The organism is Amycolatopsis sp. QT-25 (genome assembly GCF_029369745.1).
Classification (GTDB): Bacteria; Actinomycetota; Actinomycetes; order Mycobacteriales; family Pseudonocardiaceae; genus Amycolatopsis.
Genome location: NZ_CP120210.1, coordinates 5,488,998 through 6,400,895 on the forward strand (window position 1 = coordinate 5,488,998; position 911,898 = coordinate 6,400,895).

The 911,898-nt window shown below is 69.0% G+C and carries 869 protein-coding genes, 6 tRNA genes, 3 rRNA genes, 20 pseudogenes and 3 riboswitches (1 of these 901 cut by a window edge); of the genes and pseudogenes, 370 read left to right on the top strand and 528 right to left on the bottom strand.

The features are described 5' to 3' along the window. The first annotated feature begins 18 nt into the window (after window positions 1-18). A riboswitch (cobalamin riboswitch) is annotated at window positions 19-172 on the top strand. 79 nt (window positions 173-251) lie between these two features. The 4 genes from P3102_RS25320 to P3102_RS25335 are packed head-to-tail and all read left to right on the top strand — an operon-like array spanning window position 252 to window position 4,888. Continuing rightward, window positions 252-1,760 carry an ABC transporter substrate-binding protein gene (locus tag P3102_RS25320; RefSeq protein ID WP_276362321.1) on the top strand — a complete coding sequence of 503 codons (1,509 nt, stop codon included), beginning with the start codon at window positions 252-254 and terminating at the stop codon, window positions 1,758-1,760. A gap of 1 nt (window position 1,761) precedes the next feature. Beyond that, a complete protein-coding gene (locus tag P3102_RS25325) occupies window positions 1,762-2,703 on the top strand; it encodes an ABC transporter permease (protein WP_276362323.1) in 942 nt (313 codons plus the stop codon). Further along, the gene (locus P3102_RS25330) at window positions 2,697-3,482 is read left to right on the top strand and encodes an ABC transporter permease subunit (RefSeq protein WP_276362324.1); all 786 of its coding nucleotides are present in this window, start codon (window positions 2,697-2,699) and stop codon (window positions 3,480-3,482) included. The genes P3102_RS25325 and P3102_RS25330 overlap by 7 nt, the downstream gene beginning before the upstream one ends. Beyond that, window positions 3,479-4,888 (top strand): ATP-binding cassette domain-containing protein, encoded by a 1,410-nt coding sequence (locus P3102_RS25335; RefSeq protein ID WP_276362326.1) that lies wholly within the window; start codon window positions 3,479-3,481, stop codon window positions 4,886-4,888. The genes P3102_RS25330 and P3102_RS25335 overlap by 4 nt, the downstream gene beginning before the upstream one ends. Here the strand turns inward: P3102_RS25335 and P3102_RS25340 are convergent. The 10 genes and pseudogenes from P3102_RS25340 to P3102_RS25380 form a co-directional block, all read right to left on the bottom strand. Next, window positions 4,885-5,457, bottom strand: coding sequence for an alkaline shock response membrane anchor protein AmaP (locus tag P3102_RS25340; protein ID WP_276362327.1), 573 nt, complete (start codon window positions 5,455-5,457; stop codon window positions 4,885-4,887). The genes P3102_RS25335 and P3102_RS25340 overlap by 4 nt on opposite strands. Then, on the bottom strand, window positions 5,454-5,981 hold the full coding sequence (locus P3102_RS25345; protein ID WP_276362329.1) for a DUF6286 domain-containing protein: 528 nt from the start codon (window positions 5,979-5,981) through the stop codon (window positions 5,454-5,456). Before P3102_RS25345 ends, P3102_RS25340 begins: the two co-directional genes overlap by 4 nt. Next, window positions 5,978-6,382 (bottom strand): Asp23/Gls24 family envelope stress response protein, encoded by a 405-nt coding sequence (locus P3102_RS25350; RefSeq protein WP_276362330.1) that lies wholly within the window; start codon window positions 6,380-6,382, stop codon window positions 5,978-5,980. The genes P3102_RS25345 and P3102_RS25350 overlap by 4 nt, the downstream gene beginning before the upstream one ends. 5 nt (window positions 6,383-6,387) lie before the next feature. Next, window positions 6,388-6,564, bottom strand: coding sequence for a hypothetical protein (locus P3102_RS25355; protein ID WP_276362331.1), 177 nt, complete (start codon window positions 6,562-6,564; stop codon window positions 6,388-6,390). Beyond that, entirely contained in the window at window positions 6,561-6,866 is a 306-nt protein-coding gene (locus tag P3102_RS25360) for a hypothetical protein (RefSeq protein ID WP_276362333.1), read from the bottom strand. The genes P3102_RS25355 and P3102_RS25360 overlap by 4 nt, the downstream gene beginning before the upstream one ends. Next, window positions 6,863-7,333: an Asp23/Gls24 family envelope stress response protein gene (locus P3102_RS25365; protein ID WP_276362335.1), complete on the bottom strand. Its 471-nt coding sequence runs from the start codon at window positions 7,331-7,333 to the stop codon at window positions 6,863-6,865. The genes P3102_RS25360 and P3102_RS25365 overlap by 4 nt, the downstream gene beginning before the upstream one ends. A 198-nt stretch (window positions 7,334-7,531) precedes the next feature. Then, window positions 7,532-7,822 (bottom strand): annotated as a pseudogene (locus P3102_RS37850) (DNA ligase D); the annotation flags it as partial. 159 nt (window positions 7,823-7,981) lie between these two features. Then, a complete protein-coding gene (locus tag P3102_RS25370) occupies window positions 7,982-8,860 on the bottom strand; it encodes a sucrase ferredoxin (RefSeq protein ID WP_276362336.1) in 879 nt (292 codons plus the stop codon). Beyond that, entirely contained in the window at window positions 8,857-10,053 is a 1,197-nt protein-coding gene (locus P3102_RS25375; protein WP_276362338.1) for a cupin domain-containing protein, read from the bottom strand. Before P3102_RS25375 ends, P3102_RS25370 begins: the two co-directional genes overlap by 4 nt. An 82-nt stretch (window positions 10,054-10,135) precedes the next feature. After that, window positions 10,136-10,345 (bottom strand): hypothetical protein, encoded by a 210-nt coding sequence (locus P3102_RS25380; protein WP_276362339.1) that lies wholly within the window; start codon window positions 10,343-10,345, stop codon window positions 10,136-10,138. A gap of 125 nt (window positions 10,346-10,470) precedes the next feature. Here P3102_RS25380 and P3102_RS25385 point away from each other — a divergent pair, with 125 nt between their 5' ends. Continuing rightward, the gene (locus tag P3102_RS25385) at window positions 10,471-12,132 is read left to right on the top strand and encodes a RecQ family ATP-dependent DNA helicase (protein WP_276362341.1); all 1,662 of its coding nucleotides are present in this window, start codon (window positions 10,471-10,473) and stop codon (window positions 12,130-12,132) included. Between the two features lie 334 nt (window positions 12,133-12,466). Here the strand turns inward: P3102_RS25385 and P3102_RS25390 are convergent, their stop codons facing one another. The 5 genes from P3102_RS25390 to P3102_RS25410 form a co-directional block, all read right to left on the bottom strand. Then, entirely contained in the window at window positions 12,467-12,940 is a 474-nt protein-coding gene (locus P3102_RS25390; RefSeq protein WP_276362343.1) for an SRPBCC family protein, read from the bottom strand. A 130-nt stretch (window positions 12,941-13,070) separates the two neighbouring features. After that, window positions 13,071-13,475 carry a hypothetical protein gene (locus P3102_RS25395; protein WP_276362345.1) on the bottom strand — a complete coding sequence of 135 codons (405 nt, stop codon included), beginning with the start codon at window positions 13,473-13,475 and terminating at the stop codon, window positions 13,071-13,073. 105 nt (window positions 13,476-13,580) lie between these two features. Next, entirely contained in the window at window positions 13,581-13,919 is a 339-nt protein-coding gene (locus P3102_RS25400; protein ID WP_276362346.1) for a hypothetical protein, read from the bottom strand. 53 nt (window positions 13,920-13,972) lie between these two features. Next, window positions 13,973-14,875, bottom strand: coding sequence for a DUF3152 domain-containing protein (locus tag P3102_RS25405; protein WP_276362348.1), 903 nt, complete (start codon window positions 14,873-14,875; stop codon window positions 13,973-13,975). Between the two features lie 79 nt (window positions 14,876-14,954). Then, window positions 14,955-15,950 (bottom strand): polysaccharide deacetylase family protein, encoded by a 996-nt coding sequence (locus tag P3102_RS25410; RefSeq protein ID WP_276362349.1) that lies wholly within the window; start codon window positions 15,948-15,950, stop codon window positions 14,955-14,957. Window positions 15,951-16,197: 247 nt separating this feature from the next. On the opposite strand from P3102_RS25410, the gene P3102_RS25415 reads away from it, so the two are divergent. The 3 genes from P3102_RS25415 (at window position 16,198) to P3102_RS25425 (ending at window position 18,421) form a co-directional block, all read left to right on the top strand. Continuing rightward, window positions 16,198-17,121: a hypothetical protein gene (locus P3102_RS25415; protein ID WP_276362351.1), complete on the top strand. Its 924-nt coding sequence runs from the start codon at window positions 16,198-16,200 to the stop codon at window positions 17,119-17,121. Between the two features lie 293 nt (window positions 17,122-17,414). Beyond that, a complete protein-coding gene (locus P3102_RS25420) occupies window positions 17,415-17,753 on the top strand; it encodes a hypothetical protein (RefSeq protein WP_276362352.1) in 339 nt (112 codons plus the stop codon). A 317-nt stretch (window positions 17,754-18,070) separates the two neighbouring features. Next, on the top strand, window positions 18,071-18,421 hold the full coding sequence (locus P3102_RS25425) for a hypothetical protein (protein WP_276362354.1): 351 nt from the start codon (window positions 18,071-18,073) through the stop codon (window positions 18,419-18,421). Window positions 18,422-18,576: 155 nt separating this feature from the next. Here the strand turns inward: P3102_RS25425 and P3102_RS25430 are convergent, their stop codons facing one another. After that, the gene (locus P3102_RS25430; protein WP_276362355.1) at window positions 18,577-19,047 is read right to left on the bottom strand and encodes a hypothetical protein; all 471 of its coding nucleotides are present in this window, start codon (window positions 19,045-19,047) and stop codon (window positions 18,577-18,579) included. Window positions 19,048-19,823: 776 nt separating this feature from the next. Between P3102_RS25430 and P3102_RS25435 the strand changes: the two genes are divergently transcribed. After that, window positions 19,824-20,567: a hypothetical protein gene (locus tag P3102_RS25435; RefSeq protein WP_276362356.1), complete on the top strand. Its 744-nt coding sequence runs from the start codon at window positions 19,824-19,826 to the stop codon at window positions 20,565-20,567. 133 nt (window positions 20,568-20,700) lie between these two features. Here P3102_RS25435 and P3102_RS25440 read toward each other — a convergent pair whose 3' ends face one another. Next, window positions 20,701-21,027, bottom strand: coding sequence for a hypothetical protein (locus P3102_RS25440; RefSeq protein WP_276362358.1), 327 nt, complete (start codon window positions 21,025-21,027; stop codon window positions 20,701-20,703). Between the two features lie 872 nt (window positions 21,028-21,899). On the opposite strand from P3102_RS25440, the gene P3102_RS25445 reads away from it, so the two are divergent. Beyond that, window positions 21,900-22,484 (top strand): response regulator transcription factor, encoded by a 585-nt coding sequence (locus P3102_RS25445; protein WP_276362359.1) that lies wholly within the window; start codon window positions 21,900-21,902, stop codon window positions 22,482-22,484. A gap of 117 nt (window positions 22,485-22,601) precedes the next feature. Here the strand turns inward: P3102_RS25445 and P3102_RS25450 are convergent, their stop codons facing one another. Continuing rightward, window positions 22,602-23,759 (bottom strand): oxygenase MpaB family protein, encoded by a 1,158-nt coding sequence (locus P3102_RS25450; protein WP_276362361.1) that lies wholly within the window; start codon window positions 23,757-23,759, stop codon window positions 22,602-22,604. A 201-nt stretch (window positions 23,760-23,960) separates the two neighbouring features. On the opposite strand from P3102_RS25450, the gene P3102_RS25455 reads away from it, so the two are divergent. Together P3102_RS25455 and P3102_RS25460 are read left to right on the top strand one after the other, a co-directional pair. Further along, complete coding sequence (locus tag P3102_RS25455) at window positions 23,961-24,113, top strand: hypothetical protein (protein WP_276362362.1); 153 nt, start codon at window positions 23,961-23,963, stop codon at window positions 24,111-24,113. Window positions 24,114-24,210: 97 nt separating this feature from the next. Continuing rightward, window positions 24,211-24,510 (top strand): hypothetical protein, encoded by a 300-nt coding sequence (locus P3102_RS25460; protein ID WP_276362364.1) that lies wholly within the window; start codon window positions 24,211-24,213, stop codon window positions 24,508-24,510. Window positions 24,511-24,532: 22 nt separating this feature from the next. Here the strand turns inward: P3102_RS25460 and P3102_RS25465 are convergent, their stop codons facing one another. Beyond that, window positions 24,533-25,165, bottom strand: a complete 633-nt coding sequence (locus tag P3102_RS25465; protein ID WP_276362365.1) for an MBL fold metallo-hydrolase — start codon at window positions 25,163-25,165, stop codon at window positions 24,533-24,535. Then, complete coding sequence (locus tag P3102_RS25470; RefSeq protein ID WP_276362367.1) at window positions 25,162-26,247, bottom strand: S-(hydroxymethyl)mycothiol dehydrogenase; 1,086 nt, start codon at window positions 26,245-26,247, stop codon at window positions 25,162-25,164. Before P3102_RS25470 ends, P3102_RS25465 begins: the two co-directional genes overlap by 4 nt. 151 nt (window positions 26,248-26,398) lie before the next feature. Between P3102_RS25470 and P3102_RS25475 the strand changes: the two genes are divergently transcribed. Both P3102_RS25475 and P3102_RS25480 read left to right on the top strand, forming a co-directional pair. Beyond that, window positions 26,399-27,649 (top strand): LuxR C-terminal-related transcriptional regulator, encoded by a 1,251-nt coding sequence (locus P3102_RS25475; RefSeq protein ID WP_276362369.1) that lies wholly within the window; start codon window positions 26,399-26,401, stop codon window positions 27,647-27,649. Between the two features lie 345 nt (window positions 27,650-27,994). Next, window positions 27,995-29,497 carry an MFS transporter gene (locus tag P3102_RS25480; RefSeq protein ID WP_346660201.1) on the top strand — a complete coding sequence of 501 codons (1,503 nt, stop codon included), beginning with the start codon at window positions 27,995-27,997 and terminating at the stop codon, window positions 29,495-29,497. Between the two features lie 3 nt (window positions 29,498-29,500). On the opposite strand, the gene P3102_RS25485 is transcribed toward P3102_RS25480, so the two are convergent. Beyond that, window positions 29,501-30,688, bottom strand: a complete 1,188-nt coding sequence (locus tag P3102_RS25485) for a PP2C family protein-serine/threonine phosphatase (protein WP_276362372.1) — start codon at window positions 30,686-30,688, stop codon at window positions 29,501-29,503. Between the two features lie 138 nt (window positions 30,689-30,826). Here P3102_RS25485 and P3102_RS25490 point away from each other — a divergent pair, with 138 nt between their 5' ends. The 9 genes and pseudogenes from P3102_RS25490 to P3102_RS25530 all read left to right on the top strand — a co-directional run. Beyond that, the gene (locus tag P3102_RS25490) at window positions 30,827-31,285 is read left to right on the top strand and encodes a MarR family transcriptional regulator (protein WP_276362373.1); all 459 of its coding nucleotides are present in this window, start codon (window positions 30,827-30,829) and stop codon (window positions 31,283-31,285) included. A gap of 96 nt (window positions 31,286-31,381) precedes the next feature. Next, window positions 31,382-32,251 (top strand): STAS domain-containing protein, encoded by an 870-nt coding sequence (locus P3102_RS25495; protein WP_276371348.1) that lies wholly within the window; start codon window positions 31,382-31,384, stop codon window positions 32,249-32,251. Beyond that, window positions 32,248-32,646: an STAS domain-containing protein gene (locus P3102_RS25500; protein WP_276362376.1), complete on the top strand. Its 399-nt coding sequence runs from the start codon at window positions 32,248-32,250 to the stop codon at window positions 32,644-32,646. The genes P3102_RS25495 and P3102_RS25500 overlap by 4 nt, the downstream gene beginning before the upstream one ends. Beyond that, entirely contained in the window at window positions 32,636-33,061 is a 426-nt protein-coding gene (locus P3102_RS25505) for an anti-sigma regulatory factor (protein WP_276362377.1), read from the top strand. The genes P3102_RS25500 and P3102_RS25505 overlap by 11 nt, the downstream gene beginning before the upstream one ends. After that, on the top strand, window positions 33,058-34,056 hold the full coding sequence (locus tag P3102_RS25510) for an ATP-binding protein (protein WP_276362379.1): 999 nt from the start codon (window positions 33,058-33,060) through the stop codon (window positions 34,054-34,056). The genes P3102_RS25505 and P3102_RS25510 overlap by 4 nt, the downstream gene beginning before the upstream one ends. After that, entirely contained in the window at window positions 34,053-35,246 is a 1,194-nt protein-coding gene (locus P3102_RS25515) for a PP2C family protein-serine/threonine phosphatase (protein ID WP_276362380.1), read from the top strand. The genes P3102_RS25510 and P3102_RS25515 overlap by 4 nt, the downstream gene beginning before the upstream one ends. A 170-nt stretch (window positions 35,247-35,416) precedes the next feature. Then, window positions 35,417-35,839: an ATP-binding protein gene (locus P3102_RS25520; RefSeq protein ID WP_276362382.1), complete on the top strand. Its 423-nt coding sequence runs from the start codon at window positions 35,417-35,419 to the stop codon at window positions 35,837-35,839. Continuing rightward, window positions 35,836-36,312, top strand: coding sequence for an STAS domain-containing protein (locus P3102_RS25525; RefSeq protein ID WP_276362383.1), 477 nt, complete (start codon window positions 35,836-35,838; stop codon window positions 36,310-36,312). The genes P3102_RS25520 and P3102_RS25525 overlap by 4 nt, the downstream gene beginning before the upstream one ends. 97 nt (window positions 36,313-36,409) lie before the next feature. Next, window positions 36,410-36,688 (top strand): annotated as a pseudogene (locus P3102_RS25530) (Asp23/Gls24 family envelope stress response protein); the annotation flags it as partial. 60 nt (window positions 36,689-36,748) lie between these two features. Here the strand turns inward: P3102_RS25530 and P3102_RS25535 are convergent. The 3 genes from P3102_RS25535 to P3102_RS25545 form a co-directional block, all read right to left on the bottom strand. After that, window positions 36,749-37,465, bottom strand: coding sequence for an anti-sigma factor (locus P3102_RS25535; protein WP_276362385.1), 717 nt, complete (start codon window positions 37,463-37,465; stop codon window positions 36,749-36,751). Beyond that, the gene (gene sigK, locus P3102_RS25540) at window positions 37,462-38,058 is read right to left on the bottom strand and encodes an ECF RNA polymerase sigma factor SigK (protein WP_276362386.1); all 597 of its coding nucleotides are present in this window, start codon (window positions 38,056-38,058) and stop codon (window positions 37,462-37,464) included. The genes P3102_RS25535 and sigK (P3102_RS25540) overlap by 4 nt, the downstream gene beginning before the upstream one ends. A gap of 115 nt (window positions 38,059-38,173) precedes the next feature. Continuing rightward, complete coding sequence (locus P3102_RS25545) at window positions 38,174-38,629, bottom strand: helix-turn-helix domain-containing protein (RefSeq protein WP_276362387.1); 456 nt, start codon at window positions 38,627-38,629, stop codon at window positions 38,174-38,176. Window positions 38,630-38,717: 88 nt separating this feature from the next. Here P3102_RS25545 and P3102_RS25550 point away from each other — a divergent pair, with 88 nt between their 5' ends. Continuing rightward, window positions 38,718-39,824 (top strand): cytochrome P450, encoded by a 1,107-nt coding sequence (locus P3102_RS25550; protein ID WP_276362388.1) that lies wholly within the window; start codon window positions 38,718-38,720, stop codon window positions 39,822-39,824. A 50-nt stretch (window positions 39,825-39,874) separates the two neighbouring features. Here the strand turns inward: P3102_RS25550 and P3102_RS25555 are convergent, their stop codons facing one another. Next, window positions 39,875-40,759 (bottom strand): alpha/beta hydrolase, encoded by an 885-nt coding sequence (locus tag P3102_RS25555; protein ID WP_276362389.1) that lies wholly within the window; start codon window positions 40,757-40,759, stop codon window positions 39,875-39,877. Continuing rightward, window positions 40,759-41,259, bottom strand: coding sequence for an ATP-binding protein (locus P3102_RS25560; protein WP_276362390.1), 501 nt, complete (start codon window positions 41,257-41,259; stop codon window positions 40,759-40,761). Before P3102_RS25560 ends, P3102_RS25555 begins: the two co-directional genes overlap by 1 nt. A gap of 148 nt (window positions 41,260-41,407) precedes the next feature. On the opposite strand from P3102_RS25560, the gene P3102_RS25565 reads away from it, so the two are divergent. Both P3102_RS25565 and P3102_RS25570 read left to right on the top strand, forming a co-directional pair. Further along, complete coding sequence (locus P3102_RS25565) at window positions 41,408-42,019, top strand: LysE family translocator (protein ID WP_276362392.1); 612 nt, start codon at window positions 41,408-41,410, stop codon at window positions 42,017-42,019. 12 nt (window positions 42,020-42,031) lie between these two features. Beyond that, window positions 42,032-42,679, top strand: a complete 648-nt coding sequence (locus tag P3102_RS25570; protein WP_276362393.1) for a phenylalanine--tRNA ligase beta subunit-related protein — start codon at window positions 42,032-42,034, stop codon at window positions 42,677-42,679. Here P3102_RS25570 and P3102_RS25575 read toward each other — a convergent pair. Then, window positions 42,666-43,610: a Ku protein gene (locus tag P3102_RS25575; protein WP_276362395.1), complete on the bottom strand. Its 945-nt coding sequence runs from the start codon at window positions 43,608-43,610 to the stop codon at window positions 42,666-42,668. The two genes, P3102_RS25570 and P3102_RS25575, sit on opposite strands and share 14 nt — an antisense overlap. 454 nt (window positions 43,611-44,064) lie before the next feature. Between P3102_RS25575 and P3102_RS25580 the strand changes: the two genes are divergently transcribed. From P3102_RS25580 to P3102_RS25595, 4 genes are all read left to right on the top strand, one after another. Continuing rightward, on the top strand, window positions 44,065-46,977 hold the full coding sequence (locus tag P3102_RS25580) for a BTAD domain-containing putative transcriptional regulator (RefSeq protein WP_276362396.1): 2,913 nt from the start codon (window positions 44,065-44,067) through the stop codon (window positions 46,975-46,977). 81 nt (window positions 46,978-47,058) lie between these two features. Beyond that, complete coding sequence (locus P3102_RS25585) at window positions 47,059-47,181, top strand: hypothetical protein (RefSeq protein ID WP_276362398.1); 123 nt, start codon at window positions 47,059-47,061, stop codon at window positions 47,179-47,181. Between the two features lie 53 nt (window positions 47,182-47,234). Then, entirely contained in the window at window positions 47,235-48,308 is a 1,074-nt protein-coding gene (locus tag P3102_RS25590; RefSeq protein ID WP_276362400.1) for a SagB/ThcOx family dehydrogenase, read from the top strand. 706 nt (window positions 48,309-49,014) lie between these two features. Beyond that, window positions 49,015-49,275: a crosslink repair DNA glycosylase YcaQ family protein gene (locus tag P3102_RS25595; protein ID WP_276362401.1), complete on the top strand. Its 261-nt coding sequence runs from the start codon at window positions 49,015-49,017 to the stop codon at window positions 49,273-49,275. Here the strand turns inward: P3102_RS25595 and P3102_RS25600 are convergent. Beyond that, window positions 49,268-50,425, bottom strand: coding sequence for an epoxide hydrolase family protein (locus tag P3102_RS25600; RefSeq protein ID WP_276362403.1), 1,158 nt, complete (start codon window positions 50,423-50,425; stop codon window positions 49,268-49,270). The genes P3102_RS25595 and P3102_RS25600 overlap by 8 nt on opposite strands. Window positions 50,426-50,504: 79 nt before the next feature. Here P3102_RS25600 and P3102_RS25605 point away from each other — a divergent pair, with 79 nt between their 5' ends. From P3102_RS25605 to P3102_RS25625, 5 genes are all read left to right on the top strand, one after another. Next, window positions 50,505-50,897, top strand: a complete 393-nt coding sequence (locus P3102_RS25605) for an NUDIX hydrolase (RefSeq protein WP_276362404.1) — start codon at window positions 50,505-50,507, stop codon at window positions 50,895-50,897. A gap of 188 nt (window positions 50,898-51,085) precedes the next feature. Further along, entirely contained in the window at window positions 51,086-51,529 is a 444-nt protein-coding gene (locus P3102_RS25610; protein WP_276362406.1) for a single-stranded DNA-binding protein, read from the top strand. Window positions 51,530-51,926: 397 nt separating this feature from the next. After that, window positions 51,927-52,136: a hypothetical protein gene (locus P3102_RS25615; RefSeq protein WP_276362407.1), complete on the top strand. Its 210-nt coding sequence runs from the start codon at window positions 51,927-51,929 to the stop codon at window positions 52,134-52,136. A gap of 9 nt (window positions 52,137-52,145) precedes the next feature. Then, window positions 52,146-52,454, top strand: coding sequence for a cupin domain-containing protein (locus P3102_RS25620; RefSeq protein ID WP_276362409.1), 309 nt, complete (start codon window positions 52,146-52,148; stop codon window positions 52,452-52,454). A gap of 94 nt (window positions 52,455-52,548) precedes the next feature. Then, a complete protein-coding gene (locus P3102_RS25625; protein WP_276362410.1) occupies window positions 52,549-53,175 on the top strand; it encodes a TetR/AcrR family transcriptional regulator in 627 nt (208 codons plus the stop codon). Here P3102_RS25625 and P3102_RS25630 read toward each other — a convergent pair. After that, a complete protein-coding gene (locus P3102_RS25630) occupies window positions 53,165-54,115 on the bottom strand; it encodes a hypothetical protein (protein WP_276362412.1) in 951 nt (316 codons plus the stop codon). The genes P3102_RS25625 and P3102_RS25630 overlap by 11 nt on opposite strands. Window positions 54,116-54,377: 262 nt before the next feature. Between P3102_RS25630 and P3102_RS25635 the strand changes: the two genes are divergently transcribed. Next, window positions 54,378-55,247 carry a hypothetical protein gene (locus P3102_RS25635; protein WP_276362413.1) on the top strand — a complete coding sequence of 290 codons (870 nt, stop codon included), beginning with the start codon at window positions 54,378-54,380 and terminating at the stop codon, window positions 55,245-55,247. Between the two features lie 66 nt (window positions 55,248-55,313). Here P3102_RS25635 and P3102_RS25640 read toward each other — a convergent pair whose 3' ends face one another. Further along, window positions 55,314-55,895 (bottom strand): hypothetical protein, encoded by a 582-nt coding sequence (locus P3102_RS25640; protein ID WP_276362415.1) that lies wholly within the window; start codon window positions 55,893-55,895, stop codon window positions 55,314-55,316. Between the two features lie 57 nt (window positions 55,896-55,952). Then, window positions 55,953-56,465, bottom strand: a complete 513-nt coding sequence (locus P3102_RS25645; RefSeq protein WP_276362416.1) for a DUF664 domain-containing protein — start codon at window positions 56,463-56,465, stop codon at window positions 55,953-55,955. Between the two features lie 99 nt (window positions 56,466-56,564). Between P3102_RS25645 and P3102_RS25650 the strand changes: the two genes are divergently transcribed. Then, entirely contained in the window at window positions 56,565-56,912 is a 348-nt protein-coding gene (locus P3102_RS25650; protein WP_276362418.1) for a metalloregulator ArsR/SmtB family transcription factor, read from the top strand. A gap of 65 nt (window positions 56,913-56,977) precedes the next feature. Continuing rightward, window positions 56,978-58,819 carry a DNA helicase RecQ gene (gene recQ, locus P3102_RS25655; protein ID WP_276362420.1) on the top strand — a complete coding sequence of 614 codons (1,842 nt, stop codon included), beginning with the start codon at window positions 56,978-56,980 and terminating at the stop codon, window positions 58,817-58,819. Window positions 58,820-58,832: 13 nt separating this feature from the next. Here recQ and P3102_RS25660 read toward each other — a convergent pair whose 3' ends face one another. Next, window positions 58,833-59,051: an antitoxin gene (locus tag P3102_RS25660; protein ID WP_016335889.1), complete on the bottom strand. Its 219-nt coding sequence runs from the start codon at window positions 59,049-59,051 to the stop codon at window positions 58,833-58,835. Between the two features lie 152 nt (window positions 59,052-59,203). On the opposite strand from P3102_RS25660, the gene add reads away from it, so the two are divergent. Beyond that, the gene (gene add / locus P3102_RS25665) at window positions 59,204-60,178 is read left to right on the top strand and encodes an adenosine deaminase (RefSeq protein ID WP_276362426.1); all 975 of its coding nucleotides are present in this window, start codon (window positions 59,204-59,206) and stop codon (window positions 60,176-60,178) included. Between the two features lie 141 nt (window positions 60,179-60,319). Continuing rightward, complete coding sequence (locus P3102_RS25670) at window positions 60,320-61,147, top strand: transglycosylase SLT domain-containing protein (RefSeq protein WP_276362428.1); 828 nt, start codon at window positions 60,320-60,322, stop codon at window positions 61,145-61,147. A 20-nt stretch (window positions 61,148-61,167) separates the two neighbouring features. Here P3102_RS25670 and P3102_RS25675 read toward each other — a convergent pair whose 3' ends face one another. From P3102_RS25675 to P3102_RS25685, 3 genes are read right to left on the bottom strand one after another with little or no spacing between them, the layout of a single operon-like run. After that, the gene (locus tag P3102_RS25675; RefSeq protein WP_276362429.1) at window positions 61,168-62,517 is read right to left on the bottom strand and encodes a VWA domain-containing protein; all 1,350 of its coding nucleotides are present in this window, start codon (window positions 62,515-62,517) and stop codon (window positions 61,168-61,170) included. Continuing rightward, window positions 62,514-63,395, bottom strand: a complete 882-nt coding sequence (locus P3102_RS25680) for a MoxR family ATPase (protein WP_276362431.1) — start codon at window positions 63,393-63,395, stop codon at window positions 62,514-62,516. The genes P3102_RS25675 and P3102_RS25680 overlap by 4 nt, the downstream gene beginning before the upstream one ends. A gap of 21 nt (window positions 63,396-63,416) precedes the next feature. Continuing rightward, the gene (locus P3102_RS25685; protein ID WP_276362432.1) at window positions 63,417-64,862 is read right to left on the bottom strand and encodes an MFS transporter; all 1,446 of its coding nucleotides are present in this window, start codon (window positions 64,860-64,862) and stop codon (window positions 63,417-63,419) included. A gap of 62 nt (window positions 64,863-64,924) precedes the next feature. On the opposite strand from P3102_RS25685, the gene P3102_RS25690 reads away from it, so the two are divergent. Further along, a complete protein-coding gene (locus tag P3102_RS25690) occupies window positions 64,925-65,905 on the top strand; it encodes a YafY family protein (protein ID WP_276362434.1) in 981 nt (326 codons plus the stop codon). Window positions 65,906-65,970: 65 nt separating this feature from the next. Here the strand turns inward: P3102_RS25690 and P3102_RS25695 are convergent, their stop codons facing one another. Further along, the gene (locus tag P3102_RS25695) at window positions 65,971-66,279 is read right to left on the bottom strand and encodes a DUF6355 family natural product biosynthesis protein (RefSeq protein WP_276362435.1); all 309 of its coding nucleotides are present in this window, start codon (window positions 66,277-66,279) and stop codon (window positions 65,971-65,973) included. Between the two features lie 191 nt (window positions 66,280-66,470). Beyond that, window positions 66,471-67,448 carry a helix-turn-helix transcriptional regulator gene (locus tag P3102_RS25700; RefSeq protein WP_276362437.1) on the bottom strand — a complete coding sequence of 326 codons (978 nt, stop codon included), beginning with the start codon at window positions 67,446-67,448 and terminating at the stop codon, window positions 66,471-66,473. 212 nt (window positions 67,449-67,660) lie between these two features. Between P3102_RS25700 and mgrA the strand changes: the two genes are divergently transcribed. Together mgrA and P3102_RS25710 are read left to right on the top strand one after the other, a co-directional pair. Beyond that, window positions 67,661-68,695, top strand: a complete 1,035-nt coding sequence (gene mgrA, locus P3102_RS25705) for an L-glyceraldehyde 3-phosphate reductase (protein ID WP_276362438.1) — start codon at window positions 67,661-67,663, stop codon at window positions 68,693-68,695. Window positions 68,696-68,744: 49 nt separating this feature from the next. Then, the gene (locus P3102_RS25710) at window positions 68,745-69,491 is read left to right on the top strand and encodes a class I SAM-dependent methyltransferase (RefSeq protein WP_276362440.1); all 747 of its coding nucleotides are present in this window, start codon (window positions 68,745-68,747) and stop codon (window positions 69,489-69,491) included. Here the strand turns inward: P3102_RS25710 and P3102_RS25715 are convergent. Then, window positions 69,478-70,293: an aldo/keto reductase gene (locus tag P3102_RS25715; protein WP_276362441.1), complete on the bottom strand. Its 816-nt coding sequence runs from the start codon at window positions 70,291-70,293 to the stop codon at window positions 69,478-69,480. The two genes, P3102_RS25710 and P3102_RS25715, sit on opposite strands and share 14 nt — an antisense overlap. A 146-nt stretch (window positions 70,294-70,439) precedes the next feature. Then, window positions 70,440-71,009 (bottom strand): RNA polymerase sigma factor SigC, encoded by a 570-nt coding sequence (gene sigC, locus P3102_RS25720; protein WP_276362443.1) that lies wholly within the window; start codon window positions 71,007-71,009, stop codon window positions 70,440-70,442. Window positions 71,010-71,067: 58 nt separating this feature from the next. Between sigC and P3102_RS25725 the strand changes: the two genes are divergently transcribed. The 4 genes from P3102_RS25725 to P3102_RS25740 all read left to right on the top strand — a co-directional run bounded on the left by P3102_RS25725 (window position 71,068) and on the right by P3102_RS25740 (window position 76,486). After that, window positions 71,068-71,796, top strand: coding sequence for a zf-HC2 domain-containing protein (locus P3102_RS25725; protein WP_276362444.1), 729 nt, complete (start codon window positions 71,068-71,070; stop codon window positions 71,794-71,796). A gap of 208 nt (window positions 71,797-72,004) precedes the next feature. Next, complete coding sequence (locus tag P3102_RS25730) at window positions 72,005-73,207, top strand: ROK family protein (RefSeq protein WP_276362445.1); 1,203 nt, start codon at window positions 72,005-72,007, stop codon at window positions 73,205-73,207. A gap of 187 nt (window positions 73,208-73,394) precedes the next feature. Continuing rightward, complete coding sequence (locus P3102_RS25735) at window positions 73,395-74,129, top strand: beta-phosphoglucomutase family hydrolase (protein ID WP_276362447.1); 735 nt, start codon at window positions 73,395-73,397, stop codon at window positions 74,127-74,129. Further along, window positions 74,126-76,486, top strand: a complete 2,361-nt coding sequence (locus P3102_RS25740) for a glycosyl hydrolase family 65 protein (RefSeq protein ID WP_276362448.1) — start codon at window positions 74,126-74,128, stop codon at window positions 76,484-76,486. The genes P3102_RS25735 and P3102_RS25740 overlap by 4 nt, the downstream gene beginning before the upstream one ends. A 94-nt stretch (window positions 76,487-76,580) precedes the next feature. Here P3102_RS25740 and P3102_RS25745 read toward each other — a convergent pair whose 3' ends face one another. The 4 genes from P3102_RS25745 to P3102_RS25760 all read right to left on the bottom strand — a co-directional run bounded on the left by P3102_RS25745 (window position 76,581) and on the right by P3102_RS25760 (window position 82,398). Then, window positions 76,581-76,760: a hypothetical protein gene (locus tag P3102_RS25745; RefSeq protein WP_276362450.1), complete on the bottom strand. Its 180-nt coding sequence runs from the start codon at window positions 76,758-76,760 to the stop codon at window positions 76,581-76,583. Window positions 76,761-76,799: 39 nt separating this feature from the next. Then, window positions 76,800-77,747, bottom strand: coding sequence for an exopolyphosphatase (locus P3102_RS25750; protein WP_276362451.1), 948 nt, complete (start codon window positions 77,745-77,747; stop codon window positions 76,800-76,802). 219 nt (window positions 77,748-77,966) lie between these two features. Continuing rightward, complete coding sequence (locus P3102_RS25755) at window positions 77,967-79,007, bottom strand: LLM class F420-dependent oxidoreductase (protein WP_276362453.1); 1,041 nt, start codon at window positions 79,005-79,007, stop codon at window positions 77,967-77,969. 79 nt (window positions 79,008-79,086) lie between these two features. Next, window positions 79,087-82,398, bottom strand: a complete 3,312-nt coding sequence (locus tag P3102_RS25760; RefSeq protein ID WP_276362455.1) for a DUF885 domain-containing protein — start codon at window positions 82,396-82,398, stop codon at window positions 79,087-79,089. A 134-nt stretch (window positions 82,399-82,532) separates the two neighbouring features. Between P3102_RS25760 and P3102_RS25765 the strand changes: the two genes are divergently transcribed. Then, window positions 82,533-83,540, top strand: a complete 1,008-nt coding sequence (locus P3102_RS25765; protein WP_276362456.1) for an AsnC family protein — start codon at window positions 82,533-82,535, stop codon at window positions 83,538-83,540. A gap of 75 nt (window positions 83,541-83,615) precedes the next feature. On the opposite strand, the gene P3102_RS25770 is transcribed toward P3102_RS25765, so the two are convergent. The 11 genes and pseudogenes from P3102_RS25770 to P3102_RS37855 form a co-directional block, all read right to left on the bottom strand. Further along, entirely contained in the window at window positions 83,616-84,542 is a 927-nt protein-coding gene (locus P3102_RS25770) for an RluA family pseudouridine synthase (RefSeq protein ID WP_276362458.1), read from the bottom strand. Beyond that, a complete protein-coding gene (lspA, locus tag P3102_RS25775) occupies window positions 84,539-85,102 on the bottom strand; it encodes a signal peptidase II (RefSeq protein WP_276362460.1) in 564 nt (187 codons plus the stop codon). The genes P3102_RS25770 and lspA overlap by 4 nt, the downstream gene beginning before the upstream one ends. Window positions 85,103-85,126: 24 nt before the next feature. Beyond that, window positions 85,127-85,768, bottom strand: a complete 642-nt coding sequence (locus tag P3102_RS25780; RefSeq protein WP_276362462.1) for a hypothetical protein — start codon at window positions 85,766-85,768, stop codon at window positions 85,127-85,129. Between the two features lie 19 nt (window positions 85,769-85,787). Further along, complete coding sequence (locus P3102_RS25785) at window positions 85,788-87,152, bottom strand: aminotransferase class V-fold PLP-dependent enzyme (protein WP_276362463.1); 1,365 nt, start codon at window positions 87,150-87,152, stop codon at window positions 85,788-85,790. Between the two features lie 32 nt (window positions 87,153-87,184). Continuing rightward, window positions 87,185-87,299, bottom strand: a riboswitch (SAM riboswitch). A gap of 161 nt (window positions 87,300-87,460) precedes the next feature. Then, window positions 87,461-88,141, bottom strand: a complete 681-nt coding sequence (locus P3102_RS25790) for a M23 family metallopeptidase (RefSeq protein WP_276362465.1) — start codon at window positions 88,139-88,141, stop codon at window positions 87,461-87,463. 130 nt (window positions 88,142-88,271) lie between these two features. Then, window positions 88,272-89,750, bottom strand: a complete 1,479-nt coding sequence (locus P3102_RS25795) for a potassium/proton antiporter (protein WP_276362466.1) — start codon at window positions 89,748-89,750, stop codon at window positions 88,272-88,274. Window positions 89,751-89,861: 111 nt separating this feature from the next. Next, complete coding sequence (locus P3102_RS25800; protein WP_276362468.1) at window positions 89,862-90,545, bottom strand: helix-turn-helix domain-containing protein; 684 nt, start codon at window positions 90,543-90,545, stop codon at window positions 89,862-89,864. A 43-nt stretch (window positions 90,546-90,588) separates the two neighbouring features. Then, window positions 90,589-92,193, bottom strand: a complete 1,605-nt coding sequence (locus P3102_RS25805; RefSeq protein ID WP_276362469.1) for a penicillin-binding transpeptidase domain-containing protein — start codon at window positions 92,191-92,193, stop codon at window positions 90,589-90,591. A 211-nt stretch (window positions 92,194-92,404) separates the two neighbouring features. Beyond that, window positions 92,405-95,566 (bottom strand): isoleucine--tRNA ligase, encoded by a 3,162-nt coding sequence (gene ileS, locus P3102_RS25810; protein WP_276362471.1) that lies wholly within the window; start codon window positions 95,564-95,566, stop codon window positions 92,405-92,407. 272 nt (window positions 95,567-95,838) lie between these two features. Then, window positions 95,839-96,354 (bottom strand): Imm21 family immunity protein, encoded by a 516-nt coding sequence (locus tag P3102_RS25815; RefSeq protein WP_276362473.1) that lies wholly within the window; start codon window positions 96,352-96,354, stop codon window positions 95,839-95,841. 919 nt (window positions 96,355-97,273) lie between these two features. Then, a pseudogene (locus P3102_RS37855) lies at window positions 97,274-98,534 on the bottom strand (DUF222 domain-containing protein). Window positions 98,535-98,913: 379 nt separating this feature from the next. Between P3102_RS37855 and P3102_RS25835 the strand changes: the two are divergent. Beyond that, a complete protein-coding gene (locus tag P3102_RS25835; protein WP_276362478.1) occupies window positions 98,914-100,731 on the top strand; it encodes an FUSC family protein in 1,818 nt (605 codons plus the stop codon). On the opposite strand, the gene P3102_RS25840 is transcribed toward P3102_RS25835, so the two are convergent. From P3102_RS25840 to P3102_RS25885, 10 genes and pseudogenes are all read right to left on the bottom strand, one after another. Then, window positions 100,728-101,330, bottom strand: coding sequence for a hypothetical protein (locus P3102_RS25840; RefSeq protein WP_276362480.1), 603 nt, complete (start codon window positions 101,328-101,330; stop codon window positions 100,728-100,730). The two genes, P3102_RS25835 and P3102_RS25840, sit on opposite strands and share 4 nt — an antisense overlap. 150 nt (window positions 101,331-101,480) lie before the next feature. Then, window positions 101,481-102,338 (bottom strand): DivIVA domain-containing protein, encoded by an 858-nt coding sequence (locus P3102_RS25845; RefSeq protein WP_276362481.1) that lies wholly within the window; start codon window positions 102,336-102,338, stop codon window positions 101,481-101,483. Window positions 102,339-102,392: 54 nt separating this feature from the next. Next, window positions 102,393-102,668: a YggT family protein gene (locus P3102_RS25850; protein WP_005155180.1), complete on the bottom strand. Its 276-nt coding sequence runs from the start codon at window positions 102,666-102,668 to the stop codon at window positions 102,393-102,395. A 114-nt stretch (window positions 102,669-102,782) separates the two neighbouring features. Next, window positions 102,783-103,397, bottom strand: a complete 615-nt coding sequence (gene sepF / locus P3102_RS25855) for a cell division protein SepF (RefSeq protein ID WP_276362483.1) — start codon at window positions 103,395-103,397, stop codon at window positions 102,783-102,785. Between the two features lie 82 nt (window positions 103,398-103,479). Continuing rightward, complete coding sequence (locus P3102_RS25860; RefSeq protein ID WP_276362484.1) at window positions 103,480-104,217, bottom strand: YggS family pyridoxal phosphate-dependent enzyme; 738 nt, start codon at window positions 104,215-104,217, stop codon at window positions 103,480-103,482. After that, window positions 104,214-104,921: a peptidoglycan editing factor PgeF gene (pgeF, locus tag P3102_RS25865; RefSeq protein ID WP_276362486.1), complete on the bottom strand. Its 708-nt coding sequence runs from the start codon at window positions 104,919-104,921 to the stop codon at window positions 104,214-104,216. The genes P3102_RS25860 and pgeF overlap by 4 nt, the downstream gene beginning before the upstream one ends. 74 nt (window positions 104,922-104,995) lie before the next feature. Further along, the gene (gene ftsZ / locus P3102_RS25870) at window positions 104,996-106,321 is read right to left on the bottom strand and encodes a cell division protein FtsZ (protein ID WP_276362488.1); all 1,326 of its coding nucleotides are present in this window, start codon (window positions 106,319-106,321) and stop codon (window positions 104,996-104,998) included. Window positions 106,322-106,570: 249 nt separating this feature from the next. Then, window positions 106,571-107,329, bottom strand: coding sequence for an anti-sigma factor (locus P3102_RS25875; RefSeq protein WP_276362489.1), 759 nt, complete (start codon window positions 107,327-107,329; stop codon window positions 106,571-106,573). Beyond that, a complete protein-coding gene (sigK, locus tag P3102_RS25880) occupies window positions 107,326-107,934 on the bottom strand; it encodes an ECF RNA polymerase sigma factor SigK (RefSeq protein WP_276362491.1) in 609 nt (202 codons plus the stop codon). Before sigK (P3102_RS25880) ends, P3102_RS25875 begins: the two co-directional genes overlap by 4 nt. A 79-nt stretch (window positions 107,935-108,013) precedes the next feature. Continuing rightward, a pseudogene (locus P3102_RS25885) lies at window positions 108,014-108,316 on the bottom strand (NAD(P)-binding protein); the annotation flags it as partial. A 57-nt stretch (window positions 108,317-108,373) separates the two neighbouring features. Here P3102_RS25885 and P3102_RS25890 point away from each other — a divergent pair. Continuing rightward, window positions 108,374-108,517, top strand: a pseudogene (locus tag P3102_RS25890) (DUF1295 domain-containing protein); the annotation flags it as partial. 15 nt (window positions 108,518-108,532) lie between these two features. On the opposite strand, the gene P3102_RS25895 reads toward P3102_RS25890, so the two are convergent. Further along, on the bottom strand, window positions 108,533-109,042 hold the full coding sequence (locus P3102_RS25895; RefSeq protein WP_276362492.1) for a DinB family protein: 510 nt from the start codon (window positions 109,040-109,042) through the stop codon (window positions 108,533-108,535). 221 nt (window positions 109,043-109,263) lie between these two features. Between P3102_RS25895 and P3102_RS25900 the strand changes: the two genes are divergently transcribed. Then, entirely contained in the window at window positions 109,264-110,568 is a 1,305-nt protein-coding gene (locus P3102_RS25900; RefSeq protein WP_276362494.1) for a wax ester/triacylglycerol synthase family O-acyltransferase, read from the top strand. Window positions 110,569-110,640: 72 nt separating this feature from the next. Here P3102_RS25900 and P3102_RS25905 read toward each other — a convergent pair whose 3' ends face one another. The 13 genes and pseudogenes from P3102_RS25905 to P3102_RS25965 form a co-directional block, all read right to left on the bottom strand. After that, a complete protein-coding gene (locus tag P3102_RS25905) occupies window positions 110,641-112,032 on the bottom strand; it encodes a 3-deoxy-7-phosphoheptulonate synthase class II (RefSeq protein ID WP_276362495.1) in 1,392 nt (463 codons plus the stop codon). A 79-nt stretch (window positions 112,033-112,111) separates the two neighbouring features. Continuing rightward, window positions 112,112-113,044 (bottom strand): peptidase, encoded by a 933-nt coding sequence (locus P3102_RS25910; protein WP_276362497.1) that lies wholly within the window; start codon window positions 113,042-113,044, stop codon window positions 112,112-112,114. 128 nt (window positions 113,045-113,172) lie between these two features. Then, window positions 113,173-114,562 (bottom strand): annotated as a pseudogene (locus P3102_RS25915) (alpha/beta hydrolase). Window positions 114,563-114,669: 107 nt separating this feature from the next. Further along, window positions 114,670-116,178: a glutamate synthase subunit beta gene (locus P3102_RS25920; protein WP_276362498.1), complete on the bottom strand. Its 1,509-nt coding sequence runs from the start codon at window positions 116,176-116,178 to the stop codon at window positions 114,670-114,672. Next, window positions 116,171-120,739, bottom strand: a complete 4,569-nt coding sequence (gene gltB, locus P3102_RS25925) for a glutamate synthase large subunit (protein ID WP_276362500.1) — start codon at window positions 120,737-120,739, stop codon at window positions 116,171-116,173. Before gltB ends, P3102_RS25920 begins: the two co-directional genes overlap by 8 nt. Before the next feature lie 479 nt (window positions 120,740-121,218). Further along, window positions 121,219-122,247 carry a prolipoprotein diacylglyceryl transferase gene (gene lgt / locus P3102_RS25930; protein WP_276362501.1) on the bottom strand — a complete coding sequence of 343 codons (1,029 nt, stop codon included), beginning with the start codon at window positions 122,245-122,247 and terminating at the stop codon, window positions 121,219-121,221. Window positions 122,248-122,276: 29 nt separating this feature from the next. Beyond that, the gene (locus P3102_RS25935) at window positions 122,277-123,446 is read right to left on the bottom strand and encodes a M20 family metallopeptidase (protein WP_276362503.1); all 1,170 of its coding nucleotides are present in this window, start codon (window positions 123,444-123,446) and stop codon (window positions 122,277-122,279) included. Continuing rightward, window positions 123,443-123,781: pseudogene (locus P3102_RS25940) on the bottom strand (amidohydrolase); the annotation flags it as partial. The gene P3102_RS25935 and the pseudogene P3102_RS25940, both read right to left, overlap by 4 nt. 72 nt (window positions 123,782-123,853) lie before the next feature. Further along, window positions 123,854-124,645 carry a tryptophan synthase subunit alpha gene (gene trpA, locus P3102_RS25945; protein WP_276362504.1) on the bottom strand — a complete coding sequence of 264 codons (792 nt, stop codon included), beginning with the start codon at window positions 124,643-124,645 and terminating at the stop codon, window positions 123,854-123,856. A 110-nt stretch (window positions 124,646-124,755) separates the two neighbouring features. Next, complete coding sequence (gene trpB / locus P3102_RS25950) at window positions 124,756-125,985, bottom strand: tryptophan synthase subunit beta (RefSeq protein WP_276362506.1); 1,230 nt, start codon at window positions 125,983-125,985, stop codon at window positions 124,756-124,758. Further along, on the bottom strand, window positions 125,982-126,791 hold the full coding sequence (gene trpC / locus P3102_RS25955) for an indole-3-glycerol phosphate synthase TrpC (RefSeq protein WP_126733705.1): 810 nt from the start codon (window positions 126,789-126,791) through the stop codon (window positions 125,982-125,984). Before trpC ends, trpB begins: the two co-directional genes overlap by 4 nt. Window positions 126,792-126,983: 192 nt before the next feature. Continuing rightward, window positions 126,984-127,559 (bottom strand): Trp biosynthesis-associated membrane protein, encoded by a 576-nt coding sequence (locus P3102_RS25960; RefSeq protein WP_276362508.1) that lies wholly within the window; start codon window positions 127,557-127,559, stop codon window positions 126,984-126,986. After that, window positions 127,552-129,114, bottom strand: coding sequence for an anthranilate synthase component I (locus tag P3102_RS25965; RefSeq protein WP_276362510.1), 1,563 nt, complete (start codon window positions 129,112-129,114; stop codon window positions 127,552-127,554). The genes P3102_RS25960 and P3102_RS25965 overlap by 8 nt, the downstream gene beginning before the upstream one ends. A 95-nt stretch (window positions 129,115-129,209) precedes the next feature. On the opposite strand from P3102_RS25965, the gene P3102_RS25970 reads away from it, so the two are divergent. Beyond that, window positions 129,210-129,815 carry a TetR family transcriptional regulator gene (locus tag P3102_RS25970; RefSeq protein WP_276362512.1) on the top strand — a complete coding sequence of 202 codons (606 nt, stop codon included), beginning with the start codon at window positions 129,210-129,212 and terminating at the stop codon, window positions 129,813-129,815. 348 nt (window positions 129,816-130,163) lie between these two features. On the opposite strand, the gene P3102_RS25975 is transcribed toward P3102_RS25970, so the two are convergent. The 4 genes from P3102_RS25975 to hisF form a co-directional block, all read right to left on the bottom strand. Next, a complete protein-coding gene (locus tag P3102_RS25975; RefSeq protein ID WP_276362513.1) occupies window positions 130,164-130,322 on the bottom strand; it encodes a hypothetical protein in 159 nt (52 codons plus the stop codon). 307 nt (window positions 130,323-130,629) lie between these two features. Then, window positions 130,630-130,995, bottom strand: coding sequence for a phosphoribosyl-AMP cyclohydrolase (gene hisI, locus P3102_RS25980; RefSeq protein ID WP_276362515.1), 366 nt, complete (start codon window positions 130,993-130,995; stop codon window positions 130,630-130,632). Beyond that, window positions 130,985-131,374, bottom strand: a complete 390-nt coding sequence (locus tag P3102_RS25985; protein WP_276362517.1) for a hypothetical protein — start codon at window positions 131,372-131,374, stop codon at window positions 130,985-130,987. The genes hisI and P3102_RS25985 overlap by 11 nt, the downstream gene beginning before the upstream one ends. Further along, the gene (hisF, locus tag P3102_RS25990) at window positions 131,371-132,144 is read right to left on the bottom strand and encodes an imidazole glycerol phosphate synthase subunit HisF (RefSeq protein WP_276362518.1); all 774 of its coding nucleotides are present in this window, start codon (window positions 132,142-132,144) and stop codon (window positions 131,371-131,373) included. Before hisF ends, P3102_RS25985 begins: the two co-directional genes overlap by 4 nt. Window positions 132,145-132,351: 207 nt before the next feature. Here hisF and P3102_RS25995 point away from each other — a divergent pair, with 207 nt between their 5' ends. The 3 genes from P3102_RS25995 to P3102_RS26005 all read left to right on the top strand — a co-directional run bounded on the left by P3102_RS25995 (window position 132,352) and on the right by P3102_RS26005 (window position 134,320). After that, the gene (locus P3102_RS25995; RefSeq protein ID WP_276362520.1) at window positions 132,352-132,861 is read left to right on the top strand and encodes a SigE family RNA polymerase sigma factor; all 510 of its coding nucleotides are present in this window, start codon (window positions 132,352-132,354) and stop codon (window positions 132,859-132,861) included. Continuing rightward, on the top strand, window positions 132,858-133,856 hold the full coding sequence (locus P3102_RS26000; RefSeq protein WP_276362521.1) for a hypothetical protein: 999 nt from the start codon (window positions 132,858-132,860) through the stop codon (window positions 133,854-133,856). Before P3102_RS25995 ends, P3102_RS26000 begins: the two co-directional genes overlap by 4 nt. Before the next feature lie 74 nt (window positions 133,857-133,930). Beyond that, entirely contained in the window at window positions 133,931-134,320 is a 390-nt protein-coding gene (locus P3102_RS26005) for a PPOX class F420-dependent oxidoreductase (RefSeq protein ID WP_276362523.1), read from the top strand. A gap of 80 nt (window positions 134,321-134,400) precedes the next feature. Here the strand turns inward: P3102_RS26005 and P3102_RS26010 are convergent, their stop codons facing one another. The 3 genes from P3102_RS26010 to hisH form a co-directional block, all read right to left on the bottom strand. Then, window positions 134,401-134,754 (bottom strand): DUF1330 domain-containing protein, encoded by a 354-nt coding sequence (locus P3102_RS26010; protein WP_276362524.1) that lies wholly within the window; start codon window positions 134,752-134,754, stop codon window positions 134,401-134,403. A 79-nt stretch (window positions 134,755-134,833) separates the two neighbouring features. Further along, complete coding sequence (gene priA / locus P3102_RS26015; protein ID WP_276362526.1) at window positions 134,834-135,571, bottom strand: bifunctional 1-(5-phosphoribosyl)-5-((5-phosphoribosylamino)methylideneamino)imidazole-4-carboxamide isomerase/phosphoribosylanthranilate isomerase PriA; 738 nt, start codon at window positions 135,569-135,571, stop codon at window positions 134,834-134,836. 9 nt (window positions 135,572-135,580) lie between these two features. Beyond that, window positions 135,581-136,204, bottom strand: a complete 624-nt coding sequence (gene hisH, locus P3102_RS26020) for an imidazole glycerol phosphate synthase subunit HisH (protein WP_276371351.1) — start codon at window positions 136,202-136,204, stop codon at window positions 135,581-135,583. A 135-nt stretch (window positions 136,205-136,339) separates the two neighbouring features. Between hisH and P3102_RS26025 the strand changes: the two genes are divergently transcribed. Next, window positions 136,340-136,519, top strand: a complete 180-nt coding sequence (locus P3102_RS26025; RefSeq protein WP_276362528.1) for a hypothetical protein — start codon at window positions 136,340-136,342, stop codon at window positions 136,517-136,519. Between the two features lie 72 nt (window positions 136,520-136,591). Continuing rightward, a complete protein-coding gene (locus tag P3102_RS26030; RefSeq protein WP_276362529.1) occupies window positions 136,592-137,764 on the top strand; it encodes an acyl-CoA dehydrogenase family protein in 1,173 nt (390 codons plus the stop codon). Window positions 137,765-137,904: 140 nt separating this feature from the next. On the opposite strand, the gene P3102_RS26035 is transcribed toward P3102_RS26030, so the two are convergent. Next, entirely contained in the window at window positions 137,905-138,795 is an 891-nt protein-coding gene (locus tag P3102_RS26035; RefSeq protein WP_276362531.1) for a transketolase, read from the bottom strand. Window positions 138,796-138,799: 4 nt separating this feature from the next. After that, window positions 138,800-139,492, bottom strand: a complete 693-nt coding sequence (locus tag P3102_RS26040) for a transketolase (RefSeq protein WP_276362532.1) — start codon at window positions 139,490-139,492, stop codon at window positions 138,800-138,802. Between the two features lie 52 nt (window positions 139,493-139,544). Here P3102_RS26040 and soxR point away from each other — a divergent pair, with 52 nt between their 5' ends. Then, window positions 139,545-140,006 (top strand): redox-sensitive transcriptional activator SoxR, encoded by a 462-nt coding sequence (soxR, locus tag P3102_RS26045; protein ID WP_276362534.1) that lies wholly within the window; start codon window positions 139,545-139,547, stop codon window positions 140,004-140,006. Between the two features lie 45 nt (window positions 140,007-140,051). Beyond that, on the top strand, window positions 140,052-140,600 hold the full coding sequence (locus tag P3102_RS26050) for an RNA 2'-phosphotransferase (RefSeq protein WP_276362536.1): 549 nt from the start codon (window positions 140,052-140,054) through the stop codon (window positions 140,598-140,600). On the opposite strand, the gene P3102_RS26055 is transcribed toward P3102_RS26050, so the two are convergent. Together P3102_RS26055 and P3102_RS26060 are read right to left on the bottom strand one after the other, a co-directional pair. Beyond that, window positions 140,597-141,469, bottom strand: coding sequence for a hypothetical protein (locus P3102_RS26055; RefSeq protein WP_276362537.1), 873 nt, complete (start codon window positions 141,467-141,469; stop codon window positions 140,597-140,599). The genes P3102_RS26050 and P3102_RS26055 overlap by 4 nt on opposite strands. Window positions 141,470-141,515: 46 nt before the next feature. Further along, complete coding sequence (locus tag P3102_RS26060; protein ID WP_276362539.1) at window positions 141,516-142,085, bottom strand: TetR family transcriptional regulator; 570 nt, start codon at window positions 142,083-142,085, stop codon at window positions 141,516-141,518. 161 nt (window positions 142,086-142,246) lie between these two features. On the opposite strand from P3102_RS26060, the gene P3102_RS26065 reads away from it, so the two are divergent. Further along, the gene (locus tag P3102_RS26065; protein ID WP_276362541.1) at window positions 142,247-144,424 is read left to right on the top strand and encodes an MMPL family transporter; all 2,178 of its coding nucleotides are present in this window, start codon (window positions 142,247-142,249) and stop codon (window positions 144,422-144,424) included. A 224-nt stretch (window positions 144,425-144,648) separates the two neighbouring features. Here the strand turns inward: P3102_RS26065 and P3102_RS26070 are convergent, their stop codons facing one another. After that, complete coding sequence (locus tag P3102_RS26070; protein ID WP_016335988.1) at window positions 144,649-144,804, bottom strand: hypothetical protein; 156 nt, start codon at window positions 144,802-144,804, stop codon at window positions 144,649-144,651. Between the two features lie 88 nt (window positions 144,805-144,892). Between P3102_RS26070 and P3102_RS26075 the strand changes: the two genes are divergently transcribed. From P3102_RS26075 to P3102_RS26085, 3 genes are read left to right on the top strand one after another with little or no spacing between them, the layout of a single operon-like run. Next, on the top strand, window positions 144,893-145,231 hold the full coding sequence (locus P3102_RS26075) for a metalloregulator ArsR/SmtB family transcription factor (RefSeq protein WP_276362543.1): 339 nt from the start codon (window positions 144,893-144,895) through the stop codon (window positions 145,229-145,231). A 2-nt stretch (window positions 145,232-145,233) separates the two neighbouring features. Beyond that, the gene (locus P3102_RS26080) at window positions 145,234-145,713 is read left to right on the top strand and encodes an SRPBCC domain-containing protein (protein ID WP_276362545.1); all 480 of its coding nucleotides are present in this window, start codon (window positions 145,234-145,236) and stop codon (window positions 145,711-145,713) included. Continuing rightward, entirely contained in the window at window positions 145,710-146,288 is a 579-nt protein-coding gene (locus tag P3102_RS26085) for a dihydrofolate reductase family protein (RefSeq protein ID WP_276362546.1), read from the top strand. The genes P3102_RS26080 and P3102_RS26085 overlap by 4 nt, the downstream gene beginning before the upstream one ends. A 68-nt stretch (window positions 146,289-146,356) precedes the next feature. Here the strand turns inward: P3102_RS26085 and hisB are convergent, their stop codons facing one another. Genes hisB through hisD form a run of 3 tightly spaced genes read right to left on the bottom strand, consistent with a single transcriptional unit; the run spans window position 146,357 to window position 149,375 of the window. Continuing rightward, window positions 146,357-146,956 (bottom strand): imidazoleglycerol-phosphate dehydratase HisB, encoded by a 600-nt coding sequence (gene hisB / locus P3102_RS26090; protein WP_276362547.1) that lies wholly within the window; start codon window positions 146,954-146,956, stop codon window positions 146,357-146,359. Then, the gene (locus P3102_RS26095; protein ID WP_276362549.1) at window positions 146,953-148,053 is read right to left on the bottom strand and encodes a histidinol-phosphate transaminase; all 1,101 of its coding nucleotides are present in this window, start codon (window positions 148,051-148,053) and stop codon (window positions 146,953-146,955) included. The genes hisB and P3102_RS26095 overlap by 4 nt, the downstream gene beginning before the upstream one ends. Next, complete coding sequence (gene hisD / locus P3102_RS26100; RefSeq protein ID WP_276362550.1) at window positions 148,050-149,375, bottom strand: histidinol dehydrogenase; 1,326 nt, start codon at window positions 149,373-149,375, stop codon at window positions 148,050-148,052. The genes P3102_RS26095 and hisD overlap by 4 nt, the downstream gene beginning before the upstream one ends. Window positions 149,376-149,459: 84 nt before the next feature. Between hisD and P3102_RS26105 the strand changes: the two genes are divergently transcribed. Next, complete coding sequence (locus tag P3102_RS26105) at window positions 149,460-150,254, top strand: carbon-nitrogen hydrolase family protein (protein ID WP_276371353.1); 795 nt, start codon at window positions 149,460-149,462, stop codon at window positions 150,252-150,254. On the opposite strand, the gene P3102_RS26110 is transcribed toward P3102_RS26105, so the two are convergent. Beyond that, window positions 150,202-150,699 (bottom strand): Lrp/AsnC family transcriptional regulator, encoded by a 498-nt coding sequence (locus P3102_RS26110; RefSeq protein WP_276362552.1) that lies wholly within the window; start codon window positions 150,697-150,699, stop codon window positions 150,202-150,204. The two genes, P3102_RS26105 and P3102_RS26110, sit on opposite strands and share 53 nt — an antisense overlap. Before the next feature lie 68 nt (window positions 150,700-150,767). Here P3102_RS26110 and P3102_RS26115 point away from each other — a divergent pair, with 68 nt between their 5' ends. Further along, window positions 150,768-151,670, top strand: a complete 903-nt coding sequence (locus P3102_RS26115) for an SMP-30/gluconolactonase/LRE family protein (protein ID WP_276362554.1) — start codon at window positions 150,768-150,770, stop codon at window positions 151,668-151,670. A 161-nt stretch (window positions 151,671-151,831) separates the two neighbouring features. Here P3102_RS26115 and P3102_RS26120 read toward each other — a convergent pair whose 3' ends face one another. From P3102_RS26120 to eccB, 4 genes are all read right to left on the bottom strand, one after another. Further along, window positions 151,832-152,617 (bottom strand): transposase family protein, encoded by a 786-nt coding sequence (locus tag P3102_RS26120; protein ID WP_276362555.1) that lies wholly within the window; start codon window positions 152,615-152,617, stop codon window positions 151,832-151,834. Window positions 152,618-152,789: 172 nt separating this feature from the next. Further along, entirely contained in the window at window positions 152,790-153,446 is a 657-nt protein-coding gene (locus P3102_RS26125; RefSeq protein ID WP_276362556.1) for a response regulator transcription factor, read from the bottom strand. Beyond that, complete coding sequence (locus P3102_RS26130) at window positions 153,443-154,165, bottom strand: response regulator transcription factor (RefSeq protein ID WP_276362558.1); 723 nt, start codon at window positions 154,163-154,165, stop codon at window positions 153,443-153,445. The genes P3102_RS26125 and P3102_RS26130 overlap by 4 nt, the downstream gene beginning before the upstream one ends. 14 nt (window positions 154,166-154,179) lie before the next feature. Next, the gene (gene eccB / locus P3102_RS26135) at window positions 154,180-155,604 is read right to left on the bottom strand and encodes a type VII secretion protein EccB (RefSeq protein WP_276362559.1); all 1,425 of its coding nucleotides are present in this window, start codon (window positions 155,602-155,604) and stop codon (window positions 154,180-154,182) included. 146 nt (window positions 155,605-155,750) lie between these two features. Here eccB and P3102_RS26140 point away from each other — a divergent pair, with 146 nt between their 5' ends. Further along, entirely contained in the window at window positions 155,751-156,824 is a 1,074-nt protein-coding gene (locus P3102_RS26140; RefSeq protein WP_276362561.1) for a type VII secretion protein EccE, read from the top strand. 147 nt (window positions 156,825-156,971) lie between these two features. Here the strand turns inward: P3102_RS26140 and eccD are convergent, their stop codons facing one another. From eccD to P3102_RS26170, 6 genes are read right to left on the bottom strand one after another with little or no spacing between them, the layout of a single operon-like run. Next, a complete protein-coding gene (eccD, locus tag P3102_RS26145) occupies window positions 156,972-158,348 on the bottom strand; it encodes a type VII secretion integral membrane protein EccD (protein ID WP_276362562.1) in 1,377 nt (458 codons plus the stop codon). Further along, complete coding sequence (locus P3102_RS26150; protein WP_276362564.1) at window positions 158,345-158,674, bottom strand: YbaB/EbfC family nucleoid-associated protein; 330 nt, start codon at window positions 158,672-158,674, stop codon at window positions 158,345-158,347. Before P3102_RS26150 ends, eccD begins: the two co-directional genes overlap by 4 nt. Beyond that, entirely contained in the window at window positions 158,671-159,180 is a 510-nt protein-coding gene (locus tag P3102_RS26155; protein ID WP_276362565.1) for a hypothetical protein, read from the bottom strand. The genes P3102_RS26150 and P3102_RS26155 overlap by 4 nt, the downstream gene beginning before the upstream one ends. Before the next feature lie 5 nt (window positions 159,181-159,185). Continuing rightward, entirely contained in the window at window positions 159,186-160,535 is a 1,350-nt protein-coding gene (locus P3102_RS26160; RefSeq protein ID WP_276362567.1) for a WXG100 family type VII secretion target, read from the bottom strand. Between the two features lie 17 nt (window positions 160,536-160,552). Continuing rightward, on the bottom strand, window positions 160,553-161,626 hold the full coding sequence (locus P3102_RS26165; RefSeq protein ID WP_276362568.1) for a hypothetical protein: 1,074 nt from the start codon (window positions 161,624-161,626) through the stop codon (window positions 160,553-160,555). Window positions 161,627-161,647: 21 nt separating this feature from the next. Beyond that, window positions 161,648-162,427, bottom strand: a complete 780-nt coding sequence (locus tag P3102_RS26170; RefSeq protein WP_276362570.1) for a WXG100 family type VII secretion target — start codon at window positions 162,425-162,427, stop codon at window positions 161,648-161,650. 155 nt (window positions 162,428-162,582) lie between these two features. Between P3102_RS26170 and eccCa the strand changes: the two genes are divergently transcribed. Then, a complete protein-coding gene (eccCa, locus tag P3102_RS26175) occupies window positions 162,583-166,524 on the top strand; it encodes a type VII secretion protein EccCa (protein WP_276362572.1) in 3,942 nt (1,313 codons plus the stop codon). A gap of 106 nt (window positions 166,525-166,630) precedes the next feature. Here the strand turns inward: eccCa and cpt are convergent, their stop codons facing one another. Beyond that, entirely contained in the window at window positions 166,631-167,152 is a 522-nt protein-coding gene (gene cpt, locus P3102_RS26180) for a chloramphenicol phosphotransferase CPT (RefSeq protein WP_276362573.1), read from the bottom strand. Window positions 167,153-167,429: 277 nt separating this feature from the next. Between cpt and P3102_RS26185 the strand changes: the two genes are divergently transcribed. Next, window positions 167,430-168,128, top strand: coding sequence for a trypsin-like serine protease (locus tag P3102_RS26185; RefSeq protein ID WP_276371354.1), 699 nt, complete (start codon window positions 167,430-167,432; stop codon window positions 168,126-168,128). Window positions 168,129-168,505: 377 nt separating this feature from the next. On the opposite strand, the gene P3102_RS26190 is transcribed toward P3102_RS26185, so the two are convergent. Together P3102_RS26190 and P3102_RS26195 are read right to left on the bottom strand one after the other, a co-directional pair. Then, a complete protein-coding gene (locus P3102_RS26190) occupies window positions 168,506-169,150 on the bottom strand; it encodes a hypothetical protein (protein WP_276362575.1) in 645 nt (214 codons plus the stop codon). Between the two features lie 176 nt (window positions 169,151-169,326). Next, window positions 169,327-170,280 (bottom strand): hypothetical protein, encoded by a 954-nt coding sequence (locus tag P3102_RS26195; protein ID WP_276362576.1) that lies wholly within the window; start codon window positions 170,278-170,280, stop codon window positions 169,327-169,329. 230 nt (window positions 170,281-170,510) lie between these two features. Here P3102_RS26195 and P3102_RS26200 point away from each other — a divergent pair, with 230 nt between their 5' ends. The 6 genes from P3102_RS26200 to P3102_RS26225 all read left to right on the top strand — a co-directional run bounded on the left by P3102_RS26200 (window position 170,511) and on the right by P3102_RS26225 (window position 174,862). Beyond that, window positions 170,511-170,852 carry a WXG100 family type VII secretion target gene (locus P3102_RS26200; RefSeq protein ID WP_073848466.1) on the top strand — a complete coding sequence of 114 codons (342 nt, stop codon included), beginning with the start codon at window positions 170,511-170,513 and terminating at the stop codon, window positions 170,850-170,852. Between the two features lie 21 nt (window positions 170,853-170,873). After that, the gene (locus P3102_RS26205) at window positions 170,874-171,176 is read left to right on the top strand and encodes a hypothetical protein (RefSeq protein WP_005155348.1); all 303 of its coding nucleotides are present in this window, start codon (window positions 170,874-170,876) and stop codon (window positions 171,174-171,176) included. A gap of 110 nt (window positions 171,177-171,286) precedes the next feature. Further along, window positions 171,287-171,691, top strand: a complete 405-nt coding sequence (locus P3102_RS26210; RefSeq protein ID WP_276362585.1) for a hypothetical protein — start codon at window positions 171,287-171,289, stop codon at window positions 171,689-171,691. After that, window positions 171,688-173,007, top strand: a complete 1,320-nt coding sequence (locus P3102_RS26215; RefSeq protein ID WP_276362587.1) for a WXG100 family type VII secretion target — start codon at window positions 171,688-171,690, stop codon at window positions 173,005-173,007. The genes P3102_RS26210 and P3102_RS26215 overlap by 4 nt, the downstream gene beginning before the upstream one ends. A gap of 30 nt (window positions 173,008-173,037) precedes the next feature. Further along, window positions 173,038-174,384 (top strand): alpha/beta hydrolase, encoded by a 1,347-nt coding sequence (locus tag P3102_RS26220; protein WP_276362588.1) that lies wholly within the window; start codon window positions 173,038-173,040, stop codon window positions 174,382-174,384. 100 nt (window positions 174,385-174,484) lie between these two features. Continuing rightward, window positions 174,485-174,862 (top strand): hypothetical protein, encoded by a 378-nt coding sequence (locus tag P3102_RS26225; protein WP_276362590.1) that lies wholly within the window; start codon window positions 174,485-174,487, stop codon window positions 174,860-174,862. A gap of 71 nt (window positions 174,863-174,933) precedes the next feature. Here the strand turns inward: P3102_RS26225 and P3102_RS26230 are convergent, their stop codons facing one another. From P3102_RS26230 to nadA, 4 genes are read right to left on the bottom strand one after another with little or no spacing between them, the layout of a single operon-like run. Beyond that, entirely contained in the window at window positions 174,934-176,103 is a 1,170-nt protein-coding gene (locus P3102_RS26230; RefSeq protein ID WP_276362591.1) for a S8 family serine peptidase, read from the bottom strand. 46 nt (window positions 176,104-176,149) lie between these two features. After that, window positions 176,150-177,040 (bottom strand): carboxylating nicotinate-nucleotide diphosphorylase, encoded by an 891-nt coding sequence (gene nadC / locus P3102_RS26235; protein ID WP_276362592.1) that lies wholly within the window; start codon window positions 177,038-177,040, stop codon window positions 176,150-176,152. Continuing rightward, window positions 177,037-178,692 carry an L-aspartate oxidase gene (locus P3102_RS26240; protein ID WP_276362594.1) on the bottom strand — a complete coding sequence of 552 codons (1,656 nt, stop codon included), beginning with the start codon at window positions 178,690-178,692 and terminating at the stop codon, window positions 177,037-177,039. The genes nadC and P3102_RS26240 overlap by 4 nt, the downstream gene beginning before the upstream one ends. After that, complete coding sequence (nadA, locus tag P3102_RS26245; RefSeq protein WP_276362596.1) at window positions 178,689-179,699, bottom strand: quinolinate synthase NadA; 1,011 nt, start codon at window positions 179,697-179,699, stop codon at window positions 178,689-178,691. The genes P3102_RS26240 and nadA overlap by 4 nt, the downstream gene beginning before the upstream one ends. 122 nt (window positions 179,700-179,821) lie before the next feature. On the opposite strand from nadA, the gene P3102_RS26250 reads away from it, so the two are divergent. Together P3102_RS26250 and P3102_RS26255 are read left to right on the top strand one after the other, a co-directional pair. Continuing rightward, window positions 179,822-180,457, top strand: coding sequence for an NUDIX domain-containing protein (locus P3102_RS26250; RefSeq protein WP_276371356.1), 636 nt, complete (start codon window positions 179,822-179,824; stop codon window positions 180,455-180,457). Between the two features lie 40 nt (window positions 180,458-180,497). Continuing rightward, complete coding sequence (locus P3102_RS26255; RefSeq protein ID WP_276362597.1) at window positions 180,498-181,214, top strand: LON peptidase substrate-binding domain-containing protein; 717 nt, start codon at window positions 180,498-180,500, stop codon at window positions 181,212-181,214. Window positions 181,215-181,641: 427 nt separating this feature from the next. On the opposite strand, the gene P3102_RS26260 is transcribed toward P3102_RS26255, so the two are convergent. The 8 genes from P3102_RS26260 to P3102_RS26295 all read right to left on the bottom strand — a co-directional run bounded on the left by P3102_RS26260 (window position 181,642) and on the right by P3102_RS26295 (window position 192,197). Further along, on the bottom strand, window positions 181,642-182,706 hold the full coding sequence (locus P3102_RS26260; RefSeq protein ID WP_276362599.1) for a M48 family metallopeptidase: 1,065 nt from the start codon (window positions 182,704-182,706) through the stop codon (window positions 181,642-181,644). A 46-nt stretch (window positions 182,707-182,752) separates the two neighbouring features. Then, window positions 182,753-183,358, bottom strand: coding sequence for a DUF2567 domain-containing protein (locus P3102_RS26265; protein ID WP_276362600.1), 606 nt, complete (start codon window positions 183,356-183,358; stop codon window positions 182,753-182,755). Between the two features lie 149 nt (window positions 183,359-183,507). Further along, a complete protein-coding gene (locus tag P3102_RS26270; RefSeq protein WP_276362602.1) occupies window positions 183,508-183,711 on the bottom strand; it encodes a hypothetical protein in 204 nt (67 codons plus the stop codon). After that, complete coding sequence (gene bioB / locus P3102_RS26275) at window positions 183,698-184,714, bottom strand: biotin synthase BioB (RefSeq protein WP_276362603.1); 1,017 nt, start codon at window positions 184,712-184,714, stop codon at window positions 183,698-183,700. Before bioB ends, P3102_RS26270 begins: the two co-directional genes overlap by 14 nt. A gap of 84 nt (window positions 184,715-184,798) precedes the next feature. Beyond that, the gene (gene bioD / locus P3102_RS26280; RefSeq protein WP_276362605.1) at window positions 184,799-185,521 is read right to left on the bottom strand and encodes a dethiobiotin synthase; all 723 of its coding nucleotides are present in this window, start codon (window positions 185,519-185,521) and stop codon (window positions 184,799-184,801) included. A 48-nt stretch (window positions 185,522-185,569) separates the two neighbouring features. After that, window positions 185,570-187,777 carry a bifunctional SulP family inorganic anion transporter/carbonic anhydrase gene (locus P3102_RS26285; protein ID WP_276362606.1) on the bottom strand — a complete coding sequence of 736 codons (2,208 nt, stop codon included), beginning with the start codon at window positions 187,775-187,777 and terminating at the stop codon, window positions 185,570-185,572. Window positions 187,778-188,418: 641 nt separating this feature from the next. Continuing rightward, a complete protein-coding gene (locus tag P3102_RS26290) occupies window positions 188,419-190,677 on the bottom strand; it encodes a bifunctional SulP family inorganic anion transporter/carbonic anhydrase (protein ID WP_276362608.1) in 2,259 nt (752 codons plus the stop codon). Window positions 190,678-190,916: 239 nt separating this feature from the next. Continuing rightward, entirely contained in the window at window positions 190,917-192,197 is a 1,281-nt protein-coding gene (locus P3102_RS26295) for an adenosylmethionine--8-amino-7-oxononanoate transaminase (protein ID WP_276362610.1), read from the bottom strand. Between the two features lie 151 nt (window positions 192,198-192,348). Between P3102_RS26295 and P3102_RS26300 the strand changes: the two genes are divergently transcribed. Then, window positions 192,349-192,972, top strand: a complete 624-nt coding sequence (locus P3102_RS26300; protein ID WP_276362611.1) for a uridine kinase — start codon at window positions 192,349-192,351, stop codon at window positions 192,970-192,972. Window positions 192,973-192,976: 4 nt separating this feature from the next. Here P3102_RS26300 and P3102_RS26305 read toward each other — a convergent pair whose 3' ends face one another. The 4 genes from P3102_RS26305 to P3102_RS26320 form a co-directional block, all read right to left on the bottom strand. Next, a complete protein-coding gene (locus P3102_RS26305) occupies window positions 192,977-194,134 on the bottom strand; it encodes a glycosyltransferase family 4 protein (protein WP_276362613.1) in 1,158 nt (385 codons plus the stop codon). 77 nt (window positions 194,135-194,211) lie between these two features. Then, a complete protein-coding gene (locus P3102_RS26310; RefSeq protein ID WP_276362614.1) occupies window positions 194,212-195,264 on the bottom strand; it encodes a C40 family peptidase in 1,053 nt (350 codons plus the stop codon). A 445-nt stretch (window positions 195,265-195,709) separates the two neighbouring features. Further along, window positions 195,710-195,952: a hypothetical protein gene (locus tag P3102_RS26315; RefSeq protein ID WP_276362616.1), complete on the bottom strand. Its 243-nt coding sequence runs from the start codon at window positions 195,950-195,952 to the stop codon at window positions 195,710-195,712. 156 nt (window positions 195,953-196,108) lie between these two features. Continuing rightward, window positions 196,109-197,497, bottom strand: coding sequence for an NYN domain-containing protein (locus P3102_RS26320; protein WP_276362617.1), 1,389 nt, complete (start codon window positions 197,495-197,497; stop codon window positions 196,109-196,111). A gap of 96 nt (window positions 197,498-197,593) precedes the next feature. Between P3102_RS26320 and P3102_RS26325 the strand changes: the two genes are divergently transcribed. Next, on the top strand, window positions 197,594-199,315 hold the full coding sequence (locus P3102_RS26325) for a DEDD exonuclease domain-containing protein (RefSeq protein ID WP_276362618.1): 1,722 nt from the start codon (window positions 197,594-197,596) through the stop codon (window positions 199,313-199,315). A gap of 37 nt (window positions 199,316-199,352) precedes the next feature. Continuing rightward, window positions 199,353-199,637, top strand: coding sequence for an Lrp/AsnC ligand binding domain-containing protein (locus P3102_RS26330; RefSeq protein WP_276362620.1), 285 nt, complete (start codon window positions 199,353-199,355; stop codon window positions 199,635-199,637). A 92-nt stretch (window positions 199,638-199,729) separates the two neighbouring features. Here P3102_RS26330 and P3102_RS26335 read toward each other — a convergent pair whose 3' ends face one another. The 5 genes from P3102_RS26335 to P3102_RS26355 all read right to left on the bottom strand — a co-directional run bounded on the left by P3102_RS26335 (window position 199,730) and on the right by P3102_RS26355 (window position 205,424). Next, window positions 199,730-200,926, bottom strand: coding sequence for an IS30 family transposase (locus P3102_RS26335; RefSeq protein WP_276362621.1), 1,197 nt, complete (start codon window positions 200,924-200,926; stop codon window positions 199,730-199,732). Window positions 200,927-201,081: 155 nt separating this feature from the next. Further along, window positions 201,082-202,761: a cytochrome bc complex cytochrome b subunit gene (locus P3102_RS26340; RefSeq protein ID WP_276362623.1), complete on the bottom strand. Its 1,680-nt coding sequence runs from the start codon at window positions 202,759-202,761 to the stop codon at window positions 201,082-201,084. Further along, window positions 202,758-203,891: a ubiquinol-cytochrome c reductase iron-sulfur subunit gene (locus P3102_RS26345; RefSeq protein WP_276362624.1), complete on the bottom strand. Its 1,134-nt coding sequence runs from the start codon at window positions 203,889-203,891 to the stop codon at window positions 202,758-202,760. Before P3102_RS26345 ends, P3102_RS26340 begins: the two co-directional genes overlap by 4 nt. Beyond that, window positions 203,888-204,745 carry a cytochrome c gene (locus tag P3102_RS26350; protein ID WP_276362626.1) on the bottom strand — a complete coding sequence of 286 codons (858 nt, stop codon included), beginning with the start codon at window positions 204,743-204,745 and terminating at the stop codon, window positions 203,888-203,890. The genes P3102_RS26345 and P3102_RS26350 overlap by 4 nt, the downstream gene beginning before the upstream one ends. Before the next feature lie 55 nt (window positions 204,746-204,800). Beyond that, a complete protein-coding gene (locus P3102_RS26355) occupies window positions 204,801-205,424 on the bottom strand; it encodes a heme-copper oxidase subunit III (protein ID WP_276362627.1) in 624 nt (207 codons plus the stop codon). 94 nt (window positions 205,425-205,518) lie between these two features. On the opposite strand from P3102_RS26355, the gene P3102_RS26360 reads away from it, so the two are divergent. The 3 genes from P3102_RS26360 (at window position 205,519) to trpD (ending at window position 207,612) form a co-directional block, all read left to right on the top strand. Continuing rightward, a complete protein-coding gene (locus P3102_RS26360) occupies window positions 205,519-205,935 on the top strand; it encodes a hypothetical protein (protein WP_276362629.1) in 417 nt (138 codons plus the stop codon). A 61-nt stretch (window positions 205,936-205,996) separates the two neighbouring features. Further along, window positions 205,997-206,407 carry a hypothetical protein gene (locus tag P3102_RS26365; RefSeq protein WP_276371357.1) on the top strand — a complete coding sequence of 137 codons (411 nt, stop codon included), beginning with the start codon at window positions 205,997-205,999 and terminating at the stop codon, window positions 206,405-206,407. A 176-nt stretch (window positions 206,408-206,583) separates the two neighbouring features. Beyond that, on the top strand, window positions 206,584-207,612 hold the full coding sequence (gene trpD, locus P3102_RS26370) for an anthranilate phosphoribosyltransferase (RefSeq protein ID WP_276362630.1): 1,029 nt from the start codon (window positions 206,584-206,586) through the stop codon (window positions 207,610-207,612). A 77-nt stretch (window positions 207,613-207,689) separates the two neighbouring features. Here trpD and P3102_RS26375 read toward each other — a convergent pair whose 3' ends face one another. Continuing rightward, window positions 207,690-208,655: a helix-turn-helix domain-containing protein gene (locus P3102_RS26375; RefSeq protein ID WP_276362631.1), complete on the bottom strand. Its 966-nt coding sequence runs from the start codon at window positions 208,653-208,655 to the stop codon at window positions 207,690-207,692. A gap of 52 nt (window positions 208,656-208,707) precedes the next feature. On the opposite strand from P3102_RS26375, the gene P3102_RS26380 reads away from it, so the two are divergent. Continuing rightward, window positions 208,708-209,103 (top strand): cupin domain-containing protein, encoded by a 396-nt coding sequence (locus tag P3102_RS26380; protein WP_276362633.1) that lies wholly within the window; start codon window positions 208,708-208,710, stop codon window positions 209,101-209,103. Here P3102_RS26380 and P3102_RS26385 read toward each other — a convergent pair. Then, window positions 209,100-210,062 carry a helix-turn-helix domain-containing protein gene (locus P3102_RS26385; protein ID WP_276362635.1) on the bottom strand — a complete coding sequence of 321 codons (963 nt, stop codon included), beginning with the start codon at window positions 210,060-210,062 and terminating at the stop codon, window positions 209,100-209,102. The two genes, P3102_RS26380 and P3102_RS26385, sit on opposite strands and share 4 nt — an antisense overlap. A gap of 82 nt (window positions 210,063-210,144) precedes the next feature. On the opposite strand from P3102_RS26385, the gene P3102_RS26390 reads away from it, so the two are divergent. Beyond that, window positions 210,145-211,038 carry a DMT family transporter gene (locus tag P3102_RS26390; RefSeq protein ID WP_276362636.1) on the top strand — a complete coding sequence of 298 codons (894 nt, stop codon included), beginning with the start codon at window positions 210,145-210,147 and terminating at the stop codon, window positions 211,036-211,038. Between the two features lie 67 nt (window positions 211,039-211,105). Here the strand turns inward: P3102_RS26390 and P3102_RS26395 are convergent, their stop codons facing one another. Both P3102_RS26395 and coxB read right to left on the bottom strand, forming a co-directional pair. Beyond that, window positions 211,106-211,525, bottom strand: a complete 420-nt coding sequence (locus P3102_RS26395; RefSeq protein ID WP_276362637.1) for a cytochrome c oxidase subunit 4 — start codon at window positions 211,523-211,525, stop codon at window positions 211,106-211,108. A 40-nt stretch (window positions 211,526-211,565) separates the two neighbouring features. Next, window positions 211,566-212,504: a cytochrome c oxidase subunit II gene (gene coxB, locus P3102_RS26400; RefSeq protein ID WP_276362639.1), complete on the bottom strand. Its 939-nt coding sequence runs from the start codon at window positions 212,502-212,504 to the stop codon at window positions 211,566-211,568. 192 nt (window positions 212,505-212,696) lie between these two features. Here coxB and asnB (P3102_RS26405) point away from each other — a divergent pair, with 192 nt between their 5' ends. Then, window positions 212,697-214,631, top strand: a complete 1,935-nt coding sequence (gene asnB / locus P3102_RS26405) for an asparagine synthase (glutamine-hydrolyzing) (protein ID WP_276362640.1) — start codon at window positions 212,697-212,699, stop codon at window positions 214,629-214,631. A 266-nt stretch (window positions 214,632-214,897) separates the two neighbouring features. On the opposite strand, the gene P3102_RS26410 is transcribed toward asnB (P3102_RS26405), so the two are convergent. Beyond that, a complete protein-coding gene (locus tag P3102_RS26410; RefSeq protein WP_276362642.1) occupies window positions 214,898-215,887 on the bottom strand; it encodes a carbohydrate kinase family protein in 990 nt (329 codons plus the stop codon). Window positions 215,888-216,029: 142 nt separating this feature from the next. Between P3102_RS26410 and P3102_RS26415 the strand changes: the two genes are divergently transcribed. Then, window positions 216,030-216,218 carry a hypothetical protein gene (locus P3102_RS26415; RefSeq protein WP_276362643.1) on the top strand — a complete coding sequence of 63 codons (189 nt, stop codon included), beginning with the start codon at window positions 216,030-216,032 and terminating at the stop codon, window positions 216,216-216,218. Window positions 216,219-216,303: 85 nt separating this feature from the next. Here P3102_RS26415 and P3102_RS26420 read toward each other — a convergent pair whose 3' ends face one another. Then, window positions 216,304-216,681, bottom strand: a complete 378-nt coding sequence (locus P3102_RS26420; RefSeq protein WP_005164197.1) for an iron-sulfur cluster assembly accessory protein — start codon at window positions 216,679-216,681, stop codon at window positions 216,304-216,306. A gap of 143 nt (window positions 216,682-216,824) precedes the next feature. On the opposite strand from P3102_RS26420, the gene P3102_RS26425 reads away from it, so the two are divergent. Continuing rightward, window positions 216,825-217,481, top strand: coding sequence for a DUF3043 domain-containing protein (locus tag P3102_RS26425; RefSeq protein ID WP_276362647.1), 657 nt, complete (start codon window positions 216,825-216,827; stop codon window positions 217,479-217,481). A gap of 54 nt (window positions 217,482-217,535) precedes the next feature. Then, window positions 217,536-218,525, top strand: coding sequence for an aldo/keto reductase family protein (locus P3102_RS26430; RefSeq protein ID WP_276362648.1), 990 nt, complete (start codon window positions 217,536-217,538; stop codon window positions 218,523-218,525). A gap of 63 nt (window positions 218,526-218,588) precedes the next feature. On the opposite strand, the gene P3102_RS26435 is transcribed toward P3102_RS26430, so the two are convergent. The 3 genes from P3102_RS26435 to P3102_RS26445 are packed head-to-tail and all read right to left on the bottom strand — an operon-like array spanning window position 218,589 to window position 220,406. Continuing rightward, window positions 218,589-218,816 (bottom strand): hypothetical protein, encoded by a 228-nt coding sequence (locus P3102_RS26435; RefSeq protein WP_276362650.1) that lies wholly within the window; start codon window positions 218,814-218,816, stop codon window positions 218,589-218,591. Beyond that, a complete protein-coding gene (locus P3102_RS26440) occupies window positions 218,809-219,660 on the bottom strand; it encodes a phosphoribosylaminoimidazolesuccinocarboxamide synthase (protein ID WP_276362651.1) in 852 nt (283 codons plus the stop codon). The genes P3102_RS26435 and P3102_RS26440 overlap by 8 nt, the downstream gene beginning before the upstream one ends. Beyond that, the gene (locus tag P3102_RS26445; protein WP_276362653.1) at window positions 219,657-220,406 is read right to left on the bottom strand and encodes a GntR family transcriptional regulator; all 750 of its coding nucleotides are present in this window, start codon (window positions 220,404-220,406) and stop codon (window positions 219,657-219,659) included. Before P3102_RS26445 ends, P3102_RS26440 begins: the two co-directional genes overlap by 4 nt. A 170-nt stretch (window positions 220,407-220,576) precedes the next feature. On the opposite strand from P3102_RS26445, the gene P3102_RS26450 reads away from it, so the two are divergent. Further along, entirely contained in the window at window positions 220,577-220,981 is a 405-nt protein-coding gene (locus P3102_RS26450; protein WP_276362654.1) for a hypothetical protein, read from the top strand. Here the strand turns inward: P3102_RS26450 and P3102_RS26455 are convergent. Further along, window positions 220,978-221,646, bottom strand: a complete 669-nt coding sequence (locus P3102_RS26455) for an IspD/TarI family cytidylyltransferase (protein WP_276371359.1) — start codon at window positions 221,644-221,646, stop codon at window positions 220,978-220,980. The two genes, P3102_RS26450 and P3102_RS26455, sit on opposite strands and share 4 nt — an antisense overlap. Before the next feature lie 93 nt (window positions 221,647-221,739). Between P3102_RS26455 and cobT the strand changes: the two genes are divergently transcribed. Then, window positions 221,740-222,816 (top strand): nicotinate-nucleotide--dimethylbenzimidazole phosphoribosyltransferase, encoded by a 1,077-nt coding sequence (cobT, locus tag P3102_RS26460; RefSeq protein WP_276362655.1) that lies wholly within the window; start codon window positions 221,740-221,742, stop codon window positions 222,814-222,816. Between the two features lie 142 nt (window positions 222,817-222,958). On the opposite strand, the gene P3102_RS26465 is transcribed toward cobT, so the two are convergent. Then, on the bottom strand, window positions 222,959-224,062 hold the full coding sequence (locus P3102_RS26465; protein ID WP_276362657.1) for a branched-chain amino acid aminotransferase: 1,104 nt from the start codon (window positions 224,060-224,062) through the stop codon (window positions 222,959-222,961). A 118-nt stretch (window positions 224,063-224,180) separates the two neighbouring features. Between P3102_RS26465 and P3102_RS26470 the strand changes: the two genes are divergently transcribed. Next, on the top strand, window positions 224,181-224,492 hold the full coding sequence (locus tag P3102_RS26470; protein ID WP_276362659.1) for a hypothetical protein: 312 nt from the start codon (window positions 224,181-224,183) through the stop codon (window positions 224,490-224,492). Here P3102_RS26470 and P3102_RS26475 read toward each other — a convergent pair. Further along, window positions 224,489-225,115, bottom strand: coding sequence for a DUF402 domain-containing protein (locus tag P3102_RS26475; RefSeq protein ID WP_276362660.1), 627 nt, complete (start codon window positions 225,113-225,115; stop codon window positions 224,489-224,491). The two genes, P3102_RS26470 and P3102_RS26475, sit on opposite strands and share 4 nt — an antisense overlap. Then, window positions 225,108-225,962 carry a hypothetical protein gene (locus tag P3102_RS26480; protein ID WP_276362662.1) on the bottom strand — a complete coding sequence of 285 codons (855 nt, stop codon included), beginning with the start codon at window positions 225,960-225,962 and terminating at the stop codon, window positions 225,108-225,110. The genes P3102_RS26475 and P3102_RS26480 overlap by 8 nt, the downstream gene beginning before the upstream one ends. Window positions 225,963-226,094: 132 nt before the next feature. Between P3102_RS26480 and P3102_RS26485 the strand changes: the two genes are divergently transcribed. Further along, entirely contained in the window at window positions 226,095-227,597 is a 1,503-nt protein-coding gene (locus tag P3102_RS26485) for a leucyl aminopeptidase (protein WP_276362663.1), read from the top strand. Between the two features lie 366 nt (window positions 227,598-227,963). Then, complete coding sequence (locus P3102_RS26490; protein ID WP_276362665.1) at window positions 227,964-228,947, top strand: SMI1/KNR4 family protein; 984 nt, start codon at window positions 227,964-227,966, stop codon at window positions 228,945-228,947. A 306-nt stretch (window positions 228,948-229,253) separates the two neighbouring features. On the opposite strand, the gene P3102_RS26495 is transcribed toward P3102_RS26490, so the two are convergent. Continuing rightward, on the bottom strand, window positions 229,254-229,598 hold the full coding sequence (locus P3102_RS26495; protein WP_125787941.1) for an oxidoreductase: 345 nt from the start codon (window positions 229,596-229,598) through the stop codon (window positions 229,254-229,256). Between the two features lie 214 nt (window positions 229,599-229,812). On the opposite strand from P3102_RS26495, the gene lpdA reads away from it, so the two are divergent. The 8 genes from lpdA (at window position 229,813) to P3102_RS26535 (ending at window position 237,430) form a co-directional block, all read left to right on the top strand. Further along, window positions 229,813-231,186 (top strand): dihydrolipoyl dehydrogenase, encoded by a 1,374-nt coding sequence (lpdA, locus tag P3102_RS26500; protein WP_125794825.1) that lies wholly within the window; start codon window positions 229,813-229,815, stop codon window positions 231,184-231,186. A gap of 56 nt (window positions 231,187-231,242) precedes the next feature. Next, on the top strand, window positions 231,243-233,039 hold the full coding sequence (gene sucB / locus P3102_RS26505) for a 2-oxoglutarate dehydrogenase, E2 component, dihydrolipoamide succinyltransferase (RefSeq protein ID WP_276362667.1): 1,797 nt from the start codon (window positions 231,243-231,245) through the stop codon (window positions 233,037-233,039). A 182-nt stretch (window positions 233,040-233,221) separates the two neighbouring features. After that, window positions 233,222-234,304: a serine hydrolase gene (locus P3102_RS26510; RefSeq protein WP_276362668.1), complete on the top strand. Its 1,083-nt coding sequence runs from the start codon at window positions 233,222-233,224 to the stop codon at window positions 234,302-234,304. Between the two features lie 20 nt (window positions 234,305-234,324). Then, the gene (locus P3102_RS26515; RefSeq protein WP_276362670.1) at window positions 234,325-234,825 is read left to right on the top strand and encodes a helix-turn-helix domain-containing protein; all 501 of its coding nucleotides are present in this window, start codon (window positions 234,325-234,327) and stop codon (window positions 234,823-234,825) included. Window positions 234,826-234,839: 14 nt separating this feature from the next. Continuing rightward, window positions 234,840-235,724: a TIGR01777 family oxidoreductase gene (locus tag P3102_RS26520; RefSeq protein WP_276362671.1), complete on the top strand. Its 885-nt coding sequence runs from the start codon at window positions 234,840-234,842 to the stop codon at window positions 235,722-235,724. Next, entirely contained in the window at window positions 235,721-236,335 is a 615-nt protein-coding gene (locus tag P3102_RS26525; protein WP_276362673.1) for a phosphatase PAP2 family protein, read from the top strand. Before P3102_RS26520 ends, P3102_RS26525 begins: the two co-directional genes overlap by 4 nt. A gap of 10 nt (window positions 236,336-236,345) precedes the next feature. Beyond that, the gene (lipB, locus tag P3102_RS26530) at window positions 236,346-237,089 is read left to right on the top strand and encodes a lipoyl(octanoyl) transferase LipB (RefSeq protein WP_276362674.1); all 744 of its coding nucleotides are present in this window, start codon (window positions 236,346-236,348) and stop codon (window positions 237,087-237,089) included. 59 nt (window positions 237,090-237,148) lie between these two features. Beyond that, window positions 237,149-237,430 carry a hypothetical protein gene (locus tag P3102_RS26535; protein WP_276362675.1) on the top strand — a complete coding sequence of 94 codons (282 nt, stop codon included), beginning with the start codon at window positions 237,149-237,151 and terminating at the stop codon, window positions 237,428-237,430. A gap of 58 nt (window positions 237,431-237,488) precedes the next feature. Here the strand turns inward: P3102_RS26535 and P3102_RS26540 are convergent, their stop codons facing one another. Both P3102_RS26540 and P3102_RS26545 read right to left on the bottom strand, forming a co-directional pair. After that, a complete protein-coding gene (locus P3102_RS26540; protein ID WP_276362676.1) occupies window positions 237,489-238,424 on the bottom strand; it encodes an LLM class F420-dependent oxidoreductase in 936 nt (311 codons plus the stop codon). Between the two features lie 24 nt (window positions 238,425-238,448). Further along, window positions 238,449-239,066 carry a TetR/AcrR family transcriptional regulator gene (locus P3102_RS26545; RefSeq protein WP_276362677.1) on the bottom strand — a complete coding sequence of 206 codons (618 nt, stop codon included), beginning with the start codon at window positions 239,064-239,066 and terminating at the stop codon, window positions 238,449-238,451. Between the two features lie 130 nt (window positions 239,067-239,196). Between P3102_RS26545 and P3102_RS26550 the strand changes: the two genes are divergently transcribed. The 7 genes from P3102_RS26550 (at window position 239,197) to P3102_RS26580 (ending at window position 245,407) form a co-directional block, all read left to right on the top strand. Next, window positions 239,197-239,727 carry a hypothetical protein gene (locus tag P3102_RS26550; protein ID WP_276362678.1) on the top strand — a complete coding sequence of 177 codons (531 nt, stop codon included), beginning with the start codon at window positions 239,197-239,199 and terminating at the stop codon, window positions 239,725-239,727. 42 nt (window positions 239,728-239,769) lie between these two features. Next, window positions 239,770-240,726 carry an oxidoreductase gene (locus P3102_RS26555; RefSeq protein WP_276362679.1) on the top strand — a complete coding sequence of 319 codons (957 nt, stop codon included), beginning with the start codon at window positions 239,770-239,772 and terminating at the stop codon, window positions 240,724-240,726. Between the two features lie 37 nt (window positions 240,727-240,763). Then, entirely contained in the window at window positions 240,764-241,765 is a 1,002-nt protein-coding gene (gene lipA, locus P3102_RS26560; RefSeq protein ID WP_276362680.1) for a lipoyl synthase, read from the top strand. A gap of 61 nt (window positions 241,766-241,826) precedes the next feature. Beyond that, window positions 241,827-242,492, top strand: a complete 666-nt coding sequence (locus P3102_RS26565; protein WP_276362681.1) for a DedA family protein — start codon at window positions 241,827-241,829, stop codon at window positions 242,490-242,492. A gap of 9 nt (window positions 242,493-242,501) precedes the next feature. Continuing rightward, window positions 242,502-243,368 carry a patatin-like phospholipase family protein gene (locus P3102_RS26570; protein WP_276362682.1) on the top strand — a complete coding sequence of 289 codons (867 nt, stop codon included), beginning with the start codon at window positions 242,502-242,504 and terminating at the stop codon, window positions 243,366-243,368. 92 nt (window positions 243,369-243,460) lie between these two features. Further along, window positions 243,461-244,654 (top strand): Ig-like domain-containing protein, encoded by a 1,194-nt coding sequence (locus tag P3102_RS26575; RefSeq protein ID WP_276362683.1) that lies wholly within the window; start codon window positions 243,461-243,463, stop codon window positions 244,652-244,654. A 15-nt stretch (window positions 244,655-244,669) separates the two neighbouring features. Next, window positions 244,670-245,407 carry a Sir2 family NAD-dependent protein deacetylase gene (locus P3102_RS26580; RefSeq protein ID WP_276362684.1) on the top strand — a complete coding sequence of 246 codons (738 nt, stop codon included), beginning with the start codon at window positions 244,670-244,672 and terminating at the stop codon, window positions 245,405-245,407. Window positions 245,408-245,873: 466 nt separating this feature from the next. Here the strand turns inward: P3102_RS26580 and rrf are convergent. The 6 genes and pseudogenes from rrf to dnaE (P3102_RS26610) all read right to left on the bottom strand — a co-directional run bounded on the left by rrf (window position 245,874) and on the right by dnaE (P3102_RS26610) (window position 258,086). Next, window positions 245,874-245,990: ribosomal RNA gene (rrf, locus tag P3102_RS26585) — 5S ribosomal RNA — on the bottom strand. 82 nt (window positions 245,991-246,072) lie between these two features. Beyond that, window positions 246,073-249,211, bottom strand: a 23S ribosomal RNA gene (locus P3102_RS26590). 326 nt (window positions 249,212-249,537) lie between these two features. Continuing rightward, window positions 249,538-251,052: ribosomal RNA gene (locus tag P3102_RS26595) — 16S ribosomal RNA — on the bottom strand. Together the 16S, 23S and 5S rRNA genes form the textbook arrangement of a ribosomal RNA operon. Before the next feature lie 402 nt (window positions 251,053-251,454). Continuing rightward, window positions 251,455-252,518, bottom strand: a pseudogene (locus P3102_RS26600) (low temperature requirement protein A); the annotation flags it as partial. A 511-nt stretch (window positions 252,519-253,029) separates the two neighbouring features. After that, window positions 253,030-254,502 (bottom strand): MFS transporter, encoded by a 1,473-nt coding sequence (locus tag P3102_RS26605; RefSeq protein WP_276362685.1) that lies wholly within the window; start codon window positions 254,500-254,502, stop codon window positions 253,030-253,032. Continuing rightward, window positions 254,502-258,086 (bottom strand): DNA polymerase III subunit alpha, encoded by a 3,585-nt coding sequence (gene dnaE, locus P3102_RS26610; protein WP_276362686.1) that lies wholly within the window; start codon window positions 258,084-258,086, stop codon window positions 254,502-254,504. Before dnaE (P3102_RS26610) ends, P3102_RS26605 begins: the two co-directional genes overlap by 1 nt. Before the next feature lie 312 nt (window positions 258,087-258,398). Here dnaE (P3102_RS26610) and P3102_RS26615 point away from each other — a divergent pair, with 312 nt between their 5' ends. From P3102_RS26615 to P3102_RS26640, 6 genes and pseudogenes are all read left to right on the top strand, one after another. Further along, complete coding sequence (locus P3102_RS26615; RefSeq protein WP_276362687.1) at window positions 258,399-258,800, top strand: nitroreductase/quinone reductase family protein; 402 nt, start codon at window positions 258,399-258,401, stop codon at window positions 258,798-258,800. 234 nt (window positions 258,801-259,034) lie between these two features. Continuing rightward, entirely contained in the window at window positions 259,035-259,706 is a 672-nt protein-coding gene (locus P3102_RS26620; protein WP_276371360.1) for a FadR/GntR family transcriptional regulator, read from the top strand. 4 nt (window positions 259,707-259,710) lie between these two features. After that, window positions 259,711-261,150 carry an amino acid permease gene (locus P3102_RS26625; protein WP_276362689.1) on the top strand — a complete coding sequence of 480 codons (1,440 nt, stop codon included), beginning with the start codon at window positions 259,711-259,713 and terminating at the stop codon, window positions 261,148-261,150. Then, complete coding sequence (locus P3102_RS26630; RefSeq protein WP_276362690.1) at window positions 261,147-262,100, top strand: asparaginase; 954 nt, start codon at window positions 261,147-261,149, stop codon at window positions 262,098-262,100. Before P3102_RS26625 ends, P3102_RS26630 begins: the two co-directional genes overlap by 4 nt. Window positions 262,101-262,110: 10 nt before the next feature. Beyond that, entirely contained in the window at window positions 262,111-263,499 is a 1,389-nt protein-coding gene (locus P3102_RS26635; protein ID WP_276362691.1) for an aspartate ammonia-lyase, read from the top strand. A 219-nt stretch (window positions 263,500-263,718) separates the two neighbouring features. Next, a pseudogene (locus P3102_RS26640) lies at window positions 263,719-263,883 on the top strand (peptidase S15); the annotation flags it as partial. Between the two features lie 52 nt (window positions 263,884-263,935). On the opposite strand, the gene P3102_RS26645 reads toward P3102_RS26640, so the two are convergent. After that, complete coding sequence (locus P3102_RS26645; RefSeq protein WP_276362692.1) at window positions 263,936-264,697, bottom strand: metallophosphoesterase; 762 nt, start codon at window positions 264,695-264,697, stop codon at window positions 263,936-263,938. 4 nt (window positions 264,698-264,701) lie between these two features. Continuing rightward, window positions 264,702-265,331 (bottom strand): GntR family transcriptional regulator, encoded by a 630-nt coding sequence (locus tag P3102_RS26650; protein ID WP_276362694.1) that lies wholly within the window; start codon window positions 265,329-265,331, stop codon window positions 264,702-264,704. Between the two features lie 45 nt (window positions 265,332-265,376). Between P3102_RS26650 and P3102_RS26655 the strand changes: the two genes are divergently transcribed. Beyond that, the gene (locus tag P3102_RS26655; RefSeq protein ID WP_276362695.1) at window positions 265,377-266,555 is read left to right on the top strand and encodes an aminotransferase class V-fold PLP-dependent enzyme; all 1,179 of its coding nucleotides are present in this window, start codon (window positions 265,377-265,379) and stop codon (window positions 266,553-266,555) included. Here P3102_RS26655 and P3102_RS26660 read toward each other — a convergent pair. Further along, the gene (locus P3102_RS26660; RefSeq protein WP_276362696.1) at window positions 266,552-267,043 is read right to left on the bottom strand and encodes a DUF1453 domain-containing protein; all 492 of its coding nucleotides are present in this window, start codon (window positions 267,041-267,043) and stop codon (window positions 266,552-266,554) included. The genes P3102_RS26655 and P3102_RS26660 overlap by 4 nt on opposite strands. A gap of 63 nt (window positions 267,044-267,106) precedes the next feature. Between P3102_RS26660 and P3102_RS26665 the strand changes: the two genes are divergently transcribed. Beyond that, entirely contained in the window at window positions 267,107-267,727 is a 621-nt protein-coding gene (locus P3102_RS26665) for a TetR family transcriptional regulator C-terminal domain-containing protein (RefSeq protein WP_276362698.1), read from the top strand. A 159-nt stretch (window positions 267,728-267,886) separates the two neighbouring features. Here the strand turns inward: P3102_RS26665 and P3102_RS26670 are convergent, their stop codons facing one another. Beyond that, a complete protein-coding gene (locus P3102_RS26670) occupies window positions 267,887-268,405 on the bottom strand; it encodes a MarR family transcriptional regulator (RefSeq protein ID WP_276362699.1) in 519 nt (172 codons plus the stop codon). A gap of 15 nt (window positions 268,406-268,420) precedes the next feature. On the opposite strand from P3102_RS26670, the gene P3102_RS26675 reads away from it, so the two are divergent. Further along, window positions 268,421-268,924 (top strand): carboxymuconolactone decarboxylase family protein, encoded by a 504-nt coding sequence (locus tag P3102_RS26675; protein ID WP_276362701.1) that lies wholly within the window; start codon window positions 268,421-268,423, stop codon window positions 268,922-268,924. A 384-nt stretch (window positions 268,925-269,308) separates the two neighbouring features. On the opposite strand, the gene P3102_RS26680 is transcribed toward P3102_RS26675, so the two are convergent. From P3102_RS26680 to P3102_RS26700, 5 genes are all read right to left on the bottom strand, one after another. Further along, entirely contained in the window at window positions 269,309-269,695 is a 387-nt protein-coding gene (locus P3102_RS26680) for a hypothetical protein (RefSeq protein ID WP_276362702.1), read from the bottom strand. A gap of 234 nt (window positions 269,696-269,929) precedes the next feature. Beyond that, window positions 269,930-270,886 carry a GNAT family N-acetyltransferase gene (locus P3102_RS26685; RefSeq protein ID WP_276362704.1) on the bottom strand — a complete coding sequence of 319 codons (957 nt, stop codon included), beginning with the start codon at window positions 270,884-270,886 and terminating at the stop codon, window positions 269,930-269,932. Window positions 270,887-270,932: 46 nt separating this feature from the next. Further along, a tRNA-Val gene (locus P3102_RS26690) sits at window positions 270,933-271,004 on the bottom strand. Between the two features lie 39 nt (window positions 271,005-271,043). Next, window positions 271,044-271,505, bottom strand: coding sequence for a peroxiredoxin (locus P3102_RS26695; RefSeq protein ID WP_276362706.1), 462 nt, complete (start codon window positions 271,503-271,505; stop codon window positions 271,044-271,046). A gap of 76 nt (window positions 271,506-271,581) precedes the next feature. After that, window positions 271,582-272,013, bottom strand: coding sequence for a DUF3052 domain-containing protein (locus P3102_RS26700; protein ID WP_061984298.1), 432 nt, complete (start codon window positions 272,011-272,013; stop codon window positions 271,582-271,584). Between the two features lie 402 nt (window positions 272,014-272,415). Between P3102_RS26700 and aceE the strand changes: the two genes are divergently transcribed. After that, window positions 272,416-275,211, top strand: a complete 2,796-nt coding sequence (gene aceE, locus P3102_RS26705; protein WP_276362709.1) for a pyruvate dehydrogenase (acetyl-transferring), homodimeric type — start codon at window positions 272,416-272,418, stop codon at window positions 275,209-275,211. Window positions 275,212-275,349: 138 nt separating this feature from the next. Continuing rightward, on the top strand, window positions 275,350-276,561 hold the full coding sequence (locus P3102_RS26710) for an alpha-hydroxy acid oxidase (protein WP_276362710.1): 1,212 nt from the start codon (window positions 275,350-275,352) through the stop codon (window positions 276,559-276,561). A gap of 74 nt (window positions 276,562-276,635) precedes the next feature. Here the strand turns inward: P3102_RS26710 and P3102_RS26715 are convergent, their stop codons facing one another. The 3 genes from P3102_RS26715 to P3102_RS26725 all read right to left on the bottom strand — a co-directional run bounded on the left by P3102_RS26715 (window position 276,636) and on the right by P3102_RS26725 (window position 278,225). After that, complete coding sequence (locus P3102_RS26715; protein ID WP_276362713.1) at window positions 276,636-277,277, bottom strand: nicotinamide mononucleotide transporter family protein; 642 nt, start codon at window positions 277,275-277,277, stop codon at window positions 276,636-276,638. 369 nt (window positions 277,278-277,646) lie between these two features. Beyond that, window positions 277,647-277,850 (bottom strand): hypothetical protein, encoded by a 204-nt coding sequence (locus P3102_RS26720; protein ID WP_276362714.1) that lies wholly within the window; start codon window positions 277,848-277,850, stop codon window positions 277,647-277,649. 57 nt (window positions 277,851-277,907) lie between these two features. Next, window positions 277,908-278,225, bottom strand: a complete 318-nt coding sequence (locus P3102_RS26725) for a hypothetical protein (RefSeq protein ID WP_276362716.1) — start codon at window positions 278,223-278,225, stop codon at window positions 277,908-277,910. A gap of 289 nt (window positions 278,226-278,514) precedes the next feature. Between P3102_RS26725 and P3102_RS26730 the strand changes: the two genes are divergently transcribed. Then, window positions 278,515-279,729 carry a helix-turn-helix domain-containing protein gene (locus tag P3102_RS26730; protein WP_276362717.1) on the top strand — a complete coding sequence of 405 codons (1,215 nt, stop codon included), beginning with the start codon at window positions 278,515-278,517 and terminating at the stop codon, window positions 279,727-279,729. A 170-nt stretch (window positions 279,730-279,899) separates the two neighbouring features. Here P3102_RS26730 and P3102_RS26735 read toward each other — a convergent pair whose 3' ends face one another. Next, window positions 279,900-280,460 (bottom strand): DinB family protein, encoded by a 561-nt coding sequence (locus P3102_RS26735; RefSeq protein ID WP_276362719.1) that lies wholly within the window; start codon window positions 280,458-280,460, stop codon window positions 279,900-279,902. A gap of 199 nt (window positions 280,461-280,659) precedes the next feature. Here P3102_RS26735 and P3102_RS26740 point away from each other — a divergent pair, with 199 nt between their 5' ends. From P3102_RS26740 to P3102_RS26760, 5 genes are all read left to right on the top strand, one after another. After that, window positions 280,660-281,586 (top strand): ACP S-malonyltransferase, encoded by a 927-nt coding sequence (locus tag P3102_RS26740; RefSeq protein ID WP_276362721.1) that lies wholly within the window; start codon window positions 280,660-280,662, stop codon window positions 281,584-281,586. Continuing rightward, window positions 281,583-282,566 carry a beta-ketoacyl-ACP synthase III gene (locus P3102_RS26745; protein WP_276362722.1) on the top strand — a complete coding sequence of 328 codons (984 nt, stop codon included), beginning with the start codon at window positions 281,583-281,585 and terminating at the stop codon, window positions 282,564-282,566. Before P3102_RS26740 ends, P3102_RS26745 begins: the two co-directional genes overlap by 4 nt. Before the next feature lie 68 nt (window positions 282,567-282,634). Further along, window positions 282,635-282,880 carry an acyl carrier protein gene (locus P3102_RS26750; protein WP_276362724.1) on the top strand — a complete coding sequence of 82 codons (246 nt, stop codon included), beginning with the start codon at window positions 282,635-282,637 and terminating at the stop codon, window positions 282,878-282,880. A 40-nt stretch (window positions 282,881-282,920) separates the two neighbouring features. Next, window positions 282,921-284,171 carry a beta-ketoacyl-[acyl-carrier-protein] synthase family protein gene (locus P3102_RS26755; protein WP_276362726.1) on the top strand — a complete coding sequence of 417 codons (1,251 nt, stop codon included), beginning with the start codon at window positions 282,921-282,923 and terminating at the stop codon, window positions 284,169-284,171. A gap of 225 nt (window positions 284,172-284,396) precedes the next feature. After that, window positions 284,397-285,182, top strand: a complete 786-nt coding sequence (locus P3102_RS26760; RefSeq protein ID WP_276362727.1) for a transposase family protein — start codon at window positions 284,397-284,399, stop codon at window positions 285,180-285,182. 130 nt (window positions 285,183-285,312) lie between these two features. Here P3102_RS26760 and P3102_RS26765 read toward each other — a convergent pair whose 3' ends face one another. The 3 genes from P3102_RS26765 to P3102_RS26775 all read right to left on the bottom strand — a co-directional run bounded on the left by P3102_RS26765 (window position 285,313) and on the right by P3102_RS26775 (window position 288,878). Next, window positions 285,313-287,673 (bottom strand): cation-translocating P-type ATPase, encoded by a 2,361-nt coding sequence (locus P3102_RS26765; protein ID WP_276362729.1) that lies wholly within the window; start codon window positions 287,671-287,673, stop codon window positions 285,313-285,315. 65 nt (window positions 287,674-287,738) lie between these two features. After that, window positions 287,739-288,332, bottom strand: a complete 594-nt coding sequence (locus P3102_RS26770; RefSeq protein WP_276362730.1) for a hypothetical protein — start codon at window positions 288,330-288,332, stop codon at window positions 287,739-287,741. A 42-nt stretch (window positions 288,333-288,374) separates the two neighbouring features. Further along, window positions 288,375-288,878, bottom strand: a complete 504-nt coding sequence (locus tag P3102_RS26775; protein ID WP_091599164.1) for a DUF3145 domain-containing protein — start codon at window positions 288,876-288,878, stop codon at window positions 288,375-288,377. 443 nt (window positions 288,879-289,321) lie between these two features. Between P3102_RS26775 and P3102_RS26780 the strand changes: the two genes are divergently transcribed. Next, window positions 289,322-290,773, top strand: coding sequence for a hypothetical protein (locus tag P3102_RS26780; RefSeq protein ID WP_276362732.1), 1,452 nt, complete (start codon window positions 289,322-289,324; stop codon window positions 290,771-290,773). Here the strand turns inward: P3102_RS26780 and P3102_RS26785 are convergent. Next, the gene (locus P3102_RS26785) at window positions 290,770-292,143 is read right to left on the bottom strand and encodes an NAD(P)/FAD-dependent oxidoreductase (protein WP_276362733.1); all 1,374 of its coding nucleotides are present in this window, start codon (window positions 292,141-292,143) and stop codon (window positions 290,770-290,772) included. The genes P3102_RS26780 and P3102_RS26785 overlap by 4 nt on opposite strands. Before the next feature lie 156 nt (window positions 292,144-292,299). Between P3102_RS26785 and P3102_RS26790 the strand changes: the two genes are divergently transcribed. Beyond that, window positions 292,300-293,007 (top strand): histone-like nucleoid-structuring protein Lsr2, encoded by a 708-nt coding sequence (locus tag P3102_RS26790; protein WP_276362735.1) that lies wholly within the window; start codon window positions 292,300-292,302, stop codon window positions 293,005-293,007. A gap of 78 nt (window positions 293,008-293,085) precedes the next feature. Here the strand turns inward: P3102_RS26790 and P3102_RS26795 are convergent, their stop codons facing one another. From P3102_RS26795 to P3102_RS26815, 5 genes are all read right to left on the bottom strand, one after another. After that, window positions 293,086-293,841, bottom strand: a complete 756-nt coding sequence (locus P3102_RS26795; RefSeq protein ID WP_276362736.1) for a lipoate--protein ligase family protein — start codon at window positions 293,839-293,841, stop codon at window positions 293,086-293,088. After that, the gene (locus P3102_RS26800) at window positions 293,838-295,223 is read right to left on the bottom strand and encodes an NAD(P)(+) transhydrogenase (Re/Si-specific) subunit beta (RefSeq protein WP_276362738.1); all 1,386 of its coding nucleotides are present in this window, start codon (window positions 295,221-295,223) and stop codon (window positions 293,838-293,840) included. The genes P3102_RS26795 and P3102_RS26800 overlap by 4 nt, the downstream gene beginning before the upstream one ends. Then, window positions 295,220-295,519: an NAD(P) transhydrogenase subunit alpha gene (locus tag P3102_RS26805; RefSeq protein ID WP_007032801.1), complete on the bottom strand. Its 300-nt coding sequence runs from the start codon at window positions 295,517-295,519 to the stop codon at window positions 295,220-295,222. Before P3102_RS26805 ends, P3102_RS26800 begins: the two co-directional genes overlap by 4 nt. After that, window positions 295,519-296,625 carry a Re/Si-specific NAD(P)(+) transhydrogenase subunit alpha gene (locus P3102_RS26810; protein ID WP_276362740.1) on the bottom strand — a complete coding sequence of 369 codons (1,107 nt, stop codon included), beginning with the start codon at window positions 296,623-296,625 and terminating at the stop codon, window positions 295,519-295,521. The genes P3102_RS26805 and P3102_RS26810 overlap by 1 nt, the downstream gene beginning before the upstream one ends. Before the next feature lie 249 nt (window positions 296,626-296,874). Further along, window positions 296,875-297,531: a TetR family transcriptional regulator gene (locus tag P3102_RS26815; protein WP_276362742.1), complete on the bottom strand. Its 657-nt coding sequence runs from the start codon at window positions 297,529-297,531 to the stop codon at window positions 296,875-296,877. Between the two features lie 88 nt (window positions 297,532-297,619). Here P3102_RS26815 and P3102_RS26820 point away from each other — a divergent pair, with 88 nt between their 5' ends. The 3 genes from P3102_RS26820 to P3102_RS26830 are packed head-to-tail and all read left to right on the top strand — an operon-like array spanning window position 297,620 to window position 300,052. Continuing rightward, window positions 297,620-298,711, top strand: coding sequence for a ferredoxin reductase (locus P3102_RS26820; protein ID WP_276362743.1), 1,092 nt, complete (start codon window positions 297,620-297,622; stop codon window positions 298,709-298,711). Window positions 298,712-298,725: 14 nt separating this feature from the next. Further along, window positions 298,726-299,841: an acyl-CoA desaturase gene (locus tag P3102_RS26825; RefSeq protein WP_276362745.1), complete on the top strand. Its 1,116-nt coding sequence runs from the start codon at window positions 298,726-298,728 to the stop codon at window positions 299,839-299,841. 10 nt (window positions 299,842-299,851) lie between these two features. After that, window positions 299,852-300,052, top strand: coding sequence for a hypothetical protein (locus P3102_RS26830; RefSeq protein ID WP_276362746.1), 201 nt, complete (start codon window positions 299,852-299,854; stop codon window positions 300,050-300,052). Window positions 300,053-300,070: 18 nt separating this feature from the next. Here the strand turns inward: P3102_RS26830 and P3102_RS26835 are convergent, their stop codons facing one another. Continuing rightward, a complete protein-coding gene (locus tag P3102_RS26835) occupies window positions 300,071-300,469 on the bottom strand; it encodes a transposase (RefSeq protein WP_276371362.1) in 399 nt (132 codons plus the stop codon). 21 nt (window positions 300,470-300,490) lie between these two features. On the opposite strand from P3102_RS26835, the gene P3102_RS26840 reads away from it, so the two are divergent. After that, on the top strand, window positions 300,491-300,853 hold the full coding sequence (locus P3102_RS26840; RefSeq protein WP_276362748.1) for a serine hydrolase: 363 nt from the start codon (window positions 300,491-300,493) through the stop codon (window positions 300,851-300,853). A 214-nt stretch (window positions 300,854-301,067) separates the two neighbouring features. Next, window positions 301,068-301,907 (top strand): NAD(P)H-binding protein, encoded by an 840-nt coding sequence (locus tag P3102_RS26845; RefSeq protein WP_276362749.1) that lies wholly within the window; start codon window positions 301,068-301,070, stop codon window positions 301,905-301,907. Between the two features lie 49 nt (window positions 301,908-301,956). Here P3102_RS26845 and P3102_RS26850 read toward each other — a convergent pair. Together P3102_RS26850 and P3102_RS26855 are read right to left on the bottom strand one after the other, a co-directional pair. After that, window positions 301,957-302,217: pseudogene (locus P3102_RS26850) on the bottom strand (HAD family hydrolase); the annotation flags it as partial. A gap of 72 nt (window positions 302,218-302,289) precedes the next feature. Beyond that, the gene (locus P3102_RS26855; protein WP_276362751.1) at window positions 302,290-302,520 is read right to left on the bottom strand and encodes a hypothetical protein; all 231 of its coding nucleotides are present in this window, start codon (window positions 302,518-302,520) and stop codon (window positions 302,290-302,292) included. A 631-nt stretch (window positions 302,521-303,151) separates the two neighbouring features. Here P3102_RS26855 and P3102_RS26860 point away from each other — a divergent pair. Beyond that, window positions 303,152-304,423 carry a sensor histidine kinase gene (locus P3102_RS26860; RefSeq protein ID WP_276362752.1) on the top strand — a complete coding sequence of 424 codons (1,272 nt, stop codon included), beginning with the start codon at window positions 303,152-303,154 and terminating at the stop codon, window positions 304,421-304,423. Window positions 304,424-304,431: 8 nt separating this feature from the next. Next, the gene (locus P3102_RS26865; RefSeq protein ID WP_276362753.1) at window positions 304,432-305,076 is read left to right on the top strand and encodes a response regulator transcription factor; all 645 of its coding nucleotides are present in this window, start codon (window positions 304,432-304,434) and stop codon (window positions 305,074-305,076) included. Between the two features lie 96 nt (window positions 305,077-305,172). Here P3102_RS26865 and P3102_RS26870 read toward each other — a convergent pair whose 3' ends face one another. Then, the gene (locus tag P3102_RS26870) at window positions 305,173-305,694 is read right to left on the bottom strand and encodes a GNAT family N-acetyltransferase (RefSeq protein ID WP_276362755.1); all 522 of its coding nucleotides are present in this window, start codon (window positions 305,692-305,694) and stop codon (window positions 305,173-305,175) included. Between the two features lie 39 nt (window positions 305,695-305,733). Here P3102_RS26870 and P3102_RS26875 point away from each other — a divergent pair, with 39 nt between their 5' ends. Genes P3102_RS26875 through P3102_RS26885 form a run of 3 tightly spaced genes read left to right on the top strand, consistent with a single transcriptional unit; the run spans window position 305,734 to window position 307,533 of the window. Continuing rightward, window positions 305,734-306,297, top strand: coding sequence for an XRE family transcriptional regulator (locus tag P3102_RS26875; protein ID WP_276362757.1), 564 nt, complete (start codon window positions 305,734-305,736; stop codon window positions 306,295-306,297). Window positions 306,298-306,307: 10 nt separating this feature from the next. After that, the gene (locus P3102_RS26880) at window positions 306,308-307,117 is read left to right on the top strand and encodes a DUF3626 domain-containing protein (RefSeq protein ID WP_276362758.1); all 810 of its coding nucleotides are present in this window, start codon (window positions 306,308-306,310) and stop codon (window positions 307,115-307,117) included. Window positions 307,118-307,122: 5 nt separating this feature from the next. Then, window positions 307,123-307,533: a YjbQ family protein gene (locus tag P3102_RS26885; protein ID WP_276362760.1), complete on the top strand. Its 411-nt coding sequence runs from the start codon at window positions 307,123-307,125 to the stop codon at window positions 307,531-307,533. Here P3102_RS26885 and P3102_RS26890 read toward each other — a convergent pair. After that, a complete protein-coding gene (locus P3102_RS26890) occupies window positions 307,471-308,475 on the bottom strand; it encodes an ABC transporter permease (protein ID WP_276362761.1) in 1,005 nt (334 codons plus the stop codon). The genes P3102_RS26885 and P3102_RS26890 overlap by 63 nt on opposite strands. Before the next feature lie 127 nt (window positions 308,476-308,602). Here P3102_RS26890 and P3102_RS26895 point away from each other — a divergent pair, with 127 nt between their 5' ends. From P3102_RS26895 to P3102_RS26905, 3 genes are all read left to right on the top strand, one after another. Then, a complete protein-coding gene (locus tag P3102_RS26895) occupies window positions 308,603-309,289 on the top strand; it encodes an HAD hydrolase-like protein (protein ID WP_276371363.1) in 687 nt (228 codons plus the stop codon). A gap of 9 nt (window positions 309,290-309,298) precedes the next feature. Beyond that, on the top strand, window positions 309,299-310,225 hold the full coding sequence (locus tag P3102_RS26900) for a hypothetical protein (RefSeq protein ID WP_276362763.1): 927 nt from the start codon (window positions 309,299-309,301) through the stop codon (window positions 310,223-310,225). A gap of 295 nt (window positions 310,226-310,520) precedes the next feature. Next, window positions 310,521-312,683 carry a DUF2156 domain-containing protein gene (locus P3102_RS26905; protein ID WP_276362764.1) on the top strand — a complete coding sequence of 721 codons (2,163 nt, stop codon included), beginning with the start codon at window positions 310,521-310,523 and terminating at the stop codon, window positions 312,681-312,683. 282 nt (window positions 312,684-312,965) lie between these two features. Here the strand turns inward: P3102_RS26905 and P3102_RS26910 are convergent, their stop codons facing one another. Together P3102_RS26910 and P3102_RS26915 are read right to left on the bottom strand one after the other, a co-directional pair. Next, on the bottom strand, window positions 312,966-313,901 hold the full coding sequence (locus tag P3102_RS26910; RefSeq protein WP_276362766.1) for a hypothetical protein: 936 nt from the start codon (window positions 313,899-313,901) through the stop codon (window positions 312,966-312,968). Next, a complete protein-coding gene (locus P3102_RS26915) occupies window positions 313,901-315,649 on the bottom strand; it encodes a proline--tRNA ligase (RefSeq protein WP_276362767.1) in 1,749 nt (582 codons plus the stop codon). Before P3102_RS26915 ends, P3102_RS26910 begins: the two co-directional genes overlap by 1 nt. A 126-nt stretch (window positions 315,650-315,775) precedes the next feature. Here P3102_RS26915 and P3102_RS26920 point away from each other — a divergent pair, with 126 nt between their 5' ends. Then, window positions 315,776-316,132, top strand: a complete 357-nt coding sequence (locus P3102_RS26920) for a VOC family protein (RefSeq protein WP_276362769.1) — start codon at window positions 315,776-315,778, stop codon at window positions 316,130-316,132. Between the two features lie 28 nt (window positions 316,133-316,160). Next, on the top strand, window positions 316,161-317,066 hold the full coding sequence (locus P3102_RS26925; RefSeq protein ID WP_276362771.1) for a 2-hydroxyacid dehydrogenase: 906 nt from the start codon (window positions 316,161-316,163) through the stop codon (window positions 317,064-317,066). Window positions 317,067-317,232: 166 nt separating this feature from the next. On the opposite strand, the gene P3102_RS26930 is transcribed toward P3102_RS26925, so the two are convergent. Together P3102_RS26930 and P3102_RS26935 are read right to left on the bottom strand one after the other, a co-directional pair. Next, window positions 317,233-318,168: an aminoglycoside phosphotransferase gene (locus tag P3102_RS26930; protein ID WP_276362772.1), complete on the bottom strand. Its 936-nt coding sequence runs from the start codon at window positions 318,166-318,168 to the stop codon at window positions 317,233-317,235. Window positions 318,169-318,241: 73 nt separating this feature from the next. After that, window positions 318,242-319,210: a GNAT family N-acetyltransferase gene (locus tag P3102_RS26935; protein WP_276362774.1), complete on the bottom strand. Its 969-nt coding sequence runs from the start codon at window positions 319,208-319,210 to the stop codon at window positions 318,242-318,244. 59 nt (window positions 319,211-319,269) lie between these two features. Between P3102_RS26935 and yaaA the strand changes: the two genes are divergently transcribed. Both yaaA and P3102_RS26945 read left to right on the top strand, forming a co-directional pair. Continuing rightward, window positions 319,270-320,025 (top strand): peroxide stress protein YaaA, encoded by a 756-nt coding sequence (yaaA, locus tag P3102_RS26940; RefSeq protein ID WP_276362776.1) that lies wholly within the window; start codon window positions 319,270-319,272, stop codon window positions 320,023-320,025. Window positions 320,026-320,112: 87 nt separating this feature from the next. After that, complete coding sequence (locus P3102_RS26945) at window positions 320,113-321,564, top strand: trypsin-like serine protease (RefSeq protein WP_276362777.1); 1,452 nt, start codon at window positions 320,113-320,115, stop codon at window positions 321,562-321,564. A gap of 57 nt (window positions 321,565-321,621) precedes the next feature. On the opposite strand, the gene P3102_RS26950 is transcribed toward P3102_RS26945, so the two are convergent. From P3102_RS26950 to P3102_RS26960, 3 genes are all read right to left on the bottom strand, one after another. Further along, window positions 321,622-323,145, bottom strand: coding sequence for an NAD(P)/FAD-dependent oxidoreductase (locus tag P3102_RS26950; RefSeq protein ID WP_276362779.1), 1,524 nt, complete (start codon window positions 323,143-323,145; stop codon window positions 321,622-321,624). 72 nt (window positions 323,146-323,217) lie between these two features. Next, entirely contained in the window at window positions 323,218-324,765 is a 1,548-nt protein-coding gene (locus P3102_RS26955) for a S8 family serine peptidase (RefSeq protein WP_276362780.1), read from the bottom strand. After that, window positions 324,765-325,928, bottom strand: coding sequence for a S8 family peptidase (locus tag P3102_RS26960; protein ID WP_276362783.1), 1,164 nt, complete (start codon window positions 325,926-325,928; stop codon window positions 324,765-324,767). The genes P3102_RS26955 and P3102_RS26960 overlap by 1 nt, the downstream gene beginning before the upstream one ends. A gap of 281 nt (window positions 325,929-326,209) precedes the next feature. On the opposite strand from P3102_RS26960, the gene P3102_RS26965 reads away from it, so the two are divergent. From P3102_RS26965 to P3102_RS26980, 4 genes are all read left to right on the top strand, one after another. Continuing rightward, window positions 326,210-329,074: a LuxR family transcriptional regulator gene (locus tag P3102_RS26965; RefSeq protein ID WP_276362784.1), complete on the top strand. Its 2,865-nt coding sequence runs from the start codon at window positions 326,210-326,212 to the stop codon at window positions 329,072-329,074. 309 nt (window positions 329,075-329,383) lie between these two features. Further along, on the top strand, window positions 329,384-330,325 hold the full coding sequence (locus tag P3102_RS26970; RefSeq protein ID WP_276362786.1) for an RIO1 family regulatory kinase/ATPase: 942 nt from the start codon (window positions 329,384-329,386) through the stop codon (window positions 330,323-330,325). A gap of 366 nt (window positions 330,326-330,691) precedes the next feature. Next, the gene (locus P3102_RS26975) at window positions 330,692-332,194 is read left to right on the top strand and encodes a DEAD/DEAH box helicase (protein WP_276362787.1); all 1,503 of its coding nucleotides are present in this window, start codon (window positions 330,692-330,694) and stop codon (window positions 332,192-332,194) included. Window positions 332,195-332,337: 143 nt separating this feature from the next. Continuing rightward, window positions 332,338-333,525: an 8-amino-7-oxononanoate synthase gene (locus P3102_RS26980; protein WP_276362789.1), complete on the top strand. Its 1,188-nt coding sequence runs from the start codon at window positions 332,338-332,340 to the stop codon at window positions 333,523-333,525. Here P3102_RS26980 and P3102_RS26985 read toward each other — a convergent pair. Continuing rightward, a complete protein-coding gene (locus tag P3102_RS26985) occupies window positions 333,491-333,973 on the bottom strand; it encodes a GNAT family N-acetyltransferase (RefSeq protein ID WP_276362791.1) in 483 nt (160 codons plus the stop codon). The genes P3102_RS26980 and P3102_RS26985 overlap by 35 nt on opposite strands. A gap of 33 nt (window positions 333,974-334,006) precedes the next feature. After that, window positions 334,007-334,840 (bottom strand): serine protease, encoded by an 834-nt coding sequence (locus tag P3102_RS26990; RefSeq protein ID WP_276362792.1) that lies wholly within the window; start codon window positions 334,838-334,840, stop codon window positions 334,007-334,009. 646 nt (window positions 334,841-335,486) lie between these two features. Here P3102_RS26990 and P3102_RS26995 point away from each other — a divergent pair. Next, a complete protein-coding gene (locus tag P3102_RS26995; RefSeq protein ID WP_276362794.1) occupies window positions 335,487-336,881 on the top strand; it encodes a mycothione reductase in 1,395 nt (464 codons plus the stop codon). Window positions 336,882-336,949: 68 nt separating this feature from the next. Here the strand turns inward: P3102_RS26995 and P3102_RS27000 are convergent, their stop codons facing one another. Together P3102_RS27000 and P3102_RS27005 are read right to left on the bottom strand one after the other, a co-directional pair. Beyond that, complete coding sequence (locus P3102_RS27000; RefSeq protein ID WP_276362795.1) at window positions 336,950-337,423, bottom strand: hypothetical protein; 474 nt, start codon at window positions 337,421-337,423, stop codon at window positions 336,950-336,952. A 91-nt stretch (window positions 337,424-337,514) separates the two neighbouring features. Further along, window positions 337,515-338,762 (bottom strand): MFS transporter, encoded by a 1,248-nt coding sequence (locus P3102_RS27005; RefSeq protein WP_276362797.1) that lies wholly within the window; start codon window positions 338,760-338,762, stop codon window positions 337,515-337,517. 48 nt (window positions 338,763-338,810) lie between these two features. Here P3102_RS27005 and P3102_RS27010 point away from each other — a divergent pair, with 48 nt between their 5' ends. After that, the gene (locus tag P3102_RS27010; RefSeq protein WP_276362798.1) at window positions 338,811-339,500 is read left to right on the top strand and encodes an FCD domain-containing protein; all 690 of its coding nucleotides are present in this window, start codon (window positions 338,811-338,813) and stop codon (window positions 339,498-339,500) included. 76 nt (window positions 339,501-339,576) lie between these two features. Here the strand turns inward: P3102_RS27010 and map are convergent, their stop codons facing one another. The 6 genes from map to dxr all read right to left on the bottom strand — a co-directional run bounded on the left by map (window position 339,577) and on the right by dxr (window position 347,041). Next, window positions 339,577-340,434 carry a type I methionyl aminopeptidase gene (map, locus tag P3102_RS27015; protein WP_276362800.1) on the bottom strand — a complete coding sequence of 286 codons (858 nt, stop codon included), beginning with the start codon at window positions 340,432-340,434 and terminating at the stop codon, window positions 339,577-339,579. 23 nt (window positions 340,435-340,457) lie between these two features. After that, window positions 340,458-342,263, bottom strand: coding sequence for a penicillin-binding transpeptidase domain-containing protein (locus P3102_RS27020; protein WP_276362801.1), 1,806 nt, complete (start codon window positions 342,261-342,263; stop codon window positions 340,458-340,460). A 50-nt stretch (window positions 342,264-342,313) separates the two neighbouring features. Then, window positions 342,314-343,168 carry a GNAT family N-acetyltransferase gene (locus P3102_RS27025; RefSeq protein WP_276362802.1) on the bottom strand — a complete coding sequence of 285 codons (855 nt, stop codon included), beginning with the start codon at window positions 343,166-343,168 and terminating at the stop codon, window positions 342,314-342,316. A 155-nt stretch (window positions 343,169-343,323) separates the two neighbouring features. Next, entirely contained in the window at window positions 343,324-344,475 is a 1,152-nt protein-coding gene (gene ispG / locus P3102_RS27030) for a flavodoxin-dependent (E)-4-hydroxy-3-methylbut-2-enyl-diphosphate synthase (RefSeq protein WP_276362803.1), read from the bottom strand. Window positions 344,476-344,593: 118 nt separating this feature from the next. Further along, window positions 344,594-345,832 carry a site-2 protease family protein gene (locus P3102_RS27035; protein WP_276362804.1) on the bottom strand — a complete coding sequence of 413 codons (1,239 nt, stop codon included), beginning with the start codon at window positions 345,830-345,832 and terminating at the stop codon, window positions 344,594-344,596. 3 nt (window positions 345,833-345,835) lie between these two features. Then, window positions 345,836-347,041: a 1-deoxy-D-xylulose-5-phosphate reductoisomerase gene (dxr, locus tag P3102_RS27040; RefSeq protein ID WP_276362806.1), complete on the bottom strand. Its 1,206-nt coding sequence runs from the start codon at window positions 347,039-347,041 to the stop codon at window positions 345,836-345,838. Between the two features lie 95 nt (window positions 347,042-347,136). Between dxr and P3102_RS27045 the strand changes: the two genes are divergently transcribed. After that, on the top strand, window positions 347,137-347,406 hold the full coding sequence (locus P3102_RS27045) for a DUF2631 domain-containing protein (protein ID WP_276362807.1): 270 nt from the start codon (window positions 347,137-347,139) through the stop codon (window positions 347,404-347,406). A gap of 57 nt (window positions 347,407-347,463) precedes the next feature. Here the strand turns inward: P3102_RS27045 and P3102_RS27050 are convergent, their stop codons facing one another. After that, window positions 347,464-348,027, bottom strand: a complete 564-nt coding sequence (locus tag P3102_RS27050) for a hypothetical protein (protein ID WP_276362809.1) — start codon at window positions 348,025-348,027, stop codon at window positions 347,464-347,466. A gap of 227 nt (window positions 348,028-348,254) precedes the next feature. Here P3102_RS27050 and P3102_RS27055 point away from each other — a divergent pair, with 227 nt between their 5' ends. The 4 genes from P3102_RS27055 (at window position 348,255) to P3102_RS27070 (ending at window position 355,445) form a co-directional block, all read left to right on the top strand. Beyond that, window positions 348,255-348,929 carry a peptidylprolyl isomerase gene (locus P3102_RS27055; protein WP_276362810.1) on the top strand — a complete coding sequence of 225 codons (675 nt, stop codon included), beginning with the start codon at window positions 348,255-348,257 and terminating at the stop codon, window positions 348,927-348,929. 226 nt (window positions 348,930-349,155) lie between these two features. Next, the gene (locus P3102_RS27060; protein WP_276362812.1) at window positions 349,156-350,244 is read left to right on the top strand and encodes an acyltransferase; all 1,089 of its coding nucleotides are present in this window, start codon (window positions 349,156-349,158) and stop codon (window positions 350,242-350,244) included. Window positions 350,245-350,387: 143 nt separating this feature from the next. Next, window positions 350,388-353,996: a methionine synthase gene (metH, locus tag P3102_RS27065; protein WP_276362814.1), complete on the top strand. Its 3,609-nt coding sequence runs from the start codon at window positions 350,388-350,390 to the stop codon at window positions 353,994-353,996. 12 nt (window positions 353,997-354,008) lie between these two features. Continuing rightward, on the top strand, window positions 354,009-355,445 hold the full coding sequence (locus tag P3102_RS27070; RefSeq protein WP_276362815.1) for a PLP-dependent aminotransferase family protein: 1,437 nt from the start codon (window positions 354,009-354,011) through the stop codon (window positions 355,443-355,445). A 51-nt stretch (window positions 355,446-355,496) separates the two neighbouring features. Here the strand turns inward: P3102_RS27070 and P3102_RS27075 are convergent, their stop codons facing one another. Next, window positions 355,497-356,225 carry an alpha/beta hydrolase gene (locus P3102_RS27075; protein ID WP_276371365.1) on the bottom strand — a complete coding sequence of 243 codons (729 nt, stop codon included), beginning with the start codon at window positions 356,223-356,225 and terminating at the stop codon, window positions 355,497-355,499. A gap of 114 nt (window positions 356,226-356,339) precedes the next feature. On the opposite strand from P3102_RS27075, the gene P3102_RS27080 reads away from it, so the two are divergent. Then, window positions 356,340-357,605 (top strand): cytochrome P450, encoded by a 1,266-nt coding sequence (locus P3102_RS27080; protein WP_276362817.1) that lies wholly within the window; start codon window positions 356,340-356,342, stop codon window positions 357,603-357,605. 46 nt (window positions 357,606-357,651) lie between these two features. On the opposite strand, the gene P3102_RS27085 is transcribed toward P3102_RS27080, so the two are convergent. Beyond that, window positions 357,652-359,109, bottom strand: coding sequence for an MFS transporter (locus P3102_RS27085; protein ID WP_276362818.1), 1,458 nt, complete (start codon window positions 359,107-359,109; stop codon window positions 357,652-357,654). A gap of 86 nt (window positions 359,110-359,195) precedes the next feature. On the opposite strand from P3102_RS27085, the gene P3102_RS27090 reads away from it, so the two are divergent. Further along, window positions 359,196-359,582, top strand: a complete 387-nt coding sequence (locus P3102_RS27090; protein ID WP_276362820.1) for a MarR family transcriptional regulator — start codon at window positions 359,196-359,198, stop codon at window positions 359,580-359,582. Window positions 359,583-359,594: 12 nt separating this feature from the next. Here the strand turns inward: P3102_RS27090 and P3102_RS27095 are convergent, their stop codons facing one another. Continuing rightward, a complete protein-coding gene (locus tag P3102_RS27095) occupies window positions 359,595-359,990 on the bottom strand; it encodes a PASTA domain-containing protein (RefSeq protein WP_276362822.1) in 396 nt (131 codons plus the stop codon). 586 nt (window positions 359,991-360,576) lie between these two features. Between P3102_RS27095 and P3102_RS27100 the strand changes: the two genes are divergently transcribed. From P3102_RS27100 to P3102_RS27115, 4 genes are all read left to right on the top strand, one after another. Next, window positions 360,577-361,005: a hypothetical protein gene (locus P3102_RS27100; RefSeq protein WP_276362823.1), complete on the top strand. Its 429-nt coding sequence runs from the start codon at window positions 360,577-360,579 to the stop codon at window positions 361,003-361,005. Continuing rightward, entirely contained in the window at window positions 360,999-361,220 is a 222-nt protein-coding gene (locus tag P3102_RS27105; RefSeq protein ID WP_276362825.1) for a helix-turn-helix transcriptional regulator, read from the top strand. Before P3102_RS27100 ends, P3102_RS27105 begins: the two co-directional genes overlap by 7 nt. Window positions 361,221-361,227: 7 nt before the next feature. Beyond that, window positions 361,228-362,190 carry an NAD(P)-dependent alcohol dehydrogenase gene (locus P3102_RS27110; protein WP_276362826.1) on the top strand — a complete coding sequence of 321 codons (963 nt, stop codon included), beginning with the start codon at window positions 361,228-361,230 and terminating at the stop codon, window positions 362,188-362,190. Between the two features lie 84 nt (window positions 362,191-362,274). Beyond that, complete coding sequence (locus P3102_RS27115) at window positions 362,275-363,810, top strand: alkaline phosphatase D family protein (RefSeq protein WP_276362828.1); 1,536 nt, start codon at window positions 362,275-362,277, stop codon at window positions 363,808-363,810. Between the two features lie 398 nt (window positions 363,811-364,208). Here the strand turns inward: P3102_RS27115 and P3102_RS27120 are convergent, their stop codons facing one another. Next, window positions 364,209-365,072 carry an alpha/beta fold hydrolase gene (locus P3102_RS27120; protein ID WP_276362829.1) on the bottom strand — a complete coding sequence of 288 codons (864 nt, stop codon included), beginning with the start codon at window positions 365,070-365,072 and terminating at the stop codon, window positions 364,209-364,211. Between the two features lie 28 nt (window positions 365,073-365,100). Beyond that, window positions 365,101-366,006, bottom strand: coding sequence for a GAF and ANTAR domain-containing protein (locus P3102_RS27125; RefSeq protein ID WP_276362830.1), 906 nt, complete (start codon window positions 366,004-366,006; stop codon window positions 365,101-365,103). Window positions 366,007-366,327: 321 nt separating this feature from the next. Between P3102_RS27125 and P3102_RS27130 the strand changes: the two genes are divergently transcribed. Beyond that, window positions 366,328-367,830, top strand: a complete 1,503-nt coding sequence (locus P3102_RS27130; RefSeq protein ID WP_276362832.1) for a SpoIIE family protein phosphatase — start codon at window positions 366,328-366,330, stop codon at window positions 367,828-367,830. On the opposite strand, the gene P3102_RS27135 is transcribed toward P3102_RS27130, so the two are convergent. The 8 genes from P3102_RS27135 to rlmN all read right to left on the bottom strand — a co-directional run bounded on the left by P3102_RS27135 (window position 367,767) and on the right by rlmN (window position 376,203). Then, a complete protein-coding gene (locus tag P3102_RS27135; RefSeq protein ID WP_276362833.1) occupies window positions 367,767-368,321 on the bottom strand; it encodes an isochorismatase family protein in 555 nt (184 codons plus the stop codon). The two genes, P3102_RS27130 and P3102_RS27135, sit on opposite strands and share 64 nt — an antisense overlap. 69 nt (window positions 368,322-368,390) lie before the next feature. Beyond that, window positions 368,391-369,221: an acetylxylan esterase gene (locus tag P3102_RS27140; protein WP_276362835.1), complete on the bottom strand. Its 831-nt coding sequence runs from the start codon at window positions 369,219-369,221 to the stop codon at window positions 368,391-368,393. Window positions 369,222-369,529: 308 nt separating this feature from the next. Further along, window positions 369,530-370,711 (bottom strand): cysteine desulfurase-like protein, encoded by a 1,182-nt coding sequence (locus P3102_RS27145; protein WP_276362836.1) that lies wholly within the window; start codon window positions 370,709-370,711, stop codon window positions 369,530-369,532. Between the two features lie 80 nt (window positions 370,712-370,791). Then, window positions 370,792-372,777, bottom strand: coding sequence for a sialidase family protein (locus P3102_RS27150; RefSeq protein WP_276362838.1), 1,986 nt, complete (start codon window positions 372,775-372,777; stop codon window positions 370,792-370,794). 564 nt (window positions 372,778-373,341) lie between these two features. After that, on the bottom strand, window positions 373,342-374,157 hold the full coding sequence (locus P3102_RS27155) for a DUF1206 domain-containing protein (protein ID WP_276362840.1): 816 nt from the start codon (window positions 374,155-374,157) through the stop codon (window positions 373,342-373,344). Between the two features lie 86 nt (window positions 374,158-374,243). Further along, window positions 374,244-374,702 carry a hypothetical protein gene (locus P3102_RS27160; protein ID WP_276362841.1) on the bottom strand — a complete coding sequence of 153 codons (459 nt, stop codon included), beginning with the start codon at window positions 374,700-374,702 and terminating at the stop codon, window positions 374,244-374,246. Window positions 374,703-374,765: 63 nt separating this feature from the next. Continuing rightward, window positions 374,766-375,038, bottom strand: a complete 273-nt coding sequence (locus tag P3102_RS27165; protein ID WP_276362842.1) for a hypothetical protein — start codon at window positions 375,036-375,038, stop codon at window positions 374,766-374,768. Between the two features lie 58 nt (window positions 375,039-375,096). Beyond that, on the bottom strand, window positions 375,097-376,203 hold the full coding sequence (gene rlmN / locus P3102_RS27170; RefSeq protein ID WP_276362844.1) for a 23S rRNA (adenine(2503)-C(2))-methyltransferase RlmN: 1,107 nt from the start codon (window positions 376,201-376,203) through the stop codon (window positions 375,097-375,099). Window positions 376,204-376,367: 164 nt separating this feature from the next. Between rlmN and P3102_RS27175 the strand changes: the two genes are divergently transcribed. After that, window positions 376,368-376,991: a PadR family transcriptional regulator gene (locus P3102_RS27175; RefSeq protein ID WP_276362845.1), complete on the top strand. Its 624-nt coding sequence runs from the start codon at window positions 376,368-376,370 to the stop codon at window positions 376,989-376,991. Here the strand turns inward: P3102_RS27175 and P3102_RS27180 are convergent. Next, complete coding sequence (locus P3102_RS27180) at window positions 376,925-377,776, bottom strand: class I SAM-dependent methyltransferase (protein ID WP_276362847.1); 852 nt, start codon at window positions 377,774-377,776, stop codon at window positions 376,925-376,927. The two genes, P3102_RS27175 and P3102_RS27180, sit on opposite strands and share 67 nt — an antisense overlap. Window positions 377,777-377,893: 117 nt before the next feature. Here P3102_RS27180 and P3102_RS27185 point away from each other — a divergent pair, with 117 nt between their 5' ends. Then, window positions 377,894-378,739, top strand: coding sequence for a VOC family protein (locus P3102_RS27185; RefSeq protein WP_276362848.1), 846 nt, complete (start codon window positions 377,894-377,896; stop codon window positions 378,737-378,739). Window positions 378,740-379,174: 435 nt separating this feature from the next. Here the strand turns inward: P3102_RS27185 and P3102_RS27190 are convergent, their stop codons facing one another. The 5 genes from P3102_RS27190 to rpsB form a co-directional block, all read right to left on the bottom strand. Further along, the gene (locus P3102_RS27190) at window positions 379,175-380,071 is read right to left on the bottom strand and encodes a phosphatidate cytidylyltransferase (RefSeq protein WP_276362850.1); all 897 of its coding nucleotides are present in this window, start codon (window positions 380,069-380,071) and stop codon (window positions 379,175-379,177) included. Continuing rightward, window positions 380,071-380,628, bottom strand: coding sequence for a ribosome recycling factor (gene frr, locus P3102_RS27195; protein WP_125786495.1), 558 nt, complete (start codon window positions 380,626-380,628; stop codon window positions 380,071-380,073). Before frr ends, P3102_RS27190 begins: the two co-directional genes overlap by 1 nt. Window positions 380,629-380,679: 51 nt before the next feature. Continuing rightward, entirely contained in the window at window positions 380,680-381,423 is a 744-nt protein-coding gene (gene pyrH, locus P3102_RS27200) for a UMP kinase (RefSeq protein WP_276362852.1), read from the bottom strand. Window positions 381,424-381,515: 92 nt separating this feature from the next. After that, entirely contained in the window at window positions 381,516-382,340 is an 825-nt protein-coding gene (gene tsf, locus P3102_RS27205; protein WP_276362853.1) for a translation elongation factor Ts, read from the bottom strand. A 93-nt stretch (window positions 382,341-382,433) separates the two neighbouring features. Then, a complete protein-coding gene (rpsB, locus tag P3102_RS27210) occupies window positions 382,434-383,306 on the bottom strand; it encodes a 30S ribosomal protein S2 (protein WP_276362855.1) in 873 nt (290 codons plus the stop codon). A 382-nt stretch (window positions 383,307-383,688) separates the two neighbouring features. Here rpsB and P3102_RS27215 point away from each other — a divergent pair, with 382 nt between their 5' ends. Next, complete coding sequence (locus P3102_RS27215; protein ID WP_276362856.1) at window positions 383,689-384,294, top strand: M23 family metallopeptidase; 606 nt, start codon at window positions 383,689-383,691, stop codon at window positions 384,292-384,294. A 323-nt stretch (window positions 384,295-384,617) separates the two neighbouring features. Here the strand turns inward: P3102_RS27215 and P3102_RS27220 are convergent, their stop codons facing one another. The 22 genes from P3102_RS27220 to P3102_RS27325 all read right to left on the bottom strand — a co-directional run bounded on the left by P3102_RS27220 (window position 384,618) and on the right by P3102_RS27325 (window position 405,040). Next, on the bottom strand, window positions 384,618-385,553 hold the full coding sequence (locus P3102_RS27220; RefSeq protein ID WP_276362858.1) for a FliA/WhiG family RNA polymerase sigma factor: 936 nt from the start codon (window positions 385,551-385,553) through the stop codon (window positions 384,618-384,620). 20 nt (window positions 385,554-385,573) lie between these two features. Beyond that, on the bottom strand, window positions 385,574-386,569 hold the full coding sequence (locus P3102_RS27225) for a tyrosine recombinase XerC (protein WP_276362859.1): 996 nt from the start codon (window positions 386,567-386,569) through the stop codon (window positions 385,574-385,576). Window positions 386,570-386,674: 105 nt separating this feature from the next. After that, on the bottom strand, window positions 386,675-387,814 hold the full coding sequence (gene dprA / locus P3102_RS27230; protein ID WP_276362861.1) for a DNA-processing protein DprA: 1,140 nt from the start codon (window positions 387,812-387,814) through the stop codon (window positions 386,675-386,677). After that, on the bottom strand, window positions 387,811-389,322 hold the full coding sequence (locus P3102_RS27235) for a YifB family Mg chelatase-like AAA ATPase (RefSeq protein WP_276362862.1): 1,512 nt from the start codon (window positions 389,320-389,322) through the stop codon (window positions 387,811-387,813). Before P3102_RS27235 ends, dprA begins: the two co-directional genes overlap by 4 nt. Continuing rightward, the gene (locus P3102_RS27240) at window positions 389,323-389,709 is read right to left on the bottom strand and encodes a YraN family protein (RefSeq protein ID WP_276362864.1); all 387 of its coding nucleotides are present in this window, start codon (window positions 389,707-389,709) and stop codon (window positions 389,323-389,325) included. Between the two features lie 242 nt (window positions 389,710-389,951). Continuing rightward, complete coding sequence (locus P3102_RS27245) at window positions 389,952-390,275, bottom strand: DUF2469 domain-containing protein (RefSeq protein WP_003096226.1); 324 nt, start codon at window positions 390,273-390,275, stop codon at window positions 389,952-389,954. Then, a complete protein-coding gene (locus P3102_RS27250; protein WP_276371367.1) occupies window positions 390,272-391,051 on the bottom strand; it encodes a ribonuclease HII in 780 nt (259 codons plus the stop codon). Before P3102_RS27250 ends, P3102_RS27245 begins: the two co-directional genes overlap by 4 nt. 58 nt (window positions 391,052-391,109) lie before the next feature. Next, the gene (gene lepB, locus P3102_RS27255; RefSeq protein WP_276362865.1) at window positions 391,110-392,039 is read right to left on the bottom strand and encodes a signal peptidase I; all 930 of its coding nucleotides are present in this window, start codon (window positions 392,037-392,039) and stop codon (window positions 391,110-391,112) included. 31 nt (window positions 392,040-392,070) lie between these two features. Further along, entirely contained in the window at window positions 392,071-392,439 is a 369-nt protein-coding gene (gene rplS, locus P3102_RS27260) for a 50S ribosomal protein L19 (protein ID WP_005154717.1), read from the bottom strand. Window positions 392,440-392,623: 184 nt separating this feature from the next. Beyond that, window positions 392,624-393,388, bottom strand: a complete 765-nt coding sequence (gene trmD / locus P3102_RS27265; RefSeq protein ID WP_276362867.1) for a tRNA (guanosine(37)-N1)-methyltransferase TrmD — start codon at window positions 393,386-393,388, stop codon at window positions 392,624-392,626. Further along, entirely contained in the window at window positions 393,388-393,900 is a 513-nt protein-coding gene (gene rimM, locus P3102_RS27270) for a ribosome maturation factor RimM (protein WP_276362869.1), read from the bottom strand. The genes trmD and rimM overlap by 1 nt, the downstream gene beginning before the upstream one ends. A gap of 16 nt (window positions 393,901-393,916) precedes the next feature. Then, window positions 393,917-394,156: an RNA-binding protein gene (locus P3102_RS27275; protein WP_003103110.1), complete on the bottom strand. Its 240-nt coding sequence runs from the start codon at window positions 394,154-394,156 to the stop codon at window positions 393,917-393,919. Beyond that, entirely contained in the window at window positions 394,153-394,599 is a 447-nt protein-coding gene (gene rpsP / locus P3102_RS27280; RefSeq protein ID WP_005154724.1) for a 30S ribosomal protein S16, read from the bottom strand. The genes P3102_RS27275 and rpsP overlap by 4 nt, the downstream gene beginning before the upstream one ends. Window positions 394,600-394,757: 158 nt before the next feature. Then, on the bottom strand, window positions 394,758-395,564 hold the full coding sequence (locus P3102_RS27285) for a type II CAAX endopeptidase family protein (RefSeq protein WP_276362870.1): 807 nt from the start codon (window positions 395,562-395,564) through the stop codon (window positions 394,758-394,760). Between the two features lie 57 nt (window positions 395,565-395,621). Next, window positions 395,622-396,371, bottom strand: a complete 750-nt coding sequence (locus P3102_RS27290; RefSeq protein WP_276371368.1) for a CPBP family intramembrane glutamic endopeptidase — start codon at window positions 396,369-396,371, stop codon at window positions 395,622-395,624. Between the two features lie 45 nt (window positions 396,372-396,416). Beyond that, window positions 396,417-397,490 (bottom strand): amidohydrolase family protein, encoded by a 1,074-nt coding sequence (locus tag P3102_RS27295; protein WP_276362872.1) that lies wholly within the window; start codon window positions 397,488-397,490, stop codon window positions 396,417-396,419. A gap of 3 nt (window positions 397,491-397,493) precedes the next feature. Further along, window positions 397,494-399,035, bottom strand: a complete 1,542-nt coding sequence (ffh, locus tag P3102_RS27300; RefSeq protein WP_276362873.1) for a signal recognition particle protein — start codon at window positions 399,033-399,035, stop codon at window positions 397,494-397,496. 461 nt (window positions 399,036-399,496) lie between these two features. Next, window positions 399,497-400,381, bottom strand: a complete 885-nt coding sequence (locus P3102_RS27305) for a Ku protein (protein ID WP_276362875.1) — start codon at window positions 400,379-400,381, stop codon at window positions 399,497-399,499. 50 nt (window positions 400,382-400,431) lie between these two features. Continuing rightward, complete coding sequence (locus P3102_RS27310) at window positions 400,432-400,824, bottom strand: hypothetical protein (RefSeq protein WP_346660202.1); 393 nt, start codon at window positions 400,822-400,824, stop codon at window positions 400,432-400,434. 161 nt (window positions 400,825-400,985) lie between these two features. Beyond that, entirely contained in the window at window positions 400,986-403,301 is a 2,316-nt protein-coding gene (locus tag P3102_RS27315; RefSeq protein WP_276362878.1) for a [protein-PII] uridylyltransferase, read from the bottom strand. Between the two features lie 9 nt (window positions 403,302-403,310). Then, window positions 403,311-403,649 carry a P-II family nitrogen regulator gene (locus tag P3102_RS27320; protein WP_020630602.1) on the bottom strand — a complete coding sequence of 113 codons (339 nt, stop codon included), beginning with the start codon at window positions 403,647-403,649 and terminating at the stop codon, window positions 403,311-403,313. Next, complete coding sequence (locus tag P3102_RS27325; protein ID WP_276362880.1) at window positions 403,646-405,040, bottom strand: ammonium transporter; 1,395 nt, start codon at window positions 405,038-405,040, stop codon at window positions 403,646-403,648. The genes P3102_RS27320 and P3102_RS27325 overlap by 4 nt, the downstream gene beginning before the upstream one ends. Before the next feature lie 175 nt (window positions 405,041-405,215). Between P3102_RS27325 and P3102_RS27330 the strand changes: the two genes are divergently transcribed. Together P3102_RS27330 and P3102_RS27335 are read left to right on the top strand one after the other, a co-directional pair. Continuing rightward, a complete protein-coding gene (locus P3102_RS27330) occupies window positions 405,216-406,076 on the top strand; it encodes a putative RNA methyltransferase (RefSeq protein WP_276362881.1) in 861 nt (286 codons plus the stop codon). Further along, window positions 406,076-406,690, top strand: coding sequence for a (2Fe-2S)-binding protein (locus tag P3102_RS27335; protein ID WP_276362883.1), 615 nt, complete (start codon window positions 406,076-406,078; stop codon window positions 406,688-406,690). The genes P3102_RS27330 and P3102_RS27335 overlap by 1 nt, the downstream gene beginning before the upstream one ends. A gap of 175 nt (window positions 406,691-406,865) precedes the next feature. Here the strand turns inward: P3102_RS27335 and P3102_RS27340 are convergent, their stop codons facing one another. Next, window positions 406,866-408,983 (bottom strand): RICIN domain-containing protein, encoded by a 2,118-nt coding sequence (locus tag P3102_RS27340; protein ID WP_276362884.1) that lies wholly within the window; start codon window positions 408,981-408,983, stop codon window positions 406,866-406,868. A 107-nt stretch (window positions 408,984-409,090) separates the two neighbouring features. On the opposite strand from P3102_RS27340, the gene P3102_RS27345 reads away from it, so the two are divergent. Beyond that, the gene (locus tag P3102_RS27345; RefSeq protein ID WP_276362886.1) at window positions 409,091-409,267 is read left to right on the top strand and encodes a hypothetical protein; all 177 of its coding nucleotides are present in this window, start codon (window positions 409,091-409,093) and stop codon (window positions 409,265-409,267) included. A 9-nt stretch (window positions 409,268-409,276) separates the two neighbouring features. Here the strand turns inward: P3102_RS27345 and alc are convergent, their stop codons facing one another. Beyond that, on the bottom strand, window positions 409,277-410,293 hold the full coding sequence (alc, locus tag P3102_RS27350; protein WP_276362887.1) for an allantoicase: 1,017 nt from the start codon (window positions 410,291-410,293) through the stop codon (window positions 409,277-409,279). Then, window positions 410,278-411,624 (bottom strand): allantoinase AllB, encoded by a 1,347-nt coding sequence (gene allB, locus P3102_RS27355; protein WP_276362889.1) that lies wholly within the window; start codon window positions 411,622-411,624, stop codon window positions 410,278-410,280. The genes alc and allB overlap by 16 nt, the downstream gene beginning before the upstream one ends. A gap of 104 nt (window positions 411,625-411,728) precedes the next feature. Here allB and P3102_RS27360 point away from each other — a divergent pair, with 104 nt between their 5' ends. From P3102_RS27360 to pucL, 4 genes are all read left to right on the top strand, one after another. After that, window positions 411,729-412,208, top strand: coding sequence for a helix-turn-helix domain-containing protein (locus P3102_RS27360; RefSeq protein WP_276362890.1), 480 nt, complete (start codon window positions 411,729-411,731; stop codon window positions 412,206-412,208). 72 nt (window positions 412,209-412,280) lie between these two features. Next, the gene (gene uraD / locus P3102_RS27365; RefSeq protein ID WP_276362892.1) at window positions 412,281-412,772 is read left to right on the top strand and encodes a 2-oxo-4-hydroxy-4-carboxy-5-ureidoimidazoline decarboxylase; all 492 of its coding nucleotides are present in this window, start codon (window positions 412,281-412,283) and stop codon (window positions 412,770-412,772) included. Beyond that, entirely contained in the window at window positions 412,769-413,086 is a 318-nt protein-coding gene (gene uraH, locus P3102_RS27370; RefSeq protein ID WP_276362893.1) for a hydroxyisourate hydrolase, read from the top strand. The genes uraD and uraH overlap by 4 nt, the downstream gene beginning before the upstream one ends. Before the next feature lie 6 nt (window positions 413,087-413,092). Continuing rightward, window positions 413,093-413,971 (top strand): factor-independent urate hydroxylase, encoded by an 879-nt coding sequence (gene pucL, locus P3102_RS27375; RefSeq protein ID WP_276362895.1) that lies wholly within the window; start codon window positions 413,093-413,095, stop codon window positions 413,969-413,971. On the opposite strand, the gene P3102_RS27380 is transcribed toward pucL, so the two are convergent. Together P3102_RS27380 and P3102_RS27385 are read right to left on the bottom strand one after the other, a co-directional pair. Then, window positions 413,968-415,473 carry an alpha/beta hydrolase gene (locus P3102_RS27380; protein WP_276362897.1) on the bottom strand — a complete coding sequence of 502 codons (1,506 nt, stop codon included), beginning with the start codon at window positions 415,471-415,473 and terminating at the stop codon, window positions 413,968-413,970. The genes pucL and P3102_RS27380 overlap by 4 nt on opposite strands. A gap of 42 nt (window positions 415,474-415,515) precedes the next feature. Beyond that, complete coding sequence (locus P3102_RS27385) at window positions 415,516-415,656, bottom strand: hypothetical protein (protein WP_276362898.1); 141 nt, start codon at window positions 415,654-415,656, stop codon at window positions 415,516-415,518. Between the two features lie 80 nt (window positions 415,657-415,736). Between P3102_RS27385 and P3102_RS27390 the strand changes: the two genes are divergently transcribed. Next, window positions 415,737-416,288, top strand: a complete 552-nt coding sequence (locus tag P3102_RS27390; RefSeq protein ID WP_276371370.1) for a TetR/AcrR family transcriptional regulator — start codon at window positions 415,737-415,739, stop codon at window positions 416,286-416,288. A gap of 16 nt (window positions 416,289-416,304) precedes the next feature. Here the strand turns inward: P3102_RS27390 and P3102_RS27395 are convergent, their stop codons facing one another. The 7 genes from P3102_RS27395 to P3102_RS27425 all read right to left on the bottom strand — a co-directional run bounded on the left by P3102_RS27395 (window position 416,305) and on the right by P3102_RS27425 (window position 423,718). Further along, on the bottom strand, window positions 416,305-416,709 hold the full coding sequence (locus tag P3102_RS27395; RefSeq protein WP_276362900.1) for a gamma-glutamylcyclotransferase: 405 nt from the start codon (window positions 416,707-416,709) through the stop codon (window positions 416,305-416,307). Continuing rightward, entirely contained in the window at window positions 416,700-418,142 is a 1,443-nt protein-coding gene (locus P3102_RS27400; RefSeq protein WP_276362901.1) for an NCS2 family permease, read from the bottom strand. Before P3102_RS27400 ends, P3102_RS27395 begins: the two co-directional genes overlap by 10 nt. A 90-nt stretch (window positions 418,143-418,232) precedes the next feature. Further along, window positions 418,233-418,727, bottom strand: a complete 495-nt coding sequence (locus P3102_RS27405) for a nucleoside deaminase (RefSeq protein WP_276362903.1) — start codon at window positions 418,725-418,727, stop codon at window positions 418,233-418,235. 32 nt (window positions 418,728-418,759) lie between these two features. Then, entirely contained in the window at window positions 418,760-421,045 is a 2,286-nt protein-coding gene (gene pucD, locus P3102_RS27410) for a xanthine dehydrogenase subunit D (protein ID WP_276362904.1), read from the bottom strand. Continuing rightward, window positions 421,042-422,391, bottom strand: coding sequence for an 8-oxoguanine deaminase (locus P3102_RS27415; protein WP_276362906.1), 1,350 nt, complete (start codon window positions 422,389-422,391; stop codon window positions 421,042-421,044). The genes pucD and P3102_RS27415 overlap by 4 nt, the downstream gene beginning before the upstream one ends. Next, window positions 422,388-422,858, bottom strand: coding sequence for a (2Fe-2S)-binding protein (locus P3102_RS27420; RefSeq protein WP_276362907.1), 471 nt, complete (start codon window positions 422,856-422,858; stop codon window positions 422,388-422,390). The genes P3102_RS27415 and P3102_RS27420 overlap by 4 nt, the downstream gene beginning before the upstream one ends. Continuing rightward, window positions 422,849-423,718 (bottom strand): xanthine dehydrogenase family protein subunit M, encoded by an 870-nt coding sequence (locus P3102_RS27425; RefSeq protein ID WP_276362909.1) that lies wholly within the window; start codon window positions 423,716-423,718, stop codon window positions 422,849-422,851. The genes P3102_RS27420 and P3102_RS27425 overlap by 10 nt, the downstream gene beginning before the upstream one ends. Before the next feature lie 136 nt (window positions 423,719-423,854). Between P3102_RS27425 and P3102_RS27430 the strand changes: the two genes are divergently transcribed. From P3102_RS27430 to P3102_RS27450, 5 genes and pseudogenes are all read left to right on the top strand, one after another. After that, a complete protein-coding gene (locus tag P3102_RS27430) occupies window positions 423,855-425,276 on the top strand; it encodes a PucR family transcriptional regulator (protein WP_276362911.1) in 1,422 nt (473 codons plus the stop codon). A 1-nt stretch (window position 425,277) separates the two neighbouring features. Beyond that, a complete protein-coding gene (locus tag P3102_RS27435; RefSeq protein WP_276362913.1) occupies window positions 425,278-425,760 on the top strand; it encodes a MarR family winged helix-turn-helix transcriptional regulator in 483 nt (160 codons plus the stop codon). A gap of 36 nt (window positions 425,761-425,796) precedes the next feature. Next, window positions 425,797-426,411 carry a DsbA family protein gene (locus tag P3102_RS27440; RefSeq protein WP_276362914.1) on the top strand — a complete coding sequence of 205 codons (615 nt, stop codon included), beginning with the start codon at window positions 425,797-425,799 and terminating at the stop codon, window positions 426,409-426,411. 349 nt (window positions 426,412-426,760) lie between these two features. After that, window positions 426,761-427,270: a GNAT family N-acetyltransferase gene (locus tag P3102_RS27445; RefSeq protein WP_276362916.1), complete on the top strand. Its 510-nt coding sequence runs from the start codon at window positions 426,761-426,763 to the stop codon at window positions 427,268-427,270. Between the two features lie 75 nt (window positions 427,271-427,345). Continuing rightward, window positions 427,346-427,567: pseudogene (locus P3102_RS27450) on the top strand (hypothetical protein); the annotation flags it as partial. 327 nt (window positions 427,568-427,894) lie between these two features. Here P3102_RS27450 and P3102_RS27455 read toward each other — a convergent pair. Next, entirely contained in the window at window positions 427,895-428,515 is a 621-nt protein-coding gene (locus P3102_RS27455; RefSeq protein ID WP_276362917.1) for a TetR/AcrR family transcriptional regulator, read from the bottom strand. Window positions 428,516-428,590: 75 nt separating this feature from the next. Here P3102_RS27455 and P3102_RS27460 point away from each other — a divergent pair, with 75 nt between their 5' ends. Continuing rightward, entirely contained in the window at window positions 428,591-429,337 is a 747-nt protein-coding gene (locus tag P3102_RS27460; RefSeq protein WP_276362919.1) for an ABC transporter ATP-binding protein, read from the top strand. Here the strand turns inward: P3102_RS27460 and P3102_RS27465 are convergent. Both P3102_RS27465 and aceB (P3102_RS27470) read right to left on the bottom strand, forming a co-directional pair. Next, window positions 429,316-430,512, bottom strand: coding sequence for an aldolase/citrate lyase family protein (locus P3102_RS27465; protein ID WP_276362921.1), 1,197 nt, complete (start codon window positions 430,510-430,512; stop codon window positions 429,316-429,318). The genes P3102_RS27460 and P3102_RS27465 overlap by 22 nt on opposite strands. 4 nt (window positions 430,513-430,516) lie before the next feature. Next, on the bottom strand, window positions 430,517-432,094 hold the full coding sequence (gene aceB, locus P3102_RS27470) for a malate synthase A (protein WP_276362922.1): 1,578 nt from the start codon (window positions 432,092-432,094) through the stop codon (window positions 430,517-430,519). 122 nt (window positions 432,095-432,216) lie between these two features. On the opposite strand from aceB (P3102_RS27470), the gene P3102_RS27475 reads away from it, so the two are divergent. Next, the gene (locus P3102_RS27475) at window positions 432,217-432,993 is read left to right on the top strand and encodes an IclR family transcriptional regulator (RefSeq protein ID WP_276362923.1); all 777 of its coding nucleotides are present in this window, start codon (window positions 432,217-432,219) and stop codon (window positions 432,991-432,993) included. On the opposite strand, the gene P3102_RS27480 is transcribed toward P3102_RS27475, so the two are convergent. After that, window positions 432,983-433,714 (bottom strand): TetR/AcrR family transcriptional regulator, encoded by a 732-nt coding sequence (locus P3102_RS27480; RefSeq protein WP_276362925.1) that lies wholly within the window; start codon window positions 433,712-433,714, stop codon window positions 432,983-432,985. The two genes, P3102_RS27475 and P3102_RS27480, sit on opposite strands and share 11 nt — an antisense overlap. 112 nt (window positions 433,715-433,826) lie before the next feature. Here P3102_RS27480 and P3102_RS27485 point away from each other — a divergent pair, with 112 nt between their 5' ends. Both P3102_RS27485 and P3102_RS27490 read left to right on the top strand, forming a co-directional pair. After that, complete coding sequence (locus P3102_RS27485; protein WP_276362927.1) at window positions 433,827-435,320, top strand: MFS transporter; 1,494 nt, start codon at window positions 433,827-433,829, stop codon at window positions 435,318-435,320. A 90-nt stretch (window positions 435,321-435,410) separates the two neighbouring features. Next, window positions 435,411-435,992, top strand: a complete 582-nt coding sequence (locus P3102_RS27490; RefSeq protein WP_276362928.1) for a hypothetical protein — start codon at window positions 435,411-435,413, stop codon at window positions 435,990-435,992. On the opposite strand, the gene ftsY is transcribed toward P3102_RS27490, so the two are convergent. Further along, complete coding sequence (gene ftsY, locus P3102_RS27495) at window positions 435,989-437,377, bottom strand: signal recognition particle-docking protein FtsY (protein WP_276362930.1); 1,389 nt, start codon at window positions 437,375-437,377, stop codon at window positions 435,989-435,991. The two genes, P3102_RS27490 and ftsY, sit on opposite strands and share 4 nt — an antisense overlap. 153 nt (window positions 437,378-437,530) lie before the next feature. Between ftsY and P3102_RS27500 the strand changes: the two genes are divergently transcribed. Together P3102_RS27500 and P3102_RS27505 are read left to right on the top strand one after the other, a co-directional pair. Next, window positions 437,531-438,739: an anhydro-N-acetylmuramic acid kinase gene (locus P3102_RS27500; protein ID WP_276362931.1), complete on the top strand. Its 1,209-nt coding sequence runs from the start codon at window positions 437,531-437,533 to the stop codon at window positions 438,737-438,739. Window positions 438,740-438,748: 9 nt separating this feature from the next. After that, the gene (locus tag P3102_RS27505; RefSeq protein ID WP_276362932.1) at window positions 438,749-440,332 is read left to right on the top strand and encodes a sodium:solute symporter; all 1,584 of its coding nucleotides are present in this window, start codon (window positions 438,749-438,751) and stop codon (window positions 440,330-440,332) included. Window positions 440,333-440,402: 70 nt separating this feature from the next. Here the strand turns inward: P3102_RS27505 and smc are convergent, their stop codons facing one another. The 9 genes from smc to kdpF form a co-directional block, all read right to left on the bottom strand. Continuing rightward, complete coding sequence (gene smc, locus P3102_RS27510; protein WP_276362934.1) at window positions 440,403-444,002, bottom strand: chromosome segregation protein SMC; 3,600 nt, start codon at window positions 444,000-444,002, stop codon at window positions 440,403-440,405. 88 nt (window positions 444,003-444,090) lie between these two features. Further along, window positions 444,091-444,384 carry an acylphosphatase gene (locus P3102_RS27515; protein WP_276362935.1) on the bottom strand — a complete coding sequence of 98 codons (294 nt, stop codon included), beginning with the start codon at window positions 444,382-444,384 and terminating at the stop codon, window positions 444,091-444,093. A 242-nt stretch (window positions 444,385-444,626) separates the two neighbouring features. After that, entirely contained in the window at window positions 444,627-445,163 is a 537-nt protein-coding gene (locus P3102_RS27520) for a hypothetical protein (RefSeq protein WP_276362937.1), read from the bottom strand. A 340-nt stretch (window positions 445,164-445,503) separates the two neighbouring features. Further along, the gene (locus P3102_RS27525) at window positions 445,504-446,205 is read right to left on the bottom strand and encodes a response regulator (protein WP_276362938.1); all 702 of its coding nucleotides are present in this window, start codon (window positions 446,203-446,205) and stop codon (window positions 445,504-445,506) included. Beyond that, entirely contained in the window at window positions 446,202-448,787 is a 2,586-nt protein-coding gene (locus tag P3102_RS27530) for a sensor histidine kinase KdpD (RefSeq protein ID WP_276362940.1), read from the bottom strand. Before P3102_RS27530 ends, P3102_RS27525 begins: the two co-directional genes overlap by 4 nt. A 5-nt stretch (window positions 448,788-448,792) precedes the next feature. Continuing rightward, complete coding sequence (locus tag P3102_RS27535; protein ID WP_276362942.1) at window positions 448,793-449,404, bottom strand: potassium-transporting ATPase subunit C; 612 nt, start codon at window positions 449,402-449,404, stop codon at window positions 448,793-448,795. A gap of 3 nt (window positions 449,405-449,407) precedes the next feature. Beyond that, window positions 449,408-451,501 (bottom strand): potassium-transporting ATPase subunit KdpB, encoded by a 2,094-nt coding sequence (gene kdpB, locus P3102_RS27540; RefSeq protein ID WP_276362943.1) that lies wholly within the window; start codon window positions 451,499-451,501, stop codon window positions 449,408-449,410. Further along, complete coding sequence (gene kdpA / locus P3102_RS27545; RefSeq protein ID WP_276362945.1) at window positions 451,498-453,168, bottom strand: potassium-transporting ATPase subunit KdpA; 1,671 nt, start codon at window positions 453,166-453,168, stop codon at window positions 451,498-451,500. The genes kdpB and kdpA overlap by 4 nt, the downstream gene beginning before the upstream one ends. A 37-nt stretch (window positions 453,169-453,205) precedes the next feature. Further along, complete coding sequence (gene kdpF, locus P3102_RS27550) at window positions 453,206-453,307, bottom strand: K(+)-transporting ATPase subunit F (protein ID WP_276362947.1); 102 nt, start codon at window positions 453,305-453,307, stop codon at window positions 453,206-453,208. Between the two features lie 344 nt (window positions 453,308-453,651). Between kdpF and asnB (P3102_RS27555) the strand changes: the two genes are divergently transcribed. Next, window positions 453,652-455,484 (top strand): asparagine synthase (glutamine-hydrolyzing), encoded by a 1,833-nt coding sequence (gene asnB / locus P3102_RS27555; protein ID WP_276362948.1) that lies wholly within the window; start codon window positions 453,652-453,654, stop codon window positions 455,482-455,484. Between the two features lie 171 nt (window positions 455,485-455,655). Here the strand turns inward: asnB (P3102_RS27555) and P3102_RS27560 are convergent, their stop codons facing one another. The 3 genes from P3102_RS27560 to P3102_RS27570 are packed head-to-tail and all read right to left on the bottom strand — an operon-like array spanning window position 455,656 to window position 457,709. Further along, window positions 455,656-456,444, bottom strand: coding sequence for an ABC transporter permease (locus tag P3102_RS27560; protein ID WP_276362950.1), 789 nt, complete (start codon window positions 456,442-456,444; stop codon window positions 455,656-455,658). Between the two features lie 9 nt (window positions 456,445-456,453). Continuing rightward, window positions 456,454-457,317, bottom strand: coding sequence for an ABC transporter ATP-binding protein (locus P3102_RS27565; protein ID WP_276362951.1), 864 nt, complete (start codon window positions 457,315-457,317; stop codon window positions 456,454-456,456). Next, complete coding sequence (locus tag P3102_RS27570) at window positions 457,314-457,709, bottom strand: GntR family transcriptional regulator (protein ID WP_276362953.1); 396 nt, start codon at window positions 457,707-457,709, stop codon at window positions 457,314-457,316. The genes P3102_RS27565 and P3102_RS27570 overlap by 4 nt, the downstream gene beginning before the upstream one ends. 281 nt (window positions 457,710-457,990) lie before the next feature. Between P3102_RS27570 and P3102_RS27575 the strand changes: the two genes are divergently transcribed. Together P3102_RS27575 and P3102_RS27580 are read left to right on the top strand one after the other, a co-directional pair. Then, a complete protein-coding gene (locus P3102_RS27575) occupies window positions 457,991-459,064 on the top strand; it encodes an IS30 family transposase (RefSeq protein WP_276371022.1) in 1,074 nt (357 codons plus the stop codon). Between the two features lie 330 nt (window positions 459,065-459,394). Continuing rightward, window positions 459,395-462,373: a BTAD domain-containing putative transcriptional regulator gene (locus P3102_RS27580; protein WP_276362954.1), complete on the top strand. Its 2,979-nt coding sequence runs from the start codon at window positions 459,395-459,397 to the stop codon at window positions 462,371-462,373. Here P3102_RS27580 and P3102_RS27585 read toward each other — a convergent pair. Both P3102_RS27585 and P3102_RS27590 read right to left on the bottom strand, forming a co-directional pair. Then, window positions 462,370-462,912: a hypothetical protein gene (locus tag P3102_RS27585; protein ID WP_276362956.1), complete on the bottom strand. Its 543-nt coding sequence runs from the start codon at window positions 462,910-462,912 to the stop codon at window positions 462,370-462,372. The genes P3102_RS27580 and P3102_RS27585 overlap by 4 nt on opposite strands. A 1,128-nt stretch (window positions 462,913-464,040) precedes the next feature. Then, complete coding sequence (locus tag P3102_RS27590; RefSeq protein WP_276362957.1) at window positions 464,041-464,934, bottom strand: LysR family transcriptional regulator; 894 nt, start codon at window positions 464,932-464,934, stop codon at window positions 464,041-464,043. Window positions 464,935-465,037: 103 nt separating this feature from the next. On the opposite strand from P3102_RS27590, the gene P3102_RS27595 reads away from it, so the two are divergent. Beyond that, window positions 465,038-465,583: a nuclear transport factor 2 family protein gene (locus P3102_RS27595; protein ID WP_276362959.1), complete on the top strand. Its 546-nt coding sequence runs from the start codon at window positions 465,038-465,040 to the stop codon at window positions 465,581-465,583. A gap of 3 nt (window positions 465,584-465,586) precedes the next feature. Further along, window positions 465,587-466,447, top strand: coding sequence for an SDR family oxidoreductase (locus tag P3102_RS27600; protein WP_276362960.1), 861 nt, complete (start codon window positions 465,587-465,589; stop codon window positions 466,445-466,447). Window positions 466,448-466,612: 165 nt separating this feature from the next. Here the strand turns inward: P3102_RS27600 and P3102_RS27605 are convergent, their stop codons facing one another. The 6 genes from P3102_RS27605 to P3102_RS27630 form a co-directional block, all read right to left on the bottom strand. Beyond that, a complete protein-coding gene (locus P3102_RS27605; RefSeq protein ID WP_276362962.1) occupies window positions 466,613-467,710 on the bottom strand; it encodes an NAD(P)-binding domain-containing protein in 1,098 nt (365 codons plus the stop codon). A gap of 27 nt (window positions 467,711-467,737) precedes the next feature. After that, on the bottom strand, window positions 467,738-468,370 hold the full coding sequence (locus P3102_RS27610) for an SRPBCC family protein (protein ID WP_276362964.1): 633 nt from the start codon (window positions 468,368-468,370) through the stop codon (window positions 467,738-467,740). Window positions 468,371-468,393: 23 nt separating this feature from the next. Then, on the bottom strand, window positions 468,394-469,248 hold the full coding sequence (locus P3102_RS27615; RefSeq protein WP_276362965.1) for a xanthine dehydrogenase family protein subunit M: 855 nt from the start codon (window positions 469,246-469,248) through the stop codon (window positions 468,394-468,396). Next, window positions 469,245-471,683 (bottom strand): molybdopterin cofactor-binding domain-containing protein, encoded by a 2,439-nt coding sequence (locus tag P3102_RS27620; RefSeq protein ID WP_276362966.1) that lies wholly within the window; start codon window positions 471,681-471,683, stop codon window positions 469,245-469,247. Before P3102_RS27620 ends, P3102_RS27615 begins: the two co-directional genes overlap by 4 nt. Next, window positions 471,683-472,213, bottom strand: coding sequence for a (2Fe-2S)-binding protein (locus P3102_RS27625; RefSeq protein ID WP_276362968.1), 531 nt, complete (start codon window positions 472,211-472,213; stop codon window positions 471,683-471,685). Before P3102_RS27625 ends, P3102_RS27620 begins: the two co-directional genes overlap by 1 nt. A 264-nt stretch (window positions 472,214-472,477) precedes the next feature. Continuing rightward, entirely contained in the window at window positions 472,478-473,401 is a 924-nt protein-coding gene (locus P3102_RS27630) for a pyridoxal-phosphate dependent enzyme (RefSeq protein WP_276362969.1), read from the bottom strand. Window positions 473,402-473,471: 70 nt separating this feature from the next. On the opposite strand from P3102_RS27630, the gene P3102_RS27635 reads away from it, so the two are divergent. Beyond that, on the top strand, window positions 473,472-473,951 hold the full coding sequence (locus tag P3102_RS27635; RefSeq protein WP_276362971.1) for an Lrp/AsnC family transcriptional regulator: 480 nt from the start codon (window positions 473,472-473,474) through the stop codon (window positions 473,949-473,951). On the opposite strand, the gene P3102_RS27640 is transcribed toward P3102_RS27635, so the two are convergent. The 13 genes from P3102_RS27640 to P3102_RS27700 all read right to left on the bottom strand — a co-directional run bounded on the left by P3102_RS27640 (window position 473,929) and on the right by P3102_RS27700 (window position 484,425). Further along, window positions 473,929-475,041 (bottom strand): XdhC/CoxI family protein, encoded by a 1,113-nt coding sequence (locus P3102_RS27640; RefSeq protein WP_276362973.1) that lies wholly within the window; start codon window positions 475,039-475,041, stop codon window positions 473,929-473,931. The two genes, P3102_RS27635 and P3102_RS27640, sit on opposite strands and share 23 nt — an antisense overlap. Continuing rightward, the gene (locus tag P3102_RS27645) at window positions 475,034-476,137 is read right to left on the bottom strand and encodes a VWA domain-containing protein (RefSeq protein WP_276362974.1); all 1,104 of its coding nucleotides are present in this window, start codon (window positions 476,135-476,137) and stop codon (window positions 475,034-475,036) included. Before P3102_RS27645 ends, P3102_RS27640 begins: the two co-directional genes overlap by 8 nt. Window positions 476,138-476,233: 96 nt before the next feature. Further along, window positions 476,234-476,800, bottom strand: coding sequence for a TetR/AcrR family transcriptional regulator (locus tag P3102_RS27650; RefSeq protein WP_276362976.1), 567 nt, complete (start codon window positions 476,798-476,800; stop codon window positions 476,234-476,236). Between the two features lie 121 nt (window positions 476,801-476,921). Beyond that, on the bottom strand, window positions 476,922-477,794 hold the full coding sequence (locus tag P3102_RS27655) for a MoxR family ATPase (RefSeq protein WP_276362978.1): 873 nt from the start codon (window positions 477,792-477,794) through the stop codon (window positions 476,922-476,924). Window positions 477,795-477,825: 31 nt separating this feature from the next. Beyond that, entirely contained in the window at window positions 477,826-478,395 is a 570-nt protein-coding gene (locus P3102_RS27660; RefSeq protein WP_276362979.1) for a nucleotidyltransferase family protein, read from the bottom strand. Continuing rightward, complete coding sequence (locus P3102_RS27665) at window positions 478,388-479,194, bottom strand: IclR family transcriptional regulator C-terminal domain-containing protein (RefSeq protein ID WP_276362981.1); 807 nt, start codon at window positions 479,192-479,194, stop codon at window positions 478,388-478,390. Before P3102_RS27665 ends, P3102_RS27660 begins: the two co-directional genes overlap by 8 nt. Window positions 479,195-479,203: 9 nt before the next feature. Further along, window positions 479,204-479,608 (bottom strand): 4-carboxymuconolactone decarboxylase, encoded by a 405-nt coding sequence (gene pcaC / locus P3102_RS27670; protein ID WP_276362982.1) that lies wholly within the window; start codon window positions 479,606-479,608, stop codon window positions 479,204-479,206. Next, entirely contained in the window at window positions 479,605-480,384 is a 780-nt protein-coding gene (gene pcaD / locus P3102_RS27675; protein ID WP_276362984.1) for a 3-oxoadipate enol-lactonase, read from the bottom strand. Before pcaD ends, pcaC begins: the two co-directional genes overlap by 4 nt. Then, entirely contained in the window at window positions 480,377-480,925 is a 549-nt protein-coding gene (gene pcaG / locus P3102_RS27680; protein ID WP_276362985.1) for a protocatechuate 3,4-dioxygenase subunit alpha, read from the bottom strand. Before pcaG ends, pcaD begins: the two co-directional genes overlap by 8 nt. Beyond that, window positions 480,925-481,659, bottom strand: a complete 735-nt coding sequence (pcaH, locus tag P3102_RS27685) for a protocatechuate 3,4-dioxygenase subunit beta (protein ID WP_276362987.1) — start codon at window positions 481,657-481,659, stop codon at window positions 480,925-480,927. The genes pcaG and pcaH overlap by 1 nt, the downstream gene beginning before the upstream one ends. A gap of 29 nt (window positions 481,660-481,688) precedes the next feature. Further along, window positions 481,689-482,867, bottom strand: coding sequence for a thiolase family protein (locus tag P3102_RS27690; protein WP_276362988.1), 1,179 nt, complete (start codon window positions 482,865-482,867; stop codon window positions 481,689-481,691). After that, on the bottom strand, window positions 482,864-483,619 hold the full coding sequence (locus tag P3102_RS27695; protein ID WP_276362990.1) for a CoA-transferase subunit beta: 756 nt from the start codon (window positions 483,617-483,619) through the stop codon (window positions 482,864-482,866). The genes P3102_RS27690 and P3102_RS27695 overlap by 4 nt, the downstream gene beginning before the upstream one ends. Beyond that, on the bottom strand, window positions 483,616-484,425 hold the full coding sequence (locus tag P3102_RS27700) for a CoA transferase subunit A (RefSeq protein ID WP_276362991.1): 810 nt from the start codon (window positions 484,423-484,425) through the stop codon (window positions 483,616-483,618). Before P3102_RS27700 ends, P3102_RS27695 begins: the two co-directional genes overlap by 4 nt. A 345-nt stretch (window positions 484,426-484,770) precedes the next feature. Here P3102_RS27700 and P3102_RS27705 point away from each other — a divergent pair, with 345 nt between their 5' ends. Beyond that, on the top strand, window positions 484,771-485,736 hold the full coding sequence (locus P3102_RS27705; RefSeq protein ID WP_276362993.1) for a D-glycerate dehydrogenase: 966 nt from the start codon (window positions 484,771-484,773) through the stop codon (window positions 485,734-485,736). Further along, window positions 485,733-486,857 (top strand): glycerate kinase, encoded by a 1,125-nt coding sequence (locus P3102_RS27710; protein ID WP_276362994.1) that lies wholly within the window; start codon window positions 485,733-485,735, stop codon window positions 486,855-486,857. The genes P3102_RS27705 and P3102_RS27710 overlap by 4 nt, the downstream gene beginning before the upstream one ends. Before the next feature lie 125 nt (window positions 486,858-486,982). On the opposite strand, the gene P3102_RS27715 is transcribed toward P3102_RS27710, so the two are convergent. Further along, a complete protein-coding gene (locus tag P3102_RS27715) occupies window positions 486,983-487,294 on the bottom strand; it encodes an iron-sulfur cluster biosynthesis protein (protein ID WP_276362996.1) in 312 nt (103 codons plus the stop codon). Between the two features lie 96 nt (window positions 487,295-487,390). Further along, window positions 487,391-487,591: pseudogene (locus P3102_RS27720) on the bottom strand (hypothetical protein); the annotation flags it as partial. 172 nt (window positions 487,592-487,763) lie between these two features. On the opposite strand from P3102_RS27720, the gene P3102_RS27725 reads away from it, so the two are divergent. The 4 genes from P3102_RS27725 to shbA all read left to right on the top strand — a co-directional run bounded on the left by P3102_RS27725 (window position 487,764) and on the right by shbA (window position 489,783). Beyond that, on the top strand, window positions 487,764-488,216 hold the full coding sequence (locus P3102_RS27725; RefSeq protein ID WP_276362999.1) for a GtrA family protein: 453 nt from the start codon (window positions 487,764-487,766) through the stop codon (window positions 488,214-488,216). A gap of 10 nt (window positions 488,217-488,226) precedes the next feature. After that, window positions 488,227-488,577, top strand: coding sequence for a DUF202 domain-containing protein (locus tag P3102_RS27730; RefSeq protein WP_276363000.1), 351 nt, complete (start codon window positions 488,227-488,229; stop codon window positions 488,575-488,577). Further along, window positions 488,574-488,876 carry a DUF202 domain-containing protein gene (locus P3102_RS27735; protein ID WP_276363002.1) on the top strand — a complete coding sequence of 101 codons (303 nt, stop codon included), beginning with the start codon at window positions 488,574-488,576 and terminating at the stop codon, window positions 488,874-488,876. The genes P3102_RS27730 and P3102_RS27735 overlap by 4 nt, the downstream gene beginning before the upstream one ends. 250 nt (window positions 488,877-489,126) lie before the next feature. After that, entirely contained in the window at window positions 489,127-489,783 is a 657-nt protein-coding gene (gene shbA / locus P3102_RS27740; protein WP_276363003.1) for an RNA polymerase sigma factor ShbA, read from the top strand. A gap of 80 nt (window positions 489,784-489,863) precedes the next feature. Here shbA and P3102_RS27745 read toward each other — a convergent pair whose 3' ends face one another. The 5 genes from P3102_RS27745 to P3102_RS27765 form a co-directional block, all read right to left on the bottom strand. Continuing rightward, complete coding sequence (locus tag P3102_RS27745; RefSeq protein ID WP_276363005.1) at window positions 489,864-490,103, bottom strand: hypothetical protein; 240 nt, start codon at window positions 490,101-490,103, stop codon at window positions 489,864-489,866. Continuing rightward, window positions 490,100-490,372 carry a hypothetical protein gene (locus P3102_RS27750; protein ID WP_276363006.1) on the bottom strand — a complete coding sequence of 91 codons (273 nt, stop codon included), beginning with the start codon at window positions 490,370-490,372 and terminating at the stop codon, window positions 490,100-490,102. The genes P3102_RS27745 and P3102_RS27750 overlap by 4 nt, the downstream gene beginning before the upstream one ends. 70 nt (window positions 490,373-490,442) lie before the next feature. After that, complete coding sequence (locus tag P3102_RS27755; RefSeq protein ID WP_276363008.1) at window positions 490,443-491,282, bottom strand: amidohydrolase family protein; 840 nt, start codon at window positions 491,280-491,282, stop codon at window positions 490,443-490,445. Next, on the bottom strand, window positions 491,279-492,250 hold the full coding sequence (locus P3102_RS27760) for an aldo/keto reductase (protein ID WP_276363009.1): 972 nt from the start codon (window positions 492,248-492,250) through the stop codon (window positions 491,279-491,281). The genes P3102_RS27755 and P3102_RS27760 overlap by 4 nt, the downstream gene beginning before the upstream one ends. Next, a complete protein-coding gene (locus tag P3102_RS27765; protein WP_276363011.1) occupies window positions 492,247-492,576 on the bottom strand; it encodes an L-rhamnose mutarotase in 330 nt (109 codons plus the stop codon). Before P3102_RS27765 ends, P3102_RS27760 begins: the two co-directional genes overlap by 4 nt. 79 nt (window positions 492,577-492,655) lie before the next feature. On the opposite strand from P3102_RS27765, the gene P3102_RS27770 reads away from it, so the two are divergent. Beyond that, window positions 492,656-493,366, top strand: a complete 711-nt coding sequence (locus tag P3102_RS27770; protein ID WP_276363013.1) for a FadR/GntR family transcriptional regulator — start codon at window positions 492,656-492,658, stop codon at window positions 493,364-493,366. A 96-nt stretch (window positions 493,367-493,462) separates the two neighbouring features. Next, window positions 493,463-493,633, top strand: a complete 171-nt coding sequence (locus P3102_RS27775) for a hypothetical protein (protein ID WP_276363014.1) — start codon at window positions 493,463-493,465, stop codon at window positions 493,631-493,633. Here P3102_RS27775 and P3102_RS37860 read toward each other — a convergent pair. From P3102_RS37860 to P3102_RS27790, 4 genes and pseudogenes are all read right to left on the bottom strand, one after another. Next, window positions 493,595-493,843: pseudogene (locus tag P3102_RS37860) on the bottom strand (ABC transporter permease); the annotation flags it as partial. The gene P3102_RS27775 and the pseudogene P3102_RS37860 sit on opposite strands and share 39 nt — an antisense overlap. Window positions 493,844-493,859: 16 nt before the next feature. After that, on the bottom strand, window positions 493,860-494,618 hold the full coding sequence (locus tag P3102_RS27780; protein WP_276363016.1) for an SDR family oxidoreductase: 759 nt from the start codon (window positions 494,616-494,618) through the stop codon (window positions 493,860-493,862). Continuing rightward, the gene (locus P3102_RS27785) at window positions 494,615-495,916 is read right to left on the bottom strand and encodes an enolase C-terminal domain-like protein (protein WP_276363017.1); all 1,302 of its coding nucleotides are present in this window, start codon (window positions 495,914-495,916) and stop codon (window positions 494,615-494,617) included. Before P3102_RS27785 ends, P3102_RS27780 begins: the two co-directional genes overlap by 4 nt. After that, window positions 495,916-496,776: a fumarylacetoacetate hydrolase family protein gene (locus P3102_RS27790; RefSeq protein ID WP_276363018.1), complete on the bottom strand. Its 861-nt coding sequence runs from the start codon at window positions 496,774-496,776 to the stop codon at window positions 495,916-495,918. The genes P3102_RS27785 and P3102_RS27790 overlap by 1 nt, the downstream gene beginning before the upstream one ends. A 230-nt stretch (window positions 496,777-497,006) precedes the next feature. Between P3102_RS27790 and P3102_RS27795 the strand changes: the two genes are divergently transcribed. From P3102_RS27795 to P3102_RS27810, 4 genes are all read left to right on the top strand, one after another. After that, the gene (locus P3102_RS27795) at window positions 497,007-498,251 is read left to right on the top strand and encodes a Bcr/CflA family multidrug efflux MFS transporter (RefSeq protein ID WP_276363019.1); all 1,245 of its coding nucleotides are present in this window, start codon (window positions 497,007-497,009) and stop codon (window positions 498,249-498,251) included. 181 nt (window positions 498,252-498,432) lie between these two features. Continuing rightward, on the top strand, window positions 498,433-498,642 hold the full coding sequence (locus P3102_RS27800; RefSeq protein ID WP_276371372.1) for a hypothetical protein: 210 nt from the start codon (window positions 498,433-498,435) through the stop codon (window positions 498,640-498,642). A 58-nt stretch (window positions 498,643-498,700) separates the two neighbouring features. Continuing rightward, window positions 498,701-500,674: an SDR family oxidoreductase gene (locus P3102_RS27805; RefSeq protein WP_276363020.1), complete on the top strand. Its 1,974-nt coding sequence runs from the start codon at window positions 498,701-498,703 to the stop codon at window positions 500,672-500,674. Window positions 500,675-500,788: 114 nt separating this feature from the next. Continuing rightward, window positions 500,789-502,606: a hypothetical protein gene (locus P3102_RS27810; RefSeq protein WP_276363021.1), complete on the top strand. Its 1,818-nt coding sequence runs from the start codon at window positions 500,789-500,791 to the stop codon at window positions 502,604-502,606. Between the two features lie 67 nt (window positions 502,607-502,673). Here P3102_RS27810 and P3102_RS27815 read toward each other — a convergent pair whose 3' ends face one another. Then, a complete protein-coding gene (locus tag P3102_RS27815) occupies window positions 502,674-503,990 on the bottom strand; it encodes a PLP-dependent aminotransferase family protein (protein WP_276371373.1) in 1,317 nt (438 codons plus the stop codon). Window positions 503,991-504,132: 142 nt separating this feature from the next. On the opposite strand from P3102_RS27815, the gene P3102_RS27820 reads away from it, so the two are divergent. Both P3102_RS27820 and P3102_RS27825 read left to right on the top strand, forming a co-directional pair. Then, entirely contained in the window at window positions 504,133-504,960 is an 828-nt protein-coding gene (locus tag P3102_RS27820) for an ABC transporter ATP-binding protein (protein ID WP_276363022.1), read from the top strand. 75 nt (window positions 504,961-505,035) lie between these two features. Further along, window positions 505,036-505,692, top strand: a complete 657-nt coding sequence (locus tag P3102_RS27825; RefSeq protein WP_276363023.1) for an O-methyltransferase — start codon at window positions 505,036-505,038, stop codon at window positions 505,690-505,692. A gap of 24 nt (window positions 505,693-505,716) precedes the next feature. On the opposite strand, the gene P3102_RS27830 is transcribed toward P3102_RS27825, so the two are convergent. From P3102_RS27830 to P3102_RS27885, 12 genes are all read right to left on the bottom strand, one after another. Then, complete coding sequence (locus P3102_RS27830; protein WP_276363024.1) at window positions 505,717-507,651, bottom strand: transglycosylase domain-containing protein; 1,935 nt, start codon at window positions 507,649-507,651, stop codon at window positions 505,717-505,719. A gap of 270 nt (window positions 507,652-507,921) precedes the next feature. Then, window positions 507,922-508,632, bottom strand: coding sequence for an FCD domain-containing protein (locus P3102_RS27835; RefSeq protein WP_276363025.1), 711 nt, complete (start codon window positions 508,630-508,632; stop codon window positions 507,922-507,924). A gap of 90 nt (window positions 508,633-508,722) precedes the next feature. Continuing rightward, window positions 508,723-510,096: an L-serine ammonia-lyase gene (locus P3102_RS27840; RefSeq protein ID WP_276363026.1), complete on the bottom strand. Its 1,374-nt coding sequence runs from the start codon at window positions 510,094-510,096 to the stop codon at window positions 508,723-508,725. Between the two features lie 16 nt (window positions 510,097-510,112). Further along, window positions 510,113-511,114, bottom strand: coding sequence for a lipoyl synthase (lipA, locus tag P3102_RS27845; protein ID WP_276363027.1), 1,002 nt, complete (start codon window positions 511,112-511,114; stop codon window positions 510,113-510,115). After that, the gene (gene glyA / locus P3102_RS27850) at window positions 511,111-512,394 is read right to left on the bottom strand and encodes a serine hydroxymethyltransferase (protein ID WP_276363028.1); all 1,284 of its coding nucleotides are present in this window, start codon (window positions 512,392-512,394) and stop codon (window positions 511,111-511,113) included. The genes lipA (P3102_RS27845) and glyA overlap by 4 nt, the downstream gene beginning before the upstream one ends. 3 nt (window positions 512,395-512,397) lie before the next feature. Beyond that, window positions 512,398-512,775, bottom strand: coding sequence for a glycine cleavage system protein GcvH (gene gcvH, locus P3102_RS27855; RefSeq protein ID WP_276363029.1), 378 nt, complete (start codon window positions 512,773-512,775; stop codon window positions 512,398-512,400). 17 nt (window positions 512,776-512,792) lie between these two features. Further along, window positions 512,793-513,884 carry a glycine cleavage system aminomethyltransferase GcvT gene (gene gcvT, locus P3102_RS27860; protein ID WP_276363030.1) on the bottom strand — a complete coding sequence of 364 codons (1,092 nt, stop codon included), beginning with the start codon at window positions 513,882-513,884 and terminating at the stop codon, window positions 512,793-512,795. Between the two features lie 8 nt (window positions 513,885-513,892). Further along, window positions 513,893-516,733, bottom strand: a complete 2,841-nt coding sequence (gcvP, locus tag P3102_RS27865) for an aminomethyl-transferring glycine dehydrogenase (RefSeq protein ID WP_276363031.1) — start codon at window positions 516,731-516,733, stop codon at window positions 513,893-513,895. Window positions 516,734-516,776: 43 nt separating this feature from the next. Then, window positions 516,777-516,877: riboswitch (glycine riboswitch) on the bottom strand. A 460-nt stretch (window positions 516,878-517,337) separates the two neighbouring features. Continuing rightward, complete coding sequence (locus tag P3102_RS27870) at window positions 517,338-518,105, bottom strand: 3-oxoacyl-ACP reductase (protein WP_276363032.1); 768 nt, start codon at window positions 518,103-518,105, stop codon at window positions 517,338-517,340. Between the two features lie 80 nt (window positions 518,106-518,185). After that, window positions 518,186-519,550, bottom strand: coding sequence for an aldehyde dehydrogenase family protein (locus P3102_RS27875; RefSeq protein ID WP_276363033.1), 1,365 nt, complete (start codon window positions 519,548-519,550; stop codon window positions 518,186-518,188). After that, window positions 519,547-520,260 carry a gamma-glutamyl-gamma-aminobutyrate hydrolase family protein gene (locus P3102_RS27880; RefSeq protein WP_276363034.1) on the bottom strand — a complete coding sequence of 238 codons (714 nt, stop codon included), beginning with the start codon at window positions 520,258-520,260 and terminating at the stop codon, window positions 519,547-519,549. Before P3102_RS27880 ends, P3102_RS27875 begins: the two co-directional genes overlap by 4 nt. Further along, complete coding sequence (locus P3102_RS27885) at window positions 520,241-521,605, bottom strand: glutamine synthetase family protein (protein ID WP_276363035.1); 1,365 nt, start codon at window positions 521,603-521,605, stop codon at window positions 520,241-520,243. Before P3102_RS27885 ends, P3102_RS27880 begins: the two co-directional genes overlap by 20 nt. A gap of 227 nt (window positions 521,606-521,832) precedes the next feature. On the opposite strand from P3102_RS27885, the gene P3102_RS27890 reads away from it, so the two are divergent. Further along, complete coding sequence (locus tag P3102_RS27890) at window positions 521,833-522,357, top strand: general stress protein (protein WP_276363037.1); 525 nt, start codon at window positions 521,833-521,835, stop codon at window positions 522,355-522,357. Between the two features lie 46 nt (window positions 522,358-522,403). On the opposite strand, the gene P3102_RS27895 is transcribed toward P3102_RS27890, so the two are convergent. The 4 genes and pseudogenes from P3102_RS27895 to P3102_RS27910 all read right to left on the bottom strand — a co-directional run bounded on the left by P3102_RS27895 (window position 522,404) and on the right by P3102_RS27910 (window position 525,641). Then, entirely contained in the window at window positions 522,404-523,054 is a 651-nt protein-coding gene (locus P3102_RS27895) for an amino acid--tRNA ligase-related protein (RefSeq protein ID WP_276371375.1), read from the bottom strand. Next, window positions 522,976-523,656: pseudogene (locus P3102_RS27900) on the bottom strand (amino acid--tRNA ligase-related protein); the annotation flags it as partial. The pseudogene P3102_RS27900 and the gene P3102_RS27895, both read right to left, overlap by 79 nt. 420 nt (window positions 523,657-524,076) lie before the next feature. Beyond that, window positions 524,077-525,321, bottom strand: a complete 1,245-nt coding sequence (locus tag P3102_RS27905) for a hypothetical protein (RefSeq protein WP_276363038.1) — start codon at window positions 525,319-525,321, stop codon at window positions 524,077-524,079. Continuing rightward, on the bottom strand, window positions 525,318-525,641 hold the full coding sequence (locus P3102_RS27910; protein ID WP_007031407.1) for a PadR family transcriptional regulator: 324 nt from the start codon (window positions 525,639-525,641) through the stop codon (window positions 525,318-525,320). Before P3102_RS27910 ends, P3102_RS27905 begins: the two co-directional genes overlap by 4 nt. Window positions 525,642-525,804: 163 nt before the next feature. Between P3102_RS27910 and P3102_RS27915 the strand changes: the two genes are divergently transcribed. The 4 genes from P3102_RS27915 to P3102_RS27930 are packed head-to-tail and all read left to right on the top strand — an operon-like array spanning window position 525,805 to window position 528,134. Beyond that, window positions 525,805-526,182: a GntR family transcriptional regulator gene (locus P3102_RS27915; protein WP_276363040.1), complete on the top strand. Its 378-nt coding sequence runs from the start codon at window positions 525,805-525,807 to the stop codon at window positions 526,180-526,182. After that, window positions 526,179-527,072, top strand: a complete 894-nt coding sequence (locus P3102_RS27920; protein ID WP_276363041.1) for an ABC transporter ATP-binding protein — start codon at window positions 526,179-526,181, stop codon at window positions 527,070-527,072. The genes P3102_RS27915 and P3102_RS27920 overlap by 4 nt, the downstream gene beginning before the upstream one ends. Next, window positions 527,069-527,758: an ABC transporter permease gene (locus P3102_RS27925; protein WP_276363042.1), complete on the top strand. Its 690-nt coding sequence runs from the start codon at window positions 527,069-527,071 to the stop codon at window positions 527,756-527,758. Before P3102_RS27920 ends, P3102_RS27925 begins: the two co-directional genes overlap by 4 nt. Before the next feature lie 25 nt (window positions 527,759-527,783). After that, window positions 527,784-528,134 (top strand): DoxX family protein, encoded by a 351-nt coding sequence (locus P3102_RS27930; RefSeq protein WP_276363044.1) that lies wholly within the window; start codon window positions 527,784-527,786, stop codon window positions 528,132-528,134. Here the strand turns inward: P3102_RS27930 and P3102_RS27935 are convergent. The 13 genes from P3102_RS27935 to rsmD form a co-directional block, all read right to left on the bottom strand. Continuing rightward, a complete protein-coding gene (locus P3102_RS27935; RefSeq protein ID WP_276363046.1) occupies window positions 528,131-529,318 on the bottom strand; it encodes an MAB_1171c family putative transporter in 1,188 nt (395 codons plus the stop codon). The two genes, P3102_RS27930 and P3102_RS27935, sit on opposite strands and share 4 nt — an antisense overlap. Further along, complete coding sequence (locus P3102_RS27940) at window positions 529,315-529,878, bottom strand: hypothetical protein (protein ID WP_276363047.1); 564 nt, start codon at window positions 529,876-529,878, stop codon at window positions 529,315-529,317. The genes P3102_RS27935 and P3102_RS27940 overlap by 4 nt, the downstream gene beginning before the upstream one ends. Next, complete coding sequence (locus P3102_RS27945; protein ID WP_276363049.1) at window positions 529,879-530,319, bottom strand: helix-turn-helix domain-containing protein; 441 nt, start codon at window positions 530,317-530,319, stop codon at window positions 529,879-529,881. 67 nt (window positions 530,320-530,386) lie between these two features. After that, the gene (gene mutM / locus P3102_RS27950; protein ID WP_276363050.1) at window positions 530,387-531,247 is read right to left on the bottom strand and encodes a bifunctional DNA-formamidopyrimidine glycosylase/DNA-(apurinic or apyrimidinic site) lyase; all 861 of its coding nucleotides are present in this window, start codon (window positions 531,245-531,247) and stop codon (window positions 530,387-530,389) included. 80 nt (window positions 531,248-531,327) lie between these two features. Continuing rightward, window positions 531,328-532,074: a ribonuclease III gene (gene rnc, locus P3102_RS27955; RefSeq protein WP_276363052.1), complete on the bottom strand. Its 747-nt coding sequence runs from the start codon at window positions 532,072-532,074 to the stop codon at window positions 531,328-531,330. 15 nt (window positions 532,075-532,089) lie between these two features. Further along, the gene (gene rpmF / locus P3102_RS27960; RefSeq protein WP_005160412.1) at window positions 532,090-532,272 is read right to left on the bottom strand and encodes a 50S ribosomal protein L32; all 183 of its coding nucleotides are present in this window, start codon (window positions 532,270-532,272) and stop codon (window positions 532,090-532,092) included. Between the two features lie 72 nt (window positions 532,273-532,344). Further along, a complete protein-coding gene (locus tag P3102_RS27965; protein WP_276363064.1) occupies window positions 532,345-532,962 on the bottom strand; it encodes a YceD family protein in 618 nt (205 codons plus the stop codon). Between the two features lie 146 nt (window positions 532,963-533,108). Continuing rightward, window positions 533,109-533,834, bottom strand: coding sequence for a DivIVA domain-containing protein (locus tag P3102_RS27970; protein WP_276363066.1), 726 nt, complete (start codon window positions 533,832-533,834; stop codon window positions 533,109-533,111). 120 nt (window positions 533,835-533,954) lie between these two features. Continuing rightward, window positions 533,955-534,722: a hypothetical protein gene (locus P3102_RS27975; protein WP_276363067.1), complete on the bottom strand. Its 768-nt coding sequence runs from the start codon at window positions 534,720-534,722 to the stop codon at window positions 533,955-533,957. Then, on the bottom strand, window positions 534,722-535,237 hold the full coding sequence (locus P3102_RS27980) for a SigE family RNA polymerase sigma factor (protein ID WP_276363069.1): 516 nt from the start codon (window positions 535,235-535,237) through the stop codon (window positions 534,722-534,724). Before P3102_RS27980 ends, P3102_RS27975 begins: the two co-directional genes overlap by 1 nt. A 67-nt stretch (window positions 535,238-535,304) precedes the next feature. Beyond that, window positions 535,305-535,997: a ribonuclease domain-containing protein gene (locus tag P3102_RS27985; protein WP_276363070.1), complete on the bottom strand. Its 693-nt coding sequence runs from the start codon at window positions 535,995-535,997 to the stop codon at window positions 535,305-535,307. 99 nt (window positions 535,998-536,096) lie between these two features. Beyond that, a complete protein-coding gene (gene coaD / locus P3102_RS27990; protein ID WP_276363072.1) occupies window positions 536,097-536,579 on the bottom strand; it encodes a pantetheine-phosphate adenylyltransferase in 483 nt (160 codons plus the stop codon). Between the two features lie 54 nt (window positions 536,580-536,633). After that, window positions 536,634-537,188 carry a 16S rRNA (guanine(966)-N(2))-methyltransferase RsmD gene (gene rsmD / locus P3102_RS27995; RefSeq protein WP_276363073.1) on the bottom strand — a complete coding sequence of 185 codons (555 nt, stop codon included), beginning with the start codon at window positions 537,186-537,188 and terminating at the stop codon, window positions 536,634-536,636. Between the two features lie 122 nt (window positions 537,189-537,310). Here rsmD and P3102_RS28000 point away from each other — a divergent pair, with 122 nt between their 5' ends. Next, window positions 537,311-539,425 carry an AAA family ATPase gene (locus P3102_RS28000; RefSeq protein WP_276363075.1) on the top strand — a complete coding sequence of 705 codons (2,115 nt, stop codon included), beginning with the start codon at window positions 537,311-537,313 and terminating at the stop codon, window positions 539,423-539,425. 399 nt (window positions 539,426-539,824) lie between these two features. Here the strand turns inward: P3102_RS28000 and P3102_RS28005 are convergent, their stop codons facing one another. After that, window positions 539,825-543,619 (bottom strand): helix-turn-helix domain-containing protein, encoded by a 3,795-nt coding sequence (locus tag P3102_RS28005; protein ID WP_276371377.1) that lies wholly within the window; start codon window positions 543,617-543,619, stop codon window positions 539,825-539,827. 194 nt (window positions 543,620-543,813) lie between these two features. Here P3102_RS28005 and P3102_RS28010 point away from each other — a divergent pair, with 194 nt between their 5' ends. The 12 genes from P3102_RS28010 (at window position 543,814) to P3102_RS28065 (ending at window position 555,424) form a co-directional block, all read left to right on the top strand. Then, window positions 543,814-544,809, top strand: a complete 996-nt coding sequence (locus tag P3102_RS28010; protein ID WP_276371379.1) for an LLM class flavin-dependent oxidoreductase — start codon at window positions 543,814-543,816, stop codon at window positions 544,807-544,809. Window positions 544,810-545,507: 698 nt separating this feature from the next. After that, window positions 545,508-546,302 (top strand): ABC transporter permease, encoded by a 795-nt coding sequence (locus P3102_RS28015; protein WP_276363076.1) that lies wholly within the window; start codon window positions 545,508-545,510, stop codon window positions 546,300-546,302. Then, window positions 546,302-547,165: an ABC transporter permease gene (locus P3102_RS28020; RefSeq protein ID WP_125673339.1), complete on the top strand. Its 864-nt coding sequence runs from the start codon at window positions 546,302-546,304 to the stop codon at window positions 547,163-547,165. Before P3102_RS28015 ends, P3102_RS28020 begins: the two co-directional genes overlap by 1 nt. Then, window positions 547,162-548,421 carry an MCE family protein gene (locus P3102_RS28025; RefSeq protein WP_276363078.1) on the top strand — a complete coding sequence of 420 codons (1,260 nt, stop codon included), beginning with the start codon at window positions 547,162-547,164 and terminating at the stop codon, window positions 548,419-548,421. Before P3102_RS28020 ends, P3102_RS28025 begins: the two co-directional genes overlap by 4 nt. Next, complete coding sequence (locus tag P3102_RS28030; protein ID WP_276363080.1) at window positions 548,418-549,425, top strand: MlaD family protein; 1,008 nt, start codon at window positions 548,418-548,420, stop codon at window positions 549,423-549,425. Before P3102_RS28025 ends, P3102_RS28030 begins: the two co-directional genes overlap by 4 nt. After that, on the top strand, window positions 549,422-550,411 hold the full coding sequence (locus P3102_RS28035; RefSeq protein WP_276363082.1) for an MCE family protein: 990 nt from the start codon (window positions 549,422-549,424) through the stop codon (window positions 550,409-550,411). Before P3102_RS28030 ends, P3102_RS28035 begins: the two co-directional genes overlap by 4 nt. Next, window positions 550,408-551,400, top strand: a complete 993-nt coding sequence (locus P3102_RS28040) for an MCE family protein (RefSeq protein ID WP_276363083.1) — start codon at window positions 550,408-550,410, stop codon at window positions 551,398-551,400. Before P3102_RS28035 ends, P3102_RS28040 begins: the two co-directional genes overlap by 4 nt. After that, on the top strand, window positions 551,400-552,455 hold the full coding sequence (locus P3102_RS28045) for an MCE family protein (protein WP_276363085.1): 1,056 nt from the start codon (window positions 551,400-551,402) through the stop codon (window positions 552,453-552,455). The genes P3102_RS28040 and P3102_RS28045 overlap by 1 nt, the downstream gene beginning before the upstream one ends. After that, on the top strand, window positions 552,455-553,648 hold the full coding sequence (locus tag P3102_RS28050; protein ID WP_276363086.1) for an MlaD family protein: 1,194 nt from the start codon (window positions 552,455-552,457) through the stop codon (window positions 553,646-553,648). The genes P3102_RS28045 and P3102_RS28050 overlap by 1 nt, the downstream gene beginning before the upstream one ends. Continuing rightward, window positions 553,633-554,136: a hypothetical protein gene (locus P3102_RS28055; protein ID WP_276363088.1), complete on the top strand. Its 504-nt coding sequence runs from the start codon at window positions 553,633-553,635 to the stop codon at window positions 554,134-554,136. The genes P3102_RS28050 and P3102_RS28055 overlap by 16 nt, the downstream gene beginning before the upstream one ends. Then, a complete protein-coding gene (locus P3102_RS28060; RefSeq protein ID WP_276363089.1) occupies window positions 554,133-554,705 on the top strand; it encodes a hypothetical protein in 573 nt (190 codons plus the stop codon). Before P3102_RS28055 ends, P3102_RS28060 begins: the two co-directional genes overlap by 4 nt. Window positions 554,706-554,767: 62 nt before the next feature. Beyond that, complete coding sequence (locus P3102_RS28065) at window positions 554,768-555,424, top strand: hypothetical protein (RefSeq protein WP_276363091.1); 657 nt, start codon at window positions 554,768-554,770, stop codon at window positions 555,422-555,424. A 64-nt stretch (window positions 555,425-555,488) separates the two neighbouring features. Here P3102_RS28065 and P3102_RS28070 read toward each other — a convergent pair whose 3' ends face one another. Then, complete coding sequence (locus P3102_RS28070; RefSeq protein ID WP_276371381.1) at window positions 555,489-556,409, bottom strand: hypothetical protein; 921 nt, start codon at window positions 556,407-556,409, stop codon at window positions 555,489-555,491. Window positions 556,410-556,754: 345 nt separating this feature from the next. Here P3102_RS28070 and P3102_RS28075 point away from each other — a divergent pair, with 345 nt between their 5' ends. Together P3102_RS28075 and P3102_RS28080 are read left to right on the top strand one after the other, a co-directional pair. Next, complete coding sequence (locus tag P3102_RS28075; protein ID WP_276363092.1) at window positions 556,755-557,381, top strand: DUF6801 domain-containing protein; 627 nt, start codon at window positions 556,755-556,757, stop codon at window positions 557,379-557,381. Between the two features lie 68 nt (window positions 557,382-557,449). Beyond that, the gene (locus P3102_RS28080) at window positions 557,450-558,808 is read left to right on the top strand and encodes a DUF6801 domain-containing protein (protein WP_276363094.1); all 1,359 of its coding nucleotides are present in this window, start codon (window positions 557,450-557,452) and stop codon (window positions 558,806-558,808) included. 82 nt (window positions 558,809-558,890) lie between these two features. On the opposite strand, the gene P3102_RS28085 is transcribed toward P3102_RS28080, so the two are convergent. From P3102_RS28085 to P3102_RS28105, 5 genes are all read right to left on the bottom strand, one after another. Then, complete coding sequence (locus P3102_RS28085; RefSeq protein ID WP_276363096.1) at window positions 558,891-560,162, bottom strand: helix-turn-helix domain-containing protein; 1,272 nt, start codon at window positions 560,160-560,162, stop codon at window positions 558,891-558,893. 220 nt (window positions 560,163-560,382) lie between these two features. Further along, window positions 560,383-561,174 carry an arginase family protein gene (locus tag P3102_RS28090; protein ID WP_276363097.1) on the bottom strand — a complete coding sequence of 264 codons (792 nt, stop codon included), beginning with the start codon at window positions 561,172-561,174 and terminating at the stop codon, window positions 560,383-560,385. 90 nt (window positions 561,175-561,264) lie between these two features. Next, the gene (locus P3102_RS28095) at window positions 561,265-564,642 is read right to left on the bottom strand and encodes a pyruvate carboxylase (protein ID WP_276363099.1); all 3,378 of its coding nucleotides are present in this window, start codon (window positions 564,640-564,642) and stop codon (window positions 561,265-561,267) included. An 88-nt stretch (window positions 564,643-564,730) separates the two neighbouring features. Further along, the gene (locus P3102_RS28100; protein WP_276371383.1) at window positions 564,731-565,630 is read right to left on the bottom strand and encodes a S8 family peptidase; all 900 of its coding nucleotides are present in this window, start codon (window positions 565,628-565,630) and stop codon (window positions 564,731-564,733) included. A 69-nt stretch (window positions 565,631-565,699) separates the two neighbouring features. Beyond that, window positions 565,700-566,860, bottom strand: coding sequence for an erythromycin esterase family protein (locus P3102_RS28105; RefSeq protein WP_276363100.1), 1,161 nt, complete (start codon window positions 566,858-566,860; stop codon window positions 565,700-565,702). A 31-nt stretch (window positions 566,861-566,891) separates the two neighbouring features. On the opposite strand from P3102_RS28105, the gene P3102_RS28110 reads away from it, so the two are divergent. Then, the gene (locus P3102_RS28110) at window positions 566,892-567,491 is read left to right on the top strand and encodes a TetR/AcrR family transcriptional regulator (RefSeq protein WP_276363102.1); all 600 of its coding nucleotides are present in this window, start codon (window positions 566,892-566,894) and stop codon (window positions 567,489-567,491) included. Between the two features lie 238 nt (window positions 567,492-567,729). Next, entirely contained in the window at window positions 567,730-568,137 is a 408-nt protein-coding gene (locus P3102_RS28115) for a hypothetical protein (RefSeq protein ID WP_276363103.1), read from the top strand. Here the strand turns inward: P3102_RS28115 and P3102_RS28120 are convergent. The 5 genes from P3102_RS28120 to P3102_RS28140 form a co-directional block, all read right to left on the bottom strand. Then, window positions 568,127-568,630 carry a GNAT family N-acetyltransferase gene (locus tag P3102_RS28120; protein ID WP_276363105.1) on the bottom strand — a complete coding sequence of 168 codons (504 nt, stop codon included), beginning with the start codon at window positions 568,628-568,630 and terminating at the stop codon, window positions 568,127-568,129. The genes P3102_RS28115 and P3102_RS28120 overlap by 11 nt on opposite strands. Before the next feature lie 2 nt (window positions 568,631-568,632). Next, on the bottom strand, window positions 568,633-570,720 hold the full coding sequence (locus P3102_RS28125; RefSeq protein ID WP_276363106.1) for a caspase family protein: 2,088 nt from the start codon (window positions 570,718-570,720) through the stop codon (window positions 568,633-568,635). Beyond that, a complete protein-coding gene (locus P3102_RS28130; RefSeq protein ID WP_276363107.1) occupies window positions 570,717-571,097 on the bottom strand; it encodes a hypothetical protein in 381 nt (126 codons plus the stop codon). Before P3102_RS28130 ends, P3102_RS28125 begins: the two co-directional genes overlap by 4 nt. A gap of 107 nt (window positions 571,098-571,204) precedes the next feature. Continuing rightward, complete coding sequence (gene recG / locus P3102_RS28135; RefSeq protein WP_276363108.1) at window positions 571,205-573,358, bottom strand: ATP-dependent DNA helicase RecG; 2,154 nt, start codon at window positions 573,356-573,358, stop codon at window positions 571,205-571,207. Window positions 573,359-573,362: 4 nt separating this feature from the next. Then, window positions 573,363-574,949 (bottom strand): DAK2 domain-containing protein, encoded by a 1,587-nt coding sequence (locus P3102_RS28140; protein ID WP_276363109.1) that lies wholly within the window; start codon window positions 574,947-574,949, stop codon window positions 573,363-573,365. A gap of 133 nt (window positions 574,950-575,082) precedes the next feature. Between P3102_RS28140 and rpmB the strand changes: the two genes are divergently transcribed. Further along, window positions 575,083-575,274: a 50S ribosomal protein L28 gene (rpmB, locus tag P3102_RS28145; RefSeq protein ID WP_007031450.1), complete on the top strand. Its 192-nt coding sequence runs from the start codon at window positions 575,083-575,085 to the stop codon at window positions 575,272-575,274. A 207-nt stretch (window positions 575,275-575,481) separates the two neighbouring features. Here rpmB and P3102_RS28150 read toward each other — a convergent pair whose 3' ends face one another. From P3102_RS28150 to P3102_RS28160, 3 genes are all read right to left on the bottom strand, one after another. Further along, a complete protein-coding gene (locus tag P3102_RS28150) occupies window positions 575,482-576,159 on the bottom strand; it encodes a uracil-DNA glycosylase (RefSeq protein WP_276363110.1) in 678 nt (225 codons plus the stop codon). A 20-nt stretch (window positions 576,160-576,179) separates the two neighbouring features. Next, window positions 576,180-576,404 carry a hypothetical protein gene (locus P3102_RS28155; protein ID WP_276363112.1) on the bottom strand — a complete coding sequence of 75 codons (225 nt, stop codon included), beginning with the start codon at window positions 576,402-576,404 and terminating at the stop codon, window positions 576,180-576,182. Between the two features lie 85 nt (window positions 576,405-576,489). Beyond that, the gene (locus P3102_RS28160; protein WP_276363113.1) at window positions 576,490-576,960 is read right to left on the bottom strand and encodes a GNAT family N-acetyltransferase; all 471 of its coding nucleotides are present in this window, start codon (window positions 576,958-576,960) and stop codon (window positions 576,490-576,492) included. A gap of 51 nt (window positions 576,961-577,011) precedes the next feature. Between P3102_RS28160 and P3102_RS28165 the strand changes: the two genes are divergently transcribed. Next, complete coding sequence (locus P3102_RS28165) at window positions 577,012-577,758, top strand: GNAT family N-acetyltransferase (protein ID WP_276363115.1); 747 nt, start codon at window positions 577,012-577,014, stop codon at window positions 577,756-577,758. Here P3102_RS28165 and P3102_RS28170 read toward each other — a convergent pair. Then, entirely contained in the window at window positions 577,755-578,711 is a 957-nt protein-coding gene (locus tag P3102_RS28170; RefSeq protein ID WP_276363116.1) for a thiamine-phosphate kinase, read from the bottom strand. The two genes, P3102_RS28165 and P3102_RS28170, sit on opposite strands and share 4 nt — an antisense overlap. 133 nt (window positions 578,712-578,844) lie before the next feature. Here P3102_RS28170 and P3102_RS28175 point away from each other — a divergent pair, with 133 nt between their 5' ends. Both P3102_RS28175 and P3102_RS28180 read left to right on the top strand, forming a co-directional pair. After that, a complete protein-coding gene (locus P3102_RS28175; protein WP_005160289.1) occupies window positions 578,845-579,078 on the top strand; it encodes an Lrp/AsnC ligand binding domain-containing protein in 234 nt (77 codons plus the stop codon). A gap of 19 nt (window positions 579,079-579,097) precedes the next feature. After that, a complete protein-coding gene (locus tag P3102_RS28180) occupies window positions 579,098-579,640 on the top strand; it encodes a DUF3515 domain-containing protein (protein WP_276363120.1) in 543 nt (180 codons plus the stop codon). 4 nt (window positions 579,641-579,644) lie between these two features. Here P3102_RS28180 and P3102_RS28185 read toward each other — a convergent pair whose 3' ends face one another. Beyond that, window positions 579,645-580,613, bottom strand: a complete 969-nt coding sequence (locus P3102_RS28185; RefSeq protein WP_276363122.1) for a zinc-binding dehydrogenase — start codon at window positions 580,611-580,613, stop codon at window positions 579,645-579,647. A 33-nt stretch (window positions 580,614-580,646) separates the two neighbouring features. Next, window positions 580,647-582,005, bottom strand: a complete 1,359-nt coding sequence (locus P3102_RS28190; protein ID WP_276363123.1) for a PLP-dependent aminotransferase family protein — start codon at window positions 582,003-582,005, stop codon at window positions 580,647-580,649. A gap of 90 nt (window positions 582,006-582,095) precedes the next feature. Between P3102_RS28190 and P3102_RS28195 the strand changes: the two genes are divergently transcribed. After that, entirely contained in the window at window positions 582,096-582,749 is a 654-nt protein-coding gene (locus P3102_RS28195) for a pyridoxamine 5'-phosphate oxidase family protein (protein WP_276363125.1), read from the top strand. An 80-nt stretch (window positions 582,750-582,829) separates the two neighbouring features. Here the strand turns inward: P3102_RS28195 and P3102_RS28200 are convergent, their stop codons facing one another. Continuing rightward, entirely contained in the window at window positions 582,830-584,269 is a 1,440-nt protein-coding gene (locus tag P3102_RS28200; RefSeq protein ID WP_276363126.1) for a HAMP domain-containing sensor histidine kinase, read from the bottom strand. Then, a complete protein-coding gene (locus P3102_RS28205; protein WP_276363127.1) occupies window positions 584,266-584,961 on the bottom strand; it encodes a response regulator transcription factor in 696 nt (231 codons plus the stop codon). Before P3102_RS28205 ends, P3102_RS28200 begins: the two co-directional genes overlap by 4 nt. A 170-nt stretch (window positions 584,962-585,131) precedes the next feature. Between P3102_RS28205 and P3102_RS28210 the strand changes: the two genes are divergently transcribed. The 3 genes from P3102_RS28210 (at window position 585,132) to P3102_RS28220 (ending at window position 587,494) form a co-directional block, all read left to right on the top strand. Then, window positions 585,132-585,503: a VOC family protein gene (locus P3102_RS28210; RefSeq protein ID WP_276363129.1), complete on the top strand. Its 372-nt coding sequence runs from the start codon at window positions 585,132-585,134 to the stop codon at window positions 585,501-585,503. Further along, the gene (locus tag P3102_RS28215; protein WP_276363130.1) at window positions 585,500-586,327 is read left to right on the top strand and encodes a class I SAM-dependent methyltransferase; all 828 of its coding nucleotides are present in this window, start codon (window positions 585,500-585,502) and stop codon (window positions 586,325-586,327) included. The genes P3102_RS28210 and P3102_RS28215 overlap by 4 nt, the downstream gene beginning before the upstream one ends. Before the next feature lie 153 nt (window positions 586,328-586,480). Beyond that, a complete protein-coding gene (locus P3102_RS28220) occupies window positions 586,481-587,494 on the top strand; it encodes an asparaginase (protein ID WP_276363131.1) in 1,014 nt (337 codons plus the stop codon). Between the two features lie 56 nt (window positions 587,495-587,550). Here P3102_RS28220 and P3102_RS28225 read toward each other — a convergent pair whose 3' ends face one another. From P3102_RS28225 to P3102_RS28235, 3 genes are all read right to left on the bottom strand, one after another. Then, complete coding sequence (locus tag P3102_RS28225) at window positions 587,551-588,030, bottom strand: cysteine dioxygenase family protein (protein WP_276363133.1); 480 nt, start codon at window positions 588,028-588,030, stop codon at window positions 587,551-587,553. 263 nt (window positions 588,031-588,293) lie between these two features. Beyond that, window positions 588,294-589,307: an NAD(P)H-dependent glycerol-3-phosphate dehydrogenase gene (locus P3102_RS28230; protein ID WP_276363135.1), complete on the bottom strand. Its 1,014-nt coding sequence runs from the start codon at window positions 589,305-589,307 to the stop codon at window positions 588,294-588,296. Next, the gene (locus tag P3102_RS28235) at window positions 589,307-590,011 is read right to left on the bottom strand and encodes a lysophospholipid acyltransferase family protein (RefSeq protein WP_276363137.1); all 705 of its coding nucleotides are present in this window, start codon (window positions 590,009-590,011) and stop codon (window positions 589,307-589,309) included. The genes P3102_RS28230 and P3102_RS28235 overlap by 1 nt, the downstream gene beginning before the upstream one ends. 138 nt (window positions 590,012-590,149) lie before the next feature. Here P3102_RS28235 and cofC point away from each other — a divergent pair, with 138 nt between their 5' ends. The 3 genes from cofC to P3102_RS28250 are packed head-to-tail and all read left to right on the top strand — an operon-like array spanning window position 590,150 to window position 594,067. Beyond that, entirely contained in the window at window positions 590,150-590,755 is a 606-nt protein-coding gene (gene cofC, locus P3102_RS28240; protein WP_276371387.1) for a 2-phospho-L-lactate guanylyltransferase, read from the top strand. 58 nt (window positions 590,756-590,813) lie between these two features. Next, on the top strand, window positions 590,814-593,135 hold the full coding sequence (locus tag P3102_RS28245) for an RNA degradosome polyphosphate kinase (RefSeq protein ID WP_276363138.1): 2,322 nt from the start codon (window positions 590,814-590,816) through the stop codon (window positions 593,133-593,135). After that, window positions 593,132-594,067, top strand: a complete 936-nt coding sequence (locus tag P3102_RS28250) for an NUDIX hydrolase (RefSeq protein ID WP_276363140.1) — start codon at window positions 593,132-593,134, stop codon at window positions 594,065-594,067. The genes P3102_RS28245 and P3102_RS28250 overlap by 4 nt, the downstream gene beginning before the upstream one ends. A 510-nt stretch (window positions 594,068-594,577) precedes the next feature. Here P3102_RS28250 and P3102_RS28255 read toward each other — a convergent pair. The 3 genes from P3102_RS28255 to leuC all read right to left on the bottom strand — a co-directional run bounded on the left by P3102_RS28255 (window position 594,578) and on the right by leuC (window position 597,576). Further along, on the bottom strand, window positions 594,578-595,234 hold the full coding sequence (locus P3102_RS28255) for an HU family DNA-binding protein (RefSeq protein WP_276363141.1): 657 nt from the start codon (window positions 595,232-595,234) through the stop codon (window positions 594,578-594,580). 253 nt (window positions 595,235-595,487) lie between these two features. Beyond that, window positions 595,488-596,090: a 3-isopropylmalate dehydratase small subunit gene (gene leuD, locus P3102_RS28260; protein ID WP_276363143.1), complete on the bottom strand. Its 603-nt coding sequence runs from the start codon at window positions 596,088-596,090 to the stop codon at window positions 595,488-595,490. A 67-nt stretch (window positions 596,091-596,157) separates the two neighbouring features. Further along, window positions 596,158-597,576 (bottom strand): 3-isopropylmalate dehydratase large subunit, encoded by a 1,419-nt coding sequence (gene leuC, locus P3102_RS28265; protein WP_276363145.1) that lies wholly within the window; start codon window positions 597,574-597,576, stop codon window positions 596,158-596,160. A gap of 79 nt (window positions 597,577-597,655) precedes the next feature. Here leuC and P3102_RS28270 point away from each other — a divergent pair, with 79 nt between their 5' ends. After that, window positions 597,656-598,357 (top strand): IclR family transcriptional regulator, encoded by a 702-nt coding sequence (locus P3102_RS28270; protein ID WP_276363146.1) that lies wholly within the window; start codon window positions 597,656-597,658, stop codon window positions 598,355-598,357. Between the two features lie 73 nt (window positions 598,358-598,430). Here the strand turns inward: P3102_RS28270 and P3102_RS28275 are convergent, their stop codons facing one another. Next, window positions 598,431-598,823: a hypothetical protein gene (locus tag P3102_RS28275; RefSeq protein WP_276363148.1), complete on the bottom strand. Its 393-nt coding sequence runs from the start codon at window positions 598,821-598,823 to the stop codon at window positions 598,431-598,433. A 62-nt stretch (window positions 598,824-598,885) separates the two neighbouring features. After that, window positions 598,886-599,866, bottom strand: coding sequence for a WYL domain-containing protein (locus P3102_RS28280; protein ID WP_276363150.1), 981 nt, complete (start codon window positions 599,864-599,866; stop codon window positions 598,886-598,888). A 64-nt stretch (window positions 599,867-599,930) separates the two neighbouring features. Between P3102_RS28280 and P3102_RS28285 the strand changes: the two genes are divergently transcribed. Further along, window positions 599,931-600,380 carry a hypothetical protein gene (locus P3102_RS28285; protein WP_276363151.1) on the top strand — a complete coding sequence of 150 codons (450 nt, stop codon included), beginning with the start codon at window positions 599,931-599,933 and terminating at the stop codon, window positions 600,378-600,380. Window positions 600,381-600,568: 188 nt separating this feature from the next. Here the strand turns inward: P3102_RS28285 and P3102_RS28290 are convergent, their stop codons facing one another. Further along, a complete protein-coding gene (locus P3102_RS28290) occupies window positions 600,569-601,222 on the bottom strand; it encodes a helix-turn-helix transcriptional regulator (RefSeq protein ID WP_276363153.1) in 654 nt (217 codons plus the stop codon). A gap of 165 nt (window positions 601,223-601,387) precedes the next feature. Here P3102_RS28290 and P3102_RS28295 point away from each other — a divergent pair. Both P3102_RS28295 and P3102_RS28300 read left to right on the top strand, forming a co-directional pair. After that, a pseudogene (locus tag P3102_RS28295) lies at window positions 601,388-601,596 on the top strand (DNA-binding response regulator); the annotation flags it as partial. A 390-nt stretch (window positions 601,597-601,986) separates the two neighbouring features. Continuing rightward, on the top strand, window positions 601,987-602,148 hold the full coding sequence (locus P3102_RS28300) for a hypothetical protein (protein WP_276363154.1): 162 nt from the start codon (window positions 601,987-601,989) through the stop codon (window positions 602,146-602,148). Here P3102_RS28300 and P3102_RS28305 read toward each other — a convergent pair. Next, window positions 602,141-602,617: a TspO/MBR family protein gene (locus P3102_RS28305; protein WP_276363156.1), complete on the bottom strand. Its 477-nt coding sequence runs from the start codon at window positions 602,615-602,617 to the stop codon at window positions 602,141-602,143. The genes P3102_RS28300 and P3102_RS28305 overlap by 8 nt on opposite strands. 267 nt (window positions 602,618-602,884) lie before the next feature. Between P3102_RS28305 and P3102_RS28310 the strand changes: the two genes are divergently transcribed. Further along, window positions 602,885-605,074, top strand: a complete 2,190-nt coding sequence (locus P3102_RS28310; protein WP_276363157.1) for a tetratricopeptide repeat protein — start codon at window positions 602,885-602,887, stop codon at window positions 605,072-605,074. Window positions 605,075-605,306: 232 nt separating this feature from the next. Here P3102_RS28310 and P3102_RS28315 read toward each other — a convergent pair whose 3' ends face one another. Next, on the bottom strand, window positions 605,307-606,515 hold the full coding sequence (locus P3102_RS28315) for a hypothetical protein (protein WP_276363158.1): 1,209 nt from the start codon (window positions 606,513-606,515) through the stop codon (window positions 605,307-605,309). Between the two features lie 270 nt (window positions 606,516-606,785). On the opposite strand from P3102_RS28315, the gene P3102_RS28320 reads away from it, so the two are divergent. The 4 genes from P3102_RS28320 (at window position 606,786) to P3102_RS28335 (ending at window position 611,566) form a co-directional block, all read left to right on the top strand. Continuing rightward, window positions 606,786-609,848, top strand: a complete 3,063-nt coding sequence (locus P3102_RS28320; RefSeq protein WP_276363160.1) for a tetratricopeptide repeat protein — start codon at window positions 606,786-606,788, stop codon at window positions 609,846-609,848. A gap of 335 nt (window positions 609,849-610,183) precedes the next feature. Beyond that, window positions 610,184-610,528 carry a hypothetical protein gene (locus P3102_RS28325; protein ID WP_276363162.1) on the top strand — a complete coding sequence of 115 codons (345 nt, stop codon included), beginning with the start codon at window positions 610,184-610,186 and terminating at the stop codon, window positions 610,526-610,528. A 59-nt stretch (window positions 610,529-610,587) separates the two neighbouring features. After that, window positions 610,588-611,349, top strand: a complete 762-nt coding sequence (locus P3102_RS28330) for a nucleotidyltransferase domain-containing protein (RefSeq protein WP_276363163.1) — start codon at window positions 610,588-610,590, stop codon at window positions 611,347-611,349. 91 nt (window positions 611,350-611,440) lie between these two features. Further along, a complete protein-coding gene (locus tag P3102_RS28335; protein WP_276363165.1) occupies window positions 611,441-611,566 on the top strand; it encodes a hypothetical protein in 126 nt (41 codons plus the stop codon). Window positions 611,567-611,730: 164 nt separating this feature from the next. Here P3102_RS28335 and P3102_RS28340 read toward each other — a convergent pair whose 3' ends face one another. Both P3102_RS28340 and P3102_RS28345 read right to left on the bottom strand, forming a co-directional pair. Further along, window positions 611,731-611,910 (bottom strand): hypothetical protein, encoded by a 180-nt coding sequence (locus P3102_RS28340; RefSeq protein ID WP_276363166.1) that lies wholly within the window; start codon window positions 611,908-611,910, stop codon window positions 611,731-611,733. Window positions 611,911-611,986: 76 nt separating this feature from the next. After that, complete coding sequence (locus P3102_RS28345) at window positions 611,987-612,592, bottom strand: HSP18 transcriptional regulator (protein WP_276363168.1); 606 nt, start codon at window positions 612,590-612,592, stop codon at window positions 611,987-611,989. 141 nt (window positions 612,593-612,733) lie between these two features. On the opposite strand from P3102_RS28345, the gene P3102_RS28350 reads away from it, so the two are divergent. Together P3102_RS28350 and P3102_RS28355 are read left to right on the top strand one after the other, a co-directional pair. Next, window positions 612,734-613,174 (top strand): Hsp20/alpha crystallin family protein, encoded by a 441-nt coding sequence (locus tag P3102_RS28350; RefSeq protein WP_276363169.1) that lies wholly within the window; start codon window positions 612,734-612,736, stop codon window positions 613,172-613,174. 80 nt (window positions 613,175-613,254) lie between these two features. Further along, on the top strand, window positions 613,255-613,635 hold the full coding sequence (locus tag P3102_RS28355; RefSeq protein WP_276371389.1) for a DUF6292 family protein: 381 nt from the start codon (window positions 613,255-613,257) through the stop codon (window positions 613,633-613,635). A gap of 142 nt (window positions 613,636-613,777) precedes the next feature. Here the strand turns inward: P3102_RS28355 and P3102_RS28360 are convergent, their stop codons facing one another. Beyond that, entirely contained in the window at window positions 613,778-614,635 is an 858-nt protein-coding gene (locus P3102_RS28360) for a SigB/SigF/SigG family RNA polymerase sigma factor (RefSeq protein WP_276363171.1), read from the bottom strand. 172 nt (window positions 614,636-614,807) lie between these two features. Between P3102_RS28360 and P3102_RS28365 the strand changes: the two genes are divergently transcribed. Further along, a complete protein-coding gene (locus P3102_RS28365; RefSeq protein WP_276363172.1) occupies window positions 614,808-615,017 on the top strand; it encodes a hypothetical protein in 210 nt (69 codons plus the stop codon). Window positions 615,018-615,177: 160 nt separating this feature from the next. Here P3102_RS28365 and P3102_RS28370 read toward each other — a convergent pair whose 3' ends face one another. Both P3102_RS28370 and P3102_RS28375 read right to left on the bottom strand, forming a co-directional pair. Next, on the bottom strand, window positions 615,178-615,528 hold the full coding sequence (locus tag P3102_RS28370) for an STAS domain-containing protein (RefSeq protein ID WP_276363174.1): 351 nt from the start codon (window positions 615,526-615,528) through the stop codon (window positions 615,178-615,180). A gap of 46 nt (window positions 615,529-615,574) precedes the next feature. Next, window positions 615,575-616,126, bottom strand: coding sequence for a hemerythrin domain-containing protein (locus tag P3102_RS28375; RefSeq protein WP_276363175.1), 552 nt, complete (start codon window positions 616,124-616,126; stop codon window positions 615,575-615,577). 91 nt (window positions 616,127-616,217) lie between these two features. Between P3102_RS28375 and P3102_RS28380 the strand changes: the two genes are divergently transcribed. Together P3102_RS28380 and P3102_RS28385 are read left to right on the top strand one after the other, a co-directional pair. Further along, complete coding sequence (locus tag P3102_RS28380) at window positions 616,218-616,595, top strand: VOC family protein (RefSeq protein WP_276363177.1); 378 nt, start codon at window positions 616,218-616,220, stop codon at window positions 616,593-616,595. 58 nt (window positions 616,596-616,653) lie between these two features. After that, the gene (locus tag P3102_RS28385) at window positions 616,654-617,436 is read left to right on the top strand and encodes a GAF and ANTAR domain-containing protein (protein WP_276363178.1); all 783 of its coding nucleotides are present in this window, start codon (window positions 616,654-616,656) and stop codon (window positions 617,434-617,436) included. Window positions 617,437-617,499: 63 nt separating this feature from the next. On the opposite strand, the gene katG is transcribed toward P3102_RS28385, so the two are convergent. Continuing rightward, the gene (gene katG / locus P3102_RS28390) at window positions 617,500-619,734 is read right to left on the bottom strand and encodes a catalase/peroxidase HPI (RefSeq protein ID WP_276363180.1); all 2,235 of its coding nucleotides are present in this window, start codon (window positions 619,732-619,734) and stop codon (window positions 617,500-617,502) included. Window positions 619,735-619,759: 25 nt separating this feature from the next. Continuing rightward, window positions 619,760-620,185: a Fur family transcriptional regulator gene (locus P3102_RS28395; protein ID WP_276363181.1), complete on the bottom strand. Its 426-nt coding sequence runs from the start codon at window positions 620,183-620,185 to the stop codon at window positions 619,760-619,762. 126 nt (window positions 620,186-620,311) lie between these two features. Between P3102_RS28395 and P3102_RS28400 the strand changes: the two genes are divergently transcribed. Then, a complete protein-coding gene (locus P3102_RS28400; RefSeq protein ID WP_276363183.1) occupies window positions 620,312-621,367 on the top strand; it encodes a hypothetical protein in 1,056 nt (351 codons plus the stop codon). On the opposite strand, the gene P3102_RS28405 is transcribed toward P3102_RS28400, so the two are convergent. Genes P3102_RS28405 through P3102_RS28420 form a run of 4 tightly spaced genes read right to left on the bottom strand, consistent with a single transcriptional unit; the run spans window position 621,250 to window position 626,025 of the window. Beyond that, the gene (locus P3102_RS28405; protein ID WP_276363185.1) at window positions 621,250-622,632 is read right to left on the bottom strand and encodes an MATE family efflux transporter; all 1,383 of its coding nucleotides are present in this window, start codon (window positions 622,630-622,632) and stop codon (window positions 621,250-621,252) included. The genes P3102_RS28400 and P3102_RS28405 overlap by 118 nt on opposite strands. Next, window positions 622,629-623,681 carry a cysteine synthase family protein gene (locus P3102_RS28410; protein ID WP_276363186.1) on the bottom strand — a complete coding sequence of 351 codons (1,053 nt, stop codon included), beginning with the start codon at window positions 623,679-623,681 and terminating at the stop codon, window positions 622,629-622,631. The genes P3102_RS28405 and P3102_RS28410 overlap by 4 nt, the downstream gene beginning before the upstream one ends. After that, window positions 623,678-625,051, bottom strand: coding sequence for a Y4yA family PLP-dependent enzyme (locus tag P3102_RS28415; protein ID WP_276363188.1), 1,374 nt, complete (start codon window positions 625,049-625,051; stop codon window positions 623,678-623,680). Before P3102_RS28415 ends, P3102_RS28410 begins: the two co-directional genes overlap by 4 nt. Continuing rightward, window positions 625,042-626,025, bottom strand: a complete 984-nt coding sequence (locus P3102_RS28420) for an ornithine cyclodeaminase (protein WP_276363189.1) — start codon at window positions 626,023-626,025, stop codon at window positions 625,042-625,044. Before P3102_RS28420 ends, P3102_RS28415 begins: the two co-directional genes overlap by 10 nt. Window positions 626,026-626,344: 319 nt before the next feature. Between P3102_RS28420 and P3102_RS28425 the strand changes: the two genes are divergently transcribed. Next, on the top strand, window positions 626,345-627,619 hold the full coding sequence (locus tag P3102_RS28425) for an amidase family protein (protein WP_276363191.1): 1,275 nt from the start codon (window positions 626,345-626,347) through the stop codon (window positions 627,617-627,619). A 142-nt stretch (window positions 627,620-627,761) separates the two neighbouring features. After that, entirely contained in the window at window positions 627,762-628,241 is a 480-nt protein-coding gene (locus P3102_RS28430) for a hypothetical protein (protein WP_276363192.1), read from the top strand. A 54-nt stretch (window positions 628,242-628,295) separates the two neighbouring features. Here P3102_RS28430 and P3102_RS28435 read toward each other — a convergent pair whose 3' ends face one another. Then, a complete protein-coding gene (locus tag P3102_RS28435; protein WP_276363194.1) occupies window positions 628,296-629,684 on the bottom strand; it encodes an amidase in 1,389 nt (462 codons plus the stop codon). A 209-nt stretch (window positions 629,685-629,893) separates the two neighbouring features. On the opposite strand from P3102_RS28435, the gene P3102_RS28440 reads away from it, so the two are divergent. Next, window positions 629,894-630,376, top strand: coding sequence for a hypothetical protein (locus tag P3102_RS28440; RefSeq protein WP_276363196.1), 483 nt, complete (start codon window positions 629,894-629,896; stop codon window positions 630,374-630,376). Here P3102_RS28440 and P3102_RS28445 read toward each other — a convergent pair. The 6 genes and pseudogenes from P3102_RS28445 to P3102_RS28465 all read right to left on the bottom strand — a co-directional run bounded on the left by P3102_RS28445 (window position 630,301) and on the right by P3102_RS28465 (window position 634,579). Beyond that, the gene (locus P3102_RS28445) at window positions 630,301-631,005 is read right to left on the bottom strand and encodes a GAF and ANTAR domain-containing protein (protein WP_276363197.1); all 705 of its coding nucleotides are present in this window, start codon (window positions 631,003-631,005) and stop codon (window positions 630,301-630,303) included. The two genes, P3102_RS28440 and P3102_RS28445, sit on opposite strands and share 76 nt — an antisense overlap. Before the next feature lie 867 nt (window positions 631,006-631,872). Further along, window positions 631,873-632,091, bottom strand: a complete 219-nt coding sequence (locus P3102_RS37865) for a DUF2188 domain-containing protein (protein WP_346660203.1) — start codon at window positions 632,089-632,091, stop codon at window positions 631,873-631,875. 39 nt (window positions 632,092-632,130) lie between these two features. Further along, a pseudogene (locus tag P3102_RS28450) lies at window positions 632,131-632,925 on the bottom strand (manganese catalase family protein); the annotation flags it as partial. 592 nt (window positions 632,926-633,517) lie between these two features. Next, window positions 633,518-633,590 (bottom strand) — tRNA-Glu (locus P3102_RS28455). 131 nt (window positions 633,591-633,721) lie between these two features. Continuing rightward, window positions 633,722-633,793, bottom strand: a tRNA-Gln gene (locus tag P3102_RS28460). Window positions 633,794-633,844: 51 nt separating this feature from the next. Then, on the bottom strand, window positions 633,845-634,579 hold the full coding sequence (locus P3102_RS28465; RefSeq protein ID WP_276371391.1) for an HAD family hydrolase: 735 nt from the start codon (window positions 634,577-634,579) through the stop codon (window positions 633,845-633,847). 551 nt (window positions 634,580-635,130) lie between these two features. Between P3102_RS28465 and P3102_RS28470 the strand changes: the two genes are divergently transcribed. Then, window positions 635,131-636,369, top strand: coding sequence for an FAD-dependent oxidoreductase (locus P3102_RS28470; protein ID WP_276363200.1), 1,239 nt, complete (start codon window positions 635,131-635,133; stop codon window positions 636,367-636,369). Window positions 636,370-636,441: 72 nt separating this feature from the next. On the opposite strand, the gene P3102_RS28475 is transcribed toward P3102_RS28470, so the two are convergent. The 6 genes from P3102_RS28475 to P3102_RS28500 all read right to left on the bottom strand — a co-directional run bounded on the left by P3102_RS28475 (window position 636,442) and on the right by P3102_RS28500 (window position 646,428). After that, window positions 636,442-637,212: a fumarylacetoacetate hydrolase family protein gene (locus P3102_RS28475; protein ID WP_276363202.1), complete on the bottom strand. Its 771-nt coding sequence runs from the start codon at window positions 637,210-637,212 to the stop codon at window positions 636,442-636,444. 19 nt (window positions 637,213-637,231) lie between these two features. Next, on the bottom strand, window positions 637,232-638,857 hold the full coding sequence (gene cimA / locus P3102_RS28480) for a citramalate synthase (RefSeq protein WP_276363204.1): 1,626 nt from the start codon (window positions 638,855-638,857) through the stop codon (window positions 637,232-637,234). Window positions 638,858-639,135: 278 nt separating this feature from the next. Continuing rightward, window positions 639,136-640,179: a 3-isopropylmalate dehydrogenase gene (locus P3102_RS28485; RefSeq protein ID WP_276363206.1), complete on the bottom strand. Its 1,044-nt coding sequence runs from the start codon at window positions 640,177-640,179 to the stop codon at window positions 639,136-639,138. Window positions 640,180-640,415: 236 nt separating this feature from the next. Continuing rightward, a complete protein-coding gene (locus tag P3102_RS28490; protein ID WP_276363208.1) occupies window positions 640,416-643,820 on the bottom strand; it encodes a S8 family serine peptidase in 3,405 nt (1,134 codons plus the stop codon). A 302-nt stretch (window positions 643,821-644,122) separates the two neighbouring features. Next, complete coding sequence (gene serA, locus P3102_RS28495) at window positions 644,123-645,721, bottom strand: phosphoglycerate dehydrogenase (RefSeq protein ID WP_276363210.1); 1,599 nt, start codon at window positions 645,719-645,721, stop codon at window positions 644,123-644,125. Window positions 645,722-645,861: 140 nt separating this feature from the next. Next, window positions 645,862-646,428 carry a TetR/AcrR family transcriptional regulator gene (locus tag P3102_RS28500; RefSeq protein WP_276363212.1) on the bottom strand — a complete coding sequence of 189 codons (567 nt, stop codon included), beginning with the start codon at window positions 646,426-646,428 and terminating at the stop codon, window positions 645,862-645,864. 97 nt (window positions 646,429-646,525) lie between these two features. Between P3102_RS28500 and P3102_RS28505 the strand changes: the two genes are divergently transcribed. From P3102_RS28505 to P3102_RS28525, 5 genes are all read left to right on the top strand, one after another. Beyond that, complete coding sequence (locus tag P3102_RS28505; protein ID WP_276363214.1) at window positions 646,526-647,434, top strand: TIGR03620 family F420-dependent LLM class oxidoreductase; 909 nt, start codon at window positions 646,526-646,528, stop codon at window positions 647,432-647,434. Beyond that, entirely contained in the window at window positions 647,431-648,267 is an 837-nt protein-coding gene (locus P3102_RS28510; protein ID WP_276363216.1) for a TIGR03620 family F420-dependent LLM class oxidoreductase, read from the top strand. Before P3102_RS28505 ends, P3102_RS28510 begins: the two co-directional genes overlap by 4 nt. After that, the gene (locus tag P3102_RS28515; protein ID WP_276363218.1) at window positions 648,251-649,207 is read left to right on the top strand and encodes an ankyrin repeat domain-containing protein; all 957 of its coding nucleotides are present in this window, start codon (window positions 648,251-648,253) and stop codon (window positions 649,205-649,207) included. The genes P3102_RS28510 and P3102_RS28515 overlap by 17 nt, the downstream gene beginning before the upstream one ends. Window positions 649,208-649,387: 180 nt before the next feature. After that, window positions 649,388-650,329: an NADP-dependent oxidoreductase gene (locus P3102_RS28520; RefSeq protein WP_276363219.1), complete on the top strand. Its 942-nt coding sequence runs from the start codon at window positions 649,388-649,390 to the stop codon at window positions 650,327-650,329. An 80-nt stretch (window positions 650,330-650,409) separates the two neighbouring features. After that, window positions 650,410-651,303 (top strand): nuclear transport factor 2 family protein, encoded by an 894-nt coding sequence (locus P3102_RS28525; protein WP_276363221.1) that lies wholly within the window; start codon window positions 650,410-650,412, stop codon window positions 651,301-651,303. Here P3102_RS28525 and P3102_RS28530 read toward each other — a convergent pair. The 4 genes from P3102_RS28530 to P3102_RS28545 all read right to left on the bottom strand — a co-directional run bounded on the left by P3102_RS28530 (window position 651,300) and on the right by P3102_RS28545 (window position 655,125). After that, complete coding sequence (locus tag P3102_RS28530; RefSeq protein WP_276363223.1) at window positions 651,300-651,563, bottom strand: DUF397 domain-containing protein; 264 nt, start codon at window positions 651,561-651,563, stop codon at window positions 651,300-651,302. The two genes, P3102_RS28525 and P3102_RS28530, sit on opposite strands and share 4 nt — an antisense overlap. Window positions 651,564-651,638: 75 nt before the next feature. After that, window positions 651,639-652,652 (bottom strand): ketol-acid reductoisomerase, encoded by a 1,014-nt coding sequence (gene ilvC, locus P3102_RS28535; protein WP_276363225.1) that lies wholly within the window; start codon window positions 652,650-652,652, stop codon window positions 651,639-651,641. Window positions 652,653-652,747: 95 nt separating this feature from the next. Then, complete coding sequence (gene ilvN / locus P3102_RS28540; protein WP_034315713.1) at window positions 652,748-653,254, bottom strand: acetolactate synthase small subunit; 507 nt, start codon at window positions 653,252-653,254, stop codon at window positions 652,748-652,750. Continuing rightward, window positions 653,251-655,125, bottom strand: a complete 1,875-nt coding sequence (locus tag P3102_RS28545) for an acetolactate synthase large subunit (RefSeq protein WP_276363231.1) — start codon at window positions 655,123-655,125, stop codon at window positions 653,251-653,253. The genes ilvN and P3102_RS28545 overlap by 4 nt, the downstream gene beginning before the upstream one ends. 343 nt (window positions 655,126-655,468) lie before the next feature. Here P3102_RS28545 and P3102_RS28550 point away from each other — a divergent pair, with 343 nt between their 5' ends. Together P3102_RS28550 and ilvD are read left to right on the top strand one after the other, a co-directional pair. Next, window positions 655,469-655,939, top strand: coding sequence for a PH domain-containing protein (locus tag P3102_RS28550; RefSeq protein WP_276363233.1), 471 nt, complete (start codon window positions 655,469-655,471; stop codon window positions 655,937-655,939). 63 nt (window positions 655,940-656,002) lie between these two features. Continuing rightward, the gene (gene ilvD / locus P3102_RS28555; RefSeq protein WP_276363235.1) at window positions 656,003-657,847 is read left to right on the top strand and encodes a dihydroxy-acid dehydratase; all 1,845 of its coding nucleotides are present in this window, start codon (window positions 656,003-656,005) and stop codon (window positions 657,845-657,847) included. Window positions 657,848-657,974: 127 nt separating this feature from the next. Here ilvD and P3102_RS28560 read toward each other — a convergent pair whose 3' ends face one another. The 3 genes from P3102_RS28560 to P3102_RS28570 all read right to left on the bottom strand — a co-directional run bounded on the left by P3102_RS28560 (window position 657,975) and on the right by P3102_RS28570 (window position 660,531). Then, a complete protein-coding gene (locus P3102_RS28560; protein ID WP_276371393.1) occupies window positions 657,975-658,514 on the bottom strand; it encodes a DoxX family protein in 540 nt (179 codons plus the stop codon). A 254-nt stretch (window positions 658,515-658,768) separates the two neighbouring features. Then, window positions 658,769-659,593: a DUF72 domain-containing protein gene (locus P3102_RS28565; RefSeq protein WP_276371395.1), complete on the bottom strand. Its 825-nt coding sequence runs from the start codon at window positions 659,591-659,593 to the stop codon at window positions 658,769-658,771. Between the two features lie 32 nt (window positions 659,594-659,625). After that, on the bottom strand, window positions 659,626-660,531 hold the full coding sequence (locus P3102_RS28570; protein WP_276363237.1) for a 2-hydroxyacid dehydrogenase: 906 nt from the start codon (window positions 660,529-660,531) through the stop codon (window positions 659,626-659,628). A 62-nt stretch (window positions 660,532-660,593) separates the two neighbouring features. Here P3102_RS28570 and P3102_RS28575 point away from each other — a divergent pair, with 62 nt between their 5' ends. Further along, window positions 660,594-661,817 carry a PQQ-dependent sugar dehydrogenase gene (locus P3102_RS28575; protein WP_276363239.1) on the top strand — a complete coding sequence of 408 codons (1,224 nt, stop codon included), beginning with the start codon at window positions 660,594-660,596 and terminating at the stop codon, window positions 661,815-661,817. Between the two features lie 7 nt (window positions 661,818-661,824). On the opposite strand, the gene P3102_RS28580 is transcribed toward P3102_RS28575, so the two are convergent. The 8 genes from P3102_RS28580 to gatC all read right to left on the bottom strand — a co-directional run bounded on the left by P3102_RS28580 (window position 661,825) and on the right by gatC (window position 669,851). Then, a complete protein-coding gene (locus P3102_RS28580) occupies window positions 661,825-663,222 on the bottom strand; it encodes a DUF6351 family protein (protein ID WP_276363241.1) in 1,398 nt (465 codons plus the stop codon). Window positions 663,223-663,248: 26 nt separating this feature from the next. Further along, window positions 663,249-663,944, bottom strand: a complete 696-nt coding sequence (locus P3102_RS28585) for a cupin (RefSeq protein ID WP_276363243.1) — start codon at window positions 663,942-663,944, stop codon at window positions 663,249-663,251. Window positions 663,945-664,012: 68 nt separating this feature from the next. Then, complete coding sequence (locus P3102_RS28590; RefSeq protein ID WP_276363245.1) at window positions 664,013-664,531, bottom strand: hypothetical protein; 519 nt, start codon at window positions 664,529-664,531, stop codon at window positions 664,013-664,015. Next, a complete protein-coding gene (gene gatB / locus P3102_RS28595; RefSeq protein WP_276363247.1) occupies window positions 664,524-666,029 on the bottom strand; it encodes an Asp-tRNA(Asn)/Glu-tRNA(Gln) amidotransferase subunit GatB in 1,506 nt (501 codons plus the stop codon). Before gatB ends, P3102_RS28590 begins: the two co-directional genes overlap by 8 nt. A gap of 25 nt (window positions 666,030-666,054) precedes the next feature. Next, window positions 666,055-666,711, bottom strand: a complete 657-nt coding sequence (locus P3102_RS28600) for a DUF4276 family protein (RefSeq protein WP_276363249.1) — start codon at window positions 666,709-666,711, stop codon at window positions 666,055-666,057. Then, entirely contained in the window at window positions 666,711-668,039 is a 1,329-nt protein-coding gene (locus tag P3102_RS28605; protein WP_276363251.1) for an AAA family ATPase, read from the bottom strand. Before P3102_RS28605 ends, P3102_RS28600 begins: the two co-directional genes overlap by 1 nt. A gap of 1 nt (window position 668,040) precedes the next feature. After that, window positions 668,041-669,555: an Asp-tRNA(Asn)/Glu-tRNA(Gln) amidotransferase subunit GatA gene (gene gatA / locus P3102_RS28610; protein WP_276363253.1), complete on the bottom strand. Its 1,515-nt coding sequence runs from the start codon at window positions 669,553-669,555 to the stop codon at window positions 668,041-668,043. After that, the gene (gene gatC, locus P3102_RS28615) at window positions 669,552-669,851 is read right to left on the bottom strand and encodes an Asp-tRNA(Asn)/Glu-tRNA(Gln) amidotransferase subunit GatC (RefSeq protein ID WP_005162012.1); all 300 of its coding nucleotides are present in this window, start codon (window positions 669,849-669,851) and stop codon (window positions 669,552-669,554) included. The genes gatA and gatC overlap by 4 nt, the downstream gene beginning before the upstream one ends. Before the next feature lie 244 nt (window positions 669,852-670,095). On the opposite strand from gatC, the gene P3102_RS28620 reads away from it, so the two are divergent. Further along, window positions 670,096-670,749 (top strand): ACT domain-containing protein, encoded by a 654-nt coding sequence (locus P3102_RS28620; RefSeq protein WP_007031618.1) that lies wholly within the window; start codon window positions 670,096-670,098, stop codon window positions 670,747-670,749. Between the two features lie 15 nt (window positions 670,750-670,764). Here P3102_RS28620 and P3102_RS28625 read toward each other — a convergent pair whose 3' ends face one another. From P3102_RS28625 to P3102_RS28650, 6 genes are read right to left on the bottom strand one after another with little or no spacing between them, the layout of a single operon-like run. Next, window positions 670,765-671,217, bottom strand: a complete 453-nt coding sequence (locus tag P3102_RS28625) for a PIN domain nuclease (protein WP_276363263.1) — start codon at window positions 671,215-671,217, stop codon at window positions 670,765-670,767. Further along, window positions 671,177-671,398, bottom strand: a complete 222-nt coding sequence (locus tag P3102_RS28630; RefSeq protein WP_276363265.1) for a type II toxin-antitoxin system VapB family antitoxin — start codon at window positions 671,396-671,398, stop codon at window positions 671,177-671,179. The genes P3102_RS28625 and P3102_RS28630 overlap by 41 nt, the downstream gene beginning before the upstream one ends. 27 nt (window positions 671,399-671,425) lie before the next feature. Then, window positions 671,426-671,920, bottom strand: coding sequence for a GNAT family N-acetyltransferase (locus P3102_RS28635; protein ID WP_276363267.1), 495 nt, complete (start codon window positions 671,918-671,920; stop codon window positions 671,426-671,428). Beyond that, window positions 671,913-674,045: an NAD-dependent DNA ligase LigA gene (gene ligA, locus P3102_RS28640; RefSeq protein WP_276363269.1), complete on the bottom strand. Its 2,133-nt coding sequence runs from the start codon at window positions 674,043-674,045 to the stop codon at window positions 671,913-671,915. Before ligA ends, P3102_RS28635 begins: the two co-directional genes overlap by 8 nt. A gap of 10 nt (window positions 674,046-674,055) precedes the next feature. Next, a complete protein-coding gene (locus P3102_RS28645) occupies window positions 674,056-674,760 on the bottom strand; it encodes a hypothetical protein (protein WP_276363270.1) in 705 nt (234 codons plus the stop codon). Between the two features lie 22 nt (window positions 674,761-674,782). Beyond that, complete coding sequence (locus P3102_RS28650; RefSeq protein ID WP_276363272.1) at window positions 674,783-675,820, bottom strand: methionine synthase; 1,038 nt, start codon at window positions 675,818-675,820, stop codon at window positions 674,783-674,785. Between the two features lie 120 nt (window positions 675,821-675,940). Here P3102_RS28650 and P3102_RS28655 point away from each other — a divergent pair, with 120 nt between their 5' ends. The 3 genes from P3102_RS28655 (at window position 675,941) to P3102_RS28665 (ending at window position 678,411) form a co-directional block, all read left to right on the top strand. Continuing rightward, window positions 675,941-676,747, top strand: coding sequence for a phospholipid scramblase-related protein (locus P3102_RS28655; RefSeq protein WP_276363274.1), 807 nt, complete (start codon window positions 675,941-675,943; stop codon window positions 676,745-676,747). A 186-nt stretch (window positions 676,748-676,933) separates the two neighbouring features. Continuing rightward, window positions 676,934-677,971: an MBL fold metallo-hydrolase gene (locus P3102_RS28660; protein WP_276363276.1), complete on the top strand. Its 1,038-nt coding sequence runs from the start codon at window positions 676,934-676,936 to the stop codon at window positions 677,969-677,971. Beyond that, window positions 677,968-678,411 carry a GNAT family N-acetyltransferase gene (locus P3102_RS28665; RefSeq protein WP_276363278.1) on the top strand — a complete coding sequence of 148 codons (444 nt, stop codon included), beginning with the start codon at window positions 677,968-677,970 and terminating at the stop codon, window positions 678,409-678,411. The genes P3102_RS28660 and P3102_RS28665 overlap by 4 nt, the downstream gene beginning before the upstream one ends. A 78-nt stretch (window positions 678,412-678,489) precedes the next feature. Here the strand turns inward: P3102_RS28665 and mnmA are convergent, their stop codons facing one another. The 7 genes from mnmA to P3102_RS28700 form a co-directional block, all read right to left on the bottom strand. Further along, the gene (mnmA, locus tag P3102_RS28670; protein WP_276363279.1) at window positions 678,490-679,581 is read right to left on the bottom strand and encodes a tRNA 2-thiouridine(34) synthase MnmA; all 1,092 of its coding nucleotides are present in this window, start codon (window positions 679,579-679,581) and stop codon (window positions 678,490-678,492) included. Between the two features lie 5 nt (window positions 679,582-679,586). Next, complete coding sequence (locus P3102_RS28675) at window positions 679,587-680,783, bottom strand: cysteine desulfurase family protein (RefSeq protein ID WP_276363281.1); 1,197 nt, start codon at window positions 680,781-680,783, stop codon at window positions 679,587-679,589. A 49-nt stretch (window positions 680,784-680,832) separates the two neighbouring features. Further along, the gene (locus P3102_RS28680) at window positions 680,833-682,212 is read right to left on the bottom strand and encodes an MFS transporter (protein ID WP_276363283.1); all 1,380 of its coding nucleotides are present in this window, start codon (window positions 682,210-682,212) and stop codon (window positions 680,833-680,835) included. 378 nt (window positions 682,213-682,590) lie between these two features. Beyond that, a complete protein-coding gene (locus P3102_RS28685) occupies window positions 682,591-683,526 on the bottom strand; it encodes a lysophospholipid acyltransferase family protein (protein ID WP_276363284.1) in 936 nt (311 codons plus the stop codon). Beyond that, window positions 683,526-684,305, bottom strand: a complete 780-nt coding sequence (locus P3102_RS28690; RefSeq protein ID WP_276363286.1) for a GNAT family N-acyltransferase — start codon at window positions 684,303-684,305, stop codon at window positions 683,526-683,528. The genes P3102_RS28685 and P3102_RS28690 overlap by 1 nt, the downstream gene beginning before the upstream one ends. Before the next feature lie 177 nt (window positions 684,306-684,482). Further along, the gene (locus P3102_RS28695) at window positions 684,483-685,442 is read right to left on the bottom strand and encodes an electron transfer flavoprotein subunit alpha/FixB family protein (RefSeq protein WP_276363288.1); all 960 of its coding nucleotides are present in this window, start codon (window positions 685,440-685,442) and stop codon (window positions 684,483-684,485) included. 26 nt (window positions 685,443-685,468) lie between these two features. Next, complete coding sequence (locus P3102_RS28700; RefSeq protein ID WP_276363290.1) at window positions 685,469-686,254, bottom strand: electron transfer flavoprotein subunit beta/FixA family protein; 786 nt, start codon at window positions 686,252-686,254, stop codon at window positions 685,469-685,471. A 243-nt stretch (window positions 686,255-686,497) separates the two neighbouring features. On the opposite strand from P3102_RS28700, the gene P3102_RS28705 reads away from it, so the two are divergent. The 5 genes from P3102_RS28705 to P3102_RS28725 all read left to right on the top strand — a co-directional run bounded on the left by P3102_RS28705 (window position 686,498) and on the right by P3102_RS28725 (window position 691,664). Further along, window positions 686,498-687,349 carry a DegV family protein gene (locus P3102_RS28705; RefSeq protein ID WP_276363292.1) on the top strand — a complete coding sequence of 284 codons (852 nt, stop codon included), beginning with the start codon at window positions 686,498-686,500 and terminating at the stop codon, window positions 687,347-687,349. Window positions 687,350-687,443: 94 nt separating this feature from the next. Continuing rightward, window positions 687,444-688,217, top strand: coding sequence for a class I SAM-dependent methyltransferase (locus tag P3102_RS28710; protein ID WP_276363294.1), 774 nt, complete (start codon window positions 687,444-687,446; stop codon window positions 688,215-688,217). Then, complete coding sequence (locus P3102_RS28715; RefSeq protein ID WP_276363295.1) at window positions 688,214-689,725, top strand: glycoside hydrolase family 57 protein; 1,512 nt, start codon at window positions 688,214-688,216, stop codon at window positions 689,723-689,725. Before P3102_RS28710 ends, P3102_RS28715 begins: the two co-directional genes overlap by 4 nt. 14 nt (window positions 689,726-689,739) lie before the next feature. Then, window positions 689,740-690,225, top strand: a complete 486-nt coding sequence (locus tag P3102_RS28720; RefSeq protein ID WP_276363297.1) for a glutathione peroxidase — start codon at window positions 689,740-689,742, stop codon at window positions 690,223-690,225. 143 nt (window positions 690,226-690,368) lie between these two features. Then, window positions 690,369-691,664 (top strand): glycosyltransferase family 4 protein, encoded by a 1,296-nt coding sequence (locus P3102_RS28725; RefSeq protein WP_276363299.1) that lies wholly within the window; start codon window positions 690,369-690,371, stop codon window positions 691,662-691,664. A 106-nt stretch (window positions 691,665-691,770) separates the two neighbouring features. On the opposite strand, the gene P3102_RS28730 is transcribed toward P3102_RS28725, so the two are convergent. The 3 genes from P3102_RS28730 to aceA form a co-directional block, all read right to left on the bottom strand. Then, on the bottom strand, window positions 691,771-691,902 hold the full coding sequence (locus P3102_RS28730) for a hypothetical protein (RefSeq protein ID WP_276363301.1): 132 nt from the start codon (window positions 691,900-691,902) through the stop codon (window positions 691,771-691,773). A gap of 357 nt (window positions 691,903-692,259) precedes the next feature. Continuing rightward, on the bottom strand, window positions 692,260-693,981 hold the full coding sequence (gene aceB, locus P3102_RS28735; RefSeq protein WP_276363303.1) for a malate synthase A: 1,722 nt from the start codon (window positions 693,979-693,981) through the stop codon (window positions 692,260-692,262). 105 nt (window positions 693,982-694,086) lie between these two features. Further along, entirely contained in the window at window positions 694,087-695,373 is a 1,287-nt protein-coding gene (aceA, locus tag P3102_RS28740) for an isocitrate lyase (protein ID WP_072030536.1), read from the bottom strand. A gap of 227 nt (window positions 695,374-695,600) precedes the next feature. Here aceA and P3102_RS28745 point away from each other — a divergent pair, with 227 nt between their 5' ends. Continuing rightward, a complete protein-coding gene (locus P3102_RS28745; protein WP_276363306.1) occupies window positions 695,601-697,028 on the top strand; it encodes a short-chain fatty acyl-CoA regulator family protein in 1,428 nt (475 codons plus the stop codon). A gap of 76 nt (window positions 697,029-697,104) precedes the next feature. Here P3102_RS28745 and ilvA read toward each other — a convergent pair whose 3' ends face one another. Beyond that, window positions 697,105-698,361, bottom strand: a complete 1,257-nt coding sequence (ilvA, locus tag P3102_RS28750; RefSeq protein WP_276363308.1) for a threonine ammonia-lyase IlvA — start codon at window positions 698,359-698,361, stop codon at window positions 697,105-697,107. Between the two features lie 92 nt (window positions 698,362-698,453). On the opposite strand from ilvA, the gene P3102_RS28755 reads away from it, so the two are divergent. Further along, complete coding sequence (locus tag P3102_RS28755; RefSeq protein WP_276363310.1) at window positions 698,454-699,020, top strand: NADAR family protein; 567 nt, start codon at window positions 698,454-698,456, stop codon at window positions 699,018-699,020. Window positions 699,021-699,206: 186 nt separating this feature from the next. Here P3102_RS28755 and P3102_RS28760 read toward each other — a convergent pair whose 3' ends face one another. Beyond that, window positions 699,207-699,965: an acyltransferase gene (locus P3102_RS28760; RefSeq protein ID WP_276363312.1), complete on the bottom strand. Its 759-nt coding sequence runs from the start codon at window positions 699,963-699,965 to the stop codon at window positions 699,207-699,209. A 53-nt stretch (window positions 699,966-700,018) separates the two neighbouring features. Here P3102_RS28760 and P3102_RS28765 point away from each other — a divergent pair, with 53 nt between their 5' ends. From P3102_RS28765 to P3102_RS28775, 3 genes are all read left to right on the top strand, one after another. Continuing rightward, a complete protein-coding gene (locus P3102_RS28765) occupies window positions 700,019-700,978 on the top strand; it encodes a nucleoside hydrolase (RefSeq protein WP_276363314.1) in 960 nt (319 codons plus the stop codon). Further along, complete coding sequence (locus P3102_RS28770; protein ID WP_276363315.1) at window positions 700,978-702,102, top strand: C40 family peptidase; 1,125 nt, start codon at window positions 700,978-700,980, stop codon at window positions 702,100-702,102. Before P3102_RS28765 ends, P3102_RS28770 begins: the two co-directional genes overlap by 1 nt. Before the next feature lie 79 nt (window positions 702,103-702,181). Next, complete coding sequence (locus P3102_RS28775) at window positions 702,182-702,625, top strand: MarR family transcriptional regulator (protein WP_276363317.1); 444 nt, start codon at window positions 702,182-702,184, stop codon at window positions 702,623-702,625. Window position 702,626: 1 nt separating this feature from the next. Here P3102_RS28775 and P3102_RS28780 read toward each other — a convergent pair whose 3' ends face one another. Further along, window positions 702,627-703,061, bottom strand: coding sequence for a hypothetical protein (locus P3102_RS28780; RefSeq protein ID WP_276363319.1), 435 nt, complete (start codon window positions 703,059-703,061; stop codon window positions 702,627-702,629). Window positions 703,062-703,189: 128 nt separating this feature from the next. Between P3102_RS28780 and P3102_RS28785 the strand changes: the two genes are divergently transcribed. From P3102_RS28785 to P3102_RS28815, 7 genes are all read left to right on the top strand, one after another. Next, window positions 703,190-703,660, top strand: a complete 471-nt coding sequence (locus tag P3102_RS28785) for a nuclear transport factor 2 family protein (RefSeq protein WP_276363320.1) — start codon at window positions 703,190-703,192, stop codon at window positions 703,658-703,660. Beyond that, window positions 703,638-704,294: a transcriptional repressor LexA gene (lexA, locus tag P3102_RS28790; protein ID WP_276363322.1), complete on the top strand. Its 657-nt coding sequence runs from the start codon at window positions 703,638-703,640 to the stop codon at window positions 704,292-704,294. Before P3102_RS28785 ends, lexA begins: the two co-directional genes overlap by 23 nt. A gap of 37 nt (window positions 704,295-704,331) precedes the next feature. Then, a complete protein-coding gene (locus P3102_RS28795) occupies window positions 704,332-704,673 on the top strand; it encodes a VOC family protein (protein ID WP_276363324.1) in 342 nt (113 codons plus the stop codon). Between the two features lie 245 nt (window positions 704,674-704,918). Then, window positions 704,919-705,527, top strand: a complete 609-nt coding sequence (locus P3102_RS28800) for a TetR/AcrR family transcriptional regulator (RefSeq protein WP_276363325.1) — start codon at window positions 704,919-704,921, stop codon at window positions 705,525-705,527. A gap of 1 nt (window position 705,528) precedes the next feature. Beyond that, window positions 705,529-706,185: an enoyl-CoA hydratase-related protein gene (locus P3102_RS28805; protein ID WP_276363328.1), complete on the top strand. Its 657-nt coding sequence runs from the start codon at window positions 705,529-705,531 to the stop codon at window positions 706,183-706,185. An 18-nt stretch (window positions 706,186-706,203) separates the two neighbouring features. Continuing rightward, window positions 706,204-706,578, top strand: coding sequence for a hypothetical protein (locus P3102_RS28810; protein WP_276363329.1), 375 nt, complete (start codon window positions 706,204-706,206; stop codon window positions 706,576-706,578). A gap of 20 nt (window positions 706,579-706,598) precedes the next feature. Continuing rightward, on the top strand, window positions 706,599-707,378 hold the full coding sequence (locus P3102_RS28815) for an alpha/beta fold hydrolase (protein WP_276363331.1): 780 nt from the start codon (window positions 706,599-706,601) through the stop codon (window positions 707,376-707,378). Between the two features lie 5 nt (window positions 707,379-707,383). Here P3102_RS28815 and P3102_RS28820 read toward each other — a convergent pair whose 3' ends face one another. Both P3102_RS28820 and P3102_RS28825 read right to left on the bottom strand, forming a co-directional pair. Further along, window positions 707,384-708,370: an acyl-CoA desaturase gene (locus P3102_RS28820; protein WP_276363333.1), complete on the bottom strand. Its 987-nt coding sequence runs from the start codon at window positions 708,368-708,370 to the stop codon at window positions 707,384-707,386. 456 nt (window positions 708,371-708,826) lie between these two features. Then, on the bottom strand, window positions 708,827-709,678 hold the full coding sequence (locus P3102_RS28825) for a nitroreductase/quinone reductase family protein (protein ID WP_276363335.1): 852 nt from the start codon (window positions 709,676-709,678) through the stop codon (window positions 708,827-708,829). Window positions 709,679-710,296: 618 nt separating this feature from the next. Here P3102_RS28825 and P3102_RS37870 point away from each other — a divergent pair. Both P3102_RS37870 and P3102_RS28850 read left to right on the top strand, forming a co-directional pair. Beyond that, window positions 710,297-711,568 (top strand): annotated as a pseudogene (locus P3102_RS37870) (DUF222 domain-containing protein). A 77-nt stretch (window positions 711,569-711,645) separates the two neighbouring features. Beyond that, a protein-coding gene (locus P3102_RS28850; protein ID WP_276363339.1) for an IS5 family transposase occupies window positions 711,646-712,463 on the top strand; the annotation gives its coding sequence in 2 pieces (ribosomal slippage) (window positions 711,646-711,988 and window positions 711,988-712,463; 819 coding nt in all). Between the two features lie 8 nt (window positions 712,464-712,471). Here the strand turns inward: P3102_RS28850 and P3102_RS28855 are convergent. Together P3102_RS28855 and P3102_RS28860 are read right to left on the bottom strand one after the other, a co-directional pair. Next, a pseudogene (locus P3102_RS28855) lies at window positions 712,472-713,769 on the bottom strand (IS701 family transposase). An 827-nt stretch (window positions 713,770-714,596) separates the two neighbouring features. Beyond that, window positions 714,597-715,022, bottom strand: a complete 426-nt coding sequence (locus P3102_RS28860) for an acyl-CoA thioesterase (protein ID WP_276363341.1) — start codon at window positions 715,020-715,022, stop codon at window positions 714,597-714,599. Between the two features lie 276 nt (window positions 715,023-715,298). On the opposite strand from P3102_RS28860, the gene P3102_RS28865 reads away from it, so the two are divergent. Beyond that, on the top strand, window positions 715,299-715,598 hold the full coding sequence (locus tag P3102_RS28865) for a hypothetical protein (protein WP_276363343.1): 300 nt from the start codon (window positions 715,299-715,301) through the stop codon (window positions 715,596-715,598). A 328-nt stretch (window positions 715,599-715,926) separates the two neighbouring features. Here the strand turns inward: P3102_RS28865 and P3102_RS28870 are convergent, their stop codons facing one another. From P3102_RS28870 to P3102_RS28890, 5 genes are all read right to left on the bottom strand, one after another. Next, window positions 715,927-716,301, bottom strand: a complete 375-nt coding sequence (locus P3102_RS28870) for a DUF427 domain-containing protein (RefSeq protein WP_276363344.1) — start codon at window positions 716,299-716,301, stop codon at window positions 715,927-715,929. Window positions 716,302-716,564: 263 nt separating this feature from the next. Further along, window positions 716,565-717,734 (bottom strand): class I SAM-dependent methyltransferase, encoded by a 1,170-nt coding sequence (locus P3102_RS28875; protein WP_276363346.1) that lies wholly within the window; start codon window positions 717,732-717,734, stop codon window positions 716,565-716,567. Continuing rightward, entirely contained in the window at window positions 717,735-718,697 is a 963-nt protein-coding gene (locus P3102_RS28880; RefSeq protein WP_276363348.1) for a class I SAM-dependent methyltransferase, read from the bottom strand. A gap of 5 nt (window positions 718,698-718,702) precedes the next feature. After that, a complete protein-coding gene (locus tag P3102_RS28885; protein WP_276363349.1) occupies window positions 718,703-719,482 on the bottom strand; it encodes an enoyl-CoA hydratase-related protein in 780 nt (259 codons plus the stop codon). A 55-nt stretch (window positions 719,483-719,537) separates the two neighbouring features. Beyond that, complete coding sequence (locus tag P3102_RS28890) at window positions 719,538-720,350, bottom strand: ABC transporter ATP-binding protein (RefSeq protein ID WP_276363351.1); 813 nt, start codon at window positions 720,348-720,350, stop codon at window positions 719,538-719,540. Between the two features lie 312 nt (window positions 720,351-720,662). Between P3102_RS28890 and P3102_RS28895 the strand changes: the two genes are divergently transcribed. Both P3102_RS28895 and P3102_RS28900 read left to right on the top strand, forming a co-directional pair. Further along, window positions 720,663-721,211 carry a cysteine dioxygenase family protein gene (locus tag P3102_RS28895; protein WP_276363353.1) on the top strand — a complete coding sequence of 183 codons (549 nt, stop codon included), beginning with the start codon at window positions 720,663-720,665 and terminating at the stop codon, window positions 721,209-721,211. Window positions 721,212-721,287: 76 nt separating this feature from the next. After that, window positions 721,288-721,683 carry a rhodanese-like domain-containing protein gene (locus P3102_RS28900; protein ID WP_276363355.1) on the top strand — a complete coding sequence of 132 codons (396 nt, stop codon included), beginning with the start codon at window positions 721,288-721,290 and terminating at the stop codon, window positions 721,681-721,683. 4 nt (window positions 721,684-721,687) lie between these two features. Here P3102_RS28900 and P3102_RS28905 read toward each other — a convergent pair whose 3' ends face one another. Together P3102_RS28905 and glgP are read right to left on the bottom strand one after the other, a co-directional pair. Beyond that, window positions 721,688-722,521 carry a hypothetical protein gene (locus P3102_RS28905; RefSeq protein WP_276363356.1) on the bottom strand — a complete coding sequence of 278 codons (834 nt, stop codon included), beginning with the start codon at window positions 722,519-722,521 and terminating at the stop codon, window positions 721,688-721,690. A 115-nt stretch (window positions 722,522-722,636) separates the two neighbouring features. Then, window positions 722,637-725,177, bottom strand: coding sequence for an alpha-glucan family phosphorylase (glgP, locus tag P3102_RS28910; protein WP_276363358.1), 2,541 nt, complete (start codon window positions 725,175-725,177; stop codon window positions 722,637-722,639). Window positions 725,178-725,315: 138 nt separating this feature from the next. On the opposite strand from glgP, the gene P3102_RS28915 reads away from it, so the two are divergent. Continuing rightward, window positions 725,316-726,785, top strand: coding sequence for a neutral zinc metallopeptidase (locus P3102_RS28915; RefSeq protein WP_276363360.1), 1,470 nt, complete (start codon window positions 725,316-725,318; stop codon window positions 726,783-726,785). 242 nt (window positions 726,786-727,027) lie between these two features. Here the strand turns inward: P3102_RS28915 and P3102_RS28920 are convergent, their stop codons facing one another. Continuing rightward, entirely contained in the window at window positions 727,028-727,999 is a 972-nt protein-coding gene (locus P3102_RS28920; RefSeq protein ID WP_276363361.1) for a tetratricopeptide repeat protein, read from the bottom strand. Between the two features lie 38 nt (window positions 728,000-728,037). On the opposite strand from P3102_RS28920, the gene P3102_RS28925 reads away from it, so the two are divergent. Then, window positions 728,038-728,514, top strand: coding sequence for a hypothetical protein (locus tag P3102_RS28925; RefSeq protein WP_276363362.1), 477 nt, complete (start codon window positions 728,038-728,040; stop codon window positions 728,512-728,514). Window position 728,515: 1 nt separating this feature from the next. Here the strand turns inward: P3102_RS28925 and P3102_RS28930 are convergent, their stop codons facing one another. Next, window positions 728,516-728,815 carry a thiamine-binding protein gene (locus P3102_RS28930; protein ID WP_276363364.1) on the bottom strand — a complete coding sequence of 100 codons (300 nt, stop codon included), beginning with the start codon at window positions 728,813-728,815 and terminating at the stop codon, window positions 728,516-728,518. 87 nt (window positions 728,816-728,902) lie between these two features. Here P3102_RS28930 and P3102_RS28935 point away from each other — a divergent pair, with 87 nt between their 5' ends. Next, window positions 728,903-729,403: a MarR family transcriptional regulator gene (locus P3102_RS28935; RefSeq protein ID WP_276363365.1), complete on the top strand. Its 501-nt coding sequence runs from the start codon at window positions 728,903-728,905 to the stop codon at window positions 729,401-729,403. A gap of 71 nt (window positions 729,404-729,474) precedes the next feature. On the opposite strand, the gene P3102_RS28940 is transcribed toward P3102_RS28935, so the two are convergent. Further along, window positions 729,475-729,849 (bottom strand): DUF3817 domain-containing protein, encoded by a 375-nt coding sequence (locus tag P3102_RS28940; protein WP_276363367.1) that lies wholly within the window; start codon window positions 729,847-729,849, stop codon window positions 729,475-729,477. 202 nt (window positions 729,850-730,051) lie between these two features. Next, window positions 730,052-732,439: a GH92 family glycosyl hydrolase gene (locus tag P3102_RS28945; protein ID WP_276363368.1), complete on the bottom strand. Its 2,388-nt coding sequence runs from the start codon at window positions 732,437-732,439 to the stop codon at window positions 730,052-730,054. Window positions 732,440-732,710: 271 nt separating this feature from the next. Between P3102_RS28945 and P3102_RS28950 the strand changes: the two genes are divergently transcribed. Continuing rightward, window positions 732,711-733,697, top strand: a complete 987-nt coding sequence (locus P3102_RS28950; RefSeq protein WP_276363370.1) for a LacI family DNA-binding transcriptional regulator — start codon at window positions 732,711-732,713, stop codon at window positions 733,695-733,697. After that, window positions 733,694-734,752: a class I mannose-6-phosphate isomerase gene (locus P3102_RS28955; RefSeq protein WP_276363372.1), complete on the top strand. Its 1,059-nt coding sequence runs from the start codon at window positions 733,694-733,696 to the stop codon at window positions 734,750-734,752. The genes P3102_RS28950 and P3102_RS28955 overlap by 4 nt, the downstream gene beginning before the upstream one ends. A gap of 221 nt (window positions 734,753-734,973) precedes the next feature. Here the strand turns inward: P3102_RS28955 and P3102_RS28960 are convergent, their stop codons facing one another. Then, window positions 734,974-735,453 carry a hypothetical protein gene (locus P3102_RS28960; RefSeq protein ID WP_276363374.1) on the bottom strand — a complete coding sequence of 160 codons (480 nt, stop codon included), beginning with the start codon at window positions 735,451-735,453 and terminating at the stop codon, window positions 734,974-734,976. A gap of 74 nt (window positions 735,454-735,527) precedes the next feature. Between P3102_RS28960 and P3102_RS28965 the strand changes: the two genes are divergently transcribed. The 6 genes from P3102_RS28965 (at window position 735,528) to P3102_RS28990 (ending at window position 741,452) form a co-directional block, all read left to right on the top strand. Then, complete coding sequence (locus tag P3102_RS28965; RefSeq protein WP_276363376.1) at window positions 735,528-736,574, top strand: histidine kinase; 1,047 nt, start codon at window positions 735,528-735,530, stop codon at window positions 736,572-736,574. Next, on the top strand, window positions 736,571-737,341 hold the full coding sequence (locus P3102_RS28970) for a LytTR family DNA-binding domain-containing protein (RefSeq protein ID WP_276363377.1): 771 nt from the start codon (window positions 736,571-736,573) through the stop codon (window positions 737,339-737,341). The genes P3102_RS28965 and P3102_RS28970 overlap by 4 nt, the downstream gene beginning before the upstream one ends. Next, window positions 737,338-737,685 carry a hypothetical protein gene (locus P3102_RS28975; protein ID WP_276363379.1) on the top strand — a complete coding sequence of 116 codons (348 nt, stop codon included), beginning with the start codon at window positions 737,338-737,340 and terminating at the stop codon, window positions 737,683-737,685. The genes P3102_RS28970 and P3102_RS28975 overlap by 4 nt, the downstream gene beginning before the upstream one ends. Next, on the top strand, window positions 737,685-739,418 hold the full coding sequence (locus tag P3102_RS28980; RefSeq protein ID WP_276363381.1) for a cation acetate symporter: 1,734 nt from the start codon (window positions 737,685-737,687) through the stop codon (window positions 739,416-739,418). The genes P3102_RS28975 and P3102_RS28980 overlap by 1 nt, the downstream gene beginning before the upstream one ends. A 67-nt stretch (window positions 739,419-739,485) precedes the next feature. Continuing rightward, the gene (locus P3102_RS28985) at window positions 739,486-739,827 is read left to right on the top strand and encodes a DUF485 domain-containing protein (protein WP_276363382.1); all 342 of its coding nucleotides are present in this window, start codon (window positions 739,486-739,488) and stop codon (window positions 739,825-739,827) included. Then, window positions 739,824-741,452, top strand: coding sequence for a cation acetate symporter (locus P3102_RS28990; protein ID WP_276363383.1), 1,629 nt, complete (start codon window positions 739,824-739,826; stop codon window positions 741,450-741,452). The genes P3102_RS28985 and P3102_RS28990 overlap by 4 nt, the downstream gene beginning before the upstream one ends. 58 nt (window positions 741,453-741,510) lie before the next feature. On the opposite strand, the gene P3102_RS28995 is transcribed toward P3102_RS28990, so the two are convergent. Together P3102_RS28995 and P3102_RS29000 are read right to left on the bottom strand one after the other, a co-directional pair. Continuing rightward, on the bottom strand, window positions 741,511-742,254 hold the full coding sequence (locus P3102_RS28995; protein WP_276363384.1) for an isocitrate lyase/phosphoenolpyruvate mutase family protein: 744 nt from the start codon (window positions 742,252-742,254) through the stop codon (window positions 741,511-741,513). Beyond that, window positions 742,251-742,715 (bottom strand): carboxymuconolactone decarboxylase family protein, encoded by a 465-nt coding sequence (locus P3102_RS29000; RefSeq protein ID WP_276363385.1) that lies wholly within the window; start codon window positions 742,713-742,715, stop codon window positions 742,251-742,253. The genes P3102_RS28995 and P3102_RS29000 overlap by 4 nt, the downstream gene beginning before the upstream one ends. A gap of 46 nt (window positions 742,716-742,761) precedes the next feature. Here P3102_RS29000 and P3102_RS29005 point away from each other — a divergent pair, with 46 nt between their 5' ends. Then, window positions 742,762-744,141, top strand: coding sequence for a PLP-dependent aminotransferase family protein (locus P3102_RS29005; RefSeq protein ID WP_276363386.1), 1,380 nt, complete (start codon window positions 742,762-742,764; stop codon window positions 744,139-744,141). A 74-nt stretch (window positions 744,142-744,215) separates the two neighbouring features. Here the strand turns inward: P3102_RS29005 and P3102_RS29010 are convergent, their stop codons facing one another. Continuing rightward, on the bottom strand, window positions 744,216-744,935 hold the full coding sequence (locus P3102_RS29010; protein ID WP_276371400.1) for a peptidylprolyl isomerase: 720 nt from the start codon (window positions 744,933-744,935) through the stop codon (window positions 744,216-744,218). Window positions 744,936-745,041: 106 nt separating this feature from the next. Between P3102_RS29010 and P3102_RS29015 the strand changes: the two genes are divergently transcribed. Then, window positions 745,042-745,629, top strand: coding sequence for a hypothetical protein (locus tag P3102_RS29015; protein WP_276363387.1), 588 nt, complete (start codon window positions 745,042-745,044; stop codon window positions 745,627-745,629). Window positions 745,630-745,679: 50 nt separating this feature from the next. On the opposite strand, the gene meaB is transcribed toward P3102_RS29015, so the two are convergent. Both meaB and P3102_RS29025 read right to left on the bottom strand, forming a co-directional pair. Next, on the bottom strand, window positions 745,680-746,648 hold the full coding sequence (meaB, locus tag P3102_RS29020) for a methylmalonyl Co-A mutase-associated GTPase MeaB (RefSeq protein WP_276363389.1): 969 nt from the start codon (window positions 746,646-746,648) through the stop codon (window positions 745,680-745,682). A gap of 5 nt (window positions 746,649-746,653) precedes the next feature. Further along, window positions 746,654-747,835, bottom strand: a complete 1,182-nt coding sequence (locus P3102_RS29025; protein WP_276363390.1) for an acetyl-CoA C-acetyltransferase — start codon at window positions 747,833-747,835, stop codon at window positions 746,654-746,656. A 131-nt stretch (window positions 747,836-747,966) separates the two neighbouring features. Between P3102_RS29025 and mce the strand changes: the two genes are divergently transcribed. Then, window positions 747,967-748,416: a methylmalonyl-CoA epimerase gene (mce, locus tag P3102_RS29030; RefSeq protein ID WP_276363392.1), complete on the top strand. Its 450-nt coding sequence runs from the start codon at window positions 747,967-747,969 to the stop codon at window positions 748,414-748,416. On the opposite strand, the gene P3102_RS29035 is transcribed toward mce, so the two are convergent. Next, a complete protein-coding gene (locus P3102_RS29035) occupies window positions 748,410-748,973 on the bottom strand; it encodes a TetR/AcrR family transcriptional regulator (RefSeq protein ID WP_276363394.1) in 564 nt (187 codons plus the stop codon). The two genes, mce and P3102_RS29035, sit on opposite strands and share 7 nt — an antisense overlap. A 16-nt stretch (window positions 748,974-748,989) precedes the next feature. Further along, entirely contained in the window at window positions 748,990-749,358 is a 369-nt protein-coding gene (locus P3102_RS29040) for an SPW repeat protein (RefSeq protein WP_276363395.1), read from the bottom strand. Between the two features lie 202 nt (window positions 749,359-749,560). Between P3102_RS29040 and ccrA the strand changes: the two genes are divergently transcribed. The 4 genes from ccrA (at window position 749,561) to P3102_RS29060 (ending at window position 753,824) form a co-directional block, all read left to right on the top strand. Continuing rightward, on the top strand, window positions 749,561-750,910 hold the full coding sequence (gene ccrA, locus P3102_RS29045; protein WP_276363397.1) for a crotonyl-CoA carboxylase/reductase: 1,350 nt from the start codon (window positions 749,561-749,563) through the stop codon (window positions 750,908-750,910). Window positions 750,911-750,987: 77 nt separating this feature from the next. Next, window positions 750,988-752,124 (top strand): chromosome segregation protein, encoded by a 1,137-nt coding sequence (locus tag P3102_RS29050; RefSeq protein WP_276363399.1) that lies wholly within the window; start codon window positions 750,988-750,990, stop codon window positions 752,122-752,124. A gap of 105 nt (window positions 752,125-752,229) precedes the next feature. After that, window positions 752,230-752,679: a universal stress protein gene (locus P3102_RS29055; RefSeq protein ID WP_276363401.1), complete on the top strand. Its 450-nt coding sequence runs from the start codon at window positions 752,230-752,232 to the stop codon at window positions 752,677-752,679. After that, window positions 752,679-753,824: an adenylate/guanylate cyclase domain-containing protein gene (locus P3102_RS29060; RefSeq protein WP_276363402.1), complete on the top strand. Its 1,146-nt coding sequence runs from the start codon at window positions 752,679-752,681 to the stop codon at window positions 753,822-753,824. Before P3102_RS29055 ends, P3102_RS29060 begins: the two co-directional genes overlap by 1 nt. 106 nt (window positions 753,825-753,930) lie before the next feature. Here P3102_RS29060 and P3102_RS29065 read toward each other — a convergent pair whose 3' ends face one another. Genes P3102_RS29065 through P3102_RS29075 form a run of 3 tightly spaced genes read right to left on the bottom strand, consistent with a single transcriptional unit; the run spans window position 753,931 to window position 756,906 of the window. Next, a complete protein-coding gene (locus P3102_RS29065) occupies window positions 753,931-755,163 on the bottom strand; it encodes an aldehyde dehydrogenase family protein (RefSeq protein ID WP_276363404.1) in 1,233 nt (410 codons plus the stop codon). 52 nt (window positions 755,164-755,215) lie between these two features. Continuing rightward, window positions 755,216-755,929: a M50 family metallopeptidase gene (locus P3102_RS29070; protein ID WP_276363406.1), complete on the bottom strand. Its 714-nt coding sequence runs from the start codon at window positions 755,927-755,929 to the stop codon at window positions 755,216-755,218. 35 nt (window positions 755,930-755,964) lie between these two features. Then, entirely contained in the window at window positions 755,965-756,906 is a 942-nt protein-coding gene (locus tag P3102_RS29075) for a DNA-3-methyladenine glycosylase 2 family protein (RefSeq protein WP_276363408.1), read from the bottom strand. 141 nt (window positions 756,907-757,047) lie between these two features. Between P3102_RS29075 and P3102_RS29080 the strand changes: the two genes are divergently transcribed. From P3102_RS29080 to P3102_RS29090, 3 genes are all read left to right on the top strand, one after another. Then, on the top strand, window positions 757,048-757,815 hold the full coding sequence (locus P3102_RS29080) for a methyltransferase domain-containing protein (RefSeq protein WP_276363410.1): 768 nt from the start codon (window positions 757,048-757,050) through the stop codon (window positions 757,813-757,815). Further along, window positions 757,812-759,140: a M20 family metallopeptidase gene (locus P3102_RS29085; protein WP_276363411.1), complete on the top strand. Its 1,329-nt coding sequence runs from the start codon at window positions 757,812-757,814 to the stop codon at window positions 759,138-759,140. Before P3102_RS29080 ends, P3102_RS29085 begins: the two co-directional genes overlap by 4 nt. Window positions 759,141-759,231: 91 nt before the next feature. Continuing rightward, entirely contained in the window at window positions 759,232-760,179 is a 948-nt protein-coding gene (locus P3102_RS29090; RefSeq protein WP_276363413.1) for a trypsin-like peptidase domain-containing protein, read from the top strand. Between the two features lie 80 nt (window positions 760,180-760,259). On the opposite strand, the gene P3102_RS29095 is transcribed toward P3102_RS29090, so the two are convergent. Then, window positions 760,260-760,637: a DUF3224 domain-containing protein gene (locus P3102_RS29095; RefSeq protein WP_276363415.1), complete on the bottom strand. Its 378-nt coding sequence runs from the start codon at window positions 760,635-760,637 to the stop codon at window positions 760,260-760,262. Window positions 760,638-760,831: 194 nt separating this feature from the next. On the opposite strand from P3102_RS29095, the gene orn reads away from it, so the two are divergent. After that, window positions 760,832-761,440, top strand: coding sequence for an oligoribonuclease (gene orn, locus P3102_RS29100; RefSeq protein WP_276363416.1), 609 nt, complete (start codon window positions 760,832-760,834; stop codon window positions 761,438-761,440). A gap of 78 nt (window positions 761,441-761,518) precedes the next feature. Continuing rightward, window positions 761,519-761,594, top strand: a tRNA-His gene (locus tag P3102_RS29105). 288 nt (window positions 761,595-761,882) lie between these two features. Here P3102_RS29105 and P3102_RS29110 read toward each other — a convergent pair. Next, the gene (locus tag P3102_RS29110) at window positions 761,883-763,103 is read right to left on the bottom strand and encodes an Ig-like domain-containing protein (RefSeq protein WP_276363418.1); all 1,221 of its coding nucleotides are present in this window, start codon (window positions 763,101-763,103) and stop codon (window positions 761,883-761,885) included. 195 nt (window positions 763,104-763,298) lie between these two features. Here P3102_RS29110 and P3102_RS29115 point away from each other — a divergent pair. Next, window positions 763,299-763,371: transfer RNA gene (locus P3102_RS29115), tRNA-Lys, on the top strand. 372 nt (window positions 763,372-763,743) lie between these two features. Here the strand turns inward: P3102_RS29115 and P3102_RS29120 are convergent. The 7 genes from P3102_RS29120 to P3102_RS29150 all read right to left on the bottom strand — a co-directional run bounded on the left by P3102_RS29120 (window position 763,744) and on the right by P3102_RS29150 (window position 775,912). Further along, on the bottom strand, window positions 763,744-765,399 hold the full coding sequence (locus tag P3102_RS29120; RefSeq protein WP_276363420.1) for an arabinofuranosyltransferase: 1,656 nt from the start codon (window positions 765,397-765,399) through the stop codon (window positions 763,744-763,746). Window positions 765,400-765,660: 261 nt separating this feature from the next. Further along, window positions 765,661-767,613, bottom strand: a complete 1,953-nt coding sequence (locus tag P3102_RS29125) for an FG-GAP-like repeat-containing protein (RefSeq protein WP_276363421.1) — start codon at window positions 767,611-767,613, stop codon at window positions 765,661-765,663. A 44-nt stretch (window positions 767,614-767,657) separates the two neighbouring features. Further along, a complete protein-coding gene (locus P3102_RS29130; protein WP_276363423.1) occupies window positions 767,658-768,128 on the bottom strand; it encodes a hypothetical protein in 471 nt (156 codons plus the stop codon). 12 nt (window positions 768,129-768,140) lie between these two features. Further along, window positions 768,141-771,752 (bottom strand): chemotaxis protein, encoded by a 3,612-nt coding sequence (locus tag P3102_RS29135; protein ID WP_276371402.1) that lies wholly within the window; start codon window positions 771,750-771,752, stop codon window positions 768,141-768,143. Between the two features lie 143 nt (window positions 771,753-771,895). After that, window positions 771,896-772,357, bottom strand: coding sequence for a hypothetical protein (locus P3102_RS29140; protein WP_276363425.1), 462 nt, complete (start codon window positions 772,355-772,357; stop codon window positions 771,896-771,898). Between the two features lie 946 nt (window positions 772,358-773,303). Beyond that, window positions 773,304-773,534: an integrase core domain-containing protein gene (locus P3102_RS29145; protein WP_276363426.1), complete on the bottom strand. Its 231-nt coding sequence runs from the start codon at window positions 773,532-773,534 to the stop codon at window positions 773,304-773,306. 1,253 nt (window positions 773,535-774,787) lie between these two features. Beyond that, window positions 774,788-775,912 (bottom strand): serine/threonine-protein kinase, encoded by a 1,125-nt coding sequence (locus P3102_RS29150; protein WP_276363428.1) that lies wholly within the window; start codon window positions 775,910-775,912, stop codon window positions 774,788-774,790. A 182-nt stretch (window positions 775,913-776,094) separates the two neighbouring features. Between P3102_RS29150 and P3102_RS29155 the strand changes: the two genes are divergently transcribed. Genes P3102_RS29155 through P3102_RS29170 form a run of 4 tightly spaced genes read left to right on the top strand, consistent with a single transcriptional unit; the run spans window position 776,095 to window position 785,093 of the window. After that, complete coding sequence (locus P3102_RS29155) at window positions 776,095-777,657, top strand: PD-(D/E)XK nuclease family protein (protein ID WP_276363430.1); 1,563 nt, start codon at window positions 776,095-776,097, stop codon at window positions 777,655-777,657. Then, window positions 777,654-778,739, top strand: coding sequence for a hypothetical protein (locus P3102_RS29160; protein WP_276363431.1), 1,086 nt, complete (start codon window positions 777,654-777,656; stop codon window positions 778,737-778,739). Before P3102_RS29155 ends, P3102_RS29160 begins: the two co-directional genes overlap by 4 nt. Continuing rightward, window positions 778,732-782,229: a hypothetical protein gene (locus tag P3102_RS29165; RefSeq protein WP_276363434.1), complete on the top strand. Its 3,498-nt coding sequence runs from the start codon at window positions 778,732-778,734 to the stop codon at window positions 782,227-782,229. The genes P3102_RS29160 and P3102_RS29165 overlap by 8 nt, the downstream gene beginning before the upstream one ends. Next, window positions 782,226-785,093, top strand: coding sequence for a DUF3962 domain-containing protein (locus P3102_RS29170; protein ID WP_276363435.1), 2,868 nt, complete (start codon window positions 782,226-782,228; stop codon window positions 785,091-785,093). The genes P3102_RS29165 and P3102_RS29170 overlap by 4 nt, the downstream gene beginning before the upstream one ends. Window positions 785,094-785,098: 5 nt before the next feature. On the opposite strand, the gene P3102_RS29175 is transcribed toward P3102_RS29170, so the two are convergent. After that, window positions 785,099-787,834 carry an NB-ARC domain-containing protein gene (locus P3102_RS29175; protein WP_276363437.1) on the bottom strand — a complete coding sequence of 912 codons (2,736 nt, stop codon included), beginning with the start codon at window positions 787,832-787,834 and terminating at the stop codon, window positions 785,099-785,101. 230 nt (window positions 787,835-788,064) lie between these two features. On the opposite strand from P3102_RS29175, the gene P3102_RS29180 reads away from it, so the two are divergent. Continuing rightward, a complete protein-coding gene (locus P3102_RS29180) occupies window positions 788,065-789,087 on the top strand; it encodes a hypothetical protein (RefSeq protein ID WP_276363439.1) in 1,023 nt (340 codons plus the stop codon). Window positions 789,088-789,496: 409 nt separating this feature from the next. Here P3102_RS29180 and P3102_RS29185 read toward each other — a convergent pair whose 3' ends face one another. Continuing rightward, complete coding sequence (locus P3102_RS29185; RefSeq protein ID WP_276363440.1) at window positions 789,497-789,826, bottom strand: hypothetical protein; 330 nt, start codon at window positions 789,824-789,826, stop codon at window positions 789,497-789,499. Window positions 789,827-790,733: 907 nt separating this feature from the next. Continuing rightward, complete coding sequence (locus P3102_RS29190; protein ID WP_276363442.1) at window positions 790,734-791,933, bottom strand: MFS transporter; 1,200 nt, start codon at window positions 791,931-791,933, stop codon at window positions 790,734-790,736. A 64-nt stretch (window positions 791,934-791,997) separates the two neighbouring features. Here P3102_RS29190 and P3102_RS29195 point away from each other — a divergent pair, with 64 nt between their 5' ends. Together P3102_RS29195 and P3102_RS29200 are read left to right on the top strand one after the other, a co-directional pair. Further along, complete coding sequence (locus tag P3102_RS29195) at window positions 791,998-792,399, top strand: MerR family transcriptional regulator (RefSeq protein ID WP_076169144.1); 402 nt, start codon at window positions 791,998-792,000, stop codon at window positions 792,397-792,399. Between the two features lie 379 nt (window positions 792,400-792,778). Beyond that, window positions 792,779-793,122, top strand: a pseudogene (locus P3102_RS29200) (transposase); the annotation flags it as partial. On the opposite strand, the gene P3102_RS29205 reads toward P3102_RS29200, so the two are convergent. From P3102_RS29205 to P3102_RS29215, 3 genes are all read right to left on the bottom strand, one after another. Continuing rightward, window positions 793,078-794,025 (bottom strand): transposase, encoded by a 948-nt coding sequence (locus tag P3102_RS29205; protein WP_276363445.1) that lies wholly within the window; start codon window positions 794,023-794,025, stop codon window positions 793,078-793,080. The pseudogene P3102_RS29200 and the gene P3102_RS29205 overlap by 45 nt on opposite strands. Window positions 794,026-794,223: 198 nt before the next feature. Beyond that, the gene (locus P3102_RS29210; RefSeq protein ID WP_276363447.1) at window positions 794,224-796,080 is read right to left on the bottom strand and encodes a hypothetical protein; all 1,857 of its coding nucleotides are present in this window, start codon (window positions 796,078-796,080) and stop codon (window positions 794,224-794,226) included. Between the two features lie 163 nt (window positions 796,081-796,243). Then, window positions 796,244-797,239, bottom strand: coding sequence for a hypothetical protein (locus P3102_RS29215; protein ID WP_276363448.1), 996 nt, complete (start codon window positions 797,237-797,239; stop codon window positions 796,244-796,246). Between the two features lie 216 nt (window positions 797,240-797,455). On the opposite strand from P3102_RS29215, the gene P3102_RS29220 reads away from it, so the two are divergent. Next, window positions 797,456-800,389: a tetratricopeptide repeat protein gene (locus P3102_RS29220; protein ID WP_276363450.1), complete on the top strand. Its 2,934-nt coding sequence runs from the start codon at window positions 797,456-797,458 to the stop codon at window positions 800,387-800,389. Between the two features lie 3 nt (window positions 800,390-800,392). Here the strand turns inward: P3102_RS29220 and P3102_RS29225 are convergent, their stop codons facing one another. Both P3102_RS29225 and P3102_RS29230 read right to left on the bottom strand, forming a co-directional pair. Next, entirely contained in the window at window positions 800,393-801,586 is a 1,194-nt protein-coding gene (locus P3102_RS29225; protein WP_276363451.1) for a helix-turn-helix transcriptional regulator, read from the bottom strand. Between the two features lie 114 nt (window positions 801,587-801,700). After that, entirely contained in the window at window positions 801,701-801,871 is a 171-nt protein-coding gene (locus P3102_RS29230; protein ID WP_276363453.1) for a hypothetical protein, read from the bottom strand. A 239-nt stretch (window positions 801,872-802,110) separates the two neighbouring features. Here P3102_RS29230 and P3102_RS29235 point away from each other — a divergent pair, with 239 nt between their 5' ends. Then, window positions 802,111-803,013 carry a hypothetical protein gene (locus P3102_RS29235; protein ID WP_276363454.1) on the top strand — a complete coding sequence of 301 codons (903 nt, stop codon included), beginning with the start codon at window positions 802,111-802,113 and terminating at the stop codon, window positions 803,011-803,013. A 55-nt stretch (window positions 803,014-803,068) separates the two neighbouring features. On the opposite strand, the gene P3102_RS29240 is transcribed toward P3102_RS29235, so the two are convergent. The 10 genes from P3102_RS29240 to P3102_RS29285 all read right to left on the bottom strand — a co-directional run bounded on the left by P3102_RS29240 (window position 803,069) and on the right by P3102_RS29285 (window position 813,742). Then, window positions 803,069-806,230, bottom strand: coding sequence for a DUF87 domain-containing protein (locus tag P3102_RS29240; protein ID WP_276363456.1), 3,162 nt, complete (start codon window positions 806,228-806,230; stop codon window positions 803,069-803,071). Continuing rightward, entirely contained in the window at window positions 806,227-806,832 is a 606-nt protein-coding gene (locus P3102_RS29245) for a hypothetical protein (RefSeq protein ID WP_276363457.1), read from the bottom strand. The genes P3102_RS29240 and P3102_RS29245 overlap by 4 nt, the downstream gene beginning before the upstream one ends. Before the next feature lie 11 nt (window positions 806,833-806,843). Next, complete coding sequence (locus tag P3102_RS29250; protein WP_276363459.1) at window positions 806,844-808,493, bottom strand: ATP/GTP-binding protein; 1,650 nt, start codon at window positions 808,491-808,493, stop codon at window positions 806,844-806,846. After that, the gene (locus P3102_RS29255; protein WP_276363460.1) at window positions 808,490-809,083 is read right to left on the bottom strand and encodes a TIR domain-containing protein; all 594 of its coding nucleotides are present in this window, start codon (window positions 809,081-809,083) and stop codon (window positions 808,490-808,492) included. The genes P3102_RS29250 and P3102_RS29255 overlap by 4 nt, the downstream gene beginning before the upstream one ends. A 242-nt stretch (window positions 809,084-809,325) precedes the next feature. After that, window positions 809,326-810,042, bottom strand: a complete 717-nt coding sequence (locus P3102_RS29260) for a GAF and ANTAR domain-containing protein (protein ID WP_276363462.1) — start codon at window positions 810,040-810,042, stop codon at window positions 809,326-809,328. 88 nt (window positions 810,043-810,130) lie between these two features. Continuing rightward, window positions 810,131-810,388, bottom strand: a complete 258-nt coding sequence (locus P3102_RS29265; RefSeq protein ID WP_276363463.1) for a hypothetical protein — start codon at window positions 810,386-810,388, stop codon at window positions 810,131-810,133. 17 nt (window positions 810,389-810,405) lie between these two features. Then, a complete protein-coding gene (locus P3102_RS29270; protein ID WP_276363465.1) occupies window positions 810,406-811,296 on the bottom strand; it encodes a diiron oxygenase in 891 nt (296 codons plus the stop codon). Further along, window positions 811,293-812,174 carry a crotonase/enoyl-CoA hydratase family protein gene (locus P3102_RS29275; RefSeq protein WP_276363466.1) on the bottom strand — a complete coding sequence of 294 codons (882 nt, stop codon included), beginning with the start codon at window positions 812,172-812,174 and terminating at the stop codon, window positions 811,293-811,295. The genes P3102_RS29270 and P3102_RS29275 overlap by 4 nt, the downstream gene beginning before the upstream one ends. Continuing rightward, a complete protein-coding gene (locus tag P3102_RS29280; RefSeq protein WP_276363468.1) occupies window positions 812,164-812,763 on the bottom strand; it encodes a TetR/AcrR family transcriptional regulator in 600 nt (199 codons plus the stop codon). Before P3102_RS29280 ends, P3102_RS29275 begins: the two co-directional genes overlap by 11 nt. Before the next feature lie 52 nt (window positions 812,764-812,815). After that, the gene (locus P3102_RS29285; RefSeq protein WP_276363470.1) at window positions 812,816-813,742 is read right to left on the bottom strand and encodes an NAD(P)/FAD-dependent oxidoreductase; all 927 of its coding nucleotides are present in this window, start codon (window positions 813,740-813,742) and stop codon (window positions 812,816-812,818) included. A gap of 135 nt (window positions 813,743-813,877) precedes the next feature. Between P3102_RS29285 and P3102_RS29290 the strand changes: the two genes are divergently transcribed. Further along, window positions 813,878-814,039, top strand: coding sequence for a hypothetical protein (locus P3102_RS29290; RefSeq protein ID WP_276363472.1), 162 nt, complete (start codon window positions 813,878-813,880; stop codon window positions 814,037-814,039). A 291-nt stretch (window positions 814,040-814,330) separates the two neighbouring features. Then, window positions 814,331-815,077, top strand: coding sequence for a GAF and ANTAR domain-containing protein (locus tag P3102_RS29295; protein ID WP_276363473.1), 747 nt, complete (start codon window positions 814,331-814,333; stop codon window positions 815,075-815,077). Here the strand turns inward: P3102_RS29295 and P3102_RS29300 are convergent. Next, on the bottom strand, window positions 815,074-816,213 hold the full coding sequence (locus P3102_RS29300) for a Gfo/Idh/MocA family oxidoreductase (protein ID WP_276363475.1): 1,140 nt from the start codon (window positions 816,211-816,213) through the stop codon (window positions 815,074-815,076). The genes P3102_RS29295 and P3102_RS29300 overlap by 4 nt on opposite strands. A gap of 88 nt (window positions 816,214-816,301) precedes the next feature. Beyond that, window positions 816,302-816,673, bottom strand: a complete 372-nt coding sequence (locus P3102_RS29305; protein WP_276363477.1) for a MerR family transcriptional regulator — start codon at window positions 816,671-816,673, stop codon at window positions 816,302-816,304. A 64-nt stretch (window positions 816,674-816,737) separates the two neighbouring features. Here P3102_RS29305 and P3102_RS29310 point away from each other — a divergent pair, with 64 nt between their 5' ends. Beyond that, window positions 816,738-817,964, top strand: a complete 1,227-nt coding sequence (locus tag P3102_RS29310) for an MFS transporter (RefSeq protein WP_276363479.1) — start codon at window positions 816,738-816,740, stop codon at window positions 817,962-817,964. Here the strand turns inward: P3102_RS29310 and P3102_RS29315 are convergent. After that, the gene (locus tag P3102_RS29315; RefSeq protein ID WP_276363481.1) at window positions 817,885-818,781 is read right to left on the bottom strand and encodes a LysR family transcriptional regulator; all 897 of its coding nucleotides are present in this window, start codon (window positions 818,779-818,781) and stop codon (window positions 817,885-817,887) included. The genes P3102_RS29310 and P3102_RS29315 overlap by 80 nt on opposite strands. A gap of 87 nt (window positions 818,782-818,868) precedes the next feature. Here P3102_RS29315 and P3102_RS29320 point away from each other — a divergent pair, with 87 nt between their 5' ends. Further along, on the top strand, window positions 818,869-820,209 hold the full coding sequence (locus tag P3102_RS29320; RefSeq protein WP_276363483.1) for an aspartate aminotransferase family protein: 1,341 nt from the start codon (window positions 818,869-818,871) through the stop codon (window positions 820,207-820,209). 252 nt (window positions 820,210-820,461) lie between these two features. On the opposite strand, the gene P3102_RS29325 is transcribed toward P3102_RS29320, so the two are convergent. Together P3102_RS29325 and P3102_RS29330 are read right to left on the bottom strand one after the other, a co-directional pair. Further along, window positions 820,462-821,265: an alpha/beta hydrolase gene (locus P3102_RS29325; protein ID WP_276363484.1), complete on the bottom strand. Its 804-nt coding sequence runs from the start codon at window positions 821,263-821,265 to the stop codon at window positions 820,462-820,464. Between the two features lie 13 nt (window positions 821,266-821,278). Next, a complete protein-coding gene (locus tag P3102_RS29330) occupies window positions 821,279-822,133 on the bottom strand; it encodes a bile acid:sodium symporter family protein (protein ID WP_346660146.1) in 855 nt (284 codons plus the stop codon). Between the two features lie 204 nt (window positions 822,134-822,337). On the opposite strand from P3102_RS29330, the gene P3102_RS29335 reads away from it, so the two are divergent. The 4 genes from P3102_RS29335 to P3102_RS29350 all read left to right on the top strand — a co-directional run bounded on the left by P3102_RS29335 (window position 822,338) and on the right by P3102_RS29350 (window position 826,739). Further along, window positions 822,338-822,892, top strand: coding sequence for a DM13 domain-containing protein (locus tag P3102_RS29335; RefSeq protein ID WP_276363487.1), 555 nt, complete (start codon window positions 822,338-822,340; stop codon window positions 822,890-822,892). A 142-nt stretch (window positions 822,893-823,034) separates the two neighbouring features. Beyond that, complete coding sequence (locus P3102_RS29340; RefSeq protein WP_276363489.1) at window positions 823,035-823,466, top strand: RpiB/LacA/LacB family sugar-phosphate isomerase; 432 nt, start codon at window positions 823,035-823,037, stop codon at window positions 823,464-823,466. A gap of 262 nt (window positions 823,467-823,728) precedes the next feature. Further along, window positions 823,729-825,366 (top strand): glycosyl hydrolase family 18 protein, encoded by a 1,638-nt coding sequence (locus P3102_RS29345; RefSeq protein WP_276363491.1) that lies wholly within the window; start codon window positions 823,729-823,731, stop codon window positions 825,364-825,366. Window positions 825,367-825,377: 11 nt separating this feature from the next. After that, window positions 825,378-826,739, top strand: coding sequence for a cellulose binding domain-containing protein (locus tag P3102_RS29350; protein WP_276363493.1), 1,362 nt, complete (start codon window positions 825,378-825,380; stop codon window positions 826,737-826,739). A 264-nt stretch (window positions 826,740-827,003) separates the two neighbouring features. On the opposite strand, the gene P3102_RS29355 is transcribed toward P3102_RS29350, so the two are convergent. Next, complete coding sequence (locus tag P3102_RS29355; RefSeq protein WP_276363494.1) at window positions 827,004-828,773, bottom strand: glycoside hydrolase family 18 protein; 1,770 nt, start codon at window positions 828,771-828,773, stop codon at window positions 827,004-827,006. A 243-nt stretch (window positions 828,774-829,016) separates the two neighbouring features. Here P3102_RS29355 and P3102_RS29360 point away from each other — a divergent pair, with 243 nt between their 5' ends. Then, window positions 829,017-829,649: a sigma-70 family RNA polymerase sigma factor gene (locus P3102_RS29360; protein ID WP_276363496.1), complete on the top strand. Its 633-nt coding sequence runs from the start codon at window positions 829,017-829,019 to the stop codon at window positions 829,647-829,649. Here P3102_RS29360 and P3102_RS29365 read toward each other — a convergent pair. The 5 genes from P3102_RS29365 to P3102_RS29385 form a co-directional block, all read right to left on the bottom strand. After that, entirely contained in the window at window positions 829,646-830,293 is a 648-nt protein-coding gene (locus P3102_RS29365) for a response regulator transcription factor (RefSeq protein ID WP_276363498.1), read from the bottom strand. The genes P3102_RS29360 and P3102_RS29365 overlap by 4 nt on opposite strands. Next, a complete protein-coding gene (locus P3102_RS29370; protein WP_276363499.1) occupies window positions 830,290-831,837 on the bottom strand; it encodes a GAF domain-containing protein in 1,548 nt (515 codons plus the stop codon). The genes P3102_RS29365 and P3102_RS29370 overlap by 4 nt, the downstream gene beginning before the upstream one ends. After that, complete coding sequence (locus P3102_RS29375) at window positions 831,834-832,382, bottom strand: pyridoxamine 5'-phosphate oxidase family protein (protein ID WP_276363501.1); 549 nt, start codon at window positions 832,380-832,382, stop codon at window positions 831,834-831,836. Before P3102_RS29375 ends, P3102_RS29370 begins: the two co-directional genes overlap by 4 nt. A gap of 168 nt (window positions 832,383-832,550) precedes the next feature. Then, on the bottom strand, window positions 832,551-832,982 hold the full coding sequence (locus P3102_RS29380) for a nitroreductase family deazaflavin-dependent oxidoreductase (RefSeq protein ID WP_276363503.1): 432 nt from the start codon (window positions 832,980-832,982) through the stop codon (window positions 832,551-832,553). Window positions 832,983-832,992: 10 nt separating this feature from the next. Then, on the bottom strand, window positions 832,993-833,775 hold the full coding sequence (locus P3102_RS29385) for a TetR/AcrR family transcriptional regulator (protein ID WP_276363505.1): 783 nt from the start codon (window positions 833,773-833,775) through the stop codon (window positions 832,993-832,995). Window positions 833,776-833,852: 77 nt separating this feature from the next. Between P3102_RS29385 and P3102_RS29390 the strand changes: the two genes are divergently transcribed. The 5 genes from P3102_RS29390 to P3102_RS29410 all read left to right on the top strand — a co-directional run bounded on the left by P3102_RS29390 (window position 833,853) and on the right by P3102_RS29410 (window position 839,400). Then, window positions 833,853-836,114: an excinuclease ABC subunit UvrA gene (locus P3102_RS29390; protein WP_276363506.1), complete on the top strand. Its 2,262-nt coding sequence runs from the start codon at window positions 833,853-833,855 to the stop codon at window positions 836,112-836,114. 398 nt (window positions 836,115-836,512) lie between these two features. Beyond that, window positions 836,513-837,646: a metallophosphoesterase gene (locus P3102_RS29395; protein ID WP_276363507.1), complete on the top strand. Its 1,134-nt coding sequence runs from the start codon at window positions 836,513-836,515 to the stop codon at window positions 837,644-837,646. Between the two features lie 122 nt (window positions 837,647-837,768). Then, window positions 837,769-838,059 carry a hypothetical protein gene (locus tag P3102_RS29400; RefSeq protein ID WP_276363509.1) on the top strand — a complete coding sequence of 97 codons (291 nt, stop codon included), beginning with the start codon at window positions 837,769-837,771 and terminating at the stop codon, window positions 838,057-838,059. A gap of 29 nt (window positions 838,060-838,088) precedes the next feature. Further along, on the top strand, window positions 838,089-838,850 hold the full coding sequence (locus P3102_RS29405) for an alpha/beta hydrolase (RefSeq protein WP_276371405.1): 762 nt from the start codon (window positions 838,089-838,091) through the stop codon (window positions 838,848-838,850). 10 nt (window positions 838,851-838,860) lie between these two features. After that, window positions 838,861-839,400: an O-acetyl-ADP-ribose deacetylase gene (locus tag P3102_RS29410; RefSeq protein WP_276363511.1), complete on the top strand. Its 540-nt coding sequence runs from the start codon at window positions 838,861-838,863 to the stop codon at window positions 839,398-839,400. Between the two features lie 422 nt (window positions 839,401-839,822). Here P3102_RS29410 and P3102_RS29415 read toward each other — a convergent pair whose 3' ends face one another. The 3 genes from P3102_RS29415 to P3102_RS29425 all read right to left on the bottom strand — a co-directional run bounded on the left by P3102_RS29415 (window position 839,823) and on the right by P3102_RS29425 (window position 843,734). Continuing rightward, the gene (locus tag P3102_RS29415) at window positions 839,823-840,806 is read right to left on the bottom strand and encodes a hypothetical protein (protein WP_276363513.1); all 984 of its coding nucleotides are present in this window, start codon (window positions 840,804-840,806) and stop codon (window positions 839,823-839,825) included. Further along, window positions 840,803-842,047: an MFS transporter gene (locus tag P3102_RS29420; protein ID WP_276363515.1), complete on the bottom strand. Its 1,245-nt coding sequence runs from the start codon at window positions 842,045-842,047 to the stop codon at window positions 840,803-840,805. Before P3102_RS29420 ends, P3102_RS29415 begins: the two co-directional genes overlap by 4 nt. Window positions 842,048-842,147: 100 nt before the next feature. Further along, window positions 842,148-843,734 (bottom strand): discoidin domain-containing protein, encoded by a 1,587-nt coding sequence (locus tag P3102_RS29425; protein WP_276363516.1) that lies wholly within the window; start codon window positions 843,732-843,734, stop codon window positions 842,148-842,150. A 148-nt stretch (window positions 843,735-843,882) separates the two neighbouring features. On the opposite strand from P3102_RS29425, the gene P3102_RS29430 reads away from it, so the two are divergent. Then, a complete protein-coding gene (locus P3102_RS29430) occupies window positions 843,883-844,527 on the top strand; it encodes an HAD-IA family hydrolase (RefSeq protein WP_276363518.1) in 645 nt (214 codons plus the stop codon). Here P3102_RS29430 and P3102_RS29435 read toward each other — a convergent pair. Then, on the bottom strand, window positions 844,517-844,984 hold the full coding sequence (locus P3102_RS29435; RefSeq protein ID WP_276363520.1) for an NUDIX domain-containing protein: 468 nt from the start codon (window positions 844,982-844,984) through the stop codon (window positions 844,517-844,519). The genes P3102_RS29430 and P3102_RS29435 overlap by 11 nt on opposite strands. Window positions 844,985-845,124: 140 nt before the next feature. On the opposite strand from P3102_RS29435, the gene P3102_RS29440 reads away from it, so the two are divergent. Continuing rightward, window positions 845,125-845,565 (top strand): DoxX family protein, encoded by a 441-nt coding sequence (locus P3102_RS29440; RefSeq protein ID WP_276363521.1) that lies wholly within the window; start codon window positions 845,125-845,127, stop codon window positions 845,563-845,565. Between the two features lie 183 nt (window positions 845,566-845,748). Beyond that, window positions 845,749-846,174, top strand: a complete 426-nt coding sequence (locus tag P3102_RS29445) for a DoxX family protein (protein WP_276363523.1) — start codon at window positions 845,749-845,751, stop codon at window positions 846,172-846,174. Window positions 846,175-846,446: 272 nt separating this feature from the next. On the opposite strand, the gene P3102_RS29450 is transcribed toward P3102_RS29445, so the two are convergent. From P3102_RS29450 to P3102_RS29480, 7 genes are all read right to left on the bottom strand, one after another. After that, window positions 846,447-847,052 (bottom strand): ATP/GTP-binding protein, encoded by a 606-nt coding sequence (locus tag P3102_RS29450; RefSeq protein ID WP_026466899.1) that lies wholly within the window; start codon window positions 847,050-847,052, stop codon window positions 846,447-846,449. Then, window positions 847,033-847,404: a DUF742 domain-containing protein gene (locus tag P3102_RS29455; protein WP_276363531.1), complete on the bottom strand. Its 372-nt coding sequence runs from the start codon at window positions 847,402-847,404 to the stop codon at window positions 847,033-847,035. Before P3102_RS29455 ends, P3102_RS29450 begins: the two co-directional genes overlap by 20 nt. Then, window positions 847,401-847,811: a roadblock/LC7 domain-containing protein gene (locus P3102_RS29460; RefSeq protein WP_276363533.1), complete on the bottom strand. Its 411-nt coding sequence runs from the start codon at window positions 847,809-847,811 to the stop codon at window positions 847,401-847,403. The genes P3102_RS29455 and P3102_RS29460 overlap by 4 nt, the downstream gene beginning before the upstream one ends. Beyond that, the gene (locus P3102_RS29465) at window positions 847,812-850,328 is read right to left on the bottom strand and encodes a nitrate- and nitrite sensing domain-containing protein (protein ID WP_276363535.1); all 2,517 of its coding nucleotides are present in this window, start codon (window positions 850,326-850,328) and stop codon (window positions 847,812-847,814) included. It abuts the gene before it with no gap. Window positions 850,329-850,700: 372 nt separating this feature from the next. Then, a complete protein-coding gene (locus P3102_RS29470; RefSeq protein ID WP_276363537.1) occupies window positions 850,701-851,048 on the bottom strand; it encodes a hypothetical protein in 348 nt (115 codons plus the stop codon). Between the two features lie 169 nt (window positions 851,049-851,217). Continuing rightward, the gene (locus tag P3102_RS29475) at window positions 851,218-852,435 is read right to left on the bottom strand and encodes an aminotransferase class V-fold PLP-dependent enzyme (RefSeq protein ID WP_276363538.1); all 1,218 of its coding nucleotides are present in this window, start codon (window positions 852,433-852,435) and stop codon (window positions 851,218-851,220) included. Beyond that, a complete protein-coding gene (locus P3102_RS29480) occupies window positions 852,419-853,066 on the bottom strand; it encodes a transcriptional regulator (protein ID WP_276363540.1) in 648 nt (215 codons plus the stop codon). Before P3102_RS29480 ends, P3102_RS29475 begins: the two co-directional genes overlap by 17 nt. 158 nt (window positions 853,067-853,224) lie before the next feature. Here P3102_RS29480 and P3102_RS29485 point away from each other — a divergent pair, with 158 nt between their 5' ends. Both P3102_RS29485 and P3102_RS29490 read left to right on the top strand, forming a co-directional pair. After that, window positions 853,225-855,090, top strand: coding sequence for a long-chain fatty acid--CoA ligase (locus P3102_RS29485; protein WP_276363542.1), 1,866 nt, complete (start codon window positions 853,225-853,227; stop codon window positions 855,088-855,090). Window positions 855,091-855,274: 184 nt separating this feature from the next. Continuing rightward, window positions 855,275-855,931 carry a maleylpyruvate isomerase N-terminal domain-containing protein gene (locus P3102_RS29490; protein WP_276363543.1) on the top strand — a complete coding sequence of 219 codons (657 nt, stop codon included), beginning with the start codon at window positions 855,275-855,277 and terminating at the stop codon, window positions 855,929-855,931. A gap of 152 nt (window positions 855,932-856,083) precedes the next feature. Here P3102_RS29490 and P3102_RS29495 read toward each other — a convergent pair whose 3' ends face one another. Beyond that, window positions 856,084-856,977 carry an SDR family oxidoreductase gene (locus tag P3102_RS29495; RefSeq protein WP_276363545.1) on the bottom strand — a complete coding sequence of 298 codons (894 nt, stop codon included), beginning with the start codon at window positions 856,975-856,977 and terminating at the stop codon, window positions 856,084-856,086. Window positions 856,978-857,348: 371 nt separating this feature from the next. Between P3102_RS29495 and P3102_RS29500 the strand changes: the two genes are divergently transcribed. The 5 genes from P3102_RS29500 (at window position 857,349) to P3102_RS29520 (ending at window position 865,444) form a co-directional block, all read left to right on the top strand. After that, on the top strand, window positions 857,349-858,563 hold the full coding sequence (locus P3102_RS29500) for an MFS transporter (protein WP_276363547.1): 1,215 nt from the start codon (window positions 857,349-857,351) through the stop codon (window positions 858,561-858,563). Between the two features lie 443 nt (window positions 858,564-859,006). Next, window positions 859,007-860,443 carry a GGDEF domain-containing protein gene (locus P3102_RS29505; protein ID WP_276363548.1) on the top strand — a complete coding sequence of 479 codons (1,437 nt, stop codon included), beginning with the start codon at window positions 859,007-859,009 and terminating at the stop codon, window positions 860,441-860,443. A 253-nt stretch (window positions 860,444-860,696) separates the two neighbouring features. After that, window positions 860,697-862,859 (top strand): phospholipase A2, encoded by a 2,163-nt coding sequence (locus P3102_RS29510; RefSeq protein ID WP_276363550.1) that lies wholly within the window; start codon window positions 860,697-860,699, stop codon window positions 862,857-862,859. Between the two features lie 386 nt (window positions 862,860-863,245). Then, window positions 863,246-864,652 (top strand): LCP family protein, encoded by a 1,407-nt coding sequence (locus P3102_RS29515; RefSeq protein WP_276371407.1) that lies wholly within the window; start codon window positions 863,246-863,248, stop codon window positions 864,650-864,652. Between the two features lie 321 nt (window positions 864,653-864,973). Beyond that, window positions 864,974-865,444: a helix-turn-helix domain-containing protein gene (locus P3102_RS29520; RefSeq protein WP_276363551.1), complete on the top strand. Its 471-nt coding sequence runs from the start codon at window positions 864,974-864,976 to the stop codon at window positions 865,442-865,444. Between the two features lie 71 nt (window positions 865,445-865,515). Here P3102_RS29520 and P3102_RS29525 read toward each other — a convergent pair. After that, window positions 865,516-865,953 (bottom strand): annotated as a pseudogene (locus tag P3102_RS29525) (4-hydroxyacetophenone monooxygenase); the annotation flags it as partial. Window positions 865,954-866,072: 119 nt separating this feature from the next. On the opposite strand from P3102_RS29525, the gene P3102_RS29530 reads away from it, so the two are divergent. Further along, entirely contained in the window at window positions 866,073-866,630 is a 558-nt protein-coding gene (locus P3102_RS29530) for a TetR/AcrR family transcriptional regulator (RefSeq protein ID WP_276371409.1), read from the top strand. A gap of 233 nt (window positions 866,631-866,863) precedes the next feature. Continuing rightward, window positions 866,864-867,274: a hypothetical protein gene (locus tag P3102_RS29535; protein ID WP_276363553.1), complete on the top strand. Its 411-nt coding sequence runs from the start codon at window positions 866,864-866,866 to the stop codon at window positions 867,272-867,274. A gap of 5 nt (window positions 867,275-867,279) precedes the next feature. Here P3102_RS29535 and P3102_RS29540 read toward each other — a convergent pair whose 3' ends face one another. Beyond that, window positions 867,280-867,501, bottom strand: coding sequence for a DUF3618 domain-containing protein (locus P3102_RS29540; RefSeq protein ID WP_276363554.1), 222 nt, complete (start codon window positions 867,499-867,501; stop codon window positions 867,280-867,282). 125 nt (window positions 867,502-867,626) lie between these two features. Between P3102_RS29540 and P3102_RS29545 the strand changes: the two genes are divergently transcribed. From P3102_RS29545 to P3102_RS29560, 4 genes are all read left to right on the top strand, one after another. After that, window positions 867,627-867,700, top strand: a tRNA-Leu gene (locus P3102_RS29545). Window positions 867,701-867,942: 242 nt separating this feature from the next. Then, window positions 867,943-868,074: a hypothetical protein gene (locus P3102_RS29550; RefSeq protein WP_276363555.1), complete on the top strand. Its 132-nt coding sequence runs from the start codon at window positions 867,943-867,945 to the stop codon at window positions 868,072-868,074. Continuing rightward, window positions 868,075-868,386 (top strand): hypothetical protein, encoded by a 312-nt coding sequence (locus P3102_RS29555; protein WP_276363556.1) that lies wholly within the window; start codon window positions 868,075-868,077, stop codon window positions 868,384-868,386. It abuts the gene before it with no gap. A 95-nt stretch (window positions 868,387-868,481) separates the two neighbouring features. Beyond that, complete coding sequence (locus P3102_RS29560; protein ID WP_276363558.1) at window positions 868,482-868,655, top strand: hypothetical protein; 174 nt, start codon at window positions 868,482-868,484, stop codon at window positions 868,653-868,655. A gap of 117 nt (window positions 868,656-868,772) precedes the next feature. Here the strand turns inward: P3102_RS29560 and P3102_RS29565 are convergent, their stop codons facing one another. From P3102_RS29565 to P3102_RS29585, 5 genes are read right to left on the bottom strand one after another with little or no spacing between them, the layout of a single operon-like run. After that, the gene (locus P3102_RS29565; RefSeq protein ID WP_276363559.1) at window positions 868,773-869,372 is read right to left on the bottom strand and encodes a dihydrofolate reductase family protein; all 600 of its coding nucleotides are present in this window, start codon (window positions 869,370-869,372) and stop codon (window positions 868,773-868,775) included. Further along, window positions 869,369-870,178, bottom strand: coding sequence for a metalloregulator ArsR/SmtB family transcription factor (locus P3102_RS29570; RefSeq protein ID WP_276363561.1), 810 nt, complete (start codon window positions 870,176-870,178; stop codon window positions 869,369-869,371). Before P3102_RS29570 ends, P3102_RS29565 begins: the two co-directional genes overlap by 4 nt. A gap of 33 nt (window positions 870,179-870,211) precedes the next feature. Beyond that, on the bottom strand, window positions 870,212-871,216 hold the full coding sequence (locus P3102_RS29575; RefSeq protein WP_276363562.1) for a methyltransferase: 1,005 nt from the start codon (window positions 871,214-871,216) through the stop codon (window positions 870,212-870,214). Between the two features lie 33 nt (window positions 871,217-871,249). Next, window positions 871,250-871,405 (bottom strand): hypothetical protein, encoded by a 156-nt coding sequence (locus P3102_RS29580; protein WP_276363564.1) that lies wholly within the window; start codon window positions 871,403-871,405, stop codon window positions 871,250-871,252. Window positions 871,406-871,431: 26 nt separating this feature from the next. Next, the gene (locus P3102_RS29585) at window positions 871,432-872,205 is read right to left on the bottom strand and encodes an aminotransferase class IV family protein (protein WP_276363565.1); all 774 of its coding nucleotides are present in this window, start codon (window positions 872,203-872,205) and stop codon (window positions 871,432-871,434) included. Window positions 872,206-872,259: 54 nt separating this feature from the next. Here P3102_RS29585 and P3102_RS29590 point away from each other — a divergent pair, with 54 nt between their 5' ends. Next, window positions 872,260-872,766: a DinB family protein gene (locus P3102_RS29590; protein ID WP_276363567.1), complete on the top strand. Its 507-nt coding sequence runs from the start codon at window positions 872,260-872,262 to the stop codon at window positions 872,764-872,766. Here the strand turns inward: P3102_RS29590 and dnaE (P3102_RS29595) are convergent. Then, a complete protein-coding gene (gene dnaE / locus P3102_RS29595) occupies window positions 872,741-876,259 on the bottom strand; it encodes a DNA polymerase III subunit alpha (RefSeq protein ID WP_276363568.1) in 3,519 nt (1,172 codons plus the stop codon). The two genes, P3102_RS29590 and dnaE (P3102_RS29595), sit on opposite strands and share 26 nt — an antisense overlap. Before the next feature lie 118 nt (window positions 876,260-876,377). Here dnaE (P3102_RS29595) and P3102_RS29600 point away from each other — a divergent pair, with 118 nt between their 5' ends. After that, entirely contained in the window at window positions 876,378-877,313 is a 936-nt protein-coding gene (locus tag P3102_RS29600) for a LysR family transcriptional regulator (protein WP_276363570.1), read from the top strand. Window positions 877,314-877,357: 44 nt separating this feature from the next. Here the strand turns inward: P3102_RS29600 and P3102_RS29605 are convergent, their stop codons facing one another. Further along, window positions 877,358-878,317 (bottom strand): glycoside hydrolase family 25 protein, encoded by a 960-nt coding sequence (locus P3102_RS29605; protein ID WP_276363571.1) that lies wholly within the window; start codon window positions 878,315-878,317, stop codon window positions 877,358-877,360. Window positions 878,318-878,448: 131 nt separating this feature from the next. Here P3102_RS29605 and P3102_RS29610 point away from each other — a divergent pair, with 131 nt between their 5' ends. The 3 genes from P3102_RS29610 to bcp all read left to right on the top strand — a co-directional run bounded on the left by P3102_RS29610 (window position 878,449) and on the right by bcp (window position 879,877). Further along, window positions 878,449-878,631, top strand: a complete 183-nt coding sequence (locus P3102_RS29610; RefSeq protein ID WP_276363573.1) for a hypothetical protein — start codon at window positions 878,449-878,451, stop codon at window positions 878,629-878,631. A 199-nt stretch (window positions 878,632-878,830) separates the two neighbouring features. Continuing rightward, window positions 878,831-879,376, top strand: coding sequence for a hypothetical protein (locus P3102_RS29615; RefSeq protein ID WP_276363574.1), 546 nt, complete (start codon window positions 878,831-878,833; stop codon window positions 879,374-879,376). A 27-nt stretch (window positions 879,377-879,403) separates the two neighbouring features. Beyond that, window positions 879,404-879,877 (top strand): thioredoxin-dependent thiol peroxidase, encoded by a 474-nt coding sequence (gene bcp, locus P3102_RS29620; RefSeq protein WP_276363576.1) that lies wholly within the window; start codon window positions 879,404-879,406, stop codon window positions 879,875-879,877. Window positions 879,878-880,826: 949 nt separating this feature from the next. On the opposite strand, the gene P3102_RS29625 is transcribed toward bcp, so the two are convergent. The 8 genes from P3102_RS29625 to P3102_RS29660 form a co-directional block, all read right to left on the bottom strand. Beyond that, complete coding sequence (locus P3102_RS29625) at window positions 880,827-881,234, bottom strand: Imm1 family immunity protein (RefSeq protein WP_276363577.1); 408 nt, start codon at window positions 881,232-881,234, stop codon at window positions 880,827-880,829. Continuing rightward, window positions 881,222-881,986, bottom strand: a complete 765-nt coding sequence (locus tag P3102_RS29630) for a DddA-like double-stranded DNA deaminase toxin (protein WP_276363579.1) — start codon at window positions 881,984-881,986, stop codon at window positions 881,222-881,224. Before P3102_RS29630 ends, P3102_RS29625 begins: the two co-directional genes overlap by 13 nt. Window positions 881,987-882,296: 310 nt before the next feature. After that, on the bottom strand, window positions 882,297-882,509 hold the full coding sequence (locus P3102_RS29635; protein WP_276363580.1) for a hypothetical protein: 213 nt from the start codon (window positions 882,507-882,509) through the stop codon (window positions 882,297-882,299). A 109-nt stretch (window positions 882,510-882,618) separates the two neighbouring features. After that, window positions 882,619-883,224, bottom strand: a complete 606-nt coding sequence (gene rdgB, locus P3102_RS29640; protein ID WP_276363582.1) for an RdgB/HAM1 family non-canonical purine NTP pyrophosphatase — start codon at window positions 883,222-883,224, stop codon at window positions 882,619-882,621. Further along, window positions 883,221-883,997 (bottom strand): ribonuclease PH, encoded by a 777-nt coding sequence (gene rph / locus P3102_RS29645; RefSeq protein ID WP_276363583.1) that lies wholly within the window; start codon window positions 883,995-883,997, stop codon window positions 883,221-883,223. Before rph ends, rdgB begins: the two co-directional genes overlap by 4 nt. A 23-nt stretch (window positions 883,998-884,020) precedes the next feature. After that, a complete protein-coding gene (locus P3102_RS29650) occupies window positions 884,021-884,788 on the bottom strand; it encodes an MBL fold metallo-hydrolase (RefSeq protein WP_276363585.1) in 768 nt (255 codons plus the stop codon). Between the two features lie 30 nt (window positions 884,789-884,818). Next, window positions 884,819-885,625 carry a glutamate racemase gene (gene murI, locus P3102_RS29655; RefSeq protein WP_276363587.1) on the bottom strand — a complete coding sequence of 269 codons (807 nt, stop codon included), beginning with the start codon at window positions 885,623-885,625 and terminating at the stop codon, window positions 884,819-884,821. Next, complete coding sequence (locus P3102_RS29660; RefSeq protein ID WP_276371411.1) at window positions 885,622-886,278, bottom strand: rhomboid family intramembrane serine protease; 657 nt, start codon at window positions 886,276-886,278, stop codon at window positions 885,622-885,624. The genes murI and P3102_RS29660 overlap by 4 nt, the downstream gene beginning before the upstream one ends. Before the next feature lie 91 nt (window positions 886,279-886,369). Here P3102_RS29660 and P3102_RS29665 point away from each other — a divergent pair, with 91 nt between their 5' ends. Then, on the top strand, window positions 886,370-887,242 hold the full coding sequence (locus tag P3102_RS29665; protein ID WP_276363588.1) for an arylamine N-acetyltransferase: 873 nt from the start codon (window positions 886,370-886,372) through the stop codon (window positions 887,240-887,242). Here the strand turns inward: P3102_RS29665 and P3102_RS29670 are convergent. From P3102_RS29670 to clpS, 7 genes are all read right to left on the bottom strand, one after another. Then, entirely contained in the window at window positions 887,203-887,916 is a 714-nt protein-coding gene (locus P3102_RS29670; protein WP_276363590.1) for an aspartate/glutamate racemase family protein, read from the bottom strand. The genes P3102_RS29665 and P3102_RS29670 overlap by 40 nt on opposite strands. 101 nt (window positions 887,917-888,017) lie before the next feature. Further along, window positions 888,018-888,968, bottom strand: coding sequence for a cysteine synthase (locus P3102_RS29675; RefSeq protein ID WP_276363591.1), 951 nt, complete (start codon window positions 888,966-888,968; stop codon window positions 888,018-888,020). A 3-nt stretch (window positions 888,969-888,971) separates the two neighbouring features. Next, complete coding sequence (locus P3102_RS29680) at window positions 888,972-889,244, bottom strand: MoaD/ThiS family protein (RefSeq protein WP_005165659.1); 273 nt, start codon at window positions 889,242-889,244, stop codon at window positions 888,972-888,974. A 72-nt stretch (window positions 889,245-889,316) separates the two neighbouring features. Next, on the bottom strand, window positions 889,317-889,724 hold the full coding sequence (locus P3102_RS29685) for a M67 family metallopeptidase (protein WP_276363596.1): 408 nt from the start codon (window positions 889,722-889,724) through the stop codon (window positions 889,317-889,319). 141 nt (window positions 889,725-889,865) lie between these two features. Beyond that, complete coding sequence (locus tag P3102_RS29690; protein WP_276363598.1) at window positions 889,866-890,858, bottom strand: P1 family peptidase; 993 nt, start codon at window positions 890,856-890,858, stop codon at window positions 889,866-889,868. After that, the gene (locus P3102_RS29695) at window positions 890,855-891,412 is read right to left on the bottom strand and encodes a DUF2017 domain-containing protein (RefSeq protein WP_276363599.1); all 558 of its coding nucleotides are present in this window, start codon (window positions 891,410-891,412) and stop codon (window positions 890,855-890,857) included. Before P3102_RS29695 ends, P3102_RS29690 begins: the two co-directional genes overlap by 4 nt. Next, a complete protein-coding gene (gene clpS, locus P3102_RS29700; protein WP_276363601.1) occupies window positions 891,409-891,708 on the bottom strand; it encodes an ATP-dependent Clp protease adapter ClpS in 300 nt (99 codons plus the stop codon). Before clpS ends, P3102_RS29695 begins: the two co-directional genes overlap by 4 nt. A 74-nt stretch (window positions 891,709-891,782) precedes the next feature. On the opposite strand from clpS, the gene P3102_RS29705 reads away from it, so the two are divergent. From P3102_RS29705 to P3102_RS29715, 3 genes are read left to right on the top strand one after another with little or no spacing between them, the layout of a single operon-like run. Then, window positions 891,783-893,087, top strand: coding sequence for a nicotinate phosphoribosyltransferase (locus P3102_RS29705; protein ID WP_276363602.1), 1,305 nt, complete (start codon window positions 891,783-891,785; stop codon window positions 893,085-893,087). Window positions 893,088-893,107: 20 nt separating this feature from the next. Further along, window positions 893,108-893,683, top strand: a complete 576-nt coding sequence (locus P3102_RS29710; RefSeq protein WP_276363604.1) for a nicotinamidase — start codon at window positions 893,108-893,110, stop codon at window positions 893,681-893,683. Continuing rightward, complete coding sequence (locus P3102_RS29715) at window positions 893,680-894,333, top strand: bifunctional 4-hydroxy-2-oxoglutarate aldolase/2-dehydro-3-deoxy-phosphogluconate aldolase (protein ID WP_276363605.1); 654 nt, start codon at window positions 893,680-893,682, stop codon at window positions 894,331-894,333. Before P3102_RS29710 ends, P3102_RS29715 begins: the two co-directional genes overlap by 4 nt. Window positions 894,334-894,400: 67 nt before the next feature. On the opposite strand, the gene P3102_RS29720 is transcribed toward P3102_RS29715, so the two are convergent. Beyond that, window positions 894,401-895,060 carry a hypothetical protein gene (locus P3102_RS29720; RefSeq protein ID WP_276363607.1) on the bottom strand — a complete coding sequence of 220 codons (660 nt, stop codon included), beginning with the start codon at window positions 895,058-895,060 and terminating at the stop codon, window positions 894,401-894,403. A gap of 143 nt (window positions 895,061-895,203) precedes the next feature. Here P3102_RS29720 and P3102_RS29725 point away from each other — a divergent pair, with 143 nt between their 5' ends. The 3 genes from P3102_RS29725 (at window position 895,204) to P3102_RS29735 (ending at window position 898,388) form a co-directional block, all read left to right on the top strand. Continuing rightward, a complete protein-coding gene (locus P3102_RS29725) occupies window positions 895,204-895,794 on the top strand; it encodes a biotin transporter BioY (protein ID WP_276363608.1) in 591 nt (196 codons plus the stop codon). A gap of 125 nt (window positions 895,795-895,919) precedes the next feature. Next, complete coding sequence (locus P3102_RS29730) at window positions 895,920-897,977, top strand: ATP-dependent DNA helicase (RefSeq protein ID WP_276363610.1); 2,058 nt, start codon at window positions 895,920-895,922, stop codon at window positions 897,975-897,977. 57 nt (window positions 897,978-898,034) lie between these two features. Continuing rightward, window positions 898,035-898,388: a hypothetical protein gene (locus P3102_RS29735; protein ID WP_007028272.1), complete on the top strand. Its 354-nt coding sequence runs from the start codon at window positions 898,035-898,037 to the stop codon at window positions 898,386-898,388. Between the two features lie 72 nt (window positions 898,389-898,460). Here the strand turns inward: P3102_RS29735 and P3102_RS29740 are convergent, their stop codons facing one another. From P3102_RS29740 to ctaD, 5 genes are all read right to left on the bottom strand, one after another. After that, on the bottom strand, window positions 898,461-898,865 hold the full coding sequence (locus P3102_RS29740; protein ID WP_276363613.1) for an OsmC family protein: 405 nt from the start codon (window positions 898,863-898,865) through the stop codon (window positions 898,461-898,463). Between the two features lie 10 nt (window positions 898,866-898,875). Continuing rightward, window positions 898,876-900,624: a serine/threonine-protein kinase gene (locus P3102_RS29745; protein WP_276363615.1), complete on the bottom strand. Its 1,749-nt coding sequence runs from the start codon at window positions 900,622-900,624 to the stop codon at window positions 898,876-898,878. Window positions 900,625-900,642: 18 nt separating this feature from the next. Continuing rightward, entirely contained in the window at window positions 900,643-901,440 is a 798-nt protein-coding gene (locus P3102_RS29750) for a peptidyl-tRNA hydrolase (RefSeq protein ID WP_276363616.1), read from the bottom strand. Further along, a complete protein-coding gene (gene serB / locus P3102_RS29755; RefSeq protein WP_276363618.1) occupies window positions 901,437-902,666 on the bottom strand; it encodes a phosphoserine phosphatase SerB in 1,230 nt (409 codons plus the stop codon). The genes P3102_RS29750 and serB overlap by 4 nt, the downstream gene beginning before the upstream one ends. Before the next feature lie 88 nt (window positions 902,667-902,754). After that, a complete protein-coding gene (gene ctaD, locus P3102_RS29760) occupies window positions 902,755-904,533 on the bottom strand; it encodes a cytochrome c oxidase subunit I (RefSeq protein WP_276363619.1) in 1,779 nt (592 codons plus the stop codon). A 136-nt stretch (window positions 904,534-904,669) separates the two neighbouring features. Here ctaD and P3102_RS29765 point away from each other — a divergent pair, with 136 nt between their 5' ends. Beyond that, window positions 904,670-905,506: a phosphotransferase gene (locus tag P3102_RS29765; RefSeq protein WP_276363621.1), complete on the top strand. Its 837-nt coding sequence runs from the start codon at window positions 904,670-904,672 to the stop codon at window positions 905,504-905,506. A gap of 49 nt (window positions 905,507-905,555) precedes the next feature. On the opposite strand, the gene P3102_RS29770 is transcribed toward P3102_RS29765, so the two are convergent. Together P3102_RS29770 and P3102_RS29775 are read right to left on the bottom strand one after the other, a co-directional pair. Continuing rightward, window positions 905,556-906,023 (bottom strand): glycosyltransferase, encoded by a 468-nt coding sequence (locus P3102_RS29770; protein ID WP_276363622.1) that lies wholly within the window; start codon window positions 906,021-906,023, stop codon window positions 905,556-905,558. 110 nt (window positions 906,024-906,133) lie between these two features. Then, the gene (locus tag P3102_RS29775; protein WP_276363624.1) at window positions 906,134-906,871 is read right to left on the bottom strand and encodes an alpha/beta hydrolase; all 738 of its coding nucleotides are present in this window, start codon (window positions 906,869-906,871) and stop codon (window positions 906,134-906,136) included. On the opposite strand from P3102_RS29775, the gene P3102_RS29780 reads away from it, so the two are divergent. Then, window positions 906,870-907,412 (top strand): GNAT family N-acetyltransferase, encoded by a 543-nt coding sequence (locus P3102_RS29780; RefSeq protein WP_276363626.1) that lies wholly within the window; start codon window positions 906,870-906,872, stop codon window positions 907,410-907,412. The two genes, P3102_RS29775 and P3102_RS29780, sit on opposite strands and share 2 nt — an antisense overlap. Before the next feature lies 1 nt (window position 907,413). Here P3102_RS29780 and P3102_RS29785 read toward each other — a convergent pair whose 3' ends face one another. Both P3102_RS29785 and P3102_RS29790 read right to left on the bottom strand, forming a co-directional pair. Next, entirely contained in the window at window positions 907,414-907,701 is a 288-nt protein-coding gene (locus P3102_RS29785; RefSeq protein WP_276363628.1) for a hypothetical protein, read from the bottom strand. Between the two features lie 156 nt (window positions 907,702-907,857). Beyond that, a complete protein-coding gene (locus tag P3102_RS29790) occupies window positions 907,858-908,610 on the bottom strand; it encodes a helix-turn-helix transcriptional regulator (protein ID WP_276363629.1) in 753 nt (250 codons plus the stop codon). A gap of 51 nt (window positions 908,611-908,661) precedes the next feature. Here P3102_RS29790 and P3102_RS29795 point away from each other — a divergent pair, with 51 nt between their 5' ends. Beyond that, on the top strand, window positions 908,662-909,225 hold the full coding sequence (locus tag P3102_RS29795; protein WP_276371413.1) for a class I SAM-dependent methyltransferase: 564 nt from the start codon (window positions 908,662-908,664) through the stop codon (window positions 909,223-909,225). A 68-nt stretch (window positions 909,226-909,293) separates the two neighbouring features. Here P3102_RS29795 and P3102_RS29800 read toward each other — a convergent pair whose 3' ends face one another. Then, the gene (locus P3102_RS29800) at window positions 909,294-910,418 is read right to left on the bottom strand and encodes a nucleotide pyrophosphatase/phosphodiesterase family protein (protein ID WP_276363631.1); all 1,125 of its coding nucleotides are present in this window, start codon (window positions 910,416-910,418) and stop codon (window positions 909,294-909,296) included. 50 nt (window positions 910,419-910,468) lie between these two features. Between P3102_RS29800 and P3102_RS29805 the strand changes: the two genes are divergently transcribed. Next, a complete protein-coding gene (locus P3102_RS29805; protein ID WP_276363632.1) occupies window positions 910,469-910,681 on the top strand; it encodes a zinc ribbon domain-containing protein in 213 nt (70 codons plus the stop codon). A gap of 98 nt (window positions 910,682-910,779) precedes the next feature. After that, window positions 910,780-911,712: a hypothetical protein gene (locus P3102_RS29810; protein ID WP_276363634.1), complete on the top strand. Its 933-nt coding sequence runs from the start codon at window positions 910,780-910,782 to the stop codon at window positions 911,710-911,712. 34 nt (window positions 911,713-911,746) lie between these two features. On the opposite strand, the gene P3102_RS29815 is transcribed toward P3102_RS29810, so the two are convergent. Then, window positions 911,747-911,898, bottom strand: the 3' portion of a protein-coding gene (locus tag P3102_RS29815; protein ID WP_276363636.1) for a DUF6401 family natural product biosynthesis protein. Its footprint extends 223 nt past the window's final position; 152 of the gene's 375 nt are visible here — the last part of the coding sequence; its start codon lies off the right edge, out of view; it ends in the stop codon at window positions 911,747-911,749.

Genomic DNA, 911,898 nt, shown 5'->3' on the forward strand with positions numbered 1-911,898 from the left:
CTCCCCTCGTGATCTTCATCCTGTCTAGCACACCTCGGTCATGGGTTACCGTGTGCGGCACAACGCAAGAAAGCGCCCGTCGGGGGAAGCCGGTGCGAATCCGGCGCTGACCCGCAACCGTGAACGGCCTGTGCCGTGAGCCGGACTGCCCGCCGAGTGCTGCCCACCCCCACTGTCGTGGAGTACGGAGCGGGGTCCCGTTCACGTGCGGCCACGCGCCCGGGACAGTGCTCGATGTCCCGGAGGTCCCTATGACGCGTCATCCGCTCACTCGTCGGCGCCTGCTCACCCTGGCCGCACTCGCGCCCTTGGCCGCCTGCGGCACCGCGCCGTCGGACACGGGCAGGCTGAGGGTCGCGTTCGCCGCGGGCGGGTCGAAGGAATCCCTGGATCCGTCCCAGGTCTCGCTTTTCGTCGACCAGGCGCGGGCCAAGGCGCTGTTCGACACGCTCGTCGCCTACAACGCCGACACCTCGTTGCGTCCGCGACTGGCCGAGTCCTGGGAAAGCGACGCCTCCGGCACGCGCTGGCGGATCAGGCTGCGGCGGGCGGCCTTCCACGACGGGCGCCCGGTCACCGCGGACGACGTGCTCCACAGCTTCCGGCGGATCGCCGATCCCGCACTGGCTTCCTCGTCCCGGCAATACTTCGCGAAGGTGGACTTCGCCCGCAGCAAGGCGGTGTCGCCCACCGAACTCGCACTGACGCTGACCGCTCCCGACTTCGAATTCCCGTCGGGGTGGGGCGCGCCGGGTGCGGAGATCGTGCCCGCCGGGACGACGGACTTCACGGCACCGATCGGATCCGGCCCGTTCCGCTTCGTCTCGTTCACTCCCGGTGGCCCGGCGGTGTTCCGCAAGAACGAGTCCTATTGGGACGGCGCGCCGGGCATCGACGAGCTGGAATTCGTCCCGGTCAACGACGAAACCGCGCGCGTCAACGCCTTGCTGTCCGGGCAGGTCGACTACGCCCACGATCTGGCGGCCGGCACCGCCGCCCGGCTGACCGGCGACGCGCGCGTCTCGCTGCTCGAAGCCAAGGGAACGACCATGCAGGGCTTGATCCTGCGCCTGACACAGCCGCCGTTCACCGACGCGAGGTTGCTGCGCGCCGTACTGTCCGGAGTGGACAGAGAGGCGCTGAACCGCGTCGCCTTGGCCGGTCGCGGCGAGATCGGCAACGACCTGTTCGGCAAGGGACTCCGCGGGTACGCCGCCGGGATCCCCCAACGCCGGCGCGACGGGGAACTGGCCAGGGCGCTCGTGCGGGAGGCAGGAGCCGAGGGGCTCGCCTTCGCCCTCGAAACCAGCGACGTCGACCCGGGTTTCGCCACCGCGGCCACACTGATTTCCCAGCAGCTCAAGGAAATCGGACTCGACGTCACGCCGAACACGCGCGCGTCGAGCACTTACTTCGGTGAGATCAAGACCAAGGGCGTCGCCGCGCTCACCCGCACGGCCACCCTGCCGGTGGCGACGTTCCTCGACCAGCGCTTCCGCACCGGCGGCTCCAACAACGTCAACGGGTTCGCCTCACCGGAGTTCGACGCCCTCCTGGACCGTGCCGCGGCCACCGCGGACGAATCCGCCAGGCTGGCGCTGTTCGGCGACGCCCAGCGGATCGTGCACGACTCCGGCGGTCTGCTCGCCTGGGGGTTCAGCACCTGGACGATCGCCGTGTCGAAGCGGGTTTCCGGATTGGTGACCGCGCCGCCGAACACCTTCGACTGGGCGAGGTTCGACCGCGCCCGGCTGTCCTGACGTGCCGGGTCACACCGTGCGCCGGCTGGGGTTCGCCGTGCTGCAGGCGATGGTCGTGCTGGTCGCGACGTTCGCCGTGACCGCGTTGCTCCCCGGCGACGCGGCCTCGGTCGTGCTCGGCGAACAGGCCACCGACGAGCAGGTGGCGACCGTCCGCCAACGACTCGGTCTCGACCAGCCGCTCCTCGACCGGTTCGGGAACTGGTTTTCGGGACTGGTCACCGGCGATCTCGGCCGGTCGCTCGTGACCGGTGCCCCGGTGACCGACGAGATCGCCCGCCGCTGCGCCGCCACCGCGGTGCTCGCCGGGGTGACCCTGCTCGTGCTCGTACCCCTCGCGCTGGGCATCGGGGTGACCTGCGGCCTGCGTGAAGGGTCGCGGATCGACCGGGCACTCAACGCCGTCACGCTGTTCCTGCACTCGATCCCGGAGTTCGTCCTCGGCCTGCTGCTGGTCGCGGGATTCGCCGTCTACACCGGGTTGCTTCCGGCCACCGCCGCCGGAACGGACTTCACCGCGCGTCCCGCGGCGCTCGTACTGCCGGTGATCGTGCTCGTCGGCAGGCAACTGTGCGACGTCGCCCGGCAGCTCCGGATCGGGATCGCCGAGCGGACGCGGGGACCGGTGGCCGAGCATCTGCGCCTGCTCGGCCTGCCTGAACGCACCGTGGTGCTGCGGCATCTCCTGCCCGCCGCCGCGGCGCCGGCCGTACAGCAACTCGCCCGCGCCGTCGAAGGGCTGCTGACCGGCACGGTGATCGTCGAGTCCCTGTTCGCGATCACCGGCCTCGGCACGGGTTTCGTCGAAGCCGTGCAGAACCGGGACATCCCGCAGGTGCAGGGATACGTGCTGGTGTTCGCCGGGGTGGTCGTGCTCGGGAACCTCGTCGCCGACCTCGTCGCGCACCGGCTGACCCCACGCCGGGAGCTGGTCACGTGGTGAGCAGGGCCCTCGGCTGGTCGCTGCTCGCGGTGCCGCTCCTGCTCGCGGTGGCCGGACCGGTCGTCGCGGGCCCCGTGGTGACCGTCGGGGCACCGTGGCGGGCACCGGACGCCGCCCATCCGCTCGGCACCGACGTCCTCGGCCGCGACACGCTCACCGTGATCCTCGCGGGTGGTCTTCCCGTGATCGGCATGACGGTCGCCGCGCTCCTGCTCGCCTACCTCGCCGGGGTGCCGCTCGGGCTCGTCGCGGCCGGACGCGGACGGCTGGCCGACGAGACCGTGATGCGCTCACTCGACCTCGTGCTGGCTTTCCCCGCACTGCTGGTCCTCATGGTGCTCGCCGCGACCGGACACCGCGGGCCCGGCGTGCTCGTCCCCGCCGTCGCCGTCCTCCAGCTACCGGCGATCACCCGCGTGGTGCGGGCCGCGGCTCTGGCGCCAGGCTGCCGGACCGCCGTGGAAGCCCTGACCCTGCAAGGACATTCGTGGTCGCGGATCCACTTCGGCTACGTCGCCCGGCACGTCGCCGGTCCGGTCGCGACCGACGCCGGCACCCGGCTCGGCGTAGTGCTCTACCTGCTGGCATCGGCGAACTTCCTGGGACTCGGCCTGCCCGCCGACTCCCCGGACTGGGCCGTGGTCATCGAACGCAACAGCGAAGCCCTCTACACCGCCCCCGCGGTGGTCCTGGTGCCCGCCGCGCTGCTGATGGCCCTGTGTGTCGGCACCAACCTCGTCACCGACCGGCTGCTCGCCGCCCGGCGGATGATCCCGTGACCGTGCTGGAGATCGACGGACTCTCCGCCCGCGCCGGGGAAACCGTTCTGTTCGAGGACGTCTCACTCGCCCTCGAACCCGGCCACGTCCTCGTCGTGCTCGGCGCGTCCGGCACGGGGAAGACCACGCTGGGCCTCGCCGCGACCGGACGAACCCGGCCGGGAATCGAGCTGTCCGGTTCGGTCCGCCTCGCGGGATCCCCGCTGCTCGATCTGCCCGCGTCCGCACCGCGAAGAGCGCGGGCCGGCCTCATCGGCCACCTGCCGCAGCAGCCGTCGGCGGTGCTGGACCCGGTCCGCCGCTGCGGCCCGGTACTGGCCGAACTCGCCGCGCTTCACCACCACGGCCGGGCCGCGCGGCTGACGGCGGCCCGCACCGCCTTGGCGGACGCGGGACTCGAGCCGGATCTGTGGCGCCGGTTCCCGCACCAGCTGTCCGGTGGACAGCAGCAGCGCATGGCCCTCGCCACCACTCTCGTGACCCGGCCCCGTGTTCTCGTGCTCGACGAACCGACCAGTGGTCTCGACGCGGCGAACAGGACCGCGCTCATCACCCGCCTGGCGGCGCTTTCCGGTGCCGGGACGGCGTTGCTCATCCTGACCCATGACCTCACGCTGGCGCGTGCCTTCGCCGACGATGTCGCCGAACTCCGCGACCACCGGTTGGTGCCGTCCACCGCCGTCACCGACCCCAGGCGCTTCGACGGTCCTCCGGCCGCGTCGCCTGCCTCCCCGCTGCTCGTCGTCCGCGGGCTCACGGTGCGGGCGGGGCGGACGACGCTCGTCGAGGACGTCGACCTGGAGCTGGCGCCGGGCAGCCGCACCGCGCTCACCGGTGTCTCGGGCGCGGGCAAAACGACGTTCGGCCGCGCGCTGGCGGGCTTGACCCCACCGGCCGCGGGCACGATCGAAGTCGACGGCGTCCGGCTCCCGCCCCTCGCCCGTCGTCGCGATCGCACGCGACTGCGCGCGGTCCAGTACGTCCACCAGGACAGCCGCGCCTCGTTCGACGAGTTCCGCGGGGTGCTCGACCAAGTGGCCGACACCGGCAGGCTCCTCCGCGGCCTCGGCCGTGCGGATGCCCGGCTCGAAGCGGCGGAGATCCTGCGTTCTCTCGGCGTCGACCCGCTCGATCACCGCCCTGGCCGGCTCTCCGGCGGACAGCTCCAGCGCTGTGCCGTGGCCCGCGCGCTCATGGCCCACCCGCGCGTGCTCGTCTGCGACGAGGTGACGTCGGCTCTCGACGCGGTCAACCGCGTCCGGCTGCTCGACGTCCTCACCGCCGCGGCGGACCGGCACGGCACCGCACTGCTCCTGATCAGCCACGACGAGACCTTGGCCCCGTTCGTGGATCGCACGCTCGCCGTCGCCGATGGGCGCTTCTCGACGAACTCGGCCCCGCGCTAGAGGGCGCGCGCGCCGGTCTTGGCGGAGAAGCGGAACTCGACGGTCGCCGGCAGGGCATCGAGGTCGAGTGCCTGCCGCAGCCGCGGCAGGCCGTCGGTGTCGATCCGGCGGCGGATTTCGCTGACGTCACCGTCCTGTTCGGCGCTGATCACGAGCGCGACAGCCGGCGTGTCGCGGGTCCCCGCGAGCGTCGCGTGCGCGGCGTGGACGCCGGGATAGCCCGTCACCTCGGTGACGAACGGCTCGATGGCGGTGCTCGCGGCCAGCTCGGTGCGGCCGGCGGCGGGGTCGGTGTCGAAGCGCCAGGTGTGGGTCTTGGGCTTGTGGGTCAGCTGCGCGACGAGCCAGCGCAGCAGGACCAGGCCCAGTACGACCGCCACCGCGGCCGCGACATAGAGCGCCCAGGTGGGCGGCTGTCGGGTACCGGCCACCAACGCGGATTCCGGGGACAGGACGGTGAGCTTGCCGAAATGGGTCAGCAAGGTGAAAGCACCGGCCGCGATCAGCACGAGTCCGAAGAGGGCGAGCAACGTGCGATTGAGCCGGGCGGGCCGGTTGAGGCTGGTCATGACGCGCTCCTGGCACTGCGGACCTTGACCTTGACGGTCGGGCGAAGGGCGGGGTCGATCTGGTCGAGCCGGTGCGTGATCGCGCCGTGAACGGCTTCGGCGAGGCCATCGGTGGTCGCCCGCCCGGTACTCACCTTCGCGGATACCTTGCGGGGCTTGAGTTTCACTTTCGCGCTGGACACACCGTCCACGGTGGCGGCCGCGGCGCGAAGGGTGGAGCGGTAGCTTCGCCGCGAGGCTCCGGAGTCCAGGTCGCCCCGCAGCGGCAAGACGGTGAGCCTGCCCGGCAGGATGGCCGCCAAGATCAGGATCAGCCCGAGGAGAACCGAGACCCCGCCGATGACGGCCGTCGCGACGTCGTTCCAACGCAGGTCGTGCAGGGTGCCGGCGACGGTGTCGTAGCGAATCCACGGGGTCTCACCGAGGAGCATCTGGATCGCGACGACCGCGACGAGGGCGCACGCGGCGAGCAGGACGATCGCGGTGAGCGTCGCGGGAATGCCGCGGCGTGGGCGCCGTTTCACTGGACCCTCCTCTTTTCGGCGGTGGCGGTGTGCAGCGCGGCGACGGTGATGTCCACCTGCGACACGGCGAGACCGGTGAACTCTTCGACACGGCGCATCAAGTGCCGCCGGACGTTCTCGGTGGTGCGCGAGACCGACATCGGGTAGCTGATGGAGAGCCTGACGTCGAGGGTGGCGTTGCCCCCGGTGACCTTCGCGGTGACCTTGGCGCTGTTGTCGAGGTCTTCGCCGCCGACGGCGACACCGAGCACCCGGCCGGCGGCGCCGCCGACGCCGTCGACCTCGGTCACCGCGTGCGCCGCGATCCGCTGCACGGTGCTGTCGGAAATGGTGAGGACGCCCCGGTCCCCGGCCTCGGCGGGAGCCGGTTCGAGGGTCGTGCTCGACAGGGTGGCGGTCAATGGGATCAGCCCCTGTCGCGTCCGGTGAGCTGCGAAAGGTCGAGCTTGCCGTCGAGAACACGGCCGGCCAGCAGGCCCAGCGCGCCGAGGACCAGGACGATGATGAAGGCGCTGAACCCGCCGAAGGCGGCCGCGAGCCCGAGAGCGAGGCCCGTGAGAAGGCCGAGCTGGGTGGAATTCATGATTTCTCCTTGGCAGTGCCGGTCGGTGCGGGGGCGATGTCGCCGATCCGCACGTGAACCGGGAGGCCGACCGGCCCCACCGCCGCGCGGACGTCGTCGCTGATCTCGACGGCGGTCGCCGGGTAGCGGCCGGTGACACCGATGGTGATCTCGTCTTCACGAACGCGGATTCCCGGTATCCGGCGTCCGCGCAGAAGGGTGGCGATCTCGCCGAACCGGCCGCTGTGCAGGCCCGCGATGTGGGGTTGGGCCTGCACAGCGGTGGCGATGCGGTCGGCGTCGATCTCGACGCCGGGGCTCACTGGACGCGGCCGGTGTCGCTCTTGGTGTCCTCGTCTTCGTCCTCTCCGGGGATGTGCACGTCGGAAACGTTGATGTTGACTTCGACGACCTCGAGCCCCGTGATCTGCTCGACCGCGCCGATGACGTTCCTGCGCACCGCGCGGGACAGGTCGGCGATGGACACGCCGTACTCGACGAGGATCTGCAGATCGACCGCGGCCTGCTTCTCGCCGACCTCGACCGAGACACCCTGGCTCGCCGAGGCCGTGGCACCGGGAATGCGCTCACGGATCGCGCTGAACGCCCGGGCCGCACCGCCACCGAGGTCGTAGACGCCGGAGATCTCACGGGTCGCCAGACCGGCGACCTTGGCCACCACGGTGTCGGCGATACTGGTCGTGCCCTTGCTCGACTCCAGCGCGCCCGTGCCGGTCTTCTCGAGCTCGGACGACTGGCTCGATGCCTTGCTAGCAGTCGGATTCGTCATGCTTTCTCCTCTGGTCGGTTCCTGTGGTCTCGGTGGAGGTCCCTGGGGCTCCATCGTTCCTTCCACACCACTGGGACACGGCACTGAGCAGATCGTCACGACCCCATCGTGTGACACCCATCTCCGCCCGGCTGGGGAGCGAGGATCACCCGATCGCGCCGATCGACGACGGCCGCCGGGGGCGGAGGCCCGAAATCCGTCCGCGGTGAACACCGGTTGTGCCGGACGACGGCAGGAGCGGACTTCGTGCCCGGTGACCGGGGTGGAGACGGTCCGCCGGGCCTTGGCCATCACCGCGGTCACCTCGTCCGGGGTCTCGCGTGCCAGGCGTCGCGCGAGCTTCTTCGCGTAGGCCGAGGGCGCGGCGGGGTCGTCGGTGGAAATGGCGCAGCAGCGCTGCGTTCCCTTCGATCCGGACGTCTTCGCGAACGGCGTCGGGCCGTCGTCGGTCAGCGCGGCGTGAAGCCGTTCCGCGACGCGGCAACGATCTCGGCGCCACCACGGTCGCCCGTCGTCCGCGCCGTCACCGGCTCCCGGCGTCCGAGCCGGGCGGAACCCGCTCGTCCGGCGGCGGGGAACGACGGTAACCCCGAACAGCCCGATAGCGCCGGATATGTGCAGGCGGGGGTCCGGCCAGCAGGACGGTATCTAGTACCGCAGACCCAGCAACTCGAACGTCCTGATCCGGCTCACCGGTTCGGAAGCACAGGTGAGCCGGCGGTTCGCCGGGACGTGTCGTTCGCGCAGGTACACCGTGCAGTCGGGGCCGGTGAACTCCACGCGCCAGTCGGAATCGCTCTCGCGTACGTCCTCGACCAGCCGGAGATCGTCGATCCCGGTGGCGCCGGTGGCGGCGCGTGCGTGATGGTGAGCCGCTTGGACCAGGGGCGCGAACGAGGACCGGCCGCGAAGGTACTTCGTGTCGAGCGTGCCGCGCAGGTACTCCCGGACGACGCCGCTCACGTCGCCAGGGCGAAGACCGCCGAAGGTGAAACCGTGCGGCAGCAACACCATCGAGGGAGCAAAGCGGCAGCCGCCGAGGTGACTGCATTCCCAGGTGGCCTCCGGGAAGTCCGCGGCGAGCGCGGCCGCGAGGGAACGACCGCGCACCGCGCAGCACGTGTCGTGCCTGCCGTGCACGCACACGAGCGCGAGGGGTTCCGGCCATCGGCGCCCCCGCGCGGAGGTGGCGAGGGAGAGTTCGGCGGTGCCGGTGAATTCCCCGGCGCGGATCTCTTCGCGGCCGGGCCGCGCGTCGATCCGGAACCAGCGATAGGGCCGTTCCCGCGCTTCGGTGCGCCGGGAGACCCGGCGTATCAAAGCGATCCGGCCGTCGACCCGCCGCGCCCAGGCGCTCATCGAGGCGACCGCGGCCGGGTCGATTCCGGACTCCTTGAGCGCGAGCCGCCCCCACGGTCCCGGATGCTCGATCAGGAGCCAGTGCCCCGCGGGGGGCGCCGTGCCTTCACCGGGGTCGCCCGCGGCTTCGGCCAGGTCCGCGCACCGGCCCGCCGGTGTCACGGTCATGCGGTCGCGGCCATCAGCACGCCTTCCCGGAGCAGGCGGCGCACGAGCACGAGCTGATCGGCCGGGTCCAGGCCCGGGATCTTCCCCACGCGCCACGTTCGTCCGTCCAGCAACGCCGTCAAGGCCGCCGAGGTGGAGGACGGCAGCGAGAGGCGGCGATCCGGGAGTTCGAGCGCGATCCGGCCGTCCGTCGCGTCCCCGATCCGGAAACGCAGGCCCTCGCGGCGCCGCACCAGATCCCCGTCGCCGAGCTTCAGCGCGAACCGGGCGGCGGCGACCGGTGCCAGCGGTTCCGGCCGGTTACCCTTCCACGCCCTGTCGCGAACGTGCCGGGCGACCTCTTCGCCGGGCACTGCCCGCAGGGCGTCGATCAGATCCTCTCGAACGGACTTGAGATGGCCTTCGAGCTGCTCCGGATCCGCCACGTCGATTCCCAGCGGAAGGGACGCGCGCAGCCGCTCGTCGGAACCGGAGAGCGCGGTGAGCGCTTCCACCAAGGCGTAGGTGGTGATCACGTGGACGCCGACGGTCAGATGCGCGGAAACGTCACCGAGCGCCGTCGCCGAGTGGAGCCAGCCGCGCGGCAGGTACAGCACATCACCCGGTTCGAGGACTTCGTCGATGACCGGGGCGTCGTCACGGACCCGCGCGGCGACGGCGCCGGCGTGCCCGCTCCAGGGCTGGTCGCGCAGTGGTGCCGGGTGGACGGGCGCGTGCACGTTCCACCGCTTGCGACCGGCAAGCTGAAGCACGAAGACGTCGTGCACGTCGTAGTGTGCCGAAAAGCCCTGCGACGACGGCGGGGTGACGTAGGCGTTGGCCTGCGCGGGGTGGCCGAGTTCGCCGGTCAGCCGCGTGGTGAAGTCGATGATGCCCGGCCAGGTGCGGTGCAGCGCCTGGAGCACGATCGTGCTGCCTTCGGCGAAGAGCGCGGCGACCCGGTCGTCGCGGACCTGGTCGCCGATTTCGGCACCGACCCCACCGCCGTCGGTGAACGACCGGGAGTCGACCACCGACCCGTCGCGGGCCATCCGGAGGAACGGCGTACGCAGTCCGCGGCGGGAGAGTATTTCGTCGACTCCGTCGAGGTCGAGCAGATCACCGAACCGGCCGCCCGTCCGCCGCAACAACGGCGCACGGCCCCAATGCCGGACGGAGAACTCCTCGAGGTCGGGTCCGACCAATCGGGTCAAGACCCCTTCGGGACCGCGGCCGGCGGCCGGTACCGGGAGGCTTTCGCCGCCTTGCCCGGTACCGGTCTTCGGCTCGCTCGGATCAGCTCGCTCCACTGTCCGCGCCGCCGTCGGCTCCGCCGTCGTGCTGGCCGGGAGTTCCCTCGCCGGCACCGGAGTCGGCGGGGCCTTCGGCACCACCGTCGGCACCACCGTCGTGCTGGCCGGGCGTGCCCTGGCCCGCCCCGGAGTCGGCCGGTCCTTCGGTTTCCTTGTCCGAGGTGGTGGAGATGTCGTCATCGTTCAAGCTCACGTCGGTTCCCTTTCACTCAAGCGGGATGGATCGCCGACTGGCTACCCCGGATCGGCACGGCGCACACCTGCGGGCGCGAACAAGAACGAGTTCCGCGTTCGCCGACACCGCCGTTTCCGCGCGGGATGCGGGGGTATCACCGGCTGGTGAAGGCAACGGAAAGACGCGAAGAGTTGCAGCGAATCGCCGCGGAGGTCTTCGGCTGGCCGGAACTCACCGGCGAGCAACTCGAGGCGATGGAGCACATCGTGGCGGGTCGCGACGTGCTGGTCGTCCTGCCCACCGGCGCGGGAAAGTCCGCGATCTACCAGGTGCCCGCCATGAAGCTGGACGGCGTGACGCTCGTGGTGTCCCCGCTGATCGCCCTGCAGAACGATCAGCGGGAGAGCATCGAGGACAGCCACGCGCCGGACGCGGTCGCGGTGAACTCCTCGCAGCGGGCGAGCGAACGGAAGAACGCTTGGAAGGCCGTCCGGGAAGGCGAAGCGGGGTACTTGTTCCTCTCGCCGGAGCAACTGTCCAAAGAAGACGTTCTCGGCACGCTCAACGAGCTGGAGATCTCCCTGATCGTCGTCGACGAGGCGCACTGCGTCTCGGCTTGGGGCCATGACTTCCGCCCCGATTATCTTCGCCTGGGGCCGGTGATCGAGCGGCTCGGACATCCGCCGGTGCTGGCCCTCACCGCCACCGCCGCGCTGCCGGTGCGCGAAGACATCGTCGAACGGCTCGGCCTGCGAGACCATCGTGAGGTGGTCGCCGGGTTCGACCGGCCCAACCTGCATTTGTCGGTGGAGCGGTTCAGCGACGACGAAGACAAACGACACATGGTGGTCGCACTGGCCCGGTCGCTGACGACCGAGCACGGAACCGGCCTGGTGTACGTCGCCAGCCGGAAGGACGCCGAGTACTTCGCCGACGAACTCGCGCGCGCGGGTGCGCGCGCGGCGGCCTACCACGCCGGCATGAAGACCCACGGCCGCGAACAGGTCCACGAACGGTTCCTCGCCGGCGAGGTGGACATCGTGGTCGCCACCTCGGCGTTCGGCATGGGCATCGACAAACCCGACGTGCGGTTCGTCCTGCACGCGTCGGTCCCCGATTCGCTCGACACCTACTACCAGCAGATCGGCCGGGCCGGCCGCGACGGCGAACCCGCCAGGATCACGCTGCTCTATCGGCCGCAGGATCTGGGCCTCCAGAAGTTCCTCACCGCCGCCAAAGCCCCGGAAGAGGTCCTCGGCCAGGTGGCGAAGACCCTCGGCGAACACGACTCCCCCGTTCGGTCTGCCGATTTGAAGGACACAGTGGACGCTTCGGCGGCCCGGCGCACGAAAGCGGTCAATCTGCTCGAGGAGACCGGAGCCGTCGGCACCACCGAGGACGGGCGGATCGAGTACGTCAACCGCGATCTCCCGCCGGAGCAGGCGGTCCAGCAGGCCGTCGAGGTCGCCGAACGACACCAGCGGCTGGTCCGCTCCCGGATCGAGATGATCCGCGGCTACGCGGAGACCCTGGAATGCCGTCGCCGGTATCTGCTCGGTTATTTCGGGGAGCAACTCGCCGAACCCTGCGGTAATTGCGACACCTGCGACTTCGGCACCGGCGAGCGGAAAAGCGGGGAGAACGGCGAGTACGCCGCCAACAGCACCGTCCACCATTCCGAGTGGGGCCGGGGCACCGTCATGTCGGTGGAACCGGACCGCGTCACGATCCTGTTCGACGACATCGGTTACAAGACCCTGGACCTGTCCGCCGTCGAGGAGAACGATCTCCTCACCGTCGAGTAGACCAGGACCGGGCGAAACCAGTCCGCCGCCGGGCGAGGAAATCGCCCGGCGGCGGATCGAGGTTTCCGGCCGGTCATCGCCGCACGCCGGACCGGGTCCACAGCACCGCCCAGCCGGTGGCGAATCGCGCCGCCTTGTCCGGCAGGCTCAAGCCGGAGAGCACCGCGTCGGCGGCGTCCGAAGCGACCCGGATACTCGAAGCGACCGCAGCGGCCGCCTCTCCGGGGCGAACATCATCACCAGGCCGATCGCGGTGTCACGGACCCCGCTCGCCGACGGCACCGAGTCAGCATGGGCAGGCGGAGTTCTTTTCGACCGGACCGGGAATCGAAGGTCAGCCGCCGTGCTGGGCAGGGCGGTCGACATCTCCGCGCCACGCCCCGGTCTCGTTGCCGTCCCGGTTTTCCAGGAAGGTCTTGAACCGGTCGAGGTCTCCCTGCACGCGGCGGTCGAGGACACCGAGCTTGTCGGCGACGTTCTCGACGAACCCCTCGGGGTCGATGTCCATCTGAACGGTGACCCGGGTGTGGGAGTCGTCGATCCGGTGCACGGTGACGACGCCCGCGTGGTTCGGGCCCGTGTCGGACTTCCACGCGACCCGCTCGTCGGGGTGCTGTTCGGTGATGGTGGCGTCGAATTCCTTGGTTATTCCGGCGATGGTGACGGTCCAGTGCGTATGGGTTTCGTCGCGCTGCTCGATGCGGTCGACACCCTCCATGAACCGCGGGAAGTCCGTGAACTGGGTCCACTGGTTGTACACAGCGGACACATCGGCTTGCACATCGACGGATTTGGTGATCGTGCCCATAACGAGGCTTCAACTCCTTCAGATGGTCGGCTTGTCCAGCGAGTACCCGGACTGGGCGATCTCAAACCGATTCATGACCGATTCACCGGTGGCTCCCTGGTCCGTGTCAGGACCGGAAGGCCGGGCTCGATCAGTCCGGTGGCGACGGGGTACGGATCTCGTCGGGCATGGAACCGCCGGGGAAGTCCGCCGAGATACCCGGTTCTTCGACGTAGTCGAGACTGTCCGGCCGTACGTCGTCCGAGTGCTTGACCGCCGTGCGGTCGGCGGCCTCCGCCGTTTCGTCGACATCCGGCCTTTCTTCGGCCAGCCGCTGCTCGAGCGGGGCGGGATGCGCCTGTTCCCAGGGGGTCATGCCGTACTTCGTCACCCCGCTCCAGTGTTCGGGCGGGTCCATCCCTTCTTCCAGCGGGTCGACGCGCAGGCGGTCTTCGTCGAGATCCTCGGCGCTGTTCAGCGCCGCGGGATCGGTTTCCACCTGATCGGGCGGACCGGTGTCCTGGGGAGCGTCGTAGGACTGGTCGTTCTCGGACATGTTTTCTCCTCTCGCGTCGGAAGTCAGCGGCTCAGGGCGTCGCGGATGGCGCCACGGGCGGCCCGAGAAAGAGGTTCGCGGCGATGGTGAACGTGCCAGGCCTCGTCACGCCGATTCGGGAACCAGCACCCGGTCGGTCGCGTACCGCAGGCGCCCTCGTAATCCGTCGACGAAGGAAGGATCGGCGTGAGCCAGCGTCTCGAGGTCGACCTCTCGCGGTATCGGCATCTCGGCCGGGAGCAGCGAGTCGAGGACCAGTCCGGCCGCGCACAACGCCAGGGCGTCGTCCGCCGCCGGCGGCAGGTCCACCGCCTCACGCAACCACGGTGTCAGCAGTACCTCGAACGTCCCGGCGCCCGAACCGCGGCAGCAGTACTCCACCCGGTACCGGGACGGCTCGACGAACCGCACCTGCCAAACCGCTCTCGCCGTGTTCCGCGTCATGACTGCCCATACCCCGTCACGCGGTGGGCAAACCGCGAAGTACCCGGCGACCTTCACGGCACAGCGGTGACCCAGGGGTTGGGGCGGCACACCGCGCCGTCCGGGCCGACCTTCGCCGCCGCCCCCGATTCGGCGCGGTTCAGTTCCGCGACATAGGTGTTGGACAGGCCGAAGGTCTGCTGCATCATCACCGGAGCCGGCGCCCCGTCCGCGGGACAGCCCTCATGACCCCGCCCGAGCGCGTGGCCCACCTCGTGATTGATCGCGTAGCGGTGGTAGCCCCGCAGATCGTTCTGATACGCGTGCGCGCCGCGCACCCAGCGGGCCAGATTGACAATGACCCGGTGCTCGCCGGTCAGGTGACACGACGAGTCGTAAGGGATGGCGAACCCGCAGAGATCCGGGCGACGGCTCGTGCCGGGGCTGGTGAGACTGATGCGGAAGTCCGGTGAGGCGTCCGCGCCGTCGACCCGCCGGAAGGACAGGTCGCCGAGTCCGATCCACCCTCGCGGGTCCGCCAGGATCGACTCGACCTCCGCGGCGAACGACGGGTGGTCGATCCCGTCCTCGATTTCGATGGTGTAGGTCAAGAGCCGCGCACCGGTGCCGGTCGGGAGAGCTCCCGCACCGGCCACCACCCGCCACGTCCCCGACCCGGCGGGAGTGACGGGATCGCCTTCCGGGAGCGCCGCGGACTCCGGCACGTGGGTGATCGGCCGCGCCGTCGTCGTCTGAGGGCTGGGTGAGGGCCGGGGCGGAACGGTGCCCGGTGCTTCGGGAATGTCGATGGCGAACGGTGCGAAGAAAAGGGCCATCGAAAGCACCAGCGCGACGAGGATGACGATCAGCGGCCACCAAGTCCGGTCCACCGGCGTCCGATGCCGGTCCGGCTGCATCCGGTGCCGATCCGGCTGCGTCCGGTGCCGGTCCGGGGGCGACAAAGGCTTGCGTGCCACCGGAATCTTCGGCGGGAACGGCTTGCGAGGCTGCGGAAGCCAGTCGACGAGGGTTCCGTCACGGCGTACGTGCTGCGGTTCAGTAGGCAAGTTTCACGCTCGCGCAAGCGGATGCGGGTTCGCCCGCGGAACGCGGGTACGACACCGTCGACGGGTCACCGTCCGAGGTGTACCGGCGGCCTGCCGGGGAACCGAGTTCGTCCAGCCAGTGGGCGGAGCCGTACTCCGCTTCCGGACCTGCCCCCTGTGACCGGATCCGGGGAATCGATGCCGGTTCGAAGGCGGGAGAACAAGGCGAAGGCGCCGGCCCGGCCCCCACGAGCAGCACGCCTCGATAGGAGTAGCCCTCCCCCCGCAGCGCCAGTTCTTCGCGCCGGGGCTGGGCGCCGTACGGCAAGGCGAGCGTGCTGACTCGATAGCCGGGGAGCGCCTGCCTGATCAGGGCGTCGCCGTCGGCGATGGCCGTCGTCGCCACCGATTCCGTGGCCCGGCGCAGGTTCGTGTGCTGGGCCGTGTGGTTGCCGATCTCGAAGTGGTGGTCGGCGAGCCAGCGCAGCGCACGCCCGTCTCCGCCGAAGGGACGCTCGTTGACGTACAGACTCGCGACCGGCCGGAACCGGGGATGTGCGGCCGCGACGTCCAGCAGGATCCGGATCGCGGTTCCCGGGGCGGGTTCTCCGTCGGGCGTCAGGGTGAGCACGCTCGGGTCGCCGTCGTCGAAGGTCAGCACGACCGGGTGCGCGCCGGCGGGCAGGTCGAGCTTTCCGGCCACGAAATCCGCGGTCGTCACGGGGACGTAGTCCTCGGCGGCGAGGCGTTCCAATTCCGCGGCGAACTCGGCCGGTGTGCGGTCGTAGGCCGATTTCGGTTTCGCGACGACACGGTGGTACATCAGGACCGGGATCCGCCCCAGTTCGTCGGCACCCGTTCGCCGCGCGGACTCCGCGGTGACCCGGGCGGGCGCCGCGAGCGCCAGACTCGGTTCCGGCCGCTCCGGGGCCGGGGGCGTAGGAGCGCCGCAGGCCGCCACGAGGAGAATCGCGAAGCCCGCGCCGAACCGGCGAAGAAAAGACATGCGAGCAGTGTGCGGCCGGTGCCGGACGCGGTCGCGGATTTCCACCGAGCCGGGTGAGTGCGACTTGCTTTCGCCCAAGCCGGAAAAAGGCGTTTTCCCAGCTAGAAACGCCGAAGCCGGAAATCACCCGATCACGATCCGGTGATCGCCGGAAATCGGGTTTACCGAAGATCGAAAAAGGGGAATTATCCTCGCCGCCAACGAAAGCGTGGTCCTCTGCCACGTGCGCATCACTCAAGGAGACCGCATGCCCGACCTCAGTCGTCGTCTCGTTTTGACCGTAGGGCTCGCGGGCCTCGCAGCGAGTGCTTGTGGCGCGACCCAACAGGGCGGGTCGCCGGTCGCGCCGGCGATCGCCCCCGCCGCGGCCGCGGAACCACCGGTCGCGGCTCCCCCTGCCGACCCCCTCGCCGACAGCCTGCTGATCGGCTTCTGCGGCGCGCCCGGAGCCAAGGCGCTCGGCCGGATGACGGGCGACCTGACGGCCGCGAGCCGCCTGCTCCGGGAACAGATCGCGACCTTCCCGCCGGGACGGCCGGTCACCCCGGTCGTCGAACTGATCGCCACCACGACACACCGGTCAGCGGGCTCGGACGGGATGTATCGCAGCCGGTGCTCCGACAAGACCGTGCAGCAGTACCTCGACGCGGCACGAGCCCTGAAAGGCTTGCTCCTGCTGGACATCCAACCCGGCCGCGCGGATTTCCTGCCCGAGGTCCGCGCCTATGAACGCTGGCTGAAAGAACCCGACGTCGGAGTCGCGCTCGACCCGGAATGGGCGGTCGAACCGGGTGCCGTACCTGGCCGGAAATTCGGCCGTACCACCGGAGCCGAACTGGACACGGTGGCCCGCTATCTCGGCGACCTGGCGACCACGCATCGCTTGCCGGCCAAGGTCATGGTCTACCACCAGGTGACCTCCTCCGTGGTCCGCGACGAAGCACTCCTGCTCCCCCACGCCGGTGTCTCACCGGTGAAAGTGGTGGACGGCATCGGTTCGGCCGCGGCGAAGAAATCGACGTGGCAGACGCTCATGCCCAGCAAACCCGCCCACGTGCGGTCGGGATTCAAACTCTTCTTCGACGAGGACACGCGTCGCGGAGCCGCGCTGATGACCCCGGCCGAAGTCCTCGCCCTCACCCCGGCACCGTCCTACGTGCTCTACGAATAGCCGACCGCGATCCCGCAGCCCTGCTCCTCATCGACGGAGCAGGGCCTTTTGGCGTGCCCGGGTTTCCTGCTATCCCAAGCGTTGCCGCGAACGAAGACATCGATCGGTTGCCGGACAACGAACTGACCGTAACCCGATCGGGCCACCCGACGCGCGGTCAGCGATTCGCGCACCCACACGATGGTGGGCCTGTCGTGGAATTCACGTGCGATCGTCAGTACCTTCCCAAGCACCGGACGGGTACACCCTCGATGCCGTCCGTTCCGACGCACTCGTCAATCCAAGGAGAACACATGTTGAAGAAGATCGGCTTCGTCGCGGCCGCCATGGCCGCCGGCGCCTTCATCGGCGGGGGTGTCGCCTCCGCGGACGCTCCCGACGATTACGACCACAGCGGCCAGCTCGGCCTGGTCAACCTGAACAACATCGACGCGCTGCACAACGTGAACGCCGCGCTCGGCGTCTGCGGCAACGACGTGAACGTGCTCGGCGTGCAGGTGCCGATCCGCGATTCGCTCAACGGCATCGGTGTGCCGATCCTGTCGCCGGGTGCGCACGAGGCCAGCGGAGAGTCCCCGTACAACTGCGCCGCCGGTGGCATCGCCGACGGTGGCACCTCGCAGGACAACTGAGTCTCCCGCCGAAGTCGCCCGCAAGGGTGTGCGGAAGCCGACCGAGGCGCGGGGTCCGGCGATTCGCGTCGATGTCGTGAGGCGTGCCCGGAACACGGAGAGAGCTGCACAGCCTGAATCCGTGTTCCGGGCACGTTGCGACGCGTAGCGACGCCGGCACGGGTGGGGCCGGGTCTTCCTGCCCAGGAGTGGACCGGCCCCACCCGGCGCGAACGCACCATAACCGACAGCAGCGGGCACAGCGGGACGATGTGCCGCCCGCCCGTGACTTTCGCCCACCGGAGTATCCGGTGCGGTATTCCTAGGAGAGTTCTTCAGTGATCAAGCAGCTCGGATTCGTCGCCACCGCTCTTGCCGCCGGGATGGCGTTCGCCGGCGGATCCGCCGGCGCGGCGGGCATCACCGTCGCGGGGCAGCCGGTCGACCACAACGACCAGATCGGGCTCGCCAACGTGCAGAACCTGGACGTGCTCCACAACGCCAACGTCATCGGCGCCGTCTGCGACAACAACGTCAACGTGCTCGGTGTCCAGGTCCCGGTCCGCGACGTCGCCGAAGGCATCGCCGTTCCGGTCCTGTCCCCCGGCGCGACCGAGGCCGAAGGCGCCACCCCGGACAACTGCGCCGGTGGCGGCATCGAAGACGGCGGGACCGCCCAGGGGAACTGAGCGATCTCGCTGAAAAGCCGCCGCGTGGATGCCCCTCCGCGCGGCGGCTTTTCCATGCCCGGACAAGGAACGAAGCACGACGACGACGAAGGCCCGGTGCGGAAGGAAATTCCGCACCGGGCCTTCACCGGGCGCCCGTCCGGGGCCCGGCCGGCCTAGCCGACCGGCACGGGCAGCCCGCCAAGGAGATCGTTCACCAGTGAGGACAGGCTGACCAGCAACCGCTGGACCAGCGCGTTGAGCAGAGTCGAGACCGGCGGCAGTCCGGCACGGTCTTCGACCTGCGCGGCCAGCTCGTCGACGCCCTTCCGCGCTTCGACGTTGTCCTGCTCGGCAGTGGCGGCGGATTCCTTCGCCTGCGTTTGGATCGTGTACCGCTTGCCTTGCGCCAGATCGTTGAGCACCGGAGCGAGTTCCCCGAGCGTCGCCTGCGTACCCGAGATGTCTCCGCTGTCCGCACGCGAAACCAACGCGTCGCGTTTGGCCTGGACCTCCGCCGCCGCGCTGGTGGTACTGGACGAACCGTTACCGCCGGGTCCGCCCGCCGTCGCCACACCGGCACCCGCCAAGGTCACCGATGCCGCGGCGACGAAAATCGTCAATGCTCGCGTCAGTTGGCTTCTCATGTAGCACTCCTTTGGATTCCTGCTGCCGACTTCGGTCAATGGTGAACTCACGTCCCGGATCTAGCCAGCGGAGACCGCGGCCGGTGCGCACCACGCAATTCCGCACCGTGCCCGGAAAACCGCAGCCGTCAAAACAAACGGAAGTTTCGCGTGAACATCGGAACGCCTGTCCCGCACCGGCGCACACAGCGCGTGTTCAGGACACCTGATCGAGGGAGCCGGCGTCACCGTTCAGTGGGAAGTTCACGCTTTCTTGGCGCATGGTGCCCCGCCGACAACCGGCGAGCGCGTATCCTGCTTTCACTCTTCGGCGCTGTTTGGCGGCGAATCACCCGGGTAATCAATGACGCTTTGCCGCGATCTCGAAACACACTCTTAAGCATGGCAATGCCGAGTGGACTACTCGCACCGAAATGCGGCGCTGACCTGAACCCGCCCGCCGGGCACGCGCCGGGGCGTCCCTTCGGGAAATCGAGGCCCGCGTTCGCCGTTTCCGGTCGCGACAATCACGTCCTCGTTCCGCGCCGGACCGCCCGATAGGAACACGCATATTCTCCGTCCGGCCCTTTCGCCCGCGATGCGTTGTACCGCAATGGGGTTGCGCCGACCTGGAAAACCACGGCTCCGGTAGTACCGAACGGGTGTCATGCCTCGACGAGTCTTTTCCTCGACACGGATCCGGGTAATGTCGTTGAGCGGGCGGACATCCTGCCCGAGTCGATTCTCGTGACTCAGTTCGCGTAGGTATAACCCAGCTCGAAAGGATCACAATAATCATGACTGAAATGCGCCGGTGGGCGCTCGCGGCGGCGGCGGCCGTTCCACTTACTCTCGGCTTCTCCGGAGTCGCGGTGGCCGGCACCGACCACGGCCCCGGCACGATCGGCAGTTCCGCTACTTCCGTGACCTACGCCGGTATCGGCGGCGCCGGGACGGTCGACAGCGCGTGGAGTGCCGACCACCACGGGAACCAGTGGTCCGAAGAGAAGGCCGTGCTGGCCGGGCCGATGGGTGCCGTGGTGATGCACCACGAAGAGTCCGACATCGACACGGACGAGGACGACTGGTCCGGCTACGACAAGCCGGGGCGTCCGACGTACGGTCACGGAAAGCGGCCGGTGGCCCACACCGCTGACGAGGTGTCGATCGCGAAGCATCGCCCCGCGACGATCCGCCCGGACCGGGAAACCCGTCCGGCGCACGTCGCCTACACCGCGTCCCTCAAGACCGCCGACGAGGACGGTGCGACGTCGTCGCAGGTGGCCAGCCACGCGAGCGACAACCACGCCGTGTACGAGTCCAGCGATCTGGCCGCCGGGCCGGACGGGGCGGTGTCCGAAGGCGTGAAGGCCGTCGCCGTGCCGCAGTACACGAGCTACGACAAGTGGTACACCGCCGCCGACGAGGACGGCGCGATCGTCCACGAGGTGAGCGCCGTGGCCGACGCGACCGACTGGTCCGGAAACCACAAGCACCACAAGCACCACAATCACAAGCACCACTCGTACGACCGCCGATGAATCGGTGGGCCGGACCGCCTCGGCGGTCCGGCCCCCACCGAAGGCCCGGATTCGCGACGACGAACCCGATGCCGACACCAGCGATTCTCCCTGGACGGAGTCGCCGCGGAAGGGCCGCAGCCCGGCAAGGAAGTCAGCCGGGCCAGGCTTCGGCTTCCGCGGTCAAGGCCGTCGTGATCTCGATTTCTCCCGAGCGCACCCGCCACGCCAGTGAGCCCTGCCGGGGTTCGAGGAGCAGCCAGCCGGCGACATCGTCGTCCGTGTAGCAAGGGCTTTCCCTGTCACCGATGCCCAGCGCCTCGAAGTACTGCCGGGCGGCCCACGTCTCGGCGACCCATCTTCGAGCCCATCGGACGACGATGCGGGCGAGGTCGTTGCGGCCGTCGGCCGGATGAACGAGGCGATCGCCTGCCACACAGACCAGACGCGAGGTGAAGGCCGCACCCACGGGTGCGGCCATTAGTCGGTTGTTCACTTTTCCCCTGGCTCCACCGGAGTGGGCCATATGTCCTTTCGGAAGTGTTTCAGTGCGCGAACACGGAAGGCCGGCCGGATGACAACCGCTGACACGGCCTACACTTCCACGGCTCCTGGTTGAACCGGGGATCACTCTAGTGAACGAGGCCCGCGCGCGTAACCCTCGATCCGGCGAATACCGCGATTCGCGTACCGATTCCTTCTGACGGGTGTTTTCGGCAAGGAAATCTTTACTCGACGAAAATGTCATGCCGACAACCGACACGATCGAGTGGGGTCCGGCGCAGATGCGCGTCGTCGATCGCCACTTTCCGTAGTGCTTCGGGCGGCGGTCCTGGCTCACGCAATGCTACGGGGCTTGAGTAGATCGGGAAACCTTGCTTCCTGTCGTTGCCGACGCAACCTGGGCGGCGTCCCTCAGAGTGAGCCTTCCCCCGGTCGGCTCCGGGGGCCGTGAGTGGCGATTCGGGGTATCGAGGGGTAAGGCAACGTGTCGCTTGGGCGGCAAGTCCGTGAAGGCCTCCTTGAGGGACCTAGGATCCCTCAAGGAGGCCTTCACGGACCTCAAGACCGGCGCGGGCGTCACAGTCCATAAGGAAAGGAAAGCTGAAGGGCGGCGTCCGCGGAGCGGCACCGGAATGGGCCGAGAGGTGGTAGGTACACCGAACGAGTACTTCCTTGTTTCCGGCACCTGCGTCGCGCTCACTCGTCAGTATTGCTTTCCCGGTATCGCGTCACCGGCATGGCCCTGGCCTCCTAGGATATGACCATTCCGTGGTCGAACACCGGGCCTCGCTTCTTCGAGCCGCCCGGGTCCATGGCGACCCATCACTTCGGCCTGCGGGGGACATCGCGATGAACATCCTGGTGCTGGACAGCCGGCGCGAACCGCGTGACCGCATGGCCCGTCTGCTCATGACCGTGCCGGGAGTGGCGCGTGTCGGTGCCGCCGCGAGCAGTACGGACCTCGTGGGCAAGTTCCGCTTCCTGCCCGCGGACCTGGTCTTCCTGAGCGTGCGCATGCCCTCCGAGGTGCTGGTGGAGACGATCAGGAAGCTGTCGACGGCGTCCCGCGGGACAAGAGTGATCGTGTACGGCCCGCCGGAGTCCGAAGAACGCGTCGCCGCCGCGATCAAAGCGGGAGCCGTCGGCTTCCTGTCCTGCGAAGCGAGCACCACGAACGCGCTCGGCTCCGGCCGAGGGCCGCATTCCCTGCCACTTCCGCGAACCGCGGCGGAGCAGGGGTTCAGCTTGTCGAAACGCGAGCTGGAAGTACTGCGTGGAATGAGTCTCGGGAAGACCAACGGCGAGATCGGCGGTGATCTGCAGCTGTCCGAGGACACGGTGAAAACCCACGCCCAGCGGTTGTTCCGCAAGCTTTCCGCCACCGACCGCGCCCATGCGGTCGTCCAAGGCATGCGCCGGAACCTCATCGACTGAAGAGTCTCGCCTCCTCGTGTCCGCCGTCCGATCCGGGAAGGGCTTCGCCTGCCGTCCTGGACCGGGGTCATGGCCGGGCTGGTGGGGTCGGGCGAACACCCCGGCCCGGTGAGAGTGTCAGGTCCGCTGGGGGGTGACGGGGCAGACGCCCGCGGCGAGCCATTTCTCCCGGAGGTCCGTCGGGATGGTCAGGGCGGTGGCTTGTCCGTTGGTGAGAGTGCGAACGCTGCCGCCGAGCAGGAGGTTGCTCGCCTTGTCGAGCACCACCGTGGCCACCCGGCTGTGGTCCTCGGATCGTTCCAGCAACCGCATGGCCCGTACGCCCGCGCCGACGGCACGCCCCCAGCCCCGTGACCGTGGCACCTCGAGCCAGTCGGCGACGTCTTCGGTGACCACTTGGCGGACCATCGCGGCGACCACACCGTCGAAGGCCTTGCCGGGCACCATCTTTTCGTACAGGCGCAGGAGGTTACGCGTCAGCTCGATGCCTTCGGCGGAGGGACCGTAGCTCGTCTCGACGAGTCCGGCGTTCAGTTCTTGGGCCTCTCGCAGTGTTTCGGGCATCGCTTCGGCGGGGATGCCGAGCATCGCGCCCGTCACCCGCCAGACATGGTAGTAATCCTCGGCCTCACGGTCGGTCACCGTGACGCCCATCCGCCGCATCCCGTCGATGACCTGCACCGAAAAGATCAGCAGTGCTCCCAGCATGTCCTGCTGACACAGCGGGACGCCGTCCGCCTCGACGTCCCATTCACCTGACCGGGTGATGAAGTACCGGACGGCGGCGTGGATCAGCCGGGTCTTCTGGATCGTGGGCACGAAGCCGCCGCCGGAACCGAACGGGTCGGGACCCATGAGGTTCAGCACGAACTGGGAGGTCTCCGACAGCCGGCGGTGCGGCTGATTGAGCCGGTGGGTCAGCGACAGCACGCGGGACGGCCGGGGTTGGGCATAGCAGTTCACCATCGCCCCGAACGACAGCACCGAGGCGACGTGCATCCCATCGTCCACGAAGAACTCGTACGCCGCCGCGACCCGTTCGAGATCCGCCCACTCCGGCGGGGCGTCGGTCTCGATCAGGTACCGGCGCACCGATTCCGGCAGATTCTCCGGAATGGGCTGGTCGTTGTCCCTGAATTGCGCCAGGACCTCGTTCACCGCGCTCGTCCGCCCGTCGGCCACCACCTCGGCGACGACGGCATCGGCGAGCGGATCACCTTGGTATTTCAGCTTTTCCAGGGCGGTGAGCCCCGGTGGCTCGAGCGTTTCCGACATCGGATCAGCCTCGTCCACGCCGGAATGCCCCGCTAGCGCCGTCCGGGGAAAGCTCGCACTCGATCTGATGGCGGCCGCGCTCGCTGTCCGTGACTTCGTACGAGAGGAGAGCGGCAGGCAACAGTGCGGCCAGGTCCGTCGCACTCAGTCGACCGTGGCCTCGATGTGGGATGAACTGGAGGGCGAGGACGTCTTTCGGGGGTGAGGGTGCTGATCCCGGCCTCGGTGGCGATCAACGTCGGTAAGGACCGCTATCCGGTGGTAGCGCGCGCCGAGATCTCCGCGGCGAACTGCGGGTGCCTGCCGAAGGCTTCTCTCACGCGCAGGGCCAGGGTCGTGCTGCGCCGTGCCTGACAAGGTGAAAAGCCTTCGGCTCGGCGTTCGGGTCCGGCCCGACCGGGATGCACCGCCGGCGCATTTCCCGCAGCCCGCTCTGGCGCAGGAGAAGGTCATGTTCCAGGGATACACCATCTATGGCCAGTATCTGTACACACTGGACGGTACGGGCCACGAGGATCCCGCCGACATCGATTCCCACGTCACGTGCGTCGACATGAACACCGGCAAGGTGAAGAGCCGCGCGCTGACCAAGGCGGGGAAGTCGCTGGTGTTCCGTGAGCCGGAGCGACTCGGGATCTACCGGAGCCTGGCCGGCGAGACCCGGTTGTACCTGGGTTCCGGTTCGCGCAGCGGCATGGGCAAGGTCAACCGCTACGCGAACCTGTTCGACGAGAACGTCCTCATCGACTGAGCCGGGTGGAGCGGCCGAGTGCTCAGTGCCCGCGGGCGATCCACTCGGCCAGATGGGGCGCTTCGGTGCCGATGGTGGTGGGATCGCCGTGTCCGGTGTGGACCTTCGTGTCCTCGGGCAAGGCGAAGAGCCGTTCCCTGATGGAGGAAATGATCGTCGGGAAGTCGGAGAAGGAGCGCCCCGTCGCGCCGGGACCGCCCGCGAAGAGCGTGTCCCCGGAGAAGAGCGTTTTGGCTTCGGGAAGGTGCAGGCAAATCGATCCGGGCGAGTGACCCGGTGTGTGCACGACTTCGAGGTCCGTGCCGGCGACGGCGATCCGCTCGCCGTCCTCCGTGTCCCGGAACCGGCGGCCGGGGTGGGTCATCTCCCACAGCTTCCGGTCACCGGGATGCAGCACGACCGGGGCGTGCAGGTGTTCGCTCAGCTGCGGAGCGACGGTGACGTGGTCGTTGTGCCCGTGGGTGCAGACGACGGCGACCACGGCACGGCCGCCCACGGCTTCGGCGATGGTCTTCTCGTCGTGCGCGGCGTCCACGATCACGACCTCGTCGTCGTCCCCGACGAGCCAGACGTTGTTGTCGACGTCCCAGCTCCCGCCGTCGAGTTCGAAGACCCCGGCGGTGACGACGCGTTCGATCCGCAGCTTCCCGCTCACAGGATCACCACCGAACGCAGCACCTCGCCGGCGTGCATGGCGCCGAAGGCCTTCTCGACACCGTCGAGCGGGATCCGCTCGGTCACGAACCGCTCCAGCGGCAACCGGCCCTGCAGGTACAGGTCGATCAGCATCGGGAAGTCCCGCTCCGGCAGGCAATCGCCGTACCAGGACGATTTCAGCGCGCCACCGCGGGAGAAGAAGTCGATCAGCGGCATCTCCAGGCGCATGTCCGGCGTCGGGACGCCGACCAGGACCACCGTGCCCGCCAGGTCACGGGCGTAGAAGGCCGCCTTCCACGTCTCCGGGCGGCCGACCGCGTCGATGACGACGTCGGCGCCGAAGCCGCCGGTCAGTTCCCGGATCGCGGCGACCGTGTCGGTGTCGGAGGCGTTGACGGTGTGGGTCGCGCCGAGTTCACGGGCCCACCCGAGTTTCCGCTCGTCACGGTCGACCGCGACGATGGTGCCCGCACCGGCCAGCCGGGCCCCGGCGACGGCGGCGTCGCCGACTCCCCCGCAGCCGATGACCGCGACCGAATCCCCGCGCCCGACGGCGCCGGTGTTGACCGCCGCGCCGAGCCCGGCCATCACGCCACAGCCGAGCAGGCCCGCGACGGCCGGGTCCGCGACGGGGTCGACCTTGGTGCACTGTCCGGCGTGGACGAGCGTCTTGTCCGCGAACGCGCCGATGCCCAGCGCCGGGGTCAGCTCGGTGCCGTCGGTCAGTGTCATCTTCTGTGCGGCGTTGAAGGTGTCGAAGCAGTACTGCGGGCGTCCGCGCTTGCAGGCTCGGCACCGACCGCACACCGCGCGCCAGTTGAGGACGACGAAATCCCCTGGCCGCACGGACTCCACACCGTCACCGACACTTTCCACGGTGCCCGCGGCCTCGTGACCGAGCAGGAACGGGAACTCGTCGTTGATGCCGCCGTCGCGGTAGGTCAGATCGGTGTGGCAGACCCCGCAGGCCGCGATCGACACGACGACCTCGCCGGGGCCTGGATCCGGGATCACGATGTCCGTCAGCTCCACCGGAGCGTTCCGGGACCGGGCGATCACTCCGCGTACCTGCTGTGGCATTCCCTGTTTCCTCCGCCGTTCGGCAACACAGGCATGCGCACCGACGCATGCTTCAGGTGAGGCTAAGCCCGGAAGCCGCGGCAGCGACCTGGTCGTCGGTCCAGTGAATCCTGTCCTTTCGACCAGGCAAGTCGGCGGCTAGGCTCGCCGGATGCCGGACTCCGCCGACCTGACCGCGCTGCGCGACGTCATCGAGGGACCGTTGCGCGAAATCGCCGACCGGTTCTCGCGCTTCCTCGCCGACGGCTGGCCGCATCAGGCTCTGGTCGTCTTCACCCGGGAGTGCACCGGGCGGCCGCGCAAGGTCACCGGCGCCAGGGAGATCACCGACAAGATCACCATCGCCGAACTCGAAGCGCTCAAAGCGAGCGTGCCGCCCGGCCGTCAGGTGACCACGACGGCCACTCTCGGCGGCGCCACCCGGACGGTCTGGGCCGTGCAGGACCCGACCGGTTCCCTGCTCGCGCTCGTCCCCCGGTCGAGCCGGATCCGCTTCCCGCATCCCGCTTCCCTGGCCGAGGTCTTCGGTGTCGTCGCGACCTCGATCCGCCAGCAGGTGACCCAGGCCAGCCCCGACTACCTCGCCGAATCCCGCGCGGCCTCCAGCGAACGCGCCAGGACGATCGCCGAAATGGCCGCGGCGCACGAGACCGCGCTCGTCACGATCCTCACCACCCTGCGGTCCTCCCGGCTCGACGATCAGCGCGCCCGGCTCGCCGCGACCGACTCCGCCTCGGCCGCGCTGGTGGCGCTCCGGTCGGCGCAGAAGACCGATCTCGCCCAGTCCGAAGAACCCGTGCACACCGCGTTCGGCAGGCTGCGGCGGGAAATCCGGCAGATGCTGCGCCACCATGACGCCCGGCTGGAGTTCGCCGCCCCGCCGAAGAACGGGCGGCCGATCCCCGGCGAGATCGCCCACGCCGCCCGCGCGATGACCCGCACGACGGTGCTCACCTTCACCAGCCAGCCCGAGCTGACCCGGCTCCGGGTCGCGTGGTCGGCCGACGGCACCGCGTTGCACCTCGACGTCCGCGACCAAGGATCGGGTGGTCTCGACAGCACCGGCCTGCGCCTGCAACTCGACGGACGCGCGAAGACCCTCGGTGCCACCGTCCGGATCGACGCACTCGCCGACTGGGGAAGCCACGTCGCCATCAGCATCCCCTTCGAACCCGCCGCGAGCAGGACCGACGAGACGCTGCCGTCGAATCTCAACCGCCGCGAACTCGAAGTGCTGCGGCTGGTCGCGCGCGGGCAGCGCAACAAGTCCATCGCCGACACGCTCGGGATCACCGAAAGCACGGTCAAGTTCCACGTCACCGGCCTGCTGAAGAAACTGGACGTCGCCTCGCGCGGTGAAGCCGCGGCTTTGGCACTGAGCGCCGGAATCACCAACCTCTGAGTCGCGACGACCCGAATGGTGTCCACACCCGGCTTCGTGCCGTCGTCGGTCATGCTCCGACACGGTGTCGATGTGGTTCTCGGCGATCCGCGTCAGCTCACCGGAGGCGGAAATCCGTGAAATCGCCATTCGCCCGGAGGCACAGAATTGTTCGTTTCGCAAATTCCGCCGAGGGCACACCATTCGACCGGCCGCAATGGTATCGGCAATGAAAACCGAATTTGACAGTGCCGCGGAATTTGCTTAATGTCGCCCGGGTTCCCGCCGATCGACCTCCGAAGGTGCGCATTGACCACGCCTGCAACGCTGCCCAAATTCAGGCAGCATTCGATTCTTGCCGTTCTCATGTCGTGTTCGGTGCTGATTTGGCTGGACAATACCGTCCTGAGTACCACGCTGGAGACCCTCGCGGACCCGGTCCGCGGGCTGGGGGCCGATCCCGGTGAGCTGCAATGGGCGACCGGTTCGTACACGCTGGCCTTCGCCACCTTGATGTTCACCGCGGGCGCTTTGGGCGATCGCTTCGGTCACCGGACGGTGTTTTCCTGCGGCTTGGCGGTTTTCGCCGGGTCCTCGCTGTGGGCGGCGTACGCGACCGATGCGGGTCAGCTGATCGCGGCTCGAGCCGTGATGGGGGTGGGCAGCGCGCTGATCACGCCCGCCATGCTGGCCATCCTCATGTGGACCTTCACCGGCCCCGCCCGCGCTGCCGCGATCGGCGTTTTCTCGACGTCGGCCGGTGTCGGAATGGCCGCGGGCCCGGTGCTGGCGGGTTTCCTGCTCGATCATTTCCGATGGGGCTCGGTCTTCCTGATCAATGTCCCGCTCTCGGTAGTGGCGTTCGTCGGACTCGCCGTGCTGGTGCCGAATTTCCGCAGCGCCACCCCGCGGCCGCTGGACTTCGCCGGAATGGCGCTGTCGGCCGGCGGACTCGTGGCGTTGGCCTACGGACTGATCCGGGCGGGGCAGGTGGCCGGGTGGAGCCGTATCGACGTCTGGGCGCCGATCGTTCTCGGCCTAATCCTGTTGGCCGTCTTCGTACTCGTCGAACTGCGGGCCAAGGTGCCCGGCTTCGACCCGCGGTTGCTCGCGCGACGCGCGTTCGGTGGCGGCAACGTGGCGCTCGGACTGCTGCTCTTCGCCGTGGCCGCGATCACCTTCTACACCGCGTTCTATCTGCAAGGTGCGCTCGGCTTCACACCGATGAAGGCGGGTTTGGCCACCGTCCCGACCGCACTCGGCGCCCTCGCCGGGGCACCCCTCGCCACGCGCCTGGTCCGTCGTCTGTCACTACGCCTCGTCACCGTCCCGGCGCTGATCATGGCCGCGCTGACGATGGCCGGATACGGGTTCCTCGGCCCGCACACCCCACTGGTCTGGATCGAGATCCTGTTGCTGGTGCAGGGTCTCTCGATCGGCATGGTGATCGGTCCCGTCACGGCCGCGTTGATCGGCGACCTGCCGCTGGACCAGGCCGGTGCGGGGGCCGCCGTCACCAACACCGTGCGGCAGACCGGCAGTGTGCTCGGGATCGCGGTCGGCGGCACCATCCTGTCGATCGTGTACCGGCGGGCGATCGAACCCTCGCTGGCGGGTGCGCCCGGTCCGGTGCGGGATCAGGCGCTGATTTCCGCCGAACAGGCCCGGCACGTCGCCGCCGCCATCGGCGAGCCCGCTCTCGCGCGGGCCGCTGACGACGCGTTCGTCCATGCCATGCACGTCGGCGCGGGGTGGATCGCGCTCAGCACCCTCCTCGGCGCGGTCGTGCTGCTGATCACCTTGCCCACCGGCGAAAAGAAGAAGGCCGCGGCCGAATCGGGGGCACCGGTGTCCGCGCGAGCCGGCTGACCGTCAGGATATCGCCGACTCGATGCCGTCGCTGGGATTCGGCCCGAACCAGTCGAGACAGACGATCATGGCGTCGTCGCTGGCCAGGCCGCCCGCACGGCGGTCGCGCAGTTCGCCGAGGACGGCGCCGGGCACGTGGGCCGCGGGGAGGCTCGCGGTCGCGACGACGGCCTCGGCGAGGTCGCGATCGCCGTAGCGTTCCCCGTGCGCTCCCGGCACGTCGTACACACCGTCACTGACGAACACGAAGCGATCGCCGGGCAGGGCCTGGAGGCGTTCGATGGTGTAGACGGTGTCTTCGAACGTGCCGAGCGGTAGTTGTTCGTCGAAGACGACTCGTTCGACCTTGCTGTCGCGCAGCCGCCACAGGCGGGGCGAACCGGCGTCGACCGCGGTGATCTCGCCGGTCGAGAGATCGAATTCCAGCAGCAGGGCGGCGACGTGTTCCTGGCCGCGGTACTGGGCGTAGACGGCCTGGTCGGCGAGTTCGGCCTGCGTGTCGAGGCCGATGCCCGCTCGCCGGGCGTTGCGCAGCGCGTTGATCGCGAGGTTGGTCAGCAGGGCAGCGCTGGTGCCCTCACCCATGCCGTTGATCAGCGTGACCGCCAGTTTGCGGGCGGAGGCCGACCAGTCGAAGCAGTCACCGTAGATGGCGTACGCGGGCTCGAGCTGACCTCCGAGGGCGAACTCGGGGCGGGCACAGGCACGGCCGGGGAGCAGCTGCCACTGCATCTCGGCGGCGAGCGTGAGCCGGGAAGACCGGCGTGCTTGCACGTACAGGTCGGTGTCGCGGTCGGCGACGAAGACCTCGTGCCCGAGCGCCTCGGCGAACCGGCCCAGCTCGGCCCAGACGGGCGGCTCCGGCTCTTCGGGCAGGGTGACGACCAGGACGCCGATTCCGTCACCTCGGACGGTGACCGGAAGATAGGCCCGTACGCCGTCCTCGTCCGTGTCGAACGTCGCCTGCTGGGCGGTGAAGGCCCGGCCTGCCGCGGTGCCGGCGACCGGCATCGGCTCCGCGGTGTAGGGCAGCAACGTCACCCGTCGTAGTTCGGCGAGGCTGTAGTCGGCCATCAGCAGATCGACGGACCTGGCTCCGAAATGTTCTTGCAACGCCGACCGCAGCCCGTCGAGCAGTGCGTGGGGCTGGACGCCGCGCAAAACGCGTTCGACCGCCAGGGATCTGTTCACCGTGCTGCCTCCTGCTCGCCGGAACCGGTCCCTGACCTGGGCACTCGGTATTTGTCGGCGCCGCTCCGTCGGACCTGTGCAGGGCGCGTCGCAGTGAGCTGAGCTGACAGCCCAGCATAAGGATGCGAGAGTGGCGGTGTGAACCGGTCCCCTGAGCAGCCCGACACCGAAACGGTGGCGGCGGCCGTGGCCGGCACGGCCGAGCTGCTCGAGTTCATGTTCGAACGAGCCCGCGAGGTCACCCCGCGTCCGCTTTCGACGTCCCAAGTCCGTGCGGTCGTCGCCCTCGACCACCACGACGGGCTGAACCTGCGGGCGCTCGCCGACCTGCTCGGCTCGACACCTCCGCTGGTGAGCCGCCTGTGCGACCGGCTCGAAGCCGTCGGCTTCCTCGAACGGCTGCCCAGCAGCCGGAGCCGCCGCGAACTCACCCTGAGACTCAGCGACCAAGGCCGGGTCTATCTGCGTGACCTCCGCGACCGGCGCCGCGAAGACCTCCAAACCGTGCTGCTGAGGATGACACCGGAAGCCAGGGCCGCGCTCACCACCGGCCTGCTGGAGTTCCGAGAGGCTGCCGGACCGCACACGCCGCGCTGAACCGCCGGAACCACTCAAGTAGAGTTACTGTTGTCATATGACAACAGTTGCGAACGCGGTAAAGCTTCGCGACGCCGGATCGGCCGGGAGGTCGCGTTGCACGGCACGGAAGAACTTGCTGCCCGGGACCTGCTGGCGCGGATCTTCGAGGCGGATCAGGACGTCCTGATAGACGATTGGGTCCGCTGGCAGCTCGCCGATTCATCGACTCGGCTCGGCGAGGACGGGCTACGACGCGAAGCCAAGGAACTACTGGGAGCGCTCGGCGGCGCACTCGGCACCGCCCTGCCGACGTCCCAGGTCATCGAACGGGACGAGGCGGTCCGCTCCGCCCTGCGAGGACTGTCCGAGCGCCGCGCCCGCGCGGGCGCGGCGCCCTCCGCCACCGCGCAAGCGATCTTCGCGCTGAAGCACATCATGGTGACTGCGCTCGAACGACACACCGAAGACCACGCCGTGCGCTACGCCGCCTCGGCGGAGGTCAACCGTCTCTTCGACGCCGCGGGCATCCTGACGTTCTCGGTCTATGTCGAAGGCCGCGAGGAGATCATCCGCCGCCAGCACCAGCAGATGCTGGAGCTCTCCACCCCCGTGGTCCGGCTGTGGCGGCAGGTGCTGGCCGTACCTCTGATCGGCACCCTCGACAGCGCCCGCACCCAGATCGTGATGCAGAACCTTCTGGAGGCGATCCAGACGCACGAAGCCCGCGTGGCGATCATCGACATCACTGGCGTGTCCACAGTGGACACGGCGGTGGCGCAGCATCTGCTGCAGACCGTCAGCGCCGTCCGGCTGATGGGCGCGGAATGCCTGATCAGCGGCGTCCGCCCGTCGATCGCGCAGACCGTCACCCAGCTCGGCATCGACCTGTCGCACATCGTCACCCGCGGTTCGCTCGCCGACGCGCTCGCCACGGCGATGAGACTGCTCGAAGACCACATCCGCCCCGGCGCGGTGACCGGGTGAACGCCCGCGCCGGCCTGCCGATCCTGCGGCTCGGGGACATCCTGGTCAGCGGTCTGCTCAGCGACCTCGACGACACGACCGCGCTCCAGTTCACCGACGAACTCACCAGCCGGATCTCCGACGAGGGGATCCGCGGGGTCATCCTCGACATCTCGCGACTGGAGGTCATCGACTCCTTCGTCGCGCGGGTGCTGATGGAACTCGCCGCCACCGGACGGCTCCTCGGCGCTCGCATGATCGTCGCCGGGATGCGCCCCGCCGTCGCGATCACCCTGTCCGAACTGGGGTTGCAGCTCACCGGCGTGCAAACCGCGCTCAACGCCGAACAGGCCATGGAGCTGTTGGGGTGGCGCCGTTCCGCCGAGGTCGCCGAAGAGGCGCCTCATGCTTCCTGACGAGCTGACCGACCAGGGCCCGCGCGAACACGCCGTCCGCGCCGAAGAGGATCTGCTCAGCGCCCGCCACGCGGTACGGGCCGACGCGGTCGCGGCCGGGTTCTCGATCGTCGACCAGACCAAGATCGTGACCGCGGCCAGCGAACTGGTGCGCAACGCCTACATCCACGGCGGTGGCGGTGTCATGACGATCGCCGTCGTGCGCGACGGCCGGGGGCGGGTGGGGCTGAAACTGTCCGTCCGCGACGAGGGGCCCGGTATCGCCGACGTCGACCAGGCCATGGCCGACGGCTTCTCCACCGGCGCCGGTCTCGGGCACGGCCTCGGTGGCACCCGGCGGCTGGTCGACGAGTTCACCCTCGACACGGTTCCCGGAAAGGGCACGACGGTCACCATCGTGCGCTGGAAACCATGACCGTCACAGTCGCGCAGGCCACGATGCTGACCCGCATCGACCACGCGAGCGCGGTCTACACCGCCGCACGCGCGGCTCGCGAGGTCGCGGTCCGGATCGGGCTTCCCGAGGTGCTGGCCGAACGCGCCGCCGTCATCGCTTCCGAACTGGCCGGCAACATCGACAAACACGCCAGCGACGGCTGCGTCTTCATTCAGCGATCTCTTGCCGGACAAGGGATCGACCTTTACGCCACCGACTCCGGGCCGGGGATGGCGAATCTGGACCACTGGCGAATCGACGGCCACACCACGACGGAGACGCTCGGCACCGGACTCGGCGCCGTGGGCAGGCTCGCCACGGAGTTCCGTATCCGATCCACGCCCGGAACCGGCACCCTCGCGGCGGCCAGGGTGCTGGCGCCCGGTGCACCGCCGGCCGGGATCGCGCACTTCCGCTTGCCCCGTGAAGGCGAAGAGCGTTGCGGTGACGCCCTCGCGCTGGCGACCGGGCCCGGTGTCCGCACGATCGCCATCGTGGACGGGCTCGGCCACGGCCCCGAAGCGAGCGACGCCGCCGAAGCCGCGATCGACGTCTTCCGCCAGCGACCGGGCCGTTCCCTGCCCGAGCATCTGACCGCCATGCACCGCACCCTGCGGCAGACCAGGGGTGCCGCGGTCGCGTTGGCGCGTATCTCCGGTGACCTCCTGGAATTCTGCGGTGTCGGCAACATCAGCGGCCTGGTGCTGACACCCGGGCGGAGCCGGCCGCTCCTGAGCCTGCCCGGAGTGGTCGGTTTCAGCCTTCCGGCGATGCACGTGCGTTCCCTCGACCCGGGTGTGCACCACGTCGTCGTGCTGCACACCGACGGGATCGGCACCACGTGGCGAGGCCCCGCCCCGCTCGGCCCACTCCCGGTGCCCACGCTGCTGGCCGCCGATCTCGCCCAGCACCACCGTGATCCCCGCGACGACGCCACGTTGATCGCTCTCGGCCCGAGCGGGGACCCGGCATGACGCAGTCCCCCGTGGCGCGGTTACGCCGCGAACTACGGCAGGTCTGCGCGGCCGCGGGCGTCACGGCCGAGGACCGGGCGCGCCTGGTCCTCGCCGTGACCCAGCTCGCCGAATCCGCGGCGCACACCGGACTCTCCTCGTCCAGGGTGGACGATCGGCTGACGGTGACCCTGCGGTTGCCGAGTCCGGTCGGGCAACCGCGGCGCAACGCCCTGCCGCTTCTTCCCGACGCCGGGGACGGCGAGACCTTGACCTGGCACCTCGGTGCCGGCCACCCCGCCGTGACCGTGCCGGACGACGACGAGCGCGCCACGCGGGAGGAGATGCTGGCGCTGGTCGCCCGCACCGACGTGATCGCCAAGGAGCAACGCGAACTCAAACACGAACTGGCGGAGACGAACAGCGGCGTGCTCGCCATGTACGTCGAACTCGAGGAACGGGACGAACGACTGCGCCGCGCGCACTCGGTGATCTTCCGTGAACTGGAAGACGCGCTGCGTCCCTCTCCGCCGCACGTCGCCGGATTCGAACTGGCCGTGCACTACGCGCCCAGCGAGCCGGACTCCCCCGCCGGCGGCGACCTGTACGACTGGTTCGTCCTGCCCGACGGGGACGTGCACATCACCCTCGTCGACGCCGTCGGGCACGGCGTCACCTCGACCCGGCACGCGCTGACCGTCACCCACGCCATCCGCACCCTGGCGCTGGAAGGCCATCCGTTCCCGGACCTGATCGGCCACGCCGCCCGCACTCTCGCGACCATCGAACCCGATCTGATGGCGACCGTGCTGCTGGCCCGGCTCGACCCGGCGACCGGCGACATCACCTTCGCCAACGGCAGCCATCCCCGTCCGGTGCTGGTCACCCCCGCCGGGGACACCGAACTCCTGGTGCCCACCCACGTGGGCAGAGGCGTCGGATTCCCCGATCCCGGCAGCGGCAGCCTGGTCCACCGCACACTCGCCCCGGGCGACCTCGTCCTCCTGTACACCGACGGGCTGATCGAAAGCCGCAAGAACTACCAGGAGGGCGAAGCGCGGCTGCGGGCCATCGCGCCCCACCACGCCGGAGACCCCACGGCGGCGATCCCCGGCACACTCGCCGCGAAGATGCACGACGTCGTCCTGCACGCGGACGACACCGTCGTCATGGTGATCCGGCGAAAGCACGAAACCCTTGGCAGAGAATGACTTTCGACAGCGGCCGATCAGGACACACCGGCGACGGAGTTTGCTTTCGCCGGCCTCCGGGTACTGAACTCCATGCGCGATGTTTCCAGTAATCGTCGAAAACGAGGCGGGTGAGACGGATGTCAACACAGCCGAGGAATACTGAGCGCACCGAGCCGAGTCCCTGCGACGTGACCTACGACCTGGACACGACCGAGACCAGGGACGTCCGGCACGGCGTACGTCAGGCATTGGCGCGTTATCGCGGGCTCACCGTGGACGACGCGGTTCTGGTGGCCGACGAACTGATCAGCAACGCCCACCGGCACGGTGACGCGCCGCGTACCTGTCGGCTCGAGCTCACCCACGAAGGCCGGTACCTGCGGATCGAGGTGGACGACGCCTCACCGCGTCAACCGCGGCCGCGCACCCCGGACGGTTCCGGCGGGCGAGGGCTGATGCTGATCGACCGGCTCGCGTCCAGTTGGGGCGTGCGGAACGGCGCCCGGCACAAGACCGTGTGGGCCGAGCTGGCGCTGGACCGCGAAGGAAGCAGCGGTCACGCACCACATCTGGCCGCGGCTCGCGACTGGGACAGCGGTGGCCTGCCGTGATCCGTATCAAAACCGGTGGGATCCGGACCGGCGACGCGTCCCCCGGCGTCGCCGGTCCGATACCGTTCAGGACCGTGAACCCCTCGTCGCAGGCCGAGCCGCCACCGCCGGACTTGGACATCGTCAGCCGTCCGGTGAACGGCGACGTCGTCGTCACGGTGACCGGTGAAGTCGACACCGATGCCGCGCCGGAGCTGCGAGCGGCTCTCATCGCGGCACTCGACGACACCGATGGTGCCTGCGTTCTCGATCTGACCACGGTGAGCTTCCTGGACTCCGCGGGCCTCGCCGTCCTGGTCGCCGCGCACAGCCGCGCGAAAGCACACCGGAAGTCCTTGCGTATCGCCGTGGATTCCAACAGCCCCGTCATCCGGCCCATGGAAATCACCGGGCTCGACACCGTTTTGCGGCTCTATCACACCGTCGACGAAGCGCTCAATGCCCTCACCGTGAAGTACCCCCGCGATTCGTGAGCGGCGATCCGCACCGTCAAAGGCCGCTCGTCCTCCGCATCACCCAGTGGACGTCGGTGTTCTCGACCGTGCCGCCCAGGCGGGTGGAGCCGGGACCGCGCTGCGCGAGCGCATCCCCGGCGCCACCGCGTCCGCCGGGCAGGGCGTCTCCGTCGAAGTCGGCGAACGCCAGGCCGCGGTGGACCTGCAGCTCGTCGTCGAATACGGCGTCGCGATCGCGGACCTCGCCGAAGTGGTGTGCCGCAACGTGATCGGCGCGGTCGAGCAGATGACCGGGCTCGAGGTCGTCGAGGTCGGCATCACCGTGTCCGACGTGCACATGCCGGGCGACGACGACGCCGCCGACGAGACCACCGGGTCCGGCCGCGTCCAGTGACCATCGGCCCCGTCCGCGCCCCACGGCAGGGAGAGCGTTCAGGAACGCCACCCATCCCGGTCACGCCCCGAGGGGGATCATCGCGACGGCCGGGGTGGACGGCGTCCGCGAACCTCCGGCGGGCTCCGCGGTGATGCCGACCCGGTCGATCCCGGCGGGCAGCTCCGCGAGGACCGGGAAAGTCCGATGTGGACCGTCCGGCGCCAGCAGCCCCGCCGAATGCACGCCGCTCGCGCCGAGCAGCCAGACCTGATACGTCCTGCCCGGCGCCAACGGCGGCAGCTCACCCGCCAGTACGACGATCTTGCCGTGACTCCGCGAGGTCACGACCGTGGTCGCCCCGCGTTCGGTGCCCTTGGCGGTCGAGGCGTCGGGAGCGGTGAGCACCGCGTTCACCGAGGCGAGCCGCTGTTGCGCGGGATCGGTCCCCGGCTCGGTGTTCATGGTGACCAGGCCGAAGACCAGCGCTCCGGCGGCGGCCGCGGCGGCACTCCAGAGGGCGATCCGCGTCTTCAGTGGCCCGTCTCGACGCGCGACCGCGACCAGCGGAGGCCACTGGCGGGTCCCGGCGACCTGCGTGAGCGTCGCTTCCTTCAGCCTCGCCGGTGGCACGGTGGCGATCGCCGCCCCCAGCCGCGCCGCGGTCTCCCGCAGTTCCCGGACTTCCTGGCCGCATGAGGGGCAGCCCCGCAGGTGCCGCTTGAACGCGGCGGCCTCCTCCCCCGGGACGGCGTCCACGGCGTAGGCCCCGGTCAAGGTGTGCAGTTCCGCCGTCATTGCCCGACCCCCAAGCAGTCACGCAGCCGGATCAGGCCGTCGCGGATGCGGGTCTTCACCGTGCCGGGCGCGGTCTTGAGCACTTGCGCGACTTCCGGGTAGGTGTACCCGTTGTAATAGGCCAGCACCACCGATTCCCGTTGCAGGCCGGTCAGCGCGGACAGGCACTGGCGCACCCGTTGCTGCTCCAGATTGCTGATCGTCGACTCGGCGACCTCGTCGAACGGGCGCCGGAAATCGAGTCTGCCCGCACGGTCGTCCCGGTCGAGCGAGGCCTGATGCGAACGCACCCGGTCCACCGCCCGCCGGTGCGCGATGGTGAGTACCCAGGCCAGCGTGCTCCCCTTGCCCGGTTTGAACCGCGCCGCCGTCCGCCACACCTCCACCAGGACCTCTTGGGTGACCTCCTCGGCGAACGTGCCGTTGCGGACGACCCTGTTCACCACTCCCCACACCGGCCCCGCCACGACGTCGTACAGGTCGGCGAACGCCTGTTCGTCGCCGGCCGCGACCCGTTGCATCAAGCTCGTTTCGGCAGGCTCCGTTCCGGTGCCGCCGCTTCCGCGCGGACTCGTCCGCACTTCCTCGACCATCAAGCTGCCTCCACCTCGCCCGACGCCCGGCTACGCGGTTCCGCGGCGTCAGGGAGGGATTCGGCGCCGAAGGCGGCGCGGACTGGTCAGGTGGGTGAAAACCCTCGAACGGCGCTCAACCCTGTTCTTCGAGCACTTTGTCCATTGTGGACCGCAGATGCCGCAGAAAGGCCTCGAACCGCTCGATCTCCTCGGCCGGATACTGCGCGACCAGCGCCGCGAGCCCGGCACTGAACGGACCGAAGAACTCCCGCGCCGGCCCCTGGATGTCGGGGCCGCTGCGCAGGGTCACCACCCGCCGGTCGGTGTTCTCCCGCGTGCGCACCACGTAGCCGAGGTTCTCCAGGCGGTTCAGCAGGTTCGTGGTCGCGCCGGAGGTCAGCGAGATGCGTTCACCGAGCCGGGCCGGGGACAGCGGTGAGCCGGTGTCCTCGGCGTAGAGGATCTCCACCAGCGCGGCGGCGTCGGTGGCGTGCAGGCCGAGCCAGCGCGCGAACCGCCGGGTGAACTCGGTGTAATGCGCCCCGAAGTTCCGGAGGCCGTCCAGCAGCGACGTGACGCGATCCTCCATCGGCCCTCCCTCGAATCCGGTGCTTTGACAACCTACCGGTCGCGAATATATCTTCATCGTGAAGCCACTTTTCTATGAAGGAGTTCCTGTGCTCCCCGATCCGTTCGCCGCGAAGACCCGCGGCATCACCGAGCCCGATCCCGTCCGCCCCGCGCTGCGAGCCGCCGGCCCACTCGTCGAAGTGGCCGCGCCCGAGGGCGGAAGCGCCTGGATCGTGACCGAGGAGAAGCTGGCCCGCGCGGTCCTGTCGGACCCGCGCATCGCGAAAGACCCCGCGCTGGCTCCCGAGAAATGGACCGCGCTCGAACAGACCGCCGCCGAACAGCCGTCCCTCACCACGCTGGACGGCCCGGACCACACGCGCCTGCGGCGAGCGCACGCTCCGCTCCTGAGCGCCAAACGGATCCAGGCCCAGTCAGACCGGATCCACCGGACCGCGCAAGCGCTGCTGACGGAACTCGGCGACGGAACCGTCGACCTCATGGACGGGTTCTCCACCCGTTTCCCGCTCGCCGTGCTGCTCGATCTGCTCGGCATCCCGCTCCGGCTGCTCGACGCCGCCGTCGACGCCTGCCGCCGCATGACCGACCCGGCACCGGGTGCCCAGGGCAGGGCCATCGCCGCGATCGCGGACCTCGCCGCCGCGGGGCTGACCCCGAACCGGAACGGGCTCGCGAAGGAACTACGCGACAATCTCCCGCCCGAGACGTCCGAAGACGATCTGCGGTATCACCTGTTCGCGTTGATCTTCGCCGGGCAGCTGACCACCGACGCCTCGATCGGTTTCCTGATCTCACGGCTGCTGAACGGGGACCCCGCCCCCGAGAGCCACCTGGTCCGCGAAACGCTCCGGGAGCATCCGCCCGCCCCGTTCACCCTTTGGCGGTTCACGACCACGGAGATCGAACTCGCCGGGATCCGGCTCCCCGCCAAGGCCCCGGTGCTCGTCGACATCCAGGGCGTCAACACCGACCCGGCCAGGGAACCCGGTCCGGAGCTGACCTTCGGCGCGGGCCCGCATTTCTGTGTCGGCGCCCAGCTCGCGCAGCTCGAACTGCGGGCGGTCGCGGCGGTCCTGCGCACGGACCTCCCCCGGGCCCGGCTCGCCGTGCCCTACCCGGAACTCCGGCAGACGTTCCTCGGCGGCATCCAGGGCACGCGGCTCACGCAGCTGCCGGTGCTGCTGCACGGCTGAAAACGGGCCGGTCTCTCGTCGCCGGTGACGTCATGGACGGGTGATCACGCTCATTGGAGCAGTGAGGCCACAGCGGCGGCGAAGGCTTCGGGTGCCTCCTGCGGGACGTTGTGGCCGACACCAGGCAGAACGCGGTGGTCGTACGGCCCGGTGAAGTACTCGCGGTCACTCGCCGCGCCGGGCCCGCCGACGCCGTCGTCCCCGCTCTCCAGTACGACCGTCGGCACCGTGATCACCGGCTCCCGCGCGATCAGGTCTTCGAGCGCCTGGTACCGCGGATCCCCTTCCGCCAGCACGAATCGGTGCCGGTAGGAGTGGATGACGACCTCGACGAAGTCCGGGTTGTGCAGGCTCGGGGCGCTGGCCGGGAACGCCGCGTCGGCGCCGGTCCAGGTCGGCGACCAGGTGCGCCACAACAGGGCGCACAACTCGTCACGGTTCTCCGCCAGCCCGCGGCGGCCTCGTTCGGAATGGAAATAGTACTGGTACCAGTAGGTGCGTTCCCATTCCGGCGGCGCCGGTTCCCCGGCAGAGGCCAGGTGCTGGACGTTGTAGCCGTCCACCGAGACCAGTCCGCACACGCGTTCGGGCCGGAGCGCCGCGGTGATGCACGCGGCGCGGCCGCCCCAGTCGTATCCGGCGACGACCGCGCCCTCCAGCCCCAGCGCGTCCATGAACTCGATCAGGTCCTGTGCGAGCGCGGCCTGCTGCCCGGAACGGGGGGTGGCGTCGTCGAGGAACCGCGTCCCGCCGAACCCGCGCAGATACGGGACGTACACCGAGGCGCCGTCGTCCGCGAGGATCCGGGCGACCTCGTCGTAGGCCCGGACGTCGTACGGGAACCCGTGGAGCAGGACCACCGGCGCCCCGGCGGCCGGACCGGCGTGTTCGTACTCGATCTCCAGAACCGGTGTGGTGACGCGCTTCGTGCCCATCAGCCCGACCATCCGCTCAGTCGCGTCAGAAGCCGTTCCAGCACTTCGGGATCGGCACCGACGGGTTCACCGGAGACGGGCTCGTCCACCAGGGTCCGGCGGTCGCCCCGCCGCGGCAGCCGGACCTGTCCGGCGGACAGGCCACCGGGCAGCGGCAGCTCGCACCACGTCGTCACCCCGCCGGTCTCGCACCGCGCCACCCCGGTCCGCTCACCGGGCGCGGGCGTCGGCGCGGGAAGTCCGTCCAGACCGTGGTCGACCTCGATGACCAGCACGTCCGAGCGCAACCGCAGTCTGAGCGTCAGGAACGGCGGCTCCTTCGGGTCGGCCACGTCGACGAGCGCCCCCACCAATCTGGCGGCGGCGGCCTTCGCCTGATCGAGCAACGGCCGCAAGGACCAGTCCGACAAGATGAGACGGACGAAAAGCTCGGAGCACAACACGGCATTCGGTTGTGCCACCAGCCGGAGGTCGTCCATCTGGGAAGTGCGCGCGCTCACACCAAGGCCTTCCGCGTCGACGTGCGAGCGTGCATCATGCCACTCCATCCGGTGAAGCCCGCACCCGCCTCGTCCCAGCCTTTGGTCCAGTGAACCGCGCGGGCTTTGGCTCTGTCCACGGGACCAAACCGCGCGCACAGTGAGCGGCGTGAGCATCGCCTTCCTGATCACCACCCTGGTCGTGGTCGCCACGCCCGGCACCGGCGTGGTCTACACGCTGTCCGCCGGACTGGCCCGCGGCAGACGCGCGAGCGTCGTCGCCGCGACCGCCTGCACCCTCGGCATCGTCCCGCACATGGTCGCCGCGATCACCGGTCTCGCGGCGCTGCTGCACGCGAGCGCGGTGGCGTTCGAGATCCTCAAGTACCTCGGCGTGGCCTACCTGCTCTACATGGCGTGGGCGACACTGCGAGACCGGGAAGCGATCGTCGTGGAGGGCGATCCCGAACCCGCGTCGACCCTGCGGACGATCACCTCCGGCGTGTTGATCAACGTCCTGAATCCGAAACTGACCCTGTTCTTCTTCGCCTTCCTGCCCCAATTCGTCCCGGCGGGCGAACCCGGCTCGATCCCCCGGATGCTGCTGCTGAGCGGGGTGTTCATGCTGGCGACGTTCGTGGTGTTCAGCGTGTACGGCGTCCTCGCCGCCGGCGTGCGGCACCACGTCCTCTCCCGGCCGCGCGTCCTCGCCTGGCTTCGGCGGATCTTCGCCGGTTCCTTCGCCGCGCTCGGTGCCAAGCTCGCGTTCACCACCCAGTAGAGGAGGTTTCGCATGCGACTCCAGCACCACCCCGAGATCCACGCCGCTCACCCCGGCCTCGCCGTCGGCACGCTCCAGGCCGGCGGTATCACCCCTGAAATGCCGGTCGACCTGGAGAAGTTCGTCGAACGGGCGACACAACGGCTGGCTGACGGCCCGGAATCGGAGTTCCCCGAAATCCAAGCCTGGCGCCGGGCGTTCGCCAGGATGGGCCTGAAGCCGACGCAATACCGCTGCGCGTCGGAGGCCCTGCTGCGCCGGCTGCGGAAGGAAGGCTCCCTGCCCCGGATCCACCCGGTGATCGACCTCTGCAACGCGGTCTCGGTCGCCTACGCCATTCCCGTCGCCGTGCTCGACATCGCGAAGATCAGCGGCTCGCTGGAGGTCCGCCCCGCGCGAGGCGACGAGAAATACGTGACCTTCGCCGGGACGATCGAACAACCGAACCCCGGTGAGGTGATCTTCGCGGACGAAGACGGTCAAGCCCACGCGCGGCGGTGGACGAACCGGCAGAGCGGGCACTCGGCGGTCTCCGCCACGACGTCCGACGTGCTGATCGTTTCCGAAGGGCTGCACGCGACCGCGGCCGAGGAGGTCCGGCTGCTGATCGAGGCCATCGCGGGCGAACTGGCGACGGCGGGCATCGTCACGACGCCTTGAGCGCCTTCTCCAGAGCGGCACGCGTCATCTTCGACCGCCCCTTGATGTCGCGCTCCCGAGCCAGTTTCTCCAGGTCCGCCTTCGACAAAGAGGACAGATCCCTCTTGGGCGCGGCTTTCTTCGCTGGAGGCTTCTTCGCCCCGGACTTCTTCTTGGCCTTCCCGCTCTTCACGCTCTTCGAAAGGGCCTCGAACAGGTCGACGACCTTCGTCGGCTCACCGGGTTCGGTGGCGGGCGTGATGGTGTCGCCCTTCTTCTTGGCCTTGATCAGCTTTCGCACGCGGTCGGTGTAGGTGTCGCGGTATTCTTCGGGCCGCCAGTCGTCGCTCATCGCGTCGATCAGGTTGGCGGCCATGTCGAGTTCCTTGCCGCGCGCCTTCGCCTTGCCGGGGAGATCCGGCAGCTGCTCGGCGGGATCCCGCAGGTCGGCGGCGAAATGCAAGGTATTGAGCACCATGACGCCGTCACCGGACCGGACCAGCGCCAGGTATTCCCGGCCGCGCATGACGAACTTCGCGATCCCGGCCTTGTCCGACGAGCGCATCGCCTCCAGCAGCAACGCGTACGGGCGCTCGAACTCGTCCTTCGCGGGTGCGAGCCAATACGTCTTGTCGAAGAACATCGGGTCGATGGCGTCCAGTTCGACGAAGCTCTCGATGTCGAGCGACTTCGACCGCCCGGGGGCGATCTCGTCGAGTTCCTCGGGTTCGACGACCACGTACTCGCCACCGTCGAGCTCGTAACCCTTGACGATGTCCTCGTAGCCGACTTCCTCGCCGGTGCGCTCGTTCACCCGCCGGTACCGGATGCGGTCCTCGGTGCCGCGCTGGAACTGGCGGAAGTGCACCGTGTGGTCCTCGACCGCGCTGTACAACCGGACCGGCACCGTCACCAGACCGAGTGAAAGCGAACCACTCCAGACCGGACGCATGGCCGCACTCCTCTCCTCCGGCCACTGGTACCCGCGACGGCGGTGGATCACACCTGGTCAGCGCCTGAAGGAAAGGAGAGCCGGGAGGAAGGGCTACCAGGGCGGTTGGCCACCCCCAGTTCGAAGGCCAACCGCCGCGGAGCCCCTACACGGTTCGGCGCGCTGCCCCGTCGCGCCGACCCGCCAGCTGATGTCTTCAGCTTTCCAAGGCCCTGCATCGGAATTACATCGGTGCTCCACCACCGGGCATCCGCGCAGTTCAGGGGCCGCCGGGCGTAGAATCGAACCGGTTCCAGGGCAGCCGAGCACACGCCCGTTAGGCCGAATGCCGTACGGCGTGCCCCGCGCTGACCTGGCTGGAGGCCGAAGCGGTGGGCTAGGGTGCCGATCAGCCGGCGAACGGACTGGAGGTAGTGCGTGAGCACGCTCACGGTCTCGGACGACATAGTCGCATATGACCGCTGATCGGTTACCCGATTCGGCGGGATCTCCCCGGACCGCCGCTCCCGGCTCTCAACTCGGCTTCTCCGTTCTCGGCCCGCTCGAAGTCGAGGTCGACGGCGTTCCCGTCCGGCTCGGCGGGCGTCGTGAGCAGCGTCTTCTCGCCGCCCTGCTGATCAACGTGGGCAGGCTGGTCCCGGTGTCGTACCTGATCGGCACGATGTGGCCGGACAATCCGCCGAAGACCGCGGTCCGCCAGGTCAGCAACGCGATCGCGCGGCTGCGGCACGACCTCGGCGTGGCCCGCTCCGCCGTCGTCACCACCGGCTCGGCGTACCGCGTCGTCGTCAGCAGCGCCTCGCTCGACTCGGTCCGCTTCGAAGCGGACTACGACCAGGGCGCCGAACTCCTCGCGGCCGGGCTGATCTCGCAGGCGGCCGTCAAACTCGCGGACGCGCTCTCGCTCTGGCGCGGCCCGGCCTTCGACGGTCTCGAAGGCGACGCCATCGAGCAGACGGCGCGACGACTCGAGGAAGAACGCCTCGCCGCCTGGGAGCTCCTGATCGGTGCCAGGCTCCGGCTCGGCGAGACCGAGGCGGCGGCCCGCGACGCCTTCGACCTCGCCGCCCGGCATCCCACCCGCGAAACCCTGCAGTGCCTCACCATGCTGGCGCTCTACCGGGCGGGCCGCGGCGCCGACGCGCTCCGGACCTTCGACCGGACCAGGATCGCGCTCGCCGAGGAGCTCGGCGTCGACCCGAGCGCCGAACTGAGCGCGCTGCACCAGCAGATCTTGCGCACCGACGCCGAACTCATGGAGGACGCGGCCCTCGTCCGCTACGGCGTCGGCGGCCTCCGGGCCGGGATGGACACCATCGGGCGACGTGAGGACGCGGACGCGCAGAAGGCGCTCTTCCCCCGCCCCGCGCAGCTTCCCGCCGACCTCCCCGCGTTCGGTGGCCGCGCCGCGGAACTGCGGACCGTTCTCGAGATCGGCCAGGACGACTCCTCCACGGGGTTACGGCTGATCGCGATCGACGGGATGCCCGGGGTCGGCAAGACCGCGCTGGCCGTCCACGCCGCGCACCGGCTCGCGCCGCTCTTCCCCGACGGGCAGCTTTTCGTGAACCTCGAAGGATTCTCACCGGCGGGCGACCCGGTCGATCCGGGGTCCGCGCTGGAGGCACTGCTGCGGTCGCTCGGCATCCAGGGTTCGGACATCCCCGCCGGGACCGAGCAGCGCGCGGCGTTGTTCCGCAGTTGCCTCGCCGGCAAACGCGTGCTCCTGGTGCTGGACAACGCCATCGGGGCGGCGCAGGTGAGCCCGCTGTTGCCCGGTTCGGCTAGTTGCTGTGTGCTGATCACCAGCCGCACGCGGCTCGTGGACCTCGACGGCGCCGAACTGCTGTCCCTCGAACCGTTCAGCCGGGCCGACGCGGTGGACCTGCTCGGCCGGATCGTCGGGCCCTCCCGGCTGAAGCGGGAGTCGCCGGACGCGGCCGACCAGGTCGCGAGCCTGTGCGGCGACCTCCCGCTCGCACTGGCCGTCACGGCGAGCCGGCTGCGCGCGCGGGCCTCGTGGACGCTGGACTTCGTCGCCCGGCAGCTACGCGACGAACGGAACCGGTTCGGCGAACTCACCGCGGGGGAACGCGACGTCGCGGGCGCTTTCCGGGTGTCCTATCTGAACTTGAGCGAAACCGAGCGCCGGGTGTTCCGCCGGCTGAGTCATCACCCCGGTGCCGCTTTCGATCTCCATTCGACGGCGGCGCTGGCGGAGGTGAACCTGGGCGAGGCCCGCCGCCTCGCCGAACGCCTCGTCGACGTGAACCTCCTGCGCCAGCCCTCGATGGACCGGTACGAGATGCACGACCTCCTCCGCAGCTACGGCCGCGAACTCCTGCTCGCCGAGGAGCCCGAACACCAGCGCGAGGCGATGATGCGGCGGCTGTTCGACTACTACCGCAGCACCGTCGCGGCGGCGATGGACTTCCTCGACCCGGATTCCGAAGAGGAGCCAGGCGGCCTCGAGGTCCCGAAGAGCGAGTATGGACAGTCGTTCGCGGATTACGATCAGGCCGCGCACTGGATGGACGCCCAATGGCAGAACGTCCTGCCGGTGGCCGTGGCGATGAACAACCACCAGCACTATGCGGACCTCGTGCCGTTCTGCTCGGCGGTGTGGCGCTACTTCGACAATCGCGGCTACTACCGGCAGATCAGAGAACTGGAGACCCTGGCCCTGTCCGCCGCGCGGGTCACCGGGAACGTGGTCCTCGAGTACCAGGCCCTGCACATGTACGCGCTGACCCTGTGGCGGCTCAACGAGTTCACCGAAGCGAACCGGCTGTTCAACGAGGTGTTCGAACTGGCCGCGACCACCGGTGACGTCCGGATGCAGTGCCGGGCCAGGGGCAATTCGGGAGTCACCCATTGGCTCAAAGGCGAGTCGGTCGAGGCGATCGAACACCTCGGCTGGGTCCGGGAGACCGCCCACGCCCACGGCAGCGTGCTCATCGAAGCCCGTGCCAGGCACCGGATCGGGCTGATCCACACCGAGAACAGGCGCTATCCCGAAGCAGCCGAGGAACTCGACGAGGCACTGCGACTCGCACATGAGAACGAATCACCCGATCTCGAGGCGGAATGCTTTCTCGCGCTCGGTATCAATTCGCGCGCGCTCGGCGATGCCGCACTCGCGGTCACCCAGTTCACCACCGCGGTGGAAGTGCTCGAATCGACCGGGAATCGCAGCATGCTGCCCATCGCCCACAAGGAGATGGCGACAGCGTTCGACATTCTCGGTAAGCGACTGAATGCGGAACGTCATCGCCGCTTCGCTTTGCGTTTGTACACCGATCTCGGCATTTCCGAGTCGCCAGAGGTGCGCGAACTCAAGCAGCACCTGACTGATTACTCGGCGTAATTAGCCGTTCTGCTCCGGTACTCTGTTGGCGTAGGTATATTCGCTTGACCGGAGTAACCGCTCACGGAGAGGATCGGTGGCATGCACGACGAAGACGACGACGAGTTCTTGTATGAGCTCGAAGCGGAGTACAAGGCACAGGGCACCTGGGGCGGGTTCGAGCCGCCGCCGAACGGCGGACCTCCTTTCCGCTCGCGACACTGAATCACCCGAAGTATTCGGAAAGCAGCACTGGGGACTGGGGCGCAAGACATTCGATGCTGGTAAGGGTTTCCTCTTGCGGAACGCTCTATTGGTCCGATGGTGACGTCGTCTGGGACGATTACCTCGGACATCGCCAGCTCAAACTCGCCGAAGGAACCGAACGCGTTCTGCGTTGGTTCAGTTCTTGGCGAGAACCGGAATCGATCCGCACGGCGGACGCGAATCCCGAGACAGGGGAAAGGCTCGTCCGTATCGCGCGAGCGATGATCCGGTACGACGTACTGGTGGTCAACGGTTCTTCCCGCCATCGGCGGGAAGAAGAGATCCTTCGGGATTGGGGCCCTTGGGGGACGTCCGCGAGGGCTTTTCACTATGGCACCCGCTCGTTGCGGGAGACCGAGTTCACGACCAGCGAAATGACCGCCAAATCCTTGCTGGAGAAGGCGAAGGCCAGCCCTCCGCCTTCTCCGGTGAGACCTTCGGGCGAGTACGAAGCGATAGCGCTGCCCGAACCATCACCGGAAAAGCTGAACACGATCGGACTCGGCGACGCGCTCAGCCGGCGCCGAAGCGTCCGCGAGTTCGGTGACGAACCCTTGCGGCTGCGTGACTTGAGCGCACTTCTCACCGCCGCCCGGCCGACGAGACCGGAAACGCATCCCGACATCCCCGCGACCGGCAACGTCTTCAGGACGAGCCCGTCCGGCGGAGCGAGACACCCGACAGAGGTGTACGTCTACGCGAGGAACGTCGAAGGTCTCGACCAGGGCATCTACCACTACGACGGGTTTCGGCACGGCCTCACGCCACTGGACGGCAAGATCGACGACGACGAACTGATCACGCTCGCCGGTGACCAGCACTGGACCGGTAACGCCGGCGCGCTCCTGATCTACACCAGCGTCATCGAGCGGAACCAATGGAAGTACCCGGTGAGCCGCACCTACCGGGTCCTGCTGATGGACGTCGGCCATCTCAGCCAGACCGTGTACCTGCTGGCGACCGCGCTCGGCCTGAACGTCACGTTCACCGCGGCGCTCCGCGACGAACTGGTCGAGGACCTCCTCGGCTGCGATCCCGCGAACGAACTGGTGCTGGGCATGTCGGTGCTCGGCACCCGTGTTTGAGGTCGCTTACTCGGTGCCTTTTGGCGGTGCCGGGTCGTGGCTGGTGGCTTCATCGGTGATGGTTCGGCGACAGCCGGGTTCGCTCTCGGGTCAGCTCGGCTGCCGTGGACCATGCCTCCAGAAGTGGTACTCAGGTTGTCGGGCGTAGCGGCGGTGGGTCGTCATCGCGGGTAGCGACGCTTGTCCGAGGACGCTATCGCCGTCTTTCGGCAACGGCCTTCGGTCGAGCGAGTTCATGCGGCGCCGGTGAGCTGTCGTAACTCGGCTCTGTCGGTGTGGCAACCGGGGGAGAGCCGGTGCGCCCAACCGAGTTCGAGCCAGCGATCTCATCGTTGCCGTAAAACGGCAAAGTGGCCGAAGGCTTACGCTGGGCCGTTGCCGTTTTCCGGCGATGGCTCAGCAGTGGTTCTCGGGATCTACGGGTGACTCGGTCATTTCCTTCAGCAGCGCCACAACGGCGTGAGACGTATCCACGCACAAAACGCACAACCGGCCACCGACAGTTTCCGAACCTCGACGTCGCCGATTTTCGGCAACGACAAAAACCGGCTCAGCACAGTGTCAAAGTGAGATCTTCGACAAGGAGTTGTTGTATGGAAGCGCATCCTTCTTCGGTGATCACCGAAGCACGAGCGCACACGATCTCGCGGGTCACTGCCGGACAGGGGAATCGATCATCAGCCCTTCCCGGTCGTTCCAGAGCAACTTGCTGGGCGGTCGCGACCGCGCGCTTCTCCTCGACCCGGCCGAGGCGAAGCGCGCCAACTCCGGCGGCGGGATGATCGCGCCGACCGTGCTGGTCGACGGCCGGATCGCCGAAACCTGGCACACCAAGCGGACCACGAAGCAGACGAAGGTCGTCGTCGAGCCCTTCGCCACGCTTCCGCGGTCCGCCATCGTCGGCTTGGAGTCCGAAGTGGACGGTTACGGTCGCTTCCTCGCGGAAGCCGCCGTCCTCGTCATTTGAGGGAGCGGAAGAACTCCCGCACGTCCGCGACCAGGATTTCGGGCTCTTCCAGCGCCGCGAAGTGCCCACCGCGATCGACATCGGTCCACCGCACGATCGTGTGCGCGTCCTCCGAATACCGCCGGATCCCGACGTCGTGCGCGAAGATCAGCGCAGCCGTCGGCACGCCGGAGTTCTTCTCGACGGCTCCCCAGGTCTCCGCCTGCGCGTAGCCGACGTACGCGGACGAAGCCGCCGTGCCGGTGAGCCAGGTGAACATGACGTTGGTCAGCAACCGATCGCGGCCGATGATCTCCTCCGGCAGCGTCGGTCGCGGATGCGTCCATTCCCGGAACTTGTCCATGATCCAGGCCAGCTGCGCGATCGGCGAGTCCACGAGCCCGTAACCGAGGGTCTGCGGCCGCGTCGACTGGATCGCGATGTAACCGAACTCCTCTTGCATGAACGCGCCGATCCGCTGGACGCGGTCGCGTTCGATGTCGGTGAGCGAAGCGAGTTCCTCCTCCGACAACGGCATCGGGGGCATCGGCGACAGTCCGCCGTTGACGTGCACGCCGATCACGTCGTCCGGCGCGACCCTGCCCACCTCCGGCGACACGGAAGCGCCGAGGTCGCCGCCCTGCACGCCGTAACGTTCGTATCCGAGCCGGCGCATCAGCTCCGCCCACGCGCGGCCGATCCGCGGCATGGTCCAGCCGGAATCCGAGACGGGGCCCGAAAAACCGAAGCCGGGTAGCGACGGGATCACGAGGTGGAACGCGTCCGCGGGATCGCCCCCGTACGCCTTCGGGTCGGTGAGCGGACCGATGACGTCGAGGAACTCCACCACCGAACCCGGCCAGCCGTGCGTGAGGATCAGCGGCGTCGCTTCGGCTTCGGGCGAGCGGACGTGCAGGAAGTGGATCCGCTGCCCGTCGATGACCGTGGTGAACTGCGGATGGCCGTTGATCTCACGCTCGGCGGCGCGCCAGTCGTAACCGTGGCGCCAGTGTTCGGCGAGCCCGCGCAGCCACTCCACCGGCACTCCGGTGTCCCAGCCGTCGCCGGGGAGCGGCGCGGGCCAGCGCGTACCGTCGATCCTCGCGTGCAGTTCGTCCAGCTGCTCCTGGGGGACATCGAGGCGGAAGGGGCGGATCTCGGTGTTTTCCATGATCCCCACGTTAACTACCATTGCGGACAGTTTCGGTCCTCGATCGGAACGGACTTCCCGAGTACGGGAAGATACACTCGTGACGGACAAGTACCTGGCCTACGGCAGGCTCATCCGCGACGGGAAGATCCTGTTCATCCGGCGGCGGCCGGGATCCTTCCTCGGCGGCCACTGGGAACTGCCGGGCGGGACCGTCGAGCCGGGCGAGCGGCCCACCGAGACCGTGGTCCGCGAGTTCGCCGAGGAGACCGGGCTGACCGTCCGAGTCACCGGCGAACGCGGCGCCCGCAGCTGGGACGACGTCGCGGGCAGGCCGCTGCGGATCCACGCCACGGTCTACACGCTCACCGAAGACGATACGAGGGACGTCGTGCTCGATCCCGGGGAACACGACGCCCACGCCTGGTACACCCGGGACGAAGCCGCCGCGCTCGACCTCGCCGAACACTTCCGCCACGCCCTCGAGGACTGATCGATCCACACGCGACGGTCACCGGGATGTCATGACAGGCACGGTCAGGACACTTCTCGTCTTGAACGACCCTTTCGTGAGATCCGGCCGCCGCGGACCACCGGAAACTGTCGTACCCCGGTGGTCTCCTCTTCCCAGGCGACAGCGGGCCCGGCCGGGCCCGCGCGCGGAAGCGAGGAGAAAGTCCCATGGCCGGAGAAACGGTGCTCACGGTGATCGGCAATCTGACGACCGACCCGGAGCTGAGGTTCACCCCGTCGGGGGCGGCGGTCGCGAACTTCACGGTCGCGTCGACGCCGCGCGTACTGGACCGCGCGAGCGGGGAATGGCACGACGGCGATCCGCTGTTCTTGCGCTGCTCACTGTGGAAACAGGCTGCGGAGAACCTGACGGAATCACTCACCAGGGGGACAAGGGTGATCGTGCAGGGCAGGTTGAAACAGCGATCGTTCGAAACCAAGGAAGGCGAGAAACGCACGGTGGTGGAGCTCGACGTCGACGAGATCGGCCCGTCGCTGCGTTATGCCACGGCGAAGGTGAACAAGGCGGGCCGAAGTTCGGGAGGCACCCCGTCGGACGGCGCGTGGGAACGAACGCCGGTGACCGCCGGAAGTCCGGAACCGCCCTTCTGATCCGGCGAATTTCCCTCCCGAGAGGGAGCACTCTCCCCTCGGGTGCCATGACGGTCGCGGTCCTCCGGCTCGAATGCCGGAGGTCGTGAAACACGACCACGTTCGTCGCCGAAATCGGGCTGGATCCGGCCGACGAGCGGCACGCGGGGTTCGCTGCCGGACTCCGCACCGGGTTGACCCCGGTCGAAGACAGACTTCAGGAGGTGTTGCGCAGCCCAGGGCAGCCGGATCTCGGCGGCCGTACTCGCCGCGCTCGTCCATGGAGCGACGCTCCACCACGACGACGTCAAGGGCGAGGCGCGACGCGGCATGGGGTGACCAGTGCGAACTCGTTGTGGGATAACAAAAAAAGCCGTCTTGATCGGCGACTACGTGCTCACCTGCGCGGCACTGGTCGGTGCCGGCGGTCCGACAGGAAACACTCGCTCTCCTGCGCGACTTCGCCGGTGTCGACCGCGCACTCGCCGAAGCACATGGATACGCCGCCGAGGCGAGAGACCTCGCGCTCGCCCTCCCAGCCCGCTCGACGAGGGCGCTGCTCGTCGGTCTTACGGCGTTCGTGGTCGACCGCGGTGAAGAGGCCCGTGGCGGGTGTGGCCAGGGTTAAGGTGGCGGAATGACCACCGACAACCTGGAAAACGTCGAAGGCCGCGACATCGGCTCCGGGGTCTCGATCATCCGCGAACGGACCGACGTCGACGGTTCCGGACCGAGGCTGCACCAGCACCCGTATCGCGAGACTTTCGTCGTCATCCGCGGCCGGGCGAGGTTCACCGTCGGCGACGTCGAACGCGAGGGCGGCGCGGGCGACGTGCTGGTCGTGCCCGCGGACACCCCGCACAAGTTCGCCGTGATCGGCCCGGAGACCTACGAAGCCGTCCACGTCCACGAGAGCGACCATTTCATCACCGAGTGGCTCGACTGAATTTCTGTCGGGCGCAAGAAAACCCTTCCCGGGGCTAGAATCCGACGACGTGCTCGTGTCCGGCGGGCACCCGAGACGACGGGACCCGGGAACTGTGACCGACGTGGCGGACCGCAGCGGTGATGAAACCCGCCGGGCGGACAGGTTCGATCAGCGGCGTGCGCAGTTGGCGATGTCGGCGCTGGTCACGTTGTCCGAATTGGGCTACGCGCGCACGAGCCTGCGGGAGATCGCGCAGAACTCGGAGTTCTCCCACGGGGTACTGCACTATTACTTCCGGAACAAGGCCGAGCTGATCACCTACTGCGTCAAGCAGTACAAGGCCGAATGCGTCACCCGGTACGACCGGATGATCGAGACCGCGGAAACCGCCGAAGAACTGAAACTGGCCTTCGGTGCCGCGACGGCGGCCACCCTGCGGGAGAATGCCCGGCTGCACCGGCTCTGGTACGACCTGCGCAACCAGAGCCTGTTCGAGACGCTGTTCCAGGCCGAAGTACTCGCCATCGACGAGACCCTCGAACTGATGATCTGGCGGGTCGTTTCCCGCTATGCGGACCTTCTCGGAAAGCCGACGGACTTCGCCCCGTCCATGACGTACGCGCTTTTCGACGGCCTGTTCCAGCAAGGTCTGCTGAAACACCTCGCCGGCCGGGAAGACGCGGCGAGGTGCCTTCAGCAATCGGTCGAGCAACTGCTGGCGCGGTTGCTCACCACTTGATGGTCGGATACCAGATGACGCCGGTCCGGCCCAGCACGCGCAGATCCCAGTACAGCAGCGTGAACGTGCCGGCGACCAGCAACGCGGCACCGGTCACCACGGCGATCCTGGTGGGCTTCGCGAGCATCCAACGCTGGAGCCGCCCGCCCGTGCCGTGGGTGAGCAGCAGGAACAACAGCGCCATCACCAGGATGTTGCCGACCGACTGGAGGGAGAACGCGGCGGCGCCGTAGAAGATGTTGTGGCTTTCGGCCGCGCTGCGGAACATCATCCGGAACAGCGGGAACGGCCTGCCGATGAGGAATCCGCCGATGAGCGCGCCCATCAGCACGAGCGGTGCCGGCGGGAACCGGCGGGCGAGGCCGGCGATCGGGTTGCGGACGATGCCCACGGACGCCAGGCCCAGCACGATGAACACGATCCCGATCACGCCGTAGACGATCATCGACTGGATGTTCCGCGGCGTGAGCCCGCCCGGCGACGAAACGGTCGAGAACTGCGGCATCCTCGTGCCGACGAGCGCGACGACGACGCCGTAGGCCACGGAGACCGTCAGCATTCCCGCCGCGATCCAGCCCAGCGGCTTCAGGGTGTCGGTGAACTTCGGCCGCCCGGCCGCTCCTCCTCCGACAAGCGGGGCGACGGCGCCGAAGGCGGCGATATTGCACGCGGTGAACGTTCCGGCGAGCCCGGAGACGAACGCGAAAAACGTCCCGGCCAGCACTCCGCCGATCGGGGTCTCTTTGGCGTCGTGCCCGAGGAGGGTGTTGGCCACACTGTCACCGATCACGCTGTCCACAAAGGGCGCGGACCAGATCACCGTCAGCGCGAACCCGACGAGGACGGACCAGAGCACCACCCGCCACCGATGGTCCGGATAAGGCCCCGAGCCGAGGAAATGCGCCTGCGGCGAAACGGGAGCGCGTTCGGTGACGGACATTCGTGCCTCCAGCGGCCGGTGACTTCCCCTGCCGCTCATCGTTGTCGCACCGGACGGTGCGCACCACCTCCAGAATGCCGATCTGTCCTTGGGCCGACCGGCTCCGGGCAATCCGTGTGCCGCGGATAGGCCGAAAGTGGAGCGTGCCCGAATACCACCGAAAAGGTGAAAGCTCGGCTGTCTCGTGGGATCATCGTCGGACGTATGCGGCAGCATGGCCACCTGATCGGGCCTTGACCGGCCACTCACCCTGCGGAGGACGATGGACTTCGACCAGGTCGCGGACGAGCTCTACGCCGGCGATCCGGCCGAGTTCGTATCGGTGCGCAACCAACGGGCGAAAGAGGCCAAAGCGGCGGGTGAAGCCGCCTTGGCCGAACGCATCCGCGCGTTACGAAAGCCCACGCTCGCGGCCACGATCCTCAATCGCCGGGCGGGTTCGCCCGAGCTGGCGGAGCTGGCCAGGCTGGGCGACGATCTGCGCAGGGCGCATTCGGCGCTGGCCGGCGCGGACCTGCGCAAGCTGACCCGGCGGCGTCAGGAACTGGTGAACCGGATCCTTCGGGACGAACGGTCGATGAGCGAGCCCGTCACCCGCGAGGTCGAAGCGACACTCGAGGCCGTCGTGGCCGATCCCGAGGTGGCGGCGCTCGCGCTGGCCGGGCGGCTGAGCAGTGGCGCGGACAGTGCGGGTGACCAGTGGCTGACCAGTGGATTCACCCCGCAACCGAAGCGCAAACCCGCTCCGGAGCGGGAAAAGCCCGCCACCGTGTCGCATTTGGACGATCGGCGGAAGGCGAAACGGGAGGCCGCCGAAAAGGCGGACAAGGAGCGCGCCGCCAAGGCTCGGGAAGAGGCCGAACGCGAAGAAAAACGGCTGGCGGAGTTCAACCGGCTCCGACGCGAGGCGGCCGCTCTCGCGAAGGCCCGCAAGCAGGCCGAGATCGATCTCTCCCGCGCCGAACGCCGGTCCGAAAAAGCCACCGAGAGGGCCGGCGAACTCCGGCGGCGGCTCGCCGACGCCGAACTCGAGGAAGAGGCCGCGCACGGGGAGACCTCGGCCGCGCAGACCGTCTTGGCCGATCTGCGCGCCGAAGCGGAGCGTGTCGACAAAGCGCTCGAACAGTTCTAGCGAAGGTGAGCAAAGAAGCCCGGCCGCAGGAAGCGGGCCGCTCGCGCTCGCCCGGTGAAAGCCACTTCAAGACCGCAGACGTCGCGAAGTGGCTTCCGCGACATGCCTCGGCGTTGCGGTCACCCGGCGTCCATAGGGTGTCTTGCCGCCGGGCTTGTAGACCGACAGCACGGTCATGGTCACGTACATGGTGCTGGACACGATGATCGGGTGGAACCCGTCCACCCGGCGCCCCGCCGCCACGAACAAACCGTCCATAGTGGACTCGGCCGCCGCCGCCAGTTCCCGGATCCCCGGCAACAGGGAGAACAGCGTCAGCCCGGCGGCGGTCAAGGTCAGCACCAGTTTGATCGCGACCCACTTGTAGCGGATCAGCCCCCATTTCGTGCCGACGCCGAGCACGAGCCCGCTGATCAGGGCGGTCAGGCTGACCGGCAGCAGCAGATAGCCGCCGATCTGGTCCATCATCAGGATGGCCGCGTGCTGGCGGCGGGCGTCCTCGGTGTACACGGAGGTGAAGGTCAGGACCGCGTTCACCATGGTGATCCCGAGCCAGCCGAGTGACGAAACGACATGGACGACGAGGACGAGTTTCCGCCACCGCGGGGTGAGCGTCATCGGTGGTCGCCGCACCGTGGAAGTACCCATGTGCCCAGTGTTTCCGCGGGCGGCGTTCCCGTCGTCCGTCGTGGAGCGGCACCTCGCCTACGTATCGCGGAGTACGAGCCCTCGGACGTACGCCGCCTGCCCGGCGTGCTGGAGATCGTCGGAAAGCACGCTGACCAGCCGAACCCCGAGCGTGACGGGCGGATCCCACGCTTCGTCGACGATACGGCCGAGGTCGGCTTCGCCGAGGCTCGCGGCCCAAGCCGTCGTCGCCTCGTGCACCGCGTCGTGGTACCCGGTCAGCAACTCGGAGGAATCGACGCGGACCGCCGCGACGTCCTCGGGCCGATGCCCGTAGCCGATGTCCGACGCCGGGAAGGGCAGCCCGAACCGGCCCAGCCAGTCCTGCGCGGTCCAGAGCTGCTCGGTGCCCATCAGGCCGGCCAGGTGATCGTCCTGCACCCTGGTCAGATGCCAGACCAGCCAGGCGATCGTGTTCGCGCCCGGAGCCGGGCTCTCGCTCAGCTGGTCGGCGCTCAATCCCTCGACGGCGCCGTGCACGACCTCCTGGACGCGGCCGAACCCGTCGGTCACCACTTCGGCCAGTCTCACCGAATCCCCTTCCCGCGTCTTCCGCCCACGATGCCACCGCAAGGTGACCCTTGCCTTGCAACCTTGACTTATATAAGCCCCGGCCTTGATAGTTGCCCGATGCACGCCTTCGACGTCCTGGGGGACCCGGTGCGCCGCCGGATCCTGGAACTGCTCGCGGGCGGGGAACAGAGCTCCGGCGACGTGACCACGGTGGTGCGCGCCGAGTTCGGCATCTCCCAGCCCGCGGTCTCCCAGCATCTGCGCGTCCTGCGCGAGAACGGCTTCACCACCGTCCGCGCCGAGGGCGCGCGGCGGCTGTACTCGGTGGATCCGGGCCCGCTCAAGGAGATCGACGGCTGGCTGGAACAGTATCGGCGCTTCTGGACCGGGCCGCTCGACGCGCTCGCCACCGAGATCGCCCGCGGCCGCCGTGAACGCCGGAAGGCCGCCGAAGGAAGCGATTAGGGTCGTCCCACGCGCAAGTCGTGGGGGCGCGTCGACTGTCGGACCCCGCCCCTAGAATCGTCCGGGTGGCAGCCCCCGACATCGGTAGCTCGGAAGTCTCGGAAGCTCTTGAAACGCTGAACCGCGTCTTCGGTTACGACGACTTCCGCGGCGACCAGCACGCCATCGTCGAACACGTCATCGCAGGCGGTGACGCGCTCGTCCTCATGCCCACCGGCGGCGGCAAGTCACTGTGCTACCAGATTCCCGCGCTGGTCCGGCCGGGTGTCGGGGTGGTGATCTCACCGCTGATCGCGTTGATGCAGGACCAGGTCGACGCGCTGCGCAACCTCGGCGTGCGCGCGGGGTTCCTGAACTCGACGCAGGACTACGCCGAGCGCAACGAGGTCGAGGCCGCCTTCCTCGCCGGCGAGCTGGACCTGCTGTACCTGGCACCGGAACGCCTTTCGGTCGAAGCCACCGTGCGCCTGCTCGATCGCGGCAAGATCTCGTTGTTCGCGATCGACGAGGCGCACTGCGTCTCGCAGTGGGGGCACGATTTCCGGCCCGACTACCTGATGCTGTCCGCGGTGCACGAGCGCTGGCCGGACGTGCCGAGGATCGCGCTCACCGCCACCGCCACCAAGACCACGCACGCCGAGATCGCGTCTCGGCTCAACCTGGAGGACGCGCGGCATTTCGTCGCGAGCTTCGACCGGCCGAACATCCAGTACCGGATCGTCGGCAAGAACTCGCCACAGCGGCAGTTGCTGGAACTGTTGCGCACCGAGCACGAGGGCGACGCGGGCATCGTCTACTGCCTGTCGCGGAACTCGGTGGAGAAGACCGCGGATTTCCTGGTCGAGAACGGGATTCCGGCGGTGCCCTATCACGCCGGGCTGGACGCGCGGACGCGCGCGAAGCACCAGTCGAGGTTCCTGCGTGAGGACGGGCTGATCGTCGTCGCGACGATCGCGTTCGGCATGGGCATCGACAAACCGGACGTGCGGTTCGTCGCGCACCTGGACCTGCCGAAGTCCGTCGAGGGCTACTACCAGGAGACCGGTCGCGCGGGCCGCGACGGGCTGCCGTCGACGGCATGGCTGGCGTACGGCCTCCAGGACGTCGTGCAGCAGCGCAAGATGATCGACATGTCGGAGGGGTCCGAGGCGCACAAGCGGCAGTTGAGCGCCCACCTCAACGCGATGCTGGCGCTGTGCGAGACGGTCGAATGCCGTCGCGTGCAGGTGCTGAACTACTTCGGGCAGCAAAGCGCGCCGTGCGGCAACTGCGACACCTGCCTGGCGCCGCCGGAGACCTGGGACGGCACGATTCCGGCGCAGAAACTCCTTTCCACCATCGTCCGGCTGCAGAACGAGCGGCGGCAGAAGTTCGGTGCCGGCCAGATCATCGACATCCTGCTCGGCAAGTCGACCCCGAAGGTGACGCAGCATCGGCACGACTCGCTGAAGGTGTTCGGGATCGGCACCGAACTGAAGGAGCCCGAGTGGCGGGCCGTGGTGCGGCAGCTACTGGCCCAGGGGCTCGCGGCGGTCGAAGGCGACTACGGCTCGCTCGTGCTGACCGAGGGCAGTGCCGAGGTGCTGAACGGGCAGCGCAAGGTCCAGCTGCGGCGTGAGCCGGAGCGGGCGGCCAAGGCCGCGGCCCGGTCCGGCGCGAAGAAGGCCGCGGCCGCCGACATGCCCGCCGAGGCGGCGCCGGTGTTCGAACTGCTGCGGTCGTGGCGAGCCGCGGCGGCGAAGGAACAGGGAGTGCCCGCGTACGTGATCTTCCACGACGCGACCCTGCGCCAGATCGCCACCAAACGGCCCGCCACGCTGCAGGAGCTGGGTTCGGTCAGCGGCGTCGGCGAGAACAAGCTGGCCAAGTACGGCGAGCAGATCCTCGAGACACTCGCCGAGGCCTAGTCGCTGCCCGGCCTCAGTGCTCGTACGGCCGGCGCGGCGGCCGTCCGGTCATCCCGTCGACCTTGCGTACCGCGCCGTCGATCTGGCTGTGGTACTTGCCCTTCGTCTTGTGGTCGACGAAGGTCGCGGCCTTGTTCACGACCTTCGAGACCTTCTCCGGGTTCTTCCGCACGTAGGCGCGCACGGCCCCGGCGGTGCCGGCCAGGGCGGTCAACTTCCGCAGTAGAGGCACTGTGGTCCCTTTCCTCGGGGTCGTCTGGTTGTTCTGCTCAACGACCGGTGGTGCCCCCTGGGTTCCCCGCGGCGGGCCGAATCACTCATCCCGGATCCGGCGGACCGAAAACAGGACGCGCGACGCGGGCCGGGGCCGCTAGGTTCAGGCCCATGCGTGAGCTTTCGCTGCTGCCCAAGGTCCAGCTGCACGTCCACCTCGAAAGCACGATCCGGCCGGACACGCTGCGTGACCTCGGCGCGGTGAACGGCATCGCCGTACCCGCGGAACACCCCGTGTTCGACGGGTTCCGCGCGTTCGGTGACTACAACGCGCTGTTGCGGTCCTGTCTCCAGCGACCGGAGGACTTCGAACGGGTGGCGCGCGAGTTCTGCGAGGATCAGGTCGCGGACGGGGTTCGCTACGCCGAGGTCACCTTCACGGCGGCTTCACACGGCGAACGGCTGGGCGAGCCGGACATGCCGCTGGCATCCGTCCTCAAAGGACTCTCGGCGGGGGCGGCCGAGTACGGGCTCCACTGGCGGGTGCTCCTGGACCACTCACGCCGCCGGTCGGTCGAACGCGCCCGGCTCACCCTCGATCTCGCCCGGCGATACGCCCCGGACGGGGTGTTCGCGATCGGCCTCGCCGGGGAGGAGAAGTATCCGCTGGCGCCGTTCGCCGGCATCTGCGACGAGGCCGAGAAGGCGGGGCTGCGCCTGATCCACCACGCCGGCGAGGACGCCGGACCGGCCAGCATCCGCGAGGCACTCGAGGTCGGCCACAGCGAGCGGATCGGTCACGGCATCCGGATCCTGGAGGACGTCGCGCTGGTCGCCGAGGTGCGGGAACGCGGGATCGCGCTGGAGGTCTGCCCGTCGTCGAACGTGACGCTCGGGCTGGTGCCGTCGTTCGAAGAGCACCCGCTCCCCCGGCTGGTCGACGCCGGGCTCGTGGTCACGCTCAGCACCGACGTCCCGTCGATCACCGGGACCACGCTGACCGACGAGTTCCTGCGCACTCGCGAGGCGTTCGCCTACGACGACCTCGCGCTCGCCGGACTCGCCCGGGCGTCCGTCGACGCGTCCTTCGCCCCCGCCGAACTCAAGCGTTCGATCCACCAGGAGATCGACGCGTGGCTCTCCTGACCCACCCGCAATTCGTCACCTACTTGCGGCAGTCGCGCCGGCGTGAAGGGTCAAGTAGGTGACGAATTGCGGGGCGTGGGCCGGATCACCCGGACGGCGGGCCATACAAGTTCTCCACAACCGTCACGTACCGTGGAACCGGTGACCGCTTCGTCCTCTTCGGCACTTGACCTCATGGACCAGTGGCAACCGCCGCCCAAGAGGCGCGGCCCGCGCGGCTGCGTGATGATCGCGCTGCTGGTCGTGGGCGCCTTGGTGGCCGGCGCCGTATGGGTCGTGGTCAGCCTCACCGACCGCGAGCCGGTACCGGTCAAACCGGTCTTCGTCGTTCCCGCGCTCAAGCCCGCCCCGCGGTCGGCGATCCCCGGCGACGCCGGACCGCTGCCCGCGGAGCCCGCGAAGGACGCTTGGATCGCGAAGGTATCGGAGAACACGGACATCCCTCCGCGCACGCTGCGGGCATACGTGAACGCGGCCGAGAAGACCGCGAAGACCACGCCACGCTGCGGAATCACCTGGGCGACCATCGCGGGGATCGGCCGGACCGAGTCCCGGCACGCCCGGCACGACGGCTCCCGCGCCGGTGAGGACGGCGTCGTGACGCCGCCGATCATCGGTATCCCACTCGACGGCTCCCCTGGTGTGCTCGCGATCGTCGACACCGACAAGGGCGCCCTCGACGGTGACCCGAAGTGGGATCGCGCGGTCGGGCCGATGCAGTTCCTGCCCGCCACCTGGAAGCGGTACGGCGTCCGCGCGAGCGGTGACGGCGCCGGGCCGGATCCGCAGAACATCGACGACGCCGCGCTGACGACCGCTCGGTACCTGTGCGCGCGAGGCGGCGACCTCGGCGCGGCCGCCGGCTGGTGGTCCGCTGTGCTGACCTACAACAACTCCGCCGCGTACGGGCAGGAAGTGTTCAGCAACGCCGACGCCTACGGGAAGGCCGCGCTCAACCCGCGCAACTAGGTGACTGATCGCGTGCGGTTCTAGGCGGGCAAGAGGCGCGTCACCAGCCGCGTCAGCTGATGCACGTTCCGGCACTCGTGCATCTCGACGACCTCCGCGTACGCGTGCGCCTCGGAATCCCCGGTGGACCACAACGCCGTCCGCTCGGGGTTGAGCCAGTACGTATGCCTCGCCGCGGCGGCGATCCCGCGCACCGCCGCCAGGTTCGGGTCCCCGCCGTTGGTCCTGGCGTCCCCGAGGATGAGCACGGATGTCTTGGGCCCCACGGCGGCCGAGTACCGCTCGGCGAACTCGCCGAGCGCGTGGCCGTAATCGCTGTGCCCGTCCCAGCGGGTCAATTCCGCGTCGGCGAGGATGCGGGCGCCGAGGTCTTCCGGATCGGCGGCGCCGGTGTCGACGAGATGGGTGATCTCGTCGCACGCGTCGATGAACGCGAACACGCGCACCTTGCCGAACTGATCACGCAAGGCCTGCACCAGCAGCATGGTGAAGTTCGCGAAACCGGCCACCGAGCCCGACATGTCGCACAGCAGCACGATTTCCGGTCTTCCCGGGCGGTGCCGCCGGTACGACGGCCGCATCGGGACACCTCCGGTGGACAGCGAGCGCCGCAGTGTCCGGCGCAGGTCGATCTGCCCGCGCGCGTGCCGCCGTCGCCGGGCGGCCAGCCGGGTGGCGAGCTTGCGGGACAGCGGTTGCACGACTCGGCGCAGCTCGGCGAGTTGCGCGCGGCTGGCGAGCAGGAAGTCGACGCGGTCGGCCGCGGGCGGGACGGCATGCCGCGAAACCCGTTCCCTGCCCCGGATTTCCGCCACCCGGCGGCGTGCTTCGGTGCGGACGAGTCCGCGGAAGCCTTCCACCCGGCGGCGGACGTCGTCGCGGTCCAGTCTGTCGGTGAAATCGTTCGAAGCCCCCGCACGGATCGCTTCGAGCACGCGCACCACGAGGGTCTGCGGCTGGAGCCGTTCCAGGGTCTGGTGCGCCGACCAGCCGCCGGTGCCCGCCGTGCCGCCGTACTCCCCCAGCATGTCGACGGCGAGCCCGGCCAACTGTGTCAGTTCCGTCCGGTCGTTCGCGGTAAGCGCGGCGGCGAGCCGATCCCTCAGCGCCGCCAGGTCTTCGACGGGCTCCTGCGAGGGCGCGCCGACACCGAGCGGGAAGTAGATGTCGAACGTCGCGTCGAACACCGCGCGCTGACCGCCGCGCCGGACCAGCGCCGCCGCGAGCCCTTCCCGCAGCTGCTCACGGGAGGCCAGGCCCAGCACCTCGAGTGCCGCGGCGGCGTCGACCGTCTCGCTGGGACCCGCCGGGATCCCGTGCTCCCGCAACGCTTCCACGAACTCGACGAGCCTGCCCGGCACGCCGCTCACGAGTCGAGGACCTTGCCGAGTTCCAGCCGCGCGCCCGCCTTCACGACGTCTTCCTGGTGTTTGAGGATGACGCCGAGACTCGCGCGAACGACGTCCTCGCCGAGGCTGTCCGCGCCGAGCGCCAGCAGGGTGCGGGCCCAGTCGATGGTCTCCGCGACCGACGGTGCCTTCCGCAGTTCCATCGCCCGCAGGGCGGTGATCACCTTGACCACGGACGCGGCGAGCGCGTCGTCGACGCCCGGCACCTTGAGCCGCACGATGCGCTGTTCCAGTGCCGCGTCGGGGAAATCGATGTGCAGGAACAGGCAGCGCCGTCGCAGCGCCTCGGAAAGTTCGCGCGTCGCGTTGGAGGTCAGCACCACGAACGGTGGGCGCCCGGCGGTGATCGTGCCGAGTTCCGGGACGGTGATCTGGAAGTCGCCGAGAACCTCCAGCAGCAGCCCTTCGATCTCGGCGTCGGCCTTGTCGGTCTCGTCGATGAGCAGGACGGTCGGCTCGTCACCCTTGATGGCCGTCAGCAGCGGCCTGGCCAGCAGGAACTCTTCACCGAAGATGTCGTTGCGGGCTTCGTCCCACGTCTCGTCCTTGCCGGCGGTGATCCGGAGAAGCTGCTTCGCGTGGTTCCACTCGTACAGCGCTCGCGACTCGTCCACACCTTCGTAGCACTGCAACCGCACGAGGCGGGAGCCGCTCGCCTGCGCGACCGCCTTCGCCAGTTCGGTCTTGCCGACGCCCGCGGGGCCCTCGACCAGCAACGGCTTGCCGAGGGCGTCCGCGAGGAACACCGTGGTGGCGACGGCCGCGGAGGCCAGGTAGCCGGTGTCGGCGAGCTTCGCCGTCACGTCTTCGACGGAGGTGAAGTATCCGGTCCCAGCCACGCGGCCTCCCAGCTCGATCGCCTACCCGGCCGACTCTACGTCGCGGATCCGCTCGGGCAGCAGGAATCCGACCGCGAACGTGAGCATCACCATCACCGCGACCACCCAGAACGTCCGCTGGGCGGCGTCGGTCGGGTCGGCGGTCCCGGCGTCGAAGAACACCGTGCCCAGCAACGCCATCCCCAGCGCGCCGCCGACCTGCTGGAGCGACGTCAGCGCACCCGACGCCGACCCGGCCTCCGACGGCTCCACTCCGGACAGCGCGATCTCGAAGTACGGCCCCATGATCAGCCCGGAGCCGATCCCGACCACCAGCAACGCGGGGGCGAGCAGCCACGGACCGGTTTCCGGGCCGAGGAGCAGCAGCAACGCGACCACGCCCGCGGCCATGATCAGCGCGCCGGTGTGCAGCACCTTGCGGCCGTGCTTGCGCACCACCTGCACCAGGCCCATCCCGACGATCATCCCCAGCGACATCGGCACGCCGGTCAGTCCGGCCTCGAGCGGCGAGAAACCGAGCCCGAGCTGCAGGTACAACGTGAAGACGAGACCGAAGCCGGAGAACGCCGCGAAGTAGATCGTCCCGGTCGCCATCCCGGCGAGGAAGCTGCGCTTGCGGAACAGGCCGGGCTCCACCAGCGGGTCGCCACCGCGACCGCTCTTGCGCTTCTCGAACCAGGCGAAGACGCCGAAGACCACGACCGCGGCGGCCATCATCGCGAACGTCCACAGCGGCCAGCCGTACTCGCGGCCCTGCACCAGCGGGAAGACGATCAGCAGCGCGCCGGTCGTGGCGAGCAACGCGCCGGGGATGTCGAGTTTGAGCGAGGCGCCCGGCCGGCCGGCGGGCAGGAACTTCACCGCGGCCAGCACGGCCAGCGCGCCGATCGGGAGGTTGATCAGGAAGATCATCCGCCAGCCGGTGCCGAAGAGGTCGGCGTCGACCAGCCAGCCCGCGAGGATCGGGCCGCCGACCGCGGCGAGCCCCATCACCGGGCCGAACATGCCGAACGCGGACTGGAGCTCTTTCCCGGTGAACATCTCCTTCATCATGCCGAGGCCCTGCGGGATCATCGCGGCACCGAACAGGCCCTGCACCACCCTGGCGGCGATGATCGTCTCGGGGCTCACCGCGATCGCGCAGAGCAACGAGCCGGCGACGAAGCCGGCCGCGCCGATCAGGAACATGCGCTTGCGGCCGAAGATGTCACCGAGCCGTCCACCGGTGAGCAGGCCGGACACCATCGCGAGGGTGTAGGCGACACCGAGCCACTGGATCATCGCCGTGCCACCGCCGAGCGAGGCCCGCATGACCGGTCCGGCGATGCTCGTGACCGTCATGTCGAGCAGTTCCATCACCGAGCCGGTCATGATCACGAACAGCGCGGGCCAGCGCCAGCGGTACGGCTTGTCCGAGAGGGTGTCTTCCGAGGTCACGCCGCTCGGGGTGTCCAGTGTCATCGTCATGGGAACAACGCTAAAGTCAATTCCGGCCACTTTTTGACCGGAATCGGAGCGAACCTGGATTCATGGCGAATACGAGCGCGCGGATGCTGCGGCTGCTGTCCCTGCTGCAGACGCATCGCTTCTGGTCGGGGACCGAACTGAGCGACAAGCTCGAAGTGAGCGAGCGGACCCTGCGGCGCGACGTCGAACGGCTGCGCGAGCTGGGCTATCCGGTCAACGCGAGCCGCGGCGTCGCGGGCGGCTACCAGCTGCGATCGGGCACGGTCATGCCGCCGCTGCTGCTGGACGACGAGGAGGCCGTGGCGATCGCGGTCGGCCTGCGGACGGCGGCGGGCGGTTCGGTCGAGGGCATCGAGGAGACCTCGGTCCGGGCGCTGACGAAGGTCGTCCAGGTGATGCCGCCTCGGCTGCGCAGGCGTGTCGACGCGCTCCAGGCGTACACGACGCCGGCCGCCGTCACGGGCCCTCGCGTCAGCGCGGCCAGCCTGACGGTGATCGCGCAGGCGTGCCGCGACGACGAGCGGTTGAAGTTCGACTACGCGGCACGCGGTGGCGAGGAGTCCGCCCGGCTGGTCGAGCCGCACCGGCTCGTCTCACTCGGACGGCGCTGGTACCTGGTGGCGTGGGACCTCGACCGGGTGGACTGGCGCACTTTCCGCGTCGACCGGCTCACCGATCCGCGCCCCACCGGCGCCCGCTACCGGCCACGGGAGATTCCCGGCGGAGACGCGGTCGAGTTCGTCGAAACCCAGCTCAAGGCCAGGCCGACCACGCACGAACTGGTGGTCCGGGTCGAGGCGCCGAAGGCGCGGGTCGAGGCGGCCGTGCGGTACCTCGGCGGCGCGCTCGTGGCGCTCGACGAGACCTCGTGCCGTCTGACGATGAACGTCGACACCTTCGACTGGCCCGTTCTCATCCTCGCCGCCATCGGGGCGCCCTTCGAGGTCGAGCGCCCTTCGGCGTTCAAAGATCACTTGGGCGCGGTCGCCACCCTCTTCTCCCGCGCCGCCGGCGGCGATGACGAAAGTGGCGGTGAAGGGTGAGCACCCTTCACCGCCACCGGTGATCGACAAAGCCCTGTCCGGACGCGCCGTGGTGGCGCGTCAGGTCAGCAGAGTCCCGTGTACCAGGCGTTGTCGGCGTTGTAGCCGAGCTTGGTGATGCCCGGCGTGACGCAGAGGTCCTCGTCGCCGCCGACGTTGTAGGTGACGTGGATGGTGATGTTGGTCTGGCCGCAGTGGTTGTAGTAGCTCAGCAGGCCCTGCTCGTAGTAGCCGCACACGGCCATGGTCCCCAGGTCACCCTGGGGAGTGGCCTCCGCGGCGGACGCGGTCGTGGCGGCACCGAACATGAGCGCACCCGCCGAGGCGGCGACCGACGCGGCGACGGCGGCCCTGGTGGCGATCTGCTTCAACATGACTGTTCCCTCCAGATTGGTTTTCCCGAGTCCGAGCAATTCCGGAAAGGTCCTTTCCCAATGGGCGGAGCGGGGACTATTCCGCTCATCCGGAAGGGGGTCGGTATTTCGCGAGTTCCGGTCGGACCTCTCAAAACTTATGAATTCGGCCCGCGAGTGACAAGCCCTTTCACGGCTGCCTGAAACCGTGATCACGGCCGGAGCAACGCGGAACCTCTTTGCGAGATCCGGTGCACCGCGGCACCGTTCGTCCGCGCCGTTTGCACCAGGCCGGCGTTGCGCAGCACGGTCGTGTGCTGGCTGGCGCCCGCGAGGGAGATGCCCAGCAGGTTGGCGAGATCCGTGGTGTTGACCTGCGGCAGATCGGCGATCGTCCGCAGCACGGTCGCCCTGGTCCGGCCGAGCAGGGCGGTCAGCGAGCGGGCACGGACGGCCTCGTCGTCCGCGCTCTCCGCCCACCATGGCGACCGCTCGACCGGGTAGACGAGCATGGGTGTGGCCGTGTCGTCGGAGAGCGTGGTGATCGGGCTGCCCCAGCAGAAGAACGACGGCACCAAGACGAGACCACGGCCGTCGAGGTACAGATCCTGTTCGACCGGGTAGTCGACCTCGAGCACGGGTGGCCGCCACCGGACGGCGGGGTGCAGCCCGGCCAGCACGGCCTCGAAGCCGATGGAGGTGACGACGTCCGCCCTGCTCCGCCGGTCCAGCTCGACGTGGTGGCGGATACCCGACCAGAACGGCTCGATCGCCTCGCGGTGGTAGACCCGCAACGCGGTGGCCACTCGTCTCAGCGACTCCACCTCGCCGTCGGCGATCTCGGCCACCCAGGTGGGCAGCGCCCGGTGCCGGGCGAGCTCGGCGATATCGGACTTCAGCCTGGCCCTCGTGGTGCCGAGGAGCAGGTCGAGACCGGTCTCCAGATCGGGGACGGCGCCGGACGGGGTGAGGAAGTCCGGCGAGTAACCGGTGGGTCTGGCCAGGGCGGTGAGCAGTCCCGTGGCCGACGGCAGCCGCGGCCGCAGCTTCCGCCGCCAGCCACCGAAGACGGGCTGGTCCTGTCTGGTCTGGACCAGGTGCAGACTCAGCAGGATCTCCCACATCCGATGCGGTTCGGCCAGTAGCCGGACCCGGAGCAGATCTTCCGTGGAAAAGTATATGCGCAGCATTAATGGAACCCCCAGTTCGTTCCCTTACCCTCGCAGGATAGCTCCTTTTCCTCGCCCGGCCACCCACCCATTCCGGTATTGAGCCGTCATTTCGAGCCGGTTCGAACTGACGGTTCGGTTGGCCTCCCGCCCCACCGGGAATACGCATCCGAGACGCCGAGAAGTGAGATGTCACATTCGACGGCGCGCTTCCGGGGGCTAGCATCGGGCCGGTGAGCACCTATGTCGCGGCCGAGGGCCGATACGAGAGCATCCCCTACCGCCGTACCGGACGCAGCGGTCTGAAGCTGCCCGCGATCTCGCTGGGCCTGTGGCACAACTTCGGCGACGACAAGCCGCTGGGCACGCAGCGGGACATCGCGCGGCGCGCGTTCGACCTGGGCATCACCCACTTCGACCTCGCCAACAACTACGGTCCGCCCTACGGTTCGGCCGAGGAGAACTTCGGCAGGCTGCTGGCCTCGGACTTCAAGCCCTACCGGGACGAACTGGTCGTTTCGACCAAGGCGGGCTACGACATGTGGCCCGGCCCGTACGGCGAATGGGGTTCGCGCAAGTACCTTCTGTCCTCTTTGGACCAGTCGCTCGGCCGGATGGGCCTGGACTACGTCGACATCTTCTACTCGCACCGGTTCGACCCCGAGACGCCGCTCGAAGAGACCGTCGGCGCGCTCGACACCGCGGTCTGCTCCGGACGCGCGCTGTACGTCGGCATCTCGTCGTACTCGGCGGAGAAGACCGCCGAGGCCGCGCGGCTCCTGCGCGCACTGGGCACCCCGCTGCTGATCCACCAGCCGTCGTACTCGATGGTCAACCGCTGGCTCGAAGGCGACGGACTGCTCGACACCCTCGAAGCCGAAGGCGCGGGCTGCATCGCCTTTTCGCCACTGGCCCAGGGGCTGCTGACCAACCGTTACCTCGACGGTGTCCCGGAGAATTCCCGCGCGGCACAAGGGAAGTCGCTCGATCCGGACACGATCACCGAGAACACCCTCGGCAAGGTCCGGGCGCTGAACGAGATCGCCCAGCGGCGCGGGCAGACGCTGGCGCAGCTCGCGCTCGCGTGGGGCCTGCGTGACCCGCGGATGACGTCGGTGCTGATCGGCGCGAGCAGCGTCGCCCAGCTGGAGGACAACGTCGGCGCGCTGAAGAACCTGCACTTCACCAACGAAGAGCTGGCCGAGATCGACCGCTACGCCACCGAGGCCGACATCAACCTCTGGAAGCGCTCGACCGACGGCGGATGACACCCGGAATCGCGTTGCCCCACCCGGGCGGGGAGCCGAGACTGCGGACATGACTTTCGAAGAGCTGCTCGCCGAAGGAGAGGCCGTCCCGGTCGAAGGCTGGGACTTCTCGTGGTTCGAGGGCCGGGCCACCGAGGAACGGCCGCCGTGGCGCTACTCGCGGCTGCTCGGGGAGCGGATGGCGGCCGCCGCCGCCGGGCTGGACCTGCAGACCGGCGGCGGCGAGGTGCTCGCGGGCATCCCGCAACCGCCGCCGGTCCTCGTCGCCACCGAAGGCTGGCCGCCGAACGTCGAGATCGCCAGGAAGACCCTCGCGCCCCTGGGCGGGGAAGTGGTCGAGGCCGAGTACGACGCGCCTTTGCCTTTCCCGGACGAATCCTTCGATCTGGTGAGCAGCCGTCATCCGATCGGGAACCCGTGGCGGGAGATCGCCCGAGTCCTGCGCCCGGGCGGGACCTTCCTGTCGCAGCAGATCGGCGCCGGCACCGTGCGGGAGCTCAAGGAGTTCTTCCTCGGTCCGCAGGACTACGGCGACTGGACGCCCGACGTGCTGCGCGTCGAAGCGGAAGCCGTCGGGCTGCGGGTCGAGCGGCTCGAACCGGCGAAACCGCGGATGGAGTTCTTCGACCTCGCCGCGGTGGTGCACTTCCTGCGGAAGGTGATCTGGATCGTGCCGGGCTTCGAGGTGGGGACGTACCGCGACAAGCTCGTGGAACTGCACCGGATCATCGAGACCGACGGGAAGTTCGTCGCGCATTCGCGGCGGGTGCTCGTGGAGGCCGTCAAACCTTCGTGAGCCGCTCCAGCTGCTCCCCGCTCAACTCGACCTTCGCCGCGGCGAAGTTCTCTTCCAGGTGCGCGATGCTCGCCGTCCCCGGGATTGGCAGGATCACCGGCGACCGGGCGAGCAGCCACGCGAGCCCGACCTGCGCCGTGGTCACCCCCAGCTCCGCGGCGACGGCGGTGAGCCCGGAACCCGCCTCGGACGCGGCGCCGAGCACCGGACGCCAAGGCAGGAAAGCGATCCCGGCCGCGTCGCAGGCGTCCAGCACCGCTTCGTGCGAACGGTCCAAGAGGCTGTAGCGGTTCTGCACGCTCGCGATGTCCACGATCTCCCGTGCCCGCGCGAGTTCGTCCACGGTGACCTCGGACAGCCCGATCCGGCCGATCTTGCCCTCGTCCCGCAGGTCCCGCAGCGCGCCGAGCTGATCGGCCAGCGGGGTCTCCGGGTCGAGGCGGTGCAGTTGCAGCAGCTCGATCCGTTCGACACGCAGCCGTCGCAGCCCCTCGTCGACCTGCGTCCGCAGCGATTCCGGCCGTGCGTCGTACTTCCCGTCGTCCCCGGCCCGCACGACACCGACCTTCGTGGTGACCACCAGGTCGTCCGGGTACGGGTACAGCGCTTCCGCGAGCAGTTCCTCGTTGGCTCCCCAGCCGTACAGGTGCGCGGTGTCGATCAGCGTGATGCCGAGCTCCACGGCCCTGCGCGCCAAGGCGATGGACGCCTCACGCGCGGGACCGGCTTCGGTCGGCAGGCGCATGGCGCCGAAACCGAGGCGGTGCACGGTCAAATCCCCGCCGATGGCGAATTCGTTCATACGGGAAACCTAGCGCAGCGGATCCCCCGGCGAGGGCGAACGCGAGGTGTCCGGGACCATGTGCGGCGCGCGACGCAACGCCGCAATTCGTCACCTGGTTGCGGTAGTCGGCAGCGCGAACTACCGCAACCAGATGACGAATTGCGTCAGATGGAGTCGCGCTCCCGGCCCGCTTCGAGCAGGTCTTCGCGGGCGCGGGCGATACGCGAGCGCACGGTGCCGACCGGGCAACCGCAGATCTCGGCCGCCTCGGCGTAGGAAAGCCCCAGCACCTGGGTGAGGACGAGGACCTCGCGCCGCTCCGGGTCGAGCCCGTCGAGCAGCATCCGCAGCTCCACCAGGTCTTCGAACCCCGCGACGCTCTCCGCCTGTCGAGCGCCGCGACGCTCGACGGTGGCCTCCCAGTCGACATCGGCGAGCTTCGGACGCGCCGAAGCCGCCCGGATGCGGTCGACGACCACCCGCCGCGCGATCGACAGGAGCCAGGTCCGCGAGGAGGACCGGCCGGCGAACCGGCGCAGGCTGCCGAACGCGCGCAGGTACGTCTCCTGGGTGAGATCGTCGGCGGCACCGACGTCGGCGAGGTGCGCCACGAAGCGCCAGACGTCCGCCTGGGTGGCACGCACCCAGTCTTCGAGGGCCCGCCGGTCACCGCGGGCGGCGGCGAGGGCGAGCGCGGTCACCCGCTCGTCGTCGTGGTTGCGCGGCCCGGCCATACGAGAAACGTAGCAGCGTCCCGGGAACCGGGGCAGTCCCGCGCCCGACAAGTGAGGCGTGAAGTGCGAGACCTGCCGCGAGGCCCTGTCGGCCCGGCTCGACGGCGAAACCGAACCCACCCCGCCCGAGGTGGCGGACCGGCACGTGGCGGGCTGCGCCGCCTGCCGGTCGTGGCTCTCGCGCGCCGAGCGGCTGCACCGCACGATGCTGCTGCGGCCCGCTCCGCCGGTCCCGGACCTCACCGCCGTCATCCTCGAACGCACCCCCGCCCCGCCGGACGACGGCTGGGCGGCGAGGATCGCGCTCGCCATGGTCGCGATCGCCCAGCTCGGTCTCGCCTTCGCCCAGCTCCTGGGCGTCGACGACCACGGCGCGGGACACGGCACGGAATCCCTGGTGGGCCACCTTTCCCACGAGAGCAGCGCGTGGAACCTCGCCGTCGGCGTCGGACTCGGCTGGGCGGCCGTCCGCACGAAGGCGGCGGCCGGGCAACTGCCGGCGCTGACCGGTTTCGTCGCGCTCCTCCTGGCGTTGTCGGCGGGCGACCTCGTCACCGGACAGGTCACCGCCGGCCGCGTGCTCACCCACGGGCTGGTGGTCGCCGGAGTGCTTCTGCTCTACGTGGTGAACCGCCGGCACCGTCTGCGCGACCGCCCCAGCCCCGCGACGGCGGCCGACACCCCGGGTTCCCACCTCGCGGAAACGGACCACCGGACCGGCGAGGCCCCCGAACGACCCCGCCAGCACAGGGGATTCCGGCGCCCCGCGAGCCGCCACGTGGCGTGAACCTTCTGGTCTAGACCATTACCGGTCACGGGGAGCGCCTGTTCGGGCACCGGGTGAATCACCGGCTTTTCGCGCGCGGCGTGCGCGATTCGCGGCGCGGACCCGTTTATCGTCTCCGGGAACCACCGAATGTAAACCTTCTTGCCCATCTCGGGCCGGATCCGGATAACTTTGGTGGAACACCTTGGTCCGACAGGAGGCGAAGCTCGTGGTTGGCGCAGAAAGTCCGCCCGTCGGCACCCCCGCCGGGATGCGGAAGATCAATCAGCGCGCCGTGCTGGATCTCCTGCGCCGCAGCGGCCCGGCGACGCGGCCCCAGGTCGCCAAGGACACCGGTCTGTCGAAACCCACGGTGAGCCAAGCGTTACTGGCGCTCGAAGCGGCCGGTCTCGCCAGGGCGACCGGGCACACCTCGACCGGCACCGGCCGATCCGCGGTCCTCTACGAAGCGGATCCCACGGCCGGGTACGTCCTGGGTGTCGACATCGGACGCGAGCATCTCCGCGTCGCCGTCTCGGACCTCGGCCACACCGTGATCGCCCGCCGTGACGAGCGGAATTCCTCTCGTTCGGGCACCGCGCTCGTCAGCGCGGTGGGCGCCCTCGCGGCGGCGACGGTGCGCGAGGCGGGGCTCAGCCAGACCGACATCGTCGTGCGGGTCCTCGGTTCACCCGGTGTCGCGGATCCGGGGAAACGCTGCTTCCGGCACGCGCCGAACCTGCCCGGCTGGGGCAAGGCCGGTCTCCTCGACGAACTCGAGGGCGTGCTCGGCCCGGATCTCATGGTCGAGAACGACGCGAACCTCACCGCCGTCGGCGAATGGGAACGCGGTGCCGCGCGCGGCGCTTCCGTGTTCGGCTGCATCACCATCGGCACCGGCGTCGGCATGGGTGTGATGGTGAACGGCCAGGTCTTCCGCGGCGCGACGGGCGCGGCGGGCGAAATCGGCTACCTGCCCTACGGCCAATCGCACGCGCCGGGCGAGGGCGAGGACGCCCCGCCGGTCCGGGGCCACCTCGAAGAGGCGACGGCGGCACAGTCCGTCGTCCGCGGTGCACGCGAACTCGGCCTCGGCACGGCGAAATCGGCTCGTGAGGTCTTCCGGCTCGCCCGCGACGGCGACGAACTCGCCCTGCGCGCCGTCGAGGCGGAGGCGGACAGGCTCGCGTACACCGTGGCGTCGGTGGCGGCGGTGATCGACCCCGAACTGATCGTGCTCGGCGGCGGGATCGGGACCGCGGCGGACCTGCTGCTCGACCCGATCGACCGCGCGCTGCGCTCGTTCACCCCCCTCGTCCCGGCGGTCGTCCAGGGCGAACTGGGCGACGACGGAGTGCTGACCGGCGCGATCAGCGTCGGCTTGCGTGCCGCGGAGGGCCTGGTCTTCGAACGCAAGGTCGGCGCGGCCTAGGGTTCCGCGCCGGCTCGCACTTCGTGAGCGTGTCGTGGTCGAAGCACAAGCTCGAAGGAGCCTTGCTGGTCAGCCGCGTCCGCCGGTCCCCGAACCGCCGGATCGCGCAGCGCGGCATGTCGCACGTGGTCCGTGCCACCTGCAGAAGCCGAGCGAGCACCGGCGAGCGCGGGTAGCGTTCGGAGGCATGATCGGTCTGCCCGACTCCATCACGGCCTGCCTCTTCGACCTCGACGGCGTGCTGACCGGCACCGCGGCCCAGCACCGCGCAGCGTGGAAACGCACGTTCGACGAATTCCTGCGCGCCCGCGACGGTGCCGCGTTCTCTCCGTTCACCGACATCGACTACGCGACCTACGTCGACGGAAGGCCGCGGGCCGACGGCGTCCGCACCTTCCTCACCTCGCGCGGGATCGAGCTGCCCGAGGGGAACCCACAAGACGACATCGGCGCCGCCACCGTCAACGGCGTCGCGAACCGCAAGAACGAGCTGGTCCTGAAAATCATCGGCGAAGAGGGCGTCACTCCGTATCCGGGCTCCGTCCGGTATCTGGAGGCGGCGAAGGCGGCCGGACTGCGCATCGGCGTCGTCACCTCGTCGGCCAACGGTGCGAAGGTGCTCGACGCCGCCGACCTGACGAAGTTCGTCGAAGCGCGGATCGACGGGATCGTGATCACCGAAAGGAACCTGCGTGGCAAACCCGCCCCCGATTCGTTCCTCGCCGGCGCCGAAGCGTTCGGTGTCGCCCCGGAGGACGCGGCCGTCTTCGAGGACGCCCTCGCCGGGGTGCAGGCGGGCAAGGCAGGCGGTTTCGGTTACGTGGTCGGGGTGAACCGCGCCCAGCAGGCGGGCGAACTGCTCGCGCACGGTGCCGACGTCGTGGTGGACGACCTCGCCGAACTCCTGGAGGGCCGCAAGTGACCGAATCGCTTTCCCACGGCTACGAGGTCTCGCCCTGGGAGCTGCGCTGGCACGGGATGGACGTCGACGCGTTGCAGCGCACCGAATCGGCGTTCGCGGTGTCCAACGGGCACATCGGCCTGCGCGGGACACTGGAGGAAGCGGAACCACGCGGCCTGCCGGGCACCTATCTGAACGGTTTCTACGAGCAGCACGACCTTCCCTACGCGGAAACCGGCTACGGCTACCCCGAAGAAGGGCAGACCGTCGTCAACGTGACCGACGGCAAGATCATCCGGTTGCTGGTCGAGGACGAACCGCTCGACATGCGTTACGGCCAGGCGACCGAGCACGAACGCGTGCTCGACTTCCGGAAGGGCACCGTCGCGCGCGACACCGTCTGGGCGTCGCCGACCGGCCGCCGGGTGCGGGTGAAGACCGAACGCCTGGTCTCCTTCACCCAGCGTGCCGTCGCCGCGATCCGGTACGAGGTCGAACCGCTCGACGACGAGCTCCAGCTGGTGGCGCAGTCGGATCTGCTGGCGAACGAACCGATCGAGTCCGACACGCGAGATCCGCGGGTCGCGGCCGCGCTGGAGTCGCCGCTGATCGGCGAGTACCACCACGCGGAGGGCTATCACGCGGTACTGGTGCACCAGACCCGGAAATCCGGGTTGCGGATGGCCGCCGCGATGGATCACAAGATCGACGTCTCCGACGGGGTACGCACGCATATCGAGGTCGAAGAGGATCTGGCGCGGCTCACCATCGCGGTCGACGTGCCCAAGGGCGGACGGCTGCGGATCACGAAGTTCCTCGCCTACGGCTGGTCCGCACAGCGTTCGGTGCCCGCGGTACGCGCCCAGGTCGAGGCCGCGCTGGCCGGGGCCCGGCAGACCGGCTGGAAGGGGCTGCTCGCCGAACAGAAGGCGTTCCTCGACGACTTCTGGGAAACCTCGGACATCGAGATCGACGGCGACCCGGAACTCCAGCAGGCCGTCCGGTTCGCGCTCTTCCATCTCCTGCAGGCCGGCGCCCGCGGCGAGACGAGGGCCCTGGCAGGCAAGGGATTGACCGGCCCCGGCTACGACGGGCACGCCTTTTGGGACACCGAAACCTTCGTCCTGCCCGTCCTCACCTACAGCATCCCGGACGCCGCCCGCGACGCGTTGCGCTGGCGTCACTCCACTTTGGACAAGGCCAGGGAACGGGCCGCGCAGCTGGGTTTGCGCGGCGCGGCGTTCCCTTGGCGGTCCATCAACGGCGCCGAGTGTTCGGCGTACTGGCCGGCGGGCACCGCGGCGTTCCACGTCAGCGCGGACATCTCGGACGCCGTCGTGCGGTATCTCAACGCCACCGGCGACGACGAGTTCATGCGGACCTGCGGCGCGGAACTGCTCTTGGAGACCGCGCGGTTGTGGTTGTCACTGGGGCACTTCGACCGGCAGGGCCGGTTCCGGATCGACGGTGTCACCGGCCCGGACGAGTATTCGGCGGTGGCGGACAACAACGTCTACACGAACCTGATGGCGCGCCGGAACCTGTGCTACGCCGCCGACATCGTCGGCCGGCACGACGACGTCGCCCGGCGGTTCGACGTCAGCGAGGAAGAGGTCGCGTCATGGCGCGAGGCGGCCGACGCGATGCTGGTGCCCTACGACGAGGACCTCGGCGTCCATCCCCAGTCCGAAGGGTTCCTGGAGCACGACGAGTGGGATTTCGAAGCCACGAACCAGGACTTCTATCCACTGTTGCTGCACTTCCCGTATTTCGACCTGTACCGCAAGCAGGTCGTCAAACAGGCTGACCTGGTGCTCGCGCTGCACCTGTGCGGGGATTCCTTCACCCCGGAGGAGAAGGCGCGCGACTTCGCCTACTACGAGGCCCGGACGGTGCGGGATTCCTCGCTGTCCGCGGGGACACAGGCCGTGGTGGCCGCCGAGGTCGGGCACCTGGAACTGGCTTACGACTACCTCGCCGAGGCGGCGCTCACCGACCTGCACGACGTGCACAACAACGTCCGCAACGGGCTGCACCTGGCCTCCCTGGCCGGTGCGTGGCAGGGCACCGTCGCCGGGTTCGGCGGACTGCGCGACTACGGCGGACGGCTGACCTTCGCGCCGCGGCTTCCGCCGCAGCTCCGGCGGATCGCGTTCCGGTTGACCTTCCGCGGTACCCGGTTCCAGGTCGAGATCGACGGCGAGGGCGCGACGTACCACGTGATCACCGGGGAGCCGCTGGAACTGGCGCACCACGGCGAGACGTTCACGGTGACCACCGAGCCGGTGCGGCTGCCGATCCCGGTGGTCGATCCCGGTCCGGCGCCGGTGCAGCCCGCGGGCCGCGCTCCGGCGCGGAGGCGGCCCAAGGCGGGGTGACCGGTCCGCTCAACCCTGCCACGACTGCGATGAAGGGGCCTTTCCTCGCAAAATTTGCGAGGAAAGGCCCCTTCATCGCACGCGCGGCGACGGCTCAATCCGGGGGTTCGACGGGCACCTCTCCGCTGCCCGGCACGCCGTCGACCTCTTTCGTGCCGTGCGGGCCGACGTCACGGTTGGGCGTGCTCGGCACGTCGGTCTTCGGCTGGACCCCGCGGATGCCGTCGAGGTCTTCTTCGTCGTCCTGCCCGAAGTTCTTCTTGCTTTCCTTCATACTTCCGGAGTACCCGCTCGCGGCCGGAAACACCAGCTTTCAGGCGGCTTTCGCCGATTTGCCCTCCAGCGTGTCGAGCATGCCGAGCAACAGTCCGTCCCTGGTGGACCACGGGCAGATGGCGACCTGGCCACCGGAAAGGGTCAGCAGTGCCTCGGCGACGATCGCGCCCGCGAGCGCCTGATGCGAGCGCTGCCGCGAGATGCCCGGCAGTTCCGCGCGGCGTTTCGCGGGGAGTTTCGCCAGCCTCGGAATCCACGCGCGGAGGTCGTCGAGGTGCAGCTCACGGGCACGGGACGGCCGATCACCGGCGAGCCGGGCGAGTTGCCGCAGCACCTTGGAACAGCCGACGGCGCGGTGGTCGCGGATCTGCGGCAGGACATCCTGCATCGCGTCGCGGACCTCGTCGAGCACGTGCTCCCGCATCGCCCGCACGACCTTGGGCGACGGGCACTCGGTGGCGAACCAGTCCCGCGTCAACGAACGCGCGCCGAGCGGCAGCGAATGCGCGAACTCGGCCTCCTCGGCGCTTCCCGCGGCGAGTTCGACGGTTCCGCCGCCGATGTCGAGCACGAGCAGCCCGCCCGCCGAAGCCCCGTACCACCGGCGCGCGCCGACGTACGCCAGCTCGGCCTCACGGCGGCCGGTGAGAAAGCGCAACTCGACTCCGGTCGCCTTCGCGACGTCGCGGACGACCTGTGTCACGTTGGCCGCGTCGCGGATCGAGGAAGTGGCCAACGGGAACACGTCCTTGACGCCGTGCTTGGCGGCCATGGTCATCCCGGCCTCGACGGCGGACGAGACCGTGTCGATGCCGCGCCGGGTCAGATTTCCGCCGTCGTCGAGTTCCCTGTCGAGCCGCAGGCGCGTCTGGTGGCTCAGCACGGGATCGAGCGGCGAACCACCCTTGGCCAGTACCACCAGCCGCGCACTGAACGAACCGACGTCCAGGACCGCGGCGGACGGCCCCCCGATCTGCTTGCGCACGCGAGGCACCTCACCTTCGTCGCGACCGTAGTCCCCGAGGACTCGCTTTCCCCCCTGATAATGGCGGATTATCCCACCGTTCAGGCGTGGTTCACGTTCTCTTTCCACCGGGAGGCCGCGTTTTGACCAAGAAGGGGTGGTACCGGCGCAGGTCAAGTATACCGTATCGATACAGGTGAGAGGTTCGCCTCCCCGCGGGCCAGGCCGGGCTAGGCCGGGCTAGTCGGTGAGTTCGCGCAGCTTCGAAACCTGCGCCACGCGGGCTTCGCGGCCGGGCAGCAACGGGTTGACCACCAGTGTGGTGGCACCGGCTTCCCGGAAGGCGGCCAGCCGCTCCTTGACGTAACCCTCGGGCCCGATCAGCGAGATCGCCTTGATCAGTTCCTTCGGCACCGCCGCGGCGGCTTCCTCCTTCTTGCCGTCCAGATACAGGTCCTGGATGAGCTTCGCCTCGGCCTCGTAGCCGTACCGCTGAGCGAGACTGTTGTAGAAGTTCTTGCCGCGCGCGCCCATCCCGCCGATGTAGAGCGCCAGCATGCCGCGCAGATGGTCCAGCATCCCGTCGACGTCGTCACCGATCGCCAGCGCGGTGCCGACGAAGGTGTCCAGCTCCCCCAGCGACGGGTCTCGTTTCGCCTTGCCCTCGGCAAGGGACGTCCCCCAGACGTCGGCGGCTTTCTCGGGATGGAAGAAGATCGGCTCCCAGCCCTCGGCGAGCTCGGCCGTGAGAGCGACGTTCTTCGGGCCGATCGAGGCCAGCAGGATCGGGATCCGTTCCCGCACCGGGTGGTTGATCAGCTTGAGCGGTTTGCCCAGGCCCGTGCCCTGTTCGGGGGGCAGCGGGATCGAGTAGTGCGTGCCGGAGTGCACCACCTTCTCCCGCCGCCACACCTGACGGCAGATGTCGATGATCTCGCGCGTGCGACCGAGCGGCGCGTCGTACTTCACGCCGTGGAAACCCTCGATGACCTGCGGGCCGGACGCGCCGATGCCGAGGGTGAACCGGCCGTCGGAGACGAAGTCCAGCCCGGCGGCGGTCATCGCGGTCAGCGTCGGCGTCCGGGTGTAGATCTGGAAGATGCCGGACGCGATCTGGACCCGCTCGGTCTTCGCCGCGACGTAACCGAGCTGGCTGACCGCGTCGAACGAATAGGCCTCGGGGACGAAGACGATGTCCAGTCCGGCCTTCTCCAGCTCGACGATGTCCGCCACGCTGTCGGCGAAACCACCGGCGTAGCTGATCCCGGTCCCGATCCTCATCCGCATCTCCTCACAAGTTACTGAGCGTTCGCTCAGCGACAGTATGCGCCGGGACGACGCGGTCCGGCTATGTGCCGGCTCACTGCCCGGCCACCCATTCCCGCACGACGTCGTCCAGCACCCGCAGCGGCAGGATGCCGTTGCCCAGCACGACCTCGTGGAAGCCCTTGATGTCGAACCGGTCGCCCAGCGCGGCCTCGGCCTCCGCACGGATCCGCTCGATCTCCAGCCGTCCCACCATGTACGACAGCGCCTGTCCGGGAACGGCGGCGTAGCGGTCGATCTCGGCCTCGATCTCCACCCTGGCCATGGGCGTGTTCTCGGCGAGGAAGTCGACGGCCTGCTGACGGCTCCAGCCGAGCGCGTGCATCCCGGTGTCGACGACCAGCCGCCCGGCGCGCATCGAATCCTGGGTGAGCATGCCGAACCTGGTCAGGTCGCTGGAGTACAGACCCATCTCGTCGGCGAGGCGCTCCGAGTAGAGCCCCCAGCCTTCGACGTAGGCGTTGACGTCGGCGTGACCGCGCAACATCGGCAGGCCCTTGAGCTCGTGCGCGATGCAGATCTGGAAGTGGTGCCCCGGAACGGCTTCGTGGAAGGCGATCGCTTCGCTCGTGTGCTTCGGGCGCTGCTCGGCCTCGTAGGTGTTCGCGTAGTAGGTGCCCGGCCGCGAGCCGTCGAGCGCCGCCTCGATGTAGTACGCCAGCGTGCCGCCGGGCGCCTCCGCGGGCGGGACCGGCTCGACCTGGCATCGCTGCTCGGGGACGGTCGAGAACCACTGCGGGGCAACGGCTTCGGCGCGGGCGATGGCCTCCCGCGCGGCGTCGAGCAGTTCGTCGCCGTCCCGCCAGCGCAGGGCCGGGTCGGTGCGCAGCCGCTCGAAGATCTCGTCGAGATCCTCGGTGCCGAAGATCTTGGCGCCCAGCTCGCGGTACTGATCGGCCAATCGCGCGATCATGTCGAGCCCGGTGTCGTGCAGATCCTGCGCGGTGCGTTCGGTGGAAGTGTGCGCTCGGATCAGCGCGGCGTACTTCTCTTGTCCGCCGGGAAGCGCGCACAGCCCCGGCTCCTTTTCGGATTTCGCCACGGGACGCAGCTCGTCGGCGAGGAAGTCGCGATACCGGGCGTAGGCCGGCCGGACGACCTCGGCCAGCAGCCGATCCCGTTCGGCTTCGTAACCCTCCACGGAAACGGACGCGGTGAGCGCCAGCGGGTCACCCGCCTCGTCAGCGAGATAACGCTCCACGTAAGCGATCCCGCCTTCGACGAGGAAATCGGGCGGGACCAGCCCTTCGTCCGCCGCCGCGCGCTGGCGCACGATCAAAGCGTCCAGGTAGGCGCCCATGCCCTCCAGCCGCTTCAGGTAACCGCGGACCTTTTCCTCGTCGTTCAGCGACAGCACCGCGAGTTCGTTGAGCATGAACAACGCGGGCGAGGCCAGCCCGTCGCTCACCGAGAACTCGGCGGCGCGGGCGTCGATCACGTCGATCATCGCCTTGGCCTGCTGGATCACGACCTCCCGGGTGACCGCCTCGGCCGCGGAAAGTCCTTCGGTGACAAGGGCTTCCGCTCGCTCGGCGATGGCGGCCGCCGACGCCCGCTGAGCGGCCGCGGCCGCCGCGCTCGGATCGGGCAGCGCGCCGTGGTCGCCGGGCAGCCCGAGCAGGGAGCGCCACAGCGGAAGTTCCTCGAACTTGAGTTCCATCAGCTCGTCGGCGAGACCGTTCGGGGTGTCGCCGTGCCCGGCGACCCAGTCGCGGACCACGCCGTCGAGCACCGAAAGCGGCAGCGACCCGCCGCAGAGCACGACGTCGTGGAAGGCCTTGATGTCGAATCGGCCGCCCAGCGTCAGCTCGGCCTCCGCGCGGATGCGCTGGATCTCCAGCCGCCCCACCATGTACGACAGCGCCTGGCCGGGGAAGGCGATGTAGCGGTCCACTTCGGACTCGATCTCCACCAGTGCCATCGGCGTGTTCTCGGTGAGGAAGTCGATGGCCTGGCGGCGGCTCCAGCCCAGCGCGTGCAGCCCGGTGTCGACGACCAGGCGTCCGGCCCGCATCGAATCCATGGTCAGCATGCCGAGCTTCGCGACGTCGTCGGAGTACAGGCCCATCTCGTCGGCGAGGCGCTCGGTGTACAGGCCCCAGCCCTCGGCGTACGCGGTGAAGTCGCCGATGCGGCGCAGCAGCGGGAGCTCGCTGAGTCCCTGCGCGAGGCTCAGCTGGAAGTGGTGGCCGGGGATGGCCTCGTGGAACGCCGTCGCCTCGGCCGCGTGCCGGAACCGCTCCTCCGCCTTGTGGGTGTTGGCGAAGTAGATGCCCGGGCGGGAACCGTCGACCGCGGGCCACATGTAGTACGCGGCGGGCGCGCCGGGCGCGGATTCGGCGGGGACCGGCTCGACCGTCCACGGCTGCGGCGGGATCCGGCCGAACCACTTCGGCGCCTCGGCCTCGGCCCTGGTGATGGCCGCGCGGGCGGAGTCCAGCATCTCCTCGGCGCCGGACCAGCGCAGTGCCGGGTCGCTGCGAAGCTTGGTGAAGATCTCGGCGAGGTCGCCGGTGCCGAAGACCCGGGACCCGTACTCGCGGTACTCGTCGGCCAGGTTCGCGATCACGTCCAGCCCGGTCTGATGCAGCTCACGCGGGGGGCGGACGGTCGTCGTGTGCATCTCGGCGAGCAGGGCGTAGATGCGCTCGCCGTCGGGCAGCCAGCAGACGCCGGGCTTGTCCTCGGGACGGCCGTGCGGCGCGATCTCCTTCGCGAGCACCTCGCGGTATTCGGCGATCGCGGGCCGGACGACGTCACGCAGCAGGTCGGCGCGGCGGGTCTCGAATTCTTCGTCGGGCGCGGGCTGGCGCAGCAGCGGATCGGCCGACGGCTCTGCGAGGTGCCGGTCGAGGTACGCGACGGTGGCGTCGACCAGGTAGGCGACCGGTACCAGGCCTCGGGCGACGCCGTCACGATGCCGCTGCGCGGCCTGCCGCAGGTATTCGGGGATCGCGGCGATCCGCCCGAGGTGCGCCTCCGCCTGCGCGCCCGTCCCGACCGACATCATCGGCAGCATGGTGAGCACCTCGGCGGCGGGCGAGATGAACAGGTCGCTGACGGTGAACTCGACGAACCGCGAATCCAGCAGCGCGATCCTCGCCCGCGCCATCGCGATCAGCACGTCACGGGTGATCTTCTCCTCCGCGCCCAGGCTCTCGGTGCCGAGGGCCTCGGCCCGCTCGGCGAGGCCGGCCAGCTTCGCGCGGAAGGCGTCTCCGGCGGCCTCGCTGAGATCGGTGAGCCCGGTCGATTCCGGACGGAAGCCCTGCAAAGCGGGCAAGACCGGCTCGGCGTCGAAGAGGGCTTCGACGAACTCGTCGGCGAGGGCGGAGACTTCGCTCATGTTTCTTCCCCAGTGATCGGTGGAGGCGGTGTCCCCGACCCTAATGGAGACCGCGTCCTACCGAAGCCGGGAATCGCGGCACTCGGACGGCCTCTCCCCGCGGCGCCGGGAGCGAGACGGTAGCGTTCCCGGACGTGGCCGTGACCGATCCCGTGGACATCCGCCTGCTCGCCGCCCTCGCGGACCTGGGCAAGGTGGCCGTACACGAACTCGCGGCCAAGGTCGGGATGGATCCGCGTGAGGTCGCGTACCGGCTGGTCGCCCTCTCCGGCAGCGGCTTGCCGCTGCTCGTCGGCGTGGAGAGCGACCCGAACGGGCTACGGGCCGCCATCGCCGGGGCACCGCCTTCGTGGGCTCAGCAACCCCCACAGCCCTCTCAGCCCCCACAGTCCCTTCAGCCCCCTCCACCACAGCGTCCGCCGGGCCACTCCGGACCGCACAACATCCAGGGCACGCCCTCGGGGCCGTACAACGTCCAGGGCACGCCCTCGGGCGCGTACAACGTGCACGGCACCCCCTCGGGGCGCTACCCCGGTCCGCCGTCGGCCCCGGTGCGCCAGCCGATGGCGCCGCCGCGGCCGCCCGCCCCTCCGCAGCAGCAGTTCGCCCCGCCTCCGCCGGCGCCCGCCGACCCGGTGATGAGCACCTGGGGTGTTCCGCAGACCGCGTCCTGGGCCCGTGGCGACGAACAGCAGGTCACCGCGCAGGCGGCTCCGGAGGGCAAGAAGGGCCGGACCGGTGACGTGCTGGAGACCCAGGGCCTGGAGGGGGAACAACTCACCGTCCAGTTGCTCGAGGTCCAGGACCCGGCGGACTACCTGTTCAGCGCGGCGGGCTACTCGCTGGAAGCGGGCGAACGATCGGTCGTGGTGCACACCGAGATCACCAACCGCGGCGGCATCCCGTTCGTATCGCTTCCGGACAACTACCTCGAACTGCTCACCGCGGACGGCAAGCCGATCGGGAAGGCGCCGGTGTCGCTGACCTCGCGGCCGCCGCACCGGATCGGTGTCCGGCCCGGTGAGACCCTCGGCGGCCACACCGTCTACGTGCTCCCGGACGCCACCCGTGTGGTCGCCGTGCGCTGGTCACCCCGGCCGGAGCCGGACGAGCGCACGCTGACCTGGTCGATCGACGACTGACCTGGGCGACGGCCCTCCCGAGTACATGAAGGAGTCCTTCATGTACTCGAGGGCGCCGCACCGGCCACGACGCGGCTAGTTTTCGTCCTGCAGGATCCGCAGCGCGGTGGCGAGGTCGTCCGGGTACTCCGACTCGAACTCGACCCAGCGCCCGTCCGACGGGTGGGCGAAGCCGAGCGTCTTCGCGTGCAGCCATTGCCGGGAAAGCCCGAGCTTGCGCGCCAGCACCGGGTCGGCGCCGTAGGTCAAGTCGCCGACGCACGGGTGCTTGAGCGCCGAGAAGTGCACGCGGATCTGGTGCGTACGGCCGGTCTCCAGTTTGATCTGCGCCAGCGACGCGGCGCGGAAGGCCTCGACGACCTCGTAGTGCGTCACGCTGGGCCGTCCGCCCTGGACGACGGCGAACTTGTAGTCGTGCCGGGGGTGCCGGTCGATCGGCGCGTCGATGGTGCCGCGCGTCGGATCCGGATGCCCTTGGACGATGGCGTGGTAGCCCTTGTCCACGGTGCGTTCCTTGAACGCCCGCTTCAACACGGTGTACGCGTGCTCGCTCTTCGCCACGACCATCACGCCGGTGGTGCCGGCGTCCAGCCGGTGCACGACACCCTGGCGTTCGGCCGCGCCCGAGGTCGCGATCCGCAGCCCGGCGGCGGCGAGCCCGCCGACGACGGTCGGGCCGGTCCAGCCGGGGCTCGGGTGCACGGCGACGCCGACCGGCTTCGAGATCACCACGATGTCGTCGTCGTCGTGCAGGATCTTCATGCCTTCGACGGGTTCCGCGACGACCTCGATGGGTGAGGCGGGATCGGGCAGCGTCACTTCGAGCAGCCCGCCGGCGGTCAGCCGGTCCGACTTCCCGGCCTGCCTGCCGTCGAGCAGGATCTCACCGGACTCGGCCAGTTCCGCCACGATCGTGCGGGAAAGTCCCAGTAGTTTCGCCAGCCCCGCGTCGACGCGCATGCCGTCGAGCCCGTCGGGAACGGGCAACATCCGCGCGCTCATTCGCTCGCCGCTTTCTTCTTGTCTTTTGTCGATGTTCCGTCGTAGTCCTTGCCCAGCAGGGAAAGGATCACGATGAGCACGCCACCGACACAGATCGCGGAGTCGGCGACGTTGAAGATCGCCCAGCCCTGCCCGTTCGGCGCGAACGCGGAGATCATGTCGACCACGTGTCCCCGCAGCGGGCCCGGCGCGCGGAAGATCCGGTCGGTGAGGTTGCCGAGCGCACCGGCCAGCACCAGGCCGAGGCCGATCGCCCAGCCGACCGAACGCAGCCGCCGGGACAGCCAGACGATGGCGATCACGACGGCCATCGCGACCAGCGCGAGCACCCAGGTCAGCCCGGTCGCCATCGAGAAGGCGGCACCGGGGTTGCGCACCAACTGGAAGTACACCAGCCCGCCGAGGAACTCGACCGGCTGCCTGCCCTCGAGCGTGGACACGGCGATCTGCTTGGTGAGGAGGTCGATCCCCCACAGCACCGCGGCGACGGCGAACACCACGGCGACGCGCTTCTTGGGCAGCGGCGGCGACGGTGGCGCGGTTTCGGGCTCTGTACTCACGCCCCCATTGTCCACTGAGTGTGCTCAGGCCTCCTCGGCGGCCGTCTTCGGCCTGCTCAGCAGGGCCGCGAACGCACCGGCGAGCGCGACCAGCGACGAAAGCACCAACGCGAGCTGTCCTCGCGCGAGCACGACCGCGCAGAGCACGAACGCCGCGGCCACGACGAGCACCAGCACGCTGCGCTCCAGCCAGGCGAGCCCGGCCAGGCCGAGGGTCAGCAGGACCGCGCTCCGCGCGTCGCCGTCCATGTCGAGTTCCCAGTAGCCGACCAGATCCGCGAGCACGATGCCGACCAGTCCGCCGAACGCGATCGCGGCGACCTTCCACCACCGCACGGTCTTCGCCCGGAAGGTGTAGAACACCACCGTGCCGAGATAGACGGCGAGCACGGCGAACAACCAGCCGTCGTTCCGGCCGACGCCGGAGAGCGGCAGGTCCAGCGCGGCCGCGTTTTCACGGCTCATCTCCACACCGCGAAAGGAGGCGAAGACCTCGCCGGACCCGACGCCATACAGATCCTGCGTCAGGAACCGCTGTTCACCGGCGGGCGCGTAGGCGAACCAGCCCCCGGACCATCTTCCACCGAAGGACAAGGCCACCACCGTCAGCTGGGCGAATCCCAGCAACGCCAGCGGAAACCAGTAACGCGGTCGCTCGTTCCCCATGCGGGGTGAGGCTAGTGGGTCAGGCGCAGAACGGGGGCAGTTCCCGCGGATCGTTCTCCGGCACCCAGCGGCCCTCGGGCTTCTCGTACTGCCAGCGGGCGCCGCGGGCGACGATCTGGCGCAGCGCCAGCACGAGCCGGTCCACGTGCTCGGTGGTGCTGCCGAGGCCGAGGCTGACCCGGACGGCCTGCTGCCCGGTCGAACCGGCGGCGGAGATCAGCCGTTTGGTGGCGATGTGCGCGCAGAACGCGCCGTCCCGCACGCCGATGCCGTACTCCGCCGAAAGGACCGCGGCGAGCCAGCCCGGGTCGAAGCCGTCGACGACGAAGCTGAGCGTGCCGACCCGGTCGACCGGCGCGTCGAACAGCCGCAGCTCGGCGAGTCCGGGAACGGCGGCCAGACCGCGACGCAGCCGCGCCAGCAGTTCGTCCTCGTGGGCGACGATCGTGTCCCAGTTCCCGGCCAGCGCCCGGCAGGCGACACCGAGCGCGTAGACGCCGACGGTGTTGGGAGAACCGGCTTCGTGCCGCTCGGGCCCGGAATTCCAGACCACACCAAGGTTTTCGGAGTCACGGTTGACCAGTTTCGTCGCTCCGCCACCGGCGAGGTACGGCTGGGCGGCGCGCAGCCAGTCCGCGCGGCCGATCAGCGCTCCGGCACCGAAAGGCGCGTACAGCTTGTGGCCCGACAGCGCGACGTAGTCGACGTCCAGTTCGCGCACGGAGACCCTGCGATGCGGCGCGAGCTGCGCCGCGTCGAGCGCGATGCGGGCACCGTGCCGGCGCGCGACGGTGGCGATCTTCTTGACCGGCAACAGTTCCCCGGTCACGTTGGACGCGCCGGTGACGACGACCAGCCGCGGGCCCTGCGGGCAGTCCGCGAGCGCTTCGTCCACGGCGGCCACCGCGGCGAGCCGGGTACGAGGGGTCTGGACGCGGCGGACGTTCAGGCCCTTCCACGGCAGCAGCGCGGCGTGGTGCTCGGTGTCGAACACCACGACCGACGTGTGCTTCGGCAAGCTGCGCGCGAGAAGGTTGAAGGAATCGGTGGTGTTGCGGGTGAACACGACGGCGTCGGTCGACCGCGCGGCCACGAAGTCCCGCAGGATTCCGCGCGTGCGCTCGTAAAGCCTGGTGGAGATCTGCGAAGCGAACCCGGCGCCGCGGTGCACGCTGGCGTACCAGGGCAGGAATTCGTCGACCGCGGCACGCACCTCGTCCAGACAGGGAGCGCTCGCCGCGTGATCGAGGTTGGCGTACCCGATGTCGCCGCCGGTCACCAGCGGGACCCGCAGACCGGCGCACGCGACCGTCGGGATTTCGTACGTGGCAACGGTTTCCACGACAGCGGCGGGGGTGTTCGTGCGTTCGAGAGCGAGAGTCATCGTCATCCTCCGGGCCAGGGGACCCGACGAGGATCCCGCGCTTGCCCGCCGCACCACGCGACGGGCCAGGTCCTCACCCGGGGCACCCCACCGCGGAAGGAGGGTTGCCGGTCAGCTAGCCGGGGCTTGACGCTGACACTCGTGACCTAGGGAAGAAGTTAGCGGATGGGCGGGCGATCGAGCCACCCCTCGTCCGCATCTTGAGACGCCGCTCACGTGCTCCGCAAGCGAGAGAACCCGCAATTCGGCACCTGATTGCGCTGGTCCGGGCCGCGAACCAACGCAAGCAGGTGCCGAATTGCGGGGGGTCAGACGCGGAAGCGGCCGGGCAGCGGGCTGGTCACTCGGGAGGACACCTCGGTCGCGCTCCCCGAGTACTGCTCGGTGCCCGCGGTGAACTGCCAGCCCCCGAAGGTCTTGCCGTCGATGGGCTCGCCGTAGGTCTCCGCGACCTTGGTCGAGACCTCGTCGTAGGACATACCGTTCCAGTTGCCCGCGCCGACACCGAAGTCACGCGAGTCACCGCTCCGCGCGGCGGCCGTGGGCAGTGTCCACAGGGTGAAGTGCACGTGGGCGCCGGTGCTGCTGCCCCCGCAGGGCAGCGCGTTGCCGGTCCGGCCGAGGGCGTCGCCAGGGGCGACCCTCTCGCCGTCGGTGACCGAAATGCCCTCCAGGTGGTAGTACCCGGTCCGCCGGCCGCCGTCGTGGTCGACGGTCACCCAGTCGCCGCCGTCGCAGTGCTGGATCCGGACCGTGCCCGCCAGCGGGGCGCGCACGATCCGATCGCCGGGGCTGAAGTCGATGGCGTTCTTCACGCCGGAGATCCCGTTGTCCGAGTGGATTCCCGCCGAGTACACCGACTGGCCCGTCCCGAAGGGCAGCCCGAACGTGGGAAACGCGCCTGCGGCCGCCGCGGGTACCGCGAGAACCACGCCGACGAGTGCCGCAGCGACACCCAGACCAGCGAACCGCACCGGAATTTTCGTCACTTTGCGTACTCCTTACCCCGCGACACTCACCCATTCGATGGAGTCGGTTGCGGGGAAGGTAGTTCAAAAGGAGTACAGATGGGAAGAATTTCCCGAGATCACCCGACGAACAACTGGTGCCGGTCGTGACCTACTGCCCGGATTCGCCCTTCCACCTGGCCAGGCGACCGGCGCGGTCGACGGCCCGCAGGCGTCGCTCGGCCGCGTCACGGGCTTCGGCGGTGGTCACGACGAGTAGCTGGTCCCGTTCCTGGAGCCGGGTGTTCTTGTTGGGGGTGAAGCCGGTGCCGTCGCGCACGAGAAGGCTGATCGTCGCCCCCACCGGCAGCCGTAGTTCGGCCAGGTACACGCCGTGCATCTTGGAGCCGGCGTTGATCCGTACCTGCAGGAGTTCCGCACCCATCTCGTCGAGAGGAGCGGAGTCGACGTCGATCTCGTGTGCTTCGGCGTGCTGGGCCAGTCCGAGCACGCGCGCGAGCGGGGTCAGCGTCGCGCCCTGGAGCAGCGTCAGCACGATGACCAGCACGAACACCGCGTCGACCAGTTGCTGCGCACCGGGCAGCCCGGACGACAGGGGGATCAGCGCGAGCACGATCGGGACCGCCCCGCGCAAGCCGGCCCAAGACAGGAACACCTGTTCTCGCCAAGGGATCTTGAACGGCAGCGCCGAGAGCACCACCGACAACGGCCGGGCGAGCAACAGCACGACCGCACCCGCGACCAGGCCCTGGACCAGGCTTTCGAGGATCCTGCTCGGCGAGGCGAACAGGCCGAGCAGTACGAACAGCCCGATCTGCGCGAGCCAGCCGAGCCCCTCGGCGAAGGACAGCGTGTCCGACCGGTGTGGCAGTTTCGAGTTCCCTAGCACCAGCGCCGCGACATAGGTGGCGAGCAGGCCCGACGCGTGGGCGAGCTGCCCGCTCGAGTACGCCACCACGCAGACCGCGACCGTGGCCAGCGGATACAGACCGGTGGCGGGAAGCGCCGCCCGGCGCAGCGCGAACGCCCCACCCCAGCCGAAAGCGAGCCCGATCACCAGGCCGGCGGCCAGTTCGTAGACCACCAGCAGCGGCAGCGACCAGTCGACGGTGGCGCCCTCGGCCAGGACGACGACGGCGATGTAGGCCGGGGCGTCGTTGATCCCCGACTCGATCTCCAGCGCGCCGACGAGCCGTTTGCCGATCCCCGCCGATCTCAGCACGGAGAAGACCGCGGCGGCGTCGGTCGAGGCCAGCACCGCGCCCCACAGCAACGCCATCCGCCAGTCCAGGCCCAGCAACCAGTGCAGGGCCGCGCCGGTGACCGCGATGCTCACCACGACGGCCACTGTGGACAGTGCGATTCCGATGCCCAGCGACGGTTTCACGGTCGTCCAGCGGGTGGTGAGGCCACCTTCGGACAGGATCATCACCAGCGCGGCGAGGCCGAGCGACTGGGTGAGTGTGGGGTTGTCGTATTGGATGCCGAACCCGGCTTCGCCGAGCAGGACCCCCATCCCCAGGTACAGCAGCAGTGAGGGAAGGCCGACCCGGATCGACACCCGGACGGCGATCACGGCGACGAGGAGCACCGCGCCACCGGTGCCGAGAACGAACGGGAGCTGCTCCATGTCGCCTCCCGTCCGGTCGCCGTGAGGGCTCCAGAATAGTGAGGCGGTGATCGTCACTCGTTCGTGTACCGGTCGAAAAGCGTCCGGATAGCCTGTGTTACAGACTGTCCATTAGGGACTGCGCAGGGCCACCAGATCCACCCCGAGTTCCGCGAACGGTCTCTCCGCCGCGGGCAGGACTTTCACCGCGCGGTTGCCCTCACGGGACAGCCAGCCGGCAGCCACTCCGTGGGACAGTAACGCCGCGGGTGCCCGGCCCGCCAAATGATCACGGCGTACCGTCCAATCCAGACAGTCGCGCAGCATCGGGCGGCGGCCGTCGGCGATCTCCACCCCGAGCCCACCGAGTATTTCGCGTCCGCGGCCGGTCAGCGTCAGGCCGTCGACCTCGTCGATCAGCCCGGTGGCGAGCATCCCGTCCCGCAGCGCGACGCCGACCGTCCCGGCGAGGTGGTCGTAGCAGGTCCGGGCGAACTCCAGCCGTTTCACCCGCACCGAGGAACGCAACCCCAGCACCGGGCGGCGTTCGGCGTGCTGCGCCAGATGCTCGATCAACTCCGCCACCCGGGGGTCGGCCATCCGGACGTAACTGTGCCTCCCCTGCCGGACCCGCACGACGAATCCGGCCTCGACCAGCTTCGTCACGTGCTCGCTGGCCGTCGACGCCGCCACTTCGGCCGCTCCTGCCAGCTCCGTCACCGTCCAGGCGCGCCCGTCGAGCAGCGCGAGACACATCGACGCGCGGCTCGGATCGGCGAGCACGGCCGCGACCTCGGCCAGTGCGATGGTCTCCATGCGCTCACCGTAGAAGACCCACGCTTCGGCGAGCGCCGAACCGTCAGCCTGCCAGGAACTTCGCCGCCAGCCGCACCGCGGGTTCGGAGTCGTTGGCGCCCTCCAGCATGACGGCGAAGGCGACATCCCCGCGGTACCCGACGAACCAGCCGTTCGCGTCGGCACCCGAGCCGAACTGCGCCGTCCCCGTCTTGCCGAAGACGGCGCCGCTGCCCTTCAACGCCTTCGCGGTCCCCGTCGTGCAGACCTCACGCATCATCGCGCGGACCTGGTTCACCACCCCGGCCGGCGGAGCCTGGTAGCCGGCGTTGACCTTGGTCTCCAGCCCCTGCCACAGCTTCGGCACCACCGGCTTCCCCGTGGCGACGGTCGCGGCCATGAGCGCCGCGCCCAGCGGGCTGACCTGCACCCTTCCCTGACCGATGCCGGCCTCCACCTGCTCGTCGCCACTGCCCGACGACTCCACCTTCCCGGTCTCGGTGGCCAGCCCCGGGATCTCGAAGTCGGCGTTGAGGCCGAGCTGGCTCGCGGCCTTCGCGAGGCCGTCCGCGGGCAGTTGCCCGGCGAGCCGCCCGAAGGTCGTGTTGCACGACGCGGCGAACGCCGTCTTCAGCGACACCGTCCCCAGGTCGAACCCGTTGTCGTTCTTGAGCGTGCGGGTGCCGATCTGCTCGCTGCCCTGGCAGGCCACCGGCGAGTCCGCGGAAATCCCGCCCTGCTGCAAAGCCGCGGTCGCCGTGGCGATCTTGAAGGCCGAACCGGGCGCGTAAAGACCGCTGAGCGCCTTCGGCTGGTTTCCGGCGGCGCCGTTCTGCGCGACCGCCAGAAGTTCGCCCGAAGTCTTCATCGCGACGATGACCGCCGATCCGCCGAAGCCGTCGACGGCTTTCTGCGCGGTGGTCTGGGACGCCACGCTCAAGGTCGAGACCAGCGGTTCGCCGGCCTCAGCGGCCTGTCCGAACAGCGTTTCGACCGGTTTGCCGGAGGCGTCGACGCGCGACACCGTGACGGTGGCCGGGGTGCCGGTGCCGCCGTTTCGTCCGGCCGCGACCTTGGACAACGCCCCCTGCAGGATCGGCGCGACACCGGCCGCGTCCCCGCCGACGAGGGCCTTGCCGTCCCGATCGGCCACGACCGGCTTGGCCGAAACAGGCGCGACGGAGAGCCGCTGCCCGGCTTCGAGCTTCGGGTGGATCGCCGACATCGCCCAGCGGACCACCCATTTCCCGCCGTTGCGCACCAGGTCCAACTTGCCTTCGTACTTCCAGACGCTGTTGCCCGCGAAGGTCCACGCGGCGTGGAAAGTGGCCGACGTCGAGGGCGCGTCACCCGGCGTCGTCGGGACCTCGCCGAGCGACGTCTTCACCGACGCCCCGTCGAGCGCGCCGCGTGTCGCGGACAGCGCGGTCGTGGCCGCCGCCGGATCGTCGACCGGGGCGCCGGTCAGGTCGCCGGTGTCGAACTGCCGCAGGAACCGGGTGGCGGCCTGCGCCGGGCTCTCCTGCGCGTTCACGGTGGACTTCCCCGGCCCGCCGCCGGCCGTGGGCGCCTGGTCCTCCCTGACCAGCAACACCACCGCCGCCACCACGACGGCGACGACCGCCAGCGCGGCGCCGATCAGGATCCCTCTTTTCCGGGCAGGACTCATGGACTCGCTCTCCCCCATACGGCGTGCCCCTCGCCCGCCTCGAGCGCCAGCCTGCCGATTTCTCCCGCGCAAGGCTGCCTTGGGACGGGAAAGCGACGTTTCCGAATCCGTTTCGTGATCCCGGTGGTCGAGACCCCGCCGGGAATGACAGGAAAGGCCCCTTCATGGCGAAATTTGCCATGAAGGGGCCTTTCATGTCAGTGGTGAGAGGTCAGGCCTTGGCGACCGACACGGTCACCTTGGTGCCCTCTCCGACCGTCCCGGCCGAGCCGTCGGCGACGGCGTCGTAGGCCACCGAAGTCGCCAGCGTCTCCGAGGCGATGAATTCCTCGTGGGCCTTCGCGGCGGTGACCACGTCTTCCGGCGCGTCGACCGTCAGCGAGATCCGGTCGGCGACGTCGAGCCCGGCGTCACGGCGGGCCTGCTGCACGACCCGGACCAGGTCACGGGCGAGCCCCTCGGCCGCCAGTGCGTCGGTCACCTCGATGTCGAGCAGCACCAGCCCGGCGCCGCCCGGCAGTTCCGCGGCCGCGCCACCGCCCTTGGCGACCAGACGCCGGTCGTACTCGCCTTCGACGAGTTCGATTCCGGCGGCCACGACGGCACCGCTCTCCGACGTCGTCCACTCACCGGCCTTGACGGCCTTGATCACCTTCTGGACGTCCTTGCCCAGCCGCGGTCCGGCGGCGCGCGCGTTCACCGCGACCTCGAAACCGCCGTGCGCGGCGACGTCCGTGGTCAGCTCGACGGACTTGACGTTGACCTCGTCGCGCAGGATGTCGGTGAACTCGCGCAGCGAGCCGGCCTCGTGCGCGGCGACGACCAGCTTGGCCAGCGGCAGCCGCACTCGCAGCTTGTTCGACTTCCGTAGCGAAAGCGCCGAGGACGCCACCTGGCGCACCCGGTCCATCGCCGTCACCAGTGCCGCGTCGGCGGGCAGGTCGAGCGCGTTCGGCCAATCGGTCAGGTGCACCGAACGGCCGCCGGTCAGCCCGCGCCAGACGACCTCGCTGGTCAGCGGCAACAGCGGTGCCACCACCCGCGACGTCACCTCCAGCACGGTGTGCAGGGTGTCGATCGCGTCCTGCTCGCCCGCCCAGAACCGGTCGCGCGACCGGCGCACGTACCAGTTCGTCAGCACCTCGAGGAAGTCACGGACGGTCGAACAGGCACCGGCGACGTCGTAGGTGTCGAGCGCGTGCTCGACGTCGGTCACCAGCTCGTGCGTCTTCGCCAGCACATACCGGTCGAGGACGTGCTTCGAATCCGTGCGCCACTTGCCCTCTACGCCCTCGGCGTTCGCGTAGAGCGCCAGGAAGTAGTACGAGTTCCACAGCGGCAGCACGGCCTGGCGGACGGCGTCGCGGATGCCCTTGTCGGTGACGACCAGGTTCCCGCCGCGCAGGATCGGGCTCGCCATCAGGTACCAGCGCATCGCGTCGGAACCGTCGCGGTCGAAGACCTCGTTGACGTCCGGGTAGTTGCGCAGCGACTTGGACATCTTCTGGCCGTCCGAGCCGAGCACGATCCCGTGCGAGATACAGGTGCGGAACGCCGGCCGGTCGAACAGCGCGGTCGCCAGCACGTGCAGCAGGTAGAACCAGCCGCGGGTCTGCCCGATGTACTCGACGATGAAGTCGCCAGGGTAGTGGTGCTCGAACCACTCGGTGTTCTCGAACGGGTAATGCACCTGCGCGTACGGCATCGAACCCGAGTCGAACCAGACGTCGAACACGTCCTCGATCCGGCGCATGGTGGACTTGCCGGTCGGGTCGTCCGGGTTGGGCCGGGTCAGCTCGTCGATGAAGGGCCGGTGCAGGTTCTCCAGCCGTACGCCGAAGTCGCGCTCGAGTTCGTCGAGCGAGCCGTAGACGTCCGTGCGCGGGTACGCCGGGTCGTCCGACTGCCACACCGGGATCGGCGTGCCGAAGTACCGGTTGCGGGAGACCGACCAGTCGCGGGCGTTCTCCAGCCACTTGCCGAACTGGCCGTCCTTGACGTTCTCCGGATACCAGGTGATCTGCTGGTTCAGCTCGATCATCCGGTCCTTGAACTCGGTCACCGCGACGAACCACGACGAGACGGCGCGGTAGATCAGCGGGTTGCGGCAGCGCCAGCAGTGCGGGTACGGGTGCTCGTAGGTCTCGTGGCGCAGCAGCACCGCGCCCTGACGGCCGGCGGATCCGGTGCCGTTCTTGAGATCCTTGATGATGTTCGGGTTGGCGTCGAACACCTGCTGACCCGCGTAGTCCGAGACGGTGGCGTCGAACTTGCCCTGCGCGTCGACCGGGGTGACCGGCACGATGCCCGCCGCGTCGGTGACGACCTTGTCCTCTTCACCGTAGGCGGGCGCGATGTGAACCACACCGGTGCCGTCCTCGGTGGTGACGTACTCCGCCGACAGCACGCGGTGCGCGTTCTCGTGTCCGGTGAAGTACGGGAACGGTGGGGCGTAACGGGTTCCGAGCAGTTCGGTGCCGGTGTAATGCCCGACGACGGCCGGCTCCTCACCGAGTTCGCGAGCGTACGAGGCGACCCGCGCCTCGGCGAGCAGGAACCGCTTGCCGTCGGATTCCACCACGACGTAACGCACGTCGGGGTGGACCGCGGTCGCGAGGTTGGACGGCAGCGTCCACGGGGTCGTGGTCCAGATCAGCAGATAGGTACCGTCGAGCTCGTTGTCGTTGCCCTCCAAGCGGAAACCGACCGTGACGGCCGGGTCCTGGCGGCTGGCGTAGACGTCGTCGTCCATGCGCAGCTCGTGGTTGGACAGCGGCGTCTCGTCGCGCCAGCAGTAGGGCAGGACGCGGTAGCCCTCGTAGACCAGGCCCTTGTCCCACAGCTGCTTGAACGCCCAGATGACCGACTCCATGTAGGACAGGTCGAGCGTCTTGTAGTCGTTCTCGAAATCGACCCAGCGGGCCTGGCTGGTGACGTAGTCCCGCCATTCGCCGGTGTAGCGCAACACGGACTCGCGGCAGGCTTCGTTGAAGACGTCGATGCCCATCGCGTCGATCTCGGATTTTTCGGTGATCCCGAGCTGGCGCATGGCCTCGAGTTCGGCGGGCAGGCCGTGGGTGTCCCAGCCGAAACGGCGCTCGACTCGCTTGCCCTTCATGGTCTGGTAACGCGGCACCAGGTCTTTCACGTACCCGGTGAGCAGGTGACCGTAGTGCGGGAGACCGTTGGCGAACGGCGGGCCGTCGTAGAACACGTACTCGTTCGAGCCGTTGACGCCGGGGTCGCGGGCGTCGATCGAAGCCTGGAAGGTCCGATCGGCTTCCCAGTACGCGAGGACGCGCTTTTCCGACTCGGGGAACGACGGCTGGGACGGGACGCCGACCTCGCCGTCCATCTGTGCCTTGGGATACATCTTCGGTGCTCCTCAGATCCGACACTGCTCGTCACTCTCGTACGGGCTTTCACCCACACGGGGACGAGACGGCCGTTTCCGGCGCGTTCCGCGGTACCACCCCGCTTGCCCGGCCGGTGGTGTTCCGGCTGGGCCGCTCATTCGACGGCTGTGACGGGCCGTACCCGTCCGGTTCTACTGAGGGCCTGCGCCCTGTTCTTCCGGAGGCTCCCCGGTGATGGCCGGATCGGTGCCAGTGAGTTCAAGAGTAGCGCGCGAGGGCAACCGAGTTGTCACCCGGTCTCCGGGACCAGCTGGATCAGGCCGACGCCCCGAGTATGGACGGCCCGGATCGCGAAGCGCCCTTTCCCGATCTCGACACACGCCTGCTCCGGCTTGCCGCCGGCGGGATATTCGACGCCCAACTCCGCGCCGGCCGTCACCGAGTCCATGAGCATCGCGGGGCCGTCGGTCTCCCACTGACCGCAGTCCTCCCACGGCGTGACGGGATCGGCGAAGAGCCGTCCGGCCTCGGCGAGCAAAGCGGCCTCGGAGTCGGCGGCGAGCCACCGAAGGAACGCGCGGTGCTCTCGGAGGTAGGAAGTGATGGCGGGTTCCCCTGCGAGGACCAGACCCATCACCCCGCCGATGGCGAGAGTGCCCGCCGGCGCGCTCACCGCGCAAGCACGGTCGTAGTCGTCCTCGCCCCCTTCCAGACTTCCCTTCCAGTGCGCCAGAGCGGAGACGGGCACGACGATGAGCGGACCGCCGAGCGATCCGACCCAGGCTTGCGTCTGCGTGATGGTCACGGCGGCAGTGTGCCGTACGGGTCCGACAGTTCCGGCGATACCGCGAACATGGCGCGAGACGACTGGCCGGCCGGGCAAGCGCGGGACTTCGCGTCCCTGCGCGGCAGGCGAGTCGACATGTGGACCGGCGTGGAGATGCACTGCGGAAGAAACGCAAGGGGAACCGGTCCGCGTTTCACCGATCCCGACATTTCCTGTCTCCAGCTCTATGGTTTCAGACTTGGCTGGACGACGGCAGCGCACTGGAGATCGGCACCTGTCAGGACGACGACGAATTCGGTCTCTGCGGCCACGCGTCGAGCAAGTCGTACGACGACGGGCGGTGGGGCGGAATCCGTCTTCGGCGGTCCTTTCCCGAGTGGCCGGTCGGTTCGGTCGAAGGCGTGACTGCCTTCCGCGACCGGCACTTCTCATCACTTCCGGATCGGTCCACGGCCGCTGGCGCTGGTCACGGAAACACAAGAGGGTGGACTGATCTTCCACCGGCTCGACGAATCGGTCCCTTCACTGATCTTGTGGCGGTATACCGCGTCCCGTGGAGCATGGCGCGACACATCCAGTCAGTTTGGTGAAAGCGCGGATGTGTAGGTCGTTATACGGCGAGTGGCCGGTGAGCTGGAGGGCTTTTCGCCGTGGCACGGGATTTGCCCGCACGGGATGGACGTCTCCCGACGACAAGGACGACGATTACCGCGAACTTTGTCCGCGCCGCAGGAATCACGCTTGTCATAGTCGGCCGCGGCAAGGGATACGACTCCGGCCTCGGCGTGTACCGGTGGGTCGTCGAGGGCGCGTTCGCACTGCTGCATTGGTTCCGGCGCCTGCGTATCCGATGGGAGGTCCGCGAAGCCTTCCTCGAAGCCTTTCTCACCATCATCTCGCGGTGTCGACTCGAGTTTCACTCGTTCTGCTACGACTTTTAAATCCGTAGGTGCATGGTGTTTCGTCTGGGTGTTGTGGTGGGGTCGAGGTAGGCGGGGGCGGTGAACTCAGGCAAGCCGTCCTGGGTGATCCGGGCTTTCCATTCGCTGTGGTGGATGAGCCGGTGATGTTTGGTGCACAGCAGCACGAGGTTGTCGATTTTCGTTTCGCCGTGGTGTTGCCAGAAGACGATGTGGTGTGCGGTGCAGCGGGGTACGGGCATGTCACAACCCGGGGAACGCGCAGCCACTGTCGCGGAGGGTGAGTGCGTATTTCTGGGCGAGGGACACGGTGCGTTTGGATCGGCCGATGTCGAGGGGTTCGCCGTCAGTTCCGAGTACACCGGGTCGGACACGGGCGTCGCAGGCGAGGATGCGGGCGTCGGTGGCGCTGATCGGCCCCACCAGGTCCAGGCAGGCTTCGCCGATATCCCGGATCAGGTCGTCGTAGGACATGGTGACCAGGATGTGGTGACCAGGATGTGTGTGGCTTCGCCCGCTTGTCCGGGGAGGTTGCGGCTGGTGGTCTTCAACCGCACGTAGTCGGTGAAGGCGTCCCCGTAGCGTTCGTTTTGGGTGCGGGAGTCCCGCACCCCGTCGATGGCCTTGTGGGGTTTGGCCATCGGATCCAGGTCGGATTTCAGGCGGGCGCAGGTTTCCAGATCCAGGGTGGCCTTCAAGCCGAGGGTGCCGTCACGGTGCTGGACGAACCGCATCTCCGGCCGGACATCCTCCGGATCCTCGCTACGGGGCTCTTCCCATCCGGATCCAGTTTGTCCAGCAGGCGGCGTCCGGCGCGGGCGATCTGCCGCGGCCCCGCGTGGCGAGCCAAGTCGACGAGGATCTTCTCCCCGGCCCGGATGTCTATCTTCCGGGACGGTGGAGGGGATGCGAGCGAGGGTGCGGATGATCGCATCGATCTGCGCACCCCCGATCACACCCTCCGCCGCTGCCTGAGCGGTCAACGGCGCCAGCGGCGGCCCGGGATCCCGGACCCGCATGCAGGGCCAGGACACGATCAGCGCGGGCACCGGCTTCCTTGTCCGTCACCCGGAAATCCTCGAAAATCAACGCCGCCAACGTCGAATGACCCGAGCACCCACGCACCCCACGGGCATTGATTTCCGCCAGGATCGCGTTCTGCTCCGCCTCCAACCGACGCTTCCGCATTTCCAATTCCTGCTTACGGGCATGCAGCGTCGCGGTGTCGACACGCCACCACTCGATGGACGTCTCCGGGGATGCGTTGTCGCTGGCCACGACTTCACGTTACTCCACATAGAACAAATGTGCTAGCCCAAATAGCTTAGCGGAGAAAATTCGAAATGCACGTGCAGCGAAGTGACTTTAAAGACGCGAAGGCATCCTAAGTGAGAATTCGGGTTCTAACGCCTCCCTTTCCAGTGACGCGGCGTGGTGTTTGTCCAATAGAAGGAGGCCAATGCTCGTGTGAAGTACATGAAGGAGGCCTTCCTGTACCTAGACGCCAAGTAAGGAGGCCTTCATGTACTTTACGGTCCAAACGGTCCCACTTCCGCCGTATGTATCTCGCGGTCCCACTGCACCCACCCAGCGGGGCCCGAGTTGCCGTCCCCGCCATCGCCTCTAGGTTGACGGGTATGTCGATCTGTGAGGCCTCGTGAAAGGGCCCGGACTCCTTGTCGTCCTGCTGGTGGTCCTCGGCGGCGTCAGCGGGCTCGGGTTCCTGCTGGGGCTGGGTAACGCGGCCGTACTGGCGGCCCTCACCGCGCTCTTCTGTCTCATGGCGGCGGTGGGCGGGCCGCTGTGGGCGGATCTGCGGGTGCTGGCGTGGTTCGCGCCCGCGTTGATTCTCGCGGTCGGCGTGCCGCGGTTGCTGGGGGCGGTGTCGCAGTGGGCGGCGATCGGGTTGCTGGTGGCCATCGTGGTCGTCGCCGGGTTGTTGCCGGTGCTCGGGGCCCGGTTCGTTACGGTCGGCCTGGGATTGGGGATGGCGTCGCTGTTCGGGTACGGCTTCCAGTTGACGGGGACGGCGTCGGCGGGGCAGATCCTGGGCGCGCCCGCGCTCGCGGTGGGGGTCGTGGTCCTGTTGCGGATGGTGATGGGCGCGAAGGATCCGGCCAAGCCGACCCGTGACGCGCTGGCCGACGCGCTCGCGACGGGTTCGTCCGAGACGCAGGAGCGGGCGGCGAGGCTTTGGCTCGCGGATCGGCCCCGTCGCTGGACAGGCAGGGTCCTCGGCGGCATGTTCCGCTATCGCGCGGTCACCGGGTTGCTCGAGAGTCGCGGGAAACGGCTGGACGGCCCCGAAATCGGGGAAACGCTCAGCGCTGCCAAGGAAGAAGCCGCCAGGCTCGCCGAGGCCGTTCGGAGCACGACGGCGCCGGACGACAGCCAACCGGTGCGACGCAAGGAACCCGTCGGACTTCCCGGGGCAACGGCAAGGCTCGTCGACGGGCTCTGGGACGCTCTCGAAACCATCCGGGCGGCGGCGATCGAACGCGACGAGTCGCGTGTGGACGTCCCGAAAGGACTCCGGAAGGAATTGCGGCGCATAGAGCTGAGCGGCGCGTTTTCCTGGCAGTCCGCGCAGTTCCGGCACGCGCTCCGTTGCGGGCTCGGCGTCGCGTTGGCGCTGGTGGTCGCGAGCTTCCGTCCCGGCGACCCGCTCACCGTGTCGTTCCTGCTCGCCACTTTCGCGATCATGCAGCCGGAATGGCGGGACAGCCTCGGCAAGGCCTGGCAGCGGATCGGCGGCTCTCTCGGCGGCGCCGTCGTGCTCACCCTCGTACTTTGGCTGCTGCCCCAAGGGGTTCTGCTGCCGATCGGGCTCGTCGCGCTCCTCGGCGGATTCTCGTTCATGCAGACGCGACCGACGGTGTTCAACGGGTGCATGGTTCTGATGTCGGTCGGCATGAACGCGACCACCAGACATCTCGATCCGCGCTACGTACTCGTCGAGTATCTGCTTCTCATGGTCCTCGCCGGCGCCATCGCCCTGCTGTTCGGTTTCGCCGCGATTCCCGGCGTACCGAAACCCGGCCCGGCGGAACGGTTCGAGAGCGCGGTCGGCGCCACCCGCGCACTGCTCGGCTCGGTGGCGCGGAAACTGCGTGCCGAGGACGTCGATCCGCGGACGCTCGGCCGCCAATTCCGTGCCGCCGCTGTCGCGCATCACGGCCTGCGCGCGGCGGAGCCGGGCACGAAGGAACCCGCGCCCGGCCAGCGGGACGCGCTGGAGAACGCCGCCGAAGCCTTGCGTGGCCTGTCCGTCACCGCGTCGTCGCTCTTGTTGCGGCCGGGGTCGGCCGGAGCGGCGGACGCCGTCGACGAGGCGGCCCGCACACTCGGAACGGAAGAGGTGGCGGAGCTTCCGATGCCGCGGGACGCGGACGAGGAACAGCGTCTGGTGCTCGACACGATCGCCGCCGACGTGGTGACGGTCGGCGAAACGGCTCAGACGCTCAAGAGCGCCTAAATCTTGTCGCGGTGCTGCCCGGCGATCTCGGCGTTGGGCGTGCACAGCGCGCACGGGGTGAACCCGAGCTGCCGCGCTTCACCGATGCCGAGCGGGATGGTGTTCCGGGTTTCGAGCCACGTGCACGAGGTCACGTGGTAGCGCGGGTACTCGTCGACGACGACGACCTCGGTCTCGAGTTCGGAGACGACCGCCACATCCGCGGGGTCGTTTTCTTCCTCGCCGGGGTCGCCGGTGCTCTCCGGCGCGGAAGACTCTTCAGCGTCGCCCAGCTCACCGGCGGCGGACATCAAACCGGTCTGCTCGACATCCTCGGATTTCTTTTCCTGCCCGTCGGCGGGCTCGTCGTCGGGCTCGCCGGCGGGCTCGTCGGCGGGCTCGTCGGCGGACGCGTCCTCGGCCGAGTCGTCCGCCGCTTCCTCAGCGGGGACATCGGCCGCGCGCTTCTTCCGGCGGCGCAGCAGATCGAAAAGGAGCAGCAACCCCGCGACGACGGAGAGGCCGATGGAGAGCCAAGCCCACAGGGAGTTCGCGGTGATGAGCGCCGCGACGAGCAGCCCCAGAGCCGCTAGGACCAGTACCAGGACGATGTAGAGCACGGTGAATTACAACACGAGAACACGGTGAAACGGCCCCGACCCTCCGGAGAGTGCCAAGGCCGTTTCACCGTGTAGAAACAAACCATGTAGAAACAAACCGCGAGAAACGCACCGCGTCAAAGAAGCTCTGTGGAACAAGCCGGGCGAAGATCAGCCCGCTTCGGCCCGAGGACCGAACGAGTAGCCCTGTCCCCCACCGGAGGACGAGGACTGCCCCGAGTTCGACGAGGACGCCGAAGCGGGAGCGGCCGACCCGCGGTCGTCGAGCTCACGCAGCTGGGACTCGAGGAACCCGCGCAGCCTCGTGCGGTACTCCCGCTCGATCGTGCGCAGCTCTTCGATCTTCTTGCCCAGCGAGCCCTTCTCCGCGTTCATGTTGTTCATGGTCTCGGTGTACTTGCGCTGAGCCTCGCGCTCCATGGTCGTCGCCTTGTCGCGCGCCTGGCGCTCCAGGGTCTCGGCACGGGTTCGCGCGTCGTTCAGCATGGTCTCGGCACGCGTGCGTGCCTCGTTCACCATCGAGTCCGACTTGGACCGCGCGTCCGACAGCAACTGCTCGGACTTCGTCCTGGCTTCGGCGAGCATGCCGTCCGACTCGGTCTTGGCCTCGGCGGTGAGCCGGTCGGCCATTTCCTGCGCCAGCCCCAGCACCTTCGCGGCCTGGACGTTGGGCTCCCCGTTGTCCGGCACCATCGAGTGGGCCTGGGTCTGCTCCATCGCCGACTGCGGTGGCACCGGCGCCAGGCGGCGCGACGGCTCGTCGCGTACCTGTGGCGGCGGGCCGACGGCGCCGGCCTTGGCGTTCTCGAGTTCACCACGGGTGGTCTCGAGTTCGTTGTCGAGCTGCTCGACCTGCTGCCGCAGTTCGTTGTTGTCCTCGATCAGCCGGGCAAGCTCGGTCTCCACCAGGTCGAGGAACGCGTCCACCTCGTCCTCGTTGTAGCCCCTTTTGCCAATGGGCGGCTTGCTGAACGCGACGTTGTGCACGTCAGCGGGGGTCAACGACATCAGATCACCTCACGCACTCCATGGCCTGCAGGTCCACCGGGGCTTCCCCGAAAATCACCCTGGCGTTGCCAGCTGCATCGCAAAGAACACAACCAACAGCAGCACCATAATCGATAAGTCCAGTCCCACGCCGCCGATTCGCACGGTCGGGATGATTCGCCTGAACAGACGAACCGGTGGGTCGGTCACTGTGTAGATGGTCTCGAGCGTTACCGCAACCCCTCCGGCAGGACGCCACTCGCGAGCGAAAGCACGCACGAGCTCGACGACGATCCGTGCCGTCAGCAGGAGCCAGAAAGCGAACAGCACGTACCAGACGACCAGCAACACAGCATTCACGTAACCACTCTGCCATGCCTCGCGTCAAAAGACGCGGTCAACGGGCTCCGGATGCCGATGAGTCGACAAAATCACATCCGGCTGCGTTCAGCGGTCACCGGGTGATCAGCCGCGCAGGAATAATCCGCCTTCGGCAATCCGCCGACGGTCCTCCGCGGTGACGTCCACGTCGGGCGGTGAGAGAAGGAACACCTTGTTGGTGACCTTGTCCATCGATCCGCGCAACGCGAATGCGAGCCCCGCGGCGAAGTCGACGAGACGCTTCGCGTCCGCGTTCTCCATCTCCGTGAGGTTCATGATCACCGGGATGCCCTCCCGGTAGTGCTCCCCGATCGCCCGCGCCTCGGCGTAGCTCGTCGGGTGCAGTGTCGTGATCCGGCTCAACGGGTCACGCACCGTGGCCCGGACCGGCTCGGTGACCGGTCGCAGCCGCGCGACCGGTTCCGGCTGGCGATCGATCGCCAAGGCCCCGTGGACCACCGGCTCCGCGCTGGGCACGGAGCGTGACCGAGGCCGCGGTGCGGGCTCGTCGTAAGTGTCATCGACGTCCCGGTAGCGTCCACCCCGTGACCGGGCCGGCGGCTCATCGTCGTAGTCGTATTCGTCGTCGGCATATTCCTTTGGGGCGTAGCCACGCCGGTACTCGTCTTCGACGTCATAGCCGTCTTCGTCCGCGGGCACCATCCCGAAGTAGGCCTTCAGCTTCTGCAGCGCGCTCATGCCTCTCCCTAGCCTTAGCCGCGTCCCGCACCGTACTCCCCCGCCTTCGCCACCACTCCCCGTAACGACGAGACGGTATTCCCTAAGGCGAGGCTAAACCGCGCCCACCGAGCAACGCGGTTCCGACACGCACACAGGTTGAGCCGTGCGCGATCGCCTGCTCGAGATCATTGCTCATTCCGGCGGAGATCTCACGGGCTTTTGGGTGTTCTTGCCGAAGGCTCTCCGACGCCTGAGCGAGTTTCTCGAACGCCTCCGCAGGGTCAATACCCAGTGGAGCCACCGCCATAAGCCCTTGGAGGCGAAGATCACCCACATGGGCTATTCGCTCCGCCAACTGGGGCAACTCGTTCAACCGAATGCCGCCACGTTTCGGATCGTCATCGAGACTCACTTGAATGAGGACGTCCAAGGGGTGCTCGCGTTGCCCGGAATCCAGGGCCGACCTCGTCGCCTTCGCGAGTGCGTCGGCGAGGCGATCGGAGTCGACGGACTGGACCTCGTCGGCCCAGCGCACGACCGAGCGAGCCTTGTTTCGTTGCAGACTGCCGACCATGTGCCAGCGGATCCGGATGTCCGGGCGCAGTTCGGCGACCTCTTCCGCTTTTTCGCCCGCCTCCTGGTCGCGGTTCTCGGCGAGGTCGAGCGCGCCGAGGTCGGCGAGCAGCGCGGCGTCGAGCGCCGGGAAGGTCTTGGTGACCGCGAGCAGCTTGACTTCGTCGCGCGCCCGGCCCGCGGCCTGGCACGCGGCGCCGATCCGCTCTTCCACTTCGGCAAGGGACGCGGCGAGTTCCGTCTTCCGTGCGTCGGCGGTACTCACGACGCGTCCAGCCAGGTGATCCCCGCGATCCGGCCGGTGGTGCCGTCGCGGCGGAAGCTGAAGAGCGTCTTGTCTTCGTTGGTGCAGCGCGGATCGACGCCGATCTTGCCGACACCGAGGTCGGCCAGCTGCCGCCAGAGTCCGGCGCGCAGGTCGAGCCCCGGGGTGCCCTTGCGGGTTTTGCAGGCACTGCCCGGCACGTGTTTTTCGACATCGGCGGCCATGTCGGCGGGGACTTCGTAGCAGTCGCCGCAAATCGCGGGGCCGAGCAGTCCTTCGATCCTGGCCGGTTCGGCACCGAGGCCCCGCATCGCCTCGATCGCCGCGGGGACGACGCCCACCCTCGCACCGACGCGGCCCGCGTGGACGGCGGCGACGACACCGGCTTCGACGTCGGCGAGCATGAGGGGCACGCAATCGGCGACGAGTACCACGAGCGCGAGGCCGGGCTCGGCCGTCACGAGTGCGTCGGTCGCTTCGGCGGCGGAGGTCTCGGAACCGTCGACGACGGTGGCGGTGCGGCCGTGGACCTGTTCCATCCACGCCAGCCTGTCCTCGGTGAGACCGAGTTCGGTGGCGAGACGTTTGCGGTTGGCGTAGACGTCGCCCGCGTCGTCACCGACATGATCACCGAGGTTGAAGGTGTCGTAAGGAGGCCGGGAGGCCCCACCCGCCCTTGTCGTGACAATCCGCCGTACCCGCACGCGTTTCCTCCTGGACCTGAGTGAAGGCCCCCTCGACCGTGGTCAAGGAGGCCTTCACGGAACGTACTGGCGAACTAGCGCCGCATGAACGGGGGAACGTCGACCTCGTCGTCCGAAGGGTCGTCGTGCACCGGGGTGGCGCGGCCGGGCAGGCTGCCGTGGGTCGAATTCGACCCGATCGGCGAATAGCCGCGCGAGCCGCCGCCGGGCTGCGGAAGTCCGCCGCTCAGCGAGCCGTTGCCCTCGTTGCGGGAGGACGGCATCGGCGTATGCGTGCGCGGCGGCGCGACCGGGTAGCCGTTCGAACCGGTCGACGGCACCGGCGTGGCACCCGAAGGCGGGCTCTGTACCGGAGTCGCCCCGCCGCCGTTGACCTGCCCCGCCTGCGCGGACGCGGTCGACGAGGTGGAGCGGGAGCCGAAGGTCGACGGGTCGAGCTTCTTGTGGGTCGGGGTGCCGGCGTCGAAACCGGCCGCGATCACGGTGACCCGGACCTCGTCGCCGAGCGAGTCGTCGATGATCGTCCCGAAGATGATGTTGGCGTCGGGGTGCGCGGATTCCTGCACCAGCGACGCGGCTTCGTTGATCTCGAACAGGCCGAGGTCCGACCCGCCCGCGATCGACAGCAGCGCGCCGTGCGCCCCGTCCATCGACGCTTCCAGCAGCGGCGAGTTGATCGCCTTCTCCGCGGCCTGGATCGCCCGGCCTTCACCACGCGCCGAGCCGATGCCCATCAGCGCGGAACCCGCACCGGACATGACGCTCTTGACGTCGGCGAAGTCCAGGTTGATCAGACCCGGCGTGGTGATCAGGTCGGTGATGCCCTGGACACCCGAAAGCAGCACCTCGTCCGCCGAGCGGAAGGCGTCCATCAGCGAGACGCCGATGTCGCCCAGCTGGAGCAGCCGGTCGTTCGGGATGACGATGAGCGTGTCGCACTCGTTGCGCAGCTGCTGGATGCCGTCTTCGGCCTGCTTGCTGCGGCGCTTGCCCTCGAAGGTGAACGGCCGGGTGACGACGCCGATGGTCAGCGCGCCGAGTTTGCGGGCGATCTGGGCGACGACCGGCGCGCCACCGGTGCCGGTGCCACCGCCTTCACCCGCGGTCACGAACACCATGTCGGCGCCCTTGATGACCTCTTCGATCTCTTCGCGGTGGTCCTCGGCGGCCTTCTGCCCCACCTCGGGGGCGGCGCCGGCACCGAGGCCGCGGGTCAGTTCCCGGCCGATGTCGAGCTTGACGTCGGCGTCGGACATGAGCAGTGCCTGAGCGTCGGTGTTCACCGCGATGAACTCGACACCCTTGAGGCCGACCTCGATCATGCGGTTCACGGCGTTCACTCCGCCGCCGCCGATACCGACGACCTTGATCACCGCAAGGTAGTTGTGCGGGGGCGTCATCGGAGCCGCCTTCCTGATCGTGTGTGCTCGTGCTGCCCGCCGGTCGCTGAGCCTGGCCGAACCCTCGAGCTGAAGTTCAGATCGAGAGTTATGTCAACTGCCGACGTTGAAGCAGGACGGTATGCACCAGGCAGGCTCGAATCCAGTAGCCACGCCGTGTGTCGCAAAGGTGTTTTGCCACAACATGTTCGCGGGCGCAAGAGCGAGACCCGGTCGCGGCGGCGAACGTCGGCCTGGTAAGAGCGGAGGTCAGGTGGGCATGGACATGACCATGACGACGTCCTTCGACGGTGTTCCGGTCGGTGATCCACCGGCAGGTTCGACGCTGAGCGCGAATTTTTGGGCCCCGCCGAGTCCGTCGGCGACCAGCAGCGCACCATCCTGACCACCGGAAAGGAGCCCGGCGGGCTTGGGCGCGGCGCCCGGGAACATCAGCCAGGCCTGATACGTCCGGCCCGGTTCGTTCTCCGGCAGCCGGGCCGCCATGAACACGAGTTTGTCTTTCGAGCGCGACATCATCACGGTCCCGCCGCCACCGACGGTGGTCTCGCCGTGCCCGGTCCGGAGATCGGCCGCCGAGAGCACGTCGGTGACGGGCGCGTACCGGGCCGCCTGTTCGCGCGCGGCGGTCAGCCGGGTGTGGTTGTCGTAGGCGATACCGCCGAACACGGCGGTACCCGCCAGCCCGACGATCGCCGCCGCGGCCGCCCCGATCGCCCAGCGCGGAGCACGGCGGCGGTTCTTGACGCGCTCCCCGGTCTCGAAACGCGTCTTCGGTGGCTGCTGCCTGGTCGCCATCGCCTCCGCGAGCACCCGGCGCTTGAGTTCGGGCGGCGGGTCTTCGGCCAGCGCGGCACCGAGCCGGGTCGCGGTCATCTGCAGTTCGAGGACCTCTTGAGCGCACGAAGCACACTCCCCGAGATGCCGCTGGAACTGGGTACGCTCCACTTCGGACAACGCGTCGATGGCGTAGGCCCCGGTGAGCGTGTGCATTTCGGGCATGGTCATGCCGTCACCCCCAAACAGTCCCGGAGCCTGATCAGACCGTCCCGGAGCCGGGTCTTGATGGTCCCGTGCGGAGTCCGGAGCACTTCCGAGACTTCGCGATAGGTATAGCCCTGGTAATAGGCGAGCAGTACGGATTCCCGTTGCAGTTCGGTCAGGCTCGTGAGACAACGGCGCACCTGCGAGCGTTCCCAGCGGGCCGCGACGGCCTCCGCCACCTCGTCGAAGGGCCGGGCGCGGGCGGCCTCGAAGGTCGCCTTGACCTCGCGTTCCGAGCTGGCGCGTGCCGAGCGGACCCGGTCGACGGCGCGGCGGTGCGCGAGCGTCATGGCCCAGTTCAACGCGCTCCCCCGCTCCGGGGAATAGCGCGTGGCCGTGCGCCACAGCTCCACCATGACCTCTTGAGTGACCTCTTCCGACTGCGCGGAGTCACGCAGGATTCGCCGCACCAGGCCGAGGACGGGGCCGGCGAGCTGGTCGTACAAGGCGTCGAAGGCCCGCTCGTCACCTTTCGCGACCAGGACGAGCAGGTCCTCCGCCGTCGGACCGGCCGGTTCGTCGTCGCGGGGGACGGGCGCCATCCGGCGCGGGCTTGCCGATTCATCCATCTAGCGTGCCTCCGGCCGTGTGCGGTGTCTGTGGTTTTCTGGGGGTGATCGGCGCCTTCTTCACCCACAGTGTGACCCCGTGCCGATGGAAACGCTCGACGTCGGCGAGCATCCGCAGACAACGCCCTCGAGTGACGTTGCGCGGCTGAGCGAACAGCCCCTTCATGCCCTTCGCCCCGGCGTACTGGAGGTCGCCAGCCGTCGCAACGGTGCCGCTGTGCGCGCTCGGGACGTCATGGGCGTGTGCGTGCCCGACCGGCCCGTCGTCGGCATCGGACAGCAGCACTTCGTAGCGGCGTCGGAGCGGATAGGCCGCCGTGAAGCCGGCGACGCCGCTGCCGATCACTCCGATGCGTTGACCCTGGGTGTGCACGTGAAGCATTCGGAGCCGAATCGGGTGAGGATTGGCTCGCGTGAACCGGTGCCACCGCCGGACCCCTTCGTCGAGCGACCGGTCCAGTTCGCGATGCACGGCGACTCGTCCGGGCTGACGGCGTGGCTCGGTGTCGCGCTGTGGTTGGCCGGCTTCGGGTTCGAGACGATCGGCGACGAGCAGTTGCGCCGCTTCAGGGCCGACCCCGGCACCCCTCGCGCCGGGTCACTCCCCGGTGAGACCGTCCGTCAGCTCGCGCAAGAGGTCGAGATGGCCGGCGTGCCTGCCGGTCTCCTCGACCATGTGCGCGACCACGAACCGGACGTTGACCCGGCGATCGCCACGGAAGGGGACCTCGTCGTCCAGCCCCATCCCGGCGACGATCGCGCGGCTGCGCTCGCACTCGGCCTCGTAGGCGGCGATCAGCTGCTCGATCGGGGTCTGCATGGCGACCCGGAATTCGGCGTCCGGATCGATTTCCAACGCCTCCTTCCAGACGTCTTCCTGTCCGTTGAGCACCACGGTGAACCAGTACTGCTCGACGAGGGTCAGGTGCCCGAGCAGACCGGCGACGGTGGTCAGTTCGCTGGGCACGAGCGGCCGCCGGGCCTGCTCGTCGGTGAGACCTGAGCATTTCCACACGACCGTGGCACGGAGGAAGTCGAGAAAGCCGTTCAGCTGGGTGCGCTCGTCGCCGGTGAGCGGTGGTTCGGGGCGCTTCGGTTCGTCGGTCATGGTGGTGCAGTCTGCCGGTTTCCCCGGATGACCCGCCAACGAGTTACCCCGGGGCGCACCCTCCACCGGCTGTCGCGGCGCCGTGGTCCAGGGCCGACCGCGATCTCATCGTTCGAGTGAAACCGGCGGCAGTTGGCGCTGAGGAAACATGACGACCACCCGCCCGTCATGTCAGGCTGATGCAGTTGTGCCCATAGCCGGAACACCGAGAAGGGTCACTGATGCCAGGCTTGCAGCTGAGCGCACTCGATGTCGCTTTCCTTTGCCTGGAAAGCGAAACGACACCCATGCACATGGGCGCGGTGGCCATCTTCCGCCCGCACGGGCAGGTGCACGCGCGTAAGCTGACCACGCTGCTCGCCGAACGGGCGGCGCGGCTTCCGAAGCTGCGTCAGCGCCCGCGCACCGCGCTGTTCCCGCCCGGCGCCGCCAGCTGGGCCGAGGACCCGGATTTCGTTGCCAGTGAACATATCTCACATCACCACCTGAGCTCCCTGTACGAACCGGACCCGCTCTCCGCCTATGCGTCGCACTGGATGGGACGGCCGCTCGACACCGGAAAACCCTTGTGGGACTTGCATCTGGTCACCGGCCTGCCGGACGGTGAGTTCGCCTTGCTGCTGAAACTGCACCACGCGCTCACCGATGGGGAGGGCGCGTACGCCGTCGCCGCGGGCCTGCTCGACGGGCTCCCTCACGCGACGAGGCGGCCCCACGGCGGTTCCCGGACACCCGCGCCTCGCTCCCCTGTGGACGCTGTCAAGGAAGCCGTCGGCTCGACGCTGACCCAGGCCGGGATCGCCTCTTCGGTCGTCCGCGCGACCCGTTCGTCGCTGTCGCCGATCAGCGCGCCGCCGTCGACCGAACGACGGCTCGGCCTCGTCCGGCTGGACACCACCGAGATCCGGCGGATCCGCCGGTCCCACGGCGGGACGGCCAACGACGTCGTACTGGCGATCCTCAGCGGCGCGCTGCGCGAATGGATGATCAACCGCGGCCAGCGCGCCGACGGCCGGACGTTGCGGGCGCTCGTCCCGGTCAGCGTGCGCGGGCGGTCCACCGGGCAGCTCGGCGGGAACAAACTGTCCGGTTATCTCTGCGACCTGCCGGTCGGCCTCGACGATCCGGCCGCGCGCCTGCTGGCCGTCCAGCGCGAGATGGGCCGGCACAAGGCCGCGGGCCCGGCTCGCGGCGCCGGCGCGTTCCCGCTGCTCGCCGGCCGGATGCCGCCGATGCTGCACCGGCTCGGCGGCAAGGCCGCCGGGCTGGCCGCGCCGCTGCTGTTCGACCTCGTGATCACCACGGTGCCGGTGCCGCCCCACCGGCTCACCCTCGACGGCACGAACCTCGACGGCGTGTACCCGTTCGTGCCGCTGGCACCGCGGCAGGCGCTCGGGATCGCGGTGGCGACCTACCGGGATTCCGTCCACATCGGACTTCAGGCGAACGGGGCGGCGGTCTCGGACGTGGGTTCGCTGCGGGACGGGGTCCTCAAGTCGGCCGCGCGCCTGCTGGACACCGCCTAGCGCGTGCGATGAAAGGCCCCTTCATGGCAAATTTCGCCAGGAAGGGGCCTTTCATGTCAGTCGCGGGACCGATCAGCCGCGCAGCATCTCCGCGACCAGGAACGCCAGCTCCAGCGACTGCTGCGTGTTCAGGCGCGGGTCGCACGCGGTTTCGTACCGGCCCGCGAGATCCAGATCCGAGATCTCCTGAGCGCCGCCGAGGCATTCGGTGACGTCCTCGCCGGTGAGCTCGACGTGGATGCCGCCCGGGTAGGTGCCGAGCTTGCGGTGCACCTCGAAGAAGCCCTGCACCTCGTCCACGATCCGGTCGAAGTGCCGGGTCTTGTAGCCCGTCGAAGACTCGTGCGTGTTGCCGTGCATCGGGTCGCACTGCCAGATGACCTTGTGCCCGGACGCCTCCACCTTCTCGACGATCGCGGGCAGCACCTCGCGGACCTTGCCGTTGCCCATCCGGGCGATCAGCGTCAGCCGGCCGGGCTCGTTGCGCGGGTCGAGGCGGCGGACGTACTCCACGGCCTGTTCGGGCGTGGTCGTCGGGCCGATCTTGAGGCCGATCGGGTTGGCCAGCAGTTCGGCGAAGGCGATGTGCGCGCCGTCGAGCTGCCTGGTCCGCTCACCCACCCACAGGAAGTGCGAGGACAGGTTGTACAGCTTGGGGTTCGCCGCGTCCGCGCGGTCCATCCGCAGCATGGAGCGCTCGTAGTCGAGCAGGAGCGCCTCGTGGCTGGCGAAGATCTCCGTGGACTGGAGCGAGGCGTCGGTCACGCCGCAGGCCGACATGAACCGCAGGCCGCGGTCGATCTCCGCGGCCAGCGCCTCGTAGCGCTCGCTGGCGGGCGAGGACTTCACGAAGTCCTTGTTCCAGTCGTGCACCTGGTGCAGGTCCGCCATGCCGGCACCGGTGAGCGCGCGGACGAGGTTCATCGCGGCGCCCGCGTTGGCGTAGGCGCGGATCATCCGGCCGGGGTCGGGCACGCGGAGTTCGGGCTTGGCGACGAGCGAGTTGATGATGTCGCCGCGGTACACCGGCAGGCCGAGCGCGTCGGTGGACGCCGAACGCGGCTTCGCGTACTGGCCCGCGATCCGGCCGACCTTCACCACCGGCAGGCTCGCCCCGTAGGTGAGGACGACGGCCATCTGCAGCAGGGTGCGCAGGTTGGCGCGGATGTGCGGCTCGGTGTTCGACTCGAACGTCTCCGCGCAGTCACCGCCCTGCAGCAGGAACGCTTCGCCGCGGGCGACCATGGCGAGCCGGTCGGCGAGCCGGTCGATCTCGGCGGGGACGGTGATCGGCGGCACGCTCTCCAGCACGCCGCGGACGCGCTTCGTCAGCTCGGCGTCCGGCCATTCGGGCTGCTGCGCGGCGGGCCGGGAAAGCGCGTCGTCGAGCCGATCACGCAGCTCGGGAGGCAGAGGAGGCAGTTCGGGGAGCGTGTCGACGGGAACGTCCACTGTCCAGTTCACCGGACCAGGATATGCCGCGCCGGAAGCCGCCCGCCCACCGGGACGAAAGTCCCAAAAGGTGGACGGGCGAGCGGGTTGTTCAGGCGGCTTGCGCCTTGTTGTAGAGGTTCTGCGCGTCCGTACCGAAGTACGGGCCGAACATGTAGCCGGGCAGGAAGGTGTAGCCGAAGCTGTTCACCGAGGCCTGAATGCCGGCACCGGTCGCCTCGCTGAAGTCCAGGAACCACGGGCCGCCGCTCGAACCACCGGTCATGTCGCAGTTCATCCCGTGGTCCTTGGTGAGCAGGAAGTCGGTGAACGTGCTCCCGCTGCAATAGATCAGTTTCGTGCCGTCGTACGGTGTCGCCGCCGGATAACCGAACGTGTACATCGACTGGTTGCGCGCCTGGTTGAAGGCGATCCCCTGCGCGCCGACGACGTCGGTCAGCCTCTGCCCGTTGAGCGGATCGACCACGGCCGCGCCGATGTCGTAGTTCATGTCCTCGCTCGCTTCCCACTGCGGAGTGGTCAGCGTGCTCTTCGCGGCCCAGGTGCCGTAGGGCGTGTTGCCGTTGTCGTAACCGGGCGCGAACGTCCAGTTGGTGTGCCAGGCGCCCTGGTATTTCACGCAGTGCCCGGCGGTGATCACGACACTGCCGTTCGTGCTGGTGACCGCGTCACCGGAGCACGACGCGTTCCGCCCGCCCATGGTGAAGAACACCCGGCCGGCGGTCTGCACGACCTTGCCGGCCCCCGTCCACGCGCCACCGCCGTTGGGGATGCTCCGGATGATCGTGCCCTCCCCCTTCGCGACCTCCTTGGGCGAAAGCGGCGGGGCCTGGACCAACCGTTCGATCGGCACCGCCGACCGCATCCGCTCGGGCGTCCAGTAGGCGGCCACCGCCTGTGGGTCGGCCGCTGCCCGATGATGGACCGGCCCGGCGTGAGCGGGACTCGCGACCGCGGTCAGCGCCGTCACCGCGAGCCCCGTGAGCGCCGCCAGGATCCCCGTCCGGAAAGCCGTCCTCTGCATGGCGTACCACCTTTCGCCACCGGTGAAATGCCGTATGAGTTGCACGACTTTCTGAAAGTATTTGTCCCGCTACCGAACGTACAAGCGGCCGTTCGGCCGCATCCGGGATGACGTATGGGCTGTTCGGTCTAGCGGCAGTGCGCGTCGGTGGCCGGGAGAAGACCGTCCCGCAGGTAGCGAACGACGACGTCGTTGCCACAGGCGTTCTCCTTGGTGAAGACGCCGTGCCCGCCGGCGTCCACGGTGACGAACTTCGCCCGTGCCCCCAGTGCCGACCGCATTTCGCGCGCGCCGATGAGCGGCGTCGCCGCGTCGCGGAGGTTCTGCACCAGCAAGATGTTCGACGGTCCGCGGTCGTGGATCCGCACCGGCGGCTCACGCCGCTCCACCGGCCAGAACGCGCAGGGCGTGATGTTCGCGGCGGCCGGGCCGAACATCGGCTGCGTCACGCGCGCTCGTTCGACCGCCTTTTGGTAGTAGCGCACGCTTTCCGGCCAGTCCGAGTCGTTACAGAGCACCTGGAGCTGGAGTGCGGCGTGGTTGTCTCCGTCGAGCGGACCGCCTTGTGCGGATACAGCCGGGGCGGTCCACGTCTCGGCCAGCGCGGGGAAGTTCGCGTCGTCGTACAGGGCGGCCCAGGTGTCGCTTCGAATTCCCGGGCGCTTTTCCGCCAGCTCGAAGAACTTCGCCGTCACCTCCGTCTGCGTCCGCCCGAGGTGGTAGACGTCGTCCCGCGCCGCCACCCAAGCCGTGAAGTCACCGATCCGGTCCTCGAAACCGTCCGCGAAGCGTTGGTGTGCCCGGACGTCCAGGCCGCCGGGACCGGGAAGGCCGTCCAGCACGATCCGGTCCGTGCGCGCGGGGAACATCGAGGCGTACGCGGCACCGAGATGACTCCCGTACGAGACGCCGTAGTACGAGATCTTCCGCTCCCCAGCGCCTCACGGATCCGGTCCAGGTCGCGCGCGGTATTGGCGGTGGTCATCTGCGGCAGGAGATCGGCCGTCTTCGACTCGGCACACTGCTTCGCCACCACACGGGACTTGGCCGCCTTCTCGGCGACGTCACGCGGGCCCTCCGCATACGGGCCGACGAGGATGAACCGTCGTTCCTCGGTGAGGTCGCACGTCACCGGCGTGCTGTAGACGGTGCCGCGCGGGTCGAAGCCGAGGACGTCGTAACTGTCGAGCAGGCCGGACTGTCCTTGACGCTGCGCGAGTTGCGCGGGCATCGCCAGGCCGGGGCTCCCCGGGCCGCCCGGGTTCATCAGCAGCACGCCGCGGCGCTTCGGCGAGGTGCTCGCCTTACGGGAAACGGTGAGTTCGATCTTCGCCCGCCGGGGTCGGCGTAGTCCAGCGGCACCTCGAGTTTCGCGCATTCGAGGCCCGCGGTCGGTGAGGGCGTCATGCCGTAGTCCGGGCACGGTGCCGTCCATTTCAGTACCGGGGCCGCTTCGGCGGTCACCGGGACGACCAGGGTCAGTGGCAGGAAAGCCAGTATCGCCAACGCTTTTCTCATGCGGAAAGCTTGGCGTGGCCTGCCGCCCTACCGCGTCGGACCGGAGTACGACCGGGACCCTCCACCTTCGGGAGGAGGGTCCCTCTGCCGTTCGTCGACCCCGAGGGTCAGACCACCGCGAGCGGCAGCGCGGTCGGGTGCACCGGAGCGGGCAGGTCCGAAGCGCCGGTGAGGTAGGCGTCCACCGCGCTCGCCACCGAACGTCCCTCGGCGATCGCCCACACGACCAGCGAGGCACCGCGGTGCGCGTCACCGCAGACGAACACGCCGGGCGAGGAGGTCTGCCAGTCCGCCCCGCACGAGAGCGTGCCGCGTCCGGTCAGCGTCAGGCCGAGCCCGTCGAGCAGCGGCATGTGCTCGACCCCCTCGAACCCGATCGCGAGCAGCACGAGGTCGGCCGGCAGTTCCTCGACCTCGTCGTTGACCGGGGTCACCCTGCGCTTGCCGGTCTCCGGGTCCTTGACCACGCGGACCTGACGCAGTTCGACCGCGCGCACGTTGCCGTCGTCGTCACCGACGAACCGGGTGACCGCGACGGCGAACTTGCGCTCGCCCGCCTCTTCGTGCGCGGGGTAGGTGCGCAGGATGTACGGCCAGGTCGGCCACGGCGAGCGCTCGTCGTCCCTGGTGGACGGTGGTGTCGGGTACTGGTCCAGTTGTGTCACCGAAAGCGCGCCCTGCCGGGTCGCGGTGCCGTACGAGTCGGCCCCGGTGTCCCCGCCGCCGATGATGACCACGTGCTTGCCTGCCGCGTCCACCGCCGACGGGCCGTCGCCCTCGACGTACTTGTTGGCCGGGACCAGGTGTTCCATCGCCAGGTGGATCCCCGCCAGCTCGCGGCCGGGTGTGGTCGTGTCGTCGCGGCCGCGCAGCGCGCCCACGGCGAGGACCACCGCGTCGTGGCCGGCGCGGAGTTCCTCGACGGTCAGATCGACACCGACCTCACAGCCGGTGACGAATTTCGTGCCCTCCTTACGGAGTTGCGCGAGCCGCCGGTCGAGGACCTTCTTCTCCATTTTGAATTCGGGGATGCCGTACCGCAGCAGGCCGCCGAGCCGGTCGTCCCGTTCGAAGACCGTCACTTCGTGGCCGGCGCGGGTGAGCTGCTGCGCGGCGGCGAGCCCGGCCGGGCCGGAGCCGACGACCGCGACCCGTTGCCCCGACGACACCGCCGAGATCTGCGGCTGCACGTAGCCCGCTTCCCAGGACTGGTCGGCGATCGTCTGCTCGACCCGTTTGATCGCCACGGGGCCGCCGGACAGCGGGGAGACCGACAGGACACAGCCCGCCTCGCACGGAGCGGGGCACAACTTCCCGGTGAACTCCGGGAAGTTGTTGGTCGCGTGGAGCCGGTCGCTCGCCGCGGCCCAGTCGCCCCGGCGCACCAGGTCGTTCCACTCCGGGATCAGATTGCCCAGCGGGCAGCCGGAACCACTGGAGTGACAGAACGGGATGCCGCAGTCCATGCACCGGGTGGCCTGCTCGCGCACCTTTTCGTTGCGCTCGGCGGGCTCCACGTCGGCGTACACCTCGCCCCAAGTGGCGAGACGTTCCTGCGTGGACTTCTTCTTCGGCTCTTCGCGGTCGTACTTCAGGAAACCCGTCGGCTCAGCCACGAGCGGCCTCCATGATCGCTTCGTCGACGTCACGGCCCGCGGCACGCGCCGCCTTCGCCGCGTCAAGGACACGCTGGTAGTCGCGGGGCATCACCTTGGTGAACGCCGCCGAGCGACGCGGCCAGTCGCCGAGCAGCGACGCGGCCACGGCCGAACGTGTGAGGTCGTAGTGCTTCTGCACGGTCTTCTTCAGCCAGGCGAGGTCCTCCGAGGACGGGGTCAGCAGGTTGACCATCTCCTCGTTGACCTTGCCGCGGTCGAGGTCGAGCACGTAGGCCTCGCCGCCGGACATCCCCGCCGCGAGGTTGCGCCCGGTCGGGCCGAGCACCACGGCCTGCCCGCCGGTCATGTACTCGAAGGCGTGGTCGCCGACGCCCTCGGCGACCACCACGGCGCCGGAGTTGCGTACGCAGAACCGTTCGCCGACCTGGCCGCGCAGGAACATCTCGCCGCCGGTGGCGCCGTAAGCGAGGGTGTTCCCGGCGATGGTCTGGCCTTCCGCGGCGAACTTCGCGTCCGGATGCGGGCGCACGATGATCCGCCCGCCGGAAAGGCCCTTGCCGACGTAGTCGTTCGCGTCACCGACCATGTCGAGCGTGATGCCGCGGGGCAGGAACGCCCCGAGCGACTGTCCGGCGGAACCGGTCAGCAGCACGTGGATCGTGTCCTCGGGCAGGCCCTCCCCGCCGTAGCGGCGGGTGATCTCGGACCCGAGCAGCGTGCCGACGGTCCGGTTCACGTTCCGCACCGGCAGTTCGAGCCGCACCGGATGCGCGTCCTCCAGTGCCGCCTCGGCGAGCTGGATCAGTGTCCGGTCGAGCGCGTGCTCCAGGCCGTGGTCCTGCGTCCGTGTGCGCCGCTTCGCGCCGCCGTACGGGGTTTCGGCGGGCATGTGGAAGATCGGCGCGAGGTCGAGACCGGAGGCCTTCCAGTGCTCGACCGCGGCGTCGGTGTTCAGCATCTCGGCGTGCCCGATGGCCTCGTCGAGGGTGCGGAAACCCAGTGCCGCCAACGTTTCCCGGACCTCTTCGGCGACGAACCGGAAGTAGTTGACGACGTGGTCGGCCTGGCCGGTGTAGCGTTTGCGCAGCTCCGGGCTCTGGGTCGCGACGCCGACCGGGCAGGTGTCGAGGTGGCAGACGCGCATCATGACGCAGCCTTCGACGATCAGCGGCGCCGTCGCGAAGCCGTACTCCTCCGCGCCGAGCAGCGCGGCGATGACGACGTCCTTGCCGGTCTTCATCGCGCCGTCGACCTGCACGGTGATCCGGTCGCGCAAACCGTTGAGCAGCAACGTCTGCTGTGTCTCGGCGAGGCCGATCTCCCACGGTGTCCCCGCGTGCTTGAGCGAGTTCATCGGGGAGGCGCCGGTGCCGCCGTCGTGGCCGGAGATCAGCACGACGTCCGCGTGCGCCTTGGACACCCCCGCCGCGACCGTGCCGACGCCGAGCGAGGACACCAGCTTCACGTGGATGCGGGCGTTCTCGTTGGCGTTCTTGAGGTCGTGGATGAGCTGGGCGAGATCCTCGATCGAATAGATGTCGTGGTGCGGCGGTGGCGAGATCAGCCCGACGCCGGGCGTCGAGTGCCGCGTGCGCGCGATCCACGGGTAGACCTTGTTCGGCGGCAGCTGCCCGCCCTCGCCGGGCTTGGCCCCCTGCGCCATCTTGATCTGGATGTCGTCGGCGTTGACCAGGTACTCGCTCGTGACGCCGAACCGGCCGCTGGCGACCTGCTTGATCGCGCTGCGCCGCGCCGGATCGTAGAGCCGCTCGGGATCTTCCCCGCCCTCGCCGGTGTTGGAGCGGCCGCCGATGCGGTTCATCGCGATGGCGAGTGTTTCGTGTGCCTCGGCCGAAATCGACCCGTAGGACATCGCGCCGGTGTTGAATCGTTTGAAGATCGCCTCGGCGGGCTCGACCTCGTGCAGCGGGACGGGTTCGCGGGTGCCCGCGCGGAAGGAGAACAGCCCGCGCAGCGCGCCACCCTCGCGGTAGAGGCGGTGCACCTCGTCGGAGTACTTCTTGTACACCTCTTCCCGGCCGGTCTTCGTCGCGTGCTGCAACAGGAAGACGGTCTCCGGGGTGAACAGGTGCAGTTCGCCCTCGCGGCGGTACGCGTACTCGCCACCGGTCTCGAGTCCACGGTGGACCCGGTCGGTCGGGTTGTCCGGGTACGCGCGGCGATGACGCGTGGCGACCTCTTCGGCGAGCACGCTCAGCCCGACGCCGCCGAGCTTCGACGACGTGCCGGTGAAGTACTCGTCGAGCAGATCCTGGGCGAGGCCGAAGGATTCGAAGACCTGCGCCGCGGTGTACGCGCCGACGGTCGAAATGCCCATCTTGGACATGATCTTCAAGACGCCCTTCACGAGCGCCTTGACGTAGTTGCGGATCGCCTTGGCGGGCTCGATGCCGGTGACGGCACCGGTCGAGATCATGTCCTCGATGGTCTCGAAGGCCAGGTACGGGTTCACCGCCGCGGCGCCGTAGCCGAGCAGCAGCGCGACGTGGTGGACCTCGCGGGCGTCGCCGGTCTCGACGACCAGCGCGACGCGGAGCCTTTCCTTGGTGCGCACCAGATGGTGATGCACCGCCGACACCAGCAGCAGTGAAGGGATCGGGGCCATGCGGTGGTCGGAGTCGCGATCGGACAGCACGAGCGTGCGCGCGCCCGCCGCGATCGCTTCGGAGGCCTCACGCCGGACCCGCTCGATCGCGGACGCCAGCGCGTCGGCACCACCGTCCACTTCGTACAGTCCGGAAAGGACACTGCACGCGAAGCCGGGAAGGTCGCCGTCGTCGTTGATGTGGATCAGTTTGGCGAGTTCGTCGTTGTCGATCACCGGATACGGCAGCTGCACGTGGCGGCAGGAGGCCGGACCGGGGGCGAGCAGGTTCCGCTCCGGTCCCATGATCCGGCTCATCGAGGTGACGAGCTCTTCGCGGATCGCGTCCAGCGGCGGGTTCGTGACCTGCGCGAAGTTCTGCTTGAAGTAGTCGTAGAGCAGCCGCGAACGCTGCGACAGCACCGCGGGCGGGGTGTCGGACCCCATCGAGCCGATCGGCTCGGCGGCCTTGACCGCCATCGGCGCGAGGAGGATCTTCAGCTCTTCTTCGGTGTAGCCGAAGGAAAGCTGGCGCCGCAGCACCGAATCGTGGCTCTGCACGATGTGGTCGCGGTCGGGCAGGTCGGCGATCTGCAGCAGCCCGGCGTGCAGCCAGCCCTCGTACGGGAGTTGCTTCGCCAGCTCCGACTTGACCTCTTCGTCGTCGACGATCCGGCCCGCCTCGGTGTCCACCAGGAACATGCGGCCGGGCTTGAGACGGCCCTTGGCCACGACGTCGGCGGGGGCGACGTCGAGGACCCCGGCCTCACTGGCCAGTACGACACGGTCGTCGGCGGTGCGCCACCAGCGGGCGGGGCGCAGGCCGTTGCGGTCCAGTACCGCGCCGACGAGCGTGCCGTCGGTGAAGGTGACGCAGGCCGGGCCGTCCCAGGGCTCCATGAGGCTGGCGTGGAACCGGTAGAAGGCACGACGCTGTGCGTCCATCCCGGTGTGGTTCTCCCACGCCTCGGGGATCATCATCAGCACCGCGTGCGGCAGCGACCGACCGCCGAGGTGCAGCAGTTCCAGCACCTCGTCGAACGAGGCGGAGTCCGACGCGCCGGGCGAGCAGATCGGGTACAGCCTGCTCAGGTCGCCGGGGATGAGGTCCGATTCGAGCAGCGCCTCACGGGCGCGCATGCGGTTGCGGTTGCCCCGGATGGTGTTGATCTCGCCGTTGTGCGCGACGAACCGGAACGGATGCGCCAGCGGCCACGACGGGAAGGTGTTGGTGGAGAACCGGGAGTGCACGAGCGCGATGGCGCTGGTGAGCCGGGTGTCGGTCAGATCGGTGAAGAACAGCGGGAGCTGCTCGGGGGTCAGCATTCCCTTGTAGACGATGGTCCGCGAGGACAGCGACGGGAAGTAGGTGCCGCAGCCCGCGGTCACGCTCTCGTTCTCGACGCGCTTGCGGAGGCAGAAGGCCAGACGGTCCAGTCCGAGGCCACCGGGACGACGGCCGCCGGCCTCGTGGGCGGCGACGAACAGCATCGTGAAATGCGGCATCACCGAACGGGCCGTCGGGCCGATGTCGGCACGGTCGGCGTCCACCGGTACCTCGCGCCAGCCGAGGACGTCGAGGCCCTCCTCGGTGGCGATCCGCTCGATCAGGGCGACGGCCTTGTTCCGCTCCTCGCCGTCCGAGGGCAGGAAGCCGATCCCGGTCGCGTAGGTCTGGTGACCGTCGGCGTCCGCCTCGGGCAGGGTGAAGTCCACTTCCGCGCGCAGCAGCTCGTCGGGGAGCTGCACCAGGATGCCCGCGCCGTCACCGCTGGTCGGCTCCGCGCCGGCGGCACCACGGTGGTCGAGGTTCGTCAGCGCGGACAGGCCGTCGGTGACGATGCCGTGCGAGCGCCGCCCGCGGACGTCGGCCACCATGGCCACCCCGCAGGAGTCCTGTTCGGATCCGGGATCGTAAAGACCTTGTTTGCCTGGAATGGCGGAGAAGATCATGAAGGGACCTCCTTCGTCGTCTGTGCTCAGCGGCCGGACGGGGCCGGCCGGGGGAATGCGCACGGGACGACGATGGCCCGTTCGTTAGCGAGACTTTAACACCTGTGAAACAGGTCGGCACCAATTCGACGGAGGCGAAAGCCCCCCGACCGGTAACGATCTGGACGCCCGGAACGACACAGTTCCTGATGAGGGCACAGTAGTTCGTTCCGCTAAGTATATGTCCTGTTCCGGGATGTCACGAGCCGCGGTGAGGCGACCCTAGTCACTCCCGGCGGCTTTCGCACGCCAGAGCCGGACTAACTAGAACATGTTACCTTTCGCGCTTGATTCCCGGATCGTCTCCGGCTCACCGGCCCCGTCGCGGCCCCAGCTCCTTCATGGCTCTTGAGACCGGAACTGGGAAGTACATGAAGGCCCCCTTCACAGCGCTGGGCGCCATAAAGGGGACGTTCACGGACTTGGAGTGAGAGGAAGCGCTACTTCCCGGTCTCGGGTTTCGGGTCCTCCGTCGCCTTGTCGGCGGCGGAGTCACGGACGGTGTCCGGAGCCGCCGCCACGTCGGCGTGCTCTCCGGAAGGCTCCGAAGCGGGCGATGCGTCTTCCCGCGGCACGTCCTTGCTCCACAGCGTTTCCGGCGCCTCCCTCGGCCCCCGCTTGGCCGCCAGGACGAAGTACGCGATCGCCGCGGCGAACAGCAGGATCGAGGTCCACACGTTCACGCGCAGGCCGAGGATGTGGTTCGCGGTGTCGGTCCGCATCATCTCGATCCAGAACCGGCCCGCGGTGTACCCGGCGACGTACAGCGCGAACACGCGGCCGTGGCCGAGGCGGAACCTCTTGTCCGCCCAGATGACCAGCAGCGCGACACCGAGGTTCCAGAGCAGTTCGTAGAGGAACGTCGGGTGCACCGGGCTGTCCGGCAGCGGGACGTGCCCGATCGCGATGCCGTTCAGGAAGTCGTCCGGGTTGGTCGGGTTGTACCGCTGGTAGATCTCCAGCCCCCACGGCAACTCGGTGTGCGCGCCGTAGAGTTCCTGGTTGAAGTAGTTGCCGAGCCGCCCGATCGCCTGCGCGAGCACGATCCCGGGGGCGAGCGCGTCGGCCATCGCGGGCAGCGGGATGCCCCTTCGGCGGCAGGCGATCAGCGCGCCGACGGCGCCGAGCGCGATGGCGCCCCAGATGCCGAGGCCGCCGTCCCAGATCTTCAGCGCGTTGATCGGGTTCTTGCCCTCGCCGAAGTACAGCTGGTTGTCGGTGACGACGTGGTACAACCGCCCACCGACCAGGCCGAACGGCACCGCGAAGACGGCGACGTCGATGACGGTGCCCTTCGTGCCGCCGCGGTTCGTCCAGCGCCGCTCGCCCAGCCAGATCGCCACGATGATGCCGGCGATGATGCAGAGCGCATAGGCCCGGATCGGGACCGGTCCGATATGCCAGACGCCCTGGTCGGGACTGGGGATGGTCGCGAGGAACGCTGCCGAGGCGGTATTCACGTCGGCCACCGTAGCGCTTCATCGGCTTCTTGGGGGCGTCAGCCCTCGACGGCGGCCAGATAGCCCGCGATCAGCGCGGACGCGACGGCTCCGACGGCGGTGTCCGGCGGCAGGAACAGTTCGTCGTGCAGACTCGGGGCGCCCGCGGTGTCGCCGAGGCCGACGAACATCATCAGCCCGCGCGTCGTCCCGCAGTAGTGCGCGAAGTCGTCGGCGCCGAACGACCGGAATTCGGTGTCCACGCCCGCCCCGGCCCGGACGAGCCGCCGGTGCGCGTGCTGGGTGAGCCCGGTGTCGTTGTGCAGTACGGGTTCGCACGGGTTGATTTCGAGTTCCGCCCGGCAGCCGTGCGCCTTCGCGGTGCCATGGACGACTTCGGCGAGCCCCTCCAGCGCGAGATCCCGGTCGTCGGCGCGCATCAGCCGCAACGAGCCCGACAGGCGGGCCTCGTTGGGCACGACGTTCGCGGTCGTTCCCGCTTCGATCCGGCCGACCGAGCAGACCGCGCCGAACACCGGATCGACCCGGCGGCTCGCGAGCTGCTGCAGGCTCACCACGAGCTGGCTGAGCGCGAGGATCGGGTCCCGCAGGAGGTGCGGGTATCCGGCATGCCCGCCCTGGCCCCGGACGACGACCTCGAACTCGTCGGTGGAGGCGTTGACCGGCCCCGGCACCGCCGACACCACCCCCGCCGGGAGCCGGGGCTGGACGTGCGCGCCGATGACGGCTTCGACGCCGTACTCGGTGAGCACGCCGGATTCGACGATGTCCAGCGCGCCGGACGGCGAGGTCTCCTCACGCGGCTGCAGGAGCGCGAGCAGCGGCCGCGGTACCCCCACGACGGCCGCCGCGCGGCAGGTGGCGACGAGCGCGGCCATGTGCACGTCGTGCCCGCACGCGTGCATCAGCGGTGTCTCCGAGGCCCACGGGACCCCGGTGCGCTCGGTGACCGGCAACGCGTCCAGTTCGGTGCGCAGCGCCACGGCCGGTCCCGGCCCGGTGCCGGGGAACAGCACCGCGCGCCCGGTCTTGGCGACGCGGACCCCTTCGTCGGCGCCGAGCGCCTCGACGAGCATCCGCGCGGTGTCTTCTTCGTCCCCCGACCCGCGGGGATCGGCGTGCACCCGGTGCCGCAGCCCGATCGCGGCGGGCAGCTCCGCCTCGACCGCGGCCTCCCACCGGTCCTGCAGTGCGTCCAGTTCCGTCATGTCCCCTCCAGTCCGTACATCCGTTCGGCGTCGTGGTGCCCCACCGGTGCCGCTGTCCGACGCGCGTCCACTTCGGACAGCACGTCCGAGGTGGTACGGCTCGGCCGGCCCGAACGCGTCCGTGGAGGACAGCGGCTCCCGAACGGCACGATCTCCATTGTCTCCGCGATGATCACGGGCGCACGGTGACCGGCGTCGGGCGTCGCGAGGCCCACATCGACGAACACGCGCTCGCACACCTGTGCCGGATACGCGGCGCTCCGGTGGAAGGGGTAGTCGTGCGGCAGCATGATCGGCACCCCGCGTGACCGGGTGGCCCGCGGCAACCCGGTGAGCGGCCGGTCCGATCGGTCGTGCGTGGCGATTCGGGTTCCGGCCCGAATCGCCACGCATGACCAACGCGAGGATCAAGCGGGGGCGACGGTCTTCCGCACACCCGCGGCCAGCTCGGCCGAGAGGTCCCGAACCGCGTCCAGTCCGCTCGCGGCGGCCGTCACCAGTGCCGAGCCGACGATGACGCCGTCCGCGAAACCGGCGACCTGCGCCGCCTGCGCACCGGAGCGGACGCCGAGCCCGACACCGATCGGCAGGTCCGTGTGCGCGCGGGTCCGCGCGACCAGGTCCTCGGCGTGCACGCCGACCTGGTCACGGGCACCTGTCACGCCCATCACGGCGGTGGCGTACACGAAGCCCGAAGCGGCCTCGACGGTCTTCGCGATCCGCTCCTCCGAGGAGGACGGCGCGACCAGGAAGATCCGGTCAAGACCATGCTGTTCGGAAGCGGCCATCCACTCGTCGGCCTCGTCCGGGATCAGGTCCGGGGTGATCAGGCCGAGCCCGCCCGCGGCGGCGAGGTCCCGCGCGAAGCGGTCGACGCCGTAGCGGTGCACCGGGTTCCAGTACGTCATCACGACGGCCTTGCCACCGCGCGAGGACACGGACTCGACGACCTCGAACAAGTGCTTGAGCTTGAAGCCGTTGGAAAGCGCGCTGACCGAGGCGGCCTGGATGGTCGGGCCGTCCATGACCGGATCCGAGTAGGGCACGCCCACCTCGACCAGGTCGGCGCCGCCGTCGACCACCGCGGCCAGCAGGTCCTTCGACCCGTCGACCGTCGGGAAGCCGGCCGGGAGGTACCCGATCAGCGCTCCGCGGCCTTCTTCGCGCGTCTTGGCGAAGACGTCACTCACTGTGCTCATGCCGCCTCCGCGGGAAAAAGCACGTCGACGGTGCTCATGCCGCCTCCGTGGGAAAAAGCACGTCGGCGGTGCTCATGCCGCCTCCGTGGGAAAAAGCACCTCGACGGTGCTCATGCGTTCTCCACCAGGCCGAAGTACTTCGCGGCCGTGTCCATGTCCTTGTCGCCACGACCGGAAAGGTTCACGATGATCAAGCCCTCGGGACCGAGTTCGCGGCCGAGCACCAGCGCGCCCGCCAGCGCGTGCGCCGACTCGACCGCCGGGATGATGCCCTCGGTGCGCGAAAGCAGCTTGAACGCGTCCATCGCCTCGGCGTCGGTCACCGGCCGGTACTCGGCGCGGCCGCTGTCCTTGAGCCACGAGTGCTCCGGGCCGACGCCCGGGTAGTCGAGGCCCGCGGAGATCGAGTGCGACTCGACGGTCTGGCCGTCCTCGTCCTGCAGCAGGTACGTCAGCGCGCCGTGCAGGTTGCCCGGGGTGCCCTTGGTCAGCGTGGCACCGTGACGGTTGCCCTCGATGCCCTCGCCGCCCGGCTCGAGACCGACGAGACGGACTTCCGGGTCGTCGATGAAGCCGTGGAAGATGCCGATCGCGTTGGATCCACCGCCGACGCAGGCCGCGACGGCGTCCGGCAGGCGTCCGGCCTGCTCCAGGATCTGGACGCGGGCCTCCTCGCCGATGATCTTGTGGAAGTTGCGCACCATCATCGGGAACGGGTACGGGCCCGCCGCCGTGCCGAACAGGTAATGCGTGGTGTCGGCGTTGGTGACCCAGTCGCGCAAGGCCTCGTTGATCGCGTCCTTGAGCGTGCGCGAACCGGTCTTCACCGGGATGACCTCGGCGCCGAGCAGCTTCATGCGGGCGACGTTCAGCGCCTGCCGCTCGGTGTCGACCTCGCCCATGTAGACGATGCATTCCAGGTCCAGCAGCGCGCAGGCGGTGGCGGTGGCCACGCCGTGCTGACCGGCCCCGGTCTCGGCGATGACCCGCTTCTTGCCCATCCGCTTGGTGAGCAACGCCTGGCCAAGCACGTTGTTGATCTTGTGCGAACCGGTGTGGTTCAGATCCTCGCGCTTGAGGAAGACCCGGGCGCCGCCGGCGTGCTCACCGAAGCGCTTGGCCTCGGTGAGCAGCGACGGGCGACCGGCGTAGTCACGCAGGAGACGGCGGAACTCGTCGACGAAGTCCGGGTCGTTCCGCGCCTTGTCGTACTCGGCCGCGACCTCGTCGACGACGCCGATGAGCGCCTCGGGCATGAACCGGCCGCCGTAGGGGCCGTAGTAGCCCCGGTCGTCCGGATCGTGCTTGCCGTGGGGTTCTTCGTGGTACTCAGTGGTCATCGAGAAGGCCTCGGGCAGGCGGGGTGCGATCCGGCGGTGACGAGCTTGACCAGCGCGCCCTTCGGGTCGCCCGAAGCGACGAGCCCTTCGCCCACGAGAACGGCGTCGGCGCCGTGACCCGCGTAGGACATCAGGTCACCGGGACCGCGGACACCGGACTCGGCGATCTTGAAGACGTCCATCGGCAGGCCGGGGGCCAGCCGCGAGAAGACGTCACGATCGACCTCGAGGGTGTGCAGGTTGCGGGCGTTGACGCCGATCACCTTGGCGCCGGCTTCGAGGGCCTTGTCGGCCTCTTCGGCGTTGTGGATCTCGACCAGCGCGGTCATCCCGAGCGATTCGACCCGGTCCAGCAACGCGATCAGGGCGTTCTGCTCCAGCGCCGCCACGATCAGCAGGACCATGTCCGCGCCGTGCAGCCGCGCCTCGTGGACCTGGTACGGGCTGACGATGAAGTCTTTGCGCAGCACCGGGATGTCCACCGCGGCGCGGACCGCGTCGAGGTCGGCGAGCGAACCGCCGAAGCGCCGCTGCTCGGTCAGCACGCTGATCACCCGGGCGCCGCCGTCGGCGTAGTCCTTCGCCAGCGCGGCCGGATCGGGGATCTCGGCCAGCTCACCCTTGGACGGGCTGCGCCGCTTCACCTCGGCGATGACGCCGATACCGGACTCGCGCAGGGCCGCGAGCACGTCTCGGGGGGGCGCGACCTGGGTCGCGCGCTTCTTCAGTTCGTCGAACGGCAGAACCGCCTCGCGCTCGGCGAGATCGGCACGGACGCCGGCGACGATGTCTTCGAGCACGCTCACCGGAGTCCCTCACCGGCTGTCGTACTCACGGATTCCTTCGCAAGGTCGCTCACAAAAACCTTCCCCTTCCCGCCGAAACGATGCTAACCCCCGCACGGATACGTCCTGGTTCCGGGTATGTCCGTTACTCCGAATGCCAACCGTGTCATCTTTCGCGGTGCAGATCTCGAAAACGCGCGTTTTCCGCGGCCGTCACCGGGTCGCGGTGGGATCTTCGCCTTCGGACAGCGCCTCCCACAGTTCGGTCTCCGGATCCTTCGCGGCCCGCTTCTTCGTTCCCGGCGCCGAATACTTCGCGCCGAGACGCGGCATCCGGCCCGCGCCCTTGATGGCTGCCAACCCGCCGGCGACCACGAGAATTCCCCCGAGGATCGCGAGGCCGCGGGCTCCCAGCAACTGGGCGACCGGGAGACCGTCGGCGAAACCGCTCAACGAGCCGCCCACCACACCGAGCCATACCGCGGCGACCCCGGACACGGCCAGTACCACGCCGAGCACCCGGCGTGGCCAGCCGCCGGTGGCGATCAGTCCCGCCGTGCCGGCGAGCGCGAGCAACGCGAGGGGAACCAGCGCAACGGCGCGCTGTGCACCGATTTCCGTGTAGAGCACCGTGCCGCGCACGCCACCGTCACGGAACTCGGCGAACCACACGAGCTGCGAAGACCCCCACAACGCGACCGCGCCCAGCAGCAGGCCCACCACGGCGATCCACAGTGGACGCTTGGCCTGCTTCGGCGGCGGGGCGGCGTCTTCCGGGGTCTCAGACACGAGCGCTGTCACCCGCCGGGTCGAGTTCGTCCGCCGCGATCATCGTCTGCGCCGCCGCGACGGCGGACAGCACGGTGCGGGCCTTGTTGAGCGACTCGTTGTCCTCGTAGTCGGCCACCGAATCGGCGACGACTCCCCCACCGGCCTGGACGTACGCGGTGCCGTCCTTCATCAGCGCGGTGCGGATCGCGATCGCGGTGTCGGCGTCCCCGGCGAAGTCGAGATAGCCGACGACACCGCCGTAGAGCGCCCTCCTGGTCGGCTCCAGTTCCTCGATCAGCTGCATCGCGCGGACCTTCGGCGCGCCCGAAAGCGTCCCGGCCGGGAAACAGGCGGTGACCGCGTCGAAGGCCGTCTTGTCGTCGAGAAGTTCGCCGGTGACCGTGGAGACGATGTGCATGACGTGGCTGTAGCGCTCGACGTCGAAGAAGTCGACGACGCGCACGGTGCCGGGCTTGCAGACCTTGCCGAGGTCGTTGCGGCCGAGGTCGACGAGCATCAGGTGCTCGGCGCGTTCCTTCTCGTCCGCGAGCAGGTCCTTGGCCAGCTGCGCGTCCTCTTCCGGATCGGCGCCGCGCCAGCGGGTGCCCGCGATCGGATGCGTGGTCGCCCGGCCGTCCCGGACGGTGACCAGCGACTCCGGGCTGGACCCGACGATGTCGAAACCGGTCAGGCGCAGCAGGTACATGTACGGGCTCGGGTTGGACGTGCGCAGGACGCGGTAGACGTCCAGCGCGTCGGCCTGGGTCTCGATCTCGAAGCGTTGCGACGGCACGATCTGGAACGCTTCGCCCGCCTTGATCGCCTCGACGGCCTTCTCGACGGCCGCGTGGAAGTCCGGTTTGGTGCGGCGGCGCGTGAATTCGGGCGCGGGGCGGTCGAACACGGCGGCCGTGGCCGGGGCCGCGACGTGCAGCTGCTTGGTCATCGCGTTCAAGCGCGCGACGGCGTCGTCGTACGCCGCGTCGACACGCTCGGGTGAATCGTCCCAGTTGACCGCGTTGGCGATCAGCGTGACGGTGCCCTCGTGGTGGTCGAAGGCGGCCAGGTCGGTGGCCAGGAGCATGGTGAGCTCGGGGATGTCGAGGTCCCGTTCGGCGAGTTCGGGGAGCCGTTCGAGCCAGCGGACGGCGTCGTAGCCGATGTAGCCGACCATGCCGCCGGTGAGCGGCGGCATGCCGGGCAGCTGCTCGGTGTGGAGCGCGGCGACGGTCTCGCGCAGCACGGTGAGCGGGTCGCCCTCGGTCGGGAGGCCGACCGGCGGGGCGCCCGTCCAGACGGCCTCGCCGTCACGCACGGTCAACGCGGCGGGGCTGTCGACACCGATGAACGACCATCGGCTCCACGAAGCGCCGTTCTCCGCCGATTCGAAGAGGAACGTCCCCGGCCGGTCGGCGGCGAGCTTGCGGTAGACCCCGATGGGGGTCTCACCGTCGGCGAGCACGCGGCGGACAACGGGGATGACGCGACGGCCCTCGGCGAGTGCGCGGAACTCGTCGCGCGAAGGGCTGACCGAGCCGAGCCCCGACGGGCTGGCGTTTGCGGCGCTGACCATGCCGCTCATTGTGCTGCAACGACCGGGAGGCCGGGGACCGGGGGCGAAATTCAAGTATTGTTGAATTTTACGCCGGGTCCGTTCATGATGGCGCCATGGCTGTGGAAGACACTACCGCCCGGCGCCGGGGACGGCGGCCCGGCGGGCAGGACACCCGCACCGCGCTGATCGAGGCGGCGCGCGTGGTGTTCGGGGAGAGCGGCTTCGACGGCGCGACCGTACGCGCGATCGCGACCAGGGCCGGGGTGGACGCGGCGATGGTCAACCACTGGTTCGGCAGCAAGGAAGGCCTTTTCGGCCAAGCCATCCTGAAGCTCCCCTTCGACCCGCGTGAACTCCTCGCCGAGTTGAAGAACGGCCCCGACGACGAGTTCGGGCAGCGGATCGTGCGAACCTTCCTCACCCGGTGGGACGGCGCGGGCGGCGACGTGTTCCAGGCCCTCGTCCGCAGCGTCGCCGGACACGAGCAGGCGGCACAGGTGCTGCGCGGGTTCTTCCAGAACTTCTTCACCAAGGTGATCGGCGACATCGGCGCGGACGACATCGAACTGCGGACGACCCTCTGCGCGTCCCAGCTGGTCGGCATGGGCATGGTCCGGTACGTCGCGAAGTTCGAGCCGATGGCTTCGAGCGAGATCGAGCCGCTGGTGACCGCGATCGCGCCGACCATGCAGCGGTACCTGACCGGGAAGATCGACTGACCCGGTCCGCCGCGGGGAGAATTCTCCCGGCCGTCGAGGCACGGGTGTCGCGCGGGTGAAGGCTTTCTTATTCACCCTGAAGGTAGCGAAGAGGTCTTCACCACCCGCCGATGTGCTCACTGGGGACACTGGGACGGCTGTGGCGCCCGCGCCGGGTCGCGAGGTCCGTGAAGGCCTCCTTGAGGGACCCTGGGTCCCTCAAGGAGGCCTTCACGGACTTGCCACCCACACGACACCTTTGCCTCACCCCTCAAGCGGAACTCACGTGACTGGAGGCGCGACACACGTGACTGGAGGCGGAACTCGCGGGCTGAGTGTCACGTGGCCCCGAACGGCACCGTCACTGGCTCAGTCCGCGTCCGGCTCGATTTCCTTGGCAGAAATAGGGATGGTCACGTCGTCGTGGACCGTCTGCGCGGTGACGTGTTCGGCGAGCGCACTGTCCGAAGTGGACCGAGGACGCCCGGCGACGCGCGGCCGTCTTCTCGGGCGGTCACCCTTGCCCACTGTCGCACCGCGACGACCACGGACCTCGGCCGAGCGCGCGAGGGAGCAGGCGTCCCAGACCGTCGTCTTCTGACCGGCCTTCTCGGCGGCGTCCGCTCCCGCCGGGACCGCGTACGATTTCCGGCTCGGCGACCAATAAGGAACAGGACGACCATGTCCCCGCCCTCGCCGCCGACCTGCACCCGCGTGTACCGGAAGGCCGAACGGACCGATCAGGCGACGGACCGCACCACCGTCTCGGAGCCGTCCTCGACGATGTACAGGTGGATCAGGGCGACGATCCCGACCAGGACGTCGGCGACGACGCTCACCGGTCCTGCTCGCTCTCGTCGGCCAGCAGCAGCCGTTCGTCGGTGTCGAAGCAGGTGTGCGTGCCGGTGTGACAGGCCGGGCCGGTCTGCTCGACACGCAGGAGGACGGTGTCGCCGTCGCAGTCGATCCGCACCTCGCGTACGTGCTGGACGTGGCCGGAGGTCTCGCCCTTGACCCACAGTTCCTCGCGGCTGCGCGAATAGTAGGTGCCGCGCCGCGTCGTGAGGGTGCGCTCCAGCGCCTCGTCGTTCATCCACGCCATCATCAGCACGTCCGATGTGGAGTGTTCGACGACGACGGCGGCGATCAGCCCGTCGGCGTTGCGCTTCAACCGGTCCGAGAGGGCGGGATCAAGTCTCATTCGTGGCTCCGAGCAGGTGCCGTTTCACCGGCATCGAGTTGAGCAGGACCGCCGTGTAGACGTACCCGGCGAAGAGGATCCCGGAGACGATCTTCACCCAGAAGAGTTCCGCCGCCAGCAGGGAAAGCGCGTGCAGCAACGCGAACAGGAAGCTGACGCCGAAACCGGCGAACCGTGCCGAAGACATCCTCAGCACCAGCCCCGCCACGACGAGACCGCCCAGGACCAGCGACGTCCCCGGCAGCAGGAACGTCCGCGCGGAGGAGTACGGCGCGAACATGAGGATCCCGGCCAGCGCGAGGTAGGCGAGGGGAAGCCCGAGCAGCAGCGCGCAGACGACCTTGACCTCGGTGGCGGCCTTCCACTGGGCCGGCATCACCGGACCACGACTCCCCCGGCGCGCAGCGCGCCTTTGACTTCGCCGATCTTCAACTGCCCGAAGTGGAACACGCTGGCGGCGAGCACCGCGTCGGCACCGGCCTCGACGGCGGGCAGGAAGTGCCCGAGCGCGCCGGCGCCGCCGCTGGCGATCACCGGGACGCGGACCGCGCGGCGCACCTGGCCCAGGAGTTCGAGGTCGAAGCCGTTCTTGGTGCCGTCGGCGTCCATCGAGTTGAGCAGGATCTCACCGACGCCGAGTTCTTCCCCGCGTGCGGCCCACTCGACGGCGTCGATCCCGGTGCCGCGGCGCCCGCCGTGCGTGGTCACCTCGAAGCCGGACGGTGTCGGCTCGGTGCCCTCGGGCACCCGGCGCGCGTCCACCGACAGCACGACGCACTGCGCGCCGAACCGGCGGGACGCCTCGCGCAGGAACTCCGGCCGCGCGAGGGCGGCGGTGTTGATGCTCACCTTGTCCGCGCCGGTGCGCAGCAGCCGGTTGACGTCGTCGTTCGTGCGCACGCCGCCACCGACGGTGAGCGGAATGAACACCTGCTCCGCGGTCCGGCGGACGACGTCGAAGGTGGTCTCACGGTCCCCGGAGGACGCCGTGACGTCGAGGAACGTGAGCTCGTCCGCGCCCTCGGCGTCGTACAGACGGGCGAGTTCGACGGGGTCGCCGGCGTCGCGCAGGTCGGCGAAGTTGACACCCTTCACCACACGGCCCGCGTCGACGTCGAGACACGGGATGACCCTGACTGCGACTGACATGGGCACAAGCGTAGTCAAGAGCCGTTCCGAGTTCGCGGGATGGCACGAGCGGGCCGCCGATCCCTCGGGTGCGGAACCGGATCCGCCTTCGTCCGGCTGGAGACCGCCCTGCGGTGATCACGTTCACGCCGGAAAGTTCCGTTCCCGACGCATCAGCCGGGTCCCGCCGTGCGTCTCTGGAGCGAGACCACCGGCTGAGGGGGAAACGTGCCTGCGACCTTCGACGAGTTCGTCGCGGATCGCCTGGACGGGCTCCTGCGCTACGCGACCGTCCTGACCGACGATCCGTATCTGGCGCAGGACATCGTCCAGGAGGTACTGCTGCGTGCTCAGCAACGCTGGCCGAAGATCGACTCGCCACCGACGTACGTCCGCCGGATGGTGACCAACGAGTACCTGTCGTGGCGACGGCGCCTCGCGGTCCGCCGCGTGGTGCCGTCGTCGCCGGAGTTCCTCGACCAGGTGAGCCCGCCGGTCTCCGATCACGCCATCGAGTACGACGAACGCGACGCGATGCTGGACCGGCTCGCGAAGCTCCCGCGCAAACAACGCGCCGCGATCGTGCTCCGCTACTACGAGAACTACTCCGACGAGGAGATCGGCGCGGTACTCCGCTGCGCGAAGTCGACCGTGCGCAGCCAAATCTCGCGCGCGCTCGCGACGCTGCGGGAAACCGGGACGGCCTCGTCCGCGCAGCCCACGGGAGCCCGCAAATGACCCGACCGAGTGACGAAAACACCGAGGCCCTGATCCGCGAGAGCCTCGAACACCTGGCGACGCGGGCGCCCGACGGGGCCGAGATCCGCCACGCCCTGGACCAACGGTCGCGGAGCAGGCCGAAGCTGGTACTGGCGCTGGTCGCGGCGGCGGTCGCGATCATCGCGCTCGGTGTGCCACTCGGCCTGCGGGCCTTCACCGCGGTCCCCCCGGCCTCCCAGCGCAACGCGGATTGGGCGGTGCTGCCGTACGAGCCCGGCTGGCTGCCCGACGGTTTCCGGGAAGCGAGCCGGGCCGTGAAGCCCTATCCCGCGCCGCAGACCAGGATCTGGAGCGCCGGCGAACTCGGCTGGATCCAGCTGACCACCACCCCGCTGACCAAACCGGGCGAACCGTGGAAGGTCGCGCCCGCGCCGAATCAGATCATCGTGCACGGCAGGGTCGGAATGGTCTCCGAGCTGGATCGCGACGCGACGATGCTCACCTGGTCGCCCGACGACGTCTACGTGCTCAGCTTGACGATGTACGGGGTGAAGGACCCCCGCGGGGTCGGCCAGCGGGTCGCCGACGAGATGGTCAGGGACGACCGGGCCCGGGTCTCGGGCGAACTGCGGTTCGGCCGGTTGCCCCCCGATCTGGAGTTGTCCGGGGTGCGCACGTTCATGACGACCGGCGGGGGCGCTACCGACGTCGAAGCCACCTTCACCGGGCAGCCCACCGCGGCGGCGGTCGTCACGGCGTCGCTTCGCGCCGAACGGCCGGACACGGGCGAGTTCGAGCCCGTACCGCTCAAGATCAGGGGTACCGACGGCTTCCATCTCCCGAAGCGGGACGGGCGGCTCGGTCCCCAGGACGAAACGGTCGCCGTGCCGGTGGACGGCGGCCGGTGGCTCGTCGTCTCGGGCAAACGGGACAAGTCCGCCTTGCTCGACATCGCCGAAGGCATTCAGCTCGTCCCCGGCGACTACGGCTGGTTCGGCAGGCCACCGGAATAGCGGGCGGGAGGAGGGTGCCGCGAGCGGGAGTGTTCCGAGTCGTTCCAGTGCGGGGTACGCCCTAGAATTCCCTCATGGGATCGGAGTTCGAGCGGATCGCCGCCGAGAAGTACGTCGTCCTGACCACCTTCCGCAAGAACGGCGCCCCGGTGCCGACCCCGGTCTGGGCGGCGGGTGACGGTGGCGAACTGGTGCTCTGGTCCGAGCGCAAGGCGGGCAAGGTCAAGCGCATCCGCAACAGCGGCCGGGTCGAGGTCCAGGCGTGCGACTTCCGCGGCAACAACACCCACGGCGACGTCGTCGCGGGCGAGGCACGGCTGCTGGACCTCGACGGAACCGAACGCGTGCGCAAGGTGATCGCGCGCAAGTACGGGATCACCGGCCGGGTGACGATGTTCTTCAGCAGGCTGCGGGGCCCGAAGGACCGGACCGTGGGAATCGCGGTCAAACTGGCGGACCAGTGAGGAAGGCGAGTGGGGAGGCAGGCGAGGAGACCTTCACGGACCTGCGATCCCGGCCCGGCCACCACAGGTATCCAGAACACTTATGAGGCCTGGGCCTGCGACGCCCGCAGTCCCGCCGCCATCGCCGCCGAGTCGTGGTCCGGCCCGCACCCCTCCACCAGGATCAGGTCGCCGGGGATGTGATCCGCGCGCAGGTGCAGGATCTCCTGGTACGCGGGCGAGTCGTACCATTCGCGAGCGGCGTCGAGGCTCGGGAACCCGATCATCACCAGCGCCCCCGGCCACTCCCCCTCGACGACCCGCACTTCGGCTCCGTGCACGAGGAACCGGCCGCCGAAGGGATCGAGCGTGGCCTGGATCCGTTCCAGGTACTCGAAGACCTCTTCGGCGAGCACGGGGGCGGGGCGCAGGTGGGCGAGTCCGTAGGCGGTCATGGTTCCCTCCAGGTTTCGGTGTCCTGAAGGGAATCCTGACCGAACGACGACGTAACGTCGATTACCCGGGAGGTAAAGCTCAGAACTCCGCGACGGCGGCGAGCGCCTCGGGCAGGGTGAACGCGCCGGCGTAGAGCGCCTTGCCGACGATGGAGCCTTCGACGCCGTCGCGGGCCAGGGCGGCCAGCGCGCGGAGATCGTCCACACTGGACACGCCGCCGGAGGCGACGACCGGCGCGTCGGTGCGGGCGGCGACCTCGCGGAGCAGGTCGATGTTCGGGCCCTGAAGGGTGCCGTCCTTGCTCACGTCGGTGACGACGTAGCGCTGCGCGCCGTCACGGTCGAGCCGGTCGAGGACCTCCCAGAGGTCACCGCCGTCCTGGGTCCAGCCGCGGGCGGACAGCCGGTGCCCGGCCTCGGTGATCCGCACGTCCAGCCCGATGGCGACGCGGTCACCGTAGGAGGACACGACCTTCGCGGTCCATTCCGGGTCCTCGAGCGCCGCGGTGCCGAGGTTGACCCGGCGGGCGCCGGTGGCCAGCGCGGCCTCCAAGGAGGCGTCGTCGCGGATGCCGCCGGACAACTCCACCTGCACGTCCAGCTTCGCCACGACGTCGGCGAGCAGTGCCCGGTTGGAGCCCTTGCCGAAGGCGGCGTCGAGGTCCACCAGATGGATCCACTCCGCACCGTCACGCTGCCAGGCGAGCGCCGCCTCCAGCGGGCTGCCATAGGAGGTTTCGGTGCCGGCCTCGCCCTGGACGAGTCGCACGGCCTGGCCATCGGCCACATCAACGGCGGGAAGGAGCGTGAAAGTCACGCGCCCACTCTAAGCGAGGGTGTGCAGCCAGTTGCGCAGCAGGTGCGCCCCGGCGTCCCCGGACTTCTCCGGGTGGAACTGCGTCGCCCACAGCGGCCCGTTCTCGACGGCGGCGACGAAGTCCTGACCGTGGTTCGCCCAGGTCACCCGGGGTTGCTGCCCGGCGAGGCCGGAGTCCAGTTCCCAGGTCCGCGCGGCGTAGGAGTGCACGAAGTAGAAGCGCGTGTCCGCGTCGAGACCGGCGAACAGTCGCGAGTCCTCCGGGGCGCGGACGGTGTTCCAGCCCATGTGCGGCAGGATTTCGGCCTCCAGTCTGTCGACCGTGCCCGGCCACTCGCCGGCGCCCTCGGCCTCCACGCCGTGTTCGACCCCGCGTTCGAACAGGATCTGCATGCCGACGCAGATGCCCAGCACCGGACGGCCGCCGGCGAGGCGCTTGCCGATGATCTTCTCCCCCGACACCGAGCGAAGCCCCTCCATACAGGCGGAGAAGGCGCCGACTCCGGGAACGACCAGCCCGTCGGCCTCGAGCGCGGCATGGGGATCCGCGGTGACCTCGACGTTCGCGCCCGCGCGCTGGACGGCGCGTTCGGCGGATCGGAGGTTGCCGGAGCCGTAGTCCAGGATCACCACGTGAGGATTAGCCACACGTCCAGGCTAGCGGACCGGGGTTTCCGCGGATTCCCTGTTTCGACCTTCACTCTTCTGGGTAGTAGCGACTCCGAGTGAAGGGTCGGCGCTGGACCGCCCTGCACGCATGGAGGAACGATGCAGGACGCCGACGAACTGACCTGCCTGCTCCGCGCCTGGCGCGAAGACATCGAGAGTGTGCCCTTCCCCACCTTCGCGGAGCTGCTGATCCCGGAACAGAAGCGGCGCTCCGCCCCGGCCAGGACCGCCGCCGCATCGGTTCGGGTGACGAAGACCACCGGATGGCGGGATAACTGACACCCGGCTCCGGTCAGGTGTGTGGTTTTCTTCTTGGGGAGATGCCACCCCGAGCCGACCAGGAGTGACCGCATGAGCAGCAGCCCGGACCCGCGCGACTTCCTCGATCTCGACGCCGAACTCTCCGCCGAGGACCGGGCCATGCGTGACGCCGTGCGCGCTTACGCGCAGGATCAGCTTTCGCCGAACATCGCCGACTGGTACGAGACGGGCGCCTTGCCCGCCGCCGACCTCGCGAAGGGGTTCGGGCAGCTCGGGCTGCTCGGCATGCACCTGGAGGGTTACGGCTGCGCCGGGACCAGCGCCGTCGCCTACGGCATCGCCTGCCGCGAACTGGAGGCCGTCGACTCCGGGCTGCGCAGCTTCGTCTCGGTGCAGGGTTCGCTGGCGATGTACGCGATCCACCACTGGGGCACCGAGGACCACAAGCGGGAGTGGCTCCCGCGGATGGCCGCCGGCGAGGCGCTCGGCTGTTTCGGCCTGACCGAGCCGGACGCGGGAAGCGACCCCGGCAGCATGCGGACGCGTGCCGTGCGCGACGGCTCGGACTGGGTGCTGAGCGGTACGAAGATGTGGATCACCAACGGAACCGTGGCCGACGTCGCGGTCGTCTGGGCGCAGACCGACGAAGGCGTGCGTGGTTTCGTCGTCCCCGCGGACACGCCGGGCTTCACCGCGAACGAGGTCAAGCACAAGCTGTCGCTGCGGGCCTCGCTGACCGCCGAACTCGTCCTCGATGGCGTCCGCCTGCCGGAGTCGGCGGCGTTCCCCGAGGTCCGGGGGTTGCGCGGGCCGCTGTCGTGTCTGAACGAAGCGCGCTACGGGATCCTGTTCGGTGTCGTCGGTGCCGCGCGCTCCTGCTACGAATCCGCGCTGGAGTACACGCTGAGCCGGGAACAGTTCGGCAAGCCGCTGGCCGGCTTCCAGCTCACCCAGCGCAAACTCGCCGACCTCGTCGTCGAGGTCAACCGCGCCGGGCTGGTCGCCCTGCGGATCGGGCGGCTCAAGGACGCCGGGACGCTGCACCACAACCACGTCAGCTTCGGCAAGCTCGCCAACGTCCGCTCCGCGCTGGAGGTGGCCAGGACCGCGCGCGCCATGCTCGGCGCCAACGGGATCTCGCTGGAGTACCCGGTGATGCGGCACATGTCGAACCTCGAAACCGTCCTGACCTACGAGGGCACCGAAGAGATGCACGCGCTCTCGCTCGGTCAGTCGGTCACCGGGCTGGCCGCCTTCCGCTGAGCCGCCGAAAAGCCGGGCGCCCGGACTTGCCGGTGCAGGCCTCCAGGGTCCGCGCATGCCCGATCCTCCCGCGTCCAGTCCGTCGTCGAGCGGACTCGATCCCGCCGCCGGGCGGGCGGATCTTCGTCATCCTGATGACGCTAGCGGAGGAATTCCTTGACGGACGAGGCGATCGAGCCGGCGTCGAGGCCGTGCGCGAGGTCGTGATCGGCCATTTCGCCGTAGATCCGTACTTCCGCGTCGCGCCGGACGCCGAGGGAGAGCAGCCGATGCGGCGAATCGGGCAAGGCGTCCGCCACCGCGTGTGCCGACGTCCCCGCGAGGTACGGCTCGATCATCACGATGTCGGTGCTCCCCGTGGCCTCGACCGCCGAACGTAGCCCTGCGGCGTCGAACGGCCGGACGGTCGAGGTGTAGAGCACGGTCACGTCGAGATCAGCGGTCGCTTCCAGTGCCCGGTCGAGCATCGGCCCGACGGCGACCACCACACCCCGGCCGCCTTCCCGCAGCGTTTGCAGGCCCGCGCCCAGATGCGGCTTCTCGTTCTCCTGCGCGGAAAGCCGGAGGTACACGCGCCCGTCGCCCGGGATGGACTCGAGCAGCAGCCGCCGGGCTTCCTCGGGATGCCCCGGCACGTGCACGGTCCAGCCCGGCAGCGTGTCGACGAGGGCGACGTCGCCGGGCGCCTGATGCGTCCGGCCGGCGGTCGGCATGTCGTAGGACGCCCCCGAGGACACCAGCACGGCCCCGACGTCCTGGTGCCCGAGGTCGAGTTTGACCTGTTCGAACGCCCGCTCCACGAGGAAGGACGAAAAGGTGTGGACGATCGGGCGCATCCCGGCCAGCGCCAGCCCGCCCGCGGTACTCATCATCAGCTGTTCGCGGATGCCGACGTTGAGCACCCGGTCGGGATGCTTCCGGGCGGCGAAGGCGAGCTGTGCCGCGGAGATGTCGGCGAGCACGACGGCGACGTTCGGATCGGTGTCGAGGATTTCGGCGGTGGCGCGGAGGAACGTTTCGCGCATGTCCACGGGTTCAGGCCTTTCGCTCGACGGTCGCGACCACGGCGAGCGGCCGGTCCGGATGGGGTGTGGTGAAGGCTTCGTAGAGCGCTTCGTGATCGCGGCCGTCGACGGTGCGGGTGGTCCAGCCCTCGACCTCGAACCGGCGCGCGAGCCCGCCGGGCCAGCCGTGCGTGGCCGAGGAGTTGTCGACGACGACGGCGGTCAGCTGCGGCATGCCGATGCGGCCCGCGATCGCGATGGCCTCGGCGTTGGAGCCCTCGTCGAGTTCCGCGTCGCCGACGAGGGTGACGACCTTGGCGTCGCGGAATCCCTTGGCACGCAGGCCGAACACGGTGCCGATGGCCAGCGGGAGCCCGTGCCCCAGCGAGCCGCTGGAGATCTCGGCGCCGGGAAGCCTGGCCCGATCGGGATGGTGACCGAGCCGGGACTCCACCGAAGTCCAGTCGGCGAGTTCCTCCTCCTGGATGAAGCCCTTCTTCGTCAGCACCGCGTAGTAGGCCATCGGGCCGTGCCCCTTCGACAGCAGGAAACGGTCTCGGCCCGGGTCGCGGAGGTTCTCCGGGGTGATGTCCAGCACACGGTCGTAGAGCACCCACAAGACGTCCACAGTGGACTCCGCGGCCGCTTGGTGCTTCTCGTCCCCGGTCATCAACGAGATCAGTCTCGGCAGATCCTCGTGACCGGTCTTGGTGTCAGTGGTCATGAACCGAGGTTGCAACCTCGACTTAGGTCGAAGTCAAGGCTAGCCTGTCGACGTGACGAGACTGGCTGAACACCTGAGCATCGGGCAGGTCGCCGACCGCAGCGGCGTGCCCCATACGGCTTTGCGTTTCTACGAGGACAAAGGGCTGATCAGCTCGGAGCGTTCGGCGGGCAATCAACGGCGTTATCCGCGTTCGGTGCTGCGCCGGATCGCCTTCATCCGTGCCGCGCAGCGGGTCGGTCTCAGCTTGGACGACATCAGCGCGGCATTGGAGACCCTGCCCAGGGACGTCGCCCCCACCAAAGCCGACTGGGCCCGCCTCTCGCGGGGGTGGCAGGAAGAGCTCGACGCCCGCATCGACGCGTTGCAGCGCCTGCGCGACAGGCTGACCGGTTGCATCGGCTGCGGCTGTCTTTCCCTGCGCAGCTGCGGGCTGTACAACGCCGACGATCAGATGTCCCGCTTCGGCCCCGGCGCGGGCAAACTGCGCCCGGCCGCCGAGGGTGGCATCTGAATTCCGTTGCCCCCGGGGGCCGGATGTGCGTCACTGGGACACGAAATGGACGAGAAACACCTCATCCGAGCCTCGAAACGGCTCTCACGACACCTTCGGCACGCTCCCGGCGACATCGGGATCGCCCTCGGCCCCGGCGGCTGGGTGGAAGTCGACACGCTCTTGGCCGCCCTGCGGCGCCACGGCTTGCACCTCACCCGCGCCGAGCTCGACGAAGTGGTCGAGGGCAACGACAAACGACGCTTCGCCTTCGATGACGACGGGCTGCGGATCCGCGCCAGCCAGGGCCACAGCGTCGCCGTCGACCTCGCGCTGCCCGCCGCCACCCCACCGGACGTGCTCTACCACGGCACCGTGGCCCGGTTCCTCGATGCGATCAGGGACGAGGGACTCAAGCCGATGAACCGGCACGCCGTGCACCTTTCCGCGACCGTCGAGACCGCGCGCACGGTCGGGGGAAGGCGCGGTGTCCCGGTCGTGCTCCTCGTCGACACGCGGGGCATGGCGGCGGCCGGGTACGAGTTCCAGGTGAGCGCGAACGGCGTCTGGCTCACCGCCGCCGTCCCGCCGGAGTTCCTGCGGCGTCTCCCCTAGACCAGGCCGTTGTTCCGCAGGAGCGACAACGTGTTCACGGTGAAGAGCCCGTTCCACTCCAGCGCGGCCGCGGGCGAATAGCTCGTGTAGTCGACCCGCCAGCCGCCGTCCTGGTGCTGCCCACCGGCCACCCGCCGCAGATCCGCTTCGACGACCTCCGGCCGGAAGAGCTTCCGTGCCGGGCCGCCGGGTTCCGGCGCGAAGTCGAGCGGGCGCATGGCCTCGCCCTCGATCCCGCCGCCGACGGCGAGCACGCCGTCGTCCGGGACGAACCGGCCGAGGTTCCCGACCAGTCGTGCGTCACCGAGCGCGTCGGCCAGCTTCACCGCGAAGGCGAGCGCGAGCGCATGCGGTGCCTCGACGATCTTCTCGATCTCCTCGACGCAGTACCGGGTGGCCCTCGCGAGCCAGGGATGCGCGGCGACCGCGGGGTCGTGCGCCGCGACGCGATGCGCGGTGACCGCGACGATCGCGGTGATCTGCAGCGAGGAGACCGCCGGGTCGGCGCTCGCCCAGAACGGCGCGCTGCCGAAGGGATCCGGCATCGGCAAGGCGAACGGGATCCCGCCGTCGGGCAGGGCGATCGAGGCGAGCCAGTCGCAGAGTTCGGCCGCGCGGGGACTGGTCGCCGGGCCGATGTCGGCGAAGACCTCGAAGGCGTGCAGCGCGCCACCGGGCTGGCTGGTCGCGGAGCGGCAGTCGGGTTCGAGCCCGCGACCGTAGCCGCCGTCGGGATTGCGGTACCCCTCCAGCGCGGCGAGCGCCGCCGCCGGGTCGCCCTCACGGAAGAGGACCTCGAAACGCCGCCTGTCCAGCAGCCGCGCGCGGGTGGCCATGAACGTGGCCGCCGTCTTCAGCTCGATGTTCATGCCGACAGCGTCGCGCGGATCGCGGCGGCTGTCTTGAACACATCGGTCACGAGCGGCGACGCGGGCGGTTGTAGAGCTTGCGGCCGACGCTGAGAAGCGTTTCGCGCAGCGTCTCGTCGTCGAGCGAGGCGACCTCGGGCGAGCCACCGGCGAGGGCGACCCCGGCCAGGAGCACCTGCGCGGTGACCATCCCCAGCACGTCCGGCTCCGGGCCGGCGAGGATCTCCAGCAGCCGGTTCTTGAAGCTTTCCGAGCGGTGGACCGATTTTTCGACCGCCCGCGCGATGCCGGGGTCGCTGGAGAACAGGGCGACCAGCGCGCGGTGCCGCACCACGAGATCGACGAAACCGTCGAGCAGATGGTCGATCTGCGCGCCTCGGGTGCGCTGGGCGCGGGCGTCGTCGACGATGCCCTCCAGCTCGCGCAGCACGGGTTCGGCGACGGATTCGGTGATCTCCGCCTTCGTCTTGAAGTGGTAGTAGACGGCCGCCTTGGTGACCCCCAGGGCGTCCGCGATCATCTGCAGCGAGGTGCCTTCCACGCCGTGTTCGGTGAACAACCGCAGCGCCGTGCGCAGTAGCCGCGTGCGGGTGTCCTCCGCCTGGACGACGTCCATGATCCCTCCTCGTTCAGCCGTCGGAGGTTACGTCAAGCGAGCCCGTCGAGCCAACCCGAGTACTAGCCGTGCGGCTAGTCACACACTTGCCGATCGGCTTGTAGGCCCCTAGCCGATCGGCTAGCTTGAACTGAACCTGATCGAGTGAACGGGAGACTTTCGTGGCCAGCTTCCTGTACCGAATGGGCCGGTTCTCGTTCCGGCGCCGGGCACTGGTGACGGTGGTGTGGGCCGTCCTCCTGGCGGCCCTCGGCGCGGGGGCGCTGACCCTGTCCGGCCAGCTTTCGAACTCGGTGACCATCCCCGGAACCGAGTCGCAGAAGGCGATCGACCAGCTCGCCGACCGATTTCCGGAAGCCGCCGGCGGCGCGACAGCGCGTGTCGTCATCTCGACACCCGGCGACATCACCGACGCGGGCGGGCAGGCGGCGATCGCGCGTCTGGTCACCGGACTCAAGGACGCGCCGAAGGTCGCCGGAGTGGTGGACCCGCTGCAGGCGCGGGCGATCTCGCCCGACAAGCACGTGGCGCTGGCGCAGGTCAGCTATCGCGTGCCGGGCTTCGAGCTCACCGACGCCGACCGCGACGGCCTGATGGCCGCGGCGGAGTCCGCCAAGGCCGCCGGGTACACGGTGGAATTCGGCGGTGACGCCGTCCAGGCGATGCCCGCCACGAACGCCACCGAAGGCCTCGGTGTCGCCGTCGCCGCCGTCGTCCTGATCATCACGTTCGGTTCGCTGCTCGCGGCCGGGATTCCGCTGCTGACCGCGCTCATCGGCGTCGGCATCGGCATGGCAGGCATCACGACGGCGTCCGGATTCCTGGAACTGAACACGAACACTCCGGTGCTCGCGCTGATGATCGGCCTCGCCGTCGGCATCGACTACGCGCTCTTCATCGTTTCCCGCTATCGGCACGAACTGACGCTCGGCCGCGCTCCCGAGGAGGCCGCCGGACGCGCCACCGGCACGGCGGGCTCCGCCGTGGTGTTCGCCGGGCTGACCGTGATCATCGCGCTGGCCGGCCTGACCGTCGTCGGCATCCCGTTCCTCGGCGAGATGGGCATCGCCGCGGCGATCACCGTCGCCATCGCGGTCGTCATCGCGCTGACCCTGCTGCCCGCCATCCTCGGGTTCGCGGGCGGCAAACTGGCGGGCGGCAAGATCCGCTCGCGCCGCAAGGAAAGCACGACGACGCACGGCGAGCGCTGGGCGAAGTTCGTGGCCCGCCACCGGATCCCGGTGCTGATCGCCGCGATCGCCGGCCTCGCGATCGTCGCCGTCCCGGCCGCGAGCATGCAGCTCGGCCTGCCGAACGACAGCACCGCCGCGCCGGACACCACCCAGCGCAGGGCCTACGACACCGTCGCCCGCAGCTTCGGCGAAGGCGCGAACGGGCCGCTCGTGATCGTCGTCGACCTCGCGGGCAGCGCCGACCGGCAGGCCGCGCTCCAGCAGGCGGCCGCGGGTATCGGCGGCCTCCCCGAACGCCCGATCGTCACGCCGCCCAAGGTCAACCGGGACGGCGACCTGGCACTGCTGACCGTCATCCCGAAGAGCGGTCCGAGCAGCACCGCGACCGAAGACCTGGTCAGCGACATCCGCGGCCTGAACGCGAGCCTGGGCACGGCCACCGGCGCTTCGCTGGCGGTGACCGGCCAGACCGCGGCCAACATCGACGTCTCGGAGAAACTCGCCGACGCGATGCTGCCCTACCTCGCGCTGATCGTCGGGCTCGCGTTCCTGTTGCTGATGCTGGTGTTCCGGTCGATCGTGGTCCCGCTGAAGGCGACGCTGGGCTTCCTCGGCTCCGTGGTCGCGACCTTCGGCGCCGTGGTGGCGGTGTTCCAGTGGGGCTGGCTCACCGACCTGCTCGGGGTGAAGACGACCGGGCCGATCATGAGCATGCTGCCGATCCTGCTGATCGGCGTGCTGTTCGGGCTCGCGATGGACTACCAGGTGTTCCTGGTGACGCGGATGCGGGAGGAATACGTCCACGGCGCCGACCCGCAGCAGGCGATGGTCACCGGTTTCCGGCACGGCTCCCGCGTCGTGGTCGCCGCCGCGTTGATCATGATCAGCGTGTTCGCCGGCTTCGTCCTCGCGGAGTCGTCGCTGATCCAGTCGATCGGGTTCGCGCTGGCCTTCGGAGTCCTCGTCGACGCGTTCGTGATCCGGATGACCATCGTGCCGGCGCTGATTTCCCTGCTCGGCCGCGGCGCCTGGTGGCTGCCGAAGTGGCTGGACCGGGTGCTGCCGGACGTCGACGTCGAAGGCGAGAAGCTCGCGAAGCAGCTGGACGCTCCCGACGAGCGCGAGCTGGCCGACGCCCCGAAGTAGAAGTAGTACGTGAAGGCCCCCTTCCTTGCGTCTAGCGCAAGGAAGGGGGCCTTCACGTACATGCAGTCGAGTAGCGCGCGATTCCCGTGCGGGTCCGGGTGGTCCGAACTTCGCGACCGTTCCGTCGAGAACGACGCCGTAACGCTCGCCCTCCCAGCGAACCTGCTCGAATCCCCGTACTTCGCGGCCCAGCGCCTCGGCCTCACGGGGATGCCGGGCGGTGCTCAGGCCAGCCAGGCGATGGCGCCGCCGATGGCCAGCAGCGCGCCGATCCCCAGCACGACGGCCATGAACTTGACGCTCTTCCAGGTCGCGTAGACGCCGCCGATCAGGAAGCCGCCGAGCGCGAACAGCAGCACAGCGATGGTCGTGTTACTCACGACCGCCACTCTGCCACAAATCCAGCATCCCGACGCCGCCGGGCCCGGGCCTTGCCCTCGGGACCCGACGCGGCTAACGTACAACCACATGGTTGTAGTTCTAGAGGAGAGCGAGGAGTCGCTCAACCGGCTCTTCCGCGCCTTGGCCGACGGCACGCGCCGTGACATCCTGGCGCGGGCGATCGCGGAAGCGCCGTCTGTGTCCGATCTCGCCGCGCGGTACGAGATGAGCTTCGCCGCCGTGCAAAAGCACGTCGCCGTGCTCGAACGGGCGGGTCTGGTGCGGAAACGTGCCCACGGTCGTGAGCAGCTCGTCTCGACCGACCACGAGCGGCTCCGGCGCGCCGGTGAACTTCTCGACGCCTACGAAGTCCTTTGGCGCCAACGTGTGGCGCAGCTCGACGATGTCCTGCGGGAAGGAAACTGACGATGCCGATCACCTCGGTCACCAAAGATCCCGAAAAGCTCAGCCTCACCGTCGTGGCGGACTTCCCCGTTCCGCGAAAACGCCTTTGGGAGGCCTGGGCCGATCCACGGCAACTCGAGCGCTTTTGGGGACCGCCTTTCGCGCCCGCCACCTTCACCCATCACGACTTCAGGGTCGGTGGGCGCGCCGAGTACTTCCTGTCCGGGCCGAACGGGGAGAAATGGGCCGACTCGTGGAAGTTCACCGCGGTGAACCCCATCGACTCGTTCGAGGCGGAGGACGGTGAAGACAACGCCGCGGACGAGAACATGCCGTCCTTGATGACGTTCGCCTTCGAGACGACAGCGACGGGGTCACGACTGACCCACGTGACCCGGTTCTCCAGCGTCGAAGCCCTGGAGAACACGATCCCGGGGATGGAAGCGGGGTTCCGCGCGGCGATGCCCCAACTCGACGCACTTCTGAGGACGGAAACCTCATGAGAAAACTCAAGATCATCGAACACGTCTCGCTCGACGGAGTGCTGCAGCACTCCGCCGATGAGACCGACTTCCCTTACAGCGGCTGGAACATGCCTTATCGGACGCCCGAAGGCCGGGAAGCCATCACGGCCGCGCACGGTGAAGGCTTCGACTTGCTGCTCGGCCGTCGCACCTATGACCTCTGGTCGGAGTACTGGCCGACGGCGCCGAGCGATCCGCTCGCCGACCGGCTCAAGGCGGCGAAGAAGTATGTCGTCACCCACCGGCCGGAAAGCCTCGAATGGGGCCCGTTCGAGAGTCTCGGCCCGGACATCGCCACGGACGTCCGCCGCATCAAGGCGCAGAACGGCCCGGACCTCGTCCTCTCGGGCAGCTCCACGCTGACCTCGACACTGCTCGAACACGGGCTCACCGACGAGGTCGTGCTGGCCGTCTACCCGATCCTTCTGGGCATGGGCAAGCGTTTCTTCGCGAACGGAACCCCGGCACAGACCTTGGAGTTCGCCGGCACGACGACAACGCCGTCCGGCGTCACCCTCAACACCTACAAACCCGCCGGACCCCTGAAGACCTGACGCATTTCGTCCTCTGGATGCGGTAGTTGCACACACAAGGAACGCATCCAGAGGACTGAACGCGGGGGCTAGAGGACGCCCTTCGTGGACGGGATACCGCCCGCGCGCGGGTCCGGCTCGGTGGCGGCACGCAAAGCGCGCGCGACGGCCTTGTACTCGGCCTCCGCGATGTGGTGCGGGTCGCGGCCGTGCAGCACCCGCACGTGCACCGCGATCTGCGCGTGGAACGACAGCGAGTCGAACACGTGCCGGGTCAGCACGAACGGGTAGTTCCCGCCGATGGTGAAGGCGTTGAACTGCTCCGGCTCGCCCAGGTGCACGCAGTACGGCCGCCCGGAGACGTCGATCGCCGCGTGCGCGAGGGTTTCGTCCATCGGGATCCACGCGTCGCCGAAGCGGCGGATGCCGCTCTTGTCGCCGAGCGCCTGCCGCAGCGCCTGGCCGAGCACGATCGCGGTGTCCTCGACGGTGTGGTGCGCGTCGATGTGCACGTCACCGGTCGCCCGCACCTTGAGGTCGAGCGAGCCGTGCACCCCGAACGCGGTGAGCATGTGGTCGTAGAACGGGACACCGGTGTCGATCTCCACCTGCCCCGTGCCGTCCAGGTCGAGCTGGACCGAAATGGACGATTCCCTGGTGGTGCGATCCACCTTGCCGACGCGACTCATCGCGGCACCTCCTTGCTGGCCTCGAGAAAGGCGTCGTTCTCTTCCGGCGTCCCGATGGTCACCCGCAGGTGTCCTTCGATGCCGACGTCCCTGATCAGCACCCCGTTGTCCAAATAGGACTTCCAGGTCGCGGGCGCGTCCGCGAACCGTCCGAAGAGGACGAAGTTCGCGTCGCTCGGGACCGGCGTGAAGCCCAAGCCCAGCAACGCTTCCACCACCCGGTCACGTTCGGCCGCGAGCTTGGCGACCGAAGCGAGCGTGGCGCCCGCGTGCCGCAGCGCGGCCCGTGCGGCGGCTTGCGTGAGCTTCGAGAGGTGGTACGGCAGCCGCACCAGCTGCAGCGCGTCGACGATCGCGGGTGCGGCCGCGAGATACCCGAGCCGCCCGCCCGCGAAGGCGAACGCCTTGCTCATCGTGCGCGACACGATCAGCTTCGCCGGGTACTCCCCTAGAAGTTCGACGGCGCTCGGCTGCGACGAGAACTCCGCGTACGCCTCGTCGACCACCACGATGCCGGGCGCCGCTTCGAGCAGTCCGCGCAGCTCGTCGAAGGGGATCGACCCGCCGGTCGGGTTGTTCGGGCTGGTCACGAAGACGAGGTCCGGACGGCGCTCGCGCACCAGCGCGGCCGCCTTCTCGGTGTCGAGCGTGAAATCGTCGCGGCGCGGCACCGGCAGCCAGTCGGTGCGGGTGCCCGCCGAGATGATCGGGTGCATCGAATACGACGGTTCGAAGCCCAGCGCCGAGCGGCCGGGGCCGCCGAAGGCCTGCAGGACCTGTTGCAGGATCTCGTTGGATCCGTTGGCGGTCCACACGTTCGACTCCGACACCAGCACACCGGTGGACACCGCGAGGTAGTCCGCGAGGTCCTGGCGCAGCGCGACGGCGTCGCGATCCGGGTAGCGGTGCAGCGAAGCGGCTTCGGCTCGGACGGCCTCGGCGACGTCGGCCACCAGCGCGTCCGGCGGCGGGTACGGGTTTTCGTTCGTGTTGAGCCGGATCGGCACGTCGAGCTGCGGTGCGCCGTACGGGGTCTTGCCCCGCAGGTCTTCTCGCAACGGGAGCGCGTCGAGCGTGATCTCCTCGCCGATGCTCATACCCGCTCCCCTTCGAACCGCGCCGTGATGGCCTCGCCGTGCGCGGGCAGGTCCTCGGCGTTGGCCAGCGCGACGACGCGGCCGGCGATCTCGCGCAGCGCGTCCTGGCTGTAGTCGACGACGTGCACGCCCTTGAGGAAGCTCTGCACCGAAAGGCCGGACGAGTGCCGGGCGAATCCGCCGGTGGGCAGGACGTGGTTCGATCCGGCGCAGTAGTCGCCGAGTGAGACGGGCGCGTACGCACCGACGAAGATCGCACCCGCGTTGCGCACCCGTGCCGCCACCGAAGGCGCGTCCGCGGTCTGGATCTCCAGGTGCTCGGCGGCATACGCGTCGACGACGCGGATCCCGTCGTCCAGGGTGGACACGAGGATGATGCCGGACTGCTCGCCGCTCAGAGCCTCCGTCACCCGCTCGGCGTGCTTGGTCGCGGCCACACGGCCGGTCAGTTCCTTGTCGACGGCGTCCGCGAGTCCCTCGGACGTGGTGACCAGCACGCTCGCGGCGAGCGGGTCGTGCTCGGCCTGGCTGATCAGGTCGGCGGCGACGTGCACCGGGTCGGCGGTCTCGTCGGCGAGGATCGCGATCTCGGTCGGGCCTGCCTCGGAGTCGATGCCGATGATGCCGCGCAGCAGGCGCTTCGCCGCGGTGAGATAGATGTTGCCCGGCCCGGTCACGATGTCGACCGGCTCCAGCGTCGTACCGTCGGTGTCGGTGCCGCCGTAGGCGAGCAGCGCGACGGCCTGCGCGCCGCCGACGGCCCACACCTCGTCCACGCCGAGCAGCTCGGCGGCGGCCAGGATCGTCGGGTGCGGGAGCCCGCCGAACGCGGCCTGCGGCGGCGAGCACACCACCAGCGTGCCGACGCCCGCGATCTGCGCCGGGACGACGTTCATCACCACGGTCGAGGGGTACACCGCGAGCCCACCCGGCGCGTACAGCCCGACGCGCTCCACCGGGATCCAGCGTTCGGTGACGGTGCCGCCATCGACGACCTCGGTCGTCACGTCCTGACGACGCTGATCACCGTGGACCTTCCGGGCGCGGACGATCGATTCCTCCAGCGCCTCCCGGACCGCCGGGTCCAGGTGCTCGAGCGCGCCGGTGAGCTCCGCGGCGGCGACACGCACACCGCCGGGGCGGACCTTGTCGAACTTCTCGGTGTACTCGAGAACCGCCTCGACGCCGCGGTCACGGACGGCCTCCACGACCGGCCGTACGTGATGCAGTGCCGCGTCCACGTCGTACTCGGCACGCGGGAGCGTGCTCCTGAGTTCGGCAACGGACGGGAGAAGTCCACGCAGGTCGGTACGGTTCAGCATGGGTCAAGGGTACGAGGTGGCCCGATCGCCCCGAGCAGGCACACTGGGGTGGTGACCAGCGACCCCACGATGAGGGAGGCGGCCGTGCCGCGAATCGGGTTGTGCCAGCTCACGGCCGCCGAGGATCCCGAAACGAACCTGAAGCTGATTCGCGAAGGCGTGGCGGCCGCGGCGACCGACGGCGCGCGGATCGTGGTGTTCCCCGAAGCGGCGATGGCGCGCTTCGGCATCCCGCTGGGACCCGTGGCGCAGCCGCTGGACGGACCGTGGGCGTCCAGCGTGGCGTCCATCGCCGAAGAGCACGGCGTGGTGGTCGTCGCGGGCATGTTCACGCCGTCGCCCGACGGGCGCGTGCGCAACACCCTGCTGGTCACCGGCGCCGGGCAGCACTTCGGCTACGACAAGATCCATCTCTACGACGCGTTCGGGTTCGCCGAATCCGACACGGTCGCGCCCGGCACCGCACCGGCCACCTTCCAGGTCGAAGGGACCACGTTCGGCCTCGCGACCTGTTACGACATCCGCTTCCCCGAACTGTTCCGGAAGCTGGCGGGCGACGGCGCCGACATCGTCCTCGTGCCGACGTCCTGGGGCGCGGGCGAGGGCAAACGCGAGCAGTGGGAGGTGCTGGTGCGCGCCCGCGCGCTCGACTCCGGCTGCTGGGTCCTCGGTTGCGGGCAGGCCGATCCGGCCACGACCTCGACCCCGGTGCACCCGAAGGCGCCGACCGGGATCGGCTATTCCACGGTGTCCGACGGGTTCGGGCGGGTCCACACGCAGTTGGGCCCGGGGCCGGAACTGGTGGTCGTCGACCTGGATCCCGCGGTCAGCGGGAAGGCGCGGGCGGCGACGGGCGTTCTGGCGAACCAGCGGCTGTAGCGCCTGTAGCGCTCACGGAGCGTTCGAAGAAGGATTCGAGTACGACGATCGTTTGCGTGCCGGTGACGCCCTCGATGGCGTACAGCCTGCGCAGTGACGCCTGAAGTTCCTCGGTGGTCGGCGTGCGCACCTTCACCAGCAGCGAGGCAGGGCCCGCGATGATGTGCGCTTCCACGACCTCCGGCAGCGCCTCCAGCGCGGCCTTGGTCGGCGAATCGCCCATCCACGAGCCCGCCTCGATCAGTACGAACGCCATCACCCCGCGACCGACCGCCGCCGGATCGACGTCGACGGTCGTGCGCCGGATGACGCCCTGTTCGCGGAGTTTGCGGACTCGTTCGTGCGCGGCGCCCGCGGACAGGCCGACCGCCTTGCCGAGCGCGGCGTACGCCTGAGTCGCGTCCTGCTGCAGCTCCGTGAGCAACATGCGATCTACGTCATCCATAGGTTGACCATACCAAGTTCGGCGGTTCATGATGATCGCAATATCTCATTCGGGCCACTGGGGTTTTCATGGACATGGTCAAGGCGCAGTTCGAGGTCCTCGACGAGCGGTTCGCCCGCGTCAACGGGGACGAGTGGATGCGACGTCTGCACACGGGCTGCCGGTGGACCGAGGGGCCGGCCTACTTCCCCGCCGGCCGGTACCTGGTGTTCAGCGACATCCCGAACGACCGCGTCCTGCGGTGGGACGAGACGACGGGCGCCGTCGGCGTCTTCCGCGAGCCCGCCGGATTCCACAACGGGCACACCGTCGACCGTCAGGGCAGGCTCGTCAGCTGCGAACAGGGCAACCGCCGGGTGACGCGCACCGAGCACGACGGCACCACCACCGTGCTCGCGGAGACCTATCAGGGCAAGAGGTTCAACAGCCCCAACGACGTCGTCGAATCCTCCGACGGCGCGATCTGGTTCACCGACCCCAGTTACGGGATCGACAGCGACTACGAAGGCCATCAGGCGGAAAGCGAGATCGGCGCCTGCCACGTCTACCGCGCCGACCCGGTGGACGGTTCCGTGCGGATCGTCGCGGACGATTTCTCGCGTCCGAACGGGCTCGCGTTCTCGGTGGACGAATCGCGGCTCTACATCGTGGACACGCGGCAGAAACCCAGTCACATCAGAGTTTTCTCGGTGGACGAGGGGCGGCTTTCCGGCGGTGAGATCTTCGCGACCTGCGACGCCGGCGGTTTCGACGGCGTACGCCTGGACGCCGCGGGCCGGGTCTGGGCCGCCGCGCACGACGGCTTGCACTGCTTCGCGCCCGACGGCACGCGGATCGGGAAGCTGCGGGTGCCGGAGGTCTGTTCGAACCTGACCTTCGGCGGGCCGCGGCGGAACGATCTGTTCATCACCGCGTCGAGTTCGGTCTACACGCTGCGGGTGAACTTCTCGGCGCCACGTGTAGTGGGGTGACGCGACGTGAAAGGGACCTTCGCCGCGTCGCACGCGGTGAAGGCGTCCTTGACGGACTGCCCGGCCGCTCCCCGCACCAGGCCGGGAAGCGTGCAATGAAGGGACCTTTCATCGCAAATTTTGCGATGAAAGGCCCCTTCATTGAGCCTTTTCCATCTTGGTTAGCTGAGGCTGTGTTCGAGGGTGAGGATGGCTTTGGCTAGTGCGGTGACGCGGTGGGTGCTGGTGCGGACGCGGGTGAGTACTCGCCAGTTTTTGAGGGTGGCGAACCCGCGTTCGCCTCGGCCGCGTACGGCCGCCAGTGTTGTGTTGGCCTGTGTGTAGGCAGGTCCGAGTGGGCGTTTGGGCTGGTGGGCGGTTCGGTGGTTCTTGTACGGAGTGATCACCCCGTAGGCGACGTTGTCGTAGCCGCTGTCGGCCAGCAGCCGGATCCCGGCCTGGTCGGCCAGGTCGCAGATGCGGTGGTGGCGGGCGGCGGTGGTGTCGTTGGTCGCGCCGGGTAGTCCGTCGGAGATCCACAGCAGCCGGCCGTAGGGGTCGGTGAGGGCTTGCAGGTTGATGCCGTGGTGGCGGTGTTTGCCGGAGTAGTAGGGCTTGTTCGCGGCGATGCGGTCGGTGCGGATGACGGTGCCGTCGAGGATGGCGTAGTTGTTGTGGCTCCAGGCGAGCTGCCACAACGCGGCGGTCAGGGACGGGGCGCGCTGGGCGAGCAGGTCGATGGTTTCGCGCAGATAGCGGCACACAGTGGCCACGCCGATACGGAATCCGGCGGCCAGGCGGGCGTAGGTGTCGCCGTTACGCAAGTGGGCCAGCACGAGCAGGGCCTGGCGCTGGCAGGACAGCCGGCGCCAGCGCGACCTGATCGCGCGCCGGTGTTGCTGGATGATCCGGGTCAACCCGGCCAGTGTCTGGCTGGACAACGTGATCGCCGAGGGGTAAGACAACACAGCGAAGCTCCTGGCAGTGCATGGTTCTTGGTCGTTCCACGCATCTACCAGGAGCTTCGCCATACCCAGCCCACCAACACACCCCACCAACCCAAACCAAGTTGGAAAAGGCTCAATGCAGTCTTTCAGCCTGGACGCGGGTAAAGCGTGCAACCGAGCCAAGCCGAAGCGGCTACCGCAGCAGCCCCTCGCGGATCGCCACCCGTACGAACCCGGCCCGCCGCCGTTCCCCGGTCTTGTCCCGGATCCGGTCGAGATAGGACCGCACCGTCCGCACGCTGATGTTCAGGATCTCCGCCACGTCGACGTCGCGTTCGCCGGCCGCGACCAGCCGCAGGACCTGCTTTTCCCGTTCGGACAGGACGATCTTGGGCCCGGCGTGGCGGTCCTCGCTGTCCTGGATGATCATTCCGGCCAGCGTCGGCGACACGTACGCGTTGTCGTCGGCGATGGTGCGGATGGCGCGCAGCAGTTCGTCGCCGTCGACGTCCTTGGACAGGAAGCCCTTCGCGCCGGCCTGCATGGCGCCCAGCACCTCGGGCTGTTCGGCGTGCGCGGACACCACGAGCACCTTGTGCCCCATCTGGCCCACTTCGAGCACGGCGGCGGCGTCCTGCACCCCGCGCAGCTTGAGGTCGAGGACGACGACGCTGCCGGGAGCCTGCTCCTGGACGGCGAACCGCGCGACGGAGTCGGCGACGGCGCCCAGCGCGATGTCGGGCGCTTCGGTGAGGACACGCGCGACGGCGTCCCGGTACAGCGGATGATCTTCGATCACCCCGACGTTGATCGGCATGGTGCGTTTCGGCTGCTGCTCGTCTGCGTTCACCGGCGTCCTTCGAATCCGTCCGCGTCGGCGCGGGGCACGACCGGCCGAGACGGGCCGGGCACCTCCGGCGGAGACGCGAGCCCGAGCTGAATGGCCTTGCGGACCAGACCGGCCCGCCTTCTCTCTCCGAGTTTGTCACGGATCCGGTCCAGATAACCGCGGACCGTCCGGACCCCGATACCGAGGATGCGGGCGATGTCGACGTCGCGTTCACCCGCCGCGACCAGCCGCAGGACCTGCTTCTCGCGCGCGGAAAGCGCGACGTCCGGAGCCGACGCGGGACGGTCGGCGTTGTCCTTGATGATCATTCCGGCCACCACCGCGGAAACGTAGGCACGGCCACGCGCGACCGTCCTGATCGCGATCAGGAGTTCGTCGACGTCAACGTCCTTGGACAGGAAGCCCTTGGCGCCGGCGGCGATCGCGCCGAGCACCTGCTCGGGCTCCGCCTGCGCGGACACCACGAGCACGTGGTGCCCCAGTTCGCACACCTGGAGCACGGCCGCCGCCCCGGCGATCCCCGGCAGGCCGAGGTCGAGCAGCACCACGCTGCCGGGCGGCTGCGGATGGACGTGGAACCGGGCGACCGAATCGACCACCGCGCCCAGTTCGATCCCTTCGGCCTCGGTGAGGACCCGGACCACGGCGTGCCGGTACAACGGATGGTCTTCGATCACCGCGACGTCGACCCGGTCGGTCTCCGGCCTGTCTTCAGTCATCTGCACGTTTCCGCTCACCCCGTCCCACCTGCCGCGGACACCGCACGGCCCGCCTGCGCCGGATCCAGCGCGGGTCCGCGGGGCACCAGCGCCAGCAATCCATTCGGAACCGGTTGCCGTTCGGCTTGGCCGTATCCGAGGGAAGCGAGTGCCTCAGTGCTCGCCACCGGGTACTTCAGGCCCGTGTCGGTCACGACGTGGACCGTGCCGGAACCGGATTCCGCCACCACCGCGCCTCCCGACGGAGGCACGAAAACCGCGTCGGCGACCAACGCGTCCGTCCGCGCCGTCACCGGGATCGCCTTCGCACCTTGCGGCAATGGGACCCGCGCGGAGATAACGATTCGAGAACCCTGCGCGCACAACGTCACGGACTGTCCGGTAACGGGTGCTTTTCGCGGGATCCGGTCCGGATACTCCGCGGGATCGGCCCCGCCCGCCCTCGCCGTGCCGACCTTCGGCACCGCGGCGACGTCGGCCGCGCGCACCGCGACGGGCGCCGGGACACCGGTGTAGGCGTCCGCGTTCTGCGGGGTGGTGATCAGCAGGCTCGCCTCGGTCTGGCCGATGGGCTCGAGCCCTTCGGCGTGGACGAGGTAGTACGACGTCGCGTCGCCCGGTGTCGCCATCGCGTCGACGACGCCGAGCACCGAACCGACCCTCGTCGCGGTGCCGCCGACCTTCGGGCCGGGCCGTCCGGCGTCTTCCACCGCGCGGTGGGCCAGGTCCCGTCCGGCGGCGACGGTGCCGATCCACCGGGAGGACACCGCGATCGCCGGATAGGTGTCGAACTGCAACGCCGTGGCGGCCTCCGGAGTGAGCTTGTAGCGGCGTCCCGCCGTCACGAGATAACGCTCCCCCTCGGGCACGCGGACCACGACGGCCTGATCCCTCGGCAGGTCGACCCCGGCGGCGGGCGCGCCGAGGAGCACGGTCGTCTCCGGTTCGGCCGACGCGGGCGCGTCCTGCGTGGTCCGCGAGCAACTGGTCCACGGGGTGCTCACCAGCGCGGCCGGCGCGGGCAGCGAATCGGGCGCGCCGGGAATGCCGATCTGCGCACCACGCGGCGCCTTCGCGAGCTTGTCCGAAGGGACGGTCACGGTGGCCTCGCCGGTGCCGCCCGCCATCAACCGCGCGGAGGCGTAGTTGAGCACGGGGTGCAGCGCGCCGTCCTGGCCGAGGATGAAGCGCGCGCCGGTGCCCTCCTCGACGATCACCTTGCCGCCTGCCAGCCAGTCCTTGCCGCCGGAGGGGTTCAGCAGGCCGATCACGCCGAACACCGCGGTGACCAGCAGCGCGACACCGAGGCCGCACAGGGTTCCGACGACCAGCCTGCGGCTCGGGGCGACCGGATGGTTGGCGTCAGCCGAGACCAGTGCCGAAACCAGTCTCCTGCGGAGGAATTGGTAGGCCTGGATCTGGTCCCGCTGCGTCCACACGCTCCCGTCCCCCGCCGTTCGTGCCCACCCGTTCGAGGGTGCTCACGTTAGGTCTGGCCCCGGTTCGCGGTGAGGGTATTTTTTACGCCCCTCCCCCGCGCGGGGCGCGGCTACCGTCGGGCGCGTACACGGAGGAGGGGAATTCCTTGTCGGTTGAAGCCCCGGCCCGCCCGGTCCCGGACCAGGCGCCGGCCCACGGTGTCGCGGGCTCGGCGCCGCTGCCCTGGCTGCTGCCGATCCGCCCGCTGCAGGCGGCGCTCTGGGAGATCGCCGGGATCGCGATCCTGCTGGCCTTCACCGTGGACGGGATCCCCCGGCCCGCGCAGATCGGCGTCACCGCCGCCGCCGGCGTCCTCGTGCTGACGACGTCGGTCCGCTTCGCCGGACGTCACCTCGCGGGCTGGCTGCTCACCTGGGCCGGTCACCGGCTGAACCGCCGCGACAAGAACGAGGTACCCGATCCGCTGCACCGGCTCGCCGGTCCGGTCCGGGTACGCCAGCACGTCGACCGCGCGGGCAACCGCTTCGGTGTCGCCGAGGCCGGCGACGGCTGGAGCGCCATCGTGCGGCTCACCCCCGGCGCGATGGCAGCCGGACCGGACACGCTCGTCGCCATCCTGCGCGAGGCCTACGCGAGCACCGGGATCCCCCTGTCCAGCGCGCAACTGCTGACCTGGACCGTCCCCAATGGACAGTCGGTGCTCCGCGTCCGCTGGCTCACCGTCCGGTACCGGCCCGAGAACGCGCCGATCGCGGCGCTCGCCCGTGGCGGCGGGGAACTCGGCGCACTGCGAAGCACCGCCTGCGCGGCGTTGCGGCTGATGGGCGCGCTGGCCGAAGCCGGATTCGAGAGCACCGTGCTCGAAGCAGGCGAAGTGGCGGAGGAATTGCGCGTCGCGCTCGGCCATGGACAGGGCGAGCCGGTGAACGGCTGGCGTTCCTGGGACTGGGGCGGCGCGTCACAGGTCTGCTACCGGCCACGGTCGGAGCGGGATCTCGCGCGGACACTGGATCTTCACGTCCCCGGAGCGGCGTTCACCGCTACTTCGTACACGCTGCGCCGGACGCCTGGCGGCCGGGAGAGGTCCGAGGTGACCATCCGGGTCGGCGGACGGCCGGGGGCGGAAGCGGTGCGGCCGAGCGGGGTCGCGGTGCTCCCGCTGCACGGACGGCACGCGGCGGCGGTCCGGCGGACCCTGCCGCTGGCGCTGGAGAACTGAGGGGACGGTCCGTGGAGGACTCCTTTCTTCTCTGAGGGTAGGGAAGGAGTCCTCCACGGACGTTGTACACACCGCAATTCGGCACCTGGTTGCGATCCTTGCGCGCGCAAGGATCGCAACCAGGTGCCGAATTGCGGTGAAGAGCGGTCAGCCTCGCACGGCTTCGTAGACGCCCGCGATCATGCCGACGAACGGGATCAGCGAGAGCAGCACCAGGAACTCCACGATGTCGAGGGTCCTTGCCCAGTACGGAGAACGACGTCCCTTCGCGACACGCGTGGCGTAGGTGAGACAGACACCCGCCGCGACGACGACGGCACAGCCCGCGGCGAAGACGAAGGAACGCGGCCCGCTCGCGGCGAGCCAGAAACCGGCCACCGCCAGGGCCGCCGCGCCGAAGCCGATGAGCACGACCCGCTGCGAGCGGCCGGCGAAGGCACGCGAGCGCAGCATCAGCGCGAGACCCAGCAGGGCACACAAGCCCGCTTCCCAAGCCCCGCCGGAAGACGACAGGACCACCGAAGCCGAGACCACGACGAGCCCGAGCGCGACGAGCAGCCCGGTCAGCAACGCCTGCGCGTAAGTCGTCCCGCCGACCATGTCCTCGCCGAGCGAAGGGTCCTCGTCGGCACGGAACGCGTCCATGTCGTCGGGCACCCTGGGCAGCGGCAGCCTGCCGAGCCGCAGCGCCATCATCGGCGCGACCGCGGCCAGCGCCGTCGCCACGACGGCGACCACGGCGGCCGCCGAAACCGGGCGGAGGTCGGCCAGCAGGACGAGGGCGGTGGTGATCGCGCCGAGCCCGGCGGACACCGTCACCGCGACGAACCACGGCAGCCGGTCCGCCACCGAAACGGCCGCGATCACGCCGTACACGGTCACCACCGCGAGCCCGGCGGCCAGCGGTCCGGCCGACAGCGAGAACAGCGGATGCGGCGGCAGGATCGACATCCCGGCCAGCAGTGCGGCGCCGACCCCGGCGAGCGCGCCGGCGGCGCCTGCCTCCGCGTCGCCGTACGCGCGGCTCAGCGCGCCGCCGCCCAGCACCAGTACCAGCGCGAGCAGCCCGGTCCCGATCGGCGCCAGCACACTGCCGGACGCGGCCGCCTGCACCAGCAGCCCACCGGCGAGCAGCAGCACCACCGACGCCACGATGCCCGCCTTGCGCGCCACCGCCGGACCCCAGCGGCCGGTGCCCGACTCGGCGACGCTGGCGATCGAGTCGACGACGTCGTCGAACAGCAGCGGACCCCGCGGGCGTTCCCGCGGGGTCAGATGGAGGACTTCGCCGTCGCGCACCTGCGCCGCCGCGACCGTGAGCCCGAGCGCGAGCGGAGCGCCGCCGAGCCGGGAGAGCACCCAGCCGGGATGCTCGGCCGACGCCTGCCCCGAAGCACCCGCGAGCCGCACGAGCTGCGGGACGAGTTCGGCGAACGTGCTCTGCTGCGGCAGCGCCACGTCGACGCGCGCCCTCGGTGTCACCACCGTGACGCGCCGGGTGGAGCCCGCGATCGCGGCCGTCATGCTTCGATCGACTTGGCGGACTCGATGACGGGCGCGAATTTGGCGCTGCTGGCCTCGGCCAGCTTCTGGAGCCCGTTGTTGACCGCCTCCAGCACGATCTCCGAGATGTCGCGCGCGTCGTACTGACGCAGCGCGCGCGGGTCGATGTCGATGGAGGTGAAGCGGCCGTCACCGCGCAGCACGACGGTGACCTCGTTCTGCCGCGAGTGCGCCTTGACCTCCATCGCCTCGACCGAACGCTGGATGCGCTGCACCTCTTCGGTCTGTTTGCGGACCTGGTCCAGCAACTCGTCCATGTCCGGCATGGCGTAGGGGTCGGTGGTCACGAGTCTTCTCCTTCTTCTGCGGTGAAATCCCGCCGGACGTGGACGCTGCCCACGAACCGCCGGAAGTCGTCGCCGAGGTCGCGGGCCGCCTCGGGTGTCGCGGTGCAGGCGATCTGGAGGACCAGCCGCTCGGCCGGGCTCGCCCCCGGCACGGTCAGCTGCACCTGCGTCTGTACGAGCTCCTGTCCTTCGCCGGTGCGGATGCGCAGCACCTGGGTGACCCCGGGGGCGGCCGGTGTGCTGATCTCCTTGCGCAGCACCACTTCGAGCGCGGCCGTGGACCGGCCGAGGCGTTCGACGGCCTCGTCGGCGATTTCGGTGATCCTCGCCTGATCGGGTCGTTGCCCGACGCTCAAGGTGATATTGGGGGTGAACTCACCGTCCGCCGCCACGTGCACCGCCACGAAGACCGCGCCGTCGGCGCCTGCGGACGCCGGCTCGACCGCCACCCAGCCGTCGGGGATGTCGAAGCCGAGGGGGAGGGAAACCCGTTCCTCCGTGGTCATCCCGCTCACCACGTGCCCACGTGGGTGAGCGCGTCGTCCCATGCCTCGCCGACGGCGTTCGCGGCCTCGCCCGCCGCGCCGCTCACCGCGTCGACGGCCGCGCCGCCGTAGTCGCCGACGGTGTCCGCGATCTTCGGCAGGTCGATGTCGATCTTCGCGCCGATCCCGGCGCCGAGCCCGAGTGCGAGCCCGGCCTTGAAGTTGACCTTGAGATGTCCGGCGTCGTAAACGGCCTGACCGTCGAGTTGCGCGCCGAGTCCATATTGGAGGGTGCCGCTCGCGCCGACGCCCACCCCGGCCACGTCCGCCGCGAGTTCGCCTTCGATCTTGCCGCCGACGAAAGCTCCTGCGTGCACACCGACGCCGTGCGCGCCCGCCTGGAGTGAGCCGTTCACTTCACCACCGGCGAACGCGGTTGCCTTGGCGCTGCCCGAAGCGACGCCCCATTCGCCCTTGCGTTCGAGTTCTTCCTTGAACGCCGCCAGTTCGGCGTGCCCGGACGCCTTGAAGTCCCAGCCCTGCGAGGAGATTTTCACGTCCCAGCCCGGGGTGAAGCCGTCCTGCTCCTGCTTCCATTTGGCGTAGGTGATCTCGGTGCTGCCCCAAGCCTTGTCGCGCAGGCCTTCCGGCTTCGGCCTGCCGAACGGCGTGTCGCCGGCACGCGGCGCACGGGTGCCTTCGAGACCGTCCCAGGTGAGTTTCTTCCAGCCGGAATTGCCGAACCACGACGGATGCGAACGCGGGCGCTTGCGGCCGTCGAGCGCTTCTCCGTTGAGCCAGTACAACGGGCCGCGGCCCCATTTGCCGAGTTCGTGCTCGATCCGGCCGGTGCCTTCCGGCGGGAACAGCCGCGCGAGTTCCTCGCTCAGTTCGTCGGCGATCTCCCGTGCCGCCTGCGCGGCGCGCTCGCCGAGCTGCCGGGCGGCGGAGATGAACGCGTCGACCGCGTTCGCGTTCGCCGTCCGCGCCTGACTGATGAGCTGCGCGGCGTACTGGTCGAACTGGGCGAGGATCGAGTCCACACAGGACTTCGCGCCCTGCAGGGCCTGCGCGCCTCCCCGCAGCCGGTTCGACTGATCGCCCAGTTTCGTGCCGAGCTCACCGAGTTCCTGGCTGAGTTTCGCGGCCGAGGTGGAGAACGCGACGTACGCGTCGCCTTCCCAAGACGCGTTGAGCGCCTTGGCCGCCTCGCCGATCTCCTCCGCGCGACCCGAAACCGTCGACGCCCGCTCACCGCACCGCCGGCTCGCCGCGTTCAGCGCGGCGGGATCACCGGTGACCCGCCGCTGGTACTCGACCACAAGCCGCCGGTAATTCGACAGGATCGAACCGACGACGCCCGACGCGTCGACCACACCGCTCCCCCACACGGCTATCTGCCCTTCGCCGGTGAGTCGGCACCCGCATCGATGTCGATGTGCTGCTCGAAGTGCTTCCCGCCGTAGTCCATGTCGATGTCGATGTCGATGTCCTGCCCGCCCGGCGCCTGCACGGTGGACTTGCCGGTGCTCAGGTCGGTGGTGATGGTGACCGTGTTCCCGTTGCCCGCCCCCGCTCCCGGGTACGAGCCTCCGGAACCCGCGCCACCGCCGGAGGGTCTGTCCACCGGGATCCAGGCGTCGGCTCCGCCCGGCCAGGTCCCCTGCGAGCCGTTGCCGCCCAGCGCGGGCGGCCGGTACTGGGTGAACGGCGGCGTCTCCCCCGGCGTCGTGCCACCGCCGGAAGCACCACCGCCCGAAGCACCACCGCTTGCAGCACCACCGCCGGAACCACCGACGGCGGCCTGTCCCGAACCGCCGGCGACCGAGCCCGGCGCCCGCGGGTCGGTGACCGGGGTGCCCGAGACCGCCGAGTTGCCCGCGGCGCCGTTGTCACCGGCGTCGTGCTGCCCGAACAGCTTCTGGACCTCGCCGATGATGGTGGCGATCTGGGTGATCTGGTTGGCGAGGTCGACCACGCCGAGCGCCTTGAGCAGCGCGCCGATCGCGGTGATGAACGCGCGCAGCGAAGCACTGGTGGCGGTGGAAAGCGCGACCGCGGCGCCGTAGGTCCACGGATTCGACATCAGGCCCGCGACCGTCGGGTTCACCGCCGAGACCACGGCTTTGTAGGCGGTCTGCGCGGTCTTGATCAGCGTCCCGGCGATGCCGAGCAGCTCGGCGCCCTTCTGCACGACCTGGATGATCTTGGTCAGCGAGTTCAGGGAGTCGGTGATCTTCTTCAGCGCGGAGTCCGACGCGGCGCCGGACCAGATCTTGCCCAGCTGCTCGGCGGCCTTCGTCACCTCGTTGTACATGGTGAGGAACTCGTTGGCCTTCTTGAGCACCTCGAGCACGTGCTTGGCGATCTGCTCCGGCTGTCCGGTGAGGATCTGCGGCAGGATGGTGATCGGCCCGCCCGAGGACGCCGTGGCGTCCATCGCGCTGGAATTCGGATAGGTCAGCATGGTCGCTCCTCAGGCCGGAAGTCAGACGGAAGCCGGGCGGTAGACACTGACCTTCGCCAGGCCGTTGATGTCCGCTTCGACGATGCCGTGGTTGTAGAGCAGCCCGCCCTCGCCGGCGATGCCGATGATCGGCTCGCGGTCGGAGAACAGGAGCGGTTCGACCACGACGACGTCACCGCTGTGCACCCCGCCGGGTACGTCGCCGAAAGTGCGCGCCGTGCCCGCGTAGACCTCGATGACCCCGACCCGCGCCTGGTTGTCGGCGTCGCCTGCCAGCCAGTCGTTGAAGTCCGAGACGCCGTGGAACCGGGTGTCGGTGATCGGGTGGTCGCCGAGCTGCCCCAGCCGCGCGTCCCCCAGGTAGCGCAGTACGTTGCCGACCGAAGACGGCTCGCCCGCGCCGCCGGCGCTGTCGTTGATGGCGAGCGTCGCCAGTTCGGCGGCGTGCGAATTCCCCCAGATCGATGACGACGCCGAGCCGGCGCCGCCGCCGGGACGGCCGCCGTAGCCGCCCGCGACCGCCTCGTCGGCGGCCTGGTAGGCGTCGGCGCTGCTCTTGATGAAGCCGTTGATCTGCTGCAGTAGCTGCAGGAGGGTGCGGACCGCGACCACCTGCTGGCTCTGCATGGCCGTGTTGGCCGCCGCCACCGCGCTGCCGAAGGTGGCGAACGACATCGGCTGCAGGACGGTGCGTTCGAGGTCGCCGACGACATTGATGCCCTGCATGATGATGCCGCCCAGGTTCCCGACCGTCGAGCGCATGGCCTCGGGCTCCGCCCGGTACTCGCCCGTGCCGACCATGACTCTCCTTCTCTCGTTCCCCCACGTCTGCGATTGTTCGAGCAGCGTAAGTTCGCCACCAGACGCGAGCGGACGGCAAAAGTACCCACCGCAAGGGCGGCCCGAGTGGCCAGAATGATCGGCAGGATTACCCACAAGCGGCCAGAAAGACCCTGATGAGCACCACTCGCGACCGCCTGCCGGCCCTGGGCGAGCAGCCCGGTGAAATCGTCCTGCAGTCCCCGCCGATGCTGCCGAAGGGCTCGTCCGGCGGAGCCATGCAGCTGCTGATGTTCATGCCGATGATGCTGGGCATGGGCGCGATGTCGTTCGTCTACATCGGACGCGACGGCGGGGTGATGACCTACATCTTCGGCGCGTTGTTCCTCACCGCGATGGTGGGCATGGTGGTGATGTCGCTCGGGCGCGGTGGCGCGGCGAAGAAGGCGCAGATCAACGAGGAACGCCGGGACTACCAACGGTATCTGACCGGTCTGCGCGGCCAGGTCCGGGAGATCGCGGACAACCAGCGCGCGGCGATGGCGGCGTTGCAACCCGACCCGGCCGATCTGTGGGCGTACATCGAGACGGGGAGGCTGTGGGATCGCCGCCGGTCCGACCCGCAGTTCGGGCAGGTGCGCGTCGGGACGGGGCCGCAGCGGCTCGCGACGCCGTTGAGGGCACCGCAGACCGTGCCGCTGGAAGACCTCGACCCGGTGTGCTCGACGAACCTCAAGCACTTCATCCGGACCTATTCGACGGTCGACGGACTCCCGGTCGCGGTCTCGCTGCGGTCGTTCGCGCAGGTCAGCCTGTCCGGCCGCCGCCCGGACACGCTCGGGACCGCGCGAGCGCTGCTGACCCAGCTCGCGACCTTCCATTCACCCGGTGACCTGCGGATCGCGCTCTGCGTCAACACCGACCGGCTGCACGACTGGGAATGGGCGAAGTGGCTGCCGCACGTGGCCTCCACCGCCGCCGACGCCGCCGGTCCGCGACGGCTCGTCGACGCCGACTCGGGGAAGCTCGCCGACCTCCTCGGTCCCGACCTCGGCGACCGGCCGGCGTTCACCCGCCGGCCGGATTCGCGGCCGGACCTGCCCCACGTCGTCGTCATCGTCGACGGCGGGCACACCCTCGGCGACACGCGGCTCGTCGCCGAAGAGGGCAGGCTCGGCGTCACCGTGGTGGAGATCGGCACGGAGCAGCCGCGGTCGGTGTCGTCGGAACGGCTGCTGAGCCTGCACATGAGCCCGGAGCAGCTCGGGATGGTCGTCGGCGACGGATCGGAGCAGCGGCTCGGTTTCCTCGGCCTGCCGGACACCTTGGACCGCGGTGCCGCCGAAGCGCTGGCACGGATGCTGACACCGCTGTTCCAGGGGGCGGCGGTGGTCAGCGAGGCACCGATGTCGGCGACGTTCGGGCTGGCCGGGCTGCTCGGCATCGGCGACCCGCGCGACACCGACACGGCCGTCACCTGGGCGCCGCGGTCCGCGCGCGACCGGCTGCGGATCCCGCTGGGCGTCAACCCCGAGGGCAGGCCGGTCGAGCTCGACCTGAAGGAATCGGCCGAAGGCGGGATGGGCCCGCACGGGCTGGTCATCGGCGCGACCGGATCCGGCAAGAGCGAACTCCTGCGGACGCTGGTCACCGCGCTCGCCGTCACACATTCCTCGGAGAAGCTGAACCTCGCGCTGATCGACTTCAAGGGTGGCGCGACCTTCGCCGGGATGACCGGGCTGCCGCACACCTGCGCCGTCATCACCAACCTGTCCGACGATCTCGCGCTGGTCGACCGCATGGCGGACGCGCTGAACGGCGAACTGCTGCGGCGTCAGGAACTCCTGCACGCCGCCGGGAACTACGCGTCGGTGCGGGACTACGAAAAGGCCAGGGAAGCCGGCGTCAACCTGCGGCCGTTGCCGTCGCTGCTGGTGATCATCGACGAATTCAGCGAGCTGCTGTCCTCGCGGCCGGAGTTCATCGACCTGTTCGTCGCGATCGGGCGGCTGGGGCGAAGTCTCGGGATCCACCTGCTGCTGGCTTCGCAGCGGCTGGAAGAGGGACGGCTGCGCGGCCTGGATTCGCATCTGTCGTACCGGATCGGCCTGCGGACGTTCTCCGCGTCGGAGAGCCGCGCCGTGCTGGGTGTCGCCGACGCCTATCAGCTGCCGCCCGTGCCGGGTTCGGCGTACCTGAAGTCCGACAACGACACCCTCATCCGGCTCAAGGCCGCGTACGTCTCGGGGGAACTGCCACCGCGCAGCAAGATCGTGCGCAAGGACGGCCGGAGCCTCGGCCTGATGCCGTTCACGCTGGCACCGGTGGAGATCCCGGTGACCGTCGAGGCCGAAGAGCCGGTCGAAAAGGGGACGGGCGAGACGATCATCGGCGCGATGATCTCGCGGCTCGAAGGCAAGGGGCCGGAGGCGCACCAGATCTGGCTTCCGCCGCTGGCCGAACCGCCCACCTTGGACCAGCTCCTGCCACCGCTCGGCGAAGACCCGGCACGCGGCCTGTGCCCACTGGGCTGGGGCGGCAACGGCAAGCTGATGATCCCGGTCGCCCTGGTGGACAAGCCCTTCGAGCAGCGACGCGACATGCTGTGGGCCGATTTCTCCGGCGCGGCCGGGCACGCGCTGATCGTCGGGGCGCCGCAGAGCGGCAAGAGCACGCTGATGCGCGACATCGCCGCGATGCTCGCGCTCACCCACACGCCGGAAGAGGTCCAGCTGTTCGTGCTGGACATGGGCGGTGGCGCGCTGGCGCCGATCGCCGGGCTGCCCCACGTGTCCGGCTACGCGACCAGGCGCGACGCCCAGCGCTGCCGTCGGGTGGTGGCGGAGCTGACGACCCTGCTCGAACAGCGCGAGGAGTTCTTCTCCGCCAACGGGATCGAGTCGATCACGACGTTCCGCCAGCGGCGTGCGGAGTTCCGGGAGAGCACGGAAGGCCGCGAATTCGGCGACGTCTTCCTGTTCGTGGACAACTGGACCACGATCCGCCAGGAATACGAGCAACTGGAGGAGCAGATCACCAGTCTGGCCTCGCGCGGGCTCGGTTTCGGCATCCACGTCGTCGTCTCGATCAACCAGTGGATGGGCATGCGGGCGCCGCTGCGCGACGCGATCGGCACCAAACTCGAACTGCGGCTCGGTGAGCCGGCGGATTCGCTGATCGACCGCAAGATCGCGCAGAACGTCCCCGCCGACCGGCCGGGGCGCGGGCTGACCGCGGACAAGCTCCACTTCCTCGCGGCACTGCCGCGGATCGACTCGGACCAACGGCCGGACACCGTCGGCGCCGGTGGCCTGGAGCTGAACCGCCGGATCTCCGCCGCCTGGAAGGGCAAACCGGCACCGGCCGTACGGTTGCTGCCGCCCGAGGTCCCGCTCGACTCGCTGGAGGCCGGGCCGCGCAAGCAGATCACGCTCGGCATCGCGGAATCGAATCTGCGGCCGGTGTACCTCGACTTCGCCACCGAACCGCACTTCCTGGCCTTCGGTGACGTGGAATCCGGCAAGAGTTCGCTCCTGCGCGCGATCGGGCAGGGCATCGTGTCGAAGTATTCGGCGGAAGAGGCCGCGATCATCGTCGCCGACTATCGGCGAGGGATGCTGGGCGCGGTGCCGGATTCGCATCTGCTCGGCTACGCGGGCTCCGAAACCGTACTGACCGGGCTGATCGACCAGTGCCAGCAGGCCATGCGGAACCGGCTCCCCGGCGCGGACGTCACGCCGGATCAGTTGCGGAACCGGTCCTGGTGGCGGGGCCCGGAACTGTTCGTCCTCGTCGACGACTACGAAATGGTCGCCACCGTGGGCCGCAACCCGTTGCTGCCGCTGCTGGAATTCCTGCCGCAGGCGCGGGACATCGGGCTCCACCTCGTCCTCGCGCGCGGCAGCGGCGGTGCCGGGCGGTCCCTGTTCGAGCCGGTGCTGCAACGGATCCGCGAGCTGGGTTCCCCCGGCCTCGTGATGTCCGGATCGCGGGACGAAGGGGCACTGCTCGGCGAGGTCAAACCGGGGCCGCAGCCCGCCGGGCGGGGCGTGCTGGTCTCACGGCGGCACGGGACGGGGCTGGTCCAGGTGGCCTGGACGAAGCCGGTGGAGGACTGACACCTCGGGTGCGCCTGTCGGGCGGATCGGCCTGTGGCACGTCACGATCGCGTCATCGTTTCCGGTGAAGACAGCCGGTGTGCAGCCCTGCGTCGCCCCAGCGGAGTCACCCGAGCCGGGCGGCGATCTCCCGGGCACAGGCCAAGGCTTCGTTCGCTCCCGTGTCCACTTCGAAGTCGTACTCGACGCCTCGATGCACGATTTCGGCCTGCGCCTCCGCCATCCCCGTGACCCGATTCCCCCGCGCCATCTCCCGCCCGGCGGCCACGGCGCCGTCACACCGGACCCCGACCCACCGGACCTCGAGTCCCTCCAGCGCGTCACGCCACCGCTGCTGCGACGCGGCCCCGCCAAGGAACACATCGTCGACGATGACCCGTGCCCCCGACCGGGCCATTGCCGCGACACCGGCCATCCACGCGTTCTCGAGCCGCCGAAAACCGGATCCGACGCTCACGCCACCGTCCGCCGCGAAGTCGATCCCGTCGTCCACCGTGGACGGCATGGCGTCGATCAAGGTGTCCACGCCGAGGGTGAGCCAGGGATCCGGCGACACCGCCTGCAGGCACCTGGCGATCCCCGACTTACCCGAACTGGAGCCGCCGTTCAGCACGATCACTGTCGTCACGCGAGCACTCTAGACGCTGACAGGCGAGAAATGCCCGAGGATTTCGGATACGACGGACGTCCACGGCGAAGAGGAAGCATCCACCCGATTCCGGAATTCGTTTGGCAGCTCGTTTCCCCCAAGACGTCGGCCCGCCCACCCGGACGGCCCACTACTTTCCTCGCATCGCTTACCGACTTCGGTAGGTTACAAAAGCCCTTACCGCCGCCTAACTTGGTGAAACCGTTTCCTCTCGGAACGAACTCCCCGACGCAGGCCGAAGGGCGTATTCATGCGTATGTCCGAAATCTTCGCCGCGGTGGCAAGCGCCGCCGCGGCGCTGACCCTCGCCGCCACTCCCGCCGCGAACGCGGGCCAGGACATCATCGGCGGCGGCACCGTGAGTTCCGCGCCGTGGGGCGCCCAGATCTACTGGGACGACGCCACCGCGTTCGGCGGCTTCAACTGCTCCGGCACGATCATCGCTCCCCAGTGGGTGCTCACCGCGAAGCACTGTCTCAACAAGCCCGGCATGCACGTCAAGGTCGGCGACGTCAGCCTGAACCAGGGCACCGAGGCGGACGTCGACCAGCAGAAGGCGGCCCCGAGCGGTGACATCGCCCTGCTGCACCTCACGACCGCGGTGAGCACGACGTACATGAAGCTCGGCACCGCGAACCCGGCCAAGGGCACCACGAACCAGATCTACGGCTGGGGCCGCACACAGGGCAGCAACCCGCCGTCGAGCGTCCTGAAGACGGCCAACGTCCGCATCACCGGCACCAGCAGCGACGCGTACGGCGGCCAGGCCATCGCCAGCGTCGGTGTCAACGGTTCGGCCTGGCACGGCGACTCCGGTGGCCCGCAGCTTTCGAACGGCGTCCAGGTCGGTGTCTGCTCGACCGGCAGCAACTCCGGCACGAACCCGCAGGGCACCCAGAACTACACCAGCGTCGCGGCGAGCCGCAACTGGATCCGCACCACCGCGGGAGTCTGACACCGGTACGCGGCCCAGCCGGTCGTGAGCGGCGGTTCGGGTTCTGTTGCGGGGTAGGGCAAACGTGTCAGGCCGCCAACTTCGAATGGCCCGATCGCCTGGGTCCGGCACACCCACGACCGTCCACAAAGGACGTTTTTGCTGTCGGCGCCGTTTCGAGCCATGCGCACCGCGTTAGTGAGAGGTAAGTCGACCTGTCGCGCGTAGGGCGTGTGGTCGCTCTGCATGGGCGGTTTGCTGTCCGTGAAGGCCTCCTTGAGGGACCCAGGGTTCCTCAAGGAGGCCTTCACGGACTTGCCACCCACACGATAGAGCGCCTTACCCCTCGATAACCGAAACGCCTCTCACGACCAGCTCGCGCTCCCTACCTCGAACTCTCAGGCGCACTTCGACTTCGAGTCGACCATCGACACCGAGCCGACCTTCTCCCCGGTGACGGTGAACTCGTAGACCCAGTCCGGCTTCCCGTCGACAGGCACCTGGAACCGGCCGTTGTCGCCGACCTTCAGACCCTTGGCGTCGTAGGCCGTCTTGAGCTCCACCAGCGACGAACCGGCGCCGATCCCTTCCGCCGTCTTCGCGTCCGAAGGGGCGGCGAGTTCACGCAGCCCGTTCTTGCCGAACGAGGCGCCACCGGCGGCCACGAAGGCCTTGTCGCGTTCCTCCCGCTTGCCCGCCAGATCAGCGGACGCCTGAGCGGCGTCGGCGAACAGCCGGGTGTCCTTGGCGGACTTCTCCGCCGCCTTGGCGCTCTCCTCCGCGGAGGCGCCTGGCTTCGGCTCCGGATCGGCCTGAAGTTCGTCGGCCTTCCTGTTCAGATCCTTGGCCTTGGTCTCCGCGTCGGCTTCCGCCTTCATCCGCGCCGGGTCGGGTGCCGGGCCGCCCGCGTAGGAGAAGTCGGCGCAACCATCCAAAGTCGACGTCGGTGCCGTGGCGAGCTTCCCGCCCGCCAGCGCGGCGTCCTTGGCCATTCCCGGCGTCAGCCCGCGATATCCCGCCGGGCCGAAAAACTCCGGTGCCACTGAAGCGCCCTTTTCAGGCGAAGCCGGCGAGCAAGCCACCCCGCCGATCACCACCGCCGCCGCGAGCACCACGCCCGGAAGCCGACGGCCAGTCCACGTTCGCTGCACGTTTTCCCCCTTCTTCACCCCGAAAGCTATCGGATCGCGATGAAGGCCACGGGCGGGCTTCGGCGAAGTCACCTCAGCTGATGCATCGGCCGCCGCGTCCGGAGTGAAAGGGCCGAACCCGCGGCCACGACGGCGATGATCCCGGCGCCCGCGACCAGCGTCCAGAAATCGGGATGCACGATGGACTGCCCGCGCTGGGCCTGCCAGGTGAGCAGTACCAGCAGCCCCGCGAAGCCCACCGAAGCGGTCCGGACCAGATTCCGCCGCACGAAGTCCGATTCGAGCACCGGATACCGCCGGGCGAGCTTGAGCAGCCCGAAAGCGACCAGCGGCAACGCCTGGATCGCGTGGATGCCGAAGAAATGCGGGATCCGCATGTCCCCGCCCACGGTGCTCCAGCCCAGCACCGGCAGGCCCGGGCCGCCGTCGGGTACGCCGACCGCGTGGGCACCGACCATCGACGGCCGTTCGCCGGAGCGGAACTGGGCCCTCTGCTGTTCGTTCGGCCCGAACATCAGCAGCGCGATCCCGATGCCGGCGACGGACAACGCGGCACCCGCGCGCAACGCGGAGTTCATCGCCCGGTCAGGAAGACGTTGGAACAGCAAGAGAACCGCGATGGCCGCCGTCGCCCCCCATCCGGTGAAGGCGCCGTTCGCGACCATGTTGTTGATCCACTGGTCGGCCGGGGTCGCCTGGTTGAAGTGGAGTGTCCGGCCGCGGACGATGATCTGCCAGAACAGCAGCGCCATGTCCAGGCCGAGGCCGGCCGCGAACACCGTCCCGAGCCACCAGCCGAGCCGTTCGCCCAGGGTGAGCTGCCGGATCAGCCAGGCCAGCGTCACCGCGTACAGCCCCACGGAAATCGTGAACTTGAGCGGTTTGAGCCAGATGGGCGCGTCGACGAGACCGCGATCGTCGAAGACGAGACCGCCGAGCGCGATCACCCCGAGCACCGCCATCGCCGCCGCCAAGATCATCAGCGGTCGATGCGGTACTGTCCCGGATCCCCTGTCCATCATGGATTCGAGCGTGCCGGGAGGCTCCGGTCCGGACACTGGAGCACTCCCCCGCGTCGAGGGTGGGGAAAGCCTTACCGCCGACCTGTGGGTAATAGTGCCGTCACCGCGACCGGCAGTTGTGCCGTTTGACCGCACCCCCCTCTTTTCTAGCGTGTCCTTCACAAGAGCAGACAGGGCGTCCCCTGGTGCTCACCGGGATTTCCAGCGAGATGAGAGGAGGTGGCCCATCAATGACCGGTACGGGATATCAGGCAGACGCAGCTGCGATGGCGCGCGCCGTCCAGGGGTTCGAGGAGACCGCGTCGAACGCCAAGACCACGATGGCCAGCTTGGAGAGCGAGCTGACCCAGACCCTGCACAACTACAAGGGTGACCAGGCGGTCGCGTTCTGGGACCTGCAGCGTCGCCTGCAGGAGAAGATGACCATCGCCGTGAACGAGCTCAACACGATGTCGCGCCTCGTGCACGAGAGCAACCGGAACTACAACTCGGGTGACGAGCAGGTCCGGGAAAGCCTGACCGGGGTCAGCGGAACCGTCGACCAGACCGTGATCCACCGGCTCAACCCCTGATCCGCGAGAGGACCACCAATCATGGCTGACGTCGTCGAAATCAACTTCGCCGCGCTGCAGCACAGCTCGGCCTCGCTGGCCGCCAAGGCCAAGGCGCTCACGTCCCAGCTCGAACAGCTGCACACGAACCTGCAGCCGATCACCCAGACCTGGTACGCCTCCGGCAGCTCCGCCGGTGAGGCGGCCCGCGCGTCCGAAACCCGCCTGCGCCAGGCCACCGCGGACATCGTGGCGATCATCGCGCAGTTCGGTGGCAAGGTCGGCGACGCCCACGATCTCCAGCACAGCCTGGAGAACCGCAACCAGGGCCTGTTCGCCGGCTGATCCCCATCCGTCGGCCGGCCGGTGCTTTCACCCCCCTCGGCACCGGCCGGCCGGCTTCGCGCGTTGTCGTCCCCTTGTCGGCGTGGCCGTTCACGAGAGAGCCGGGATCAATGCAAGACCACTCGTACTACGTCCATCTGGAATCACTGAAGGACTTCGTGCGGGAACTGGAGACCCAGATCCACGCGATGTCCAAGCCGAACGACTTCCTGCTGACCCTGAGCGAACAGCCGCTGCTGTTCGGCGAGTTCGGGGAGGCGGGTTCACTCACCAAGGCGCACCAGGCGGCCGTCGCCGAGATGCAGGGGCTGCTGGACCAGGTCAAGGGCGCGATCACCTTCGCGCAGGACGTCACCACGACCGTAGCCGACGGTTACGCGGCGGCCGACGATTCGGTGGCGGGCGACATGAACCACTCGAGTCAGCAGACCGGGTTGCTCGATCCGTTGCTCAACGCCCTCGGGGGCGTGCTGGGCGGTAACAGCGGCTCGCACGGCGGGGGGAACAAGGGATGACCGAGACCGCGCACACGAACTTCGCCGCGTACTCCCACCAGCAGCTCTACGCGATGCTGCAGGCGGGCGACCCCACCACGGCGCGTCACGCGGCCCACAAATGGCAGTCCACCGGTTCCGGCCTGTTCGAACAGGCCGAGAACCTGACCGGTGAGCTGAAGGAGTTCTCCGGAAGCTGGACCGGCGGCGCCGCCGACAAGTACCACACGATGATCACCGACCTGGTCGGTGGCATCCGCAAGGTCGCCCAGACCGCGCACGCGATGAACGACCTCCTCGAAGACGCGGCGGACGCGCTGGTGAAGGCCAAGAAGGAGATGCCGCCGCCGGTCGCGGTACCCGACGTCGCCCCCGCCGACCTCGCACTGGCCGTCAATCCGCCGCTGCTGCCGCCGGATTCGTCGCAGGCGACGATCGTCAACGCGGCGCAGCAGCGGCAGCAAGCCATCGCGAACGTCGAAGCGCAGCAGCAGGCCGCGAGCGCGGCCAACGCGGCACACAGCAAGGCGATCGTGGTGATGACCCAGCTCGCGGGTGAGTACTCGACGGCGGAGGAGTCCATTCCGGCCTCCCCGAACGCCGTCACCCCGCCGCCGGTCGCCGGTGGCGGCACCGCCCCGGGTGGCTCGGTCGGCAACGGCATCGGCGGAACGCCCGGTGTGGGTGTCGCACCGGGCGACGACACGCATCCGCTGCCTTCGGACGGCTCCACGCCGCCCACCAGCGGGCAGCCGGGTCAGGTCCCCAAATCGAATCCGCTGTTCGGCGACATGTTCACCGCCGGTCTCGCCGCGGCCTCGGCCGCCGCGTTCGGCCGGTTCGGCTCGATCATGCCGCGGGTGCCGGGCTGGGCCAGCGGCAAGAACCCCAAGGACGACAAGAAGGACGGCGCGGTCGTCGGCGGTGGCGCCGGCGGGGCGGGCGCCACCGCGGGCGGGGCCGGTGGCGGCATCCCGATCGGCGGTGGCGGCGCGCCTTCGCTGGACGGCGGCTCGATCGGCGGCGCGATCGGCGCCGGAGGTGGCGGGTTCTCCGGTCCCGGCGAGGCGCCGGCCGCGTTCTCCGGTCTGGCCGGCGACGGCGGCTCGGGCAGCGCGCTGAGCGGGCTCGCGGGCGGGGCCGCCGGTGCGGCCGGCGCGGTGGCGGCCAAGGGCGCGATGCCGATGATGCCCATGATGCCGATGGGCATGGGCGCGGGCGGCGACATGGGTTCCGGACGGCGCATCCCGCCGTGGCTCGTGGAGACCGAGAACGTCTGGGGTCAGTCGTCCCCGGTCGCTCCCGCCGTGCTCGGCGAAGAACCCGAACAGTACTGATCTTTTCCGACCAGGAGAGGCGGCTCGGTGATGGCATCCAGTGCGGGCGGTTACCGAGTCGCCCCCGCCAGGCTCGAAGCGGCGGCGGCGGAGCTCGAACAACGCGCCGGCGTCCTCAAGACCGCGCAGACCGCGCTGGCGGGCGAGAACGTCCCCGCCGCCGCGTTCGGCCACGTTTCTTCGTCCGGTGCGGCATCGGCGACGTACACCAAGACGATCAAGGACGTCGCGGGCAAACTCGACGGCCAGCTCACCAAGGCGACGGTGCTCCATCGAGGACTCACGTCCGCGGCCGGCGGCTACCGGCGCGCAGACGTCCAGGTCGCCGCTTCGTACCGGGCGCTGATGCCGGAGAACCCGTTGCCCAAGGCCGGGAACCCGGCGGGCGTCGGCGGCGCCGCCGACACCGGCTCCTGGGCCACCGCCATCGCCGAGAACCGCACCAAGGTCACCGACGCGCTGACCTCCGAACGCGAGCGGCTCGCGAACCTTTTGACACACGGCGGAAAAGCCGACGACATCGCGAACGCGCGCACCAGGATCGCGCTGTACGAGGACATCCTCGCCGGCGACCGGCAGATTCTGCGGTTCGATCCGCGCGAGCTCGGGCGGATCGCCGAACTGGTCGGCCGGATCGAACCGGGCACCCGCAACGTCGGGTTGTTCGTCCCCGGCGTCAACACCTCGTTCGGCAACTTCCAGAGCTACGCCGACCTCGGCAAGAGCCTGGTCGCCGCGGACGCCACCGGACGGACCGCGATGGTGGTCTGGGCCGACGGGGTCTTTCCGCAGAACGTCGTCACCGAAGGGCCTGCCGCGCATTACGCGCAGACGATGGCGCCCGAGCTCAAACGTTTCGGCGACGAACTGCGTGGCCAGATCGACAGCCACGCCGGCCCCGGTGTCGTGGTCACCGCCGTCGGGCACAGCTACGGCGGCGCGACCGTGGGGCTGGCGGAACAGCTCGGGCTCAGGGCCGATCAGGTGCTGCACGTCGAATCCGCGGGGATGGGCCACGGGATCTGGGGCCCGGACGACCTCCCGGCCAGCCAGGCCGGTGTGCAGCGATACTCCATGACGGCCCCTTTCGACCCGATCGTGGTCGCGCAGGGCAACGCGGGTCTCTTCGAATGGCTCGGCACCGGGCACGGAGCGGACCCCGACCGCTTCCCCGGCGTCGTCGAACTGGAAACCGGCCGCGACGCGAACGGCGAGCTGCAGTGGGGCTTCGATTCCCACAGCGGTGTCCTCAAGCCGGGTTCCGATTCCTGGAACAACATCTACGGTGTGCTCACCGGCGGCGCCGTCACGCACGAGGGCTTCACCGGCGGTTCGCTGCGCGAGATGGCCATCGAAGGCGTCGGACGAGGGTTGTGACGGACAGGTGGCGGAGCGGAGGAGCGCAGCGAGAATCGGCCGACCGCGTGCCACCCGCGATCGTGATCGCGGGTGCGCCCCAAGAGACTGAGGGTTGATCATGATCACCACGAACACCGCGCTCGACCCGCTGGCCGAAGACCTGACAGCGGTCATCGACGGCGTCGCGGGCACCTTCGGCACCGCCGCCGAGCGCACCGTGGAAGGCGAACTGGACTGCGACCCGACTCAGCCGGGCAGGTCACTGTGCTGGCAGTACGGCCTTCGCGTGGACGACGCGTCCGACGCGGTCCGCACCCTCGTCGACGTCGTCCTTCCCCTGCTGGAAAACCAGGGCTGGCGGACCCGCGACCGCAGTAACCCGCGTGAGCTGATCGCGCAGTTCAGCCGGGACGGCGCCGACTTCAACGTGCACGTCTCCCGCGTCGGCGACGGCGTGACCATCGTGGGCTCGACGGCCTGCGTACCCGTCCCCTAGGACACTTGCCCCCAGGGGGTCGCGAAAGACCTCGTGAGCGGCGGCGGTGTCCCCCAGTACACCGCTGCCGCTCACGAGGCACGGAACCGTGAAGGCTTCCAGCCTCGGCGTTTCCCCCGCCGGATCGCGGCCACCACCACGCCCGCCGCGATGGCGGCGGCCACCCCGGCGATGGCGAGCACGCCGGACACCTTGTCCGCGTTGGCCCGGGCGGGCGCGGCGGCGGGGACGACGAAGGTGTCCGGAGCGACGCTCGGCGGTCCTCCCGGCCCGGGTGTGCCGGCGGGAATCGAGGCGGAAACGGCGGCGTAGGCGTCGATCGCGCCCCAGCCCCGCCGGGGATCGTGACCGCCGCCCGGGCCGCGGTGCGCGGTCAGCGTCAGCCGGGCGACGACCTGTTCCGGTGACAGTGCCGGGTGATAGGCGCGCACGAGCGCGGCGACGCCGGCCACGTGCGCGGCGGCCAGGCTCGGGTCGCTCACCGGCCACCGGTGCGCCACCGTCCCGCCCGCGCCGGCGGAAGTGCTGACCAGTTCGGCGCCGGGCGCGGAAATTCCCACGTAGGAACCGGATTCCGACTGCACCGCCGCACCGGTCCGGTTCGTCGATCCCACCGCGAGCACCCCGGGTGTCGCGGTCGGGTAGGACGTCTGGGCCTGTTGTGTCCCCGCGGCGGGAGAAATGACCAGGGCGCCTTTCTCCCTGGCGCGCGAGACGGCACCGGTCAGCGCCGGACTGTCGGCGGCGGCCGGGACGGCGATCAGGACGATCCCGGCGCCGCGGTTCAGCGCGGTCTCGATGGCGGACGCGAGTTGCCCGGGATCGCCGCCGCCGTTCACCTGCGTGTAGCGGATCGGGAGGATCTTGGCACCGGGCGCGATCCCGGTGAACGTCGTGGACGGATCCGGTTGCGCGCCGACGATCCCGGCCGCGATGGTGCCCCGGCCGTCGCAGTCGTCGGCCGTGGTGCCCTGGCCGCCGACGAGCTGACCCGGTGCGAACTGGCCGTTGCCACCGTCGACGCCGGTGCCGATCACCGCGACCAGCTGGCCGGCGCCGCGTGACAGCGGCCAGATCCGCACCGGATCGATCAGCCGCTGTCCCCACGAAACGGCGGCCGTGTAGGTGCCGGTCGGGTTCGCGCACTGTTCGGCGACCGCCGTCGCCGGGACTCCGATGCCGAGCGACGCCATGAAGGCGACGCATCCCGCGACGGCAGTTTTACCGGCAAAGCGCACCATTCCTCCAGAATTCCCTTGTCACACAAGGGAATTCTAGTGCTCCCGGTCAGCGCAGGTCCATCCCGAGGTCGAGCGCGGGTGAGGAGTGGGTGAGCGCGCCGACGGCGAGGAAATCCACACCGGACTCCGCGTACGCCCGCGCCACGTCCAGCCGCAGGCCGCCCGAGGATTCCAGGCGGGTCTTCGGTGAAACCTCGTCGCGCCTGTCGACGGCTTTCGCGCATTCGTCGGGCGTGAAGTTGTCCAGCAGCACCTCGTCGGCACCCGCGGCGAGCGCCTCCTCCAACTGGCCCAGATCGTCGACCTCGACCTCGCAGTGCAGTCCGGGCGCGTGCTCGCGGGCCGCGGCGAGCGCCGCCGTCACCGAACCGGCGGCGACCACGTGGTTGTCCTTGATCAGGACGGCGTCACCGAGACCGAGCCGGTGGTTCACCCCGCCGCCCGCGCGGACCGCGTACTTCTCCAGCAACCGCAGTCCCGGCAGGGTCTTGCGCGAATCCCTGACCCGGCAAGCGGTTCCCTCCAGGGCGCGCACCCAGGCGGCGGTCGCGGTGGCGATACCGGACAGGTGGCACAGCAGGTTCAGCGCGGTGCGTTCGGCGGTGAGCAGGCCTCGCACCGGACCGCGGAGGACCAGCGCGGGTTCGCCGGCGGTCAGCCGGTCACCGTCGTCGCGGGCGGCCAGGATCTCCAGCTCCGCACCGAGCACGACGTCGAACACCGCCAGCGCCACCGGGATCCCGGCGACCACCCCGGCCGTCCTCGGCGTGAGCTCGGCCAGCGCGGTCGCGGACTCGGGCACGGTCGCGTTCGTCGTCGCGTCGGGCCCGTACCGCAGATCCTCGGCCAAGGCCGTCGTGACGACACGGTGCACATCGGGGACGTCGAGACCGTGATCGGCCAGCGCCTTGGTGACCCACGGGGAGAATTCGCTCATGCCACACCCTCCAAAGCGATCGGATCGGCCAGCACCGGCTGCCCCGACGGGCTGAGCCGGATGAGCTGGCCGCGTTGCCAGACGTCGTCGTCGCGTTCGGGGAAATCGGTCCGCACGTGGCAGCCGCGGGACTCCGTCCGGCGCGCGGCCGCCGCGACCAGTGCCTCCGCCACCAAGGTGAGCGCCGCGTCCTCCACGATCCGGGGCGTCCACAAAGGACTTTCCAGTACCGAGAGATCCAGCACCGAACCGATGACCGAAAGACCTTCGGCGTCCCGGCCGATCGCGGCGTAGCGGCTCATCGCGCGCTGCAGCGCGTCGCGGTCGGCCACCGGGACCTCCGCCGGAGAGGTGAGCACACCTCGGCGCGGGTCGGCCAGCAGACCGGCGGCGAGGTCGACGGCGACCGCCTCCGCCACCCGCCGGCCGACGACGAGTCCTTCGAGCAGACTGTTGGAGGCCAGCCGGTTCGCGCCGTGCAGGCCGGTCCTCGCGACCTCGCCCGCCGCGTAGAGACCGCGAACCCCGGAACGTCCGTCCACGGTGGTCACCACGCCACCGCAGGCGAAATGCGCCGCCGGCGTGACCGGGATCGGGTCCTTCGCCGGCTCCAGCCCGATCGCCGCGCACGCCGCGTGCACGGTCGGGAATCGCTTGGCGAACCCGGAGATCCCTGTCGCGTCGAGGAAGACGTGGTCGTCGACACCGCCGGGCGCCTGCGTCATCCGGCGGGTGATCGCCGCCGACACGACGTCCCGGGGCGCGAGATCACCGAGCGGATGCACCCCCCGCATGACCGAAGCGCCCGTCGCGTCGTGCAGGGTCGCCCCCTCGCCGCGCACCGCCTCGGTGACCAGCGGGAGACGGCCGCGGGCACCGGGCGTGAACAAGACCGTCGGGTGGAACTGGACGAACTCGACGTCCGCGACCTGCGCCCCCGCGCGCAGCGCGAGCGCGAGCCCGTCCCCCGTGGCGATCTCCGGATTCGACGTCGCCTGGTAGAGCTGCCCCAGCCCACCGCTGGCCAGCAGCACCGCCTGCGCCCGGACGACACCGGGCACGCCGTGGTGGTTCAGGACGGTCACGCCGACGACCTCGCCCGCGGGCGTGCGGAGCGCGTCGACGGCGATGTGGTGCTCCAGCACCGGGATCCGCCTGTCACCGGCCTTCGCCACCAGTGTCCGCTCGACCTCCGCGCCGGTCGCGTCTCCACCGGCGTGGATGACGCGGAACGCGCTGTGACCTCCTTCGCGCGTGCGCGCAAGTTCCTCACGGCCCTCGACGGCCTGGTCGAAGCGGGCACCCTCCGCCCGCAACCTGGCCACCGCGGCCGGGCCGCCGGCGATGATCGACCGGACGGCCTCCTCGTCACAGAGCCCGGCGCCCGCGGTGAGCGTGTCGGCCGCGTGCTTGCCGACCGAGTCGCCCCGCTCGTGCTCACCCTCCAGCACGACCGCGATCCCGCCCTGCGCCCACCGGGTGTTCCCGTCGGAGACCGTCGCCTTGGTGACCACCAGGACGCGCAGTCCGAGCTCCCGCGCCCGCAGGGCGGCGGTGAGCCCGGCGACCCCGCTGCCGATCACCACGAGATCGGTGACGGCCTCCCACACCGGGTGGGTTTTCGCCTGCAAGGCGGTAACCGGGTCGGTCATTCTCCGCCGCCAGGCTGCCCGATCTCGATCATGCGCCGCACCGAAGCGCGGGCACGAGCGGCGGTTTCGACGTCGACGTGGACCTCGTCGGCACCCTCGCGCAGCGACCGCAGCAGGGCGGCGGGCGTGATCATCTTCATGTACCGGCAGGACGCCCGGTCGTTCACCGCGCGGAAATCGATCTCCGGCGCGGCCTTGCGGAGCTGGTGGATCATCCCGATCTCGGTGGCCACGAGCACCGACTTCGCCTTGGTGTCACGGGCGGCGTGGACCATGTCGCCGGTCGAAAGGATCTTGACCCGCTCAGGGGCGACGGCGCCCTCACCCGCCAGGTACAGCGCCGACGTCGCGCAACCGCATTCCGGGTGGATGAACAGGTCGGCGTCCGGGTTCTCCGCGGCCCGTTCGGCCAGCTCCGCACCGTTGATCCCGGCGTGCACGTGGCACTCCCCAGCCCAGACGTGCATGTTCTCCCGGCCGGTCACCCGCTTGACGTGCGCGCCGAGGAACTGGTCCGGCAGGAACAGAACCTCCTGGTCAGCGGGGATGGAGGCGACCACGTCGACGGCGTTCGACGAGGTGCAGCAGATGTCGGTCTCGGCCTTGACCTCGGCCGTGGTGTTCACGTAGGACACGACGACCGCGCCGGGGTGCTCGGCCTTCCACGCCCGCAGCTGGTCGCCGGTGATCGAGTCCGCCAGCGAGCAGCCCGCCCGCGCGTCCGGGATCAGGACCGTCTTCTCGGGCGCCAGGATCTTCGCCGTCTCGGCCATGAAGTGCACGCCGCAGAAGACGATGGTGGACGCGTCACTGCTCGCCGCGATGCGGCTGAGCGCGAGGGAATCGCCGGTGAAATCGGCGATGTCCTGGATCTCGGGGACCTGGTAGTTGTGCGCGAGCAGGACGGCGTCGCGCTGGCGAGCGAGGCTCCGCACCTCCTCCGCCCATGCGGCGTCGGCGACGACGCCACCGTACGGGGTCAGGTCGTTCTGCAGGGTGCTCGTCATCGTTCTGGCCCTCCGGACCGAGTTGTCCACTGTCGGTTTTCGCCTTACAATCGAAAACCGTGCGAAGTCATCTTAACACCCGGACCCCCCTCGCCCACGAGGTTTTGGGAGCGGTCCTGCAAGTGCGCTCGGACACACTCCGGGTCCTGTTGTGGCGGCGCGCGCTCGATCCCCATCTGGGCCGCTGGTCCCTCCCCGGCGGCAGGCTTCGCCCGGACGAAGACGTCGAGGCGTCCATCCGGCGGCAACTCGCGGAGAAGGTCGACATATGCCAGTTGAAGCATGTGGAGCAACTGGCGGTGTTCAGCGCGCCGGACCGGGTGCCGGGCCCGCGCGTCGTCGCGACGGCGTTCCTCGGTCTCGTACCGTCCGATGTGGACCCCGAGATCCCGGAAGACACCGAGTGGCACGACGTCTCCGCGCTGCCGCGGACGGCGTTCGACCACGAGTCGATCGTGCTGCGCGCGCGGGACCGGCTTCGCTCGAAGCTCTGCTACACCAATCTCGGGTTCGCGCTGGCCCCGGAAGAGTTCACCGTATCGGCGTTGCGGGGCCTGTACTCGGCTGCGCTGGGTTACCGGGTGTCCGCGACCAACCTGCAGCGGGTACTGTCCCGGCGCGGACTGCTCCTGCCCACCGGGCGCACCGCCCCGCCGGGCCGCAGTGGCGGTCGTCCGGCGGCGCTCTTCTCCTTCGCGGGCAAGGGGATGCAGATCACCGACCCGTTCGCGGTGTTCCGCCCGCCCACCCGGAGGTGACCGTCCTGCGAAGTCCTCGCGGTCCCCGTACCTTGAACGGGTGACCGAGCCGAGCGAGGAGTCCACCGGGAAGGCGATCTTGCCGCTGTTCCCGCTACAGACCGTGCTTCTGCCCGGAACACACTTGCCGTTGCACATCTTCGAGCCGCGGTACCGGCAGCTGATGTCCGATCTCGTCGGCGAGGTCGTCCCCGACCGCGAGTTCGGGGTCATCGCCCTGCGTTCGGCGATGATCAGGGAGGTCAGCGGGCCGGAGCACGTCCACGAAATCGGCTGCAGCACGGTGCTGCGCGAGGCGAAACGGCTGCCGGACGGCAGATTCGACGTCGTCACCACCGCGCGGCGCCGGTTCCGGCTGCTCGAGATCGACCGCGTATCCGCGCCTTACCTGATCGGCTCGATCGAGTGGGTGCCCGACGACCGGGTCGCCTCGGTGCACAGCGGCACCGTGAACAAACTCGCCGACGTCGCGAAGGCCGCGCACCGGCGCTATTGCGAATCCGCCTGGGACGCCGACGACTGGACCACCCCGCCCGAGGACAGCGACATCGCGGTCCTCGCCTACCGGCTCACCTCGGACTGCCTGCTCCCGCTGGAGGACCGGCAACGCCTGCTGGAGGAGACCAACCCGCTGCGGCGGCTGCGGATCGCCTGCCGGCTGCTGACGCGGGAGGCCGGGTTCCTCAGCACCCTCGGCGCGGTCCCGATGCCGCCGGGGGAACTGGGCGAGTTCACGCGCCCCTCGAACCTGAACTGAACGCCCTCGTCAGTGGTAAGGACGGTTTTGCCGGCACTTACCACTCATGACGTGCCGCCGATACGCGAGCTGCGGCAGGTGACCTATCGGCCCCCTGTCGCCCCTGGTGGGCGTGTCACTAAAAGTCACCTTCGGAACATCTGACGTCTTGGGAAGTGGCTTCCGCGACGCGGTCCAGCCCGCTCACGGCAGGCAAGCAACAGCAGCGGGCGAACCAGGGCGGCATCCGGTAGGCATCACTCCTGTGGTCCTTGCCCACCTAAGTACATGAAGGCCCCCTTCCTTGCGCCTGGCGCAAGGAAGGGGGCCTTCATGTACTTAGGCAAGGGTGAAGGCGTACGTGGGGCGAAGTGGCGATCACCAAGTCCGAGAAGGTCTGGCATCAACCGCACCCGGAAGCCACGCAGGGACCTGAGCCACCTTGGCTCTAACCGTCCTTGCCCGTCTCCGACGCGGGTTCCTCGCCCGGACCGTTGCCCCCGCCGAACTTGCTCCACACCTTGCCCGCCGCCCCGGACACCGCCTCGCCGACGTCGCTGAACACCTTCGTCAGCGGGTCGGCCGAGCTGTTCCAGGAGTCCTTGTACGACTTCGCGGCCGACTTCAGGTCGTCGGTCCAGGTGGACGACGGCGCGTCCTCGTCACGGCGGGGGTACTCGCCTGCCAGGATCCCCCGGTAGTCCTCCGACGCGGCCCACTTCTGCAGTTGCGCGGCGCGCACGACCGCCAGCGGATGCGACATCGTCTCGACGTAACGCAACTTCAGGTAGCTGTCGCGAATGTCCTCGACCGACTCGTATTCCGCCGCCTGCTGCAGGAACGCCGGGATGTCGATCTTCGCCGGGTCGATGCCGCCCGCGACCAGGATCTGCGAGCGCAGCGCCGCCGTCGGGTCCTGCGAGCACAGCAGCCCGGCGCGGTCGCAGGACAGTTCGGCCTTGCGGTACCACTCGCGCAGCGCGGCGATGACGACGCGGATGCCGATCGCGCTCACCGGCGTCCACGACATCGACATCTGCAGGCCGATCAGCCGGAGCATGATCGTGCGGTACACCGCGTGCCCGGACAGCACGTGCCCCATCTCGTGCCCGATCACGAACCGCAGCGACGCGAGGTCCATCGCCTCGACGGCCGCGGTGTTGAGCACGATGAACGGCTCGTCCATGCCGATCGTCTGCGCGTTGACCTCGGGGCTGCGGGCGACGAACAGGTTGGGCACGCGATCGAGGTCGAGTGTCTCGGCGCATTCGTTGCGGAGCTTGTCCAGCTCCGGATACTGCTTCGGGCCGACCCGGATCGCGGACGCGAGCGCCATGAGCCGCTCGCCGCGTTCGGCGTAGAAACCGGAAACCGCCTTCACGACCTGCGCGAATCCGGGGACCGCACGCAGTGTGGCCAGTGCGCCGCGATCGACGGGATGTTCGTAGGCGCGCGGGCTGATACCCGGGAAACGGACGGCGTTGTGCCGGGAAACCTCGATGTCGTCGGTCAAGAGAAAGCCCCCTAGAGAAGTTGCCGCCCACCCTAGAGGAAAATCCTCAGCCGAGGCGGCGGCCCAGGTCTTCCCGGCCGTTCCACGCGGTCAGCAGCGTATAGGCCAGCGTGGTCATCAGCGGCGCGGCGAGCATGATCCACGAGGATTCGATCTGCGGTGCCTTCGCGATGACGTCGCCGACGGCGGGCGCCGAAGCGATCTCGTAGCGGCTGTTGGCGAAGGCGACCCCCATCGTCGTCCCCAGCCAACCCGCGAGGGTCGCGCCGCCGGTCGCGGCGATCAGCACGACCGGCCCGCGGCGCTCCCGCAGCAGCCAGGTCACGATGCCGATCAGCAGGCCGGCGCCGAGCGCGAGGAAACCGTAGACGGCGAGATCGTCGAAGCGGTGCCAGCTCTCCAGTTCCAGCGGGGCGAGGCCGCCGCGGTCGTCGATCACCCGCATCCGCTGGGGCGGCGCGAGCCGCGACCACAGCCAGGCCAGCGGGAAGCCGAGCAGGCCCGCCGTGGACAGCACGCTGACCGCCGGCAGCAGATCGGCCTTGATGACGACCTGCGGGAACGGACGGCGCGGCCTCGGCAGCACGGGCACCGACCAGGGGTCGGACACGCTGGAAGACAGGTGTGCCGGTTTACCGGTCGTCTCGCCCAACCCCGGACTCCTCCCTCGAACTGCTTGTGCAGAGCGTAACCAATGACGCCCCCAGCGCACGCGGCCCGGCACGCGTCTCCCGCAATTCGTCACCTGGTTGCGGTGGTTGCGCGCGCAACCACCGCAACCAGGTGACGAATTGCGGGTGTTCAGCCGGCGAGGGAGCCGTGACGGCTGCACTGGGCCGTCCAGCCGACCGGGGTGATCTGGACGATCATGCGCCGCGCGCAGTACGTGCAGTAGCGCGGCGGTTCGAGTGCCGTTCTCGGGTTGTGGCAGGCGGGATGTTCCGCGCCACCGTCGGACGGCTGTCCACAGTGGACGCAGAACGCCGGTCGGTCAGAGGACGTCACTGATCGCCTTCACCGGCATCTTCAGCTCGTCGAGCATTTCCAGGTCCGCGGTGGCCGGGCGGCCGAGGTTGGTCAGGTAGTTGCCGACGATGATCGCGTTGATGCCGCCGAGCATGCCCTGCTTGGTGCCCAGGTCGCCGAAGGTCAGCTCACGGCCGCCGGAGAACCGGAGCAGCGGGCGGGGCATCGCCAGCCGGAACGCGGCCACGGTGCGCAGCGCGTCCTTGCCCTCGACGACCTCGTACCCCTCGTACGGCGTACCCGGCTGCGGGATGAGGAAGTTCATCGTGCATTCGTCCGGGTTCAGCTCGGCCAGCTGCGCGGCGAACTCGGCGCGCTGCTCGATGCTCTCCCCCATGCCGATGATGCCGCCGCAGCAGACCTCCATGCCCGCCTCGCGGATCATGCGCAGGGTCTCCCAGCGCTCTTCCCACGTGTGCGTGGTGACGACGTTCGCGAAATGCGACCGCGCGGTCTCCAGGTTGTGGTTGTAGCGGTGCACGCCCATCTCGACGAGTTCGTCGACCTGCTCCTGGGTGAGCATGCCGAGCGAGCAGGCGATCTGGATGTCGTTGCCGTCCTCGCGGATGGCCTTGATGCCTTCGCGGACCTGCGAGAGCAGTCGCTTGTCGGGGCCGCGGACGGCGGCGACGATGCAGAACTCGGTCGCGCCGGTCTCGGCGGTCTGCCGGGCGGCCTTGACCAGGCCGGGAATGTCCAGCCACGCCGAACGCACCGGTGTCGGGAAGCGACCGGACTGCGAGCAGAAGTGGCAGTCCTCCGGGCAGCCGCCGGTCTTGAGACTGATGATGCCCTCGACCTCGACCTCGGGGCCGCACCAGCGCATCCGGACCTCGTGGGCCAGCGCCAGCAGGTCGCTCAGGTGGTCGTCGCCGAGCCGCAGGACTTCGAGGATCTGCTCTTCGGCGAGACCGACACCACGCTCGAGGACCTGGTCGCGCGCCACGGCGAGGATGTCGACGGTCTCCGGGGCTGTGGTCACGGGGCGGCTCCTGTTCGGGATGGGGCGGTGCGGCGAAGGCACATCATCGTGCACGACCGGGCGCCTCGGCCACAGCGACGCAGGTCACTTCTGGGCCGACGCCCGGCCGACGAAGCATTCCGGGTCGAACTCCCCGCCGAACCACGGCGAGAGACCCGCCCTGGCGCGGTCGGCGAACTCCTCGGGGGTGGCCGTGCCCAGCCCGGCGGGCAGCACGCCCAGCAGCGGGGCGCCGGCGGCGACCGGCAGGTCACGCAGATTCGACACCGCGGCCAGATTCGGCTCGTCGGGCCACGAGCCGATGATCACCCCGGCCACGGTGAGCCCTCGGTTGGTCGCGACCTCGGCGGTCAGCGCGGTCGCGTTGAGTGTGCCCAGCCCGGCCTCGGCCACGATGATGACCAGGGCGCCGAGCGACCACGCGACGTCGGCCAGCGTGGCCCCGTCGGCATCGAACCGGACCAGCAGGCCCCCCGCCCCCTCGATCAGGGTGAGGTCGTGCTCACCGTCGAGGTCGCTCGCCGCCGCGGCGATCTCGCTCGGGGTGAGCGTCGGCAGCCCCGAGAGCCTGGCCGCCGCCTCCGGCGACAGCGGATCCGGATATCGCCGCAGCTCGCGGCTGGTGACCGGACCGGCGAGCCGGAGCACGTCGGCGAGGTCACCCGGCTCGTCCGGGCCGACCCCGGTCTGCGCCGGCTTCAGCACGGCGACGCGTCGGCCCTGACCGGCGGCCAGCGCGGCGATGGCGGCGGTGGAGATCGTCTTGCCGACACCCGTACCGGTGCCGGTCATGACCAGCATGCTCACGTACCGAGAACTTAGTGGGTCGGGATCGAGTCGCGCTGAACGGCTCCGCTAGCTCCCCTGTTCGGGTACGGCGGCGACGGCGCCGACCGGGGCGAACGCCGGGCTCTCGTCGTCCGACAGGTACACCTGCGCCGCCCCGACGTCGAAGTACATCCCGGTCAGGTGCAGTTCGCCGCGCGCCTCCGCCTCGGCGATCAGCGGATAGTGGCGCAGGTGGTCGAGCTGCTGCAGCACGTTCTGCAGTGCCAGCCGGTCGACGTGCCTGTCCGGACGCGCGCCGTCGAGGGTCACCGGAACGTCGCGATGGGCGCTCGGCTCGGCGTGCCGCAGCCAGGACGCCAGCATCGGCGCGCCGTCCGGGGCCCCGGTGGCCAGGGCCTGCATCGCGCCACAGCCGGAATGCCCGCAGACCACGATCTCGCGCACCTTCAGCACGCCGACGGCGAACTCGACGGTGGCACCCATCGAGGGGTCGGCCCGGCGGGCGGGTACCAGGTTCCCGATGTTGCGGACGGTGAACAGATCACCGGGACCGCTCGTGGTGATCATGTTCGGCACGATCCGCGCGTCGCCGCAGGTGATGAACAGGGTGTGCGGCGACTGGCCGCCCGCCAATCTGCTGAGCGCGGGCTGCATGAGCGCGGCCGTACGCCGCTGGAACTCGGTCGCCCCGCGCAGCGTGGGCCCGCCACGCTGTCCTGGCACCTCGACGTCCTTGGCCTGCCAGTCGGACCACGGCGCGAGGAACCGGGGCACCGAACTCATCGCGGCCGTCCTGGTCAGCGTGGGGTCGCCGGATTTGCCGTTGGCGAACCACGGATGCCCGATCTCGTCGACGGTCACCTGCCCGCCGGAGCGTTCGTGCGCCTGCTGCCAGTTCGAAAGACTTTCGAAAGCGGCGTGGTCGAGGTAGTCGACGACCAGTTCCAGGGTCACCTTCGCGCCGTCGGGCACGGTCGCGAGCACCCGGCTGAGCCTCGGCACCGAGAGGAACGTCAAGACCCCTTCGACGACGACGCGCCATTCGTCGCCGTCACGTTCGGCGCGGATCCCGGACCACACCGTGCGCCGCAGCATCAGCAGCACCGAGAGCGCGATACCGAGCAGGACGCCGGTGAGCAGGTCGAAGACGACGACCCCGGCGAGGGTCACCAGGTACAGCCCCAGATCACCGTGTTTGAGGACCTGTTTCATATGGCCGGGGTTGACCAGTTTCGCGCCGACGTGCACGAGCAGGCCCGCCAGTGCCGCGAGCGGGATGTTCTGGATCAGCCCGGCGAACGCGGCGACGAACACCAGGATCCAGAGGCCGTGCAGGATCGCGGACAGGCGGGTGCGGGCGCCGGCGGCGACGTTGGTGGAACTGCGGACGATCACGCCGGTGACCGGGAGCCCGCCCAGCGCGCCGGAGGTCATGTTCGCGGCGCCCTGCCCGATCAGTTCGCGGTCGAGGTTCGACCGCGGTCCGGTGTGCATCTTGTCGACGGCGACGGCGGACAGCAGGCTTTCCACGCTGGCGATCAGCGCGATGGTGACGACCGCGACGGCGAACGCGCCCCAGCCCGCGTCCGGGAATTCGGGCGCGAAGCGGATGTCGAGCAGGTCACCCGGCAGGTCGACGCGGGGCAGGGTCATCCCGGTGGCGACGGACAGCACGGTCACCAGCGCGATCGCGGCGAGCGGGCCGGGCACCTTGCGGACGGATTGGGGAAGCCTCGGCCACAGCAGCAGGATGCCGATGGTGAGCACGCCGATCAACGCGGCGGTGTCGTGGTGGCCGACGATCTGCGCGGGCAGTTCGGCGATGTTCTTGAGCGCCGAACTCTGGGCCGCTCCGCCCAGTACGACATGGAGCTGGCCGAGGACGATCGTGACGCCGATACCGGCGAGCATGCCGTGGACGATGGCGGGCGAGATCGCGAGCGCCGCGCGGGCGATGCGGCTCAGCCCGAGCAGGATCTGGAGCGCGCCCGCGGCGACGGTGATCGCGCAGGTGGTCGCCCACCCGAAGGTCGCGATGGTCTCGGCCATGACCACCGTCAGCCCCGCGGCCGGACCGCTGACCTGAAGCACGGAGCCACCGAGGGCGCCGGCGACCACGCCTCCCACGACGGCGGCGATCAACCCCGCGACGATCGGCGCCCCGGACGCGAGAGCGATCCCGAGGGAGAGCGGGACGGCGACGAGGAACACCACCAGCGAGGCGGGCAGGTCGTGCCGGAGCACGGCGAGAGGTTTCTTGAAGATCACCGTCATGCCCCTAGGAAACTGGTGAATTGTCCGATATGCACCACCTGATCGAGTGAATATCACCCCGCAGGTGGGTGGCGTGGCCCACATTCGGCTCCCTTTGTTGCCTGGAGATGTCTTCCGCGTGGCGAGCAGCCTCACGGGCTCCCGAACACTGGGAATTTTCGGTCGGCCGCCCGGTCAATACTCGGACCACGGAATCCGCGAACACGGCCGCATCGGGTCGAGGCAGAAAGTGCTCAAGGAAGGGACCTTCGCGCGAGCAGTGGGGCGCCGGAACGTGATGGCCGGCTTGATCGTGGGTGGTACAGAGCGTCCTGACGCAATGCCCCGTGGCTTGAGTTGGCCGGCCCCGTCGACCTGTGATTTCTTGTCGGCGACGACAAACTCGCCCACTTCGGCTCAGTAGGTCCATTGTGGACTGTCGTCGGTACGGCGCCGGGGGTACGCGGGGCGTCGGTACCGGGGGCGTGGGTGGTGATTCGTGTTCTGACCCTCTTTTGCCACTCACGGCCCCCGATACCGGCCTCGCGCCAGTCACCTCTGTCACGCCCGCGCCACTGCGGGGCATTGGGGAAAGGCTCGCTTTCCGGCACGCCGCCCAGGTCGCGTGGGCAACGACAGGAAGCCACGCCACCCGGGCGAGGTCAGGACTTGACCGGGGTCGTGGCCGAGGTGAACGACCGCAGCGTCTTGTCGAGCAGGGACACGTTCGCCTCGCCGACGTCGAAGTACATGCCCGTGAGCCGGAGTTCGCCACGGGCCAGCGCCGCGTCGACGACCGGATACGAGCGCAGGTTTTCCAGCTGCTGCACCACGTTGTGCAGGGCGAGCCGATCGCTTTCGCGCGCGGGGCGAGCACCGTCGAGCAGTACCGGCCCCTCCCTTTCCCCGCGCCGCAAGGTTTCCTCGCCGTGGCGTAACCAGCTCCCCAGTTGCGTGAGCCCGGCGGGCGCGTCCCCGAGCAGCGCCTTCATCGCGCCGCAGCCGGAATGCCCGCACACCACCACTTCCCGCACCCGCAGCAGCCCGACGGCGTACTCGATGGCCGCCCCCACGGAGAAATCCGCGTCGGCGTCGGCGTGCGGGACGAGGTTTCCGATGTTCCGCACGGTGAACAGGTCGCCCGGACCGCTGGTGGTGATCAGGTTCGGCACGATCCGTGCGTCGGCGCAGGTGATGAACAGGGTGTGCGGCCGCTGCCCGTTCGCCAGCCCGTCCCAGGTGCTCCGCAGCAGTGGCGCCGTCCGCCGCTGGAACTCCGCGGCACCCCGGCACAACGGGACGCTGCCGCCGCGCTGGCTCGGCAGTTCGAGATGTTCGGCCTGCCATTGCGACCACGGCGCGAGCCACCGCGGCACCACCCGGGACGCGACGCCGCGGCGCACGGTCGGCACGCCCGCCTTTCCCCGGCCGAACCACGGATGCCCGATCTCGTCGACGATCACGGTGCCCCCGGCGCGTTCGTACGCGCGCTGCCAGCCGCGCAGGCAGTCGAAACCGGCGTGGTCGAGGTAGTCGACGAACAGTTCCAGCTTCACCTCGGAACACTCGGGGACTTCGGCCAGGGCGGCCGTCAGCCTCGGCACGGAAAGGAAGGTGAGCGCGCCTTCGATGACGACGCGGGTCCGCGGGCCGTCCGGTTCGACGCGGATGCCGGAGAACAGCATCCGGCGCAGCATCAGCGCGAGCGCCACCACGATGCCCGCGGCGACGCCGGTGAGCAGGTTGACGGCGACCGCACCGAGCAGGGTCGCGAGGTAGACGAGCAGGTCACCGTGGCGGCGGACTTCACGGAGATTGGTGAGGTTGACCAGTTTGGCGCCGACGTAGACGAGGAGACCGGCGAGCGCGGCGAGCGGGATCAGCCGCAACACGCCCACCAGGAACAGGCAGCAGCCGACGATCCAAACGCTGTGCAGGATCGTCGACATCCTGGTCCGGGCGCCCGCTTCGACGTTGGTCATCGTGCGCACGACGACGCCGGTGACCGGGAATCCGCCCAGCGAACCGGCGGCGGCGTTCGCCAGGCCCTGCCCGATCAGCTCGCGGTTGAGGTCGGTGTGCGGCCCGTCGCGCAGTTTGTCGACGGCGACGGCGGAAAGCAGGCTTTCCAAGCTGGCGATGAGCGCGATGGAGAGGGCGGCGGCGATGACCGCCGTCCAGGACCCTGACGGCACCTCGGGAACGAAACCCAACTCCGGCAAGCCGTTCGGGAGGTCGACGCGCGGCAGGTCCATCCCCGCCGCGACGGAAAGGCCGGTCGCGAGCGCGACGGCGGCGAGCGGGCCGGGGACGCGGCGCACCGCGGGCGGCATCCTGGTCCACACCAGCAGGACGCCGACGGTGACCACACCGATCAGCGCGGCCCGGTCGTGGTGACCGACGATCCGGCCCGGCAGCGCGAGCACGTTCGCGATCGTGGAACTCTGCGCCACCCCGCCGAGCACGACGTGCAACTGGCCGAGGACGAGGATCAGCCCGATCCCGGCGAGCAGGCCGTGCACGATGGCGGGCGAGATCACCAGTGCGGCGCGGGCGACGCGGCAGACGCCGAAGAGGATCTGGACCACACCCGCCCCGGCGGTGATCGCGCAGGTGGCGGCCCACCCGAAGGTCGAAATGGTCTCCGCGATGACGATGGTCAGCGCGGCGGACGGACCGCTGACTTGCAGGGCGGAGGCGCCGAAGAGGCTAGCCACGATTCCGCCGACGACGGCGGAGACGAGTCCGGCGAGCAAGGGGGCTCCGGCGGCGTGTGCGACGCCGAGCGAGAGCGGGACCGCCACGAGGAAGACGACGACCGAAGCCGGGAGGTCGTGGCGAAGGTTCTTCAGAAAGGTCGATGTGGGCTTGCGGCGGCCTGGGGGCCCGGTGTCGTGCTCGTCACCAACGAAGTCGATCATGGGGGCAGGAAACCTGATCGGCGCGCAAAAGTCCGCTACGCAAAGGTTTCTCAGGTTTGTTCGGGGGTCCGGAAACCAGGACATACCACGTTTTTGCGACAAAGCCCCCTAGAAGGGACTCGATCGGACTCGCCCGTTCGCCTGACCAAGGCCCACCCTTGACCACGCTCTGTACCGAGCGTGGCCTTCCCGGATTCCTGTGGCCACGGTCACACTCTTTATGCTGAATTTTGCCGCTTTTACGCTTTTCGTGCGGCTGAGAGCATGGCGGAAGTGAGCGCCGCGAGGTCGTCCGCGCCGGAGATGTAGGGCGGCATCGTGTAGATCAGGTTCCGGAAGGGGCGCAGCCAGACCCCGTTTTCCGTGAGGACCTCGGTCGCCACCGCCATGTCCACGGGATGGTCCAGTTCCACCACGCCGATGGCGCCCAGCACCCGCACGTCGGCGACCGAGGACAGCTCACGAGCCGGCTCCAGCCCGGCCTTCAGCGCGGCCTCGATCCGCGGGACGTCGGACTTCCAGCCGCCTTCGGCGAGGATCCCCAGCGAGGCGTTGGCGACCGCGCAGGACAGGGGGTTCCCCATGAACGTCGGGCCGTGCGCCAGCACGGGCAGTTCCCCGCGCGAGATCCCGCCGGCGATCTCCGGCGTGCACAACGCCGCCGCCATCGTCAGATAGCCCCCGGTCAGCGCCTTGCCCAGGCACAGGACGTCCGGCGTGACCCCGGCGTGCTCGGCGGCGAACAGCTCGCCGGTGCGGCCGAAACCGGTGGCGATCTCGTCGAAGACGAGCAGGACGTCGTGGGCCTCGGTGAGTTCGCGCAGCGCGCGCAGGTACGCGGGCGGGTGGAACCGCATGCCACCGGCGCCCTGCACGACCGGCTCGACGATGACCGCGGCCAGCTCGCCGGCGTGCCGTTCGATCTCGGTCGCGAGCAGGTCGAGATACGCCGGATCCGGCTCGTCGGCGAAACCACCCGGCGGCTTGGGCAGGAACAGCTGCTCCGGCAGGATCCCGCGCCACAGCGCGTGCATCCCGCCCTCGGGGTCACAAACGCTCATCGGCGTGAACGTGTCGCCGTGGTAGCCGCCGCGCCAGGTCATCAGGCGCCGCTTTTCCTTGCGCCCCACCGACTGCCAGTACTGCAGGCACATCTTGACGGCGACCTCGACCGACACCGACCCCGAATCGCACAGGAAGACGTGCCGCAAGCCGTCCGGGGCGAGGTCGACCAGCGTCTTCGCCAGCCTGATGGCCGGTTCGTGGGTGAGGCCGCCGAACATCACGTGACTCATCCGGCCCGCCTGCTCGGCCAGCGCCGCGTCCAGCACCGGGTTCCGGTAGCCGTGGATCGCCGCCCACCAGGACGACATGCCGTCGATCAGTTCGCGGCCGTCGTCGAGGGTGAGCCGGACCCCGCTCGCCTCCCGTACGAGCAGGGAGTCGAGCTTGCTCGGCATCGGCCCGTACGGGTGCCAGACGTGTTCCGCGTCGAGCGCGAGGAGTTCGGCGGCGTCCATCCGGCGACCCTACGACACGTCCCGCTCGGCGCGGGCGCACAGGAAGGGCTTCCAGGCCGTGGACGAGAGTGCTTTCCCGCCACCGCAAGGCTTCCGATCCCATCGGGGGTACCGTGCGACGGTCACCGGTCCGGGTGGAGGATCTCTTTCCGTGCGCTACCGTCCGATTTCTCCCGCTCTGCTGGTCTCGGAGCTGACCGAACGCATCACGGCGATCACCGGCCGCCGCCGGCTCGCGGTCGCCGTCGACGGCGCGGCCGGGGCGAGCGGCACCACAGAACTCGCCGACGCCCTGGTCGATCCCCTGCGGATCGCCGGTCACGCCGCGGTGCGGATCTCGGCGAACGACTTCCTCCGCCCCGCCTCGCTGCGGTTCGAACGCGGCAAACAGGATCCGGATTCGCGCTACAGCGACTGGCTCGACCTCGGCGCCCTTCGCCGCGAGGTGCTCGATCCGCTCGCCGAGGACGGCAGCGGACTGGTCCTGCCGTCGCTGTGGGATCCGGTCCGCGATCGCGCCACCCGCGCCGAACGCGTCGAACTGCCCGAAGGCGGCGTCGTCCTGCTCGACGGGGAGTTCCTCTTCGGCGCTGGGCTCACTTTCGACCTGAGCGTGCACCTGTGGCTCTCGCCCGCCGCGCTCGAGCGGCGGGTGCCCGACGCCTGGGCGCTCCCCGCCTACGAGCGCTACGAACGAGAAGTCGACCCGGCGGCGCTGTCCGACGTGGTGATCCGCGTCGACGACCCCAAGCACCCGGCGCGCTACGAACCCTGACGTCTCAGCGCACCGCCGCCACGGGATCGCCGTCGAGCAGCCCGGAAAGCCTGGCCGCCAGGGTGTCCCACCGCCAGTGCTCGCCGACCCATTCGCGACCGGCGGCCCCCATCCGCCGTGCCCGCACCGGATCCGCCAGCAACGCGGCCAGCGTCTCCCGCAGCTGCTGCTCGTCACGGCCGTCGACGACATGCCCGGTGACCTCGTCCAGCACCGTTTCCGGCGCGCCCCCGGAGTTCCCGGCGACGACCGGCAGCCCCGACGCCGAAGCCTCCAGATACACGATGCCCAGGCCCTCGACGTCGAGCCCCTTCCCCCGCGTCCGCGCCGGCATCGCGAAGACGTCACCCGCGTTGTAGTGCGCGGGCAACTCCTTCCACGGCACCGATCCGGTGATGACGACGCTGTCCTCGAGCCCCATCGCCTCGACGAGCCCGGTGAGCGTCTTGCGGTACGGGCCGCCGCCGACGAGCAGCAGCGCCACGTCCGGGATCCGCTTGCGGAGCTCGGGCAGGATCTTGATCAGCATGTCCTGGCCCTTGCGCGGCACCAGCCGCGAAACGCAGACGATCGTCGGACGGCCGCCGAGACCGTGCCGGGCGCGGATCTCCTCGCCCGCGGCCGCGTCCGGCCGGTAAAGCTCGGTGTCGACGCCACACGGAAGCATCTCCAATCCCGCCATCGGGCCGAAGGCGGCCGAAAACCGGGAGCGCGTGTACTTGCTGACGTAGGTGATCACGTCGACGGTGTCACCGATCCGGCGCAACGCCTGCCGGGAACCCGGGAGCATCGACCAGCCGACCTCGTGGCCGTGTGTCGAGGCCAGCAACCGGCGGGCGCCCGCCGTCCGCAGCGGATGCCCCAGCAACGCCAGCGGCGCGGCGGCGCCGAACCAGACGGCCTCGCAGTCGCGGGCGCGCATGATCTCCTTGGCCCGCTTGAACACGTCCGGTGTCGGCAGCATGAGCGACGTCGGATGGCGTACGACCTCGAATGGGGCGGCGGCGTCGAACTCGCCGTGCGAGCCGGTGCTCGATTCCCAGGAGGGGGCATAGACGACGAGGTCGTCTGCGGGCAGGCGGGTGGCCAGCGAGTTCAGGTAGTTCTGGATGCCGCCGGGCCGGGGCGGGAAGTCGTTGGTCACCAGCAGGGTCCTCAGCACCCCTGCAGGCTACTGGGCCCACCACAGGCGAAAGGGGCGGCACCGCTCGCGCGGTACCGCCCCTTTCCGGGTGTTCGTCAGGCCGTCGGGCGACGGGCGCCGACGTAGTTGTTCTGCAGCGGCGACACCTTGACGACGTCGCCGGTGGTCGGCGCGTGCACCATCATGCCGTTGCCGACGTACATGCCGACGTGCGAAACCGGCGAGTTGTAGAACACCAGATCGCCCGGCTGGAGCTGCGACCTCTGCACCGGGGCGCCGAAGGTCGACTGCTGACGGCTGGACCGCGGCAGGGTGAGACCGGCCTGCTTGTACGCCCAGAGCATCAGACCCGAGCAGTCGAAGGACGAGGGGCCGGTGTCGCCCCAGCCGTACGGGCTGCCGAGCTTGCTCTTCGCGGCCGCGAGGGCCGCCGCCGCGGCGGCACCCGGAGCGGGCAGGTTCGGGAACGCGCCGCCCTTGTCCTTCTGGGCGGTGCGGTCCGCGGCGCTCAGGTTGCCGCCGGCCCGCTCGATCTCCTTGAGCTGGTCGGCCAGCGTCTTCTGCCGCGCCTCGATGTCCGTGGTCAGCTTGGCGGCCGTGTCACGGGCGGCGACCGCGGTGTTCTGGGCGTCGGCCGCCTGCTTCGCCGCGGCCGCGGCCTGGGCGACGGCACCGCTCAGGTTGTTCAGGGCGGTGTTCTTGTTCGCGGCGAGGACCTCGAGCGCCGAGGAGCGCTCCAGGAAGTCCTGGGTCGACGCGCCCGACAGCAGCGACGACAGCTTGTTCAGCTGCATACCGCTGGTGAAGGAGGCACCGGCGAACTTGTTCACCTCGGCCTGGAACGTCTTCTCGTCACCGGCCGCCTTGACACCGAGGTCCTTGGCGGCGGCGGCGTCCGCCGTGGCCTTGTCGAGCTCCGCCTGCTTCGCGGCGAGATCGTCCTTCGCCTTGAGGAGGTCTTCGTTGGCCTTCTCCGCCTGTGCCGCGAGGTCGCGGTACTTGGCGAGAGCCTCCGAACCGGACGGGGGCTGTTGGAGGGCGGGGGTTGGGGCGGCAGTGGCAGCAGGCTGGGCGACCGTTACGGCGGTGATCACCGCGGCCGCGGCCAAAGCTCCTGACACCACGCGCTTGACTGGATGCGACTGCACGGTCGCGCGTGTCTCCTTCGCTGTCGGCCACCGACTCCGAACCCGGGACGAAGAGGTCGGGGGCCCTCTTCGGCGGAGCCGCGACGCCGACCGTGAGGCCCGCGCGGTTCCCCGCGTTCCCGCCGTGCGCCTGGCCGGGTGCTCTCGCAACAGGTTCGACGCATGGCTGGTTCTGGTGCAACTCCCCGACAAAGCTGCTTCGGTGGCGATCCCGTGTCGCCGTCTGGCGACGACTTCCGGCCACGAGATCTCGGACAGGTTACGAAACCACGGGCACGGCGTCCACCACGGTGGTCGCAAAAACTCTCCGTGATGCGCCGAAACACCTTCGGACCAGCATGAGCGGAAAGATGTGACGGGCGTTACATCCTGGGGCTGGTCGCGACTACCTACCGTTCACCCGATCGGATCGACCACTCGTCGAGTATCCCGTTCGTGGCGTGTCTCAGGCCGATTTGCGGCGCTCCTGCCCGACGATTTCGACCATCCGGAGGCGCGGGACCATCCCGGCTTCCGCGAGCGCGTCGATCGCCTTCCGTTCGTCGGCGTCCCATTCGAGCGCCGGGGGCGCGCCGAGCAGAACACTGACGACACAGTCACGACATGCGTCACCGCGGACCGCGCACCGGTCGCAATCGATGACGAACGTCTCTATGTCCGCTATATCGGCGATGGCCTTGCCGTCCATCTCGGCTCCTCACTTTCAGTGGTGAGGTGCACATTAAGAGCGACCACCGACAATTTCGGTCCCCGCCGGCCCCGAGCACGCGAGTTACGGCTCAAATCACGCGAGTTACGCCTTTGCTCACGCGTGTTCGCTTTCCCGGCACGCGGGTCGCGGATTTCAGACCCGGCTGAGCCGTGACACCAGCACCGCGGACGGCACCGGATGCGCGCCCTTGCGCCGTACCGAATCCGCCACCGCGCGGTCCGTGCTCGCGACCACCATCGGCCGCCCCGGCGGCTCGGCCGCGACCAGGGAGCGGATGACGTCGTCCGCGAGGACGCCGCGTTCGGAGAACAGCACCCGCACCCCGCGCGGCACGGCCGCGGGCACGGAGAGCACGCCGGCGCCGTCGAACACCACGGTGACTTCGGCCGACGTCCGCGCGGCGAGTGCGGAAAGCTGGTGGATCAGCCGGTCGCGCTGGTCGGAAAGCGCCAGTTCCGGGTAGCCGGTCTTCGTGACGTTGTAGCCGTCGACGATCAGATGCACGTTGGGCAGCGCGAGATGCCGGTCGAGCGCGGTGACGTCCTGGATCCTGCCGCCCGCCCCCAGGCCCGACGTCGCGCCGCGGACCATGTCCGCCGGGCGCTGGCCCCGCGCGCTCACCGAAAGCTCCCGGCGAAGCCCGCCGACGGCGCCTTCGATGGTGTCGAGCAGCAGCCCGAGCCTGACCTCGTCGGCCTGACGCGCCTCGCGGGCGGATTGCCGGGCGATTTCGGCGTCGGTGACGGCCTTCTCCGCCCGCGCCCGCTCAGCCGCGACCCGCTGCCTCTCGCGGTCCAGCTGGGCCTTCAACGCCTTGATCTCCGCGGCGCTCTCGGCGCCGCCGCTCTCCAGTCGGGCGTGAGCCTCGGCGACCGCGTCCTTGGCCTGACGCAGCTGGACACCTTGTTCTCGCAAGCGCTTCAACAGTTTTTCGACCTCGGCGTCGCGTTCACCCCGCGCACCACCGGCGATCTCCTTGACTTCGCGCAACTCTTCGCGCAGCTGGGCCAGTTCGGTCTCGAGCCGCTGGTTGCGGGCCAGCGCGGCATCGCGTTCGGCGCGCAACGCCGTCTCCTCGGCGTTCTTCGCCACCAGCCGGACCCGGCCCGCCGCGCCGGCCTCGCCGAGGAGCACGGCGGCGGCCGCGGCGGCGACGGAATCGGGGGCGTTCGGGTCGAGAGCGTCCTTACGGTGCTCACGCAGCCATTCGGTGACCGCGACCCGGAACTGCGAAGACTCCCTCAGCGCGGCGAGCAACGCCGTCCCGCCGAGTCGCGCGCGTTTCGCCGGGGCGAACTTGGCGACCGGGCGCAGCTGCCTCGGCACGTCGGCGACCGGCAGTTTGCCGACGGCGGCGGCCGCCAGCTCGGCGATCCGCTCCCGCACGGTCTCCGGCAAGGACGTCCAGCCTTCGGCGGGCACCTCTTCGGACGGCACCTCCGTGTCCGCCGACGCCACGACACCCGAAGGGCCGCCGGTGGCGTCCTCGGATGTTTCGGGCACTGCGGGCTGCGGTTGCATCGCTCCAGCGTAGGCCCCCTGGCCTCGGGGCGCGCCGAATGGGACGGCGCGCGGCGTTCCCGGGATTGTCGGTGCCCACCCCTACTGTGCCCGACCATGGACACCGGACGGCGGCCCGGCGCGGCGCAACTCGCCTTCGACGAGCTCGGAACCCCTTTGCGGGACACCACTTTCGTGGTATTCGACCTGGAGACCACGGGGACGAAACCCGGTCCGGACGGGATCACCGAGATCGGCGCCGTCAAGGTCCGTGCGGGTGAGATCGTCGGCGAGTTCGCCACCTTCGTCAATCCCGGGATGCCGATCCCGCCGCAGATCGTCGAGCTCACCGGCATCACCGGCGCGATGGTCTACGACGCTCCCCGCATCGAGCGTGTGCTGCCGGCGTTCCTCGAGTTCGTCTCCGGTGCCGTCCTCGTGGCGCACAACGCGCCCTTCGACACCGGTTTCATGCGCGCGGCCTGCGAGGGCCACGGCTACCGCTGGCCCAAGACCGCCGTCGTGTGCACGGTCCGGCTCGCCCGCCGGGTCATCTCCCGCGACGAGACACCCAGCTACCGCCTCTCCGCGCTGGCCGCGTTGTTCGGGGCACGCACGACGCCCAACCACCGGGCGCTCGCGGACGCGCGTGCCACCGTCGACGTCCTGCACGCGCTGCTCGAACGAGTGGGCAACCTCGGCGTCCACACCCTCGAGGAACTGCTGGACTACCTGCCCGAGGTCACCCCGGCCCAGCGCCGCAAACGGTCTCTGGCCGAGCACCTGCCGTCGAGGCCGGGCGTCTACCTGTTCCGCGGTCCGAGCGACGAGGTCCTCTACGTCGGGACGTCTTCCGACCTGCGCCGCCGGGTCCGCCAGTACTTCACCGGGTCGGAAAGCCGAGGGCGGATCCGGGAGATGGTCGCGCTGGCCGAGCGGGTCGACGCGGTCGAATGCGCGCACGCGCTGGAGGCCGCGGTCCGCGAACTCCGGCTGATCGCCGCCCACCGTCCCATGTACAACCGCCGTTCCAAGAACCCACGGCACGCCTGGTGGGTCGCGTTGACCGAGGAGGCGTTCCCCCGCCTCTCGGTGGTCCGCGTGCCGCGAGACGGGATGCTGGGGCCCTTTCGCACCCAGACCGACGCTCGCTCGGCAGCGGACACCCTCGCCGGCGCGTCGGGGCTGCGGACCTGTACCCAGCGGATCTCGGCCACCTCGCCGAACGGGACGCCCTGCGTCCTGGCCGAACTCGGCCGGTGCGGAGCGCCGTGCGCCGGTAAGCAGACGATCGAGGCGTACCGCCCGGGTGTGCTGGCGGTGTCCGGGCTCATCGCCGGGACGGACGGAGGTCCGCTGCGGGCCGCCGCCGATCAGCTGGCCCGGCTTTCCGTCGCGGAACACTACGAACAGGCCGCCCAGCACCGGGACCAGCTGGCCGGGCTGATCCGCGCGGTCGGCCGGGCGCACCGGCAGTCGGCGCTGGCGGCCATCCCGGAGCTGATCGCCGCCGGACCGGACGGGAAGGGTGGCTGGGAGCTGTCTGTGATCCGGTACGGCAGGCTCGCGTCGGCGGGTGTCGCACGGCGCGGGGTGCCGCCGATGCCGGTGGTCGAAATGCTCGTGGCCTCGGCGGAGACGGTCATCCCCGGCCCCGGCCCGCTCTTCGGCGCGATCCCGGAGGAGATCGGCATCCTGCTGCGCTGGCTGACCCGCCCCGGTGTCCGGCTCGTGCGCACGACTCAGCCCTGGGCGGAGCCCGCCGCCGTGGCGGGCGGCTGGCAGGAGTGGCTCGACCTGGCGTCGAGCGCGACGGCGCTGGAACGTGTGGCGGGCTAGGATCACGGCACCGGATTCACCGACGTAGGAGGCCCTTTTGATCACGGCGATCGTGCTGGTCCAGGTCGAAGCCGATGCGATCCCCGAGGCCGCGCAGGCGATCGCGGACATCGACGGGGTCCGCGAGGTCTACTCCTGCGCGGGCGACGTCGACCTGATCGCTTCGGTCCGCGTCGCGGCCCACGAGGACCTCGCGGATCTGATCCCGGCGAAGATCGGCAAGGTCCCCGGCGTGCTCAGCACCGTCACGCACATCGCCTTCCGCTCGTACTCGAAGGCCGACAGCGAGTCCGCGTTCGACATCGGCGTCGAAGGCGCCTGAGCTCTTTCCGCACGGCAGCCGGCCGTCCTCCAGGTCGCCAAGTCCGTGAAGGCCTCTTTGAGGGACCCAGGGTCCCTCAAAGAGGGGCGGATTCACATGGTGGTTGCAACACGCATTGTTTGTTGGTTGGAGAGTAGTGCTTCGAGGGCTTCGGCGGGTGTGTGCCAGTCGAGGGTTTCGCGGGGGCGGCCGTTGAGTTCGGCGGCGACTCGTGCGAGGTCTGCGGCGGTGTGCTGGGACAGGTCGGTGCTTGTGGGGAAGTATTGGCGGAGTAGTCCGTTGGTGTTCTCGTTGGTTCCGCGTTGCCAGGGTGCGTGTGGGTCGCAGAAGTAGATGTCGATCCCGGTGGCCAGGGTGATCTTTTTGTGGTGGGCCATTTCCTTGCCCTGGTCCCAGGTCAAGGATTTCAGCAGCAGCGGCGGCAGCGTCTGGATGGTCTCGGTCATGGCGTGAGCGACGGTGGCGGCGTCGCGTCCGTGGGGCAGGTGCAGCAGCATCACGAACCGGGTCGATCGTTCGACCAGGGTCCCGATCGCGGATTTGTTGTTCTTGCCCAGGATCAGGTCGCCTTCCCAATGCCCGGGGACGGCGCGGTCGGTGACCTCGGCGGGCCGTTCGGAGATGTTGACCATGTCGGGGATCCTGCCCGCGGGCCGGGCCCGGCGGGCCTGGGCCTGCCGGCGGGGCATCCGCAGTGCCCGCCCGGTCCGCAACGCCTGGGTGAGTTCGCGGCGCAGCGCGCCTTTTCCCTGGACATACAGTGCTTGGTAGATCGTTTCGTGGGACACCCGCATCTCCGGCTGGTCGGGGAACTCCAGCACCAGTCTCCGCGCGATCTGACGCGGGGACCATTTACGGTTCAGCCTGTCCTGCACCACGTCCCGCAACACGGTGTCCGCGGCCAGTTTCGCGGCCTTCGGGCGTTTCGCACGGTTCTCGGCCGTGTGCTGCGCGCTGACAGCCCGATAGCGGCCGGAGGAACCGGTGTTGCGGGCCAGCTCGCGGGACACGGTCGAGGCCGGCCGGGCGATCGCCCGCCCGATCGCCCGGGGCCCCTGGCCCGCGGCTTTCAGGCAGGCGATCTCTTCCCGCTCGGCCAGGCTCAACCGGAGGGGACCAGGCCGAGCAGGTGCGTTACCGATCACCCCGCCAGCCTGCCGGAACAACCGCACCCCCGTCGTCGGGGACAGCCCCACCGCCCGGGCCGCCGGCTTCGCCGCCACCCCGGCCCGGACCTGATCCCAAAACCCCACCCGCACCGACCGCGGCAACCACCGATGAACCCGCACCACAACCCCACCCCCATCAGACGGTGTTGCAACAACCCCATGACTCCGAGAGGCCTTCACGGACCTCAAGCTCCTGCGGGACCTTAGAAGTACATGAAGGCCCCCTTCCTTGCGCCTGGCGCAAGGAAGGGGGCCTTCATGTACTTCTTCCGTGGTTAGTGCCTGGAGGTGATCTCCTTGCGCTCCTGCGAAGGCTCACCACCGATGTCGTCGACCTTGCCGTTGCCGTTGCCGTTGGCGTGCCCGTTGGACCGGGCGCGCTCCAGCGCGACCGTCTCCTCGACCGGGTCCGGGGACCAGGTCGAACCGGCGACGGCGTGCCCGGCCGAGCCGAGCTTGTTCATCTTCTTCGGCACCGACGCGCCCTGGTACTCGAGCGGGATCGCGTGGCCGTGGCCGTCCACCGGGCCGAGCGGCTGGTGGATCTCGATGAACTCACCGTGCGGCAGGCGCTTGATGATGCCGGTTTCGACACCGTGTTCGAGCACCTCGTGGTCGGCCCGCTGGAGGCCGAGGCAGATCCGGTAGGTGAGGTAGTACGCGATCGGCGGCAGCAGCAGGACACCGATCCGGCCCGCCCACGTCGTCGCGTTCAGCGAGATGTCGAAGGCGAACGCGATGATGTCGTTGAAGCCCGACAGCATGATGACCGCGAAGAACGTCAGGGTCATGATGCCCAGCGAGGTCCGCACCGGAACGTCGCGCGGACGCTGCAGCAGGTTGTGGTGCGCGGTGTCCTTGGACAGCTTTCGCTCGATCCAGGGATACATCACCAGCAGGCTGATCAGCAGGGGCATCCCGATCGCGCCGGGGAAGAAGACCGCCGGGACCGTGTAGTTCCCGAGGTAGAGCTCCCACGCGGGCCAGATCCGCAGCATGCCGTCGGCCCACGCCATGTACCAGTCCGGCTGCGAGCCCGCCGAGACCTGCGCCGCGTTGTACGGGCCGATGTTCCAGATCGGGTTGATCTGGAACAGACCCGACATCAGCGCGATGACACCGGTGACCAGCGCGAAGAACGCGCCGCCCTTGAGCGCGAAGACCGGCATGATGCGGACGCCGACGACGTTGGTCTCCTTGCGGCGCACACCGGGAAACTGCGTGTGCTTCTGGTACCAGACCAGCGCCAGGTGCGCGGCCACCAGGCCGAGCATGATGCCCGGCAGCAGCAGGATGTGGATCGTGTACAGGCGCGGGATGATCTCGTTGCCGGGGAACTCCCCGCCGAACAGCGCCCAGTGGATCCAGGTGCCCATGACCGGCACCGAGAGCACGATGCCCGACAGGGTCGCGCGGATACCGGTACCGGAGAGCAGGTCGTCCGGGAGCGAGTAGCCGAAGAAGCCCTCGAACATGCCCAGGACCAGCAGCAGCGCACCGATGACCCAGTTCGCCTCACGCGGGCGCCGGAACGCGCCGGTGAAGAAGATCCGGAACATGTGCACCATCATCGAAGCCACGAAGATCAGCGCGGCCCAGTGGTGCAGCTGGCGGACGAACAGGCCGCCGCGGACATCGAACGAGATGTCCAGCGTGGTCGCGAAGGCGCGCGACATCTCGACGCCCTGCAAGCCGGTGTAGCTGCCGTTGTAGACGACCTCCTCCATGGAGGGGTCGAAGAACAGCGTGAGATAGACACCCGACAGCAACAGGATGATGAAGCTGTAGAGCGCGATCTCGCCGAGCAGGAACGACCAGTGCGTCGGGAACACCTTGTTGAGCTGGTGCCGCATGCCCTTGGCCAGGTGGTACCGGTCGTCGGCCCACTTCGCACCAGCGCCCGCGGCCTTCTCGACCGGGTTCGTCCCCTTCGTCGGGGTGGTGAGTGAACTCATGACTTACGCTCCCAAAAGGCCGGTCCGACGGCCTCGTTGAAGTCTCCGCGCGCGATCAAATAGCCCTCAGAGTCCACTGTAATCGGAAGCTGGGCCAAGGGCCGGGTCGCCGGCCCGAAAATCGGCTTGGCGTAGTGGAGCGCGTCGAACTGGGACTGGTGGCAGGGGCAGAGGATGCGGTTGGTTCGCTGCTCGTACAGGGAGGTCGGGCAGCCCACGTGGCTGCAGATCTTCGTGTACGCGTAGTAGTCGCCGAAGTTGTAGTCCTCCTGGCCCTGACGCTTGACGACCTTGGCGGCGTCGGTCGGGCGGAGGCGGATGAGCATGACCGGGTTGTCGACGCGTTTGAAGGCGGCCGACAGCGCGTGCTCGTCGTGCTCTTCGGACTTGCGGTACGGGAACACCGTCTCCATCGCGCCCGCGTCGAGGTCCTCGGCCTTGACCAGGGAGATCTCGTGCGGACGGCCGGTGTTGCGGCGCAGGTAGACGACCTCGTCCGGGAAGTTCTTCTTCCAGCCCGAGTGCCACAGGGAGTCGCGGTTCTCGGTGTCCTTCCACGGGTCCTTGATGAAGGACGCGATCGGCAGCGCCGCGACGGCGAGACCGAGCACACCGGCACCGGCCCCCGCGGACCGCTTGATCATCGACCGGCGCGCGATGGTGCTGCGGCTGCCCGAGTCGGCCAGCTGGGCGAGGATGGTGGCCTTGTCGACCTCTTTCGACCCGCCGTCCCCGCGCTCCTGGATGGAGACCTCGGCCGGGATGAACTTCTTGGTGTAGAGGACGGCGCCGACGCCGATGGCGAGCACGGCCACGCCGAGCGTGACACCGAGCAGCGGCGTGTACAGCGTGTACAGCGTGTAGCCGGTCTTGCCCGGCTCCTTGTACTCGAACCAGTGCGGCCACGCGAGGAGGACCACGAACGCGAGGCCGGACAGCGCGGCCAGCACGAACCAGAGTGCGACGGCGCGCTCGGCGCGCTTCTCCGCCTTCGTCCCCTCGACCGGCCAAGGCGTCGGGTACTCGATGATCTCGACCCCGTCGAGCGCGGTACCCAGCTTGACGAGCTGGTCGCGATCCATGTCCGCCAACTCCGCCTCTGTCGGCGGCTTCGGCCCTTCGGCGCTCATGCCTTCGATCCAATCCACAACGTCACGCCGATCAGCGCGGCGATCCCGACGATCCACGCGATCGCGCCCTCCGAGGCCGGGCCGAGACCGCCGAGCGAGTTACCGCCGGGCGAGTTGTTCCCGTTGCTCACGGACTTCACGAACGCGATGATGTCCTTCTTCTCCTCCGGCGACAGCTGCCGGTCGGAGAACTTGGGCATGTTCTGCGGCCCGGTGAGCATCGCGGTGTAGATCTGCTCTTCCGTGGCCGGGTCCAGGTTCGGGGCGAACTTGCCCGAGGACAGCGCGCCGCCGCGGCCGGTGAAGCCGTGGCAGGAGGCGCAGTTGAGGCGGAAGAGTTCGCTGCCGCGCGCGACGTCCTCGCCGCGCAGCGCGTCACCCTTCTCGGTGGGGCGCTGCACGCCGCCGCCGTTGGCCTGGATGTAGGCACCCAGGGCGTTGACCTCGGCCTCGGACAGCTTCGGCGGCTTCCGCTGCGCCTGGGCTTCCTGGCGGACCGCCGGCATCCGGCCGGTGGAGGTCTGGAAGTACACGGCCGCGTCGCCGATACCGATGAGGCTCGGGCCACGGTCGGGGACACCTTCGAGCTTCGGCCCGTGACATTCGATGCACGTGTTGTTGTAGAGCTTCTCGCCCTCGCGCAGGAGGGCGGATTCGCCCTGCGCCTGCGCGGTCTGCGGCTCCGGGGCGAAAACGGCGTACAACCCGCCCACGCTCAGCAGCGCGATCCCGAGCGCCAGCGCGCCGGCGAACCGCCTGCGTGCCTTCGACCGCTTGCGGAAGCGGCGCTGGGCCGAATCCCGCCTCCGCGCGGAAGAGTCCGTCGGCGGAGTGTTGTCCTTGCTGGAGGTCATCTTGCGGCAACCCTTGCTGTCAGTTCAGGCCGATAGGTCGTGGTGGCGGCTTCGTTCACGGAAGGATGTAGATCACCGCGAACAGGCCCACCCACACGATGTCGACGAAGTGCCAGTAGTACGACACGACGATCGCCGAGGTGGCCTGAGCCGGGGTGAACTTGCTCAGCTTGGTGCGGACGAGCAAGTACACGAACGCGATGAGCCCGCCGATGACGTGCAGGCCGTGGAACCCGGTCGCGAGGTAGAAGACCGTGCCGTACGCGCCGGACGGGATCGTCAGCCCCTCGTGGATCAGGTTCAGGTACTCGTAACCCTGGCCGCCGACGAAGATCGCGCCCATGATCAACGTGATGATGTACCAGCGGCGGAGCCCGAACACGTCACCCTTTTCGGCGGCGAACACACCGAACTGGCAGGTGAACGACGACGCCACGAGGATCACGGTGAACGGGATCGCCAGCGCGATGTTCAGGTGGAAGGGCTCACCGTGCAGCGGCGGCGGCCACTGGCCGGACGCGTTCTGCGCCTTCACGGTGAAGAACATGGCGAACAGTCCGGCGAAGAACATCAGTTCGCTGGACAGCCACACGATGGTGCCGACACTGACCATGTTCGGCCGGTTCAGCGAGTGGACCCGCTGGCTGATGGTGGGAGCTGCCGTTGTCACACGTCGCATTATGTCCTCTCACGCACGGGGCCCGCCGGGTGGGTCACGGCAAGTCGCGTGCGTGTCGGGTCACATCCGAACGAAAGCGGGAACAGGGCTACTCATGGGTTTATTGGATCGGCTTCGTGACCTGGTCAAGAAGCCCAAGCTCCCAGGTCTGACCGTCGACACGCCCGGCGTGGAGATCGTCGCGGAGGCGTTCGATCCGGTCGAGGCGGATTCCGCGGTACTGGCCAGATCACCCGCTTGGGTCGCCGAAGCGCCCGCGATTCTGCGCCACCACTTGAAATTGCCGCCCGAAAAGGTGGCGGAGGCGACATCGATCCTCGCTCAGGACGGCTGGGAGCTGCGAGAACAAGGGCCCGACGGCGGCTTCGTCCTCACGCACGCGGTGCGCGTCCAGACCCTCGACGCGCTGCACTGCGCGCAGGAAAGGTCACGGATGGCGGGGCTCGCGCAGCGGCTCGGCGGCGATTCCCTGGGCTGGGACGCGCTTCAGCCGTCGGGTGCGTCCACGTGATGTCGGTCATGGCGGATAACATCGCGGGGTCGACATGACTAGACGAGGCGGAGGCGCGCTCATGGGCGAGCAGGCGATGCGGATCCTGGTGTTCAGCCACAAGGCGGAGGTGCGCGAGGCGATCATCAACGCCGTCGGCCGCAGGCCCGCCGCCGACCTCGGCCGGGTGGACTACACCGAGGCCTCCGGCATCTCCGAGGTCCTCGTCGAGATGGACGCGGGCAACGTGGACCTGGCCATCCTCGACGGCGAGGCGCAGCCGACGGGCGGCATCGGGCTGACCCGCCAGCTGAAGAACGAGATCGAGGATTGCCCGCCGATCGTGGTGTCGGTGCGGCGCAGGGACGATCGCTGGCTCGCGACCTGGTCGCAGGCCGACGCGGTGCTGGTCCACCCGCTCGACCCGCTGACCGCCGCCGAAACCGTCGCCGACGTGCTGCGCGCCCGGCGGGTGCCGGCCGTGCACGGCTGAACCGATGAGCGCGGCCGCCAAGTGGTTGCCATCGGGAGTACTTCGGGGGTGTTCGGCGGATCCAGGTTTCCGCCGGGCGTGCGACCGCGAGGTCCTCGTACCGGAGTCGTACTCGGCTCTCGCGGCCCGTGCGTCCAGCGGGAAGCCGGGCCGTCGAGACCCCTGGAGGACTTCCGATGGTGACCACTAGAACCTGGCCTTCCCTGCTCAACCAGCTCATCGCGCGCGCGGACCTGTCCGAGGAGGACACCGCGTGGGCGATGGACCAGATCATGAGCGGGGCGGCGACGCCCTCCCAGATCGCCGGGTTCGCCGTCGCGCTGCGCGCGAAGGGTGAGACACCGGCGGAGATCTCCGGCATGGCCGACGCCATGCTGGCGCACGCCAAACGGGTGACGATCGACAGGCCGTCGGTGGACATCGTCGGCACCGGTGGCGACCGGTCCAATTCGGTCAACATCTCCACCATGTCCACGGTGGTGACGGCCGCGGCCGGCGCCCCGGTGGCCAAGCACGGCAACCGGAGCGCCTCGTCGAAGTCCGGCGCGGCCGACGTGCTGGAGGAGCTGGGCGTCACCATCGACCTGCCGCCCGAGACCGTCCAGCGCAGCGTGAACGAGCTGGGCATCGGCTTCTGCTTCGCGCCGAAGTTCCACCCCGCCCTGCGCCACGCCGGTCCGACGCGCGGCGAACTCGGCGTGCCGACGACGTTCAACCTGCTGGGCCCGCTCACCAACCCCGCGCAACCGCGCAGTTCGCTCATCGGCTGCGCGTACGAGGACAAGACCCGCGTACTCGCCGAGGTGTTCGCGCGGCGCGGGATGACCGTGCTGCTCGTGCGCGGCGACGACGGGCTGGACGAGATCACCACCACGACCACGAGCTCGGTGTGGGTGGTCTCCGGCGGCGAGATCACCGAGCGGAGCTTCGACCCCGCGTCGCTGGACATCGCCCGCGCGACCGCGGAAGACCTGCGCGGCGGCGACGCGGCGCACAACGCCGAGGTGTTCCGGCAGGTGATGGCCGGGAAGACCGGGCCGGTGCGGGACGCCGTGCTGCTCAACTCGGCGGCCGCGCTGGCGGCTTTCACCGGGTTCTCGGGTTCGCTGGAAGACGACCTGGCCGCCGGGCTCGCGCGGGCGGCCTCCGCCGTCGATTCGGGGGCGGCGGCCGACCTGTTGAACCGGTGGATCGCCTTCGCCTGACCCTCACGACGTGCCATGAAGGGGCCTTTCCTCGCAAATTTTGCGAGGAAAGGCCCCTTCATGGCACGAGGCGACCCCTACGAAGCGGTGCTGAAACGCGCCCGGTAAGCCGTAGGTGTCAGTCCCGTAGCCCGCCGAAGCTGCGTACGCAGGTTCGCAGCGGTACCGAATCCCGAAGCCCGCGCCACCCGGTCCAGCCGCTGCTCCCCGCGCTCGATCAACCGGCACGCCAGCGCGATCCGTTCGGTGGTGAGCCACGCCAGCGGCGTCGTGCCCAGTTCGGCCCGGAACCGCCGGTGCAGCGTCGCCTGGCTGGAGGCCGCCCGTGCGGCGAGGTCGGCGACGGTGAGCGGCCGGTCCAGCCGTTCCCGCGCCCAGGCGAGCACCGGCGCCAGGGAGGTGTCCGGTACCGGCGGCAACGGGCGTTCGACGAACTGCCGCTGGCCACCGTCGCGGTGCCCGGCGAACACCAGCCGCCTGCTCACCGCGTTGGCGATCTCGGCGCCGTGGTCCCGGCTGATCAGGTGCAGGCCCAGATCGAGCGCGGCCGCGCTGCCCGCCGCGGTCAGCACGTCGCCGTCGTCGACGAAGAGGACGTCCGGCTCCAGCAGAACTTCGGGATACAGCTCACGGAAGAGTTCCGCCCACTTCCAATGGGTCGTCGCGCGCCGTCCGTCCAGTACGCCCGCCCGCGCGAGGGTGAAGGCGCCGGTGCAGAAGCTCACCAGCCGGGCTCCCCGCGCGGCCGCGTCGCGGATGGCCGTCAGCACCGGTTCCCGGGCCGGGCCCTCCGGATCGGGCCGGTTCGGCACGATCACCGTGTCGGCGGCCTCCACGGCTTCGAGCCCGGCGATGCCGGTGAGCGTGAACATCCCCAGGTGCATCCGCACGGACGGCTCGGCCGCGCACAGCGTGAAGCCGTACCAGGGCCGGTCCAGTTCCGGCCGCCGCAGGCCGAAGAGCTCGGTCGCGACCCCCAGTTCGAAAGGGTTGGATCCCTCGTCCACCAGGACGGCGACCTCGTGCGAGAAATCATGCGACATATGCGATTCCTAGCACTCACTTCTCCGGCGGTCCAGCGGCCAGGATCGGATCATGAGCAAGCAACCGATCGATCTGCGGACCGCGCTGGCCGGATTCGACGAGATCTGGAGCCCGCGGATCGTCGCGCACGTCAACGACTACGACGTCCGTCTCGCCAAGGTCGCGGGCGAGCACGTCTGGCACGTCCACGAGCACACCGACGAGTTCTTCCTCGTCCTCGACGGCACTCTGGGCATCGCGTTGCGCGAGCAGGAGGGCGAACGGGTCGTCACGCTGCCCCGCGGCTCCGTGTTCGTCGTCCCGCGCGGCACTTTCCACAAACCGTCCTCGGTGGACGGGGCGTCGCTGTTGCTGTTCGAACCGACCGGGACGCTCACCGTCGGCGACGAGCACGACGAGGTCCCCGACCACGTCCATGTCACCGTCGGGCAGGAAATCTCCTTCTAGCCGACGGAAAACGTCCTGCGATAGGCACTCGGGCTGGTCCCGCGCAGCTTGCCGAACTGATGCCGCAGGGCCGCGGCGGAGGCGTATCCGCAGGCGACCGCGATGTCCTCGATGGACAGTCGACCCTCCTCGAGCAGCGACTGCGCGCGATCGAGGCGGCGTTCGGTGAGCCACCGGTGCGGCGTCGTACCGGTGGCCGCCGAGAACCGGCGCAGGAACGTGCGCTCCCCCAGGCCACTGCGCCGGGCGAGTTCCGCGACGGTGAACGGCCGGTCCAGCCGTCGCTCGATCCATTCGAGCGCTTCGGCGAGCACGGTGTCGTCCGGCGCGGCGGTCTCGGGCACCGGAGCCTGCACGAACTGCGCCTGCCCGCCGACCCGGTGCGGCGCCGCGACCATCCGCCTCGCCAGCGTGGTGGCCGCCGCGACACCGCGCAGTTCCCGCACCAGATGCAGGCACAGATCGACGGCGGCGACCGTCCCCGCGCTGGTGAGGACGCCGCCGTCGTCGACGTACAGCGCCTTCGGGTCGACCTTCGCGGCCGGGAAGCGCGACCGGAACTCCTGCTCGTAGACCCAGTGGACGGTGCAGTCGCGTCCGTCGAGAAGCCCCGCGTAGCCGAGCGAGAAAACCCCCGCGCAGAAGCCGGCGACCCAGGCGCCCCGGCTCGCCGCGTCGCGGAGGACCTCGAGCACCGGTTCCGGCGGGCACGCGCTGCGCGGCGCGCAGGTCGGCACGATCAGCAGATCGGCGGACGCCGCGAAATCCAGGCTCCGCAGGCCGTCGAGCCCGAATCCGGACCAGCTCACGACGTTCTCGCCGCCGGGCGAGCAGACCGCGAAATCCCAGCCCTCGATGCCGTCGGCGCTGCGATCGGTGCCGAAGACCTCACACGCGACGCCGAGCTCGAACGGCGAAACCCGGTCGGCGAGCACCACCGCGACCCTCTTCACGTCCATCCGGGCAGTGTGTCACAAGTTTTGCGGTCGATGTCATTTCTGACACTGGCTGAGCGCGGCCGCCAGAGCGAAAGTGATCACCATGAACAAGAACAACCCCCTGCTGCAGTGGACGGCCGCGATGGCGCTGTCCGGCACGATCGGCGCCGTCGTCCTCGAAAGCGGTGCCGACGCGCCCGCCGTCGCGTTCGCCAGAAGTCTTGTCGGCGGCCTGCTGCTCCTGGTGTGGAGCGCTGCTCGCGGCTGGCTTCGCCCGTGGACCCTCAGCCGCCGTGACCTGCTGCTCGCCGTGCTCGGCGGGCTGTTCCTGGTCGGGAACTGGGTGCTGTTGTTCGCCTCGTACGCGCTGTCGTCGATCTCGGTGAGCACCGTCGTGTACCACACGCAGCCGCTGATGCTGGTCGGTCTCGCCGCGGCGTTCCTCGGCGAGAAGATGGCGAAGAGCCAGCTGATCAGGGCGCTGATCGCGTTCGGCGGGGTGGCGCTCATCTCCCTGTCCGCGCACGGTGCGGACGGGAAACCGGTACGACTGGAAGGGATCGCGCTCGCCCTCGGCGCGGCCGCGCTCTACGCCGGTGCCTCGTTCGTGGCGAAGCAGCTCAAACACCTGCGCCCGCACGTCCTGGCGGCTGTCCAGCTGGCGACCGGCACGATCGTGCTCGCCCCCGCGCTGCTCGTCACGCCGCTGCCCACGGACACCTCGGGGCTGCTGTGGCTGGTCCTGCTCGGAACGGTGCACACCGCGCTGATGTACGTCCTGATGTACGCGAGCATCGGCAAGCTGCCGACCGCGACGGTGGCGCTGCTGTCCTACGTCTATCCCGTGGTCGCGGTGGTGGTGGACGTCCTCGCCTACGGGCACCGGCCGGCGTGGCCGGAGATCGCGGGGATGCTGGCCGTCCTGGCGGCGGCGCTGGCACCGAAGCGAGCGGTCAAGCCCGAAGCGAAGGAAGCGCCACTCCCCGCCCGCTCTTGATGCGCTGAACGCGAAAACGGCGCCCCACTCCCCTCAGGGAACGGGGCGCCGCTTCGGCGTCAGAACGTCACTCGTGGTTCGGGCCGGTGTGGTACTCGAACACCAGCCCGCCGATGGCGACGATCACCAGGCCCAGCGCGATGATCAGCATCCAGACGTGGAAGAACGCGAGCGCGACACCGGTCAGCGCGGCGGCCGCCGCGAGACCGATCGGCCAGTAGCTGCCCGGGCTGAAGAAGCCCAGCTCACCGGCGCCGTCGCTGATCTCGGCGTCTTCCCGGTCCTCCGGCCGCGGCTCGATGCGCCGCGCGACGAACTGCAGGTAGCTCCCGGCCAGGAAGGCCAGGCCACCGGTGAGGATCAGGGCCACCACTCCGACCGGCTCGACGCCGTCCCGGGTCATCGTTCCGGTCATGTACGCGTAGATACCCGCCACGACGACGGAGAAGACCGCGACGAGGAAGAAAATCCGTCCTTCGACCTTCATGGACGTTGCCTCACTCCTGTTTCGGGCTCGAACAGCCGGGTCAGTTGGACGCGACCCGCGCGGTGCGGTCGGTGTTGAACGGGGTGGTGGTGACGGCGTAGGGCGAGCACAGTTCGCCGCAGTTCATCGCGGCCAGCGCCTCGGGAGCCGTGTTCGGCTTGCCGCTCTTCGGGTTCACCGCGCCGCGGAGCTGGATGTACTGCGCGTACTTGTCCGGCGACAGCGCCCTGACCTCGAAGTTCATCCCCGAGTGGTAGGTGCCGCACAGTTCCGCGCAGCGGCCGACGAACGAACCTTCCTTGTCGATCGAGTTCTGGAAGGTGAAGTCCTGGTTGTTCTTCTCCGGGTCCGGCATGACGTCCCGCTTGAAGTGGAACTCCGGCACCCAGAACGAGTGGATGACGTCGGCCGACCGCAGGTTGTACTGGATCGTCTTGTTCGTCGGCAGGACGAGCAGCGGGATCTCGGTCGAGCTGCCGACCGTGGTGATCTCGGGGTCGTCGTGGTTCTTGGAGTCGCTCTTGTACTTGAACTCCCAGTTCCACTGGAACGCGACGACGTCGACCGTGACGTCCGGGTTCTCCGTCTCGGCGAGCACGCGGTTCTCGGTGGTCGCGGTGAAGAAGAACAGCACGCAGACCATGATCGTCGGGACGACGACCGTGAAGATCTCCAGCGGGATGTTGTACTGGAACTGACGGGGCAGTTCCTCCTCCGCGCCGTCGGTGGTCTTCTTCTTGCGGTGGAAGAGGGCGGTCCAGAAGATCAGCGCCCAGACGATGACACCGACGACCAGCGCGGCGACGACCGTCCACGTCCACAGGGTGCGCATGTCGTGCGCCTGCGGGGTCACCCCGACGGGCCAGCCGAAGCGGAGGATCTCGTCCCCGGAACAGCCCGTCGCGGTCAGCATCACCAGCGCGGCGAGCGCTGCGACGCGACCAGCCCGCTTAACCGGGATGCGCTCTGGATTTCCCACTGCGCCTCGCCCTTTCACCCAGAGCCTCCTCGACCGATCTTCGTGACAGCCGGAGCCTAGCCGAGTTGCGGCGCCGCGCTGACCAAGGGGTGACCCCGACACCCGTATCCCCCACCACATCCGGGTGTACACACCCACCGGCATACTGGGCCCTTCTCCCCGCTCGGCCAACAAGAGGTGTGTGAACTAGACGTGTGCGGCCTGCTTGGACTGATCTGTTCGACCGAAGCCGACGCTGCGAGCGCCCGTGACGCCGTCGACGCGGCCATGCGCTGCCAGCGGCACCGCGGCCCCGACGAGCACGACACCTGGGCCGACGCCGAGGTGGTCTACGGCTTCAACCGGCTGGCCTTCATCGACGTCGACCACGCCCACCAGCCGCTGATCTGGGGCCCGCCGGAGGCTCCCGAGCGCTACACGCTGAACTTCAACGGCGAGATCTACAACTACCGAGAGCTGCGCGACGAGCTGGCCGCGGAGCACGGTGCGAAATTCGCCACAGAAGGTGACGGCGAGGCGATCGTCGCGGCCTACCACTACCTCGGCGACGCCGCGGTGAAGAAGCTGCGCGGGATGTTCGCCTTCATGATCTGGGACTCCCAGGAGAAGGTCGTCTTCGGCGCACGTGACCCGTTCGGCATCAAGCCGCTGTTCTACTCGGCCGGCCCCGGCAAGGTCGCCTTCTCGAGTGAGAAGAAGAGTCTCCTGGAGCTTTCGGGCGTGCTCGGCGTCGAGGAGGAGCTGGACAAGACGGCCCTGCAGCACTACCTGGTGCTGCAGTACGTGCCCGAACCCGAGACGCTGCACACCGGGATCCGCCGCGTCGAGTCCGGCACCTCGTTCCGGCTGGTGCCGGGCGGGGACGTGGAGTTCACCCGCTACTTCCATCCGCAGTTCACCGCGAAGCCGGTCAGCGGCCAGGCCGAGGCGGACGCGCTGTACGAGCGGATCGCCGACGTGATGCGCGACTCGGTCGGCAAGCACATGATCTCCGACCCGGACGTCACGGTCGGCGCGTTCCTCTCCGGCGGGATCGACTCCACCGCGACCGCGACGCTGGCGAAGGAGCACAACCCCAACCTCATCGCGTTCACCAGTGGATTCGATCGCCAGGGTTACTCCGAGGTCGACGTCGCCGCCGAGACGGCCGCCGCGATCGGGGTGAAGCACGTGGTCCGGGTGGTGTCGGCCGAGGAGATGATGGAGGCGATGCCGCTGATCGTCTGGTACCTGGACGATCCGGTGGCCGACCCGGCGCTCGTACCGCTGTGGTTCATCGCCCGCGAAGCGCGCAAGCACGTCAAGGCCGTGCTGTCCGGCGAAGGCGCCGACGAGCTCTTCGGCGGCTACACCGTCTACAACGAGCCGATCTCCCTGGCACCGTTCGAGAAGATCCCCGGCGGGGTGCGCAAGATCCTCGGGAAGGTCTCCACGAAGATCCCGGAGGGCACCCGCGGCAAGGACCTGCTGCGGCGGGGGGCGCTGCCGCTGGAGGACCGCTACTACGGCAACGCCCGCAACTTCCGCGACGAGCAGCTCCGGAAGGTGCTGCGCACCTACCGGGAAGGCGTCGGTTTCAAGGACGTCACCGCCCCCTGGTACCGGGTTTCCGAAGGCTGGGACCCGGTCGCGCGGATGCAGCACGTCGACCTGTTCACCTGGCTGCGCGGCGACATCCTGGTCAAGGCCGACAAGGTGACCATGGCGAACTCGCTGGAACTGCGCGTGCCGTTCCTCGACTCCGAGGTGTTCAAGGTCGCCGCGACCATTCCCGTCGACCAGAAGCTCACGCACGGCACCAGCAAGTACGCGCTGCGCCAGGCGCTGGCGAAGATCATCCCCGGGCACGTGCTCAACCGGCGCAAGCTCGGCTTCCCGGTGCCGATCCGGCTGTGGCTGCGCGACGAGATGTACGACTGGGCCAAGGGCATCATCGCCGACTCCCGGACCGACGCGCTGATCGACAAGAAGGCCGCCCTCGCACTGCTCGACGAGCACAAGGAGGGCCAGCACGACCGCAGCCGCCAGCTCTGGGCGCTGTTGATGTTCATGCTGTGGCACGGCATCTTCGTGGAGAACCGCATCAAGCCCGAGGTGCCGGAACCCGTCTACCCGGTGAAGCTCTAGCCACGACCCTGCGTGCCTGCACCGTGCAGCCGGTGCAGGCACGCAGGATGGACTTCGTCCTCCTGCACGGCACGAGGGACGGCCGGTAGTGGCCCGTTCCGGATCCGGGGTGCTCTTTCCCTCGATCGCCCGCATTCCCACTTTCGCGGGCGGGCGGAGCCCGTTGCTCAAGGAACTGGGCCGTCGCGTGTCCCCATCCCCTCATCGGCCGGCGAACACGCGTCCCTCAAGAAGGCCTTCACGGACTCACGAACTGCCGCTTCGGCTCAAGCGGGCAGGATCGCCGCGATCTCCTCGGCGGACTCCGGGCCGAAGGCGTCCTTGAGGCGCCCCAGCACGTCGGCACGGTCGAAGGACCATTCCTGCGTGCCCACCGTCTCCAGCACGAGCACGGCGATCAGCGAGCCCAGCTGCGCCGAACGCTCCAGGCTGAGGCCGCCGTCGATACCGGCGATGAACCCGGCGCGGAAGCCGTCGCCGACGCCGGTCGGGTCGACCTTGCCGCGTTCCGGGACGGCGCCGATCTGCAGCGCGAGACCGTCCTTGCCGAGGATCTCGACGCCCTTCTCCCCGAGCGTCGTGATCCGCATGCCGACACGGTCGAGGACGTCGGCCTCGGACCAGCCGGTCTTCTGGAGCAGCAGTTCCCATTCGTAGTCGTTGCTGAACAGGTATTTCGCGCCCTCGACGAAGGAGCGCACCTGTGCGCCGTCCATCCGGGCCAGCTGCTGCGAGGGGTCGACGGCGAAGGGGTAACCGCGCTGACGGCATTCTTGAGCGTGCCGGACCATGCCTTCGGGATCGTCCGGGCTGATCAGCACGAGCGACAGCGCGCCGGCGTGCGCGGCGACGGGCGCCAGTTCGATGTTGCGGGATTCGGACATCGCGCCGGCGTAGAAGGTGGCGATCTGGCAGAGGTCCTCGTCGGTGGTGCAGACGAAGCGGGCGGTGTGCGCCACTTCGGAGATCAGCACGCCGGCGGTGTCGACGCCGTGCCGTTCGAGCCACGAGCGGTAGTCGGCGAAGTCGGCGCCCACCGCGCCGACCAGGATGGGGCGCTTGCCGAGTACGCCGAGACCGAAGGCGATGTTCGCGCCGATCCCGCCCCGCCGGACGACGAGGTCATCGGCCAGGAAGCTCAGGGACACCCGGTGCAGCTGCTCGGCGACGAGCTGCTCGGCGAACCTGCCAGGGAAGTGCATGAGGTGATCGGTTGCGATACTGCCGGATACCGCGATCCTGGCGCTGTCTGCCACCGGTTCTCCTTGATCGGTCGGCCTCGCCGGGGCGAGGACGGCTAAGTTACCCGCAGGTCATGCCCCATACGGGTTGCTTCGAGCATGGCCGTCGACACTACCGGTTGGTAGTGGTGTCCTACTCCGCCACGAGTCATTAACTTTGTCGTTCGTGACCACTCCCGCGTATCACCTCGAGCCGGAATCGATCGGCGAACTCATCGCCGACTGTGCCGGTATCCCGTCGTCCCTCCAGGCCGAGAACCTGCCGCTGCCCCGGCAGAGCGCGCCGCCGTGGACCGTGGACGACCGGTGCCTCGCCCAGGTCGCCGATCTGGACGCCTACGTCTGATCTCGCTGCATGTGACGAGCTCCGCGCAGGAAGAAGGGCCGCGAACCTGGTGAGGTTCGCGGCCCTTCTTCACGTCTGACGCGCGTCAGTGGAAGCTGTCGCCGCAGGCGCAGCTGCCGGTCGCGTTGGGGTTGTCGATCGTGAAGCCCTGTTTCTCGATCGAGTCGACGAAGTCGATCACGGCGCTCGACACGTACGGCGCGCTCATCCGGTCGACGGCCACGCGGAGCCCGTCGAAGTCACGGAACAGGTCGCCGTCGAGCGTGCGCTCGTCGAAGAACAGCTGGTAGCGGAGGCCGGCGCACCCACCGGGCTGGACGGCGATGCGCAGGTGCATGTCGTCACGGCCCTCCTGCTCGAGCAGGGCCTTCGCCTTGACGGCGGCGGCGTCGGTCAACGTGACGCCGTGGGTCTCCTCGGCGGTTTCGGCCTGAGCTGCGGCTGCCTGCTCAGCGGTCGTCATGGTTCTCCCTCTGGTCGAACTCGCTGCGGGTACTCGTCTTGCACTTGGTCCAACACGTCGGAGTCCCGATCTGTTCCCCTCCATGGTGACATATCGCTCGGCCTGGTGCGTGCCACCGTGACGCCCGCGACTACCCTGACGGGGTGAGGTTCCTGCGCCGTAGCACCACAGACTCCGCCACGACGGACACCGAGACGCCCGGTGACGAGGCCGTCGAGGTCCAGGCCAAGGCGTACACGCCCGGAAAGGGCAAGGCGACGCCCAAGCGGCGTGAGGCCGAGGCCAAGCGCCGCGGCCCGGTGGCGCCCCCACCGACCACCATGCGGGAGGCGATGAAGCGGAACAAAGAACTCCGCAAGTCCGCCAAGGCCGACCCGGAGTACAAGGCGAAGCAGCGCAACGCCGCCAAGGAACGCCGCGAGCGGATGATGGCGGGCGAGGACAAGTACCTGCTTCCCCGCGACCGCGGCCCGGTCAAGGCGTACATCCGTGATCTGGTCGACTCGCGGCGCAACCTGCTCGGCCTGTTCATGCCGCTGGCGATCCTGGTCTTCGTCGCGCTGATCCTGCCGTACCCCGAGGTGCAGCGCTACGCGACGCTGCTGTGCACCGTGATGCTGCTCGGCATGATCGTCGAAGGTTTCCTCAGCGGGCGCCGGATCGCGAAGATGGTCCGCCTGAAGTTCCCGGACGAGACGGTCAAGGGCGTCTCCGTCGGCTGGTACTCGTTCATCCGGGCCAGCCAGATCCGCAAGCTGCGGGTCCCCAAGCCGCGAGTGAAGCCCGGCGACAAGGTCTGAACAGGCGAAACCCAGGTCGTTAGCTTGCCTAACGGCCTGGGGTAGAGTCGCGCCATGGAGTTTCGACGTCTAGGCCGCAGCGGCCTCAATGTCAGTGAGATCTCGTACGGCAACTGGCTCACCCACGGGTCCCAGGTGGAAGAGGACCAGGCTCAGGCCTGCATCAAGGCGGCGCTCGACGCCGGTATCACGACCTTCGACACCGCCGACGTCTACGCGAACACGGCGGCCGAATCGGTGCTCGGCCGCGGACTGAAGGGCCTGCGCCGCGAAAGCCTGGAGATCTTCACCAAGGTCTACTGGCCGACCGGCCCCAAGGGCCCCAACGACCAGGGGCTCGGCCGCAAGCACATCATGGAGTCGGCGAACGCTTCGCTGAAGCGCCTCGGCACCGACTACGTCGACCTCTACCAGGCACACCGGTTCGACCGGACCGTCCCGCTCGAAGAGACGTTCCTCGCCTTCGCCGACCTGGTCCGCCAGGGCAAGGTGCTCTACGTCGGCGTTTCCGAGTGGACCGCCGAGCAGATCACCCAGGGCGCGGCGATCGCCCGCGAGCTCAAGGTGCCCCTCGTCTCGAACCAGCCGCAGTACAACGCGCTGTGGCGGGTCATCGAGGCGCAGGTCGTCCCGGCTTCCGAACGTGAGGGCCTCAGCCAGATCGTCTGGTCGCCGATCGCGCAGGGCGTGCTCACCGGCAAGTACAGGCCCGGTCAGCCACTGCCCGAAGGCTCCCGCGCGACCGACGAGAAGGGCGGCGCCGACATGGTCGCCCGCTTCCTCGACGACGACGTCCTCGAACGCGTCCAGCGGCTCCAGCCGATCGCGGACAAGGCGGGCCTGACGATGGCCCAGCTGTCCGTGGCGTGGGTGCTGCAGAACCCGAACGTGGCCTCGGCGATCATCGGCGCTTCGCGGCCGGAACAGGTGCACGAGAACGTCAAGGCGGCCGGTGTGAAGCTGGACGCCGATCTGCTCGCCGCGATCGACGAGGCCCTCGACGGCGTCACCGAGACCGACCCGACGCTGACCCGCTCGCCCTGATCCACCCTCGCAAGCAGGGGACTTGTCGCGGGCGTTTCTCCCGCGACAAGTCCCCTGCTTGCGTCAATCACCGTGCACGCGGGACTGATACGCGATCTGACCGTCGAGGTCGAGGGCGTCGGCGGGGGCGCGCAACGGATCGATTCCCAAGCCCCGCAACAACCTGCTCGCGCCGGCGACCCGGTCACCGGTCCGGCCGTCGAGCCGCTTCGGCCGGTGCCCTCGCTGGATCAGCAGGTCCTCGACGTCGTCGATCAGCCGGTACGGGTCGTAGACCTGCTGTTCAGGCATGGTCACCGCCGGGAATCCAGGTCTTCCCGGTGATCCGTTCGTAGACCTCGGTGTAGCGCTTGCGGGTCGCCTCGACGATCTCGTCCGGGATGGCGGGCCCGGGCGGTGTCTTGTCCCAGCCGGTGGTGGTGGACCAGTCGCGGACGAACTGCTTGTCGAACGCGTGCTGTGTCCGGCCGGGCTCGTAGTCGTCGGCAGGCCAGAACCGCGACGAGTCCGAGGTGAGGACCTCGTCCCCGAGCGTCAGCACGCCCTCGGCGTCGAAGCCGAATTCGATCTTGGTGTCGGCGATGATGATGCCGTGCTTCGCCGCGTGCTCCGCACCCTTGGTATAGACCTCGAGCGTCAGATCGCGGATGCGGTCCGCGGTCTCCTCGCCGATGTCGTTCACGACGTCGGCGAAGGTCATGAACTCGTCGTGGCCGGTGTCGGAGATCTTCGTGGTGGGCGTGAAGATCGGCTCGGGCAGCTTGTCGGCCTCGACGAGACCGGCGGGCAGTTCGACCCCGGAAACCTTGCCGACGCGCTGGTATTCGCGCATTCCGAGACCGGTGAGATAGCCGCGTGCGATGCATTCGACCTGGATCATCTTCAGCGGTTTGCAGCGCGTGGCGCGCCCGGCGAATTCGGCGGGGACGTCGGTCGTGGAGAGAACGTGGTTCGGCACCACGTCGGCCAGCTTTTCGAACCACCAGGCGGAAAGCTGGTTCAGCAGCGCGCCCTTGTCCGGGATCGGGGTCGGCAGCGAGACGTCGTAGACCGAAACGCGATCCGACGCGACGAGCAGAATGTCGCCGTCGACTTCGTAAAGGTCTCGGACCTTACCCGCGTGAATGTGCTTCATGCCCCGTCCTCGATGTCGTATTCGTAGAAAATCCAGTGGCCCGGCAAGGCCGCCGATTCGCCGTACTCGAGTACGTCTCCCTCGGCGGACAAGAACCTGTTGCGACTCAACAGAATCGCCGAACCTTCGGCCACCCTGAGTTCCGCCGCCTCCTCGGCACCCGCCAGCCCCGCGGCGTGCTGGGAATGGGTCGACGCCAGCACACGACCTGTCCGGTCCGCCACGTATTTGACCGTGCCTTCGACGATCCGCACCGGCTCGAACAGCAGCGGAGCCTTCGCCGCGACAGCGCCGTCGAACCACGAGACCGACGTCGACACCGGCCGGCCTTCGCCCGCATACGTGGTGCGCCGCCGCCGGATCACCGGGGTACCTTCATCGATTCCGAGCGCGCCCGCCACCCGGTCCGGTGCGGGCAGAAGGCCTGCTTCGCGGATTTTCGCGTAGTGGCCCGGCGGATAGACCTTGCCGGTTCGGGCGATCGAGATCGTCCGGTCGTGCGCGGAGCGGTGCAACGTCCTGGTCTGCACCACTGTCCCGATGCCGCGTACCGCGCGGACCAGACCTTCGGCGCGAAGTGTCGAAAGCACCTTCATCGCCGTCGCCATCGCGACGTTCCAGTTCCTGGCGATCTCCCGCGCGGACGGGACGGTGTCGCCTTCCTTGAGCCTGCCCGAAACGATGTCGTCGCGAATGCTTCCCGCGATCTGGAGATACGGCGGTTCAGGTCGATCGACGGCGGGCAAGGTGACTCCTCACAAGGTCGCGCGGTGCGCACAAGCGTTCTAGCACACCAATGGGCGAGCACCAAGGATCCTGCTCACACCCCATTATTACGTACCAATACAGATTCTGGACGGTGCTCTAGTACACCTGTTACTCTCCGCAGAGTTCCCGAAACCCGATAGGGGGCTCGATGAACCACCTGAGCATCGACGAACTGCTCGAAGAGCTTCGAAGACGCCGGTGGGTCGTCTACATCTTCGGCCCACGGGAGGAACCGGAGGTCTGTGCCGCGGTTTTCCAGTGGGACACCTGCGCGGACGTCCTCATTCTCCGCGGCGAGGAACGGGCGAGTGCCTTCCGGGTCACCACGCTGCCCGACACCGACGTCTTCCAGCCGGCGCTCGTCTCGTGGCAGTACCACTCGACGGCCGACTGGACGCTGCGCGCGGTGCTGACCATCCCGGCGCCGGGCGACGCCACCGCGCCGATCCAGTTGCTGCAACCACATCCGGACTGCGTCGTCCCGATGGAGGCGCGCCGGCCGGTCACCATCCTGCCCGCCATACCGACCAAGGCCGACCAGGGAGATCCCTAACCTCGGCCGATCACCTGCTCGGCGACAACGAGGTCGTGCGGGTAGGTGATCTTGAGGTTCTCCGCGCTGCCCGGAACCCACCGCACCGGCAGCGCGGAGAACCTTTCCATACACGAAGACGTGTCCGTGCCGACGAAACCTTCACGCTCGGCCGTTTCGTACGCCTCGAGCAACGGGGCGGCGCGGAAACCCTGCGGCGTCTGCACCCGGATCGCGCCGGGCAGCGCGCCGGAAACGGTGTCGCCGTCCACACGCACGATGTCGTCGGCCGCGACCCCGGGTACCGCTCCCCCGTGGCGCCGCGTGTCGGCGAGGACGTCCGCGATCAGTTCCGGGGTGACGAGCGGACGGGCCGCGTCGTGCAGCAGTACCGCGTCGATCTCGCCGCTTTCGATACGGGAAGTCAAGTGGCGCAAGGCGTTCAGTTCCGAACCCTGACGCGTCGCGCCGCCGTGGACGAGTTCGACCTCGTTCGGCTGCGCGGCCAGCACCTCCCGCGCGAGTGCGGTGTCCTGCGGCCGGATGACCAGCACGAGCACGTCGATACCGGGTACGCGGGCGAAGGCGTCGAGCGACCACGCGACGACCCGTTTGCCCGCCACCGGCAGATAGACCTTGTTGAGTTCGGCGCCGACACGGGTGCCCGCTCCGCTCGCGAGCACCACCCCGGCGGCCTTCGTCTGAGCCACAGGCAACTCTGGCACAGGCGGGTGGGTAGGTTGGGTCCGGCCACCGAAGCGATCCGAAGGGGCAGGGCGTTGGACGACGAAATCCTCGAGTTCGCCGAAGTCGAGCAGCCTGATGAACACGCGCGCTCGGCGGCGATCGCCTTGCACTCGAAACTGATCAAACCGGCCGGGTCACTGGGCAGGCTCGAAGAACTGGGCGTCTGGGTCGCGGCCTGCCAGGGCCAGTCGCCGCCGCGGCCGTTCACCCGGCCCCGGGTCGTGGTGTTCGCCGGAGATCACGGCGTCGCCGCGAAGGGCGTCTCGGCGTACCCGCGCGAGGTCACCGCTCAACTCGTCGGCAGCATGCTGACCGGCGGCGCGGCCATCAACGTGCTGGCCGCCTCGGCGGGCGCGAGCGTCCGCGTCGTCGACATGGCCGTCGACAGCGACGCCTCCGCCACGCGGTCGATCGGCGAGTTCAAGGTGCGGCGCGGGTCCGGCTCGATCGACGTCGAGGACGCGCTGACCGACGAGGAGGCGCGTGCCGCCGTCCGCGCGGGCCGGGCGATCGCCGACGCCGAGGTCGACGGCGGGGCCGACCTGCTCATCGCGGGCGACCTCGGGATCGGGAACAGCACCCCGGCCTCGGTACTGGTCGCGGCGCTGACCGGCAGCGAACCGGTGGCCGTCGTCGGCCGCGGTTCGGGCATCGACGACAAGGCCTGGATGCGCAAGGCCGCGGTGGTCCGTGACGCGCTGCGGCGGGCGAGGACCGTGCTGGCCGACCCGGTCGCGCTGCTGCGCACCGCCGCCGGCGCCGACATCGCCGCGATGGCCGGATTCCTCGCCCAGGCCTCGCTCCGGAAGACGCCGGTGATCCTGGACGGCCTGGTCGCCTCCGCGGCCGCGCTGGTCGCCGAAGAGCTCGTCCCCGGCGCGCGACAGTGGTGGGCCGCGGGCCAGCGCGGCGGCGAACCCGCGCACGCGCTGGCGCTGGAGCACCTCGACCTCGAGCCCATCCTCGATCTGGACGTGCGCCTCGGCGAGGGGACGGGCGCGGTCGCGGCGCTGCCGCTGGTGTTCATGGCGACGCGGGTGCTCGCGGAGATGGCCACGCACGAGCAGGCCGGGGTGAGCTTGCCGCTGATCGAGGCCCCCGCTTCCTGACGCGCTGTCCGCCGCCGTCCGCGTTCGGTTCCCTGACTGCGGGGTCGCCCCATCCCCTCGAGTGCCATGAAAGGTCCTTTCCTTGCAAATTTCGCAAGGAAAGGACCTTTCATGGCGCGCGCAGGGACCCGAAGGCGGCAGCTCAGCCCAGCGGGTACATCCAGCCTTCCGGCGCGGGCCGGGTGCCCTCCTGGATCCCGGTCAGCGCGCCGCGCAGCTTCATCGTCAGCTCGCCGGGCCGCCCGCCCGCGACGGAGAACTCGCCGCCCGCGTGCTTCACGTGCCCGACCGGGGTGATGACCGCCGCGGTGCCGCAGGCGAACACCTCGGTGAGCTCGCCGGAAGCCGCCGCCTTCTCCCACTCGTCGGTGGAGATGCGCCGCTCCTCGATCCGGTGCCCGAAGGACTTCGCCAGCTCCAGCAGCGACTTGCGGGTCACGCCCGGCAGCAGCGAGCCGGTCAGTTCCGGGGTCACGACGCGGGCCTCGTCGCCGGAGCCGAAGACGAAGAACAGGTTCATCCCGCCCATCTCCTCGACCCAGCGCCGTTCGACGGCGTCGAGCCACACGACCTGGTCGCAGCCCTTCTCCACGGCCTGCGCCTGCGCGACGAAGGACGCCGCGTAGTTGCCGGCGCATTTCGCCGCGCCGGTGCCGCCGGGGACGGCGCGCACGTACTCGGTCGAGAGCCACACGCTCACCGGTTTCACGCCACCGGAGAAGTACGAGCCCGCGGGCGAACCGATCAGCGCGTAGAGGTACTCGTTCGCGGGCCGGTTGACGCCGAGTCCGGCTTCGGTGGAGATCATGAACGGCCGCAGGTACAGCGACTCGCCCGGCTTCGTCGGGATCCAGCGGGAGTCGACCGCGACGAGTTCGCGGATCGAGTCGAGGAAGACCTCCACCGGCAGCTGGGGCATGGCGAGGCGCTCGGCCGAGTTGCGGAACCGGATCGCGTTCGCGTCGGGCCGGAACGCGGCGATCGTGCCGTCCGGCTGGCGGTACGCCTTGAGACCTTCGAAGATCGCTTGGCCGTAGTGCAGCACGGAGGTCGCCGGGTCGAGCGCCAGCGGCGCGTACGGCCCGACGGTGGCGTCGTGCCAGCCCTGCTCGGCGCTCCACTTCACGGTCACCATGTGGTCGGTGAAGTGCAGGCCGAAACCGGGGGCGGCCAATACGTCCGCGACGCGTTCCGGGCTCGCGGGGCTCGGGTGCGGGAGGTGGGTGAACTGCGTCGAGGTCGTCATGTCTAAGACGATAACGCTTGGTCGGACCCACGTTAGTCGGACGTCCGCATATCTTTACCGCCCGCGATCTGTCCGTCGGGACGACCACGCGGGGCCTCGCGCCCTCTAGGATGGTGGCGTGACGTTAAACCCCATGCAGCCCGCCCACCCGGCCAAGCCTGCCGGCTCCGGCGCGGGGGCCGACATCAAGACGTTCGCGACCGCGGTACTGCTGACCTTCGGCACCGGCGTGCTGATGATGGACGGTTGGGCCCTGCTGGAGAGCGGCTTCGGCGCGTTCCTCGGCCTGATCGCCGGCGGTTTCGGCATTTTCTGGTGGAAGAGCATCCACGGCAAGGTGTTCCCGCGCGGGCTGTCCACCAAGTCGGTGGTGATCCTCACGGTGATCAACGTCGTGCTGGTGCTGCTCCTGCTCCTCCAAGTGAGCTAAAGCAACCCCTCGGGGAGGGCGGGCGCGGGCCAGTCCGGCTCCGGACGGAAGTCGGTCCACGTCCCGTCGAAGGGGAAGCGCCCGGCGTCCGCGAGTGCTCCGATCCGCTCGCCCTCGGCGCGCAGCCGCTCGAGCTGACCGGCGGTGATGCGGCCGGCGAGGACGGCCTCTTCCGCCTCGTCCTCGTCCTTCCACCGCCAGCGTCCGCCGGGCTGGACGGCGACGTCGAGGATGCCGTCGATCCGGTCGGGCCCGGACGGCGTGCGCCCCAGCGGGACCTCGAGGTTGACGTACCAGTTCAGGAAGCGGCCCTCGGCGTCGAAGAACCACCAGACCGAAGACCATTCGTCGTCGGCGATGCGGCGCAGTGTCGAGGTGTCGCGCCAGAAATCGGCCACCCGCACCCTCGGCACCCGGAACCGCTCCGCCAAGGGCGCCTCACGGAAGAACCGCCCGTCGGCGAGCCTGCTGCCGATGATCGGGGTGTCCGCGGGCAGCCAGCCGAGCAGCACGGTGCCGTCGTCGGCGAGGACACGCAGCGGGTGGTGCTGGCCGATCGAGCCGTCCGGTCGCAGGAACCGTTCGACGACCGTGTCGCCCGGGGTCCAGAGAGGATCACGCACGCCTTGCACGGTACCGACGGGCGCGGACCCGCAGAACCAGTTCGGCGAGCGTTCCCACTCCCGCGAGCCCGAGGGCCACGACCGGCCCAGCGAAGGCGGCCGCGACGGCCACGATGAGTCCACAAGCGAGTGTCGCCTTCGGACGTTCCGGGGAAAGCCGCTCCCGGCCGTCGGTGAAGGCGTCCACCGCGACGGGCACCGTCGCCACGGCGACCACCACGGTCAGCACCGGCAGCAGCGAGACCGCGTCGGCCGCGGCCAGGAGTTCGCGGAACGACGTCGCGGAAAGCCCCAGCCGGACCGGTCCGAGCTGGTAGAGGGCGACGGCGGTGATCGCCACGGCCACGGCGCCCACCGCGGCCGCGCGGCCCGCGCCGGGACGGCGGGGCAGCAGGAACGGCAGCAGCACCAGCACGGCGAGGCCGAGTCCGGGTACGGACGGCGGGTCCGGTGCGATGAACTGCGCCAGGGGCGGGATGCCGACGCAGATCGCGATCAGGGACGCGGCCGCGGCCAGCGACAGCCCGGTGACCCAGCGCGCGGCGTGGTCACCGAGGCGGACCCCGGCCAGGTCGGCGACGGCCACGACGACGGCGAACACCGCGGCGGCGACATCCGGCGTGGCGGGAAAGAGGTACTGCCCGAACGTCGTCGCGAGGACCAAGACGAGCCCGAGCCGCGAAACGGAGCTCGCGATCCGCTCGGGCCGGGTGCCCCCCACCGGTGGCAGCAGCGCCTCGGCCGCGACGGCGAGCACGGTCGCGAACACGGCGGCGACGAGTACCCAGTAGTCCGCTCCGGACGTGCCCACCGCCAGTGCGATGAGCAGCCCGCCCGCCAGCCGCACGCCGTCTCCCTTCCTCCCGCATCGAGTGACCCGTCGGCCCCGCTGTTACCCCAGGTCCGACTGTCATTAGCATGGCTTACGATCCAACCGGGCGGCCGCCCGGTGTCACCGCGAACGCGCGAGGAGCCAGAAGTGACCGTGCCGAAGCTTGCCCTGACCGAAAACGCCGGAGCGGCGCTCGCCAAGACGCGCGCCGACGTCGTCGTCATCGGCACCCTGCAGGGCGAGGACGGCCTGGCGCTCGCCGCCGGCTCCTCCGTCGCCGATGCCGCCTTCGACGGCAAGCTCGCCGAAGTCCTCGGCACCCTCGGCGCGTCCGGCAAGGCCGACGAGGTCGTCAAGGTACCGACGCTGGGCAAGCTGCCCGCCGCCGTCGTACTGGCCGTCGGCCTCGGCAAGGCCGGCGCGGACGGCGTCACCGCCGAGCAGGTCCGCCGGGGAGCCGGTGCCGCCGCGCGGGCGCTGAACGGGACCGACCGCGCGTTCGTCACGCTGTCGGCGATCGACCTGCAGGCCGCCGTCGAGGGCACCGCGCTCGGCGCGTACTCCTTCACCGAGTACCGCTCCGAAAAGGGCGACGGCCCGCTCGCCAAGGTGGACTTCGTGAGCCCCGAAGAGGGCACCGCCAAGGACCACAAGGCGACGCTGAAGGCCGCCGGCCTGATCGCGGAGTCGGTGATCATCGCCCGCGACCTGATCAACACCCCGCCGAACGACCTGTTCCCGGCCTCCTTCGCCGACCGCGCGAAGACGCTGGCCGAGGCGAACGACCTCGACTTCGAGGTCCTCGACGAGAAGGCACTCAAGCGCAAGGGCTTCGGCGGCATCCTCGGCGTCGGCGGCGGCTCGTCGCGTCAGCCGCGCCTGCTGCGCGTCGCTTACAAGCCGTCGAAGGCCTCGAAGAAGGTCGCGCTGGTCGGCAAGGGCATCACCTTCGACTCGGGCGGCATCTCGATCAAGCCCGCCGCGAACATGGACCACATGACCTCGGACATGTCGGGCGCGGCCGCCGTGCTCGCCTCCGTGGTGCTGGCCGCGAAGCTGAGGTACCCGCTCGAGGTCGTCGCGCACATCCCGCTGGCGGAGAACCTGCCCTCGGCCACCTCGTACCGGCCGGGCGACGTGCTCAGCATGTACGGCGGCAAGACCGTGGAGGTGCTCAACACCGACGCCGAAGGCCGTCTCGTGCTGGCCGACGCGATCGTGCGCGCGGGCGAGGAGAACCCCGACTACCTGATCGAGACCTCGACCCTGACCGGCGCGCAGGTCGTCGCGCTCGGCAACCGCACCGCGGGCGTCATGGGCTCGGACGAGTTCCGCGACCGGATCGCTTCGATCGCGCAGGCGACCGGTGAAGGCGGCTGGGCGATGCCGCTGCCGGAGGAACTGCGCGCCGACCTCGACTCGCGCCTCGCCGACCTGGCCAACGTCACCGGGCACCGCTGGGGCGGCATGCTCGCCGCGGGCATCTTCCTGCGCGAGTTCGTCACCGAGGGCCTGCCCTGGGCGCACATCGACATCGCGGGCCCGTCGTTCAACACCGCCGGGCCGTGGGGCTACACCGGCAAGGGCGGCACCGGCGTCCCGGTCCGCACCATCGCCGCGGTCCTCGCGGACATCGCCGCGAACGGCTGACGCTTTCGAACGCTTGTGACGGCCCCCTTCCTGAGTGCTTCGGTACGGGAAGGGGGCTTTCACGCGCGTTGGGGGTGAAGCGCGGTGTCCTCGTCCGCCTGCGTCGGGCCAGACCGTGGCACGGATCGAACGCGACCTCATTTCCCCGGAGTGCCGCGCGCGAGCGCCGACCATCGCCGCGTCAGTCCGAAGTGGACGGTCGCTGACCGGATCCCGCGCGTTCGCGCCGCTTGCCCGGGAGTCCCGGAGCTCGACCGTCTATTATGGACAGAAGTCTCGATCCGCATTCCCCCGTCGACGCAAGGGCCCGATAATTGCCCGTGAGGCGGCGGGCGGTGCGCACCTCGTTGTGGCAAGGTCGGTTCCGTGGACAGGGACGCGTATCTCGAAGACGCGATCAGGGACGTGCTGAGCGGTGAAGACGCGACGCTCGACGACCGGATCGCCCACGCGGCGCTGCTGTTCGCCGTGTCCGGGGCGATGACGGAGGCCGACCGGCTGATCACGCATTGGCACGCGCTCACCGAACGGCCCGTCACCGCGCTCGTCCCCGGCGCCGTGCAGGCACGGGCGTGGGCGATGCTGTTCGAAGCGCGAGGGGCGCGGCCGGAGTGGGCCGCGGCGCTGACTCCGCTCGATCTGGACGCCGAGGAGCGCGCTCACGAGGAGTATCTCGCCCGGCGCGTGTCCGATCTCGACGGCCTGCTCGGCGGCTCCCCGATCGGCGAGGCCGTCTCCCGGTTCGGACCGTCGCGGCCGGATCGATCGCGGGAGGCCGTCGCGCGAGGCGACCTCGCGGCCTGGGCCGGGATCGCCTCGCGACAGGGGCGCCCGGACGTCGCCGTGCTCGCCGCGTCGAGACGGCTCGCGCCGCGGCTGCTCGCGGGGGCCGACCCCCTCGGGCTCGGCGGCTGGCCGGAGGTGTGTGCCGGGGCGCTGGTCGCGGCGCTGTACGAGCGTTATCCGCCGGAAACCGGATCATGGCGGGAGATGGTCGCGGGCATCCTCCGGCTTCGCGGCGGAGGCACCGCTCCCCCGGCGGCGTCACTCCGCACCATCGGCGCGGCCGAGGCGCGGCTCGGACTCCGTCTGCCCGACGACTACCGCGAATTCCTCCAGACCTGCGACGGCCTGCCCGCCGACGTCGTCTTCCCCCGGCTTCTCGGGACGGCGGAACTCCGCGCGGAGGGCGGCGTCGTCGTGATCGCGGACCCGGCCGTCGTGCTGCTCACCGCCGCCGGCGAACAGTGGCGGACGGTCGAGATCGACCCGGCACTGGGCACGACGGTGCACCCGACGTTCCGGGCGCTGCTGGAGCGGCACCTGCTGTTGCTGGCGCAAGCCTCGTGAGTGGCGATGAGGCTTCCTCTTGGGCACCTACCGCGTTTCCTTCATGAAGTACAGGAAGGCCCCCTTCCTGTACCTAGGCGGAAGGAGGGGGACCGTCCTGTACTGGGTACCCGGCTGGTGGCGGGTGAGCGAATCTGCCGCAGCACGGGCCGAGCCAAGGAGCCGTGAGTGGCGTCCCTCCAGTCACGCGCGTCGTCCATCGGAGCACATGTGCCGACCATCCAGTCACGCGAGACCGACCCGAGCCAAGGGGTCGTGAGTGCCGATGGGGTGCTGACCCGAATCGCCACTCACGACCACCGCGCGTCAGGCTTCGCCGCGTTTCTTACGCTCCGTGTACTCCCGCATCCTTTTCGGGTAGCCGACTCTGGCGACCTCGTACACGGGGATCGACCGTTTGCGACCGAACTGCTGGGCCGCGTCCAGGCTCTCGATCCGGCGCCTGGTCCACTCACCGTCATGGGCGATGAGGACGACGGTGGTCTCCGTGACGTTGGTCTTGGGCTCCACATAGGCCTCGACACCGGTCCGTGAAGAGGCCCACTCTTCGAGATGCTTGAAGTCGTTCGAAGAGGCTTTTCGCAGCGTACCGGGCTTCTGCCCGCCTTTGGAGCGCCGGCGCAGCGAGTCGAACAGACCCACTCCGACCACCTCACTTCCCACTCGTGTCCGGCGTCCATTATCCCGACCCTGGCGTGTGCTCCCCGTGGCGACCCGCGCGGGCCGTGTCCCGTGGGTCACAGGACGCGGCCTAGGTCGCAGGCTCTCCACCCGTAGTGACAAGATGGCAAGTGTCCGCGCGCGCGTATACCGCGCGAAGCGGCGCCAGAGCTCCACCCCTACCGCCTGCCGAGGAGTTATTGAAGTGACCGACACCTCCGCCGACCTTGTGATCCTGGGTGGCGGATCGGGCGGCTACGCCGCCGCGTTCCGCGCGGCCGAGCTGGGCCTTTCCGTCACCCTGATCGAAAAGGACAAGCTTGGCGGGACGTGCCTCCACCGAGGCTGCATCCCGACCAAGGCCCTCCTCCACGCGGCGGAGGTCGCCGACGAGACCCGCGACGCCGAGACGTTCGGTGTCAAGGCCGTGCTGGAAGGCATCGACATCGCCGGGGTCAACAAGTACAAGGACGGGATCGTCTCCCGCCTGTACAAGGGCCTCCAGGGCCTGGCCAAGGCGCACAAGGTGAACCTCGTCGAGGGCACCGGAACGTTCGTCGGCGGTACGACCGTCGAGGTCGAAGGCACCCGCTACACCGGCAAGAACGTCATCCTCGCCACCGGCTCGTACTCGAAGACGCTGCCCGGCCTCGAGCTGGGTGGCCGCATCATCGCGAGCGAGCAGGCGCTTTCGCTGGACTACATCCCGAAGAAGGTCATCGTCCTCGGCGGTGGTGTCATCGGTGTCGAATTCGCGTCCGTGTGGGCGTCCTTCGGCGTCGACGTCACCATCGTGGAGGCGCTGCCCCGCCTGGTCCCGAACGAGGACGAGTACGCGTCCAAGCAGCTCGAGCGCGCTTTCCGTCGTCGCAAGATCGGCTTCAAGACCGGTGTCCGGTTCACCGGCGCCAAGCAGGACGACAACGGTGTGAGCGTGTCGCTGGAGTCCGGCGAGACGCTGGAAGCCGACCTGCTGCTGGTCGCCGTGGGCCGCGGCCCGAACTCGGCCGGGCACGGGTACGAGGAGGCAGGCGTCAAGATGGAGCGCGGTTTCGTCCTCACCGACGACCGCCTGCGCACCAACCTGCCGAACGTCTACGCCGTCGGCGACATCGTTCCCGGCCTGCAGCTCGCGCACCGCGGCTTCCAGCAGGGCATCTTCGTCGCGGAAGAGATCGCCGGCCAGGAGCCGCGCGTGATCGACGAGAGCGGCATCCCGCGCGTCACCTACTCGCACCCCGAGGTCGCTTCGGTCGGCCTCACCGAGTCGCAGGCCAAGGAGAAGTACGGCTCCGACGTCACCACCTTCACCTACGACCTCGGCGGCAACGGCAAGAGCCAGATCCTCAAGACCTCCGGTGGGGTCAAGCTGATCAAGGCCCCGGAAGGGCCGGTCGTCGGCGTGCACATGGTGGGCGACCGCGTCGGCGAGCTGATCGGCGAAGCACAGCTGATCTACAGCTGGGAGGCGTTCCCCGAGGACGTGGCTCCCCTCATCCACGCGCACCCCACCCAGACCGAGGCCCTCGGTGAAGCGTTCCTCGCCCTCGCGGGCAAGCCGCTGCACGTCCACAGCTGACGTCTCACCGTCGAAGAAACAGACCAAGCAAGACATATCAAGGGAGTCAGCGAACGATGGCCTACTCCGTCACGTTGCCGGAGCTCGGTGAGAGCGTCACCGAGGGCACCGTCACCCGGTGGTTGAAGCAGGAGGGCGACACCGTCGAGGTCGACGAGCCGTTGCTCGAGATCTCCACGGACAAGGTCGACACCGAGGTCCCGTCCCCGGTCGCCGGCAAGGTCGTGAAGATCAGCGCGCAGGAAGACGAGACCGTCGAGGTCGGCGGCGAGCTCGCCGTCATCGACGACGGGACCGGCGGGGTGCCGGAGTCCTCCGGTTCCGCCGAGCCCGCCTCCGAAGAGGCGCAGCCCGAACCCGAGCCGGAGCCCGCGCAGGAGGAGGCTTCCGCGCCGTCCAAGCCGGACACCGCGCCGGCCTCGGATGGTGAAGGCACCGAGGTGAAGCTGCCCGAGCTGGGCGAGAGCGTCACCGAAGGCACCGTCACCCGGTGGCTCAAGCAGGTCGGTGACAGCGTCGAGGTCGACGAGCCGCTGCTCGAGATCTCCACGGACAAGGTCGACACCGAGGTCCCGTCCCCGGTCGCCGGCACCGTGCTGGAGATCCGCGCCGGCGAGGACGAGACCGTCGAGGTCGGCGGTGTGCTCGCGGTGATCGGTGCCGCCGGTTCCGCCCCGGCGCCGAAGGCCGAGGAGAAGAAGCCCGAGCCCAAGCCGGAACCCAAGCCCGAGCCCGAGCCCGAGCCCGAGCCGGAACCCAAGCCCGAGCCGAAGCCCGAACCCAAGGCCGAAGCGGCTCCCGCGCCGAAGCCGGAACCCAAGCCCGAACCCAAGGCCGAGGTCCCGAAGCCGGCGGCGAGCAGCGACAACGGTTCGGACAACGCGCCGTACGTGACGCCGCTGGTCCGCAAGCTCGCTTCCGAGCACGGCATCGACCTGTCGTCGCTGACCGGCAGCGGTGTCGGTGGCCGCATCCGCAAGCAGGACGTGCTCGCGGCCGCCGAGGCCAAGCAGAAGGCCGCCCCGGCTCCCGCCGAGCAGCCCGCCGAGCAGCCCGCTGCCGCCGCCCCGGCTCCCGCCGCCGCCCCGTCGGCTCCGCGCAAGGCTGCGGTTTCGCCGGAGCTCGCCGCGCTGCGCGGCACCGTGCAGAAGGCCAGCCGGATCCGTCAGATCACCGCCACGAAGACCCGCGAGTCGCTGCAGATCTCCGCGCAGCTCACGCAGGTCCACGAGGTGGACGTCACGAAGATCGCCAAGCTTCGCCAGCGGGCGAAGGCGGCCTTCAAGGAGCGCGAGGGCGTCAACCTGACGTTCCTGCCGTTCTTCGCGAAGGCCACCGTCGAGGCGCTCAAGCAGCACCCGAACGTCAACGCGTCCTACAACGAGGACACGAAGGAGATCACTTACCACGGTGCGGTGCACCTGGGGATCGCGGTGGACACCGAAAAGGGTCTGCTGTCGGTGGTCGTCCACGACGCGGGTGAGCTCAGCCTCGCCGGTCTCGCGCACCGCATCGCCGACCTGGCGGGCCGCGCGCGTTCGGGCCAGATCAAGCCGGACGAGCTGTCGGGTGGCACCTTCACGATCACGAACATCGGCTCCAACGGCGCCCTGTTCGACACGCCGATCATCGTGCAGCCGCAGTCCGGCATGCTCGGGACCGGCGCGGTCGTGAAGCGCCCGGTCGTGATCGCGGACGCCGACGGCAACGACACGATCGCCGTCCGGTCGATGGCGTTCCTGCCGCTGACCTACGACCACCGCCTGGTGGACGGGGCCGACGCGGGCCGCTTCGTCACGACGATCAAGCAGCGTCTGGAAGAGGGCAACTTCGAGGACGAGCTCGGTCTCTGATCCTTCCGTGGTCCGTGAAGGCCCTCGTCCCGCTTCGGCGGGGCGAGGGCCTTCCTCTTTCTCCGCAATTCGTCACCTGCTTGCGGTGGCCGGCATCACGAACCACCGCAAGCAGGTGACGAATTGCGCGAGGTTCCTCTAGTATTCCGAAATTACGGAATACTAGAGCGAGGAGGTCACCCATGCTGACGAGACGCCATCTGCTGGCCGGTGCCGTTGCGGGATCGGCGGCGTTGCTGCTGCCGGGCACCGCGAGCGCGACCCAGCCGGACACGACGACCGGACAGGGCTGGCTGGACTGGATCGCCGCCCACCGGCGCGATGTCTCCGTCCTGATCGACGACGGCGCGGGACGCCGCGCCGCACGCAACGCCGACGTCCGGCGCGTGCTGGCGTCGTCCGTCAAGGTCGTGCAGCTCAGCGCGTACGCCGTCGCGGTCACCGAGGGCGGGCTCGACCCGAACGAACAGATCCGCGTCGGCGACTGGGACGCCCACCACCCCTTCGTCGCCGACGGCCGCGCGCATTTCCAGGCGCTCAACTGGCTGGGCGTCCCTTGCGACGACTACGGCATCGCCAAGGATCCCGAACAGCGTGTCCCCCTGGCCAGGCTCGCCGAAGCGATGATCTTCTTCAGCGACAACGCCGCCGCGGACTATCTCCGCACCCGTCTCGGCGATCCCGCCCTTCAGCGCGCGGCGGCGCGGGGCGGCTGGCCGAGGCCGGACACCCGCTCGTTCGGCGGCGAGGTCCTGATGCTGATGATGCCGGAGTACGCGCCCCCGCCCGGCAGCCCGGTCGCCATCCGGCGGGCGCTGGGCGACGCGGTCGCACGCCGGTTCGTCCGCGATCCGCGGTTCCGCGCCGAAGCCTTCGAGCGCTGGCCGCATATGCCGGGTACCTCCGACGCCCAATGGCCGTGGATCAAGGGGCACGGCCAAGGCTCGGCGTCGGAACTGTTCTCGCTTCACCGCAGTATCGCGAAGGGCCTTTACACGCCCGCGCGCGAGATCCTCGCGCAACCGCTTTCGGACCGCGTACCGCCCGGAGCGAGCGAAGTGCTCTTCAAGGGCGGAAGCATGCCGCGCTCACTGACCATCGGGCTCTCCGTCCGCTGGCCGGGCGGACGGTCGGGTACGGCGGCGGTCCTGCTCACCGGCGTGAGCGACCAGGACATGGGGAACGCTCTGCCGCTCATCGACCTCGTGCTCGAGGCGCTGTCCGACCCGGCGCGGTTCACCGCCCTGGAACGAGCGCTCCGCTGACCACGGTATAGACAACCGGTATGAACGCTGAGCTCGCCGATCGGATCGCCGCCCTCGAAGCCCGGGTCGCCGCGCTCGAGAACAAGCACTCTCCGGACCAGGCCGGACCGGCGGCGAGCCCCGGCGGTCTGGTCGGCTACCACGGCCGGCTGACCGAGCCGCTCGAACTGAGCTGGGCGATCGACGTCACGCCCGGCCCGGTGCTGGCGTTCCCGGACGGGCCGCGGGTCGAAGTGCTCGCGGCCCTGTCCAGCACCGCGCGGGTGGCGCTCGTGCGGACGCTGGCCGAGAAGGGCGCGCAGACCGCGCCCGCCCTTCAGGAAGCCGCCGAACTCGGGTCTCCGGGCCAGCTGTACCACCACCTCAAGGCACTGACCGGGGCCGGAATCGTCGAGCAGGACAAACGCGGCAGCTACCGGCTCCGTCCCGCCGCGACGATCCCGGTGCTGGTGCTGCTCACCGCCGCCGCCGACGTCGCCGGGCAGCTGAAGAATCTGAGCGTGCGGCCGGATCGCGGATAGGACACGATCGCAGCATGCGAGTTCTGATCGCGGGCGCGAGCGGGCTGATCGGCACCTCCCTGACGACACGGTTACGCCGGTCCGGACACGAAGTGGTCCGCCTCGTGCGCCGGGAGGAGCGGGCGTCCGACGAACGCCGCTGGGATCCCCCGGCCGGGGAGATCGCCGACGGCGCGCTCGACGGGGTCGGCGCCGTGGTGAACCTGGCGGGCGCGCCGCTGCTGCCGGGGCGCTGGAGCGCGGCCCGCAAACAGGTGCTCGTCGACAGCCGGGTCGAACCGACCGAGGTACTCGCGGAAGCGGTCGCCGAGCACGGAATCCCGGTGCTGGTCAACGCCTCCGCCGTCGGCTACTACGGCGACCCCGGTCCGTCCCTTGTGGACGAATCGAGTCCGGTGGGAGACGGCTTCCTCGCCGGGCTCTGCACCGCTTGGGAGGGCGCCACCGAACCCGCGGTCACCGCGGGTGCCCGGGTCGTCCGCGTCCGCACCGGATTGGTGCTCGCGCGCGAGGGCGGGCTCCTGGACGTCCTGCGCCCGCTGTTCCGCTGGGGACTCGGCGGGAAACTCGGCGACGGCAAGCAGTACATGCCCTGGATCTCGCTCGAAGACGAGGTCGGCGCGATCGTCTTCGCGCTGGAGAACGAATCCCTGTCCGGCCCGGTGAACCTCTGCGGACCGCGGCCCGTCACGAACGCCGCCTTCACGAAGGCCTTGGGCCGTGCCGTGCACCGGCCGGCGATCTGGCAGGTGCCGGGTTTCGCCATGAAGATCGCCCTCGGACAGGCGGCCGAGGAGATGGCGCTGTTCGGGCAGCGCGCCCTGCCCCGGGTACTGGAGGAGGCGGGTTACGAGTTCCGCCACTCGACCCTCGAAGACGCGCTGACCGCCGCGACATGACCGTGCGGCGCGGCCTGTACACCCTCGCCGGGACGCTGCTGCTGATCGGCTTCGTCACGCTCGGGCTGCTCGTCGACAAGCGGCCGCCGCCGGTGGACGTCGCCCTCGCCGACGCGTTCCGCGGCCAGCACACCCAGGTCGCCGGGCAGGTGGCGGGCCTGGTCACGAACGTCCTCGGCCCGGTCCTGCCGTTCGCGCTGGGCGCGGTGCTGGCGGTGCTCGCCTGGCGCCGCCGGGACCTGACCGCGTTGTGCGTCAAACTGGCCGTTGTCCTCTTGTCGTGCCGGATGACCAGCTTGCTCGCGAAACCGCTCTTCTACCGGGAACGGCCTCGCGCATTCCCCGATCTGAGCTATCCGAGCGGACACGTGGTCTCCGTCGCGTGCACCGGGTTCGTCGCGGTGCTGCTGTGCGCGTGGACCCGGCCGCGGCTGGCGCGGCTCGCGATCGCGATCGCCGCCGCGGCGACGGTGCTCGGTGCCCTCTGCCGCATCGTGCTGGGTGTGCACTGGCTGACCGACACCGCGGGTTCCGTACTCGCCGTGGGCGGGGTCGGCCTGATTTCGGCGGCCGGGCTGGGCCTGCTCCCCCTGCCGCAAGACCGGGCGTAGTGTCGCTGACGTGAGCTCTTCGACCACGTCATGCCGCGCCTCCACCGAGCCCGTCGACGTCCGCGAGATCGGGACGATCGACTACACCGAAGCCTGGGAACTCCAGCGAAAGCACGTGACAGCCCGTGCCGACGGTGACGGCCCGGACACCATGCTGCTGCTGGAGCACCCGTCGGTGTACACCGCGGGCAAGCGCACCGAAGCCGAGGACCGGCCGACGGACGGCACCCCGGTGATCGACGTCGACCGCGGCGGCAAGATCACCTGGCACGGGCCCGGCCAGCTGGTCGGCTACCCGATCGTCAAACTCGCCGACCCGATCGACGTCGTGCACTACGTCCGTCGTCTCGAAGAGGCCCTGATCACCGTCTGCGATCAGCTCGGCGTGCGCACCGGCCGGGTCGAGGGCCGCAGCGGCGTCTGGATCCCGGCCGACGACCGCGGCGTCGAGCGGAAGATCGCCGCGATCGGCATCCGCGTCCAGCGCGGCGTGACCATGCACGGTTTCGAGCTGAACTGCAACGCCGACCTGGGCGCCTTCGACAAGATCGTTCCGTGTGGCATCCGGGACGCGGGCGTGACGTCGCTCTCCTACGAGCTCGGCCGCGAGGTCACTGTGGCTTCCGTACTGCCGATGGCGCGTGAAGCCGTGCTCGCCGCTTTGGAAGGCGACCTGCCGGTGGACGACGAGCGCTGGCTGGCACGCCCCGAGGCGCCCGCGGCCCCCGGCGTCACTTTCGCTCTGCGGAACTGACCGTTGTGCCAAACTCCTTGCAGGGTCCCGGAAACACCGTGGGCCCACGGGGAGGAAAGATGCGGAGATTCGCGTACGTCCTGACGGCCGCGGCCGTGGTGGGCGGGCTGCTCACCTCGCCCGGCATCGCGTCGGCGGTGCCCCCGGGCTGCTGGACCGAGACCAACGGCTCGACCTGGGCCGCCGGCTTCTGCCCGAGCGGGACCTACCAGGTCGTCGTCCAGTACTGCCGGGTGCACTGCACCAGGGAAGAGGGCTACCCGGCGGTGAACGGCAACCCTTCGGGCGTCTCGTTCGGTCCCGGCGGCTCCATCGCCAGCGTGGACGTCGAGTACGTCTGAGAAGTACATGAAGGCCCCCTTCCTTGCACCTGGCGCAAGGAAGGGGGCCTTCATGTACTCAGTCCAGCTGAGGAGCGACCTCGGAAGCGATCAACTCGACCTGGTCCAGATCCGAGAGGTCCAGCAGTTGCAGGTACAGCCGGGTGATGCCGGTCTTCTCCCGCCACTGCCCGATCTTGTCGACGATTTCCGACGGCGTCCCCGCGAGTCCGTTCTCCCGCAGCTCCGCGACCTCTCGGCCGAGCACGTCGGCGCGCTTCGCGACCTCGGCCTCGTCGCGGCCCACGGCGACGACGAGCGCCGCCGAGCGAAGGATCTCCTCGGGGTCGCGGCCGAGCTGGCGGGCGGCCTCGTCGACGCGGCCGAACTGCTCGGCGGCGAAGTCGGGCCTCACGAACGGCAGGTTGAACTCGTCCGCGTACCGGGCGGCGAGTGCCGGGGTGCGCTTCTTGCCGCTACCCCCGATGATCACCGGCGGCCGGGGCCGCTGCGCCGGCTTGGGCAACCCCGGCGAGTCGACGAGCCGGTAGTGCTCGCCGTCGAAGGAGAACGTCTCCCCTTCCGGTGTCCCCCACAGGCCGGTGACGACGGCCAGCTGCTCGGCGTAGCGGTCGAAACGCTCCTTGATCGGCGGCAGGTCGAGGCCGTAGGCGGTGTGCTCGTCGTCGTACCAGCCCGAGCCGAGGCCGAGTTCGACGCGCCCACCGGACATCTGGTCCACCTGCGCGACCGAGATCGCCAGCACCGACGGATGCCGGAAGGTGGCGGCGGTGACGAGGGTGCCCAGGCGGACACGGCTGGTCTCACGGGCGAGACCCGCGAGGGTGATCCACGCGTCGGTCGGCCCGGGCAGGCCGGTCGCCGAACCCATTTTCAGGTAGTGGTCGCTGCGGAAGAAGGCGTCGTAACCCGCGTCCTCGGTGGCCTTGGCCACCCGGAGCAGGTCTTCGTAACTGGCCCCCTGCTGGGGCTCGGTAAAGATCCTGAGGTCCACGCCGCCACCCTAGCCAGGGCGCGGTCAGCTCGCCTTCCCGTGCTCGGCGGCCGGCACCCGGCGGAATCCCACCAGCAACCGCACCAGGACCTCCTCGACCTGGGCGCTGACCTTCTTCGGCTCCGGCGAACTCGCGATCTCGATGGCGGCGCTCGACAGCGCGCCGAACAGCAGCCGCGCGGTGACGTCCACCGGGACCTCGTCGACCTCGCCGACCTCGATGAGCGACTGGATCCCGGTGCGGACCAGGCCGAAACTGCACCGTTCCTCCGCCTCGCGCCAGCGTTCCCAGCCCATCACCACCGGCGCCTCGTGGATGGCGATGCGCTGATACGCCGGGTCGAGGCAGCTCTGCAGGAAACCGCGCAACCCCGACAGCGCCCGCTCCCACGGCGAGGCGGGGCCGTTCATGATCTTTTCGAGCCGGTCGAAGACCTGGCTCTCGACCGTGTCGAAGGCAGCCTCGAAAAGCGCCTGCTTCCCACTGAAATGGTGGTAGAGCGCGCCCTTCGTCACCCTGGCCCGCTTGGCGATCTCGTCGAGAGACGTGCCGGCGTATCCGCGTTCGGTGAACAGCTCCACGGCACTCTCGACGAGTGCCGACCGGGTGGACTCGGAATAGTCCAGCCGCCTTGACCTCATTGTCGCCACCTTCACAACTTTACGCCGCCGGCCTCGCTCCATACTCATGGTATGTTGGCTGCGCCAGGCCCGTACCGGGAGTATGTCGCAAACCTGCGGTATGACCGGGTCGCGGAGGGGAGCCCACATCATGAGCTGGAACGACTTCTACCGGCGGCGCGACATCCTCGAAGCCGCACTGCGCCAGGCGGGTCACCACCCGTCCGACGCGATCTCACTCGAAGAAATCCCTGGCGCCACCCAGTACTTCGCCACCGAGGAGGAGCTTCTGCTCGCGCTTCGGTACAAGTGGACCCAGGTGTTCGCCGGTCAGCTCCGCGCCGAGACGACCGACCCGGACTACGCCGACCAAGACCTCGCGCTCGACCGGGTCGAAGCCGTCACCCGCGCCTGGAACAGTGCCGTCGCCGAACACGAGACCCTCCGCGCCGTTCTCGACGCGGCCCTCGAACGGTGCCCCGCGCTGCTCCCGTCGCACGAGGCCGAACTGCGTACTCTCGCGTTGACGGCGGGGCTGGCCGACGGCAGGGAACCGGCCGCGGAGATCACCAAGGTCGGCAGCGCGTTCGCCACCCTGCTCCGGCACGGACGGCACGCGAAGCCCGCCCGTCGCCGCAGCCCCATGGGGCACCTGCTCCGGTTGCTCGCGCCGAGCGCCTGATCCGGCATGGCGGGGTGGGCGGCGATGTAGTTAGGTACCGACATGGCTGCTCACACGCGCTGGACCGAGGCCGACATCCCGGATCAGACCGGCCGGACCGTGTTCGTCACGGGGGCGAACTCAGGGCTCGGGCTGCGCATGTCCGAGGTGCTCGCGGGCAAGGGGGCCCGCGTGCTGCTCGGCTGCCGTTCACCGGAGCGCGGCGCCAAGGCGCTGGAGCAGGTGCGCGCGGCGGCGACCGGGGAAGCGCCCGAACTCGTCCGGCTGGACCTCGCCGACCTCGACTCGGTTCGCGAAGCCGTGAAGAAGGTCCAGGACCTGACGGGCGGCAAGCTCGACGTCCTGGTCAACAACGCGGGCGTGATGGCGACTCCGCGCGGTCACACCAAGGACGGCTTCGAGACCCAGTTCGGCACGAATCATCTCGGGCACGCGGTGCTGACCTGGCTGCTCATGCCGTCGTTGCGCGACGGCTCGGGAGCGCGGGTCGTGACCTTGTCGAGTGTCGCGGCGACAGGTGCGCGCATCGACGTCGCCGACCCGAACTTCGAACGCCGGATGTACAACCCCGGTTCGGCCTACGGCCAGTCGAAACTCTCCAATCAGGTGTTCGCGCTCGAACTCGACCGCAGGCTGCGCGCCGCGGGTGAGGACGTCCTCAGTGTGGCGGCGCACCCCGGCTACACGTGGACCGGACTCGGTTCCGGAATGGCCCGCTCCTACCGCAACCCCGTGGTGCGCGCGCTCGTCGGCGCGGGCAACCGGATCTGCGAGATCTTCGCCGCCCAGAACGTCCGCCAGGGCACGCTCCCGCAGTTGTTCGCGGCGACCGCCCCCGAGGTCGAAGGCGGCGACTACATCGGCCCGCGCGGACTCGGCGGACTTCGCGGCGCCCCGGTCAAGGTGCGCCCTCTGCCGGCCGCGAGAAGCGAATCGCTCGGTGCCGCGTTGTGGGACGTGACCACCAAGTTGACGGGCGCCACCCCCGACCCCGCGTGAGCGACGACCACCGCTCCGGCGGGCGTAGGGTGACGGGGTGAGTGCTGCCCCAGATGGCCGCAAGCTGTTGCGGCTCGAGGTTCGGAATTCCCAGACCCCGATCGAGAAGAAGCCGTCGTGGATCAAGACTCGGGCGCGGATGGGGCCGGAGTTCACCGAGCTCAAGGGTCTGGTCAGGCGTGAGGGCTTGCACACTGTGTGTGAGGAGGCGGGTTGTCCCAATATTTATGAGTGCTGGGAGGACCGTGAGGCGACGTTTTTGATTGGTGGGGATCAGTGCACGCGTCGGTGTGATTTTTGTCAGATCGACACCGGTAAGCCCGCTGAGCTGGATCGCACCGAGCCGTGCAAGGTCGCCGAGAGTGTGCAGGCGATGGGTTTGCGTTATTCGACGGTGACCGGTGTGGCGCGTGATGATCTGGAGGATGGTGGTGCGTGGCTGTATGCGGAGACCGTGCGTCAGATTCACGCGTTGAATCCGGGTACGGGTGTGGAGTTGTTGATCCCGGATTTCCATGCCGTTCCTGGTCAGTTGGCTGAGGTGTTCGGTTCGCGGCCTGAGGTGCTGGCGCACAATGTGGAGACGGTGCCGCGGATTTTCAAGCGGATTCGGCCGGGTTTCCGGTATGCGCGGTCGTTGGAGGTGATCACGCGGGCTCGTGAGGCTGGTTTGGTGACGAAGTCGAATCTGATCCTGGGGATGGGTGAGACGCCGGAGGAGGTGGCTCCGGCGATGAGGGATCTGGTCGAGGCGGGGTGTGAGATCCTCACGATCACCCAGTACCTGCGGCCCTCGCCTCGGCATCACCCGGTGGACCGGTGGGTCAAGCCGGAGGAGTTCGTGGAACATTCGCAGGCGGCCGAAGCGTTGGGGTTCGCGGGTGTGATGGCGGGGCCGCTGGTTCGTTCGTCGTATCGGGCCGGTCGCTTGTTCGCGCAGACGAAGGCTCACCGCGGTGAAGCGCTGTCGGAGAACCTGGCCCACCTCGCCGCCGAAGGACCCGCCGCCCAAGAAGCCAGCTCACTGCTGGCGCGGTGACTCCGGTCACCCTCTCCGCGACCTCACCACCCACCAGATCACGGATCAGTAAAGTGACCTGGTGGCGTTGGTAACCGATCTTCTCAATTGGCTGCAGAGTCTCCCGGAACCGGGACTGGTCGCGGCGACCGGCGGACTGGTGTTCGCCGAATGCACCATCGGGCTCGGCTTCATCGCACCCGGTGAATCGGGGTTGCTGATCGCGGCCACGACGGCGACGTCGGTCTCCCGGTTCCTGACCCTGTGGGCCGTCGTGACGGTCTGCGCCGCACTCGGCGACTCGCTCGGCTACGCGATCGGCAAACGCTTCGGCCCACGCCTGCGCGAGACGAAGCTGATCCGCAAGTACGGCCTCGACGCCTGGGACAAGGCCACGGGTGTGCTCGAACGACGAGGTGCCTGGGCGGTGTTCTTCGCGCGGTTCCTCCCGGTGATCCGCACGCTGACCCCGGCGGCGTCCGGGACGTCGGGGCTGCCGTTCCGCAAGTTCCTGCCCGCCGCCGCGGCGGGCGCGGCCTGCTGGTCGGCCATCCACATCGGCATCGGCGCCGCCCTCGGCGAGGCCGCCAAGAAGGTCGAAGGTGTGCTCAACACCGGCGGCCTGGTGATCGTCGGGGTGCTGGTGGGGGTCGCCGTGTTCTTCCTAATGCGCTACAAGAAGAAGAAAGCGCTCGCCGCCGTCCCGGTCGAAGACGCCACTCCCGCGAAGGTCGGCGCGGAAGACTAGATTCCGGGTATGGCCGCCTTGAACCTGCCCCAGCCGATCGGTTTCGTCTTCGGTGGCGGCGGCAGTCTCGGCGCCATGCAGGTCGGGATGTTGCGGGCCCTCACCGAAAGCGGCATCGCCCCCGGCCTCGTCGCCGGCACCTCGGTGGGTTCGCTGAACGCCGCCGTCCTCGCACTCGAAGGTGCGGCGGGTGCCCGGCTGGACCGGATCTGGTCCCGGATGACGCGGCACGAGGCGTTCCCGGGCGGCGTGCTCAGCCAGGTGCGGACCCTGCGGCACAGCAAGACCCACCTGTTCCCCAACACCGGCCTCGCCGCGATCGTCGACGAGCACCTCGGCGAGGGCGTCCGCTTCGAGGATCTCGCGCTGCCGCTGGGCGTCGTCGCGACCGACGTCGACACCGCCGAGCCGCTGCTCATCCGCTCCGGGCCCGTTCTGGCGCCCCTGCTGGCCAGCTGTGCGATCCCGGGAATCTATCCGCCGGTGCCGTTCGGGGAGCGCATGCTCTACGACGGCGGCCTGGTCGCCAACGTGCCGATGCGCCAGGCACTCGACATGGGGGCGAAATCGCTCGTCGTCCTCGACTGCGCCTTCCCCGGCAAGATGCCCGGCGCCCCGCAGACCTTCGCCGAGGTGATGATGTTCACCGCGATGATCAGCATGCGGAACCAGGCCGTGCTGGAGGCGCCCATCGCGGCGGCCGAGGTGCCCGTGGTCTACGTGCCGGGGCCGAAGCCGGTGCGGGTCAGCCCGCTGGACTTCAGTCACACCACGACTCTCGTCGCCGAGGCTTATGCGGCCGCGAAGACCTATTTGGGTGAATTGAGCGTCGATGGCCCCGGACTTTATGGTGCTCCCGGTCTCGTCGTGGCCTGACAGGCAACCATCCGGCAGCGATCACGTCCTCTTCATCGCGTAGTTTTGAAAGAGAACTTTCCGCTGATCGAGCGACGTAAAAAGAGACCCTCATGTTTTTCAAGAAGACATTACTTTCGACGGCCGGAATACTCGCCGCGGTACTGCTGATCTCGGCCTGTTCGTCCTCGGACGACACCGGCACGCCGAATTCGCCCGGTTCCGGGGCCGGCGAAAGCCCGGTTTCGGTGTCCATCGACCCGGCAGGCGGGACGAACGTCAGTCCGGCGACCCCGGTGGTGGTCAAGGCCGAGCACGGCAAGCTGGTCGACGTCACCGTCAGCAACACCGACAAGGGCAACCAGGTGAAGGGCGAACTGGCCGGCGACGGGCTCAGCTGGAAGAGCACCGAGCCGCTCGGCTACGGCAGCACCTACAAGATCGTGGCGCACGCCCAGGGCGGTGACGGAAAGTCCGTCGAGCAGCAGGGCAGGGTATCCACGCTGAGCCCGAAGCAGCAAGCGAACCCGAACCTGATCCCGGCGCCCGCCGCGGTCGCCTCCGGCGGTGTCGGCGTCGGGCAGCCGATCGTGTTCGCCTTCGGCCAGCCGGTGAAGAACAAGGCCGAGGTGGAGAAGAAGCTGTCGGTGGAGTCCACGCCGAAGCAGGAGGGCTCCTGGTACTGGATCGACGACAAGAACGTCCACTACCGCCCCAAGGCGTATTGGCAGCCGGGCACGACGCTCAAGGTTTCGGCGATGATCTACGGCGTCGATTTCGGCAATGGCGTCTACGGCGCGACCGACCGCACGGAAACGTACGAAGTGCACGATTCCTGGGTCGCGAAAGCCGACGGCAACACCGAGCAGATGCAGATCTTCCACAACGGCACACTGGCGAAATCGATGCCCATTTCCATGGGCAAGGACACCACGCCCACACATTCGGGCGCGCACGTCATTTCGGACAAACACGAGAATTACACGATGGACTCGTGCACCTACGGCGTCTGCCAGGGCCAGCCGGGGTACTACAAGGCGAACGAGAAGTGGTCGCTGCGGATCTCCAACGACGGCGAATTCGTCCACGAGAACCCGAACAGCGTCGGCGCGCAGGGCAGCTCGAACGTGTCGCACGGCTGCATCAACCTCAATGCCGCGAACGCCCAGTGGTTCTACCAGAACATGGGGTTCGGCGACGTCGTCGAGGTGACCAACTCCGGCGGCCCGCAGCTGCCCGTCTGGGACCTCTACGGCGACTGGTCGAAGTCCTGGGCGGACTGGCAGGCGGGCAGCGCGCTCAACTAGAGGCATGATGAGTGGGTGACCAGCACCCTGAGCACCGCCCGCTCACTCGTGGCCGGCGCCGGCCGGGTCGTCGCACTGACCGGCGCCGGGATCTCCACGGACTCCGGGATCCCCGACTTCCGCGGCCCGCAGGGCCTGTGGACCCGCGATCCGACCGCGGAGAAGATGTCGAACCTCCGGGCGTACCGGGAAAGCCGGGAGGTCCGGGAACGAACCTGGCAGGCGCGACTGGTGCACCCCGGCTGGGATGCGGCACCGAACGCCGCGCACTACGCGCTCGAGCGCCTGTCGCCGGCGCATATCGTCACTCAGAACATCGACCGGCTGCACCAGAAAGCGGGCTCTCCGCCCGAGCGGGTGCTGGAACTGCACGGGACGATGTTCGAGTCCGTCTGCCTGTCCTGTGACGACCACCGGGACATGCGCTCGACGCTGGAGCGTGTCCGGGTGGGCGAGACCGACCCCCCCTGCCTGCTGTGTGGCGGCATCCTCAAGTCGGCCACTGTGTCGTTCGGTCAACACCTGGACCAGAACCTGCTTAGGGCTGCGCGGACCGCGGTCTCCGAGAGCGACCTCCTGCTGGTCGCCGGATCCTCGCTGAGCGTGCAGCCGGCCGCCTCACTGGTGAGCGTCGCTTCGCGGGCCGGCGCCGACGTCGTGATCTGCAACGGCTCCGAAACGCCTTACGACTCCATGGCTTCCGCCGTCGTCCGCGGCCCCCTCAGCGAAACCCTCCCCGCCCTGGCCCCTTAACCCCATGTCCCGCGCCGCTACTCAGCTGCGTCACCCCCTCGGGCCCCGCTCGCACCCCACGTGTTTGGAGCCGGAACTTGCGTGTCCAGATACGAACTCGCGTGTTTGGAGCCGGCACTCGTGTGTCCGGGCACGTCATTCGCGTGTTTGGAGCCGGAACTTGCGTGTCTACGCGCGTCATTCGCGTGTGTGGAGCCGGTATTCGTGTGTTCGGGGGTGTGATTCGCGTGTGCGGAGGGATGGCACGGGTGTCTGGGTGGACGTCATGGGTGATCAGACGGACGACACCCGGTCGCCGGATCACGGGTGTCGTGTCTGAGCACGGGTGTTCCGGCTTCGGTCACGTGAGTGTCGTCCCCGGACACGCGTGTGACGGCTCACTGGCGGGGCCTGGGTATGGGGATAGGGTTCAGGCCCCGGGAGAACTCGTGGTTCTCGACCGGGGCCTGGACCCTGTTCAAGGTGGGTTCGGCGGTGTCCTACTCTCCCACAACCCTTCGGTTGCAGTACCATCGGCGCTGTCAGGCTTAGCTTCCGGGTTCGGAATGGGACCGGGCGTTTCCCTGACGCTATAACCACCGAAACACTACGAAACAACACACACTGAGTCTGTTTCCAGATCGGTGTGGTGTTTCAGAGCTGTAGAGTGGATGCGTAACATCTTCGTGGGCAAGTCCTCGGCCTATTAGTACCAGTCAACTCGACAACACATTACTGTGCTTCCATTTCTGGCCTATCAACCCAATGGTCTGTTGGGGGCCTTAACCCACAAGGGGTGGGATACCTCATCTTGGAACAGGCTTCCCGCTTAGATGCCTTCAGCGGTTATCCCTTCCGAACGTGGCCAACCAGCCATGCCACTGGCGTGACAACTGGCATACCAGAGGTTCGTCCGTCCCGGTCCTCTCGTACTAGGGACAGCCTTCCTCAAGTATCCTACGCGCGCGGCGGATAGGGACCGAACTGTCTCACGACGTTCTAAACCCAGCTCGCGTGCCGCTTTAATGGGCGAACAGCCCAACCCTTGGGACCTACTCCGGCCCCAGGATGCGACGAGCCGACATCGAGGTGCCAAACCATGCCGTCGATATGGACTCTTGGGCAAGATCAGCCTGTTATCCCCGGGGTACCTTTTATCCGTTGAGCGACACCCCTTCCACCAGGTGGTGCCGGATCACTAGTCCCGACTTTCGTCCCTGCTCGACATGTCTGTCTCACAGTCAAGCTCCCTTGTGCACTTGCACTCGACACCTGATTGCCAACCAGGCTGAGGGAACCTTTGGGCGCCTCCGTTACTCTTTAGGAGGCAACCGCCCCAGTTAAACTACCCATCAGGCACTGTCCCTGAACCAGATCATGGTCCGAGGTTCAGATTCCCAATCCGACCAGAGTGGTATTTCAACAACGACTCCACCAACACTAGCGTGCCAGCTTCACAGTCTCCCACCTATCCTACACAAGCCGAACCGAAAACCAATACCAAACTATAGTAAAGGTCCCGGGGTCTTTCCGTCCTGCCGCGCGTAACGAGCATCTTTACTCGTAGTGCAATTTCGCCGGGCCTGTGGTTGAGACAGCCGGAAAGTCGTTACGCCATTCGTGCAGGTCGGAACTTACCCGACAAGGAATTTCGCTACCTTAGGATGGTTATAGTTACCACCGCCGTTTACTGGCGCTTAAATTCTCAGCTTCACCCCCGAAAGGGTTAACCGGTCCTCTTAACGTTCCAGCACCGGGCAGGCGTCAGTCCATATACATCGTCTTGCGACTTCGCATGGACCTGTGTTTTTAGTAAACAGTCGCTTTCCGCTGGTCTCTGCGGCCACGATTCCCTAGCTTGCAAGAAGCTTCAAGAACCCTGGCCCCCCTTCTCCCGAAGTTACGGGGGCATTTTGCCGAGTTCCTTAACCACAGTTCACCCGATCGCCTTAGTATTCTCTACCTGACCACCTGTGTTGGTTTGGGGTACGGGCCGTGCACGCACTCGCTAGAGGCTTTTCTCGGCAGCATAGGATCACTCTACTTCACCTCAATCGGCTACGCATCACGTCTCAGCCTATATAGAGTGCGGATTTACCTACACTCCGGCCTACACGCTTACACCAGTACTACCACTCACTGGCGGAGCTACCTTCCTGCGTCACCCCATCACTCGACTACTACGGAATCAGATCCCACGCTCCACACAGCAACCTCCATCCGAAGACTTCAATCACTGGCTTTGGGTGGTTAGTATCAACCGCCTCATCCTGGGCGCACGTGCTCGGGTACGGGAATATCAACCCGTTATCCATCGACTACGCCTGTCGGCCTCGCCTTAGGTCCCGACTTACCCTGGGCGGATTAGCCTGGCCCAGGAACCCTTGGTCATCCGGCGGCAGAGTTTCTCACTCTGCATTCGCTACTCATGCCTGCATTCTCACTCCCACACCCTCCACGACTGGCTTCCGCCGCCGCTTCCCCGGATGCAGGACGCTCCCCTACCCATCCACACCACTGCATCACACTCTCAAGGAGGTGATGGATGTATATGTGCGAATGACACAGCTTCGGCGGTGTGCTTAAGCCCCGCTACATTGTCGGCGCAGGACCACTTGACCAGTGAGCTATTACGCACTCTTTCAAGGGTGGCTGCTTCTAAGCCAACCTCCTGGTTGTCTGGGCAATCCCACATCCTTTCCCACTGAGCACACACTTGGGGGCCTTAGCTGGTGTTCTGGGCTGTTTCCCTCTCGACGACGAAGCTTATCCCCCGCCGTCTCACTGCCACACTCTCACACCACGGTATTCGGAGTTTGGTTGATTTCGGTAACCCGGTAAGGCCCCTAGACCATCCAGTAGCTCTACCCCCGTGGTGAAACATGTGACGCTGCACCTAAATGCATTTCGGGGAGAACCAGCTATCACGGAGTTTGATTGGCCTTTCACCCCTACCCACAGCTCATCCCCTCAGTTTTCAACCTAAGTGGGTTCGGCCCTCCACGTCGTCTTACCGACGCTTCAGCCTGGCCATGGGTAGATCACTCCGCTTCGGGTCTAGACCACGCGACTCATTCGCCCTATTCAGACTCGCTTTCGCTACGGCTACCCCACACGGGTTAACCTCGCCACGCAGCACTAACTCGCAGGCTCATTCTTCAAAAGGCACGCCATCACCTCAACACCACAAGGATGTACTCGGGCTCTGACGGCTTGTAGGCACACGGTTTCAGGTACTCTTTCACTCCCCTCCCGGGGTACTTTTCATCTTTCCCTCACGGTACTAGTCCGCTATCGGTCTTCAGGAAGTATTTAGGCTTACCGGGTGGTCCCGGCAGATTCACAGCAAATTCCACGAGCTCGCTGCTACTCGGGAACACCACCAAGATTCACAAACATGTGTTTTCGCGTACGGGACTCTCACCCACTCCGGTCGCCCATCCCAAGGCGTTCCACTAACACACGCGTAAACCCGAGAACCTGTCAGAATTCTCAAGGCGGGTCCCACAACACCACACACACAACGCCTGACAGCTTGACATGTGCATGGTTTAGCCTCTTCCGCTTTCGCTCGCCACTACTCACGGAATCACGGTTGTTTTCTCTTCCTACGGGTACTGAGATGTTTCACTTCCCCGCGTTCCCTCCACACACCCTATATATTCAGATGCGGGTAACACCACATAACTGGTGCTGGGTTTCCCCATTCGGAAATCCTCGGATCACAGCTCGGTTGACAGCTCCCCGAGGCATATCGCAGCCTCCCACGTCCTTCATCGGCTCCTGAAGCCAAGACATCCACCATGTGCCCTTAACAACTTGACCACAAAGATGCTCGCATCCACTCTACAGTTCTCAAACACCACACCAGAAACAAACCACTCCCGGAGCTCGTGTGAACCCCTCGGCGTGTTGCCTCAGGACCCAACAGCATGCCAGCGAACACCATCCCCGATCATCCCGAGATCACCCTTTCCACGCACCCAGAGGTGCAGTACTCAGACGCCCCGGCAACAGCCGGCGACCGCATAAACCAGTAGTTCCACAATTCCTTGAGCAACCAGCACAACACCACGGTCGGGTGTTGAGTGCCGGCCACTCCACCACCGTTGCCCCGGGTATCCCGGCGGGGTGGATGTGTTGCTCCTTAGAAAGGAGGTGATCCAGCCGCACCTTCCGGTACGGCTACCTTGTTACGACTTCGTCCCAATCGCCAGTCCCACCTTCGACCACTCCCCCCCTTGCGGGTTGGGCCATGGGCTTCGGGTGTTACCGACTTTCATGACGTGACGGGCGGTGTGTACAAGGCCCGGGAACGTATTCACCGCAGCGTTGCTGATCTGCGATTACTAGCGACTCCGACTTCACGCAGTCGAGTTGCAGACTGCGATCCGAACTGAGACCGGCTTTAAGGGATTCGCTCCACCTCGCGGTATCGCAGCCCTCTGTACCAGCCATTGTAGCATGTGTGAAGCCCTGGACATAAGGGGCATGATGACTTGACGTCATCCCCACCTTCCTCCGAGTTGACCCCGGCAGTCTCCCACGAGTCCCCGCCATGACGCGCTGGCAACGTAGGATAAGGGTTGCGCTCGTTGCGGGACTTAACCCAACATCTCACGACACGAGCTGACGACAGCCATGCACCACCTGTACACCAACCACAAGGGAAGCCCTATCTCTAGGGATGTCTGGCGCATGTCAAGCCCAGGTAAGGTTCTTCGCGTTGCATCGAATTAATCCACATGCTCCGCCGCTTGTGCGGGCCCCCGTCAATTCCTTTGAGTTTTAGCCTTGCGGCCGTACTCCCCAGGCGGGGCGCTTAATGCGTTAGCTACGGCACGGACAACGTGGATGTCGCCCACACCTAGCGCCCAACGTTTACAGCGTGGACTACCAGGGTATCTAATCCTGTTCGCTCCCCACGCTTTCGCTCCTCAGCGTCAGTATCGGCCCAGAGACCCGCCTTCGCCACCGGTGTTCCTCCTGATATCTGCGCATTTCACCGCTACACCAGGAATTCCAGTCTCCCCTACCGAACTCAAGTCTGCCCGTATCGCCCGCACGCTCCACGTTAAGCGTGGAGTTTTCACGAACGACGCGACAAACCGCCTACGAGCTCTTTACGCCCAATAATTCCGGACAACGCTCGCACCCTACGTATTACCGCGGCTGCTGGCACGTAGTTAGCCGGTGCTTCTTATCCAGGTACCGTCACTTGCGCTTCGTCCCTGGCGAAAGAGGTTTACAACCCGAAGGCCGTCATCCCTCACGCGGCGTCGCTGCATCAGGCTTGCGCCCATTGTGCAATATTCCCCACTGCTGCCTCCCGTAGGAGTCTGGGCCGTGTCTCAGTCCCAGTGTGGCCGGTCACCCTCTCAGGCCGGCTACCCGTCGTCGCCTTGGTAGGCCATTACCCCACCAACAAGCTGATAGGCCGCGGGCTCATCCTGTACCGCCAGAACTTTCAACCACCCCCCATGCGAGGAATAGTGATATCCGGTATTAGACCCAGTTTCCCAGGCTTATCCCAAAGTACAGGGCAGATTGCCCACGTGTTACTCACCCGTTCGCCACTAATCCACCCGAAGGCTTCATCGTTCGACTTGCATGTGTTAAGCACGCCGCCAGCGTTCGTCCTGAGCCAGGATCAAACTCTCCAACAATGTCAAATTTGATCGAGGCAAATACTTGCTCTCAAAGGAACCTCAAACGAGGTTCAAATACATAAGCTCTACTGGCTTAGTTCACTAGCACACTGTTGAGTTCTCAAGCAACACACCCCAGACCACACCACAATCACGCGGCATCATCCGAAGCAATCATTTCTTGGCTTTTGTCCGGAGCACACTCTAGCACCTGCTCGAAACTGCCGTTTCAGCGGGGGTAGAGCTACCTCTCCGGTTCGGGACCACCCACTCTACCACCATCCGGTGGGAGCTTGGTTCGTGTTCCCGGCGGCCGCTCGGTTTCCCTGGCGACGAAGAGAACATTACACGGCCTGAAACCGGCGTTCGCAGGGGGGTCCCTTTTCTTGCGCGGGGGCTCTGACCTGCATCGATCGAGCCCTCCCCCGGAGCCGGCTCGCCGTGGGTGGCGACCACCGTCAGCGCGACGAGTGCGGCGGCGAGCCCCGCGGTGATGTGGATGGGCGCCGGCGTGAACGAAGCGCCGAGCACGAGCACCGCGGTCACCGGGAAGCCGATCGCGATCGGGCGGCATGCGTTGGTGGACCCGATGTGCATCAGCCAGACGCTGAGCAGACAGATCGCGACGGGCACGGTCGTCGCCATGTCGGCGGGCAGGGACTCGACGTGCCCGGTGTGGGTGTCGTAGTTCACCGCGACTTCGAGGCGGGCGCCGAGCGCGGCCGCCGAGGCGAAGATCAGGTAGTGCCCGTAGCCCCAGCTCGCCACGGTGAACAGGCTTTTCGCCTTCTCCGGCCGGGCGTGGCCCGGCTGGTCGAAGTACGGCCACCACAAGGAGAACACCGGCACGAGTCCCGCGGTGGCCAGCGAGATCAGGCTGCCGGTGTGCTCGGCCTCGTCCAGCCCCTCCTTGACCGCGGTGGTCGCGCGCCGAGGATGGATTCACCCAGCACGATGATCGTGAACAGGCCGTAGCGCCCGGCGATGTGATGCGGATGCCAGCGCTTGCGTTCGGCGATCACGGGGACCGCCGATTCGGCCGCCAGGAGCAAGAAGAACGACGGCACTACCAGCGACTCCGGCAGGCCGAGGCGGACGCTCCACAGGACTGGACGACCGTGATGCCGAGGGCATACCGCAGAGCGGCCGGGCGGCAACGCGGATCGGTCCGCGCGGCACGCGGCCATCGCACGACCATCGCCAGCCGCATCAGGACTTAGCCGATCACCATGATCGTGAAGTCGCCGTCGAAGGCCGACGAGACACCGGCGGCGACGGTCAAGCCCGCCCGCGATCCGCACGAGCGTCACCAGCCGGTACAGGACGTCGTCGGTGTCGAACGGGAACACCATCCCGAAGCTGAGCACCTCGTGCCCGATGTGGTTTTCGGCGATGGCGTGATGCAGATCGGCGACCACGAAACACAAGTCGAACAACAGCTCCAGCGGGGTCGCGACGCGATGCCCTTCACCGGAATCGCGCATCGTCCTCGGCCGCTACCAGACCCGCGGCCGATCGCGCCGTACAGGACTTCCCGCCATCACCGCTCCTCGCACGCTCGATCTGCGGAGATCTTCGCAGCAGGGAGCGGTCCACACACGCGGAGGAACGCGCGGCGGGTGGGCCCGGGCCGGGTGCACCTCCCCAGGCGACCCCGCGCGGACCCACCCGCGCGAATGCCTCACCGGGACTCGGCTCGTCAGCGGTGGTGAGCCGGGTGCCGCCGAACGGTCCCCCGCGGACGCCGACGGCCGTCCACCGGCTCGTGACCGCAGGTGCCCATTCCTGAAACTCCGGACGCACCACGATCGCTTCGCCGATCGATCCATCCCCGATCGATCGACAGAAATACCACTGTCGGTAGCCATGACACAGCAGTGAAGGCTCCGTCAGGTCTACCCGGTTGCTCTGAGTAGCACCAGGGGATAGCGGCGTCAGTCACTCGGATGGAGCATCCGTTCTTGCCGAACGTAGTCATCGGCGCGCCCGGATGACTCAGCCGCGCCGGCTGTCGGCGGAAGAAGGCGCGGCGTCCTCCCGCTCGGTGAGCAACCGCCGCTTCCGGCGGGCACGTAATTCGATCACGGCGAGTAAGAGCGCGGAACTCGTCAGGACGGCGGCGCACAGCATCGCCGCGGTCAGCGCCGACGGGTAGCCACCGTTCGCACCCAACACGGCGTGGAAGACCGAGGCCAGTACGACGGTGCCGATGGCGGTGCCGATCCGCTGCCCGGTCTGCAACGCTCCCCCGGCCACGCCCGCCATCGACGTCGGAACGCATTCCAGGGTCAGCGTGGTGTTGGGCGAGATGACCATTCCGCCACCGACGCCCGCGACGAGCAACGGCAGCGCGAACCACCAGCCCGCCGCGGCGCCGGGATCCCGCCCGGCGAGGAAGGCGACCGTGCTCATCCCCGCGATCACCATGATCAGGCCGGTGACGGTGAGCTTGCGGCCCCATTTCGGCACCAGCCGACCCGCGATCGCCGCCGACACGGCCGAACCGAGGGCGAAGGAGGTGACGGCGAGCCCGGATTGCAGTGGCGTGTAGCCGAGGCCTTGCTGGAAAAAGATGGCGAAGACCAGCCACATACCGGTGAAACCGCTGAAGTAGAGCGCGCCGACGGCGGCACCCGTGGCGTAGCCCGGGGTGCCGGTGAACAGCCGGGTGTCGAGCAGCGGCGGACGGCCGCGCCGCACCATCGAGCGTTCCCAGCGCACGAACGCGAAACCGAAGACCACCGCGACCACGAACAGCCACCACAGGCTGCTGAGCCAGCCCTGTTCGGATTCGATCAGCGGGAGCAGGACACCGAGGACGGCGACACCCAGCAGCAGGATGCCGACGAAGTCGATCTCGCCTCGCAGGCTTCTCGCCGGTGTCTCCGGTTTCGGGAGCCATCTCAAGGCCAGGGCGAACGCCAGGATCCCGATGGGCACGTTCACGTAGAAGACCCAGCGCCAGCCTTCCGGGTCACCGAAGACGGCGAGGATCACGCCGCCGAGCACCGGTCCGACGGCGGTCGAGATGCCGACGGTGGCGCCGAACATGCCGAACGCGCGGCCTCGTTCCGCGCCGCGGAACAGATCTTGGATCATCCCGCTGTTCTGCGGCGTCATCATGCCCGAGGCGAAACCCTGCAGGAGCCGCGCGATGATCAGTGTCGTCTCGTCCGGCGCCGCGCCGGCGAACACGCTGGTCAGCACGAAAGCGGCGAGCGCGAACAGGAACATGCGGCGGCGGCCGAGCGCGTCGCCGAGCCTGCCGCCGGACACCAGTACCAGCCCGAAGGCCAGCGCGTAGCCCGACACGACCCACTGGATCCCGCCGCTCGAAGCACCGAGATCCTTCTGGATCGACGGCAGCGCCGTGTTGACGATGCTGACGTCGAGCAGGCCCATGAACCCGGCGGCGAGGGAGACGGCGAGCGCCTTCCAGCGCCGGGGGTCGGGTTCGTAAGTGCTCATCAGGTGCTGGCGGCGATCCCGGGGATGCCCTTGAGCTCACCGATCAGCATCGAAGTCACCTTGACCGGATAGTCGTAGAGCGCGAAGACCGTCTGGTTCTTGCCGACCAGCTTCAGGTGCACCGGGGTCTCGCCCTTGTGCGCCAGCAAGGTCTGCTTCAGTTCACTGACCACCGACTGGTCGATCTTCTCCGCCGCGGCCAGCAGGACCAGCGGCAGGTCCTCGTCGCCGTTGCCGACCTCGGACAGGTCGAGCGGCACGAGCCCGCCGCCGAAGATGGACATCTTGTCCTCACGCCAGTTCACCCTGCCCTTGACCAGCACCGCGTTGTCCTCGATGAGATCGGCGGAGAACATCGCGTAGGACTTCGGGAAGTACAGCACCTCGAGCGAGGCGTCCATGTCCTCGACGGTGCAGATCGCCCAGGGCTCGCCCTTCTTGTTAACCCGGCGTTCCAGCGAGGTGATCAGCCCGGAGACGACCAGCTCGCCTTCCTTCGGCGGGTCGGCGAGGATCGCGGCGATCGGCCGCGGGGCGTGTTTGCGCAGAATGCGTTCGGCGCCGTCCAGCGGGTGCGCCGAGACGTAGAGGCCGAGCATCTCCCGTTCGTAGGCCAGGAGTTGCTTGCGCGGATACTCCTCTTCGCCGAACTTCAGGTGCGCGAGCGGCGACGAGGACACCGCGTCCCCGGCGTCGTCGTCCCCGCCGAACCCGAAGAGGTCGAACTGGCCCATCGCCTCCTGGCGTTTGAGCGGGACCACGGCCTCGACCGCGTCCTCGTGCACTTGGATCATCGAGAGCCGTGTGTTGCCGAGCGAGTCGAACCCGCCCGCCTTGATCAGCGATTCGATGACCCGCTTGTTGCAGGCCACCAGTTCGGACTTGTCGAGGAAGTCGGTGAAGGAGGAGTACTTCCCCTTCTCCTCGCGGGTCTTGATGATCGACTCGACGACGTTCGCGCCGACGTTGCGGACGGCACCCATCCCGAAGCGGATGTCGTCCCCGACGGCCGCGAACCGCAGCGCCGACTCGTTGACGTCCGGCGGGAGCACCTTGATCCCGAGGCGGCGGCACTCGGAGAGGTAGACCGCGGACTTGTCCTTGTTGTCCCCGACCGAGGTGAGCAGCGCGGCCATGTACTCCGGCGTGAAGTTCGCCTTGAGGTACGCGGTCCAGTACGAGATCAGGCCGTACGCGGCCGCGTGGCTCTTGTTGAACGCGTAGCCGGCGAACGGGAGGATCGTGTCCCAGAGCGCCTTGATCGCCTCGGACGAGAAGCCGCCGGGAACCAGCTCGCTCGCCTTCATCCCCTCTTCGAAGCCGACGAACTCCTTCTCGAGGACTTCCGCCTTCTTCTTGCCCATGGCGCGGCGGAGCACGTCCGCGCGGCCCATCGAGTACCCGGCCACCTTCTGGCCGATGTGCATGATCTGCTCCTGATAGACGATCAGGCCGTAGGTGTCGGCCAGGATCTCCTTCAGGGGCTCTTCGAGCTCGGGGTGGATCGGTTTGACCTTTTGCCGCGCGTTCTTGCGGTCGGCGTAGTCGTTGTGCGCGTTCATGCCCATCGGGCCGGGGCGGTACAGCGCGCCCACCGCCACGATGTCGTCGAACACCGTCGGCTGCATGCGGCGCAGCAGGTCCCGCATCGGCCCGCCGTCCAGCTGGAAGACGCCGAGCGTGTCACCGCGGGAGAGCAGTTCGTAGGTCGCCTTGTCCTCGACGCCGAGGGTGTCGAGGTCGATGTCGATCCCGCGGTTGGTCTTGATGTTGTCGATCGCGTCACCGATGACGGTGAGGTTCCGCAGGCCGAGGAAGTCCATCTTCAGCAGGCCGATGGCCTCGCACGACGGGTAGTCCCAGCCGGTGATGATCGATCCGTCGTCGCGCTGCCACAGCGGGATGGCGTCGGTCAGCGGGTCGCAGGACATGATGACCGCGCAGGCGTGGACGCCGGCGTTGCGGATCAGGCCTTCGAGACCACGGGCGGTCTCGAAGATCGTCTTGCATTCTTCGTCGGTCTCGACGAGCGCGCGGACTTCGGCGGCTTCGCCGTAGCGCTCGTGCTTCGAGTCGACGATGCCCGAGAGCGGGATGTCCTTCGCCATGATCGGCGGCGGCAGCGCCTTCGAGATCCGGTCCGCGATCGCGTAACCCGGCTGGCCGAAGTGGACGCGAGCGGAGTCCTTGATGGCGGCCTTGGTCTTGATGGTGCCGAAGGTGATGACCTGTGCCACCTTGTCGACGCCGTACTTGTCGGTGGCGTAGCGGATCATCTCGCCGCGACGGCGGTCGTCGAAGTCGATGTCGATGTCGGGCATCGAGACGCGCTCGGGGTTCAGGAACCGCTCGAACAGCAGCTTTTGCGGGATCGGGTCCAGGTTGGTGATACCGAGCACGTACGCGACCAGCGAGCCGGCGGCGGATCCACGGCCGGGGCCGACGCGGATGCCGACCTTACGGGCGTAGCTGATGAGGTCGGCGACGATCAGGAAGTAGGCGGGGAAGCCCTTCCCGATGATGACGTCGAGTTCGATCTCGATGCGCTCGTCGTAGGACGGGTCCGGGACGCCGTCCGGGTACCGCCACTTGAGGCCGCGCGCGACCTCTTCCCGCAGCCAGGTGCCCTGGTCGTAGCCCTCGGGCACCTCGAAGAACGGCAGCCGGTCCTTGTGCGTGTACACGTCCTTGTAGGACTCGACGCGCTCGGCGATCAGCAGCGTCGAGTCGGCGGCGCCGGGGACCTCCTTGTCCCAGTACTCCCGCATGTCGGCGGCCGACTTCAGGTAGTAACCGTCACCGTCGAACTTGAACCGGTTCGGGTCGTTCAGCGTCTTGCCCGCCTGCACGCACAGCAACGCGGAGTGGGTGTCGGCCTGGTCCTTGGTGACGTAGTGCGAGTCGTTGGTGGCCAGCGGCTTGAGGTCGAGCAGCTTGCCGACCTCGAGCAGGCCTTCACGGACCGACCGCTCGATCGGCAGCCCGTGGTCCATCAGTTCGAGGAAGAAGTTGTCGGCGCCGAAGATGTCCTTGTAGTCCGACGCGGCCTGGATCGCTTCGGTGCGCTGCCCCAGCCGCAACCGCGTCTGCACCTCGCCCGAGGGGCAGCCGGTGGTCGCGATGATGCCGTGGTGGTTCTCCGCGATCAGCTCGCGGTCCATCCGGGGCTTGCGGTAGTAGCCCTGCATGCTCGCGAGCGAGGAGAGCTTGAACAGGTTGCGCAGACCGGTGGAGTTCTCGGCGAGCATCGTCATGTGGGTGTAGGCGCCACCACCGGAGACGTCACCGCCCTCACCGAACTCGTCGGCGCCCCGCTGGTTCGACTGTCCCCAGAAGACCGGCTTCTTGTGGAACCGGCTCTCCGGCGCGACGTAGGCCTCGATGCCGATGATCGGCTTGAGGTCGTGTTTGACGGCCTGCTGGTAGAACTCGTCCGCGCCGTACATGTTGCCGTGGTCGGTCATCCCGACCGCGGGCATGCCCAGGCGCGCCGCCTCCTTGAACAAGGGGGCGATCTTCGCCGCACCGTCGAGCATCGAGTACTCGGTGTGCACATGCAGGTGGACGAAGGAATCGTTCGACACCAGCGAAAACCTCCCCTAGGCAGACGGATCCCTGGCTGCTTGACGCGGGCCGGTCCTCCCACCTTATGCGCCGGGGCTCGACGGCGCCCGGGCGGGATGGCAGCCCCGGCGACGGCCAGTCTCCACCTCCGAGCGGCCGCCGCCAAGCACCGACTCGGCGCGGTTCGCGACGACCTCGGATACCCCCGAACGGGGTCCCGGATCAGCCGGTTTCGGCGTCGTGCGCGGCCAGGTTCGAAAACCGGTTGCCGACCTGGGCGTGGATGTGCAGACTGACCAGCCGCCAAGAGCACCGAACCGCCCGGAGAGTTGATGATCGACCTGCAGGCCATGAACGAACAGGTGATCGCGGAGTTCCGCGCGAACGGCCGCCACGGCGATGGCCTCCCGACGCTGCTGCTCACCACCACCGGCGCCCGCTCCGGACGCCGGCACGTGACGCCGATGCTGTTCCTGGCCGACGACGACCGTTACATCGTCTTCGCCGCGAACGGAGGCGCACCCGCGCATCCGGACTGGTACCGCAACCTGGTCGTGGAGCCGTCCGTCGACGTCGAGGCGGACGGCGAGGCCTTCACCGCGCACGCGATGGAGGTGACCGGAGCGGCTCGAGACCGTCTGTTCGCGAAGCAGGCGAAGGCGTTCCCGCGGTTGGCCGAGCACCAGGCGAAGACCAGCAGGCCGTTCCCGGTGATCGCGCTCAAGCGGGTGTGACGCTGGCCACCTCCGAGGAGGAATCCGGTTTCCTCACTGAACTTCGCGCCTGCGAAAGCGCCCAGCACGGGTTCGAATTCGCAGGTGGTCGGCCCCTCGACGCGGACCTCGCGGGCTGGAACGCGGTCCTCGGGTGATCCTTGACAAAGGGTGAGACCGACCGCACGATCTCGTCCCATGAACCTGTCTGACAGCCAGACAGCCGGACATGGTGGTCCACGACGCGTCAGCGCGATGGAGGCCGTTCTGGCCCATCTTCGCGACGGCATCGAGCGCGGCGAGTACCCCGTCGGGGAGAAACTACCGTCGGAATCCGCGCTCGGCAGGGAGTTCGAGGTCAGCCGCTCGGTCGTCCGCGAAGCACTGCGGGGCCTCCAGGCGCTCGGGCTCACCGTGTCCAAAACGGGCAAAGGGACCTTCGTGACCGCCACCGGGCCGGTCGAGAACCCCACCTTCGGGACCTACTCGGCCCGTGACCTGTTCGAGGTCCGGCGGCATGTCGAGATCCCGGTCGCCGGTTACGCGGCGGTGCGCCGCAGCACCGACGACCTGGATCTGCTCGGACATCTCGTCGAGCGCATGGACCTGGAATCCGACAACACCGCGTGGGTGGCGCTGGATTCGCTGTTCCACATCACCATCGCTCAGGCGTCGGGCAATCCGGTGTTCGGCAAGGTCATCGAGGAGATCAGGGACGCGCTGGCCCGCCAGTCGTCGTTTCTCAACCAATTGGGTGGCCGTCGGACCCGTTCGAACACCGAGCACCGTGAGATCGTCACCGCCATCGCCGCCGGCTCCGAAGCGGACGCCGTCGCGGCGATGACCTCGCATCTCGAACACGTCGAGACCGCGCTCACCACCATCGTGCGGCCGGGCCACACCACGTACCAGGACAAGGACGACTGAACCCGTGACCGAACAGACCCTCAGCGCGGACGGCGGCTCCGCGCCGGTGCCCGCCGACGCCGGTGACGCCGGCTACGACAAGGCGCTGAAGCCCCGCCACGTCAACATGATCGCGATCGGCGGCGCCATCGGCACCGGCCTGTTCCTCGGCGCGGGCGGACGGCTCGCACAGGCGGGCCCGGCGCTGGCGATCGTGTACGCGGTCTGCGGACTCTTCGCCTTCTTCGTGGTGCGCTCGCTCGGCGAACTCATCCTGTACCGCCCCTCCTCCGGCGCCTTCGTCTCCTACGCCCGGGAATTCATGGGCGAGAAGGGTGCTTTCGTCGCGGGCTGGATGCACTTCCTGAACTGGTCGACGACCGGTATCGCGGATATCACCGCGATCGCGCTGTACGCGCATTTCTGGTCCTTCTTCACGCCGATCCCGCAGTGGGTGCTGGCGCTCATCGCGCTCGCGGTGGTGCTGGCGCTGAACATGGTGTCGGTGAAGTTGTTCGGCGAGATGGAGTTCTGGTTCGCCATCATCAAGGTCGCCGCACTGGTGACGTTCATGGGAATCGGGATCTTCCTGCTGGTCACCCAGCAGCCGATCGACGGCAACACGCCGGGCTTTTCGCTGATCTCCGACCACGGCGGGATCTTCCCCGCGGGCCTGCTGCCGATGGTGCTGATCGTCCAGGGTGTCGTGTTCGCCTACGCCTCGGTCGAACTGGTCGGCGTCGCCGCCGGCGAGACGGAGAACCCCCGCAAGATCATGCCCAAGGCGATCAACTCGATCATGTGGCGGATCGGGATCTTCTACGTCGGTTCGGTGGTGCTGCTGGCGACGCTGATGCCGTGGGACTCCTACTCGAAGACCGAGAGCCCGTTCGTCACCGTGCTCTCGCACATCGGGGTGCCGCAGGCGGGCAACGTGATGAACCTGGTGGTGCTGACCGCCGCGCTGTCCAGCCTCAACTCGGGCCTCTACTCCACCGGCCGCATCCTGCGTTCGATGTCGCTGGCCGGATCCGCGCCGAAGTTCACCGGCGTGATGAACAAGAACCACGTGCCCTACGGCGGGATCCTCCTCACCTCCGCGGTCTGCGTGGCCGGTGTCGGCCTGAACGCCGTCGTGCCGAGCCAGGCCTTCGAGATCGTGCTGAACTTCGCCGCCATCGGCATCCTCGGCACCTGGGCGATCATCGTGCTGTCGCATCTGATGTTCGTACGCAAGGCCAACCGCGGTGAGGTCGAGCGCCCGTCGTACCGCCTGCCGTTCTCGCCCTACACCGAAATCGCGACGCTGGTCTTCCTCGCCGCGGTCGTGGTGCTGATGGGCTTCGACGAAACCGGCCGGATCACCCTGTACTGCCTGCCGGTCATCGGGCTCGCGCTGGTGGCGGGCTGGTTCGGGGTCCGCAAGCGGATCAACATGGACGTCTTCGAAAAGACGAAGCTGTGATCCCCGAGCTTCGCGTTCCCGCTCACGAACCGCTGGTGCACCTCCTCCGCGACGGCATGGTCGAGGGGGTGCACCACGGTTCGGTGGTGGTCCTCGCACCCGACGGCCGGGTGTTGTTCGCCGCGGGCGACGTCGAGGCGGCGTTCTATCCGCGTTCGGCGGCGAAACCCTTGCAGGCCACGGCGATGGCCCGGCTCGGGGTCGAGCTGAGTGCCGCCGGGTTCGCCGTCGGCGCGGCCAGCCACTCCGGCGAGGAGATCCACCTGGCGGAGGTGCGCACCACCCTCGCCGGTGCCGGGCTCACCGAGGAGGACCTGCGGACCCCGGAGGACCTGCCGTTCGATCCGGTCGAGCGCGACGCCTGGATCGCGTCGGGAAGGACCGCTTCGAGACTGGCGCACAACTGCTCCGGCAAGCACGCGGCGATGCTCGCGACCTGTCGCTTGCACGGCTGGTCCACGAAGGACTACCTGGATCCCGCGCATCCGTTGCAGCGAGCGATCGCGGAACGCGTCGAGGAGCTGACCGGGCAGCGGATCCCCAAGGTCGCCGTCGACGGCTGCGGCGCTCCCCTGTTCGCGGTGTCCCTGCGCGGTCTCGCCATCGCTGTCGGCAGGATCGCGGCGGCGGCCCCTGGCACGCCGGAAGGGCTTGTCGCCGAAGGTATCCGGAAGCATCCGGAGCTGGTCGCCGGTACCCGTCGCGACGTCACCGCGCTCATGCGCGCGGTGCCCGGCCTGATCGCCAAGGACGGTTTCGAAGCCGTCCAGGTCGCCGCGCTGCCGGACGGCACGGCGATCGCGCTCAAGATCGCCGACGGCGGCGACCGCGCACGGCGGCCGGTGCTCGCCGCCGCGCTCGCGCTGTGCGGTGTCGATCCCGACGTGCTGGAACCCACCCCCGGCCTGCGCGTGACGGGCGCGCTGGCCGATCTCCATCTCGCCGCCTGAGGAGCCTTCGATGCACCGTGTGGAACACGATCTGCTCGGGGACAAGGAAGTCCCGGCCGACGCCTATTGGGGGGTGCACACCGCCCGCGCCAGGGAGAACTTCCCCATCACCGGCACCACGATCTCCGCGTATCCGCATCTGATCGAGGCGCTCGCCTCGGTCAAGGAAGCCGCGGCACGGGCCGACGCCGACCTCGGCCTGCTGGAGCCGGCCGTCGCCGACGCGATCCGCCGGGCGTGCCGGGAAATCCGCGAAGGCGCGCTGCACGATCAGTTCGTCGTCGATGTCATCCAAGGCGGCGCGGGCACCTCGACGAACATGAACGCCAACGAGGTGATCGCGAACCGCGCGCTCGAACTGCTGGGGCACGAGAAGGGCGACTACGCCCGCGTGCACCCGAACGAACACGTGAACCTCGGGCAGTCGACCAACGACGCGTATCCGACCGCGGTCAACGTCGCGACGATCATCGCCGTGCGCGAACTGGCCGAGGCGATGGTCGTGCTGGAGCAGGCTTTCGCGGCCAAGGCCGACGAATTCCGCGATCTGCTGAAGATGGGCCGCACCCAGCTGCAGGACGCCGTCCCGATGACGCTCGGGCAGGAATTCGGGACGTACGCGGTGATGCTCGGCGAAGACCGGCTGCGGCTCACCGAAGCGGTGGCGCTGCTGCACGAGATCAACCTCGGCGCGACCGCGATCGGCACCGGCCTCAACGCCGCGCCCGGATACGCCGAAGCCGCCGTCACGCACCTGCGCGAGATCACCGGGCTGCCCGTCGTGACCGCGGTGGACCTCATCGAGGCGACACAGGACTGCGGGGCGTTCGTACACCTTTCCGGTGTGCTCAAGCGGATCGCGGTGAAGCTGTCGAAGAGCTGCAACGACCTGCGGCTGCTCTCGTCCGGGCCGCGGGCGGGCTTCAACGAGATCGACCTGCCGCCGGTGCAGGCGGGGTCGTCGATCATGCCCGGCAAGCTCAACCCGGTGATCCCCGAAGTGGTCGACCAGGTCGCGTTCGAGGTCATCGGCAACGACGTCGCCATCACGATGGCGGCCGAGGCAGGGCAGTTGCAGCTCAACGCGTTCGAACCGCTGATCCTGCATTCGCTCTCGGAGAGCATCACGCATCTGCGGTCGGCCTGCCTGGTGCTGGCGCGGCGGTGCGTCTCCGGGATCACCGCGAACGCCGACGTGATGCGAGGCTACGTCGAGAACTCGATCGGGCTGGTGACCGCGCTGAACCCGAGCGTCGGATACGCGGCGGCGACCGAGATCGCCAAGGAGGCACTCGAAACCGGGCGCGGGGTGGCGGAAATCGTCGTCGAGAAAGGCCTTCTGCCCGCCGAGGAACTGGCGAAGCTGCTGAAGCCGGAGACGCTGGCGCGGCTTTCCTGAAGACCCGCGGGGCGGTACCGGGCGGTCCGCCCCGCGCCAGGAAAGCGTCCTTCATCGCAAAATCCGCGATGAAGGACGCTTTCCTCTCAGGCTGGGGCGGGGCCACGCGAGTACGGCCGCGAGCGGAAGTGATCCTCAGCACGACAGACGGCCAGCGTGCTCGACCGGCTTCTCGCTGCGGACGCCGATGACCAATGGTGGCCGGCTGGTACGACCTCTTTCGTCCGGCTGTGCGATGTGGACGGTCGCGGCGTCTCCCGCAACGTCACCGACTGCATCCTCCGCCTGCGCCCCGGCCGCCCCGAGTCCGATGTGGACGGTGTGGTCGCGGCCGAGGTCCAGCTCGACCCGACGGCTTACCGGTTCCGCCGCGGGCACCGGCTGTGGTGGCGTGGCTTCCGGATCAGCCGGCGAGGCCGATCGCGCAGGCGGGTCGTCAGGCCGGGACCACCCGCTGGTGCGTGGTCAGCCTGCCGTCGTCGTGCAGTACGTGGAACAGCAGGGACGGCGGCAGGTCGTAATCGATCGGTCCGCCTTCGCTCCACGGCCGGAGGCCGTTTTCCTCCCACGGGAACAGGATGCTCGACCCGACCGACGGCGCCGAACGCAGCGGCACACCCGCGAAGATCGCCGACGCCGACGCGTGGACGTGCCCGCACAGCAGGGCCACCACTCGCGGGTGACGTGCGAGCACCTCGGCCAGTTCGTCCTCGCCGTACTGGCGCATGGCGTCCACCAGCGGCAGCCCGAGCGGGACCGGCGGGTGGTGGAAGGCGAGGAAAGCGGGGCCGTCGCCGTCGGCGAGCACACCGTCCAGCCAGGCCAGGGTCTTCTCGTCGAACCGGCCTTCCGGTTTTCCCGGAACGCTCGAATCGGCCAGCACGAAGGTGACGTCGCCGACGGTGTGCACCGCGTTGACCGGGGTGTCGTCCGGCGCCTGGTCGAGCAGCCCTTCGCGGAAGGGACCGCGCTTGTCGTGGTTGCCGGGACAGGTGAAGAGCGGGACGTCGGTCTTGAACAGTTCGGCCGCGCGCCGGTACTCCTCGAGCGTGCCGTGGTCGGCGATGTCTCCGGTCACCAGGATCGCGTCGACCGGGGTCGCCAGCTTCTCCAGATACCGCATCACCCGCGCGGTGCGTTCGTCGGCGCGGTCCCCGCCGTCGAGATGGTTGTCACTCAGATGTGCCGTCACGAACATCGTTTCACCCCAGGTCTTCCAGGTATGCCAACGTTTTCACCCAGTTCCGGACGAGCAGTTCCAACGCCGTCGCGAGGTCGGCGACGCGGATCGCTTCGGCGATCCGGCGGTGCTCGGCGACACTCTCCCTGGCGCGTTCGACGCCACCGAAATAGCGCGCGTCATAGCGTTTCAGCAGCGGCTTCGTCTGCTCCAGCAAGCGCAGCAGATGCGGATTCGTGCACCGCGAGACGAGCAGCGTGTGCCAGCGATCATCCCAGGTGGACAGATCGCCCTGCCGTTCGAGTTCCGCGCTCATCTCCGCGGCGATCCGGTCCAAGCCGCCGGTGAGACCGGCCAGGTCCTGCGGTGAGCTCCACCGCAACGCGAGCGACTCCAGCTCCGCGACGAGCGGGTACAGCTGCCGGGCCTCTTCCGGATCGAACGGCGGCACGAGAAAACCACGCCCCGGCGCCGAAACGAGCAGCCCCCGGTCGGCGAGCCCGATCAGCGCCTCACGCAGCGGTGTCCGGCTGACGCCCAGCTCACGCGCGAGATGCACCTCGTTGATGCGGCTGTCCGCGGCGATCCGGCCGTCGAGCACGCGGGCGGTGATCTCCTCCGAGAGGTCGCGCCGGAGCAGGTTCCTCGTCATCGCCACAGTATTGCATGCAGTTCGGCCATACTGTATTCAGTAGACATGACGGACTTCGATGTGAATCGCGCTCGCGCCGAGACGCCTGGCTGCGCGGAAGTGGTCCACCTCAACAACGCCGGATCGTCGCTGCCACCCGCGCGGGTGACCGACACCGTCGTCGGCTACCTGCGCGAAGAAGCGCTGATCGGCGGATACGAGCAGGCCGCGGCGACCGTGGAGCGGATGAACGGCGTGTACGCCTCGGCCGCGCGCCTCGTCGGCGCCGGCCCCGAGGACATCGCGCTGACCGAGAACGCGACCCGGTCCTGGCAGGCGGTCTTCTACGCGCTGCCCTTCACCGCGGGAGATCGGATCCTGACGGCGAAATCCGAGTACGCGAGCAACGTCATCTCCTTCCTCCAGCTCGCGAAGCGCACCGGCGCCGTCGTCGAGGTGGTCGAGAACGACGAGTCCGGGCAACTGGACGTCGAAGACCTGAAACGCCGCGTCGACGGCGACGTCAAGCTCATCGCCGTCTCTCACGTGCCGACACAGGGCGGGCTGGTCAACCCCGCCGAGGAGATCGGTGCGGTCGCACGCGAGGCGGGGATCCCGTTCCTGCTGGACGCTTGCCAGAGCGCCGGTCAGCTCGACCTCGACGTCGCACGCCTGAACTGCGACGCGCTCAGCGTGACCGGCCGCAAGTACCTGCGCGGGCCACGGGGCACCGGGTTCCTGTACGCGCACCCGCGTCTGCGTGAGCGCGTCGAGCCCGCGATGCTCGACCTGCATTCGGCGGCGTGGACGGCACTCGAAAGCTACGAAATCGATCCGACGGCGAAGATGTTCGAAGTCTGGGAACGCGATCACGCCGCCCTGCACGGCCTCGGCGCGGCGATCGACTACGCCCTCGACTGGGGCATGCCCGCCATCGAAGCCCGCGTCGCCGCCCTCGCCGCGAAACTGCGCGATGCCCTCCGCGAGGTCCCCGGTGTCCGCGTCCACGACCAAGGCGCGCGACAGTGCGGCATCGTCACGTTCAGCTTGGCGAAAACGCCGTCACAGGAAGTGAAGCAGCGCTTGGCCGCGAAGAAGATCAACGTCAGCGTCGTCGAAGCGCTGTCCGCCCAGTTCGACTTCGCCGCGCGCGGGCTGCCGTCGATCGTCCGGTCTTCGGTCCACTACTTCAACACCGAGGACGACATCGCGCTCCTCGTCGGCGAAGTCGAGAAACTGGCTTAACGGCGGGAAAGCGTTGACTCGGACGGCGGGGCGTACGGCAGCCCCGTCGTCTTGGCTCGCCGACCGATCACCAACGCCTCTCCCAGCAGGCTGACGCCGATCGACAACGTCACCGGCCGCGCGTCGGGATGCGCCCCGGCCGTGGTGGCCAGGAACCCGATCCCGAAGTTCACCGCCAGCGACAACACCCAGACCCCGATCGTCCTGCCGGTGTAGCGCAGCCACAGCACGCCGTCGCGCTCGAACAGTTTCGTGGTGGCCGCGCGTACCGCGCCGAGGCCGAAACCGACCACGGAGCCCAGCACGAGCCAAGCGCCGTCCGCGAAGGTGAAACTTTCGAGCTTGACCAGGCCGTAGACCCCGATCGCCAGCAGGACCACCGGCGTCCCGAACACCTCACGGGCGACCAGTGGCTCCCCGCGCAGCCTGCGCACGACGAGCACGATCACCACGGCGACCGCCAACGCGATCAGCAGCCAGGTCCGCATGAACCCCCCCTTTGTAGCACGGTTGTGCCAAATAAAATAGCAAGGTCGTGCTATAAAGGCAACATGCCGAAGATCGTCGACCCCGGCGCCCGGCGCCTGGAGATAGCCGAAGCCGTCTTCCGGGTGATCCAGCGGGACGGGTTGGCGCAGGCGTCGCTCAGGAGCGTGGCCGACGAGGCACGGCTCGCGATCGGTTCGGTGCGGCACTACTTCCGCGGCCACGACGAATTGATCGTCTTCGCCATGCGCGCGCTCGGCGACCGGGTGGAAGCCCGGCTGCTGCGTCATGTGCCCGAACTGCTCGATCCGGGGACGCCCCGTTCACGCCGGCAGGAACTCACCGAAGCGCTGCTCGGTGAACTGCTGCCGCTCACCGAGCAGACCAGGGCCGAGACCGAGGTCTGGCTGGCTTTCTCCGCCGCCGCGAAGAACCACCCGGATCTCGCCGAAGAGGCCGCACGGGTACATGCCGGAGTCCGTTCGCTCGTCCGCCGGGCGCTCGAAGGCGCGCGTGGCGCGGGCGGCCTGCTCGACGACCTCGACCTGGGCGTCGAAACCGAACGGCTGGCGGCACTGCTGGACGGCCTGGCCATGGCGAGCGGGCAGACACCGCCGGAGCTGATGCGCACGGTGCTCGGACGACATCTGGAATCCCTGCGAAAACCCGGATCGGCGACGAAATGAGCACGGTCCGCGAAGTCGCCGCCCGGCATCCGGCCGCGTCACGGTAGCCGACGCCGAACCCGGCCGGTTGCGGGCTCGACGGGGTGCCGTCTTCACCGATTCGGGTCGCACCGTCCACATCGGACGGAGCTTCGGGATGACGCGACCCGGATTTCCTTCCTAGGCCCCGAACCAGCCCGCCACGTCGAGACGGAAGCCGTCCGACGGCGCCATCGTGCGAAGGTCGGCTTCGAGCGCGCGAACCCTTTCGATGCCCAGCGTGCCCACCCACTCCTTGCGCAGCTCCTCGAAGATCGCCGCGGTGCGGCCGAGTGAGTCGAACCCGCGGCCGGTGAGCCGGACGACCTTGCGCCGCGCGTCGGCCGGGTCGTCGGCGCGCTCGACGTAGCCGAGCTGCTCCAGCTTGTCGATGGTCTTGCCCGCCGCCTGCTTGCTGACCCCGAGCCGCCGCCCGAGCTCGCTCGCCGTCGCGCCGCTTCCCCCGATCGCCTGCATGGCGAAGCCGTACGCCGGACGGACGTCGGGATGCCCCTGCTCGGCCAGCTCGGCGTGCATCCGGTCGATGATCGAGCGGAAGCCCGCGAACAACAGAAGCGGTAGCTCGAAACCCGGCGGGTCGGCACCTTGCTTGCGTTTTTCGACAACCTGGTTTACCTTTTCGTCAACCACGTTGACCATTTTAAAGGGGCTGCCTTGTTTCCTGACCACACCCTCGAAACCGCACCCGAAGCCGCGCGTCGGCCGATGGAAGCGGCCATCCGGCGCCTCGGCCGTCTCCCCACCGCCGTGGCCCGGCTGGCCACGTCTCCGGAGTTGCTCGACGGGTTCTTGAAGCTGAGCGCGAGTTTCGAGCAGACGACGCTCGATCCGTTCGCGCGAGAGACGGTCGTGATGACCGTGGCGACGCGCAATGGCTGCGAAGTCTGCATCGAACTGCACACCGCCAAACTGAAGAGGCTTCGCGCCGGCGAAGACGTCGTCGCGGCGCTTCGCTCGCAAGAGCCCGTGCCCGACGAGCGACTGGAAGCCGTCCGGCAGTTCACGCTGGCGGTGCTCGAAACCGCCGGCGGCGTCGACGACGAGACACTGCGGGCCTTCCTCGGGCACGGATACACCGAACGGAACGCCCTCGAAGTCGTCATGGGCATCGGGACCTACACGATGTCGACCTTGGCGAACCGGCTCACCCGCGCCTAGTCGCTCTGCGTGATCGCCCTCGCGGCCAGATATCACTCCAATGGCCGCCGATCTCGACGTATCTGGGCAGTCCCGGCCGTCTCCTGTCTTGTGCAGCCGAAAGTTCGCCACCCGCGGCGCGGCGCACCGGCGGTCTGGCCTGCCGAGGGGGCAGACCAGACCGCCGAAAACCGAAGAACGTCCCACAGGTGTTGGGGGTGCGTGAAGGCCCTCTTCCCGCGACGCGGTCACGGGAAGAGGGCCTTCACGTGTTCTCGCCTTCGCAAGCAGTCGACGCCCTGCACCCCGCGGATCCCGGCCGAGCCCCTTTGCCCCGGCCGAGAAGGCAGCGGCGGGAGCCGGTGTGTCACCGGCCCCCGCGTTGTTCGCCCCAGGTCGGATGCGTCAGACGACGCGGAGGTACAGGTAGACCGACGTCCCCTTGTGGGACTTGTCGAAGTTCTTCCTGGTGCCTTCACCGCCCGCTCGGACGGTGCCGAAGCTGGCGTTGTCGTAACCCCAGGAGCCGTAGACCTCGGCGGCCTTGCCGTCGGCGTCCGTGTCCTTGACCCAGCCCTGGACACGGATCTTGCCGGCGCCGCAGGTGATGGTCCAGCCGGCCGCGCCGCCGCCGACGCTCGGATTCTTCACGTCCCCGCAGCCACCCTGGATGACCATGACACCGTCGGTGGAGAGGGGAGCGGCGGTCGTGGGGGCGGCGCTCAGCAGCGCGCCGCCGAGGATCGCGCCGGTCAGTGCGGCGATGGTGCTCGTCTTCTTCACGAAGCTCATCTCGTTGCCTTTCTCAACCGGCGGGCTGTTTCCCGCCGCTGAGAACAAGGTTGTCCTCCTTCGCTTTGCCGATACTTTGCTGTCCGCTTACCTCGGCGACCATGCCGCGTGGGCGACGCTGCTCGACGACATCGTCGTCGCACTCGCCACGACCGTGACGGAAGCTCGCGAGGAGACCGTATCCCGCTCGTCTCGCGCGGCCCGGAATACCAGGTCAGCACGGTGCGAGTCGGGTCAGACCTCGAGAGCCCACCGCACGTACCGCATCGTCGGCACGAAGCCCGCCTTCTCGAAGACCCCGTACGCCCCGAGGGGATCCGCGGAGTCCACGTTCAGACTGGCGCGGTCGTACCCCTGATCGGCGGCGACCCTCAACGCGTGCCCCATCAACACGCCGGCGACACCTCGCCGCCGGTACTTTCGAAGCGTTCCGATGACCATGAAGTGCGCGTCGCGAACGCCGGTGGCCTCCGTGTCGGCGTCCCAGCACATCGTCACCAGCATCCCCACCGCGGAGCCCGCCTCGCGAAGCAGGAAGCTGACCTCGGGCCGGAAGGTCTGGTTGGTGATCTTGTTCCGCCAGAGATCGGCCGGCATCGGCACGGCGCCCCAATAGTCCCGGTACGCCTCGTTCCGGACCTCGCGGAACTCTTCGTCGTTCCACTCCGACCACGGCTCGATCCGGAACCCGTCAGGGATCACGAGACCGGTCAAGGCGCCGAGCGAGTGCTCCATCCGCTGGAAGTAGCGTACCGGCACGAAACCCCGCGACCGGACCAGTTCGGCCAGCCCGGCGATGCGCTCCGGCCGGTTGAGGTCGACCACGAGCTTCGCCGACGGGTGATGCAGCGCGTGCACCACCTCGGCCGCCGCCACGCCCGCGTCGACGAGAGTGGTCCCGATACCCCGGCGGCGATACCCGGGATGGACCCCACCGTCGAGGAAGACCCGGTGGACCTCTTCCGCGGACGGCTTGAAGCGGATCTTCATGTAGCCGACCATCACGTCACCGTCGAAAGCGGCGAGACTCGCCCGCTCCAGGTCCGCGTACGGGTCGATCAACTCCTGAAGAGTGTCTTCCTCGGTGTAGTTCTCACCGATCTCGTCGGCGGTCTCGATGGCGTTGAGGAGGTCGGCCGACGCCTTGGCGTCCTCGTGCCGGAGTGGCCGCCACGTGAGGGAGTCCCGCATGCGGCGACGCTATCGCCGCGCGGACGGCCTGTCGCCGGGTTTTCGGTGGGCGCAGTAGGGATCGAACCTACGACCGCTCGGGTGTAAACCGAGTGCTCTCCCGCTGAGCTATGCGCCCGGGAGGTGGCACCCGCGCACGGGTGCCACCGGTGAAGACTCAGGCCAGCGAGGCCACGGCCTTCTTCCACGCCTGCTGGTCACGTGCCTCGCCGGGCTGGTTGACCTCGGCGAACCGCACAATGCCGTCCTTGTCGATCAGGAAGGTGCCACGGGTGGCCAGGCCGGCCGCCTCGTTGAAGACGCCATAGGCCTTCGCGACCTCGCCGTGCGGCCAGAAGTCCGAAAGCAGGGGGAACTGGTAGCCCTCCTGCTCGGCCCACGCCTTGAGCGAGAACGGCGTGTCCACGGACACGCCGATGACCTGGACGCCCTGGCCGTCGTAGTCCGCGAACTCGTCGCGGAGCTGGCACAGCTCGCCGGTGCAGATGCCGCTGAACGCGAACGGGTAGAACACGAGCAGGACCGGCTTCTCGCCCTGGAAGGACGACAGCTTCACGGCCTGCTTGTTGTAGTCGTTGAGCGTGAAGTCCGGGGCTTGCGATCCGACCTCGACGGCCATACCGGCGATTTCCTCTCAAGAGCGAACAGGGGCCTGCGACGACAACCCTATCGTGTCGCTCGCACGGCTCCCGAGGTCACCGCTTGGTCTTCGACGACTTCGGCGACACCAGCCTCGTCCCCGCCCACTTGGGGCCGGCGCTGATGTTGGCCGTCTGCGCCAAGCCGACCTGCGGCACCGCTTCGGCGATCTCACTCGGCTCGACGTGTCCTGGCTGTCCCGTCTTCGGGGTCAGCACCCAGATCACGCCGTTCTCGTTCAAGGGGGTCCGGACCTCGATCAGCGTGTCGCCGAGATCACCGTCGTCCTCGCGCCACCACAGCAGCACCACGTCGATGACCTCGTCGGCGTCCTCGTCGAGGATGTCGCCGCCGATCTGCTCCTCGATCGCCGCACGAAGATCGTCATCGACGTCCTCGTCCCAGCCGATCTCCTGGACCACCATGTCCGGCTTGATCCCAAGCCTTTCGGCGACGCTGTTCTGATCAGCGTCTCCCGCGGCGACCACTGCTGTCACTCCTCCAACTACGACGGAGCGGGGTGTCGCCACGGCCGGATCGACCGGGCGGGCACCACACTCGGGTACACGATGCCCGTTAGCGAACACTGGTGAGGCGCTGCGCGCAACCGTCCACACCGGATCTTGAACAACTCGTGTCGCAGCGTACGGACATTCGGCCCAGTCGAGCGAGGTCGATTCAGGCGCGCCTGGGCGACTCCGAACGGCCTGCTTTAGGGTGGGAGAGAAAACGCGCGCGCGAGTACAGGCGCGTGCGAGGCGTGTCGCGGTCGGGTCCGTCGACGTTACCGATCAGTAGCGGTGACGAGAACGGAACCGGAGGACGACGATGGAAAGCGAACACGCCCGCGTACGAGCACAACCAGCTACCACCTTTCGCAAGGAGACCCCTTGGCCCCGCAGAACGACGGCGCCTCCGGCAAGGAGACCCCGGCACGCGTCCGCGTCATCCGTGACGGATTGGCGGCGCACCTGCCCGACATCGACCCGGAGGAGACCGCCGAATGGCTGGATTCCTTCGACGAGGCGCTGGCCAGGGGTGGTCAGCAGCGCGCCCGGTACCTCATGCTGCGCATCCTCGAGCGGGCCAGGGAACGCCACGTCGGCGTTCCGGCGCTGACGTCGACCGATTACGTCAACACGATCCCCACCGAGAACGAACCCTGGTTCCCCGGTGACGAGGAGATCGAGCGTCGCTACCGCGCCTACATCCGGTGGAACGCCGCGATCATGGTGCACCGCGCGCAGCGTCCGGGCGTCGGCGTCGGCGGGCACATCTCGACCTATGGCTCGTCCGCGGCGCTGTACGAAGTGGGCTTCAACCACTTCTTCCGCGGTAAGGACCACTCGGGTGGCGGAGACCAGATCTTCATCCAGGGACACGCCTCCCCCGGCATCTACGCCCGCGCGTTCCTCGAGGGCAGGCTGAGCGAGAACCAGCTGGACGGATTCCGCCAGGAGTACTCGCACGCCGGCGAGGGCGGCGGCCTGCCGTCGTACCCGCACCCGCGGCTGATGCCGGAGTTCTGGGAGAACCCGACCGTGTCCATGGGCCTCGGCCCGATGAACGCGATCTACCAGGCGCGGTTCAACCGCTACCTGCGTGATCGCGGCATCAAGGACACCAGCGACCAGCACGTCTGGGCGTTCCTCGGCGACGGCGAGATGGACGAGCCGGAATCGCGCGGCCTCATCCACGTGGCCGCCGGCGAGGGCCTCGACAACCTGACCTTCGTGATCAACTGCAACCTGCAGCGGCTCGACGGCCCGGTGCGCGGCAACGGCAAGATCATCCAGGAGCTGGAGTCGTACTTCCGCGGCGCCGGCTGGAACGTCATCAAGGTCATCTGGGGCCGCGAGTGGGACTCGCTGCTGCACGCCGACCGTGACGGCGCGCTGGTCAACCTGATGAACACCACGCCCGACGGTGACTTCCAGACCTACAAGGCCAACGACGGCGCCTTCGTCCGCGAGCACTTCTTCGGCCGCGACCCGCGGACCAAGGAGCTGGTCAAGGATCTCACCGACGCCGACGTGTGGAACCTCAAGCGCGGCGGGCACGACTACCGCAAGGTCTACGCGGCCTACAAGTCGGCGCTGGAGCACCACGGCCAGCCGACGGTGATCCTGGCCCACACCATCAAGGGTTACGGCCTCGGGCCGTCCTTCGAGGGCCGCAACGCCACGCACCAGATGAAGAAGCTCACCCTGGACGACCTCAAGCTGTTCCGGGACGCCCAGCGCATCCCGATCAGCGACGAGGAACTCGAGCGCGACCCGAAGCTCCCGCCGTACTACCACCCCGGCAAGGACTCGGCGGAGATCGAGTACATGATCGGCAGGCGGAAGGCGCTCGGCGGGTTCCTGCCGGAGCGTCGCCCGAAGGCTTCGAAGGCCCTCGTGCTGCCCGGCGACAAGGTCTACGAAGGCATCCGCAAGGGCTCGGGCAAGCAGGAGGTCGCCACCACGATGGCGTTCGTCCGGCTCGTCCGTGAGCTGGCGAAGGACTCCGAGATCGGCAAGCGGATCGTGCCGATCATCCCGGACGAAGCGCGCACCTTCGGTCTCGACTCGATGTTCCCGACGGCCAAGATCTACAACCCGCACGGCCAGACGTACACCTCGGTCGACGCGAGCCTGATGCTGGCCTACAAGGAGTCCGAAAAGGGCGTCATCCTGCACGAGGGCATCAACGAGGCGGGGTCCACCGCGTCGTTCACCGCCGTCGGCACCTCGTACGCCACGCACGGCGAGCCGATGATCCCGATCTACATCTTCTACTCGATGTTCGGGTTCCAGCGGACCGGTGACGGCCTCTACGCGGCGGCGGACCAGATGGCCCGCGGGTTCGTGCTCGGCGCCACCGCCGGCCGCACCACGCTGACCGGTGAGGGCCTGCAGCACGCCGACGGGCACTCGCTGCTGCTGGCGGCGACCAACCCGGCCGTCGTGGCCTACGACGCCGCGTGGTCGTTCGAGATCGCCCACATCGTGCGGGACGGTCTGCGCCGGATGTACGGCGAGACCGGCCCGGACGGCAACGGCGAGAACATCTTCTACTACATGACGATCTACAACGAGCCCTATCAGCAGCCAGCCGAGCCGGAGAACCTCGACGTCGACGGCCTGCTGAAGGGTCTGTACCGCTACGCCGACGCCCCGTCGGGCGACGGTCCGGAGGCGCAGATCCTGGTGTCCGGCGTCACCATGCCGGACGCTCTTCGCGCGCAGAAGATGCTCGCCGAGGAGTGGGGCGTTCGCGCGGCCGTGTGGTCGGCGACCTCGTGGACCGAGCTGCGGCGTGAGGCCGTCGACGCCGACCACGACAACTTGCTCCACCCGGGCGATTCACCGCGTGTGCCGTACATCACACAGAAGCTGTCCGGCGCGAACGGGCCGGTCGTCGCGGTTTCGGACTGGATGCGTGCCGTACCGGACCTCATCCGCCCGTGGGTGCCGAACGACATGCTGACGCTGGGCACCGACGGGTTCGGGTTCTCCGACACCCGCCCCGCCGCCCGGCGGAAGTTCCTGGTCGACGCGCAGTCGATCGTGGTCGGCACGCTGAGCGCGCTCGCCAAGCGCGGTGAGTTCGACCGGGCGAAGGTGGCCGAGGCGGCGCAGAAGTACCGTCTCGACGACGTCGCCGCCGCGGGGCCGCAGTTGTCGGACTCCGGCAGCGCCTGACGCTGGGATGAAGGGGCCTTTCCTCGCAAAATTTGCGAGGAAAGGCCCCTTCATTGCATCCAGTTCATTGCATCCAGCGAGTGGCGGACTAGGGTGAGACATCGGATGTTTGCCGAGAAGCGGGAAGGGTGAGCGAGTGTGACCAAGCGTCGACTGCCGAAGCCAAGTGAGCTGAAGCAGATCCTGCGGCCGAAGCCGATCGTGCTCAACCCGACCGAGCGGCGGCTGGCGGGCGCGCACACGATCGCCGACCTGCGCATGCTCGCCCGCAAGCGGACGCCGAGGGCGGCGTTCGACTACACCGACGGCGCCGCGGAGCTGGAGGACAGCCTCCGCCGGGCCCGCCAAGCCTTCCGCCGCATCGAGTTCCACCCCAACGTCCTGCGCGGTGTGTCCGATGTGGACACCGGCAAGGAGATTCTCGGCCGGCGTTCGGAGCTGCCGTTCGCGTTCGCGCCGACTGGGTTCACGCGCATGATGAACCACGAAGGCGAGTCCGCGGTGGCCCGCGTCGCGCAGCGCAACGGCATCCCGATGGGCCTGTCGACGATGGCGACGACGTCCATCGAGGACCTCGCGGCGGCCGCCCCGGAGGCCCGCAAGTGGTTCCAGCTCTACGTCTGGCGCGACCACAAAGCAGGCGAAGATCTGATGAATCGCGCCTGGGCCGCCGGTTTCGACACGCTCATGCTGACGGTGGACACCCCGGTCGCCGGAGCCCGGCTGCGCGACGTCCGCAACGGCTTGACCATCCCGCCCGCGCTCACCCTCAAGACCTTCGCCGACGGCGCGATGCATCCGGCGTGGTGGTTCAACCTGCTGACCACCGAGCCGCTGACCTTCGCGTCGCTGAGCCAGTTCGACGGCACGGTCGCCGAACTGCTCAACCAGCTCTTCGACCCGACCCTGAACTTCGACGACCTCGACCGGGTCCGTCAGACCTGGCCGGGCAAGCTGGTGGTCAAGGGAATCCAGAACGTCGACGACGCGCGGGACGTGGTCAAGCACGGCGCCGACGCGGTGCTGCTGTCCAACCACGGCGGCCGTCAGCTCGACCGCGCGCCGACGCCGATCGAGCTGCTGCCCGCGGTGCTCGACGAGATCCAGGGCGACGCGGAGGTGTGGGTCGACACCGGCATCCTTTCCGGCGGCGACATCGTGGCCGCGATCGCGCGCGGCGCCGACGCGGTGCTCATCGGGCGCGCGTTCCTCTACGGCCTGATGGCCGGGGGCGAACGCGGCGTTCAGCGGTGCGTGGACATCCTGCGCGCCGAGATGGTCCGGACGATGCAGCTGCTGGGCGTCCGCACCCTCGCCGACCTCAAGCCTTCGCACGCCACCATGCGCTGACCCTCTCCGCAATTCGGCACCTGCTTGCGGTACTTGCGTGTGCAAGTACCGCAAGCAGGTGCCGAATTGCGTGGTCAGCGGGTGGCGGCCGAGACGTCGGCGGGCGCGGTGCGGACCTGCTTCGCCGTGCGGTTCCAACTCCACCAGCCGTGTACGACCAGTCCGGCGAACACGATGTAGACCGCGGCCGAGAAGTACAGGCCCGAAGAGAGCTGAAGCGGTACGCCGATCGCGTCGACGACCAGCCATACCAGCCAGAACTCGACGAGACCCGCGCCTTGTGCGGCGAAGGCGACCAGCGTGCCGACGAAGATCGCGGCGTCCGGCCATGGCGCCCATGAGGCGTTCAGCGCGTCGAGGACCAGCGCCATCGCGGTGGTCCCGATCGCGAACGCGCCGATCATCGCCAGTCGTTCGCCGAGGCGGCCCTTGCGGACGACGACGCCGTAGACCGGGTCACTACGGCGGGACCACGCCCACCAGCCGTAGATCGAGATGACGAGGATCGCGATCTGCCTGGTCGCGAGCCCGCCGAGATGCGCGGAGAGATAGACCGAAAAGAGCAGCACGGTGGCGCCGACCTGGACCGGCCACGTCCACAACGTGCGGCGTTGCGCCAGGAAGACCACGGCCAGCGCGAAGATCTGCCCCGTCAGTTCGGCGAAGGAGATCCACTGTCCGAGCACCGTGACACCGTTGTGCAGCAGGAAGTCCACGTCCGCACCCCTCTCCGTCTCCCGCTCCAACATGCTCCGTCACGAAGCCATTCCCCAGGGAGTGTGAGGTGCGGAACAGGGAGATGGCTCGAAAGACGCTGAGGCGGAGTAGCCGACGGGACTTTACCCGCGTGAGATGCGACGAAGGGACCCTTCACGCATCTGATGCGGCGATGGGCCCCTTCGGCTCCACGCGGGCCCGGTGCCTTCCTCGATCACCGGGCCCGCGGGATGATCAGGAATCTACGCGACCGATGCCCACGGGCGAAGTCGGCGGCTCCGAACGGGCCCCCCACCGGTCGGCACCCGCGTCCGCTTGGCCCGGCATGCCGATCGACCGGCCCTGCCAGCGGTCCCGCCCGGGCGTGATCAAGCCACCGCCGAGGGTGGCGAGCACCGACCCGTCACGGCCGTCGCGATGTGCACCTGGCCCAGCGCGGCGACGAGGCCGAACGCCATGAACATCCCGTAGGTGATCGTGCCGAGCACCCGTTCCGCCGGACGGGTGAAGAGCGCTCCGGTCACCGGCACCAGCGCCACCAGGATCCGCGGCGGGAACGATGATGTCGTCAAGCAGTGCGCTGACCGGATTGCTCTCACCGAATTCGCCGAACGCGAATCGCGGTGCGATCAGAGAATGAAGTAGGACAAAAGTTCGACGAGGATTACGCCAGCGTCGACATTCGCCTGTCCGAGCGTTCCGGCCAGTCCGGTCTTCTCGATGAACTCGTCGAATCCCCTCATCGACAAAACCGGTGCCCATGCCTTCGACACGGCTTTCGCGATCGACCAGCCGGTGAACCGGATGAGCGGGAACCGACCGATTTCGGCACGAAGTCGATGATGAGTTTCCCTGCTGCGGCTTGCCAGGAACCGTTGGCCACTGGCACCGCACCGATAACTCGACGACCCACGATCGAGTGAGTGAGCTAGCGGGAAAAGATCCACAAGTCGCATACTTGTCCTACCGGTGGGGACCGGGGAGACGAGGCCGTCCGGCGCAGCGAAAAACGCGAGCGCCGGGCGGCCTCGAGTATTATGCGAACCGCTTTCACCATTCACCGCCGACTGTCCACATCGGACCGGAGAGGTGAAGGCCCTCTTTGCCCGGCGACCTGAGCCGCGTCCGGTAAGTCTGTTCGCCGTACTCGGCCGGATCCCCGTGCCGTCGGGAACCGGCCTGGGCACGGAGACCGCGAACACGACTTACACGACACGGCCTAGGATCGGCTGAACCATGGCTGATGCGACTTCCGGACGGCGTGTGCCCAAGCACCACGGGCTGTCCGCCAAGACCCTCCGGCGGCTCGATCACGCCTCCGGCCGGCTCGCGAGCGCGAGCGTGGCGGTGATGGAGGAGCGGCTGAGCTGGTTCGCCCGCCTTCCCGCCGACCAGCGCGCGAGCGTCCTGCTGATCACCCAGGCGGGTGCCGCCGGCTTCGTCGACTGGCTCCGTGACGCGAAGGAGGCACTCTCCCTCACCACCGAGGCGTTCCGCGAAGCACCCGCCGAACTCTCCCGCTGGGTGAGCCTGCGGCAGGCGGTCGGCATGGTGCGGCTGGCGATCGAGGTGTTCGAGGAGCAGCTGCCGGAGTTCGCCGCGAACGAGGCGGAACGCGCCGCGCTGATCGAGGGGATCCTGCGCTACGGCAGGGAGATCGCGTTCGCCGCCGCCAACTCCTACGCGGCCGCCGCCGAGGCGCGCGGCGCGTGGGACGCGCGGCTGGAGGCACTGGTCGTCGACGGCATCGTCCGCGGCGACGCGGAGGAGGCGGTGCTCTCCCGCGCCGCCGCGCTCGGCTGGGATCCGGCCGCGCCCGCCACCGCGCTGGTCGGCACCCCGACGTCGGACGACCCGCCCGCCGTCGTGTTCGAGGTCCGCAGCCGCGCCGCCCGGGTCGGGCGCCCGGTGCTGCTTTCGGTGCAGGGGTCGCGGCTGGTCGTGGTCGTCGCCGGTCCCACCGACGGCAGCGCCAAGGACCGTGAGATCCTCGCCAAACTTTCGGTCGCGTTCGCCGAGGGCCCGGTCGTCGCCGGGCCGACCGTGCCCACCCTCGCCGAAGCGCACCACAGCGCGACCGAGGCACTCTCGGGGCTGCGGGCCGTCGTCGGCTGGCCTGGCGCGCCGCGGCCCGCGAGGTCGATCGACCTGCTGCCGGAACGCGCGCTGTCCGGCGATCCCGAAGCCGAACGCCTGCTCGTGGCGCAGATCGCCCGGCCGCTGGAGGAAGCAGGCCCGGCCCTGCTGCGGACGGTGGAGACCTATCTCGACAGCGGTGGCGTGCTGGAGACCTGCGCCCGGACGCTGTTCGTGCATCCGAACACCGTCCGGTACCGGCTGCGGAAGGCGGCCGAACTCACCGGCCGCCACGCCGCCGAATCGCGCGACGCCTGGGTGCTGAAGGTGGCACTGACGGTCGGTCGGCTGGCTCGCGCTCGTGGTCTTTGGTAGCCACGGGGGCGCGAGTCAGGCCGAGGCCCCGCTCCCCGGACGCTATGAAAGGTCCTTTCCTTGCAAAATTTGCAAGGAAAGGACCTTTCATAGCGTCCGGGGAGGGTGTGAAAGTCGAGTTCCTGAGCACAGGCAACGGGCCGGTGGACTGGGCAGCAGCGGTGAAACGGTCAGGCCGTGGCTCGCCCGGCGGCCTTGGCCGCCCGCTCGACTTCGGCCCGCCGGTTCTTCCGGGAAGCCGCGTCCGTCTCGACCTCGCCGTCCAGTTGCTCGCGCAGGATGTCGGCGTGCCCGGCGTGCCTGCTGGTCTCCGTGAGCATGTGGACCAGGACGGTGAACAGCAGCACGTCGGGACGTGGCCACCAGGGCACGTGACCCGGCGAGTCGATGGCGAGAGCGGCGATGGTGGCGTCGGAATGTTCCCAGACGCGCCGGTAGCGGCCGGTGATCTCCTCGCGTGTTTCGTGCTCGGTCGCCCACATGTCGGTACCGCGCTGTTCGAGATCGTCCCACCGGGGGACGGGCTCGGGGAACGGCAGAGCGAAGACCTCGCCGAAGTACCGGGACTCCCACACCGCCAAGTGCTTGACCAGACCGAGAAGATTGGTTCCGGTCGCGGTCAGCGGACGACGGATGTCGTATTCGGACAGCCCGTCGAGCTTCCGTAGCATCACTTCACGGATCTCCCGCAGCTCGCCGTGCAGGTACTCCTTCGCGAAATCGTCGATCATGGACCCGAGCATGCACCACTCGGCCGGTGACTCTGCGCAGTGACGGACTTCATAGGGAAAGCTGGTTGAACCCGACAAGGCTTTTGGGTTAAGCGCGGAGATCAGGAGGGCGCTTTTGGAGGGTTCCGACAATTACGTCGGCCGGACTTGGTGAGCGTCGGCATCACGACCATGGTGGCCGAGAGTGTTCTCTAGGGAGGTGACAGTCGCAGTCCTCGCCCCCGGTCAGGGTTCCCAAGCCCCAGGCATGCTTTCCCCTTGGCTCGAGCTCGACGGTGCCCGTGCGCGCGTCGAAGCCTGGTCCGAGCGGGCCGGTCTCGACCTGCTCCGCCTCGGCACCGAAGCCGACGCCGAGGAGATCCAGGACACCGCGATCACGCAGCCGCTGATCGTGGCGCTGTCACTGCTGGCCTTCGAACACCTTCAGCGAGAGGCCCCGGCCGCCGCGGACTCGCCGGTCGCCGGCCACTCCGTCGGCGAACTGGCGGCCGCCGCCATCGCCGGGGTGCTGAGCCCCGAAGACGCCGTCGCGCTGGCCGCCGTCCGCGGCGCGGAAATGGCGAAGGCGTGCGCGCTGGAGCCCACGAGCATGGCCGCGGTCATGCTCGGCGACCCGGAGCAGGTCGTCGCGTGGCTCGACGGGCACGGCCTCGCCGCGGCGAACCGCAACGGTGCCGGCCAGATCGTCGCCTCCGGCGCCGCCGACGCGATCGAGAAGATCGTGGCCGAGCCGCTGGAGGGCACCAAGGTCCGGGCGCTCAAGGTGGCGGGCGCGTTCCACACCTCCTACATGGCACCCGCGCGTGAAGCGCTGGCCGTCCACGCTGCGAAGATCACCCCGGCGGACCCGACGCGTCCGCTGCTGTCGAACGCCGACGGCCAGGTCGTCACCAGCGGGGCCGAATACCTCGACCGGCTGGTCAAGCAGGTCACGAGCCCGGTGCGCTGGGATCTGACCATGGACGGTCTGGTCTCCGCGGGTGTCACCTCGACACTCGAACTTCCGCCGGCGGGCACGCTGACCGGGCTGGTCAAGCGGCAGCTCAAGGGAACCGTGATCACCACCATCGCGCTGAAGACGCCCGCCGAGCTGGCGAAGCTTCAGGGGCAGGAGGACGCTTCGTGACCGACCGATCCACCTTGCGGCAGGCGCCGGGCGCCCCCGGGACCCGCATCCTCGGTGTCGGGAGCTTCCAGCCCGAGAAGATCGTGACCAACGACGATCTCTCGAAGATCATGGACACCAACGACCAGTGGATCCGCGAGCGGGTCGGCATCATCGAGCGCCGGTTCGCCGAGAAGGACGAGTCGCTGGTCGACATGGCGGTCAAGGCGGGCACCGCCGCACTGGCGGACGCCGGGGTGGATCCGTCCGAAGTGGACACGGTCATCCTGCCGAACTGCACGATGCCCACGCAGATCCCGAACGCCGCCGCGCAGGTGGCCGACCGGATCGGCATCACGCATCCGGCGGCGTTCGATCTCAACGCCGCCTGCGCCGGGTTCTGTTACGGCATCGGCGTCGCCTCGGACCTCATCCGGGCGGGTACCGCGAAGAAGGCGCTCGTGATCGGCGCCGAGAAGCTCACCGACCACGTCGACCCGGTCGACCGCGCGAACGCGATCATCTTCGCCGACGGCGCGGGCGCGGCGGTGGTCGGCGCGGCCGACACCCCCCGGATCGGCCCGGTCGCCTGGGGCAGCGCGGGTGAGCACGTCGACCTCATCTACATGCGCGACGACAGGTGGATCTACCAGGAGGGCCAGTCGGTCTTCCGCTGGGCGACCACGCAGATCGCGCCGATCGCCTTGCGGGCGCTGGAACTGGCCGGGCTCGAACCGTCCGATGTGGACGTGCTGATCCCGCATCAGGCCAACCTTCGCATCGTCGAAGCCATCGCCAAGAAGCTGCGCGCCAAGGGCGCCCGCGAGGACATGGTCGTGGCCGACGACATCAAGTACTCGGGCAACACCTCGTCCGCGTCGATTCCGTTGGCGCTGGACCACATGCGGAAGGCGGGCACCGCGAAACAGGGCGACGTCGTACTCGCCGTGGGTTTCGGTGCCGGACTCTCCTACGCGGGCCAGGCCTTCATCTGCCCGTGATGAATACTTCCCTTGTGGACACCGTGTCCGCAGGGCAGCCGAAAGCATCACCGAGAAGGGAACAACCAGTGGCAGACAACGCAGAGATCCTCGCCGGCCTCGCCGAGATCGTCGAAGAGGTCGCCGGTGTGGCGCAGGACGACGTGACCGCCGAGAAGTCCTTCGTGGACGACCTCGACATCGACTCGCTGTCCATGGTGGAGATCGCCGTCCAGGCCGAGGACAAGTTCGGCGTCAAGATCCCGGACGACGAGCTCGCGAACCTGAAGACCGTTGGCGACGCGGTGAACTACGTGTCGGCCAACGCCAAGTAAGTCCGACTTCTTGATTGGCGCCGACCTTGGGGAGACTCCAATGAGCAACATCGACGTCGTGGTCACCGGGATGGGCGCGACCACGCCGCTCGGCGGGGACGTCGCGTCCACGTGGGACGGCCTGCTCGCCGGCGCGAGCGGGATCCGCCGCATCGAAGCCGACTGGGTCGACGAACTCGAACTGCCGGTGAAGATCGGCGCCATGCTCGCCGTCGACCCGTCCGAAGTCCTGCCGCGGGTCCAGGCCCGGCGGCTGGACCGCTGTGAGCAGGTGGCGCTCATCGCCGCCCGGCAGGCTTGGGCGGACGCGGGCTTCGAGCAGCCGACCGACGAGCATCAGGATGTGGAACCCGAGCGCCTCGGGGTGACCATCGGTACCGGTGTCGGCGGTCCGGTCACCCTGATCTCCCAGAACGACCTTCTGCACAAGCAGGGACTCCGCAAGGTCTCCCCGCTGACCGTGCCGATGCTGATGCCGAACGGCCCCGCCGCACACGTCGGGATCGACCTGAAGGCACGTGCCGGTGTGCACTCGCCCGCGTCGGCCTGCGCGTCGGGCGCGGAAGGCATCGCCGCCGGCTACGAGATGATCCGCTCGGGCCGTGCCGACGTCGTGATCGCCGGTGGGGCCGAATCGTGCATCCACCCGATCACCCTCGCCGGTTTCGCCCAGGCGCGGACGGTGTCCACCCGCAACGACGACCCGGCCAAGGCGTCCAGGCCGTTCGACGTGAACCGTGACGGTTTCGTCCTCGGCGAGGGCTCCGGTGTCGTGATCCTGGAGCGGGCGGACCGGGCCAAGGCCCGCAACGCGCGGATCTACGCGCGGCTGAGCGGGTACGGGATCACTTCGGACGCCTACCACATCACGGGCAATCACCCGGAGGGCGTCGGCCAGATCGCCGCCATGCGGCAGGCGATGACGATGGCCGGGGTCTCCCCGACCGACGTCGGGCACGTCAACGCGCACGCCACCTCGACGGTCGTCGGTGACGTCGGCGAGGCCGCGGCGATCCGCAACGCGGTCGGCGAGCACGTCGTGGTGACCGCTCCCAAGGGCGCGCTCGGCCATCTGGTCGGCGGTGCGGGCGCGGTCGAGGGCATCGCCACCATCCTGGCGATCTACCACGGGCTCATCCCGGCGACGCTGAACCTCGAGGACCTGGACCCGAAGGTGCAGCTCGACGTCGTCTCCGGCGAGGCGCGCAAGGTCGAACTGGGCGCGGCGATCAGCAACTCGTTCGGTTTCGGCGGGCACAACACGGCGCTGTTGTTCACCCCGGCGGCCTGACGCCGTAAGTACATGAAGGCCCCCTTCCTTGCGCTAGACGCAAGGAAGGGGGCCTTCATGTACTTCGGGGTGCTCGCGGCCGAGGGGCGTGGGCGGGGTAAGAGCTGCAATGAGCCTTTTCCAACTTGGTTTGGGTTGGTGGGGTGTGTTGGTGGGCTGGGTATGGCGAAGCTCCTGGTAGATGCGTGGAACGACCAAGAACCATGCACTGCCAGGAGCTTCGCTGTGTTGTCTTACCCCTCGGCGATCACGTTGTCCAGCCAGACACTGGCCGGGTTGACCCGGATCATCCAGCAACACCGGCGCGCGATCAGGTCGCGCTGGCGCCGGCTGTCCTGCCAGCGCCAGGCCCTGCTCGTGCTGGCCCACTTGCGTAACGGCGACACCTACGCCCGCCTGGCCGCCGGATTCCGTATCGGCGTGGCCACTGTGTGCCGCTATCTGCGCGAAACCATCGACCTGCTCGCCCAGCGCGCCCCGTCCCTGACCGCCGCGTTGTGGCAGCTCGCCTGGAGCCACAACAACTACGCCATCCTCGACGGCACCGTCATCCGCACCGACCGCATCGCCACGAACAAGCCCTACTACTCCGGCAAACACCGCCACCACGGCATCAACCTGCAAGCCCTCACCGACCCCTACGGCCGGCTGCTGTGGATCTCCGACGGACTACCCGGCGCGACCAACGACACCACCGCCGCCCGCCACCACCGCATCTGCGACCTGGCCGACCAGTCCGGGATCCGGCTGCTGGCCGACAGCGGCTACGACAACGTCGCCTACGGGGTGATCACTCCGTACAAGAACCACCGAACCGCCCACCAGCCCAAACGCCCACTCGGACCTGCCTACACACAGGCCAACACAACACTGGCGGCCGTACGCGGCCGAGGCGAACGCGGGTTCGCCACCCTCAAAAACTGGCGAGTACTCACCCGCGTCCGCACCAGCACCCACCGCGTCACCGCACTAGCCAAAGCCATCCTCACCCTCGAACACAGCCTCAGCTAACCAAGATGGAAAAGGCTCAATGAAGGGACCTTTCCTCGCAAATTTTGCGAGGAAAGGTCCCTTCATTGCAGAACACGACTGGGGCGCGGGGGATGCGGCCTCCGGATGCGTCAGTGCGCCGGAGGAAGGGTCAGGCCTCCGAGCGCTTCACCAGATGCCGGCCGATCCACCAGGCCGCTTCCACGAGCACGATGCCCACCCCGGCACAGGCGAACGCCGACAGCGTGTACGCGCTCACGCTCGGATCCAGCGCGAAGAACTTTTGCGTGAACGGGATCAGGAACAACGCGAGCGTCAGCACGACCATCCCGCCGATCAACAGGATCTTCCACCACCGGTACGGGCGCGCGACGATCCCGAGCACCCACAGCGCGATCGCGATGAGGGTGATCAGCGCGGTCGTCCCCGCCTGGATCTTGTCCACTTCGGACTGACCGGATCCCTTGTACACCAGCAGGTAGCTCACGAAGGTCGCGGTGGCGATGATCAGCCCGGCCGGAACGGCCATCCGCATCACCCGGCCGACGAAGCCGGAGCGGGCGCGTTCGTTGTTCGGCGCGAGCGAAAGCACGAAGGCGGGCAAGCCGATCGTGAACCACGCGGTGATGGTGATGTGCCGCGGCAGGAACGGGAACGGCACCTGCGCGATGCCGACCATCAGCGCCAGCAGCACCGAGTAGACCGTCTTGGTGAGGAACAGGTTCGAGACGCGCTCGATGTTGCCGATCACCCGCCGCCCCTCGGCGACGACGTGCGGCAGGGTGGCGAACTTGTCGTCCAGGAGCACGATCTGCGCGACCGCGCGAGTGGCGGGGCTGCCGGCGCCCATGGCGACACCGATGTCCGCGTCCTTCAGCGCGAGGACGTCGTTCACGCCGTCGCCGGTCATCGCGACGGTGTGGCCCTTCGACTGCAGGGCACCGACCATCGCGCGTTTTTGCAGCGGGGTGACGCGGCCGAAGACAGCGCGGTCCTCGACGGTGTCGGCCAGCTTCTCGGCGTCCTCCGGCAGCTTCCGCGCGTCGACGGGTTTGTCCGCGCCCGGCAGATCCAGGGTGCCCGCGACGGCGCCCACCGAAATGGCGTTGTCGCCGGAGATGACCTTGACCGCGACGTCCTGATGCGCGAAGAAGTCCAGGGTGTCCTTCGCGTCCGGGCGGACCTTCTGCTCCAGCACCACGAGCGCGACCGGCTCGATGTCGCCAGGCCCCTCGGGGGCGTCGACGGCTCGCTCCGCACGGCCCAGCAACAACACGCGCAGGCCGCGAGAGCCGATCTTCTCGGCCTCCGCCCGGTGTTCCCCTTCGGGCAGCAGGACGTCGGCCGCGCCGAGCACCCAGTCGCCGTCGGCGCCGAACGAGGCACCGCTCCACTTGCGCGCCGAGGAGAACGGCATGGTCGTGGAGATCCGCCAGCCCGGGTCGGTCCGGTGCGCCTCCGCGATCGCCTGCAGGCTCGCGTTCGGCCGGGGATCGGCGGCGGCGAGCGCGGCCAGCGCGTGGTCCACCGGGTGGCCCGGCGTGATCTCCCGGACCTCGGAAAGCCGCATCGCGTTCTCGGTGAGCGTGCCGGTCTTGTCCGCGCACACCACGTCGACCCTGGCGAGGCCCTCGATCGCCGGGAGTTCCTGCACCAGGCACTGGCGCTTGCCCAGCCGGATGACACCGACCGCCAGCGCGACGCTGGTCATCAGCACCAGTCCTTCGGGCACCATCGGCACGAGCGCCGCGACCATGCCGCGCAGCGCGTCCGGCCACGCCTGGTCGCCCATGAGCTGGTTGTAGATGGTCAGCGCGCCCGCTGGGACGAGCAGGTACGTGATGAACTTGAGGATCCTGTCGATGCCTTGGCGCAGCTCCGACTTCACCAGGGTGAACTTGCTGGCCTCCGCGGCCAGTTTCGCCGCGTAGGATTCGTCGCCGATGACGTCCGCGCGGTAGGTGCCGCTGCCCGCGACGACGAAGCTGCCGGAGAGCACCTTGTCGCCGGGCTGTTTGACCACCGGATCGGACTCGCCGGTCAGCAGCGACTCGTCGACCTCCAGCGCGTCGGCCGTCAGCGTCGGGCCGTCGACGACGATCTTGTCGCCGGGCCCCAGTTCGACGAGGTCGCCGAGCACGACGTCCTCCGGGGCGATCTCGGCACTCCGTCCGTCACGGCGGACCGTCGGCTTCGCCTGCCCGACGATGGCGAGCCGTTCCAAGGTCCGTTTCGCCCGGAGTTCCTGGATGATGCCGACCGCGCTGTTGACGATGATCAGTCCGCCGAACAGCCCGTCGATGAAGTATCCCGTCGACAGGATGAGCACGAACAGCACGCCGTAGATGGCGTTGATCCGGGTGAAGACGTTCGCGCGGATGATCTCGCCGGTGGTCCGGCTGGTCTTCGTCGAGACGACGTTGGTCTGGCCCGCGGCCACCCGCTGGGCGACCTCTTCGCTGGTGAGCCCCCTCGAGGCGTCGGTCAGCAGGGCCGGCTGATCTGGTGCCATGCCCGCGACTCTATTCCGCCCGGTTCCCGCCCGCGTCAGCCTGGGGGACCATGTCATCCCTTACTTCAGCATCTTTCGTGTTCGGGGTTCGTACCGCCTTCGGTGGTGTCGACGCGCCACGATCCGCTCTCCAGCCGCAGCGGCAGCACCAGCCGCCAGCGGATGCACGCCTCCGGCAGGTACACCGGCGCGTCTTCGACGTCCTGCGTACTGGTGAAGGCGACGAGGACCCGGAGCGTGCTCGGCGCGCCCGGCTCGATGCGGTAGACGAGGATGTTGCCGTCCCGAGTGGACTGATAGTCCTTCTTCCACTCCGCCGCCGTCTTGGTCTTGGCCCGTTCCCGGGTGACCACCGATGTCCACTTCGGATAGTCGCGTTCGTTGATGGAATCGAAATACCCCTGCAGTACCTGCCGGGCGCTCTGGTACTGCGGATGCGCGAAGACGTCGGGAGTCACCTCGACGGTGGGCGAGCCGGGCTGCGCCCCCGGCGCGACCGACGTCGGCGAGTCGTCGACGACCGGTTCGGTGGGCGCGGCTTCCGGGCGCGTGTAGAGATCGCGTGCCAGCAGCCCGACGCCGACGGTCAGGGAGACCACGACCACGATGACGGGGATCAGCCACCGCTGGCGAGAGAAGGGGCGAGGCTGGGCGGTCACCCTGGAAGGTTAGCCGCCCGCCTCTTCCGTCATCACCGGCGTCTACCCGACTTGGTGCAGCCAGGTGACCGGGGCACCGTCACCGGCGTGCCGATACGGTTCGAGCGCTTCGTCCCAGTTGGCGGCGAGGAGCTCGTCGAGCTTGTGCGCCAGCGATTCGCCGGTGCGGACCTTGCTCACGAGAGCGCGCAACTGGTCCTCACCCACGACGATGTCGCCGTTGGCGCTGGTCCTGCCGTGCCACAGGCCGAGACCAGGGGCGAAACAGAACCTCTCGCCGTCGACCCCCGCACTGGGCTCTTCGGTGACTTCGAACCTGATCATCGGCCACGCCTTGAGCGCGGACGCCAGCTTTCCGCCGGTGCCCGAAGGCGCACGCCAACCACATTCGGCGCGGAGCTGTCCCGGACTGGCGGGTTGCGCCGTCCACTTCAACTCGACTCGGGCACCCAGGGTGCCCGAAATGGCCCACTCGACGTGCGGACACACCGCAGACGGCGACGAGTGGACGTACACCACGCCACGGGTGTTGCCACGGGTGCTCACTGCTGACCTCCGCTACTCGACGAGGGGCGTCTTCCCCTACGACCTCGCGAGCTGCGCTGGTCAGGTGGCTCGTGCCGCCTCCCGGTACGCGTGAGCACATTGTGCACCCCAACTGTGCTGTTTGGCCACATGAACACCATAAGTCGCACAGGATTGGGACGCGTGACTCACGTGAAGCATCCTCGCCTCCGTTGACCCCGGTATGGCGATGGTGCCGCGTTCCGCGCTGTCCGAGCCCACGGGCGCTGGTCAGTGGGTGACGGCGCTCACAAGGATTCACCACTTTCCCGGAGCGACTTCACCGCGCCTACGTGGGACGTGTTGCCCCCTCGAATCGATACAGCGGCGCGAAGCAGCCCTATCGAGGGAGGTGGCGGGGGCGAGGATGGGCGAAGGGAGGCGCTAGTTTGTGCAGCGAGATCGACGAGATGGGGAGGGGTTCGGTGCGACTCGTTCGCCTCGCTCAACAGCCGTCCCGGGTGGCCGAGGACGTCCGCGCCGCGCTGGCCTCACTGGGCCGGGGCGGCAACGTCGTCGGCGGCGTCGCCCTGATCGGTGTCAGCCCGGTCGAAGGGCGGCCGGTGGAGGCCGTCGTCGTCATGCCGAAGGGCATCCTCATCGTCATCGGTGTCGACCTGCCGGACCCGGCGTTGAAACTCGAAGCCCCGCTCGGCGGGCCGTGGAAGGCCGACGGCTGGCCGCTGGTCCACGGTGACACCTCGATCAACCCGGCCACGGACGCGCTCTCGCTGTCCGCCGCGTGCACCCACCGGATCGCGGACGTCGCGCCCGGCGCCGGGCCGATCGGCACGATCATCGCCGTCGGCCCCTATGTGGAGACGGTCGACCAGCCCGCCGCGGACCTCGCCGGCTCGGTCCGTGTCCTCTATCCGACGGCGACGACGATGCTCGCCGCGACGGTCTCGCTGGCCACCGCGCCCCGTCCCCGCTCGGTCCGGCAGGCGCGGGACCTGATCGCCGCGCTCGCCCCGGACGCGCCGCCGATGTCCGAGGAGATGTTGCTCGGCGAGGGTTTCAGCGTCCACTCCGACGACGAGCCGACGGTGATCCGCGAGAACCCGCTCGTCGCCGTCGCCCCGACGGTTCCGGTACGGCATCCAGGGAAGGCGAAGAGAGCGGCGAAACCGGCCGTCCCTCCCGTCGACCCCGCGCGGGCCGCCTCGCCCGTTCAGCCTGTTCGGCAGGCCGTCGCCACGAAGCCCACTCCCCCGGCCGGGCAAGTCCCGCCACCGGCGGCGGCTCCCGCCGAGCCCGCCCCGAAGAAACCGCACCAGTCCAAGACGGTGAGGTGGCTTCCGGTCGCCGCGATCGGCCTGCTCATCGTGCTGCTGGTCGCGGCCATCAGCGTGGCCTCCGGCGGTGACGACACCGCGTCCACGCGAACTCCCCCGCCGCCGACCCCGGCCACCAGTCCTCCACCGCCGGGCAGCAGCGCGGTCGAGAACATCCAGTTCACCTCGCGGGCGTCGGCCGCGGATCAGAAATGCGCGTCGCACGCGTACGGGGACGTCCAAGCGAGCCTTCAGCGGACGAGTTGCGCAGGGGTGAAACGGGCCAGCTTCGCCAGTTCCATCGACGGCCGGGCCGCCGCGGCGACGATCGCCGTCGTGGAATTCCCGGACACCGGACAGGCGACCGCGTTCAAGGCCACCGCCGACACCCCCGGCGGTGGCGGCATCCTCGATCTCGCCACCGAGACCGGCCAGTGGCAGGGCGAGGTCCCGGTGTTCGAGGGCGCCGCCTACCAGAGCAGCGTGGACGGCAAGGCGGTCCGGCTGGTCCAGGTGGTGTGGGTGCCGGGACCGTCTACTGCGGACGATCCCGGCCTGGTCCGCGGCGCGAAGGCCGCGCTCGAACTGCCCGTGACCGGCTAAAGCCCGTACGCCTCCAGCAGGCGCAGCCATACCTCGCTGATCGTCGGGAACGACGGGACCGCGTGCCACAGCCTCGACAGCGGGACCTCCCCGACGATCGCGATCGTCGCCGAATGCAGCAGTTCGGACACGTCCTGCCCGACGAAGGTCGCGCCGAGGAGGACACCGCGTTCGGTGTCGACGATGATCCGCGCCTTGCCCGCGTAACCGTCCGCGTGCAGCGAAGAACCGGCGACCGCGATGTCGATGTCGACGACGCGGTGCGGCTTGCCCTCCTCCGGCCCGGCGAGCCCGACCGAAGCGACCTCCGGGTCGGTGAAGACGACCTGCGGGATGGCGTGGTGATCGGCCGTGGCGCTGTGCGCGCTCCACGCGGCGGAATCGACCGGCTTGCCCGCCGCCTGTGCGGCCACGGAGTCACCGGCGGCCCTGGCCGCGTATTTGCCCTGATGGGTCAGCGGCGCCCGGCCGGTGACGTCTCCGACGGCGAACAGCCAGTCACCGTCCACAGCGGACACACGGCCGTTGTCGTCCGTCTCGAGCGGCGCGCCGGCTTCGAGCCCGAGCGACTCCACGCCGAGCCCGTCGGTCGCCGGGCGGCGGCCGGTGGCGACGAGCAGTTCGTCGACGACCAACCGGTCACCGCCCTTCAACGCCAATTCCTTGCCACCGTCCACTGCGGACACGGAGTCGAGGCCGGAGCCGGTGTGCACGGTGACCCCGGCTTCGCGGAGTCCCGCGATGACGGCGTCACCCGCGAAGTCCGGCAGCCGCGGCAGGGGACGCGCGCCCGAAACGATCAGGTGGACTTCGGCGCCGAGCGTGGCGAAGGCCTGCGCCATCTCCACTCCGACGACACCGCCACCCAGTACGCCGAGACGGCCCGGAACCTTCTCCGCCGAAGTCGCCTCTCGCGAACCCCACGGGGAAACGGTGTCCAGTCCGGGGATCGACGGCGTCCGCGGCACACTGCCCGTGGCGACGATCACGGCGTGCCGCGCGGTCAGCACGTCACCGCCGTCGACCGTGACCTCCCGCTCACCGCTGATGCGGCCGTGCCCGCGGATCGGGACGATCCCGACGCCTTCGGCCCACTCGACCTGTCCGGTGTCGTCTCCCTTGCCGGTGAACCGGTCACGGCGCGCGAACACCGCGGCCGGGTCGACCGCGTCACCCACCGGGACACCGGGGACCCGCTTGGCGGCGGCGAGGAGGTTCCCCGGCCGCAGCAGCGCCTTGCTCGGAATGCAGGCCCAGTAAGAACATTCGCCGCCGAAGCGTTCGTGTTCGACGAGCGCGACCCGGAGTCCGCCGCGCGCCGCCCGTTCGGCCGCGACCTCGCCGACGGGGCCGCCTCCGATCACGATCACGTCAAAAGTCTGTGCTGACATGCATTCAGCGCACACCACCGCGCAGCTTCGCGCAACCTGCCGCTATCCTCGTGTCGCTGCGTGAGTCATCAGCCGCGGGTTCAGGTTGCACCGTGCCGGTTACGCAGTAGAACGATCGAGCGCGGGAGGTTTTTCATGGCCAGGAACACTGCTGTGCATTTGCTGGATGATCTGACCGGTGAGGCGGCCGAAGAAACGGTCGCTTTCGCTTTGGACGGAATCGCTTACGACATCGACCTTTCGGCCGACAACGCCACCGCACTCCGGGAAATCCTGCGTGCCTATGTGGAGAACGGCCGACGGATCGGTGGACGGAAACTGCGGCCGCGGATCGTGCAGCGGCCCAAGGGCGCGCGGGTGTCGAAGTCGACCCCGAAGACCACGGCCACCGCCGCGAAGGCCGAGGCGAAGCCGGGCCGCAAGCCCGCCGCGAAGGGTGTCGCCGGCCGCAAGCCCGCCGCCGCCAAGGCCGCTCCCAAGACCACCGCCGCGAAGACCACCGCCGCCAAGGCGGAGGCGAAGGCTCCCGCCAAGACCACGGCGAAAGCCACCGCTGCCAAGGCGAAGTCGGCCCGCGGCACGGCGGCGAAGGCCACCTCGGCCAAGACTCCGGCCGGTCGCGCGAAGACCTCCACCGCGACCAAGACCACGGTCAAGGCAGCGCCGAAGGCCGCGGCCAAGACGGCGGCCGCCCCGAAGGCAGCCGCCGCGAAGACGACGGCCGCCAAGGCCGCGCCGAAGGCCGCCGCCGGCACCCCGGCGAAGAAGGCCGTGGAGCCGAAGAAGACCACGCGCGCCGCCCGCAAGGTGCCCGCCGTCACTTTCTCGGCCACCGAAAAGTAGCCGCCATAAAAGGGCCCCATTCGCGGTAAGGCGAATGGGGCCCCTTTATGCCATAAGTGATTCGTCCCTACACCCGGCTCACCCTTGCGAGGCCGGCCGCTGAGCCCCTTCCGAATGCCACTCCGGATACCCGTACCGCGTGTGCCGGAGCGAGCGGTGCCACTCCCGCTCCTCGGCCGAGGGCTTCCTGGTGGCGAGTTCACCCAGTCGGGCGGCCGCCGCCACACGGACCGCGGCCGTGACTTCGGCAACACCTTTGCGCAGGCCATGCTCGGCGAGCGACGCGACCGGGCTCCGGTGGGAGTCGAGCGGACGGGGATCCGCGGGTGCCGAAGTGAGGTATCGGCCGACTCGTTCGGCCGCGGTCGACACGAGCAGTGTCGAATGCGCGAGCAAGCCCGTTCTCGTCCGGAACACGGCGAAACCGCACAGCTTCGCGTCACCGACGAACAGTCCCCGATCACCGAGCCGCGACGGCAGCCCGAGTTCGGCCACCGTCGCGGTCATCAGTTCCCCGAGCGCTTCGAGCGGCTTGACGGCTTTCGCCGCCAGGCCCAGCCCGGGCAGGACGAGGGTGATGTTGAGATTGCCGGGATCGTGGAACACGGTGCCGCCGCCGCTGGCCCGGCGCAGCACCGGGACGCCGTCAGCCGCGCAGACGTCGGCCTTGACCTCGCGTTCGATTTTCTGTCCCCGGCCCACGACCACGGCATCGGTGTTGCGCCAGATCCACAGGACCGGCGCCTCCGGTGCGGCACGCAGGAGGGCTTCGTCGAACGCGAGGTTGTCGGCCGGGTCGTCGAACGAGGCGACGACTTCCGAGGGACCGATCACAGTGCTTTGAGTTCCTCCACGATCTCGCCCACCGACGATTTGGCGTCGCCGAAGAGCATGCTTGTCTTCGCGTCGTAGAAGAGCTCGTTGTCGATGCCGGCGAAGCCCGAGCTCATACCGCGTTTGAGCACGATCACCGACCGGCTGTGGTTCACCTTGAGGATCGGCATCCCGTAGATGGGCGAGCCCGGATCGGTCTCCGCGGCCGGGTTCGTGACGTCGTTCGCGCCGATCACCAGCGCGACGTCGGTCTGGGCGAACTCGGAGTTGATCTCGTCCATTTCCTTGAGCTGTTCGTACGGGACGTCGGCCTCGGCGAGGAGCACGTTCATGTGCCCCGGCATCCGGCCCGCCACCGGGTGGATGGCGTAGGCGACCGTGATCCCCTTGGCCTCCAGCAGTTTCGCCATCTCCCGGACGACGTGCTGTGCCTGCGCGACGGCCATGCCGTAGCCGGGGACGACCACGACCTTGTTCGCGTACGCCATCTGGATCGCGGTGTCGGACGCGCTGGTGCTGCGGACCGGGCGGACCTCGCCGGAACCACCGCCCGAAACCGCCGTACCGCCACCGAAGCCACCGGCGACGATGGCCGGGATCGACCGGTTCATCGCTTTCGCCATCAGGTTCGTCAGGATCGAACCCGAGGCGCCGACGATCATGCCCGCCACGATCAGCGCGGTGTTGTCGAGCGCGAGACCCATGGCCGCGGCCGACAGCCCGGTGAGCGCGTTCAGCAGCGAGATGACGACCGGCATGTCCGCGCCGCCGATCGGCAGCACGACCACCACGCCGAGCACGCCCGCCGCGACCAGCAGGCCGATCATCAGCAGTTCGGCGTCACCGCCGAGGGCGATGACGACCGCGAGCACGATCGCGGCGATCAGCACCAGCGCGTTCACCGGTTGCTGCAGTCTGCCCAGTGTGATGGGACGGCCGGAGATGAGTTCCTGCAGTTTCCCGAAAGCGATGTTCGAGCCCCAGAAGGACACCGAACCGACGATCGCGGCGAACAACGACGCGATCGCGACGTACGCCGGCTCGTGCGCGTAGCCCTCGGTGGTGCGGAACTCGACCCACGCGATGAGCGCGACCGCCCCGCCGCCGACGCCGTTGAACAGCGCCACCATCTGCGGCATCGCGGTCATCTTCACCTTGCGCGCGGACGGCACGCCGACGACGACACCGATCGCGACGCCGAGCGCGATCAGCAGCCAGTCGCCCATTCCCGGTGTCAGCAGCGTCGCGATCACCGCGATGCCCATGCCGACCGCGGCGATCCAGTTGCCGCGTACCGCGGTGCGCGGACCGGTCAGCCCCATCAGGCCGTAGATGAACAGTGCGAAGGAAACGATGTAGAGGACGGCGATGAAGGTCGTCACTTGTCACCACCGTCTTCCGGCTTCTTCGCCTTGAACATCGAGAGCATCCGGTCGGTGACGAGGAAGCCGCCGACCACGTTGATCGTGCCGAAGGCGATCGCGATCACCAGCAGGATCTTGTTCAGTACGCCGTCGACCCCGAGGCCGAGCACGATGAGCCCGCCGAGCAGGACGATGCCGTGGATGGCGTTGGTGCCCGACATGAGCGGGGTGTGCAGCGTGTTGGGCACCTTGGAGATGACCGTGAAGCCCACGAATCCGGCGAGTACGAGGATCGCCAAACTGCCTACGAGCATCACTCGCCCCCTTCTTCTTTTCCGGCCACGCAGGCCCCGGCGACGATCTCGTCGGAGAAGTCGAGCGCGAGCTTGCCTTCCTTGTCGACGAGCAGTTCCAGCAACTCGGTGACGTTGCGCGCGTAGAGCTCGCTGGAATGCGCGGGCATCTCCGCGGCGAGGTTGAGCGGCGAGCAGATGGTGACGTCGTGCTCGACGACCTCCTCGCCCGGTTTCGTCAGTTCGCAGTTGCCGCCGGACTCGCCGGCGAGGTCGACCACGACCCCTCCGGCTGGCATCCCCTTCACCGCGTCGGCGGTGACGAGGACCGGCGCCTTGCGGCCGGGGACGAGCGCGGTGGTGATCACGACGTCGAACCGCGTGATCGCCTCGGTGAGCCTGCGTTGCTGCTCGGTCTTTTCCTCGTCGGTCAGCTCGCGGGCGTACCCGCCCTCGCCGACCGCCTCGATGCCGAGGTCGAGGAACTTCGCGCCGAGCGACTTGACCTGCTCGCCGACCTCGGGCCGGACGTCGTACCCGGTGGTCTGCGCGCCGAGCCGTTTCGCCGTCGCCAAGGCCTGCAAACCGGCGACCCCCGCGCCGAGCACGAGCACCTTCGCCGGTGGCACCGTTCCGGCCGCGGTGGTGAGCATCGGGAAGAACCGGGTGAGCTTCTCCGCGGCCAGCAACACCGCGCGATAACCCGCGACACTGCTCTGCGACGACAACGCGTCCATCGCCTGGGCGCGGGAGATCCGCGGGATCGCCTCGACGGCGAAGGCGCGGACGCCCGCCGCTTCGAGCGCCGCTATCCCGTCCGGATCACCCCGTGGATTCAGGAAACCGATGAGAATGGTGCCCTGGTCGAGCTTCGCGACTTCGGCCGCGCTCGGCGGCGCCACCTTCACCACGATGTCGGCATCCCACGGGTCGCCGATCACCGCGCCCGCCTGCTCGAAACTCTCGTCGGCGAGCAGCGCGCCGGCGCCCGCGCCGGGCTCGACCACCACCCGCAGTCCGCGTCCGGAGACGCGCTCGATGAGCTTCGGTACCAGCGCGATGCGGCGTTCACCTTGTCCGGTTTCCCGGACGACACCGACCGTGAGCTGCTCGTTCTCTGCCGCCACAGGCGACCTCCTCGCTGGAGAGGACCACACGAACCCGCACTGTCTACCACGTCCGACCGACAACTTTCCTGGCTGAACGTATCCGGACGGCATCTTTCCGTGACATCGCTCATCACGATCGATCCAGCCATCGATCCAGGTGCGCGACGTCATACGCGGGGCACGACGAACTCGACGCGGCGCCGCACTCGCGTGCTCGGGCACGAGACTCGCGTGATCAGAGTCCGTACACCGGCAGGGTCTTCCGCATCATGGAACGCTGCGCCAGTGCGGCACGCCCAGAAAGATCAGCCGCAGCCGCCGTTCGGCCGTGCGCCCGATCTCGTCGTCCCGTGACGGCGCCTCGAGCAATTCCAGCACCGTCGTGAGCATGGTCGTCACGATCAGGTCGGCGAGCAGGTGGAGATCTTCGGTGCTCCATTCGCGGAGAGTGTCGAACCGCGCGAGGTCGACGGCGAGTTCGCTGACGAAGAGCTTGAGTTCGAACGCGATCGCCTGCCGGACCGGTCCCGTGCCGCCGTACCGCTCACGGGTGAGGAAATGGAAGTGGTCCTCGTGCGCCCGCACGTGCTCGCGCAGGATGCGCACGGACATCTTGATCATGTCGTTGTACGCGACCGGTCTGGTGCGCGCCGAGCGGATCATCGTGCGCAGCGTGCGCATCGACTCCTCGACGAGTGCCACGCCCAGTTCGTCCATCGACGCGAAATGGCGGTAGAACGCCGTCGGCACGATCCCGGCCTGCTTCGCCACCTCGCGCAGGCTCAGCCCGGAGAACCCTCGTTCCGCCACCAGGTCCAGGGCAGCGTCCAGCAACGCCTGCCGGGTGCGCTGCTTGCGCTCCTGCCGGGAAACGGGCTCCATTGTCACGACGGACAGCGTAATCGCCTCCGCGGTATCACTCACGTCACATCGCCCTCCTCTCGCGTTGACAAGCGGGAGTATCGCCACTTCACTATTGAGTGTACAAGCGTTCACTGAATTGGGAGAAGTGATGACGGCACTGGTACCACGCAGGGCCAGGCGACTGGCTTCGCTGGCCGAGGCCCTGCTCACGCCCCATGGCATGGACCGCTACCTCGAACTCCTCGACCCGATGCTGGTCCGCCGAGAGATCCGCGGCCTGGTCACCGACGTCCGGCGGCAGACACCCGACACGGTCACGCTGACCATCCGGCCCAGCCGCGCGTGGCGAGGACATGTCGCCGGCCAGTACGTGCGGGTGACCGTCGAGATCGACGGGGTCCGCCGCACCCGCTGCTACTCACCCGCCGGTTCGGAGCACGACGGCTCACTGGAACTGACCATCAAGGCCGATCCGCAGGGACTCGTCTCTCGACATCTGATCCGCACCGTCACCACCGGTTCGGTGCTCGGACTGTCCACTCCGGACGGTGAGTTCACCCTGCCCTCGCCGAGGCCCCGGCGGATCCTATTGCTGAGCGGCGGGAGCGGGATCACGCCCGTCCTGTCGATGCTGCGCACGCTGGCCGACGAGAAGCACGAGGGCGATCTCGCCTTCCTGCACTACTCCAATGGAGCCGACGACGCGCTCTACCGCGCCGAGCTCGCCGACCTCGCGCGTCGCCTGCCCGGCCTGCGGGTGGTACACGCGTTCACCCACACCAAGACCGGCGGCGACCTGCACGGGTTCTTCTCGAAGGAACACCTCGCCGAGGCCGCGCCGTGGTATCCCGACGCCGAAACCTTCCTGTGCGGGCCGAAGCCGCTGATGGATTCGGTCCGCGAGGTCTTCGAAGCCGACGGTCTCGGCGCACACCTGCACACCGAGGAGTTCACGCCGCCGACGCTGACTTTCGACACCGAGAACGCCGAAGGACAAGTGCGCTTCGCGCGCAGTGGCCGCGCCTTCGCCAACTCCGGGAAACCGTTGCTGGAGCAGGCCGAAAAGGCGGGGCTCAGCCCGGAACACGGCTGCCGGATGGGCATCTGCTTCTCCTGCACGCAGATCAAGACCTCCGGCTGCGTGCGCAACGCCAAGACCGGCGAGACCTCCAGCGAAGAGAACGAAGAGATCCAGCTCTGCATCTCCGTCCCGGTCGGGGACGTCGAGATCAACGCTTAGAAAGGGAGCCAGGCATGACCGGCTTGCAGGACAAGCTCACCCCCGCCCAGGTCGAGGCGTTCGGCCGCGAACTGGACGAGATCCGGCAGCGGATCGTCGCCGATCTCGGCCAGGCCGACGTCGACTACATCCACCACGTCATCAAGACCCAGCGCGCGCTCGAGGTCGCCGGGCGCGGGTTGCTGTTCGCCGGGTTCTTCCCACCGGCTTGGCTCGCCGGGGTGACCGCGCTCTCGGTGGCGAAAATCCTCGACAACATGGAGATCGGTCACAACGTCATGCACGGCCAGTACGATTGGACGCGCAACCCGGCCCTGAGTTCGCAGAAGTTCGAATGGGACACCGTCGCGCCGTCGGAGAACTGGCGCCACTCCCACAACTACATCCACCACACGTACACGAACATCCTCGACAAGGACCGCGACATCGGTTACGGCGTCCTGCGGATGGACACCGCGCAGAAATGGCACCCCTACTACCTGGGCAACCCGGTGTACGCGACGCTGCTCGCGCTGTTCTTCCAGTGGGGCGTCATGCTCCACGACCTCGAGTTCGACCGCGTCGTCAAGGGCGAGCGCAAGTGGTCGGACAACAAGGAGGTCGGCGTGAAGATGCTCAAGAAGGCCGGCCGCCAGGTCGGCAAGGACTACGTGCTCTTCCCGCTGCTGACCGGTCCGCTCGCGCCGCTGACCTTCCTCGGCAACGCCACCGCGAACCTGACCCGCAACCTGTGGGCCTTCTCGATCATCTTCTGCGGGCACTTCCCCGCCGACGTCGAGAGCTTCACCGAGGAGGAGACCGAGAACGAGTCGCGGGGCCAGTGGTACCTGCGGCAGATCCTCGGCTCGGCGAACATCACCGGCGGCAAGCTTTTCCACATCATGACCGGGAACCTCTCACACCAGATCGAGCACCACCTGTTCCCGGACATCCCCGCGCGCCGTTACCCGGAGATCGCGGGCGAGGTGCGGGCGATCTGCGCGAAGTACGGCCTGCCCTACAACGCCGGTCCCCTGCGCAAGCAGCTGTTCTCGGTGGCCAAGAAGATCGTGAAACTGGCCCTGCCCTGGAACGGTGAACCCCGCACTCCGGCTACCGTGGACAGCGACAAGACCCTCCGAGCGGCTTAAGGTGTCTGACATGGTCGGTCAGTTCGAAAGCACCAAGGACGTGGTCCAAGAGGTCACCGAGTCCGCGGCCACCCACATCGGCAACATCGCGACGATCATCACCGGCGCGATCCGGGACATCGCCCGCGAGACCGGCGATTGGCTGACGGACGTCATCGAGATGCGGGAGGCGTCCCAGCGCGCGCAAGCCGACGGGACCTGCGAAGACTAGGGCGTGTCCTGGGGATCTTCACCGGAGGTGAAGAACGATGCAGGCGAGGATGATCTCGGCGCGGTGGTAGGCGGCTCGTTTGGCGAACCGTGTTGCCAGGCCTCGGAATTGCTTGAGCCGGTTGAAGCGGCGCTCGACGACGTTGCGGAGTTTGCAGAGGCCGTGGTCGAAGGCCGGTGGTCTGCCACCGGCGCTGCCTTTGGCCTTGCGGTGGGCGATCTGGTCGGCGCGTTCGGGAATGGTGGCCTTGATCCTGCGCTCCCGTAACGCCTTCCAGGTGCTCGGGTGGGTGTAGGCCTTATCGGCCGGCACCCGCCCGACCCGCACCCTCTGGCCGTCCAACTCGAGGTCCCGGAGCTCGTCCGGCAAGGGCAGCAGTTGAGGGTTGTCCCCAGTCTGCCCCGGCGTCAGGAACACCGCCAACGGATGGACCCGGCGATGGGCGACGGCGCGGACGGCGAGCTGATCAGCACCACCACCGACGGCAACAGTTTCCTCCGCGCCCTGCTGGGCAACAGGCTGCCGAAGCCCGCGCAGTTGGCCGAGCTGACGAAGACCGTGCCCGCGCCGATCTTCGGTGAGAACGGGCGTTACGGCCTGAGCATCGCGTGGACGCCCACGTCATGCGGCGGGGCCTGGTCGCACGGCGGCACGGTGCACGGCTTCGACACGCGCAACGGCGTGACCGAGGACGGCACGCGCAGCGTGATGGTGTCGCTGAACACCCGGACACCGTGGCACCCCGGCGACACCCCGAAGAACGTCGGAACCGAACTCGTGGACCACGCACTCTGCGGCTGACCGCGCGGGTCCGGCCCTCCCCGCCGGCCAGGTCATACACCAAGGGAGTCATGCATGACCCGGGCTTGACCGGTGTTCCCGCCCTCCACCCCGTCATCGGACGTCGTGCAGTTGGTCGAGTGTTCGGGCGGGGAGGTGTTCGGGAATTTGACCTCCATCATGGTGGAGGTTGCATCGTGGTGCCCGGCAAGCCAAACACGATGGAGGAGTTCCCATGATCTTGGTGACCGGGGCGACCGGCCGGGTCGGTGGCAGCGTGGTGTCCCAACTACTGGACAAGGGTGTGCCGGTACGCGCACTGGTCCGGGATCCGCAGCGGGCAGCGCTGCCTGGCGGCGTGCAGGTTGTGCGTGGTGACCTGGCCGACCCGGCGAGTCTCGGCCCTGCCTTGGAAGGGGTCGACTCGGTGTTCCTGGTCTGGCCCACCCTCACGGCGGACCACGCCGCGCCGCAGACCATCACCGAGATCGCTCAACGCGTGCAACGCATCGTCTACCTGTCCAGCAACGGCGTGTCCGAGGACACGACCGACGGGATTCTGGGTTCCCACGCCACGTTGGAGCGCCTGATCGAGGACTCGGGTGTGGAGTGGACGTTCCTGCGGCCGGGCGGGTTCGCGGCCAACACCCTGGCCTGGGCGGAACAGATTCGCGCCGAGGGCGTGGTGCGGTGGGTCTACGGTGACGCCCGGCGGGCGTTGGTCCACGAGCGGGACATCGCGGCGGTGGGGGTCGTGGCACTGACCGAGGAGGGCCACAAGGGGGCCAGGTACACGTTCACCGGGCCCGAGTCGATCACGCAGTCCGAGCAGGCCCAGGCGATCGGCGTGGCGATCGGCCGCCCGGTGCGGTTCGAGGAGATCACCCCGGAGGATGCCCGGCAGGGCTTGTTCGCCGGCCTTCCGCCGCAGCTGGTCGACGACATCCTGGCCGCACACGCCGACATGGTGACCCGGCCCGAACCGGTCACCGACACGGTGCAACAGCTCACCGGGACTCCGGCGCGCACCTTCGGCGAATGGGCGGCCGACCACGCAGCCGACTTCACGCCGTGATGGAGCACCCATGTCCGGCGAGCGGCATGGACCCCGGTCTGCGGTGATGGCGCGGGTCGGGCTTGGTGACGTAGCCGCTGACGGTGCGGGTCTTCCGGGTGTCGTGCCACAGGGCCAGGAACGCGGCGTGGGCAGGGGTCGGCACACTCGTCGTCGCGATCAGGGCGGCGAGCCGGGCGGCGCGCGCAGTGCGCTCGGCGACCGACTCGGGGTCGCGCACACCGGCGTGCCATCACCCGGTCCGGCGCACGCGCTTGAGCACCCCAAGTTCGAAGCCGAAGGCGGCGAGGGGCGAGACGTCATCGGACACGTGTTCTTCCAGCGGCCTGAGATACGAAGGCCGTACTGAAGACCGGCGACCTGGTCCCCCCCCCGGACCTGGTCAGCGCATCGCCGGAGGCCGGCCTGTCCAGGGACCCGCCGAGTGAGGCACGAAGTCGCGAGTCGGTTCGAGCAGCGCAGGCCGCGAGGCGGTGAACTTGTGCAGGGTGTGCAGGGTGTGCAGGGTGCGCAGGTTCAGCGGGAGGCGGGCCGCGGTCGGGTTCAGCCGCCCGGACAGGTGGGCGAGCTGACGGCAGTGATCGTCTATGCGCGGAAGCGGGTCAACGCACACGGCGTGATGACCTAGAGGACCGAATTCGGGTCGCCCATCGGCCAGCCTGACGACGGCAACGACGAGTCCCATGCACGCGACGCGCGCACTGCCGCCGCTCTGGTGAGTGAGCGCTCGTAGTCGCCGGATGCTAGAGAGAAGGCAAGGCGGCGCGTCTGACCTGTCGGCAGTTCCCCGCTCGGCGAGGCTGAGTCGCCTCGCTGTTCGACCATGTGATTTACGCCTCAGTGCTCCTCACCTCGGTGAGGATGAACCGCCTCGCTGCTTCACAGGCCCGGTTCGCGGACGGGACAATATAGACAACCCGACGCGTTCCGGCGCGCCACCGGTCCGGACGATCAGCGCGAGTTCCGCCGGGGCGAGGCCGTCGAACGGCGACAAGGCCACCGACGGACCTGCGGCCTTGTCAGGTCGTGCGCTTCAGATCATGCGGCGCCGAGTGGCGTGTGACACCCGGCGGTGCGGCTCAGTGCGGCCGCTCCTAGGCCCCGTCTCCCGGCCGGATGGCTTTCGCGACATGTCCGGCGGCAGCGCGTCATGGACCCGTCACCCGACACCACAGGGCGCTCCGGGGTGAGAATTACGGAAAACCGCATGGGCACGAGGCGGGTGGCCAAGGCAGGCTGAAGCCGTGTTCACCCGCCTCGCCTCGCCCCGGTTCGCCGGTCGCGTCCTCAGCGCGCAGCTGAGCCGCGCGTACTGGGCCGAGCTGGCGTGGGTGGTCATCGGCGCGCCCCTGACGCTGGTGTTCATGGCGCTCGTGGTCGCCGGGCTGCTCCTCGGGATCGGGCTGAGCCTGCTCACCGTCGGGCTGCCGGTGCTCATCGGCGTGCTGGCGGGCGCGCGGCTGATCGGTGCCGCCCACATCGGCCTGGCGCGTGCCCTGCTCGGAACCACGGTCACCCCGCCGGCCCGGCCCGAGTTACGGCCGGGCCTTTGGAACGGCGTCAAAGGGCGGCTCGGGGATCCGCTCGGCTGGCGGTCGATCGCCTGTCTGGTGGTCCGGCTGCCGCTGTCGCTGATCGAGTTCTTCCTGGTCGCCAGCCTGTTCGTGTACGCCGTGGGCACGCTGACCTATCCGCTGTTCTGGTTCACCCTGCACGGCGAGGCCATGCCGATGTTCGACCTCCGTGTCGACACCTGGCCCCTCACCCTGCCGCTCGCCGTCACCGGGCTGGCCGTGCTGCTGGCGATGCCGTGGGTGGTGCACGGCCTCACCGAATTCGACCGCCTGCTGGTGCGCGGGGTGCTCGGCGCCGAGGACCTCTCCCAACGGGTACGCGACCTCGAACGCACCCGGGCGACCGCGGTCGACGACGCCACGCGACGACTGCGCCGGATCGAACGCGACCTGCACGACGGCGCGCAGGCCCAGCTGGTCGCGCTGGCGATGAAGCTCGGCATCGCGAAGGACGAACTGGCGGGCGGCGGCGACATCGGCCAGGTCACCGCGCTGGTCACCGCCGCGCACGCCAACGCGAAACAGGCTCTGGTGGAGCTGCGCGACCTCGCCCGCGGCATCCATCCCGCCGCCCTCGACGCCGGCCTCGACGTCGCACTGTCCACTTTGGCCGCGGGCTCGGGCATCGACGCGCGGATCACCGTGGACCTGCCGAGCCGGGCGTCGCCGTCACTCGAGACCATCGCCTACTTCACCGTCGCCGAACTGCTGACCAATGCCGCCAAACACACTTCCGCCGCGATCGAGGCCGACGTGGGTATCGTCGGCGACAGCTTGCGGCTCGTCGTGCGCGACGGTGGTGAAGGCGGAGCCCGGCTGGAACACGGCGGCGGGCTCGCCGGGATCGCCGAGCGGCTCGCGACGGTGGACGGCGGGCTCGACATCGACAGCCCTCCGGGAGGGCCTACGGTGATCAGCGCGGCAATACCATTACGACAATAGGGGGCGGCGTGCGCGTCGTGATCGCGGAGGATTCGGCCATCCTCCGGGCGGGGCTCGTGGAATTGCTGAACCTCCGGGGGCACGAGGTCGTCGCGGCCGTCGCCGACGGTGAAAGCCTGTGCGCGGCGGTTCGCGAGCACCGCCCGGACGTGTCCATCGTGGATATCCGGATGCCGCCGACGCATACCGACGAAGGGCTTCGCGCGTCGATCGCCTTGCGCGCGGAACTGCCGGGGTGCGCGATCCTGCTGTTCTCGCAGTACGTCGAGACGCAGTACGCGACGGAACTCCTGGCCGACCGCGCGGGCGGCGTGGGTTACCTGCTGAAGGACCGCGTCGCGGAGGTTTCGGACTTCCTCGACGCGCTTCGGCGGGTCGCCGACGGGGAGACCGTGCTCGACCCGGAAGTGGTCAGCCAGCTGTTCACCGCCACCCGGAAGACGGACGCGCTCGCCGGGCTGACTCCGCGGGAACGTGAGGTGCTGGGACTGATGGCCGAGGGCCGGTCGAACTCGGCCATCGCGGCGACACTGTTCCTTTCGGCGGGCTCGGTGGAGAAGTACGTGTCGAGCATCTTCGGGAAGCTGGCACTGCCTCAGTCCGAAGGGGACAACCGGCGGGTGCTCGCCGTGCTGCGATACCTGGAGTCTTGAAGAGTGCTGAAGGTGGCTTTCGCCGCATCTCGTGCGTGAAGGACGCTTTCACCGCACCGCATGACGCTGTTGGCGAAGCTTCCTTTCAGCCCCGGCCTATCGAGGCTCCACCGGGATCCCGTCCCCCTCCGGCAGGCACAGCTGCATCCACGCGACATCTCGCCAGGCCCCGTGCTTGTACCCGATCCGCCGATAGGTCCCCACCGGCTCGAACCCCAGCGCCCGGTGGAGCCCGGCGCTCGCGTCGTTCGGCAGCACCATTCCCGCACAGAAGTTCCGGAAGCCACGCGACGCCAGCTTGTCCAGTAGCGCTCGATAGAGCGCCCGCCCGCCGCCGGTCCGCCGCCGGCCGAGCTCCACATAGATACTGACCTCGCAAGACCAGCGATAGGAAGGTCGGCCACTGAAGGGCCCTCCGTAGGCGTAGCCCGCGACGCGGCCTTCGTCGTCTTCGAGCACGAGCCATGCGTGCGATCGCTGCGCCTTGGCGATGCGCTCGGCCATCTCCTCCGGCTTGGGCGGCTCGGTTTCGAACGAGATCACCGTGTCGGTGACATATGGGGCGTAGATCTCCGCGCAAGCCATCGCATCGGCTTCCGTCGCTTCCCTGATCACCATGCCAACATAGTAACCGATACTGCCACTATAATAAGCAACATGTCGGATTCCTTGTCCGCGTCGCTCGCCGCGGCGCTTCAGTCCGCGAGACTCGACCAGAACCTTTCGGCCAACGCACTCGCCGAGCTGTCGGGGGTGTCCAGGGCGATGATCGGCAAGATCGAACGCGGCGAGGCGCAGCCGACAGCGGTCCTGCTCAGCAGGCTTTCCGCCGCGCTCGGGATGACGTTGTCCGAGTTGATCACGCGCGCCGAACACGGCGACCGGCGGCTCGTGCGCAGGGCCGACCAGCCGACGTGGACCGACCCGGCCACCGGATATGTGCGCCGCGCGGTGTCGCCTTCGCTCGGCGGGCCGCTCGAACTGGTCGAGGTCGTGCTGCCCGCGGGCGCCGAGGTCGCCTTTCCCGCCCACACCTACACGCTCACTCACCACCAGATCTGGGTGCTGGACGGCCATTTGCGGTTCCGCGAGGGTGACGTCGAGCATGAACTCGACGTGGGCGACTGCCTCCAGCTCGGCACTCCGCGGCAGTGCGCCTACGTCAACCCGACCGGCGAGCCGGTCCGATATCTGGTCGCGCTCGCCCGGCGGCACGCCTGATACTCGGGTGATGGAACACCGGGCCCTCGCGTACGTCGCGGCGAAAGCACGCGGCGGATACGCGACGGGGCTGCCGGTGACCTTGCACTTCCATCCGGACCGATCCACAGTGGACGGACGACCACTGCTGGAGGCGATGGCGGAGGACGGGTTCTACCGCAACCAGTTCGAAACCGGGACGAGCAACGGAGGATTGACCGCGTATCCCGGCGGAGATCGCTGGCACTGGGAGAGCCGGATGTTCGGCGGCGCCTACGACGACGCGCCGCCCGCCGAACGGCCGAAGTACGGCGCCTTGAACTTCCGCCACCGACCCACCGGTGGCGCGCCGAGATTCGGCTCGGCCCATTTCCGGCCGGCCGCGCACACCGTGCACAGGACGACGTTCTGCTACCCGGACAGCGTGCTGGCACCTCGGGACTTCGGCCACGGCACCAGGGTTTCCGCGCTGATCGCACTGGCGGAGCAGGACGACACCGATCTGCTCGACGACTACGTCGAGGCACACGTCCACGGCACCATCTCGCTCGCGACGGACGTCGAAGCCCTCGTCCTCGACCCGAGTCACCGCGGCACCGACGTCGAAAAGGCCGCGTCACGACTCGGCTGCCCGGTCGAATGGCATCCGGGTTTCCGCCTGTCGACCGAAGAGCTCGAACGGCATCCCGGATACCGCGGTGCCGAATACGTCGAACTCGGCCGGACACTGGCCGAAGACGGCCATCTCGATCCTCGTGTCCTCGGTGAAGCCCGCCACGTCGACCAGCAGGCCCTCAAACGCGTCTGGCACTACGTGGCGCGCTTCGGGGCACTACCGTGAGGAGCATGTATTCCACGGAGATCGAGGTGCGCACCGGCAGCGTGGCCGTGGTGCACGACCTGACCAAGGACGCCGAGACCTTCCTGCGCGACGCGGACGCCGAGGACGGGATCCTGCACGTCTTCGTCCCGCACGCGACGTCCGGGCTGGCGGTACTGGAGACCGGCGCCGGCAGCGACGAAGACCTGCTCGCGGCGCTCGACGACCTGCTCCCCCGCGACGGCCGCTGGCGGCACCAGCACGGCAGTCCCGGTCACGGCCGTGACCACGTCCTGCCCGCGCTGCTGCCGCCGTTCGCGACGATCCCGGTGCTCGGCGGAGTGATGACGCTGGGCACCTGGCAGTCGGTCTGCCTAGTGGACACCAACCTGGACAACCCTGTCCGGCGTATCCGCTTCAGTCTTCTGGAGGGCTGACCGGCCCGGCCACATCGCGAGCAGCGGCCCCGCCGCGAGCAGTCCGGCGAGCACCCACACCCCGGTCGCGACGTCCGGCGCGCCGGGGACGCCCTGCAGCAGGCTCCGGAGTCCTTCCGCGGAGAACCGGAACGGCGTCCATGACCACAGCACCGCGCGGTACGCGGGGTTCAGCAGTTCCGGCACCTGTCCCGCGACGGTGGGCGCGACCAGGTACAGCGGGCCGAGGATGACCATCGCCCGGATGCCGAGCAGCCGTAGCAGGCCGGTCTGCAGAGCGGCGAACGCGGCCGAGATCAGGAAGAGGAAGGCGAGGACGTCCCAGCCGAGCGGAAGCGACGAATCCCACAGCTTCAAGAACCCCGCCAGCACGCCGGTGACCAGCACGCCTGCCGAAACGATCTGCGTGAAGCGCGCGAAAATTCCCGCCTCCCGCCCGATCCGCCGTCCCGCCAGGATCAGCGCGGCACCCGCGGCCAGGCAGCCGACCCAAGCGAGCGCGCTCAACGCGAGCGGCACGACGCGGCCCGCCGCACCGACGGGGTGCAGCGTTTCGACCTCGGGTGTTCTGCCCAGCGCCTGCGCGGCGCCGGTCAGCACCTGGTGCGCGATCTGCGTTCCGGACGGGTTCACCGCCCCGGAGACCACGACCTTCACCGGAAGTTCGAGAACTCCGTAGACCTCCTTGTCCTCCAACAGTTTCCGGCCTTCCTCGGGAGAGGTCACCCGCCAGGAGACCTGGTCTCCGCCCTGGGACGCGATCCCCTTCGCGGCCGCCTGGAGCGGCCCCGGGGGCGCGGCCACGGCGAGGGGGAGACTCTCGGGCGCGACCGTGGCCTGCGCGCCGAAGGTGAGAAGGCCGAGTACGGCGGCGACCAGCGCACCGGCCACCGCGGCGAGTAAGGCGAACGCCCCGGCGGGGCGATGGTTTCGGGTCGGCATGACCGTCCTCCACTTATTCATCTTGTGTTGAATTAGTCGTCAAGGTAGGCGCTTGCGCCCCGGAAGTCAACGGACGTTGAATAAGCTCACCGGTACCGTCGACCACGTGACTACTCCGCACCGGCTCGTGCTGTGGGACATCGACCAGACCCTCGTCGACCTGCGCGGCGTCGGCGCCGCCTGGTACACGACCGCGCTCGCCGAAGTCGCGGGCGTCGAACTGCGGGCGCTGCCGAACTTCGGCGGCCGCACCGAACGCGCCATCAGCGCGGACATCCTCACCTCGCACGGCATCGAGCCCACCGAGGAGAACGTCCGCGAGCTCTGGCTCGCCCTGATCGCGGTCTCCGAAAGCCACGCGCCGACGCTGTCCTCCAGTGGTCGGGCGCTCCCGGGCGCCAAGGACGCGCTGAACGCCTTCGCCACGCACGGCGGCGTCGTGCAGACGCTGGTCACCGGGAACCTGCCGGAGATCTCCGTGCACAAGCTGACCGCGTTCGAGTTGCACGAGCACGTGGACTTCGAGATCGGCGGCTACGGCTCGCTCTCGGCGCACCGGCCGGATCTGGTGCCCGCCGCCGTCGGCCACGCTTCGGCGAAACACGGCACGGAGTTCGCGCCGGCGTCGGTCGTCGTCATCGGCGACACCCCGGACGACGTACGGGCCGCGCTCGACAACGGCGCCGTCGCGGTGGCCGTGGCGACCGGGCAGTTCAGCGCCGAGGAATTGGCCGACGCGGGCGCGCACACCGTGCTCGGCGACCTGTCCGACCTGGCAGCGGTGCGTGCGGCCGTGTTCGGGGGCGTTAACTAAGCTCGCCACATGGCATACCCAGGCGGCGACCACGGCTGGCCGGAGCAGCGACCACAGCAGCCCTACCAGCAGCAACCCCCGCAGCAGGGCTATCCACCTCAGTACCCGCAGGATGCCCAGCAGCAGTATCAGGGTTACCCGCAGCAGGGTTTTCCGCAGTTCCCGCAGCAGACCTACCAGGGTTTCTCTCCGGAGCCGCCGAAGAAGGGCAAGAAAGGCCTGTGGCTCGGCCTCGGCGCGCTCGTCCTGGTCATCGCCGTCGGCGCCACACTCTTCTTCGTCCTGCGTGACGGCGAAGACCCGCGGCCCGAGCCCATGCCGCCGCCCGCGGCCGCGTCCGCGTCGGAACCGCCGTCGACCTCCCAGAGCGGTGGCGTCCCGGAGGACAACAAGGTTCCGGCCAAGACCCTGGGCTGGCAGGGAATCGTCTCCAGACCGGACAAGACGGCATACGACCTGCCTCCGACGGGTTGGGAGACCAAGCCGGGCTACATCACCGGGAACACCGAGCGCGAGTTCAAGATGGTCATCCACGAGGCGATGCGGTACAAGCTCGGCGCCTGCCCCGACATTTCCGGTTCGTACCGGGCGATGGTCGGCTTCGCCACCGCGGATCGGATCCCGGTCGAGAACGCCGCCAGAGGCGCTGTCCGGCTCTGGATCCAGTCGGCCACCGGCAAAGCCGACGTGCCACTGCCCGAGCTCAAGCAGCTCCCCATCGCCGACGGCACGATCCAGGCGCTCAGTTCCAGCGCCTCTTTCACCCCGAGCGAAGGCGAAGGCTGCCGGGCGCCGAGTGTGAAGGTCACTTCGGCGGCCTTCAAAATCGGTGAGCAGACCGTCTGCTTCGTGATGGTCCTCGATCAGGGCACTTCCGGCGCCCTGTCCGAAGCGGACGCCCAGATGATCCTCGCGAGTCTGCGGCCGCAGCAATGATCCGGTGAGCACATCGAAGCCGAACGGACGGCGCCGCCGCCGTCCGCCCACGATCTCGTCCTGCCCGGCCCGGTGGGACCCACCCGGATCAGCCTCGTGATCGCGGACGCCCTGCCCGGATCCGGCCGCTACCACGTCCCCCTGGTGCCGGCGGGCAGGAGATCCCCGGCCCGGTAGCCAGGGACGTCGTCCTCAAGACGGGTGAGAGCATCCGTCGCGAGTAGCACTCCCCTAAGGGAAATATGGGTCCCCTGCCGGATGTGGCCGAAGGGCTCTCGCGCCTACCTTGATTTCCATGCCAACAGGGGGAAGCGGGACGGCCGCGCCGGGCCGGACGCACAAGATCGCCACGATGCTGAGGCACCGGCTGCCTTTCACCACCCTCGTCACGGTGACCATGCTCGCGCTCGCCTTGGCCACGGGCGCGCTCTGGTCGGCCGCCGAGGATCGCGCGGTGTACCCGTACGTCGCGTATGGGCTGCCGTCGCTCGAAGCGGGCCGGTGGTGGACCTTGCTGACCGGGCCGCTGTTCGCGGTCGTCCCGCTGTACTACCTGCCGATGGTGCTCAGCTTCGCGCTGTTCGCCGGGTTCGCGGAATGGCGGCTCGGCACGCGGCGGGCGATGGCCGTCACCATCGGCGGCCAATTCGTCAGCGTGCTGGTGGCGGTCCAATTCCTCGCACTGAGCCGTAACTCCGGCTGGGAATGGGCGCACCGGGTCGCGGGCAACCTCGACGTCGGATTCTCCGGCGGCGCGCTCGCCGCGGTCGCGGTCGCCAGCGCCACCCTCCGCCCGCCGTGGCGGCTGCGGCTGCGCGCCGGATTGTGCGTCTACGCCGGGATCGCGATCGTCTTCGTCGGCACGCTCGCCGACCTCGTCCACTTCTTCGCCCTCGTCCTCGCGCTGCCGTTCGGGCGCAGGTTCCTCGGCGCCAAGGACGCCTCGCGTGAACGGCGGCCGAGCCTGCGCGAGTGGCGGTTCCACGTCGTGGCCGGACTGCTGGTGCTGACCGTCGCCGAACTGGTGATGTCCTTCGTGCCGGGCAACGGCCCCTTCGGTTCGTCCGAAGAGCTTTCGCTGTCCACGTGGGAAGTCGCCGTCCTGTGCCTGATCGTGGTGCCGATCATGAACGGCCTGCGCAAGGGCAGCCAGGTCGCGTGGTGGTGCGCGATGATCCTGACTTCGTTCGTCATCCTCCAGGTGCTGGTCTACGGCGGGGTGCTCACCCTGGCGGAGATCTTCGGTGAAGAGACCGGCCTGATGGATCCGCCGCTGTTCTTCGTGGACAATCTCCTGTGGACGGTCGAATTCGCGCTGCTGATCTCCGCGCGAGGCGCCTTCCGCGTGCCGTCGCGGCGGAAGCGCCGCCGTCTGGGCCGCATGGGCAACCCCGCGCTGGCCCGCACGCTGCTCAGCCGTCACGGCGGAAGCACGCTTTCGTGGATGACGACCTGGCCGCAGAACTCCTACTTCGTGGCCGCCGACGGCAAGTCCTACCTCGCCTACCGCCGCCACGCCGGTGTCGCCATCGCCCTCGGCGACCCGATCGCCCCGGACGGCGCCACCGACCGGACGATCGCCGAGTTCATCGCGATGTGCGAGAACACCGGTCTCGTGCCGTGCCTGTTCTCCGCCACCGGCGACACCACCGCGAAGACCCGGGAACTCGGCTGGCAGCAGGTCCAGGTCGCCGAGGACACCTTGATCGAACTGGACACGCTGGAGTTCCGCGGCAAGCGCTGGCAGGACGTGCGGACCGCGCTCAACCACGCCAAGAAGAACGACATCGAGTTCCGGCTCGTCCGGCTCGCCGACCAGCCGCGCGCGGTGATCTCGCAGGTACGCGCGATCTCCGAGGAGTGGATCAGCGACAAGGGCATGCCGGAAATGGGCTTCACCCTCGGCGGGGTCGACGAGGCGATGGATCCCGAGACCCGCGTGGGGCTCGCGGTGGACGCGGACGGTGTCGTCCACGGCGTGACGTCGTGGCTGCCGGTGTACACCGGCGCGGGCGTGATCGGCGGCTGGACGCTCGACGTCATGCGCAAACGCGCCGACGGGTTCCGTCCGTCGATGGAGTTCCTGATCGCGTCGTCGTGCCTGGCCTTCCGTGAGGAAGGCGCGAAGTTCGTTTCGCTGTCCGGCGCGCCGCTGGCGAGTTCCGGCGAACCCGCGCACGCCGTCGAGCGGGTGCTCGACACGCTCGGGACGATGATGGAACCGTTCTACGGATTCCGTTCGCTGCACGCGTTCAAGGCGAAGTTCCAGCCGCGCCACGTCCCGCTGTACCTCGCGTTCCGCGACGAGGCGGATCTGCCGCGGATCGGGATCGCGCTCGGCCGGGCCTACCTGCCGAACACGGGACTGCTGCGGCTGGCGAAGCTCGCGCGCTCCGGGAAGAAGCCTCAGCGGCCGCTCGCGAACCTGCAGCCGCGAAAGACTTCCTCGCTGGCTTAACGATAGAAAGGCCTTAGACGCCGATATGTTCGGTTTCGCGTGACCGGAGGGACGACACGCGGAGGCGACCGGTCCCGCCGCGAGTCGTCCGGCCGGACACGCGTGCCGTCCGACGGTAGGTACCTGAGACACGGTCGGCTGTTTACCCGCCATCAGCCGTGTCCCCAGTACAGGAAGGGGCCTTCATGTACTGCACCGTGGGGACGCCGCAGGTCACGCGGTAGCTTCTCAAGAGGCCAATCGCCAGAACCCTCATCGCCACTGCCGTCTCCGCGGGCAAGGTCAGCGCAACGTCGAAGGCGGCGGCGTGATGGTCTTGCGATCGGCCTCCGGGACACCCCGGTAGGTCTTGAGGATCTTCAAGATCTGCTCGCGGTCCGCACCGCCCGGGGTGTCCTGGCTCGAATAGACGGCCAGTGCCGCCGAGGCTTCGCCCAGCCCCGGTGCGAGCACACCGACCAGGGCGCGCTGCGCGCCACACGGTCCGGGCGGGGTGACCACCTCCGCGAGGACGATGCTCGCGGGGACCTTCTTGCCGGTGCCGAGTGTGAACTCGGTCGGCTGGGCCGGTTCCTGGGTGATCTTGGCCGTCAGCGGACCGTTCTCCGGGTTGTAGGCGCTGACGGCGAGGTCGCCGATCGCCTTCTGCGCCGCGGCGGACGGTTCGGCGACCTTCACGTTCGTCACGCCGCTGCCGCCGATCCTGCTCCACTTGTCCTGCGGGCAGTGGCCTTCGCCGACGAAGGCACTGGCGACCATCGTGATGCCCGGGACCTGGCTGCCCTTCTCCCAGCCGTGGATCGTTCCCGGCTTCGGCGTCCAGTTCGGCGGGACGTCGTAGGCGTAGGCGCCGTCCTTCCCGGCCACCGACTGCCAGCCCTCCGTCACCGGCGGCGCGACGACCCGGGGCGAAGGCGTGTAAACGATCGGAGTCCGAGTGGTCGGCGTACTGCTCGACGAGCGATCCGAATCGTTGTTCGCGAGCGTGGCGACCGCGATGACACCGAGCGTCGCGAAGAAGCCGTACATGGCCCGTCGCCCGCTTCGCGACATCGGCTGCTTCGCGGGCTTCTGCGGCTCCGGTTCGACAGGAGCGGACTGTTCCGGGGCCGGCGTGTAGCCGGGCGAGTCCGAGGGCTGATAGCCCCCGAACCCGTCCAGCGCCGCGTTGTCCTCGTAGCCCGGGGAATCCCCGCGCTTCTTGCCGAACCAGCCCATTACGAACGGACGAGCTTGACCAGATGCTCCACGACCGCGTCCACGGCGATCTCTTCACGGTCGCCGGTGCGGCGGTCCTTGACCTCGACGACACCGTTCGCCAGGCCGCGCCCGACGACGAGGATCGTCGGCACGCCGACGAGTTCGGCGTCCGCGAACTTCACGCCGGGGGTCGCCTTGCGGTCGTCGAGGACGACCTCGATCCCGGCGGCGTCCAGTTCGGCGGCGAGCTTCTCCGCGCCCGCGGCGACGGTCTCGTCCTTGCCCGCGATGACGACGTGCACGTCGAACGGCGAGACCTCGCGCGGCCAGATGATGCCGAGGTCGTCGTGGTTCTGCTCGGCGAGCACGCCGACCAGCCGCGAGACGCCGACGCCGTAGGAACCCATGGTGATGCGGATGGGCTTGGAGTCCGGGCCCAGCGCGTCGAGTTCGAACGCGTCCGCGTACTTGCGGCCGAGCTGGAAGATGTGCCCGATCTCGATACCGCGCGCGGCGACCAGGGTGCCCTTGCCGTCGGGTGACGCGTCGCCTTCACGGACCTCGGCGGCCTCGATCGTGCCGTCACCGGTGAAGTCGCGGCCCGCGACCAGGTCGACCACGTGGTGATCGCGCTCGTCGGCGCCGGTGACCCAGGCGGTGCCGTCGACGACGCGCGGGTCGAGCAGGTAGCGGACACCGTTGTCCTTCAGCGCCTTCGGGCCGATGTAGCCCTTGACGAGGAAGGGGTTCTTGGCGAAGTCGGCCTCTTCGAGCAGCTCGAATTCGGCGGGCTCGAGCGAGGCTTCGAGGCGCTTCGTGTCGACCTCGCGGTCGCCGGGGAGGCCGATGGCCAGCAGCTCCCACTCCTTCGCACCCGGCCGTCGGGTCTTCACCAGGACGTTCTTGAGCGTGTCCGCGGCGGTGAAGGTGCGGCCGAGGTCGGCGTCGTTCAAGAACGCGACGAGCGATTCGATGGTCGGGGTGTCCGGTGTGTGGTGGACCTTCGCCTCGGGCAGACCCTCGAGCGGCTTCGCCTCGGGAGCGGGCGTGGTGACCGCTTCGACGTTGGCCGCGTAACCCGATTCGGTGCTGCGGACGTAGGTGTCTTCACCCGTCGCGGCGACGGCGAGGAACTCCTCGGAGGCCGAGCCGCCCATCGCGCCGGAGGTCGCCTTCACGACGACGTACTCGATGCCGAGACGGTCGAACAGCTTCGTGTAGGCCTGACGGTGCAGCTCGTACGACTTCGTCAGGCCCTCGTCGTCGAGGTCGAAGGAGTAGGAGTCCTTCATGACGAACTCGCGGCCGCGCAGGATGCCGGCGCGGGGACGCGCCTCGTCGCGGTACTTGGTCTGGATTTGGTACAGGACGACCGGATAGTCCTTGTACGAGCTGTATTCACCCTTCACGGTGAGCGCGAAGAGCTCTTCGTGCGTCGGGCCCAGGAGATAGTCGGCGCCCTTGCGGTCCTTGAGGCGGAAGAGGGCGTCGCCGTACTCGGTCCAGCGGCCGGTGGCCTCGTAAGGCTCCTTCGGCAGCAGCGCGGGGAACTGGATCTCCTGCGCGCCGATGGCGTTCATCTCTTCACGGACGGCGTTCTCGATGCGGCGCAGCACCCGAAGGCCCAGCGGCAGCCAGGAGTAGCCGCCCGGGGACACCCGGCGGACGTAGCCGGCGCGTACCAGGAGCCGGTGGCTCGGTACCTCGGCGTCCGCCGGATCCTCACGCAGGGTGCGAAGGAACAACGACGACATCCTGGTGATCACTTCTGGGCTCCTCGCTGGAATTACGTGCTGAGACGTTCTGCGCAGCGTAGTCACCCCGCCCCGGGACGGTTCAACCGGTTATCGCGGGCGCCCGGTTCTGTCGGTGGTCTCCGCTAGCTTGCCGCCATGGGTATCGAACTGGGCATGATCACGATCGACTGCGCGGATCCGCGCGGGCTCGCGGCGTTCTGGACGAAGGCGCTCGGCGTGGAGGTGGATCAGGACCACGACGGCGAGTTCCTGATCCTGCACCGTGAGGCGGAGCACGGGCCCGTGCTCGCGTTCCAGCGTGTGCCGGAGCCGCGCACCGGAAAGAACCGGGTCCATCTGGACTTCGGTACGGACGACCTGGAAAAGGAGGTGGACCGCCTGCTCGGACTGGGCGCGAAGAAGCTGGACGAGCACGAGATGCCGGGCATCGCCTGGACGGTGCTGGCCGACCCCGTCGGCAACGAATTCTGCGTGGCCACCCACGGCGGCTGAGGCCGGCCGGGACGGCCAGAATGGCGGCATGACGGAGCGAGCCATCCTGCCCTGGACCGACATCGAGCTGCCCGAGGGGCTGAGCGCGCGGCTCTACGACGGTACGGGGCCGCTGCCGGACGAGGGCCTCGATGACGTCGAGGTGTACGTGCTGCCGTACGACACCGGCATGGAGCCGGCGAAGCTGATCGCCCGGCTTCCGTCGGTGAAGCTCGTGCAGTCGCTGTCGGCCGGAGTGGAGAGGCTGATCCCGCTGGTGCCGGCGGGGGTGACGCTCGCCAACGGCCGCGGCCTGCACGACCTGAGCGTGGCCGAGCACGCGCTGGCGCTCATCCACGCGTCGCAGCGGGATCTGCCCCGCTGGTTCGCGCAGCAGGCGACGGCGTCGTGGGAGCGCGAGCACACGCGCTCCCTGGCCGACAGCCGGGTGTTGCTCGTCGGGTTCGGCTCGATCGGCCAGGCCATCGAGCGGCAACTGCTCGCGGCCGAAGCGGTCGTGACCAGGGTGGCGAGCACGGCGCGGCCCGGTGAGCAGGTGCACGGCGTCGGCGAACTGGCGGAACTGCTTCCGTCCGCCGACATCGTGGTCCTGATCCTGCCCGAAACCCCCTCGACGGTGGGCTTGTTCGGCGCCGCGGAACTCGCCGCGCTGCCGGACGGCGCCCTGGTGGTCAATGTCGGGCGGGGCTCGGCGATCGACACCGAGGCGCTGACCGCCGAGACCGGCTCCGGACGTTTGCGCGCCGCGCTGGACGTCGTCGACCCGGAGCCGCTGCCCGCCGGGCATCCACTGTGGACCACGCCGGGAGTGATCGTCACGCCGCATATCGCGGGCGGGTCCGCGTCGTTCTCTCCGCGCGCGAAGCGGCTGGTCGCCGAGCAGTTGCGCCGGTACGCCGCCGGTGCGGAGCCGCTGAACATCGTGAGCGGCTAGGCCGGTGGTCCAGGGGAAGGGTGGAGGTGCCGGGTCGCGGCCTCGGACGAGTTCCGTCCCCAAGCACGCGAGTTCCGTCTTCAAACACGCGAGTTCCGTCTCTGGACACGCGAATCGCGCCCTTTGCCGCAAAGGGAACCGTTCCGCCCGCCCGAGACCCCGGCCGCTACTGCCAGTGCGTCCGGTAAGCGAGCCAGTCGCGCATGGCCGCGGCGAGCCGGCGCTGCGCCGCGCGGACCCCGGTCGTCGCGGGCGGTTCCGGTAACCGGCTCGCTCGTTCGGCGTGTCCCGCCAGCGCGACGCCGAACGCGGTGACCGCCCAGACCGGGACGCCGGTGAGCACCGGGCGCCGCCGGAGCAGGCGGTCGACGTCGGCCGGCTCGTGGCCGGCGTCGAGCAGATACGGCACGAGCGCGACCAGATCGAGCCAGCCCGCCCCCCTCGCCGGATAACGCCAGTTCGTGACGAGAACCCTGCCCGAACCGGTCCGCATCAGATACTCGGGCTGGATGTCGTTGTGCAGCAACGTGTCCCCTGCCGACCAGGGATGCCAGGACGTCTCCAGCTGGGCGAGCCGGTCGAGGTTGCGGACGGCCCAGCCGTCGAGGTCGTCCGGCGGTTCCTTCGCCAGTTCGTGCCAACCACGCAGAAGCGGGCCGAGATCGTCGAGCGCGTCCGGGACGTCCGGCAGCGGGCACGGCGTGAGCGTGCGCCCGAGCGTGCCGAAGGTGGCCAGGACCGCGGAGAGGTCCGGCGACCCCGGGCGCAGGTTCGGCCTGGTGCCGTCGAAGTCGGCGAACGCGAGCACCAGCCAGTCCCCATCCACAAAGGACAGCAGGCTCGGCGTGGGTGCTTCCGCGGGCAGCCGCCGCGCGATGGCGGCCTCCGTCCGATAGCCGCCCGCTCGCGGGCTGACGGCCGGGATCGCCTTCAGGAAGACCCAGCGGTGATCCCGTTCGAGTTCGAGCCTCGCGGCGACGCCGCCGTCGAATTCCGGGGTCTGCCACAACGAACGGCGGACCGCCGAACCGAGCTCACGCTCCACGGCGTCACGCGTCGCCGACGGCAGGTCGTGCCAGCCGAGGCGTGCGGAAACCGGCAACGTCCTACCATCCCCACCGATCTCTCCGAGAAGATCGACTGTACCGAAATCCACCCTTTCGGGTGACAACCGGTCAGGTCGGGATGGGCTTCACGTACCCGCCCCAGCGCTGGAACTCCCTGAACCCGACCCGCTCGTAGACCCCGAGAGCACGGTGGTTGTTGTCCTGGTCGACGTTGAGCGAGGCCCGCTGGAACCCCTTGGCCTCGGCCTGGACGAGCGTGTGCCCGAGCAGCGCGCCCGCGATTCCGCGTCCGCGAAGGCTCGCGTCGGTCGCGACGTGACTGACGTACAGGTCCTTCACGCCCGTGGCGGCCGTGTCGGAGGCGAAGTGAGTGCTCAGCACCATCGCGACCACCCTGTCCCGCTCCGGGCTCAGCAGCAGGAACGACAGGTCCGGCTGGAAGTCCTTCGCGCCGACGACCAGATGCCGCCAAGCCTCCGGGGACTGTTCCGTGCTCCCCCAGTGGTCGGCGAAAGTCTCGTTACGCGACCGCAGCGTGAGGGCCTCGTACTTCTGCTCGTACGCGACGAGCGTGAACTCTGCGGGCAGCGGTTTCACCGGCGGAATCGAGCCGAGGTCGGCCCGCATGTCGACGAACCACCGGGCGTGCTCGTAGCCGGCGCCCGAGAGGACGTCGGTGAGCCATCGCTGCTTGGTGTTGGCCGAGGCGTGCAGTTCCAGCGGCACGTCCGGATGGGACGTCGCGTGGAGCTTCCTGCCCGCCTCCTCGAACCAGCTGGTGAGGCGCGCGGCGAGCGCGGCGTCGCGGTACGCGGGGTGGACGACCGTCTCGACCCGCATCATGTGCACCGGATCCGCCGCGTCACGCTTCCTGAGCAGACCGTAGGCGACCAGAGTTTCCCCATCCCAGGCGCTGGTGGACGCCGTCGGCAGATCGACGGTCGGCGTACCGATCTCCTCGGCGAGATCGTCCGCGCTGTAGTGCTCCTCGATCGGCTCGACACGCTCCGCCTCGGCGAAGGTCTCGGCCAGTCGCGGCATGTCGTCCATGGTCAGCGGGCGCCAGGTCAGGCTCATGCGGACGAGGCTAAGCCCGCGCCTCGGGCTGACGCATTGCATTTAGTTACGCTTCCGTGGTGCTCGTGCTCCTGCCCCCTTCCGAAACCAAGGCCGCCGGCGGCACCGGCGCGCCGCTGGACCTCGGCGCCCTGTCGTTCCCGGAACTGAATCCGACCAGGGCGAAGCTGGCGGACGCGCTGGCCGAACTGGCGGGCGACGTCCCGGTCAGTGTCGCCGCGCTCGGGATCACGCCGCGGCAGGCCGACGAGGTCGCCCGCAACGCCGAGCTGTGGACCTCGCCCACGATGCCCGCGCTGCGCCGCTACACCGGCGTCCTCTACGACGCGCTCGGCGTGAAGTCCTTCACCAAGGCGACGCTCGCGAAGGCCGAGAAACGTCTTGCCGTCGCTTCGGCGCTGTTCGGGGTGGTCGCGGCGACCGACCCGATTCCCGCCTACCGGCTTTCCGGTGGCAACGCGCTGCCGTCGCTCGGCACCGTCCGCAGCGTGTGGAAACCGGTCCTCGAACCGGTGCTCCGGAATATCGAGGGGCTCGTCGTCGATCTGCGTTCCGGGACCTACTCGGCGCTGGCGAAGCTCCGTCCGGACGCGGTGACGGTGCGCGTCGTGACCGAGGACGCGAAGGGCAACCGGACCACGGTGAGCCATTTCAACAAGGCCTACAAGGGACGGCTGGCCGCGGAGCTGGTGAAGTCGCGCAGCGAACCGTCCACTGTGGAACAACTGATGCGGGTGCTGTCGAAGGCGGGTCTCGACGTCGAACGCACCGGGGAACACACTGTGGAGCTGCTCACCGGGGACGCGGTGCATTAGTTCCGTACCCCTACGGGTTCCTTCCTCGATTGTTCCGCCAGGTGCACCTGCGGACAGTGATTTCCAGCCACCTGGAAAGGAACCACCGTGAACAGAAGACAACGGCTACTGGGGGTCGCCACCGCCGCCCTCGGTTGCCTCTCGGTCCTCCTGCCCGCGCCCGCGGCCGCCGCGAACCTGCCCGCCGTCACCCCGACGGATCAAGCGGTCGTCCCCGGCGGACCGCACACGAACTCCATCGGCGGCACCCCCGCTTCGGTCAAGGACCACCCGTTCATCATCGCGGGCCTGCGCGAAGGCGGGACGCGGCCACAGGGTCAGACGTGCACCGGTTCGGTCGTCGCGCCGCGCAAGATCCTGATCGCCGCGCACTGCAAGGACGCCGCGGGCGAGAAGTCCTTCCTCTACGGATTGGACGATCTCAACGCCGGTGGCGGAACACGCATCGGTGTCGTCAGCTACGAAAAACACCCGAAGTACGTCAACTTCGACCAGGGCTACGACGTCGCGGTGGTCACCACCGACGCGGACATCCCGGTGCCGGGTGGCCAGTACGCGAAGGTCGCGACCTCGGCCGACACCGAGTCGCACAAGCCGGGCAGATCCGGGCTCGGGCTCGGCTACGGCAAGAAGGACCACAACGACGACACCCGCAACGTCGAACTGCACAAGTTCACCCTGCCGATCGTGCCGGGCAGCAACTGCGACGGTGTCGGCGCGGGTTTCCAAGACGCCACGATGATCTGCAGCGGCTACAGCGACGGCCACGTCACGATCCTGCCCGGCGACAGCGGCGGGCCGCTGATCGTGGACGGCAAGATCGTCGGTGTCGCGTCCTGGAGCCGCAGCGACTTCAAGTGGTACAGCGTGTACGGCAGGCTCAACAACGAAATGGGCGACTGGGTCAAGCAGCAGATCGGCGAGCCGCAGAACCCGGAGACGTTCTCGCTCGGGGTGACGCCGTCCGCGCTCAAGGTGGAGCCGGGCAAGTACGTGTCCGCCACGGTGACCAGCAAACCCGGCAAGAACGGCGCGGAGAAGGTCGAGCTCAGCGCTTCGGGACTGCCCGCGGGCGCGACCGCGACGTTCCAGCCCACGTCCATCACCTCGGGTGAGTCGGCGAAGGTGACCATCGAGATTGCCGCCGGGACGGCCGAAAACGACTACGCCGTCACGATCTCGGGCAGGGGCACCACCGACACCGCGACCACGAACCTGACCCTGGCCGTCGGCAACGGCGGGCCGCAGCCCGCTGAGCTCAAGGTGGGCCTGAGCCCTGCCGTCGGAACGTCGCAGCCCGGCTTCTTCAGCAACGTCAAGGTTTCCGTTACCGGCGGGACGGACGCGATCACGTTGTCGGCGTCCGGGCAGGGACTGCCGTTCGCGCCGTTCTTCACCCCGAAGACGATCTCGAGCGGGGGCAGTTCGACCATGCAGGTGGTCGCGCCGTTCCAGCGCGGCACGTACCCGGTGACCGTCACCGCGACGGACTCGGCGGGCAAGACCGCCACCGCCGTCTACACCCTCACCGTCCAGTAGCGGGCGCTTCGCGCGTGAAGGCCTCTTTCCCTCGGCTGAGCCTGGGGAAAGAGGCCTTCACGCGCTTGCGAGCACCGCCATGGCGGCATTGTGCCCGGGGATGCCGGAGACACCGCCGCCCCGGACGGCCCCGGCACCGCAGAGCAGCACCCGCTCGTGCGCGGTTTCGACCCCCCAAAGCCCCACCTGAGCGGCATCCGCGGCGTACGGCCAAGACAGATCGCGATGGAAGATGTGTCCCGCGGGCAGCCCCAGTTCGGCTTCGAGGTCCAGCGGCGTCTTAGCCTCGACGCACAACCCGCCGTCCGGTGAACGCAGCACGCAGTCCTCGATCGGTTCGGCCAGCACACTGTCCAAAGAGGACAACGTCGCCCGCAACGCCTCCTCGCGCGCGGCGTCGTTGCGTCCTTCGAACAGCCGCGCGGGCATGTGCAGCCCGAACAACGTCAGCGTCTGCACCCCGGCGGACTGTTCGGCCGGGCCGAGGATCGACGGGTCGGTCAGCGAATGACAGTAGATCTCGCACGGCGGCAGCGACGGGATCCGGCCCGCGGTGGCCTCGGTGTGAGCCGTCGCCAGCTGCTCGTAACCCTCGTTGACATGGAACGTGCCGCCGAACGCCTCACGGGGATCGACGCCGGGATCCCGCAGCCGCGGCAGCCGTGACAGCACCATGTTCACCTTGAGCTGCGCGCCTTCCGGCGCCTCCGGCGGCTCCTCCCCCAGCAAGCGCGCGAGCACCCGGGGCGCGACGTTCGACAGCACGTGCCCGCCGCGCACGGTGAATTCGTCGTCGCCGAGGCGGTAACGCACCGACCCGCCGGGATCGATCGACAGCACCTCGGCCCCGGTGACCAGCCGCGCGCCCGCCGTCCGCGCGGCCGAAGCGAGCGCGCCGGTCACCGCGCCCATCCCGCCCACCGGCACGTCCCAGTCGCCGGTCTCGTTGCCGATCACGTGGTAGAGCAGGCACAGGTTCTGCCGGAAGTCGCCGGCGCCGGCGAAGGTGCCGATCAGCGCGTCGGTCAGGACGACGCCGCGCACGGTGTCGTCGCCGAACATGCCGGTGAGCGTCTCCGAGATCGGCCGTTCGAACAGCGCGTCCCACGCCTCCGGCTCGATGCCCGAGCGCAGCTCCTCCCTCGACACCAGCGGTTCGGTCAGGGTGGGGAACGTCCGTTCCGCGACCTGGGCCGTCATCGCGTAGAACCGCCGCCACGCCTCGAAGTCCTTGGTGGACCCGGTGAGCGCGGAGAACGACGCCGCCGTACGGCCGTCGTCGCCCGTGTCGACAAGGAGACCGCCAGGGCCGACAGGCGTGTACGAAGACATGCGCCGCCGCCGGAGGTCGAGACCGAGCCCGAGGTCCGCGATGATCTCGCGCGGCAGCAGGCTGACCAGATACGAGTACCGCGACAGCCGGACGTCGACGCCGGGAAAGGCACGGAAGGAGACCGCCGCCCCGCCGACCTCGTCCCGGCGTTCGAGCACCAGCACCGAGCGACCGGCCCTGGCCAGATAGGCCGCCGCCACCAGGCCGTTGTGCCCGCCACCGGCGATCACGGCGTCGAACGACTCCATACGAGACCTCCCAGCGAAAACGACAGTGCGCCGCGGTCATCGTGACCGCGGCGCACCGCCGTTCGCAAGGACTCAGAAGGTGATGGAGAAGCCTTCGATCGTCCCGCTGTCGAACCGGTGGACGTCACGGACCCGCAGCTTCCAGGTCCCGTTCGCCGGTTCGGAGGAGGCGTTCACCGTGTACGACGTGTGCACGCCGTCCGCCTCGCTCGTCCCTCCCGCCTGCTTGAGGCCGAACACCGCACCGCTCGGCCCGATCAGGTCTATCGCCAGGTCACCGGTGTAGGTGTGCGCGATGTCGACCTTGACCGGCAGCGTCGCCGACGCCTTGCCGTCGCAGCCTTCCTGCGTCACCGAACTGGTCACCGCGTCACCGGCGTCCGGAATGGACACCGGTGTCGTGTTCGACTTGATCCCGCACGCCGGTGCGGGGCCACCGCCGCCGATGAACGACACGTTCAGCAGTTTGTTGACCGTGCCGGACGGCAGTCCCTTGAGCACGCCGTCGGAGGCGTTGTTCACCAGCGCGTCCCGCGTCCGCTGCGCGGTGGCGCCGGGATTCGCGGCGAGGTACAGCGCCGCCGCCCCGGCCACGTGCGGCGTGGCCATCGACGTCCCGCTCATGTTCGCCGAACCACCGTCGGACGTGGACAGCGACGTGATGTCGCTGCCAGGGGCGAAGACGTCCACGCACGAACTGTGGTTGGAGAACGAGGATTTGGTGTCACTCTGGTCCGAGGCGCCGACCGTGATCGCCTCGGGGATCCGGGCCGGGCTGACGTTGCAGGCGTTCTGGTTCTCGTTGCCCGCCGCCACCACGTAGACGACGCCCGCCGCGATGGACTTCTTGACGACGTCGTCGCCGAGCCCGACCTGGTCCATCCGCAGGCTGAGGTTCGCCACCGCCGGTTTGGTGCCGTTCGCGGTCAGCCATTCCGCCGCGTCCACGATGGCGGAGTCGGGACCGTTGCCCGAACAGTCGTTGCCCAGCACCTTCAGCCCGACGAGCTTGACCTTCTTCGCCACGCCGTAGGTCTTGCTGCCGATGGTGCCCGCGGTGTGACTGCCGTGCCCGTTGCAGTCCTTCCCGTTGCCGCCCACGAAGTCCTTGCCGATGGACGCGCGCCCCTCGTACTCCGGGTTCTCCGGGTTGATCCCGGTGTCGAGGTCGTACGCGGTGACACCCGCACCCGTGTTCGGGTAGGTGTACTTCTTGTCCAGCGGCAGGTTCTTCTGGTCGACGCGGTCGAGTCCCCAGGTCGGGCCGGTCTGCGTGCCGGCGGCACGCGCGGTGCCGTCCTCGTAGACCGCCTTGACCGCCGGATCGGCCGCGAGCCGGCGAGCCTGCCGCTCGGACATCCCCTTCACCGAGAAACCGCGCAGCACGTTCTTGTACGCCGACCGGACCTCGCCGCCGTAGCGGACGGCCAGCGCGGCCGAGGACTGCTCGACCGCCAGGGCACCGGCCTCGTGGAGCTCCACGATGTACTGCTCGCCGTAGTGCTGTTTCGCCTGCACGACAACGCCTTCCGCCTCCGCGGCGAGGGCGTTGCCCGCGGCGAGCGTGGCCAGCGCGGTGGCCGCGACGGCCACCACACCGGCCCGCACGCCGCGCCGCATCAGAGACCCGCCACGTTCAACAGCTTGTTGGTCGAACCGGTGCCCGGGCTCTTGACGACACCGCTGGTGGCGGCGTTGGCGAGGCCGGAGGCGACGGTGGCGGGGGTGGCCGACGGGTTCGAGGTCAGGTAGATCGCGGCCGCGCCGGCGACGTGCGGCGTCGCCATCGAGGTGCCGCTCATCTGCTGGGTGCCGCCACCGTTGCGCACCGACGTGATGTTGGTGCCCGGCGCGAAGATGTCGGTGCAGCTGCCGTAGTTCGAGAACGAGGACCGGCGGTCGTCGCTCTGGGTGGCGTTGACGGTGATCGCCTCACGAACGCGGGCCGGGCTGGTGCCGCAGGCGTCGGTGTTGGAATTACCGGAGGCCACCGTGTTGGTGATGCCCGCGGCCACGGCGCGGCGCACGGCGGCGTCGACCCCGGAGTCGGCCGGGCCACCGAGGCTCATGGTGAGCACCGACGGGCCCTTGGCGTTCTTCGCGACCCAGTCGATCCCGCTGATGATCTGCGAGTACTGGCCGCTGCCCTGGCAGTTCAGCACGCGGACCGAGACGATCTTGGCGCCCTTGGCGACGCCGTAGGTGGCGCTGCCGACGGTGCCGGCGACGTGCGTGCCGTGGCCCTGGCAGTCGCGGGCGTCGCTGTCGTTGTCGATGAAGTCGTACCCGCTGGTCGCGCGGCCGCCGAATTCGGCCTGGCGGTAGTCGACACCGGTGTCGAGGACGTAGACGGTCGCCCCGGATCCGTCGTTCGGGTAGGTGTACTTCTTGTCCAGCGGCAGGTTCTTCTGGTCGATCCGGTCGAGGCCCCAGGTCGGGTTGGTCTGGGTGCCGGTCATGTGCGCGACCGCGTCCTGCTGGACGAAGTCGACGTTCGGGTCGGCCGCGAGCCGTTTGGCCTGCGCCTCGGTCATCTTCGCCGAGAAGCCGTTCAGCGCGGCGGTGTAGACAGCTTTCACCTGGCCGCCGTACTTGGCCGCGAGACCGGCGTCGCCGCTCTTCAGCGAGACGATGTACCCGTCCGTGACGGCTCCCGGCACACCGGCGCCGCGGATCTGTCCCTCGGCGGCCGTGGCCGATCCGGTGAAGGCCAGCGAGGCCGTCACACAAGCCCCGGCGAGTACCGCACCCGCGATGCGGTGACGTCGAAGTTCTCCACGCATTTCCTGAGCTCCGTTCACTCGAACAGGTGATTCGCGCCGGCCAGAGTTCGCTCCGGCGCCGTGACGTGCAGTCACGCTGCACTCACTTTCGGGTGGAGGGACCTGCGCGAACAAGCGAGGCAACGGTCCGTAGGACTACGTATCTATTAGGTGAAACCCAGGGAAACCCTCGGTCCCTACGAAAGTTCCGTGACGGTCCGAGCGGGTTCCGTGATCACTAAGCAGGCGCTTAAGCTGCGTTCACTCGAACGGTGTGGTTCGTGAAGCGGGGGTGACCCGGCATGGTGATCGGTGACTGCCGACGCAGGACGAGTTCGCCGGTACTCGTCGGCCGTGAGACGGAACTGAGCGAGCTCCTCGACGGCGCGATGCGTTCGCCGTCGGTGCTCATGCTCGAAGGGGAAGCCGGCGTGGGCAAGACCCGGCTCGCCACCGCCCTGCTGGCGCGCCCGGAACTGGCCGGACGACCGGTGCTCACCGGAATCTGCCAGCCACTGCGCGAGCCCTTCCCGTACGGCGTGGTCTTCGACGCGCTGAAGGACGCCCGCCCCGCGCGCGACCTCAACCCGGTGACCGGTGTCCTGGCGCCCTACCTGCCGGAACTCGCGGACTTCCTGCCGCAGCCGCCACCGCGGCTCGGTGATCCGCGAGCCGAACGGCACCGGCTCTTCCGCGCCGTCCGGGAACTGCTCGGTTCACTGGGGCCACACGTCCTGCTCGTCGAAGACCTGCACTGGGCGGACGACGGTTCCCGGCGACTGCTGCGGTTCCTGATGACCGACCCGCCCGCCGGCCTGACCCTCGTGCTCACCTACCGGCGTGAAGAGACGCCCGGCGGCATCCCGCTCGGCAGCGCGTACCGGCCCGCTCCCGGCACCGCGCACGCGCTCGTCACCCTTCGCCCACTGGACCGCGACGGCGTCCAGTCGCTGGTGTCGGGCCTGCTCGGCGGGGCGAACGTCTCGGCCGAGTTCGCCGCGCGGCTGCACGAGCGGACCGCCGGGATCCCGTTCGTGGTCGAAGAGACCGTGCACGCGATCGGCGACGTGGAGGCGGTGGTCCACGCCGACGGCGCGACCGCGCGGCGGCTGCTCGACACGGTCGAAGTCCCCGCCTTGCTGAGGGAGGCGACGGTCGAACGTCTCGTCGCGCTGCCGCCGGCCGCCCGGCGGATCACCGAGGCCGCCGCCGTCCTCGGCACACCGTCCACCGCGGACCTGCTGACCGCGGTGGCCGCCCTCACCCCCGAACGCGGCCATCGCGCGCTCGTCCTCGCCCTCGAACGCAACGTCTTGCTGGAGACGGGCGAAGGCACGTACGACTTCCGGCACGCCTTCGCCCGGCAAGCCGTGTACCGCACCATCCCCGGCCCGGACCGCCAGGAACTGCACCGGCGGGCCGCGCGGCTGCTGCGCGATCGCCTCCCGCAGTCGCTGGTGCGGCTCGCCGAGCACTGCCGCAAGGCGGGCGACCGGGCCGGCGCGCTGAAGTACGGCGAAGCGGCCGCCGATCAGGCGTCGACGGTCGGTGATCTCGCCACCGCGACGGATCTGCTCCGCACCCTGCTCGACGAACCGGGGCTGCAACCGTCCGATGTGGACAGACTGGCGGTCAAGTTCAGTTCGGTGGCGTGCAACGGCCTCGCGCAGACCGAAGTCGTCCCGGCGCTCGAGCGGCTCCTGACCGACGGCAGGCTCTCCGGACGGCTGAGCGGCGAGGTCCGGCTCGGGCTCGGGCTCCTGCTGGTGCGCCAGGCGGGCGGGCTGGAGGCGGCGAGGACCGAGATCGAGATCGCGGTCAACGACCTAGCCGACCGGCCCGACCTGGCCGGACGCGGGATGGGCGTCCTCGCTCAACCCTGGGTCGGCGCGACCCCGCTGCGGGAACACCGGCGCTGGATGGACCGGGTGGACGAGCTCATCGAGCGGGCAACCGACCGGCGGCTGAAGATCATCCTGCTGGCCAACAACGCGGCGTCGCGGCTGCACATCGGGGACGCGCGTGGCTGGGCCATGCTGGACCGGGCACCCACCAGCGTCGGTTCCGCCGACGAACAGCGGCATCTGGCGCGGCTGCACTGCAACAGCGCCGACGCGTGTGCCTGGACGGGCCACCACCGGCGGGCGAAGAGCCTGCTGCGCAGCGGGATGCAGCTGGCCGCAGACTGCGGGGCGCCGTACGTCGTCAGCACCGCCCGCGCGACGGCCGTCCACACCGACTGGCTCACCGGGAACTGGGACGGGCTCGCCGAACGGGCGGGCGCGCTGATCGACGAGTACCGCGATCTCCTGCCGGTGACCAGCGAACTGTGCCTGGTGCTCGGCCTGCTCGCCGCCGCCCGCGGTGAATGGGACGAGGCCACGGCCCGGTTCGCCGGCACCGCGGCGGACCAGCCGGAGAACGCGTTCACCCCGGTCGCGATCGCCGCGCACGCCGGGATGGCGGGCATGCTGCTCGCGCAGGACCTCGGCGAGGCCGCCGTCGCGCAGGCCGAAAAGGGATTGGAACTCCTGCGCGCCAAGGGTGTCTGGGCGTGGGGCGCCGATCTGGTCATGGCCGCCGTCGACGCGTACTGCGTCACCGGGCGGGACGTCGAGGCACAGGCGCTGACCGACGAGTTCGAACGCGAGATCGGCGGCCTCGACGCGCCGTCGACCCGCGCCGCGCTGGCCGCGAACCGCGGGCTCGTCGCGGCGTCCCGCGGCGACCACGCGGAGGCGATCGAGGCCTTCGAGCAGGCACGGACCCGCTTCGAGGCCCTCCCCGCGCCGTATCACGCGGCGCTGATCGCCGAACGGGCCGCACGCTGCCGCCTGGCGTGCACCGAGAACGTCGCGGAGACGTTCGCGGCGCTCGCGGAGACCTTCGACCACCTGGGCGCGACCCGCGACGCCGCACGCTGCCGCCACGCCTTCCGGTCCACCGGCGCGGTCGCCCCCTCCCGACGCGGCCGCCGGGGCTACGGCGACGAACTGTCCCCGCGTGAGCGTGACGTCGCCCGGCTGCTGACCGCCGGGCACACCAACCGGGAGATCGCCGAGGTGCTGTTCCTGTCCCGGCGCACGGTGGAACAGCACGTCGCGAGCGTGCTGCGGAAGCTGAAGGTCCGCTCGCGGAGCGAACTGACCGGGCTGCGGTCGGCGTAGACGCGTCTGCCGGGCCTAAGTACATGAAGGCCCCCTTCCTGTACTTAGGCGCAAGGAAGGGGGCCTTCATGTACGGGGAAAGGTGTGCAGGACCCGCCGACCTTCCAGCCTCGAGAATTAAATCGGTTGCGGGGGGCGCGGGGCGTCCGCGATGATCGTGCGCGATCCGGCAGGGAGCCGGTGGATGCGACAGGGAGGTGCCTCGTGCTGATGACTGTCCGGGGCCTTGGCCGCCCCCATCCACTCGCCCCTCGCGGCTGAGCCACGACGCTCGCCCGGTGGGGCATCCCTGACTAGGAGAACCCACCAGTGCGCAAGCACGATCTCGAAGAAGAAAACCACAGCCGTCCCAGCCGTACCCGTCGTCGCCGGTTCGACGACGAACCCGAGCCCGCCCGCGGCGGACGGCTCACCGAAGCCGAACGCGTCCGGCTCGCCCGGCTGCGTGAGGACGCCTACACCGAGACCGCCATCCCCGACGGCGCCGACCGTTGGAGCACCTGGGGAGAGGCGGAGCACGGGCCGCTTCCCCGGCCCGGCTGGGTGATCACCGAACTTGCGGCGGTGGACACCGAACTCGGCGTCCTCAAAACCGGCAAGGAGGCGGACGTCCACCTCGTCCGGCGCAACCTGCCCGGCACCGAGGGCACCGTGCTCGCGGCCAAGCGGTATCGCAGCGGCGAGCACCGGTTGTTCCATCGCGACGCCGGCTACCTCGAAGGCAGGCGGATGCGGCGGTCGCGGGAGATGCGGGCCATGGAGTCGCGCAGCAGCTTCGGCCGCAACCTCATCGCCGAACAGTGGGCGGTGGCCGAATTCGGCGCGCTGAGCAAGCTCTGGACGGTGGGTGCGCCGGTGCCGTACCCGGTGCAGCGCGACGGTACCGAACTGCTGCTGGAGTTCCTCGGCGACGGCGAGACGGCGGCGCCGCGGCTGGCACAGGTCCGGCCGGAGCCCGAACAGTTGCGGGAACTGTGGTTCCAGACCGCGGCGATGCTGGAACTGCTGGCGTCGCAAGGGCTCGCGCACGGCGATCTCTCGGCGTACAACCTGTTGGTCCACCGGGACCGGATCATGGTGATCGACCTGCCGCAGGTGGTCGACATCGTGGCCAATCCCGGCGGGCTCGAGTTCCTCGCGCGGGACGTGCGCAACATCGCCACGTGGTTCCACTCGCGAGGGCTGCCGGAGCGGCTCACGGCCGTCCCGGAACTGATCGGGGAACTGCGGGAGATGGCCGGTCTCCGCTGACCGTCCACAGTGTCACGAAAGGGTCGTTCCCGGCACAGCACGTCGGGATCGGCCCTTTCTCGACGAGCCGGGAGAAGCCGCCGTGGAGACCCTGCCCACAATCGGTCCCTCCCGTTGGGAGGCCGGATAACGGTCCGGTACAGTAGTGCTAGACCGCAACCGGCGGCGTGGATGAGTGGTGTCCGTCGCCTCCAAAGCCAACCGAATGGCTCGCGGTATCCGTATCAACCAATTGGCGCGCGGTGTCATGCAGACGCGGTGTGCCGGGTTCGTCCCTGTGAACGCCCATCTGTGCACACCATCTTGCCTGCCTGCGTGCGGGCAGCCCCGGGCCTCCTTGCGACGTGCCACGTCCGAGAGGCATTTGTGACAGTCACGTTCAATTCCGGCCACACCTCACCGTCGGCCAGGCAGCACCGCAAGCCGCGCACCCGCCCCGCGGGTGACGCGATGCTGCACGACGACGCCGTCGAGAGTGTCAAGGCCACCACCTGGGCGGAGCTCGGGCTTCCCGAGCCGCTGCTGCGGGCACTGGCCGACGCCGGTATCACCACCCCGTTCCCGATCCAGTCGGCGACCATCCCCGACGCGCTCGCCGGCCGCGACGTGCTGGGCCGCGCCCAGACCGGTTCCGGCAAGACCCTGGCCTTCGGCCTCGCGATGCTGACCCGGCTCAACGGCGGCCGCGCCCGGCCGAAGCACCCGCGTGCGCTGATCCTGGTCCCGACCCGCGAGCTGGCCATGCAGGTCGCCGACTCGCTGACCCCACTGGCCAAGTCCCTCGGCCTGTGGTGCCGCACCGCCGTCGGCGGCATGGCCTTCACCCGCCAGGCCGACGCGCTTTCCCGCGGCGTCGACCTGCTGATCGCCACCCCCGGCCGGCTGTCGGACCACGTCCGACAGGGCACCGCGTCGCTGTCGGACTGCACCTTCATCGCGCTCGACGAAGCCGACCAGATGGCCGACATGGGCTTCATGCCGCAGGTCCGCGAGATCCTCGACCTGACCCCGCGTGACGGCCAGCGCCTGCTGTTCTCCGCCACCCTCGACGGTGACGTCGACCGCCTGGTCCGCGCGTATCTGACCAACCCGGTCACGCACTCGGTCGCCCCGTCGACCGCCAGCGTCACCACCATGGACCACCACGTGCTCCAGGTGTCGCACCAGGACAAGCAGGACATCATCACCGAGATCGGCGCCCGCGAGGGCCGCACGATCATGTTCGTCCGCACCAAGCACCACGTGGACCGCCTCACCGAGCGCCTGCGTGAGAAGGGCGTCCACGCGGCCGCGCTGCACGGCGGCAAGACCCAGGGCCAGCGCAACCGGGTCCTCGCGGACTTCAAGGAAGGCTTCGCCCCGGTCCTCGTCGCCACGGACGTCGCCGCACGCGGTATCCACGTCGACGACATCTCGCTGGTGCTGCACGTCGACCCGGCCGCCGACCACAAGGACTACCTGCACCGCGCCGGCCGCACCGCGCGCGCCGGGGCGTCCGGTGTCGTGGTCACGCTGGTCACCCACGACCAGCGCCGCATGGTGCGCCGGATGACCGACCGCGCCGGTGTCCGCGCCGAGCAGACCACGGTCCGCCCTGGCGACGCCGAGCTCGCTCGCATCACCGGTGCGCAGCAGCCCAGCGGCGAGCCGGTCGTCGAGCGTCGCCGTGAGTCGCCGCGTCGTGGCGGTGGCCGCGGTTACGGTGGCGGCGACCGCGGTGGTTACCAGGGCTCCCGCGAGGGTCACGGTCACCGCGAAGGCGGCCGTCCCGGCGGCTTCCGCGGCCGCCCGCGTCGTGGCGAGTCCGGTGGCGGCAGCGGCCGTCCGCAGCGTCCGGGCGGTCGCCCGCGTCGCAGCTACGACAGCTGACCCGACCGACGCCGGTCCCTCCGGCGGGCTAGTGCCATGAAAGGTCCTTTCCTTGCAAAATTTGCGAGGAAAGGACCTTTCCTTGCGTTCGCTGCGGGGACCACCACGTCCATCGGGAAAAGGCGGATGGGAGACTGCGGGATGTGACTTCTCCCGGCCCCGCTCCGCAGCACCTCCCGCCCGACCAGGTCTTCGACTGGCTCGACGTGGAGGCCGAGAAGCGGGCCGAGGCCGGGCTGGTGCGCAAGCTGCGCATCCGGCAGGCGCGGGAACCGGAGCTGGACCTCGCGGGCAACGACTATCTCGGGCTCGCCAGGGACAAGCGGGTCGCCGGTGCGGCCGCGGCGGCCGCGCTGCGCTGGGGCGCCGGCGCGACGGGCTCCCGTCTCGTCTCCGGCACCACCGAGATCCACGCCGAACTCGAGCACGAGCTCGCCCGCTTCTGCGGCACGCAGGCGGCGCTGGTCTTCTCGTCCGGTTTCACCGCGAACCTCGGCGCCGTCACGGCCCTGTCCGGCGCGGATTCGGCGATCGTCACGGACAAGTACATCCATGCCTCGCTGATCGAGGGCTGCCGCCTGTCCCGTTCGGACATCGCCGCCGTCGCGCACAGCGATCCGAACGCCTTCAAGCACGCGCTGGCGACCCGCCGCAAACCGCGCGCGCTCGTCGTCACCGATTCCGTCTTCTCCGTCGACGGTGACCTCGCCCCGCTGGAGCAGCTCGCCGGTGTCTGCCGGGAGCACGGCGCCTCACTGCTCGTCGACGACGCGCACGGTTTCGGCGTCCTCGGCGAGGGCGGCCGCGGGGCCGTCCACGCGGCGGGGCTCTCCGGCGCGCCGGACGTCGTCACCACCATCACGCTCTCGAAATCCCTTGGCGCACAAGGCGGAGCGGTGCTCGGGCCGCGTCGCGTGATCAAACATCTGGTGGACACGGCGCGCAGTTTCATCTTCGACACCGGCCTCGCGCCCGCCAGCGCCGCCGCCGCGCTGGCCGCGCTCACCGCGTTGAAGGCCGAGCCGGAGCTGGCCACGAAGGTGACCGAAGCCGCCGGAAACCTCGCGATGCACCTGAAGTCGGCGGGTTTCCGGGTCGGTCTCCCGGACGCCGCGGTGATCTCGGTGCAGGCGCCGTCGCCGGAATCGGCCGTCGCGTGGGCGGCCGCTTGCGCCGATCAGGGGGTGCGGGTCGGCTGCTTCCGCCCGCCGTCCGTGCCCGACGGCATCTCCCGCCTGCGCCTGACCGCACGGGCCGACCTCACCGAGACCGACGTGGACCGCGCGGTCGGGGTGATCACGGCCGCGGCGCCTCCCGGCGCCACATCGTGAGGTGCGGGATGCCGTCTTCCAGGAACTCGTCGCCTTCGACGACGAAGCCGTACTTGGCGTAGAAGTCCTTCGCGTACGTCTGCGCGTCGAGCACACACGGCGCGTCCCCGATCCCCGCGAGCGCGGTCTCCATCAGGCGTCCCGCGAGGCCCTTGCCGCGTGAGCGGACCGCCGTGCACACCCGGCCGATGCGGAAGGTTCCGCCGGCGTCCTGCAACACCCGCAGATACGAGTCGACGGCGACCGAACCGCCGATCCAGAGGTGCCGGGTGCCGGGCAGGAGGTCGCGTCCGTCGATCTCGTGATACGCGCAATCCTGCTCGACGACGAACACGTCCACGCGCAAGCGGAGGATGCCGTGCAGCTGGGCGGCCGTGATCTCGTCACCGGCGACGGACAGGGGGAACGACGTGGTCTCGGTGATCGGGGTGTCGGTGCTCACGTCCACTTGGTAGCACATCGGACGTGAAGAAGGCATCGATCAGCCGATCAGCCCGCGCTTGTTCTGCTGGGAGATCTCGTTCGCGAAGTACGAGACACGGGTGTAGACGCCCGGCTTGTTCGGCTTCGCACAGCCATCGCCGAACGACACGATCCCGATCAGGGTGTCGCCCACCATCAGCGGTCCGCCCGAATCACCCTGGCAGGCGTCGATCCCGCCTTCGGGGTAACCGGCGCACACCATGTCGCTCGGGTCGTAGCCCGAGTACGCGGTGCGGCAGGTCTTGTCGTTGACCACCGGGACGACCGCGCTGCGCAGGTAGTCCGACCGCGCGCCGCCGTCGGCGATGCGGCCCCAGCCGAGCACGGTCGCTTTCGTGCCTTCGCTGTACAGGTCGGCACTGCCGTTGTCGGCGACCTTCGCGGGCCGGTACGGCAGCTGACCGCTGACCGTCATCACCGCGATGTCGTCACCCTTGCCGGGGTCTCCCTGGTAGCCGGGACTGACCCACATCTTCGAAACACGCAGCTCCACGCCGTCCTTCGTGCGTTTGTCCTCGCGTCCGGCGATCACCCGGACGTCGGCACGGTCGACCGCGACCGCGCAGTGCGCCGCCGTCGCGACCGTCGTGGAGCTGACGATCACGGCACCGCAGTACTGGTTGCCGCCGCGATCGGCCAAGTAGACCGCGTACGGGTGCTGCGAGATCGACGCCTTGCCGCCGCCGACGATCCTCGGCTGCGCGGCGCTGTCCGGTCCGTTCACCGCGCCGTCGTCCGCCGACGCGCTGGTGACCGCGACCGGGACCATCACGGCCGTCGCGAGGACCGCTCCGACCGCGAGCAGCAGGGCGCGACGTGACTTCTTGGGCATGTTCTTTCCCTTCACCGGGGCGTACGTACGGTCAAACCCTGGGAAGTCATTCGACTCCAGCGCGTACACGAGCGGTCGCGCATACCCTAATCGCAAAAAGCCCGAGGTGGTGTCACTGAAACGGGTGGACCCGTGCTCACCCACCGCAGCTGTCACGTGGGATCTCGTCCGGGCCACGGCGAACATCCGGGCCCTTTCATCTCGGCGTGGAGGGTCGGCGCGACGCCGCTTCCCTTGCGGGGCAACGGTTTCGGACTCACCGGGAACCGGTTCGAGGACACGGTGAATCCCGTTCCGGCCGACGTGCTCGCGCGGTACCCGGCCGCGTGATCCGACGTTGTTCTTCGGGGATTTCGACGTTCACGCGCATATCCGGGGGAAATGCTCGTGAACGCTTCCGAGGCGAATCCAGCCGTCACCGTGTTCGGGCAGTTGTTCGCCGCGAAGTTCCCGACCGAGGCGGCAGGCAGGCGAAAGACGTGCGCGTGACCTTTCCCCCGACAGGGGGCGGGAACGACACCACCGCCTTCGTCCGCCGTCCGGCCCGCGGCCGGCCGGACCTGGGGCGCCGGGCCGGGAACAACCGGCCGTCGTGACAAGTTGGCTAGAGTCGGAACCACCCGCTCCCGCCGCAAAGGAAGACAGCGTGCCCCACTACGACCTGGTGATCGTCGGTACCGGATCGGGTAACTCGATCCTCGACCAGCGCTTCGCGGACTGGAACACGGCGATCGTGGAGAAGGGCACGTTCGGTGGCACCTGCCTGAACGTGGGCTGCATCCCGACGAAGATGTTCGTGCACGCCGCCAACGTCGCGGCCACCCCTCTTTCGTCGGCGAAGTTCGGCGTCGACGAGGAGCTGACCGGGATCCGCTGGCGCGACGTGCGCGACCGGATCTTCGGGCGGATCGACCCGATCGCCGCCGGTGGACGCGAGTACCGCGTCGAGCACGAGGACAACAAGAACGTCACCGTGTACGAGGGCGAAGGCCGTTTCACCGGGCACAAGGAGCTACGGGTCGGCTACCCCGACGGCCGCCCCGCCGAGACGATCACCGCCGACCGGTTCGTGCTGGCGGCGGGCGGGCGCCCGGTGCTCCCGGACATCCCCGGTCTCGCCGAAACCGGCTACCACACCTCCGACACGGTGATGCGGCTCGACGAACTGCCGTCGAGCATCGTGATCCTCGGCGGCGGGTACATCGCGGCCGAATTCGCGCACGTTTTCGCTTCGTTCGGGGTGAACGTGACCGTGATCAACCGGTCCGGCACGCTGCTGCGGTCCGAGGACGACGACGTCAGCGCCCGGTTCACCGAACTGGCCGCCCAGCGGTTCGACGTCCGGCTCGACCGGAAGACCGTCCGCGCGCGCAAGACCGCGTCAGGCGTCGCGCTGGACCTCGAAGGCCCGGAAGGCGCCGAGACCGTCGAAGCCGACGTGCTGCTGGTCGCCACCGGCCGCAAGCCGAACTCCGACCTCCTCGACGTCGCCGCCACCGGGGTCACCACCGGCGAGCGCGGGCACGTCGTGGTCGACGAATACCAGCAGACCGTGGTCGACGGGATCTACGCGCTCGGCGACATCTCGTCGGTGCTCGAACTGAAGCACGTCGCGAACCACGAGCAGCGCGTCGTGCAGCACAACCTGCTGCACCCGGACGAGCGGATCGAGGCCGACCACCGGTTCGTCCCGCACGCGGTGTTCACCTCGCCGCAGGTCGCGTCCGTCGGGCTGACCGAACGCGAGGCCCGCGAGCGCGGCGTCTCGTACGTGACGTCGCACCAGGATTACGCGGGCATCGCCTACGGATGGGCGATGGAGGACACCACCGGCTTCGCGAAGCTGCTCGCCGACCCGGCCACCGGGCAGCTGCTGGGCGCGCACATCATCGGCCCGCAGTCGTCTTCGGTGATCCAGCCGCTGATCCAGGCGATGAGCTTCGGGCTGGACGCGAAGAGCATGGCGCGCGGGCAGTACTGGATCCACCCGGCGATGCCGGAACTGGTCGAGAACGCGCTGCTGAACCTGCCGCTGGACTGATCCTCCACCGCGATCAGTCACCTGCTTGCGAGATTCCCCGGGGCAAGCAGGTGACTGATTGCGGGTGTTCAGACAACGCGCTCGCAGGCGCGGGCCCCGTTGCGCGCCGCGAGCGCGCTCACCGCGTTCCTCTCGCTGTCCGAGGCGCCCATCAAGGCGGGCGAGCGGGCTCCGTCCCGTCGGAACCGCTCCCCCGCCTCGACGTACCGGCGGATCGCCGCCAGGAAGTCCTCCCGCGCGGATGCCGCCCCTCCGGGCACCGCGCGGACCCCCGTCGCCCCCTTGAGGACGTCCCTGGCGTCGTCCACCTTCACCGCGACGTGGTGCCGCCACTTGCGCAGCTCCGTCGCGGCGTCCCCCCGTGGATCCGGCCAGTAACGCTCGATCTCGGCGCCACTGTCCTTCCCCACCTGTACGCACACCCGGTCCACGGCGCGGTAGAACTCGTGCGGCGTGACCACCGGCGCGGGCCGTTGCGGCGCCAAGGCGACGCACACCGCGGCGAAACCCGCCAAGGCCGCCCCGTACGCCGTTCCCTCCACCACGCCAACCCCCGGACCCAAGTTTTTGAACAGGTTCAACTCACTTAGGGTATGGCTCCGCCCCGGCGGGGTCAAGAAGTTTTGAACGCGTTCAGACGAAGCGGCGACGACCGGCGAGAGCCCCGAAGGTCATTTGGGCGGCGAAGACCACGAGCATCATGATCCAGGGAACGGTCCAGGCGTGCGTGAGATCGTGGAGCAGCCCGAACAGGAAGGGTCCGACGGCCGCCATCAGGTAACCGATACCCTGGGCCATCCCCGACAACCGCGCGGTGTCCGCACCGGAGCGCGCCCGGAGCGCGATCACCGTCAACGCGAGCGAGAAGACGCTCATCCCGAGCCCGATGAGAAGGCACCACAACAGGGGCGAGGCGGCGGGAGCGACCATCATGCCGACCATGCCGACGAAACCGGGAACGCCCAGCCCGACGATCCAGGGGCTCTGGCTGCGGTGCCGCGCGGCCATCGGCGCCACCACGAGACTGATCGGAACGGCGATGAGCGAGATCAACCCGAGCAGCAGCCCGGAATCACCCTTGCTCACCCCCGCGTCGATCATCACCTCCGGCAGCCAGCCCATCACGACGTAGGCCAAAAAGGCCTGAGTACCGAAGAAAAGCGTGACCATCCAGGCAAGGGGGCTTCGCAGCAACGATCGCCCGCTACCCTGCTTGCCTGCCTCCGGAACGGGCACCCGTCCCGCACCGCGGGCTGCGAGAATCCAGACGAGGAGTGCGAGCACCGCCAGCACCGACCAGGCGCCGAGACCTTGGCGCCAGCCGCCGAACGCGCTCTCCAGGGGAGGGGTGAGCGCGGATCCCAAGGCGCCCCCGCCCTGCAGAGCGGCGGTGTACACGCCGGTCATCATGCCGACACGTGCCGGGAAGGAGTCCTTGATGACGACCGGGATCAGCACGTTCGCCAAGGCGATCCCCGCCGTGGCGACCAGTGTTCCCCCGAGTACGACGTACGGTCCGTCGAGCACGCGCAGCACCAGGCCGACGCCCAGCACCGACAGGGCGGCCGCGATGGCCGCGCCGACGCCGAACCGGCGGGCCAGCGCGGGCGCGGCGAATCCGGCGCCGGCGAAACACAGGCCGGGGAGCGTGGTGAGCACGCCGGCCCAGGTCGCCGTGGCACCGAGGTCGTCGCGCATCTCGCCGAGGATCGGGCCGACGCTGGTGATCGCCGGGCGCAGATTGAGGGCCACCAGGATCACCGCGACACCGAGCAGGACGCCGCCGGTGATCACCCCCGGCCGCCACTCCGTTTCGATCGAACCTTCGAGTTCAAGGCTTTCGTCGAACGAGGAAGCGGATTTTCGGGAGTTGACACGCACGTCGGCTAGTATCACATACATAGGATGATTGGATGAAGGGACAACGCTGTGCCATTGGCCACCACGCGCCGTGCCGGCCTGGTCGATCAGGTCATCGAGCAGCTGCGTGACGCCGTCACGCAAGGAGAATGGCCCATCGGTCAGCGGATTCCGACCGAACCGGAGCTGGCAGGACAGCTCGGCGTCGGGCGCAACACCGTCCGCGAGGCCGTTCGCGCGCTCGCGCACACGGGGTTGCTCGAAGTCCGGCAGGGCGACGGAACCTACGTGCGGGCGACGAGCGAGGTCTCGGGCGCCATCCGGCGGTTGTGCGGATCGGAACTGCGCGAGGTGCTGCAGGTGCGGCGCATCCTCGAGGTCGAAGGCGCCCGGCTCGCGGCGGCGGCACGGACCGCGGAGGAAGTCGCCGAGCTGCGCTCCTTGCTCGGCCGCCGCAACGCCGAGCTCCGCCAGGGCCATTGGGAGGATTTCGCCCGCCTGGACGCGGAATTCCACTTCGCCGTCGTCCAAAGTGGACACAACACCCTGCTGACCGAGATGTACCGGGGGCTCACCGAGGTGATAACGGCCAGCGTGGCCGCGACGTCGAACGTGACGCCGGGAGGCGAGTTCCTGCCGGAGATAGGGCACGAGGGGCTCGCCGAGGCCATCGCCGACGGCGACGCGGACCGGGCCGCCAGCGAGGCGTGCGGTTTCCTGGACGAACTGCTGGCCAGGGTGGAGCGGGACGAGCGCTGACCCTCGAAGTACCTGAAGGGCCCCCTTCCCTGCGCCTGGCGCGAGGAAGGGGGCCTTCAGGTACGTCGGGAGCGACCTACGGCACCGTCAGGATTTCGGCGCCGTCTTCGGTCACCACGAGGGTGTGCTCGAATTGCGCCGTCCACTTCTTGTCCTTGGTGGTGACGGTCCAGTCGTCGGCCCAGATGTCGTAGTCGATGGTGCCGAGGGTGATCATCGGCTCGATCGTGAAGGTCATGCCCTGCTCGATGATCGTGTCCACCGACGGCTCCTCGTAGTGCAGGACGGTCGGCGGCGTGTGGAACGCCGGGCCGACGCCGTGGCCGGTGAAGTCGCGGACGACGCCGTAGCCGAACCGCTTCGCGTACGCCTCGATGACGCGGCCGATCACGTTGAGCTGCCTGCCGGGGCGAACGGCCTTGATGGCGCGCATCGTCGCCTCACGCGTGCGCTCGACCAGCAGCCGCGCCTCCTCCGAGACGTCACCCGCCAGGAACGTGGCGTTGGTGTCGCCGTGGACGCCGCCGATGAACGCGGTGACGTCGATGTTGCAGATGTCGCCGTCCTCGATCACCGTCGAGTCCGGGATGCCGTGGCAGATCACCTCGTTGAGCGAGGTGCAGCACGACTTGGGGAACGCGCGGTAGCCGAGGGTCGACGGATACGCGTGGTTGTCCAGCAGGAACTCGTGGATCACCTTGTCGATGTCGTCGGTGGTGGCGCCGGGTTTGACGGCCTTGCCACCCTCCTCGAGCGCCTGCGCCGCGATCCTGCTCGCGACGCGCATCGCCTCGATCACCTCGGGCGTGCGGACCCCGTTGCCCGTGTCGCGTTTCGGCGACGGCCGGTCGACGTATTCGGGACGGGCGATGCCGGCGGGGACGACTCGCCTCGGCGTCTGGACGCCGGGCTTCAAGGGGGAGCGAACGGACATGAGACCAGCCTACGACCTGACGGCTAACCGAGTCCCGTCAGGAAGCGCTGGGCGGCTTCGACCGCGGGTTGGGACGTTCCCGCGTCGGTGGTCAGCACCGCGAAGGCCAGATCCCCGGTGTAGCCGACGAACCAGCCGTGCGAACGCGTTCCGTCGCCGAACTGGGCCGTCCCGGTCTTGCCCCGCACGTCCGGCAAGGGTTCGAGCAGTGTCGCCGTACCGTCGGTGACGACCTCGCGCATCATCCCGCGCACCGCGTCGAGCACCTCCGGCCGGATCGGTTTGCCGAGCCCGGACGACGTCGAGGCCATCCCCCGCACCAGCGTCGGCACCGGCACCTTCCCGGACTGGACCGTCGCGGTGGCGACGGCGAGGCCGAAGGGGCTCGTCACGACGGTCCCCTGACCGAAACCGTTCTCCGCCCGCTGCGCGACGGTGTTCGCCGACGGCACCGAGCCGGTGATCGTGGTCAGGCCGGGGATCACGAAATCGGCGCCGACGCCGAGATCGCGCGCGGCGTCGGTCAGCGCGGCCGGCGGCAGATCGGTCGAAAGCTTGGCGAAGGTGGTGTTGCAGGACTTGGCGAACGCCGTGGACAGCGGGACGACCCCGAGGGAGAACTTGCCCTCGTTCGGCACCGTCCGGTTCTCGAAGGTGGCCGTGCCGGGGCAGTCGACGGGGCTGTCCGCCCGCACCGAACCCGCCGACAGCGCCGCGACGACGGTGGCCATCTTGAACGTCGACCCCGGCGGGAACCGGCCGGTGAGCGCGAGCGCGCCCTGGGGGTCGGCCTGGGCGTTCTGCGCCACCGCCAGCAGTTCCCCCGTCGACGGCTGGATCGCGACCAGCGCGGAGGCCGTCGGAACCGGGGCGAGCGCCCGTTCCGCCGAACCCTGGGCCTTCACACTGAGCGTGCTGACGACCGCGGGCGCCGGTTCGGGGGTTTCGGAGTGCAGGTCGACGATCTCGCCGCCGCCCGTGTCGAGCGTGACGACGCGCCAGCCCGCCGAGCCCTCCACCTGGTCCTCGACGAGCGACCGGACCGCGGGCAGCACCTGCTTGCCGAAGTTCTTGTCGTCGGGCAGCAGCCTTTCCTGCTGGCTGAACCGGACGCCGGGCAGGTCGTAGATCTCGGGTTTCACCTCTTGATAGCCGGCCGCCCGCAGACTCACCACCGGGTAGCCGGAACCGGGCTTGAGCGCCTTCACCCCGTCGCGGATCGACTGGCCGGTCACCGACGCTTCGAACCGGTTGAGCGCCGCGCCGAGTTTGTCGGAGACCGCCACCAGGTCTCCCGCCTTCTCCGGGTCGAGCACCACGCTGACGACGGTCTGCGGGCGCAGCAACGGCGTCCCGTCGCGGTCCAGCACCGGCGCGAGGTCCGGCGGGTCGGCCTTCAACGCGATGCTCTGCTGCGCGGCCAGTTGTGGATGGAGCGCGGTGGGCAGCCAGCGCACCTTCCAGCCGTCCTGGGTGGAATGGACCTGCGCGTCGGCCTTGTACGTCCAGGCGCGGCCGCGCGGGAGGTTCCAGGTGAGCTGGTAGGTCGCCGTGCCGTCGTCCGCCCCGGACGCGTGCCGGACCTGCTTGTCCCCGACGGCGATCGACTCGGGGGAAAGGGCTTTCCGCGCCATCTCCAATACCGCGCGGGCGGCGTCCGGCGAATCGGTGAAGGAGGCCGCGGCGGCGACGTCACCGGAGGAGAGCCCGCCGAGGAAACCCGTGACGGCTTCTTCGGGTCCGGAATCGGCGAAGAGCCCGCACCCGGCGGCCGAGAGGCCCACCACCCCCGCGAGCACGACGACGGCGAGACGACGACCTGCTGGCATGTCTGGAGATCCTGCCAGCCCCGGCCCGATCCGGCCGGACGCGACACGGCCTAGAAAAGAACCGTCGCGTACTGCCCGACCTGCTGGAAGCCGATCTTCCGGTAGGCGGCGAGCGCCGGGCTGTTGTAGGCGTTGACGTAGAGGCTCGCGGTGCGGCCCATCCCGCGGACGAGCCGGTTCACCACGGACGCCGTCCCCGCCGTGCCGAGGCCGCCGCTCCGGCGTTCGGGATGCACCCAGACCCCCTGGATCTGCCCGACCGTGGAGGACATCGCGCCGATCTCGGCCTTGAAGACGACCTCGCCGTCCTCGAACCGCGCGAACGCCCGGCCGCCGGCGATCAGTTCCGCGACGCGGGCGCGATAACCGGCGCCACCATCACCGTTGCGGGGGTCGACACCGACCTCTTCGACGAACATGGCGATCGCGGCCGGGAGATACCTGTCGAGTTCTTCCGGGCGCACCGCGCGGACCAGCGGATCGGCGGCGACGGACGGGACCCCGTCGAGCGCCATGAGCGGCTGGTCGTGCCGGACTTCGCGGGCGGGGCCCCATTCCGGTTCGAGCTCGTCCCACAGCCCGAGCACCTGCTCGGCCGGGCCGACCAGTGACGAACAGCTCCGCTGGCGGCGCAGGGCGCGATCGGCGAAGGAACGCAAAGCGGAGGCGTTGCCGCGCAACGGGATCAGATTCGGCCCGGAGAAGCACAACCCCTGGAGCCTGCCCGCCCGGACCGGACGGGAATCGGCGGCCCAGAGCTCACCACCGAGCCGCCAGGGGTCGAGACCCGCGGTCTCCACCCTGGCACTGACCATGCAGCTGCCGACCGGGTCTGTGGCGAGCGCGGCACGGACCGCGGGATAGTCCCGATCATCGAGCAGCCGTGCACCTGCAAGCCGCAACACCACTCCAGGGTGCCAGATCGGCGGCGTAAACGGAACGCGAGCTCAACGACACGCTCAGACAACCTTGGCTGGTCGGGGCCGCCACGTGCAATGAAAGGCCCCTTCATCGCAAAATTTGCGATGAAGGGGCCTTTCATTGCACTGGTCTCGACCAATCAGCCGACGGTGACGGTGGGCTCGCCCGCGCCGATCGTCTGGCCCGACTCCTCGGCGATGCGCATGGCTTCTTCGATCAGTGTTTCGACGATGGCGTGTTCGGGGACGGTCTTGATGACCTCGCCCTTGACGAAGATCTGGCCCTTGCCGTTGCCCGAGGCGACACCGAGGTCGGCCTCGCGCGCCTCGCCGGGTCCGTTGACGACGCAGCCCATGACCGCGACGCGCAGCGGGACCTCCATGCCCTCCAGCCCGGCGGTGACCTGCTCGGCGAGGGTGTAGACGTCCACCTGCGCCCGGCCGCACGAGGGGCAGGACACGATCTCGAGCTTGCGCTCCTTGAGGTTGAGCGACTGCAGGATCTGGATCCCGACCTTGACCTCTTCCACCGGCGGCGCCGACAGCGAGACCCGGATGGTGTCGCCGATGCCCTGCCGCAGCAACGCACCGAAGGCCACAGCCGATTTGATGGTGCCCTGGAACGCCGGGCCCGCCTCCGTGACACCGAGGTGCAGCGGGTAGTCGCACTGCTCGGCCAGGAGCTCATAGGCCCGCACCATGACCACCGGGTCGTTGTGCTTCACGGAGATCTTCACGTCGTGGAAGTCGTGCTCGGCGAACAGCGACGCCTCCCACAACGCCGACTCGGCCAGCGCCTCCGGGGTCGCCTTGCCGTACTTGTCCATGATCCGCTTGTCCAGCGAACCCGCGTTGACCCCGATCCGGATCGGCGTGCCGTGATCCCTCGCCGCCCGCGCGATCTCCTTGACCTGATCGTCGAACTTGCGGATGTTGCCAGGATTCACCCGGACCGCCGCACAACCCGCCTCGATCGCGGCGAACACGTACTTCGGCTGGAAATGGATGTCCGCGATCACCGGGATCTGCGACTTCCGCGCGATCGCGGGCAACGCCTCCGCGTCATCCGCCGACGGGCACGCCACCCGCACGATGTCACAACCCGCGGCGGTCAACTCCGCGATCTGCTGCAAAGTCGCGTTGACATCAGAGGTGAGCGTAGTGGTCATCGACTGCACCGAAATCGGGTGCTCACTCCCCACACCGACCGGCCCGACCTGCAGCTGTCGGGTCTTGCGACGCTCGGAGAGGACGGGAGGAGGAAGCGCTGGCATACCTAGAGCGACAGTCACGTCTTCCAGCGTACCTACCCCGATCGGCGGACACCCACGACGTCAGCCGTCACGGTGAGCAGCATTACCTGGGCAGCCCAACGGTGCTGACAGCGCGCTCCGTAACCGTCCTCCCGCGTCACTGGAACAGCTTGACCGGGTTCACGATGTCGGCGGTGACGGTGAGCAGAGTCACCGCGCCACCGATGAAGACGAGCACCATCGTGATCGCGGACAGCTTCGTGTAGTCGACCGGACCACCCGCCGCCTTGCCACGCAGTTTGCGGATCCAGTCCCGCACCCGCTCGTACCAGACGACCGCGATGTGCCCGCCGTCGAGCGGGAGCAACGGCAGCAGGTTGAACACGCCGATGAAGAAGTTCAGGCTCGCCAGCAGGAGCACGAAGATCTCCCACAGACCGCGCTCGGCGGCCTCGCCACCGATACGGCTGGCACCGACCACGCTGACGGGGGTGTTCGGGTCGCGCTCGCCGCCGAAGATGGAATCCACCACCGCGGGGATCCGCGAAGGGAACTCGATCAGCCGCTTGGCGGTCTCGGAGAACATCGTGCCGGTGAAGCCGACCGTCGCCCCGACCGCGTCGACCGGGCCGTAGGTCGCCACCAGGGTCTTCGGCACCGGCGAGGCGCCGATCATGCCGACGTCCTTGACCGTGGTCTTGTTGTCGCCGTCGGCCACCAGGCGCTGCACCCGCGGCACGTCGACAGAGAGAGCGATGCGCTGCCCGCCGCGCTCGACCACGAACGGCGTCGGACCACCGGCGACCTGGACGGCCGCGAGCACGTCGGTCCAGGTCGGCGTCGGCTTGCCCGCGACCGACACGATCTTGTCACCGGCCTGGATCCCGGCGGTCTTCGCCGGGGTCGGTGCGTCCGCCGGGCAGGTCGTGTCCTTGAGCTGCTCCAGGGTGGTGGCCGTCCGGGCACAGGAGGTGGCGTCGATCACCGGCTGGGTGGGGGCGGCCTGTGCCTCCGGGTTCGGCAGGCCCATGGTGACGGCCATCAGGTACAGGATGATGAAACCGAGGATGAAGTGCATCGCCGAACCCGCCGACATGACGACGGTGCGCTTCCAGGTCTTGAAGCGCCACATCGCGCGCTTCGACTCCTCCGGGGTGACCTCGTCGAGCGCGGTCATGCCCGCGATGTCGCAGAACCCGCCGAGCGGGATCCACTTCACGCCGTACTCGGTCTCGCCGCGGTGGAAGGAGAAGATCGTCGGCCCGAAGCCGATGAAGTAGCGCCGGACCTTCATGCCGAAGGCCTTGGCCGCCCACATGTGACCGGCCTCGTGCAGCGCGACGGACAGGCAGATCCCCAGCGCGAACAGCACGATCCCGAGAATGAACCAGAGCACGCGCTACTTCCCCTCACCGATCAGCGCACCGGCACGCGCGCGAGCCCAGCGCTCGGCAGCTAGTACGTCCTCCACGTCGCGAGGTTCGCGACGCCATTCGTCGGCGGCTTCCACCACCTGGGCAATAGTGTCCACAATCGAGGTGAAGCCGGTGTTCTGTGCCAGGAAGGCGGCCACCAGCTCCTCGTTCGCCGCGTTGTACACCGCCGGGACGCAGCCGCCGACGTTCCCGGCGTGCCTCGCGAGCTCGACGGCGGGGAACGCCGCGTTGTCCAGCGGCTCGAAAGTCCAGTTCGCGGGCTTGTCCCAGACGCACGCGGCCGCGGCTCCGGGCACCCGGTCCGGCCAGTGCAGGGCCAGCGCGATCGGCAGCCGCATGTCGGGCGGGCTGGCCTGGGCGATCGTCGAGCCGTCCACGAACGTCACCATCGAGTGAATGATCGACTGCGGGTGGACGACCACGTCGATGCGCTCGGTCTCGATGCCGAACAGGAGCTTCGCCTCGATCAGCTCCAGCCCCTTGTTGACCAGGGTGGACGAGTTGATCGTGATGAGCGGGCCCATCGACCAGGTCGGATGCGCCATCGCCTGCTCGACGGTGACGTCGGCCAGCTCCTCGCGCTTGCGGCCGCGGAACGGGCCCCCTGACGCGGTGAGGACCAGCCGGGCGACCTCGGCCCCGCGGCCGGCACGCAGAGCCTGCGCGATCGCGGAGTGCTCTGAATCGACCGGGACCAGCTGGCCGGGTTCGGCCGCGGCCAGCACGAGCGGCCCGCCCGCGATCAGCGATTCCTTGTTGGCGAGCGCCAGCGTGGCCCCGGTGGCGAGCGCGCGCAGGGTCGGCGGGAGCCCCTGTGAACCGGGCAGCGCGTTGAGCACGACGTCGACCGGGGTCGCGTCGATCAGCTCGACGACCGCGTCGGCCCCGGCGAAGAGGCGCGGGAGCTTGAACTCGCCACGGTTGTAGCCGCGCTTCTGCGCTTCGGCGTACAGCGCGAGCTGCAGGTCTTCCACGGCCGTCGGCCTGCTGATGGCGACGGCGTCGACCTGGTGCGCCAGGGCTTGCGCGGCCAGCGCGGCGGGGTCGGAGCCGCCCGCGGCGATCCCGGCGACCCGGAACAGCTCCGGGTTACGGGCCGCGACGTCGAGGGCCTGGGCGCCGACCGAACCGGTCGAACCGAGCACGAGCACACTTCGCGAGGTAGTCATCGGGGCTCATTGTCGCCTGGGGTCCGTCGGGCGCGTGCAGCCAGGTATGGGATCATTCGCGGGCAAGCGAACCATCGGGTTTTGAGGAGTTGATCGTGGCGAGCAAGGCGGTCGAAAAGCGCGGCCGGGTGGGCGTCGACACCGTCGACCCCCGCGACGAGCCGTCGGCCGAGTGGGGCTGGCACGGTTCCTTCCCGAAGGCGACGCGGATCGCGGGCTGGCTGACCGCGATCATCCTGCTGGTGATGCTGTACGGCAACCACCACGGCTGGACCGAGAACCTGTGGCTGATCGGCCTGGCGCTGTTCATGATGTTCGGGTTGGTGCTCGACATCCGCAAGCAGCGCACGGCCTGGCGCAAGTAGTTCCTTCACGGCTCCTCGGCCCCCGTCCTCCTTCGAGGACGGGGGCCGATCGCCGTCCTAAGACCACAGCTCGTCGGCGATCTTGACCGCGTCGCCCGCTTCGACCCCGTAGCGATGCCGGTACTTCGCCGCCGGACGCTGGACCGCCGCCGCGACGTCCCCGATGGCGACGTTTTTCCACGTGTCGTTCGGGTAGAACTGCCGCATCACGGCGAGGAACTTGCCGGTCGCCCAGACCGGGTCGGTCCGCTGCGCGAAACTCCCCCAGCTCGCACGCTGCTGGAAGAGCCCGACCGAGTCACCGAGACCGCCGTCGAGATTGGCGATGCTCGACTCGACGATCACCGTCGCGATCGCGATGGCCGCCGCGCGGTCGTTGAAGCCCGATCTCCGGACGGTCTCGACGATCACTCTGGCGCACGAGGTGTTGTACGGGTTCATGTAGCGGCGCATCTTGCCGGTGAGTTGCTGGTTGAGCACTTTCGCCGTGTTCGCGTCGGCGGCGGACGCGCCCGCCTGGACGCAGGGCAGGGCCCGGTGTTCGACCTGGTCAGGCCGCATTTCAACGGGCGGCAGGGAGAGAGTAAGGGCGAGGTACGCGGCGGTGAATGTGCTCAGCATGGGCGGTGACCGTTCGGTGCGGGTGGTCGTGAGTGACGATTCGTGTTCTAACCCGAATCGCCACTCACGACCACCTGGACCGGCTGGTTCTCCGCTGCGGTACATGAAGGGGTGAAAGTCGCCTCTGTGGACTGCCGATGCACCGGGGCGGGCCAGACCCGCGATCGACCGCGGCCCCGCGGTGAACGGCTACCCGACGACCACCCTCGTGGGCTAGGTTCCCCCTCATGAAGCTGCGCTGGGGTGTCACCGCTGTCGTTTCCGCTCTCGCCGCCGTCCTGCTGCCCGGTGTGGCCACCGCCGCGCCCGCCCCGGCGTCCCCGCCGATCGTGCGCTGCGAGTTCACGCCGACGCCGGAGAACCCCGCGGCCCGCCCGGTGCTGCGCCCGCTCCCCTTCGCGTTCACGCGTGGCACCGTCGACGTCACCTTCCGCTTCAACTACGGCCCGGTGACCGTGCGCCTGAACCGCGCCGGCGCCGCTCCGTGCGCCGTCCACAACCTGGCGAGCCTGGCCCTGCAGCGCTTCTACGACCGCAGCCAGTGCTGGCGCCTGACGAATTCCGCGCGCCTCGGCGTCCTGCAGTGCGGTGACATCTACGAGGCCGAGAAGGGCGGGCCGGGCTACAAGTTCCCGGACGAGGTCGACGGCACCGAGACCTACGAACGCGGCACCATCGCCATGGGCAACCAGGGCCCCGGCACCAACGGCAGCGAGTTCTTCATCGTGCACTCGTTCGCGAACATCCCGAAGAACTACTCGGTGATGGGCAAGGTCGTGCGGGGCATGGAGGTACTGGACCGGATCGTGGCGAACGGGATCATCCCGACCGACCCGAACGGTCCAGCCGACGGGCTGCCCGCGAAGCCGGTGAAGATCCAGAAGGCGACCGTGGGTTTCTGACTACTCGCTGTCTCCCCAGTTGTCGGGAAGGGTCGACCTGTAATCGCAGGTGAGCAAAGTTCCACATAGCGCGACAGTCCGTAAACTCCCAACGGGTGCATTTCCGCGTCGCCTTGGCTACGCACAGAAAACACACAGCCCCCTCACAGGAATCAATATTCCACCCTTTAGAGTGACGCAGCCGCGCCGAGGGGTTCGCCGGTGCCGTTCCTGGGGGGTTGTGAAGATGTTGACTCACGAGCAGTACCTGTCCACCAAGAGATTCCCAGCCCTCGACGGGCTGCGTGCGATCGCCGCGCTCCTCGTGGTGGTGTTCCACTACGGAGGACCGTCGTGGGTCATGGCGAACGGATGGATCGGCGTCCACCTGTTCTTCGTGCTCTCGGGCTTCCTGATCACCACGCTGGCACTGCGCGAAGAAGACCGCAACGGCAAGATTTCGCTCGCCAACTTCTACATCCGTCGCGCTTTCCGCATTCTTCCGGTGTATTTCGCCGTTTTGGGCATCATCGTGGTGTTCACCTATCTGCGCGGGCAGTACACCTCGAGTGGGCTCTCCGGCGCGATGCCGTACTTCCTGACGTTCACCAACGAATTCGCCCATAACGCGCCTTTCGGTCAGTCGTGGACGCTGGGCGTGGAGCAGAAGTTCTACCTCGTCTGGCCGTTCCTCGCCTTCGGTATCGCGGCGCTGAGCTTCCCGAAGCGGCTGGGCCTGGCGATCGGCCTGATCGCGCTCATGATCGCGCTGATCCCGGTGATGCCGTACGCCGGCGCCTACTCGCCCATCATCATCGGTTGCGCGCTCGCCATCGGCCTGCACTATCGCAAGGGCTTCGCCGTCCTCCGCTTCTTCACCCACCCGCTGGCCAGCTTCGTCCTGCTCGCGGTACTCGTCGTACTTCAGATCCACATCACCGACATCGAGGCCTTCTTCCAGGACGGCGGCACGATCGGTGGCACCACGTACGCGGTACTGGTCGCACTGTTCATCACCTCGCTGATCCCCCGCGGCCCGATCGCCTGGATCTTCTCCACCCCTCCGATGCGGTTCATCGGCGAGCGGTCGTACTCCGTGTACCTCCTGCAAGGGGTGGCGGCGACCGTGGTCGCGCTGTCGATTCCTCAACTGGCCACCCACCGGACCCTGACCGCGATCGCCGTGACCGTCGTGGCACTCGTCGTCTCCGACGTCCTCTACCGTTGGGTCGAGGTGCCGATGATCGACGTGGGCCGCAAGGTGGTCGCCCGGCGCAAGCGCCCCCTGTCTGCTCCCACAGTGCGGGAACCCGAGCCCGCCCTCGCCGGCCGCTGAGCCATTCGGACGGATCATCCTTGTGCGGGTCCGGTACTCTGGTCGCCAAGGTCGAGAGGCGCTGCAACGGACCGCGGGGTCCGCCACGCTCGGCCCCGGACATCACCGCAAGGGCGCCTCCCACGACATGGGAGGAGCGCTGGATGGAAACGACCGCCCTGCGAAAGCTGCTGGATGAGCGCATCGTCGTGCTCGACGGCGCGTGGGGGTCGATGCTCCAGAACGCCGGCCTCGAGCCCGAGGACTACCGCACCGAGCGATTCCAGGACCATCCTCGTGACATCACCGGCGACCCCGATCTGCTGAACATCACCCGGCCGGACGTCGTCCTCGACATCCACCGCCAGTATCTGGACGCCGGCGCGGACATCACGACGACGAACACGTTCACCGCCACCACCATCGGCCAGGCGGACTACGGGCTCGAGCACCTCGCGTACGAGATGAACCTCCGCGGCGCCCAGATCGCGCGCGAGGCGGCGGACGCGGCGGGCGGGAAGTTCGTCGCCGGCTCGGTCGGGCCGCTGAACGTCACGTTGTCGCTGTCGCCCAAGGTCGAGGACCCGGCGTTCCGCGCGGTGACCTTCGACGAGGTGTACGCCGCGTACGCGGATCAGATCAAGGCGCTCGCCGAAGGCGGCGTCGACCTGCTGCTGATCGAGACGATCTTCGACACCCTCAACTGCAAGGCCGCGATCGCCGCCGCACGCGACATCGCGCCGCATCTGCCGCTGTGGATCTCGGTGACGATCGTCGACCTGAGCGGCCGGACGCTGTCGGGGCAGACGGTCGAGGCGTTCTGGAGTTCCATCGAGCACGCCGATCCGCTGCTGGTCGGCGTCAACTGTTCGCTGGGCGCCGAGGAAATGCGCCCGCACATCGCCGAACTGTCCCACCTCGCGGGCACCTACACCGCCTGCCACCCGAACGCCGGACTGCCGAACGCGTTCGGCGGATACGACCAGACGCCCGAGGAGACCGGCGGGCTGCTCGGTGACTTCGCCACGGCCGGGATGGTCAACGTCGTCGGCGGCTGCTGCGGCACGACTCCCGCGCACATCAAGGAGATCGCCGACACCGTCCGCGGGATGGCGCCGCGGACCGTGCCGGAGCCGAAGGCGAACACCCGGTTCAGCGGGCTCGAACCGTTCGAGATCGGCAAGGACACCGGTTTCGTCATGATCGGTGAGCGGACCAACGTCACCGGGTCCGCCAAGTTCCGCAAGCTGATCGAGGCCGACGACCACCAGGCCGCCGTCGACGTCGCGCTGGAGCAGGTGCGCGGCGGGGCGAACCTGCTGGACGTCAACATGGACGCCGACCTGCTCGACAGCGAGAAGGCGATGACCACGTTCCTGAACCTCGTCGCCACCGAACCCGAGGTCGCCCGGCTGCCGATCATGATCGACAGCTCGCGCTGGACGGTGCTCGAGGCCGGGCTGAAATGCGTGCAGGGCAAGGGAGTCGTCAACTCCATCAGCCTGAAGGAGGGCGAGGAGCAGTTCCTCCAGCAGGCCCGGCGCATCCGCGACTACGGCGCGGGTGTGGTCGTCATGGCCTTCGACGAACAGGGACAGGCCGACACCGCGGACCGGAAGGTCGAGATCTGCGGCCGCGCCTACGACCTGCTGACGAGGGAGGCCGGTTTCGTCGCCGAGGACATCATCTTCGACCCGAACGTGCTCGCGGTCGCGACCGGTATCCCCGAGCACAACGGGTACGCCAAGGCGTTCATCGACGCGCTCCCGCGGATCAAGCAGCGCTGCCCGGGCGTGCACATCAGCGGCGGTATCTCGAACCTGTCGTTCTCCTTCCGCGGCAACAACGTCGTGCGCGAGGCGATGCATTCGGCCTTCCTGCTGCACGCGGTGCGCGCCGGGCTGGACATGGGCATCGTCAACGCCGGGCAGCTCGCGGTCTACGAGGACATCCCCAAGGATCTGCTGGAACTGGTCGAGGACGTGCTCTTCGACCGTCGCGAGGACGCCACCGACAGGCTGGTCACGTTCGCGGAAACGGTCAACGGCAAGGGCACCCAGCGCACGGTCGACCTTTCCTGGCGGGAGAACACGGTCGAGGCCCGCCTCAGCCACGCGCTGGTGCACGGCATCGTCGACTACATCGAAGAGGACACCGAGGAAGCGCGCCAGAAGCTGCCGAGGCCGCTCGAGGTCATCGAAGGCCCGCTGATGGACGGCATGAAGATCGTCGGCGACCTGTTCGGTTCCGGGAAGATGTTCCTGCCGCAGGTGGTCAAGAGCGCGCGCGTGATGAAGCGATCGGTGGCCTACCTCGAACCGTTCATGGAGGCCGAGAAGGAGAAGGCGCGCCTCGAAGGCCGGGTGGAAACCCGCCAGGGCAACGGAAAGGTCGTCCTGGCGACGGTCAAGGGCGACGTGCACGACATCGGCAAGAACATCGTCGGCGTCGTCCTCGGCTGCAACAACTACGAGGTGGTCGACCTCGGCGTGATGGTCCCGGCTTCGGTCATCCTGGACACGGCCGTCGCCGAGGGCGCCGACGCCATCGGGCTCTCCGGCCTGATCACGCCGTCGCTGGACGAGATGGTCAACGTCGCCGCCGAAATGGAGCGGCGCGGGCTGAAGCTGCCTCTGCTGATCGGCGGCGCGACCACGTCACGCCAGCACACCGCGGTCCGCATCGCGCCCGCGTACGAGCACACGACCGTGCACGTCCTGGACGCTTCGCGCGTCGTGGGCGTCGTCGGTGACCTGCTCGACGCGGACCGCGCCGAAATTCTCGACAAGAAGAACCGCGAGGATCAGGAAGAGCTGCGCGTGCAGCACGCGAACAAGCAGCGGACGCCGTTGCTGACGGTCGAGCAGGCGAGGGCCAATCCGGAGCAGGTCTCCTTCGACGACATCCCGACGCCCACGTTCACCGGCGTCCGGTACGTCTCGCCGTCGCTCACCGAACTGCGCGAGATGATCGACTGGACCTTCCTGTTCCTGGCCTGGGAGCTGAAGGGCAAATACCCGGCGATCCTGGAAAACCCGGTGGCGCGGGAACTGTTCGACGACGCGAACACACTGATGGACCAGATCATCGCCGAAGAGCGGTTCCAGGCGAAGGGCGCGTACGCGTTCTGGCCGGCGCACTCCGAGGGTGACGACATCATCCTGGAGTCGGGAGTGAAGTTCCCGATGCTGCGCCAGCAGACCAAGAAACCGCTGTCGCGGCCCAACCGCTGCCTGGCGGACTACATCGCCCCCGCGGGCGCGGGCGACCATCTGGGCGGGTTCGCGGTCACCATCCTCGGTGCCGAGGACTTCGCGGCCGAATTCGAGGCGAAGCAGGACGACTACCGCGCCATCATGGTCAAGGCGCTCGCGGACCGGCTGGCCGAGGCGTTCGCCGAGTACCTCCACCTCCGGGCGCGGCGGGACTGGTTCGAGCCGGACGCCGATCCGAAGCTGGAAGACCTGCACGCCGAACGCTTCCGCGGCATCCGCCCGGCGCTGGGCTATCCGGCGAGCCCGGACCACAGCGAGAAGCAGGAACTGTTCGACCTGCTCGATTCCGACCGGCTCGGGATGGGGCTGACCGAGTCCTTCGCGATGACGCCGGCGGCGAGCGTCAGCGGGCTGATCTTCGCGCATCCCGACTCGCGCTACTTCACCGTCGGACGGCTGGGCAAGGACCAGGTCGAGGACTACGCCGCCCGCCGCGGCCTCGAACTGTCCACTATGGAGCAGTGGCTGCGGCCGAACCTCGCCTACGAACCCGAATGACACAATGATCGGGTGACTGCCGAGGGCTCGGACTTCCTGCAGCTGGACATCGGGGACGCCCCGCCGGGACGCCGGTCGGACTGGCTGGCGTCGCGGTTGCGGCACGCCATCTCCGACGGCCGTCTGCCGGTCGGCAGCAGGCTGCCCGCGACCAGGGCGCTGGCCGCCGACCTGCGGGTCTCCCGCGGCGTGGTCACCGAGGCGTACCAGCGTCTCGTCGAGGACGGCCACGTCGCCGGACGAGGCCGGGCGGGCACGGTGGTCGTCGCGGCGCCGGCGCGGACGAAGGAGCGGACGACGCCGGGGCCGCCGTCCGCCGGCACGATCTTCCAGCCCGCTCCCGGAATCGGTGTCTTCGATTCGCTGCGATCGACTCCGGCGCGGATCGATCTGTCGCCCGGCGTGCCGGATCTGACCGCCTTCCCACGAACGGCCTGGTTACGCGCCGAACGCACCGTGCTCAACGACCTTTCGGCGGCGGCTTTCGGCTACGGCGACCCGCGGGGAGCGCCCGCGTTGCGGCTGGCCATCGCGCACTGGATCGCCCGCACCCGCGGTATCACCGCCGACGCGGACGACGTGCTGATCGTGGCCGGTGTCGCGCAGGGTCTCGGGTTGCTGGCGCAGGTGCTCTGCGACAACGGCATCTCGGAGATCGCCGTCGAGGATCCGAGTTCGCTGGGCGCGCGGCAGCATCTGCACGACCGGCGGCTGGCGACACCGCCGATCCGGGTCGACGACGACGGCATCGACGTCGACGAGCTCGTGCGCAGCGGTGCGCCCGCCGTGCTGCTCACACCCGCGCACCAGTTCCCCACCGGTGTCGTGCTCGGCGGGGAACGCCGTCGCGAGCTCATGCGCTGGGCCGCGGACGGCGGGCTGATCATCGAGGACGACTACGACGCCGAGCACCGCTACGACCGTCCTCCGGTGCCCGCGCTGCGCTCGATGCTCGCCGAACAGGTCTGTTACGCGGGCAGCGTGTCGAAGTGGCTCGCACCCGCGCTCCGGGTGGGCTGGATGCTGGTGCCCCCGCGGTACCGGGACGAGGTGGTCGCGGCCAAACGGTTCGCCGACCTGGGCAACGCCGTCCTTCCGCAGCTGGTGCTCGCGCATCTCATGGAGTCCGGGGAGATGGAGCGGCAACTGCGGTTCGTGCGCAAACGGCACCGCCGGCGGCGGGACGCGATGATCGACGCGCTCCGGACGCATCTTCCGGACGCCGTGGTGCACGGCGCCGCCGCCGGACTGCACCTGACCATCACGTTCGACGCCGAGTTCTCCGATCTCGACTTCGCCGCCGCCGCGCTGGAACAGGGTGTGAAGGTGCAGCCGCTGTCGTGGCACTGTCAGCGCCCGATGAATCCCGGCCTCGTCCTCGGCTACGGGGCGAGCCCGGCGACCGACATCGCCGAGGGCATCGCCGTCTTGGGCCGCGTCCGGCGCTGACCCCCGCAACCAGTCGTCTGGATGCGGTGGTTCGACGGCGAACCACCGCGTTCAGAGGACCAATTGCCCCAGGAAGGCCAGCAGGACGGCCGGGTCTTCGACGTGGGCGTTGTGGCCCAGCCCGGGAAGCTCGGCCGAAGCCGGGCTGAGGACGCGAAGCTGTTCGAGGCGGCTCATCGGATCGTGCTCACCGGCGGCGAGGGCGACCGGGCAGCGCGCGGCGCCGAGCAGGCCGGGCATGTCGGGCGCGCCGACGGCGAACGCGCGCGGGTCCAGGCTCAGCCGCCACCCGCCTTCGGTCTCGACAATGCCGTCGGGGTCCGCTTCGGCCAGCCCGGTCAGGCCGGCGATCTTGAGGAACGCTCGTTCGGCGTCCTCACGCTCCGGGAACACCCTGGGCGGTTTCGCCGCCATGTCGGCGGCCTTCGCGAGATCCGACTCGCTCCATTCGACCTTGACGCCGATCGCGAGCAGCCCGTCGATCGGGAGCCCGAACCAGCCGCTGGCCAGCGCGAGCCCGACCACTCCGCCCAGGGAGTGGCCGATCACCAGCAGGGGACCGCGTTCCGGGAGCACGTCGGCGACCGCCCCGGCGAGGCTTCCGAAGGAATAGTGCGCCAACCGCGGTGAGGCGCCGTGCCCTGGCAGGTCGGGCGCCAGCCAACGGTAGCCGGGTTGCAGCATCAGGCCGTCCCACACCGCGCCCGTCGCGCCGAGGCCGTGCAGCAGCAGGACGGTGGGGCCGTCGGTTCCGGCGGTGCGCATCTTCAGTGTCTCCACGATCACCGATCTTTCCCCAGCCTGCCGTCCGCGAGCCAGTCCGTGTCCGGCGAGTCCGTCGACGGCTTCGTGATCCAGGTGGTTCCTGGCAGGACACGGGCTAGTGTCGAGGCCGTGATCACCGATCCGGACACCTACACCCGGGGCGTGCCGTACGAGCGCCTCGCGTCGCTGCGCCGGGAGTCACCGGTCGCCCGGGTGGAAGATTTCTGGGCCGTGTTGCGGCATTCCGACGTCAAGTACGTGCTGAAGAACCCGAAGCTGTTCTCGTCGCGCCTGGGCGGCACGCAGATCCGGGACCCGGCGACCGGGCAGGACCTCGAGTACGTCCGGCGGATGATGCTCAACATGGATCCGCCCGAGCACGTCCGGCTGCGTGGCCTGCTCACCAAGGCGTTCACGCCGCGTGCGGTCGGCAGGCTGACCGAGCGGATCCACGGCTGGGCGAGGGACCTGATCACCGAGGTCGCCGCGGACGGCCGAGGCGACTTCGCCGCCGTCGCCGCCGATCTCCCGCTGCTGACGCTCGCGGAGGTCTTCGGGATCCCCGAACAGGACCGGCGGCTGATGTACGACTGGAGCAACCGGGTGATCGGTTACCAGGACGCCGATTACGCGGTGAGCGCGACCGTCGAGGCGGACGAGGTGACCGATCTCGCGCGGGCGGCGCTGGCCGTCCGGCCGGTTCCGGGGCCGGACGGGGCGATGCCCGATCCGCGCACCCGCGCGGGCATGCCGGATCTCTACGCGTACGCCACCGCGCTCGGCGAGTACAAACGCCGGCATCCCGGCGACGACGTGATGAGCAACCTGATGGGGCACGTCGGCGGCGACACCGACGGCGGCCGGGTGTCGATCGCGGAATTCGAGAACCTGTTCTGGCTGTTCTCCGTGGCAGGCAACGAGACTCTGCGCAACGGCATCCCCGGCGGGATGCTCGCGCTGCTTTCGCATCCGGATCAGTACCGGCGGCTGCTGGCCGACCGGTCCCTGCTTCCCGGCGCGGTGGAAGAGATGCTCCGCTGGTGGACGCCGGTGATGCACTTCCGCCGGACCGCGAGCGAGGACGTCGTTCTGTCCGATGTGGACATCCGGGCGGGTGACAAGGTGGTCGTCTGGTTCTCCGCCGCGAACCGCGACGAGTCTGTGTTCGGCGATCCGGACCGCTTCGACATCGGCCGCACGCCCAACGATCACCTGACCTTCGGGCACGGCCCGCATTTCTGTCTCGGCGCTCAGCTCGCCAGGGTGCAACTGCGCGCGATGTTCGAAGCGGTCCTGGACCTGCTCGGCGAGGTCGAACTCGCCGGGGAACCGGTGCGGTTACGGTCGAACTTCCAGAACGGGCTGAAGTCGCTGCCGATCCGCTGGCGGCGATGAGCCCCTTCCCGCCCCCAGGCACGGGAAGGGGCCCTCACCCCCCCGGTCATTCGGCCGCGGCGAACTCCGGTTCGGCGACGGTGGAGCGGGCTTCGGCCTTGCGCAGGCCGACCACTCCGGACAACGCCACCAGGACACTGAGCACGGCGATGCCGGTGACGACGGTCAGCGCGGGCGCCAACCCGTTCAGCAGCGCGGCCGGGCCGGTGGCACCACCCGCGTTGCCGGTCAGGACGGCGGTCACCACGGCGAGGCCGATCGCGCCGCCGACCTGGATCGACGTGTTCAGCAGCCCGCCGGCGAGCCCCTGCTCGTCGTCGGAGATGCCATTGGTCGCCTGGATGTTCAGCGAGGAGAACGCCAGCATGAAGCCGAGACCCAGCAGGATCATGCTCGGCAGCACGGAACCGGCGTAGCTCGAACTTTCGTCGATGCGCAGGAACAGCGCGTATCCGATGACGTGGGCGACGACACCGGCGAGAATCGTGCGCGACGTGCCGAGCCGGTCGATCAGCGGCTCGATCCTGGGCGAACCGAAGGCGACGATCAGCGCGGCGGGCAGGAACCCGAGCGCGGTCTGCAACGCGGACCAGCCCAGCACGGTCTGCAGGTACAGCATGACCACGAACTGGAAGCCGATGTAGGCGCCGAAGAACGTCGCGCCGCCGAGATTGGCGCGGGCCAGCGGGCCGGAGCGCAGGATGCCGAGGCGGAGCAGCGGGTGCTTGCTGCGCTTCTCGATGACCACGAACGTGACGAGCAGGGCGAGCGCGAGGGCGAACGAGATCAGGGTCCGCGGGGCGGCCCAGCCGATCTCCGGCGCTTCGACCACGGCGAAGACCAGCAGGAGCGAACCGGCGGCACCGGTGATCGCGCCCGGGAAGTCGTAGCCGCCACCGGTCTGCGGCTGGTAGGACGGGATCAGCTTGAGCGCGGCGACCAGCGCGGCGAGCGCGATCGGCACCGGCAGCAGGAACGTCCAGCGCCAGCCCACCTCGGTGAGCAGACCGGAGAAGACGAGGCCCGCGGAGTAACCGCTGGCACCGAACACGGCGAAGATGCTGATCGCCCGGTTGCGGGCGGGACCTTCGTGGAAGGTCGTGGTGATGATGGACAGGGCCGCCGGCGCGGTGAACGCGGCCGCGAGTCCCTTGATGAACCGGGTGGCGATCAGCAGCGCGCCGTCGTCGACGAGGCCACCGAGCAGGGAGGCGAGTGCGAAGACCGCGACGGCGACGAGGAAGACCCGGCGCCTGCCGAGCAGGTCGGCGGTACGCCCGCCGAGGAGCAGCAGGCCGCCGTAGCCGAGCACGTAGGCGCTGATGATCCATTGCAGGGCACCGGTGGAGAGGCCGAGTTCGGCCTGGATGGACGGGAGGGCGACGGCGACCATCGACACGTCGAGCGCGTCGAGGCCCACGACGACGGACACAGTGAGCAGGACACCCCAGAGGCGCGCGTCCCACCTTGTCGAGCTGGTGGACAGCTGCACGGAAGAACTCATGATCCGTACAGTACATGCACGCGCATATAATGCAACTGCATTTAATGACTTTGCATAAAATTCACACGCATGATATTTTGGGCCCCGTGAGCGACGACGCCGAACAAGACCTGCTGCGGGAGTGGCACGACCTGTCCGCTCGGCACGCGGCGGTCTTCGGGCGCCTCGAATGCCGGCTCCAAGAGCGCCACGGCCTCGGCGTCACCGAGTTCGAAGCCCTCGAACGGCTGGTGAACTGCGGCGTCGGCAAATGCCGCACGGCCGATCTGACCGAGGTCGTCCACCTGAGCCAGAGCGCGACGTCACGCCTCGTCGCCCGGCTCGAACGCGAGGGACTCGTCCAGCGCTTGCTCTGCGAGGCGGACCGGCGTGGGATCTTCGTCGTCGTGACCGAGGAAGGCCGCCGTCGCTACGAAGAGGCGAAGCCCACGCACCGGGCCACCCTCGAAGAGACTCTCACCGTCGGGACGTGAAGCCCGGCAGTCTCACTTCTCGCCGATTTTGACGGCGGTCAAGGTGATCACCGCGTCCGCGGCCACCTTCGTCCCCGGCGCCGGATCCTGTCCGGTCTGGACCCAATTCCGGTCCAGCGCGAGTACCCGGCCTTTGCCGGTTCCGTCGACTTCTCGCAGGTTGTACAGGCCCGCCGCTTGCATCGCGTCCTGCGCTTCCTGATGGTTCATTCCCGAAACATCGGGGACGACGATCAGGCGAACGGCGGAGGAGGCGGGTCCACTGGTCTCCGGCGGTCGCTGGACACTCGCGGACGTCTCGGTCACCGTACTGACCGCTTGCGGCGCCTCCGGCCGCGCGCCCGGGGTACCGCAAGCGGTCAGCATGGCGACGGCGGTGACGAGGATCAGTGCGACGGTCTTCGGCATTCCCGGACTCCACTCTTCGACGGTGAGACCGAGAAGAGTCGCACCGGGAGCACGAACCGTTACTGAGGGTAGGCAAATATGGCGTACCGAAGTCGGAGACAAGCGCGACATCGCCGAAGGTCCTGGCGTGGCTTCAACAGTCCACAAGGGAGATCCCCGGTGCCCGCTATGCCGCCGCCGTGGTTCTCTCTAGTGGTCGCCCAAGGCGCACCGGCACGGCCGACGAAACCGATCCTGGCCCTAACCCGTCCTCAATCCGTCCTCACCACTCAGACCCCCTGCGTGATGCTCCACAGAGTGTTCAAACCGGGCGCTGAGGCCCCTTACGGACGGTCCTGGGCGCGCCGCACTTGGCGGCGATCGAGTCACACAAGACTTCGGCGGCCGGACACGGTTGCCCTACCCCTTGCTGACACCCGTCCAGTCAAGTTCAGGGGCCCTCGCGAGTCGCCGGGACGACTGCTCCCCACCGGCCGAGCGCGCTGTCGCGTCTTCGACCGGCAGGTAGCTGAACCCTGGCACGCCGCGACCGAGTCGAAGTAAAGAATATTTGACACGATGTCTAGAAATCTTTACCTTGGCTGTCGTGGCCTTGGAAGAGAAACGCGCATGGATCATGGTGGCGGTGACGGTCTTCGCCTACGCGGCGTACCTGATCGTCGTCCTTCGCCGGACAAGCTCCGGGACGGTCGTCGACGTCCCTTACGTGGCGCCGTTGCTGTGGACCGTCGGGGCGGCCATCGTCGCCTCGATCGTGCTGCACCTCGCCGCGGCGATCGCCTCACCGCGGGACGCGGGCCGCAAAGACCAGCGCGACCGCGAGATCGGCCGGTTCGGTGAGCACATCGGACAGTCGTTCGTCGTGATCGGGGGGGTCGCGGCCCTCGTCATGGCGATGGCGGAGCTGGACCACTTCTGGATCGCCAACACCGTGTACCTCGCCTTCGTCCTGTCTTCCCTGCTCGGTTCCCTCGCGAAGATCGCCGCCTACCGCTGGGGATTCCAGGCATGGTGAAACCGACCAAGGTCACGAACTCCATCCGCGCCCTGCGGTTCGCGAAGGGTGAGATGACCCAGGCGGAACTCGCGGACCGGATCGACGTCACGCGCCAGACGGTGATCGCCATCGAACAGGGCCGCTACTCGCCGTCCTTGGAGATGGCCTTCCGGATCGCCCGGGTGTTCGGCGTCGGGCTCGACGACGTTTTCCAGTATCCAGAACAGGAATGAGGCCGCCGTGAAGGCGATCGCCCAGCACGAGTACGGCACCACCGACGTTCTGACCCTGACCGAACTGCCCGAACCCGAAGCCGGACCCGACGGTGTGGTCGTGCGGATCCGCGCGGCGGCGGTCGATCCCGGAGTCTGGCACCTCATGGAGGGAACGCCGTATCTGGTGCGGCTCATGGGTTTCGGGGTACGGAGGCCGAAGGCCCGGGTCCGCGGGCTGGACTTCGCCGGCGTGGTGCACGCCGTCGGCGAGAACGTGACGCCATTCCGGCCCGGTGACGAGGTTTTCGGCACCTGCGAAGGTTCTTTCGCCGAGTACGCGCTGACCACCGTGGACAGACTCGCCAAGAAGCCCGAGCGGCTCGGCTTCGGAGAAGCGGCGGCGGTGCCCATCTCCGCTTTCACCGCGCTTCAAGCGCTCCGGGACCGCGGGCGAGTCGCGCCGCGGCAGAAGGTCCTGGTCATCGGCGCGGGCGGTGGCGTGGGCACCTTCGCGGTGCAGATCGCCAAGGCGTTCGGCGCCGAGGTGGACGGCGTATGCGGCACGGACAAGGTGGAGCTCGTCCGCTCGCTCGGCGCGTCCCGGGTTTTCGACTACACCCGTGAGGATTTCGGCGGCGGTTACGACCTCATCCTCGACACCGCGGGCAATCGGTCGCTGACGTCGCTGCGGGCGTCCCTTACCCCTCAGGGCACTCTCGTCATCGTCGGCGGCGAGGGCAAGGGCCGATGGGTCGGCCCGGTGGGCCGCAATCTGCGGGCACTGCTCCTCGGGCCGTTCGTGAAGCAGAAAATCCGCGGGCTGTTCTCCAGGGAGAACGGAAACGATCTCCAGACGCTGCGGACGCTCATCGAGGCGGGAAAACTGACACCCGTCGTCGACCGGGCCTTCCCGCTGGCCGAGGTGCCCGAAGCCATCCGTTACGTGCGCGAAGGGCACGCGCACGGCAAGGTCGTCATCACCATCTGATGTTCTCCCCCACGTCGGCCTCCGGCCATCTTGGGCGTGTTCGCTCTCGAAGAGCGATCCACCGAAGGCCGAGGGAGAACACCGATGTCCGTCAACCGCCGGGATCTGTTGCGAGGCGCCGCCACCGCCGGCGCGCTGGGGCTGGCCTGGCCGTTGAGCTCGCGGATGACGGTCGCGCAGGCCGAGGAGGCCGCGGTGGCGCTGGGCGCGACCTGGGACGAGGCGCCGTTCACGCTCGGCGTCGCGTCCGGCGACCCGGTGCCGTACGGCGTCGCCCTCTGGACCAGGATCGCACCGAAGCCGATGGAGTTCGAGCAGCCACTGGCCGACACCGTCGAGGTGACCTGGGAGGTCGCCGCCGACCGCGGGTTCCGCCGCCGCGTGGCGCGCGGGACGACGGCCGCGACCGCCGAACTCGGGCACAGCGTGCACGTCCCGGTTTCCGGACTGGAGCCGGGTTCGCAGTACTACTACCGGTTCCACGCGCTCGGCAAGGTCAGCCGGGTCGGCCGCACCCGTACCGCACCGGTCGGCCCCGTCCGGCGGGTGCGGTTCGCCTCGGCGAACTGCCAGGCGTTCCACGACGGGTTCTACGCGGCGCACGCCGGGATCGCCAGGGAGGACCTCGATTTCGTCGTCCACCTCGGCGACTACGTCTACGAGCACGGTCAGGTCGGCGGCAACCCGCTGCGCGACCACGAAGGTCCCGAGGTACTGACGCTGCCGGCGTACCGGCGGCGGCACGCGCTCTACAAGTCCGACCCGTCGCTGCGGGACGCCCACGCGGCTCATCCGTGGTTCATCACCTGGGACGACCACGAGGTCGTCAACGACTACAGCGGTACCACCCCGTCGTTGCGGGCACGGCGCTCGGCGGCGTACCAGGCCTGGTTCGAGCACATGCCGGTACGCCCGGACCACCCGTCGACGCCGAGGATCCACCGGCAGCGCCGCTGGGGCGATCTGCTCGATCTGTCCATTTTGGACCTCAGGCAGTACCGATCGGCGCAGAACCTGCCCGACGGCACGATCCTCGGGGCGGACCAGAAGGCATGGCTCAAGGATCAGGTGACCGGCGCCGGCGAGGCGTGGCACTGCTGGGTGAACTCGATCATGCTGAGCCAGCTGGCGAAACCCGGTGGCGGCTACATGTTCACGGATCAATGGGACGGCTTCCTCGCCGAACGCAAGGAAGTGCTGACCCACGTGGCGAACAGCGGCCTCGAAGACCTCGTGGTGATCACCGGCGACTGGCATTCGGCGTTCGTCGACGACATCCGCCCGGACTTCGCGGATCCGGCCACCCCGGTGATCGGCACGGAGTTCACCGCGCATTCGGTCAGCTCCGGCGCCTACTCCCCCGAATGGAACGCCACGAACGGTCCGAAGATGGGCGCGGCGAACCCGCACCTCAAGTACTTCGAGGGCGACCGGTACGGCTACGACGTCTACGAGGTCACTCCACGCCGCTGGAGCACGCACATGCGGGTGATCGGCGACCGGCGCGACCCGCGTTCGCCGGTGAGCGCCCTGACGACGTTCCACGTCGACCGCGGCAGGCCGGGGTCCTATGAGGACCGGGCCACGATCACCTCCCCCGCGCAGTACCGGCGACGCTAGGCCGAAAGAAGAAGGGGCGGCGGCGCTGGTACGGAGCACTGCGGTTCACCGCAGGTGATCTCGCTTCATCCGCCTGGGCTTCCTGGGCTTCTCTGCGGACGGGCCGCGCAAGAAAGAAGTCGCCGACTCGGTCATCGCGCCTAGCGGTGGCCGAAGGCAGGTTTCCCTCCTGCGGCTGCGCCAGTGATCGCCAGGGCATCCTCTTCAGCAAAGGCATTTCACGACTTGCTTCACCCTGTTGAGGTACTCGGAAACCTACCGAGTGGTCGCCTGCCGCGCGTCGGGATCGTCCTATCAGGACACCGTCGGACAGGAGGTTTCGAGTGCCTACGTGGCCGGATGTCCCGTAGACGTCTTCTGCTGTCCGAAGAGAACGATGTCGATCTCGACGGCGCCTTTCAGTGTCCGCTTCCGGCCGGCCTCCACCGGTCCACTTCCGCCGTGAGCCACCGATGCAGGGAAAAGGCCAGTTCGACCGGCGCGTCGTACTGGATCAGATGCCCGGCATCCGGGATGACGTCGAGGAGGGCGCCGGGAATCGCGGCGGCGAGTCGCTCCGCCCGGTCCACCGGGATCCAGGTGTCGTCCGCACCCCAGATCACCTTCACCGGCAACTCGAGTTCCGGATAACGGTCCTGGATCTCGTCGGTGTACCGGACGTCCGCCTCGGCGATCTGCCGGTAGAACGCACGTTGCCCCCGCGCGTCCAGCCAGGGCTCGGTCAGGGTGGCCGATTGCGCGCCGGTGAGACCACGATGGGAGGCCGTCGCGATGTAGGACTCCAGCGCGCCCCGGTGCACGGCCGGGGGCTGCGCCTGGAAGACCTCGGCGTTCTCCGCGACGAGCCGGAAGAATTCCGAACCCCACGGCCGCAGCGCGACGACGTCCACCAAGGCGAGCGAGGCGTACTCGGCACCGTGCAGCAGCTTCGCGCGCAGGGACACGGCCCCGCCGTAGTCGTGGGCGATCACGTGCGGGGCCGCCGGCCCCCAGTGCCCGAGCAGGTCGGCGAAAAGCTCGCCCTGCGTCCCGAGATCGACGGCGTGGCCGGGTTCCTTCGACGAACGGCCGTACCCCGGCATGTCCCAGACGTACACGGCGAATTCTTCGCTGAGCGCTCGGGCGAAAGGCGCCCACAGTTGTGCCGACCACGGTGTCCCGTGACACAGCACCACCGGGGCGCCTTCGCCGAGGCGTTCCCACGCCACCGCACGGCCCCGCCAGTCGAACGTCCGCGACAACTCCAGCTGATCGAAACCCACCATCACGAGCATAGCCGCGGGCGAGCGGTCAGTCGGGCAGTTGCAGTTCGGTATGCCTTTTGGACAGCATCTCCGCCAGTTCCCGGAGTTTGACGTTCATGTTCTGCGACGTGTGCCGCAGCACCTCGAACGCCTCCGCGGCGTCGATCCCGCGCCGCGCCATCAGGATGCCCTTGGCCTGCCCGATCGCGTCCCGGCTGTCCAGCGCCTGTTGCAGCTGTTCCTCCTGCAACTGACCGCGTGTGACCGCGTGCGTGGTCGCCAAGGCCAGCGACGCGTGCGTCGCCAGGAGCAGCAGCACGTCACGATCGGCCCTGGCGATGCCGTGCGGGCGCCGCGAGTAGACGTTCAGCGCACCGGAAAGCTGCGAACTCGACGCTTCCGGCAGCAAAGCCGTCGAGACCAGCGAATGGAAACCGAGCGCCGCGGCGGCCGGGCCGAAGCGCGGCCAGCGGGCGTCCTCGGCGAGGTTGTCGCTGAACGCCGCCGCCGGTCCGGAAACCCGCGCCGCCTCCACACAGGCACCCTCGCCGTACTGGTACTGCAGCTGATCCAGCTCGCCGGCGATCTCGTCGGTCCGCACCGGCGTGTGGAACCCGCCGTCGGGATCGAGGAGTGTGACGCTGACCAAGTCCGCGCCCGGCACCAGGTCTCGCGTCGCGAAGACCACCCGTTCGAGGACCGCCCCGATCGAACCGGAATCCAGCAGCGCCCTGGTCAAGGCTACGAACTGGTTGACCAGTGGCCCGGCGATGAGCCGGACGCCCTTCTCAGAGGTCACCGGCAGTTCGCCGTCGCCGACATCCTCGACGAATCGGTTCTTGTCCTGCTGCCAGTCGATTTCATCGGCCAAAGCCCGCCTCTCCCACTTCTGCACATCGGCGTGATGCACCACGGGAGTCACCGGCGAGAACCGGCGCCGAGCGCGCACCATCAACCGCCGCAACCAACCCGGTTACCGGCGGATCGGCGCTAACTTCTCAACGCTCAGAACCGCTTTCGGAAACCGACCTTAGCCGAATGGGCTCGCCCCGCCTACCGCGACCCACGTTCGGCCCGTCGTGGGTCGCCTCCGCCGGTCGCGACTGCCTCAAAACGCTCGTCCACCTGGCGTAATCCTCACCTCGGCGGTGAAGTGTCCGCGTCGGTCCGCCGCCGTCTCCTCGACGAATGCCACTGGTGCGCCGACTCATGTTTCATCCCTGGTCGCGGTTGGTACCCAGGCCGGTGTCGCCGACAACCGGGGGTGATTAGCGTGTGCTCCGTCCACGCCGAGGAGCAACGACGGATAATCGCGGCGTGCTTCGCTCGCACCGGGCTCACCGTGGAGCAACTGTGGCTGCGGTACTTCGCCCTGGGAGGCGATGTCACCGAAGTCGAACTGGACGCGTTCCTGCAGGGCGCGCTTTCTCTGCCCAGAATCCAGCGGGACATGGTGACCCACGCCATCAACGAGCGGCTCGACGAACTCTCCGGCGCGCGACGGGCGCCTTACAGCCGCGAGGCCAGTGCGACCATCCGTCCTCGCGGTACTTTGGCCGCCCTGCTGGGACTCCTCGACGGCGCCCGCCATGCCGCTCCGGAGCGGTTGCCCGAGGTCATCGCCGCCGCCGGCCGCGCACTGAACCTCGAGATCGCCGTCTACCTCGCCGACTACGACCGACGTCACCTCGTCCCGCTGCCCGGGCCGGTTTCCGGCCGGAAACCGTTGCCCATCGAGACGAGCAATGCCGGTCAGGCCTACCGGCACGTGGACACCCTGCTGACCGAAGAGCCGGAGGGGCCGCGGCTGTGGGCCGTGCTGCTCGACGGCGACGAGCGCATGGGGGTGCTCGAGGTCGGAGCCGGTACGGGCACCGACCTCCACGACCCCGCCCTGCGTACCCAATGTCAGTGGTTCGCGTCACTGGCAGGCCATCTCGTCGCCGCCGCGATGCGTTATGGCGACGCCCTCGACATGCGGCGGCGTGGACGACGACGGGACCCCACCGCGGAGTTGCTCTGGCAGAACCTGCCCCCGTTGACCGCGGCGACGCGCGACGTGATGGTGGCGGGTGGCGTCGAGCCCGCCTACGACCTTCGCGGTGTCACCTTCGACTACGCCCTTTCCGAAACGACGGCGTGGCTGGCCATCTTCGACGCGGGCCGGGACGATCCGTCCGCGGGTCTCGTGGTCTCGACGGCGCTCGCGGCCTACCGATCCGCCCGCCGTGAGGGCGAAGACCTGCGCGGCCAGGAGAACGCTGTCGACAAAGCGCTTTCGACCCAGTTCGGTGCCGGTGCCGCCGTCCGCGGCACGCTGGCCGAAGTGGATCTCGCCCACGGCGACCTGCGTCATCTCGAAGCGGGCGGGCGGACGCCGCTCGTGGTCGGCACCGAGCACGAGGCGCACCGTTCGTCCACAGTGGACAGTTCACCCCGGTCGCCGTTCGGCGCCGGCTCACCCGGCCGGATCATGACCACCCGGCTCCGGCCCGGGGATCTCCTCGTCCTGCACACCGAAGCCCTCTCGGAAGCGCGTGCCGCCGACGGCGAACGGTTCGGGCTCGTCGAATGCCTGAACGCCCATGCCGGACAGCTACCGCCCGAGACCAACCGGCGTGTGCTCCAAGCGGCGAAGAGTCACTGCCGGGGTGCTTTCACCGGGGACGCCGGTCTGCTGGTCGCACGCTGGCACGCCGGCCGTGAAGCCGTTCAGCCGCCGAATTCCACGTCTTCGGACTTGATCGTCCCTCCCTTCCGGCCCGGCGCGGCCTGATACCGCCAGTACAGATTCGTGTGCGCGATGACCTGCTCCGGCGAGGGCGCTCCCCAGGCCGTTTTGTCCACGGTGGTGTGCGCGTCGCCGACCAGCGTCACGTCGTATCCGCGGACCATGGCGCCGTGCAGCGTCGACCGGATGCAGGCGTCGGTCTCCGCACCGACGACCACGAGCCGCCCGACCCCGCGCTCGGCGAGCACCTGCTCCAGCTCGGTGTCCTCGAACGAATCCCCATAGGACTTCTCGACGAGCGGCTCGGTGCCCTCCCGGTCCAGCTCGCCGACGATGCGCCATTCTTCGCTGTCCCGCACGAGTTCCTCGTCGGAATGCTGCACCCACACGACCGGGACGCCTTCCCGTCGTGCTCTGCCGACGAGCCCGCCGATGGTCGCGACCACCGCGTCGCGCTCGTGGCCCTCGTCGACGACGCCGTTCTGGACGTCGACGACGAGGAGCGCGGTGTTCGGCCGGTTGTCGAGAGTGGTCATGAAGTGGTGTCCCTCCTGGTCAGGCTGCTGCGGCAGACCTTAACCCGGAGCACCGACAAGAAGCGGCGATCAAGCGCCGGGAACGGCCAGCGCCTTCGCGTTGCGCCGGACGTCGGACCACGCCGCGTCACCGCACAATCCGCAGGAGGGACCGAAGAACTCCGTGCGGGCGCGTTCGTCACCGGAGAGCCAGAACCGGAACCACGCCGTGATCGCGCCGCGGAACCCGCCACCGTCGCCGACCGGCGTGAAGTGGGTCGCCCCGCCGAGTTCGCCGTAGAGCGCGGGCACCTGGTTCGCGAGGCGATACCGCGGGATGACCAGCAGCCCGGGGACGACGATGGTGTCGAACTGGCCCCCAAGGAAGAAGGAAGGCCCCTTCAGTGCCGTGGCGGAGCCCTGCGGCCCGGGCTCGATCGGGATCGTGGTGGTGACGCGGGAGTCGGCGCCGGCGACGATGGCCCCGCCGCCGCCCTGGGAGTGGCCGGTGGCGCCGATGTGCGCGGTGTCGATCTTTCCTTGGAAGCGGCTGCCGGGGCGGGAGTTCTCGGCGATCAAGGTCGTGGCCCCGGCGAGCATCTCCTGCCCGGAACCCGCGTTCGGCGTGTCGGCCGCCGCGACCACGAACCCGTGCGAAGCCAGATGCCGCAGAAGGCCGTCGTAGATCGTCGGATTCGCGCCGGTCCCGTTGCCCCACAGGATCACCGGATGCTTCTCCAGCCGCGAAGGCCGGTACACGGTGTGGGTGCTGTCAAGTGCTTCGACGGTCACCGCGAAGGGACCGGGTTTGCTCCACTGATCCGCGATCCCGGTCGTCGTGGCCGTGGCGGCGGGGGCGAAGCCCACCGTCGCGAGCGCGACCATCCCGGCGATCAGTGTCCGTGCGCGAAGATTCCCCATGTCGGGTCACCGTCCTGTTCCGTCCGGGCCCCGTTGCCCGCGACCCTTCCCAGGGTGTCGGCTCGGTCACCGTAGGTCCATGTGGCCGATCACAAGATCCGGTGAACGGGTCTTGTGATCGGCCCCAAGCCGGGTCACCACCCTGGGCTCGGAGCGGTGAGCGGGGTTACTGGAAGAGGTCGAGCGTGTCGTGCTCGTGGGTGACGGCTTCCTTCACTGCGTCCCATGTGGTGAAGTGAGGAAGCCTTTCGGCTCGCGTACTTCGTGCTCGGCCCCGACCGGGCACTCACGACTGTCCACTGTGGTCCTCACCCGAACGTCGAAAGCCCGTCCAGCAACCTGTCGACGTCCTCGGCGCTGACGTACGGCGCCATCCCGACCCGGAGCGCCGGATCCTCCAGTTTCAAGGCCGCGAAGACCTCGTAGGCATAGAAGGAGCCCGCCGGAGCGACGACCTTCCTTTCGGCGAGATGCCGTTGTGCCGCCCGCTCGCGGCCGCCGAGGCTCATCAGCACCGTCGGGGTCCGATCGGCCGCCTTGCCATGCACGGTGACGGCGTCGCCCAACCCCTTTTCCAGCCTGGTGCGCAGCGTGCTTTCGTGCTCGTGCACCGAATTCATCGAGTTCGCCAGGCGCGCCCGCCGGGTTGCGCCCGCTCCGGGGTCGAGCGCGGCGAGGAAGTCCACCGCCGCCGTCGCTCCCGCGAGCAACTCGTAAGGCAGGGTGCCGAATTCGAACCGTTCCGGCACGGTGTCGGGCGACGGCAGGAGCTTGTCCGGTTCGACGGTTTCGAGGAGCTTGGGCGACGCGCCGAGCACCCCGCAGTGCGGGCCGAGGAACTTGTACGGCGAGCAGACGAAGAAATCCGCTCCCAGCGCGGGAACGTCCACGAGTTCGTGGGCGGCGTAGTGCACACCGTCCACGAACACCAGTGCCCCGGCTTCGTGGGCGAGCTCGGCGATCCGGCGGATCGGCGGCTTGGTGCCGAGGACGTTCGAAGCCGCCGTGACCGCGACCAGCCGCGTCCGCTCGGTGAGGACGAGGGAATCGAGATCGAGTTCGGTGGTCTCCGGATCGATGTCGAGCCGGCGGACGGTCATCCCGGCCCGTGCGGCGGCCTGCACCCAGGGCCGGACGTTGGCGTCGTGGTCGAGACGGCTGACGACGATCTCGTCCCCCGCGCGCCAGTCCTTGGCCAGGTGCCGGGAAAAGTCGTACGTCAGCGCGGTGGCGCTGCGGCCGTGGACGACGCCTTCGGCAGGCACGTTCAGGAAGTCGGCGTAGGCGGCGCGGAAGTCCGAGACGGCTCGCTCGGCGTTGAGTTCGGACGGGTTGACCGTGCCCCGGTTCGACAGTGGAGAGGCCAGTGTCCCGGCGATGGCGTCGGCGACGGGCCGGGGTGTCTGGGTACCCGCGGGTCCGTCGAAGAAGGCGGTTCCGTCGGCGAGGGAAGGGAAGTGAAGGCGGAGGGCGGTGACGTCGATGGCCATGCCCCGACTCTGACATCCGGCGCCGGGCCGGGTAAACGCTTCGTGGCCGGAACTTTCGCCGGCCACGAAGCGCCCTGGACTCAGTACAGGTTCAGCCGGTAAGCCCCGGACTGCGCGGTGCCCGCGAAGAGGTACCGGCCGTCCGCGCTGATCGCCATCGACAGCACCCTCGTGTCGGGCAGCGCGCCGGGCACGGGCGACCAGCTACGGCCGAAGTCCGTGCTGCGCAGCACGCCTCCCCCGGTCGAGTCGCTCGCGAACCACACCCGGAAGTCGAACGGATGCGGCAGGATCCGGCTGATCCCGAGGGGGTTCTCACCGGTACGGACGCGGCGGAACGTCCGGCCGTCGTCCTCGCTGAGCAGGATGCCCGCGCCACCGGCGAGGACGCGTCCGCCACCCCATCGGCTGACCGAGATCGAACGGACCGGTTCGCTGGAGACGTGGGTCCAGGTCTTGCCTCCGTCGTCCGACCGGGACAGGCCCCGGGAGTCCCCGCCCCAGACCCGGTTCCGGTTCCACGGGTCACCGGCGAACGCGATGAAGCCGCTGTCGGTCGCGAGCTTCTCCCAGGTCTTCCCGGCGTCGTCACTGCGATAGAGCACGTAGCCGCTCGGGGTGAAGGCCGAGACGAGAAGCCTGTCCGGATCGGCCGGATGGGCGAAGATCGCCCTGGGGATGCCTTCCTTGGCCTTCGCCGCGAACTGCCAGGTCCGCCCGCCGTCACCGCTGCGGAGCACGTCGAGCGCGAAACCGTTGCGGGTGACCTGCCAGACGACGTCCGGGCGGCCGGGTGAAACGGACAGACGCGCGTCCTCGTGCAGCCGATCGGTGGGATGCGACTGCCAGACCCGGTCCGCCGCGGAGACCTTGCCGCGCGGGAGGGGGGTGTTGTAGATCTCCTGCACACCGGCCGCGACGACGTGCTCTCGCAGAAGGTTCCCGGTGGTCACGAGGTCGCGGATGGATTCGCCGGGTACGCCGATCTGCCGGTAACCGCTCTTGCCCGCGTCCGCGTACACCCCGCGATAGAGCGAGGAGATCAGCGTGGTGGCGGCTTTGCCCGGCGCGGCGGGGAGATCGATCAGGTCGCTGACCCCCTCGCCCGGCGCGGGCACCGGTTTGCGGGTCCAGGTGCGGCCGCCGTCCACGCTGACGTCTATGTCGTCATACGTCGAGACGTACAAACGTCCGCCGACGAAACGCGGTTCACGCAAGGGCCGCCCGCCGGGCTCGTGGCGCAGCACCGTCCACGTCTCGCCGCCGTCGGCGGAGCCGTGCAGTTCGGGGCCGACCGTGACCGCGAGCAGCTTGCCGTCCGAAGCGACCTGCCCGACCTCGCCGTTGGTCCGGTACACGAGTTCGGCCCGCCGCTCCTTGCCGCTGACCCCGCGGACCACCCACAGCGCGTACTCCGGGTACACCGTCGTGAAGTAGGCGTCGTCACCGACCAGCGTGAGCTTGAGCGCCCCGACCGGCGCGGCGATCCCCTCGCGCGGCCAGGTCCTCGGCACGTCGTTCCAGTGCACGCCGCCGTCGATGCTGACGCTCAGCGAATCGAGGTTCTGCACCACGACGACCCGGCCCGCCGGATCCGTGGCCATGCCGAACGCGCCGTCGGGATACCACTCGCGCAGGGTCTCCCAGGTCCGGCCGCGGTCGATGGTGCTCAGCAGGAGGCCGCGCCACTCACCCTGGAAACCCGCGGGCTTGTTGCCCACCGCGAGCATCCGGTCCGGGTTCACCGGATCGGCGAAGAACCCCTGGATGGCGGTGTCCGCGGGCAGGCCCCGGCGCGCGGACCACGAAGCACCGCGATCGCCGGAGAGCCACAGCGCGGGTGGGCTCGGCTGCATCATCGCGAGCCCGGCGGGCGACGCGGCCAAGAGCCCGCCGACGCTGTTCGGGCCGATCGGCTCCCAGCCACCGCGCGGCAGCCCGGCGGCGTCGACGTCCGCGGCCGGCCGCTGGGGTTCGGCGGTGGCCACCGACGTCGCCCCGGTGGTCCCGAGAACCGTCAGCAGCCCGAGAACGAACATGCGTTTGGTGATCGATCTCAGTCTCATGCGGGAGATCTTGGCGCAAGATCCACGAAAGAGATAGAGAATTCGTCGGATCTTTACTCGGCGATAACCTCTTGCCATGTTCGAGACGCCTTGCCAAAGGCTTGACCGGATACTGACTCATCCGATCATTGATGGCCACGTTCGTGATCAACGCGGCGGCGAGCAGAGCGGGATACGTGATCGCGTGCGCGGTCCTGACCCTGCACGAGATCCGCCGAAGCACGAACGGCTCCACGCGCTGGACGAGTCCTTTTGGACGATCCGGACATTCATGAGCCGGTGCACGCCTGGGCATCCCGGCTCCACGTCAGCGAGCGGACTCCGAACGGGAGGTTCTCTCCCCTGCTTTCGGACGGCCGTCCGAGCGCCGCCTCGCTCGGCTACGAGAGCCCGCCGTGTTCTCCACCGAGTTCACCCGGCTGCTCGGCACGTCGCCCAGGGATTACCGCGCCACTGTCTCGACGTGAGACAAGACACGACCACGGGAGTTCACCGCATGCGGACCGTCGAGGAGTTCCTTCTCCCGCCTCGGTTCCTCATGCCGGCCGAGGCGGGAGAAGGTTCTCAGCCTCGCTGGGCCCGTGCCGCCCCGAGGCAGTACGCGCCGAAGGCCGCGACCCCGACGGCCACGACGAGGAGCAGCACCGTGCCGAACGGCTGAGCGGCCAAAGTACGCAGAGCGGCATCGAGCCCGCCGGAACGAGACGCGTCGTGCGTCAGCGCCGCGTATCCCACCAGCACCGCGACCATGCCGAATACGACACCCCTTGCCACGTAACCGATCCTCCCGAGCCGCTCCACCCACCGGCGGGTCCCCGAGGGGAGCTTCGCGAGGTCGAGATCCTGCACGAAGGTCCGGCGCACCCCCTTCACCGCCGAACTCACCGCGACGCCGAACACGATGACGGCCATGACCGTCACCAGGAACGGCCCGGCGGGCAACGCCAGCAACCGCGCGGTGAACTCCTGCTGCTTCTGGTCACCGCTGCCCTGCTGCCCCGCCCCCGCGGCGACCCGTGCCGCGTAGACGCCCAGCGAGATCCCCACCAGGCAGCGCACTCCGGACGTCACCCGCTTGACGGTCCGGGTCCGCTGCTTGTCGATCCAGGTGTAGCCGACCGCGGCCAGCAGCGCCTGCCAAAGGCCGTACGCCACCAGCCCCGCCGCCAGAACCCACAACAGCACCCCGCCCACCGGGGTCGAACCGACCTCGGTGATCGCGCCGCGCCCGTCGGCCTCCTGGCCGCCACCGCCGATGGCGACACGCACCGCCAGGTACCCGATGAGCAGATAAACCAAGCCGTAGCAGCCCATCCCGATCCGCCCGAGTACCTGGACGGCCTTGTTGTGGCGCACCTGGCTCGCCTTGGTCGCGGACATCCGGTCCACCTCCTTCCGTGTCTTCAACCGAGTGTCACGGCCGAAGGCGAAGACCGCCGGGTGACTGGTCCGTCCGGCCCAGTGCGCTAAGCGGGGAGCCAGTCGTCCGTGTCCCGGTACCTGCCGAGCCCGACGGCGTCGAACTCGTCGAAGTGCTCGCCCTTGAGGACGCCGAGCCACCGGAGCGCCTGGGAAATCGGACTGCCGTCAGCGGGGGCGGGCTCGTCCTCGGCCAGACGCAGTGGTCCGAGGACCGTCTTCCCGTGGTCCCACACCTGCGCGAACTGCGTGCCGACACCGCCGAAGTACTCGGCTTCGACGTGTGCCACGGCACCGTGTTCGGAGCACTCGGCGAGAAGCCGGGCAAAGTCCGTGGACGCGGTCCGGAGGCCGCCGAAGCCGGGCACCCCGGTGTCGAACAGCGCCTCGGTCAACGGCAGCAGGAAAAGGTTTTGGCCGAGCGCGACGAGGCGCACTCGGCCGATCGAATCGAGCAGTTCACCGCGTGCGGACTCGGTGACGACGACGGCTTCTAAGCGATACACGTCCGCATCCTGTCACGTCGAGCCCGCTGATCGTCCACACCGGACCCTGGGCCGCGTTCACCGTCAGCGGCCGAGCCAAGGAGCGAGCAACGCCTCGAGGTCGGCGTCCGAAAGCGCGTACGGGCCGCCGTGGAACTCGTGCCACCGCGAAGCGTCCCGCGCCGCCATGTACTCCACCTCGAACGCCCGCATCAGGACGTAGGTGAAGGTCACCGAGCTGAACCGATCGCCGAGCAGCGTCCTGGCCTCGCGCGCGACACCGGTCGCGCCGTGGCCGAGCACGTCGGCGAGCTTCAGCTCCTCCGCAGCCGGATCCAACAGGCTGGGGGCATACATCACGACGGTTTCTCCATCACTGAAAGGAAACATTGAAGGAAGACATTGAAAGGAAGACTCAGTTCTCGGCGGCGAGCTGACCGCAAGCCGCCGCGATCTCCTGGCCACGCGTGTCACGCACCGTGCACGCCACTCCGCCCGCGTTCACCAGCCGGACGAACTCACGCTCCACCGGCTTCGGCGAAGCGTCCCACTTCGAACCCGGGGTCGGGTTCAACGGGATCACGTTCACGTGGACCAGTTGCCCCAGGTGCCGGCGGAGCCGCTTCGCCAGCAGCTCGGCCCGCCAAGGCTGATCGTTGATGTCCCGGATCAACGCGTACTCGATCGACACCCGCCGTCCGGAGGTGTCCGCGTAGTACCGGGCCGCGGACAGCACCTCGTCCACCGACCACCGCTCGTTCACCGGCACCAGCGTGTCCCGCAACTCGTCGTCCGGCGTGTGCAGCGAAACCGCCAGCCGCACCTGCATCTTCTCGTCCGCGAGCCTGCGGATCGCCGGGGCGAGGCCCACCGTCGACACCGTCACCGATCGCTGGCCGATCCCGAGCCCCTCCGGCGAGGGATCGGTGATCCGCCGGACCGCCGCCACCACCCGCTTGTAGTTCGCCAGGGGCTCACCCATGCCCATGAAGACGATGTTCGACAGCCGGCCGGGACCGCCGGTCATCAGTCCGTCGCGCATCACGGCGGCGGCGGAGCGGACCTGGTCGACGATCTCCGCGGTCGAGAGGTTCCGGTCGAGGCCACCCTGCCCGGTCGCGCAGAACGGGCACGCCATGCCGCAGCCGGCCTGGCTCGAGATGCACAGGGTCGCGCGATCCGGGTAGCGCATCAGCACGCTCTCCAAGAGCGTCCCGTCGTGCGCGCGCCACAGGGTCTTGCGGGTGGTGCCGTCGTCACAGGCGAGCGCCTTGATCTCGGTGAGCAGCGTCGGCATCAGATCGCCGACGAGCTTCTCCCGCGACGCCGCCGGAATGTCGGTCATCTCTTCCGGGTTCACCGTCAGCCGCGAGAAGTAGTGGTTCGACAGCTGCTTCGCACGGAACGGTTTCTCACCCAGCTCGGCGACGGCGGCGACCCGCTCGGCGGCGGTGAGGTCGGCGAGGTGACGCGGCGGAAGGCCGCGCTTGGGCGCGTCGAAGACAAGGGGGAGGGCAGTCATAGCTCACTCAGTGTCTCATGTCCACCTTCGACGCACCCGGGCCGCCCCGGTTCACCGCTTCCATCCCACCCCTGAGACCCAACTCACACATCAAGGGTAGCTAAGGCGACTGGTTCCGATATATCGTGAACGTGTCGGAACATTACGCAGAGAGGATTTCCCATATGCGACGACGACCTTTCCCTCCCGGACACGGCCGGCCCGCCTTCGGGCACTGGGCACGCGGCGGCTTCGGCGACTTCCCTCCGGGCTCGGGCGGGCCGGGACATCGGCACCGCCACGGCCGTCGCGGTGGCCCCGGCGGCCGGCGCGGCAAACGCGGTGACGTCCGCGCCGCGATCCTCGCCCTGCTTTCCGAGCAGCCGAGGCACGGCTACGAGATCATCCGCGAGATCGGCGAGCGCAGTGGCGGCTTCTGGAAGCCGAGCCCCGGCTCGGTCTATCCGACCCTGCAGATGCTGGCCGACGAAGGCCTGGTGATCAGCAAGGACGAAAGCGGCAAGAAGTTGTTCGAGCTCACCGAATCCGGCCGGGCCGCGGCCGAACAGCAGGACGCCGTCCCGCCGTGGGAGCAGATCGCCCACGACGTCGACCCGGCCGAGGTGAACCTGCGCAAGGCGGGCGCGACCCTGGCCGCGGCGGTCGCGCAGGTCATGCACGCCGGCAGTGAAAGCCAGCAGGCCCGCACCGTCGACGTGCTCAACGAGGCACGCCGGACGATCTACGGCATCCTCGGTGAAGCCGAAGACGCCGCTCCGGCCGAGGCATCCGCCGAGGACACGGAGTGACTCGGCACGACGAGGCCGGTGGGCTTGGTGCGGGTATGCACGCGATAGCCCACCGGCAGCGTCACCCGCTTCTCCCCGGCGGCTGAGGAAACCCCGTTGAGCCGCCGGACCTCCGCGACGGCCTTCGCCGCGACCGGAGCGCTGAACTCGATCTTCAGCACCGCTTCCATCGCGGCGGCGTCTTCGAACAGCCACCGCGTCGGCACCTTGCGGCAGTCGAAACCCTGACGGGCGAAGAACTTCTCGACCCCGGGCGGGTCGTACCGCGGCAAATCCAGCCGCATCCAGCGTCCGTAGGGTTCACTCGTCACATCGAGATCCACGATCATCAAGGTCCCGCCCGGCCGCAGCACGCGCTCCGCTTCGCGAAGACCGGGTTCGCAACCAGGACCGAAGAAGTACGCGGTGCGCGCGTGGACGACGTCGAAAACCGCGTCCGGCAAGGGAAGCCGCTGGGCACGACCTTGCCGCACCTCGACGTTCGACAGTCCCCCGACCCGGTTCCGCGCGTCGCGCACGAGCGGCTCATGGGGTTCGATCCCGACCACCGACCGCGCCGTCGCGGCGAACATCGGCAGATGGAACCCGTCACCACAGCCGATGTCGAGGACGTCCTCACCGGACCAGTCACGGCACCCGGCGAGCACGCGCCAAATCTCCCCGTCGACGTCCTGCGCGCGGTTCTCGACCTCGTAGGCCTTTTGGTAGTACCAGATGTTCGGACTCGGCAGCACCTCGTCCCCGCCGCGGCGGAAGGAGGAGACAGCTCGGGGAAACCAGCGCACGGAAGCTCCAACGACGGGAGCCCTGGCTGGGTTCCAAGGACCATCCGGGTCGAAATCTTTAACAGAAACAATGCGGTCAGCGACTAGACTTCACTCCCACCGGAAAGGGAGAACCGCATGTCGCTCGGCTCGGCCGCTCACACTTCCGTCATCCCCTCAGGAATTCCGTGCTGGATCGAGCTCGCGTGCAGCGACGAAGCGGCCGCGCAAGCCTTCTACAGCGGCCTTTTCGACTGGGAGTTCGCCGTCCAGCGTGATCCGGCGACACCGACCGGCCGGTACTCCATCGCGACGCTGAACGGCGTCCCCACCGGTGGTCTGTACCGCGCCGGCATGGAGGGGCCGACCGGGTGGAGCGTCCACATCTCGGTGCCCCAGGTGGCCGCGGCCGCCGAATGGGTGGACAGTCTCGGTGGCCGGGTCACCCTCGGCCCGGTGGCGATTCCCCATCGTGGCAACATCGTCCACGCCATCGACGCGTGCGGCGCGCACGTCGTCTTCTGGGAGCCGCCCGCCACCTGGCAGTTCGCGACCGGGGTGCCCAACACCTTCAGCGGCGCGGATCTCAACACCCACGACGGCGCGGCGGCGGATCACTTCTACTGCCGTCTCTTCAACTACACCAGCCATCAGATCGGCGACGGCGCGGCGCTCGACTACGCCGAATGGCTCATCGAGCACGAACCGGTGCTGTACCGGTACGTGATGGGCTCGGAATACCGGCCGGACACTCCCCCGCACTGGATGGTCTATCTGGAACTCGACCCGGCGCGCGGTGCCGACGCCGCGGCGGGACAGGCCTTGATGCTCGGCGGCACCGTCGTGGTCCAGCCCTACGACACCCCGTACGGCCGGATGGCCATCCTCGCCGACCCGGACGGTGCGGTGTTCGCCGTGATCGACCATTCCCGGGCCACAGAGGGCTGGGGCGCCGCCGAAGTCGACGATCCGTACGACGACTGAGGCGCGAGCGCGATCCGGTACTGATTCCTTCGCGCCGCGAGTGCCCGCACTGGCTCACTTGAGTCGAAACGCGGTCAAATCAGACGAATAAGTTCATTCGAGTCCGCAGGTGGCGTGGGAACGCATTCCCGGCGGAGCGAGGTGTGCGGCGGCGCGTCCCGGTCGGCGAACTCGTGGCCGAACGTTCGCGCGGCCCCGCCGTCGATGGCGACCCACTGGCGCGAGCACTCATCGCACCGGCGGCCTCGCCGAACAAGGTGACGTTCCGAGCATCCCCGCCGAAGACACGCGCGTGGCGCTGCACCCAGCGAAGGGCGCCTGCTGGTCCTGAAGCCGAAAGCACCGGAGCCGCGGCCGCTGCCCGCACCGGAGGTGAAGCTGCCGCCTCAAAAATTCCGGTATTCGCCGGTTCTCACGCCGCGACCTGCGTTTCGGCTAGACGGGGACGAAGGCCGAAAGCAACAACCAGGAGACGACGGCCGAAGGGAGCAACGAATCGAGGCGGTCCATCAGGCCGCCGTGCCCCGGCAGCATGTTCCCCATGTCCTTGACCCCGAGATCCCGCTTGATCAGGGACTCGACGAGGTCGCCCAGCGTCGCCGTGCAGACGATCGCCGCGCCGAACAGCACGCCCTGCCAGGCGTGGCCGTCGAGCAACAGGCTCAGGGTCAGCGCGCCGGCGACCACACCGGCCACGAGGGAACCGGCGAAACCCTCCCAAGTCTTCTTCGGGCTGATGCTGGGTGCCATCGGATGCTTGCCGCCCAGCACACCGGCGATGTAGCCGCCGGTGTCCGAAGCGACGACGCCGATCATGAACGCCAGCACCCGCCCGACGCCGTCTTCCGGCGGGACGAGCATCGCGGCGAAAGCACCGAAAAGCGGGATGTACGCGACGGCGAAAACCGAAGCGCTGATGTCGCGCAGATAGCCGTCCGCGCCGCCGGGCAACCGCCACAGCAGGCAGACGAGCACCGTCAGCACGAACGCCGTCAACGCGCCTTCACGGCCATACGGCCACGCCAGCCAGATCATCGCCTGACCGCCGACGAGCACCGGGACCAGCGCGATCCGGATGCCCGCCGCACGCTTCAATGCCCCGGCCAGCTCGATCGTGCCGACCGCGATCGCGATCGCGATGATGCCGATGAACAGAAAGCGGACGGTGAGCAGGGACGTCACGATCGCCGCCCCCAGCAGCAGCCCGACCCCGATCGCGGCGGGCAGGTTGCGGCCGGCGCGGGAAACCTTCTGCGCCGGTTCCGGCTTCTCCGCCGAAACCGGTTCCGGGGCGTCCACCCGGTCCTCGCGTTCCTCGCTCACCTGGCTCATCAGACCTCGAGTAGCTCGGCTTCCTTGTGTTTCACCAGCTCGTCGACCTTGTGGCTGTAAGTGTCGGTGAGATTCTGGAGTTCCTTCTCGGCGTGGACGACCTCGTCCTCGCCCGCCTCGCCGTCCTTCTTGATCCGGTCGAGTTCTTCCTTGGCCTTGCGGCGGACGCTGCGGATCGAGACGCGGGCGTCCTCACCCTTGGCCTTGGCGACCTTCACCATCTCCCTGCGGCGCTCTTCGGTGAGCTGCGGGATGACGATGCGGATCACGTTGCCGTCGTTGCTCGGGTTGACGCCGAGGTCCGACTCGCGGATCGCCTTCTCGATGGCGTTGAGCGAGGTCTGGTCGTAGGGCTTGATCAACGCCATCCGGGCTTCGGGGATGTTGACGCCCGCCAACTGGTTCAGCGGCGTCGGCGCGCCGTAGTAGTCGACGACAACGCGCGAGAACATCCCAGGGTGAGCCCGGCCGGTGCGTACCGACGACAGGTCCTCCTTGGCGACGGACACCGCTTTTTCCATCTTCTCCTCGGCGTCGAGGAGGGTCTCGTCGATCACGGCAACTCCCGTAGTTGTGTATTCGTACCGATTGCGGAGGTCAGGGCAGGACTACGCGGGCACCCCGTCGGCGGGGGTGTCGACCAGGGTGCCGATCCTCTCCCCACTGACCGCCCGGGCGATGTTCCCCTCGGTGAGCAGATTGAACACGATGATCGGCATGTTGTTGTCCATGCACAGGCTGAACGCGGTGGCGTCGGCGACCTTGAGGTCCCGTTCCAGCACCTCGCGGTGGCTGATCTCGTGGAACATCTCGGCCGTCGGGTCGCTCTTCGGGTCCGCGGTGTAGACGCCGTCGACGGCCTTCGCCATCAAGACGGCTTCGCAGCCGAGTTCGAGCGCGCGCTGCGCGGCGGCGGTGTCCGTGGAGAAGTACGGCATGCCGACCCCGGCACCGAAGATGACGACGCGGCCCTTCTCCAGGTGGCGCTCGGCGCGGCGCGGGATGTACGGCTCGGCGACCTGCCCCATGGTGATGGCGGTCTGCACGCGGGTGGGCAGGCCCTCCTTCTCCAGGAAGTCCTGCAATGCCAGGCAGTTCATGACGGTGCCGAGCATCGCCATGTAGTCCGCGCGGTCACGGTCCATGCCGCGCTGCGACAGCTCCGCGCCGCGGAAGTAGTTGCCACCGCCGATCACGACGGCGATCTGCACGCCCGTCCGCGCGACGTCGGCGATCTGCTGAGCGACCGAGTGCACCACATCCGGATCAACCCCGATGGAACCGCCGCCGAACATCTCGCCGCCCAGCTTCAGCAGCACCCGCCGGTATCCGCCTTCGATCCGGACACCCATGTCGCCCTCCCTAATGCCGTGAACCCGACTGTGCCCCGTCCCCGATGGACGGAGACGGGGCACAGTGGTGATTCTTGTGTTCCGCGCCTGGATCAGGCCTGGCCGACCTCGAACCGGGCGAACCGGCTCACGGTCACGCCGGCCTCGTCGAGCAGGGCCTTGACGGTCTTCTTGTTGTCCTTGACCGACGGCTGCTCGAGCAGGACGTTGTCCTTGTAGTACGCGTTGACCTTGCCCTCGATGATCTTGGGCATGGCCTGCTCCGGCTTGCCCTCTTCACGGGCGGTCGCCTCGGCCACGCGGCGCTCGTTCTCGACGATCTCGGCCGGGACCTCGTCGCGGGTGAGGTACTTGGCCTTGAGCGCGGCGACCTGCATGGCGGCGCCACGAGCGGCCTCGGCGGCGACCTCGCCCTCACCGGTGTACTCGATGAGCACGCCGACGGCGGGCGGGAGGTCCGCACCGCGACGGTGCAGGTACGTGGTGGTGGTGCCCTCGTAGGCGGCGACACGGCGCAGTTCGAGCTTCTCACCGATACGGGCGGCCAGCTCCTGGACCTGCTCGTCGACGGTCTTGCCGTCGAGCGAGGCGGCCTTCAGCTTCTCGACGTCGCTGGTCTTCTCGGCCTTCGCGACCTCGACGATCTTCGCGGCGAGAGCCTGGAAGTCCTCGTTCTTCGCGACGAAGTCGGTCTCGGAGTCGAGCTCGATCAGCACGCCGCCTTCACCGGCGACAAGGCCTTCGGCGGTGGCGCGCTCGGCGCGCTTGCCGACGTCCTTCGCGCCCTTGATGCGCAGGAACTCGACGGCCTTGTCGAAGTCGCCGTCGTTCTCCTCCAGCGCCTTCTTGCAGTTCATCATGCCGGAGCCGGTCAGCTCGCGGAGACGCTTCACGTCTGCGGCGGTGTAGTTCGCCATCGTGGGTGTGTCCGTCCTTTTTCAGGTACGAGAAAAGTCTTTGGGGAAGTCACCCGTGGGGCCGCCCGGAGGCGGCCCCACGGGCTGGGTGCATCAGGAGGAGGCGGTGGCCTGCTCGGCCGGGGCCTCGGTGGGGGCCCCGGTCGCGGCGGCCGCTTCCTTGGCGTCCGCGGCGGCGGTCTCGGAGCCGGCGAGCAGCTCCTTCTCCCACTCGGCCAGCGGCTCGTCCGTGGCGACGCCCGCCTCGGGCTTGGCGTCGGCGGAGGAACCGTTGCGGCTGGAGCGGGCCATCAGACCGGCGGCGGCGGCCTCGGCCACGACCTTGGTCAGCAGCGCGGCCGAACGGATCGCGTCGTCGTTACCCGGAATCGGGTAGTCGACCTCGTCCGGGTCGCAGTTGGTGTCCAGGATCGCGACGACCGGGATGTTCAGCTTGCGAGCCTCGCCGACGGCGATGTGCTCCTTCTTCGTGTCGACGATCCACACGATGCTCGGCACCTTGGCCATGTCGCGGATACCGCCGAGGGTCTTCTCGAGCTTGTCCTTCTCACGGGTGAGCGTGAGGATCTCGCGCTTGGTCAGGCCGGCGAAACCACCGGTCTGCTCCTGCGACTCGAGCTCCTTCAGGCGGAGAAGACGCTTGTGCACCGTCTGGAAGTTGGTCAGCATGCCGCCGAGCCAGCGCTGGTTCACGTAGGGCATGCCCACGCGCGAGGCCTCGGAGGCGATGGCTTCCTGCGCCTGCTTCTTCGTGCCGACGAACATGATGGTGCCACCGTGCGCGACGGTTTCCTTGATGAACTCGTACGCACGGTCGATGTACGTCAGCGTCTGCTGCAGGTCGATGATGTAGATGCCGTTGCGCTCGGTGAAGATGTAGCGCTTCATCTTCGGGTTCCACCGACGGGTCTGGTGCCCGAAGTGCACGCCGCTGTCGAGCAGCTGCTTCATGGTGACGACGGCCATTGCCGGAATCAACCTCTTCTGTGTCGTGCGCGCCCGGCTCCGCCGGAACGCGCTCATGCGGTTCGTCGCTTTCGGCCGGGTGGCCGATCGCCCTGGTGCCGATGCTCGGGCCCGGACCCGGGAGTGCAGTGACCCCAGGGACCGCCGGGCCGTGTGCCCCCGGTTGTCCTGACCCTCCGTGAGGAGATCGGCCATCGGGGGCGCGCACGTGCACGCGAAGTCAGTCCGCTGACGCGGACCGCGCAAAAGAGTCTACTCCCTGTCGCCATCGGGTACCGCACCGGCAGCCCCTGATGAGAGCGGTTGTCCACAACCGCTGCGGTAATCCACAGATTTCCTCGTCCAACCCCCCGCACCCCATCGTTGCCCCAGCCTGGAACACATGACGATGACAAGCTGTTCCCGCCCTGTCACCAGGCATTCCTTCGCGATCGACCGCACCGGCGGCAGGCATCGCCGCCCGGGGCACCCTCGACACCTTCCCCGCCTCGCGATCCTCGCGACCTTGCTCGCGATCTTGGCGTCGGCGGCGATGCCGGGGACGGCCAGGAGCGCGCCCACACCGCAAGGGCGCCTCTCCTGGCCGCTCTCCCCGGCACCGAGCGTCACCAGGTACTTCGAGCCACCCGCCACGCCGTACGGCCCCGGTCACCGAGGCGTCGACCTCCTCGCGCCGCCGGGCACGAACGTGCTCGCGGCCGCCGAAGGCGTGGTGATGTTCGCCGGGCAGGTGGCGGGTCGCGGGGTGATTTCGATCGATCATGAAGGAGGCCTGCGCACCGCCTATCAACCGCTCGTGCCGACGGTCACCGCGGGTGACCAGGTTTACCGGGGTCAAGTGCTCGGAACGCTCGCGACGGGCCATCCGGGCTGCCCGGAGCCGGCGTGTCTGCATTTCGGCGTCCGCAAGGGCGAGGAGTACGTGGATCCGCTCGCCTTGATCGGTGAGCCGTCCGAGATCCGCCTCAAACCCTGGGAAGGAGATTGAGCGACCGTTTCGGCAAAGTTGCGCCTGGACATACGTGTTGTCCGCGCAAGCACACGTGTCGTCCGCCTGGACACACATGCCGTCCAACCAGTCATACGTGCCGTCCCGCTGGACACACATGCCGTCCAACCAGTCGCACGTGCCGTCCCGCTGGACACACGCTTCGTCCAACCAGACACGTGCCGTCCCGCTGTCACCGGAGCATGCGACCCACCCACGGACGGAAAGATTCTCCGGTAACGCGGCAAGGTTGCGACGCAGGCCTCGGGGCCTTCACAGCTCACCCGAAGCGACTCGGCTGATCGTCGCGGGCCAGGACCAGGCTAGGCCTGCTCGACCAGTTTGGCGCGCAGCCGCATGACGGCGCGGGTGTGCAGCTGACTGACCCGTGATTCGGTGACACCGAGGACCTTGCCGATCTCGGCGAGTGTCAGGCTCTCGAAGTAGTAGAGCCCGACCACGATCCGGTCGCGTTCGGTGAGCTGGGCGATGGCCTGCGCCAGCTGGCGGCGGTTGTCCTGGTCGACCAGGACGGCCACCGGGTCGACGGCGCCGTCGTCGGGCAGGGTGTCGACCAGCGAGCCGCTGTCCTTGCCCGCGGCGACCAGGTCTTCCAGCGCGATGACGCTGGTCAGTTGCAACTGACCGTAGAACTCGCGCAGGTCGTCGACGCTGATTTCGAGCTCGGCCGCCAATTCGGCGTCGGTCGGGGTGCGGTTCAGCCGGGCGCCGAGGCGTTCCAGGGCGCGCTCGGCCTCACGGGCCTTGCTGCGCACCGCCCGGGGGACCCAGTCCTGGGAACGCAGGTCGTCGAGGATCGCGCCGCGGATGCGCTGCATGGCGTAGGTCTCGAACCGCAGGCCTCTGGCGGGTTCGAACTTCTCGATCGCGTCCACCAGGCCGAAGATCCCGGACTGGATCAGGTCACCGACGTCGACATGGGTCGGCAGCCCGGTGCCCACCCGGCCGGCGACGTACTTGACGAGCGGGGCGTAGTGCAGCACGAGCCTGTCGCGCACCATTTGGTCCGGCGACTCGGTGAACTCCCGCCACAAGGCCTGGATCCCGGCGTCCACTTCGTAGCTGGTCCGAGCTTCGGGCGCGACGGCAGGACCGTCGCCGCCGGGACGGTGTTTCCCGGCGGCGACGGTGACATGTGGGTCGGCGGTCATCGGACCGCCGTTCTCAGCATGCGACTCAGAGTGGTCTCCGTGCTCGTGCGGATGCGCGTGCGCCGCCGGTTCGGGCCGCCGGGTCACCTGCCGAGTCCTCCCCGGCATCATCGGGCCCGGGGGTGCGCGCGGTCGTGGATCGCCTTCAGCCGATCGACGGTCACATGAGTGTAGAGCTGCGTCGTAGCCAGCGTAGCGTGACCAAGCAGTTCCTGAACGCTCCGAAGATCCGCGCCGCCTTCGAGCAGATGAGTGGCCGCCGAATGCCTGAGGCCGTGCGGCCCCATGTCGTTCGCACCCGGTACCGAGCCGACGGCGTCGTGGACCACCCGGCGGGCCGCCCGCGGATCGAGCCTGCCCCCCCGCGCTCCCAGGAAGAGCGCCGCTTGCGTCGGCCCCTTCGTTTCCACGGCGAGCTTTCCCCTGCCCTCGTCCAGCCAAAGCCGCAAGGCCGCCTCGGCGGGGACACCGAACGGCACGACCCGTTCCTTGCCGCCCTTGCCCAGCACGAGCACGACCCGGCGGGAGAAGTCGACGTCGCCCACATCCAGCCCGCACAGTTCCGAGACCCGTACACCGGTCGCGTAGAGCAGTTCCACGATGGCACTGTCCCGCAAGGCCACCGGGTCGCGCTGTTCGGCACCGGCGGCTGAGAAGCGCATGACGTCACTGGCTTGCTCCGCTCGGAGGACCCCGGGAAGCTTGCGGTGCGCGCGCGGCGCCACCAACCGTCCGCCCGGATCCGACGCGAGCGCCCCACCTCGATGGGCCCAAGCGGTGAAGGTGCGGGCCGCTGCCGCTCGCCTCGCGAGTGTGGTCCGGCCGGCCCCCTCCTCGCGTTGCCGCGCGAGCCAGCCACGCAGTGTCCCGATGTCGAGATCGGAGAACCGGCCGCCGTTCCCGTCGACGAAGCCCATCAGCGACACCACGTCGCCGACGTAGGCACGCACCGTATGCGCGGACAGCCCGCGTTCCAGCGAAAGGTGCCGCTCGTAGTCGTCGATCAGCTTCCGGACGGGCTCCGGCAGCGCGGCACGGGCGGCGCGCAGATCGGGTCTGCGGGCGCGGTTCCCCGTGCCGTGAGGACCTTCGGACGACGGCATGCCGATCACGCTGCGCGATGTATGGCGGATGGTCAAGTATCGCCGCACCCTGTTGCGGTGTCCGTGGTCGGATCGTGCCGGGATGGCGTCCCGGGTGTAGGCCAGTCAGGTCTTGGCGGCCTGTCTTCGCCACCCTGTGTCACTCCTTTCCGCGAAGCCGTCGAGTTCCAGTTCGGGAAGCAGCGAGCGGACACGCTCGACCGGGATGCCGGACTCGGCCGCGATCCGTTCCTCGGGTCTCGCCGACCGGTCGGACAGCGCGTCGTGCACTCGCAGCGCCTCCGGCCCGAGCCGATCGGTGCGGCGGCGCGGTTTCGAAGGATCCGCGCCCGCCGACCCCAGCCGCCCGGCGGTCTCGAGGATCTCGTCGACCGAGGTCACCAACGTGGCCTCACCGTCGCGGATCAGTGCGTGGCAGCCGGCGGACATCCCCGACGACACCGGCCCCGGCATGGCCATCACGACCTTGCCGAGAGTCCCCGCCGTGGTCGCGGTGTTCCGCGCGCCACTGCGCCTGCCCGCCTCGACCACGACGGTCCCTTCGGTGAGCGCCGCGATGAGCCTGTTCCGCACGAGGAAGCGATGCCGCGCGGGGGAGGTGCCCGGCGGGTACTCGCTGACCACCGCGCCGGTCTTCGCGATGGTGCGCAACAAGGTCGCGTGCTGTGCCGGGTAGCCGACGTCGATTCCGCAGCCGAGCAGGGCGACCGTCGTCCCGTCGGCGCTCAACGCGCCCCGGTGTGCCGCGCCGTCGATGCCGTACGCCGCTCCCGAGAACACCGGGATCCCGCGGCTCGCGAGGTGATAGCCCACTTCGGCCGCGTGGTGCTCGCCGTACCCGGTCGCCGCGCGGGCGCCGACGATCGCGATCGCCTGGTCCACGGCCTCGTCGAGCTTGGCCGGACCGCGTACCCACAGCGCCGGCGGAGGCGCCACACCGGACACGCCCCTGCTCTGGGCCACGGTCAGGGAAAGCAAGGGCCAGGCGGGCCATTCGTCGTCTTCCGGGATGACGAGCCGGGTCTCGAGGGCGGCCGCTAGCTCCAGATCCCGCTCGGCATAGTCGTGCGCTCGCCTGGCGGCCGTTTCGTCGCGCACGTTCGGCGGACACTCGGCACGCCTCACTCGTTCCGCCGCGGCGACAGGGCCGTGTTCATCGACGAAGCGGGCCAAGGCGGGTGCCGGAGGTTCGGCGACGCGCAGAAGGTACGACCGCGCGATCCGTTCGGCTTCGAATTCACTCATCCGGATGACCTCTCCCGGAAGTTCAGCGCCGCCGCGACTTCTTCCGCCTCCGGTTTGTCCGTGCCTTTCAAATCGGCGAGGGTCCAAGCGATGCGAAGGCAGCGGTCCGCGCCACGCGCGGTGATCGCGCCGCGTTCCAACGCGCGGTCCAGCAACGCCGTGACCTGCGACGGCAGGGCGAACTCGCGACGCAGTGCCGGACCGGGCACCTCCGCGTTCGTCGACCAGCCCTGTTCCGCCCACCGTTTCCCGGCCCGCTCGCGGGCTTCCAGCACCCGTTCCCGGACGGCCGCCGACGCTTCGGGAGGCTCGCTCAAGTGCGCGCTGAGCGCGGAAAGCGGACGCAGCCGAACTCGCAGATCCACCCGATCGAGTAACGGCCCGGACAGCCGGCCCAAATACCGCCTTCGCACGGTCGCCGAGCAGGTGCAGTCGGCGTCTTTCGCCGGGGCGCACGGGCAGGGATTGGTCGCCAGCACCAGCTGGAAGCGTGCCGGGTACCGCACGGAGCCCTTGACGCGCGTGATCCGTACTTCTCCCTCTTCGAGCACCGTGCGCAGCGACTCCAGCCGCTCCGGGCCGAATTCACACACCTCGTCCAGGAACAAGATCCCCCGATGTGCCCGGCTGATGGCGCCGGGCACGGCGAGTCCACTGCCGCCGCCGATCAGCGCGGGCACGCTGATCGAATGATGCGGCGCGACGAACGGCGGGACGGTGACCAGCGGTTCGGCCCGCGAAAGCGAGCCGTCGATCGAATGAACCGCTGTCACCTGCAACGACTCCTCGGCGGACAAGCGCGGGAGAAGGCCTGGAAGGCGCTTCGCGAGCATCGTCTTGCCCACCCCGGGAGGACCGGTCATGAGCAGGTGATGCCCACCCGCCGCCGCCACCTCCAAGGCCCACCGCGCTTCCGGCTGTCCCACGACGTCGGCGAGGTCGAGTACCCGCGGCGGCTCCTGGACGACGGACGGCTCGGGCCGGGTGAGTTCCCCTTCCCCCTTGAGCCAGTCCACGAACTCGCTCAGCCGGGCCACCCCGCCGACCTCCAGCCCGTCCACGAGAGCCGCTTCGAACAGCGACTCGGCGGGGACGACCGCTCGCCGGTACCCGGCGTTGCGCGCCGCCAGCAGCCCTGGCAGCACGCCGCGGACGGCCCGCACCCGGCCGTCGAGGGCGAGTTCACCGAGCAGCACGGTGTGGAGCAGCTTGGTGGCCGGAACCGACCCCGTCGCCGCCAGGACCGCGGCCGCGATGCCCAGGTCGTAACCCGATCCCACCTTCGGCAGGTTCGCCGGGGAAAGGCCGAGGATCACCCTCTCGTCCGGCCACGTCCGCCCCGAATTGCGGACGGCCGAGCGGACTCTGTCCTTGGCCTCTTTCAGCCCGGCGTCCGGCAGCCCGACCATCGTCACCTTCGGCGAGCCGCCGCCGATGTCGGCCTCGATCTCGATCATCCTGCCCTCGACGCCGAGCAGCGCGACGGACCAGGCTTTCGCCAGCGCCATTCAGAACGCCGCCTTGATATGGCGCACCTGCGGCCGGGCGTCGGGCCGGGCGACGATCGCGATGATGTCGTAGCGGACCGGGCACCAGCGGAGCATGAAAGCGCGCTGCCACTGGTGCGCGAGACGGCGGATGCGGTCGGCCTTCGCCGGGGTCACCGCCTCGGCGGGAGTACCGAAGCCGACCCCCGACCTCGTTTTCACTTCGCAGAAGATCAGGCGTTTCCTGTCGGTCGCGACGAGATCCAGCTCGCCGTCGCGGCAACGCCAGTTGCGGCTCAGTACGACGTAGCCCGCCTTCTCCAGATGCCGGACCGCCAGTTCCTCGCCCCATCGGCCCAGCTCGATGTGCGGTGCCCCGGCGGAGGGCTGTTCGGCCGTGTTCATCATCTCGATCCCCCTCAACGATCGTCACAGTGCGTGTGCGATCAACGCTGCCAGGGTGAGCGGATGGGGACCAGGCTCGATTCCGGCGCCTGTGGACAACTGGGGTGTTGTGGATGGTTCGGCCGTCGCAGGGGCTCGACGGACCAAATCGTCGGCGGCCTGTGCTAGGCCGCCCTCGAATACCAGAAGGCCCCCTTCACGTGCCTGGACACGGTGAAGGGGGCCTTCAGGCGTAATTCCGGAGATCAGCCGGAGAACGGACCGTCTTCCGGTAATCGGAGATCCGGCTTGTCGAGTTCCTCGACGTTGACGTCCTTGAACGTGATGACCCGGACGTGCTTGACGAACCGTGCGGGCCGGTACATGTCCCAGACCCACGCGTCGGACATGCGGACCTCGAAGTACACCTCACCGCCGCCGTCGCGCACCTGCACGTCGACGGCGTTGGCCAGATAGAACCGCCGCTCGGTCTCCACCACGTACGAGAACTGGCCGACTATGTCGCGATACTCGCGGTAAAGCGAGAGCTCCATCTCGGTCTCGTACTTCTCGAGATCCTCTGCGCTCATGAAATCCGCGCCCCTCCTCGCGATTTTGCTGCTATTCCAGCGGCGGAGCGTTCATTGTTACCCACGTACGGGCCGAGGGCACGTATCGGCACGCTCGGGTTTTCCAGCGCGGCGACAGTGAGCACGACCGGGTGAGGCGGCCGCACCCGGTGCGCGGCGGCCGCGGTGGCCACGTTCGCGTACGACCAGCGATGGACCGGACTCGGACCGTGCGTGTTCAGCGCGGCGCCGTGGTCGGTGGTGCTGTATCCCTTGTGCACGTCGAAGCCGTAGTGCGGGTGGACGTCGTGCAGGTCGCCCATGATCCGGTCGCGGGTGACCTTGGCCAGCACGGACGCGGCCGCCACGCACGCGACGGCCTTGTCCCCCTTGATCACGGGGATGCTCGGGGCGGGCAGTCCGGACACGCGGAATCCGTCGGTCAGGACGTAGCCCGGCGTGGTCCGCAACGCCGAAACCGCACGTCGCATGCCTTCGAGGTTCATGACGTGGATGCCGAACAGGTCGACCTCGGCCGCCGGGACGACGATGACCGCGTAGTCGACGGCACGCTGGACGACCCGGTCGTACACCCGGTCGCGGGCCTTGGCCGTGAGCATTTTCGAGTCGGTGAGCTCGGGCAGCCGCGCGGCGTCGCCGGGACGCAGCACACAGGCGGCCACGACGAGCGGGCCGGCGCAAGCACCGCGCCCTGCCTCGTCGACTCCGGCGACGGGCCCGAGGCCCCGCCGGTCCAGCGCACCCTGCAACCCCCAGAAGAGGTCGCCACGCACCACTGCCCGCGGCGGCCGAAGCGGCTCGGCCGGTGTGAGCGGTACAGGAACTCTCAAGGCCTTACCGCCTCCGGTCGACCGCCTTGCGCACTCCGGACGACATCCGCCTGCCGAGGAAGACCACGGGCCACGCCGCGGCGACACCGACGCCCAGGGGAAGCCCCTGCTGCCAGGCCGGCGCACCGAGCGCCAGCGGCTGGGCGTTCGCCTGCGGGTTGTGGTCCGAAACGCCACCCCAGCGGCCGGGCGGGAGCACGATGACACGCGCCTTGCCGATGATGTTGTCCACGGGAACGGCGCCGTTCACTCCGCCGTTGCCCTGGAACCGGGAGTCGCTCGAGTTGTTGCGGTTGTCGCCCATCATCCAGACGTATCCGGCGGGCACCTTGACCGGCTCGAACGTCTTCTCGGTGGGTGGCATGCCCTCTTCCCAGTGGACGTACGGCTCGTCGAGCGCCTTGCCGTCCACGACGACGCGGTTGTCGTCGCAGCACTGCACCGTCTGGCCGCCGACCGCGATGATCCGCTTGACGAAGTCGCGCTCGTCCGGCGGCGCGAACCCGATCAGGGATCCCAGCGCGCGGAAGCCGCTGACGAAGATGTTGCTGGACTCCGGCGTCTCGATCTCGCCGACCCACGCAGGCGGGCCCTTGAAGACCACCACGTCGCCGGGACCGGGATCGGTGAAGTCGTACGTGATCCGGTCGACCAGGATCCGGTCTCCCGTGCATCCCGCGCAGCCGTGCAGAGTGGACTCCATGGACCCCGAAGGGATCATGTACACCTTGGCGAGGAACTGCTGGATCAAGATCGTCAGCACGAGCGCGACGACGATCAGGATCGGCAGTTCCTTCCAGAACGACCGCTTCTTGTTGACCTTGCCGAATTTCTTGGCTCCGGATCGGCCCCGGCGGGAGGCCCGGGTGGGGCGCTCCTCTTCGGGGCGATCGGGCTCGTCTTCGGAGGTGTTCTGGGACACGGGTTCGACCACGATGCCAGGTTACCGGTAACCGTGCGGCTACCTACTTGGCGGAGGTCGTCTCGCGGTTTTCGCGGCGTTCCTTGATCTTGGCGGCCTTGCCGCGCAGCTCGCGGAGGTAGTACAGCTTCGCCCGGCGGACGTCGCCGCGCTTGAAGACCTCGACCTCGGCGATGTTCGGCGAGTGCACCGGGAAGGTGCGCTCCACGCCGATGCCGAACGACACCTTGCGGACCGTGAAGGTCTCGCGGATGCCGCCGCCCTGGCGACGCAGCACGACGCCCTGGAAGATCTGGTTGCGCTCGCGGTTGCCCTCGATGACGCGGACGTGAACCTTGAGCGTGTCGCCCGGTCGGAAGTCCGGGATGTCGGAACGCAGTGACTGCGCGTCCAGCGCGTCCAGGGTGTTCATCGGTGGTCCGTCCTCGTCTTCGTATGGCTTACGTGCAGCTTGGGCGCGCAGTGTCGGGCACTGCGACCTACCCGGGGGCTGATGGCGTTCCGGCGGATTTCGCAGACTTGTTTCGTACTTGCGCTACGAGTCAAGTTATTGCGCGTCCACTCACGCCAACCTGTCAAGTATTGCAGACCAGGTCTCAGGCGTTCGACCCGGCCTGGCCGGTGCCCTCGCGCAACCGCTCGAGGACCCCGAGATCGTGCTTGTCGAGGCTATCTTCCGGCAGCTGCCCGATCAGTTCGGGCCTGCGCCGGACGGTGCGTTCCAGCGCCTGGTCACGGCGCCAGCGGTCGATCAGCGCGTGGTTCCCCGAACGCAGGACGTCCGGCACGGCCAGTTCCCGCCAGACCTCCGGCCGGGTGTAGCTGGGGCCTTCGAGCAGGCCGTCGGAGAACGAGTCCTCCTCGGCGGAGCGGGCGTTGCCGAGGACGCCGGGCAGGAGCCGGACGACGGCTTCGACCATCACCAGTACCGCGGCCTCGCCGCCGACCAGTACGTAGTCGCCGATCGAGACCTCGTCGACGGGCATCCGCCGGGCGGCGTCGTCGATGACCCGCTGGTCGATGCCCTCGTAGCGGCCGCACGCGAACACGAGGTGCTCCTCGGCGGCGTACTGGTGGGCCGTGGTCTGGGTGAACGGCCGTCCGGCGGGGGTGGGGACCACGAGGCGGGTGTTCTCGCCGCAGACCTCGTCCAGGGCGGGGCCCCAGATCTGCGGCTTCATCACCATTCCGGGCCCGCCGCCGTACGGCGCGTCGTCGACCGCGCGGTGGACGTCGTGCGTCCAGTCCCGCAGGTCGTGCACGCCGACCTCGATGAGGCCGCGGTCGATCGCGCGGCCGAGCAGCGCGGCGCGGAGCGGGTCGAGGTATTCGGGGAAGATCGTGACGACGTCGAGGCGCATCAGGCGTCCAGCAGGCCTTCCGGCGGGTCGAGGATCACGCGGCCGCCCGCGACGTCGACCGCCGGGACGATCGCCTTCACGAACGGCACCAGTACTTCGCGTCCGTCGTGTTCGATCGACAGCAGTTCACCGGCGGGCGAATGCACGATTTCGAGCACCTTGCCGAGGACCGTGCCGTCGGCGAGTTCGGCTCGCAACCCTTCGAGTTCGTGGTCGTAGAACTCGTCGGGGTCTTCGGTCGGCGGCAGCGCCGAGGTGTCGGCGATCAGCAACGCGCCGCGGAGGGTCTCCGCGACGTCCCTGGTCAGCACCTCTTCGAAACGCACCAGCAGCCGCCCGCTGTGTTCGCGGGCGGCTGCGATGGTGAGGTTTCCGCTGCTGCCGTCACGCAGCTTCGTCGTGACGGCCGAACCGACCGCGAACCGCTGTTCCGGCGAGTCCGTGCGCACGTCCACCGCGAGCTCACCGCGGATTCCGTGCGCCTTGGCGATCCGGCCTACTACGACGTCCATCCCGTTCTGTCCCTGGTCAGCGATCGGTGTCGACGACGTCCACCCGGACGCCGCGGCCACCGATGCCGCCCATGACGGTGCGCAGGGCGGTCGCGGTACGACCGCCCCGGCCGATCACCTTGCCGAGATCGTCGGGGTGCACGTGCACCTCGAGCGTGCGGCCACGGCGAGTGGTCAGCAGCTCGACCCGGACCTCGTCCGGGTTGTCGACGATCCCGCGCACCAGGTGCTCGAGGGAGTCAGCGAGGAAGCTCACGCCTCGGCCTTGTCACCCTCGGCGGCCTCGGCCTTGTCGGCTTCGGCCTTCTTCGGGGCTGACTTCTTCTTCGGCGTGGTGGCCTCGGCCGAAGCCGAGTCACCGGCGGCGGCGAGCGCGGCGTTGAACAGGTCCTGCTTCGACGGCTTCGGCTCGGCGACCTTCAGGGTGCCCTCGGCGCCCGGCAGGCCCTTGAACTTCTGCCAGTCACCGGTGATCTCGAGGATGCGCTGGACCGGCTCGGTCGGCTGGGCGCCGACGGACAGCCAGTGCTGGGCACGCTCGGTGTCGACCTCGATGAAGCTGGGCTCTTCCTTCGGGTGGTACTTGCCGATCGTCTCGATGGCCTTGCCATCACGGCGGGTGCGCGCGTCGGCGACGATGATGCGGTAGTACGGCGCACGGATCTTGCCGAGACGCTGCAGCTTGATCTTGACGGCCACGGGTGTGGGTACTCCTCAGTTCTCTCTGATGCAGGTGGAAGGCGTACGCCGGCCGAGTGGGGAACGGCTGCGCACACCCGAAGGTCCGAAGCTCGGGCACGGTGAGAGGGTCCGGCCAAAGCAGGCAAGCGTACATTCTGCCAGACGCCGGCGGGCCGTCAGAACGCGGCTATCCCGAGCGAGCCGAGCAGGATCGTCACGGCCGGGAGGAAGTTGTTCACCTGATGGGCGACGACGCTGCCGAGCAGCCGTCCGGTGAACACCCTGGCGAGCCCGATCGGGATCGCGATCACCAGCAGCAGCGTGGTGCGCAGCGGTTCGAGGTGGCTCGCCGCGAAAACGGCCGTGGAGACCAGGAACGCCGCGATCCTCCCCCAGCGTTCGGTGCGCCACGTCAGCCGTTCCACCGCGCCCCACAGCAGGCCGCGGTAGATGATCTCCTCGCAGATCGGCCCGACCAGCCACAGGTAGACGAACATGACGACGGCGGCCGAGACCGACATCCGCCGGTCTTCCACGAGCGCGCTGATCGCCGAGGTGGCGTTCTCGTTGCCGACGACCTGCGTCCAGACGTAGGCGGCGAGCGAGGTGAACCCGAGACCGAGCAAGCCGAGCTTGAGCCCGAGCTTGACGTCGGCCCAGCTCCAGCCGATCCGCAGGTCGATGCACGGGCCGTTGCCCCGCAACCGGGTGATCAGCAGCGCGACCCCGGCGGCGATCATCGTCGGCACCATCGTGCCCAGCAGCACCATGCGCATCGGCAGGGGCTGGCCGGGCCGGACGTCGCCGAGCAGGACGCTGATGAACGCCGCCGACGCCAGGAGGACGGCTTCCACCAGGAGGAAGGCCCCGAATCCCCAGCGATGCGACGGTGGCGGGTCGAGCGCGGCCACCTCACCTCCGGCAGCGAGTTCGTCCGGCGGCGCGGCCTCGGGGATCGGCTCCCTGGGCTGAGATACGGTCACGCCGATCCTCCGGTGATCGTTCGGTTACTCGAAGACTCTAACCGCCTGGACCGGCGATCACCTCGCCGCGAAGAGCAATACCGCCGGGGGGAGGTTGTTGGCCGCGTGCGCGATGACGGACGCGCTCACCCTGCCGGAGAGATAACGGGCGAGGCCGATGGCGATGCCTTGACCGAACAGCGCGATCGTGCGCGCGGCTTCCCCGTGCAACTGGGCGAAGACCAGCGCGGTGACCAGCAGGATCACCCACGACGGCAGGCGGTGGAAGCCCATCGCGTTCCACAGGGTGCCGCGGAAAAGCAGTTCTTCGGTGACCGGGGCGGCGAGGACGACGATGACCGCGGCCAGCACCAGCCAGACCGTGTCGCCTTCGGTGGTGCCGGACAGCTCGGTGATCGGGCCGGGCGAGACGTCGGAGAAGGTCCTGTCGTCGCTGTCGGTCCCGTAGACGGCGAGCAGGAGCAGGTTGAGGAGGTAGCCGGCGGCGAGCGCGGCCGCTCCGCAGGCGAGCCCGATCCGGACGTCACGCCAGGTGGGCTTGAGCCCGAAGTCTTCGCGAAGCCCCTGTCCCCAGAGGCGGGAGCCGATCGCCGGGCCGAGACCGAGTACGAGGGTCGGCAGGAACGCGAGGATCAGCAGCGGGCCGACGTCACGAAGCTCGAGTGGGTCGTAGCCGCCGAAGCGGCCTGACATCACGAAGCTCATCACGAGCGTGACGAGGTGATATCCGGCGATGCCCGCGAAGAACGCTACGAAGCCCCAGTGCGCTCCGAGCACCAGACGCTCGCGAGCCTGCCCGTCGTCCACCACGCCTCCACGCTAGGTGCCGCTCCGGTCACGCATGGAGGCGGGTCAGGCGTGGATTTCGCCACGCAGGACGATATGACTCGGATGCCGTAACACCGCGAGATCCTCACGCGGATCGGACGGGTAGACGAGCAGATCGGCCGAAGCGCCCTCGACGATTCCGGGCACGCCCAGCCACTCGCGGGCCGCCCACGAAGCCGAAGCCAGCGCCTGCTCCGGTGTCATCCCGGCCTTGTGCAGGGCCTCGATCTCGTCGACGAGCCTGCCGTGTTCGACCATGCCACCCGCGTCGCTTCCGGCGTACACCCGCACGCCCGCCTCGATCGCCGTCGACACCATCTCCCCCACGCCGGCGTGCAACGCCCGCATGTGGCCGGCGTACACCGGGTATTTGCCCGCCTTGTCGGCGATCCCGGGGAAGTTCTCGATGTTGATCAGGGTCGGCACGAGCGCGATCCCGCGTTCGGCCAGGACGTCCAGCTGGTCCGGGAGGAGTTCCGTGCCGTGTTCGAGGCAGTCGATCCCCGCGGCGATCAGGCCCGGCAACGCGGCCTGGCCGAAGACGTGCGCGGTCACCTTGGCGCCCTCCGCGTGGGCGACCGCGATGGCCTCGGCGAGGACGTCGTCGGGCCACAGCGGCGCCAGATCCCCGACGCCGCGGTCGATCCAGTCGCCGACGAGTTTGACCCAGCCGTCGCCGTCGCGGGCCTGTTCGGCGACCGCCTTCGGCAGTTCGGCGGGGTCTTCGAGTTCGATGCCGAGGCCCGGGAGGTAGCGCTTGCGCAGGGCGAGATGCCGTCCGGCGCGGATGATCCGCGGCAGGTCGGCGCGCCGCTGCAACGGCCGGACGTCGATCGGCAGCCCGCAGTCGCGGATCAGCAGCGTCCCGGCGTCGCGATCGGTGATCGCCTGTTCGGCGGCCTCTTCGAGGGTGGTCGCGCCACCGGCCCCGATACCGGGGTGACAGTGCGCGTCGACCAGCCCGGGAACGAGGAAGCCTTCCCGGACCACGGTTTCCGCTCCGGCGACCGGTTCGCCGGTGATCCGGCCGCCGGTGACCCACAGCTCACGGTGCTCACCGTCCGGCAGGACCACGCCTGCCAGGTGCAGCGCCTCCACGGGCTACTTGTCCTTCGGCAGCTTGAACTTCTTCGGGTCGAAGCCGGGGATGTCGTTCATGCCGCCGAGCTGGGAGAGGTCGGGCATCCCGCCGCCGGCGCCGGGCATCCCGCCCGGCGGCAGCATCGGCATGCCACCGGGGAAGCCGCCGCGGACCTTGGGCTGCGTCGGGCCGCGCCCCTTGCCCTTCTTCCCCTTCTTGCCCTTGCGGTTCTTGCCGCCGCCGCCTCCGCCGCCGAAGCCGAAGCGGCCCGCCATCTGCGCCATCATCTTGCGCGCTTCGAAGAACCGGTTGACCAGGTCGTTGACGTCGCGGACGGCGACACCGGACCCCTTCGAGATCCGGACGCGGCGCGAGGCGTTGATGATCTTCGGGTCCGCCCGCTCGGCGGGGGTCATGCCGCGGATGATCGCCTGCAGCTTGTCGAGCTGCTTGTCGTCGACCTGCGCGAGCTGGTCCTTCATCTGCCCGGCGCCGGGCAGCATGCCGAGCAGGTTGCCGATCGGGCCCATCTTGCGGACCGCGAGCATCTGCTCGAGGAAGTCCTCCAGGGTGAGCTGCCCGCTGCCGAGCTTGGCCGCCGTCTGCTCGGCCTTCTCCTGGTCGAAGTGCTGTTCGGCCTGCTCGATGAGGCTGAGCACGTCGCCCATGCCGAGGATCCGGCTGGCCATCCGGTCCGGGTGGAAGAGGTCGAAGTCCTCGAGCTTCTCACCGTTCGAGGCGAACAGGATCGGCTGGCCGGTGACCTGGCGGACCGACAGCGCGGCACCACCGCGGGCGTCACCGTCGAGCTTGGTGAGCACGACGCCGGTGAAGCCGACGCCGTCGCGGAACGCCTCGGCCGTGGTGACCGCGTCCTGACCGATCATCGCGTCGACGACGAACAGCGTCTCGTCCGGCGAAACGGCGTCGCGGATGTCCGCGGCCTGCTTCATCAGCTCTTCGTCGACACCGAGACGGCCGGCGGTGTCGACGAGCACGATGTCGTGCTGCGCGCGTTTGGCCTCGTCGATGGCGCGGCGGGCGACGTCGACCGGGTCGCCGACGCCGTTGCCGGGCTCCGGCGCGAAGACCGCGACCCCGGCCCGCTCGCCGACGACCTGCAGCTGCGTGACCGCGTTGGGGCGCTGGAGATCGCAGGCGACCAGCATCGGCGCGTGGCCCTGCTTCTTCAGCCACATCGCGAGCTTGCCCGCGAGCGTCGTCTTACCGGCACCCTGCAGACCCGCGAGCATGATGACCGTCGGCGGGTTCTTCGCGAACGTGAGCCGCCTGGTCTCGCCGCCGAGGATGGTGACGAGTTCCTCGTTGACGATCTTGATGACCTGCTGGGCCGGGTTCAGCGCGCCGTGCACCTCGGCGCCCTTGGCGCGCTCCTTGATCCGGGCGATGAAGGCCTTGACCACCGACAGCGCGACATCCGCCTCGAGCAGCGCGATACGGATCTCACGCGCGGTGGCGTCGATGTCGGCGTCGGAGAGCCTGCCCTTGCGAGACAGGGTCTGCAGGGCGGACGTGAGCCGATCGGAGAGGGTGTCGAACACGGGTGTGCACGCTCCAGCTGGGTCGTCGTGGCTTGCCGGTACGGACCGACGGCTTTCCAGGGTAGTCGGTGTCCGGGCCCGGCGGTCGACGCGGTTGCGGACGAGGCCGCCTGTCCGGACTCCCCGGCGAGGTCGTCGGCCGCCTCTTTCCGCGTCGGTGGAGCCGGCGGAGGTACCCGGACCGGGTCGCGGACGACGCCTCGGTGTTCCAGGCCTGAGGCAGAGGAGCTCCGGGACCGGCCGCCCCTCGCGGGCCGGTACCGGAGCCCTCACGGAGGGCTCGCCTCCCCGCGAGCCTTTCCGTGAACACACTTGGCGAGTTTCGCGGGGCCCGGTTTCGCCAGACCCCCAGTGCCAGGCGATTCCCTCCCGCGTTCTCTCCGCGCGATGACCTGAGAATGCCCGGTCACCGCGGGGTCACGGCAGCGTGAAGATCCTCAACTGTCGCTGGGTAGAACTACTCACTCGGTCTTGGCCGACGCCGACGGTGCCGCCGCCGACGACGATGCCGCCTTCTTCGCCCGCGTCCGCGCCCGGCGCGCCTTGGCCGCCGCTTCCTTGGCCTTCTCGACCGGAGCGCGATCCGCTTCGACCGCGCTCCGCTGCAGGGCCGCCAGCAGTCGCGTCACACCCTCCGCCTGCTCGGCGGCGGTCGGCTGCCGGACGTCGTCCCCGTCCACCTTGGCCTGGATCAGCGCCTCGAGCGCCTCCCGGTAGCGATCGGTGTAGCGGCCGGGTTCGAAATCCCGCGTGAGGTCTTCGATCAGCGAAACCGCGTTCCGCAGCTCCCCGCGCCGCAGGTCGACGTCCTCGTGCAGGAACGGGAAGTCGGGCCGCCGGATCTCGTCGGGCCACAGCATCGTCTCGAGCAGGACGACCTGATCCCGCACGCGCAGCGCGGCCAGCGTTTCGCGCTGCCGCAGCGTCACCTTGACGATCGCGATCCGCCCGGACTGCTGCAGCGCCTCGCTGAGCAGCACGTACGGCTTGGTACCCGCGGGCTCCGGTTCGAGGTAGTAGCTGCGCGCGAAGTACATCGGGTCGACCTGCTCGGCCGGGGTGAACCCGACGACGTCCATCGACTGCGTGGTCGGCGCGATCAGCGACGCGAGGTCCCCGGCGCTCAGCAGGACGACGTCACCGTTGGGGACGGGATGCCCTTTGACGATCTCGGCCGCGGGCACCTCGGCGCCGTCGACCTCGCAGACCCACTTCACCCGCACCCGGCCGCCGTCCGGCTCGTGCACCTGGTGAAGGGGGATGTCGCGCTCCTCGGTCGCGCTGTACGCCTTCACCGGAATGGCATAGGTCCCGAAGCCGATCGTGCCTTTCCACACCGCCCGCATGGCCCACCTCCGCCTGGTCAGCGTATCCACGGGCCGAAGCGGCGGGACAGCTACAAACGGGTGTCAGGGGCGACCGAATCGCTCACACATTCGAAGGACGGACGCGATTCGGCGAGCGCTTCGGCCGAACAGTCGACAGCGGTGGCCGCCGCACGGAGTACTTCCGCGACGACCTCGACGTCGGTCATCGGGGCGGGTGCCAGCGCGCCGTGACCGCCGCCTTCGACCCGGCCCGCCATACCTTCGAGCGCGATGGCCAGCGCCTGCTGGCCCGCGACGAGGTGCCGGACCACCTTGAGCAGCTCGGGCACGGTCGCCGCGGTACCCGACGCGGTCAGGGAAACGGCCAGGTCGTCCGCGCACGCCCGGAGGTGTGAGGCGACGACGGTCGGCGGCAGCGTGATCCGCTGTGGCCCGGGCGAATTCGGCTCGTGACCGAGCACCTGCTCACCGCCCTCCGGATCCTTCGGGTTTCGACGGCGCACATCCTGCCACCGTCACCCTCCGTCCTTCGCGCGACACCCCGGTCCCGGAATCGACCGGACCGGATCCGTGGCGAAGGGCGCGTTCCGGAACGAGAACCGTAATTTCGCCCACTTCCGAGTCAAGAAGCGGCCGCCAGCAACGCGGCCTCGATCTTCGATCGCCACGTTCGGTCTACCCCGCCGGCCTGCGGCGCGACGGCGAAGGAGTCGACGACGGCGCCACCGAGGGTGGCCACCTTCGCCCAGCGCACCTCGGCCTCGCATCGGCGCAGCGCGCCCGCGACCCGGTAGAGCAGCCCGATCCGGTTCGCGGCCCGCAGTTCGACCACGACCGTGTCCTGCCCGCTCGTTTCGTCGTCGAACCAGATCACCTTCGCGCTCCCGGACGGCGTCTCGCCACCTCCGTAATCCCGTTCCTTCGCCGCGAGCCGCTGGGTGAGCGGGAGCGTCCCGGCCACCGCCCGCGCGAACTGCTCGCGCAGCAGCGTGACATCGGGCAGCGAGCCGAACTTCGGCGACGCCGTGAACACGCCCGCCCGTCCCCCGTCGTGCCCGCGCAGCACCGCCGCGTGGACCTCGAGCGAGTTCAGCGCGAGCACCCCGGCGGCGGGAGCCAGCAGTTCGGCGCGGGCCGGGACCGCGAGCACCACGGTCACGATCTTCCCGGCGGCGGTGATGCGCACTTCGCCACGGCCGGAGGCGACGGCTTCGGCGACGAGCTCCCGTTGCTCGGCACCCATCGGCTCGGGTGGCACCGATCCCTTGCCGTGCAAGGCTTCTTCGCAACCGGACACGAGTTCGGCGAGCAACCGTGCCTTCCAGTCGGTCCACACGCCCGGCCCGGTGGCCAGCGAATCGGCCGCCGTCAGCGCGTGCAGCAGTTCCAGCAGGACGGGATTCGCACCGAGCGCCCTCGTCACTCGCTGGATCGTCGCGGGATCACCGATGTCCCGCCGCGTCGCGGTGTGCGGCAGCAACAGATGATGCCGGACCATTCCCGACACCAGTGCCGCCTCCGCCTCCGGCAACCCGAGCCGCGCCGCCACCTGGGCACTGATCTTCGCGCCGAGTTCGGAATGGTCCGCGTCGCGGCCCTTGCCGATGTCGTGCAGCAGCGCGCCGATCAGCAGCAGATCGGGCCGCGAAACGGTGGTCGTCAGTTTCGACGCCTCGACAGTGGCACGCAGGAGATGCCGGTCGACGGTCCACGAATGCACCGGCGACCTCGGCGGGAGGTCCCGCACCGCACCCCATTCGGGGAACAGCCGCGCCCACAGCCCGGTGCGGTCCAGCGCCTCCACGGCGTCGATCAGCCCCTCACCCGCGCCGAGCAGTTCCACCAGCGCCTTGAGGGCGTCGGCGGGCCACGGCGCACGCGGTTCCGGTGCGGTTTCGGCGAGCGCCCGCAAGGTCCCGTGCGCGATGGGCTTCCGGATCCGGGCCGACGCCGCGGCGACCCGCAGCAACAGCGCGGGATCCTTGGCGGGGACCGCGTCCCGCGCCAGCGCGACCTCGTTCCCGTGCAGGACGACACCTTCGTCGAGCGGCGTCCGCACCGGCCGCCGCCCGAACCGCGCCTTGGGTGGTTCCACAGTGGACCGAAGGGCCACATCGACCGCGTACGCGATCGTCCGTCCGACACCGGAAAGCTTGCGTGCCAGGGCAAACCGGTCGGCGAACCCGAGTTCGCCCGCGACCGTCTCGGCTTCCGGCGCGCTCAGGATGTCCCGCTCCCGGCGCAGTTCGCGGCGCAACTCCGTCCGGACGTCGAGCAGCAGGCTCTTGGCCGCCCGCAGTTCCTCACCAGGCCGCGCCGTCAGCTGAGCCGCCGCCAGGGCTTCAAGGACGGCGAAGTCACGAAGCCCACCTCGGCCGTGTTTGAGATCCGGCTCGGCGGACTGCGCGATCTCACCACTGCGAGCCCAGCGCTGCCGCACCGCGTCCGACAGTTCGCCGAGCCGTTTCCTGGCGGTCCGCCGCCACTGGTCCCGTGCCGCGGCGGCCAGCCTGGCGGTGATGTCGGCGTCCCCGGCGACATGCCGGAGGTCGAGCAGCCCCATCGCGGTCCGTAGATCCTCGGATGCCACCTTCAGCGCCTCACCCGGCGTGCGGACCGAGTGGTCGAGGCCGATCTTGGCGTCCCACAACGGATACCAGATCGCGTCGGCGATCTCGCCGACCTTCGCGTTGCCGTTGTGCAGCAACACCAGATCGAGGTCGGAGAAGGGCACCAGTTCGCCGCGCCCGAGGCCACCGACGGCGGCCAGTGCGACACCGGGGTCGGCGGTGTCGACGCCGGCCGCCGCGGCGCCCTTGCCCAACCAGAATTCGTGGAGGTCGACGCACGCCGCCCGCAACGCGGAGGCCCCCAACCTTCCGTGCCTGCCCTCGAGCAACCGCTCGGTGGCCTTGACCAGTTCACCCCCGTCGGCCATCCGTGCCCCCTATAGGGCGTCCGAGCCGCGCTCGCCGGTGCGTACCCGGATGACCGTCTCCACCGGCGTCACCCAGATCTTGCCGTCCCCGATCTTGCCGGTGTGGGCGGCGGTGGTGATCGCGTCGAGGACCTTCTCCACGTTGGAGTCGTCGGTGACGACCTCGACCCTCAGCTTCGCCACGAAGTCCACGGAGTACTCGGCACCCCGGTAAACCTCGGTGTGGCCCTTCTGCCTGCCGTAGCCCTGTACCTCGCTGACCGTCATGCCGAGCACACCCAGCTGCTCCAGCGCGGAACGGACGTCGTCGAGCGTGAACGGTTTGACGATCGCGGTGATCAGCTTCATGCCTTGCTCTCCTCGAGTTTCGTGGCCACGGTGCCGGTGGACGACTTGACCGGGAGGGAGTTCGGCTGGCCGAGACCGCCGCCCGATCCGGTGAAGTCGTACGCGCTCTCGGCGTGCTGGGCCTCGTCGATCCCGCTGACCTCGTCCTCGGCGCTGACGCGGAACCCGCCGAGCTTCTTGATCACCCAGCCGATGACGAAGGTGAGGACGAACGAGTACCCGAGGACCGCGGCCGCCGCGAGTGCCTGCTTGCCCAACTGGCCGACGCCGCCGCCGTAGAGGAGGCCGTCGACGCCGAGTGGGTTGACGCTGGTGGTGCCGAAGAAACCGATGAGCAGCGTACCGACGAGACCACCCACGAGGTGGACGCCGACGACGTCGAGGGAGTCGTCGAACCCGAAGCGGAACTTCAGGCTGATCGCCAAGGCGCACAGGGCACCGGCGACGAGACCGATGGCGATGGCACCGAGCGGGCTGACGAACCCGGCCGCCGGGGTGATCGCGACGAGACCCGCGACGGCACCGGAGGCGGCGCCGAGAGTGGTGGGCTTGCCGACCTTGATCTGTTCGACGATCAGCCAGCCGAGGATGGCGGCGGCGGTCGCGACGGTGGTGTTGGTGAACGCGACGGCGGCGAGGTCGTTGGCGGCCAGTGCCGAACCGGCGTTGAAGCCGTACCAGCCGAACCACAGCAACGCGGTGCCCAGGAGCACGAACGGAACGTTGTGCGGGCGTCCGGTGCCCTTCGGCCAGCCCGTGCGCTTGCCGAGCACGATCGCCAGCGCCAGACCGGCCGCACCGGCGTTGATGTGGACGGCGGTACCACCCGCGAAGTCGAGCGCCTTGACCTGGTTGGCGATCCAGCCGCCGGCCGAATCCGCGCCGATGAAGCCGTCGAACGAGAACACCCAGTGCGCCACCGGGAAGTACACGATGGTCACCCACACCGCGACGAACAGCGTCCAGCCCCAGAACTTGGCGCGGTCGGCGATGGCACCGGAGATCAGCGCGGGCGTGATGATCGCGAACATCAGCTGGAACATCACGAAGGCGAACAGCGGCAGCGCGTCCGCACCGGGCCAGGCGACCTCGGGCGCGGTGCCGGTGGCGGCGGTCGCGAACCCGGCGAGGTCGCCGGAGATGTTCGAGAGACCGGCGAAGTCGAAGTTGCCGAGCAATCCTCCGCCGATGTCGTTGCCGAACGCCATCGTGAAGCCGTACAGCGTCCAGAGGACACCGACCACGGCGAGGGCGATGAAGTTCATCATCAACATGTTCAGGACGCTCTTCGCGCGGACCATGCCGCCGTAGAAGAACGCCAATCCCGGTGTCATGAGCATGACCAGCGCGGCGCTGATCAACACCCATGCCGTGTCTCCTGCGTTCAGCACAATCTTCCTCCCGTGCCTGGGGTGTACTGCGCAGGGATTTTTGGACCGCGGTGTTTCCTGGGGCGGCGATTCAGGTTTCCCCCGCGTGAACTGTCGGTACGGCGTTGTTACGTCCAGGTTTCCCCGGACCTGGTGCGTTCTGCCCGGTCGCGAAACCTCGTGGTCGAATATGTCCATGAACGCGCGTGTATCCGGCCATGACCCGTTGCCACCGGAGATCGTCCGGTCGTTGCGGTGTTCGGTCTGCGGTGACCCGGTCGGGGCAGCCGATCGCACGGTGCGTTGCGGGAGAGGCCACTCGTTCGACGTAGCGAAGCAGGGTTATGTCAATCTTCTGCACGCGCGCATCCCGGCCGGCACCGCGGACACGGCGCCGATGGTCGCGGCTCGCGTCGACCTCCTGTCCTCAGGTGCTTATCTGCCGCTCGCCGACGCCCTCGCGAAGGTGGCTTCGGGGCATGTCGGGAGCGGGCTGGTCATCGACGCCGGTGCGGGCACGGGGTACTACCTCGCGCACGTGCTCGACGCCGTCCCGGCCGCGTACGGACTGGCGCTCGACGTCTCGGCCGTCGCTCTGCGCCGGGCCGCCCGCGCGCACACGCGCGCGGGCGCGGCCGTGTGGAACCTGTGGGAGCCCTGGCCGGTGGCGGATTCGAGCGCGTCACTGATCCTCAACGTCTTCGCGCCCCGCAACGCTCCGCAGTTCCACCGCGTCCTGACCGCGGACGGCCTGCTGGTCGTCGCGACGCCGAACCCCGGGCACCTCGGGGAATTGGGCGACCTGGTGCTCTCCGTCGACAGCGGCAAGGACGCGCGGCTGGAGGACACCCTCGGCGAGCACTTCACCCGGGTGGAGCGGCACGATGTCACCCAGCGGGTGACCTTGTCGCCCGAGCGGATCCGCCAGGTCGTCGAGATGGGGCCGAGCGCGTATCACCTCCACCGCGACGGACGCCGGGAACGGCTCGACGCGATCAGCGAGCCGGTCGAGGTCACCACCTCGTTCGGCGTCACGCTGTACCGGCCGGTGTCCTGATGGAGGCATCCGCGACGCTGCTCGCCGACGCCGCCTGGGTCCGCGCCCGCATCGGTGGCGCGGCGAAGCTCTACGGCTGCTCCCGGCCCGAGGTGCTCGGCACGATCTGGTGGTACTCGTTGTCTTCGGTCCTCGTCGCCCCTTCCCTCGAATCGCTCGTCCGTGGTGAGCCGCTGGATCCTTCGCTCGACGCCGTCACCATCGATCTCCTCCCCGACGGGCGCTTCACCGGGGCTCGATCGTCACGGGTCCTCCCCGGCGGTCTCGCCGAACTCGGCGCCGCGTTCGCCGGAACGCTGGGCACGGCGATCGGCACGATCTCGGCCGTCACCGGGGCGAATCCGCGCGCGCTGGGCGCGATCGCGACGGATTCGATCGGCAACCGCCTGCTGTGGACCGGCGACACCGGACGGGCGGTCGCGCTGGCGGCGCCGCTCGTGGCCGCGATCGGACTCGGCATGCCGGCGCCGCGATTCACCCGGATCGGGCGGAACACCGTGGTGCGCCGTGCTTCCTGCTGCCTGATCTACGAGGCGGGCAACCCGAAGTGCACCAGTTGCCCCCGGCAGACCCCGGAAGAACGAGACCGGCGCCTCCGCGGGACTCTCGGCTGACACTTGGATTTCCCCTGCCGGTGCAAGTCCGTGAAGGCCTCCTTGAGGGACTCTGGGTCCCTCAAGGAGGCCTTCACGGATCAACGATCGGCAGGACACGCCCTTGGGAGCCGATCGTGAGGTGGTTTCGACACCGGCGTGATCGGCTCCCGACGTCAGTCCGCCCCCTGAGGCGTCACTCCGCCGCGGTGCTCACCGTGAACGGCAGCCACTGCACGGTGACCCCGTTCGCCGGGGAGACCGGCATCCGCCAGTTCTGGCAGCCGCGACCGGGGATCCGGTCCCAGATGAACAGCGGTGTTCCCTGGACCGCGGTGCAGCCCTGATCCAGCAGCTTGCCCGCGTTCTGGACGGCGTACCGGTACACCCCCGTGCCGACCGTCTGCGGTTCGATCGTCCACTTCTGGCACGCGCCCGCGACCCGGTCGTAGGTGGTCACCGGGTTCCCGCCAGCCGTATGGCAGCCGGTGTTGTCCAAGACCTGCCCGGAATGCTTGGCACGGAACTGGTAGAAGCCGTCACCGGTGCCCCACGGGAAGAACTTCTGGCAGTCCGCGCCGTTCGACGGCCACTGCTGCACCTTGGTCCCGTTGTTCCAGCCGCACGCGGCGACATCGGCGTAGAGCCCGCTCGACACCGCCTGCAGGGAGACCCAGGCGTCGTCGCCGAACTCCTCACCGGGGTCGAACGTGGTGGCCCGGAACCGGTAGCTGTGGTTTTCCCGCAACAGTCCCGGCGGCACCGTCCAGGTCGCGGCGGTACCGGAGGGAACGTTCCACTGCCAGTAGTCCCCGATCATCGTTTCGCCTTCATAGACGTAGAAAACCGCTGTGACGCTGCCGCCGTCGGGGTCCGTCGGCGTGAAGCGCAGCGTCGGGGTGAGGGATTTCGTGTGGGTGACGCCGCCGATGTCGACGCGGTCCGAGATGTCGTGCCCGGCGGCGGGATTCGGCCGCTGGTTCCGGTAGGTCACCTCGAGGTACGGTGACTTGCCGCCCTCGCCGGAGGAGAACTTCTTCCAGCCGAAGGAATCCGACTCGTTCTCCGCCTTCAGCACCATCGATCCGGTGGTGACCCCCGAACCGGCCCAGGCACCGACCAGGTTCCCGATCGGGGTCCGGACCCAGTCGGCCGCACAGGCCACGCTGTAGCCGCGGGTCGCGTTCGTCGTCGCCCATCGCGTGCGGGGCGGCGGCTGGTTCGCCCAGCGAGTGCCCGTGTCGGCGGGCGACGAGTCCCAGATCTCCCAGTTGCGCGGTGAGCAGGAGTAGGAATGGTTGCCCCACAACGACAACGTGGCCGACTCGATCGCGGCGCCGCGGAACCGCGCCACGTCGAAGTGGAGATACGACCGGGCTTTCGTGGCTCCCCCGTCGTAGGTGCCGATGCGGAGTTCGGTGGCACCGGACTGGTCGGTGGCCGCGATGTTCGACTGCGTGAAGGTGTCGAAGTTCGTCCACACCGAGACACCCGGATCGACGATCACCGGATAGGACCGCGCCGGGTCGGCGAAGTACCCCGCGTCCGGCGCCACGTTCAGGCCGAGCGTTCCGCGTTCCTTGGCGGACACCACTTTCCCGACCTTCACCTTCGCGACGGGGTCGCCGCTGCGCTGGTCGATGCGCGAGTCCCACATCTCGGCGGCGGGCACGCTGCCCACCACCGCGCCGGACGCCGTGACCAGCTGGGTGTTCCCGTCCGCGTCGGTACGCGGCGTGAGCCCGGTGGCCCGCAGCGGGAGCGTGAACTTCAGCGCGCGATCGGGACGGCGCTTGACGACGAAGAACTGTTCGAAGCCGGTCCGCGTGGCCTCGACCCGCAGGTCGACGCCGGGCTGGACCTCCGGATAGGTGGCCGTCTCGCCGGCCAGCACCGGTTCGGGCAGGGCGCCGGGGTACCGCAGGGCGACCTTGCCGTCCCGGCTCTGCACGGTGGCGAGATCCCCGCTCCCGGCGCTCGCGCCGGCCAGCACGAGTTCGCGTGGATGCGCCTTCGGCCGGATGAGCCCGTCCGCGCTCTTCTCCAGCGTCAGGTCGACAGGCACCCAGTCGCCACCCCGGCGGACGTGCACCGGACCTCCGTGCACCCGGGTGGTGCGGGAGCCGTCGGGATTGGCGAACGTGACCGAGTTCTCGGTGCGTTCCGAGCGCATCTCGACCGGTTCGTGCCGCGAACGCGCCACGGTTTCGGGCGACGTCGCTTGCGCCGGGGCGGTGAACACGGCGGTCCCGGCCAGGCAAGCGGCGAGAAGCACGAGGCCCCGCCGCGGATTTCTTCGAATTTCGGCTTGCACTTCGGTCTCCCCAGCTGGTGGATGAAGTTGACATGTGGCTTACGCATGTCACACCACGAGGGTTGCCCGCCGCTCGAAAAAATCCGGCCGCGTGAGAAGGTGGCGGTATGGCCAAACCGACGCCGCTGCAGATCAGGAACATCGTCATGGCACTGCTCATGGCGGGTGCCCTGGTGTGGAACCTGTCCATCGGCGGCGCGGTGTGGCTCACCGCGATCTTCTCGGCCGGGATCGTCCTCTCACTGTTCTCCGCGTATCTGAACCGGCCCGGCGCGCGCTCCTGACCCCGCGTTTCAAGAACGCGCGGCCTCGAAGCGCGACGCAAGGTCAGCGTGGCCTCGATCGGTCAGCGCGCCGAAGAGACGCAGGCGCGCCATCCCGCCGTCGGGGTAGATGTCGAGCCGGACCTCGGTCACCTCGGGCCCCGGGTCGAGCGCGAACCGGTGCCGGGTGTCCGGTTGCAGACGCGTCTTCGGCAGCAGCTCGGTCCATGCGCCGTCACCGTCCCGGCCGCGCAGCGCCGCCCAACCCGGCGCGTTGCCCTTGAGGTTGCTGTTGTCCAGTTCGGCGAACCGGACGACACCCGCGCCGGCGAGCCGCACCGTGACCCAGTCGTTCCCGTCGTCCCGGCGCCGCGCGGTCTCCCAGCCTTCGGCCTGATGCGCGGCGAGCCCTGGCGAGAAGAGGTTGCCGGGCGAGGAATAGAACATGTCGCTGCATCCGGTGACCACCGCGCCGTTCTCCAGCGCGGCGAGGTCGAGGGCACCGCGATCGAGCAGGCGAGGGTCCGGGATCGGCGTGCCGTGCACGCGCAGCCGGGCCACGCCACCGTCCGGGTGCATGGTCAGCCGGACGTGCGTGTAGCGCTTGCTCCCGCCGATCTCGAAGAAGTTCTCCGTGTGCCCCGCCGCCGCGCCGCGGTTCACCAGCACGTCCCAGTCCATTCCGGACAGTTCGGCGGCGCTGGGATAGCCGTCGACGGCGCACGCCTCCACCGAGACGAACGGCGGGTAGTTGCCCTTGAAGAACGCGGTGTCCACGATGACGCCGGCGATCGCTCCCGCCAGGCCGAGCCGGACGACGGCCTGGTCGTCGCCGGGCTCGCGGTGCCGCCGGGTCTCCCAGCCGTCGTAGACCTGCCCCTTGGGCCCGAAGGTCTCCGTCCGGTGCACGGGTACCCAGGGGTTGACCAGGTTCTCCTTCTCGGCGAACAACTCGTCCGTCGCCCACATCACGGTCCCGCCGAACCTGCGCGAGGCCAGATCGGGCCGGGCTGTCCACTCAGGACGGTCCGTCACGGCATCCTCCATCTCAGCTCCTCTCCCCGGGTCAGCAGAACGCCTGCCGGGTCTTCGCCGGTGATCTCCTCACCGCGCAGCCAGGTGCTCCGGACGACACCGGCGAGCGGCCGTCCGTGGTAGGCGCTGACCGGGTTGCGGTGCTTCAACTTCGCGACGTCGACGACGAAGGCCTCGTCGGGGGCGAACACGCTGAAATCGGCGTCATAGCCCGGAGCGAGGTGACCTTTGCGGCGCAGGCCCGCCTGCGCGGCCGGATGCCCGGCCATCCAGCGGACGACGTCGGTGAGGGCGAATCCACGCTGCCGCGCCTGGGTCCAGACGGCGGGCAGACCGAGTTGCAGACCGGCGATCCCACCCCAGGCGAGTCCGAAATCGCCGCTGTCGAAGCGTTTCAGCTCCGGGGTGCACGGCGAATGGTCGGTCACCACGCAGTCGATGACGCCGTCGGCGAGGCCCTGCCACAGCAGTTCACGGTTCTCGGCCTCGCGGATCGGCGGGCAGCACTTGAACTGCGTGGCGCCGTCGCCGATCTCCTCCGCGGTGAAACTCAGGTAGTGCGGGCAGGTCTCGGCGGTCAGCCGGACGCCGTCGCGCCGCGCGCTCTCGACCATCGGCAGCGCGTCCGAAGAGGACAGGTGCAGGATGTGCGCGCGCACACCGGTCTTCCTCGCCAGCTCGATGACCTGCGCGATCGCCACGTTCTCCGCACCGCGTGGACGCGAGCGCAGGAAGTCGCCGTACTTCTCGCCGTGCGGGTCGGGCGCGTGCTCGATCGCGTCGGAGTCCTCCGCGTGCACGATGATCATGCCGTCGAAGGTCCGCAGTTCGGTCATCGCCTCTTCGAGTCCTCGCGCGTCCAGCGGCGGGAACTCGTCGACACCGGAATGCAGCAGGAAGGACTTGAAACCGAACACCCCGGCCTCGTGCAGCCCGCGCAGCTCCGCGAGGTTGCCGGGAATCGCCCCACCCCAGAACCCGACGTCGACGTGCACCCGCCCCTCGGCGGTCTTGCGCTTCACCTCCAGCGCCGCGACGTCGACCGTCGGCGGCAGGCTGTTCAACGGCATGTCCACGATCGTGGTCACCCCGCCGGCCGCCGCCGCGCGCGTCGCCGAGGCGAAACCCTCCCATTCGGTCCGGCCCGGATCGTTGACGTGCACATGGGTGTCCACGAGACCCGGCAGCAGGACGACGTCCTCGCCGAGTTCGAGCACCCGGTCGCCGTCCAGGGCGGCTCCGGCGGGCTCCACCGCGACGACGCGGCCCTCGTCGACACCGACGGTCGCGGGCACTTCCCCGGCAGCCGTCACCGCTCGCGCGGCCCTGATCACCAAGTCCATCTAGAGCCTCCAACTTCCACTCAGTGGAATCGAGGTTTCGCACTCCGACATTAACTTCGGCCACCCCGCTCGTCAACGAGCCCTGGCGGCGCTACCTTCCTTGAGTGCAGTTGGAAGCCGAATTCACCAGCGAACCGTTCCACGGCGAGGGCCCGCCACCCGCGCATGCCGTCAAAGCCCGCGACACCGCGGAGGACGCGGGCCTGTCCACCGACTTCGGCCCGCTCGGCACCCTCGTCCGCGGCGACGCCGACGCCCTGCTCGACGCGCTCCCCGCCATCGCCAGGGCGGCACTGGACGGCGGCGCGACCCGCGTGACCCTCCAGCTCCGCCAGGTCGGCGACGACCGGACCGAGCCGGCCGCCGAACTGCACAGCGCGCTGTCCCGGCTCATCGGCGACGTCGAACGCGAACTCGGCGGCAGACTCCACACCCTCGACCGCGCCGCCAAGCAGCGCGCGGTGCGACTGCTCAAGGAACGCGGCGCGTTCGGCCTCCGCAAATCGGTGTCGACCGTCGCCGAGGCGCTGGGGGTCACGAGGTTCACGGTCTACAACTACCTCAACCGCGACCAAGACTGCTGAAACATTCCCCAAGCATGGCTGTTTCAACAAAATGTTGACGACGACGGAAGCGTCGCCGTACCGTCGGTTCCCGTGCCGCTCACCATTCGAGAGTTCAACGAGGCTCCCGCTCAGGACGTCCGGCCGGCGCTGACCGCCTGCCTCGACGTCCCGCGCTGGGTGGAAACCCTGCTGACCAGGCGCCCGTACGCCGACGTCGCCGCCTTGCTCGCCACCGCCGAGGCGCTCACCCCGTTGCGTCCCGAAGAGGTCCGGCGCGCCATGTCCGCCCACCCCCGGATCGGGGAGAAAGCGGGGGGTGAGAGCACCGAAGCGGGCTGGTCACGCTCGGAACAGTCCGGTGTGGACGGTGACGCGGCGCGCGAATTCGCCGCCGCCAACGCCGAGTACGAGGCGACGTTCGGGCATGTCTTCCTGGTCCGCGCGAGCGGCCGGAGCGGCGCCGAACTACTGGAGAACCTGCGTTCGAGGCTCTCGAACGACCCCGAAGAGGAACTCGAAGTGGCCGGCCGGGAGCTGGCCGGGATCGCCGCGCTGCGGCTGGAAAAGACGGTGACGGCATGAGCCTCGTGACCACGCACGTCCTCGACACCGCCGCGGGACGCCCCGCGGCGGGCGTGGGAGTCCGCCTCGAAACCGGCGCGGGCGCACCCGTCGCCGAAGGCCGGACCGACGCCGACGGCCGGATCCGCGACCTCGGCCCGGACACCCTGGGCCCCGGGGTCTACCGGCTGGTCTTCGACACCGGCGCCCACCTCGGCCCGGACTCCTTCTTCCCCGAAGTCACCCTGACCTTCCGCATCGCCGACGGGACCGAGCACCACCACGTGCCGCTGCTGCTGAGCCCGTTCGCCTATTCCACCTATCGAGGGAGCTGATCGCCCGTGGCCGTCACCCTGGGCCCCAACCAGTACGGCAAGGCCGAAGTCCGGCTCGTCACCGTCCGGCGCGAAGGCACCGTCCACCACCTCAAGGACCTCACCGTTTCGACGTCGCTGCGTGGCGACCTCGCGGCCACGCACCTCACCGGCGACAACACCGACGTCGTCGCGACCGACACCCAGAAGAACACCGTGTACGCCTTCGCCAAGGAGGCCCCCGTCGGTGAGATCGAGGACTTCGCGCTGCGGCTCGGGCGGCATTTCGTCGGTTCGTTCGAGCACATCACCGGTGCCCGGATCCTCGTCGACGAACACGGGTGGAACCGCATCTCCGGCCACGACCACGCGTTCTCCCGTGCGGGCAGCGAAAAGCGCACGACCGCGGTGACCGTGCAAGGAGACCAGGCCTGGGTGGTGTCCGGGTTGGACGATCTCGTGGTGCTCAAGTCGACCGGCTCGGAGTTCCACGGCTTCCCCCGCGACGAGTACACGACGCTGGCCGAGACGAACGACCGGATTCTCGCCACCGCCGTGACCGCCCGCTGGCGCTACCGGGGTGAGGGGATCGACTGGGCCACCAGCCACGCCGAAGTGCGGCGGATCCTGCTGGAGACCTTCGCGGACAAGCACAGCCTCTCCCTGCAGCAGACGCTGTACGCGATGGGAGAGGCTGTGCTCGAGGAGCGCGACGAGGTCGCCGAAGTCCGGCTTTCCCTGCCGAACAAGCACCACTTCCTGGTGGATTTGTCACCGTTCGGCCTGAAGAACGACAACGAGGTCTTCTACGCCGCCGACCGTCCGTACGGTCTCATCGAGGGTGTGGTCCTCCGCGACGACGCCGAAGACCCGGGGCTGGCCTGGCACACCCTCGCCGCTTTCTAGGGCACGGGCAACGGCATCCCGGGGACGCTCTGGTCGGCGGGGACGACCCCGTCGACCAGGTACGCGTTCACGATCTCGTCCACCTTGGGGTTCCCGTCGGCGTAGAGCCCGTGGTCGCCTTCACCGGTCACGGTCAGCATCCGCGAGTTCGCGAACTTCGCGTGTGCCCGCCTGGCCCCTTCGATCGTGGTGGCCGGGTCGTGTTCCGAGTGGACGATCAGCACCGGCGGCACCCCCTTGCCGTCCAGCTTCGGCAGCGGGCGCGGCTCCTTGTCCCAGAACAGGCAGACCGAAGCGTTCAGCACGCCACCACCGGCCAGGAGCAGACCGCGGTCGAGGTTCCGCTGTGCCTCGCGGATCCGCGACGCGCGGGTGCCGGTGAACTTCCCTTCACCACAGACGGTGTTCCAGAAGGTGGCGTCCTGCGCGTCGGAGAAGTCACCGGCGGCCTCGACGGCGGCCTTGGCCTCGGCCTTCGCCCGCGGGTTCTCCATCGCGTTCCGGACCTTGACCAGCAGGTCGGCCAGCGCCGGGAAGGTGGCCTTCTTGTAGAGCAGGTAGATGATGGCGGTGTCGAGTTCCATCGGCCCGTTCCCGTCCATCGGGTCGCGGGACAAGGCGTAGCGGACCCGTTCGTAGGTCCGCCGGACCTCTTCGCCGCTGGTGCCGAAGTGATACTTGGCGTCGTAGCGCGCCATCCAGGGCAGGAAATCCTGCCGCCAGCGCCGCTCGAAGCCGACCGGCTGGTGGTCGAAGGTCCGCTGCCAGTCCGTGGTGAACTCCGTCGACGAGTCCAGCACGAACCGCCCGGTCCGCTGAGGGAACTGCTGCGCGTAGTGCGCCCCCAGCCAGGTACCGCCCGAATAGCCCACCCAGTTGATCTTCTCCCGGCCGAGCAGCGCCCGGAGCAGGTCGAAGTCCCTGATCGTCTGGTAGGTGGTGATCAGGGGCCCGAACTCACCGCCGGCGTGCCGGCAGGACTTGGCCGCGTACTCGGCGTTCGCCAGGATCTGGTCCAGATTACGCGGGTCGCGGTCACGGGGATCCAGTTGCCGGATGACGTCGACGGCGCCCCGGCAGGTGACGTTGGTGCTCTTCCCGGTCCCGCGCACGTCGATACCGATGATGTCCTGGTGTTCGCGCAGCTTTTCCTGCCCGCGGAACATCGTCGGCTGCCAACGGCCGGCGCCACCCGGTCCGCCGGGATTGGTGAGCAGCGAGGCCGTCGACGCTCCGGTCGCCTTCAGCCTGCTGACCGCGATGGTCAGCTCCTGCCGCTCGTGCGGACGGTCCCAGTCGCGAGGCGTGCGGTAGGTCGCGCAGTCGAGTCCGCCGATGTCGGTGCCCGGCGGCAACGAGATCAGCTCCTCCTCGGCGCAGGGATGCCACGCCAGCTTCTGGTCGGTGTAGTGGGCCGGGACGCCCGCCGAAGCCGGTGTGGCTCCGGCGAGCAGCCCGCCCACGATCACCGGGAGCATCCCGAAAGCCAATGTCCGCTTCATCTTCTTCCCCCTTCTTCCTCGGTTTTGCAACGGCTCACGACGCTAGGGCCGGGCACACCCGGCGAACATCGACCGCAGGTAGCGCCGGAAGGTGAACCAAGGATCGAGGGACGACTTGGACCGAGGCACGACTCCCGCCATCCCGAGAACGCCGTGGTCGTCACCGCCGAGGCCGATGGTCACCAGCGTCAGCCCGGCTGACGTCCCCGGAATTGGATAGAACGCTCTATCATGGCTCCGTGACTGGAACGCGGGAACGCATCGTGAACGCCGGCGCCGAGCTGCTTCGCCGGAACGGGTACACCGGCACGGGGGTGAAGCAGATCGTCGAAGCCGCGAAAGCACCCTTCGGCTCGCTCTACCACTTCTTCCCCGGCGGCAAAGAGCAGCTCGGCGAGGAGGTCATCCGCACCTCGGGGATGACGTATCTCGCGCTGTTCGAGATCTTCTTCGCCGACGAACCGGACCTCGTCCACGGTATCGAAGCGTGTTTCGCCAGCGCGGCCGAGACGCTGAAAGCGACCGACTACGCCGACGCGTGCCCCATCGCGACGGTCGCGCTGGAGGTCGCCGGCACCAACGAGAAGCTGCGGATCGCGACGGCCGACGTGTTCACGGCGTGGATCGAGACCGGGACCGCGCGATTGGGCAAGTACGGCCTCGGACCCGCCGCCGCCCGGCAGCTCACGATCGCCTTGGTGAACAGCCTCGAAGGCGCGTTCGTGCTGAGCCGATCGCTGCGCGACACCGAAGCACTCGAGGTCGCGGCGCTGTCGTCCGTCGCCTTGGCGCGCACACTGCTCCCCGACGCGTGAAGCACCGACTGCGAACTCAGGTGCTCGGAGGGTGAACTGGCTGATGTCGCCGACGGGACGCGAGATACGCCCGCCAGTCCCCTATCGCGGAGATGTCCGTCAGCTCGGCGGAGTCCACAAAGGACGGGCGGAGGACGGTCGCGAGGCAGGCCGCGCCGTCTTCCAGTTCGACGACGCCGAGTTCCAGTTCCGGTGGCTCGGCGGGGACCAGGTGGTCTCGCAACACCGAAAGCGGCAGGTCGTAGACCTCGCCCACCACGGTGGCGGAACCGCCTTCGTACATCGCCGGGAACCGGTCGCCCACGGAGAAGTAGTGGTACAGGGGCGCGGATCGGACCACACAGCACAACGGCGCGCCCTGCAACTGTTCGTGCAGCGGTCCGCCGCGCATCCCACCGCCGTTGAGGAACATCAGAACCACGACATGATCCCTTCGATCCCGAAGTACACCCCGAACACCGCGGCCAGGATCCCGAGGATCCAGCCGATCTCGCGGATCTTGCCCGTGCAGATCTTGATCAGCACGTACGCGACCAGTCCGGCGCCGATCCCGTTGGTGATCGAGTAGGTGAACGGGATCAACGCGATGGTCAGGAACACCGGGATCGCGAAATCCAGGTCCCGCCACGGAATCCGTGCGCATTGCGCCATCATCATGCCGCCGATGACCACCAGCGCGGGCGCCGCGGCCTGCGCCGGGACGACGGCCGCGATCGGCGTCAGGAACAGCGTGGCGGTGAACAGCCCGCCGGTGACGATGCTCGCCAGCCCGGTCCGCGCGCCTTCGCCGACTCCGGCGGCCGATTCGAGGAACACGGTGTTCGGCGCCGATCCGGTGACCCCGCCCGCGAGCGCGCCCGCGCCGTCGACCAGCAGGATGCGGCCCATCCCCTCGACCTTGCCGTCCTTGACCAGTCCCGCCTCCTCCGAGACGGACGTGATCGTGCCCATCGCGTCGAAGAACCCCGAAAGCACCAGCGTGAACAGGAACACCGCCGCCGTGACCGCTCCTGCCGACCCGAACCCGCCGAAGAGATCGATGTCCCCCAGCAGACTGAAATCGGGATGCGCCACGACCTGATCGGGCACCTCGGGTTCGACGAGCCCCCAGCCTTCGACGTGAAACACGCTGTCGACCAGCACCGCCAGCCCGGTCGCGACCGCGATGCTGATCAGCACCGCGCCCGGCACCCCGCGACTCACCAGCACGATCATCAAGAGCAGCCCCAGGCAGAAGATCGCGATCGGCCAGCCTTCGAGATGACCGGCGATCCCCATGCGCACCGGCACCGTCGACTGGGCGGCGTCCGGTGTCCTGGTCACGAAGCCGGCACTGACCAGGCCGACCAGCGCGATGTAGAGCCCGATGCCGACGGTGATCGCGACCTTGAGCGCCATCGGGATCGCGTTGATGATCCGTTCCCGGATCCCGGAAACGGCCATCAGCACGATGCAGAAGCCCTCGAGGACGACGAGCCCGAAGGCCTGCGCCCACGTCATGGCCGGCGCCATCTGGAAGGCGACGACACCGTTGACACCGAGGCCCGCCGCGAGCGCCAGCGGCGCGTTGCCGACGAGCCCCATCAGGATCGTGGTGACCCCCGCCGCCAGCGCGGTCGCGGTGGTGATCGCCTCGGTGCTCAGCCGGGCGCCGGTGATGTCGGCCGAGGCGCCGAGGATGAGCGGGTTGAGCAACACGATGTAGCACATCGCGACGAAGGTGGTGATCCCGCCGCGTACCTCGCGGCCGATCGTGCTGCCGCGGTGGGAGATCTTGAACCAGCGGTCGAGCCCGGACAGCCGCCCCGGCCCGGGCGAGGGCAGCGGGGGACGCTCTGTGTCTGATTGGGTCATGCCTACTCCACAACGTTGTGGGGCGGGAAGAGACTGGTGAACCGACGGTCGGCGGAGCAGAGGTGGGCCGCCGTCGCGGGTTCACCTGGATCAGTAGGCCTTCTTGTCGGGTTTCGACAGCCATGCCTGGAAAGGCGCGAAGGAGTCCGAAAGGGACAGTTGGCCGACGGGTAGCGACCAGGTCTCGCGCGGGCGGGAAAAGAGGTCGTAGAACTCGCGGTCGTCGAAGCCCGCCTCGGCCGCGTCGTGGCGGTCCGCGGCGTAGACGACCTTGCCGACACGCGCCCAGAGCGCGGCGGAAAGGCAGAGCGGGCAGGGCTCGCAGGAGGTCACGAGGACACAGCCGTCGAGTTCGTGGTCGCCGATCGCCTGGCAGGCCGCGCGGATCGCGACCACCTCGGCGTGCGCCGTCGGGTCGAGCGCCGGCGTCACCTGGTTGGTGCCGGTGGCCAGCACCGAACCGTCCCGGACGATCATCGCGCCGAACGGGCCACCGCCGCGGTCGACGTTCGTGGTGGCCAGCTGGACGGCTTCGGTGAGCCATTTCCGCTCGTCGGACTCCGAAAGGGACAGACGGGTACCCACGGATGTGCTCCTAGCTCGAAAAAGGACGGATGTCAGGTGCCGGTGAGGTGTTCCGGGCGCACCGGGACGCGGGGCAGCGCCAGCCCGGTGGCCGCGCGGATGGCCGCGACGATCGCCGGGGTGGACGAGATCGTCGGCGGTTCACCGACCCCGCGCAGACCATACGGCGCGTGGGGGTCGGGCCGTTCCAGGACGTCGATGTCCATCGGCGGCATGTCCAGCACGGTCGGGATCAGGTAGTCGGTGAACGACGGATTGCGGATCTTCCCGCCCTCGGTCTGGATCTCCTCCATCACCGCGAGCCCGAGGCCCTGCGCGGAGCCGCCCTGGATCTGGCCGAGCACCGCCTGCGGGTTGAGCGCTTTGCCGACGTCCTGCGCGCAGTCGAGCGCGACGACCTTGATCAGCCCGAGTTCGGTGTCGACGTCCACGACCGCGCGGTGGGCCGCGAAACCGTACTGGACGTGCGCGTTCCCCTGCCCGGTCTCGGGATCGATGGGCACCGTCGGACGGTGGCGCCATTCCACGGTCTCGTCGAAGACCTCGTCGCCGAGGACGTCGGCGAGGTCCGCGAGCACCCTGCCGTCGGCCGAGACGACCTTGTTCCCGACGACGGTCAGCCTCCCGTTCGCGTCGAGCCTGCCCGCGAGATGCTCGTGCAGCCCGGATCGCACCGCGACGCACGCGGCCTGGACGGCGCCGCCGGTGACGTAACTCTGCCGGGAGGCCGACGTCGAACCGCCGTTGCCGATGTTCGTGTCCATCGGCAGGATCGTCACCTGCTCGATGCCGAGTTCGGTCCGCACGATCTGCTGCATGATCGTGACCAGCCCCTGGCCGACCTCGCAGGCCGCGGTGTGCACGGTCGCCGCGGGTTCACCGCCGACGAGTTGCAGCCGCACGCGGGCCGTCGAGTAGTCGTCGAAGCCCTCGGAGAAGCAGATGTTCTTGATGCCGACCGCGTAACCGACCCCGCGGACGACCCCCTCGCCGTGCGTGGTGTTGGAAACGCCGCCGGGCATGCGGCGCAGGTCGAGTTCTTCGTGCTCGGCCGGCAAGGGCTTGGCACGCAGGCGTTCCAGCAGTTCGGCGACCGGAGCCGCCGAGTCGACGATCTGCCCCGTCGGCATGACGCTGCCTTCGGCCATCGCGTTGCGGATCCGGATGTCGACGGGGTCGAGACCGCAGGCTTCGGCGAGCTTGTCCATCTGGGACTCGTAGGCGAAACCCGCTTGCACCGCGCCGAAACCCCGCATCGCGCCGCAGGGCGGATTGTTGGTGTACACCCCCCAGCAATCCACCGACGCGCTGTCCACCTTGTACGGACCGACGCCGAGGGTGGCGGCGTTCGCCACCACCGCGCCGGTGGACGAAGCGTACGCGCCGCCGTCCAGGTACAGTTTCGCCTTCACATAGACGAGGCGGCCGTCCTTGTCCGCGCCGTGCTCGTAGTACATCTTCGCCGGATGGCGGTGCACGTGGCCGTAGAAGGATTCCTCGCGGTTGTACACCATCTTGACCGGCTTGCCGGTGTGCAGCGCCAGCAGACACGCGTGGACCTGGATCGAGAGGTCTTCGCGGCCACCGAACGCGCCGCCGACGCCGCCGAGCGTCAGCCGCACCTTGTCCTTGGGCAATCCCAGCGCCGCGACGATCTGCTGCTGGTCGACGTGAAGCCACTGCGTGGCCACGTACAGGTCGACACCGCCTTCGGTGTCCGGGATCGCCATGCCGGACTCGGGTCCGAGGAAGGCCTGGTCCTGCATGCCGACCTCGTAGATCCCGGACACCACGACCTCGGCCCTCACCGGCTGGTCGCCGTGCCGGATCTTCACGTGGCGCACGACGTTCCCGCCGGGGTGCAGCTCGGCGCCTTCGCCGGCGGCGGCCTTCTCGGAATCCGTCACCGGCTCGAGGACCTCGTAGGAGACCTTGATCCGCTTCATCGCCCGGCGCGCGGTTTCGGGGTGGTCCGCGGCGACGAGCGCGACGGGCTCGCCCTGATAGCGCACGACGTTGACGGCGAGCACCGGCTGGTCGGAGTGCTCCAGGCCGTACTTGTTCACCCCTGGCACGTCTTGGTGGGTCAGCACCGCGTAGACCCCTTGCACGGCAAGCGCTTCGGTGATGTCGACCCCGGTGATCCGGGCGTACGGATGCGGGCTGCGCAGGGTCGCGCCCCACAGCATGTCCTCGTGCCACAGGTCCGAGGAGTAGGCGAATTCACCGCGGACCTTGACCGTGCCGTCGGGCCGCCGAGGGCTCGTGCCGACGCCGTTGGTGGTGCCGGTCCGCTTGGCAGTCTCGATGGAGGTCAAAGCGTCTCCCTCAGCCGGGCACTGGCCACGGCCAGCTCGCGGGCGATCTCGTCTTCGGATTCTTCGCGCGGCGACCCACCGGTCACCACGGTCGCGCCGCCGACGTACAGCCGCTCGACCGGCGGGGTGGCGCCGAGCACCAGAGCCGCCACCGGATCGGTGATCCCGGCGTGGTTCAAGCCGTTCAGATCCCAGACCGCGAGGTCGGCGAGCTTGCCGACCTCGATCGAGCCCAGGTCCTTCTGGCGGCCCAGGCAGCGCGCGCCGCCCATCGTGCCCATCCACAGCGCCTCGCGCGTGGTCAGCGCGCGTGGTCCCCCGCGCTGGCGTGCCTGCAACAGCGCCTGGTGCAGTTCCTCGCCGAGGCCACCGGATTCGTTGGACGCGGCACCGTCGACGCCCAGCCCGACCGGGACACCGGCGTCCAGCAGCTGCCGGACCGGGGCGATCCCGGCCCCGAGCCGCCCGTTCGACGTCGGGCAGTGCGCCGCGCCGGTGCCGGTGGCGCCCAGGCGCCGGATCGCCTCCGGGGCGAGGTGAATCGAGTGCGCGAGCCAGACGTCGTCGGCGAGCCAGCCGAGTTCGTCGGCGTACTCCGCGGGCGTGCAGCCGGCTTCGGCGAGGCATTGCTTTTCCTCGTCGACCGTCTCGGCGAGGTGCGTGTGCAGCCGGACCCCCTTGCGGCGCGCCAGTTCCGCCGCACCGGTCATCAGCCGCTCGCTCACCGAGAACGGTGAGCACGGACCGGCCGCGATCTGCAGATGCGCGCCGGGGGAGCCGTCGTGGAACCGGTCGATCGCGGCTTCGGTGCCGAGCAGCGCGGCCTCCGTCTCCTCGACGAGGTTGTCCGGCGGGAGCCCGCCCTGGGACTCGCCCCGGTCCATCGAACCGCGCACGACGTGCAGCCGCACCCCGACGCGGATGCGGGCGGCCGCAAGGGCTTCGACCTGGTCCCCGCCGTCACGCGGGAAGACGTAGTGGTGGTCGGCGACGGTGGTGCAGCCGGTGGTCGCGAGCCGCGTGAGACCCGCCGTGGCGGCGGCGTGCGTGATCTCGGCGTCGAGCCTGCCCCAGATCGGGTACAGCGCGACCAGCCACTCGAAGAGGGGTTGATCGGCGGCGAGGCCGCGCGTGGCCCATTGGTAGAGGTGGTGATGGGTGTTGATCAGACCGGGCGTGACCAGGCAGCCGGAGCCGTCGACGCGTTCGTCGTAGTCGCCGTCGGGTGCCTTCCCCGCGCCGACCGCCGCGATGCGGTCGTTCTCGAGGACGACGTGGCCCGAAGCGTGCTCGGTACCCGCTCCGTCGACCGTGGCGATCGCGGCGTTCTCGATGACGGTCTTCACGTGGTCTCTCCCCTGGTGGCGGCCAACCGGACGGCGTCGAGGATCTTCTCGTAGCCGGTGCACCGGCAGAGGTTCCCCGCCAGCGCCTCACGAATCTCCTCGTCGGCGGGGTTTTCGACGCGGTCGAGCAGATCGTGCGCGGCCACCACGAGGCCGGGAGTGCAGAAACCGCATTGGACGGCCCCCGCGTCCACGAAGGACTGCTGGACGCGGTCCAGCCGATCGCCGTCGGCTAGCCCTTCGACCGTGCGGACCTCGCGGCCCTCGACCTGACCGGCCGCGACCAGGCACGAACACACCGGGACGTCGTCGAGGTACACCGTGCAGGAACCGCATTCGCCCTGTTCACAGGCGTTCTTGGAGCCCGGGAGCCCCAGCCGTTCGCGGAGCACGTAAAGCAGGCTCTCGCCCTCCCAGACGTCGTCGGCCTGGCGGGACTCACCGTTGATCGTCACGTTCACGCGCACTCGCGTTCACCCTTCCGGAAGTCGTTCCACGCCCAGGTCAGCGTCCGCCGCGCCAGGACGGACAGCGCGTGCCTGCGGTAGTCGGCGCTGCCGCGGACGTCGTCGATCGGTGACGCCGCCTCGGAGACCAGCTCACCGAACCGGCGTTTGACGGAATCCGCGATCGAAGCCTTGGTGGACCAGGGAAGTTCGTCGCCGAGGAACTCTTCGGCGGCGGTCGCGCGGCGCGGGGTCGGCGCCGCCGAACCGACGGCGGCGCGGATCCCCCGGGAGTCGAGGTGCAGGGCCAGCGCGAACGAGCAGACCGCGATCACCATCGCGTTGCGCGTCCCGACCTTCGCGAACTGCTGTGGGCCGGCTTCGGCGGGCAGATGGACCGCGGTGATCAGCTCGTCGGGTTCGAGGGCGTTGCGTTTGACACCGAGGTAGAACTCCTCGACCGGGATCCTGCGCGTGCCGCGCACCGACGCGGCCTCGACCTCGGCACCGAGCGCGAGCAGCACGGGATGGGTGTCGCCGGCGGGCGAGGCGGCGCCCAGGTTGCCGCCGACGGTGCCGCGGTTGCGGATCTGCGGTGAGCCGACGGTGCGCGAGGCCATGGCCAACGCGGGCACAACTTCACCCAGCTCAGCGATCACCCGGGCGTAGGGCACCGAGGCGCCGAGGCGGATCCTGCCGTCGGTTTCGGTCCACTCGGCGAGTTCGGTGACGCGGTTGAGATCGAGCAGCGCCCCCGGGCGGCGACGGTCGAAGTTGAGCTCCACCATGACGTCCGTACCGCCCGCGATGGGCACCGCGTCGGGCCGCTCGGCCTTGACGGCGAGCGCCTCGGTCAGCGAGCTGGGGCGCAGGAAATCCACTCTCGGGCTCCTCGGTTCGGCGGTGTTCTGTGACGGCTGCCTCAGTAGACGCCCTGCGCCCATACGGCGGCAACGGTGCCGAAGCATGAAATCTCCCCTGCACGACCGGGTCGTTTTGTGCTTTCCTACAAACTTGATGACGACCGTGAAGACTCTGCTCGCGCTCCCCGGCCTGCGCTTGCGCGTCCGTGCCGGGGCGGCTCTGCTCGACCGCCCGGTGTCCCGGATCTACGTCACGGAACTGCCCGATCCCGGGCGGTACGTGTCGGCGGGTGAGTTCGTCCTGAGCGGATTGCTGTGGTGGCGCGGGCCCGGTGATTCCGAGGCTTTCGTCGCCGCGCTGGCGAAGGCCGGGGCGGCGGCGCTCGCGGCGTCCGGAGCGGATTCCGACGGGATTCCCGAAGACCTCGTCCAAGCCTGTACACGGCACGGGATTCCGTTGCTGGAGGTGCCGGCGGACCTGTCCTTCTCCGTCGTCACCGAACGGGTGGTGCTGGCGTTGGCCGCGGCCGCGGAAGGTGCGCGCAAGCGTTTGCTTTCAGCCGCGACGGAAGACGCGTCGGTGGAAACCCTGCTGGAACGGGCACGCGCGGAGATCGGCCTCCCCTGCTGGGTGGTGCCCGCCGGGACGCCGTCGGAGCTGGCGCGACGGTTCGTCGCCGCGGGCGGACGCTCCCTGGAGGCGGACGACGTCACCGTGCGGCCGATCGGCGGCAGGCACGCGGTGCCGTGGCTGCTCGCGATCGGCGGCGCGCCGACCGCCGCCCAGGCGGAGATCGCCGAAGAACTCGCCGGGCTGATCGGGCTCGCGCGCACGCGGGCGGACGAGGTCCGCGCGGTCACCGACCGGGTACTCGAACCGTTGCTCGCCGCACTGGACGAGGGAAGCGATCCGCACGCGGCGCTGACGGCGACCGGTCTGCGCGGCGATCTGCGCGTCGTCGTCGCACGTACCGAGGGATCCGAAGCCGCACGCGGGATCCTGACCGAACTACTGCCGGCGGGTGCCCTCGTCGGGGCCGCGGGGGAAACGACCTGGGCCGTGGTCGAGGACGACGGCGAATGGCCGGAGGACTGGCCCGCGACGGTGACCGCCACCCTCGAAGAGGTGGCATCACTGCTGCCGTGCCGCCGGGTGCTGATCGGCATCAGCGACCGTTCCCCGGTCTCCGTCCTGCGGGGCGCGAAGGAAGTGGCACGCCACGCGCTGGCCGTCGCGGCGAACCGCCCCGGCACGATCGAAGTCGTCCCCGGTGGCGAGATCGGCATGCACCGGCTGCTGCTGGCGGGCGCTCCCGACGACTTCCGGGCGGCGTTGCGGCGACGGGTGCTGGGCCCCCTGCTGAGTTACGACGCCGAACAGGGCACCGATCTGGTGCACACCCTGCGCGTCTTCCTCGAATGCTCCGGTTCCCCGACACGGGCCGCGCGGGCGCTGCACGTCCACGTCAACACCTTGCGGTACCGGATCGGCCGGGCGAGCGAACTGCTCGGCACCGACCTGACCGAGTTCACCGAACAGCTCGACGTCTATTTGGCCTTGTCGGCAGGGAGCTGAAATGGGCATCACCACGGCGAAGGAAGCCGCCTACGACCCCCGCGTCGTCGCCTTCGGGCGGATGATGGGCGCGGCGAACCGGCTCGAATACCTGCTCGGCCGGGCACTGGAGGCCGAATGCGGGATCTCGCACCTGATGTTCGAAGTCCTGCTGATCGTCGGCAGGTCGGGTGAGGCCGGGATGAGCATGCGCGCGATCGCGCAGGAGCAGGTGCTGACCACCGGCGGCGCGACCCGGCTGGTCGACCGGATGACGGCACTCGGCCTGGTCGTGCGCGCCAACGATCCCGAAGACCGCCGCGTGCAACTCGTCCGGCTGACGGGCAAGGGCGAGGAGACCACCGTGCGGGCCGCACGGGTGCACGTGGAGAACATCCAGCGGCAGTTTCTCGACCCGCTGCCCGCCGATCATCGCGACCAGTTCACCCAAGACCTGCGGACGCTGAGCCATTCGGCACGGGACGCACTCCCCAAACTCCGCTAGGAATACCTGACTGGTCAGGCATCGTTGGAACTCGGCATGAGGCTCATCCATGTCTTCGACGCGTACTGCGGCTGGTGCTACGGCTTCGCCAGGACCCTGGCCGACGTCGCGCACCGGCATCCGGACCTGCCGGTCGAGGTGGTGTCCGGTGGCCTGTTCCTCGGCGAGCGCCGCGTCCCGATCCGGCAGTTCGGCCACGTCCGAGAAGCCAACGCCGAGATCACCCGCCGGACCGGCGCGCCGTTCGGGGAAAGCTACGAACGGCTCATCGCGAACGGCGACTTCGTCATGGACTCCGAGGCTGCCGCCCGCGGGATGGCGGCACTGCGGGAGGTCGCGCCGGCCCGCGCGGTGCGGCTCGCGGCCTTGCTGCAGGAGGCCTTCTACCTCGACGGCCTGAGCCTGTCCGAGGTCTCGACCTACCGCGTGGTCGCGCGGCGGGCGGGCCTGGACGGGGACGCCGTCGAGGCCGCGCTGGACCGGGTCTCCCCGACGGCCGACTTCCGGCGGGCGCGAGAACTGGGCGTCACCGGATACCCGACTCTGCTCGCCGCCTTGCCCACCGGGGAAGGGGAACGGATCGTGACGCTGGTCGCCGGAAACGCGAGCGCGGACGAGGTGGAGCGGCGGATCGGCGCGCTGGTTTCCTAGACGCTGCCTGGCTTTCGGCCTGTCCGGCGCGAGGATCACGCGGGGCGATCTGGTCAGCCGCCCGCTCCGCCAGGCCGGCCTGCTGGCCGGCGTGCCCGGTCAGGACCAGGAGGGCGGTGACGTTCCGCTGATATTCCTCCAACGGGGGCAGCGGGCCAGGTCCACCTCCAGCAGAAGCAACGGGGCCGACGACGGCGCGTCCGGAGCCAAGGGGTCGAGGCCGTAGCTGGGGTCCATGAGCCGCTACTGCCCGATTCCGGTCACGCGACGTAGCCGCGACACAGCACTCCAGCGATACTCCGCCGTCGTTCCTGCCATGAACCCGACTCCCCTGCTTGAATTCGGGACCATGCCCACCTCTGTCGCGCTCCGAGGGGCGACACCCGCTGACGCCGACACCGTCGCGAAAATCTGGCACCGCGGCTGGCAGGACGGCCACCTCGGCAACGTGCCCGACGAACTCGTCCGCATCCGCACCCGTGAGTCGTTCTGGGAACGGGCCGCTCAACGCGTCGGTGACACGACCGTCGCTTTGGTGGACGGCGAGGTGGCGGGTTTCGTGATGGTCGTCGGCGACGAGGTCGAACAGGTCTACGTTTCCTCGGACCATCGCGGGAGCGGAGTGGCCGGCACACTGCTCGCGGAAGCCGAACGGCTGGTGAGCGCGAACGGGCAGGCACACGCCTGGCTCGCGGTGGCGCCGGGGAACGCACGGGCGCGGCGGTTTTACGAGCGATGCGGATGGGTCGATGAAGGCGCGTTCGAAAACCGGGTACCCGGCCCGGACGGGCCTATTTCGGTACCCTGCCGGCGTTACGTGAAACCGGTCGCTCGACCTCTTCCGCAATTAGGTGACTAATTGCGCAGCGGTGATACGCGAGCCGCATGAACGAGCCCTACTCCACTGTCTCGCTTACGCTCGTACGTCACTGCACTCGTACTACTGTGCGGTTTTCATCACCGGTTGATCCACCACGGCGACTGGCAAGTCCACATGGCCGCCGACGGGCTACCAGAGTTCATCCCACCCCAATACCGAGATCCACTCCGCAAACCCCGCCGCAACACCCGCTACCACGACCGACCCCGAGGAACCCGCCCGCCACACCCGGCGACGGGCCCCTCGCCATGCCCGGCGGGACCTTGCCGCGCCTGAGTACATGAAGGCCCCCTTCCTTGCGCTAGACGCAAGGAAGGGGGCCTTCATGTACCTCGCAGAGGGCGTGAAGGTCGAGGTTCTCGGCTGAGCCGAGGGCAGAGTCCTCATCGCGCCCCATGATGTTTGAAGGCGCCACTGAGTCGTGGGGACGTTCAAGTTTCGTGGAGAACCCCTTGGTCCCTCAAGGAGTCCTTCACGGAACGACAACCCGAACCGTGCCCGCAAACGCCCCACCCAGGTGACCACACCGGTCACGTCCGACAGCGTCGATTTCGGGTCACCCACCCGGTCCCGCCTCCAGAGAACGGAATGCGGAACACCGCCCTAACCGGACTCAGATCCCAGATAGGCCAGCGCCATCTCGGTCGTCTCGGTCGCCCAAACGTCCCAGCTCAGGCCATCCGACCAGTACCGGCCGCTGGCGGCCCGGTGGACGCAGGAGCCGATGATCGTCCGGCTCACCATGCGAATAGCCCCATCCGGCCGGCGGATCTCCCCAAGACAAGACCCAGTCGCGGCCTCGAAATCGCGCTGGATGGTGGCCAGTGCTTGGAGACCGCGTTCGCGTCCTTCGGCGCGCTGGCTGTCGAGCAGTTCGGGAAAGATCCGGTCGTGCCGGGCGAACGTTCGCGCCAAAGCCTGCGTGAACGCGCTCACGACACCGCTCAATCCGGGCTCCGCGGAACGAAGCGCTTCGCTGACACCGGCCTCCAGCTGCCCGAGCAACTGATCCTTCACCGCGTACAGCAGCTGGTTCTTTCCCACGAACCGGCGATAGATCGTGCCCACCGACATCCCCGCCTGCTCGGCGACCGCGGCGACGGTGAACTGCTCGAGACCTTGGCTCGCCAGGACGTGTTCGGCGGCGGCCAGCACCTTCTGCAGGGACTCGCGGCTCCGGGCCTGCTGCGGCGGCCGAAAGCCCTGATCGACGGAGTGACTCACCAGCCGCACGTTACCGCACCAGAACGTGAATGGTAATTTCTGTTCACATCTGACGAACGCGAGGAGGCCTGCATCGTGGTGAGCATCGAGGTAGAGGGCGCCTACGTCGATTTCCCGATCTTCGACGCCAAGACCCGGTCACTGAAGAAACAGGTGCTCGGCAAGGTCGGCGGCAAGATCGGAACCGGCGCCAAGGTCCCGATCATCGAGGCCCTGCAAGACGTTTCCCTGTCCCTGCGCGAAGGCGATCGCGTCGGCCTGGTCGGGCACAACGGCGCCGGGAAATCCACTCTGCTGCGCCTGCTGTCCGGGATCTACGAACCGACCCGGGGCAGTGCGCGGGTCGTCGGCCGGATCGCGCCGGTGTTCGACCTCGGCGTGGGGCTGGATCCCGAGGTCTCGGGCCACGAGAACATCCTGATCCGGGGCCTGTTCCTCGGCATGAGCCGCCGGCAGATGGAGAAACGGGTCGACGACATCGCCGACTTCACCGAGCTCGGCGACTACCTGAGCATGCCCCTGCGCACCTACTCCGCCGGGATGCGGGTGCGGCTCGCGCTCGGCGTGGTGACCACCATCGATCCCGAGATCCTCATCCTCGACGAGGGACTCGGCGCGATCGACGCCGCGTTCCTCGCCAAGGCCCGCGAACGGCTGGTCGACCTCGCCCGCCGCTCCGGGGTACTGGTGTTCGCCTCGCACGCCGACGAATTACTGCGCGAGCTGTGCACCACCGCACTGTGGATGGACGAGGGCCGCATCCGGATGCGCGGGGCCCTGGACGAGGTTCTCGCCGAATATCACGAAACGCGTCGCGCGTAACCGTCCAATTCGGACCGCGAGAACGAAAGCTCGCTCGCGTCCACGGCTCCGCAGTCCACCCCCCGCAACAGGAAACTCGCCAAAGCCCGCGCGGTCGCCGGTTCGTCCAGCATTTCGCCCCCGGTCTTGTCCGCGTAGTCCCGTAACCGGCCCAGAGCGGCGGGGAAACCTTCGCGGAAGAACGCATAGGTGGCGGCGAACCGGGTCGGCAGCTGGTGCGGGTGCAGGTCCCAGCCCTGGTAGAAGCCGCGTTCCAGGGATCGGCGCACCAGCCGTAGATGTTCGCGCCAGGCGGGGAGGATCGCGTCACCGACGGGCAGCTTGTTCGTCGAGCCGTCCGAAAGCCGGACGGCGGTCCCCGCGGCCGAAACCTGCATGAGCTGCTTGGCGAAATCGGCGGCCGGATGGTCCATGCTCTGGTATTCGGCGCTGATCCCGAGTCCGGCGCTGTAGTCGTAGGTTCCGTAGTGCAGCCCCGAACAGCGGCCGCGTGCGGCTTCGATGATCCGCGGCACCGCCACGGTCCCGTCGAGGTCCACAATGGACTGGGACGTCTCGATCTGGACTTCGAACCGCAGCGTGCCGTCAGGCAGGCCGTACGCGGATTCGAGGCGTTCCAGGACATCCGCCGCCACTTCGACCTGCTCGACGGCGGTCACCTTCGGCAGCGTGACGACGAACCCCTCCGGCAGTGGCCCGCTTTCCAGCAGTCCGGCCAAGAAGAGGTCGAGCGTGCGGATGCCGCGGCGGCGGGTCGCCTGCTCGAAACTCTTGAACCGGATGCCGACGAACGGCGTCCCGCCCGTCACGGCGAGGGTCCGTCCCGCGGCGAGCGCGATGGCGTCTTCCTCGTCGTCGCCCGGCCTGCCGAGACCGTCCTCGAAGTCGATCCGCAGATCCTCGATCGGCTCGGTCAGGAGTTTGGCCCGGACCCGGTCGGCGATGTCCGCGTCCAGGTCCAGTCGATCGGCGTGCTCGCCGAAGACCCGCAATGCCTGCTTGCCCCAGTCCGCGACGAGCCTCGTCTTGTACTGCGACGCCGGCACGTACACCGTGTGCACGGGCTGACGGCCGGGCGGCTCACCGGGATAAGCGGCCGCGACGCGCGCGTCGGCCTCGGCCAGCCGCGCGTCAGCGGCGGTGTAGACGTCCTCGGTGAGCCGCCCGTTCCCCATCTGTCTACTTGATCCGTTCGTAGGCGGGCAGGGTCAGGAAGTCCGGGAACTCGTCGGCGAGCGCGACCTGCTCGAACAGTTCGACGGCGGGCTCCAGCAGTTCCGGCTTGATCTCGGCGGCGAGTGCGCCGCGGACCTCGGCCAGCACGCCACGCACCAGCTCCTCGGTGACCTCGTCACCGGTGTCGAGCCGCGTGCCGTTGCGCACCCACTGCCACACCTGCGAGCGCGAGATCTCCGCGGTGGCCGCGTCCTCCATCAGGTTGTGGATGGCCGCCGCGCCGTTCCCGCTCAGCCACGAGGCGATGTAGCGGATGCCGACGTCGACGGCGGCGCGCAGACCGGCCGCCGTGGCGCCACCCGGCGTCGAAGCCGCGTCGAGCAACTGGTCGGCGGTGACGGACACCTCGTCGCGGGTGCGGTCGAGCTGGTTCGGCTTGTCCCCGAGGACCTTGTCGAACTCCTCGCGGCAGATGTCCACCATGCCGGGGTGCGCGACCCAGGAACCGTCGAAGCCGTCGCCCGCCTCACGGCTCTTGTCGGCGCGGACCTTGTCGAGCGCGGCCGCGGTGACCTCGGGGTCCTTGCGGTTCGGGATGAACGCGGCCATGCCGCCGATCGCGAACGCCCCGCGCTTGTGGCAGGTGCGCACCAGCAGTTCGGTGTACGCGCGCATGAACGGGGCGGTCATGGTGACCGAGTTGCGGTCCGGCAGCACGAACTTCTCGCCCGCGTCGCGGAAGTACTTGATGACGCTGAACAGGTAGTCCCAGCGGCCGGCGTTCAGGCCGGAGGCGTGCTCGCGCAGTTCGTAGAGGATCTCCTCCATCTCGAACGCGGCCGGGATGGTCTCGATCAGCACGGTCGCGCGGACGGTGCCGTGGGAGATGCCGAGCGTCTTCTCCGCGTGGGTGAAGACGTCGTTCCAGAGCCGCGCTTCGAGGTGACTCTCCATCTTCGGCAGGTAGAAGTACGGGCCCTTGCCGCGGTTGAGCAGCTCCCGCGCGTTGTGGAAGAAGTACAGGCCGAAGTCGACCAGCGCGCCGACGGCCTGGCGTCCGCCGAAGGACAGGCCGCGCTCGTCGAGGTGCCAGCCGCGCGGACGGACGACGATGGTCGCGTGCTCGACGTCGTCCTTCAGCGCGTAGCTCTTGGCACCGCTTTCCAGCGTGATGGTTTCGCGGACCGCGTCGTACAGGTTGACCTGGCCGGAGACGACGTTCGCCCAGTGCGGCGTGTTGGCGTCCTCGAGGTCGGCGAGCCAGACCTTGGCGCCGGAGTTCAGCGCGTTGATGGTCATCTTGCGGTCGGTCGGACCGGTGATCTCGACACGGCGGTCGCGCAGCGCGGGCGGGGCCTCGGCCACCTTCCAGTCGCCCTCGCGGATCTCCCTGGTCTCGGGCAGGAAGTCGAGCTTGCCGGTGGTCCTGGCTTCCTCGCGGCGTTTGCCCCTGGCCTGCAGCAGCTCGTCGCGGCGGGCGGCGAAGGCCTCGTGCAGGCCGGCGAGGAAGGCGAGCGCCTCCGGCGTGAGGATTTCGTCCCCGCGCTCGACCGGATCGCCGAGCACCTGAGCTTCAGACATGAGTAACACCCCGAGTTCGGAAAGACAGTGACATCCCTGATACAAGACGTCCCTACGGTTTTACCTGACGGACTATAGTTTCTGCATAGCGGAACCTCAACGCGGACGTAAGGAGTACCACGGTGGCGGCGGAGAAGAACGGGCGCGACGGCGGCGTCCAGTCCCTTCAGCGGGCCTTCGAGCTCCTCGAGCATCTCGCGGACACCGGCGGCGAGGCCAGCCTCTCGGAGCTGGCGACGCTGTCCGGGCTGCCGATGCCGACCATCCACCGGCTGATCAGGACACTGGTGGATCTGGGCTACGTCCGGCAGAACACCAACCGCCGGTACGCGCTGGGCGCCCGGCTCATCCGGCTGGGGGAGAACGCCAGCATGCAGTTCGGCTCGTGGGCACGGCCGCTGCTCGCGGAACTGGTCGACGAGGTCGGCGAGACCGCCAACCTCGCGGTGCTGGAGCGGGACGAGGTCGTCTACGTCGCGCAGGTGCCGTCGAAGCACTCGATGCGGATGTTCACCGAGGTCGGACGGCGTCTCCTGCCGCACGGCACCGGCGTGGGGAAGGCGATGCTCGCGCGTCTGCCGTCCGACGACGTGACGGCGCTGCTCGCCAGGACGGGCATGCCCTCCTACACCGAGCACACCTTCACCGACCAGGACGCACTCCTGCGCGAGCTGGCGAAAATCGCCCAGCAGGGTTACGCGCTCGACGAAGCGGAGCAGGAACTGGGCGTCCGCTGCGTGGCCGTCGCGGTCCCGGGCGCGCCGGTGCCGGCGGCGGTCTCGGTGTCCGGGCCTTCGGGACGGCTCACGAGGGAGGCCGTCGAGCGGATCGCGCCCGTCGTCCAGCGGATCGCGAACTCGCTCGGTTCGACCCTTTCGCGGGACGGGGTCACCGTTTGACCCTGGTCTCCAAGCCGTCGAGCATCCTCTCCAGTCCGTAGCGGAACTTTTCGTCGCGAAGCCGCTCCGGGTCGGCCTCCTCGTCGTTCCGCACGAGCGACTCCCGCTGGCGCGGGTGATCCCTTGCCGCTTCCTCGACGGCGGGCCGCAGTCGCCGCGCCCACTCACGTTCGGTTTGGCCGCTCTTCGCGACCGTCGTGAGCCATGCCGCCTCGGTCGTCCCCATACCGATGACGTACGACATCACCGCGCTGATCGCCTGCTCCGCCTCGTCGCCGGGGAAGCCCGCGGCCACGAAGACGGCCAGCAGCCGCTCGTTGAGCCGCATGACGTTCGGCCCGAGGTACGACAGGCCGACCGAGCCGAGCAGTGAAGCCACCCAGGGGTGCCGCAGGATCATCGCGCGGACACTCTGCGCCCCGACCACGGCCGCTTCCCGCCACCGAGCCGGGTCGTCACGGCCCGGCACGGTGATCTCGCCGTAGACCTCGTCGACGACCAGCTCGATCAGCTCGTCGCGGTTCGCCACGTGCCGATAGAGCGAGGTCGCGCCCGCGTTCAGCGCGGTGCCGAGCCGCCGCATGCTCAGCGCGTCGACGCCTTCGACGTCCAGAAGCCGGACGGCCTCGGCCACGATCTGCGCCTGACTCAGCGCGGGCTGGTCTCGCTTCCGGCGAGGGCGGGTCCACACCGACTGGATCGGCTGTTCCTCCACTGACATGCCCCCATTCTAGCGGACGACGTACCCTCTTGCGAACGATGTTTCATTCTGCGTACAGTGTGCGCAAGAACGGAACAACGTACGCAACCAACTTCTTCCTGGGGGTATCCCGATGAACGCAGCATCCTTACGCGATCCACGGCGCTGGTGGATCCTGATCGTGCTGTGCCTGAGCACGCTCGTGCTGGTCGTCGACAACATGGTGCTGACGGTCGCCGTGCCGCCGCTGGCCGAAGACCTCGGCGCGAGCGCCCAGGACACGCAGTGGATCCTGGACTCCTACATCCTCGTGTTCGCCGGCCTGCTGCTCACCTCGGGCAGCCTCGGAGACCGGTTCGGGCGCCGGAAGGTGATGCTCGTCGGGCTCGTCCTGTTCGGGGTGGCCTCCCTCGTCGCCGCGTTCGCCGCGAACCCGCTCGAACTGATCCTGTCCCGTGCGGTGATGGGTGTCGGCGGCGCGCTGATCATGCCCAGCACCCTGTCGATCCTGATCACCGTCTTCGACGACGAGGAGCGCCGCAAGGCGATGGCGGCGTGGAGCGCGGTCGCGATGCTGGGCATGATCGGCGGCCCGGTGCTGGGCGGCGTGCTGATCGCGTGGTTCTGGTGGGGCGCGGTGTTCCTGATCAACGTGCCGATCGTGGTCATCGCGGTGATCGCCGCGCTCACGCTGATGCCGGAGTCCAAGGGCCCGTGGCAGAAGCCGGATCCGCTCGGCGCGATCCTTTCCGCCGTCGGCATGACGGCGCTGGTCTGGACGATCATCGAACTGCCCAAGCACGGCATCACCGAGGCCGGAACCCTCGTCCCGCTGGCGATCGCGGTGGTGAGCCTGATCGGTTTCGTGGCCTGGGAGCGGCACACGCCCTCGCCGATGGTCCCGCTGAAGCTGTTCCGCAAGCGCAACTTCAGCGGTGGCAGCCTGTCGCTCACGCTGGTGCAGATCGGCAACGGCGGGTTGCTGCTTCTTCTGACCCAGTACCTGCAGTTCGTGCTCGGCTACACCCCGACCCAAGCGGGTCTGGCCTTCATCCCGATGGCCATCGCGTCGCTGCTCTGCAACACCCTCGGCGCCACGCTGGGCCAGAAGATCGGCAACCGCGCGCTCGCCACCGCCGGGATGACCGTGATGGCGGGCGGCTTCGGCCTGCTCGCGACGCTGTCGGCGAGCGAGGGCTTCCTGCTGCCGGCGATCGCGCTGTTCCTGCTCGGCGCGGGCGGCGGGCTGGCGATGCCGGCGGCGATCGCGGCGCTGATGGGCGAGGTCCCGGAGGAGCAGGCCGGCGTCGGTTCCGCGCTCAACGACACCATTCAGCAGCTGGGCGCCGCGCTCGGCATCGCGATCCTGGGCAGCGTCGTGTCGAGCCTGTTCACCGCTCAGATGCCCGAGTCCGCCCCGGCGCGGGCGCGGCTTTCGATCGGTGACGCCTTCGCCACCGGTGACGGCGTCCTCATCACCGCGGCCCGCGAGTCGTTCACCTCGGCGATGTCGACGACGTTCCTGGTGAGCGCCGTGGGCGTACTGGCCGCGGCGGTGGTCGCGTTCCTGGTGATGCGGGACAAGAAGCCCGCCCCGGTCCCGGCCGACGCTCCGGTCTCCGTCTGACCGCGAACTCCGCGAAGGCCCCTCTTTCGGCTGAGCCGGGAGAGGGGCCTTCGCCGTAACCTCGAAAGGGGCCGAGCGAGGGGAGGTCAGATGGTCGAGCCGATGATCGCCTGGATGGGGCAGAAGCTCGCGGAGAAGGCACTCGACCGGGCGGTCACCACAGGCGGCCGGAAACCACAGCGGCACGACCTGAGCGTCTCAGGCGCCGAAGCGACCAGCGACCTCGACATCACCGTGAAGTACACCCTGCCGTACCTGCGGGGCGCGAAGGCGCCGGTCGTCCTGACCCTGCGAAGGCTCGACCATTCCGCCGAAGACCTGACCTTGCCGATGGTGCTCGGGGAGACCGCCCGCGTGCGGGTGAAACGAGGCAGGTACCGGATCACGGCCGCGATCCTCGAACTCTCTCCCTGGCTCGGCGCGGCGCCGACCCTGCACGCCTTCGGGTCACAGTTGCTGTGGCTGGGCGGCAACGGCACCGCGAAAGCCTGTATTCGCCCGGACCCGGTGATCGTCCGATCCGCCGGGCCTCCCCCGCCGGTCGGTCTCAGTCGGCCGGGATGCCTGCTGTGCGGTGTCCCCCCGCTGACCTATGGACTCTGCCTGGAGCACCGCCTCCACGTCGCTCGCTACGTAGTGGAAGTGATGCTCCCCCGCATCCGCGCGTCCTAGCTGCCGAGCAGCGCCTCGACGAACGCGCCCGGCTCGAACGGCGCCAGGTCGTCCGGCCCCTCGCCGAGACCGACGAGCTTGACCGGCACCCCCAGTTCGCGCTGCACCTGGAAGACGATGCCGCCCTTCGCCGTGCCGTCCAATTTGGTCAGCACGATGCCGGTGACGTCGATGACCTCCGAGAACACGCGGGCCTGCATCAGCCCGTTCTGCCCGGTGGTGGCATCGAGCACCAGCAGCACCTCGTCGACCTTCGCCTGCTTCTCGACGACTCGCTTGACCTTGCCCAGCTCGTCCATCAGACCGGTCTTGGTGTGCAGGCGGCCCGCCGTGTCGATCAGGACCGCGTCCACCCCCGCCTCGGCACCGCGTTTGACGGCGTCGAAGGCGACCGCCGCCGGGTCCGCGCCTTCCTTGCCGCGGACGACCTCCGCGCCCACGCGCTCCGCCCATGTCTGCAACTGGTCCGCCGCGGCGGCGCGGAAGGTGTCGGCCGCGCCGAGCACCACCGTGCTCCCCTGCGCGACGAGCACCCTGGCGAGCTTGCCGGTGGTGGTGGTCTTGCCGGTGCCGTTGACCCCGGCGATCAGCACGACGGCGGGCTGCTTCACGCCGTCGACGGTGTGCGGCAGCGCGCGGACGGCCCGGACCGCGTCGGTCGACAGGGCGGAGGTCAGCACCTCCTGCAACACCGCGCGCGCCTCCTCGGAGGTCCGCACGGCACGGCGCTTCAGCTCCGCACGGAGACGGTCGACGATCTCGGTGGTCGTCGCGGCACCCAGGTCCGCCATGAGCAACGTGTCTTCGACGTCCTGCCAGGAGTCCTCGTCCAGGTCACCGGCGCCCAGCAGCCCGAGCAGGCTCTGCCCGAACATCGAACGCGACTTGCCGAGCCTGCCGCGCAACCGCTCCAGTCGTCCGCCGGCCGGGGCGATCTCGTCCGCGGGAGCGGGAGCGGGGGCGGGCGTGGGAGCGGGGGCGGGCGTGGGAGCGGGGGCGGGGGCGGGGGCGGGGGCGGGGGCGGGCGCCGCTTCCTCGGCCGGTTCGGGAAGTCCGATGTCGCGCACCGTGCGCTGCGCGGAGTCCCTCGGCACCGCGGCGTCGTCCCCGACGGCGGGCTGGCCGTCGGTCTCCGGGCGATCCTCGACCGGATGTCCGGTTTCCTCGGCTTCCTCGGCTTCTTCGGTCTTTTCGCCGCCGGGGGCGAGCGCGATCCCGCCTGTCGCGGTATAGCCGCCCCCCTTCGGCTTCTCGACGACATCGGCAGCCTTGGACTCGTCCAGGCTGATTCGGCGGCGGCGCGCGATGAGCAGCCCGGCCACCAGAACGGCGACCAGGACCACGACGGCAACGACAACGATCCAGAACCAGGGGGTACTCGACACGGCGCCATCCTCGCATCCGCATACCGCCGCGTTCAGACGCCCCACGGGAAGCGAGCCGATCCCGTCAGACATCCACTGGACAAGACTCAGTTCGGACAAGAAGAAACGGTGTCGCTTGCGCGGCCTCGGGATCGAGCACTAGACCACTGAAGAATGACGGTTTCCTCCGGCACCGGGGTCCGGGTGATCGGACTCATCTCCGGCACGTCGATCGACGGGATCGACGTGGCGGCCGCCGAACTACGCGCCGACGGGGACACTGTGGTGCTCTCCCCGCTCGGCAGGCTCGAAGTCCCGTATCCCGAAACGCTCCGCGACGCCTTGCTCGACGCCCTGCCGCCGAATCCCTGCAGCGCCGAACAGCTTACGAAACTCGACACCCTGGTGGGCCAGGTTTTCGGTGAAGCGGCCGCCCGCGGCGTCGAAGAACTGGCGGGCGGTGCCGCGGACGTCGTCGCCTCGCTGGGCCAGACGGTGTTCCACTGGGTCGAGGACGGCACCGCCCGCGGCACGCTGCAACTGGGGAACCCGGCGTGGATCGCCGAGCGCACCGGCCTGCCGGTGGTGGCCGACCTGCGGGTCCGCGACGTCGCCGCCGGCGGGCACGGCGCGCCCCTCGCCGGCACGCTGGACGCGTTGTGGTTACGGGAAACGGCCGCTTCCGGCCCGGTCGCGGCGCTGAACATCGGCGGGATCGCGAACATCACCGTGGTGCCGGCGGAAGGTGACGTCCTGGCCTACGACACCGGCCCCGGCAACGCCCTGATGGACATCGCCGCGCACCGCGTCGCCGGCCTGCGTGCCGACCTCGACGGAGCACTCGCCCTGCGCGGGAACGTCCGGCCCGACCTGCTGGCGAAACTGCTGCTCGACCCGTACTACGCGGCCGCGCCACCGAAGTCCACCGGCAAGGAACTGTTCCACGGCGCGTATCTCGACGCGGCGCTCGACGGGCTTCCGCCGGTCGGCCCGGAGGATCTCTTGGCGACGCTGACGGAACTGACCGCCGTGACGATCGCCGCGGAATGCCGTCGCCACGCCGTCGCCACGGTGATCGTCTCCGGCGGCGGCGCCGACAACCCGGCGCTGATGGCCTCGCTCGCCGGGAATCTGCCGGGCGCGGCGCTGAAGACCAGCGACGACCACGGGCTGCCACGCGCGGGCAAAGAGGCATACCTGACCATTCTGCTGGGCTGGCTGACCTGGTCCGGTGTCCCCGGCAACCTTCCGGCGGCGACCGGTGCCCGCGGCGACCGGCTGCTCGGCAGCATCACCCCGGGCGCGGGGCCCCTGCGCCTCCCCGCCCCGCACAGCTCAACCGTGACCCGGCTACGGGTAGCGGCGACGACCGGCGAGCGATAGGAGATACGGATGCGCGCACTTGACCTCGCGATCATCGGGCTTTTCCTGGTCGGCATGCCCCTGCTGGGCATCTGGATCGGCGGCAGACAGAAATCCGGCTCCGACTACTTCGTCGGTGAAGGCAAGATCTCCTGGTGGGTGGCCTGCCTCTCGGTGGTCTCCGCGGAGACCTCCACCCTCACCGTGCTGTCGGTGCCGACGGTGGCCTACATCGCCACCCCGAGTGACGGCGGGATGACGTACCTGGCCCTGGCGATCGGCTACATCGCGGGCCGGATCGTGGTGTCGATGGTGCTGTTGCCGCGCTACGTGGCGGGCAACCTGGTCACCGCCTACGCCTTCCTCGGCAAGCGTTTCGGCAGCGGGCTGCAGGGCACCGCGTCGGTGACCTTCCTGCTCACCCGCACGCTGGCCGACGGCATCCGGCTGTTCGCCACCGCGATCCCGATCAAGGTGGTGCTCGCCGCCTACGGCCTGACCGTCTCGTACTGGACCATCGTGATCGGGCTCGGCATCGCGATGGTGATCTACAGCTTCTTCGGCGGCGTCCGCGCGGTCGTGTGGGTCGACGCGATCCAGATGCTCTGGTACGTCCTCGGCGCGGTCGTGGTGATCTGGGCGATCTCCAGCAGGCTGCCGGACGGCTGGTTCGACAAGGCCGTCGACGCGAACAAGTTCCAGATCTTCGACTTCTCCTCGAACATGCTCACCGGGCAGTACGCGTTCTTCACCGCGTTGATCGGTGGCGCCGTGCTCTCGATGGCCTCGCACGGCTCGGACCAGCTGATCGTGCAGCGCCTCCAGGCCACCAACGACCTGCGTGCCGCGCGGAAGGCCCTGGTCGCCAGCGGTTTCGTCGTGTTCGTCCAGTTCGCGCTGTTCCTGTTCATCGGCGTGCTGCTGTGGGCGCTCTACAACGGACTTGCCCCGACGAAGCCGAAGCCGGAAGGCCTCGGACTGGCCAACAAGGACGAACTGTTCGCGACCTTCATCGTGAACGACCTGCCGAGCGGCCTGTCCGGGTTCGTGATCGCCGGGATCCTCGCCGCCGCACTGAGTTCTTCGCTGGGCGCGCTGGCCTCCTCGACGGTGACCGATGTCTACGAACGGGTGATCGGCAGGCAACTGCCGGAAGCCGACCGGCTCAAGCACGGCCGGATCTGGACGATCGTCTGGGCGGGCGCGCTGATCCTGTGCGCGGGCTTCTTCGCCTCCTCCGACAAGACCTCGGCCGACCCGATCGTGGTGCAGGCGCTCGGCATCACCGGCTACACCTACGGCGCGCTGCTCGGCGCGTTCCTGCTGGGCCTGCTGTTCAAGCGGGCAAGGCAGACGGACGCGATCGTGGCGTTCGTGGCGACGGTGATCGTGATGGCCTTCCTCATCCTGGGTGTCAAGTTCGACAAACCGGACGGCAGCCTGATCGGTGTCGACTTCAGCAGGTCTTCGGGGAACACGGTGGCGCTGGCGTGGCCCTGGTACACGCTGTGCGGTGTGGTGATCACGCTCGTGGTGGGCGGGTTGCTGTCGCTGCGGCACGGGAGTGTGGACCCGCTCGCGGAACCGGAGGTGAAGGAGTCGACACCGGTTTGACCTCCCCCGAACGCTATGAAAGGTCCCTTCCTTGCAAATTTTGCAAGGAAGGGACCTTTCATAGCACGCGCTAAGCGGGAACCGGGTCCTCTTCGGACGTCCGCAGCCGCTGCGAGATCACCTTCGTGATGCCGTCGCCCTGCATCGAAACGCCGTACAGCGCGTCGGCGATCTCCATGGTCGGCTTCTGGTGGGTGATGATGATCAGCTGCGAAGAGTCCCGCAGCTGCTCCAGCAACCCGATCAACCGTCGCATGTTGGTGTCGTCGAGCGCGGCCTCGACCTCGTCCATGACGTAGAAGGGCGAAGGCCGGGCGCGGAAGATCGCCACGAGCATGCCGACGGCGACGAGCGACTTCTCGCCACCGGAGAGCAGCGAGAGCCGCTTGACCTTCTTGCCCGGCGGGCGCGCTTCGACGTCGACACCGGTGGAAAGCAGGTCGTTGGGCTGGGTGAGCACCATGCGCCCCTCACCGCCCGGGAACAGCACGCTGAACACGGTCTCGAACTCGCGCGCGACGTCTTCGTACGCCGAGGCGAAGACCTCGAGGATCTTTTCGTCGACCTGCTTGATGACGGCTTCGAGGTCCTTGCGGGTGTCCTTGAGGTCTTCGAGCTGGGTCGAGAGGAACTTGTACCGCTCCTCCAGCGCCGCGAACTCCTCCAGCGCCAGCGGGTTGACCTTGCCCAGCAGGCTCAGGTCCTTCTCCGCGCGCTTCGCCCGGCGTGCCTGGGTGTCGCGGTCGAACGGCATGGGCGGCGGCGGGGTGACGTCCTCGCCGCGTTCCTTGGCGGCCTCGTACTCGGCCATCTCCCCCGCGCTCGGCGGCACGGGGACGTCCGGGCCGTACTCGGCGACGAGGTCCTCGAGGCCGATGCCGAAGTCCTCGGCGATCTTGGTTTCGAGCTGTTCCAGCCGCAGCCGCTGCTCGGCGCGCAACACCTCGTCGCGGTGGACGGCGTCGGTGAGCTTCTCCAGTTCGCCGGTCAGCTCGCGGACCTTGCTGCGGACCTGGGTCAGCGCGGTCTCCCGCGACTGCCGCCGCGCCTGTGCCTCGTCCCGCTCGTGGGCGGCGCGCTGCACGGAAACCTCGATGCGCTCCAGTGCGATCTCACCGCCGTTGACCACCGCGTTGGCGATTTCGGCGCCGCGTTTCCGGGCGGCCCTGGACTTTTCGGCGCGGTCACGAGCCTGCCGCTCGGCATGCGCGGCCCGGCGGAGCGATTCGGCCTTGCCCTGGATGCTCCGCGCGCGTTCCTCGGCGGTGCGCAGCGCGAGCCGGGATTCCATCTCCTCTTGGCGGACCGTGCCGAGGTCCTCGGCGGCCTGGTCTCGCTCGGCGGTGTCCGGATCCTCGTCGACTTCCTGGTCGGCGACGGCGGCCAGCCGCTCTTCGAGTTCGGCGAGCTGCCGCAGCGCCTCTTCGCGGCTCTGCTCGACCTTGGCACGCTGGTTGCTCAGCCGGTCCATCTCGGCCCGCGCGGCACGCGCGGCCTGCTCCATCCGGTTCAACCGCTCGGACGAACGGGCTTTGCGGACCTTCGCGTCGCCGAGCGCTTCCTTGGCCCTGCCGACTTCTTCGCGCCGGGCGGCCTGCCCGGCGCGGGCTCCTTCGAGTTCCGCGGCGGTGCGTTCCAGCGCGCGCTCGGCGGCGTTCAGCCGGTCGCCCGCCGCGTCGACCGCGGCCTGGACCTCGATGACGCTCTCGTTGCGGGCGGAACCGCCGACCGCCCAGCGGGCCCCGAACACGTCGCCCTCCGGCGTGACCGTGCTGACCTCGGGATGGACCTCGACGAGACGGCGCGCGGATTCCAGACCGTCCACGACGGCCACCCGATCGAGCGCGTGCTCGACGGCCGAGCGCAACGCGGGCGGCGCCGTGACGACTTCGCGCGCCCAGCGGGCACCCTCGGGCAGCGACGGCCACGAACTGGTGTCCACGGTGGACTCCAGGCCACCGAGCAGGATACCGGCGCGGCCGGAGTCGTTGTCCTTCAGGAACCTCAGCGCGGCGAGGGCGGCTTCACCGCCGTTGACCGCGACCGCGTCGGCGACCGGGCCGAGCGCGGCGGCCAGCGCGACCTCGTGGCCTGCTTCGACGGTGAGCAACGCGGCCACCGAACCGAGCAGGCCCGGCAGCTCGTGCTGCGCGCCGAGCAGCGCGCCGGCCCCGTCCTTGCGGCGCAGGCCCATCGAGAGGGCTTCGACGCGAGCCTTCTCGGACGCGATCTCGCGTTCGGCGGCCCGCTCGGCCTTGACCAGCTCCTCGACCCGCGCCTTGGCGGCGTTGTTGGCCTCCACCGCGCGGTCGTGATGGGCCTGGAGGTCGGAGTCGTCGGATTCCTCGACACCGCCCGCGGCCTTGGCCTCTTCGAGTTCCTCGACGGCGATCTCCGCCCGTTCGGCGGCCTCTTCGAGCGACACGGTGAGCCGGTCGATCTCGTCGGAGGTGGCGCCGTTCTTGCTGCGCAGCGCCTCGACCTGGCCGGAGAGCTTCGCGAGCCCTTCCCTGCGGTCGGCGATCGCGCGGACGGCGGCCATATGCGCCCGCTCGGCGGCCTGGACGAGGTGTTCGAGCTGCTCACGCCGCTGAACGGTCTCCGAAAGCACCATGCGGGCCTCGGCGACGGCCTCGGTGAGCTCCTGCTCCCGCTCGGCGACCTGCTCCGCCTCGGCGAGCAGTTCGTCGGGGTCGCGGCCGGTGCTCGCCTGCTGCACGTCGGACGACAGATGCCGCTGACGCTCCAGCGCGAGCCGCACGGTGCCGCGCAACCGTTCCGTCAGGGCGGAGAGCTTGTACCAGGTCTCCTGTGCGGCGGCCAGCTTCGGCGCGTCCTCGGCGAGCGACGCTTCGAGCTCGGCCTCCTCGGCGGCGACGATCTCCAGCGTCTGCTCGACTTCGGCGCGCCGCTGGCGGGCGACGCGCTCGTCGGCCTCTTCCTTGGCGATGCCTTCGCGCTGGGTGACCAGGTCGTGGGCGAACAACCGCAGCCGCGCGTCCCGCAGTTCGGACTGCACCCACTGCGCCTTGCGGGCGATCTCGGCCTGTTTGCCCAGCGGTTTGAGCTGGCGGCGGAGCTCGGTGGTGAGGTCGCCGAGGCGGTCGAGGTTGCCTTGCATGTTCGCGAGCTTGCGCAGGGTCTGTTCCTTGCGCTTGCGGTGCTTGAGGACACCGGCGGCCTCCTCGATGAAGGCGCGGCGCTCCTCGGGCTTGGATTCGAGGATCGCCGAAAGCTGGCCCTGCCCGACGATGACGTGCATCTCGCGGCCGATACCGGAGTCCGACAGCAGTTCCTGCACGTCCATGAGACGGCAGCGGTCGCCGTTGATCTCGTATTCGCTCGCGCCGTCACGGAACATCCGGCGGGTGATCGACACCTCGGAGTACTCGATGGGCAGCGCACCGTCGGCGTTGTCGATGGTCAGGGTGACCTCGGCGCGTCCCAGCGGGGCGCGGCCGGCGGTCCCGGCGAAGATGACGTCCTCCATCTTGCCGCCGCGCAGGTCCTTCGCGCCCTGGGTGCCCATGACCCAGCGGAGCGCGTCGAGGACGTTCGACTTGCCGGAGCCGTTCGGCCCGACGACACAGGTGATGCCCGGCTCGAACCGCAACGTCGTCGCCGAGGCGAAGGACTTGAAGCCCTTGAGCGTCAGGCTCTTCAGGTGCACGTCGTGCTGACCCCTCTGGCTGCGGGAACCGGTCTTTCAATCGGCCCAGGCTACCCGTGTGCTCACGGTGATCGTGGGACGCGGGGCCTCAGCGCTCCACGAACCCGCGAAGCCCGCCTTTCGCCGGGGACCACCGTTCGACGTGATCCACACTTCCGGGTGATTCACCGGACCGCAAAGCCGCCAGCAGCCGCGCACAGTGGTCGCGAACACCCTCCGCTATCACCTCGACACGCCCGTCCGCCAGATTGGCCGCGCTGCCCGCCAACCCGAGTTCGAGCGCCCGGCTCCGGGTCCACCAGCGGAAACCGACACCCTGCACGCGGCCGTGCACCCACGCGGTCAGCCTGATGTGCGTTACTTCTTCACTCACGTTCCCCATCGTGCACCATGCGGACGAACGCGGAGGGTGAACACCACGTTCGCTGTGGTTCGCAGGCGGTTGAGCAGCGGTGATAATCTCCGCGCGGGTCCCCGCCCTGGCCACCACGCCCGGGTAGCCGAACTCCCCGAAGCCCCCCATCCGAGGAGCCAGCACATGTCCCGTCCCGACGGGTCTGATTCGAGCGCACGCGTGTCCGTGGCACCCCCGCGCGGCGCCACCGGCAAGCTCAACCGCGCCGGCTACGCCGTACTCGGCGTCAGCGGCCTCGTGGTGGCGACGGCCTTCGCCGCGATCGCCGAACTCGCGGGGCCCGGCGTCTCCACCACCGCGGGCGGCACCGGCGTCTCCGGCGGCGGACAGGGCATCGCCCCCGCCGGCGTGCAGGTGGTCCCGGGGAACGCCGTCCCCGGCGGCCCGATGACCGTCAGCGGTTCACCGATCCCCGGCGCGTCTGCCAGCTCGGCGCCGCCGCCGACCACGGTGACCTCGGTCGGCCCGGACGGCAAGAAGACGACGAGCGTCGTCACGCCGCCCCCGCCGGTGGTGCCGCCGAACCCGGGCCCGAACCCGAACCCGGGCCCGGGCCCCGGCCCAGGCCCAGGCCCCACGCCAACGCCGAAGCCGACACCTACACCGACGAAAACGACGACTCCCACAACGACCACTCCGGCTACGACGCCCCCTCCGGAGCCGCCATCGAGCACCCCGAACGGCAGCTCCAGCCCCGGTGGCGCTCCCAGCGAGTCGTCCCCGGGCCGGTCCAGTACCTCGGGCACCGACACCTCCACGAGCAGCGCCCTGTAAGCCTTTGGTCCGTGAAGGCCTCTCGGAGGGACTCCGGGTCCCTCCGAGAGGCCTTCACCACTTTGCGGCGCCCGGTGGACGGGAGGCCTCGGCGAGGGTCGCGAAAACCACTTTCGCGACCCGTTCCCCTCGCCACGCGCCATGAAAGGTCCTTTCCTTGCAAAATTTGCAAGGAAAGGACCTTTCATGGCGTCCCCCTGGGAGGGGTGGCGGCCGGATGCACCGGATGTCATGAAGGGTCGTTCAGGACAAAGAGTGTCCCGAACGACCCTTTCATGACACTTCCGCCGGGCCTAAGGACGACCGCACGGCTCACATTTCGAAGCGGTACCCCATCCCCGGTTCGGTGAGCAGGTGCCGCGGCCGCGAGGGTTCCGGTTCCAGTTTCCGCCGCAGTTGCGCCAGATACACGCGCAGGTAGTGCGACTCGGTCTCATACGCCGGCCCCCACACCTCGTGCAGCAGCTGTTTCTGCGCCACCAGACGGCCGCGGTTGCGCACCAGCAGTTCCAGCACGCCCCATTCGGTCTTGGTGAGGTGCACTTCCTTGCCGTCCCGGCGCACCTTCTTCGCCGCTAGGTCGATGCGGAACGATCCCGTGTCCACCACCGCGTCCGCACCGTCCACCCCGGACGACGCCGAGCGCCGCACGGCGGCGCGGAGCCGCGCCAGCAGTTCGTCCATGCCGAAGGGTTTGGTGACGTAGTCGTCGGCGCCGGCGTCGAGTGCCTCGACCTTGTCGGCCGAGTCGCCGCGCGCGGACAGCACGATGATCGGCACCGTCGTCCAGCCGCGCAGACCCGCGATCACCTCGGTGCCGTCGAGGTCGGGCAGGCCGAGGTCGAGGACGACGACGTCGGGTTTGGTCTCGGCGACGGCCTTCAGCGCGGCCGTCCCGTCGTGCGCGGTGATCACCTTGTAGCCGCGGGCGGACAGGTTGATCCGCAGGGCTCGCACGATCTGCGGTTCGTCGTCGACGACCAGGACGGTCGCCGACGCGGTGTCTGCGCTCATCGCACTCGCTCCTCCTCTTCGTTCTCCAGTCCCTCGTCGTCGAACACGAGGAGGCTCTTTCCCGGATCCTGACCAACACAGGCGGGCAGCGAGATGACGACGGTGAGCCCGCCGCCGGGCGTGTCCTCCGCCCGGATCCGCCCGCCCATCGCCTCGGTGAACCCCTTGGCGACCGAAAGCCCCAGTCCCACGCCGGGCACGCTGTCCCGGTCTCCCCCGAGCCGCTGGAACGGCGCGAAAGCCGAGTCCGCGGTGCCCTTCTTGAGCCCGCGCCCGTGGTCGACGATGCGCAGTTCGACATGGTCGGAATGCGTGCTGGCGCGGGCCGAGACCGGCTCGCGCGACCTCCCGTGCCGCAGCGCGTTGTCGATCACGTTCGCCACCACCCGTTCCAGCAGGCCGGGGTCGGCCCGGACCGACGGCAGCCGTGAGTCGATCGCGACCACGACCGAAGCGGAGTCGTCCACGGTGGACAAGGCGTGCGAGACCACCTCGTCGTAGCCGACCGGGCGCAGGTGCGGGCGCACCGCGCCGGTCGCCAGCCGCGACGAGTCGAGCAGGTTGTCGATCAGCCCGGCCAACCGGTCCGCCGATTCCTCGATCGCTTCGAGCAGCTCACCGGTGTCCTCTTCGGACAGTGAGATGTCGGTCGCGCGCAGGCTGCCGATGGCGGCCTTGATCGACGTCAGCGGGGTACGGAGGTCGTGCCCGACGGCCGACAGCAGGGCCGTGCGCAGTTCGGTGGCCTCGGCCTTGCGCTCGGCCCGGATGGCCGCCTTCGCCGTCCGCTGCTGCCGCAGGGCCAGCAACGCCTGCCCCGCGACGGCTTCCAGCACTCCCCGGTCCGACGCGGGCAGCGCGCGTCCTCGCAGTGTCAGGTGCACGTCCGCGGTGACCGCGATGTCGGCGTCGGCCTGGTCCGGGTCGGCACAGGGATCCGTGCCGGCGTTCGCCACCCGTGTCCACTTCCCGTCCCGCTTTTCCAGCAGGGACACCGACGTCAGGCCGAAGTTCTCGCGGACCTTCTCCAGCAGCCGCTCGATCGGGTTGGTGTGCGTGAGCACCGTCCGCGCGTACGAAGCGAGCAGCGCGGCCTCGGTCCGCGCTCGCGCGGCCTGGGTCGCGCGCCGGGCGGCGGTGTCGACGACCGCCGCGACGAGGATCGCCACCAGCACCATCGCGATCAGCGTGATCACGTTGCGCGGCTCGTGGACGGTCAGGGTGTACAGCGGCGAGGTGAAGAAGAAGTTCAGCAGCCCCGCCGAAAGCACCGCCGCGAGCAGCGCGGGCCCGAGCCCGCCCGTGAGCGCGACGAGCACCGTCGCCAGCATGTAGGCGACCATGTCGGTCGAAAAGTCGAGCTGCTCCTTCAGCAGGACGCCGAGCGACGTCGCCAGGACGGGCAGGACGACGGCGAGCACCCAGCCGGCCAGCCTCCGCGAAGGCGCGAGCGGGCTCCGGTTGAGCCGGGCGCGCAGCCGTCCGCCCGCTTGGGCGTGCGTGACCATGTGGACGTCGATCGGGCCGGAGCGCTGGACCACGGCCGCGCCGATGCCCTCGTCGAACAGTCTCGCCACCCGCGACCGCCGTGAGGTCCCGATCACCAGCTGGGTCGCGTTCACCCCGCGCGCGAAGTCGAGCAGCGCCGTCGGCACGTCGTCGCCGACGACGGTGTGGAAGGTCGCGCCGACCTCTTCGGCCAGCTTCCGGTACTTGCCGACCGCCGTCGGTCCCATCCCGGCGAGCCCGTCACCGCGCAGGATGTGCAGCACCTGCAGTTCGGCGCCCGCGCGGTTCGCGATACGGCTCGCGCGGCGGATCAGCGTCTCGCTCTCCGGGCCGCCGGTGATGGACACGACCACCCGTTCGCGGGCTTCCCAGGTGTCGGTGATCTTCTGCTCGGCCCGGTACCGCTGCAGGGCCACGTCGACCTGGTCGGCGACCCACAGCAGCGCGAGTTCCCGCAGCGCGGTGAGGTTGCCGGGCCGGAAGTAGTTGCCCAGCGCCGCGTCGATCCGTTCGGCCCGATAGACGTTGCCGTGCGCCAGCCGCCTGCGCAGCGCCTCGGGCGTGATGTCGACCAGCTCCAGCTGCTCGGCCCGCCGCACGACCTCGTCGGGCACCGTCTCCTGCTGGGTGACGCCGGTGATGCGCTCGACCACGTCGTTGAGGCTCTGCAGATGCTGCACGTTGACCGTGGAGAGCACGTCGATGCCGGCGGCGAGCAGTTCGTCGATGTCCTGCCAGCGCTTCTCGTTGCGCGAACCCGGCACGTTGGTGTGCGCGAGCTCGTCGACCACGGCGACCTCCGGGGCACGGGCGAGCAGCGCGTCGAGGTCCATCTCCTCGAACTCGTGGTCCCGGTGCGCCGACCGGCGACGCGGCACCGTCTCCAGCCCGTCGACGAGCTCCGCGGTCTTTTTCCGCCCGTGCGTCTCGACCAGGCCGACGACCACGTCGGTGCCCCGGTCGAGGCGGCGTCGCGCCTCGCCGAGCATCGCGTAGGTCTTGCCGACGCCCGGGGCCGCGCCGAGGTAGATCCTCAGCTCACCCCGGCGCGGCTTGGTCGGGTTTTCGTCCACGTCCGTCAGTGTGCTCCTCCGGCCGCGTCGCGCACGGCCAAGTTGACCTTCGGCACATTGACGCCCGGCACACCGATCCCGGCGCCGCTCGTGTTCTCCGCCACGAGCTGCCGGACCTTCTCTTCGGACAGGCCCGTGTTCCTGGCCACTCGGGGGATCTGCAGGTCGGCGTAGGCGACGCTGATCGCCGGATCCATGCCGGATCCCGACGCCGTCACCGCGTCGGCGGGCACCTGCGCTTCCCGGGCCCCCTCACGGGCGGCGACGAGCTTCTTGCGTTCACCGATCGCGGCGACCAGGTCCTCGTTGTACGGGCCCTTGTTCGACGCGCCGGACGACGACGGGTCGCCGGGGCCGAGGGCGTCCTTCGATCCCGCGGACGGGCGGTTGTGGAACCATGGATCCTTGGCTGGATCGGCCGCGACCGGGTCGATGCCGATCAGCGAAGACCCGACGGCCTGCCCGTCCCGGGTGACGATCGAGCCTTCCGCGTTGCCTTCGAGGCCGGGGATCCGGGAGACCGCCCAGACACCGAGCGGGTAGACCACACCCAGCAGGACCGTGAAGACGAGCAGGACACGCAGCCCGGCGAGGGTCTGTTTCAGCAGTGCGTTCACGGGTCACCCGATTCCAGGAACGAGACGGACGAGCAGGTCGATCAGCCAGATCCCGAGGAACGGGCTGACGATGCCGCCGAAACCGTAGACCAGCAGGTTCCGGCGCAGCAGCGCCGAGGCCGACGACGGCTTGTACCGGACACCCCGCAGGGCGAGCGGGATCAGCCCGACGATGATCAGCGCGTTGAAGACGACCGCCGAGAGGATCGCCGACTTCGGGGTCGCCAGCTGCATGATGTTGAGCGCGCCGAGCTGGGCGAAGACGCCGGTGAACATCGCGGGCAGGATGGCGAAGTACTTCGCCAGGTCGTTGGCGACGCTGAAGGTGGTCAGCGCGCCGCGCGTGATCAGCAACTGCTTGCCGATCTCGACGATCTCGATCAGCTTCGTCGGGTCGGAGTCGAGGTCCACCATGTTCCCCGCCTCCTTGGCGGCGGAGGTCCCGGTGTTCATCGCGACGCCGACGTCGGACTGCGCCAGCGCCGGGGCGTCGTTGGTGCCGTCGCCGGTCATCGCGACCAGCCGCCCGCCCTCCTGCTCCTTCTTGATCAGCGCCATCTTGTCTTCGGGTTTGGCTTCGGCGAGATAGTCGTCGACGCCCGCGTCCGCGGCGATGGCCTTGGCGGTGAGCGGGTTGTCGCCGGTGATCATCACGGTCTTGATCCCCATCGCGCGGAGCTGGGCGAACCGCTCCCTCATCCCCGGTTTGACCACGTCGGACAGCCGGATCACGCCGCGCACGAACGCTTTCGCGCCGTCGTACTCCGCGACCACCAGCGGCGTGCCACCCTGTCCGCTGATCTCGTCGACGACGCGTTCGGTCTCGTCCGGCATGTCGCCACCGCGGTCCCGGACCCATTCCCGCACGGCGGCGGTGGCACCCTTGCGAACCTGGCGTTCGCCGATGTCGATGCCGCTCATCCGGGTCTGCGCGGTGAACTCGACGAAGTCCGCGCGCTTTTCGGCGTCGGACGCCGCCTGGCCGAGCCCGTGTTCCCGCGCGACGAGTTCGACGATGCTGCGGCCTTCCGGCGTGCCGTCGGCGAGGCTCGACAGCCGGGCCGCTTCGGCGAGGCCGTCCCTGGTGGACTGCCCGACCGGGACCAGCTCGGTGGCCTTGCGGTTGCCGAAGGTGATCGTGCCCGTCTTGTCCAGCAGCAGCGTCGAGACGTCACCGGCGGCTTCCACCGCGCGACCGCTCGTCGCGAGGACGTTGCGCTGCACGAGCCGGTCCATCCCGGCGATGCCGATCGCCGACAGCAGCGCGCCGATCGTCGTCGGGATCAGGCACACCAGCAACGCGGTCAGCACGATCACCGACTGCTGGCTGCCGGAGTAGCCCGCCATCGGCCGCACCGCCACGACGGCGAGCAGGAAGATGATCGTCAGCGTCGAGAGCAGGATCGTCAGCGCGATCTCGTTCGGCGTCTTCTGCCGGGAAGCGCCCTCCACCAAGGCGATCATGCGGTCCACAAAGGACTCGCCGGGTTTGGTGGTGATCTTCACGACCACCCGGTCCGAAAGCACCGTGGTGCCGCCGGTGACCGCGCACCGGTCGCCACCCGATTCGCGGATGACCGGGGCCGACTCGCCGGTGATGGCCGATTCGTCGACGGTCGCGATACCCTCGACGACGTCGCCGTCGCCCGGGACGACCTGTCCGGCCTCGACGACCACGAGGTCACCGACGCGCAGGTCGGCACCCGGCACGGTCTCCTCGTCACCGTCCTCGGTGAGGCGGCGGGCGACGGTCTCCTTCTTGCTTCGCCGCAGGGTTTCCGCCTGTGCCTTGCCCCGGCCCTCCGCGACGGCCTCGGCGAGGTTCGCGAACAGGACGGTGAACCACAGCCAGATCGTGATGAGGACGGTGAACACGCTCGGGTCGGTGATCGCGAAGACCGTGGTCAGCGCCGAGCCGATCCACACCACGAACATGACCGGGTTGCCGAGCTGGTGCTTGGGGTTCAGTTTGCGCAGCGCCTCGGGCAGGGAGGTCAGGAGCTGGCGGGGGCTGAAGACGCCCGCACCGACGCGGCCCGTGTGCTCCCCGTGCTGCCGCGTCGTTTCTTCGGGGGTGCGTTCCTCGGTGACGGTCATGCCAATGCCTCTGCGATGGGCCCGAGCGCGAGCGCCGGGACGAAGGTGAGGGCCGCGACGAGCACGATCGTGCCCGCGAGCAAGGCGGCGAAGAGCGGGCCGGTGGTGGGCAGTGTGCCGGCGGTTTCCGGAACCTTCCGTTGCGAGGCGAGGGATCCGGCCAGGCACAGCACGGCGAGGATGGGGATGAACCGGCCGAGCAGCATCGCCACCGACAACGACGACTGGAACCAGTCGTTCGTCACGGTGAGCCCGCCGAACGCGCTGCCGTTGTTGTTGCCCGCCGAGGCGTAGGCGTAGAGGACCTCGGAGAGGCCGTGCGCGCCCGAGTTGGTCATGGCGGCCGGGGTGTCGGCCAGCATCAGGGCGATACCGGAGCCGAGCAGCACCACCGTCGGCATGGCGAGCATCGAGACCGCCGCGCAGGTGACCTCGCGTTTGCCCAGCTTCTTCCCCAGGTACTCCGGTGTCCGGCCGACCATCAGCCCGGCGAGGAACATCGCGATCACGGCCAGCACGAGGATGCCGTAGAGCCCGGTGCCCACCCCGCCCGGCGAGATCTCGCCCAGCAGCATGTTGAGCAGCGCCCCACCGCCGCCGAGCCCGCTGTAGCTGTCGTGCATGCTGTTGACCGCGCCGGTCGACGTGCCGGTGGTGGCGTTGGCGAACAGCGAACTCAGGCCGATGCCGAAGCGCTGTTCCTTGCCCTCCAGGTTCGCCCCGGCGGCCAGTGACGCCGGCCCGCTCGCGTGGGCTTCGGACAGCCAGGTCACCGCGAGCATCGCGGTGAAGAGCGCGGCCATCACCGAAAGCAGGACGTAGCCCTGCCGCGTGTTGCCGGCGAGCTTGCCGAACGTGCGGGTGAGCGACACCGGGACGACCAGGATCAGGAAGATCTCGATCAGGTTGGTCCAGGCGTTCGGGTTCTCGAACGGATGGGCCGAGTTGGCGTTGAAGACACCGCCGCCGTTGGTGCCGAGTTCCTTGATGGCCTCCTGGCTCGCGGCGGGCGCGAGGGCGATCTTGCTCGTGCTCCCGTCCGGATTGAGGACGTCGATGCCGCTCTTGAGGCTTTGCACGACACCGAGGGCGATCAGCGCGAGCGCCGCCACGAAGGCGATCGGCAACAGGATGCGGACCGTGCCGCGCGTCAGGTCCACCCAGAAGTTGCCGAGGCGGTCGGTCTTCGAGCGGACGAAGCCGCGGACGACCGCGATGGCGACCGAAAGGCCGACGGCGGCGGAGAGGAAGTTCTGCACGGTCAGGCCGGCCATCTGCACGAAGTGACCCATGGTCGCTTCGGGGCTGTAGGACTGCCAGTTCGTGTTGGTCACGAAGCTGACGGCGGTGTTGAAGGCGACCGCCGGCGAGACCGGTTCCTTGCCGAGGCTCCACGGCAGGATCGCCTGGAGCCGCTGAAGCAGGTACAGGAAAACGACGGAGACGAACGAGAAGCCGAGCACGGCGGACGCGTAGGTCTTCCAGTGCTGTTCCGATCCGGGGTTCACCCGGAACAGGCGGTACAGGCCGCGTTCGGCCTTGGTGTGTTTCTCCGCGGAAGACACCGAGAAGACCCGCGCCATGTAGTCGCCGAGTGGCCGGTGGACCACGGCGAGCGCGACGAGGAGGAGGCCGGCCTGCAGGAGGCCGGCCGCGGTGTCTGTCATGCCAGTCCCTCCGCGGGAACGAGTACGTCGGGACGCATCAGAATTTCTCCGGCCTGACCAGTGCGATGAACAAATAGACGAGCAACCCCAGCGCCAGCAGTCCGCCGACGACGTCGGCCACGGACCCCGTGCCGGTCACAGCTTCTCCAGACCACGCAGGGTCAGCGCGAGAACCACGAAGACGCCGATCAAGAGCACGGCGTAGAGCAAGTCGGCCACTGGGCACCTCTCAGGACAGGTCACCCCATCGGTGACCAGGACCCCGCAACACTGCGCCTGGTACAGACCATCGCGACCCCGGTCTGACGGCGTCTTGATGCCCCGATCGGGTGCCTTTACGACTTTTTGATGCCCGGTGACATGCCCCACAGACGGTGACCCACTGCGGACGGAGCGTGCAATTCGGGCAGACAAGCCCGCCCCACCGTGTTACACCGGTGTTACAAGTATTTGTATGTGCTAACTAATCATTGGGAGGTAGCGATGTGCGGAATCGCCGGGTGGGTCTCCTTCGACACGGATCTGACCCAGCGCCGTGAGGTCGTCGACGCGATGACCTCGACCATGGCGTGCCGCGGGCCGGACGACTCGGGCACCTGGATCCGGCCGAACGTGGCGCTGGGCCACCGCCGGCTCGCGATCATCGACCTGCCCGGCGGCAGGCAGCCGATGGCCGAAGCCGGGCTGGCCGCCATGGTCTACAGCGGTGAGGCGTACAACTTCACCGAGCTGCGCGAAGAGCTTTCCAAGCGGGGCCACAGCTTCGAGACCGACAGTGACACCGAGGTCGTCCTCCGCGGTTACCTGGAGTGGGGCGACGAGGTCGTCGATCACCTCAACGGCATGTACGCCTTCGCGATCTGGGACGAACGCGACGAGAAGCTCGTGCTGATCCGCGACCGCATGGGTATCAAGCCGTTCTACTACCACCCGACCCCGGACGGCGTCCTCTTCGGCTCCGAACCGAAGGCGATTCTCGCGAACCCGTTGGCGCGTAAGGTGGTCGACACCGACGGGCTGCGTGAGCTGATGGCCATGACCAAGACCCCCGGCTGGTCGCTGTGGAAGGGCATGCACGAGGTCGGACCGGGCACGATCGTCACCGTCGACCGCTCGGGGATCCGTACGCGGACGTACTGGAAGCTCGACGCGAAACAGCACACGGACGACCGGGAGACCACGGTCGAGCGGGTGCGCGAGCTGATGACCGACATCGTGCACCGTCAGCTGATCGCCGACGTGCCCCGCTGCGTCCTGCTTTCCGGCGGGCTCGATTCCAGCGCCGTCACCGGTCTCGCCGCCGCGCGACTCGCCGAGCAGGGCGAGCGGCTGCGCACGTTCTCCGTCGACTTCCAGGGCCAGGAGGAGCACTTCCAGCCGGACGAGGTCCGGGACACCCCGGACTCGCCGTACATCCGCGATGTCGCACGGCTGGTCGGCTCCGACCACAAGGACGTCGTGCTGAACCCGGCCGAACTCAGCGACCCCGAGGTCCGCCGCAAGGTGCTGGCCGCGCGGGACATCCCGGCCGGGCTCGGGGACATGGACACGTCGCTGTACCTGCTGTTCAAGGCGATCCGCGCGGAGTCGACGGTGGCGCTGTCAGGTGAGTCCGCGGACGAGGTCTTCGGCGGGTACCGCTGGTTCCACGACGAAGCCGCGGTGAACTCGGGGACGTTCCCCTGGCTCGCCTTCCGGATGGGGCTCACCAGCGAGCGGGGTGCCCTCCTGCGCGGTGAGGTCCGGGAGAAGCTGGACCTGCCCGGTTACATCGCCGACCAGTACAGCACCGCCGTCGCCCAGGTCGAGCACCTCGACGGCGAGAGCGAGCAGGACCGGAAGATGCGGACGGTCTGCAATCTCCACCTGAGCCGGTTCGTGCGGATGCTGCTGGACCGCAAGGACCGGGCGTCGATGGCCGTCGGGCTCGAAGTGCGCGTGCCGTTCTGCGACCACCGCCTCGTGGAGTACGTCTACAACACGCCGTGGTCGCTGAAGACGTTCGACGGCAGGGAAAAGAGCCTGCTGCGGCACGCGACCGAACACGTGCTGCCGGCGTCGGTGCGGGACAGGGTCAAGAGCCCGTATCCGTCCACTCAGGATCCCGGCTACGCGGCGGCGTTGCAGCAGCAGGCCAAGGAGGCGCTGACCGAACGGGACAACCCGGTGTTCGCGCTGGTCGACCGCGACTGGCTGCACCGGGTGTCCGAAGTGGACCCGGTGACGATGTCGTCGGCCCAGCGCTCCGGCATCGACCGGGCGCTGGACCTCTACCACTGGTTCGACCTGTACTCCCCCGAGCTTCAGCTCGACTGAGCACCCGGTCCGCCGCCGTCTCGGCGACGGCGGCGGACCACCGCCTGAGCGCACGCGTTCTTCCCCCGGCGTGGCCGGGTCCGGGCCGATGGAGCGCATCGGCTCGGCGTGATGCGGCCTCAGGAGGAGCCAGGCGATCGAAGCCGCGAAGGACACCGCGGCCGTGCCTTTCTAGGAACGGCGCCGGATGGCGAAGGTCGCGGCGACGGCGAGCAGGAGCGAAGCACCCGAGAGGATCGCGGCTTCGGTCCATTGGAAACGCCAGTACCAGTCAGCGGGCAGGACCTTGAGCGCGGTGACCTCGCCGGCGGCGTCCTGGACCATCTCGATCACCCGGCCCACCGGCTCGGTGCCCAGTGCGACGAGTTCCGGTTCGGCGTAGCGGTCGCGGACGTTGCTCACGCCGATCATCAGGCCGACGGTCACCGCGATGGTGACGGCGATGGCGGGCAAAGTCTTGCGGATGACCGCTCCCGCGGCCGTGCCGAGCACGAACCCGAAGAGCCACCACGCCGCGGGTGCGACACCGGTCATCGCGAACAGGACCGGATTGTCGAAGCGGCTGGTGAAGGCGGTGTCGCCGCGATCGGTGGGGAAGACCGCCACCCAGCGTTGCATCATCGTGCCGAACACGAGACCCCCGAGGGTGGCGAGCACGGCGAGGAACCCCAGTTTCACGCCGAGCCAGCGGAATCGCGAGATCGACTGGGTCCAGGCGAGTTTCGTGGTACCCCGTTCGAACTCGGCCGCGACCAGTGGAGCGCCCCAGAACACCCCGATCGCGATCGGGACGACCTGGAGCCAGGACAGGTAGGTGTACAGGTCGGTGAAATGCTTCGCCGGATCCGCACTGTTCGCCGCGGTGTGCCCGTTGACCAGCAGCAGGATTCCCACGAGGACGAGCAGGGCGGCGGTGATCGTCAGCTGCATCCGGTGCTGACGGCAGGTGAGCCAGAGCATCGTTCTCCCTTACGCCGAAGCCAGTGTCGGACGCGGCAAACTCGCGGATTCGGGCCGTCGCAGGTAGGCGAGCACCAGTTCCTCCAGGGTCGGCGACCGATCGGTCCACTGTGGACTCAACAGGACCGGTCGGGTGCGGGCGAACACGGTCGCCTGCCTGCCCGCCCTGGCCTCGTCCACGATCGTGACGCGTTTCGCCAGCGCGTCGGCCTCCTCCACGGGTCCGGAAAGGATGCGGTGCCCGGCGACGAGTTCGTCGATGTCGCCACTGACCTGCACCCGGCCGCCGTTGAGCACGATCAGCCAATCGCAGGTGTTCTCCAGGTCGGAGACGACGTGGGAGGAGAGCAGGACGGTCATCCCGGTCTCGGCGACGGCCTCCATCAGACCGCGCATGACTTCGTGGCGGGCCAGCGGATCGAGGTTGGCGAGCGGCTCGTCGAGTACGAGGAGGTCCGGGCGTTTGGCGAGCGCGAGGGTGAGCGCGACCTGCGCCCGCTGGCCGCCGGAGAGCTTGCCGACCTTGTGCTTCAAGGGAAGTCCGAGTGAATCGATGCGCTCGAGTGCGAACTCGTCGTCCCAGCCGGGGTTGAGGCGCCTGCCGAACTTGAGCATCTCGGCGATGCTGAAGCCCGCGTACATCGGCTTGTCCTGAGCGAGGAAGGCCGTGGTTCCCCGGATCGAGACCGAGCCGAGGGTCGTGTCCAGTAGCCCGACGGCCAGGTGCAGGAAGGTCGTCTTGCCCGCGCCGTTGGGCCCGACAAGGGCGACGACGCGCCCTTTCGGCACGGAGAGGGAGCAGTCGCGCAGTGCCCACTTGCGGCGGTAGCGCTTGCCGAGCCCGGTCGCCTCGATGGCGGTTTCATCGGTCATGCCGTCCGCTCCCCTCGAAAGCCATCGACCACCACCGAGGTGAACAACGCCTCGACGTCTTCCTGATCCAGCCCCGATTCCCGCGCGTCGCGGACCCAGGCGCCGAGACTCTTCCGCAAGCGCGTGCGCTCCGCGAACGAAGCGCCTCCGAGCGTCTTCCGGACGAAGGTGCCGAGACCCGGCTTCCCTTCGACGAGCCCTTCGCGCTCCAGCTCGCGGTACGCCTTGAGGACGGTGTTGGGATTGATCGCCAGCTCGGCGACCACTTCCTTCGCCGTCGGCAGCCGGTCCCCCGGCTCCAGCAGTTCCAGGCGGAGGGCGTTCTTGACCTGCTGGACGAGCTGGACGTACGTCGCGACGCCCGAGCCCTTGTCCAAGTGGAAGCTGACCACCGGCAACACCCTTTCACTAATTAAGTAGTGAAAGGGTGCAGGCAGGTGGCCGCCCCTGTCAAGCGATCAAGGTGTTCGTCGTGAACGCCGAAAAGCCGCGAAGGCCTCTCGGAGTCATGGGGTTGTTGCAACACCGTCTGATGGGGGGTGGGGTTGTGGTGCGGGTTCATCGGTGGTTGCCGCGGTCGGTGCGGGTGGAGTTTTGGGAGCGGGTCCGGGCCGGGCTGGCGGCGAAGCCGGCGGCCCGGGCGGTGGGGCTGTCCCCGACGACGGGGGTGCGGTTGTTCCGGCAGGCTGGCGGGGTGATCGGTAACGCACCTGCTCGGCCTGGTCCCCTCCGGTTGAGCCTGGCCGAGCGGGAAGAGATCGCCTGCCTGAAAGCCGCGGGCCAGGGGCCCCGGGCGATCGGGCGGGCGATCGCCCGGCCGGCCTCGACCGTGTCCCGCGAGCTGGCCCGCAACACCGGTTCCTCCGGCCGCTATCGGGCTGTCAGCGCGCAGCACACGGCCGAGAACCGTGCGAAACGCCCGAAGGCCGCGAAACTGGCCGCGGACACCGTGTTGCGGGACGTGGTGCAGGACAGGCTGAACCGTAAATGGTCCCCGCGTCAGATCGCGCGGAGACTGGTGCTGGAGTTCCCCGACCAGCCGGAGATGCGGGTGTCCCACGAAACGATCTACCAAGCACTGTATGTCCAGGGAAAAGGCGCGCTGCGCCGCGAACTCACCCAGGCGTTGCGGACCGGGCGGGCACTGCGGATGCCCCGCCGGCAGGCCCAGGCCCGCCGGGCCCGGCCCGCGGGCAGGATCCCCGACATGGTCAACATCTCCGAACGGCCCGCCGAGGCCGCCGACCGCGCCGTCCCCGGGCATTGGGAAGGCGACCTGATCCTGGGCAAGAACAACAAATCCGCGATCGGGACCCTGGTCGAACGATCGACCCGGTTCGTGATGCTGCTGCACCTGCCCCACGGACGCGACGCCGCCACCGTCGCTCACGCCATGACCGAGACCATCCAGACGCTGCCGCCGCTGCTGCTGAAATCCTTGACCTGGGACCAGGGCAAGGAAATGGCCCACCACAAAAAGATCACCCTGGCCACCGGGATCGACATCTACTTCTGCGACCCACACGCACCCTGGCAACGCGGAACCAACGAGAACACCAACGGCCTACTCCGCCAATACTTCCCCACAAGCACCGACCTGTCCCAGCACACCGCCGCAGACCTCGCACGAGTCGCCGCCGAACTCAACGGCCGCCCCCGCGAAACCCTCGACTGGCACACACCCGCCGAAGCCCTCGAAGCACTACTCTCCAACCAACAAACAATGCGTGTTGCAACCACCATGTGAATCCGCCCCTCCTTGAGGGACTTTGAGTCCTTTAAGGAGGCCTTCGCGGAAATCCCAACCCAGTCAAGAAGAAGCGCCAGTCCGACACAGGGGGAAGACGTCGAGCTGGCACTACCCCCAACCCCCACCGCCGTCGGAGGGCGGTGCCTGTGCGAGGTACAGGTGTCCACCGTCGTACCGGAACCGAATGGGGGGTCCTGCCCGTCTTGTTGGTTGGGCACGGTTCCGGCGACGGGTCCTCGGTGGACACAGGCAAGGATCACGCGGGCCGGATGCAGGGCGCTTGCACTACGCTTGCAGGCTCCGGCGAGGGTGAGCGGAGGTGGCCGGGTGGAGTTCCGCGTCCTCGGCGCCGTCGAGGCGTGGGCCGGTGGCGATCCGGTCGATCTCGGCTCGCCCAAACAACGACTCGTGCTGGCGGTTCTGCTGCTGGAGGCGGGCAGACCGGTACCGCGCGAACGGATCATCGACCTGCTCTGGCCGGAAGAACCGCCCGCCAGTGCGCGGAACACCGTTCAAGCGCTGGTGTCCAGGCTTCGCGCCGTGTTCCGCTGCGCGGGCGGGCCGGAGATCGTCTCCGAGGGGACCCGGTACCTGCTCAAGGTCGACCCGCACCAGGTCGACCTGCACCGCTTCACCGAGCTGACCGCGCAAGCCCGCGACGCCGACGACGAGACCGCCGTGAACCTCCTGGACGAGGCGCTCGGCCTGTGGCGCGGCGAGGCGTTGTCCGACGTGGTGAGCGGCGAGGTCGCCCAGCGGCTTCGCGGCGGCATCACCGAGGAACGCTGGACGGCACTGGAGGATCGGGCCGAAGCGCGGCTGCGGCTCGGCCGCGGCAGGCAGGTCCTCGCGGAGCTGACCGAACTGGTCGCCGCGCATCCCCTGCGGCAGCGGTTCGTCGGGCAGCTCATGCTCGCGCTGCACCGTGAAGGACGCACCGACGACGCCCTCGAGGCTTTCCGCGCCTTGAGGAACCGGCTGGGCACCGAACTGGGTCTCGATCCTTCCCCGGAGCTGCGGCGGCTGGAATCCGCGATCCTCGGTGCCGATCCCGCCCTCGAACCCCCGGCCGGGCCCGAGCCGGTCCGCCCGGCGCAGCTGCCGCACGACGTCCGGGGATTCGCCGGGCGGGTGGCGGAGCTGGAGCGGCTCGACGAGGCGACCCGCCACCCGGCCGGGGGCACCGACATCTGGGTGATCAGCGGCACCGCCGGTGTCGGCAAGACCGCGCTCGCGGTCCGCTGGGCCCACCGCGTCCGCGACGCGTTCCCCGACGGCCAGCTGTACCTCGACCTGCGCGGTTTCGACCCCGATCACGAACCACTCACCCCTGCCGTCGCGCTCACCCGGCTCCTGCAGGCACTCGGCACCGCACCCAAGGCCATTCCGCCGGACACCGACACGCGCGCCGCCCTGCTCCGGTCGCTCCTCGCCGACGAACGGGTCCTCCTCGTCCTCGACAACGTGCGCGACACCGGCCAGGTACTGCCGTTGCTGCCGCCGTCCGGCACCGTCCTGGTCACCAGCCGCCAGCGGCTCGGCGACCTCATCGCCCGCACCGGCGCCCGTGCGCTCCCGCTGTCCGTGCTGCCCGCCGAAGACGCGCGGCATCTCCTGGAAGCCGTACTCGGCAGCGAAACCGTCGCCGCCGAGGCCGTCGCGGCCGCGGAACTGGCGCGGCTGTGCGGGCACCTCCCGCTCGCCCTCCGGATCGCGGCGGCCAACCTCGGTGCCAGTGGCGAACCCGAGATCGCCGAACTCGCCCGGGAACTCGCCGGTGGCGACCCGCTGGCGGAGCTGACCGTCGACGGTGCCGAGGAAAGCGCCGTGACCACGGCGTTCGGCGTCTCCTACCGGACGCTTCCCGAAGAGCACCGGCGGCTGTTCCGCCGGCTCGCGCTCGTTCCGGGCCAGACGTTCACCGCCCCCGCCGCCCAGGCGCTGACCGGCGTCCCGCCCTCGAAGGCGAACCAGCAGCTCAAGGCGCTCGCGGCGGCGCATCTCGTCGAGCGCTACACCACTGGGCGCTACCGGTTCCACGATCTCCTCCGCAGTTTCGCGGCGGGGCGCACCCTGGCGGAGGACGCGAAACCCGAACGCGACGCCGCGGCGAGGCGGCTTTTCGAGAGCTACCTGGCCACCGCCGACGCCGCGGGCCGCACCCTCATCCCGCACTTCCTGCGGCTGCCCCGCGAGGAACCGGCGGACGCACCCTTCGCCGACACCGAAGAGGCGCTGGCGTGGCTGGACGCCGAATGGCCGAACCTCGCCGCCGCCGTCGAGCACAGCGCCGAACACGGCCCGCCCGAGTTCTCCTGGCACCTCGCCGACGCGCTCCGCGCCTTCTTCCACCAGCGCGGTCATCACGCGGAGTGGATCGACACGGCATCGACCGCGCTCAAGGCCGCCCGCCGCGGCGGGGCCGGGCAGGCGCAGGCGGCGATGCACCTGAGCATCGCGCTCGCCTGCGTCAACAGCGGCCGCTACGACGAAGCACGCGAACACCTCACCAACGCTTTGCGTGGAGACCTCCTCGCCGGCTGGGACGCCGGCCGCGCGGCCGTGCTCAACAACCTGAGCGCGGTGCACCAGCGCCTCGGTGACCCGCAGGAGGCGATCCGCTGCGGGCTGGAATCCCTGCGACTGTGCGAAGAACTGAACATGCCCGCCGTCTCGATGGCACTGGCGAACCTCGGTTTCCCGTACTGGCAAACAGGTCAGCTCGACGAGGCACTCACCCATTTCACCCGCGCGCTCGAGGTCGCCGAACGGGACGGCGCCCGGTTCAGCGTCGCGGTGCTGCTGGTCGACCTCGGCACCGTGCACCGCGACCTAGGTCTCCTCGACGACGCCTACGACTTCTACACCCGCGCGCTCGCGGCCAACCGCGAACTGGGTTACCCCTACGGCGAGGCGACCGCGCTGTCCGGCAGGGCCGTACTCGAAAGCAGGCGGGATCCGAGCGAGCAGAACCGCACGGACGCGCTCGAAGCCGTCGAACTGACGCGCAAGATCGGCGACCGGGGCACCGAGGCCTGGACGCTCGCCGGACTCGGCGAGGTCTGCCTGCGGCTCGGCCTGCCCGACGAGGCCGCCGAGCACTACCGGCTCGCGTTGTCGATCGCGCGGACGACGAGCTTCTTCTGGTGCGAGGCCGCCGCCCGGACCGGACTCGCGGAAACGCTGCTGCGACTGGGAAAACTCACGGAAGCCCGGACACACGGCGAATTGGCCCAGGAACTCGCCGCCCGCTCCGGTTACCGGCTCGTCGAGGAACGCGCGAACCAGATCCTGGACGAGCTCTAGCTTCTCCCGCCCTGTGACTTCACGCTGCCGGCGATCGCCGCCGCGACCGCTGTCAGGGCACCGAAAATGATCATCAGCGCGATCGCGGTGCTGTCCTGGTCGTCGAAGCTGAAGAGCCACCTGAGCTGAGCACCGAGGGGCGTGGCCGACAGCAGCGGCGTCCCGACGAAGACCGCCACCACGGAGAACACGCAAAGCGCGAACAGCGTCCACGCGCCGGGAATCCGGCGAGCGAACGTGAAGCCCGCGGCCACCACCAGCGATCCCGCGGAGAGGAGGCCGAAGGCCGCGTTCTGCGCCATCAAGCCCGTCCAGCGGCTGCCCGGCTCGTTGGCGTACCAGACGTTGTAGAGCGCGAACCAGACGAGCAGGCCGGCGGTGAGCACCGCCAGGACGCCGGCGATCATCGCCGCCACGGCGTTCGCCCTCGGTTTGGGCGCCACCTGGCCCGGCCCGGCCGGATGCTGCCCGTACCGGGGGAAACCGGGCTGCGGTGGGTTGAGTTGCGGTGGATTGGGCTGCGGTGGATTGGGCTGCATCCGTACTCCTCGCGCGTCCGGCGACCCGAACCGGCCGCCTGTCCTGGTTCGTGGTCACCGTAGCCAAAGGTGCCTCCTGGTGTCCGGTCTTGGCAGCAAGCTGCCTTCGCACGCCAGCGGCCGGGAGGGTGCCGGGCGGTCGAAGGGAACTTTCTTCGCATCGGATGCAGGGAAGTCCCCTTCACCGCAGCCAACCGGATCCTGGCCGCGGCCGGTCGCAGCCCCTCCATCTTCACACCTTCTCAAGTACGTGAAGGCCCCCTTCCTGTACATAGGCGCAAGGAAGGGGGCCTTCACGTACTCCGCAACCACCGGCAGACCCTCGTGAGTGTTCATCGAGGGGGTGAGGCAAAGGTGTCAGGCCGTCGAAGCTTTGCATGGCCCGATCACCGGGGTCCGGCGTCCCCATGACGTCCACAAAGGACGTGTTATGCCGAGGCCGTTCTGAGCTATGCGCACTGCGTTGATGAGGTAAGTCGACCTGTCGCGTGTAGGGCGTGGTCGCCTACATAGGCAGTCCGCTGGTCGCGGATGCCTCCTTGCCTACCCTGCAGGCAGGAAGGGAGGCATTCGCTACCTTCACGCGTGTTCCCTGGTGACAGCGGGACGACTGTGACGCCAGCACCGGGTCTCGAAGTCCGTGAAGGCCTCCTTGAGGGACCCAGGGTCCCTCAAGGAGGCCTTCACGGACTCGCCACCCACACGACACCTTGCCTTACCTCTCAATAGAACGCTCATCGCCACTCACGACCCCTGACAAACCACCAAATCGGGCACTCATAGGAGGTAAATTGTCCCTTGTGGACAATTGGGGCCGAGATCGGCCTGTGTCCGGCTCGCGTCCCGGAAACCCTTCCAGGGAGTCGACGGGACAACCGGTGCGGCAGGACTCGCACCACGACATGTTCGCCCGCTCCTCAATAAACCTCTCTGCCACTCGCAAGCCGGGGCAGAGCCGGCCGTATGGTCATCGCCCGTCTCCAGGAGGGGCAGGGCGGCAAATCGTCCAACAACTTCCTCACAGACTGCCGGAGCACGCACGCCACTCCCCTTCGGGTCGGCTTCGCCCGGCATGCGGAGTCACTGGGCTGCGCGGCGGTGGTCGTGGTGCGGACAAAGCCGCGCCGGTCAGATATCTGCAGAGCTGACGAGACGCACCGCCCGCACGAACGCTCCCACCAGCGGGTTGGTGCTCTCCTTCGGCCAAGCCAGGGCGATCCGCAGTGGCTCGATGTCGATGATCGGCCGCCACACCAGATCCGGATGGGCGTAGAACCTCGCCATCGACTCGGGCGAGATGCAGACCGCGTCGGTGGTGGCCACCAGTTCGAGCATCTCCTCCACGTTGCCGTTCTCCGGTCCCCAGTTCGGGGCCGAGCCGTCGGGGCGCGGGTTGACCGCCCACCAGTCGACCCAGTCGGCAGGAGCGTCGCGGGTCCACAGCAAAGGCGCGTCGCGGAGGTCGTGGATGACGACCTCTTCCTTGCCCGCCAAAGGATGCGAGGCGTTCATGGCGACCCATCGCCGTTCGGTGGCGACGACTTCGGCATGCAGGCCGGTCAGCTCGGCGGGCAGCCAGACGAACGCGATGTCCGCGAGCCCCTCACGCAGAGCCTGTGCCTCGCCACCCCAGTCGAACCGCTTCGGTTCGATGGTCGCGTCGGTGTGGCGTTCGGTGAACAGGGTTCGCGCCCGCCGGGCGAGCGGACCACCGCCGGTCGCGACGAAACCGACCCGCACCACGTTGCCCTCGGCCGCGGCGGCCGTCCGCACGAGACGGCCGGTGAGCTGCCAGTCGGCGAGAAGGCGGCGCGCGGCGGGCAGAAGCACCTCGCCGGCGGCGGTCAACCGGATCTCCGAGTTCCCCCGGGTGAACACGTCCGTACCCAGCCGGGACTCCAGTTGCCGGATCTGGCGGCTCAGTGACGGCTGCGTGACGAACAGGGCTTCGGCGGCCCTGGTGAAGCTCAGATGTTCCGCGACGGCGACGAAATAGCGCAACACCCGCGTGTCGACATCCATGTCCTGATCCTCCCGATGCCCCGAACGTATGGGTACGGGCATTGGACCGCCGTGAGGTCCCGGTGATTGCGTGGACGGCAGCCACTTCTGGAGGGAAACGACCGTGGAAGACCGAAGGACACCGATCGACCGGGCGAAGTTCCTGCGGGCAGGCGGGGCGGGCGCCGCCGCGCTGCTGGCCACGTCCTTGACCGGCGGAGCGGCGTCCGCCGCGCCGGAGCGAGCCCGGGAGCACCCCAACGTCACGCTGATCCGCCGCTACTACGAGGCCTACGGCTCCGGCGATCTGAGCGCCCTCAAGCAGTTCTTCGCACCGGACATCCGGTGGACGATCCCGGGGCACCATCCGCTCGCCGGGACGAAGACCGGCGCCGACGAGGTCGTCGCCTTCTTCGGCGAACTCGCCCGCGCCGGATTCCGGGCGGAGGTGCTGTACCTGGCCGCGGACGGCGACTGGGTGGTCGATCTGCACCGCGGCTGGAGCACCACGCCCGCCGGCCTGGACCTCACCTGGGTGCTCGCCTATCGCGTCCAGGGCAAGCGGATCGCCGAGGCGATCAACTTCGCCTCCGACCAGCACGCCGCCGACGCGTTCTTCTGGCGGCGATACCCGCTGGCGCGGATCCCCGACCGTCTCGCGAGGGGCTGAGCGATGGACGACTCACGCAGGCGAGTGCTGGCCGCGGGTGCCTGGGGGCTCGCGGCGACGGCCGTGGCGTCGACCGGCGCGGCCGCCGCCTCAGAACGGTCACGCGGCCGGTTCGACGGTGAAGTCGTGCTGATCACCGGTGCGACCTCGGGCATCGGTGCCGCCACGGCGCGGGCGATGGCGGCCGAGGGCGCGAAGGTGTTCTTCTGTGGCCGCCGCGAAAAGCTCGGCCGGCAGGTCGCGGCCGGGATCCGGGCGAGCGGCGGCGAGGCGACCTTCCGCCGCGCGGACATCCGGGTGGAGGCGGACGTGCGTGCTCTGGTCGACCAGTGCGTACGCCGTTACGGCCGCTTGGACATCGCCGTCAACAACGCGGGGATCGAAAGCCCGCGGGCGGTCCCGCTCGCCGAGCAGAGCCTGGCCGATCTGGAGAACGTCTGGCGCACCAACACGGCCGGGGTCTTCCTCGGGATGAAGTACGAGATCCCGAGGATGCTCGCGCAGGGTGGAGGCGTCATCGTCAACACCGCTTCGATCTCCGCGGAGGTCGGTTTCGCCACCATCGCGCCCTACAACGCGAGCAAGCACGGCGTCACGTCACTGACCAAGGTGGCGGCACTCGAGTACGCGGACAAGAACATCCGGGTCAACTCCTTCGCCCCGGGCGCCGTGGACACCCCGATGCTCCGCCGTGCCGCGGAAGCGTTCGGGCTGACCTACGAACAGATCGCGCAGGGCTACCCGATCAAGCGCATCGTACGACCGGAAGAGATGGCGACCGTGGTGATGTGGCTCAGCTCCCCGGATTCGAGCGCGGTGACAGGGACCGACGTCGACGCGAGCGGCGGTTACCTGACGGGCTGACTGAATTTCTCGAAGCCGGCGAAGTAGCCGGCGGCCATGTCCTCGTCGCCGTGCCCGGCTTCGGACGCGCGTCCTTCTCGGCGTTGTCGACCGAGAAGGCGGTGGTGCAGTCGTTTTGAGGATTACGGCCGGCTTCGCCGGGAAGTGGCCGTTGTCCATCGGACCTCAGCGTCCGAGCAGGCGCCGGATCTCGGTGACGGCCGCGCGTCCCGCCCGGTTCGCGCCGACGGTGCTGGCGGACGGGCCGTAGCCGACCAGATGCAGCCTCGGCTCGGCGACGACCCGGGTGCCGTCCATCCGGATGCCGCCTCCGGACGCGCGCAGGCGCAACGGCGCGAGGTGGTCGATCGCGGCACGGAACCCGGTGGCCCACAGGATGAGGTCGGCGGGCTCGAAAGTGCCGTCGGCCCACTCCACTCCGTCCGGGGTGATCCGCCGGAACATCGGGTGGCGGTCGAGGATGCCCGCGTCGAGCCCCGCGCGCACCTCGGGTGTCACCGCCAGATCGGTCACGCTCACGACACTCTTCGGCGGCAGGCCCTCCCGGACCCGCCGGTCGACCTCGGCGACGGCCTCCCTGCCCCATTGCTCACTGAACGGCTCGTCGCGCCAGACCGGCGGACGCCGCGTCACCCAGCGCGTCGAGCGCGCGAAGGGGGCGATCTCCAGCAGCAGTTGAACGGCCGACGCGCCTCCGCCGACCACGACGACGCGTTTCCCGCGGAAGTCGCCCACGCCGGTGTAGTCGGCGGTGTGCAGCTGGCGGCCGCGGAAGGTCTCCTGGCCCGGGTAGTACGGCCAGAACGGCCGGTCCCAGGTCCCGGTCGCGCTGATCACCGCGCGGGCGGCCCAGGTCTCGGCCGCGCTGTGCTGATTCGCTCTCGGCGGGAAAACGTACCTCGAGCTCGCGACCACCAGCCGAGCGTCCTCGGAGCTCACCGACCGGACGTCGACGGGCCGATGGACCGGAAGATCGTAGGTACGCTCGAACCGGCCGAAGTACTCGGCGACGGCCTCGGCCGCGGGCTGTTTCGGGTCCGGGACGCCGAAGGACATGCCGGGGAGGTCGTAGACGCCGTGGACCTTTTCCATCACCAGCGAAGGCCACCGGTACTGCCAGGCGCCACCAGGCCGTTTGCCGTGGTCGAGCACGACGAAACCCGCCTCGTTGGCGAATCCCGCGCGGCGCAGGTGATACGCCGCGGACAGACCGGCCTGACCCGCCCCGATCACCGCCACGTCGACTTCGTGATCCGCCTTCATACCGGGTTCAACGGCTGACGGAAGCCGCTATTTCGTCCGCTGCGTCACAGCCCGCACGATCGCGACGACCAGGAGCACCCCGGCGAGGACCACCAGCACCGGTGCCATCCGTTTGCCCACGGATCCGCCCGCGTATTCCATCAGGTCGATGGCCTCCCCCTCCGGCACCGGCTTCACCGCTTGCAACGGCGGGCGTTCCCGGGGTTCCTCGGGTTCGGAAGTGCCGAGTCTGCCGGACAGGCTCTCCGCGAACGAGTCGAGGATCTTGCCGCCGACCTCGGAGATCATCCCGCGCCCGAACTGCGCCGGTTTACCGGTGACCGCCAGCTCGGTGGCGACGGCGCCGTGGGTGACGCCGTCCTTCTCGGTCAGGGTCAGCGTCACCGTCGCCGACGCCGTGCCCGCCCCGCGGGCGTCCTTTCCGGCGGCCTTCATGACCACCTTCTTCGCGTCGGCGTCCTTCTCGACGAATTGGCCGGTTCCCTTGTAGAGCAAGGAGATCGGCCCGAGCTTGACCTTCACCGTGCCTTTGAAGGCGTCTCCGTCGACTTCGGTGAGGGTGGCGCCCGGCATGCACGGCGCCACCCGTTCCGGGTCGACGACGGCCTTCCAGACCTCGTCCAACGGGGCGGGAACGGTGAATTCGTGGTCGAGCCGCACGGGCCGACCTCCCTTCTCGATGGTCAAGAACCCGCCGCGGCGAGGACCGCCCGGCCGGTCAGCACCCTGGCGAGGTGCTGCCGGTATTCGACATCGGAATCGCCGTCGGCCGTGGGGTTCGTGCCCTCGGCCGCGCGTCCGGCCGCGCCGCGGATCGCCTCGGCGGTGGCCGCGCAGCCGACCAGCGCCTCCTCCACCCCGGCCGCCCGCACCGGTGTCGAGCCCATGTTGGTCAGCGCGACCCGCGCCTCCTCGATGGTGCCCGCCTCGGTGCGGACGCAGGCCGCGACCGCGACCATCGACCACGCCTGCGCGACCCGGTTGAACTTCTCGTAGTGGGCGCGCCAGCCGGTGTGCTTCGGCACCCGGACCTCGACCAGGAGTTCGTCCGCGGCGAGCGCGGTGGTGAACATGTCCTGGAAGAAGTCCGCCGCGGCGACCGTCCGCCGTCCGCCCGGCCCGGCGACGACGAGTTCGCAGCCGAGCGCGAGTACGGGGGCGAGCAGGTCGCCGGCGGGATCGGCGTGCGCGAGGGCACCGCCGAACGTGCCGCGGTGGCGGATCTGCGGATCGGCCACCGTGTCGGTGGCGGCCTTGAGCACCGCGGCGTGCTCGGCGACCAGCGCGTCCCGCTGAACGTGGTGATGCGTGGTCATCGAGCCGATGACCAGCGCGTCACCGTCGTCGCGGATCCCACGCAGTTCGGCGACCTTCCCCAGGTCGACCAGCGTGGTCGGGGTGGCGAGCCGCATCCGCAGCACCGGCAGCAGGCTTTGCCCGCCCGCCAGCACCTTGGCGTCCTCGCCCGCCTCGGCGAGCGCGCGGATCGCTTCGTCCACCGTGGACGGAGCGACGTAGTCGAACGGGGCCGGGATCACTGGGCACCTCCGGTGGCGTCGATCGAACCGAGACCGCCACCGGCTTCGGAGCCCAGCCCGCCCGCGGCGGCCGATCCATGCTGGATGGCGTGCCAGACCCGCATCGGGGTCAACGGCATTTCGATGTCGTTCACCCCGAAGTGCCGGACGGCGTCGATCACGGCGTTGACCACCGCCGGGGTCGAGGCGATCGTGCCCGCCTCGCCGACTCCCTTGGCGCCCAAGGGGTTGGTCGTCGACGGTGTCTCGGTGCGGTCGGTGGTGAAGCTGGGCAGATCCACCGCCGACGGGAGCAGGTAGTCGGCGAACGTACCGGTGGTCAGCGTGCCGCCCTCGTCGTGGACGGCCTCCTCGAACAACGCCTGCGCGATGCCCTGCGCGAGCCCGCCGTGCACCTGGCCTTCGACGATCAGCGGATTGACGGCCACGCCGACGTCGTCGACGCAGACGTAGGAGCGCAACCGTACGCGCCCGGTCTCGGTGTCGACCTCGGCCGCGCACAGATGGGTGCCGTGCGGGAAGGAGAAGTTCTCCGGGTCGAACGTGTCCGACGAATCCAGTGAGGGTTCGACCCCGTCCGGCAGGTTGTGCGCCGAGAACACGGCCCACGCGATGTCCTGGATGGACGTCGAAACTTTCGTGCCCTTGACCGAGAATTCGCCCGCCGAGAATTCGAGGTCGTCCTCGGAGCACTCCATGAGATGCGCCGCGATCGGCTTCGCCTTGGCGAGCACCTTGTCCGCCGCCTTGACCACCGCGATCCCGCCGACCACCAGCGACCGGGAGCCGTAGGTGTCCATGCCCTTGTGCGAGGACTGGGTGTCGCCGTGGATGACCTCGATGTCCTCGAACGGGACGCCGAGTTTGTCGGCGACGATCTGGCTCCACGCCGTCTCGTGGCCCTGGCCGTGCGCGGAGGCGCCGGTGATGACCTCGATCTTGCCGGTCGGCAGCACCCGGATCTCCGCGTGTTCCCAGCCGCCCGCCGCGTAGTCCAGCGAGCCGAGTACCCGCGACGGCGCGAGACCGCACATCTCGGTGAAGGTGGAGATGCCGATGCCGAGCTGGACCGGGTCGCCCGATTCCCGCCGTTCCTTCTGCTCCCGGCGGAGGCCGTCGTAGTCGAACAGCTCCTTGGCCTTGGCGGTGGCGGCCTCGTAGTCGCCCGAGTCGTAGGTCAGCCCGGCCACCGTGGTGAACGGGAATTCCTCGTGCCTGATCCAGTTCTTCTCGCGGATCTCCATCGGGTCCATGCCGAGTTCGACCGCGAGTTCGTCCATCATCCGCTCGATCCCGAACGTGGCCTCCGGCCGCCCGGCGCCGCGATAGGCGTCGGTGAGCGTGGTGTTGGTGAACACGTTGGTGCACACGAAGTGGTACGCCGGGAACTTGTAGATGGCGTTGAACATGAAGGCGCCGAGGATCGGCACGCCGGGGCCGACCAGGCCGAGATAGGCGCCCATGTCGGCGAGCAGTTCGACCTTGAGGCCGGTCACCGTGCCGTCGCGGTTCGCGGTGATGGTGAGATCCTGGATCTGGTCGCGGCCGTGGTGCGCGGCGACCATCGTCTCCGAACGGGACTCGGTCCACTTGACCGGTTTGCCGAGTCGCTGGGCGATGAGTGTCGCCATCATCTCTTCGGGCAGCACGGCGATCTTGCCGCCGAACCCGCCGCCCACGTCGGGCGCGATCACCCGCACCTTGTGCTCGGGCAGGCCGAGCGTGGCCGCGGTCATCGTCTTGAGGATGTGCGGGACCTGGGTGGCCGACCACATGACCAGCTGACTGCCCGTCGGGTCGACGACACACGCCCGCGGTTCCATGAACGCCGGCACCAGCCGCTGCTGACGGAAGCGCCGCTTGAGCACGACCTCGGAATGCGAGATCGCGTCCTCGACGCTGGAGCCGGTGCCCGCGTCGGCGGAGTCGAAGACCCAGACCGCGTTCTGGTTGGTGCCGAGGTCCTCGTGCACCAGCGGCGCGCCATCGGCGAGCGCGTTCTCGAGCCCGAGGACGACCGGCAGTTCGGCGTACTCGACGTCGATCGCCTCGAGCGCGTCGTGTGCTTCCGCCGCCGTGCGGGCGACGACCACCGCGACACCCTCACCGGCGAAGTTCACCGTGTCCGAAGCGAGGATGGGCCGCCTCGGCGACTTCATGTCCGGGGTGATCGGCCACGCGCACGGCATGCCGATGGCGCTCTCCGGGTCGAGGTCCTTCCCGGTGAACACCGCGACCACACCCGGCGCCGACTTCGCCTCGGTGACGTCGATCGAAACGATCCTGGCGTGCGCGAACGGGCTGCGGAGCACCGCGAGGTGCAGCATGCCGGGCAGGGTCAGGTTGTCGGTCCAGCGGGTCCTGCCGGTGATGAGGCGTTCGTCCTCCTTGCGGCGGCGGGACTTGCCGATCTCCGGTTCGATCGTGGAGGTCATCACTCACCCCCCGCGCCGACCCGGGAAGCGGTGTCCGAGGCGAGCCGCCCGGCCTCGGGACCGGCGGCGGGCCGCATCCGGTGGGCGGCATCGCGGACCGCGCGGACGATGTTCTGATAGCCCGTGCACCGGCAGAGATTGCCTTCGAGACCTTCCCGGACGGCCTGCTCGTCCGGATCGGGATCGTCGGCGAGCAGGTCGATCGACTGCATGATCATGCCGGGAGTGCAGAACCCGCACTGGAGCGCGTGATTCTCGTGGAAGGCCTGCTGCACGGGATGCAATTCGCCGTCGCGGGCGAGTCCTTCGATCGTGGTCACCTCGCAGCCGTCGGCCTGGACCGCGAGTACCGAACAGGATTTCACGCTGTGCCCGTCGAGGTGGACGGTGCAGGCCCCGCAGTTGCTGGTGTCGCAACCCACCACGGTGCCTACCTTCCCGATCCGTTCGCGCAGATGGTGCACGAGCAGGGTGCGGGGTTCCACGTCGTCCGTGCAGGGGGTTCCGTCGACGGTGACGGTGATGCGCATCAGGCCTCCAAAAGCAAGAGAAACCCCGCGCGGGCCCGGGGTCGTTCGGGAGCGGCCGGTCATTCGGTTGGCGCGGACCGACCCCGGAAGGACCGTGATCGGACTCACAGTGGAGCGTGCTACTCAGGCCCGGTCAGGGCAACCCCCAGCAGGGGTCGACTCCGCGACGATGGTGCACTTGCGTTGAAAACAAAGAGATTTCGCCGCAGACGCGAACACGGCGAGTCTCCCTTCGGTACTCGATGCCCCTGGGAACCGTCCTCGTCACTCAGGAGGCCAGATGGCGTTCGACCCGGTGACCACGGTGGCGACCCTGGCGCCGGGGATCTCGTGCACGGTCAGCGCGGCCAGGCCGGCGGCCCCCGCCGGTTCCGGGAGGACACCGAGGGTTTCCGCGCCCAGCCGCATGGCCGCGCGCAGATCGTCGTCCTCGACCAGCACGAAGTCGTCGACGAGCGACCGCAGGCGGCGGATGGATTCCGGTTCCGGGGTGCGGATCGAGATGCCACCGGCGAACGAGTTCACCCGGTCGACGGTGATCGGCTCACCGGCCCGCCAGCTCGTCGCCATCGCCCGCGCCGACGTGGTCCCGACACCGACGATCCGGATGTCCGGGGTTCGCGCCTTGAGCCAGAACGCGACGCCGGCGATCAGCGCGCCGTCGCCGACCGGGAGCACTACCGTGTCCATGGCACCCGCTTCCGCCAGCTCCAAGCCGATCGTGCCCGCCCCTTCGGAGATCGCCGGCTCACGGCCGTCGACCACGAACACGCGGTCGGGGGCTTCGGCGGCGAAGGTCGCCGCGGCGACCTTCGCCTCGCCGTCGACCCGGCACACCCGCGCCCCCAAGGTCTTCATCCGCCGCAATTTGACCGGGGAGATGTCGGCGGGCACGAACACCTCGGCCCGCAGGCCGTGCTTGCGGGCGGCGAACGCGACGGCCTGCCCGAAGTTGCCGCTGGTGCCGCACACCATCGTGGTGCCCGGCTCCAGTCCGGCCGCGAAGTAATCCGCGCCGCGGCCTTTGAAACTGCGCAACGGATTCAGCGTCTCGATCTTCACCAGCACGTTCCGGCCGAGTCGATCGTTGAGCTGTTCGTCGCTGTACTGCGGGGAATTCAGGAAAACGGGGTCGATCACCTTCGCCGCCTCGGCGACGTTGTCCAGCTTCAGGTCGATGTCGGTCATGACGCTCAAGCTAGGCCGGGAACCGATCATGGCGATTGTAAATTTTCCCGTTCGCGTGCAAAAATTTTGCGTGCCTCTCGACGAGATAGACCATCTGCTGCTCACCCTCGTCCAGGCCGACGCCGCCCGTCCGCTGCACGACCTGGGTGATGCCGTCGGCCTCTCCCCGAGCGCGGTGCAGCGACGGCTGACCCGGCTGCGCGCCACGAACGTGATCCGCGCCGAGGTCGCCGTGCTCGATCCGGACGTGCTCGGCGCCGGAATGACGTCGGTGGTCCTGATCGCGCTGACCCACGACGACGAAAAGCACCACACGGCCTTCCGCGAACGCATGCTGGCCGAACCCCGTGTCCAGCACTGCTACAGCATCGTCGGGCAGTGGGATTACGTGGTCGTCCTGCTCAGCCCGGATCTCAAGGCGAGCCGGCGCCTGTCCAGGAAACTGTTCGACCAGTACGTCAACCGGTTCGAGACGCTGCCCGCCTTCGAGGTGGTCAAGTCGAGCCAGTCGGTGCCGGTGCCCGGCGTCAGCCGTGGATCCGGCCGCTGAGTTCGGCGAGCCGCGAGCCCGAACCGTTCCACCGCAGCGCGATGATCTCCGCCGCGATCGACACCGCGGTCTCCTCCGGGGTCCGCGCGCCGAGATCGAGGCCGATCGGCGAGGACAGCCGTTCGAGTTCCGCCTCGGTGACCCCGGCTTCGCGCAACCGCGCGAACCGGTCGTCGTGGGTCTTGCGTGAGCCCATCGCGCCGACGTAACCGACGTCGAGGCGCAACGCGACCTCCAGCAACGGCACGTCGAACTTCGGATCGTGGGTGAGCACGGCGATCGCGGTCCGGCCGTCGATCCGGCCCGCGTCGGCTTCGGCCGCGAGATAGCGATGCGGCCAGTCGACGACGACCTCGTGCGCGTCGGGGAACCGGCTCTTCGTCGCGAACACGGGCCGCGCGTCGCAGACCGTGACCTGGTAGCCGAGATACGCGCCCATCTTCGCCATCGCGGCGGCGAAGTCGATCGCGCCGAAGACCAGCAGGCGCGCGGGCGGTTCGAAGGAGTTGACGAAGACCGTCATCCCTTCGCCGCGGCGCTGCCCGTCCGGCCCGTAGCGCAGGGTGCCGGTGCGGCCGCCGGCGAGCATGCCCCGCGCGTCGTCGACGACGGCGTCGTCCATCCGCGAGGAACCGAGCGAACCGGCGACCCGGTCCGGCCAGACGACCAGATGCTCGCCGACCAGGCCCGCCCGTTCGTGCTCGATCACCGTGACCACGGCGACCGGCTGTCCACTGTGGACCGCTTCGACGACCTCGCCGAGTTCCGGCATCGAGTCGCGGTCGATGTGCTGGACGTGGATGTCGATGATCCCGCCGCAGGTCAGCCCGACGGCGAACGCGTCGTCGTCGCTGACGCCGTAGCGCTGCAGCACGGGCGCGCGCTCGGCGACCACCTGCTGCGCCAGCTCGTAGACGGCGCCTTCGACACAGCCGCCGGAGACGCTGCCGGTGACCGTGCCGTCCGGGGCGACGAGCATCGCCGCGCCCGGGCTCCGCGGCGCCGACGAGAACGTCGCCACCACGGTGCCGACCCCCACCGTCTCGCCTGCCGCCCAGCGGCGGTGCAGTTCGTCCAGTACGTCACGCATCGGCGATCTCCACCAGCAATCGTTCCAATGTGGCCAAGCTGTGCCCGGCGAGCAGCCGATCGAGGGACGGGAGCGCGGCCACGATGCCGGACTGCACGGGAGCGTAACCCGCCCGCCCCGCGTGCGGATTCACCCAGAATACGACGTGCGCGAGCCGTCGCAGCCTGGCGAGCTGCTCGCCGAGCAGGCCGGGGTCACCGCGTTCCCAGCCGTCGGAAAACACGGTGACCACGGATCGCCTGGCCACGCCGCGTTGTCCCCAGCGGTCGAGGAACGCCCGCAGGGTCTCGCCGAGCCTGGTCCCGCCCGCGAAATCGGGGACCGCGGCGGCCGCGGCGAGCATGGCGTGTTCGGGATCGCGCAGCCGCAGCTGGCGGGTGACCCTGGTGAGCCGGGTACCCAGGGTGAACACCTCGACCCGTCCGGGAGCGCGACGCGCCACGACGTGCGCGAACCGCAACAGGGAGTCGGCGTACGGCCCCATCGAGCCGGAGACGTCGATCAGGAAGACGACGCGGCGTGGTTTGACGCTCTTCCGCCGGTACGCCAGGCGCACGGGCTCGCCCCCGCCGGCCAGCATCGCCCGGAGTGTGCGCGAGGGATCGAGGGCTCCCCGCCGGGCAGCGCGACGGCGCGGCGAGGAGCGCGGCGGGAGCGCCGGGCGCAGTTTCGCGAGCAGTTCCCGCAGGTGAGCACGTTCGGCGACGCTCAGCTCGGCGAGGTCGCGATGACGCAGGATCTCTTCCTCGCTCGCCGCCACGCGGAGTTCGTCGGGCTCCGCGGCGGACTCACCCTGGCCCGGCGCCCGCGCGAGCGTGGCGATCCTGGCCCGCTTCCGGGCCGCTTGCCGGCTTCGCCGTCGTGGGGCGGCTTCCTTTTCGGTGAACCAGCCGCCGAAAGCGGCGTCGTAGCGCGGCAGGTCGTCGGGGTCGGCGCACAGCGTCAGCCGCCCGGCCCAGTAGAGCTGCTCAGGATCGGCGAGGTCGATCTCACCGATGGCCCCGAGGTATGCCTGCACTCGATGCGCGTCGCACGGCAAACCGGCTTCGCGCAAGGCCTCCGCGAAGCCGACGAAGCCCGCCAGTGGATCGCTCACCCCTCCATTGTGCGCGCAATTCGGCACCTGGTTGCGGTACTTGCGCGCGCAAGTACCGCAACCAGGTGCCGAATTGCGGAGTCAGCGGCGTTGGTCCTAGGGCCGCAGTCCGGCGATGAGCACACCGGCCATCCGGCGCGCGTTGTAGCGGGGGTCGCTGTCGGCGCCGATGCAGAGGTTCCCGACGCCGCGCAGGACTTCGAGCGCCTCCAGATCGGAGCGGATCTCGCCGGCCGCCGCGGCGGCGTCGAGCAACCGGGCGCACACCGGCAAGAGGGTGTCGAGAAAGTAGGCGTGCAGCGTCTCGAATCCGGCGTTGTCGGACTGCAGGACCGAAGCCAGACCGTGTTTGGTGACCAGGAAATCGACGAAGAGGTCGATCCAGCGCCGCAACGCCTCGTACGGGGAAGCGCTCGACGCCAGCAGTTCCGGCCCGGCTTCGGCACACGCGTCGACCTGGTGCCGGTAGACGGCGATGATGAGGTCGGCCCTGGTCGGGAAGTGCCGGTAGATCGTGCCCATCCCGACGCCCGCCTTGGCCGCGATATCGCGGACCGGTGCCTCGACACCCGAGGTGACGAAGACGGCGGCGGCCGCGTCGAGCAGCGTCTTCTCGTTACGCCGGGCGTCCGCGCGTTTGGCCTTGGTGCCTTCTCGAGCCATCACGCCACTCCTCCACCGCCGAGGTCGGGTAGCCATCCGGGACACTGCCGCACAGGGTTAACGGAGCAAGGTTCCGCTTGACCATCTTGCCATCGAGTTCATCGTCGTGCACCGCCGACACTCAGGCGAGCAAGTGGTCCAGCCCGGCCCGGACGCGGGCGAGGTCTTCACTGTATTTGAGCACCGAGCCGAGCGTCCGCGCGGCGGCCGCGGCGTCCAATGCGGACATTCCGAGGGCGAGGAGCGCCCGGGCCCAGTCGAGGGATTCCGCGACCCCGGGCGGTTTCAGCAACTCCATCGCCCGGAGCCGCCGCACCGCCGTCGCGACCTGCGCGGCGAGCCCCTCGCCCAGGCCCGGGATCTTGCGGCGCAGGATCTCGATCTCCCGGCCGAGGTCCGGATGTTCGAGCCAGTGATAGAGACAGCGGCGCTTCAGCGCGTCGTGCACCTCCCGCGTCCGGTTGGAGGTGAGCACCACGAGCGGCGGATGTTCGGCGCGCACCTCGCCGAACTCGGGGATCGTCACCGCGTGCTCGTCGAGGAATTGCAGCAGGAAGGCTTCGAACTCGTCGTCGGCCCGGTCGATCTCGTCGACCAGCAGCACGCACGGCGCGGTCCGCAACGCCTTCAGCAGCGGCCGGGACAGCAGGAAACGTTCGGTGTAGAGGGACTGTTCGGCGGCCTCGACGTCGAGGCCGCCGTCACCGGAGGCTTCCAGCGCCCGCAAATGCAGCAGCTGACGGGGAAAGTCCCATTCGTACAGCGCCTGCGCCGCGTCGATCCCCTCGTGGCACTGGAGCCGGATGAGCGGCATGTCGAGCGCTTCGGCCAGCCCCAAGGCGAGCGAGGTCTTGCCGGTCCCCGGTTCGCCCTCGCAGAACAGCGGGCGACCGAGCGCCACGGCGAGGAAACCGGCCGTGGCGATGCCGTCGTCGGCGAGGTAGCCGACCGATTCGAGGGCTTCGGCCAGTTTCTCGGGCGATTCGACGGTCACGTGCCGATCGTATGCCTCGGCGAGCGCGAGATCAGCCTGGAAAGTCCTCGCGCCGGTCCACGTCGTGCCCGGTACCGAGGTCGCCGCATTCGACGAGCCGCAGGTCCCGGCGTCCCTTGAGCCAGTTTCGGGCGCCCTTGTCCCCGGACGCGCCCGCGACGATCTCCGGCCACCAGCGGCGGCCGAGTACGACGGGATGACCGGGAACGCCTTCGTAGGCGGCACGCGCGACCGTGTCCTCATCGGCCCCGGCGGCGACCCGGCCGACCACTTCGGCGCCGACCCCCGGCAGGTCCACGAGATGCACGACGACGGCTTCGGCGTCAGTGCCGGTGAGCGAGCTCAAGCCCGCGCGCAGTGACGCGCCCATTCCCGACGCCCAATCCTCGGCCACGACGGCGGCTTCGGGAGCGGGCAGGAGCGTGCGGACTTCCGCGGCCGAGGCACCCAGCACCACCCGGACCGGCGCGCAGCCCCCGTCGGTGAGCACCCGCAGCGCCCGGACGACGAACGGCTCGCCGTCGAGGACGGCCAGCGCTTTCGGCCCGCCGAAGCGGCGGCCTGCCCCGGCCGCGAGCAGCAGGCCGGCTACCTTAGCCATGCCGGGCTCTGGTGGGGGGCGCGGAGGCCAGATCGGTCTCGATGGCGCGCGCCGCCGCGAGCAGGGGCGGCAGCAGTTCCCGTTCGACCGACTCGCGAGTGGTGCGGCTGGCGTGGGTGGAGAGGTTGACGGCGGCCACGACCTTGCCCTGCCGGTCGCGGATCGGCGCGGCGATCGAGCGGAGGCCTTCTTCGAGTTCCTGGTCGACCATCGCGTAGCCCTGCTCATACACCTTGACCAGTTCGGCGAGTAGTTCCTCGGGCCGGCTTTTCGTGCGCGCGGTGAGCTTGTCGAGCTTCGCCCCGGCGAGGTGGTCCCGCAGGTCGGCGCCATCGAGCCCGGCCAGCAGCACGTGTCCCATCGAAGTCGCGTGGGCCGGGAAGCGGGTGCCGACGTTGATGCTCACGGTCATGATCCGCGAAATGGCCACGCGGGCGACGTAGACGATGTCCATGCCTTCGAGCACCGACACCGAACTCGACTCGTGCACCTCGGCGGAGAGTCGTTCCAGATGCGGCTGGGCGACCTCCGGCAGCGACAAACTCGACAGATACGAGTAGCCGAGTTCGAGGACCCGCGCGGTCAGCGAGAAGTACTTGCCGTCGGTGCGCACGTACCCCAGGTCGACGAGGGTGAGCAGGAATCGGCGGGCGGCCGCCCTGGTCAGCCCGGTGGACCGGGCGACGTCGCTCAGCGTGAGTTCCGCCGCGTCCGCGTCGAACGCCTTGATCACCGCCAGCCCGCGCTCGAGCGACTGGACATGATGCGCTCCGCGCTCGGTCACCTCGCCTTCGTCCATACGAGAACCCTAACCGCCTCCCTCTTCCCGGGCGGCAGGCTCACCGAGTTCGGCCAGTACCCGTTGGGCGACGGCGAACGCGGCGTTGGCGGCCGGGGCACCCGCGTAGACGGCGGTGTGGAGCAGGACCTCGGAGATCTCCTGCGCGGTGAGTCCATTGTGGACGGCGGCGCGGACGTGCATCGCGAGCTCGTCGTGAGCGTGCAACGCGGTGAGCGCGGCCAGGGTGACGCAACTGCGGGTCTTGCGGTCGAGCCCGTCACGCGCCCAGACCGACCCCCAGGCCCCCCGGGTGATGTAGTCCTGGAACGGGCGGCTGAACTCGGTGGTGCGGGCGACCGCCCGGTCGACGTGCGCGTCCCCGAGGACTTCGCGGCGCACCTTCATGCCGGTCTCGTAGGTGTCGTCGGTCATCGGGCGGCCTCCAGGTGTTCGAGGATCAACGCGGTGAACCGCTCCGGCTGTTCGAAACTCCCCAGATGCGCGGCGCCTTCGACGACCTCCAGCCGCGCGTCCGGGATGCCGCCCGCGATCACCTCGGCGTGCTCGACCGGGGTGGCCGGATCGTCGGCCCCGGCGATGACCAGGGTTCGCGCCGCGATCCCGGGCAGTTCGTCGACGAGGTCCATCCGTTCGATGGCCGCGCAGGACGCCGCGTACCCCTCGGCGGGAACGCTCGCGATCATCTCGCGCAGGTACCCGGCCCGGTCGGGGTGGGCGGCGGCGTAGTCGGCGGTCAGCCAGCGGCCGACTCCGGCCTCGGCGATCGCGGCGGTGCCGTTCTCCCGGACCGTCTTCGCCCTGTCCGCCCACATGCCCGGCGGCCCGAGTTTCGCGGACGTGCAGCACAGCACGAGGCTCCGGATCCGGTCCGGCACGTGCACGCCCAGCCACATCCCGGTCATCCCGCCGAGCGAGAGGCCGACGACGTGGGCGCGTTCGGCATCGTGCTCGTCGAGCAGTGCGAGCAAATCACCGCCGAGATCCGCGAGCGTGTACGGCCCCGGCGGGACCGGGGAGGCGCCGTGCCCGCGGGTGTCGTAGCGGATCACCCGGAAACCCCGCGCCACCAACGGTTTCACCTGCGGTTCCCACATGCGGTGATCGCTGCCGAGCGATCCGCTGAGCACCACGGCCGGGCCGTCCGCGGGCCCTTCCGCGACGCTGTGCACCGTCACCGGTTCAGACATCGAAGAACACCGTCTCCCCCTCGCCCTGCAACCGGATGTCGAACCGGTAACCGTCGCCGATCTCGGTGGCGACCAAGGTGCCCCGGCGGGCTTCCGGCACCGAGGCCAGCACCGGATCCGCGGAGTTGTCGTTGTCCTCGAAGTAGATCCGGGTGACCACCCGGTGCAGGAGGCCGCGGGCGAGCACCGAGACGTCGATGTGCGGCGCCTGCGTGCTGCCCGCCGGGCCGGGCAGCGGACCGGGCATGATCGTCCGGATCTCGTAGTGGCCGCCCGGGTCGGTGGGACAGCGTCCGAAGCCCCGGAACCCGCTCGCGACCGCTCCGCGCGGGTCGTCGGGGTGGTCGAACCGTCCGTCGGCGTCGGCCTGCCACGTCTCGATCATGGCGTCCGGGACCGGTTCGCCCGCACCGTCGAGGACGCGGCCGTGGATGCGGATCGCGGCCGGTTCGCCCGCGGGGACGACGTCCGGGCCGTCCGGCCAGGGCAGGCCGATGGACAGGTACGGGCCGACGGTCTGGGAAGGCGTCGTCTCCGGCATCAGTGCTCGTCCTCCTCGTCTTCGAAGACCGAAGCCGCGCGGCCGCGCACGACGATGTCGAACTGGAAGGCCAGCGCCCACTCGGCTTCGGTGCGATCGAGGTCGAACCGGGCGATCATCCGCTGCCGCGCCTTCTCGTCCGGGATGGAGTTGAAGATGGGGTCCTGCGAGAACAGCGGGTCTTCCGGGAAGTACATCTGGGTGACCAGCCGCTGGGTGAACGCGGTGCCGAACACGGAGAAGTGGATGTGCGCCGGCCGCCAGGCGTTGTCGTGGTTCTTCCACGGATACGCGCCCGGTTTGATGGTGGTGAAGGTGTAGCGCCCTGCGGAGTCGGTGAGCGTCCGGCCCGCGCCGTCGAAGTTGGGGTCGAGCGGCGACGGCCAGCGGTCGCCGGTGTGCCGGTACCGGCCGCCCGCGTTCGCCTGCCAGATCTCCACCAGCGAATCCCGGATCGGCCGCCCGTCACCGTCGAGCAGCCGCCCGGTGACGATGATCCGCTGGCCCTGCGGCTCCCCCGCGTGCCCCCGGGTGAGGTCGTTGTCGAACTCGCCGATCCGGCCCGGCCCCAGCGCCGGCCCGGTGACCTCGGTCAGCAACTGCGGGAGCACGATCAGCGGTTCCTTGGGGTGCCGCAGCGCCGTCGACCGGTAGCCGGCGTGGTCGAGCGGCGGATGCGTGCCCTCCGGATCGCGCCGGTAGCGCGGGAGCCTCAGTTCTGCGGGTGCGGACATGGCTGTTCCCTCCAGCGCGGATCAGTGGATCACTGGGCTTCGAGCACGACGGCCAGCCCCTGGCCGACGCCGATGCAGATGGTGGCCAGCCCCCACCGGCCACCGCTGCGGCGCAGGTGCTGGGCCAGGGTGCCGAGGATGCGGCCGCCGGAGGCGCCCAGCGGATGCCCGATCGCGATCGCGCCACCGTTCACGTTGACGATCTCCGGGTCGAGCTTCGGCCAGTCCCGCAGGCAGGCCAGCGACTGCGCGGCGAAGGCCTCGTTCAGTTCGACGGCCGCCAGGTCTTCCCAGCCGATTCCGGCCCGCTCCAGGGCGATCTCGGCCGCGCGCACCGGGCCGATGCCGAAGACGTCGGGGTCGACACCCGCCGCGCCACGGCCGGCGATCCGGGCCAGCGGCGCCTTGCCGAGCCTCTTCCCGGCCGCCTCGTCACCGAGCAGCAACGCGGAGGCGCCGTCGTTCAGCGGCGACGCGTTCGCCGCCGTGACCGTCCCTTGTGGACGGAAGACGGGTTTGAGCTTCGCGAGCTTCTCCGGGCTGGAATCCGGCCGGATGCCTTCGTCGCGAGTGAGTTCGACGCCTTCGACGGGGACGACGTGGTCGTCGTAGAACCCCTCGTCCCAGGCGCGGGCGGCGTTGAGGTGACTGCGGACGGCGAACGCGTCCTGCTCGTCGCGGCCGATGCCGTAGCGCTCGGCAAGCTGTTCGGTGGACTCGCCGAGCGACACCGTCCACTGTCCGGGCATCTTCGGGTTGACCATGCGCCAGCCCAGCGCGGTGGAGTGCAGCGTCTGATTGCCCGCCGGAAAGGCCTTCTCCGGCTTCTGCATGACCAGCGGCGAACGGCTCATCGATTCCACCCCGCCGGCGACGGCGAGGGAGGCGTCGCCGACCTGGACCGACCGGCTGGCCTGCATGACCGCGTCGAGGCCGGAGCCGCACAACCGGTTCACCGTGGCGCCCGGCACCGTCGTCGGCCAGCCCGCCAGCAGCGTCGCCATCCGCGCGACGTTGCGGTTGTCCTCACCCGCGCCGTTGGCGTCGCCGAGCACGACCTCGTCGACGGTGGCCGGGTCGAGGTCGTTGCGTTCGGCCAGCGCCCGCAGCACGGTGGCGGCGAGGTCGTCCGGACGGACCCCGGACAGGGCGCCGCCGTATTTGCCGAACGGGGTACGGATGGCGTCGAACAGGAAGACGTCGGTCATGCGCTCGCCCTTTTGAGGTCTCGGAGGATGCGGAGTTCCGCCTCGGTCGGCGCCGGGGTCGCCCCCAGGTCGCCGGACACCTTCAGTTTCCACCCGGTCGCCTCGACGACCTGACCGACCTCGACGCCGGGGTGCAGTTCGGTGAGGGTGAGTTCGGCGGTCTCCGGGTCGGGCCGCAGCAGGCCGAGGTCGGTGACCACGAGCGTCGGCCCGGCGCCGGGGAGGCCGAGGCGCTCGCGGTCGCCCTTGCCGGTGCCGTGCCCGAACGACGTCACGAAGTCGACCTTCTCGACGAACGTGCGGGTGCTCTGCCGGAGTACCACGAACACCTCGCGGCAGGACGCGGCGATCTCCGGCGCACCGCCCGCCCCGGGGAGGCGCACCTTGGGGTTGGTGTAGTCCGGGCCGATGACGGTGGTGTTGATGTTGCCGAACTTGTCCAGCTGGGCGGCCCCGAGGAAGCCGACGTCGATCCGGCCGGGCTGGAGCCAGTAGTTGAAGACCTCGGGGACGCTGACCACGGCGTCCGCGGTGTCGGCGAGTTCACCGTCGCCGATGGACAACGGGAGCCTGGTCGGTTTGGCGCCGAGGCAGCCGGATTCGTAGATCAGCGTGAGGTTCGGCGCGTGCCCGCGGCGGGCGAGGTTGGCGGCCGTGCTGGGCAGGCCGATGCCCACGAAACAGGACATCCCGTCGCCGAGCGCGCGAGCGGCGGCGACGCTCATCATCTCGTCCGAGGTGTACTCGGTCATGCCTTCACTCCCGTCAGCTCGTCGAGCCAGCGGGTGAAGCTCTCCCTGTCCCGGCCGATCCCGTCCCATGCCTGGTAGGCGTCGTTGTCCCGTTCGTAGTACCCCGCCGCGTACGACGGCTTCGCGCCACCGGGAACCTCGGCGACGGCGGTGACCGCCCACGACGGCAGCACGATCGCGCCCGGCCGGGGTTCCAGCTCGTCCACGATCTCCTCGACGGTGACCAGCGAGCGCTTCGCCGCGAGCACCGCCTCCTTCTGCACGCCCGTGATGCCCCAGATCTGGACGTTGCCGGACCGGTCCGCCCGCTGGGCGTGCACGATCGTGACGTCCGGGTTGAGCGCGGGGACGGCGGCGAGCCGCTCACCGGTGAACGGGCAGGTGATGGGTTTGATCGTGTCGGTCCGGGAGGGCAGGTCGGTGCCGGTGTAGCCGCGCAGGACGGCGAACGGCAGTCCCGACGCGCCGGCGACGTACCGATTCGCCATGCCCGCGTGACTGTGTTCCTCTATCTCCAGGGGGACCGGCCACGCGTGTTGCACCGCGTCACGGAAGCGGTGCAGCGAACCGACACCGGGGTTGCCGCCCCACGAGAAGACCAGCTTGCTCGCGCAGCCGGCGCCGATGAGCTGGTCGTAGACGATGTCCGGGGTCATGCGGACCAGCGTCAGTCCGGTCCGGCGCTGACGGATGATCTCGTGGCCCGCGGCGACCGGGATGAGGTGCGTGAAGCCCTCGAGCGCGACGGTGTCCCCGTCACGTACCAGCCGCGCCACGGCCTCGTTCAACGACAGCAGCTCCGCCATCCCCACTCCCGGATTGTTCGTATGGCGCACATGTGTTCTTCATATGAACATAGCACAACCGGTCTGGTCTGGCACTGTCCCGGCTCGGTGAATTCCGATTTCCCGGGAACGAGGTCACCGGCTTCGCCGACGCGAGGAGGTCCACGCGAGAGTGGACAAGCTCGTGCCGTACAACACCGAAGAAGAGAGAAAAAGTGCGGCGCGCTTCCTGAGAAGGCGAAGCTGTCCTTCCTCTCCCACCAGGAGGTCGCCGATCTCCTCTGGTCCCCGCGACGGGGAAGCGCCTCACTCGCTTCGGGGATTCTCGCCTTTGGGATGCCACCCGTCGCCCACTAGGCTGAGGGGGTGACCTCGACGATCGTGGTGACCCGGTGGATCCCCGACGAAGCACTGAAAGTGCTCGACGAAACCGGGGAGGTGAAACTGTCGCGTGCCGACCGGCCCCTGACACCGGGCGAACTGCGCGAGTTCGTCCGAGGCTCGTCCGCGATCGTCGGCATGCTGCACGACCGGATCGACGGCGAGGTCGCCGACGCGGCGGGCCCCGAGCTGAAGGTCGTGGCGAACGTGGCCGTCGGCTACGACAACATCGACGTCCCGGCGCTGGCCGGACGCGGGATCACCGTCACCAACACCCCCGGTGTGCTCACCGACGCCACCGCGGATCTGGCGTTCGGGCTGATCCTCGCGGTCACGCGGCGGCTCGGCGAGGGCGAACGACTGCTCCGCACGCGCACCCCGTGGTCGTTCCACCTGGGTTTCCTGCTCGGCTCCTCCTTGCGGGACAAGACCCTCGGGATCGTCGGACTCGGCCAGATCGGGCAGGCGGTCGCGCGGCGGGCGCTCGGTTTCGGTATGCGGATCGTCTACTCAGGACGGTCGCGGGCCGCCGAGGACGTCGAGAAGGCCTTGGGCGCGAAGTATCTCCCCTTCGGCGAGCTGCTGGAAAGCTCCGACGTCGTTTCGCTGCACTGCCCGCTGACGCCGGAAACCCGGCACCTCATCGACGCGGCCGCGCTGGGCTCGATGAAACCGGGCGCGTACCTCATCAACACCACGCGCGGTCCCGTCGTCCACGAAGCCGCGCTGGCGGACGCGCTCGAAGCCGGGGAGATCGCCGGAGCGGGCCTCGACGTCTTCGAAGCCGAACCCGACGTCGAGCCCCGCCTGCTCGACCGCGAAAACGTCGTCTTGTCGCCTCACCTCGGATCGGCGACGGTCGAAACCCGAACTGCCATGGCCGTGCTCGCGGCCGAGAACGTCGCGTCGGTGCTCGCCGGCGGGAACCCGCTGACGGAGGTTCGCCCATGACTCGCGTGGTCATCGCGCCCGACAAGTTCAAGGGAAGCTTGACCGCGGTCGAGGCCGCGGAGGCGATCGCCCACGGCGTCCGCGACGCGTTGCCCGAGGCCGAGGTCTCCTCCTGCCCGGTCGCCGACGGCGGCGAAGGAACGCTCGACGTCCTCGTCGCGGCAGGTGGCCGCCTGGTCGAACTCCCGGTCCGCGGTCCGCTCGACGACACCGTCGACGCGCGCTACGTGACCCTCGACGGAACGGCCTACATCGAATCGGCCCGCGCGTGCGGGATCGAGTTCGTCGAGCCGAGCCCGGAGGTGGCGCTCGCCGCGCACACCTGGGGCGTCGGCGAACTTCTCGCCCACGCGCTCGACAACGGCGCGCGACGGCTGGTGCTGACCGTCGGCGGAACGGCGAGCACCGACGGCGGCGCCGGGATGCTGGCCGCGTTGGGCGCCGGGGTCTTCGACGCGTTCGGCTCGCCGGTGGGGCTCGGCGGCGGCACGCTGGGCCGCGTCGCGCTGGCCGAACTCGGCCCGGTGCGGGACCGGCTCGGCTCCGTCGAGGTCGCCGTGGCCACCGACGTGACGAATCCGCTGCTCGGCGCCCGCGGCGCCGCCGCGGTCTTCGGCCCGCAGAAGGGCGCGGGCCCGCGCGAGGTCGAGCTACTGGACGAGGCACTGGCGCGCTGGGCACAGGCGTTGCGGAACGCCGGGACCCAGGACGTCGCCGACCTCGCCGGAGCGGGTGCGGGCGGCGGGGTCGCCGCGGGCGCGATCGCGGGACTCGGCGCGAGCGTCGAGTCCGGTTTCCGGCTCATCGCCGGGCTCACCGGCGTCGCCGACGCCATTAAACGCGCCGACCTCGTCATCACCGGCGAGGGTTCGCTGGACGAACAAAGTCTCGACGGCAAGGCACCGGCGGGCATCGCGGCCCGCGCACAGGAACACGCGGTGCCGCTGCTGATGCTGGCCGGGCGGATCCAGCTGGACCGGCGCCAGCTCGCCGGCCTCGGGGTCGTGGGCAGCGCCGCCCTGATCGACCACGCGCCCTCACTCGACCACGCGCGTGCGCACGCGGCGGACCTCCTGCGCGAGCGGGCCGGCGAACTGGTTCGCGCCTGGGCCCGCGGTTAAGCACACTGCGGCGGCTTCGGGGCGCCGCGAACGCCACCTTTGCGACGCTGGCGGTCCCAAAGTGGTTTTCGCGGCAGCATCGTCAGAAGTCGACCGGCGCCTTGCCCCGGCTCGGCGAAGTCGGTTCAGCTGCCAGCCTGGGGCTCAGCCTGCGGAAGGATGGCGAAGGCGACTTCGCCGGTTTCGTCCTGCTGGACGTCGAGCACCTTGTCGTCGAGCAGCTCGGCCGCTTCCGCCTCCAAGAAGACCTTCGGGCCGCCGTCGGCGCCGAGCACCTGGTCGCCGCTTTCGGGTTCGGGAGCGACGGAAACCGCGAGCTGGGGGTTGTCCGTTTGCCGGGAGTGGATCGCGAACCGCAGCCCGCCTCCGTCTTGCCCGTTTTCCTGCCCGGTCAGTGCCGTGATCGCCTCGGCGGCGGCTTCGGTGACTGTCAGCATCTCTGCCCTTCCTTCGTCGCGGTCTTGCGCTTGGCGGGCCACGTCAGGAGATCCCGATCCGGCTCGCCGGCTGAGCGAAGATCATTTTTCGCCGACGTCGGGCACCTCCTCGGCCAGCCGCATGGCGTGCGACTCACCCTCGCGGATCTCCCTGGGGGTGGTTCCGAACCGGTCGGCCGCGCTCCAGTGCTCGGGCGGCTCGACACCCTCTTCGAGTGGATCGACGCGAAGTTCGTCCTCGTCGAGCGCCTCACTGGGATTCAGCGTTTCCGGCTCCGCGCTTTCTCGGTCGCTCATCGGCCACTCCCTCTTGGTCGGACGTCTTCCGGGACGTGCTGTACTCGACCCGGTCTTGGTGGCTTACCCGACGTCTCCGCAGGCCAAACAGCGACGCTGTCGCAGGGATCACAGCTTCTCAGGTAGTTCATTAGCTTCACAAGTTTGTGAAACAAGGAGTAGCGTCGTCGGTATGACCACCAGGTGGGCGCCAGGGCACCGGGTCCTCCGGCGCGCGCCGGAACGGCACCACGAACTCGGCAACCATGCCGTTTGGTACGTCGTCGCCGGGGTCGCCGCCACCGGCCTGCAAGCCGTGCTGTTCCTTTTCCTCCAGCCGGTTCTCGGTTCCCAGGTGGCCAATCTGGTCGCACTCGCGATCACCACCGTGGGGAACACCGAGTTCCACCGCCGGGTCACCTTCGCCGGCCGCGAGAGCAACGCGGGCAAGCGGCACTTCCAGGACCTGATGACGTTCGCCTTCTACGCCGTGTACGGCTCGACCGTGCTCGCGTCCCTCGATGCGGTGATCACCGAGCCGACCGCGCTCGAGCAGACAGGTGCCTTGCTCGCGGCCAGTGTCGTGGGCGGCACCGCGCGCTTCGCGGTCCTTCGCTGGTGGGTCTTCACGCGCCGGAGCGCCTAGGCTTCGCCGCGTGACAGAGATCAACGGACCGCACGACGGTGGTGCGGAACCCGACTACCGATTCACCCTCGCCAACGAACGCACTTTCCTCGCCTGGCTCCGGACGGCTCTGGGCCTGCTCGCGGGCGGCGTCGCCGTCCATCACCTGGTTCCCGATCCGAACGCGCTGAGCACCGTCCTCGCGGGAATGTGCGTCGTATTGGCCGCCGTACTCGCGGCGAGCGCGTATCCGCGCTGGCGGCGAGTGCAGACCGCGATGCGTGCGGGGCGGCCGCTGCCGAAGAGCGGGATGCTGATCCTGCTGAGCACCGGAATCCTCGCGATCACGCTGACGGCCGCGGTGCTGGTGGTCTTCTCGTGAACGCCGCCGATCACGGAGCGCAAGCGGAACGGACCGGACTGGCCTGGCGCCGGACCGCGCTCGCGGCTACTGCCTGCACACTCCTGCTCCTGCACAGCGCGGCCCGGCGAGGCTGGGGCACGACGGTCGTCCCGGTCGCGTTCGCGGGCGCCATGGTGATCACCCTCGTCGCCGCCGGGGCGTTCCGTGAACGAGCACTGCGCCGTCCGGGCACCCCGAAATCTCTTGACCCGCTCCTTGCCGTCACAACGTCGGCACTCGTCGTAGCGACCGCCGTCGCCCTGATCGCGGTGCGCTGAGCGGCGCGCACATCCGGCGATCCCGGAGCCTCTTTCCGGGACGCGGAGTCTCGGTTGTATTAAGCCGACTCCGGCGAATGGGCTATCTCTAGTTGAAATCTTTACTGCCGTCCGATCGACGCCTACGATTACGCTGCGTCGCAACGGCGGTGGATGAGGCTGATCTTACGGAGCATCTGCCGCCCTCAATAGTTACGGAGTGTTGACCCCTCGACGGCGACGGTCGCCGGGTCGGCCGGGGAGGACGACCATGCAAGCAACTTCGAGCGCGTCCAGAACCGTCACCCCCGATGCGGTCCCCGGATACACGACTCCGGAGAACCTGCCTCGACCGGGCGGACGGCTGACGAAGGAGGATCTCGATCCCCTCGTCAAGGACGCGGGCGACGGTGATCCCGCCGCGATCCAGTCCCTGCTGCGGATGATCGGGCCGGTCGTCGTCCGGTACTGCCGCGCCAGGATGGGCGGGCGCGACCTGTCCTACCTGTCGGCGGACGACGTCGCGCAGGAAGTGTGCATGGCCGTGCTGAAGGCACTGCCCGGCTACCAGGACCGCGGCGGTTCGTTCCTCTATCTCGTGCACGCCATCGCGGCCAACAAGGTCGCCGACGCCTACCGCGCGGTCTCCCGTGACCGGTCGGAGCCGGTACCGGAACTGCCGGAGCGGCCCATCGGCGACAACGAACCCGAGTCGCACGCCCTGCACCTGGACCTCGGTGCCCGGCTCAACCGCCTGCTCTCCACCCTGCCGCGGGTGCAGCAGGAGATCCTCGCCCTCCGCATCGCCGTCGGCCTCTCCGCCGCCGAAACCGCCGAGGCACTCGGGATCTCCGCCGGCAACGTGCGCGTGACGCAGCACCGCGCCCTGGTCCGCCTGCGCACGATGGTCAAGCAGGACGAGTTCTGAGCTTCATCCCTGCCGAAATCGCCGACCGGCGGCATGACCCCCGCGCCGCCCACCTTTCCTTCCCCGAGCCGCCCGGCGGTTCAGCGCCGCGACTCGATGAGGCCGACCGCGCCGAGCACTTTCGCGACCACCGACGGATCCGGCGCCGGCCGGCGCATCTCGCCACGCAACCGATCCCCGAGCGCGTCGGCGTGGGCACGCGCCTGCCGCGCCTGGGTCCGCGACTCCACCGCCCTGCGGTTCGCGGCGAAGGCGACGCGCACCGCCACCGCGGCGACCACGAGCGCGACCGTAGCGAGCACCAACGCCGCGATGATCATCCCCGGACCCGGCTCTCGACGAAAACGCCGTAGCAGGAGGGACAGATCAGCGCTCCGGCCCCGTGGTGGTCGGAGGTGGCGGCCAGGGCACTCGAACACGTCCCGCCACATCGGGCACAGCGATACTCCGCCGGGCGGGTCAGGGAATGCAGCCGGACACCGTGGAAGTCCGGGTAGGACTCGAGAATCGGCAGTGAACCCGTGCTGCTGTCGACCGCGGGCAGCCGGTCCTTCAGCGAACCGGGCTCTTTCTGCAGGGAGGAAGTCACGGCCCTTCGATACCCTTCCCCGCCCCCGCCAAACCGGTAGGGCACGTGGTGCTCGGCACATCCGGCCGGCTCACGCCCCTCCCGTTGCGGGGAGCCGGTAAGCGCGCTTCGCGGTGCCGTCGAAGAACTCGAGCCGCTCGGCGTCGCTCAGTGAGCCGGTCAGCGAGAACGCCGTGTCGACGACGACTTCGTACGCGGCGGCGAGTTCGCAGACCGGCCAGTCGGAGCCGAACATCAGCCGTGAAGCCCCGAAGGACTCCAGCACGTGCTCGGCCCACCGCGCCAGCTGCCCGACCTTCCACCGCGGCCAGTCCGCCTCGGTCACGAGCCCGGAAAGCTTGCAGTACACGTTGTCCAGCTCCCCCAGGGCCGCGACACCGTCCGCCCACGGCTGCCACTCGCCCGAGGCGATCGGCGGTTTCGCGGCGTGGTCGAGCACGAAAACCTGATGGGGCAACGCTTTCGCGGCGGCGAGGGCGGCGGGAAGCTGCGGTGGTTTCACCAGGAGGTCATACGCCAGCCCGGCCTCGCCGAGGACGGCGAGCCCACGCAGGACCTCGGGCCGTGTCAGCCACGACGGGTCCGGCTCGTCCTCCGCTTGATGCCGGATCCCCACCAGGGGCCCGGTGAACGAGGCCACGCGCTCGGCGACGCCGGGGGCGGTGAGGTCGGTCCAGCCGACGACACCCGCGATCAGCGGTTCGGCCTGAGCCGCGGCGAGGAACTCGCGTGTCTCCTCCTCCGACGAGACCGTCTGCACCAGCACGGTCCCCTTCACCCCCGCCGCCTTCGTCACCGCGCGAAGATCGTCCACTGTGTACGGACGGCGGACGGGGTCCAGCGCCTTCCCCGTCATCCACGGGTAGTCCCGCCGTGAAGGATCCCAAAGATGGTGGTGCGCGTCGATCACGACTGTCCTTCCGGTCGCAGCACGGTGTCCTCACGCAGCAGTCCCGCCCGGATCAGGTCCGTCCACAATTCGCGCGGCACCGGACGCCGGAACCGTTCGGCGTTGAGCCGCACCTGGCCGGGATCGTGCGCGCCGACGACGACGGACACCACCGCCGGATGCGCGGCGGGCAGGCTCAGGGCCGCCTGCGGGAGTTCGACTCCGTGCCGCGCGCAGACTTCGGCGATCCGCTGGGCACGCTCGACGAGTTCGGCCGGGGCCTCGGCGTAGTCGTACATCGTGCCGGGCGACGCGGTGGCGAGGATCCCGGCGTTGAACACGCCGCCCGCCACCACGTCCACCCCGCGTTCGACGCACAGCGGGAGGAGATCGTCGAGCGCGGGCTGGTCGAGCAGGGTGTAGCGGCCGGCCAGCAGAATCACGTCGAGATCGAACCGGCGAACGAACTCCGCGAGCATCGGCGCCTGGTTCATCCCGGCCCCGATGGCGTCGACGACGCCCTGCTCCCGCAATTCGAGCAGCGCCGGGAACGCACCGTCGACGGTGTCCTCGAAGTGTTCGTCCGGGTCGTGCACGTAGACGACGTCCACGCGGTCCAGCCCGAGCCGCTCCAAACTGTCCTCGAGCGACCGCAAAACCCCGTCGCGGCTGAAATCCCAGCGGCGTTCGTACGCCGCGGGGACGACGAAACCCTGCGAGTCGGTGCGCGAGGCACCGGCGGGATCCGGTTCCAGCACGCGGCCGACCTTGGTCGACACCACGAACTCCGCGCGATCGTAGAACGAAAGCGCCGCGCCCAGCCGCCGTTCCGACAGCCCGAGACCGTAGTGCGGGGCGGTGTCGAAGTACCGGACGCCTTCGTCCCACGCCTGCCGGACGGTCGCTTCGGCCGTCTCGTCGGTGATGGCGTGGTACAGGTTGCCCAGCTGCGCGCAGCCGAGCCCCAGCGGGGACAGGGAAATCGTCACGGAAGCTCCCACACCAGGCCGAGACCCGCATCGTTGCCCGAGTAGTCGTCCTCGACGTCGAGCAGTTCCGCCATCCGCGCCTGCCACGGGAGGTTGGCCGGATGATCGCGCAGGACCGCGCGCATCTTCGCGTAGTCCTCGACCTCCACCACGTGGAAGAGGTCGAGGCCGTCCCGCCAGATCCGCCACGAACGCACGCCCGCACCGCGCAGGGCTTCGTCCAGTCCAGGTGGGATGACGGCGTGGACCGACTCGTATTCGGCCTCCTTGCCCGGCTTCAGCCGGGTGTGGAGTGCCACTCTTTGCAGTGCGACACCGTGGGTCACCGCGCCTCCTCAGTTCGAAACATGGCACTCTGTCAACGCACACTCAAACATCCGAGGTCTTCGGGGAGGGCGGGGGAACATGCCGGTCACCGATGTCGCGATCGACAAGATCAAGGACATGATCATCTCCGGTGAGCTTGCTCCGGGCGACAGGCTGCCGAAGGAGGCCGAACTGGCCCAGCGGCTCGGCCTGTCCCGCAGCTCGCTGCGCGAAGCGGTGAAGGCGCTGTGCCTGATCCGCGTGCTCGACGTCCGCCAGGGCGACGGAACGTACGTCACCAGCCTCGAACCGAATCTCCTCCTCGACGCGATGACGTTCGTGGTGGACTTCCACCGGGACGACACCGTGCTGGACTTCCTCGCCGTCCGCCGGATCCTCGAACCGGCGGCGACGGCGATGGCCGCGATGCACATGAACGACGGGGACATCGCGGAACTGGGCCGCCTGCTCGACGAACTGGCCGACTCGCCGACGGTGGAGGCGCTGGTCGCGAACGACCTGCAATTCCACCGCAAGATCGCCGACGGCTCCGGCAATCCGGTGCTGTGCTCGCTGCTGGACAGCCTGTCCGGCCCCACCGCGCGCGCCCGCATCTGGCGCGGGCTCACGCAGGAGGGCGCGGTCGCGAAGACCCGCGAGCAGCACACGGCGATCTACGAGGCCATCGCCGCCCGCGAACCCGAACTCGCGCGTTCGTGGGCGACCGTGCACGTGGCGGGGGTGGAGCAATGGCTCCGCAACGCCCTCGGCACCGCCGACGACCCCACCACGGCGGCCGAAGCTTCCTGACACCGCATCCTCCCGAGGCTTCCGATAGCTCTGGCGCGTGCAATGAAGGGGCCTTTCATCGCGAAATTCGCCAGGAAAGGCCCCTTCCTCGCATCGGTGTATCACGTCTGGGCCTTCCCGACGGCAGAGCGCGAGACGATCACGCCGTGGATCGCCTTCAGCCATTCCCGGCGGCACCTGCGCGATCTGAAGCAGGATGGTGACCGTCTGCGGGAGCAGCACGCCGGTGAGCGCCCCGACCAGAGTGCCCTTCCCACCGTCCGGTGAGACACCGCCGATCACCGCAGCGGCGAACCCCCGAAGGATCGACCCGTCGCCCTGATCGGCGCCGAGCGCGGCCGGCACCCCGGCCACCACGAAGACACCCCGCGAGATCCGGTCGACGCGGATACCGGCGGCCCGCGCGGCTTCGCGGTCGCCTCCGATGGCGTACAGCGAGCGGCCGATCCGGTGGTACCGCAGGCCCGGCCCGAACACGGGGCACCGGGAACCCCTACCGCTGGACGGGGCCGCGCGGACGCAGCCCGTACATACCCCCGTCGACGGCGAGCGCGGTTCCGGTGGTCGACGCCGAAAGCGGACTGGCGAGGTACACGACGGCGTTCGCGACCTCGTCCGCGGTCACCAGCCTGCCCATCGGCTGACGGGCGGCCAGCGCGTCCCGTTCGGCCTCCGGATCGCCCGCGGCGTCGAGCAGCCTGCCGACCCACGGAGTGTCGGCGGTGCCGGGGCAGACGCAGTTGACCCGGATCCGGTCGGCGAGGTGGTCGGTCGCCATCGCCAGGGTCAGCGAGAGCACCGCGCCCTTGCTCGCCGAGTACAGCGCGCGGTCGGGCAGGCCGGCCCACGCGGCGATCGAGCAGGTGTTGACGATCGCGGCCGACGGCGAGTTCTTCAGCAGCGGCAACGCGGCCCGCGCCAGCCGCACCATGCCGACGACGTTGATGTCGAGCACGCGGTGCCACTCTTCGTCGCTGTTGGCGGTGACGTCGCCCTGTGCGCCGATCCCCGCGTTGTTGACCAGGACGTCGAGCCCGCCGAAACGCTCCGCGACCGCGTCGATCGCGGACCGGACCTCGTCGTCGGAACCGACGTCGCACCGGAATCCGGTCAGGCCTTCGGGAAGGTCGCCGGGATTCAGGTCGAGCACCGCGACCTTCGCCCCGCGCGAGGCGAGCAGATCCGCGGTGGCCCGGCCGATTCCCGACGCGCCTCCGCTGACGGCCGCGACGAGGCCTTCGAACTCACTCACTTGCTTGTCTCCGTCCATTCCGGACCGTCGGGGAAGGTGAACCGGCGCAGGGTCGCGTCGTGCATCCGTGCCGAGAAACCCGGTGCGGACGGGGCGACGTAGCGGCCGTCGATCACGGCGGCCGGGTCGGTGAAGTGCTCGTGGAGATGGTCGACCCATTCGATGGACCGGTCCACGTCGGAAGCGGACACGGCCACGTAGTCGAACATCGACAGGTGCCGCACGAGTTCGCACAGCCCGACGCCGCCGGCGTGCGGGCACACCGGGATCCCGAATTTGGCCGCCAGCAGCAGGATCGCCAGGTTCTCGGTGAACCCGCCGACCCTGGCGGCGTCCAGCTGCAGCACCGAGATCGCGCCCGCCTGCAGCAGTTGCTTGAACACCACGCGGTTCTGGACGTGCTCGCCGGTGGCCACCCGGATCGGGGCGAGCGCCTTGGCGATCGCGGCGTGCCCGAGCACGTCGTCCGGCGAGGTGGGCTCCTCGATCCAGTACGGGTCGTACGGTGCCAGGGCGGTCATCCAGGTGATCGCGGTCGAAACGTCCCATCGCTGGTTCGCGTCGACGGCGACCCGGATGTCCGGGCCGACGGTCTCGCGGGCGAGTTTCATCCGGCGGACGTCGTCCTCGAGGTTGCCGCCGACCTTCAGTTTGATCATCTCGAAGCCGTCCGCGACCGCCTGTTCGGCGAGCCGGACGAGTTTCGTGTCCGAGTAGCCGAGCCAGCCGGGGGAGGTGCTGTACGCGCGGTACCCGTCGCGTTCGATCCGGGCGATCCGTTCCGCACGGCCCGGTTCGGCGGCGCGAAGGATGTCGAGCGCTTCCTGCTCGGTCAGCGCGTCGGACAGATAGCGGAAGTCGACGAGGGAGACGAGGTCCTCGGGCGGCATCTCGGCGGCGAACCGCCACACGGGGAGCCCGGCGACGCGCGCGGCGAGGTCCCAGGCGGCGTTGACCACCGCGCCGATCGCCATGTGCGCGACCCCCTTTTCCGGGCCGAGCCACCGCAGTTGCGAGTCGCCGACCAGTGTCCTCGACAGGTCACCGAGTGCGGTGGCGCCGGTGGGGACCTCCCTGCCGACGACGTGCGGCTCCAGCGCGCGGATCGCCGCGGCCTGGACGTCGTTGCCGCGTCCGATGGTGAAGGCGAGTCCGTAGCCGTCCGGGCCGCCGTCGGTGTGCAGCACGACGTACGCGGCCGAGTAGTCCGGGTCCGGGTTCATGGCGTCCGAACCGTCCAGCTCCCGCGAGGTGGGGAAGCGGACGTCGAGCACCTCCATGCCCACGATCTTCGCCATCACGCCTGCCTGACAGTCTGGCGCTGGCGGCCGAGGCCGTCGATCTCGAGTTCGATGACGTCCCCTTCGCGCAGGTACGGCTTGGGGTCCGGCCGGCCGAGGGCGACGCCCTGCGGAGTACCGGTGTTGATGAGGTCACCGGGGCGCAGCACCATGAACCGGCTCAGGTAGTGCACGATCTCGGCGACCGGGAAGATCATGTCCTTCGTCGACGAGTCCTGTTTCTTCTCTCCGTTGACCCACAGCCGCAGGCCGAGTGCCTGCGGGTCGGCCACCTCGTCGGCGGTGACCAGCCACGGGCCGAGCGGGTTGAAGTTCTCGCACGACTTGCCCTTGTCCCACTGTCCGCCGCGTTCGAGCTGGAACTCGCGCTCGGACACGTCGTTCGAGATGGTGTAGCCGGCGACGTGTCCGAGGGCGTCTTCGACGCTTTCGAGGTAGCGCGCCGTCTTGCCGATGACCACGCCGAGCTCGACCTCCCAGTCGGTCTTGGTCGAACCGCGCGGCACGAGCACGTCGTCTTCCGGGCCGACGACGACGTCGGAGGCCTTCATGAAGACGACCGGCTCGGCCGGGACGGCGGCGCCGGACTCCTCGGCGTGCTGCCGGTAGTTGAGGCCGATGCAGACGACCTTGCCCGGCCGCGCGATCGGCGCGCCCACCCTGGCCCGCGCGGCTTCGGGACCGGCTTCGGGCAGCTCACCGGCGGCCAGCGCGGCCGCGACCCTGGCAACGCCGTCGCTCGCGAAGAAGCCGCCATCGAGGTCGGCGGTCAGCCCGGAGAGATCGCGCAGCGTGCCGTCTCCAGCACGTACGAACGGATGCTCACTTCCCGGTTCCCCGAGACGCAACAGCTGCACGGATTTTCCCTTCCGGTCGAACCGCCAACCCGCGACGGTTCCCACAGCGACGAACAGACATCCGATGTATACCCGACTGCCTGCGAACAGATCTAGAGGTCGGCCTGATTTGTGCGGAAAATTGATCGGATCAGTCGATACCGCTCCGAGTGTCGTGGGTCACAGATGGAATAGTTACCTACTCTAAGCAAGTTGTCGTCCGCGGAACCACCCCTGGGGAGAGGAAGAGCATGACCATCGCGCCCGAGCGAGTGGAAGAACCCGTCCTGCGGCCGAGCACGACCGGACGCGCCCGATTCGTCCTGATCCTCGGCGGCCTGTCCGCCTTCGGGCCCCTGTCCATCGACATGTACCTGCCCGCGTTGCCCCAGCTGGCGGGTGAACTGCGCGCGGCGGACGCGACCGTCCAGCTCACGCTGAGCGCGTTCATCATCGGACTCGCCCTCGGCCAGCTGGTCCTCGGACCGCTGTCCGACGCGATCGGCCGTCGCAAACCGCTCATCGCCGGCCTCGCCCTCTACCTGGTCGGCTCGATCCTGTGCGCCTTCGCCCCGACCGCCGACCTGCTCATCGCCGCTCGCGGTGTCCAGGCCTTCGGCGCGGCCGCGGGCATCGTGATCGCCAGGGCGACCGTGCGCGACCTGTACTCCGGCACCGCGATGACGAAGTTCTTCTCACTGCTCATGCTGGTCAACGGCCTCGCCCCGATCCTGGCGCCGATCATCGGCGGCCAGATCCTCAACTGGACCTCGTGGCGTGGCGTGTTCGTCTGCCTGACCGTCTTCGGCGCGATCCTGCTCGTCGTGGTCTTCTTCCTGCTGCCGGAGCCCCTGCCCGAGGAGCGCCGCACGCCCGCGCGGTTCGGCTCGGTGCTGCGGAAGTACGCGAGCCTGCTCCGCGATCGCGGCTTCCTCGGCTACGCGCTGGCCTCCGGGCTGATGTTCGGCAGCCTGTTCGCCTACATCTCCGGTTCGTCCTTCGCCCTGCAAGGCGTCTACGGTCTCAGCCCGCAGGCGTACAGCCTGGTGTTCGGGCTCAACGGCATCGGCATCGTGGCCGTCGGACAGCTGAACGGGCGCGTCGTCGGCCGCTTCCCGGAACGGACCCTGCTGACCGTGGGCCTCGTCGTCGCGGCAGTCGCCGGCTTCGGCGTACTCGCCGCGGCGGTGCTGGACCTCGGCCTGATCGGGCTGCTGATCCCGTTGTTCATCCTGGTGTCGAGCATCGGCATGGTGGCACCCAACGCGAGCTCCCTGGCGCTGGCCGAGCAGGCGCGGTCCGCCGGTTCGGCGTCGGCGCTGTTGGGCGTGCTGCAGTTCGTCGTCGGCGGGCTCGCGACGCCGCTGGTCGGGCTGGGCGGCGCGGGTACCGCCGTCCCGATGGGGATCACGATGGCGGCCTTCGGCGTGCTCGCGCTGCTGGCCTTCGGGACCATGACGCGGTCTTCGCGGGGTTTGGTCGCCCAGGAGTCCTGACCCGCTGACGAGCAGCGAGGAAAGGACCGTTCCGCACGCGGCGCCGGAAGCCGGTGCCGAGGCGGAGGATCGGTTAACCCATCAGTAGGAATGTCGGCCAACCCGCGTCACGGGCCCGAAACGGCCCCGTCCCAGCCTCGGACGAGAAAGGGAGAACATGGGACACGGGAGGATGAGGATGTTGGCACCGCGGGACGAATGGTCGGTCGGCTGCCGGGATCTCGCGGGCAGGCGCCGGGACGTGACGGTGTTCGTGAGCAGCGACAAGATCGTGCTCGTGGCGCCGCCCGGCGAAGCCGCCGTGCTCGGGCCGCTGGACGTGGGGCGCCTGCGTGCCGCGCTCCGCGACGCCGTGGTCGCGGTGGCCGAACATCCGGACCACAGCGGATGACAACTACCGTTCCTACTTCCGAGTAGGTAGAGTCGGCCCTGTTCGGAAGGAGCCGGCCATGACCACCTACTTCGTGACGGGCGCGACGGGTTTTCTGGGCAAACGCCTGGTAGCCCGCCTGCTACGGCGACCCGAGACCGTCGCCGTCCACGTTCTCGTGCGGGAGACCTCCCGCGGGAAACTCCCGAGCCACGAAAAGCTCGTTCCCGTGACCGGCGATCTGACCGAACCCTCGCTGGGCATCGATCCCGCCCACCTCGGTCCCCTCGACCACGTCGTGCACCTCGGCGCGATCTACGACCTCACCGCGGACGAAGCGGCGAACCGCGCGGCCAACGTCGACGGCACTCGCCACGTCCTGGAGTTCGCCGCCGCCGCGAAGGCCGGGCTCTTCCACCACGTCTCGTCGATCGCGGTCGCCGGGCAGTACGCCGGGCGCTTCACCGAAGCCGACTTCGACCTCGGCCAGAGCTTCGCGTCGCCGTACCACGCGACGAAGTTCGAGGCCGAGAAACTCGTGCGACGGCACGGGAAAACGCCGTTCCGGGTGTACCGGCCCTCCGCCGTGGCCGGTGATTCGCGGACCGGCGAGATGGACAAGATCGACGGCCCGTACTACTTCCTCCCCGCGATCTCCCGGCTCGCCGCGCTGCCGCGCCGTCTTCCACTGGCCGCCCCGGATCTCGGCGCCACGAACATCGTGCCGGTCGACTACGTCGTCGAAGCGATGGAACACCTCATGCACGTCGACGCGCCCAGCGGCAGCACCTACCACCTCGCGTCGCCCCGCCCGCAGCCGCTTCACGAGGTTTACAACGCCTTCGCGCGAGCCGCGGGCGCGCCGAAGATCTCCGCCGTCCTTCCCGTTCGGCCGTCCGGGGTGCTGAAGCGCACCGGAACCCGGCTGGCGAAAACCGCGGCGGCCGGGCTGGACCGGATTCCCGGCGGACGTTCGGCCCGCGCGGCGGTACTGACCGAACTCGGCATCCCGCCCGAAGTCCTGCCTCACCTGAGCCTGGAGGTCGACTTCGACACGAGCGCGACCACAGCCGCGCTCGAAGGCAGCGGAATCACCTTGCCCCCGCTGACGGAGTACGCCGGTCCGCTCTATCGGTACTGGCTCGAGCACCTGGATCCCGATCGCGGCCGCCGCCGCCGCGGGCCGGAACCACTCGACGGCCGCAAGGTCCTGATCACCGGCGCCTCGTCGGGTATCGGGCGCGCGTCCGCGCTGGCCGTCGCCGCGAAGGGCGGCGAAGTGATCCTCGTGGCCAGGCGCGCCGACGAACTCGAAGAGGTCCGCGAGCAGATCGTCGCGGCGGGCGGGAAGGCGGCGGCGTATCCGTGCGACCTCACCGACGGCGACGCGGTCGACGCACTGGTCAAGGACGTGCTGGCCGCGCACGGCGCCGTCGACATGCTGGTCAACAACGCGGGCCGCTCGATCCGGCGGTCGCTTTCGCTGTCCACCGAACGGTTCCACGACTTCGAACGCACGATGGCGATCAACTACTTCGGCCCCGTGCGGCTGACCCTCGGCCTGCTGCCCTCGATGACCGCGCGCGGGTTCGGCCACGTCGTCAACGTGACCACCCAAGGACTCCAGACCGACACCCCGCGGTTTTCCGCTTACCTGGCTTCGAAGGCCGCGCTGGAGGAGTTCGGGCTGACCGCCGGCAGGGAAACGCTTTCCGACGGTGTCACCTTCACGTCGGTCCGGATGCCGCTGGTGCGCACCGACATGATCGCGCCGACCGGGTCCTATCGCGGTATGCCGTCGAGCTCCCCCGAACGCGCCGCCGCGCTCGTGGTGAAGGCCTTGGAGAAACGGCCCGAGATCCTGAATCTGCCCGAGGGCACGGCCGCCGAACTCGTGACGCTCGTCGCACCCAGGACGACGCGGTTCTTCGCCCACCTCGTCTATCGCGCGATGCCCGAGTCGGCGCCGGAATCCCGTGGCCTGCCCCGGAAGGCGCCACTCGCCTCGGTGGCGGGCGCGGTCACCAGGCTGGTCTGGCGCCGCCGCCCCTGACGTCCTCGCCGCCGGGCACGATCGGGGCGCGCCCCCGGCCGCTACCATCGGTTTCCGATACGCCGGGGGTCGGCGGACTCGGGCCGAGGCAGGACGAGGAGGGAAAGGGGCAGTGTGGACGTCGCCAGTCCCCCGCTGACGACCGGACCGGACGCCACGAGGACGGCATCGGCGCGTCCGTCCAGGACAGTGCTCCGGCTTTCGCTGCACGCGACGTGGGTGATCGCGCTCGCCGTCGCCACCGAACTCCGGGTGGGGCGCTTCGGTTTCCACCCGTCGGACCAGGGTTTCATCCTCGCCCAGGCCTGGCGCGTGCGGCACGGCGAGGTCCCGCACGCCGACATCATCTCCGCACGGCCGCTGGGTTCGGCGTATCTGCACATCGTCGACTTCGTGCTGCCGGGCCCGCTGTTCTTCGTCTCCAGCGTGCTCAGCATGCTGGAGATCATCCTGGCGACCATCGCGTTCGCCGTACTGGTCACCCGCCGCCGCGTCCGCGACTGGGGGCCGGGGCTCACCGGCCTGACGGCGGCCGCGTCGCTGCTGAACCTCAACGCCTTCCCGCTGATGGCGTGGCACACGATCGACGGGATCTTCCTGACCGCCTGCGGTGCCTGGGCGCTGGATTCGGGGCTGCGCAACGGCAAGGCGTGGCCGCGGCGGTTCGGCCTCGTGCTGCTGGGCACCGCGGTGTTCGTCAAACAGAGTTTCGCGCCGGTGCCGCTGATCGCGTTGTGCTGGCTGCTGCTGCACCCGTCGCTGCGGGAAGGCGCGTTCCGCACCGGCCGCTGGTGGCGGCGCCTGGCCGGGGATCTGGTGGCACTGGGCGCTTTTCTGGTCTTCTACGTCGGAATCGTCACGGTCGACGGCGGGCTCGGCCCGATGGCCGAGCAGCTCACCGGCGGTCTGCCCGCGTACGGCGAGCGACTTCTCGGTCTGTGGCTCGGAAATCCCGAAACCCTGCTGCGGCCGCCGGTGCGCGGCCTGACCTTCTTCACGATCGTCGGGGTGTTTCTGGCCCTGCTCGGGGTCTTCCGTGAGCGCGCCGGATTCGCCGGAGCGGTCCTCGCGCGACTGTTCCTCCTGATGGGTGTGGCGGTGGTGGTCGGCACCGTCGTGGATGGACACTTCACCGGCGCATCGCGCTGGGCGGACGTCCTCTGGTGGATCCTCGGTGTCGCGCTGCTGGTGAACTGGGCCGCGAAACGGCGGTTCCCGATGATGGGGGCACTCGTCTTCGCGACGGGCTTCATGACCAGTCTGTCCTGGGGGAACGACACTCCGACGCTGTTCACCGGAACGCTGGCGCTGACGGCGATCCTCGAACTGTCGGACGCGCTGCCCCCGCTGCCGGATCCGCCTCGCCGGATCGCGTCGGTGGGCGCCACCGCGACGGGCCTGGTCGCCGTGCTGGCGTCGGGGTGGGCCGTGGTCGTGCACCACGACGAAGCCGCGTATCTCGACATGGCGCGCGAGAAACTGACCGGTGACCTCGGCACGGTGACCTCGTCGATGCGCGGCGTCCGGACGAATCCCGGCACGTTCACCTACATCTCCCAGATCCAGGAGTGCGTCACACGCTACCCCGCGGGGCGTACGGCGGTCCTGCCCGACAACCCGTTCGCCTATCCCGCCTTCGGCCTGCGCAACCCGTTTCCGCTGGAATGGCCGCTGCCGCTGGAGATCGTCGCCGACGCCCCGCAACGCATGCTCGCGAGGGCCGACGAGCTCAACCGCGAAGGCGACTACTTGGTGCTCTTCCAGACCGTGAGCATGCAGGCCCTGGCCAAGGGCGGCCCGGTGCCCGCGGAGGTCGAGGGCGACGCGCCGATCTTCGACTACCTCGGGCTGGAGAACGCGCTACGAGCGCGGCTCACCGGGCGGACCGTCACGTGCGGCAGCTTCATCGGCAAGTGGGCACCGCGCCCCTGACGCAATTCGTCACCTCCTTGCGATGGTCGCGCGCCACGTCTCGCAAGGAGGTGACGAATTGCGGGGGTCAGTCGACCCCGGCGTCCTCGGGGCGGCCGGAAGCGAGGCGCGCGAGGACGTCCAAAGCGGTCCCGAGCGTCTCCAGAGGCGGCGAGGACACCGCCAGCCGCACCGCGTTCGGGGCGTGGCCGGGGACGACGGCGAACGCCGCCGCCGGGGTGACGGCGATCCCGCGCCGTGCGGCCGCGGCGACGAAGGTCTCGGCTCGCCAGTGCTCGGGCAGTTCCCACCAGCAGTGGTACGCCTGCGGATCGGCACGCACCGTGAAGCCGGCCAGCCGAGCCGCCGTCACCCGTTGGCGTTCGGCGGCGTCGAGCCGTTTCGCCCGTTCGACGGTTTCCAGGGTGCCGCCGGTGATCCACCGGGTGGCGGCTTCGACGGCGAGCCGTGGCGCGACCCAGCCACCCGAGCGGACGGCCGCGGCCAGCCGATCCGTCCATTCCGCCGGAACGGCGAGGAATCCGGTGGTCAGCCCCGGGGCGAGCCGTTTCGACAGGCTGTCGGCGAACACGGTGCGCTCCGGCGCGTACGCCGCGAACGGACGGACCTCGGGCCGGAGGAAGGTGTAGATCCCGTCCTCGATCACCGGGATGTCCATCCGCCGCACGGTCTCCGCCAGCTCGACGCGCCGCGCTTCGTCCATTGTGGACCCGAGTGGGTTGTGCAGCGTCGGCTGGACGTACAGCGCGCGAACGGAGGCGGCTTCGAGTGCCTCGGGAACGAGCCCCCTGTCGTCGGTCTCGATGGGCACCAACTGGACGCCGAGCCGTCCGGCGAGCGCCTTGACCACCGGATACGTGATGGCCTCGACGGCGAGCCGTTCCCCCATCGGCACGAAGGCGGCGATGGCGGCCGCGATGGCCTGACGCCCGCTCCCGGCGAAGAGGATTTCCGGTGCCCAGCCGTCCTTCGCGAACAGTCCGGCGGCGGCGTCCCGCGCCTGCTTCGAACCGGACACACTTCCCGGCCGCAGCGCCGCCGTCAGGACGTCGTCACGCAGCAGCGGCTCCAGCGCCTTCCCGATCAGCGCCGTTTGCCCGGGCAAGACGGCGAAATTGAGTTCGAGGTCGACCGTCGCGCCGCCCGGTTCGGCGAGCGCGGTCTCCACCGGTGGCCTGCCGGCGCGGACGAACGTGCCGCGGCCGACCTCGCCGACCACGACGCCTCTCCGGACGAGTTCGCCGTAGACCCGGGCGGCGGTCGAGTTGGCGATTCCGCGCTCGCGAGCGAACCGCCGCTGCGGAGGCAGCCTGTCACCAGGGCGGAGCCTGCCCGCCTCGACGTCCGCGGAGATCTCGTCCGCGACCAGCCGGTAGTCCTCCATGCCGTCCTTCGATCGCACCGAGTGCCTTCACGCGATTGCACTGGGGATAGCGCACTGGCGATGATGCCATCGACACTCGTCGTGCGCCGACTGCGACCTGCGGAACACCACAACAGCGGAGTCCTAGGTTAGCCTCACCTGTGTGAAGACCGTGGAAACCGTCACCGAGCAGACCACGACGTCCCGCCTGCACGCGGACGCGCTGACACTCGCCTACGACGGCCGGACCGTCGCCCAGGACCTCGGGGTGGTCATCCCCGACCGGTCGTTCACCGTCATCGTCGGCCCGAACGCCTGCGGCAAGACGACCCTGCTGCGCGCGCTCGCGCGCATGCTCAAACCCCACCAGGGTTCGGTGTTCCTCGACGGCCAGGTGATCAGCTCGTTCCCCGCCAAGGAGGTCGCCCGGCGGCTCGGCCTGCTGCCGCAGAGCTCGATCGCGCCCGACGGCATCACCGTCGCGGACCTCGTCGCGCGTGGCCGGTACCCCCATCAGCGGCTGCTGCGCCAGTGGTCCCGCGAGGACGCCACCGTGGTCGCGGAATCCCTGCGCGCCACCGGGGTCGACGACCTCGCCGAGCGGCTGGTCGACGAGCTGTCGGGCGGCCAGCGGCAGCGTGTGTGGATGGCGATGGCGCTCGCCCAGGAGACCGACCTCCTCCTGCTCGACGAGCCGACGACCTATCTGGACATCGCGCACCAGATGGACATCCTCGACCTGTGCGCGCAATTGCACCGGGAACAGGGCCGGACGCTGGTGGCGGTGCTGCACGACCTCAACCACGCCGCCCGGTACGCGACGCACATGATCGCGATGCGCGACGGGGAAGTACTGGCGACAGGCGCGCCCGAAGACGTCGTCACCGCCGCCAACGTCGAACGGATCTTCGAGCTGCCCTGCCGCGTCATGCCGTGCCCCGAGACCGGGACCCCACTGGTCATCCCGAAGGCGGTCCGTCGCGCCGCTTGAGGTTCGGCAGGGCGGCCGCCCCGATGGATGTTTTCGGGACCGGCCGACGGCGTTAAGTTCGCTCGAGGAGGTTCCATGACTCAGGAAATCTGGTCCAAGGTCGACGAGTACATCTTCGACGCGCTCATCCCGGCCGATCCGACCCTCGACGGGGCACTCGCCGCTTCGGCGGAGGCGGGGATGCCGTCGATCGCCGTCGCGCCGAACCAAGGCAAACTGCTCCATCTGCTGGCGAGGATGATCGGCGCCCGGTCGATACTGGAGATCGGCACGCTCGGCGGCTACAGCACCATCTGGCTCGCCCGCGCCCTGCCACCCGGAGGGCGTCTCGTGACGCTCGAGTACCACCCGAAATTCGCCGAGGTCGCGCGGAAGAGCATCGACGCCGCCGGTGTCGGCGAGCTCGTCGACATCCGGATCGGGGAAGCACTGGACCTGCTGCCCGGCGTCGAAGGCCCGCTCGACCTGACGTTCATCGACGCGGACCGGGTCAACAACCCGGCCTACTTCGAGGCGGCGCTGAAGCTGACCAGGCCGGGCGGCGTGATCGTGATCGACAACGTCGTCCGCGCCGGTGCGGTGGCCGACCCGGCGAACACCTCCGACGAGATCGAAGGGCTCCGGCGGATGCACGAACTGATCACCGCCGAACCGCGGGTCGACGCGACCGCGTTGCAGACCGTCGGCAAGAAGGGATACGACGGGCTGACCGTCGTCCTCGTGACGTCCTAGCGACCGTTTCGCGTGACCGCCGCGTCAGCGCGGGCGGGGCGCCGCCGTGGTCGCGGAGACCGGCCACCGCACCGGCAGTCCCTGATGGAAGCCGTTCATGAAGCGCTGCCACAGCTGCGCCGGGATCGTCCTGCCGGCCAGTTTCTCCCCGGCGGCGTCCCGCATCCGGCGTGGTTCGTCGGAGCCGACCCAGACCGCGGTCGCGAGCTGCGGCGTGTACCCGACCGCCCAGCCGCCGGCGTTGTCGTCCGTCTCGTCGTACCGGAAGTCGCCCGTCTTCAGCGCCGCCGGACGGTCCTTCAGCCCGGTGGTCAACACCTGGCTGATCGTCCCGGCGATCCGGCGGCTCAGCGCCTCGTCACCCTTGAACGCGGGCGTCTTGTCCGAAGACCTTTCCCAGACGGTTTCCCCGTTCTCGTCCCGGATCTTCGACACCAGATGCGGGGTGGCACGCAGGCCGTCCGCGGCGAAGGTCGCGTAGGCGCCTGCCATGTCACTGGGCCGCAAGGGATACCGGCCCACCGCGATCCCGGGTCCGATCAGGAACCCGTCCTTCTCGCGCAGGGTGACCGCGCCGTCGACGGCCTCGGGGATCCCGGCCGCGCGGGCGCCGTTCCGGACCGTTTCCGCGCCGAGCCTCCTCGCCAACTCGACGAACGGTCCCCGGGCGTCCCGGCCCATCGCTTCCCGAAGCGTGCATTTGCCGGTTTCTCCGCACTGGTCCTGGAACTTGAAGGTCTCGCCGAGGAAATCGACCTGCGCGGGTGCCTTCATCGGTTCGTCCACGTCGACGCCTTGTTCGAGCCCCGCGGCGAGCGTGAACGGCTGAAAGGCCGAGCCGGTGCCGTACGGGGTGCCCGCGTAGTCGTGCACGCTCCAGCCACCGCCGTTGTAGGCGCGGATGGCGCCGGTCCCCGGTTCGACGGCGACCAGCGACGCCCGGAAGTGCGCCGGCTGCCCCTGCAACCGCTCCTTGACCGTTTTCTCGGCTTCGGCCTGGGCACGCGGGTCGAGGGTCGTCTCGACCCTCATCGCGCCGCCGCGGAGCCGGTCCAACGGGTAGCCGACCTGCTCCAGTTCGGCCAGGACCTGCTGCTTGACGTGGTACTTCTCGTAGGTGACGCGGCCGGCGCGGGTCTCCGAAGGTGCTTGGATCGCGTCTTCCGGATAGGTCAGGCCGACCGCTTCGGCCTGGCCGACGTAACCCCGCGCGACGAGCTTGTTCACCACGTAGGACCAGCGCTTCATGGCGTGCTGGTGGGTGGAGGCGTACGGGTCGTGCACCGACGGTGACTGGATCATGCCGGCGAGGAAGGCCGCCTCGCTCCAGGTCATCGAGTCGTCGAGTTCGCGGCCGAAGTAGGCGTTCATCGCCGACGCCGGGCCGTAGGTGCCGCGGCCGAACGAGATGATGTTGACGTAGCTCTCGAAGATCTCCTTCTTCGTCTGCTGCTGGGTGATCTTCGTGGCGAGCACCAGTTCGGAGAACTTGCGGGCGAGGGTGGCGTCCTCGTTGCCGGTGGACTTCTTGATGTACTGCTGGGTGATCCCCGAGCCGCCGCCGACGCCGGTCACCAGCGCGCGGCCGAGTCCGGTGAGATCGAAGCCCTCGTTGTCCCAAAAAGTCGGGTCCTCGGTCGCGACGATCGCGTCGCGCAGCTTCGCGGGGATGGCGTCATAGGGCACGAACAGCCGGTCGCCGCCCGGCGGAATCACCTTGAGCAGTTCGGAACCGTCGGCGTTCTGCAGGACGACGGTCTTGTCGAGGCCGGCCAGCACCTCTTCCGGACTGCGGACGTCGAGCAAGACGTACGCGACTCCGAACGCGACCACCGGGATGCCGATGAGCAGCCCGAGCGTCCAGGCGGCGATCCGGCGCCACCTGCGCTGCTTCCCTTTCGCCTCCGGGGTGGCCGTGGTCTCCGACTCGGGTGCGACTGCCTCATCCGGGTTTTCCACGCCAGGTAAGACGACCGAACGAGTGAAAAGGTTGTGGGAAAATCACCGAATCGTGTCCTGGACACCATCGCATTCAGGTGACGAAATGCGGCCAGTCTCGCTTGGACCCGCACGCTCGCCTGCCAGAAGTACGTGAAGGACCCCTTCCTTGCACCTAAGTACAGGAAGGGGTCCTTCATGTACTGAGGAAGGTGTGAAGGTCGAGTTCCTTCCGCTGAGCCGCGGGATAGGGGCCTTCACGAGCCGCTGGAACGGCAAAGCCGAGTGACCTCAGGCGAGAAACGCGCGAAGCAGTGAAGCCGTCCCTTCGACGTGCTCCGCCATCGCCCGGCGGGCCGCCTCGGAGTCGCCGGCGAGGATCGCGTCGACGATGGCCTCGTGCTGGGCGTTGGAGTGCTCCAGATTCGGTTCGAGCAGCGGGATCATGTGGAGCAGCTGGTTGACCCGCGTCCGCGCGTCGGCCATCGCCGTGGTCAGCGCGCCGGACGCGGTGACCTCGGCGATCGCCAGGTGCAGCCGCGAATCCTTGCGCCGGTAGTCACCGACGTCGGCCGCGGCGGCCTCGGCGAGCGTGCTGGTCAGATGCTGCCGGTCGGCCGGGCTGAGGGAGCGCGAAGCCGCCATCTCGGCGGCGCCGGTTTCCAGGACGTGCCGCAGGCCGAGCGCGTCTTCCAGGGTGGCGTTGTCGACCTTCCGCCCGTCGGCGGCGGGCGGGTCGGGCAGGACGTCGTTGACGAACGTGCCGCCGTACCGGCCACGCCGCGACTCGACGTAGCCCGCGTCGGAAAGTGCGCGGATGGCCTCGCGCAGCGTCACCCGGCTGACTCCGAGCCGTTCGGCGAGTTCACGCTCCGACGGCAGCCGCTCCCCCGCGCCCACCACACCGAGCCGGATCGCCTGAAGCAGCCGTTCGACGGTTTCCTCGAAGGCGTTGCCCGCGCGCACCGGGCGGAACAGCGCGTCACCCGCTTTCGACTCCACCACCCGAGTTTAGGCCGCCCGCAATTCGGCACCTGGTTGCGGTACTTGCGCACGCATCCATCGCAATCAGGTGCCGAATTGCGGAGGAGGTCAGCACTCGATGACGTTCACGGCGAGGCCGCCGCGCGCGGTCTCCTTGTACTTCACGCTCATGTCGGCGCCGGTCTCCCGCATGGTCTTGATCGCCTTGTCCAGCGTCACGACGTGCGAGCCGTCACCGCGCATCGCCATCCGCGCGGCGTGGACCGCCTTGGACGCGCCCACGGCGTTGCGTTCGATGCACGGGATCTGCACCAGCCCGCCGACCGGGTCACAGGTCAGCCCCAGGTGGTGTTCGACGCCGATCTCGGCGGCGTTCTCCACCTGCGCGGGCGAGCCGCCGAGGACCTCGGTGAGCCCGGCGGCGGCCATGGCACTGGCCGAGCCGACCTCGCCCTGACAGCCGACCTCGGCTCCCGAGATCGAGCCCGTCTGCTTGAGGATCGAGCCGATCGCGCCCGCGGTGAGCATGAACGTCACGATGCCGTCGTCCGACGAGCCCCGGATGAACCGCTGGTAGTAGTGCAGAACGGCCGGGATGATCCCCGCCGCCCCGTTGGTCGGCGCGGTGACGACGCGGCCGCCCGCGGCGTTCTCCTCGTTGACCGCCAGCGCGTACAGGCTCACCCAGTCCATCGCGTACAGCGGGTCGCCGACGCCGTCCTCGGCGAGCAGCTTCTCGTGCAACGCCTTCGCGCGGCGCGGCACCTTCAGCCCGCCCGGCAGGACACCTTCGTGCTCGCAGCCGTTGCGCACGCATTCCACCATGACCTGCCAGATCTCCAGCAGGCCTGCGCGGACCTCCTCGCGCGTGCGCCAGGAGAGTTCGTTGCGCAGCATGATTTCGCTGATCGGCAGCCCGGTGTCCGCGCAGTGCTTCAGCAGATCCGCGCCGGTGCGGAACGGGAACTCCAGCTTGGTCGAGTCCTCGACGACGACGGTGTCGGTCTCGTAGGACTCGTCGCGGACGAACCCGCCGCCGACCGAGTAGTAGGTCCGCTCGCGCAGCACCTTCCCGTCGGCGTCGAACGCGCGGAAGATCATCCCGTTCGGATGCGCGGGCAACGACTTCCGCCGGTGCATGGTCAGATCGATGTCCTCGGTGAACACGATCTCGTGCTCACCGCGCAGCTTCAGCAGACAGGATTCCCGGATTTCCGCGATCTTCCCGGGCACCGTGCCGGTGTCGATCTCTTCCGGACGCTCCCCGGACAACCCGAGCAGCACGGCCTTGTCACTGCCGTGCCCGAACCCGGTCGCGCCGAGCGAGCCGAAAAGCTCGCTCTGGACCCGGGTCGTGGCCGTCAGCTCACCGTCGGCGGCCAGACCGTCCACAAAGGTCAGCGCGGCGCGCATCGGGCCCACCGTATGGGAGCTGGAGGGACCGATGCCGATCGAAAACAGGTCGAAGACGCTGATCGCCATTGATCTGCCCTCCTTCCTATCTGGCCAGCAGTGAGCTGGCTTCTTGGGCGGCGGGTCCTTCGGCGGCGAGGTGGGCCAGGTTCTCCGACAGCGCTTCACCGCGGTGAGCCTTCGTCTGCGCGAACAAGCGACCGGCCCGATACGACGAACGAACCAGCGGCCCCGCCATCACACCCGCGAACCCCAACGCTTCGGCCGCCTGCGAATGTTCCACGAACTCCTCCGGCTTGACCCACCGGTCCACCGGGTGATGCCGAGGCGAGGGCCGCAGGTACTGGGTGATCGTGAGGATCTCACACCCCGCCTCGACCAGATCCCTCATCGCCGGAGCCACCTCCTCCGGCGTCTCACCCATCCCCAGGATCAGATTCGACTTCGTCACCAAACCAGCCTCACGAGCCCGCGTGATCACCTCCAACGACCGCGCATACCGGAAACCCGGCCGAATCCGCTTGAAAATCCGCGGCACCGTCTCCACATTGTGCGCCAGCACCTCAGGCCGCGAACCGAACACCTCAGCCAACTGACCAGGAACGGCATGGAAATCCGGGATCAACAACTCCACACCCGTACCCGGATTCAACGCGTGAATCTGACGCACGGTCTCCGCATACAGCCACGCACCACCATCCTCCAGATCATCACGCGCCACACCGGTCACCGTCGAATAACGCAAACCCATCGCCTGCACACTCTCGGCGACCTTGCACGGCTCGGTGCGATCCAGCTCAGCGGGCTTACCGGTGTCGATCTGACAAAAATCACACCGACGCGTGCACTGATCCCCACCAATCAAAAACGTCGCCTCACGGTCCTCCCAGCACTCATAAATATTGGGACAACCCGCCTCCTCACACACAGTGTGCAAGCCCTCACGCCTGACCAGACCCTTGAGCTCAGTGAACTCCGGCCCCATCCGCGCCCGAGTCTTGATCCACGACGGCTTCTTCTCGATCGGGGTCTGGGAATTCCGAACCTCGAGCCGGAGAAGTTTGCGCCCCTCGGGGACCGCGCTCATCGGTCGAGGTCCGCGTACAGCGGGTGCTTCTTGGCCAGGAGTTCGACCCTGGCGGACAGCGACTGACGCAGGTCCTCGTCGAAGTCCGGGCGCAGCGCCTCGGCGATGATGTCGCCGACCTCGGCGAAGTCCTCCGCGCCGAAGCCGCGGGTCGCCAGCGCCGGGGTGCCGATGCGCAGGCCCGAGGTGACCATCGGCGGGCGCGGGTCGAACGGCACGGCGTTGCGGTTGACCGTGATGCCGACCGAGTGCAGCCGGTCTTCGGCCTGCTGACCGTCCAAAGTGGAGTTGACCAGATCGACGAGCACCAGGTGCACGTCGGTGCCGCCGGTCAGCACGCGGACGCCCGCTTCGGCGCAGTCCGTGCGCGAAAGGCGGTCGGCCAGGATCTTCGCGCCTTCGAGCACACGCTGCTGACGCTCGCGGAACTCCTCGCCCGCGGCGATCTTGAGCGCGACGGCCTTGGCGGCGATGACGTGCTCCAGCGGACCGCCCTGCTGGCCGGGGAACACCGCCGAGTTGATCTTCTTGGCGAGTTCCTGGCGGCACAGGATGATGCCGCCGCGCGGGCCACCGAGGGTCTTGTGCGTGGTCGTGGTGACGATGTCGGCGTACGGCACCGGGCTCGGGTGCAGGCCCGCGGCGACGAGACCGGCGAAGTGTGCCATGTCGACCATGACCTTCGCGCCGACCTCGTCGGCGATGCGGCGGAACTCGGCGAAGTCGAGCTGACGCGGGTACGCCGACCAGCCGGCGATGATCAGCTTCGGCTTGTGCTCCTTGGCGAGGCGCTCGATCTCCTCGACGTCGACGATCCCGGTCTCCTTGTCGACATGGTAGGCGACGACGTGGTAGAGCTTGCCGGAGAAGTTGATCTTCATCCCGTGGGTCAGGTGCCCGCCGTGGGCGAGGTCGAGACCGAGGATGGTGTCGCCGGGGTTGAGCACCGCGACCATGGCGGCGGCGTTGGCCTGCGCCCCCGAATGCGGCTGGACGTTGGCGTGCTCGGCGCCGAACAAGGCCTTCGCGCGGTCGATCGCCAGCTGCTCGATGACGTCGACGTGCTCGCAACCGCCGTAGTAGCGGCGGCCGGGGTACCCCTCGGCGTACTTGTTGGTCAGCACCGAACCCTGCGCCTCGAGCACGCCCACCGGGGCGAAGTTCTCCGAGGCGATCATCTCCAGGGTCGACTGCTGCCGGTCGAGTTCGGCCGCGACGGCCACGGCGACCTCGGGGTCCACCTCGGACAGGCTCGCGTTGAACACGGAAGCGTTGGTCATGGATCAGCTCTCCTGGGTGAGCACGGCGTAGGCCTCGGCGTCGAGCAGGGCGGGCACGTCGCCGGACAGACGTACCTTCAGGAGCCATCCTTCGGCGTACGGGTCCGAGTTGATGAGCTCGGGGGTGTCCGTTGTGGCCTCGTTCACCTCGACGACCTCACCGTCCACGGGTGCGTACAGCTCGCTGACCGACTTGGTCGACTCGACCTCGCCGAACACCTCGCCCGCGGTGACGGTGTCGCCGACCGAGGGAAGCTGGACGAACACGATGTCACCGAGCGACTCGGCGGCGAAGGCGGTGATGCCCACGGTGGCGACGCCGTCGGCGACGTTCAGCCACTCGTGTTCCTTCGTGTACTTCAGGTCCTGGGGGATGCTCATGGTGATTCAAGGGCCTTTCAGGCGCGGGAGTAGAAGGGCAGGGCGACGACCTCGACGGGCTCGACGCGGCCCCGGATGTCGACGGAAAGCTCGGTGCCGGGCTCGGAGTGCTCCCGGTCCACATAGGCCATGGCGATCGGGTAACCCAGGGTCGGCGACAGGGCGCCGCTGGTGACCTCACCGATCTCGGTCTCGCCGGCCAGGACGGGGTAGCCGTGGCGCGGGGCACGGCGCCCGGCGCCCTTGAGCCCCACGCGCACCCGGGGGACGTCCTTTTCGGACAGTTCCTCGAGCGCGGCCTTGCCGACGAAGTTGCCGGGCTTCTCGAACTTGACGACGCGGCCGAGGCCGGCTTCGAACGGGCTCAGCTGGAGACTGAGTTCGTTGCCGTACAACGGCATCCCGGCTTCGAGGCGCAGGGTGTCGCGGCAGGCGAGACCGGCCGGGAGCAGGCCGTGCGGCTCGCCCGCGTCGGTCAGGATGCGCCAGACGGCGGGGGCCTCACCGGCCGGGACGTACAGCTCGAAGCCGTCCTCGCCGGTGTACCCGGTGCGGGCGAGCAGGACGTCGTGACCCTTCACGACGGCCGGGACGCTCGCGTAGTACTTCAGCGCGCCGAGGTCGGCGTCGGTGACCGCGCCGAGGATTTCGACGGCCTTAGGGCCCTGGACGGCGATGAGCGCGACGTCCTCGGACTTGTCCTCGACGACCGCGTCGAATCCGGAGACCCGCTCGGCCAGCGCCTCCGCGACCACGGCGGCGTTGCCCGCGTTGGCCACGACCAGGAACTTCTCGTCGGCGAGGCGGTAGACGACCAGGTCGTCCAGGACGCCGCCGTTCTCGTCGCAGATCATCGTGTAGCGCGCCCGGCCCGGCTTGACGCCGGACAGGTTGCCGACCAGCGCGAAGTCGAGGGTCTCGGCGGCCTGCCGGCCGGTCACCTCGATCTCGGCCATGTGGGAGAGGTCGAACAGGCCCGCGGCTTCGCGGACCGCCTTGTGCTCCGCCAGTTCGCTGCTGTAGCGGATCGGCATCGACCAGCCCGCGAAGTCGGTGAACAACGCACCCAGTCCTTTGTGGACTCCGTGCAGGGACGTCTCTTTCGACATCAAGTGCCTCAGTTCTCGTAGGCGTTGAGCGGCGGGCAGGAGCAGACGAGGTTACGGTCCCCGCGCGCACCGTCGATGCGACGCACCGGAGGCCAGTACTTGGCCTTGCGGTTCACTCCGGCGGGGTACACCGCCAATTCGCGGTCGTACGGCAGGTCCCAGGCACCGACCAGGGTTTCCGCGGTGTGCGGAGCGTTGCGCAGCGGGCTGTCGTCCGCGGCCCAGCGACCCTGGGCGACGGCGTCGATCTCCGCGCGGATGGCGATCATCGCGTCGCAGAAGCGGTCGATCTCGCCGAGGTCCTCGGATTCGGTCGGCTCGACCATCAGCGTGCCCGCGACCGGGAACGACATGGTCGGCGCGTGGAAGCCGTAGTCGATCAAGCGCTTCGCGACGTCGTCGACGCTGACCCCGGTCTCCTTGGTGAGCCCGCGCAGATCGAGGATGCACTCGTGCGCGACCAGGCCGTCCTGGCCGGTGTACAGCACCGGGTAGTGCTGGTTGAGGCGTTTGGCCACGTAGTTCGCGGCGAGCACGGCGACCTGCGTGGCGGCGGTGAGCCCGCCCCCGCCCATCATGCGGACGTAGGCCCAGGAGATCGGCAGGATCGACGCCGAACCGTACGGGGCGGCGCTGATCGGGCCGACGCCGGTTTCGGGGCCCGCCTTCTCCAGCATCGGGTGGTTCGGCAGGTACGGCGCGAGGTGCGCGCGGACCGCGACCGGGCCGACGCCGGGGCCGCCGCCACCGTGCGGGATGCAGAAGGTCTTGTGCAGGTTCAGGTGCGAGACGTCGCCGCCGAACTCACCCGGCTTGGCGAGACCGAGCAGGGCGTTGAGGTTCGCGCCGTCGACGTAGACCTGGCCGCCCGCGTCGTGGACGATCTTGGCCAGCTCGTCGATGCCGTGCTCGTAAACGCCGTGCGTGGACGGGTACGTGACCATGATCGCCGACAGCGTGTCGCGGTTGGCCTCGACCTTGGCGCGCAGGTCTTCGAGGTCGACGTTGCCCTCGGCGGTGCACTTGACCACGACGACGCGCATGCCCGCCATGACCGCGGAAGCGGCGTTCGTGCCGTGCGCGGACGACGGGATCAGGCAGACCTCGCGTTCGGCCTGACCGTTGGCGTGATGGTACGCGCGGATGGCGAGCAGGCCGGCGAGCTCGCCCTGGCTGCCCGCGTTCGGCTGCAACGACACCTCGTCGTAGCCGGTGACCTCGGCCAGCCAGCCGGACAGCTGCTCGACCAGCACGTGGTAACCCTCGGCCTGGTCCGCGGGCGCGAAGGGGTGGATCCCCGCGAATTCGCGCCAGCTGATCGGCTCCATCTCGGTGGTGGCGTTGAGCTTCATCGTGCAGGAGCCGAGCGGGATCATGCCGCGGTCGAGCGCGTAGTCGAGGTCGGACAGGCCGCGCAGGTACCGCAGCATCGCGGTCTCGGAGCGGTGCGAGTGGAAGACCTCGTGCGTGAGGTACTCGCTTTCGCGCCGCAGACCGGCGGGCAGCGCTTGGGCGCTTTCGGCCTGGTTCTCGGTGTTTTCGATGCCGAAGGCGGTGAGCACCTTGGCGATGATCGCGGGCGTGGTGACCTCGTCCACGGCGATGCGGACGTGGTCGGCGTCGACCGGGCCGAGGTTGATCCCGTGCTCGCGCGCGACCGCGACGACCGCTTCGGCCTGTCCGGGCATGCGGGCGAGGACGGTGTCGAAGAAGCCCTCGTGGACGACCTCGACGCCGGCCGCGCGAAGGGCTTCCGCCAGGCTCGCGGCGAGTCCGTGGACGCGGGCCGCGATGCGCTTGAGGCCGTCCGGACCGTGGTAGACCGCGTACATCGCGGCGAGCACGGCGGGCAGCACCTGCGCGGTGCAGATGTTGGAGGTCGCCTTCTCGCGGCGGATGTGCTGCTCGCGGGTCTGGAGGGCGAGGCGGTACGCGGGGTTGCCGTCGGCGTCGACCGACACCCCGACCAGGCGGCCCGGCAGCGAACGCTCGAGCCCGGCGCGGACGGCCAGGTATCCGGCGTGCGGCCCGCCGTAGCCGAGCGGGACGCCGAAGCGCTGGGTGGACCCGGCGGCGATGTCGGCGCCGAACTCACCCGGCGCGGTGATCAGGGTGAGGGCGAGCAGGTCGGCGGCGACGGTGTACAGCGCGCCCGCGGCCTTCGCGGTCTCGGAGATGGCGGAGTAGAAGCCCGCGCCGCGCAGCACGCCGGAAGCGCCCGGGTACTGGACGACGACGCCGAAGAACTCGTCCGGCAGGCCGGTGAGCAGGTCACGGACCTCGACCTCGACGCCCATGGCCTCGGCGCGGGTGCGGACGACGGCGATGGTCTGCGGCAGGCATTCGGCGTCGAGGACGACCTTGTTCGACTTCGCCTTCGACGCGCGGCGCATCAGCATGACGGCCTCGGCGACCGCGGTGGACTCGTCGAGCAGGGAGGCGTTCGCGGTGGCGAGACCGGCCAGCTCGGAGACCAGGGTCTGGAAGTTGAGGAGGGCTTCGAGCCGGCCCTGCGAGATCTCCGGCTGGTACGGCGTGTACGCCGTGTACCAGGCCGGGTTCTCCAGCACGTTGCGGCGGATGACCGCCGGGGTGACCGTGTCGTGGAAGCCGAGGCCGATCATCTGCGTCATCGGCTTGTTGAGCGCGGCGAGCGCGCGGAGTTCGGCGATGGCGTCCTCTTCGGACGCGGCGGGGGGAAGTTCGAGGTCACGGGTGACCCGGATCGCGGACGGCACGGCGGCCTGCACCAGGGCGTCGAGGCTGCCGTAGCCGACCTCGGCGAGCATCTTGGCCTGCTCGGACTCCGAGGGGCCGATGTGCCGGTCGTCGAAGGACGTACTGGTCAAGGGAGCTCCTTGGGTCAGGCGCCGGATAGACCGGTGCGCCGGGAACTCCCCCTCTGTCATGGCACCTGAGAGTTTCACCGCACGTACTGCGGCTTTCACCTTGGGTGAGGCGCACTTGCGCGCCTGCTTTCCAGAGTGGCCTCGCGGAAGCGGTAGTGAGTACCTGAGAGATTCCGGGGAGTTTGCTCCTTCGGTGCCCCACCACGTTCGTGAGGGCTCTCCCGCTCCAGCTCGACGGCCCTGTCTGTAGTTGTGCGCACACCGTACCTGGCGTGTTCGGCGCGCGTCTACTTCCGCCCGACCACGTCACTCGGGACACGCGTGCCCGGAGCCGTGACTCCCGTGATCAGCGGCGGAACTCGTGAGTTACGCCTCCAAGCACGCGAATCACGGGCCCGATCACGCGAGTTACGCGTTCACGGCGGGTGATCGTGTCGCAGAGCTCGGCACACCGCGTCATCATGTCGGCCGCGTCGGCGCCCATGCGGAACCTGCCCGCGCGGGCCGGTGGCTCGCCATCCCTGCCACCGGCCGAGTACCGGCGGGCGCGCCGGCCGGCCCCGAGTACGCGGCGCAAGTAGGTGACTAATTGCGCCGCAGGGGGTCAAAGCGGAGTGACGTAGGCGCCCGAAATCCCACCGTCCACCAGGAACTGCGAAGCGGTGATGAACGAGGCGTCGTCGCTCGCCAGGAACGCGACGGCCGCCGCGATCTCCTCCGGCTCGGCGAACCGCCCGACCGGCACGTGCACCAGCCGCCGCGCGGCCCGTTCGGGATCCTTCGCGAACAGTTCCTTCAGCAGCGGCGTGTTCACCGGACCCGGGCACAGCGCGTTGACCCGGATGTTCTCCCGCGCGAACTGCACGCCCAGTTCCCGGCTCATCGCCAGCACCCCGCCCTTGGACGCGGTGTAGGAGATCTGCGACGTCGCCGCGCCCATCACCGCGACGAACGACGCCGTGTTGACGATCGAGCCCTTGCCCTGCCGTCGCATATGCGGCAGCGCCGCCTTGCAGCACAGGTACACCGAGGTCAGGTTGACCTTCTGCACCTTCTCCCACGCGTCGATGCCCGTGGTCAGGATCGAGTCGTCCTCGGGCGGGGAGATGCCGGCGTTGTTGAACGCGACGTCGACCGAGCCGTAGGTGTCCACAGTGGTCTGGAACAGGGCCTCGACCTGCTCGGCGTCGGTGACGTCGGCCGGGACGAACAGGCCACCGACCTCGTCGGCCGCGGCTTTGCCCGCCTCGGCGGAGATGTCGCCGATGACGACCTTCGCGCCCTCGCTCGCCAGCCGCCGCGCGGTGGCGAGGCCGATGCCGCTGCTGCCGCCGGTGATGACCGCGACGCGGCCTTCGAAACGCTGGACCATTGTTCCTCCGTGCCGATGGTCTTGATACGAAAAGTGACCAGCTCGCTCTGTGCTGATGGTCTTATACGAAAGTGGCCCGCTCACTCCGTGCTGATGAAGACATTCTTGGTCTCGGTGAAGGCATCGACGGCGTCCGGGCCGAGTTCACGGCCCAGCCCGGACTGCTTGAACCCGCCGAAAGGCGTCCAATACCGGACGGACGAATGCGAGTTGACCGACAGGTTCCCCGCCTCGACGCCGCGCGCGACGCGGAAGGCGCGGCCGACGTCGCGGGTCCAGATCGAGCCGGACAGGCCGTACTCGGTGTGGTTGGCCATGGTCACCGCGTCCGCCTCCCCGTCGAACGGGACCACCGCGACGACCGGGCCGAAGATCTCGTCCGAGGCCAGCGGATGCCGCAGGTCCGGCGGGGTGACGACGGTCGGCGCGAACCAGTATCCGGGGCCGACGGGCGCGGTGCCCCGGAAGGCGACCGGCGCCGTGTCGTCCACATAGGACGAGACCTTCGCGTGGTGCGCCGCCGAGATCAACGGCCCCATCTCGGTCACTTCCAGCCGCGGATCCCCCACGACGACGCCGTTCACCGCGGGTTCCAGCAGCTCCATGAACTTCTCGTACACCCTCGACTGCACCAGGATCAGCGACCGCGCGCAGCAGTCCTGCCCGGCGTTGTCGAAGACGCCGTACGGCGCGGTGGCCGCCGCCTTCTCCAGGTCGGCGTCGGCGAAGACGATGTTCGCGTTCTTGCCGCCGAGTTCCAGGGTCACCCGTTTCACCTGCGCGGCGCACCCGGCCATGATCTGCTTGCCGACCTCGGTGGAGCCGGTGAACACCACCTTCCGCACCGCCGGGTGGGCCACGAATCGCTGCCCGACCACGGATCCCTTGCCGGGAAGCACCTGGAAGACGTCTTCGGGGATCCCCGCCTTACGGGCGAGTTCGCCGAGGCGGATCGCGGTCAGCGGAGTGAGCTCGGCGGGTTTGAGCACGACGGTGTTCCCGGCGGCGAGCGCGGGCGCGAACCCCCAGCCCGCGATGGGCATCGGGAAGTTCCACGGCACGATCACCCCGACCACGCCGAGCGGCTCGTGGAACGTCATGTTCACCCCGCCGGGGACCGGGATCTGCGTGCCGCTCAGCCGTTCGGGCGACGCGGAGTAGTACGTCAGCACGTCTCGGACGTTGCCCGCTTCCCAGCGCGCGTTGCCGATCGTGTGGCCGGCGTTGGCCACTTCCAGCGCGGCGAGGTTCTCGATGTCGGCGTCGACGGCGTCGGCGAAGCGGCGCAGCAGCCGCGCCCGGTCGCCGGGGGCCACCGCGCGCCAGGCGGGGAACGCCGCGTGCGCGCGGGCGATCGCCGCGTCGGTCTCCTCGGCCGAGGTCGGCTCGACCGACCGCACCACCTCTTCGGTGGCGGGGTTGATCACCTCGAACATCGTCGTCATGCGTGCTCCTTGGCTGCTTTCACCAGCGCCTCGAAAAGCCTGAGGTCGTCCGGATTCTGTTCGGGATGCCACTGGACGCCGAGTACGAACCCCTCGCCCGGCAGTTCGGCCGCCTCGATGGTCCCGTCCGCCGCCCAGCCGACCGCGACCAGCCCGTCGCCGAGCCTGTCGATCGCCTGATGGTGGTAGCACGGCACCTTGGTCTCGGTGCCGAGGATCGCCGCGACCCGGCTGCCCTCGGCAAGGGTCACCGTCGTGGTGCCGAACGTCCCCGGCGCGGGCTGGTGATCCGCACTGCGCAACGTGTCCGGCAGGTGCTGGGCGAGCGTGCCGCCCAGCGCGACGCTGAGCACCTGCAGGCCGCGGCACACGCCCAGCACCGGTTTCCCGCTGTCCAAAGCGGACCGCAGCAGACCGAACTCGAACGCGTCCCGGTTCGGCCTCGTGTACGTCGTCGCGTGCTGGTCGTGGCCGTAGCGGGCCGGGTCGACGTCGGCGCCGCCTGCCAGCACGAGACCGTCCACGGCGGACAGCAGCCGATCGTGTGCGCCGCTCACCGGCGGCAGCAGGACCGGGATCCCGCCCGCCGCGACGATCCCGTCGACGTAGACCCGGTGCAGCAGCGCGGCTTCGGTCTCCCAGACGAGGAACTTCGCGGGCTCCAGATAGGCGGTGAGCCCGATCAGGGGCTCAGAGCCGTTCGAAGCCACGGATCCTCTCCCAATCGGTGACGGCGGCGTCGAACGCGGTCAGTTCGACCTTCGCCGCGTTGAGGTAATGATCGACGACCTCGTCCCCGAACGCGGTCCTGGCGAGCTCACTCTCGTCCAGCAGCGCCGCGGCCTCCCGCAGGGTCGTCGGCACGGTCGGTTTGCCGGAACCGTAGGCGTTGCCGTGGAACTCGGGTTCCAGCTCCAGTTCGTTCTCGACTCCGTGCAATCCGGCGGCGATCAGCGCGGCCACCGCGAGGTACGGGTTCACGTCGCCGCCGGGGACCCGGTTCTCGGCGCGCAGCGAGTCCCCGTGCCCGACGACGCGGAGCGCGCACGTGCGGTTGTCGGTGCCCCACGCGACGGCCGTGGGTGCGAAGCTGCCGGGAACGAAACGCTTGTAGGAGTTGATGTTCGGGGCGAGGAAGTAGGTCAGCTCACGCAACCCGGCCAGCTGCCCGGCGAGGAAGTGCTGCATCAGCGGCGAGAATCCGCCGGGGCCGTCACCCGCCAGGACGGGCTTTCCCTCGGCGGAACGCAGGCTGAGGTGGATGTGGCAGGAGTTGCCCTCGCGTTCGTTGTACTTCGCCATGAACGTGAGGCTTTTGCCCTCCTGGGCGGCGATCTCCTTGGCCCCGGTCTTGTAGACGCTGTGGTTGTCGCAGGTGGTCAGCGCGTCGGCGTAGCGGAACGCGATCTCGTGCTGACCGGGATTGCACTCGCCTTTGGCCGACTCGACGTACAGTCCCGCTCCGCCCATGTCGTTCCGGATGCGGCGCAGCAGCGGCTCGATCCGCGAGGTACCGAGCATCGAGTAGTCGACGTTGTACTGGTTGGCCGGGCGAAGATCCTGATACCGCTTGTCCCAGGCCGACTCGAAGGTGTCGTCGAAGACGATGAACTCCAGTTCGGTCCCGACGTACGCGGTGAGGCCACGCGCGGCGAGCCGGTCGAGCTGACCGCGCAGGATCTGACGCGGCGACGGGGCCACGGCGCCGCCCTGCACCCGTTCGAGGTCGGCCAGGACGAGCGCGGTGCCCTCCTGCCACGGAAGCAGGCGAAGCGTGCCGAAGTCCGGGCGCATGACGAAGTCGCCGTAGCCGGTCTCCCACGACGACATCGTGTAGCCGTCGACGGTGTTCATGTCGACGTCGACGGCGAGGAGGTAGTTGCACGCTTCGGTGGCGTGCTCGACGACCTCGTCGAGGAAGTACTCGGCGGCGCAGCGCTTGCCCTGCAGCCTGCCCTGCATGTCGGTGATCGCCACGAGCACCGTGTCCACGGTGCCGTCCTCGACCAGTTCCCGGAGCCGATCCAGCGTGAGCATGCCGCGCCTGTTCGCCATCAGCCTCACCTAAAGGTTCGAAGCGGTACCTTTACGGCTTCTTCCTACCGGGTGACCCCGACCCGGTCAACTCAACCAATGGTCTGCTTCGTTATCCATTGCGGACTGTAGTTGATCCCTGGGCGGATTGTCTGCGATGCCCGGCTGAGAAGATGCTGTGAATCCCGCCGGACGGGAGGAGATCCGCACACCCGGAACGTTGTACGGATCAAGAGAGGTGAGAAGGAATGACACAGGCATTCACGCAGCAGACCACGTTCACCGAGCCCCAGGGGCGGGCTCAGCTCCCGACGCTGCCCAACGGGTGGCCGATCGGCTCGTACGAGTCGTACTCCGAAGCGCAGCGTGCCGTCGACCACCTCGCGGGAACGGACTTCCCGATCACGGACGTCACCATCGTCGGTGTCGAACCGATCCTGGTCGAGCGGATCGCCGGGCGGATGGGCTGGAGCAAGGTGCTGACCAGCTCGGCGCTGTCGGGCGCGATGTTCGGGATGTTCCTCGGCCTCGTGCTGAGCCTGCTGAACCCGGGCGCCGGACTGGTGCCGATCCTCGTCGGCCTCGTCGGCGGTATCGGGTTCAACCTGCTGTTCGGCGCGCTGGGGTACGCGGCTTCGAAGAACAAGCGCGGGTTCATCTCGCAGAGCCAGCTGGTCGCCCGGCGTTACGACGTCCTGGCCCAGCCGCGCAACGCCGAGAAGGGCCGCGCCCTGCTGGCGGACCTGGCCGCCAGGAGCGCGTTCACCCACTGAGCCCCCCGCGAGCCGGCACCTCCGCACGAGGTGCCGGCTCGCGGCTTCACGGGGTCAAGCGGTGGAGGTCACGGGGGAACAACGTCGCCTGGCGGACGTTGGGCAGCCCGAGCAACCGGGCCGTCCAGCGTTCGAGACCGAGCGCGAACCCGCCGTGTGGTGGCATCCCATGGGCGAAGACGGACAGGTAGTCCCGGTACGGCACGATGGACTCTCCGCGCGCCGCCAGCGTGGTGGTGTAGTCGGCGTGCCGATGCAGCCGCTGGCCGCCGGTCACCAGTTCCAGTCCGCGGAAAAGCAGGTCGAAACTGTGGGAGTATTCGGGCCGCGCCGGGTCCGGATGCGTGTAGAACGGCCGCTTCACCATCGGATAGCCGGTGACGAACAGGAATTCCGATCCGTGTTCGCGCAGTGCCCAGTCCGAAAGCAGCCGCTCGTGCGGGGGCGCGAGGTCCGGCTCGCCACGTGGGTCTTCACCGGACAGCCGTGCGAGCAGTTCCTGCGCCTCCGTGAAGTGGATCTCCGGAATTCCCCGGGCACCACGACCCCGGCCTCCGGGACGGCGGCCGCCATCCCCGCGATCGCCTCCCGCAGCACCTTCATGACTTCGTGGTGGCCTTCGATGAAGCCGAGTTCGGCGTCGAGGCTGGTGTACTGCGCGAGATGCCGCGCGGTGTCGTGCGATTCGGCGCGGAATACCGGGCCGACCTCGTACACCCGCTCGAAAACCCCGACCAGTGCCTGTTTGTAGAACTGCGGCGACTGCGCCAGGAAGGCCCGCTCGCCGAAGTAGTCGATGCCGAAGACGTTCGCTCCGGATTCCGTGGCCGATGAGACGATCTTGGGCGTATGGATTTCGGTGAACCCGAGCCCGTCCAGTGCCGAACGAAACCCGGCGACGCTCGCCGCCGCAACCGTGAACACCTTCTTCAGCCGCGGGTGCCGCAGCGCGACGGCGGCGTTGTCCAGCACCGTGGGCAACGCGGCCGTAACCGACGGCCGATAGAGGTCGAAGGGGGGTGGTTCGGCGGGCTCGGAAAGCAACCTGACCGACGGCTCGGTCACTTCCACACCGTCCGGCGCTTGAGAATTGGCGATAACGAGGCCTTCGACCTCGACCACGGTCTCCTCCGGGTGGCCACCGGGTTCGGCGAGCACGACTTGGCCGAGCCCGGAGCGGTCCCGGATCACCAGGAAGGTGACGGATTTCAAGCGGCGCCGGCGGTGCACCCAGCCGGCGATGCGGACACGGTCGCCGACGTGCCGGGGCAGATCGGCGACGAGGACACGCGAGATCATCACAACTCCTGTACGGATATGCGCGACCCCTTGGGAGTGCGGGCGAGAAGGGAACTCGCGGTACCACCGCACTTTCGCCGCCACCCTGGACGAGCGGCGGCCTCGAAGGCCCGATGACGAGGGCCGGACGGCGGGGCATGGGGCGCGGACGCCGTTCCTCCCCGCACTCGGGAGGGTCTTCGCCGGAGGGCGCGAAGCCGCCTTCGCAGCTACCGGCGGCTCTCTGGGTCTCGCGTGGTTCCTCGGCTACTCGTCTCCGTCAACGCGTTGCCCCGGAGGTTACGTCCCCCGAGGCGACCCGCGCATCCGCATTTCGTCAGCTGGATACGGTGGTTCGTGACCCCGACCACCGCATCCAGCTGACGAAATGCCGAGAAATAGGGTGGAGGCGCCCCCGACAGCCGCCTCCACCCGGACCGCCTAGCGCGTCGGCTGGGCGGAGTTCGACGGCGGCGCCACCGAGGTGGACGACGACGGGGCGGCCTGAGAAGTCGGCGCCGGCGCGCCCTTCGGGATCGCCGCGCTGAACGGGACGTCGGCCTTCTCCTGGCAGTAGGAGCGATATCCGTTGTAGCCGTCGCGGTGTCCGTCGTCGTCCTGGACGCCCCGCTCGATCTGCGGACGCGGGTAGCGGTTGTCGTCGCCGATCTTCCGCCTTTCGCCCGTGCTCTTCTCGCAGGCGTACCGGGTCGTGCTGAGCGGACGACCGTCCTCGTCGTAAAGATAGATTTCGGTCAGCGGCTTGCCTTCGCTGTCGAACGCGTAGACGTTCTCCACTTCCTGGCTGCCGTACCTCAACTGCGGGTTGCCGTAGTTGTCGTTGGAGTTCGGCGGGTAGCCGCCGGTGTAGGAACCGTTGCCGTAGGACCCTCTCGCGAGCAGGTCGACCGCCGCACCCGCACCGCCGAGCATGCTGCCGATGACGAACGCCGAAATCGGCACGGCCAGCCACAGCAGCCGACGGTCGGCCTTCAGCCTCGGCCCGGCCCACACCACGGCGACGGCCGCCAGCAGCATCAGCGGCAGCAGCAAGACGGCCTCGGTGTCGCGGAGCACGAGCAGCAGGCCGAACACGACCAGCACCGCCGCGCACAGCACCCACCACGCCGGCTTCAGCGTGCGGAAGTAGTTCAGCCCCTTGCTGTTCCCGTCTTTCCGGAACGAGCCCGCCATCTCGCGGAACTTGACCACCTCGGGCAGTTCCACGATCGGGGCGACGCCCTTGCGGACGACGTAGGCGACGCTGATCGCGAGCACGGGGGTGACGAAAAGCAGGCCCAGCAACGGTTCCACCCGGACCAGCACCGCGGCCGCGAAGCCGAACAACGCGAAGCCGCCGACAGAGAACACCAGGCCCCAGAACGCGAACCGGGATCCCCCGATCCCGGTCTTCGCCTTCAGCACGGCGGTCTGGTCACCCGCGTCGGCCGGACGCGGTGGGTACCCACCTGAAGCCCGCAGCTCGGCGGCATAGCTCTCGGGGCTGCCCAGCCGCTCGATCAGCGCGTCGACCTTGGGGTTCTCCCCCAGTTCCGCCTCCATCTCGGCGAGATGGGGCCGGACGTCTTCGAGGATCTCCTCGACTTCACTCTCGGGAAGGTCGGCGAGCGCGCTCCTGACCCTCGCCAGATACACCCGCACGGCGGTCGGATTCTGCGTGCTCATGCTGCCTCTCCCAACAGGCTGTTCATTGTCGTGGCGAAAGTCCGCCAGGTCTGCCCCGACTCTTCGAGACGTCGACGACCCGGTTCGTTGAGGCTGTAGTACTTGCGGTGCGGGCCCTCTTCACTCGGCACCACGTACGACGTCAGCAGGCCTGCCTTGTACAGCCGCCGAAGCGTTCCGTACACCGAGGCGTCACCGACTTCCTGCAACCCCGCGACGCGAAGTCTTCGGAGCACGTCGTAGCCGTAGCCGTCCTCTCCGCGAAGTACCGCGAGAACGGCGAGGTCCAGCACGCCTTTGAGTAGCTGACTGATCTCCACAGTCGCGTCCCTCCCAGTCTTACGCATCAGAAGGTACCACGCATTGCACAGTAGTGCGCACGGCGGAACTTACTTGCGTCAAAACGTGGTTCATGGGTTACTTAGTCCAGTAATAAACCACCGCACCCGGCACGGGTGCACGAAGACTGGGAACGGAGGTGTCGTGCTCGACGAAGGAACACCCCTGTTCGTGCAGATCGCCGAACAGATCGCCGACGACATCGCCGAGGGAAGCCTGGCCGAGGGGGAACGCGTGCCGTCAACCAACGAACTCGCCGCCTTCTACCGGATCAATCCGGCGACGGCGGCCAAGGGGATCAACGTGCTCGCCGATGAAGGACTGCTCGAAAAACGGCGGGGTATCGGCATGTTCGTCGCCGGCGGCGCGCGGCAGAAGCTGCTCACCGACCGGCGGCGACGATTCGCCGAGCAGTACCTCGACCCGATGCTCGTCGAAGCGCGACGCCTCGGCATCGACGACGAAACCCTGATCTCGCTCATCCGCGGGAACGGACACCGGAACGGAGGACCCGCCGCATGACGCCGACCATTTCGACCACCGGCCTGACCCGGCGCTACGGCGACCACCTCGCGCTCGGCGATGTCTCGGTCGACATCCGAGAAGGCAAGATCACCGGCCTGCTGGGCCGCAACGGCGCGGGCAAGAGCACCTTCCTGCGCATCGTCACCGCGCAGGAGTTCGCCAGCACGGGCTCCGTCCGCGTGTTCGGCGAGAACCCGGTGGAGAACGAGCGCGTGCTCCAGCGCCTGGTGTTCGTCCGCGAGGACCAGCAATTCCCGGACTTCAAGGTTCGGCACGCCCTTTCGGCGGCGTCGTGGTTCTACCCGAACTGGGACGCCGAACTGGCCGACACGCTGCTCCGCGACTTCGACCTGCCGACGAAACGCCCGATCAAGAAGCTCTCACGAGGGATGCGCTCGGCGCTGTCGATCACGATCGGGCTGGCGGCACGGGCGGAACTCACGCTGCTCGACGAGCCGTACGCGGGCCTCGACGCCGTCGCGCGCCAACTGTTCTACGACCGGCTGCTCGACGACTATTCGGCCCATCCGCGCACGGTCTTGCTCTCCACGCACCTGATCGACGAGGTCGCGGATCTGCTGGAGCACGTCGTGATGATCGACAAGGGCCGCGTCGTGCTCGACGCGCCCGCCGACGAACTGCGCGGCTCGGCCGCCACGGTCAGCGGGCCCGCCACGGCGGTGGAATCCTTCGTCGCCGGCCGCCACGTACTGCACCGCCGCAAGATCGGTTCGCGGGCTTCGGTCACCGTCGCCGACGCCTTCGACGCCGCCGCGAAGGCGCGGGCACAGGCCCTGCACCTCAAGCTCGAACCGCTTTCCTTGCAGCAGTTGATGGTGCACACCTCCAACACCGGACACCCGACAGCGGAGGAGGCGTCCGCATGAACACCCTGGTCAAAGTCGCGCGCTACCACTTGGTGGACCGGCTGCAGTTCGTGGTCCTCCCGGTCGGCGTCACGTTGTTCGCGTTCCTGGTGAACCTCACCATCTTCGCGGTGCTTCCCGAGACGCCCGAGGAGAACTACTCCGGCGGCCTGCTCACGTTGTACGTGTTCATGCTCGTCTGCGGCGCCTTGAGCATGACGAAATCGCTGCCGTTCGGGCTCGCGCTGGGTGTGTCGAGGCGGTCGTACTACCTGGGCACGATCCTGCTGGTGGCCGGGCTGGCCGGGCTGTACGCGGTGGGGATCGTCGTGTTCCAGGCGATCGAGGAAGCCACCGGCGGCTGGGGAGTCGGCCTCAACTACTTCCGGGTGCCCTGGCTGCTCAACGGTCCCTGGTATCTGACCCTGCTCACGTCGTTCGTCCTGCTGACGCTGATGTTCGTCTACGGCATGTGGTACGGCCTGATCTACCGGCGTGCCGCGGTGGTGGGGGTCGTCCTGTTCGCCGCCGCGCAGGTACTGGTGCTGGTGGGCGGGGTGCTCCTGCTCAGCTGGACCGATTCCTGGCCGAAACTCGGCACGTTCTTCAGCACGCTGACCGTCGGCGGCGTGACCGGGGTGCTCGCCCTGCTGGTCGGTGTCGCCGGGGCGGGCGGATTCGCCACGATGCGCCGCGTCACCGTCTGAAATCCCTGCACCCGAGGAATTCGTGATGGCCGTGCCTCACGGGGTGTTGTCGGTGCTGCTCGCCGCGATCTTCGCCGTACTGGGGGTGGTGAAGGTCCTGCGTCAGCCGTCGTTGATCGCCCGGACCGAGGGGCTCGGCTTCCCGGTCCGGGCGATCCAGGGGATCGGCGCCCTCGAGATCGCCGGGGCGGCGGGCCTGGTGGCCGGCTTCTTCTGGGCGCCGCTCGGAATCGCCGCGGCGATCGGTCTGGTGGCGTTGCTGATCGGGGCGGCGGTCGCCCATGTGCGGGCGGGTGACGGGAGCAGGGACGTCACCCCGCCGGTCCGGCTCGCGCTGGTCTCGGCGGCCGCCGTCACCGCGCTCGGTGCGGCTTAAGCCGCGAGCGTTTCCCGGGCTCGATCGCGAACGCGTCCGACCACGGTGGACCGCCGCCAGGCGCGCGTGACTTCCACCAGCCACGCCGCTTCGGTGGCGATGTCCGGTTCGTCGAGGTAGGTCGCCGGTACCTCGTCGTCGGGGGCGTACCGGCGGCCCGCCGCGGAGGCGACGAGGGCGGCGGCCAAGGCCGCGGCTTCGACCGTGGCGGGAACGCGCGATTCGGGGATCTTCGCCTTGCGTGCTTCGGCTTCCGCGACCGGCGGGACGTCCGGATCGAAGTAGGGACGCAAGGCGAGATGGCCGTCCCGGATCTCGATGACCCTGCGGTACAAGGCGAATTCGACGCCGCCGGGCATACCGGGGCCCGGGTCCAGCGCGATTTCCGGGACGGCTTCACGCAAGGCGGTCCACAACGGCTCGATCCGGCGGTACGTCCGGTACGTGCCGATCAGGCGGAAGGGGGTGGCCAGCGCGGGCCCCCACACGCTGAGCGTCGCACCCGCCCCGGCGAGCCCGACGCTCAGCGCCGCCAGGATCGACGAAACGGTTTCCTCCCCGGCGTTGACCTCGCCGGTGGTGGCGAGGATGTAGATGTCGTCGACGTCCCAGAACGTCCAGCCCAGCGCGGCGACCCCGCCACCGACGAGCAACCACAGCCCGGTGCGAAGCGGGCCCGGATCGGCATGGCGCGCGAAGCGGGCGAAGACGATCGAGAAGGTCAGCAGGCTGATCAGACCGTAGACGAGGAAAAGGACGTTGTACGCGACGAACCAGCCGAGCCCGCCCGGCCCGGCGGCGGTGTGCTCGCCGACGCGGTGACTGTCGGAGAGGACGAAGAGCGCGATCTCGGCGGCCACGACGGTCCAGGACACCAGCGCGTGCCAGCCGATCCGTTCGCCCTCCCCCACTTTCAGCGAATGGGCGAACGCGACCGCGAAGGCCATCGCACCGATCTTGAGCAGGTCGGCGGCGAGATTCAGCAGGCTGCCGACGGGTTCTTCGACGCCGACGGCGTTCTCCATGGCCGGGGTGAGCAGCATGATGCCGCCCGCGATGCACATCCCGAACCCGCTGAGGAACCACATCCGCCGCAGCGGCTGGGTGTGCCGGGCCTGGATGAGCTTGTACCCGAAGCCCGCGAAAGCCACCACGCAGCAGAAGTACGCGATGGTCTCGGTCACGGACGGCGCCGTTTCCGGCTGCCGAAGAGGTTGTCGACCCTGGCCATCCCGCCCGCGAGATCACTCCCGCTCTCGTCGAGACGCGCCGAGGCGCGCACCGTCGCCCGTGCGACGCGTTGCGCGAGCAGACTGGCGAGCAATTCGGCCTCCTGTTCTTCGACGGCGCTGTACCCCGTACGGCCGAGGACGCGGCGGACGAGTTCGGGTGACAGGTTCGGCATGAGGGCCTTGCCGGCGGCGGCGTCGAGCGCGATCCCGTCGGTGCCCGCGTCCGAACCGGTGTGGCCGCACAGCAGATGGCCGACCTCGTGCAGGAGGATGTGCCGCCGGTGCAGGGCGGTGGTGTTGGTCGGGTAGAGGATGTAGTCCGCGCGCTCGGTGCTCATCAGCAGCCCGCACGGGCCACTGGAGGGAACGCTGACCCGCATCAACTCGATCGGACGGCCGCGCTCGGCGGCCAATGCCGCGGTGAAGGCCTCGGCGTCGAAGGGTTCCGGAAGAGCGACGCCGTCGGCGAGACCCCGGCAGCGGCGCCACAGCTCTTTACGGCGGCGGTCCACTCACGTCTCCTTCTTCGTGCCGCCCCGTCCGGATTCCCTGCGGGCGATCGCGTCGATCATGTCGCTGATGGTGTCGAGTCCGTCGGCGGAAAGTGTTACGGCCCGCAGCGCGACATCGCGGACACCGGCGTCGCGGAGGGCGCCGAGGAGCGCGAGTTCCTCGGCGATCTTGGCACTCCGCTCGTCGTCGAAGAAGTACGCCGGCGAGACGCCGAAGAACTGGGCGAGCGCCTCGAGGTGGCGTTTCGTGGGATTGTCGCGGCGGCCGGTGCGCAGCTGCCACAGATACGTCGTCGAGAAGCTCTCGCCGGTGGCTTCACGGCAGGCCTTGGCGACCTCTTCATGGCTGTACGGCTCACGATCGGGTCTCAGCACGATCTGGAACAGCTTGTCGATCTTCTCGGCGAGCGTCGTCTTGCCGGGCTCGGTCGCGGCCACCATCCCACTCCCTCAGTGTCGTGCCCGTTCATGCTAGTTGACGCGCCACCTGCGCCGTACACGACAGTTTTCACCTCAAGCGCGGACGCGGCTGGCACCGGGGGCACGAAAAGGACGAGCGGTTCATGAAGGGATCGCGCCGGATCGCGGTTCCGCACCGGCCACAGGGCAGGCCTTCTTGCCCATAGGCGTCGAGCGACCGGTCGAAATACCCGGATTCTCCGTTGATGTTGACGTACAGGGCGTCGAACGACGTCCCGCCCGCGACGAGCGCGGCGTCCATGACCTCGCCGGCGGCGCCGAGCACCGTCCGGCCCTGTACCGCGGTGAGCTTTTCGGTGGGCCGGGCCCAGTGGAGCCTGGCTCGCCAGAGGGCTTCGTCGGCGTAGATGTTGCCGATACCGGAGACGAGGGTCTGGTCGAGCAGGGCGCGTTTGAGCTCGGTCCGCCTCGACCGCAGCGCGCGGACGGCCTGCTCGAGGTCGAAGCGCGGGTCCATCGGGTCGCGGGCGATATGCGCGATGGTGGACGGCAACGCCGTCCCGTCGACCTCGGTGAGTTCCGCGAGCGCGAGGCCGCCGAAGGTCCGCTGGTCGACGAAGCGCAGCTCGGGCCCGTTGTCGGAGAAGCGGAAGCGCACGCGAAGGTGCTTCTCGTCAGGTGCCTCGTCGGGCTGGACCAGCATCTGGCCGCTCATGCCGAGATGCGCGAGCATGGCCTGCCCGTCGGAGAGCTCCAGCCACAGGTACTTGCCGCGACGGCGGGCGGCGGTGATCTTGGTGCCGGAAAGGCGTCCGGTGAAATCCTCGGCGCCGAGTTCGTGACGGCGGATCGCGCGGGCGTGGAGAACGTCGACCTCGGTGATCGTCCGGCCGGAGACGTGGGCCTCCAGTCCGGCGCGGACCACCTCGACCTCGGGGAGTTCGGGCATGAGGTCGATTCTCCCACCGGCCCTCGTGAGTGGTAATGGCGGTGGGAACCGGTATTACCACTCACGAGGGAGTGCGGGACTCAGGTCGTCTTCGGCGGCTGTTCGACGTCGAGTTCGGCCGAAAGCTGTCGCCAGGCCGTCTCGGCAGCCTTCTGCTCGGCTTCCTTCTTGGTCGTTCCCGAGCCATAGCCGAGTTCACGGCCGCCGACGAGGACGGTCGCGGTGAACTCCTTGCGGTGATCGGGACCGGTGTCCTCGACCTTGTATTCGGGCACGCCGAGCCCGGCCGACGCGGTCAGCTCCTGGAGACTGGTCTTCCAGTCCAGTCCGGCGCCACGCAGCGGCGCTTCGGCGAGCAGGCCGTCGAACAGGTGGTGCACGAGCTTGCGCGCGAGGTCGATGCCGTGCTGCTGGTACGCGGCACCGATGACGGCTTCGAGTCCGTCGGCGAGGATGCTCGCCTTGTCCCGGCCGCCGGTGAGCTCTTCGCCCTTGCCCAGCAACAGATGCCTGCCCAGCCCGCCTTCGCCGAGGCCGCGCGCGACCCTGGCCAGCGCGTGCATGTTGACCACGCTGGCACGGAGCTTCGCGAGCTGACCTTCGGCCAGGTCGGGATGGGTGTTGTAGAGGTGGTCGGTGACGACCAGACCCAGCACCGCGTCCCCGAGGAACTCCAGGCGCTCGTTCGGCGGCAACCCACCGTTCTCATAGGCATAAGAACGGTGGGTCAGCGACAACGTCAGCAGCTCGGGTTCGATCGTGATCCCGAGCGCTTCGAGCAGTGGTGCGGGATCCGCGGGTGGTCCACCGGCCGACTTGCCCCCCATGTCGTCAGCTGCCGATCAGGCGGGCTCGACGACCTGGCGACCGTTGTGCTGGCCGCAGGCCGGGCACGCGATGTGCTGGAGCTTCGGCTGCTTGCAGGCGCGGTTGGAGCAGGGCACCAGCTGAACCGGAGCCGCCTTCCACTGGCTGCGGCGCGCGCGGGTGTTGGATCGCGACATCTTCCGCTTCGGGACGGCCACGAGTAGATCTCCTTCAGACGGTCTGCCCGCGGTCGCGAGCGAACTTGCTTCTCCGGAACGAGCTGGTGCTCGTCAGGCTTGCTTTCCGGGGCCATCAGCCTGGTCATCGGCCGTTTCGTCGCCGAAACGCCTCACCAGCGTGGCCCACCGAGGGTCTATCTTCTCATGCCCGTGCCCGGGCTCGAGATCGGCCCACTTGACACCGCATTCGGTGCACAGTCCCCGGCAGTCCTCGGTGCACAGCGGGGCCAGCGGCAGTGCCAGCACCACCGCGTCCCGGACCGTCGGCTCGAGGTCGATCCGGTCGTCCACCAGGCGGGGGATCTCGTCCTCCTCGGTGGTCTCCTCGGTCGCGGAGCCGGGGTAGGCGAAGAGCTCGGTCAGGTCGACCTCGACGTCCTCCGTGATCGGGTCGAGGCACCGCGAGCAGTGCCCCGTCGCGACGGCGGACGCCGTTCCGCTGACGAGCACCCCCTCGACGACGGATTCGAGCATCAGGTCGAGTTCCAGGCCGGAGCCGGCGTCGATGGTGATGACGTCGGGCACCCCGAGCGCGGTCTCGACGGGAATGGTGCGTTGGACGGCCTTGCTCAGGCCCGCGTGACGGCCGAGTTCGCGGGTGTCGAGCACCCACGGGTTCCGGCCGTCCAGTTGCGCAGGCCTGGCCTGCGGCGACTTGTTCTCAGACATCGGTCACCAGGGTACGCAGTGCCCGCCACCTGCTTTCGGGCGGCCGGAAGCCGCGCGTCCGCGAAAGGGGAAGTACAGGAAAGGCCCCCTTCCTTGCGTCTAGCGCGGCGAAGGGGGCCTTTCCTGTACCTGAGGTGCCCAGGCGATCAGGACTGGTAGTCGTACAGCGACGTCCGGCTGTTGCCCGGCAGGTGGACCGGGGACCGCAGGTGGTTGCGCCCGGAGTCGACCGTCCGCAGCGTGGTCGCCAGCAGTTCGGAGAACTCGGCCAGCTTGCCGTCGACGTAGGCGTCGCAATCGCTGCGCTGCTTGTCCGCCTCGATGTGCGCTTCGTCGACGATGCGGGCCGCCTCGCCGTGCGCGGCCTGGACGACCTCGGTCTGGGCGACGAGCCGGGCCTGTTCGGCGCGGCCGTCCTCGATGGCGCGCTCGTAGGCGTCGCGGCCCGCTTGGATCATCCGCTCCGACTCCGCGCGGGAGCGGTCGGTGAGGTTCTGGAACTCGGCCTGTCCGGCGGCGACCATGCGCTCGGCCTCACCGTGCGCGTCGCTCATCATCTGCTCGGCGCGGGCGCGGGCGTCGGCGAGGATGCGCTCGGCCTCGGCCTGCGCGTCGGCGACCGTGCGGTCGGCCTCGGTGTTCGCCGTGGTGATCGTCTCCGCCGCTTCGGTACGGGCGGTCTGGATCAGCTGATCCCGCTTGTCGAGGACGTCCTGCGCGTCGTCCACTTCGCCCGGAAGGGCGTCGCGGATGTCGTCGAGCAGCTCGAGGGCCTCCCCGCGCGGTACGACGCAACTGGAGGTCATCGGCACGCCGCGGGCTTCCTCCACGATGGTGACGAGCTCGTCGAGCGCCTCGAAAACCCGGTACACGGCCACTCCCTACCTACAGCGATCCCCACTATTCCCTGTGCTCAGTTTGCCCTCATGACCGCCGTTAGGGGTGAAAGCGCGCGGTACCGGGCGTGTCCCGCCCGGTACCGCCCGCCATGATCACTTCGGGACGAACGCCGGATCCAGGATCAGCGCCAGCAGCTGCTGGTCGGTCAGGGACGGGCGATCGCGGTCGGCGTCGTCCAGCGTGCCGAGGTCGAAGACGCTGACCGAGCCGCCACCGGGCCGGAAGGCGATCGCGTTGCGGGTGACGGGATTTCTGACCGAGAAGCCTTGGCCGACGATGATGTCGCCTTCCGTCCCGTCCGCCGGCTTCGGCGCGGTTTCGGAGATCACGACGAAGTTCCCGTCCGGCTGGGGAAGTTCCACGCACCGCGTCGGCTTACGGTCCGACCCGATACCGTCGGGCCTCTTCCCCGGGTCGCACCGGTCTTCGCGCGGATATCCGTCCTTGGTGCTCGCCGGACCGCTGATCGTGAGGTTGACGCCTCGCGGCCTCCCTTCCTCGTCGGTGTACCTGATCGCCGAGGTCTTCAGGTCCTCGTACCCCTCGAAGTTCCCCACTTCGATGTCCTTCGCGCCGACGATCACCTTCGGCACCACGTCCTTCAGGTGCTGGAGATCGTCCTTCGGCACGGGCGGGGCCTGCTGCGACGACGCGGCGGGCGCGAGCCGCTCAGGGCCGCCTCCCGGTGCCACGAAGACCACAGCCGCCGCGATCACCGCCAGCGTCGCGACCCCGGTCAACGCCACCGCCCGCCGGTTCCGCACCTTCTTCGCCGCCGTCCCGGCGACCTCGTCCGGATCGAAGCCGAGCGGGGGCTCGGCCAGTTCGATCCCGCGCAACCTGTCTTCGAGTTCGTCCATCACGCGCTCCTCCCGGAGACAGCCTCGTCGTGCTGTCTCTGCAGGGCCGCGCGGAGGACGTCGAGTCCCCGCGCGGCCTGGCTCCTGACCGTTCCTTCCGAACAGCGCAGCGCGACGGCGACCTCCGCGACCGGGAGATCGGCGCAGTAGCGCAGCACGACGGCGGCGCGCTGTTTCGGTGGAACCTCGGAGAGGGCGCGAAGCAACGAATCCGAGATGCCGGCATCAGCCGGGACTGAAGGCTCTTCGGGGACGACGCCGTCGCGGTTCTCTCTGCTCCGCCACGGTCGTCGCCGCTCATCGAGCCAGCAGCGCAACAGGATCTGCCTCGTGTAGTTGTCTACGGGCCCTTTCCGGCTGACCTTCGGCCAGACCCGGTACAGGCGGATGAGCGCGGTTTGGACCAGATCCTCCGCGAGATGCCAGTCGCCGCAGAGCAGGTACGCCGTCCGTCTGAGCGGCAGCGCCTTGCCTCTGGCGAACTCCCTGAAGCTCGCATCGTCCCCAGACCGCATCGTGCCTCCTCTTCCGTGTTCCGGTGTATCTCACGGACGAGGAGGCACGTGGCGTTGCATGGCGGGATCAAGCGCCGGGATTCACCAGCTTGAAGGTCGCGTAGCGATCGGGCGTGTAGACGATCTCGCCGCCCTTGCCCGAGATCACGCGGTCGCTCGTGCCCACCGGGAACAGCTGGTAGTAACCGGCGGCGCACGAGGGCAGCACGCCTTCGCGGTTCTCGTAGACCGTGCCGGTCGCGCCGCCGCGAGCCTCGTCCACCACGGACTTCGCCGCCGAGGACAGCGTCGAGTAGCCGACCTTCGCCAGCTTCGAGGTGTCACCGCACTTCGGGGCGGGCGCGCCGTTGACGTCGATCACGGAGAAGGTCTTGTAGTGGTCGCCGGTGTAGAAGTACTCCCCGCCGGTCCCGGTGACGATGCGGCGCGTGCCGCGGTTCGACGAGCCGGGCGTCGGGACGGTGTACTCGTGGTAGTAGCCCGAAGCACACTTCGGGAGGATGTTCTCCCGGTTCGAGAAGACCGTTCCGTCGTTGTTCGGGTACGGGTACGGCCCACCCTTCTGGATGAGGTTGTAGGTCGTCGTCGCCTCGGCGGGCAGCGACGAGAGCGACACGTGCCTGAACCCGGTGAGATCCCCGCAAGGGTTCTGCGGGATCGAGACGGGGGCGGCCGTGGCCTGCGCGGCACTCAGCCCGCCGAAGAACGTGACAAGCAGAACGAGCAGCGCGGCGGCGATCCGCGATCGTTTGTCGGTCATTTTCGGACCGTAACTCGATCGTGTAGTCGCCAGAAGGCGCCGAGATGAACTCTTCACCGCCGTTCACCGTCGGCCGGCCAACGGCTTCGACCGTTCGGGTCAACCTCGTGCGGAGTGTTTCTCCATGAGGCGCTTGAACACTATCGGCGGGACGAGGTGTTCGATGTCGCCGCCGAGCGCGGAGACCTCTTTGACCAGCGAGCTCGACACGAACCCGTACGCCGGGTTGTTCGCCATCAGCAGGGTTTCGAGCCCGGTCAGCTCCCGGTTCATCTGGGCCATCTGTAGCTCGTAGTCGAAGTCGCTGACCGACCGCAGCCCCTTCGCGACCGCGATGATGTCGTTTTCGCGGCAGTAGTCGACCAGGAGGCCTTGCCAGGAATCCACGCGCACGTTCGGCAGCTTCGCGGTGATCTCGCGCAGCATGTCCATCCGCTCCTCGGTGGTGAACAAGCCTTTCTTGCTCTTGTTCACCCCCACGGCGACGACGACCTCGTCGAACAGCTTGGCCGCCCGCTCGATGATGTCGAAATGTCCATTGGTGGCCGGGTCGTAGGACCCGGGACAGACCGCACGCCGCATGGCGCGGACGCTACCAAGGAGAAGGGGCACCTGCGCGGTGATCCGTGCGCCGTCTCACACCCGATATTCGGCCCAGTAGAGCGCCGTGTCGCCGTAACGTTTCGTCCGCGCCGGCGCGAAACCCGGCGGCCAGTCCGGCTCGCCGTCCCGCGCGGCCCGTTCGATCACCAGCAGCGCCCCGTCCGTGATCCACCGGCCCGCCGCGAGCGCGGCCATGACCTCCCCCAGGCGGGTGGAATCCACAGCGTACGGCGGATCCGCGAGGACGATGTCGAACGTTTCCGGCGCCGGAGCGGCGACGACGGATTCGACGGCTCCGGCCCGGACCGTGCCGCCGAGCCCCAGTGCGGCGACGTTCCCCTTGAGCACGTCGACCGCGCGCCGGTCCGACTCGACGAACAGCGCGCCCGACGCGCCACGGGACAACGCCTCAAGCCCGAGCGCGCCCGAACCGGCGTAAAGGTCCAGGACCTGCGCCCCCTGCAGTTCGCCGGCGACCTCCAGCGCGTTGAACAGCGCCTCGCGCACGCGCTCCGACGTGGGCCTCGTGCCCTTCGGAGGGACTTTCAACCGCCTGCCGCCCGCGGTCCCCGCCACGATCCTGGTCATGCCAGCATCGTGCCTCAACGCCGTCCGCCGTGACGTTGGCCGGGACTTGGTGAAGCCGCCGCCCAGCTCGCGTAGAGTCGTCCTTCGCCCTCGGAGGCGATAGAAGCGTTTAGGAGCGTTGCGTGTCCGAACCTCGGGTCAGACGGGCCGAGATCGCCGTCGAGCAAGCCCATGTGGACACCGTCTACACCCGGCTCGCCGAACTGCGAGCCCAGGCTGAGGCCATGCGTACCAAGGGCTATGAGATCGGCCATGGCGCCGGGCGGGAAGCGATCTTCGAGCAGGCGTCGATGCTGTTCGAACGGGACATGATGGTGTATCACGCCAATCAGACCCTGCAGACCCTCGACGCGGAGTACGAAGGCCTGGTCTTCGGCAGGCTCGACCATCTCGACGAAGACCACATCTACGTCGGCCGTCTCGGCATCCGCGACGCCGAGTTCGACAACCTCGTCACCGACTGGCGCGCGCCCGCGGCCGCGGCCTTCTACCAGGCGACGGCCGAGGAGCCGATGGACGTCGTCCGGCGCCGGGTGATCCGGTGCTCCGGCCAGACGGTGCTCGACGTCGACGACGACGTCCTGATCGCCGACGCGGTCCCCGAGAGCATGCAGATCGTGGGCGAAGGCGCGCTGATGGCCGCGCTCGGACGGTCGCGCGGCGAGAAGATGCGGGACATCGTCGCCACCATCCAGAAGGAGCAGGACGAGGTCATCCGGGCACCGTGGCGCGGGGTCACGGAGATCACCGGCGGTCCCGGCACCGGCAAGACCGCGGTCGCGCTGCACCGCGCGGCGTACCTGCTCTACCGCCACCGCCGCCAGCTCGGCGGCGCGGGCGTGCTGGTGATCGGCCCGTCCGGGGTGTTCACCAGCTACATCTCGCGGGTGCTGCCGTCGATGGGTGAGACGAACGTCGAACTGCGCGCGCTCGGCGAGGTCCTCGACGGCCTCGAAGCGACCCGTCAGGACCCGGCGCCACTGGCCGCGATCAAGGGTTCGCTGCGGATGCGCAAGATCCTGCTGCGCGCGCTGCGGGACACGCCGGAGGACGCGCCCGAGGACATGAAGATCGTCTACCGCGGCGAGGTGCTGCGGCTGAACGCGCGCGAACTCGACAAGGTGCGCCGCAAGGTGCACACCGCGGGCGGTCCGCCGAACCGGTCGCGGATCCGCGCCGCCGAACTGCTGCTCGACGCGCTCGCCGCGAAGGCCGACCAGCACGCGAAGGACGACGGCCGTCAGCTCGACAAGGCCGAACTGATCACCGAACTCGGTGAGCGCATCGAGTTCCACCGCTTCCTGGTGGTCTGGTGGCCGACCCTGTACCCGGCGCAGATCCTGCGGTGGCTCGGCGCGGAGAAGCGGCTCGCCGCCGCGGCGAAGGGCCTGCTCAACCGCAGCGAGATCAGCCTGCTCGCGGCCGACTTCGCCGACCGTTCGCGCGGCTGGACCATCGCGGACGTCGCGCTCCTCGACGAGCTGCGCGTCCTGCTCGGCGAGCCGCCGAAGCGGCGCAAGGGCAGGCAGGGCATCGAGGTCGACCCGGAGCGCGGCGGCGCCCCGACCCGGCCCCAGCATTACGACGAGTACTCGCACGTGGTCGTCGACGAGTCGCAGGACCTCTCGCCGATGCAGTGGCGGATGGTCGGGCGGCGCGGGAAGTACGCGAGCTGGACCGTGGTCGGCGACCCGGTGCAGAGCTCGTGGCCGGATCCGGCCGAGGCTGCGATGGCACGTGACCAGGCCTTCGGCCTCAAGACGACGCGGCGCCGGTTCACCCTGCGCACCAACTACCGGAACTCGGCGGAGATCTTCGACCTGGCCGCGAAGGTCGTCGCCGGGCACGCCGAGGCCGGCGAACTCCCGCGCGCGGTGCGGCAGACCGGTATCACGCCGGAGGTCCGGCCGGTCGAGGCCGCCGGGCTGGAGGCGGCGACGCAGGCCGCGGTGAAGGAGCTGATGGGAGCCGTCGAAGGCACCGTCGGCGTGATCACCGCCATGCACCGGGTGCCCGAGGTCGAGGGCTGGCTCGACGGACTCCTCGACGAGCGGCTCAAGGTCGTCGGCAGCCTCGACTCCAAGGGCCTCGAGTACGACGCCGTCGTCCTCGTGGAGCCCAACGACCTCATCACGGAATCGACCACCGGACGTCGCGTGCTGTACGTCGCGCTGACCCGCGCGACCCAGCAACTGACCGTCCTGGCCTCGAACCCGGACTGGATCCCGGCCGCCTGATCCCGCGTGTGCGCCGCCCGATCGCGTGAGTTCGCCGTCTGATCGCGTGAGTCGTCCGTCTGATCACGTGAGGTCGCTTGTTCGGCACAGGACAGCTCGCGTGATCGAACGGACGACACGCCTGACTGGACACGCGACACGCGTGATTGGGCGCGCAACTCGCGTGACTGGACACGCGACACACGTGATTGGGCGCGTAACTCGCGTGATCGGGGCGCGAAAAAGCTGAAGGGCTCCTTCAGGACACTGGTGAATGCCCTGAAGGAGCCCTTCAGACCCCCGGTGAGTGAACGACGTGGGGACGCAGCGCACGTCCAGGGGTATTTCTAGCGTCTCTTCGTTGTTCGGTGTCACGGCCGTTTCACCGAACAACAACGCCGAACAACGGATCGGCCGTGGTCACGGGCACGGAGGCCGGTAGTCGAGGCCCGGCAGGTGTTGTTCCCACTCGTCGGGCGTGATCCGCGGGTACACGGTCGCGCAGATGCGTTCGGCGGCCCGTTCGGGGCTGGTTTCCCACAACCGCACGCTGCCGTCCGCGACGGAACCCGCGAGGGTGTGCCCGTCGGGAGCGAACGCCACCGCGTTGACCCGATCGACGTCGTCGGTCAGGCTCGCCGACTCCCGGACCGTTCCCGGATCGGAGACGTCCCATAGTCGCACGGACCGGTCGTAGCTGCCGGTCGCGAGAGTCTTCCCGTCCCCGCTGAACGCGACCGAGATGACGTTGTCGGTGTGCCCGGACAGCAGCGCCGCCTGCCGGGGAGCCGCCGGATTCGTCACGTCCCACAGCCGGCCGGCGCGATCGGCGCTCCCGGTGGCGGCGAGTTCGCCGTCCGGGCTGTAGGCCACCGAGAACACCGTGTCGGAATGCCCCTCCAGCACCGAGAGCTGCTTCGGAGCCTTCGCCATCGAGATGTCCCACAGCCGCGCGGTGTGGTCCCAGCCGCCGCTCAGCAGGGTGCGGCCGTCCGGGCTGAACGCGATCGAATGGACGTCGTCCTCGTGCCCGGTGAGCGTGGCGAGTTCGACGGGCCGCCGGATGTCGGCCACGTCCCACAGTTTCACCGTGTGCCCGCTGCCCGCGGTCGCGAGCGTCCGGCCGTCGGGACTGAACGCGACCGGGTCGATCTCCTCGTCCGGCCGGTAGAAGACGCCGGTGTCGACCGGCTTCCGCGGATCGGTGACGTCGATCAGCCGCATCGTGTGGTCCCAGGAGCCGGCGGCGAGCGTCCGGCCGTCCGGGCTGAGCGCGAGACCGCAGACCCCTTCGCCGAAACCCGCGATCTTGCCCAGCTCGCGCGGGTTCCGGACGTCGGCGACGTCGACGAGGCGCACCACCCCGTCCTGGCTGCCGGTGGCCAGCAGTTTTCCGTCGGAGCTGTAGACCGCGCGGCAGGCCGACCTCGCCGGACCACTGATCGCGGGCCCCGGCAGATCCCACAGCCGCACCGTCTGGTCGTCGCTCGCCGTCACCAGCGTGCGGCCGTCGGGGGAGAACACCGACCAGACCACGGCCGCGGTGTGCCCGAGGAGCGCCGGTTTTTCGCGTGGCGTCGCGGGATCGGTGATGTCCCACAGCCGCGCGGCGCGGTCGAAACCGGTCGTGACCAGCGTCGACCCGTCCGGGCTGAACGCCACGGACCGCACGATGGTCCGGTGCGTGGCCATCGTCCCCAGCGGTGACGGCGCCAGCGGGTCGGCCACGTTCCACAGGCGCGCGGTCTGATCGATGCTCGCGGTGGCGAGCGTCCGGCCGTCCGGGCCGAACGCCGCGGAGTGGATCCCGGCCGTGTGCCCGTTCACCACGCCGAGTGGCTTCGTCCCGGCCGGATCGGCGACGTCCCACAGGCGCGCGGTCTTGTCGGCGCCGGTCGAGACGAGCGTCCGCCCGTCGGGGGCGTAGGCGAGACCGTTGACGTTGCCGGTGTGCCCGGTGAGGGTGGCCGCGAGCACCGGTTTCGCGGGATCGCGGACGTCGAACAGGCGCACGGTGCCGCCGCCGTCCGCGGTGGCGAGCACCGCCGCCTTCGGACTGAACGCCACCGCGTTGACCCGGCTCGGATGCTCCCCGACCACCACGCCCGGCACGGGCCGGGCCGGATCGGCGACGTTCCACAGCCGCGCGGTCTTGTCCCAGCCCGCCGTCGCGACCACGCCACCGTCGGCGCTGAACGCCACCGAGTTGACGTTCTCGGTGTGCCCGGACAACGTGGCCAGTTCCTTCGGACGATGGGGGTCGCCGACGTCCCACAGCTTGGCCGTGTGGTCCCAGCTGCCGGTCACCAGCACCCGGCCGTCGCCGCGCAGGGCGGCCGCGTTGACGCGGTGGCCGTGTCCGCTGACCGTGGTCGAGTACGGCGTTTCGAACATCCCGAGCACGCTGCCGCGGGTGTCCACGCTCGGATCGACGCGGTACGCCGCCAGCGCGAGCTGCGCGGCCAGCGCCGGATTCGTCGGCCGCATCTCGATGGCCTGCCCGGCGACCTTCTGCGCGAGGGCGTTGTTGCGCTGGCTCGTCGCGGTCTGTTCGGCCCGGACGGCGTACACCATCGCGGCCGTCGCCAGTACCAGCAGCACGGCCAGGAGCGCGACCAGCTGGCGCAGCCGCCGGGTGCGGCGGCGCGCGACGGTCTGTTCGTGGTTTTCGATCGCCACGCTCGCGTCGAGGAACCGGCGTTCGCGCTGCGAGAGCGCGCTGTCGTGCTCCGCCGCCCATTCCCTGGCGATGGACAGCCGCGCCCCGCGGTAGAGCCAGCCGTCGTCGCGGCCGACCGATTCCCAGGCGTCGGTCGCCTCGGTGAGCTGACGGTGCACGCGCAGGCCCTCACGGTCCTCGGCGAGCCACTCGCGCAGGCGCGGCCAGCCCCGGATCAGCGCCTCGTGCGCGATCTCGATGCCGTTGTCGTCGAGGGTGACCAGCCGTGACGACGCCAGCCTGTCCAGCACGACGGCGACGTCCGGGTCGTCCGCGTCCACCTCGTCGCGGGTGATGCGGCGTTTGGTGTCCTCGGTGCCTTCGCCGAGCGCTGTCATCCGCAGGAAGATCTGGTTCGCCAGCCGTTGCTGGTGTTCGCTCAGCGCGGTGAAGGTGTGCTCGGAGGTCTGCGCGACCGACCGTTCGATCCCGCCGGTGGACTCGTAACCGGTGAGGGTGAGGGTGTTGCCGTGGCGGCGGCGCCAGGTCTCCAGCAGCGCGTGCGAGAGCAGGGGCAGTACGCCGGGCTGCCCGGTCGCGTCGGCGACGAGCCGCGAGACCAGCGCGTTCTCGACGCGGTACCCGGCGTCGATGGCCGGCCGCGAGATGGCCTGGCGCAGCTCTTCGGTGCTCATCGGGCCGACGAGGATCTGCGCGTCCTGCATGGCCTCGACCAGCTCGGGATGCCGGGCGCAGTGCGTGTAGAAGTCGGTGCGGATGCCGAGGACGACCCTGGTCCGGCTCTCCGGTTCGGTCGTCGCGGTGACGAGCGCGGACAGGAAGGCGGCCCGCTCGTCGGCGTCCTGGCAGAGCGTGAAGACCTCTTCGAACTGGTCGACGACCAGCACGACGTCACCCTCGCGGTCGGCGACCAGCTGACGGGCGGCGAGGCCGAGGTTGCGCGGATGTCCGGTGAACTCGGCGAGCAGCCCGCCGGGCGCCAGCCCGAGCGCGGCGCCGAACTGGACGGCGCACTCCTGCAACGGCCGCGAACCGGGGGTCATCAGCAGGGTCACGGACGTCTCACCCACCGCCGGGAGCAGACCTGCCCGGAGCAAGGACGACTTACCGGAACCGGAAGCGCCCAGAACGGCCAAGAATCGTTGGTCCGAAAGCCGGGTGAGGAGTTTTCGGACAAGTCGTTCGCGACCGAAGAATCGGCTCGCGTCCTCGGGTCCGAATGCGGTCAGGCCGATATAAGGGGCCGATTCCCCATTCAGCGGGGCAACCGGTGAATCGCTGACTCCGGTGCGCGTCCGCTCGGTCACCTCATGCCAGCGGGCCTGCCACTCCTCCTCGGGACCGCCGCACGCCCGGACGTAGGCCAACGTGACCGCCAAGCTGGGCATCTTCTTCCCGCCGGCGGCTTCGGAGAGGGTGCCCGCGGAGTAATGGGCACGCCTGCCCAGCTCGCGGTACGTCGGATTTCCGGCCTTCTCCCGCAGCCGCCGGAGATCGGCGGCGAACTCCAGTAACGGATCGTCCCCGGGATCCAAAGGTCGCTCCGGACGCGGCACCCTCGATCCTTTCTTTTCAGTGGTTTTCCCACGGTCGCATTCGGGGCCACCGTACCGTGGAAAGAGTGGAACTCCGGCGCGTACCGGGTACATCGAGTCGGTTGATTTCGATCGCTTGCCAGGTGCTCGACGTCACGGGAAGGGATCGGGGACCCGCCGCGTTGTACCGCAGCGTGACCTCTTTGCCTGACATCCCGCTGTCCGTGCTCGACCTCTCGCCCGTCGTGGCCGGCGGCGGTGTGCGCGACTCGCTGCGCAGCACCCTCGACCTCGCGCGCCGGACCGAGGCGCTCGGCTATCACCGGTACTGGCTCGCCGAGCACCACAACATGCCCGGCATCGCCAGCTCCGCGACCGCCGTGATGATCGGCCAGGTCGCCGCCGCCACCGAACGCATCCGGGTCGGCTCCGGCGGGGTCATGCTGCCGAACCACGCGCCACTGGTGGTGGCCGAGCAGTTCGGCACCCTGGAGGCGTTCCACCCCGGCCGGATCGACCTCGGCATCGGGCGCGCGCCGGGCACCGACCAACGGACCGCGCTGGCGCTGCGCGGCCCGGGCGGGCTCTCCGCGGAGAACTTCCCGCAGCAGTTCGCGGAACTGCTGGCCTACTTCGAGCACTCCGACCAGCGCGCGGTCAACGCCGTGACCGCCGAAGGCAACAAGCCGCCGGTGTGGCTGCTCGGGTCGAGCGGCTTCAGCGCGCGGATGGCGGGCGAACTGGGCCTGCCGTTCTCGTTCGCGCACCACTTCAGCGCCGAGAACACGCTTCCCGCCGTGGCGCTCTACCGTGACGCGTTCAAACCGTCGGACGTCCTGGACGAGCCGTACGTGATGCTCGGTGTCTCCGTGGTCGCCGCCGAGACCGACGAGCGCGCCCAGTACCTGGCCGCTCCCAGCGGCCTCACGTTCCTGAGCCTGCGCAAGGGCCGCCCCATCCCGCTGCCGACGCCGGAAGAGGCCGCGGCCTACCCGTACACCGACATCGAGCGCGTGTTCATCGAGGACCGGGCCGCGAGCAGCATCATCGGCTCGCCCGAAACCGTCCACAAGGGACTCGAGACGCTGCTCGCCGACACGGGCGCGAACGAGCTGATGATCACGACCATGGTGCACGACCAGGCGGACCGGGTGCGGTCCTACGAGCTGGTGGCGGAACTGGCGCGCTGAGAACCGCTCGCGTGAAGGCCCCTCCCCCCGGCTGAGTACCTGAAGGCCCCTTCCTCGCGCCTGACGCGAGGAAGGGGCCTTCACGCGCTGACCGCCGTCCCGTGCCATCTCGTGCCATCTCGTGCCATCTCGTGCCATGAAAGGTCCTTTACTTGCAAAATTCGCAAGTAAAGGACCTTTCATGGCGCCCGGAAGCCTTCCTGCGCCCAAGAAGGCCTCCTTGCCTACCTTGAGAGCAGGCAAGGAGGACCTCACGGACCTCTACGACACGTGGCACCCCGGGCCGGTGGGCGAGGCAGCACCCGCCGCATGTCAGGTAAGGGTCGTTCAGAACGAAAACCCGCCTGAACGACCCTTTCATGACACTGAAGCGAGCCGGTCGCCGCCACCCTTGAGGACCGATCGCGACCGCCCCCACCCCGAACGGACCAACGCCCCGCCGAGCACGAAAGAACGGACAACATCCACGTTCGCCTTTGTCACAGAAGAACAAGAATTCACCGGTTACCAGGACGTGACGTCTTGATCACACCGAAGTTCTTGTCACCAGGCGGGCACGTGATTAGCGTACCGACCAGTAGCAAACCGCACGGTAACACCCCGTTGATCCTATTCAACGATTCCGTTCCGCCATTCGGAGCAAAGGAATTGCGCAAGCTGGGGTGTCTTCGCCGTGCCCGGAAAACGGGAGGGTCGGCGTGGGCGTCCGGACTAACGCACCCTCATTCCCCGGCGCGGGTGCGCTCCGGGAGACCGGCAGGCTGTACTCACTCGGTCTCGACGTCGTCCGGTTGACCTTCCGGCGGCCGTTCCAGGCCCGCGAGCTGATCCAGCAGTTCTGGTTCATCGCGAGTGTGTCGATCCTGCCGACGGCGCTGGTCGCGATCCCCTTCGGCGCGGTGATCGCGTTGCACATCGGCTCGCTGACCGCGCAGATCGGCGCGCAGTCCTTCACCGGCGCGGCCAGTGTGCTGGCGATCATCCAGCAGGCCAGCCCGATCGTGACCGCGTTGCTGATCGCGGGCGCCGGCGGCTCGGCGATGTGCGCGGACCTCGGGTCCCGCACGATCCGCGAGGAGATCGACGCGATGGAGGTGCTCGGGGTCTCCCCGATCCAGCGCCTGATCGTGCCGAGGGTGCTCGCCGCGATGGGGGTCGCCGCATTCCTCAACGGAATGGTCAGCGTGGTCGGCGTCCTCGGCGGCTATTTCTTCAACGTCATCATGCAGAACGGGACACCGGGTGCGTATCTGGCCAGTTTCTCCGCGCTCGCGCAACTTCCGGACCTCTGGATCAGCGAGATCAAGGCGGTCGTCTTCGGTTTCGTCGCGGCGATCGTCGCCTCTTATCGCGGGCTCAATCCGAAAGGCGGCCCGAAAGGCGTCGGTGACGCGGTGAACCAATCCGTGGTCATCACGTTCCTCCTCCTGTTCCTGTTGAACCTCGTGCTGACGACGCTTTACCTGCAGCTCGTCCCGGCGAAGGGCAGCTGATGGTCACGACGACGCCTCCCCCCACGAACACCCGGGCGACGCGGGTCCGCGAAGCCGTCGATCGCCGGTTCGGGTTCCTGGACACGCTCGGCGACCAGATCCTCTTCTTCCTCAAGGCACTCGCCTGGGTGCCGCGCGCGGTGCGCCGCTATCTCCGCGAGATCACCCGCCTGCTGGCCGAAGTCAGCTTCGGCAGCGGCGCGCTCGCGGTCATCGGCGGCACCATCGGGGTGATGATCGGGATGACCGTGTTCACCGGCACGGTCGTCGGGCTCCAGGGGTACTCGGCGCTCAACCAGGTCGGCACGTCGGCGTTCGCCGGCTTCGTCTCCGCGTACTTCAACACCCGTGAGATCGCCCCGCTCGTGGCCGGGCTGGCCCTGTCGGCCACCGTGGGCTGCGGCTTCACCGCGCAGCTGGGCGCGATGCGGATCTCCGAGGAGATCGACGCGCTGGAAGTGATGGGCATCCCCAGCGTCCCGTACCTGGTGACCACCCGGATCATCGCGGGATTCCTGGCGGTCATCCCGTTGTACGCGATCGGCCTGCTGACCTCGTATCTCGCGTCACGCCAGATCACCGTCTGGTTCTACGGTCAGTCCGCGGGCACCTACGACCACTACTTCCTGCTGTTCCTGCCGCCGGGCGACGTGCTCTGGTCGTTCGGCAAGGTGCTGGTCTTCAGTGTCGTGATCGTGCTCGCCCACTGCTATTACGGCTTCCGCGCCAGCGGCGGCCCGGCGGGCGTCGGCGTCGCCGTCGGACGCGGGGTGCGGACCGCGATCGTGGCGGTCAGCGTGCTGGACTTCTTCCTCAGCCTCGCGATCTGGGGCGCGACCACGACGGTGCAGGTGGCCGGATGAGCCGGCGCGGGCTGCGCAAGGCCGGGGTCAGGACCGCCGGGGTGCTGTTCCTCGTGGTGATGTCCGCCCTCGTGCTGTTGTCGATCAAGATCTACCGCAAGGATTTCGTCGAATCCGTGCCGGTGACACTGCAGGCGGACCGTGTCGGCAACCAGTTGCGCGTGGGCGGGCAGGTCAAGGCGCGCGGTGTGGTGGTCGGCGAGATCCGCGACGTCCGCGCGACGCCGGGCGGCGCGGAGATCGACCTGGCGATGGAACCCGGCAAGGTTTCGCGGCTGCCGAAGAACGTGTCCGCGCTGCTCGTGCCGAAGACCCTGTTCGGCGAGCGGTACGTGCAGCTGTCCATCCCGGACGCGGCACCGGCCGAACCGTTGAGCGCGGGCGACGTGATCACCCAGGACCGCTCGGCCAACGCGATCGAACTCGAGCGGGTCTTCGACAATCTGCTGCCGCTGCTCAAAGCGGTGCAGCCGCAGAAGCTCGCCACCACGCTGACCACGGTCGCCACCGCGCTGGAGGGTCGAGGAGACCAGATCGGCGACACCCTGGCCACCGCGGCCGAATACCTCCGGCAGTTCAACCCGAACCTCCCGAAGCTGAACGACGACATCCGCGACCTCGCCACGGTCTCGAAGCTGTACGGCGACATCGCGCCGGATCTGCTCGACGCGCTGAGCGCCTCGGCGGTCACCCTCGACACGGTCGAGGAGAAACGTGCCGAACTGGCGACGGTGTACCAGCAGGTGACGTCGTCCTCCCAGCACCTCACGACGTTCCTCGTCAACAACCGCGCCAACATCATCGCGCTCGCCGCCGACAGCAGGGCACCGCTGGAGGTCGCCGCGAAGTACTCGCCGAGTTTCGCCTGCACGCTGGACGCGCTCGCCAAGCTCAAGCCGCAGATGGACAAGGTGCTGGGCGCCGGCACGGACGAACCCGGGCTGCACGCGGAGATCATCGTCTCGCAACCTCGTGGCAAATACGTACCGGGCAAGGACGACCCGGTCCACGACGCCACCGGTGAACCACGCTGCTATCCGTCGAATGGCTTGATCGGCCAAGGAATCGAAGCGATCGGCACCGTTTCGACGCCCGGCGCGCAGGGCGATCTCGGCCTGGCGAACTCGCCGCAGGAACGGCAACTGATCTCCACGCTGGTCGCGCCGTCGATCGGAGTCCCGGCCGACCAGGTCCCCGCGTGGGGCAGCGTGCTCGTCGGCCCGCTCTACCGGGGTACGGAGGTGACCGTGCGATGAGGAACTTCGTGAGCCCGCTGATCAAGGGGCTGATCTTCGTCGTCGTCACGACGCTGGCCACGGTGCTGCTGGCGGTGTCCATCACGAACACCGGCCTCGGCGACACCAAGACCTACAGCGCCAAGTTCCTCGACGCGACGTCGCTGAACGTCGGCGACGACGTCCGGATCTCCGGGGTGCGGGTCGGCCAGATCGAGGAACTCGAGATCGCCGACCACAGCCTGGCCCGCATCCGGTTCTCCCTCGACGCGCAGCGCAGGTTGCCCGCCGACGTGACCGCGGTGATCAAGTACCGCAACATGGTCGGCCAGCGCTACATCGCGCTCGAACGCGGCAAGGGCACCCGCGAACTCCTGGAACCCGGAGCGGAGATCCCGCTGGAGCGCACCACGCCCGCGCTGGATCTCACGGAACTGTTCAACGGCTTCAAACCGCTGTTCCAGGCCCTGTCCCCCCAGGACGTCAACCAGCTCTCCGGCGAGATCGTCCAGGTATTGCAGGGCGAAGGCGGCACGGTGGAAAGCCTGCTGGCGCACACCGGTTCGCTGACCACCACGCTCGCCGGCCGCGACAAGGTGATCGGCGACGTGATCACGAATCTGGACACGGTGCTGAAGAGCATCAACGGCAAGGGCGACGCGTTGTCCACTTTGGTCTCCACGCTGAAGGAGCTCGTATCCGGCCTCGCCGGTGACCGCGCCGAGATCGGGGAGGCCGTCTCCGGGCTCGCCGACCTCACCACCGCCACGGCCGGCCTGCTCGAACAGGGCAGGAAACCGCTCAAGGACAGCATCGAGGGGCTCGGCCTGCTGGCCGGTCAGCTGACGACCGACGAGGGCAAGGCCGAAGTCGACCGCGTCCTGACCGTGCTCCCTGGGAAACTGAACGAACTGGGCCGAATCGGCTCCTACGGATCGTGGATGAACTTCTACCTGTGCTCGTCCGTCCTGCGGACCGAACCTCCGCGCGGGGTACCGGCGACGGCGAAGAGGTGCACGGCGTGAAACCCTTCAAGGAGCGGAACCCGATCGTCATCGGTGTCGTCGGCAGCGTCCTCACCGCCGGGCTGCTGACCGCGACGCTCAACTACGAGGCCCTCCCGATCGTCGGCTCGGGAACCACCTACCAGGCCGAATTCTCCGAAGCGGCCGGTCTGCAGGCCGACGACGAGGTCCGCATCGCCGGGATCAAGGTCGGCGAGGTGAGCGACGTCCGGCTCGCCGAAGACCACGTGGTGGTCAGCTTCCGGGTCAAGGACGCCTGGATCGGTGACCGGACCGCCGCCGAGATCAAGATCAAGACCCTGCTCGGCCGGAAGTTCCTCGCACTGCGCCCGACCGGCGGGACGGTGCAGGACCCGAAGCAGGTCATCCCGCGTACCCGGACCGTGACGCCCTATGACGTCACCGAGGCGTTCAACGGGCTGGCCGACACCGCGGGCGCGATCGACACCGCTCAGCTCGCGGAAAGCTTCACCACGCTCAGCGACACGTTCAAGAACTCGCCAGAGCACATCAAGAAGGCGCTCGAAGGGCTGACGTCGCTGTCGAAGACCGTGTCCTCCAGGGACAACGAGCTCGCCAGCCTGCTGTCGAACGCGCACGGGCTCACCACCACCCTCGCGAACTCGAACGACGACTTCGCCAAGCTCCTCTCGGACGGCAACCTGCTGCTGACCGAACTGGACAACCGGCGACAGGCGATCCACGACCTGCTGACCGGTTCGCAGGAGCTCGCCACCCAGCTTTCCGGCCTGGTGAGGGACAACAAGGACCAGCTCGGCGGCGCGCTCGCCCGGCTCGGAGAGGTGACCGACATCCTGCAGCGGCAGAACGACAATCTCGCCAAGAGCCTCGACCTCGCCGCGCCGTACTTCCGTGTGGTGAACAACTCGCTCGGCAACGGACGCTGGGTGGACAGCTACCTGTGCGGACTCGTTCCGGAGAACCGGGACCCCTGTACGCCCAAGATCCCGGGAGGTGGCCGGTGACCAGCCGCTTCGTCACCCTGGCGCTCGTACTCGCGCTGACCGTCGTCGGCGGTCTCTGGTGGATCTTCTCCGGGAACGGACTCGACCGCGTCACGGTGTACTTCTCCCGGGCCGTCGGCGTCTACAGCGGATCCGACGTGCGGGTGCTCGGCGTCCGGGTCGGCCAGGTCGAATCGGTGGCCCCGGACGGGGAGCGGGTCAAGGTCGTGCTGACCGTCGACGGATCGACGCCGATCGCGGCCGACTCGGGCGTGCTGGTGGTGGCGCCGAGCGTGGTGGCCGACCGGTACGTCCAGTTCACCAAGCTCACCCGCGCGGGGAACCGGCTGGACGACGGCGCGGTGATCCCGGTCGAGCGCACCGGCACGCCGGTGGAACTCGACCAGCTCTACTCCAGCCTCGACACCCTCGCCAAGGCACTCGGCCCCCAGGGCGCGAACGCCGACGGCGCGCTTTCGGAACTGTTGCGCACCGGCGCGAAGAACCTGCGGGGCAACGGCAAGCCGTTCAACGAGTCGGTGCGCAACTTCGCCGACCTCGCCAGGACCTTGTCCGGGAACTCGCAGAACCTGTTCGCCACCGTCGACGAACTGCAGCGGTTCACCTCGATGCTGGCGACCAACGACCGCAACGTCGGCGAGGTCAACCGGCAGCTCGCTTCGGTGACCGGCACGCTCGCGCGGAACAAGGACGAACTCGCCCGCGCGCTCAACGGCCTCGGCGGGGCGCTGGCGGAGATCCAGCAGTTCATCCGGGACAACCGCGCGCTGATCAAGTCCAACGTGGACAAGCTCGCGGTGACCACCGGGACGCTGGCGGGCAAACGCGCCGCGCTGGCCGAAACCCTCGACACGCTCCCGCTGGCGGTGACGAACCTGCTCGGTGCCGTCGATCCGAAGACCGGGAAGCTGCAGAGCCGCGGCAACATGCTCGAATACGCCCCGCTCCCGCTGCCGGTCGCCGGCGACACCTACACCGGGGGGCGCTGATGGCCACGAAACGGTCGATCGCCGTACTCGCGGCGTGCTGTGTCGCGCTCACCGCCTGTTCCGCCGATTTCAAGGGCGTCTACGACCTGCCGCTGCCCGGCGGCGCGGACCTCGGCACCCATCCGTACCGGGTGACCGTGCAGTTCGCCGACGTCCTCGACCTGGTCCCGCAGGCCGCGGTGAAGGTGGGCGACGTGCCGGTCGGCCGCGTCGAGAGGATTCAGCTCGGCGAGGACGGCTGGACGGCCGAGACCGTCCTGGTGGTCAACGGTGACGTCCACCTGCCCGCCAACGCCCTCGCGCGGCTGCGGCAGTCCAGCCTGCTGGGCGAGAAGTTCATCGAGCTCGCCCCGAGCGCGACGAAGGCCGAAGGCAGGCTGGGCGACGGCGCGGTGATCCCGGTCGCGAGCACGAACCGCAACCCGGAGTTCGAAGAGGTCTTCGGCGCGCTGTCCCTGCTGCTCAACGGTGGCGGGATCGGCCAATTGCAGACCATCAACCGCGAGCTGTCGAAGGTGATGGACGGCAACGAGGAGGAGATCCGCTCCTTCCTGTCCACTGTGGAACAGCTGGTGTCCAATCTGGACTCGCATCGCTCGGAGATCACCTCGGCGCTCGACGGGCTCAACCAGCTCTCGGCGACACTGGCCAACCGGAAGAAGCAGGTCGAAGGCGCGCTCACCGACCTCACCCCCGGTCTCCGGAGCCTTTCCGACCAGCGCACGCAGCTCGTCTCGATGTTGCAGGCGCTGGACCGGCTCTCCGGGGTCGGCGTCGACGTGATCAAGAAGACCCGGGCCGACCTCGTCGCGGATCTCACCGCGCTCGCGCCGATCCTCAAACGGCTGGCCGACGCCGGCGAGAGTCTGCCCGAATCGCTGGAGATCCTGCCGACGTTCCCGTTCACCGACGCCGTCCGCGACGGGATCAAGGGTGATTACCTGAACGTCTACGCCTCGATGATCCCCGCACCGGGCGTCGAACTCCCGCCACCGGGCGAAGGCGTCCCTCCGGATCTCCCGACCTTGCCGCTGCCGCCCTCCGGAGGTAGCTGATGCTCACCGCCCGTGTCCGGATCCAGGTGCTCACGTTCGTCGTCCTCGCGCTGGCGACGACGGCGTTCGTCGGCGCGAACTACGCGGGGCTCGACCGGATTTTCGGGGCGAGCGGGTACACCGTGAAGCTCGCGCTGACCGACGGCGGCGGCCTGTTCACCAACGGCGAGGTGACCTATCGCGGTGTCGCCGTCGGCCGGGTCGGTGAACTGCGGCTCACCGACGACGGCATGGAAGCGGATCTCCTGCTCGACGACGACGCGCCACCGATCCCGGCGAACTCGCGGGCGGTCGTGGCGAACCGGTCCGCGGTCGGCGAGCAGTTCGTCGACCTGCAGCCGCGGACCGGTGACGGGCCGTTCCTCGCCGAAGGGTCGGTCATCCCGCGTGAGGCGACGAGCGTGCCGCTGCCGGTACAGCATTTGCTGACCGACCTGGATTCGCTGACCGCGTCCGTGCCGACCGAGGAGCTGCGGACCGTGGTCGACGAACTCGACAACGCCCTGCGCGGTTCCGGCGCGGACCTCCAGGTGCTGCTGGATTCCACCACCGACTTCACCCGACAGGCCGCCGATCACCTGCCGCGGACGGAGAAACTGATCACCGACGGCTCGACCGTGCTGAAGACCCAGGTCGATTCGTCACAGGCCTGGCGGCAGTTCAGCGGAAACGCCAAGCAGTTCGCCGAACAGTTGTCCCGTTCGGACGGCGACCTGCGACGGTTGATCACGACCGCGCCTCCGGCGGCGACCCAGCTCTCCGGGCTGTTGCGGGACAACGAGCCCGGCCTGCCGATCCTGCTGGCGAACCTGCTCACCACCTCGCAGGTGTTCTCCGCGCGCACCGACGGCCTCCGTCAGCTGCTGATCAACACCCCGAAGGCGGTGTCCGCGGTCGACGCCTCCGTCGACGAGGAGTCCGGGAAGATCGAACTGGTCCTGACCTTCTTCGACCCGATGCCCTGCACCAAGGGCTACGGAGAGACGAGGATCCGCAGCAGCGCGGATCTCTCCCCCCTGCCGTTCAACACCGGTGCCGCGTGCACGCTCGAGAAGGGCAATCCGAGTTCGGTCCGCGGCTCGCAGAACGCGCCGAAGGGCGGCGTCCCGCCCGCCGCGATCCCCGGCGGCTTCGGCGCCGACGGCCAGCCGACGTCCACCAGCCTCGAGGAGATGTTGTGGCTGCGCAACTGAAGATCGCCATCGCCGTGTTCGCCGCGGCCTGCGCGTTCGCGGGATGGGCCGGGTACACCTGGTTCACCGCGACGGGTTCGACGGCCGTGGCCTACGGGAACTCGCGCGACGAAGCGCTGAAGAGCGGGCGTGAACTCGTCGCCCGGCTGACCAGTCTCGACCACCATCGGGTCGACCAGGGCATCGCCGACTGGCTCGCCGCCTCCACCGGCCCGCTGCGCGATCAGCTGGGCAAGACCGACGACGCGACCAAGCAGACCCTCGTCAAGGACGCGACCGTCTCGACGGGCAAGGTGCTGGACGCGGCCATCAGCGAACTGGACGACCACGCGGGAACGGCCAAGATGCTGGCTTCGGTGGAGATCACGATGGCCAAGGAAGGCACGGCGCCGACGACGAAGCGCAACCGGTTCGCCGCCGGGCTGACCAGGACCGGCGAGGGCTGGAAGCTCAGCGCGCTCGACCAGCTCCCGGTGGGTGCGCGATGACCGCCACCGCCGACGCTTCCGTCGAACCCGAAGCCGAACCCGAGGTCGTCGCCGAAAAGCCGTCGCGTCTTCCGAAGCCGCCGTTGCTCCTGCTGGTCGCGGCGGCCGTGCTGGTGGTGGCCGGGGTGTGGTTCACCCTGGAGGCGAGATCGATCTCGGCGTCTCCGGCGGCGGCGAACACCGCGCTCACCGACGTCGGCGCGACGGCCGAGGTGAACTCCGCGGTGACGGTGGCGCTCAACAAGGTCTTCTCCTATTCCTACGACCGGACCGACGTCACCGAAAAGGCGGCCGCTTCGGCGCTGAGAGGCAAGGCACTGGAGTCGTACAACCAGTTGTTCGCGCAAGTCAGGGAAAAGGCTCCGGCGCAGAAACTCGTTCTCACGACCCGCGTCTCCTCGGTTGCCGTCCAAGAACTCGGCGGCGGTAAAGCACGGCTGCTGGTATTCCTCGATCAAGCGGCGACAAGGGCAGACAACAATTCGTCGACGACAGCCGCGGCGCAGCTTTCGGTCACCGCCGAACGCGAAGGCGAGAACTGGGTCGTCACCGACCTTGTCCCCCGGTGACAAACCGGTCGTTCCCCATTCCGTCCGCTTTGTAAAACAGGAGAGAAAACGAGGAGAATCCCATGTTCGGTCGAACGCGCCCGAAAACCGCCCGTCGCCGTCTCGGCACGGTCGTCGCGCTCACTTCCGCGATCGCCGTGGCGGGCGGCCTCGCCGCGTCCCCCGCCCTGGCGGACGACCCGGTGGAGATCCCGGTGTCCTACACCGTCACCGGGAAGACCACGGTCAAGAAGACCGGCGGCACCCTCGACCTCGGCCCCGGTCAGCTCGACGGCGCCCTCGTCGTCGACGGTGACAACGTCGGCATCCGAGGCAATCTGTCCCTGCCGCCCTCCACGGCCAACATCTCGCTGGTCTCGGGGGTCTTCAAGATCAAGGCCCGCGTGCGGATCGAGCCGACCGGCCCGGTCACCGGCACCCTGGCCAACGGTGACCTGACCACCCATTCGCAGGCGAACATGCTGATCGACAACATCGTGGTCGGCCTGTTCTGGCCGGTCGTCCCGCTGCCGACGGTGCCGAACGCCTGCAAGACCGTCAAACCGCTCGACCTGACGCTGGTGTCGAAGAACGTCGACCTGTTCGCCCCGTCCATCCCGTCTTCGGGCACGTTCACCATCCCGGAGTTCAAGGACTGCTTCATCAACGACCTCGCGCTGGGAGCGTTGATCTCCGGCCCGGGCAACACCATCAACCTGAACATGAAGTCGAACGTCTGACGCTCCAGTCCGTGAAGGCCTCCTTGAGGGACCCTGAGTCCCTCAAGGAGGCCTTCACGGAACGTCAGCAGAACTGCGGCGCGGCCGGGTCGACCAGCGCGACCCCGGTGCCATCACCTGCGGAAACAGCGTAGACCGGAGCACAGGCGCCAGAGAACTTCCACATGTCCATCGGCGGTTCCGAGCTGGTGTCCCGGCTCTCCTGCTTCAGGTTGCTGCCCCAGGCGAAGACGCTTCCGTCCGCCTTCAGCACCACGTTGTGGTTGTAGCCGGCGTCGATGGCGACGACGTCCGCTTGCGCCTCGGGCGGTACGGAAGCCTGGCCGTAGGTGTTGTCGCCCCAAGCGAGGACGCCGCCGTTCTTCAGCGCGATGCTGTGGCGGAACCCGCCCGAGATCGCCGTCACCCCGGAGGTCCCCGCCACCGGCACGGTGATCTGCCCCTTCGAGTTGCTCCCCCACCCGAGCACGCCGCCGTTCTTGAGCGCGAGGCCATGATCGACGCCCGCCGAGATCGCGGTGACCCCCGAAGAAACCGTCGCGGGGACGGCGGTCCGCGAACCCCAGCTCAGCACGCTGCCGTTCGTCTTGAGCGCGAGGTTGAAATAGGCGCCGGTCGAGATGGCCTTGACGCCCGATGTGGCGGCGGCCGGGACGACGTTCTGGCCGTAGAAACCGTTGCCCCAGGCGATGACACCACCGTTCTTGAGTGCCAGTTCGTGCGCCCAGCCCGCGGCGATCGCCGACACCCCCGACGTCGCCGCGGCCGGAACGGTGGCTTGACCGTAGTTGTCGTTGCCCCAGGCGATCACCCCTCCGCCCTTCAGGGCGAGATGGGTGATCCCGCCCGCGGAGACCGCGCTCGCGCCGAACGCCGAGGCGGGCACGGTGCCCTGCCCCTGCCCGTAGTCGTTGCTCCCCCACGGCCGCGGTTCGCCGGTCGGCGCGGCGTCGGCGATACCGGAAAGGGAAACCGTGGCGATCAGTGCGGCTATCGTGGATGTGGTCACGCGCCGTGTCGTGGATCGTCGATTGACTGAAGCCATGCGAGAAATGTTAACCCCGTTCCGCCGATCGGCCCCGCCTTTGTCATCGACGGACAAACTTCATAATCGCATTCAGCGCGCACTGACAAGAACGAACGGTTTCCGCACCCATTCCGAAACCTGTCGACATGGATACTTGTTACGTACATAACTCGCGGGTAACCTCGGTTTACCCCACCACCGAGAAAGCCGCTCATGTCGAGCATATTTGATCAGAAAAACTCGCCGAAAGGCGCATGGGGAAAGCCGTCCGAGACGTAAACTGGATCAAAGGAGATGACAGGTATGTCCCGCAGACTTGGCAAGTTGTCCGCCGGTGTCGCCACCACCGCCGTCGTGATGGGCGCCGTCGCCGTGCTCACCGCCGGCACGGCCGCCGCCCTCGCCCCTTACTCGACGGGCAAAGTCGCGTACATGTGCAACTTTCCCGCCATCGGCCAGCAGCAACTGGACGTGACGGCCAAATTCGACGGCCCGGCTTCGGTCGCTTCGGGCGGAGCCTTCACGCCGTCGAACATCTCGGGCACCGCGACGATCAGCGCCACCATCAACGCGCTGCTCAACAGCGCCAACTACGACGGTGTCCGCGGCAAGGTGAACATGCCGGTCACCGTCACCAACGCCACCCCCGCGTCGGCGACGGTGACGAACCTCAATGTCCCGACACAGGTCAACCCGTACGTGCCGGGCACGCGGACGTTCAACATCCTCCAGGACGCGGGCACCGGTGTTCCCACGTTCACCGCCGGTACGCCCGGCTCGGCGACCGCGTCGCTCGGCACCACGATCAACGCGCCGCTGGACTTCCACAAGAAGGACGGTTCCTGGACCACCTGGAACTTCAACTGCACGGTGAAGAACACCAACCCCGCGCAGAACCGGGCGTTCAGCCCGGCCATCACCATCACCTGAGGAAACCCGTGCGGGGCGGGGACGCCCGCCCCGCACGGTCTCCACCACCGGTCACGAGAGGAAACCAGATGACGCAGCAGGTTCGCCGGACGCTCGGGAGGCTTCCCGTACTGGCGGGCGTGATCCTGCTCGCGGGGGTGAACGGCGCCTTGGCCTCTTCGGCGGCGACCGATCCGACGACTCCGCCGAAAGCACCCTTGCAGGGAGCTTCCTCCGCGCACCGAACCCTGGCGAACACCTGTGTCTTCCCGGCTCCGGTCGGCGAACGTCCGGTCACCGTGGACGTACAGGCCACCCTGCCCAAGGTCGTGCAAACCGGAAAACCGGTGCGGGTCACGGATTTCTCTGTCACCTTCACGCTCGGTGAGAGGACGCTGGCCGCGCTCACCGAGGTGGCCGGCACGGCGAAGATCGAGCTCACGGCCACGCGCGAGGACAAGAAGGCCCAGATTCCGGTGACCCTCGAGATCCCGGCGACCAAGGTGCCCGCCACCGGTGAGCTGAAGCTGGTCGCGACGGGCAAGGTTCCCGACATCGTGGCGACCCGCCCCGGCGAACTCCGGCTCACCACGGGCGCGCCGTCCCTCGCGCTGACCGCGGAGCAGGCGGAGGCACCGCGGAATCCGATCGGCTGCACGCAGGCGCCAGATCAGGACACCGAGCTGGGCAGCGTCACGATGCTCGAGATGGGCATCGCCAAACCGAAGACCGGCAAGCCAGGGCAGAAACCCGGCGCCGGAACGCACGCCACGAACGAAGATCCGCCGCCGGACGCCGTGTTCCCCTTGCAGCCCTTCGAATCGCAAGGCACGTCGTCGGTGAAGAAGCTGGGCGCCTTCGTCCGGTTGACCCCGTCGTTCATCTTCAACGCCTTCTACTACCTCTACCCGGCGCCGCCGCATCGCAGCACCGGCTCCACCGTCTTGCCGCCGAGCAAGATGACCATCCTCGGCTTCGGTTTCGTCCCGATCAACGGGACGATGGAACTCCTGCCCGCCGACTACAAGACCGGCAACACCGTCATCGACGTCGAGACCATGCTGCACGGGGACACCACGACGACGGCCACCTTGCGGCTCGAACTCTTCGGGAAACTGAAGGACCTCACCGTCAACGGTGTCCCCCTCGACGTCGGCGACCACTGCATGACCAGCGAGCCGATCGTGCTGAATCTGCGCGGGCCGAACTGGAACGCGTTCACCGGTGGCGTGCTGCGGACCGATCGGCAGGACCCGGACCCCGCCTACCGTGGCTTCACCCTGCCCGAGTTCTCCGGCTGCGGGGTCAAGGAGGACCTCGACTCCCTGCTGAGCGGAATGGGATCAGGGCCGGACAACCAGGCGTGCATCGGGGTCAACCAGGTGGGCTTGCCCTGGGAAGCGGAACGCAAGTGCCCGAACACGGACCCGCCGGTGGGACGCCGCTGAGCCGCCGCCCCGGCTCCTGATCACGTGAGTGCGCTTCCCGATCACGCGTGTCCCGTCTCCGGACACGCGTGATCCGTTTTCGCTACGAGCCGCTCGGCGTCCACTGTGGACTCTTGCGCGGCACCGGAAGCACCTCCGGCAACGCGTAACCGGCGGGAGCGACCCCGGCCCGCAGCGCGAGTTCCATCTCGAACCGTGCCCCCGGGTCGCGCAGGTGCTCGCCGAAGGTCGCCTGCAACTGCCGCATGCGGTACCGGACGGTCTGCGGGTGCACCTGGAGACGTTCGGCGATGCCGACGACGTTGCCCTGGCTGTCGAGCCAGGCGCGAAGGGTTTCGAGCAGCCGTTCCTGCTGTTTCCCGGTCATTTCGGCGAGCGGGGCGAACAGGCGGTCGCGCAGCCGGCAGGTCAGCGCGGCGTCGGCGTTCACGAGCAGGGTGGCGAGATGGTCCTCGGCGCGGATCACCCGGCGGGCTTGGATGATGCCGCGTTCGGAGAGGTGCAGGGCGTCGCGCGCCCAGCGCAGGGAATCGGCGACGGAGTCCAGCGGACGGCACGGGCCGATCGACAACCGGTAACCCGGCAGCGCGGCCTGCAAAGTGGCCAGCCGGGCGCCGGAGATCTCGCCGGGGACGAGCAGGCGTGGCTCGGCGGAGTCGAGTTCGGCGAGGACGTCGGAATCGACCACGTTGGGCCGCCGGGCCCTGGCGCTGTCGCCGAGGGGAAGCAGCACCACCGGCGTCGCTCGCTCGGGCACCGCCCAGCCGGTCAGCTGCGCGAGCTCCGCGATCGCCTTCGACGGCGCGGGCGGGGTTTCCAGCACCAGGTGCAGCAGTTTGCGTCGCCACGTGTCCAGCGCCCCCGCGGTGCGCGCCTTCGCTTCGAGGTACCCGTCCAGCGCGACGGACGCGAGTTCGTCCATGAACGCGAGCATCGCGTCGGCCAGTTGCGACATCACCGCGGACGAAAGCCCGCTGCGGCGGCCGACGCGCATGATGCGCCGCCACGAGACCCGGGCACCGACCCGGTACGCCGACTGGAGGGTGTCGAGGCTGCGGCCTTCCCGCATCTCGTTCTGCCCGAGCCGATGGTGGACCTCGTGCGACTGCTCCTTGGAGGCGCTCGGATCCGCGATCTGGGCGACGAACAACGTGATCGCGTATTCGACGCCGGCCCGGATGGACTTGCCGTAGGGCCCGTCGAGCGGGCGCGCGTACGCGGGGATGGTCGCCCGGATCTCGTCGACGATCTCGTGGGCGAGACTGCCCAGTTCCGGTCGCAAAATGTCGGCGAGCTTGCGCGGTAGTGCGGCAGGAGGCTGCGCAGCGTGTTCGATCCCGCGCTCCACCGACATCGCAGCTCCTTTGCTCCGCCCAGCGTCCTATCCGCCCACGATCGTCGTGAGGTGACAACGAACACATCGCGCGCTCACTCGTGAATGTGTCACCTTTCGCAGAAGAAACCGATTTCTTGTCACCTTTGTGACAAAATCACCGGCCATCCCTGAATTTTGATGACAAGTGCCCGGCAAACGCCTCGTGCGGTACGTACGAACGGCCGATGAATACGGAGCGTCACTGCTTTCCGGTGAGCAATTCCCCGAGTGCTTCGAGGACGGGCTCCAGCACACGGACCTCGACGCCGGCGCATTCGGTGATTCCCGCGCCGACGATCTCGAAGCCGTTCAGCTCGCGCAGCATCGCCACCAGACGCTCGATCGTCAAGCCACCGGGCTCCGGGTGGTTCAGCCCGTCGAACTCCGCCGGGTCGAGCACGTCGAGATCGAGGTGGAGATAGACCTTGTCCGCGCCCGCCAGGCCGGCGGCCGGATCGGTCTCGAGGACGAGCCCGCGATCGACCACGGCCCGCTCGGCGTCGTCGAAGGCCCTTGTCCCGGCGAGGACGACGCGTCCGGGTTCGATCGGCGGGTTCGCGGCGAACTCCGGGTCGCCCTCGCCGAGCAGCGACCGCAGCACCATGCCGTGGAACGCACCCGACGGCGACGTCTCCGCGGTGTTCAGATCCGCGTGCGCGTCGAACCAGGCGACACCCAGGCCGGGGCCGAAGCGGTAGCGCGCGACGCCGATCGGGATCAGTTCGACCCCGCAGTCCCCGCCGATGGTGAGCACCGGCCCGCCCGGCGCCTCCAGCGCGGCGAGCTGCGCTGCCCGGTTGCCGCCGGTGAGCACCGCACGGTTGGCGATCCCGTCGACCGTGGGCGAGGTCTCGCGGGTCTGCCGGATGTGGTGCACCGGCACGCCCAGCACGTGGCCCGCCAGCTCGGCGAGCGCGACACAACCCTCGGGCAACCGCGGCGCGCGCTCGGTCAGCGCACCTTGGAACTGGGGTACGGCGTTGATCAGCACCCGTCCACGTTAGCGGCGGCCGCAGGTACATGAAGGCCCCCTTCCTGTACCCAGGCGCAAGGAAGGGGGCCTTCATGTACTTCTGCAGTGCTACTCCAGGACCAGCAGCAGGTCTCCGCCTTCCACCTGCTGGACGGCGTTGATCGCGCGCCGCGCCACCTTGCCACCGGTCGACGCCGTGATCGACGCCTCCATCTTCATCGCCTCGATGGTCGCGACCGTCGCACCGGCCTCCACCTCGTCGCCTTCGGACACCTGCAGCGTGACCACACCCGCGAACGGCGCGGCGATCTGCTTCGGGTCGCCCTTGGCGGCCTTCTCCGTCGCCGGGATGTCCGACGCGATCGAGGTGTCGCGCACCTGGATCGGGCGCAGCTGGCCGTTGAGCGTGGACATCACCGTGCGCAGCCCGCGTTCGTCGGCCTCGCCGATGGCCTCCAGCTCGATCAGCAGCCGGACACCCGGTTCGAGGTCGACCGAGTACTCCTCGCCAGGGCGCAGGCCGTAGAAGAAGTCCTTGGACGGCAGGACCGAGGTGTCACCGTACTGCTCGCGGTGCGCCTCGAAGTCCTTCGTGGGCCCGGGGAACAGCAGCCGGTTCAACGTCGCGCGCCGGTTCTCGGCCAGCCCCTTGCGGTCCTCTTCGGACAGTTCCTGCACCGGCTTGGGCTTCGCCCGGCCTTCGAGGGCCTTGGTGCGGAACGGTTCCGGCCAGCCGCCGGGCGGGTCGCCCAGTTCGCCGCGCAGGAAGCCGATCACCGAGTCGGGGATGTCGAACTTGTTCGGCTCCGCCTCGAAAGCGTGCGGCGAGACACCCGCGCCGACGAGGTGCAGCGCCAGGTCACCGACCACTTTGGACGAAGGCGTGACCTTGACCAGATGCCCGAGGATCTTGTCCGCGGCCGCGTACATCGCCTCGATGTCCTCGAACCGCTCCCCGAGACCGAGCGAGATCGCCTGCGTGCGCAGGTTCGACAGCTGACCGCCCGGGATCTCGTGGTGGTACACCCGCCCGGTCGGCGACGAGAGCCCCGCCTCGAACGGCGCGTAGATCTTGCGCACGCTCTCCCAGTACGGCTCCAGGTCGCCGATGGCCTGCAGGTCCAGCCCGGTCGGCCGGTCCGAGTGGTCGGTGGCGGCGACGAGCGCCGAAAGCGACGGCTGCGACGTCGTGCCCGCCATGGACGCGACGGCACCGTCGACGGCGTCCGCCCCGGCCTGGATCGCGGCGAGGTACGTCGCCAGCTGCCCACCCGCGGTGTCATGCGTGTGGATGTGCACCGGCAGGTCGAACTCCTTGCGCAGCGCGGAAACCAGCCGCGCCGCCGCCGGCGCCCGCAGCAGGCCTGCCATGTCCTTGATGGCCAGGACGTGCGCCCCCGCGCCGACGATCTGCTCCGCCAGCTTGAGGTAGTAGTCCAGCGTGTACAGCTTCTCGGCCGGGTCCGACAGGTCCGAGGTGTAGCAGAGCGCCACCTCGGCGACGGCGGATCCGGTCTCGCGGACGGCTTCGATCGCCGGGCGCATCTGCTCGACGTCGTTGAGCGCGTCGAAGATCCGGAAGATGTCGATGCCGGTCGTCGTCGCCTCCTCGACGAAGGCGTGGGTCACCTCGGTGGGGTACGGCGTGTAGCCGACGGTGTTGCGGCCGCGCAGCAGCATCTGCAGGCAGATGTTCGGCACCGCTTCCCGCAGTTTCGCCAGCCGCTCCCACGGGTCTTCGGCCAGGAACCGCAACGCGACGTCGTAGGTCGCGCCGCCCCAGCACTCCAGCGAGAGCAGCTGCGGCGTGGTCCGCGCGACCACCGGCGCGACCGCGAGCAGGTCCTTCGTCCGCACGCGGGTGGCGAGCAGCGACTGGTGCGCGTCACGGAAGGTGGTGTCGGTGACGCCGATGGTCGGCGACTCCCGCAGCCAGCGGGCGAAGCCCTCCGGGCCGAGCTCGGTGAGCTTTTGCTTCGAGCCGGGCGCCGGTTCGAGATCCTTCGGCAGCTTCGGCAGCTTGACCTGCGGGTCGAGGGTGCGCGGACGCTCGCCGTGCGGTTTGTTGACCGTCCGGTCGGCGAGGTAGGTCAGCAGCCTGGTGCCGCGGTCGGCCGAATGGCGCGCGGTGAGCAGATGCGGGCGCTCCTCGATGAACGACGTCGTGACGCGGCCTTCACGGAAGTCCGGGTCGTCGAGGACGGCCTGCAGGAACGGGATGTTCGTGGCCACCCCGCGGATCCGGAACTCGGCGACGGCGCGCCGGGAGCGGCCGACGGCGGTCTTGAAGTCGCGGCCGCGGCAGGTGAGCTTCACCAGCAGCGAGTCGAAGTGCGCGCTGATCTCGGTGCCGGAGAACGCGGTGCCGCCGTCGAGGCGGATGCCGGAACCACCGGGCGAGCGGTACGCGCTGATCATCCCGGTGTCCGGGCGGAATCCGTTGGCGGGATCCTCGGTGGTGATGCGGCACTGCAGGGCGGCGCCGCGCAGGTACACCTTGTCCTGCGACAGCCCGAGGTCGTCGAGGGTCTCACCGGAGGCGATGCGCAGCTGCGACTGGACGAGGTCGACGTCGGTGACCTCCTCGGTCACCGTGTGCTCGACCTGGATGCGCGGGTTCATCTCGATGAAGACGTGGTTGCCGTCCCGGTCGAGCAGGAACTCGACGGTGCCGGCGTTGCGGTAGCCGATCTGGCGGGCGAACTTCACCGCGTCGGCGCAGATCCGGTCGCGCAGTTCCGACGGCAGGTTCGGCGCCGGGGCCAGCTCGATGACCTTCTGGTGCCGCCGCTGGACCGAACAGTCGCGCTCGAAGAGGTGGATGACGTTGCCCGCGCCGTCGGCGAGGATCTGGACCTCGATGTGACGTGGCTCGACGACGGCCTTCTCGATGAACACCGTCGGATCGCCGAAGGCCGACTCGGCCTCGCGCGCGGCGGCTTCGATGGACTCGCGCAGTTGCGCGGGATCCAGGACGCGGCGCATCCCGCGGCCACCGCCACCGGCGACGGCTTTGACGAAGACCGGGAAGCCGATCTCTTCGGCGGCGGCGATCAGCGCGTCGACGTCGGAGGACGGTTCGGAAGAACCCAGCACCGGCACGCCGGCCTCGCGCGCGGCCTTGACCGCGCGGGCCTTGTTGCCGGTCAGCTCGAGGATGTCCGCGCTCGGCCCGACGAAGGTGATGCCTTCGTCCTCGCACGCGCGCGCGAGGTCCGGGTTCTCGGAGAGGAAGCCGTAGCCGGGGTAGACGGCGTCCGCGCCCGCCTTCTTGGCGGCCGCGACGATCTCCTCGACCGACAGATAGGCCCGCACCGGGTGACCGGGTTCGCCGATCTCATAGGCCTCGTCGGCCTTCAGCCGGTGGAGCGAATTGCGGTCTTCGTGCGGGAACACAGCCACCGTGCCCGCGCCGAGCTCGAATCCGGCGCGGAACGCGCGGATGGCGATCTCACCCCGGTTGGCGACCAGTACCTTGCGGAACATGCCGGTCCTTCCCATCATCGGATCGGTAGGTGAGGCACGTTACCTGTTCGCTCCCGCAGGGCGGGAGTTGTCGTCCAGGTGATGGACGTCATCCCCGTTTGAGTTGCGCGCCGGGGCTTTGCAGCACCCGGTTCGCGGTGCCCTCGTGGACACCGGTCAGCACGTCGACCGCGGCGAGCTCCACGAGCGCCTTCGCGACGTCCGGCGCGGCGACCGCGGGATGCAGGGAGCGGTACAGCGCGGCCACCCCGGCGACGTGCGCGGCGGCCGACGACGTCCCGCTGAGCACCTTGCCGCCGCTGCCCCCGGCGTTCGGTCCCGGCACGTCCACCCCTGGTGCGAACAGGTCGACGACCTCGCCGTGGTTCGACGTCGACTCGACCCGGTCACTCGCGTCCGTCGAGCCGACGGTGAGCGCCTCGGTGACCCGGCCGGGGGAGAACTTGCCCGCGTCGGCGGCCTCGCCCCCCGCCGGGAGGGCGACCGGGACGACCGCCGCGAGCGCGCGGACGGCGGCGTCGAGCCGGTCGTTGGCCGCGCCGCCGATACCGAGCACGGCCACGGCGGGCTGCTGTGCGTTCTGCGTCACCCAGTCGATCCCGGCGATGATCTCGTCCGTCGCGCCGCCGCCCTGTGCGTCGATCACCCGGACCGGGATGATCTGCGCGGCCTTCGCGACACCGAACGTCCTCGACGCGGCGAGACCGGCCAGGTACGTGCCGTGACCGTTGGTGTCGGTGGTGTCCGTGCCGCCGTCGAGGAAGTCCTTACCGGGCTTCACCCGGCCGTCGAAGTCCGGATGCGCCGCGTCGACCCCGCTGTCGATCACGTAGACCGTGACGTCCTTGCCGTCGGTCCCGTAGTGGTAGAGCTGGTCGAAGCCCGTTCGCTGGTCGATCCGGTCCAGTCCCCAGTTCGGCGGATTCTGCTGGACTTCCGCCGCGGAGGCGGGCTGCACCACGAAGATCAGGAGCGCGAGCGCGGCCATGACCCGTACCAGTCGAATGCTCATGCCTCGGCTCTACGCCTGTGCCCCCGGGGCGGCAACCCGGAAGTGTCACCCGTTCGACTGGTTTTGCCCGATGTGGCCGCTCACCGTCGACTTCGGCAGGCAGACCAGCGCGTCGAAGGCCTCGACGACGTCGACAGGGTTGAACAGATGCGCGTGCCGGATGCTCTGTGGCCCCACGGTGCCGCGTCGCGCGCGGAGGTCCATCAGCCCGGGGCCTTCGGCCTCGACACTGCCTTCCGCCGGTGCGTCCAGTTCCTGGCCGTACACGGTGAACCCGAGGCGTGCGGCCGGATCCGGCCTGAGCCCGGTGGTCTCGCCCTCGACCGCGGTGAGCCCCAGCGCGAAGTAGTCGCCGCCGTACTCGGCCGCCAGATGCGTACCGGCCGAGGGCGAAGTGAGCCCGGGAAACGGCGAGAACGGCACGCGCTGGAGGTGTCCGTTGTGGAGCATCACGACGATCTTCGTGTCGTCGCCGTGCAGCCGCCGGATCAGCCGGACGGTTTCGGCCATGTAGGCGTCACGCGAACCGCTCTGCAGCGCCGGGGCGTCGCCGGACATCATCGCGGTGACCTCGGCGAGGTACGCGTCGACGCGCGAAGCGCCTTCGGCGTGGTGCTCCACGACGGCGGTGTTCCGGTAGACGGGACGCAACGAGGTGAGGTGCGTCTTGAGCCGGGTGAGCGCCGCGGTCGCCTTGTCCTTGGCGACGTCGTCGAGGGCGGCGTACTTGGCGGGTGCCTCCGCGCTGCTGACCGACGCGTACCCCTCGGTCGCCTCGATCGCCGCGTCGACCAGGCTCACCGCGCCCTCGTCCACAGTGGACAAGTATTCGCGGACCACCTCGAGCGACGGCACGGGCGAGCCCGCCGAACTCGGCACGTCGAGGCCGAAGTAACGGACGTCACCCCGTTCGCGCAGCCACGCCAGCATTGCGTGCGCCTCGGGCGACTCCCCGAGCGAGAACGTGAAACCGTCGCGGCCGATGTCGGCGACGTCGCCCGGGGCACCCTTCAGCCAGTCGTCGACGAGCTTCCCCTCGGCGAAACCCGACTCGAACCCGACGACCCGGAAGCCGTGGTGCTCGACGAGGTGGCGGAGCAAACGATTGCGCAGGTCGCCGAACTCGTGGATGTGGTGGTTGTTCTCCCCGATGGCGACGATCTTCGCGTCCCCGACGAGCTCGGCGATTTCCGCTGGGTCTGACATACTGACCACACTAACGCAACAGGAGTAGCAATTGGCAACCTCCGGCATCCGACGGCCCGGCGGCCGGACGGAACGCACCCGCCAGGCCGTCCTGCACGCCACGCTCGACCTGCTGGCCGAACGCGGCTTCGGTGAACTGACCGTGGACGCGGTCGCCGAACGGTCCGGCGTGCACAAGACCACGGTGTACCGGCGCTGGTCCTCGCCGGACGGCCTCGTCGCCGCCGCGCTCCAGATGGGCGCCGAGGACGACTGGAAGGCACCCGACACGGGGTCGCTCGAGGACGATCTGTACGAGGTGGCGGCGGAGGTGGTGCGGTACTTCACCGAGCCCGCGCTGAAGGAACTGCCCACGGCGTCGGTGCTGGCGGCGTTCCAGTCGCCGCCGGCGGCCGAGGCACTGCACGACTTCTACGCGGACCGGCACGCGCGCATGGCCCCGATCGCGGAGCGGGCCGTCGCGCGGGGCGAGATCCCTTCCGGCACGGACGGGGACGAACTGGTGCGGGCGGTGTGCGGGCCGATGTTCTACCGGCTCTTCCTGTCGAGGGAAAGCGTCACGGTGACGGAGGCGCGGGTCGCGGCGCGGGCGGTGGCTGTCGCGGCGCGTGAAGGCGCTTTCGTGCGGTAGCGCGGATCGTCCTCGGCTCCTTCACGGTGATCTTCCTCGCGGCCGGCGCTGGTGCCGGCCGCGTCGGAGTACATGAAGGCCTCCTTCCCGTACCTGGGCGCGAGGAAGGGGGCCTTCATGTACTCGGGAAGGGGGAAGGGTGCTGCGCCGGGATCTTCGTGACGAGGACAGTTTTGCCGTCGACACCAACGCCTTTCCCGCCCACACTGGCAGCTTCGTGTCGAGAGAGGGAGCCGTCATGACCGAGGAAGTCCGGAACCGGCCGCTGGAGATGCCGCGCCAGCTCAAGTTCGTCCGTGTTTTCCTTTGGGTGCAGGCGGTCCTCAACATCCTCGTCAGCGCACTGGTGACGGCGCTCGCGATCGGCGAGCTCGACCACGGCAACGAGGAGGCGGGGCTCGCCCTGGCGTTGGCGATCCTCGGTTTCGTCGTCGCCGTCGTGCTGATCGCCTGCGCCATGAGGATTTCCCGCGGGTCGGCCTGGGTACGGCCGACGGTGATCGCCGTGGAGGGGCTGGCCGTGGTCATGGGAGTGATCAGCCTCGTCAACGGCGGGGCGATCACCCAGCTGATCGGGATGGGCATCGCCATCGGCATCATCGTCACCGTCAACAAACCCGAGGAACGTGCCTGGTTCACCCGCTGACGAGGTCGATCCGGTAGCGCACTTCGGAAAGCGGGATGTCCTCACCGGGCATGGTGTCGGTCTTCGTCGCCCCGTCCGGCAGCCATCCCGCGGCCGAGTAGAAGCGCTGGGCACGTTCGTTGGTGTCGAGCACCCAGAGTGTCGCCTGGCGATGCCCCGAATCCCGCAGCGCGGCGACGGCGGTGTCGAGCAGCCGTCTGCCCAGGCCCGTGCCCCAGCGTGCGGGGTCGAGATAGATCGCGCGCAGTTCCCCGCGGATCCGGTCGACGGCGGTGAAGCCCAGCAGCGAGCCGTTCTCGACGAGGACCAGGACGTCGCCCTGGTGGGCGGGGTCGGCGAGGGTCCGCTGCCAGCGGGCGGCCCGGCCTTCGACCGAAAGATCGCGCAGGTACAGCTCGGGCAGCGGGCCCTGGTACGCCGCCTGCCACGACCGGACGTTCACCTCGGCGATGGGCCAGGCGTCGTCGACGGTCGCGGGGCGGATCGCAGCCATCGTCAACCGTTCACCTCGCGGGCGGCGAGACCGGTCACGAGGGCGAGCGCGAGCACCATCGACAGCGCGATCCCCCAGCCCGCGCCGGTCACGCTCGAACTGCTCGGCATCGCGTAGAAGAGCATGCACACCATGACGACGCCGCCGCCGGCCACACCGCCGAGGAACGCGATCCCGAACGCCGCCGGCCGCAGCGACACGCCGAGCAGCGTCCCGACGAGGAGGGTCACCGAGAAGACGAGGTAGACCGCGCCCTCGTCGGCCCGGCTCGACGAGTAGCCGACGAGTTCGATCGCCTGCACCACGAGACCCAGCGCGCCGCAGATCCCGGAAACGAGAGCCGCCACGATGCGGGCGCCTCGTGGTTTCCCCAGCCCGAGCCGGAAACCCCGGTCCCGCCGCACCGACACCAGCGCGCAGCCGGCCGCGGCGATCAGGCAGCCGTCGGCGAGGACGAGGACGACCGGGCCGGACGGCAGCACCGAGAGCAGCGCCAGCCCGCACAGCGTTCCCGGCCCGGTCATCCGGCGTGTCTTCGGCGGGAACATCGTGATCCCCGCCCCGATCGCGAAGACGACGAGCGGCAGGACGGTCCAGCCGCCGTCTTCGAAGAAGTCTTCCACGCCGCTGCTGCGCCGGACCGCGATGACCACCAGGTACACCGCGGCCGCGAAGGCGAGCAGCCCGGCGGCGACGGCGAACGGGTCGGGCTTCGATCGCGCGGGCACGGCCGGTTCGGGTTCCGGGAAGACGGGCGGCTCGGGATTCCGGGAGGGCTCGGGGGTCGGCGCGGGCGTGTGCACCGGCCGCGGTTCGGGCACCGGCTTGGGATCCGGTGCCGGCCGGGGTTCCTGGACGACCTGCCCCTCGACCCGGACCACCACCTCGCCGGTCGGCCCGGTCACGGTGACCCGCCCGTCGAACGGCCCGGGTTCCGCCAGATCCGGGGCGATCTCGGCCCCGTCACCGGTCTCGGTCACCCGCAACCAGGAAGGCGACGACGCGAACCGGCAGGCCCGCGCGATCGGCGGCCCCGCCAACCGGATGCGCGCCACCGGCGCCGAGCCGCGGACGACCTCGCCGAACCGCACCACGTCGGGCTCGGTGCGCACACGCGCTTCCCGCCGTGCCAGGTCGGCGGCCTCGGCGACGTGCTGGATGTCGGTCTGCGCCATCGCGGTGAGGACTTCGTGCGCGCCGATGGCGACGGAGAGGTTCTCGCTCGTCAGCCGCCGCCGGAGTTCCGTCACCGCGCCGAGGCGGGTGAACATGTTCGGGTCCTCGCTCGCCGCGCGCAGGTCGGCGGGGACCGGCGACGGTTTGATCCGGCGGCGTCTGCTCCGGGCGAGGTACAGCTCGCCCTGCATCTCGATGTCGCGGCTGGGCGTCTGGTTCGGGTTTCGTTCGCGGACGCTGTCGAACAGGTAGTCGTAGAGCTCGCCGAGCGCGATCCAGCCGTCCTCGTCGCGGTCCGCGTCCCCGGTCCGGAGGCCGTCGACCAGCGCCGAGGTGAACACCGACGGCCGGACGTGGTCGTCGGCGAGGTGATCGCCCTCGAAGGCGTACTCGATGGAGTTCGACGCGGTGATCACCGCACGGCCGCGACCACCGAACCCACCGCCGGGAAACGCGTCGAGCACGTTGGCCTCGCCGGAGGCGCGCACCGCGACCCCCTGGCCGAAAGCGCCGCCGTAGCAGCAGTCCAGCAGGAGGACGATGCTCCGCGACCGGCTCATCCGCATGCAGCGCTGGACGAAATCGGCGGGAACGGCACTCGACGCCAGCCGCTCCGGGCGCGTGTTGCGGGCGGCGAAGAACAGCTCGCCCGACTCGCTCTTCAAGCCATGGCAGGAGAAATGCACCAGCAGGACGTCGTCCGGCACGCTGTCGGCGAACAGGTCCTCGACCCGGCCGGCGATCACGTGCGCGATCTCGTCGCGCACCACCTGGACGTCGAACTCGCTGATGGCGCGGTCGGCGAGGACGTCGGCGAGCGCTTCGGCGTCGGCCGCCGGGGACCGCAGCGCGCCCAGCCCGGGGTTGTCGTACTCCCCGTTGGCGATGATCAAGGCACGCCGCTCACCGGTCATGACGCCGAATGCCTGCTCACGAAGAGGTCGACGAGCTTGTCCTGATCGGTGAGGCTCGCTTCGGACAGCTCCAGCACGTCGCCGTCGATCTCCAGCCGCACCGTGCGCTTGACCCGGCCGCCGCGCGAAAGCCACTCCCGCACGGCCGCGACGACCGAACGCAAACCGTCGGCGGACTGTCCCAGCGTGACCAGCAGCCCGCCCACCGTCGCGACGTCGAACGCGCGCGAACCGGGCGGCGCCGGACCCGCGGGCAGCGCCGTGACTTCGGCGACCCCGCGATCGACCAGCTCGCCGCGGAGGTACCCGGTGAGCTGCTCGACGCGCTCGGCGTCGGCCCCGTCCTCACCGAGCTGGACACGAACCGCTGACGTCATTCCCGTCATCCCCGGCCTCCCTCGCCCGTGCGGAACGAGACTGTGCAGGACAAGGGAACCCCTCGGCCCGTCCGGCGGCAAGGTCCGATCGGGCAGAGATGTGCACGTCAGCTTTTTTCCAGGTACTCCACCCGATCTTCGTCGACGACGTCGGCGATCATGTGCGCCAGCCCCAGATAGTTTCCCAGCGCCGGATCCTTCTCGACGATTTCCAACGCCCGCGCCCTCGCCTCGGCGATGACTTCCTCGTCGCGCAGCAGCGACAGCAGTTTCAAGGTCGACTTCTTCCCCGACTGCGCGGCACCGAGGATGTCGCCCTCGCGGCGCAGTTCCAAGTCCATTCTGGACAGTTCGAACCCGTCCGTCGTGGACTCGACGGCGGCCAGCCGCTCGCGGGTCGTCGTCCCGTCCAGGGTTTCGGTGACCAGCAGGCACAACCCCGGCACGCTGCCCCGGCCGACCCGGCCGCGCAGCTGGTGCAGCTGGCTGATGCCGAACCGGTCGGCGTCCATGATCACCATCGCGGTCGCGTTCGGCACGTTCACGCCGACCTCGATCACGGTGGTGGCGACGAGCACGTCCAGGTCGCCCCTGGAGAACGCCTGCATCACGGCGTCCTTGTCGTCACTGGGCAGCCGGCCGTGCAGGACGCCGATCTTCAGCCCCTTCAACTGTCCCTCGGCCAGTTCGGGCGCCACGTCGAGGACGGCGAGCGCGGGCCGTTTGTCGCCCTTGTCCGAGGCCGGTTCGTCACCGATGCGGGGGCAGACGATGTAGGCCTGGTGGCCCTTGCCGCACTCCTCGCGGACCCGCTGCCACGCCCGGTCCAGCCAGGCGGGCCGCTCCGCGACCGGCACGACCGACGTCTTGGTCGGCGACCGGCCGACCGGCATCTCGCGCAGCGCGGAGATCTCCAGATCGCCGTAGACGGTCATCGCGACCGTGCGCGGGATGGGCGTCGCGGTCATGACGAGCACGTGCGGGCTGGTCTCGTCGGAGCCTCGCGAGCGCAGCGCGTCCCGCTGCTCCACTCCGAAGCGATGCTGTTCGTCCACCACGACCAGGCCGAGATCCGCGAAGGACACCGTGTCCTGGATCAGCGCGTGCGTGCCGACGATGATCCCGGCCTCGCCGCTGACCGTCTCCAGCAACGCCTTCTTGCGTTCCTTGGCGCCCATCGAACCGGTCAGCAGGGTGACCCGCGTCGCGTTCTCCGCGGCGCCGAGCTCACCCGCCTGGCCGAGGTCGCCCAGCATCTCGCGCAGCGACCGGGCGTGCTGCGCGGCCAGGACCTCCGTCGGTGCGAGCATCGCCGCCTGCCGCCCGGAATCGACGATCTGCAGCATGGCGCGCAGCGCGACCACGGTCTTGCCGGAACCGACCTCGCCCTGCAGCAGCCGGTTCATCGGATGCTCGGTGGACAGATCCCGCGCGATCTCCTCGCCGATCTCCTGCTGACCCGAGGTCAGCGCGAACGGGAGCCGCTTGTCGAAGGCGTCGAGGATGCCGCCCTCGATGTGCGGACAGGCTTTCGCGGGCCGCGAGACCAGGGAATGCCGCCGCTGCGCGAAAATGAGCTGCACCGCCATGGCTTCGTCCCATTTGAGCCTGTCGCGCGCGGAGTTCAGCGCCTGCCAGCTCGACGGCCGGTGGATGCCGCGCAGCGCGCTCTCCAGGCTGGGCAGGCCGTAGCGGGCCAGCAGCTCGATCGGCATCGGGTCCTCGTCGACCTCCAGCACGTCCAGCACCTGCCGGACGGCCTTGGCGATCACCCAGGTCGGGATCCCCTGCGCCGCCGGGTACACCGGGATGATCTCGGCGAGGAAGTCGTCCATCGCCTCGGCCTGACGTTCCGCGTCGAACAGCTCGTACTCGGGGTTCGCCAGTTGCAGGACGTCGCGGAAGGCGGTGACCTTGCCCGCGAAGAGGCCGTTCTTGCCGGGCACGAGTTCCTTTTCGCGCCAGGCCTGGTTGAAGAAGGTGCACTGAAGACGGCGTTTGCCGTCGGTGATCACCATTTCGAGCAGCGTGCCGTTGCGTGCCTTCATCCGGCGCTTGTTGACCCGCTCGATGCGGGCCATCACGGTGGCGTGCTCGCCGAGTTCGAGCCCGGCGATGTCGGTGAGCTGGCCGCGTTCGGCGTAGCGGCGGGGATAGTGGCGCAGGAGGTCGCTGACCGTCTCGATCTTGAGGCCCTTGGCGAGTGCCTTCGCCGTCGCCGCGCCCACGACCAGTTTGAGGTCCGCGCGCAGGTTGGTCATGCGGTCACTCCACCCCCATCAGCAGCACGGCGTCGGACTGGCCGCCGGCGTAACTCGTCACTTCGACCTCGGGATGTTCCAGGCACAACCGATCGGCCAGCTCGCCGGGCAACCGGACCGGCACGTCCACCCCGGTCAGCACGGTGACCAGTTCTCCGCCGAGGGCCAGCATCCGGTTCAGCACGCCGACCGCGGCCGTGACCAGGCTCGTCTCCGAGGCGGGCGCGGGCTCGATCAGGACGACCTCGCCGTCGACGAGGCCGACGACGTCACCGGCCTGCGCCCGGCCCACCCAGGTTAGCGACTCTTCCCGCGCCACCCGCAGCTCGCCACGCCTCGTGGCGGCGGCCGCTTCGGCCATCGCGACCACGTCGTCGTTGGTGCGGCGGTCCTTGTCGTGGACGGCCAGCGCGGCGAGTACCTGGACGGGTGACACGCACGGGATGACCACGACGTCTCGATCCGCGGCCATCGCGTGGCCCGCCGCCGCGTCGGCCGCCGCGGTCAGCTCCGGGCCGCCGGGAAGGACGGTGACGTGATGCCCGGCGGCCTCGTTGATCAGGCCCAGCATCTCCTCGACCGTCGGCGCGACGCCCGGCGGCACGGACAGCACCGCGACCCCTTCCGCCCGCAGCAGTTCGGCCAGCGCCCCGCCGTGGACCACGGCGACCACCGAACGGTCGATATCGCCGCCGACCTCGACCGGAGTGGGCGTGATCAGCGGCTCGACCCGGACCCTGCGCGGACGGCCGAGCTCGATCCCGGCCTCCAGCGCCGCGCCGATGTCCGCGCAGTGCACGTGAACGGCGTACGCGCCGGCGCCGTCCCCGGCGACCGTGACGCTGTCGCCGAGTCCGCTGAGGGTCTTGCGAAGCCCCGGGAGACTGCCTGCGTCGACGTCGTCGAGCAGGTACATGACCTCCCAGGCCGTCGGCGCCTCGATCGGGTGCGGGCGCCGAGGTGCCTCGAGCGGGTGCTCCGGCTCGACGAGGCTGCCGGAAAGCACGCCGGAAAGGGCGTCGAGGACGGCGACCAGGCCACGGGCACCCGCGTCGACCACCCCGGCCACCGCCAGGACGGGCAGCTGTTTCGGGGTCTCTTCGAGGGCTTCGGCGGCGACACCGGCCGCCGCGGCGGCCACCTCTTCGAGTGACCCTGTCGCGTCACGGACGGACGCGGCGACGGTGTGCAGCACGGTCAAGATGGTCCCGGCCACCGGACGGCTCACCGCCCCCGTGGCGGCCCTGTCCGCGCACCCGAGCGCCTCCGCGAGACCGGGCCCGTCGATGTCCCGCGCCGCCGCCGACTCGGCTATCCCGCGCACGACCTGCGACATGATCACACCGGAGTTGCCCTTGGCCGCCGCGACCGCGCCCTTGGCGAACACCGCCAGCGCCTCGGCGGCCGTCGACGGCTCGGCCTCCGCCAGCGCGTCGCGGGCCGCGGTCATGGTGAACAGCAGGTTGGAGCCGGTGTCGGAGTCGGCGACCGGGTAGACGTTGATGCCGTCGATCGCCGGCCGCAGCACCGACAGGCTGTGCACACAGGCCGCCGACCAGGCCGTCACCGCCGCCACGTCCAGCACCCGCACCCCGTAACCTCCTAGCTGTTCCAGCGAGGGTATCGACCCGGTGCCGGAGGGCGCCGAGCCACTGGTTACTATGGTCGAGTTGCCCAGCGTGCTGGGCGCGTCATTCTTTGTCCCAGATCCAGAGGAGTTCGACGTGGCTGCCGTGTGCGACGTCTGTGGCAAGGGACCGGGCTTTGGCAAGTCGGTCTCGCACTCCCACCGGCGTACCAACCGCCGGTGGAACCCGAACATCCAGACCGTTCACGCCAAGATCGGTCTGTCCCAGCGCAAGCGCCTGAACGCCTGCACCTCGTGCATCAAGGCGGGCAAGGTCGTTCGCGGCTGAGCCGTTTTTTGGGAAATGGCGGGTGCTCTGCGGAGCACCCGCCATTTTTTATGGGCCGCCGCCTTCGTCAGCTCCGGCCTTCACACCTTCTCCAGTACATGAAGGCCCCCTTCCTTGCGCCTAGGTACAGGAAGGGGGCCTTCATGTACTTGGAAGCGGCCGGGGTAAGCCTCAGGAGTCACACCGGTCACTGCTGTCGAGGAAGGGTCAGGGGAGCTTCCAGTTCACGGGACCGGCGCCCTGCTGCTCCAGCAGCTGGTTCGCCCGGCTGAAGGGGCGCGAGCCGAAGAAGCCGGCGTGCGCCGAAAGCGGGCTCGGGTGCGCGGACTCGATGCACGGCACCTTCCCCAGCATCGGCTTCAGGTTCCGCGCGTTGCGGCCCCACAGGATCGCCACCATCGGCTCCTCCCGGGCGGCGAGGGCCTTGATGGCCTGCTCGGTGACCGCTTCCCAGCCCTTGCCCTGGTGCGAGTTCGACTTCCCGGGCTGCACCGTCAACGACCTGTTGAGCAACAGCACCCCCTGGTCGGCCCACGGCGTCAGGTCACCGTTGGACGGCAACGGGTGCCCGAGGTCTTCGCAGTACTCCTTGTAGATGTTGACCAGGCTCTTCGGGATCGGCCGGACGTCCGGCGCCACCGAAAAACTGAGGCCGACGGCGTGCCCGGGCGTCGGGTACGGGTCCTGGCCGACGATCAGCACCCGCACGTCGTGGAACGGCTGCTGGAACGCCCGCAGCACGTGTTCACCCGCCGGGAGATAGGTCCGGCCCGCGGCGATCTCCGCGCGGAGGAACTCCCCCATCGCGGCGACCTCCGACGCCACCGGTTCGAGGGCTCGCGCCCAGCCTGCTTCGACGATGTCCTGCAGCGGTCGTGCGGTCACGGTGTGCGAGCTTACTCACCTCACGCGAGACGCCTGAGTTCGGCCCGACAGAGTTCTCTGCGAAAAAGCACCGCACGCTCGGCATATCCGTCGACCACACGCTTGATCGTGTCGGCCCGGACGAAGTGTTCGGCCGCGTCTTCGCCGGGACGCCGGGCGCGATGGAGCCCACTGTCCACATGGGACCCCTGGGAGAGAACGGCGCCGGCCATCCCGCCGTCCTCGACGACGGTTCCGTTCAGCACCATCGATCCCGACGCGACTGGACGCAGGCGTCGGGGTGGATCGACGGTTCGAGGTCGCCCAGTGCGCAGATCGGCATGGGTTCTCCTAACGCAGCGACTTGCCGAAGCAGATGCTCTCCGGTTCGTCCTTGTAGTACCCGAAACCCGGAACCTCCCGGTACCCCGCCGACAGGTACAGCGCGATGGCTTCCGGCTGTTTGTGACCGGTCTCCAGCACCATACGCAGCCGCCCGGCCTCGACGGCCGTCCGTTCCAGCTCGGCGAGGATCGCCCTCGCGAATCCACGTCCACGCGCCGAAGCCAGCACGAACATGCGCTTGATCTCGGCGTCACCGGGCAGCAGGGGATCCGGCCCGTCGTGCGCCCGCCAGGCACCGCACCCGACCGGGATGTCGTCGAGGTAGGCGGCCAGGAACAGTCCCCTCGGCGAGGCGAACTGCGCCGCGTCCATCGGCGTCTCGTCTTCGCTGCCGTACCGGGCGGCCAGTTCGAGCTGGGCTTCGGCCAGCAGTTTCACCGCATCGGGGTGGTCGTAGGGCAGCACGCGAAGGTCCATGAACGCGAGATTAGCGAGTGGACGAGCCGTCTCCCACCGTAGATTGCGTTCATGTCGATCGAAGCCTCCTTCACCGGCCTCGCCGAGGCTCCCCTGCGTCAGGCCCGCAACTCCGCCGCGTTCTGGGCCGCCACCGGCCGTTCCCGCGGCCACGAGGTGATCCGCCGTCGTGGCTTTCTCGCCGTCGCCGGTGACGAGCGTGCGGGGCTGCGGGTCCTGCTTCAGGAGCCCGACCTCACCGTCGCCGAACTGGCGGAGATCACCGAGCTCGCCGCGCGGGCGAAGGGGCCGGTGGAGGCCGAGGATCCCTTCAGCGCCACCGATCTGCACCACCTCGGAGACCTGCGCAGCTGGCAGATGCCCGTCATGCTGCGCCCGCCCGCCCCGGTCGCCGAACCCGCGATGGAGGTGCTCCGGGTGCGCGAGGAGGCGGACCTGCGGGCGGCCGAACGCGCGGTGCTTGAAGGTTTCGAACTCACGCGGTTCCGGCCGGGTGAGATGTTCCCCATGTCCATCCTCGAACAGCGTGGGGTCGCCGTGTTCGTCGCACGGCTCGACGGCGAGGTCGCCGGGGCGTGTGTCACGGTCGTCGAGGACGGCTTCGGCAGCCACTACTGGGTCGGCACGCCGGAGTCCTTCCGCTCTCGCGGCGTGGGACGGGCGGTGATGCTCGGTTCCCTCGTCCCGCTGGCGGAGCTGCCGGTCACCCTCACCGCCTCCCGGCTCGGTAGACCGCTATACGAATCCCTCGGCTTCACCGTCGCCGCACCCTCGACCTGGTGGGCCGCACGCTCCTAGCGCCAGTGCTGCCAGCCGCTGTCGTGCCCGTACCGCTTCCCGTCCACCGTCACCCCCGAATCCGGCATGGTGACGACGCCGATCTCGGTCCAGCCCTCCGGCAGGTCGGCGAACGAGGGGAAGGTCGCCGCGAACGCGTGGTCCTCACCGCCGGTGAGAACCCATTTCAGCGGGTCCGCGCCGAGCGCGGTGCCGACCTCGGTCAGCCTGCTCGACACGTCGAGATCCGCCGTGCGCACGTCGATCCCGACGCCGGAGGCGGCAGCGATGTGGCCGAGGTCGGACAGGAGCCCGTCGGACACGTCGATCATGGCCGTCGCGCCGCCGTCGGCCGCGCGGATGCCCGCCTCGTAGTCCGGCTCGGGACAGCGCTGCGCGTTGACCACGCCGACCGGTGAGCGGAAACCCCGCCCGAGCACGGCGAGCCCGGCGGCGGCCCAGCCGAGCCGTCCGCAGACCGCGACGACGTCGCCGGGGCGGGCACCGGACCGGGTCACCGGTTCCCGGCCACCGAGGTCGCCGAGTGCGGTGACGCTGATCACGATCTGCTCGGCGCGCACCATGTCGCCGCCGACGATCCCGACCCCCGCGCGGTCGGCTTCGAGCCACATGCCCCGGGTGAGTTCGGTGACGAGCGCCGTCTCGGTGTCCGGCGGGCAGGCGAATCCCATGAGGACGGACGTCGGGCGGGCCCCCATGGCGGCGATGTCGGTGAGGTTCACCGCGACCGCCTTGCGCCCCACCTGTTCGGCGCTGGACCAGTCGAGCCGGAAGTGGACGCCCTGCACGAGGACGTCGGTGGAGGCCACCGTCCGGCCGTCGGGGCTGGCCACGACGGCCGCGTCGTCCCCCGGTCCGAGCAGTGTCGTCTCCGGCTGTTTCCGGTCGGCGGTCACCGCCTCGATCAACCGGAATTCACCGGTCCCGGCGACCGTGCCGTCGTTCGGTGACACCCGTCACCTCCCCTTTCCCTTGTCCGGACAAATGTCGATCACCGATAGTCGGATGCCCTAGGTTTTTCCCGGGGCTGGCGATACGTTGCTACAACGTTCCTACCTTGAGCCGACTTTTACGAAGGGGCGCGCCGTGGTCCACGCATACATCCTCATCCAGACCGAGGTCGGCAAAGCCGCCGCGGTCGCCGCGGAGATCTCCACCATCTCCGGTGTCACCAGTTCGGAGGATGTCACCGGCCCGTACGACGTCATCGTCAAGGCCGCCGCCGACACCGTCGACCAGCTCGGTCAGCTCGTGGTCGCCAAGGTGCAGAACGTGGAGGGCATCACGCGGACGCTGACCTGCCCGGTCGTCCACCTCTGACGAGTGGTGTAGTGGTCCGGTGGCTGACACGGACACCGGCGCTCCCCCGAAACCCCTCCTGATCGCGGCCGCCTGCCTGGCGGTGCTGCTCGTCGCGGGCGTGGCCGTCTTCGGGCTGACCCGCGGCGGGGAAACCGACGCCCCGGCCGCCGACGGTCCGCTCCCGCTCGTCCCGGTCCCGGCGCCGCAGTCGGGCTCGCCCGAGTGCGCGAAGCTCGTCGGCGCGCTTCCGCACGAGCTCACGTCGTCCGGGACCACGCTGGTCCGCCGGAAGCCGGCCGACCCCGCGCCCGAGGCGACGGTCGGCTGGGGCACCGGCGACCCGGTGGTCCTGCGATGCGGTCTCGGCAAGCCGCCGGAACTCACCCGCACCTCGCAACTGCGGACGATCAACGGCGTCCAGTGGCTGCAGGTCGGGGGTGAGGGCACCGCGACGTGGTTCGCGGTGGACCGTCCCGTCTACACGGCGCTCACCGTGCCGGACACCGCGGGGACCGGCCCGCTCCAGACCGTTTCCGAGGTCGTCGCCGCCCACCTCCCCGCGGTGCCGCTGCGGTTCTGAACGATCAGGGCAGCAGCAGGCTCTTGCCGGTGTAGCGCCGCGCCTCGATGTCCGAATGCGCGACGGACGCCTGCGCCAGCGGGTACGTCCGGCCGATGATCGGCGTCAGCTTCCCGTCGGCCGCCTGCCGCAGCACTTCCCGCACCCGGCGCGGGTTGTCGGGCCAGAATCCGACCAGCTGCGCCATGTCCACAATGGACAGCCGGGCGCGGTCGGCGGCGCCGATCACGGTCTCCGCACCGCTGGACATGCCGTAGCCGGAGAAGCGGCCGCCGTTCCTCAGCAAGGTCAGCGAGGCGGCGCCGAGTTCACCGCCGACGCCGTCGAAGACCACGTCCAGACGATGATCGCCGGTACGGGCGAGGACCTCTCCCGTCCAGTCCGCCGCCGAGTAGTCGACCGGCTCGGCCCCCAGTTTCCGCACGATGGCCGCCTTTTCGTCACCGCGGACCGCCGCGAAGACCGTCGCGCCCGCCGCCCGGGCGAGCTGCACCAGCACGCTGCCGAGCCCGCCGACGCCGGGCGCCACCAGGATCCGCTCGCCTGCCTTGACCGGGGTCTTCTCCAGCAACGCCAGTGCGGTGCTGCCGTCGTCGAAAAGGGCGACCGCGTGCCGGGGATCCAGCCCGGCCGGAATCGGGAAGGTGTCGTCCGGCAGCGCGACGACCGTATCCGCGTAGCCCCCGCCGTATCCGCCGGGCGCGTGGCTGAGCACCTGCTTTCCCAGCCACGTTTCGTCGACTCCGGCACCCACGGCGTCGACGGTGCCCGCCACCGCCCCGCCCGGTACGTACGGCGGCTCGACCGCGAACACCTCGGGGCCGTCGCCTCGTCTGATGAGGGCGTCGAGCCAGCCGACCCCGGCCGCCGTCACCACGACGCGGAGCTCACCCTCCACCGGTTCGGGGGTCGGCACTTCGACCTGCTCGAGAACGCCGGGATCGCCGAACCGGGACACTCTGATTTCTCGCATGATCGCAAGCTATGACCTCCAGTTCGCTGGAGGTCAACCGAGCACGGTGATCAGCGGTTCGAGCACCGATCTCAGTGCCTCCCGCGAGCAACCCGCGTAACCGATGAGAATGCCGAACACCGTCGGCGTCCCGGCGAAATGCCGGGCCAGCCCGTCGAGCCGGATACCGGCGCGTTCCGCGGCCGCCATCCGCGCCGCCTCGTCGGCGGCCGAGCCGCACGGGACGACCAGATGCGCGCCCGCGTCGTCGCCGAGCACCGGGATCCCCGCGGACGTCAGCGCGGCCGAAACCAGGGACCGGCGTTCCGACAGCTCCCGCCGGAGCTTCCGCAGATGCCGCCCCAGATCGCCGTGCCGCGCCAGTTCGGCGAGCACCCGCTGCCCCGCCGGCGAAGGACGTGTCCCGGTCGCTTCGCGGTACTCCAGCACCGCGGCCGCCACCTGGGACGGCGCCACCATCCAGCCCGCGCCCAGCGCCGGGGTGAGGATCTTGCTCGTGGTGCCGAGATGCGCGACGACGTCGGGCGCGAGCGCGGCCAGCAACGGCAGCGGCGCGACGTCGAACCGCAGCTCGCCGTCGTAATCGTCCTCGATCACCAGCATGCCTTCGGCGCGGGCGAGTTCGACCAGTTCGACCCGGCGGGACGCGCTCATCCGGCTGCCGAGCGGATACTGGTGCGCGGGAGAGCAGAACACGGCGCGCACGTCGGCGGGGACGGCGTCCGGGCGCAAGCCCTCCTCGTCGACCGGGATCGGCACGACCCGCATCCCCGCGCGCCGGAACGCCTGCACCGCACGCTGGTAACCCGGCTCCTCGATCGCGACCCGGTCGCCGCGCGAGAGCACCGCGCCCGCGAGTTCGATCACCGCCGCCGTCGTCCCGCCGGTGGCCAGCACCGTTCCGGCCGCGAGGCCGCGGTGGCGCAGGAGGTGCTCGGACACGGCGTCCCGGTACGCGAGCAGGCCGACCCTGTCCTCACGGTAGGTCGGGCGCGGATCGGCGGCGGCCCGCCACGCGCGACGCCAGGCGGCCTTCTCGACACCGTCGGCCCAGGGGACGCCCGGGGTGAGGTCGACCAGTGCGGGCGGTGTGGCGGGCGTGCCGGGCGCGGGACCTTTCGACGGCCTGTCCGCGGGCGGCGTGGTGGTGACATACGTGCCGGAGCCGTGACGGCCCGCGATCCAGCCCTCCGCGTGAAGCTGCTCGTACGCCGCCGACGTCACCGTGCGGCTGACGCCGAGCCTGCTGGCGAGTGCCCTGGTCGAGGGCAGCCTGTCGCCACCGCGCAGATGCCCGTCGCCGGCGGCCGCGCGCAACGCGTCGGCCAGCTGGACCGCGAGCGGGACGAGCGAATCGCGGTCGAGGCTGACCGGCAGGGCGGTGTCGGACATGCTGATCTCCACACTTTCCAGAAGTGGCCTTCTCAAGTATAGGAGAATTGGCCGTTATTACAGGCCACTCTCGTGGGTGAGACTGCTCGCATGTCCACCCCGCTCTCTCCCACCGGCAGGACCACTCTCGGCCGCAAGAAGAACCGCGCGCTCAGCGACCGCTCGGCGCTGTACGCGGTGCTCGACGAAGGCCTGATCTGCCATCTCGGCGTCGTGCGCGACGGCGCCCCGCTGGTCGTCCCGACCGGCTACGGGCGCGACGGGAACACGCTCTATCTGCACGGATCGACCGGCGCCCGGAGCATGCGCGACTCCGACGGCGCCGAGGTCTGCGTCACGGTGACCCTGCTCGACGGCATCGTCTACGCGCGCTCGGTCAACAACCACTCGATGAACTACCGCAGCGCCGTGATCCTGGGCAAGGCGGCCGCGGTCACCGACGCCGACCGCAAGAGGCACGGCCTCCGCGTGCTGACCGACCACCTCGCGCCCGGTTCGTGGGAGCACGCGCGGGACGTCGACGCGAAGGAGTTCGCGTCGGTTTCGGTGCTGGAACTGGACCTCACCGAGGCTTCGGTGAAGATGCGCGGCGAGGGTCCCGACGATCCCGAGGACGAGGTCGTGGCCGATCTCTCGTGGGCAGGGGTGCTGCCGGTGCGGACCGTGTTCGGGGAACCGGAACCGTCGGCGGACCTGGTTTCGGAGTGGATCGTGCCGGATCACGTGAAGGCGCGGGTCGGGTAGCGCTCACCGGCGTGCGATGAAGGACGCTTTCCTGGCGAATTTTGCCAGGAAAGCGTCCTTCATCGCACGCGCGGGAGGGGCTACGGGCGGCGGTGGCGCGGCAGCCGCACGGTGAACGTCGTCGCCCCCGGCGCACTCTCGACCTCGATCGTCCCGCCGTGCGCGGAGACCAGCGAGAGCACCACCGAGAGCCCGAGCCCGGTCCCGCCGTTGCCGCGCGTGCGGGCGGTGTCGACGCGGTAGAACCGGTCGAAGATCCGCTCCCGCGCTTCCGGCGGGATCCCCGGCCCGGCATCGGTCACCCGCAGGACGACTTCCGGCCCGGCCGCCTCGGCGGACAACGTCACCGGCGTGCCGGGCGGCGTGTGCACCGCGGCGTTGGTGAGCAGGTTGTCCAGCACCTGCCGCAGGCGTACCGGATCCGCTTGCAGGACAACACCTTCCGGGAGCGCGCCGAGGCTCAGCGGATGCTCCGGGCGGCCGGCGGCGAAGGCCTCCCCCGCGTCGGTGATCAGCTCGGCGATGTCGACGTCGACCAGCCTCAGCGGTGCCTCGGTTTCCGGCGCGTCGAGCCGCGCGAGGAGCAGGAGGTCGTCGACGAGCACGCTCATCCGCTCGGTCTCCTCCCGGATCTTCGACAGATGCGCGTCGCGTTCGGCGGGTTCGTTCGCCGCGGCGTAGCGGAAAAGCTCGGCGTAGCCCCGGATCGACGTCAGCGGCGTGCGCAGTTCGTGGGAGGCGTCGGCGATGAACCGCCGCAGTCGTTCGTTCGCCTCCCGGCGCGCGACCAGTGAGGAATCGAGATGCGCCAGCATCAGGTTGAACGCCGTCCGCAGCTCCTCGACCTCGGCTCCGCCGCCGCTCGCCCGCGCGCGCACCGGGAGATCGGCGTTCGTGGTGAGGTCGTGCGACGCGATGTCGTGCGCCGTCCCGGCCATGTCGCTCAGCGGCCGCAGGCCGCGCCGCAACACCAGCCGTCCCGCGATCACCAGCACCGCCAGCGCCAGCAGGAACGCGACGACCTCGACCATCACCAGCTGGCTCACCGTCCGGTCCAGATCGGCCTGCGGTGCGGCGCTGACCAGCACGATGTTGCGGCTCGGCTCGATCGGGCAGGCCCGGACCCGGTAGGTGCCCTTGTCCTCGATGTAGACGGTGCGCAGCACTTCGGTCCGTGTCGCGTCCTCGGCGACCTTTTCGAGCGCCTTCGTGTCCGGCGGCAGGGAACCGCCCGCCTGCGGCAGCGCGTCGCCGTCCCGCACCGCGAACACCGCGGAGAACCAGCCGTAGGCCTGCTGCGGTTTCCCGCCGTGCGTGGTGCGCAGCGACGGCACCTGGCTGATCTGGGTCTTGGCGAGCTGTTCGTCGAGCCGATCGTTCAGATAGCCCTTCATGATGCCGACCATCACGGTGCCGACGACGGCGAACACGACCAGCGCCAGCACCCCGAGCCCGAGCGCCAGCCGGGTCCCGAGCCGCGAGCGGCGCCAGGCGTCGTACCACCGGCGCAGCACGGTCATCTCGCCGCCTGCCGGACGACGTAGCCCACGCCGCGCACGGTGTGGATCAGCGGTTCGTCGCCCGCGTCGAGTTTCCGGCGCAGATGCGAGATGACGAGTTCGACCACATTGGACCGGCCGCCGAAGTCGTACTCCCAGACGTGGTCGAGGATCTGCGCCTTGGTCAGCACCGACGGCGAACGCCGCATGAGGTAGCGCAGCAGTTCGTACTCGGTCGGCGTCAGCTCCGCGGGTTCGCCGTTGCGGACGACCTCGCGGGTGTCCTCGTTCAGGGTCAGGTCGCCGACCCGCAGCACCGCCGCCTTGGCCTGGTGGGTGCTCCGCCGCAGGACCGCGCGCAACCGCGCCATCAGTTCCTCGACGGAGAAGGGCTTGACGAGGTAGTCGTCGCCGCCGCGGGTGAGCCCGGCGACACGATCCGCCGTCGCGTCTTTCGCGGTGAGGAAGACGACGGGCACCGCCGTTCCCGACTCGCGGAGCTTGTCCAGCACGGTGAACCCGTCGATCCCCGGCAGCATCAGGTCGAGCACGACGATGTCGGGCGCGAATGCGGCGGCGCGTTCGAGCGCGGCCTCGCCCGAGCCGGCGGTGACGGCCTGCCAGCCCTCGTAGCGGGCGACGGTGGCCACGAGGTCGGCGATATGCGGCTCGTCGTCCACCACCAGCAGGCGGACGGGGTTGTCGGTGTTCACCACGCCATCCTCCGTGAACGCGCGCGCGAGGGCGAGGCGGGCGCGCATACGACAGGAAGCCGACAGCTTCCGCCGAGAGAAGTCACCGGCACCGGGCGCCCACCGGGCTGCTGCTTCGGCTCGCTTAAACCGTTGGCCGGGCTTCGCGGGCTCAGGCAGACTGCGGCGTCATGACCTGTGTCGTACAGAACTTCTTCTTCGACTGCGCCGACGCCTGCGAACTGGGCCGGTTCTGGAGTGAGGTCGTCGGCAAGCCGATGACCGAAGCCGGCGACTCCGAAACGATCATCGAGATGGACAACGGCGTGCACTTGTACTTCGGGCAGGTCCCGGAGCCGAAGACGGTGAAGAATCGCATCCACCTCTGTCTTCAGCCGGACGTCCCGCGCGACGAGGAGGTGGAGCGCCTGCTGAAGCTCGGCGCGACCCTCCTGCACGACCGCCGCAACCCGGACGGCACCGGCTGGGCCGTCCTCGGTGACCCCGAGGGCAACGAATTCTGTGTGCTGCGCAGCGCCGCCGAGAAGGCCGCCACCTCATGACGGACTACGTGACCGTCAACCGCGCGAACTGGGACGAACGCGCCCCCGCGCACGCGGCGTCGGCGGATTACGGCTACCAGAAGTTCGTCGCGGACCCGACGCACCTCAGCGGCGTGGTCACCTTCGACCGGCCGTCGCTCGGCGACGTCTCCGGCGCGCGCGGAGTGCACCTGCAATGCCACATCGGCACGGACACGCTTTCCCTGTCCCGCCTCGGCGCACGCATGACCGGCCTCGACTTTTCCGCGCCCGCGCTGGAGATCGCGCGACGGCTGGCCGCCGAGACCGGTGCGGAGATCGACTACCACGAGTCCGATGTGTACGGTGCCGCCGACGTACTGGGCGCCGGGGAATTCGACCTCGTCTACACGGGAATCGGTGCCCTCTGCTGGCTGCCCGACATCGCCCGCTGGGGACAGGTCGTCGGCGCGTTGCTGCGGCCGGGCGGCCGGTTGTTCGTCCGGGACATGCACCCGATGCTGGGCACCCTCGACGAGACGCAGCCGATGATCACCCCGCGCTACCCGTATTTCGAGCAGGCCGAACCGCTGGTGTTCGACGAGCCGGGGACCTATGTGGACACCGACGTCTCGTTCCAGCACAACCGGACGCACGAATGGAACCACGGGCTGGGCGAGATCGTCATGGCGCTGCTCGACGCGGGGCTGACGCTGACGCGGCTGACGGAGCACGACAGTGTGCCGTGGAACGCGTTGCCCGGCTTCATGACCTTGAACGAGGCGACCGAGGAATGGCGGCTGACGGCGGATCCGCAGCGGCTGGCGGCGAGTTTCACCATCGAAGCCGTGAAGGGGTCTCGTTAGCGGGGTGGTTTCGGGAAACGCGACCTTCACGCCTTCCCCAGTACATGAAGGCCCCCATCCTCGCGCCTAGGTACAGGAAGGGGGCCTTCATGTACTTCAACGAAAAAACGCCGCAGATCACGAGGTACCCACGAGACTTGGGAGGATGCCCGTATGAGCGTCTCCGCCGAGAATCGGCCCCTTGTCGCCGTCGCCGCCCTGGGCGGCACCATCGCCATGGTGCCCGGCGACGGTGAAGACCACGCCGTCCCCCGCCTCACCGCCGCCGACCTGCTCGGCGACCTGGGGGGTGACCTCGAAATGGACGTCCGCGCGGAGACGCTCGCGGGGATCTCCAGCGCGTCGATGGACTTCGCGACCCTGATCAGGACACGGGACTGGGCCGCCAAGGCCGTCGACGAAGGCGCTCGGGGTGTCGTCGTGATCCAGGGGACGGACACGCTCGAAGAGACGGCGTACTTCTTCGAACTGACGTGGGCTTCCGAGGCGCCGATCGTGATCACCGGCGCGATGCGCAATCCCAGTCTGCCCAGCGCCGACGGCGCGGGGAACGTGCTCGCCGCGTTGACCGTCGCCGCCGATCCCCGCGGCCGGGGCCGGGGCTCGCTGGTCGTGTTCAACGACGACGTCCACGCCGCGCGCTGGGTCCGCAAGACACATTCGAGCCACGTCGAGGCCTTCTCCTCGCATCCCGCCGGGCCGCTCGCCCTCGTCAGCGAGGGATCGGTGCACTACTTCCATCCGGTGGCCGCCCGCCCGGCGGCGTTGCCGCTGGGGAACGCGGACTTCTCCGGGCTGGTGCCGATCGTCGAGAGCGGTGTCGAGGACACCGGCGAACTCCTGGAAACGCTGGTCAAGGCCGGGGTCAAGGGAGTGGTGCTCGCCGCGAACGGCGCCGGGCACGTTTCGGCGGGGTCCGCCGGCGTGATCGAACGGGTGCTGCCGGAGGTCCCGATCGTGGTCGCCGGCCGCACCGGCGCCGGGCCGACGTTCCGCGGTACCTACGGCTTCCGCGGTTCCGAGTCGGATCTGATCGCGATGGGCGCGACCATGTCCGGCTGGCTCGACCCGCGTAAATCCCGGCTCCTGCTGCACACCCTGCTCGCCACCGGAGCCCCGCGAGACCGCATCGAAGCCGAATTCCGGCTCCGAGGCGACCTCACCTGACGCCCTCCCGCGCAACCAGTCGCCTGCTTGCGCCGGAAAGCCACGCGAGGAGGCGACTAAACGCGAGACGGGCCGGAAATGGGGTCCAGGTGGTACGGGCGCATGGTGCGGGTCTGGTGGCGATAGACGTGCACGCTGACGGCCGGATCCGGGCCGTCGTTGCGCACTTCGTGGACGTACCCGGGGCCGAAGACGCGAGACTGGCCCTCCGACAGCGAATGCAGCTCCGTCACCGCCCGCCCGTCCACCGCGCGCCGGGCGACGGTCTCGCTCAGCTGCCCGCTGACCACGGTGAACGCGCCCGCGGCGAATTCGTGGTCGTGCAGGTCGGTGCGCTGGCCGGGCAGCCAGCTCATCAACCAGATCTCCTGCAGTTCGTCGGTGTCGACGAGGGCGGAGAACCGGTCCTCGGGGTCGTAGCGCAGCAGGTGACGCCAGCGGTCACGGTCAGCGGCGAACTCGAGCGCGACGCGCACCGGGTGGCGCAGGGCGGGGTTTTCGGGGATGACGAGCGTGTTGTCCGGGACGGCGAACATGGAGAAGTCCTCGCAGCAGAAAGAAGGTGTCGAGCTGGGCCGGGGCTGGGTTCACCGACAACAGCGACACGACGCACACGAGACGGCGCCAAGACCCGAGAGGCCCCGCGACACAGTCATCCCACGTGCGAACATGCCCTCAAGCGAACCAGTGCGGAGCCCGGCGGTCAACCGATCTCACACCGTGGACCGCGAGTTCCGCACCTGACGACCATGCTGACGGCACGACGCGGGCGAGGTCTGTCGCGACAACGCGGTCTTCCTCAGGACCACTCGTGCTTCTGCGACCGGCCGAGCAGCTCGGCTCCGGCACGCCGGGGGTCGACCCCTTCATGGCAGACGCGGTGCATCGCGTCGGTGATCGGCATGTCGACACCGAGGCTCAGCGCGAGCTCCCGGATCGACGTGCAGGATTTGACGCCCTCGGCGACCTGACCGCCGGTGGCCGCCAGCGCCTGCTCGAGCGTCTCGCCCTGGCCGAGCCGCTCGCCGAAGGTCCGGTTGCGCGACAACGGCGACGAACAGGTCGCCACCAGGTCGCCGACGCCCGCCAGCCCGGCGAAGGTCAGCGGATCGGCACCGAGTCGCGCGCCGAGCCTGGCCATCTCGGCCAGTCCGCGGGTGATCAGCGTGGCCACGGTGTTCGCGCCCAGCCCGAGCCCGGCCGCCATCCCGCAGCTGAGCGCGATGACGTTCTTGCACGCCCCGCCCAGCTCGCAGCCGACGACGTCGGTGTTGGTGTACGGCCGGAAGTACTGGTTGAAGCTCGCCCGCTGGATCGCCTTGGCGTTGTCGTGGTCGGTGCAGGCCAGCACCGCCGCCGCCGGCTGTCCCAGCGCGATCTCCTTCGCGAGGTTCGGCCCGGAGACGACCACGATCTGCCCGGCGTCGACGCGGGCGATCTCGGCGATGACCTCGCTCATCCGCTTGAGCGTGCCCAGCTCGACACCCTTCGCGAGGCTCACCAGGATCGCGTCGGACGGCAGCAGACCGGACCACTCGGACAGGTTGGTCCGCAACGTCTGGCTCGGCACCGCGAGCACCACGGCCTGCGCGCCGTCGAGGGCTTCGGCCGGATCCGCGGTCGCGGTGATCCGCTCCGGCAGCTCGATACCGGGTAGATAGGACGAATTGAGCCGCCGCTCCCGGATCTCGGCCGCGATCTCGGGCCGCCGCGCCCACACGGTCACGTCCCGTCCGGCGTCGCCGAGCACCTTCGCGAACGCCGTGCCCCACGATCCGGCGCCGAGCACGGTCACCCGCTGGACCTCGGCCATCAGGCGTCGTCCTCCGGCTTCTTCGCGGGTGGCTCCTCCTGGCGGATCTCCGCGAGCAGGGTGGTGATCTCGGTCATCATCAGGGCGGTGACCTCGCGCAGCTTGGTGGCGCTGCGGGTGGAACCGTCCTTGTAGGGCGAGAGATCCAGCGGCTCACCGACGAGATGCGTGATCGTCTTGCGCGGGAACGGCGTGAACTTCTTCGAGTAACCGTTGAAAATGTGGTTCGTACCCCAGCGGGCGACCGGGATCACCGGCACGTCGGTCTCCAGCGCGAGCCGCGCGGCCCCGGTGAACGGCTTCTTGGGCCAGCCGTCCGGGTCCTTCGTGATCGTCCCCTCGGGATAGATCACCACGACCTTGCCGTCCCGCAACGCCTGGTGGGCGGCCTTGAGGCTGTCACCGGCGGCGGCCGAACCACGGGAGACCGGGATCTGCCCCGCGCCCACGAAGATCTTGCCGAAGACCGGTGTCCTGGTCAGGCTCTCCTTGCCGAGGAAACGGGGCACCCGCCGCTGGCGGTGCACGAACACCGCGTCCACCGCCGGGTCCATGTGGGACACGTGGTTGAGCAGGAGCAGCGCGCCGCCTTCACGGGGGATCCGCTCGGCGTTGCAGTAGACCCGCTTGCCGATGGCCGTCGCCGGGTAGAACAGTGCGGCGGCGATGCCCACCCAGATGCCGCCCTTCTCACGCCGGGCCAATTCGTCCTCCTCGAAGTCACACGTGTCGTCCCAGGCCGTTGATCCTGCCGCGCGCACGCGAGCGCGGTCCAGGGAGGGTCGGGTAAGAATGCAGATGTGGACAGTGTGGGCAGTGCGGATATCGACCTGATCGTGCCGATGAAACGCCCCGCCGAGGGCAAGTCGCGGCTTCGTGGCGCGGTCGCGCCCGAGCGGCACGCCGAGCTGGTGCTGGCGCTGGCCTACGACACGCTGTCCGCGGCGACCTCGGCGGACGGGCTCCGCCGGGTGCTGGTGGTCGCCGCCGACCCGGCGTCGGTGGCGGATCTCACCGAGCTGGGCGTCGAAATCGTCCCCGAGCCGTCACACGGCGGGCTGAACGCCGCCCTTCGTCACGGCGAAGAGCTGCTGCGCCGGGACAGGCCGTCCGGTCTCGTCGGCGCCCTGCAGGCCGATCTGCCCGCGCTGCGGACCGAAGACCTCACCGCCGCCCTCGCCGGGGCCGCCGGACGACGGGCGTTCGTCGCGGACCGGCAGGGAACGGGGACGACCCTGTTGCTCGCGGGAGCGGGCCGTCGCCTCGAACCCCGGTTCGGCGAGGGGTCCGCGCGGGCGCACGCCGCGTCCGGTGCGACGCCGCTCACGATCGCCGCGGAATCGCTCCGGGCCGACGTCGACACCGCGGATGATCTCGCTCACGTCCGCGCCCTGGGTGCCGGAAAGCGCACTTCGACGCTGTTGGGAACGCCCTGTGTGGTGATGTGACGAGAGTTCACCCTGGCGACCCGCGCGCGGCGCACATAATCGCGCCGAGTGGTGAACAATGAAACCCGTGAGCACAAATGACGGCGGCACCCCGAACTCGGCAAGGAAGCGGAAGACCTCCGCCGCGAAACCGGATCCGGACAACGGCACGGCGAAACCCGTCCGGGCGAGGAAGAGCGCGTCCACGGGGAAGACGAGCAGCCCGGCGGCGCGCGTGGCCGTCCGGGCGACGCGCGGCGGTTCGGCGAGCCGTCCCGCCCAGGAGTTCCGCGCGCTGCCCGCCGCGCCACCCGCGGTGACGTCGGCGCCCACCGCCGTCGAGACCCTGCCCGACGACCGGTACTTCAACCGTGAGCTGTCCTGGCAGGACTTCAACGCGCGCGTGCTCGCGCTGGCCGAGGACGAGTCGCAGCCGCTGCTCGAGCGGGCCAAGTTCCTGGCGATCTTCGCGTCCAATTTGGACGAGTTCTACATGGTCCGGGTCGCCGGGCTGAAACGCCGCGACGAGACCGGTCTCCCGGTACGCAGCGCGGACGGGCTCACCCCGCGCGAGCAGCTGGCCTACATCGCCAAACGCAACCAGGACCTGGTCGAGCGGCACACCAACGCCTTCGAGCTGCACCTGCGGCCGCAATTGGCCGACGAGGACATCCTCATCGTCGGCTGGAACGACCTGACCGGCGCCGACCAGCTCCGGCTGTCGAACTACTTCAGCGAGCAGATCTTCCCGGTGCTCACACCGCTGGCCGTGGATCCCGCGCATCCGTTCCCCTACATTTCCGGCCTTTCGCTCAACCTGGCCATCACCGTCCGGGACCCTGAAGCGGGCACGGAGCGGTTCGCGCGTGTCAAGGTGCCGAGCAACGTGCCGCGCCTGATGCGGATCGAGCAGCAGCCGCGGGAGAGCCGCACCGCGACCTTCCTTCCGTTGGAGGAGCTGATCGCCGCCCACCTCGGCGAGCTGTTCACCGGGATGGAGGTCACCGAGCAGCACGCGTTCCGGGTCACCCGCAACGCGGACTTCGAAGTCGAAGAGGACCGGGACGAGGACCTTCTCCAGGCACTGGAACGGGAACTGGCGCAGCGCCGGTTCGGCCCGCCGGTACGGCTGGAAGTGGCGCAGGACATGAGCGAGCACATGCTCGAACTGCTGCTGCGCGAACTGGAGGTCGACCCGCGCGACGTCGTCGAGGTCCCCGGCCTGCTGGATCTGACCTGCCTGCACCAGTTGTCCGGGGTCGACCGGAAGGAACTCAAGGACCGCCCGTTCGTTCCCGCCACGCATCCGGCGTTCGGTGAACGCGAGACGCCGAAGTCGGTGTTCGCGACGCTGCGCGAGGGCGACGTCCTCGTGCATCACCCGTACGACTCGTTCTCCACCAGTGTCCAGCGGTTCATCGAACAGGCCGCCGCGGACGACAAGGTGCTGGCGATCAAGCAGACGCTGTACCGCACCTCCGGCGACTCCCCGATCGTCGACGCGCTGATCGACGCCGCCGAGGCGGGCAAGCAGGTCGTCGCGCTGGTCGAGATCAAGGCGCGGTTCGACGAACAGGCCAACATCACCTGGGCCCGCACGCTGGAACGCGCGGGCGTGCACGTGGTCTACGGGCTCGTCGGGCTCAAGACGCACTGCAAGGTTTCGATGGTGGTGCGCCAGGAGGGTTCGACCATCCGCCGCTACTGCCACATCGGCACCGGCAACTACAACCCGAAGACCGCGCGCCTGTACGAGGACCTCGGCATCCTGACCGCCGACCCGACGATCGGCGCGGATCTGACGGATCTGTTCAACGTGCTCACCGGATACTCCCGGCAGGACACCTATCGCAACATCCTCACGTCGCCGCACGGGATCCGCCGCGGCATCGTGCGCGCGATCGGCGAGGAGATCGAACTCGCCCGCGCCGGCCAGACCGCCGGGATCCGGATCAAGTGCAACTCGCTCGTCGACGAGCAGGTGATCGACGCGCTGTACCACGCCTCGCAGGCGGGGGTGCCGGTCGACATCGTGGTGCGCGGGATCTGTTCGCTGAAACCGGGAGTGGAGGGGCTGAGCGAGAACATCCACGTGCGGTCCATCCTCGGCCGCTTCCTGGAGCACTCGCGTGTCTTCACCTTCCGCGCGGGCGGCACCCGGTGGATCGGCAGCGCGGACATGATGCACCGCAACCTGGACCGCCGGATCGAAGCGCTGGTGCGGGTCAAGGATCCGAAGCTGACGGCGCAGCTGGACTACATCTTCGAGTCCGCGCTGCACCCGTCGACCCGATGCTGGGTGCTGAACTCGACCGGCGAGTGGACCCCGTTCCCCGCCTCCGGCGACGACGTCCGCGACCATCAGGTCGAGCTGGCGAAGCGGCACGGGGCCGCGGGATGAGCAGGACCATCCGGGCGGCGGGAGCCGTTCTCTGGCGTCGTGACGGAGACCGGGTCGAGCTCGCGCTGGTCCACCGGCCGCGTTACGACGATTGGTCGCTGCCGAAGGGAAAACTGGATCCGGGCGAGACCATCGCGCGGGCGGCGGTCCGGGAGATCGAAGAGGAGACCGGATTCGAGGCCGTGCTCGGCCGGTATCTGGTCCGGACCGAATACCCCGTGGCGGGCGTGCCGAAGACCGTCGACTACTTCTCCGCGCACGCGGTTTCCGGCACTTTCGAGCAGAACGACGAAGTCGACGAGCTGCGCTGGCTCGCCCCGGACGCGGCGGAGAAACTGCTGACGCGGCCGGAGGACGTGCGGGTGCTGCGCGAGTTCTCCGCGCTGCCGCCCGACCTCACCACGGTGATCCTGGTACGGCACGCCAAAGCGGGTAAACGCGACGAGTGGAACGGCGACGACGACCTGCGGCCGCTGTCGGACGCGGGCCAGCGTCAGGCCGAAGCACTGCGTTCGCTGCTGCGGCACTACGCGCCCGGCAGGGTGCTTTCGGCGCCGCGGCTTCGGTGCGTCCAGACGGTGAACGGGCTCGCCGAGGATCTCGGCGTCGAGATCCGGCACGAGCCGCTGCTGTCGGAAGAGGGCTACTGGCCGGACCCGGTGCTCGGCGTCGCCCGGCTGCTGGCCATCGCCGGGGACGGCGGGACGCCGGTGATCTCCAGCCAGGGCGGGGTGATCCCGGACGTCGTCAGCACACTGGCCGACCGCGACGGTGTCGACCTGCCCGCCGCACGCGGCGGCGTGGTGCCGTCGAAGAAGGGTTCGTTCTGGGTGCTGTCCTTCCAGCCCCCGACCGACGAGAACGGGCCGGTGCTGGTGGCCGCGGACTACTTCGCGTCGCCTTTGCCCACCCCGGCTTCCGCCCACTCCTGACGCTTCGCTCGCTTCTCGGCCGAACTCGCGTGCCTGGAGCCGTAACTCACGTGTCTGGAGCCGTAACTCACGTGTTTGAAGCCGGATGATCGAGTTACGGCTTCAAGCACGCGAGTTACGGCTTCAAGCACGCGAGTTACGGCTTTCTGGACACAGGAAGCGTCATACGGCTCCCCCACGTGGGTGACGTGCCTTACTCCGGCCGTGTTTCTTGCCGTCCGTCATCGCTCCACTGTGGAGGGCGGCCGGGCGAAATCGCGACGATGCGTCCATCGGGGTGACCGGAAGACCGGTCGAAGCGGATTCTTTTCCGCCGACTTCGCTCGGCCGCACGAGAATCGCAGCACATCCGGTCTCTGAGCCGCCGCGTCCCGCTTCGGGACCATGATTCCCCGGAGACCGTGCAGATGCTGCAGGGCGCAACAGAGGCGTGGGGATGGCCCCGGAAATGCGGCAGGGCCCCGCGCGGTGCGCGGGGCCCTGCCGTTGGCTCACTCGGGAGGAGCGAGCTTACTTCTTCTTCGCCGCGGCCGAAGTCCGCTTGGCCGGAGCCTTCTTCGCGGGGGCCTTGGCAGCGGTCGCCTTGGCGGCCGGCTTCGCGGCGGCCTTGGTGGTGGTCGCCTTCTTGGCCGTGGTGGCGCGAGTCGTGGCCTTCGCCGCGGTCTTCGGCGCCGCCTTGGCGGCGGTCGTCTTGGCGGCGGACTTGGTCGCCGTCGCCTTGGCGGCCGGCTTCGCGGCGGCACGCGTCGTCGTGGCGGCGGCGGCGCGGGTCCGCGTGGTGGTGGAACGCGTCGCGGCCGGGCGGCTGGCGGCCGTCCGGGTCGTCGTGGTGGCGCGAGTGGCGGTGCCGGTGGTCGCGCGCTTCACAGCGGTGGCCTTCGGCAGCTTCTTCGAACCACTGATGACGTCCTTGAAGGTCGTGCCGGCGCGGAAGGCGGGCACGTTGGTCTTCTTGACGCGAACGGTCTCACCGGTGCGCGGGTTCCGCGCGGTGCGGGCAGCGCGGGCGCGCTTCTCGAACACACCGAAGCCGGTGATGTTCACCTTCTCGCCCTTGTTGACCGTCCGGATGATGATGTCGACAAGGCCATCGACGGCCTCCGACGCGACCTTCTTGTCGCCCAGGCGCTCCGACAGCGCCTCGATCAGCTGGGCCTTGTTGGCCATTCCAGTCCTCCAAGAAGAACTACTTGTACACGGCCCCGTCGGCCGACTTAGCGCACACGGTATTACCAATGCAGCACAAATTCCAAACGACGCGCGGAAATTTCCCTTGTCTCGGGGGCTGTTCCGCCTCCTGAGGGACCCCTTGGAGGCCTCTGGAGGTGCCGTTCGGTGTGGTTTCGGGGCTGGCGTGGAGGGCACCGGCCGGGGTGCGGATTCCCTGCTCAGCAAGGGAATCCGCCCCCTTCGGCCGACCTTACGAGGAGGCCGCCGGGAGGGTCACCGGCTTCCAGGAGGGGCGCTGGGTCTCGAAAGTGTCGATCTCCTCCGCGTGGCGGAGTGTCAGGGCGATGTCGTCGAGCCCTTCGAGGAGCCGCCAGCGGGTGTAGTCGTCGATCTGGAAGGGCGCGGTGAAGTCCTTGGCTCGTACCGTCTTCGACTCGAGGTCCACCGTGACCTCCGTCCCCGGCTCGTTTTCGAGCAGCTTCCACAGCAGTTCGACGTCCGCCTGCTCGACCTGAGCGGCGACGAGGCCCTGCTTGCCCGAGTTGCCGCGGAAGATGTCCGCGAACCGGGCGGAGATCACGACCCGGAAGCCGTAGTCCATCAAGGCCCAGACGGCGTGCTCGCGGGAGGAACCGGTGCCGAAGTCCGGGCCCGCGACCAGGACCGACCCGCTTTTGAAGGGCTCCTGGTTGAGGATGAACGACTCGTCGGAGCGCCAGGCGGCGAAGAGCCCGTCCTCGAAGCCGGTGCGGCTCACGCGCTTGAGGTAGACCGCCGGGATGATCTGGTCAGTGTCCACGTTGGACCTGCGCAGCGGGACCCCGACGCCGGTGTGGTGGGTGAACGCGTCCATGATGGGAACTCCTTCGCGGATGTCAGCGATGTCGGTGCCGTCGGTGCCGTCGGCGCTGTAGGTGCCGTCAGCGGGCGGCGGCGGGTTGCAGGTCTTCGGGGCTGGACAGGGTTCCCCGCACGGCCGTGGCGGCCGCCACGAGCGGTGAGACCAGATGCGTCCGGCCGCCCTTGCCCTGCCTGCCTTCGAAGTTGCGGTTCGAGGTCGACGCGCTCCGCTCGCCCGGCTTCAGCTGGTCCGGGTTCATGCCCAGGCACATCGAACAGCCTGCCTGACGCCATTCCGCGCCGGCTTCGGTGAAGATCCGGTCCAGCCCTTCGGCTTCCGCCGCCTGGCGGACCCGCATCGAACCGGGGACGACGAGCATCCGGACCGAACCGGCGACCTTGTGCCCGCGCAGGACGTTCGCGGCGGCCCTCAGATCCTCGATCCGGCCGTTCGTGCACGAGCCGAGGAAGACGGTGTCCACCGCGATCTCCCGCAGCGGCGTGCCCGGCTTCAGATCCATATAGGACAGGGCTTTCTCAGCGGCGATGCGCTCGTTCTCGTCGCCGATCCGCTCCGGGTCGGGCACCTCGGCGCCCAGCGGGAGCCCCTGGCCCGGGTTCGTGCCCCAGGTCACGAAAGGCGTGAGCTCGTCGGCGTTCAGGCGCACCTCGGCGTCGAAGACGGCGTCGTCGTCGGTGCGGAGTTCGCGCCAGTTCTCGACGGCGGCGTCCCAGTCTGCGCCCCGCGGCGCGTGCGGGCGGCCCTTCAGGTACGCGAACGTCGTCTCGTCCGGTGCGATGAGCCCGGCGCGCGCGCCGGCTTCGATGGACATGTTGCACACCGTCATCCGGGCTTCCATCGACAGCTTCTCGATGGCCTCGCCGCGGTACTCGAGGACGTAGCCCTGTCCGCCGCCGGTGCCGATCTTCGCGATCACCGCGAGGATGACGTCCTTCGCGGTGACACCGGGACGCAGCACACCGTCGACCGTGATCGCCATCGTCTTGAATGGACGGAGCGGCAGGGTCTGGGTCGCCATCACGTGTTCGACCTCGGAGGTGCCGATCCCGAAGGCCATCGCGCCGAACGCGCCGTGCGTCGAGGTGTGACTGTCACCGCACACCACGGTCATTCCCGGCTGGGTCAGGCCCAGCTGCGGGCCGATGACGTGCACGATGCCCTGTTCGGCGTCGCCCATCGGGTGCAGCCGGACGCCGAACTCCTCGCAGTTGGCGCGAAGGGTGTCGACCTGGGTGCGGGACACGGGATCCGCGATCGGCAGCTCGATGTCGATCGTCGGGACGTTGTGGTCCTCGGTCGCGATGGTGAGGTCGGGGCGGCGCAGTTTCCGGCCCGCCAGGCGAAGTCCGTCGAACGCCTGCGGGCTGGTGACCTCGTGCAGCAGGTGCAGGTCGATGTAGAGCAGATCGGGCTCGGCCCCCTCGCCGCGCCGCACCAGATGCGACTCCCACACTTTCTCGGCCAGTGTCCGGGGCATTTCCGGCTCCTCACATGCGGTGAAATCGGTACTTCCCACCATCTGGACATCTCAAACTTCGGGAAGATAGTATCGGCTTGTGGGACAGCATAGCGGTATCGGAGTACTCGACAAGGCCGTGGCCGTGCTTCAGGCCGTGGCCGAAGATCCTTGTGGCCTGGCGGAACTGTGCACGCGGACCGGTCTGCCGCGCGCGACGGCGCACCGGCTCGCGGTCGGCCTCGAAGTGCATCGCCTGTTACGCCGCGGCCCCGACGGCCGCTGGCGGCCGGGTACCGCACTCGCGGAATTGGCGGGCGGTTCGACCGACCCGCTGCTCGACGCGGCGAGTTCGGTGCTGCCGAAATTGCGCGACATCACCGGCGAAAGCGTTCAGCTCTACCGCCGCGACGGCGTCCAGCGCGTCTGCGTTTCGACCGCGGAGCCGCCGAGCGGGCTCCGTGACACGGTGCCGATCGGTTCCCGGCTGCCGATGACCGCGGGCTCCGGAGCGAAGGTGCTCGCCGCGTGGTCGGATCCGCACACGCAGCGGACGATCCTCACCGAGGCGGTGTACGGGGAGCGCACCCTGCTCGAGGTCCGCCGCCGCGGCTGGGCCCAGAGCGTGGCGGAACGGGAGCCCGGTGTGGCGAGCGTCTCGGCCCCGGTGCGGGATTCGACGGGCACCGTCGTCGCCGCGGTGTCGGTTTCCGGGCCCGTCGAACGCATAGGGCGTAAACCGGGGGCGCGCTGGGCCGCGGACCTGCTCGCCGCCGCGGACGCGCTCCAGGAGCGCCTCTGACCCCAAGACGGGTGAAGGCCCCCTGCGGCGGCAGGGGGCCTTCTTCGTTTCCGTCCTGAATGGACCGGCAGGCTCAGAACTCGTCGGCCTCGGTCAGCTCGTGTTCGAGGGTGTCGGCACGCGCGACGAGGGACTTCAGCGGATGTTCGAACTCGTTGACCAGGTTCAGGTCGACCAGCGGGACGGTGTGCTTGAGCAGTGCCACCCCGTCCACCACCGCGGCGCCGCCGACCGAGTCGCCGCCCGCCAGTTCGAGCAGGCGACGGAGATCGATCTTGTCGGCCCAGCCGACCGGAGACGAGATCTCCACCCACTCCGCGCCGTCGTGGTCGGGCAAGTGGTGCAAGGACACCTGCTGGCCGCGGCCGTCGCCGGTGTCGACCCGGAACCGGAGCCAGCCGTCCCGCTCTTCGAGCACCTCGTACCGCGCCCGGACGAAATTGATCACGCCTGCCCAGATGGACACCCTCGTCACCTCTCGGTTTCGCCGCCTCGTGCGCTGTCGAGCATGGCACATCGGGGGCGGGTTCAGCCCGTGGGATACAGCGCGGCCATCGCCCGGACGGTCTCGGCCAGGTGGGTGACCAGGCAGGCGGGTTCCAGCGCCTGCGCGTCGAGGCCGAGTTTGAGCACTCCGGCGGCGGCGTGGGACACGCTCTCCATCGGGATCGTGACGCGGCACCAGCCGTCCTCGTCCGCCGCGCTGAGCGTGCGGCGAGCGAGACGCGCGGCCCTCGGACCGAGGACATCGGGCAGGGCGGCGATCCCCCGCGGCGACAAACGGACAAGTGCCGTCTCGGTTTCTTCGGCCTCTTCGTAGCGCTCGACGTGTGTCCGCCAGAACGCGGGAAGTTCGAACCCTTCGGGCCTTTCGGCCTTCTCCGGCAACGTCCGCACCCGCTGGATGGACGAGACCTTGTACGTGCGCGGCTGATTCCGCCGGGCGGCGATGAGATACCAGACACCCGCCTTGAGCACGAGACCCAGCGGATGCAGCCGCCGCGTGACCACCTCCGGCCGCGGCGACCAGCGCCGGTACCGGACTTCGACGACCTGGTCCCGCCACAGCGCTTCCGCGACGGCGGTCAGATGCGGCACCGGATCCGCTTGCCGGTACCAGCCGGGCGCGTCGAGATGGAACCGCTGCCGGATCCGCGTCGACGCGTCCCGGTACGGGATCGGCAACGCGGCCGTCAGCTTGAGTTCGGCGGCCGCGACCTGGGCACCGAACCCCAGTTCCGCGGCGGGTTCCGGCATCCCGGTGAGGAACAGCGATTCCGCCTCGGCGGCGGTGAGCCCGGTCAGGTGGGTGCGGTACCCCTCCATCAGCCGGTATCCGCCGGACGGCCCCGGCTCGGCGTAGATCGGCACTCCCGCGGCGGAAAGCGCCTCGACGTCCCGATAGACGGTGCGCGCGGTCACGCCGAGTTCCGCGGCCAGCCTGGCCGCGCTCATCCGCCCTCTGTTCTGCAGCAACAGCAGCAGGGACACCAACCGTCCGGCACGCATGGCCGGGAGTGTGCCAGTGACCACTGACAGAAGATGTCAGTGGTGACGCCGCAGGATCACCGCCATGAACGATTTCGACTTCTTCACCGGCTCCTGGAACGTCGTCAACCGGCGCCTCGGCACTCTTTTCGAGAACAGCGACGACTGGTACGAGTTCCCCGGAATCTCCACCTGCCGCCCGATCTTCGGCGGCGGCGGCAACACCGAAGAGATCCATTTCCCGACGCTGGGCAGCAGCGGCTACACCCTCCGGCTCTTCGACGTCGCACGGAAGGAGTGGTCGCTTTACTGGGCCAGTAGCCGGACCGGTCTGCTCGCGCCGCCGGTGGTGGGGACTTTCGCCGACGGGCGAGGCGACTTCTACGGCGACGACACCTACGACGGGAAGCCGATCAAGGCGCATTTCCTCTGGTCCGGCATCACCGGGACGTCGGCGCGCTGGGAACAGGAGTTCTCCGCCGACGGTGGCCGGACCTGGGAATCCAACTGGGTCATGGAGTTCAGCCGGGCGTGACGGGGCGAAGCCGGTGGGCCGCTCAGCCCGGCACCACAGGTCGGTCAGTTCGACGGTCTCCGCGTATTCACCACCCGCGATGGTGATGACGGCGCCGTCGGACGCTTCCGTCAAGGCGTCACCGATGGCCGGGTACGCGCCTGGCCGCTGGGTCACCAGCAGGACACGACCGGGAATCGAGGTCGTAATCAGCCCGCCTTCGCCATCAGCCAGCCGCGGTCGACCGCTTTGGCGCCTGCCTGGAACCGGCTGCGGGCGCCGAGCCGGTTCATGATGTCGGCGACCATCCGCCGGACCGTGCGCACCGAGATGCCGAGCCGCGCGGCGGCGGATTCGTCGGTCGTGCCGGAGAACAGCAGTGTCAGCAACTCCTGCTCGCGGCCGGTCAGGATCGAGGCGTTTCCGGACTCCGGGAGGTCCAGCGGGACGAGTGGCGCGGCGGCCTGCCAGATCCGCTCGAACAACCCGGCCGTAGCGGTGACCACGCCGGGCAACCGGAACACGGCGGAACCGGCCTGCCCGCGTTCCGCCGGGAGTACGACCGAGGTCCGGTCGATCACCAGCGCGTCCATCGGGATCTCGGTGTCGGTCCGCACCTCGGCCCCGGCCCGCGACATCCGGTCGAGCGCGCCGGACATCCGGGCGGAGTCGGGGAAGAGCACCTTGTGGCGTGCGTCGGGGCGTACGTTCGCGAGCGCGATCCGCTGGAAAGCGGTGTCCGTTCCCGTGCTCATCACGAGCACCTCGCCGGTCGCTTCCGCGAGCAGCTCGCCGAGCCCCGCCCGGTCGCTGCCCGGACCCGCTCCCGTGACCAGGCTGAGCCCGCCGGTCTGCACGGTCATCACAGGTACCTCCCTCTTCTCTCGGCGCGGTGCCGACGACGACGTCCTGTTCCATGCCAGTTCTCGCCGTCCGGGCGGCCGCGGGCATCCGAGGCGTTAGCGTTCGGGGGCACCGGGAACTGCATGCGTCCACTTTCGCTGTCCGAACATGAGATTCCGATGACACGGGCGCCGGTGCTGTTCCTCACCGCCCGCGACGCGCTCGCCGACCGGGTGGCCGGTTTCGAGCACGGCGGTGACGGCTACCTCGTGAAGCCGTTCGTCATGGCCGAACTGACCGAGCGGGTCGCCAATCCGTGTCACCGCGCCGCGTTCGACCGGCCCTCGGTGCTGCACCACGAAGACCTGGTACGGACTGCGCCCGGCGTGAGGTGGGGCAGCTCGCAGAGCGAGCCGTTGTCGACGCTGTGTGACCACACCGTGCCGTCGTTCGTCGCGACCGGCCGGGACAGCGGCCCCCCAGCGGGCACTGTCGCGGCCGGGTCGCCGAGCCGCACGATCTGCCCGGCGTTGCGGTAGATCAGGTACGGACCGCCCGCGATCTCGAGCACGAACGGGGTTCCGGCGCGGGCGGCGGCGTGGATTCCTCGGCGCGCTCGCGCCGCTGGCGCACGTCACGGCGGGCCGGGCGCGTATCCGGGAGGACTGGCGGTGCCGGCACAGCGGCCCGATCTGCCAGGCGACCTTCCGCCTCGGCGGCTGGGACACGCTTTCGCCGGTGCTCGCGGCGGATCTGACGCGGCGCCGCCGAGACCGATACCCGCGTGGGGGCAACGATCCGGATCGCCGCCGCGGGGGCTCAGCCGGTGGAACACGCGGTGCGGGACCCGGAACTCGCCGCACGCCGGGGCGGAGTGGTGCTGGACCGGCTCGACGGCGGGCACGCCAAGGGGGTGGCCGCCACGCTGCCGATCGGTGTCAGTTGAGCACGACGATCGCGAGGGTGAGCGCGGTGGCGTACAACGTCCAAGCGAGGTACGGCAGCAGCAACGCGGCGGCGAGCCGGGAAGACCGGCGGAAGTACAGCGCGGTGACGACGATGGCGACGTCGAGCACCAGGATGTCGGCCAATGCGAGGCCGTACGCGCCGGCGGCGAAGAACAGCGGGGTCCAAGCGGCGTTGAGGAGCAGTTGCACCGCGTACCAGACCAGGCCCCGGCGTTCACCGCCGGATTTCCAGTACAGCCAGCCCGCCACCGCGATCCCGAGGTACAGGACCGTCCACACCGGACCGAACAGCCAGGCGGGTGGCGCGAAGGGAGGCAGTTCGAGTCCACTGTAGACAGCTCGGGCGCTCGACGCGGCCAGGCCGCCGACGAGCGCGACCACCGCGACCGCGACCAGGAACGGAAGAAGCGCCAACGGCGCGCGAAGTCGTCCTGGCATCGTGGTCATCCTCGGCTCCTGTCTTCGGCTCGTTCGAGCGTAAGTCAGGAAGCACACCCGCGCAGTTCCGATCCGCGCCACACCAGGAAATTACCTACACCGTCCGGGTGGCCTCGGCACGGAGTGCAATACCCACCGTGATGTCCACCCGGTCGATAGCTCGGCAAAAACCCGGTTCGCGCCGATCCAGTAGTGGACATCACATTCGGCGTCGCTGTGAAAGCGGTACCGCGGCAGGCCTCGTGTGACCAGACTCGGTGCAGGGGGTGCTGCGGAATGGATTCAGGTGACAGACGCGAGAACAGGATAACCGGAGACGTCTCCGGCACGTCGGTACAGGTCGGCGCCGTGCACGGTGACATCTTCCTCCAGCAGGGAGTGAAACCGGTCGTTCCGCGGCAACTGCTTCCGGTTTCCTCGTCCTTCACCGACCGGGAACGGGAACTGACCGCGCTGACCCGGTTGCTCGAAGACGACCAGCGGCAGGGGCCGGCGCTGGCGGTGATCACCGGATCCGGCGGAATGGGGAAGACGGCGCTCGCGTCACGCTGGATCACGAACCACGTCGACCGTTTCCCCGATGGCCAGCTCTACGTGAATCTGGGGGCCTTCAGCGCCGACGGGCCGACGACTCCCGCCGACGTGCTCGGCGGCTTTCTCCGCGCCCTCGGCGTGCCCGCGGAGCAGGTGCCCGCCGAGATCTCGGAACAGGCGGCCATGTACCGGTCGGTCACCGCCGGGAAGAGGTTCGCCGTCCTCGCCGACGACGCGGACTCCGCCGCGCAGGTCCGGCCGCTGCTGCCCGCGTCACCGGAAAGCGTCGTCGTCGTGACGAGCCGCTGGCGGCTCGGCGCGCTGGCCATGGACGGCGCGCGGGCGTTCGTCGTCTCCCCGCTCGACGAAGACGCGGGGGTGCGGCTGCTCGAAAGAACCGTCGGCACGCACCGTGTGCTCACCGAACCCGAACGCGCCAGGGAATTGGTCTCGCTCTGCGGCGGGATGCCGATCGCCCTGTGCGTGGCGGCCGCACGGCTCTCGACCCGGCCCCAATGGCCGATTTCGCGGCTGGTGGGCGTGCTTTCCGACGAAAAACGCCGGCTGTCGGGCCTCAAGATCGCCGACGAAGCGGTCGTACAGGCGAGTTTCGATCTCTCCTTCGCCGAACTGGACGCGGAGACGGCGCGGGTCTACCGCCTGCTCGGTCTTCATCCCGGCCGCGACTTCGGTCTCGGTCTCGCCGCGGCCGCGATCGACCGTCCCGCGACCGAGACCGAGGACGCGCTGGACTCCCTGGTCGTTTCGAGTCTGCTGACCGACATCGGGCCCGACCGGTTCCAGTTCCACGATCTGACGCGGGTGCACGCGCGTCAGCAGGCGGCCAAGACAGAGGACCAGTCGACCCGATCCGACGCGTTACGGAGAATGCTGAACTGGTATCTCGACCACGTGGCCGAGGCCGATCTCGCCATCATCCCGCACCGCCATCGGCTCAGTCCGCGCCCCGAACTCACGCGGCCGGCGCGGTTCTCCGACACCCGGGTCGCCTTGGACTGGGTGGAACAGGAACTCGCGAACGTCGTCGCCACCATGCGCACGGCCGTCGAAGAGGGCTGGTGGCAGGAAGTCTGGCAGTTCTGCGAGGGCCTGTGGGGTTTCTTCCTCTACCGCAAGCACTATCGCCAATGGGAGAAGACCCACAAATGGGCGGTGGACGCGGCGCGGCACTGCGCGGATCCCGCCGCGGAAGCGCGTATGCACATCCAGCTCGGTTACGCCTATCTCAACACCGAGAAATTCGAAGACGCGCGGGCACAATTCGCGGCAGCCATGGAGGCCTCGCGCACGATCGACGACCCGGCCGGTGAGGCGACCGCGTGGGAACACCTGGGGGTCGTCGCGCAAAGCACCGGCGAACCCCAGCGCGCGCTGGAGTACTTCACCCGTGCCCTGCGGCTCGCGGAGCGAGCGGGACAGCACCGCGGCGTGGTGCTGCATCTGAGACGGATAGGCGAAGTCAGCGCGGCTTTGGGACGGACACGGGAGGCGATCGGGCATCTGGAGCGCTCGGCCGCCGAAGCACTGGCGATCGGCGACGTGGTCCTCCACGCACGGGCACAAACCCGGCTCGGCAACGCCCACCTCACCCTCGGGCGGGTCGGCGAAGCCTCCCGGCTGCTGACGGAAGCGGCGGCGACGTTGCACCACGCGGGCGCCGACCCGTACTACGCCGAAGCGCTCGAAAGCCTCGCGGAATGCGGGCTGCGCGAGGGCGACACTCACGCGGCCCGCACCCATCTCCAGCGAGCGCTGGAGATCTACCACGGGTCGAGGGATCTCAAGGCACGTCGAGTGGAAGCGCGGATCGCGGCGATCGCGGACGACACCGAAAGCTCTTCCGGGCCACCGCCGGAACAGCGCGGCCAGCCGTCGATCCCGGACTCGGGCGGGCCAGGGACGAACCGGTGATCCCGAAATCGGAGCACACCCCCGGCGAGGACCACCAACGCCCCGGGCAACGCGCTCAGGACGTCGCCCGCGTGCCGCCACGCGTCGTCCGGTGCGGCGGCGCAGATGACCAGATCCGCGCGGTGCAGCCAGGTTTCGGGTGTCTTGCCCGCCCAAGCGACCAGCACGTGGTCCGGCAGCCCGCGTTCGTCGGTCCACCACACCTCGACGACGGCGCCGCGCGCCCGCGCTCTCATTTCTCCGGCCATTCCCGGGTGAGCAGCGGCACCGGCGTGCTCTCGGCCGGGCGGTCCGGCTCGGGCATTCCGAGGATCCGGTAGATCTCCTCGCGCAGCCGCGCCGCCGCCTCCCCCGGCATCGAGGTGATCCGTTTCTCGATGGCCGTAAGCCGGCGCCGGGCACCCCCGGTGAGGAGTTCGTCCACCTGACCCCGCAACGACCGCGCGGGATCGAGAACGGACGCGGACTTCCAAAGCAGGTCGGCGAGACTTCCCTTCCGGACGTCGAGTACGGAACCGGGATTGAGCAGGACCGGTTTCCCCAGCCCCGCCGCGTACTGCGTCACCGAGCCGTGGTCCCCGAGCACGCAGTCCGACGCGACCAGCGCCGCCCGCCAGCCTTCCTCCGGCGGCAAAAGCCGGATCCCGGCTTCGAGCCCCTCGGCGAGCCACGCGCGAACCTGGCGCGCCCCGTGGGCCGACCACGTGAGCGGGTGCAAGGCCACCATCACCCGGTACTCCGGACCTCGCAGCACCGTGGCGAGCCGGGTGATCAGGTCAAGATTCCCGCCGAACAAGGAATGCGGGGACCACGTCGAACTGATCACCACCAGTTTCTGCCGCGCCTCGATGCCGGCCGAGTCCCGATACCGCAGCCGCAGTGGCATGCTCGCCCGGATCCGGTCGTAACAGACATCACCGGCGACGACGACGCGTGAAGCCGCCTCGGGAAAGACCCGGCGCATTCGCCTGGCGTCGTCCTCGTGCGCGAACACCATCGCTTCCGGGACCACCCGGCCGTCGCGGACGAGCAGATCCCTGGGATGCCCCGGGATCCCCGCGCCGTGCGGACTGACCCGTGACCGGATCCCCCCGGTGCCGTGCGGCAGCACCAGCACCGGCGCCTCCAGTTCGTCGATGCCCACATGGCTGGACGCGAGCGCCAGATCGAACCGCATCCGCGAAGCCTGGTGCCAAGGCAGGACGAGACCGCCCGAACGCCTCAGGTACTCGTCGACCCCGGGCCACGTGTCCGGACCGTCGGGCGTGGTGAAGGCGATCTGCACCCGGGCGTCCGCCTCCAGGAGGGGCAGTACGTCCGCCAGCCGGGTGCCCGCCGTCAGATGGGGCACCACCGCGAGCACCCGGCGGCACCCCGTCCGGGTCAGCCATCGCTCCGCCGTCCTGCTTCCCGGCACCCGCGCCCACGAAATCCCCGTCATCGTCGCCCCCGTCCCGTCGCCGACGAAATCCGCAGTCGTTCCACCATTTCCGCCTCCACTCGTTTCAGCGATTCATCGTCACTGCGGAAAAGAGTGGCGGCCCGATCGGTCAGCCTCCTGTTCCGGGAATAACACCGCTCTTTCAGCAGCTGCCAGAGACTTGACAGATGCCTGTCAGACACGCGTTGACCTGGCCAGATCCGGATCCACCTGCGAAACTCGACCGTGGGAGGGCGGTCACTTCGGTGACACCTTGGGAGGGGAGGTGCCGTGGAGCAGCACATTTCGCTCGGATTTCTCGGCAAGACAATCGTCCGGATGCACGGTCGTTTGACCGTGCAATGGGGAAGGGCGCAAGAACACGCGGTTCTCGCCGTCCTGCTCGCCCAGGCGGGACGGCACATTTCCATCCAGACACTCGTGAGGCAGGCCTGGCCGGAGCATCGGAGTCCACGAAATCCCGCTGCGACACTGCATACCTACGCCAATCGGGTGCGCGCGATCCTGCAGGACAGCGACACGGACGCGAGACTCGACAACACCGGTGGCGGTTACCAGCTCCTTGCCGACCGTAAGTCGATCGACTACTTCCGGCTCAGCGAATCGATCACTTCCGCGCACCAGGCGGTCCGGAAACACGATCACGAACGAATACGCTCACTGCTCGAAGACGCCCTTCCACTCTGGCGCGACGATCCCCTCGCCGAGGTGCACACGGAATGGGCGGAGAACTGGCGTAATTCCGTCATCTTCGATGAATGGATACCCGCCAACGGCCTGTTGATCGACGCGTACATCGGCCTCGAAAAATTCGATCCCGCGCTTCGCAGACTCAACGATCTCCAACGCGAGCACGGTATCATCGTCGGTCTCGCCCGGCGCCGGCTGACCCTCCTGCACAAACTCCGGCGGCACACTGACGCCACCGAATACTATTTCGCCGCGCGGCGGCAACTCCTGGACGACGGCGACGACCGGGGAGCCGAAGAACTCCGCCGTTTCCAGGACTCCCTCACCGAAGCCGATCCGGCGCCGGCCGCCGCCTGGCTCACCCCGCCCCGCCACGAACCGAACGTCCCCTTGCTGCTGCGCCGATTGCCTCGCGACATCACCGACTTCACGGGCCGCGAAGCGATCCTGACATCGCTCGACCGGCTCACCGGAGCGGACGAAGGACCACCCCGTCCCGCGGTGATCGCGCTCGTCGGCGCGGCCGGGGTGGGCAAGACGGCCACCGCGCTGAGATGGACCCATCGCACGAGCGCCCGGCATGCCTGGAGCACCTTCTTCATCGACCTCCACGGCGACGGCACCGCGCCGCGGGTGGAGACCACCCAGGTGATCGACGACCTCCTCGACGCCTTGGGCTACGAGATCACCTCCATCAGCGGCCCCACCGGACGGGAGGCCAAACTCCGCACCCTGCTCGCCGAACGCCGGATGCTGATCGTCCTCGACAACGCCGCCGACAGCGCGCACGTCGGCCCGCTGCTCACCGCGCTGGCCGACTGCGTCGTCGTCATCACCTCACGTCGTCGCCTCACCGCGCTGTCGGTCCGGCACGACGTCCGGAACCTCACCATGAACCCGTTGCCGCCGAAGGATTCGGCCGAGTTCCTGACCCGGCGCATCGGCGCGCGGACGACACGGGAACCGGGGGCCGTGGCCCAGCTCGCGCGGATCGGCGACGGACTCCCGCTCGCCCTCACCCTCATCGCCGAACGCGCCGCCAACCGGGCCGGGACCACCTTGACGACCCTCGTCGGCCAGTTGGGGGATCCCGACATCCTGCTGCACATCGGCGACGACGGCGACAGCGCGGACGCCAGCCTCAATTCGGCGTTCTCCTGGGTCTATCGAGCGCTGCCGCCGTCCCACGCCCGCGTCTTCCGGCTGCTGGGCATCCACCCCGGCGCGGAGATCAGCGTCGAAGCGCTGAGCGCGATGGCCGCCACCAGCCGCCTGGAAACCCAGCGGGCGCTGGATTCGCTCGTTTCGGCACATCTCGTCTTCCAGCCCGCCGACATCGACCGCTACCGCGTCCACGATCTCCTGCACCGGTTCGCGGCGGTCCTCATCAGGGATGATCACGAATTCGTGCCCGCCAGGAACCGCATGTTCTCCTATTACCTGCACAGCGCGGACGCGGCACAGCGGACCGCTTCCCCGCATCGTCAGGCGCCGCCGATGCCACCGCTCGAACCCGGCTGCGTCCCCCACCGCTTCGACGACGTGTCCGAGGCGCTGCGCTGGACCTTGCTCGAGCGGTCGAATCTCGTGTCCATGGTCCGCCGCGCCGCGGAGGAGGGCATGCACGGCTACGCCTGGCGGCTGCCGCATTGCCTGATCGACACCCTGAAGCGCTATGGGCTGTACGAAGACTGCGTCTGCACGATGACCACCGCGGTCTCGTCCGCCGCCGTGGACGGGAACGTCCACGCGGAAGCGTCCTCCAGCAACGACCTCGGCGAGATACACCTGATCACCGGTGCGTACGACCTCGCGGATCGATACCTGGGCCGAGCGCTCGAACTGTCCCGCCGCCACGGGATCGCGGTGGGGGAACTGACGGTGACGCTGAACCTGGCGCGCCGCCACCAGTACACCGGACGGCTCCCCGAGGCCGTCACCGCCTACCGGGACTGCCTGCGGCTCGCCGAATCCCTCGGCGACCGCGAGCGGCAAGCCGTGGCCGCCCACCGGCTGGGCGACGCACTCGTCGAATCGGACCTCCACCACCAAGCGCTGCCCCACTATCGACTCGCCCTCGACCTGCGCCGAGAGGCCAAGGACGTGGCGGGCACGGTGGCCACCCACACCGCGCTGGTCGAGGCCTACACCAAACTCGGGAACCTGGACGCCGCGGACGCGCACCAGCGCCCCGCACACGAACTCCTCGATCAGGTCGGGCTGACGGTCGCGACGCGGCTGTACACCGTGATGGCGGAGCTCGCGCACGCCCGCCGCCAGGACCGTGACGCGTTACGTCACGCGCAGCACGCCCTCGAACTGGCCGAAAGGGCCAACCATGTCAACGGGAGGGCGCGAGCGTACGTCGCGCTCGGTTCGATACTGGCCGATCGCGGGAACCGTGAGGACGCGCGGTGGGTGTGGCGACAGGCCGCCGGGCTCTACCGGGACACGGGCAGGGACCGCAAAGCCGAGAAAATCGACGGGCTCGTCGCCGAGATCGACGAGGCCGATCCGGTCGTCCCGATCGCGAGGTCGGGCGACGAGGACACCGTGGCTTTACCGGCCCCTCCTCGCCCAATAGGTCCACGTACTCCTCGAAAGAGTGATCAATTGCGTCACGGCACGCCACCGACTACTTGATTTTTCTCGAATGTGCATGTCCAACGAGTATCACCCGGATGGCCGAACAACTCTCAGTAGAGGGCGGCATTTGCGGACCGGCAAGTGGATCTTCTAGGCTGCGCGCGAGGCTGAATAGGCCTCTTCGGCTTCATATTCCTAGGAGAACCTTGAGCATAACCACGTTTTTTGCCGTACTGCCTGACGTCCCCACGCTTTTCGCGGTCGTCGCGACTTGGTGGAACTGCTGACACACCCCGGGTCGCCCGGACTTCGGTCCGGGCCCCATCAAGCTCCTCGAATACCGGTACCGTGAGGGTGACCGTGCCCGACCGGACCCGACGGGGAGCGATCCGATGCCAGAACCGGTCCTCATCTCTCTCGCCGCCGCCTTGGCGGCCCGATCCGTGGTCGGATTGTACAAGCTGGTGAAGGAAAAATTCTCCGAAGACCCTGAGGCGACGGCGGCACTCGAAGCCGCCGAAGGCGCCGCCGAGGATTCCGCCGAAGTGCGCGCCCTGGCGACGCGGCTGTCCACGGCCGAAGCCGAAGACCCCGAATTCGCGGACCGGCTTCACCGCGAGTGGGACAAGGCGGGCGGGAACAGCGCCGAGACCGGTGGCGTGGTGAACACGGTCTCGGGCACCGTATCCGGGAAGGTCGTCCAGGCCCGCGACGTCCACGGGAACATCTCGTTCTGATCCGGGGCCGCGGAAAACGCGTCGCGTCCACTCTGGCGCGTCACTAACATCATCGCGCGATGAACGACGACACTTTCCTCGCCCACGTGGCGGACGATCTGGCCGCGTTGCCCGCCGTGCACGCCGTCACGCTCGGCGGCTCACGCGCCGAGGGGACCCACGGCCCCGGCAGCGACTGGGATTTCGCCGTCTATTACCGCGGCGACTTCCATCCGGCGGACCTGCGCGCCCTCGGTTGGGCAGGCGAGGTCTCCGAGATCGGCGCCTGGGGCGGCGGCGTGTTCAACGGCGGTGCCTGGCTCACGATCGACGGCAGGCAGGTGGACGTCCACTACCGCGACCTCGACGCGGTCGAACGGCACCTCGCCGAAGCCGGGGAAGGCCGGTTCCACTGGGAGCCGCTGATGTTCCATCTCGCGGGCGTGCCCAGTTACCTGCCGGTCGCCGAACTCGCCGTCAACCGCGTCCTGCGCGGCGGCCTGCCGCGACCGGATTACCCGGAAGCGTTACGGGAAACGGCTCCGGCGATGTGGCGAGGCCGCGCGGAACTGACCTTGCGCTACACCCGCGGCGCCTTCGTTCCCCGCGGGCAGGCCACGGAGGTCGCCGGCGCGCTGGCCACCGCGGCCATGGAGACGGCGCACGCGGTCCTCGCGGCCCGCGGCGAGTGGGTCACCAACGAGAAACGGCTGTTGCGAAGGGCGGGACTGCGTCAGGTCGACGCCGTCATCGCCGGGTTGCGGACGGACACGGAGGCCCTCGCCAAGGCGGTCGACGACGCGGAGTCGCTGTTCCGCTCGGTGGACTCCACCACCGGGTAGCCGAATCGGCCCCTGTGGCACGCGTCACGGAATCACCGGCGATCTTCAGCGCTACAGAGAGATGAGACCCGTTCCGCGCCAAGGGAGTGACATGTCCGCCACCGCCACACCGGAAGAGGCCGCTCTGGCCGTCCCCGCCCTCGACGACTTCGACTTCCCGCTCACCGACGGTGCCGCGTGCCGCATCGACGACCCGGACTGCGAAGCCTGCCAGTAAGCCTGCCGGCCTGTTCAGGGGTGAAGGGGACTTTCCCTTCACCCCAGCAACGGCGGTCGCTTTCCTCGCATGCGATGCGGGGGAAGCGACCTTCAGCCCGCCTGGGGGCGGACGGACGGCCGCCTTCGCGATGGGGGCGGTCACGAGTCCCACGCGGGACGGGCTCAGTTCACCCGTCCGTCGACGGCCGCCACGATGAGCGCGGCACACCGCTTGACCGGCAGACGCCGTTCCCGCGCCATCGCCTCGAGCGCGGCACGGGCGGCCTGCCCGCGTAACCCCTGCGTGCCAAGCACTCTCAGCGCCAGGCTGATGACGTCGGCGGAAGACGGCACTTCGGGCATGAGGATCTCCGGCTCGCTCGGCGGACAAGAGGAACCTCTCTAGGTACCCGCTCCGGACCGTGCTCACACTGCCGTTTCACCGTGAAGACCGCCGGTCGTCGACGGCGTCGCGCCGGACCCGCTCGGCGTGCACGCCGATCTCCCCGAGCCGTTCGGCGAATCCGGTGTGCTCGCGGGGAAGTCGCGCGCGCAGCTCGGCCAGCGGCGCCAGCAGGCCGGTGACGTCGTCCTCGCCGAGCACCGCGCGCACCCGGTCCGCGCTTTCCCTCGCCCTGGCGGTCAGCCCGTCCAGCGCGCCGGCCTGACCCGCCAGCTGCCGCAGGATCGCCGAATTGCGCCGGGCCCACTCCGCCACCGCGCGATCACCCGCCCGCCGATCGCGTTCCGCGTCGACCCGCGCCTCTCCCGTGTGCTCACCGCCGTCGGATGGCCGCAACCGCAGGAAACGCCGCTCCGCCGCCTGACGGCTCGCGACCCCGAGGGCCGGGGCGAGCGCCGTCCAGCTGGTGCCGCCCTCGCGGGCCGCCGCGATCAGCTCCGGTTCCCACGCGGCCAGCTCTTCGCGCACCGTCTTCAGCGCGACCAAAGCCTCCAGGAGCCGCTCCGGTTTCGAGGCACCGGAGCGGGCTTCGGCCACGACGTCGTGCACGGAACGCACTGTCCGAGCGGGGTCTACGTCCATTTCATCATCCCCTCCGTCATCCCGGTCTGCCGTCCCGCCTGTCATCGTAGTGACGACTTGCCACTTGTCATCATTTCGATGACATGTTAGAACAGTAGTGCGTGTTGACACCAGAGACAACGAGCCAGGAGGTGGAACCCGATGTTGATGCGCACCGACCCGTTCCGTGAGCTGGACCGGTTCACCCAGCAGATGTTCGGCAGCGCGACGCCCGGGACGTGGTCCAAGCCGGCCACCATGCCGATGGACGCGTACCGCGACGGCGACGAGTTCGTCGTCTGCTTCGATCTTCCCGGTGTCGTCGCCGACGCGATCGAACTGGACGTGGAGCGCAACGTCTTGACGATCAAGGCGGAGCGGCGGCCGATTCCCGGTAAAGACGTCCAGATGCAGGTCTCCGAGCGCCCGCTGGGGGTTTTCTCCCGTCAGCTGTTCCTCGGCGACGCCCTCGACACCGACCGCATCGCCGCCGGATACGAAGCCGGCGTGCTGACCCTGCGCATCCCGATCGCCGAGAAGGCCAAGCCGCGGCGCATCGAAATCCAGGGCGCCGAGTCCGATCGCAAGGAAATCCAGGCCTGAGTGTCCCTTCCGGTGCGGGGCCCGCCAGGGTCCCGCACCGGAAGGAGACCGGGGCGGAAAGGAAGTCCTCGTTGCTCACCATGCCTGTCCGTCATCCCCACACCCGCGAAGCCGTGTGGGGATACCTCGCCGACGTCACGGAGGCCCTCGGCGTCGGCCTCGAATCCTGCACCGTCGACCACGACAGCCCGATCTCGGCGTACGTCGCGCTCGACGGACGCCTTCCCACCCATCCGGACCGCGACGTCGCCCTGCTGTGGGACGAACTCCACGGCTGGGCGGTGGCGATCGAGACCCATTCCGGCGAAGACCTCATCGTTCTCCGCTACCTCGGCGGGCAGACCGCCACGCCGAAGCCCGCCACGGTGGCGCGCTTCGTCCGGGCCGTCCGTGAAGAGGACCATCGCTTCGGGCAGCTCACCCCACCGGATTTCGGCCTGCTGTCCGCCGCGCACGAGTGACCGCGGCTCGCGTCGGGTATCGATGGACGGGCTTCGGCGAAGTACGCCGTGACCAGGATCGGCCCGTCGTACCCGACGCGGGACTGCGGCGAGGGCGATTTCCTCGATCCGCCCGGCCTCGGGCAGTCGTTCGCGACGGCCTCTACGCCTTGAGCCTGCCGCGCAGTTCCTGCAAGGTCTTCGTGAGCAGACGCGAGACGTGCATCTGGGAAATCCCGATACGCTCGGCGATCTGAGATTGGGTCAAGCCGTCGAAGAACCTCATGGCGAGGATCGCCCGTTCCCGTTCCGGCAGCTTCTCCAGCAGCGGGACCACGGTGTTGCGGTCCTCGATGTGCTCGAACCGGGAATCCAGCTCCCCCACCACGTCGGCCAGGGCAAGTGATCCTTCGCCGTCGTTGACCGGCCGGTCCAGGGACGAAGTCTGGTAACTGTTGGCGGCGAGCAAGCCCTCACGGACGGTGTCGACGTCCAGGTCGAGGTGAGCGGCGAGTTCGGTGGGGGTCGGCGCGCGGCCCACGGTCTGGGTCAGCTCCGTGGTCGCCCGCGAGAGCCGGCTGCGCAGTTCCTGCATCCCGCGCGGGACGTGCACCGCCCAGCCCGTGTCGCGAAAGAAGCGCCGCACCTCACCCATGACCGTCGGCACCGCGAAAGCGAGGAAATCCCCGCCCACTCCGGGATCGAACCGGTCGACGGCCTTCATCAGCCCGATCCGGGCCACCTGGACCAGATCTTCCCTCGGCTGGCCTCGCCCGCTGAACCGGACGGCGATGTGCTCGGCTATCGGCAGCAGTTCGAGGATCAGACGTTCACGCAGACGAAGCCGGTCCGGGTGACCGTCGGGCAATGCGGCCAACTCGTCGAACAACGGGCGGCAATGCGAATAGTCGTCCTTGCGCGCCCTGCCGCTTCGGCGTTCACGAGGCGCCGACAGGCCCTCTTCGCGCTCTTCGCGCAGGATGGAGTGGTCGATGTCTTCCATGACCGACGGTGCGTTCATCAAAGTCACATTCGTCCCTTGTGGACTGGCATGGTCCGCTCCCTCTGTCTTCTTTCAACTACCCAAAGGATGGGAACGACAAACATCCCCCCACGCCGACCCGGACGGGTGAGTTCACGCTTCGCCCGTGGCCGGAAGGGGTAGCCGCAGGTCACGACCGCAAGAAGGAGCCGTGCCGGAACAGAGCTGGAGCGACAAGCGCGAACGTCAGTACGAGCACATCAAATCCTCTCAGCAGAAACGCGGTGGCCGCCGGTCCGGCAACCGGCAGGGCCCCGGTGGGCCGACCAAGGACCAGCTCCACAACGAGGCGAACGAGCGCGACATCAAAGGCCGCTCGCGCACGACCAAGAAAGGCCTGCAGAACGCTCTCGGCCGCTGATCACCGCGAAACGCGGGCACGGTGGGCGTCGTCACCTGAGCGTCGTGAGTGCTCGGGGCGGCAAACCACCCGTGTCACCACAGCGATGTCACGTGACCGGACGGACGACACGCGTGCCGGGAGAGCCGACACGCGTGTCCAGCCGGACGACTCGCGGCACTCACGATTCGGGCGTGACCACTTTCAGGGTCGGCACCAGCCCCGTGAGTTCAAGGGCGCGGAGCAGGACCTTGGATGGCATCAGACTCAGGTCGATGCCGGACTCGGCGCAGTGACGATTCAGCTGTACCAGCACGGAAAGACCCGACGAGTCACAGAAGCCGACCCTGCTCAGGTCGAGCAGCACGACGTCGGGCCGGCGCTCCAGCGACGCCTGGAGCTCGGCCCGCAACCGGGGGCTGGTCGCGATGTCGATGTCACCCGCCACCTCGACGGTGAGCGCGCCTTCCGCGCGCGCCCTCTCGACCACGACAAGGGAAGCTGCCTGCCCGGCTTCAGTGTCGATCGCCATGCTCCGACGGTAAGAGGGCTCGGTCCGGACCGCAACCGTCATCCGCTCAGGACGACTGGACGATCTGCCGCGCGATCTCGTCCTTGCCCATCTTCGAAGCGCCCGTCACACCCGCGTTGCGCGCCTGGGTCAGGCGTTCTTCCTTGGTGGCTTCGCCGGGGCGGTCGCCAAGGTGCGCTGTGCGGCTCGTCACGAAGGCCTCACCCAGTTCGTGTCGCCGTGTCTCGTCCAGTTCGCGCCGCATCTTCGGCAGGATGGTGGATTCCTCTTCCTTCACGTGATGCGTGACGGCCTCGACGAGGTCGGAAAGCACCTTGTCGAACTGCTTCGATCTGGGATCGGTTCCGTTGAGCTTGACCAGCAACTCCTCGGCCTCGGCGTGTTCCTTCTGGCCATGCGCGACATCGTCGGACTCGTCGGCCTCGCTCTTGGCCGCCGGGTACACCTCGGCCTCCTCGGCCCGGCTGTGCGCGGTGAGCAGCGACGAAAGCACCGGGACGAGCAGCGGCCGCTTCTCGGGATGCCGTTCGAGTTCGTCGAACAGCCGCTCCACCTCACGATGGTCCTGCATGATCAAATCCACGACATCGGCCGTCACAGCCGCCTCCTCGGTCCGGGATCACTTCGACGCCGACAGATACCCGCCCGGAGCCGATTTATTCCTCTTGACGCCGGACTATCCTCGCCCCATGGCCTGCCGTATCACCGAACTCGTCCTCGACTGCGCCGACCCGATCCGGATGGCGGCGTTCTGGTGCGAAGTACTCGGCTACACCGAGATCGGCAAGGAAGGCGACGACATCGAGATCGGTCCGCCCGGAACTGGTTTCGGCGGCCCGCGGCCCACGTTGATCCTGAGCCGCAGTGACGATCCGAAGCCCGGCAAGCTCCCCCTGCACATCGACGTCAACCCCACCGACCGCGATCAGGACGCGGAACTGGAGCGGCTGCTCGCCGCCGGGGCGGTGCCCGCCGACGTCGGCCAGACGGGGGAAGAGTCCTGGCACGTGCTCGCCGACCCCGAAGGAAACGTGTTCTGCCTCCTTCGCAAGCGGGTCGACCCCTGAGGCGGTGTCCCCACGGGACAGGCCGACGAGAACACCGAACGCGAGTGGATGGTCAGTGATGGCGGACGAAGGACTGTGGCAGCGGGACAAGGCCGGATTCGGCTCCGCCGAGGACATCTCGGCGGGCCCGCTGGCCGAGCAGTTCGTCGAGCTCACGCGTCTGCTGCTGACCGCATCGACACCCGCCCAGGTCCTCCAGCAGATCGTCGCCGCCTCGTACCGGGTGGTCCCGGGCGCGGATCTGGTGTCGATCACTCTCCGGGCCCCGGACGGGACCTTCCACACACCGGTCTCGACCGGTGAGGTGGCGATGGAACTCGACGAGGTGCAGTACCGCGCCGGGACCGGACCCTGCGTCGACGCCGCGGACAGCGAAAGCCCCGGCCACGTTCGCAGCGACGACCTGGCGACCGAGATGCGGTGGCCGGACTTCTCCCGCGCCGCCGCGGGGCACGGTTTCACCGCGATCCTGTCCACCGTGCTGGTCCCTCGCGCGACTCCGCCGAAGCTGCCAGGGGCGTTGAACATCTACAGCCGCCGCCCCGACGCCCTCGACGCCGTCGCGGAGGACACCGCACTGCTGCTGGCCACCCACGGCTCACTCGCCTTGGCGAGCACCAACGCCGTGAGCCGGACGGAACTGGAAGCACACCACCTTCGCCGGGCCGTCGAGTCGCGCGACGTCATCGGTCAGGCGAAAGGGATCCTCATGCAACGACGCGGCCTGACCGCCGAAGAGGCTTTCGACGTGCTGCGCCGCACCTCTCAGGACCTCAACGTCAAACTCGCCGAACTCGCCGGCACCCTCGCCGCCCGGCACACCGAACTCGACCTTCCCTGAAACGGGGAAGGCTCCCTTCCCTCGGCTGAAACGAGGGAAGGGAGCCTTCACACGACACGCCGGTCAGGCGAGGTCGAACCGGTCCAGTTCCATGACCTTGGTCCAGGCGGCGGCGAAGTCGGCGGCGAACCGCTCGCGCGCGGCCTGACCCGCGTAGACCTCGGAAAGCGCCCGCAACTGGGAGTTGGAGCCGAAAACGAGGTCGACGGCGGTGGCCGTCCACTTCACCGCGTCCGTGGCGACGTCACGGATCTCGTACACGTTCTCCTCGGACTCCGACACCTTCCACCGGGTGCCCGGCGAGAGGAGGTTGGTGAAGAAGTCGTTGGTGAGCACGCCGGGCCGGTCGGTGAGGACACCGTGCCGGGTACCGCCGGTGTTCGTCCCGAGGGAACGCAGACCGCCGACGAGGACGGTCATCTCGGGCGCGGTGAGGTCGAGCATGTAGGCGCGCTCGACGAGCAGGACCTCCGGCTGCAACTTCTCCCCGGAACGCAGGTAGTTGCGGAACCCGTCGGCACGCGGCTCGAGCAGCGCGAACGAATCGACGTCGGTGTCCTCCTGCGCGGCGTCGGTGCGGCCGGGGCGGAACGCCACGGTCACCTCGGTACCGGCGTCGCGGGCGGCCTTCTCGACGGCGGCCGAGCCCGCCAGCACGATCAGGTCGGCCAGCGAGATCTTGGCGCCACCGGCGTCGTTGAACTCGCGCTGGATGCCTTCCAGGGTCTCCAGCACGCTCGCGAGCTGCTCCGGCTGGTTGACCTCCCAGCCACGCTGGGGTTCCAGGCGGATCCGGGCACCGTTGGCGCCGCCGCGCTTGTCGGTGGACCGGAAGCTCGCCGCGGAGGCCCACGCGGTGCCGACCAGTTGAGCGACCGTGAGGCCGGACTCGAGCACCTTCCGCTTGAGCGCGGCGATGTCGTCTTCACCCACGAGTTCGTGGTCGACCTCGGGCACGGGGTCCTGCCACAGCTGCGGTTCGGGCACCCACGGTCCCAGGAAGCGGCTGACCGGCCCCATGTCGCGGTGCAGCAGCTTGTACCAGGCCTTGGCGAAGGCGAGGGCGAACTCGTCCGGGTTCTCCAGGAAGCGGCGCGAGATCTTCTCGTAGGCCGGGTCGACGCGCAGCGCCAGATCCGTGGTGAGCATGGTCGGCTTGTGCTTCTTCGCCGGGTCGTGGGCGTCGGGGATGATCGCCTCGGCGTCCTTGGCGACGTACTGCTTCGCGCCACCAGGGCTCTTGGTGAGTTCCCATTCGTAGCCGAAGAGGATCTCGAAGAACCGGTTGCTCCACTGCGTCGGCTTGTCGGTCCACGTCACCTCCAGACCACTGGTGATCGTGTCGGCGCCCTTGCCGCTGCCGTGGTCGCTCAGCCAGCCGAGGCCCTGCGTCTCGAGCGGGGCCGCTTCGGGCTCCGGGCCCACGTGGTCGTCGGCGATGGCCGCGCCGTGGGTCTTGCCGAAGGTGTGGCCGCCGGCGATGAGCGCGACGGTCTCCTCGTCGTTCATCGCCATCCGGGCGAAGGTCTCCCGGATGAACCGGGCCGCCGCGGCCGGGTCCGCGTTGCCGCGGGGTCCCTCGGGGTTGACGTAGATGAGGCCCATCTCGGTCGCGCCGACGTCGGGCACCATCTCGGAGTCACTGGCGTAGCGCTCGTCACCCAGCCAGGTGTCTCCCGGACCCCAGAAGATCTCCTCGGGCTCCCAGGTGTCCACGCGGCCGAAGCCGAAGCCGAACGTCTTGAAGCCCATCGACTCCAGCGCGACGTTGCCGGCGAGCACGAGCAGGTCGGCCCACGAGACCTGTTGGCCGTACTTCTCCTTGACCGGCCACAGCAGCCGCCGCGCCTTGTCGAGGTTGGCGTTGTCGGGCCAGCTGTTGAGCGGGGCGAACCGCTGCCCGCCGTCACCGGCCCCGCCGCGGCCGTCGTGGATGCGGTAGGTACCCGCGGCGTGCCAGCTCATCCGGATCATCAGGCCGCCGTAGTGACCGAAGTCCGCGGGCCACCAGTCCTGCGAGGTGGTGAGCACCTCGGTGATGTCCTGTTTGAGGGCCTCGACGTCGAGCTTGGCGAACTCGTCGGCGTAGCTGAAGCTCTCGCCGAGCGGGTTCGCCTTGGAGGAGTGGGCGTGCAGCACCGAGAGATCGAGCTGGTTGGGCCACCAGTCCTTGTTGGTGCGCGGACGGCCACCCGTCTTCGGCGTCGGCGAGTCGATCGCCGGGTTCTCGCTCTCGCTGCCGTGCGCGGTCACGGAGTCGTGGGCCACCGGGCAGCCCTTCTCCGGGGTGTCACTCAATTTCTTTCCTTCCGAACTGGCGATTTCATCGTTGGACGGGTTCGGCCGCGCAGTCGGGGCAGACGCCCCAGTAGACGACCTCCGCCTCGTCGATCACGAAACCGTGGTCGTCGGAGGCGGTGAGGCAGGGCGTATGACCGAGGGCGCAGTCGACGTCCGCGATCGCGCCACAGGACCGGCACACGACGTGGTGGTGGTTGTCCCCCACGCGGGTCTCGTAGCGGGCGAGCGTGCCCGCCGGCTGGATGCGGCGGATCAGGCCGGTTTCGGTCAGCGCTCGCAGCACGTCGTAGACCGCCTGGTGCGAGACCGTGGGGAGGTCGGCCCGCACCAGCGCGATCACCGTTTCGGTGTCGATGTGCGGATGATCGCGCAGCGCGGCGAGCACGGCCAGGCGGGGCCGGGTCACGCGCAGCGAAACCGCTCGCAGCTGTGCTTCGAAGTCGGACATCATCAAGAACGATAAGAGCGTTTTTGGAACGAGTCAAATCAAGACCCCTGGGGGGTGACGCCCGGTTTCGACCGGTTCTACGCCGGGTAGCCGGTGAGCAGGCCATGACTTGCGCGAGGTGAGTTCATGACAACGACCGGAAACGCCCAGCCGCCGGACCGCATCGAGACCGCCGACGTCGAGTGCCTCGAAAACGCGGTAGACGTCCTGCGCGCGCTGGACTACCGGCAGGGTGGTGCCTTCTCCCGCGACGCGGTCCACGTCGTGAAGAGGGTCAGCCTCCTGCTCCATTGGGGCGCGCTCCCCGGCGCGCTCCGGGCGCGACTGCTGACCGTGCTCGCCGATCTGCACAATCTGCTGGGCTGGACGGAATTCGACATCGGCCGCCGGATCCCGGCGCGGCTCCGGTTCGATCGCGCGCTCGCTTTCGCCACCGAGGCGGAGAACGACGGTCTGGTGGCCAACATCTGTTACCGCCTCGGCAGGCTGGAACTGCACCATGACGACGTCGACGCGGGGCTGCGCCATCTCCGCCGCGGGCAGGCCGCCGCCCACCGGTCCGGTTCCGGGCGGGCGCGGGCGATCCTGACCGTCAACGAGGCGTGGGCCTTGGCGAGGGCCGGGGACGAGCGTGCCGCCCTCTCCTGCCTCTCGGCGGCGGAGACGCAGTTCGAGCGGGCGGACACGTGGGCGGCCGCGCGCCCCTGGGAGGCCTTCTTCGGTACCACGGACATGGAAGCGATGCGCGGCACCGTCCTCACCGAACTGGCTCAGACGGTCACCGCCCGGCACAGCGACGAGGCGATCGCCCGGCTGCGCGACGCGACCGGCCACTACGGCGCGGAGATGTCCCGCAGCCTGGCGCTCACCCTGATCATGCTCGCGCAGAATCACGCGCTCCAAGGCGATTTCGACGAGGCCGTCCGCATCGGCACCCAGGCGGTGGACCTCGCGGGCGGCCTCGGTTCCGCCCGCACCAAGGACCGGCTCGCGCCGCTGGCGGGGCTGCTGCGCGACCACCCGGCCGACCCCGCCTCCCGCGAACTGCTCGCGCGGATCGACGCCTATCGCGCCGAACCGGTCCCGAGTCCGGCGAACCGCCGCCCGAGCAGTGCCGCGGTCGCCGCGAAACCCACGCACAACCCGGCCCAGACCCCCCAGCCACCCCAAGCGAACACGTAGGCGCACAGGACCATGGCCGGCACGCCGACCGCCCAGTACCCGACGAGGGTGCAGCGGAGCCCGGAAACGGTGTCGCCGAGCCCGCGCAGCAGGCCGACGAGGATGTTCTGCGTTCCCTTGCCGTACTGCTGCGCGATGGCGAACACCAGCAGGGCCGACGCGGTGCCGAGGACCACCACGTCGGCCTCGTCGGGCAGGAACGGCCACAACAGCACCTGCGGTATCACCAGGTACGCCAGGCTCACCACCGCCATGAAGGACCACGAAAGGGTGAGCGCCTGCCGGGCGATCACCGGCGCCCGCCGTCGTTCGCCGTGGGCGACCGCGCGACTGACCAGAATGGAAGATCCCTGCGAAAGTCCGATGTTGACCTGGTAGACGAGGTAGGCGAGCTGGTTCGCGACGTTCGACGCGGCGAGCATCGCCGGGCCGAACGCCCCCATCAGCACCGTCGCGATCGAGGTGATCGCGGCCTCCGAGCCGTAGGTGAAACAGATCGGGGTCCCGTGCCGGAAGATATGCCGGACCACCGCCGGATCCGCGCGCCAGAGCGCGAGCGACACCATGGGGCGCAACCGCGGATCCCGGCGGACGGCCGAGGCGAACACGGCGAGGGTGAAGAACTGGACGAGTGTCGTCGCGAGACCGATCCCGGCGATGCCCAGGGCCGGCAGGCCCGCCCAGCCGTAGACGAACACGGCGTTGAGGGCGGCGTTGACCGCGATCGACACCAGCGTCACGGCGAGCAGGGAGCCCGGACGCCGCAGCCCGACGGCGAACTGGCGCAGCACGTTCAGCCACACCATCGGGAACAGCCCGCCCGCCAGCGCGAACAGCATCGCCCTGGCGGGCGTAACGATCTCCGGTTTCTGGCCGAGCAAAGGCAAGGCGGCCGCGAGGCCGCCAAGGACCACCGCGCCGATCGCCGCGGTCGTGGTCGCGACGAGCAGTGCCGACCGCAAAAGCGACCGGATCTCGTCCCGCGCGCGTTCGTCGAGTTCGCCGGTGCCGGTGCGGAGTTCGCCCGCCCCGGCGGCCGTGGCCACGAGGTTCCCGACGCCGGTGACCATGCCGACGCACATGGTGCGGATCTGGTTGTAGAGCAGGATCGCCAGCCCGCCCGCCGCCACCGCGGTCACCCCGAGCAGGCCCAGCATGACCAGGTCGACGCTGGTGAGCGCCACCTGGGCCAGCTGGATTCCCGCGATCGGCGCGGCCAGCGCGACGAGGGCCCGGTATCCGCGCGTGGCCACCATCGTGGTCATCCGCCCACCGCCACCGGACGAGCCGTCCTGTCCCGGACGGCCACTCGCACGGACTCGGCGTAGGCGGCGAACCAGCGGTCCATCCGGCGGTGGGCGAGTTCGTCGAGCACTCCCCTGGCACGCAACCATTCGTCGTCGTAGACGGAGTCGAGATACTTCTCGCCCGCGTCGTTGCACAGCACCACGACGACACTTCCTGCCGGATACGCGTAGAGCCGCCGGAGCGCGACCTGGATCGCGCCGCCGGTGGTCCCGCCGACCAGTACCCCGGTGCGCCGCCCCACGACGCGTGCCCCGGCGAAGGCGTCACCGTCGGACACGCGATGGGCTTCGTCGATCACCGATCGGTCGACGTTGGCGCCGACCGGGAAGCCGGCCGGACTGCCCGCCCCGGTCTGGTGGTAGATCCCCGGCGCGCCACCGAAGATGATCGAGCCGACGGGTTCGACCGCCACCGCGTGCGTGCCCGCTCCCACCGCGCGCAGGGCGCGGGCCGTGCCGCACAGCGAACCACCGGTACCTATCGCCGCGACGAGCACGTCGACGGCGCCGAGCTGCTCGAGAAGTTCCCGCGCCAATCCGGTGTAGCCGTTGCCGTTCCCGGGATGGTTGTGCTGATCGGGATGGTAGGCACCGGTTTCCGCGGCGATCCTGGCCGCGACCCGCCGCCGCTGGACGGAACCGACCCCGCCGTCCGGCGGGTTCTCGACGAACACCAGTTCCGCCCCCAGCGCCCGCAGCATCCGGAGCTTCTCGCGGGCGGCGTGGTGATCGACCACGGCGGTGAACCGGTAACCGCGTTCCAGCGCCACCAGCGCGAGGCCGTTGCCGGTGTTGCCGGAGGTGGGTTCGACGATGTGCCCGCCCGGCCGCAGCCGTCCTTCGAGTTCCGCCTCGTCGATCATCTGCCTGGCCATGCGCACCTTGCACGAACCGGTCGGGTTGAGGTGGTCGAGTTTGAGCAGGAGGCGCGTGCCGGTGCCGGTGCGCGCGAGCTCCAGCAGCGGCGTGTTCCCGATCAGCTCGGACGCGCGCTGGACGATCGTCATCGGATCTCCTGGATCGGGTAGTCGGTGTCGACGTGCCAGTGATCGCCGTCGACCACCACCTTCGGCGGCAGCGGAAGCTGGTGGAAACCGCTCTCGTTCTTGTCCATCTGGTAGCCGGCCGTGTTGGGGTACACGAGCAGGTCGCCGGTCCTCGGCCGCGCGGGCAGTTCCACCGCGCGCCAGGTCAGGACGTCGTACTCCATGCAGCTCGAACCCCCGACGACGGTGCGCACCGGCGGGCCGGCCGTGCTTTCCCTTACTTCCCCGGCTTCCCGGCGCACGAGGACCGGGTCCGGCAGGAACTCGCTGCCCTTCCACTGCTCGGACAGGCTCATCGACAGGCCCGCGACCGTGGTGATCAGATGTCCTTCGGCCGGTTTGCAGCCCAGCACCGGGAACACCGAGAACCCGGCGCCGTCGACGAGCGCCCGGCCCGGTTCGAGCAACAGCTCGATCCCGGCCGCGCGCAGCAGCTTCGCCAGCGGTGTTCCGCCGATTTCGTGCCGCAGGACGGCGGTGACCATGGCCGCACCGGCCGGTGACTGGTGATACGGATAGGTCCGCGCCGGATTGCGCTGGGCGTGGAACCACCCGTCGTGCCTGCCGGACTCGAACCGCGCCCAGTCCTCGGCGTCCACATAGGACACGGCGATCCCGCCACCGGCACTGATCTTCGACGCGGGATGCCCGAGCACGCGGGCGTCCCGGCACAGCCCGATCAGGTACGCCGCGAGTTCCGCCCGCGGCACGGGATCGTAGCCGTCCAGGTGGAACGAGAACCCCCGCAGGACGACCGGGCTGCCCGGCTCGGCGCAGCTCCGCACCGCCGCCGAAAGGGCGTCGGACGCGAAGCCGAACCGGCTCTCCGGCGCGGACGGCGGCCGCACCCGCAGCAGCACCTCGGCCGTCTCACCGAGGTCCGCGGCCAGGCGCAGGACGCGTTCCAGTTCGTCGGCCGCGTCCACCGCGAGCAGGCAGCGATGCCGCAGGGCGAGCCAGAGGAGACCGTCCGGTTTGGCGGCACCGGTCACCCCGATCGCCTCCCCGCGCAGGCCGTTGCCGAGGGCGTGCACCAGTTCGGGCACGCTCGCGACGTCGACCCCCGTACCGGGCCGGGTGCACTCCCGCAGCCACGCCGCCGCCTTGTTCGCCTTCTTCCCGTAGTAGACGGTGCCGTCGACGCCCTCGGCGGCGAGTGCCGTGACCATCGCCCCGAGGTTTTCGGCGAAGGTGGCCGGATGGATCACGTGGAACGGGCCGCCGCCGATCCCGCGGGCGATCTCCCCCAGGGTTTCCGAGTCACGCAGCCGGTGCGCCCAGGGACGTTCGAGCGCGGGCAAGGGCGGGGACAGCGTGTCGGTCAGGTCCACAGGGCCACCTCACGCCCGCGGCCCGCCGCGATGGCGCGAGCGGCCAGCGCGTGCGCCACCGGGATGTCGGTGATGATCATGCCGCTGCTGAAGGCGAACACCCGGTCTTCGTCGCCGCGGCGGCCGGGCGCGCGACCGGCGAGGATGTCGGGCAGTTCGGCGTCGATGCGGAACACGCCGTCCGGACCGGCCATCCGCTGCCCGGTCACCTCGACCTGCGCGCCGTTGGTGGCCACGGTGTAGTCGGCCTCGGCGAGCGTGCCCTCCTGGACCCCCTTGCTGGCGACCGAGATCAGCAGCCCGCCCGGTGGCAGCCAGCCGAGGCGGATCTTCGGATGCGCGGCCCGGCCCGAAGCGGCGACCACGATGTCGGACTCGCGCGCCGCGGCCTCCACGTCGTCGACCAGCTCGACCCCGCGGTCCGGGAACCGCTCTTCGAGCGCGGCGACGCTGTCGCGAAGACCGTCGGGATGCGTGCCGAACAGCCGCAGCCGGTCCAGCTCTGGCAACGCGGTGAGCAGGTACGGCAGCGTCCGGATCCCCTGCGCGCCGGTGCCGACCATGAGCGCGGATCGCGCACCCGGCCGGGCACACGAACGCGCGATCAGCGCGGTGCTGGCCGGCGTGCGGGTGGCGCCGACGCGATGGCAGTCCATGAGCGCGAACGGCAGGCCGGTCGTGTCGTCGTAAAGGGTGATCGTCGTGTAGTACTTCTCGGCCGACGTGCTGCCCTGCCGGTAACTCGTCTTGAACGCGGCCTGCTCGAGGGAGCCGTCGTAGCCGAGCATCGAATACGCGACGGCGTCCCGCGCGGGATCCGGCATCGGCACCATCAGCTTCGCCGGATTCCGCGAGGCTCCGGACGCGTAGGCCAGATAACCGTCTTCGACCATGGTGATCGCCTCGTCCGGCGTGAGTTCGAGGTTGTGCAGATCCGTGCGCGTGAGAATGTGCAGCGAGGGACCGGAGCTCATGAACGTTCGGCCTTTCTGGTGGACGGGTGACGGGCGCGTCCCGGATCTCGGGAGCACGACGGGAAAGCCCGGCCGCAGCTTAATGAAAATGATTGTCCTTATCGATAACTGTGGCCTTTGTCACGCCGTGGGCGACATGTCGCGAAAGCGAGTTACGCCTCCAAGCACGCGAGTTTCGCGTCTGAACACGTGAATCACGCCTCTGACCACAGCCCAGAAGCACTAAAGCGCCTTCGCGACGGCCAGGAGGTCCGGCAAGTCGCGGCCCACCTCCCTTCCCTCTCGCTAAGCTGGCCGCCCGCGACCCCAGGAGCTGCCGGTGAGTGGAACTCGAAGTGCCGCCGAATGCCGCGCTCGGGCGGAAGAGGTCCAGGACCTCCACGCGCTCAGCCACCTCGCGCCGGAACCGGTCGGCCCGCCGACGGGCTTTCCGGTGGTCGTCAAGGACAACATCCACGTCGCGGGCATGCCGAACGCCGCGGGCACCCCGGCGCTGGCGCACCACGTTCCGCGTGCGCACGCGAGCGTGGTCCGGCGCCTGCTCGACGCGGGCGCCACCGTCATCGGCAAGGCGGCCATGCACGAACTCGCGTTCGGCATCACCTGCGACACGACTCCGCTGGGTCCGGTGCGCAACGCCTGCGACCCGTCCCGGTTCGCCGGGGGCAGCAGCGGCGGGACCGCGGTGGCCGTCGCGGCGGGCATCGTCCCGATGGGCCTCGGCACCGACACCGGGGGTTCGGCGCGCGTGCCCGCGGCGCTCAACGGGGTCTGCGGTTTCCGGCCCACCACGGGCCGCTATCCGTCCGACGGCATCACGCCGTTGAGCAGCACCCGCGACACGGTGGGCCCGATCGCCCGCACGGTCACCGATCTCGCGTTCCTCGACGCCGTTCTCGCGGCGGAGGAACCGGGGCCTCCGCTGGAACTCCCGCCGATCCGGCTGGGTGTGCCGTACGGTTTCCTGACCGGCGACCTGGCCGAAGACGTCGAGGAACTGTGGACGGCCGCGCTGACCCGCCTGCGCGCGGCCGGGGTCACGCTGGTGCCGGTCGACGACGCGCCCCTCGCCGAACTCGTCGCCGATCAGGGCATGCCGCTGGTGATCCACGAAGCGGGCATCGGGCTGCGGGCGTACCTCGCCCAGTACGTGCCCGAGGTCTCGTTCGAGCGACTTGTCGACGAGGTCGCCGCGGCCGACGTCCGGGCGATCTTCGCCGAATCGGTCGTGCCGGGCGTCGCACCGGCCGTCTACGAGGCCGCTCTCGCCGACCGCTCGGCCCTACGCCGCGCCTACGCGAAGATCTTCGGCGAGACCGGCATCGACGCACTGGGATTCCCCACGACACCGGCGACGGCCCAGGACTTCACCGCCGTCGAGAAGTTCGTCCACCGTGGGCGGGCGGTTCCGACCTTCCCCACCTTCATCCGCAACTGCCAGCCCGGCAGCATCGCGGGCGTTCCCGGCTTGACCGTCCCGATGGGCCGCGGCCGCGGTGGCCTGCCCGCCGGGCTGGCGCTCGACGGCGCGGTCGGCACCGACCGGAAGCTGCTGGCGGCCGGGGCTTTCGTCGAACGGGTCCTGGGCGCCTAGCGGCTTCGTGGCACACCTTCCGGCCATGCCGCGGCCTGTGCACGCGTTCTTCCGACGAAGGGGGCAGGCCGCTTTCGGAGATTTACGTTACTGCTCCGGTAATCCGGCGGTTAGCGGGTGCCCCCGCGGGTATGTGCTCAAGATGAACGAGGAGCGGAACCCCACGGCCGAGCCGGATGTCGGGTCGTTCACGGAGGAATTGCTGGCCGCGGTGCGGGCGGAAGCACTCGATGACATCGCCGGCGCGCTCACGGTCTTGGCGAACGCCGGTTCGGCGACGACCTCGGCCGCCGTCCTGAACGAGCTCGTCGACCGGTGTGCGGCGACGATCCGGGCGAGGTTTCCCGCCGCGCCCGAGGATCTCTACACCGTGGCCCTGACGGATCGAGCGGGTTTGGGGGTCACCATCGAGTGCATCCCCCCGGGCCCGCGTGCGGCGTTGCGCGCGCTGCTCGCCGAGTTGGCCGGGGACGGTGCCGGCCGGGCCATCCAGGTGCGGCTGGCGGACAGCGGTGAAACGAACGATTTCGTGTTCGCGGTCTTCAACCTGCTCATGTGGCTGACGGAACTGTCCGACACCACCGCGACAACACCGCCGGTCTTGAGTTGCTTCACCCCCTGACACGTCGGTTCGCCCGGCCATGACCCGATTCTCTCGAGGAGAAGGCCGAATCGCCTAGGGGTGCCGGACAGGGCCGAAGGTGCCGAAGCGGGACTCGAGTACGCGGGCCGCCTCCAGGCAGACGTCTTCGCGGTTGCGCGGCCCGATCAACTGCACGCCGAGCGGTTGGCCATCGTCGAGACCGGTGGGCACCGCGACCGCCGGGACGCCGACACAGGTCGTCGCGGTACACAGCCGCATGCCGAACATGACCCGCAGACCCTGCTCCGAGTCGAACGGGTCGGCATCGAACGGGCGCCAACTGGAGACCGGGCCGAGGATCAGCGGATACCGCTCGGCGAAAGCGGCCCATTCGCGCATCACACCGAACCGGGTGGCCGTCGCGTCGAGATAGTCGTCGAGGGTCGCCTCCGGCCGCTGGGCGAAGGACAACTCCATGTGCTGGGCCGATTCGTCGGTGAGCAGCGACCGGATCGACGGCCAACGACGGGAGAATTCCGCGGTGATCAGCGTGCCGTACGAAGTGAGCGCGTCCGCCAGCCGCGGCGGCTCGGCTTCCTCGACGTCGTAACCCGCGTCGGCCAGCGCGGCGGCGGCGTTGTCGATCTCGGCCCGGATCACCGGATCCACTCCGAGCCCGACGGGGTCCGCGCAAACGGCCACCCGCCGTGGCAGCGCGGGAAGGGACCCGGCGTGCGGGATGGCCCGCGGATCGCTCGAATCGCTGCCCGCGAGGGTGTCGAAGGTCAGCGCGAGATCCGCGACCGTCCGGGCGATGGGCCCGTCGACCGGGAACAACTGCGACGCCAGCGTCGGATCGGAACCACCGATCCGGTGATCCGTCGCGATCCGCCCATAGGACGGCTTCAACGCGGTCAGCCCGCAGAACAGGGCGGGCAGCCGGACCGAACCCCCGGAGTCGTTGCCGAGCCCGATCGCCGCCATTCCGGAGGCCACCGCGGCCGCGTCGCCGCCACTGGACCCGCCGGGCGTCCGGATCGCGCCCCACGGGTTGATCGTCTCGCCGAACAACTGGCTCACCGTGACGTTGCCCGCCAGCGTCAGATCCGGCATGTTGCCGTGCCCGACCGGAATCGCCCCCGCCGCGCGCAACCGGCGCACCGGCGGAGCGTCTTCACCCGCCACGGCGTCCTTGAAGTGCGGGACGCCGTGGGTCGTCGGATGCCCGGCGACGTCGATGTTCTCCTTCACCGTCACCGGCACACCCGCGAGCGGGCCGGGATCCGCACCGTCGCGCACCAGCCGGTCGACCCGATCGGCCTCGTCGGCCGCCTCCCCGAACTCGACCGTCACCGCGTTCACCCGCGGGTTCACCTCGGCGATCCGGGCCGCGTGGACCTCCAGGACCTCGCGGGCCGACACCTCCCCCTCGCGAACCGCGCGGGCGATCTCCACCGCGGACCACATCCAGATTTCCGTCACGCCCGAAAATATACACATCTGTATCTGAATACGGGCATGGATCTCTTCCGCACCCGGTCCCCGCGACTTGCGATGCCGTCCAGGACACCGGCGAGACCCGCGGCGAACAGGGCGTCGAGATCCCACGGGTCGGCGCCCGCGGGGTGAGCCGCGGATACGCGCCGGGATCGAAGATCCGGCGGCGTTCACCTTCCCGGACGGGCGAAGGCATGACCGAAGAAAACAACAGAGCCGGCGCCGCCTCCGCCCTGGCGGAAACCTCCGCTGAATTCGGCGGAGCACTAGGCATCGCGGTCCTGGGCAGCATCGGCGCCGCCGTCTACCGCGCGCGCATCGGCGCCAACGCCCCCACCGGCCTCGACCCCGCGGAACCGGCGGCGACGGAGGAAACCCTGGGCGGAGCCGTCGACATCGCGCAGGCCCTGCCGCACCAGACCGCGGAGGCGCTGGGGAACGTGGCCTTCGACGCCTTCATCCATGAAATGCGGATCGCCGCTTCGGTCAGTGTCCTCGTGACAGCCGGCGGCACACCCTGCTCCGCGCCGCACGCGGCACCCACGACCAGGCCGACGAATCCCGCACCGGGAAACGCCGATCATGAGGGCACGGGTGGTGGTCAGTCCAATCGGAGGCGGCGGGTGAGGGCGTCGCGGGCGAGGTCGGTCAGGGAGCGGTCGTGGCGGAAGGCGTGAGCGCGAAGCCGGGCGAGCGCGTGATCCGGTGGAATCGCGAGGGTGGTGGCGAGGAATCCGGCGGCTTGCTGGACTTCTTCGCGGTAGCAGCGGAGACCGTCGCCGCGGCCGGAATCGCTTCCGGCCGCACTCGGCGCGCTCCGCGGCACCAAGGGCAGCAACGCTCGGCGGACACGATGGAAGTCGTGTGTTTGCGACGCCGTCATGGCGCCGGGCGTGGCCCGGTACCCGGTGAGGGCGCCGAGCGTCTCGCCGCCGACCTGCAACGGGGCGGCGATGACGGCTCGGGCCGGGGACCGCATCGCCGCGGGCAGGAACAGCGGCCAGCGGGCCTGGTCGGTGGCGGCGAGATCGGGTTCGGACACCGTGTAGCCGTGCTGGGCGGCTTCCAGCGTGGGACCGTCACCGAGGGTGTACTGCAGATCGTCCAGCTCGGGCCCCGGCCCGTCGGCGGGGTCGCACCACACCAGTTCCAGGGTTCCGGTGCTGTTGATCAGGTCGATGGTGAGGGCGTCCAGGCCGAACAGCCCGGCGATCCGCAGCGAGGTGAGGGCGCCGAGGTGCTGCCCGTCGGAGGCCGCACGGTGCAGGCGAGCCAGGATGGTATCGAGGTCATCGGGCGGTGTCATGCCCGCACCGCGAGAGTCGCCGCAGCAGGCGCCGCCTCGGCGGCGGCGAAAAGACTTACAGGGTTGTGCAAGTGGAGTCACCTGTCGAGTGGGTTCCTCGACCGCGGTGACGTGAAACCGGCCACCAGCGAGCTCAGGAACAGTCACCCCGCGGCGGGGTAGGTCATGCCCGCTGGCAGGTGCTCGGCTCGCCTCGTTCTCGGTGGCCCGCCCGAGGCCACAATCCGACCGGTTCCACACAGTCTGAACGACCTCACGATACGTGACTCATTGTAGCGCTCCCCCAAAACGAGAGAACACGGCGCCGCCACGGACTTCCTGGCACCCCGTCCCGGAGTGCCTTGACCGGACGATCGTCGCGTCACGGCGCACTTCTGAAAAACACGGGTTTGCCCGCCTGATCCGGAGCATCCGCCACTCATGCCGGCGTGCGGCCCGACGAGCCGGGGTATCCGCCACCGGTCGGCCCAGCGGAACGAGTTCAGAAGATGAACATGGCCGCAGAGGCGAGACCGGTTTCGACGACGTCAGCTTCGACCCGGTGTCCGTGCGGTACCACGCCTTGAAGGCGGGGCACGATTACGGCCAGTATGTCGGGACGCCGAGAACGCGGGACGCCAGGACATCGCCGACTTCTTCCGCGAGGTCATGGAGAAGGACGCGGCTCGCGCCCAGCAGTGCCACGAATGTCTGAGGGATCTGTCCGGTGCCTCGGCCTCCGGACCCGCCGTCTCCCGACAGCGCCGGCCCTGAGCGCGGCGAGGACAACTTCGGCGTGCTCAGGGCCTCGTCGACGAGCCCGTCCGGATGGGACAGAACGAGAGGGCGGCGTCGTAGTGCGCGACGGGAGCCGGAGGGGGCACCAGCTCAGCGGGAGTCGCGCTCGTGGTTCCGACGCTGCCCGATCCGGCCGTCCCGGTTTCGGACAACATGCTCGACCTTGCGCTTTTGCGCCATTTCCCGCCCTTTGGCGACGGCATCGGTCTTCACGTCGTGGCTGTTGGCTGCTCGGGAACTGCCGACGACCCGGTTCTTCCACCGTCCGTCCTCGTACGAGGTCTCGATGGCGCCCTCGGCAACTGCCATTTCCGCGTCTGCGTCAGCACCTCCGTCCGCTCCCCCGGAGGTGACGTAGAGGGCGGGGTCCGGCGGCGGTGCGACACCCGGACCACCGAGGGCTCGGGGGTCCATCAAGTACTCGATGCCCTCGGGGCCGCTGCTCCATCCGCCCTTGGCACCGTCCGGACCGTCGGACAGATGCCAAATGGTGTTGTCGTGCGTCTGGTCCTCTTCGTCGAACAACGCCGACGGGGCGATGTCGCCCTCGATTCCGTCCGCCTGCAACTCCTCGATAGCGGCCAGCCATTGCTTCTGATGCACCGTGTCACGCGCCAAATTGAATTGCAGCATGGCCTTCACACCCGGGTCGTCGCTCATGTTGTACAACCGCGCCGTCTGCACCCGACCCTGTGCCTCCGCCGCCACGTTCGCCCGGAAATCCGCCAGCAGATTGCCTGAGGCGACGATGTACCTCCCGTTCCACGGATAGCCGTTCGAATCCGCGGGCAACGCGCCACCGGCTCCGACAATGGCCTGCTGGACATCCATCCCGCCCAATGTCGCCGCCATCACCGGATCCTTCACCGCCTCCGCGGTCACCGTCGCGGGAGCGCCTTCCAGCAACCGGGCGACCATCGTCGCGAGCATCTCCACATGCCCGATCTCCTCCGTCGCCGTATCCATGATCAAATCCTTGTACTTGCCCTCGATACGGCAATTCCAGCCCTGGAACAGGTACTGCATCGTCACCGACATCTCACCGAACGCGCCCCCGATCAACTCCTGCAACTTCCGCGCGTACAACGCATCCGGCTTCTCGGGCTTCGCCTCGAACTGCAACGACTTCGTGTGTCGGAACATCAGTGGAACCCTTCCTCGACGTGCCCGCGATACGGAGATCATCGAGTTCCCCCCTGGCCTCGGAGATAATCATGCTGACGACACCTACCCCGTTCGAATGGCGGCGACGGGGGGCGTGCGAGTCGGCCGGAGTGCATGCGCCTCCACGAGGGCAGCCGGAGGACGTGGACCTCGAGAGCTGCTCCGCGTCGCAGAATCCTTCCGTGCCGCGTCTGTGGCGACGACGTCCCAGCCTCCTCGGCGGTGTTCGACCTCCGCTCCGCTCGATCGGCTCGCCGGGCTGAGGTCGCGCCTGCCCGGTACCGGCTTCCCGCGGTTGATCGGGCGGGCCTGCGGACGACCATCCCGCTCCGTGAGGAGGGATCACTCGAAGTCGTTTCAGCTTTCTACGCCGACCGACTCTTCAGTCCCGTTCGGCAGCAGAGCCGGCCACAGTGGACGACAGTGCCGCTCAAGAGCGTCGAACCGGCTCAACTCGGTTAAGTGACCATTACGGCTGTAGCGGTAAAAGAACGGCAGACGCGATGACTTCCACCGAAAAACAAAAAGTCCCGACCGCTTCGGTCGGGACTTTTCGAATGGTAGCTGTCTGTACCCCCGATGGGATTCGAACCCACGCTACCGGCGTGAGAGGCCGGCGTCCTAGGCCGCTAGACGACGGGGGCTAGGATCTGTCTCCTCCGGGAGGAGCTTTTCAGTTGTTCACCTGCTGTGTTGCTGCGGAGAAACTTACCAGACCGGGTTTCCCTCCTTCGCAGGGGGGTCACTCTGTGTTTCACTCCGGAGAGTTCTCCAGCTGGGGTACCAGGACTCGAACCTAGACTAACTGGACCAGAACCAGTCGTGCTGCCAATTACACCATACCCCAGTGAGGTACCGTTCCGATCTTGACCGGCTCGGTGCCGCACGAGAAAGAATACTAGAGCACGCTGTTCCGCACCGTGAAAGCGGGGGTCTCCGTGGCGCGCTGGACCGGGACGCAGAGCTTCGCGAACTCGGAAACGAGCAGCTCAGGCAGCTCGTCGAGGCCGGCGATGGTGTGCATGCCCGCCGGGGCACGCTCGGCGATACCGTCCCGATCGAGCCAGACGGCGCCCAGTCCGGCGTCGCGTGCGCCGATGGCGTCGGTGTCGAGTTTGTCGCCGACGTGGACGGCCTGCGCCGGATCACAGCCGAGGCCGAGGCAGACCGAGTGGAACATGGCCGGGTCCGGTTTGGCTACTCCGAGTTCACCGGCGATGGCCACGTGGTCGAAGAACCGGGCGAGCCCGAGGTCGGCGATCTTCTTGCGCTGATGCGCGCCCGAGGCGTTCGTGACGGCGGCGACGAGGACACCGGCGGCCCGCAGCCATTCCAGACACGGGAGGACGTCTTCGAACAATTGCCACGAACGGGTGAGGATTTCACGGCGACGTCGTTCGAAGCCGCCGACCTGCTCTTCGTCGGCGAGAATGCCGATCTCGGCGAGGAAACATTCAGTACGCCGGTGATGCATGGTCGCGTAATCGATTTCGCCCGCGACCACCAGCGCGACGTGCTCTTCGGTGATGAGATCCCACAGTGGCCAGAGATCGTTCTGGCCGGTGAGCGTGCGCAGGCTGAGCCGGATCGCCGCCGTGCAGTCGATCAGCGTGTCATCGATGTCGAGGCACACCAAGCGCAACTCCGGAGGCTCCCACGGGGCTCCCTCCGGAGCGTCCGGCGTGGTTCGTGACGGGGTCCGGGGCGCGAGAGCGAAATCCACCAAGTGAGGCTAGGGCACCCAGCGCGATCGCGACTCTGCCGATGAGGTGATTAAGGCTGCTCTGTTCCGGCGCGGGTACCTACTCCCAGTTGGTGAGATGTCGTGTTTTAGTTACCCGACAACGAGTAACGCGGGCTGTCGGGTGAATTGCCGAGGCTCGGGCTTTCTTCCGATTCACGGCGCGTACCCCCGGTGACGACAACGAAATCCTTACCCCGCTTGAGACCCGGACCGTCCACAAGGGCGCCTTCGCGCTTGCCGTCCTTCCGGGACCGTAACGCCACACCGGTAGTCCTTTTCGGACAGTCGTCGCCCACCGCCGGAAGCACGCGGCGACCGGCGAGCCAGGCCCTGGTCCGCACCGGGCATCCGCCCGGATGGCGCTTGACGCACCCACCGGAGAGGTGCATGCTGAGCTTATTCAACAAGTGATGAATAAAGATTTCGAAGGGGTGGGACGGATGAACGAACACACGGACTGCGTGGTCGTCGGCGGTGGCCCCGCGGGCATGGTCGCCGGATTGCTGCTGGCCAGGGCCGGGGTCGAGGTCACCGTGCTGGAGAAGCACGAAGACTTCCTGCGGGACTTTCGCGGCGACACCGTGCACCCGTCGACGTTGACGTTGCTCGACGAGCTGGGTCTCGGGGAAAAGTTCCTCAGCTTGCCGCACAGTGAGATCTCCTATGCCGGTTTCCCCGCCGAGGACGGCACGATGATGCGCCTGGCCGATCTGACCCGGCTGAAGGTGGCACACCCGTACATCGCGATGGTGCCGCAGTGGGATTTCCTGGACCTGCTCGCCGACGCCGGCGCGAAGGAGCCCACGTTCACGCTGCGGCAGAGCACCGAGATGACCGGGCTGATCCTGGAGCGTGGCCGGGTGAGCGGGGTGCGTTACCGCGACGCCGACGGGAAGACCGGCGAACTGCGCGCCGATCTGGTGATCGCCGCTGACGGCCGCTGGTCACTGGCCCGGCGGGAGGCCGGGCTGATGACGAAGGATTACGCCATTCCGTTCGACGCGTGGTGGTTCAGGATCTCGCGCCGGGACGGTGAAGCCGAGGGCATGCTGACCCCGAAGATGCGGGATCGCCGTTTCGCCGTGCCGCTGCCACGCAAGGGCTACTTCCAGATCGCCTATCTCAGCCCCAAGGGAGCCGACCTCCGGGAAAAGGGCATCGAAGCGTTCCGGGAGAACGTGGCCGCGATCCTTCCGGATTTGGCCGACCGCCTGGACGAGCTGAAGACGACCGACGACGTCAGATTCCTCGACGTCAAGATGAACCTGCTGCGGAAGTGGCACCTCGACGGGCTGCTGTGCATCGGTGACGCGGCGCACGCGATGTCACCGGTCGGCGGGGTCGGCGTCAACCTCGCGGTGCAGGACGCGGTCGCGGCCGCCACCCTGCTCGCCGACCCGCTGCGCCGGGGCAGGCCGTCGGTGGCGGAGCTGGCGAAGGTCCGCAGGCGCCGTCTCGCGCCCACGATGCTGGTGCAGGGGCTGCAACGGATGTTGCACAAGAACGTCCTGGGGCCGGTCATGGCAGGCAAGCGCAACGGCCCGCCCGCGGTGATGGTGAAGCTGTTCGGCCGGTTCCCCGTGCTGTCCTACGTCCCCGCCCGGCTGCTGGGCCTGGGCCTGCGGCCCGAGCACGCCCCCGCGTTCGCGCGGCGGGCGATGGAGCCGGCCGGGGGTTGACGGCCCCGAACGCCGGGAACGGTCCGTTCCCCGCGAGATTCGCGAGTAACGGACCGTTCCCGGCACGCGAGGTCAGCTCTCCTGCACCGGGTTGGTCAGCGTGCCGATGCCTTCGATGGTGATCGAGACGGACTGGCCGTCCTCGATCGGGCCGACGCCCTCGGGCGTGCCGGTCAGGATGACGTCGCCGGGCAGCAGGGTCATCACACCGGACACGAACTCGACCAGCTCGGGGACCTTGTGCACCAGGTCCGCGGTCCGGCCGTCCTGCTTGAGTACACCGTCCACCTCGGACTTGAGCGCGAGGTCGGCCGCGTCGAGCGAGGTCTCGATCCACGGGCCCAGCGGGCAGAAGGTGTCGAACCCCTTCGCCCTGCCCCACTGGCCGTCGGACTTCTGCAGGTCACGGGCGCTGACGTCGTTCGCCACGGTGTAGCCGAGGATCGCGCTCGCCGCACGGGCGGCGGGCACGTTCTTGACCGGCTGGCCGATGACGATGGCCAGTTCGCCCTCGAAGTCGACGCGGCCGACGCCGCGCGGGCGGCGGATGGGCACGTTGGGGCCGATCACCGTGGTCGACGGCTTGATGAACAGCATCGGGTCCCGCGGGACCTCGTTGCCGAACTCGGCCGCGTGCTTGGCGTAGTTCCGGCCGACCGCGATCACCTTCGACGGCAGGATCGGCGCGAGCAGCCGGACGTCGGCGAGCGGCCAGCGCTTGCCGGTGAAGTTGGGGTTGCCGAAGGGGTGCTCGGCGATTTCCAGTACCTGGGCGTCGTCGCCGTCCCCTTCGATCGAAGCGAACGCGACACCACCGGGATGAGCAATTCGGGCTAGACGCACTCCCCCACTGTACGACTCCTCACGCCGGGCCTTCGCTGAGGGACTTGTGCACGAGCGCGTCGCACAGCGCGAGCCAGCTCGCTTCGACGATGTTGCCGTGCACGCCGACGGTGGTCCATTCCCGCTCGCCGTCGCTGGTCTCGACGAGCACCCGGGTGACGGCGTCGGTACCCGGATGGCCGGGCAGGATCCGCACCTTGTAGTCGGCCAGCTCGACACTGTCCAACCAGGACAGATGCGGGCTGAGCGCCTCGCGCAGGGCGGCGTCGAGCGCGTGCACGGGACCGTTGCCCTCGGCGGTCGCGAGCACGCGCCGCCCGGCGACGTGCACCTTCACCGTCGCCTCGGAGACGACCTCGCCGTCGGACCGGTGATCCAGCACGACCCGGTACGACTCGAGTTCGAACGGCGGTTCGTCGAGGACGTCGCTCTGCGGGCCGCCGACCTCCCGCCGCAGCAGCAGTTCCAGTGAAGCGTCCGCGGCTTCGAAGGACCAGCCCTCGGATTCGAGCCGCTTCACCTTGCGTATGGCGCTCGTCAGCGCCTCGGGCTGGCCGGCAAGGTCGACCCCGAGCTCACGTCCCTTGAGCTCCAGGCTGGCCCTGCCGGCCATCTCGGTGACCAGTACCCGCATGTCGTTGCCGACGGAAGCTGGATCGATGTGGTTGTACAGCAACGGATCCACCTTGATCGCGCTCGCGTGCAGTCCCGCCTTGTGGGCGAAGGCCGACGCCCCTACGTACGCCTGATGGGTGTAGGGGGCGATGTTCGCGATTTCGGCAAGGGCATGGGAGACCCGGGTGAGCTCGGCGGCGCCTCCGGTCGGGAGCACCTCCATACCGAGCTTGGTCACCAGATTTCCCGTCACGGCGAACAGATCGGCGTTGCCCGCCCGTTCGCCGTAACCGTTGGCGGTGCACTGGACGTGCGTCACGCCGGCCTGCACGGCGGCGACGGAATTCGCCACCGCGCAGGAAGTGTCGTCCTGACAATGGATCCCGAGCCGGAATCCGGTCCTTTCCTTGACCTCGCGGACGGTTTCCGCGAGGCCGAGCGGCAGTTGGCCGCCGTTGGTGTCGCACAACACGGCGACGTCGGCGCCCGCGTTCACTCCCGCGTCGAGCACCTTCAGCGCGGTGTCCGGGGAGAACGCGTAGCCGTCGAAGAAGTGTTCCGCGTCAAGGAAGACGCGACGCCCTTCACGGACGAGGAACGCGACGGTGTCTCGCACCATCTCGCACGCCTCCTCGACGTCGACCCGCAGCGCCCGCTCGATGTGGCGTAAGTCCGATTTGGCCACCAGCGTGACCACCGGTGCCTGGGCCTCGATCAGGGCCCGCACCTGCGGATCCTGCTCGGCCTTGGCGCCCGCCTTCCGCGTCGCGCCGAACGCGACGAGCGCGGCGTGGCGGAGTTTCAGTTCGCCCGAAGCCGCGCGGGCGAAGAATTCCGTGTCCTTGGGCAGCGCGCCCGGCCATCCGCCTTCGATGAACCCGACCCCGAGATCGTCGAGCAGCCTCGCCACCGCCAACTTGTCCGTGACGGAGTAGGAGATCCCCTCGCGCTGCGCACCGTCGCGCAGCGTCGTGTCGTAGAGGTGGAACGCGTCGCCGAGCGGTGTGCCGGCGGGCTCCGTGCGAGTCACGGGGAACTCCTCATGGTGGTGGCAAAACGTGTCCAGGCAACAAAAAAACCTCCCGCATGGGTGCGAGAGGTTGCGCGCCGGGGGCTCTTGTGGAGCTGTTATCCGGCGCGCTCGGCGATAATGATGGTGCAGGAGGTCACGGACGCATCATGGCATACGGTCCGGCGGGCGTCCACAAACCGGGCGACACTTCCCATCCCCTGAGATGCCCTCAGTACATGAAGGCCCCCTTCCTGTACCTGGGCGCAAGGAAGGGGGCCTTCATGTACTAGGGAGTGTTACTGGGTGACCGGGCGTACGTTCGACGACACCAGCGCCGCCAGCCGGTCACCGATCGCGTGCGTCGCACCCGGCGACGCCTGGTCGCGGGTCGCGAGGTCGAACGCCACCGAGGCCTCGATCCGCCGCGCCGCTTCCTTCTGTCCCAGATGGTCCAGCAGCAGCGCGACCGAAAGCACCGCGGCGGTCGGGTCGGCGAGACCCTGGCCCGCGATGTCCGGGGCGCTGCCGTGCACCGGCTCGAACATGCTCGGGTTCCGCCGGGTGATGTCGAGGTTCCCGCTCGCCGCCAGCCCGATGCCGCCGGTCACGGCCGCCGCGAGGTCGGTGATGATGTCGCCGAACAGGTTGTCGGTCACCACGACGTCGAAGCGGGACGGGTCGGTCACCAGGTGGATGGTCGCGGCGTCCACATGGGAGTACGCGACGGTCACCTCCGGGTGCTCCAGCGAAACCTCTTCGACGATCCGCGACCACAGCGAGCCCGCGTACTCCAGCACGTTCGTCTTGTGCAGGAGCGTCAGGTGCTTGCGGGGCCGCGCCTCGGCACGGTTGAACGCGTCGGTCACCACGCGCCGGACGCCGAACGCCGTGTTGACGCTGACCTCCGTCGCGATCTCGTGGTCGGTGTCCTTGCGCAGCAAGCCACCGTTGCCCGCGTACGGGCCTTCGGTGCCTTCACGCACGACGACCATGTCGATCTCGCTCGAATCGGCGAGCGGGCCGCGCACCCCCGGGTACAACCGGGCGGGCCGCAGGTTCACGTGGTGGTCGAGCTCGAACCGGAGGCGCAGCAGCAGACCGCGCTCCAGAATGCCGCTCGGCACCGTCGGGTCGCCCACCGCGCCCAGCAGGATCGCGTCGTGCTGACGGAGTTCACCGAGTACCGACTCCGGGAGCAGCTCACCGGTGGAGTGCCACCGGGCGGCGCCGAGGTCGTAGTTCGTGGTCTCCGCCGTCGGGACGACCTCACCGAGCACCTTGAGCGCCTCGGAGACCACTTCGGGCCCGATCCCGTCTCCTGGGATCACCGCGAGCCGCATCCACACACCTCCGTAGACCAGGCCACCGGCAGTCCGGATGGCCCATCCGCAAGAAAACGCCAGCAGCGGAAGGTTACCGGCCGTAGCCCGGTAGCCGTAGCCGCACCACCCTTATGCCGGAATCTCCCACAGAGCGAGACAGCCGAAAGGGTGAATACCAGAAGGGACGCCCCGGCGGAAAGCCTGCCGCCAGGGCGTCCCTCACCTCATCGAACGCGAATTACCGCACTACCGCGTCAGCCCACACCGATCGGCTGACGCCCGGTGTGCCGCCCGCCGTTGCCCGGCCGGTCGACACCCGCGTTGCCGCCACCGGCGTTCGTCTGGATCTTCACCACGCTCGCCCGGTTGCCCGAGGCGTTGTGGTGCTCGATCGCCAGCAGGCCCAGCACGGTGTCCTGAGCGGCCGCGTTGCGGTTGACCACCAGCGCCGTGCCCGGCTTCGCGACGTAGCCCAGCGCGGAGTCGCCGCCGCCCTGGACGGTGTACGCGGGAGCCAAGGCGTCGAACGAAAGCGGCGTGCCGACGTAGTCGATCGTCGACGAGTCCGCACCCGGCGCCGCGTAGAACCCGGAGGTCCCGACCGTGTAGCTGATCTTGTGCGAAGCGGCGTTCGGGTCGATGCCCAGCGCCGCGATGCTCACCGGCAGCACGACGACGTTGGTGTCGTACACGTTCGTGTCGACGTCGCCGAGCTGGCCGTTGATCGGCTGGAGGTCCACCTGCGGGAAGCCCGGCTTCAGCGCCACGGTGACCGCCACGAGGACGTCGGTGGCCGTCACCTTGGTCACGTAGGTTTCGAAGTCCGGCTGTCCGTCGCCCGTGGTGTCGATGTCCACGAACGGCGAGGTGTTGCTGCCCAGGTTGGCCAGGTCGCTCCAGGTGGTGAGACCGAAGGCCAGCAACGCGTTCTCCGGCTCACCCTGCGCCTTGGCCAGCGGGGCGGTGGACGCCGCGCCGATGTAGCGCAGGTCGGCGCCCTTGGCGGTCTGGTTCAGGGTGCAGTCGGTGGTGACGTCGCCGTCGCACTCGGGCAGCTGCGGGGATTCCGCCTGCAGCTCGAGCACGCTGATCAGCGAGCGGTACCGCTGCGGACCGGTGCCCTGGTCCACGCCCTTGCCGGTCAGGTTCAGCACCGCCTGGTTCTGGCCCGTGCCGAAGTTGACGGTGCCAGGAGTGTTGATGGACGAGACGGGCTTAGGCGCGGAGTACACCGAAAGCCGCAGCGGAACGGTCGTGCCGCTCTTCGGGGTGAACGCGATCCGGCCGGAGGCGTCCGCCACGAACTGCCGGGCGAGCCCGGCCTGCGTGGCCGCCATGGTCGGGTCCATGACCTTGCGGAGCGCCTTGGGGTCGGCGATCTTCAGGGTCACCTTCACCAGCGCGATACCGCGCGGGCTCAGCTTCACCGTCGGCTTGTCCACTGTGTACTCGACACCGGGGAGCGAGTTCACGGCTTCGTAGCCCACCGCGTACTCGACCGGCTTGATGCCCTTGTTGACCACTTTGACCGTCTTGGTCAGCGTCACCGGGCCACCCGCTTCGACGACACCGAAGTTCACCGAGACGAAGCCGGGGTTGTCGACGACGTAGGCCAGGACCTGGTTGTCCAGCGCGGCCTTCGCGTCGATCCGGCCGCTGCCGACGCGCTGTGGGCCGTAGACGCGGCCGGAGGCGTCGCGGATGTCGTGGCCGGCGGTGTTGACGACCGAGGCCTTGACCTCCTCGACCGACCAGTCGGGGTGCGCCTGGCGGATCAGGGCGGTGATGCCCGAGGTGTGCGGAGCCGCCATCGACGTCCCGGAGATGACCAGGCGACCGGCCCCGCTCCCGCTCAGCGCGGACGAGATCGAGTCACCGGGCGCCGCGACGTCCGGTTTGACGGCCGGGCCGCGCCCGCCCCGCGAGGTGAACGAGCTCGGGGTGTCCACGATGGACTGATCGGTGGTCGGCACGGACACGCGGCCCTTGCCGGTCATGCGGACCTGCAGCGTGCCGGCGGCCAGCGCCGGGCGGATCGAGGCGGTCGCGCCGCCGGTCAGCTGGAACGTCGGCAGGGCCGCGTTGCCCGCGATCCCGGCCGAGAAGTGCTCCAGCGTGGACGAGAACAGCGCGCCCTTGGCCCCGGCGGCCTGCGCGTTGTTCGAACGGGCACCCGAACCGCAGGCGCGGGTCGCGTCGTTGTCGTCCCATTCGAGGAACACGATCTTGCCCGCGGCCTTGGCCTTGTCGGCCTCGGAGTACGGCTTGCAGCCGGCGGCGTTGTCGGCCGACAGGGTGACCACCGGCGCGGTGACGTCGAGCGTGTCGTAGGCCGCGTAGTTCTGGCTGAACTGCCCGGTCTTCGCACCCTTGACACCGTCTGGAGCGACGGCTTCGACGGCGTCACGGAGGACGGACGCGTCACGGCTGCTGGCGACGGTCAGCGCCTCGGGCGTGTTGCCCGGCGCGCCGCCGACGTCGTTGAGGTCGCCGCCGTTGCCCGCGGAGAACACCGGCACGACGTTGTTCGCGGCGATCTTGCGCACGAACAGCGAGTCCGGGTCGTCCGGGGTGGCGAAGTCGCCGCCCAGCGACAGGTTGACGACGTCGAGGTGGTCGGTGAAGTCGCCGTCACCGTCCGGGTCGAGCGACCAGTCGAGTGCCTGCGAGGTGACGTTGGTCGAGCCGTCGCAGCCGAAGACCTTGATCGCGTACAGCAGGGCCTTGGGTGCGGTGCCAGGGCCGATCCGCATCGCTTCGATCTTCTTCTTGGTGAGCTTCTTGTAGTCGCCCGTGAACGTCTTGCCCGCTTCGTCCACGCCGAATCCGGCGACCGTGCCCGCCACGTGCGTGCCGTGGTGGCCGCAGGAGATCGGGTTGGGGTCGGGCTTCGGCGTGTTGAGGGCCGGGTCGTCGCTGCCCGAGTCGTAGGCGTCGCCGACCAGGTCGACACCGCCGACGACCTTGTCGGTCGGGAAGGCGGGGGTGGCCTGGTCGCGGTTGATCGCCTGGTACGCCTCGGCCGTGCCCGGACCACCGAAGGTGGCGTGGGTGTAGTCGATGCCGTCGTCGATCACGCCGACGCGGATGCCGTCGCCGTAGCGGCCGGTCTGCTGCCACGACGCGAGCGTGTTGGTCAGCTGGACCGCGCTGGAGTTCGTGCGGGTCTTCGGCACCACCTTCTTGACCGAGACGACGTCCGGCCGCTTCGCCAGCTCGCGGATCTTCGCCGCGTCGGCCGTGACGACCGCGCCGGCGACCGCGTTCGAGGTCTGGGTGACCAGCCGGGTGCCGGCGTCGGCTGCCTTGAGCTGCCCGACGACGGAGTCCACCGTCGCCGCGGCGGCGGCCTTGGCGTCCTTCGCGGCCTTCTTCGCCTGTTCCTTGCCTGCGCCCTTGTTCTGCTCGGCGTTGAAGGCGTCGACGGCGGGCTGCTTCGCCAGCTCGACGAAGGCGGTGATCTGGCCCTGGGCGGCCTTGAGCTTCGGCTCGACCCTCCCCTGGAATCCGTTACGGTCGATCTTCGCCGGCGTGACGCCGTCCGCGAGCGGGACATCCTGAGCGGCTGCCGTCGCCCCGGTCACGGACGTCGCGAGCAGTGCGGCGAAGACCGCGGCCGATGAGCGGATGGCCCACCGGGGTACGCGGGATCTGTTCATGAGTAAGTGCCCTCACTCGAGGCCTTGACTTCGAACCTGCCTGCCGCTCGAACACACCCCCGACGGTGAGCCCCGGCGCCGCGCCGTGCCCTTGACGACGCGATGGTTCCGGCCTCGCCGGAGAAACCTATCCGGGGACCAGCCCGACTTCAGTAGGCATTTTTCACCGTTATTGAATCTTGCTCGTGTTCGCGAACCCTGCACCTACAACGACCGCAGTTGGTCGACCAATGGCGAAAAAGCACTGAAGGCCTCCTACCTTGCGTCAGGCGCAAGGTAGGAGGCCTTCAGGTACTCGGACGTCAGCCGAAGTCGACCGCGCGGATCGTGTGCGCGCCGACGGCCGCGCCGATCGGCTCGAGCAGGTGCGAGTCGATGGAGCGGTCCACCCGCAGCAACATGACGGCGTCCGCGCCGTCGGTGGTCTGGCTGATCTGCGCGGCCTCGATGTTCAGGCCCGCCTCGCCGAGCAGCGTGCCGACGCGGCCCATGATGCCAGGGCGGTCCGGGTACTCGAGCAGCAGCACGTTGCCCTCGGCACGCAGGTCGAAGTGGCGGCCATTGACCTCGACCAGCTTCTCGACCTCGTCCTTGCCGGTGACCGAACCGGACACCGAAAGGGTCGTGCCGTCGGCGTGGACCGCGCGAAGGGTGACCAGGCTGCGGAACTTGGGGCTTTCCGGCTCGGTGACCAGATCGACCTGGACACCCAGCTCTTCGGCCACGCGGGGCGCGTTCACGAAGGTGACCTGGTCCTCGACGACACCGGAGAACACGCCGCGTTCGGCCGCGAGCGGCAGCACGCTGACGTCCTCGTTGGACAGTTCGCCCTTGACCACGACGGTGACCGAAGCGGGCGCCTTCGGGTTGAGCGCGGTCAGCACGGTGCCGAGCTTCTGGGTGAGCGAAAGGTACGGCCGCACGTGCTCGCCGACCGTGCCGCCACCGGCGACGTTCACCGCGTCCGGCACGAAGTCGCCGCGCAGCGCGAGCAGCACGGACTTCGCGACGTCGGTGCCCGCGCGGTCCTGCGCCTCGGCGGTCGACGCGCCGAGGTGCGGGGTGACGACGACGTTCGGCAGGCCGAACAACGGGCTCTCGGTGGTCGGCTCGGTGACGAACACGTCGATCCCGGCGCCGCCGACGTGGCCGGAGCCGACCGCGTCCGCCAGCGCCTGCTCGTCGACGAGGCCACCGCGCGCGGCGTTCACGATGATGACGCCCGGCTTGGTCTTCTTGAGCGCGTCGGCGCCGATCAGGCCCTTGGTCTCCGGGGTCTTCGGCAGGTGGATGGAGATCGCGTCGGCGCGCTCCAGCAGCTCGTCCAGCGTGACCAGCTCGATGCCGAGCTGCGCGGCGCGGGCGGCCGAGACGTAGGGGTCGTACGCGATGAGCTTGGTGTCGAACGCGGCGAGGCGCTGCGCGAACAGCTGGCCGATCTTGCCGAGGCCGACCACGCCGATGGTCTTGCCCTGGATCTCGACGCCGGAGTAGGCGCTGCGCTTCCACGCGCCGCCCTGGAGGCTCTGGTCCGCGGCCGGGACCCGGCGGGCGACCGCGAGCAGCAGCGCGACGGCGTGCTCGGCGGCGGAGACGATGTTCGAGGTCGGCGCGTTGACGACCAGGACACCGCGTTCGGTGGCGGCGGGGACCTCGACGTTGTCCAGCCCCACACCGGCGCGGGCGACCACCTTGAGCGAGGTGGTGGCGGCGAGGACCTCGGCGTCGACCTTGGTGGCGGACCGCACGAGCAGCGCGTCCGCCGTCTTCACGGCTTCGAGCAGCGCGGGGCGGTCCGTACCGTCCACATGCTGGACCTCGACCTCGTCGGAGAAGACGCTCAGCACGGAAGGCGCGAGCTTCTCGGCGATGAGGACGACGGGCTTGTTCGGCTTGGTCACGATACGGCTCCCACTATCTGGTCTGTGCCTGCGACTCGGGGTGGATTGGCTTCTCGACGGGAAAAAGCGCCTCGAAGCGGTTGACGGTCACGCCGTTGTGCCCGGTTGCGCCGCAGTTTAGCCCTGGTGGCAGGGGATTGTTAACTCGCCCGTAATCCGGTGAAAACGAGGTCGAGGAGCCGTTCGAGGCTCTTGTCACCCGAAAGGTGTTCACTGGCCCAGGAAAGCGCGTGCAGCAGCACCAGCAACTCGTGCACCGTGACGTCCGCCCGGAGCTCACCCGAGGCCTTCGCCCTTTCCACCAGGTGGGACACCTGGTCCCGCATCGCGTGGCAGGAGGCGTACAGCGGTGAGGTCTCGTCGTCGAGGACGTCGACCATCAGTTCGGGCAATCCGCGATAGCGCGTCGCTTGTTCACCCATCCCGGCGAACCATGCCTTGAGCGCGTCCACCGGCTCTGAGGAGCCGAGGAGTTCGCGGGCCACCGCGGCCTGGGCGTCGTAGCCCTCGCGAAGCACCGTCTCGACCAAAGCCTCCCGCGTCGGGAAGTGCCGGTAGAGCGTTCCGATGCCGACACCGGCACGGCGCGCGATCTCTTCCAGCGACGCCTCGACCCCGTGCGCGGCGAAGGCGCGCTTCGCCTCTTCGACGAGGCGCTCGTAGTTGCGCCGGGCATCGGCCCGCAGCGGCTTCTTCTCGGTGTCCATCGCGCTCCCGAGCTTAGTCTCGACAAATCGGAGGCAGCCTCCGTATAGTCGGAACGCGTAAGCGGAGGCTGCCTCATGTTAGCTGGGGAGACTGGGAATGACCTTGATCGAAGAAACCCGGAAGCGGCTGGGCCCGGTGGGCGTCTGGCTGCCGGTCGGCCTGTTCACGCCGACACCGGACGAGGAACGGCGGGCCGTGCGGCGCCTGGAAGAGTTGGGCTATCGCACCGTCTGGGGCGGCGAAGGGCCGGGGAACCGGGAGCTGTTCGCGTACAGCGCCATCACGCTGGCCGCCACCGAACGGGTGGTGATCGGTACCGGGATCGCGAACATGTGGTCGCGGCCCGCCTACACCGCCCACAGCGGCGGGCGGACGCTCGCGGAGGCCTTTCCCGGCCGGTTCGTGCTCGGTGTCGGGATCGGGCACTCCCATCAGGCGGCGAAAGCGGGCTCGGACTACCGGCCGCTCGAGCAGACCCGTGACTACCTCACGGCCATGTCCGCGGCGGCGGAGGAATTCCCTTCACGGGTACCGTTCCCGCGCGTCCTCGCCGCCGTCGGCCCGAAGATGCTCGAACTCGCGCGGGATCTCACGGACGGCGCGCACCCGTTCGCCCAGCCCTTCGAGCACACGCCGTACGCCCGCGAGATCCTCGGCCGGGACAAGCTGCTCATCCCCACCCATTCGGTTCTGCTCGGCGATCGCGAACAGGCGCGGAAGAGCGTGGTGCGGGACATCGGGCTGATGAAGCACTATGGCATCTCGCACTATTTCAAGGGCTGGAAGCGGCTCGGCTACACCGACGCCGACATCGACGACGTCAGCGATCGGCTCGTCGACGGGCTGACGGCGTGGGGTGACGAAGAGCGGATCGCCGCGCGGATCGAGGAACTCGTCGACGCCGGCGCGGACACCGTGCTCGTCAATCCGGTGGGCGACGATCTCCCGTCCATAGTGGACCAACTGGAACGGCTCGCCCCGGCGTTGACGGCGGTGAGCCGATGAGCGTCGGGATCTGGACGTTCTCGTTCGACGGCAAGGACATCGGCGCGGTCCGCGAGGCGGCCGCGGAAGCCGAAGAACTCGGCTTCGACACGGTGTGGTTCGGGGAGTACCGGGGGCGGGAGGCGTTCACGCAGGCGGGCCTGCTGCTGGCGGCGACCTCCCGGCTGACCGTCGCCACCGGCATCGCGCGCTTCTCCCACCGGACACCCGTCGCCGCGGCCGCCGCCGAACGGACTCTCGCCGAGGCCTACCCCGGCCGGTTCGTCCTCGGACTGGGCGGTCATCTGCCGGGCATGAAACCACTGGTGGCGATGCGCGGCTATCTCGACGGAATGGACGAGGCCGAACTGTCCACACCGGACTCCCCGCGTCGGCGCGTGCTGGCCGCGCTGGGGCCGAAAATGCTCGCACTGGCCGCGGAACGCACCGATGGGGCGCATTCGTACTTCGTCCCCGTCGAGCACACCGCGCTGGCGCGGGAGGTCATGGGGCCTTCGGCCTTCCTCGCCGTCGAGCAGGCCGTCGTCCTCGGATCTGACCGGGAGATCGCGAGGCGGCACGTGTCGATGTATCTGGACCAGGCCGTCCACCACCAAGCGAATCTGCGGCGGTTCGGGTTCACCGAGGAGGACTACGGCTCCGACCGGCCGGTGGACGCGTTGGTCGCCGTCGGGGAGGAGGAGATCGACGCCCGGGTGCGGGCGCATCTGGACGCGGGGGCCGATCACGTCTGTTTGCAGGTCCTGACCGGGGACGACCGGATCCCGCTGGCCGAATGGCGGGTTCTGTCGGGGGTCGGGGGTAACGTGCGGGAGCGTGACGTCACCGGCTGAACTCGCTTTCGAACAAGCACGGGAACTGATCGACGCGCGGGACCTGGCCGGGCTCGCGCGCCTGATCGGTGACCTGCCCACGCTCGTCCACACGCACGGGAAGAACGGGAACGACCTGCTCGGCATGGCCACTGCCACCTGTGACGAGCGGCTGTGCCGGCTCCTGCTGGAGCACGGTGCCGATCCGGCTTCGGCCAACGTCCACGGCTGGACGGCGTTGCACCAGGCCGGATACGTCGGGCTGCCACTGCTGGTCACGATGCTGCTCGCCGCGGGCGCCCCCGTCGACGTGTCCGCCCGCGGCGACGGCGGGACGCCGCTGGTGGTCGCCTTGTTCTGGGGCCACCGCGAGGTGGCGGAGCTGCTGGCTGCGCGCGATCTGTCCCCCGGCAACCTGCGGGTGGCGGCGGGTCTCGGCCGGGCCGAGCTGCTCGACTCCCTGATCGCGCCGGACGGGACGCTCGCCCCGGCGGCGGGCGCGCATCGCGAGTTCTACCGGCCGCACAGCGGTTTCCCGGACTGGCGACCGAGCGACGAGCCGGCCGAGATCGTCGACGAGGCGCTTTCCTGGGCCGCGCGGAACGACCGGTCCGACACGGTGCGCACGCTGGTGGCGCGGGGCGCCTGGGTAGACGCCGACGTGTACCGCGGCACGGCGCTGACCTGGGCAGCCGCTCAGGGAAAGGCGTCGGCGATCAGGACCTTGGCGGAGCTCGGCGCTTCGGTGAACCGCCAGGGCACCTTCGGCGGGCTCTCGCACGGAGAAGGTGTCACGGCGCTGCACCTGGCCGTGCAGGGCGGACATGTCGATGCGGTGCGGGCCCTGCTGGAGGTGGGGGCGGATCCTTCGCTCAAGGATTCGCTGTACTCGTCGTCGGCCTGGGGATGGGCCGAGCACTTCGGGCAGACGGAGATCCTGTCGCTTCTTCGGGAGGCCTGAGCGCACGCTATGACGCCTGAGCGCGCAATGAAGGGGCCTTTCATCGCAAATTTTGCGATGAAAGGCCCCTTCATTGCGCTACCGGAGCCCGTGGAGCCGTCGCCGCGCCTGTCCCGATCCTGACGCCTCCTGGCCCGCCCGAGCCTCGTCGAAGTACGACGCTCACCGAACAATGAGCCCATGCGAGCGATCAGCCAAAACCGCCTGGGCGGCCCCGAAGTCCTCGAACTCGTCGACGTCGAGAGGCCCACGCCCGGCCCGACTCAGATCCTGGTCCGGGTGCACGCCGCGGGCGTCAACCCGGTGGACCGGAAGACCCGCGAGACCGGTGGGATCGGCCCGATGGGCGACCCGCCGTACATCCTCGGCTGGGACGTGTCCGGCGTGGTCGAGGAGGTCGGCGCGGGCGCGTCCCTGTTCTCCCCCGGCGACGAGGTCTTCGGCATGCCGTCGTTCCCGTTCCAGGCCGGGGCCTACGCCGAGTACGTGGCCGCGCCGAGCCGTCACTTCGCGCGCAAACCGTCCACTTTGGATCATGTGCGCGCGGCGGCGGTCCCGCTCGCGGGGCTCACCGTCTGGCAGAGCCTCGTCGACACGGCCCACATCCAGCCGGGGCAACGGGTCCTGATCCACGCGGCGGCGGGCGGGGTCGGCCATCTCGCGGTTCAGATCGCCAAGGCGCGCGGCGCGTACGTGCTCGGCACGGCCAGCGCCGCCAAGCACGATTTCCTTCACGGCCTCGGCGCGGACGAACTCGTCGACTATCGCACCGCGGACTTCGCCGAGGAGGTCCGCGACGTCGACGTCGTGCTCGACACGATCGGCTTGGAGTACGGACCGCGGTCGCTCAAAACCCTGCGCCGCGGCGGCAGGCTGATCCAGCTGACCCGCACCAACGACGAGCGGATGCCCGAATTGGCCGCCGCCGCGGGCGTCACCTGCGGGTTCACCCTCGCCGAGCCGGATCGCGCCGGTCTGCTGGCACTGGCGGAACTGGTCGACAGCGGACGGCTCAAGCCGACCATCGACACCGTGTTCCCGCTGGAAGAAGCCGCGAAGGCGCAGGAACTCGTGGCCGGCGGCCGCACCACCGGGAAGGTCGTACTCGCCGTCGCCGAGTAGAACCGGTGGACAAGTGGAGTCTGTAGTCCGTATCTTCAGAGACGGACTACAGACTCCGTTTCGTCTGACTGGGAGGATCCATGACCACACCCCGCGACGTCTTCGCCGAGCTTTCCGAACTCGTCACCACCCGACGGTGGGACGAACTGTTCGAGCTCTACGCGGAAGACGCCGTCGTCGAGAATCCACAGCGCCCGCCCGTGCCGTCCCGGTTCGAAGGTCGCGAGACGCTGCGGAAGATCTTCTCCGGAGGACTGAACGTCAGCATGAAACGGGCGGATGTCCTGATTCATGGGACAACCGACCCAGAAGTGCTCATCGCCGAGTATCGCAACGTCGGCGAGATGCTCGACACGGGGAAGTCCTTCGACATCGCCAATGTCCAAGTCCTGCGAGTACGAGACGGACTCATCGCGCACTCTCGCGACTACCACGACTACCTGCGCCTGACCGCGGCACGCGACGGCCTCGAAGAACTCGCCAAGAGCTACGAAACGGCGGAGGGGGAGATCACACCGGTCCCGCCCCGGCTCGAGTCGACAGCGGATCCGAAGAGCCCGCGCGGAGTGTTCGAGCGACTTGTCTACGGCGTCGCGGACGGAGCGTGGAGTGAACTATCCGCGCTCTACGCCGAGGAAACCCATGTGACGCATCCCTTCCTTCCCGGCGCGAAGACGCTGAAGAACAGGACGGATCTGCACGAGCATTTCAAGTTCGGCGAGCAGGGCAAGGTCCGCTTCCAGGTACGGGATCTGGTGATCCACGAGACCCTCGACCCCGAGGTGGTGATCGGCGAGTTCGACTACCAGGGCACGGCGCGAGACAGCCCGGAGTTCCGCGTCTCCAACATCTTCGTGCTGCGCGTGCGCGACGGGCTGATCGTCGAATCGCGCGACTACGCCGACCATCTCGCCGTCGCGGCCGCCACCGAACGGCTCGGCGAACTGATCGCGAACGTGCGTGCCGAAAGCTAGGCCGGCAGGTTGAATTCGCCGTCCCGGACGCCTTTCACGAACGCGTCCCATTCGGCGGGCGTGAACACCAGGATGTTGACGTCCGGGTTCGAGGACTGGCGCATCGCGGTGTAGGTGACGCCGTCGGTGTGCGGCACGAAGGCGTACTCGACGCAGTCGTCGAGATCGGCGCCTTCCGGCTCCGCCCGGATCCACTTCGCGTCGCTCAGGTCCAGCTTCGGCCGGATGTGGGCCTTGTCGTCCACCGGCTGCTCACTCATGATGTCCACGCTATCGCTTTCCGGCACGCAAAACGAAGGGGCCCTTCACGATGAAGGGCCCCTTCGGCGGTGAAACTAGGCGGTCTCGGTGATCGGCCGGTCCACCCACGACATCAGGTCGCGCAGCTTCTTGCCGGTCTCCTCGATCGGGTGCTGGTTGCCCTGCTCCTCGAGCTTGGTGAAGTTCGGCCGTCCGGCCTCGTCCTCGGCGACCCATTCGCGGGCGAAGGTGCCGTCCTGGATCTCACCGAGGATCTTCTTCATCTCTTCCTTGACCGCCGGCGAGATGACGCGCGGGCCGCGGGTCAGGTCGCCGTACTCGGCGGTGTCGGAGATCGAGTAGCGCTGACGCGCGATGCCGCCCTCGTACATGAGGTCGACGATCAGCTTCAGCTCGTGCAGCACCTCGAAGTAGGCGATCTCCGGGGCGTAGCCGGCCTCGGTGAGCACCTCGAAACCGGTCTGCACCAGCGCGGAGGCGCCACCGCAGAGCACGGCCTGCTCGCCGAAGAGGTCGGTCTCGGTCTCCTCGGTGAAGGTCGTCTTGATGACACCGGCGCGGGCGCCACCGATGGCGGCCGCGTAGGACAGCGCGAGCGCCTGCGCGGTGCCGGAGGCGTCCTGCTCGACCGCGATGAGCGCCGGGACGCCCTTGCCGTCGACGAACTGGCGGCGGACCAGGTGGCCCGGGCCCTTCGGCGCCACCATGGCGACGTCCACGCCCGCCGGCGGCTTGATCAGGTCGTAGCGGATGTTGAAGCCGTGGCCGAAGAACAGCGCGTCGCCGTCCTTGAGGTGCGGCTCGATGTCCTTCTCGTAGATGGCGCGCTGCTTGGTGTCCGGCGCGAGGATCATGATCAGGTCGGCTTCGGCGCTGGCCTCGGCCGGGGTGAGCACGCGGAGACCCTGCTCCTCGGCCTTGGCCCGCGACTTCGAGCCCTCGGGCAGACCGATGCGGACATCGACACCGGAGTCGCGCAGGCTCAGCGAGTGCGCGTGACCCTGGCTGCCGTAGCCGATCACGGCGACCTTGCGACCCTGGATGATCGAAAGGTCCGCGTCGTCGTCGTAAAAGATTTCCACTGCCATGAGGGGTACTACTTCCTTTCCTGACTTACCGACTTTGAATGCACCCTGTGAAGCGAAGCTTCTCCGTTGAGGGTGGTGGCGGGGGCATGGATGGACTAGCGGGCGGAGGTGGCGGTGATGGACCGGGCGCCCCGGCCGACCGCGACCATTCCGGACTGGACCAGTTCGCGGATGCCATAGGGCTCCAGCATCCGCAGCAGGGCACCGATCTTGTCCGAGGTCCCGGTGGCTTCGACGGTGAGCGCCTCGGGCGAGACGTCCACCACTTTCGCGCGGAACAACTGCACCGTTTCGAGGACCTGGCTGCGCACGGTGTTGTCGGCCCGGACCTTGACCAGCAGCAGTTCGCGCTGCACGGCTGTGGACTTTTCCAATTCCACGATCTTGATGACGTTGACCAGCTTGTTGAGCTGCTTGGTCACCTGTTCGAGCGGTAGCTCTTCGACGGCGACCACGATCGTCATCCGGGACACCTCGGGATTCTCCGTGGGCCCGACGGCGAGGGATTCGATGTTGAACCCACGCCGGGAGAACAGTCCGGAAACCCGTGCGAGGACACCGGGCTTGTTCTCGACCAGAACGCTCAGGGTGTGCACGCTCATCGGGCGTCTCCTTCGGTGGCGGCGTTCAGCTCCGCCTCGGCGGCGACTTCGTCGTCGTCGAAGAGCGGGCGGATCCCGCGCACGGCCATGATTTCGTCGTTACCGGTGCCCGCGGCCACCATGGGCCACACCTGGGCATCCTTCCCCACCACGAAATCGATCACGACGGGGCGGTCGTTGATCTCCATGGCGCGCCGGATGGTGGCGTCGACGTCCTCCTTGGTCTCGCAGCGGAGCCCGGCGCAGCCGAGCGCCTCCGCGAGCAGGGTGAAGTCGGGGATGCGGTGTTTGTGCGTACCGAGATCGGTGTTGGAGTACCGCTCGGCGTAGAAGAGGTTCTGCCACTGGCGGACCATGCCCAGGTTGCCGTTGTTGATGACGGCGACCTTGATCGGCGCGCCTTCGATGGCGCAGGTGGCCAGTTCCTGGTTGGTCATCTGGAAACAGCCGTCACCGTCGATGGCCCAGACCTGCTTGTCCGGCACGCCGAACTTGGCGCCCATCGCGGCGGGGACGGCGAAGCCCATCGTGCCGAGGCCACCGGAGTTGATCCAGGTGCGCGGGTTCTCGTACTTCACGAACTGCGCGGCCCACATCTGGTGCTGGCCGACGCCCGCGGTGTAGACCGCGTCCGGGCCGACCAGCGAACCGATGCGCTCGATGACGTACTGCGGGGAAAGCGTTCCGTCTTCGGGCCATTCGTAACCGGCCGGGTAGTCGTCACGCCAAGCGCTCGCCTGCGTCCACCAGTCCTTGAGATCCGGCTTCGCGGACTTGTCGGTCTCGGCGCGGACGGCCTCGATCAGCTCGGTGATGATCTCCGCGCAGTCGCCGACGATCGGCACGTCCGCCTTGCGGTTCTTGGAGATCTCGGCCGGATCGATGTCGGCGTGGACGATGGCGGCGTCCGGCGCGAACGAGGACAGCTGCCCGGTGACGCGGTCGTCGAAGCGGGCGCCGAGGGCGATCAGCAGATCCGCCCGCTGCATCGCGGCGACCGCGGCGACCGAACCGTGCATCCCCGGCATGCCGAGGTGCTGTGGATGCGAGTCGGGAAAGGCACCGCGGGCCATCAATGTGGTGACGACCGGGATCCCGGTCAGCTCCGCCAGTTCCCTCAGCTGGCGCGAGGCGTCGGCCTTGATCACGCCACCGCCGACGTAGAGGACCGGGCGGCGCGACTTGCCGATCAGCCGGGCGGCCTCGCGGACCTGCTTGCCGTGCGGGCGCAGCGTGGGCCGGTAGCCCGGCAGCCGCATCTCCGTCGGCCAGGAGAAGGAGGTCATCTCCTGCAGGACGTCCTTGGGGATGTCCACCAGCACCGGGCCGGGGCGCCCGGTCGAGGCGAGATGGAAGGCCTCCGCGATGGTGCGCGGGATGTCCACCGGGTCGGTGACCAGGAAGTTGTGCTTGGTGATCGGCATCGTGATGCCGCAGATGTCGGCTTCCTGGAAGGCGTCCGTGCCGATCAGCGCGCGGGACTGCTGACCGGTGATGGCGACCACCGGGACCGAGTCCATGTTCGCGTCGGCCAGCGGGGTGACCAGGTTGGTCGCGCCCGGACCGGAGGTGGCCATGCACACCCCGACCTTGCCGGTCGCCTGCGCGTATCCGGTGGCGGCGTGGCCGGCACCCTGCTCGTGGCGGACCAGGACGTGACGGACCTTCGTCGAATCGAGCAGCGGATCGTACGCCGGGAGAATGGTGCCGCCGGGAATACCGAACACGACTTCCGCGCCCACCGACTCGAGCGAGCGGACGAGCGACTGCGCGCCCGTGACCCGCACCGGGGTCCCGGCGGGCGGCGCCGGCTTGGGTCGGGCACCGGAGGTACCGGTGTTCGCATCAGCTCGCGAGGTGGCACTGGTCATCGCTGTTTGCCTCGTCTTTGTCTAGTCACTCGTTCGGGTATTCATTGGCTGGTCGGCAGTGAATATTGTTCCAGGCAACGCTGCGCCAAGTTTTGAACATCAAAAAACCCCCGCCGACCGGAGTGGTCGCACGAGGGTCGCGCGTCGACGCAGCGGAGACTTCCCTAAGCGTCGACGCGCTGGGGAAGTACGAGGCCGGTCTGCGTTGTCACGAGAGTGAAGTTAGCCGGTCGCCGTCAAGAGTGTCAACTCTGCGGGACGGCGATTCCGCATGCTGGACACCATCGGTGGATGGCGCGACCCGCGTTCGAGGCCCGGAAGGCGGCGGTGCACCATCTTTGACGTGGCAGAAGAAAAGCAGCAGGAACAGGCGAACGAGGACCGCAAGGCCGTCTTCAAAATCCCGAACACGGCGTTGCTGGCGATCGCTTTCCTCGTCGTTTGTGTGACGCCTGTCGCGTTCGGTGACGTGCCGTACCTCCAGTGGCTCTATCTCTTCCCGATCGCACTGGCGGTGTTCGTCGTCCGGACCCGGACGACGGCGACGGCCGAGGGGTTGGAGGTCCGCACGATGTTCGGACGGCGGGATCTGCCGTGGACCTCGCTCAAGGGCCTCGCCATCACCGAGAAGGCGAAGGTGCAGGCGGTACTGAAGGACGACAGCAAGATCGCGCTCCCCGCCGTGCGTACTCGTCACTTGCCGGTGATCTCGCTGGTCAGCGCGGGTCACGTGGCCGATCCTTCCGGGCTGACCGACGACATCGGCAAGACCGGGGAGAAGGCTCCGGAGAAGAGCGAGGACTCCGAGGAGTAGGATTGGTAGGACCAGTTTGGCGCCCGTTCGCCCTGGTCCTCATCCCGAACCTTGGAGTCAGCCGTGCCTCAACTCCGTTCCCGGACCACCACCCACGGCCGCAACGCGGCGGGTGCCCGCTCGCTCTGGCGCGCCACCGGAATGACCGACAGCGACTTCGGCAAGCCGATCGTCGCCATCGCGAACTCCTACACCCAGTTCGTGCCGGGGCACGTGCACCTCAAGGACCTCGGCGAGATCGTGGCCGGCGCGGTGAAGGAGGCGGGCGGGGTCGCCCGCGAGTTCCACACGATCGCCGTGGACGACGGGATCGCCATGGGGCACAGCGGAATGCTGTACTCGCTGCCCTCGCGCGAGATCATCGCCGACTCCGTCGAGTACATGGTGAACGCGCATCAGGCCGACGCGCTCGTCTGCATCTCCAACTGCGACAAGATCACCCCTGGCATGTTGAACGCCGCCATGCGGCTGAACATCCCCGTGGTGTTCGTCTCCGGCGGGCCGATGGAAGCCGGGAAGGCCGTGGTCGTCGGCGGCGTCGCCCAGGCGCCGACCGACCTGATCACCGCGATCGCCGCGTCGGCCAGCAGCGAGGTCGACGAGGACGGGCTGTCCATTGTGGAGCGTTCGGCCTGCCCGACCTGCGGTTCGTGCTCGGGCATGTTCACCGCGAACTCGATGAACTGCCTCACCGAGGCCCTTGGGCTCTCCCTGCCGGGCAACGGTTCCACCCTCGCCACGCACGCCGCCCGCCGGGCACTGTTCGAGGATGCCGGGCGCACCGTCGTCGAACTGTGCGAGCGCTGGTACTCCCACGACGACGAGTCGGCGCTCCCACGCTCGATCGCGACGAAGAAGGCGTTCGAGAACGCGATGGCCCTCGACATGGCGATGGGTGGTTCGACCAACACGGTGCTGCACATCCTCGCCGCCGCGCAGGAGGGCGAGGTCGACTTCACCATCGACGACATCGACGCCATCGGCCGCCGCGTGCCGTGCCTGTCGAAGGTCGCGCCGAACTCGGACTACCACATGGAGGACGTCCACCGCGCGGGCGGCATCCCGGCCATCCTCGGTGAGCTGTACCGCGGCGGCCTGCTGAACACCGACGTCCACTCCGTGCACTCGCCGGATCTCGAATCCTGGTTGTCCACTTGGGACATCCGCGCGAAGGAGCCGTCGGCGCGCGCGATCGAACTGTTCCACGCCGCGCCGGGCGGGGTCCGCACCACGGAGGCGTTCTCCACCGAGAACCGCTGGTCCTCTTTGGACACCGACGCCGCGGGCGGCTGCATCCACGACGTCGAACACGCCTACACCAAGGACGGCGGGCTCGCGATCCTGCGCGGCAACCTCGCCGAGAACGGCGCCGTAATCAAGTCGGCGGGCATCGACGAGGAACTGTGGCACTTCGAGGGACCGGCACGGGTGCTGGAAAGCCAGGAGGAGGCGGTCTCGGCCATCCTCAAGAAGGAGATCCAGCCCGGCGAGGTGCTGGTGATCCGCTACGAAGGCCCGGCCGGCGGCCCCGGCATGCAGGAGATGCTGCACCCCACGGCGTTCCTCAAGGGCTCCGGCCTCGGCAAGAAGTGCGCGCTGATCACCGACGGCCGGTTCTCCGGTGGCTCGTCGGGCATCTCGGTCGGGCACATCTCACCCGAGGCGGCCGCGGGCGGCGCGATCGGCCTGGTCCGGAACGGCGACCGGATCCTGCTCGACGTCCACGAGCGCCGTCTCGAACTGCTCGTCGACGCGGACGTCCTCGCCGAGCGGCGCGCGAAGATGGAAGCGAGCGAGCGGCCGTGGCAGCCGGTCTCGCGGGACCGGAAGGTCACCGCCGCGCTGCGGGCCTACGCGCGAATGGCGACTTCGGCCGACACCGGCGCGGTGCGGGACCCGAGCAAGTAGACCCCGCTCGCAAGTACATCCGGCTGCTATGAAAGGTCCTTTCCTTGCAAATTTTGCAAGGAAAGGACCTTTCATAGCACGCGCGGTGGGCCCAAAACCGCATTCAGCGGACTGAACGCGGGCAGCGTCAGCGGCAGAGGACGAGCACCACGACCGAAGCGGCCGCCGCCACCACAAGACCGATCAGCCCGAACGAAAGCGGCCGCTTCCGCCACGGGGTGTTGACGTCCAGCGCGATCCGCCCGGAGCCCGCGAGCAGGACGGTGAGCGAAGCCGCGGCGAGCAGGAGTTCGAACTCGAAACCCTGCCCTTCCTTCTGGAAGAACCCGCCGCCGAACTTCACGTACACGATGTTCGCGCAGACACCCAGCAGCGCGGCGGCGCCGACGGGGGTGAACAGGCCCACCAGCACGAGCGCGCCCCCGACCACCTCGCTGATCCCGGTGATCCAGGAAAGCAGCGTGGTCTGGGTGTAGCCGAAGTTGCCGAGCACCCTGGCGAAGCCGCCGACCCCGGGCCCGCCGAAGGCGCCGAAGAGGTGCTGTAGCCCGTGCGCGCCCATGGTCACGCCGAGCACCACTCGCAGGACGAGCAGACCGAGGTCGATTCCGCCCCGGGTCTCCGTCGGGGCCGGGCCGTTGCCGGGTTCGGCCACGTCCGAGATCATGCTGGTCTGGTAGTCATCGCTCACGGGCGAAGGGTAGGCGAAACCGGCTCGGCAGGCGACCAGCGCCACGTCCTACGCCGACCGCCGTGCCGAGAAGGCCTTCACGCGTGTTCAGGCGGACGACACCCGTGCCGGAACGGACGGCACCCGTGATTGGAAGGACGACACGCCCGAAGTCCGGTTCCGCCGCCGTGTCGTCCGTCCAGTCACGCGAGTCGTTTGTCTGGAGGCCGAACCGCCGGACCGGTGGTGGCTCAGAACAGGGTCGCCGGCTCGATCGCTTCGGGCTCGGGCAGCGGGGCGAGGCTGGGCACCAGGGCGCGCACGTCGTCGTGGAACCGGCGGGCGAGCGCCGGTGCGTCGTCGTTGTCGGGGGTGTGCACGAAGACCGTCGGCGACCGGCCCTCCCGCAGCCACTCGGCGACCACCTCGGTCCACGGCCGCCATCCCTCGACGGTCTCCTCGGTCGAGTCCCGGCCCAGGTAGCGGACGATCGGCCGGTCGGTCAGCGCCCGCGTCCGCCTCGGCAGCCGGGGTTTCTTGCCCCAGGCGTCCTGCTCGGCCTCGCTGCCGGGCGGTTTTCCAAAGAAGACCGTGGTGTCGAACGGCACCCACTCGGCGTCCGCGTGGGCGAGTGTCCTCTCCAGCAACGACGTCGAGCGGGCGTCGGTGTGGAAATCGGGATGCCGCACCTCCACGGCGCGCCGGCGGCCGGCCGGGAGCCGGCGCAGGAAGCGGCCGAGGGTGTCGACGTCGGACGGGCCGAACGACCCTGGCAGCTGGGTCCACAGGACCGCCCGGTCGCCGAGTGGTTCGATCGCGTCCAGGAACGCCCGCATCTCGGTCTCGACACCGGCGAGCCGTCGCTCGTGCGTGACGACCTTGGGCAGCTTCAGCACGAACCGGAAACCGGGATCGGTCTGCCGTGCCCACGTCGCGACGGTGTCCCGGGTGGGCGTCGCGTAGAAGGTGGTGTTGCCCTCGACCGCGTTGCACCAGCCGGCGTAGGCCCGCAGCCGCTCCCCCGTGGGCAGCGACCGCGGCACGAACCGCCCGGTCCACGCCTTGTGCGTCCACATCGCGCAGCCGATATGAAGATTCACCACGCTGGTCAGTATTCGCCGTGGACCAGGTTCTTCGGCAGCTCCCCACCCAGATAGTGGCTCAGTTCCCGCGCCACCACCGCGTAGGCCCGCTGCCGCCTGCCGCTCACCGAGCCCGCGACGTGCGGTGTCAGCAGCAGTCCCGGCACGTCCCACAGCGGATGACCGGCGGGCAGCGGCTCGGGATCGGTGACGTCGAGGGCGGCACGCAATCGCCTCGAAGCGAGTTCCGCGACGAGCGCGCCGGTGTCCACGACAGGGCCCCTCGAGACGTTGACGAGGATCGCGTCGTCCGGCATCGCGGCCAGGAACTCCGCGTCGACCATGCCCCGGGTGTGCTGGGTGAGCGGCACCATCAGGACCGTGACGTCGTGCTCGGGCAGCAGGGCGGGGAGTTCGTCGACGCCGTGGACGCCCTCGCGGGCGCTCGCGCCGACCATCGTGCAACGCACGTCGAACGTCTCCAGGCGGCGGCGCAGATGCCTGCCGAGGTCGCCCGCCCCGATGACGAGGACCCGTTTGCCCTGCAGGGTGTCGGTGGTCCGGCGTTCCCAGCGTTTCCGGCGCAGGCCGTCGGCGAAGTCGCCGAGACCGCGGTAGATCGCCAAGAGGACCGCGACGACCCATTCGGCCGAGCTGCCGCCGTGCGCGCCGCGGCAGGTCGAGAGCAGGACTCCGTCCGGCACCTTGCCGATCCAGTCTTCGGCGCCCGCCACCAGCAGCTGCACGAGTTTGACGTTCGGCAGTTCGCGCCAGAGTTCCTCGGTGGGCCGGTCACCGGTCACGAGGACCTCGGCCTCGGCGGCTTCGGGCGGCACCGGCTCGCCGTGGCGGTACACCACCGGGTGCACGCCTTCGATCTCCGAAAGCGCGGCCACTCCCACTTCGTCGGGCACGAGAACGGTCACTGTCATGATCGCCACGGTAGCCACCGCCGCTTACCCGTGGCTCACGCACGCCCACCTAGGCTTGCCCCGTGCGTAACCGGTACCGGCGGAAGTGGACCGCGCCGCTGGCCATGCTGGCCTGCGGTGCGCTGCTGCTTTCCGGCTGCGCCGATTTCGACAACACCGCCGCCGGGCAGAAGTTCACCCCGGTCAATCCGCCGTCCCCCGTGGCCCCGCCGCAGGTCGGGCCCGGCGGTGAAGCGGGCGACGCCGGTCCCGGCCGCGGCAACGGGCCGAACCAGACGCCGACGCCGGTCCCGCCGCCGCAGGGCTGCAAGGACTTCGACAAGGCCGTCATCGCGACCTGTCTGGACACCGTCGCCGCCGTGGCCGCGATCCCCGGCGACGGCACCGCCCCCAGCGCGCTCGCGGGCGAACGCAAGAGCGGCCGGATCGTGCTCGCCGCCGTGGAGAAGGACCCGGCCGCCTGGGCCACCGTCCCGGTGGACGGCTCCGGCGACGGCGGTCTCACCTCGCTCGCCCTTTCCCCCGGTTTCGCCGAAGACCAGCTCGTCTTCGCCTACATCACCACGCCGACCGACAACCGGGTCGTCCGGCTGGCGAAGGGCCAGGCGCCGAAACCGGTGCTGACCGGCATCCCCAAGGGCGCCACCGGCAATCGTGGCGCGCTCGGCACCGACGCCAAGGGCGCCCTCCTGGTCGCCACCGGCGACGCGGGCAACGCCGGACTCGCCGCCGATGCCGCGTCGCTCGCCGGGAAGGTGCTGCGCATCGACACCTCGGGCAAACCGGCGGCGGGCAACCCCACGCCGGGGTCGGCGGTCTTCTCGACCGGCGTGCACTCCCCCGGCGGGATCTGCCGCGACCAGACCGGTTCGCGCCTGTGGCTGACCGACCGGCTGGCCGACAAAGACGTGCTGTACCGGCTCCGGGGCGGCCAGCCGCTGACCGCCCCGGCGTGGAGCTGGACCGACAAACCCGGCGTGGCGGGCTGCGCGGACTTCATCGGTGCCACCGGTTATCTCTCCATCACGACGTCGATCGCGGGCAACCTGCAGAATCTCCCGGTCACCCCGGACGGCGCGGTGACCGGGAAACCCGACGTCGCCATGGACGGCAAGGTCGGCAAGCCGCCGAAGACCTTCGGCAGGCTTTCCGCGATGAGCATGGTCAACCCGCAGGTCGCGATCACCGGGACGCTCAACAAGGACGGCGGCGCACCGGTTTCGAGCGACGACCGCGTCGTCATCATCACGCCGTCGGCCAGCGCCGGCGGGGGCGGCAAGGACTGAGCGGCCGTCACCTGGACGGCCTCGGCTGGGCAGGCGGCGTGAACCGGGTGAACGACGGCGCCATGGGCTTCTCCTTGCCCTGCGGATCGAACAGCTCCGGCACCAGTCGATACGCGGAGCCGAGCGCGGTCGCGGCGGCGGTGAGCCGGCGCGGATCGGTGGACGGCCAGTGGCCGGTGTCCACCCGGGACAGCAGGGTGCGCAGCAGGACGATCTCCTCGGCCGCGTTGAACGAGCAGTGACCACCCCGGCTGACGTAGGTCTGCCGCAGCAGGCCGGGAGCACCGTTGTGCCGGACCTGATCGCCATACCACCGGGCCTGCCCCGCGACGGCGCCGCCGTCACCGGTGGTGTGCGCGGTCAGCACGGGTGACGGCGTGCTCCCGCGAGCCACCGTGTAGCGGTGCATGTAGGTCTGCGCCTGGGGATCCGCCGAAATCCGCGGGGCCGCGGCGAGCCGGTCGAGATCGGCTTCCAGATCCACGCCGCCCGCCCGGTAGGCATGCCGCACCAGGTCGAGCCCGGCAGAGCGAGCGAGCTGTCGCCGATAGTCGATCCCGGTGTTCGATGAAGGGTTGCCACCGGCCCGGCGTTCGATTTCGGGGCGTGCGGACGGACCGTAGCCGTACAGGTGGGCCCCGGTGACCCAGAGCGCCTGTTGCGCGAGGCGGTCGGCGGACGCCTTCGGCTCCGGTTCGTGCGCCGACGCCCAGCCCGGGATGGTACCGAGCGCCCCGGCCAACGCGATCCGCGCGCGGCCCGCCTCGGTCTTCTGCGCTTCGGCCACGACGGCTTCGAGTGCCGCCTGCGCGGCCCGCGGATCACGGGGCCGGACGAGGTCGATGTCCGCGTCGGACGCCAGCAGGGTCTTGAGCGCGAAAAGCATGTCCAGCGCGCTGTTCCACGTGCCGTTCGCGTCGTACTCGCCGCACTGCGTCAGGACGCCGTCGAACCGGTCAGGATTGTTCTCGGCCAGCTTCAGGGAGATCACGGCACCCATGGACATCCCACTGGTGATGGTCCGCCGCGGTTTTCCCACCTCGGCCCCGAACCAGTCCAGCAGCGCGATCTGATCGGTCAAGGCCTCCTCGATCGCGTGCCCGAACACGCCTTGGTAGTTCGACGCGGCCAGCGCGTAGCCCCGGTCGAGCAGCCAGGACTCGGTCTCGGGTCTGGTGGCCAGCATGATCCGCGCCGGCTTCCACGGGTCCACGTAGAGCCCGTGGCTGTAGAGCACCAGCGTGCCGTTCCAGCGTTTCGGCACTTTGACCAGGAACTCCGCGCCGTCGATCGTTCCCTCGTGAACGCGCGGGCGTTCTTCGGCGGCCGCCGGCGTGGCGATGGACAGCGCCCCGAACAGGAGCGCGACGAGCACGGTGACGAGTGTCCTGCGGGTGTGAGTCATACCGGGAAAAATAGGTGACCATATGGTCACATGTCAAGGCGGTACTCCGTCCGGCGCCCGCACATGCCATAACCGTCCTCTTTGGACGGATTGGCCACCCGGAGGCCCGGCCGCTCGAGGTGGCTCACGTCGCCGTTCGCGAGCGCTGCCAGGTGTTCCCCGGTCGACTCGGCGGCGGCCAGCGCACCGGCGCGCCAGCGCGGGATCCAGGCGTCGACCTTGGGCGCGACCAGCGTGGCGGCCGCGCGGTGGAGCTCCCTCAACGGGCCGGGGTCTCCCGAGACGAGGGCGTCGCGGATCGGCAGATAGCCCTCGACCGCGAGATCGCGGCGACGGCGGGCGGCGGCGTCGTCCGCAGGCGTCGCGGCGGCCTCCGCGTACGCGTGCGGATCGGCGAGGATCCGCGGCGGGAAGGTGAAGACCGCGTCCCCCGCTTCGGGCAGTCCGCCGTTCTGCATGAGCACGGTGATCCGCAGATCGTCGCGCTGCACCATCCGGTGGACCGTGCCGGGCGCGAACCACGCGACGACGCCGGGTTCGAGTTCGGTCTCGCGATAGCCGCCGACGTCGAGGGTCTGCACCGCGCCACGTCCGCCGGTGACGACGTACGCCTCGGTGCAGGCCAGGTGCAGATGCGGGCTGCCGCCGCACACGCCGTCCACCGCTTCCCACTCATAGGCGCGAAGATGGGAAAGGCCGATACCACCGGGAAGGGGGAACACGATGACCTCCTCGGGAAGAAAGCGCTTTCTCGATGCAATTAGGTGACTGATTGCGAGACGGGGGAAGGTCAGGGGCGGCGGGTGCGGGTTTCCGCGCGCAGGCGCCGGACGTCGAGGAACGCGACGACCACGGAGACGACGGCGGCGAGCAAGCCGAGGTAGCGGCCGAGGCCGGAGCCGATTTCGACGCCGGCGGCGGAAAGGATCCCGCGCTGGTCGGCGTCGAACTGCCAGTCGAGGCTGAGCCGGCCGAGCAGCATCAGCAGCAGCGCGCCGATGGCCGCCATCAGCCACAGATGCGGCAGGCCCGCGCGGCGGACGGCGTCGACGCGGCCGAACAGCACGACGGCGAGACCGGGCAGGAACACCAGGAACACCGGCGCCCAGGCGAGGAAACCCGAACGCCACGCGTCCCGCGTGACGTCGTCGGCGGGCAACGTCGCCAGGACGTCCTCGATCTCCGGGCGCGACGCGGTCAGCGTGGTCCACGGCAGGAACAAGGCCGCCAGCGCGAGCAGCCCGGCCGCGAGGCCGAGCCACTCACGCCAGGTGACCTTCTTCGGTGACAGCACAGCGAACTCAGGCACCGACTCGCTCGACGATCAGTTCACGCACGCGCTTGGCGTCGGCCTGGCCCTTGGTGGCCTTCATGACCGCCCCGACGATCGCCCCGGCCGCGGCCACCTTCCCGCCGCGGATCTTCTCGGCGACGTCGGGCTGCGCGGCCAGCGCCTCGTCGACCGCCGAGATGAGCGCGGAGTCGTCGGAGACGACCTTCAGGCCGCGCTTCTCGACGACCTCGGAGGGCGAACCCTCGCCGGCGAGCACGCCGTGGGTGACCTCCTTGGCCAGCTTGTTGGTCAGCTCACCGGAGTTGACCAGCGCGATGACCTCGGCCAGCTGCGCCGGGGTGATCGCCAGCTCCGCCAGTTCGATCTCGCGGGAGTTGGCCTCCTGCGCCAGCGTGTTGACCCACCAGCTGCGGGCCTCGTCCGGCGTCGCGCCCGCTTCGACGGTGGCGGCGACCAGGTCGACCGCGCCGACGTTGAGCAGGTCGCGCAGTGCCTCGTCGGTCAGGTTCCACTCCCGCTGGATGCGCTTGCGGCGCTCCGACGGCATCTCCGGGAGCGTCTCGCGCAGCTCCTCGACCCAGTCGCGCGACGGCGCGATCGGCACCAGGTCGGGCTCCGGGAAGTACCGGTAGTCCTCGGCGGTCTCCTTGGTGCGGCCCGGCGACGTGGTGCCGTCGGCCTCCTGGAAGTGCCGCGTCTCCTGCTTGATCGTGCCGCCCTCGGCGAGGATCGCCGCCTGACGGGTCATCTCGTACCGCACGGCGCGCTCGACACTGCGCAGCGAGTTGACGTTCTTGGTCTCGGTACGCGTGCCGAACTCGGTCGCGTCCTTGGCCATCAGCGAAACGTTCGCGTCGCAGCGCAGGGAACCCTGGTCCATGCGGACGTCGGAGACGTCCAGCGCGCTCAGCAGATCCCGCAGGGCGCTCACGTACGCGCGGGCGACCTCGGGGGCGCGGCCACCGGTGTGCTCGATCGTCTTGGTGACGATCTCGATCAACGGAACGCCCGCGCGGTTGTAGTCGAGCAGTGAGTGCTCGGCGCCATGGATCCGCCCGGTCGCACCGCCGACGTGCAGCGACTTGCCGGTGTCCTCCTCCATGTGCGCCCGCTCGATCTCGACGCGCACGACCTCGCCGTCGTCCAGCGTCACGTCGAGGTAGCCGTCGAAGGCGATCGGCTCGTCGTACTGCGAGGTCTGGAAGTTCTTCGGCATGTCCGGATAGAAGTAGTTCTTCCGGGCGAACCGGCACCACTGCGCGATCTCGCAGTTGAGCGCGAGACCGATGCGGATCGCGCCCTCGACCGCCTTGCCGTTCACGACCGGCAGCGAACCGGGCATGCCGAGACAGGTCGGGCACACCTTGGTGTTCGGCTCGCCGCCGAACTCGTTGGCGCAGCCGCAGAACATCTTGGTGTTCGTGTTCAGCTCGACGTGCACCTCGAGGCCCAGCACCGGGTCGAACCGCTCGATGACGTCGGCGTAGTCCATGAGTTCCACCACGGCGGTCACTTCTTTCCTCCTACTGTCCTGGAAGTCATTCTATGAATCCGATCCGCCGCAGCGCCGTTTCGGTGTCGGTTTGCCAAGCATGAAAAGACGGCACCGCGCGCAGCCTGTCGAGCTGGATCCGCCTGGCGATGGTGTCCAGATAGTCGTGGACGGACCTGCTTCGGCGCTTTCGCCTCGTGCCGGATCGCAGGGCCTCGGCCAGGGTGCGCTTGGGATTCGTGAGTTTCTCCACCCTCGAAAGCAGATCCACCTCGAAAACGCCGGTCGTCGTGACGTCGACACCCGCGAGCTCGTTGACCAGGGTGACGTCGGCGAGCGCCCAGCTTTCCATCTCCCGGACCGGTACCAACGGTACGAAACAAGGAGCAGCGGCTTTGCCGCTCGTGACCTTGCCCCACTCGTCCATCATCGGAGCCCAGCTTTTCGCAGCTTCTCGATCCGGATTGGCCGTTCCGTCGTAGTGGAAGAAGACCAGGTTCAACCGGGGCGTTTGATCCAGCACCTGCTGGGCGAACGTCCGCCACGTATCGGCTTGACGTTCGAAGACCAGGGGCCTGTCGACGTCGAAACCTTTGCCTGGTCGCTCTCTGCCGATCTCCTCGAGCGCACGGGCGAGCAACTGGCTGAAGAACGTGTCGTCCGTCGCCCCTTCGACGGCGACAACGGTGCGTAGTTGTCGCATCAGCCCTCCAGGAGCCGACGGGCTTCGTCTTCGGTGATCGCCAGAAGCTCCCGCTGCTCGAAGCGGGACATAGGCTCCAGCCCTGACCCAGCCTGGTCCGCGAGCACACGAACCCGCGAAACGCGGCTGGTGGGCTCACCGGGCGAGACACGCGACACCCAATCCATGACCACTATGTCCTCCGGTTCGAGGACCGCCAGCATCAGGGGCGAATGGCTGGTCAAGATCACCTGGGTCAGCGGCTCGCCCGGCCCAGGTTCGGCGGTCAGCTCCTTGAGCACGTGCATGAGCTTTCGCAGACGCTGCGGGAAGATGCCGTTCTCCGGCTCCTCGAAGCAAAGCAATCCGCGGTGTTCTGGGTCGTACAGGGCTGCGAGCAGAGCCAGCACCCGAAGCGTCCCGTCCGAGGCGACCCGTGCACTGACTTTGCCTTCGTCGCCCGTGGTCAGCTCGATCTCCCACTGACCCGCCGCCTTGTTCTCCTTGACCTCGACCCCGCTGAACCCTTGGATTACCTGGGCCAGATCGACCGCGATCTCATCGAGCCCGCTCCCGAACTCGTCACGGGTGGCGCGCTGGATCCGATGCAACACAGCGGCGAGGTTGGCCCCAGTCGGCTCCAGCTGTTCGTCGGACAGGCCGATCCTGCTAGGCATCCGCAGCGCGACGGGGTCGAGCTGCAGGAAACGCCAAGACTCGAGCTCCCTGCGAATGGCCAGCAGATGGGGGAAGTCCGTCGCGGAGGTGATGCTGGACAAGACGGTGGACATGGCTGAATCGGCGCGAATGAGCCTGGGTTCCTCCCCCGCCCGGTACAGGGCGAAGGTAGGCGTCCCGTCTCGGACGAGAGTCTTCAACAGTGGCGAAGGCACCTCACCGGTGCTCATGCCGCCCGAATCGCGCGCCACCTCGGTGTGGCCCGGGCCGAGCGGGTACGCGACCTCCTGGAGCACCATCGGCGAGACGTACTCGTCTTCCTTCGTCAGCACCACACGCAGTTCGTAGCGGACCCGGGTGTGATTGATCTCCGCATGCTCGCCGAAGGAGTCGACAACGGAGGGCTCGAGCGTGAGCTCGACCGCGAAGCTCATCATTCCGAGGAACGTGCCGTCGCCACGTCGGCGAAACTGCTCCAGAAGATCACCACGCTGGTCGTTGAAAACCTCTTTCACTCGCGGTGCTGTAGCGAGGCGGCTCAGGAGCTGGATCGCATCGAACAGGTTGGACTTGCCACTGGCGTTCTGGCCGAGGACGACAAGGAACGGCGGCAAGTCCAACCCGAAGCGATCGAACGACTTGAAGCCGTCGATCTCGATACGTGTCAGCAAGTCAAGCCTTTCCCAGCTCCGGAACCTCGTGCACCAGCGAGCCACCGTTGGCGGCGTCGCGTGCGACCTCGTAGGCGGCGCCGACGCGGTACAGCCGGTCGTCGGCCATCGCGGGGGCCATGATCTGGAGGCCGACCGGCAGGCCGTCCTCATGCGACAGTCCGCTCGGGACGCTCATCGCGGCGTTGCCGGCGAGGTTCGACGGAATGGTGCAGAGGTCCGCCAGGTACATCGCCATCGGGTCGTCGACGCGCTCGCCGATCTTGAACGCGGTGGTCGGCGTGGTCGGCGAGACCAGGACGTCCACCTTTTCGTAGGCGGCTTCGAAGTCGCGCGTGATGAGCGTGCGGACCTTCTGCGCCGAGCCGTAGTAGGCGTCGTAGTAGCCAGAGGACAGCGCGTACGTGCCGAGCATGATGCGGCGTTTGACCTCGGGGCCGAAGCCCTTCTCGCGGGTCAGCGACATGACCTCTTCGGCGCTGTGCGCGCCGTCGTCGGACACGCGCAGGCCGTAGCGCATGGCGTCGAACCGGGCGAGGTTCGACGAGCATTCGCTCGGCGCGATGAGGTAGTACGCGGGCAGCGCGTAGGTGAAGTTCGGGCACGAGACCTCGACGACCTCGGCGCCGAGCGCGCGCAGCTGCTCGACGGCGGCCTCGAACGACCGCAACACGCCCGGCTGGTAACCGTCGCCGGCGAATTCCTTCACCACGCCGACGCGGACGCCCTTGAGATCACCGGTGAGACCCTGGCGGGCCGCGGCGACCACCGGCGGGACCGGCGCGTCGATCGAGGTCGAGTCCATCGGGTCGTATCCGGCGATGACCTCGTGCAGCAGGGCGGCGTCGAGCACCGTCCGCGCGCAGGGGCCGGCCTGATCGAGCGACGACGAGAAGGCGACGAGACCGTAGCGGGAGACACCGCCGTACGTCGGCTTCACGCCGACGGTGCCGGTGACCGCGCCGGGCTGGCGGATCGAACCACCGGTGTCGGTGCCGATCGCGATCGCGGCCTCGAACGCCGCGATCGACGCCGAGGAGCCACCGCCGGAGCCGCCGGGGATACGGGCGTGGTCCCACGGGTTGTGCGTCGGGCCGAACGCGGAGTTCTCCGTGGAGGAACCCATCGCGAACTCGTCCATGTTGGTCTTGCCGAGCACCACGACACCGGCCTCGCGCAGCTTGCGCGTCACGGTGGCGTCGTACGGCGGGATCCAGTTCTCCAGGGTCTTCGAACCGACCGTGGTCGGGATGCCCTTGGTGGTCAGCACGTCCTTGAGCGCCAGCGGGACCCCGGCGAGCGCCGACTTCGGCGCCTTGCCCTCGGCGACGTCGGCGTCCACCGCGCGGGCCGCGTCGAGCGCGCCTTCGGTGTCCACGTGCAGGAAGGCGTGGATGTGGTCGTCGACCTCGGCGATCCGGTCCAGGTGGGCCTGGGCGACCTCGACGGCCGAGACCTCACGGGACCGGATCTTCTCCGCGAGGTCGGCGGCGGTCAGTTTGATGAGTTCGGTCACTGTTCTTCTCCCAGAATCCGCGGCACCCGGAAACGACCCTCTTCGCTGGCGGGCGCACCGGCCAGCGCCTGCTGCTGGGTCAGCCCCGGTCGGACGGTGTCCTCACGGAACACGTTGGTCAGCGGCACGGCGTGCGACGTGGGCGGGACGTCCTCGCCTGCGACCTCGCTCACCTTGGCCACCGAGTCCAGGATCTGGTCGAGCTGGCCTGCGAAGACGTCCAGCTCCTCTTCGGTGACGGCAAGCCTGGCCAGCTTGGCGAGGTGCGCGACCTCGTCGCGGGAAATGTTGGGCACGCGGGTGACTCCCGGGGTGTGCTGTGCGGGTTCTGTCGGAAGCTGCAAGTCTATGGTGGCGGCGTCGGCTTACTCGACTGGGTTATGCCGCGGCCTGCGCTCCCATGTCGGGTGAGGAGTGCCTGGTTCGTTATCCCACGCCCCGGACGTCGGGTCCCATTACCTCGTCCGGTCTGTCACAATCGGCGCCCGGCGTAGCGCGTTCCACGGCGAGGCTGGGACGCCTGAGGCGAGAGGGGCGCGTGTGTCGTTCCTGATCCGGGTCCAATTACCGGACACCCCGGGGACCCTCGGCGCGGTCGCCACCGCGCTCGGCACCGTCGGCGCCGACATCCTGAGCGTGGACGTGGTCGAACGAGGCGGCGGCGTCGCCATCGACGACCTCGTCGTCGAGATCCCCTCGGGCAGGCTGCCGGACGCGCTGATCACCGCCGCCGAAAGCGTCGACGGTGTCGAGGTCGACGCCGTCCGCCCGTACGCCGGGGTGCTCGACACCCATCGCGAACTCGAACTGGTGGAGGAGATCGCCGCGAAGCCCGCTTCGGGGCTGGAGATCCTCGCCGAGGGGGTGCCGCGGATCATCCGGGCGGGCTGGGCCGTCGTCGTCGAGCACGCGGAGTCCGGCGCGGTGCGCCTGGCGTCGTCCAACGCCGCGCCCGAGACGCCGATCACCGACCTGCCCTGGCTGCCGCTGGAACGCGCCACCATCCTCGACGCCGAGGAGGCGTGGGTGCCGGAGACGTGGAAGGAACTGGGGACCGAACTCGCGGCCACGCCGCTGGGGAAGCCCGGGAAGGCGCTGCTGGTCGCGCGGCCCGGCGGGCCGAACTTCCGGGCCGCCGAGGTGGCGCGGTTGGCGCACTTCGCGGGCATCGTCGCCGTCGTGCTGGACAGCTGAGCCGCTCCGGCACCCTCAAGAGTCGAAGATCGCCTCGGCGCGAAGCGCGGGGACGACTTCGGCGATACGCACGTAATCGACGTCCTTGTGGATGAGGACGGCCTTGTGCCGCACCGCCACCGCCGCGATGAGGCAATCCATCGAAGAACGAACCCTGTGCCCGTCCGCCCGGACTGCTCGTGAGATCTCCGCGGCGCCCTTGAAGTCGATCGCGGGATCCACGCCCAGGTTCACGAAACCGGCAAGCGTCCTTTCGAGGCGAGGGAGCGCCTCGGCGTTCGCTCCCGCGAGCAGTTCCATCACGATGGGCTCGGAGGTCACGATCATTTTCGGCTGAGCGGCCAGCTCGACGACCAGATCCCTCGCCCGTGTGGCGCGCTTGCGCAGGAAATCGATCCACACCGAGCTGTCGATCAGGCAGCGTCGTTCAGGAGGCATCGCGCCATTTACGGTCCGCGGGGTCAGCACGCATCTCGTCCAGATCCGCTTCCCAGCCGACACCTTCCAGCGCCAGGATGTCAGCGGTGGTGATCACCGGCGCCGCTTTCCGCAACGCGAAATCCACCGCGTCCTTCTTGGTCTTGAACCCGTAGCGATGCATCACGGCGGCGACCAGCTCGTCGTCGATGTCGATGTTGGTCCGGCTCATACACCAACGATACACCGACAAGGTGTATCAAAGTTCCAGGCCGTAGGCGATCAGGATCACCCCGGGCTGCGGCTCCCAGTCCCGTTCGGGCAGCCGCACGAAGCCGAGCCGCTCGTAGAGCCGGTGTGCCCGCGTCATCGTGACCAGGCTGCACAGCACCACCCTCGCCACGGCCAGTTCCCGCGCTCGCGTGATCACCGCCCTGGTCAGGGCCTCGCCGATGCCGCGGCCGGTCGCCGAGGGCAGCACCCCGAGCATGCGGAACTCCAGTTCGCCCTCACGGGACAGCTCGGCGAACTCGGTGCCCGGCCGGACAATCGTGACCGTGCCGACCGGCGTGCCGTCCCCGTCCACCGCGACCAGGAGTTCGGCCAGCTCCGCGCGGCGGGCGGCGTCGGCGAGTACGGCCGCGTAGCCGACGCCCTCCACGAGGCCATAATCCGCGGCGTACGCGGCCAGGGTGAGCTCGCCGATCGCCCTCAGCTCCTCGGGGCGGGCGGGCCGGATCTGCAGGTCACTCACCGCTTTCCTCCTCGGTCGGCAGCGCGAGTTCGGCGGCGGCCTCAGGACCGCTTTCGAGCAGCACGCGGAAGCCGTTCTCGTCGAGCACCGGCACCTTCAGCTGGACGGCCTTGTCGTACTTCGTGCCCGGCGCGTCGCCGACGACGACGAACGCCGTCTTCTTCGACACCGAACCGGCCGCCTTCCCGCCGCGGGCCATGATGAATTCCTTGGCCTCGTCACGGGAGTAGTCGTTCAGCGATCCGGTGACGACGATCGACAGGCCTTCGAGGTTGCGCGGAATGGACTCGTCGCGTTCCTCCTCCATCCGCACGCCCGCCGCGCGCCACTTCTCGACGATTTCGCAGTGCCAATCGACCTCGAACCACTCCTTCGCCGCACGTGCGATGGTCGGGCCGACGCCGTCGACACTGGAGAGCTCCTCCTCCGAGGCATTCTCGATCCGTTCGAGCGAGCCGAATTCCCGCGCGAGCGCCTGCGCCGCCGTCGGGCCGACGTGCCGGATCGACAGGCCGACGATGACCTTCCACAGTGGACGGTCCTTCACCGTTTCCAGGTTGTCCAGCAGCTTGCGCCCGTTGGCCGACAACTCCCCCGCCTTGGTGCGGAACAGCTCCACCTGGAGCAGCTTCTCCTCGTCCAGCTCGAAGATGTCACCCTCGTCGTGCACGACACCGGCGTCCAGGAGCGCCATCGCGGCCTCGTAGCCGAGCACCTCGATGTCGAACGCGCCGCGCCCGCCCAGATGGAACAGCCGCTCTCGCAACTGCGCCGGGCACGACCGCGAATTCGGGCAACGGATGTCGATGTCGCCCTCCTTCTGGTACGCCAGTCCGGTGTCGCAGTTGGGGCAGCGCAACGGCATGACGAACTCGCGCTCTTCACCGGTGCGCGCGTCGGCGACCGGGCCGAGCACCTCGGGGATGACGTCGCCCGCCTTGCGGATGACGACCTTGTCCCCGATCAGCACGCCTTTGCGCTTGACCTCTTCCTGGTTGTGCAGCGTCGCCATCGACACCGTGGACCCGGCCACCTTCACCGGCTCCATCACCGCGAACGGGGTGACCCGCCCGGTGCGGCCGACGTTGACCTGGATGTCCAGCAGGGTGGTGATCGCCTCTTCCGGCGGGTACTTGTAGGCGATCGCCCAGCGCGGCGCCCGCGAGGTCGTGCCGAGACGGCGCTGCAGCGCGACCTCGTCCACCTTGATGACGACGCCGTCGATCTCGTGCTCGGCGTCGTGCCGGTGCTCACCCCAGTATTCGATGTGCTCCAGCAGTTCCTTGCCCGAACCGAGCACCTTGCCGTACGGCGAGACCGGCAGGCCCCACGCGGCGAGCGCGTCGTACGCCTCGGACTGGCGTTTCGGCTCGAAACCCTCGCGTTTGCCGAGACCGTGGCAGATCAGCCGCAGATTGCGGGACTTCGTGATCTTGGGATCCTTCTGCCGCAACGATCCGGCGGCGGTGTTGCGCGGGTTCGCGTACGGATCCTTGCCCGCCTCGACCATCTTCGCGTTGAGCGCCAGGAAGTCCTCGACGCGGAAGTACACCTCGCCGCGGACCTCCACCAGCGCGGGCACCGGGAACCCGTCCGTCGCCGTCAGCCGCTCCGGCACCTGCTCCAGCGTGCGGACGTTGAGCGTGACGTCCTCGCCGGTGCGGCCGTCGCCCCTGGTCAGCGCCCTGGTGAGCTTGCCGTTCTCGTACAGCAGGTTGATCGCGAGCCCGTCGATCTTCAGCTCGGCGAGGTACTTCGTCGCGCCGATCTCCTTCTGGACCCGCTCGACCCACGTCTCGAAACTCTCGGTGTCGAAGACGTTGTCCAGGCTGAGCATGCGCTCCAAATGGTCGTGCGCGGCGAACTCGGTGGAGAACGTGCCGCCGACGTTCTGTGTCGGCGATTCCGGCGTCACCAGCCCCGGATGCGCGTCTTCGATGGCCTGCAGTTCGTTGAGCAGCTCGTCGAACTGGCCGTCGGACACGATCGGTGAATCCAGCACGTAGTACCGGAACTGGTGGCCGCGGATCTCCTCCGCCAGCTCGCCATGCCGTTCACGGACGTCGGCCGGCACGTCCGTGACGTCCTGCACGGGCTCGAGGTTTTCGGGAAGTTCGCTGCTCACGGGGGTCAGCCTAGCCGGAGGCACCGACATTTCCGGGCTCCGGTGAACCGAGCCTGTCGACCACCTCGCGTAGTTCCAGCAGGGTCAGCTGCCCGTCCTGGGCCCCGGTCGCCAGCTCGACCTTGCCCAGTCGTTCGGCCGCGACCCGCTCACCCAGCGTGGCGTCCAGCGGGAGGAAGGTCATGGTCGTCCGGGTCTCCGGTGCGAGCTCGCCGATCAGCGGATGGAACACGGTCACGTCCACCCGTCCGGCTGATTCGTCCACCTTCGCGGTCACCCGTACGTCGGCGAGCGCGATGCGGGTCTCGCCCAGGTTGACGGTGACCTCACTCGGATCGGGGACCGGCGGCACGGAGTCGTGGTACTCCCAGATGGCGTCCTCCGGCGGCGCCGCGGCCTTCCACGCGTCGGTGTACGGGCGCAGTTCCGGATCCTCCTGGCCGGTCAGCACCAGCGAGTAGATCGCCCGGTGCCCGCGGTCGAGGGAGAAGTGCAGCCGGGGGTGCAACGCCTCGACGATGGTGCAGAGGTCGTGCTCCACCCGATGCGGTTCTCGGTCGCCGAGGGCGGCGCTGACCTCGGGCAGGAGCGCGAACCACGCCTCCCAGAACGTCGCCGCCGCGGCGGCCGCGTCCTCGGGGACCGGCTGCTCCGGCCAGGCGGTGCGGGGGTCGGGGACGTCCTCGGCCTTACGAGGTCGGCGGAACAAACGCATGGGAGGCACGCTACCGCGCCGTTCACCAGCCTTCAGGCGGTTCGGTGAAAGCCTTGCCGGCCTCCCGGCTGAGCGTGAGCGCGCGGCGCATCCAGTCGGGGGTGGCGCCCGCGAGGCCGCACGCCGGGGTCGGCACGACCCGTTCGGCGAGGATCTCCCGGCGGAAGCCCAGCCGGTCGACGAGGTGGAACACGGGCGTGACCACGTCACGCAGTTCCACCGGCACGCCGGGGTCGGTCGTGGGGACGAGGCCGAGCATCAGCGTCGTCCCGGAGTCCAGCGTCTCGCCGATCTCGTCGAGCTGCGCGGGCGAAGCGCCTTTCAGCAGGGTGAAATCGAAGGCGATCGCCCGCGCCCCGGCCGCGCGCAGCAACGAGATCGGGGGCTTTTCGGCGCAGCAGTGCACCGCGACCGGCTGCCCGGTGACACGCTCCGCCCCGGAGATCACCGTCGACAGCAGTTCCCGTGCCTCCGGCGCGGGCACGGCGGGAACGGTGCCGTAGCCGGACGCCGTCGGCAGCTCACCGGCGAGGATCTGGGGCAGCGACGGTTCGTCGAATTGGATCACCACCGGCGCGCCGATGCGCGACTTCAGTTCCGCGACGTGCCCGGCCAGTCCGCCGAGCAGCGAGGCGGCGAAATCGCGCAGCGCGCCCTTGTCGGTGAGGATCCGGTGCCCGCGCGGGAGTTCGACGTTCGCGGCGAGCGTCCACGGTCCGGCGACCTGGATCTTGAAGGCGGGCGGCGCGGCGCCCGCCTTCTCCCTCGCCTCCTGGACGGCGTCGAGGTCCCAGTTCATCAGGTCGACGGCCCGGCGGTGGTCGTGTCCCGGACGCGCGGCGACCCGGTACCCGCTCGGCACCACCTCGACGGCGAGGTCCACGAGCAGCGCCGCCGTCCGGCCGATCAGGTCGGCTCCGACGCCGCGGGCGGGAAGTTCGGGCATACAGGGGAATTCGGGCAGTTCGCCGAACACGATCGAAGCGGCCTCGACCGGGTCGGTACCGGGCAGGGAACCGATCGCGGTGGCCGCGCCGAGAGGCCAAGGTCGTTCGTTCACACCCGGATTCTCCCCTTGGTCCGACCTGAGAGAACGGCGGGGCGGGGAAGGACACGGACATTCGACGCAATTGCCGTCGGCGAACCCGTGACGGCGTCGAGCGGATTACGCTGACCTGCCATGACGAGCTCTCCACAGCCCGCCGGCTGGTACCCCGACCAGCAGAACCCCCGGATGCACCGGTGGTGGGACGGGCAGGCCTGGACCGCGGACACGCGGCCTTCGCACGACGCCGAGATGATCGAGCTGGACATCGAAGGCGCGCACGACCCCGCGAAAGTCCGGGCACAGGCGGCGAGGGGGACCCAAGGCCGGAGCGGCGGGGTCACCGGCGGCGGCACCCTGTTCTCCGAACCCGTGCTGGTGGTCGACCAGCGTGCGAAGCTCGTCGAGATGTCGAACGAGTTCGGGATCTCCGACCAGCACGGCAACCGCCTCGGCGGGGTCGTCCAGGTCGGTCAAAGCACGTTGAAGAAGGCCATCCGGCTGCTCACGAACTACGACCAGTTCCTCACCCACCGTTTCGAGATCCGCGACGCGAACCACAGCACCGTGCTGAAGGTGACGCGGCCGGCGAAGGTCTTCAAATCCCGGTTCCTGGTGACGAAGGCCGACGACTCCCCGATCGGCGAGATCGTGCAGGAGAACGTCTTCGGCAAGATCCGGCTGGGGTTCGTGGTCGACGGGCAGAGGATCGGCGGCATCTTCGCCGAGAACTGGCGGGCGTGGAACTTCGCGATCAAGGACGACTCCGACGTCGAGATCGCGCGGATCACCAAGACCTGGGGCGGTTTCGTGAAGGCCGCCTTCACCACGGCCGACAACTACGTCGTCGAGATCCACCGGCCGCTGCGGGATCCGCTGGCCTCGATGGTGGTCGCCTCGGCGCTGACCATCGACACCGCGCTGAAACAGGACGAGGGCTGACCGGCACCCCGCAATCAGTCATCCGGTTGCGGTAAGTGCACGCGCAACGACCGCAACCGGATGACCGATTGCGGGCTGGCGAGTGACCGGGGTCTCACCCGCACAAAGTGGACACTCGGCTTCCGGCGGCTCAAGGTGGAGAGGACTGGGGCGGCACGCCGGAGTGCGTCCGGGACGGAGGTCACCATGGAGCCGTCGCCCGAAGACGGCGAGCGGGACTGGGCCGAGCCGGGTGTCTACACGGTCTCGCCGGGGGTCCACCGGATCCCGTTGCCCCTGCCGCAGGACGCGCTGCGCGCGGTCAACGTCTACGTCGTCACCGACGGCACCCGTCTGGTCCTCGTCGACTCGGGCTGGGCACTGGCGTCGGCCCGCGAGCGGCTTTCGCGCGGGTTGAAGGCGCTCGGCGCCGACCTGGGCGACATCGACGAATTCCTGATCACGCACGTGCATCGCGATCACTACACCCTCGCCGTGGAACTGCGCCGCGAGTTCGGCGGCACGCTCGCGCTCGGCAAGCTGGAAGAGCCGTCGCTGACGCGCTCCGGCGATCCCGACCGGTTCCCGATGGAGGCGCAGGTCGGCCTGCTCGAACGCTGTGGCGCGGGTCCCGTCGTCGAGGAACTCGCCAAGGCCTTCGGCGGTGTCCGGCACACCGAGGCGCAACTGTGGGAGCAGCCGGACGAATGGCTCACCGCCGGCAGACGCGCGATCGTGCCCGGACGCGAGTTCGACGTCGTGCACACGCCCGGCCACACGGCGGGACACGTGGTCTTCGTCGACGACGAGGCGGGCCTGGTGTTCTCCGGCGACCACGTGCTGCCGCACATCACGCCGTCCATCGGGTTCCAGCCGGTGCCCGCCGCCCTGCCGCTGCGCGACTACCTCGACTCCCTGCGCCTGGTGCGCGGGATGCCCGACCGGCGCCTGCTTCCCGCGCACGGTCCCGTCACCGGCAGCGTTCACGCGCGCGTCGACGCGCTGCTGGAGCACCACCGCGACCGGCTCGAGGTCATGGGCGCCGAGATCACCGCGGACGTCACGACGGCGTACGAGGTCGCCCTGCGACTGGGCTGGACGCGCAAGCAGCGCAAACTGCCCGACATGGACCCGTTCAACCGGATGCTCGCCGTCCTCGAGACCGGTTCGCATCTGGATCTGTTGGTGGCGCAAGGGAAACTGACCGCGACCGAGACCGGCGGGGTGCGACACTACGCCTCATGATCATCCGTCAAGCACGCCGGGAAGACGTCGCGGCGATCGTCGGGATGCTCGCCGACGACCAGATCGGCAGCACCCGCGATTCCGCCGACGACCTCACGCCGTATCTGAAGTCCTTCGAGGAGATCGACGCCGATCCGGCGCATCTGCTGATCGTCGCCGACGACGGCGGAGAAGCCGTCGGCACGCTCCAGTTGTCGATCATTCCGGGCCTGGCCAGGAAAGGCGCGCTGCGCGGGCAGATCGAGGCCGTCCGCGTGCGGGCGAGCCATCGCGGCTCCGGCCTCGGGGCCGAGCTGATGAGGTGGGCCATCGACGAATCGCGACGACGGGGCTGCGCCCTCGTGCAACTGACGTCGGACGTGAAACGCGAAGACGCGCACCGGTTCTACGAGCGCCTCGGTTTCGAGGCCACACACACCGGCTTCAAGCTCAAGTTCTGATCCCCTCCGCCGCAATTCGGCACCTGGTTGCGATAGTTGCACGCGCAAGGATCGCGACCAGGTGCCGAATTGCGGGAGTCAGCGGGTTCCGGAGATCTTCGCGCTGCCGAGCACGAGGTCGCCTTCGGTCGCGTCGGTGCGGTACAGCACGACGACCTGTCCCGGCGCGACGCCGCGCAGCGGCTCGCGAAGCTGGATGGTCACCTCGTCGCCCGACACCTCGGCGACGGCCTCGACGATCCCGCCGTGCGCGCGCACCTGCACGACACATTCTGTCGGGCCGTCCAGCGGCCGCTCACTCGGCCAGATCGGACGGTCCGCCTCGATCACGTGCACGCCGAGGTCCCGCGCGGAACCGACCTTCACGGTGCCCGAAACCGGCTCCAGCGAAAGCACGTAACGCGGCCGCCCGTCCGGCGCCGGTGCCTCGATGCCGAGCCCCTTGCGCTGGCCGACGGTGAACCCGTGCACGCCGGTGTGCTCACCGAGCACGGCGCCGGTCTCGGCGTCGACGAGCCGGCCGGGACGCTGACCGAGCCGCTTCTCCAGGAAGCTCTTCGTGTCACCGTCCGGGATGAAGCAGATGTCGTGACTGTCCGGCTTCTTCGCCACCGAAAGGCCACGGCTCGCGGCCTCGGCGCGCACGTCGGTCTTCCAGGAATCGCCCAGCGGGAACAGCGAATGCCGCAGCTGCTCCGGGGTCAGCGAAGCCAGCACGTAGGACTGGTCCTTGCCGGAATCGACGCTGCGCCGCAGCTCCGGCACACCGTCCACAAGGGACAGACGGGCGTAGTGCCCGGTGGCGACCGCGTCGAACCCGAGGGCCATCGCCTTGTCCAGCAACGCTTCGAACTTGATCTTCTCGTTGCAGGTGACGCACGGGTTCGGTGTCCGGCCCGCGGCGTACTCGCCGACGAAGGTCTCGATGACCTCTTCGGTGAACCGCTCGGCGAAGTCCCAGATGTAGAAGGGGATGCCGAGGATGTCCGCGGCGCGGCGCGCGTCACCCGAATCCTCGATCGTGCAGCAGCCCCGTGATCCGGTGCGCAGCGTGCCGGGCTTCGCCGACAGCGCCAGATGCACGCCGACGACCTCGTGCCCGGCGTCCACGGCGCGCGCGGCGGCCACCGCCGAATCCACTCCCCCGCTCATCGCGGCCAGTACGCGCATCTTCCTCACACCTCTTGCTTCTGCGTCTGCTTGCGCATTCCGGCGAGTCCCGCCTGCCTCGCCCTGTCGACGACGCCCGCGATCTCCCTCGAAACCGCTTCAACGTCTTCCGGCGCCGAGGTATGCCCGAACGAGAACCGCAGCGAACCGCGCGCGGCCGCGGGCTCGGCGCCCATGGCCAGCAGCACGTGGCTCGGCTGCGCGACCCCCGCCGTGCACGCCGAACCGGTGGAACATTCGATGCCCTTGGCGTCCAAGAGCATCAACAGGCTGTCCCCCGCGCAACCGGGGAAGGTGAAATGGGCGTGCGTGGGCAGGCGCTCGCCCTCGCCGCCGTTGAGCACCGCGTCCGGCACCTCGCGCCGGACGGCCTCGATCAGGTCGTCTCGCAGTTCGGCGACCCGTTTGGCGTACTCTTCGCGGCCTTCGATCGTGGCCTTCACCGCCGTCGCGAACGCGATCACCGCGGGGACGTCGAGGGTGCCCGACCGCACGGCGCGTTCCTGGCCGCCGCCGTGCAGGACCGGCACGCACGCGGTGTCGCGGCCGAGCAGCAGCGCGCCGACGCCGTACGGGCCGCCCAGCTTGTGCGCGGTGAGGGTCAGCGCGGCCGCGCCGCTCTCGGCGAAGCCGACCGGCACCGCGCCGACGGCCTGGACGGCGTCGGTATGCAGCGGGATCTCGTGTTCGGCGCAGACGGCGGCGAGCCTGGCGATCGGGTTGACCGTGCCGACCTCGTTGTTCGCCCACATCACGGTGGCCAGCGCGACCGTCTCGGGGTGGTCGCCGATCGCGGTGCGCAGCGATTCCGGGGTCACCCGGCCCGCCTGGTCGACCTCGACCCAGACGATCTCGGCGTCCGCGTGCTGCTCCAGCCACTCGACGGACTCGAGGACGGCATGGTGCTCGACGGTGCTGCACAGCACCCTCGTCCGCTTCGGATCTTCGCCGTTGCGGGCCCAGAAGATGCCCTTGACCGCGAGGTTGTCGCTCTCCGTGCCACCGGCGGTGAAGATCACCTCGGACGGCCGGGCGCCCAGCGCCTCCGCGATCACTTCGCGGGCTTCTTCGACCCGGCGGCGGGCCCGGCGTCCCGAGGAATGCAGCGCGGAGGCGTTGCCCACTGTGGACAGCGCCTCGGACATCGCCGCTACGGCTTCGGGCAACATCGGGGTGGTCGCCGCGTGGTCGAGATAGGTCATCGCACCGTTCAGGGTAGCTCGCTCCGGGGCGTGACCAAGCCCACCCTGCTCAGCGGGTGGCGCCGCTCATATCGGCGGGCCACCGGCCGGTCACCCGCACCCCGAGCACCGCGATGCCGGTCAGCACGACCGAAAGCACCACGATCGCCACCGAAGGTTCCTTCGCCGATGCCAAGGAAGCGAGCAGAACCCCGCCCAAACCGATGGTCAGAGCCGATCCGACCCAGTCGCCGAGTTGCAGTGCCGAGGTGTTGACCCCGCGTTCGGCCTCTGGCGAGTAGCGGAGCAGCAGCACCGAGATCGCGGGCATCGCGATCCCCATCCCGGCGCCGCCGACCGCCGACGCCACGAACGCCATCCAGCCGGGGAAGGCGGGCAACGGGACGAAGACGAAGATCGCCAAACCGGCCGCGACCAGCGCGAACCCGGTCCGCAGGGACGCTTCGCGCGACCAGTCGAGCATGCGGCCCTGCAGCATCGAGCCCGCCGACCAGCCCAGCGCGGTCACCGTGAGCGGCAGCCCGGCCAGCGCGGGGCTGTAGCCGTGGACCTCGCTCATCGTGAGCGGCAGATACGCCTCCATCCCGGCGTACGCGCCCGCGATCAGCGCACGCGAGGCGATCACTGTCGGCAACCCCGGCCGCGACGTCAGTGTCCCGGCGGGCAGGAGTTTGCGGAGCGCGTACGCGAGGGCGAAGAGACCGGCGCCGCCGTAGGCCAGCGCCGGGAGGGACGGGTGTTGCGCCGCCCAGGTGAGCGCGGCGACACCGAGCGCGGCGACCACCGCGGGCACGACCCCGGCCCGGACGGCGGAGTCACCCGTTACGTGGGCGGGCAGCTTGCGCGTGACGACGACCAGCAGGGCGAGCCCGATCCCGGTGAGCGGGATCAGCCCCAGGAACACCCAGCGCCAGCCGAGGCTCACGGTCACCACTCCCGCGATCGAAGGACCGATCACCGCGGGCAGCACCCACGCGGCGGCGTTGGCGGCGTAGATCACCGGGCGTTCGCGGTCGCTGAAGGTGAGCGCGATCAGCAGCGACACCGAGACCAGCAGGAGACCGGAACCGAAGCCCTGCAATCCCCTGCCGAGCAGAAGCAGCGGCATGTCGTGCGCGAGCCCCGCGACCAGCAGTCCGGCGGCGAACAGCGCGGTGCCGGCGAGCAGCGCGGGCGCCGGGCCCTTGCGGTCGCCGAGGCGTCCGGAAAGGACGGTCGCGACCACGCTGGCGACCAAGAACGTGGTGAAGGGCCAGGCGTACAACGCGAGGCCGTCGAGATCGGCCACCATCGTCGGCATCGCGGTGGCGACGCCCATGCTTTCGAACGCGATGAGGGTGACCATGAGCAGCAGCCCGATGGTGGTCACGCGGTGCTCAGGTGTCCAGAGCACCCCCTTCGATTCGGCCTTGTCCCCAGTGATCGGCATACCGGCGAGTCTGCAACCTCCAGTTCGGTGGAAGTCAAGCGCTGACGGACTCCAAGCGCAGCTCCCGCGCCGGCACGGCGGCTTCGCCGCGCGAGGTGACTTCCCGCTTCCCGAGGGTCTTCCGCACGTGGGATTTCACCGTGTGCCCGGTCAGCGCCGGCTCTTCGGCGATCTGCCGGTTCCGCTTCCGCGCGCGATCCCGGCGGGGACTTCGAGTTCCTGCGGGTTCAGCCGGTCGTGCGAGCCCACCGGCGGGTGCAATGAAGGAGCCGTTCCTTGCAAATTTTGCAAGGAAAGGCTCCTTCATTGCACGCGAGGGTCGCCACACGGGCCACCTCGGCCACACCGGGCCCTGGGCGAGTGTCAGGGGCATACGCGCTACGGAGAGACCGTCGCGGAAGTCTCGGAAGTCTCGGAAGTCTCGGAAGCCAGAGGCACCGAAGGAACGACCTGAGCCAGAACCGGGGCCGCCACGCGACGCCGCCGCTGCACCGGGATCTGCACCCGGCCGAGCGCCGCCTGCACCGCGGATTCCGCCAGCGAGGCCAACTCCCGCCGGTCCGAAGCGCGACCCGGCGCGATCTCCGGGCACACGTGTACCTCCAGCACCAGACCGCGCATGGCCGCGACCCGCCGCAGGGAAGCGATGAGCGACTCCGGTCCGATGAAGGCGGGCTGGGTCGTCTCCCGTCCGTCGGCGAGCCGGAAGCGCAGCGCGAGCGGCCGCACCGGGACCCCGCCGTCGATCGCGGCCTGGAAGGTCGCCGGCCGGAACCGGCCCGAACCCAGACCGCACCAGGTGGTGCCCTCCGGCGTCACGCTGACGAGTGATCCGCCGCGCAGCGCGCCGGCGAGTTCGGCCATCGTCGCGGGCAGGCTGCGCAGGTTCTCCCGGTCGAGGAAGATGCTGCCGCCGCGGCGCACCAGCAGGCCGAGCACCGGCCAGGCGCCCACCTCCTTCTTGGCGAGCGCCCGCATCGGCTGGACGGCGTTGACCGCGATGATGTCCAGCCACGAGATGTGGTTGTTCACCACGAGCGCGCCGCGGCCGGGCACGGCGCGGAAACGCTCGTCGCCGAGCACTCGCAGCTTCACCCCGAACGAGCGGAGGATCCCCACGAAAAGCAGGCGCACCACCCTTTCTCGCGCCATGCCGCGCAGCACGAGCACCAGCGGCGCCGACAGGAAAGCGCCGAAGATGACGCCGATCGCCGCGGTGAACCGCAGGACGCGTCGCGGGAACGCCACCGTCGGTGCCCCGTCGCTCAGGCAGCCGTCACCGCACGGCGACTTCGGCATCCAGGCGTGAGTCATCACTGCACTCCCAGGAAGAACTTGAGGTAGCGCTCGTCGACGTTGTGCAGATCCAGCAGCACGAAGAAGTCCGCGACACCGAAGTCCGTGTCGAGCGCGGGCGGACCGTAGATCTTCGCGCCCAGGCGCGTGTAGCCCTTGATCAGCGGCGGGAGGATCGCGCGGGCCGGCCGCTCCAGCCCCTCGGTCCGCCAAGGGTTCAGCGGTGTCACGCGCTGGGATTCGTCCGCGTAGTGCTTGGCGCGCAGGACATCCCAGACGCCCGCCGCGTAGACCCCGCCGTCGGTCAGCGGTACGGAGGCGCAGCCCGCGAGGTACCGGTGACCGGCCAGCAGCATGTAGCGCCCGATCCCCGCCCAGACGAGGCTCACCACGGCGCCGCTGCGGTGGTCGGGGTGCACGCACGAGCGGCCCGTCTCGACCAGCGAAGGGCGCAGCGAATCGAGCGCGGTGAGATCGAATTCGCTGTCGGAGTAGAGCTTTCCCGCCCGCGTCGCCCGATCGGGCGGCAGCATCCGGTACGTGCCCACGATGTCGCCGGTGTTGTCGTCCCGCACCACGAGGTGATCGCAGAACTCGTCGAAGTAGTCGACGTCGAGGCCGGGTTCGAGCGAATTGAGCGTCGCGCCCATCTCCTCGGCGAACACCTGATAGCGAAGGCGTTGGGCGGCAACGACTTCTTCGTTCCCGTTGGCCACGAGGAGGGAGTAACGCGGCGCGTCGGCCGGAAGTCCGACACCTGCCTGGTCAGTACTGACGAGGAGCTGTGACGTCGTCATGACCCAGGTCTACTCCCCGGGAGGTACCAACGACGATGCGCCCGATGGCCGATTAGTGCACGTTCCGTTAATTGCGGGTTCTCAGGCTTCTCTCAGGATGAAAGATCACTTCCAGGTAACAGAAAAGGGGCCGCCCGGGAAAGAAATCCCGGACGGCCCCTCCGCGAAACGAGGGGCTCAGCCCTTGCGCTTCCGGACCTCTTCGGTCAGCTGCGGCGCGACGCTGAACAGGTCGCCCACCACACCGAAGTCGGCGATCTCGAAGATCGGCGCCTCGGCGTCCTTGTTGACCGCGATGATGGTCTTCGAGGTCTGCATACCGGCGCGGTGCTGGATCGCACCGGAGATGCCCAGCGCGATGTACAGCTGCGGCGAAACCGTCTTACCGGTCTGGCCGACCTGGAACTGTGCCGGGTAGTAGCCCGAGTCGACGGCGGCGCGCGAAGCACCGACGGCGGCACCGAGGGAGTCGGCGAGCGACTCGACGACGTCGAACTTGTCGGCCGAGCCGACACCGCGGCCACCGGAGACGACGACCGAGGCCTCGGTCAGCTCCGGCCGGTCGCCGCCGACGATCGGCTCGATGCCGGTGACCTTGGCGGACTTCGCCGGGTCACCCGCGGGGACCTCGACGGTCTCCTCGGCGGCCGCGCCTTCGGCCGGGGCGGCCTCGACGGCGCCGGGGCGGACCGAGATGACCGGGACACCCTTGGTGGACTTGGACTTCACGGAGAACGCGCCACCGAAGATGGACTGGTCGACGCTGCCGTCACCGTTCACGCCGACGGCGTCGTACAGCAGACCGGAGCCGAGGCGGACCGCGACCCGGGCGGACACCTCCTTGCCCTCGGCGCTGGCCGCGACGAGCACGGCGGCCGGGGAGGTCCGCTCCGCGAGCGCGGTGAGGACGTCCACCTTCGGGGTGACCAGGAAGCCGGTGGCGTTGTCCCCCTCGGCGACGTACACCTTGGCGGCACCGTGCGCGGCGAGGGCTTCCTTCGCCTTGGCGGCGGTGCCGGTGGGGCCGACGACGACCGCGGACGGCTCACCCAGTTCACGAGCGGCGGTCAGCAGCTCGAGCGTGACCTTCTTGACTTCACCGTCGACGTGGTCGACGAGGACGAGTACTTCAGCCATTTCCCTATTCCTCCTCGAAACCTGTCTCAGATGAGCTTCTGCGCGACCAGGTAGGCGGCCACCTTGCCGCCGCCGTCACCCTCGTCCTCGACGCGCTCACCGGCGGTGCGCGGCGGCTTCGGGGAGGCTTCGAGCACGGACGACCAGGCGTTGCCGAGACCGACCTCGTCCGCGTCGACGCCGAGGTCCGCGACGGTCAGCGTCTCGACCGGCTTCTTCTTCGCGGCCATGATGCCCTTGAAGGAGGGGTAGCGCGGCTCGTTGATCTTCTCGCCGACGCTCACCACCGCGGGCAGGTTCGCCTCGAGGTGCGTGACACCGTCCTCGGTGTAGCGGTCGGCCTTGATCGAGGAACCGTCCACGGTCAGCTCGTTCACGTGGGTCAGCTGCGGCAGGCCCAGCAGCTCGGCGAGGATCGCCGGCACGGCACCACCGCGGCCGTCGGAGGCCTCGTTACCGGTGATGACCAGGTCGAAACCGTCGACCTTCGAGATCGCGGCGGCGAGCACCTTGGCGGTGGCGATCGCGTCGGAGCCGTGCAGGGCCTCGTCGGAGACGTGGATGGCCTTGTCGGCGCCCATGGACAGCGCCTTGCGGATCGCGTCGGTCGCGCGGTCGGGACCCACCGAGACGACGGTGACCTCGCCCTCGCCCGCTTCCTTGATCTTCAGGGCTTCTTCGACGGCCTTCTCGTTGATCTCGTCGAGCACGGCGTCGGCGGATTCGCGGTCAAGAGTGTTGTCGGCACCGGAGAGCTTCCGCTCCGAGTAGGTGTCCGGTACCTGCTTGACCAGGACAACGATGTTCGTCATGGGTCTACTTCGACCTCCCGTTGGTGGCCGGCGTCGGCCACGGGGCAACAGCTCTACTGGCCGGTAGATTAGGGCCATTTCTGCGCCACGGCCCGCCGAGGTGACCTCATTCACCTGGATGCGCGTTTTAATGAGACGATCGTCCAGGTAGTTCACCCAGAAGTGAGTGTAACCGGCCGACTAACCCGAACGGCCGTATTCCGGGGTACTCCCGGGGCGTCCGGCGGGCTAATCTGCCCCACCATGCGTTCCATGCCCGGCCCCGTCGCCGTGATCACGGACTCGACCGCCTGCCTCCCCGTCCAGGTCGCCGCACGCTGGGGAATCGGCGTCGTTCAGGTCCGACTCCAGGTCGGAGAGCAGTACGACGAAGAGAACCGCTACGACCGCGAGGAGATCCTCGGCCACCTGCGGGCCGGCACCCCGGTGCAGACGGCGCCGCCGGAGGTCGCCGCGTTCTTCTGGGCGTTCCAGGACGCCGCGAGCAAGGGCGCCTCGGCGATCGTCAGCATCCACCTCTCGGGCCGGATGTCGGAGACGGTGAACGCCGCCCGCGAGGCCGCCCAGCAGGTGAGCGTCCCGGTCCACGTCCTCGACAGCGGGACCACCGGGATGAGCCTCGGCTTCGCGGCGACTTCGGCGGCCAAGGTCGCCGCCGCCGGCGGGCAGGCCACCCGGGTCATCGACGCGGCGGAACGCCGGTTCCGCGGCAGCAGGGAGATCCTCTACGTCGACACGCTGGAGTTCCTGCGGCGTGGCGGCCGGATCGGCGCCGCGCGGGCGTTCCTCGGTTCGGCGTTCTCGATCAAACCCCTGCTGACGCTGAAGAACGGCGAAGTCGCGCCGCTGACCCGGGTGCCGGGCCGGCGGCGCGCGCTCGACAAACTCGTCGACCTCGCGGTGGAGTGCGCGGGTGACCGGGACGTCGAGGTGGCCATCACCCGGTTCGGTCCCGACGAACGCGACCTCGAGATCGGCGGGCGGCTGCGGGCGCGGCTGCCGCAGATGGTCGGCAGCACCCTGGCCGACGCCAGCATGATCCTCGGCGCCCACCTCGGTCCCGGCGCCATCGGCATCACGGTGTCGCCGGTGTAGCCCGCGATTCGTCACCTGCTTGCGAGAGCCCTCCCCCGCAAGCAGGTGACGAGTTGCGGAGGGGAGGAAGGTGACCGGCCGGTAGGGTCGCGGCGTGACCACCCCAGCCACCAGGGCCGAAGCGCTGCACCTCACCGGTGAACGCACCGTGCCGGGCATCGCCGAGGAGAATTACTGGTTCCGCCGCCATGAAGCGGCGTATGCCCATCTCCTGCCGCTGTGCCAGGGCAAGACCGTCTTGGAGGCAGGCTGTGGCGAGGGTTACGGCGCCGGGCTGATCGCCACCGTCGCCGAGCGGGTGCTCGCGCTCGACTACGACGTCCCCACCACCGAGCACGTCGCCCGCCGCTACCCCGGCATCGGCGTGGCCAGGGCGAATCTGGTGTTCCTGCCGCTGCGAGACGCCTCGGTCGACGTCGTCGCGAACTTCCAGGTGATCGAGCACCTCTGGGACCAAGGCGCCTTCCTCGCCGAATGCCACCGCGTGCTCTCCCCCGGGGGGCGGCTGATCGTCACCACGCCCAACCGCCTGACCTTCACCCCGGACAGCGACACTCCACTCAACCCGTTCCACACCAGGGAACTCGCACCGTCCGAATTGGACGAACTGCTGCGTGACGCCGGTTTCGAGGTCGAGACGCTGCACGGTCTCCACCACGGCGAGGGCGTCGAGAAGCTCGACGCCAAGTACGGCGGCTCGATCGTCGACGCCCAGCTCGACGTCGTCATGGGGCAGCTCCCGGGGCAGGCGACCTGGCCCGCGGAACTGCTCGCCGACGTCGCGGCCATCCAGGCGGCGGATTTCGCGATCCACGGTGACGATCTCGACGCCGGCCTCGACCTCGTGGCCGTGGCGGTGCGCCCATGAGCGAGTACGAGGGCACCTTCTGCCTCGTCGTGCACAGCCATCTGCCGTGGCTGCCGCACCACGGTTCGTGGCCGGTCGGCGAAGAATGGCTCTACCAGGCGTGGGCGCATTCCTATCTGCCGATGGTCGACCTCCTGCGCCGCTTCGCCGACGAGGGTCGCGAAGACGTCCTCACGCTCGGCATGACACCGATCCTCGCCGCCCAGCTCGACGACCCGTACTGCATCGACGCCTTCCACGACTGGCTCGGGCACTGGCAGCTGCGCGCCTGGCACGCCTCCACCCTCTGGCGCGGCGACCCACTGCTGCGCGACCTCGCCGCGAACGAGTACCGGACCGCCATCAAAGCCTCGGAAGAACTCGAAACCCGGTGGCGACATGGTTTCTCCCCGGTTCTCAGGTCCCTTGTGGACAACGGGACGATCGAACTGCTCGGCGGCCCGCTGGCGCATCCGTTCCAGCCGTTGCTCGACCCGGCGGTCCGCGACTTCATGCTGCGCGGCGGCCTCGCCGACACCGCACGACGGATCGGGCGGCGTCCCGAAGGCATTTGGGCACCTGAATGCGGTTACGAGCCGGGCATGGAAGCCGGGTACGCCGCCGCGGGGGTTCAGCGCTTCCTGGTCGACGGGCCGTCCCTGCACGGTGACACGTCGGCGGCGCGGACCGTCGGCGATTCCGACGTCGTCTGCTTCGGCCGCGACCTCGAAGTCACCTACCGCGTCTGGTCGCCGAAGGCCGGCTACCCCGGCCACGCGGCCTATCGCGACTTCCACACGTGGGCGCACGAAGTCGGCCTCAAACCGTCGCGGGTGACCGGCAAGAGCGTCGAACCGCCGGACAAGGCGCCGTACGACCCGGCGATGGCGGCGGCCACCCTCGGCGGCCACGTCCAGGACTTCGTCGACACCGTCGTCGCCCGGTTGCGTTCGCTCAAGGCCGAGCACGGCCGCGAATCACTCGTCGTCGCCGCGTACGACACGGAACTGTTCGGGCACTGGTGGCACGAGGGCCCGGCGTGGCTCGAAGGCGTCCTGCGCGCGCTGCCCGAGGCGGGTGTCCGCGTCACCACGCTCAAGGGCGCGCTCGAAGCCGGGCAACTCGGCGGGAAGGTCGACCTCCCGGCGTCGTCGTGGGGGTCGGGCAAGGACTGGCGGGTCTGGGATGGCGAGCAGGTCGCCGACATGGTGCGGGACAACACCGCGCTCCAGCACCGGATGTTCGACCTGGTCACCGGGATGGACACGACGACGCGCGACGCCGTCCGCGATCAGGCCGTCGCCGAAGCGATGCTGGCGCTTTCGAGCGACTGGGCGTTCATGGTCACCAAGGATTCCGCCGCCGACTACGCGCGGCGGCGGGCGAAAGTGCACACCGGACGGTTCGACACGCTCGCCGGACTGCTTCGAGAGGGAGCGCTCGACCGCGCGCGGGCGACCGCGGCCGCGTTCCGGCGCGACGACGGGCCCTTCGGCCACGTCGACGCGCGTGACCTGCTGAGGAAATGACGAAAGGGGCGACCATGGGCATTCACGACATTCCGCTGAAGACGCTCGCGGGCGAGGACACCACGCTCGGCGCGCTCGACGGCAAGACGCTGCTGGTGGTGAACGTGGCGTCGAAGTGCGGGCTGACGCCGCAGTACACCGGACTGGAGAAGCTGCAGGAACGCTACGCGGACAAGGGTTTCTCCGTCGTCGGCTTCCCGTGCAACCAGTTCGCCGGACAGGAGCCGGGCACCGCCGAAGAGATCCAGGCCTTCTGCTCGACGACCTACGGCGTGTCGTTCCCGCTGTTCGAAAAGCTCGACGTCAACGGGGAAACCCGCCATCCGCTCTACGTCGAACTGACCAAGGCGGCCGACGCGGACGGCTCCGCCGGCGACGTGCAGTGGAACTTCGAAAAGTTCCTCGTCGCCCCGTCCGGTGAGGTGGTGGGCCGATTCCGCCCGCGCACCGAACCCGGAGACGACGCGATCATCAAGGCGATCGAGGCCGCGGTCGGCTGAACCGCGCTTTCCCGGCAGCGGGCGCCGCCTGTGATCTCGGGCACAAGGATCACTTCGTCGAGGTCCGGGGTCCTCTGAAGCATTCACCTGGAGGGGTGATCGCCCCGTCCCGGTGACGACTGACTCACGAGTAACCTCCACCCATGCGCGTGCTGATGTTGTCGTGGGAGTACCCACCCGTGGTCGTCGGCGGACTCGCACGGCACGTCCATGCCCTGGCCCGGCACCTCGCCCGGCAGGGGCACGACGTGGTCGTGCTGTGCCGTCACACGGCGGGCACCGACGCCGAGACCCATCCGCGGACCGATCGCGTGGTCGAAGGCGTCCGCGTCATCCGGGTCGCCGAGGACCCGATGCACCTGACCTTCGAACTGGACCTCGTCGCGTGGACGCTGGCGATGGGGCACGCGATGGTCCGCGCCGCCACCGAGCTGCTGCGCACCTGGCGGCCGGACGTCGTGCACGCGCACGACTGGCTGGTCACCCATCCCGCGATCGCGATCGCGGAGGCCGCACGGGTGCCGCTGGTCGGGACGATCCACGCCACCGAGGCCGGGCGGCACTCCGGCTGGCTCTCGTATCCGCTGAGCCAGCAGATCCACTCGGTCGAATGGTGGCTCGCGAACCGATCGGACGCGCTGATCACCTGTTCGCAGGCCATGCGCCGGGAGGTGGCGCAGCTGTTCGAGGTCGACGGCGACGCGGTCACGGTGATCCACAACGGCATCGAGGAACGCACCTGGCAGGTGCCCTCGGAAGAGGTCGCGCACGCTCGCGAGGTCTACAGCCCCTCCGGCGCGCCGCTGCTGCTCTACTTCGGGCGGCTGGAATGGGAGAAGGGGGTACAGGACCTGCTCGCCGCGCTCCCCCGGATCCGCCGCGCCAAACCGGGCACGCGACTGGTGGTCGCCGGCAAGGGACGGCACTTGGAGGAACTGGTCAACCAGGCGCGCAAACTGCGGGTGCGCCGCGCGGTGGACTTCGTCGGGCACCTGTCCGACCGCGAACTGCGTGCCGCGCTGGCCGCGGCCGACGCCGTCGTGCTGCCCAGCCGCTACGAACCGTTCGGGATCGTCGCACTGGAGGCGGCCGCCGCGAAGGCGCCGCTCGTGGCGTCGACGGCGGGCGGACTCGGGGAGGTCGTCGTGGACGGTGAGACCGGCCTGGCGTTCAGCCCCGGTGACGTCGACGCCCTCCGGACCGCCGTCGAAGCGGTGCTGGACGACGAGGTCGCCGCGGCGCGGCGGGCGCTGACCGCGCAGTCGCGCCTGGCCGCGGACTTCGACTGGGGCCGCATCGCCGAGGCGACCGTCGCCGTCTACCGGCGGGCCCGCGTCGGGGAGCCCGTGGAACTCGGGCGCCCGAAGATCGCGACAGGCAACGCTTTCGAGCCCCGATCGGCCGTACCCGTGCAGCGGACTGGACGCGGAGGGTCATGAAGGGCGGAGGGCGGACCCGGGATGTCGGGGGAACCCGGGCCCGCCCTCCACGAGCGTCGCGGGTCGCGAGGGGCGCGACCCCCGGGTCTGCTCTAGGTGGCGAAGATCAGAAGTGGCAGGGCCGGACACAGTCCGGCCGCACCGGAACCCCGGCCGAAGCGGACACCGCCGGGACGGCGAGAACGACGGCGAGGACGGCGAAGGCTACGGCCAAGACGGTTCTCGACTGCTTCTTCATGGTGGCTCCTCGGGGAAACGGGCGGCATTCCCACCCGGCGCCGAGCATTCGCGCGCCCCGCCGCCGAAACAACAGGGGCATCGGTAGGTACCGCTACCTATTCGCGGTCCGTGACCGTTTCGTCCGGTCCCGTGAGTAGGTCCGGCAGGAGAAAGCCGCGAAGACCCCGCCCACTGCGGTATGGGGTGAGCGGGGTCTCCGCGGTGAGGCGCACGCCCGACAGGCGCTACCGGAGGGGCGCGCGCGAAGCGGGTCCGATGGCGGGGAGCCGCCGCCACCGGACCCGATGGGCCACACCGTCCCAAACCGGTGTGGAACCGGCCGCCCCGCGTCAGGTAGGGGCGGCCGGAGCCTGCGTCACCGCGCGGTCAGGTACCGCGCGTACGCGCCGGTGGTGAGGAAGCTCGGCAGCTTCTCGCCCAGCGCGGTTTCGGTGAAGATCTCGTAGGCGTCGCCGAGACGGTTGCCCTCGCCCAGTTCGGCACGCACCGACGCCAGCTCTTCGTCCAAATAGGACACGGCGAGCTCGTGGGTGAGCGCGGTGCCGTCTTCGAGCTTCGTGCCGTTGCGGATCCACTGCCACACCTGGCACCGGGCGATCTCGGCGGTGGCGGCGTCCTCCATCAGGTTGTGGATCGCCGCCGCGCCGGTGCCGCGCAGCCACGCGTCGATGTAGCGCAGCGCGACGTTGATGTTGGCGCGGACACCCGCTTCGGTGACCTCGCCGCCGGCGCTGGCGACGTCGAGCAGGTCCTCGGCGGTGACGTCGACGTCTTCACGAAGCTTGCCGAGCTGGTGGGGCCAGCCGCCGAGCACGCCGTCGAACACCTCGCGGCAGACCGGGACGAGGCCGGGGTGCGCGACCCACGAGCCGTCGAAGCCGTCGTTCGCCTCGCGTTCCTTGTCCTGGCGGACCTTTTCGAGCGCGGTCGCGTTGATCTCCGGGTCCTTGCTCGGGATGAACGCGGCCATGCCGCCGATGGCGTGCGCCCCGCGCTTGTGGCAGGTCCGCACCAGCAGTTCGGTGTAGGCCCGCATGAACGGGACGGTCATCGTCACCTGCGCGCGGTCCGGCAGCACGAAGTCCGCGCCGTGCGAGGAGAAGTTCTTGATGACGCTGAAGATGTAGTCCCAGCGGCCGGCGTTCAGCCCGGAGACGTGCTCGCGCAGTTCGTAGAGGATCTCCTCCATCTCGAACGCGGCGGTGATCGTCTCGATCAGCACGGTGGCCCGGACGGTGCCGCGCGGGATGCCGAGTTCCCGTTGCGCCAGCAGGAAGACGTCGTTCCACAGCCGAGCTTCGAGGTGGTTCTCGAGCTTCGGCAGGTAGAAGTACGGGCCGCTGCCGCGCGCCAGCAGCTGGCGCGCGTTGTGGAAGAAGTACAGGCCGAAGTCCACCAGGCTCGCCGAAACCGGGCGGCCGTCGATGCGGATGTGCTTCTCCACCAGGTGCCAGCCGCGAGGACGGGCGACGATCGTCGCGGGTTCGTCGCCGATCGTGTAGCGCTTGCCCGCCGACGTGTTCTTTCCCGCGGAGGCGGCATCAGCCACCGCCGACGTGTTCTTTCCCGCGGAGGCGGCATCAGACACCGCCGACGTGTTCTTTCCCGCGGAGGCGGCATCAGACACCGCTGACGTGGTGAAGTCGATGTTGCGGCGGATCGCGTCGAACAGGTTGAGCTGGCCGTCGATGACGTTGTGCCAGGTCGGCGAGGTCGCGTCCTCGAAGTCGGCGAGCCAGACCTTCGCGCCGGAGTTCAGCGCGTTGACCGTCATCTTGCGATCGGTCGGGCCGGTGATCTCGACGCGGCGGTCTTCGAGACCGGGCGCGGCCGGGGCGACCGACCAGCTGCTGTCGTCGCGGACGGAACGCGTTTCGGGCAGGAAGCCCAGCGGCTCCTCGCCGGACTGGAGCTTCTCGCGGCGCAGACGGCGGGCGTCGAGCAGCTCGCGGCGGCGGCCGGCGAACGCGTTGTCCAGTTTGGCCACGAAGTCCAGTGCGGCCGGGGTGAGGATCTCGTCGAACCGGTCACCGGCAGGTCCGCAGACGTCGATCCGGTAGTTCAGCTTCTCAACCATGGTGTGCCTCCGCTGGGCTTCGCGAGGGATGGGAAGAGGGAGGGGCAGGTGGCGGTCTCCCCTGGGGGGTCGGGAGACCGCCACCTGGCACCTACTTGCGAGGGATCAGAACTGCTCGGCCTCGGTGGAGCCGGCGAGCGCGGTGGTCGAGCTCTCCGGGTTCAGCGCGGTCGCGACGTTGTCGAACCAGCCGGTGCCGACCTCGCGCTGGTGCTTCGTGGCGGTGTAACCGCGGTCCTCCGAAGCGAACTCGCGCTCCTGGAGGTCGACGTAGGCGGTCATGCCCTCGCGGGCGTAACCGTGCGCCAGGTCGAACATCGAGTAGTTCAGGGCGTGGAAGCCCGCCAGGGTGATGAACTGGAACTTGTAACCCATGTGGCCGAGTTCGCGCTGGAACTTCGCGATCGTCGCGTCGTCCAGGTGCTTCTTCCAGTTGAACGACGGCGAGCAGTTGTAGGCCAGCATCTGGTCCGGGTACTTCGCCTTGATCGCCTCGGCGAACTGGCGGGCGACCTCGAGGTCCGGCTTGGAGGTCTCCATCCACAGCAGGTCGGCGTACTCGGCGTAGGCCAGGCCGCGGTCGATGCAGGGGTCGATGCCGTTGGTGACGTTGTAGAAGCCCTCGGCGGTGCGCTCGCCGGTGACGTACTTGCGGTCACGCTCGTCGACGTCGCTGGTGATCAGCGTGGCGGCCTGCGCGTCGGTGCGGGCGACGATCAGCGACGGCACGTTCAGCACGTCCGCGGCGAGGCGGGCGGCGTTCAGCGTGCGCTCGTGCTGCTTGGTCGGGATGAGCACCTTGCCACCGAGGTGACCGCACTTCTTCTCGGAAGCGAGCTGGTCTTCCCAGTGCACACCCGCGGCACCGGCGGCGATCATGCCCTTCATCAGCTCGAAGGCGTTGAGCGGGCCACCGAAGCCCGCCTCGGCGTCGGCGACGATCGGGGCGTACCAGTCGATGTCGGTGTTACCTTCGGCCCAGTTGATCTGGTCGGCGCGGCCCAGCGCGTTGTTGATGCGGCGGACGACCGCGGGCACCGAGTTGGCCGGGTAGAGGCTCTGGTCCGGGTAGGTCTGGCCGGAGAGGTTGGCGTCGGCGGCGACCTGCCAGCCCGACAGGTAGATGGCCTTGAGGCCGGCGCGGACCTGCTGCACCGCCTGGTTACCGGTCAGCGCGCCCAGGGAGTGGACGTAGTCCTCGTTGTGCAGGAGGTCCCAAAGCTTCTCGGCGCCGCGGCGAGCGAGCGTGTGCTCCTCGACCACGCTGCCGCGCAGCTTGACCACGTCAGCCGCGGAGTACGACCGCTTCACGCCCGCCCAGCGGGGGTCGGTCTCCCACTGCTTGGCCAGTTCGGCGGCCGCCTGCTCCAGCTGCTGCGCGTGCTGAGTCATCGGATTCTCCCGGTGTTGCGAAGTTTGCGAGTGATCGCCTTTCCTGACCTGACCCTGACATGACAGGGGAAATCCGATCCAGAGCGCCAATTTGCCAATTTCTGTGAAGCTTCCGTAGCATCTTGCAAAGGTTGCGAATCGCCGGTTCGCAAGCAAAGGCAAATCCACGGGCTTGACCGTTCACTGAATCGTTCAGGTCCGGAAACCTTGCGGACAGAGAGGCCTCAGTGGACAAAACCTTCGCCGGAGCGAAGCTGCGGCATCTGCGTGAAAGCCGGTCGATGAGCCAGGCCGATCTCGCTCGTGTGCTCGAGATCTCACCCAGTTACCTCAACCAGATCGAGCACAACTCGCGTCCGCTGACCGTTCCGGTGCTCCTTCGCATCACGCAGGCGTTCGGAGTGGACACCGAGTTCTTCGCGAACAACGACACCGCCCGGCTCGTCGCGGACGTGAAAGAAGCGTTGCTCGACGAGGTCCTCGGCGTGGGTGTCACGAACAGCGAGCTCAACGACCTCGCCACGAACCTCCCGACGATCGCCCAGGCCCTGGTCAAACTGCACCGCAGCTACCGCAACGCCGTGGAGAACACCGCCGCGCTGACCACGGAAAACGGCCTCGGCCTGCACGGCAGCGCCGCCACCGCCCTGCCGCACGAAGAGGTCCGCGACTTCTTCTACGAGCGGGAGAACTACGTCGCCGAGCTGGACGAACGCGCCGAACGGATGGCGCACGACATCCCCCTGCAGCGTGGCCAGGTGCTCGCGGCGCTGAAGGAGACCCTGATCCAGCGCTACGGCGTCGACGTCACCAGTGATGGCATCGACGAGATCAACGGCGAACAGCACCGGTACGAACCCGGACCGCGGGTGCTGCGGCTGGCGCCGAGCCTGCGCGTGGGGCAGCAGGCGTTCCGGATGGCTTCCCAGATCGCGCTATTGGAATACGACGACCTGATCACCGAGCTCGCCGACTCGTGGGCGTTCTCCGGACCCGCCGCGCGTTCGCTGGCCAGGGTCGGGCTCGCGAACTACTTCGCGGGCGCGCTCATCCTCCCGTATGGACCGTTCCTGGCCTGCGCCGAACGGTTCCGCTACGACATCGAGCGGCTCTGTGACCACTTCGGCGTCGGTTTCGAGACGGTCTGCCACCGGCTCTCGACGTTGCAGCGCCCGAAGAACCGCGGCGTGCCGTTCTCCTTCGTCCGGGTCGACCGGGCGGGGAACATGTCGAAACGCCAGTCCGCGGCCGGCTTCCACTTCTCCCGCGTCGGCGGCGCGTGTCCACTGTGGAACATCTACGAGGCGTTCACCCAGCCCGGCAAGATCCTCACCCAGATCGCCACCCTGCCCGACGGCAAGAGCTACTTCTGGGTCGCGCGGACGGTGTCACGCAACATCGGCGGCTACGGCAGCCCCGGCAAGACGTTCACCGTCGGCCTCGGCTGCGAACTGCGGCACGCGAAACGGCTGATCTACTCGACCGGGCTCGATCTCGACGACCGCGCCGCCGCCACCCCGATCGGCATGGGGTGCAAAGTCTGCGAACGCCCGGCGTGCTCGCAGCGCGCGTTCCCCACGATCGGCAAACAGCTGACCGTGGACGAGAACACCAGCACCTTCGTCCCGTACCCGGCGGTGCCGAAGGCGCCTTGAGCCCCCTTCCCGCAATTCGTCACCTAATTGCGAGGGCCGGACGTCGCAAGCAGGTGACGAATTGCGGTGGGGGGCGTCACACCAGGAAGTGGAAGAGCGGGCTGCCCGGCTCCACCCGCTCCACCTGCAGCGGGCTCCTGTCCAGCCGGTGCAGCAGGCCTTCCAGATCACCGGCGCGCGCGAGTTCGACGCCGATCAGCGCCGGGCCGGTCTCGCGGCTGTTGCGCTTCACGTACTCGAACCGCGTGATGTCGTCGTCCGGCCCGAGGACCTCGTCGAGGAACCGCCGCAGCGCGCCGGGCTCCTGCGGGAACCCCACCAGGAAGTAGTGCTTCAGTCCTTCGTGGATCAGCGACCGTTCGAGCACTTCGCCGTAGCGGCTGACGTCGTTGTTGCCGCCGGAGACGACGCACACCACGATCTGCCCGGGGTCGATCTTCACCGTCGTGCCGAGCGCCGCGGCCGCGAGCGCGCCCGCGGGTTCGGCGATCACGCCGTCGGACTGGTACATCGCGAGCATTTCCGTGCAGATCGCGCCCTCGGCGACGTCGGTGAGTTCGACGTCACCGTCGCGGACCAGCGGATACGTCACCGACCCTGCCAGCGCGACCGCCGCGCCGTCGACGAAGGTGTCGACGGTTTCCAGCCGCACCGGCGCCCCGGCGGCCAGCGCGGCCGCCATACAGGTCGCGCCCGCCGGTTCGACCCCGACGATCCGCATCTCCGGCGCCCGTTCCGCGGCCCACGCGACGATGCCCGCGAGCAGGCCGCCGCCACCGACCGGCACCACCATGACGTCCGGGACGAACCCGAGCTGCGCGACGACCTCCATCGCGACCGTGCCCTGCCCGGCGACCGTCTCCGGCGCGTCGAAGGCGGGGACCAGCGTCGCGCCCGTGGTCTCCGCGTCGTGCTTCGCGGCGGTGAAAGCGTCCTCATAGGTCTCGCCGACGACGATGACCTCGATGTGCGAGCCGCCCAGCGTCGCGATCCGCTCGCGCTTCTGCCGGGGAGTCGTGCCGGGAACGTAGACCCGGCCGTTCGCGCCGAGGCGGCGGCACGCGTACGCCACACCCTGCGCGTGGTTGCCCGCGCTGGCGCAGACGACGCCGCGCTGCCGGTGTTCCGCGTCGAGCTGGACGATGAAGTTGTAGGCACCGCGGATCTTGTAGGAGCGCACGGTCTGGAGGTCTTCGCGTTTGAGCCAGACCCGGGCGTCCACCCTGGCCGAAAGCCGTTCGTTCGGTTCGAGCGGCGTCCGGGTCACCACCCCGGCCAATCGCTTGGCGGCCTCTTCGACCGTTCGGGCGCTCACCGTTTCGATCCGTTGCACGAATGCTGAATGTACTGACCGCCTCCGGTCACGACGGAGAGTGGTCCGATCCAGTTCACGGATTGTCGGTGGTCTGTGGTCCACTGGTCGCCATGGTGAGCAAGGTCGACGGAGTCCGGAGTCTCGATGCGTTGCGCGAGCTGGTCCACAGCGGCGCGGAGCCCGAGTACCAGCTCTTCTACGGCCACACCCCGCTCAAGAGCGGCCGGGTCAACGCGGCCTGCCTGAGCCAGTGGTGGCACGCGCCGTTCGTCGCGGGCGGCGAGCGGTACCCGACGGCCGAGCACTACATGATGGCGAGCAAGGCGGAACTGTTCGGCGACCACGAGGCCGCGGCGGCCATCCGTCGGGCGCCGGACCCGAAGACCGCCAAGATCCTCGGCCGCGAGGTCTCCGGTTTCGACGCCGAACTGTGGGAGCGGCACCGCTTCGACATCGTCATCGACGGCAACCTGGAGAAGTTCCGCCAGCACGCCGAGGAGCGCGAGTTCCTGCTGGCCACGGGCGACAAGGTGATCGTCGAGGCGTCGAGGATGGACCTGGTCTGGGGCAGCGGCGTCGCCCGCGACGACAAGAACGCCACGCGCCCCGATTACTGGCGCGGGGAGAACCTGCTGGGCTTCGCGCTCATGGAGGTCCGGGAGCAGCTTCGCGGCTGATTCCGTTTCGTGGGTGTGGCGTCCACCTGATCACCGCATGGCCCGCATCTCCCGGACAGCTTCCCGACGCCGTCTGGGTGACCGCGCTCGCGGCCGTGATCAGGCGGACGGCATGGGTGACACCACGGACGACATCCGTGAGCAGAGGGACGACACCGGTGATCCAGCGGACGACACGAGGCTGAGTCAGGAGTCGACGCCCAGCGTCTTCTGGAGCGCCTTGTCCGCCTTACGCGCCATGTCCGCGACAGCCTCGCGGCGGGCGGCGTCGGCGGCGTAGTCGTCCTGCCGGTTCCGCACCACGCGCGCCGGCGAACCGACGGCGATCGAGTAGTCCGGGATCTCGCCCCGCACCACGGCGTGCGCGCCGAGCACGCAGCCGCGGCCGACCCGCGTGCCCTTGAGCACGGAGACCTTCGTGCCGATCCAGGTGTCCGGCCCGATCCGCACCGGCGACTTCACGATGCCCTGATCCTTGATCGGGACGGTGATGTCGGTGGTGACGTGGTCGAAGTCGCAGATGTACACCCAGTCCGCGACGAGGGTGGCCGCGCCGAGTTCGATGTCGAGGTAGCCGTTGAGGACGTTCTGCCGCCCGAACACCGCCTTGTCGCCGATGCGCAGCGAACCCTCGTGGCAGCGGATCGCGTTGCCGTCGCCGATGTGCACCCAGCGGCCGATCTCCAGCCGTCCGTAGCCGGGCCGGCAGTGGATCTCGACGTCCTTGCCGAGGAACACCATTCCCCGCAGGATGATGTGCGGGTTCGCGACGCGGAACTTCAGCAACCGCCAGTATCGGACCAGGTACCAAGGCGTGTACGCGCGGTTTCGCCGCACCCAGCGCAGCGAATCCTTGGTCAGGAACTTCGCCTGACGCGGGTCACGACGGGCCTGGCCCCAAGCGCGGAGCCGCGACAGCGCGGGCGCACCCCACATGGACGTCATACCGGTGACCGTAACCTGTGATCAGGCCGTCGACCGCAAAGGGGAGCACGCGCATGGGGACCAAGCTGATCATCGACACCGACCCGGGGGTCGACGACGCCTTCGCGTTGGCGTTGGCCACGCGATCCGAGGACGTCGAACTCCTCGGCGTGACCACGGTGTTCGGCAACGTGCCGCTGAGCCACACCACCGCCAACGCGCGCCGCCTGCTGCAGCTCTTCGGCCGCGACGACGTCCCCGTCGCGGCCGGTGCCGCGCGGCCGCTGGTGTACGGCAACGCCAGGACCGCCGGGTTCGTCCACGGCCAGGACGGCCTTTCCGGCCACGCCGGGACGCTGCCGGAGGCGAAGCGCCCGCTCGACGAACGCGGCGCCATCCGCCTGCTGGTGGATCTGCTGGAAGCCGCCGACGAGCCGGTGACCATCGCCCCGATCGGCCCGCTCACGAACATCGCGCTGCTGCTGGCGGCCCATCCGGACATCCGCGAGAAGATCGGCCGGATCGTCGTCATGGGCGGCGGGGTGACCAAGGGGAACTCCACCACCGCGGCCGAGTTCAACATCTGGAGCGACCCCGAGGCCGCGCGCCGCGTGCTGGTCGACGAGGACATCCCGACGGTGCTGGTCCCCCTGGACATCACGCACCAGTGCTCGGTCGACACGACGTGGCTCGGCAAGCTCGCCGCCTCCGGCCCGCTCGGCGCGGCGCTCGAAGCGCTGACACCCACTTATGTCGAGCACTACACGCCGATCCTCGGTCTCCCCGGGATGGTCATGCACGACGCGGTCGCGGTGGCCGAGGCGATCCGGCCGGGCATCCTCGACGTCGAGTCGTACCCCGTGGACGTCGAGTGCGGCTTCGGCCCCGCGCGCGGGGCGACTCTCGTAGACCGGCGAAGGCTGCGAAGCACCGATCCGCAGGCCGTGCCGGGCCGCACCATCGACGTCGCGCTGACCACCGACGTCGACGCCCTCCGCGAGTTCGTGCTGAGCCGCATCGTCGGAGGGCTCTGATGGAACAGCAGACTTCCCGCCGTCGCAGACTTCCGGTGATCATCGCCGCCGTCGTCGTCGCTGGTGCCGCCTTGGTCGCCGCCATCACCTTCGCACCGAAGGACGAGCCGAAGCCGGAAGCCGCCGCCGTCCAGTCCTCGGCCCCGCCCGCGCCGCCTTCGTCCTCCGTCCCCGCGGAGATGCCGAAGGAACAGCCGAAGGTGCCGCAGCAGATGGGGCAGGAGTTCGACGCCTGGGTGTCGAAGACCAGCGGCTGGCTCGACATCCCGCTGCGGGCGATGACCGGGTACGCGAAGACCACCGTGGCGCTGAGCAAGGAAACGCCGGGCTGCCGTCTTTCCTGGGTGACACTGGCCGCGCTCGGCAAGATCGCTTCCGACCACGGCCGCGTCACCGGTTCGAGCCTGAACGCCGACGGCGTGCTGACCGTGCCGCTCGGCGCGGTCGAGGTCCGCGACTTCTACAACAAGGTCGTCTCGTCCGCGAACGCCAGCGGCCCGCTGCAATTGACCCCGTCGGTGTGGAAACAGTTCCAGGCCTCGGCGAGTGGCGGGAAGCCGGACCCGCAGAACATCGACGACGCCACGCTCACCGCCGGACGTGCCCTGTGCGCGGGCGGGCGTGACCTCGGCCAGGGCCAGACGTGGTGGAACGCGGTGAGCACGTTGCAGCCCGCGCCGTTGCTGATGCACCGCACGCTCGCGACCGTGAACGTCTACGGCACGGTCGGGCAGAGCCCGCAGCCGCCGAACGCGGCGGCGTTGAGCGCGGTCAACTTCGCCATCGACAAGATCGGGTTGCCCTACGTCTGGGGCGGCAACGGCACCGGCGGCGGCGACCCCGGTTTCGACTGCTCCGGCCTGACGACGGCCGCGTACGCCAGCGCCGGCGTGAAACTCATGCGGACCGCCCACACGCAGTACCACAGCGTCGACAAGGTGACCGATCCTCAACTGGGCGACCTGATCTTCTACGGCGAGCCGAACATGAAGATCCACCACGTCGGGCTGTACATCGGGAACCAGCAGATGATCGACGCCCCGCAGACCGGGCAGGCGGTGCAGGTGCACACCTACCGGAAGCAAGGCGACGACTACGCCGGGGCGGGCCGCCCGACGGCGTGACCACGCCCGAGCCGCCGTCGAACACCAGCCGAAGAAACTGCCGGCCTGGAAACGGGCGAGGTCGTGTCATGATGCTGACATGAGTCGAGGCGAGACGGTCGGACCGCTGGACCTGGCGGTGGGGTACATGCTGAAACGAGCGGCGACGGCGCTCCGGATGGCGATGGAGACCGCTTTGCGTCCACTCGACCTCACCGTGCCCCAGTACTCCTGTCTCGAGGTGCTCTCGCAGCGACCGGGGCTGTCCAACGCGGAACTGGCCAGGGCCGTGTTCGTCACGCGGCAGTCGATGAACCTGGTGCTGCGCGGGCTGCAGGACCGCGGCCTGGTCACCCGTCCGACGACGGCGCCGCAAGGACGCGCCTTGCCCAGCACCCTCACCGCCGCCGGGCAGGACCGGCTCCGCGCCGCCAGCGGCGTCGTGCGCGCGGTCCAGGATCGGATGCTCGAACCGTTCCCGGCGGCCGAGCAGGAGCGGCTGCTGCGGGATCTCGCCGCCTGCGCGGACGCGCTCGCCGAGTGACTCAGGACCTCGTGCTCACCGGTGTTTCCGGCTTGAACGCGAACACGTCGACGCCTTGGACGAGCACATGCCAATCACCGCAGACCTTGTCCGTCCTGCCTTCCTGCCCTTGCGGCCACCAGTGCGCGGCGAGAGTGGCGCCCTGCTTCGCGGCAGGCCCCGGCACGCAAACCGCGGGCAGCGCCCCGCCGCTGAACCGCAGGAGCCGCTCCGAGCCGGTCGTCCGGATGACCTCCGTGACCGCCGCCGCCCCGTCCGGCACCCACTCCGGCAGACGCGCGTCCGTGTCGCGCTTGCCTTCCGCGCCGGTCGCGTAGGCGACCGTCTTGACGTGCCCGTTCGCCTTTTCGGTCAAGCCTTCTTTGAGACCGCATCCGGTGAGGGCGAGCGCGGCCGTCGCGGCGGTGAGAACCGCCGCGGTGATCGTCGTGTTCATACGATCGAGTCAACCTCGCGGAACCGCGCACAGGATCGGACTTTCGGCCCGGCCGGGCCGCCATCCGGCCGATCTCGGTGACGGACAACCGCCAGCGCCCGGACACGCCGACCACCACAGTGGTCCTCGTGACGGCGACATCGACAACGACGGACGCCCTGTCCGTACTCAAGGGCATGTACGCGGCGGAAGCCGGCTACTTCGCGGCGGGCGGCCCGGGCAAGGCGACCTTCGCGCCGCTCGCCCCGTTCTTCTCCCCCGACGTGGTGCTGCACCAGGCGGACGCCCTGCCGTACGGCGGAATCTGGCGCGGCCACGAAGGCTTGGAGCGGTTCTTCGCCATCATGAGCGACACCTGGGAGATCTTCGACATGATGGAGCAGAGCTTCCTGAGCGAGACCAGTCCGCTGGTCGTCCTGACCCGGGTGCACGTCCGCGCGAGGGCCACCGGACGCGAGCTGAACTCCCCGATCCTGCAGACGATCACCGTCGAGGACGGGCGCGTCACCGAGGTGCGGCCGTTCTACTGGGACACCGCGGCGATCGCGGCGGTCTGCACGAACTACCATTCCGCTGATGACCGCCTACCACGATCTTGAGTTGTTCGAGGAAGCCGCTTCGCTGCCGGAGCGCCAGCAGAAGATCCTGCTGACCATCCGCGAATGGGTGGTGGAGCACGGATACTCGCCGAGCACGCGCGAGATCGGTGAAGCGGTCGGGCTGCGCTCGACGTCCTCGGTGTCGAAGCATCTGGCGGCCTTGGAGGAGAAGGGTTTCCTCCACCGGGGCAGCTCGGTCTCGCGGCCCATGGACGTCCGCGCGTTCCTGCCCGGCACCACCTCGCGTGAATCCACAGAGGACTCCGTGCCGGTCCCCGTCGTCGGTGACATCGCCGCGGGAACGCCGATCTCGGCCGTCGAACACGTCGACGACGTGATGACCCTTCCGCGTGAACTCACCGGCCGGGGCAACGTCTTCGGCCTGCGGGTACGCGGTGATTCGATGATCGACGCGGCGATCTGCGACGGCGACATCGTCGTGGTGAAGCAGCAGCAGGAAGCGCACTCCGGTCAGATCGTCGCCGCGATGATCGACGAGGAAGCCACGGTCAAGGTGTACCGCCGTCGCGACGGCCACGTGTACCTCGAACCGCGCAACCCCGCCTACGACGTCATCGACGGGGACCGCGCGTCCGTGCTGGGCGTCGTGGTCTCCGTGCTCCGCAGCGTCTGAGCGATTCCTGTCGGTGGTCCGGAGTAGCTTGCGGCCCATGTACGAAATCGACTTCGTCGAGTTCCCGTCCGGCTCGGCCGCGGACTCGAGCCGGTTCTTCGAGAAGGCCTTCGGGTGGACGGCGACGTCGTACGGCCCGACGTATTCCGACGTCCAGAGCGGCGGCGTGGTCTCGTTCGGCTTCCAGCAGGACACCGCGGCGCGGACGGCCGCGCCGCTGGTGACGATCCGCACCGAAGACCTCGAGCGGGCAAGGGGTTCCGTCGAGGCCGCGGGCGGAGTCGTCACGGTCGAGCCGTTCTCGTTCCCCGGCGGGCGCCGGTTCCACTTCCGCGAGCCCGGCGGCGCGGAACTCGCGGTGTGGTCCCCGGATTCCTGACCTCAGCCGGTGAATCCCAGCACCCCGGCCATGAACGCTCCGACGACGGTGACGATGACCTAGGCGGTGATCGTTTCGGTTTCTTCTGGCTTCTCGGTGGTTCGACGGCTTGACCCGCGCCGCCGAGGGGAGGTGAAGACTTCGCGGTGAAGACGGCGGTGAACCACATCACACGGCTACCTCGCCCCTTTTAGAGCGGGCGCTCTCTTATTGTTCTGGAGCACGCGCTCTGTTACCGTCGCGTCATGCCCCGCCCCCGTGTGCACGACTTGGAAAGGCTGCTCGACGCGGCCGAACACCTCGTCGTCGAGACGGGTGCCCACGGCGTCACCGTCCGGTCCCTCGCGGCCGCCGCGGGCGTGTCCAACGGGACGATCTACCACGCTTTCGGCTCGCTCGGCACCTTGCTGGCCCATGTCTGGCTCCGCGCGGCGGGCGAGTTCCTCGACCTCCAGACCACTCTCGCCGACGAGGTGGAAGATCCGGTCGCGGCGGTCGTGGCCGCGGCGGACACGCCGGCCGCGTTCGCCGATCTACGGCCGGAGGCGGCCCGCCTGCTCATCACCGTCAAGAAGGAACAGGTCCTCGGCCCGCAGGTCCCCGCAGACCTCGCGGCCGATTTCCTGGCCCTCGACAAACGCCTGATCACGCTCCTGATCGCGCTTGCCGACCGGCTCTGGGGCCGACGGGACGCGCAGGCGGTCGAAGTGCTGACGACCTGCGTGGTCGACCTGCCGACAGCCCTGTTCCGCCGCACGCTCACCGCGGGCGAACCGATCTCCGCGGCCTCCCGGGCCCGGCTCGCCGCCGCGGTCCGCGCCATACTCCTGCTCCCACCCCCACGGAAGGACTGACATGCCCACTCTGCGTCAAGACGCCCCGGTGTTCCTGCTGGACCTCGGAGACGACGAGAACCGTTTCTCGCCGTCCTGGCTGGAAACCGTCCATTCCCAGCTGGACACCGTCGTCGCCTATCCGGATCCGGCGGTGCTGGTCACCGTGGGCTCGGGCAAGTTCTACTCGAACGGCCTCGACCTCGAATGGCTCACCAGCAACCCCACCCAGGCGGCGCAGTACGTCGCCGACGTCCACGAACTGCTGGCCCGCGTGCTCACCCTCGGCGTGCACACGGTCGCCGCGATCAACGGACACGCCTTCGGCGCCGGGGCCATGCTCGCGATGGCGCACGACTTCCGCGTGATGCGCGCCGACCGCGGGTACTTCTGCTTTCCCGAAGCGGATATCAACATCCCGTTCACGCCGGGGATGGCGGCGTTGATCCAGGGCAAGGTCTCCCCCGCCGCCGCGATCGCGTCGATGACCACGGGGCGGCGGTTCGGCGGCACGGACGCGCGCGATCTGGGCCTCGTGGACGCCGTCGCCGAGAAACCCGCGCTGCTGGAGTACGCGGCAGACCTCGTTCGCCCGCTGGCCGGGAAGGACCGCGGCACGCTGTGCGCGATCAAGACGACGATGTTCACCCCGGCTGTCACCGCGCTTCGCGCCAAGTAAAGGGCACAATCGTCGATTGTGAGCGAAAACGTCCTGCACGCCGGCGAGGCGGAGTTCAACCGCGTGGTGGAACCGCCGCGCCGCGAGTTGCCCGCCCACTGCAACCGCATGCCCGGCTCGACCCACGACGCCGACGACGCGGTGACCGCCGCGGACTTCGCCTCCGCACCGGCTCGCGGTGACGCGGACACGCTCGTGGCATTGCCGACCGAGGACGTCACCGCCAACGGGCAGCCCGCCGTCGCCTGCTCTCTCGGCGAAGCGGCCGACGCCGTCCATCACGTGTGGTCGATCACCGTGTTGTCCTTCCGTGGCGATCGGATCCGCGAGATCACGTCGTTCCTCGACGCGGACCTGTTCGCGGAATTCGACCTGTCCCGGACGAAGCCCTGAGTGCCGCGCGGAGAAAGGCGTTGATCGCGCTGGGGGTGGTCGTCACCCTCGTCGGCGCGGTCTTCGGTGCCGCGTTCGCCTTCCAGCGCAAGCTGATCTATCTCCCCGAGGGAGGTCCGCCGCCCGGCGCCGCCGTCGTCCTGCCCGGCGGCAGGGACGTCACGCTCACCACCTCGGACGGACTGAGCCTCGCGAGCTGGTACTTCCCGGTCGCCGGCGCGAAGGTGGCCGTGCTGGTCGCGCCCGGCAACGCCGGGAACCGGGTGTACCGCGCGCCGATGGCCCGCGCGCTGACCGCACGCGGGCTCTCGGTGCTGTTACTGGAGTATCGCGGGTACGGAGGCAATCCCGGCGAGCCGTCCGAGGACGGGCTCAAGCTGGACATCCGCGCCGCGCACGACTTCCTGGCCCGCGAGGCCGGGGCGCCGCTGGTCTACTTCGGCGAGAGCCTGGGCTCCGCGGTCGTCACCGAACTGGCCGTCGAACGCCCGCCGTCCGCGCTCGTCCTGCGGTCTCCGTTCGTCGACCTCGCGTCGGTCGGGCGACTGCGTTATCCGTTCCTGCCGGTCCGGTGGCTGCTGCGGGACGAGTTCCCGACGCGGGACGACGTCGCGCGCGTGCAGGCACCGGTGACCGTCGTGTACGGCGCCGCTGACTCGATCGTCCCGGCCCAGCAGAGCCGTGAAGTGGCACGGGCCGCCGGCGCGAGGACGGTCGAAGTCCCCGGTGCCGAGCACAACGACCCGGCGTTCTCGGACGGGCCGGAACTGATCGACGCCATCGCGGACGCGATCCGCTGACGGGCTCAGGCCCGCTTCGCGGTCCGGCGTAGTGACAGGGAGTGGCCGGGGTTGAGTTTGCGGCCGAGCCGGTCGGCCTTCGGCCAGCGGACGTCCGTCGCCCAGCCCGCCTTCTCGAACAGCCAGATCAACCGCGCCGAAATGTCGAGCTGACCTCGGCGGACACCGTGCCGGGCGCCGGTGGGATCGGCGTGGTGGGAGTTGTGCCAGGACTCGCCCATCGAGGCGATGGCGAGCGGCCAGAAGTTCGCGGACTTGTCACGGGCGGCGAACGGACGATCGCCGATCATGTGACACAACGAGTTCACCGACCAGGTGACGTGGTGCAGCAGCGCCACGCGGACCAGGCTCGCCCAGAAGAACGCGGTGACCGCGCCCCACCACGACATCGTGATCACGCCGCCGAGGACGGCGGGCGCGAGCAACGTCACGACGGTGAGCAGCGGGAACAGGCGATCGATCCGGGCGATGTCCCGGTCGGCCAGCAGATCCGGGGCGAACCGCTGCGCGTTGGTCTTCTCGCGATCGAACAGCCAGCCCATGTGGGCGTGCCAGAAGCCGCGGGCGAGCGCGGCCGGGCTGGAGCCGAACCGCCACGGGGAATGCGGGTCGCCCTCACGGTCGGCGAAGGCGTGATGGCGCCGGTGGTCGGCCACCCAGCCGATGACCGGGCCCTGCATGGCCATGCTGCCGGCGACCGCGAGGGCGATCCGCAGGCCGCGGTTGGCCTTGAAGGCGCCGTGGGTGAAGTAGCGGTGGAAACCGATGGTCACGCCCAGACCGGTGAGGAAGTAGAACCCGGCGGCCAGACCGAGGTCCACCCAGCCGAGCCCCCAGCCCCACGCGAAGGGGACGGAAGCGGCCAGTGCCAGCAGAGGCACCACCGCGAACAGCTTGACGAGAAAGTTTTCGGTGTTGGACTGCTCCCCGGACAACAGGGGCTGTGGCGCCTGCCGCTCTGCGCTGTCCGGGTTGTTTAGAACTGAAGTCATGTCGCCGTTTCTTGTCGATTGCCAGGACCGGTATCGGCTGTGTCAGCCGATGTCGCGGCTCGGCGCTCGGAAGGCGACGCCCGCGACGAATTCTGCGCGAGCGTGCTTGGCCAACACGACACCCAAAACGTTGATCTGCTCCGTCAACGAACGGCGTCGGCCGAAGGTTCCGGTGTGGGATAAGAAGGTTCGCGAAAAAGATCCATGTATCGCTCGCCTTGCGGGGTCGCGGGGTCGTGCCGCTCGACCTGGGTGTCGAGCGGGTGGCTGAACAGCGCACTGTCGGTGCTGTGAGTTTTGACTGTAGAACCTTTCGAAGGGACCGCTGGTTCGCGGTCTTCGGCGAGGCCGGGGGCGAATTCCACCCGCCTCGTGCCGGATCGGCGTCGCGCATGAGGCTCCGCCGCTCACCATGATACACGCCCTGGGGCCGGAACCCCAGGGCGTGTGTACCGATCAGCCGGGCGCCGTCACGTTGAGTGCCGTCACCACCGTTCGCTCTTCGTGAGCGAAGTGCGCTTCGAGCTTCCCCGCGAGCTCATCGAAGTCGTCACGCAAGAGAACAGGGTCACTCTCCCCGTGGACGTAGCCCTCCACGAGCTCGCGGATGCGCTTCTGCAACGTCGCGACGACGACGTGGTCTTCCCCGAGCCTCGTCAGCGTCGGAGCCAGAGCGGGAAACCGTTGGGCCAACATAGGAAACGCGCCCATGTCCTCACCGGTATGATGCTTGGTCAACGCGTCGCAGAACGAAACACAATGTGCCCGCAGGGGTTTCGCTATGCCGAGCGACTCCGCGCGGCCCGCCACGATCTCGTCCACCCCGGCGCGCAGCGTCTTGAGTTCCTCCCGCAGCCAGTCGTGGACCTCCACCAGGAAGTCCCCCATCCCCCGCACCCGGTCGTCGATCCGGTGCAAGACCACGACTGGCATCTCGCGCGAAGTTTTCGCCTGATAGTCGGCAAATCCCCGCTCCTCGGCGACGATCCGCGCGAACAACGCGTCCCGTTCCGCCGCGGACGGAACGGCCGCGATCGCCTCATAGGTCTCGGCGCCGGTCTCGATCGTGACCCGATGGTCGCGCCGGATGTTGTGGTACCACCCCGGGTGGGACGGAGATCCCATGTTGGAAGCGACGACGACGGTCTTGCCGTCGATTTCGAGGTATCCCAAGGGATTCGTCCGCCGCTTACCGCTCTTGGCACCCGTGGTGGTGAGCAGGATCAGCTGCCACCCCTCGAACCTGCCGCCGAGATTTCCTTTGGTACGCCTGAATTCCTCGATCACCTGGTCGTTGAAGCCGGTCAATGCGGTCCTTTCCCGTCGATGTGTCGACAGGAGGGCACGGAAACCAGCACCGGAACGAGCACACAAGCCTTGACTCACCCGGGTTGGGGCGGGTTTCGCCCGGGTGCGGGCGGGTTTCGCCTGAGTTTCGGACGCAGCGCATGGAGGCGTCATCCCACGGACGCGGGGATGATCGGATGCGAGAGACGGTGTGTGCCGATCTCTGGTGGCTGAGTAGCCGCTACCTCCATGCGTAGGCCCATACGGGGCTCGGGAACGACGTTAGCACAGGGTCCGGCCGTCGCGCACGAGCCTTGCCCGCCTTCGTCCTTTACACCTTCACCTTTTGTGCTTTCGCGCTTTCGCTTCTTCGCTCACTTTCGCGCCTTCGCGCCTTCGCGCCTTCGCTCACTTTCGCGCCTTCGCGCCTTCGCTGGCTTTCGTACTTTCGCGCCCTCGCCCTCTCGCACCCTCCGCGCCTTCGTGCCTATCGTGCGTCCTCGTCCTTCGCGCGTCTTCGCTCTTCATCTCCTTCGCACCTCTAACACGCTTCAGAGCTTTCTCTGCACGTGCATTCGAATTCTCCCCACTGGGCCATTAGGGCTAGCACATCTGTTCTATATGGAGTAGCGTGAAGTCGTGGCCAGCGACAACGCATCCCCGGAGACGTCCATCGAGTGGTGGCGTGTCGACACCGCGACGCTGCATGCCCGTAAGCAGGAATTGGAAATGCGGAAGCGTCGGTTGGATGCGGAGCAGAACGCGATCCTGGCGGAAATCAATGCCCGTGGGGTGCGTGGGTGCTCGGGTCATTCGACGTTGGCGGCGTTGATTTTCGAGGATTTCCGGGTGACGGACAGGGAGGCCGGTGTCCGCGCTGATCGTGTCCTGGCCCTGCATGCGGGTCCGTCGATCGGGGGAGATCCCGGGCCGCCGCTGGCGCCGTTGACCGCTCAGGCCGCGGCGGAGGGTGTGATCGGGGGTTCGCAGATCGACGCGATCATCCGCACCCTCGCTCGCATCCCCTCCACCGTCCCGGAAGAAGACATCCGGGCCGGGGAGAAGATCCTCGTCGACTTGGCTCGCCACGCGGGGCCGCGGCAGATCGCCCGCGCCGGACGCCGCCTGCTGGACAAACTCGACCCCGACGGGAAAGAGCCCCGCAGCGAGGATCCGAAGGACACCCGGCCGGAGATGCGGTTTACCCAGCACCGCGACGGCAACCCTCGGCTTGAAGGCCACCCTGGATCTCGAAACCTACGCCCGCCTGAAATCGGACCTGGATCCGATGGCCAAACCGCACAAAGCCACCGACGGGGTGCGGGACTCCCGCACCCAGGACGAGCGCTACGGGGATGCGTTCACCGACTACGTGCGGTTGAAGACCACCAGCCGCGACCTCCCCGGACAAGCGGGCGAAGCCACACACATCCTGGTCACCACATCCTGGTCACCATGTCCTACGACGACCTGATCCGGGACCTCGGCGACGCCTGCCTGGACCTGGTGGGGCCGATCAGCGCCACCGACGCCCGCATCCTCGCCTGCGACGCCCGTGTCCGACCCGGTGTGCTCGGAACTGGCGGGGAACCCCTCGACATCGGCCGATCCAAACGGACCGTGTCCCTGGCCCAGAAGTACGCGCTGACCCTCCGCGACGGTGGTTGTGCGTTCCCGGGTTGTGACATGCCCGTACCCCGCTGTACGGCACACCACATCGTCTTCTGGCAACACCACGGCGAAACGAAAATCGACAACCTCGTGCTGCTGTGCACCAAACATCACCGGCTCATCCACCATAGTGAATGGAAAGCCCGGATCACCCACGACGGCTTACCTGAGTTCACCGCCCCCGCCTACCTCGACCCCACCACAACACCCAGACGAAACACCATGCACCTACGGATTTAAAAGTCGTAACAGATGAATAGGTTTCTAAGAGCGTGTCTTACGTGGCGACCGGTGGCTGATGCGCCATGATCTTGGTCGTGGTTGATCGGTTGTCTTTGCGTCTTGTGCCGGATGAGCTGTGGGAACTGGTGAAGCCGTTGATCCCCGCGTTCACACCGCGTCCGCAGGGTGGTGGGACCGCGCCGTTGGATCCGCGGCAGGTGTTCACGGCGATCGTGTACGTGCTGACCAGCGGATGTGCTTGGCGGGATCTGCCGCCGTCGTTCGGCGTGCCCTTCCAGACCGCGCACCGCCGGTTCGCGCAATGGACAGAGGCCGGGCTATGGCGCGAGCTCCATCGTGTACTGCTTGACGAACTGGGCAGCCGGGGCTTGCTCGACTGGAGTCGTGCGATCGTGGACGGCGCCTCCGTCCGCGCGAAAAAGGGGGATCTCTGACCGGCCCCAGCCCGGTCGACCGAGGTAAACCCGGCTCGAAAATCCACGTCCTGTCCGACCGTGCCGGCCTGCCGCTCACGATCGCGATCTCCGCCGCGAACACCCACGACTCGCTCGCGCTCAAACCCCTGGTGATGGCGATCCCCGCGGTCAAGTCCCACCGAGGCCCGCGACGCCGCAAGCCCGCCAAGCTGCACGCCGACAAGGCCTACGACCAGCCCGCGCTCCGACACTGGGTCCGCGACCGCGGCATCACAGTCCGCATCGCCCGCAAAGGCATCGAATCCGCGGACAAACTCGGCAAACACCGCTGGGTGATCGAGCGAACCATGGCCTGGCTCACCGGATACCGCCGCCTCACCCTGCGCTACGAACGCAAAGCCGAACACTTCCTCGCCTTCCTTACCCTCGGAGCCGCCCTCACCTGCCACAAGAAACTCCGAAAGCTCACCACGTAAGACACGCTCTAATACTGCAATGACACTTCGTGATGGCCGCGCCGGCGGTAGTGGCTGGTTCGGGCGCGGGCTTGGCTGGTTCGTCGCCATCGTGACCAGTGCATAGCGTGCTGGATTGTGTGCTGGACCCGCGTGGTGACACGGTTGAATAGCTTGCGGATTTCGTTGGACGTGAGCGGTATCAGGCCGGGTGTAGATCCCCTTTTTTTGCGGTCTCTCGAGTGATGACGAGGAATGCTGCCGCTGCCATGGAGAGAGTTATATGCCGATACCATGCTTCGTATCGGCGGACCTGGTAGTGGTCGAGCCCGGTTTCGTTCTTTGCGGTTTGGAAACTTTCTTCGATCGCCCAGCGGCTGCCAGCGACGCGTACCAGTTCTCGGAGATCGGTTTCGGCGGGGCCAAAGCAAATGTAGTAGGAAATCTCGGTGGGGTCGCTGACCGAGCGGCGGGCCAGCAGCCAGTGGCCGACTTCTCGCCGGCGCAGCGGGCGGATGTCAACTACGGCCCAATCGTAGATCCGCTGCCCGTGGGCGCCATCGCCGCAGGACAGGCGCTGCCAGGCAGTCGGGGCGGCGTCCGCGATAACCGAGTGGGCGCGCCGCTGCCGCAGATCCATGGAAATCACCATCTGGGACTTGGGCACCGCCAGTACATGTGCGATGTCGTGTTCTTCCAGCCAGAGCCGCAGCCGTCCAACCTGCCCGTACGCTTCGTCGGCGGTGAACCACGCGAACGGGATACTCGCGGCGAGCGCGCGTTCCAACATTAATTGCGCCAGTTCGGGTTTCGTCGCGAATCCGACGCCGTTAGGAATGCCCGCAGCGCTGCACCGATCCCGATCGGCGATCCACTCTTTCGGTAGATACAACTCCCGATCGATCAAAGCCCGCCCCCGAGCCGATACATACGCCAAGAACACGCCGATCTGCGAATTCTCGATGCGCCCGGCCGTGCCCGAATACTGGCGCGCTACGCCCGCGGACTTCGTGCCCTTCTTCACGAACCCGGTCTCGTCCGCGATCAACACGCCACGTTCGGCGTCCGCCAGCACCTCGACCACCGTGGCCCGCACATCATCACGCACGCCTTCGGCGTCCCAGGCGTAGAAGTTCAGCAGCCGCTGCATGCCCTGCGGGCCGGCCTCGCCGGCCATCTCCGCCAGGGTCCAGCCGTTCTTGCGCTCGACTTCAGCCAGCAGTCCCCGCAGGTAAGACACCATCTGACGCCGCGGCTCCACCCGCGAGAACCGCGACGCGAACCGCCCCGCGAACGCAGTGAAATGCGCCGACCAACCCGTCGCCATCTCCAACACAGGAGATCAACTACACGATCGCCGGGCCAAAGCCTAACCGACACACTCAACCACTCTATAACGAAATGTCATTGCAGTACTAAGTCTGTGCCAGCGGATTCTGGTGCAGCAGAGGTGAGGAAGTCTTGTGGATGTCGTCGCGGATCTTCAGCGAATGCACATGCGGCGGAGCCAGTGCAGCAGGGCGAAGGCACCTTCGACGACCCAGCGGTGAACGCCTAGACCGAACCGTGTTATTCGCCGCGGCGGGCGATGCCGAGCGTGATCCCTCGGCGCGGACAAGGCGACGGTATTCGTCGTGGCCGTAGGCGCGGTCGGTGCAGATCCGGCGTGGCCCTCGCCGCGGTGACCCGGGACCGCCCGCACCGGCGGGATCGCCTGGATCAACGGCATCGGCTGGGTGACGCCGTGCTGGTCACGGAGGCTACCAAGGGGATACCGGTCGGTGATCACATGGCATGTCGATCCGACAAGGGTCCGGTTCACGGAACTCGGGTCGCTTTCTGGCCCCTTCAACGCCCGCACAGATGACCTATTGACCGCCGCACGACCAGTCCAGCAGGTTCACCCCGTGCGCCTCGTGAGCAGCACTCGTGCAACTGCTGCCCCATACCGGCCCCAGTTCAGTCCCGCAGCCGGCGCCAGCACGTCACACCTCGACCCGTACCCCATCTCCTGCGACAGAAACTCCCACGAATCGTGGCATAGAGCACGATCATGATCCCGCACAACGCCTTGCGATCGGTTTCGAGCACGTTGCCGATCCACCTGCGGCGAAATGGCCCACCAGTCTCTACGAGAAGCGGGTGACCATCTGATCACGGCAGGCCAAGGATTTCCGGCCGTGCCGCGTATTTTCGCCAGTGCCGTCCGGGATCCGGCACCAACCGCCGTCGTTCGAGATCCAGCAGCCCGGAAAGGCTTTCCACCTCCGCCACCACGGCACCGTCCGGCGCCACGAATTCCTGGACGACCCGTGACACCTTGCCCGGTGCCCAGGTGAACCGGGTCAGGACGTCGATCCGCGCACGGGCGCGGAGCTCGCGGTGGAACCGGATCGTCGTTTCGAGGTTGACCGGGCCGAGGTTCCCGGCCTTGAGCGCCAACGGGTCCACGCCGGCCGCCCACACGCATTCCCAGCGAGCGTGATCGGCGTACGCGAGGTAGACGGGGCCGCGGACATGCCCGTTGAGGTCGAGATCGTCCGTGCGGATGTCGATGGTGACGCGAAGAGGTTCGAGCACTTCCCGATTTTCGCGCGGTGGACCGCCTCAGTCTGGAACGTTTCGGCCAGTCCAGGATCGGACGAGCGCGCCGGGCGGAACACCGGACAGCCGGCGGCACTCCCGCCCGAGATGGGACTGATCCGCGTAACCCACCTCGGCGGCGACGTCGGCAAGCGACGAGCCGCCCCGCGCGACCGGCGCGCTTTCGCGGTACACGGATCGGCCCGAACGGTGACGCAGCGGAACACCCACGTCCGGCAGTATGCCCCCGCCCACCGACAAGATGCGCCGCCCATGATCTCGCTGGGAACTTGCCGCCGTGCTGCGACCGGTACTCGACCCGCCCCAGTCGGCTGGATCCTCGCCGGCGCGACCGGCGAGACCGGCGAGACCGGCCGCACGGTCCCCCGTGACCATGCCGCCTACGCCCGGGTCTGCCACCCCGCCGAGCGTGACCGCGGCTGGTCGAATGGGGCGAAGTCGTGGCCGAGACGGGATGGCGCCATGCGGTGGCACGCGCTGGTCGGCTCCTCGGATCCGGTGAATCTCACCGGCTCGGTCTGGCGGAACTTCCCGCCCGAACGCGGCACGTAACCTCTGCACAGTCTCACCGCGCTGCTGGCCGTTCTCGGCGATCACACGTCCACTTCGGAGGCTTGGCTCCGCCTTTGGGGCGGCTACGGCTGGACCGACGAGCACTTCGACCCGCCGCGCCTGCGGCATCCAGACCGGGACTACCTGCTCTTCCAAGGACCGCCGACGTCCGTGCCGGAACTCGGCTGGCGGCCCCGGCCGAACTGGTTCGAGGCGCGGTCGCCCACCCTGTTCCGGCCGGACGACCGTGCCTGGTGCGTGGCGGATCGGATCCGACACGTCACTCGCGGCCGACGGGGATCGCGTCGACCTGCTGCCGTGAGGTGGATCAGCGCTCTTCGATCGCGTCCACCTTCGACGGGTAGAACGCCACGTGGTCCTTGATCTCGGCGACCGCGTCGTACGGCGCCTCGTAGGTCCAGACGACGTTCTCGGCGACGCCGTCGCCGGTGCGGACGCTGTAGTATGCCGCGTCGCCCTTGAACGGGCAGTACGTCGAGTGTTCCGTCCGCTCCAGCACGCCGAAGTCGACGTCGGCACGCGGGATGTACTGCGCGGGCGGGTAGTCCGCCTCCTGCAGCGTGAGCGCGTTCGCGCTGTCCGCCACGACCTTACCGCCGACCGTGACGACCACCCGTGCCTTGTTCGGCGTCACCGTGATCGGGTGGGCCGCGCTCGGCTTCAGCACCTTCTTGTCAGGCATGGATCAGCTCCTCGAGGGTTTCCGAATACCGGGAACAGCGACGCCGCCCGCGCGGATATTCCCTCCGGGCAGGAGTACCCCGGATTCGGTGGATCGGCCGGGAAACACCCTCGATGACGCAGGGTAACCCTCGTTCGAGGTTCTTGAACGACGGTGGGCTTCTTCACGCCCCGGTCCGGCTGCCGGACGAGGCAGCTTGGCGCTGCCGGCGGACTCGGAACCACCAGTTCCATAGACCGGTGAACCGGCTCAGGGAATGCTTCTCACGTCAGCTGTGCGCGGCAAAGGAACGCTACTCCAGAACGACCGATTCTGGTCAGCACCAAGGTCGCTTCTTCTCCGCCGCGAGGTTTCAGCTTGCGCCGCAACGCGTCCGGGTCGATGTCGAGACCACGGACGAGGATCTCCAAGCGACCGATGTCGTGTTTTTTCAGCGAGACGCGCAGATTCTTCTCGCTGTACGGCCCGTGCTCGACCACCCGGAACGCCCGGATTCCCGGCGGCGGGACGTCGCCGGTCAGGTACGCGATGCGTTCGTCGAGTTGCCACAGGCCGTGCCGTGCCGCGTAATGCCGCACGAGTCCGGCCCGGACGACGGCGCCGTCGGGGTCGACGATCCATGCACCCGGTTCACGCACGGGAATGTCGTCGGGATCGGCGTCGGTGACCGTCCATTGTGTACCGTCCGACCGCAACACCGTCGCCCGGCGCGACACCGTCGAGCCCACGCCGCGCCACAGGCACGCCTCACGCACCTGACCGTCCAACGAGACCAGTTCGACCTCGTCCGCCCACGGCGCGATGGAGAAATCGAGCCCCGGCGCGCATTTCACCGCAAGCTCGCGGCCGGCGTACGACTCGACCAATCCGTCCAGCGGCGGAAGGAAATCGGCCGGCTTCCACGCCCGGCGCCCGGCGGAGTCGCGGCGGGCGGGGTCGGCGACGACGACCGAAGCACGGCTGACCGGCCGCAGCGCGTCGGCACGCACCAAATCGGGCGAAACCCCGGCCTCGAAAGCGTTGTGCCGCGCCATCGCCAGCCGGACCTCGTCCAGATCCGAGCCGAGCGCCCGGGAGGCGGCGCGGGCGATCTCGATCAGGTCCGCGCCGACGGAACACGTCACGTCGTGGACATCACGACCGGCCAACCGCGAAGCCCGGTGCCGGGCGACCAGTGTGGCGCTGGCCTGCTGGAGCGCGTCGCCGGTGAACAGCCACGAATCCGCGGAGTCCAGTTTGGCCGACGATTTCCGCCGCAGTACCACCGTTTCCAGTACCGCGGCCGCGTGGTCCGGGGCGATCCGGCGCACGGCGGCGACGTCGGTGATGCGGGTCTTGCCGGTCAGCGGCAGGGACGAACATTCGGCGAGCGCCGCGCTTCCCGCATCGGAGCGCAGGAAGGCGACGTCGTCGAGCGTGAATCGATACGGCACCTACGAACGCTTGGTGCCGGTGATCATCACGTTGTAGAACAGCTCGCGCGGCAGCACCTTGGCGAACAGCTTCTTGTCCAGAGCGGACAGCCGCAACCAGAGCCGGTACGCGAACAGACGCCAGCGCAGGGTCAGCTTCTCCTGGGGCACGGCGGCTTCGAAGGTCCGGATCGGCCAGCCCGCGAGCGCGGCGGCGAACTCCTCGGTGACCGCGCGGACGTCCTGCGCGCCCGCGCCGCGGGCCATCGACTCGAGTTCGGACGGGTCGAAGGTGTGGATGTCGACCACGGCCTCCAGCGCGGCCGCGCGGGAGGACTCGTCGAGTTCCTCCTGTGGACGGCGCCAGCCGTTCAGCGCCGGGAGCTTGGTCAGGTTGGTGGTGAGGTACCACGTGAGCTGGCCGAGCTTGCGCGCGTAGAAGTCGCCGACCTTCGTCGGTTCGCCCGCGAAGACGAACCGGCCGCCCGGCTTCAGCACCCGCAGCACCTCGGCGAACGCGGCGCGGACGTCCGGGATGTGGTGCAGCACGGCGTGCCCGACGACGAGGTCGAAACTGTCGTCCTCGTAAGGGATCCGCTCCGCGTCGGCGACCCTGCCGTCGACGTCGAGGCCGAGGTTCTCGGCGTTGCGCAGCGCGACCTGGACCATGCCCGGCGACAGGTCGGTGACCGAACCCTTCTTGATCACCCCGCCCTGCATCAGGTTCAGCAGGAAGAAACCGGTGCCGCTGCCCAGTTCCATCGCGGTCGGATACGGCTGGCCGTCCTCACCGGCGACGGCGTTGAACACGTCCGTCGCGTAGGAGATGCAGCGCTCGTCGTAGGAGATGGACCACTTCTCGTCGTAGGTGCCGGCTTCCCAGTCGTGGTAGAGCACGTTGGCGAGCTTGGGGTCGTCGTAGGCGGCCTTGACCTCTTCGGCGGTGGCGTGCGGGTTCGGCGCCGGATCGTTCACCTGCGTCATCGCGCTTACTTCCCCTCGAAGGTGGCCTTGCCGGGGCCGTTCTCGATGAACGACTTCATGCCGTTGCGCTGGTCCTCGGTCGCCCAGAGCGCGGCGAAGAGGTGGGATTCGAGCTTCAGACCGCTCGCGAGGTCGGTGTCGAGACCGCCGTCGATCGCGGCCTTCGCGGCGCGCAGCGCCACAGCGGGGCCGTTCGCGAATTGCGAGGCCCACTTGTGCGCGGCGGCGTAGACGTCGTCCGGGGCGACGACCTCGTCGAGGATCCCCAGCGCGAGTGCCTCCTCGGCCTTCACGAAGCGGCCGGTGAACACGAGGTCCTTGGTCTTGCTCGGGCCGATGAGCCGCGCCAGGCGCTGCGTGCCGCCGGCGCCGGGGATGACGCCGAGCTGGATCTCCGGCTGACCGACCTTGACGTTGTCGCCGGCGATCCGGCGGTCGGCGGTCAGCGCGAGTTCGAGCCCGCCGCCCAGCGCGTAGCCGGTGATGGCCGCGACGACCGGCTTCGGGATGTTCGCGATGGTGGCCAGCGACGCCGTCAGCGCCGCGCCGAACTTCGCGATCTCCGGGTAGGTGCGCTCGGCCATCTCCTTGATGTCCGCGCCACCCGCGAAGGTCTTCTCGCCGCCGTAAAGGATCACGGCGCGCACGTCGTCGCGCTCGGAGGCCTCACGGGCCGCTTCGGCCAGCTCGGCCTGCACCTGGTCGTTCAGCGCGTTGACCGGCGGGCGGTCCAGCCGGATCGTGCCGACCCCGCCTTCGACCTCGAGACTTACGAACTCTCCCACGCCGTCCTCCTTAACCGTCCGAGACAGATTGCAGGCTACCGGTCAGTACGACCCGTCAGCGGCGACGGGCGAAGTAGCGATCACCGGACCGTTCGAGCAGCAGGTCCTGATCGAACGTCTTGGACAGGTTGTCGCTGGTCACGACGTCGTCCACCAGGCCGGAGGCGACCGCGCGGCCGTCGCGCAGCAGCAGCGCGTGGGTGAATCCCGGCGGGATTTCTTCCACGTGATGGGTGACGAGCACCATGGCCGGGGCCTCGGGGTCGAGGGCCAGCTCCGAAAGGCGCGCGACGAGGTCCTCACGGCCACCGAGGTCGAGTCCGGCGGCGGGCTCGTCGAGCAGCAGCATCTCCGGGTCGGTCATCAGCGATCGGGCGATCAGCGTCCGCTTGCGCTCGCCCTCCGACAGCGTCCCGAAGGTGCGATCGGCCAGGTGCGCGATGCCGAGCGCGCCCAAGAGCGCCAAGGCGCGGTCGGTGTCGAGGCTGTCGTATTCCTCACGCCAGCGGCCGACGACGGCGTAACCGGCGCTCACCACGACGTCGACGACGCGCTCCTCGCCCGGTACACGCTGGGCGATCGCGGCCGAGGTGAACCCGATCCGCGGGCGCAGCTCGAAGATGTTGACCTTGCCGATGCGGTCGCCGAGCAGGTCGACCGTTCCCGAGGTCGGGTGGAGTTCGGCCGCGGCCAGCCGGAGCAGGGTGGTCTTGCCCGCGCCGTTCGGGCCGAGCACCACCCAGCGTTCGTCCAGTTCCACGGTCCAGTCGAGGTCGGCGAGGAGGTCGTTGCCTGTTCGGCGGACCCCGACACCGGTCATCCTCACCACGAGGTCGTCAAGTTCGCTGGGCTGGATCGGCTCGCTCACCTGCCCATTGTGTCCGCACACGCGCGCGCGTGTGCACCGGGCCGCCGGTCGGGGGAAAGCGGCTGGTCCAGGAAGTGGGACGGAGCGACCGGCGGGAGGGCACTGTGGCACCATCGGCGGCGTGATCAGGTCCGTGTCCGCCGCCTTCCCCGTCATCGGGGGCTCTTTCTGGCGCCGCCGGGCCATCGACCTGCTCCTCGTCGCCTCGTGCGGGTGTACCGCCGCGCGACACGGCTGAGTTCCCGTTCTTCCCGTGTCGCGCCGCGTTCGGCCCTAGCTTCCGCGCCCGCGAACCCCACGAGGAGCTTCACCGTGACCACGTCCCTCACTGCCGACCAGGACTTCGAGATCCACCCGCGGCTGATCGACCCGCTGCTCCCGGAACTGCTGCACCCGGAGCGGCTGCTCTGGACACCCCGTGAACTGGCCGAGCTGACCTCCACGGTCACCACCGAACTGACCTCGGGCCTGCGCGGCCTGCTGCGGTTCGACGCCGCCCACCGCTGGTGGGCGCGGCTCGCGCTGACCGACGGCGTCGAACTGTGGCTGTTGTCGTGGCTGCCCGGCCAGCGGACCGAACCGCACGACCACGGCGGCGCGTCCGGCTCGTTCACCGTGCTGCAGGGCGAGCTGGGCGAGGAGTACCGCTATCCCGGCGGCCCGATCCGGCGCCGCACCCACGTGGCGGGCGAGGGCATCGGCTTCGGCGCGGGGCGCGCCCACCAGGTGACCGGCATCGGCTCCGAGCCCGCCGCCAGCGTCCACGCCTACTCGCCGCCGCTGGTCGCGACCCGCGAATACGGCTCGCTCGCCGAGGTCCCCGCCGAAATCCCCTCGCTCACCCCAATACTGGGCCGATGAGTGAGCGTGCGAGCGCATCGGTCAACACGGTGCGCCTGCTCATGCAACGTAAAGCGACCCACTACGAGGAGCAGGCATGAGCGCGATCGACGCCCTGCTGGCGGCCGCCCGGTCCGGACTGGACCGGGCGGAACCGGAGCAGGCACTGCGGCTGCAACGGGACGGTGCCCTGATCGTGGACATCCGCCCGCACGTCAACCGGGTGGAAGAGGGTGAGATCCCGGACTCGGTGATCGTCGAACGCATCCACCTCGAGTGGCGGCTCGCGCCGGACAGCGAGTGGCGGCTGCCGCAGGTGAAACCGGACTCGACGGTGATCGTCGTGTGCAACGAGGGGTACTCGTCGAGCCTGGCCGCCGCCGACCTGCGGCGGCTCGGCCTGCCGGGTGCCACCGACCTCGAAGGCGGGTTCCGTGCCTGGCGCTCGGCGGGTCTCCCGATCCGCGAAGGCGGCACGCCGGCCGTCCCCTGACGCGCTATCGGCGGACCGCGAGCCGGGCGATCGAGTCCGGCCAAAGCGGGAGCGCGGCGTGGATCCCGGCGGATCGTGTCGGCCGGGGGTTGACCAGCACTCCGGTCGCCACGTCACGGCCGGCGGCCGCGAGCACGACGTCGCGGCCCGTCCGGTGCCGGATCCGGGACCAGCCCGCGCCGGTGACCGCGCGGTACTCGGCCAGCAGACGCTCGTCGGTGAAGACGCAGAACCAGTCGCCGTGCGCGCCGAGGCGGGCCGGGACCGGGGCGCCCACCTCGTCCGCCGGGCCGCACACCGTCCCGTCGAGGAACATCCGCAGGACCGAGGGGACGGGGTCGCGCGGGCCGCCGTCGGGCCGCTCCCGGTCCGGGCGGACGTTCCCCGCGATCCACCGTGAGGCGAGCCGGAAGTCTTCACCGGTGAGGTCTTCCTGGAAACCGTCCAGGCTGTTCTTGACGCTCCCCAGGAAATCGTAGAACCGGCGGGTGCAGGTCCGCTCGGAGACCGCGACCCGGCCGCGGTCGACCATGGTCCTGATCCGGCCGACCATGCCCGCCCCGCCGTCCACCGGATCGACGCCGAGGTTGTAGGCGGTCCAGACGATTTCGGGCATGAGCGGATCGGCGAACCGCTCGAGAACGCGGTTCAGCCGCAGAAGGACGATCTCGCGCACCCTGCCGGGCTCGGCGTCCTCGGCGATGCCCCAGATCTCCCGCAATTCCGGGCCCAGCGCACGGCCGAGCCCGTCCTGCCGGATCCCGGCGCGGGCGTGGACATGGTGCAGCCGGTCCTTGGCCCTGCGCGACGTTCTCGTTTCCTTAGCCGAAGCCACCATTCCTCCGCCATTCGGGATCGGCCCGGCGAAGTCTATTTCACCGGGCCGTTCCGTAGTGTTCGGTGGAAATCGAGAATCGGCGGTTTCTTTTGTTCGGTACCGGCTTGACGAGATTTTACGCGTGGACGACCCGGGCCAATTCCGCCGGCGTGGCCAGCAGACGGTGTTTCGGCAGCACGCGAACGGTATAGCCGATCGAGCCCGGATGCGGCAGTTTCAGCCGCGCCGCGAAGGCGCCGATCCCGTCGCCCGACATCGGAACGGTCACCGGGTCGCCCAGTTCGTCCCCGTCACCCACCTTCCCGACGACGGCCTGAACGTCCACTTCGGACGGTTCGAGGCCGGCGAGGTCGATCCGGGCCCGGATGGTGACCTCGGTGCCGGTGACCATCGGCGCGGCGTCCTCGACGAGCAGCTCGGTGTCGAAGATCCGCACGCGCGGCCAGGCGACGTCGAGTTTGGTCCGGTAGTCGGCCAGCGACAACGCGCCGCGATAGCCGTCGCCCGTGGCCTCCGCGACCATCCGCGAGGCGGGCAGATAACCCGATTCGACGTACTCCCGCACCATCCGGGAGGCCTGCACGCGCGGCCCGAGCGTTTCCAGCGTGTGCCACACCATCGACAGCCAGCCGCCGGGCACACCGCCCGCGTCGCGGTCGTAGAACAGCGGCGCGATCTGGTGGCCCAGCAGGTCGTAGAGCGCCGCGGCCTCCAGTTCGTCGCGGCGCAGCGGATCGGTGACGCCGTCCGCGGTCGGGATCGCCCAGCCGTTGCTGCCGTCGTAGCACTCGTCCCACCAGCCGTCACGGATGGACAGGTTGAGGCCGCCGTTGAGCGCGGACTTCATCCCCGAGGTCCCACACGCCTCCAGTTGCCGCACCGGCGTGTTCAGCCAGACGTCACAGCCGCGATAGAGGTAGCGCGCCATGGACATGTCGTAGTCCGGCAGGAAGACGATCCGGCGCCGGACCTCGGGATCGTCGACGAACCGGACGATCTGCTGGATCAGCTGCTTGCCGCCCTCGTCGGCCGGATGCGATTTGCCCGCGACGACGAGCTGGATCGGGCGCCGCTCGTCCAGCAGCAGCGCGCGCAGGCGCTCCGGGTCGCGCAGCATCAGCGTCAGCCGTTTGTACGTCGGCACGCGGCGCGCGAAGCCGACGGTCAATACGTCCGGGTCGAAGACCGTGTCGGTCCAGCCGAGTTCGAGCGCGGACGCGCCGCGCTGCATCCACGCGGCCCGCACCCGGCGCCGCACCTCGGCGACCAGCTTCTCGCGCAGCTCACGCCGCAGCGCCCACAGCTGCTCGTCGCTGACGCCGTCCCGTAGCGGCCTGCCAGGGACGCCTTCGAGACCCAGCTCCTCGTGGTCGCGCCCGAGCAGCGCGCTCAGCTCACGCGCCACCCACGTCGGCCCGTGCACGCCGTTGGTGACCGAGGAGACGGGCACCTCGTCGAAGTCGAATCCGGGCCACAGCCGGGAGAACATCCGCCGCGACACCCGGCCGTGCAGTGCCGAGACGCCGTTCGCGCGCTGCGCGAGCCGCAATCCCATATGCGCCATGTTGAACAGGCCGGGGTTGTCCTCCGCGCCGAGTGCGAGGACACGGCGCGGATCGACGGCCGGGACCAGCCTGCCGTCGGTGAAGTACCGCTGGACCAGGTCGACGGGGAACCGGTCGATCCCGGCGCTGACCGGGGTGTGCGTGGTGAACACGGTGCCGGCGCGGACGGCGGGCAGCGCCTCGTCGAACGCCAGCCCGTCGGCCTGGATGATCTCGCGGGCCCGTTCGAGTCCGAGGAATCCGGCGTGGCCTTCGTTGGTGTGGAACACCTTCGGCTGCGGATGCCCGGTCAGCTCGCAGTACCGCCGCACCGCGCGGAAGCCGCCGATCCCGGCCAGGATCTCCTGCCGGATGCGATGGTCGGCGTCGCCGCCGTACAGCCGGTCGGTGACCGCGCGCAGGTCCTCGTCGTTGGCCTCGGTGTCGGTGTCCAGCAGCAGCAGCGGGATCCGGCCGACGCGGGCCTTCCAGATCTGGGCGTGCAACGTGCGCCCGGCGGGCATCGCGACGTCGACCAGCACCGGCTCGCCGCCGTCGGTCAGCAGCTCCAGCGGGAAGGCGTTGGGATCGATGACCGGGTAGTGCTCGACCTGCCAGCCGTCGAGCGACAGCGCCTGCCGGAAGTACCCCGCGCGGTAGAGCAGCCCGACGCCGATCATCGGCACGCCGAGGTCCGAAGCCGCCTTGAGGTGGTCACCGGCGAGCACGCCGAGGCCGCCGGAGTAGTTCGGCAGTGCCTCGGTGACGCCGAACTCCATCGAGAAGTACGCGACGGCCGGGGGAAGGTCGGCGTCGTCCTGCTTCTGGTACCAGCGCGGCTCGGCGAGGTACCGGTCCAGATCGGCGACCGCCTCGCGCGCGTGGGTCAGGAAGCCGTCGTCGACGGCGAGTTCGTCGAGCCGGGCCGGGGGCAGCGCGGTGAGCATCCGCAGCGGATCGCGGACGCGGTCGAACAGCTCCGCGTCCATCGACGCGAACAGGTCGCGCGTGGGTGGATGCCAGGTCCAGCGCAGATTCGTGGCGAGGTCACCGAGGCCGGAAAGCGACTCCGGCAGGCTCGCGCGGACGGTGAACCGGCGGACTGCTTTCATGAGGAGCGACCATATCGGCAGGGCCCCCGCCTCGCTCAAGACCCACTTCGGGGATTACCTGCACGCGGGCCATAAGCGCTGGGTAGGGTCCCTGCTTGCCGGAGTACGCGGCCCGGTCGGGGCCCTGACGACAAGCGAGTGAACATGATCCAAGGGGGAGTGCGGGGCATCCGCCGCCCGGCTCTGATCGCGGTCGTGACGGTGCTGGCCCTCGGGCTGAGCGCCTGCGACGGCAAGGGGGGCTCGACCGGTCAGCAAGGCAGCCAGCCGGGCGCCGGGGACATCGCCGGCCTGCCGGTCACGCATTTCGAGAGCGGCCTGAAACCCGATGCGCCCAAACCGGATCTGCAGGTCCGCAACGAGGACGGCTCCGAGGACGACCGGCTCGCCATCGCCGCGATCGCCGACGCGCAGGCTTACTGGACCGAGGTCATGCCGCGCGACTTCGGCCAGCCGTACGAGCCGCTGAAGTCGCTGCTGTCCTACAGCGCGAAGACCGACGACGAAGAGACCGAATGCGGCAGCGTCAAGAAGCTCGTCAACGCGTTCTACTGCCCGCCGGGTGACCTGGTGGCGTGGGACCGCGGCGTGCTGCTGCCCATGCTGCGCGAACGGTTCGGGAAGATGGCGGGCGCCGTCGTGCTCGCGCACGAACTCGGGCACGCCGTGCAGTACCGGCTCGGCGAGAAGGCCAGCATCAAGAAGAACACCCCGTCGATCGTCAAGGAGCAGCAGGCCGACTGCTTCGCCGGCGGTTACTTCCGCTGGGTCGCCGAGGACAAGAGCAAGTTCTACCGCGTCTCCACCTCCGAAGGCCTCAACCAGGTCATGGCGTCGCTGTTCCTGATCCGTGACCAGGCAGGCACCAGCGCGACCAAACAGGGCGCGCACGGCACGGCGTTCGACCGCACGTACGCGTTCCAGGTCGGGTTCGAGAAGGGCCCGAAGGAATGCGCGGCGATGAACGAGGAGAACATCAAGGCACGCATCACCGAGCGCCCGTTCGACAAGGGTGACAAGGGCAAGGGCGACGCGAAGCTCGACGCCGAGATCGTCGGGATCCTGAAGAAGAGCCTCGACGAGGCCTTCAAGGGCGCCGGTGTCCCTGGCCCGGAGATCACCGAGGACGGCAACGGAAGCTGCTCCGGCGGCCCCAGCACCCCGCCCGCGTCGTACTGCCCGTCGAACAACACCGTCAGCATCGACCTGACCAAGCTGCGCGAACTCGCCCAGCCGGTCGACCAGCAGGCGGAATGGGAAAGCGGGCACAGCGAGGGCAAGGGCGATTTCGCCGCGTTCTCGGAAATCGCGTCCCGGTACGCGATGGGCATCCAGAAGGGCGTCGGCGCGTCGATCGACAATGCGAACGCGGGACTGCGCACCGCCTGCCTGGTCGGCGCGTGGGCGAAGGCCAGCTCGGTGCCCGGCGCGACGCTGCGGCTTTCCGCCGGTGACCTCGACGAGGCCATCTCGGACCTGCTGAGCCCGGAGAGCCTGGTGTCCGCCGACGTCAACGGCAAGCGCGTGGACAACGGTTTCGAGCGGGTCGAGGCACTGCGGAAGGGTTACCTGGAGAGCTCCTCGGTCTGCTCGACCCAGTACGGCTGATCGGTCCGGTCACGGCTCCCTGAAGTGCTATGAAAGGTCCTTTCCTGGCAAATTTTGCCAGGAAAGGACCTTTCATAGCATCGGAAGTCGCCAGGCCTGCCCCGGAAGCGCGCGGCCTCGCACACAGCTCGCGTTCGAAGCTCCCGAACCCCACGACGCAAGCCGGCCGTCTCGCGTGACTGACGGGACGACACGCGTGATCCGGCGGACGACACGTGTGCCGTCCCAGTACACGAAAAACCTCAGTACAGAGCGCTCGCCAGATCCCGCCGCGCCTTCATGACGCGCTCGTCCGCCGAGTCGAACAGGTCGAACAGCGCCACGAGATGCTCCCGCACCTTGTTGCGCTCGTCGCCCGCGGTACGCCGCACGACGGCGACCAGCCGCGCGAAGCCCGCCTCGGGCCGCTGCCCCGCGACTTCGAGGTCCGCGGCGGCGAGCTGCGCTTCGAGGTCGGCCGGGTTCGCGTCGGCCTTCGCGATCGCGTCGGGACCCGCGGCCTCGGCGCGGGCGGTGAACTTGACCTGCGCGAGCGCGGTCTTGGCCTCCTCGTTCGCCGGCTCGACGTCGAGGATGCGCTCGTAGGCCGCCTGAGCCGCCGCGAAGTCACCGCGTTCGAAGGCCTCCTCGGCCTCGGTGAACCGCGGGTCCTCCGGCACCTCGACGCCACCGCCGTTCTCCTCGGCGGCCTTGATGCCGGGGAGCCGGTCGCGCAGCGCGTCGAGCAGCGAACCGAGCCATTTGCGGATCTCGGGTTCGGGCAGCGCGCCCGAGAACGCGTCGACCGGCTGGCCGCCACCGATGGCGATGACCGTCGGGATCGACTGCGCGCCGAAGAGCTGCGCGATGCGCGGGTTCGCGTCGACGTCCACCTTCGCGAGCACCCAGGCGCCACCGGAATCGGCGGCGAGGCGTTCCAGCACGGGGCTGAGCTGTTTGCACGGGCCGCACCATTCGGCCCACAGGTCGACGACCACCAGCTGCCGCATGGATCGTTCGACGACCTCGGACTGGAAGGTCGCTTCGGTGACCTCGATCACGGCGCCACCCGCGGCGGGGGCGCCGGGCGCGGCACCGTCCGCCGGGCGCGGCGGGGCTGGGGGCTGTTTCTGCGGCGCTTCGGCACGCGCCTTGAGCGCGGAAAGGTCGACCGCGCCGGAAAGCGCGGCGGAAAGGGCCGCCGTCTTCGATGCTGATCCGCGTGGGTGTGTCACGGTTCCATCCTGGCACGCATCCCCGAGGGTTTCACCGCATGCCCCCGGCTGCCCGCTTGGCAGGACGGTTCCGTTCCGGCAGGCTCGCCACGAAGGGGGTGATCGACATTCCGACCCGCAGGACGGCCACGGTGGCCGTCGCGATCGCCATCGCCACCGTTTGGGTGAGCGTCATCACGGTGCTGATCGCCCATCAGCCCGATCCCGGTGTCGGCAGTCCGGGGCAACTCCGGGACGGCCTCACCGCCGCGCTCAACGAGCACGACGCCGAGGCCCTCTCCGAACTCATCGACTACCCGCCCGCGTCGGCGGGCGACTTCGCGAAGTCCTATGTCGACGCCCTGGCCGGTCGAGGCGCCCACGACGTCACGGTGAAGTTCGCACCGGACGATCTCGCGCCGACTTCGGCGACCGTCAGCGGGAAACTGGCCGACGGCAGCGCGTTCGACCACCCGGTGGCCATCGCGGTCAAGGGCGGGCTGTGGCTGGTGTCCTTCACCCCGCCGCTCCCCTGACCTACTCGCTCAAGTGCTTCTCGACACGTTCCACCTTCGCGGTCAGCTGGCCTTCGTGACCCGGCCGGATGTCGGCCTTGAGCACCAGTCCGACCCGTGACGAGCCCTCCCCCGCGGCCTCGACGGCGCGTTTGACGACGTCCATCACTTCGTCCCAGGAGCCCTCCACATTGGTGAACATCGCGTTGGTGGAATTCGGCAGGCCGGACTCGCGTACCACTTTCACCGCGCGGGCGACGGCCTCGCTGACCCCGCCGTCCTCTTCGGTCGCGGACGGGCTGACACTGAAGGCCACGATCATCTTCTGCTCCTCGTTCAGACGCTTTTCCCACGCATAACACCCGGTCGTGCGGCATGGCATGGGTACCCGCTGGTAACTTCGACCGCCATGAGCCGTCCGTTGCCGTTCGACCCGATCGCCCGCGCGGCGCAGCTGTGGGAAGCCCGTATCGGGCCGTCCGAAACCATGGCCGCGGTGACCGGGATCATGCGCGTGCAACAGATCATCCAGTCCGCCGTGGATGGCGCGCTCAAACCGCACGGGCTGACCTTCGCCCGGTACGAGGCGCTTGTCCTGCTGACCTTCGCGCGCGCCTCCCATCTGCCGATGCGCGTGATGGGCGAGCGGCTCCAGCTGCATCCGACGAGTGTCACCAACATCGTCGACAGGCTCGAAAAGGACGGCCTGGTCAAGCGCGTGCCGCATCCGACCGACCGCCGGACCACGCTGGTCGAGATCACCGACGAAGGCCGCGCACGGCGCGAAGAGGCCACGAAGGCGGTCACCGAGATCGACTTCGGGCTGACCGGGCTCACCGGCAAGCAGACCGAGCAGCTGACCGACCTGCTCACCAGGGTCCGCAAGGCCACCGGCGACTTCACCGAATGACCCGCAAGTGACAGAAGGCCTCCTTCACTGCGTCCAGCGCAACGAAGGAGGCCTTCTGTCCTTGCCGAAGATCAGACGGCGACGGGTTCCGAAGACTTCGCGGCCTTGGCGAACAGGCCGACACCGCCGTGGGACAACCGCTGCGGCCCGTCGAGCTTGCCGTTGCGCAGCGCCCAGGACTCGAACAGCCAGGTGAACAGCGGCGGAATGCTGGAGAGCAGCGCGAGGACCAGGGTCTTCGGGCGCCAGCCGAGCGGCTTCGCCACGGACAGGGAGACCAGCACGTAGAGGACGAACACGACGCCGTGCACCATGCCGAGGACGGGAACGCCGCCCTCGCCGAGCTTGACGGCGTACTTGAGGAACATCCCGACCAGCAGCCCGGCCCAGGAGAGGGCTTCGGCTACCGCGGCCACGCGGAATACTAGAGCGGCCTTGCTGGACACTTTCTCCTCCTGTGGGGTCTCACCACTACGGGTATGCACATGACTACGTCCGACGAGCACTGTCCAAGGCGGAATCGCCTAGAACGTCAACAGCGCTGTCGGACGTGGTAATACCAGTGTGAGGCGTGACGGCCCTCACCGGAACACCGGGGGCCGTGATGCTCCTCACGACCCCCGGACGAATCGGTCTGAACCACTCGGATCATTCGGCACAGGGCGATTTCGGCGCCCCTTCGGGACCGGTCGCCCAGGTCGCCTTCGCCGCGTCGTCCGTCAGGCGGAAGTCCAAAGTGGTGCCTCGGGTCAACTGTGCCAACTCGACATACGCCCGCTGTGCTCCGCCTCCCATTCCTTGGACGTATTGGAGCTTCGCCGGGTCGGCGCCACGGGCCTTGATCGTGATGTCCCGGCCGTTCTCCAGATGCACCACGGACTTCTCGAACCGCGGCGCGTTGAGCACGAACTGCCCGGTGCCCGGCACCGCCGGATACAGGCCCAGCGCGCTGAAGACGTACCACGCGGACATGGTCCCGAGGTCGTCGTTGCCGGTGACACCGTTCGGCGCGTTGGTGAACAGCGTGTGCGCGGCGCGCACCACGGCCGAGGTCTTCCACGGCTGCCCGGTCAGCGTGTACATCCACGGCGAGTGGAGGTCGGGCTCGTTGTTCGGGTTGTAGCGGAACTGGTTGTAGTAGTTGTACGGGCCCACGACCCATTCCTCGCGCACGGTCTTCGCGGGATCCTCGACCAGATCCCCGTAGGCGAAGAAGTCGTCGAGCCGCTTGCCGACGTTCTCCTTGCCGCCCATGCGCTCCACCAGGCCCGGGACGTCCTGCTGGGTCAGCCACTGGTACTGCCATGACGTGCCCTCGTGGAAGCCGTCCTGGCTCTGCGGGGTGAACGGCTTGCCCACCGGGCCGAACCATTCGCCGCCTTCGAGTTTGGGCCGGTAGAAGCCGGTGAAGCCGCGGTCGGTCACCGACGAGTCCCACAGCGTGCGATAGCTTCGCCCCTTGTCCGCCAAGGCCTTCGCGTCGTCCTTCTTGCCGAGACCGGCGGCCATGATGGACAGCGAGCAGTCCGCGAGCGCGTATTCCAGCGTGGCCGAAGCGCCGTGGTTCGGGTCGGTGTCCTGGCCCTTCTTCGGGAAGTCCTTGTCGTACTGGACGAACCCGTCCTTCTGGTAACTGGCGTTCCCCGAGCGGCCCTGGAACGGCGAGGACGCGGGCGGGATCTCCCGCGAGTTCCGCAGAAGTGCCTGGTACGCCTTGAGTTCCTGGCCGGACAGCGCGCCGAAGCGCCACAGGTCGACCAGGAACGGGGTGACCGGATCGCCGGTCATCGTGTTCGTCTCCTGGTTCGCGTACGCCCAGCGCGGCAGCCAGCCGCCCTGGTCGTGGATGGCGAGCACGGACTTCGCGACGTCCTTCGCCCGCGCCGGCCGCAAGAGGGCGAGCAGCTGGTTCTGCGTGCGATAGGTGTCCCACAACGAGAAGAACTCGTAGTAGGTCCAGCCCAGCGCCCGATGGATCCTGTCGTCGAAGCCGCGGTAGCGGCCGTCGGCGTCGTTGCCGGTCAGCGGCTGCAACAGCGCGTGGTAGAGCGAGGTGTAGAACACCGTGCGGTCGTCCTTCGACGCACCCTTGATGTCTACTGAGGACAGTTCTTCGCGCCAGGCGCGCTGGGCACCGTCACGGACCACGTCGAACGAGCGCCCCTTCTCGGCCACCAGATTGAGCCGGGCGCCGAAAGCGTCCACATGGGAGATCGCCGTCGTCGCGGTGACCTGTCCGCCGCCGAAGGTCAGCCAGGCGCCACGAAGGCCTCCACCGCCCGCGGACTCCTTCGAGCCCGGAGCGCCACCCGTCGGCGACCAGGTGCCGAAAGACTTGAACGGCTTGTCGAACGTCGTGGTGAACCAGGTCTTGTACGGTTTGCCGCCGCAGAACGCCTGCGACTCCACCATTCCCTCGACCGTCCGGTCCCCGACGACGCGGATCTGGCTCGCCGTCGCGGGTTCCTTGTCGTTGGCCTGCCCGACATTGACGAAAACGTTCGCGTCACCCGATTTCGCGAAGGTGTACCGCTCGACACCGGTCCGCGTGGTCGCGGTGGTCTCCGCGTCGACGCCGCCATAGCCGGTGAGCCGCACCTTGTAGTAGCCGGGTTTCCCGACCTCGCCCTCGTGCGTGTACGGCGAGGCGTACTTCTTGTGGTCGAAGGTCCCCGGTTCGTTCGTGTCGAACGCCGCGCCGGGGCCGACCGCGCCGGTGGTGGGCAGCGACGACACGAGGCCGCCCTGCTCCCAGCAGCCCGCGCCGGACAGGAAGAAGTGCCCGAAGCCGCGGATCGCGGTGTCGTCGTAGCGGTAACCGGCGTAATGCGACGAGATCGGGCTGACCTGCGTCATCCCGAAGGGGGCCGAAGCACCGGGGAAGGTGTTGCCGTCGTCCTTGGTGCCGATGAAGGTGTTGACCGCGTCCACGGGGTCGCCGCCGGGTGCCGCCGCCGCGACGGGCGTGAGCAGCCCGGCCGGGACAGTGAGCGCGGTGAGCAACCCGGCGACGCGGATCGAAGTGCGTGCAGGCATGGGAAAGACCGCCTCCTGACAACGTTGTCGCTGCCTGCCCACCTTCGACAGGAACCGACCATTTGGTCAAGAGATCCGGCGAACCTTGTCCGATTCCGGACAGCGGCCCGCCCCCGATCCGCCTCGTAACGGTTCGACCTCGGAAAACCGGACCGGCGCGAAGCGGGCATTGACATCATCGCGACACCGGCGTTCAATTCCCGCCACTATGACAACGTTGTCTCCCAGCGGACCGGACAACGGCCACCGCACCACCGGCCGACGGGCCACGATGAGTGACGTGGCCCGCCTCGCGGGCGTGAGCATCAAGACAGTCTCGCGGGTCGTGAACGACGAACCCGCCGTCCATCCGGACACCGCCGAGCGCGTCATGGCGGCCATCGAGCAGCTCGGGTTCCGGCGCAACCTCGGCGCGCGGAACCTGCGGCGCGGCTCGACGACCGGGACGATCGGCCTGATCGTCGAAGACGTCGGGAACCCCTTCTACTCCGAGCTGAACCGGGCCGTCGAACGCATCGCGACCTCGTTCGGCCGCCAGGTGCTGACCGGTTCGTCGGAGGAGAACTCCGACCGCGAACGCGAACTGGTCCTGGAGTTCTGCTCCCGCCGGGTCGACGGCATCCTCGTGGTCCCGGCCGGGATGCAGCACGGCTATCTGGTCCCCGAGATGCGCGCCGGCACGCCGGTGGTGTTCCTCGACCGGCCCGCCGGCGACATCGTGGCCGACACGGTGCTCGTCGACAACATCGGCGGCACCGTCGAAGCGGTCGCCCACCTGGCGAAACACGGGCACCGCCGGATCGCGTTCCTCGCCGACAGCCCGGACATCTTCACCGCGGGCGAACGGCTGCGCGGCTTCCGGGAGGGCTGCGTCCGCAACGGGATTCCCTACGACGAGACCCTCGTCGTGCTGCGGACGCCGACCGCCGAGAGTGTCGGCGACGCCGTGCGACGGCTGCTCACCGGGCCGAATCCGGCCACCGCCGTGCTCGCGGGCAACAACCGGGTCGCCGTGCACCTGCTGCGCGCGCTGGCGCACGCCGAGCGGCGTCCCGCGATGATCAGCTTCGACGACTTCGAACTGGCGGATCTGCTGGATCCGCCGGTCTCCGTGATCGCGCACGACGTGAGCGCGCTGGGCCGGGCGGCGGCGGAACTGCTGTTCGCCAGGGTCCAGGGAGATCAATCCGCACCGAGAAAGGTAGTTCTGCCCGTGCATCTCGTAGCCCGTGGTTCCGGGGAGGTCGCGCCTTCATGAGCGGTCACCTCGAACCGATCCGCCTGCCGGCGAACCAGCCGCCGCAGTTCTACCGCGGCGGCGACGCCATCGCCGCGTTGCGGGGCGCCCCCTCGGAGTCCAAGTTCGGGCCCGAAGACTGGGTCGGCTCGGCCACCACGATGTTCGGCCAGGAGACCCACGGCCTGACCAAGCTGCCCAGCGGGGTCTGGCTGCGCGACGCCGTCCGCGAGAACCCGTCGGCCTGGCTCGGCGCGAAACACGTCGAGGTACTCGGCGATTCGACCGGCCTGCTGGTGAAACTGCTCGACGCCGGCCAGCGCCTGCCGGTGCACTTCCACCCGTCCGATTCGTTCGCGAAACGGCACTTCGACTCGCACTTCGGCAAGACCGAAGCGTGGATCGTGGTCGGCACCTACGGCGACGACCCGCGTGTCTACCCGGGCTTCAAGGAAACCGTCGACAAAGCGACGGTGCACGAATGGGCCCGCACCCAGGACGCGCCCGCCATGCTCGGCGCGTTGAACAGTGTCGCGGTCACGCCCGGCGACACGGTCCACATCCCGGCGGGCCTGCCGCACGCGATCGGCGAAGGCGTGTTCGTCGTCGAACTCCAGCAGCCGACCGACTTCTCGCTGACCCTGGAGTGGCGGGACTTCCTGGCGAACCCGGAGAAGGCGCACCTCGGCATCGGGTTCGAGACCGCCATCGAAACCCTGGACACCTCGGGCTGGGACGAGGAGCGGCTCGGCTCCATCGTCAAGCGCACCGCGGGTGATCACGCGTCCACTGTGGACCTTCTCGCCGACGGCAGTGACGCGTTCTTCTGCGCCGATCGGCTCCGTCCCGCTGTTTCCGGGAAGTCGACAACGTTGTCACTCGACCCGTCTTTCGCGGTGCTGGTCGTGATGGACGGTTCGGGGACGCTCCGCACCGAACACGGCGGCGAATTCGCCTTGCGCAAGGGCGAGACATACGTGGTCCCGCACGACGCCGGCCAGTCCACTGTGGAGGGCGAGGTCACGGTCATCCGCTGCCGTCCGCCCGCACCGGAGAAGAGGGGCGATAACCGGTGACCCGCTTCGCCGCACTCCATCACCAAGGCGAACGCGAACGCGCAGTACTTCCACGCGCGAAGCTGTTGAGGTAGCGGCAAGTCGTGAGTGTTCTCTCACCACCGACTTGACCGCACCCCTATATCCATCTGAAGTACCTGAAGGCCTCCTTCCGTGCGCCAGACGCACGGAAGGAGGCCTTCAGGTGCTCGGCAAGGGGCGAAGGTCGAGGTTCCGACCCCTCACTCCCACAGCTCGATCACCCCAGCGGGAGCGAAGCGCGCGAGAGCCGCATACAGCGCAGCACCCCCACCCAAGTGTCCCAGCGCGTACGCGTACTCGCCGTCCTCCAGAAGCGACTCCGGTCCGGCGCCGACCCACGACAGCCGGTAGTGCCACCAGTGCATCCACCGCCCCACCCGCCGCTTCTCCCGCCGAACCCGCAGCCGCGGCACCTCGGTCCAGCGCACCTCGAAGGCGCCGTCCACCGCGAAACCCTCGGCCGAGATCGTCAAAGAACCGGTAGACCTCCGGAGAGCGAGCAGGATCAGCCCCGCGAACCCCACGCCGAGCAGACTGAACACCACCCCGGGAACCGAGCGGGAGAACAGCGACCCGACCACGGCCACCACCCCGCCCCCGCCGAACACCGCGAACCCCGCCCACGCGAGCCGGCGCAACACGACGTCCAGCCGGAGCACCACGGCCTCCCCAGTGATCATGCCCGGAGCGTAACCGCCGAAACCCCGCGCCGACGTTAGGATCCAGTCCTCGACATCGCGGAGGGAGGTGGCCGATGAGCACGCGTCTGCCCTGGCGTCCCGCCGCGAGCGCGGATCCGGTGCCGGTGCTCGCCGCCGCGCAGCGCGTCTCCGACGATCTCAGCGACGGCCTCGCCGGGCCGCGCGCCCGCCGCGCCACGCACGGCCTCCGCCGCTTGTTCGGCGTCCCCGGCCTCGGGCTGACCGACCTTTCTGGCTCGCTGACCTGGTCCGGCCGCCCGGCGGCGGACGACGTCGTGGTTTCGGCGCTCGACGAGGTCCTCCACTCCGAGACGCAGGTGTCCGAGCCCGGGCTGCTGGCGCTGCCGCTGCACGTCCACGACGAACTGGCCGGTGTCCTCCTGGTCACCGAAGGCCGGAGCGCCGTCGCCCGCCAGGCCGCCGAGCTCGTCGTCCACGCGCTCGAACGCGGCAGGCTGGAGGCCTCCGCCGAGCAGGCCGCGGAGGCCGAGCTGCGCGCGCTGCGGGCCGAGATCTCGCCGCATTTCGTCTACAACGCGCTCACCGTGATCTCCTCGCTGGTCCGCTCCGATCCGGATCGCGCCCGCGACCTGATGCTCGACTTCGCCGAGTACACCCGCTACAGCCTGGCCCGGCACGGCGAGTACACGATGGTCGCCGAGGAGTTCCGCGCCGTCGAGACGTATCTGGCGTTGCAGCGCGCGGTGCTCGGTGAGCGGCTGCGGGTGCAGGTGCGCGTCGCGCCGGAGGTGCTCGCCGTCGCGGTGCCGTACCTCGTGCTGGAACCGTTGGTGGAGAACGCGATCCGGCACGGGATCGAGCCGCGCGCCGAAGCGGGGCTCATCCAGATCCAGGGAATGGCGGAAGGGAACGACTGCGTGCTCAGCGTCGAGGACGACGGTGTCGGCATGGACCCCGTCCGCGCGGCGGCGATCCTGGCCGGACGCGGCGACGACGGCGGCGTGGGACTGGCCAATGTGGACAGACGGCTGCGTAGTGTCTACGGGCCGTGGTACGGCCTGACGGTCGAGACCGAGACCGGCGCGGGCACCAGGGTCGTGGTGCGCGTGCCCCGCTTCCAGCCGGGGGTGCTGCCGTGAGGAACGGGCTGCGGGTGCTGGCGGTCGACGACGTCCCGCCCGCCCTCGACGAATTGTGCAGCTTGCTGCGCGAGGCACCGGAAGTCGCCGGAGTGGTCGCCGCCGGCGACGCGCTGAACGCGCTCAAGCTGTTGCAGGGCGGCCATTTCGACGCCGTCTTCCTCGATATCTCGATGCCGGGGCTCGACGGGCTCGAACTCGCCTCGCTGCTGGCCCGGCTCAACCGGCCGCCGGTGATCGTGTTCGTCACCGCGCACGACGGCCACGCCGTGGCCGCGTACGGCATCGGCGCCGTCGACTACCTGCTCAAACCGGTCCGCGCGGAACGACTGTCCGCCGCACTGGCCAAAGTGGTCCGGATGGCGGGCGACCAGGACGGCGAACCGAAACCGGCGCCGGACGCGATGTCCGCGATGCCGGTGGAATCGGGCGGGCGCACGCGATACGTCCGCCGGGACGACGTCCAGTTCGTCGAGGCGCACGGCGACTACGTCCAGCTGCACACGAAATCCGGCGTCCACGTCACGCGCATGCCCCTCTCCCGGCTCGAAGAGTATTGGGAGGGAACGGGTTTCACCCGCGTGCACCGGGGTTTCCTGCTCGCCGTGGACGCGGTGCTCGAACTACGCAGCGATACCACCGGCGGATTGCTCGCCCATACCGAAGCGGGTGACGTGCCGGTGAGCCGCCGCCACGCGCGCGACCTGCGCGACCGGCTGCTCGCCGCCGCGCAACGCGGCGAACTGGGCCGGGGAAGCCGTCGGTGAGCCGCGTCAAACGGGTCGCCGTCACCAGCCCGCAGACCCGGCTCGCGCGTTCGCGGCGCCGTTCGCGCGGACGGTGGCGGGTCCCCCGGCTGGCCGCGGGCGACGCGGAACGCGCGGACGCGCTCTACCGGGCCCAGCGCCGTCGCGGGCTCCCCGCGCTGGCCGGGATGTTCGGGCTGGTGTTCGGGCTCCCGCTGGTGTTCGGGGTGTTCCCCGGACTGGATGCGGTACGGCCGCTGGGTATCCCGCTGTCCTGGCTGATGATCGCGATCCTCCCGTATCCGGCGATGGCACTGCTTTCGTGGTGGCAGTTGCGCCGCGCGGAAAAGATCGAGGACGACTAGTGGTCCCGGCGCTTTCGGTGGCACCGGTCGTGCTGGTCACGCTGCTGATCGGGTTGCGTGGCGTCGCGGCCATGCGCACGACGTCGGACTTCCTCGTCGCCTCGCGCCGGATCTCCCCGTTGGTCAACTCGGCCGCGGTCTCCGGCGAATACCTGTCCGCGGCGTCGTTCCTCGGGGTGGCGGGGCTGGTGGTGAAGGACGGGATCGGCGCGCTCTGGTACCCGGTCGGGTTCACCGCCGGGTACATCGCGATGCTGGTCCTCGTGGCGGCGCCGATGCGGCGCTCCGGCGCGCTCACCGTCCCGGACTTCGCCGAAGCCCGGCTCGCCTCCCCCGCCCTGCGCCGCCTCGCCGCGGTCGTCGTCCTCGTGATCGGCACCCTCTACCTGGTCCCGCAATTCCGTACCGCGGGGCTGGTGCTGACCGCCGTCGGCGGCACGCCGTACTGGGTCGGTGTCGTCATCGCGGGCGCCGCCGTCAGCGCGACACTGGCGCTCGGCGGGATGCGCGCGGCGACCTACGTCCAGGCCTTCCAGTTCGTGCTGAAGCTGGTGCTGTTCCTCGTCCCCGCGATCTGGCTGGTCTCCCAGGTCTCCCCGGAGGAACGGTCGGCTTCGGTGCACCCGGTGGAATTCACCCACTTCGCCCGCGACACCGAGCTGTCCTTCGAGATCGACGTGACACTGACCTTGCGCGAGCCGACCACCCTGCTCACCCCGGAAAAACACGTGGTGCCGCCGGGGGAACTGGTGGCCAGGAGCGGGCAGACACTGCACTTCGCCGAGGGCACCCCGGTTCCCGCCGTCCGGGGCGGGGCCCCGCTGGGTGGGCCGGATTGGCAACGGCCGCTGCTCGACCTCGGCGACCACGGCTATCCGCTGCTCGGCACGTGGGCGATCCTGATCGCCACCATGCTCGGCACCATGGGCCTGCCGCATGTCCTGATGCGCTTCCACACCAGCCCGGACGGCCGCGCCGCGCGCCGCACCGCGGCGATCACCGTCGCCCTGCTCGGCGTCTTCTACCTGTTCCCAGGGGTTTACGGCGTCCTCGGCCGGGTGCTGGTGCCCGAACTGTACGTCTCCGGCGCGACGGACACCGTCGTCGTCGCGCTGCCGGCACAGGTCGACGACGGCTGGGCGGGGTCGCTGTTCACCGGGCTGCTGACGGCTGGCGCGTTCGCCGCGTTCCTGGCGACGTCGCTCGGGTTGCTGCTGGTCATCTCCGGCGCGGTCGCGCACGACCTTGCCCCCGGCGGCCTGCGGCGATTGCGCTGGTCGGTGCTCGGCGCGGCGGCGGTGATGGTCCTGCTCGCGCTGCCGTCGGCGAGACTGGACGCCGGTGTTCTCGTCACCTGGGGTTTCACCGTGGCCGCGTCGACGTTCTGCCCGTTGCTGGTACTCGGCATCTGGTGGGACCGGCTCACCGCCGCGGGCGCGATCAGCGGCGTCCTCGCCGGTCTCGTCGCGTCTTCGGGCTCGATCCTGGTGGCGCTGTCCGTCCCGGGCCTGAGCGGTCTGCCCGCGATCCTGGTGTCGCAGCCCGCGCCGTGGTCGGTTCCGCTGGCATTCGGCGTAATGCTCGTGGTTTCCTTGCGGGGCAGGCCACCCGCGTGGTCGACGGCCGCCATGCTGCGGCTGCATCTGGACGATCGCACAGCCGAGCCCCCTTCGTCGTGGCCGGGCCACCGTTCGTCGACCGTTCGTCGTCTCGGCAGACGTTCGAACCGCTGACGGTTCCGCTTTCCCCGGCTTCTCCTTAACGTGTCGCGGACCACATTCGCGGTGCGAGGAGAGCATGATGAGTACCGAACCGAACGCTCCCGGTCCGCCTGAAACGGACTGGGACAAAGCCCACGACAGCCCCGAGTTCAAGGAGTTGCGCGCGCGGCTGCGCCGGTTCGTCTTCCCGGTCTCGGCGCTGTTCCTCGTCTGGTACCTGCTCTACGTGCTGCTCGCCGACTACGCGCACGGCTTCATGAGCACGAAGCTGGCCGGCAACATCACCGTCGGTCTCATCTTCGGTCTGCTGCAGTTCGTTTCCACCTTCGTGATCACCGGGCTCTACGTCCGCTACGCGAACAAGAAACTCGACCCCATCGCGGAGAAGATCCGCACCGACCTCGAGAGTGAGACCAAATGACCCTCGCCGCCGGAGTCGAGGGCAGCAGCCCCGTCCTCAACATCACCATCTTCGGGCTCTTCGTGGTCGTCACGCTGTTCGTCGTGTTCCGGGCCAGCCGCAACTCGAAGACGGCGTCGGACTACTACGCCGCGGGGCGCGCGTTCACCGGGCCGCAGAACGGTGTGGCCATCGCGGGCGACTACCTGTCCGCCGCGTCGTTCCTCGGGATCGCGGGCGCGATCGCCGTCTACGGCTACGACGGTTTCCTTTACTCCATCGGATTCCTGGTGGCCTGGCTGGTGGCGTTGCTGCTGGTCGCGGAACTGCTGCGCAACACCGGCAAGTTCACCATGGGCGACGTGCTGGCGTTCCGGATGAAGCAGCGCCCGGTGCGGGCCGCGGCGGCGACGTCCACCCTGGCCGTCTCGTTCTTCTACCTGCTCGCGCAGATGGCCGGCGCCGGTGGCCTCGTCGCGCTGCTGCTCGGGATCGAGAGCAAGGCCGGGCAGTCCGCGATCATCGTGATCGTCGGCATCATCATGATCGCCTACGTGCTCATCGGCGGGATGAAGGGCACCACCTGGGTCCAGATCATCAAGGCCGCACTGCTCATCGTCGGCGCGCTGGTGATGACGCTCTGGGTGCTGGGCAGGTACGGCTTCGACCTTTCCTCGCTGCTGCAAGGTGCCGTGGACAGGGCGGGCAGCGCCGGTGAAGCGCTGCTCGGGCCGGGCAACCAGTACGGCAAGACCGGCACCACCAAACTGGACTTCCTGTCGCTGGGCATCGCGCTGGTCCTCGGCACCGCGGGCCTGCCACACGTGCTCATGCGCTTCTACACGGTGCCGACGGCGAAGGACGCGCGCCGTTCCGTGGTCTGGGCGATCGCGCTGATCGGCGTCTTCTACCTGTTCACGCTGGTGCTCGGCTACGGTGCCGGCGCGCTGGTCGGCGCGGACCGGATCAAGGCCGCCCCCGGTGGCGTGAACTCGGCGGCTCCGCTGCTGGCGCTGGAACTCGGCGGACCGGTCCTGCTCGGCCTGATCGCGGCGATCGCCTTCGCGACGATCCTCGCCGTGGTCGCGGGCCTGACGATCACCGCGTCGGCGTCGTTCGCGCACGACGTCTACGCCAGCGTGCTCAAGAAGGGCAAGGCGAGCCCGGCCTCGGAGGTGAAGGTCGCCCGGATCACCGCGCTGGTGATCGGGGCGGTCGCGATCCTCGGCGGCATCCTCGCCAACGGGCAGAACATCGCGTTCCTGGTGGCACTCGCGTTCGCGGTGGCGGCGTCGGCGAACCTGCCCACCATCCTCTACTCGCTGTTCTGGAAGCGGTTCAACACCCAGGGCGCGTTGTGGAGCATCTACGGCGGTCTCGGGGTTTGCATCTTGCTGATCGTCTTCTCGCCGGCCGTCTCGGGTAAGCCCGTCGACGCCAAGACCGGCAAGAGCGCTTCGATGATCCAGGGCGTCGACTTCCACTGGTTCCCGCTGGACAATCCGGGTCTCGTCTCGATCCCGATCGCGTTCTTCCTCGGCTGGCTCGGCACGGTGCTGTCCAAGGAGCACAACCAGAAGAAGTACGCCGAGATGGAGGTCCGCTCGCTCACCGGCGTGGGTGCCGAAAAGGCCGTCGCCCACTAGCCGCCGGGACGGTGCGGCCGGCATCCGACGCCCCCGGCCGCACCGTCCCGGTCTTCCTTCAGTGAGGCAGCTTCCCCGCCGTCAGTCCGGCCAGTTTCGCGCGGAGATCCGCGCGTACCGACTTCCACAGCCCGGTGCCCAGCGAGATCCGCGCCACCCCCAGTCCGGTGAGCGCGGAGAGATCGGGACCTCCGGGCATCGGCAAGGCGTTGACCGCCCCCGGCGCGACCGCCCGCACGAAATCGCCGAGCACGTCCGGTGACTTCAGCAGGATCGGGTAGACGCAGTCCGCCCCGGCCTCTAGGTACGCCTTGGCCCGCGAGATCGCGTCGTCCAGTACGGCCCGCTCGTCGGACGCGCCGAGGAAGACGTCGACGCGGGCGTTGATCACCAGCGCGTCCCCTGCCGCCTCGCGCAACTCCGCGATCCGTTCCGCCTGCGCCGCGAGTGAACGGACTCCACCCGAGGCGTGGTCGGTGTCCTCGTAGTTGCAGCCGACGGCACCGGCCTCGGCCAGCCTCGCCGCGAGTTCGGTCCCATCGAGCCCGTACCCGCCTTCCACGTCGACGGTCACCGGCACCGAGACCGCCCGCGCGATCCGCGACGCCGCGGCGAACATCTCGTCGGCGGGCGCGGCTTCCCCGTCGTCGTATCCGAGGACCTCCGCGACGGCGAAGGAACTCGTCGCCACGACGGGGAATCCGGCGGCTTCCACGAGACGCGCGCTGCCGGCGTCCCACGCGTTCGGCAGGAGCAACGGCGTTCCCGCGACGTGCAGTTCCCGCAGCCGTGCCGCCGTCATTCGGCGCGCTCGGGCAGCGGCGCGTGGCTGGTCACGCACATCCGGTTCCAGCTGTTGATCGCGATGGCCTCCCAGACGATGGCGCGGTACTGCTCCTCGGTGAAGACGCGAGTGGCCTCTTCGTAGACGTCGTCCGGGACGTCGTGCAGGGTCGCCACGTTCGTGATCGCCTCGGTGAGCGCGAGCGCGGCGCGCTCCTGCTCGGTGAACAGTTCGGTCTCGCGCCAGCCCTGCAGCACGAACAGCCGCCGCGGCGACTCGCCCCTCTGCAGCGCCTCGTGGGAGTGCATGTCGAGGCAGAACGCGCAGTGGTTGATCTGCGACGACCGCATCTTCACCAGTTCGAGGATCTTGTGGTCGACGCCGGCGTTCGCGGCGGCCTTCTCGACTTCGGCCTGCAGTCCGACCATGGCCTGATAGATCTCGGGCACTCTTTTGCCCACGTGGATTCGCTCGGTCATGGCGTCGAATCTAGCGGCGACTGGCCCACGAGTATGGTCCAGTCTCATGGCAGAATCATGGTCCAGTTCGGGAATGGACGTCCACTTGGACTGGCGTCCCGAAAGCGGCCGGGCCGGGCTCGCCGCGGTGATCCGCGCGGCCATCCGGGAGGGACGCTGGCAGGCGGGCGCCGCGGTGCCCTCGACCAGGGCGCTGGCGCAGGATCTCGGGGTGGCCAGGGGGACGGTCACCCGGGTCTACTCCGACCTCGCCGCCGAGGGCTACCTGCGGACGGCACAGGGCGCCCCGACCCGCGTCGCGACGGCGGGCGCGCTGCCCGCGTCACCGCCGCGGCCCGTCCCCCGCGACCCCGCGCCGCGCTGGGATCTGCGTCCCGGCAGGCCGAACCTGTCCGCGTTCCCCCGCGCCGCCTGGCTCGCGGCGACCCGCCGGGCACTGCACCACGCGCCGATGTCGGCGTTCGACTACACGGCCGAGTCCGGTGCGCCGGAACTGCGGGAGACACTCGCCGCGTACCTGGCCCGCAGCCGCGGCGTGATCGCCGATCCCGAGCGCATCCTGGTGTGCGCCGGGTTCTCGCACGCGATCGCGATCCTGGCGCGGGTCCTGCACGCGCGCGGCGCGGACGAGATCGCGTTCGAGAACCCGTCACTGCACATCTACCGGGACATCGCCGCCCGCAACGGTCCTCGCGTGGCCGGGGTCCCGGTCGACGACCACGGGATCACGGTATCCACTTTGGACAGTCCGGCGGTCGTGGTCACCCCGGCGCACCAGTACCCGCTGGGTGTCACCCTCGCGCCCGAGCGACGGGCGGAACTCACCCGCTGGGCGGAGGAGACCGGCGCCGTCGTCGTCGAGGACGACTACGACGGCGAATTCCGGTTCGACCAGCAGCAGGTCGGCGCGTTGCAGGCGCTGGCGCCCGAACGGGTCGTGTACGTGGGCACGACGAGCAAGACGCTCGCGCCGTCGTTGCGACTGGGGTGGATGGTGCTGCCGCGGTTCCTGGTCGAACCGGTCCGGACGGAGATGGCCGCGAGCGGCGCCCGGCCCGCGCTGCTGGACCAGCTGGCGATGGCCGAACTGATCGAATCGGGCGCCTACGACCAGCACATCCGCCGCTGCCGCACCGAATACCGTCTCCGGCGGGACCGGTTGCTCGCCGCCCTGCCGGATTCGGTGCTGCCGCAGGGGATCTCCGCCGGCCTGCATCTGGTGCTCCAGTTTCCCGGTGGCCTTCCCGGGGAGATGGAGGTGCTGGCCGCCTGCCGCCGTCGCACCATCGGGCTCGAAGGGCTCAGCGGCTACTGGATCGGCGAGCCGCACCGCGAAGGGCTCATCATCGGATACGGCGCCGCCGCGAAACACGCTTTCGGCGGCGCCGCCCAAGCCCTGCGCGAAGCCATCTTCGAGGTCACCTGACCCCGCAATCAGTCACCTACTTGCGCTGGCCGGCAAGGCGAACCTCCGCAAGTAGGTGACTAATTGCGGAGGGGTCAGCAGAACCAGGGGCGCGCCCGGAGGATGTCGGTCTTCAGGACGGGGGCGCCGTCGACCGGGGCGGGGTTCTCCGGGGTCGGCTTGATGCCGCCGGCGGCGACGTCGTCGAGGGTTTCGAGCCCTTCGTGCCCGACGGTGCCGAAGATCGTGTAGTTCGGGCGCAGCGCCGAGTCGCCGTACACGACGAAGAACTGGCTCCCGTTCGTCGCCGGGCCCGCGTTGGCCATCGCGAGGACGCCACGTGCGTACACCTTGCGCTCACCGGTCGGGTCGGTCGGCGCGGGCGGCAAGCCCACGGGCAGTTCGTCCTTGTACCTGTAGCCGGGGCCGCCCTCGCCGGTGCCGCTCGGGTCACCGCACTGCAGCACCTTGAGCGTCGGGTACGCGGTCAGCCGATGGCAGGTCGTGCGGTCGTAGAACCGGTGCTTCGCCAGATGGAGGAAGCTCTGCACCGTGCACGGCGCCTTCGCCCGATCGAGGGTCAGGTCGATCTCGCCCTGGTTCGTCTTGAGCTGAACCGGCACCTTGCCCCGAGCCGGCGTGCGACGGGGATCCGGCGGCAACGGGACCGGCCGCGCGGCCGGTTCGTCCGGCGTCTGCGTGTACTGGCACGGCCCCTTCGTGACCTTCGGCGGCGTGCCTTCCGCCGACGCCGTTCCGGTACCGGCCGCGAGCATCAGCCCGGCGCCCAGCACTGCCACAACGACCTTCGCGATCTTCTGCACGGTTCCTGCCTCCCAGCCGTGGACGAAGAAGAGAGCATAGGGTGAATCCCCACCGCTCACCCAGGTCCGGAAGTAGGTCCGCGGTTAGGGTCGGACCGTGGAGATCGCCGAACGACATCAATGGCAGCTGAACGCCCTGACCTTCCTGTACGCGTACACGCAGTACGTCCTCGTGCACGAACGGGTCATGGCGGGGCTGCCGCCGGACAAACCGGCCGAACTCGACGAGCCGCGCATGCTCAGGCTCGCCAAGGTCGTCGACGACATGATCCTCGACTTCCGCAAGGAGGACGGCCTGACCGATCTCGAACGGCGCCGCGTCATCCGCCTCGCCAGGGAGATCAAGTCGCACGTCCGGGAGAAGTGGCCGCCTCGCGAACCGTCGCTCACCGAGTGGATCGCCTCGGCCGCGGCGCACTTCTACTGCGAGGAGCACATCAACAACGGCTACGTCCGGATGGGCCGCGTCTTCGACCCCGACATGGCCGACCGGTTCTTGGAGCGCGTCGAGTTCTGCCGGGGCCGGACCGTCACGATCACGGACTACGCCAACAAGGTGGCCGACGGCGGACAGCTCACCTACGGCGAGACGAATCAGCTCGAGGTCTGGAAAGAGGACGCGATCGCCCATCTGGACAATCTCGACAGCGATTTCGGCGACATCAAGATGTACGTCGAATTCTGACCGCTGCCCTCAAGGCCGGACTCGACTGTCCCGACGCTCCGGCACCGTCCTCACGCGTCGCGAAGATCGTTGATCAGTTCGTCGGCCGCGGCGAACGGGTCGAGCGTCCGCGCCACCACGCGTTCGGCCAGTTCGGTGAGCCGGTCACCGGACCGCAGGTCGACGAGTTCCGTGCGCAGCCGCCGCAGGGCGATCGTCTCGACCTCGTCACGGGCCCGCGCCGCGCGACGGCCGGGTAGTTCGGCTCGCCGGACCAGCCAGTCGTGATGTTCGTCCAGCGCGCGGACGACGTCCTCCACGCCTTCGCCCCGTGAGGCCACCGTCCGCACGATCGGCTGACGCCAGCCAGGACCGCGAATTTCCCGGCGTACCGAAGAGATCATCTGCTTGAGGTCGTGCACGGTCGCGTCCGCGCCGTCGCGGTCGGCCTTGTTGACCACGAACACGTCCGCGATCTCCAGCACACCGGCCTTGGCCGCCTGGATCCCGTCGCCCATCCCCGGCGCGAGCAGGACCACCGTGGTGTCGGCCAGTTTCACGATGTCCACTTCGGACTGACCGACGCCGACGGTCTCGATCAGCACGACGTCGAAACCGGCCGCGTCGAGCACCCGGACGGCCTGCGGCGTCGCCCACGAAAGGCCGCCGAGATGCCCGCGGGTGGCCATCGAACGAATGAAGACGCCGGGATCGGTGACGTGTTCGGTCATCCTGATCCGGTCGCCGAGCAGCGCGCCGCCGGAGAACGGCGACGACGGGTCGATCGCCAGGACGCCGACCCTCGATCCCTTCGCCCGCAACGCGGTGAGCAGCGCGGAGGTGGATGTCGACTTGCCGACACCGGGCGGGCCGGTCAGCCCGATGACCCGCGCGTTGCCGGTGTACGGCGTCAGCTTCGCCGCGACCTCGGGCAACCGCGGATGGGCGTCCTCGACCAGCGACAGCAACCGGGCGATCGCGCGGGGGACGCCGTCCCGCGCGCGATCGACCAGTTCGTCGATGTCCAGCTGTACCGGCAAGGTCTTTACGGGACGCGGAGCAGCAGCGCGTCGCCCTGGCCGCCGCCACCGCAGAGAGCGGCCGCGCCGAGGCCGCCGCCGCGACGACGGAGTTCGTGGATCAGGTGCACGGCGAGCCGCGCGCCGGACGCGCCGATCGGGTGACCGAGGGCGATGGCGCCACCGTCGACGTTCACCTTGTCCGCGCCGACGCCGAGCTTGTCGGCCGACACCAGGCCGACGGCGGCGAACGCCTCGTTGATCTCGATGAGATCGAGCGCGTCCGCGGTCAGCTTCTCCTTGGCCAGGGCGGCCAGGATCGCGTTCGACGGCTGCTCGTGCAGGCTCGCGTCCGGGCCGGCGACCACCCCGTGCGCGCCGATTTCGGCGAGCGGCGTCAGACCCAGTTCTTCGGCCTTGGCCTTGCTCGCGACGATGACCGCGGCCGCGCCGTCGGAGATCTGCGACGCCGAGCCGGCGGTGATCGTGCCGTCGGAGGCGAACGCCGGGCGCAGCTTCGCGAGGCCTTCCGCGGTGGTGTCGGCGCGGACGCCTTCGTCCTTCGAGAAGACGACCGGGTCGCCCTTGCGCTGCGGGATCGACACCGGGGCGATCTCGGCGTCGAAGCGGCCCTCCGCGATGGCGGCGGCGGCACGCTGGTGCGATCGCGCGGAGAACTCGTCCTGCTGCTCCCGGGTGATGCCGTAGCGGCCGTTGTACTTCTCCGTCGACGAGCCCATGGCGACCTGGTCGAAGGCACAGAACAGGCCGTCGTAGGCCATGTGGTCGACGAGCGTGGTGTCGCCGTATTTGAAGCCCGCGCGGGACTTCGGCAGCAGATGCGGCGACTGTGTCATCGACTCCTGGCCGCCCGCCACGATCAGGTCGAACTCACCCGCGCGGATGAGCTGGTCGGCGAGCGCGATGGCGTCGAGACCGGAAAGGCAGACCTTGTTGACGGTCAGCGCCGGGACGGTCATCGGGATACCGGCGGCCACCGCGGCCTGACGGGCCGGGATCTGGCCCGCGCCGGCGGTGAGCACCTGGCCCATGATCGTGTACTGGACCGCGTCCGGCGAGACACCGGCCTGCTCCAGCGCCGCCTTGATGGCGAATCCGCCGAGTTGTGCGCCCGAGAAGTCCTTCAGGGAACCGAGCAAGCGCCCGATCGGTGTACGGGCGGCACCCAGGATCACGGAACCGGACACGGCGTCCTCCAAGCATCGGCGCAAGGGCAAAGGGGGTCTTCGCGACCATACCCGGATCGAGGGTCTCTTGATGGAGCCAGTGTGAGGCGGCGCACGCCGGTCAGCTCGCCCGCGCACCTATCCTGCTCTGCATGAACCAGGTGCTGAAACAGTTCGTGACGGCCATCGACCACGTCGGCATCGCGGTCCCCGACCTCGACGCGGCGATCGCCTTCCACGCCGAGCATTTCGGCCTGGAGGTCGCGCACGAGGAGGTCAACGAGGAGCAAGGGGTCCGCGAGGCGATGCTGCGCGCGCCGGGCACCGCCGGGACCGAGACCGCGATCCAGCTCCTCGCGCCGCTGCGCGAGGATTCCGCGATCGGCAAGTTCCTCGCGAAGAGCGGCCCCGGACTGCAGCAGCTGGCGTATCGAGTGTCCGATGTGGACGCCGCCGCGGCGGCGCTGCGCGCGCAGGGACTCCGGTTGCTCTACGACGAGGCCAAGCGTGGCACTTCCGACAGCCGGGTGAACTTCGTCCACCCCAAGGACGCGGGCGGCGTGCTCGTCGAGTTGGTGGAACCCGCGAAGACCGGTCACTGACCCCGCGTCAACGCCGCGGCGATGAAGACGACCTCGCGGTCGATTCCGGCGGGGTCGCCGTCCTCGCTGTGCCGCGCTGTCGCGTGGCGATGGCTGACCGCCCGGGCGAGCAGTCCCGACGCCGAATCGACGTCGGCGGTCGCGAGTTCGCCGCCGGTCGCGGCCACGATCACCGCCTTCACCTGGCGGACGAGTTGCTGGAACCGGTCGGCCAGCGCGTCGCGGACCGCGCGGTGCGTGTCGGCCTCGCGCCACAGCAGGTGTGACAGCGCCAGGGAGCGGTCGAACCGTCTGTCGAGTTCGACGACGAGACCGCGAAGGCTGCCCACGAGGTCGCCCGGGACCACCACGACGGCCGGTTCGATCCGGGCGTCGGGCAGTTCGGCGACCAGCGCGGCCAAGAGGTCCGGCTTGCGCCGGAAGTAGTAGTGCACCAGGCCTTTCGGCACGCCCGCCCGCTCCGCGATCCGCGAAGTGGGCGTGGCGTCGAAACCGGATTCGGCGAAAAGCGCCTCCGCGGCCCACAGGATGCGCCGTTTCGCCGAATCCTCTTTCACGCCGTTCCCTCCCGAATCAGTGCTGCCCCGCCGTCCGGTGCGTCGCCTGGGCGATCGGCATCGCCGCCGCCCCGGCCACCACCGTCAGGACGCCGCCGATCCAGGCGGTCCAGGACGCGCCCGCCAAGTCGGTGTATCCCATCACCCAGGGTGAAAGGAACAACAGCGCGCCCAGCACGATCTGGATGCCTTCGCCATAGACCATGCCAGGCATCGCAAGCGACGCGGGGCCGTCGAGGGCGATCAGCGCGCCCAGGAGGACGAGCGACCACATGGCGGTGCTGTCCGTGGTCATCCAGAGGGGTGAAAGCGTGACCACGACACCGATGACCACCTCCGCCCGGTCATGGGGACGGTTCCAAGGGCGCGTCGTGGGTTCGTTCATGCGTGCCCACCTCCGCGGATCGGCTGAACCTGCAGGTCGGAGAGGTTTTCATCCCTGATGGTCCACTTGGTTGACCGGCCGGTCAAGACCGGTCGATAGCACTTCGGACGCAGACGTGCTCCACGTCTCGTACGGTTGTGGACCTGGTTACCGGTGAGTAATTTATGGCGCCTACGCCGTCCCCCCAAGCGCGGAGGTTCCGATGACGCAGATCGGCGAGATCCAGCAGGCCATTCTCAACGATGACCTCGGCGCCGTGGCGTCGCTCGACGTGCCGGAGTCCTATCGCGGGGTGACCGTGCGCAAGGACGAGGCCGCCATGTTCGAAGGCCTCGAAAGCCGGGACAAGGATCCGCGCAAGTCGCTGCACGTGGACGAGGTCCCGACGCCGGAACTCGGTCCGGGCGAGGCGCTGGTCGCGGTCATGGCGAGCGCGATCAACTACAACACCGTCTGGACCTCGATCTTCGAGCCGGTGTCGACCTTCAAGTTCCTGGAGCGCTACGGGCGGCTTTCGCCGCTGTCGAAGCGCCACGACCTGCCCTATCACGTGGTCGGCTCGGACCTGTCCGGCGTCGTGCTGCGCACCGGCCCCGGCGTGCACAACTGGAAGCCGGGCGACGAGGTCGTCGCGCACTGCCTCAACGTCGAACTCGAGGGCCCGGACGGGCACAACGACACGATGCTCGACACCGAGCAGCGGATCTGGGGTTTCGAAACGAACTTCGGCGGGCTCGCCGAGATCGCGCTCGTGAAGGCGAATCAGCTGATGCCGAAGCCGGGTCACCTCACCTGGGAGGAGGCCGCCTCCCCCGGCCTGGTGAACTCCACGGCCTACCGCCAGCTCGTCTCGCGCAACGGCGCCGACATGAAGCAGGGTGACGTCGTGCTGATCTGGGGCGCTTCGGGTGGCCTCGGTTCCTATGCGACGCAGTACGCGCTCAACGGCGGCGCGATTCCCGTGTGCGTGGTCTCCAGCCCCGAAAAGGCGGAGATCTGCCGGAAGCTCGGCGCGGAGCTGATCATCGACCGCAGCAGCGGCACCGGCGAGGGCTACGAGTTCTGGAAGGACGAGCACAACCAGGACCCGAAGGAGTGGCAGCGGTTCGGCAAGAAGATCCGCGAGCTGACCGGTGGCGAGGACCCGGACATCGTCTTCGAGCACCCTGGCCGCGAAACCTTCGGCGCCTCGGTCTACGCCGCGCGCAAGGGCGGCACGATCGTCACGTGCGCGTCGACTTCGGGCTACCTGCACCAGTTCGACAACCGCTACCTGTGGATGAACCTCAAGCGGATCATCGGCAGCCACTTCGCCAACTACCGCGAATCGTGGGAGGCGAACCGGCTGATCGCGAAAGGTCTGATCCACCCGACACTGTCGAAGACCTACGCGCTCGAAGACACCGGGCAGGCCGCGCTGGACGTCCACCGCAACGCGCATCAGGGCAAGGTCGGCGTGCTCGCCCTTGCCCCGGAAGAAGGTCTGGGCGTCCGGAACCACGAGTTGCGCGAAAAGCACATCGACGGGATCAACGCGTTCCGGAACGTTTAGCGCGCCAGAACGCGCTTTCACCGCGCGTTGCGTGGGTGCTCGCCCTTCCGTGACTCCAGCTCGACTACGGTAGAAGGATGAGCCTTGGCGAGGAACGGGAGCTAGTGCCGCTGGGAGCCGGCTTCGACGTGGCGAAGCGCGGTTACAGCCGTGCGCAGGTCGACGAGCATCTCGAACGGCTGGACGCCGATCTGAAGATGCTCACCGCCGATCGCGATGCCGCCATCGGGCAGGCGGGCGACCTGGCACGGCAGCTGGAGATCGCGCGCGGCGAGATCGCGGAGCTACGCGGGCAGGTCGACAGGCTCGCCCAGCCGCCGACGAGTGTCGAAGGCCTTTCCGAGCGGCTGCAGCGCATGTTGCGGCTCGCGCAGGACGAGGCCGCCGACACCAAGGCGCGGGCGGAGGCCGAAGCCGGGCACATCCGCGCGAAGGCGGAGACCGACGCGAGCGCCATGCGTGCCCGCTACGAGCAACTGCTCAACGAGCTCGACCTCCGTCGCAAGGAGATGGAGGCCGAGCACCGCGGCGTACTCGAGAAGGCCCGCGCCGAGGCGAAGGACATCATCGACAAGGCGAAGGCCGAGCGCGACAGGCTCGACGCCGAGTCGCAGCAGCGCCGCACGCAGGTCGAAGAGGACTTCGAGATCGCGATGGCGTCGCGCCGCACCGAGGCCATGCGCGCGCTGGCCGAACAGGAGGCCGCGAGCAAGGCCGAGGCCGCCCGTCGCGTCCGCGACGCCACGGAGGACGCCGCCGCCATCCGCGCGAAGGTGCTCGAAGAGGAGACCACGGCCAAGGCCGACATCGAACGCCGTCAGCGGGAGTCCATCGCCGACGCCAACAAGCGCAAGCAGGACTCGATCACCGAGGCCAACGCCCGGCTCGCCGAGGCGGCCGACGAGGCACGCCGCCGCGTCCGGCAGGCCACCGAGGAGTCCAACCGGCGGATCACCCAGGCCACCGAACGGGTGGAAGCGCTCCGCAAGGTGCGTTCCAGCCTGGCCGAGCAGGTCCGCACCGCGCGGGCCGCGCTCGCCGAGGCGACGCACGTGCTCGGCGACGAACCGCATGTCCCGGCGGAACTCAAGACGAAGCCGTCGTCCGACTCCGAAGCCACCGTGCAGCTGCGGACCGCGGATGTGTCGAAGGCCACATCCGGCGCGAAGCCTTCACCGCGACCTGCGGCAGCGCGGAAACCGACTGGCGAGTAACCTTTCCCTCCGACCGCTCTCACGACGGCCTGCGAGCCTCTCGCCGAGCGGTCGTCGTCGCTGCTCGCACGCGGGTGCGGGCGGTCAGATCGGTGGAGGTTGCGGATGGCTGCATATCGGACCGTGGTCGTGGGCACGGACGGATCGGATTCCTCGTTCGCCGCGGTCGACCGGGCGGCGAGTGTCGCCGGGGACTCCGGAGCGACCCTGGTCGTCGTGTGCGCCTTCCACCCCGCCAACAAGGGCGACGTGGAGAAGGCACAGGACGTCCTCGGGGACGAGGCGTACCAGGTGGTGGGTTCGGCACCGGCCGAGGACACCCTCCTGTCCGCCCGTGACCGGGCCGCGAAGGCCGGCGCGAAGAACATCGAGACCGCCGCCGTCGTCGGCGACCCGGTCGACGCGCTGCGCAAGGTCGTCGACGAGCGCTCCGCCGACCTGCTGGTGGTCGGCAACCGCGGGCTGAACACGCTCGCGGGCCGCATCCTGGGCTCCGTGCCGTCCGAAGTCGCGCGGAAGTCCGGGGTGGACGTGCTCATCGTCCACACCACCTGATGCCCGAACCCGGCGAGATCTCCGCCGACGCGCTGCAACAGCGCCTCGAACGGATCCTGCTCGGCGGAAAGCGCAAGTACACCAGGCTCGAAGTCGCCGAGAAGGCAGGCGTTCCCGAGGAACGCTCCCGGCGACTTTGGCGTGCGCTCGGTTTCGCGACCGTCGATGACGACGAGGTCGTCTTCACCGACGCCGACATCGAAGCGATCCGCACCGCGGATCAGCTGATGAGCTCGGGGCTGATCGACCCGAACATCGAACTCGCCGTGACCCGCGCGCTGGGCCAGCATCTTTCGCGGCTCGCGGAATGGCAGGTCCACATGCTGTGGACGATGATCACCGAGAACAAGGAGATCGGCAGCAGCGAACGGCAGATCGGGCGGCTCGTCGAACGCCTGCTGCCCGAACTGGAGAAGGTCCAGGAGTTCGTCTGGCGCCGCCACCTCGCGGCCTACGCCGGCCGGGCGATGGCCTTTCCCGACGAGGACCTCGGGGCGAGGACCGAGGTGGTGGGATTCGTCGACATGGTCGGCTACACCCGGCTGACCAGGCAGGTCGACGAAGAGCGGCTGACCGACATCCTCGACCGGTTCGAATCCGTCGCCACCGAGGTGGTCGCCGAGCACCACGGGCGGATCGTGAAGATGATCGGCGACGAGGTCCTGTTCGTCGCCGATTCCGCCGTCGACGGCGCCGAGATCGCCCTGGCCCTGTCCGAACGCGCCGACGCCGACGAAACCCTGCCCGCCGTGCGAGCCGGCCTCGCGTCGGGCCGGATCCTCAGCCGGTTCGGCGACGTCTACGGCTCGGTCGTGAACCTCGCCGCCCGCCTCACTTCGACCGCGCGGCCGGGCACCATCCTGGTGGACAAGGAACTCGCCACGGAGCTCGCTTCGCACGCCGAGTACGAAGTGCGGTCCCGGCGGCCGGTGTCGGTGCGGGGATACAACCGGCTGCGGCCCTCTTCCCTGCGCCGGGCGCGGGAGCGGCCTTCGGGCATGTTCGCCTCTTCGCAGCAGCTTGCCGCGGAGATGCTGGGACTGGACGACGCCACTCCGCTATCCGTCGCGGACGAGGCCGAGGACGCCACCGCGGAGTCGTTGCCGCCTCGGCCGCGACCCCGGTCGAAGCGCCGGCGTCGTTGAGGGGCTTTGGCTCGCCGCGGGAGCAAGGGACCTTTGCTATCGCTCCGGGTGGTCGTGAGTGGCGTTTCGGATCAGAACCCGAAACGCCACTCTCGACCAACGCGCGTCAGGCGGGCAGCACGGCGTACTGCCGCACGTAGAGATCGGTGTAGGTGACCGGACCGCGCGGGCCGGGGACCTTGTCCAGGTTGATGCCGGTCTCGGGGACGGCGAGGAGCTTGAAGCCGTCGAGCAGCCGGGTGGGAGCGTTCCAGAAGACGCCGGTGCCGGTGTACGCGTCGAAGAACGCGTCAGCCGCTTCGCTGCTTTCGGTGGCGATGCCGGCGGCCAGCCCCGACGTGCGCTCGTTGGCGATCTCCGCCGCTTCGGGCAGGTTCGCCACCTTCGCGACGGTGACGGTCGCTTCGCGGTCGGAGTCGAGCGCCCATTCGTAGCCGATGGCGTGCTCGTGCGGGGCGAGCGACGGGAGGACGCCACGTTCGGCCAGCGCGCCGGAGATGCCGGGCCAGACGCGGTCGTGGGCGGCCTCGTGGATCAGCAGCAGGTTCAGCCGGTTGCAGACGCCGAGCCGGTCGAGGCTGCTGAAGACCAAGTCGCGCACCTTGTCGGTGTCGGCGGCCTCGTCGACGTACAGCACGCCGCCACCGTCGGCGTGGGCCAGCGTGCGGACGCCGTGGACGGCCGCCTCGGTGGCCAGCGCCCTGGTGCTGTCACCGCTGCCGCGCAGGATCACCAGCGGCACGAGCGCGGGGAACCGGACCAGCGCGGAAGCCGCTTCACGTTCGGCGCGCGGCACCAGCTGGATGACGTCCGGGTCGATGCCCGCCTCGGCGAGCGCGGGGGCGATCACGATCTCGCGCAGGCGCTGGGCCGAGCCGAGCGCGGCGGAACCCGTGCGGAGCACGCCGCCGTTGCGCGACTTCACCAGCTGCGAGGCGACGTCGACCGTGACGTTCGGCCGCGCCTCGTAGTTCGCGCCGATCACACCGACCGGGCGACGGCGTTCCACCAGCCGCAGCCCTCCGTCCAAAGTGGACACGTCGACGGACCGCTCCTGATGCGGCGCGCCCGCCAGGAGCCGGAGCTGTTCGGCCATGCCGGTCAGCCGCTCGGGAGTGATGGTGAGCCTGTCGAGCAGGCCCGCGCTCATCCCGTCCTCGCGTGCCTTGGCGATGTCGGCCTGGTTCGCATCGAGCACGACGTCGGCGTGCTCGACCAGCTTGTCCGCCATGGCGTTCAGCGCGGCGTCGATCGCCTCCGCGGAGGCGGCGGCCAGCGACGGTGCGGCCCGTTTCGCCGATCGAGCGCAGTCCTCGACGGCCTTGGCGACCTCGTCCATCTGGTGACTCCCTCCGCGCGGAACGAGCCATCAGTCTGCCGTACCACCCCGGTCAGGCGACGGTCGGCTCCAGCAGCCACAACCCGCCCGCGAAGAGACAGCTCACCGTCAGCACGACCAGCACCAGCACCCACAGCACCGCGGGCACCCCGGTGAGCCTGCCGAGCTGATCGGCGTCGGAATCCCTCGCCGCACCCCGGCGCCGTTTGATCTGCAACTCGACCACCGGCCGGACGCCACCGAACAGCAGGAACCAGGTCAGCAGGTAGACGAAGATCGCCTGAAACCACGACGGCGCCACCAGCGCGACCAGCCCGAGCACCACCGAGCTGGCGACCACCGTGAACACGCCGTGGATGTTGCGCACCATCACCAGCACGCCCAGCAGCATCAGGGCCATCACGACCAGCACGACGGTGATCAGATCCGACGAGAGCAGCCCCGCGAACACCAGCCCGAGCACCGCGGCCGCCGGGTACCCGGCCAGCGCGGTGAACGCCATTCCCGGTCCCTCCGGTTTGCCGCGGGAGACGGTGACGCCGGAGGTGTCGGAGTGCAGTTTGATGCCCTGCAGCCGGCGGCCGACCAGCACCGCCGCCAGCGCGTGGCCCGCCTCGTGGACGAGCGTGATCAGGTTGCGGGCGATCCGCCAAGGCCTGCCGGACAGCACCACGAGCAGCGCGAGACCACCGGTGACCAGGGTGATCGTGCCGGGCGGGGTGGACTGGGCGATACCGGAAACCGTTTCGGCGGGAGACGCGCTCACCGCACCAGCTCACCACAAGCCGGATACGTCCCGTGTCAGGCGGTCATCGAACCCCCGATCTCACGCGTGCGAAACTCCCGGTCGTTGCGCAGGGCGAAGGCCACCCAGCTGCGGAACGGCCGCCACACTGCGGACAGCTCCTCCAGCTCCTCGGGCGGCGCCATCGGCAGGTCGTACGCGGCGCGCATGGCTTCCTGCAACCGGGGCTCGCCCGCGGGGAAGACGTCCGGATGCCCGGCACCCCGGATCAGGATCAGTTGCGCCGAGAACGGGCCGATCCCCGGTAACCGCTGCAACCAGCGCAGCGCGTCCGGGACGGGCATCGCACGCAGATACGCGGCGTCGAGCAGACCGTCCTTGGCGGCGTTGGCCACCGCGCGCAACCGCTCGGCCTTCACCTCGGGCAGGCCACGCCCGGCCTCGGGATCGGCCAGCACGTCCGGCGCCGGGAACGACCGCAGCAGCTTCCCGCCGACGTCCACCGGCCTGCCGAACTCCTCGGCGAGCCGTCGTTTCACCGCAGTGGCCTGCGACATCCGCGCCCGGTGACTCAGGATCGCCCAGCAGGCCGCTTCGTAGGGCGAATGGAACAGCACGGGCCGCAGCCCGGGGAACGTCTGCTGCAGGCGGCGCACCACGGGATCCGCGGTGCCGATCTTGGCGAAGCCGACGCCGTCGACGTCCACCGAAAGGATCCGGCGTACCTGAGCACCGACCTCGACGGCGAGCCCTTCCTCGGCGAACACCTCCACCTCGATCGAACCCGGTGATCTCTGCCTGACGGCCGCACCGACATGCTCCCAGCCCGCTTCGGCGGGAAAGGCGAAGCGCAGGGTGCCGGGTTCGGCGGCGGCGTCCGCGCGGCACGCGGGCGGGAAGTCGGTGAGGAACCGGATCGACTTGTCGAGGTCGAACGGGCCGCGCACCGGGATGCGGAGCGTGGTCTTGGCGGTGTGCTGCAGGATCGAGCCGGTCATTTCGGGCTCCTTCGGCTGGGGAACGGCGACTCCCTCCGACGTTAGAGATGGCCACCGACAGTTTCGGGTCGCGGCGGCGGGGATGTCGCGAACGGGCCGGTCATGGCAGATTCTTCGATGAGGACGGTGAAGGGAGCAGCCATGCCGGACCATCGCGCACGTCTGGAAAGCCTGCTGCGGCCGGGCACCAAGCCCGTCGGCGGAGGAGATTTCCTCGACCTGCTCGGAGAAATCCCGCAGGCGGGGCCCCCGACCGGGCTCGCGCAGCGGCTGATGCGCACGTCCGCCGTACCGATGATCTACGAGCGGTACTGGCGCCCGGCGCTGGGCAGGGTCGCGAAAGGACTGAACGGCCCGACGATGGCGGACGAAGTCCGTATCGCGAGCGAGGCACTCGGCCTGCGCCCCGGAAAGGTCGTGCTGGACGTCGCCTGCGGCACCGGGCGGTTCACACGTGCCTTCGGCGAAGCGGTGGGCCCGGAAGGGTTGTCCATCGGACTCGACGGTTCGGCCGGTATGCTGGAAAAGGCACTCTCCGCCCTGAATCCGCCCTCGGTGGCCTATCTGCGCGCCGACGCCGTCGACCTGCCGTTCGGGGATTCCACTGTGGACGCCGTCTGCTGCTTCGCCGCCCTGCACATGTTCGCCGATCCGGACGCGGCGCTGGACTCGTTCGCGCGCGTGCTGAAACCCGGCGGCTCACTGGTGATGCTGACCAGTGCCCGGCACGGTGATCAGCCGTTGCGGCTGGTGGACACCGTCCTCGGCAGGCTGAGCGGACAGCGGATGTTCGACCGCGGCGAGATCGCGGCGAAACTGGCCCGGCGCGGCTTCGACCACGTCGACGAGCGGTACTCCGGCGTCACGCAGATCGTCACGGGCGGGCTACCGGTTAACATCCGGAAATGATCCGCTCTGAGCACGCTTCGCCGATCCCCCCCGACGACGGCTACCTCCGTTCGCTGGTCGAAGCGACCGCGGAGGCCGTCGCCGCGGCCGAACCCCTCGGCTCGCCCCACGACGGCGCGGACGCCGCCACACGAGACGCCGTCAGCACCGGGATCCGCGCGCTGACCGCGGAACTGGTGGAACTGAGCCAGGACCTGCACGCTCATCCCGAGGAAGGTTTCGCCGAGCATCGCTCGGTCCGCGCGCTCGGGGACCTGCTCCGGCGGCACGGCCACGAGGTCACGATCGGCGTGGGCGGACTGGACACCGCCTTGGTCGCGACCACCCCCGGCAGCGGTCCGCACATCGCCGTCCTCTCCGAGTACGACGCCCTTCCCGGGCTCGGCCACGGCTGCGGGCACAACGTCATCTGCACGGCGGGCGCGGGTGGCTTCCTCGGCGCGGCGGCGGTCGCCGAACGGCTGGGCGGCCGGGTCTCGCTGATCGGCACGCCGGCGGAGGAAGGCGGTGGCGGCAAGGAGACGATGGCCCGCGCGGGCGTCTTCGACGACGTCGACGCCGTGGTCATGCTGCATCCGTTCAGCCACGACATCGCCATGCACCCGTTCCTCGGCAGGCGCCAGCTGGAAATGGTGTTCCACGGGGTCGGCGCGCACGCCTCGGCCCAGCCGTTCATGGGACGCAACGCGCTCGACGCCGCCGTCGCCGCGTACCAGGGCGTCGCGGCGCTTCGGCAGCATCTGCCCTCCAGCGATCGCGTCCACGGCGTCTTCACCGACGGTGGCGCGCGGCCGAACGTCGTCCCCGAACGCGCCGCGCTGCTGTTCTATCTCCGCTCCGCGCAACCGGACACGCTTCGCGACCTCGCCGAGCGCGTTTCCGCCATCGCCCGCGGCGCGGCGGAGATGACCGGCTGCGGGGTCGAACTGCGGTGGGACGCCCAGCCCGCGTATCTGCCGATCCGGTTCAACACCACCCTCGCCGGACGATGGTCGGCGCATCAGGTCGACGCCGGCCGTAAACCGCTGCCGCCGGGCATCGTGCCCGACTTCCTCACCGGTTCGACCGACCTCGGCAACCTCTCCTACCGGATGCCCGCGATCCACCCGATGATCGCCATCGCCGGACCGACGACCGCCTTGCACACCAAGGAGTTCGCGGCCGCGGCCGGTTCGCCGGACGGCGATCGCGCGGTCGTCGACGGTGCGCTGGGGCTGGCGCTGACCGCCGTCGACTACCTGGCCGACGCCGAACTCCGCGCCGCGGTGCACGAGGAGTTCGAGGCGTCGGGCGGAGCGTTGGACGTCCCGGCGTTCTTCGACTGAGGAAACGCTGAGCTTTCTCAGCTGATTCTTCTCAGGGAAGGACAGGGGTTTTCCACAGGCGGTTCACAAGTACGGGCGCGAATCTTGGTCCATGACCGAGAACGAGAGTCGGCCCGGCCCCGCCTCAACCGGTGGGCACCAGCCGCCGCATCAGCAGCAGTACCCCGGTCACCCCGCTTGGCAGGCCGTACCGGATCCGCTCTTCGCCCCCGCCCCCGCACCGCGCGAGAAGGGCGGCCGGGTCGCCGTCCTCGTCAGCGCGACCGCGCTCGCCGCCGCGCTCTTCGGCGGGGTCGGTGGAGCGGCGATCGTGGGGCTCGGCTCCACGTCGCCGGCGCCGGCCACGGGTTCGTCCGCGGTCGCCGACGGGCAACCGGTCGGGAACACCGCTTCGGGTGACGTCAGCGGGGTCGCCGCGAAGGTGACCCCGAGCGTCGTCCAGGTGAACGTGACCACCGCGGAGGGTGAGGCCGTCGGCTCCGGTGTCATCCTGACGGCGGACGGGCGCATCCTCACCAACGCCCACGTGGTCGCCGCCGCCCAGGGCGACGTGACTGTCACCCTGTCGGACGGCAAGCAGTACCAGGCGAGCGTGGTCGGCGCCGACCCGAAGGCCGACATCGCCGTGATCCAGGCGAAGGACGCGAGCGGCCTGACGCCGGCTTCGTTCGGCGATTCCAGCAAGCTCGCCGTCGGCCAGCAGGTCGTCGCGATCGGCTCGCCCGGTGGGCTGCAGAACACCGTGACCACCGGGGTCGTGAGCGCGCTGAACCGCGAGCTCAGCGAGTTGAGCGGTGGCCAGGAACGGCGCTCGCCCTACAGCAGGACCACCAACGAAGCCGGGCCAAGCTACACCGCCATCCAGACCGACGCTCCGATCAACCAGGGCAACTCGGGCGGGGCGCTGGTGGACGCGCGGGGGAACGTCATCGGCATCAACTCCGCGCTGTACAACCCGGCCTCGACCGGCAGCATCGGTATCGGCTTCGCGATCCCCATCAACGACGCCAGGAAGATCGTCGAGCAAATCGTCGGCTGACCCGGCCGTCCGGGCCGCTGTCGGGGGCGGCCCAGCCGGAACGCGTGTAGGACTCCCTCGGGGAGGAGTCCTACACGCGTTCAAAGTTCGTAGGTGAGAGTGAACGTGTGGTTGCCCTTGTCGTCCTTGACGATCTCCGCCGTTCCGGTGATGCCGGCCAGCTCACCGTGACCGGAGCCCGGCAGGACGATCAGATGATGCCCGTCCTCCCCCGCGGAGTGATGCAGGACGAAACCGCCTTTACGCCCGTCGACGGTGACGGCCAGTCGCTCGAAGGCGACGTACGCCGACGACGTCCCGTTCACCGCGGTCAGCATCTCCACGGCGCTGGCGCCCTCGACGTCACCGGTGAACGTCTTGGTCAGCAGCACCCGCGAGAATTCGGTGTCTTCGGACTTGTCGGTGGCCTGCGGCTCCCAGCCGTCCACAGTGAACGACGCTGTCGCGGTATTGGTCATGCCGTCGAGCCTGCCGGACATACCTGACAGAACACGTCAGGTTTCACCGCCGCCTCCGGTTCCCCAGCCCGTGCCGGTCCAGCGTCACCAGCGGCGACCGGACCGCGGCGCCGGAGACATATCCCTGCGCGATCTCCTGGCCGAACCCCGCACGTCGCACGTCGTGAATCGCCGGGTCGGGTTAGGGTTCCGGGGTGAACGACCGCCTAGTCTGGATCGACTGCGAGATGACGGGGCTCGACCTCGGCAAGGACGCGTTGATCGAAATAGCCGCGCTGGTGACCGATGCCGAGCTCAACGTCCTCGGTGAAGGCGTCGACATCGTCATCCACGCCGACGACGAAGCCCTCGACGGCATGCCGGAGGTCGTCCGCGAAATGCACGCCCGCTCCGGCCTCACCGAAGAGGTCCGGCGTTCCACGGTCACCATGGCAGAAGCCGAGCAGCGCGTCCTCGAGTACATCCGCGCGCACGTGCCCGAGGCCAACGTCGCCCCGCTCGCCGGCAACTCCATCGCCACCGACCGCGGCTTCATCACCCGCGACATGCCACTTCTCGACGCGCACCTGCACTACCGCATGGTCGACGTGTCCTCGGTGAAGGAACTCGTCCGGCGGTGGTACCCGCGGATCTACTACGCCAAGCCCGAGAAAGGCCTCGCGCACCGCGCGCTCGCCGACATCAAGGAATCCATCTGGGAGCTCGATTACTACCGTCGCGCCGCCTTCGTCCCGCAGCCCGGCCCGACCACCGAAGAGGCCAAGGCGGCGGCCGCTGAAGTGCGGGAACGCCACGAACGGTAACCCGTTGCGAGCCCCGCAAACGGGCACGCTAATATAGTGCGGCCGAGGTGATGGGGAAGCTTCCCGAACCCGGCGATGGTGGGCGTAGCTCAGCTGGTAGAGCACCTGGTTGTGGTCCAGGAGGTCGCGGGTTCGAAACCCGTCGCTCACCCCATCACCCCAGTTTGGCCGGGCCCTCGCGGGCCCTGCACCAGGCTGGGGTTTCGCTTTTTTCAGGGATCCTTGGTGAGCTCGGGACTCTTCGTGCCGACCGAAGTTCGCACGGCCACTCCCGCATCGGCCAAGACGTCACCATGACGCTGCGATCCCGGCTACCCGCAGGCTCTGTCTCGGAAGTACCTCGCCGACCTCGAGTGCCGCTACGAACCCCTCGGGCCCGGAACGCGACGAAGGGGTCCTGTCAGGACTGTTCCGTCCTGACAGGACCCCTCATGACATCGGGTCAGTTCCGGTCGCCGCCGGTCTTCCAGTCGTCCCAGGACATCTGCCACACCGACCAGCCGTCGGCCGGTTCCAGCACCTGCGGGCCCGAGTTGGTGACGGTGATGATGTCACCCTTCTTCGAGGTTTCCATCAGCCACTGCGCGTTCTCGGTCGACAGGTTGATGCAGCCGTGGCTCACGTTCCGCTTGCCCTGCGAACCGACCGACCACGGCGCCGAGTGGTAGAAGATGCCGCTGTTCGACATCCGCACCGCGTACTTCACGAACGTCCGGTAGCCGGCCTTGCTGTCCGTCGGGACGCCGTAGGTGCTCGAGTCCATCGTGTAGCCGGTGTGCTCGCTCATCACCGTGTAGGTCCCGGCCGGGGTGCTGCTCGACGGCTTGCCCATCGAGATCGGCATCTGCCTGACCTCTTGGTCGTTCACCACGACCTTCATCTGGTGAGTACCACCGTCGGCCATCGCGACCAGCTTGTCGCCGACGACCACCTTGGCCGGCTTGTCCTCACGGCCGAACGTGTTGTTGCCGAGGTTCTTGCCGTAGATCGCCGCGTTGACCGAGATCTTCGTGCCCGCCTTGAAGTACTCCTTGGGCCGCCACATCACGGTCTTCTCACCGAACCAGTGGAACGCGCCTTCGGCCTGGGGCTCGGTGACGATCTTCAGCGCCTTCTCGGCCGCCGCCTTGTCCGGCACGTTGGCGGTGAAGGTGAAGATCAACGGCAACCCGACGCCGACCGTCTCCCCTTCGACCAGGTTGATCGAGACACCGATCTGACGGCTCGGCTTGGCCGTGGAGAACGTCGAGGTCGAGGTGACCGGCTTGCCGTCGGTCCCGGTCGCGGCCGCAGTGACGGTGTAGGTCTTGCCGTAGCCGAGCGGCTCCGCCGACTCCCAGCCCGAACCGTCTTCCTTCGGCTTGCCCGCGACGACCTTGCCATCGGCGCCGGTCAGTTCGACCTCGCCCACCTTGCCGTCGGCGACGGCCACCGTGACCGGCTCACCGGGGGCCACGTTCGCCGCGCCCTGCGCCGGGGTCAACGTCACCACGGCGGCCTTCGGCGCCGGCGCGGGCGCTCCACTCTGCTGCGAATCACCGGGAGTACCGCCCGAAGACGGCGATTCACCCGACGGTGTACTACTGCAACCCGCCAGTGTGAACCCCGCCACCAAAGCCACCACGACCACCCGCGACCGCCCCGTCGCTCCCCAGACCCTCATGCACACCGCCCGTTTCGCGTGGTATCAACCCCAACGTGTGGCCATAGTCTGCCTGACCGGCCGCAACGCCCGCGGCCGGATGGCCGAATCCCTCCCAGCTCGTCGCAAGGGGACCCCCCTGAAACGGGCCCCAGCAACCCTGTGTTAATGTTTTCCACGTCGCCGAGGGGAACACCAAAGCGGCGGAACAAGCAGGCGCCATTAGCTCAATTGGCAGAGCAGCTGGCTCTTAACCAGCGGGTTCGGGGTTCGAGTCCCTGATGGCGCACAGTCAAGCCCCATGTTTTCAGGTCGATGACGTGGGGCTTTGTGTCATGTGGACGAGTTTCTTCCACTTCCTTACTGTCCATTGTGGTCTGATCCGCGCCCGAGACGAGCCCGAGCTGTCGATCTCGGGTTCTGAAGGCCAGCTTCGCCGTTGTCTCGACAAGGTTCAGCGGCCAGGATGCTGTTTCCACCCTCTGGCATCAGCGTCGGTCCGACCTGCGTCCGTCTCTCTCCGCCGCGGTCGTGCGCTGTGTCGCCCCACCAGTCCTCATGGGCGAGGCGACACAGCAGCGTCTTGTGAGGTAAGTCTCACCGCCGCTCGTGATGGTTGATGATCAACTATTGGGGTCAGACGGAGTCACAGCAAGCCGTGTCAGCCGCAGGTTTGTGCGTTCTCGGGGTTCCGGTCGTAGCGCAGGCGGCTTCGGCCGACGGAGTGGATCAGGTTCTCCCAGAATCGTTCGAAGGTCAGCGGCGCGCGGACGGAGTCGAGCATCTCCTGGGTATGCGGGCAGCTCAGGGTTCTCCGGATCGCGTCGAGGTTGTCCTGCTTGTACTGGCCCCGTGCCGCCGCGGCCTCCGTCGGCTCCGCGCCGAGGCCGGCGACCTCCCAGTTCGAACCGGCGAATTTGCTGTGCCCGATCCGCCGCCCCGGAATGGTCGTGCTGTGGGCCGCGACCGGGTTGGCGAGCCCGATCGGGTCGTGCACCCACACGTCGAGCGGCAACAGCATGCCGGGGCCGCCGATGTTGAAGTAGGTGAGCACGTCACGGCCGTTCGCCGAGGGATAGGCGACCCAGCCCCTCGACTGCGCATGCACGTGGATTGCCGGATCCTGCTGCGCGGCCAGCTGCTTACGAGCGTCGTCGGTCATCTCCACGAACAACCGGAAGTCCCCCGCCAGGATCGGGTGCTCGGTCCCGCTGGCCGCGACATAGGCGGCTCGCTCGTCGGCGATCACCTCTTGCTCGTCGATCGGTTCCTCGAGCCCGGCGTACGGGGTTCGTAGCCAGCCACCGGCGACCACGGCCCAGACGGCGACCGCGACAACGGGCACGAAGGTCAGCTTGGTGACCCTGATCGCCATCACCGGAAGCAACAGGCAGAACGTCGCGGGAAGCAACATCCTCCCGTGCATGAAGTCCCCGCCGACCCGGACGACGTACGCCGCCAGCAGGACGGCACCCACCAGCGGGACGGCCACCAGCACCACCACCCGCCGGTTCACGGACTTCCGCCACACCAAGGCCACACCGCCGAGCAGGCACGCGGCGACCGGGATCCACAACAGGTACGGATCGGTGAAATCGCCGAAATACGCCCATCCGCTGTCCCACAGTGCCTCGGAAGCTTCCTTGACCAGCGCCGTGTTCGGGGTGATCAAGCCGTAGTAGCCCATCCGGAACACCTGATACAGCACTGGAAGCACGGCTGCGGCACCCAGCAGAAGCAGTGTGGGCCGCCAGCCCCGCCAAGTGAGCACCAGCAATCCGGTCATGGCGACCACACTGAACAAAGCGAGGTCCGGGCGGACGAGCGGACCCAGCCCGATGACCACCGCGGTCGACCACAGCGGGCCGAACGGCTGCTCGGTACCGCGGCGCACCAGAAGCCACCAGGTCCCGCCGAGCCACAGGCTGATCAGCCCGGTCTCCAGGCCCGAGGTCGCGAAATCGCGAAAAGGCGGCAACGCCAGGACTACGAGCGCACCCGCCGGAAACACGACAGTGGACGCGGCAGGTCCGGCCAGCCGCCGGGCACCGTCGAGGGCCAGCAGCAAGCCACCCGCCGAGAACAACAGTCCGACGATCACCGCGATCCACTCGAGGCTGACGCCCGGCACCCAGCCGACCAGCACGAGCACCGCCGTCCACAGCGTGCTGGTGTTGGCCTCGACCCGCTCGCCCACGTTGAAAACCGGACCGTTACCCGCCAGGATCTGCCGGACCGTCCGCAACACGATCAGCCCGTCATCACTGATCCAGCGCCGCTGCCACGCAAGGACCACGAACCCCAGGACAGTGGCCACGATGGCGACCCAGCTCCACGCGCGGACGCGGCTGCGAACGCCGGGTCTGTCCGGTACTGCCTCGGATTCCGCGGTAATAGTGCTCAACTCAATCTCCAGGTAACTGAAAGACGAACAATCACCCAGAGTTCTGCGACGTGACAACACTGTCCGCGACTGGGCAAGATCCGTAAACGATCTTGCCCCACTCTATCTTGTATCCGAAAAAGGACCGGCGCCGGGCAGGGGCAATGGACCCCCTGCCCAGCACCGGCTTGATGATCAGAATCCGAGAGCGAAAGCCCTGGGCACGGTCACCTCATCACCGAAGGCGAAATCGCCATGCCACAGAATCGAAGCACCCACGAACTTCGCCCCGTCGGACGCCCCGACATACACGTCCGCTCTCGTGCCACGCGTGTAAGTGACGATGTCGGCCTTGCCGTCACCGGTGAAGTCCCCGATCGCGGGCAACTCGGCCCCATAAGCGAAGTTGTCATGCCACTTCACGGAGTTTCCAACGAACCGCACACCGTTTGAAATCGCCACATAGACGTCGGCCAGTGTCCCTCGGGTGAAGACCGCGATGTCGTCCTTGCCGTCACCGTCGAAATCGCCCGACGCGGGAATCTCGTCACCGAACGCGAAGTCACCGTGCCACTGAAGGGAGTCACCGATGAACTTGCCACCGTCCGAGAACGCGACAAAGACGTCGCCCGCCGTGCCACGGGTGAAGCAGGCGATGTCATCCTTGCCGTCCCCGTCGAAATCACCCACTACGGGAACCTCTGCGCCGCCGGCGAACCGACCGTGCCACTTCACACCGTTGCCCACGAACTTCTTGCCGTCCGACAAGGCGACATAGACCGAAGCCGTCGTCCCGCGCGTGAAGACCGCGATGTCATCCCTCCCGTCCCCGTCGAAGTCACCGACCGCGGGAATCTCCTCGCCGAACGCGAAATCGCCGTGCCACTGCTGCGAGTCACCGACGAACTTGCCACCGTCGGACAGTGCCACATACACATCACCCAGCGCCCCCCGAGTGAAGGTCACGATGTCCGTTTTGCCATCCCCGTCGAAGTCACCGGCCAGCGGCACCTCGTTGTTCGTCGCGAACCTGTCGTGCCATTTGACCGAATTGCCCACGAACCTGGCACCATCGGATACGGCCGCGAAGACATCCGCCGTGCTGGTACGGGTGAAGACCGCGATGTCATCCCTACCGTCACCGGAAAAGTCACTCACGGTAGGGACCGGCGTGGTCGCCGAAACAACACCGGACACCAACTCCGTCCCATTGGCCAACGTCGTGACTACCCGGTAGTACAAGGTCTTCTTCGCGGGCAGGGACTTGTGCGTGAAGCCGGTCCCCGTCGTCGACCCGATGCGGCGAGCTTCAGCCACCGGAACCGAAGGCTCCTCCCCCGCGTAGACCCGGTACGTCAACTGACCCTGCCCCAAAACCGGAGCCCACTTGACCGTGATCGCGTGATCGACCGCCTTAACCGTCGCGACGAAGGTCTGCTGGCGGATCCAGGCGGTAAGATCGTCTGTGCGGGTCGCGTTAGTGCCTTGCCGGGGCTCGGTCACGGTAAGACACCCATGCTGCCAAGATGCACCCACCACACCGGCGAGTTCGAACTTGCCCGCAGTCTCACGGAACACGGGACCGCCAGCGTCGCCCTTGCACGCATCGGCACCATTGTCGCCGGTGAGGGAAAGACTGTCCGCAGTCGGCGTGCCAACGGTGAACAACGCGGACTGAAGCTTGTTCGGGACCCATTCGGTACCGGTACGCCCATAGCCCGCCAGACGCAGCTTCTCGCCCGCCGTCGCGGCCGCACCGCCCAGCGTCACCGGCGCGATGTCAGTGATGGCAGTGTCGAGCCTGGCCAGCATCACCCCGCGACTCGGATGAGAGATGAGGTTCGTCACCTTGGCGACCTTTCCGGTGGCGCCGGAAAGGTCCGTCCTGCCGACGATGGCGGTGGCCGCCTTGGCGGGCACCCCACCTTGCGGGTTACCGGGGAAACAAGTCGCGGAGGTCACGATCCATTCCGATGCCACAAGAGCACCGCTGCAAGCACTTCCGTCGATCTCGATCTTGGCGGTGAACCCATAGGCTCCGTCCGCGGCCGCAGCACCGCTGGAAACGGCTTGCGCCGGCGCGATGACGACGCCTCCGAACGTGACCGCGGTCAAGGCCGCGAAAGCGAACGCTCTGGATCTCTTCATTTATTCCCTCGATCATCCGACCACAGCAGTGGCGAGCAAAATGGCTACTGAAATTCCGAACCCGCGTTCAGACGCGCCCGTTCTTCCGGCCAGTATCTTCCAGCCAGATCTTCCATCTTGCCGAAGAATTCGTTTCCTGCAAACCTGAGAGCGAACAGCAATTCTTCTTCACCAGCGGCGACGGCCCGCCTGTCGCCGCCGCCCTCAACAGAAACCAAGACCCGACCGCGCGGCAAGGGCTTAAGCTCGAAGTAGATTTTTTGAGTCGGAATCGCACTCTTTGCTTCAAGCCCCTGCCGGTAGTCGTCGACCATTCTAGCGACGATTATCCACATGCCAATAATGTCGTCGATTAGATCTCGGTCGAGCACCAGGACACCGTCGATCTCGAGCTCGATGGCCCCCAATAGATCGTCGCTGCCCTTCAGTCGCGGAAGTCGATCACACTGAGCGATATCCACGAACCGGGTCTTTTGCTCCTGCCCGAACCAGAGGACAGTACCGGCAGTCACCATTTCAGACGTCCCTTACCCGATCGGAAAGAATGTTCCTATTTTCCCATTTTGAAGTCCTATTCTGTAGGCTACGCCGCCAACAGAGCCCTCGTACCAACCCCAGCCGTTGCCCCGCAGGATCGCAGCATGATTCTGATTCAGCACCTTGACCATCGCCTCTTCAATCTCCTCGATCCTCATCTTACCAGGAAAGAACGACTGCAATTTTTCCCAGCTTCCATCCCAATATTTTGGATGGTGCCGTTCGAGGATGTGCGTCATACGTTCCTTGGTAAGCGGAATCATTCGATTGCCGATTTGGTAAGTTTTCCCGCTCCACTGGCGAAGCGTATTGTACGCTCGCCCAGCGAGAAACTTTTCCATATTGGCGGCCTCGCCGGCCAACCTGCCCAACTTCATTCTCTTGAGCAGTTTTTCGAAAACCTTGCCGTAACCCGCGGTCTCAATTTTATAGACGGCCCCATTGGCCGCAGCGAGAGATGCCCTCAACTCCGGCGAGCATGCCTGGGGCCGCTCCTCGCAGAATCGCTTCATCAGCAGCGTTTCGAAGTCTGCGATTCCCGGGCCTAAACCCTGCACGCCCACGTACTCGTATCCACCATCGAGCCACCAGGCATCCATCTGCCGCCCGATGGCTTCGCACTGGGTGAGTCCGTAGCCCGCGAACGGCAGCTGGACACCGTTGACATAACACGCGCCGTTGGTGAAGAGCACGATGAGACCGCTGTCGAACTGTGCTGCTCTGGTGTCAGAGGGCCTCTGATCCGGGGGTGTGCCTGTCCAGGTGCGGAGGAAGTGTTCGGTGGCGTCGCTCGCGGCGCGGCCGGCCTCATCCGCGCTCTTACCCGCGGCCACTGCGGATCTGCGGGCGTCTTCTGCGTAGCCGGCCGCGCGGGCGGCGGCGCTTCGCGCCGACGCTGCCGAGCCGGCGGCCTTGGTCGCATACTGGGCGGCTTTCGCGGCGTCCCGCTGCGCGGAGGCGACTGCCTGACGTGCCTGGTTGGCCGACTGCGCCGCCCGGTTTGCCGAGGCCTGCGCCTCGTCAGCGGAGACTTTGGCCTGGTCCGCGTAGCCTTTCGCTTCCTCAGCGGAGGCCTTCGCCTTCTCCGCGTATCCTGCGGCTTCGTTCGCCGCGTTGCGGGCGATCGCCGCCGTCTGCAGGGCACGTGCGGCGACCTCGTTGGCCGCCGCGGCCGACGCCGCAGCTTCGGCGACATACCGACGGACTGTCGCCACGTGCGACGCTGTGTCCGAGTCCCGCCGCTCAGCTTGAAGCCGTCCAAACTGGACGAACTCCCGAAGCTCAAGGGCGGGCCCGGCCAAGGCGATCTGCGCGGCCGCCTTCACCTCAGCGCCACCGGTCTGCAGCGCCTGCGCGACCACTATCCGGTCATCGTGCTCGGCAGCCTCGTACTGACCTGTCCGCAGGAACTCACGCCGCGCGTCGGCGTCACCGTCGAGCGCTGCCTGCGCGGCGGTCCGCATACCCGGGCCGCCGGAGGCGAGCAACCGGCTGATCGCCAGCCGCTCATCGTTCTCCTTACCTTCATACGGCTGCTTCCGCAGAAACTCCCTGACCTGTTCAGCGGTGCCGCTCAAGGCCGCCAACGCCGCCGTCTTCAGCGCCGGGATCTCGCTCTCGACGAGATGCCCCACCCTCGCCCGATCGTCCTGTTCCGCCGCGACCGCCAAACCAGCGCGGACGAACTCGGTGACAGCAATCTCGTCTCCGGCGAGGACGTTCTTCGCCATCGCCCGGCTGATCGGACCTACGTCGGCTCCAGCCAGCTGTCGCAGAGCGACCTTCCGGCCGTTCGCGACGACGGTTTCCCGGGGAGCGCCAGGTGCCGTGGCTTCGGCGATCAGGCGCTTGGATTCCTGGCTGAGTCGCAACGACTCCTCAGTGTCCCAAGGAAGTCTTGCGGGAATCGCGTCCGTCGCAGCACGAAGTGCCTGAGCGAGTTCGACCGCCTCTTCGGTCTCAGTGGCCAACCGCTCGGCATCCGCGACTCGAGCGGATTCCTCGGTCTGCTTCGCTTTGGCCGCCGCCGTGGTCGCGTTTTCAGCTGCGACCTTCGCGGCCTGTGCATGTGCTTCTGACCGAGCCGCCGCATGCTCCGCCTCACCGGCGTGCTGGGCGGCCTCGTTGGCAGCGTCGGCCGCAGCGTTCGCGTGTCCAGCGGACCGGGTCGCTGCTGCGCGGGCTTCATCCGCTGCCGTGGCCGCTTCCCTGGCGAAGGCCACGGCAGCGTTCCCCGCTCGCACCGCACGCGCCGCGGCCCGCTTCGCGTCGGCGGCCGCGCGCTTCGCACGGTCGGCCTCGGCACCAGCCACGTTGGCGTGCCTACCGGCCGCATCGGCCGCTGTTCCCGCCGCGTCGGCGTTCGACGCCGCGCTCAACGCCGCCTGCAGTGCGTTACCCGCCGCCTTGGCGGCGGCGCCAACCGCGGCAGCCGCATCAGCCGCAACCGCAGCACTCAGCGCGACCGACTTGGCAGTGACAGCCGCCTTCTTGGCGTCGTCGGCCTTCCCCGCGTCGGTAGCCGCATCCGCGGCCGCGTTATAAGCGCGGGTCGCAGCCTTACCGGCCAGCACCGCGGCCGTGGCCGCACGATTCGCCGCGTTCGCCGCCGCCCGAACCGCCTGACTCGCCGCGTTCGCCGCACTGATCGCTTCCCTCGCCGACGCCGCCGCACGAGTGGCGGCATCCGCGGCACGACCTGCCGCAGCCGAGGCCAGGTTGGCGTCGTCTTTCGCGGCAGCCGTCTCCGCGGCCGCGCGTTCCGCCGCCTGCTTCGCCAAACCTGCCGCCTTAACGGCCTGCTCCGACGCCTGCGTCGCCAAGGCGGTTTCGGCCGCCGCGCGCTCACCCGCCTCCTTGGCGGCGGCGGCAAGGCTCGCGACACTCGCGGTTTCATCGTCCCGCTCCCGCGCGACATACTGCCCCGTCGACAGGAACTCACGCAGCTCGTCCACGCCACCCGAGAGAGCGACCTGGGCGGCCTGTTTGACAGCCGGCCCGCCTGTGGCCATGATCTGCGCGACACGGACGCGGTCGTCGTGCTGCTGGGCCACTTCCCTGCCGCTGTGCACGAATTCGGCGATACCCTCGAAAGGACCGTTCAACGCCGTTTGAGCAGCCTCTTTGACACCGGGACCGCCGGCGCTGAGGATCTGTGCGGCACGAACTCGGACATCCTGTTCCCACGGCTCACGCACACCGGTCTCGAGGAACTGCCGCATCTCCGCAGGCGTACCGCTTAACGCGGCCTGCGCGGCCGTCTTGACCGCGGGCCCCGCCGTCGCGAGGAGTTTGGCCATACTGAGACGAGTGTCATGATCACCAGCGTCACTCAGGCCAGAGGCCAGGAAGTCCCGCACCACCTGATCACTGCCGACCAGGGCAGCCTCAGCCGCTTCCCGGACCGCGGAGCCCCCCTTCTCCCAGGCGGCCACCACCTTCGCCCTGTCCGATACCTCCTCCTGCTCACCACCGGGAACAGGATCCGCGAAGGCCGGGACGGTGCTCACCAAGCCCAGCAGCAGGGCCAGGATGACAACGAAGCACAAAAGTGCCGCGAGCCTCGACCTTCTCGGAGTTTCGGATCTCGCTTCGAATTCCATGATCACGACAGCGGCCCCCACCAAGCACTCAGAATGAAAATGATGGACTCAAACGGCATCGTGCGCCCTCAAACGAAGACGCACGATCACGAAGAGAGATTCATAACAAATAATGTGTCGACCAGGTTTCGGGCAGATACAACTCAAGCACCAGCGGAAACAAATTCCGCAAGCGACGAATAGCCGTTTTCCGGATTTGCGCCTTCGCCGACCGATGTCCAGGTATTCTTGGGGATGTCCACAATCACTGGCGCGTCTTTGATCTTCATTGTCGCCTTCAATGCGTGGTCGTCACCCTTGATCAGGTACACCCTGGCGAGGTCCATGCTGAGGTACCCCTTGGCGCCCGTGATCTTGAAGCAGAACGGGACGTTCTTGGTCCGACTCCATACTTCTACAAGGTTAGCACCGCCACCACACTCGGTGAACAGGATGTGTCCGTCGCCTTTCAGCAGGCGAATACCGTGCTGCGTGAAGATCTGATCGGCACCCGGATAGTCGTAGTCCTCCACGACAGGCGGCGGATCGTCTGATACGGCCGCACCCGCAGCCGAAACAGGAAGAAGCGAAAACGCGACAGTGGAAAAAGCGCCCACACCGAGCACGCACGAGTAAAACCTCACAATGACGAATCCTCCCCTGGGCTCAACCAGCCCGCAGCCACTTCCTGAGGCCACGAGGACTCTACCTGCGACTTCTCGGTTCGTCAACGATTGGAGAGCGATACGGCCGATCAGCCCATTTCCGCGGAAGCCGACTCATGAGCCATTCTACGATGTGCCCAAAATCGCTACAGGTAACGCGGACGAATGCTCGTTCGATACCGATGAAGCATGCAATGCAACGTCATGCCATTTCTCGCCGCTGCTCGCTGCTGACACACTGGTCGAAGCCGAGTCTTCTCGACCACGCTCATCGGCTTCGGCCGTGTCACCACGCGATCACCATCCGCTACTGGCCCTAGCACCTTCTTCGTAGCTCTTGGTCAAGGAGTTCGTAGTCGCCACGCCCGGCATGACTCATAGGGCCAGGCAGAATGGTTTTGGGTGTGGCTGGACGCTGCGCCTAGGTCATCATTGCACGAGAGGTGGGCCAGCTGACCGGGCATCTTACATAGGCCGCTACGGACGACCGAACGACATGACACGGTCCGGCACATGCGTGCCCGGGACGAGCCCGAGAGGTCCGAGACAGTCCGACACCTGACGACAGTCCCCGACACGGCAGGCCCGTCACGACCAGACGAAAATGTCTTGTCCGGCATCACTTGACACTCTCCGCCACCTCCCAGGTTCGCTCTTAACCAGCGGGTTCGGGGTTCGAGTCCCTGATGGCGCACGTATGAGCCCCACGTTGTCGATCCGATAACGTGGGGTTTTGTGTTATGTGGACGAATTTCTTCCACTTCCTTAGTGTCCATTGTGGTCTAATCCGCGCCCGAGACGAGCCCGAGCTGCCGAGGACGCTTCCCAGATGACCTCCAACGTCTTCTGCCTGGTTAGCGTGGCCTGCGGGGTTCCACAAGTCTGCCGACGGCTCTGACCAGTAGGGTTATGCCGCCCGTTCGTACTCGTTGATCAGGCCTCCGAGAAGCCGCTGTCGCCTGATCCGCTGAGAGTTGAGGTCTGCCACGGGGTGGGTCGGCTGTGGTGGGCGAAGCTCGCGGGAACGGTGCGGCCGTCGACCGTTGTAATGCCGGACGTACTCGGCGAGCACGGCGCGCAGATGCCGTTCGCTCAGAATCAACATACGGTCGGCGAGCTCGGTTCTGGCCGTGAGCACAAACCGTTCGGCGTAGCAGTTCGCCCGCGGGCAGCGGAGGAATCCTTACCGCCTCGATACCGACGTCGGCCAGAACGGCGTCGAACGACGCCGTGAACTGGCCAGCCCGGTCACGGATGAGAAACCTGAAGTCGTCGCCTCGATCACCAAGATCCAGCATGAGATTGCGGATCTGCTGAGTAGTCCACCGGCCGTCCGGATTCGTGGTCGTGCCCAGGATATGGACGTAGCGGCTGCCGACCTCCAGCACGAAGAACACATAGATCCTCCGGAGGGTGAGCGCACAGTCGATGTGGAAGAAGTCGCACGCCAGCATCGTCGAGGCCTGCGTGCGCAGGAACTGCCGCCAGGTCGTGTCGGTGTCCCGGACCGGCGCGGGAGGTACGCGTGCCCGCTTCAGGATCCGCCGGATCGTCGACGCGCCGACCCGGTGTCCAAGCTTGAGCAGCTCACCCTGAATCCTCTTGTAGCCCCAGCTGTGGTTCTCCCTGGCCATCCGTTCGATCAACCCAGCGATCGCGTCGTCGACCGGTGGACGGCCAACCCGGTGTGGATAAGTCCACTTCGCAGCCACCAGGCGCCGATGCCAGCGCAGGACCGTGCCCGGGGTGACCAACCGGTGCAGCCGCAGCGCCTTGGGCAGCATGCGGACCAACGCGGCGAACACAGCCCGGTCAGCCCAATCGAGGCGAGGTTTCGGGTTGCCTCTGCGCAGCACGGCCACCTCATGGCGCAGTACCAGCAACTCGACGTTCTTCGAGGCTGACGACCGGCCGAGCAACACCACCAAACCCGCCAGCCGCAAGAGGATCAGATACAGCAGACGCAACGACATGGCCGACGATCATGCCCTACCCGCCGAACGCGCCTGTCGCATGAACCGACTTCTGGAACCCCACACGATCAGATCGTCTGCACCGCGCTCGGCGTCCATGTGCAGGGGGGCGGTGCGCGCACAGCAAAAGTGCGGCTCGGATTCACCATCGGGACCACCGAAGCGGACGCGTCGCGGACATGCCCCTTGATCAAGTAACCGACCGAGCGGGCAAGAGATCGCCACCGACAAAGCCGCAATCGTCAGGTCGACCGCGGGTGCTCCCGAAGGGCGCGCCCCACACCACTCTTAACCAGCGGGTTCGGGGTTCGAGTCGGTAATGTAGGGCCACGCGCTATAACGACTCGACACGATCGGTTCCCGGCCACAGCGGTCACCCCCAGAGCCGTCCTGACCACCAGCTGATCCCGACCCGACTTCAGCGGCCCTCCAGCAGGTTCAAAGCCCGTTCGATCGGCTCCAGTTTGGGGTTGCCCTCCCCGAACGTCTCGATCGCCCGACTCCGCAGCTCGGTCAGGGTGAGGGCCGCGGCCGCGCTGTCACCGCTGTCGTGCTCGAAGGTGGCCTGCCTGATGGCCTCCATGATGTCGGCTTCGGTGAGAAAGTCACGCCGCTCTCGAGCGCGGAATGGGCGCACGGAGGTCGAACGGTGACCGGCGACCGCTTCCGGCGGGCTGACAGCATCCGGAGTGCGGTACGGGATCGTCACGTCGGGCAGGGACACCGGGTTGGGTTCAGGTGCGCCGACCGTCGGCAAATGAGGACGCAGTACCTCAAGCACCGTCTCGATACCGGGCCGGTCTTCCATCTTCTTCTCCAGCAGGGCCAAGGTCAGGTCCGCCAGGCCCGGATCGACGTCGGCGACAAAGCGCGACGGCGGTGCCGGACGGTCCTCCAGGTGTTGCTTTTCGAGCGTCTTCCTGCCGTCCACAACGAACGGAGGCCGCCCTGTCAGCAGGTGGTAGAACACGCAACCCAGGCTGTACAGATCCGATTGTTCGACCGGCTCGGCTCCCAGGAAGCGTTCCGGCGCCGAATAGTCGTCGGTCCCGACGAAGTTCCTCGTGTACCTCGGCGTGTCCTTGTTCAACGGCAGCGCGATCCCGAAGTCGATCATGTAGACGACGCCGTTGTCGCCGACCAAGAGGTTGTCGGGCTTCAGGTCGCGGTGGACGATTCCAGTCGAGTGACAGGCGGCGAGCGTCTTCGCGACAGACGAGCCGATCGCGGCGAACTCCGTGAGCCGGGGCACGGTGGTCTGGCGATACTTGGTCAGCTTGTCCCCGTGGATGTAGGTCATCGCCAGGTACGGGACAGAGCCATGCTTGTCCCGATCGATCACCGCCGGGATGTTCGGGTGCTTAAGATCGCTCAAGTACCTGCCCTCTTTGTCGAATCGGCCCATGATTCGCCGCCGAGCTTCGAAATCCAAATCAACCGTTGCCGGAAATTGCGGAATCTTGACAATCACCTGCTTGCGCGTTTCCAGATCGAGCGCACGATACGCGACGCCCATCCCCCCGGCGCCCTTCTGTTCGACCACTTGGAAACGCTGCCCGAGCACCACACCGCACATAAGGCTCGCCCCAGGATTGTCAGCCATACTCGTCATGCGCGGGAGGCTACTCGGGCAGGTTGTCGCCCCCTGCGCGACCGTCCCGAATTCCCGCAATTAAGCTTCTTGCGGAACCAAAGGGGTGCGGAACCGGATAAGAACGGGACGGCGTGACAAATTCTGGACAGATTGTGCGGGTCGGCGCGTCCGACACCGGCTCGGCGGGTTGCCCTCGCGCGCTGGCGCACAAGGCCCGGCGCCGCGCGGAGATCCGGAGGTCGACTTGGACCGACTTCACTTTGGGCCCACTCATGGCCGCGGTGGACCTCTCGGAATTCGGCGGCCAGGACGACGCGGCGGTGATCGACGAACTGGCGCGGACTCGGGGAACGTTCGAGACCGGCCGGCCACCGGCGCATCCAGGACTGGTGGCTTGGTCGATCGAGGCGTTCCACAACTACCGCGCGGCATGGCAGGCGCATCAGGACGCCATGAACACGCCGTGCCCGATTCCGGTGCGATTCCCGTGGAAGATCTCCCATCGCCGGGATCCGGTGGACGAACGTGGAGTGCAACGGTACGAGCAGACTTGCTGGGGACGCCGATATCGGTCCGAGGACGACTCGATCCGGGAAATGTGGCTGATGGGCTTGACCGCTCCGGCGGAACGGCCCGAGATCGTCACCACCGCGGCAGCCAACGTGGCCACGTTCGGCGGGGGGACCGCCCCTGATCGAGTGCGCGTCGTCCTGTTCGGCGCCAGGTCACCTGTCGCGGTGCCGGTTCTCGAGTGGCCCTCCGCTCAAGTCCGTCAACAGGCACAGGATCTCATCGCGCCGAGGCTCCTCGAGATCGTCGACGGCACTGCGCGGCGAGCGGGCCGCAACTGCGCCGAATGCCCCGACACAACCGACTGTGCCGCTCTGCCGTCGGCGCAGCTCCTGCCGAAATTTCCTCCCGTGCCCGGCCCGCGGCGGACACTGTCGGTCACTGACTTGCGTTACCACCAGGGCTGCCCGGCGCGTTACCACTTGCAAAGGCAGCTGAAACTCCGCGACACCGCCCTTGTCGAAGGCCAGCCGATCCAAATCGGTCGCGCGGTCGACGCCACCTTGCGGATACGGCACACCGGCCACCCCAGCCGATGCAGGCCCGGCGACCCGGCGGGCGAAGAGGTCGCCGCGCTCCCGGAGGACAGCCAGCGAACTGCGGTGGAGATGCTGGCTCAGCACGCGGCGTTGTGCCCCTTCCCCGATGTCGAAGAAGTCCGTGGCGAGCAGGACCGGTTCGTGGTCGCCCATGACAAGAGCCTGGATGTGGTCTTCGGGGGCACGCCGGATCTCCTGTACCGGCGAGCCGGCGGGTGGGTGTGGAGGGAGACGAAAACGTCACGTCACAGGCTGAGGCGCGACCGGCCTTTGCTGCGCCAGGTCCCCCAGCTGGCACTGGCGATCCTGATCCTGTCCGCCGGGGCACCGGAACGTTCTCCGGGCGGATCCCGGGTCGAACTGGAACACCTGCGATCCGACGGGTGCGCTCTCGAAGAGCTGGACCCCGCCAGCCCGGCCCTCGTGGCGGAAGCCCAGGAAGTCGTCGGAGAGCTGGTGAGGCCGTTGCTTGGCGACACCATGTACGCCCCGAACCCTGGCGACGGCTGTGCGAGTTGCGAGGTCCGCCGGTGGTGCTCGCCGGGTGTCGAGTATCTGACCGCGGGCGGGCGAGCCAAGCCGTGACCACCCTCGGAGAGGAGGAGCGGCTGCTCGGCGCGGTCGCCACAGCCCTCGTGACCCTGGATGAGCTGCGCGATCTGACCGCCTTCCGGATGCCGTATCCGGCGAACGTCCAAAGCGCCTTGGACCGGCTGGCCCTGTATTGCCTGCGCCGGGGCGCTCGTCCACCGTCCTCGGTGCCGGGGTTGGTCCGCTGGGGTTACCAGCGCCCGCTGGGATCCTGGCCCTTGGTACTCCCCGAGGGCGTCTATCCCGAGGACGGCTTTCTGGTCGACAAGCATTCAGGCGCGCCGACCGCGCTGTGCCACGAGATCGCTCTCTGCGCGGAGGCGGCCAATCCGTTCCTGGAGGTGTCGCGCCAGGTCGCGGAGATGTCGGCGTTCGCGGCGGAACGCGGGCGGACGCCGGCGTACGGCGCCACGCGGAACGTGCTGGCGGCGCACCCGGTCCTCACGGAGGAGCAGCTCAGGGACATCGTATTAAAACCCGGGGTCCGCGTTCTCGACGAGTACCTTGGCAAGTTCTACGTCAAGATCGGACCTGGTTTCGCCATCGACGGCGGGATCCACGCCTGCGACGGCTGTGGTGGCCTCCTGCTGCCCGCCGTCGAGGAAGGCTGGTGGTGCGAGCGGGAGGAGTGCGCGACCAAGAGTCTCGTGGCTCCCGGTGAGCGTTGGGACCACGACGTTCGGATCCTCGTTCAGGGGGATCGCCGGCATCGACAGTTCGTCTCCGGTCCCGCCAAGACGGTCCGGCGGCTCGGCGATGAAGTGAGACGGTCCGGGGCCTGGGTCGATTACTGGCCGTTGACCGGTACCGGCGATCTGCGGGTGACCGTGCCCGACGGGGAGACCAGGGCTGTGCGGATCGTCGATTGGCACAGCCCCGCACTGCTCGGCCGGGCGATCGCGGCGTCGGTCGCGGGCACCGGCGCCGACGTCGTGTGCTGGGTCATCGCCCAGTACCGGATCGCCGCAGATCCCGGCTACCAGCGGATCGCGACAGAACACGCGAAGTCGCCCCGGATCTTCTCCGAGGACGAGTTCGCCGACATGATCCGGCAGGAGGCAGGCGACCATGCGTAGCAAGAAGTGGTACGCCGAGCTCATCGAAGAGCTAAGGCAGACCACCTTGGAGCTGCCCCTGGAAGTGCTCTGCCCGGTCGAACTGGGCCTGACCCTGTTGTCGCGCCTCGACAAAGCGCAGCCTCCGACCTCGGTCTGGCCACTCCTCGGTGGTTACCCGTTCGCCAAGGAGAGCGGGCTGGCGGACGACCCGGCGCAAGCCTGGATGATCACCTGCGTCCGGCACCGCCTCTGGCCTCTGCGCAGACCGGAGTCCTGGCTCGAAGCCCTGCGTAACTACCAGGAGGTGGACGCTGACCTGCGCGCGTTCCGGATCGCGGAGGATTTCGCCTCCTTCGAATGGACTGGGACGACCACTCTGACCACACGCTTCCCGGTGTACGAACAGGCCCTGAGCACCCTTCCGGACTACGTCGACAGCAAGCCCGCTCCGGCGAAAGCGGGCATCTACTTCTACTACGACCGTGATGAACGCGTCGAGGTGGAGATCCCGGCCGACATCGCGGACCGCGCACGCGACGTGCCGGGACACGACCTCACGTCCCGCACGGTGACGAACGGAGAGCCCCTCGACATAACTTGGGCGGCGCTGGGCGAGACCGCCCGATGGATGGACACGCACGCCCCCAAGGGCGAACGAGTGAACTGGCAGGCCAGTATCGAATCGACGCGACTGCTCGTCCGTGACGTTCACGGACACGATTTCATCGAAGGCGACAGGCTGCGGTTTGACGGGCTCCTCCACGCGGTCGGGGTCGTCGGGGTCGGGAAGAGCACCCTCATGAAGGTGCTCGCGGTCTGGGCGGTGAGACAGGACAAGCCACTGCGGATCACGCTCGTGGTCGGCGATGTCGCGGAGCAGCTCGCCACGGCCCGGGAACTGCGAAGCTTCTTCGACGACGGGGTGGTGGTGCCGATCATCGGTTCCTCCAACCGCGAGCAGCACGTCGAAGGACTGCACCGACGGCTCGCCTCGAATGGCCATGTGCGGTTCGCCGGGCACCACGAGGACGAGGGGTTCGCCGACCTCGGCACGGCTTGCCCACTCGATGCACTTCGGGCGGCGGAAACGCCGGTGCGTTCGGTCGACGCGCCGTGCACAAAGCTCTATGCCGTGGACAGCGAGGTCACCGACCGGAAGCGCCCGAGCCCATCGAGCTGTCCTCTGTGGCACGAATGCCCGCGGCACGTGAACGCCCGCGACCAGGTCGACGCACGGGTGTGGGTCGCCAACATGGCGTCGCTCGTGGCCAGCCCGCTCCAGACCCACGTGGGCGGAGTACGCCTGCGCCAGCTCGAACTGGCCTGTCTGCGCAGCGACCTCGTCGTCATCGACGAAGCGGACCGGGTGATGATGAACCTCGACATGGTGTTCGCGCCGACCGCCACACTCGTCTCCCGCGAACCTCATTCGTGGCTGGACACCTTGTACAGGCACAACATCCTCGAACTCTCGCGGGCCGGGCGCCTCCAGTTGTCCGACCGTTACGTGCGGAACTGGGAGGTCGCACTCTCCGTCGTTTCCGGCGCCACGAACCAGCTCTACTCGATGCTGATCGCGGATCAAAGCCTCCGGGATTGGGTGGGAATCGAGTACTTCAACTCCTGGACGTTGCAGGGAAAGCTCCTGAAAGAGCTGTATCGACCCGGAACCGCCGGGACCGATGACGAGGAAGACGAGGAAACCCCGGCGACCGAACCAGGGGTCTCCCACGCCGAGGCCGCGAAAGTGTTCGACCAGTTCCGCGACGACCCGTTGGGCGACAACGGCCCCTACGAAACTCTCGCCGACCCGTTGGCCGCGACGACGCAAGACCTGCTGCACACCCTGAACCGCAAGGCCGTCGCTCATCGGCTGGCCGCGGTGATCGGCGAGCTCCAGGTGCTCGGCACGCCGGAAAGGCCGGGTCACGTGGCCGAAACCGACCCTCAGGTACGCAAGCTGGAGTTCGTCCTGCTGCTGTCGGCGTTGCACCACCGGCTGGACCGCCTGACGCACCTCTGGCCACTCGTCGAAGAGGCAATGCGACTGGACGCCAAGGACAACGAGCTGATCCGCCGCCCACCGATGGACTACCTGCCGCTCGTACCCGAGTCGCCGATGGGCAACGTGCTGGGTTTCCAGTACGTCGTCGAGGACGGTGACGGCGACCGCGACGAGGTGACCGGGACGCTGCGTTTCTTCCGGTGTACCGGTGTCGGGCGGGAACTGCTGCTCTCCCTGCCGTCGCTCGGCGTAGACACCACCACCGGCCGCGGCGGGCCGCATGTACTGCTGCTTTCGGGAACCAGCTGGGCCGGGACGTCCACCCGCGCGCATGTGGTCGCACCGGTCGGCGCGGTCCTGCGGCCCTCACACGAAGCCGAGGAGCGTGTGCAGGAAACCGTTTTCAAGATGCGGTTCTTCCACGACGCCGACGGGAACCCCATCAGCCTGTCGGGGCGGCCGCCCAGGATCAGGTCGTCACTGCTGCGCTCGCTCGTGGACAAGCTCGGCAAGCCCGGCCCGAGTGGCATTTCGCCGCTGGAAGAGGAGATCCGGGCTGTCGGGAACCCGAACCGGCAGCGTGCGCTACTCCTCGTCGGGAACTACCAGGAAGCCCGCGACGTGGCGGATCAACTGGACGCGATGCCCGGGTGGCACGGCCACGTCAAGGCGCTCGTCCGGGACAACGCCGATCTTGACGACGCGGTCGCCGACGGGACCGACGACCTCGACCGCGCCGGGGTCGTCCGTCGCGGGAACGCGGGTCTCTTCGCCACCGACGCCATGGCCCGGGTGCTCGTCGCACCGATGCTTGCCATCGAGCGCGGGTACAACATCTTGAACCGGGACAACGACGCCGCGCTCGGGGTGGCCCTACTGCTCACCCGGCCTCATCCGGTGCCGACCGACATCGGGCTCTCCGTGCTCGCCATCAACGACTGGGAGAGCCGCTACACGCGAGGCCTGCCCACGGCCGAGGACATCGATCCGGCTTCCTTCGCCGCCCTCGTGGCATCCCACGACACGCTCGACTCCGCCGGGCGGGCGTTCCGTGCCCTGGCTCGCAGCAAGTGGGGCCGGCTTCTGATCCGCAAGTACGCGTATTCCGTGCTGAGCAAAGACGAACAGCGCTCGTTCGCCTGGGACCAGCTGGTCGTGCTTTGGCAGGTGATCGGCAGGCTTGTCCGGGGCGGAGTCGCTGCCCGGGTCGTCTTCGTCGACGCGAAGTTCGAACTCGCGATCGCCGAAGCGCGGTCGCCGAACGCACAGAAGCACGCTCGGCGAAGGCAGCGCGACCACTCTCGGGCAAGCCTGCTCCACGGCATCCGGGACGCCCTGCGCCCGTACTTCGAACCTTGCCCGGACGACAACCCGGTCGCTCCGGCGGACATGCGGCTCGCCGAGCTCCTGTACAAGCCTGTTTACCTGGCGCTCTGCCGGATGCTCGACCAGGTCGAACCCGTCGACCTGGACGGCCCAGACCTTCTCTCCAGGAGGACATGACCTTGGCTTCGCGCTACACGGCGATCCGCCGGGCGGCCTACGAAACCGCAGTGGACGGAGACGGACTCACCGTGGACTTCCACACCTTGCAGTTCCCCGAAGCTCTCACCACCGGCGTACTCGACCTGGTCAATCTCGAACGGACGGGCCGGGCCCGATGGCAGACGCCGCCGACACGGCGGCTGGATTCGCTTCTCCAAGCCCTGGATGTGCGTCTCGGGGTGTTGCCACGCCAGGTCGCGGCCGGCGAGGGGCCGCGGACCTGGTTGTACTGTCCGGAAGACGCGGGGAAGCCGCTGCCGGTCTCGATCCTGCTACGGCTGCTGGAGTTCTGGATCGAGGAGCTCGGCTCGGATCATCCTGACGAGGCGAACCGGGTCCGTGACACGCTGCTCGCCAATCCCCCCGTGTGGCAGGAGAAGAAGGCGATTTCGCTTACGCGATGCGGTGTCAGCAAAGGAGGTACCGCGCAACCGGACGGCCCCCAGTACCTGCTGACGACGCAGCACTTCGCCCGCCGGATCCAGGAGCTGGAGCCGTACGACTCCGGCGAGCAGGTACTGCGTTTTCGGTCTGTCGCGCGGCGGTCGCGTCAGCAGGGGGCGGAGCTCATGTCCCAGCCGCTCTTCCACGACGACAAGCACGGGAGGTGGTGGTTCTCGGTCGTCGCCACCGTCACCCTCCACACGGTGCCGTTCCATCCCCGGCCACGGGTTCACCTGCATTTCGGGGTGCGCCGCTGGGCCACCCACCCCGACCCGAAGACCGGGCTGGTGCGGTTGGGATACCGCCGGGCCAGTGCCGTCTACCTGCGTCCGGTCGCGCCGTGGCTGCCCGGTGTCCCCGTCAGCGAACGCTACAGCGTGGCACACGTTGCCAAACGCGATGACGACTTCATGTGGCGACAGGGAGATCTCACGAAGCTGATGGAGCGGCTCGCTCTCGGCACCAGACCGTTTCCGGATCCTGCCGGACTCCTCGGCGATCCTGAACGGTGGTTCAAGGATGAACGAGGCGTCGACGCGCTGATCGCGTACAGCTCACCGATGGGCGAGCACGGTGTGGGCGCGGGTTTCATGTCCCATGAGCGCTCGCGCCTGGTCGAGTGGGCCGAGCAGGCTCTGCTGCCGGATCTGGCGAGGGTCGCCGACCTCACCCGGTCGGAGCTACCCGCGAACAAGCCCGCCAATGTCCGCAAGGGCGGCTCCAGCGAACGCACGGCGGAGGGCAAGGCGGAGCTCCGGTTGACCCGCCGGACGTCGCTGGCCGCCCTGTACACGGATTGGTCCGGCACTCCCGAGTTCGCCGCGCGACTGTTGTGGCGCACCGACCGGACCCGTGACGAAGCGATCGTCGCGCTTGCCGAAGTGCTCGGTCTCGAAGGTGACGGCGGAGCGAGTGAGGTGGGCACGCAGGCTCACGATCGCAGTGGCCGCGGAGAACCCGTCGTGTTGCGGTGGCGGACTCGAGAGCTGGTCGTGACGTTGAGTTGTCTGCGCATGGACAACGGGTTGACGGAAAGCCTGGGTGTGCCATCGGAACCGGTCAAAGGCCGGGCGGATCGCGCGGCAAGGGCGCTGGCCAAGCGCCGGGCGGACATGGGCGAGTTTCTCGCCAAGAACGGCGCGGATGCGGCGGTGCCTTCGGTCGCCTTGGTGGAGATCCACGGCCGCACCGTGTTCCGCGGCCGGAACGATCCCAAGTTCGCGTTGCGGCTCGGTGCGGCCGACAGCGGGGTCGTCACCCAGTTCATCACCTCGCCTGGATCGTCGCGCGGGGAGAAGACACTGTCCGTCGCGGCCGAGTCGTCCTGGGTGGACGCGCTGCGGCAGCTGGGAGCAACGGTGGTGCCGCGCACCGACGTCCCGACAGGCCTGCCCGCCGGAACCCAGTACCTGGCCGTCTGGACGGCGACGAAGGCACGGGGCTCCACCGCCCGGTCGGCCAAGGGCAAATTCCCGGTCGCGGTGCTGGTGCGTCCCGGCGCCGGCGGTCCCGGGGAGATCTTGGCCTGGGACGCCGAAGCTGTCGAAGGAATGGGGGCCTGGATCGCGTATCCGCGTTACCTGGCCCGGCTGCCCGCGCTCGCCGCGGTCTCCGAGCACGACCTCGCCGATGACGGCGAGCATGAGAAATCGTGGTTCGATTGGCCCCGAACCCGTGACGAACAACGGTCCGCCACAGAGGAGTTCCTGCACCGGGTGCTCTCCTCGGATGAGATCCGCGGTACCCCGACCGTCGTCCTCGTCGACGCGCAGAACATCAGAAATCTCTGGACCTGGGTGCAGGACGGTGAGGTGCGCCGGGATCTCATCCGCACCGGCGTCGCGCCGGCCGGACGGCCCAATCCCTGGCTACGGCTTGTCCGGATCCGCACCGGGGAGCGACGGGAGACCCCGCAGTGGTGGGGTCTCGCGGACGGCAACGGGGTGAACGGCCTGCCCGCCAATCTGTGGAAGAGCGCCGAGACGGAGAACGACAGGATCTTTTACAGCACCACCCCGAAGGCTTCCACAGCGCAAAGTTCCGCGGTAGGAGCGCACAAACTGCAGAACCGGCCGATCCGTCTGGGCGACCGGGTGGATCTACCGACGATCGACATCGACAAACCCGCGTGGAATCCCGGCCTCGTCGAAATCGCGGTGCTCAGCCACAACCGTGACGAGGAGGACGATCCGCACGCCCTGGCGATGGCCGTCCACCAGCTGAGGCAGGCGCCGGACTACCGCGACGCGCTAAGCAGGCCATTGCCGCTGCACCTCGCGCAAAAGGCTCAGGAGTACATCCTGCCGATGCGGAACTCGGACGAGGAGGACGAGACTGATGCGCCGGACGGCCCCGCAACGGAGGCTCCCGTGAGCTGAGCGCCTCAGGCACCACGGGCAGCCAGCCTGCTTTTCACAGTGGTATACAGCTGCCGGTCTTCGGGTTCTCGCTGTCGCAGCCTGCCGTAGCAGGTCATAAAGTCTCGCAGTACGCGTAGCTCGTCTTCGGCACGGCCAGCCGCGCGATATGCCCGGGCCAGCACGGCCAGCACCCGGACCTCGTTGGTCGGCGCGCCGGACTCGAGATAGCAAGCGCGGGCAGTCTCTCCGTGGAGGACCGCTTCTTCGAAACGTTCCAACCTGAGGTGACAATCCATCAGGACGCGGTGCAACGCGCCCCGGTTGTACGGAGTGCTCGCCCGAGTCATCAGGTCGACAGCGAACGACTCGCGCTCAAGGGCCCGCCCCGGCTCTCCCAGTTCTAGGTAGCAGTGGATCTCGGTGGGTAAAGTCGCCGCGACCCCGCGTGCGTCCGCCAAAGCTTCGTAAAGGCGGCCTGCAACCGTCGCGTGATGCCGCGCTACCTCCCACTTCTTCATATCTTCCTGCAAGACACTCATTTGCTGGTGACCATTCGCGGTTTCCAGAGGGTCATCGATGCCTTCGGCCAGGGTGATCGAAGTCTCCAGGCTGCGCTCTGCGGCACCGAACTTCCGCAGCTTCCGCTGGATGTTGCCCAGCACCCGATGGCAGACAGCCTGGTAACGCGTCCGTTCGGGCTCGTCCAGCTCGTCCTTGGTGATCTTGGAGGCTGAAGTCAGCAGTCGCTCCGCCGTGGGCCACGGGCCGTTGCGGGTGTGATAGCAGCACAGGGCGAGCGGTAAGCGCCACCGGTATGTTTTATAGGGCAGGAAATCTGGCGAATCCAGCACCGCGAGAAGGGTGTCATGCTCGCTCTCGAACCACCGTCGCCCTTCTTCCTCGTTCGCTGGATCGGGCAACGGCGCACCATCGGAGACAACGAGATCGCCGGGCAGCTCCCTGCCGGAGCGGAGGGCACGGTCACAAAGCCGCGCGGCGGCCAGCAACCACCCCAACAGCTCCTCCCTGATCATGGACACCTCGTCCGGCGACAGCTCTGCGAACGCACGTTCCCGGGCGAAGGCGCGGACCAGGTCGTGGAGTCGAAACCGGCCCTCCGGAAGCGGATCGAGCAGGCTGCCTCGCAGCAGTTCGTCCACAGCGTCCTCTGCGGAGGATGCAGGCAGCCCTGACAAGAACGGGATCACGTCCAGGGCGATCTCGGGTCCAGGGTGGAGCGCGCTGATCTGCAGGACCCGGGCAGCCTCGGCGGACAGTGGCCCATACGACAACGCAAGTGAGTCACGCAAGGCGGTCTCTCCTTCGGGTTTTGCGCCCAGTACCGCCGACGCCGAGCCCAGCCGGTCCAGCAGCCTTTCCAGGCTTACGCCTGGATTCAGCTGTGCCTGCGCGGCGACCAGCCGGACAGCCAACGGGATTCCGCCGCACGCCGCCATGAGCTTCGCTGCCGCGAACGGCTCCTCCTTAATCCTCGCCTCGCCGATGGCTTCGCGCAGGACTTCCAGGCTTGCTTCGGGAGTGATCGGGCTTAAGGCCAGCACCCGCCCGTCAGCCACAGCCGGCGCGGTGACGGCAGCACGCGTCGTGATGACCGTGCGGCTGTGTTCCCCAGCCGCCAGGAGTTCCGCCGCGTGCTGGTGATCACGGGCGTTGTCGAGAACGACCAAGATCGCACGTGTGTTCACCGCAGTCCGGTAGGCGGAAAGCACGTCATCACCGACCGGGATCCCAAGCTGCCTGGCGAAATCCGTCAGAACCACCTCGAGCTGGGCCGGACCGGACGGTGAGAAGCCTCCCAGGTCGGCGAAGAGGACACCGTCGGGAAATTGTGCGACCACACGGTGTCCCCAGCTCACCGCCAGCTCGGTCTTGCCCAGGCCTCCGAGCCCGCGCACCGTGACAACCCGGGTCTCGCTGTCCTGGTCAGTCAGGCTATTGAGAAAGACAAGCTCGGCGTGACGGCCATGAACCTTCGACCGCACTGGCGGCAGCAGGTGAGGCATTCGAGCCGGAACTGCCTCCGACACCTGTCGGGCCTCGGCGATCCGGGCTTTGGCTTCCTTGCGCAGCACCATGAGCGACGGCCTACCGAGACCCGCGGGTAGCTTTTCGCGCCGATCGAGGTCGTCGGCAATCGCCCTCACGCGCCCGCATCGAGCCCATGTCCACCACAGCGCAGCCCGGATCTCGTCGTCGTCCGGGAACAGTTCACTTGCCCGCTCTGCGTGGCCTGCGGCGGGTTCGGGCCCCTCATGTTCCAAGGAAAGCCCTATCAGCTCTAGAAAGGCACGGCGTCCCGTCGTCCGCAGCTCCGCCACCTCGTCGTGCACCCAACGCGAATCCAGTCCGTCCAGCGGCGGTCCTTGCCAGCACTCGGCGGCCTCGCGCAGGAGCGGCAACCGTCGGTGCGGGGGCAGTCCGACACAGCCAGCGATCTTGGTTTGGAACCGCCATAGATCAACTGCGTCCCGCGCGACCAGCAGCTGCTGCATCGCGTGCTCATTCCTCTTCACCAGCTCCAAACCCGCGCTGTCCCGAAGCCTCGCTCGATAAGACCGCAGTGTCGCCGAGCCGTTCACCCCGAATCGACCGGCCAGCTCCGTGGAAGCGACCTCGCCACCTGCGGCGGCGATGATCGCCAAAACGGTGGCCTGGCGAGGTTCGAGACGTATAGCCGTACCGTTCACAGTCAACTGCACTGCGCCGAGAATCCGCAGGTCGATTGCCGGTTCGCCCATGGTTCCCAGTGAACCAGACCAACGTCCGACAGTCCTCGCCCGATCGGTTGCAACGCTTTTCGCCACGGTTTCCGCAACGCCGAGCCGGGACGTTGACAACGTCCAGAACAACGCTCAGGGAGGAACCCATGGGATATTCGGCCCTCGAAGACTTCGCGCCGCGTTGGTCAGCAGGATATGGCGCACAAACCTGCGAAATACGCCGAGTGGTCCTGGCAGTGGTGCATAGTGTGGCGGCAGCCGAGCGCGTGAGCGCGGCGGTACGAGCGATCGAGTCAGAACCGGGTATCCAGGTCGTCTTCACACAGCCGCCGGGTCCCGCCGAAGAACTCGTCCGGGACTACCTCGCCATGATCGGCGCGCTTACCACGCCGTGGGAACGCGCGATCCGAGGGCGATCCGATCTGGTGATCACCGCGGATCCGGCCGAGACCGGCTCCCTGAATTGCGCGTTGCTGGTGCTGCCTGCGGTTTCAGGGGACGGCGAGATCGTCGGTCGCAACGGTCGGTGCTGCGTCGCCGCGCTCGCGCGCTTACTCCGGCAACGGCCGGACCGCGCCGGACCTGTGCTTGTCGGTCTGCCGCATCTCCAGGCAATGACCCGGCTCCGAGTCACAGCCCCACAGGTGGGCCGGCACGCGGTTGTCATCGGCGACCCGGAGTACGACAAGCTGCTTGAGGCCTGCCACGAGCAGGCCGGGATCCACCGCGACCAGCGGCTGGGCCTCGTGCTGTCGGCCCTTGGACCCGACTCGTTGTTTGGTAGGACGCCAGCTGTGCTCCGGCGGCTTGCCCTGGAGCTGCCATCACATCGGGTCCGCCTGGTTTGCCGGCTCGACCCGGACATGTGGGCGCGCCACGGCAGGCGGCAACTGCTGGCCTGGGCCGGACGAGTGGCGCGCGAGCGAGTGGAGTTCCTGCGACCCGAACACGACTGGCAGGCCGTCGCCGCGGCGGCTGACTTCGTCGTGGGCGACCACGGTCACGACACCGCATGTGCCGCCGCGGCGCAAAAGCCGGTGTACCTGGCCAACCCGATTCGCAAAGCCGAGGTCGGTTCGCTCAGGGAAGCCGTCGCCAGGTACGGGACGGTCTTGGATCCCACGGTTCCGTTGGCCTCCCAGTTCCGCTGGGCACCGCGCCCCGGCACTCAGGTCGCGCGACGGGTCACATCCGCCCCGGGAGAATCGTTCTCCCTGATACGCAGGCAGTGCTTCCGCCTGATGCAGTTCACCAGCCCCACTGTTAACTAGAAGAGAGAATGTTCCATGTCCACTATCTGCAGGTTCAACTATCAGGCTTCGGAAGAAGGCGGCACTGGCGACCGTGTCCGGCCGTCCAAACCGACTGACGGCTGAGTCCACTACCCGGACAGGGTGGCCCTGAAACCCTTATCCAGCCGTGCTGTCCGTAAAGGCCTCCTTGCCTACCTTGAGAGTAGGGAAGGAGGCCTTCACGGAGCACACCCAGACCCGACGGCTTGCCTTACCCCTCTGTACAAACACCAATCAAGCCGCAGCCACACAACGAGGATCGGTGCAGGCGCTGGGCCTGGCTCGCGCGCCCGAGAAGTGCCCGAAAGGTCTGAAACAGTCCGACACCAGGCGACACACCCCGACACAGCGACTGCCCCGCGACCAGACGAAAAGGTCTTGTCCGACATCACTCGACACCGTCCGACACGCCCAGGTGCCGACTCTTAACCAGCGGGTTCGGGGTTCGAGTCCCTGATGGCGCACCCTCAGGCCCCACGTTTTCGGCTTCGATGACGTGGGGCTTCGTGTTTTGTGGACGCATTTCTTCCACTTCCTTACCGTCCATTGTGGTCTGATCCGCGCCCGAGACGAGCCCGAGAAGTCGGCACGCGTTCTTGCGGATGATCTTCGCCGTCGCTCGGCGACCTTCAGCCCCCAGCTCAACGGTTTTCGGATGCTCCGGGTCGACGTCGTCTCGAACATGCACCTCCACGTGAGCCGCGTGAAGCTTGTTCACCAGCGCAGCCGAGGCGCGACCGCAGGTAACGCAGGGATGTTGATGTTGCGAGCAGCTCTGAACTCGAGCCCGAAACCTACGGATTAAAAGCCTGCGGGTTCGATTACGGTGATTTTGAACCGAGCCCCGTTTTCCGGCCTTCTACCTGCGGCTTCTTTGCACTTAAGATCACTTTTGCGTTTACCAACGCCCGATCTGGGCTCCGTTCTTCCTGCCGTGCTCAACGGGGCCGTGGACGCTACTTGACCTGGGGTTTTGCCTCGATCGTGAAGCAGCAGGCTGCAGATCGACCTTCCGGGGGCTGCGGATTTCCTGTCCGCAGCGGCAACGGATCAGAAGCCCGCGGGTTCGACCGCTGGCGATCTAAAATTTGGTCAGGTCGCAAGCCCCCTGCCTGCGATTCCTCCACCGAAGGACTCACTTTGCTTGCGCGAACGGCCGAGGTGGGCTCCGTTGTGTCTCCTCTCTTCCTGCTGTGCTCAACGAGGTAGCAACGCAGCATGACCTGGGTCAAACTGTTCCGACTCGAAGACCGCGTGGGCAGGCGAGACGATGAGCCCTCGGCGACCGAGTTCGATACCGACCTCGAAGTGGCCGGCTAAAATTCCGAGCCGGATTGTGGGCCCTCTGTAGTCGCCGCTTAGGTATTCCGCTTGGCTTCAACAGAGCTGTAACCCGTTTCCTCCAAACAGAGAAGTGTGTCGGCGAGGACCGAGGCCACCTCAGGAGCGAGCCGGATGAGGTCGGCAAGCAGGCTATTCGAGTCGCCCCGGGCCAGTGCGCGACCACTAAGCCAATATTTCCGGGGACGCGTCCCCGCTTGGCAGCGGGTCCGGCAGCACGCCCAGCGAGCGGCGTCATGACCGGCGGCGTGGTGCCTGCCACAAACGCTGACACTGGCACCCGGTCACCGTCGGACCGCCGGGAACCCGTGCCGGGCCGCGGCCGCCACGACGCAGGCCAGCGCGGTCAGTGCCACCGCGATCCACGGCAGCGGGGTCGCGGTTCCGGCCTGGTCCAGTACCGACCCGCCCACGAGCGCCCCACCCGCGATCGCGAGGTTCCAGACGGTGATCGCCAGCGACTGCGCCACGTCCGCGGTGCGGCCGGCGACCCTGGCCGCCGCGGCGGGGAACATGGTGGGGGCTCCACCGAAAGCCAAGCCCCACAAGGCGACGGCGCCGTACAACAGCACCGGCCGGTCCGCGGCGGCACCGATCGCCGCGCCCGCGACGGCGAACAACGCCGTCGAGGCGAGCACCAGCGGTCGCGGCCACTTGTCGATCACCGCGCCCACCACCCAGATGCCGAGTACCGAGGTGACGCCGAAGACCAGCAATACGGTGCCGAGCAGCCGCGCCTCACCGGTCTCGGCGAGTACCGGACCGAGGTAGGTGTACAGGATGTTGTGTCCGAGCACGAAGACGAACGTGGTAGCCAGAACGGCGGGAAAGCCCTTGATGGCAAGGACTTTCCACGGTGCCGCGCGCTGTCCCGCCGGCTCTCCCGGCAGCGGCGGGGCCTGCCACCGGACCCATCCCGCCAGCAGCACCGTGATGGCGACCAGCATGGCGAACGCGTACCGCCAGCCGATCAGGTCGCCCAGTATCGTCCCGGCCGGCACCCCGATCGCGAACCCGATCGGGGTGCCGATCATCGCGATCGCCAGTGCCTTCCCGGCGTGGGCCGCCGGAACCAATCGCATGGCGTAGCCGGGAATCATCGCCCACAGCACCCCGGACACCGCTCCCGCGAGAATCCGGGCCACCAGTGTCAACGCGTACACCGACGAGAAGGCGGTGATCGCGTTGACCACGGCGAAGCCGAGGATCAGGCACAGCAACAGCGCACGACGCGGCAGGCGACGGCTCAACGCGGTCAAGGGCACCGCCGTCACCGCCGTGCTGATGGCGTACACCGTGACCAGCTGTCCCGCCTGCGCCTCGGAAACGCGCAGGTCGGCGCTGATGCCGAGCAGTACCCCGGCGGGCAGCGTCTCAGTCACGCAACCGATGAAAACCACTGTCGCGAAAGCCAGCAGCGCACCAAACGGCAGCTTCGGGCGAACCGGCGCTGTGTCACACGGAGGGATGGCATCCACAGTCATGCGGCTATCCTGGGTGTCTCACACTGGTGTCAGGGTCAAGGTGACGAGTGGTGAGGTGGGGCACATGCGCATCGGGGAGCTGTCGAGGCGGACCGGCGTATCCGTCCGTCTGCTGCGGTACTACGAAGAAAAAGAGCTGCTTCGGTCCACCAGGGACGACAACGGCTACCGCGAATACACCGAAGCTTCCCTGGACCGCGTGCACAAGATCCGCGGCCTGCTCGAGTACGGCATCCCCACCCGGATCATCCGCACCATCCTGCCGTGTCTGAACAGCCCCGGCGCGATCCACATGCGCGTTGTCGCGCCCGAGACACTGGCCAAACTGGAGCACGAACGGGAACAGATCCAGCGCCGCATCGAAGCGCACACCAAGGACCGGGAAGCGATCGACGCCTACCTGGAGCAGGCCCGGCCACGGCTGCGCGGCTTGAGCGAAGTACATCACGCTTATATTGAGGGGTAAGGCAACGGTGGCGTGTCCCGGCGCGGGTCCGGACTGGTGAGCGGACGCCGGGACGGCTACCCGGATGTCCACACGGACACTTGCCGAAGGTAGATGCCCGGCTTGGGCGGCCTGCACGTTTTCACGAGGGGTCGCGAATGAGAATGATGGTTCTAACCCTCTTTATCACTCACGACATTGCCGCAAATGACGTGCCGCGCGTAGCGCGGTCCGTGGCCGTGTCATGACAACCGTGTAAGCCGCGGATGGACCAAGATCGGGTCGTCGGACACGACCCAGAAAGGCTCCATCTGTGACCGAGAACACATCTGATCGGGCTGCGGGTCCTGCGGCCGGCGAGGCGCTTGCCCGGGCTTTGTCACCGGAAACGCTTGATGCGTTGGTGAAAGACGCGTATGCGAATGGCGGGGCGCTGGGCGCGCAAGAGTTGCTGAACGAGATGACCAAGGCGGTGCTCGAGCGGGCGCTGGACGCCGAAATGACCCATCATCTCGGATACGAGAAAGGAGACCCCGCCGGGAACGGGTCCGGCAATTCCCGGAACGGCAGGTCCCCGAAAACCGTGTCCACCAATGGGCCGGTCGAGCTGGCGGTGCCGCGCGACCGGAACGGCTCGTTCGAACCGGCGATCGTGCCGAACGCGCACGCAGGCTGGGTAACATCGACGAGGCGATCCTGTCACTGTATTCGCGTGGCATGACCACCCGCGATATCGAAGCCCACGGCGTGCAGATGCCGCTCGTTGCGGATCAACATACGGTCGGTGAGCTCGGTTCTGGCCGTGAGCACGAACCGTTCGGCGTAGCCGTTCGCCCGTGGGCAACGCGGCGGAATCCTGATCGTCTCGATGCCCCCGTCGGCCAGGACGGCATCGAAGGAGGCCGTGAACTGGCCGGCCCGGTCGCGGATCGGAAATCTGAACTCGTCGACTCGATCACCGAGATCCAGCACGAGGTTGCGGATCTGCTGAGTGGTCCACCTGCCGTCCGGATTCGTGGTCATGCCCAGGACGTGGACGTAGCGGCTGCCGACCTCCAGCACGAAGAACACGTAGATCCGCTTGAGAGTAAGCGCGCAGTCGACGTGGAAGAAGTCGCACACCAGCATCGTCGAGGCCTGCGTACGCAGAAACTGCCGCCAGGTCGTGTCGGTGTGCCGATCCGGCGCGGGAGGTACGCGCGCACGCTTCAGAATCCGCCGGATCGTCGAGGAACCGACCCGGTGTCCGAGCTTGAGCAGCTCACCCTGAATCCTCTTGTAGCCCCAGCTGTGGTTCTCCCTGGCCATCCGTTCGATCAGCCCAGCGATCGCGTCGTCGACGGGCGGACGCCCGTGCCGGTGTGGATAGGTCCACTTCGCGGCTACCAGCCGACGGTGCCAGCGCAGGACCGTGCCCGGGGTAACCAGCCGGTGTGTCCGCAGCGTCTTGGGCAACAGCCGGACCAACGCCGCGAAAACAGCCCGGGCGGCCCAGTCCAGAGGAGGTTTCGGGTTGCCTCGCCGCAGCACGGCGACCTCGTGGCGTAGCACCAGCAACTCGACGTCCTTGGATGCCGACGAGCGCCCAAGCAACACCAGCAGACCCACAAGCCGCAGGAAGATCAGATAGAGCAGACGCAACGCCATAACTGCCGATCATGCCCTGCCCGCCGAGCCTGCCATTACCCCAGGTCAAGATACATGAGCCGACTTCTGGAACCCCACAGGTGGTGCGGGGATAGCCCAGCTCAACGGCTGACTCGGCGAGGTCGCCGGCCTACAGACCAGCCTTAAGATAATGTCCTCGAACATCGTGACGAGCCGGTCGGCGACGCCGGGCCGGGGTCACTCGCTGCCGATGACGGTCAGATCGTCCCAGAGCGAGATGACGGTTTTCCGCGCGCTTCGGAGCAGGCCGTCCAGCAGTGCCAGGCTGCGCGAGTCGCGGGTCGGCTTGCCTTCGTCGGCTGCCTTTCGTGCCGCGTCGTGCACGGGGCGCAGCAGGTGGGGTTGCACGATCACCACCTGGGTCTTGTTCAGGGTGGTCCGCGCCCGCAGTGCGGTCACGAAGCCCGAGAGATCCGTTTGCCGGGTGCCGTCGAGCCAGGCCGCCGGGCGGGCGATCCGCGGGGTGGTGAAGCGTTCGACGAGCGCCCGGTTGTCCAGCAAGCGGAGGTTCTTCACGGCTTGCGCCACCACCTCCTGATACGCCGTCACCGCGACGCTTCGGGTCGGCGAGGTGCTGTGCGCGCCTTTGACGTGGATGGCGGTCAGTGTGCCGTTGGCGAGGTGCAGGAAGTCGGCGACCTCGCCCGCGCCGTCGTCGCAGACGAGCCATCCGGTGGTGTAGGTCGTTTTGACCCAGGCGAACAACGAGTAGTCGTTGATCAAGCCGATCGCGTCGTGGATGGCCTGGTCGCCGCGCACCGAGGGCTTTTCCTGGTTCACCTGGTGAGCACCGAAATCGGTGAAGTCCAGGTTGGCGAACGGGGGCGCGGTCTGGTTCTGCAGGTTGAGCTGGTGCTCGTCGAACGTGTGCCCTGACTCGTAGTAGATCCTCAACAGCTCACCATTGCCGATGGCGTCCCGGATCCGCCGTGCCATCGCCTCGTTGGACGGCGTTCCGGCGAAGCGAACGTCCAGATCGAAGCCGTCTCCCCTGGCGACCGGTTTGATCGACAGCGAACCGACCTCGGCCCTCTCGGATCCGACGACCGCGGTGAACGCCGGGGACTGGGGGTGCCCGCGCACTTCGAGGAACGAGTCGCGCAACAGCTCCGCCCGTTCCGTCAGTTCCCCGTCCGGGTCTGCCGCGTCGGGAAGTTCATCCGGTTCGGCGATGGTGACGTCGTAAGCGCCGTACACGTTGGCCAGTTCGGTCTCCGGCACCGCCAGCTGCCGGAACAGCTCCTCCGGCGGTTCGACCGCGAGAGCCTTCTCCAACAGGGCGACGGTTTCGGTGGCGGCCGCGAGGAACGTCGGCAGATCGACCCGGAACTTCCAGTAGAGGTGCGACTTCGCCGGGCTGACGGTCAGCCTGCCGCGCACTACGGCGGATTCGTCCAGGGGCACGTAGTCGATCACGGCCGCGCTCAACGCGAAGCTGCCGTCCTCATCGTCGAGCACCTCCTGGATCCGCAGCCCACCCAAGGTCTTGCTGTCGGCCTTGGTGGCGCGGCGGCGATGGACCCCACGCAGCCACACGGTCTTCCCGTCACCCTGGAACGTCCCCCGCAGGATCGCGCTCGGCAGATACCGATAGAGCTTGGTGAACTTCTGCAACCACTTGCGCAACGCCTCGTCGCTCACCGGCGTGTGTATCACCACGAAGGCTCCACGGCGCACCGCGACCGTCAACTGGTTGGCGACGTCGAACACCTGTCGGTCTCCGGACCAACTCGGCGTCGTGCGACGCTCACGAGCGGAGGCATACAGGCCATCGATGCCCAGCTCCACCAGCGATCCGATGCTTTCGATCCGGTCGGACTCGGCGAGCACGACCTCGCCGAGGCAGCGAACCGATTGAGCCCGGCCGCGCGACTCCAGTGTGGTCCGGAGGAACTTGACCAGCGAGTGGAACGCGGTCTCCGGATTCGCGTCCGGGTGGCAGTGCAGCACGGACACCGAGAAGGTCGGTGTCAACTCGGCCAGACCGTCCAGCCGGGGCACTTCCGGGTCCACAAGGGATTTGTCGATGTCCATCGCGCTGCCTTCCTTCCGGCACCGTGACGGTGCCTTCGGGAAGCATGAACTCGCCATGCGTGCCGAATGTGGATCAGTTGTGGACCGTCGGCGTCGTGGGCCAGTGGCCGCACGAGCGGTTCGACCGGCCGGCTCACCCACCGACGCCGGCGGAACACCCCGGTCAGCTCGCGTTCCACACCTGCTCTTCGTCGGAACCGGTGTTGCGCGGCGCGCTCGATTCCGCACACGAACAGTGGTGCCCGTAGGATTCGTTCCCCGCTTCCTCAGCGTCCCAGTGCGCGCCGTAGGAGCGGCCCGGCAGAAGTCGCCGGAATCGCTGATGTATTTCTCCCGCACGGTCCACCGGTTGCCGGTGACCACCATGCGGACCGGTGACATCGCGCAACGTCCACACCTGGCGTGGAATGCGATACCTGGCGAAACGCACACGCAGGTCGAACAGGTCGCAGGGTCGTTCCAATTCACGCACCACGTACGACCGCAGCCTTTGCGGCCGGGGAATGCGGTACCTCATGGCGAAGGCGTGCGTCTCGCCTTTCGCGAGCGGTTCGGGCGGGATGAGGGACAGGCGGCCTCGCGTCGCGCCACCGGCGCGCAGGGTGCCCCCATAGAGCACGTCCACCTCGATCGGGCCCCGCAGTTCGAACGCCGGCGAAGTGAAGTCGAGTTCGTGCAGTCCGTCGTGGTCGGCGACGACGCGGTACTGCTCCAGTACCTCGTGTTGCGGCCGGTCCAGCGTCACCACCACGTGCAGTTCCGCGGTGTGCCAGGACCCGCCCGGCAGCGGCGGGATGGTCACCACCAGTTCCGCGAGCTGGTCGATGGCCTCGTCGACCCGGCGGCGCACGGTACGCGCGTCGCGATCGATCCGGGGTGCGGCCCAGCCGACGCGGTCCTGATACAGCGGCATGCGCACGTCGGCGGTGAGCCCGAAGGCGGCCACGGTGGCCAGGCGCATGTCCTCCGGCAACTGCTCGGCCAATCCGGTCAACCGGGCCACGAGTTTCTCCCGGATGGTGACCGGACCGTCGTCCTCCGCCACACCGCACAGCACGCGCAGCGTCGGGCCGATCCGCTCCCCGATCCTCCCGGCGTGGACCCCGCGGCCCTTGCGCAACGACTTGAGTTCCCGCACCAGTTCTTCGTGAGTGTTCATCAGCAAGCCTCCCCGTCGATCTGCGATGACCGGCAGCTTGCGATGGGTGAGTGGACCAGAAGTGGACATATCGTGGATCAGTTCGCACGGCGGTGCCCAGCACTCGTGTCCGCGCCCGGTGGCATACAGGCCGAAAAATGGCCATTTTCGGTGACACACGAACGGGCGCTTGCACGACATAGTGATGGACATCAAGCTCGCAAAAAGGGAGGCGGAGTGGATTTTCGGATGCTGGGCCCGCTGGAGGCGTGGCACGACGGCGCTCCGGTCGACCTGGGCAAGCCGCAGCAGCGCTTCGTGCTCATCGTGCTTTTGCTGCACGCCAACAAACCGATTTCCGCCGACCGGCTGACCGAGATCGTCTGGGGGGCCAACCCCGAGCGCCGGAACCTGGTCCGCGGCTATATCAGCAAGTTACGCAAGGCATTCGAACCGGCCGGCGACGTCACGATCGACACCACCGTGACCGGCTACCTGCTGCGGGTCTCCCCGGAGCAGGTCGACCTCCACCGCTTCGACCAGTGGCGTGAGCAGGCCCGTCAGGAGCAGGAGCCACGCCGCCGGATCGAGCTGCTCCGCGCCGCGGTCGGCCTGTGGCGCGGGCGCTTCCTCGAGGACATCGACATCGACCGGGTGGGCGGCACGGACGTGATCTCGCCGGCCGACAGCTATTTCGACACCGTCGGTGACCTCGCCGAACTGGAACTGCGCACCGGTGACCATCGATCGGCGCGCGACCGGTTGCGCCGCATCGTCGGCAAGGAACCGGACCGGCAGCGCCACGCCGAGTTGCTGATGCGCGCACTGCTCGCCAACGGTGACCGCGTGGAGGCGATCCGGGTGTTCCACAACACCCGCGACGCGCTCGCCGGACTCGGTGTCGAGCCGGAACCCAGGCTGCGCAACATCGCCGCCCGCGCCGAACGCGGTGAGCCCGCCAGTTCCCTGCCGTCCAGGCCCGGTGGTTTCACCGGCCGCGAACACGAGCTCGACCTGATCGCCACGGCGGTGGGCTCCGGTGAGAAAGCCGTGTGGATCAGCGGCGCACCGGGGGTGGGCAAGACCGGCCTGGCCGTGGAAGCCGCGCACCGGTTGCGGGAGCGATTCCCCGACGGGCAACTGCTGTTACGGCTCAACGGGTTCACCCCGAACGTCGCCGCGATGACCATGGGCGACGCCCTCACCCAGCTCCTGCTCGAACTCGGGGTTCCCGCCGAGCAGATCCCTGCCTCCACGGGGCGCAAGATCACGCTGTACCAGAACGAGTTGTACGGCACCCGGACGTTGATCCTGCTGGACAACGCGAAATCCGCCGAGCAGGTCCGCGCCCTGCTCCCGGACGCCCCGGACTGCTTCGCGATCGTGACGAGCAGGCGGGTGGGCGAGCCGGACACCGGGCAGCAGGTGCGGCTGGCCCCGCTGCCACCGGACGACGCCGCCGCGTTGTTCTGCACGCTGGCCGGGCCGTTGCGGGTCACCGGCCGTGCCTCCGAGGTGGCCGAGGTGGTCCGGCGATGCGGTCACCTGCCGATGCCGATCCGCGTCTCCGCCGCGTTGTTCCGCCGTCACGACCGGTGGCCGCTGGAACACCTGCTCCGGTTGCTGGCCGAAAGCGGGCCCTGGCACGCCGACACCGGCAACGACGCGAGCACCGCGGCCGTCCGGGTCTCCTACCAGCAGCTGGGCGAGCACCAACGGGAGATGTTCCGCCTGCTCGGGCACGCACCGGGGCCGCACGTCACCGTGGCGGGTGCCGCGGCGCTGGTGGACGACGCCTTCACCCACGCCCGGCTGGTGCTCGACGAACTGCACGAGGTGTGCCTGGTCGAGGAGCTCACGCCGGAGCGGTACCAGATGCTGGACCCGCTCAAGGAGTTCGCCGCGGCCGAGCCCGGCGAGCACACCGGTGCCGTGCTCCGGCTGCTCGACTTCTACCTGGTCACCCTGGCGGACGCGGCGGGGACGGCCTATCCGTTCGAGCGCGCCCGCCTGCCGTCGGTGACCCGCACGTCGCCGGTGGCCCGGACCTTCGAGACGACCGACGCCGCGACGGCGTGGATCACCGCCGAGCGGGACAACCTGGTGGCTGCCATCCGCTACGCCGCCATCCACGACTTGCCCGAGCACGCCTGGCGGCTGGCGGTGCTCATCTGGCGCTTCTTCCACACGACGAGCCAGTTCGACGACTGGGCCGAGACGATGGAACTCGCCCGGCGGCTGGTGACCGCGGACGAGGACAACACGCTCGGGCAAGCACACGTGCTGCTCAGGCTGGCCACCGTGCACAACCGCCGCGGCGAGCTGGCCGAGGCCCTGGAGCTGGCGCGGCGGGCGCTGGCCTGCTGGGTGCGGCTGGGCGACGCCAGGGGCGAGGCCACCACGTTGTGCGCCATCGCCATCCCGACCATGGAGCTCGGCAGGCACGCCGAGGCGATCACCCACTTCGAGGCGGCGCTGGAGAAGTACGAGGAGGTCGGTGATCTGCGCGGGCAGGCACACGCGCTGAGCAATCTGGGCTACCTCAACGAACTGCACGGCAAGCTGGACGCCGCGCTGCGCCAGCACCGTGCCGCGGTGCCGATCCTGCGCGAAACCCGGCACATGCAGGGGCTGGCGCACGTGCTGAACAACCTCGGCTCGGTCCGGCAGCGTCTCGGTTTCCCGAGCGAGGCGCTGGTCGACCACCGGGAAGCGCATCACCTCGCCACCGAAATGGGCGACGCGTGCGTCATGGCCTACGCGTTGTCCAACATCGGCAACGTGTACCGGTCGGCGGGCCGGATCCCGGAAGCCGAGCGCTACCAGGAAAAAGCCGCCGGCATCGCGGCCGAAGTCTTCGACGCGGATCTCCGCACCCGGCTCTTCCGCGACCGCGCGGCGACCGCGCAGGCCAAGGGCGACCACGTCGAGGCGTTGCGCCTCTACAAGGCCGCACTGGAGCTGGCGGCCACGTCAGGGAACCGGGGGCATCGGGCGCACGCCGATCGGGGTGTCGCGCAGACCCTGCACCGGCTGGGCCGGCACGGGGACGCCGTCGCGAGCTGGGAGGCGGCCGAAAAGGAGTTCACCGCGCTGGAACTGCCCGAGGCAGGCCAGGTGCGGGCCGAACGGGCGGAATTGACCTGCGCCTGCCGCGACGGGGTGCGCTGAGCTTCAGATTCGCTGGTACAGCACGCGCCGCAGCTCCGGGTAGACCTCGCGGACCGAGGCGTGGTCATGCCACCGGCTGAGGTTCCTGGCCAGTTCCCGCAGATCGAGCCGGATCGTCGCCGAATCGACGTGGGCCGCGTCCTCCAGGGTTTCGATCAGGGTTCGGCAGCTCTGGTCGACCTCGCCGGCCAGGGCGTGGGCCAGCGACCTGCGGACGCCGAACCGCGCCCGCGTGCGCCGCGAGTCCGAGGGCAGCCGGATCAGCTCCCGGTCCAGGAGTTCGGCCGCCTCACCGGGCCGGCCGAGGTCGCACAACGACCACCCCCGGGCCAGCTCGATCGGGTCGGGGGCCGTGGAACCGAGCACCGGGTACGCCGAAGGGGCCACGCCCGCCGCGTCGAGGTGGAACCGGGCCCGGTCCAGCGCGCGTTCGTACTCGCTGCGATCGCCGGCCAGGGCGTGGCCCTGTGCCTCCCGCCGTGCGGCCAGGGCGAGGGTGCGCGAACCGGCCGGTCCCGCCCGCTGGGCCCGGCGCGCCAGTTCGATCGTGGCGATCGGATCGTGCCGGTAGAGCGCGAGCCCGGCTTCCCGCACGAAGGCGTAGCTGACGATCTCGTGGTCCCCGCCCGCGACGGCCAGTTCCGCGGCCTTCCTCGTCCAGGACAGCGCGCGCCGGTCGTCCCCGGCTTCCTGCTGCATCCACCCGGTGTACTCGGCGATCCGCGCGGCCAGCAGCAACAGGTGCGACCTGGTCGGCTCCGGGTTCTCCCCGGCCAGCGCGCCGAGCGTCTGCACCTGCGCTGTCAGCGATTCCAGCACCACCACCGGACTGGTCTGCATGCCGAGGCGCCGCAGGTGCTCGAAGGTGGTCCGAATCCCGATGACCACCCGTTCGTCCGGCACCGGCCGTGGCCCGCCCGTGAGCGTCACGCCGAGCACGGTGCCCGCCACCAGCACTTGGCGGCGGTCGAGGGTCACCGCGCGCTCCTGTGCCGACCGCGCCGCCGCCAGCAGCGCGCCACCCGCGCCGAGCTCCCCGTCACAGAGCCGGGCCATCGAATCGTGGGGCGATTTCACCCCGTTTTCGATCTTGCTCAGATATCCCTTGCTGTAGTGGATGCGCTTGGCCAACTGACCCATCGACAGGCCGGCGGCGATGCGGTATTCACGCAGTAATTCCCCAAATGTTCCGGTCACCAAAGCCTCCCGCTCCGACTGACTTCGAGTACAGCACCTGCCCCGAACGCACGCAATCACCCGGTCGCCCGCGAGGTGATCGCGGGCGACCGGGGACGCGCTATCGCCGGTGAATCAGTCGTGCCAGGGGTTTCCGTCCGGATTCGGCGCGGAGGTGGTGGGCGGCGGCGTGGGCGGCTCGTCCGAGGGCAGCGCGAAACCGCTGGTGGAACCGGTCATGGCCAGGCTCAGCACCGCCGTGGCCGAGGCGATGATGACAGCGGAAGTGGACAGGATTTTGGACATGACGAATCCTTCCGAGGAATTGGTTAATTGATTTCGGGCTTTTCCGGATCTGTTCCGGTGCCCATATCGAGGATTCATCAGATCCCGGACGGCCAACAAGGAGGTGACCGTTTCCCCCCGCGGCGGTCAACGGGAAACGGGCGGGGATCCACACCGCGTCCACTTCTGGTCGACAGCGGCGGTGAAGTCTTCCCGGTACTCGCCGGTGTGGTGCCGGTGACGACCAGGAAGGGTGGGTTATGAAGGAAAGTGCGGCCTACGACATCGCCGTTTCGTTCACCGAGCAGTCGCGATCCGCGGTCGAGGAGGTGGTCGACAAGAGCCGGCAGCGCGGGCTGACGGTCTTGCACGGGCCCGACCAGACCCACGAGTGGTGGGGGCACAAGGACCAGGGAGACCTGCCGGCCGCACCGGTGCGCTTCTTCCTGCCCTTCGTCTCCACCGTGGACGATTTCGGTGCCGCGATGCTGCGCGCGGTCAAGAACGGGGACGAGCACGTGCTGCCGGTGCTCGTCGGTGAGCTCACCGTGCCCGCCGAGTTGCTGCACCCGCACGTGAGTTACCTGCGGTTCGACCCGGCGCGGCCCGACCTGCTCACCGAGGCGCTGGCCGCCCGGGTGGAGGCCGCCGAGTCGGCGGGGGCCGAGCAGGCATCGGTGGCCGAAGTGGTGACCGGCGCCCGGCGGCTCACCTGCTCACCAGCCGTGCCCGCCACGTTCAGCCGGTACGCCGAACAGGAAGCCACCCTCCGTTATCTGGGCGACCAGCTCACCGCGGCGATGCCGGGCCTGGAGCGCAGTGGGTTCGTCGGCACGGTGCACCGCGGTGACTCGCGCATCAGCGTCCGGGTCGAGCAGGCCGGTGACACGGTGTACGCGCTGGACATCCACCGCGGGGGCATCGGCGGGGACGAGACGGTGAACTTCGTGGTCGGCAGGCACCAGACCGACACCGGCAGCGTGTGCAGCAACGGCTGGGCCCGCCCGGTGTACAGCACCGAAACCGCTACCGCCGTGCTCGAACTGCACGACTTCTCGGTGCTCGGCCGCAGCACCGGCGAGCCGCGCGTCTACCGCCGGGAAGACCTGTTCGCCGCGCTGTGGCAGCGCATCAACACCGTGGTCGCGGCCGTGGTGCGCTGAGCCACGCGAAAGCGCCCCTCACCCGAAACGGGTGGGGGGCGCTTTTCGCCGCCGGTCACCGCTGCCCGTGGGCCCGGTCCAGCACTTCTTCGAGCCGCAGCGGACTCGGCGGGTGGTGGCTCAGGCACAGCGGCACCCGCAGCCGGCGGAAGGCGAAGTTCTCGCCGGTGGCGTAGAACTGGCCGCGTTCCAGCCGTGAGATGTTGCCCACCGAACCGCTCTTCGCCTTGGCCATCTCGGTCGCGGCGGCCACCTGCGCCGGGCTGTTCAGCCTGCCGAAGAACTGCGTCGTGGCGTTGCCGACCACCTGGTTGTGCACGCCCTTCGGGGCCTGGGTGGCCAGCACCAGGCCGAGCCCGTACTTGCGTGCCTGGGAGGCCAGCAGGATGGTGCTCTGCGTGCTGGCCGTCAACGCCGTGGACGGCGCGATGGTCTGCGCTTCGTCCATCACGAACAGCCCGCCGAGCGGCCGGTCCACGGCCGGGTGGCGTTTGATCCAGGCGAAAATCTCCCACTGGAGCTGACTGACGAAGCCCTGCCGCTGCTCCTCCGACGGCAACCCGATGAAGCTGATCACCGAGATCCGGGCCCGCCTGCCCGCCGACGGCGTGAGCAGGGTCCCCGGCTCGGTCGCTTCCCCCGGCCCGCCGAGGAGCGGGTCGTTGACCACGGCCGCCCGCAGGGTTTCCGCCAGATCGGCGGCCATCGCGGTGCCGGTGCTGAGCTTGCTCACCCCCTCCGGCAGCTCGGCGAGCAGTTCGATGAAGCGGTTGAGGTCCCGCTTCCCGGAACGGGCGTAATGCGTCAGCGCCTCGCGCAGCACCGCCCGGCCACGCACGGCACCCTTGGTACCGTTGGCGACCCTGGCGTGCGGCACCAGCCGGGCCACGGCGGCTTCGACCGAGGCCGCGAACTCGTCGGCGTCCTCGCGGACTTCGGCGAAGTCGGGCAACGGGTGGAAGCTGAGCGGACGTCCGCTCGCCCGGCCCGGTGTCCACACCACGACCTCGGTGTTGGCCAGGTATTCCGCCGACTTGCCCGCGTCCCCGGGCAGCCAGTCGGCAGGCGGTTCCGGCCAGGCGTCGCCGAGGCGCGCCAAGTCGTTGTTGGGGTCCAGCACGATCGCCGACACCCCGCGCAAAGCGCATTCCTCGACGATTCGGCGCAGCAGCACGGTTTTCCCGCTGCCGGATCCCGCGAACACGATGACGTGCTTGCGCAGCGACTCCAGCTCGATGCGGATTTCCCCGTCGAGCCCGAGCACGAGTTCCTCGCCTGCCGGTGTGGCTGGTTGCCCGGCCGGTTCGGCGACCGGGGCTTTCGGCGAGGTGGGCTTCGGTTCGGCGGGAGGTGGGGTGGCGGGTCTCGCCGGGGCGGGTTTCGGCGGTGGTCGCGTTTCCTGGTGGCCGCTCCTGGTCTGCGTGGGCTGGGGCAGGACGTGGCGCAACAGCGTCCGGCCGCTGGCGGGCTTGCGCGCCACCAGCCAGGTGATCAGCCGGTGGGTCGGCGTGGCCAGCATCACCCGGAGCGCGCTGAAGGTCCGCAGATCCTCGTCCGACATGTCGAGGCGCCGCACTCCCAGCCGTTCCAGCGCGGTGAACTCCTTGCGGGTGGTCGGCCCGGTCCAGCCGCGGTCGCCCCAGCGGATGAGCACGAGGTGCCGGTCCTTGGCCCCGGCCCGGATGCCCGCCGCGTCACGGGCGTTGCGCAACCGGCGCAGCACCGTCGTGCCGTGGGCCCCGGAGATGACCCGGAAGGTCCACTGCTCCTGGATGTCGAGCGCGTCGTCGAGGAGCCGGCGCAGGCCGGCGTGCAGCCTTTTCTCGTCCGACAGCGACTCCGGCTGCCATTTCAGATCGTCGTTGCCGAATTCGGTGATCCACGCCTTCAACCCGGCCAGCAGCAACGGCGGGGCGACCTCGTTTTCGTTGTCCTTGCTGATGTCCAGCTCGCTGAGGTCGACCTCGCTCCGCAGCCGGGCGAACTCCTCGTCGAGTTCGTCGAGGGACTGATCCGGCGGTACGGCCACGGGTACGGTCTCGACCGCCTTCTCGTCGAAGGAACCCAGCTCCCGGATCTCACCGTGCAGGCAGGCTTCGGCGTGGGCGTGGATCCGCTTCAGCAACTGCCGCGGCGTGTAACTCGTCCAGTTCTCGCCGAAGGCGCTCGCGGCTACCGGCCAGGTCGAGTGCGGTGGTGTGACGCCGTGCTTTTCGTAGATCACCCGAAGCCACTTCTCGATCAGCTTCTTGCCCAGTGCGGGATCCTGGATCGCCCCCAGGAAGGAGGTCTGGGTGAACCGGTCGCCCACCGTGTCGCTGGCCACGTCCTTCAACCGCATCCAGGTGTTGGGCAGGCACGCCACGATGGTCAGTGTCCGCCGGGTGGATTCGCGCAGCGCCATCAGGCCGTCGGAGATCAGCGCGATCTCCCTGGTCACCTCGGCGTCGGTCTCCTGGGCGTCGAGGGCGTCCTGCCCCTTGTTGACCAGGGTGTCCAGCTGGTCGACCCCTACCACGCACGGCCCCGTGAGGGCGAGGACGCGGGAGATGTCGCGCACGAGCACGCGGGGTGACTTGGCGCGGTGCTGCATGCCCCAGAACCGGCGGTCGTCCTCGCTGCCTTCATGGCCCTGAAGGTATTCCAGGCCGATGTCCGCGGCGTCGGACCCGTAAAGCACCAAAGCCCGGATGGTGTCACCGCATTCCACGGCGATGCGGCCGTCGGCCTTCCTCAGGCCGTTGAGCAGGGCACGCAGGTGGTCGGGCCGCAGCGCCGATTCGCCCACGATGGCTCGGCCGACCTCTTCGGACACCGCGGCACCGGCGCACAACTGCCGCAGCAGCACGGTGAGCTGGCGCTCGCCCTCGTCGTTGGCCCGGTGCAGCTCACCGCGCATCGCCTCGGCGAGGTCGTCCCAGAACGCGGCCCCGGTGGTGAGCTCGACCAGGAAGAAGTAGCCGCCCTTGCGCTGCACCATGCGGCGCACCGTGCCGAGCAGGTGGGTCTTGCCCACTCCCTTCTCCCCCTGCACGGCCACGCCCACCGGGCTCGGGCCGGTGCTGGCCCTGGCGTCCTCGATGCCCGCCATGATGTTGTGCTCGACCCTGGCGTGCAGGCCGTCGATGTGCGAGGGCGAAGTGTGCCAGACGTCGTCCGGGGTCTCGGCGGAATTGAACCGCAGGACCGCCAGGACCTCACGTAAGTCGTCGGTCATGATTCCTCGATCACGATGAGGTGCTTGTCCTCGCCGCCGACCCGGACGGCGGCGTCGTGGTCGGCGTCGGTGAGCACTTTGCGGTTGGAGTCGGGGGCCAGGTGGACCGTGCCCGTCTTCGTCATCTCGACCAGCACGGCGTCCACCTCGTCCTTGTCCGCGCCGTTGAGCTTCGGCCGCAGCCGAGCCAGGCGGATCCAGTCCTGCACGCCCACCGAAAGCTCGGCGTAGACACCGCGGATGAGCGACTCCAGGTCACCGGACCGCAGCGCCTCGGCCAGCAGGCCGCGCTGGCGCAGGAACGGCACCAGCCGGCGCAGCAGGTCGAGCTGCTGCCGGGCTTGCGGCCCCGAGCGGGACGGCAGTTCCGAGCGCACCAGGTCGGTCAGGCACCAGTCGATCCCCTCGTCGGTGATCCGGTGCACGAACGGCCGGACGTCCGTCGAACTCTCGAGCAGTCCGGCGTCGTTCAGCCGGACGCGTTCGGCGGGGCTGAGCCGGACCTTGTGATCCTTGACCAGTTCGGTGTTGCGCATGTCCCGGTTGGCCAGCACCAGCGCCAGTAGTGCGGCTCTGGCATTCGTGGAGTACTGCTCCGGCATTTCGCCGCCTTTCATTCGGTGAACGCGTTGATCCGTCGATCGATCCGGCTCAGCAGTGCCCTCGTCGCGGCGAGGAGCGCACGGGGTGCGGGCACCCCGGCACCGTCACCGTGAGCTCTGCCGAGGAAGTCCAGGTCCGCCGATCGGTCGAGCAGCAGGGCCAGGTCACCGTGGTCCAGCGCGGTGGCCATCCCGCGCACGGTGTCCTCGACCAGCACGACGCGTTCGGCGTAGGGCAGGGTGTCCGGCAGGGTGCGGAGAGCGGCCGCCGCGGCCCGCAGCGCCTCCTGGTCCGGCCCCGCCCCGGTGGCGGTGAGCAGCTGGTGCAGTTGCCCGGCCACCCGGACGGGCCGCACGTCCGGCGTGAATTCCAGGTGGTGCAGATTGCGCACGAAGCCCGGCAGTTCGTCGCGATCGACGCCTCGGGCGACCAGGCAGAACAGTTGCCGATGCCTTCCCTCCGGCCCGAGCGTGTGCCGCAGGAATCGTTCGGACTCGGTGATCTGCCAGCGGCTCAGCGGCCCCTCCACCACCAGGCACAGATGCTGGGCCGAATCGGCGGCCTCGGCCAGGAAGCCGGGGTCGCCGGACAACGACCGGTCGGCGCGCACCCCGAGCAGGCGTAGTTCTTGGATCAGTTCCGCGGCGACCTTGGACTGCCGTGCGCTCGACACCAACACGTCCAAGTCGAACTCACGGCACCGGTCCCGCGCGGCGGCCACGTAGGCGTCGCGGTTGTCGGCCAGCACGTCGGTGCGGTCGAAGTCCTGTGCGATGACCGACGCGACCGTTTCCAGCGCGTAGGAGATCTGGTCCGCCTTGGGCACTTCCTCATCCAGGACCGGCAACTGCTCGCCGAAGCTCCAGTAAGAGACGTAGGGCACCGTGAGGTGACGCATCATCAAATCCACCGGGACGGTCTGCGCCAGCCAGTTGCCGAACAGCGGCGCCACGGTCTCGGCGCACTTGCGCTGCCACCGCTCGGCGCGCTCGTACTCGACTCGATTGTCCAATCTGGACAGAATGGGCAGCACCGAATGCCGGGGCCGGTCGTAGGGCATGCGGTCACGGGCGCGGTCGGCCCGCCGGGCGACGTCCACCACGTCGTCGAGGTTCTGGTCGTTGGCGGTGAACACCACGACCAGCCGGTCCGGCAGATGCGCGGTGCAGATGCCGGCGATGTCGGAGACACCGGTCCGGCTGTCGAGCAGTACGAAGTCGTAGTTCTCGATCCACACCGCCCGGCACCGCTCCAGGTACGCGGCGAACCCGCGCCGGTACAGTTCCTCCCAGTTCAGCGCCTGCATCCGCTTCGAATAGGAATCGTCCAGCTTGCCGGAAACCACGCGTCCGGCGGCCAGCAGATCGAGCCGTCCACCGTCGACGCCGACCCGGACGGGGTAGGACTCCAGGTTCCGCGGGGCCTCCCGTGTCCCGGCATCGCGCAGGAAGTCGTGCGCGAGGTCGACCACCCCGCGTTCGGGCTGCTCGGCCAGTTTCGGCCCGAAGTAGTGGTGCAGCCCGGGTGCTTCGAGGTCCCAGTCCACCGTGAGCACCCGGTAATCCCAGCGCGCCAGCAGCACGGCGACGTTCGCCAGCGTGAAACTGCGGCCCACCCCGCCCTTGTACGAATAGAAGGTGAGCACGGTGCCGGTCGTCATGCGAACCTCGGCAGCGGAGGAGTCGGCAGCAGCACCGGTTCCGGTACCTCGACGAGCGGCCAGTCCGGCCGCCACGGTGGCGCCTGGGCCACCAACTGCGCCAGGTCCCTGGCCAGCTCCCTGACCTTGAGGTGGAACTTGTTGTATTCGATGCTCTGCTGATAGGACGGATCCGGATAGGCGACGTCCTTGAAATCCCGCCAGGCCCGCACCTTTCCCTCTTCGGGGAAATTCTCCGAGTCCGCGTACAGGATCGGGTAGATCAACCCCTGGGAAGAAACACCGTTTCCCGCGAGTCCGAGCATCTCCTCCCTGGCCTGCATACTGCGCATCTCGGCCATGCACCAGGGTGACTGAAAGTAGGGCGGGGTCAGCAACTGAACCATGATCTTGCTGTGCCGCAGTGCGTCCCGCAGATTGGACGGCCAGTGCACCGCGCTGGGCATCTGCCGGTCCATGTACACTTTCAGGCTGCCGTACTCGTCGGCGAGACTTTCCCGCAGTTTGTCGTAGAAGTGGTTGAGCAGCCATTTCTGCACGCTGCCGTGACGGCTGTAGCTGATGAACAGATCGAACTCGTACTCGGACACGCCAACGATGATATGCGGCGGGCAACGGGCAGAAATCGACAAATAAAGGTGATTACCGGGACAATTGGCCGGTCAACTGGCCAAAAAAGGGACAACGGGCGGAACCGCCGATCACCCGCGAGTGGGGGTGGTGCGTTGTTTCCCCGCGACGAGCAGCGCGGCCTCGGTCGGCTCGGCGGGCAGTGTGCCGGACCGCCGTCAGCACTTCGGTGGCGGCCTCGTGGTTCCGCCAGGTCGACGGTTCACTCGGTGAGCTCGTCCAGGACCATGCGCCGCTCCAGCACGTCACGGGCGACGTCCAAGATCGACCGGTTCCGTCCGTAGGCGTGCGCCCGCAAGCGGGTGAAGGCGTCGTCCAGGCCGATGTGCAGCTGGGCGGCGAGCATGCCGGTGGCCACGTTGACGTCCTGGAACGACCGCACCGGATCCGGGGCGAATTCGTGCCCTTCGACCTCGGCCGTCCTGGCCTGCCGCAGCAGCGCCGCGGCACCGAGGTCCGCCGCCAGCGCGGCATCCCTCAATTCGTCGCTCGCCAGGCCACCGGGGCCGTGGCGGATCAGTTCCAGGGTGCCGAGCTTGATGGCGCCGAACCGGAGCGGGAACGCGAAGATCGCCACCACCCCGCTGTCGAGGGCGGCCTGCGCGAAACCCGGCCAGCGCACCTGCTCGATCCTGAGATCGGAGACCAGCACCGGCGATCCGGCGGCGAACGCCTCCACGCCCGGCCCCTCGCCGACGGTGTACTGCGCTTCCGCCAGATCGGCGGCCCAAGGGGCGCTGGCCCCCAGCACCTCCTCGGCGTGCGCACCACCCCGCAACGCCAGAATCGCCGCGTCCACGTGGTCGAAAGTCCGCACACAGGCGAGACAGACGGTCTGTGCCCAGCCGTCACGGCGACCCGCCACGTCCTCGGCGGCGGCGATGGCCCGCCACAACGGTGCCCGATGCCACCCATCCACCGCCGTACTCCCCCTGTCCGCCGTGGGCCACAACCCTGACCCTACGAGATGCCACCGCGGACGGCAGCGTCGTCCGCGGTGGCGGAGTTCAGCGCCGGGCGAGGACGCGCTTCGCCAGCCAACCGGCGTAGACGGCCAGTCCGGCGACCCCGGTCTTCCTGGTGGGGCGGGCCGCGATCGCCAGGCCGATGGCGAGTTCGGTGGCGCCGTTGCGGTAGGTCCAGTTGCGGACGTCGTCGGCGAAGGCCATCTTCGTGACGGGTTCGAAAGCCGCCGGAGCGGCGAAGTGGGCGAGACCGGTCGCGGCGATGCCCAGGCCGAGGACCCGGCCGATGCGTGAGGACATGGGATTGCCTTCCTTGTTCAGTCGAGCACGCCGGCGCGGCGCCAGAGCCGGCGGCTCGGGCCGCCGATGAGGCCGATCTCGGTGAAGTAGTCGACGGCCTTGGCCGCCCACGACGCCTTGGTCCGGCGCCAGTGCGGATTGGCGGTTGCGGCTTGCCGGGCTTCGCGGGGATCGAGTCCGACCGCGGTGTATGCCTTGGGATGCAACAGTTCCGACGTCGCGACGTAGGCCATGGCGGCGATCGTCCAGCGGATCAGTTCGCGGCCGACGCGGCCGTGCCGGGCCCAGGCACGGCCCAGTTCGTCCTTGGCGAAGCCGATGTGGCGTGCCTCTTCGATGACGTGGATGCGCGAGATCATCCGGATCATCGGTTGCAGCTTGTCGTCGCGCATCATCTCGCGTTGCATGCCGTCGGCGAGTTCTTCGACGTAGATGGCGCCGGCGAACAGCAGGGCCGGGCCGCAGATCGCGCCGAACACCTTGCCCGCGCGGTGCGCCGAGCGGCTCGGGCGCCGGACGACGCCGCCGGTCTTCGCGATCGAGCGGGCGAACATGGTGCTGTGACGGCATTCGTCGGCGATCTCGGTGAGCGCGTACTGGGCGTTGTGGGTCGTCGGGTCACTGTTGTAGACATGCCGCACGAGGCCCTGCATGAGGATCAGCTCGAACCAGATCCCCGACGCCGCGGCGGCCGCGGCCTCCTGACGGCTGAGCTCGGCGCGCTGGTCTTCGCCGAGACGTTCCCACAGTTCGGTGCCGTACAGGGAACACCGTTCCGGGGCCTTGCCGTACGCCCCGTCCACCAGCGGTGCCAGCCAGTCGACGTCGACGTCCGGGTCGTAGGAATGCCGTGCGGAGGAACGCTGCAGGCGCTCGGCGACACGTTCGCTTTCGGTGTTCGCGGTCATGAAGACCTCCTTGACTCCTCGTTCTCCGGCAGCGGTCCGCCGCCGTCCGGGATGACCTGGCCGGAATCGCGATAGGCCACCGCCTCGGGGAAACCATCGCGTTCGGCGAATTCGCGGAACCAGCGGCCTTCCGGGGTGTGCCGGGTGATGCCGTCGAAAAGCGTCGCGAGCGTCTGCGTGCCGGAGAGGCACATGTCGTCGTAGGCCTGGTTGATCATCAGCTTCTGCATCACCAGCTGGTTCGTCGGCACGCCCGCCATCCGATCGGCCATTTCCTCGACGGCGGCTTCGAGCCGCACGGGTTCCACCGCCTCGAGCGCGAGTCCCCGGTCCGCCGCCGTGACGCCGTCGATGGTGTCGCCGGTGAGCAGCATCCGCTTCGCGCGCTGAGCGCCGACGCGGTAGACCCACATCCCGGTCGTCGGGCAGCCCCACACCTGTGCGGGTGGATAGCCGATGCGCGCGTCGGCCGCCATGATCAGCACGTCGCACGACAGCGCGAGGTCGCTGCCGCCGGCGATCGCGTGCCCCTGCACCTGGCAGATGACGGGTTTCAGCGACCGCCACAGGCTGAAGAAGTCGTCGGTGTCGCGCTTCATCACCCGGTAGTCCTTGACCGGATCCCAGACCGGCCCCTGGTTCCAGCGGCCTTCGGCGTCTTCCTCCGCGAACTGCTTGAGGTCGTATCCGGCGCAGAAGGAGCGTCCTTCGCCGCGCATCACGATCACGCGGACCGCGTCGTCCTGGTTCGCCCGTTCCACGGCCTGCCGGATCTCGCCTGGCATGACGTCGGTGATCGCGTTGAGCCGCTCGGGGCGGTTCAGCGTCAGGTAGGCCTTCCGGTACTCGACGCGGTAAGTGAGCGTCTCAAACGCCATCGGAGCCGCCCAGCGCGCGAAGCGTGAAGGTGACCAGATGCGGGATGGTGTCCGGTCCGCTTTCTCCTGCCAGTGGTCCGACCAACATTTCCGCGCCCGCGCCGACGAGTGCCGCGGCGGTCGCTTCCGCGTCCTGCGGCGGCAGTAGTCCTCTTCGGACGCCGTCGGCGATGTTCCTGGCGATGACCTCGCGGAACGCGCGGCGGAAGACCAGCCGTTCGGCCTCCACCACGGCGTCGACGGGTTCGGCCAGCAACGCGTACGCCAGCCTCGGCGCCTTCAACGCCCGGCCGGCGAAGGTCTCGATCACCGCGACCACCCGCTCCCGGACGTCGCCTTCGGACGCGGCGGTCTCGACGGCGTCGACCTCCCGCGAGACCACCTCGCGGAAGACCTCGACGACGAGGTCGGCCTTCGACGGGAACTGCCGGTACACGCTGCCGGTGCCGATCCCCGCCCGCGCCGCGACCGCGGCCATGGAGCAGCCCGCGTAGCCGGTCTCGGCCAGCAGTGCGACGGCCGCGACCAGGATCTCCCCTCGCTGGGAGTCCAGTCTTGCCTGGGTCTTCGGGGTGCGTCGGTACGGCACGCCAAAGAGTGAAGCACGGATTCCGCACTTCAGCAATGGCGCTTCGGAGCGGTCACCCCAGCTCCTCCGTGAACAGCGCGTGATCCACCGCGGTGGCCGCCACGAATCCCATGGCGGCGGCGGTCACCACGAAGGTCATGCCCTCGGGGCTCGATTCCCGCCGCGCCAGGTCGCCGACGGCGTACACACCGGGCACCCCCGTGAAACCGACGTCGTCGACCCGCACCGTGCCGTCGTCCTGGATGACACAGCCCAGCTTCTCGGCCAGCGGGTCGGCCTGCCGCGTGGTGGCGTGCAGGAAGACCGCCGCGCACTCCACTGGTTCGTGGTCGCGGAACGTGACCCGTTCAAGCCCGCCATCGGCGCCCTCCACGCTTCGCACCGGCTCCGTGCGCACGCGGACGGCGCGTTTCCCCAGTATCGCCTCGTCTTCGGCGGACAACGGGATCCCGTTGGTGCACAAGGTGACTTCCGGACTCCATTTGGTCAGCTGCGCGGCGAACAACACGTCCTCCCGCCCCTCGGTCGCCAGGACGGCCAAGGGACGATCCCGGACTTCCCAGGCGTGGCAGTACGGGCAGCCGAGCACGGTCTTGCCCCAGCGCTCGGCCACCCCCGGGATCTCGGGCAGGTCTTCGATCACTCCGGTGGCCAGCACGATCCGGCGCGCCTTCACCGAGCGGCCGTCCTCGAAATCGACGGCGAATCCGCCACGATCGCCGTCGACGGCCTGGACCCGCCCCTCGCGCAGGTGGACGTCCGGATATTCCCGCAGCTGCGCGCGGCCGGCCGTCCGCAGCTCGTCCGGGGACATCCCGTCGCAGGCCAAGAGGCCGTGCACGCCGAGGGCAGGGGAATTACGGCCGTCGCCGCCGTGGATCACCAGTGCGCTGCGCCGGGACCGGCCGAGCACCATCGCGGCACTCAACCCGGCGGGTCCGGCACCGATGATCACCGCGTCATACTCGACATCACGCACGGCATGGCCTCTCTGTTCGGGAAGTCGGGGCGGCACCCACATACCCCTTGGCGCCACGTTGACACGGACGTTCTGTTCCCGCGTGCGCTACGGCTGACGGGTCGCCGCCGCGAAGTCCCGCCGACGGTCCCTTCGATGGCCTTGGGGACAGGCGAGCGGCCGGGAGTCACCCACACCGGCTATTTCAGCCCGGTCAGCGCGGCCGGTGACTTCCGCGAGGTCACCGCGCCCGTACTGGAGGAAGCACTCCGGAAGGCGGAGACCGCGGTGCTCGAAAGGTCAGCCGGAGGGAGGTGAAATCACCCGCGGACTCGGTGCCCGCGACACTGTCCTTGCTGGTCGAACGCGGTGGGACGGTCACCGGTTAGGCGACGCGGGGCGACCGGGCCGGACCGACGGGTGTCCTGCCCGCGGGGCAAGGCGCGGTATTCGGACGGCGGCCCCCTGGACTCACGCACGGTGAGCGCATGACGACCACCGAAACCGGGGGGTCACCGGCCACGGGTTACCCCGAATCGGCCAACGCCCGGCCAGCCGGAACGAGTACGTTCTGGTGGTCGGCGAAATCCGCCGTCCGAGGGAAGGGCCATGATGGATCAGTTTCGCGACACCGCTTCGGCGTTGCGGGAGCTCACGGAGTCGATGCGGCTCGACGAGCCCCGCGACGAGTTGCTGGAACGGGTGGCGAAGAAAGTGGTCGGCCTGCTGCCGGGTGCGGGAGGGGCGACGGTCACGCTCTATTCCGGCGACGAGCCGGGCACCGTCGCCACCACCGACCAAGCGCTGCTGCCCTTGGACAAGGCGCAGTACAGCGCGGACGAGGGCCCCTGTCTGAAAGCCGCCCAGAGCGGCACGATCGTCCGGACCCGGCTGGACGGCGACGCACCCGAACGCTGGCCGGATTTCGCGGCCGCCGCCGAACAACTCGGCGTGCGGACCGCGCTCGCCTGCCCGCTGTTCGTCCCCGACGAATCCCACGTCAAGCGGCGCGAGACCGAGTCGCTGACCGGCGCCCTCAATATCTGGAGCTTCGAGGAGAACGCCTTCGATCCGGTCGAGGCGGCCTTGGTGGCGATGTTCACCTCGGCGATCTCGGCGATCGTCCTGACCGCGTCCCGCTGGGCCGCCGCCGAACGACAGGCGGAGACCCTGGTCGCCGCGCTGGAGACCAGGGACGCCATCGCCACCGCGAAGGGCATCGTGATGGCACGTCTGGAGCTGGACGCCGAAGAAGCCTTCCGCTGGCTCACCGAGGCGTCACAGCACACGAACCGCAAGATCCGGGAGATCTCCGTGCTGATCGCCGAGGACCCGGGCGCGGTTTTCGGCCGTTAGCCCAGCGAGACCCGGCGGTTCTCGCGTGACGACTCGAGGCCGGCTTCCGCGAGCCGGATGCCGCGTACGCCGGCCATGAAGTCGTAGGGATGCGGCGTGTCCGCCACCACGTGGCGGACGAACTGCTCCCACTGGGCGCGGAAACCGTTGCCGAAGTCCTCGTTGTCCGGCACTTCCTGCCACTGCGAACGGTACGAGCGCGTCTCGGCGAGGTCCGGGTTCCACACCGGCTTCGGGGTGGCCTCCCTCGGCTGGATGACGCATTTGTGCAGGCCCGCGACCGCGCTGCCCTTCGTGCCGTCGACCTGGAACTCGACCAGTTCGTCACGGTGGACCCGCACGCACCAGGACGAGTTGAGCTGGGCGACGACCCCGCCTTCGAGCTCGAAGATCGCGTACGCGGAGTCGTCGGCCGTCGCGGCGTACCGCTCGCCCTTCTCGTCGACGCGCTCCGGGATGTGTGTGACGGCCTTCGCGGTGACGGCGCCGACGGCGCCGAAGAGGTTCTCCAGCACGTAGTTCCAGTGGCAGAACATGTCGACGACGATGCCGCCACCGTCTTCGGCGCGGTAATTCCAGCTGGGACGCTGCGCCGCCTGCCAGTCGCCTTCGAAGACCCAGTACCCGAACTCGCCGCGCACGGAGAGGATCCGGCCGAAGAAACCGCTGTCGATCAGGCGTTTCAGCTTGAGCAGGCCGGGCAGGTACAGCTTGTCGTGGACGACGCCGTTCTTGACCCCGGCCGCCTCGGCGTGCCGTGCCAGCGCGAGCGCCCCTTCGACCGACTCGGCCACCGGCTTCTCGGTGTAGATGTGCTTGCCCGCGTCGATGGCGCGGATGATCGACTTCTCGCGGACGGCGGTCAGCTGCGCGTCGAAGTAGAGCGGCAGGTCGTCGTCGCCGAGCGCGGCGTCGAGATCGGTGGTCCACCGGGTGAGCCCGTGCCGGGTGGCGATCTCTTCCAGCTTGTCCGCGTTGCGCCCCACCAAAACCGGCTCCAGCTGGACCCGCGACCCGTCGGCCAGCTCGACCCCGCCGGCCTCCCTGATCGCCAGGACCGAGCGCACCAGGTGCTGCCGATAGCCCATCCGCCCGGTGACGCCGTTCATTACGACGCCGAGTTTCCGCGTGGTCATCCGTTCTCCTTTGAAAGCGCTTTCCTGAGCACATCCTGAAAGCGCTTTCTCGTACTGTCAAGACCGATGCGAGGAAAGTCCCTCCGGCTCAGGACGCCGGGTCGTACGCGCGGACGGCGTCGAGATACTCGGTGATGGCGTCCCGGTTGCGCAGCAGGCATTCCGCACGCCGGGTCATCCGGTCGCGTTCGGCCTCCAGGGTCCGGAGCATCTCCGTGGTCGCGTCCGGGAAGTAGATCTGCCGGGGTTTGTCCAGGCACGGCAGGATCTGCTTGATGATCCGGGTCGGCAGGCCGGCGTCGAGCAGACCACGGACCTGGACGACCCGGTCGACCGACGACTCGTCGTAGTCGCGGTAGCCGTTGGCCTGCCGCTCCGAGACGATGAGACCCTGCTCTTCGTAGTACCGCAGCAGGCGACGCGACGTCCCCGTCCGCTCCGCGAGCTCCCCGATCCGCATGTGCGCCACCTCACCCCGGCCGACTTGACCTTCACACCTATGTGATGGTTCGAGCATACGGATCATGACTCCGAAACTCCCCCTCGGCGCCTTGCTCGCGCTGACCACGGCGGCGTTCGTCACCGTCCTCACCGAAGCCCTGCCCGCGGGTGTGCTGCCCGCGATGAGCACCGGCCTGGGCGTCGGCGAAGCGGCGACAGGACAGCTGGTGACGGTGTACGCGATCGGCACCGCGCTCACCGCCATCCCGCTGTCCGCCGCGACGGCAGGCTGGCGCCGCAAACGCTTGCTCCTGGCCGGCGTGGCCGGTTTCGCCGTCGCCAACACGGTCACGGCCCTGTCCACGAACTACCCCCTGACCCTCGGCGCGCGCTTCGTCGCCGGGATCGCGGCGGGCGTGGTCTGGGCGCTGCTGACCGGTTACGCCCGGCGGCTGGCGCCGGAACCGGTGCGGGGCAAGGCGATCGCCATCGTCATGACCGGCATCCCGCTCGCCCTCTCCCTCGGTATTCCCGCCGGCACCTTCCTGGGCGGCCTCTTCGGCTGGCAGGTGACGTTCTCGCTCATGTCGGCGCTCGCGCTCGCCCTGCTCGCCTGGATCACGCTGGCGGTCCCCGATTTCCCCGGTCAGGGCAAGGGCGGCAGACTCCCGGTGCGCAGGACGCTCGCCGTGCCGGGCGTGGCCGCGGTCCTGTTCGTGACGCTGACGTTCGTACTGGCGCACAACATCCTCTACACCTACATCGCCACCTTCCTCGAGCACGTGTCGATGGGCGGCTCGGTGGACCGGATCCTGCTGGTGTTCGGGCTGGCGTCGATGGTCAGCATCTGGTTCGTCGGCCTCCGGATCGACCGGCGGCTGCGCCCGCTGACCGTCGCGGGCACACTTCTCGTGGCCCTCGGAGCGACGATTGCGGCTTCGCTGGGCGCGAACCCGGCGCTGGTCTACGTCGCCGTGACGCTGTGGGGGCTCGGCTGGGGCGGGATCCCGACGCTGCTGCAGACCGCGGCCGCGCAAGCGGGCGACAAGGGCGGCGCGGCGGACATCGCGCAGGCCATGCTCGTCACCCTGTGGAACGCGGCGATGGCGGGCGGCGGCGTCGCCGGCGGTGCCCTCCTCGACGGCTTCGGCGCCGGTTCGCTCCCGTGGAGTGTCCTGGTGCTGCTCGTGCCGACGCTGGCCGTGGTGCTGGTGGCGCGACGGCACGGGTTCACAACGGCAGTTCCGGATGACTCCGGAGCGCCTCGAGAACCAGGTCGACAGCGGCGCGCGGCGCGGACCCGCGCCTGATCGCCGCGGTGATGGCGCGGTCGACCGGCGTCGCGAGCTCACGGGTGGCGACGCGGTAGCGCCTGTCGACGGCGAGGCCGGGCAGCAGGGTGATCGAAAGCCCGGCCTCGACGTGCTGCAGGGTCATCATGTAGTTGCTGAACCGGGCGATCACGCGCGGCTCGAAACCGGCTTCGCGGCAGAGCCGGGTGGCGAGATTCGCCATGTACGACCGGGGAATGTCGAACGCCCAGGGTTCGCTCGCGTAGGCGGCGAGGTCGGCAGGGCCGCGGCCCGCGGCCGGATGCCCCGGCGGGACGACGAGCACGATCGGGTCGGTCGCGAGCGGTACGAGCTCGACGTCGGGCCCCAGCGGCTGCTCGACGAAGTCCGTGGTGGTGATGATGACGTCGGCGTCACCGACGCGGAGCGCGGGCATGCTCACGTGCGGTTCGAGTTCGAGCAGTTCGATCTGCAAGCGGGGATGCGACCGTGCCAGCCGGTTCACCGCGGGGACGGCGATGGTGTGGATCGAACTCTGGAAGGCGCCGAGGCGGACGAGCCCCGCCGGCCCCTCACCGAGGCCGCGCAACTCGGCCTCGACGGTGTCCATGTGGTCGAGGATCTCCCTCGCGCGGCGAGCCAGCATCCGCCCGGCCGGGGTCAGCCGGACGCGGCGGCCGGTGCGTTCCAGCAGCCGGGTACGCGTTTCGGCTTCGAGGACCGCGAGTTGCTGGGACACGCTCGACGCGCTCAGGTTGGCCGCCTTCGCGACCGCGCGGACGGTGCCGAGCGTGTCCAGCCTGCTCAGCAGGCTGAGCCTCCAGGGGTTGAGCATGGCCGCCATTGTTGTCCGGATGAACCGAACAGCACAGCCGGAATCGTGAGATGGACGTGTCGCTCGGATCGGCTCTACCGTCGAGGCATGGCTGCTCCGATCACCGACCCGTCCTCCGCCGACCGCTTCTGGGCCGACGCCGACCGGCACCTCGTCCGCTACGCCGGAGCCGGTGACTTCACCCGCGAGATCATCGGCCACGCCGCCGGGAGCTACCTGTTCACCGACTCCGGGCGACGGATCCTCGACTTCACCTCCGGGCAGATGAGCGCGATCCTCGGCCATTCGCATCCCGAGATCGTCGAGACCGTGCGGCGGCAGATCGGCTCACTCGACCACCTGTTCAGCGGGATGCTGAGCCGCCCCGTCGTCGACCTCGCGCGGCGGCTGGCCGAGACCTTGCCGTCACCGCTGGAAAAGGCGTTGCTGCTGACCACCGGGGCGGAGTCGAACGAGGCCGCGATCCGGATGGCGAAACTGGTGACGGGCAACCACGAGATCGTGTCCTTCGCCAAATCGTGGCACGGAATGACGCAGGCGGCGGCGAGCGCGACCTACAGCGCGGGCCGCAAGGGCTACGGCCCGTCCGCGCCGGGCAACTTCGCCCTTCCCGCGCCGAACGCCTATCGGCCGGACTTCCGCACCCCGGAAGGGGAGCTGGACTGGAAGCGGCAGCTGGACTTCGGGTTCGAGATGATCGACGCCCAGTCCGTCGGCAGCCTCGCGGCGTGCCTCGTCGAGCCGATCCTGAGCTCGGGCGGGATCATCGAGCCGCCGGTGGGCTATTTCGCCGCCCTGCGCGAGAAGTGCCGCGAACGCGGGATGCTGCTGATCCTCGACGAGGCACAGACCGGCCTGTGCCGCACGGGGAACTGGTACGCCTTCGAACGCGACGGCGTCGTCCCCGACATCCTCACGCTGTCCAAGACGCTCGGCGCCGGACTCCCGCTGGCGGCGGTGATCACGAACGCGGAAATCGAGCAGGAAGCGCATGACCGCGGCTACCTGTTCTTCACCACCCACGTCGCGGACCCACTGGTGGCCGCCGTCGGGAACACCGTGCTCGACGTCCTCACCCGCGACCGGCTCGACGAACGCGCCACCGAACTGGGCGCCTTCCTCCGCCGCGGCCTCGACGATCTCGCCATCCGCCACCCCGTCGTCGGCGACATCCGCGGACGAGGCCTGCTGGTCGGCGTGGAACTCGTCGCGGACCGTGCCACCAGGCAAAGCTCCGGCGAACTGAGCGCCCTGGTCACCCGGCGTTGCCTCGAACTGGGGCTGCACATGAACATCGTGCAGCTGCCGGGAATGGGCGGGGTCTTCCGGATCGCTCCCCCGTTGACCGCGACGGAGGACGAACTGGCGGAAGGACTGGGAATCCTGGACAAGGCGATCGGGGACGCGTCCGCACCGACCGGGTCGTGAGTGGCGTTTCGGATTCTCTTGAGGGGTAGGGCGAACAGGGCACTATGCGCACTGCGTTGATTGGAAGGGAAGGAGCCTCCGCTACCTTCACATGTGCTCCCTGGCGCAGTGGGACGGCTGTGACACCAGCGCCGGGTCTTGAAGTCCGTGAAGGCCTCCTTGAGGGACCCTGGTTCCCTCAAGGAGGCCTTCACGGACTTGCCACCCACACGAAACCTTTGCCTTACCCCTCAAGAGAACGCTCTTTGCCACTCACGACCCGCTGAACTCGCGAAGCAACCGGGCCACCTCGATCGGCTGCTCCAAGAACGGCGAGTGCCCGGCGTCCTCCACGACCTCCACACGAGCCCCGACCGCGGAATACCGGGCGGAAGTCTTTTCACAGTCGTAAAAACGGTCCCGGCGGCCGAGGATCACCAAGCACGGCGACGCCAAAGCCGCCACCTGCGCGTCGAGAGGCCGAGCCGCCAGCAAACGCGCCCGTTCCACGAGTACCACCCGGGCCATCGCCGGCGCGGTGACGGCGTGATCGGTCAAATCCTGCAAAGGATCGTCGAACCAGCGCACCCGCCGGAACCGGGAAGCGAATCGGATCCACCGCCGATGGGCGACAAGCCGCACGAGAGCACCGATCATCGGCAGCACTACCGAACTGCCCGGCGAAAAGGACGCGTAGCTGTAGTCCGGCGCCTGTCCGATCAGCACCAAGGAGCCTGCCCGCGGGGAGATCGCGGCCAGCGCCAAGGCGACATCCGCACCGAAGGAATGCCCGGCGACCAGGACGTCCTCGACGCCCAGCGCGTCGAGGACCGCGGCCACCATGCGTGCCTGCGAAGCCGCGTCGAGCCCGGACGAGCCACCGGTGCAACCGTGCCCCAGCAGATCCACCCGGATCACGTGATGCTCTTCCGACAGCTCGCGGGTGAGCCCGTCGAACCAGTGCACCGACCCGCAATACCCGTGCAGCAACAGGATCGGCGGCCCGGCACCGTCCTCACGGACATGGACGGCGACACCGTTCACGTCGAGGAGGTCGCCGATGGGGTCACGAGGCACGCCCCAAGGTAACTCAGACCGGCGCGCTCACCTTGCCGCGGGACAACAGGAAGGCCGCGATCCCGGCGGGAAGGAACATGAGCACGCCGTAGATCCCGGCAGGCACGGCCATCGCCTTGTCACCGAGCACGGAGATCGCGACGGCGATGGCGAGCGTGGCGTTGTGGACACCGATCTCCATGGCGGACGCGATCGACTGCTCGCGGTCCACCCGGAACAGCCGCGGCACGTAGTACCCGATCGCGAGGCTCAGCACCGAAAGTGCCAGCGCCACCGGCCCGAGCGTCCAGACGTTGTCGGCCAGCGTCCGGAATTCCTGCGCGATCGCCGCCGCGATCACCAGGACGAGCACCACGGCGGAGCCGAGCTTGACCGGTTTGCGCATCCGCTCGGCCCAGTCGGTGAACCGGTGCCGCACCGCCATCCCGATCACGACCGGGATCAGCACGATCGCGAACACCTGCACGAACTTGGCGGGCTGGAGCCCGACAGAGGCACCGCCGTCGAGGAATTCGGCCATCGACAGGCCGACGACCAGCGGCAGGGTGAACACGGCCAGCACGGAATTGATCGCCGTGAGCGTGACGTTGAGGGCGACGTCGCCACCGGCGAGGTGACTGAACAGGTTCGCCGACGTCCCGCCGGGTGACGCGACGAGCAGCATCATGCCGACCGCCAGCACACCGCCGAGCCCGAACAGCACGATGAGGCCGACGCAGATCACCGGCAGTACGATCATCTGGCACACCAGCGCGATCACGGCGGCTTTCGGGTACTTCAGCACGCGCGTGAAGTCGCCGACGGTCAGGGTCAGCCCCAGCCCGAACATGACCAGCGCGAGCGCTATCGGCAGGAGAAGGGAAAACATCGCCGAACCCATCGAGGGGGCCTCCGTCCGATATGCCCTTTTCAGCCCGGCAATCGTGTCAAGCGGCGTGAACCGGGTCAAGGCACCGAAACCCGGCCGTGATCCGCGCAGCTTGCCGAGAGCAGTGCTCTCCATAGGCGTCGTAAGGAGTCGGTAAGCAGGCGAACCGGGCGTTCCGGGCGGTTCGCGCGCTTGAATGTCCCCATGAAACGCAAGCGGGTGCTCGCCGTACTGGCGGTCGGACTGGTGGTGGCGGCCGCCGCGGGCCTCTACTGGTTTCAGCCGTGGAAGCTCTGGGTGAACGACACGGTCCAGGAGGCTCTGCCCGGCGCGGCCCAGTCGTCGGCCCAGGTGTCCGATCAGTCGGCGAAGAGTTCCGGAAGTGCCACGTCCGCCCCGAAAGAGCCCACGGTCGTGGCCACCGGCGCACTGATCAGCCACGAGCACACGACCAGCGGCGACGTCCGGATCCTGCGCGCGGCCGACGGATCCCTGGTGTTGCGCCTGGAAAACCTCGACACGAGCAACGGACCGGACCTGCGGGTCTGGCTCACCGACGCGCCGGTCGTCCCCGGCAAGGACGGCTGGTTCGTGTTCGACGACGGCGCGTACGTGAGTGCCGGGAAGCTCAAGGGCAACAAGGGAAGCCAGAACTACACACTGCCCGCCGGCACCGATCTCGCACGCTACTCCAGTGTGACCATCTGGTGCGAACGGTTCAGCGTTTCCTTCGGCGCCGCCGCGCTGACCAAGGCTTGACAGCCAGGCGGAGCCTGTCCGTCGAGGATGGCGGCGGGGCGGGGTCCGGGCTGGACCCGGCGCTCCTCCGCAGAGGAGTCCACGCCGCGACCCCCATGACTTCCGGGTTCTTCACCTGTCGACGCGGCGTTACGATCCGCACATGAGGATCGCCTTCGCCGCCGACGACAGCAACGCCACCACGGACGCCGTCCAGGCGTATCTCGCCGAGGCGGGTCACGAGGTGCTCCGCCCGGCGACGTCGGAGGTCTGGCCGGAACTCGGCGCGGCGGTGGGCAGGGCGGTCGTGGCGGGCGAGGCCGAGTTCGGCGTGGTGCTGTGCTGGACCGGGACGGGTACGGCCATCGCGGCCAACAAGGTCCCCGGGGTCCGCGCGGCACTGGCCTGGGACACCTGGATCGCCGCGGGCGCGCGCAAATGGAACGACGCCAACGTGCTGGCGATGAGCCTCAAGCGGCTGGCACCCGACGTGGCCGTCGAGATCACCGAGGTGTTCCTTTCCGGCGTCCTGCCCGACCCCGACGAATCCGCGAATATCGCCAGGCTCGGCGAAATGGACGAATTCCGTCGCTGACCGGCACCGGACCAGTGAACGGTTAACGCTGTCGAACGTATTAGGCCGTTCGCAGGAAAATCACCACGCTACGTAGCGACCCTTCCCATATTGGTCCAGACCACGTACCGTCTCCCGCAACAAAGCGTTCCCCCGTGGAGGTGGTCGATGAAGACGCATCCCCGCCTGCCCGGCTCCGGCCGCGGCAACGCGATGTCGCCGATTTCCCTTTGACGAAATCATCTCCAAGATCATTTCCCTGCATCGGGTTGTAAGGAGTGAAATGTCGAGAAAAAGATGGCATCTGGTCGGCCTGTTCACGGCCGTGGCGGCGCTGGCGGTCGGTCTGGTGACCGTGCCGGCGAACGCCGCCGGTGGCGTCGGAGCCACCCTGACCAAGGGCTCGGACTGGGGCGCCGGCTGGGAAGGCAAGTACACGATCACCAACAACTCGGGATCGGGCCTGACCAACTGGACGCTCGAGTTCGACCTCGCGGCGGGGCACTCGATCGCCTCGCTGTGGGACGGCAGCTACACCGTCTCCGGCCAGCACGTGACCGTCAAGAACACCTGGAACGGCAACCTTTCCAACGGCGGTTCCACCAGCTTCGGTTTCAACGTCAAGTATTCCGGCGCCTACACCGCGCCCGCCAACTGCAAGATCAACGGCGGCTCCTGTGACCCGGGTGGCGGCGGCCCGACCACGACGCCGACCACACCGACCACCACGACGTCCAATCCCCCGACGTCGACCAGCACGAGCAACCCCCCGACCACCACGACTTCGAACCCGAACCCGGGCGCGAAGAAGAACCTCGGCTACTTCGTGCAGTGGGGCGTCTACGGCCGCAACTATCACGTGAAGAACATCCACACCTCCGGTTCCGCGGCGAAGCTGACGCATATCAACTACGCGTTCGGCAATGTCACCAACGGTTCCTGCACGGCGAACGACGACACCTACGCCGACTACGACAAGTTCTACGACGCCGGGTCCAGTGTGGACGGTGTCGCGGACTCGTGGGACGCGGGCGCGCTGCGCGGTAACTTCAACCAGCTGCGCAAGCTGAAGAAGATGTACCCGGGCCTCAAGGTGCTGTGGTCGTTCGGCGGCTGGACCTGGTCCGGTGGCTTCGGCCAGGCTTCGAAGAACCCGGCCGCGTTCGCGGAATCCTGCTACAAGCTGATCAAGGACCCGCGGTGGGCCGACGTCTTCGACGGCATCGACATCGACTGGGAGTACCCGAACGCCTGTGGTCTCACCTGTGACACCAGCGGCCCCGCCGCGATCAAGAACGTGGCTCAGGCGCTGCGCACCAAGTTCGGTTCCTCGTTCCTGGTCACCGCCGCGATCACCGCGGACGCCAGCAGTGGCGGCAAGCTCGACGTCGCCGACTACGGCCCCGCGTCGGCGTACTTCGACTGGTACAACGTCATGACGTACGACTTCTTCGGCGCTTGGGCGGCGCAGGGTCCGACGGCCCCGCACTCGCCGCTGACCTCGTACCCCGGCATCCCGCAGCAGGGCTTCACCTCCGACGACGCCATCCAGAAGCTCAAGGCCAAGGGCGTCCCGGCGAGCAAGCTGTTGCTGGGTATCGGTTTCTACGGCCGAGGCTGGACCGGTGTCACGCAGGACGCGCCGGGCGGCACCGCGACCGGAGCGGCACCGGGCGCCTACGAGGCGGGCATCGAGGACTACAAGATCCTCAAGAACAGCTGCCCGTCGACCGGCACGATCGCGGGCACCGCGTACGCGAAGTGCGGCAACAACTGGTGGAGCTACGACACTCCCGCGACCATCAACGGAAAGATGGGCTGGACCAAGAACCAGGGTCTCGGCGGCGCGTTCTTCTGGGAACTCAGTGGTGACACCTCCAACGGTGAGCTCGTCACGGCCATGCGCAACGGCCTGAACTGAGAGGTTCGACAGTGGCAAAGCGGACTTGGATCCAGGCCGCCGGCCTGGCCGCCGCTGCCGCAACGGCCGGCGCGGTCCTCGTGATCGCGCCGGCTTCCGCGGCCGGCGGCGTCGGTGCCGCCTTCAGCAAGGGCTCCGATTGGGGCTCCGGCTGGGCGGGCAAGTACACGATCAGCAACAACTCCGGATCGAACCTTCCCGCCTGGACGGTCGAATTCGACCTCCCCGCGGGGCACTCGATCGCCTCGCTGTGGGACGGCACTTACTCGGTCTCCGGCCAGCATGTGACGGTGAAGAACACCTGGAACGGCAACCTTTCCCACGGTGGCAGCACCAGTTTCGGCTTCAACGTCAAGTATTCCGGGGGCTACGTCGCCCCGGTGAACTGCAAGGTCAACGGTGGTTCCTGTGATCCGGGCGGCGGTGGTCCGACCACCACACCGACCACACCGACCGGCACGACCACGACCTCTCCGACCACGAGCACCCCGCCGCCACCCGGGGGCCGTGGCGCGCCGTATCTGTACCTGGGCTGGGGCAGCCCGCCGAACCCGCAGACGGTGATGAACGCGACCGGGATCAAGTGGTTCACGATGGCGTTCGTCCTGTCCTCCGGTGGGTGCAATCCCGCCTGGGACGGCACCCGGCCACTGCAGGGCGGCGTCGACGCGAACGCGATCGCGCAGATCAAGGCCGCGGGCGGGCAGATCGTGCCGTCCTTCGGCGGGTGGAGCGGCAACAAGCTCGGCCCGAACTGCTCGACGCCGGAAGCGCTCGCCGGTGCCTACCAGAAGGTGATCGACGCCTACGCGCTCAAGGCGATCGACATCGACATCGAGAACACCGACGAGTTCGAGAACGCGGTGGTGCAGGATCGCGTCCTGAACGCGCTGAAGATCGTGAAGGCGAACAACCCCGGCATCCAGACCATTCTCACCTTCGGCACGACGACCAGCGGCCCGAACTCCTGGGGCCAGCGGTTGATCGACCAGTCGAAGGCGCTCGACGCCGGGATCGACGTCTACACGATCATGCCGTTCGACTTCGGTGGTGGCGCGGACATGTACGGGAACACCATCAAGGCGGCGAACGGCCTGCGGGACAAGCTGAAGTCGACCTTCGGGTGGAACGACGCCACGGCGTACGGCCACCTGGGCATCAGCGGCATGAACGGTCTCTCGGATCAGCGGGAACTGACGAGTCTCGACACCTGGACCCGGATCACCGACTGGTCCAAGACGAACAAGATCGCCAGGCTCGCGTTCTGGTCGACCAACCGTGACCGGGGCTGCCCGAACGGCGGGGTCGCCGAGAACTGCAGTGGTATCGCTCAGAACGACTGGGACTTCACGCGGATCACCGCGGCCTTCTGACGTCCCCTCGAACTGCGGGCCCGCACCGATGCTGCACGGTGCGGGCCCGCTCCCTTTCCCCCCGCAATCAGTCATCTGGTTGCGATCCTCAGCGCACCCACCAGTACATGAAGGCCCCCTTCCTTGCGCCTGGCGCAAGGAAGGGGGCCTTCATGTACTTAAGGGACGCCGCGTCACCGAGGTCTCGAAGTCGGTCCGTGAAGGCCTCCTTCAGGGACCCTGGGTCCCTCAAGGAGGCCTTTGCGGAAAAGTCCGTCCAAGCGATCAGGGCAGGGCGTTCAGGAACGGTTCGTGGGCGTTCTGGAACTCCCAGCCGTAGTATCGGTCCCAGTTGATCGACCACGTCATCAACCCGCGCAACGCCGGCGAAGCGCCGCCCCGCAGGGAATACGACCCGCAGCCGGAGTTCTTCACCAGGCAGTTCAGCGCCGAATGCACCGCGGCCGGGGCGGTGTGCCCGTTGCCCGCGCTCACCGCGGCAGGCAGGCCGAACGCGATCTGGTCCTCACGCAGCCCTGGGAACCGGAATCCGGTCGAGGACACGGTGAATCCCGCTTTGATCATGTCGGTCATCGCGATGTGGAAGTCCGCGCCGCCCATGAAGTGGTACTGGTTGTCCAAACCCATCACCGGTCCGGAGTTGTAGTCCTGGACGTGCAGCACGGTCAGCGCGTCCCGCAGCGCGTGGATCACCGGCAGGTACGAACCCGTCCGGTTGTCGGCGCCGCCGAGACCGCCGTAGTACTGGTAGCCGGTCTGCACGAAGAACGTCTCGGGCGCCATCGTGAGCACGAATCCCGCTCCGTACTTGGCTTTCAGCGTCTTCAGCGCCGAAATGAGATTGACGATCACCGGCGTGGTCGGGTTGCGGAAGTCGTTGTCACCGGAGTTGAGGTACAGCGAGTGGCCCTCGAAGTCGATGTCGAGCCCGTTCAGCCCGTATCGGTCGATGATCGCCGACACCGAGCTGACGAAGGCGTCACGCGCCGCGGTCGTGGTGAGCTGGACCTGGCCGTTCTGCCCACCGATGGAGATCAGCACCTTCTTGCCCTGCGCCTGCTTCGCGCGAATAGCGGCGACGAAGTCCGCGTCGCTTTCCACGGTCGGGCATTCCGCCACCGGGCACCGCGTGAAGCGGATGTCGCCGGAGGTCACCGAGGTCGGCTCGCCGAAGGCCAGATTGATGATGTCCCACGCCGCCGGGACGTCGGCCATCCGCGTGTAGCCGGAACCGTTGGCGAAACTCGCGTGCAGGTAGCCGATCAGCGCGTGTTTCGGCAGGCCGGTGTCGACACAGCCGGAAGTCGTGGCGCTCGCCTCCGTGGTCTTGGGCGATTCACCCGTGCTGTTGTACGCGGCCACCGAGTAGTTGTGCGAAGAACAAGCCGTCAGCCCGGAGATCGTCGCCGAAGTCCCGGTCACCGTCGCGACCACCGTCCCGCCCTCGTACACGCGGTAGCCGGTCACCGTGCCCGCCGAGGCGCCCCACGAGAGCGCGATCGACGAGTTCGTCACCGTGCCCACGGCCGGATTTCCCGGTGTCGGCGGCGCGCCGGGGGTGCCGCCCCCAGGCCCGTCGAGGCTGAGGTCGTCCGCGTAGAAGGTGCCCGACCCGTACCAGCCGTGGACGTACACCTCGGCCGTCGTCTGCGTGGCCGACGTCGTGAACGAAAGCGACAACTGCGTGTACGAGGTCGCCGCCGTCCAGGTCGACGGCCCGCCGGTGACCCCGAGGTACACCGGGTTCCCGTTCACCCAGGCGGAGACCGCATAGGTCGTGTTCGGCCGGACGGATACCGTCTGTGCGCATTTCCCGTTCGTCGAGCCGGGCGTGACCGAAACGGCGTAACCGCCCGAACGGACCGGCGTGCTCACGGCCGCGCCCGCCGCGCAGGACCAGCCGGACGTCGAGCCCGCCTCGAAGCCGGGGTTGAGGAGCAGGTTGGCCGCGTTCGCGGTGCCGCCACCCGTCATCAGGCCGGTGAAGGTGAGCACCAAAACGGCCAGGAAAGCCAAGGATCTGGAACGCCTCATCGCGATTCCTCCGTGAAAGGGCGGCCTGCCGCCGCGCTGGGCTAATTGTCTAGACCAATCTGGCGAAAGTCCATAGCCCGCGGACACCAGGGCCTAAAGACCCGACTGTTCCGGGCTGCTTTACCGGTGTGACGCGCGGGCGCGCTCCGTAACGTCGGAAGGGCCAAAGAGGGCTGGGGGCTTTCGGGAGGTGGGGACGATGGGAACGCACAGTGGCGCGCCGAGAACGGCCGATCCGGCGTGATGACCGTGACCGAGCCCGTGCGCCCGACATATCAGCCCCGGCCCGGTGAACCGGACGGCGAGATGATCCGCGCGGCGATCAGTGGTGACCGGCGGGCCTTGGGAAGTTTGCTGACGCTGCTCCGGCCGATCGTGTTCCGGTACTGCGCGGGCAGGCTGGGCGGGGCGACGCGTGGCATCTCCAACGCCGAAGACTGCGCGCAGGAGGTCCTCATGGCCGTCCTGGTCGCGCTGCCGCGCTACAACTACCAGAACACCAATTTCCTGCCCTACGTCTTCGGGATCGCCTCGCACAAGGTCGCCGACGTCCGCCGGAACCTCGCCCGCGACCCGTCCGCGCCGGTGCCCGATCCGGAACCCGACCAGGACGGACCCTGGAACCCGACGTTCGAAGAGGTCGAGAAGGCCGACCGTGGCCGCCGGTTGTCGCGGCTGTTCGAGGTCCTTTCGGCGAGGCAGCGCGACGTACTGGTGCTGCGTGTGATCCACGGGTTCAGCGCCGAGGAGACCGCCGGCGCGCTGGGCATGGCGAGCGCGGGGGCGGTCCGCGTCACCCAGCACAGGGCGCTCAACGAACTTCGCCGGGTGCTGCGCGACGATCCCGATTTCGCCGGCGAGTTCACGCTCTTCTAGGCGCTGGGCTTGCGACGTCGGGTGGCGTAGACGGCCGCGGCGGTGCGGCGTTCGAACCCGAGCTTGTGCAGCAAGGACGACACGTAGTTCTTGACCGTCTTCTCCGCCAGGTACAGCTTTTCCGCGATCTGGCGGTTGGTCAGCCCGTCGGCGATGTGGTCGAGCACCCGTCGCTCCTGCGGGCTCAGCTGTTCGTAACGCGGGTCCGGGGCGTCGCTCTCGCCGCGCAGCCGGTTCATCACCGACGCCGTCAGCGTGCTGTCCAGAAGCGAACCTCCGGCGGCGACCGTGCGGACGGCCTTGACGAGCGCGCCACCGGACACCTGCTTGAGCATGTACCCGGCCGCGCCCGCCATGATCGCGCCGAACAACGCGTCGTCGTCGGAGTAGGACGTCAGCATCAGGCAGGCGGGCGGCGGGTCGACGGACGCCCGGATCTCCCGGCAGACGCTGACGCCCTCACCGTCCGGCAGCCGGACGTCGAGCACCGCGACCTGCGGTTTGACCGCGGGGATCCGCACGTAGGCCTCGGCGGCCGTGGACGCCTCGCCGACCACCGTCAGATCGTCTTCCGCCTCGAAGACGGTCTTCAGCCCGGTGCGGACGAGTTCGTGATCGTCCAGCAGGAACACCGAAATCGTCATCCCACACTCCCCTGTCGGGCCGGCAGCTCCACCGACCAGTCGAGCCTCGTCCCGCCTTCCGGCCTCGCTTCGACGGCGAAGGCGCCGTTCCAGCGGGCCGCGCGTTCGGCGAGGTTCGCCACGCCGCTGCGATGGCCGGGTTCGGCGGGCATGCCGACACCGTCGTCCACCACCGAAAGTTCCAGCCGCCGCCCGTCGCGATCGACCGCGACGTCGACCGACACCACCGTCGCCGCCGCGTGTCTGACCACATTGGACAGTGCTTCCCGCAGGGTCGCGATGAGGTCCGAGCGGACCGTGTCGGGCACGGCCGAATCGAGCGGACCGTCGAAGCCGACCCTGGGCTCGGACGCGCAGCCCGCGTCGAGCGCGACGCGCAGCAACTCCGACCGGAGGCTGCCCTGCGCCTCGGCCGGTTCCTGCAGCGAGAAGATGCTGTTGCGGATCTCGCGGATCGTACGGTCTATCTCGTGCGCGAAGCCGGCCACCCGGCCGGAGACCGCGGGCTCGCCGGTCAGCCTGCTGAGCCCTTCCAGGCCGAGCCCGATCGCGAAAAGCCGCTGGATCACCAGATCGTGCAGGTCGCGGGCGATCCGGTCGCGATCCTCGAAGACGGCGAGCCGCTGCCTGTCCTGTTGCGCGCGGGCGAATTCGACCGCGAGCGCGGCGTGCGCGGCGAAGGTCTCGGCGAGCTGGACGTCGTAAGCGGAGAACGGGGTCTTGTCGCGGAACTTCGCCACCAGCAGGACGCCGAGTTTCTCCTCGCCGACGATCAACGGGACGGCGACCGTGGAATCCAGGTCCTTGATCATCGCGGGCATCGTGACACCGCGTTCGCCCTGGTGCTCGAGCACCTTGTCGCCGTACTCGCGGACCACGACGGGTTCGCCGCTCGTGTACGCCAAACCGGTCGCGGTGCCTTCGGTCGGCACGGTGACCCCGGCGAGCCGGTCGGCGTCCGGCCCCGGCGGTTCGACGATCTCGAAGACCAGCATCCCGTCACCGCGCGGACGGGCCACCGCACCCGCCGAACCACCGGCGACGACGCGGGCGCGCTCGGCGATCAGGCGCAGGGTGGCGGTGAGATCCTGGTCGGTCAGGAGCGCGCCGGTGACGTGATAGGAGGCTTCGAGCCAGCGTTCGCGCCGCTGCACCTGCTCGAACAGCGCGGCGTTCTCGATCACCACCCCGGCCGCCGCGGTGAGCGCGACGAGCAGGTCCTCTTCGGCTTCGGTGAACTCCTCGCCGTCCGGTTTGCGGGCGAGGTACAGCATCCCGAAGATGCGGCCGCGCATGCGGATGGGCACCACCCGGGACTCGTCCTCCGGCGGCGGCCGTTCCCACGCGTCGCCGAAGCGGATGAACTCGTCCGAATCCAGCACGCTCAGCGCGCCGAACGGCGCACCGGTCAGCTCGCAGGCGGATTCGACCAGGCGCCGCAGGACGTCGGAGAGACCGAGGTCGTGGGCGATCCCAGCCACCGCGTCCAGGATTCTGGGCGCCTTGGCGTCGTCCGCCGTACTCTCCCGCCGCACTGGCGTCACCGTCCCGGAGTAACTCCCCGGGCAGTGGGGTCAGGATGACGAACGCGCCCGGATCGCTCATCTGGTGCGTCGATCACGGACAGTGCTTCGTTACCGCGACCGCCGAGGATCCTCCGACCGGTGACCGACTCGACCGGGATGCGAACATAGCGCGCGTCCGGCTGACCGGTCCAGCAGCACAGCGGCAAGGTCTCGAGCTCGGCGATCACGATCGGATCACGCACCTCGGAGGCGCGGCCCAGGACGGTGACGAACCAGCCCGCCCCCAGATTCGCGGAGAACTCGTCGACCGCGAACGCCACCACACTGTCGAGTATCGCGGCGAACAACGCGCTCTGTGACGGCGTCCGGATCACGATCGCGCCGTGGTGGAGCACGAACCGCGCGGGCTGGACCGCCGGCAGGGCACGGGAGGTGAACACCACCCGGCCCAGCCCGGCGCCCGCGAGCAGTGACAGGCACTCCTCGCGATCGAGCACCTCGAGACCCAAGGAGTCGGACATCGGCATCCCCGCGTTCTCGTCGTGTACCTCGTCGAGATCCACGGTCCCCGGCCCACCGACTCGCCGGTAGGGCCGATGGACCCGGCCCGCGCGGGGATACGGACCGGAAAGGGCAAGTGAGCGGGAACCGCGGGTGGCCGTTCGGTACAGGTGGTCGTAAGTGCCAGGCTTCCCACCACCGCGGAGACTCACCTGAGCGGAGGGCAGCGCCTACGCTTTCGGGGTCAGGAGCACCACGGGGATCTCCCGCTCGGTCTTGGTCTGGTACTGCGCGTAGTTCTTGTAGTTCGCGGTGATCTTGGGCCACAGCCGGGCGCGCTGCCCGGCGTCGGCGACGCTCGCGACCATCGGCCGGGGGCTTTCGCCCTTCAAGGTGACCTCGACGTCCGGATGGTCACGAAGGTTGAGGAACCACGCCGGGTGCCGGTCGTCGCCACCGCGGGACGCCACGATGACGTACGCCTCGCCCTCCCGCAGCGGCGAGGTCAGCAGCACGGTGCGCGGCTGACCGGATTTGCGGCCGACGGTGGTCAGTTCCAGCACGGTCATCCCGGCGACCTGCCAGCCGGCGCGACCGCCGCTGACCTTCTGGATGACGCGGTGGACGGCGTTCATGGTCTTCAAGACGAAATCACTGGGCATGTGGAGAAGGCTACTCCGCTTTCAGCGCGACTTCGATCCCGTCCAGAAGAACGGCCAGCGAGAATTCGAAGGCCTCCCTCGCCTCCTGTTCCAGGTAGGGCACCGTCTCGTCCTCCATCCGGAACGCCTGTTCGCCCTCCATCCAGGTCAGGGTCGGGAATCGCTCGGCGAAGTCCGGGGACACCTCCTCCAGTAGCGCGGACCGCGCGTTCCACCACTCGTCGTCGGACTGCCCTGTCACCTTTTCGGCCAGCCGCGACTCCGAAGCCGTCCTGGCCGGCTCGCGCACGCACGAGTACAACGCGCTGATCAGCCGCCGCAACGCCGCCGGGCGCAATCCGGTCCGGCGCAGGATCTTCACCAGCGCCTCCAGGACGACGTACTCGTTCGGCCCCAGCACCGGCCGCGCCTGCGAGACCTGCAGGACCCACGGATGCCGCAGATAGAAGTCCCACAGATCCTCGGCCCAGCGCGCGGCGTCGGCCTTCCAGTCGTCCCCGTCGTAGGCGACCGACAGCTCGGCCAGCGCCTTGTCGTACATGAGGTCGAGCAGTTCGCTCTTGCTGGGGACGTAGGTGTACAGCGCCATGGCCGTGCGGCCGAGCCTGTCCCCGACGGCACGCATCGAAAGGCCCGCCATGCCTTCGGCGTCCGCGATGGTGATGGCGGTTTCGACGATCAGTTCCACCGACAGCCCCGGCTTGGGGCCGGGCCGCTCGGCGTCCGGCGACTCGGTCCGCCACAGCAGGGCCATCGACCGCCAGGGGTCTCCTTGAGCCGCGTAGACGACCACTTGCCAACTCCTTACAGCATAAACCAACCTCTGCTACCCTCACTTTACAGGCTAAAGAGTTCAACCAGGGGAGAGCCATGCCTTCGGCCGCCGACAGCCACGACATGATCCAGGTGCGCGGAGCCAGAGAGAACAACCTCGCCGACGTCTCGGTCGACATCCCCAAACGCCGCCTCACCGTCTTCACCGGTGTGTCGGGCTCGGGCAAGTCGTCCTTGGTGTTCGGCACCATCGCCGCGGAGTCACAGCGGCTGATCAACGAGACCTACACCGCGTTCATCCAGTCCTTCATGGCCCCGGTGGGACGGCCGGACGTGGACGCGCTGCGAAACCTGAGCGCCGCGATCGTCGTCGACCAGGAGCGGATGGGGGCCAATTCCCGGTCGACGGTCGGCACCGCGACCGACGCGCACACGATGCTGCGGATCGTCTTCAGCAGGCTGGGAAAGCCGCACATCGGGACTTCGGGGGCGTTCAGCTTCAACCTTCCCGAGGGAATGTGCCCCGACTGCGAGGGGCTGGGGAAGGTCTCCACCATCGACCTCGACCAGCTCGTCGACAAGGAGCTTTCGCTCGACGAAGGGGCGATCACCGTCCCGAACTTCGCGCCCGGCAGCTGGTACTGGAAGGGGCTGGCGGAAGCCGGTTTCGTCGATCCGGCCGTCAAGCTGAAGGACTACACCCCCCGGCAGTGGGAAGACTTCATGCACAAACCCGCCACCAAGATGAAGCTCGGCGGGATGAACACGACCTACGAAGGGCTGCTGGTGAAGGTCCAGCGGCTGTTCCTGTCGAAGGACAAGGAAGCCACACAGCCGCACATCCGCGCCTTCGTGGACCGGGCGATCACCTTCCGGCTGTGCCCGGCCTGCGACGGCGCCCGGCTCAACCAGGCGGCGCTGTCCTCGAAGATCGAGGGGCTGAACATCGCCGATTGCTCCTCGATGCAGATCAGCGATCTGGCCGATTTCGTCCGCAAGATCGACGATCCGTCGGTCGGCCCGCTGATGCAGACGTTGCGCGGCACCCTCGACTCGCTCGTGGAGATCGGCCTCGGCTACCTGAGCCTCGACCGCGAATCCGGGACGCTGTCCGGCGGTGAGGCGCAACGGGTGAAGATGGTGCGGCACCTGGGTTCCAGCCTCACCGACGTCACCTACGTCTTCGACGAACCGACCGTCGGGCTGCACCCGCACGACATCCAGCGGATGAACGGCCTGCTGCTTCTCCTGAAGGACAAGGGGAACACGGTGCTCGTCGTGGAGCACAAACCGGAGACGATCGAGATCGCCGATCACATCGTCGACCTCGGGCCCGGCGCGGGGCCGAACGGCGGGCGGATCTGTTACACCGGCGACGTCGCCGGGCTGCGCGCGTCCGGCACGCTGACCGGACGGCATCTCGGCCACCGGGCGCGGCTGCGCACCGACGTCCGCGTGGCCACCGGCCAGCTCCCCATCCGCGACGCGACCCGGCACAACCTGCGCGGTGTCGACGTCGACATCCCGCTGGGCGTGCTGACCGTGGTCACCGGCGTCGCCGGCTCGGGCAAGAGCTCGCTCATCCACGGTTCACTGTCCACAAGGGACGACGTGGTGGTGCTCGACCAGTCGGCCATCCGCGGCTCGCGGCGGAGCAACCCGGCGACCTACACCGGCCTGCTCGACCCGATCCGTACCGCGTTCGCCAAGGCCAACGGGGTCAAGGCGGCCCTGTTCAGCGCGAACTCCGAAGGTGCCTGCCCGAAATGCAAGGGCATCGGCCTGATCTACACCGATCTGGCGATGATGGCCGGCGTGGCGACGGTCTGCGAGGAATGCGAGGGCAAGCGGTTCACCGCGGAGGTGCTGACGTACAAGCTGCGAGGCAAGGACATCAGCGAGGTCCTCGCGATGCCGGTCGCCGAGGCGCGCGAGTTCTTCGCCTCCGGTCAGGCGCGGACGATCCTGGACCGGCTTTCCGACGTCGGCCTCGGCTACCTCGGGCTCGGGCAGCCACTCACGACGCTGTCCGGCGGCGAACGGCAGCGGATCAAACTGGCCATCCGGATGGCGGAGAAATCCGCGACCTACGTCCTCGACGAACCCACCACCGGCCTGCACCTCGCCGACGTCGACCAGTTGCTGGGGCTGCTCGACCGGCTCGTCGACGCCGGGAACACGGTGGTGGTCATCGAGCATCACCAGGCGGTGATGGCGCACGCGGACTGGATCGTCGACCTCGGGCCGGGCGCCGGTTCGGACGGGGGCCAAGTGGTGTTCACGGGCACTCCGGCCGACTTGGTCGCCTCCGGTGACACGCTCACGGCGCAGCACCTTCGCGCTTACGTCGGCCGCTAGCGCGCTGATCGTGATTGTGAGGGCGGCGTGTCGCGAAAGCCTTGCTGGAGGCGGGAAGCGGCGGTGCACGTGGGGTGAGTGGTAGGACGGTGAGCGCAGACCGGCCTTTGCCTGCCTCCGCTTTCCGGCCTCGATCAACGGAGGATCAGGGACACTCACCGTCTCCGATCCTCCGTTGATCGAGCATCACCACAGCAAGCCCCGAGGTCACCATCTCGACCGGCGAAGTCGCCAGCGGCGATACCCCGCCACCTGCTCCAGCCCCACCACCGCGGTCAGCACGGCATCAGCGCCCATCGCCGCCCACACCAGCTGCGACGCGCCGGCGGTGGTGTGGGCGCCCGCCCCGCGGCGAAGACGGCGGTAGAGACCGATGGTCTGTTAGTCTGGCCGACATCATGCCCCGCATCCTTGTCCGCGTCGCCGCACTGATCACCGCTCTCGCCCTCCTGTTCGGTGTGCCGTGGTGGACGATCGTCGGCTCGCCCGCACTCCCGGCCGCGCTCGAAGTCCTCGGCACGATCGTGTTCGCCGCCGGGGCGATCGCCCTGCCCGCGTGCATGGTCCTCGGCCACGGCCCGTGGCAGCGCGACCTCGCGGCGAAGATCGGCGACCTCTCCCTGGGCCTGGTCTGGCTGCTGTTCTCCTTGTCGATACTCGGAAACGTGCTGCGGCTCGTGCTCGCGGTGTCCGGAGTGGACACTGCGGCGGGCATCGTGTCCGGCGTCGTCTTGGCGGCCTTCGTGGTACTGGCGGTGTACGGGATGGCCGAAGCCCGGCGCGTGCCGAGACTCAAGGAGCTCGACGTCGTACTCCCCCGGCTCGGCGCGGGGCTCGACGGTCTCCGGTTCGCGATCATCACCGACACCCATTTCGGCCCGCTGAACCGGACGAAATGGGCGGAGAAGGTCGTCGAGGTGGTGAACGAACTCGACGCCGACGTCGTCGCCCACGCGGGTGACCTCGCCGACGGCTCCGTCGCCGCACGCGCCCAGCAGGTCGCGCCGCTCGGAAAGGTGCGGGCGAAACTCGGCAAGTTCTACATCACCGGCAATCACGAGTACTTCGGTGAGGCGCAGGCCTGGCTCGACCACATGCGCGACCTCGGCTGGGACACGCTGCACAACCGGCACGCGAAGGTCCACCAGGGCGGGGACACGCTCGTCTTCGCCGGGATCGACGACCCGACCGGCACCGTCTCCGGCCTGCCGGGCCACGGCCCCGACCTCCCCGCCGCGTTGGACGGCGTCGCCGCGAGCACGCCGGTCGTCCTGCTCGCCCACCAGCCGAAGCAGGTCGAGCAGGCCGCCGAGGCGGGTATCGACCTCCAGGTCTCCGGGCACACCCACGGCGGCCAGATCTGGCCGTTCCACCTCCTGGTCCGGCTGGATCAGCCCGTCCTAGCCGGGCTTTCGCGCCACGGCGAGCGCACGCAGCTCTACACCAGCCGCGGCACCGGCTTCTGGGGACCGCCGTTGCGCGTCTTCGCGCCGAGCGAGATCACCCTGCTGACCTTGCGAAACAGCAAATAACTCACCTGGCGCCACCCCTTCAGCGGCACACCGGGCACTACCGACAATTTTTTTTGTCTTGACAATTTAGATTTTCGAGGCGAGGGTTGTCTCCAACGCACTCCCCCCGAAAGGCCGAAACGATGACCATCGCCGCCACCCGGACCCCTGTCGCACTGTCGGCCCGCGCCTGGCTCGCGTGCGGCGCCGCCTCGGGGCCGCTGTACTTCCTGACCACGCTCACCCAGGCCGCCGTCCGCGACGGCTTCGACGTCACCAAGCATCCGGCGAGCCTGCTGAGCAACGGCGACGCCGGCAACGCGAACGCCGTCGTGATGCTCGCCTTCTGGGCCACCGTGATGCTTGCCTGGGGCTGGGTCACCGCCGTCATCTTCCGTTCCGCTCGAACCACTCGAGGAGAATTCCCGTCATGAGCACCGTGACCTAGCAAGACGGCACCACCATCGCCTACACCCGTACCGGCTCCGGCCCCGCCGTCATCCTGGTCGACGGGGCGATGTGCCACCGCGAGTTCGGCCCGGCCAGGCCGCTGGCCGCCGAACTGGCCGCGCACTTCACCGTCTACACCTACGACCGCCGCGGTCGCGGCGAAAGCGGCGACACCGAGCCGTTCTCCGTCGCTCGCGAAGTCGAGGACATCGCGGCGCTGATCAAGGAAGCGGGCGGGACGGCGCACGTCTACGGCATCTCCTCCGGCGCCGCGCTGGCTCTCGAAGCCGCGAAAGCCGGGCTCCCCATCACGAAGCTGGCGGTGTACGAGTTCCCGCTGGTCGTCGACGACACCCGTCCGCCGGTCCCGGCCGACTACGGCGAACGGCTGGAGAAGGCCATCGCCGCCGGGCGGCCCGGCACCGCGATCAAGACCTTCATGCGGGAAGGCGTCCGCGTCCCGGCGCCGGTCGTGTTCATGATGCGGTTCATGCCCGCCTGGCCGAAGCTGAAGAAGGTCGCGCCGACCCTGCGCTACGACGCCGCCCTGTTCGACGGTCTGCACGACGGCACCCCGCTGCCCGAGGGCCGCTGGGCGAGCGTTTCGGTGCCGACGCTGATCATGGACGGCGGCAAGAGCCCGGCGTGGGTCCGCACCGGTGTCGCCGCGCTGGCGAAAGCCGTCCCCGGCGCCGAGCACCGGACGATCGAAGGGCAGACGCATATGCTCAAGCCGAAAGCCGTTGCCCCGGTACCGATCGAGTACTTCAGCTGAGGGAGTGATCATGAAAATCGAATTGGTCGAAGGCGACATCACCGAACAGCGGGTCGACGTCGTGGTCAACGCCGCGAACTCGTCACTGCTCGGCGGCGGCGGGGTGGACGGCGCGATACACCGCCGCGGCGGACCGGAGATCCTCGCCGAATGCCGGGCGCTGCGCGCGGGTCACTACGGCAAGGGACTGAAGACCGGAGAGGCGGTCGCCACCACGGCGGGCCGCCTTCCGGCGCGCTGGGTGGTGCACACCGTCGGGCCGGTGTGGTCCGGCTCCGAAGACCGCTCCGCCCTGCTCGCCGCCTGCCACCGCAACTCGCTGCACGTCGCCGCCGATCTCGGCGCGCACACCGTGGCCTTCCCCGCGATCTCGACCGGGATCTACCGGTGGCCGGTCGAATCCGCGGCGGAGATCGCCCTCGAGACGGTGGTGAGCACGCTTTCGGCCGGGTCGTGTTCGGTGGAGCTGGTGCGGTTCGTGCTGTTCGGGAAGGCGGCGTACGACGTGTTCCGGGAGCAGGCGGAAGCGCTGGGAGTGGCCGGGTCGTGAGTGGCGGTTCGGGTTGGTGAGGAGGAAGGCGAACGTGTCCGGACGCCGAAGCCTCGAAGGGTGTGATCGCCACAGGGATGCGGCGCGCCCAACACCGTCTACAAGGGACTTCGGAGTGCCCCTCAGCGCCCGATTCGAGCACTTCGCAAAGCCTCTGCAGGGTCTTGAGTGGTGAGGACGGTCAGGGCCAAGAGTGTCTTGGATACCTACTGCATTCCGGCTTGGGCCGACCGCAGGCCTTCACGTATTCGGCAGAGGTGAGTTCGGGTTTCGTCGGCTGCGCCGGTGCGCCTGGGGTGGTACATGAAGGCCCCCTTCCTTGCGCCTAGCGCAAGGAAGGGGGCCTTCATGTACCACACGAGAGAGAACCACGGCGGCGTGCCTCAACTCTTAATAGCACCGGAATCGCCACTCACGACCCACTACACACCCGCGGGCGAACTACCCCGCTCGACCACCAGCCGGGCCGCCCCGCTCCCGTCCGCCGGAACCGCCCAGATCCCCGGCTCCAGCCCGTACGCGACGGTCCGGTCGTCGAGCCAGGCGGCCTGGTCGTCCACGCTCCGCGTTTCGGCCAGCAGGGTTTCCTGTCCGGAGGCCAGGTCGAGGACCGCCAGTCGCCACGGCGCCGCGAGATCGGCGGAAACCCGTTTCTTGAAGGCGATCCGCTTCCCGTCCGGGGAGAGGGACGGGCATTCGACGTTCTCCCGGATCATCTTCGCGACGAGCTTCTCGTAGTCCGCCTCGACCAGGTACGTCTTCCCCTTCGTCCCCACGGTCGCGTAGAACCGCTTCCCGTCCGGGGTGAAGGTGATCCCCCAGTAGTTCACGTCGGACGAGTAGTACGGCTTGCCGTCGAGCAGGAGGCCCATCTCCTCGATGCTCTTCATCAGCTTCCCGGTTTTCAGGTCGAAGATCCCGGCCCGCGTCGAAAATCCGGTTTCCGCATAGGAATCGCCGTTGACGAACAGCGTCCAGTAGGCGAGTTTCCCGTCCGGCGAGACCCGGCCGCGACTGGGGGTGCCGGGCAGTTCGATCCGGCGGATCTCGTTGAGGTCCTTGTCGAGCACGATGACGTCGGTCATCGGCGGCAGCACTCCCGGCTGCGCGGACAGGCACAAGGCGGTCCCCGCCGAAGCGGCGAACCGGTCGCAGCTGAGCCCGGACACCTTCCGGGGTTCATCCGGCCGGTCGGCCGGAACGGTGGCGAGACGGCCGAAGTCGGGGCCTTCGGCGGTGTTGCGGAACAGCAGCTGTCCCTTGGCCTGCACGGAAACCGGCTGCCCGGTGACGACGGCGACGGAATTCACCTCCGGTCCGCGGTCGCGGGAGTGGAGCCCGTAGCCGACGGCGGCCGCGATCAGGAGGACGACCGCCCCCACCACCCCCAGGACGCGCGCCCTCATGCGGGTGTCCGCAACGGACGGAGGACGGCGGCCGCGACGACCACCACGGCCAGCGCGCCGGCGGCGACCAGGACCGCGGCCCGCAGATCCCAGGTGGTCCAGGCAAGTCCGAAAAGGACGGACGCGAGCATCCGCGTCGTCGCCTGTCCGGTCTGCACCAGCGCCAGTCCGCTCGCCCGCTGGTGCTCGGGCAGCAACGGTCCGGCGGCGGCCATCAGGACCCCGTCGGTGGCGGCGTAGAAGACGCCGTGCAGCACCAGCGCCAGCACGGCGAGGATGCCGCCGTCCACCGGACCCAGCAACGCCAGCAGCGCGACGACGAGAGCGACGTGCCCGCCGAGGAACACCTTCCAGCGGCCGATCCGGTCGGAAAGCCTGCCGAACGGCACGGCGAGCAGCAGGTACACGCCCGCCGTTCCCAGCGGCAGCAAGGGAAAGAAGACCGCGCCGAGATCCCATCGGCGCTGCAGGACGAGATAGAGGAACGAGTCGCTGAGGGTGACCAGGCCCAGCAGCGCCGCCCACACGCAGATCCGGCGGAACGACGCCTGCCGGATCAGGCCCGCCGTCTCCCTCAACGAGACCTTGGGGCGTTCGACGTCCGGCTTCGGCTGGTGGTCCTTGACCAGCACCAGCAGGATGATCACGCCGATCGCGGCGACGCAGAAGCTCGTGAAGAACACCGAGTCGTAGCTGCCGAGGCTGAGCCACAGCACGGCCATCGCGACCAGCGGGCCGAGGAACGCGCCGAAGGTGTCCATCGCGCGGTGCACGCCGAACGCGCGGCCGAGATGTTCGGGTTCGCTGCTCAAGGTGATCAGCGCGTCCCGCGGCGCGGTCCGGACGCCTTTGCCGGTGCGGTCGGCCGCCAGGACGGCACCGATCGCGACGGTGGACGAACCCGCCAGCATCAGGCCGATCTTGCCCAGCGCCGAAAGCCCGTAACCGAAGCAGGCGACGGCCTTCAGCCGCTGCCACCGGTCGGCGAGATGCCCGCCGACCAGCCGGACGACGGCGGTGACGCCGGAGTAGAGGCCGTCGAGCACGCCGAACTGCAGCGGGCTCAGGCCGAGACCGAGAACGAGGTAGAGCGGGAGGACCGCGGTCACCATCTCCGACGAGATGTCGGTGACGAGGCTGACCAGGCCGAGCGCGACGACGTTCCCGGTGACGGCCCGTTTCACGCCGCTCTTCGGGACTTCCGCCGCGGCGTCCGCTCCCCGACTGGTGGCTATGTACATGCGAACCCTCCTTCACGCGCGTCGAAACGACCGCAAGTAGGTGCCAGGTCGCGATGGTCCGCGACGCGAACCATCGCGACCTGGTGCCGAAACGCGGGGATCAGTGGCAGGTGTAGGTGGGGGACGAGTCGATGGTCTTGCCGTCGAGACCGATCAGCTGGGTCGAGAAGGCGTTGTCCGACATGTTCAGCTTGAGCACGCCGTAGGTGGAGATCGCCTTCGCGGTGGCCGCGTGCTCCGTCTTGACCGGGTACAGGGTCGCCCCGCCGCCACCGCCGATGATCTGCACCGGACCGGCGGCATCCCGGTCGCCGTCGGCGTTCTGCGGATGGAACCGCTCGTAGTGGTGGTCGTGCCCGTTGAGCACCAGATCGACCTTGTTCTGCACCATGGTCTCCCAGAGGGTGGCCATCTTGTCGTTGTCGCCGTGGTCACCCGAGGTGTACCGCGGGTGGTGGTAGTACGCGGCGACGCAGGGCTTCGTGTTGTTCTTGAGGTCCTGCTTGATCCAGTTCAGCTGCTCGTCGCTGATCCCGTTCGCGGCGAGACCGGGCGAGAACTCCGTGCTGTCGATGGCGACGAAGTGCCAGTTGCCCATCTCCCAGCTGTAGTAGGTCTTCCCGTTCGGCGTCGCGATCTTGCCGAAGTACTGCTTGTAGGCGCCCAGCGGGGTGTGGTCGTAGGTCTCGTGGTTACCGGGCACCGGGTGCATGATGTTCTTGTACTTGCCCCAGGTCTTGTCGAAGTACTTCGTGAAGTCCTCGATGTGGGCGTCGTCGTACTGGTTGTCGCCCATGGTGATGACCGCGGCCGGGTTCATCTGGCCGACCAGCGCGGCCGTTTTCGGGTGGACGCACGAAGAAGACGAAGCGGTGCACTGTTCGGCGATGTCACCGGAGGCGGCGAGGACGAACGACGAACCGCCTGCCTGCGTGGTCGCCTGGATCTGGTTGCTGGCCGCCGAAGTGTTGCCGGCGGCGTCCTTCGCGCGGACGGTGTAGGTGTACGCGGTCGACGCGCTCAGCCCGGAGTCGGTGTAGGAAGCGCTTTCAGTGGTGCCGACGACCTGGCCGTTCCGCAGCACCTCGTAGCCGGCGACGCCGACGTTGTCCGTCGATCCGGTCCACGTCAGGTCCACAGTGGACGCGGTGACCGAACCGGCCTTGAGGTTCGACGGAGCGGTGGGCGCCTGCGTGTCGCCGGAGGAGTCCGACGTCCCGTAGACCTGCATCTCCCACAGGGAGTAGCCGTAACCGGTGGCGCGTTTGGTGCCGACGAGACGCAGGTACCGGCCGCGGCCGGACAGTCCGGTGAGGTCGTCGGTCCCGCCGTTGCCGTTGGTGACGGACTTGATCGAGGTCCACGCCGAGCCGTCGTTGGAGACTTCCAGGCGATACGCGGTGGCGTACGCGGCTTCCCAGTTCAGCTTGACCCGGTTGATGGCCGAGGGCCCACCGAGGTCGACGCGGATGAACTGCGGGTCGACGCCTTCCGCGCTCGCCCACCGGGTGCCGGTCTTCCCGTCGACGGCGAGCGGGCCGCCGTAGGAGGAGGACTCCACCGAGGAGACGAGGACGGGTTTACCTTGGGACAACAGGACATCAGCGGCTTGGGCGTTACCGCTGAGCAGCGTCGGCAACAGGATGGCGGCCGCGCCTAGTGGCAGTAGTCGGGTTCGGGCCTTCACATCGATCTCCCCGGGAATCCGTGGCGGCGGGTTGAGAGGGACGGGTGCGCGGCGTTCACTTCGCGTACACTTCTTCGTTTGGTAACTTTCCTAACGAATGCGTACGGTAATCCGTACCACTCGGTGAGTCAAGACGTAGACTCGTCCCATGATCGGTGCCTTGATCTTCGACTTCGACGGAACGCTGGTCGACACCGAGGCGGCCGTCCTCGTGGCTTGGCAGGAGATCTTCCGCGAACGCGGCGGCGAGCTCCCCCTCGACGTCTGGCACACCGTGATCGGCACGCAGAACACCGCGGTCGCGATGTTCGAACTGCTCGAGAAGAACGACGAGAACCTCGACCGCGTCGCGATCCGCACCGGCGTCCGCGCCAGGGTCACCGAGCTGCTGGAAGCCGTGGGGCCGCGTCCGGGCGTCCAGAAGTATCTCGACGACGCGAAGGATCAGGGCCTGCGGCTGGCCATCGCGTCCAGTTCGACCGGCGACTGGGTCACCACGCATCTGCACCGGCTGGGCCTCGCGGACGCGTTCGAGGCCGTCCTCACCGGCGACCTCCACGAGGCGAAGCCGAGCCCGGACCTCTACCTGGCCGCGCTCGCCGCGCTGGACCTGCCCGCGACCGAGGCGATCGCGTTCGAGGACTCACCGCACGGCGTCACCGCGGCGAAGGCCGCCGGACTCCAGTGCGTGGCGGTGCCGAATCCGATCACCGCGGTGCTGAACTTCGACCACGCCGATCTCGTGCTCGGCTCACTGGCCGACAAACCGCTCAGCGAGTTGCTCAGCCGTTGAGCAGTTCGCCCAGGCGGGCCAGGAACGGCCGCTGCCCCTTGAGCAGTTTCTCCTCCGCCTCGGCCAGCCCGAACCAGGCGACCCTGTCGACCTCCGGGAACTCCCGCGTCCGGCCCGACCGCGGCGGCCACTCCAGCTCGAAGGTGCCCGGCACCACCTGAGCGGGGTCGAGGTCCCCCTCGACCGCCCAGACCGTCACGACCTTGCCGCCGGACTGCTTCACGACGCCGAGCGGGAGGTACTCCCCCTCCGGCGCGGGCAGCCCCAGCTCTTCGGTGAACTCGCGCCGCGCCGCGGCCTCCGGCGTCTCGTCCGGTTCGTATTCGCCCTTGGGCACCGACCAGCCGCCCGCGTCCTTCTTCGCCCAGAACGGCCCGCCCATATGCCCGAGCAGCACCTCGGTCACCGCGCCCGACCTGCGGAAGAGCAGGATCCCGGCACTCGTCTTACCCGCCATGACGTCCAGTCTGGCCTTGCTCCGACCGGGTGAGGTGACCGGCCCGTGAAAAAACTTTCCGCCCGGATGTCGATTCGCGTCGAGCTCGTCCGACGCGTTGTCGGAAGCAGCCCACAGCCACTGCCGGAAGGACCGGAACCATGACGAAGACCATCGCCCCCTCCGAGAACACGACGACCACCGCCACCCCGCGTGCCGCCAAGGTGCAGGGCGCCATCCAGTCGGCCGTCCGGATCGTCGTCGCGTTCCTCTTCCTCTGCCACGGTTTGCAGGGATTCGGCTTCTTCGGCGGTGTCGACGGTGCCGGCGGCTCGGTCGAACTCGGCTCCTGGCCCGGTTGGTACGGCAGCGTGATCGAGGTCGTCGGCGCCGCGCTGGTGCTGGTGGGCCTGTTCACCCGGCCGGTCGCGGTGCTCCTCTCCGGCGTGATGGCCTACGCCTACTTCACCGTCCACGCACCGGAAGGCCTGCTGCCGCTCCAGAACATGGGCGAGCTGTCGACCCTCTACTGCTGGATCTTCCTGCTGATCGCCGCGATCGGCCCCGGCACCTTCGCCCTCGACACCCTTCGCCGCCGCTGACGGAGAATCGAGAGGCCCCTTTCCTGGAACGATTCCAGGAAAGGGGCCTTATCGCGTTTCGGTGTCGTTAAATCCGGTCATGACATCGAATTACCCCCCGAAAGAAAGTTCCCTGCCGACGGGGGCGTCCGGCATCCTCATCACATCAATGGTTTAGACCACCTTGAGCCGGAAGGATGCGTCATGACCCAGACAGCCACCGCCACGACCACCGAGATCGGTCCGACCACGCCCAAGTGGCAGGGATTGGCCCTCTCCGTCGTCCGTGTCGTGGTCGCGTTCCTGTTCCTCTGCCACGGTCTGCAGAAGATGGGACTCTTCGACAAGCCCGCCGTGCCGTTCGCCACCTGGCCGGGCTGGTACGCCGGGGTGATCGAGACGGTCGGCTCGCTGCTGATCCTCGCCGGCCTGTTCACCCGGCCCGTCGCGGTGCTGCTCTCGGGCACGATGGCGTACGCGTATTTCGTCGTGCACCAGCCCGACGCGTTGTTACCGCTGCAGAACAAGGGCGAGACCGCCGCGCTGTACTCCTGGATCTTCTTGCTGTTCGCGGTGGTGGGCCCGGGCACCTACGCGCTCGACACCCTGCTTCGGCGCCGCAGGTCCTGAGCCCGCGAGCACGTGAAGGTCTCGTGGACCTGTATGCGTCTTCCCCTGGAACCGATGTCGTCCGAGGGCCGCGCAGGGGACAGCGATGGAGGCGAGCTTGGTGACGATGGCGGAGTCGGGACGTTCACCGTCCCGGCTCCGCCCTTGCCCGCCCGGAGTACAGGAAGGACCCCGCTCACGAGACCCGAGCCTCTCCTCTGCGCTATGAAGGACGCTTTCATGGCAAAATTTGCCATGAAAGCGTCCTTCATAGCGCTTGGCGCGGGGGAAGGTCAGCGGCCCTGCGGCAGCCCGGCGGCCAGATCCGAGAGCGCCAGCACGTGCTCCATCAGCACGGTCAGCACCTGCTTCGTCGACTCGCGTTCCCGCGCGTCGCACAGCAGCAGCGGGACGTCCATGCCGACGTCGAGCGCCTGCCGGACCTCCTCGGTGCCGTAGCGGTAGGCGTTGTCGAAGCAGTTGACGGCGACGACGAACGGCAGTCCGCGGCGTTCGAAGAAGTCGACGGCCGCGAAGCAGCTGTCCAGTCGCCGGGTGTCGGCCAGCACGACGGCGCCGAGCGCGCCTTCGGCCAGTTCGTCCCACATGAACCAGAACCGGTCCTGTCCGGGCGTGCCGAACAGGTACAGGATCAGCTCGGGATTGATGGTGATGCGGCCGAAGTCGAGGGCCACCGTGGTGGTCGTCTTCTTCTCGACCCCGGTGAGGTCGTCGACGCCCTCGGACGCCGCGGTGATGACCTCCTCGGTGCGCAGCGGGGGAACCTCGCTGACCGAGCCGACCATCGTGGTCTTACCGACCCCGAACCCGCCGGCGATGAGGACCTTGACCGCGTTCGCGGTCAAGGATCGCCGGGGCTCAGAGTTTCCGGATGCCATCAAGAACCGCCTGGAGTACGTGTTTGTTGGGGGTGTCGGTGACCGGGGTCGCGGTGCGGAACAGCACGAGGTTCTGTTCGATGAGATCGCTCAGCAGCACCTTCACCACCGGCAGCGGCAGGTCTATGCGCGCGGCGACCTCCGCGACGGAGGTCGGTTTCTGGCACAGGCCGAGGATCCGCCCGTACTCCGGCTCGAAGCCCGCCACCTCGTGCGCGCTGCGCATGGCGACCACCAGGGTGATCAGGTCGAGGCCGACGGTGTCCGATCGGGTGCGCCCGCCGGTGACGGCGTACGACCGGACCAGCGGCCCGGCCTCGTCCTCGAACCACGACTCGTGCCGCCCGCTCATGGCGAAGTGGGAGTCGCGGTACGAGGCGCCGAGGTGAGCACCGCGCCGACCCGCTTGACCATCAGATTCATTTCGTAGGCGACGAGCCCCATGTCCGCGTCCTCCTTCGCCAGCAGCGCGAGGCACGCTCCGCGCCCGGCCGCGGTGACGAACAGGAAGGCGTGGTCCATCTCGACCATGGTCTGGCGGACGTTTCCGCCGCCGAAGTGCCGTCCCGTCCCCCGCGCGAGGCTCTGGAACGCCGACGCGACCGCCGACAGGTGCTCGCCGTCCTGCTCCGACAGGTTCCCGGACCGTCCGATGAGCAGGCCGTCGGAGGACAGGACCACCGCCCTGTCGGCACCGCTGACCCGCTTGACCAGGTCGTCCAGCAACCAGTCGAGTTCACTGACTCCCGCGTTGGCCATCTAGTCACGATCTCCGTACATGTCGAGGTCGGTGTAGTCGTCGGCGGGTTCGGTCTCCCGCGCGCGGCGCGTGCCCTGCTGGAACGCGGCGAGCCGGTTCCTGGCCAGCTCGGGGGTGTCCTCGCGGACCTCCTCGTGCTGGGCCGCGGGCCGGTCCTCCCTGAGCTGGGGAACCAGGTTCGCCTGACGGCGGCGCTGCGGCAGCGGTGGCCTGCCGGGCGCCTCGGGGCCGGCCCGCCGGGTCTGCGGCGGGCGGCCGTCCTGGGGACGGATGTCCTGCGGCCGGGCGTCCGCGGGCGGCCACGCCGGCGGCTGCCCCGGCTGCGAACGGCCCTCGGCACGCGCGGGCTCGGGGCGGATCGGCTCCGGTCGCGGCGTCTCCGGCCGGGGCACTCGCGGCGGCCGCGGGGGCAGCGGCGGCAACGTGCCGCCGGGCTGCTCCGGGCCCTGCTGCGCCTGCGGCTGGGACGCGACCGGCATCGGCACGGGCAGTTCGGGCCGTTCCGCGGGGAACTCGGTGCGGTGGCGGGCACGACGGCCCGGGAGCACCGGCGCGGCTTCCGGCACCTCTGTGCTCTCGGGGTCCACCTCGTCCTCCGGCTGATCAGACGGGACCGGCGCGAGCAGGTCGGTGCGGACGAGCACGATGGCCCTGGTGCCGCCGTACGCCGACTCGCGCAGGTGCACGGAGATCCCGTGCCGCGCGGCGAGGCGGGCGACCACGAACAGGCCCAGCCGCGGCTCTGTCGACAAGGCCATGATGCCGAAGTCCGGCGGATCGGCCAACATCGCGTTCAGCTCGGCGGCCTGTTCGGGCTCGATACCGAGACCCTGGTCTTCCACCTCGATCACGACACCCTTGCCGACCACGTTCCCCCGCAACTCGACGCGCGACTGCGGCGGCGAGAAGGAGGTCGCGTTGTCGATCAGTTCCGCGAGCAGGTGCACGAGGTCGCCGACGACCGGGCCCTGCACCGCCATCGCGGGCATCTTCGCCGTCTTCACCCTGGCGAAGTCCTCGGTCTCGGCCGAGGCACCACGGGTCAGCTCGGCCAGTGTCACCGGCTTGCGCCACTGACGGCCGGGCTGGCCGCCACCGAGGATGATCAGGTTCTCCGCGTTGCGGCGGGCACGCGTGGAGAGGTGGTCGAGCTGGAAGAGCGTCTCCAGCTGCTCCGGGTCCTCCTGTTTGCGCTCGGCCTGGTCGAGCACCTTGAGCTGGCGGTGCACGATGACCTGGCTGCGGTGCGCGATGTTCAGGAACACCGTCTTCGTGCCCTCACGCGTCCTGGCCTCTTCCACCGCGGCCGCGATGGCGGTCTGCTGCGCCTTGTTGAAGGCCTCGGCGACCTGGCCGATCTCGTCGTCGCCGTGGTCGAGGAAGTGCCCCTTGTCGTCGAGGTCGACGGGTTCGCCCGCCCGCACCCGGTCCACCAGTTCCGGCAGCCGGATCTCGGCGACGTCGAGGGTGTCCTCGCGCAGCCGCGCGAGCCTGCCGATGAGCCGGTTGGACAGCCGCAGGGCGATGACGAACACGCCGATCGCCACCAGCAGCGCGATGGCCGCGGCGATGGCCGAGGTGATCAGCGTCCGGTCGGCGTCGTCGACCGCCTGCGTCGTGGCCGTGCCACTCTGCTCGACGAAGCCGCGCATCATGGCGTCGCTGACGCCGCGCGCGGCCTGAAGCCACGTCTGCTCGGGGATGGGGAGCGTGGCCTTGCTGTTCTGCAGGAAGGTGTTCTCGACCGTGTTGACGGCCTTCCACGGATCGCCGGCGACGAGCTGGTCGAACTTCGCCTTGACGTCCGGCAGCATCCGCGAGACCGACGACTCCAGCTGCGAGCGATACGAACCGACCTCGGTGACGTACGCGCGATAGGTCTCGTCGGTGAAGCCGCCGCCCGCGACCGCCGCGGCGGCGAGGGCGTTCGCGCGCTGCATCTGGTCGATGGCGGTGAACAGCGGCACCGCGGTGATCCGCTGGTAGGCGTTTTCGGCGTTCGGCGCGTCCTGGGCCAGCCCGGTGAGCCCCTCGACGAACTGGTCGAGGATCTGGTTGTAGAAGGTGAAGGCGTCCAGCAGCGGGAGCTGGCCGGAGTCGGCCGACTGCCGGATCTGCGGCAGCTTCCGGAAAAGCCCGTTCACCGTGGCGATGTTGCGCTGCACGCTGTCGGGTGAGTCGCCGATGAACTTCTGGAGGTGGGCGACGACGCCCTGGGTGGCGGCGTCGGTTTTCGCGCGCTGCTCGGCGAGCGTGGCGTGCTGCGACCGGTCCCCGGCGAGTTCGCGCAGCGTCAGGCGCCGCTCTTCCTGCACCTGGACGAAGAAGGGAAGAGAGGGGGCTTCCGAGTCACGGATCCGCTGCGCGTAGTCACGGCCATCGACCGCGTCGAAGATCAGGTACCCGCCGATCGCCAGACCGACCAGCATCAGCGCGATGCTCGGAATGAGCGCGATCGTCAGAACCCGCGAACGAATCGAAGAGCCGCGGCCTCGTCGAAGGGGAATTTGCTTCACCGTGGTCCGTTTTCCTTCCGGCAGTTTCAGGTGTCGGGTCGCCGGGGATTCATACCCGCGGGATCCGATAGCCGGATCAACACAGCGTGGTCCGCTCCGCCCGCGAAGACGCTAGGAGACCCAAACGGGTGAGTCAAGTCCAGACGCGAAGGGTAGTCACGTATGGCCGTGACCAGCTCACGAGAGGTCGGGGGACCTCGAAAGTCCACCACGTGGACCAGCGCGTCGCGCCAAGTGACTCACCAGTAGGTCACCTGGCGGTTTACCGCAGGCAGTGCCACCATCGACGCTCTTCGGATTCGATCAAGTGACCGCTCGCCGCGTTCGCTTCACCGCGGATAAACCGGCGAAAATCACTCGCCGTGACGTCGCTCACGCTTTCGGATCGGCACTCCACATACCGTTCGGTTTGCGAACGACATCACCGCGGAGGAACGCCGTCGTAACGCCGTTCGCGCCCCGGAATCGAGAATTACGGACACTTGTCGCCGCCGATTCGGCGCACTGATCTTCGTCGGCGCGGCCGACCTCGCCGAGGAGCGCGTCGACCTTGGCCGAGGCGTCCCGGAGCATCCGGGCACCCGCCCAGCAGAGGGTCGCCACCCCGCAGCTCAGGATCGCGACGAGCACCGTCTCGACCGGGTATCGGGAGCCGAACTCGTTGAGCAGAAACCCGGAGGCGACACCGGTCACGGCGACGGCGGTACAGGTGAACGTCACGATCCCCTCCTCTTCCAGGCGCCGGGCCCGCGCCTCGCCTGCGCGGTGCGGGTTTCCCTTACGCCACAGGGAAAGGATCTACGTCACACGCGCGACAAGAGCGATATCGAGATTAACAGCGGATGCGCGGAAGAGCGCCCGCTCTCCCCCACCGGGGCGACACGATCACCTATTTGCCACCGATTCCCGAAGGAAATTCCTTGTTTTCGTGCCGGAGCGCGCGAAGCGTCGTGACGGCGCGGAGCACCTCGCCGTAGGTGGTGTAGAGCGGAGCCAGCCCGAACCTCAGCACGTCGGGTGGGCGGAAGTCACCGATCACCCCGCGTTCGATCAGGGCCGCCATCGTCTTGGCCGCGTCTTCGTCGACGACCGAGATCTGATGTCCCCGGTCTTGGCCGCGCGGGGTCGCGATCGTCGCGCCGTCGAGGAGTTCGTCCGCGCACTGGAAGAAGAACTCGCCGAGCGCGAGTCCCTTCGCCCGCAGCAGCCCGCGATCCACGCCGTCCCAGACGTCGAGGGCCGCGTCCAGTGCGAGCAGCGAGAGGATGTCGGGAGTGCCCGCGCGGCCGCGCGGGATGCCGTCGCTCGCCTCGTACGCACCGCGCATCACGAACGGGTCGCGGTCACCCGCCCAGCCTGCCAGCGGCTGCTCGAAGCTCTCCAGCCATTTCGTTGCCACATAGAGGAAAGCCGGCGCACCGGGACCGCCGTTGAGGAACTTGTAGGTGCAGCCGACAGCGAGGTCCACGCCCGCCGCGTCCAGCTCGACCGGCAGCGCGCCGACGCTGTGGCAGAGATCCCAGAGCACCAGCGCGCCCGCCCGGTGCAGCGCGACGGTCAGCGTGGCCATGTCGTGGGCGCGGCCGGTGACGTAGTCGACGTGGTTGATCAGCGCGACGGCCGTCCGTTCGCTCACCTCGCGCGGCATGTCCTCGGCGACGACGCGGCGCACCACGCGCCCGGTAAGCCGGGCGACCTCGTCGGCGATGTAGCCGTCGGTCGGGAACGTGTCCGCGTCGACGAGGATCTCGTCGCGGCCCGGCCCGAGTCGGGTGGCCGCGACGAGCGCCTTGAACAGGTTCACGCTGGTCGAATCCGCCACGACGAGCTGCCCCGGCGCGGCACCGACCAGCGGTGCGATCCGCTCGCCGACCCGCATCGGCGCCTCCCACCAGCCCTCCGACCAGGACCGGATGAGCCGTCCGCCCCACTGCTCGCGGACGACCGCGGCGACCCGGTCCGCCACGTGTTTCGGCGGGGCGCCCAGCGAGTTGCCGTCGAAGTAGGCGACCTCGGCGTCGAGGTCGAATTCGTTTCGCTTGTGCGCCAAGGGATCGGCCGCGTCCAGGGCGGCGGCCTCCGCTACGAGATCAGTCACGGTGGTCATCGTCGGCGAGAGTGTTCCAGAAGTCCAGCTCGTACGCCTGGAACAACCGCGCGTGGGTCCGGGCGTCCTTTTCGGACAATTCCCCGGCGTCGAGCGCGGCCTGCACGGCGCGTACGGCGAGCTCCTCGAGCTCCGGCGACGGCGTGCCGAAGAAATCGAAGAAGGCGCACGCCTCGTCGTCGAAGCCGTAGCGCTCACGCATCGCGGCGGCGATCGCGGCGCAGTACCGGCCGAAGGCGGCGAAGTTCGCGATGATCGCCACGATGACGTCCGCCGGTTCGCCGTTGAGCGCCAGCCAGGCGACGAACGCCGGATACGCCTGGCATCCCGCGCGCGGCTCGAAGCCGGGCGGCTCCTCGGCGAGCGCCGGCAGTTTGCCGAGCGCCAGCCCTTCCCCGGCGGCCAAGGCCGCGAAGAACTCCTGTGCGTTCCGCTCCCGCGCACGGGACGCGAGATGCAGGAAACCGCGCCGATCACTGCGGACGATCCGGTACTCCTCCGCGGCGATCGCCGCGAAGATCCCCCGTGCCGCCTCACCCGCCGCGACCGACGGGACGAGCCGGTTGTCGTCGTCGTGCGGTGCCAGTTCCGCCTGCACCGCGTCGATCAACTCGCGTGCCGAACCGGTCATCGTCGTGGCTCCTCCATGCTCGGGAATGTTCGGGACTGACGCGGTGAAAACGGAAAAGGTGGACATTTCGCGGGCCACGACCGTGGCCGCGATTCTCTGTCCAGCACTGCTGACAGCCCTTACAGTGTGCCTGATCAGGCAGCATCGAGGAGGCAGCGTTGACCATCCAGCCGACCGTCGCCGAGCAGATCGAAGGCCAGACCATCCCCGCCCTGCTTCACCGCAACGCCAGGGAGTTCGGTGAGCTGCCGGCGGTCACGTCACTCGATGAAGAGGGCCAGCCGACCCTGAACTGGGCCGAATTCCGCACCGCCATCGCGGAGGTGTCGCGCGGGCTCGCCGCCCTCGGGATCGGCGTGCGCGACCGGATGCTGATCATGGCGCCGAGCAGTCCCGAACACCTGATCGCCGACCTCGCCGCGGCCCACCTCGGCGCGATTCCCTGCACCGCTTACGCGACGCTCAGCCCGGAGCAGATCGGGTTCGTCGCCCGGCACAGCGCCGCCGGCGTCGTCGTCCTGGGTGGCGCCGACGAACTCGGCCGCTGGTCGCAGGTCCTCGACGACCTGCCCGCGCTGCGGCACGTCGTCGTGCTCGACGCGTCCGTGCTCCCTCCGGGCGACAAGCGGTTCCTGTCCTTCGCCGAACTTCGCGCGGCGGGCGCGGAGGCGCACGCGGCCGACCCGCAGGCGTTCGAGACGGCATGGTCCTCGATCGCCCCGGACGACCCGCTGGCGATGATCTACACCTCCGGCACCACCGGCGACCCCAAAGGTGTCGTGCTGTCGCACCGCAACGCGATCCACCAGGCCGTCGCCGTCCAGAAGCGGCACGGCTCCCCGATGCACGCCACGAACATCGCGTACCTGCCGCTCGCGCACATCGCCGAACGCGAACTGTCGATCTACATGCCGATCGTGTGGGCCGGGCACGTGCACACCGTCGGCGACCCGACGGGCGTCGTCGGCGCGCTGGGCCAAGTGCGCCCGCAGAGCTTCTTCGGCGTCCCACGGGTGTGGGAAAAGATGGCGGCAGGCCTGAAGAACCTGCTCGGCTCGCTTCCGGAGGAGAAACGGAACGGGCTGCTCGGCGCGAACGAATTGCTGCTACAGGGCTACAAACTGCGCAGTGACGGCAAGGAGGTGCCGCCGGAACTCGCGGAGAAGATCGCGCGAACCGACGCCGCCGTGCTCGCCCCGGTGCGGACGATGCTGGGCCTCGACCGGATCGAGGTCACCTCCAGTGGTGCCGCCGCGCTGCCGGTGGAGGTCCTGTACTTCATCGCCGGGCTCGGCGTCGAGATCCAGGAGGTCTGGGGACTGTCGGAGACCACCGGCGCGGTCACCTCGAACACGCCGTCGGCGTTCAAGGCCGGTTCGGTCGGCCGTCCGCTGGAGGGTATCGAGGTGAAGGTCGCCGAAGACGGCGAACTCCTCGTCCGCGGCGCCATCGTGTTCCTCGGCTACCTGCAGGAGGACGGCACGATCAAGCCGGACGTCGACGCCGACGGCTGGCTCGCCACCGGCGACATCGGGACGATCGACGACCGCGGCTTCGTCACGATCACCGACCGCAAGAAGGAATTGATCATCACTTCGAGCGGCAAGAACATCGCGCCGACGAAGATCGAAGGACTGCTCAAGGAACACCCGCTGATCGGGCAGGCCGTCGCGATCGGCGAGAAACGGCCGTACGTCACCGCGCTGATCGTCATCGACGACGAGATCGCGCCGGGCTGGGCGAGCGCGAACGGCATCCAGCTCGCCGAAGGGGAAGCGCTCGCCGACAACGCGGAAGTCCGCGCGGAGATCGAGAAGGCCGTCGAGGCGGCGAACGCGCGGCTGGCCAGGATCGAGCAGATCAAGCGGTACCACGTGCTCCCCCGGGCATGGACGCCCGACAGCGGCGAGGTGACCCCGACCTTGAAGCTGAAGCGGCGGGTCATCAACGACCGCTACGCGCCCACGATCGCGGACCTGTACCCGGCCTCCGCTCCGGAACCCGCCCCCGCCGCCGGCTCCTGAAGTATATGAAGGCCCCCTTCCTTGCGCTTAGGTACAGGAAGGGGGCCTTCATGTACTTGGGAGAGGTGGCGTGGGGCGTGCGGCAAGTCGTAAGACGCGTGCCTGGACACGGGGGAGCGCGTTCCGGTCGTCTCGGCGCCGAAAGGGGTCGCCACCGGCGAGCGGCCGCTGCTAACTTGCCGCCGTGGATCTCTTCTCCCGCTCCTGGGCGGCGCTGCTCGCCGCCGTCGCCGCGACCCCCGACGAAGATTTCGCCAAACCGTCCGGCTGTGCCGGCTGGCTGGTGCAGGACCTGGTGTGTCACCTCGTGATCGACGCGCAGGACGTCCTGATCACCCTCGCCACTCCCGCCGGCACCGAACCCACGCGCGACGCCGTCACCTACTGGGAGCTCGCCGGCAAGCCGCCGACCGGCGAAGACGACCTCGACGCGCTGATCGTGCGTCTCGCCGCCGCTTACCGGGAACCCCGGCTGCTCAAGTTCCATCTCGACGACGTCGGTTCCGCCGCGGGCCGGGCCGCCGACCTCGCCGACCCGGGGACGCGGGTCGCCACGCGCGACATCGTCCTGTCGGCCGGGGACTTCCTGGCCGCGTATGTCCTGGAATGGACGCTGCACCACCTCGACCTGGTCGCGCATCTGCCGCATGTCGACGGACCCGCCGCCGACAGTCTCGCCAGGACACGGCAGCTTCTCGAGCAGCGCACCGGCGAGAAGTTCCCGGCGTCGTTCTCCGACACGGACGCGCTGCTGGTCGGCACCGGCCGCCGCAAGCCGACCGACGCCGAGAAGGCCGAACTCGGCGACCTGGCCGCGAAGCTGCCCTTCGTGGTCGGCTAAGGCGGTCAAGCCGTCCGGGTCGGCGGCACGTGCCAATGGCCCTGCCTACCCGACGCCCCGCCGGCGGACGACTCGCGTGATCAGGCGGACGACTCGCGTGACCGGACGGACGACTCTCCCGCGCGGGCGGGTCGTCCGTCGGCTCACGCGAGCTAGGCCGTCCGGGTCGACTCCGTCCACTTCCGCAGCCGGGGCGGGACACGCTTTTCGAGGCCGTAGTTCTCCAAGTGCGCGCTGAAGACCTCGTCGAAGGCGCGCTGGACGGTCTCGGTGTCCCACACCGGCCGCTCGAGAATGGGCTGCTTCAGGTACGGCTGCCCCATGACGTGCAGTTGCGGCCCGTTGCAGCGGATCATCTGCCCGGTGATCCCGTCGGAGCCGGGGCCGAGGAGGAAGAGCACGACCGGCGCGATCCGCGACGGCGTCCGGTCCGGCGGGCAGGCCCGCAGCGACCGTTCGGACTTCCACACCATCCGGGTGTGCGCGAGCGGGCAGACCGCGTTCACCCGGATCCCGCTCTCCTCCAGGTCCAGCGCCCAGGAGTAGGTCAGCGAAGCGACGGCGCCCTTGCTGGCGGCGTACACACCGAGCTTGCGCTGCCCGAGTGACGCCCCGGAGGAGATGTTGACGATCGACCCCGGCCTGCCCCTTTCGACCATCGCCTTGATCGCGGCGAGCCCCGTGTACATGACCCCGAGGACGTTCACCTCCACCAGCTCGCGTGCCTGTTCGACGTCGTCCTCCCAGGGCAGCGCCTCGTAGTTCAGGCCCGCGTTGTTGACCAGCCCGTCGATCGCGCCGAACTCGGCGAGGCACAGGTCGACGATCTCCTGCGCCTGCTTCGGATCAGCGACGCTGTGCCCGCTGGCGACCGCCCTGCCACCGAACCGGCGGATGTTCCCCGTCGTCCGTTCGGCCAGCTCGGCGTCGATGTCGTTGACCACGACGGACCCGCCCGCCCTCGCCACGTGCACCGCGAACGCCTCACCGAGTCCCCGCCCGGCGCCGGTCACGACGACGGCCCTGTCGTCGAGCAAACCGTTCATCGCCTTCACCCCTTTGACCCAGCCGGCCTCCACCTCCGGACCGGTCTCCACTCAGTGTTGGGCCATTCGGCCCAGCCGGGGCCCGAACGGCGGCGAACGGCGGCCCGGCTGCGCCGAGCGAGGGCCCGGCGAACGGCGCGCGGATACCGGCGGGCGAGTCAGGCCGACGTCACCCACCGGTCGGACGGCGTAGCCCGATCGGTCCAACAGGCGAAGGAATCACCGCACTTCGGTTCGTCTCCGGGTAGCCGGAGGCATACTGAACGTTGTCCGGCGGGACATCGACTGTGACTCCCTCGTCGACCACGTGACACGGCAGGCAAGAATGCGAGGGAAGCAAGTTCACCCGATCGGGGGGAGGTGGTCACGCAGTGACGACGAACGCGGCGCCGCGGATGACCGCCGCCCTGGCGAACCGCGAGTTCCGCGCACTCTGGCTCGCCGAGGTGCAGTCCCTCATCGGGGATCAGCTCACCATCGTCGCGCTGGCGATCCTCGTCTACGACCGGACAGGCTCCGCGCTGCTCTCCGCGGTGGTCTACTCCCTGACCTTCCTGCCCGCCCTGGCCGGCGGTCTCGGCCTCTCCCAGCTGGCCGACCGCTACCCGCGGCGCACCGTCCTCGTCGTCTCGTCCCTGGTCCAGGGGCTGCTGATCGCGATCATGGCGATCCCCGGTACCCCCCTCGCCCTGTTGTGCGGGCTGGTGGTGCTGGCACGGCTGGTGAACGCGCCCGGCAACGCGGCGCAGAACGCGCTGACGCGCGAGGTGTTCACCGACGACGACCTCTATCTCAAGAGCCAGGACATCCGCGGCATCTCGACCAACACCGCCATGCTGCTCGGCCTGGCGGGCGGCGGCCTGCTGGTTTCGCAGGTCGGGGTGAGCTGGGCGCTGGCGCTGGACGCCGCGACCTTCCTGATGAGCGCGGCGGTGGTCCGTTTCTCCGTGTCCCGGCGGGCGGCGGCGTCCGACGGCAGCGGTAGCTGGTTCGGCGCGGTGAAGCAGGTCTTCGGCAACCGTCACCTGCGGGTGCTGGTCTGGTTCTCGTGGCTGGTGGGCCTGGCCGTCGTTCCCGAGGGGCTCGCGGCCCCGCTCGCCGCGGAGATGGGCGTGGGGAAGCAGGCCGTCGGCTGGCTGCTGGCCGCCGATCCGCTGGGTTTCGTGGTCGGGGCGTTCCTGCTGTCCCGGTTCGTCTCCGCGGGACAACGGCGGAAACTGCTCGGCGTCCTGGCGGCACTGCCGATGGTCGCCCTGATCGCCTTCGCATTCGAACCGGGGCTGATCCCGGCGTTGCTGCTGCTGGCGGCGGCGGGTGCGGCGGGGGCGTACCTGATCACGGTGAGCGCCACGTTCATCACCTGGGTCCCGAACGAACTCCGGGGTGGTGCCGGCGGGGTGTACCGCACGGGGTTGCGGGTGGCTCAAGGAATAGGGGCGGGACTCGGCGGGCTCGCCGCCGATCGGCTCGGGGCGGCGACCTCGGCCATCGCGCTGGCAGGCGTGGTCGGCCTGCTGCTGGCCGTACTGGTCGCGCTCAGCTGGCGGCACATCGACGGAACCAGCCCGGAACCGTTGCCGTCATGACGAATCCACACCGGACGACCCTGGGGGCGGCTCGGCCGCCCGACGGGTGCGTACTCGGAAATCTCGACGACGGAACACCGACACCGGACCTTGGTCTTCGGCACGGGAACGAAAAGAAACGACTCGCGATCAGAAGTCACGGCTCGACATGGTCGGACACCTCCCGGGAACCTGGCAGCGAACTAATACCTCGTCCGGGCTCAGAAGTCACGGCTGGACACTATCGGTCACCCCTTCCTCGGCACATCTTGAAAAATGTTCAGTCACCAAGATCAGAAATCACGGGACACGATTGCCACCTCCGGTCCGTGTCGGCGGGCACCCTTGCCGCTGTCGGACAACTGATGCGATGGGATGATACCGGCCGTGGAATACGAACGGTGTATCAGTCGGTACCGGTGAGATTACTCAGCCGTGCCGTCCGCGCGGAAAAGAGGTAGCAATTGCCAGCCGAGACCGGTGACCGCCGCCAGTACGGTGACGGCGCCGGCGACCTTGACGATGCGACGGCGACGGCCGCCGCCGACAGCGGCATACCGGTGACCGAACGCGGGCAGGCGAGCCCGGAAGGTGATCGGGCCGATCCGCCGGAGCGCCACCCCTACGATCCCCGGGCGTGGGCGCTGTGGCAGCGGCCGAAACGGTTCATCGCGTTCCTCTTCGCCATGGAGGCGATCGGAATCGCGCTCATGGTCGTCGCGACGATGGATTCCACGAATCCGGGAAGAACGGATTGGGTTCGTTTCGCGATTCTCGCCGTCGGCGCCACCGCGCATATTCAGCTGACCCAGCGACAAGAGGAAAGACGGCGTGATCGCAGCCGTACCGTACTCATCGACCTCACCGCGGTATGGACTTTTCCGGCCGCGGTCATCCTGCCGCTTTCACTGACGCTTTCCATCATCGCCATCGTCCGGATCCAGCATTGGTTCATCGCCCGGCGGCCCGCGCACAACTTCGTGTTCTCTTCGGTCACCCACGGCGTTTCGGTGACCTTGGCCTCGCTCACCTTCGCCGCGTTCGGCCCGCACGAATGGGGACTGATTTCCGGCTGGGACACCCTGGGGGAATTCGGTGTCCTGATCCTCACCGGGATGGTCTTCGAAGCGGTGCAGATCGCCTACATCGGCGGCATCCTCACGATCGGCTCGCCGAAGCGGCCCTCACCGTCCACCGTGCTCGGCAATACGGCCGACAACCTGCTGGAGGCCATCACGATCGGCCTCGGCGCGGTCACCGCGGTACTGCTGTTGATCATGCCACCGATGGTGATCGTGATGGCCGTGGTGACGGTGGTGTTCAATCGCCTCGCCGAGATCGACCAACTGCAGAACGACGCGCGAACGGACCCGAAAACCGGCGTCCTGAACATGCGCGGATGGTCCGAGTCGGCCGATCGGGCGCTGGGAAGGACTGCCCGATCGGACGACGGCCTTGCGCTTCTGATGATTGATCTCGACCACTTCAAGTGGATTAACGACACATATGGACATCCGGCGGGTGACGACGTCCTCCGCGACGTGGCCCGGAAATTGGACGAGGTCACCAGGCCCGCCGACGTCATCGGCCGGTTCGGTGGCGAGGAATTCCTCGTACTCCTGCCGGATATCGACGAAACGGCGGCCAAACTGGCCGCCGAGCGAGTGCGCAGCGCCATCGCGGAACTGCATATAGTGACTACCGACAAAAGGGGCAGCCGGGTGACGATCTCGGGCCGCACCACCTCGATCGGGGCGGCGTTGTTCCCTCGCCACGGTGCCTCCCTGAAGGAATTGCTGCACGCCTCCGACGCCGCCGTCTACGTGGCCAAGGAGAACGGCCGGAACCAGGTGCGGTTCGCCCAGGACAGGGACCGGCGCCTCACCGAAGGCCGAGGGTGACTGGTGTGTCGTCCCTCTGGACACGCGTGTCGGCCATCCAGTCACGCGAGACCGCCATCGGCGCACCGGCGCACCCCGGTGGGTACCCGACCCACCCTTGACCCTGACCCGAAACGCCACTCATGACCCGCCGGACGACCGCGTCCAGAGAACTGAACGCCTTCGGCCGCCTCACACCATCAGGTGGCCCCCACGGAAACCCCGGGGGTTATCCGGATATCGGCCTCGACCGGCGGATGGCACCCTGGACGCCATGCCAGCGACAGCCCAAGCCGCCGCGCGTCCTGCCCGGATCCGGCGCCCCTGGTCGACTTCGGGCTGGTTGCTGCTGGTCACGCTCCTGGTTTTCGGGTTCGGCCTGATCGCGTCACGGCCCGCCTCGCCACCGGACCAGGGCCCACCGACGGGTGATCTCCTCGCCGCGCGGAACGCGGTCGACGCGCTGGTACGGCCGGGTCCGGTCGAGAACGTCATCGCCGAACTGCCCGCCGACTTCACCGCGGTCAGCGGAGTCACCCCGGGCGTGCTGAAGGCACGGGACGGCACCGCGCGTGCCGTCCACATCGACGGGGGTTGCTCGGCGCCCTGGGGCGACGACAACACCAAATGGGACTACGCGGTCCCCTGCAAGGCCCACGACCTGGGCTACGACATCCTCCGCTACGCCGAGCGCAAAGGTCACCCGCTCGGCCAGGAGGCCAGGGCCGCGCTCGACGACCGGCTTTCGGCCGACATGCACCACGCCTGCGTCCTCAACCCGATGGACTCGCGCGGCACCTGCGACGTCGTCGCCTCCCTCTACACCGCCGGTCTGGTGCTCAACTCCTGGCATCAGCGCTGGGGACCACCGGTCGGGGACCCGCTCGGCCCGATGATCGTCGGCGTGCTGGTGATCGGCGCGCTGCTGGTGTTCCGCCTCCGCGGCTGGGTGCGCACCCGCCGGACCGTCGTCACCCTTCCCCGCGAGCCGCGGCCGGTGGCCCCGGTCGGCCGGTGGGCGTTGCTCGGCGTCGCCGGTGTCGTGCTGATGCTGCTCGGGGAGTCCGCCGTCGCGCTGGCGCACTGGGCGGGGGCGCCCGAGCGGTCGTTGTGGCCGTTCACCTGGCTCGCCCAGCTCTGTCCGCTCGTCTTCTTCGCGGTGGGCCGGATCAACGAGGCGGGCTGGCGGTCGATCCGCGCGACCGGCGGCCGCTACCCGCAGTACCTCGCCGACCGGGCGAGCCCGCTGTTGCGCCCGGCGCTGCTCTTCGCCGTCGTCGCGCTGGTCGTCCCGCTCGCGCTGGAGGTGCTGGGTATCCCGGCGGGGACGAACGCCACCGTCATGCGGATCGCGCTGCATCCGCTTTGGCTGCTCGGCGTCTTCCTGTTGACCGTCGTGCTCGCGCCGGCGCTGTTGACGCTGTATCGCCGGACGCGGACCGTCTCCGTCGCCGGGCTGCTGGCCTTGACCTTGGCGAGCGAGGCCGCCGCGCACTGGTCCGGCTCGGCCCTCCCGCGCTACGCGGAGACGTTGTTCCTCGCCCTGTTCGTCCAGCAGCTGGCGTTCGCCCACGCCGGCGGAGCCCGCCTGCGGCGTGGCGTCCTCCTGGCGACGGCGTTCACCGGCGCCGCCGGGCTCGGCCTCGCGGTCGCCGTCCGCGGCGAGGGGCCGATGCTGCTCGGCGGCCCCGGCGCCCCGGCCGCGTTGTCCGGCCCGCCGTGGGGGGTGCTCCTGCTCGGCCTGGTCCAGCTCGCGCTCCTCGGCCTGCTCGCGCGGCCGCTGGCCCGGCTCGGCGAACGTCCCGCGGTCGCCGCCACCGCCCGCCTCGTCCTCCGCGCCCCGATGAGCCTGTACCTCGGTTTCCTGGCCGCGATGCTGCTGCTCGTCGCGGTCGTCTACCTGCCGGAACCGTTCGTCGACGGGCTCAGCTGGCTGGCGCGCCCGCGGGTCCTGCTCGCGACGGCCCTGCTGGCCGTGCCCGCCGTACTCGTCTTCTGGTGGTTCGAACGTCATTCCGGGCCGCCACAGCGGGCGGTCGACGAGCCGGGGCTGCGCGCCGCGGTGTTCTGCCGAGCGGCGGCGACGGTCGGGATGGCCTACGCGATGCTCGGCGTGTTCGGCTTCGCGCTCACCCGATTCGGTGACGCGTCCGCCGACGCCGATCTCCTCGGGCTCCGGTTCGGCCCGGTCCAGAGCCTGGTCAACCTGTTGCTCGGGGTGTACCTGCTGCACACCGTGCGGAACGGCACCAGCCGGATGACGGGCCCCTGGCTGGTCTGTGCGGTCGCGTGCGCGCCGCCCCTGATGAATGCCCTCGACGGCGAGCGGGTGAGCGCCGCCTCGGTCGCGCTGCCGGTCGCGACGATCGTCGTCGCGACGCTCGCCGCGGCCGCCACACTGGTCCCGGCCCGCGCCGCCCGGCGTGTCCTGCCGTGAGTCACACAGCGCTGACCAGGGGTTCTTCGTACCATAGTGAGGAAACCGATGGTGCGTGCCACATCTCCGGGGGGATGTGTAATCCTGCGACAACCCTCAACAGGCACCATGCGTCCCTTGAGAAGACCGTCGACGGGTAGCGAACAGAAGGAGCAGACCGCGTGGAGTATCCGCCTCGGAATGGGCATGGGGACCGACGTCCCGCCCGGCCTGGGCAGGACGCGCCCGGCCGCGTTCCTTCCCGCCCGGCCCCGCCCCGTGGAGACCGGCAGGTACCCGCCCGCCAGGCCGCCGGCGTGCCGGTCCGCCATCCGGACCCGCGCCGTGCTCCCCGACGGTCGTTCCGCGGCCCCAAGATCGCGCTGGGCCTGGTCTCACTGCTGGTGATGGGCCTGACCGGGTACGCGTGGGCCGCGATGGACGGTTTGACGTTCGCGAACGTCGGCATCGGCGCCGACGAGGGCGACAAACCCGCCGACGGCGCCCGCGACATCCTGCTCGTCGGTCTCGACAGCCGCACGGACGCGCAGGGCAACCCGCTGTCCAAAGAGGTGCTGGCCCAGTTGCGCGCCGGACAGGCAGACGGCGAGCTGAACACCGACTCGCTGATCTTCGTGCACATCCCCAACGACGGTTCCAAGGCCGTCGCGATCTCCCTGCCGCGCGACTCCTACGTCGACATTCCCGGCGGCCACGGAAAGCACAAGATCAACTCGGCGTATGCCCGCGCGATGCTCGACGAGCGCAGGAAGCAACAGGAGGACGGCGTCTCCGACCAGAAGGTGATCGACCAGAAGGCCAACGAGGCCGGGGCGAAGACCCTGATCAAGACCGTCGAGCAGCTGACCGGCTCCACCATCGACAACTACGCCGCCATCAACCTGCTGGGCTTCAGCGAGATCACCCAGGCCATCGGCGGGGTCGACGTCTGCCTCAACGCCAACGTCAGCGACCAGTTCTCCGGCGCGAAGTTCACCAAGGGCCTGCACACCATCTCCGGGGTGGAGGCGCTCGGCTTCGTCCGGCAGCGCCACGGCCTGCCGCGCGGCGACCTCGACCGGGTCGTCCGGCAGCAGGTGTTCATGGCCGGGATGGCGCGGAAGGTGCTCTCGGCGGGCACCCTCGCGAATCCCGGCAAGCTCAACGACCTGATCACGGCCATCAAGAAGTCGGTCGTGCTCAACCAGAACTGGGACGTCTTCGGTTTCGCGCAGCAGATGAAGAGCCTGACCGGCGGTCAGCTCGAGTTCCGGACGATCCCGATCGTCAACATCGAGTACAAGACCCCGAACGACGGCGTCGCCATCCAGGTCGACCCGAGGCAGGTCAAGGACTTCGTCCAGGGGCTCGCGGGCCCGCAGCCCGGCGAGCAGCAGCAGGCACCGCCCACCGAGTCGCCCAACAAGGCGACCACGGTCGACGTCCGCAACTCCACGAACCGGGACGGCCTGGCCTCGACGGTGCTGAAGCATCTCGTCGACAAGGGCTTCACCGCCGGCGACACGGCCACCGCGAGTGCGCGCAGGAAGACGGTGATCTGGGTCGCCAAGGGACAGAAGGCGGCGGGTCAGGCCGTCGCCGACGAACTCGGCGGCAACCCGACCGTCCAAGAGGACAAGAGTGTCGAAGCCGGGCACGTGATGGTGTTCCTCGGCTCGGACTTCAAGACGCCGAGCGGCACCGGAGACGCCGGCTCCTCGCAGAACGTCGCCGGTTCGTCGGCGGCGGCACCCCCGCCCGAGCAGTCCGCCGAGCAGCCGATCACGGCCGAAGGCGTGCCCTGCGTCAACTGACGCGCACTTCTCCTTCGCGCGACCTCGGATCCCTTCATGTGAGCAGGTCGACTCGTCGCGAAGCTCCTTTCGCGACACCGCTGCACCCAGGTGACGAAGAGCCTTGCGGGTCACGAGAGTCACCGAAACTGTCTCTGCGAGCCGGTTTTCTTCACCCGTTCGGCTCAGCGGACCACAGCAGACCACAACCGAGAGGAAAACCACCCCCGAAATCGCGTAAGAGCGGGCGTCCTGCCGACTTTCATCCACGTGAGCGCGCTCGTCCCCGGTTTTGTCACACGGGCGAGCGGAGGAAAAGGTTGGCAAGGCAGGGGATGGGGAGTGCTGATCGACGCTGAGAGCTATCAGCGGATACTCGGAGACGAGCTCCGCAAGCTCCGCCGTGAACGTGGCTGGACACGCAAGGAACTGAACCAGCATCTGCAGAGCGAGATCTCGCTCCAGACGCTGGCCACCTACGAGCTGGGCACCCGGCACTGTTCCGTGGTGCGGCTGGTCGAACTGTGCGTCGCGATGGACGAGCTGCCGCAGGATCTGCTGGCCAAGGTGCATCGCCGGGTGTTCGTGGACGAACCGGGCCGTGTCCGGGTCGACCTGCGCCTGGTGGTCAAGGACGACCAGGAGGAACTGTTCCCCCTGCGACGGTGGGCGCACGACCGGCTCAAACGGTCGGGCGACGCCGGCAGCGCCGAGGTCCACCTCGACTTCACGGCGCTGGAGCGGATGGCCGAGCTCTGCGGCATCCCCACCGTCGATCTCATCGGAAGGCTTCGCCGGCTCAACCCCTCATGAGCGCGGCGTTCCCCGGTCCGTGAAGGCCATGTCCCCCATCTTGGCTTTCACGGACCCTCCCTCTTTCCTCCTCAGCCGAGGAGTTCGTAGTCCTCGCGCCGCACCTTGCGGGTGTCGAGCCAGTACCGCCAGGTGAAGCCCGGCCAGATCGTGCGGTTGACGCCCTTCGCGTCCAGGTACCAGCTTTGGCAGCCGCCCTGGGTCCAGATGCCCTTGGCGAGTTTGCGCTGGATCTCGGCGTCGAACCGCTCCTGCGCCTCCGGCCGCGGGTCGAGCGCCTTGCCACGCGCGAGCCGCAGTGCTTGCGCGACGTAGGAGATCTGCGCTTCGATCATGAACACCACGGAGTTGTGTCCCAGTCCGGTGTTCGGGCCGAGCAGGAAGAACAGGTTCGGGAAGCCGGACACGGTGATGCCCTGATACGTCCGCATTCCCTCGGTCGCCCATTCCTTGCCGAGGTTGCGCCCGTCCCGGCCGATGATCTCCAGGCCGTCGAAGGCGTCGGTGACGACGTCGACGTTGTCCCGCGCCCTGTTACCGGGAGTACACCTTACTTGAAGTAGGTTACCTTCGGTAGAGTGCCGTGGTGACGACGGCGAAGCGCAAACGCATGCCACGAGCAGAGCGGATGCGGCAGATGATCGAGATCGCGGAGGAAGTCTTCGCCGAACGCGGCTACGGCGCGGCGTCGATGGACGACATCGCGGACCGCGTCGGGGTCTCCAAACCGATGCTCTACGAGTATTTCAACTCGAAAGAAGGACTGCTGCTGGCCTGCATCCAGCAGTCGCGGACGGCGTTGCGCGAGGTCACCGAACGGGCGACCGTCGGCGCGACCTCCGCCGAGGACGCACTGCGGCGCGGGTTGCTCGCCTTCTTCGTCTTCATCCGGGAGCGACGGCAGGCCTGGTCACTGCTGCGCCACGAGATGGCCCTGATCGGGACCGGTGCCGCCGACGAGATCGAGCAGACCCGGCGCCAGCAGACCGACCTGATCGCCGCGCTGATGAGCGATTACTTCGACGCGGGCGACGACCTTCGCGCCGAGGCATCCGCGGAGTTCGTCGTCGGCGCGTGCGAACGGCTCGCGATCTGGTGCGAGCGGCACGAGGACGTCAGCCCCGAAACGGCGACCGGCTACGCGATGGACGTCCTCTGGTCGGGTTTGGCCGCGAGAGCACACTGAAGCGACCGTGAAGACGTACGCGCCTTAGGCCATTCGGTGGTCACGCAGAGCACATTGCCACCAGTGTCTTGTGACACAGAGTTGTCCTACTGTATCGATGACCCTGTAGAAAGTCTGATGGACAGTCACGACCTCCGTCAGGAGGGGGCGCCACCACCCGAAAGTGGCGTCATGACGACGGCGTGGCGAAGTTTACCGAGTGATGCATGCTCGCGAGGAGAGGGGTGAGGCGGATGACCGAACCGATCACCGCGTCGTACGTCCAGGAGGACGACGACTGGAAGGTCACGGTCAGCGGCTCCGGCAAGGAACTGACCGGGCGCGCGCCGGGCATCATCGCGGCACGGGACCGGGCCGACCAGCTGGTGGAGAAGCTGTCCCCGCCGGAACGGTCGACCGTGGTGCACCTGCTCAACGGCAGTGCACTGGAGTTCACCGCCGCCTACATGACGGCGAGGCTCACGCTTCCGGAAATCGAGCCGCTCGAGGTACCTCCGCCGTCGAACGGCAAGGCCAAGGAGAAGACCGGTGGCAAGCCTCCGGTGCCCCAGGGCAAGGAGCTCCCGAAGGCCGTCGACGAGGCGAAGGTCCCGGAGAAGGCTGAGCCGGCCAAGACACCCGCCAAGGCGGCCCAGACCTCCTGAGACCCCTACTTCAGGAGTTTGCGGATCAGCAGCACGCCGATCAGCACAGCCCCGCCGATGAGCGGGTACTTCACCCTGGGCTCGTCCAGCTTCGCGCGGAGGCCGGTCTTCGCGGAATCCACCAGCTTCGCGGGGTTCGCCTTCGTACCCAGCTGGTCGAGCGTGGCGACCAGCGCGTTCCTGGCCTGCTCGATCTCACGCTCGATGGTCTCGGGATCGCGAGCCACGTGTCCTCCTCGCCGCGACGGACTTGCTGAACGCCCACGTTAGAGGACGCCACCCCCCATGCTGGCACCGGCCACGCCGAGAAACGCCGATCGTGTCGCACGCTACGATTTCGGGGCAGCGCTGGGGGCCCGTAGCCCAATTGGCAGAGGCACACGGTTTAGGTCCGTGCCAGTGAGAGTTCGAGTCTCTCCGGGCCCACAGGAGGCACCTGACCTGCGGACGATCTGTCGCATAACGATCATCCGCAGGCGCGTGCCACAGAAATGCCACATCGCACGGCATGAAGAAGCCCCCGGCGGTTACCGGCTCCACCGGGGGCTTTCCCTTCGGCGGGATCCCATCGGTTCGCCATCACCAAAGAGTTACGCGAGGGAGTTCCCATGCCGAACACTGCCACGAGCATTGAGCAAGGACCCTGCGTGCGAGTATCGTCACCGCTCGTGCGACTCGCCCAATTCGTCTTCCGCTGGTTCGGTGGTCTCGGCTACGACCACGAGTGCACCTGCATCGTGAAGGACGGCCAGAACACCGTGTGCCGTACCTGCGGCTCGGCCTGCCACCACGGCCAGTAGATGCGCTACGACGAAGCCCCGCCGTGGTCCAGGCGCAGCCAAGAGACCTGGTGGTCACTGTACGGGCGTGCCGTCCGATACTTTTCCGTGATCGGCCTGTTCGTTCTACTTCCCCTCGTAATCTTGTTCTTCGTTGACCGCACGGAAGCGATCGAACGTTTGCGAATCATCCTCGTCGGCGGGGGTATCGTGTTGGCCACCCTGGTGCCTGCCGTCTGGTACTACAACGCCCAGGACGGCGCCGACACCCTCGAAGTCGTGATCGTTAAGAACACCGACGAACATGGGCAGGGCGGTTCTCGGCGCAGTTGACGTCGGCCAGTTCGGCCACAGTCCGGTCACGTGAGCAACGGATGTCGTGATCCACACGGCCTCACAGCCGAACCACGTCGCGTGAGGAGAACACGATGGACGCTCGCAAGTTCGCCGGCATTGTTGCCGCACTGGTCGTCGTCGGCGCGATCCTGCTCTTCACCGGTGTCAGCGCGGCTACTGCCGGCGGCGCCACCGTCTCCTGCGGCAGCGCGCTGAAACTCGACACCAAGGACGCCGCCCCTTGCGAAAGCCTACGAACAGGGTAAATGGGCAACCACGCCTGGAAAGTACCTTTCGTACACGGTCGGGGGATGGGCAAGAGCCCTCGGTGAGTTCGCTCCCGCTTCCAGCGCACCACGCCCGAACCACTCAAGACCCGGCCGTCACCGCGCCCGGTCGTAAACCAGCGCCATCTCCCCGAGTTCCCCGACCTCCTGATACGCCAGCGTCCACTTCGACGCGGGCAGCCCGTCGGCGAACAGGCGTTGCCCGCCGCCGGTGATCTCGGGGCAGATCATCAGATACAGCCGGTCGAGCAGGTCGGCGGCGAGCAGTGCCTTGATGACGCTGGCGCTGCTGTTGACCAGGATGTCGCCGTCTCCGTTCGCCTTCAGGTCGGCGATCACGTCGGCGACGGGGGCGTTCACGACGCGGGCGCGGTCCCAGGGCGCGTCGGTCAGGGTCGTGGAGAAGACCACCTTTTCCGCGTCCGTGAGCCACTTCGCGTAGGCGCGGTCACGGGGGTCGGCGTTCGCGTCGGCGGCGATGGCCGGCCAGAAGCCGAGGAAGCCCTCGGCGTTCAGTCTGCCGAGCACCGCGGTGGTCGCCTTTTCGTGGATGCGGGCGAGGTGGGCGCGGGCGATGTCGGTGGTGGCGTACGAGACGATCGCGCCCAGGTCGCCGGGACCACCCGGGCCGCTGTAGTGGCCGTCGAGGGTGAGGCCGATGTTCGCGGTGACGCGGCGGCCGGTCGGGTTCGTCATGTCGTTCGGTCCTTTTCTCGGATGAGCTGAGCTGCGAAGTTGTCGAGCACCTGGCCCCAGCCGGTTTCGATGCCGGCGATGAAGGGGACGGCCTCGACGGTGGTTTCGGTGACGCGCAGGTCGAGGCGGAGCCGGGTCCCGTCCGGCGTTTCGGTGAGCTTCAGGTCGTAGTGACCGCTGAAGAAGGTGTCCCCCTTGGCGTCCAGCACCGCGAGGTCGAATTCGAGGTGGTCGGCTTCGGTCGCGGCACGCACCTCGCCCGCGGAGCGGTATCGGCCTTCCGCGTCGCGGTAGTCGAGGACGGCTCGGCCACCCGTCCACGGCTCGATGACGCAGTCGGTGACGGTCATCGAAGGCGGCGCCCACCAGGCCGCGAGCAGCGCGGGGTCGGTCCAGTGCCGCCAGACGGCGGTCGGCGGCGCGGCGAGCAGGCGGTCGAACGTGAACGCCCGTCCGTCCGCCCACCGGTCCTGGTCCGCGGACGCGGTGTCCGCGGAGATCGCGGCCTGGTAGCGCTTGAGGACATCGCGCTCACCCTCGTTCGCTTCGATGGTCGCGTTCAGCACCCGCATCCGGCCCTCGAAGTCCTTCAACGGGCCCGCCTCGACCGCGTAGACACGACGCGCCCCGAGCGGGAAGACCGTCACGAGACCGACGCGGGCGAGGGTCTGTAAGTGCTTCGTGGTCTGCGGCTGCCGCAGGCCGGTCAGCTCGGCGAGCTCACCGACGGACCGGGGCCCTTCGGCGAGGAGTTCGACGATGCGCCACCTCGCGCCGTCTCCCAGCGCTGCCGCGATCTGCTCCATGCCGCAAAGTATTCACTGAGAAGAATATTCCTGTCAAGGAATATCTTGCCGGTGGAACTCCAGCAGGCTGCGCTGTTCGGTCAGCGTGATGAGGGAGTCGAAGACCAGCCCGTGTACGCCGGCGAGTTCGCGAAGCTCGTCGAGGCGCCGCTCGCGGCCGCCGTAGAGCACGAGCATCACCAGGTCCCACTCGGTCTGCGCCCCGATCCCGCCGACCGCCTCGATGACGAGGACACGGCCGCCCGGGCGGGCCGCCTCGGCGCAGCGGGCCAGGACGCGATGGGCGTGCTCGTCGTCCCAGTCGTGGAGGATGTCGGACAGCAGATAGGCGTCCGCCCCGGCCGGCAGCGGGTCGAAGAAGCTGCCCGCGGTCACCTCGGCCCGGTCCCCGAGGCCCTGTTCCCGCAGTTCCTTCTCGGCGACGGCCGCGGTGGGCGCGAGATCGACGAGATGGCCGCGCATCGAGGGATTGGCCTTCAGGATCGCGGCCAGCAGGCTGCCGTGACCTCCGCCGACGTCGACGATCGTGTCGAAGCGCGACCACTCGAAACCGGCGACGAGACCCGGCACCTGCGTCCGGAACCGCTGGGTCATCTGCCGGTCGAACGTCTCACGGAGGTGGGGACGCTCGGCGAGATCGGCCCAGAAGTCCTGGCCGTAGCGGCGGATGTAGCCCGCCTGACCGGTGGCGACACTGTGCGCGAGTTCGACGAACGCCAGCTCGCCCCGTCCGCCGGCGGCGTTGATGTCCAGGAGTCCGGCGAGCCCGTTTCCCGCGTCGGCACGCAGGTTCGCCCCGTACTCGGTGGTGCGGTAGCCGGCCGATGTCCGTTCGAGGACGCCGAGGGTGGTCAGGTGCCCCAGCAGCAGATCGAGCGCGAGCGGCGCTTGGCCGAGTTCCGCCGCCAGGTCGTCGGCGGTCGCGCCGTCGCCGGACAGCCGGTCCGGCAGCCCGAGGGTGACCGCGACCCGCAGCGCCATCGGAGTCGCCAGCCCGGCCAACCGGAGGAGATCGTCTCTGTCGTCGTGGTTCGTCACGGGAATTCACTGTGGCAGCGCGGTCAAGCCGTTTTACGGCGTCAGCGTCCGCCCCGTGAGGCCCGCGGTCTCGACCGCCTCGGCGTAGCTCCGCGCGACTTCCGCCGCCGGGGTGCCGCCGTCCGGTTCACCGCGCGCGGTGAGCGCTTCGGAGACAGCGGTCCCGATCGTCTCGGAGGCGCCGATCACGAGGAGCTTTCTCGGCGTCTTCCCTTTCAAGGTCGAAGGAGAGGTTCCGTTTCGTAGGCCCGGTGCAGTGCCGCGACGAACGAGGGCGCTTCCGGCAGCGGCGTCACGCCGATCCGGCGCACCGCGATCCCGGGCGTCCACGAGTTCATGACCACCGCGCCGCCGAGCCCCGGCAGGTCGGCGAGCGTGACCTCCCGCACCTGTTGCGGCACATCGAGTCCCGCCAGCCGCCGCCGCACGATGCCCATCGTCGTTCCCCGCAGCAGGCCGGCTTCGGGCCACACCACCGTATCGCGATCCCAGAAGGCGAGGTTCCAGATCGTCGCCTCGCTCAACCGGCCCCGCCGGTCGACGAACGCCGCGTCGTCGGCACCTTCACCCTCCGCCTGACGCCGGAAGTACGTCTTGGCCATCTCGCCGGTGTGCTTGATGGCGGGAAGGAGGCGCTCGTGGTCGACGGCCGTCAGCGCGAGCGGACCCGCCGGGCCGGAAGCCGGGGGCCGGGTGCGCACCAGGACTTCGAGTTCCCCCGGCAGGTGGATCGTCACGGTCAGGGACACGTCCTCCGGCCCGGCCTCGATCGCCGTGCGCAGGTACGAGCGGATCCGGTCGTCGGGCAGGGCGTCGCCGAACAGTTCCAGCGAGGCCGTCCGGAGCCGGTCCAGGTGCAGATCGAGCCCGCGGACCAGGCCGTCACGCACCTGCATGGCCGTGAAGTGGGCGAAACCGGCGAAAGCGAGTGGCGCCAGGTCTTCGGCGGTCGCGGTCTCGCCGTTCCGCTGCGCGACATAGGAACTCATGTCCGCACCGTAATCCGGTTGCGGCCGCGGTGCCCCGGCGGCAGGATCCCGCGGATGTCCACCTCGCGTTCCGGACTGTCGCGCTGGCAGTTCGACCTGACCTGGTCGTTGTTCGAGTACCACCTCGCCACCTTCGAACCGGCGGAGTTCCGTTGGGAGCCCACCGCTGTCTGCTGGACGGTGCGCCCGGACGGCACTCCCGACTGGGCCGACGCCGAACCCGACCCGATCCCGGTCCCCACGATCGCCTGGCTCACCTGGCACATCGGCTGGTGGTGGAGCGTCGCGCTGGACCACGCCAACGGCCGAACTCCGCGCGAGCGCACCGAAATCATCTGGCCCGGTGAAGAATCCGCCATCGGCTGGCTGCGCGGACTTCGCGACGAATGGCTGGCCGTCCTGGCTCGTTCGACCGACGCCGACCTCGACGCGCCCTCCGCCTACCCGTTCGGCGAGGATGCCGGGCTGACCTTCGCCCACACCGTCGCCTGGGTGAACTCCGAACTGATGAAGAACGTGTCCGAGATCGGGCAGCTCAGGTTGCTGCGGCTCGCGGCGTGATACCGGGAATGGACTTCAGCTCACCCAGGAGCATCGAACTGACCGCTACCGGATAGTCGTCGAGCGCGTACACCGTTCCGGCGAGCTCCACCCGGACCGGGACCTTCCCCCGGTGTGCCAGCAGAGCCCGCTTCAATTCCAGAACGGCGTCCTCGGTGAGTCTCTCGGCGGTCGCGTGCAGGATCAGGGGCGGCTCCCCGTCTTCCACCGCGGAAAGGTCGAGCGGCACGAGGCCGCCGCCGAAGACGGACATCTTGTCCTCCCGCCAGTTCACCCGGCCGCTGACGCGGACGGCGTTGTCCTCGGCCAGATCCGCCGCGAACAGGGCGTACGCCTTGGGAAAGAAGAGCACTTCGAGCGCCGCGTCCAGATCCTCGATCGTGCAGATGGCCCACGGTTCGCCCTTCTTGTTCACCCGCCGCTCCAGCGACGTGATGAGCCCGGCGACGATCACTTCACCTTCCCGTGGCGGATTGTCGAGGATCGCCGCGATCGGGCGGGGCGCGTGCGCGCGCAGGACGCGTTCCGCCCCGTCGAGCGGATGCGCCGACACGTACAGTCCGAGCATCTCCCGTTCGTGGGCGAGCAATTCCTTGCGCGGCCATTCCTCGGCACCGAATTCGAGATGCGCGAGCGGCGAGGTGCCGTCTTGGCTCGCCTCGCCAGGGCCGAAGAGGTCGAACTGGCCCATTTCCTGCTTGCGTTTCAACGGCACCACGGCGTCCACCGCGCCCTCGTGCACCCGCAGGATCGAGAGCCGCGGATGCCCGAGCGAGTCGAACGCGCCCGCCTTGGCCAGGGACTCGACGACCCGTTTGTTGCAGGCCACCAGCGCCGACTTGTCGAGGAAGTCGCCGAACGACGCGTACTTCCCCTTTTCCCGCCGGGTCGCGATGATCGACTCGACGACGTTCGCGCCGACGTTGCGCACCGCGCCCAGCCCGAACCGGATCGCGTCCCCCACCGCCGAGAACCGGAGCCCCGATTCGTTGACGTCCGGCGGCAGCACCTCGATCCCCAGCCGACGGCATTCCGCAAGGTAGACCGCCGACTTGTCCTTGTTGTCCCCCACCGAAGTCAGCAGGCCCGCCATGTACTCGGCCGGGTAATTCGCCTTGAGGTACGCGGTCCAATAGCCGACCAGGCCGTACCCCGCGGCGTGGGACTTGTTGAACGCGTACCCGGCGAACGGCAGGATCGCGTCCCACAACGCCCGCACGGCCTCGCGGGAGAAGCCGTTGGCGACCATGCCGTCCCGGAATCCCTCGAACTCCTTCTCCAGTACCTCTTTCTTCTTCTTGCCCATCGCCTTGCGCAACACGTCGGCGCGGCCCATGGAATAACCGGCGACGTCGCGCGCGATCCGCATGATCTGTTCCTGGTACACGATCAGGCCGTGCGTCTCGGCCAGGATCTCGCGCAACGGCTCGGCCAGCTCGGGATGGATCGACTCGATCGGCTGCCTGCCGTTCTTGCGGTCCGCGTAGTTGTTGTGCGTGTTCATCGCGATGGGACCGGGCCGGTACAACGCGTTCACCGCGATGATGTCGCCGAAGCCGGTCGGCCTCAAGCGGCGCAGCAGATCCCGCATCGCGCCGCCGTCGAGCTGGAAGACACCGAGACTGTCGCCGCGGGCGAGCAGTTCGTAGGTCGCCGTGTCCTCGACACCGAGCCTGTCGAGGTCGATCTCCTCGCCGCGGTTGGCCTTGACGTTGTCGAGCGCGTCACCGATGACGGTGAGATTGCGCAGGCCGAGGAAGTCCATCTTCAGCAGGCCGATGGCCTCGCACGACGGGTAGTCCCAGCCGGTGATGACCGCGCCGTCGTCCCGCCGCCACAACGGGATCGCGTCGAGCAGCGGTTCACTCGACATGATGACGGCGCACGCGTGCACCCCCGCGTTGCGGATCAGTCCTTCGAGCCCCCGCGCCGTCGCGAAGATCTCGGCCGCCTCACCGTCGCCTTCCAGCAACGCGCGGACCTCCGCGGCTTCGGCGTAACGCTCGTGACCGGGCTCCACGATTCCGGCGAGCGGGATGTCCTTCGCCGCGACCGGCGGCGGAAGCGCCTTGGAGATCCGCTCCGCGATCGCGTACCCGCTCTGTCCATGATGGACACGGGCGGCGTCCTTGATGGCCGCCTTCGTCTTGATGGTGCCGAAGGTGATCACCTGGGCGACGTGCTCGGCCCCGTATTTGCCGGTGGCGTACCGGATCATCTCGCCGCGGCGCCGGTCGTCGAAGTCCATGTCGATGTCCGGCATGGAAACCCGCTCGGGGTTGAGGAACCGTTCGAAGAGCAGGCCGAGATCGATCGGGTCCAGGTTGGTGATGCCGAGCGCGTACGCCACGAGCGAGCCCGCCGCCGAACCGCGGCCGGGCCCGACCCGGATCCCGACGCGGCGGGCGTGGTTCATCAGGTCGGCGGTGATCAGGAAGTACGCCGGGAACCCCTTTTCGGCGATCACGCCGATCTCGAAGTCGGCACGGGCGAGGTAGGCGTCGGGGACGCCGTCCGGGAGGCGGCGGCGGAGCCCGGCCGCGACCTCTTCGCGCAGCCAGGACGCCTCGTCGTGTCCTTCGGGGACTTCGAAGACCGGCATGCGGTCGACGTGCCGGTAGACCTCGTCGTACGGCTGGATCCGTTCGGCGACGAGCAGCGTGGAATCGGCCGCGCCGGGGACTTCCGCGTCCCAATACCGGCGCATCTCCTCCGCGGACTTGAGGTAGTAGCCGTCGCCGTCGAACTTGAACCGGCCGGGATCGTCGAGGGTCTTGCCGGACTGGACGCACAGCAACGCGGAATGCGCCGCCGCCTGATCCTGGGTGACGTAGTGCGAATCGTTGGTGGCCAACGGTTTCAAGTCGAGCCGGCGGCCGATGTCCAGCAGGCCGTCCCGCACGGACCGCTCGATCGGGAGGCCGTGGTCCATCAGTTCCAGGAAGAAGTCCTCCGCGCCGAAGATGTCGCGGTAGTCCGAAGCCGCCTGGATCGCCTCCTCCGGCTGGCCGAGCCGCAGCCGGGTCTGCACCTCGCCGGACGGGCATCCGGTCGTGGCGATCACGCCTTCGTGATGCCGGGCGAGGAGTTCGCGGTCCATCCGGGGTTTGCGGTAGTAGCCCTCCAGGCTGGCCAGTGAGGACAGTTTGAACAGGTTCCGCAGCCCGGTCGCGTTCTCGGCGAGCATGGTCATATGCGTGTAGGCGCCACCGCCGGAGACGTCGCCGCCGTCACCGCGCCGCCCCCAGAACACCGGTTTCCGGTGGAAGCGGGACTCGGGCGCGAGGTAGGCCTCGATACCGATCACCGGTTTGAGCCCGGCACGGACGGACTGCCGGTAGAACTCGTCGGCGCCGTACAGGTTCCCGTGGTCGGTCATGCCCACCGCGGGCATGCCGAGCCGCCGGGCCTCCTCGAACAGCGGCGCGATCTTGGCCGCGCCGTCGAGCATCGAGTATTCGGTATGAACGTGCAGGTGCACGAAGGAGTCCACCGGCCACTCCCCACGGTTGTACGATTCCGGTCCGACGCGGCGATTGGACCAAGGCGCACCGGCGTTGTCCAACAAGCGACACGCGGCGATCGACAACCGGAAGTTGTAGGAGGAGACAGTGGAGCTGGACCTGGGCGCGGTGCGCGCGTTCGTCGCGGTGGCCGAGGACCGATACTTCGGCGAGGCGGCGATCCGGCTGGAGGTGAGCCAGCAGGCGATCTCCAAACGCGTCGCGAAGCTCGAAGCCGATCTGGGCGTGCGTCTGCTGTCGCGGACCCGCGGCGGTGCCGAGCCGACCGAAGACGGCGAGAAGTTCCTCGCTCACGCTCGTGCGCTGATCACCCTGGCGGACCAGGCCGTCGAGCGGCTTCACGGCAGGCGCCGTCCCCTGCGCGTCGACGTCCTCGGCACACGACTGGCGACCATGGAGGTGATCCGGGCCTTCCACGCCGAGCACGACGACGAACTGGAACTCGTCACGCCCGGGCTGGGTGCGGTGCGCCGATCGGTGCTGCCCGAATCGGTCGATGCCGCCTTCGCCCGCGCGGGCTCCGCGCCGGAGCCGGGCATCGCCCGCACACCCGCCTACCTGGAGCCGGCGAACCTCCTGGTCGGACGGCGGCATCCGCTCGCGCGGCGGCGGCGGGTCGCGATGGCGGAACTCGACGGCATGACGGCGTGGATGCCCTACACGGCGCGGGCCAGCGAATGGGCGGAGTTCTGGCGGGAACTGTGCCCCGAGTTCGGTGTCCTGATCGACACCGACGGCCCGAACTTCGGGCTCGAACACCACATCGAGGTCCTCGGCACGTCGAAGGACCGGCTGGGTTTCGTCGGCGCGAAAATGCACGTGCCCTGGCATCCGGACGTCGTCCAGATCCCGCTCGTGGATCCGACGCCGGTGTATCCGTTCTCGTTGCTGTGGCGGCACGAGAACCGGCATCCCACGCTGCCGCTGCTGATCGAGCACGTCCGCTCCGGTTACCGGCCCTTCGATCCGGAGCGGCAATGGCTCCCGGTGTCGGATCGGGAGGCGATGAGCGCTGATCGGTGAGTGTCCGGCAGGCGCGGCGCTCCCGAAGACCACTCCTCGAAGGCTCAGCCGACGATGTCGATCTCGAAATCCTTGTTCGAGCTGTACTCGAAGTCGGCCCACACCGCGCCCGGCAGGTGGTACCGCCGGTGCGAAACCGTCTTGGGGTTGAATCCCGGCTTCTGCAGGGGATTCCCGCCGACACCGGCCTTGTCGCTGCCCCAGGCGTAGATGTTGCCCTGCCATACGGGCGCTTCGGTGACGCCGTCCTTGCCGACACGCGGGCGGACGATGATCGCGGCCGTCTCGCTCCCGGAGAGCAGCAGCCGCACGGACGTGACGGACGGGCTGGCCGGAATGGTCTTGCGTTCCATGAGTTCTGTCGTCGCCTTCCGTTTCGGGGCGGCGCCGCCGCCGGTCAAGTGGGCGTTCGTGTAGGACTCGTTGAGGTCGACACTGCTCGCGCGGATGCCGGGGACCTGGCCGGCGTCCGAGTACTGGTGCACGTCGTAGCGGCCCGCGGCGGCATCGGGTTTGGCGCCGTAGCGCGCGATCCAGATGGCCAGGTCCGGCACGCCGAAGCGATCCGGGCGCAGCATCTTGGCGAGCGAGTTGTTCAGGTAGATGCCCGGCCGGAAGCCGTGTCCCGCCACGCGGCCGCAGAACCTGATCGAGAAGTCGCGCTTGTGCGCGTCGGGGATGTTCGGCGCCTCCGAACCCGGCGGATTGTCTTCCAGGTCGAGCATCGGGACGCATCCGGTCGCCCCGAGCCGCCGGACCTCCGCGACGAACACGTCGGCCTGCGCTTCCGGGGAGGGGCTCGCCTGGGCGAAGTGGTAGCCGCCCACCGGGATTCCCACGGACCTGGCCCCGGCCACCAAGGCGTCGCCGGTGTTGCGGCCGCCGTTCGGCAGTCCACCGCCGTCGGTGAGCTTGACGAAAACGAACGTGACGCCGTGATTCTTGACGGCCTGCCAATCGGTGACGGACTGAAAGCGACTGTAGACATCTATTCCCAGCGCCATCGTTACAGCCTGACGAGGGAAGCGGGTAGGACAAAAGGGCCTAGTGGGCGACAACCGGGTACGTCCGATTCGCCCTTTTGGGCAGCCCCTCCTTGTCCGGCACGGGTCACCCGTACCCGTACTGTGACGACATGGCGTCTCGAACCTCCTTTCGCTGGATGACCCGATGGGTGGACTGGTTCGAAGAGCGCGGCGTCTACGTCCCCGGCGAGGAGAGCCGAGCGGTCGATCCGATGCGCGACTTCGGCTGGTTGATCGTGGCCTGGGTGTTCGGTCTGGCGATCTTCATCCTGTTCTTCGCCTTCGCGGTCTGATCGTCTCCGGTGTGCCATCGAGGTGACAACTGTCACCAGCCGTACCGTTCCGATCACGGATCGGCCACGGCTGTACACCAGGTGCGCGTCAACCCGGCCGTATCGCTCCTCTCGGCTGCCGAAGACCGTCACTCTGGACTCTGCGGCACTAATACCTACCTCGAACGGCCCACCGCACCGCCGACTGGAGTAATCGCACATGGCGCCCCCGCGCACCCCGAAGTTCTTGATCGCCGCCTGCTCCCTGATGCTGGTGGCCGCCTGCGGGGTTCCGGCACCGGAAAAGGGGGCCGCCGTGCTCGGCGCGGACGCCCCGGCGCAGGGCCTGGCCGCCACGCGCGCGGAAGGTGATCTCGCCTTCGGCGCCCCGCACCGGTTCGCGACCGGGGTCACGATCTCCGTGTCCGCACCGAAGTCGTTCCGTCCCAGCGCGTCGGCGTACCCGCAGAGCCCGCGCGCGGTGGCCTTCGGTCTCGAGGTGACGAACGCGGGCGACGGCACGTACCGGCTCTCCGGCCTGTCCGTGGCCGGGGAAATCGACGGGGAGACCGCGGCGGTCAAACAGGTCGTCGACCCGGTGCAGGGCTACAACGGTATCGCCGACGCCGGCAAGGACGTGGCGCCCGGCCGGTCCGTCCGGCTGGATCTGGCGTTCGCCGTTCCGGACAAGCCGGTGCGGTTGCGCCTCCAGGTGCGGCCGAGCCCTTCGGAGCCCGTCGCCGCGAAGTACTGCGGGAAGGTCTGACGCCGCCGATTCGCTACCGTGTGCGTCATGACCGAGCAGCGACTCTCCCCCGGCGACAAAGCGCCCGACTTCACCCTCCCCGACAGCGAGGGCAACGACGTCAAGCTCAGCGACTTCCGCGGCGAATCGGTCGTCGTGTACTTCTACCCGAGCGCCGGCACGCCGGGCTGCACGAAGCAGGCGTGCGACTTCCGGGACAGCCTCTCGCAGCTCGACGACGCCGGTTACCGGGTGCTCGGCATCTCCCCGGACAAGCCCGCGAAGCTCGCGAAGTTCGTCGAAGCGGAAGGGCTGACCTTCCCGCTGCTCTCCGACACGGAGAAGACCGTCCTGAAGGCCTACAGCGCCTTCGGCGAGAAAAAGAACTACGGCAAGGTCTACGAAGGCGTGATCCGCTCGACGTTCGTCGTCGACCCCGAGGGCAAGATCGCCGTGGCGCAGTACAACGTGCGCGCCACCGGCCACGTCGCGAAGCTCCTCCGGGACCTCGCCGTGTCTTAGGTACCTACCGCCGGCTCGGTACAGGTGGTCGTGAGTGGCGTTTCGGGTCAGAGCTGACCCTATTTAAGTTACCTACTCGTGACCAGCGGTTTCACTGTACGACTGGGTCTGCTCCATGGTTGTCGCAGGCATCGGGGCGGGTTGTTGTGGTCAGGACCATACGCCCCCGGGCCTCCGCCGCGCACGTGCCCGGACGCGACAGGGTCTCATGAGGGCCAGACTCGCGTCACTTGCCCCTACGCGTCGCAGGAGACGGGCGCCGTCGCTTTGCGTGGTTCCGGTACCGACAGCAGCGGCGGAACCCACACGCACTGACAACCGCCGGAACAGTGATCAGTTCCCGAAGTATCCCTCTTGATTGACCGATACATAGAGGCGACAGGCAAAGAAAGGTACGCACTATGAATCAGTGCAGTAGTACTGTGCCGACGCTCGAAGGGTTCGTCCATTGCCTAAAAAATCACTCAAGAATTCGGCCACGCACATTAGGCGACTTGCGCGAACAACTACTTAGCGTGCATGAGACGGCCTATCGCGACCTCTTGGACGACGTCTTCCATAAGCAGGGTCGTTTCTGGGAACGAATTGAAGGATACGCGAAATGGCCAGGGTTTTCTTTAATCACTGGCAGCATCAATTCAGAACTTGTCGGCTACGCGCCGGGATGCACGCTGCCCAAAGGAAGGCAGTAAGCGAACTTTTGCCCTTACGCAAATTATGGTAACGCCTGCTCGGCAAAGAAATGGTTAAGTTTTACCTGATGAACTGCCGAAGAATCGCAAGGAGGAACGCGCAACACTTTTAGTCAAGGGCGACAACGCGGCTGCAATTTCGGCATACGAAAGCTGGGGCCGGGAAAAGATTGGCACCGTAAAGCCCTTCCCGGACTCTCCCGTCCATCTCTCATATGTCCATCCGCTCAACAACGAGCGCCACTCTTCGGGTCGAGTCAGACCAGTTCTTCCGGCAAGTTTCCGCCAAGCAGGTACTTTCGCGCCAGTGGCCGCAACTTCTCCATTGGAATTTCGCAGCTGGCCGGGATTTCGCGTACGTGCCCCATGTAGTCGTAGACAACGTATTCGTCGACTGGGCCATCGCCTTGTGTTTGTGCGGCACGCGGAGTCATGAACATGAGGAATCCCTTTTCTTGCCCGATTCCCATGTCAAAGACGCCTTGTTTAGGGTCGCCTGCTATTGCGCAATTGATCATCGAAGGAACGAGGAGTCCTTTGGTGTCGCTCTGGACTTGGGTAATGAGTGCGTCGAGTTCTTCGGGCGTGTTGATGATGATGGCGGGGTCGCCTTCGGCGTAGTCGTTGTCTGGTTCTTGGTTGTACCAGACTTCTAGCGTGACCACGGTGTTGCTCCTCCGGTGAATGTTTTGCGGTATTTCGGTGCGTGGACGGTCATTGTGTAGCCTTCGGGCAGGATAATGGGCACGAGGGTGTCGCAGCCATAGGGGCCTTTGCAGGGGCGATTGTTCAGTGTCACGTCCAGGTGTTTGCGTCCTTCGCTGACCATGCGGGCGGCTAGTTTCTGCTCTATGTCGGCGGTGGTGGCGAGTTCGCCCCGGCCGTCTGGGGGGATGCCGTGGTCGCGGAGCAGGCGGGCGGCGGTGTCGGCGTCAGCGTCGCGCCCGCTGATGATGGGGTGTGCTATGCCGTGTTCGTCGATCCATCGGCCGTGTGTCTTGGTGCCTGTGTTGCTGACGACCGGCGGGGGCATCTCGGCTTGGAGCGCTTCGGCCTGCTCACGCGTGAGGCGCTGCCCGTCCGGGGTGGACGGTACGGGGGTGGGTGTCGGCGGGTTGGCCGTTGCGCCGCCGGCGGCCGTCCGGGGGCCTGCTGCGGGCGTGTACGGGACGCCTAGCGTGGACAGGTAGCCGCCGAGCAGGCCGCCTGCCCGTTCGATTATGGCCCGGACCGCGCCGATGCTCTCGGATACTTGTCCGTAGATGCTGGCGGCCTGCTGGATCTCGGGCTGCCTGGAACCGGTGCTGACCAGGGCTTGCCGGGCTTCGTCGGCCAGGCTGGCGGCATCGGTCAGGTGCCCATCCGGAAGTTTCGCCAGCGCGGCGTGCACGTTGGCGGCTAGTTCGTCGGTGCCCACCCATACCCTCTTCGTCCACCGCTTGCGGTCTTGACAGTTCGATCACCCGATGGGAAAAAGCCCTCGCTTTCCCGGAGTCGGGGAGTGTCGGCAGATGCCCACCAAGGCGCCCCACCCGTCGAAGACGGACTACGGCACCGCGCCTGCGGGATCGATCATCGCCCACGCGAGGACGTGCGCACCCGTGCTGGGCACTGGTGCTTTCGGGTGGCCTTATCGTGTTCAGTGTCCAAAAACGCTGTCAGAAAAGGCTTTTTGACGAGAAAGGGAGTGACAGGGCATCCACACCGCCGGAACGTGAAGGAGTTTTTCAGGAGGCCCGCGCCGCGACCTGTTTCATGATCCGTTCCCAGCCCGGACGGTGCACCTTCGGATTCCACGCGGACAGCTTCGGGTCCGAGATCTCCTTACCCAGCACACCGCTCAACCGGTCGATCACATCCCGGTTGCCGGCGTGCTGGGTCTCGCGCTTCTCCGGCTTCCCCGCCTGATTCCGCGACAGTCGCGCATACGAGTCCAACACCGGCTGACGCCCACCCTGACCTGCACCAACCTGATGACTGAATCCCATGTGATCCACAGTAGGTACATAAGACACGTTCAGCTAAAACCCGAAACGCCGTTCACGACACTCAACCAGCCAGCTTCCGCAGCTCTCCCACCAACGCCCGCAGCGCCTTCCCCCGGTGCGAGGCTTCATCCTTTTCGGACGGTTCCAGCTCCGCCGAAGTCCGCGTCCCACCTTCCGGCACGAAGATCGGGTCGTAGCCGAATCCGTTGGCGCCACGGCGTTCCCTGATCAGCGAGCCGCGCCATTCCCCGCGCACCACGGTCTCGTCACCACCGGGGACGACCAGCGCGGCCGCGCAGACGAAGGCGGCGCCCATCCGCTCGTCGGGCATGTCGGACAACTGCGCCAGCACGAGGTCCAGGTTCGCCTCGTCGTCGCCGTGCTTGCCCGACCAGCGGGCCGAAAGCACACCCGGCATGCCGTTGAGCGCGTCGACGGAGATGCCGGAGTCGTCGGCGATGGCCGGGAGACCGGTCGCCGCGACCGCGTCCTTGGCCTTCGCGAGCGCGTTGCCTTCGAAGTCCGGAGCGGTTTCGGGCGCTTCGGGGAACTCGGGGACGTCGGCGAGCCCGATGACCTCGATGCCCTCGATCCCCTCCGCCACCAGGATGCGCCGAAGTTCGCCGAGCTTCTTCGCGTTGCGGGTGGCCAGCAGCAGCTTGGTCACTTCGCGCCCTTCTTCTTGTCCGGGCGCGGCTCGGGAAGCTCGCCGGGATACGGCAACGCGAGGGCTTCGGTCTGGAGGCGGGTCAGTTCCTCGCAGCCCGCGAGCGCCATGTCCAGCATCCTGTCCAAAGTGGATCGCGCGAAGGTGGCGCCCTCACCGGTGCCCTGCACCTCGATCATGGTGCCCGCGTCGGTGGCGACCACGTTCATGTCGACCTCCGCGCGCGAGTCCTCTTCGTACGGCAGGTCGAGGCGCACACGGCCGTCGACCACGCCCACGCTCACCGCCGCGACCGAAGCCGAAAGGGGCTGCGGGTCGGCGAGGCGGCCCGCGGCGGCGAGCCAGGTGACGGCGTCGGCGAGCGCGACGTAGCCACCGGTCACCGCGGCCGTGCGGGTGCCGCCGTCGGCCTGGATGACGTCACAGTCGATGACGATCGTGTTCTCCCCCAGCGCCGCCAGGTCGATGCAGGCCCGCAGGGACCGGCCGATCAGCCGGGAGATCTCGTGCGTGCGGCCGCCGACGCGGCCCTTGATGGATTCCCGATCACTGCGGGTGTTGGTCGCCGACGGCAGCATCGCGTACTCGGCGGTGACCCAGCCGAGGCCGGAGCCTGCCCGCCAGCGGGGGACGCCTTCGGTGACACTCGCCGCGCACAGCACCCGGGTGTCGCCGAACTCGATCATCACCGAGCCCGCGGGCCACCGCTGGAAGCCGCGGGTGATCTTGATGTCGCGAAGCTGGTCGTCGTTCCTGCCGTCTTTTCTCGCCACGGCCGCCACTCTAGAACCCCGGGTCAGAAGTCGTAGACGGCGCCCTGCTCGACCAGCTCGGCCGCCGGGAACGCGACGGCCGCCTCGGCGAGGACGGCGTCGCGGTCGGTCCAGGGCGCCACGTGGGTGAGCAGCAGCCGCCCCACCCCCGCCTTGCGGCCCAGCTCCCCCGCTTCCTTGCCGGACAGGTGGACGCCGGGGGGCCGGTCTGGCGAGTCGGTCCAAGACGCTTCGGACAACAGGACGTCGACGCCGCCGGCGAGTTCGGTCAGAATGTCGCAGACGCCGGTGTCGCCGGTGTAGGCGAAGGTCTTGCCGCCGTGCGATACGCGCAGGCCGAACGCCGGGGTCGGGTGGTCGACCGGGACCGCGGTGACCTCGAACGGACCGATCACCAGGGGGCCTTCCCGCAGGACGTCGAAGGCGAAGACGTCGGAGAGATCGGTCGTCGCTCGTTCCGCCTCGTTCGCCGCGTAGGCGTGGGCGAGCCGCTCGTGCACGTCCGAGGGCCCGTACACCGGCAGCCGCCGCGGCCTCGCCGGATACGGCAGCTCGGGATGGTAGCGCCGGAGCACGGTGAGCGCGCTGACGTCGGCGCAGTGATCGGGGTGCAGGTGCGAAAGGATCAGCGCGTCCAGATCGAACGGGTCGCGCAGGGCCTGCAACCTGGCGAGCGTCCCATTGCCGAGTTCGAGCCCCAGGACGAACCCGTCCGCCTCGAGCAGGTAGCCGGACGCGGCGGCGTCGGGCCCGGGAATGCTGCCGGAGCAGCCGAGGATCGTGAGACGCACTGTGACACCTTAAGCACGGAATCGGCGTTTTCAGGCGCTGGTGGGAGCCAGCACACCCGGAGCGAAACCCATGAACCGCTGAGCGAGCCTCGTGAACGGCTCGGCGGATCCGGTGGCGACGAACTCGTGCCGCGGCGGGGTGTCGCGCTCGGCAAGGAGGTCGGCTTCGGTGAGGAGGCGCACGAGGTCACGCGCGGTCTCTTCGGCACTGGACACCAGCGTGACGTCCTGGCCCATGACGATCTGCAGCACCCCGGACAGCAACGGGTAGTGCGTGCAGCCCATGACCAGCGTGTCGACCTGCGCGTCCAGCAGTGGTTCCAGATAGCCCTGCGCGAGCCCCAGCACCTGGCGCCCGGTGGTGATCCCGCGTTCGACGAAGTCCACGAACCGCGGGCACGCGACGCTGGTGATCTCGACGTCCCGCGCGGCGGTGAAGGCGTCGTCGTAGGCGCGGGACCGGACGGTGCCCTCGGTGCCGATCACGCCGATGCGGCCGGAGCGCGTGGCGGAAACGGCCCGGCGCGCGGCCGGGAGGACGACCTCGATCACCGGGACGTCATAGCGCTCCCTCGCGTCGCGAAGGCAGGCGGCCGACGCTGTGTTGCAGGCGATGACCAGTGCCTTCACCCCGCCGTCGACGATGTCGTCCAGCGCTTCCAGCGCGTACTGGCGTGCCGTCGCGATGGGAAGCGGGCCGTACGGGTTGCGGGCGGTGTCGCCGACGTAGCGCAACTGCTCGCCGGGCAACTGCTCCAGGATCGCCCTGGCGACGGTGAGCCCGCCCACTCCGGAATCGAAGACGCCGATCGGGGCGTCGGCGCTCGGCTTGGTCACCCGGCGAGGCTACCGGGACCGGTCGCTTTCCCGGCTGGGGACCTGTCCATCCGCGCCGTCACCCAGGCCGCGAAGACCCCGGACAGCGCGCCGAACAGGTGGCCCTGCCAGGAGACGTTCGGATCACCCGGCAGCAGGCCCCAGAGCATTCCGCTCCAGATGCCCAGCAGCACCACGGCCACCAGGATCTGCCCGACAGCACGATTGAAGATGCCCCGGACCAGCAGGAACGCGAGCCAGCCGAACGCGACGCCCGAGGCGCCCACGGTGACCATGCCACTCGGGGCGATCAGCCAGACGCCGACGCCGGAGAGCACCCAGATGATCGCGGTGACCAGCACCCATCGGCCGATGCCCGCGGACATCGCGAGGAAGGCGAACACCAGCACCGGGACGGTGTTGGAGAACAGATGCTCCCAGCCCGCGTGCAGCAACGGCGCCCAGATCACGCCGTCGAGATCGGAGACTTCGCGGGCGACGATGCCGCCGCTCTGGTCCAGGTCGGCGGGCAGCACGACGTCGACCAGCTCGACCAGGTAGAGCAGCGCGGTGAAGGCCAGCGTGGCGATCGCGGCGGCCCTCGGGTTCGGCGGCAGGACGCGTTTGGCCGGATCCGTACCGGGCTCGCTCGCCGGGGCCGGCTGGGGAGACAAAGGGGTCACCTCCCCAGGCTACGGCGGCGACCGGCGGAATCGCCTCCGTGAGAACCCTGAATTGTCGGTGGGGGCCGCTACCGTCGAGCACATGGGGACTTCTTCTTCCGAGCACGTCGACGTGCCCGCCTACCTCGCGCGACTCGGCCTCGAGCGGGAGCCGCCGGGTCTCGGCGCGCTCTTCCGGCTCCACACGGCACATGTGGAGCGGGTGCCGTACGAGGATTTCGAAGTCCAGCTGGGCCGGGTGACCTCGCTGGATCCCGCGGTGTCGTTCAGCCGGATCGCCGCCGGTCGCGGCGGCTACTGCTATCACCTCAACGGCGCGTTCTCGGCGCTGCTGCGGGCGCTCGGTTACCAGGTCACCCGGCATCCGAGCGGGGCACAGCTCGCGGGTGATCGCGCCGGGATCCATCTCAACCACCTGGCGCTCACGGTGACCGGCCTGCCGGAGACCCCCGAGGTAGGCTGGCTGGTCGACGTGGGGCTCGGGGACGGCCTCCACGAGCCGATCCCGTTGCGTGAAGGCGAGTACAAGCAGGGGCCGCTGGTGTTCCGCATGCGGGCGTCGGGCGTCACGCCCGGCGGCTGGCGGTTCGACCACGATCCGCAGGGCAGTTTCGTCGGGATGGATTTCGCGCCGGAGGCGGCCGTGCTGGCGGACTTCGCCGAAAAGCACGTCGAGCTGTCCACGTCCGCGGATTCCGGCTTCGTCCGCACGCTGGTGCTGCAGCGACGCGACGCCGAGGGCGTGGATGCGCTGCGCGCGCTGACCTTGAGCGGTCTGCCGGGCGGCAAGACGGTGCTGGACTCACCGGCCGAGTGGTGGACGGCGATCGAGGACGTCTTCGGCGTGCCCCGAGCCGGTTTCACCGGTGAAGAACAGGACAGGCTGTGGCGGCAGGCGGTCGACCAGCACCAGCGTCACACCGCGGGAGGGAGTGAGGCCTCGCCCAGCGCGTGATCCACGGCCGCCTCGGCGTGCAGCCTCGTGGTGGGGAAGGTGGGCACCGGGCTGTCTCCGGGGCCGACGAGCAGTTCGATCTCGGTGCAGCCGTAGAGGACGCCTTCCGCGCCCGCCTCGACGAGTCTCGCGATGACCTCGCGGTACCGCTCGCGGGAGCCGCCGGTGACGACGCCGTGGACGAGTTCGTCGTAGATGACCCGGTGCACCGTCTCGCGGTCCTTCTCGTCCGGGACGAGCACGTCGAGGCCGTGCGCGGCGAGACGTTCGCGGTAGAACGGCTGGGTCATGGTGAAACCGGTGCCCAGCAGCCCGACCCTGGTGATGTCGCGGGCCTTGATCGCGGCGGCCGTGGTGTCCGCGAGGTGCAGGAGCGGGATGCCCAGGCCGTCGGTGAGCCGGTCGGCGACCTTGTGCATCGTGTTGGTGCAGAGAACGACGAAGTCGGCTCCGGCGGCTTCGAGGCCGCGTGCGGCCTTGTTCAGCTCCCGTCCGGCGTCGTCCCAGCGGCCTTCGGCCTGCATCGCTTCTATTTCGGCGAAGTCCACGGAGTACAGCACGGCGCGCGCGGAGTGGTAGCCACCGCGCAGCTCGCGGACGCGCTCGTTGACCAGCCGGTAGTACTCGGCCGACGATTTCCAGCTCATCCCGCCCAGCAACCCGATGACCTTCATGCCCGCCATCGTGCACGTGCCTCCGGAAGTACCTGAAGGTCCCCTTCTTCGCGCCTGGCGCAAGGAAGGGGGCCTTCAGGTACTCGGGCGGGCGAGACGGATCAGGCCCAGAGCTGCCCGTCGAGCCTTTCGGCCGCTTCGTCGAGCGAGCCGGAGTACGCGCCCGTCGAGAGGTACTTCCACCCCGCGTCCGCGACCACGAAGGCCACGTCGGCGGGCTTCCCCGAAGCGGCGGCCTTCTCCGCCACGGCCAGCGCCGCGTGCAGCACGGCGCCGGTCGAGATCCCCGCGAAGATGCCTTCGTGCTCCAGCAACTCGCGCGTCCGGCGAAGCGCGTCGTACGCGCCGACGGAGAACCGGCCGTTGAGCACGCTCGCGTCGTAGAGCTCGGGCACGAAGCCCTCGTCGAGGTTCCGCAGGCCGTACACCAGCTCGCCGTAGCGCGGTTCGGCCGCGATGATCTGCACGTCCGGCTTCGCCTCGTGGAGGTAGCGCCCGACGCCGACCAGGGTGCCGGTGGTGCCGAGGCCGCCGACGAAATGCGTCAGCGTCGGCAGGTCCTTGAGCAGTTCGGGCCCGGTGCCGCGGTAGTGCGCGTCGGCGTTGGCCGGGTTGCCGTACTGGTAGAGCATGACCCATTCCGGGTTGGCCTCCGCCAGTTCCTTCGCGCGGCGCACGGCCTCGTTGGACCCGCCGGCGGCCGGGGAGAACACGATCCGCGCGCCGTATGCCTGCAGCAGCTGCTTGCGTTCGGTGGAGGTGTTCTCCGGCATCACGCACACCAGGCCGTAGCCCTTGAGCTTCGCGGCCATGGCGAGGGAGATCCCGGTGTTGCCGGAGGTCGGCTCCAGGATCGTGGAGCCGCGCCGGAGGATGCCTTCACGCTCGGCGGCCTCGATCATCGCCAGTGCGGGGCGATCCTTGATCGAACCGGTCGGGTTGCGGTCCTCCAGCTTCGCCCACAACCGCACGTCGTGAGTGGGCGAAAGCCGGGGAAGACCGACCAACGGGGTGCCGCCGAGCGCGTCGAGCAGCGACTCGAAGCGAGCCATCGATCAGCCACCGGCCACGGCGGGCAGGATGGTCAGGGTGTCGCCGTCCTTGACCTCGGCTTCGAGGCCGCCGGAGAAGCGGACGTCCTCGTCGTTGACGTAGACGTTGACGAAGCGGTGCAGCTTCTCTTCCTTGACCAGGCGGGCCTTGAGGCCGCCGTGGCGGGACTCGATGTCGTCGATCACCTCGAGCACGGTCTTGCCGGTCGCCTCGACGGACTTCTCGCCGCCGGTGTGCGTACGCAGGATGGTCGGGATGGACACGGTCACGGCCATGGTTTTCTACCTCCGGTGGGTTCTCTGCTACGCAGACGTTCGGTCCGGGCCGGGTATTCCCGGGGTCCGGGTTCAGCCGATGATCTCGACGGGCTCCTCGGTGATCTCCCCGTCCACGATCCGGTACGACCGGAACTGATGCGTGTCGGGGTCCTTGGTGGAAACGAGCACGTAGTGCGCGTCGGGTTCCGAGGCGTACGAGACATCGGTGCGGGACGGATAGGCGTCGGTCGCGGTGTGCGAGTGGTAGATGACCACCGGCACCTCGTCGTTGGCGTCCATCTCGCGGTAGAGCTTGAGCAGATCGCCCGAGTCGAATTCGTAGAACGTGGGCGAGCGCGCCGCGTTCAGCATCGGGATGTACCGCTCGGGGCGGTCCGATCCCTCGGGACCGGCGATCACCCCGCACGCCTCGTCGGGATGGTCACGACGGGCATGGGCGACGATCTCGTCGACGAGTTCACGGCGGATCCGGAGCACGTCGCCCATCTTAGGTGCTGGGCAGAGCCGGTCCATACTCTGAGATTGCCGCCACGCCCGCCCGCAATTCGTCACCTGCTTGCGGTCGTTGCACGCGCAAGGATCGCGGGAAGGCTCGCAAGTAGGTGACGAATTGCGGGGTCAGGAGAACGCTTCGGGCCAGACGTCGCGGTACGCGCGCATACCGCCGGCGGAGGTGGCGGTGAGCACGCCGTGCACCATCGCCCGCCCGAACACCCGCGCGGCCGCCGAGCAGAGCGTGTCCAGCACCATCGCGCGGCGGGTCGCCGCGACGGGCCCCGCGCCACCGGGCAGCTCCCGGTCACCGGTCGCCAACGCGAACACCGTGTCGCCGTCGAACATCGTGTGGGCCGGGCGGACGGCCCTGGCGAGACCGTCTTGCGCGGCCACCGCGAGCCGTCGCGCCTCCGCCTTGGACAGCGCCGCGTCGACCGCGACCACGCCGATGGTCGTGTTCAGCCCCGAAGCCTTCGCTTCGACATCGCCGGGCCGGTCGGGCCAGTGGACGCCGAACTCGCCGTCGACCTCGTGATCCGCCGCGAACGCGCGGCCGGTCGAGAGGTCCACGGCCTCGCCGGCGGCGTTCACCGCGGCGACGACACCGACGGTGAACTCCCCGACCTTCTCCGAGGCGGTCCCGATCCCGCCCTTGAGCGAGCCGGCCTTCGCCCCGGCGCCCGCACCGATGGTCCCGAGCCCGACCGGACCCGCGACAGCCGCTTCACAGGCCGCATAGCCGAAAGAGGCGTCCGGACGGTTTCCCCAGTCGCCGCGCGGCAGGTCGAACAGCACCGCGGCGGGCACGATCGGCACCACCTCGTGCGGCTCGGTCCCGACCGGGATGCCCAGGTTCCGCTCGGCGAGCCAGCGCATGACGCCGTCCGCCGCGGCCAGGCCGTACGCGCTCCCGCCGGACAGGCAGATCGCGTTGACGTGCTGGACCAGGTTCTCCGGCTCCAGCAACGTGGTCTCGCGTGTTCCGGGCGCGCCTCCGCGCTGGTCGACGGCTCCGACGGCGCCACCGGGGACGAGGACGACCGTCGTCCCGGTCGCCCAGCCGTCGCCGACCCGCTCGTACTGCCCGACCAGTACCCCCGGAACGTCGGTGATCATGACGTCAGCGACTGGATGAGGGTCTCCTGCACCCAGGTCAGCCAGTGGTAGACGCCGAGATGCGGCGCGCGCGGATCGTCCTCCGGCAGCTCGTCGGGCATGTCGTCGGTGACGTCGAGCGCGGTGCCCAGCGCCAGCCGGACGTCGTTGAGCGCGCCCAGCCAGGCGTCGGCCTGCTCGAAGGTCAGCCGTACGTTCCCGCCGTCACGCGGCAGGGTGTCCAGCACGATCTTGGCGACACCGACCTTCTTGTCCAGCAGATCGGGCTCGTGGATCGACCGCATCGCGGCGGCCGAGTCGAGGTCCTCGCGGGTCGGGTTGTCCGGGTCCAGCTTGTGGAAGTCCGGCAGCAATCGCGAAAGCACCGGATCGTCCGGCGATTCGGTCGGCCCCGTCCGGATGCCGGTCAGCTCGGCCAGCTCGTCCTGCGGCGCCTCCTCGGCGCGCGCGGTGAGCATGTCCTCCAGCTGGCTGACCAGGCCCCGCAGCACGGCGGCCTCCTGCTGCTCGAAGCCCGCGACGATGGTCTCGCCCTTGCGGCGCCATCCGTTCATGAAGGCTGCTCCATCGTCGCCCAGAGACCGGCGGCGTGGAGTTTCGCGACGTCGGTCTCCACCTTCTCCTTGGAACCGGAGGACACGATCGCCTTGCCCTTCTGGTGCACGTCGAGCATCAGCTTCGTCGCGTGGTCCCGGCTGTAACCGAACAGCTTCTGGAACACGTACGTCACGTACGACATGAGGTTCACCGGATCGTTCCAGACGACCGTCCGCCAGGGTTTGTCCTCGGAGACGAGCTCTACTCCCTGTGGATCGACCTGCGTCTGCTCGGATGCGACAGGCGTGGACATGCACTCCATGGTGTCACGGGCCCGTTCCGGTATGGGCTGGCAGGTCCGGCCATGTGGGTGAATAGGCTGACGGCATGGGTTTCCCCGAGGCGGCCACTGGCGCCAGCACCGCGCTGCTCACCGACCACTACGAGCTGACCATGCTGGCCAGCGCCCTGTCCGACGGGACTGCGGACCGGCCGTGTGTCTTCGAGGTCTTCGCACGTCGGCTGCCCGACGGCCGCCGCTACGGCGTCGTCGCGGGCACCGGGCGGGTCCTCGACTCGATCGCGGACTTCCGGTTCACCGATGCCGAGCTGAGCCAGCTGGAGGCGACGGCGGTCGTCGACGACGCCACCCTTTCGTGGCTCGCGGACTACTCCTTTTCGGGGGACATCGCCGGTTACCCCGAGGGCGAGCTCTACTTCCCCGGCTCCCCGATCCTGACCGTCACCGGCTCCTTCGGCGAGGCCGTCGTGCTGGAGACGCTGATCCTCTCGATCCTCAACCACGACAGCGCGATCGCGTCCGCGGCGGCCCGGATGTCGGGCGCCGCGCACGGCAGGCCGATCATCGAAATGGGCGGGCGCCGCACGCACGAGTACGCCGCCGTCGCCGCCGCACGGGCCGCGTACCTCGCCGGGTTCGCCACGACCTCCAACCTCGAAGCGGGCCGCCGGTACGGCATCCCGACCCGGGGCACCGTCGCGCACGCGTTCATGTTGCTGCACGACAGCGAAGAGGCGGCGTTCCGCGCACAGGTGGACAAGATGGGCGCCGACACCACCCTCCTGGTGGACACCTACGACATCACCAAGGGCATCGAAACGGCCGTCCGGGTGGCCGGGACCGAACTGGGCGCGATCCGCATCGATTCCGGCGACGTCGGCCCGCTGGCCCGCCGGGCCCGCGAGCAGCTGGACGCGCTCGGTGCCAAGGACACCCGCATCGTGGTGTCCGGCGACCTCGACGAACACGCCATCGCGGCGCTCCGCGCGGAACCCGTCGACGCGTACGGCGTCGGGACCTCGGTCGTCACCGGCTCCGGCGCGCCGACCGCCGGGATGGTCTACAAGCTCGTGGAGGTCGACGGCAGGCCGGTCGCCAAGCGCAGCGCGCACAAGGAGTCCCGCGGTGGCCGGAAATCCGTGCTGCGGCGGCACCGCGAGACCGGTACCGCCGTCGAAGAGGTGATCTGGACGGCGGGCTCGCCGGTTCCGGAACGGGGACCGAACGACCACGAATTGCAGATTCCGCTGGTCCGGGACGGCCGGACGGTGGATGATCTGCCCACGCTGGACGACGCGCGCCAGCGGCTTCGGCGGGCATTGGTGAGCCTTCCGTGGGAAGGCCTCAAGCTCTCGCACGGGGAGCCCGCCATTCCGACCGTATTCGTCTGACGAGAACTCAGGAGCACCACATGGGGACCGCCTTGATCGTGGTCGATGTGCAGAACGACTTCTGCGAAGGCGGGTCGCTCGGCCTGCCGGGTGGCGCCGCCGCCGCCGAAGCGATCTCCAAGCAAGCCGCGGAAGGTGGCTACACGCACGTCGTCGCCACCCGCGATTACCACATCGATCCGGGTGACCACTTCAGCGAGACGCCGGACTTCAAGGACAGCTGGCCGCGTCACTGCGTCGCCGGCACCTCCGGCGCGTCGTTCCACCCCGCGCTCGACGTGGTCCCGATCAGCGAGGTCTTCTCCAAGGGTGAGTACACCGCCGCGTACTCCGGCTTCGAGGGAAACGCGCGCGACGGCAAGACGCTCGACGCGTGGCTGAAGGAGCACGACGTCACCGAGGTCGACGTCGTCGGCATCGCGACCGACTTCTGTGTCCGCGCGACGGCGCTCGACGCGGTGAAGGCGGGCTTCAAGGTGCGGGTGCTGCTGGACCTCACGGTCGGTGGCTCGCAGCCGACCGTCGACGCCACGCTCGAGGACTTCGACGAGGCGGGCGTGACCTACACCGGGAAGGCGTCGGTTCCGGCCGCATGATCCAGCACGACCTCCAGGACACCCTGATCGAAAACCGGCTCGTCGCGATCCTGCGGGCCCCGGACGCGAGCCGGTTCGCCGACGCCGCCACGGTGCTGCACGCCGCCGGGGTGCGGGTGCTCGAAGCGGCGTTGACCACGCCGGGTGCCACCGACGCCATCACGACCATCCGCAAGACGCTCGGCGACGACGCGCACGTCGGCGCCGGGAGTGTGCGCGAGGTGTCCGATGTGGACGTCTCGGCGGACGCGGGCGCGACCTTCCTGGTCACCCCCACGGTGAACCCGCTGGTCATGGAACGCGCGCACGAACGCGGGCTGCCGGTCGTCTGCGGTGCGCTGACGCCGACCGAGATCGACCAGGCGTGGCGCCTCGGCGCGGCGGCGGTGAAGGTGTTCCCGATCGCCGCCGTCGGCGGGCTCGCCTACCTGCGGGCGATCCGGGCGCCGATGCCGGACATCCCGCTGGTACCGACCGGCGGCGTCCATCTCGCCGACGTCGGCAAGTACCTCGAGGCGGGTTCGATCGCCGTCGCCGCCGCGACGCCGCTTCTGGGCGACGCGCTCACCTCCGGTGGTTCACTGACGGACCTCGCGACCAGGGCGAGCGACTTCGTCGCCGCGGCCGCGAAGTACGTCTCGCGCCCCTGACCCCTCCCGCAATTCGTCACCTGCTTGCGCTTTCGACCTCCGCAAGCAGGTGACGAATTGCGGGAGGTCAGTGCTTCTTGCCGTACGGGTCGCAGCGCGCGGTCCCGAGGTAGATGTCGCCCTTCGCCGGTCCGCCCTGCGGGAACAGCCTGATGTGCAGCATGTGCGTCACGAGGCTCCCGTCGGCGGGCGCCGGGGTGACGGTCTCGTTGACCGTCAGCGACGCCAGCGCCGTCCCGCCCTTGCCGCCGGCGATGTTCACCCGGTGGTTCTGCGGGATGCTCTCCGGCAGCGTGAACCCGGAGACGTCGCCGAACTCGATGTAACCGAGGCTGCCGTCCTTGGTGGTGCTGCACTTCGCCAGGTACGTGCGGACCTTGATCACCGGGCCGCCGAACCGTTCGAGCAGGGTGGTCTCGAACCGCTGTCCGGACGCCTCGGCGACGGCGACCGCGCCGGTCCGGCCGCAGTTCGAGCCGCCACCGCCGAACCGGGCGAAGTCACCGGTGGTGCCGCCCCGCGTCTTCGCGGTCAAGGGGCCGTCGACGTCGCACGCCGCGAGATCGCCGGTGACGACGTGCTCGTTCCCGATCTCCACGTCGAGCGAACCCACCGAAGCGGACGCCGTCGCGGACGCGGGCTCAGCCGACGCGATCGCCGGTCCTCCCGTCGCCAGCGCTCCGGTCAGCATCGTCACCGACAACAGCCTCGAAACGGGTTTCTTCATAGCCGGCAGCCTCCACCAACCGCCTGGACCGCGCAGGGCCATGCCACCCGGTCGAGTGGATCGTGAGGTGGCCGACATTCGGACCGCGGCCCGCCGTCTGGCGTTAACCTCGGTTCACATTCGTGTACTCATAGGAGGTCTGAGTGTCTTCGCTGTCCGTGGCCGGCTCCCGTCCGGTCCTCGCCGACCTCGTTCCCGGCGCCCTCGTCCGCGACACGATCCTCGTCGCCGGTGGTGCCGCCCTGACCGGCGCGGCCGCGCAGATCCTGATCCCGGTGCCCGGCTCGCCGGTGCCGATGACCGGCCAGACGTTCGCCGCCCTGCTGGTCGGCGCCGCGCTCGGCTGGAAGCGCGGCGCGCTGTCGATGGCGCTGTACCTGGCCGTCGGCGCGGCCGGCTTCGGCTGGTTCCAGAACGGTTCTTCGGGCTTGTTCGGCGCCAGCGCCGGCTACATCGTCGGATTCGTCTTCGCCGGCGCCCTGGTCGGCGCGCTCGCCGGCCGCGGCGGTGACCGTACGCCGCTGCGCATGGCGGGGACGATGGTGCTGGGCAACCTCGTCATCTACTCCTTCGGCGTGCCGTGGCTGGCGGCCTCGCTGGGCGTCAGCCTGTCCACCGCGCTGGCGAAGGGCGTCGTCCCGTTCCTGATCGGGGACGCGCTGAAGATCGCCGTCGCGGCGGCGCTGCTTCCGGGCACCTGGGCGCTGGTCTCTCGCTTCCGCAAGGAGTCGTGAGCGGTCCTTTCATCGCTGCAGGAGCCGCAATGAAGGGGCCTTTCATCGCAAAATTCGCGATGAAAGGCCCCTTCATTGCACGGGGCGGACGATCTTGACGGTGCCCCCGGCTATCGTCTTGTCCCGTGCCTTCCCGTGCTGACTTCCCCGGTGTCCTCGAACTCCTGACCCACGCGGTCGAGTCCGTGGGCGGTGCCGAGCGCGAGGGCCAGGTGAAGATGGCGGACGCCGTCGGCCACGCCATCCGCACCGGCGAGCACCTGGCCGTCCAGGCGGGCACGGGCACCGGGAAGTCGTTGGCGTACCTCGTTCCCGCGATCCGGCACGCGGTCGAGAAGGAGGCGACGGTCGTGGTCTCCACGGCCACCATCGCGCTGCAGCGCCAGCTGGTCGACAGGGATCTGCCCCGGCTGGCGAAAGCGCTGAAGAAGCCGCTCGGCCGCGAGCCCACCTTCGCGATCCTCAAGGGCCGCCGTAACTACCTTTGTCTCCACCGGCTCGATTCCGGCGCCCCGGACGAGCCGGATGACCAGCAGCTGTTCGATCCGTTCGCCGTGTCCAGGCTCGGCAAGGAGGTCACCCGGCTGCGGGAATGGTCGTCCGACACCGAAACCGGTGATCGCGACGAGCTGGTCCCCGGCGTCTCGGACCAGGCGTGGCGCCAGGTGTCCGTCACCGCCAAGGAATGCCTGGGCGCCTCACGCTGCCCCATCGGCACGGACTGCTTCGCCGAGCGGTCCCGCGCCGAAGCAGGCAAGGCCGATGTCGTGGTCACCAACCACGCGCTGCTGGCGATCGACGCGCTGCAGGGCTACCAGGTGCTCCCCGAACACGACCTCGTGATCATCGACGAGGCACACGACCTCGTGGACCGCGTGACCTCCGTGGCGACCGGCGAGCTGACCAGCGGCATGGTCTCCGCCGCCGCCCGGCGCTGCGGGAAGCTGGTCGACGACGAGGTGGCCGACCAGTTGCTGGAGGCGAGCGACGGGCTGGCCCTGATCCTCGACGACCTGCCGTCGGGTCGCCTGGACTCGCTGCCACAGGCACTCACCGGCGCGATCCCCGCGGTCCGCGACGCCACGCACCGCTGCCTCACCGCGCTCGGCAAGGACCGGAAGGAAGACGTCGACGAGGCCACGGCCCGCAAACTGGCGCGGTCGCTGCTCGAAGAGGTCCACGACACCGCGGTCCGGCTGCTCGAGGCCTTCGACGACGACAAGGCACACCAGCGTGACGTCGTCTGGCTGACCGGGGACCGCTTCTCCACGAACCCGCGTCCGCCCGCGTTGAAGGTCGCACCGCTGGGTGTCGCCGGCCTGCTGCGGGAACGGGTGTTCAACCAGCACACCACCGTTCTCACGTCGGCGACGCTGACCCTGGGCGGCACGTTCGACACCATGGCCCGGCAGTGGGGGCTTCCGCCCGGCGGCGCGAGGGTCGAGAAGGCACCTGGCGCGGCGACGGACAAGGCCGCTCCCGCCGACAGCGACGACGCCGAGGGCCCGAAGTGGACCGGCCTCGACGTCGGCTCCCCGTTCGACCACAAACGCAACGGCATCCTCTATCTGGCCAAGCACCTTCCGCCGCCGGGGCGGGACGGATTGCAGCCCTCGACCATGGACGAGCTCGCCGAGCTGATCGAGGCCGCGGGTGGGCGCACGCTCGGCCTGTTCTCCTCGATGCGCGCGGCGAAGCAGGCCACCGAGGAGATGCGGGAGCGGCTCGACCTGCCGATCCTCTGTCAGGGCGACGATTCCACCGGTCTGCTGGTGCAGAAGTTCTCCGAGGACGCGCGCACCTGCCTGTTCGGCACGCTGTCGCTGTGGCAGGGCGTCGACGTGCCCGGTCCGTCGCTCCAGCTCGTGGTGGTCGACAGGATCCCGTTCCCCCGCCCGGACGACCCGGTCTCGTCGGCGCGGCAGCGGGCCGTGGAAGCCAGGGGCGGCAACGGTTTCCTCACCGTCGCGGCCACGCACGCCGCGCTGCTGCTCGCCCAGGGCACCGGGCGGCTGCACCGGTCGGTCACCGATCGCGGCGTCGTGGCGATCCTGGACTCGCGGCTGGCCACCGCCCGCTACGGCGGATTCCTGCGTGCCTCGCTGCCGCCGTTCTGGCCGACCATGGATCCGAAGGTCGCCCGCGACGCGCTGCGCCGCCTCGACGCCGCCGCCCCGGCTTGAGTGGCCTGGAACACGGCCGAGTACCGTTAACGGAACGCCGAAGACAGGGAGAACCGGTTGTCCCACGAGTCGCCCAACGCACAATCCCGGACCGTCAGCGTCGATGACACCGGAGTGCGGCGCCAGCTCGCGGACGGCAGCGAGGAAGCCGTCACGTGGTCCGAGCTGTCCGCGGTGGTGGTCAGAGTGATTCCTGAAGGCCCGTGGAAGGAAGACGTCTTCTTCATGCTCGCGGGCGCCGACGGCAAGGGCACCGCGATCCCCAGCGGAGACCCGGCCGCCGACGCCCTGATCGAGCGGCTCCAGACGCTGCCCGGCTTCGACAACGAGAAGTTCATCGAGGCCATGACCACCGACGCCGACGAGGCGTACGTGGTCTGGAGCGCCGAAGGCCACGCCGCCAAACACTGAGCCCAAGTGCAAGGAAGGGCCTTTCATAGCAAATTTTGCAATGAAAGGCCCCTTCATCGCACGCGAGGGCGGCTACTCGACCGGGAAACTTTCCGTGACCGGGACGCCCTTCTTCAACGTCCGGCTCACCGTGCACAGCCGCTCGATGGCCCGGTCCACCGCCCCCGCGAGCGCCTCACGCTCCGAAGCGGGCAGCGAGGACACGTCGACGTCGAAAGCCACATGGACCGCGTCGAGCTCCGAAGCGCCTTCGCGCCTGTCCGCGGTCACGCCGACCCGGAACTTCGAGTCCTCCCCGATCCGGCGCGTGATGAGGTTCTCGGCGGTGACGGCCGAGCAGCCGGCCGCCGCGATCTGCAGCAGTTCGGCGGGTGAGAAGGCGCCCTCGGCGCCCTTGCGGCCGATCACGACCTCCGCGCCGCGTTCGTTGCGGCCGATGAAGCGGTGCTCGCCGGCACGCTGGACTTCCAAAGACACGGTTTCCCTTTCAGAGTGGCGGCAACCGGGGGGCGATCTCGCCGGCGAGCCGTTCCGCGGCCGGGCACATCTCCGGCGGCTTCCTGACCTTGTCCGCGACGTAGATCTCCACCGTCTCGATCATGGCACGACCGTCGCCGGTGAAGCTCCGGTGCGGGATCTCGGCCTGGCAAGCCTCCCACTCCGTCGAGATCTCGACGAAGGCCTCCCGCGATCCGAGCGCGATACGCCTGCCGCCGTCCTCGAACGGCGCCCGCTCCCGCTCGAACCGGATCGTCACCTCCGTCTCGCGATGGTTCCAGTAGCACTCCCAGCCGCCGAAGACGGGATCCGGCTTGGCCGGGCCGCCGACGATCGCCTGCGGCAGGTTCCCGCCCAGCGCGCAGGCGTCGAGGCTTCCGAGCGAACCGGCGGGGAACGGAGCGGGACGCCGCTTCACCGGCTCCCGGTTCAGCGAGCCCGCCGCGTACGTGGCCACCGGATCGACGTAATCGCACAGATGCGCGTGCCAGTTCCTGATGTGCCGGGCGTGCACCCAGATCTGGTTACCGTCCGGCAGCGGAACACCCCGTGCGCACTTGTCTTCGGAGTCGCTGGCGATCTCGCGCACGATCAGCTGCCCTGGCCTCGGCCTGTCCAGCAACGGTGACGTCGGCCTCGTCAATTCGAGCCGGATGTCGACGATGTCCTCCTCGTCGGGGCTGAGGCGCAACCGGATCCCGCAAGAGTTGAAGTTGCCACCGGCGGTGTCCGGTTCGGGGGTACCGAGATGCTTCAGCACGACCGGATCCACCAGCGCACACGGATCCGCAGTCCGCCGGTCACCGATCGATTCGGCAGGCGGCGTGGCCGCCATCGACGCCGGTTCCCTCGTGGCGTGGAGCAGCCCGCCGATCAGCGACAGCACCGCGGCGACGGCACCGATCGCCGTGGCTCGCCTGGGCACCCGGAACCGCCGTACCCGCGCGGGAACGGCGACATCCGCGATTCCGGACAGCAGCTCGGCGGCGCGGACGGCGTCCGGCCGACCGGCGGGTTTGCGGCGCAGCAGTTCGCCCAGCACCGGCGTCAGCGATCCCGCCCGGCGGATCGGCTCCAGCGAGTACGACGTCGCCCGCCGGAGCTGGACGAACGGCCCCACGCTCGTGTCGCCCCACACCGACGTGCCCTCGACGGCGGCGAACAGCGTCGCGCCGAGTGAGAACACGTCCGCCGCGGCACCCGCCTGGCGCCCTTCGGCCATCTCGGGCGCGACGTAGCCGGGAGTGCCGACGTCGAAGCCGCCACCGGTGCGGGTCACCTCCGCCCACTGCGCGATGCCGAGGTCGGTGAGTTTGGCGGTGCCGTCGTCGGCCACCAGGACGTTGCCCGGTTTGAGGTCGCGGTGGACCATGCCCTTCTCGTGCATCGCCGCGAGCGCGGCGGCGAGCTGGACGCCGATCTTCGCCACCTTGCCGGGAGGCAGCGGCCCGTCGGTGTCGACGACGTCGGCGAGGTTGCGCGAAGGCAGGTACTCCATGACGAGCCAGCGGTCGTCGCCGTCGATCACGGCGTCGAAGACGGTGACGACGTTCGGATGGTGCAGCCCCGCGCCGATTCGCGCCTCGCGCCGGATCTGGCCACTGTCCCCGGCCCGCGAACGTTTGAGGGCGACGACCCGGCCGAGGTCGAGATCGGTGGCACGCCAGACCACGCCCATGCCCCCGGCGCCGATCCGCTCGTCCAGGCGATAGCGCCCGGCGATCAGTCGGTCACCCATATGGGGAAGTATAGGAGGCTAGGCCCTTCGGGCTAAGACCGTGATGGTTCCGGGATCGACTTCGGTGAATCCGGCGTCCCGGACCGCGACGACACCATCACGGCGCCACGAGCCCTCCGGATCCTCGACCGGGCACAACGCCTTCCACGTCGCGACCGGCGGGGTCCGCACCGAGCACCGGAACCCCGTCTCGGCCCAGGGCGCCCGTTCGGCTTCGTCCAGCAGCGAGGCCAGGATCATGGTCGCGTGCCCGACCTGGGCGGCGCCCTTGCCGACGGTCATCGAGACTTCGGGGTTCAGCAGCAACCTCGGGAGCCCGTCCGGCGCGGGTCCCGGTTCGTCGGCCGGGAGTTCGCTCCCGGAGATCTGCAACCGCGACACCTCTTTCGGGGTGTCGACGACGCGGCAAGGCAGCAACGCCCGCGCCTCGGCACCGTCCACCTCGATCGTGCTGCCCGGCAATTCCTGGACGGCCCGCCAATGCGCACCGCGCGCACGCCGGGCGACCTTGCGGATCCGGCCGTCGACCCAGGCCTTGAGCGGCTCGTGCCAATCTCCGTCGGGCTCGGCGCGTTCGTCGAGACAGACCGCGACCGCGGCCGCCGCGGCGGCTTCCAGCAACGCGGTCCGCGACGGCGGTTCCGCGCGTTCCATCCGCAGGATCACCGGCATGGCGCGGACCTCGGCGGGATCCTCGTCGGAGGTGTCTTCCGCTCGAAGTGCACTTTCCCGCTGAGAGCGCATCAGCACCGTGCTCTCCGCGGGGAGGCCGAACCAGTACGCGTAGCGCGCGGCCAACGGCTCCAGCACGCTCACGGCCGCGAAAGCTCGAGTCCGTCGGCCGCGTCGGCGGCCTCGATCTCGGCCCTGGTGACCCCGAGCAGGAACAGCACGGCGTCGAGGTACGGATGCGAAAGCGCGGTGTCGGCGACCTCGCGCAGCGCGGGCTTCGCGTTGAAGGCGACACCCATTCCGGCGACCGAGAGCATGTCGATGTCGTTCGCCCCGTCGCCGACCGCGACGCACTGCTCCAGCGAGATCTCGTACTCGTCGGCGAACCGGCGCAGCGCCGTCGCCTTGCCCGCGCGGTCGACGATCTCCCCGATCACCCGGCCGGTGAGCTTGCCGTCGACCACTTCGAGTTCGTTCGCGGCGGCGAAGTCGAGCCCGAGGTCGTTCACGAGGGACTGGATGATCTTGGTGAAACCGCCCGAAACGACCCCACAGCGGAATCCCATCCGCTTCAGCGTGCGGATGGTCGTGCGCGCGCCGGGGGTGAGTTCGATGGACGCGGCGACCTCGTCGAGCACCGTCTCCGGAAGCCCTTCCAGCAGCGCGACGCGGCGCTCCAGCGACTCGGCGAAGTTCAGCTCGCCGCGCATCGCGGCCTCGGTGATCTCGCGGACCTGCGGTTCGACACCGGCGTGCGCGCCCAGCATCTCGATGACCTCCCCCTGAATGAGGGTGGAATCGACGTCGAAGACGACCAGCCGCTTGGCGCGGCGGGCGAGCCCGGCGCGCTCGACCGAGATGTCGATCCCGGCCTCGACGGCGGCGTCCGCCAACGCGGTGCGCAGCGCGGCGTCGGCCTCCGGAGTGTCCTGGGCGAGCGAGGCGAACAGCTCCAGCCCGGTGACCGGATAGTCGGCGACACTGCGGATCGAGTCGATGTTGACGTCCAGCGCGGCGAGGCGGCGCGCGACGTCGGAGAACGCCCGCGCGGTGACCGGGCGGCCGAGCATCAGCAGGACATGCGTCGAGTCCTTTTTCCCGATGGCGAACGGGTCGGCGCCGATGGCCGAGCCGATCTTCACCTCGACCTGCATCCCGACGGACGCCATGGCCTGCTCGACGTATTCCTGCAAGCCTTCGGGATCGCGGTACACCCCGGCGAGCACGCCGAGCACCAGCTGGCCGCGGATCACGACCTGCTCGACGTCGAGCACGTCGACGTCGTGGCGCGACAGCACGGCGAACAGCACCGAGGACACACCCGGTTTGTCGGGACCGGTGGTGGTGATGAGAACTGGTGTCTGCGTCACGGGGGTCAGTCTCCCTCAACCAAGTACGAAAAAGGCGCGTGCCTTGCCCCTGTGTGAGGCAAGGCACGCGCCGATTCCGCTGATCGGGTCACTTCTCGCTGGAGTTGTCCTTGGAGTGGTCACCCGGTATGGCCGCCTCGGTGAGCACCTGGGACGGCGCGCTGTGGGAGTTGACCTTCTGCTGTCCGAAGAAGCCGATCTCACCCTCCTTGTGCATGCGCTCGACCATATGCGGATAGTGCAGCTCGAACGCCGGCCGCTCGGACCGGATTCGCGGCAGCTCGGTGAAGTTGTGCCGCGGCGGCGGGCAGGACGTCGCCCATTCGAGCGAGTTGCCGTAACCCCACGGGTCGTCCACCGTGACGATCTCGCCGTACCGGTAGCTCTTGAAGACGTTCCAGATGAACGGCAGCGTCGAGGCACCGAGGATGTACGCGCCGATCGTCGAGATCGTGTTCAGCGTGGTGAACCCGTCCGACTGCAGGTAGTCCGCGTACCGGCGCGGCATGCCTTCGGCACCCAGCCAGTGCTGCACCAGGAACGTGGCGTGGAAACCGATGAAGGTGGTCCAGAAGTGCCACTTGCCGAGCTTCTCGTCCATCATGCGGCCGGTGATCTTCGGGAACCAGAAGTAGATCCCGGCGAAGGTGGCGAACACGATCGTGCCGTAGAGCACGTAGTGGAAGTGCGCGACGACGAAGTAGCTGTCGGACACGTGGAAGTCGATCGCCGGCGCGGCCAGCATGATGCCGGTCAGCCCGCCGAAGAGGAACGTGACGATGAAGCCCATCGAGAAGATCATCGGCGTCTCGAAGGACAGCTGGCCCTTCCACATCGTGCCGATCCAGTTGAAGAACTTCACGCCGGTCGGGACCGCGATCAGGAAGGTCATGAAGGAGAAGAACGGCAGCAGCACGGCGCCGGTCGCGTACATGTGGTGCGCCCACACGGCCACCGACAGCGCGGCGATCGCCAGTGTCGCCCAGACCAAGCCCTTGTAACCGAAGATCGGCTTGCGGCTGAAGACCGGGAAGATCTCCGACACGATCCCGAAGAACGGCAGGGCGACGATGTAGACCTCTGGATGGCCGAAGAACCAGAACAGGTGTTGCCAGAGGATCACACCGCCGTTCGCGGGATCGAACACGTGCGCCCCGAGATGCCGGTCCGCCAGCAGGCCCATCAGGGCCGCGGTCAGGATGGGGAACGCCAGCAGGATCAGGAGGCTGGTGACCAGGATGTTCCAGGTGAAGATCGGCATCCGGTACATCGTCATGCCGGGGGCGCGCAGGCAGATCACCGTGGTGATCATGTTGACGCCACCGAGGATGGTGCCGAGACCGGAGACGACCAGACCGGAGATCCACAGGTCGGCGCCGACGCCGGGCGAGTGGATGGCGTCCGACAGCGGGGTGTAGGCGAACCAGCCGAAGTCGGCGGCGCCACCCGGGGTCAGGAAGCCGGACATCACGATCAGGCCGCCGAAGAGGTACAGCCAGTACGAGAAAGCGTTCAGCCGCGGGAAGGCGACGTCGGGCGAACCGATCTGCAGCGGCAGGATGAAGTTCGCGAAACCGAAGAGGATCGGCGTCGCGTACAGCAGCAGCATGACCGTGCCGTGCATGGTGAACAGCTGGTTGTACTGCTCCTGCGAAAGGAACTGCTGCCCGGGACGGGCCAGCTCGGAACGGATCAGCATCGCCATCGCGCCGCCCACCATGAAGAAGGCGAACGACGTGACCAGATACATGATGCCGATTTGCTTGTGGTCCGTCGTGCGGAACAACCGCAGCAGGTACGAACCCTTGACCGACTCCCGCGCGGGGTACGGGCGCGTGGCGATCGGCTTGGGGGCTACGGCCGTCACTCCTGCCTCCAACACTCAAACCTTGTGGTGGTCAATGTTCTGCCGTCGGCCGGGGTTCGAGACCCATTCCGGCGGCTAAGAAGGATCGTAGCCCTCACTACCGACAGTCGCGCGCACCGGCTGGCAAGATCGCGCCGTGACCGACGAACACACGCGTGCGGGAGTGGCCGCGGCGATCGCCGTCGGTGTTCGGCACGGGCTGCCGACCGGCGCCCCCGAGGTGCTGCACTTCAAGTCGAACGTGCTGGTGAGGCTGGGTCCGGTGGTGGCGCGGGTGCCCGGCACCACACGCCTCGCGCGTGCTTCCCCCGAAGACTGGCTCGCGCGCGACGTCGAGCTGTCGAAGCACCTCACGGAACGTGCTGTGCTCGTCGTCTCACCCACCACCGATCCCCCGGCCGGACCGCATTTCGCCCACGGTCTTCCGGTCACTCTCTGGCATTACACGCCGCACGAACCGGGGCACACGCTGTCGCCGCGCGAGGTGGCGCTTTCACTCGCCCGGGTGCACGCCGCGCTCGCGGACTACCCCGGTGAACTGCCCGAACTCGGCCCGGTCCGCGAATTCCGGACGCTGCTCGACCGGCACGGTTCCGCCATGTCCGGCGCGGCGCCCCGGTTGTCCGAAGAACTCGAACGGGTCGCGGCGGCGCTCCCGGCGGACGAGGTCCGGCCGCTGCACGGGGACGCCCATCGGGGGAACGTCATCGCGACGGCGGCCGGACCGTGCTGGCTCGACTTCGAGGACACCTGGCGCGGACCGCTCGGCTGGGATCTCGGCGTGCTCTACGCGGAGGCCGGTTCCGCGACTTTGGACGCGTACCCGGCGGACGTGACACCGTCGTCGTTGGAGCCGTTCATCGCCCTGCGGCGGTTGTTCGAGGTGCCCTGGCGATTCGTGATCGCGCGGCGGTTCCCCGAGCGGCTCCCGGAGGCCGAGGCCGCCCTGGAGCGCTACTTCCAGCGCAATTAGTCACCTACTTGCGAAGGGGTATCTCCGCAAGTAGGTGACTAATTGCGGGTCAGACGGCGTCCAACAGGAGCGACGCGGCCACCGCCTCGATCATCGTCTTCGCGACGTGCAGCGAAGGCTGCGTTATCGGGCAGTAAGCGGTGAAGAAATAGGGAACACCTTTTCGCTCGGCCACCGAATGGGCGGCGATGTTCAGAACCATTCCCGCGACGACGGCGTCGCAGCCCTCGGCCACTTCCGGCATCGTCTCGAACTGGTCGACGACCCTGGCCTCCGCCATCTTCCGCCGCCCCTCTGGCGTGGCCATCGCCTTGGTCAGCAAGGAATCCGGCTTCGCCGTCGACCGGAGCTCCGGCCTCAGTGGCGCGAAGGAGATCCCAAGACCTTCCGCCCCGTCATGGAAATCCGGCGGTGCGCAGAGCCAGACTTCCCGACCGGCTTCCCGCAACCGCACCGCCAGCGCCACCAGCGGCCGCACCTCACCCCTCGTCCCGACAGTGGACAGGAGTACACGCATGGGAATCCCCCTTCGGCAAAACGTGAAGGCGGGAATTGTGGAGCGGGAATGGGGGCTTGCCGCAAGTCCCCCTGTCCGCTATCCCTTCGAAGCGGCGAGGGAAATGTTTCTCACGCGGGGTACCAGCCCAAGATCGCTTCGACGACTCCGGCCGGATCCTCCAGCGGCGTCAGATGCCCCGCCTCCGGCAGGACGACCAAGGTCGCGTCCGGCAGCGTTTCCGCCAGGGTGTCCGCCGCCTCCAGCGGGGTCAGGCCGTCCTCTTCGCCGACCACCACCAGCGCCGGCACGTCCGCCGCCCGCAGCGTTGCGAGCGAATCGGGCCGGGCCGCCATCGCACGCGCCGCCCACGCGATACCCGCCGGCGGCTGCGTCGTGATCAGTTCACGAAGCCGTCCGGCCACTTCGGGATCGGCCTTGTCGGCAAGTAGTCCGGGCGCGAGGGCGTCGGGCGTCCATCCGGCGCCTTCGGCCTCGACCCGGGCCGCCAAGTCGTGCCGGGCCTGGGCGGCTTCGGGAGTGTCGGCCGTCGCCTTCGTGTCGATGAACACGAGCCCGCCCACCCGTTCCGGCGCGAGGCGCAGCACCGCCATCGTCAGGTAACCGCCCATCGAACAGCCACCGAGGACGACCTCGTCGAGTCCGAGCCGGTCGAGCAACGCCACGACGTCGCGGGCGGCGTCGTCCAGATCCGGCTCCCGGTCCGTCTCCGGCAGCGGACTGCGGCCGAGACCGCGCTGGTCCGGGGTGATCAGCCGCAGCCGTTCCGAAAGCGGCGCGCGGACCGCGTCCCACATGCGGGCATCGACGGGGAAGGCGTGCAGCAGTACCAGCGGGAGATCCTTCATGGCGACGATTCTGTCGCACCCTGGCGCTACCGTCGGATCCGTGTTGACAGAGATCAAGACGGAGAGGCTGCTGTTGCGGCGGCTGCGCGAGGCGGATCGCGAAAACATCGTCGCGCTGCAGGCCGATCCGGAGACGAACAAGTTCAACGTCGTACCGCACACCGTCGAGGGCGCGCGGGAGCTGTACGACGCCTGGATGACGCAATGGGCAGAGCACGGGTTCGGCTATCTCGTGGTGTCCGCCGCCGACGATCCCGAGGTGATCGTCGGCTTCGGCGGCGTCCGCTATCACGAATGGAACGGCGAGCGCGTGCTGAACCTCGCGTACCGCTTCTGGCCGTTCGCCTGGGGCAAGGGCTACGCGACCGAGATGGCGGCCGCCGTCGTCGAATGGGCCGAACGGGAGATCCCCGACACCCCGGTGGTCGCCAACATCATGGTGTCCAACGAGCCCTCGGTCCGGGTCGCCGAGCGGCTCGGCTTCAAGATCCACACGGAGGAGGAATTCGAGGGAGCGCCCTCACTGCACATGCGGCGCTGAATCACCAGCGTCCGGGACGGCGCCGGGACCGCGCGCCCCAGCACGCCTTGTGCCAGTGGCGGCGGTCGGCGACCCCGCCGGTGTCGTCGGCGGGCCAGGCGACCACATGCGGGGTTCCCTGCCGGATCTCGTGGTCGCAGCCGGGACAGCGGTAGTCCTTGGTGGCCTGCGCGCCGGGCACGGTGCGCACCAGCCAGTCGCCGTCGGCGGCGGATTCGGAGCGCGCCCAGCCGGTCGACGCGCCGAGGTCGGGGCGTCGACCGCGTTCGGGCCGGTTACGTCGAGGCACGCCGAAACGGTATACGGCCCCAGGGTGGTGACCCCGCTCGCTCGGCGCCCGGGGTCCGCCGTCCGCGGTCGGTGCTCAGCCGGACGACACCCGTGATCAGCGGGACGACACCCGTGTCCGGACGGACGACGAGCGGGGGAATCCGTGTCGTCCGCGCTAGCCGTCGAAGTAGGCGCCCGGCGTCACCCCGACCGCCCGGCGGAAGGCGTCGACGAACGCGCTCGGCGAGGAGTAGCCGATCCGGCGGGAGACCGCGGTCAGCGGCATGCCCGCGGCCAGCAGCGGCAAGGCCGCGCGCAGCCGGGCCTGCACCCGCCACGCGCCGAAGGTCGTCCGGCATTCGGTGAGGAACAGCCGCGCGAGCGTGCGTTCGCTCGCGCCCGCGTCGCGCGCGAAATCCGCGAGGCCGCGGCGGTCCGCCGGATCGGCGATCACCGCCCGCGCGACGGTCAGCGCACGCCCGTCCGACGGCATCGGCACGGTGATCGGCACGACGTCCACCGGTTCGAGCAGGTCGAAGGCGACGGCTTCGGCCCGGCGGCGCTCGTCGTCGCCGAGGCCCGCCGTGCCGAGGTGCTCCAGCAGTTCGCGCAGGAGCGGGCGGACGGCGACGAGTGCCGGTTCGCGCCAAGGCACCGGGCACCGGTCTCGAGCGGCGTAGATCCCCCGCAGCACGGTCTGCGCGGTGGCGCCCGTGCGGTGCATGACACCCGCCGGGATCCACAGCGCGCGCGTCGGCGGCAGCACCCAGTGCCGAGCGCCGACGTTCACGCTCAAGATCCCCCTCGCCGCCCACGCGAGCTGGTGACCGTCGTGCTCGTGCCACGGAAGCCACGTGCCGGCGGGCAGCTCCATCTCGCCGAGCACCATCGCCGTCGGCATCGGGGGAAGGAGTCCGATTCTCGACATCACTTGGCAGCCTATCGCCTACCGGTCACGGCTAGCTTCGGCTTCATGCCGATGAACCTGGTGCACCGCAAACTCTGCAGTTCCGCTCTGTGGGCGAAAGCCGTCGCCGCCGAGATGCCGGGCAGCGTCGCCGGTTTCGACCTCGGCGACTCCGTGCTGGAGATCGGGCCCGGCTTCGGCGCGACCACCCGCGCGCTCGTCCGGCTCGTCCCCCGGCTCACCGCGATCGAGATCGACGAAGCCTCGGCGGACCTCCTCGAGCGCGAATTCGACGGCCGGGTGCGGATCGTCCGGGGTGACGGCGCGGCGATGCCCTTCGAGGACGGTGAGTTCTCGGCGGTCGTCTGCTTCACGATGCTGCACCATGTGCCGACGACGGCGTTGCAGGACGCGATCTTCGCCGAGGCGTTCCGGGTGCTCCGCCCCGGCGGCGTCCTGCGCGCGATCGACAGCCTGGCGAACGTGCCGTTCCGGCTCTTCCACCTCGGCGACACGATGAACGCCCTCGACCCGGTCTCGCTCTGGCCCCGCCTCACCGCCGCCGGGTTCACCGACATCGACGTCGATCACGTGCCCAAGCGCTCCGTGAAGTTCTCGGCCCGAAAACCCGCCTGACGCAATCCGTCGCCTGGTTGCGGTCGTTGCACGCGCAAGGACCGCAACCAGGCGACGAATTGCGGGGGTCAGCCGCGCGCGAGGACCAGCGGGACGAGTTGTTCGGCCGGGGTCAGCGAGCCGTGTTGGCCGACCATGGAGGACTCGACGGCTTCGGCCAGTTCCCGCACCAGCCCGAACCGCCCTTTCGACGCCACGACCACGTCTCCGATGCGCGGACGGACCCGGTCGGAGACCGGCCCGAACCAGCCCGCCTCGACGGCTTCGTCGCGCGGGAGGATCCACGCCCGGTCGCCGATCACCTCACGCCAGGCCGCCAGCACGTCGGCCTCGGCGCCCGGTTCGCCGTAGACGTGCCGTGCCCGCACCTCACCACCGATGGCCCGGACGCCGCCGAGCAGCGCTGGTGTCTCGTCGATGTCGAGCGCGTCCTCGACGGTCACCATGCCGTGGTCGGCCACGACCGCGAGGAGCGCGCCGGACGGCAGCCCGTCCACAAGGGACTCGACGAGCCGGTCGACGTGGCGCAGCTGCATCCGCCACGGCGCCGAACCGGGTCCGTGGACGTGGCCCAGCAGGTCGAGTTCGCTGTGGTAGCCCCAGCAGAACGCCGGCCGCGTTTCCAGGCAGTGCAGGATGCAGGCGGCCAGGTCGCCCAGCGCGTGAACGCCGACATAACGCGCGCCGGACTGCGTCGCGCGGGTGAGCGCGGTGTCGGCGAACTTCGCCGAAGACACCACGCTGGTCGTGATCCCGGCGGCCGCCGCGCGTTCGAACGTCGTCGGCAGGGGCTGCACTTCGCGTGGTGGCAGCGCGCCGCGGAGATCGCCGCCGTCCACGTGGCTGGTCCAGCGCAACGCGTTCAGGACGCCTGCCCCAGGCATCTCGAAGCTGTACCCGACCAGGCCGTGTTCCCCCGAGGCGAGCCCCGTGCCGATCGCGCCGAGACCGGCGGCCGTCGTCGCCGGAAAACCGACCCGCAGCGGCGACTTCGCCAGCTGGGTCAGCACGGGCGCGTCGGCGGCGTGTTCGGCCAGCAGTTCCCAGCCGAGACCGTCGATGAGCAGGACACCGGCGCCGGCCGCCTCCGCCAGGCCCAGCGAGTTGGCGAACCCGGCGGCACCCAGGGCGGACAGCACGGAGGGGACGACTTGGCCGAGATGCGGCACATGCGCCGCGACAGGCAGTTCCACGCGGCCAGCTTGCCAGCCTCGCGCCGGGAAGGGATGGGATGATGACGGACATGCCGACTTACGCCTACCGCTGCCGCGAATGCGCCGGGACCTTCGAACTACTGCGGCCGATGAGCGAGTCCGGTGCGCCCGCGCCGTGCCCGGAGGGCCACCAGGACACCGTCAAATTGCTGACGACCGTCGCGCTGACCGGCTCGGCTTCCGGCCCGGCCCCCGCCCCCGCGGGTGGGGGCGGCTGCTGCGGAGGCGGCTGCTGCGGCTGACCCACCCGTTCGGGTGGGCAGGAGTGTGATCGCCCGAATGCCGGGCACCCCCCTTTCCACCAGCCTGGAAGCTCCAGTGGTGGAAGGGAGAACGTCCAGTGGCCACATCAGCACTGGCGGCCGTCGACTTCGGTCAAGGCGTGTCGAGCGCCTGGAATTCGGTCGCCACCTTCGTCCCGAAACTACTCGCGTTCCTGGTCATCCTGTTCATCGGCTGGCTGATCGCGAAGGCGCTCGCCAAAGCCGTGGGCATGGTGCTCGAGAAGGTCGGGTTCAACCGGCTCCTCCAACGCGGGGGCTTCGAACAGATGCTCTCGCGCAGCCAGTTCGACGCGTCGAACATCATCAGCAAGATCGTCTACTACGCGATCCTGCTGATCGCCCTGCAGTTCGCGTTCGGCGTGTTCGGCCCGAACCCGGTGAGTTCGCTGCTCAACGAGATCGTCGCCTGGCTGCCGCGCGCCATCGTCGCGATCATCATCGTGGTGATCGCCGGCGCGATCGCCAAGGCGGTCAAGGACCTGGTCGCCAACGCCCTCTCCGGTGTTTCCTACGGCAAGGTGCTCGCCACCATCGCCTCGGTGTTCATCTGGGGTCTCGGTGCGATCGCGGCGCTGAACCAGATCGGCGTGGCCACCGCGGTCACGCTGCCGGTGCTGATCACCGTGCTCGCCACGGTCGGCGGCATCGCCGTCGTCGGGGTCGGCGGTGGTCTCGTCAAGCCGATGCAGCAGCGCTGGGAAAGCTGGCTCGGCCGGGCCGAGGCGGAGATCCCCGCCGCGAAGGCGCAGGCCGAGGCCTACCAGCGCGGGCGCGAAGACGCCGGTCGTTCGGGTGACGTGCCGACCGAGCGCACGGCGGTCCACCAGCCGGTGTCCGCCGGACACCACGCGGCCGACCCGGACCAGCCGGGTCAGCGGCCGACGCAGCACCAGCAGTTCTCGCCCGGCCAGGGCCAGGTGTCCCAGCACCAGGATCCCGGCCAGCGGCCCCCCGGTGGCACCATGCCCCCTTCGCCGGAGAATGACTGACCCTCCAGGGGAACGGGTGGGGCCTCCGGCTGCCCTACTCGTTCCCCGTCGGCCTGCCGTCGATCATGGCGGCCAGTGAACACACGCCGACCAGCCGCGCGGTCATCCAGTCGCTGGTGGCCCAAGCGGACAGATCGGCCGGAGCGCGGAACGTCCACCCCTTGGTCTTCGCCTCGTCGAGCAGCC

What these genes read in the sequence shown, in the direction of transcription:
- P3102_RS25320 (WP_276362321.1), top strand. Translation starts at nt 252, where the DNA reads ATGACGCGTCATCCGCTCACTCGTCGGCGCCTGCTCACCCTGGCCGCA.
- P3102_RS25340 (WP_276362327.1), bottom strand. Translation starts at nt 5,457, where the DNA reads ATGACCAGCCTCAACCGGCCCGCCCGGCTCAATCGCACGTTGCTCGCC.
- P3102_RS25355 (WP_276362331.1), bottom strand. Translation starts at nt 6,564, where the DNA reads ATGAATTCCACCCAGCTCGGCCTTCTCACGGGCCTCGCTCTCGGGCTC.
- P3102_RS25365 (WP_276362335.1), bottom strand. Translation starts at nt 7,333, where the DNA reads ATGACGAATCCGACTGCTAGCAAGGCATCGAGCCAGTCGTCCGAGCTC.
- P3102_RS25370 (WP_276362336.1), bottom strand. Translation starts at nt 8,860, where the DNA reads ATGACCGTGACACCGGCGGGCCGGTGCGCGGACCTGGCCGAAGCCGCG.
- P3102_RS25385 (WP_276362341.1), top strand. Translation starts at nt 10,471, where the DNA reads ATGCGGGGGTATCACCGGCTGGTGAAGGCAACGGAAAGACGCGAAGAG.
- P3102_RS25390 (WP_276362343.1), bottom strand. Translation starts at nt 12,940, where the DNA reads ATGGGCACGATCACCAAATCCGTCGATGTGCAAGCCGATGTGTCCGCT.
- P3102_RS25395 (WP_276362345.1), bottom strand. Translation starts at nt 13,475, where the DNA reads ATGTCCGAGAACGACCAGTCCTACGACGCTCCCCAGGACACCGGTCCG.
- P3102_RS25400 (WP_276362346.1), bottom strand. Translation starts at nt 13,919, where the DNA reads ATGACGCGGAACACGGCGAGAGCGGTTTGGCAGGTGCGGTTCGTCGAG.
- P3102_RS25410 (WP_276362349.1), bottom strand. Translation starts at nt 15,950, where the DNA reads ATGTCTTTTCTTCGCCGGTTCGGCGCGGGCTTCGCGATTCTCCTCGTG.
- P3102_RS25415 (WP_276362351.1), top strand. Translation starts at nt 16,198, where the DNA reads ATGCCCGACCTCAGTCGTCGTCTCGTTTTGACCGTAGGGCTCGCGGGC.
- P3102_RS25420 (WP_276362352.1), top strand. Translation starts at nt 17,415, where the DNA reads ATGTTGAAGAAGATCGGCTTCGTCGCGGCCGCCATGGCCGCCGGCGCC.
- P3102_RS25430 (WP_276362355.1), bottom strand. Translation starts at nt 19,047, where the DNA reads ATGAGAAGCCAACTGACGCGAGCATTGACGATTTTCGTCGCCGCGGCA.
- P3102_RS25435 (WP_276362356.1), top strand. Translation starts at nt 19,824, where the DNA reads ATGACTGAAATGCGCCGGTGGGCGCTCGCGGCGGCGGCGGCCGTTCCA.
- P3102_RS25440 (WP_276362358.1), bottom strand. Translation starts at nt 21,027, where the DNA reads ATGGCCGCACCCGTGGGTGCGGCCTTCACCTCGCGTCTGGTCTGTGTG.
- P3102_RS25445 (WP_276362359.1), top strand. Translation starts at nt 21,900, where the DNA reads ATGAACATCCTGGTGCTGGACAGCCGGCGCGAACCGCGTGACCGCATG.
- P3102_RS25450 (WP_276362361.1), bottom strand. Translation starts at nt 23,759, where the DNA reads ATGTCGGAAACGCTCGAGCCACCGGGGCTCACCGCCCTGGAAAAGCTG.
- P3102_RS25460 (WP_276362364.1), top strand. Translation starts at nt 24,211, where the DNA reads ATGTTCCAGGGATACACCATCTATGGCCAGTATCTGTACACACTGGAC.
- P3102_RS25470 (WP_276362367.1), bottom strand. Translation starts at nt 26,247, where the DNA reads ATGCCACAGCAGGTACGCGGAGTGATCGCCCGGTCCCGGAACGCTCCG.
- P3102_RS25475 (WP_276362369.1), top strand. Translation starts at nt 26,399, where the DNA reads ATGCCGGACTCCGCCGACCTGACCGCGCTGCGCGACGTCATCGAGGGA.
- P3102_RS25480 (WP_346660201.1), top strand. Translation starts at nt 27,995, where the DNA reads ATGTCGTGTTCGGTGCTGATTTGGCTGGACAATACCGTCCTGAGTACC.
- P3102_RS25505 (WP_276362377.1), top strand. Translation starts at nt 32,636, where the DNA reads ATGCTTCCTGACGAGCTGACCGACCAGGGCCCGCGCGAACACGCCGTC.
- P3102_RS25510 (WP_276362379.1), top strand. Translation starts at nt 33,058, where the DNA reads ATGACCGTCACAGTCGCGCAGGCCACGATGCTGACCCGCATCGACCAC.
- P3102_RS25515 (WP_276362380.1), top strand. Translation starts at nt 34,053, where the DNA reads ATGACGCAGTCCCCCGTGGCGCGGTTACGCCGCGAACTACGGCAGGTC.
- P3102_RS25535 (WP_276362385.1), bottom strand. Translation starts at nt 37,465, where the DNA reads ATGACGGCGGAACTGCACACCTTGACCGGGGCCTACGCCGTGGACGCC.
- sigK (WP_276362386.1), bottom strand. Translation starts at nt 38,058, where the DNA reads ATGGTCGAGGAAGTGCGGACGAGTCCGCGCGGAAGCGGCGGCACCGGA.
- P3102_RS25545 (WP_276362387.1), bottom strand. Translation starts at nt 38,629, where the DNA reads ATGGAGGATCGCGTCACGTCGCTGCTGGACGGCCTCCGGAACTTCGGG.
- P3102_RS25555 (WP_276362389.1), bottom strand. Translation starts at nt 40,759, where the DNA reads ATGGGCACGAAGCGCGTCACCACACCGGTTCTGGAGATCGAGTACGAA.
- P3102_RS25570 (WP_276362393.1), top strand. Translation starts at nt 42,032, where the DNA reads ATGCGACTCCAGCACCACCCCGAGATCCACGCCGCTCACCCCGGCCTC.
- P3102_RS25575 (WP_276362395.1), bottom strand. Translation starts at nt 43,610, where the DNA reads ATGCGTCCGGTCTGGAGTGGTTCGCTTTCACTCGGTCTGGTGACGGTG.
- P3102_RS25580 (WP_276362396.1), top strand. Translation starts at nt 44,065, where the DNA reads ATGACCGCTGATCGGTTACCCGATTCGGCGGGATCTCCCCGGACCGCC.
- P3102_RS25585 (WP_276362398.1), top strand. Translation starts at nt 47,059, where the DNA reads ATGCACGACGAAGACGACGACGAGTTCTTGTATGAGCTCGAAGCGGAG.
- P3102_RS25590 (WP_276362400.1), top strand. Translation starts at nt 47,235, where the DNA reads ATGCTGGTAAGGGTTTCCTCTTGCGGAACGCTCTATTGGTCCGATGGT.
- P3102_RS25600 (WP_276362403.1), bottom strand. Translation starts at nt 50,425, where the DNA reads ATGGAAAACACCGAGATCCGCCCCTTCCGCCTCGATGTCCCCCAGGAG.
- P3102_RS25610 (WP_276362406.1), top strand. Translation starts at nt 51,086, where the DNA reads ATGGCCGGAGAAACGGTGCTCACGGTGATCGGCAATCTGACGACCGAC.
- P3102_RS25620 (WP_276362409.1), top strand. Translation starts at nt 52,146, where the DNA reads ATGACCACCGACAACCTGGAAAACGTCGAAGGCCGCGACATCGGCTCC.
- P3102_RS25630 (WP_276362412.1), bottom strand. Translation starts at nt 54,115, where the DNA reads ATGTCCGTCACCGAACGCGCTCCCGTTTCGCCGCAGGCGCATTTCCTC.
- P3102_RS25635 (WP_276362413.1), top strand. Translation starts at nt 54,378, where the DNA reads ATGGACTTCGACCAGGTCGCGGACGAGCTCTACGCCGGCGATCCGGCC.
- P3102_RS25640 (WP_276362415.1), bottom strand. Translation starts at nt 55,895, where the DNA reads ATGGGTACTTCCACGGTGCGGCGACCACCGATGACGCTCACCCCGCGG.
- P3102_RS25650 (WP_276362418.1), top strand. Translation starts at nt 56,565, where the DNA reads ATGCACGCCTTCGACGTCCTGGGGGACCCGGTGCGCCGCCGGATCCTG.
- add (WP_276362426.1), top strand. Translation starts at nt 59,204, where the DNA reads ATGCGTGAGCTTTCGCTGCTGCCCAAGGTCCAGCTGCACGTCCACCTC.
- P3102_RS25685 (WP_276362432.1), bottom strand. Translation starts at nt 64,862, where the DNA reads ATGACGATGACACTGGACACCCCGAGCGGCGTGACCTCGGAAGACACC.
- P3102_RS25690 (WP_276362434.1), top strand. Translation starts at nt 64,925, where the DNA reads ATGGCGAATACGAGCGCGCGGATGCTGCGGCTGCTGTCCCTGCTGCAG.
- P3102_RS25695 (WP_276362435.1), bottom strand. Translation starts at nt 66,279, where the DNA reads ATGTTGAAGCAGATCGCCACCAGGGCCGCCGTCGCCGCGTCGGTCGCC.
- P3102_RS25700 (WP_276362437.1), bottom strand. Translation starts at nt 67,448, where the DNA reads ATGCTGCGCATATACTTTTCCACGGAAGATCTGCTCCGGGTCCGGCTA.
- P3102_RS25710 (WP_276362440.1), top strand. Translation starts at nt 68,745, where the DNA reads ATGACTTTCGAAGAGCTGCTCGCCGAAGGAGAGGCCGTCCCGGTCGAA.
- P3102_RS25715 (WP_276362441.1), bottom strand. Translation starts at nt 70,293, where the DNA reads ATGAACGAATTCGCCATCGGCGGGGATTTGACCGTGCACCGCCTCGGT.
- sigC (WP_276362443.1), bottom strand. Translation starts at nt 71,009, where the DNA reads ATGGCCGGGCCGCGCAACCACGACGACGAGCGGGTGACCGCGCTCGCC.
- P3102_RS25735 (WP_276362447.1), top strand. Translation starts at nt 73,395, where the DNA reads ATGATCGGTCTGCCCGACTCCATCACGGCCTGCCTCTTCGACCTCGAC.
- P3102_RS25745 (WP_276362450.1), bottom strand. Translation starts at nt 76,760, where the DNA reads ATGAAGGAAAGCAAGAAGAACTTCGGGCAGGACGACGAAGAAGACCTC.
- P3102_RS25755 (WP_276362453.1), bottom strand. Translation starts at nt 79,007, where the DNA reads ATGAGGATCGGGACCGGGATCAGCTACGCCGGTGGTTTCGCCGACAGC.
- P3102_RS25760 (WP_276362455.1), bottom strand. Translation starts at nt 82,398, where the DNA reads ATGAGCGAAGTCTCCGCCCTCGCCGACGAGTTCGTCGAAGCCCTCTTC.
- P3102_RS25770 (WP_276362458.1), bottom strand. Translation starts at nt 84,542, where the DNA reads ATGAGCGCGCGGATGTTGCCCGTTCCCGACGGGCTCGACGGCATGCGC.
- P3102_RS25780 (WP_276362462.1), bottom strand. Translation starts at nt 85,768, where the DNA reads ATGGGGAACGAGCGACCGCGTTACTGGTTTCCGCTGGCGTTGCTGGGA.
- P3102_RS25785 (WP_276362463.1), bottom strand. Translation starts at nt 87,152, where the DNA reads ATGACTCTCGCTCTCGAACGCACGAACACCCCCGCCGCTGTCGTGGAA.
- P3102_RS25795 (WP_276362466.1), bottom strand. Translation starts at nt 89,750, where the DNA reads ATGGAGCAGCTCCCGTTCGTTCTCGGCACCGGTGGCGCGGTGCTCCTC.
- P3102_RS25800 (WP_276362468.1), bottom strand. Translation starts at nt 90,545, where the DNA reads ATGGAGACCATCGCACTGGCCGAGGTCGCGGCCGTGCTCGCCGATCCG.
- P3102_RS25805 (WP_276362469.1), bottom strand. Translation starts at nt 92,193, where the DNA reads ATGAGTCCTGCCCGGAAAAGAGGGATCCTGATCGGCGCCGCGCTGGCG.
- ileS (WP_276362471.1), bottom strand. Translation starts at nt 95,566, where the DNA reads ATGTATCCCAAGGCACAGATGGACGGCGAGGTCGGCGTCCCGTCCCAG.
- P3102_RS25845 (WP_276362481.1), bottom strand. Translation starts at nt 102,338, where the DNA reads ATGTCGTTGACCCCCGCTGACGTGCACAACGTCGCGTTCAGCAAGCCG.
- sepF (WP_276362483.1), bottom strand. Translation starts at nt 103,397, where the DNA reads ATGAGCGCGCTGCAGAAGCTGAAGGCCTACTTCGGGATGGTGCCCGCG.
- ftsZ (WP_276362488.1), bottom strand. Translation starts at nt 106,321, where the DNA reads ATGACGCCCCCGCACAACTACCTTGCGGTGATCAAGGTCGTCGGTATC.
- P3102_RS25875 (WP_276362489.1), bottom strand. Translation starts at nt 107,329, where the DNA reads ATGACCATGCCCGAAATGCACACGCTCACCGGGGCCTACGCCATCGAC.
- sigK (WP_276362491.1), bottom strand. Translation starts at nt 107,934, where the DNA reads ATGGATGAATCGGCAAGCCCGCGCCGGATGGCGCCCGTCCCCCGCGAC.
- P3102_RS25895 (WP_276362492.1), bottom strand. Translation starts at nt 109,042, where the DNA reads ATGACCGACGAACCGAAGCGCCCCGAACCACCGCTCACCGGCGACGAG.
- P3102_RS25900 (WP_276362494.1), top strand. Translation starts at nt 109,264, where the DNA reads ATGCCAGGCTTGCAGCTGAGCGCACTCGATGTCGCTTTCCTTTGCCTG.
- P3102_RS25910 (WP_276362497.1), bottom strand. Translation starts at nt 113,044, where the DNA reads ATGCAGAGGACGGCTTTCCGGACGGGGATCCTGGCGGCGCTCACGGGG.
- gltB (WP_276362500.1), bottom strand. Translation starts at nt 120,739, where the DNA reads ATGATCTTCTCCGCCATTCCAGGCAAACAAGGTCTTTACGATCCCGGA.
- P3102_RS25935 (WP_276362503.1), bottom strand. Translation starts at nt 123,446, where the DNA reads ATGACGGAACTGGACGCACTGCAGGACCGGTGGGAGGCCGCGGTCGAG.
- trpA (WP_276362504.1), bottom strand. Translation starts at nt 124,645, where the DNA reads ATGAGCACAGTGAGTGACGTCTTCGCCAAGACGCGCGAAGAAGGCCGC.
- trpB (WP_276362506.1), bottom strand. Translation starts at nt 125,985, where the DNA reads ATGACCACTGAGTACCACGAAGAACCCCACGGCAAGCACGATCCGGAC.
- P3102_RS25965 (WP_276362510.1), bottom strand. Translation starts at nt 129,114, where the DNA reads ATGGTCAGCGCCGCAAACGCCAGCCCGTCGGGGCTCGGCTCGGTCAGC.
- P3102_RS25970 (WP_276362512.1), top strand. Translation starts at nt 129,210, where the DNA reads ATGGCTGTGGAAGACACTACCGCCCGGCGCCGGGGACGGCGGCCCGGC.
- hisI (WP_276362515.1), bottom strand. Translation starts at nt 130,995, where the DNA reads ATGAGACTTGATCCCGCCCTCTCGGACCGGTTGAAGCGCAACGCCGAC.
- hisF (WP_276362518.1), bottom strand. Translation starts at nt 132,144, where the DNA reads ATGTCAGTCGCAGTCAGGGTCATCCCGTGTCTCGACGTCGACGCGGGC.
- P3102_RS26000 (WP_276362521.1), top strand. Translation starts at nt 132,858, where the DNA reads ATGACCCGACCGAGTGACGAAAACACCGAGGCCCTGATCCGCGAGAGC.
- P3102_RS26005 (WP_276362523.1), top strand. Translation starts at nt 133,931, where the DNA reads ATGGGATCGGAGTTCGAGCGGATCGCCGCCGAGAAGTACGTCGTCCTG.
- P3102_RS26010 (WP_276362524.1), bottom strand. Translation starts at nt 134,754, where the DNA reads ATGACCGCCTACGGACTCGCCCACCTGCGCCCCGCCCCCGTGCTCGCC.
- P3102_RS26025 (WP_276362528.1), top strand. Translation starts at nt 136,340, where the DNA reads ATGCAGGACGCCGACGAACTGACCTGCCTGCTCCGCGCCTGGCGCGAA.
- P3102_RS26030 (WP_276362529.1), top strand. Translation starts at nt 136,592, where the DNA reads ATGAGCAGCAGCCCGGACCCGCGCGACTTCCTCGATCTCGACGCCGAA.
- P3102_RS26040 (WP_276362532.1), bottom strand. Translation starts at nt 139,492, where the DNA reads ATGACCACTGACACCAAGACCGGTCACGAGGATCTGCCGAGACTGATC.
- P3102_RS26050 (WP_276362536.1), top strand. Translation starts at nt 140,052, where the DNA reads ATGGACGAGAAACACCTCATCCGAGCCTCGAAACGGCTCTCACGACAC.
- P3102_RS26055 (WP_276362537.1), bottom strand. Translation starts at nt 141,469, where the DNA reads ATGAACATCGAGCTGAAGACGGCGGCCACGTTCATGGCCACCCGCGCG.
- P3102_RS26060 (WP_276362539.1), bottom strand. Translation starts at nt 142,085, where the DNA reads ATGGACGTCGTCCAGGCGGAGGACACCCGCACGCGGCTACTGCGCACG.
- P3102_RS26075 (WP_276362543.1), top strand. Translation starts at nt 144,893, where the DNA reads ATGGTTGTAGTTCTAGAGGAGAGCGAGGAGTCGCTCAACCGGCTCTTC.
- P3102_RS26080 (WP_276362545.1), top strand. Translation starts at nt 145,234, where the DNA reads ATGCCGATCACCTCGGTCACCAAAGATCCCGAAAAGCTCAGCCTCACC.
- P3102_RS26085 (WP_276362546.1), top strand. Translation starts at nt 145,710, where the DNA reads ATGAGAAAACTCAAGATCATCGAACACGTCTCGCTCGACGGAGTGCTG.
- hisB (WP_276362547.1), bottom strand. Translation starts at nt 146,956, where the DNA reads ATGAGTCGCGTCGGCAAGGTGGATCGCACCACCAGGGAATCGTCCATT.
- P3102_RS26095 (WP_276362549.1), bottom strand. Translation starts at nt 148,053, where the DNA reads ATGAGCATCGGCGAGGAGATCACGCTCGACGCGCTCCCGTTGCGAGAA.
- hisD (WP_276362550.1), bottom strand. Translation starts at nt 149,375, where the DNA reads ATGCTGAACCGTACCGACCTGCGTGGACTTCTCCCGTCCGTTGCCGAA.
- P3102_RS26110 (WP_276362552.1), bottom strand. Translation starts at nt 150,699, where the DNA reads ATGGATGACGTAGATCGCATGTTGCTCACGGAGCTGCAGCAGGACGCG.
- P3102_RS26115 (WP_276362554.1), top strand. Translation starts at nt 150,768, where the DNA reads ATGGACATGGTCAAGGCGCAGTTCGAGGTCCTCGACGAGCGGTTCGCC.
- P3102_RS26130 (WP_276362558.1), bottom strand. Translation starts at nt 154,165, where the DNA reads ATGACTGAAGACAGGCCGGAGACCGACCGGGTCGACGTCGCGGTGATC.
- eccD (WP_276362562.1), bottom strand. Translation starts at nt 158,348, where the DNA reads ATGACGGCCGCGATCGCGGGCTCCACCCGGCGCGTCACGGTGGTGACA.
- P3102_RS26155 (WP_276362565.1), bottom strand. Translation starts at nt 159,180, where the DNA reads ATGACCACGGAGGAACGGGTTTCCCTCCCCCTCGGCTTCGACATCCCC.
- P3102_RS26165 (WP_276362568.1), bottom strand. Translation starts at nt 161,626, where the DNA reads ATGCTGACCTATCCGAATTCCAGCGCGATGGACGCCACGGCGTCCTCG.
- P3102_RS26170 (WP_276362570.1), bottom strand. Translation starts at nt 162,427, where the DNA reads ATGGTCGGCACGGGCGAGTACCGGGCGGAGCCCGAGGCCATGCGCTCG.
- eccCa (WP_276362572.1), top strand. Translation starts at nt 162,583, where the DNA reads ATGAGCACCACTCGCGACCGCCTGCCGGCCCTGGGCGAGCAGCCCGGT.
- P3102_RS26185 (WP_276371354.1), top strand. Translation starts at nt 167,430, where the DNA reads ATGTCCGAAATCTTCGCCGCGGTGGCAAGCGCCGCCGCGGCGCTGACC.
- P3102_RS26195 (WP_276362576.1), bottom strand. Translation starts at nt 170,280, where the DNA reads ATGATGGACAGGGGATCCGGGACAGTACCGCATCGACCGCTGATGATC.
- P3102_RS26200 (WP_073848466.1), top strand. Translation starts at nt 170,511, where the DNA reads ATGACCGGTACGGGATATCAGGCAGACGCAGCTGCGATGGCGCGCGCC.
- P3102_RS26205 (WP_005155348.1), top strand. Translation starts at nt 170,874, where the DNA reads ATGGCTGACGTCGTCGAAATCAACTTCGCCGCGCTGCAGCACAGCTCG.
- P3102_RS26210 (WP_276362585.1), top strand. Translation starts at nt 171,287, where the DNA reads ATGCAAGACCACTCGTACTACGTCCATCTGGAATCACTGAAGGACTTC.
- P3102_RS26215 (WP_276362587.1), top strand. Translation starts at nt 171,688, where the DNA reads ATGACCGAGACCGCGCACACGAACTTCGCCGCGTACTCCCACCAGCAG.
- P3102_RS26220 (WP_276362588.1), top strand. Translation starts at nt 173,038, where the DNA reads ATGGCATCCAGTGCGGGCGGTTACCGAGTCGCCCCCGCCAGGCTCGAA.
- P3102_RS26225 (WP_276362590.1), top strand. Translation starts at nt 174,485, where the DNA reads ATGATCACCACGAACACCGCGCTCGACCCGCTGGCCGAAGACCTGACA.
- P3102_RS26230 (WP_276362591.1), bottom strand. Translation starts at nt 176,103, where the DNA reads ATGGTGCGCTTTGCCGGTAAAACTGCCGTCGCGGGATGCGTCGCCTTC.
- nadC (WP_276362592.1), bottom strand. Translation starts at nt 177,040, where the DNA reads ATGAGCGAATTCTCCCCGTGGGTCACCAAGGCGCTGGCCGATCACGGT.
- P3102_RS26240 (WP_276362594.1), bottom strand. Translation starts at nt 178,692, where the DNA reads ATGACCGACCCGGTTACCGCCTTGCAGGCGAAAACCCACCCGGTGTGG.
- nadA (WP_276362596.1), bottom strand. Translation starts at nt 179,699, where the DNA reads ATGACGAGCACCCTGCAGAACGACCTGACCCCGTACGGTGGCGTCGTC.
- P3102_RS26285 (WP_276362606.1), bottom strand. Translation starts at nt 187,777, where the DNA reads ATGACGGTGATCTTCAAGAAACCTCTCGCCGTGCTCCGGCACGACCTG.
- P3102_RS26290 (WP_276362608.1), bottom strand. Translation starts at nt 190,677, where the DNA reads ATGATCGACTTCGTTGGTGACGAGCACGACACCGGGCCCCCAGGCCGC.
- P3102_RS26295 (WP_276362610.1), bottom strand. Translation starts at nt 192,197, where the DNA reads ATGGACGCCGCCGAACTCCTCGCGCTCGACGCGGAACACGTCTGGCAC.
- P3102_RS26315 (WP_276362616.1), bottom strand. Translation starts at nt 195,952, where the DNA reads ATGGACGGCAAGGCCATCGCCGATATAGCGGACATAGAGACGTTCGTC.
- P3102_RS26320 (WP_276362617.1), bottom strand. Translation starts at nt 197,497, where the DNA reads ATGCAACCGCAGCCCGCAGTGCCCGAAACATCCGAGGACGCCACCGGC.
- P3102_RS26325 (WP_276362618.1), top strand. Translation starts at nt 197,594, where the DNA reads ATGGACACCGGACGGCGGCCCGGCGCGGCGCAACTCGCCTTCGACGAG.
- P3102_RS26340 (WP_276362623.1), bottom strand. Translation starts at nt 202,761, where the DNA reads ATGAGTTCACTCACCACCCCGACGAAGGGGACGAACCCGGTCGAGAAG.
- P3102_RS26345 (WP_276362624.1), bottom strand. Translation starts at nt 203,891, where the DNA reads ATGAGCGCCGAAGGGCCGAAGCCGCCGACAGAGGCGGAGTTGGCGGAC.
- P3102_RS26350 (WP_276362626.1), bottom strand. Translation starts at nt 204,745, where the DNA reads ATGACCTCCAGCAAGGACAACACTCCGCCGACGGACTCTTCCGCGCGG.
- P3102_RS26355 (WP_276362627.1), bottom strand. Translation starts at nt 205,424, where the DNA reads ATGCGACGTGTGACAACGGCAGCTCCCACCATCAGCCAGCGGGTCCAC.
- P3102_RS26360 (WP_276362629.1), top strand. Translation starts at nt 205,519, where the DNA reads ATGGGTTTATTGGATCGGCTTCGTGACCTGGTCAAGAAGCCCAAGCTC.
- P3102_RS26365 (WP_276371357.1), top strand. Translation starts at nt 205,997, where the DNA reads ATGGGCGAGCAGGCGATGCGGATCCTGGTGTTCAGCCACAAGGCGGAG.
- trpD (WP_276362630.1), top strand. Translation starts at nt 206,584, where the DNA reads ATGGTGACCACTAGAACCTGGCCTTCCCTGCTCAACCAGCTCATCGCG.
- P3102_RS26375 (WP_276362631.1), bottom strand. Translation starts at nt 208,655, where the DNA reads ATGTCGCATGATTTCTCGCACGAGGTCGCCGTCCTGGTGGACGAGGGA.
- P3102_RS26380 (WP_276362633.1), top strand. Translation starts at nt 208,708, where the DNA reads ATGAGCAAGCAACCGATCGATCTGCGGACCGCGCTGGCCGGATTCGAC.
- P3102_RS26385 (WP_276362635.1), bottom strand. Translation starts at nt 210,062, where the DNA reads ATGGACGTGAAGAGGGTCGCGGTGGTGCTCGCCGACCGGGTTTCGCCG.
- P3102_RS26390 (WP_276362636.1), top strand. Translation starts at nt 210,145, where the DNA reads ATGAACAAGAACAACCCCCTGCTGCAGTGGACGGCCGCGATGGCGCTG.
- P3102_RS26395 (WP_276362637.1), bottom strand. Translation starts at nt 211,525, where the DNA reads ATGAAGGTCGAAGGACGGATTTTCTTCCTCGTCGCGGTCTTCTCCGTC.
- P3102_RS26420 (WP_005164197.1), bottom strand. Translation starts at nt 216,681, where the DNA reads ATGACGACCGCTGAGCAGGCAGCCGCAGCTCAGGCCGAAACCGCCGAG.
- P3102_RS26430 (WP_276362648.1), top strand. Translation starts at nt 217,536, where the DNA reads ATGGAGTTTCGACGTCTAGGCCGCAGCGGCCTCAATGTCAGTGAGATC.
- P3102_RS26435 (WP_276362650.1), bottom strand. Translation starts at nt 218,816, where the DNA reads ATGCCTGAACAGCAGGTCTACGACCCGTACCGGCTGATCGACGACGTC.
- P3102_RS26440 (WP_276362651.1), bottom strand. Translation starts at nt 219,660, where the DNA reads ATGAAGCACATTCACGCGGGTAAGGTCCGAGACCTTTACGAAGTCGAC.
- P3102_RS26450 (WP_276362654.1), top strand. Translation starts at nt 220,577, where the DNA reads ATGAACCACCTGAGCATCGACGAACTGCTCGAAGAGCTTCGAAGACGC.
- P3102_RS26465 (WP_276362657.1), bottom strand. Translation starts at nt 224,062, where the DNA reads ATGACGACCTCGACGCAGTTCACCCACCTCCCGCACCCGAGCCCCGCG.
- sucB (WP_276362667.1), top strand. Translation starts at nt 231,243, where the DNA reads ATGGCCTACTCCGTCACGTTGCCGGAGCTCGGTGAGAGCGTCACCGAG.
- P3102_RS26510 (WP_276362668.1), top strand. Translation starts at nt 233,222, where the DNA reads ATGCTGACGAGACGCCATCTGCTGGCCGGTGCCGTTGCGGGATCGGCG.
- P3102_RS26515 (WP_276362670.1), top strand. Translation starts at nt 234,325, where the DNA reads ATGAACGCTGAGCTCGCCGATCGGATCGCCGCCCTCGAAGCCCGGGTC.
- P3102_RS26520 (WP_276362671.1), top strand. Translation starts at nt 234,840, where the DNA reads ATGCGAGTTCTGATCGCGGGCGCGAGCGGGCTGATCGGCACCTCCCTG.
- P3102_RS26525 (WP_276362673.1), top strand. Translation starts at nt 235,721, where the DNA reads ATGACCGTGCGGCGCGGCCTGTACACCCTCGCCGGGACGCTGCTGCTG.
- P3102_RS26535 (WP_276362675.1), top strand. Translation starts at nt 237,149, where the DNA reads ATGCGGAGATTCGCGTACGTCCTGACGGCCGCGGCCGTGGTGGGCGGG.
- P3102_RS26545 (WP_276362677.1), bottom strand. Translation starts at nt 239,066, where the DNA reads ATGAGGTCAAGGCGGCTGGACTATTCCGAGTCCACCCGGTCGGCACTC.
- P3102_RS26550 (WP_276362678.1), top strand. Translation starts at nt 239,197, where the DNA reads ATGAGCTGGAACGACTTCTACCGGCGGCGCGACATCCTCGAAGCCGCA.
- P3102_RS26555 (WP_276362679.1), top strand. Translation starts at nt 239,770, where the DNA reads ATGGCTGCTCACACGCGCTGGACCGAGGCCGACATCCCGGATCAGACC.
- P3102_RS26570 (WP_276362682.1), top strand. Translation starts at nt 242,502, where the DNA reads ATGGCCGCCTTGAACCTGCCCCAGCCGATCGGTTTCGTCTTCGGTGGC.
- P3102_RS26575 (WP_276362683.1), top strand. Translation starts at nt 243,461, where the DNA reads ATGTTTTTCAAGAAGACATTACTTTCGACGGCCGGAATACTCGCCGCG.
- P3102_RS26605 (WP_276362685.1), bottom strand. Translation starts at nt 254,502, where the DNA reads ATGAGCACTTACGAACCCGACCCCCGGCGCTGGAAGGCGCTCGCCGTC.
- P3102_RS26615 (WP_276362687.1), top strand. Translation starts at nt 258,399, where the DNA reads ATGATCGACCTGCAGGCCATGAACGAACAGGTGATCGCGGAGTTCCGC.
- P3102_RS26620 (WP_276371360.1), top strand. Translation starts at nt 259,035, where the DNA reads ATGGAGGCCGTTCTGGCCCATCTTCGCGACGGCATCGAGCGCGGCGAG.
- P3102_RS26635 (WP_276362691.1), top strand. Translation starts at nt 262,111, where the DNA reads ATGCACCGTGTGGAACACGATCTGCTCGGGGACAAGGAAGTCCCGGCC.
- P3102_RS26645 (WP_276362692.1), bottom strand. Translation starts at nt 264,697, where the DNA reads ATGTTCGTGACGGCACATCTGAGTGACAACCATCTCGACGGCGGGGAC.
- P3102_RS26650 (WP_276362694.1), bottom strand. Translation starts at nt 265,331, where the DNA reads ATGACGAGGAACCTGCTCCGGCGCGACCTCTCGGAGGAGATCACCGCC.
- P3102_RS26655 (WP_276362695.1), top strand. Translation starts at nt 265,377, where the DNA reads ATGACGGACTTCGATGTGAATCGCGCTCGCGCCGAGACGCCTGGCTGC.
- P3102_RS26660 (WP_276362696.1), bottom strand. Translation starts at nt 267,043, where the DNA reads ATGCGGACCTGGCTGCTGATCGCGTTGGCGGTCGCCGTGGTGATCGTG.
- P3102_RS26665 (WP_276362698.1), top strand. Translation starts at nt 267,107, where the DNA reads ATGCCGAAGATCGTCGACCCCGGCGCCCGGCGCCTGGAGATAGCCGAA.
- P3102_RS26670 (WP_276362699.1), bottom strand. Translation starts at nt 268,405, where the DNA reads ATGGTCAACGTGGTTGACGAAAAGGTAAACCAGGTTGTCGAAAAACGC.
- P3102_RS26680 (WP_276362702.1), bottom strand. Translation starts at nt 269,695, where the DNA reads ATGAGCTTCGTGAAGAAGACGAGCACCATCGCCGCACTGACCGGCGCG.
- P3102_RS26685 (WP_276362704.1), bottom strand. Translation starts at nt 270,886, where the DNA reads ATGCGGGACTCCCTCACGTGGCGGCCACTCCGGCACGAGGACGCCAAG.
- P3102_RS26695 (WP_276362706.1), bottom strand. Translation starts at nt 271,505, where the DNA reads ATGGCCGTCGAGGTCGGATCGCAAGCCCCGGACTTCACGCTCAACGAC.
- P3102_RS26730 (WP_276362717.1), top strand. Translation starts at nt 278,515, where the DNA reads ATGGCTGATGCGACTTCCGGACGGCGTGTGCCCAAGCACCACGGGCTG.
- P3102_RS26735 (WP_276362719.1), bottom strand. Translation starts at nt 280,460, where the DNA reads ATGATCGACGATTTCGCGAAGGAGTACCTGCACGGCGAGCTGCGGGAG.
- P3102_RS26755 (WP_276362726.1), top strand. Translation starts at nt 282,921, where the DNA reads ATGAGCAACATCGACGTCGTGGTCACCGGGATGGGCGCGACCACGCCG.
- P3102_RS26765 (WP_276362729.1), bottom strand. Translation starts at nt 287,673, where the DNA reads ATGGCACCAGATCAGCCGGCCCTGCTGACCGACGCCTCGAGGGGGCTC.
- P3102_RS26790 (WP_276362735.1), top strand. Translation starts at nt 292,300, where the DNA reads ATGGCCAGGAACACTGCTGTGCATTTGCTGGATGATCTGACCGGTGAG.
- P3102_RS26805 (WP_007032801.1), bottom strand. Translation starts at nt 295,519, where the DNA reads ATGCTCGTAGGCAGTTTGGCGATCCTCGTACTCGCCGGATTCGTGGGC.
- P3102_RS26820 (WP_276362743.1), top strand. Translation starts at nt 297,620, where the DNA reads ATGACGGCACTGGTACCACGCAGGGCCAGGCGACTGGCTTCGCTGGCC.
- P3102_RS26825 (WP_276362745.1), top strand. Translation starts at nt 298,726, where the DNA reads ATGACCGGCTTGCAGGACAAGCTCACCCCCGCCCAGGTCGAGGCGTTC.
- P3102_RS26830 (WP_276362746.1), top strand. Translation starts at nt 299,852, where the DNA reads ATGGTCGGTCAGTTCGAAAGCACCAAGGACGTGGTCCAAGAGGTCACC.
- P3102_RS26840 (WP_276362748.1), top strand. Translation starts at nt 300,491, where the DNA reads ATGGGCGACGGCGCGGACGGCGAGCTGATCAGCACCACCACCGACGGC.
- P3102_RS26845 (WP_276362749.1), top strand. Translation starts at nt 301,068, where the DNA reads ATGATCTTGGTGACCGGGGCGACCGGCCGGGTCGGTGGCAGCGTGGTG.
- P3102_RS26870 (WP_276362755.1), bottom strand. Translation starts at nt 305,694, where the DNA reads ATGGTGATCAGGGAAGCGACGGAAGCCGATGCGATGGCTTGCGCGGAG.
- P3102_RS26875 (WP_276362757.1), top strand. Translation starts at nt 305,734, where the DNA reads ATGTCGGATTCCTTGTCCGCGTCGCTCGCCGCGGCGCTTCAGTCCGCG.
- P3102_RS26880 (WP_276362758.1), top strand. Translation starts at nt 306,308, where the DNA reads ATGGAACACCGGGCCCTCGCGTACGTCGCGGCGAAAGCACGCGGCGGA.
- P3102_RS26885 (WP_276362760.1), top strand. Translation starts at nt 307,123, where the DNA reads ATGTATTCCACGGAGATCGAGGTGCGCACCGGCAGCGTGGCCGTGGTG.
- P3102_RS26890 (WP_276362761.1), bottom strand. Translation starts at nt 308,475, where the DNA reads ATGCCGACCCGAAACCATCGCCCCGCCGGGGCGTTCGCCTTACTCGCC.
- P3102_RS26900 (WP_276362763.1), top strand. Translation starts at nt 309,299, where the DNA reads ATGGCATACCCAGGCGGCGACCACGGCTGGCCGGAGCAGCGACCACAG.
- P3102_RS26905 (WP_276362764.1), top strand. Translation starts at nt 310,521, where the DNA reads ATGCCAACAGGGGGAAGCGGGACGGCCGCGCCGGGCCGGACGCACAAG.
- P3102_RS26910 (WP_276362766.1), bottom strand. Translation starts at nt 313,901, where the DNA reads ATGGGCTGGTTCGGCAAGAAGCGCGGGGATTCCCCGGGCTACGAGGAC.
- P3102_RS26920 (WP_276362769.1), top strand. Translation starts at nt 315,776, where the DNA reads ATGGGTATCGAACTGGGCATGATCACGATCGACTGCGCGGATCCGCGC.
- P3102_RS26925 (WP_276362771.1), top strand. Translation starts at nt 316,161, where the DNA reads ATGACGGAGCGAGCCATCCTGCCCTGGACCGACATCGAGCTGCCCGAG.
- P3102_RS26935 (WP_276362774.1), bottom strand. Translation starts at nt 319,210, where the DNA reads ATGAGCCTGACCTGGCGCCCGCTGACCATGGACGACATGCCGCGACTG.
- P3102_RS26950 (WP_276362779.1), bottom strand. Translation starts at nt 323,145, where the DNA reads ATGGAGTCGTTCGACGCCGTGATCGCCGGTGGCGGGCACAACGGCCTG.
- P3102_RS26955 (WP_276362780.1), bottom strand. Translation starts at nt 324,765, where the DNA reads ATGCGGCGCGGCGTGCGGGCCGGTGTGGTGGCCGTCGCGGCCACCGCG.
- P3102_RS26960 (WP_276362783.1), bottom strand. Translation starts at nt 325,928, where the DNA reads ATGCGTGGAGAACTTCGACGTCACCGCATCGCGGGTGCGGTACTCGCC.
- P3102_RS26965 (WP_276362784.1), top strand. Translation starts at nt 326,210, where the DNA reads ATGGTGATCGGTGACTGCCGACGCAGGACGAGTTCGCCGGTACTCGTC.
- P3102_RS26990 (WP_276362792.1), bottom strand. Translation starts at nt 334,840, where the DNA reads ATGCCCAAGAAGTCACGTCGCGCCCTGCTGCTCGCGGTCGGAGCGGTC.
- map (WP_276362800.1), bottom strand. Translation starts at nt 340,434, where the DNA reads ATGTCCGTTCGCTCCCCCTTGAAGCCCGGCGTCCAGACGCCGAGGCGA.
- P3102_RS27020 (WP_276362801.1), bottom strand. Translation starts at nt 342,263, where the DNA reads ATGCCAGCAGGTCGTCGTCTCGCCGTCGTCGTGCTCGCGGGGGTGGTG.
- dxr (WP_276362806.1), bottom strand. Translation starts at nt 347,041, where the DNA reads ATGACTACCTCGCGAAGTGTGCTCGTGCTCGGTTCGACCGGTTCGGTC.
- P3102_RS27050 (WP_276362809.1), bottom strand. Translation starts at nt 348,027, where the DNA reads ATGCTGAGCACATTCACCGCCGCGTACCTCGCCCTTACTCTCTCCCTG.
- P3102_RS27055 (WP_276362810.1), top strand. Translation starts at nt 348,255, where the DNA reads ATGAAGCTGCGCTGGGGTGTCACCGCTGTCGTTTCCGCTCTCGCCGCC.
- P3102_RS27060 (WP_276362812.1), top strand. Translation starts at nt 349,156, where the DNA reads ATGTTGACTCACGAGCAGTACCTGTCCACCAAGAGATTCCCAGCCCTC.
- metH (WP_276362814.1), top strand. Translation starts at nt 350,388, where the DNA reads ATGGAAACGACCGCCCTGCGAAAGCTGCTGGATGAGCGCATCGTCGTG.
- P3102_RS27085 (WP_276362818.1), bottom strand. Translation starts at nt 359,109, where the DNA reads ATGAGTTCTTCCGTGCAGCTGTCCACCAGCTCGACAAGGTGGGACGCG.
- P3102_RS27095 (WP_276362822.1), bottom strand. Translation starts at nt 359,990, where the DNA reads ATGCCGAAGACCGTCGCACTGATCCTCGTCACCGCCGTCGCCATGCTG.
- P3102_RS27105 (WP_276362825.1), top strand. Translation starts at nt 360,999, where the DNA reads ATGGTGAAACCGACCAAGGTCACGAACTCCATCCGCGCCCTGCGGTTC.
- P3102_RS27115 (WP_276362828.1), top strand. Translation starts at nt 362,275, where the DNA reads ATGTCCGTCAACCGCCGGGATCTGTTGCGAGGCGCCGCCACCGCCGGC.
- P3102_RS27125 (WP_276362830.1), bottom strand. Translation starts at nt 366,006, where the DNA reads ATGGTGCGCGCTCGGCGCCGGTTCTCGCCGGTGACTCCCGTGGTGCAT.
- P3102_RS27135 (WP_276362833.1), bottom strand. Translation starts at nt 368,321, where the DNA reads ATGACCACTCTCGACAACCGGCCGAACACCGCGCTCCTCGTCGTCGAC.
- P3102_RS27140 (WP_276362835.1), bottom strand. Translation starts at nt 369,221, where the DNA reads ATGGGGAATCTTCGCGCACGGACACTGATCGCCGGGATGGTCGCGCTC.
- P3102_RS27145 (WP_276362836.1), bottom strand. Translation starts at nt 370,711, where the DNA reads ATGGCCATCGACGTCACCGCCCTCCGCCTTCACTTCCCTTCCCTCGCC.
- P3102_RS27150 (WP_276362838.1), bottom strand. Translation starts at nt 372,777, where the DNA reads ATGAGACTGAGATCGATCACCAAACGCATGTTCGTTCTCGGGCTGCTG.
- P3102_RS27155 (WP_276362840.1), bottom strand. Translation starts at nt 374,157, where the DNA reads ATGTCCGCGACCAAGGCGAGCCAGGTGCGCCACAACAAGGCCGTCCAG.
- P3102_RS27165 (WP_276362842.1), bottom strand. Translation starts at nt 375,038, where the DNA reads ATGTATGCCCCCAGCCTGTTGGATCCGGCTGCGGAGGAGCTGAAGCTC.
- rlmN (WP_276362844.1), bottom strand. Translation starts at nt 376,203, where the DNA reads ATGACTGCCCTCCCCCTTGTCTTCGACGCGCCCAAGCGCGGCCTTCCG.
- P3102_RS27175 (WP_276362845.1), top strand. Translation starts at nt 376,368, where the DNA reads ATGCGACGACGACCTTTCCCTCCCGGACACGGCCGGCCCGCCTTCGGG.
- P3102_RS27185 (WP_276362848.1), top strand. Translation starts at nt 377,894, where the DNA reads ATGTCGCTCGGCTCGGCCGCTCACACTTCCGTCATCCCCTCAGGAATT.
- P3102_RS27190 (WP_276362850.1), bottom strand. Translation starts at nt 380,071, where the DNA reads ATGAGCCAGGTGAGCGAGGAACGCGAGGACCGGGTGGACGCCCCGGAA.
- pyrH (WP_276362852.1), bottom strand. Translation starts at nt 381,423, where the DNA reads ATGGGTGTCCGGATCGAAGGCGGATACCGGCGGGTGCTGCTGAAGCTG.
- tsf (WP_276362853.1), bottom strand. Translation starts at nt 382,340, where the DNA reads ATGGCGAACTACACCGCCGCAGACGTGAAGCGTCTCCGCGAGCTGACC.
- rpsB (WP_276362855.1), bottom strand. Translation starts at nt 383,306, where the DNA reads ATGGCCGTCGTCACCATGAAGCAGCTGCTCGACAGCGGCGTGCACTTC.
- P3102_RS27215 (WP_276362856.1), top strand. Translation starts at nt 383,689, where the DNA reads ATGACGATGACAAGCTGTTCCCGCCCTGTCACCAGGCATTCCTTCGCG.
- P3102_RS27225 (WP_276362859.1), bottom strand. Translation starts at nt 386,569, where the DNA reads ATGCCGTCGTCCGAAGGTCCTCACGGCACGGGGAACCGCGCCCGCAGA.
- dprA (WP_276362861.1), bottom strand. Translation starts at nt 387,814, where the DNA reads ATGAGTGAATTCGAAGCCGAACGGATCGCGCGGTCGTACCTTCTGCGC.
- P3102_RS27235 (WP_276362862.1), bottom strand. Translation starts at nt 389,322, where the DNA reads ATGGCGCTGGCGAAAGCCTGGTCCGTCGCGCTGCTCGGCGTCGAGGGC.
- P3102_RS27240 (WP_276362864.1), bottom strand. Translation starts at nt 389,709, where the DNA reads ATGATGAACACGGCCGAACAGCCCTCCGCCGGGGCACCGCACATCGAG.
- P3102_RS27245 (WP_003096226.1), bottom strand. Translation starts at nt 390,275, where the DNA reads ATGAGCGCAGAGGATCTCGAGAAGTACGAGACCGAGATGGAGCTCTCG.
- rplS (WP_005154717.1), bottom strand. Translation starts at nt 392,439, where the DNA reads ATGAACACCCTGGACGCGCTGGACGCGCAGTCACTGCGTTCCGACATC.
- trmD (WP_276362867.1), bottom strand. Translation starts at nt 393,388, where the DNA reads ATGCGCCTCGACGTCGTCACGATCTTCCCCGAATACCTCGACCCGCTC.
- rimM (WP_276362869.1), bottom strand. Translation starts at nt 393,900, where the DNA reads ATGGACGTCGTAGTAGGCCGGATCGCCAAGGCGCACGGAATCCGCGGT.
- P3102_RS27305 (WP_276362875.1), bottom strand. Translation starts at nt 400,381, where the DNA reads ATGCGGGCGGTGTGGAAAGGCACGATCGGCTTCGGGACCTATGCCATT.
- P3102_RS27315 (WP_276362878.1), bottom strand. Translation starts at nt 403,301, where the DNA reads ATGGCCGACGGGGGTGAACTGGTCAAGGCCACCGAGCGGTTGCTCGAG.
- P3102_RS27320 (WP_020630602.1), bottom strand. Translation starts at nt 403,649, where the DNA reads ATGAAGCTGATCACCGCGATCGTCAAACCGTTCACGCTCGACGACGTC.
- P3102_RS27330 (WP_276362881.1), top strand. Translation starts at nt 405,216, where the DNA reads ATGAACGCGCGTGTATCCGGCCATGACCCGTTGCCACCGGAGATCGTC.
- P3102_RS27335 (WP_276362883.1), top strand. Translation starts at nt 406,076, where the DNA reads ATGGAGGCATCCGCGACGCTGCTCGCCGACGCCGCCTGGGTCCGCGCC.
- P3102_RS27345 (WP_276362886.1), top strand. Translation starts at nt 409,091, where the DNA reads ATGGCCAAACCGACGCCGCTGCAGATCAGGAACATCGTCATGGCACTG.
- alc (WP_276362887.1), bottom strand. Translation starts at nt 410,293, where the DNA reads ATGGAGGATGCCGTGACGGACCGTCCTGAGTGGACAGCCCGGCCCGAT.
- allB (WP_276362889.1), bottom strand. Translation starts at nt 411,624, where the DNA reads ATGGACTTGGTGATCAGGGCCGCGCGAGCGGTGACGGCTGCCGGGGAA.
- uraH (WP_276362893.1), top strand. Translation starts at nt 412,769, where the DNA reads ATGAGCCTCGTGACCACGCACGTCCTCGACACCGCCGCGGGACGCCCC.
- P3102_RS27380 (WP_276362897.1), bottom strand. Translation starts at nt 415,473, where the DNA reads ATGAAGCGGACATTGGCTTTCGGGATGCTCCCGGTGATCGTGGGCGGG.
- P3102_RS27400 (WP_276362901.1), bottom strand. Translation starts at nt 418,142, where the DNA reads ATGACCCAATCAGACACAGAGCGTCCCCCGCTGCCCTCGCCCGGGCCG.
- P3102_RS27430 (WP_276362911.1), top strand. Translation starts at nt 423,855, where the DNA reads ATGACGACCGTGAAGACTCTGCTCGCGCTCCCCGGCCTGCGCTTGCGC.
- P3102_RS27435 (WP_276362913.1), top strand. Translation starts at nt 425,278, where the DNA reads ATGGGCATCACCACGGCGAAGGAAGCCGCCTACGACCCCCGCGTCGTC.
- P3102_RS27440 (WP_276362914.1), top strand. Translation starts at nt 425,797, where the DNA reads ATGAGGCTCATCCATGTCTTCGACGCGTACTGCGGCTGGTGCTACGGC.
- P3102_RS27445 (WP_276362916.1), top strand. Translation starts at nt 426,761, where the DNA reads ATGCCCACCTCTGTCGCGCTCCGAGGGGCGACACCCGCTGACGCCGAC.
- P3102_RS27465 (WP_276362921.1), bottom strand. Translation starts at nt 430,512, where the DNA reads ATGGGGAACGGGCGGCTCACCGAGGACGTCTACACCGCCGCTGACGCG.
- aceB (WP_276362922.1), bottom strand. Translation starts at nt 432,094, where the DNA reads ATGTCTGAAGCTCAGGTGCTCGGCGATCCGGTCGAGCGCGGGGACGAA.
- P3102_RS27480 (WP_276362925.1), bottom strand. Translation starts at nt 433,714, where the DNA reads ATGTCAGTGGAGGAACAGCCGATCCAGTCGGTGTGGACCCGCCCTCGC.
- P3102_RS27485 (WP_276362927.1), top strand. Translation starts at nt 433,827, where the DNA reads ATGAACGCAGCATCCTTACGCGATCCACGGCGCTGGTGGATCCTGATC.
- P3102_RS27490 (WP_276362928.1), top strand. Translation starts at nt 435,411, where the DNA reads ATGGTCGAGCCGATGATCGCCTGGATGGGGCAGAAGCTCGCGGAGAAG.
- P3102_RS27500 (WP_276362931.1), top strand. Translation starts at nt 437,531, where the DNA reads ATGACGGTTTCCTCCGGCACCGGGGTCCGGGTGATCGGACTCATCTCC.
- P3102_RS27505 (WP_276362932.1), top strand. Translation starts at nt 438,749, where the DNA reads ATGCGCGCACTTGACCTCGCGATCATCGGGCTTTTCCTGGTCGGCATG.
- P3102_RS27515 (WP_276362935.1), bottom strand. Translation starts at nt 444,384, where the DNA reads ATGGGGAACGTGAGTGAAGAAGTAACGCACATCAGGCTGACCGCGTGG.
- P3102_RS27525 (WP_276362938.1), bottom strand. Translation starts at nt 446,205, where the DNA reads ATGAGCGCAGACACCGCGTCGGCGACCGTCCTGGTCGTCGACGACGAA.
- kdpB (WP_276362943.1), bottom strand. Translation starts at nt 451,501, where the DNA reads ATGACCGTCACCGAGGAACGCACCCCCGAAGAAACGACGCGGCAGCAC.
- kdpA (WP_276362945.1), bottom strand. Translation starts at nt 453,168, where the DNA reads ATGACAGACACCGCGGCCGGCCTCCTGCAGGCCGGCCTCCTCCTCGTC.
- asnB (WP_276362948.1), top strand. Translation starts at nt 453,652, where the DNA reads ATGTGCGGAATCGCCGGGTGGGTCTCCTTCGACACGGATCTGACCCAG.
- P3102_RS27560 (WP_276362950.1), bottom strand. Translation starts at nt 456,444, where the DNA reads ATGCTCTGGCTCACCTGCCGTCAGCACCGGATGCAGCTGACGATCACC.
- P3102_RS27565 (WP_276362951.1), bottom strand. Translation starts at nt 457,317, where the DNA reads ATGACCGATGAAACCGCCATCGAGGCGACCGGGCTCGGCAAGCGCTAC.
- P3102_RS27585 (WP_276362956.1), bottom strand. Translation starts at nt 462,912, where the DNA reads ATGCAGCCCAATCCACCGCAGCCCAATCCACCGCAACTCAACCCACCG.
- P3102_RS27590 (WP_276362957.1), bottom strand. Translation starts at nt 464,934, where the DNA reads ATGGATGTCGACACGCGGGTGTTGCGCTATTTCGTCGCCGTCGCGGAA.
- P3102_RS27600 (WP_276362960.1), top strand. Translation starts at nt 465,587, where the DNA reads ATGGACGACTCACGCAGGCGAGTGCTGGCCGCGGGTGCCTGGGGGCTC.
- P3102_RS27605 (WP_276362962.1), bottom strand. Translation starts at nt 467,710, where the DNA reads ATGAAGGCGGATCACGAAGTCGACGTGGCGGTGATCGGGGCGGGTCAG.
- P3102_RS27620 (WP_276362966.1), bottom strand. Translation starts at nt 471,683, where the DNA reads ATGACCTCCACGATCGAACCGGAGATCGGCAAGTCCCGCCGCCGCAAG.
- P3102_RS27625 (WP_276362968.1), bottom strand. Translation starts at nt 472,213, where the DNA reads ATGCGCATCACCGTCACCGTCGACGGAACCCCCTGCACGGACGACGTG.
- P3102_RS27630 (WP_276362969.1), bottom strand. Translation starts at nt 473,401, where the DNA reads ATGACCGACATCGACCTGAAGCTGGACAACGTCGCCGAGGCGGCGAAG.
- P3102_RS27640 (WP_276362973.1), bottom strand. Translation starts at nt 475,041, where the DNA reads ATGCGTGACGTACTGGACGAACTGCACCGCCGCTGGGCGGCAGGCGAG.
- P3102_RS27650 (WP_276362976.1), bottom strand. Translation starts at nt 476,800, where the DNA reads ATGGCTCGAGAAGGCACCAAGGCCAAACGCGCGGACGCCCGGCGTAAC.
- P3102_RS27660 (WP_276362979.1), bottom strand. Translation starts at nt 478,395, where the DNA reads ATGGCTAAGGTAGCCGGCCTGCTGCTCGCGGCCGGGGCAGGCCGCCGC.
- P3102_RS27665 (WP_276362981.1), bottom strand. Translation starts at nt 479,194, where the DNA reads ATGGACGAAGGCGAGGTGACCGAGCGCGGAGCGCATCATGTCCAGTCG.
- pcaC (WP_276362982.1), bottom strand. Translation starts at nt 479,608, where the DNA reads ATGACCGACGACACCTACGAGACCGGCATGAAGGTGCGCCGCGAAGTC.
- pcaD (WP_276362984.1), bottom strand. Translation starts at nt 480,384, where the DNA reads ATGTCTGAACCGGTGACGGTGCACAGCGTCGCGGAAGGGCCCGCGGAC.
- pcaG (WP_276362985.1), bottom strand. Translation starts at nt 480,925, where the DNA reads ATGCCGGAGACGACGCCTTCCCAGACCGTCGGCCCGTACCTGTCCATC.
- pcaH (WP_276362987.1), bottom strand. Translation starts at nt 481,659, where the DNA reads ATGTCCGCACCCGCAGAACTGAGGCTCCCGCGCTACCGGCGCGATCCG.
- P3102_RS27690 (WP_276362988.1), bottom strand. Translation starts at nt 482,867, where the DNA reads ATGACCGACGTCTTCCTGTTCGACGCCATCCGTACCCCGTTCGGCAAA.
- P3102_RS27695 (WP_276362990.1), bottom strand. Translation starts at nt 483,619, where the DNA reads ATGACCGAGTACACCTCGGACGAGATGATGAGCGTCGCCGCCGCTCGC.
- P3102_RS27700 (WP_276362991.1), bottom strand. Translation starts at nt 484,425, where the DNA reads ATGGCGGAGCTGCTGTCGTTGAACGAGGCCGTGGCGCGGCTGGTACGT.
- P3102_RS27710 (WP_276362994.1), top strand. Translation starts at nt 485,733, where the DNA reads ATGACTCGCGTGGTCATCGCGCCCGACAAGTTCAAGGGAAGCTTGACC.
- P3102_RS27715 (WP_276362996.1), bottom strand. Translation starts at nt 487,294, where the DNA reads ATGCTGACAGTCACCGAAGCCGCCGCCGAGGCGATCACGGCACTGACC.
- P3102_RS27725 (WP_276362999.1), top strand. Translation starts at nt 487,764, where the DNA reads ATGACCACCAGGTGGGCGCCAGGGCACCGGGTCCTCCGGCGCGCGCCG.
- shbA (WP_276363003.1), top strand. Translation starts at nt 489,127, where the DNA reads ATGCAAGCAACTTCGAGCGCGTCCAGAACCGTCACCCCCGATGCGGTC.
- P3102_RS27745 (WP_276363005.1), bottom strand. Translation starts at nt 490,103, where the DNA reads ATGATCATCGCGGCGTTGGTGCTCGCTACGGTCGCGCTCGTGGTCGCC.
- P3102_RS27770 (WP_276363013.1), top strand. Translation starts at nt 492,656, where the DNA reads ATGCCGGTCACCGATGTCGCGATCGACAAGATCAAGGACATGATCATC.
- P3102_RS27785 (WP_276363017.1), bottom strand. Translation starts at nt 495,916, where the DNA reads ATGGCGAAGATCGTGGGCATGGAGGTGCTCGACGTCCGCTTCCCCACC.
- P3102_RS27795 (WP_276363019.1), top strand. Translation starts at nt 497,007, where the DNA reads ATGACCATCGCGCCCGAGCGAGTGGAAGAACCCGTCCTGCGGCCGAGC.
- P3102_RS27805 (WP_276363020.1), top strand. Translation starts at nt 498,701, where the DNA reads ATGACCACCTACTTCGTGACGGGCGCGACGGGTTTTCTGGGCAAACGC.
- P3102_RS27815 (WP_276371373.1), bottom strand. Translation starts at nt 503,990, where the DNA reads ATGGAGGACTACCGGCTGGTCGCGGACGAGATCTCCGCGGACGTCGAG.
- P3102_RS27825 (WP_276363023.1), top strand. Translation starts at nt 505,036, where the DNA reads ATGACTCAGGAAATCTGGTCCAAGGTCGACGAGTACATCTTCGACGCG.
- P3102_RS27840 (WP_276363026.1), bottom strand. Translation starts at nt 510,096, where the DNA reads ATGGCGATCAGCGTCTTCGACCTGTTTTCGATCGGCATCGGTCCCTCC.
- lipA (WP_276363027.1), bottom strand. Translation starts at nt 511,114, where the DNA reads ATGAGCGCGGTCCCCGAGGGGCGCAAACTTCTCCGGCTCGAGGTTCGG.
- glyA (WP_276363028.1), bottom strand. Translation starts at nt 512,394, where the DNA reads ATGACCAACGCTTCCGTGTTCAACGCGAGCCTGTCCGAGGTGGACCCC.
- gcvH (WP_276363029.1), bottom strand. Translation starts at nt 512,775, where the DNA reads ATGAGCATCCCCCAGGACCTGAAGTACACGAAGGAACACGAGTGGCTG.
- gcvT (WP_276363030.1), bottom strand. Translation starts at nt 513,884, where the DNA reads ATGTCGAAAGAGACGTCCCTGCACGGAGTCCACAAAGGACTGGGTGCG.
- P3102_RS27870 (WP_276363032.1), bottom strand. Translation starts at nt 518,105, where the DNA reads ATGGTCCAGCGTTTCGAAGGCCGCGTCGCGGTCATCACCGGCGGCAGC.
- P3102_RS27875 (WP_276363033.1), bottom strand. Translation starts at nt 519,550, where the DNA reads ATGACGACGATGTTCGAGGTGATCAACCCCGCCACCGAAGAGGTGGTG.
- P3102_RS27885 (WP_276363035.1), bottom strand. Translation starts at nt 521,605, where the DNA reads ATGGCGAACAGGCGCGGCATGCTCACGCTGGATCGGCTCCGGGAACTG.
- P3102_RS27890 (WP_276363037.1), top strand. Translation starts at nt 521,833, where the DNA reads ATGACACAGGCATTCACGCAGCAGACCACGTTCACCGAGCCCCAGGGG.
- P3102_RS27905 (WP_276363038.1), bottom strand. Translation starts at nt 525,321, where the DNA reads ATGAGCACGCAGAATCCGACCGCCGTGCGGGTGTATCTGGCGAGGGTC.
- P3102_RS27920 (WP_276363041.1), top strand. Translation starts at nt 526,179, where the DNA reads ATGACGCCGACCATTTCGACCACCGGCCTGACCCGGCGCTACGGCGAC.
- P3102_RS27925 (WP_276363042.1), top strand. Translation starts at nt 527,069, where the DNA reads ATGAACACCCTGGTCAAAGTCGCGCGCTACCACTTGGTGGACCGGCTG.
- P3102_RS27930 (WP_276363044.1), top strand. Translation starts at nt 527,784, where the DNA reads ATGGCCGTGCCTCACGGGGTGTTGTCGGTGCTGCTCGCCGCGATCTTC.
- P3102_RS27945 (WP_276363049.1), bottom strand. Translation starts at nt 530,319, where the DNA reads ATGGTGGCCGCGACCGAGCCCGGCAAGACGACGCTCGCCGAGAAGATC.
- mutM (WP_276363050.1), bottom strand. Translation starts at nt 531,247, where the DNA reads ATGCCCGAACTCCCCGAGGTCGAGGTGGTCCGCGCCGGACTGGAGGCC.
- rnc (WP_276363052.1), bottom strand. Translation starts at nt 532,074, where the DNA reads ATGGGGGGCAAGTCGGCCGGTGGACCACCCGCGGATCCCGCACCACTG.
- P3102_RS27965 (WP_276363064.1), bottom strand. Translation starts at nt 532,962, where the DNA reads ATGTCTGAGAACAAGTCGCCGCAGGCCAGGCCTGCGCAACTGGACGGC.
- P3102_RS27975 (WP_276363067.1), bottom strand. Translation starts at nt 534,722, where the DNA reads ATGGACGAACTCGAAGACAGGTTGCGCGGGATCGAACTGGCCGAGCCC.
- P3102_RS27980 (WP_276363069.1), bottom strand. Translation starts at nt 535,237, where the DNA reads ATGCGGTCTGGGGACGATGCGAGCTTCAGGGAGTTCGCCAGAGGCAAG.
- P3102_RS27985 (WP_276363070.1), bottom strand. Translation starts at nt 535,997, where the DNA reads ATGACCGACAAACGATCGCGGATCGCCGCCGCGCTGCTCGTTCTGCTT.
- coaD (WP_276363072.1), bottom strand. Translation starts at nt 536,579, where the DNA reads ATGCGGCGTGCGGTCTGTCCCGGGTCCTACGACCCGGCCACCAATGGA.
- rsmD (WP_276363073.1), bottom strand. Translation starts at nt 537,188, where the DNA reads ATGACCAGGATCGTGGCGGGGACCGCGGGCGGCAGGCGGTTGAAAGTC.
- P3102_RS28020 (WP_125673339.1), top strand. Translation starts at nt 546,302, where the DNA reads ATGGTCACGACGACGCCTCCCCCCACGAACACCCGGGCGACGCGGGTC.
- P3102_RS28025 (WP_276363078.1), top strand. Translation starts at nt 547,162, where the DNA reads ATGAGCCGGCGCGGGCTGCGCAAGGCCGGGGTCAGGACCGCCGGGGTG.
- P3102_RS28030 (WP_276363080.1), top strand. Translation starts at nt 548,418, where the DNA reads ATGAGGAACTTCGTGAGCCCGCTGATCAAGGGGCTGATCTTCGTCGTC.
- P3102_RS28045 (WP_276363085.1), top strand. Translation starts at nt 551,400, where the DNA reads ATGGCCACGAAACGGTCGATCGCCGTACTCGCGGCGTGCTGTGTCGCG.
- P3102_RS28050 (WP_276363086.1), top strand. Translation starts at nt 552,455, where the DNA reads ATGCTCACCGCCCGTGTCCGGATCCAGGTGCTCACGTTCGTCGTCCTC.
- P3102_RS28060 (WP_276363089.1), top strand. Translation starts at nt 554,133, where the DNA reads ATGACCGCCACCGCCGACGCTTCCGTCGAACCCGAAGCCGAACCCGAG.
- P3102_RS28065 (WP_276363091.1), top strand. Translation starts at nt 554,768, where the DNA reads ATGTTCGGTCGAACGCGCCCGAAAACCGCCCGTCGCCGTCTCGGCACG.
- P3102_RS28075 (WP_276363092.1), top strand. Translation starts at nt 556,755, where the DNA reads ATGTCCCGCAGACTTGGCAAGTTGTCCGCCGGTGTCGCCACCACCGCC.
- P3102_RS28080 (WP_276363094.1), top strand. Translation starts at nt 557,450, where the DNA reads ATGACGCAGCAGGTTCGCCGGACGCTCGGGAGGCTTCCCGTACTGGCG.
- P3102_RS28085 (WP_276363096.1), bottom strand. Translation starts at nt 560,162, where the DNA reads ATGTCGGTGGAGCGCGGGATCGAACACGCTGCGCAGCCTCCTGCCGCA.
- P3102_RS28095 (WP_276363099.1), bottom strand. Translation starts at nt 564,642, where the DNA reads ATGTTCCGCAAGGTACTGGTCGCCAACCGGGGTGAGATCGCCATCCGC.
- P3102_RS28100 (WP_276371383.1), bottom strand. Translation starts at nt 565,630, where the DNA reads ATGGCCGCGCTCGCGCTCCTGATCTTCGTGGTGCAGCCCGCCTCCGCG.
- P3102_RS28105 (WP_276363100.1), bottom strand. Translation starts at nt 566,860, where the DNA reads ATGTCAGACCCAGCGGAAATCGCCGAGCTCGTCGGGGACGCGAAGATC.
- P3102_RS28115 (WP_276363103.1), top strand. Translation starts at nt 567,730, where the DNA reads ATGACCGAGGAAGTCCGGAACCGGCCGCTGGAGATGCCGCGCCAGCTC.
- P3102_RS28120 (WP_276363105.1), bottom strand. Translation starts at nt 568,630, where the DNA reads ATGGCTGCGATCCGCCCCGCGACCGTCGACGACGCCTGGCCCATCGCC.
- P3102_RS28125 (WP_276363106.1), bottom strand. Translation starts at nt 570,720, where the DNA reads ATGACCGGTGAGCGGCGTGCCTTGATCATCGCCAACGGGGAGTACGAC.
- P3102_RS28130 (WP_276363107.1), bottom strand. Translation starts at nt 571,097, where the DNA reads ATGACGTCAGCGGTTCGTGTCCAGCTCGGTGAGGACGGGGCCGACGCC.
- recG (WP_276363108.1), bottom strand. Translation starts at nt 573,358, where the DNA reads ATGACCAACCTGCGCGCGGACCTCAAACTGGTCGTGGGCGCGGCGACG.
- P3102_RS28160 (WP_276363113.1), bottom strand. Translation starts at nt 576,960, where the DNA reads ATGGACCTTCGCGTGCTGCCCTACGACCACCCCGATGCGGTGAAACTG.
- P3102_RS28165 (WP_276363115.1), top strand. Translation starts at nt 577,012, where the DNA reads ATGTCGATCGAAGCCTCCTTCACCGGCCTCGCCGAGGCTCCCCTGCGT.
- P3102_RS28185 (WP_276363122.1), bottom strand. Translation starts at nt 580,613, where the DNA reads ATGCGAGAAATCAGAGTGTCCCGGTTCGGCGATCCCGGCGTTCTCGAG.
- P3102_RS28190 (WP_276363123.1), bottom strand. Translation starts at nt 582,005, where the DNA reads ATGTCCGACACCGCCCTGCCGGTCAGCCTCGACCGCGATTCGCTCGTC.
- P3102_RS28195 (WP_276363125.1), top strand. Translation starts at nt 582,096, where the DNA reads ATGTCCACCCCGCTCTCTCCCACCGGCAGGACCACTCTCGGCCGCAAG.
- P3102_RS28200 (WP_276363126.1), bottom strand. Translation starts at nt 584,269, where the DNA reads ATGACCGTGCTGCGCCGGTGGTACGACGCCTGGCGCCGCTCGCGGCTC.
- P3102_RS28210 (WP_276363129.1), top strand. Translation starts at nt 585,132, where the DNA reads ATGACCTGTGTCGTACAGAACTTCTTCTTCGACTGCGCCGACGCCTGC.
- P3102_RS28215 (WP_276363130.1), top strand. Translation starts at nt 585,500, where the DNA reads ATGACGGACTACGTGACCGTCAACCGCGCGAACTGGGACGAACGCGCC.
- P3102_RS28220 (WP_276363131.1), top strand. Translation starts at nt 586,481, where the DNA reads ATGAGCGTCTCCGCCGAGAATCGGCCCCTTGTCGCCGTCGCCGCCCTG.
- P3102_RS28225 (WP_276363133.1), bottom strand. Translation starts at nt 588,030, where the DNA reads ATGTTCGCCGTCCCGGACAACACGCTCGTCATCCCCGAAAACCCCGCC.
- P3102_RS28230 (WP_276363135.1), bottom strand. Translation starts at nt 589,307, where the DNA reads ATGGCCGAGGTCCAGCGGGTGACCGTGCTCGGCGCCGGATCGTGGGGC.
- cofC (WP_276371387.1), top strand. Translation starts at nt 590,150, where the DNA reads ATGAAACGCCCCGCCGAGGGCAAGTCGCGGCTTCGTGGCGCGGTCGCG.
- P3102_RS28245 (WP_276363138.1), top strand. Translation starts at nt 590,814, where the DNA reads ATGAAACCCGTGAGCACAAATGACGGCGGCACCCCGAACTCGGCAAGG.
- P3102_RS28250 (WP_276363140.1), top strand. Translation starts at nt 593,132, where the DNA reads ATGAGCAGGACCATCCGGGCGGCGGGAGCCGTTCTCTGGCGTCGTGAC.
- P3102_RS28255 (WP_276363141.1), bottom strand. Translation starts at nt 595,234, where the DNA reads ATGGCCAACAAGGCCCAGCTGATCGAGGCGCTGTCGGAGCGCCTGGGC.
- leuD (WP_276363143.1), bottom strand. Translation starts at nt 596,090, where the DNA reads ATGGACGCGTTCACCCACCACACCGGCGTCGGGGTCCCGCTGCGCAGG.
- leuC (WP_276363145.1), bottom strand. Translation starts at nt 597,576, where the DNA reads ATGCCCCGGACACTGGCCGAGAAAGTGTGGGAGTCGCATCTGGTGCGG.
- P3102_RS28280 (WP_276363150.1), bottom strand. Translation starts at nt 599,866, where the DNA reads ATGCGTGCCGGACGGTTGGTGTCCCTGCTGCTGTTGCTGCAGAACAGA.
- P3102_RS28285 (WP_276363151.1), top strand. Translation starts at nt 599,931, where the DNA reads ATGAACGATTTCGACTTCTTCACCGGCTCCTGGAACGTCGTCAACCGG.
- P3102_RS28290 (WP_276363153.1), bottom strand. Translation starts at nt 601,222, where the DNA reads ATGACCGTGCAGACCGGCGGGCTCAGCCTGGTCACGGGAGCGGGTCCG.
- P3102_RS28305 (WP_276363156.1), bottom strand. Translation starts at nt 602,617, where the DNA reads ATGACCACGATGCCAGGACGACTTCGCGCGCCGTTGGCGCTTCTTCCG.
- P3102_RS28310 (WP_276363157.1), top strand. Translation starts at nt 602,885, where the DNA reads ATGGATTCAGGTGACAGACGCGAGAACAGGATAACCGGAGACGTCTCC.
- P3102_RS28315 (WP_276363158.1), bottom strand. Translation starts at nt 606,515, where the DNA reads ATGACGGGGATTTCGTGGGCGCGGGTGCCGGGAAGCAGGACGGCGGAG.
- P3102_RS28325 (WP_276363162.1), top strand. Translation starts at nt 610,184, where the DNA reads ATGCCAGAACCGGTCCTCATCTCTCTCGCCGCCGCCTTGGCGGCCCGA.
- P3102_RS28330 (WP_276363163.1), top strand. Translation starts at nt 610,588, where the DNA reads ATGAACGACGACACTTTCCTCGCCCACGTGGCGGACGATCTGGCCGCG.
- P3102_RS28335 (WP_276363165.1), top strand. Translation starts at nt 611,441, where the DNA reads ATGTCCGCCACCGCCACACCGGAAGAGGCCGCTCTGGCCGTCCCCGCC.
- P3102_RS28340 (WP_276363166.1), bottom strand. Translation starts at nt 611,910, where the DNA reads ATGCCCGAAGTGCCGTCTTCCGCCGACGTCATCAGCCTGGCGCTGAGA.
- P3102_RS28345 (WP_276363168.1), bottom strand. Translation starts at nt 612,592, where the DNA reads ATGGACGTAGACCCCGCTCGGACAGTGCGTTCCGTGCACGACGTCGTG.
- P3102_RS28350 (WP_276363169.1), top strand. Translation starts at nt 612,734, where the DNA reads ATGTTGATGCGCACCGACCCGTTCCGTGAGCTGGACCGGTTCACCCAG.
- P3102_RS28355 (WP_276371389.1), top strand. Translation starts at nt 613,255, where the DNA reads ATGCCTGTCCGTCATCCCCACACCCGCGAAGCCGTGTGGGGATACCTC.
- P3102_RS28360 (WP_276363171.1), bottom strand. Translation starts at nt 614,635, where the DNA reads ATGAACGCACCGTCGGTCATGGAAGACATCGACCACTCCATCCTGCGC.
- P3102_RS28370 (WP_276363174.1), bottom strand. Translation starts at nt 615,528, where the DNA reads ATGGCGATCGACACTGAAGCCGGGCAGGCAGCTTCCCTTGTCGTGGTC.
- P3102_RS28380 (WP_276363177.1), top strand. Translation starts at nt 616,218, where the DNA reads ATGGCCTGCCGTATCACCGAACTCGTCCTCGACTGCGCCGACCCGATC.
- P3102_RS28385 (WP_276363178.1), top strand. Translation starts at nt 616,654, where the DNA reads ATGGCGGACGAAGGACTGTGGCAGCGGGACAAGGCCGGATTCGGCTCC.
- P3102_RS28395 (WP_276363181.1), bottom strand. Translation starts at nt 620,185, where the DNA reads ATGTCCGACTTCGAAGCACAGCTGCGAGCGGTTTCGCTGCGCGTGACC.
- P3102_RS28400 (WP_276363183.1), top strand. Translation starts at nt 620,312, where the DNA reads ATGACAACGACCGGAAACGCCCAGCCGCCGGACCGCATCGAGACCGCC.
- P3102_RS28405 (WP_276363185.1), bottom strand. Translation starts at nt 622,632, where the DNA reads ATGACCACGATGGTGGCCACGCGCGGATACCGGGCCCTCGTCGCGCTG.
- P3102_RS28410 (WP_276363186.1), bottom strand. Translation starts at nt 623,681, where the DNA reads ATGACGATCGTCCAGCGCGCGTCCGAGCTGATCGGGAACACGCCGCTG.
- P3102_RS28420 (WP_276363189.1), bottom strand. Translation starts at nt 626,025, where the DNA reads ATGAGCTCCGGTCCCTCGCTGCACATTCTCACGCGCACGGATCTGCAC.
- P3102_RS28430 (WP_276363192.1), top strand. Translation starts at nt 627,762, where the DNA reads ATGAACGAGGAGCGGAACCCCACGGCCGAGCCGGATGTCGGGTCGTTC.
- P3102_RS28440 (WP_276363196.1), top strand. Translation starts at nt 629,894, where the DNA reads ATGACCGAAGAAAACAACAGAGCCGGCGCCGCCTCCGCCCTGGCGGAA.
- P3102_RS28445 (WP_276363197.1), bottom strand. Translation starts at nt 631,005, where the DNA reads ATGACACCGCCCGATGACCTCGATACCATCCTGGCTCGCCTGCACCGT.
- P3102_RS37865 (WP_346660203.1), bottom strand. Translation starts at nt 632,091, where the DNA reads ATGGCAGTTGCCGAGGGCGCCATCGAGACCTCGTACGAGGACGGACGG.
- P3102_RS28470 (WP_276363200.1), top strand. Translation starts at nt 635,131, where the DNA reads ATGAACGAACACACGGACTGCGTGGTCGTCGGCGGTGGCCCCGCGGGC.
- P3102_RS28485 (WP_276363206.1), bottom strand. Translation starts at nt 640,179, where the DNA reads ATGCGGCTCGCGGTGATCCCAGGAGACGGGATCGGGCCCGAAGTGGTC.
- P3102_RS28490 (WP_276363208.1), bottom strand. Translation starts at nt 643,820, where the DNA reads ATGAACAGATCCCGCGTACCCCGGTGGGCCATCCGCTCATCGGCCGCG.
- P3102_RS28500 (WP_276363212.1), bottom strand. Translation starts at nt 646,428, where the DNA reads ATGGACACCGAGAAGAAGCCGCTGCGGGCCGATGCCCGGCGCAACTAC.
- P3102_RS28505 (WP_276363214.1), top strand. Translation starts at nt 646,526, where the DNA reads ATGACCTTGATCGAAGAAACCCGGAAGCGGCTGGGCCCGGTGGGCGTC.
- P3102_RS28510 (WP_276363216.1), top strand. Translation starts at nt 647,431, where the DNA reads ATGAGCGTCGGGATCTGGACGTTCTCGTTCGACGGCAAGGACATCGGC.
- P3102_RS28520 (WP_276363219.1), top strand. Translation starts at nt 649,388, where the DNA reads ATGCGAGCGATCAGCCAAAACCGCCTGGGCGGCCCCGAAGTCCTCGAA.
- P3102_RS28525 (WP_276363221.1), top strand. Translation starts at nt 650,410, where the DNA reads ATGACCACACCCCGCGACGTCTTCGCCGAGCTTTCCGAACTCGTCACC.
- P3102_RS28530 (WP_276363223.1), bottom strand. Translation starts at nt 651,563, where the DNA reads ATGAGTGAGCAGCCGGTGGACGACAAGGCCCACATCCGGCCGAAGCTG.
- ilvC (WP_276363225.1), bottom strand. Translation starts at nt 652,652, where the DNA reads ATGGCAGTGGAAATCTTTTACGACGACGACGCGGACCTTTCGATCATC.
- ilvN (WP_034315713.1), bottom strand. Translation starts at nt 653,254, where the DNA reads ATGAGCGTGCACACCCTGAGCGTTCTGGTCGAGAACAAGCCCGGTGTC.
- P3102_RS28545 (WP_276363231.1), bottom strand. Translation starts at nt 655,125, where the DNA reads ATGACCAGTGCCACCTCGCGAGCTGATGCGAACACCGGTACCTCCGGT.
- P3102_RS28560 (WP_276371393.1), bottom strand. Translation starts at nt 658,514, where the DNA reads ATGATCTCGGACGTGGCCGAACCCGGCAACGGCCCGGCCCCGACGGAG.
- P3102_RS28565 (WP_276371395.1), bottom strand. Translation starts at nt 659,593, where the DNA reads ATGTGGACGCACAAGGCGTGGACCGGGCGGTTCGTGCCGCGGTCGCTG.
- P3102_RS28570 (WP_276363237.1), bottom strand. Translation starts at nt 660,531, where the DNA reads ATGACAGTGACCGTTCTCGTGCCCGACGAAGTGGGAGTGGCCGCGCTT.
- P3102_RS28580 (WP_276363241.1), bottom strand. Translation starts at nt 663,222, where the DNA reads ATGACTCACACCCGCAGGACACTCGTCACCGTGCTCGTCGCGCTCCTG.
- P3102_RS28600 (WP_276363249.1), bottom strand. Translation starts at nt 666,711, where the DNA reads ATGCGACAACTACGCACCGTTGTCGCCGTCGAAGGGGCGACGGACGAC.
- P3102_RS28630 (WP_276363265.1), bottom strand. Translation starts at nt 671,398, where the DNA reads ATGAGCCGGACCAACATCGACATCGACGACGAGCTGGTCGCCGCCGTG.
- P3102_RS28645 (WP_276363270.1), bottom strand. Translation starts at nt 674,760, where the DNA reads ATGCGTTTGTTCCGCCGACCTCGTAAGGCCGAGGACGTCCCCGACCCC.
- P3102_RS28655 (WP_276363274.1), top strand. Translation starts at nt 675,941, where the DNA reads ATGACGAGCTCTCCACAGCCCGCCGGCTGGTACCCCGACCAGCAGAAC.
- P3102_RS28660 (WP_276363276.1), top strand. Translation starts at nt 676,934, where the DNA reads ATGGAGCCGTCGCCCGAAGACGGCGAGCGGGACTGGGCCGAGCCGGGT.
- P3102_RS28665 (WP_276363278.1), top strand. Translation starts at nt 677,968, where the DNA reads ATGATCATCCGTCAAGCACGCCGGGAAGACGTCGCGGCGATCGTCGGG.
- mnmA (WP_276363279.1), bottom strand. Translation starts at nt 679,581, where the DNA reads ATGCGCGTACTGGCCGCGATGAGCGGGGGAGTGGATTCGGCGGTGGCC.
- P3102_RS28675 (WP_276363281.1), bottom strand. Translation starts at nt 680,783, where the DNA reads ATGACCTATCTCGACCACGCGGCGACCACCCCGATGTTGCCCGAAGCC.
- P3102_RS28680 (WP_276363283.1), bottom strand. Translation starts at nt 682,212, where the DNA reads ATGCCGATCACTGGGGACAAGGCCGAATCGAAGGGGGTGCTCTGGACA.
- P3102_RS28685 (WP_276363284.1), bottom strand. Translation starts at nt 683,526, where the DNA reads ATGACTCACGCCTGGATGCCGAAGTCGCCGTGCGGTGACGGCTGCCTG.
- P3102_RS28690 (WP_276363286.1), bottom strand. Translation starts at nt 684,305, where the DNA reads ATGACGACGTCACAGCTCCTCGTCAGTACTGACCAGGCAGGTGTCGGA.
- P3102_RS28695 (WP_276363288.1), bottom strand. Translation starts at nt 685,442, where the DNA reads ATGGCTGAAGTACTCGTCCTCGTCGACCACGTCGACGGTGAAGTCAAG.
- P3102_RS28700 (WP_276363290.1), bottom strand. Translation starts at nt 686,254, where the DNA reads ATGACGAACATCGTTGTCCTGGTCAAGCAGGTACCGGACACCTACTCG.
- P3102_RS28705 (WP_276363292.1), top strand. Translation starts at nt 686,498, where the DNA reads ATGCGTTCCATGCCCGGCCCCGTCGCCGTGATCACGGACTCGACCGCC.
- P3102_RS28715 (WP_276363295.1), top strand. Translation starts at nt 688,214, where the DNA reads ATGAGCGAGTACGAGGGCACCTTCTGCCTCGTCGTGCACAGCCATCTG.
- P3102_RS28720 (WP_276363297.1), top strand. Translation starts at nt 689,740, where the DNA reads ATGGGCATTCACGACATTCCGCTGAAGACGCTCGCGGGCGAGGACACC.
- P3102_RS28725 (WP_276363299.1), top strand. Translation starts at nt 690,369, where the DNA reads ATGCGCGTGCTGATGTTGTCGTGGGAGTACCCACCCGTGGTCGTCGGC.
- P3102_RS28730 (WP_276363301.1), bottom strand. Translation starts at nt 691,902, where the DNA reads ATGAAGAAGCAGTCGAGAACCGTCTTGGCCGTAGCCTTCGCCGTCCTC.
- aceB (WP_276363303.1), bottom strand. Translation starts at nt 693,981, where the DNA reads ATGGTTGAGAAGCTGAACTACCGGATCGACGTCTGCGGACCTGCCGGT.
- aceA (WP_072030536.1), bottom strand. Translation starts at nt 695,373, where the DNA reads ATGACTCAGCACGCGCAGCAGCTGGAGCAGGCGGCCGCCGAACTGGCC.
- P3102_RS28755 (WP_276363310.1), top strand. Translation starts at nt 698,454, where the DNA reads ATGGTGAGCAAGGTCGACGGAGTCCGGAGTCTCGATGCGTTGCGCGAG.
- P3102_RS28760 (WP_276363312.1), bottom strand. Translation starts at nt 699,965, where the DNA reads ATGACGTCCATGTGGGGTGCGCCCGCGCTGTCGCGGCTCCGCGCTTGG.
- P3102_RS28765 (WP_276363314.1), top strand. Translation starts at nt 700,019, where the DNA reads ATGGGGACCAAGCTGATCATCGACACCGACCCGGGGGTCGACGACGCC.
- P3102_RS28770 (WP_276363315.1), top strand. Translation starts at nt 700,978, where the DNA reads ATGGAACAGCAGACTTCCCGCCGTCGCAGACTTCCGGTGATCATCGCC.
- P3102_RS28775 (WP_276363317.1), top strand. Translation starts at nt 702,182, where the DNA reads ATGAGTCGAGGCGAGACGGTCGGACCGCTGGACCTGGCGGTGGGGTAC.
- P3102_RS28780 (WP_276363319.1), bottom strand. Translation starts at nt 703,061, where the DNA reads ATGAACACGACGATCACCGCGGCGGTTCTCACCGCCGCGACGGCCGCG.
- lexA (WP_276363322.1), top strand. Translation starts at nt 703,638, where the DNA reads ATGACCGCCTACCACGATCTTGAGTTGTTCGAGGAAGCCGCTTCGCTG.
- P3102_RS28795 (WP_276363324.1), top strand. Translation starts at nt 704,332, where the DNA reads ATGTACGAAATCGACTTCGTCGAGTTCCCGTCCGGCTCGGCCGCGGAC.
- P3102_RS28800 (WP_276363325.1), top strand. Translation starts at nt 704,919, where the DNA reads ATGCCCCGCCCCCGTGTGCACGACTTGGAAAGGCTGCTCGACGCGGCC.
- P3102_RS28805 (WP_276363328.1), top strand. Translation starts at nt 705,529, where the DNA reads ATGCCCACTCTGCGTCAAGACGCCCCGGTGTTCCTGCTGGACCTCGGA.
- P3102_RS28820 (WP_276363333.1), bottom strand. Translation starts at nt 708,370, where the DNA reads ATGACTTCAGTTCTAAACAACCCGGACAGCGCAGAGCGGCAGGCGCCA.
- P3102_RS28865 (WP_276363343.1), top strand. Translation starts at nt 715,299, where the DNA reads ATGATCTCGCTGGGAACTTGCCGCCGTGCTGCGACCGGTACTCGACCC.
- P3102_RS28870 (WP_276363344.1), bottom strand. Translation starts at nt 716,301, where the DNA reads ATGCCTGACAAGAAGGTGCTGAAGCCGAGCGCGGCCCACCCGATCACG.
- P3102_RS28880 (WP_276363348.1), bottom strand. Translation starts at nt 718,697, where the DNA reads ATGACGCAGGTGAACGATCCGGCGCCGAACCCGCACGCCACCGCCGAA.
- P3102_RS28900 (WP_276363355.1), top strand. Translation starts at nt 721,288, where the DNA reads ATGAGCGCGATCGACGCCCTGCTGGCGGCCGCCCGGTCCGGACTGGAC.
- P3102_RS28905 (WP_276363356.1), bottom strand. Translation starts at nt 722,521, where the DNA reads ATGGTGGCTTCGGCTAAGGAAACGAGAACGTCGCGCAGGGCCAAGGAC.
- glgP (WP_276363358.1), bottom strand. Translation starts at nt 725,177, where the DNA reads ATGAAAGCAGTCCGCCGGTTCACCGTCCGCGCGAGCCTGCCGGAGTCG.
- P3102_RS28925 (WP_276363362.1), top strand. Translation starts at nt 728,038, where the DNA reads ATGCCCCCGGCTGCCCGCTTGGCAGGACGGTTCCGTTCCGGCAGGCTC.
- P3102_RS28930 (WP_276363364.1), bottom strand. Translation starts at nt 728,815, where the DNA reads ATGATCGTGGCCTTCAGTGTCAGCCCGTCCGCGACCGAAGAGGACGGC.
- P3102_RS28935 (WP_276363365.1), top strand. Translation starts at nt 728,903, where the DNA reads ATGAGCCGTCCGTTGCCGTTCGACCCGATCGCCCGCGCGGCGCAGCTG.
- P3102_RS28945 (WP_276363368.1), bottom strand. Translation starts at nt 732,439, where the DNA reads ATGCCTGCACGCACTTCGATCCGCGTCGCCGGGTTGCTCACCGCGCTC.
- P3102_RS28950 (WP_276363370.1), top strand. Translation starts at nt 732,711, where the DNA reads ATGAGTGACGTGGCCCGCCTCGCGGGCGTGAGCATCAAGACAGTCTCG.
- P3102_RS28955 (WP_276363372.1), top strand. Translation starts at nt 733,694, where the DNA reads ATGAGCGGTCACCTCGAACCGATCCGCCTGCCGGCGAACCAGCCGCCG.
- P3102_RS28960 (WP_276363374.1), bottom strand. Translation starts at nt 735,453, where the DNA reads ATGATCACTGGGGAGGCCGTGGTGCTCCGGCTGGACGTCGTGTTGCGC.
- P3102_RS28965 (WP_276363376.1), top strand. Translation starts at nt 735,528, where the DNA reads ATGAGCACGCGTCTGCCCTGGCGTCCCGCCGCGAGCGCGGATCCGGTG.
- P3102_RS28985 (WP_276363382.1), top strand. Translation starts at nt 739,486, where the DNA reads ATGAGTACCGAACCGAACGCTCCCGGTCCGCCTGAAACGGACTGGGAC.
- P3102_RS28990 (WP_276363383.1), top strand. Translation starts at nt 739,824, where the DNA reads ATGACCCTCGCCGCCGGAGTCGAGGGCAGCAGCCCCGTCCTCAACATC.
- P3102_RS28995 (WP_276363384.1), bottom strand. Translation starts at nt 742,254, where the DNA reads ATGACGGCGGCACGGCTGCGGGAACTGCACGTCGCGGGAACGCCGTTG.
- P3102_RS29000 (WP_276363385.1), bottom strand. Translation starts at nt 742,715, where the DNA reads ATGACCGAGCGAATCCACGTGGGCAAAAGAGTGCCCGAGATCTATCAG.
- P3102_RS29005 (WP_276363386.1), top strand. Translation starts at nt 742,762, where the DNA reads ATGGCAGAATCATGGTCCAGTTCGGGAATGGACGTCCACTTGGACTGG.
- mce (WP_276363392.1), top strand. Translation starts at nt 747,967, where the DNA reads ATGAACCAGGTGCTGAAACAGTTCGTGACGGCCATCGACCACGTCGGC.
- P3102_RS29040 (WP_276363395.1), bottom strand. Translation starts at nt 749,358, where the DNA reads ATGAACGAACCCACGACGCGCCCTTGGAACCGTCCCCATGACCGGGCG.
- ccrA (WP_276363397.1), top strand. Translation starts at nt 749,561, where the DNA reads ATGACGCAGATCGGCGAGATCCAGCAGGCCATTCTCAACGATGACCTC.
- P3102_RS29050 (WP_276363399.1), top strand. Translation starts at nt 750,988, where the DNA reads ATGAGCCTTGGCGAGGAACGGGAGCTAGTGCCGCTGGGAGCCGGCTTC.
- P3102_RS29055 (WP_276363401.1), top strand. Translation starts at nt 752,230, where the DNA reads ATGGCTGCATATCGGACCGTGGTCGTGGGCACGGACGGATCGGATTCC.
- P3102_RS29060 (WP_276363402.1), top strand. Translation starts at nt 752,679, where the DNA reads ATGCCCGAACCCGGCGAGATCTCCGCCGACGCGCTGCAACAGCGCCTC.
- P3102_RS29065 (WP_276363404.1), bottom strand. Translation starts at nt 755,163, where the DNA reads ATGGACGAGGTCGCCAAGGCCGTCGAGGACTGCGCTCGATCGGCGAAA.
- P3102_RS29075 (WP_276363408.1), bottom strand. Translation starts at nt 756,906, where the DNA reads ATGACCGGCTCGATCCTGCAGCACACCGCCAAGACCACGCTCCGCATC.
- P3102_RS29080 (WP_276363410.1), top strand. Translation starts at nt 757,048, where the DNA reads ATGCCGGACCATCGCGCACGTCTGGAAAGCCTGCTGCGGCCGGGCACC.
- P3102_RS29085 (WP_276363411.1), top strand. Translation starts at nt 757,812, where the DNA reads ATGATCCGCTCTGAGCACGCTTCGCCGATCCCCCCCGACGACGGCTAC.
- P3102_RS29090 (WP_276363413.1), top strand. Translation starts at nt 759,232, where the DNA reads ATGACCGAGAACGAGAGTCGGCCCGGCCCCGCCTCAACCGGTGGGCAC.
- P3102_RS29095 (WP_276363415.1), bottom strand. Translation starts at nt 760,637, where the DNA reads ATGACCAATACCGCGACAGCGTCGTTCACTGTGGACGGCTGGGAGCCG.
- P3102_RS29110 (WP_276363418.1), bottom strand. Translation starts at nt 763,103, where the DNA reads ATGAGGGTCTGGGGAGCGACGGGGCGGTCGCGGGTGGTCGTGGTGGCT.
- P3102_RS29125 (WP_276363421.1), bottom strand. Translation starts at nt 767,613, where the DNA reads ATGAAGAGATCCAGAGCGTTCGCTTTCGCGGCCTTGACCGCGGTCACG.
- P3102_RS29130 (WP_276363423.1), bottom strand. Translation starts at nt 768,128, where the DNA reads ATGGTGACTGCCGGTACTGTCCTCTGGTTCGGGCAGGAGCAAAAGACC.
- P3102_RS29135 (WP_276371402.1), bottom strand. Translation starts at nt 771,752, where the DNA reads ATGGAATTCGAAGCGAGATCCGAAACTCCGAGAAGGTCGAGGCTCGCG.
- P3102_RS29165 (WP_276363434.1), top strand. Translation starts at nt 778,732, where the DNA reads ATGCGTAGCAAGAAGTGGTACGCCGAGCTCATCGAAGAGCTAAGGCAG.
- P3102_RS29170 (WP_276363435.1), top strand. Translation starts at nt 782,226, where the DNA reads ATGACCTTGGCTTCGCGCTACACGGCGATCCGCCGGGCGGCCTACGAA.
- P3102_RS29175 (WP_276363437.1), bottom strand. Translation starts at nt 787,834, where the DNA reads ATGGGCGAACCGGCAATCGACCTGCGGATTCTCGGCGCAGTGCAGTTG.
- P3102_RS29190 (WP_276363442.1), bottom strand. Translation starts at nt 791,933, where the DNA reads ATGACTGTGGATGCCATCCCTCCGTGTGACACAGCGCCGGTTCGCCCG.
- P3102_RS29195 (WP_076169144.1), top strand. Translation starts at nt 791,998, where the DNA reads ATGCGCATCGGGGAGCTGTCGAGGCGGACCGGCGTATCCGTCCGTCTG.
- P3102_RS29205 (WP_276363445.1), bottom strand. Translation starts at nt 794,025, where the DNA reads ATGGCGTTGCGTCTGCTCTATCTGATCTTCCTGCGGCTTGTGGGTCTG.
- P3102_RS29210 (WP_276363447.1), bottom strand. Translation starts at nt 796,080, where the DNA reads ATGGACATCGACAAATCCCTTGTGGACCCGGAAGTGCCCCGGCTGGAC.
- P3102_RS29215 (WP_276363448.1), bottom strand. Translation starts at nt 797,239, where the DNA reads ATGAACACTCACGAAGAACTGGTGCGGGAACTCAAGTCGTTGCGCAAG.
- P3102_RS29230 (WP_276363453.1), bottom strand. Translation starts at nt 801,871, where the DNA reads ATGTCCAAAATCCTGTCCACTTCCGCTGTCATCATCGCCTCGGCCACG.
- P3102_RS29235 (WP_276363454.1), top strand. Translation starts at nt 802,111, where the DNA reads ATGAAGGAAAGTGCGGCCTACGACATCGCCGTTTCGTTCACCGAGCAG.
- P3102_RS29240 (WP_276363456.1), bottom strand. Translation starts at nt 806,230, where the DNA reads ATGACCGACGACTTACGTGAGGTCCTGGCGGTCCTGCGGTTCAATTCC.
- P3102_RS29245 (WP_276363457.1), bottom strand. Translation starts at nt 806,832, where the DNA reads ATGCCGGAGCAGTACTCCACGAATGCCAGAGCCGCACTACTGGCGCTG.
- P3102_RS29250 (WP_276363459.1), bottom strand. Translation starts at nt 808,493, where the DNA reads ATGACGACCGGCACCGTGCTCACCTTCTATTCGTACAAGGGCGGGGTG.
- P3102_RS29265 (WP_276363463.1), bottom strand. Translation starts at nt 810,388, where the DNA reads ATGTCCTCACGCATCGGCCGGGTCCTCGGCCTGGGCATCGCCGCGACC.
- P3102_RS29270 (WP_276363465.1), bottom strand. Translation starts at nt 811,296, where the DNA reads ATGACCGCGAACACCGAAAGCGAACGTGTCGCCGAGCGCCTGCAGCGT.
- P3102_RS29275 (WP_276363466.1), bottom strand. Translation starts at nt 812,174, where the DNA reads ATGGCGTTTGAGACGCTCACTTACCGCGTCGAGTACCGGAAGGCCTAC.
- P3102_RS29290 (WP_276363472.1), top strand. Translation starts at nt 813,878, where the DNA reads ATGGCCTTGGGGACAGGCGAGCGGCCGGGAGTCACCCACACCGGCTAT.
- P3102_RS29295 (WP_276363473.1), top strand. Translation starts at nt 814,331, where the DNA reads ATGATGGATCAGTTTCGCGACACCGCTTCGGCGTTGCGGGAGCTCACG.
- P3102_RS29300 (WP_276363475.1), bottom strand. Translation starts at nt 816,213, where the DNA reads ATGACCACGCGGAAACTCGGCGTCGTAATGAACGGCGTCACCGGGCGG.
- P3102_RS29305 (WP_276363477.1), bottom strand. Translation starts at nt 816,673, where the DNA reads ATGCGGATCGGGGAGCTCGCGGAGCGGACGGGGACGTCGCGTCGCCTG.
- P3102_RS29310 (WP_276363479.1), top strand. Translation starts at nt 816,738, where the DNA reads ATGACTCCGAAACTCCCCCTCGGCGCCTTGCTCGCGCTGACCACGGCG.
- P3102_RS29315 (WP_276363481.1), bottom strand. Translation starts at nt 818,781, where the DNA reads ATGCTCAACCCCTGGAGGCTCAGCCTGCTGAGCAGGCTGGACACGCTC.
- P3102_RS29320 (WP_276363483.1), top strand. Translation starts at nt 818,869, where the DNA reads ATGGCTGCTCCGATCACCGACCCGTCCTCCGCCGACCGCTTCTGGGCC.
- P3102_RS29330 (WP_346660146.1), bottom strand. Translation starts at nt 822,133, where the DNA reads ATGTTTTCCCTTCTCCTGCCGATAGCGCTCGCGCTGGTCATGTTCGGG.
- P3102_RS29335 (WP_276363487.1), top strand. Translation starts at nt 822,338, where the DNA reads ATGAAACGCAAGCGGGTGCTCGCCGTACTGGCGGTCGGACTGGTGGTG.
- P3102_RS29340 (WP_276363489.1), top strand. Translation starts at nt 823,035, where the DNA reads ATGAGGATCGCCTTCGCCGCCGACGACAGCAACGCCACCACGGACGCC.
- P3102_RS29345 (WP_276363491.1), top strand. Translation starts at nt 823,729, where the DNA reads ATGTCGAGAAAAAGATGGCATCTGGTCGGCCTGTTCACGGCCGTGGCG.
- P3102_RS29355 (WP_276363494.1), bottom strand. Translation starts at nt 828,773, where the DNA reads ATGAGGCGTTCCAGATCCTTGGCTTTCCTGGCCGTTTTGGTGCTCACC.
- P3102_RS29360 (WP_276363496.1), top strand. Translation starts at nt 829,017, where the DNA reads ATGACCGTGACCGAGCCCGTGCGCCCGACATATCAGCCCCGGCCCGGT.
- P3102_RS29365 (WP_276363498.1), bottom strand. Translation starts at nt 830,293, where the DNA reads ATGACGATTTCGGTGTTCCTGCTGGACGATCACGAACTCGTCCGCACC.
- P3102_RS29380 (WP_276363503.1), bottom strand. Translation starts at nt 832,982, where the DNA reads ATGCCCAGTGATTTCGTCTTGAAGACCATGAACGCCGTCCACCGCGTC.
- P3102_RS29390 (WP_276363506.1), top strand. Translation starts at nt 833,853, where the DNA reads ATGCCTTCGGCCGCCGACAGCCACGACATGATCCAGGTGCGCGGAGCC.
- P3102_RS29395 (WP_276363507.1), top strand. Translation starts at nt 836,513, where the DNA reads ATGCCCCGCATCCTTGTCCGCGTCGCCGCACTGATCACCGCTCTCGCC.
- P3102_RS29400 (WP_276363509.1), top strand. Translation starts at nt 837,769, where the DNA reads ATGACCATCGCCGCCACCCGGACCCCTGTCGCACTGTCGGCCCGCGCC.
- P3102_RS29410 (WP_276363511.1), top strand. Translation starts at nt 838,861, where the DNA reads ATGAAAATCGAATTGGTCGAAGGCGACATCACCGAACAGCGGGTCGAC.
- P3102_RS29415 (WP_276363513.1), bottom strand. Translation starts at nt 840,806, where the DNA reads ATGAGGGCGCGCGTCCTGGGGGTGGTGGGGGCGGTCGTCCTCCTGATC.
- P3102_RS29420 (WP_276363515.1), bottom strand. Translation starts at nt 842,047, where the DNA reads ATGTACATAGCCACCAGTCGGGGAGCGGACGCCGCGGCGGAAGTCCCG.
- P3102_RS29430 (WP_276363518.1), top strand. Translation starts at nt 843,883, where the DNA reads ATGATCGGTGCCTTGATCTTCGACTTCGACGGAACGCTGGTCGACACC.
- P3102_RS29435 (WP_276363520.1), bottom strand. Translation starts at nt 844,984, where the DNA reads ATGGCGGGTAAGACGAGTGCCGGGATCCTGCTCTTCCGCAGGTCGGGC.
- P3102_RS29440 (WP_276363521.1), top strand. Translation starts at nt 845,125, where the DNA reads ATGACGAAGACCATCGCCCCCTCCGAGAACACGACGACCACCGCCACC.
- P3102_RS29445 (WP_276363523.1), top strand. Translation starts at nt 845,749, where the DNA reads ATGACCCAGACAGCCACCGCCACGACCACCGAGATCGGTCCGACCACG.
- P3102_RS29450 (WP_026466899.1), bottom strand. Translation starts at nt 847,052, where the DNA reads ATGGCATCCGGAAACTCTGAGCCCCGGCGATCCTTGACCGCGAACGCG.
- P3102_RS29455 (WP_276363531.1), bottom strand. Translation starts at nt 847,404, where the DNA reads ATGAGCGGGCGGCACGAGTCGTGGTTCGAGGACGAGGCCGGGCCGCTG.
- P3102_RS29460 (WP_276363533.1), bottom strand. Translation starts at nt 847,811, where the DNA reads ATGGCCAACGCGGGAGTCAGTGAACTCGACTGGTTGCTGGACGACCTG.
- P3102_RS29475 (WP_276363538.1), bottom strand. Translation starts at nt 852,435, where the DNA reads ATGACCACCGTGACTGATCTCGTAGCGGAGGCCGCCGCCCTGGACGCG.
- P3102_RS29480 (WP_276363540.1), bottom strand. Translation starts at nt 853,066, where the DNA reads ATGACCGGTTCGGCACGCGAGTTGATCGACGCGGTGCAGGCGGAACTG.
- P3102_RS29495 (WP_276363545.1), bottom strand. Translation starts at nt 856,977, where the DNA reads ATGAACGGTTTGCTCGACGACAGGGCCGTCGTCGTGACCGGCGCCGGG.
- P3102_RS29510 (WP_276363550.1), top strand. Translation starts at nt 860,697, where the DNA reads ATGCCAGCGACAGCCCAAGCCGCCGCGCGTCCTGCCCGGATCCGGCGC.
- P3102_RS29515 (WP_276371407.1), top strand. Translation starts at nt 863,246, where the DNA reads ATGGGCCTGACCGGGTACGCGTGGGCCGCGATGGACGGTTTGACGTTC.
- P3102_RS29530 (WP_276371409.1), top strand. Translation starts at nt 866,073, where the DNA reads ATGCGGCAGATGATCGAGATCGCGGAGGAAGTCTTCGCCGAACGCGGC.
- P3102_RS29535 (WP_276363553.1), top strand. Translation starts at nt 866,864, where the DNA reads ATGACCGAACCGATCACCGCGTCGTACGTCCAGGAGGACGACGACTGG.
- P3102_RS29555 (WP_276363556.1), top strand. Translation starts at nt 868,075, where the DNA reads ATGCGCTACGACGAAGCCCCGCCGTGGTCCAGGCGCAGCCAAGAGACC.
- P3102_RS29560 (WP_276363558.1), top strand. Translation starts at nt 868,482, where the DNA reads ATGGACGCTCGCAAGTTCGCCGGCATTGTTGCCGCACTGGTCGTCGTC.
- P3102_RS29565 (WP_276363559.1), bottom strand. Translation starts at nt 869,372, where the DNA reads ATGACGAACCCGACCGGCCGCCGCGTCACCGCGAACATCGGCCTCACC.
- P3102_RS29570 (WP_276363561.1), bottom strand. Translation starts at nt 870,178, where the DNA reads ATGGAGCAGATCGCGGCAGCGCTGGGAGACGGCGCGAGGTGGCGCATC.
- P3102_RS29585 (WP_276363565.1), bottom strand. Translation starts at nt 872,205, where the DNA reads ATGAGTTCCTATGTCGCGCAGCGGAACGGCGAGACCGCGACCGCCGAA.
- P3102_RS29590 (WP_276363567.1), top strand. Translation starts at nt 872,260, where the DNA reads ATGTCCACCTCGCGTTCCGGACTGTCGCGCTGGCAGTTCGACCTGACC.
- P3102_RS29605 (WP_276363571.1), bottom strand. Translation starts at nt 878,317, where the DNA reads ATGGCGCTGGGAATAGATGTCTACAGTCGCTTTCAGTCCGTCACCGAT.
- P3102_RS29610 (WP_276363573.1), top strand. Translation starts at nt 878,449, where the DNA reads ATGGCGTCTCGAACCTCCTTTCGCTGGATGACCCGATGGGTGGACTGG.
- P3102_RS29615 (WP_276363574.1), top strand. Translation starts at nt 878,831, where the DNA reads ATGGCGCCCCCGCGCACCCCGAAGTTCTTGATCGCCGCCTGCTCCCTG.
- bcp (WP_276363576.1), top strand. Translation starts at nt 879,404, where the DNA reads ATGACCGAGCAGCGACTCTCCCCCGGCGACAAAGCGCCCGACTTCACC.
- P3102_RS29665 (WP_276363588.1), top strand. Translation starts at nt 886,370, where the DNA reads ATGGGGACTTCTTCTTCCGAGCACGTCGACGTGCCCGCCTACCTCGCG.
- P3102_RS29670 (WP_276363590.1), bottom strand. Translation starts at nt 887,916, where the DNA reads ATGAAGGTCATCGGGTTGCTGGGCGGGATGAGCTGGAAATCGTCGGCC.
- P3102_RS29675 (WP_276363591.1), bottom strand. Translation starts at nt 888,968, where the DNA reads ATGGCTCGCTTCGAGTCGCTGCTCGACGCGCTCGGCGGCACCCCGTTG.
- P3102_RS29680 (WP_005165659.1), bottom strand. Translation starts at nt 889,244, where the DNA reads ATGGCCGTGACCGTGTCCATCCCGACCATCCTGCGTACGCACACCGGC.
- P3102_RS29690 (WP_276363598.1), bottom strand. Translation starts at nt 890,858, where the DNA reads ATGATCACCGACGTTCCGGGGGTACTGGTCGGGCAGTACGAGCGGGTC.
- P3102_RS29695 (WP_276363599.1), bottom strand. Translation starts at nt 891,412, where the DNA reads ATGAACGGATGGCGCCGCAAGGGCGAGACCATCGTCGCGGGCTTCGAG.
- clpS (WP_276363601.1), bottom strand. Translation starts at nt 891,708, where the DNA reads ATGTCCACGCCTGTCGCATCCGAGCAGACGCAGGTCGATCCACAGGGA.
- P3102_RS29705 (WP_276363602.1), top strand. Translation starts at nt 891,783, where the DNA reads ATGGGTTTCCCCGAGGCGGCCACTGGCGCCAGCACCGCGCTGCTCACC.
- P3102_RS29710 (WP_276363604.1), top strand. Translation starts at nt 893,108, where the DNA reads ATGGGGACCGCCTTGATCGTGGTCGATGTGCAGAACGACTTCTGCGAA.
- P3102_RS29715 (WP_276363605.1), top strand. Translation starts at nt 893,680, where the DNA reads ATGATCCAGCACGACCTCCAGGACACCCTGATCGAAAACCGGCTCGTC.
- P3102_RS29720 (WP_276363607.1), bottom strand. Translation starts at nt 895,060, where the DNA reads ATGAAGAAACCCGTTTCGAGGCTGTTGTCGGTGACGATGCTGACCGGA.
- P3102_RS29745 (WP_276363615.1), bottom strand. Translation starts at nt 900,624, where the DNA reads ATGGGTGACCGACTGATCGCCGGGCGCTATCGCCTGGACGAGCGGATC.
- P3102_RS29770 (WP_276363622.1), bottom strand. Translation starts at nt 906,023, where the DNA reads ATGCGTGTACTCCTGTCCACTGTCGGGACGAGGGGTGAGGTGCGGCCG.
- P3102_RS29780 (WP_276363626.1), top strand. Translation starts at nt 906,870, where the DNA reads ATGGCGACGATTCTGTCGCACCCTGGCGCTACCGTCGGATCCGTGTTG.
- P3102_RS29775 (WP_276363624.1), bottom strand. Translation starts at nt 906,871, where the DNA reads ATGAAGGATCTCCCGCTGGTACTGCTGCACGCCTTCCCCGTCGATGCC.
- P3102_RS29790 (WP_276363629.1), bottom strand. Translation starts at nt 908,610, where the DNA reads ATGTCGAGAATCGGACTCCTTCCCCCGATGCCGACGGCGATGGTGCTC.
- P3102_RS29795 (WP_276371413.1), top strand. Translation starts at nt 908,662, where the DNA reads ATGAACCTGGTGCACCGCAAACTCTGCAGTTCCGCTCTGTGGGCGAAA.
- P3102_RS29805 (WP_276363632.1), top strand. Translation starts at nt 910,469, where the DNA reads ATGCCGACTTACGCCTACCGCTGCCGCGAATGCGCCGGGACCTTCGAA.